Raw genomic sequence first — 922,746 nt, forward strand, 5'->3', positions numbered from 1 at the left:
TGACTTCCGAAGCCTTCACCGACATCTTGTGCGCCAGATCCGCCACCGATACCGTTTCCGGCACGTGCACTTCGCGCACCACTGGTTCCGTCGGCGCCTGGAAGTTGGTCTGGTCCTGATGCTTGCCACGACCCTTCGGGCCGCCGCGCCAGCCACGGTCTACGCCGCCGCTGGTGTCGCCACGCGTCTTGATGCCGCGACGCTTGGCTGCATCGTCCTGCCAGCTGCTCTTGCCACCGGCCTTCTTCTTGTCCGGTCCGAGCGACGGTGCAGCCGTAGCCGGTGCGCCGGCAGCAGGCTTTTTCGCCGCTGCAGGACGTGCCGGTGCCGAGCCTTCCGGACGCGCCGGTTTGTGCAGCGTGCCCTTGGCTTCGGCAGCCTTCACGCCTTCCGCCACCTTGGCGGCAGCCGCCGCAGCAGCCACGGCAGCCGGAGTCGGCTCGGGCGGCTTCGCCTGCTGGGCCTTGCGCGGGGTATTCATCATTTCGCGGATGGCGCGGGCTTCGGCTTCAGCCGCGGCACGGCGCTTCGCAATCTGATCGTGCTCGGCACGCGCCTTTTCAGTCGCGGCACGTGCAGCGTCTTCTGCCTTCTTCGCAGCTTCGCGTTGAGCGGCGCGCTCGGCGGCGGCCTTCTCATCGACTTGCGGCGCAGCCGCTTCAGCTTTCACAGGTTCGTCAGCCACGTTTTCCGTCTTCGATTCGGTACGCGTATCCTGACGAGCAGTCGCCGCAGCACGCGAGATCTCGGCGGCTTCCGCTTGCGCGGCAGCACGTTTCGCTTCTTCTTCCTCAGCGCGGCGGCGTTCGGCTTCTGCCGCCGCTTCGCGCGCAACACGCTCCGCCTCTTCGCGCTCGAAGCGCTCCTGGCGTTCCTTCAGTTCAAGCGCTTCTTTTTCAAGCAGCTCGGCAGCATGGCGCGCTTCTTCATCGCGACGCTGCAATTCGGCTTCATCCACTTCGTCTTCGACGTGGTTCGCACCTTCGGCTACCTGTTCGGCACCGCTCTGATCGCGCTGCACGAACACGCGCTTCTTGCGGACCTCGACCTGAATGGTGCGAGCTTTACCCGTAGAGTCGGACTGTTTGATTTCCGACGTATGCCGGCGGGTCAAAGTGATCTTGCGTTTGTCGGCATCGGCGGAACCGTGCGACTTGCGCAAGTGTTCGAGCAGGCGCGACTTGTCCGTCTCGGACAAATCGTCATCCTCGCTCGCTTTCGTGACGCCAGCCGCCTGCAACTGCTCGAGCAGGACGCCCGCAGGCATTTTGAGTTCCGCGGCAAATTGGGCTACGTTGTTACTCGCCATTCATTCCTCTTGATGCAAGGACAAATTCCCTGCTGTTTGATCGGGGTCATGCGGCCAGCCGGCCGCGATATATCAGTGCGCCATGGTCATTTCTCACTGGAACCAGTGTTCACGTGCTTTCATGATCAACGCCTTAGCGGCATCCTCTTCAATACTGGTCATCTCGACCAGCTCATCTACGGCCAGCTCCGCGAGATCGTCGCGTGTCCGGACTTGATGTTCTTCAAGCTTCGAAAACAACTCGTCGGTCATGCCTTCGAGGCTCTTCAGGTCGAGCGCAACGCCTTCGACCTTCTCTTCATTCGCAATCGCCATTGTCAGAAGTGCGTCACGAGCGCGGTTACGCAGTTCGTGAACGGTGTCTTCGTCGAAGGCTTCGATTTCGAGCATTTCGTTGAGCGGCACATAGGCGATCTCTTCGAGGCTGGTAAAGCCTTCGTCGATGAGAATGTCAGCGACTTCCTCGTCGACGTCGAGACGCGCCATGAACAGGCCGCGCAACGTGCCACGCTCTTCGTTCTGCTTCAGCGCGGACTCGTCCGGCGTCATGATGTTGATCTGCCAGCCGGTCAGCTCGCTGGCAAGACGCACGTTCTGGCCGCTACGGCCGATGGCGACCGCCAGTTCATTCTCGTCCACGACGACGTCCATCGAATGTTTTTCTTCATCGACGACGATCGACTGTACGGCAGCCGGCGCGAGAGCACCGATCACGAACTGGGCGGGATCTTCCGACCATAGCACGATGTCGACGTTCTCGCCACCGAGCTCGTTGCGCACCGCCTGCACCCGCGAACCGCGAATTCCGACGCACGTACCAATCGGGTCGATACGCTTGTCATAAGCGATCACCCCGATTTTCGCACGCACGCCAGGATCGCGCGCAGCCGCCTTGATTTCGAGCAGCCCCTGCTCGATTTCCGGCACTTCCATTTCGAACAGTTTCATCAGGAACTCGGGCGCCGTGCGCGAGAGTTCGATCTGCGGGCCGCGTGCGGTGCGGTCGACCTTCGCGATATAAGCGCGAACCCGGTCGCCGACCCGCAGGTTTTCCTTAGGAATCAACTGGTCACGGCGCAGCAACGCTTCGACACGGCCCGATTCGACGATGAAATTACCCTTGTCCAGACGCTTGACCGCGCCGGTCATGATCTTTTCGCCGCGTTCCAGGAAGTCGTTCAGGATCTGCTCGCGCTCGGCGTCTCGAACCTTCTGGAGAATCACCTGCTTCGCAGCCTGCGCACCAATCCGGCCGAACTCGATGGACGGAATGGGTTGCTCAATGTATTCATCGATTTCCGCGTCGGGCTTTTCTTCCTTCGCTTCGAACAACAGGATTTCCTGGTCCGGCTCCTGAAGACCCGCTTCGTCCGGCACCACTTTCCAGCGGCGGAACGTCTCGTGCTCGCCGCTTTCACGGTCGATCGCCACGCGGATGTCCACATCTTCCTCGAACAGCTTCTTCGTTGCCGAAGCAAGCGCTGCTTCGAGCGCTGCGTACACCACGTCCTTGTTGACGTTCTTTTCGCGCGCCAGCGCATCCGCCAGCATCAAAACTTCGCGACTCATTGTTTGCGGCTCCTAAAGTCAACTTTGGGGACGAGACGTGCTTTATCGAGGTCTGCGAGCGTGAAATCGAGCATCGCAGCGCCGCCGTCCTTCCCTTCAAATTCCAAACCGATCGACTCGCCGTTCGGTGCATGCAGGATGCCCCGGTACGACTTGCGCCCGTCCAGCGGCTTCTTCAATGTAATGGTGGCTTCGCTGCCCGCGAAGCGTTCGAAATCCGCCAATTTCTTGAGCGGACGATCGAGACCCGGCGACCCGACTTCAAGACGCGAGTAATCGATATTCTCCACTTCGAACAGATACTGAAGCTGACGTGTGACTTTTTCACAGTCTTCAATCGCGATTCCGGCGGGCTGGTCGATCGAGATACGCAGCAAACCGCCTCCCGCGCGCTCGATTTCAACAAGTTCGTAACCCAGGCCCGAGACCGTGGTTTCGATGATTTCCGTCAGTTGCACAGTGAAAGACTCCAAGATGTTCGCGCGCTCCACGCCGAACACCTGCGGACCGCGCCTTGAGCCGGCGCATTCACTTACCCAAGATGCTGAACCGAAAGCCCAAAAAAAAATGGGCGCAACGCCCATCCTTCTGTACCGCGATCACATCCGGGCGGCGAAACAATCACCATGCCCATCGACTTCGTGATTTTAGCCATTTTTCGGGATAAACGCAACCAATACGCCCTGTGTGCAGGCGTTTGACGGCCATTTACAAGGCAAATCGAAGGTGTTTATCGCGCATTCGCCGCACTTTCGTGCGCTTTCTTATTAGCAAAGGCACGCGGATATTGCTGCTGGCCAGTTGGGCGTGCGTTGCACGCTCGGTTGCATTTCATTTGCCACGTCGTCAACGCGCTGTTCAGCCGACGAGCGTGGCCGCAAATCAACAACCGGTCAGCGTCCGCGTGTGCGGTTGCGCGGCGCGGGCCGTGCACCATCGCGCGCAGGTCCGCCGCGCGAATTCCCGCTATTGCCCTGCGGACCTGTACCCGGGCCGCCTTGGCGGCCGCCCTGACCGGACCGTTTGCCGCCGGCGTTCGCCGGACGACCGCCCGGTGCGCCGTTGCCCATGCCGGGACTCCCCGGCGGACGGCTGCCGCGCGGACCGCCGGCCGAGCCGCCCGGACGCGGCAACGCGCGGTTTCCGTTCGCTTCACCGCCGGCGCGGTTGCCGTTCGGTTCGCGCCCGCCGTTACTGCCGCGCGCACCATAACCGCCGCCAGTTCCAGCGCCGCTGCCGTTGCCGGCGAAACCGCCGCCGCCAAAACCGCCCGGAGCACCACGACGGCCGCCGGGGGCGCCAGGGCCGCCGCGTGTCGGCGTTTGAGCAAAGCGGTTATGTGAACTCAGCACCGGTTCGCGAGTGATGATACCCATGGATGTTTGCAGCGGATCCGGCTGAACGCGGGGCGCAGCGCTGCGCGAGCCGCGTTCCTCCGCCGGCGCCTTGAGTCCCACCGATGCCAGCAGGCCACGCACCTCGTTATCTTCCAGCTCTTCCCAACGGCCGCGCTTCAGGCCCTTCGGCAAGGCGATCGGGCCGTGACGCGTACGAATCAGACGGCTGACCATCAGGCCGGCCGCTTCGAACATGCGGCGAACTTCACGATTGCGGCCTTCAGCCAGCGCCACGTGATACCAGTGGTTCGTGCCTTCGCCGCCGCCATCGCGAATCCGCAGGAAGTTTGCCGGACCGTCTTCCAGTTCGACGCCGCTCAGAAGCTTCTGGCGCATGCCTTCCGACAGCTCGCCGACTACCCGGACCGCGTATTCACGCTCGACGCTATAACGCGGATGCATGAAACGGTTTGCCAGATCGCCGGAAGTGGTTAGCAGCAACAGCCCTTCGGTATTGAAGTCGAGCCGGCCGACTGCAAGCCATTTGGCCGTCTTCATGGGCGGGAGGCTGTCGAACACAGACGGACGTCCTTCAGGATCGGCATGACTCACGATCTCGCCGGTCGGCTTGTGATACAGCAGGATACGCGGCGGCTTGGTTGCGAGCTTGCGCTTGACCGGCTTGCCATTGATGCGAACCTGGTCGGTCGGCATGATCCGCTGGCCAATATGTGCCGGCTCGCCATTCACCGATACCCGCCCTGCCACGATCAGTTCTTCCATGTCACGGCGCGAACCCATGCCGGCCTCGGCCAGCACCTTGTGGAGCTTCGGCGTGTCGTCATCGGCTTCCAGGACGCGTTTTTGCGGCGTGGGCTTGCCCCGGCGCAGCATGGGAGCGCGAACGCCGCCTGAGGTGTTGTCGGCATCGAAAGCGGGCGATGTCACGTATTCGAAAACATCGTCGACTGCAGCGGCCGCGGGCGTGGGATTGATCGCGGCTTCGTCACGACGGCCACGCTTTTGACCCTGGCCGGCTTGCGCCTGACGCGGTTGACGGCGGCCGCCTTCACGCGGAGCCTGTCCTTCACGTCCTTCACGCGGGCCATCGCCTTGCGACGGCCGCGGTCCGCGAGGCGGTCGGCCACCCGATGCTTCGCGGGCGTTTTCTCCATTCGGCGCCGCCGCTTCGCGCGGTGCCCGCGGCGGTCGCGGGGCGCGCGGACCGGCGTCCTTGCGCGGTGCGCGTGTGGGCGCAGCAACTTCACCATCCGAGGACGCTTCCACGCTTGCATCCGGTGACGGCGTTGCGCCGTCGGCGCCCTTAGTCTTCGCAACAGCGCGACGGCGCGCGATCAGGCTGCGAGGACCACGGCGCAAGCCGCGACGCGGACGCTCCTCGCCGTCGGCGGGTTCGTCGGTGCGTGTGCGTTCGCCTGCGTCGGCCTGGTCATGTGCGTCATCGGCACGAACGGGGCGCTCGGATTCGGGCGAATCGCTGTCGTGGGAATGTGTCAAAACAACCTCAAATGTGTCGGGTCGCGCGCCCGTCGCGAGCGCGTCAGAAAAATCCGGCCGATGGTGTAAATAGCCGAATGAAGGTTTCGTACAAACGAGCTCGCCGTTACGGCTAGCCGTAACGGCTGGCGATCAACGGCGTCAGGCCCTGCGCGCAGTCCGGTCGTCCGGTGCGTCGAGTTCGTCGGTTTCATTTGCTTCGTCAGGCGCTTTCGCCGCGCCTGCACTGTCCGATACGCCTTGAACGGACGTAACGTCGATTTCATTTACTGCGGGCGATGCATCTTCCTGCCCCGCGGGCGATGCGTTCGTTTGCACGTCAGCAGGCGCATCGTCGCGCGAATCCAGAATCGGAGCCTCTTCAGCGTGGACCACCGCGTCAGAACCGGGTTCCTCAGCTGGCGGCAGCTCGACCGCGGCAACCCGCACAGCATCCGATGCTCCCGGCTCGCCGTCGACATCGACATTGGCATCGGCGGCATTGGCCTCAGGCTTGCTCGCTGACTCCGGTCGCACGCCTTGCGCGAGCGCAGCGACAATGGCAGCCGTCGGGTCGTCGCCAGGAAAATCGATTGCATGCTGCGCGAGCAGCGATGCTTCCAGTTGCGCCGACGGGTTATCGAGCGCGGGAAGTTCGTCGAGCGCGCTCAAACCGAGATCATCCAGGAACTGCTTGGTGGTTGCGTAGAGCGCGGGCCTGCCCGGCACATCGCGGTGGCCGATCACCTCGATCCAGCCGCGATCCTCGAGCTGCTTCACCACCTGCGTGTTCACGGTCACACCGCGAATTTCTTCGATATCGCCGCGCGTGACCGGCTGCCGGTAACCGATGATCGCCAGCGTTTCGAGAACCGCGCGCGAATACTTGGGCGGCTTCTCGGGGTGCAGCCGATCGAGATATGACCGCATTGCGGGCTTGCTCTGAAACCGCCATCCGGACGCGAGAGCCACGAGCTCCACACCGCGCCCCGACCAGTCCTGCTTGAGGGTGTCGAGCAAGGTGCGAACCGTATCCGCCGAGATATCGTCGGCGAAGAGCTTGCGCAACTCGGCGAGTTTCAGCGGCTCCTGCGCGCAGATCAAGGCTGTCTCGAGGACGATCTTCGCCTCTTGGGTATTCATGCAGCTAGATAGGACCCTGTTTGGTCTATGAACCGGTCAAGTCAGGCCGAAACGAAGGACGCCGATTACTCGAACCATTCGCAACGCTCAGACTGGACAATCGTGGACGAGGATACTGACGACGCGCTCGCCCGATTTATGATCGGTCATATTGATTGGGAGCACGCACCGGGGGGAGGCACAACACGGGATCAGATCCTGATCGCCGAGTCAATCCCAGCCGGACGAAGTAGCACTTTCCAAGGCGGAAGCGCGTGACTGCACGCATAGTACGCAAAAAAAAACGGTGCGTAAAGGTGAAACATCGCGCCGCGTCCGGCCTCACATCTGCAAGCTTTACAGGCTCGGCCTGCGGCCTGCTTTGCCGCCATGCCGGTACGACGCGCCGAACGGCCGTTTTCGCGCGGTCTTGCTTCCCCGGGCAAGGTCGAGCCGCTCCAGCCCCGCGCCTGCGGCCGGCTCACACTGTGGACCGCGTTTCCATGAAGCTGCGCAAGCGCGCGACGCCGGCATCCAGACGCGCGGTGTCGCAGGCATAGCACCAGCGCACGTATCCCTCGCCCTCCGGACCGAAAGCACTGCCTGGCGCCAAGCCGAGTCCGCTCTCACGCACCAGGGTCTTGCAAAGCTCGAGGCTGTGATCTGCCCCTGGAAGCTTGAAGAACAGATACATGGACCCCAGCGGCGCACGAACATCAACGCCGGGAATGGCCTGCAGCGCCGTCACCAGATAGTCGCGGCTGGCACGCAGGTCTGCGACCACGGATTGCGTAAACTGCTCGCCATCCCGTACGGCTGCGATTCCGGCTAACTGCACGAAAGACGGCGCGCACGACGTGTTGTATTCAACGAGCTTGCCCAGATCCTCCATCACGCTTTCGGGCGCGACGATCCAGCCAAGCCGCCAGCCGGTCATCAACCACGCCTTCGAGAATGAATTCACCGCGATCACGCGTTCGTCGCGGGAGGCGAGGTCGAGAAACGAGGGCGCGACGGTTGCGTCATTGCCATAATAGAGGCGTTCGTAGACTTCATCTGCGATCAGCCAGGTGCCGTTATGGCGGCATCGGTCCAGCACTGCTTGCTGCTGTTCACGCGTCATCACCCAGCCCGTCGGGTTGTTTGGCGAGTTGATCATCAGCATGCGTGTATCGGGCGTCAGGGCCGCCAGCAAACGATCCAGGTCCAGCACCCAGCCATCTTCCCCGTACGTCAGCGAGACAGTTTCGACAGTCGCGCCAAGGATCTTGGGAATTTCCACGAGGTTGGGCCAAAGCGGCGTCACGGCCACCACGCGATCGCCGGCGCCCACCACGAGTTGCGCCGCGAGCATCAGGGCATTGACGCCCGCGCTCGTCACGGCAACCTCCGCCGACCGGGTCGCACCATGCAATCTACCGACGTAACCGGCAAGCGCTTCGCGCAACGGCGCAATACCCAGGTTGTGCGTATAGAAGGTTGCGCCGTCGGCGAGCGCCTGACTGGCGGCATCGCGGATGAACTGGGGCGTCACCTGATTGGACTCGCCAAACCAGAAAGGCAGGACGTCCGGGACACCAAAACCCGCGTTCGCCACCTCGCGAATCTGGGACGGACGTAGTGCGCGCACCGCGTCGCGCGCGTTGGGCGTAAGCACGCCTGACGCGCCGTTGGTACCGGCTTGACTGGACAGCGCGCCAAGCTCCGAGATGACCGCCCCTTCTGATTCGCTCATTACCTTCCCCGCAGATCGAAACCAAAAGTCTAACGCGACGGCTCCCGAAACGCGCGATACGGCTCGCACGTTAGCCATCAGGCCAGTTTTTCGAGGGTTTCATCCTGCTCACTTCGGTTACTCCAGTTCCTCCACACGCTTGGGCAAGCGTGCAACCAGCGTCCACACCGACTCGGCCGCGGGCGAGAGCGAGCGATCGCGCCGGCGCACCAGTTCCACCGTCCGCTCGATGCGCGGCATCAACGGCAACGCCACCAGCGACGAATTCGCCGGCAACGGCAAGGCGAGCCACGGTAATACGCTAATGCCTACGCCCGCCTCCACCAGACCGAAAACCGTGGCCGAGTGGCCGAGTTCCTGCACCACGTCGGCGACCACGGAGTGCTCACGCATGACGGCATCGATGATCGGACGGCTTCCCGACGCGTGGTCGAGCATCACCAGCCGCTCGCCCGAGAGTTCCTCCCATCGAACCTGCCGGGCGCCCGCGAGCGCATGGTCGCGCCTCAGGACTGCGCAGAAGGAGTCGGTGGTCACGACCTCCGCATGCAAGTCGTCGTGAGCAAAGGGCCCGATGGCGACACCAAAATCCACTTCGCCGGACTTCACTTTCCGGATGACGTCGGCCTGGAGATCGTCACGCAAGCCCAGCGAGATCAGCGGGAATTCCTTGAGGCAGGCGGCTAGCACAAAGGGCATAAGGCGGCATGCAACGGTCGGACTCGCCGCCACGATCACGCGGCCACGCTTTTGCTGACCAAGATCGCGGATTTCGCGCAAGGCTTCGTCCAGGTCCAGCAACAGCCGCGACACACTGCCCACCATATTCGTCCCGACGTCCGTGAGCTGGACTTCGCGCGTCGTTCTGTCAACGAGCTTCAGACCAATTTCTGTCTCCAGTTCGCGTACACAGCGGCTTACTGCCGACTGGGTCAGTCCGATTTCGTCGCCCGCGCGGCTGAAACTTTGCAGCTTCGCCACTTCGATAAACACCCGCAGCTGCCGCAAAGTCACGTTCAGCGCGCGATTCATAATATATCCTCATCAATTGATCCTTTAAATGCAAATTGTAGATCACTGGCCCCGAAATCGCTCTGGGGGACCGTTGCGCTGCGGTGCAGCAGAAAGGCATTCGCGCACGCGGGATGGGCTTGCTGCACATGATTGGTGATTGTCCCGATTTCATTAACTGCACTTATAGCGTCTCATACGGCCCATGCTGGCAGTGCGCCAGCCTACTGCCACGAGGCTTTCCGGCCGATCAGTATTGGCATGGCACGGTTCTCGCATTTACTTGCGCAGAGGTCGGCGCCATTGCAGTTTTAACGCAAATCGTCCGTCGCAATGTCTGCTCCGACCTTACCTGGGTTCGATCTTCGAATTCCGACCAGAGTGCGCGGCGCGGGGCAGCGCACCGGGGTTAGCTTCGCTGAGGTGAAACATGATGTTCGACGATTTAAGAGATAACGAGTGGGCGCTGGTCGAGGCCTTGTTCTGTGCAGAACCTGCACGCAGCGAACGTCGCGGTCGTCCGCGCGTGGAAGCACGCGCTGTTGTCAACGCCGTCTTGTGGGTGTTGTCGACAGGCGAAGGCTGGTCGAAACTGCCGGGACGCTACCCGTCGCCGCCGACCTGCCGCCGTCGTTTCGACGAATGGCAAGCTGACGGTACGCTGGCCGAGATCGTGAAACGTCTTGGAAACAATGGCCGTGAAGTGTCGTTGCGCGGCCGGATCGGCTCGACCGCTGCAAAACCGCCTGCACCGCCCAGCCGCGACCGCCTCCGTGGCGCGTTCTGGACGAATCCGGAATCGTGGCGCGCTCCGGTCAAGATGGCGTGATTTCGGGCCTGTCTCTACCGGCTTGATTCAGATCAGGAAAGTGCATGTCGAGGCATCACGGTCGAGGTAAATCAACCGTGGTCGGCCCGGCAGAATCGCGAAGCACCCGCGCGCAGATTTTTTCTGCGCTTGAAGCACGGTCCCATCCGATGACCTTTCTCCGTTGGATGCGGATCATCGGTCTGCTCCCTCGCGGACCGTTCCATGCCACCCAATCTGCCAGGAAGCGCCCGGCCTGCACCTTTACGGCCGGGCGCATGGCGCACGTTCTCAGGGCACGATTGGCGCAATCAGTGCGCATGCGGTCGCTCGCCGCGAAACAACTCTTTACCATTATTTACAGCGCCCTTTCGTGCACTGGCATAAGTTATGAAGCTAGCTAACAGACCGCGAAGGTCTGAAGGGAGCTCATCATGAAACCAATGTCATTCGTAGCATGCGGCATTGTGATTTCATCGCTTGGCGTGACCATTCCGGTGCAGGCTGAATCACCATCGGGCAATTTCGCGTTGCGCGCTGATACCGAGGCAGACATGCAGGCGTGGAAAAAGGAGCCCGTGCGCAGCAATCAGCCGGCAGAACCGGCGCCTCGTGGCGATTTGCGCGGTGATATCGCGAGCAACGTACATACACGTCCGGAACCGGAGCGCGGAGCACGTCCACGCCGACATTGATCGCGGCATGAGGGAACGCGGTTTTAACGCAATGAACAGTCAGGGAACCGTTCTTTAAATGACCAGTCGGACTTGTTGCCATGAGCACAGCGTGGCAGAAGTAAATCCGGTAAGCCCGTATCCTCGTGGTACGGGCTTTTTTTTGGCGGAGAACGATATTGGCCCCTGACGGGCGGCAATACGGCCAAACAAAGCGCCGCAACCGTTTGCGTGGCTTGATACGTCGCGATCGATTCCCCGGCAAACAGATTTAGAATCAACAGGTAAGGAAAACTGATCGGATCTAGGCGCGCGCTTCGGCAAAAGGCTCCTGCACGATCGCCAGTGCATACGGCGCCGCACGGTGCAATTCCCAATCCATGGAGCGCTCATCGCGCGAAAGGCGGGAAAATTCGAGTTTGCCGCGCTCAGTGACAACAGCTATATCGACCGGAGCATGAAACCCCGGGGCCGGGGCAACGGTGCGCTGCCTGACGAGTTCCAGAAGGCCCAAGTCGCGCAGATGGCTGAAAACGTTTGGGCGCCTTGCCCACGGAACTTGACGATACTGAGCTCGCCGGAGCGCTTCGAGTACGGCTTCGTTTGAATACGTGGTCATCTCGTTATGTCTTCCAGTGCAGCCGTGACGGCGCCACTTGGCAGTAAAGTCGCCTGCCAGCGGCGCCGACTAAACGCGGCACGCCCCGAAACCAGTCAAAATGCCGACAGTGCGGCACCTGACAGGAACTCGCAGCCGCCGCTTGCGCTAGGTGCTGCTTGATTCTTACCGCTGCTTATAATTCCGAGCTCCCGTTAAACGCGCATTACATAACACGTCCCGCAGTTCCGGCGATGCATTCTCCTGAATGCGATGACCACGAAGCGGATTATCTCGAAAACCTATACGTTACCTCAAACCAAATTGGTTCTTATAACTTTATTGCTGCTTTTCTTTGCACTGTTTGCCGTTTGGCGTCATCACAGGCTTCTCGTTGCTGCGGTATGCGCGTTGGTCTTCTGGGCACTTGGCGCCGGCTGGTTAGGAAAGCCCCTGCTGCATCTCGCCCAAACCGGTTTCGAGTCGCCGTCAGCACCGCAAAACGTGCGTTTCGCATCGCGAACAACTTTTGTGTTGTTGGGCGGAGGCACAACTTATGACGACAACAACCAGCTCGTTCCCCGGCGCGATGCATTCACGCGCGTAGTTGCGGCTGCTGATTTGTACCGGGAATGCCGACGCGCCGGCGGCGTCTGCCGCGTGATCGTGAGCGGAGGCAATCCTGAGCATCACGAACAAGCTGAAGCCGATAACTACGCGCCCTTCTTATTCGCGCGAGGTGTCGACGCCAGCGACGTGCTGCTCGAGAACGAAAGCGTCAACACCTATGAGAACGCGCGTAACGTCGCAAGGCTGCTTGGACCCGAGCGCGACGGGTCGTTCGTGCTGATCACATCGGCGTATCACATGCGGCGCTCGTTGGCCGCGTTCAGCGCCTTCGGCATGAAGGCGCAACCGTTTGTCAGCAACGTGAGACTCCCGCATGTCTCGCTTTTCCCGCGGCGGCGTGGGTTTGTCGACTCAGAAACTGCGCTCCATGAAATGGTCGGTCTTGCGCGCTTTTACGTGTATCGACTTGTTGGTCTTTATTGAGACACGAATGCATTAAGCGCCCATCGAAACGGTCGTTGCATATCTCGAAATTCAGTACTAGAAAGCATTGAGCTTCGCCGGTATTATCGCCGGCGCGGTCAACCGACTGTCCGGGAAGGCGTGCAGTTGAAACGAAGAGCATGATTGCAGCAGCTAGGCACACGAACCGTAACGATATGTAACAGCCGCGCTGGAGCAGCACTTGCTGACAAGCGTTCAATGTCACGGATAACGTGACAGGCCAACCCGGGTTCAACGAATCTATGGAGGTAACAATGAAGAAAATTTCTCTGGCAGTTCTGGTTTCCCTTAGTGCAATAACCGGTGCGGCTTTCGCCCAGTCGGACCAAGGCGTCTCCATGAGCACCGATCCAGGCAAAATCTCTGATATCGAGCAGCGCGCACAAGCCCTGCAATCGAATCAGGCGAACATGCAGGAAATGCCGGCCCACAAGACCGGCGAGCACCACAAGAAATCAGGCTCCAAGCATTCGAAAAAGGCGGCGCACGCTGCCGGCGCGAGCCAATAAGCCCTTGGGGCAAAACGTAGAGGCGGCGCGCAAACGTTAGCCGTCAGACACGAAGCCGGATAAATGCACGAGGCGTTTATCCGGCTCTTTTTTGGCCAGGGTTTTTCCGCAGGGAAAGGTGCCTGGTCAAGCCGCCGATACATGATGCGGCCTCCAATCCGGCGGTATGCTACATTCCGCGTCGATAAATTGAATCGCACCCGTGTGCGGAGGATCGTATGAGCAACATCCAGCTGGATATTGAATGGACCGAAGCGGCATCGCGCAAGATTGAAAAGCTGATGCCGCGCAATGCGAAGGACAAGGACGCCTACCTCGCCCTACCGCCCGTGGAATGCCTGCCTATGGAAGGCGACGTGCTGTTCCTGGGCCCGGACGGCAAGCAGCAGCCGTTTATCGTTGCCGAGCGCCAGTATCACCACGACGGCGACGCCGACTGGACCATCATCCTGATTCTCGACGTCCCCCAGGAAACGCACTGACGAGCGGCTTGGCACGGCGCCTGGGGCTTCTTGCCGCCCGAAGGCACCGGTGAACGCTCAGAGCTTTGCAACCACGTTGATTTCGCCGCGTTCGATCAAGTCGGGCAAAGCCTTGCTGAGCGCCTTGATGTGAGGCGTCTGATTGTGCTCGGCGAGCGATGCTTCGCTTTTCCATCGCTCGAAAAACACAAATCGGCGTGGCTCCTTGATGTCGCGATGCAGGTCGTATTGAATCGCGCCCGGTTCGGCGAGCGTCGGCGCCACGATGCCCTGCAGCAGTTCCTTCAACTTCTCCTCGTTGCCAGGCTTGGCTACGAACGTTGCGACCACCGCGATTTCCGTCATGTTCAGACTCCCAGATCAAAGGGGCAAGCATAACGTTCGCGCAGCACTTTCGCAGAAATCAAGCGCCGCAAGAAAAAAGCCCGCGTTCCCATTTGGGAGCGCGGGCAAAAGCCGTCGCCCTACGAGGATAGGCGACGGGGCCATCGAGATCCGCTTGGCCAGCGGATCGCAATTCGTGAAAGATAAGACAGGTCGGCACGGACAATGTGGAGCGTGGCGCACTACATCGCAGGCGTCACGCAGATTACATGCCATGGATGCAATGTAACCCCTATGCGGTTGATTCCTATAAGCTTTCCCGCACATAAAAACGCAGAAAGCGCTTTGCTCCGGTTCGTGTAACGCTCAGCCGTAACGTGACATCGATTACATGCGGCTCGCTCGATATCTTCGACGAAGCTTAGGCGCCCACAAATGGGTTCCGCGCGTGCTACCGCGCATTCCAATACGAGGGTTTGCTCTAAATCGCCATTGGCGTTTCGCAGGCGTAAAAAAACCCGCCTGGGCTCAGGCGGGTTCGTTCGAGACAGTCCGAAGATTTTTACTCCAGGCTCAGCGCAATTGATCGTCGAGCAAGGCCATGATCTGTCGTGCTTGCGGCGACGAGTCCACATTCCCCTTGCTGTCGATAATCGACACCCGGGTTTGCGTTTCCGTGAGCGCACGGACGTTGACTTCGTAATTTTTCGGAAGCTTTTCTTTCTTGCCGTGAAACACCTGGTTCCAGAAGCCCTGCTCCGCCGCAGTCATGTCCTTCGGATCGACATAACGGACAAAATAAATTCCGCGGCCACGATCACGGTCATCGACCGTGAAGTTGGTCCGGTCGAGCGCAAGACCGACGCGCAGCCACGCGCGGTCGTACGCCTCCGGCAACGTGATCTCATCCGAAGTGGCTTCGGGAATCACGTCTTCCTTGATCGGCGTCTGTGCCGCCAGCGCAACGTTCTGCGCCGCGCGCGACGATGCCGTCGCCGCCGATGGTCCACTTGCCGCCGCTGCCGCCATGGCGGCGTCGCTCATGCCTGTCTGTCCGCTTGCCTGCCGCGCATCTGCCAACGCGAGCGACGACATGAGGCGCTTGAGGTACTCGCCTTCCAGGGCCGGGTCGTTCGGCTTGGCTTGCCATTGGCTGTTGTCGTTGTTCGTGCCCGTCAACGCCTCACGCATGCCCTTCTGGCTTACGAACACATAAGTGCCACCGTTCGGACCTGCTTCCAGACGCGTGCGGTACTTGTTGCGCTCGGCAGCCACGTACGAGTTGCCCGTTGCCATGGACAGCGTGTTGCGAATCAGGCCGTCTGAAATTTGCGGATGCGTTTCGTTCCAGTCGGTTTCCATGACGCCCTTGTCACGCGCGTCCACAACGAGCAGAAAACCCTGTTCCTGCCAGAAGCGGCGAATCTGCGGCCACGCTTGTTCCGGCGACTTGTTGTCGATGACCAGCCACCGCTCCGTACCGTCGCGCTGGATATGCATGCCGGAAACCGGCGGAATCACCGTAGGCGCGCTCGGCGCGACCTTCTGCGTCTGCTGGAGGTCGGACAGCGACGCCTGGCCACCCTGCGGCGGCAACGAGCGCTGGTCGCCCGATTCCTCGAGGAGATTGGGCGGGACGGCAAGGGATGCCTGCTTTGACCGGGAATCGCTCTTGTAATTGATTGCGTTAGGCGACGACGTACCACATCCGGCAACCAGGCCACCCGCCAACAGGAGGGCTGCCACCTTCAAAGCCGGCTTGTTCACACGAAAATCTGTCATGTTTGGGAAATCCTTCCGCTACGCCACGGCGTTTTCCGTGGATCAACCAAGCATTTTACCGGTCCCGCGCGCCGCCGTGCAAAAACAGTGCTCTCGCAGGTCTGCAATGGTCGTGGGCTGGGCCGGATATTTACCTTCGAGGATGAAATTTGCGCGCCGAAACGCTCACATCGTTGCGTCGCGGGGCACCCTCGACCGCAACGTTTCGAGATCCACTTTTCGTGTCTTCTCAGAGCATCGTTTCAGTACCGATTCAGACCGCATCGTTTGCCTCCAATCTCAAAAATAGCCGCACCCACGCCTTAAGCGACAATTTATGACAATCGATCTTGTATTGTCCTAGTCATTAATTCATCACCAACACTTTGTTTAATAAGCAGTTTTAACTAATTTTTTAAGCCGCACGAAAGACCCTACAAGATAATTCCTAACTTGATTCCTGATTACTTCGTCATCTTAAAATTAAGCCTCAATAACAAGAACGGCCACGAGAACGGAGTACATCATGTCTTACCTACATACGCTCACCTCACTTCGGGCAGCGAGCGCTGTCTTGCTTGCTGCAGCGGCTGGCTCAGTGCAAGCACAACTGGGATCGACGCTCGGCAATGCTGCGATTGGTTCGGGTACCTCCAACGCGCTTGCAGCGGTGATTCATCAAGCCGATAACAGTGCGGTGCGCTGGCAGGAAACAACCGATGCCAACCAGATCCGCGTGCGGCAATACTTATCGCCAGCGACGGGACTGGTCTACGCGGTCAGTTGGGATGGGCCAGCCATGCCCGATGTATCGGCGTTGCTCGGCACCTGGTTCGACCGGTATCGGCAAGGCGCGAGCGCTGCGCTGGAGAGCGCAGGCGGACTGCATTCATCGCGGGTGGACGGCAGCGATTTTGTCGTGGAGACGCACGTGCGCCTTCGCGACTTCAGCGGCCGCGCCTGGCTTCCCGATGCGCTGCCCGCCGGCGTTGCTGCGGCCGACATCGAATAAGGAGGAATCATGCGAAATAGTCCGACCCGCCTCTTGTTCCCGATGCTGATCGTCGCAAGTTTCATCCTCACGGCCTGCGGTGGAGGAGGTGGAGGCAGCGACTCCACCTCCTCTACCGCCGCCGCGCCTGCAACTGCCAGTGGTGCTCCCGCTGCCAGCGCACCTGCTGCTGCCGCGCCCGCTTCTGCCGCCACCTCCGCTTCCGCGCCAGCGGCTGCATCGAGTCCGCCAGCTAACACCGTCGCTCAGTCGACCACACCCAATGTCTTGCCCATCACGGTCGCGGCGATCGCAACGGGAACGCGCAACATGTTGCAGACAAGTGTGACGATCTGCGTGCCCGGAACGACCACCTGCCAGACCATCGACAACATCCAGGTCGATACGGGTTCGCAAGGACTTCGCATTCTTGCTTCAGCACTCACGCCTGCTTTAGCCCTCCCTGCTGTGACAGGAACCAGCGGTGCTCCGACGGCTTCCTGCACCGTGTTCGGTTCAGGCTATACCTGGGGATCGGTACGTACCGCCGATGTCCATCTGGCGGGCGAAGTGGCCGCATCGACATCGATCCAGATCATCGCCGATCCAGCGGTTCCAGCCGTTCCCGCGAGTTGCAGCAACTCCGGCCTGCCCATGCTTACAGCTACCGCGCTGCGAAGCAACGGCATTCTTGGCGTCGGCCCGTTCACCGCCGACTGCGGCAGCGGCTGCGCCACCACCGCCCTGCCTCGCTGGTACTACAGTTGCACATCTGGAGTGTGCGTGTCTGCGACGTTGCCCGTTGCTCAGCAAGTGACCAATCCGATCAGCAATTTCGCCACCGATAACAACGGCGTCTTGATCGAGTTGCCAGCGGTGGCCGACACAGGTGCATCGAGTGTTTCCGGCACCATGACGTTCGGCATAGGCTCGCAGTCGAACAATCAATTGGAAAGCGCGCAGGTTCTGCCCGGCAACGGCGTCACCGGATTTGTGAAAACGATGTTCCAGGGCAGTACCTACGCCACGAGTTTTATCGATAGCGGTTCGAACGGCTTGTTCTTCCCGTTGACTTCCATGCCGGGATGCGGTGTGTGGTTTTGTCCGACAGCGCCGCAGAGTCTTACTGCCAGCATTACTGGCACCAACGCTGCGACGACAAGCGTGACATTTGCCGTAGGCAACGGACTATCGCTTTTCGCGACCGGCAATAATGCGCTCAGCAATCTAGCCGGTCCCGCCAACGGCTACTTCGATTGGGGCTTGCCTTTCTTTTACGGCAGACGGGTCTTCACCGCGATCGAAGCTCAAGTGACGCCAGAGGGCCAAGGGCCTTACTACGCGTTTTAGGCTTGGGCGAGCGCATCGGCACTGCGACTCCCTGATGCGGGAGTCGCAGCGTTCAATCATGAGCGTTTTCGCCGCTGTCGGCTTCAGTCCGCTGGAAGCGCAACTCCACACGCCGGTCACGCGCGAGACAAGCGACCAGCGCATGCCAGTCGCGCATCTGGCATTGCGCACCCGGCGACGCTCGCCCGAAGCCCTGCGCCCTCACTTCCGCCTTCACACCGCCGGCGAGCAAATAGCGCCGGACAGCATCTGCGCGCCGCTGTGATAATCGAAGGTTGTAGGTATTGCTGCCAAAACGATCGGTAAATCCCGAAACCGAAATCAGTTTTACAGCGCCGTCGTCGTTCAGGCCGTTCATATCGGCGATCACACCGTCGAGCTTCTGGCGTCCGTCCGCGGTGATCGATTCGACCTTGCTGCCGTTGAAAGCGAAAAGCATGTCGGTTGGCAACGCGACAACGGTCGGAGCAGAAGTTGAAGCAACACTTGGCGCATCGGCGTGTTCCGCAGGAATGCCGCAGCTTTGAAGGCTGAGCTGAACATCAGCAAGCGCCGACTGTACTTCGTCGACTTTTGCCTTGGCAGCTTCGAACTGCCGTGTCCAGGCGTCGTGCCCCGCGTGCATCAATTCGACCTCGGCACACGCAATCTGCTTTTGAGCCTGCGGACATTGCAGAACCCGCGGATCAGCGAGCGCCGCGCGCAGGCCGTCCGCCAAGTCGCTACGTAAAGGCGTGACGGTGCGCAGTGGCGGATTATCGACTGTCAGCGGTTGCGCGCCTTCCAGTCCCGCTGTGAGTCGCGCCGCTTCGCCGATGGACTCTTCCACGAAGCCCCATCGATCCCCCGCTTCAAGTTCTTTTTTCGCTGCATTGATCCAGCATTGGTCCTTGAATCCGATATAGGTGCTCTTTCGCTCGTTCATTCGGTCGAGTCGCGCCTGCAAGAGTCCGATCGCCTCATGCGGGTTGCCTACACGACCATAAAGCTCGATCCACGGCTCGACCGCTGCTCCCGCTTGCGCACTCTGCTGAACGCCGGCACCGGTTTGCAATACGGTTGCATCCTGAATGCCAAGTGTGTCGCGCACCGCTGTGTTGGCGCAGCCTGTCAGGACCAAAAGACAGGCAACGCCGAGATTGATGTTTTTCATTATTCGACAAGTTGAGCATTCGTCGCGATCCCTGCGACGAATTGGAGTTACGCGCCGCGACGTGTTCGACGTGTTGCGACGTGTTGCGGCGACGAGTGGTGGCTGGGTGGCCTGCTGTTCAAGCCGGCCTCAGATGCCAAATACGTAACCCACGCCCGCCCTGACGATGGTGCTGTTGCCACCCGAGGACGAAACGCCACCATTGAAGTTGATGTTTCCCTTGTCGTTCCAGCGCGATACACCAATGCCCAACGCCGCCTGCCCTCGATACGCCGCGACACCCGCATTCAATGTCGTGCGTCCCGGCAGATACGGCGTGACCACGTTGAGCGCCGAGGCGGACGCAATACCTTTGCGCGTGTTGCGATCGAGATCCCGGATTTGCTGGTCGGTATTGCTGAAACGCTGATCCGTGTAGCTGTTGGCCTGACTGAGCGTTGAACTGGCTGACTTGCTCAATTGATCCAGGTTGACGGCATCGGTCGAGGAAGTACCGGCTGCCACATTGGTGATCTGACGCTCACTGCCAGGTGCGCCGACCGATACCGACGACGCCCGGTCCGCAACCGAACCCGCTCCAAGCGCCACGGAACTGGCAGCAGTGGCTGTGGCGTTCGCTCCGAACGCTACAGCGTGATTGCCCGTAGCAACGGCTGCTTCCTTCGATGCATCGCCGTCGGCCGCGAAAAACGCGGTGCTTGACGCCGTGAAGTTGTTGACCCGTGACACGGCGTCATTGAGCTGACCGAGATTCACTCCGTCCGTAGCAACGACGCCGCTCGCGACGTTATGAAGAAGGGCGCCGCCGACAATGCCTTTTCCCAGCGTAACGCTGCCGAAGTCCGCAGCGCCGCTCGCATTCTTGTCGTAGGTGAGCGCCGTTTCCGCCTTGCCCGTTTCGTCGACGAGACCCGCGCTTTTCAATTGCGCGACGTTGACTGCATCGGTGTCGGATGTGCCCGCCCTCACATTGGTGATCTGCCTTTCATTACCCGCCGCGCCCACCGACACCGTGTTCGTGCGATCTGCCACAGAGTTGGCACCAAGCGCGACCGCATTGCCGGCGCTCGCCTGCGCGTTGCCCCCAATAGCGGTAGCGTCGGTGCCAGTCGCCGATGCCGCCACGAGCGTTGTATTGGCGTTGAAGTATTTGAGCGCTCCACCATTGCGCAAGCTGTCGACGAGTTGCGCTGTCTGGAACAACTGGTCGCCGTTCACTGCGTCCGTGCTGCCCGCCCTGACTGCCCCGGCCGCAACGTTGCGCAACGCGACCGGAACGGCTGCACCCGCCCCGCCCAGCGTCGCACTGCTCCGATCAACAGTACCGTCTGCTTTCATGTCGTACGTGATTGCTGCCGCCGCGTTGCCCGATGCGTCGATCAGGCCGGCGCTCTTCAGTTGAGCCACGTTGACCGCGTCCTGATCCATCACCCCGGCTTTCACATTGGAGATGACAGTACCGTTCGTTCCGCCGAGCATGACGTTCGCTTTGGACTCGTCCGTGTAGCTCAGCTTCAACGGTTCCGCACTGGTCAATTGCGCAAGCGATGTGACGACGTCATGCACATTCGAATTGGTCGCATAGAGTTGTGCGCCGTTCACCGCGTCGCTGCTCTGCGGGTTCAGCGCACCGGCCGCGACATTGCTGATCCGTACTGCCTGACCCGACGTCCCGCCAAGCGCAATCGTCGTCTTGTCCAGGTTGTCGTATGCGACAAATGCATTCGTCGCGACTCCCGCCGTATTCGTTGTTGCGCCAAGCGCCTTGAGTTGATTCAGGTTGACGGCATCCGTACCGTCACGCGCCCCGGCGACATGCACGATCCGCCGCTCCGAGCCGCTATCTCCCACAGAGACCACGTTGCTCAATGAGCCGTCGCTGCCCGCGCCCAACACGACGCTATTGCTTCCTCTAGCGGTGACGTTGCTGCCGAGCACAAACGAGTCGGTGCCGAGCGCCTTGTTGCTATTGCCGACGACATAATTCCCGGACCCGCTCACGAAGTTACCCATGCCAATGCCACCAGCGGCGAGGCCAGTGACTCGCGTGAACGAACCAATTGCAAGCGAATCGTCGCTGGATGTATTGACTGTGGTGCGCCAGCCGATTGCAAGACTTCGATCCGAGTCAGCTCGAGCACCGACACCCAACGCAGTAGATTCGACACCGCTCGAGGAAACGCCGTTCCCCACCGCTACGCCGCCTGCAGCCGCATTTGCATATGAGCCGACGGCGACTGCGTAGTCGCCTGTTGCGCGCGCGTTCACCCCCACGGCAACGGCGTTCATGCCAGACGCTCCAGTCGAGTTCGTACCGTCGATTGGTCCTGAAATAACCATCTGGTCCGGAGGAAGACCGGATGTGCCAGACCCGGCGCCTAACGCCGGCGTGGCAGCCGCCAGCATGTTCGATGCCGTCAAGGTTTGCGGCGAAAGAACACCGAGCGCCTGACGAACTTGCGCTGCATAAGCCAGGTTATCGACAAGCGCAGCATTCGCCGTTGCCGACAACGTCAGCAACGAAAGCGGTGTTAGCGTGAGCACGGCAGCCGTTCCAATCCGCATCCGTTGACTGACGAATGAAGGTCGCTCGCGAGACCCACGATACGCACCGCCACCACTTTGTTTATTCCATACGACACGCTGGGTCTTGTTCATTTTTTTGGATTCTCTCAGGTCTTGAGACACGCGTATGCGCACTCGGATTGCATTGACTGAGCGTGCGCGCGCATGCGACCGGTCATCGATCAGTGCCCGTATCTGCATGCGAAAAAGCCGTTGCACGCTCGTGTGACACTGTGACAGATCAAGATAAATTTCCCCCATCAGTAAACTCTTAAAACGGCCAGGACTAGGCCATTCGATATAGTTAAACCGCTTCAATCAAGCATATTTGTGTTTTTTAAGCATCATGAAGACGTTCATCCCGGTGGGGCATGAGCACCTCCTTTATCCTTATCGCGCTATTTCTTGAAGCCCTGATCAGGCGCACGTCACCGATCAAACTCAGGAGCCCAACGCAAAAGCGGCGACGTTGTTTCCAACGCCGCCGCTTCGCGACCCCCGGTCCCATCAAAATATCGTCTATAGAGGCCGCCCTTTCATTTCCACCCGAGCGCTTCGCGAGACGCCGCGCTTGATCATCAGCGCAGCCGCCGCGATCAGCGACGGCACCGCGAGCAGTCCGAAGATGGTGCTGAACCCCACGCCGGCTTGAAGAAGGAAGCCGCCCGTCGACGCCCCGAGAATCCCGCCAAAGCGGCCGACGCCCAGCATCCAGGCAACGCCGGTCGCACGCCCGCTGGTCGGATAAAACGCCGCGGCAAGTACCGGCAGCGAGGACTGCGCGCCGTTCATGCAGACACCGGCCACGAACGTCAGCGCACCGAGCCACATGATGCTCGCCGATTGCTGCCCGACCAGCCACACGAAGAATCCGGTCAGCACATAAGTAACGGCAATGACCCTGTGCGGCTCGAAGCGGTCCATCAGCCAGCCGACACCAATGGCGCCAATACCTCCGCCAAGCGGAAACAGCGCCGTCACAATGGACGCTTCGCGGATCGTGAAGCCGGTATCGCGAATCAAGGTCGGCAACCAGCTCGTCAACAGGTAATAGACGAGCAGCCCCGCGAAGTAAGTAATCCAGAGAAGCACCGTCCCGGCCCGAAACCGCCCGGACAGCACCACGGCCAGTCCACTGCGTTTTTGCGAATCCGAATCTTCGGGCAGCACGAAACGCAGGTTATGCAGCGAGACCTCGGGCGCCATCCGGCGCAAAACCGCGGATATCTTCTCGACGTGCCAGCCACGCAGCACCATGAAGCGGATCGATTCCGGCAACACGATCAGGACGACCGAAAGCGCCAGCGGCAGAATTCCGCCGACCACAAATACGCTGCGCCAGCCGAAGTGCGGGATGATTATCGCGGCAACCAGACCGCCGGCGGAAGCGCCGACGGTGAAGCCGCAAAACATCGTGTTGACTATCAAAGCACGCATGCGGGCCGGCGAATACTCGGACATGAGCGTGGTGGCGTTGGGCATCGCGGCGCCGAGGCCAATGCCGGTCAAGAGCCGCATGACCGCAAGCATGGAAAGCGAAGAGGAAAACGAGCAGAGCACGCTGAACATGCCGAAGGAAAGCACCGAACCGATCAGGACACGCTTTCTGCCAATCCGGTCAGCGAGCGGTCCGGCGAACAGCGCACCAATGGCAAGTCCGAAAAGCGCTGCGCTCATCACCGGCCAGAGCGCGGCCTTGGTCGGATGCCATTCCTGCACGAGTGCCGGCGCCACGAAGCCTATGGATGCCGTATCGAAGCCATCGGCGGCCACGATCAGGAAACATAAAATCAGGATCATCCATTGATACGGGGAAAAACGCCGCTCATCGATGAACCGCTGTACATCCAACGTGCCGTCAAGCTGGGCCATGTCTGTCTCCTGCCGTGTTTTTTATTGGTGACTACAACGTGCAACGCGCTCAGTCATGCCGGGCGGTCTTCTTCATCGAAGATCTTCTGAGCCAGATGAAACGCCGAATTCGCCGCCGGCACGCCGCAATAGATTGCCGTCTGCAGCAGCACCTCCTTGATCTCTTCGCGCGTGACGCCGTTATTCTTGGCGGCCCGCAGATGCAAGGCGAGCTCTTCGCTGCGATTGAGCGCAACCATCATCGATATGGTCAGGAGGCTGCGCGTATGGCGCGGCAGGCCGGGCCGGGTCCAGATGTCGCCCCAGGCGTACCGCGTGATCAGGTTCTGGAATTCCGTGGTGAGATCGGTACGGTTTTCGAGCGAGCGCGTGACGTGTGCATCGCCGAGCACGGCGCGACGCACGGCGAGCCCTGCTTCGTAACGTTCGTCTTCGGTCATGTCAGTCTCCCAGGAACTCGAGCAGCGTCTTCGTAAAGTCGCCGGCTCGTTCAATGTTCGATAAATGCGCGGCATCGAGTTCAACGTAACGCGCGCCTTCTATGGAGCCGGCCAGTTCGCGCCCTTGTGCCGCGGTCGTGGACTGGTCGTGCGTGCCGGCGATCACGAGTACCGGCGCCTTGATGGTCCTGGCTTCCTCACGGGCATCGGCGTCGCGCAGCGCTTCGCAATTCGCCGCGTAACCTTCGCCCGATGTATGGCGAAACACGTCGCGAATACCCGCTAGCAAAAGCGGATGATCCGCAATGAACCCCGCCGTGAACCAGCGTTGCAGCACGGGATCGACGAGCGCGGACATGCCGCCTTCCTCGCGCGCCCTTGCGGCACGCGGGCTCCATGTCGCGGCCGACCCGATCAACGCCGCCGTGTTGGAAAGCACCACGCGCCCGAAACGCTCCGGGTGGCGCGCGGCGAGCGCGATGCCGGTGATGCCGCCCATCGACAGGCCGCAATAGTGCGTGCGTGCAATGCCGAGCGAATCCAGCAGGCCGATCACATCGCCGGCAAGCTGGTCGAGCGTGTACGGGCCGTTCGGCGCGTCCGAGCGGCCATGGCCGCGCGTGTCGTAGCGCAGCACGCGAAACTTCGCTGCAAGCGCTTCGACTTGCGGCGTCCACATCGATACATCGCTGCCAAGCGAATTCGACAGCACGATCCAGGGCGCGTTGCTGCCGGCCGAAGCATCGACACGATAGAACAATTGAATACCGTTGACGGCGGCGTAGGGCATTACGAAAAGCTCCCGAATGGATTTGACCGATGCCGCTTCAAGACGGCATCGACGAAAGCAGTTGCCTGGCCCGCATAATTGGCCGGATCCAGCAGCGCTTGTAATTGAACAGAAGACACGTGTTGCGTGACGCGCGTGTCGTTCGAAAGCACGTCGTATAGCGTCGTGCCTTTGGCGACCGCTTCCTTCGATGCATGTTCCACGAGGGAGTGGGCATCGAGCCGGCCGATGCGATCGCCGAGCGCAAGCATCACCGCTTCGCCGAGGATCAACCCGTGCGTGAGATCGAGATTGGCGTCGAGCCGCTCTGTGTTCACATCCATATTGGACACGATGGCCGTGATCTGCGCGAGCGCTCCGCCGGACAACCGGGCAAGATCCGGCAGCGCTTCCCACTCCGCCTGCCAGCCGCCGAGCGCCCGTTCATGTTCCTGCACCATGCCGCTGAAAACGGTCGCGACCAGATTCGGCGCGCGCATCGCGGCGCTCAGAACGGCTGCGCAGCCGACGGGATTGCGTTTGTGCGGCATCGTCGATGAACCGCCCTTTCCCGCCGCGGCCGGCTCGGCGAGTTCGCCGACCTCTGTCTGCATGTGCAACGAGATGTCGCGGGCGATCTTCCCCAGCGTACCGATGAGCATCCCGAAACACGCCGCCGCCTCCGCGATCCGGTCGCGCTGGGTATGCCAGGGCAGTGCAGGAAGCTGGAGCTTGAGGTCGTCGGCCAATGCCTGCGCCACGTCCGGCGCCTTGTCGCGCAGACTTGCCAGCGTTCCCGAAGCACCACCGAATTGCAGGACGAGCACGCGCCCACGGCAGTGCGCGAGACGTTCGCGATGCCGCGTCAGCGCGTCAAGCCACTGAGCGAACTTCAGACCGAGCGTAATGGGCAAGGCTTGCTGAAGCCATGTGCGGCCGATCATCGGCGTCGTTCGATATGTGCCGGCTTGAAGTGCGAGCGCTTCGGACAATTCGTCGAGTCCGGCTTCCAGCAAGTCAAACGTAGAACGCAATTGCAGGACCGTACCGGTATCGATGATGTCCTGGCTCGTCGCGCCCCAATGCACGAACTTCGCGGCATCGGCATCTTTGATTTTGACGGCGGCCGTCAGTTGCTTCACCAAAGGAATCGCGAGGTTGCCGCCGGATGCGGTGCCTGACATCAGCGCACCGGCATCGATCAGATCTGCATTGCATGCAGCAACGATCGCCCCGACCGCGTCCGCTGGAATCACGCCATGCAAGGCCGACGCCCGGGCGAGCGCCGCCTCGACATCGAGCATCGACTGCACGGTCTCTCGCGCCGACCACACGGCATTCATCTCGGCCGTGCCGCAGATCAGATCGGTCAGACGTCCGGCCGCAGAAAATGTCGGCTCAGGAGACGACATCACACGCGCTCGATGGCGATCGCAATACCCTGCCCCACGCCAATGCACATCGTGCACAACGCAAAGCGCCCGCCCGTCCGATGCAACTGATACGTCGCGGCCGTAACCAGCCGCGCGCCGCTCATGCCCAGCGGATGGCCGAGCGCGATCGCGCCGCCGCTCGGGTTGACGCGGGGATCGTCATCGGCAATCCCAAGCAAGCGCAGCACGGCCAATCCCTGCGATGCAAATGCCTCGTTCAGTTCGATCACATCGAATTGATCGATACTCATGCCCAGGCGCTTCATCAATTTCTGCGATGCCGGCGCCGGTCCGATGCCCATTACGCGCGGCGGCACGCCTGCCGTCGCGATCCCCAGCACGCGAGCGCGCGGCGCGAGGCCAAAACGTCTGGCGCTGTCTTCGTCGGCGAGGAGCAAGGCTGCGGCGCCGTCGTTCACACCCGATGCGTTGCCCGCCGTCACCGTGCCGTCCGGCCGCACCACGCCTTTCAGCTTCGCGAGCGCTTCAAGACTCGTTTCGCGCGGATGCTCGTCTTGTGACACGAGCACCGGATCGCCTTTCTTCTGCGCGATGGAAACCGGCACGATTTCCTGCGCGAACGATCCGTCCTTCTGCGCGCGCGCCGCTTTCTGCTGGCTGCGCAATGCAAAGGCATCCTGATCTTCGCGGCTTACCTTATAGTCGGTCGCCACGTTTTCCGCGGTCTCGGGCATGGAATCGACACCATGCATTTTCTTCATCAGCGGATTGATGAAACGCCAGCCAATGGTCGTATCGTAGATCTCGGCCTGCCGCGAGAACGCGGTCGTCGCCTTGCCCTGCACGAATGGCGCACGGCTCATGCTTTCCACGCCACCCGCCACCATCAGCGCCGCTTCGCCCGATTTGATCGCGCGCGCCGCAACGCCGATTGCATCCATGCCCGATCCGCACAAACGGTTGATCGTCGAACCCGGCACTGAATCGGGTAGACCGGCCAGCAACGCCGACATCCTTGCAACGTTCCGGTTGTCTTCGCCGGCCTGATTCGCACAACCGTAGATGAGGTCATCAAGGGCGCTCCAGTCCACTTCCTTGTTGCGCTCCATCAAGGCGCGCAATGGCACGGCGCCGAGATCATCGGCACGAACCGATGACAGCGCACCGCCATATCGGCCAACCGGCGTGCGGATTGCGTCGCAAATGAATGCTTCTTTCATGCCCATCTCCTGAGTTGTCCTTCAATGCGCCGAGAGCGCCGCAGCCGCTTCTTGCGGCTCGTACGTCAAAGGTACTTGCGCCAGTTTTTGAAGCTCGTCGAACGACAAGCCTTCGATGATTTCCCGCACCACGAATCCGTTCGGCGTTATATCGAACACGCCGTGATCCGTGTACACACGGTCCACGCAGTCCACGCCCGTCACCGGATAGGAGCACTCGGCGACCAGCTTGCTTTCGCCCTGCTTGGTGAGCAGTTCCATCATCACATAAACCTGTTTGGCGCCGATTGCCAGGTCCATTGCGCCGCCGACAGCGGGAATTGCGTCGGGCGCGCCCGTGTGCCAGTTCGCAAGATCGCCTTTCGCCGATACCTGGAACGCGCCGAGCACGCAGATGTCCAGATGGCCGCCGCGCATCATCGCAAAGGAATCGGCGTGGTGGAAAAACGCGCCGCCCGTGAGCAGCGTCACATGCTGCTTGCCGGCGTTGATCAGTTCGTCGTCTTCCGCGCCTTTTTCCGGCGCCGGGCCCATGCCGAGCAAACCGTTCTCGCTATGCAGGAAGATTTCGCGGTCCGCCGCGAGGTGATTGGCAACGAGCGTCGGCACGCCGATGCCCAGGTTCACGTAGGCGCCTTCCTGAATGTCGCGCGCCACGCGCTGCGCCATTTCATCACGAGTCAGTTTTTTCATGTCGATGTCCTGTCGATGTCCTGTGTTCACGCCGCCAGCTCGGCAGCATGCGCAACCTGGGGCACTTCGATCACGCGCTGCACGAAGATACCCGGCGTCACGATGTCCTCGGGATCCAGCGCACCGAGCGGCACGACTTGCGAGACCTGCACGATCGCGGTTTTGGCGGCCGTGGCCATGATCGGCCCGAAGTTGCGCGCGGTCTTCCGATACACCAGGTTGCCCCATCGATCGCCCTTGAACGCCTTGATCAGTGCGAAGTCAGCATGCAGCGGCGACTCCAGCACGTAATGCCGGCCATCGATGAAACGCGTTTCCTTGCCCTCCGCCAGCTTCGTGCCGTAGGCAGTCGGCGTGAAGAATCCGCCGATGCCCGCGCCCGCCGCCCGAATGCGCTCCGCGAGATTGCCTTGCGGCACGAGTTCGAGCTCGATCTCTCCCGCCCGATACAACCCGTCGAACACTTGCGAGTCGCTTTGCCGCGGAAACGAACAGATGATCTTGCGCACCCGCTTGGCTTTGAGCAGCGCGGCCAGCCCCGTCTCGCCATTACCAGCGTTATTGTTGACGATGGTCAGTTCGCGCGCGCCCTGTTCGATCAATGCATCGATAAGTTCGGAGGGCATGCCCGCCGTGCCGAATCCGCCGATCATCACGGTTGCGCCGTCCTGAACGTCTTTCACCGCCGAGCTCAGCGAGTCGAAAATCTTGTTGATCATGATGTTCCTTCCTTTGACTGAATCGAAGTGCGCCGCTTGCAATTGATGCACTGCTTGCAATTGAATGTTCGTTGTGCGAACATCGATTCGTTTAGCGAACAAATGTCATGGTATTCCCGCATTCGTTGCGCTGTCAATGAACCTCGGGTTTGTCCCGATGAGTTTCGAATTTCAGGAGGGCTTCAGAATGAATCCTCTCGCTTTGGCGACCGACCTGCCCGAGCCGGACCCGGCCTCCCGTCCCGGCGATGCGTTCGTGCAATCGTTCGCACGCGGTTTGTCGGTGATTCGTTCGTTCAGTGCGTCGCGTCCTGCGCAGACATTGTCCGAAGTCGCGGCTGCATCGGGCCTCACGCGCGCCGGCGCACGAAGGATCTTGCTGACACTGCAGGCACTCGGTTACGTCGAAGCCGACGGCCGCCAATTCACGCTTACGGCCAAGATCCTCGACCTCGGTTTCGCATATCTCACCTCGATGCCCTTCTGGAATCTCGCCGAACCGGTCATGGAAGAGCTCGTCGGCCAAGTACACGAGAGCTGCTCGGCCGCCGTGCTGAACGGCACGGAAATCGTCTACGTGCTGCGCGTACCGACGCACAAGATCATCACGATCAACTTGTCCATCGGCAGCCGTTTGCCGGCGTTCTGCACGTCGCTAGGCCGCGTGCTGCTCGCGTCACTCGATGACGACAAGCTCGACGCCCTTCTCGACGCCAGTGCGCTCGAAGCCCGCACGCCCCGCACGATCGTCGATAAAACCGCGCTCAAGGGAGCGCTTGCCCTAGTGCGCAAACAAGGCTGGGCTATCGTCGACCAGGAACTGGAAGAAGGCCTTATTTCGATGTCCGCGCCCATCCGCGACCGCCAGGGCCGCGTGATAGCCGCGCTGAACATCAGCGGCAACGCGCAGCGCAAGAACGCGAAGCAAATGGTGAAAGCGTTCCTCGAACCGCTGCTCGACGCAGCGCAGCGCGTGTCCGAAATGGTCGCGAGGCGCGGCTAAACCATGGCGGCGTTAAAACCCGGCGACCTCGCGCTCCACGACCTCGATCTGAACCTGATCCCGTATCTGGTCGCCATCGAAGAGACGCGCAACGTCAGCCGCGCAGCCGAACGGCTCGGCGTGAGCCAGCCGCGTGTCAGCACCGCGCTCGGCCGGTTGCGCACGTATTTCAACGATCCGCTGTTCGTGCGGACATCGCGCGGCATGGACCCCACGCCGCGCGCCCTCGCCCTTGTGCCCGTGGCGCGCGAGGCGCTGAACCGCATCGAGCGCGGTCTGCTCGACACCCAGCACTTCGATCCCGCCGTGACGACCGATACCTTTGCCATCGCGTTGTCGGATGTGGGGGAAATCGTCTTCTTGCCGCGCTTGTTGCAAACACTCGCGGTCGCGGCGCCACGGGCGAATTTGCGGTCGGTATCGTTGAAACACGATCAGGTCGAACGTGCGCTGGAAAATGGCGAAATCGATCTGGCCGTCGGTTATTTCCCCGATCTCGATGGCGCCAACTTCTTCCAGCAGCGGCTCTTTTCGCATCGGTTCATCTGTTTGATGCGGCGCGATCATCCGTGCGCACGTGGACCGCTGACGCTCGCGCAGTACATTGAATGCGGCCACGCCGTGGTGCGCGCGGAAGGCCGCAGCCAAGAACTCCTCGAAGATTTCCTCCATAAAAAACGTCTCCGCCGCCGCGCTGTGCTCGAGACGCCGCACTTCATGAGCCTGCCCTTCATCCTCTCGCGCACCGACCTGATTGCGACCGTGCCGCACGCGATCGGCTACGCGTATGTGGAGGAGCACGCGTCCATCATGCTTGCCGAGCCGCCGCTGCCCTTGCCCCACTTCGACCTGAAACAGCACTGGCACCGGAAGTTTCACAACGATCCCCGCACCAAGTGGCTGCGCGGCGTAATTGCATCGCTCTTCAACGATGAACTCGATGAATGGCCGAAGCGCCCGACCACACCCCGTTCCATCGATAAACGCCGCTAAACTGAGCGTTTTGTTTCCTGCCGGGAAAGTCTCATGGACGGATTGACCAGCTTGCGCGTGTTCCGCGATGTCGTTGAAGCCGGCAGCTTTGTGAAGGCAGCCGAGCGGCTCGACATCTCGACGGCGATGACCAGCAAACACGTCGCGAACCTGGAGCGGCAGCTCGGCGTGCGCCTCTTGAACCGGACCACGCGGCACCTGAGCCTGACTGAAGCAGGCAGCGTCTATTACGAGCAATGCCGCGAAGCGCTGGACATCCTGCAGGCCGCTGAATCCGCGGTCGGTTCACAAACAGACAAACCGCGCGGCGTGCTGAAGATCACGGCGCCGGGCTGGTTCGCCAATGCGAAATTCGCCGATATCCTTGTGGCTTATCGTGCGCGATATCCCGAAGTGCTGATCGATCTGCGGCTGGAAAACCGCTTCGTCGATCTCGTCGAAGAAGGTTACGACATGGCCTTGCGCGCGACCTCGGAACCGTCGCCGACCATGATCGTCCGCCCGCTTTGCAAGGTGCCGTTCGTTCTCGTGGGTTCGCCCGATTATTTGCAGCGTCGTGGTCAGCCACAGCATCCGCGCGACCTCGGCGAACGCCATGAAATCGTCTTGCCGACCTACACCAGCGTGGACAGCGTCGAATTCACCGGCCCGGACGGTGTATTCGCCGTCAAGAACAACGCTGTGCTGAAGACCAACGATAGTTCCATGTCGCTTCAGCTCGTACGCGCAGGTCTTGGCCTCGCCTATTTGCCGGAATGGATCGTGGAGCACGATCTGGCGTCGGGCGCGCTGACGCATCTCTTTCCTGCTTACACGACCTTCGCACCAGGCGTCTACGCCGTCTACACGAGCCGCAAGTACATGACGACCAAGGTGCGGACATTTATCGATTTTGTCTCCGAGACGCTTTCGACCAACGATTTCACCGACACGCGGGGCCTTCAAACCCGCCCCTAAAACTAGGATAAATCGTATTCAAAACGTGTCACCGCCCGTGTGAAGATCGCGCCGATTCGCAATTTGTTTCGTTGAAGCGACCTTTTACTCTCAAGACAACCCCGTCGGGCTGGTGATGACTTTCCCCTGGTTTCCGTTGATCCTCAATTTCGTGCTGCTGGCCGCCGCCATCCTGATCTGCAATGCGTTGAACAACGCGCGGCGAGAGCTTGTCTGGAACGGCGCACTGCTCTTTGTTAGCTTCTCCATTCTCGCGATGGTGCTGGACTTCGTGCTGACCTTCGTCTTCGCATCAGCGACGACGACGGACAAGGAGCACTACATCGATTTATCGTCGTTATCCGCCTGCGGAGAGCGCGCGATTGCTTACGTGATTCCGTGCGTGGTTGCGGCCATCATGGCGCTGAGATTCCGTCTGCGCGACCGCAGCGAGGAAGAGCCATCCGTGATGATCCAGACGTCCGAATACACGCAGTCCGAATTGCGTTATTGACTGGCGCTTGTTCGGCGACCGATTGTGCCTTGACAGAATGAACGCCATTTGCTTCGTGCAGGAGTGAATTGCTCGGAACTTCGCTCGAAAATGAGTCCGCCGGTTCAAAATTTCGAAAGTCTCTGATATACTTTTCCTCTTTCGGGCGTAGCGCAGCCTGGTAGCGTACCTGCATGGGGTGCAGGTGGTCGGAGGTTCAAATCCTCTCGCCCCGACCAGAACACATAAGGCTCTTCGGGTTTTGCCCGGAGGGCCTTTTGTCTAACTTGGGTGGCGTTGTCTAACTTGGTTCGTCTCCATGAAACGAATGCCGGCCGTTTGTGACTCCTGTAATCGCACGTTTCCGTCGGGCTTCGCCATGGCGCCGGGCGCGTCCGGTTCGTTCGTCGGCACTCGGTCGGGTCCTTGCCCTTTTTGCGGCGGCATGGGAACCATCGTCGACGGCGAATACAAAAACGACGGGAAGAGAATCAGGTTGGTGAAGCTGCTGGCTTCTCCCGGCATGACCGCTGAACGTCTAAGGAACGTCCAAGATGTACTTGAGCAGGCTTTAAGCGGCGAGGTCCCGCGTGAAGAACTTGAGCAAAAACTGGAAGCCGAGGGAAATGGACTTTCGCAATTGCTGGATTTTGCCGAGGAACACCAGGGTTTAGGCGGTTGGCTCAGCCTCCTGATTGCGATCATTGCTCTGGTCTACCAGATTGCGAGTTCATCTGCATCGGTGTCTGAGACTGACGTCGGCAAGATCGTCGATCAGAAACTGGAGCAGCAGGCATCGCCTCAGCAACGTTCGGCACGGTTCGGCGCTCGCGCGTTTAAGCTGAAAGCAGACCAACCGACATCTGGTCAAACATCACAAAATTCTTTGTGCCCATGCAAAAGTGGCAAGAAATTCAAACATTGCCACGGCGTTAAGCGCTGGTCTCTATAGAGGTTGCTTGGTCAAGCGCGCTTAAAGGCGACGGGCGTTACGCGTTCGATCTCGCGCGACTTCGTGTAGTGCGCCGTCATTTCAGCGGTGGTGTGTCCCGCCAGCGCTTGCGCAGCTGACGCGCCATCCGTGCGTCCCTTGTCGGTCAATGCCTTCGCCCGAAGATCATGGAAGTGCATTCCAGCCAGATGCAGCGGATCGACAACAATACCTCGCTTCTTACAATCTGCCTCGTACCGAGTACGCGCCCGGGCGCATGCCCTCTTCCACGCCGTTTGCGCACCGCTGTAAGTGAAGCGCGCCCCGCCCTGGGTGCAGATAACCGGTCCGATCGCCTTTACCTTTCCTGACTTTGCCGAGTCGAGCGTCGCACGCAGCTCGGGCGTCATTGTGATCAACAATCGCACGCCGCTGCTATTCACCGTCTTGCTCGGGTGGAAATAGATACCTTCGTCGCTGACGTCCTGCCAGTTCAGGGCGAGCAAGTCCCCGATGCGCTGGGCCGTCTGATACGCGAGGTAGATCAAGCAGGAAATCACGGGCCCGGACGCCGTCGGCAGATTGTCCATGCCGAGCTGTGCAGCGGCGATAACTGCCTGGAACTCGTCGTCGGTGATATAGCGGTCGCGCTTTTTCTCTGCGGCGCCGTCGACTTCCTTCGCTGGGTTTCGATCGCGCAAGCCTTTGCGAACGGCGTGGTTGAAAATGAGCGAGAACAGGTTCTTGTATTTGTTGCTCATGTTCGGCTTAGTGGCGAAATGCTTGTCGAGGAACCGTGCGATATCGGTCGGGCGCACGTCCTCGATTAACCACTGGTCGCCGAACTCCGACTTGATGAACGTTGCCATGCGCCGGTATTCCTCGCGGGTCGACAGCGCATACTTCGGCAACTTGACCACAAGCCAGTCATCGACCAGTGCCGGCATGGTATCGACCGCGCTGCGCTCGTCGGCCTCGCGATTAAACTTGGCGAGCGATTCGTAAAGCTTCGTCAGACCGTCAGCGACACGGCACAGCTTGTGCCACTTCCGATGCAGATCCACGAACCACCAGGTGCCGTGCTTTTCATACACGCGCGCGGGCAACGGCGAAGCTTTCTTACGGCGGCCGATCATGCTGTGGTCATGTCCGATGTGAGCTGCGGACGCTTACGCGACTTCTGCTGCTTGGGTTCGGCGATGCCGGTGATGTGGTGGCGCCACACGCGCACACTGCCGTCCGGACGGCGATCGGCCGGGATCCCGGCGCGCGCAAGCGCTTCTAACTGGCGAACTGGCTGCTTATAGCCGGTGGCCACAACGATCTCTTCCTCCGACAGCGTAAGTGATTCCATCACGCACCTACCTTTTTGAATTCCACCACCCATACCCAAGGATTGTTAGTCCATGACGGTATGCCATTCAAATCGCACCACAAATCGCAGAATGACGCCTTGTGCGTCTTTCCAAGACAGCCGATGTCCTCGCAACTTTGCCGGGCGTGGTCGCACGGCTCTGTATCACGCTCGACGCCTTCGGCCATGGCATCGCCCTCGGTGATGGCCTGCACTCGCTCGACGCGCACGCCGGTCACTTCCAGGAGGATACGCGACGCATCGCGCGGCATATGGATACCCGGAATGTGCCCGAACCGCCGCGCGTAGACATTTCGCGCAATGATCTGCTCGGCAAACACAAGAGCGCTGAGAAGATCGCGGTTCCTTTCCTCGACTTCGGCAGCTTTCGCCGCGATCTTGTTTCGAGCGTCGTACCCGTGCTCTGCCTTCCACGATTCATCCCAGTTGTCGCCCGCAAGTGCAACACCGGCACGCGCATAAATAAATTGGAGGCGGTTGGTAAGTTGCATTGCAGTGCCTGCGGCTTTCCGGATGGAGCGAAGAGCGGCTTCCAATTGCCTGATGCGCAGGGCGGCGTGTTGGTCGGCGCTCATGCTAGGATTCCAAAAAACCGAGGAAGGTAGAAATGAAATTCCAATACACGCGCACAAAGGGCAAGAAACGCACTTATGAAGTAACGGCAACAGTCGAGGTCGATCGAAACGGAATAGTCCGTTACACCAGCAGCATCCAGTGCGACGGATTGAACATGGGATCTGGTCTCACCGGACGGGCTATCAAGGTGACTAATCCGGAAGCAGCGGAGCAAGCCGTTCGAGACGAAATAATTTTCGACATTGAATCGCTTTCCGGCGTAGTCGAGTGAAACCGCGCGCCGTTCAAATGGCGCGGTTTTGACATCATCTAGATTTTTCATATCCTTCCTTATTCCGCAAACAATTCGCGGTTCAACTTCTTCGAGCGCCGCGTGGCGGCCGCGTTTGTCCGGTGATGCTTGGCGTCATACGCCAGGTGGTGCCGCTGACACAGCGCGCGCAGGTTCGACGGTTCGCAGTTCTCCGGCGTGTGGTCGAGGTGCGCGATGGTCAGCACGATCACGATGTACGGCCGCTCGGGCTGCTCGCTTGCGTTCAGACGGTCGGCAATCTCGCGCGCCGCCGCGTGGGACAGCGCGTAATAGAGCTGCTCGGGAACGGCACCGCCGCGGGCGAGCAGGAAGCGCTCGCCGACCCACTGCCCTACGCCGTACTGCGGCGCGCCACAGCATTCGCACCGATGACAGGCGCGCACGAGGATCTGCTCGCGAACGGTTTGCCAGTTCGACGGGTAGCGGGCGCGGTTCGCAGCTTTAATCGGCATGACGGCTCCGAGGCGCGTCGCGTGTAATCAGGAACAAGCGCGTACCGGCGCAGTCGCTGATCCTAGAAGTGGTTTTGCCGAATCGTCGCCTGGCCGTGTTCGATGACGGCCTGCGCCTCGCGTTCTATCGCGTGCCCGAGGGCGACGAGCCGCAGCCGTCGCTCGGCATGGATCCGGACGATCTCGAAGGCCTGACCGAAAAGCGGTTTCCGTGGATGAAGCAGGACATCGAGATCGAGCGCGAGTTGTCTGGATACGTGCTGATCATCGACTTCGGGCTCGGTGGCGACAAGTCGAACATCGAGCTCGACGTGAAGAAGATCACCGATTTCAAGATCGGGATCCGCGATCACGGCTTGTTCTCTCTGCGCCATCGCTTCGTCGTGCATCCGTCGACGATCGAGAAAGGCCACATCGAGGAGATGTTGCAGCAGGAAATCAAGGTCACGCTGCGGCCGCCGAAGCCTGACGGTCAAGGAAGTCTGCCACTCGAACAGCAGAAGAAGGGCCGCGGGCGTCCGAAGAAGACCGTCGTCGAGAAGGTACAGGAAGAGGGCGATCCGTTCGCCAATAGCGATCTGGCGCAGGACGAGACGTGGATCGAGGGCGAGCAGGCGTCACGCGATGGTGGTGAGTGGCCGTTCCCGCGACCGAAGGTTGATGAGACCAGCGACGCCGATCAGGACGAGGAAGCCGAGCAATGAAACCCGAGCGCCGCGCGGTGGAGAAAGCTCTCGCCCGTTACGACCAGGCTGCGACCAAGACCGCCGCGCTCGCGCTCGAAGTACTCGGCGCGACAGCGCGCATGGTGGCCGTCGACATGGACAGGCAAGTTTCGTTTGTGACCGACGGGTTTCCACGGCTGCATTCCACTGCGCACGACTTCGTCGAAGTACTCGCGCACGATCACGGGTCGCGCCCGGTCCTTGCGGAAGATGTGGACTTCCATCCAGATCGGCACGTCCTTGTTCTCGAAGGTGCGCGTGTCATCCGCGTACTTGAACTCGAAGCCGTCGCACTGCGGGTGCTCGTTGATAATTCGCGCCCACCCGTCCACGCCCACGACCGGCACGATGCCGCCCTTGTCCGGAAACGCGTAGATTTCCTTCGTGAACGGGTTCAGACCGTACTGATCAGCAACGATCAGCAGCGCGGCCATCTGCTCGTTCGACACTTCGCCGTTTCCACCTTGGCGAAATGCCGTGGACTTGAGCGTGTCGAGCAGCCGCGTCGGCTCGATGGAGTACTTCGCTGCGAACTTCGCGACAAGGCTTTGCGGCTGCGTGGTGACTGCGTTGGACATGGTGTTCCTCGTGGTTGTGGCGGGATTTACTGCTCGTCGACCGGCGCCGGTGACATCTTCTCGATGCACACGTACGGATAGCGGATGTCGTACGGCTTGATGTGCTTGTAGAAGTGCGAGCCGATCGAATCAGCATTGCGCAGCTCATCGAACACGGCGACAGGCACGTTGCTGTAGTGGTAGAGCGACGTCGGCTTGCCGTCTTTGTTCTTGAAACGGATGGCAAGCTTCTCGATCTCAGCGTCGTGGCCGATGCTGTGGATCTGCGAGGACTCGACAGCGTCCATTGCGATAACGGGTACTGCTGCAGGCGTGTTCATGGGCGGTTGATCCTGATGAAATGTCCAAGGTAAAAAGAGATCGGCACACTAGCTGCGCACCAGACCCCAACGATGTGAAGCGCGGTGTTCACTCAACCCGCCTTCACGTATGCGAAGACCTTCGACACCGCGCGCGGGACGAAGCCCTGACCAATTGCGATTGGCTTGAGTCCGCGGCGCGCATTGCGTGCCTTCTTCTCCGCCAGCTGCGCATCGTTCATCGCCGCGTGATGGCGCATCTGTGCTGTCATCCGCTCCGCTTGCGTCAGCCGCACGCGCGTCGGAATGGTTGTCAAATCCGTGTTCTTTTCCATCACACCCCCCTACCGTTGAGAAAATGATTGCCGCGGTGACGGCGACACAACATGCTGCGAAGTAAGCGACCGGCCGTTTCAATTCAGTTCCCTGCGACGCGCGTGCTGGCCGGCTGATCGTCGGTACGGGACATGAGCGAAGCAGGCTTGCGCTTGCAATCGAACCCGGCATCGCGCATCGCGTTGTAGACCTCGGCGCTCACCTGGCAACGCACGCCGATTGCGGCACTTACGAGCGCGTCGTGGTTGAGCGGATCAACCGTTGCCTGACGCGTGAGCTCGGCGGCCGCAACTTCAAGCACACACGTCGCGCTGTCCTTGCTCGAACCGCCGCCGGCGCTGAAACCCGCGAAGGCGATCCCGCCCTGCGTCGTGCTCGAGCAGTTCATCTGGCTGAAGCTCGATGCGTACGCGCCGAGAATCGGTGCGCTAACATTGCGAACCGTCTCCGACGTGTGCTCGGGATTCGATGCAATCGTCAGCGCGCCGAACGACTTCGCATCAGATGACGCTTGCTGCTGAGCGACGGCTGTCGATTGCGCTTGCGCATGTCCGGCGATTCCCAGTGCTAAGATGGCAACTGCTATGAGACTTGTTTTCATGGTGACGCTCCCCTCGGGCGTGGTAGGAAAAGGCCGTTACGTGTTGACGCACGTAACGGCTTTCGCTTTAGTAGGCGTAGCTCGCTGCGATGTTGGAATAACCACCCGCCGAATAATCGACACCCGCGCCGCCCTTCGTGGCACCGTATCCGTCGCCGCTCGTGTAGCCGGTGCTCGCGCTGTTCGTGTTCGAGCCGCCGACTGCACCGGAACCCGAGAAGCCACCAGCCACACCGCCATAACCGACCGGCAATGCGCCTGCACCGATCACCGTGCCGCCAGCTGCGTAACCAGCGCCGTTGCTGAACGACGATTGCGCGCTGTAGCCGTTGCCGTTCGAACCACTGGTCGCCGACGAGCCACCCGACAACGACACCGAAGAACCAAATCCACCGCCGACCGAGAACGAGTCAGATGCTTGTGCGTGACCTGCGAATGCTGCGAGAACTGCTACTGCGATTGCGATGCGCTTCATGATGTAAATCCCCTCGTGTGTGCACAAATCCGTGGTGCGCGGTACTACGAAATCAGTGAATGAAAGTCCAGGCGACCATCGCGACACACACCAGGCCGCACAGCTGGCCCACTCGTGCGTGCAACCTGTCGGCTGCTTCGTAAATCGAATCGTTCAAAACGGCACCTCTGACTGCACGATCGATTCGGACGGATTGAATTCGAGACACTGCAAGTTCGATATGCGATCGTTGATCTGCTGAACTCGGGCGTTAAACTCGGCCTGAAGCTTCTCTTTCGCACGGTTCAACGATTCGACTTCCGCGGCGATCGGGTTGAAGTCAGCGGGAAGCTCACAGACCACCGTGTGCTCGCAAATGCTGATGTAACCGTGGCTTTCCATGCCGCCCAACGTGCCGCCGAAGAAGGTGTAATCGAGGCCATTCCCTAAGGCTTCCTTGCGGCCGTAGATGCCGCCCTTGATCGTGATCGTTGCCATCTCATTCCCCTTGTTGAACTGAAGCGACCGCTTCTTTGAACGCGATCACAGTGGCCGGGTTGTTCCAGCTCGCACGGACCAGCTCGACGAACGCGGCTTCGAGTTCAGCCTCAGTCGTGTGTTGTTCGTGCTGGAGTTCGGTGGTTTGCATTTCGCACCCTGGCTTTTGTTAAGTCACGCTACACATGTGGCAAGTATAGCGACGCCTATCAAAGTGTCAAGCGATACTACACACCAAGAGCAAAAAAAACCCGCCGAAGCGGGCTGAGCAACTGTTAGAGGATCAAGAACGCGGTTTAGAGGCCGGAGCAGTAGGAGGAGCAACCGGCGCAGCTTGTTGGGGAATTTGAATGATGATAGGCGCAGGCGCCTGGCTTGGCTGACTAGGAGGTGCCGACGCCCGAAGACCAGCGTATATCGCAATCGCCAGCCCTGCGGCTGGAATGACGATAGTGGCTATCCACTTATAGATGTCTGTGTGGGCCTTCTCGACGTTTGCACGAATTTCGTCGATATTCATCTTCGAGTTGAGATCCGCAAGAGCAATACGGATCTCCGACATGTCCGATCGCATGCCTCCGAATTCGGTCCTCATCGATCCGACGTCGGCCTTAACGCCACCGATGTCGGTTTCGAGTCTACCAACCGTCCGTTCTAGTACGTCGAGTCTATCCATGCCGCCATCATCTCCGCCGCCTCCTCCGCTGTCAAATGGCATGGTCGGTGCGCCGCTAACCTTTGGAGGGAACCACTTGTCAGAGGTTAAGACGTTTGTCGGTGCTACGGGAGCACTTATCTCGACGTCGTCGTCTCCAGTCGACGATGTTATTTCACCTGTGTTTTGTGCCATGACTCTATGAATTGTGCGTCGTATGTCTCAAGAAGTCCGCATGAGTTGCAACGAGCGAACACTACTCCGAGCACAGATGGATTGGCAAAATGCGCTGGGTAGAGCGCCCCAGTATGGTTACGTTTCGCGGCGTAAAACATAACGAACCCGCTTGCCCCAGCCGGTGGAGCGATGATGCTCCAAGACTTACTTCCACATGAGGGACATCCGTTTACGTGCTTCTCCTTCACATATTGTCCTGCCCATTCTGCTGTGATGGTAGGCGGATCGAGAACAGGCGGCGATGATGGAGGAGGCGGCGGCGGCGGTGGGGACGGCGGCGGGGACGGCGGCGGTGGGGACCCGCCCGGAGGCGTACTCATATAACTTCCTTTCTAGATTTGGTTTGGGGCAGTCGATTCTTATGGTGCTGGAATTACGACGAATTCGTTCTTGTCAAAACGCATGGGATCGGGGAAGACGCGAATCTCACGGTAACGCCGCGTTTATCGATCTTTACGTTGCACGTCAGATCTCGTCGCACGCCTTGAGCGTCCGTAACGAAAGCGGTTGCATTACCATTGCATGACACGCCATGATCCATCACGGTAAGCGCCAAGCCATCTGCGATTCTCGCAGTCCCGGCAAAGCCGGCAGCACTAGCGGTTGCCGGTAAAACCAGCAAAGCAAGATAAAAAAGATTTCTCTTCACTGTTCTCCACCCTGCCGATAGACAAACCGGCCTTGTATTTTCAATAACTCAGCTTGGTCCAGTCCGATTCGTTCGTCCGGATACGCCTGTTTGTTAGGATTTCGACTTTGCAGGATCCATGATCCGTCGATGCTTCGATTCAACTGCTTGATGCGCAGCCCGTCGGGGTGATGGAGCAAAAAGATTTTTCCGCTCTCTGGGGTCGTCTTGGACGTGTCAAAGATAACAATGTCACCGTCCACAATAAAATCGGCCATGCTGTCGCCGTCTGCGTAGATCGCGACGGCGTTTTCTGGCCTGAGGTCGTACTTTCGGAAAAACGTGGCTTCTTTTACCAACGTGCCTTTTGGCTGTTCCTCGTAGTTCAAAAACCCTCCTCCGCATGACCCACGGGCTTCCCAATAAGGAATTTCGCCGGTCGCTCTCTCAGTATTTTCGGAGCTTTCAAGGGTAAAGGAATTTTTGCTCTCGTTGCGATGTTCTACCGCACGGTATGGCCGACGCGGCTCGTCAAACCGGGCCTCGCCGGTCAGCAGATAGTCAACTGAAGTTTTCAGCGTTCGCGCCAAAGCATCGAGCTTACTTTGATCAGGGCGTGTGTCACCCCTCTCCCACGACGCCACAGCTCCCCGGGAAATTCCAAATACATCACCAATTTGTTGAAGGGTGAGACCCAACCCTTTGCGCTTTTCGCGAATTATCGAACTCATATCCATAGTGCAGTGAAACTTAACACTTGCGTGTGTAGTTTTGCTTCGCCTATCATGTGTAGCATCTCTTCACATACCGGAGCCAAATCGTCATGGACGAAACGACTACGGCCGAACCTCGGCAGGTCGAGCTGCGACACGCGATCAAGCTGGCGGGCGGTGCTGTTGCCGTGTCCGATCACCTGAAGCTATCTCGTGGCGCGATTTACGACTTCATTCGTCGCGGAAATTTCCCGCCCGAACACTGCCCCGAGATCGAGAAGTTCTCGAACGGGAAGGTCAAGTGCGAGGTCTTGAACACCACCGTTGATTGGGGATTCCTGCGTCAATCGACCGACGCAGGTGCAGACCAATCAACCGAACAGACAAGCGCCGCCTGACGATTCCCCTTGGCTACACGTCGTTTTGATGTGTGGCCATTTTTACGACTAGCAGTGACAACTAGCGACAAAAGGTTTTATCAATGAATGTCACCGACAAAAAAAGTGTCCAGATGACGCTCGATTTCGAGCCGGGGCTGACGGACCGCTACACCTCGCTGCGTGACTGCGTGGCGACAGCCGTGTACCAGCGCGGCCTTTCGAAGTGCGCGATCGATCTCAACGAATCGCCGGGGAACTTGAGTAACAAGCTCTCGGAGAACCCGAACCGTCACTTCAACATCGATGACCTGGAACGCTTCCTCACGGCCAGCGGCGATATGACGCCGCTGTATTACCTCACCGAGAAATTCCTGCGCCAGCGTTCGGACGCGAAGAAAGCTGCGACCGAGAAGATTCAGCAGCTCGGCCCGCAGCTTATTGATTTGCTTCGGCAAGCCGGGATCTCTGCCTAATGGCGGGTTGAAATGGCAAGAATTCGCAGTATCAAACCCGAGTTTTGGACGTCCGAACAGGTCATGGAGCTGTCGCGCGATGCGCGCAACTGCTTCATCGGCATGTGGAATTTTTGCGATGACGCGGGGATCCATCCGGCAAGCCCCAAACGCCTCAAAGCCGAGGTGTTCCCGGCTGACGATTTGACTGCTGCTGACGTTCGACGACTAGTCGACGAATGCATAAATGTCGGACTCGTCGAGGAGTACACCATTGGCGACGAATCGTTCTGGATTGTCACGGGCTGGCACCACCAGAAAATCGACAAGCCGACGTTTCAGCATCCCCGTCCTGATGGGTCCGTTCCTGACGGTGCGGCAAAACGCCGTGTAACCCGCATAAATACCCAAAATTCGACAACCTCTCGCGTAGGTGTCGGCGAGGACTCGTCGAATGGTAGCCGAGGACTAGTCGAGGCCTCACCCCCGGAGTCGAGTCGAGTCGAGTCGAAGGGAGTCGATAAAGACAAAACCATCGTTCCTGTCATCGCTACAGGTAAACCCGCGCGCAGCGCGAGTGATGATTTCACCCCGAAAAACGAAGGCGACTGGCAGCGGTATTTCCGCGAACAGCACGGCGTCGAGCTCGATGCGACCAGCCTCCACGATCGGAAGAAAGCGTGGCCCCTTTTCGCGAAGTGGGCGAAAGCAGGCATCACCACAGCGCAGATGGACGCCGCCATCGCCAAGGCTCACGACGAAGCCACTGACACGATCGCGTTTCTCCCGGCATACGCCGATCGCGTTCTCGCATCGATGAGCAAACCCGAACGGCTTAACCCTGATCAACAGCGCCGCGCCATCAGCGACGCCAACGCTGCCGCATGGCTCGCCGGTGAAACGACCGATCCCAACGTCATCGACATGGAGCACTGAGCCATGACCCCGAACGATAAAGCCGCTTTCCTCGCTGTGCTATCGCGCACGTTCCGCACGCTGCGTCAGCCTGTGCCCGAGCCTGAAATTCTGGATGTGTGGTGGGCAAAGCTCGAGCCGTTTCCGATCGAAGCGATTGCGTCAGCGTTCTCGAAGCACCTCGACGTGAGCGAATTTGCACCCACGCCTGCGGCAATCCTCCGGCACCTGCCACGCGAAAGCGACGGTCGACCGGGTACCGACGAAGCATGGGCAATCGCACTGCGCTCACGTGACGAACGGGACACGGTCGTGTGGACCGAGGAAATTGCAGAAGCGTTCGAAGTCTCGAAATCCGTGATTGACGGTGACGAAATCGGCGCACGAATGGCTTTTCGCGATGCATACACGCGCATTTGCGAACGAAACCGGGTGGCGAACCTGCCAGCGAAATGGGTCATTTCTCAAGGTTTCGATGCTGCGCGCCGGGAAGAGGTTGTGCGGCAGGCAGTACGCGAAGGGCGATTGCAAATTGCGCATGCGGTGGCCGTCGTGCCTTTGCTGGCAAGCGAAAGCGACGGTCCTGCTTGCGTCGATGTCGAGGCAAATCTCTCGCGGCTCAAGCGGCTGGTGTCGGGGATTGAAGAATCAAAAGCCCGCGCACTCGCCGCCAAAGCGCAGCGCGCACGTGAGGATCAGGAAGCGCTCATCGCAGCAAAGGCCGAGACCGCGCGGCGCGTTGCCGAGTACGAGGCGAACCATGGCAGCTAATCCCGACGGCACCGTCTGGGGCATGTGCGCGGCCTACGGTTGCCCGCTTGCCGGATCGTTCGGTGTTGCCGGCAAGTGGCTGTGCTGCTGCCACTTCCGCGCGTCTGGCTCGACGAACGACGCGATCACGGCCGAGATCCACCGTCATCGCAACCTGGTCGACGCGGCGCTGCTCGCACGTCGCACCGGTGACGGCCATGGCGTGAAACACGCCGAGGACCAGCTCGTGATCCTGACCGCCGAGATTGGCCAACAGCAAACCATTCCCACGGCGCCCGTCACGGGCCCGACGCACGCCGCCACGCCCTACGCGGAGACAGACGCATGAACTGCAAACCCGGAGACCTTTGCTACGTGGTGGGCGTTGCGCAACTGCCCCCGCCTTTGAGCCTTGCGCTCGGCCGTGTGGTTCGCGTGACGCATCTTTCGAAACCGGACGTGTGGCGCTTGGAGCGCGCGATGCAGCTGCAATGGGGCTTCTTGCACCTCGAACTATTCGGCATCGAAGACCACTACCTGCGTCCGATCGCCGGCCCGTCCGTCGACAAGGTCATCGAAACCGAAACCCTCAACCCGCTTGAGCTCGCGCTCGGCATCACCGCAAAGGCCTGGCTATGACCGCAATCAAGGTCGAAAAGAACGTTCCGATTCCACCGCAGATGCGCCCTCGCTCGAGCGCAATCCCGTTCGAAAAAATGGAGATCGGCGATTCGATATTCATCCCGTGCAAGGACAAGAAGGCGAAGGGACGCGCGACCAGCAGCGTTGCGATGTACGCCAAGAAGCACGGCGTCAAGTTCACGACGCGCACGGTGCCCGGTGGCATTCGCGTCTGGCTGATTGCCATGCCCACGACTGCAGCGGAGGCCGCATGAACAAGCCCGCTATCCCTGTCGACTTCGATGACTACGCGCTCGACATGGCGCGCCGCATTGCGAGCATCGATCGCGCTCGCCTGCCCGGATCAACCGCTCAGTTCACTGCCGTGATCCAGGCCACGATCGTCGACGCCATGCTGTTCGCCTCGGCCTATGCCCGTGAGCCGCACGTGATGGTCAAGGGCAACAGCATCGTGATGTCGCCGGCCATGCCGATGGCGGACCACGAGATGGACGTGCTGCGTGCGATCGCTTCACGGTTGAAGTTTCCGCGTTGCGACTGGTCTCCCGTAAGCGGCAGTTCGCTCAGCCTTGGTGTGGTCGTGTCCCTTAACGAGGAGACGAAGCCGTGCTAGTCGTCACGCTCCCCTACCCGATCTCGGCAAATCGCTACTGGCGCTCGTTCCCGCTGAACGGTCGCACGATGACGGCGCCGACGAAGGAAGCGAAAGCCTACAAGACCGAGGTGGGCTGGTTGTTGCGCGCCGCCGGCGTGCGTACGCCCTGCCCGGGCCGCGTGCACATTCACATTGACCTGTACCCGAAGCGGCCGCAGGACTGGCAAGCGCGGATGCGCAAGCACGGCGAGTTTTGGGACGACACCGTCCAGTCCATCGACCTCGATAACGCACGCAAGGTGCTCTACGACTCGTTCACTGGCGTGGCAATCATCGACGACAAGTGGGTCTGGTCGGATAGCGCACAACGGTGCGAGCCGGACGGCGAAGCGCGCGTCGTGGTTTCCATCAAGCCGATCAAGCGCCCGATTCGACAGACCGCGCTCGACCTTCCCGAACCCGCGCCGTTGCGCGTCTTTGATCCACTGGACGTCTGAGTCCGCCATGGCACCGAAAATCGAGATCGGACCGATGACAATCGTTTTGACTTACGCCGAGTCGGTCGCATGGTGGGTGACGCCATACCTGCAATCGGTCTGGTACTTCTCCCAGATTACCGGCTTTGACTACGACTCTAAAAAAGTCATGCGGATGGCGTCGAAGGGCATCAAGGTTAAGGAGAAATCATGCGAGTCAACGTAACCGTCCGCATGACCCTCGCCTGGTGGCTCATGCCCTACCTCAAAGCCGTGTCGATCGCCTCGCGCATCCCCGGCGTTCGCATCGATCCCGACAAAGTCGCCTACCGCGCCATGAAGGGCGTGCGCGTCAAGGTCGAAAAGTAACCCGTTGCACCCTCAATCAAATCGGAGAAAACAGACATGCGAAGCCGCAACAAGTACAAGCCACACCTTGGCGCGAAAGAACAGGAGCGCGCGAAGCGTCTGTGGGAATCAGAATTTCTCAATGAACCCGTGGCGGCGATCGACCTGAGCATCGGACACAAACGTTCGTCGCCCACTTTGTGCCAGTCGAGCAAGCGTTTCTACGCAGCAGAAGAACGCGCGATGTTCAACGTTTAAACCGCAGCACCAACCCCAAGGAGAAGCACATGACCACCACGGTCCGAATCAAAGTCGAGCACGTCCACCAGGATGCACACGTCGAGATCCACTACGTCGACAAGGCAACCGGCCAGAAGACCGGCCGCGCTGCGCTGCTGCAGGCCGGCGAAGAAACGACCGTCGCTTGCCACGCCCACGGCGACATCGTGATCGAGGAAGTCGGCGGCACGTACAGCTGAGCGTTGTCCGACCTGCCGACCGTTAGCGGCAACCTACGCCGATGGGTACTCGGCCGCTGGCCTCGCGTACGGGCACTTCCGCTTTTCCACCTGCTACACGAGGTCGCAACATGGAATCATCGTCACTCGCATCTGCCTGGGCTGTCGTCGAGCGCTCCACCCTCCTGATCGGTGTGTCGCCGGTGGCCAAGGTCGACGCGCAGGTTTGCTTTTACATGGGCGTCCATGCCGCGCTCTCCGCGCAGCTGGCCGCCGTCAAGATGCCCGATGCGATGACTGCCGACGCCCTCGCCTGCCTTCAGCTCGAAGTCGAGGATTTTTTCGACCTCTTCGGATTATCGACAGCCACGTCGAACTGAAAGCTTCAGGACCGGAGATAATCCGGATTATGATTAATCGACCTAGACCCGATTTATCGGGATTGAGAACGGACAATGCCAGCCAGCGGTAATCCAGCCACCCAATTTTCAAAAGACCGGCAACCTACGAAGCGTCGGGGAAAAGACACGCGCACTAAAATCCTTGACGCGATTAAAAAAGAAACGAAACTCACCGAGGATTTGTTTTATCGGGAGGTTTCAAAGCGCGCGATCACGAATAACGACGTCGTGATGATGAAAGAGCTGCTGATGCGCGTGGCGCCGGTGTCCAAGCCCGTCGCACCTGATGTGCGCTTCGACTTCCCCGAAAGCGGCAGTCCCGTGGAGCAGGTCGACGCGATCATGAAGGCCGTATCTGAAGGCAAGGTGCCCGCTGACGTAGGGCAAATGCTGGTGAACATGATCCGCGCAAAGCTCGATGTGCTGGAAATCAGCGAACTGGCTGACCGGCTCGCCGCGATCGAGAAGCAACTCGCGGAAGGAAAATGAGCCGCCGCAGGATCTCGCACGCCGCGATCGCCCGGGTCGAAAGCTATTTCAAGGGCATCGCGACGAAGGCAAAGCCGGCCGTATTCGGCATTTGCGACATGCAGCGCGAGGTCATTCGGTGCGTGGACGTCGACGGCAATCCGACGGACGCCGAGCCGACGGTGTTCATTCCGGCCAAGCTCGAACGGCTGATTCCCCACAAGCGGCTGAAAATCATCTACGGCGGGCGCGGCTCAGCCAAGACGCGAACCGTCGTGTCGATCATGACGGCCCAAGCATCTGCCCGCCGGGAGCGCGTGCTCTGCCTTCGCGAGATCCAGGCGTCCATTGAGGAATCGAGTTATCAGGAGCTCGCCGAGGAGATCGAGCGGCGCGACCTTGGCGACTCGTTCGTGACCGGGAAAAAGAATATCCGGGTGCCGGCCACACGCAGCAGCTTCTCGTTCCGAGGCCTCTACCGCAATCAGCGCGGCATCAAAGGCTTCACGAAGGCGACGAAGGCATGGGTCGACGAAGCCGACGGCGTCTCCCGCGACTCGTGGGAAATCCTGATGCCGACAATCCGCGAAGCGGGTTCGGAGATTTGGGTCACCTTCAACCCGAACAAAGAGACAGATCCGACGTGGGTCGACCTGATCGGCCCATACGAGGCTTTGCTCGACGCTGACGGCTGCTACGAGGACGATGACACCCTGATCATCCGCGCGAACTACACGGACAATCCATGGTTCACCGAAGAGCTGGAACTCGAGCGCGCGAAGATGGAGCGCACGAACAAGGACCGCTACAACTGGATCTGGCTCGGGAAGTTCAACAAGCGCAGCGAGGAAGTAATCTTCGCTGGCAAGTGGCGCGAAGAGGCATTCGAGACGCCGGCGGGCGTGCGCTTCTTCTTTGGCGCGGACTGGGGCTTCGCGCAGGACCCGACCACGCTCAACCGATGCTGGGTCAAGGGCAACACCCTATTCATCGACTACGAAGCCCACGGCGTGCGCACCGAATCAACCGACATCTGGAAGCTGTTTTCCGGCAAGGAAGGCGCGAAGCGCGAGCAGCTCAAGGAATGGGAAGCGGCCGACACCCTGAAGTACCCGGGCATTCCCGGCGCTCGAAAATGGAAGATCAAGGCCGACGGCGCACGGCCCGAGACGATCAGCCAGGTCGCGCGTCAGGGCTTCAACATCGACGCGGCGAAGAAATGGGGCGGATCCGTTGAGGACGGCATTGCGGTGCTGCTCGGCTTCGATGAAATAGTCGTTCACCCCCGCTGCGTTCACACCATTGCCGAGTTATCGCTTTATTCCTACAAGGTCGATAAACAAACTGGCGACATTCTCCCGATAATCGTCGACAAGCATAATCACCATATCGACGGCATTCGCTATTCGCTCGATGGCTATATACGCGGTCGCGGACAGGGTATTATCATTTCCGCCGAAGCATTACAGACAATGCAGGCCGCTTAAAATCGGCATTCTCGGGATTAATAACCCTCACCGGAGTGAATCAAAATGTTTAATTTGCGTCGTTCGATTATCTCGGCGTTGCTCTTTGCCGCCCTTCCCCTGCATATGTCCGATGCTGACGCGGCCGCCGCGCAACCGGGCCAATGCCTGTTCTACAACGAAACCACGAAGGTGGTGTTCGCCGACGTATCGACCCGCGATGCGCAAAGCGACGTGATCGCGATCGCCGCTGCTGACGTGCCGAATCTGCTCGCCGAAGGCGCGACGGTGGATTCAAGCGCCCAGCCGTTGATCGACGCGGGAAACGATGCCCCGGCTGCATCGGACCCGGCTGCGTCTGCGACTTCCTCGGTTACGGACGCTGATGTCGGTGGCGTGGCCGCTGACCCAAACGCCGGTGTCTCGTCTGTGGCAAGCAACCCCGAAAGCGACACGACATCGTCTGCGACGTCTGCCTCGCTCTCCGACACCGCCGCAGCGGACCAAAGCACCGATATCGTTCCGCCGGTGCCTGGCGCTACGTTTGAACCGGCTCCGCAAGTGGTCGACGCACCGACCACGGGCGAACTGACCGCGGCGGCTTCGCTGCCGACGCCTGCCGCACCTGGTGTGCCGACGCTCGCTGAAGTGCCGGCAGCAGATCCGACCGCCGCACCTGTCGACGACAACACCGGCAAGGTGGTGATCGATGCCGGCGCTCACACCGAGGCAAAGGATCGCTTCGCAGGCATTCTCGCCGCGCTGCACTCGTTCGAGGAAGACACGGTCGAGAAGCTGAAGGAAGAAATGCAGGCGATCGGCGTGTTGCTGCATCTGCACTCGAAGGCGTCTGCACAAGCCTCGTCAACCGGCGACTATCAAGCCGGCGACGCTTCGTAATCCACCTGACGGCGCGCCATGCTGACACGTATCCGCTCTCTTCTCAGCGGCGCGCCGCTTCTCCCGGTCGCCCCTTCTCAGGTCACGCTCGAGCAAACGCCTCGCGTTGAGCCTCATTGGCCGTCACTCGAAGGGCCGACACGTAAAGGCCTGAAGATCAATCCTTTGGCGCTTTCGGCATTTGGCGACCCGGGCGGCGCCGTCGATTGGGCTAAGAAGTTCAAACCGCCTGAAGTCGCGCCCGGCACCATCCCGAAAGATCACAAAACGCAAGTCTTGGCGATGGACTCCATGTGCGACAACATGGCAAACATCGTCGGCATGCACAGCGGGTTCAACAATCTCGCTGGCGTCGATTTCTTGGGCTACGCTGCCCTCTCCCTCGTTGCTCAACACCCGCTGATTCGCGCGATCGTGCAGACCCTCGCCGACGAGATGACGCGCAAGTGGATTGAGTTCAGCGGCAAGGGATCCGAGGCAAGCGACACGAAGCGCGTCCAAGACCTCGACGCCGCAACGAAGAAATTCAAGACGAAAGAATATTTCAATGCCGCCGCCTGCACGACCGGTTACATGGGCGGCGCGATGTTGTTCATGGACATGGGCGACGACACGAACACACCCGAAGGTAGGGCCGAAGTCGCGACGCCGTTGACGCTTGACTCTGCCAAGATCCCGAAAGGTTCGTTCAAAGGTTTCCGGCTCATCGAGCCGATCAACTGCTACCCGGCGCCGTACAACGCTGACAACCCGCTCAACCCAGGCTATTACAAGCCGAACGCCTGGCTGATCCAAGGGCGCACTGTGCACGCCTCGCGCCTGTTGCGCTTCGTACAGAACGATCCGCCGATTCTACTCAAGCCCGCATACAACTTCTTCGGAATCCCGATGGCGCAGATGGCGCTCGACTATGTCGACCGATTCGACACTGTGCGCATCGCGGTCGCCAAGCTGGTCAAACGCTTCTCGACATCGATCCTGAAAACGGACATGAGCCAGATGCTCAACGGCGGCGGGTACGAGGATGCGCAGTCACTCAAGGGCCGCGCTGCCATCTGGAGCGCGCAAGCCACGAACGACGGCCTGCTAACCCTCGACATGGACGGCGAGGAATTCGTCCAGGTCAACACACCGCTTTCCGGCCTCGGCGACATCGTCTCGCAGCAATTGGAGCTGCTCTCCGCGATCGCTCGCACGCCGGCCGTCAAATTGCTCGGCATCTCGCCCAAAGGCTTCAACAGCACGGGCGAATACGACGAGTCGAATTGGTACGATCACGTGTCGAGCCAGCAGTCGAGCATGTTCGGCGACAACCTCGACACTGCGGTCAAGGTCATCCAGCTATCCGAATTCAACAAGATCGATCCGGATTTGACACACAGCTTTGTGCCGCTGCATGAGCTGAGCGAGACCGAGAAGGCGCAGAACCGCAAGAGCAACGCTGATACTGATGCCATCTATCTTGATCGAGGCGGCGTGTCCATCGAGGAAGTTCGCACACGTCTCGCGGCTGATCCGGACAGCGGATACGAGTCGCTCGACGTCGATGACTTGCCGACGCCGCCTGACCCGACCACCGATCCGGATACGGATTCTTCCGGCGACGTCTGATGGGCCGCGCCGCCAAAACGCGCGGCGAGGCGCGCCCTACTCTGCCGAGTGCTGCGCTGCGCATCGCATACCAGCGCAAGCTCGACGACCTCATCTACCAGATGCACCGCTCGACGCTCTACTGGCTGCGCGCTACCTATGCGGCACGTGAAGGTGAGATTGTTCGGGATTCGAGCCCAGCGCGCGATCTCGCCGACCAGCTGGCCAAGCGCGCCGCCCAGTGGAAGAAGATGTTCGCCGAGCACGCCCCGGATCTCGCGCGGTGGTTCATTGCCAAGGTCGACCGGCACGCCAGCAACGCCACCAAGCAAGCCGCTGTCTCCCTGACCGGTTTCGGCGTCTCGATGAAAGACACGCTGATCACGAACAACGTCTTGCAGGCCTCGATCGTCGAAAACGTCGGGCTGATCAAGTCGATCCAGTCGGAGTACTTCAGCGAGGTCGAGGGCATGGTTATGCGCAGTGTCACCTCTGGGCGCGACCTCCAGACCCTGACGAACAACCTCGAAGCCCGCTACGGCATCACGCGAAAACGCGCCAAATTAATCGCGAACGACCAAAACAATAAGGCCACCGCGCAAATGGCGCGCGTCCGGCAACAGGCATTGGGAGTGACAAAAGCGAGGTGGTTGCACACCGGCGGCGGTAAAAACCCGCGACATTCGCATGTTTTGGCAAATGGAAAGATATTCGACCTCGATAAAGGTCTTAAAATCGACGGCGAGTATGTATTCCCCGGCGAGTTGATTAATTGCGGCTGCGTCGGGGCACCTATTATCCCGGGCGTGGACGATGAAACCGAATAAATCCGAAGTGGTTTTGGCTTTCGACAAGGGCAGCGTGCGCCGAGTCGACACCGATGGCCGGCTGTTTCTCGAATCTAGCCACATTTCAAAAGCCGGAGTAAATCCGTATTACGGGCGCGAGATTCCCAAGTGGGACGAGCTCGGCCTAGATCCGGACAAGGTCTACCAGGTGTTCCGTCCGCCCGAGGAGCTTGAGGCGTCGGCGCACACGTTCAACAACATTCCGATCCTCGCCGTCCATACCCATGTCACCGCCGAGAACCCAAAAAAAGAGGTGATTATCGGGAGCACCGGTAATTCCGCCACTTTCAACGGCGAATATCTCGACAACGGGCTGGGTTTTTGGGACGCGGATTATATCGATAAAATCGACACGGACGAGCAAAGGCAGTTATCCGCCTCATATCGCTATATTCCCGTGTTGATTAAAGGTGCCTATAATGGCACGCCATACGATATTAAAATGACGCAGATTGAAGGTAATCACGTCGCTTTAGTCGTTGAGGGTCGCGCCGGGCCTGATGTTCTCGTTGCCGATTCCAAACTCCACCATCCTGTAAAGGTTAAAACCGTGAAACTGAATCCCAAGCAAAAGGCAGCGCTTAAAGCGCATATGCCAAAGCTCAAGGTGGCGATGGATGAAGGCATCGACACTGAAGGCGTTGAAAGCGCGCTCGAACAGGCACTCGAAGAAGTCCAGGCGCTCGGTGAAACCACCGACACCACGACCGACGCCGATGCCGGCAGCGCTGAAATCGTGGCTCTGCTCAAGCAGATCATGGAGAAGATGGAAGGCACGTCGACGGCCGCCGCTGACGAAACCGCCAAAACCGCCGAAGAAGCGAAAAAGGCCGAAGCCGCCAAGAACGCGTCGGCCATGGACGAGAAGATCAAGTCCGCGACCGACGGTGTGAAGGCTTCGATCGAAGGTCGTTTCAAGGCCGCCGAGAAAGTCGCCCCGCTCGTTGGCAAGCTCGATGCGATGGCCTTCGACTCAGCCGAAGCGATCTTCGCGCACGCGCTGAAGACTTCTGGCATGAAGCCTGAAGACCACGCGGCACCCGCCTATGCCGGCATCGTCGAAGTGCTGATTCAGCAAAAGTCGGCGACGCCCCACTACGTTGCGAACGACGAAAAGAACGCGGGCGAATTGCTCACGACCTTCGGTGCGCTCGCCAATATCCGCCAAGCCTAAGGATCCGTCATGCCTTTCCAAACAGCTATTCAGCAACAACCGGAAATCGGCGTGCCGGGCGACCGCGCTTCGATGAACCCGATCTCAGTGATCGCTCGTCAAGTCGGCACCGGCGGTCTCGCAGTCGCGCGCTTTGTCTGGGAGTCGGCCGACAGCACCGTCCTCAATACCGGAACCGGTCTGCCGCTGGGCTTCGCCATTCGCGACCAGGTCGGCATCATCCTGACGTACTTGCAGGAAGCCGGCATGACGTTGCCCGCCGGGTGGGCCGTGCAGGTTGCACAACGCGGTGAGTGGTTCGCCACTTCCGCCAATGCTTCGACGCTTGGCCAAAAGGTTTTCGCCACCCTCGCCGATGGCACGCTGCAGTTCGGCGCGAAAGGCGCAACCGTCACGGGCGCGATTGAAACACCGTTCGCCGTGGAACGCGGAGGCGCTGCCAACAGCGTCATCAAGATTTCGACCTGGAGCAACTACGCATGAAACTCGATCAATTGGGGGAATTCGGGATTCATCTCCCGCGAGGTGCGGAGTTGCTCGACGCGCCGGCCAAGACCAAACTCGTCGCAGCAATGGACGCTGCCGGTCCCATGGTCACCGTCCCGAATAACGGCATCCCCGCGATGCTCACGAACTACTTCGACCCGCGCATCATCGAGATCCTCGTCTCGCCGATGAACGCCGAGCTGCTCTACCCCACCGTGCAGAAGGGCGATTGGGCGATGAACACAACGACGTTTATGACGGTCGAGTCGGTCGGTGAAACGGCGACGTACGGCGACTTTTCCGAAAACGGAATGTCCGGTCACAATGCGAACTTCCCGGATCGCCAGAACTACGGCTTCCAGACGAGCACGCAATGGGGTGACAAGCAGATGGCGGTCGCTGCTAAGGCGCGCATCGACTACGCGTCGCGCCAACAGATCGCATCGGCACTCATCCTGCGTAAGAAGGAAAATCTGATCTTCTTGTTTGGCGTGGCCGGCCTGCAGAACTATGGCGCGATGAACGATCCGTCGCTGCCTGCTCCCATCACGCCGACGACTGGCGTGGGCGGCGTGACCTGGGCGCTGAAGACCGCCGACGAGATCTATGCCGACTTCGTGAAAATCACGAACCAGGCGATTGCGCAAGGCAACGGCCTGATCAACGTGAAGACCAAGTTCAAGATGGGCATGCCGCCCCTCTCCGAAGGTCAGCTCACGAAGCAAAACAGCTACGGTCAGGTGCTCAGCGACCGGATCAAGCTCGCATGGCCGAATATGGAGATCGTCACGATCCCCGAATTCGCAACCACAGGCGGCAACCTGATCCAGCTGATCGCGCAGGACGTCGAAGGTCAGCCGACAGGCGAACTGGCTTACGCCGAGCGCATGCGTGCTCATGGCGTGGTGCGCCACTCGTCGTCGTTCTCCGAGAAGAAATCGGGCCATGCATGGGGCGCAGTGATCTATTACCCCGTGTTCGTCGTTCAAATGCTGGGAGTCTGAGATGGCCGAAACCAATCCAAACCCGAACGCGCCGGCTGTTGCCGCGCCGAAGAAAGCAAGCGGTACGGTGACCGTGTATTGCAAGCTGCCGCACGGCATCGTGTACGACCTGCGCAACGGCAAGAAGGTGAAGCTCGTTGGCATGTACGGCCTTGAGCGCTCGCCGTTGCAAGTGAGCGGCTTGGCTGGGCGCGACAGCGTCGCAGGCTTCGGCGTGACGCGCGGCGTGGATGCTGCCGCATGGGAAGAGATCGTGGAAGATCACGGCCTCTCAGCTGCGCACGAGAATGGGCTGATCTTCGCGAAGAGCGACGAGAAGTCCGGAGCAGCGGCCGCTGCCGAGCGCGAGAAGGAAAAGACGGGCTTCGAGGCATACGATCCGGACGCGCATCCGGAAGACAAGACTGTCGACGGCACCCGCAAGGCTGTGTAATGAGCGACGTCCCTGGCATCGTCGTGTTCGACCCTGCAGCGTTCATCGCGCTGTATCCGGCGTTCACGGCGGTGCCGACCGGGACGCTCGGTATGTACTTCACGATGGCTGAGTCGTTCCTCGACAACACGCCCTGTTCGATCGTCCAAGACCTGGACAAGCGCACCACCCTTCTCTACCTGATCACCGCACACATTGCGTTCCTCTTTGGGCGTGCTGGCAGTGGTGACGGTTCAAGCGCGGCCATCGTTGGACAGATGACGTCCGCCGGCGAAGGCTCTGTGAGCATCGGGTTCGCAGCCTCTGCCAGCAGGAGCGCAGCCTTCTGGATGCAGTCCATGTACGGCGCCATGTACTGGCAAATGATCCTGCCGTTCCGCTCGTTCCACTACTTCCCGGCGCCGTGCTATGTGCGCTACTAGAGTCGTAGGCGGCACGAAGCTCGACGCTGCTCTCGCGCGATACCTCGACGGTGCGACCAAGACAATGCGCGCCGGGATCCTCGAAGGCTCGCGCTATCCGGACGGCATGCCTACCGCGATGGTCGCCTTCTGGAATGAGTACGGCACGACGCGCACGGTCGACGGCCACACGATCGTCACGCCTCCTCGCCCTTTCATGAGATCCACGGCCGCCGCTAAAGCTGAGCGCTGGGCCAAGATCGTCGGTGTCACCTTGCAGCGCAATGGTGGCAACTTCGAGGAGGCGCTGAAGCTCGCCGGCGAAGCGGCCATGACCGACATCAAGCAGACGATCGGCACGTTCTCGACGCCGCCCAATGCGGCATCAACCATCGCCAAGAAAGGCCACGATCAGCCGTTGCGCGACACGAAGAACATGCTGAACTCGGTCGCCTACGACCTGGTCGACGGACCGGTGAGCGAAGAATGAATATCCGAGGCATAGCGAACGCTGCAATCAGCGTCATCAATTCAAACACCGCCGCGACGCTTAAGCAAAGCGCCGGCTACACGACATCAGCCAGCGGCAAACGCACGCCGACCTACACCAGCACGCCGGTCGTGGTTCAGGTGCAAGCCCTCTCCTCGCCGCAGATAGCGCACCTCGACGGCCTGAACATTCAAGGTGTGCTGCGCAATGCGCGGCTCGATGGGGACTGGCGCGGCGCGTACCGCCCGGGTGACCAAGGCGGTGACCTGTTTGTCTTCGGCACAACGGAAGATGTGCGCGCGGATCTGCGCGGTACCACGTGGCTTGTCGTGCAGGTGATGGAGACATGGGCCACCTGGTGCTCGCTTGCCATTCAGCTTCAGAAGGATTCGACACCGTGACCACTACGATTAGCATCACCGAAGACAACGTCCTAGCCGCCTTGCGCGGCTTTTTGCTTGGTATCGTGCCCGATGGCGTCGAGGTGATCAGCAGCCAGGACAACCGCGTGCCCGAGCCCGAGCGCGATGATTTCCTGACGATGACTGTGCTGTATCAGAGCCGGTTGTCGACAAACTCGTCCACCTATACCGACCCGGGAACAAACCCCGGCACGCGCAATTATCAGCAGTCGAAGAAAATCACGATCCAGATTGATATTCACGGTCCTGCTTCAGCTGATACGACTGCGATGATATCGACGCTGTTTAATGACCAATATGCGTGTGACGTGTTTGCCGCATCAAATTTTGATATTCAGCCGTTATATTGCGATGACGGAAGGCAAATGACGTTCATTAACGGTGAAAATCAATTTGAGCAGCGTTGGTCTATTGAGGCCGTACTTCAGTACAACCCTATAACAAGCGTTCCTCAGGATTTCGCAGATGCGCTGAACGTCAATATAATCAGCGTCGACGCGACTTATCCGACTTGACGCTTTTCGCGTGCCCGCGCTTTTGATTCGGTTTGCTGAGCACGGTAGTAGGTGTAGTTTCGCGCGATCCAGGCTTTATTTGATGCCAAGACCTTTTGCGGGTCCGCTGCATACCGGTCTCGCTGAGCTTGCTTGAAACAATTCTTGCACGTGGCGCGCAGCAGATCGGCGGTTTTTGGATGGCTGTAATAATCGCTTGCCGGTTTCCGCTTCTGGCAAGCCTTGCATGTTTTGATAATCATCGATCGATTAACCCGTTAGAATCCCGATAACGCAGTAAATCACATTTAGCCCGGAGCCTTCAATGTCGATCCCCGCCTCCCTAATTGCGAGCGCAATCCCGAGCGTTATTAGCGCTGGTGGGTCTGCTCTCGACCTCGTCGGCATTATGTTGACGAATAGCACGCGTCCGCCGATCGGAACTGTTCCGCGATTTCCCACGGCTCTTGCCGTTTCAAATTACTTCGGTCCGGCTTCAAATGAAGCTGCATTGGCCGCAGTTTATTTCGGTGGGTTTAAAAACTCGACGAAGAAACCCGGTCAACTCGGGTTTTATCAATATCCGACCGCGCCGGTTAGCGCTTATTTGCGCGGCGGCTCACTCGCCAGCATGACGCTCGCGCAGCTCCAGGCGCTCACCGGCATTCTGACCTTGACGGTCGACGGCGTCGTGAAGACTTCCTCGGCGATCACGCTCACCGGTGCGACGAGCTTTTCGAGTGCGGCGGCGCTGATCTCCGCGGCGTTCACCTCCGGCCCGGTCGTTGCCTTTGACAGCCAGTCCAACGCATTCACGTTCACCAGCGCCACGACCGGTGCCACGTCGACGATGAGCTTTGCCACTGGCTCGCTCGCCGCTGGCCTGCTGCTGACCCAAGCAACTGGCGCGGTCACTTCGCAAGGCGCAATCGCAGCGACGCCAGCGACGGCGATGGCAGCGATCGTAAAGGCGACCACGAACTGGTGCTCGTTTATGACCACGTTCGATCCGGACAACGGCGCAGGCAACACGCTGAAAATGGCGTTCGCCGCCTGGACTGTCGCACAGGGCAACCGTTATCTCTATGCAGCGTGGGACACCGACGCAAGTCCCACCGTGACTGTCCCGGCGACGACGTCGCTCGGCTATGTCGCCAGTCTCAACGCGATGTCGGGCGTGGCACCGATTTGGGGCCCGGCGAACAAGGCTGCGTTCCTGATGGGCTACGTCGCATCGCTCGACTTTAGCGCGACGAACGGCCGCGCAACTGCGTCGTTCCGCTCGCAGGACGGTCTGACCGCCGACGTCACCGATGGCACGACATATTCGAACCTGATCGCCAACGGCTACAACTGCTACGGCGACTTCGCAACTGCGAATCAGGACTTCCTCTTCCTGTCCGATGGCCAGGTCGCCGGGCAGTACGACTGGATCGACTCCTATGTGAACCAGATCTGGTTGAACAACCAGTTCCAGCTCGCGATGGTCACGGGGCTCACGACCGTCAACTCCATTCCGTACAACGCCGACGGCAACACCCTGATCGAAGCGTTCCTGACCGATCCGATCAATCGCTTCCAAAACTTCGGCGGCCAGCGCGGCGGCGTAGCTTTGTCGGCGGCTCAAGTGGCCGAGGTGAATGCGGCGGCAGGACTCGCCATCGACGTATCTCTTTCGACGCGCGGCTGGTATCTGCAGGTGCTTCAGGCTGCCGCGCAGGTGCGCGCAGCTCGCCAGTCGCCACCGATCAACTACTGGTACATGGACGGTCAGTCGCTCCAGGTGCTTCAGATGGCTTCCATCCTGGTCCAATAAAGGCGAACGAACATGGACATCACATCAAGCAACGCCGTGGTCATGTTGTCGATCACGAACCTTTACCCGGTGCCGCAGAAGCTCGTGAAGTTCGGCGCCGATGCCATGTTTGCGACCGACGATATCGAACCGGCTGAGCATGGCAAGGGCGTCGACGGCAACATGTTCGCGGGCTACGTGCCATACAACACGCCGCAGACCTTCACGATCATGCCAGACTCGCCTTCCCTTACGCTCTTCGAGACGTGGCTTGCGACCATGAAGGCGAACAAGAGCATTCTGTCGGCCAATGCCACGATCGCGATTCCATCGATTGGCAAGAAGTACACGCTGACGAACGGCGTGCTTGGCCGGATCCGCTCAATTCCGACGGCGAACAAGACGCTGGCGGCCATGGAATACCAGATCATCTGGGACAACATCGATCCGGCGGCGTTCTGACATGAGAAACACGCGCATCTACACCGTGCCGGCCGCAGGCCGCGACAAGGGCAAGCGTTTTCTCATCACCGAGATGCCGGCGTCGGTCAGCGAGGATTGGGCCGCGCGCCTGATCTTCGCGATGATGAATTCGGGCGCGGACATTCCCGACGAGGTCGCGGGCGCGGGCCTCGCTGGGCTCGCCGCCATGAACATCGGAACGCTGATCAAAGCCATCTCGCGCGTGCCGTACACGATGGCCAAGCCGCTGCTCGACGAGATGATGGAGTGCGTCCAGGTGATGCCTGACCCGACGAACGCCAACGTCGTGCGTCCGTTGATCGAAGATGACTGCGAAGAGGTCGCCACGCGCCTGCTGCTGCGCAAGGAAGTCTTCAGCGTGCACCTCGATCATTTCATGAGCGCCGCCCGATCAGAGGCCTCCGGAGCGGCAGCTTCCACCCCGGCCTGATTGATTATCCCAATGTGCCTCGAACGGTCGGAACTGTCGTATCTCGTGGTCTGGCAAAGCTGCACGAGATGCAGACGATCTACGGGGCGCGAGACCTGCATGACCTGCTCGAGCTGATCATCGTCGATAGTCACAACGAGCAGGTCCTCAACCCACCGAGGAAGTGATTGTGGCTACTGTGATCGATGCGCTGGTTGTAACGCTTGGCCTTGACCCTGCGCAGTACAAACGCGGTCAGGCCGACGCCAAGAAGTCGATCAAGGCCACGTCCGACGAGGCCGCGCACGCCGCCAAAGAGATGGAGGCGCGCGGCCAGCAAGCCGCGCTCTTCTTCACCAAGATCCGCAACGAAGCCCTGGCTCTCCTCGCCGTCTTCACTGCCGGCATGGGCCTGAAGAACTTCACCGAACACACCATTCTTTCGACGGCTGCGCTCGGGCGCATGTCCGAGAACCTCGGCATGAGCGCGAAGGATCTCGCCGAGTGGCAGCTCGCAGCCAAGAATGCCGGCGGCACCGCCGAGGGAATCACCGCGGCGCTGCTCGATTCGCAGAAGGAAGTCGCGAAGTTCAAGCTGACGGGTGTGACCGAGGGCATCAACAAATTCTTGCAGTACGGCGGGAAAGCTTCGGATCTGAAGGACGGCAACACCTACCTGCTCGCCCGCGCACGGATCATCTCGAACCTCGCGAAAACTGATCCCGGTCGCGCGCAGCTGGTCGCCTCGCAGATGGGCATCACGCCGGCCGAGTTCAATTTCCTGAAGCAAGGTCCTGAAGCCATCGAAGCGGCACGCCGTGCTCAAGCCGGACTCGCGACTGCACTAGGAAACGCATCTAAGCCAGCAGAGGAGCTTAGGAGAAACTTTGATTCGCTGGAAAATCAGCTACAGGTAACGGGCGTTACTCTGCTCACGGCACTTATGCCGGAGATAAAGCAACTCGTTGCTTGGTTAGAAAAGCTTGCCGATTGGATCGTTGATCATAAGGAAGACATCGTTAAGTGGGTCGACGATACTGTTAAAAAAATTCAGAAGAACGCGCCTCTTGTCAAGGCCTGGGTAGACAGCGTTATCAAAGACTTTGAGCGTATTGCGCCGGTCGCTGAGCGGATCTTTACTGTGATCGGCAACATTATGGGCGTCTTCCTTCGACTTGCTGGCCTCGACCCGATTGATTGGGAGGCGAAGCTCGGAGATCCAAAAGCCGCCAAGGGACCGACGCCCGCCGAGAAGACCACGAGCTGGATAGACGATAAGGTTTCGTCTGCAACGGCTTGGGTCCACTCGAAGACCGATGGCGACGGCCAGAAGCGCGCGAAGGCAGCGCTCGCCTACTTCCAATCTCAGGGATGGACGCGGGAACAGGCGGCCGGCATCGTTGGCAGCGTCACGCAGGAAAGCAACGTCGACCCGAACGCCGAGAACAAGACATCGGGTGCTTTTGGGATCGGTCAATGGCTGGGCGACCGAGTCAAAGCGTTCAAGGCTTGGTCCGGCCACGACCTGAAGGGATCGACGTTCGACGAGCAGCTCGGCTTCATGCAGTACGAACTCACGCACGGCATCTACAAACGCGCGGGCGATCACATCAAAGCGGCCAAGACCTTCGCCGAGGCCGCGGCTATTCACTCGAACGAGTACGAGATCCCGGGCAAATCCGAGGCGATGATCCCGCAGCGCCAGGCGTATGCCGCGCAGCTTTTGAAAGACACGGAAGGTAAATCCGTGATCGATCCAAAGATCGTCGCGGTTCCTAAATCCGATGTCGACCCGAAGATCGTTGAAGTGCCATCCGACGCCCGCCGATATGCAGCTCGGGCTGCGACTCAATATCCAATCGGTGCGCGCGCGATCGCGCCAAGCATGACCGACAACTCGTCGGTCTCGCACTCCTCCACCGAGACGCACGTGAACGGTCCAGTGAATATCTACACGCAGGCGACCGACGCCAAAGGCATCGCGAGCGCGTTCGGTTCGGAAGTGAAGAAGTTCAACTTCACCGTCTCCCAAGAAAATAACGGGTTGGGTTGATCATGCCGATGCCGAATCTTCCCGTGCCGCAGTTCCCGAATGTGCCTAATGTGCCGGGCGTGCCGGCGCTTGTCCGGACAGTAGGCGCGCCGGTCCTCGCCTCGGTCAATTCCGCGCTGATCTCGGTAGGCCTCGGACAATTCGCCTTAGGTCTGAGCCAGCCGGTCTGGGGCATCTTCGATGCGAACAACGATCCGATCGCAGTTTCCGATTCGGTCGGCGCGCTTGAGTTCGGCAGCGATTCGCACATCTCCAATGCACCAATGGAGCAAGGCGCTTTCCAGTCATACAACAAGGTTCAGCTCCCCTTCGAAGCACGGGTGCGACTGCATTGCGGCGGCGCGATTGAGAAACGCCAAGCGTTTTTGCAGGCTATTGAACTGGCATCGAAGTCGACCGACCTCTACAGCATCGTGACGCCCGAGGCGTCGTACTTTCAGGCGAACGTCGCCGGCTATCGATATCGCCGCGAGACGAGAAACGGTGCGACGCTCCTGACGGTCGAGGTGGCGCTCTCGCAGATCCGCGAGGCGACGGCCGCGCAGTTCAGTAATACCGGAGAAAGCGCGACAACAGGGTCGGGTGCGCCGGTAGCGTTCGGGTCATCAAGTTCGCTTCCCGCCAGTCAGGTGCAAAACCCCGCTTCCGCTGATCCGATCAGTTTGGGACAGGTCCAGGGAACGACGCTGACCCCTGCTCAAAATTTCGCGCTTCTCCAGTCGGGCACGACGATTAGGTAAATATGAAATCTATCCCGATCTCGGCAACGCCTTCCCAGAAGTTGAACAGCGTGCTCGGCGGCCAGAACTGTCAATTGAAGGTCTACCAGAAGACCACCGGGCTCTATGTCGACGTGTATGTGAACAACGCGCCGATCGTTCAAGGCGCGATCGCGCGTGACCGCGTGCGCATCGTCAGGCACGCGTATCTCGGCTTCGTGGGCGATCTGGCATTCGTGGATACACAAGGCACGTCCGACCCGCAAAGCACGGGACTCGGCTCGCGCTACAGCCTCATCTACCTTGAGGCGAGCGACCTATGAGCTTCACGAAGAAACGCATCGACGTGACGCTCTCGCTCGGACTCGGCGAGTTTGGCGACACGGGCGCGAACACCGTGACACTCACAGGCCTGCGCGTGCAGGCCTCGGTCGTCGTGCCAGGCGGCGACGCGATGGCGGCAGCGCAGGTGCGGATCTTCGGCTTGCCGCTCGACATGATCAACCAGCTGACGGCCGTGGGCCCGATCAACTCCACGGTCCGCCTGCAGAACTCGATGCTGGTTGCCGCCGGCGACAGCGAGACCGGGCTCAAGACGATCTTCTCCGGCACGATCGACCAGGCGTGGGGCGAGTTTCAAGGCGTGCCCGATGTTCCGCTCAACGTGATCGGCGCGGGCGGCCTGGCGGCCCTGGTCAAGCCCGTGGGTGCACTCAGCTTTCAGGGTGCTACCGACGTCGCCACGATCATGCAGGGACTCGCCACCACAATGGGCCTGACTTTCGAGAACAACGGCGTGACCGTGCAGCTCTCAAACCCCTACTTCCCCGGTACCGCTCTGATGCAATGCCGCGCCTGCGCGCGCGCCGCCGATATTAGCTTCGCAATCGACCGCGGTGTGCTCGCCATCTGGCCGAAGACCGGCGCGCGCGGCGGCGACATTCCCCTGATCTCGGTCGACACCGACATGATCGGCTACCCGACCTTTTCGAGTAATGGCCTCGGGCTCACCACGCTGTTCAATCCCGACATCAAACCTGGCGGTTACGTCCAGGTGCAAAGCACGCTGAAGGTCGCGTGCGGGAAGTGGTACGTGCCGTCCGTCGCCCATTCGCTCGAAAGCGAGACACCAGGTGGCAACTGGTTCACTGAAATCCTCGGACAGCCGCCCTATGACCAATAGCTCTTTCGGCTACAAGGGCGCGCAGCGGCAGACGTCGGCCACGTCCGACTACAACGCGCAATCGTTCCTGATCCGCCAAATCCTCGGCAGCGCGAGCCATGCGACGCTTGTGCAGATCGTCGCGGTGACGAACGCCGGCGGCGTGTCACCGGTAGGCTACGTCAACGTGCAGCCGCTGGTGAACCAGCTCGACGGAGACGACAACGCAGTGCCGCACGGCGTGGTGAACAACATCCCCTATTTCCGGCTGCAGGGTGGCACCAACGCCGTGATCCTCGACCCGCAGGTCGGCGACATCGGCATCTGCCTGTTCGCTGATCGCGACATCTCGTCGGTAAAAGCGAACAAGGCGCAAGCGAACCCGGGCAGCAAGCGGCGCAACGACATGGCGGACGGCCTCTACATCGGCGGCATGCTCAACGGCACGCCCGTGCAATACGTCCAGTTCTCGGCCGGCGGCATCACGCTCGTTTCGCCGACGCAGATCTCGCTTCAGGCACCGGTCATCGTCGCCACGGCGTCGACCTCGTTCACGGTCAACTCGCCGACGTCTCGCTTTAGCGGCGCTGTGATCATTCAAGGCCTGCTGTCGTGGCTAGCGGGTATGACGGGCAGCATCGTGAGCGGCGTCGCGTCGAGCATTAGCGGTGCCGTCAACTTCTTCGGCACGATTACCTCGAATGGCAAGGCGATCGATAGCACACACCAGCACACCAGTTCGGGCGGTACCGGATTGGGCGGACCGCCACAGTGAGATCGCGACCATGAACACACTTTTGCTTGACCAAACGACGTGGGATCTATGCCTTGACGCGTCGGGCAACGAGGCTGTTGCAAGCGACCCCTATGCGATCGCGCAGGACGTCGCGACGGCCGTGCGCACGTTCCTCAGCGAGTGCTGGTACGACACCACACTCGGGATTCCGTACTTTCAGGACATCCTCGGCCAGCAACCGCCCTTGTCCTTGATCACCGCGCAGATGCAGCGCGTGGCGCTGACGGTTCCCGGTGTCGGAACTGCCGTGTGCGTGATCGGTTCGTTCGACCAACGCACCGTTACCGGTCAAATCCAGCTTACTGATACCGATGGCAATCCGTTGCCGTCCGTTGGCTTCTAACGAGACTCGCTATGTCCACACCTGCCACCAGCGTACCCGGCTTCACCTTCGGCCCGACCGGCTTCGTCGCGCCCGATGAGGCCGACATCCTGACCGGCGTCATCGCCGACACAAATGCCGCTTACGGCGGCAACATGAATCCGGCGCTGAACACGCCGCAGGGGCAGCGCTCTTCCAGCCTGACCGCGATCATCGGCGACTGCAACGATCAGTTCCTCGAGCTCGCGAACGGCGTGGATCCCGACGTGGCCGATGGGCGCATGCAGGACGGCATCGCAAAGATCTATTTCATTGAGCGCAATCCTGCACAGCCGACTTCGGTTATCGCAACCTGCTCGGGCTTGGTCAACACACCGATTCCGGTTGGCGCGCGTGCGCAGGCGACCGACGGTAACGTCTATTTCTGCACCCAGGCCGGGACGATCCCCGCGAGCGGCAGCATCAATCTCGCGTTCGCGTGCAGTGTCACGGGCCCGATCGCCTGCCCCGCTGGCCAGCTCAACCAGATCTACCAGGCAATTCCCGGCTGGGACACGATCACAAACGCGGCACCCGGCGTCATGGGCAACGTGGTTGAAAGCCGCTCGGACTTCGAAGCGCGGCGCCGCGCCTCTGTTGCACTCAATGGAAAGGGGTCGGTGCCGTCCGTTCGCGGCGCGGTCCTGACCGTGACGAACGTGCTGGACGCCTATGTTGTCGACCAGCCGCTCGGCACCGCGCAGACCGTGGGCGGCGTCCTGCTCGCGGCGAACTCACTGTATGTATGCGCAGCCGGCGGCGCGGCCGCTGATATCGCGAACGCCATCTGGACGAAGAAAGGACCAGGCTGCAACTACAACGGCAACACGACAGTGAACGTGAACGACACCGATGGATACACACCGCCCTACCCGACGTATGCGGTCACGTACCAGACCGCCATCCCGCTGCCCATCCTGTTTGCGGTCCAGATCTCGAACCTTTCGACCCTTCCCGCTAATGTGGTCAGCCTGATCCAGGCGGCGATCGTCTCGGCGTTCGCCGGCGGCGACGGTGGCCAGCGCGCTCGTATCGGCCGCACGATCTATGCAAGCCGGTTCTATGCGCCGATCGCGGCGGTCGACCCGTCGGTCGAGATTCTGTCGGTGCTCATCGGCACGGCCTCGCCGACGTTGAACCTGTTGCCGGTGAACATCAACAACGTCCCGACGATCTCGGCGGCCAACATCTCGGTGACACTGGTATGAGCGGCATCATCACCACTCCGCAGCAGTTCGGCGTCGGCGACGGCTCGACTGTCAACTTCAAGCTCTCGGGGCTTGCCGGCGAGCAGCTCGTGCAGATGTTGCTCGCGACTATCTTCCGGACTGACTGGCAAGGCACACAGCAGCTGTACCCCACGCCGCGCACGAACAACGCTCCCTCGATCAATAGCTTCTCCTCGTACCTCGGCACGACGATCGCGCAGAACGCGGCGGCAGCGCCCGACGGGACGAACAATGCGTCGGTGGTGACGTTCGGGTCGAGCGCGGGCGGCAACCTTTATTACCTACTGAACAACGCGCCAGGTGCGCAGGCGTATTCGATCTTTGCGAAAGCCGGGACGGTGGGCGCGCAGTTTGTCATTACGAACGACAAGCTGTCTCCCGCAATGTCTGCGACCTTCAATCTCTTCACCGGAACGATCGTTGGCACGACCGGCGGCGCGAGCGCGGCGATACAGTCGGTGGGCGGCGGCTGGTATCGCTGCTCGCTGCTCTTCAATGAGCCGAGCGGGATCGCGCAAGATTCGATTGCCGTACTTCCGCTCGATCGACCCGGTACGCTGTCGCTCTTCGATTTGCAGATCGAGCAGTCGACTGTCGCGACTTCCTACATTCCGCCGGGCGCGGCGGTCACTGACTATGTCGTCGATTCCGGCGGCGATGTTACGCTCGCTTTCGCGCCCGCCACAGGCGCCGTGCTTTCGTGGGCAGGCACTTACATTTACGCACCGGTAGATATTGCGCCCGACTTCCCGCTGAACACCGTGATCTCGCAGTTTGCGAACAGCCCGACACTTATTCAGCTAATCGAGAATTACAGCCAATACATCGATCCGTCCGCGAATATCAATGCGTTTTACGAAATGGTTTGGGATTTGGATACGGCCGTCGGCAAAGGACTCGATATCTGGGGGAAAATAGTCGGACTCGAAAACGGCCGTTTGCTTAAAATCCCTTCAAGCGAGATCAACTTCGGGTTTTCTGAAGCCGGCAATGCGAGCGCAACGCCATTCGGGTCAGACGTCTTCTATTCGGGCGCGCCAGTATCGAGTAATTATTATCTGAGCGACCCAGCTTTTAAGACTCTGATACTCGTGAAAGCATTGGCGAATATATCGGACGGGTCGGCTCGAAGCATTAATCAGCTTTTGCAGAGGCTTTTTGCCGGACGCGGTCGGGCTTACGTAAACGACCTCGGCAATATGCAGATGCGTTTTACGTTTGAGTTTTACTTGCAGCCCTACGAGCTCGCGATCATGACGAACTCTGGAGTACTGCCGCGCACGACCGGCGTGCTCGCCACTGTCGCGCAGATTCCGCAGGGCAGCACGTTTGGATTTTCTGAAGCAGGCACTGCCAGCGCTGCGCCGTTTGGGCAAGGCACATTCTTCACAGGGACGTTAAATGCAAGCTAGCAACGCACCAACTAAAGTACCGCTTCCCTTCGCGAATGCGGGCGCTAAGAACGCCATTCCCACTGCGTCACAGATCGGCGTCACGCCCGGCGCCGCGTCGCTGACCGATGGCTTTCCACCGCTCACGCGAACCCCAGTTGCAGCGGGTGGCGTGCCGCCCTCAGGGCAGGACATGAACGGCATTCTGAATCTGCTGAGCGCGAACATTCAGTGGGAGAACGCCGGCGCTTTCTTTCCCTACGACGCGACTTTTTCAACGGCGATCAGCGGCTATCCCAAGGGTGCTCTGTTGGCGAAGGCGGCAAACAATGGATTTTGGTTGAACACAGCCGATAACAATACGACGAACCCTGACACCGGCGGCGCTGGTTGGGTCGACCCGTTAGCCGGGCGCCTCCTAAAAACGACTGTCTTCGCCACCGCAGGAGCGTCCACCTTTACGCCGCTTGCCGCTACAAACGCGGTCGATGTTGAAGTGGTTGGCGGCGGAGGGGGTGGCGGGGCGTGCGGAGCGACTACCTCCGGTCAGGTTTCGGCAGGGTCTGGCGGCGCCGGCGGCGGTTACGCACGGAAGTTCCTGACGACTGGGTTTTCGGGAGTCGCCGTCACTGTTGGCGCGGGAGGAGTTGCAGCTGCAAGTTCTGGCGGGGGACCTGGTGGGACTTCAAGTTTTGGTTCTTTGGTGTCCGCCACTGGAGGAACTGGCGGTAACTTAGGCCCAGGTGCTTCCCCCACAACCAACAGCCTTGCCGGGGGCGCGGTCGGTGGCTCCGGCTCCGGCGGAGACATCAACGGCATAGGCGGCTATGGTCAGCCCGCTTTTTATGCAGCAACTCCAGTCTCTGGAAAAGGTGGATCCACGCTCTTTGGAGAAGGAGCGTTCTTCGTGTCCTCGACGAACGTGGGCCAAGTAGGATTAAGTCCCGGGAGCGGCGGAAGCGGCGCAAGTTCCTTGGGAGGCGGTTCCAGTAATTCGGGCGGCGTAGGCCACCAGGGCATCGTTATTGTCAGGGAGTACGCATAAATGAAAATCTACGCGCGTGTAATGACTAATGTCGTCCAAGAAATAATCACTCCTGCGACTGACGATGAAGGAAACGAGATACCTATTGCGGATCGTTTCACGACCCAGCTGGTAGCGCAGATGGTCGACATTACAGGGGTGACGCCGGAACCCGCTTGCCTATGGACTTACAACGGGTCCACGTTTTCCGCTCCGGTCGTCGAAGTTCCCACGCAGGATCAAATCGTCGCCAGTAATGCGGCAGAACAATTGGGCCTGATGTCCGCAGCCAATGCCGCCACCTTTGGACGAGCCGACGCATTTGTTGCCGGGTTGCTTGACGATGCAGATATAGCGGCTTTCAAGGGGTGGGCTGCGTACAAACTCGCCTTAAGTAAGGTCGATCTGACCCAAGCATCGCCAGCATGGCCAGCCTCGCCGAACGATGTGTAATAGAGGGATGCTGGCGCGCTAGTCTGTTATTCTCCCGGTTTTCCGAGGCCGGTTCGAATAATGAAATATCGCGCGGACGTAGATGGCCTGAGAGCTGTCGCCGTAGTCAGCATCGTCGTTTTTCACCTCACAGCGAGATTTCTGCCAGGCGGCTTTGTTGGCGTTGATATCTTCTTCGTCATATCCGGATTTCTAATATCGAAAAATATTTACGATAACGTCGGCGCGTTCTCGATACCGGATTTTTACATTCGACGAGCGCGCCGAATCCTTCCCGCGCTCATCGCTGTGCTTATCGTGTCCTCAGCGTGCGCCGCATTCCTCCTTTATCCGTCCGAGCTTGTGGCGTACGCGAAGTCAGTGATCGCGTCGACTCTGTTTTCCGCGAACATCTATTTCTATTCGACACTGAACTATTTCTCACCAAACGCGGACGAAATACCACTGCTGCACCTGTGGTCCCTCGGGGTCGAGGAACAGTTCTATATATTCTTCCCATTGATCGCCGTCGCACTGGCAAAGCGCTCCATGCGCCTCCTGACGATCTCATTGTTGCTATGTGCCGCCGTGTCGCTCGCAGCCTCCGCGTGGATGCTGAAGAGCAGCCCGTCAGCGGCCTTCTACTTGATTCCATTCCGCGCGTTCGAGCTATTGATCGGCAGCATCATTGCGTTGCCGACCTTCAGGGCTGCTCAGCCTTCAGGCACGGTTACAGTACTGTCCTTCGTGGGCGTTGCTGCGCTTTTGTGGTCAATCCTACGTTTCGACAACCTTACTGTATTCCCCGGATTTGCCGCCCTATTGCCCTGCGCGGGCGCGGCATTGCTGATTTTCTCGGGAGAAGCAAGCAAGGGCTTTGTGGCACGTCTGCTGGCATCGCGTTCCTTTGTCTATATCGGGAGGATCTCGTACTCGCTATATCTGGTTCACTGGCCCATTCTGGTTTTCGGCAAGCGAGCGTTTCCCCACGCTGATCCTAACTACTTCGCGCTGAGCGCCATCGCGGCGTCATTTCTGCTCGCGGCCCTCTCATACCACTTGGTCGAACAGCCGTTCCGGCATGCGCGTCGCGCGTACAGCGGACGGACTGTGTTCTCGATCTCTGCGGCCTCTATGTGCTTTATCGTCTTGCTGGGAGGCTGCGTTATAGAGCGCAACGGTTTTCCGGGAAGTGTCGACTCACGAACAGCGAAAACGCTCGCTTACCTGAGTTACGACTTGAAGCCATCATGGAAAGAGAGAACATGTTTCCTAGATCCGGAACAGATAGCCAACGCACTTGACGTCTCATCTTGCTTACCGCATGGCGAGGGTAGGAAGGTGGTGCTTTGGGGAGACAGCCACGCAGCGCAGTTCGCTTATGGACTTGAGAAGACGATGGCCGCGCGCGGCTACTTGTTTGGTTTTATGACCGCTTCGGCGTGCGCTCCTGCTATAAACTACGACGCAATAAATCGACCAAATTGCCGTGCACTCAACGACATAGTATTTCAAGATATCGTCACCATGCATCCCGACATCGTGATCATGACGGCGTCTTGGCGTATCGAAAATAATTCGCAGATGGATCAACTCGACGAGACGGTGAAGGCACTTCACGTGAAGGGCATAAACGTTGTACTTTTGGGCGTCTCCCCTCAGTTCAAACAGCCACTCCCCGTCATCGTCGCTGACCGAATCAAAGCTGGGAAGGATTTAGCGGCAGCTCCGGAAGAGCTGGAACTGGGCTATTTGAACCCGACCGAGAGCTACATGGAGCATCGCTTCGCGAACCGTCCGGACGTGAAATACGTCTCGGTGATGCACGCGATGTGCCCTGACTACAAATGCCCAATTGTCACCGCCGACGAGACCCCTGTGCACTTTGACATAGCACACCTGACGACAGCAGGTTCGGATCTATATGCCAAAGACCTCACTCCGCTGATCCTCGAGGCAGCGGCGAACCAAAGCCGCGCGCGCTCAGCGTCTTTGGCGCCGGACTCGGCGAATAAGGAAGCAAAAGCTAGCGGTTCCTAACTCATATTTGACCCGATCTTTTTACAGCTGAATAAGGCCACCTTCGGGTGGCCTTATTACATTGCGCGCGCATTTTCATTATCAACAGCGGTTTTAGCGGATAATCCGATTCATCTGATATTCGGCGTCGTTAAAATACCTTCCAAATAATCGAACGGTATTCGGGCCGGACAACCCTGATTATCGAAGCGCATTTATCCAATGGCCGGTGCTGATACTGATTTAATCAAGATTTTGGGCGGCGCCGCGGCGGCATTTGCGAGCGTCGCTACCATATTTTCAACCGGCTATTTCAGGACGAAGAAGCAGCTTTCCGATTTGAAGGGCGACGAATCTCGCGTAAAGCGGGATATGGCTCAAGACGATGTCGACACGCAAAGTCTAAAAATGCTCTTGCGATCTGCTGAGCAATGGGAAGCGCAGTACAACAAATCGGTCGCGCGTGAAACACGCTATCGCCGATTACTCGCGGTTTCAGAAGCAAAGATGCGACGCCAGATTATCCAGGCGGCAGAAGACCGCCAGCAAGACCGTTTGAAAATCGAGGCGCTGGTCGCCTTAGTTGCCGAGAAAGACCGCCAAATCATGAACCTTGAAGCCGAAATCGGAGGCCGTCGACAGACGGATCGCAAATGACGCGTGGGCAACGACTAAAAGCCTTCTGGCATCGCTACGACCTCTATGTCGGCAACGCACTGCTCGTCGCCATCTCGCTCGCCGTCGGCGCCGGCCTCATGAACTGGTTCAACGCGCGGGAGCGCTCGGTACTGATCGATCGGTTCCCCGTTGTCCGGGCTGAAGAACGCGCCGCGTGCACTCGCGAGTTCTCTGCGCAGATCTCCGGACTCCAGGCAACGGGCAGCGCACGCGACGAACTCATGCAGCAAGTGAAAGGCGACATGACCGACATTAAAACGCTGATGAAAACCACGAATGAGCTGGCCGCCTACACGCTGCGCTTCCTCGGTGATCGCGCCAAGGTCAACGATCAGCGCACGACCGCAATGCTCAAGCAAACAAAAGAAGCCGCGCAGGCGGCCACCGTCGCAGCACAGAAGACCGAAGCCGTAGAGCAGAAGGTCAACGTCGTCGCCGGCGAGGCGCACGAGGCCGCGAACACCGCGAAGGCCGTCGACAAGAAGCTCGAGACCGCTACGCGCCCTGCTCTACCTGCCAAGCCGTGGATCGGTAATCAACGTTAGGAACAACTATGCGACTCGAACTCGTCGGCGAAGCGAAGAAGGTTTGGCTCATGTCGTGGTCTTCGCGCTTCGCGATGCTCGCCACGGCGTCCGAGCTGCTCGACCAGCTGCGCGACAACCTGCCTTCCCTTCAGGCCTACATCAATCCGCACCTGTTCGGCACGCTCACGATCAGCCTGACCGTTGCAGCGACCGTGGCACGGGTGATCAAGCAATCCACGCTGCGAGCCGCTACCGGCCCAGCGAACGGTTTGCGAGGCGAGCATGAACCTCAGTGAGATCTTCTCCGCCATCTTAGGGATGTTCAAGCGGCCGACGCCGCCCGTTCCAGCGCCGCCCGTGCCTGACATACATCCTGCGCCCGCTGGAACATCGGACACCCCGGTCGTTCCACAAAACGTTCCATCAATCAACGACGCTTGGCGCGCGCTGTGCCGCCCGCTGGTCCAGCACTTCGAGAGCTGCGCGCTCGAGGCGTACTGGGACGCAACTGGCAAGGTCTGGACGTGCGGTTGGGGAACGACCGGCAAGGACGTGATTCAGGGAACGGTCTGGACGCAGGCGCAGGCCGAAGCGCGCCTCGATGCCAGTCTAGATGACGCGGCCGCGATCGTCGACCGCGCCGTACAGGTTCAGATCTCGCCGCAGCAGAAAGCCGCGCTTGTCAGCATCGTCTACAACGTCGGCGCTGGGCGCGCCGCCAGCAGCAGGGATCCCGGCCGCGACGGCATCGTCGTGCTCGCGACCGGCCTGCCCTCCACTCTGCTTCGCAACCTCAACGCGCTGAACTTCGCCTCGGCCGCCGATCAGTTCCTCGCGTGGAACAAGTCCGGCGGCCAGGTCCTGAACGGTCTCGTTCGCCGGCGCACTGCCGAGCGTAGCCTCTTTCTCACCGGAGCATGGAAATGATCACTCTCATCAACGCATTCGTCGCTGCACACCTTGGCGCGATTTTCGGCTTCGTTCTTGGCGCGGGCGGCGTCGTCTTTGGCATGTTTCGCCATCAACAGGCGAAGACAGTTGAGGCGCAAGCTGCCAGCACTGTTGCAGCGTCGAAGAGCCAGGACGATCTAGCGAACGCTGCAGCGTCGGCAGCGACCACCCAGGCGGTCGTGAACCGGTCAGACGCGGATGCCGCAGCGCAGGCCGCCACGCCCGCCGATATCAATGCGCAGCTCGCCGCTATCGGCGCTCAACGGAAGGATTAACCATGCGCGTCTTGCTCACACTCTGCGCGGCGCTCGCGCTTTCTGGATGCCCGGCAACCGTCACGCCGGCGGATCCGCCGGCGAAGATCATCGACACGGCGTGCACATGGGTGAAGTTCATCACGACTTCGCCGAGCGACACGTTCGAGACGAAACAGCAAGTTTTGGCGCACGACAAGGCGTATCTCGCAAACTGCCGTTGAGACCGAGGGGTCTCTTACTGGCCCGTTGTTCCGCCATCCTCTGCTGGCAACGGGTAGCGCAGATTCATGGAGGGCGGAGAAAGCCACGCAAAAGTGGTCATCTTCTCGCCATCAAACTCACATTGCACGGCTGCCGACAGGTCTACTTCCTTCAACTTGATCATTGTCACGCCAAGAGGCGTTGGCAAGCGAAATGGGTATGTCCCTTCAACCACAACTCGTCTTCCGTTGATGCCACTTCGGGGGAGCGAGTAGGAAAGTTTTGGAAGGTCTGACGGGTACGTCTCCACCATCTTTTGCTTGCAAGTCTGACCGTTTTTGTACGTGGTTGTGCAACCAGATAGCGATATCAAAAGGACCGAGACGCCGACGACGTAAAAGGAAACTGTTTTCATTGTTGAGATCCTTGCATTAGGCAGCGCGCAGTCTACCAGCGTCCGGCGAACGCTCAGTGCGCTGACGCCTCAAGGTGAATGTGCTTAAAGCTACCCGTTCAAGATCGCAATAAACTTGGCGTCATCTGCCGATTTCAACGTCCCGGATTCCACCGAGAAGTGATACCACCGCTCATAGATCTGCAGCGCGGTCCCGCGGATTCCCGCGGCGACCGATTCATCCTCCTGCTCGTCCGCCATTTCCATAAACCGCTGCAGCTTCTCGGCGAGGCCGCGCGTTGCCCGGTCGTAGTCGTATGGCTGGGTTGTCCAGTAGTCGTGGAACGGCATTTTTACTTCCAAAAACGTGTCTAACTTGCTCATTCAACCGGCCGCAAAGCCGCGCCAGAAGCCGCCTATTTTTTAAGCGCCAAGTTAGACAAAATCAGCTAAGTATATGAAGTGTATAGCGAAGCGCAGGGAAATGGGGTGCAGGTGGTCGGAGGTTCAAATCCTCTCGCCCCGACCAGTTTGATGAAGGACTTAGGCTTGACCGCCTAGGTCCTTTTTTCGTTTACTTCCTGATCGGTCAACGATTTTGCTGCGCTGCACGCATCCGAGTGCGCCTTCCCCGCGTATAGACATTTGTGAGCACCATTCGAGTTTCTTTTCAAGGTGCTCACAACGCTAACAATCAACTAAAAAAAGCCAAGGCCAGACAAGCCGGCGCAGTTGCGCCGCGATTTGCACTGCCGCATTCCGGGGAAACACACATGTCAGCCAGCAAAAGCAACAAATTACGCAAGCCAGCCCGCAAAAAGACAAACAACCCCGCTTTCGACAGCAAGCTCTGGCCCGTTCACGCCATGATCGTGTCCAGAAGCGCATCCCATATCGCAAGCACGTTGTCCGCGCAGCCGCGCATCAATGCGCTCGCCGAAGCGCTCGCGGAAGTCGCGCAGGATTTCGGCGATGACGCCATCGACGGCTTCCTGATCGCCCTGAAAAGCTGGTTCGTCCAGCGGGAATACGGCGCCGCCATAGAATTGATCGGGTACTTCCAGAAGCATGGCCGCCTGCCCGAAATCGCGCAGCCGTCGCAAACAGGAGGTCGACGTATATCGCGGCGGAGTTCGAAGGACGACAACGTCACTTCGCTGCGCGCAGCATGACCCAATCGCGAAAACGCCCGGTTATCGTCTAAATAACCGGGCGTTTTTCGAACAGCTTCGCTTATCAACGCAATGCTGAATAAGCCGTCGGCGCCAAAAAGTGATTCTCGATGCGTTCGACGATCGGCGACTTCGCCTCGGTCTCGGCGCGCTTGGCGATCCACTCCGCATCGGCTTGGAACGCGTTCCACTTTTCTTCGCGCTCAGCGAGACTTTCCCACTTCAACAGATAAGTCAGGGCGTGATTGCTCGGGCCGGCGATCGTCGTCCAGAACCCGATCGGTTCGATGCCATATTTCTTGAAGAAATCCAGCGTGATGTTGGTGAACCGGTCGTTCAACGCTGGCAAACGGCCCGGCGCGCAATGATAAATACGCATTTCAACGATCATCTTTTCCCCGTGAACATAAAGTAATGCAGCCGTAAAACAAGCCGCGTTTGGACTCACCACGAGCAATCGTACCGGCGTTTCATCTCATTCGCACGCGGTGCTGCATCAAGCCATCACTGAGCCGCAACCAAGCCAGTATCAAGCCTGCTTGGCCGGCCCGAAATCCTCGGCATCGACGTCATAACCTGACGGTTCCCATCGGATGGCAAGCAACGCGATGAGCCCCGCCAGCGGCGCAACCGCTATGATCCAGAAGACCTTCGTGCCAAGCGCTGCCGAGAGCACAGGAAACAGAAAGAGCGATACAGTCGAACTGGCACGCATCAGCGTCTGGTTGAAACCCACGCCAACGCCCCGCAGCGACGTTGGATAGCTGAGCGACGCGAAGGTCATGCTGTGCGAGCCGGGACCGAATCCCTGGCCGAGCAGGAACACGGCGAGAAAGCCGATCGCCATGACGACTTGTGCGCCGCCGGCCGGCCGCCCGACCACAGCAAGACCGATCAGCGCCGCCAGTTGGAAGGCATAGCCCAGCACGGTCAGCTTCCACGCGCCGACCTTTGGCACGGTGCGCACGGCGATCAGTCCACCTACGAACGCAAAACACAGGTTCAACGCGAGCGAGGCAAGGATGGTGGTGAGCATCGACTGCGCGAGGAAACTCGAGATGATCACGGGCAGGCCAAATGCCACGGCGTTATACGCAAACGATGAAGCCACGGCAATGATGGTCGCGAGCACGGTCCGGCGAAGATAGACACCACGCAACAACGCGCCGTAGTTGCTCCACGTTGCCTTGTGCACCGGCGCCTTTGTGCCCTGGAGCGCGGTGGCATCGACTTCGACATCGATGCCGTACGAGCGCTTCAAAATCTGGGCAGCGCCGCGCAGATCACCCTGGTTTGCGGCCCAAACCGGGGATTCGCTGATGTAGCGGCTGCGGATTGCGATGATCACCAGCGCCGGCAATGCGCCGAAGCCCAGGGTCAGGCGCCACAACCAGCCCGAGTGGCTGGCCGGGAGCACGGCGTACAAAGCGAGCACGAGCAGATAAGACACGCTGATGGCGGCGTACCACGTCGGGCACCACATCGCGATGCGCGCCGCCTTGTTGCCGCGGCCGTTCAAACGCGAAAACTCGGCGAGAAACGCCATCGCGACAGGCAAATCGATACCGACGCCCAACCCCATCACGAAACGCGCGCCGCCCAGCACCCAGGCATTGGGCGCGAGGCCGCACGCAATCGCCGCGACGACGAAGAAGAACATGTCGGCCATGAAGACGCGGTATCGGCCGATCTTGTCGGTGAGATAACCGCCCAGGAACGCACCGATGATCGCCCCGAAAGTAATGGCCGACGCGACAAAACCCGTTGCCGCCGGCGTCAGCGAAAACTCGCGGGCGATATCCTTGACGCCGAACGCTAGCGCGCCGAGATCGTAGGCATCGAGGAAAACACCACCCAACGCAATCGCGATGACGATGCGCGCATCGCTTCCCACCGCAGCGCCGCGATTGACGAGCTGGGAGACATCGGCGGCACTGCGGATGACGGGACGCGCTGCGTCGGAGGCCGAAGACGCAATTGCGGGCTCTGCCGCGAAGGAAGTAGACATGGGATGGGCTACGCTGAATGAAGCCGGAAAATAAGCTGTAAAAAAGCTATCAAGCGCGCGATGGTACCGGCGCGCGCGCCTCATCCCAAATTCATTTTTGTTATTTGATGAATGAAGGCGGAGCCAACCCGCCTTTCGTTTCGAATTACTGTTGCGGCATTGCCGCCATTGCTTCCCGGATCTGTTCCGGGCTCAAATCACGGGTATGCGTTGCGAGCGACCAGCGGTGACCGAACGGATCTTCGACCTGGCCATACCGGTCACCCCAGAACATGTCGGTCACCGGCATGATCACCTTGGCACCCGCGTCAACGACTTGAGCGAACGCGGCATCTACGTCGTTCACGTATAAATGCAGCGTCACCGGCGAGCCTTTCAATGTGAGCGGACTATGATTGCCGCAATTCTCGAACTCTTCGGCAAGCATCAGCGTGGAATCGCCGATACCCAGCATGGCGTGCATCACCGTGCCGCCAGGTCCGGGCAGCCGCGTGTGTTCGACTGCATTGAACGCCTTGATATAAAACGCGATTGCGTCGGCGGCGCCTTTGCAAACCAGATGAGGCGTAATCGTATGCATCCCGTCCGGGATTGGCTTGACTGTAGACGTGGGCATTGCAGTGCTCCTTGATTGAGAGGATTTGACCACCAGAGCCGGCGCAGCTCGAGCGCCTGCCATAACGCGACGTGCCAAACCCTGATAGATCGACAAACTCAGTCAAAAAAACTGGGTTAGCCATTCGTGCTGCGCCGCCATCTTCGAATTTATCGTATCCATGCAAACTGCAGTACTTTTTGCCATCTAAAATTACGTTCGAAGTACATACATGAATCACTTTTACCGTTAATCCGCGCATTGCAGGCAATCTCGATGCATAATCCGGTTCGGCTTGAAATCCTGAACAAACGCGTGGTGAGACAATTCAAGGGTTGATTACGTTAATTGCCTGATTCAATGCGAAGTTTATTTCTCTGACCATTTACCTTTCTTCTGATTGAATCGCCTGTTGTTTATATGGCTTGGGCTGCTTCTCTCTTTCAGTGAAGCGCGATACCGTTCTACGTTTACATACGCAGCCTCGCTTCCGTCCCTTTAAATAAAGCTAAAGTTTTACTGCCGGTGGCCGAAAGCCCATCTATGGACCACGAACTTAACACTCCCGACAACTCCAATGATCCGACCTTTCTACGAGCTCGGGCGTTGAGCATCAGTGTCGGCGCAATTCGCAAGGCGCAAGGAAAGGCGTCTCCCGCTGACTTTCCAGTAGGAACTGTAGAGTGGCATGCAGTCGTCGAAGATTTCGCCAATGATGTGTTGAAGGCAATGCTCTCGGAACCGGATTTACCGCTGATCGAAATCCGGCGCGACAATGCGAGAAAATGACGAGGCGTGAAGCCATTAACAATCATTTTCCAATTCGTCAGTCCGATAAAGCCAAAAGGCGTCGCTGATTAATCAGCGACGCCTTTTCGCGTACATGAAACTGGCCTTTGACCCAGCCTCTCAGTCAGCCTCTAACTTATCCGCCCAATAAATCGATCACTTTAAGCAAATCTTTACGCAACTGATCGACATCGACCGAGACATTCATCTCGGATACTCCACGCGACTCTGCAATGTCGTCAGTATCGGCGGCATTCCCATTCGGACGTCCGTGTGAATCGAGCCGGTTACGCGCGCCGTTGATGGTAAAACCCTGTTCATACAACAGTTCGCGAATGCGGCGGATCAGCAGGACTTCATGATGCTGGTAATAACGACGATTGCCCCGCCGCTTCACGGGCCGCAGTTGCGTGAATTCCTGTTCCCAGTAGCGCAGCACATGCGGCTTGACGCCGCAAAGCTCGCTCACTTCACCAATGGTGAAGTAGCGTTTGGCAGGGATTGGAGGCAGGACGACTTTTTCCATCGTCAATCAACCGTGGTGGTGAATGTCACGAAACTTGCGGATATCGCTAATAAGCGCTCGGGCGATACATACCGTATGCCCGTCACTTCAGCGGCCGAAACTGTTTTCAGCACCAGCTTCCACCAGCGCTTTCAACTTCTGACTCGCATGAAACGTGACGACACGGCGCGCCGCAATGGGAATGGCTTCTCCCGTTTTTGGATTACGGCCGGGACGCTGCGGTTTGTCGCGCAATTGGAAGTTGCCAAAGCCGGATAGCTTGACACTGTCGCCGCTTTCAAGGGCGTCGCGAATCACCTCGAAAAATGCTTCCACCATGTCTTTGGCTTCGCGCTTATTCAACCCGACATGGTCGAATAGCATCTCCGCCAATTCGGCTTTGGTGAGCGTAGGCGTTTCCGCCGTTGCTGCACCGTTCGAAGTGGAGACGTCTCGGATCATGGCGCTGCGTTGCGCCGAAAGAAGGGCTTCGAAATCACTCGAGTTCATTTGGTTCATATCGAAAAAATGGCGTGACGATGAAGACGGAGGGGGCCAGCAACTGGCTATCCGCGCAATCGCGCGCCATGTACTCGAGTCAAGCGTTCCACCAATGTTTTGATGGCCGTATCGACCGTTTCGTCCTGAAGCGTCCCGCCAGTATCTTGCAACGTTACACGGAAGGCAAGGCTTTTCTCATGCTCACCCAACCCACCGGAAGTGCTTGATTTTGGACGGAATTCGTCGAATAAAGCAAGCTTCGTGATGTACTTGCAGGCGGGCTCCGAACGAGCGCTTTCGAGCTCGTCGAGGAGCGCCTGAACCTCCACTTTCTGGTCAACGACAACCGCGATATCACGGCGGACCGGCGGAAATTTTGTCACGTCGGCGGGCACCGGCAGCGCACGCTGCATCAGTGCTTCAGCTTCGATTTCGAACAACACCGGCGCGTGCGGCAAGTCGTACTTTTGCATCCAGCGCGGATGCAGGTCGCCGACCCAGCCCACCGCGCGGCCGTCGATCTCGATGCGGGCACTGCGCCCCGGATGCAGCGCCGGATGTTCCGCCTTCACTAAACGCGGCGTTACCGGCGCAAACAAGGCCTCGACGTCGCCTTTCACATCGAAGAAATCAACGGCGCGCGACGGCGCGCCCCATTGTTCTTCGAGCGCCGGGCCATAAGCCAGGCCACCGATCATCTTCGGTTGAGCGAATCCTTCAACCGCCAAATCGCCCGCCTTGATCGACGGGTCGTGCAGGAAAACGCGACCGGCTTCGAACACACGAATCCGGTCCGCGCGACGGTTCAGGTTGTAGCGCAAGACACTGATCAGGCTGCCGAACAGCGTGGTCCGCATCACCGAGAGCTGGCTTGCAATCGGATTGAGCAATTTCACCGGGTTCGCATTTCCGGCGAAATCGGCTTCCCATTCGGCATCGACGAAACTGAAGTTCACCGTTTCCGCATAATCGCGCGCGGCCACAGCATGACGCAGCACGTGAATGGACCGCTTGGTCTCGTTCGTCGGCCGCATTTCACTAATCGCAACAGGCGGACGCGCCGGAATCTTTTCGAAACCGTAAATGCGCGCGACTTCTTCAATCAGGTCTTCTTCAATCTCGATATCGAATCGATACGGCGGCGGCGTCACCGCAAATACATCGCCGTCGTGCGCAAATTCCAGGCCGAGCCGCGTGAAAATCTGCGCGATCTCTTCAGCACTGATCTTCACGCCGATAATCCGGTTCGCGCGCGTGACACGCATGTTCACCGGCTTACGTTTGGGCACGTTGAGCGTCTGGTCATCGACTGGACCAGCGTTACCGCCGCAGATATCGAGAATCAGGCGCGTAATGCGTTCGATATGTTCAACCGTGGTCGAGAAATCCACGCCGCGTTCGAACCGATGCGCCGCATCCGTCGAAAAGTTGTACTTGCGCGCGCGGCCGCGAATGCTGTCCGGCCACCAGAACGCGGCTTCAAGATAGATGTTCGTGGTATCGAGCGACACGGCCGTGCTGTCACCGCCCATGATTCCGGCAAGGCTTTCGACTTGCTGGGCATCCGAGATCACGCCGACGGATTCATCCAGTTCAACCGTGTTGCCGTTGAGCAGCTTGAGCGTCTCGCCCTTCTTGCCCCAGCGCACTTCGATTCCGCCGTGGATCTTGTCCAGGTCGAACACATGCGACGGACGGCCGAGTTCAAGCATTACGTAATTGGAGATATCGACGAGCGCGGAAATGCTGCGCTGTCCGAGCGTTCGAGGCGTTCAATCATCCAGGCCGGCGTTTTAGCGTGCGCGTTTACACCGCGGATCACGCGGCCGGAGAAACGCCCGCACAGGTCCGGCGCCGACACTTTGACCGGGAGGATTTCATCGAGGGTCGCCGTCACCGGCTTGATATCAAGCGCGTGCAGTGGCGCACCCGTGATCGCAGCCGTTTCGCGCGCCACACCAAACACCGACAAACAATCAGCCTTGTTCGGCGTGAGCTTGATTTCGAAGACGGTGTCATCGAGATTCAGCGTCTTGCGGATGTCCTCGCCAATTGGCGTCTCGGCGGACAGGATCATCAAGCCGCTATGATCTTCCGACAATTTCAGTTCACGCGCCGAGCACAGCATGCCCTGGCTTTCCACGCCACGCAACTTGGACAGCTTGATCGCGAAAGGCGCACCACCGGCTTCAGCCGGCGGCAATTCCGCGCCGACCAGGGCAACGGGCACCTTGATGCCCGGCGCCACATTCGGCGCGCCGCACACAATGGTCAGGGTCTCGCCTGTACCGGCATCGACCTGACAAACATTGAGCTTGTCAGCATTGGGGTGCTTCGCCACTTCCAGCACTTGCCCGACAACGATCTTCGTAGTCGGCGGCGCGACCGGCGCGAGCCCCTCAACTTCGAGACCGGCCATGGTGAGCGCGTGCGAGAGTTCGTCGGTCGACAGCTTCGGATCGACGAAAGTTCTAAGCCAGGATTCCGGGAATTGCATGTGTGTCTAGTTCGAAATGAGGTGTGTCTGCGTCTGGACGACGGCCTGTTGCAACATGCTCCAAGACAGATTTCTCAGGCAAATTGCTCAAGGAAACGCAGATCGTTTTCGAAGAAAAGGCGCAGATCCTGCACGCCGTAGCGCAGCATGGTCAGGCGTTCGAGACCGCTGCCGAACGCAAAGCCGATATACCGTTCCGGATCGAGTCCCATGTTGCGGATCACGTTCGGATGCACCTGGCCCGAGCCGGAGATCTCCAGCCATTTACCTGCGTTCTTGCCATGCTCGAACATCATGTCGATCTCGGCGGACGGCTCGGTGAACGGGAAATACGACGGCCGGAAGCGCACGAGAATGTCATCGCGCTCAAAGAATTTCTTCAGGAAGTCCGAGTACACGCCTTTCAGGTCGGCAAAGCTGATGTTCTCTTCAATCCACAGGCCTTCGACCTGGTTGAACATGGGCGAATGCGTGGCGTCGCTATCCACACGATACGTCCGGCCCGGCACGATCACCTTGATCGGCGGCTTGTTCATGCGCGCGTAGCGCACCTGCATTGGACTCGTATGCGTGCGCAACAACAGTTGCCGCCCGTCGGCATCTTTCCCGTCGATATAAAACGTATCCTGCATCGAACGCGCCGGATGATTTTCCGGGCTGTTCAAAGCAGTGAAGTTGTACCAGTCCGTCTCGATTTCCGGGCCGTCGGCCACGTCGAAACCAATCGTGCTGAAAATCTGCTCAACGCGTTCCCAAGTGCGCATGACCGGATGCAGGCTTCCGGCGCCAGGACCACGGCCGGGCAACGTGACATCGATCGATTCCGATGCAAGCCGCTGGTTCAGCAACACGTCCGCCAGCGCCTGACGGCGCGCGTTCAGCGCTGCTTCCACTTGCTGCTTGACCGCATTGATGCGCGCACCCTCGGTCTTTCGGGTATCGGGATCGAGCTTGCCCAAGCCCTTCAGCAGATCCGTGAGTACCCCGGACTTGCCGAGAAAGCGGGCCTTTTCGTTTTCGAGCGTGACCGCGTCTGCGGCGTGTTCGAAGGCATTTCGCGCGTCGGCGACAATCTGGTCCAGATTCATTGATCCCATCATTTCATCGTCAAAATTCTTCTGATCGTTCCCGGGCAAGTTTTCAACCCGGCTTCACCAACAAAAACGGGGCTCTTGTCGAGCCCCGTTTTCTGTTGAAGCACTGTCCTTGATCACAGCCGGACAACGCTCCAACGAACCACGCAGTACCAATCTCGCCAATAAGCTCGATCAGGCTGCAACGGCGGCTTTTACCTGCTTGACGATCGCAGCAAAAGCAGCCTTGTCGAACACAGCCATGTCGGCCAGCACCTTGCGGTCGAGTTCGATCGAAGCCTTCTTCAGGCCATTGATGAACACGCTGTACGTCATGTCGTGCTGACGCACCGCAGCGTTGATACGCGTGATCCACAAAGCACGGAACACACGCTTCTTGTTGCGGCGATCGCGATAGGCATATTGCCCTGCGCGCATGACCGCCTGCTTGGCGATGCGATAGACGTTATTGCGACGGCCGCGGTAACCCTTGGCCAGCTTGATGATCTTCTTGTGACGGGCCCGTGCGGTAACCCCACGTTTGACTCTAGGCATAGTGCGCTCCTGTGAGTGTCAGTTAAGGGTTAAGCGAACGGCAACATTGCGCGCACAGAATTCATGTCAGATGCATGAACTTCCGTGGAACCGCGCAGATGGCGTTTTACCTTGGTGGTCTTCTTGGTAAGAATGTGACGCTTGAAGGCTTGACCACGCTTGATGGTACCGCCCGGACGCACCACGAAGCGCTTTGCAGCACTCTTCTTGGTCTTCATCTTCGGCATGAACTACTCCAGTTTATTAGATGGATATGGGTGTGCGGTCGATCCAATCGATCCTGACCCGCCCTTCGAAACCCACATACCACTTATGAGCGGCGAACTTTGACAATCACCGCTTTTTCATGAGCGCCGCCATTATCAGGCAACGCCCTGAAACCTGCTCATTCGATGCCGCGCAGACCCAAGAACCTCCGGTCGCGCGATCCATCGACATTACTTCTTTTTCTTCGGGGCCATGACCATGATCATCTGGCGCCCTTCCATCTTCGGCATTTGCTCGACCTGGCCATGCTCTTCGAGGTCAGCCTTCAGCCGCTCGAGCACGCGCATGCCAATTTCCTGGTGAGCCATTTCCCGGCCGCGGAAACGCAACGTGATTTTCGTCTTGTCGCCGTCTTCGAGGAAGCGCGTGAGGTTGCGCAGTTTCACGTTGTAGTCACCGTCGTCGGTACCAGGACGGAATTTGACTTCCTTGACCTGAACGATCTTCTGCTTGAGTTTCGCCTCGTGCTGCTTTTTGGCTTCCGAATACTTGAACTTGCCGTAGTCCATCAACCGGGCGACAGGCGGAACAGCCTGAGGCGCGATTTCCACGAGATCCACGTCTTGTTGTTCCGACATGCGGAAAGCATCGGCGAGCTTCACGATTCCTAGCGGCTCATTGTCCACTCCGACCAGGCGCAACTCAGGTGCCGTGATTTCCCCGTTGATGCGATGTGCAGACTTATCAGTAGCGATGTTACGTTTCCTCTAAAAATTCAAAAAAACTAACCGCGCTGCGGGTGGGCTTACTTGTACGCCTGCACGTCCTGCTGCAGACGCTCAAGGAATGCATCGACCGGCATAACGCCAGCGTCGATACCGCCACGAGCACGCACGGCTACGGTTTGGGCATCACGTTCTTTGTCCCCGACTACCAGCAGATACGGGACCTTTTGCATCGTGTGCTCACGTATTTTATAACTAATCTTCTCGTTGCGCAAATCGCTCTCTACTCTAAGCCCTTGTTTTTGCAACGATTGGGTCAGTTTCTGTGCATAGTCGGCCTGACTTTCCGCGATGTTCAGGACCACAGCCTGCACTGGCGCGAGCCACGACGGCATTGCACCAGCATGGTGCTCGATCAAAATACCAAGGAATCGCTCCATGGACCCGACGATTGCACGATGCAGCATCACCGGACGCTTGCGGCTATTGTCTTCAGCTACGTACTCGGCGCCCAGCCGCTCCGGGAGGACCATGTCGAGTTGCAGCGTCCCGCATTGCCACGAGCGGCCAAGCGCGTCCTTGATGTGATATTCGATCTTCGGACCGTAGAACGCGCCTTCGCCCGGCAATTCTTCCCAGGTAAGACCGCAGGCCGTCAGAGCGTCGCGCAGGCCTTGCTCGGCGCGGTCCCAGGTTTCATCGGTGCCGGCACGGGCGTCAGGACGCAGCGACAGTTTGATGTCGATGTGATCGAAGCCGAAATCCTTGTAGATGCTCATCGCAAGCGTGTTGAACGCGATCGATTCTTCAATGAACTGGTCTTCGGTACAGAAAATGTGTGCGTCGTCCTGAACGAAGCCACGCACGCGCATCAAGCCGTGCAGCGCGCCGGACGCTTCATTCCGATGACACGAGCCGAATTCCGCGTAACGCAGCGGCAGGTCCCGATACGAACGCAAACCATGATTGAACACCTGCACGTGGCCAGGACAATTCATGGGCTTGATGGCGTAGTCGCGCTTTTCGGATTCCGTCGTGAACATGTTTTCACGATAGTTCTGCCAGTGACCCGACGCCTCCCAGAGCGAGCGGTCCATGATCATCGGCGTCTTGATTTCGAGGTATCCGACTTCGTTCAGGCGGCGGCGAATGTATTGCTCGACCTGTTGCCAGATCGCCCAGCCCTTCGGATGCCAGAACACCATGCCCGGCGCTTCTTCCTGCAGATGGAACAGATCGAGCTGCTTCGCGAGCTTGCGGTGATCGCGCTTCTCGGCCTCTTCCAGCATGTGCAGATACGCTTCCTGGTCTTCCTTCTTGGTCCAGGCCGTACCGTAGATGCGCTGCAGTTGCTCGTTCTTCGAGTCGCCGCGCCAGTAGGCGCCTGCAACCTTCATCAGCTTGAAGACTTTCAGCTTGCCGGTCGACGGCACGTGCGGGCCGCGGCACAGGTCGGTGAACCCGCCATGTGAGTAGAGCTTGATGTCGTCGGTAGACGGGATCGATTCGATGATCTCCGCCTTGTATTTCTCGCCGATGCTCTTGAAGTAGTCCACCGCTTCGCCGCGCGTAACGACCCGACGTGAAACCGGTTCGTCCTTCTTTGCGATCTCGGCCATGCGCTTCTCGATCTTCTCGAGGTCTTCCGGCGTGAAGGGACGGCTGTACGCGAAGTCGTAGTAGAAGCCGTTTTCGATTACGGGACCAATGGTGACTTGCGCTTCCGGATACAGGTCCTTGACCGCGTAGGCAAGCAAATGCGCGGTGGAGTGACGAATGATGTCGAGACCGTCCGCGTCCTTGTCCGTAACGATCGAGAGCGATGCATCACGCTCGATCAGCGTGGAGGTATCGACGAGTTCGCCGTCGAGCTTGCCGCCCAGAGCGGCCTTGGCAAGTCCTGCGCCAATCGATGCGGCAACTTCCGCAACCGTCACCGGGTGGTCGTACTGGCGAACTGACCCGTCGGGCAAACGTATCGAAACCATTTCGTTCTCCAAGACGCCGAAAGCCGGCGTCCAAGTTCATTCAACAATGCCTTGCAAGACGCGAAAATACCGCGCGAAGACAAAAAAAATGCGGCCCCACATTCGAGGGGCCGCATTCACTTTTCCTACAACTGCAAAGGCGAAAGTGGTCCTCGACTAGCGTCGCTCCGAAGTTGTATCGGTCAACGTTCGCGGTGCCATCTTGTTCATTTGCCTTTCGCGCCAAGACGCTTGCTGCAGTTTTGAAAATCCGGCGAACCGGACTTTCACTTTCGTTGGTAGGCTCGATTGGACTCGAACCAACGACCCCCACCATGTCAAGGTGGTGCTCTAACCAGCTGAGCTACGAGCCTGAAGAAGCGAAATTATATGGTGCGTTTTGAATCCTGGCAAGTGCTTTCATGCGATGACACTGAAGATATTCGTCGATACGTTTAAGAAGCCCCAACAATGCGCTGCTGATTCAAAGCGTTAAGCCGCATGACCACAAACGAAAATGTGTTAGCCGCGCCGCGTTGCCCGCACGACGCCCTGCACTTCACTCAGCAACGAGCAAGCGCGCTGGATCTGCGCGGCACTTGATACCTCGACCGTGAACTGCATATAGGCAACGTTGCGCCGGCTTTGCGTCTTCACGCCGGTCACATTCATCTTCTCGCGTGCGAACACTTCGGAAATGTCGCGCAACAAACCTTGGCGATCGTTCGATTCGACAGCAAGGTCCACCGGATAAACAGACGAGCCGCGCCCGCTCATGACATCGGCGGACCAGGCCGTTTCAAGCACACGCTCCGGAGCATGTTCGGCCATCCGCTGGAACGTCGCGCAATCACTGCGATGGATCGACATACCCTTGCCACGCGTCACAAACCCCGAGATGCGATCGGGCGGCGCCGGCCTGCAGCAACGCGCAAGCTGCGTGAGCAATGCGTCTACACCGACGACCAGCACACCGGTGGACGCACCCTGTGCAACGCTTTGCCCGCTGCTGCGCTTTTCGAACTGCGCGGGTGCCTCAGGTTCGGGTTCCGGCGGCGGCGTGTCGTGCAGCGCCTGCTCGATATTGCGCAGGCTGAACTCTTCCTTGCCTACAACCGCATACAGTTCTTCCGGCGTCTTGAAGCCAAGCTTCGATGCCAGTTGATCCAGATTGACGGACGTCTTGCCTTCGCGCTGCAACGTCTTTTCAACCAGTGCCCGGCCGTTTGTGATGTTCTCTTCGGAATCAACCGAGTTGAACCATGCGCGCACTTTCTGCCGCGCGCGCGGACTGTGCAGATAGCCGAGCAAAGGGTTGAGCCAGTCGCGCGACGGGCCGCCCTCCTTCACCGCGACGATTTCCACCGTCTGGCCGTTTTGCAAAGGCGTGTTGAGCGGCACCATGGCGCCATCGACACGCGCACCGCGGCAACGATGCCCTAGTTCGCTATGCAGGTGATATGCGAAATCCACCGGCGTCGAGCCGTGCGGCATCGCAATCACGCGCGCCTGCGGCGTGAGCACGTAGATATGGTCGTCGTCGAGGGTTGCTTCGCGCAGATGCTGCCAGGGTTGCGCACCCGGTTCTTCGCTTTCGGAAACGTCTTCCTTCCAGGCCAGCAGTTGCCGCAACCACGCGATCTTCTCGTCGTATTTTTCAGCCGCCGTCACCTGCCCGCCGTAGGCTCGCGTGCCGGCTTCCTTGTAACGCCAGTGCGCCGCCACGCCATACTCAGCGAAGCTGTGCATTTCCATGGTGCGGATCTGGACTTCAAACGCGCGGCCATCGTCACCGACCACCACCGTATGCAGCGACCGATAACCATTGGGCTTCGGCCGCGAGATGTAGTCGTCGAATTCCCGCGGAACCGGCTGCCACAGGTTATGGACAATACCCAACACCGTGTAGCAATCCTTGATATCGTCGACGATCACGCGAAACGCGCGCACGTCGTTCAGCTCGGAGAAATCCAGCTCCTTGCCGCGCATCTTCTTCCAGATGCTGTAGATGTGCTTCGGCCGTCCGCTCACCTCAGCGCGGATGTGCGCCGTAGCCAGTTCTTTCTGCAAGCGTGCGATGGCACTGGTCACATACGCTTCGCGCTCGATGCGTTTTTCGTCGAGCAGCTTGGCGATGCGCTTGTAAGTAGGCGGTTCCTCGAATCGAAACGCGAGGTCCTCCAGTTCCCACTTCAGTTGCCAGATGCCGAGGCGGTTTGCCAGCGGCGCATAGATCTCGAGCGTCTCGCGCGGTACATCGGGCGACGGATCAAGCTTGTTCGCCGCGTAAAAGCGCAGCGACTGCAGCCGCGATGCGAGACGGATCAGCACCACCCGAATGTCTTGCGCAAATGCCAGCAACATCTTGCGCAGCGCTTCGACCTGGGCGCGACGCGCCGCTTGTGCGTCGCGGCCCGTCTCGGGCAATGTCGCCTGCGTGGCGCGCGAGCTGACGGAGCCCAGACGCCACAGCTTGCGGACATCGGCGACAAGACTTTGCACTTCTTCGCCGAAACGTTCGGTGATCACACGTTCCGGATCGTCGATATGCGGCGCGATGGCAAACAGCGCCGCCGCCGCGATTGCCGCCGGATCTACGTTCAACGTCTGCATGATCCGCGCCGTGCCGGCTGCGTGTTCGGCCAGCAACTCGCCGCTCGTCAACCGCGCGTCGCCAGCGTGTTCGCGTACGAACGCGAGCGCGTCGTCGAAGGACGGCTCGGGGTTCAATGCGGGAGAAACGGCGGTATCGGGCATGCGATCGATCAGGTGCGAAGCAATGTTTGACTATCAGTCATGCACCTTGTCAAACAAGGCGGCGATGACAACCACTTCCACGAGGCACGCCGGGTTGGCAAGCTTCGCTTCTACGGTCGCGCGCGGGGGCGCATTGCCTTCGGGCACCCACATGTCCCACGCCGCGTTCATGGCTGCGAAGTTCGCCAGGTCCGAAATGTAGATCTGCACCGACAGCAGTTGCGTCTTGTCGCTTCCGACTTCAGCGAGCAAGCGGTCGATGTGGCCAAGCACTTCGCGAGTCTGACCCGTGATGTCCTGATCGGTGTCTTCGGCAATCTGGCCCGCGAGATAAACGGTGCCGTTGTGGATCGCGGCTTCGGAAAGACGCGCGCCGACATGGAGACGGATAACTGCCATGAATGCCTCTGAAAAGTGATTTGTCAAAAAAACCGTGCGAAGCCCAATATTATGCCTCGTGTGTTTCCGTATCGAGGAAGAAGCGGTAGGCGAGGTCTATCTGTTCCGGCGCGAGAAATGCCGGGGCGTGACCTACACCCTTGACCTCAGCGCTTGTCACGGCCTGGCCTGTGGCGACCATCTTTTCGGCCGTTTCCCGCGATAACAGATCCGAATTCTCGCCGCGTACGACCAGAACCGGATGTTTGATCGCCGCAAGCGAATGCCAAAGGATCGCCTCCCCAAGCGCGGCCGCATTTGCATCTGCAGCGGCAAAGGGCACGGCGATCTTCGGATCGTATCTGTAACCCCAGCGCCCATCGCGCTCGTGCATCAGCGGCGTATTGATCGCGCGCCATTCCTCGGCGCTCAACGGGCCGAAGGACGCCGCGAGTTGCGCCGCATTGTCGATTCCATCCTGAAGCGTGGCGAAGGTTTCGTCGCGGCCCAGATAGCTGCCAATGCGCTCTAGCGCCACCGGCTCGATGTGCGGCCCCACGTCGTTGAGCAGCAACTTGCGGATGGGCGTGTTCGGCAGCCCGGCGAGTCCCAGCCCGATCAATCCGCCCATGGATGTTCCGAACCAGTCCACCGTTTCCACATTCAGGCGTGCGATCAGCGCGACCATGTCCGAAACGTATTGCGGCACGCCGTAATGTTTCGGGTCGGCAAGCCAGTCGGAAAGCCCTCGCCCGACCACGTCCGGACACACCACGCGATACTCCCGCGCGAGCACCTTCGCCACCTCGTCAAAATCGCGGCCGGACCGTGTCAGCCCGTGAACGCACACGAGCACGCGCGGGTTTGCGGGATCGCCCCATTCCGTATAAGCCATGCGATGCAAACCGGACGGGCTGATGCATTGCACGTGGCGTTGCCGAGGCTCGGAAACGAAGGAAGGCGCAGCTTCGACGATGGTCGCGGACATGATTTTCCTTGGGCGCAGTAGCGCTGCTGCATGACGGATGGATCAATGGAAATCGATTGTAAACGCTTTGCGCGCCGCATTTCTTCGTCAGACACAAGGTTGGCCAACCGGTCTATGCGCGGCGTCGTACGGCCAACGAACAGTTACGAAAAAAGGGCTGCACCAACGCGAAGTTGGAACAGCCCTTTCCGGCCGGCAGACCGCGCCAGCGCTCAACTCTTACTTGACTGCGCTCACATCCAGCGGCGCGCCGGTTTTCTGTTGAATCTCTTCCACACTGACGCCAGGAGCCAGTTCGATCAGCTTGAGGCCCGCGTCCGTCACGTCGATCACGCCTAGATCCGTAATGATCCGGTCGACCACGCCCTTGCCCGTCAACGGCAAGGTGCACTCTTCCAGAATCTTGTGCTGGTCGCCCTTCGCGACGTGTTCCATCAGCACGATCACGCGTTTCACGCCCGCTACCAGGTCCATGGCGCCGCCCATGCCCTTGATCATCTTGCCAGGGATCATCCAGTTGGCGAGGTCGCCGTCCTTGCTGATCTGCATGGCGCCGAGGATGGCGAGGTTCACGTGGCCGCCGCGGATCATGGCAAACGAATCCGCCGATGAAAATATCGACGATCCCGGCAATGTGGTCACCGTTTGCTTGCCGGCGTTGATCAGGTCGGCATCGACTTCTTCTTCGGTCGGTGACGGCCCGATGCCGAGCAAGCCGTTCTCCGATTGCAGCCACACTTCCATGCCGGCCGGCACGTGGTTCGCGACCAGCGTGGGCAGCCCGATCCCGAGGTTCACATAAAACCCGTCCTGCAATTCTTTGCCCGCCCGCGCGGCCATCTGGTTCCGGTCCCATGCCATGATCAGTCTCCTTTTGCGCGCACGACGCGTTGTTCGATGCGTTTCTCCGGGTGCGCATTCAGCACGATGCGCTGCACGAAAATCCCCGGCGTGTGAATGGCGTCCGGATCGAGCTCACCGACTTCCACGATTTCCTCCACTTCGACGACCGTGATCTTGCCGGCCATGGCGCACATCGGGTTGAAGTTGCGGGCCGTGCGTCGATAAATCAGGTTGCCGGATTTGTCGGCTTTCCATGCTTTCACGAGCGCTACATCGGCCGTGAGCGAGGGTTCGAGCACGTAGAAGTTGTCACCGAACTTGCGCGTCTCCTTGCCTTCGGCGATCACCGTGCCATAACCCGTGTTCGTGAAAAACGCCGGGATGCCCGAGCCGCCCGCGCGCAGCTTTTCAGCCAGCGTGCCTTGCGGCGTGAATTCGAGCTCGAGTTCGCCGGCCAGATATTGCCGCTCGAACTCCTTGTTTTCGCCCACATACGACGAAATCATCTTCTTGACCTGGCGGGTTTCGAGCAGAAGGCCAAGGCCGAAGCCATCGACGCCCGCGTTATTGCTGATACACGTGATTCCCTGGACGCCCGTGTCGCGCAATGCCGCGATCAGCGCTTCGGGAATGCCGCACAGGCCGAATCCGCCGACGGCAAACGTCTGGCCGTCCTTCACGATGTCTTCGAGCGCCTCTTTCGCGCCGGGATAGACCTTGTTCATTTGTCCCTTCCTGATCTGGATGAAATCTGATTATTCGAGTCGTTGCGCCGTTCGTTTCTCCGGCGATAACGACTTTCTGACGTTGCAAAAGAGTACGACGATGCATCGATCCGGCACAATACGCAAAAATACATAAGTAATTGCCGTAGTGCGCGGCGATGCAAACATCAAACGCCCGTCGTCCGAGCCAAAATGCCTCAATTGGATTATCAAACTGCGTTTCATCTTGCGCCAGTCGGGCTGGTGTTGTCACGGGAACGGATCATCGAAGACTGCAACGCGCAGCTTTGTGCAATCTTCGGCGTAAAGCCCGAGGCGCTGATCGGACGCTCGTTCCAGGTGCTGTATCCGTCGCCGGTGGAATTCGAGCGGATCGGCGCGCGCATTTCCGCCTTGATGCAGCGTCAGGGCAGCTACGCCGACGACCGCATCATGAAACGCGCGAACGGGGAATTGTTCTGGTGCCACGTGACCGGACGGTCGCTGGATTTGAGCGCGCCGCATGCCGCGGGCGTCTGGACGTTCGAAGACCTGAGCGCGACGCGGCGAGTCGCCATCGAACTCACACCGCGTGAGCGCGAGATTGCCGCGCAACTCGTGACGGGCAAGACCAGCAAGCAGATCGGCCGCGCGCTCGACATCAGTTCGCGAACCGTCGACATCTACCGCGCGAAACTCATGCGCAAATACGACACGGGCAACGCCACCGAATTGCTGCAGCGGCTGCTGGGCGATTGATTACTTGTGCGGCGCCGCCGTTTCAATGGCATGACGCAGCAGATCCGGAATCGGCACCGATTTCGCGGCCGCGTAGTCGACCCACACGCATTTGGCGGTGCCGCGTGCGTAAAGCGTGGCGGAATCGTCCGCTCGATACAGCTCGAAGCGCGTATCGAAGCTGCTGCGTCCGGGCGCGCCGACAAACATGCTGCCAATGACGTCGCCCGGGTAATGGAGTTGCCTGAGGAATTCCATCGATGCATTCACGACCACCGGCCCCTGCCCTTTGGCGTTGGCGCCGGCAATGTCCAGCTCCCGGAACCACGTGATCCGCACTTCTTCCATGAAGCGGAAATACACCGTGTTGTTGACGTGGCCGAATGCGTCCATGTCGCCCCACCGGATAGGCATGGACAAGTCGATGACGCGATGAAACCCGCCATGCGCCGCGCCCGACGCTTGTTCGACAACCTGGCTCATAAGCCGAATCCATCGTCGGCGGCGATCACCGAGCCGTTGATGAACTGCGACTCGTCGGCGGCGAGCAGGAGCAACAGTCCATCCAGGTCTTCAGGCGTGCCCACGCGGCGGCGCGGCAAGATGGACAGCAGTTTCTGCCCCGCTTCGCTCTTCCAGTGGTGATGATTCAGTTCGGTATCGATATAACCGGGACAGATGGCGTTCACGTTGATCCCATGACGGCCCCATTCCTGCGCCATGGCTTTTGTCATATGGACGACGGCCGCCTTGCTCATGGAATACACGCCGATCTGCGGCAGCGTCTTGAGTCCGGCCATGGACGCGATGTTGATGATCCGGTACCCGGGCTTTACGGTCCCGTTGCCGCGCATGATCATTCGCTTCGCCACTTCCTGCGCGACGAAAAACGCGCCGCGCGTGTTGGTATCGAAGACGAAATCGAAATCCGATGGCGTCACGTCCGTCAGCTTTTGCTGGGTCGATACACCCGAGTTGTTCACCAGAATATCGATAGTGCCCGCTTCCGTCTCCGCGTGGGCGACGGCGGACTTGATGCTCTGGTAATCGGTGACATCGAGCGATACGACATGCGCCGCGCCGCCCGATGCCTCGATTTCAGCCCGCAATTCCTTGAGGCGCTCAGTGCGGCGGCTTGCCAGCACGACCCGTGCGCCGGCCTGCGACAGCACTTGCGCAAAGCGTTTGCCCAGTCCGCTGGAAGCGCCGGTAATAAGCGCGCATTTGCCTTCCAGGTTGATCGAACGGCCCATTGTTTTTCCTTGGTTGAAAGCGATTGAGTTGTTCGGGATCGGTCCGTCTTGCGCTCGTGTGATGCTGTTGCTTTGTACGAAATCTGCGCGGAACTGGACCAGGTCCAGCGAGCCAATATGCTATCGTTAAATAATACGGTCGTGCTAATCGCCGGAACGTTAGTTGCACCATACCTATCGTTCCCTGACAATACGCGATCCCCAAAAAAGCATTCTAACGTTAGACAGGAGCATTGGATGACCCCGGCGAGTCTCATCGAGCAGTACGGTCCCCGTGAGTCCATGGAGTACGACGTCGTAATCGTGGGCGGCGGCCCTGCGGGACTTTCTGCGGCCATCCGGCTGAAACAGCTTGCGCAGGAAAAAGGCGTCGAACTCGGCGTATGCGTGCTGGAGAAAGGCTCCGAGATTGGTGCGCACATCCTCTCCGGCGCCGTCATGGACCCACGCGCTCTCAGCGAATTGCTGCCCGACTGGAAGACACAAGGCGCGCCGCTCGACGTGGAAGTGACCGAAGACCGCTTTCTGTTCCTGTCGCAGGACAGCGCGAAACAAGTCCCGAACTGGTTGCTCCCGGACAACTTCAAGAACCATGGCAACTACGTCATTTCGCTGGCTAACGTTACCCGCTGGCTCGGCCAGCAGGCGGAAGCGCTGGGCGTCGAGATATTCCCGGGCTTTCCTGCAGCCGGAGTGCTCTACACGGAAGACGGCGCCGTGCGCGGCGTGGCGACCGGCAACCTGGGCGTGGGCAAGAACGGCGAGCCGACCGGTAATTTCCAGCTCGGCATGGAATTGCACGCCAAATACACGCTCTTTTGCGAAGGCGCGCGCGGCAATCTCGGCCGGCAGTTGATGGACAAATTCAAGCTCGGCCGCGACGCCGATCCGCAGGTCTATGGCCTCGGCATCAAGGAACTCTGGACAATCGACCCGGCCAAGCACAAGCCGGGTCTGGTGATTCATACCGCCGGCTGGCCGCTCGAAACCGATACCTACGGCGGCTCGTTCCTCTATCACATGGACAATAACCAGGTAATGGTCGGTTTTGTCGTGGGCCTCGGGTACTCGAATCCGTATCTGTCGCCGTTCGAGGAGTTCCAGCGCTACAAGACGCATCCTGCAATCCGTACGTTCCTGGAAGGCGGCAAGCGCGTGTCGTATGGCGCGCGCGCGATCGTGGCCGGCGGCCTCATGTCGCTGCCGAAGCTGGTGTTCAAGGGCGGCGCGCTGGTCGGCGACGATGCCGGGTTCCTGAATGCATCGCGGATCAAGGGCAGTCACGCGGCAATCAAATCCGGCAAGATGGCGGCGGAAGCGGCGTTCGACGCAGTGCAAGCCGGCCGCGAGGCCGATGAACTGACCGCATACCCGGAATCGTTCAATAACTCGTGGCTCAAGACCGAGCTGTATCGCGCCCGCAATTTCAAGCAGTGGATGAGCAAGGGCCTGTACATGGGCACGTTCATGGTCGGCCTCGAACAGAAGCTGCTGGGCGGCAACGTGCCCTGGACGCTGCACCATCAGCACGCCGATAACGAAACGCTCAAGCCGGCATCGCAATGCAAGCCGATTGTTTATCCGAAGCCGGATGGCAAGCTGACGTTCGACCGGCTCACGTCGGTGTTCATATCGAACACGAATCACGACGAGAACCAGCCGCCGCATTTGACGCTGAAGGATGCGTCGGTTCCGGTCGATGTGAATCTGCGCACGTACGCCGGACCGGAAAGCCGTTATTGCCCGGCGCAGGTGTACGAGTTCGTGAAAAACGACGACGGCACCGAGCGCCTGCAAATCAACGCGCAAAACTGCGTCCACTGCAAGACGTGCGATATCAAGGACCCGACGCAGAATATCGTGTGGGTTCCGCCTGAAGGCGGCGGCGGTCCGAACTATCCGAACATGTGATCGTTCGGCTGGATTGACGGTTAGAAGGCCTGAACGCTTGAAAAAAACGCCGGTTCTTTGTGAGAACCGGCGATTTTTTATTCGGGGATGTGCGCCGCGATGTGAGGCGTAGTCGTCTCGACATCGCCATTCTGCGCGCGATGTCGCAGCGCGTGATCGATCAGGACCAGCGCGAGCAGTGCTTCGGCGATAGGGGTCGCGCGAATCCCGACGCACGGATCGTGGCGGCCGAAAGTTTCGACGGTAGCTGCATGACCGGCTTTGTCGATGGATTCACGCGGCGTGCGGATACTCGACGTCGGCTTGATTGCGATAGAGACCGTAATGTCCTGCCCGCTCGAAATCCCGCCGAGCACGCCGCCTGCGTTGTTCGCGGCAAAACCTTCAGGCGTCATCTCGTCGCCGTGAACGCTGCCGCGTTGCGCGACGCTCGCAAAGCCCGCGCCGATTTCGACACCCTTCACGGCATTGATGCCCATCATCGCCTTGGCGATGTCAGCATCGAGACGGTCATAGAGCGGCTCGCCCAAACCCGCTGGCACGCCCGTTGCAATCACGCCGATGCGCGCGCCGATCGAGTCGCCGTCGTGGCGCAGCGCGTCCATGTATTCCTCGAGACGCGGCACGATCTCGGCATTCGGCGCAAAAAACGGATTTTCACGCACGTGTTCCCATGCCACGAATGGAATCGGGATCTCGCCGAGCGCGCTCATGAAGCCGTGGGTTTCGATGCCATACCGTTCCCGCAGCCACTTCTTCGCGACCGCACCGGCCGCCACCGTCGGCGCCGTCAAGCGAGCAGAAGAGCGGCCGCCACCACGATAGTCGCGGATTCCATATTTCTGCCAGTACGTGTAATCGGCGTGTCCGGGACGAAACGTCTCCGCGATATTGCCGTAATCCTTGCTGCGCTGATCGGTGTTGCGAATCAGCAAGGCGATCGGCGTGCCGGTCGTCCTGCCTTCGAAAACACCCGAAAGAATCTCGACCTGATCGGCTTCCTGACGCTGGGTCACATGGCGCGACGTGCCGGGTTTGCGTCGATCGAGTTCGATCTGGATATCGGCTTCGGTCAGCGCCATTCCCGGCGGGCAGCCGTCGATCACGCAACCGATCGCAGGACCATGCGACTCGCCGAAGTTCGTGACGGTGAAAAGCGTGCCGAGTGTGTTGCCGGACATGAGCGTCGTCCTGAAAATATCGAGAGAGCCGATATTATGCCAGCCGGGAGCCCTTCCAGCCTCGTTCCGCCCCTGTTTGCGCCTACTTGCGGGCGCCCCGGAGCGTCGCAACGAGTTGTTGCAAGTGTTCCGGGGTGGCATCGGCGGGATCGATCGGCTCGCCAACCGCCAGCGTCAGCCGGCTCATCACGCCGCGCTGGATCGGACGCGGCCAGCTCGTGTCCCCATAACGGGAAAAGACGCTGCCCCACAAACCACGCAGCGCCAGCGGTATGACCGGCGCCGACCGGCGTCTCAGAATCTCGCTGATGCCGTGGCGGAACGGGTTCAGTTCGCCCGTTCGCGTCAGCTTGCCTTCGGGGAAGATGCAGACGAGGTCGCCTTCGGCAAGCGCGCGGCCGCAGGCATCGTAGGCCTTTTCGAGCAGCGCCGCGTCTTCGTGGGCCGGCGCGATCGGAATTGCCTTTACATGGCGAAACAGCCAGCCGATCAGCGGCGAGCGGAAAATCCGATGATCCATCACGAAGCGAATCGGCCGGGGACTTTCCGACATGATCACAATGGCATCGACGAAACTCACATGGTTGCAGACCAGCACAGCCGCGCCGTGCTCGGGAATCCGCTCGGCGTTGACAAGCCTGATCCGGTAGAACGTGTGCACGAGAATCCACGCGAGAAACCGCAGCAGGAATTCGGGCACGAGCGAATAGATGTAGGCGGCCACCACGATATTGAGCAACGCCGTGGTGAGGAACAGTCCCGGAATGCCCACGCCCGCTGACGTCAATCCCGTGGCCATCAGCGCCGACACGATCATGAAAAACGAGTTGAGGATATTGTTCGCGGCGATGATCCGCGCGCGATGCGTCGGCTGGCTGCGCGCCTGGATCAGAGCGTACAGCGGGACGCTGTAAAAACCGCCGAACATGGCGAGCAGGAACAGGTCCGCCAGAATGCGCCAGTGGACGCCGATCTGGAGGAATTCGGCAATGCCCATCAAGTGACCGGCCGGAACGATCTTATGGCTCGCAAAAAACAGGTCGATGGCAAACACGCTGATACCAATCGATCCCAGCGGAACAAGCCCGATCTCGACGCGCCGCTTCGAGAGCTTTTCACACAGAAGCGAACCTGTGCCGATGCCTATCGAAAACGTCCCCAGCAACAGAGTGACCACGTCGGGATTCGCCGACAGCACATCTTTGGCGAAGTTGAAAAACGACGTGAGGAAAGTCGCGCCGACAAACCATAGCCACGAGATACCGAGCAGGCTCAGGAATACAGTCCGGTCCCGGCGTGCAAGCGCGAGATTGCGCCACGTTTCGGTGAAGGGATTCCAGTTGATCTTCAAATCGGGCTGAAGCGCCGCCGTGCTGGGCACGAAACTCGACGCCACGCGGCCAATCAACGCGACTGCGACGCAGCACACCGCGAGCAGAATCGCACCATGCTCCATCCACCCGGCCGACGCGCCGCCGATGATCGTGCCGATCAAAATTGCCACGAACGTCCCCATCTCGACGAGTCCGTTGCCGCCCACGAGTTCGGACGGCTGCAAATGCTGTGGCAGGTACGCGTATTTCACCGGGCCGAAAACGGTCGAATGAACGCCCATCAGGAAGGTGCACAGGTAGAGCAACGGCGCGCTGTGGAGCACGAATCCCGCGCCGCCAACCAGCATCACGGCGATTTCGAAGGTCTTCACAAGACGCGTGAGCGTGGCTTTGTCGTATTTATCGGCGAGCTGGCCCGATGTCGCCGAAAACAGCACGAACGGCAAGATGAAGATCGCCGAAATCAAAAAGGCAGCGGTTTTTGGATCGACGCCCGAAAAACGGGCGGCCTGAAACGTCACAAGTGACGTAAAGCCGACCTTGAAGACGTTGTCGTTGAGCGCCCCGAGAAACTGCGTCCAGAAAAATGGTGCAAAACGGCGCTCGCTCAAGAGGCGAAACTGGCCGTCGCCGTGTGCGGGCTTTGCAGGGTTCTCGCGGGTGGAAGCAGGCAATTCGCTCATGGATTATTGGAGTTGGTAGCTGAGAGACCTTGGCGCCAGGCCAAGCAATGCGGCGCCGGCTTCGAGACGAAAAAAATGCGCGCCGGACGGGGCGCGCATTGTTGCGAGCGTTTGACACGCGCTAACGGGCAAATCGCGATTGTGCGTTCGCCGGGTTCAGCGCGCTTCTTCTTGCTGCTCGGGCCAGTCGCGAATATAGGCCTTGAGCATCTTGTTCTCGAAACCTTGTTCTTCCACCACGGCTTTCGCGACGTCGTAGAAAGAAATCACACCCATGAGGATGCCCTTTTCCATGACCGGCAAGTAGCGCACGTGGTGCTCGAGCATCATGCGGCGTACTTCGTTCACGTCGGTTTCCGGCGTACAGGTGATGGGATGGTCGTCCATGACCTTGCGGATGGTGAACGTGCCTACGCTGCCGCCGTTCTTGCTCAGGATCTGGATGATCTCGCGGAACGTCAGCATGCCTGCAAGATCACCGTATTCAATGACCACCAGTGAACCGATGTCGTGTGACGCCATTGCGTCAATGGCTTCGCTCAACGGCGTATCGGGCGTTACCGTGAAGAGCGCGTTGCCCTTGACGTTCAAAATGTCGCTGACTCGCATGATTGTCTCCTCGCGAAAAGCCTGACTGTCTGTCGATCCTAGCGGAAAGACGGTTAAAAAGGAAGCGCGCAGGGCACCCGTGATTCGTCTGGGGAAGCATATCGGGCGGGCTTTTGCGCCGGGTCAACCCTTAGCTTTGCCGCACTGGGATGCTCACGCCGTTGAAGCGCGCCGACGCTCGCGTCTACCCCAAGTTTGTCCCGCCATACCCGATGTTACGATAAATGACCCTTTCCCATGGTAGCCCGCCCACGATGTCCGCCAACCGCTTCGATACCCTTGTACTGCATGCGGGCGCCGCGCCCGACCCCACTACCGGCGCGCGCGCCACGCCGATCTACCAGACCACGTCGTTCTCATTTCGAGACACGGATCACGCCGCGTCGCTCTTTAACATGGAGCGCTCCGGCCACGTTTATTCGCGCATTTCGAATCCGACAGTCGCCGTTTTCGAAGAGCGAGTGGCGGCGCTCGAAGGCGGCGTGGGCGCAATCGGCACGGCGAGCGGACAAGCCGCGCTGCATCTCGCGATCGCCACGCTGATGGGCGCAGGCTCCCACGTTGTTGCGTCGAGCGCGCTTTATGGCGGCTCGCACAACCTGCTGCACTACACGCTGCGGCGCTTCGGCATAGACACCACGTTCGTGCCGCCCCACGATCCCGATGCCTGGCGAGCCGCAATTCGGCCCAATACGCGCCTCCTGTTCGGCGAGACGCTGGGGAACCCCGGCCTCGATGTTCTGGATATCGCGACCATCGCTGAAATCGCGCACGAGAACCGCGTGCCGTTGCTCGTGGATTCGACCTTCACCACGCCCTATTTGCTGCGCCCGTTCGATCATGGCGCCGACTTCGTCTACCATTCCGCGACCAAATTCCTGGGCGGCCACGGCACGACCATAGGCGGCGTGCTGGTCGACGGCGGCACATTCGACTTCACCGCGAGCGCCCTTTTCCCCGAATTCACCGAGCCCTACGATGGCTTTCACGGCATGGTCTTCGCCGAAGAGAGCACGGTCGCGCCATTTCTGCTGCGCGCCCGCCGCGAGGGCCTGCGCGATTTCGGCGCATGCCTGCATCCGCAGGCCGCGTGGCAACTGCTGCAAGGCATCGAGACCCTGCCGCTGCGCATGGACCGGCACGTTGCCAACACGCGCAAGGTCGTCGAGTTCCTGCTCGCGAATCCGGCAGTCGAAGGCGTGGCGTATCCGGAACTGGAAAGCCATCGCGATTACGCGCTCGCCAAGCGGCTCCTGCCACGCGGCGCCGGCGCTGTTTTCAGCTTCGATCTGCGCGGCGACGTGGCGGCGGCACGGCGCTTCATAGAATCGCTGACCTTGTTTTCCCATCTGGCCAATGTCGGCGACGCACGTTCGCTCGTCATCCATCCTGCATCAACCACGCATTTCCGCATGGACGCAGCCGCCCTTGCCGCCGCTGGAATCGCGCCAGGCCGTATCCGGCTGTCGATTGGCCTGGAAGATCCTGACGATCTCATCGACGACCTCAAGCGCGGACTGAAGGCATCGCAAAAAAGCGAAGGGAGCCGCGCATGATGCTCGATGTCGGCGGCGCACCCGCCTACGCATACACCGGCGGCCACGCGTTCGAGGCCGGACGTCCCGTGGCCGTGTTCATTCACGGCGCGCAGCACGATCACAGCGTCTGGGCGCTGCAGACGCGCTACTTTGCTCATCACGGCCTGAGCGTTCTTGCCGTCGATCTTCCCGGGCATGGCCGCAGCGCCGGGCCGGCGAAGCCGAGCATCGCCGCGCTGGCCGACTGGGTCATCGCGCTGCTGGACGCCGCGAAGGTAAGCCGCGCCATGCTGATCGGCCACAGCATGGGCTCATTGATTGCCCTCGATACCGCCGCGCGCCATCCATCGCGTGTGACTTGCCTTTCGCTGCTCGCCACCGCATTTCCGATGACCGTGTTCGACGCCCTCCTCAGTGCCGCCCGTGACCACGAACCTGACGCCATTGACATGGTGAACCAGTGGTCGCATTCCTCGATCGCCGCGAAACCTTCGAGCCCGGGCCCGGGCTTCTGGCTGCACGGATCAAACCAGCGCCTGATGGAACGCATGGCCGTTCGCGGCGAGCCGCAACTCTTTCACACTGATTTCAACGCCTGCAATGCTTACGCGGATGGCCTTGAACGCGCCGCAGCGTTGCAGTGTCCGGTGCAGATAGTGACGGGCAAGCGCGACGCGATGACACCGCCCCGCGCGAGCCGCGCACTTGTCGATGCAATGAAACACGCGGGCGTTCCGGTGGACACCGTTTTACTGGACGCAGGCCACGCGCTCATGAGCGAACAACCTGATGCGACCCTTGCTGCGCTCTTCGGTTTTGCAAAGAAAAACAGCATGAACCAAGCTTAACGAGCGCGTCCGAAATGCGCTATCAGCCGAATGGGTGGGGTGCTGAAAATTCCCGCGACGGCGCGAGTTCCCGGTTGCGCCATTGCCGTGTTAGCCGGAGAATGAATTTTGCTCACCTGCTTTGCAGGCATCGCCCGACACGGAGATTGTCATGGCCCAGACCGCTCATTCGGATCACTTCGCGAGCTTCGCGGAGTTCTATCCGTACTATCTCGAAGAGCACCGCAACGTGGTGTCGCGGCGGCTTCATTTCATTGGTTCTTTGGGGGTGATTGGTTGCCTGGCCATGGCCATCGCAACGGATGACTGGCTCTGGCTTCCGGCCGCGGTCATTTGCGGCTACGGCTTTGCCTGGGTTGGCCATTTCTTCTTCGAGAAAAACCGCCCCGCCACGTTTCGCCATCCGCTTTATAGCCTGATGGGCGACTGGGTGATGTTCAAGGACATCTGCATTGGCAGGATTTCGCTTTAGGCGCCGGTCAAGCGGTCTGACGCGGCATTGACGCTGCATTTTCAGACTCATGCGCACGAGCTTCCCGGGAAGCAGTGCGCGCAGCAAGCAGCGTGGCAAGCGTGACATCCATCTTGTCGTTGCTCAGCGCGTTCATCAGGGTTGCATCGTCGATATGCGATGAATCGAGGCGCAACTGATAGTCCAATTCTTCGCGGTCGATCACGAACAAATCGAAGAGACTCGACACCGTGATCTGCTGCGGACTGGCGATCAGCACATAACGCGGCACGCGCAGGTTCTCGAGCCGCGCAACCCATTCCAGGTCATCGAGCTTGCGCACAAGCCGCATGGTGGTATCCATGTCACAGCGCAGCATGCTTGCGAGCTCAAGACCCGTATACCCGGGCTTGCCGGCATCGCGCGCTTCGGCGAGCCGCGCGAGCAACTCGAGGGCATCCAGCAAATCGCTGCCCGGGAAGTCCGCTCGATGAAACTGGCCGGTGCGAATGGCCGGCAACGCCGACGTGACCATCGCTCCAATCAACGTGATCATCCAGCAGAGATAGACCCATAACAGGAACACCGGCAACGCCGCAAACGCGCCGTAGACGGCCGTATAAGTGGGAATGCGTCGCACGTAGTAACCGAAACCGCGCTTGGTCAATTCGAACGCAATCGCCGCGATCAGGCCGCCGACCAGCGCATCGCGCCATGCCACCTTGCAGTTCGGCAGAAAGACATAAAGCATCGCGAACGCCACAACCGTAAATGGCAGGGTTGCACTCGTGAGTGCCCATTCGATCCCCGGCGGCAAAAGATTATGCGACCCGGCGAACGCGATGGACTGAGCAAACAAATAGGACGACATGGACAAACTCACGCCGAACAGGATCGGCCCGAGCGTGATGATTGCCCAATAAACCAGGATGCGTTGCGCCAGCGGCCGCGATTTGCGCACGCGCCAGATCACGTTGAACGCCGACTCGACTGTCATCATGGTCATCACCGACGTGACGAACAAGATGATCATGCCGACCGTGGTCAGCCCTTTCGCCTTCGATGCAAACTGGTTCAGGTACTTGAAGATCTGGCTGTTGATCTGCGACGGCATGAGATGCGATGCAAGAAAATCCTGCAACGACATCTGAAACGAGGCGAAGATCGGAAACGCCGTGAACAACGCGAACGCGACGGTGGCGAGCGGCACGAGCGACAGCACGGTGGTGAACGTCAGGCTGCCTGCCACCTGCGCGACGCGATCCTCACCCGTTCGACGCGCGACGAATCCGGCGAGCCGTTTCGTCGTGTCGAGATCGATGGGAAACTTCAACAAGAAACTCTCTCCTCAATCGTTACAACGAGTTTGCGATTCGGTACAAATAGTGGCGGACGACCACCAAAAGCACTTCGCACACCCGGTCCTTATAATACCCGTTCACCGAAAAGGCCCATGAACGACATTCTCGTGCTTTATTACAGCCGCAACGGCGCCACCCGCGAACTTGCCCAGGCGATTGCGCAGGGCGTCGACAGCGTGCCCGGCATGCAGGCGCGCGTGCGCACCGTGCCCTCCGTCTCGACCGTTTGCGAAGCAACGCAGCCGGACATTCCCTCCGACGGTCCGCCCTACGCCGAAGTACGCGACCTGGAAGAATGCGCGGGACTTGCGCTCGGCTCGCCGACGCGCTTCGGCAACATGGCTGCGCCGCTCAAATATTTCCTCGATGGCACCTCGCCGCAATGGCTTTCCGGCGCGCTCGCCGGAAAACCCGCGAGCGTTTTTACGTCCACCGGTAGCCTGCACGGCGGTCAGGAAAGCACCCTGCTTTCCATGATGCTGCCCTTGCTTCACCACGGCATGCTGATCGTGGGCATTCCGTACACCGAGCCAAAGCTGACCACCACGCAAACCGGCGGCACGCCCTACGGCGCGTCCCATTTCGCGCGCGCAGAAACGGCTGACATCGGCATTTCCGCCGATGAGAAGGCGCTCGCCATCGCGCTCGGGGCGCGTCTCGCTCAAACCGCGCTCAAACTTCTGCGCAACGCCTGATGAGCGCCACGCCTGCCAACGGGGCTTCCGCGCGCATCGCGTTCTTCAGCTTGATCGCGCTGATTGCGTTGTCGCTTGCGTGGGAGCTGTGGCTTGCGCCATTGCGTCCCGGCGGCTCCGCGCTCGCACTCAAGGCGATCCCGCTCGCGTTCGCGCTTCGAGGCACATTCAGGCGCAACCTGTACACGCTGCAGTGGGCGTCGATGCTCGTCCTGCTCTACTTCGCCGAAGGCATTGTCCGCGGCATGACAGACGGCGGGTTGTCGGCGCGCCTCGGCTGGATTGAAGCCTTGCTTGCGCTCGTGTACTTCGTCTGCGCGGTTGCTTTTGTCGCGCCGTTCAAGCGCGCTGCCCGCGCGGCGAAGCGCCAGGGAACCGGAGCTGCCGCCGACCAGAATGGTTTGTAGCATGGATCCGCCGGTGTAACGGAGCCCTATGCCATTCGGCCAGGTTTCGCCAGGGCCACGTTCGGGCAATACTGCATCAACGCCTGCCGCGCAAGCCAACGCTATTGAATCAACTGACACTCATGACCACAACCAACGACCGTTCAAAGTACTTCGTGGAAGCCTGCATCGAGGCGATCGGCGCCGCGAATGTCCTCACCGATTCGCACGACACCGCGCCGTATCTCACCGACTGGCGCAAGCGCTACCGCGGTGAAACATGTGCCGTGCTTCTTCCGGGCGACACAGAACAAGTGGCAAGGGTCGTGCGGCTTGCGCGCGAACATCGTCTTCCGATCGTGCCGCAAGGGGGCAATACAGGCCATTCCGGTGGAGCGACGCCCGACGCCAGCGGCACGCAGGTCGTCATCAGCTTGCGCAGGATGAACCGTATTCGCAGCATCGACTCGATCAACAACACCATTACCGTGGAGGCCGGTGTAATCCTCGCCGACATTCAGGCGCGCGCCGAACAGGAACAACGTCTTTTTGCGCTCAGCCTGGCGGCCGAAGGCAGTTGCACGATCGGCGGAAATCTTTCAACGAACGCAGGCGGCACCGCCGTGCTGCGCTATGGAAACACACGCGAGTTATGCCTCGGACTGGAGGTGGTCACGCCACAAGGCGACGTCTGGAACGGCTTGCGCGGGCTGCGCAAGGACAACACCGGTTACGACATGCGCGATCTTTATATTGGCGCGGAAGGGACGCTCGGCATCGTTACGGCTGCGGTGATGAAATTGCATCCGGCGCCCGTCGCTCGCGTGACGGCGCTGGCGGCCCTGGAGTCGCCTCATGCCGCACTCGATTTCCTCGCCACTGCACAGCGTTATGCGGGTCCGTTATTGACCGGCTTCGAATTGATGTCGGACTTCGCGCTGCATCTGGTGACCACGCATTTTCCGCAAATGCGGTATCCGTTCTCCGAAAAACACGGTCAGACCGTGCTGCTGGAACTATCGGATAACGAAAGCGAAGCACACGGCCGCGCTCTCTTCGAACGGCTGATGGAACACGCGATGGAGCAAGGCCTGGTTCAAGACGCGGTGGTCTCGGAAAATCTGTCTCAGACCAGGGCTTTCTGGAGTTTGCGCGAGCACATTCCGCTCGCGCAGGCCCAGGAAGGACTCAATATCAAGCACGACATCTCGGTGCCGATTTCAAGCATCGGAGATTTCATCGCGCAAACCGATGCCCTGATTGCCCGGTCAATTCCGGGCGTTCGCATGGTGACCTTCGGGCATCTCGGCGACGGCAATCTCCATTACAACGTGCAGGCGCCGGCAGGCGTCGACCCGAAAGTCTTTCTCGCCGAACATCAGGCGAGTGTGAATGCGCTCGTCTATGAACAAGTGAATGCCTATCACGGCAGCATCAGCGCCGAACACGGTCTGGGTCAATTGAAGGTAGCCGAGGCGATGCACTACAAGTCCCCGGTAGAAATACGCTTGATGCGTGCAATCAAGACCGCACTCGACCCCGAGAATTTGATGAATCCGGCCAAGGTGTTGCCGGACGTGCGCGCATCGTGAAGAGACCAAGGAGAATATCGCCGTGAAGATTCGCGTTCTGTCTGACCTGCACCTCGAACATGACGAACCGCTCGCCATTCCCTATGCCGAGTCTGATCTCGTCGTGCTTGCCGGCGATATTCACAGTCACGCGGAAGGCCTGCGCTGGGCCGCCGAAAACTTCGGTCCCGACGCACCCGTGATTTATGTCCCGGGCAATCACGAGTATTACGACGGCGAGTTCGGTGCGCTCGAAACGGCGATGAAGGATGCTTCGAACAGCTTGCCGAATGTGCATTTCCTGAACAACAGCGCGCTGATCGACCGGTACGGAAAGTGGCGCGTGCTCGGCACCACGCTGTGGACCGACTTCGCATTGTATGGGTCGAGCGATGAGGCGTTGCGTATCTCGATGCAGGAAGCCGAGCGTGTGATGGTCGACTTCAGGGGCGTGATCCAGGTGGCGTGGCCTGAACCGGAGGACGAACCGCGCTCCTTTGCCGCTAGTGATTCTCTGGCGCTGCACCAGCAAGCGCGTGCGTGGCTGCAAGAGGAGCTCGCCAAGCCTTTCGATGGCAAGACGATCGTTGTCACGCATCACGCGCCGCTCAGGGACAGTCTTGCGGAGAAATATGCGACGGACCGGGTATCGGCGTCGTTTATCAGCGACTTGCCATCGCTCGTGCGCGAGCCCGTTGCACTGTGGGTGCATGGCCACACGCATACGGCGTTCGACTACTTCGTGGAAGGAACAAGGGTTGTCTGCAATCCGCGTGGCTACCGGGACCGGCGCACGGGCTTGCCAGAGAATCCGTCATTTGAGTGGGACAAGGTAATCGAGATTTGATCGACGGACGCCGAGTGGCGTCCTGGAAGGTCGTTTGCCTGACACCGTGAGCGCGAAGACAACGGTAACGAATACCGGTTCCCACGTACCCGGAGCGCAGGTATCCCGGCTCGCTGCGAACCCGGCGTTTCTTGATCAAGAACGTCGCGTTATCGCGCCGTTGCTAACACCCAGAGACCGAAGACTCGGCCTTCCGAAGTTACCGGTTGCGCGACTGGCGGTTCTTGCGTTCGTCGATACGAATCGGGATGAGGCGCGCGCGCTTTGCGTTTTCGCGGGCGGTACGCAGCAGTTCACGAGTTGCGGGCACGGCGATCAAACCAAGCAGTGCATAGATAGCGAACATCAGCGGCGTATTCATAACCTTCCTCGGACTAAGTCGAAAATCGGTAAAAGTGAATCCATGAAGCCAGAAGCAGCTTGTCCAGCCCTTAAGCTACCAACATGAGGCTGAAATAGAAGTAAGCAAGTGTTGCGCCGCGGTAAAGCCAAAAGATCCGCATTCGGCAACTCCCATTCTCCTGCTCATAAGCTTACGCCGCCACAAATTCTTGCAGCAATTTTTCATCGGCGGCGAGTGCGCCAGGCAACTCACTGCGCAAAAAATCCACCCAGGTGCGGATTTTCGCGTCCAGATACTGCCGCGACGGATAAAGCGCGAATACATTGAACAATTGCATGGTGTGTTCCGGCAGCACCCGCACGATTGTTCCGGCTCGCAACGCAGGCAAAGCGGACGATGTGGGCAGCACGCCAACGCCCATGCCTTCGCTGATGGCCACCGCCATGGCTTCTGCCACATTCACCGTGAATGGTGTCGGGCCGAGATTGACGCTTTCCGGTCCGTTCGGGCCGTCGAAAGTCCATCGAGTTGGTGGAAAGGCCGGCGTCACGAGTTGCAGACACGTGTGCTCGTTCAGATCCGCAACTGAATGCGGCACGCCATGCGCTTCTATATACGCGGGCGAAGCGCACGCAATCGTGAAAACGCTGCCGAGACGTTGCGAGACCAGACCCGAATCGGGCAATTCGCTGCCAAGCACTATCGATACATCGAAACCTTCATCTAGCAGGTCCGGAATGCGCGAGGCGAGCGTCAAGTCTATCTGCACCGATGGATGCAGCCTTTGATAACGCGAAATCATCGGCACGATGTAATGCTGGCCAATACCCGCCATGGCATGCATTTTCAGCTTGCCGGAAGGCCTGGCGTGGGCGTCTCCCGCTTCGGCCTCTGCCTGATCCACATAGGCGAGGATCTGCTCGCAGCGCTGCAGATAGCGCTCGCCCGCCTCGGTGAGTGCTATACGGCGCGTCGTGCGATTGAGCAAACGGGTACGCAGATGCGCTTCAAGATCGGATACTGCGCGCGAAGCGTAGGCCGTCGTTGTATTCAACTGATGTGCTGCCGCAGTGAAACTGCCTGCTTCCACGACTCGCGAAAACACCCGCATGTTCTGGAGGGTATCCATTTAGCCCTGAATCTCTTTCAAGTTATGCGCCATTGTTGCGCTTTCGGCAAAATCGATTACATCGGATCGCGTATGGATGCTTTACATTTTTGCCGGTTTTTTCATAATCAGGGCAAAAATACCATTCGGCACACGTGTCTCAATCAGATTTGAGAAATAATTTTGCTAGACTGGATGCTGAAAAACAGCCGTCGCTCCGATGGTTCTTACATTTATTTTAACAATTGCAGGCTGCGCGAGCACTAAAAACGTCGGTCCCGAGGATTCCCTGAAGGCCCCGTCATCGCTCGATGCAGGCGCGACCCTGCGCGCGGCAAACGCCGACGCAGGTTGGTCCGCCTCCGCATGGTGGCGCTCGTACAACGATCCCCAGCTCGATGCGTGGATTGAACGTGCGCAGGCCGACAACCCATCGCTCGCGTTGGCTGCGGCGCGCGTGCGCGAGGCGCGGTCGCTGGCGGGTGTCGCGGCGTCGGCGCTCGTACCGCAGGTGGATGGATCGCTTTCGATCAACCGCAAGCACTGGCCCGAAAACGCCTACTACGGCCCGGGCAGGTTCAATACTTCGAGGAAACGAAGTTGCCGCACGTGCGTGTCGGCGACAATCCCGAAAGCCGTAAACTGCTCGCCGATGTGAACCCGGCCTTCAACTGGGTCCGGCTCGCGCAACGCGTGCCCGTGCGCACCCGCAACGACGAAGTGCCGGACGGCTTGATCCTTGCAGCCGGGACGACGTGTACGGTAACCGTCACGCCTTCGAGTTGAGTACGTTCAGCCCAGCGCCTTGAACGTGTCTTCAGTTGTATCGATGACCATCAATCCCGCTCGCAATCCCGGCTTCACCGTCGGGTTCGGGAACACGATCCGTTCTTCATTGCGCGTGACTTCGTAACGGTAATCGCCATCTTCCGCGAGCAACGTGCCGCGTTCGAAAGGCGTGAAGTTCGCGACGTCGCCGGCAACGTGCAGTTCGAGCGCCTCGCTTTGCTTGGTGATCTGGCCGATTACGGTGAAGACCTTCAATGTATCGCCCGACTTCGGCACCGGCGGCTCGGCGGCGATCAGGCGGCGCAAGGCTGCATCGGACGCCGCGAAGCGCGTCAGGTCGTTGTGCCCGAACGGACGCACCTTGCCGAGTTCGAGCGTGCAGGCAAGCGCCCCCGATTGTTCCGCCGTGAAATGCGTGAACGTGTTCGACTTCTCTTTGTGTAAAAGCACCGCCGACAAACCCGCGTCCTGCAACCAGTCGAACATCGCTCGCGACAACGGCGCGCCCGTGTACGGCAGCAAAGCGAATTGCTCGAACACAGAAGGACGGATGGCCGTATGCATGTCGATGTGCCACTTCGCTTGGGTGGAATCGGCCTCAGCAAAGAACGCACGCGTCACACCTTCCAGCTCGACCGCACGCGGCGATTCATGACTGGTTGCGAGCGTCAGATGCCGGCCGTTGAACAGGCGGTTCAGATCGTCATCGCGGTAACGGCACGATTCGCGCATCGCGTCGATGTTGCCGAAGATCACCAGCAAGCGGCTCTTCAACGGTGCTTTCCCGCTGGCAATGTCCGCCACGAGCATGGAAAGAATCTCGATGGGCGCGGTTTCGTCGCCGTGGATTCCCGCCGATGCCACCACGCTTGCCTTGACTTCATGATCCGGCTCGAAGCGCACCATGCCATCGCCAAGCCACGTCCACTTCACGCTGTTGGGCAATGTGCCCTCCGTCAGCGCAGGCTTTTTTCCATCGATGACAAAGTCGAGAAAGTTCGCGAACATGGTGGTCTCAGCGCTGGAAATCATAGAGTGTACCCAGCTTAAGGATACTGGTGAGCGCATCGAGGGCGGCACGCGACTCATCGAGCAGTTTGGGATCGGCAAGATCGGCTGGCGCAACACGATCACGATAATGCGTGTCGATCCATGCATCGAGCTGCGCGAAAAGTGAATCGTTCATCCAGACGCCGGGGTTCACCGCGGCGCGTTCCGCGTCGTCCAGTACGACGCGCAAACGCAAGCAGGCCGGACCGCCGCCGTTCTTCATGCTTTCGCGCAGGTCGAAAACGAGCACGTCATCGATCGATGTATGCCGCTCGCCCAACGCATCGAGGTACTTGGCCACGCGCACGTTCTCGCGGCATTCCTGCGGCACGACAAGCACCTGGCGGCCATCGGGACGCGTGAGCAACTGACTATTGAACAGATACGACGATACGGCATCGGCCACGCTGACTTCGTCTTGCGGCACTTCGATTGCGGTGAAGGCGCTGCCGTGTGCATCGAGCTTGACGCGGAGCTGGTCATAGACTTTCGTCTGGTCGAGAAACGCACGTTGATGGCAGAACAGCGTGTTGCGGTTGCCCACCGCAATCACGTCGTTGTGGAACACGCCGGCATCGATCACGTCGGGAAGCTGTTGCGCGAAGACCGTGGAGTCGTCGGAGAGGCCATGCAGCCGTGCAACCGCGCGGCTGGCCTCGAGCGTTTGACGTGCGGGAAAGCGCTTCGGCTCGGCCGCGCCCTGACCGTATTCGCTGCGGCCATAGACAAAAAACTCGACGCCCTTCTCGCCATATTCGCTGCTAAAGCGCGTGTGATTTGCCGCGCCTTCGTCGCCCAAAGCGGGCGTGCCGGGCAGCGCGTGATGAATCTTGAAGCGTTGTTCGTCGGCGAAAATCGATGCAAGCGAACGCCGCGTCTCTTCATGCTCGATCGCGCGATGCAGCTTCGTGCTGAGATTGGCAGGCGTGAAATGGACGCGGCCGTCGTTCGTATCCGCCGATGGGCTGACGGTCGCGGCGTTCGCCGTCCACATCGCGGACGCCGAACTCGCCGCCGCGAGCAATTCGGGCGCTTCGCGCGAAGCACGTTCGATGACTTCGGCATCCGTGCCCGTGAAACCCACGCTGCGCAGCAACTTGAGCGATGGCCGCTCGAGCGGCGGCAACACACCTTGATGAAAACCAAGGTCCGCAAGCTGCTTCATCTTGCGTAAGCCCTGCTTTGCCGCAGCCTTCGGATTCGCCGCCGACTTCTCGTTGTTGCGCGACGCGACATTGCCGAACGACAACCCCGCGTAATTGTGCGTCGGGCCGACCAGCCCGTCGAAATTCGCTTCGAATGCTTGCATCGTGGATCCTCAGAACTGAAGGCCGGGCGAGACGCTCGCGGGCATGAGCAACTGGGTGCTTTCGACCGACGCCATCGGGTACGAACAATAATCCGCCGCGTAGAACGCGCTCGGGCGCTGATTGCCCGAGCGGCCGATACCGCCGAACGGCGCCGCTGATGACGCGCCGTTAGTCGGCCGGTTCCAGTTCACGATGCCCGCACGAATGGTCCGCTTGAAGTGCGTCCACGTGGCGGCGTCATCGGCTAACAAGCCGGCAGATAAACCGTAGGCTGTGTCGTTCGCGCGTTCGATCGCCTGATCGAAAGTGGCATAGCGCGTGAGTTGCAGCATGGGTCCGAAGTGCTCTTCGTCAGGCACGTTCTGCGCGTTCGTCACGTCGACGATTGCCGGCGTGACATAACCCAGCTCCTTCGATTGCTGTTTCATTTCGAGGAGCGGCTTGCCGCCCGCTTCGAGCAACTGTTTCTGCGCCTGCACGAGCTTCGACGCCGCTCGCGCCGAGATCACGGCGCCCATGAACGGTTGCGGATCGGCATTGAAGGCGCCGGTCTTGATCTTCGTTGTCACATCGATCAGGCGTTGCGTGAAGCGTTGACCGAACGCGTTATCGGGGACGAATAAACGGCGTGCGCACGTGCAGCGCTGTCCGGCCGAAAGATATGCCGACTGGATCGTGTGATGCACGGCGGCGTCGATATCTTCGACTTCAGCCACGACCAGCGGATTGTTGCCGCCCATTTCCAGCGCAAGCACGATCTCGGGACGTCCACCGAATTGCCGATGCAACAATGTTCCGGTATCCGAACTACCGGTGAAAAACAAACCATCGATCTGCCGATGATTGGCCAGCGCAATGCCCGTGTCCTTTTCGCCCTGAACGAGATTCAGCACGCCTGAAGGCAAGCCAGCCTGGGCCCACAAACCAGTGGTAAGCGCGGCCACGGCGGGCGCGAACTCGGACGGCTTGAACACGACCGTATTCCCTGCGATAAGCGCCGGCACGATATGCCCGTTCGGCAAATGCCCCGGAAAGTTATACGGCCCGAACACCGCCACGACACCATGCGGACGATGCCGCAAGACCGCGACACCATCGGCCATGTCCTGCCGCTTTTCGCCGGTTCGCTCGTGGTACGACTTGACCGAGATATCCACTTTTGCGGCCATAGTCGCCACTTCCGTGCGTGCTTCCCACAATGGCTTGCCCGTTTCATGCCCAATGGTATTGGCGAGCGTTTCCTTGTTCTCGTTCAGCAGCACAGCGAAGCGCCGCGTGATTGCAATGCGTTCGTCGAGCGGCAAGGCGGACCACGAAGCAAACGCACGTCGCGCTGAGAGGACGGCGCGGTCAACGTCTTGCGCCGATGCGCTCGCCCCTTCCCACACCACTTCGCCGTTACCTGGATTGCGCGATGCCAACAGCGTACCGCCGCCATTGCTCCACGCGCCATCGATAAACAATTGAGTCGAAATCGTAGTCATGTTCCTGTCCTTAACTTGCGGTCAACTTGCGTTCTTCTGGCGCGGTTGCGAGGCCAGGACACGCACCGTATCGCCTGCTTTCACGCGCAACGCCGCGGCTTCGTCTTCGGTCAGCAAGAACGATCCATCTTCCGGAATGCCGAAGGTCGCACCGCATCGGAAGTCATCGAGCGATGTATTCGAAACAAGGCTTCGAGCGTCGCCGTTCTCATGGCGCTCGCCGATGCGCACCTTCACCAGCACGCTTTCGCGCACCGTGCGCAAGTCCGCCGTGTGGCATTCGAGGACGGGACCGGCATCGAAGATATCGACGTGATTTTCATAGCGCAGCCCTTCCGTTTCGAGCATCTTGCGCGCGGGCATGGTGTCGCGATGTGTGAGGCCGACCGCCGCTTGCGCGTCGTCCGGCAGCATCGCGAGATAGACCGGATAGCGCGGCATCAGCTCGGCCAGGAACGACTTCTTGCCGTGCGAACTCAAATAGTCCGCTGCGTTGAAATCGATCTGGTAGAAATGCGAGCCGACTGCCTGCCAGAATGGCGAGACGCCGTTTTCATCGAAATGACCGCGCAGTTCAGCGCACAGACGCTCCGGAAAACGCTCGCGAAATTGCGCGATAAACATGAAGCGCGAACGCGACAGCAAACCACCTACGCCTGCGGTTCTGTACCGCGGGCTCAGGAACAACGAACAGACTTCAGCGTACCCAGTCAGGTCGTGCGAGATGTTGAGCAGCGACATCTTGGTCCACACGCCAAGATCGCGGCTTGCATGAACGACGGTCGACACCCGGTAGTTATAGAACGGCTGCTCCAGTCCCACTTCCGTTTCGATGCCGCACACGCCGGCAATATCGCCGGTCGCCGTGTCTTCCATTGCGAACAGATAGCCGGCTTCGTAGGGTGCGGCTTCATTGGCGAGCGTGCGTCTCGCACGTTCAACGCGTGCCGTCAGCGCATCGCGATCCGGCTTGAAGGTGGTGAGTCCGGGTCCGGTTTCGTGCGCGAGCGCCACCAGCGCGTCGACATCTCCAGGCTGCACGCAGCGGACAACGATCATTGCAACTCTCCCGAAGCTTGATGAAGCGGCACGCAGCGCACCGTGCCGGATGCTTTCACGCTGAGCGCTTCGCGAATCTCTGCCGACAACGGCGCACCGCCCGCACGCGACGACGGCAGGTTGACCAGCGTGCAGCGAAATGCGTGCGCGCCGCCGGCCGCGACGAGATAAGGCGTGCCTGAAACGCCAGCGTCGTCCGAAGAATCGCTCACCGTGCGTACTTCATTTGCGAGCACCGACGCGCTGCGCTCGACCGCGACGGTCAGCACCGGACCGGCATCGAAGATATCGACAAAACGATCCGGCTCGAAACCTTCTTCAAGATGGATGTCATACGCGAGCAATGCGCCGTCGTCCGGCTCGCCCAGCACGCGTTGCGCTTCGGGCGGCAACAGCGGAACATAAAGCGGATAACTGGGCATCACTTCCGCTATGAAGGTCCGGCTCCGGCCGCCGGATTCAAGCTCGACTTGCTCGAAGTCGCGGCCGAAGAATTTGCGCCCTACCGCCTCCCAGAACGGCGATACTCCCGCGTCATTAGTCACGCCGAGCATCAGCGAGAAGACGTCCTCGGAGAAACGCTTGCGGTTCGCGGCAACGTAAATCATGCGTGCTCGCGAAAGCAGATGCGCGGCGGCATCGTGCGTGCTCTCGCGTATCGACGGATCTATATAGAAGCCCGTCAGGCGGCTCTTGCCCGTGAGCTCATGCGACATGGTGAGCGCGTGGATCTTGCGGTTCACCTTGAGTTCACGCGACGCATGGATCAGCGCGTCATTGCGAAACGCGTAGAACGGTTCGGAATATCCCGCCGATGCCACGATGCTCGACGTGCCGAGCAACGCACCCGTCGCCGTATTCTCGAGCACGAACAGATAAAACTCTTCACCGGGAAACTCGACATCGGCGCGAAACGAATCTTCGGAGAGCGCGACGCGTGTCTCGAGAACGCGCCGGTCGCGCGGCAGCGAATGCAGCACGGGATGCGCGGCATGCGCCATGCGTTCGAGCGCGTCGAGGTCGGCGAGTGTTGCAGGGCGGACGATCAGCATCGGCGATTCCGTTGGGTTGAAAGAGGCCGAAGACAGGCGCACGTTCACTGCGCCACGTCGGCGATAGCTTGTTCGATACGCGCGAACCCTTCGTCGAGATCGGCGATCGGCATGATCAGCGACGGCGCGAAACGCAGCACGTTCGGTCCGGCGATCAGCATGATCACGCCGCGTTTCGCGGCTGCGGTCAGCACGTCCTTTGCGCGATCCTTGTAGGCATCGGCAAGTTCGGCGCCGATCAGCAGACCCTTGCCACGGATTTCCTTGAACACTGAAAAACGTTCATCGATACGCTTCAAATGCGCCTTGATGGCATCGCTGCGTTGCTGCACGCCTTCGAGCAAGGATGGATTGCTGATCAGCTCGACCACTTTATCCGCGATAGCCGCGCCCAGCGGATTGCCGCCATACGTCGTGCCATGCACGCCGACCTTGAAATGCGCGGCGATCTTGGTCGTAGTGAGCATCGCGCCGATCGGAAAGCCATTGCCGAGCGCCTTCGCGGTCGTCAGGATGTCCGGCGTCACGCCATAGCCCATGTACGCGTAGAACGTGCCGGTGCGGCCCACGCCCGTTTGTACCTCATCAAAAATCAGCAGTGCGCCGTGTTGATCGCAGGCGTCGCGAAGACCCTGGAGGAACGCGGGGTCGGCAGGCAACACGCCGCCTTCGCCCTGGACCGGTTCGACGATCACCGCGCAGGTTTGCGGACCGATCGCGGCACGCGCCGCCGCAAGATCGTTATAGGGCAGATGGGTGATGCCTTGCGGCGTCGGGCCGAAACCTTCGGCGTACTTCGGCTGACCGCCGACGCTGACCGTGAACAGTGTGCGGCCGTGGAACGATTGGGTGAACGAGATGATTTCGACTTTCTGCGGACCACTGTTGTCGATTGCGTAACGGCGCGCGAGTTTGAGCGCGGCTTCGTTCGCTTCGGCGCCGGAGTTCGCGAAGAAGGCGCGATCGGCGAAGGTGAGATCCGTGAGGCGGGTGGCGAGGCGAAGAACGGGTTCGTTGGTATATCCGTTGCCGATATGCCAGAGTTTCTGGCCCTGGTCGTGGAGGACCTTGAGCAATTCCGGGTGCGCGTGACCCAGCGCCGTCACCGCGATACCGCCCGCAAAATCAATATAGTCGCGGCCTTCCGTGTCCCAAACGCGCGAACCGAGTCCGCGGTCCGGCACGAAATTCGCCGGAGAGAACAAAGGCACCATTACTTCATCGAAGGTACCGCGTGTCACATTCAGATCGGTCATGAATCGCTCCTTGGGCGGGATTTGCTGATCAGACCGATCGTAGCCCGCGGCGCAGTTGGCGTCTTGCGTGAACGCGACACGGTTCCACGGACATTTCAGCGCGCCATCAACGGGCGTTACGCTCGATCCAGTTGCGCCGCTCCTCCCGGGGCGTGACGCCGAATCTTTCGCGATACGCATTGGAGAAATGCGCCGCCGATGCAAACCCGCAGGCCAGGCTGATCTGCACGACCGACTGGCTGCTTCGTTGCAATTGAGTCCGCGCCTTGATCAGGCGGAGGTTGAGGTAATACTTCGCCGGCATTGCACCGAGATACTGTTTGAACAGGCGCTCCAACTGCCGCCGCGAGATGCCGACGAGCGCGGCGATCTCGTCGCTGGCGAGTGGCTCTTCAATGTTCGCTTCCATCAGTTGCAATGCATCATTCAAACGCGGATGGCGCTCGCCCGGAGCGGTCACGTATGGAATGCGCTGGCGTTCGTCGCCGGAACGCAACGTGGTTACGCCAAGCGCGTCGGCGATGCGCTCCACGAGTTCGCGGTTATGGTGACGCGCGATCATCGCAAGCATGAAATCGGCCGTGGCCTGCCCGCCGCAACATGTGGCGCGGTCGCGATCGATTTCGAAAATCTGCTGCGAGACAATGCAGCTTTCGAACTGTTCCGTGAACTGTTGCGCCATGTCCCAGTTCACGGCGACACGGTAACCATCGAGTAGTCCCGCCGATGCCAGCCACCACGCGCCATGATGAATGCCGCTGACAAGCGGGGTGCTGGACGCGACGCGAGTGAGCGACTGAAGAAACGCGCGTTGTCCGCCAAGCGGGTGCAACCCTTCGCTCAGCACGATCAGCCAGTCGCATTCAATGTCAGCGCCGAATGCGGCCTGCGCCTTCAATGTTGCGCCGCCGCCAAGCATGACATCGCGGCCATCGGGAGAAACGGTTTGCCACGCATATAGCGCATTGCCATCAATTTCATTTGCGAGCCGCAATGTATCGATGACCGGCCCCACACCGCTCATCGAACATGGAGCGATCAGCGCGATGACCACCCGCAACGGCTGCGGCCCGACTACTGCCGGCACGTTACTTGAGGCTGCCGGACAGGAATTGGCGCAGCCGTTCGCTGTTCGGCCGGCTCAGGACTTCGGCGGGCGCGCCCTCTTCTTCCGTGCGTCCCTGGTGCAGAAACATCACATGATTCGACACGTTGCGCGCGAAGCCCATCTCGTGCGTGACGACGATCATCGTGCGGCCTTCTTCCGCCAGCTTCTGCATCACCTTCAGCACTTCGCCGACGAGTTCCGGATCGAGCGCGGACGTGGGTTCGTCGAAGAGCATCACGTCCGGATGCATGGCGAGCGCGCGCGCAATCGCGACGCGCTGCTGCTGGCCGCCCGACAAATGCGACGGATATTGCTTCTCGACCTTCGGCGCGAGCCCGACTTTCTCGAGACACTCGCGCGCGCGTTCGCTGGCCTCTTTCTTCGATAAACCCAGCACGTGCATGGGCGCTTCCATGACGTTTTCAATCGACGTCATGTGCGCCCACAAATTGAAATGCTGGAACACCATCGCGAGTTTCGTGCGCACGCGCTGAAGCTGCTTGTGGTCGGCGACTTCGAGGTTGCCGCGGCTATCTGTTTTGGTTCGCACCGGTTCGCCGTCGACGATGATGTCGCCCGCGTTCGGCCGCTCGAGGAAATTGATGCATCGCAGGAAGGTACTTTTGCCCGAGCCGCTCGACCCGATGATGCTGATCACGTCGCCGGCGTTGGCGGCGAGGGAGACACCCTTGAGCACTTCGTTATCGCCGAAACGCTTGTGGATGTCGCGGGCGACGAGTTTGACCGCGGCGTTTTTCGCGGCGGCCGATGCTGCGGTATGTGCGGATGTGTCCAACGCATTCTCCCCGGAGGATGAGTCTGAAAGGTCCGATCGATTCGATCATGGCTGCGGATTCTACCGAAACCTGCCGGCGCACCGGCATTGGGGCAAACGCCCTCGCCTGTCGCGCGGCCGGAATGCATCAACGATTCGTCAGTCTTTTTCAGGCTCGGCGGGAAGTACCGCGCGCACTTGCTGGGCCACGCGGCCGTTGGCGAGCGCAATGTCGGGGCTGCTCTGAAGCATCGGCAAGTACTGGACGTCGAAGGCGGCGTTGCGGTTCTTCGCGCCGAACATCCGTGTCACGGCGTGCGCCATGTCGATGCGTGCGTCGGGCGTGGCGTCGGTGTCGTCGATCACGTCATCGAGCGCCGCGATCAGTGTCGACAAAGGCCCGAGCCATTTGAAAGCGCTGCCGTTGATCACGATCTGCAGGAACTCGGCCGGTGTGACTGCGCCGAATTCGGCTTCGTGCCGGGCGCGCAGTTCGTCGAGGAGACTGCGGTGCAGGGCCAGTAGCGGATGGCGTACATCTTTCAGGAAAGCGGTCGCTACGGAGTCGGTCAATCTGGCGGTCATGGGCGGGGTTCCGAAATAGGAGTTCGATGCCCAAAGCCTACACCGTCACCAGTGTCCGTCCCGCATAACGAATAAAATCCGGCGCGCAAAGCGGTTCGGAAAAAAGCCAGCCCTGCCCGAACTGCGCGCCGCGCGCATGCAGATAACACGCCTGTTCTTCGCGCTCGATCCCCTCGGCCACGACCTGCACGCCAAGCGTTTGCGCCATGTCCACGATATGCGACGCCACGCTGCTGGACGCTGCGTCCTGGCCGACGGTATCGACGAAAGACTTGTCGATCTTCAGCGCGTCGACCTGGAAATTCTGCAAGTGCGACAGGCTGGAATACCCCGTGCCGAAATCATCGATATACACCGGATGTCCGGCATCGCGAAACGCCTGAATGACTTCCTTGGCGGCTTCGGCGTCGAGGAAACAGCGCTCGGTCGCTTCGATCCGTACCTGTCGCGGCGAAATCCCCGCGTGAGCCAGCGCGGGCGTCAGACGATCAAGAAAGCGCCGCGTGACGAGATCGGGTGCGCTCAGGTTGATCGACACATACATCTCGCTGTAACGCTGCAGAAATTCGCCGAGTTCGAACAGGATGGTGTCGAACACCTGGTCGGTGATCGCCTGGATCAGCCCGCGATTCTCGGCGAGCGGAATGAAGTGGTCGGGACGCACGATGCGGTTGTTCTGCTTCCATCGCACGAGCGCTTCGGCGCCGATGCATTGCCGTGTATCGAGATCGACTATCGGCTGATACGCCACAATGAACTGATGCCGGCGCACGGCGTCGCTGAGCTGCCCGAGCGGCGAGAGACGCCGGACCATCAGGAGGCCGAGCCATGCAGAAACAGCCAGGCCGCCCGCCAGTCCCGCGAAGAGCCAGTTCCAAGGACGAGTGCGCAGACGCGTGGTGCCGGCGAAATTGAAAGTGTTCATCGTGCGCAATTCTTGATGTCCATCATGTCTCTCACGTGCCTCATGTACCTTTCGGTTCTTTTATGTCAGACGGAGTTGGCGCCCAAGGCGTCTTGCCGAGGCGATGGGATGAAACATTTGCGCTGAATGTGCAAGCTCGCGGCGTGTTCATGCCGTGCGGCAATTCACGTGCGCGTCACGCGGGCCCTTGCGCGCGACCGGATACCTTGCGATGAACTTGCAAACGACCCAGTGTAGCGGTCACGCATGCTTTGCTTCAATGCTTCTTCTATGACGAAATGCGCTCTTTGGTGGGCTGGCGCACGCCGGCTTCCATACTTTTGCCGCGCCGGTGTGCAGGTGTCTGGTAAATGGCGGATAAGGCCGGGAGTCGTGCGAAAATCGGGCATGTGTTTCATCGCTCACCGCTCCCTCACGCTCAACTCAAGGAGGCAATCAATGGCACTGGACGACGCCCGCGCTTTTACAATCCGCGACGCAACCGCCGATGACTTCGACGCGATCACGCGCATCTATGCGCATTACGTGTTGCACGCGCTCGCCACCTTCGAGGAAACGCCGCCCGACGCGAACGACATGCGCACGCGGCACGCATCCATCACGAACGCGGGCTTGCCTTACCTGGTTGCGCAACTGCAGGGCGAAGTGGTCGGTTATACCTACGCGACGGCGTATCGGCCGCGCTCGGCTTACCGGCATACGATCGAAGATTCGGTGTATATCGCCGATGGTCACGGTGGCCAGGGACTCGGCCTCGCGCTCCTGACTGCGCTAATCGAACGATGCGAGGCCGGCCCGTGGCGGCAGATGGTGGCCGTGATCGGCAACAGCGGTAACGCGGGTTCAATCGCGCTGCACACGCGGCTCGGCTTTGAACATGTCGGCGTGTTGCGCAAGGCCGGCTACAAGCATGGCCAATGGGTCGATACCGTCCTCATGCAACGTTCGCTTGGCGAGGACAAGCCCCTGCTCCCTTCTCGATAAATACGAAATCGGCCGCTTCACCCGCAATCACATTTTCCAGCCCGAGCTTTATTTGCCCACTTACACGCTTGCTGCCGCCGTCACCGCCGAGATCGACATTCGCAAGAGCCGTTTCATCGCGCTGGCGCTGCCGGTTGCCGACCGCGCCGCCGCGATGCTCGAACTCGACGCACTGCGTGCGCAGCACCCCGCCGCCACGCACGTTTGCTGGGCGTTGCTGGCGGGCGGCGAATCGGGCATGTCCGACGACGGCGAACCGTCCGGCACGGCCGGCCGCCCGATCCTCGAAGTCCTCCGCCATCACGAGGTGGACGGCGTGCTGGCGGCGGTCGTGCGTTATTACGGCGGCATCAAGCTCGGCGCGGGCGGACTCGTGCGCGCGTACACGGACGCCATCGCGACCGCCATGCAACTCGCCGAGCGTATAGAACGCGTGGCGCTCGGGTTGCTCGAAGTAGAAGTCGATTACGCCGATGAAGCCCGCGTTCGCCGATGGGTCGAACAGGAAGGCCACGAACTCGCCGAACCCGGCTACGGCATGACAGTCAGCCTGTCGATCCAGATGCCGCTCGCCGTTCGCGACGCCGCCGCCGACTCCATCCGCGACCTGACGCACGGGCGCGCGGTCATCGCAAAGACGCCATGACGGCGCGAGCCTTCACGATCACCTTGCTGCCATCGAAACGCGTTTTTGCGTCGACCGGCGAGACAAGCATCCTGGAAGCGGCGGCTCTCGCCGGATTGCGATTGTCGAGTTCCTGTCGAAATGGAACGTGCCGGGCGTGCCTGTGCCGGCTGAGAGACGGCGATGTACGCTACCGGATCGAATGGCCCGGTCTCAGCGCCGAAGAAAAAGCCGATGGCTGGATCCTCCCCTGCGTCGCAATACCGCTTGCGGATGTAAAAATCGAAGCCGATTTCGAAGAAATTCCCCCTCCCGCCGACACAAAACCCGGCCGCGGACGCGGTTTCTGAGATAGTGAACCGGCTCTCGCCAACACCCATGGTCCCACAGGATTGTTGTCTTTTATCAATGACCGACAAAGAACTTAGCCGGCGTCGCCGGGCGTCGGATTGTTGAGCCGCCTGCAATGGAAGTCTCAAAAAGTGTACAATTGCATTTCGTTTAATTTTCTGGCAGGGCCAGATCAACTGAGAACTCAATGACTAAAGTATTGTTGAAAGAGAACGAGCCTTTCGACGTCGCCATGCGCCGCTTTCGTCGCACCGTCGAACGTACCGGGCTGATTCAGGAACTGAAGTCGCGCATGGCTTATGAAAAGCCGACTACCGAGCGCAAGCGCAAGAAAGCTGCTGCTGTTGCTCGCCTGCGCAAGCAAATTCGCCGCGCACAGTTGCCGAAGAAATTCTATTGACGTAGTTGTATGGCTCACGGGCCATGTGTGCTACGCGTTGCACTGACGGCATGTTCCTGATGAGATGAACCCGGGCATTGACCCGATGATCAGGCAAGCCGCTCTACAAAGTCGCGCAATGGCAGGTTGTGTTTATCGCCTGCACTGACGGCCGCGCAAATCCCGAATTGAAGCGCCTGCACAATGTGATCATTGCGCGGGCTTCTGGCGTTGGTTCAGTGGATGCGTGACTTGCGGAAAAAGACTGGACTGCCCAAAATCGGCCGTAAACGCACAAAGCCCGGATAGACCGGGCTTTGTGCGTTTGAATCTTTGGTTGCGGGGGTAGGATTTGAACCTACGACCTTCGGGTTATGAGCCCGACGAGCTGCCAGACTGCTCCACCCCGCGAAAAAGATTATAGCGGGATGGGCATGTGCGGTCAAACGTAATCGAAGATTATTGCAGCTCGATGAAGCAGCGCCGAATCTGCCGTTTGAATCTAGCGCGTCGGCGCAGACGCTGATGCCGGCTTCTTTGCCGGATAAGCATCGACGCCGTTACGCGCGGCATCGACACACCGTCGATGCTCTCGCGACAAACGGTTCAAAAGCGGCAGCAGCACCACCGCAACCGCCGCCCCGCCCGCTGCGACCCAGCCAAGACCCATGAACAGCGACGTATAAAGCGGCAGTGATTGCAGCGGACCGAGATCGCCCGATGGCATGCGCGCCAGGTTGGCGACCACGCTGCCAAGATACTGCGACACGCCGGTCGCAATGTAATACGCGCCCATCATGAACCCGCTCATTCGCATGGGAACGTAGTGCGCGATCATCGCGAGGCCGAGACCGGAGACCAGCAATTCGCCGAGCGAATAGAGCCCGTAGCCTGCGACCATGAACCAGGATGACACGCGGCCATCGACTGCGTATCGGCCGCTGAATGCGAACACAAAAAAGCCCAGTGCCACGACGACGAAACCCAGCGCGTACTTCGCTGCGATCGGCAGGTCGAGGCCCTTGTTCGCGAGGCGCGTGTAGCCAATTGCGAGGAACGGACTCAGCAGCATGATCCAGATTGGATTGAGCGCCTGGAATTGCGCCGCGCTCCACGAGAACAGCGTCATGTTGAAGAGCGTGAACGACGGATCCACGTTGCGCAGCGCGAACAAGGTGAGCGAAGTCGACATCTGCTGGTAGAAGATGAAGAACAGGATCACCTGCAATGTCAGGATCAATGCGGCAAGCAAGCCTGCGCGTTCGCTGCGATCGCACTTCATCAGCATCCAGCCGAAGATGACGAGAACGGCGGCGCCCGCCGCGTACACGCAGATGGCCGCGACCTGTTCGTTCTGAAGCACGAACACGGTCGCCACGCCGAGCGCCACGGCGCCTGCGGCGACCGCGGCGAAGAAGCGCCATTGCATGGGTTTATCGTCGGGCGCCGAGCCGATGTGCCCCACCGTATTGCGCATCACCGCGAAGTTGATCAGGCCCAGCACCATGCCCGCGAAACACACGGCAAACGCGACGTGCCAGCCCCAATGATCCTTGATCCACGGCGTGGCGAGCATCGAAATGGTCGAACCGATGTTCACCGCCATGTAGTAGATGGTGAATGCGCTGTCGAGGCGCGCGTCGTCACCCTCGTAGATGCGCCGCACGAGGTTCGCCGCGTTCGCCTTGAACAAGCCGTTGCCGACCACGATCACGCCGAGCGCCGCATACATATAGCCAAGCGATTCGAATGGAATCGCGAGCATCAGATATCCCGATGCCAGCACGCACGCGCCGAAGATCATGGTGCGCCGCGCACCGAGCACCTTGTCGCCGATCCAGCCGCCGATGGCCGGCGCGGAGAATACGAGCGCCGTGAAGGCGCCCCATGTGAGGTTCGCGTGTTCATCGGTGAAACCGATCTTGTCGATCATGAACAAGACGAGCAACGCGGCCATGCCGTAATAGCCGAAACGTTCCCACATCTCGATCAGGAAAACAGTCGTAAATGAACGCGTCTGCGACGTGCCGGACGAGTGTGAAATCATGGTAAATCTCGATCAAGTTCAACAGCACTCGTGAACTAAAACTAAAGGAATGTTTGGGCCTGACTCATTCATGCAGGAGTCCGACTTATCGCGAGCGGCGATTATCCCAGCACGATCGGTAAATGTGTCGCAAAGCCTTGCACATACAGCGTTCAACATTTTGAGATGACGGCAGCAATGCAAATCAATTGGCCATCGTCAAGACGCGGTGCGATCGGGCGGCGGCGTTGCGCCGTTTCGCGGATTGCCGTGTGCGCGCTGTGAACGCTCGAAACTCGTGATAACTTTCCTGCTTCGCCTCACTCACTGGATTGCATTACATGAACACCATCAAGGCGATTCTCACGGGTCATACTCGCGGTCTTGGCGCAGCGTTGGCCGACACGCTGATCGCTCGCGGCATTGCGGTGCTGGGCGTATCGCGCACCCGGAGCGCGGTGCACGCATCGGGTTTGTTGAAGGAAGTGGAACTCGATCTCGCCGATATCAACGCACTGCAAACGTGGATTGAAACGGGCGCGCTGAAGCGTTTCGTGGACGGAGCGCACACCGTGGTGCTGATCAACAACGCGGGCATGTTGCAGCCGGTGGGTCCTGTCGAAGGACAGGATGTCGGTGCGATCGGACGGTCCGTGAGTTTGAACGTGGCTGCGCCGTTGATGTTGTCGGCGGCCGTGGCGGCGTCGGCGCCAAGCGTTTTGGACCGCCGGATCGTGCATATTTCGAGCGGCGCCGCGCGCAATGCGTATCCCGGCTGGAGCATCTATTGCGCGACGAAAGCAGCGCTGGATCACCACGCACGCGCCGTCGCGCTGGACCACAACCGTGCGTTGCGCATTGGCAGCGTGGCGCCCGGGGTTATCGATACAGACATGCAAGCCGAGATTCGCGGCACGGGCCTGGATGCGTTTCCGCTGCGTGAAAAATTCGATGACCTCAAGCGCAGCGGCCAGCTTTCCACGCCCGCCGACGCCGCGCGAAAAGTGCTCGACTATGCGTTGAGCGACGCGTTCGGCGAAACGCCCGTGACGGATGTGCGCGAATTGGCGTGATCGCCACGAATGGCCTCTTGCGACAATGCATCGGCCGCGGTGTTGCGGTGGCGCGGGATCCACTGAAGACGAACATCGGCGAGTTGCGAGATCAGCCCACGCGCTTGCGTTGCGTAGGAACTGAGCGCGGGCGCGCTGCGGGTCGCATCGCGCAACACGTCTTCTATGACAACCTGACTGTCACCGTGAATGACGAGTTTTTCCGGTGCCGGTTGCTGCGATAACGCCACTTCGAGCACCGCGATCAGCGCGAGATATTCAGCCTTGCAGCTATCGCCGTGACCGGCAATCGCGCTGATCGTGACGACCTCGCCATCGGGACTTTCGAGCATTCCGCCGATACCGATCTTCCCCGGGTTCGGATGCGCCGATCCGTCGAACCACGCGTGCCACGCGGTGGCATCGCGGGTTGAAGGCTGCCGGTTTCGTGCGAGGCGTACCACGCGGGCAGCCGAGCGTTCTTCACGCCGAAGCTGCGCAGCGTGAAGCGCCGCTGCCCTTTCCAGACGCCGCGCCTTCACCAGATCTGCGAGCGTTGCTGCGCCCGCCGACTTTTCGAGCGTCTGCGCCAACGCGGCGTGGGCGGAAAGCGCCGTAAGCTTCGCCAGGCGCCGGCTCATCGCGCGTTCGCGTTTGTAGGCAATCTGGAACAGCTCGTCGAACTCGAACATATCGGGAAATAAGGTGGCCGAATGCCGAGCTTAACAATTTTTTCGACGAACCTATCTTGGGGGCGCCGCGATCACCAGCGCAGCACGACGATTCTCGGCGCCCGTGACGTTGGTTTGCCCGCTGAGATTCTCCCCCGGCGTCGCTGTCACGACCCGCGCTTCAACGCTCACTTGCGGGTACGCGGAAAGCGAATCGGCGGGATTGATTGCAAACGTGTCATCGAGTATGACCGTGGCCGGCAATTCGCTCCGGATAAATGACGCTCGGCCAGCAACGTGTTCCCCGCACCCTGCGTGTGTGCGCTCAGAATCACGGTTGCATCGGGCGGGGCATGCACGCCGTCGGCGAGTTGCAGCGTCACGGTGACGGCGCTCATGCTCAACGCTTCATCGATATTCTTCTGCGCCTGGACCGCAGTCGGCGACGCAGCATCGAGTGTGGAAATCAGACGCCGCCAATAAGCGATCGCGATCGCAAAACGCCGCGCCTCGAACGCCGCCGACGCCGCCAGAGCCAGCGCTTTCGGATTCGACGGTTCGATGGCCAGTGCCGCCGCAATCTCATCGGACGCGCGGCCGTCGAGCCGGCCTTCGTCGGCGCTTGCGAGCGTGTCAGCGAAGTCGGTGCGTAGTTGCGCATCGCCCGGGTCGAGCGCTACGGCGCGTGTATAAGCCGCCGCTGCATCCGATGGCCGCTCGAGCGCCATGTAGGAGCGCGCCAACGTCGCCCATTTGGCGGCATCGCGGGGATCGGGCACACGGCTTTTCAAACCGAACGCCAGGCGCGAGACCATCATTTCCACCGACGCGGAACTCATGTCGTGCGATGCGCCGAACGAGTCTTCAAGATCGAGCGCGGCCGGCTGGCCAAGCTTCAGGTACAACGCGCACGCGGCCGCCGGAAACAGCGCGATCAGGAGCGCACTGGTGGCCGCGCGCGTGGCCGTCCCTTGCCGCTGCGGGCGCATCACCGACAGCGCTGAGGGCGTGCGGGTATCGGCGAGAACGCGCTGTTCTATTTCGCTGCGCACCGCGGCGTGCTGATCGGCCGATATCAGTCCTGCCAGCCGGTCGTGAGTGGCATCGGCGAGTTCGCAGCGATGCAGAGATACGTTCAGCGCGCGGTTTCTATATGCATCCGCGGCGGGTTCGCGCTGCATCAGCGGCACGACCGCGCACAAGATCGCGGCGATCAGCATGGCGGCCGCGACGATCCAGAAAGTGATCACAACCGGCCTCCCAGAAGACGTCGTGCGCGTCTGCGCTCGAGGTCGGTGAGTGCGGGCGGCGGCCTTTTCCTGCCGCCTGACACTACGAGAACAAGTGCGGCGAACCCAAGCACGAGCAAAACGAAAGGCCCGAGCCAGAGTGCCCAGGTCAGCGTCTTGAACGGCGGATCGTAGAGCACGAAGTCGCCGTAACGCGTCACCATGTAATCGCTGATTTGTGTGTCGGTGGCGCCCTGCTCGACTTGCTCGCGGATAATCGCGCGAAGATCCGCAGCGAGATCGGCGGTCGAATCCGCGATGGTTTCATTCTGGCAGACGAGGCATCGAAAATTCGATTCAAGCCGGTATGCGCGCGCTTTCATATCCGGGTTCGCACTTGCGTCCGGCACGACTTCCGCAGCATCGGCCCAGCTTTGCGTGAGGCATCCGAACACCAACAACAGGGACGCGAGCTTATTCATCGCAGTCCTCGCTTTGCAGCATTCGAACGAGCGGGAGGATTTGCGTATCGAGCGCGGCCTGCGTGAGCGGCCCCGAGCGCTTGAAACGGATCACGCCCTGCCGGTCGATCACGAAAGTTTCGGGCACGCCGTACACGCCATAGTTGATACCCGTCTGCCCCGAGCGATCCACCACGGTTGCAATATACGGATTGCCCGCCTGCCGCAGCCATTGTCGCGCAGCTTCAGGCTCGTCCTTGTAGTCGAGGCCATAAATGGGCACGACGTTCTTGCCCGCGAGCGAGATCAGCAGCGCGTGTTCATCGCGACAGGATTCGCACCACGACGCCCATACGTTCATGATCCACACGTCGCCGCGCAAGGTATCGGGCGAGAGGTTCCTGCCGGGATTGTCCAGACGCGGAAGATTGAACGAAGGCGCGCTCTTGCCGATCAACGCCGACGGCAACCGTCGCGGATCGTTCGATAACGATGCCGCCAGCACCGCGCTCAAACCCGCGAAAAAGATTAGCGGCAGCAAAAAACGTTTCACTTGGCGCGTCTCCCCGGCATGCGCTGCTGCAAGATCGCGGACTGTGCCTGAAGGCGGCTGCGTGCGGTCTCCGCGGAAGTGGAGGACGCTTCGCGCCGCGCTCGCACCGCCAGCCGATACCGCCGGTCACTCGCCGCGAGCAAGCCGCCGAGCGCCATCAGGAGGCAGCCCGCCCAGATCCAGTCCACGAACGGTTTGACCTGTACGCGTAACGTCCACGCAGTCGGGCTGTCGGCGGCGGCATCGCCAAGTGCGACGTAGAGATCGCGCAAGGGCGCACGGTCGACGGCGGCTTCGGTCATGGTCGTCTTCTGGATCACGAAGAAGCGTTTCTCCGGATGCATGACAGCGACGACCGCTCCATCCCGGCTCACCTCGACCGTGGCCCGCAACGCACGATAGTTCGGACCATTGACCGCCTTGGTGCCATCGAAGCGAAACGTATAACCGCCGGCGCTGATCGACTGGCCAACATCGAGTCGGCCATCGCCGGCACTTTCATAGCCTTTGACGAACGTCACGCCCGCGATAAAAACGCCCACGCCCAGATGCGCGGCGAGCATGCCGTAAAAGCCGCGCGGCATGCGGATGAACCGCATGAAAAACGCTCCGCGCTGTTCAGCGATGCCCACGACAAGCGCGGTCAGCGTCGCTGTTGCGCACCACACGGCAAGCCCGATTCCCAATGCGACCAGCGGTCTCCACCCGCCGGTGAGCAACGGCACCGCCACCGCTGACGCCACGCTCACCAGTGCCGCCCAGCAAAGCCGGACGGCGATATGCGGCAGGCGTGCGGATTTCCATCGAGCGATGGGGCCGATGCCCATCAGGAAAACGGCGGGCGTCATGAGGGGCACGAATACGGCGTCGAAATACGGCGCACCGACGGATATCTTGCCGAGCCCGAGCACGTCGAGCGCAAGCGGATACAACGTGCCTAGCAGCACGGAAGCGGCCGCCACCATCAGCACGACATTGTTCGACAACAGCAAGGACTCCCGCGATACCAGCGCGAAGCCCGCGCCCAAACCGATCTTCGGCGCGCGCCACGCGAACAGCAGCAACGCGCCGCCGGTCACTATCGAGAGGAACACGAGAATGAAGAGTCCGCGCGTGGGATCGGTCGCGAATGCGTGGACCGATGTAATCACGCCCGAACGCACGAGGAACGTGCCGAGCAAACTCAGCGAAAACGCGCAGATGGCGAGCAGCACGGTCCATGCGCGAAAGCTGCCGCGTTTGTCGGTGACGGCGAGCGAGTGCATCAGCGCCGTGCCTGCGAGCCACGGCATGAACGATGCGTTCTCCACGGGGTCCCAGAACCACCAGCCGCCCCAGCCGAGTTCGTAATACGCCCAGGCGCTGCCGAGCATGATGCCGAGCGTGAGGAAGGTCCACGCGGCAGTGGTCCACGGGCGAGACCAGCGCGCCCAGGTGGCATCGAGTTCGCCTGACAGCAAGGCCGATACGGCGAACGAAAACGCTACCGCGAAACCTACGTAGCCCATGTACAGGATCGGCGGATGCGAGACCATGCCGGGGTCTTGCAGCAAGGGATTGAGGTCGCGGCCGTCCATGGCGGGGGGCAAAAGACGGATGAACGGATTCGATGTCCACAGCATGAACGCCAGGAACCCTGCGTCGATCCAGCTCATGACGCCGAGCACGCGTGCGACCATCGGCACGGGAAGCTGTCTGCTGAAGATGGAGACAGCGGTCATCCAGACCGTCAACAGCAACGTCCAGAGCAGCAACGAGCCTTCATGTCCGCCCCAGACGGCGGCGAAACGATACGCGAGCGGCAACATGGAGTTGGAATTCGACGCGACGTACGCGACCGAAAAATCATCGTTGACAAACGATACCGCCAGGCACGCAAACGCCATCGCGACGAATGCACTCTGCCCCCGCGCCAGCGGCCACGCGCTGCGCATCCAGCCGGGAATGCCGCGCGCCGCGCCGATCAGCGGCAGCACGCCGCACGTCACCGCGAGCAGCAGTGCGACGATCAGCGCGAACTGGCCGAGTTCGGGGATCATCGAAGGGCTCCTGTCTTGTCCGATATCTTCATGGCAGGGCGGGCGCGCCTGACGGCCTCGACGGCTTCGGGCGGCATGTAGTTTTCATCGTGCTTGGCGAGTATCTGGTCCGCCACGAACACACCCTCCGGCGACAAACGCCCTTGCGCGACCACGCCTTTGCCCTCACGAAACAGGTCAGGCAGCACGCCGCGATACTCGACGGGAATCTCGCGGGCGGTATCGGTGATCATGAAACGCACGGTCAGGCCGCTCGCATCGCGCTCGACCGACCCGTGCTCGACAAGACCGCCCACGCGCAGCCGCGCCGTGTGCGCCATGCTGTCAGCCACGAGCTGGCTCGGCGTGACGAAGAACATCACGTTGGAATTGAACGCGTTCAGCACCAGCGCCGCCGCGCCGCCGAGCGTCACCAGCCCGGCGGCGACGCCGCACGCCCGCCGCGTGCGCCCCTTCACGGTCTCTCCGTGAGCGTGCTCGTGCGGGTGCGTGGCCGGACAATACGATCGCGCCGTCGATGCTTCCGGCCCACATTGATGGTGATTGCAATTTCAACGGCCAGCACGAGAAAGGTGATATCGAACGCGACCCATAGATACCAGAGGTCCCCGTTGGAACTGTTCAGTACGTTCATGGCCTTCTCCCCTTTTCCCGTTCATTCAGAACTCACGTTCGTCGATGATCCGCCGCACACGCACGAGCACGATCGCGATTGCATAGCACCAGAGGGCAAGCGTCATGACGAGAATGCCCGCGAGCATGGACGCGTCCATGGACACGCCGCTGCCAAAGGAAAGCGACGCGCCCTGATGCAGCGTGTACCACCACTGCACCGAAAAATAGATGACCGGGATGTTCACCACGCCCGCCAGCGCGAGCACGGCGCAGGCGCGATCGGCGCGGCGGGTATCGTCGATGGCGCCATGCAGCGACATGAAGCCCAGGTAAAGAAACAGCAGGATCAGTTCGGACGTGAGCCTCGCGTCCCATACCCACCACGCACCCCACGTCGGGCGGCCCCAGAGCGCGCCCGTGACCAGTGCGAGCGCGGTGAAAAGAGCACCGGTCGGCGCGATGGCGCGGGCCATCATCGCGGAAAGACGTGCGTTGAGAACGAGGCCGAGCCCGGCGTAGGCGGCCATCACCACGTAGAGCAGCATCGACATCCATGCGGCAGGCACGTGCACGAACATGATGCGATATACATCGCCTTGCACGGCGTCGGTGGGCGCGACAAACAGCGCAATCTGAATGCCGGGCATGACAAATAGAATCGCCGCGATTGCGAAGCCGGGAATCATCTTTCCCGCCAGCCGATGAAACGGTCTCGGCGACGCGTAGCGCAACCAGCCAGCTTGAGCAAGTGTGGAGATCATGTCAGGTTCATTCGGCGGAAATCCGCAAGGCTGCGGCGGTCGCGACAGGACACAACGCAAGGGCTGCGAGCAGGCCCGCGCCGAGAAGGGAAAAGTTCGCGGCCGACCATCCATCGGTACGCGATGAATCGGCGGCGTTCGCGCCAAAGATCAGCACCGGCGTTTCCAGCGGCAACACGAGGACGGCGAGCAGCATGCCGCCGCCGCGCACGCCGAGCGTAAGCGCCGCACCCACCGAACCGATGAGACTCAGCACCGGCGTACCGATCAACAACGCCAGCGTGAGGCGGCAGACCGCATTGAAGGAAAGACCGTATTGAAGCGCCATGACGGGCGCCAGCAACACGAGCGCGAAGCCGCTCGTGAGCCAGTGCGCGCCGATCTTCGCCATGACCATCGCGAGCAATGATTGCGGCGAAAGCAGCATCTGGTCGAGAGCGCCATCGGCGAAATCAGGGCCGAACAAACGCGCGAGCGAGAGCATCGCGGCAAATAATGCCGTAATCCATAACACGCCCGGCGCGATTGTCTGGAGCAGCGCGGACTCGGCGCCGACAGCCAACGGAAAGAGGCTCGCTGCGATCACGAAGAACAGCAGACAGCCAAGCGCCGAAGTCCGCCTGCGCCAGGTCAGCGCAAGCTCGCGTTGGACAATGCGCACGGTCAGTCTGAGCATCGGCCGCTCGGTTCGAAGTACAGATTGCGCGTGGCCGAGGGTGACGTGGTGATCAGCTTGTGCGTGGTCATCAGCACGATCCCGCCGCGCTCCAGATGGCCCTTGATTACGTCCTCGAGCACGCCGGACGACTCTTCGTCGAGCGCGGCGGCGGGTTCGTCGAGCAGCCACAGCGGCTTGTGTTCAAGCAGCAGGCGCGAGATCGCAAGCCGGCGCTTTTGCCCCTGCGAGAGTCCCCGCACAATGGCATCCCGATACCGGTCGAGGCCCACGCTCTTGAGCGCCGCCTCTTCGACCTCGACACGCTCTTCCGCGACATCGCCCAGCACCGAACTGAAGGCAAGGTTTTCGGCTGCGGTGAGTTCGTCGCTGACGCCGTTCAGATGCCCGAGATACGCGAGCGACTGGCGCCACGATTCGGGATGCGCATGCGCATCCCTGCCACGCCAGCGGATGGTGCCCGCGCTCGGCCGCAACAGACCGGCGAGCACGCGCAACAACGTGGTCTTGCCGCTGCCGTTGGGACCGTGGATCTGCAGCACCTGGCCGGCGTCCACATCGAAAGCCACGTTGCTGAACAGCATTTCCCCGGCGCGGTCGAAGCCGAGTTTATCGACGGACAACACCGCATTGTTGCGACTGGCTGGCCCGGAATCCGGCTTGATAAACAGATCTTGATTCATCGATAGTGCCCTCACTTTGGACGCGCTTCGCGCAACTGTTGATCCCGCATTGCCTGCGTCATGTCCGGTAGTTCATGCGCAATGCCCTTGTGACAATCGATACACGTCTTCTCGCCCGTAGCAAGGAAGCGCTGATGCGCGTTCTGTGCCCGCGGACTCTGGCGCGTGAAGTCCATCGACTCGAAGGAATGGCAGTTACGGCATTCCAGAGAATCGTTGGCCTTGAACCGGCGCCATTCGTGCTCGGCGAGTTCCAGCCGCTTGTCCTGGAACTTTTCGCGCGTGTTGACCGAGCCGAACACTTTTGCCCAGACTTCCTTCGACGCCTGCATCTTTCTGGCAATCTTGTCCGTCCAGTTGTGCGGTACATGGCAGTCCGAACAGATCGCCCGCACGCCGCTGCGGTTGCTGTAATGGATCGTGCCTTTCAGCTCGGCGAACGTGTTGTCATGCATTTCGTGGCAACCCGTGCAAAACGCCTCGGTGCTCGTCATTTCGAGCGCCGTATTGAACGCACCCCAGAACACCACACCGGCAATAAACCCGCCGAGCGTGAGAAAGCCCAGGCTGTAGTACGTACTGGGCCGGTTGATCGTTTGCCAATATCGCCTGATCAGGCCGAACATCGCGTGCTCCTACTTCTTGCCGGCCGGCTGCGGCGCGGCAGGCCCGGGCGCGACGCGCACATCTTCCACATCCGTGAACGTGTTGCCGACAAGCGGCTTCGCGTCGGCTTGCGTGACATGACACTGCGTGCAGAAGTAGCGCCTCGGCGAGAGACTTCCGAGCGTGGCATTGTCTCGGTTGACGTAATGCGATATGCCGATGGGCACCGCTCCGCTCTCGGCCGCGCGGCTACGCGCATGGCACGCAAGGCAGCGGTTGGCGTCCTTGTCGAGTTGATAGCCGTCGATCTTGTGCGGGATCGTCGGCGGCTGCTGTGCATAGGCGCGGCCACGGATCACATCCTTATTTTCGGTTGGGGCAATCAACGGCGGTTTCGCCTCTTCATCGACAGGCGTCGTGCCGCGCATGGCGTCGTGAAACGGTTCGGCGGGAATCACCGGTTGCGCCGGCGCCGCCTGCGAAAACACAAAAAGACTCACGGCGATGAATACGTCAATCACGGTCAGCGATCGCATGACTGCCTCCTCAGACCTTGACGATCTTGACTGCGCACTTCTTGTAGTCAGTCTGAAGCGATATCGGATCGGTTGCGTCCAGCGTAAGTTTGTTGACCAGTTGGCTTGCATCGAACCAGGGGATGAACACGAGTCCGCGAGGCGGCTTGTCGCGCCCGCGCGTCTCGATACGCGTACGGACAAAACCGCGTCGCGACATCACCTTCACTTCCACGCCGCGGCGCAGGCCGAGCGCTTTTGCATCGTCCGGATGCATGAAACACACGGCGTTCGGAAACGCCCGATACAGCTCCGGCACGCGCCGCGTCATGGACCCCGAATGCCAGTGTTCGAGCACACGCCCCGTTGCCAGCCAGAACGGGAACTCCTTGTCCGGCGCCTCGGGCGGTGGTTCATAGGGCAATGCATAAATCACCGCGCGGCCATCCTTGTTGCCGTAGAACTGATAGCCTGTTCCCACCTTGACGTACGGGTCCGATCCTTCCTTGTAGCGCCAGCGGGTTTCGTGGCCGTTCACCACGGGCCAGCGAATTCCACGCGCTTCGTGATATGCATCGAAGGGTGCGAGGTCGTGGCCATGCCCCGGCCGAAACTCGCGTATTCCTCGAAGAGGCCCTTCTGCAGATAGAAGCCGAACGCCTTTGCTTCACTGTTTTCGTAATGCGCGCTCGTTTCCTTCAGCGAATATTTGTCGACTTGTCCGTTTCGGAAAAGCACGTCGTAAAGCGTCTTGCCTTTCAGTTCGGGCTTCGTTGCAATCAGCTCGGCCGGCCAGACTTCCTCGACCTTGAAGTGCTTCGAGAACTCAACCAGTTGCCACAGGTCCGAACGGGCGCCGGTGGGTGCATCGACGAGTTGGTGCCAGAACTGAGTGCGGCGCTCGGCGTTGCCATAGGCGCCTTCCTTCTCGACCCACATCGCCGCAGGCAGGACAAGGTCGGCCGAAACCGCTGTTGCGGTCGGATAAACATCGGATACCACGATGAAGTTGTCCGGATTCCGATATCCCGGAAGCGTCTCTTCGTTCAGGTTTGCGCCCGCCTGGACATTGTTGTTGCACATGACCCAGTACGCGTTCAGCTTGCCGTCCTTCAACATGCGGTTCTGCAGCACCGCGTGATAACCGGGCTTGGGCTGGATCGTGCCGGGCGGCAGCTTCCAGATCTGCTCCGCGTGCTCCCGGTGCTCCGGATTCGTGACCACCATGTCCGCCGGCAGCCGATGCGAAAACGTCCCGACCTCGCGCGCCGTTCCGCACGCCGACGGCTGCCCCGTCAACGAGAACGGACTGTTGCCGGGCGTCGAGATCTTGCCTGTCAAGAGATGCAGGTTGTAGATCATGTTGTTCGCCCACGTGCCGCGCGTATGCTGGTTGAAGCCCATGGTCCAGAACGACATCACCTTGATGTTCGGGTCGGCATAAAGCTCGGCGAGCTGGTCGAGTTTCACCTTCGATACCCCCGACAGCTTCGTCACGTAATCCGCGTCGTACTTCGATACAAAACGCGCGAAGGTATCGAAGTCGATCGGCTTCGAGCCGTTCGGATCGCCCGCATTTTTAGCGGCCTTCTGCAGCGGATGTTCGGGACGCAGCCCATAGCCAATGTCCGCGTTACCTTCCTTGAACGTGACGTGTTTCGCGACGAAATCCTTGTGCACGCAATTCGTCTTGATGATCACGTTCGCGATGTAATTCAGGATCGCGAGATCGGATTGCGGCGTGAAGATCACGCGGTAATCGGCCAGGTCGAAACTGCGATGCTCGAACGTGGAGAGCACCGCGACCTTCGTCTTCGGCGCGCTCATCCTGCGGTCCGTCACGCGCGTCCAGAGGATAGGATGCATCTCCGACATATTCGATCCCCACAGCACGAAGGCATCGGCTTGTTCGATATCGTCGTAACAGCCCATTGGCTCGTCCATGCCGAACGTGCGCATGAAACCCGTCACGGCCGACGCCATGCAATGCCGCGCGTTCGGATCCAGGTTGTTCGTACGGAACCCCGCCTTCATGAGTTTCAACGCCGCATAGCCTTCGAAAACCGTCCATTGTCCCGAGCCGAACATGGCGACGGCTGTCGGACCTTTCTCCTTCAACACACGTTTGAACTGCTCGGCCATCGTGGCGAATGCGCGGTCCCACGAAACCGGCGTGAATTCGCCGTCCTTCGCGTATTTGCCGTCCTTCATCCGCAACAGGGGCGTGGTCAGCCGGTCCTCGCCGTACATGATCTTCGAGAGGAAATAGCCCTTCACGCAGTTCAGCCCGCGATTCACTTCCGCTTGTGGATCGCCCTGCGTCGCGACCACCTTGCCGCCTTTCACACCCACGCTCACGCCGCAGCCCGTTCCGCAGAAACGGCACGGCGCTTTCGACCATTTCACTTCGGTGTCGGCAACGGCGCCCGCCATCCGGTCCACACCCGAGGCGAACGCGGGGAGCGCCATCCCCGCAGCGGATGCCGCCGTGGCCGCAGCCGTCTGTTTAATAAAGCTTCGACGCGTCAGGCTCATTCCGGATCTCCTCATCGAGCGCGGCCACGTCTTCGTGATGCTGATATACGAGCGATGCCGAATACACGCCCTGCATTGCATGAATGGCGTCTATCTGGTCAGCGAGAACACCCGACCGGTCCGCTTCAAGCGTCACTACCATTTTTCCTTCCGGACTGATTGCGTGAATCTCGGAACCGGGAAACATTGAAATAGCCTGCTTGATTTTTTCCAGATCCAACTTACTTGCATGAACGACGATTCCCGCAATATGCGATTCGGGAATTAAAGCCATTTCAAGGAACGCGTTTTTCAGGCGTGCAGACATAACCCGACTCCTGTCGTTGTGTAACGTTAAACGGTTTAATTTACAAATAAGTCAATGAGGCGGACCACCGATCGCCATTTGGTAAAACCAGACCACAAAACCATACGCAGCAACGAACATGATCGTCAGAACCGGAACCATCACGACGGTCAGGAACAGGAAGCTGCGCAGCTCTTCCGTCTTTTGAGGGGACGTTTCGGTTTTGGTCATGATTATGCCGACGTTAAAAACACGTGCAATTGAAGCGGTGTTATTGAGATGCCGTTGTGAGATTGATTGTTGGCGCAGGAGAGAAAAGCGTCAAGCGGTTTATTATTTTGGTAACCGCGACGTCAAGCCGATCATTTCGGCGTTTTTATTTTAATAACAATGCGAGGAACAAGATCTTTTATTATCTCGCGATTGCTTATTAATCAGGGCATCGAATACGAAAAGAGGCGGCATGGGAGCCGCCTCGGGGAACCTGAAAACATCAACCCCGCTTCGGAATGTTCAAGCCTCTGTCGACTGCAGGCCGCGCCACGAACGCAGCCAGCACACGTTTCACGTTCGGGAAGTTTTCGATGCCCACCAGATCTCCCGCCTCATAAAAACCGATCAGGTTGCGAATCCACGGAAAACTCGCAATGTCCGCAATCGTGTATTCGTCGCCCATGATCCATTTCCGGCCGGCGAGCCGCTGCTCGACCACACCCAGGAGACGCTTCGATTCCGCCACGTACCGGTCGCGCGGACGCTTGTCCTCGTAATCCTTGCCCGCAAACTTGTTGAAGAAACCAAGCTGGCCGAACATCGGGCCGATTCCGCCCATCTGGAACATCACCCACTGGATCGTCTCGTAACGGCCCGCGGCGTCCTTCGGTATGAACTGGCCGGTTTTATCGGCGAGATAAAGCAGGATCGCGCCCGATTCGAACAGCCCGAGCGGTTTGCCGTCCGGTCCGTCCGGATCGATGATCGCCGGAATCTTGTTGTTCGGATTCAGCGATAAAAACGCCGGCGACGTCTGGTCATTCGTCTCGAAGCTCACCAGATGCGGCTCGTACGGCAGGCCGGTCTCCTCCAGCATGATAGAGACCTTGACGCCGTTGGGCGTCGGCAGCGAATAAAGCTGCAGCCGCTCGGGATGCTGCGCCGGCCATTTTGCCGTGATGGGGAACGCGGACAACTCGGTCATGGAATCCTCTGAACGATAAACATTGAACAGCGGCAATGATGCGCCGCCTGCATGGATTGATCGGTCAATTACAGCGTACAGGACGACAAATATAGTCATTCCGGCTTTGCTTGTCTTCGCGCGCCGGACGTCGGCGAACTCGTAGAGGCGATCCTCCACGCCCTTTACAACGTCACCAACCGGTCGATTGGGCCAAGAAGCGTTAACATGATGGCAATTACAATGCTGCATCGCGACGAATACAAACAGAGCTGGAGATACTCATGAGTCAAATGATTAAGCGAAACGGTTTGCAGGTGGCGGACGTGCTCGCCAGGTACGTCGATGACGAGGCGCTGTCGGGCGTCGGCATCGAAAGCGAAGCGTTCTGGAAAGGTTTCGATGCCCTCGTCCACGACCTTGCGCCGAAAAACCGTGCGCTGCTCGCCGAGCGCGACCGGCTGCAGGCGGAACTCGACACATGGCACAAGGCGAATCCCGGCCCGGTGCGTGATCTCAAGGCGTACCGCGGATTCCTGGAAAGCATCGGGTACATCGTCCCGTCGAGCACGGCCGTGAAAGCGACGACCCAGAACGTCGATACGGAAATCGCGACGCAGGCCGGCCCGCAACTCGTCGTGCCTCTTTCGAATCAACGTTACGCGCTCAACGCCGCAAATGCGCGCTGGGGCAGTCTGTACGACGCGCTCTACGGCACCGACGCGATCCCCGACACCGACGGCGCCGAGCGCACCAGGCAGTTCAACCCGGCTCGCGGCGCGAAGGTCATCGCGCGCGCCCGTGCTTTCCTCGACGAAGCCGCGCCGCTCGCGAACGGTTCGCATGCCGATGCAACCGCGTATCGCGTGGAAGGCGGCAAGCTCGCCGTCACGCTGAAAAACGGATCGTCAGCGTTGCAATCGCCGGAGCAGTTCATCGGCTTCCAGGGCGATGCAAACGCGCCGTCGGCCATCCTCCTCAAGCATCACGGCCTGCACTTCGAGATCCAGATCGACGCCGCGGATTCCATCGGCAAGACGGATTCCGCGCACGTGAAAGACGTGCTGATGGAAGCGGCAGTCTCGACGATCATCGACTGCGAAGACTCGGTCGCCGCCGTCGATGCCGCCGACAAAGTCCAGCTCTACCGCAACTGGACTGGCCTCATGAAGGGCGATCTGGCCGAAGACGTGACGAAGAACGGAAAGACGTTCACGCGCCGCCTGAACGCCGATCGCGAATACACCGCGCCCGATGGCTCGACGGTCAAGCTGCATGGCCGCTCGCTGCTCTTCATTCGCAACGTCGGGCATCTGATGACGAACCCGGCCGTGGTCGATCGCGATGGACATGAGATTCCGGAAGGCATTCTTGATGCCGTGATGACATCGCTCGGCGCCGTGCACGACCTGAAAAACAAGCTTAATTCGCGCACGGGCTCGATTTACATCGTCAAGCCGAAGATGCACGGCCCGGCCGAAGTCGCTTTCTCCGATGAGCTTTTTGGCCGCGTCGAAGACCTGCTTGGTTTGCCGCGAAACACCATCAAGATGGGCATCATGGACGAGGAGCGCCGCACGAGCGTCAACCTGCAGGCGTGCATTGCGGCGGCATCGGCGCGGGTCGCGTTCATCAACACGGGTTTCCTCGATCGCACCGGCGACGAAATGCACACCGCCATGGAAGCCGGTCCCATGATGCGAAAAGGCGACATGAAATCGTCGGCATGGATCACGGCTTACGAGCGCAATAACGTGCTCGCGGGGTTGAGTTCGGGACTGCGCGGGCGTGCGCAAATCGGCAAGGGCATGTGGGCGATGCCCGACCTGATGCATGCGATGCTCGAGCAGAAGATCGCTCATCCGAAGGCCGGCGCGAACACCGCATGGGTGCCCTCGCCAACGGCGGCTACGCTGCATGCGCTGCATTACCATCAGGTCGATGTTCAGGCCGTGCAGCAGGCGCTCGAGAAGACAGGATACGACAGCGCGCGTGACGCGTTGCTCGATGGCTTGCTGACCATTCCTGTCGTTGAAAAGGCCGAGTGGTCCGATGCAGAGATTCGCCAGGAGATCGAGAACAACGCCCAGGGGATTCTGGGTTACGTAGTGCGTTGGGTCGACCAGGGTGTGGGATGCTCGAAGGTGCCGGATATTCACGATATCGGCTTGATGGAGGATCGCGCGACGTTGCGCATCTCGAGCCAGCACATTGCGAACTGGCTGTATCACGGGGTCGTGTCGGAGGCGTTGGTGAACGAAACGTTCGAGCGCATGGCGAAAGTGGTCGATGCGCAGAACGACGGCGATCCGTACTACCAGCCGATGGCCGGGCACTTCGAGACCTCGCTGGCGTTCAAGGCGGCAAAGGCACTGGTGTTTGAAGGGCGCGCCCAGCCGAGCGGGTACACGGAACCGTTGCTGCATAAGTTCCGGCTGGAAGTGAAGGGGTTGCGGGGGTAGTAGCCCTGCGCCAAAGATTCGCTGGATTTGCGCGTCACTGCGCGATTTCAGCGAGTCCTAAGACCCAATGAGATCGGCTCCCGAAGAACCGATGCCTGGGACGCGTGCGTTCTTCGGACAAATTTGAAAGCTTGATCGAGTTTCGTTGGTCCTCGCCGCACGGACCAACGCGGCGATCAATGCGCGTCCTCAACAGTTATACAACTAGCACTTTCGGGCTCCGGTCACACAAACCAAAGCACTAAACAGCAATGCGCTTCACGAAGTCCGGCGCGCTTTTCATTTGCGATCTTTCCTTAAATATTAATTTTTCTTAAATATCTTTCAGCCTGGTCTGATGGAGATGAACTCGTTATTGCGGCTTGATGTTCGACCTAATCAAAATAAGAAAGGTCGTAGTCGTGAACGAGACAGAACGCGCATTCGATGGCTGTGCTGACATTTTTGGTGAAGCAAACCTGGGGCTTAGTACTTGTAAGGACGAATTTTCCGACAGAGGAGGCAAGCGAGAAAAAAAATCGGTCACAACGTCAATTAACATTGAAGCTTTGCCAGCAGCCTTCAATGGCGATTTATCGTTCAACGAGATTCGAAAACGCCTCTCGACATTCTCCCAGCAATGGAAAAACGCAACCCGTGAGAATGCTGATGCCAAACTTTTCTGGGCGCGCTTCTACGAATGCTATGGGATCAGACCTGAGTCCACGACGATCTATGAAAAGGCAGTAGACAAACTAGACGGGGCTCGTGGCTTCATTGATAGCTTTATTCCTGGTCTACTCATTGTTGAGCACAAGAGTCGCAACAAAAATCTGGATTCGGCTTTCACGCAAGCAGCCGACTACTTTATGGCGCTTCCAGAAAGGGAACGCCCTCGATACATCGTCACGTCCGATTTCGCGCGTTTTCGGCTGTACGACCTGCTGTCCGGAACGACAAGCGAATGCGCCTTGAAAGATCTGCCAAAGCGGGCTGGTTGGTTCAGCTTTTTACTCGAAGGTCCTGCGTCACCGAAGATCATGGAGGAATCGCCTGTCAATCGACAAGCGGCCTACGCGGTCTCGAAACTTCATGAAGCTCTGTTGCGATCAAACTTTAGAGGACGTGAGCTCGAGCTTTTCCTGACTCGACTGCTCTTTTGTTTCTTCGCTGATGACACTGGCATTTTCGGTGCCGATGGGCAAATGCGTTGTCTGATAGAAAGCACCCGCGAGGATGGTCGCGATACCGGCGCAAGACTATTTGAGTTGTTCGATGTGCTGGACACGCCAGATGACGAACGCCAGGCGAATCTAGATGAAGCGCTCTTGGGATTCAGCTACATCAACGGAAATCTATTTTCTGAGCGCACGCGCATTCCCGCGTTCAGCAGCGCTATGCGCGAGATGGTGATTCAATGCGCAGATCTTGATTGGAGCGGAATCAGTCCAGCTATTTTTGGAGCGATGTTTCAGGGGGTGCTGGAACAATCCACCGAAGTTAAGAAAAGAACATTTCATCAACAATGTTTTTGGGTCATGGGTTTATGGGGTTTCGGTTTCTTGCTGCGTGGTTTTGACAGATTTTCTTGATGACGATAGGTCTGCTGAGCGACCAGGCGCAGCACGTTATGGAGTAGTTTTTCGACCTTCATCCCGAGCAGCAACGCGGGCAGCAAAGGCTTAAGGGCGGTGTGGACATAGGCCCGGTTGATGCGCTGTGATGCGGGCAGTTCGGCGTGGCAGTGGGCGGTCAGCGTGGTCAATGCCTGCAAGTTGTCGGTCACGACCTTGGCCGCGACATCTTGTACGACGGCCTGCTGGGACAGACCGGAGACGTGTTCTAGATTGAGGCGATGCTTGAGTCGTTTGAATGCTTCTTCTATTCGCCAGCGCTGATGGTAGAGGTCACCGAAGCAACTGGCGGGAAAGCGTACCGAGTCGAATAAGGTGGTCATCAGGACGCGCACATTGCCGTTCGGGGCGACGTGGCGGACCAGGCGCACCGTTTGAGGTTCGCGCGGGCACTCGTAGTCGCGCGCGTCGCGGCAATTGGGAGCGCCCAGCGTGACGATCTGTTCCAGCAGTCCGGAGCGCAGGAATTTGCGCACGCAAGCAAACCCGGAGGAATCGACACGCATGCAAAACGGAAGTTGAAGCTGGTTCAACACGGCCACCAGCCAGCGGCAAGGATAGCCTCGGTCGAGGAGCAGCAAATCGGTGCTGGAGAGGCGATGGAGATGTTCGAACAACATCTGCCGCTCGCCACGCTCATGAACGCTGTGCAGCGAGGCGGCAAGCATCAATTCGGCGCCGGGGAGAAACAGGCCAAAGGCGATTTGATCGGCCAGCGCCGCGCGCTTGACATGGCTGGCCCGCAGACCGAAGCGCATGGTGGAGGCATCGGCGGCGACCAGTCGCAAACCACGCCAGCGCGGTATAAAACCATAATGTTCGGCGCGCTCGATCACCCAGTCGTTGAGCTGCGGGAGGGCGCGCAAGGATAGCTTGGCGCGCGCTTGCGCGAAGGCTTGCTCAGAGACGTGGCGCACCAGCTGCGCTTGTTGCCGTAGATGGGCGAAGAACACATCGAGTTCAGCCTGTACGCTCATGCGCATGCCGGTGAGTAGTAACGCGACCAGAGAGGGCAAGGGCAACTTGCGATGACGCGTAAACGCGCCGGGATGTTCGGAATGCCGGGCTATTTGGAGAAACTCGGCCGACTGCAATCGCGCGGCAAGATCGGTAAAAAAAGCGGGAAGAGACATGGTCGCCAATGAGGAAAAAATCTCACTGCGCGACGCGCTTTTTGAGGTGTGTCAAGCGGTTTTTGATCTATTTATAATTTAATGTACGGAATCCTTAACTTTGGTGGATTGGGTGCTGGAAGCGCACACACCATCCGACAGTCGACAGTCGAGTCGTCGCGAACTCGGTGCCCATTACACTTCAGAGCGCAATATCCTGCGTGTGATCGACCCGCTATTCATGGACGATCTTCGTCAAGAGTTGAAGTCAGCACGGCGCAGCAAGCCGCGCCTGCAATCGCTCTACGACAAGTTGCCAACACTCAACTTCCTGGATCCAGCTTGTGGATGTGGCAATTTCCTTGTCATCGCTTACCGCGAGTTGCGACGCCTTGAAAACGAGGTCATTGCGGAACTGTTCGACTTCGACCGGGGCCGTGGTCTACTTGATGTTTCGACGCTATGTCGCGTACGCGTCAGCCAGTTTTATGGCATTGAGATTGACCAGGCTGCAGCACATATTGCTCGTGTCGCGCTGTGGATTACCGATCACCAAATGAATTTGGAAGCGGCCGAACGGTTTGGCAACACGCGACCAACTGTGCCGTTGATGGATGCGCCGCATATTCATTGTGCGAATGCGCTGCGCCTTGATTGGGCAGATGTTTTGCCTCCGGCGCGTTGCAGCTTTGTCATGGGTAATCCGCCTTTTGTTGGAAAAACATATCAGACTTCCGAACAAAGATCGGATCTAGCCGCGGTATGTCACACCCTTAGGAATGCAGGCGTACTCGACTACGTTGCTGCTTGGTACGTGCTCGCGCTTAAATATCTAAACGGAAACTCGGCAATCAACGCAGCCTTTGTATCGACGAATTCGATTACGCAGGGCGAACAAGTCTCTGTGTTGTGGCCGACGCTCTTGAAACACGGCATGAAGATCCATTTTGCGCATCGGACTTTTAGGTGGACGAACGAGGGTAAAGGCAACGCCGCCGTGCACTGCGTCATCATTGGATTTGGCTTGTCCCAACCCGATTTGTGTACCATTTACGACCACTCCGTTGAAGCCAGTAGTGGTGGACGCGCTATCCAGGCAACACGAATAAATCCATATCTTGTGGACGCGCCCGATATCATTCTAAGCAACCGGCGCACGCCTATATGTGCGGTGCCCGAACTTGTGAACGGGAGCAAGCCCACCGAGGGCGGCAATCTGATCTTGTCCGACGAAGAGAGGGCAGCATTGATTTTGTCCCAACCAAGGTCGGAACGATGGATTCGCCGTCTAATGGGCGCCGAAGAGTTCATCAACAATCTGCCCCGTTGGTGCCTGTGGCTAGTTAATGTTTCTCCAGCAGACCTTCGATCCGTCTCCGACGTGTACCGACGCGTAGAAGCTGTGAGAAAGATGCGTCTCGCAAGCGTTGACTTGCAGACCCAGAGAGATGCCGGCACGCCGGCGCTATTTCAAAAAATACGGCAACCGTCCTCGCCCTACTTGTTGATACCAAACGTTTCATCTGAACGTCGCGACTTTGTTCCAATCGGATATGTTGCGCCAGATGTTGTCGCGACCAATTTGGTTCTGACTATGCCGAAAGCTACAAACTTCCACTTCGCTATCCTAAACAGCACAATGCACAACGCATGGATGCGCGCAGTATGTGGCCGGCTGAAAAGCGATTATCGCTATTCCGCAACCATCGTCTACAACAACTTTCCTTGGCCGGAACCAACTGATGAACAACGACTGCTACTTGAGGCCACCGGTCAAGGAATTCTGAATGCGAGGGCACTTCACTCGGATTCATCGCTCGCTGACTTATATGATCCGTTGACCATGCCCATCGAGTTGCGCAAAGCTCATGAAGTAAACGACCGCGCCGTGGATGCCGCTTATCAATACAAGTCTGGTCGAGCCGATGCATTGCGGGTTGCCTTCTTGTTCGAGCGCTATCAGGCCCTGACAAGTTTGCTGCCAACAGAAAAGACAAGAACACGAATGCCAGCAAAAGCAAAGAAGACCAGCAGTGAGTAAACTATTGGAGCCCCCGCTTGGGCAAAAAATGAACTGCGGAAGAGGCAGAACCCGTTAGCTCAAGGAATCGCTACATGCGACGCCATACTATGCCGACCCACCTTCGTTTTTATGGCATGAAACGACGGCTTGGCTGCCGACGAATGGGCTCGCGCGACCAGCAGCCTACTGCATGTCCGCGCGGCCGCGATTCAATTTCTGAACACGCAGCGAGTCTTTCTTCTGGTCAACCTGCCAAAGGTCAAACGCGGCCTGATGAGCCAGCCAAGACTCCGCACTCTTCCCAAACGCTATCTCGAGTCGCATCGCCATTTCAGGACTGACTGCAGCGCGTCCATTCACGATCTCGGACAACGTCTTGCGTGACACATCCAGACCGTCAGCGGCGTAAGTAATGGACAGTTCCAGCGGCTCAAGCCACAACTCTGAAAGTATTTCGCCGGGATGCGGCGGGTTATGCATGCGCATGATGTTCTCGATTAGTGATAGTCGATGTAATCAACTATGTACGCGTCGCCATTCTCGAATTGGAAAATGACCCGCCAGTTTGCTTGTACGGTCACGGCCCAGAACCCGGCTAAATCGCCTTTCAAGGGATGTAGCCTGAGCGCGGGGGCATCGATATCGTCAATGTCGATGGCGTCGTTCAACAATGCCAAGACCAAGCGAAGACGTTTGCCATGAATTGCCTGTATCCCAGCTTGGCTGCCCGTCTTAAAAAAGCGCTCAAGCCCTTTATGTTTGAACGATTTGATCATTGCTAAATTGTAACCCCATGGGTTACGAAAAGCAACAAGTTGATTTCATAAATATCCTATTGCTGCCGTTTGATTAAAGACTGGCATCTCCGCGCGAGGCAGGCAGGCAACGCTGACCGGAGATTCTGACCGGCGTTTGCGCCTGCAGAAAGTCCTGTCGCACAAGGGGCTGGCGCGATCGCGCGAGTTTGCTATAATCCGCGACTTGCTGGAGAGATGGATGAGCGGTTTAAGTCGCACGCCTGGAAAGCGTGTTTAGGGTCAAACCTAACCGGGGTTCGAATCCCCGTCTCTCCGCCAGAATACGTTTCGCATAGTTGAGCAGCGCCAAAACCCGCATCGAGCCTCGTGCCGACGCGGGTTTTTTACGTTCCCCCGCCCTCACGGATGCCGGATGTAATCGACCAGCGCCCGCGTATAGGCATCCGGCTTCCGGTCGCACAGACTCACGACCACCGCCACCAGAAACCCCGCCGGCACCCCGAACATCCCCGAACTGATCGACTCGATCCCAAACCACCTCGCGCCCGCAAACCCCGTGATCTGCGTGAAATACGGATAAGTCGAAACGATGTAATAAACGCAAACGCCCAACCCGGCCAGCATCCCGCAAACCGCACCGAGCTTCGTCGTCCGCTTCCAGAACACACCGAGCACCAGCACCGGAAACAGGCTTGACGCCGCCAGCGAAAACGCCGCGCCGACCAGAAACAAGATATTCCCCGTATTGAGCGACGCCACATAAGAAGCAAACAACGCGACCCCCAGCAACAATATCTTCGATATCGTCACCCTCCTCTGGCTGCTCGCGTTCTTGTCGACCATGCAGTAGTAGACGTCGTGCGAAAGCGCGTTCGCGATCGTCAGCAACAAACCATCGGCGGTGGAAAGCGCCGCGGCCAGCGCACCCGCCGCAATCAACCCAGACATCACATATGGCAAACCCGCAATCTCCGGCGCAGCAAGCACGACCATATCGGGCTGCATCTGAATGCCGGCCCAGCGCACGATGCCATCGCCGTTCACGTCGCTGATACGAATCAGATACGGCTCGACCTTGCGCCACTGCATGACCCACGTCGGCAGATCGGCGAACTTGTGCCCGACAATGCCAGTCAGCATTTCGTACTTGATCAGCACGGCGAGCACGGGCACGGTGACATAAAACAGCGCAACAAAAAACAGCGTCCAGCCGACCGAACGCCGCGCCGATGCAACCGATGTCGTCGTGTTATAGCGCGTCAGGATGTGCGGCAAACTCGCCGTTCCCAGCGACAAGCACAGCAATAACGACAGGAAATTGCGCCTGTGAAACCGGGCGTTTTCATCGTCGGATGGAGGGAAGGCCTGGGCCATCGGAACTGGCGGCGCGGCGCGTTCCAGCATGGCATCGCGATCGCGTGTCCATTGGATCGCAGCATCAGCAGCGTCCTTCGGAAAAGACGCCAGCTCGCGCTCACGTTCGCCGATATCGCGCAAAGGACCGTTGTGCCGGCGCAGGTCGGCGATTTCATCGGTAAGGCGCGCCTGTTCCGTGCGAAACGATGCCGGCAACTGATCGATCTGCGCCTGGATCTGCTGCGCCTGGCGCCGATAAGCATCGCGAACGTTCGCCCCCTCGGGCGAACCTGCGACTTGACGTTCAAGCGATTCCACGCGCTCGAGCAAGTGCCCATAAGAAAGTTGCGGCAGCCATCCAAGCCCTTCGCGATGCGCGATCATCGAGACGGGAATCAACATGGCGCTGATCAGGATGATGTACTGCGCGACCTGGGTCCATGTGACAGCGCGCATGCCGCCAAGAAACGAGCACACGAGAATGCCGGCAAGTCCACAAAAGATCCCGATCGCAAAGTCGATACCGATGAACCGCGATGCAATCAACCCGATGCCCTGGATCTGCGCAACGAGATAAACGAACGAACACAGGATGGCTGCAAACGCCGCAATGCCGCGCACGAGGTTGCTTGAAAAGCGTGTGCCGAGAAAATCGGGGATGGTATAGCGCGCGAGTTTGCGGACGTACGGCGCGAGCAGGAACGCAACGAGGCAATACCCTCCGGTCCAGCCCATCATGTAGGCAAGGCCGTCGTAACCGGTTGCGTAGATGGACCCGGCCAGTCCAATGAACGACGCCGCCGACAACCAGTCCGCCGCCGTCGCCATGCCGTTGAACGCGGACGGTACGCGCCGCCCGGCCACGTAATATTCCACGAGGTCGGACGTGCGCGACAACAAGCCGATCACGGCATACACGGCGATCGGCACGAACAGGAACACGTAGCCAATCCACATGCCCGGCCCGGTCACGCGTTCGATGCGTGTCATCACATAGATGAATGCAAGGAAGCCGAGCGTATAAAGCGCGTAGGCGCGTATCAGGCGATGGTTGAGCTTCATCGAAGGGTCATGGCCGCAAGCGTGCGCTGAAGGCGTGCATCGGCGAGTTGCATCAGCACGATATACACGACGATCAACGCCACATACACAAGAATCGCGCCTTGCGCGCCGAAGTAGAACGGCAGCGGAAAACCGGCGAAGCGCACGTTGGCGAGGCGCGTCGCAAAGAGCGGAATGCCGAAGGAGACTACGAACCCAATAACCATCAGCACCGATATCAGCGCGACGTTTGTGCGCCAGTACAACTGATGCGCGCGCGCCATCTCCGCCGTCACGGGCGGCGGCTCTGCAGGGTTTGGAGATGGTGGGACGCAAGCCATGTGCTTATCTACCAAATGCGTCGGATAGCGGCAATCGGGATCGACATTGTTCGGGGCGCGTGAACAGAAATCAGCAAATACAAAAACGGCTCCCTGAAAGCAGGGAGCCGTTCGCACAAGCCAGATACTACTCGAATAAATTAACGCGCTTCGCCGAGTTGATCGAGGATCGCGGGATTTTCCAGCGTCGAGACATCCTGCGTGATTTCCTCGCCTTTCGCCAAGGAGCGCAGCAGGCGTCGCATGATCTTGCCCGAACGCGTCTTCGGAAGGTTTTCGCCGAACCGGATGTCCTTCGGTTTTGCGATCGGACCAATTTCCTTCGCCACCCACGCGCGCAGTTCATTGGCGATCTGCTTCGCTTCATCGCCTTCCGGACGCGAGCGTTTCAACACGACAAACGCGCAGACGGCTTCGCCGGTTGTATCGTCGGGACGACCCACGACGGCCGCTTCCGCCACGATAGGATTCGATACCAGCGCCGACTCGATCTCCATGGTCCCAAGCCGATGCCCAGACACGTTCAGCACGTCATCGATACGGCCCATGATGGTGAAGTAGCCGGTGTCCTTGTCGCGCACGGCGCCATCGCCTGCGAGATACAACGCGCCGCCGAGTTCTTCGGGGAAGTAGCTCTTCTTGAAGCGTTCCGGATCGCCCCAGACCGTGCGCAATGCCGACGGCCAGGGCCGCTTGATCACCAGAATCCCGCCCTGCCCGTTCGGCACGTCCTGACCGGTTTCATCGACGACAGCGGCCATGATGCCCGGCAACGGCAGCGTGCACGAACCCGGCACGAGCGGCGTCGCGCCCGGCAACGGCGTGATCATGTGGCCGCCGGTTTCGGTCTGCCACCAGGTATCGACGACAGGACATTTCCCGCCGCCCACGTTTTCGTGATACCACATCCACGCTTCCGGATTGATCGGCTCGCCGACGGTGCCGAGAATGCGCAGCGTCGACAGATCGAAGCTTTTCGGATGGATCTTGGAGTCGGCTTCCGCGGCCTTGATCAGCGAACGGATGGCGGTCGGCGCGGTGTAGAAGATCGTGACCTTGTGCTTCGCGATCATGTCCCAGAAGCGCCCGGCATGCGGATACGTGGGCACGCCTTCGAACACGACCTGGGTTGCACCGATCGCCGTCGGTCCGTAGGCAATATAGCTATGCCCGGTGATCCAGCCGATATCCGCCGTACACCAGAAGATGTCGTCGGGCTTGGCGTCGAAGGTCCACTTCATGGTTTGCGCAGCCCACAGCAGGAAACCGCCGGTGCTGTGCTGCACGCCCTTCGGTTTGCCCGTGGAACCGGACGTGTACAAGATGAACAGCGGGTGTTCGGCGCTGACCCATTCCGGTTCACACTTGTCCGACTCATTCTCGACGAGTTCGTGCATCCACACGTCGCGGCCTTCGTGCCATTGCGTCTTGCCGCCGGTGCGCTTGTACACGATCACGCTCCTGACCGCATCGCAGCCGCCGGCGGCGATGGCTTCGTCGGCGATGCTCTTCAGTGGCAGCGCCTTGCCGCCGCGCATCTGTTCGTCGGCGGTGATGAGCGCAACGGCGCCCACGTCAACGAGTCGTTCGTTGAGCGACTTCGATGAAAACCCGCCGAACACCACCGAATGCGTCGCACCGATACGCGCGCAGGCCTGCATCGCGACAACGCCTTCAATGGACATCGGCATGTAGATCACCACGCGGTCGCCCTTCTTCACGCCGCGCTTTTTCAGCGCGTTGGCAAAGCGGCTCACGCGCTGCAGCAGGTCCTGATACGTGACGTTGGTGACAGTGCCGTCATCGGCTTCGAAAATGATCGCGCGCTTCTCGCCGTTGCCCGCTTCCACATGCCGGTCGATGCAGTTGTACGACGCATTGATCTCGCCATCCTCGAACCACTTGTAGAACGGCGGATTGGATTCATCGAGAACCGTTGTGAACGGCTTGTGCCAACTGAGCGTTTCGCGCGCGAGACGCGCCCAGAAACCTTCGTAATCGCGTTCGGCCTCGGACGTCAAAGCCTTGTATGCGTCCATGCCGGAAATCGCGGCGCCTTCGGACGCTTTGGCCGATGGCGGGAAAATACGGCGTTCCTGGAGTACGGATTCAATCGCGGACATCGACAACCTCTTCTTTGATGGTGATTCTGGAATCTGCGGTTCTTCGGTTCGGTCACTTACGATGCAGCGCAGCATGCGCGCATTCAGGTTCAATCCTTACCTTGCGAATGCTTCACCGGCGAAGATAAGCTCCGCGGCTTACCCGCTACTTACGCACTGCAATCAAAGGCCACGGGGTATACACGTACTTGCCGGCGCTTTTACAATGCGCCCTCGCCGCGCGCCAATACAATGATGCCCTTTGCAAGCGAGCGCTGCCAGAGCCAAGGCAATAAGCATGTTAACTGAACTCGTCGTCCGGATTCCAGCTTGAATCGTTACGCGCTCTATCTCATCGCGGCCATGCTGCTGGTCGGCAGCAATGTCGGCGTCGGCAAGTCGATCGTCGCTTTCATCCCCGTCCCGCTGTTCGCGCTGCTGCGCTTCGTGATCGCGATGGCAGTGCTCTGGCCGCTGCTGCGTCCGTCGAAAATGCGAAAGGTTCAGCGCGGCGAATGGGCGAACCTGTTCCTGCAAGCATTGTTCGGCACCTTCATGTTCACGCTCCTGATGCTCAATGGCGTGCAGCGCACGAGCGCCGTCGCGGCGGGCGTGATCACGAGCACCATTCCGGCGGTCGTCGCGGTGTTCTCCTGGTTGTTTCTCAAGGAACGTCCGAACGGGCGCGCGCTGATTTCCATCGCGCTCGCAATCGCCGGCGTGGTCGTGATCAACGTCGCACAGAGCACGAGCGGCGCGGGGGGCGCACATGAAGCGGGTCGCGCACATTCGGACGGCTCGCTCATCGGCAACCTGATGGTGCTCGGCGCGGTCTGCTGCGAATCGTTCTACGTGATCCTCTCGCGGCGCCTGACACAGACGCTTCCGGCCATCGATATCTGCGCCTACACGCATTTCTTTGGTTTCCTGCTGATGCTGCCGCTGGGCTTTTCGGCGCTGCTCAGCTTCGACTACGCGAGCGTCACCCTGAGCGTCTGGACCCTCGTGCTGTGGTACGGGTTGTCGGCGAGCATCTTTTCGTTCTGGCTGTGGATGAAAGGCATCCGTCACGTCGATGGCAGTCTGGCCGGCGTCTTCTCCGGACTTCTGCCGATCGCAGCGGCGCTTTACGGCATCGTGTTCCTGGGCGAACGTCCGACGGCCGCGCACGGTATCGCGCTCGCCTGCGTGGTCGCGGGGATCGTGCTTGCGAGCCTGAAAACGAAGACCACGCCGCCGATGACTTCCTGACGGCTCCCGCCTGGGGATGACCCGCAGGCCGGTCGCTTCATCGCGCTACAATGTCGGACTTTTCTGGTTTTTAGCGCTGGTTCTGACCATGAGCCCGCTGTTCGCGCGTCCAAAGCCTCCGACCGGACCCCATTACTGATCCGATCATTTCATTCACCGACCCGGCACCGCTCATGTCCGCATCCCCGAACATCCCCGGCACCCCTTTACCCCGGCGTCCGATGAAGCCGCTCCCCGTCGTCATTTTCATGAGCCGCTGGCTCCAGGTCCCGTTGTACCTGGGCCTGATCGTGGCGCAAGCGGTCTACGTGGTGCTGTTCCTGAAGGAAGTCTGGCACCTCGTCACCCACATGACGACGCTCGACGAAACCAACATCATGCTGGTCGTGCTCGGCCTGATCGATGTAGTGATGATCTCGAACCTGCTGATCATGGTGATTGTCGGCGGTTATGAGACGTTCGTCTCACGGCTCGGCGTGGAAGGTCATCCCGACCAGCCCGAGTGGCTCGATCATGTGAATGCCGGCGTGCTGAAAGTCAAACTGTCGATGGCGCTGATCAGCATTTCGTCAATCCACTTGCTGAAGACGTTCATCAATCCGGACCAGTACTCGGAACACGCGGTGATGTGGCAAGTGCTGATCCACATCGCGTTCCTCGCATCCGCGCTGATCATGGCGTGGGTCGACCGCCTGACCACGCACACGCATCCTGAGCACTTTCATGAAGCGCCTGCAAAGGCACACGAATAAGTCGAAGCAGCACCGGTCGAGCGCCAATCAAAGCGCCGCTGAAAGCACCAAAACGTCACGATGAAGTTTCTAAAAAAAGTCCCAATCTAGCCCGTCCCCACAACGTTCAAGCCATGACCATCATCAAGCAGGAAGACCTGATCCAGAGCATTGCGGATTCGCTGCAGCACATCAGCTTTTACCATCCGCTCGACTACATCCAGGCGCTCGGCCGCGCGTACGAACTCGAGGAGAGTCCGGCCGCGAAGGACGCCATCGCGCAGATCCTGACGAACAGCCGCATGTGCGCCGAAGGCCATCGTCCGATTTGCCAGGACACGGGCATCGTCACGGTGTTCGTGAAGGTCGGCATGGACGTGCGGTGGGCGAGTGAGTCAGGTTCGGCCACCATGGGCGTCACCGACATGATCAACGAAGGGGTGCGCCGCGGTTACCTGAACCCGGACAACGTGCTGCGCGCGTCGATCGTGAGCCCGCCCGAAGGCGCGCGCAAGAACACGAAAGACAACACGCCGGCCGTGATCCATTACGAGATCGTTCCCGGCGACAAGGTCGATGTCCAGATCGCGGCCAAAGGCGGCGGCTCGGAGAACAAAACGAAGTTCGCGATGCTGAACCCGTCGGATTCCATCGTGGACTGGGTGCTGAAGACCGTGCCGCTGATGGGCGCCGGCTGGTGCCCTCCCGGCATGCTGGGAATCGGCATCGGCGGCACGGCCGAGAAGGCGATGGTCATGGCGAAGGAATCGCTGATGGACGCCATCGATATCCAGGACGTCATCGCACGCGGCCCGAAGGACTGGATCGAAGAACTGCGCGTCGAGTTGCATGAGAAAGTGAATGCGCTGGGTATCGGCGCCCAGGGTCTCGGCGGCCTCGCCACCGTGCTCGACGTGAAGATCATGGCTGCGCCAACGCACGCTGCATCGAAACCCATCGCGATCATTCCGAACTGCGCCGCGACGCGTCACGCACATTTCACGCTCGATGGTTCGGGCGTCGCGAAGCTCGAAACGCCGTCACTGGATGCATGGCCGAAAGTCGAATGGGTCGCGAACACGGAGACGAGCCAGCGCGTGGACCTGAACACGCTGACGAAGGAACAAGTCGCCGCATGGAAGCCGGGCCAGACGCTGCTGCTCTCGGGCAAGATGCTGACCGGCCGCGATGCCGCGCACAAACGCATTGCGGACATGCTCGCCAAGGGCGAAAAGTTGCCGGTCGACTTCACGAACCGCGTGATCTATTACGTCGGTCCGGTCGATCCGGTGCGTGAAGAAGTCGTCGGCCCGGCGGGTCCGACCACCGCTACACGCATGGACAAGTTCACCGACATGATGTTGTCGCAGACCGGATTGATCTCGATGATCGGCAAGGCCGAGCGCGGCCCGACGGCCATCGAGGCGATCAAGAAACACAAGGCCGCGTACATGATGGCCGTGGGCGGCGCGGCGTATCTGGTGTCGAAGGCGATTCGCGGCGCGAAGGTCATCGCGTTCGAAGACCTCGGCATGGAAGCCATTTATGAGTTCGATGTACAGGACATGCCGGTGACGGTCGCCGTCGATTCAACCGGTACGTCCGTGCATCAGACGGGACCCAAAGAATGGCAGGCAAAAATAGGTAAAATTCCGGTCGCAACGGCGTAGAGGGTTTAAACTCCTACCCCAGTAATCGGAAGCGATAAGAGCCGGGCCTCGTGCCCGGCTCTTGCATTTTGAGGACGCTGTGAAGAGAACTGTTGTCATTCTCATTCAACTGGCGCATGAACGCAAAACCCGGCGAATAACGGGAAAAACACCATTTTTCATATTGGCTTTTTAAACTCGAGCGGTTATGTTTAAAAGGCTATAACGCCCCACGAGGAAACACGATGAAAGGCGACGTAAAAGCGATCGAATACCTGAACCTGCAGTTGAAGAACGAACTGACGGCGATCAACCAGTACTTCCTCCACGCCCGCATGTACAAGCACTGGGGCCTGGAGAAGCTCGGCAAGCATGAGTACGATGAATCTATCGGCGAGATGAAGCATGCCGACTGGCTGATCCAGCGCATTTTCATGCTCGATGGCCTGCCGAACCTGCAAGACCTGCACAAGCTGTTGATCGGCGAAGAGACGCTCGAAATCCTGCAGTGCGATTTGAAGCTGGAACAGATTTCGCAAAGCACGTGCAAGGAAGCCATTGCGTATTGCGAGTCGGTTCGCGATTTCATCTCGCGCGAAATCTTCGTCAAGATCCTCGATGACACCGAAGAACATATCGACTGGCTGGAAACACAGATCGATCTGGTAGCCAAGGTTGGCATCCAGAACTATCAGCAGACCATGATGGGCGAAAACGAGTAAAACAGCCGCTGCAATGCCTCTCGACGCAATTCGTTCTTCTTTAGAATCGATCGATGCCAGCGCGTCGGACGTGAGCTCGCTTGGCGTAAATGCACCGGTCGGCATTTTCGATTCGGGACTCGGCGGTTTGTCCGTGTTGCGCGCCGTGCGCGCAGCGCTGCCAGACGAACAGTTGATCTACGTCGCCGATTCGCTTTACGCCCCGTACGGTGAACGCGATGAAGACTTCATAGCCGACCGGACGCTGGCTATAGGCGAATGGCTGATTGCGCAGGGTGCGAAGGCGCTCGTCGTCGCATGCAATACCGCGACGGCGCAGTCCATCGCCCAGGCGCGCGAACGGCTGCCCATCCCCATGATCGGCGTGGAACCGGGCATCAAGCCCGCCGCGCTGATGTCACAGACGCGCGTGGCCGGTGTATTGGCAACCGCCGTCACCTTGCGCAGCGCACGCTTCCAGGCGCTGGCCGAGCGTCACTCAACCGATTGCCGTTTCATCCTTCAGCCGGGCCATGGGCTCGTTCAGGCAGTGGAACGGTGCGATATCGACTCGCCTGAGTTGATCGAGCTGCTGAGAAGCTACATCCAGCCCATGCTCGATGCCAACGCCGACACGCTCGTGCTCGGCTGCACGCACTACCCTTTCCTGGATCAGGCCATCCGCTCTATCGCGGGCGACCGCCTTGCGTTGATCGACACGAGCGTTGCGATCGCGCGGCAACTCGAACGGCAGCTGGATCTGCACGGCATGCGCGCGGCGCCCTCGCGCGATGCGCATGCGCCACGCTTTTGCTCGACCAACGACGGCCGGATGCAGCAGAAACTGGTGGCGTTGCTGCTGGGTCTCGATATCGATGTCGAGCAGGTCGTCATTGCGTCCCGCCGCACCCGAGCGCTGGAATCCGGCAGGGCCTGAGCGCTCGCGAGTGCGACGCGACGACGCTGCCGGCAGCAGAATTCGCAGAAATTGACCTTATCCAGCTCGATAAAACCCTCTCGGGCATGCGGTTTCACCGCGCTGTCAGCAAGCACAAGCCCCGTCCATCAAGGGTCTCCGTCCCGTCCCTCATACGTCTCGTCCAAGCGTCCAAAAAAACCAACGCACCCTATTGCCAACCCTCGCATAAGGAATGATAATAATTCGCATTAACGTTAGCTATCGCGGTTGACCATGATCGTCTGTGTATGCAAATCAGTTTCTGACAGAAAGATTCGCGCTTCCATCGCCGACGGCGCTTCCACCTTCGACGAACTGCAATTCGAACTGGGCGTCGCCATGTGTTGCGGCAAGTGTGAAGAAAGCGTGCGTGATGTGATGCTGGAAAGCGGATGCGCGTCGCATTGCGGCGTTCGCGGCGACCAGCATCAGGCCGTGCCGCTGACGTTCTACGAACGCAAAGCCGCATAGGGGCGCCGCAAGCCCTCGTACTAGCGGTCTTCAGACGAAGCGCCACGAAACACGGCCCCGGCCGTGAAGCGTGGATCATGTGCAACCCCGGGAATCTCCGTTTTCCGCTCGCAAGCCAGGTCACATCAAGCCAGCACGCCAACCCCCATTCAAGGAGGGAACGATGGAACTGCTGATCGGTTTTGTGGCCACGCTGTTTATTTCTCTGCTCATCTTCCGAAAATGAAGTCCTCCAGTTCTACATGCTGCATGGGCTTTCGCTGTTCGTACGGCTTCGCGGCCGTGCAACCACGCTGATATGCCGTCTTCCTCCCTCACGCCGGGCAGCGCCTTCGGCCCCGCAACCACGGACAACTCGTCGATCAACCCGCGCGTCATCGCAGCGGGCGTTGCTGTCGTCGGGATTCACGTCGGCCTGCTCGCGATCGCGCTGACCATGCGCAACGAGCCGTCGCCGCGCCCCGTCGAGTCGAAGACGATTACCGCCGAGCTGATCAGCGCCGCGCCGCCGCAGCCTGTTGCCGCGCCCGCAGCCATCCAGTCGACGCCCGTGCCTCCGCCTCCGAAACCGGTTCCACCCAAGCCGACGCCCAAATTGAAGCCCACCGTCCAGCCGCGCGTAAAAGCTGCACCGACGCCGCTGCCGGAAACCACCGCGCCTTCGACGATTGCCGCAGCAGCGCCCGAAGCGACGCCGTCGCCACCCGCGCCGCCGGCTCCTGCAGCGCCACCCGCGGCCGCGCCGGCAATCGGCCGTCCGACGATGTCGCTCAACGCGCCAAAGGACGTCGCCCATCTCGAATGCAATATCGCGATGCCGGAATACCCGGCGCTTTCGCGGCGTCGAGGTGAATCGGGTACGGCGGTGGTGAAGTTCGTCGTGGGGCTGACGGGAAAGATCGAGAACATCGAACTGAAAAAGAGCAGCGGTTCGTCGCGGCTCGATGACGCCGCCCTCGACGCCATGCGCTCGAGCGCCTGCAAGCCATACAAGGAAAATGGCGAGGCGATCCGCGCCGCCTATTCCCAGCCGTTCGTCTTCGGGCTGAACGACTAGCGCACGTGCGCCGGCAAGCACACAAGAATTCGACCTAATTTTTAGATATCTACAGGAACTGCAATGCAAAGCTACGGTTTGGCCCACGTCTGGGAACAAGGGGATTTCGTCACGCGGGGTATCGCGCTTGCGCTGGCGATCATGTCGGTGCTGTCGTGGACCGTGATCGTGGTGAAGGGTTTGAACGTGCTGCGCCTGAAGCGCCTGACCAAGAACGCGGAACAGGCCTTCTGGCATTCCGACGATTTCGCCGATGGCATCAAGAAGCTCAGCAACCATTCGGCCAAGACACAGGACAACCCGTTCCTCGCGCTCGCCCTCTCCGGCCAGGACGCGGCCGACCATCATCACCAGACGCAACCGCATCTGCACGACCGCATGGATGTATCAGACTGGATCACGCGCTGCCTGAAAGACACCATGGACGAAGGCGTCGGCCGCATGCAGGCAGGGCTTGCCGTGCTGGCATCGATTGGCAGTACCGCGCCGTTCGTCGGATTGTTCGGCACGGTGTGGGGTATCTATCACGCGCTGCTGACCATCGGCGCGACAGGACAGACGTCGATCGACCAGGTCGCGGGACCGGTTGGCGAATCGCTGATCATGACGGCGTTCGGCCTGTTCGTCGCGATTCCGGCGGTGCTCGGTTATAACGCATTGACGCGCTGGAACAAGGCAATCGTGACGAAGCTGAACCGCTTTGCGCACGGCCTGCATGCGTTCTTCGTGACGGGTACGAAGCTGGCTTCGAGCAAGCGCGGCGATGGTTTGCGCCTCGCTACGCAAAACGCTGCAGGCACGCCGTCGGCCGTCAAGCCTGCATCGCGTGTGAGCTAAGGGGACGTCGTCATGGCCATGAGCCCTTTCTCCAGCGACGAGGACGACGGCATGATGAGCGAGATCAACATGACGCCGCTCGTCGACGTCATGCTGGTTCTGCTGATCATCTTTCTCGTTACGATTCCCGCGATCAATCACGCGGTGAAAATCGATTTGCCCAAGGCGAGCAGCCAGCCGCAGGACACCAAGCCGGCACACGTCGATGTCGCCGTGGAAGCGGACGGCACGGTACTGTGGAACGATGAAAAAGTCGACGATAACGCCCTGCAAGCGCGAATCGCCAATGCATCGAAACAGACGCCGCAGCCGGAATTGCGTTTGCGCGCGGACCGCAAGGTGCCGTATGAGCGGGTTGCCGATGTGATGTCGGCCGCCCAAGGCGGCGGGTTATCGAAAATTGGTTTTGTGACCGAGCCGAAAGCGGGCGCGAAGTAAGTCTTGAGAGCCCAAAGTAAAAGGCCTTCATCGCGACGATGAAGGCCTTTTTTTGTGTGCGCGCGGCACATTCGGGCTAGCGGTTACTTTGGGGTCGAGTAGCCCGATCCCGCAGCATCGCCACATGCGACAGCCGTGCTCGACACGGACAGCGCGATTAGCCCTATCAGGCCTACTATAAAAGTGGCCGTGAGTTTTCGCATAAGCAGCTCCTTAGCGAAGAGATTTCAATATAGCGCCGCGCTACGCCCCGTTCAAGCAAGCGCCGATTGAATCTCTGCATCGCAAGTGCACGCTTCAATGTCAGAAACTTGCAGCGGCTTAGCGTTTAGTCACACTGTTTCGTGAGCGGCCTCAACCGGGAGAGGACATTCTCCGGGAAAGCGATCGCCGTCGTTGATTGACTCCACCAGAAAGTCAACGAACGCGCGAATCGCCGGGACCATTCCCTGGCGCGACAAGAACACCGCGTACAACTGCGGCGTCGGGAACGTCCAGCCCGGCATGACGGGCGACATCTGGCCCGTGCGCAGCGCCGCGCCGTACAACATCTCCGGCAACGCCGCGATACCCACACCGCGCAGCACGGCTTCACGGATCATGCCCAGATCCGCCGTGACCAGGCGCGGCTCGTGTTCGAACTCATGGCGCGTGCCATCGGGCGCGATCATCCGAAATACATGGCGACCGTCGCTCGACGGGACATCGATGCTATCGAATTGCGCCAGTTCCGACGGCGCGAGCGGCGGCGCATTGGGCTTGAGCAGCGACGGCGCAGCAACCAGCATCTGCTCCGTGCGCCACAACGGCCGCGCGACTATGGTCGAATTGACCGGCGGCTCGGAGCGCACGCGCAGGGCGACATCGACGGGATCCTCGAACAGGTCGATCACGCGATTCGTCACGCTCATGACGACGCGAACTTCGGGGTATCGATGCAAAAAATCCGGAATCACCGCCGACAAAAACGTCTGCGCAATCGTCACCGGCACGCTCACGCGCACGCTACCGCGCGGAGAATCCCGAAGACTATGAACGATATCGACGGCTGCTTGCGCCTCGGCGAGCATGCCCTTGCAATGCTGATAGAACAGTTGCCCGGCTTCAGTCAGCGCGAGCTTGCGGGTGGACCGCTGCATCAGCCGCACGCCAAGCGATGTTTCCAGCTCCGATACACGCCGTGACAACCGTGACTTCGAAATGCCCAGCACGCGTTCGGCCGCCGAAAACCCGCCGTGCTCGACCACGTACGAGAAGTACATCAGATCATTGAGGTCGTGCGAGTCAGGTTTCATGCGGGCGCGGGATCGATGTTCTGGTTGTTTCAGTGGTGGGACAATGCATTGCGGATGAACGGCTTTTTCCCTGGAATACGGTCCATATAATAGCTCCATGTTTTGAATTTGGCGCTAATCACTGGCTGGCGCCCTATCCGGACCGGTCAAAGTGAGGACGAAAATGGACACCACACGCAGTATTGAACGCACTATTCCCGCGCTTCGCACGGTGGAGGGCGGCGGTTTTGTCGTGCATCGGCCGTTTCCCACGCGGCTGTTGATGGACTTCGATCCGTTCCTGCTCCTGGATGAAATGGGCCCCGTCGATTACGCCCCGGGCGAGGCCAAAGGTGCGCCTGACCATCCGCATCGCGGATTCGAGACCGTTACTTATGTGCTCGAAGGCCAGTTCGGGCACAAGGATTCGGCGGGCCATTCGGGCACGCTGCGTCAGGGCGATGTGCAATGGATGACCGCGGGCTCCGGCGTCGTTCATAGCGAAATGCCCGATCCGGAGTTCACGCGCACCGGGGGCCGCGTGCACGGGCTGCAACTCTGGGTGAATCTGCCGAAGCGCGACAAGATGATTCCGCCGCATTATCAGGAGATTTCATCGGCGAGCATTCCGGTCGGCGTGAGCGAGGACGGGCGTGTACGCGTGAAGGTGATCGCGGGCGAAGCGCTGGGCGTGAAGGCGGCTATCGAAACGCGGACGCCCATTCTTTATCAGCATTTCTCGCTGCAACCGGGAGCATCGGTCGTGCAGCCCGTGCCGAAGGATTTCCGCGTGTTCGGTTATGCGTTATCGGGCGATGGCTTTTACGGCTCCGATAAACAGCCGATCAAGGCGCGCCAGATGATCGTCTTCGCCGACGATGGCGAAACGGTCAGCTTCACTGCCGGCGATGAGCCCCTCGAATTGCTGCTGCTTGGTGGTGTGCCGCTGAAAGAGCCGGTCGTGCGCTATGGTCCGTTCGTGATGAACACGGAAGACGAGATCCGTCAGGCCGTTGTGGACTATCAGGCAGGAAGAATGGGCGCGATCAACCACTGATCGACCGACCAGGCCTCTGTTTCACCGGCGCGGCACGAAGGACACTATTTGCGTCACAATAGTCTTCGTGCCGCGCCGTTTTCTTGTGTCCAATTGTCGGACGGCGCTTTGTCTAACCCAAACGGAGTACCGCATGTCCGAGAAGTTTGTGTCGCCGGTTGTCAGCGCCAGTATCGGCGCCGAGGATTTTCAGGTTGCATTGAGCGACGGCACGCATGAATGGCTCGGCGACGAACCGGCATCGCACGGCGGCGCCGATACCGGTCCGACTCCGCACGGTCTTTTGCTCTCGAGCCTGGGTGCATGCACGACGATCACGCTGAAGATGTACGCGAAGCACAAGGGCTGGCCGCTGCAAGCCGTTCACGTCACCCTCACCTATCAGTCCACGCCGCCGGAAGCCACGGTGATCGACCGCCAGATCAAATTGACGGGCGAGCTGGACAGCACTCAACGGGAACGCCTTTTGCAAATTGCGAATGCGTGCCCCGTGCACAAGATCCTCTCCGGTTCGATCGCGATCAACTCCGGGCTCACGCCTCTTTGAAAGCATGCGATCCATTCATTCAACGATCATCTCAAGGAAACCGTCGTTTTGAATTTCGAACACCTTATCCAGATCAACGATCCGCTCAATCCGTTCGTGGAAGCAATGACGCGCGAACAGGTGTGGCAAGGGCTCGTGCTGCGCGCAGAACAGCCGCAACTGTTCGTGATCGGCCTGGATCGCTGCGCAATCCTGTCGCGTGAAGGCGATGTGATCGAACGTGAACTGCATTACGGCCAGGCGCGCGTGCGCGATCGCGTGACGCTGATTCCCGAAAGCAGCGTGCGCTACGACATTCTGCCGACGGAGGAACATGTAGGTGGCTCGCTGACCATGGCGATTGAACAGCCGGACGAGCTTCAGCTATTCCTGCGTTTCACGTACGCCACCACCTTGCCCGTCGCCGATGATCCCAACGCCAGCCCTGACGCGCTGCAGACGCAGGAGATCGTGAAGTCGGCATACAGGGAAGCGGATATCGATACCGTCAGGCTGATTCGTCAGTTCGCGCACGGCAACAAACTCGCAGGGCCGCTGCATTAAAACTGCACGACGTTTCGATAGGAAACCGATGACTATCGAAACGTAAAATCGATGAAGACATCGTTGTTGCAAATAAGAATGGTTATCATTAAGATTACTCCATCGACTCAACGAACGGACTCCTCGACATGACCGACATCCTGCGCTCCAACACGCTTCGGCTGCGTCGCCCAGTCGAGCGTTCCGCTGCTGCGACCATCGCCCGGCCGCGCACGGCGGCGGTGACAACGGCGCGCCCGGCATCGGCTGTTCCCACCGAGAGCGGCGAACGCACGCTGCGCAGCGACGCGTTGCTGCAAGGACAGAGTCATATCAGCATCATGCATAACGGTGAGACGTATCAGTTGCGCGCCACGCGCCTGGGCAAGCTGATTCTCACGAAGTAACACGCAAAACCGAATTTCAGTACCGAGTATTGTGGGGACCACCTCTTCGAGAGGTGTTTGGCACTAGCCAGCCACGACGGCTTGCACGCGAGAATTTAGACCCCTTCGTGCAAACACCAGCCAGTCGTCGATAGCCAGCGAAGCCGCTTTTTTTGGTTCCCGGCGAGTGCTTGTCAAAAGCACGGTCAACAAGGCAAAAAGCACGTTTTCGCAATGAAAACGTGCTTTTTTTGTCAGCTTCAGCGCGATGAACGCAAGACCTTCCGATCAGACGCTTTCGAGACCCAGCGCCGCGATACCCGCCTTCGCCACCGCAGCATCCTGATCCGACTTCACGCCCGAAACACCAACCGCACCAACGATGTCCGCGCCGACCAGGATCGGCACGCCGCCCTCAAGCATCGCTGTCATATGCGCGCTCAGGAACGCTACACGACCCTGTTTGATCATGTCTTCGTAGAGTTTCGTTTCGCGCCGGCCGACTGCCGCCGTGCGCGCCTTGCCCGTCGCCATTTCGGCCGTGCTCGGACCCGCGCCCTCAAGCCGGTGAAGATGCAGCAGGTGACCGCCGTCATCGACCACAGCAATCGTCACGTTCCACTTGTTCGCAAGCGCATGCGCTTCAGCGGCGGCCGCGATGATCTTTACGTCTTCATCGGTCAATACAGGTTTCGTTCTCATTGAGTCACCTCCGGGGTTGTAGTTGTGAATACCCGCAAGGTTACCGCGAGAAGCCCCAGAACATCAGGTACCACGCACTATCGACAACGGCGAGCGCCGCGACGAACCACAGCATCGCGGCAACGCCACGCGACATCACGCGGCCGGGAATGTACCTTCCGATAACCCGCCAGGCCAGCCACGCGCTCCACAGATTCGCAACGCCGAGCAATCCCAGGCGCAGGTCCGCGACCCACCAGAGCGGCACGTGCTCGGCGCGCAACAACGAAACCGTCGTCGCCGACAAACCGAGAAACACGCCCACGCCGGCCACGGGAATCAGTGCCTGCGTCAGATGATGCAATCGAGTGAACTCGAACCGGCCGAGCATGCGCGTGCCGGCTGCAAGCAGCCCGAGCAGCGCCGTGCCATAAACCAGACCCGTCACCACGATATAACCAATCACCATGCTGCCGTCGAGCCACGAGAATACGTCGTTTTGCTCGGGGTAATGCGTGAAGAGGAACCAGGGCGCGTTGGTATCGAGCGGCCAGAGAATGTTGTGATCGATCAGCCAGCCCGCGAAGATCTGCTTCAACTGGATGAACCACGGGCTGACGCTCCAGTGGAACGCGCCAATCGCGATGCCCAGCAAGCCGTACAGCACCAGCGCCGTGTCCCAGGGGTTTGCTTGTTTATCGCCGAGTTTGACGATCTCCGACGACGGCGAGCGCCACGTCAGCGCAATTGCATCGCGATGACCGCTGCACCGCCCGCACATATGGCAGTCCGACGCACCCTTCATGGCGCGCAGCGGCACGAGCGGCGCGCAGTTCACCGGAATCACCCGATGCCCGTGCTCACCCTCTTTATACGACTTGCGCCACGCGTCCTCGTTGACCTTGAAGTGGAACGGCGCAAGCCGCGCCAGCAACGAAAACACGCCGTTCACCGGGCACAGGTACTTGCACCAGACGCGCTTCTCGCGCCCATACAACACGCCGATGATCATCGCGCCGAGGGTCGATCCGCCGAGCACCAGCAGGACGGCTTTCGGATATTGATAAACGCTGACCATCTGGCCGTAGATGGTCGTGATGCCAAACGCGACGAACGGCCAGCCGCCCCAGCGCAACCAGCGCGGGATTGCCCAGCCTCGTCCAAACTTGCTCGCGAACTCCGTCAACGCCCCTTCAGGACACAAAACGCCGCACCAGACGCGGCCGAGCATCACCATGGACAACAACACGAACGGCCACCAGATGCCCCAGAACACGAACTGGGCCGCGACCGTCAGGTTGTTCCAGATGTGCGCAGTGTTGTCGGGTAACGGCATGACCGCAGGAACCAGAATCAGGAATGCATAGAACAGCACCACAACCCACTGGATTGCGCGGATCATGCTGCCGTGCTGTTGCATCCATTGCCCGGCCTGTTGAAGCCGGCCGGGCCGATTCAGGACATCGCTCATGCTGGGCGTCTCGCCGGTTTTTGCGCCATACGGTTCTTCGAGCGGCGCAGCAGCAGGAAGATCACGACCCAGTAGACCGCGTACGCAATCAAATTCATGCCGGCCGGATGCGCGCGATAACCCGTGAGCGTCGCGACCAGTGAGCCGAAGGTGCTGGAGTCATCGAGAAGCCAGGACGTATTCCAGACCTGGTTCACCACGACGGGCAGGATTTCCTTGTCGATCAGCTTGTCCACGCCGGTCTCGAACAGGCCAGCCGCGAGAAACAGCAGCATGATTTCAGTCACGCGGAAAAAGAGCCGCCACGAGAAGATCTTGCCGCCAAGCTGCAGCAGATAGAACGTGAGGAACGCCAGTCCAAGACCGATCACGACAGCAAGATATTGCATTGAATCGACGTGACCCGACTGCCCGAAACCCAGGCCGTAAAGAAAAATCACCGTCTCGCTGCCTTCGCGCGCAATCGCGAGCGCGACCAGCAGCGTCACGCCCCACCAGTTCGCGTCCTGTTTGCTTTTCTGCAGCGACGCTTCCATGTCGCGTTTCATTGAACGCCCGTGGTGCTTCATCCACAGCACCATCTGCACGATCAGCACGCACGCCACGAGAACCATGCCGGTCTGGAAATAATCCTGCGCGTCGCCGGAGAGCACTTCCGTGAAACCCACCAGCGCCGCGCCCAGCGCAACGGCGGCCAGCAAGCCAACAACCACGCCGGCCCACAGATAGGGAATGCCGCGACGCGCGTCGGCGTCGCCATTTTTCAGCCATGCGTACAGGATGCCCACGACCAGCAGCGCCTCGACGCTCTCCCGCCACACGATGAAAAGAACCTGACCCATTACCTTCTCTCCCGCTTAACTAGCCGATGCAACCACTACTTCGCAACGATGGCGCCTTGCGCCGACTGATGGAAATCATCGAAGAACTTGTATTCGCCCTTGTCCAGCGGCGCGATCACGACAAACGAGTCGGCGCCCGGCGCGAGCACTTTTTCCTTGCGCAACTGGATACTCTCGAACTCTGCCGCGCCCTTGCCGACGTTGTGGACTTCGATCTTGAAGCGCACGCCCGCGGGTACTTCGATACGCGCGGGATTCAGCTTGCCGTCATTCAGCTCCAGCTTGAAAGTCGGGAGATCGGCCGCTTGCGCTGAAGCCGCGCTTCCAAACCAGCCTGCAGTGATCGCGAGCGACGCCGCGATCAATCTGTATTTACGTTTCATGCATCCATCCTGGCTGCGGCGTCCGGCACAAAGTGCAGATCAAGTGCACCTGTTGCGCCGGACACCTGAGTCCAACTTCACGACCGCTTGAATGTTTAATAACCACCCTTCTTGCCGATACCGGCGAACGGGAAGTCATACTCGATCGTGTACGGCTTGAACCACGGACCCACGCCGGTTTCCTTGTCGACGTGACGGCCGAACGCCATGTGGCCGGTTTGCATCGGCGGCGCAATGTTGAGTTTCAAGTGATATTTGCCCGGGCCGAAGAGCTTCACGTTGTCGCCGTAGTGCGGGCCGTCGTTCGCAACCATGGCCATCAGGTCGCCCTTGATGCTTTGTGTCGTGCCAACCTTGGTCAGTTCGTACGTGACTTGCAGGTAAGGCATCCAGTCGCCTTCCGCAAAGCCGGTCGGGTTGTTCTTCACCGCGTGGATGTCGGCTTCGAGGTGAATGTCCGAGTCCGATGCCTTGCGCATCATGCCTTCCGGTTCCATCGTGATCGGCTGCAGATAAACGGCGCCTACTTCGATGCCGTTCTGGACATTCTGCTTGCCGATCGGATATTCCGCTGCCGATGCCGACGCCATTGCCGCAAAAGCGACCGCAGCTACCGAGCCGCGTACCAAAGTTGAAACCTTCATCCGTAACTCCTTGTTGTTATTGATCGATGCTTCCGATCCGACACGGTTGTTTCGCCAACGCCCCAGCGCTGGCATAAGAAATCCCGGATGAGATCCCGATCCGAAAGTTAATACGAACCATTCTCAATGATTGGGAAGTTTAGCACCGATCGAAATGGCTAACAATTCGACACCGCGAAACAAAGCCTCGTGGCGACAAGGGTTTTCGGTGTTTTCCAGCATGGGTTGTCCACATAAAAACAGCGGGCTCGGGGCCCGCTGCCAGGTACTGCGTTGCCACATCAGCTTATGGATGGTCGCTCACGTTCGCGCCGAAAACACGCTGACGCAGCAGCGACAGTTGGTCGCGCGTCTGCGCCGCTTTCTCGAATTCGAGGTTTTTCGCGTGATCCATCATCTGCTTTTCGAGGCGCTTGATTTCCTTCGAAATCTGCTTTTCCGACATGTCCTCGAACTTCGCACGCGTCTGCGCTTCCTTCAGCTCGGCGCGAGCGTCGTCGACGTTGTACACGCCGTCGATGATGTCCTTGATCCGCTTCGTCACGCCGCGCGGCGTAATGCCCATCGCGAGGTTGTGCGCGATCTGCTTCGTGCGCCGGCGTTCCGTCTCGCCAATCGCGCGTTTCATGGAATCCGTGATGTTGTCGCCGTAAAGGATCGCCTTGCCGTTCACATTCCGGGCCGCCCGGCCGATCGTCTGAATCAGCGAGCGCTCGGCACGCAGGAAACCTTCCTTGTCAGCGTCGAGAATCGCGACCAATGACACTTCCGGAATATCCAGCCCTTCCCGCAGCAAGTTGATCCCGACGAGCACATCGAAAGACCCCAGGCGCAAATCGCGGATGATTTCCACGCGCTCGACCGTATCGATATCGCTGTGCAGATAGCGCACTTTCACACCGTGATCCGCCAGGAATTCGGTGAGTTGTTCGGCCATGCGTTTGGTCAGCACCGTGACGAGCACCCGTTCGTGCACTTTGACACGCTCGTTGATCTCGGCGAGCACGTCGTCCACTTGCGAGCGGGCCGGACGTACCTCGATCTCGGGGTCGACCAGCCCGGTCGGCCGTACGAGCTGTTCGGCGACCTGCCCTGACGTCCGGTTTTCGTAATCGGCCGGTGTCGCCGAGACAAAAACCGCCTGGCGCATCTTGCGTTCGAACTCGCTGAATTTCAGCGGCCGGTTATCCAGCGCCGACGGCATCCGGAAGCCGTAATCGACCAGATTCTCCTTGCGCGCCCGGTCACCGTTGTACATGCCGTTCAACTGGCCGATCAGCACGTGCGACTCGTCGAGCAGCATCAGCGCGTCGGGCGGCAAATAATCGACGAGCGTCGGCGGCGGTTCGCCGGGAGCCGCGCCCGAGAAATGCCGCGAGTAGTTCTCGATGCCTTTGCAAAACCCCAGTTCCTGCAGCATCTCCAGGTCAAAACGCGTGCGTTGCTCGAGCCGCTGCGCTTCAACCAGCTTGCCGTCCTTGTGGAAAAACTCGAGGCGCTCACGCAATTCAGTCTTGATCGTCTCGATGGCGCGCATTACCGTGTCCCGCGGCGTCACGTAATGGGACGACGGATACACGGTGAAGCGCGGAATCTTGTTGCGCACGCGGCCGGTGAGTGGATCGAAGAGCTGCATCGACTCGATTTCATCGTCGAAAAGCTCGACTCGCACGGCCATTTCGGCATGCTCGGCCGGGAAAATGTCGATGGTGTCGCCGCGCACGCGGAAGCTGCCACGCGAAAAATCCGCTTCGTTCCGGTTGTACTGCATCGCGATCAGCCGCGCGATGATGTCGCGCTGCCCCATCTTGTCGCCCGTGCGCAGCGTCAAAATCATCTTGTGATATTCCGACGGGTTGCCGATACCGTAAATGGCCGACACCGTCGCTACGATCACCACGTCGCGCCGCTCAAGCAGGCTTTTTGTGGCTGAAAGCCGCATTTGCTCGATATGCTCGTTGATCGACGAATCTTTCTCGATGAACAAATCCCGCTGCGGAACGTAGGCTTCCGGCTGGTAATAATCGTAGTAGGAAACGAAATATTCGACAGCATTACGCGGGAAAAACTCACGAAACTCCGCATACAACTGCGCGGCGAGCGTCTTGTTGGGCGCAAACACGATGGCCGGACGGCCCATGCGCGCGATCACGTTCGCCATGGTGAAAGTCTTGCCGGAACCGGTCACGCCGAGCAGCGTCTGGAACGACAGGCCGTCCTCGATCCCCTCGACGAGCGTCGCGATCGCTGTTGGCTGGTCGCCTGCTGGCGGATACGGTTGATAAAGCTGGAACGGCGAGCCCTCGAAGGTGATGAACTTCGATTCATCGAGCGTTTCTGCGGCTTCTACTAGCGGGGTATCGGACATGAGGAAGCGGTGCCTTTGGCCGAGAGCAAACATCCATTCTAGCGGTTCACGCTGGAGCAGGCTTGACGGCGGATCAGGGTTGTCGGATGGATCGGGGCAGCGCCCTTCGGTTCTTAAGCGATCGCCCGATACTTCTCAGATGAGGCGTCCGCCTCCAAACGCAAGCGATTGTTTTGGTGGACGAAAGCTTCGTGGCGTTGAACCGGTAAGTCACGTTCTCACGGCCTCGTTTCTCAAGCAAAATGCCGAATTTCCAGCGAAATATCGCGAATTCGTCGATTGCATCCGCTTTGCCGGGCCAAAAAACGCTGCTCAATTCGTTACAATGCAGAACTGGGGTTTTCATCGATGGGAAGGAGTATTTTGTTCACTCCTCACGGCGCGGTCGAAGCACAGCATGCCGCGACTTCCATCCCGAACGCCCGTGCCCGCCTTTCCACTACCGTCGATAAATCATGTCCCTTTTTTCAGCCGTCGAGCTTGCCCCCCGTGATCCGATCCTGGGTCTGAACGAAGCCTTTAATGCCGATCCGCGCACCACCAAGGTCAATCTCGGCGTCGGCGTGTATTTCAACGAAGAAGGCAAGATTCCGCTACTGCGCGCCGTCCGCGAGGCTGAAAAAGCCCGCGTTGAACTGGCCGCACCGCGCGGTTATCTGCCTATGGAAGGCATCGCTGCGTACGACGCTGCCGTGCAGAAACTGCTGCTCGGCAACGATTCCCCCCTGATCGCCGATGGCCGCGTGATCACGGCGCAAGCGCTCGGTGGCACGGGCGCCCTGAAGCTTGGCGCTGACTTCCTGAAGCGCCTCAACCCGACGGGCAAGGTCGCGATCAGCGATCCGAGCTGGGAAAACCACCGTGCGTTGTTCGAATACGCCGGTTTCGAAGTCCTCAACTATCCGTACTACGATGCAGCCACGCACGGCGTGAAGTTCGACGCCATGCTCGAGGCGTTCAACAGCTATCCGGCAGGCACCGTCGTGGTACTGCATGCGTGCTGCCATAACCCCACCGGCGTCGACCTGACCCCGGCGCAATGGGAACAAGTCGTGGCAACGGTGAAGGCGCGCTCGCTCGTGCCGTTCCTCGACATCGCCTATCAAGGTTTCGGCGAAAACATCGACGCCGATGCAGCCGCCGTGCGCCTGTTCGCCAAGGCTGACATCAACATCTTCGTCTCGTCGTCGTTCTCCAAGTCGTTCTCGCTGTATGGCGAACGCGTGGGCGCGCTGTCGATCATCACGAGCGGCAAGGAAGAAGCCAGCCGCGTGTTGTCGCAACTCAAGCGCGTGATCCGCACCAACTATTCGAACCCGCCTACGCACGGCGGTTCGGTGGTCGCGGCCGTTCTTGCATCGGCGGAACTGCGCGCCACGTGGGAGCAGGAACTCGGCGAAATGCGCGACCGCATCCGCGCCATGCGCAATGGCCTGGTCGAGCAAATCAAGGCCGCGGGCGTCGAACGCGACTTCAGCTTCGTCAACAAGCAACGCGGCATGTTCTCGTACTCGGGACTGACCGCACCGCAGGTCGACCGTCTGCGTGAAGAGTTCGGCATCTACGCTGTAAGCACTGGCCGAATCTGCGTGGCCGCGCTCAATACGCGCAACCTTGAAGTCGTGGCAAACGCTATTGCGACCGTGCTGAAGTAAGCCTGTTCTTCGCGGCATCCGGAACGGCGCTCCTCGTGGGCGCCGTTATCTTTGCGCCGCCAAATCTATTCGCGCCCGTCGCGGTGAATATCGTGGGTGATAAAGCCTGAATCGTTTTTCGGCATGTCCAGCCAGTCGCGATGACCAAGTGTGCCGCGAATGTCGGCCAGGCCACTTTCCCAATGCTCCCGCATCGTCGATAAACCGAACTGGTAATCCTTGTAGTGCCCCTCGAATTCCTTGTGACGATAGATGAGGTGGATCACGTTGTAGCGCTTCGAGCACGCAAGTTCCTCGGCCGCCTTGCACCACGGATCGCTGTTGCGGACGTCTACCGGCACTTTGTCGAGCACTTCCCGTAGGACATTGCGGAAACGCTGCGAACGTTGCATGGTGTCGGTGACGAGTCGTGTCCGGCTGGAAAACTGCACGTCCTTCACGCGCCCCATCACATCCACAATGCTGTCCGGCACCGGACCTTTGGCGCTCCACAAGTCAACCTGGAACGCGAGCGTGTCACGGCGCGGCGTGGCCTGAGCAATCTCATATAGTGGCGTGTTCGACATGAGTCCGCCGTCCCAGAAATATTCCCCGTCGATCTCGACCGCGGCGAAACCCGGCGGCAGGGCGCCCGACGCCATGAAATGCTCCGCACGCAGCTTCATGCGCGTATTGTCGAAATAGGCGAAATTCCCCGTCGCGACGTTCACCGCACCTACCGATACACGCGTCTCCCGCGAATTGATACGGTCGAAATCGCAAAGCCCTTCGAGCGTCGCCTTCAATGGCCGCGTGTCGTAGTAACTGGCCGTGGCGGGATCCCCCGCTGCCAGTGGAGACGGTGGCGGAAAGCGCGGGACAAAGAATCCCTTCTGCCCTTCCACTACTGCGCTTGCTGCCTGCATGGCAGTAAAGGCTTTGCGGATCTCATCGGTGGAACTGAAAAATGCGTGTTCGACGAACGCCGGAAGCGGCGGCATGAACGCTGGCTGACAGATCGTCTCCCAGAATTCGAGGAGGCGCGGCACGCGGTCTTGTGGCGCATTCCCGGCGATGATCGCGGTGTTCAACGCACCAATCGAGATCCCCGCGATCCAGTTCGGATGAATTCCCGCTTCGTTCAGGCCTTGATAAACACCGCCCTGATAAGCGCCAAGCGCCCCGCCTCCCTGCAACATCAAAGCGATGGTTTCGTACGGCGGCAACTTGATCGCGTCACCCGACGCCGTGACTTCGGGTAGCTCCGCGATATCGAGCGACGTCGTCTTGTGAGGATCCTTTGTCACCTTCGCTCGTTTCGATCCTGCTCGCACGTCAACACTTTCTCTGCGCTCTGCCATTAAAACTCCTTTGACGCGTAACACGCCGAAGCAACCTTGCCTTTCACTTCGGACAATAAGACCACGCAAAGCTGCGCCGATCAACCTTCTCGACACCTCATACCCCATTCGGCCAGCTATTCGACGCCGCCCGGCCGCCGTACGCTATGAACCTGACGATGCCCCTTCACCGCGTGAATCATGAAAACCGATTAAGCTTTAAGACCAGAGCTACACCACCAAAAACCTGAAATTGGAGATATCGCATATGAACTATCGTCGGCTTGGACGTTCTGGCTTGCAGGTCAGCGAATTGTCAATTGGCTCGTGGGTAACGTACGGCACGCAGGTCGATCACCGCGCTGCACGCGAATCGCTTGCAGCAGCACGCGATCACGGCGTCAATTTCTTCGATAACGCCGAGGTCTATTCGAAAGGTGCATCGGAAGAAATCATGGGCCGCGCGTTGAAGGAGCTTGCCTGGCCGCGTGTGAGTTATGTGGTGTCGACGAAATTTTTCTTCGGTCTTAACGAAGGCACGAACCAGCATCAAACGCTCAATCGCAAATACTTGCATAACGCCATCGATGGTTCGCTTGCGCGCTTGCAACTCGATTACGTCGATCTCGTCTTCTGCCATCGGCCGGATCCGCACACGCCAATCGAGGAAACCGTCTGGGCGATGAGCGACATCATCACGCGCGGCAAGGCCTTGTACTGGGGCACGTCCGAGTGGAGCGCCGACGAGATTCGCAGCGCTTACGACATCGCCGAGCGGCATCATCTGCACAAGCCGGTGATGGAACAGCCCGAGTACAACCTGCTGCATCGTAACCGCGTCGAGAAGGAATATGCGCGGCTCTATGAAGACATCGGACTTGGTCTCACAACGTGGAGTCCGCTTGCATCGGGATTGCTCAGCGGCAAGTACCGCGACGGCGTTCCGTCCGACAGCCGCGCGCAACTTCAGGGTTACGAATGGTTGGCGAAAAAGCTGACGGACAAGGGCACAAACAACATTGTCGGGCGCCTCGCTGAAGTCTCGGACCAGCTCGGCTGCTCGCTTGCACAACTGTCGCTCGCGTGGATCTTGTTGAATCCGCATGTCAGCACGGTCATTACCGGGGCGTCGCGCGTCGAACAGATCCACGAAAACATGAAAGCGATCGACGTCGTGAAAAAAATCACGCCTGAGATCAAGGCGCGCATAGAGGAAATCGTCGGCGACGCGTTCGTCTGAGTCACGCCGGGGCGCGTACTGCGCGTCGGCTACAATGACGACCCCGCCGAGGTATATACGTCCACGCCTCGGCGACTAGTATTCATCTGGCCGGCTCAGCCCCGCTCCTTCCCGTTTCTCGTCTCCGCTCAATCATCGCCATGCTTAGTTATCGACACGCCTTTCACGCAGGCAATCACGCAGACGTGCTGAAACACGCGATCGTCGTGCAATTGCTTCAATACCTTGGCCAGAAGGACAAGGCGTTCTGGTACATCGATACACACGCAGGCGCCGGCGTGTATTCGCTCGCTGATGGATACGCCACCAAAACGGGAGAATACGAAACCGGTATAGCCAAGCTTTGGGGCAAACGCGACCTGCCCGGTTTGCTCAAGGATTACGTCAAGGAAGTCAAAGCGCTCAACGCAGACGGTACGCTGCAGTTTTATCCCGGTTCGCCCTATCTGGCGTATCGGACCATGCGCGAGCAGGACCGGATGCGCTTGTTCGAACTCCATTCCACTGAGATTGATGTGCTGCGCCACAATTTCCGTGATGCCGGCCGCCGCGCCATGCTTTTCGAAGGCGATGGTTTCGAGGGCATTATCAAGCTCTTGCCGCCACCGCCCCGGCGCGCGCTGGTGCTGATCGACCCGTCGTACGAGGACAAGCGCGACTACGCGCGCACGTTGAATTGCCTCGAGGAAAGCTTGAAACGGTTCGCGAACGGAACTTATGCGGTTTGGTATCCGCAAGTGACCCGGCTGGAGTCGCAACGCTTCGCCGATCAGCTAAAGCGTGTTCAACCAAAGAACTGGCTGCATGTTTCTTTGACCGTGAGCAAGCCGCCGGTTGACGGTTTCGGCTTGTTTGGCAGCGGCATGTTTGTCGTAAATCCGCCCTACACGCTGGCCGGAGAGCTGAAAGAGGCGCTCCCGTACCTCGTCGAGACACTCGGCCAGGACAGCAAGGCTTCCTTCAAGCTGGAGCATCGAGGCGGTTGAGAAGCACCTCGGCCGTTATTGCAGGGACGTGACGGTGCCCGTCGCCGTGTGCGGATCAGAGGAACGCGCTGGGGTTCTAGGCTTGGACCCGCCGGTTCTGGATATTGTCGCGGGGTCAGTTCCGGCCGATGTCGGGGCGGTCGAAGTCGTGGGCTGCGCAGGCGACTGAGACCGCGGTTGTTGAGCGGTCTGCGGTTGGGCGCGCGATGGCTGGGACCGCGGCGGCTGCGCATGGGGTTCAACGCTCGCGGGCATGCCTTGCAGCCCCCCCGGAATACCCCGCTGAAGAACGCAACCCATGGATCCCCGCTGAACCCGACCGGGACTGATTGCCGGGCGAAATGGCATAGCCTTGCGGGCCGCTGTATCCGCCTGGCTGCACTTCTATATAAGGCGAAACCACAATCGGCTGCTGCCCCTGCTGCGCCGACACTTCAGGCAGCGTCGCCAACGGGCGGGCGGGAACCATGCCCTGTCCGTTCAGCGGCCCAGTTTGCAAGACGGTTCCGCCGGCACCGCTCTGAATACCGGTTTGCGTGTCAAGAATGAGTGGCCGTCCTCCACCCTGCGCAAACGTGTCCGCTATCATCGCGCTGCAAATCAAAGCTGCGCAAAGCGGCGCCCGATATCCCTTCAACTTCGCTTTAAAACTCATGGCGCCCCCGCGTCAAATTTCCGATTGCCCTACTGGTCTCGATTGGAACGTTCATATCATATGAAAGCGCTTTACCTTACCGCGATGGTAAGGCTTAGGCTAGCTTTCTCGAAGTCGAAACTTAAGGAGATTTAATGACGATTCTCAAAAACTTCGGTGGCGCCGCTGCATTTGCTGCGTGCGTTGTCATATCGATGCCGGTTGCGTTTGCACAAGCATCAACACCCGCTGGCTCGATGTCAGGCATGGACATGTCGGCAATGAAAGGCAACCCGGCCGATGAGGCTACCAAAGCGTTCCAGGCGGCCGACCATTCGATGATGTCGGGCATGTCCGGCATCGAGTACACCGGCAACGCCGACCATGACTTCGTTACGCACATGATTCCGCATCACGAGGGAGCAGTAGCAATGGCCAAAGTCGAGCTGAAATACGGGAAAGATCCGAAGTTGCGGGCATTGGCGAAGGAAATTATCGCTTCACAAGATAAAGAGGTCGCGTTCATGAAGCAATGGCTGGCCGCCCACCCGCAGAACAAATAATCGCAGCGCCCAGAAACGACAAAGCCCCGCATGCGGGGCTTTTTAAATTTTCAACCAATCTGTCGGCTGAAATTTACAGCGAGTAGCCTTCAGTTTCCAGCGAACGGATACGCTTTTCGAGCTGAACGATATCCGACGATTGAGCCAGATACTCTTCGCGACGATTGCGTTCGGCGGTTTCAAACCAGACGCTGACTTTTTCGAGCAAGAATGCAAACATGATTTTTTCTCCAAGGATCTCAAATGAATCCCCGGCGGTTCGGGTCAGGGATATCCCTCGAAAGGGTTAACCATGATTATAGATGAACCTTGACTCGAGCGTTAGTGAAATGCCTGAATTGTGTGCATTCTGTTTTGGAATGGTGCATGCACTACGACCGAACAAGTCACTGATTCGTCTAGTTTTTTTGGACGAGCGCAGGTCGTTCGCGGAAATATGCACCATCCTGGTTCTTTTCGACGAGCCATGAAGTGTAATTGCACCAACCCGGTCAACCTGCAAGTCGCTCGAGAATCGGACAGTCTGGCCGGTCGTCGCCGTGGCAATTGACAGCGAGGTGCGCGAGCGTATCGCGCATATCGGTGAGCTCCGCAATTCGCCGATCCAGTTCTGCGACATGCTCAAGCGCAATAGCCTTGACCTCCGCGCTGGCGCGCTTACGGTCCTGCCATAGTGCCAAAAGCTTTCGAATGTCCTCGACAAGGAAACCCAGCCGCCGCGCCTGCCGCACAAACTGCAGCGCGTGAACCTCATGCGTCCCGTAGACGCGATAGCCGGACGTCGTTCGCCCCACTGGCGGCAAAAGCCCGACGCTTTCGTAGTAGCGGATCATCTTCGCCGTTACCCCCGATGCACGCGCTGCTTCACCGATGTTCATCGCCGATCCCCAAAATTTTATCCAACTGTACACCTTCCAACCGTGGGAGGGTATAGCATGGCTGGTTCTTGCAAACTCAACAAGGGGTTAGTCATGACCGAATTTCAAGTGGAAGGCATGAGTTGTCAGCACTGCATCGCGGCGGTAACACGCTCGATCCACGAAGTCGATGCAACCGCCGAGGTCCAGGTCGATCTCGAACACGGAAAAGTCGTGGTGACGTCGACCGAAACCATCGATGCGCTTAAAGAAGCCATCGATGAAGCGGGCTACACGGTTCTGTCGGCAAAAGCCGCATGACAATGGGAGGCTCGAACTTCAAGGTCGCGTTGATTGGCGCATCCGGACTACTTGGCCGCGCTGTTGCAAACGAACTCGTCGTTCAGAGGCAGTGGCAGGTTGCTCGAACGGCATTTCGGCATGGCGACGCGACCACTTTCATACTCGATATCCGAGACGAAGACGCTGCGCGCCGGTTCATCCTTGAGCAGAGGCCGGATGCCATCGTGGTAGCTGCCGCAGAACGGCGCCCCGATATATGCGAAAACGATCCCTCGCTCGCAAGGGCATTGAATGTGGATGCGTTGCGCTTCATCGGGACGGTCGCTGGCGAAATCGGGGCATGGGTACTGTCGATTTCCACCGACTATGTATTCGATGGCACTCAACCGCCCTATCATCCGGACGATGCACCGAATCCGCTGAACGCCTACGGCCGAAGCAAGCTCGAGGGTGAGCGTGCGTTGATGCAAACGACTGAGGATTCCTGTGTCTTGCGTCTGCCGCTGCTGTACGGGCCGGTGACTGACTGGGGTGAATCGGCCGTGACCAGCCTGGCGCCTGCGGTTGCGAAGTCAACCGGCGATAATGCTCCAGCACTCATGGACGCTTGGGCAACGCGTTATCCGACCTTTACGCCGGACGTGGCGGTCGTGGTGCGGCAATTACTGGAGCGCTGCGAGTCCGGCACGCCCGTCAATGGCGTGATGCACTGGTCTGGCAATGAGCCAATGACGAAGTTTGATATTGCAACGAGCATTGCTCGGGTGTTGCGGATCGACGCCAGGATTCTTCCCCAGTACACGCCGGCCGACGCAACACCTCGCCCGAAGAATTGCCATCTCGCATCGGCCGCACTGGAGTCGATGAATCTCGGTCGAAGGACGCCATTTGAGACTGGAATTCAGGCCGTTTTAAACAACTGGCCATTAGCGACAGTTGCACGGAACTGACAAGGGTATTCCGCGCGCCCTTGCGCGCTTGTATGGGTTGCGGACCCCTTCAATTTGCGCTGTAAACGCAAAAACCCCACCTTGATGGGGTGGGGTTTTAGCGACTGCGATGAGATGCAGAGGATGAGGAGCCTGACGATTACCTACTTTCACACGGGTATCCGCACTATCATTGGCGTGGAGTCGTTTCACGGTCCTGTTCGGGATGGGAAGGGGTGGTACCAACTCGCTATGGTCATCAGGCATTGAGGGGGTGTTCAGTCGCTGATGCGGTGCGACTGAACCAATCTGGGGAAGAAGTAGTCGAGTGCATGTGGGGAGTTAATCGCGCACGCCTCGTTGTTACGGGTAAAGCTTGGGGTTGTGTTTGCTACTACTTATATCAGGCACAACACTGATCTCAACCCATGCGTGTACTTAAGACCCCGCGCATGGCGCGGGATGGGGCATCCATACGTGCTTAAGCACTCATGGCTGCCGACACACACTGGTTATAGGATCAAGCCTTACGGGCAATTAGTATCAGTTAGCTTAATGCATTACTGCACTTCCACACCTGACCTATCAACGTCCTGGTCTAGAACGACCCTTCAAGGAGCTCGAAGCTCCAGGGATATCTCATCTCAAGGCGAGTTTCCCGCTTAGATGCTTTCAGCGGTTATCTCTTCCGAACATAGCTACCCGGCGATGCCACTGGCGTGACAACCGGTACACCAGAGGTTCGTCCACTCCGGTCCTCTCGTACTAGGAGCAGCCCCCTTCAAATATCCAACGCCCACGGCAGATAGGGACCAAACTGTCTCACGACGTTTTAAACCCAGCTCACGTACCTCTTTAAATGGCGAACAGCCATACCCTTGGGACCGGCTACAGCCCCAGGATGAGATGAGCCGACATCGAGGTGCCAAACACCGCCGTCGATATGAACTCTTGGGCGGTATCAGCCTGTTATCCCCAGAGTACCTTTTATCCGTTGAGCGATGGCCCTTCCATACAGAACCACCGGATCACTATGACCTGCTTTCGCACCTGCTCGACTTGTCGGTCTCGCAGTTAAGCACGCTTATGCCATTGCACTATCAGCACGATTTCCGACCGTACCTAGCGTACCTTCGTACTCCTCCGTTACACTTTGGGAGGAGACCGCCCCAGTCAAACTGCCTACCATGCACTGTCCCCGACCCGGATCACGGGCCAAGGTTAGAACCTCAAACAAACCAGGGTGGTATTTCAAGGACGGCTCCACCGAAACTAGCGTTCCGGTTTCATAGCCTCCCACCTATCCTACACAGATCGGTTCAAAGTCCAATGCAAAGCTACAGTAAAGGTTCATGGGGTCTTTCCGTCTAGCCGCGGGGAGATTGCATCATCACAAACACTTCAACTTCGCTGAGTCTCGGGAGGAGACAGTGTGGCCATCGTTACGCCATTCGTGCAGGTCGGAACTTACCCGACAAGGAATTTCGCTACCTTAGGACCGTTATAGTTACGGCCGCCGTTTACCGGGACTTCAATCAAGAGCTTGCACCCCATCATTTAATCTTCCGGCACCGGGCAGGCGTCACACCCTATACGTCCACTTTCGTGTTTGCAGAGTGCTGTGTTTTTATTAAACAGTCGCAGCCACCAGTTTATTGCAACCCCTTCACCCTTTGCGCGCAGGCGCATCAAGCTACAGGGGCGTACCTTATCCCGAAGTTACGGTACCAATTTGCCGAGTTCCTTCTCCCGAGTTCTCTCAAGCGCCTTAGAATACTCATCTCGCCCACCTGTGTCGGTTTGCGGTACGGTCTTGTTAAACTGAAGCTTAGAGGCTTTTCTTGGAACCACTTCCGATTGCTTCTTCACCTAAGTGAATGGCCTCGTACCCTTGAATTCCGCGCCCGGATTTGCCTAAGCGCCTTCTCCAATACAAGGACCGGGACTTCCAACACCCGGACAACCTTCCGCGATCCGTCCCCCCATCGCATTTAACAATGGTGCAGGAATATTAACCTGCTTCCCATCAGCTACGCATTTCTGCCTCGCCTTAGGGGCCGACTCACCCTACGCCGATGAACGTTGCGTAGGAAACCTTGGGCTTACGGCGAGGGGGCTTTTCACCCCCTTTATCGCTACTCATGTCAGCATTCGCACTTCCGATACCTCCAGCACACTTTTCAATGCACCTTCACAGGCTTACGGAACGCTCTCCTACCATGCGAGATAAATCTCGCATCCGCAGCTTCGGTATATTGCTTAGCCCCGTTACATCTTCCGCGCAGGACGACTCGATCAGTGAGCTATTACGCTTTCTTTAAAGGGTGGCTGCTTCTAAGCCAACCTCCTGACTGTTTTAGCCTTCCCACTTCGTTTCCCACTTAGCAATATTTGGGGACCTTAGCTGGCGGTCTGGGTTGTTTCCCTCTTGACACCGGACGTTAGCACCCGATGTCTGTCTCCCGTGATTGCACTCTTCGGTATTCGGAGTTTGCTATGGCGTAGTAATCCGCAATGGACCCCACAACCATGACAGTGCTCTACCCCCGAAGGTGATACACGAGGCACTACCTAAATAGTTTTCGGAGAGAACCAGCTATTTCCAAGTTTGTTTAGCCTTTCACCCCTATCCACAGCTCATCCCCTAATTTTTCAACATTAGTGGGTTCGGTCCTCCAGTACGTGTTACCGCACCTTCAACCTGGCCATGGATAGATCACTTGGTTTCGGGTCTACGCCCAGCAACTGAACGCCCTATTCGGACTCGCTTTCGCTACGCCTGCCTTAATCAGTTAAGCTTGCTACTGAACGTAAGTCGCTGACCCATTATACAAAAGGTACGCCGTCACCCCTTCGCAGAGGCTCCGACTGTTTGTATGCATGCGGTTTCAGGATCTATTTCACTCCCCTCCCGGGGTTCTTTTCGCCTTTCCCTCACGGTACTGGTTCACTATCGGTCGATCACGAGTATTTAGCCTTGGAGGATGGTCCCCCCATCTTCAGACAGGATTTCACGTGTCCCGCCCTACTTGTCGTACACCTAGTTCCACACATCCGCTTTCGCCTACAGGGCTATCACCTGCTATGGCCACACTTTCCAGAGTGTTCGGCTAACGGTCGTGCTAAAGAGTACAGGCTGATCCCATTTCGCTCGCCACTACTTTGGGAATCTCGGTTGATTTCTTTTCCTGCGGTTACTTAGATGTTTCAGTTCACCGCGTTCGCTTCACGTAACCTATGTATTCAGTTACGGATGACCCAGAAGGGCCGGGTTTCCCCATTCGGACATCTACGGATCAAAGCTCGTTTGCCAGCTCCCCGTAGCTTTTCGCAGGCTACCGCGTCCTTCATCGCCTGTGATCGCCAAGGCATCCACCACATGCACTTGTTCGCTTGACCCTATAACGAGTGCGTCTCCGAGACTCCTCCCGACTCCGAACCGAAGTTCAGCTTCGAGGCAAACCTCTTTCACACCGCTATAGGTTGAGTATTCGTGTTGCGCCGTATTCCAAAGCAATCTCTCGATCACTTTTTCATACATTGATACAATCACAACCCTGATTCACCTACTCACACACCCATCTCTAAGTATGCTTTCGTGAATCTCTTTACTACTTCTTCCAGATTGTTAAAGAACGACAGCATCACCTGAAGCGCTATGCTCCACATGATTTTACTGACTGGCTCAATCGCCAATGCAAATCACGCTCGACCGGCATGGCTCGGTCTAAACGTGCTTGGCATTGATGATTGGTGGAGGATGACGGGATCGAACCGACGACCCCCTGCTTGCAAAGCAGGTGCTCTCCCAGCTGAGCTAATCCCCCAAATACCTTGATGCTTGAGGGTCTGCATTTATCTTCGTTCGTTCTTTCAAACGTTCAAGAGTAAATGGTGGGTCTGGTTGGATTCGAACCAACGACCCCCGCCTTATCAAGACGGTGCTCTAACCAACTGAGCTACAGACCCTTAGCCTGTCTTCTTACAGCCGATAAGCGTGAGCACTTTAGTGCTTCGTTCAGAAGCGTTGAGCTCGAGAAAGGAGGTGATCCAGCCGCACCTTCCGATACGGCTACCTTGTTACGACTTCACCCCAGTCATGAATCCTACCGTGGTGACCGTCCTCCTTGCGGTTAGACTAGCCACTTCTGGTAAAACCCACTCCCATGGTGTGACGGGCGGTGTGTACAAGACCCGGGAACGTATTCACCGCGGCATGCTGATCCGCGATTACTAGCGATTCCAGCTTCACGTAGTCGAGTTGCAGACTACGATCCGGACTACGATCGGTTTTCTGGGATTAGCTCCCCCTCACGGGTTGGCAGCCCTCTGTTCCGACCATTGTATGACGTGTGAAGCCCTACCCATAAGGGCCATGAGGACTTGACGTCATCCCCACCTTCCTCCGGTTTGTCACCGGCAGTCTCCTTAGAGTGCTCTTGCGTAGCAACTAAGGACAAGGGTTGCGCTCGTTGCGGGACTTAACCCAACATCTCACGACACGAGCTGACGACAGCCATGCAGCACCTGTGTATCGGTTCTCTTTCGAGCACCCCAGCCTTTCAGCCAGGTTCCGACCATGTCAAGGGTAGGTAAGGTTTTTCGCGTTGCATCGAATTAATCCACATCATCCACCGCTTGTGCGGGTCCCCGTCAATTCCTTTGAGTTTTAATCTTGCGACCGTACTCCCCAGGCGGTCAACTTCACGCGTTAGCTACGTTACTAAGTCAATGAAGACCCAACAACTAGTTGACATCGTTTAGGGCGTGGACTACCAGGGTATCTAATCCTGTTTGCTCCCCACGCTTTCGTGCATGAGCGTCAGTATTGGCCCAGGGGGCTGCCTTCGCCATCGGTATTCCTCCACATCTCTACGCATTTCACTGCTACACGTGGAATTCTACCCCCCTCTGCCATACTCTAGCTCGCCAGTCACAAATGCAGTTCCCAGGTTAAGCCCGGGGATTTCACATCTGTCTTAACGAACCGCCTGCGCACGCTTTACGCCCAGTAATTCCGATTAACGCTCGCACCCTACGTATTACCGCGGCTGCTGGCACGTAGTTAGCCGGTGCTTATTCTTCCGGTACCGTCATCCCCTCACAGTATTAGTGCAAAGGTTTTCTTTCCGGACAAAAGTGCTTTACAACCCGAAGGCCTTCTTCACACACGCGGCATTGCTGGATCAGGGTTTCCCCCATTGTCCAAAATTCCCCACTGCTGCCTCCCGTAGGAGTCTGGGCCGTGTCTCAGTCCCAGTGTGGCTGGTCGTCCTCTCAGACCAGCTACAGATCGTCGCCTTGGTAGGCCTTTACCCCACCAACTAGCTAATCTGCCATCGGCCGCCCCTATAGCGCGAGGTCTTGCGATCCCCCGCTTTCTTCCGTAGATCGTATGCGGTATTAATCCGGCTTTCGCCGGGCTATCCCCCACTACAGGACACGTTCCGATGTATTACTCACCCGTTCGCCACTCGCCACCAGGGTTGCCCCCGTGCTGCCGTTCGACTTGCATGTGTAAGGCATGCCGCCAGCGTTCAATCTGAGCCAGGATCAAACTCTTCAGTTCAATGCCTGTTACTGTTTTCTATTCTTCCGAATAGGTCGCTCACTCAACGTACTGACAAGTTCCTCCCATCTTTCCATTTCTGAAAAGACGCTCAAAACCTACCTTAATACTAGTGTGAGACTTGATACTTTCGCTTCACGGCAGCATCCCGAAAGACACCACCACGCTCCAAAGCAAAACACCAAGCGCCCACACTTATCGGCTGTTAGTTTTTAAAGAACATTCGCTCCAAACCGCAGCATCCCGACCCTCAGAACACCACCGCTTTCGCGTCGCTGCGTTTGCAGCACAGAAACGAGATTATGTAGAACGTTTCGCTTTTCGTCAACAGGTTTTTTACTCAACCCGCGACTTCCGATTTTGCTGCAAGGCCCGTCCTGCTTGGCTCTGCGGCTTCCTCTTGCGCGCCACTGCACCTGCACTTTCTCACTTCCCTTCGCCTCGTTGTGAAGCGAAGGAACGGAATTCTAGTGCCCGTTTCAACACTGCGCAAGGGGTTCGGGAAAAGAATTTTACGGGTGCGTGCAGGTGCTCGCGTAACGCCGGTAGTCGGGCCTGACAAACCGCGGGTCGCTTTACGGCTCAAGCCCTCATATAGCGACTACAATCAAAGGTTCTTTGCACCTGATGAATATGCCTCCTATGCGCTCGCGAATCGCCAAACGACTTCCCCCTGACGCCGACAAACTAGTCGGCCTCTCGCTCTCGCTGTTTGCGTCGGGCAGCCGTATTGAAGACCGGTTTTGGGAAGCGCGCCTCGATACGCTTCTCGCAAAGATCGTCCGCAATGGGAACCAGACGGCGCTCGACGCCGCGCTCGACCACCTGCAACTCAAATTCCCCGATGCGTACGGCGCGCTCGCCGACATGGCCGAGACGCAGAGCGAGTCGTTCACCATCGATATCGACGGTGTCGCTCATGACGCGCTTCTGATTGCGGCGCCGGTGCTTGCTTGGACGAGATACTCGATTCCGTCTGGTCCGTTGAAAGCCGATGTCGCGGACGCGTTGCGCACTCAATTGCAGGCCCATGTAATGGCGGACGGCGCCAGGGTCGCGGTTTCGCCGTATCTGTACAGCATCGATCAGTTGCCGCGACACCATGTGGAAACGTCGCGCGTTGCGCAATTGCTGATCCAGACCGTGCTGGGCCAGGCGCCCGCTCGATTGAACCTGGCGGATTTGCCCGAGACATCGCCGATTCTTGCCGATCCGCGTTTTCTGCTCGCGATGGCGATCGTTCCCACCGGTTCAGCGCTGTTTCGCTGGCAAGAGGAGACAGACGGCGTTCGGGTCGAACGCGGTCAATGTCTTGAACATTGGGCAACCCAAGGCGGAGCGACCTTTGCGACCGTTCTGCCCGGCTGTGAATTCGAGTGCCTGCTGCCCGACGCGTATTACTCGGCGTGCCGCGACGCCGACGAACAGGTCCGCCCGCACTCGGTGCGCACCGCCGTTCGCTATCTCTTCGACACGTTGGGAACAGCGCCGGACGAACTGCGTGCGGTCATCGCGGGATTTGGCGAGCAGCGTATCGATGAATACAGGATTGGATTTACCCGCCGGGGCAGCAACGACGTGATCTACGGCGTTGTATGGCCACTCTATGGGCGGGAAAATGGCGAGCCTGGCGCTGAAGCGGACGATGTAGCGGAACTCGAAGGCGCGGATGGTCCGGTTGAAGCGATCGTTGGGCTGCTAAAGCGCTCAGGGTTGACAGATGTTCGGCGGCATTCCGGGCGCTTCGAGCCGGAATACTGCGAAGATTGCGGCGTTCCGTTATATGCCGATCCGTTAGGCGAGATCGTGCACGCCGAAATGCCGGAAGATGCTGAGCCTGCCCAGCCGCACTTTCACTAACTTTCCAACTCGGAAAAACCAACGGATTGCGATTTTCATAATAGAAACGACACAATCAATAACTAACCGACCGGATTGAATCGACGAGACAGCCGCTCCATTAACGTTGGAGCGGCATTTTTTTGCGAATTCGCTACATCACAAACTTTGGCGAATTAAAACCTACGACTTAAAAACGCAAATTCGAGGCGCGACAAGACTGTCGGGCCTTGGCGTTGATCGGATATGTCTCAATCTTTCCTGTCGTGCTCATCGCGCTTAAGAACCTTCTATAAATAACGCGCTGCGCTAAGAAACTATCTCAGACACGCCCGCATTTTTTACGAATTCATAAGATCCGCCTATGCCGTTCGGACAGGGCGCATTTTTCTCTGCAATTAGTCATCATGGGCTTAATCGCATATGCCCGTTCTTCACAAACGGGAATCGCGTGAAAATCAAATGACTAGGGGCAGACATGAAATTCACAATAGTTAATTCGGAAGCTGAACGTCGCGAAGGTTTGAAAGCGCTACTGCGGCACATAGACCGGCGGGCCCGCTTCAATGAGGCGAAAGATTGGCGGCAAGCTGCAAGCGCGGTCCTGAGACTCGAGCCGGATATGATCGTGATCGACTGGCACAAGGCCATGCGCATGGCCGACCTGCGAATGCTGCTCGAGGCTTTCCCGAGAACACCGGCAGCCATCATTGTTGACGAAGCCTCCACGCCCAAGGTCCGCTTGTTCCTGGCCGCAGGGGCGCGAGGCGTCGTGCCGCGCGACCTCGATCCGACGTTGATCGTCCGTGCGCTGGAAATGGTGCTGCTCGGGGGCCATTACGTCCCCGCAAATGCGCTCGATCCAACGTTGGAACCCGGTCTTGCCGCGCGCCGCGAAACTGAGCCACGGGAGTTTCGGAAGGGATTGAAGCGGTTCAACACGCTGTCGCTGCGTCAGCAACAGATCATGCGATGCCTGCACATGGGGAGCACGAACAAAATTATCGCGAAGACGCTGGGGATCAGCGAGGGCACGGTGAAAATACACCTTGGCAGTATCTTCCAGCAGCTCGGCGCGCCCAATCGCGCGGCGGCAGTGGCGATTTATAACGGCTGGCAGAACCGTCATTTGGAAGTATTGAGGCGGGAGGCTGATGCTTCGCCCCGCCCGTCGCTCGGCGACGCAGGCGTCATTCCGTTGCGAGCACCGGCCTCGGCAACCTACTCGCCGCGTCCGGAAGAGGACGAGGATCTGATGCCGATGGCTGCTCAACCCTTGCCGCGCTTTGGTGACTGACAGCACTGCATAACCACGAAACGGCGCACGGGCGCAACGCACAAGTTACGGCGTTGCGCCCGCTAAACCACGCTGGCACAGTCAATGCACACGTTTCCGGGCGCAAACGAGTAATATGAGATTTATGGGTTTCTTCTACACACCTCTCCCGCTGTGGCTTGCAATAGGTGGCTGGATAGTCACTGCGGGTGTGCTCGCGCTTTGCATCTGGAAGAACCCGTTTCGCCGGCTGCAGGACGGAACACTTCAGCATGTGTGGTTCGGGATCGTGGTTGCGGTTACGGTGCTGTGGGCCTGCAATACATGGTTCGAAGACGGTCCGGCCATTCATCTGCTCGGCGCAACGCTGATGGTCACGCTATTTGACTGGCAGCTCGCCATGGTCGGCATGGCAGTGGCGACGGGCCTGGCGGCTGTGGTGCTTGATGCGGCGTGGCCCGGGGTTCCGGTGACATTCCTCTTGTTCGGCGCCTTGCCAGTCGCCGTGTCTTCGCTGCTGCAAAAAGCCATTCAGGCGTGGATTCCCCGGAGCTTGTTCGTCTTTATCCTGGGTCACGGTTTTCTCACTTCCGCTGTTGCTGTCGCAGCGGCGTGTGCTTCAGGTCTGCTGCTCCAAATCATCCTTGCCGACGGGCGGCTGTTCATACCTGCGGGCTTTACGCTTGCCGCCACGCTGCTGGTTGCCGGCGAAGCGCTCTTCACCGGCCTTTTCACAATTCTCATCACCGTCTACAGGCCGACCTGGATCACGACTTTTGATGTCCGGCGGTATCGGCTGGATCGTGGGCCGCGAGTCTGAACGCAGCTGGCCGCGGCCAGCCTGCTAAAGAATTTGATATAAGATGGAACTCCTGCTCACTGTCAGGCATCTTACGTGCCTGATGTCTCTTTAGTGCCCAACCCGATGGATAGTATTCAAGTACCGCGTCGACTGCTTCGGCTGGTCGGCCGGCTGGTAGCAATAGCATCCGCAGCGACAATCACGTCAGCCCTTTTCAACGTCACTGCGTTCGCCGATACGGTCGACGACCGCAATGAACTCGTCAATCACTTCGTGACCGACTTCAACGCCAATCCCTTGATGGCCGATTGCGCCGCGCACGGCAGCTTCGTCGCGAGTACATCGACGGCGTTTGATCGCGTCGAATTTCCAGCGAGTTCGTTCGATGCCGCGCATGGCAGCATCGTCCCGTGGAATGATTCGTTCGATGATCACAAGCAGCGGATCAAGGTTGATAACGTGGTGACCGTCGAGGGGCTCGGCGTGTCGAAGGACGGCGACGCAACGCCACCGACACTCAAATTTCGATGCGGCTACGTAGGCAGCCAGATGCTGGCGTTCGGCTGGAATGACCCGGTGCCTGCGGCGAGGCCGCGTGCCGAACCACGATCCGGTCACAGCGCTCGCGGCAAGCACAGCGCCGTCAAGGGCAAAGCCGGATCGAAGGGCAAGGCATCCGCTTCGACAGCGAAGAAATCGTCCTCGACCAAGTCGACGAAGAAGAAGCACTGACGCCAGGCAAAACAAAAGGACGAGATCGTCGCTTACGATCTCGCCCTTTCTTGAACGCGCTCCTGAACGCGCATCAGCCTGTCCGCGCGAGTCAGAACGCCTGCAAATGGCGCAAGATGGCCTGCAGCATCGCCGCGCCAAGCGCCGCACTGCGTTCCCCGTTCCATCCCACCCGCTCGTCCGGCAGGTTCGCGTTGTCCTTGAACGGCATTTCGAGCGTCAGAGACAAACACCCGAACTCATTGCCAACGTACTTCGATGCGAGCTTCAGCGCGTCAGTCTGGTACTTGCTGGCTTCGTAACCGTACACATCCTGAAAGTCAGGACTCGCCTGCTTGAAGCATTCGATAAACGCCTTCTGCTCCTCGGCCTGCTTTTCGGTGAACCCCGGCAACATCTCCGAGCCCGCCACGAACACGTAAGGCAGTGCTTCGTCGCCGTGAATATCGAAGAAAAGATCGCAGCCTATTGCGTGCATGGCGTTGCGTACCGCGAGCACTTCCGGGCTGCGCGCGCCGTCCGGCTCCATCCATTCGCGATTCAGGTTGGCGCCTGCCGCATTCGTGCGCAGGTTGCCAAGAACGCTGCCATCGGGATTCATGTTGGGCACGATGTGAAACACGGCGTGCTCGAAGACCAGGCGCGCGACCGGATCGCCGGCCCAGTCGCCCCACCCTGCCAGCCGTTTGATCAGGCCTTCGACGAACCATTCGGCCATGGTTTCGCCCGGATGCTGACGCGCGATGATCCAGACGTTTTTCTTCGGCTCAAGTGTTATGTGATCTTCTTCGCCGTCTTCAGCTTCGTCTTCATCGTCTTCAAGCAAGCCCAGCGTCAAAAGTGCCATCGGGCGGCCTTGCACGGTGCGGCCAATTTCCGTGAGCGTGGCGTGCGGCATCTGTTGTACCGCGCCGATGAAACCTGCGTGCCGCTCTTCGCTGTACGGCTCGAAGTAAGCGTAATAGATGGCATCGAAATCGGGCGTGTGCTCGATCGTCATTACCCGGCCGTCATAACGGGTCGGCACCCGGAACCAGTTGATCCTGTCGTAGCTGGCGACCGCGCGATAGTCGCGCCAGCCGTCGGCAAACGCGCAGTCGGCGGCATTTTCGAAGGTCAGGGTGAGCGCTACATCGCGGACGTTACCCACGCGAAAGTAGAACCACTGCGCGAAATCGGCGTGGCTGTCCGGGCGGATACGCAGGCGGATGTCGGCGGGGTTATCGGCGGAAACGACGTTGATCGCGCCCGCATCGAAATGACTCGTGATTGAGATGCTCATGACGCTTCCTTGATTTGTCCAGTGCAGCAGCAGGTCATTGCATCAAGCCCCAACGCGCCGGCGATACACATACGTGGCGTCAGTCGATGCTTTTTTATCGAACGCGTAGCCTTCGCTGCCGAAATCCTTGAGGCCTTCCGGTTCATCGATTCTATGCTGCACGGCGAACCGCGCCATCAACCCGCGCGCACGTTTTGCGTGAAAACTGATGATCTTGTACTGGCCGTTCTTCCATTCCTGAAACACGGGCGTGACGATTGGCGCGTCGAGCCGCTTCGGCTGCACCGACTTGAAATACTCGCCGGATGCGCAGTTGATCAGCACCTTCGCGCCGCGCTGCTTTTTCATCTGCCCGTTGAGCGCCACCGTGATGCGATCGCCCCAGAACGCATAAAGATCTTTGCCCCGAGCGTTTGCGAACTTCGTGCCCATTTCCAGCCGATAAGGCTGCAACAGGTCGAGCGGCCGCAGCAATCCGTAGAGCCCGGACAACACCCGCACATGGTTCTGCGCGTAGTCGAGGTCGGCCGCATGAAGCGATTTGGCGTCGAAACCTTCGTAGACGTCACCGTTGAACGCGAGCATGGCCTGCTTCGAATTGTCCTCACTGAACGTCGGCGACCAGTCGGCATAACGCTGAAAGTTGAGTCGCGCGAGCGGGTCGGAGATATGCATGAGACTGCCGATATCCTGTGGCGAGAGTTTGCGCAGCGCCTTGATGAGCTCGGCGGAATCTGCGGTGAATTCAGGCAACGTGTGCTTCGTCACGTGCGGCGGGGTCTCGTAGTCGAGCGATTTGGCCGGCGAGAGAACGATTATCATAGGGGCTCGCCGGCACGCTTGCCAACGATGAAGACGGAAACCCTCGATTGTATCGAATGAAAAAATCCCCCGCGTGGCGCGCCGTGCTCGATTCGAATGTGTGGATCGACATTCTTGTTTTCGATGACCCCGATTCCCGCCCCATTCGCGCCGCGCTCGAAGCCGGCACGCTGGAAGCGTTGATCGATGCGCGTTGCCTGAAAGAACTGACGTATGTGCTGGACTATCCGCAATTCGTGCGCTTTGCCGTAGACAAGGCCCAGGCACTGGAAACGGTTGCGCGGCTTTCTCGCCTGGTTGAAACCGAACCGCTGCCCGAAGACGCCCCGCCGCTGCCAAAATGCAAGGACCGCGACGACCAGAAGTTCCTCGAACTGGCGCATGCAAGCAAGGCAGACTGGCTGGTATCGAAGGACCGGGCGCTGCTCAAACTTGCGAAACGCACCGCGCGTGATTTTGGCTTCCGGATCGCCCAGCCGGCGCCATTCGTGACCAGCTTCAACGCGCAGGTCGAGGCCAATGCGGAAACGAACGCAATCGACGTTTAAAATACGACACATTCTTCCAGCGCAGCCGATCGAAACCACTATGAACGCCTCGCACGACCTTCCGCATTCCGCCGCCGTTCCTGCCATCACGTCACGTCTGCCGAATGTCGGCACGACCATCTTCACGGTCATGAGCGCACTCGCGACACAGACAGGCGCGGTCAACCTTGGCCAGGGTTTTCCGGATTTCGCCTGCGATCCGCGGATCGTGGATGCGGTGGCGAACGCGATGCGGGACGGCCACAACCAGTATCCGCCGATGGCCGGCGCCGCGCCGCTGCGTCACGCGGTCAGCGAAAAGATCGAGCGGCTCTACGGTCGCAAATACGACGTGGATCGCGAAATCACGGTGACGGCCGGCGCCACGCAGGCCATCCTGACGGCCATCCTGTGCTGCGTGCATCCAGGCGATGAAGTCGTCGTGATCGAGCCGATGTACGACTGCTACGTCCCGGCTATTGAACTGGCGGGCGGCAAGCCGGTGTTTGTATCGCTGGAAGCACCCGACTACGCACTCCCCTTCGATAAGATCGCCGCAGCGATCACGCCCAAAACGCGCCTTCTGATCGTCAACACGCCGCACAACCCGACGGGCCGTGTCTGGCGCGCCGCCGACATGCAAAAGCTCGACGAAATAATGCGCGGCACCGACGTGCTGATCCTCTCCGACGAAGTCTACGAACACATGGTCTTCGACGGCGCGCCCCACGAAAGCGTCTCGCGTTATCCGGACCTGGCCGCGCGCAGCTTCGTGGTATCGAGTTTCGGCAAGACGTTTCATGTGACGGGCTGGAAGGTCGGCTATGTCGCTGCGCCCGCGGCTCTTACGGCCGAGTTCCGCAAGGTACATCAGTTCAACGTGTTCACCGTGAATACGCCAATGCAGGTCGGCATTGCGGAGTACTTGAAGGACCCGTCGCCTTATATGGATCTGCCCGCTTTCTACCAGCAAAAGCGCGACTTTTTCCGTGCGGGCCTCGCGAACTCGCGCTTCAAATTGCTGCCCTGCGACGGCACGTATTTCCAGTGCGTCGACTATTCGGCCATCAGCGACTTGCCCGAAGCGGAATTCTCGCAATGGCTCACGAGCGAGATCGGCGTGGCGGCCATTCCGGTATCCGCGTTCTATCACGAGAGCCACGAATCCGGCGTGGTGCGTTTTTGCTTCGCGAAAAAAGAAGCAACGCTGCGCACCGCGCTCGAAGGCCTCGCGAGCCTGTAGAACTTCAGATCTTCGGCAGTTCTTTTTTCTGCGCGTCCATGAACGCCAGCCGGTCGGCCGTCACTTTCTGTGCGGCCGGCCGTTCCCCCACGCGCCTGTTGTGCGCCTTCCAGTCGATACCCGCCTCCAGCAGGAAATCCGCGCCATAAACCGCTTTTGTCGTCAGCCCGACGAGCGGCAAATTCACGAATGCACTCACATCGGCGATACTGAAGGTCGTGCCAAGCGCGTACGGTTGGAACTTCGCAATCCGCTTGAGTCCCGCTACGCCGTGACGGAGCCGTTTTTCGGCGCGCGACTTCGTATAGTCGGTGACGGTGCCGCCAAAAAACGCCTGCTTGTAGAGATCTCGCGCGACGAGTTCCAGATGCAACTCGATGAACGCAATCATCTCGCGCTCCTTGGCGGCCGTGAACGGATCGGCGGAAAAGATGGGCTTGTCCGGATATGCGCTCGCCAGATATTCGATGATCACCTGTGACTCGCACAGCGATCCGTTCCCGGTCTCGATATACGGCACCTTACCGAGAGGCGACCGGGCGAGCGTCGCTTCATCCTGGCCAAAATTGGCCCGCACCTCCTCGAACGCAATGTCGTGTTCGAGCAGCACGAACTTCACCTTGTTCACGTAGTTGGACAGCGGAAAACCATACAGCTTGAGCATCGCGAGTCTCCTGAACGTCTTTCGTTTTTAATAATGCATGCAATCGACGGCCTTTGAGGCCATCTCACCAACAGCACGACCGTGCTAATCTAGCAAAATAAGGAGTGAGACACACCATGAGTTTTCGCGACACAGTGATTCGAACGTTGGGCGTGGTCGGCAGCGGCGCGATGGGACGCGGTATCGCGCAGATCGCGGCGACGGGCGGCCTGACCGTACGTCTCTTCGATGCCAACAAGGAAGCCATCACGGCCGCTCGCGAGTATCTCGCCGATACCCTGAACAAACTTGCCGCAAAAGGCAAGCTCACCGAAGCCGAAGCGCACGAGGCGCTGGCCCGCATTCATGCGGCGGAGGCGATCAGCGACCTCGCCGATTGCGATGTCGTGATCGAGGCGATCGTGGAAAAGCTCGATCCCAAGCGCGAGTTGTTCCGCGAGCTGGAAGGCATCGTTCGCGACGATTGCATCCTGGCGTCGAACACGTCGTCGCTTTCCATCACCGCGATTGCCGCCGGATGCACGAAGCCCGAACGTGTCGTTGGCCTGCATTTCTTCAACCCCGTGCCGCTGATGAAAGTGGTCGAGGTGATCGATGGATTACGCGGCGACCCCGCCGCCGGTGACGCGCTCATGGCGCTCGGCCGCCAGATGGGCCATACGCCGGTGCGCGCGAAGGACATGCCGGGGTTCATCGTGAATCACGCCGGGCGCGGCATGAACACCGAGGGCTTGCGGATCGCCGGCGAAGGCGTGGCGAGTTTTGCCGATATCGACCGGATCATGCGCGAGCAGGCCGGCTTCAGACTCGGACCGTTCGAGTTGCTCGACCTGACCGCGCTCGACGTTTCGCATCCGGTGATGGAGTCGATCTATCACCAGTTTTACGAGGAACCAAGATTCACGCCGTCGCCGATTACCGGGACGCGGCTTGCCGGCGGGTTGATCGGGCGCAAGGTCGGCGAAGGTTTCTATAAGTACGTCGATGGCAAGCAGCAGACGCCCGAAGAAGCGCCTGCGCCGACCACGCTGCCACGGCGCGTCTGGGTGAGCCGTGCGTCGGTCCAGGCGCGCGAGGAAGTGTTCCGGCTGATCGCGAAGATGGAAACGAATGTCACCATCGATACCGGCGGCACGCCCGCGCCGGATTCGCTGATCATCGTGACGCCGCTCGGCCACGATGCAACCACGGCATGCGTCGCGGAAAAGCTGGATGCGTCGCGTACGGTTGCCATCGACACGCTATTCCCGCTCGCCGATGCCACCCGCCGCGCCATCATGACCACGCCTGCGACCACGGCCGAGTTCCGCGACGCTGCGCACGCCCTCTTCGCTTTCGACGGCGTTCCTGTCACCGTGATCCGCGATTCCACGGGGTTCGTTGCGCAACGCGTGGTGGCGACCATCGTGAATATTGGTTGCGACATCGCGCAGCAACGCATCGCTTCACCCGCCGATATCGATCTCGCCGTGACGCTCGGGCTGGGGTATCCGCGTGGTCCGCTCGCACTCGGCGACGCACTCGGTGCGACGACCATCCTCACCATTCTGCGCAACATCCAGGGCGTGCTGGGTGACCCGCGTTATCGCCCGTCGCCGTGGTTGACGCGTCGCGCACAGCTTGGCCTGTCACTCACCTTCGATGAGGCAGCAGAATGAGCGCCGAACTGCTCTCCGCGCGGCCGGCCGAAAGCGACACTACGCTCGTTCTGAAGCTGTCCAATCCGGGCGCGCGCAACGCGTTGCACCCGGATATGTACGCAGCCGGAATCGAGGCGATGAACACGGCCGAGCGCGATACATCCGTGCGCGCGATCGTGCTGACCGGCGCCGACAACTTCTTTTGCGCCGGCGGCAACCTGAACCGCCTGCTTGAAAACCGCGCGAAGGATCCGTCGGTGCAGGCGGCGAGCATCGACATGCTGGGCGAATGGATCGTGGCGCTGAGGTCATCCACAAAACCGGTGATCGCGGCCGTGGAAGGCGCGGCAGCGGGCGCGGGCTTCTCGCTCGCGCTGGCGTGCGACCTGCTCGTCGCTGCCGATGACGCCAAGTTCGTGATGTCGTACGCCCGCGTGGGCCTCACGCCCGATGGCGGCGGCTCGTGGTTCCTGACGCGCGCCTTGCCACGTGCGCTTGCCACCGAGATCCTGCTTGAGGCCAAGCCGATCGGCGCCACACGTTTGCACGAAGCCGGCGTGGTGAATCGCGTGACGAAACCCGGCGCGGCGCTCGATACCGCCATCGCCTGGGCCGACGAACTCGGCCGCATGGCGCCGAAAGCGCTGGCGCAAATCAAGACGCTGATCGCATCGGCTGAAACGCAATCGCTTGCCGAACAACTCGACGCCGAACGCGACGGTTTTGTCGACGCGCTCCATAACGGCAACGCGCTCGAAGGCATCAACGCGTTCCTCGAAAAGCGGCCACCGCTCTACAAATGATGACCACGCCCTACGAACTCCCAAAACGCCGCCGCATCTTCCTGATGCGTCACGGCGACGTGACGTATTTCGATGCAACCGGCCGCGCCATCGACCCAATGGGCGTGCCGCTCAATGAACGCGGCCGCGACGAAGCGACCGCGGCCGGAAGCGAGTTCAAGGCGCAGCAGATCCGCTTCGACAAGGTCATTGTCAGCGGTCTGCCGAGAACGATCGAGACGGCACAGCGCGTGCTGGCTGAAACGGGTCAGGAAATCGCAATCGATGTCTGGCCGGAATGGGAAGAGATCCGCGGCGGCCGCTTGAGCAACCTGCCCGCGAAGGATATCGAGCGCGCGTTTCTCAGCGTGTTCGACGGCATCGTGCCGGAGACAACCGCGTTCCTTGGCGGCGAGACCATCGGCGAATTGCTGGATCGTGTGTTGCCGCCACTGCGACGGCTGCGGGACGATTCATCCTGGGACACCGCGTTGCTGGTATTGCACGGCGGCGTGAATCGCGCGTTGTTGTCGCACGCGATCACAGGCGGCGGACGCATGTTCTTCGGGCATCTGTCGCAGACAACGGGATGCATCAACGCGCTCGATATCGGCGACAAACCCGGCGACTGGGTCATCCGCGCGCTGAATCATTCGCCGCCGTCGCCCCTTCACGCAAGCGCGCGCAACACGACCATGGAATTGCTCTACGAACAATTCGTGCGATACACGTCAGCCTTGAAGTAACCGCGCAAGCAGCGACAACAGCGCTTCGAAGCGCGACGCTGCATGTGGACCAGCCTATGAACGCAATCCGGAGGAGACAACGATGGCTTCAAACGACGCGCCCTTGCCCGTACAGCAGGATTTCTCGGCGTTCGAAGGAACGCGGCCCGTCAACGAGCGCCAACAGTTCGACATGGAAGCGCTGTCAGCGTGGCTTGAAACGCATATCGAAGGTTTCGTCGGGCCAGTCAGTGTCGAACAATTCGCCGGCGGCCAGTCGAACCCCACGTTCAAGCTGATCACGCCCTCGCGCAGTTATGTGATGCGGTCAAAGCCGGGACCGGCGGCGAAGCTGTTGCCATCGGCGCATGCGATCGATCGTGAATACCGCGTGATGGATGCGCTTGCCGACACGGACGTACCGGTTGCGAAGATGTTCGCGCTATGCGATGACGAAAGCGTGATTGGCCGCGCGTTCTATTTAATGGAGTTCATCGAGGGCCGCGTGTTGTGGGACCAGGCGCTGCCGGGCCTGACGCCCGCCGAGCGCGGCGCCATCTACGATGAAATGAATCGCGTGATCGCAGCTTTGCATTCGGTCGATATCATCAAAGCGGGTTTGGACACCTACGGCAAGCCAGGCAACTATTTCGAGCGCCAGATCGGCCGATGGAGCAAGCAGTACCTTGCGTCGCAAACCGAACCCATCGAAGCGATGAACAAGCTGATCGAGTGGCTGCCGAAACATATTCCGCGCGGCGGCGAAAGCGTCTCCGTTGTTCATGGCGACTTCCGGCTCGACAACCTGATCTTTCACCCGACAGAACCGCGCGTTCTCGCCGTGCTCGACTGGGAGTTGTCCACGCTCGGCGATCCCCTCGCCGACTTTGCCTATCACTGCATGGCATGGCATGTCGATCCGACGCAATTTCGCGGTATCGGCGGACTCGACTGGGCGGCGCTCGGCATTCCGGACGAACAGACCTACGTCGCGCAATATCTCGAACGCACCGGCCTGAAGATCGAAGGCGACTGGAATTTCTACCTCGCCTACAACATGTTCCGCATCGCCGCGATCCTGCAGGGAATCATGAAGCGCGTGAGCGAGGGCACAGCCGCGAGCGCACAAGCGATCGATGCAGGCAAACGTGCCAGGCCGATGGCCGAACTCGCATGGTCTTACGCGCAAAAAGTGACCGGATAAAACATCAGGAACAGGAGACGAGATGAATTTCGACTACACGCCAAAAGTGCAGGAACTGCGCCACAAGCTGGCCGCTTTCTTCTATGAACACATCTATCCGAACGAGCGCGCGTTCAATCAGGAAATCGCGGCGAACCGGGCAAAGGGCGATGCGTGGATACCGCTTGAGCTGATCGAAACGCTCAAGCGACGCGCGCGCGATGCCGGCCTGTGGAATCTCTTCCTGCCCGAATCGGAACGTGGCGCAGGGTTGAGCAATCTGGAATACGCGCCGCTTTGCGAGATCATGGGCCGCGTGCCTTGGGCGCCCGAAGTGTTCAATTGCGGCGCGCCCGACACGGGCAACATGGAGACCATCGAACGTTATGGCAGCGATCAGCACAAGCAGCAATGGCTCGAGCCGCTGCTGCAAGGCGAGATCCGTTCGGCGTTCCTGATGACCGAGCCGGACGTGGCTTCGTCGGATGCGACCAACATCCAGTGCAGCATCGTGCGCGATGGCGACAGCTATGTGATCAACGGTCACAAGTGGTGGTCATCGGGTGCGGGCGATCCGCGCTGCAAGGTGTTTATCGTGATGGGGAAGACCGATCCGGAAGCGCCACAACATCAGCAACAATCGATGATCCTCGTCCCCGCGGAATCATCGGGCATCACGGTGCATCGGCCGCTTTCGGTCTTCGGTTACGACGACGCGCCGCATGGCCACATGGACATTACGCTTGAGAATGTGCGCGTGCCGGCATCGAATGTATTGCTTGGCGAGGGGCGCGGATTCGAAATCGCGCAAGGGCGTCTTGGGCCCGGACGCATTCATCATTGCATGCGCTTGATCGGTTTAGCCGAGCGCGCGCTCGAACTCATGTGCAGACGGACATCGCAAAGGGTTGCATTCGGCAAGCCGATCGCAGCGCATGGCGTAACGCAAGAGCGCATTGCCGAGTCGCGGATCATGATCGAACAGGCGCGCTTGCTCACACTGAAAGCGGCCTACATGATGGACACAGCCGGCAACAAGGGCGCCCGCGGCGAGATCGCGATGATCAAGGTCGTTGCGCCGAACATCGCGTGTCAGGTCATCGACTGGGCGATTCAGGCGCATGGGGCCGGAGGTGTATCGGACGACTTCCCGCTCGCTTATGCGTATGCGCACGCACGGACATTGCGCCTCGCCGATGGACCCGACGAAGTGCATCGGAATGCGGTCGCAAAACTTGAATTAGCCCGGTACGCGTAAGCGTTGAGCAACGCGGTGGACTTCTTTGACGGCTCCGAAAAAGAAGTCACCTGAACGCGAACTTCAGAAATAGTGCCGTGTAATAAACTCAGCGACACAAACCGGTTTCTCAGCGCCTTCTTTCTGGATAGTCACGCGCCAGATCACCTGCACGCCGCCCTGCTCCACGTCAGTCACCTTCTCAGCCAAGAAACGCGCTCTCAACTTCGAACCAACCAGAACCGGTGACATGAACCGGACCTTGTTGGTGCCGTAGTTCACGCCCAGTTTCTGCTGCAGCGGAACGCATTGCTCAAGCCATTTCGGCACGAGCGCCAACGTCAGGAAGCCATGCGCAATCGGTCCGCCAAAGGGCGACTCTTTGTTCGCCCGTTCAACGTCGACGTGAATCCATTGATGGTCGTCGGTGGCATCGGCGAACCGGTTCACGCGCGACTGATCTATTTCCAGCCACCCGCTCACGTATTCCTCGCCGCCCTCCGCGGCTTTCACATCCGCTGCTGAGGCGAGCGTCATTGCGTATTTTCCGGACGACGCAGCCCGAATATCGCCGCCGAATCCACCGTCAATACCAGCTCGCCATTCTGGTTATAAGCTTCCCAACGCGTTCCGACAATGCCGCGATCCGGCTTGCTCTCGGAAACACGCTTGCTCAACACGCGCACCGTCAACCGCACGGTATCGTTCACGCGAACCGGCTTGAGCCAGCGGATGTTGTCGAGCCCGGGCGAGCCCATCGATGTGGAATCGGCCAGCATGTCGCGCACGAGAATGCCCATCATCGCGGAGCAGGTGTTCCATCCGCTCGCAACCAGTCCGCGAAACGGCGATGCTTCGCCGCCCGCTTCGCTCAGGTGAAAAGGCTGCGGATCATAACGTCCGGCGAAATCGATGATCTCCTCTTTCGAAAATGTATGCGCGCTGAGTTCGGCTACATCGCCGACGTTGAAATCCTCATAGCTGAATGTCATCCCCATTCTCCTTTTATGAAGCGTCGATTATTCAAACGTTAGTGTCGGCGAATCCTGGCAGCGATGCAAACCGCTCCAGATGATGATCGACGTCGCCCAACGTTGTCTCGATGATCGACAAGCGCTTGAACCAGTGTGCCGCCGCGACTTCATTAGTTACGCCCATCCCGCCGTGAAGTTGCACGGCCTGCTGACCGACGAAACGTGCCGCCTGACCGACCCGCGCTTTCGCCGCAGAAATTGCGCGACGGCGTTCGTCCGCGTCATTGCTCGTGTAGCGGGCAGCCGCCAGATACGTGATCGAACGTGCCTGCTCAGCGTGGATCAGCATCTCGACCATGCGATGCTGCAACGCCTGAAACCGCGCGATGGGCGTGCCGAACTGCTTGCGTTCCTTCGTGTACTCGACCGTCGCGTGATTGAGCGCATCGAGCACGCCGACGGCTTCGGCGCAGAGCAGGAACGTCGCGTAATCCGCGATATGTTCAAGTGTCGCGGCCCCGGTTTGCGCATTGCCCAGGCGTGTGGCCGGCGTGCCCGTGAATTTCAAGGAAGCGGCACGCTGGCCATCGATCGTCCGGTATTCAGTGATCGCCACGTTGCCCGAATCGCGCGCAACGGCGAACAGGGCAACTTCGCCGTTCAGCCTTGCGGGCACGATCCATACGTCGGCCTGTGCGCCGTGTTGGACCAGCGACTTCTCACCGTTCAAGGTGAATTGGTCGCCCTGGATCTGCGCCGTGGTTGCGATGGAAAACAGGTCATGGCGCGCATGCGGTTCATGAAACGCCACGGCAAGTTTGATCTCGCCGGCAGCCGCGCGCTCGAGCAAGGCGTTCGCGTACTGATCGCCAACAAGCCGCAACGCTTCGATACCCACCGCCGTCGACCAGTAGGGCTCGACGACCAACGCACGCCCGAGTTCCTGCATCACGACGAGCATGTCGACCGGACCACCATCGAATCCGCCACGCGCTTGCGGCGCGGGCAACGCCGTAAGGCCTAATTCGGTGAAGGCAGTCCAGTGTTTTGCATCGACACCTTCCCTGGATGCCACGATCTTTTGGCGGGCATCGAACGTGTATTCCTTGTCGAGATAACGGCGCAAGGCATCACGGAATTGCTGTTGTTCATCGGTGAAATTGAAGTCCATGTGCCGCTCCTCACAAGCCCAGAATCATCTGCGCGATGATGTTTTTTTGAATTTCGTTCGAACCGCCATAGATCGATGTCTTGCGGAAGTTGAAGTAGTACGCGGCGAGCGGCGCCGCGTCGTCATCGCCTGCGAGACTGTGCTCGCGTTCGCCTTCGAGATACTCGGGATCGAACGCGGCGGCCTGGGGTCCGATGGCTTCAACCATCAACTCGGTCAACGCTTGCTGGACTTCGGTGCCCTTGATTTTCAGCATCGATGCTTCCGGTCCCGGCCCGCGGCCATTCGCTTCGCTCGCGACCACGCGCTGCACGGTCACTTCAAGCGCCATGATCTCGATTTCGAGCGCCGCGATCTTTGCAGCGAACACAGGGTCCTTCAACAACGATGCTCCGCCCTTCTTCTGATCAGTGGCAAGTCGTTTGAGGAACACCAGTTCGCGCTTGGACTGCCCGACGCGTGCGATGCCCGTGCGTTCATGCCCAAGCAAATACTTCGCATACGTCCAGCCGCGATTTTCTTCGCCGACAAGGTTTTCCATCGGCACTTTCACGTCTTCGAAGAAGACTTCATTGACTTCGTGGTCTTCGTCGAGCGTGATGATGGGACGCACGGTGATGCCGGGCGTTTTCATATCGATAAGCAAGAACGAGATGCCTTCCTGCTTCTTCGCGCCGCTATCCGTGCGCACGAGGCAGAACATCATGTCGGCGAACTGGCCGAGCGTGGTCCAGGTCTTCTGGCCATTGACCAGATAGTGGTCGCCCTGACGTTCGGCGCGCGTTCTAAGCGATGCCAGATCGGAGCCCGAACCGGGTTCGGAATACCCCTGGCACCACCAGTCGGTGCCATCGAGAATGCGCGGCAAGTAACGGGCTTTTTGCGCATCGCTGCCGTATTTCATGAGGACCGGTGCGACCATCGATACCCCGAACGGCAACACGCCCGGCGCACCAATACGCGCGCATTCCTCATCCCAGATATGGCGCTGCGTGGCGTTCCAGCCCGGACCGCCAAATTCCTTCGGCCAGGCGACGACAGACCAGCCGCGCGTGCCAAGCAGCTTGTGCCAGCTCGCGTAGTCGTCGCGGCTTAAACGTTTGTGATCGAGTACCTTGGTCCGCAAGGCTTGCGGCAGATTGGCGTCGAGCCAGGCGCGAATGTCGGCGCGAAACGCGTTGTCCGCGGGGGAATAGTTCAGGTCCATGCGCTCTCGTCTCCTGTCATGACCCGGGTCGGCCACGAGGAGACGTGCGCTAAGCCAACGGGCGTCGGCTTATTGCAGCGGCTCTTTCAGTGCGGCCGGCACGGGCAGCGGCATCACGTCGATGCCTTCTTCCATCAATGCGTGCGCATCTTCAGGCGTAGCGACGCCGCGAATATTGCGCGCCGGCGCTTCGTCGTAATGCATGCGCCGCGCCTCTTCGGCAAAACGGTCGCCCACGTTCTCGGTCTTCGCGAGAAATTCCCGCATGAATTGCAGCGCACGCGCCTGGGCCGCCTGATCCGGCTGCTGCGGGGCCGCTTGCGGCGTAACGCTGCTGCCGCTGCTTGCCTGCTCGGTTCGGTCGGAACGTGTGGTGGACAGGTTCAGCCGCGGTGCCGATGGCAGTCGGCTTACTTCAGTCGTGGAACACACCGGACAAGCCACGAGCTTGCGCGACAACTGGGATTCAAACTCATCGGACGAAGCAAACCAGCCTTCGAACCGATGGTCGTGCGAGCACTTCAAGTCGAGAACCTTCATGCTAATCAGGGCTTGCCAGAAAGTTTAATCGCAAAAGCGCGTTTTGTGAACGGTCGTTCGTAAATTTGCGTCTGCGACTTTTGGATGAATCGAGAAAACAGGTGGTCGATTTTAGCCCGCTGGTCCTTCGCGTGCTTGATGGCGTTGTTTTTGATGAAACGCGCAAACGCAAAAGCGGCCCGCAGGCCGCTTTTTTTCTCTCGATTTGCTTATTCGCTGACCGGATCGCCTAGTTTCCACTCGCCCGACATCACCTTCTCGAGCCAGAAGCTGCCGATGATCGTTTTTACATCGCTGATCTGGCCGCTCTTGATCCACTCGAAGATTTGCGACCGATCCGCAATGAACGTCTCGAGGAACTCGCCCTCGTCCAGCTTGTTCTCGCCCGCAGTCAAACCGCGCGCCAGATACAGGTCGATGAACTCGGTCGAGTACGAAATCACCGGATGAATTCGGGTCAGGAAGAACCATTCACGCGCCGTGTAACCCGTTTCCTCGTGCAATTCACGTTTCGCGCAAGCGAGCTCACTTTCGTTGGGATCGAGCTTGCCGGCGGGATATTCGAGCAGCACCTTGCGGATCGGATACCGATACTGCCGCTCGAGCAGCACGCGGCCGTCGTCGAAAAGAGGCAGGATCATCACCGCGCCCGGATGCTCGACGTACTCGCGGGTGGCGTGTTTCCCGTCGGGCAGCTCGACTGTATCGAGTTTCAGCGTGAGGAATTTACCCTGATGCAGCAACTTGCTTTCGACCGTCTTCTCGATCAGGCCGGCATCGGAATCAGGGAAAGAGTCGGCGGAATGCTTGGGGTCGAGGGAAGAACTGTCAGCCATCATGCGCCTTGAAGGAAACGCGTCAAACGACGAACCCGGCGCCAAACGCGTGGATCAAGCCGCGACGGCCGTGGCCGTCAGCGGCGCTTGACGAGATATTGGAAAGCGAAACCGGGGAACGCGAGCACAAGAAAGAGGCTGAACGTCACGGCGTAAAACTGCCAGCCCTGCTCGAAACGGTTTCCGGCACGCGCCTCAAGCATAAAGCCGAGCGCGCCCACGACAAAATAAAGCACGATCAATTCCGCGAGGCGAATCCACGGGCTTTTCTTCGCTGCCTTGATTGGCACGACGGCGAAGATGCGTTGATTCGCAAACGGAAGGTTGGCGCCGACCAGCGCCAACAACACGATAAACCAGCCCGCAGCCGACATTACAACTGGAACGGCAAGGTATGGGTGATCGCCGTCAGGCAAGCGTTCATCAACGGACCCGGCACAATGCCGAGCACGAGCACCGCAAGGCCGTTGAACGCGAGCAGCGCGCGCTTGAGGTTGTCGGCGACGATCGGCGATGCGTCCGTCGGTGCATCGAAGTACATCAGCTTGACGATACGCAGGTAGTAGAACGCCCCCACCAGCGACGACATCACGGCGAGCACTGCAAGCCACGTCAGACCGGCGTTCATGGTCGCTTCCAGCACCGCGAGCTTGGCGTAGAACCCGACCATCGGCGGGATGCCAGCGAGTGAGAACATCATGATCATCATCACGAACGCGAACACCGGGCTACGCTGGTTCAGGCCCTTGAAGTCATCGAGCGTTTCGGCTTCGAAGTCCTTGCGCGCCAGCAGCATGATCACGCCGAAGGTACCGAGCGTGGTGATCAGGTAGATGATGCTGTAGAACATCGCCGAGCTGTAGGCACCGGCCGCGCCATCGGCCTTGCCTTCGACCACGCCCGCGAGCATGCCCAGCAGCACGAAGCCCATGTTCGAGATTGCCGAGTAAGCCAGCATCCGCTTGATGTTCTTCTGCACGATACCCGTGACGTTACCCACGATCAGCGACAGCGCGGCAAGGATCACCAGCATCTCTTGCCAGTCGACTGCCAGCGGCAACAGCGCCATCACCAGGAAACGCAGACCCCACGCGAAGGCCGCAGCCTTCGGGCCGCCACCAGTGATCAGCGTCATGGCAGTCGGTGCGCCCTGATAAACGTCAGGCACCCACATATGGAATGGCACCGCGCCCATCTTGAACGCAATACCCGCGACGACGAAGATCACGCCGAACAGCAGCACCGCGTCGTTGATACGGCCAGTTGCAATGGCCTTCGCCACTTCGTTCAGTTCAAGCGAACCGGTCGCGCCGTAGAGCATCGAGATGCCGTAGAGCAGGAAACCGGAAGCCAGCGCGCCAAGGACGTAATACTTCATTGCGGATTCGTTGGCCTGCGGCGAGTCCTTCCGCAACGCGATCACCGCGTACAGCGACAACGACATCAGTTCCAGCCCGAGATACAGCGTCAGGAAGTTGTTGCCCGAGATCATCACGCACTGGCCGAGCAGCGAGAACAGGCCGAGCAGGAAGAAGTCACCGCGGAACAGATCGCGATCTTCAAGATACTTGCGCGAATAGATGATCGATACCGCGAAGCCGAGCGTCACCACCGCTTTCATTGCGCTGGCGAACGGATCGACGACGTACATGCGCGTGAAGAAATAATGCGGCGTGGGATCGAGTGCCTGGACGGCGAACCACAGGCCGACCACGATCGTCGAAATGACCGAGATGAAATAGGACGTTTGCCGGCTCTTCACGCCGTAGATGGTGTCGTTCAACCACACTACGACGACCATCAACATCAGCAGTCCATCGGGTAACAAGGCACTCATTGGGGCATTTTGCATGATCTTTTATTTCCTCCGCACGCGTTACTGGGCCAGCGGCAGTTTCGACTGCGCGACGTGGGAGAGGAGATTTTCCACGGATGCGTGCATCACATCGGTGAAAGGCTTCGGGTACAGGCCCATGTACAGCGTAAATACAGCAAGCACGGCCAGCATGAAGAATTCGCGCTTGCTGATGTCCTTCAGCTTGGCGACGTTTTCATTGGCAATCGCGCCGAAGTGCACGCGCTTGTACATCCACAGCGTGTACGCCGCGCCGAGAACCAGCGTGAACGTTGCCAGGAAACCGATCCAGAAGTTGAACTTCACTGCAGCCAGGATCACCATGAACTCGCCGACAAAACCCGACGTACCTGGCAGGCCGCAGTTGGCCATCGCGAACAACATGGCGAATGCCGCAAACTTGGGCATGACGTTGACCACACCGCCGTAATCCGAGATCCGGCGCGAGTGCATGCGGTCATACAGCACGCCGATACACAGGAACATCGCGCCCGAGACGAAACCGTGCGAAATCATCTGGATGATCGCGCCTTCCATGCCGAGCGTGCTGAAGATGAAGAAACCGAGCGTGACGAAGCCCATGTGCGCAATCGACGAATACGCGACCAGCTTCTTCATGTCTTCCTGCACCAGCGCCACGAAGCCGATGTAGATCACCGCGATCAACGACAGCGTGATCACCACGGGCGCCAGGAAATGGCTGGCATCCGGCGCGATGGGCAGCGAGAAGCGGATGAAACCGTACGCGCCGAGCTTCAGCATGATCGCGGCCAGCACGACCGAGCCGCCCGTCGGCGCTTCCACGTGGGCGTCAGGCAACCACGTGTGGACCGGCCACATCGGCACCTTCACGGCGAAGGCCATGAAGAACGCGATGAACAGCAATATCTGCGGCGTGAAGCCGATCTTCAATGCATGCCAGGTGGCGATATCGAACGTGTGCGTCTGTGTGTACAGGTACAGCAACGCGATCAGCATCAGCAACGAGCCCATCAGCGTGTACAGGAAGAACTTGAACGCGGCATAGACCCGGTTCGCCCCGCCCCACACACCGATGATGATGTACATCGGAATCAGCGTGGCTTCGAAGAACACGTAGAACAACATGCCGTCGGCGGTCGAGAACACGCCGATCATCAGGCCCGACAAGATCAGGAACGCGGCCAGGTACTGCGACACGCGCACCGTGATGACTTCCCATGCCGCGATCACCGTGATGACGGTGATCAACGCGGTCAGCACGACAAACCACATTGAAAGACCGTCGACACCCAGGTGATACGAGATGTTGAAGCGCTGGATCCAGCTCACGTTTTCTTCGAACTGCAGCGCAGCCGATGAATTGTCGAAGCCGGTAATCAAGGGAATGGTGACGATCAGGCCCAGGATCGAGCCGATCAGTGCAAGCCAGCGCGACGGCGCCGGATTGCTGTCATTGCCTACCGCCAGTACAAGGATACCGACAATGATCGGTAACCAGATCGCGAGACTAAGGATTGGAAAAGAGTGCATAGATAGGTGTCCCCGCCTTATTTGCCGCCGAGCGTTACAAACAGGGTCAAGAGCCCCAACATGCCAATGATCATGGCGAACGCGTAGTGATAGATGTAACCGGATTGAAGGAAGCGAATCACACCGGCAAACCAGCCGACGAACTTCGCGAGGCCGTTGACAATCCCGTCGATAACGGCGACATCGCCTTCTTTCCAAAGTCCGCGGCCAATGGCAACCGCACCCTTTGCAAATACGACATCGTTGATCTTGTCGAGGTAGTACTTGTTATCGAGCAAGTTGTAGATCGGCAGGAAGCGTTGCTTGATCACGCCCGGCAGATCCGTACGCTTGAGATACAGGAACCACGACACCACCACCCCACCGAGCGCGAGCCACACCGGCAGACCCGCTACCGAATGCAGGCCCATCGCAAACCAGCCGTGGAATTCCTCGGCCATTTCATGCAGCGCCGGATGGTTTTCACCAATGAAGATCACACGATCGAACACCACGCCGTGCGCGAAGAAGTCGCCGAACAACATCGGGCCGATCGCCAGCGCACCAATGATCACCGATGGGATCGCCAGCAGGATCAGCGGCAGCGTGATCACCCAAGGTGTTTCATGCGGGATGTGCGGACCATGACCATGGCCGTGATCATCGTGGCCGTGCGAATCATGGCCGTGCGCATCGTGGCCGTGCGAATCATGGCCGTGCGCATCGTGGCCGTGCTGGGCCGCTTCGATACCCATTGGGCTTTCTGGATGCTTCGGACCGCGGAAACGCTCCTTGCCATGGAAAACCATGAAGTACATACGGAACGAATAGAGCGCAGTGACGAACACGCTTGCAACCACCGCGAAGTACGCGAAACCCGAACCCGGCAGATGCGAGAGTTTCACGGCATCGATGATCGAATCTTTCGAATAGAAGCCCGAGAAGAACGGCGTACCGATCAGCGCCAGCGAACCGAGCAGCGACGTGATCCATGTGATCGGCATGTACTTGCGCAGGCCGCCCATATTGCGCATGTCCTGGTCGTGATGCATGCCGATGATCACCGAACCCGCGCCAAGGAACAGCAGCGCCTTGAAGAATGCGTGCGTGGCCAGGTGGAACACGGCAACCGGATAAGCGGACACGCCGAGCGCAACCGTCATGTAGCCGAGCTGCGAGAGCGTCGAGTAGGCCACCACGCGCTTGATGTCGTTCTGGACCACGCCGAGGAAGCCCATGAACAACGCCGTGATCGCGCCGATCACCGTCACGAACGACAGCGCCGAGTCCGACAATTCGAACAGCGGCGACATGCGCGTGACCATGAAGATACCGGCCGTTACCATGGTTGCCGCGTGGATCAGTGCGGAGATAGGCGTCGGGCCTTCCATGGAGTCGGGCAGCCACACGTGCAGCGGGAATTGCGCCGACTTGCCCATTGCGCCAATGAACAGGCAAATACATGCAACCGTCAGCAAGCCCCAGTCGGTGCCCGGGAAGGTCATGCCGGCCAGTTGCGTCCGGTGCGCGAAGACATCACCGTAGTTCAGCGATCCGGCAAACGCCAGTAACAGGCCAATGCCGAGCAGGAAACCGAAGTCACCCACGCGGTTGACCAGGAACGCCTTCATGTTCGCGTAGATGGCCGTCGGGCGCGTGAAGTAGAAACCGATCAGCAGGTACGACACGAGACCCACTGCTTCCCAGCCGAAGAACAACTGCAGGAAGTTGTTGCTCATCACGAGCATCAGCATTGAGAACGTGAAGAGCGAGATGTAGGAGAAGAAGCGCTCGTAGCCCGTTTCTTCATCGGCCATATAGCCGATCGTGTAGATGTGCACCATCAGCGAGACGAAGGTGACGATCACCATCATCATCGCGGTCAGCGAGTCGACCAGGAAGCCGATCTCCATCTTGAGCGGGCCGACCGTCATCCATTCGTAAATGGTCGCGTTGAAGCTCGCGCCCTTCATGACGTCGAGGAAGACGAAACACGAAAGCACCAGCGATATCGCCACACCAAGAATGGTGATGCTGTGCGACGCGCGGCGCCCGATCTTCCAGCCGAACAACCCCGCGATCAGCGAACCGGCAAGCGGTGCCAGCGGAATCGCAAGCAGAAGGTTTTCATTGAGTGTCGTGGACATATCTGTCTTGCCTGAATTTAACCTTTGAGCTGATCGAGATCTTCGACGTTGATCGTGTCGAGGCTACGGAACAACGTGACCAGAATCGCGAGACCGATGGCCGCTTCAGCCGCCGCGACCGTCAATACGAAGAACACAAAAATCTGGCCGTGGATGTCGCCGAGATAGTGCGAGAACGCGACGAAGTTCGTATTGACCGCCAACAGCATCAGTTCGATCGCCATCAGGATGATGATCACGTTACGTCGGTTCAGGAAAATACCGACAATGCTGATCGCGAACAGGATCGCGCCGAGCACAAGGTAATGGGCAAGACTCAACATGGTTTTATATCTCCTCAGCCTTTGTTGTCGACCGTGCCGGCGCCGGCGTTGCCGGTAACGGGCGGATTGGTCGCGGCATCCGGCGCTTCCTGCTCGGACTTCATCTTCACGATCCGCACGCGATCTTTCGCACGCACCTTGACCTGTTCGCTCACCGACTGGCGCTTGTTGTCCTTCTTCTCGCGAATGGTCAGCGAGATTGCCGCGATGATCGCGACCAGCAGGATCAGGCCCGCGATTTCAAAAGCGAAGATGTAGTCGGTGTAGATGACCTTGCCGATCAGGTGCGAATTCGACATCACTTCGTTCGGACCCACGCCGGAACCTACCCCGTTGACCAGCATCGCGTCGCGCACCGGCGTGACCGTCGCGCCGTAGCCGTGCCACAGGATCAAAGCGGTCTCGATGATGATGATTGCGCCCACGATGCTCGCTATAGGCACGAATTTCTTGAAGTCGCGGTGCAGCACGTCGAGGTTGATGTCCAGCATCATCACCACGAACAGGAACAGCACCATGACCGCGCCGACATAGACGAGAACCAGCAAGATGGCGAGGAATTCGGCTTCGAGCAGCATCCAGATCGCGGCCGCGTTGAAGAACGCAAGCACGAGAAACAGCGCGGATGACACCGGGTTGCGCGAAGTGATCACCTTCAGCGCCGAAACAACCAGCAGCAGCGCGAAGATGTAAAACAGTACGGTCGTGAATTCCATGATTACCGGTTCATCGTTAGGCTTTGTGTTTTGACACAAGCGCGCCGTGTCGCATCTTTTGAAGGAAGCAACGTACAACCATGGCGCGCGGGCCGGAACAGCAGGTCAATTCAAATGCAGGAACAGCAAAAGGCGCGGTGAAGACGAGCGCCCCGCTCCGCTTTACCGATAAGGCGCGTCAGCAGCCTTCGCAGCAGCAATCTCCGTTTCATAACGGTCGCCCACTGCCAGCAACATGTCTTTCGTGAAATACAGGTCGCCGCGCTTCTCGCCGTGATACTCGAGGATATGCGTTTCGACAATCGAATCGACCGGGCAGCTTTCTTCACAGAAACCGCAGAAGATGCACTTGGTCAAATCGATGTCATAGCGCGTGGTTCGACGCGTATTGTCGGCGCGCGTTTCTGATTCGATGGTGATTGCAAGCGCCGGGCACACGGCTTCACACAGCTTGCATGCGATGCAGCGTTCTTCGCCGTTCTCGTACCGGCGCAATGCATGCAGGCCTCGAAAACGCGGGGAGATCGGGGTCTTCTCTTCCGGGAACTGAACCGTCACCTTGCGCTGGAACAGATATCCGCCAGTCAGCGCAAGACCCTTCAGCAACTCGGTCAGGAAAAAGGTTTTAAAGAAATTCTGTAATGCGTTCATGGTTTTTTCATCCGCCCATTATTTCCAGATGTTCAGCGGTGACATGATCCAGAACCCGACCACGACCACCCACACCACCGACACCGGCAGAAAGATTTTCCAGCCAAGACGCATGATCTGGTCGTAGCGATAACGCGGGAATGTCGCACGGGCCCAGATGAACACGGACAGCAGGAAGAAGATCTTCAGCACGAACCAGAAAATGCCCGGGATGAAGGACAGGAAACCAAACGGCGCGCTCCAGCCACCAAGGAACAACGTCGATGCGATCGCCGAGATCACGATCATGTTGATGTACTCGGCCAGGAAGAACAGCGCGAACGCCATGCCCGAATAATCGATCATGTGACCCGCGACGATTTCCGACTCGCCTTCCACCACGTCGAACGGGTGACGGTTCGTTTCGGCAATGCCCGAGATGAAGTACACGACGAACATGGGCAGGAGCGGCAACCAGTTCCACGAGAGGAAGTTGATACCCCAGTTCGCGAAGATGCCGTGTTCCTGCGAGACCACGATAGCCGACATGTTCAGGCTACCCGTGACCATCAGCACGACGACGAGCGCAAAGCCCATCGAGATTTCGTACGACACCATCTGCGCCGCGGCGCGCATGGCGCCAAGGAACGCGTACTTCGAGTTCGATGCCCAGCCGGCCAGGATCACGCCATACACGCCGATGGACGAAATCGCCATCACGTACAGCAGGCCGGCGTTGATGTCGCCCAGCACCGCTTTCGCCTGGAACGGAATCACCGCCCACACCGCGAACGCGGGAACCACGGTCATGATCGGCGCGATCAGGTAGATCCAGCGGCTCGCTTGCGTCGGCTGGATCACTTCCTTCAGCAACAGCTTCAGCACATCGGCGATCGGCTGCAGGAGTCCGAGCGGACCCACGCGATTCGGGCCAAGACGCACGTGCATCCAGCCGATGAGCTTGCGTTCCCACAGAATCAGGTACGCGACGCACAGCAGGATCACCACCGACACCACGAGAATGCGGATGACAGCCCACACCGTGGGCCAGGCGACACCGAGAATCTGCGTCCCGCCTGCGTTGATCGTATCGAACAAGCCCATTTACGCCTTCTCCACTACCAGTTCACCGAACAGAGCCCCGAGCGCCGCACCGACCGGTGTTCCCGCCGATACACGCACCACGCTTTCCGCCAGATTCGCGTCGCGAACGGCCGGCAGCGTGACCGAGAGACCGCCTTGAGCGACACGCACGGCATCGCCGTCTTTCAGACCGAGTTTTTCGAACAGCGACGTCGGCAGCGCAGCCACATTGGCGTCGCGCGCGGCAGCCGTCAGATGCAGCGATTCGGCGCGACGCGACAATGCGTCGGCATGATAGATCGGCGTGTCGGCGAGGCGCTCGAAACTGCCTTCGTTCAATGCAGCCTTCGTCACCGGCTTGATCGCCACGCTGCTCTTGTTCGACAGGCGCGAACTCAGATCGCCCTTGCCCAATGCTGCGTCGCGGACTTCTTCGGCGGTATCGAATTCGAAACCCTTCAGGCCCAGGATGCTGCCCAGCACACGCAATACTTTCCAGCCCGGACGCGTTTCGCCCAGCGGACGCACGACGCCGTTGAACGTCTGCGCTGTACCTTCAGCGTTGACGAACGTGCCCGATGTTTCCGTGAACGGTGCGATCGGCAGCAGCACGTCGGCGTAGTCCGACCCGTGCTTGAACGCCGACAACGCGACAACCATTTCAGCCTGCTTCAATGCGGCGAGCGCTTGAGCGGGGTTGGCGGTATCGAATGCAGGTTCGACGTTGAAGAGCACGTAACCCTTGCGCGGCTGCTCGAACGCTTCGCGTGCGTTCAGGCCGCCTTCGCCCGGCAGTGCATCGACGAGATGCGCGCCAACCGTATTTGCAGCTTCAGTCAGATAACCCAGCGTTGCGCCCGTCTCGTCCGCGATCCACTGGCAAACAGCATGGATCTGCGCGAACTGCGGATGCTGAACCGCGCTGTTGCCGAGCAGCAGGACACGCTTGTCGCCGGCCGACAGGGATGCAGCGATGTCCTTGGCCGCCGCCGATGCCTCGATGCCAGCGAACGCTTCCGGTGCAGCAACGCCACGTGCTTCGGACACTGCAGCAGCAATGCTGCCCAGGTGCGCGAGCCATTCCGAAGGCGCTGCCACTACGCGATGCGCAGCGGGAATCAGCGAATCGTCGTTCGTCGCGTTCAGGAACGTGAGCTTTGCGCCGCCCTTGGCAGCCTGACGCAGACGTGCTGCGAACAGCGGATGATCGCGACGCAGGAACGAACCCACGACGAACGCCGTGTCGATATTCGTCAGGTCTGCGATCTTCATGCCAAGCCACGGCGCGCTGTCGGAAACCGGCGCAGAGAAGTCGCTCTGGCGCAGACGGAAATCGACGTTCGGCGTACCCACGCCTTCGGCAAACTGCTTCAGCAGATAGAGTTCTTCAACGGTGCTGTGCGGCGTAGCCAAAGCGGCGATCTGATTCGCGCCATGGTCAGCCGTTATGCCCTTGATGCCCTTCGCCACGTATTCCAGCGCCGTTTGCCAGTCGGTCTCGACCCACTTGCCGCCCTGCTTCAGCATGGGCTGCGTGAGACGGTCGTCGCCGTTCAGCGATTCGTACGAGAAGCGATCCTTGTCCGAGATCCAGCATTCGTTGATGGATTCGTTTTCCATCGGCAGGACGCGCATCACGCGGTTGTTCTTCACCTGTACGACCAGATTGGCGCCGACCGAATCGTGCGGGCTGATCGACTTGCGGCGCGACAGTTCCCACGTACGGGCGCTGTAGCGGAACGGCTTGCTCGTCAACGCGCCGACCGGGCACAGGTCGATCATGTTGCCCGACAGTTCCGAATCGACCGTCTTGCCAACGAACGACGTGATTTCCGAGTGCTCGCCGCGACCCAGCATGCCGAGTTCCATCACGCCGGCCACTTCCTGACCAAAACGGACGCAACGCGTGCAATGGATGCAGCGCGTCATCTCTTCCATGGAGATCAGCGGTCCGACGTTCTTGTGGAACACCACGCGCTTTTCTTCGTTGTAGCGCGACTGCGACTTGCCGTAACCCACCGCCAAGTCCTGCAACTGACATTCGCCGCCCTGATCGCAGATCGGGCAATCGAGCGGGTGATTGATCAGCAGGAATTCCATGACGGACTGCTGCGCCTTGATAGCCTTGTCCGACTTCGTACGCACGATCATGCCCGCCGACACCGGCGTGGCACACGCGGGAACCGCCTTCGGCATTTTCTCTACTTCGACCAGGCACATCCGGCAGTTCGCCGCGATCGACAGTTTCTTGTGATAGCAGAAGTGAGGAATGTATGTATCGACCTTATGCGCAGCCTGGATCACCATGCTGCCTTCAGGCACTTCTACACTTTTGCCGTCGATTTCTAATTCAACCATGATGGGGAATGGTCCTTGGCCTGATCACTGATCACGCGGTAAGCGCTTCGGACGTGTGCGCATGATGCGCATGTCCGTCGACGAGACAATGTTTATGCTCGACGTGGTATTCGAATTCGTCCCAGAAATGCTTCAGCATGCCGCGCACCGGCATGGCCGCCGCGTCGCCGAGTGCACAAATGGTGCGACCCATGATGTTTTCAGCGACCGAGTTCAGCAGATCCAGGTCTTCCTTGCGCCCGAGTCCGTGTTCGATCCGATGCACCACGCGATACAGCCAGCCCGTGCCTTCGCGGCAAGGCGTGCACTGACCACACGATTCTTCGTAGTAGAAGTACGACAGGCGCAAGAGCGAACGCACCATGCAACGCGTTTCGTTCATGACGATCACCGCGCCCGAACCCAGCATGGAGCCCGCCTTCGCAATCGAGTCGTAATCCATGTCGGTGGCCAGCATGAGCTCACCCGGTACGACTGGCGCAGACGATCCACCCGGGATCACCGCTTTCACGGACTTGCCGCGCACACCGCCTGCCAGCTCGAGCAGCGTCTCGAACGACGTGCCGAGCGGCACTTCGAAATTGCCCGGACGATTCACGTCCCCGGCAACCGAGAAAATCTTCGTGCCGCCGTTGTTCGGCTTGCCGATCTCGAGATACTTCTGCGGGCCGATAGCCAGCAGGAACGGCACGGCTGCGAACGTCTCGGTGTTGTTGATCGTGGTCGGCTTGCCATACACGCCAAAGCTTGCCGGGAAAGGCGGCTTGAAGCGCGGCTGACCTTTCTTGCCTTCCAGCGACTCGAGCAACGCAGTTTCTTCGCCACAGATATATGCGCCGTAACCATGGTGCGCATACAGCTCGAACGAGAAGCCCGAACCTAGGATATTCGCACCCAGGTAACCGGCCGCACGTGCTTCTTCAAGCGCCTGTTCGAAGACCTTGTAGACCTCGAAGATCTCGCCGTGAATGTAGTTGTAGCCGACCGTGATGCCCATGGCGTACGCGCCAATGCACATACCCTCGATCAACGCATGCGGATTCCAGCGAAGAATGTCGCGGTCCTTGAACGTGCCCGGTTCGCCTTCGTCCGAGTTGCAGACGAGGTACTTCTGCCCCGGGAACTGACGCGGCATGAAGCTCCACTTAAGACCGGTCGGGAAACCCGCACCGCCACGGCCACGCAGGCCCGACGCCTTGACGTCGGCGATGACCTGTTCTTGCGGAATTTTTTCTTCGAGAATGCGGCGGAGCTGGGCGTAACCGCCGCGCGCCACATAGTCTTCGAGGTGCCAGTTTTCGCCGTTGAGGCCGGCGAGAATCAGGGGCTGGATGTGGCGGTCGTGAAGAGACGTCATTTCGAAAGTTCCTCGAGGAGCGTGTCGATCCGCTCGCGACTCATGAAACTGCACATACGATGATTGTTCACGAGCAACACGGGTGCATCGCCGCACGCGCCAAAACATTCGCCTTCTTTCAAGGTGAACTTGCCGTCAGCGGTGGTTTCGCCAAAGTCGATGCCGAGCTTTTGCTTCAGGTATTCCGCAGCACTTTCCGAGCCGCCGTCAGGACCGAGTTGGCACGGCAGATTGGTACAGAGCGTGATCTTGTGCTTGCCGACCGGCGCGGTCTCGTACATGGTGTAGAACGTCGCCACTTCCTGTACGGCCACGGACGGCATGCTCAGGTAGTCGGCCACGAACTGCATGATTTCCGGCGACAGCCAGCCATGCTCTTCCTGAGCGACAGTCAGCGCCGCCATCACTGCGGACTGCTTCTGCTCCACAGGATATTTCGCGATCGCGCGATCGATTTCTTTCAGGCCTTCAGCTGAGATCATTTCAGACACGACTCTTTCAGTTCCTACCGAACGAAAACCCGCCGCGCCCTTCTTCTGCGGCAGACCTGGCGTCCTGCTGTTGTTGGTTCGCCGGCACGTTCAGCGCTAATGCGCGACCGGGCCGGCGTAATGCGGGAGATTTCCGCGACTGCATGTCAGCGGTCGATCTCGCCAAACACGATGTCCTGCGTCCCGATGATCGTCACCGCGTCCGCAATCATGTGTCCGCGCGCCATTTCGTCGAGCGAAGCAAGATGCGCATAACCCGGCGCACGAATCTTCAATCGATACGGCTTGTTCGCCCCATCCGAAATCAGATAGATGCCAAACTCGCCCTTCGGATGCTCGACTGCTGCATACGTCTCGCCTTCCGGAACGTGGAACCCTTCCGTAAAGAGCTTGAAGTGGTGAATCAGCTCTTCCATGTTGGTCTTCATGCCCACGCGCGAAGGCGGCGCAATCTTGTGATTGTCGATCATCACCGGGCCCGGATTCTTCCGCAGCCACTCAATACACTGTTTCGCGATGCGCGTGGATTGACGCATTTCTTCCACTCGCACGAGATAACGGTCGTAGCAGTCGCCGTTGACGCCGACCGGAATATCGAAATCCAGTTGATCGTAGACTTCGTACGGCTGCTTCTTGCGCAGATCCCATTCAATGCCCGAGCCGCGCAGCATGGCGCCGGTCATGCCGAGCTGCAACGCGCGCTCAGGACTGACCACACCGATACCCACGAGCCGCTGCTTCCAGATGCGGTTATCGGTCAGCAGCGTCTCGTACTCGTCCACGCACTTCGGAAAACGCGTGAAGAAGTCGTCGATGAAATCAAGCAGCGAGCCCTGACGCGTCTCGTTCATGCGCGACAACGCTTTCGCATTGCGGATCTTCGATGCCTTGTATTGCGGCATTGCGTCAGGCAGATCGCGATACACGCCGCCCGGACGGTAATACGCCGCGTGCATCCGTGCGCCGGACACCGCTTCGTACACGTCCATCAGGTCTTCGCGTTCGCGGAAGGCATACAAAAACACGGCCATTGCACCAACGTCGAGTGCGTGCGAGCCGATCCACATCAGGTGGTTCAGCACACGCGTGATTTCGTCGAAAAGCACGCGGATGTATTTCGCACGAATCGGGACGTCGATACCGAGCAGCTTCTCGATCGCCATCACGTAGCCGTGCTCGTTGACCATCATCGACACATAGTCGAGACGGTCCATGTACGGCACGGACTGAATGAAGGTCTTCGACTCGGCGAGCTTCTCGGTTGCGCGATGCAAGAGGCCGATATGCGGATCGGCGCGCTGGATCACTTCGCCGTCGAGCTCCAGTACGAGGCGCAGCACACCGTGCGCAGCCGGGTGCTGCGGGCCGAAGTTGAGCGTGTAGTTCTTGATCTCTGCCATGGCGTTCTCTTAGTGTTTCAGACCGCCATAGCGGTCCTCGCGGATCACGCGCGGCGTGATTTCGCGCGGCTCGATCGTCACGGGCTGGTACACGACGCGCTTCTCTTCAGGGTCGTAACGCATCTCGACATAACCCGACACCGGGAAGTCCTTGCGGAACGGATGGCCGATAAAACCATAGTCGGTGAGAATGCGGCGCAGGTCCGGGTGGCCTTCGAAGACGATTCCGAACAGGTCGAATGCTTCGCGCTCATACCAGTTCGCCGATGACCACACGTCCACCACCGAGGCAACGATAGGTACTTCGTCGTCCGGAGCGAACACGCGCACGCGCACACGCCAGTTGTTGGCGATCGAAAGAAGATGGAGGACGGCCGCAAAACGCGGACCTTCGTAGGCGCCGTCGCCATACGTGAAGTAATCGACGCCGCACAGGTCGACGAGTTGCTCGAACCCGAGCGAGCGATCGTCGCGCAACTGAAGCGCTACATCCAGGTAGTTCGACGCCTTGACAACGACAGTCAGTTGCCCGAGCGACTCGGTAACGCTATGCAGGCGGTCGCCGAACGCCGCCTCGAGGTTCGCTTTCAGGGTCTCGAGTTTGCTTGCCATATTGGGGAGGCTCAGGCCTTGGTGACGCTAATTGGACTTCTGTGACGCTGACCGGCATGCTGAAGGCGTCACGACCTTGGATCAACCACGCTTACTGGCGGGCGATCGTGCTGGTGCGGCGAATTTTCGCCTGCAATTGAATCACGCCATATACAAGCGCTTCAGCCGTCGGCGGGCATCCGGGCACGTATACGTCGACGGGAACGATCCGGTCACAGCCGCGCACGACAGAATAGGAGTAGTGGTAGTAACCGCCGCCGTTGGCGCACGAACCCATGGAGATGACCCAGCGCGGCTCGGCCATCTGGTCGTACACCTTGCGCAGCGCAGGCGCCATCTTGTTGCATAGCGTTCCAGCCACGATCATCACGTCCGACTGCCGCGGACTCGGACGAAACACGACGCCGAAGCGATCCAGGTCGTAGCGGGCAGCGCCCGCGTGCATCATCTCGACCGCGCAACACGCAAGACCGAACGTCATGGGCCACAGCGAGCCCGTGCGCGTCCAGTTGATCAGTTTGTCAGCCGTGGTGGTGACGAACCCTTCCTTCAAGACCCCTTCGATACTCATTTGCTTTCACTCCAGATGGGCAGCCAGCCATAGCTACCCAGCAATCCGGTGATTCGACGACCCCAAATCCGCAACCCTTTGCACTTCACTCCCAGTCCAGCCCACCCTTTCTCCAGATGTAGGCAAAACCCAGCAGGAATTCGAGCAGGAAAACCATCATGGACAGAAAACCCGGCCAGCCGATGTCGCGCAAGGCAACGCCCCACGGAAACAGGAACGCGGTTTCAAGATCGAAAATAATGAACAGAATAGCGACAAGATAATAGCGCACATCGAACTTCATCCGCGCGTCTTCGAACGCTTCGAAGCCGCACTCGTAGGGCGCGTTTTTTTCTGTGTCAGGCTTGTTGGGACCGAGAATTTTACCGATGCTGACGAGAGCGATACCCAAACCGGTGCCCACGACGAGGAACAGCAAGACGGGATAATAGGCTGAGAGATTCACGACTATCCTCAAATCGGTTTGATCTGGTGTGCCGGTCAGGACGACTGCCCAACCGATTTTCAACTAAAGACGAATGATACGTAAGAACCCTTACATATTCACTCGCCAGAAGTGACAATGCCAGCCGAAGCAATGCATGCGGCTGGCATTGGATAACTTTTTTGGTGCCGACGGCGAGACTCGAACTCGCACAGCTTTCGCCACTACCCCCTCAAGATAGCGTGTCTACCAATTTCACCACGTCGGCACTGTCTTGCAATCCGGTAAATCAACTTCTAATTGCCGGGAATCGCTTCGAGAACAAAATTATAACTGGGTTAAGCAGTTTGTTCAACGCACAAAAGGTGCCTAAAGCGAAAATTATTTCGGAACGTCGGAGCCAGGGGCTGACGATGCAACCGGTGCCGAACTCGCGGTTGCAGCCGACGCGCCAAGGGTCGTGTTTGCAGCAGGCGCCGTTACCGAAGCCCCGCCCAGCACGCCTGCCGAAGCTGCAGGCTTGTAGCTTCCGAGGTAGGTCAGCGTCAACGTCGAGATGAAAAACACCGCTGCGAGGACAGCGGTTGTACGCGACAGAAAGTTCGCCGAACCAGTTGCGCCGAACAAACTGCCCGACGCGCCGCTGCCGAAAGCCGCACCCATATCAGCACCCTTGCCGTGTTGCAACAATACGAGCCCGATAACGCCAAACGCCGACAACAACTGGACGACAATAATCAAAGTCTTTAAATACAGCATTCCGTTCACCCGACTCTTTAATGTTCGCGCGACACTTCTGTGCCCCGCCTTTAATGCTTACACACTCGAAAGCTTAAACTCGGTTATCAAACCGATCCGTTTTGTGCCGCCTGGCAGATCGCAAGGAAATCATTCGACTTCAGCGATGCGCCGCCAATCAATCCGCCATCGATGTCCTGCTGAGCAAACAACTCTTTCGCATTTTCCGGCTTGACGCTGCCGCCGTAGAGCACCGGCGCCTTCGCCGCGCCTGCACCCTTCGATGCGAGTTGCGAGCGCAGGAAAGCGTGAACTTGCTGCGCCTGCTCGGTCGTCGCGCTTTTTCCTGTACCGATCGCCCAGACGGGTTCATATGCCACGACGATCTTTGCCGCTTGTTCTTGGCTCAGCACAAGCAGCACTGCTTCGAGTTGCGTTCCGATCACTTGTTCGGTCGAACCGTTTTCGCGTTGCTCCAGCGTCTCACCCACGCACACAATGGGCGTAAGACCGGCTTCCAGAGCGCGCTGCGCTTTCACCGCGACCAGGTCCGAATGCTCATGATGATAAGCACGCCGCTCGGAATGACCAACGATCGCGTAGGTTGCGTCGAAATCGGCAGCCATGCCGGCTGCGACTTCGCCCGTATAGGCGCCCTGCTTGTGAGCCGAGACATCCTGCACGCCCCACGCGACTTTCGAGCCTGCCAGCAACGCCTGCGCTTGTGCAAGGTATGGTGCCGGGACACAGATGCCCGTACGGACGTCGCTCGACAATCCAGCGGCGCCCGTGGCAACTGCTTGCAGCAAGGCCGCGTTCTCTACGAGCCGACCGTGCATCTTCCAGTTTCCCACTACCAGCTTTGCGCGTTTGGCTTGTTCTTTCGGCATTTGTCTCGTCATAGCAGCGAGGCTGCCGATCAGTAGGTGGAAAGGAACCAGAAAAATCAACCGGAAACGAAACTTTTGGACGCGTCGCCCCAGTACAACATGCGATTTTACTGTGCCTGGCAGAAAACGGTCAAACGCGTAAATCTCCCTGACAGCTTATTTCAGCTCCGCGCCGCGCTGGCGATCAGGCAACCTGGCTCCAGTCGAGCACGATTTTGCCGATATGCGTGCTGCCTTCCATCAGTTCGTGCGCTGCGGCGGCCTGATCGGCGGGGAAAACCTGGTGAATCACTGGCTTGATGCGTCCTGCCTCGATCTCCGGCCACACTTGCTCTTTCAACTGCACCGCGACCTTGCCCTTGAACGCAACCGCACGCGGGCGCAAGGTCGAACCCGTGATCACGAGACGACGGCGCAACACTTCATTCAGGTTGATCTCGGCTTTCGATCCGCCAAGCGTTGCGATGACCACCACGCGGCCGCCATCAGCCAGTGCTTTCAGTTCACGGGGAAGATAATCGCCCGCGACCATGTCCAGGATCACGTCCACGCCGCGGTCATTTGTGAGCGACTTCACGACATCGACGAAATCTTCCGTCTTGTAGTTGATCGCGCGCTCCGCACCGAGCTTTTCGCAAGCCTGGCATTTTTCATCGGACCCGGCTGTCACGAACACACGATGACCAAGCGCCTTGGCAATCTGGATGGCCGTCACGCCGATTCCGCTCGATCCACCCTGGATCAGCAGCGTCTCCTCGGCGCCGTTCTCGCCCTTGCCCAGGTGCGCGCGCTCGAACACGTTGCTCCACACGGTAAAGAACGTTTCCGGCAACGAAGCCGCTTCGATATCCGTCAAACCCTTCGGCACGGGCAGGCACTGCTCGAGCGGCGCGCATGCGTACTCGGCATAACCGCCGCCCGCGAGGAGCGCACATACGCGATCGCCCGCTTTCAGACCGAATGGATTGTGCTTCGGATCGAAGTCCCCGCGCACGATCTCACCCGCCACTTCCAGCCCCGGCAGATCAGATGCACCCGGCGGCGGCGCATAGCCGCCCTTGCGCTGGAATACATCCGGACGATTCACACCCGACGCTGCAACCTTGATCAGCACTTCGCCGGCCTTCGGTTCCGGCATTGGACGCTCGCCCAGCTTGAGAACGTCGGGCGCGCCAAATTCGGTGATTTCGATCGCTTTCATCTGCGGATTCCTTAAAGTCGGACTTCGTGAAACAGCGACGTAACCTCATGGCTTTGCGGGCTCGAATAACCAAACCTGCAAAAACATGCTTCACATTCGAACCATCACATTCGAAAACGGCCGGCACGCAAGCTTCTCGCGCCGGCCATTCCAACCTACCGCATTACTGCGGTTGCGTCGGCTGGATCGGTTGAATCGGCTCGCCGCCTTCAGCCAGCAGTGCCTTCGCCGACAAACGCACACGACCCTTTTCGTCCGTCTGGATGACCTTGACCTTAACGACCTGGCCTTCCTTCAGGTAGTCGTTGATGTCCTTGATGCGCTCGTTGACAATTTCCGAGATGTGCAGCAGACCATCCTTACCCGGCAGGATGTTGATGATCGCGCCGAAGTCGAGCAATTTCAGTACCGGACCTTCGTATACCTGACCCACTTCCACTTCGGCCGTGATGTTCTCGATACGCTTCTTCGCTTCCGCCATGCCTTCGCTGCTCGTGCTTGCGATGGTCACCACGCCGTCATCGGAAATGTCGATGGTCGTGTTGGTTTCTTCGGTCAACGCACGGATCACCGAACCGCCCTTGCCGATCACGTCGCGGATCTTTTCCGGATTGATCTTCATGGTGATCATGCGCGGCGCGTAGTCCGACAGGTTCGTGTTCGTGCCCGGGACCGCGGTCGTCATCTTGCCGAGGATATGCATGCGGCCTTCCTTCGCCTGCGCGAGCGCGACCTGCATGATCTCCTTCGTGATGCCCTGGATCTTGATGTCCATCTGCAGTGCCGTCACGCCTTGCGCCGTGCCTGCGACCTTGAAGTCCATGTCGCCCAGGTGATCTTCGTCGCCCAGGATGTCCGTCAGCACCGCGAACTTGTTGCCTTCAAGGATCAGGCCCATCGCGATACCTGCGACGTGCGCTTTCATTGGAACGCCGGCGTCCATCAGCGCGAGACAGCCGCCGCAGACCGAAGCCATGGACGAAGAACCGTTCGATTCCGTGATTTCCGATACGACGCGGATGGAATAACCGAATTCGTCGGCGCTCGGCAGCACTGCCACCAATGCGCGCTTCGCCAGACGGCCGTGACCGATTTCACGGCGCTTCGGCGAACCGACGCGACCCGTTTCGCCGGTCGCGAACGGAGGCATGTTGTAGTGAAGCATGAAGCGTTCGCGATACTCGCCTTCGAGCGCGTCGATATTCTGTTCGTCGCCCTTCGTGCCGAGCGTCGCCACGACCAGCGCTTGTGTTTCACCACGCGTGAACAACGCCGAGCCGTGCGTGCGCGGCAGCACGCCGGTGCGGATTTCGATGGGACGGACGGTGCGCGTGTCACGGCCATCGATACGCGGTTCGCCGTTCAAGATCTGCGTACGAACGATCTTCGCTTCGATGTCGAACAACACATTGCCGATGGTCGCCTTGTCAGCCGGCGCTTCGCCACGGGCAGCGGCTTCTTCGGTCAGCTTGGCAGTCGTCGATGCATACACTTCCTTCAGCTTGGCGCTGCGAGCCGACTTGTCGCGGATCTGATAAACCGACAGCAATTCGGCTTGAGCCAGCTCGGCCACGCGTGCGATCAGCGGTTCGTTCTTCGCAGCCGGCGCCCAGTCCCATTCCGGCTTGCCACCTTCGGCGACCAGTTCGTGGATTGCATCGATTGCGACCTGCATCTGGTCGTGACCGAACACCACAGCGGCCAGCATGACTTCTTCGGTAAGCTGTTGCGCTTCCGATTCCACCATCAGCACCGCGCGTTCCGTACCGGCGACGATCAGGTCGAGCGCCGATTCCTTCATCTGCGGACGCGTCGGGTTCAGCACGAATTCGTTGTTGATGTATGCAACGCGGGCAGCACCCACCGGGCCGTTGAACGGCAAACCGGAGATGGCCAGAGCCGCCGACGCGCCGATCAGCGCGGGAATGTCGGCGGGCACATCCGGATTCAGCGACAGCACGTGGATGACGACCTGGACTTCGTTATAGAAGCCTTCCGGGAACAGCGGGCGCAACGGACGGTCGATCAGGCGGGAAATCAGCGTTTCGCCTTCCGACGGACGGCCTTCGCGACGGAAGAAACCACCCGGGATCTTGCCGGCTGCGTAGGTCTTTTCCAGATAATCGACGGTCAGCGGGAAGAAGTCCTGGCCCGGCTTTGCCGTCTTCGCGCCGACAACCGTCGCGAGCACCACGGTATCTTCCACATCGACGATCACGGCGCCGCTTGCCTGGCGCGCGATTTCACCTGTTTCCAGGCGAACGTTGTGTTGTCCCCACTTGAATTCCTTGACGATTTTCTTAAACATTCTCACTCCTTCTTCGTTATGCCCCGCGGCTTTCTGATGTGTTGTCGTGCTTGCCGGACCATCCGGAACGCCCGCACACACCGATAAAAACCGCGAAGCCAAGCGATGACCGGAACCGCGCAAGAGAGGGGTGTATGTCATTCCAACGCAACACGATACGCGATGCGCATGACGCGCTGGAATGACACAAAGCTCTGCCGCGAGGCCCGGCCCTGTAGTCGAATCGGTTTCCGATCCGGATTGGCTTTAATGCAAGCCTTCGATATTTCCCGCCGTTTTCCTGCTTGCGCGCGCGTACAGAGCGCGCCGTTCAAAAACAAAATGCCTGTATCAGCAAACTGACACAGGCATTTCGTTGTGAACGCTAGCCGCTTACTTGCGCAGACCCAGCTTTTCGATCAGCGAGCGATAACGGTCAGCGTCTTTGCCCTTCAGGTAATCGAGCAGCTTGCGACGGCGGCTCACCATGCGCAGCAGACCGCGGCGGCTGTGGTGATCTTTCGTGTGGGCCTTGAAGTGAACGGTCAGTTCATTGATACGGGTCGTCAGCAGTGCGACTTGCACTTCAGGCGATCCGGTGTCATTTGCGGCGCGCGCATATTCTGCGACGACGTCGGACTTCTTTGCATGAGCAACTACGGTAGACATTTGATTTTCCTTTGATACGGACAGGCGGTCACGGAAGAAGGGCCGTGCCGTGGGTTTTCTGCATCTTTTCCTTGGCCTGAAAACCGGCTTCGGATTTCCTTGCCGGACGCATTTGAACCAGGATTGAGGCCCGGCCTTACATACGGCAAGTCGCGAATTATAGCACAGCGATTTTGCCCGTCGACACGGTCACCCCCGTCGAATGTATTTGCGCAATAGGCCGGGTCCCAAGCTTCTCTTACGAGGCGGGACGTTTCATCTGGCAGGTTGTCGGCATTGCGGTATTGGCTGCGGGGACCTTCAGCAAGGTCCGAAAGCCATAGCCCGAGCCTTCGTTATCGAAGTGCACGCCCGGCGTGCCCGACTTGTCCATCTCCATGACATACAGGGGTTGGATCAACTGATGATCTGCGGCGCGCATTTCCGTGGTTTGAAAACCCGTGTCGAGTTTCATGCCTTCCAGCGCGTGGGCGACTGCGGTCGGATCGGCGCTGCGGGCCTTTTGCATTGCGTTGGCGAGCATTTCGATCATCAGCGGCATGCGCAGGAAAAGGTAATCGTCGGCGGGAGCCAGAAAACGGGTCCGGAACGCACCGTAGTAAGCGTCCGACACCGCGCCGCCCGCGTTTGGATGCCAGTCCGCCACCGCGACCACGTGTTTCACGCCGGCTTCGCCCAGCGCGGCAGGCGCGCCGAGACTGTTGCCGTAGAACGTGTAGAAGTGCGTGTCGAGGTCCTGCTCCCGCGCCGCTTTCACCAACAGCGTCAGGTCATTGCCCCAGTTGCCGGTGATGACGGCGTCGGCGCCGCTCGAACGGATCTTCGCGATGTACGGCGCAAAATCCTTTACGCGCCCGGCCGGAATGAATTCATCGGCGACGATTGCTATGTCCGGACGGCGCTCCTTCAGCGCGCGGCGCGCTTCGCGGCTGACATCGTGGCCGAAGCTGTAGTCCTGATTGAACAAATAGACCTTTTTCACCGATGTCTCGCGCTGGATGACATCGGCCAGCGCGTTCATGCGCATGCCCGCGTGGGCATCGAAGCGGAAATGCCAGAAGCTGCAATCCTCGTTGGTGAGGGCGGGATCATCGGCGGAATAATTCAGGAAGACCACCCGATGTCCAGGATCGCGGACGTTCTGCTTGTTGATCGCATCGACGAGCGCGGCGGCCACTGCCGAGCTATTTCCCTGCGTCACAAAGCCAATCCCCTGGTCTATCGCCGCGCGCAGTTGCACAAGGCTCGCTTCGCTGCTGCCTTTTCCGTCGAGCACGACAAGCTGCAAGGGATGCTTGCCATCGGGCAAAACCACGCCGCCATTGGCGTTCACGCGCTCCACGCCGAAGCGCAAGTTACGCTCGACGGATGCGCCCGCATTGGCGAACGGGCCCGACATGCCTTCGATCATCGCAATGCGGATTGGCGCGAGATCGGCTGCCAGGGCCGGCGCAGCGAAAATACTCCCGAGAACGCCCACGACCACCGCCTTACTGCATTTCGCCAGCAAATCACGAAATCCCATACCGCCCATCCAAGATAAAAGCCGAACCGCGGATCATAGGCTGCAGGGTACGGCACGCGCAACATTTCGCCTGAATCCGCGATGAAATGGAATACCGGCACGGGTCCGCGCGTTTCCTGAGCAAGCGGGCGTGGACTGGACCGTGCCCCATGTCAAAATAACTACCACAGCAAAAACCCACGATAAATTGTGGACACGCACACGAAGGAGGCTTCAATGTTGATCAGTTCGATACGAAAACCGGCCGCAATGATTCTGGCCCTGTTGCTGACGGCGTGTGCGCAGCCGTGGCAGAACTATCAGGCGGGCGCGGATTCATCGACGGTGACAGCGCGCCTCGGTCCGCCGAAAGAGGTCTATGACCTGCCGAACGGCGGCAAGCGCCTGATGTGGCCGACCCAGCCGCTAGGCGAAGTGACGACGGCGGCGGACATCGATGCATCGGGGAGGATCGTGAACGTGCGTCAGGTCCTCGATGAAAACGAGTTTTATAAAGCGCAGATCGGCACATGGACGCGCAAGGACGTTCTGCTCAACTTCGGGCGGCCGGTCGAGACGTCCTACTTTCCGCTCATGAAGCGCGAGGTATGGACGTATCGGTACATGGAGGCGGGTTACTGGTACATGATGTTCAGCTTCTATTTCGATGACCAGGGCATCGTGCGCCTGACACAAAAGACGCCGGACCCGCTGCACGACCCCGATCGCCGGAACTTCTTCTGAAGACCTCACAGACACACGCCTCTCGCGCCCATCGGGCGATTTATTTCTCGTCCGAAAAAAATGCCGCCGCCGAACGCGGCATTTTTTTATGGCTGGACGTCCGGAACCTTTTCATAGAAAGTAATTCGTAAGCTTACGACTACGTTGTGTCAGTGAACCGGAAAATCGTTTCGTTGTAGATCGCCTACCATTACGTTTTTGGAGCTGGATTGGACTACACCCCATGACTCGACCCAAACGCATGCTTGTTGAAAACGTTGGCTGGGCGGCAGAAACCGCCGCCAGCGACCCGGCTTTCTTCGAAACCCTCGCGCAGGGACAAAGCCCGACCGTGCTGTGGCTTGGCTGCTCCGACAGCCGCGTGCCGGCCGAAACCATCACGCACTCGAAGCCCGGCGATCTGTTCGTCCATCGCAACATCGCGAACCTGTTTTCCGCCGACGACGACAACACCATGAGCGTCCTCGAATACGCGGTGAACGTGCTGAAAGTGGACGATGTGATCGTCTGCGGACATTATGGATGCGGCGGCGTGCGGGCGTCGTTGTTGCCCATGTCGCCCGCCCTTCCCCACGTCAACCGCCGCATTGCGCCGCTGTGCGCGCTGGCGCAAAAACACAGCGGCGAACTCGACGCCATCGAGCCCGGCGATGGCCGCATCGACCGGCTTGCCGAACTGAGCGTGCTGGAACAAGTTCGCGCGATCCGGCGCGTGTCGACCGTACGCGACGCAGAGCGCCCACCGCGCGTTCACGGCTGGATATTCGGCCTGCGCGATGGCCGCATCAAAGTCCTTTCATCCGGCGATCCGGCTGACGCAGAGGCTGAACCTGCCCCGAGCGCCGTCCAGCATATGACCGAAACATCCGGCGGCTAGCCGGCGAGACCCTCCCTGCTTAAAACCTCTTCTGTGCGACGCCCCTCGGGACATCGCATGGTTTAACTCGCGCCCCAAAAAGCCTATGAACCTACGCCAGACGTTTGCCAATTTCCCTCGCGACATGTTCGCTGGGACCGTCGTTTTCCTTGTCGCCATGCCGCTTTGCCTCGGCATTGCCAACGCTTCCGGCGTCGAGCCGTTCGCAGGGCTGCTGTCAGGCATTATCGGCGGGCTGGTGGTGGCGCTTTTGAGCGGATCGCAACTGAGCGTGAGCGGCCCGGCGGCGGGACTCGTCGTGATCGTCGTCGATGGCATTGCCAAGCTCGGCAGCTTTTCCACCTTCCTCATGGCTGTAATGCTCGCGGGCGCGATCCAGTTCGGCTTCGGCATGCTGAAGGCCGGGCGCTTCGCGGCGTACGTGCCGTCGTCGGTGATCAAGGGAATGCTCGCGGCAATCGGCTTGCTGCTCATCATCAAGCAAGTGCCGCTCGCCGCCGGTTTCGCCAACGATGGCGCCCACGTCGCCGCGGCAGCGCCAGGCACGATCGCCACACCCTTTGGCGCGATGTCGCTCGCCGCGTGCGTGGTGGCCATTGTGTCTATCGCGATCCTGGCAAGCTGGGAAACGAAGGCCATGCGCCGCTTCGCGTTCGTACGCGCGGTGCCCGCGCCGCTTGCCGTGGTCGTGCTCGGCATCGCGATCACGCTTGCGCTCGATTTCGCTGCGCCGGGTTTTGCGCCGCCGGCGGAGCATCGGGTTTCACTGCCATCGCTGGCGACGTTCGCCGCGTTGAACGCCGCGCTCGACTGGCCCAACTTCGAGCAACTCATCAATCCCGATGTCTGGCGGCTCGCGATGACGCTTGCCATCGTGGCGAGTCTCGAGACCTTGCTGAGTCTGGAAGCTGTCGAACAGATCGATCCCAAGAAGCGTACCGCGCATCCGGATCGCGAGCTGAAGGCGCAGGGCATCGGCAACATGATGGCGGGCGCGATCGGCGCGTTGCCCATCACCTCCGTGATCGTGCGCAGTTCGGCCAACGTCCACGCGGGTGCGCAAAGCCGATGGTCGGCCGTCATTCACGGCGTTCTGCTGCTGGCGAGCGTGTTCGCGCTGACGGCGGTGATCAACCTCATTCCGCTTGCCTGCCTCGCCGCAATCCTGATCTTCACCGGACTGAAGCTCGCTAAACCGTCGCTGTTCAAGGCCGTCGCGAAACAGGGATTCGAGCGGTTTGCGCCATTCATCGTGACGATTGCCGGCGTGCTGATGACCGATCTGCTGATCGGCATCCTGCTGGGAATTGCGTGCAGCATCGCGCTTGCGATCCACGCGAATCTGCAGCGGCCGATCACCATCGCACAGCACGACGATCACTTCCTGCTCTCGTTTCGCAAGGACGTGTCGTTTCTCGGCAAGGTGTCGCTCAAGCATCACCTGAAGCAGATCCCCGACGACGCAACGTTGATCGTCGATGCAAGCCGCGCGGATTTCATCGATCAGGATGTGCGTGAACTCATCGATAAATTCATCGCCGATGCCCCCGCCCGCGGGATTCACGTCGAGTGCCGTCAGCTCGAGCGCGCGGCCCGGGAACGGCCCGGCTTTCAGCAGCGCATGGCGCTTTTCAGACGGGCTTTCCGCTAAATAACATCGCAACGAAAAACGGCCCTCGCTTTTGGCGAGAGCCGTTTTCAATCAGCGAGGCGGCTGGATCAAGCGCCTTGCTGTGTGTGCATCAAAAATCACGAAAGCTGCGGGTTGAGCTTTTCGACTTTCGAATGGAGTTTGTTGAGCGCGGCAAGATACGCCTTCGCCGATGCCGCCACAATGTCCGGGTCCGTGCCCACGCCATTGACAATCCGGCCGCTCTTCGACAAGCGCACGGTCACTTCGCCCTGAGCCTGCGTGCCCGTGGTAATGGCGTTAACCGAATACAGCACCAGCTCGGCGCCGCTCGTCACTTTCGATTCGATTGCGTGAAGCGTCGCATCCACCGGACCATTACCACGCGACTCGCCGTGCACTTCGATGCCATCGACAGCAAACACCACGCGTGCATGCGGCTGCTCACCCGTTTCCGAACGCTGAGCCAGCGACACGAAGCGGAACGTTTCCTTCGCCTGCATTTCCGCCGACTCTTCGGAGACGATCGCCATGATGTCTTCGTCGAAGATTTCCGACTTGCGGTCGGCGAGTTCCTTGAAGCGCACGAACGCTGCGTTCACGTCCGTTTCCGATTCCAGCGTCACGCCCAGGTCTTCGAGGCGCTGCTTGAACGCGTTGCGGCCCGACAGCTTGCCGAGCACGATCTTGTTCGTTGCCCAGCCTACGTCTTCGGCGCGCATGATTTCGTAGGTATCGCGCGCTTTCAACACGCCATCCTGGTGAATGCCCGATGCATGGGCGAACGCGTTTGCGCCCACTACAGCCTTGTTCGGCTGCACGACAAAACCCGTGATCTGCGAGACGAGCTTGGACGTCGGCACAATGTGCGTGGTGTCGATACCCAGTTCCAGCCCGTAATAATCCTTGCGCGTTTTCATCGCCATCACGACTTCTTCCAGCGCCGTGTTACCCGCGCGCTCGCCGAGACCGTTGATGGTGCACTCGATCTGACGCGCGCCGCCGATATGCACGCCAGCAAGTGAATTGGCGACGGCCATGCCAAGGTCGTCGTGGCAATGCACGGACCAGATCGCCTTGTCCGAATTCGGCACGCGTTCGCGAATGGTCTTGATCAGGTTGCCGTAACCTTCCGGCACGGCATAACCCACGGTGTCCGGAATATTGATGATGGTCGCGCCTTCGTCGATCACCGCTTCCAGCACGCGGCACAAGAAGTCGAGATCCGAGCGGCTGCCGTCTTCCGGCGAGAATTCCACGTCGTCCGTGAACTTGCGCGCGAAACGCGTGGCAAGACGAGCCTGCTCGTAGACCTGATCGGCGCTCATGCGCAGCTTCTTTTCCATATGCAGCGCGGACGTCGCGATGAAGGTATGAATGCGGAAGTGATCGGCGGGTTTGAGGGCGTCGGCGGCGCGCTGGATGTCTTTGTCGTTGGCGCGGGCGAGCGAGCAGATCGTGCTGTCCTTGATCAGGCCGGCAATAGTGTGGATTGCATCGAAATCACCGTTGGAACTGGCTGCAAAGCCCGCTTCGATCACATCGACTTTCATCCGCTCGAGTGCTTTTGCGATGCGGATCTTCTCGTCTTTCGTCATCGACGCGCCGGGGGATTGCTCGCCATCGCGAAGCGTCGTGTCGAAAATGATGAGTTTGTCTGCCATGTTCGGGCTCCAGTAGGGAATTTTGGATTGATTAAAACGGCGGAGAAAGGCGATACGGAATTCGGGTGTTCGCGCCACCGCTGGCGTCGAAAACCACGAACGAGCAGACGGGAGGCGGGAAGCTCAGCGCGGCAGGCGCGCTAGTGGCGGTAGCGCGCGTAGCGGCGCACCGGCTAGGGACAACGAGAGGAGATGGGCGAAAAAATTCATTCGCAAACTATAACTACATTTTTAAGCGCGTGCAATTGGGCTTTCCGATCGGGGCGATTGGCGTTTTCGTCCTGGCGCAGTCGAAAAAAACGCGCACCGGCTGTAAGGACCGATGCGCGTTGACATCAATGCGCTTTTTCCGATGACCGGGCCGGATTCGGCCGGCCTCTCAAACTCATGTATCCCCACCAGGCGTAGCCCGAGAAGCCGTAGAGAACGAAGAGTCCGAACAGCATCAACGGCGGATCGGACGATACCAGCACGAACGCCACAACCACCAGCAACACGCCGGCGAACGGGACGCGGAACCTGACATCCAGCGCCTTGCCGCTGTAGAACGGCGCGTTCGAGACCATCGTCACGCCTGCATAGATGGTCAGCGCGAATGCCACCCAGGGCAGCCAGACCAGCTTGAGCGGCACGCGGTTATCGGTGGCGAGCCACACGAAACCCGCGATCAACGCCGCCGCAGCCGGGCTCGGCAAGCCCTGGAAATAGCGTTTGTCGACCACACCGACGTTCGTATTGAAGCGCGCCAGACGCAAAGCCGCGCCCGAGCAATACACGAAAGCCGCGAGCCAGCCCCATCGGCCGAGATCCTTCAGGATCCATTCGTACATCACCAGCGCGGGCGCAACGCCGAACGACACCATGTCGGACAAGCTGTCGAACTGCTCGCCAAACGCGCTCTGCGTATGCGTCATGCGAGCGACACGGCCGTCCATGCCGTCGAGCACCATGGCCACGAAGATCGCGATGGCGGCGATTTCGAAGCGCACGTTCATTGCCTGAACGACGGCGAAAAAACCGCAAAACAGCGCGGCGGTGGTGAATGCATTGGGCAGCAAGTAAATGCCGCGTTTTCTAAGGAACTGTTGCCGCTTCGCACGCCTCGTTTCGAGCACGCCGAGGTCCTGCGCCGATTTGTTGCGTCGAAACGCCCGCGGGGGTGTTGTCGTGCTTCGTGTCCGGCGCGGTTTGAGTGCCGCCATCGAGTCCTCCGTTGTGCAGCCTGGTTTTACCGCTTATCTATGCTTACTCTGCAAACTCGGCAAGAATCGTGGACGACGCCGATACCTTCTCCCCAATCGCCACGCGCGGACGGCTTCCAACCGGCAAATACACGTCGACACGCGATCCAAAACGGATAAAACCATAGCGCTGGCCACGATTGAGCGGTTCGCCCACGTGGACATAGCACAAAATGCGCCGCGCGATCAGGCCGGCGATCTGTACCGACGTCACCGTATGGCCCGCCGCGGTCTGGATCACGATGGCGTTACGTTCGTTCTCGGTCGATGCTTTGTCGACGGCCGCGTTCAGGTACGAACCCGGGAAATACTCGACCTTGCTGATCGCGCCATCGACCGGCGAGCGTTGCGAGTGGACATTGAACACGTTCATGAACACGCTGATCTTGAGCGCTTCGCGGTTTGCGTACGGGTCATGCGCCGTTTCCACAGCGACGATGCGGCCGTCCGCGGGACACAGCACGGCGTTCGCCTGAACCGGGATAGGACGCGCGGGATCGCGGAAAAACTGCACGACGAAGATCGCAAGCAGCCAGAACGGCCAGGCAAACCCGAAGCCGCCGATGGCCTGGATCAACACGGCAATGACAACCGCAATGGCAATAAACGGCCAGCCTTCGCGCGCGATGATCGGATGTGGATAGTTCATGAACGAGTTCTATATTTTTAGTAAAACCGTAGGATAGCAAAAGCCGTCCGGCGCCAAGCGACCCCGGACGGCTTTCGGTCTTCACTAAGACCGGCAAACAACACCGGTCGTTCAAGCGATATCAGGCAATATTTAGTTCTTCGACTGATCGACCAGCTTGTTTGCGGCAATCCACGGCATCATTGCGCGCAGTTTGGCGCCAACCGTTTCGATCTGGTGCTCGGCCGTGAGGCGGCGGCGCGATTGCAGCGTCGGCGCGCCCGCACGGTTTTCGATGATGAAGCTCTTCGCGTATTCACCCGTCTGGATGTCCGTGAGAACCTGCTTCATCGCTTTCTTCGTTTCAGCCGTCACGATCTTCGGACCCGTTACGTACTCACCGTATTCGGCGTTGTTCGAGATCGAGTAGTTCATGTTGGCGATACCGCCTTCATAGATCAGGTCGACGATCAGCTTCAGTTCGTGCAGGCATTCGAAGTAAGCCATTTCCGGCGCGTAGCCGGCTTCGACCAGCGTTTCGAAGCCGGCCTTGATCAGGTCGACCGTACCGCCGCACAGAACAGCCTGTTCGCCGAACAAGTCGGTTTCGGTTTCTTCGCGGAAATTCGTTTCGATGATACCGGCACGGCCGCCGCCGTTAGCCACCGCGTACGACAAGGCCACGTCGCGCGCCGAGCCCGACTTGTCTTGCGCCACTGCGATCAGGTGGGGAACGCCGCCGCCTTGTGCGTAGGTGCCGCGCACCGTATGACCAGGCGCCTTCGGGGCGATCATGATCACGTCCAGATCGGCGCGCGGGATGACCTGGCCATAATGCACGTTGAAGCCGTGAGCGAATGCCAAAGCAGCACCTTCCTTGGCGTTGTCGTGCACTTCGTTCTTGTAGACTTCAGCGATCTGCTCGTCCGGGAGCAGCATCATGACGACGTCTGCGCCCTTCACGGCTTCGGCCACTTCCTTGACCTTCAGTCCGGCCTTCTCAGCCTTGCTCCACGATGCGCCGTTCTTGCGCAGGCCGACCGTCACGTTCACGCCGCTGTCCTTCAGGTTCAGCGCGTGTGCATGGCCTTGCGAGCCATAGCCGATGATCGTGACCTGCTTGCCCTTGATGAGGGAGAGATCGGCGTCTTTGTCGTAGAAAACTTTCATGTCGGTTCCTTTGCCTTGAATAGATTCGTTGATTCGTTTAAGGGGTACTGATAACTGCGAGTTCGTTGCGGCGAGTCTCAAACCTTCAGAATGCGCTCGCCCCGGCCAATGCCAGAACTTCCGGTGCGCACGGTTTCGAGAATCGCCGTCGCATCAAGCCCCTGAATAAAGGCGTCGAGCTTGTCGCTCGCGCCTGTCAGTTCCATCGTGTAGCTTTTTTCGGTGACATCGATGATCCGGCCGCGGAAGATATCCGCCATCCGCTTCATCTCTTCCCGCTCCTTGCCGACTGCCCTTACCTTGATCAGCATCAGCTCGCGCTCGATGTGGGCGCCCTCTGTCAGGTCGACCACTTTCACCACCTCGATCAGGCGGTTCAGGTGCTTCGTGATCTGTTCGATCACGTCGTCCGAGCCAATGGAAACGATGGTCAGCCGCGACAGCGAACTGTCTTCGGTCGGCGCCACCGTCAAGGTCTCAATGTTGTAGCCGCGTGCGGAAAAGAGCCCGACGACACGCGATAACGCGCCCGGTTCGTTTTCCAGCAGCACGGAAATGATGTGTCTCATGATTTGCGTTCCCGATTAATCCAGTTGGATGGCGTGTTCTCGTCAGACCCGCGCGCAATCGAACGTCTTTTGTGAAGACGGGCGCGCGCGAATCCGCACAGGAAAACAGCCGTTATAGATCTTCCGATCCGAGCAGCATTTCCGTGATGCCCTTGCCTGCCTGGACCATCGGAAAGACGTTTTCGGTGGGATCTGTCTGGAAGTCGAGAAATACCGTGCGATCCTTCAGGCGCAATGCTTCTTTCAACGCCGGTTCGACATCGCGCGTATGTTCGATGCGCATGCCTACATGGCCGTACGCTTCGGCGAGCTTCACGAAATCAGGCAGCGCGTCCATGTACGAACTGGAATAACGCTTCTTGTATTCGATCTGCTGCCACTGGCGAACCATGCCGAGATAGCGGTTGTTCAGCGAGATGATCTTGATCGGCGTGTTGTACTGCTTGCACGTCGACAATTCCTGGATGCACATCTGGATCGAGCCTTCGCCCGTGATGCACAGCACTTCGTCGTCCGGATGTGCCATCTTCACGCCCATGGCAGCCGGCAAACCGAAGCCCATGGTGCCGAGCCCGCCCGAGTTGATCCAGCGGCGCGGCTCGTTGAACCGGTAGAACTGCGCGGCCCACATCTGGTGCTGGCCCACGTCCGAACAGACGTACGCTTCGCCGCCGGTGAGCTCCCAGGCTTTTTCGACCACATATTGCGGCTTGATGATCTCGCTCTTGCGGTCGAACTTGAGGCAGTCCTTCGAACGCCATGCTTCGATGTCCTTCCACCAGTCGGCAAGCGCCGCGGTATCGGGGCCATGGTCGGCCGTCTGCAATTGCTCGATCAGTTCCTTCAGCACTTCCTTCACGTCGCCGACGATAGGGATATCGACCTTCACGCGCTTGGAAATGGACGACGGATCGATGTCGATGTGAATGATCTTCTTCGCGTGCGACGCAAAATGCTCCGGATCGCCGATCACGCGGTCGTCGAACCGCGCGCCGATCGCGATCAGCACGTCGCAATGCTGCATGGCCATGTTGGCTTCGTAAGTGCCATGCATGCCGAGCATGCCGAGGAACTGCTTCTTGTCCGCACGATATCCGCCGAGACCCATCAGCGTGTTCGTGACCGGATAGCCGAGCAGATCGGCGAACTGGTTCAGCTCGCGCGCCGCATTCGCCAGGATGATGCCGCCGCCGGTATAGATATACGGACGCTTGGCCGACAGTAAAAGCTGCACGGCCTTGCGGATCTGGCCCGAATGGCCTTTGGTGACCGGATTGTACGAACGCAGCGAGACGGATTTGACCGGCTCGTATTTGCACGGCGTCTTCGAAACGTCTTTCGGAATGTCGATCAGCACCGGGCCGGGACGGCCTGTGCGCGCGATATAAAACGCTTTCTTGATGGTGGAGGCCAGTTCACGCACGTCCTTCACGAGGAAGTTGTGCTTCACGCACGGGCGTGTGATGCCGACCGTGTCGCACTCCTGGAACGCATCCTGGCCAATCGCCGCAGTCGGAACCTGACCGCTGATGACGACGAGCGGAATGGAGTCCATGTAAGCCGTGGCGATACCGGTCACCGCGTTGGTGACGCCGGGGCCCGAGGTCACGAGGCACACGCCGACGTTGCCGGTGGAACGCGCATAGGCGTCGGCGGCATGAACCGCGGCCTGTTCGTGGCGCACGAGGATATGCTGGATCTGGTCCTGCTTGTACAACTCGTCGTAGATATAGAGTACCGAGCCGCCGGGATAGCCCCAAATGAACTCGACGTTCTCGTCAGCCAGCGCGCGCATGAGCACGGTGCCGCCAATGGATTGCGCTTCGAGTGGGGGAGTCGTATCCGACGTGGAGAATTCCGCGCTGGGCATATTCATACATTCACCTTTCGAATTTTCGGCAAAAAATTGATTGGGTGCTCTCTGCCGGGCTTATGGCTCGGGTTCAAGCGGCGCGTCTAAATGGGAAGCGGGCTTCTTGGGCTCGCCTCAAAGAGACAGTTCACTGATGATGCGAGTCGGAAACGATAGCCCGAGGCAATAAAGACAGTCAAGCAAAAACTTCTTGGACCCCAACCGGAATACGCTGAAAAGGGGTGGAAAACGGCTCGGAACTCTCCGAAATGATGCGGAAAAGTCTGCTTATTGGGCCGCCGTCTGAGGCATTTCCTCGCTGTTCACCCAAAAGTTTGTTAGCATCCGCAGGTTTTTAACCTCTCACCAACCCTTATCGACGCACACTCGTTGCGCCGGGCCTCACGGATGGCATCAGACAAGGAACTCGCCGATTTTCTGGCGGGCGTCGAAAGACGCGCGTTCAAGCAGACGGTGTACACCGTACGTGACGACGACGCGGCGCTCGACATCGTTCAGGATGCGATGATCAAGCTCGCCGAAAAATACGGCGACCGCCCTCCGGCTGAATTGCCGCTTTTGTTTCAGCGTATCCTGCAAAATGCAACGCACGACTATTTCCGGCGCCAAAAGGTCAGGAATACGTGGGTGAGCCTGTTTTCGTCGTTCGGGAACGCAGACGACGACGAATTCGACCCCCTCGAAACCTTCGAATCGCAGGATGGCACGGTCGGTGCGGAGAGCAGCGAAAGCCGGCTCGAGCGCGAACAGGTGCTCAATCTGATCGACGCGGAAATCCAGAAATTGCCAGCACGTCAACGGGAAGCGTTTCTCATGCGTTACTGGGAGGATATGGATGTCGCCGAAACCGCCGCTGCAATGGGCTGCTCTGAGGGCAGCGTAAAAACGCATTGCTCGCGGGCCACGCATGCGCTGGCACACGCGCTGAAGGCGAAAGGAATCACGCTATGAGCAACGCTCTCGATCAGAAAGAAGCCGAATTCGCGCTGAAGGTACGCCGCGCGCTCGACGAAAGTATTACAACGCTACCTGCCGCGTCGCTCGACAAGCTCGCGGCGGCCCGGCGGACGGCGCTCGCCCGCAAGAAGCCGGAAAAAGTCGCAGTGCCTGTTTTTGCCCCGGCGCTCGCAGGCGCGGGCATGGCGCCAAGCCTCGGCGGCCCGGTTCCCGGTCCGTCAGGCAAACGCGGCCGCTTTTCGCGGTTGGCGCTTGCGTGGCCGTTGCTGGCGCTTGCGATCGGACTGGCGGGCATTGCTTATTGGGAAGATCAGCAGCGTACCGCCGAACTCGCCGATATCGACGCGGCCATGCTGAGCGACAACCTTCCGCTCGACGCCTATCTCGACCACGGTTTCAACGCGTACCTGACGCGTAATCATTAAGTCTGCAGGAGTTATCGGGTGAGTTACAAGCGCGGCCTCGCGATTGTCTTTGGATGCGCAATTGCGGGACTCGTCGCGTTTGCCGCCACCTATCCGCGATTCTACTCGGCCGCTTCCGCGGTTACCGTTGCTGCCGCGCCTTCTGGCGCGAGCGCGGCGGACGTGTTGTCCCCGCTTTCATCGCTCTCCCCCGACAGCCCTCTCGCCTGGAATCGGCTCACTGAAACCCAGCGAACCGCACTCGCGCCCTTTGCGAAACAATGGGATCAGTTCAGTGAAGAACGCAAGCTGAAATGGATGAAGATCGCGTCGCGGTATCCCAAGCTCTCGCCCGAAGGGCAAAAGCGCTTGCATGAGCGGATGGCCGAATGGGTCCGGATGACGCCGGACCAGCGCAAGGTCGCGCGGGAAAATTACCAGGTCTCCAAGTCCGTGCCGGTTGAAAAACGCGAACGCGCCTGGGATGCGTATCAGAAGCTTCCCGAAGAGCAAAAGAAGAAATTGGCGGCAACCGAGAAACCGCGCCGGCCGACCGTCGTCAGCGCGCCGCCCTCCGGAAAAACCGAAGTCAAGGACATCAACCGGCTGATTACCGGCCGGGACCACGGGCATGCGTCCGACGCAATGGGAGCAGACATCAGCACGCCTGCGTCTGTAGCGCCCGCCATTCCGAGTGCGGCCAGTTTTGTTCCCGCCACGCCGATTCCGGTTTCGCCTCAGCAGGCGCCATCGATCTTCAACGGTTCCTGAGCCATGGTGAGTGCTTCGTTCGAGTCACTCGCCGCAGCCCCATTGGTCGCGCCCAAGTTGCGCCGCCGCCTCGCCACCATGGTCTACGAGGGCGTGATCCTCTTTGGGATCGTGTTTATCGCCGGATATCTGTTCAGCACGCTCACGCAGCAACGCAACGGACTCACCCATCACAACCTTTTGATGACGTGGATCGGGATCGTGCTCGCGATTTATTTCGTCTACTTCTGGACCCATGGCGGCCAGACGCTGCCCATGAAGACGTGGCGCCTTAAAGTGGTCGATGCCCGCGGCGCCAAGGTCTCGACGGCGCGCGCCGTGTTGCGGTTCGTTTTAGCCTGGTTATGGTTCTTGCCGCCGCTTGCGCTGCATCCGTTGCTCGGCTTGAGTGTGCCCGTCACGCTGTGTATGTGCGCCGGGTGGATCGTGCTATGGGCAGCGGCCGTCTGGCTTGATCCGTCGAGACAGTTCCTGCACGACCGGATGGCAGGCACGCGCGTGGTGGCTGTGTCGCCGACGGTCCCTGCTTGATCGATGGCCCGGCGCCTTCGTCCTTACTCCAAATCAACTCAGCCAGTCCGGATCATTGTTCAACGCCATATGCAGGTTGTCGTTGAAGTGATGCACACGAAAACCTTCCTGCGCGAATAACGTGTCCAGCGCGCGTCGCGTGTAAATGGTGATGTGGCCATTACGCGGCGCAATGTACCAGTGGTCCATACCGCGTGGCGGCACGTGATCGATGGTCAATGTCGAGAACAGCAGCACGCCACGCGGACCTAGCAGCCCCAAGGCTTCCCGGACGGTCGCGACCGGCTCCGGTGTGTGTTCGAGCACTTCAAAAGCGCTGACGAAGTCGAAGGAATCGGAGGGCGGCGGCGCATCGGCCGCGTCCATCGGGTCCCAGCTATGGGCGTCCAATCCATCTTTTCGTAACAGTCCCGCCAGCTTTCCATTCCCGCCGCCGTAATCCAGGCACTTCAGGTCTTTGCCCTTCTTGACGAAATCAAGAATGAAGGCGGCATTACTGGCCGGCCGTGCATCGACATAATCAGGGTCGATCAGCACGTATTCGTCGTTATAGATGTGCTGCACGTATTCGGCCTTGCTCCAGTCGTCGAACGCTCGTGTGAAGACAAGACCGCATTCATTGCATCGGTGGTAATAGATCGGCACGCCCGTGAGCGGCAGATAGTGGCCGCGCGCTTCTTCACAACTCTTTTGAAAATCGGTGACACCGTAAAGAGGCGCCTGCGCGTTGCAGATCTTGCAAGTCGATACGCATTCGACGGGACGTACCGTTACGTTAAGCATTAGTTAGGATTCCGCTGGAAACCAGCGAGTATAAAGTCGAATGTCGCTCCATTAGGCGACCGTATGCGCAGTTTTTACAGATCCTGCAATAGATGCAACAACTGTGTGTCGGACACCCGATCAAAAAGAAGTTTTTGTGACTGTCATGGCACCGTCACGCTGGCATGGCGCAATGGGCTCACTGCAACCCGTTGCGCGTGCCCATGGCCACCAAATCGTCTGCGAGTAACCTCAGTGATCTGTTAGGCGTTACCCTCCGCGATGCAGAAGCCATTGCGTTTCGCACCGGCGCCGCGCCATCTGCACCACCCGAAACGACCGGCGCGAACCTCGCGCCACAAGGCACTTCACGTCTCGACGATGCCCCCGCCGACCATCGGTACCGCACCATCTGGCTCTCCGATATCCACCTCGGCTCCGGCGGCTGCCAGGCGAACTACCTGCTCGACTTTCTTCGCTACAACGACTCGGAATACCTGTATCTGGTCGGCGACATCATCGACGGATGGCAGCTTCGCAAAGGCTGGTTCTGGCCGCAGGCGCACAACGACGTGATCCAAAAGATCCTGCGCAAAGCCCGCAAAGGCACGCAGGTGGTCTACATCCCCGGCAATCACGACGAAGCCGCGCGCCAGTTCTGCGACCTTGCATTCGGCGATATTCACGTGCGCCAGGAAGCTTTCCACACCACGCTTGCCGGCAAGCGCTTGTGGATCGTTCACGGCGATCTCTTCGATGGCGTCATCCAGCACGCCAAGTGGCTCGCCTACCTGGGCGACACGCTCTACACGCTCATCCTCTTGCTCAACCGCTGGTTCAATCGCGTGCGCAGCCGTTTCGGTTTCAACTACTGGTCCCTCTCGCAGTACCTCAAGCATCAGGTCAAGAACGCGGTCAATTTCATCTCGAAGTTCGAATCCGTGATGACCGATGAAGCACGCCGGCGCGGTTGCGATGGCGTGGTCTGCGGGCACATCCACAAAGCGGAGATTCGCGATATAGACGGCGTTCTTTATTGCAACGACGGCGACTGGGTCGAGAGTCTGTCGGCGCTCGTCGAGACGTTCGAAGGCGAACTGAAGATCGTTTATTGGACCGTATTGCGCGCACCAGAACACCACGCACAAAAGGCCGGGGCAACCGCCTGAGCATTTCACTTAACCGAGAGGCCATCGAATGAAAATCATGATCGTGACCGATGCTTGGGAACCTCAAGTCAACGGCGTCGTGCGGACGCTCAAAAGCACGAGCCGCGAACTGACGGCTTTGGGGCACCGCGTGGAACTGCTGACGCCGCTCGAGTTCAAGACCATACCGTGCCCGACGTATCCCGAGATCCGGCTGTCCTTGCTGCCGCGCCGCCGGGTGGCGCAGCGCATCGAAGAATTTGCTCCCGATGCGCTGCATATCGCAACGGAAGGTCCGCTCGGCATGGCGGCGCGCGCCTTTGCAATACGCAACAAGCTGCCCTTCACGACCGCGTATCACACGCGCTTTCCTGAGTATGTACAGGCGCGTTTCGGCATTCCGCTTGGAGTAACGTACAAGTTCCTGCACTGGTTTCACAAGCCGTCGCAAGCGGTGATGGCGCCGACGCCCGTGGTGAAAACCGACCTCGAGAAGTTCGGTTTCACGAACGTCGTGCTGTGGACACGGGGCGTGGATCTGGATATCTTCCAGCCGATGGACTCGAAGGTTCTCAACACCACGCGCCCGATCTTCTTGTACGTGGGACGCGTGGCGGTCGAGAAGAACGTCGAGGCATTTCTGAAGCTCGACTTGCCCGGTTCGAAATGGGTGGCGGGCGAAGGTCCTGCGCTCGCCGAGCTAAAATCGCGCTATACCAACGTGAACTATCTCGGCGTGTTGTCGCAGGCTGAACTCGCGAAGGTGTATGCAGCGGCAGACGTCTTTGTCTTCCCGAGCCGCACGGACACCTTCGGGCTGGTGCTGCTCGAAGCCATGGCATGCGGCACGCCGGTGGCGGCGTATCCGGTGACGGGTCCTATCGATGTATTGGGAACAGATGGACCCGGCGCACTCGATGAAGACCTGCAGGAAGCCTGCCTGCGAGCGCTTAAAATAGAACGTGCCGATGCGCGCGCGTGGGTGGAAAAGTTTTCGTGGCGCGCGGCATCGGAGCAATTTGCTTCGCATCTGAAACCGCTCGGCACACGCGGCGCGACGCAGGAACAGGCCGCCGCGTAGAGAGGTAACGCGCAACGCCGACGCAACATCAACGCATCACCACCGAAGCCGCAATGTGAAATCCAAACCTTCAGTGCAAGCGGACTCATTGCTCTATGCTCATCGCGAACCCTTCGACCAGGAAGAGGACGCCGGCGAACCATTGAGCCCCGACGACATGCTTGCCCCGCTGCCCTTCAACCCCTACAAGGGCAATCGCGGCCTGACACGCGCCTGGCACGCGATGAAAAACTCGCTGAACGGCTTTCGTGTGGCGATCCGCGAGGAAAGCGCGTTCCGCCAGGAACTGACGCTCGCGGCCATTCTCTTGCCATGCGGGATTTTCGTGCCGGTCACGCCGGTGGAACGCGCGGTGTTGATGGCATCGGTGCTGCTGGTGTTGATGGTGGAGCTGCTCAATTCGAGCGTGGAAGCGGCCATCGACCGAATTTCGCTGGAACGCCACGAACTGTCCAAACGCGCGAAAGACTTTGGCAGCGCGGCGGTGATGGTTGCATTGCTCGTGTGCCTGCTGACCTGGGGGCTGATAGTCGGCCCGCTTCTGTGGCAATGGACCCTCGCATTGTTTTAAGCCCGCGCCCGACTCCGACCCGTCCGGGAACCACCCGTTTATAATCGTCCGATATACAAGATAGCCTCCGGTTCCGGGGCTCGAAGCGCTGCCGTCCAGGCGACGCTCGGCCGGAGCCGGTCAACCAGGTCGGACGACATGGAAGCAAAACCTCCCCGCCGCACCCGTGAGCGCATTCTCGAACTGTCGCTGAAGCTCTTCAACGATATCGGGGAGCCGAACGTCACGACGACGACCATCGCGGAAGAGATGGAGATCAGCCCGGGCAATCTGTACTACCATTTCCGCAACAAAGACGACATCATCAACAGCATCTTCGCGCAGTTCGAGCAACTGATCGAAAAGCGGCTGCGATTTCCGGACGACCATCGTCCGACCATCGACGAAATGTGGTCTTACCTGCAGTACATGGCGGATTTCCTGTGGCAGTACCGTTTCCTGTACCGCGACCTGAACGACCTGCTCGCCCGCAACCGTACGCTCGAAACCCATTTCAAGCAGATCATCACGCACAAGGTCAACTTCGCGCAGCAGCTCTGTGACGCGCTTGTCACCGACGGCGAAATGGTCGCGACGCCCGCGGAAATCAAGGTGATCGCGACCAACATGGGGATCATCGCGACGTACTGGCTGTCGTATCAGTTCGTCATGAACCCGCGCAAATACAACGAGCAGGACACGATTCGCGCGGAACTGCATCAGGCAAGCCTGAATATCATCTCGGTGATGGCGCCATATCTACGCGGCCGGTCACGGCAGATTTTCGATGACCTCGTGTCGGGGAAAATGCCTGAGCGCGTCTTTGCCGACTACCGCGCGCCGAAGGAAGACGGCGCGCCCAAGGAACCCCTCTAATGAAAGCAGTTTGCGTATATTGCGGCTCCTCGAACGGAGCCCGCCCGATCTATGCCGAAGCCGCCAAGGCGTTCGGCCGCGCATTGGTTGAAGCGGATCTCGCGCTGGTCTACGGCGGCGGGAGCGTGGGACTGATGGGCACGATTGCCGACGAAGTGCTCGCGCACGGCGGCCGCGCGATCGGTGTGATTCCCGAATTGCTGATGAGTAAGGAAGTCGGCCACAAAGGGTTGACCGAATTGCACGTGGTGCCTGACATGCATCAGCGCAAGAAGAAAATGGCTGATCTGTCGGATGCGTTCGTATCGATGCCAGGTGGCGTCGGCACGTTCGAAGAGCTGTTCGAGGTTTATACGTGGGCGCAACTTCGATACCACGACAAGCCGGTCGCGCTCCTGAACATCGACAACTATTACGACCCGCTTCTTGCCATGTTGCGGCATACCGTAGAAGAAGGTTTCATGCGCGCACCGTTTCTCGACATGCTTCAGGTCGCGTCCGATCCGGTGAAGCTGATCGGCGCGCTCAAGGCTTATACGCCGCCGACGATCGATCGCTGGCCCGAGAAACGCGACGCTGTCTGAACGAGGACATTAATATGTCGAAGGTCGTTTTGATCACGGGCGGCAGCCGCGGTATCGGGCGTTCTGCCGCATTGTTGTGCGCCGCTCGCGGCTGGTCTGTCGGCGTGAATTACGCGACGAACCGCGCCGCGGCCGATGACACCGTCACCCGCGTGCAGGCCGCCGGCGGCCGCGCAATCGCCATAGAAGGCGACGTGAGCGTGGAAGCCGATGTCATCGCCATGTTCGATGCCACGGCGAAAGCCTTTGGCCCGATCGATGGCTTCGTGAACAACGCGGGGATCGTCGCGCCGGGCTCGGCGCTGGCCGACATGGACATGGCCCGCATGAAACGCGTTTTCGATACCAATGTGCTCGGCGCCTACCTTTGCGCGCGTGAAGCGGCGCGGCGGATGTCGACAAAGCGCGGTGGTACTGGCGGGTCCATCGTCAATATTTCGTCAGCGGCGGCGCGGCTCGGATCGCCTAACGAATACGTGGATTACGCGGGCTCGAAAGGCGCTGTCGATACGCTGACCATCGGCCTTGCAAAGGAGCTTGGTCCGGAAGGCGTGCGCGTGAACGCCGTGCGGCCGGGCCTGATCGATACCGAGATTCACGCGAGCGGCGGCAAACCCGATCGCGCGGCGCAACTGGGCGCGCTGGCCCCGCTCGGCCGTCCCGGCACCGCCGATGAAGTCGCGGAATCGATCGTGTGGCTGTTGTCGGATGCGTCGTCTTATGTCACGGGCGCGTTGCTGGATGTAGCCGGCGGACGGTAGGTCCTGGCGGCTTCAGAAGCCGCGATTCATCTTCAACCACTCAAGCTCCTCGGCCGTCGACTCTCGGCCGAGGATCGCATTTCGATGCGGAAAGCGTCCGAATTTCTCGATCACTTCAGCGTGAAGGATTGCGTACTTCAACCCTGATTCGATGTCCTTATCGCGGGTTTCATCGAAGAGGATTTGATGGAGGCGCACGGCTTCTCGCTGGCTTTCGAGGTTCTCGTCGTGCTCGAACGGCATGGCGACGAACATGCGGTGACAGGGTGTCGGCAAGCTGCGCTCTTTGCCTGTATCGACCAGTTCCCGGGCGAGTTTCAGCGCCATCATGTCGCCGGAAAACGCGCGCGGCGTTCCGCGAAAACAATTGCGCGTGAACTGATCGAGCATCACGATCAACGCCAATGCGCCGGGCGGCGTGGCCTGCCACGATGCAAGTTCTCCCCTCAACGCCGATTCAAGCATCTGGCCGAAACGCTCACGGAGTGAAGCATCGAAAGCGGGGCTTTTCTTGAACCACTGCCTGCGCGCATGGCCGAATTCGGGCGAATCCGGCGTGCCGAACCAGGCGTCCAGCACTGCCTGAGCGTCGGGATCAAGGGTACTCATGGGCGTTGCCTTTGCGCTCAGCCCGGACGATTGCGCATCCAGTCGGCGGTATCGAAGAAAGAGGTGAGCAGGCGCTCGCGCATGGGCTCGGTGAGGCCGATGTCCTCCATTGCCCATGCCATGCACCGCAACCACTGATCGCGTTCCGGCGATGCAATCGCAAAAGGCAGATGCCGTGCGCGCAAACGCGGATGGCCAAACTTGGCTATGTAGTAATCGGGGCCGCCCATCCAGCCGCACAGGAACCAGAAGAATTTATCGCGAGAATTGTCGAGCGTGGGCGGATGCAAACCGCGCAGCACGGCGAATTCCGGCTCCAGGTCCATCAGGTCGTAGAACCGGTCGACGAGCGCGCGGACACGCTCCTCGCCGCCAATCAGTTCGAATGCCGTCGGTTGCGGCGTTTCTTGAGTCGTTGCGTCGGAAGTTGCTTCGGTCATGCGTATCTTTTGAAAATATCTCAGGCATCGCGCAGCGATTGCAGCGCCGGACGCGACAGCACGCGGCGCAGGCTCAACCAGCCACCGAGCCCCGAACAGACCACGCCCGCAGCAATGCCGGCCGGCACGAGCCATGGATTGAAGTCGATGTGAAATTCGAACACGCGCGTCGCAAGCAAAAAGCCGATGCCTTGCGCGCCGAGCGCCGCCATCAGGCCGCTTAACGCACCCACCGCGATGAACTCCGCCGTCTGCACCGAGCGCACCTGCTTGTGCGAAGCGCCGAGCGCGCGCAGCAGCGCGGACTCGCGCATGCGTTCGTCGCGCGTACCGGCAAGCGCGGCGTACAACACGAGCACGCCTGCTGCCAGCGTGAAGATGAAAAGGAACTGCACGGCGCCAATGACCTGTTCCAGCACGCGCTGGATTTGCGCGAGGATCGGCGCGGTATCGATGGCGGTCACATTCGGATACTGCCCGACCAACCCGTCGATCAATCCCTGCTGCCCCGGCGGCAAATGGAAACTCGTGATGAACGTGGCGGGCAGGTCGCTGATGGACGGCGGCGGCATCAGAACGAAGAAGTTCACCTTGAACGAATTCCAGTCGACCTTGCGCAGACTCGTGACCGGCCCTTCCACCTGCATGCCGGCGACATCGAAACGCAGCGTGTCGCCGAGCTTCACGCCTATGGTCTTGGCGAGGCCCTGTTCTATCGATACTTGTGCCTTGCCGTCCGTGCCGTACCAATCGCCGCCAACCAGACGGTTATCGCTTGGCAGCTCCGTGGTGTACGACAAGTTGAATTCGCGGTCGACCAGCCGTTTTGCATCGGCTTTCTCGTAGTTGTCGGGGCTGACCGCTTTGCCGTTGACCGCGACGAGACGGCCTCGCACCATCGGCGACAGGGCGGCATCGGCCTGGCCATGCTGCTGAAGATAGCTCATGACGCCGGCGCGCTGGTCGGGCTGGATATCGATGAGAAACTGATTCGGCGCATCGGGCGGAGTGGATTGCCGCCATCCGGCGATCAAGTCGCTGCGTGTCATGGCAATCAGCAACAGGCACATCAAGCCGATACCCAACGCCGTAATCTGCAACGCGCTCGCGCCGCTGCGCCGTTCAAGCGATGCGAGCGCATACCGCCAACCCACTCCCGCGCCCACGCGCTCGCTACGCACGAAGCGCGCCGCCGCCCAGAGCGCCACACGCGCAACCAGGCCGAACACGAGCAAGCCGCCCGCAAAACCGCCCGCAACGATCCCGCCCAGCTTCCATTCGCCCGCCGCGACAACAAGCAATCCGGCGAAGAGCAGCACGCCAACGGCATACGCAATCCACGCGATCCGGCCTGCATCGCCGAGTTCGCGGCGAATCACGCGTACAGGCGGCACGCGTGTCAGCGGCAACAACGGCGGCACCGCGAAGCCGAGCAGCAGTACGAGTCCGGTCGCCACGCCCTGCACTGCCGGCCAGATGCTGGGCGATGGCAATTCGACATCGACGAGTGTTCCGAGCCAGCTGAGCAGCACCAGATGCCCACCGAAGCCGAGCACGACGCCAACCACGCTGCCCAGCACGCCCACCAGCAAGAACTCGCCTATGAACAACGATCGCAACGTCGCCTGGCTGACACCCAGGCAGCGCATCGCGGCGCAACCATCGAGATGACGGCGCGCGAACCGGTGCGACGCCATCGCGATCGCGACCGCTGCAAGCAGTGCGGTCAAAAGCGAAACCAGCGTAAGAAAGTGACTTGCCCGGTCGATCGTCTGGCGCACCTGCGGCTGGCCGTCCTGCAGCGACTCGAGCGCCACGCCGCGCAATTTGCTGCCTTCAGTCGCAGCGCCGTTCGCCCCGGCAACCGGTTTTCCATCGACCTTGTTGCGGGCAAATTCGGCGAATTGCTTGACCTGTGCGTCCGGCCCGGCCACCAACAGCCGATACGTCACGCGGCTGCCAAACGTAATGAGGCCGGTGGACGGGAGTTCATCGGCACGCATCATCAGGCGCGGCGAGAAGCTCACGAACGAAAAACCGCGATCGAGTTCGCGCGTAATGATCGCGGACACCTTGAACGCACGCGTGCCGACGCGAACCGTGCCGCCGACCGGGACTTTGAGTGCATCGAGCAAGGCAGGATCAGCCCATACGGTGCCGGGAGCGGGGATGGATGTGGCGAGGGCGTCGGGCTGACCGACCGCTGGCGCAATACGCAGCGCGCCACGCAGCGGATAACCGGGCGATACAGCCTTGAGCGCCGACAGTCGGGCGACAGGCGCGGAACCCGCACCGGCGACACCGGCGCTGATCATGCTGGGGAAAATTGCGGTGGTTGCGGTCTGGAGCTTGAGTTGCGCTGCTTCAGCGGCAAACGATGGATCGACGGGATGATCGGCGCGAACGACAAAGTCCGCTGCGATCATCTGGCGCGCATCGCGCTCGAGTCCCTGCCGCATCCGGTCGCCGAGGAAACCAACGCTCGCGAGCGCGGCAACCGCGAGCACGAGCGCAAGAATGAGCATGGTCAGCTCGCCGGCGCGCCAGTCGCGCGCCGTCATGCGTAGCGACTGCCGCGCAATTTGCCCGATACCCAGTCCACGCCGACTCAAATCCCGCCTCGATCCCTGCTTCGAATCCGAACCGCTGCTATCCACGCTGCTGGTGCTCAATCGTGCTTGCTCCTGAACGGTCCGCCAGAATTCACGCGTGCCGTGACGCTCGGGGCCGCCACCATGTGTTTGGCCATCCGGCCGAATCCGCCGCGCACGCCTCTCACGAGCCGCGGCAGCGCCCATCCGGCGCACAGCAGGAACGCGATGATCAATAGCAGACACAACAACGGCACGAATAGCGCGAGCGTGATGCCGAGCAGCGCGCCGAAGTCTTCAGTGGCGGAGGCAACCCAGTTCGATACCGGTTCCGGCGACAAATTGATGAGCGCGCGCGTTCCTGCCTTAGCCAGATGCGCCGCACCCGCGAGCGTCCCGCCGGCAAGCGCCGCGATGGTCAGAAGGGCCGGATCGGCGTGACCGAACGCGCCGACGGCAAGTACGGCGCCGGCAGGAATGCGGATAAAAGTATGAATGGCGTCCCAGAGGGAGTCGAATGCGGGGATTTTATCGGCGAAAAATTCGACGATGGTCAGCGCCGCTGCCACGCCGATCACCCACGGAGACGCCAGCACCGAGAGCGTTTCGGGCAGGTGGATCAGACCCAGCCGCTCGAACAGTCCCGCCACGAATACCGTCAGGTACAGTCGCAGCCCGCTGGCCCACGAGAGTCCCGCTGCCAGCGAAAGTGCTTCAAGCATCACCGCCTCCTTGCGCGCTGCTCACCCCGCGCCAGGCATCAGGATCGTCACGGCGTTCCTGAATCGAGTGTTTTACCCTTCGCCTGGATGAAGCATCGGGTGGGGATAATGGACAAAACATGAAGCATTCGGGCGCCTGGCACCGGTTACTCCGGACCCGCTGGCTGTCTGAACCCATTATAGCCACGGCTGGCCCGCCGATGCAGCGCGTCATATTTCCGATGTGTCGAGCACCCAAGTTCGCGATTCAACCCTTAAAGCCGAAGAACCGGTGAAGCGGAATGCACCACTGTTTAACGGCCGATTTATTGATTGTTTGAGCCGTTAATGCAGCAGAAACCGTTGCAAGAGCACTGCAATATCCGTTGCGATCAATGTCCCGAGGACAATTTCAACCCAATTTCAACCCAATAAGCCCGACCACGATCAACGCCGCGCTCGCGACCCGCGCCACGGTAAGCGCCTCGCCCATCATCACGATGCCGAAGATAAACGCGCCGACCGCGCCAATGCCCGTCCAGACTGCGTAGGCAGTCCCGAGCGGCAATTGACGCATGGCCATGGCGAGCAGCACGAAGCTGCCGGTCGCCGTCACGATGGTGAACACGGATGGCCACAGCCGCGTGAACCCCTCGGAAGTCTTGAGGCCCGCGGCCCACGCGACTTCGAGCAAACCGGCAATAAACAATAGAAACCAGGACATGGACATTCCCCTGAACGAAAATTGGGGCCGTCCCCGGTGTGATCGATGCGTGCGTGGTCGTCCACGCAGCGTGTAATGAAAGCGTAATTATATCAACGATGACAAAACGCCGCATGTGACGCGTTTGATTACGCTGTTACGCGGCTCGCCGGGTTCTCATTCAGAAGGCGCCCTAAATAAAACCGTCGTTTATCGAAATTCTGGTTTAATCTAAGTCGTCAAGCGCGCCATAGAAAACTTCTCATGCGGAGTGTTCATGGAATTAGATGCCGTTTTGCTGTCCCGTTTTCAATTCGCGTGGGTCATTGCTTTTCACATCCTGTTGCCGGCGTTCACCGTTGGCCTGTCGTGTTTTATCGCGACACTGGAAGTGCTTTGGTGGGTGACCAAACGCGACGTCTACAGGCGGCTCTCGGCGTTCTGGCTCAAGATATTCGCGGTGTCGTTCGGCATGGGCGTGGTGTCCGGGATCGTGATGCCGTTCCAGTTCGGCACCAACTGGAGCCGCTTCACCGATGCCACCGCGAGCGTGATCGGCCCGCTGATGGGGTACGAAGTCCTCACCGCGTTTTTTCTCGAAGCCGCGTTTCTCGGCGTGCTGCTCTTCGGCCGCAAGCTCGTGCCGCAATGGGCGCACGTGTTGGCCGCGTTTTTCGTGGCGTCGGGCACGGTGATCTCGTCGTTCTGGATTCTCGCGGTCAATAGCTGGATGCAGACGCCGCGCGGCTACAAGATCCTGCCCGACGGCCGCTTCGAAGTGACCAGTTTCTTCGACGCCATCTTCACGCCCTCCTTCCCATACCGCCTCGGCCACACGGTCAGCGCTTTTCTCGTCACAGCCGCATTCGTCATTCTGGGCGTGGGCGCCATGTACTTGCGCCAGCGACGGTCGCTGGAAGAAAGCCGCGTGATGACCAAGATGGCGCTGATCTTCCTGATGATCATGGTGCCGGTGCAGATGGTTATCGGCGATATGCACGGTCTCAATACGCGCGAGCACCAGCCCGCAAAACTCGCCGCCATGGAAGGACTGTGGGAAACCGGATCGCGCATTCCCGCCGCCATCTTCGCCATTCCCGACCAGGAGAATGAACGCAACCGCTTCGAAATATCGATACCCGTGCTCGGCAGCATTTATCTCACGCACGATCCAAACGGCGTCGTGCAAGGGCTGAAAGACTTTCCGCGCGAGGACCGGCCAAACGTTGCCGTGGTCTTCTTCGCGTTCCGGATCATGGTCGGCATCGCCGTGCTGATGTTCGTGCTGGTGCTCTCCGGCATCGTGCTATTTGCGCGCGGCAAGCTCGAAACCAGCCAGCGCTGGCTGCGATGCGCCACGTATGGCATGCCGCTCGGGTTTATCGCCGTGCTGGCCGGCTGGACCACCACTGAAAGCGGTCGTCAGCCGTGGACCGTCTATGGCCTGATGCGCACGAGCGATTCGGTTACGCCATCATTGAAGGCCGGCGATGTCGGGCTCTCGTGGCTGCTTTACGTGCTGGCGTACATCGTGATTTTCGGCTCCGGCTACATCCTGCTGCGACGCCTCGTGCGCCTCGGTCCCGCCGACGAACACATCGAAACCGATCACGACCTGCTGCAACCAGAGACACGTGCGGCGCGGCCTTTATCGGCGGCATCGGCGAGTGCTGCGGGGGCTTCGGGCGCGGTCAAAGCCGTCCGGGCCGACGATGTCGTTCCGCCAGCCAGGAGACCATGATGCTCGACCTCGTGCCGATGTGGGCCGCCATCCTGGCGCTTGCCGTATTCATGTACGTGCTGCTCGACGGCTTCGATCTCGGCGTCGGGATGATGTTCCTGCTTCGCCGCGACCCCGTAGAGAGGCAGTTGATGATCAACTCGGTCGCCCCGGTCTGGGACTTCAATGAAACGTGGCTGATCCTCGGCGGCGGCGGCTTGCTGGCGGTGTTTCCGCTGGCGTTTTCGATCATCGTGCCGGCGGTTTATTTTCCGATCCTGCTGATGCTGCTCGGGCTGATCTTTCGCGGCGTCGCCTTCGAATTCCGCGAGGTGGTCGGCGCGCGCAAGTGGATCTGGGACGGCGCGTTCGGATATGGATCGCTGATCGCGACGTTTTCACAGGGCGTGGTGCTCGGCATGTTCATCCAGGGCTTTCCGATACACGGCCGCGTTTTTATCGGCACGAGCTGGGACTGGATCGCGCCGTTTCCGCTCTTGACGGGCATCGGGTTGATCTTCGGTTATGCGTTGCAGGGCACGACGTGGCTCGTGCTTAAAACCGAGGGCGAACTGCAGGAATGGGCGCGCCGCATGGCAAAGAAGGTGTTGTTCGGCGTGATCGCGTTCATCTTGCTGATCAGCATCTGGACGCCGCTCAAGGACGCACGGATTTCGGAGCGCTGGTTCAGTTTTCCCGCAAACTTCGTGTTTGCGCCGGTGCCGGTGCTGACAGTACTGCTCGTATGGACGTTATGGTCGGCGCTCGGCAAGAGAAAGGAAGTCGTGCCGTTCATGTGTTCGATCGGCTTGTTCTTCCTCGCGTTCACGGGCCTTGTGATCAGCTTGTGGCCGTTTATTGCGCCGCCATCGGTGACGTTATGGGATGCGTCCACAACGCCGCTTTCACAGCAGTTTTTGCTCATCGGAACGATGTTCCTGCTGCCCGTGATCGTGCTGTATGTGGTCTGGTCGTACTGGGTATTTCGCGGCAAAGTGCGCGGTGACATGGGTTACCACTAGGCGGTCACAGTTTCTGATCCGTGGCCTTTTGCAAGATCCGGCTCCACTTGTGCGCCTCGCGGCGATCGCGCATGGGCAGTATCCACTGGGCTTGCGTGGTGTCGGCGACTTCGAGCACGACCTGCCACGCCTGGCCCGCAGAACCTGCTTCCATGCGCGCGCCGCGCAGGTCGGCAAAGATGTACATGCCGGTGCGCTCACCCACGCGAATCTCGCACAGGCGCTTGACCGCCGCCACCCTTATACCGCCCCAGTCGCCCTTGATCTCGTGCGTCCAGTCGCCGTCGCGGACATTGGGGGTGACTTCTTTCCATCGGAACCAGAAGTAGGCGGCAACGGCCACCACGATCAAACCCGCCACGATCGCGGCGCCGAGGGCAACGCCGAAACCGAACGCCGCCGAGATTTCGTGGAAGGACCAGAACGCGCCGTAAATCACAGCGACAAGAACGACAAGTGCAACGATGATCGGCATCGGCAAACAACCTCGAGTGCAAGGGATTTACTGCGTCTTGTGCTTCGCGTTCCAGTCCTTCAACGCCTGCAACGTATTCGCTACGTGCTGGTCCGGCGAGAGACTCGTGTATTCGTAGATCACCTTGCCATCGGGCGCGATCACGTATGAAACGCGGTTTGCCATGGAGTTGACGAGCGGCATGGACGCGTCATATTGCTTGATGATCTTCGAGTCGGCATCCGCGGCAACCGGGAATTTGCTGCGGCACTCGCTCACCGAAAACTTCTTCAGTGTGTCGATGTTGTCATGCGACACGCCAATCACGGTTGCGCCTTGCGCCTTGTATTCATCGACGGCATCGGCGAATTCATGCGCTTCAATCGTGCAGCCCTTCGTGAATGCGGCCGGATAGAAGTACAACACGACCGGACCCTTCTTCAACGCGCTCGCGAGTGAATAGTCGAAGACATTCCCGCCCAGCGACGCCTGCGTCGTGAAAGCCGGCGCCTGATCGCCCGGCTTCAGGGTTGCATAGGCAACCAGCGCATAAGCCCCGAGCGCGGCGCCTAGCGACAAACCCAGCAACTTCCCCGCAAACTTTCGTTTCATGACACTCCCTTCGTTTTGATTGCGTATTTTGTTCGGGTAATACGTGCGCGCTACTCCACCCGATGCGCGCCGAACCACGTGGCGGCCTCGAACTGCAACTCGGCAAGCACGACCGGCGTCAATACAGCAAACCCGGCATTCGAGCCGGTACTCGAATCGAGCTCCGGCGCATCGCCCCGTTCGGCTGCCTGCGAGATCCGCAACAACGCGCCAAGCGGTCCGCTGCCTTCAACGATCGCGTCGCAAATCTCCCTGGACAACTTCAGCAACTGGATGATCTCGACGGGCGGCAGATCCACGACCACATGCACGAGCGAAAAGATGCCGGTCATGAAAGCCGCATCGGCGAATTCTTCATTCGATGGCTGCATGACGCGCGCCGCCAGCTCCATGAAGCGCGCACGTGTGCCCACGAGCTGCACGAGCGGGTCCGAGCGCCACGGCAAATGGCGTCCATCGGCGTACAGCAGCAACTGCGTCCAGCGTGAAATCTGCCGCGTGCCGGTCGCCGCAATCGCCTCGCGCAGCGACGAAACCGGACGTGCCAGCTTGAACGCGCTTGAATTGGCAAGACGCAGCAACTGCACGACCACATTTGGATTGAGCTTGAGTTCGGCTTCGAGTTCCGCAATCCCGGGTTCGCCCGACAACACGCCGAGCAATCGCAACAGCGCGGTGCGCGATGGATTCGAGCGTCGCGTCACGAGCACCTGCGGACGCGCGAAGAAATAACCCTGGAACAGGTCGAAGCCGAGCTTGCTGGCTTCATCGAAGTCCTGGTGGGTCTCGATCTTCTCTGCAATCAAGGTCTTGCCGTGACGCTTGAGCGTGGCCGCGAGCTCCGGAATATGGGCACGGTCGGCGGCAAGAAAGTCGATCTTGACGTAATCCACGTAAGGCAGCGCTTCGTGCAGCGGTTCGGTCAGCGCGACGACATCGTCGAGGGCGAACTGAAAGCCTGCCGCGCGCAATTGCTCGCAGCGCTTGAAAAGCCTGGCGTCGAAGGTGACGGTTTCGAGGATTTCGAGCACGAAGCGCTCGGGCGGCATGATGTGGACGATGTCATCGAACAGCAGGTCGCGGTTCATGTTCACGAAGCCGCGATGATCGCCGAGCACGGCCGACAGACCGATCTCACCGACCGTTCGCGCCACGACATGAGCTGTGGCCTGGACATCGTCGAAAATGCGCGCGCGATTGTCGGGGCTGTCGCGAAAAAGCAGTTCGTACGCATGCAGCGCGCCCTTGCGATCGATGATCGGCTGGCGCCCCAGATAGACACTTTCCGGTTCGCGGGGTGCGGACGAATCAGCGGACAGGTCAGCCTGTCCATCAGCAGAATCGCCTGGCGGTGGCGTGCGATCAACCGGCTGCATTGATCGATCCGATGGCTTCATTCCGTGCCGCGTGCTTGCAGGCGTACCCCGGACACGCCGGAGACCGGCGCGGCGTGATGCTGGCGTTGGCGGCGCGCGGCTTGTGGTCCGGCTGTGACGATCGGCTTGGGGACACGGTCATGGCGTACGGCAAATGGAACGGTAACAACTGGATAACGGCGACGGAGGATGAATGATTCGTGCCTCCTCCAGCCCCACTCTACCCCAAATCCGGGTAGTGACAAATTGCTTCAAACCCGCTGGCATGAAGGCTTTCAGCCGCGCGGCCATTCTTCTAAAGAATTCAGCGACACAACCGTTAACTTGCAAAGAACAGTCCGACTCGCGGCTGCCGGCACTTCCGGCGGCTTGCGTCAGCATCGCCGGCAATTCTCCAGCACTACGATGCGGCGCGCGCGCCGGACAGCGCGTGCCGCGCTTCCGAAGGCCAGGCGCGCGTTCAGACAGGCCAAACCAGACAACATGCAAGTAAAACGGACACGCGCTCAGCGCTTCAATGCATGGCTTGCCGTCGCCGCCCAGACCCGCAGCGCAGTGCGCCGGGCTGCCGCGACGCTGGCCGCAGCCGCGCAAGCCAGTTGCATTCCCAAGCTCGCTACCGTCGATGCTCCCGCCGCCGGTGTGAAACCGTATGTGCCGCTTCCGCTGAACGCAGTGCGGCTCGTCCAGGTTTCGTCGGCGCGCGGCGAAGACGCACATCCAGTCGCCGCAATCGACGCGCCCGAGCGGGTCCCATCAGGCGTTGCAAACGAAGCGACGCTTGCCGCCGTCGACTTTCTCGCGCAAGTGGATGCGTCGCTGCAGGTCGGCTATGTATCGGAGAGAAGTGTCGAGTTCCTCGGCTATCACCGTGACTACCTGAGCTCCTTGACGCTTCACGAGCTGGTGGCAACGGAGGAAATCGATGAACTCGATGCCCTCGTCGTCCGTGCACGGCAAAGCGGCAAGCTGGAGACAGCGACACTCCACTTGCTCAAGTCGCTGACAACGCCGATTCTTGTCGAGCTGCGGATCCTCTCGACGCCCGACGACGGCTTCGCCGTCTCCGCCTTCGAAGTCTCGCACTGGCGTGAGACCGAAGCCGCCTTGCGGCACGCGCTCAATCACGATCCGCTCACGGGCCTGGAAAACCTGACAGCCTTGCAAGCGGCACTCGATGCCGCCCAGGCCGAAGCCGTGCACACGCAAACGCACGCGGCGCTGCTGCGGGTGGATATCGATGATTTCCAGCGCATCAACCGTGCGCTCGGTTACGACGCCGGCGACGACATGCTGCGCGAGACCGCACGCCGGCTGCAGCATGCGGCGCGTGCGGGCGAGCGCGTGGCGCGGGTTTCGAGCGACGAATTCGCCGTATTGATGGCGGCGGGGACGGCGCACGAAGCAATCGCAGCGGCCGAAGATCTCGGCCGGCGTTTGCTGAGCGCGGTGGCGCAGCCCTATAAATATCGCGGGCAGCACACGCATTTGTCCGCGAGTATCGGGGCGGCGATCTACCCCGATGCCGTCGAGCATACCGGCAGCAGCCTGTTGCGCATGGCCGATCATGCGCTCGCCCAAGCCAAGGGCTCAGGCGGCAATATCGTCATGTTCCATGCGCCCGACAACGATCCACGCGACGCCGAACGCCTGAACCTGGAAGCCGATTTGTACGAAGGCGTGCGCAACGGCGAGTTTGCGCTGCATTTCCAGCCGATCACCGAAAGCCGTCACGGCGGCGTGGTCGGCGTAGAAGCGCTGATCCGCTGGCAGCATCCGGTGCATGGCCTGGTGCCGCCGGCGGCTTTCATCTCGCTGGCGGAATCGATTGGCCTGATCAACTATCTCGGCAACTGGGTTCTGAAAGCAGCGTGCATGCAACTGGTGCAGTGGGACAAGGACGGCATCAGGCTGGATTACGTGTCGGTGAACGTGTCGCCGCAGCAGTTCCGCGACAAACGCTTCACCCAGAACGTGAAGGACGCGCTCGAGCTGACGGGCCTGGACCCGAGCCGGCTGGTCTTCGAAATCACCGAAAGCCTTTTGATGCACGATCCCGAAGAAGCCACGCTGCTGCTGGAAACGCTGGCGGCGCTCGGCATCCACTTTGCCGTCGATGACTTCGGCACCGGCTATTCAAGCCTGTCCTATTTGCAGCGCTTTCCGCTTTCGAAGCTCAAGATCGACCGGAGTTTCATCGAAAACTTGCTGACGTCCCGTAATAATCGGGCGATCGTCACCGCCGTGGTGGGACTCGCCAAATCCCTCGGGCTGGAACTGGTCGCGGAAGGCGTCGAGACGCAAGCGCAGCGTGATCTGCTGATCGAGATGGGCTGTGATCAGATACAGGGCTGGCTGATCAGCAAGGCGCTTCCCGCCACCGAACTGAAGCGTTGCTTTGAGGATAAAACGCTCTTTCTCCAGGCGTCTTTATGAGATACCGTCACGTGGTACGGCAAGTCTCGCGTCTCGCTTAAAGCTTGTGTGCTGTTGCGCCGTTATAAGGCATAGACGCTACGGACTTGCGTACCTGACTCATGCAAGTTTTTCCGCGCATTACACATCGGCTGAGTCAAACGCGCGTTGCCGGCCTCAACACCGCCAACGCGCCCGACCCAAGCTGGCTCAGCCAACTGGACTGGAACCTGCAAGGCATTACACCAATCGCATGGCAAGCAATACCAAAGCCGAATTACTGGACAAACTGTGGGCGCGCATGAGCGAGCGCGGGGATTTCCCCATGCTCTCGCAGGCCTTGCGCACCACGGTATCCGCCATGGGCGACGACGACCTGGACTTTACGGCCCTCGTCCAGGTCGTTCTGTCTGACTTCGGCCTCACGCAGAAGGTGTTGCGGCTCGCCAATTCCGCGATGTACATCTCGTTCGGCGGCAACATCACGACCGTCACGCGCGCGCTGATGGTCCTCGGCATGGACGCGGTCGGCCATCTCGTGGTCGGGCTGAAACTCGTCGATCACTTTCATCACAGCGCGCCGCGCCGTATCGATGCCAAGCTCGAACTGAACCGCACCCTGCTCTCCGGCGCGGTCGCGCGGCAAGTGACCGAGCGCAGTGAATTCCGTACATCGGAAGAAGCGGTGGTCTGTACGCTGATGCGGCAGATCGGCAAGCTCCTGGTTGCGTTTTATCTCGAGACCGAATGGGACCAGTTGCGCCGCAAAGCCGCCGCCGAGCACATCAGCGACAGCATTGCATGCGGCGCGCTGCTGGGCGTCACATTTGAGGAAATCGGCATTGAGGCCGCGGACCGCTGGCATTTGCCGGAGACCATCCGTACCGGCATGCTCACGCGCGACCCGCTTGCACCGATCGACGAAAAAACGCCGCGCCACGTGCGCTGGCTGCAGGCAGTCACGAACTATTCCACTGAAGTCGCCGATGCCCTCACCGCGCAACATGTCGATGAAGCCCATCGCGAGAATTCGTTGATCGACATTGCGAACCGCTACAGCCGCGCGCTTGCGACCGATGCGGCGACGCTTGCCGAGATGAGCCTCGCGCTTGCGAACGAGGATTCGAACGATGGCGTGATGCGCGAGATCGTGGAACTGCGGGCGGACGCCGATGCCATCGCGCGTGCGGAGTTGTCGGCGGAAGCGCGGATTGCGGCGAGCCTCGACGACTTGCGTTCGCTGCCATCGAAGAACGCATTGGCGCCCGTGCTCGCGCTTGCGTCCGAAGCCGTGCTCGCCGGGCTTTCGTTTTCGCGCACGGTCGTGTTCGTGCGTCAGGTCAACGATGAATTCCAGGCGCGGCTTGGACTCGGCCCGGGCGTGGAATCGCTGTTGCCGTCGCTGACATTTCCGGCGGCGTTCCAGCCGGACGTGTTCCATCTGGCAATCTCGAATCCGGTGGGGATTTTTATCGAGAATGCGCGCGACCCGCGTATCGATGCACGTCTGCCGCGCTGGTTCAAATCGTCTTTCAGCGATGCCCACGCGTTCGTCCTCCTGCCGGTGAAGGCAAACGGCTCGACGGTGGCAATGCTTTACGGCGACTGGACCGACGCGGATCACGTGCGGAAGATCACATCCATGGAAATGTCCGCGTTGAACGACCTGATGCGAGAGCTAAGCCGTTTTTTTAGCAACGCCGACTGGAAAGAAATGGAATTGATCTAGTCGGCGCGGCCGGACCTGGCCCGGCTACTCGCGCCAGAGGATTGCAACCGCCTGATCCCCGTACTCCACGATGTAACCCCCATGCTCGCGCTGCCACTCACGGCTTTCAGCAGCGCTTGCAAACCACACTTTTTCGTAATCTCCGAAAGCGCCGGCATCGAAGCGGTATCTGTCGATGACGGCGGGCGCTTGCGTATCCACCACGGCTTGACAGGCATCCCAGCCAAAATGTCCCAGCTCGACGGCGAGCATGTTCAGCACATGCTTGAGCTGGATCGCCGCGCGCTTTTCGTGCAGTTGCGTAAGCGTCGTTGCCTCGCGCATCACGCCCGCTGCGAGCAGACGGCGAAGGACGGGCATCGCGGTGCTCGTGCTTTCTCCGCGGGCGAGACGAAGCAGCCGGCGCGCATGGCGTCGAAGGAACTCGGTATTGCATGAATCTGTATTGGCAGTGCGAGGTGCGGATGTCGACCACATGACGTTTCTCCTTAATGCGCCGTTCTCGCTGCGGCTCAAGGTTCAACGTTGCGGTTTATCCAGATGAAGAGATAACGCGTGACAGGTGCTTTCACTTTCGCGAGACCGGGCGCCCTGCCGCGCCCGTCGCGAATTCTAGAACGAAGACCTGCTTTCGGGCAAGCCTTCGTTCTATCGAATACAACGTTACATCACTTCAACTGAAACTTGCCGACGAGTTGTTTCAACGCGTGCGCCTGATCGTCGAGCGATTGCGCCGCGGCCGCCGCCTGTTCGACGAGTGCCGCATTTTGCTGCGTGCCGGCGTCCATCTGCGTGACCGCGTGATTGATCTCTTCGATACCGCTGCTCTGCTCCGCCGACGCCGCCGATATCTCGCCCATGATGTCCGTCACGCGCTTCACCGCGCGCACGACTTCGTCCATGGTCGCGCCGGCTTCGTGGGCGAACGTGGAGCCATCGGATACACGCGAGACCGATGTATGGATCAAACCCTTGATCTCCTTCGCCGCTGCCGATGACCGTTGCGCCAGGCTTCGCACTTCACCCGCGACGACCGCGAAACCACGCCCTTCTTCGCCGGCCCGCGCGGCTTCCACAGCCGCGTTGAGCGCGAGGATATTCGTCTGGAACGCAATCCCTTCAATCACGCCGATGATGTCGCCAATGCTCTTCGCGCTGGCGTTGATCTGCTCCATGGTCGCGACCACGCGGCCCACGACCTCGCCGCCCTTCTCCGCGATCTCCGACGCGTTGTGCGCGAGCGAGCTGGCCTGCTTCGCGTTCTCGGCGTTCTGGCGCACGGTGGACGTCAATTGCTCCATGCTCGACGCTGTCTTCTCCAAGGCAACGGCCTGCTGTTCCGTGCGCTGCGACAAGTCCACGTTGCCTTGCGAGATCTCACCCGATGCCGATGCAATCGCCTCCGCGCTCGCCGCAATTTCGCCGACCGTCGTCGATAAACCCGACTGCATGCCCGAGAGTGCATAGAGCATGCTGGTGTTATCGCGCTTGGCAATGGTGATGCGGTTCGACAGATCGCCCGCGGCGATGCGGCTTGCGATCTGCATCGCGTAGACGGGTTCGCCGCCGAGTTGCCTGGAAAGACGCCGCACGACCCATTCGCTCACGAAAAACGCCAGCGCGATCAGCGCCAGCGTCAACACGGCAACCATCACGAACGACACGTGATAAATCGATGAAGCGGTATCGATGGTCGCCTTCGCCGCCACTCCGCGCTGCTCGATCAGCACGTTGACGAGTTTCTCGAGCTTGCCGGTCGCCACCAGCAGCGATACGTCCTGCATGCCGACCTGCCAGTTCATCTGCGACAAGTCGAGCGGCTGTTCCTTCATCAGCTTCACGAACGCGCGCAAGTCGCTGCTCCACGCGCCAACGGCTTTCGCCAGCGCCTTCTGGCCGCCGGTTGGATCGGCGAAACCTTGCAACTGGGTTTGATCGCGGCCAATGTCGGCCAGCGCATGTTCTATGTCCGCGCCGAGTTCGTCGCGCTCCTTCGCCGTCGTCGCGGTCAGCAACATCTTTTGCGAGCGGCTCGCGCGCAACATGGCCGCGCGCAGGTCCTCGGCCGCGCGGCTCGCCACATACCCTTCGCGATAAATCGATTCCGTCGAGCCGTTGAGCCGGCTGATCTGCGTCAGCGCAATCACGCCGATAACCAGCGTCCCGATCAACAGCAATGCGAAGGCGAGCCGCAGCGATGCTTTGACGGACAGCGAACGGCCGCTTGTCCCGACGGCCTGATGCAGCGAAAGCAATTTCATCGATTGAAATCCCAGGTTTGATTGGTCACTCGCGTAACAAACCGCCTTGTGAGCGGCAAGCGCGAGTACATCAATGGTCAACGGCGGGAACCGGCAGTTCTTTAGCGCTGTTTTCAGCGTTTCTTGCAAAGCCGGCTTTGATGAGCAAAACGCATGGAAAACCCGAATGAGATCGGCATCTACTGTCCTGTTCGCGACAAAACTTGGCCGGACAATGGATAGAGGACACTTTAAAATTACAAAAACGGGTTATCTGCTTCAGCTCAGGTGGATAACGAATGCAACGCGAGACCTCCCCAGCCCTTCACCATGCAGACGAGTATCGATAAAAACGCGCTTGGCGCCGCGCCGTCCTTGAGTCCGGCGAGTTCGTCGATCACGGCCGTTCCCCGCACCGTATTTTCAGTATTGGGCGCGATCAGTTTTGCGCATTTGCTCAACGACATGATCCAGTCGCTGATCCTTGCCATTTACCCGATGTTCAAAAGCGAGTTTTCGCTTTCGTTCGGGCAAATCGGGCTGATCACGCTGACGTACCAGATCACGGCGTCGTTATTGCAACCGCTAGTCGGGCTTTACACCGACAAACATCCGAAACCGTATTCATTGCCCATTGGCATGGGATTTACGCTGTGTGGCCTGTTATTGATGTCGATGGCAGGAAGCTTCCCGGTCTTGCTGATCGCGGCCGCGCTTGTCGGGTGCGGTTCGTCGATCTTCCATCCGGAATCATCGCGTGTGGCGCGCATGGCGTCGGGCGGCCGGCACGGCCTCGCGCAATCGGTGTTTCAGGTCGGAGGCAATGCGGGCAGTTCCCTCGGGCCTTTGTTGGCGGCATTGGTCATCATGCCCCACGGACAACGCAGCATTGCATGGTTCTCCGCCGCCGCGCTGCTTGCAATCGTGGTGCTGTTCGGCATTGGCCGGTGGTATCAGAGCCATCCTGCAGTCAGGAAATCGCGTCATTCCGCCGTGGTTTCTGCATTGCCTCGCAAAAAGGTGATGATCGCGATGACAGTCCTGATGCTGCTCACGTTCTCGAAGTATTTTTATCTCGCCAGCATCAGCAGCTATTTCACCTTTTATTTGATCAGCAAGTTTCATTTGGCCGTAGAGACGGCGCAGGTTCACCTTTTCTGGTTCCTCGCGGCAGTCGCGGTAGGCACCATTGTCGGCGGCCCTGTTGGTGACAAGATCGGCCGCAAGGTCGTGATCTGGGTATCCATCCTGGGCGTCGCGCCCTTCACCCTCATGCTGCCGTTCGCCAACCTGTTCTGGACCGGCGTGCTGTCCGTTGTGATCGGGCTGATCCTGGCGTCGGCGTTCTCGGCCATTCTGGTCTATGCGACCGAACTGGTTCCCGGCAAGGTTGGCATGGTTGCGGGGCTCTTCTTCGGCTTTGCCTTCGGCATGGGCGGAATCGGCGCGGCAGTCCTTGGCCATCTGGCTGACGCGACGAGCATCGACTATGTCTATAAGGTTTGTTCGTTCCTGCCGCTGATCGGAGTCCTGACCATCCTGTTGCCCAATACCCGCGAGAAACCGGTATCGGCGCACACGTGATGCTCCCGGTCGCGTGAGCAGGACAGGCACACGACCGGCGAAAGCACGACTCCAAGACGAGTTTTCGTTTCGATGTTCCAGCGCCGCCTCTGGTTGTCACTTGACAACCAGAGGCGGCGCTTCTATTATGGAGCTACGGATGACTCGTTCAAAGCATCACAAGAAGGAAATTGAAGAGGCACTGCGGCATGCTGAATCACACGGCTGGCGCGTTGAAGAAGGCGGAAGCCATGCTTGGGGACGGATGTACTGTCCATTCAACGAGGCCACCTGCCGTTGCGGCGAGTTTTGTATCACCAGTATCTGGAGCACACCTAAAAACGCTGTCAATCATGCGCGGGCTTTAAAACGCGTAGTGGACAACTGCGCGATCCAGATGGAAAAGCCTTCCCATCAAACAGTGGTCTTATTTAAAACGACGCCATGGAATACACGTTCACATTGAAATACCGGCTCTCGGAAACCGACTGCGATCACGAGGAGTTGATTGGGCGTCTTGCCGCCGCCGGATGCGACGACGCGCTGATTGGCATTGGACAACCGGGCCGCATCGCGCTGGCATTCACCCGGGAAGCGGACAGCGCGGAAGCCGCGTTGATGAGCGCGCTGAAGGACGTCAAGTCAGCCATTCCAACGGCCGCGCTCGTGGAGGCATCGCCTGATTTTGTCGGCCTGACGGACGTCGCCGATACCATCGGTGTCACGCGCCAGAACATGCGCAAGCTGATGCTCGCGAATCCCTCGACCTTCCCCTCGCCGGTTCATGAAGGCAGCGCCGTGGTATGGCATCTGGCGGAGATCCTGGACTGGCTCGACGCTCGCGGAACGTATCAACTTGAGCAAGCCGTGCACGAAGTCGCGGCCACCACCATGCAGATCAACCTGGCGAAGGAATCAGTGCATGGATCGCCGAAGACGCAATCGGTGCTGCAGAAGCTGGTTCGTTGAGAAAGCCGAAGCGTTCCGGGCGGCGCACCCGGAACCGCGGTCATTGGCGTGTCAAAGCCTCTTTCACCTGCACCAGCGCTCCGGCATCTTCGATCATCGGGAGATCACCCGGGTCGCGGCCTTCAGCGAGTGCCGCGATCGCGCGCCGCAGTAGTTTGCCTGAGCGGGTCTTCGGCAGCATCGCGAGGAAATGCACACGGGCGGGACGGGCGATCGCTCCCAACTGTGAGTCGACACTGCGCGCAAGCTCCGCTTCAAGCGCTTCGCGGGCGCCTTCTTGGTCCAGCGCCTGGACATCGCGCAACACAACGAATGCGAGCGCGACCTGACCTTTGACCGGATCGGCAACGCCTACAACCGCCACCTCGGCCACCGACCTGTGACTGCTGATCGCTTCCTCGATCTCACGCGTGCCCAGCCGGTGTCCGGCCACGTTGATTACGTCGTCGGTGCGACCGAGGATCGACACGTAGCCGTCTTCGTCGGTTACCCCCCAGTCGAAGGTCGAGTACAGCTGTTGCCCGGGAATGCTCTGCCAATACGTCTTGATGAAACGAGAATCGTCGCCCCATACGGTCTGCATGCAGCCCGGCGGCAACGGATAATCGAGCGCGATCACGCCCTTCTCTCCAGGCGCGCAAACCTCACCGGTTGCTTCGTTACGCACGGTCAATGCGAAGCCCATCGATGGCACGCCGGGAGAACCCAGTTTCGGCGGCAACGGTTCGATCCCTCTGGGAATCGCGATCATGGGCCAGCCGGTTTCGGTCTGCCAGTAATTGTCGACGACCGGTTTTTTCAGCGCGCTCTGGATCCATTGCGCCGTGGGCTCATCGAGCGGTTCGCCGGCCAGGAAGAGCGTTCGCAGACTCGATAAATCCGCTTGCTCCATCAGCTTCGGGTCCTGTTTCTTCAGCACGCGCAGCGCGGTCGGCGCGGTGAACATCAGGTTGATCTTGTGCTGCTCGATGATGCGCCACCAGATCCCGCCGTCGGGGCGAACAGGCGTGCCTTCGTACATGACCGTGGTCAGCCCGGCAATCAGCGGCGCGTAGATGATGTAGCTGTGCCCGACCACCCAGCCCACGTCGGAAGCGGTCCACATGGTGTCGCCAGGTTTGCCCTGGAAGATGTGTTCCATCGATGCCGCCAGCGCCACTGCATAGCCGCCCACGTCTCGTTGCACGCCCTTCGGCTTGCCCGTCGTCCCCGACGTGTAGAGCACGTACGAAGGTTCGTTCGACTCCAGCCATACGCATGGAACCTGGGCATCGAAGAATTGTGCGCGCAGCGGTTCGTATTCGACCAGATACGGCGCCTGCAACCGCTCAGGCGCGAGTTGCCGGTCGATCAGCAACACGTTTGCGACCTTGTGTTCGGCGCGCGCCAGCGCTTCATCCACGAGCGGCGTGTAGTCGATCACCCTGCCCGCACGCGCGCCGGCATCGGCGGTGACGATCAGAACGGGCGTCGCGTCGTCGATGCGCGCCGCCAGGCTCGGCGCCGCAAAGCCGCCGAACACGACCGAATGAACCGCGCCGAGCCGTGCGCACGCGAGCATGGCGAACAGGGCTTCGGGGATCATCGGCAAGTAGATCAGCACGCGCTCGCCCTGCTTCACGCCAAGGGAGCGCATCACGGCGGCCATGCGATTCACTTCAGCGTGCAGTTCGGCGTAGGTATAACGCCGCTCGATGCCCGTTTCCGTCGATACATATACGAGCGCATTCTGTTCGCCGCGCGAGGCGAGATGACGGTCGACGGCGTTGTAGCAGAGATTGGTCTTGCCGCCGACAAACCAGCGCGCAAACGGCGGATTGCTGCGGTCGAGGACCTGATCGAATGGCGTTTCCCAATGGATGCGCCGTGCCTGTTCGCCCCAGAACGATTCCGGATCGTCGATCGAACGGCGGTGAGCTTCACGATAAGTCGGCATTCGAACCTCTGTCGGGTAGCGGAATCGCCGCAGCCGGATCATCCGGGCGCGGCGAATTGCACCTGAGCATAGTTCAGCCGTCAAGGCCGTGCTAGAGAGGGACGGCCCTGATTCGTGCGGGTGTCACGGCATCTGAAGGCGGGGTTTAGCGATGGAAGGCGGTTTCGAGAGGTCCGGGCCCGAGTGCTTGAGCAGCACCGGCGCGAGTTCGTTTGCGACCCGCATGCCCGATACCACGACCAGGCGCAATCCGCTGCCGCTGCACATGCCGCGCACGATCTCCCGCGTCGATGCACGGGCCTCGATGCGCGGTTCGATCACGATCAGGCCGCGGCAGTACATTGCGAGGGCGCTCCGGTTCGATCGCAGCCATGCGGAGCGCAGGCGCAGATCGTCGGCGGGTTCGTCGGCGCAATACTCCGCGACGATCACGAACGGCGCTTTCAGCGCAAGCAGACGCTGCATATCGGCGCCCCAGGCAAATGCGTAGCCGGGCTGTACCGAGCGGCGGCGCAACCGCACGAGCGGGAAACGACTGGCGTCGTGCATGCGCTGATTCGGGACATCTGAACGATGGATTGTTTGCACTGCGGGCGTTGCCAAGGTGGCCGGCGTCGCAGTTTGAGATTGGGTGGCGATCACAGCGGTCTCGTACTCCAGAAATTCATTACCAGCGTCAGGTTGGCGATCATCGGGCGGTGCTGAAAGCGCGGCCGGCGAGCTTGCCTGGCCGTGTCTCCGAGCTGCGGCGTTGCGTTGCCGAGCCACGCATGGCGGGTGGTCTCGACCACACGTGCAGCGTTAGTGGATATAACCAGCGCTGCCCGGCCGGAATCAGACAGCGAATCAGCCAGCGAATCAGGCAGCGATCCGGGCGCGAAGCCGGTCAATCTATCGAGCGTCGTTTGGGTCAAAGTGGACCTCCTGTCGTCCGATGTATTGTAATTGCGAATCATTCTCAATTACAAGCAGGATTTTCGGGGCAGGACCGATGCAAAAGATCTGGGATCTTTGGTGAGCAACGCCGATGCGCGAAGCGCCGCCATGAGCGGGGCTACGGCCGTTGGAAAGACAAGATGAGGCGGATTGCCGCGTTCAGACGCGCGCCGTCAAGAAGCGCCGCAGAATCCCCGACGAATACGCGCCGCCGAGCGCGTGAAGGAACTCGAGGAATGACTCGGGCGCGTCGGCATCGGCGGTATCGGATACGGTGCGCACCACGGCGCACGGCACGTCGTGTTCGTAACAAACCTGGGCGAGCGCGGCGCCTTCCATCTCGACGGCGAGCGCTTCAGGCAAAGCGGCGCGAAGCGCGTTCACCTCGGCATGACTCGATACAAACCGGTCCCCGCTCACAATCAGCCCGCGATGCAACCGTGGAGGATGCACACCGAAACGCGCCTCGAGCGCCGCGTGTTCATCGGCGAGAAAGGCGGTGCAGGCGTGGGCCAACGCGTCGCTGAGCCCGGCGTTCGCGGCAAAACGCGCCATGCCGAGCAACGGCACCTCGAAGCGCGGAAACAGCGGCGACGCGTCCAGATCGTGCTGCATCAGCGTATCGCCGATCACGATATCGCCCACGCGCACGTCTTCCCGAACACCGCCCGCGACACCCGTGAACACGATGGAATCGACGCCGAACACGTGGATCAGCGCGCTCGCCGTCGCGGCCGCGGCCACTTTGCCCACGCGCGCCAGCGTTACCACGCACGGCACGCCATGCGCCGTTCCGACGTGATATTCGCGCCGGCCGATGATCTCGGTGCGGACATTCCCGGCAAGGCGCATTGCATCTGTCAGATCGCCCAGTTCCTGCGGCAACGCCGCCATGATGCCGAGCCGTTCCATCTTCATTCCACTGCCTGCAGTTTAGCCACCGCCAACGCGAGCCATTTCTCGCCATGGCGTTTGAACCGGACCTGGGCTTTCGCGTCCGTCCCTGCTCCTTCCAGCGCGATCACCGTGCCCTCGCCGAACTTGTTGTGGAACACGGGCTGGCCGATCTTGAATCCGGTGTCAGCCGCGCGCTGGTTGTTGGCGAACGCGGGCAACGGCTTGCCGGCATCCGGGTCCGTGTAAGCGGCGCGTTCTCCGCGTTCCTGCCCCGGACGCGCGAACCAGTCCCGGCCCCAGCCGGCGTTATCGGCCCGGCCGCCCCAGCGCGCGCCTGCTTCCACTTTGGGCGTGAGCCATTTGAGCGACTCTTCCGGAAGTTCATCGAAGAAACGGGAGCGGATGTTGTAGCGCGTCTGGCCGTGCAACATCCGGCTCTGCGCAAACGACAGATACAACCGCTCCTTCGCCCGCGTGATCGCCACATACGCGAGACGCCGTTCCTCTTCGAGCCCGTCGCTTTCCTGCGCGCTGTTCTCGTGCGGGAACAAACCCTCTTCGAGCCCCGTGATGAACACGGCCATGAACTCCAGCCCCTTGGCTGCGTGCACCGTCATCAACTGCACGGCGTCCTGGCCGGCTTGCGCCTGGTTGTCGCCGGCTTCGAGCGATGCATGCGACAGGAAACCCGCCAGCGGCGTCATGGTGTCGGGGTTTTGCGCAGGATCGGCGGGACTCTTGGGATCGAGCACATCGACAGCGGGATCATCCGTCGCCACGCCGATTTCCGGCGCGTTGGTCGCGCCCGGGCGCAGCGGAATGGAACGCGCGGGGGTATCGAGCCCGTAGCCTTCTTCCTGCACGAATGCAGCCGCCGCGTTCACCACTTCCTGCAAGTTCTCGAGCCGGTCCTGGCCTTCGCGTTCATTCTCGTAATGCGTCGCGAGACCGCTCGCGCGGACCACGTACTCCACCGTTTCCGGCAAGCTCATGTGCTGTGTTTCGGCGCGAATCTTGCCGATCAACTGCGCGAAATTCGCGAGACTCGAACCTGCCTTGCCGGCCACGTAGGGCACGGCCGCGGCCATTGAACAGTTGTAGAGACGGGCGGCGTCGGCGAGTTGTTCGATCGACCTGGCGCCGATTCCACGCGTCGGGAAATTCACGACGCGGGAAAACGCGGTGTCGTCGTTGGGGTTGTCGATCAGGCGCAGATACGCAAGCGCGTGCTTCACTTCCTGACGCTCGAAAAACCGCAAGCCGCCATACACGCGATACGCAATGCCCGCATTCACCAGCGTATGTTCGATGGTTCGCGACTGCGCATTGCTTCTATACAGGATCGCGATCTCGCCACGCGCCGCCCCTGCATGAATCAGCGCCTTGATCTCCTCGACGATCCACCCGGCTTCCTGCGTATCGGTCGCGGCTTCGTACACGCGCACGGGTTCGCCGTGACCGGCATCGGTGCGCAGGTTCTTGCCGAGCCGGCGCGAGTTCTTCGCGATCAGGAAGTTGGCGGTATCGAGAATATGACCATGCGAGCGATAGTTCTGCTCCAGCTTGATCATGTTGCGCACATGGAATTCGCGCTCGAAGTCATGCATGTTGCCGACGTTCGCGCCACGGAATGCGTAGATGGACTGGTCGTCGTCGCCCACGGCGAAGATGGCGTTATGCTCGCCCGCCAGTATCTTGAGCCACGCGTACTGCAGCTTGTTCGTATCCTGGAACTCGTCGACCAGAATATTGCGAAAACGCGCCTGGTAATGCGCGCGCAGCGGCGGATTGTGCGCGAGCAACTCGTAGCAGCGCAGCAGGAGCTCGGGGAAATCCACCACGCCTTCGCGCTGGCATTGCTGCTCGTACGCCGCGTACAACTCGACGAACTTCATGTTGAAGGCGTCGGTCGCGTCGACGTCTTTCGGACGCAGCCCTTGTTCCTTCGCGTTGTTGATGAAGTACTGGAGATTCTTGGCCGGATATTTTTCGTCGTCGATATTCAGGCCCTTCATCAGCCGCTTGATGGCCGAAAGCTGGTCTGCAGTATCGAGGATTTGGAAAGCCTGGGGCAGGCCGGCATCGCGGAAATGCGCGCGCAGCATGCGGTTGCACAGGCCGTGGAAGGTGCCGATCCACATGCCGCGTGTATCGATGGGCATCATGGCCGTCAGCCGCGCCATCATCTCTTTTGCGGCCTTGTTCGTGAACGTGACGGCGAGAATGGTCTGCGGCGACGCATAACCCTGCTGGATCAGCCACGCGATGCGCGTGATCAGGACGCGCGTCTTGCCGCTGCCCGCGCCCGCCAGGATAAGCGCCGGCTCGTTTGGCAACGTGACGGCGGCAAGTTGTTCGGGGTTCAGATTGGCAAGCAAATCGGGCATGGGCGAGTCTTCCGGTGGGTCGAACATTATAAGACCGCGCGGGCGGACACGTTTTCGAAACAACCGCTTTGAAGCGCGCTTGGCGCTCGATTGAGGCTGATCAGGCGCGCCTAAATCGGCTGCAGGTTCGGTAAGACCTTATAATTCACCGATGTCGCTGGTCGACCCCCGCTTCTTTTTTACGCAATTTTCGGCAGATCCCACCCCATGAGTGACAACACGCTTGCGAAGAGTTTCGAGCCCCAAAACATCGAGTCCCACTGGGGACCCGAATGGGAAAAGCGCGGGTACGCCGCGCCGAGCCTCGACGAAGGAAAAAAAGACTTCTCGATCCAGCTCCCGCCGCCAAACGTCACCGGCACACTGCACATGGGTCATGCGTTCAACCAGACCATCATGGACAGCCTCACGCGGTATCACCGCATGCTCGGCGAAAACACCCTGTGGCTGCCGGGCACGGACCACGCGGGCATTGCCACGCAGATCGTGGTCGAGCGCCAGCTCGACGCCAAGGGCATCTCGCGCCATGACCTCGGCCGCGAGGAATTCCTGAAACGCGTCTGGGAATGGAAACAGCAGTCGGGCTCGACCATTACGGGGCAAGTGCGCCGACTGGGCGCGTCCATCGACTGGTCGCGGGAATATTTCACGATGGACGACAAGATGTCGACCGCCGTGCAGGATGTTTTCGTCACGCTCTACAAGCAGGGCCTGATTTATCGTGGAAAGCGGCTGGTGAACTGGGATCCGGTGCTGGGCACGGCTGTGTCGGATCTTGAAGTGGTGAGCGAGGAGGAAGCCGGCAATCTGTGGCACATCAACTACCCGCTGACGGACGGCTCGGGACACCTGACAGTTGCCACCACGCGCCCGGAAACCATGCTCGGCGACACCGCCGTGATGGTCCATCCGGAAGACGAGCGTTACGCGCATCTCATTGGCAAGACGGTCACCTTGCCGTTGTCGGGCCGTGAAGTTCCGGTGATCGCGGACGACTATGTGGATCGCGAGTTTGGAACCGGCGTGGTCAAGGTCACGCCGGCGCACGATTTCAACGACTATCAGGTGGGCTTGCGTCACAAGCTGCCCATGATCGAAATCCTCACGCTCGACGCAAAAATCAACGACAACGCGCCGGAAAAATATCGCGGTCTGGATCGTTTCGATGCCCGCAAGCAGGTCGTGGCCGATCTCGACGCGCTCGGCGCGCTTGAATCGGTCAAGCCGCACACGCTGATGGTGCCGCGCGGCGACCGTACCAGCGTGGTGATCGAATCCATGCTGACGGACCAGTGGTTCGTGGCCATGAGCAAACCGGCGCCGGAAGGCACGTTCCATCCGGGCAAATCGATCGCGGAAACGGCGCTCGATGTGGTCCGCAGCGGCGAAATCAAGTTCGTGCCGGAAAACTGGTCGAACACGTATTACCAGTGGCTTGAAAATATCCAGGACTGGTGTATTTCTCGCCAGCTCTGGTGGGGCCATCAAATCCCCGCGTGGTACGGTGAGAACGGCGAAATCTTCGTCGCCAAGACGGAAGCCGAGGCGCGCGCGGAAGCCTCCCAAAACGGCTATACCGGCACGCTACGACGCGACGAAGATGTGCTCGACACCTGGTTCTCGTCCGCGCTGGTGCCGTTTTCGTCGCTTGGATGGCCGAACGAAACGCCGGAACTGAAGCACTTCCTGCCGTCGTCGGTGCTAGTGACGGGGTTCGACATCATCTTCTTCTGGGTTGCCCGGATGGTGATGATGACCACGCACTTCACGGGCAAGATCCCGTTCGACACGGTCTACGTCCACGGCCTCGTGCGCGACGCGGAAGGCCAGAAGATGTCGAAGAGCAAGGGCAACACGCTCGACCCCATCGACATTGTCGACGGAATCGATCTGGAAACGCTCGTCGCCAAGCGTATTACCGGCCTGATGAATCCGAAGCAGGCCGAGAAAATCGAGAAAAAGACCCGCAAGGAATTCCCGAACGGAATTCAGCCGTTTGGCACGGATGCCTTGCGCTTCACCATGGCGTCCATGGCCACTCTCGGTCGCAACGTGAATTTTGATCTGGCAAGGTGCGAGGGATACCGTAATTTTTGCAATAAGTTGTGGAACGCTACACGGTTTGTGCTGATGAACACCGAAGGCCACGATTGTGGTTTCGGCAAACCGGAAGAATGCGAAGCGGGCGAGTGCGGCCCGGGCGGCTATCTGCATTTTTCGCAGGCGGACTTCTGGATCGTCTCGCTGCTGCAGCGTGTGGAAGCGGAGGTCGAGAAGGGTTTCGCCGATTACCGGTTCGATAACGTGGCAAGCGCCATCTACAAATTCGTCTGGGACGAGTACTGCGACTGGTATCTCGAACTGGCGAAGGTACAGATCCAAAACGGCCTGCCCGAGCAGCAGCGCGCGACACGCCGGACCCTGCTGCGCGTGCTGGAAACCGTGCTGCGTCTGGCTCACCCGATCATTCCGTTCATCACGGAAGCCTTGTGGCAGAAGGTTGCGCCGCTGACCGACCTGTATCCGCAGGCGGGCAATGGCAGCGAAACGGCATCGATCATGATCCAGCGCTATCCGCAGGCGCAACCGTCGAAAATCGACGAATCTTCAGAACAGTGGGCGGCCGAACTGAAAGGAGTCATCGATGCATGTCGTAATCTGCGCGGCGAGATGAATTTGTCACCGGCAGTGAAAGTGCCGCTGCTGGCAACGGGCGACGAAGCGCAGTTGAAGTCGTTCGCGCCTTATGTCCAGGCACTGGCGCGTTTGTCGGAGGTAAAGATCATTACCGACGAAAATGCGCTCGACGCAGAGGCAAGTGGCGCGCCAGTTGCTATTGTAGGATCGAACAAGCTGGTGCTTAAGGTCGAGATCGATGTCGCCGCTGAACGCGAACGCCTCACGAAGGAAGTCGATCGGCTGACACAGGAAATCGGCAAGGCGCGCGTCAAGCTGGAAAACGAAAGTTTTGTAGCCCGTGCGCCGGCCGCGGTGGTTGAACAGGAACGCAAGCGGCTTGCCGAATTCGAGTCGACGGCTGACAAGCTGAAAGCGCAGCTTTCACGGTTGCCGGCGTAAACTTCATTCAGACGCGGCGGTCAGACCTGGAAACTAACCTATAGCTTGTTCCGTCTATAGCAAAGTGCAGTTTGACGCTGGAAGAATTCACTCGTCGCACTTTTTTATTCACGGATCAACCTGCATCATGGCAGTGGCTCTCGGGCGCACGAAATTCAGGCTTGACGTTTAAACACGATAAGAGGATCAGGGTCATCAAATGCTAAAAGTTACGAAAGCGGTTTTCCCGGTTGCGGGTCTCGGTACCCGGTTCCTCCCCGCAACCAAGGCCAGCCCGAAGGAAATGCTGCCTGTGGTCGACAAGCCGCTGATTCAGTACGCGGTCGAAGAGGCAATGGCAGCCGGCATTACGGAAATGATCTTTGTGACGGGGCGCAGCAAGCGCGCCATTGAAGATCACTTCGACAAGTCGTATGAGATCGAGGCCGAACTGGAAGCGCGCGGCAAGCAGAAGCTGCTCGATCTGGTCCGCAGCATCAAGCCGAGCCATGTGGACTGTTTCTACGTGCGTCAGGCCGAAGCGCTCGGTCTTGGGCACGCGGTGCTGTGCGCCGAAAAGCTGGTGGGCGACAACCCGTTTGCCGTCATCCTCGCCGATGACTTGTTGTACGGCACGCCACCGGTCATGACGCAGATGATCGAAGTGTTCGACCACTATCACAGCTCGGTAATCGGCGTAGAAGAGATCCCGGCTCAGGATTCGAAGTCGTATGGTGTTATCGACGGGAAAGAGTGGGAAGACAATATTTTCAAACTGTCGGGCATCGTGGAAAAGCCGGAACCGGCTGCGGCGCCGTCGAATCTCGGCGTAGTCGGCCGTTACGTGCTGAAGCCGCGCGTTTTCGACCATATCCGCGCGTTGAAGCCGGGTGCCGGCGGTGAACTGCAACTGACGGACGCGATCCAGTCGCTCCTCGCGGACGAACAAGTGCTCGCGTACAAGTATCACGGCACGCGTTTCGACTGCGGCAGCAAGCTCGGTTATCTGAAGGCGACGGTGGAATTCGCGCTGCGTCACCCGGAAGTTGCCGCCGACTTCCAGGAATACCTGGATACGCGCTCGCCGCATTTGGTTGGATAAGTCTAGATTCGGGCGCCCGTCGTGGCGCTTTGAAAATAAAAATGCCCATGATCTTCGTCATGGGCATTTTTTCATCCGGCTGACCTGCCTAACGCCGCCGCATCAAAAAAGTGAAGACCTTGTCGTGCGAGGTCGATTCCACCAGTTCATTGCCGGTCTGCTTCGAGAACGCGGCAAAGTCACGTTGGGAACCCGGATCGGTTGCAAGGACCTTTAGAATCTGACCGCTTTGCATGTCGGACAGCGCCTTCTTCGCCCGCAAGATGGGCAGCGGACACATGAGCCCGCGCGCATCGACTTCCTTGTGCACTTCCATCGAATGAGCCTTGTTCGAATCTGCTTTTCGTAAGAGTCCGATTTTACCCCACTGCCTAAAAATTCACCGCTTCTCCCTTGGCCAGGGATTCCCTCATCGCGATGCCGATGCGCGTGGCTTCCCGCGCGTCTTCAAGCGTGAGGCCCGTCGCGGGGCCACCGTTGAGCGACGCCACGAACGCCTCGGCCTCGTTCAGGAACGCGTGTTCGAAGCGCTCGAAGAACGTCGGCGTACATTCGTTGCGAATGCCCGTGGCATCGAAAATTTCCACGCGATTCAACCGCGGGTTGTTCCCCACCGATAACGCCCCGCCCGTTCCCACGACTTCCGTTTGCGTATCGTGGCCATGCGCACTGGTCCGCGATGCATGGAAAACGGCCATGCGTCCGCCCTCGAACTCGCAGATGGCAACGCCGTTATCAATGTCGCCACACTCAGCGAGGCCTTCGTGGATGGCAATCGTGCCGCTTGCAAACACGCGCGTGACGCGCGGATTGCCGAGCATCCAGCGCGCCAGGTCGATGTCGTGGACGCTGCAATCGAGGAACAAGCCGCCCGATGTCGGCGCGAAACGCACGAAGAAGCCATCGGGATCGTTTTTATCGACAGTTTGCGAACGGACCATGAACGGCCGGCCGATCGCGCCCTCGCGGACCTTGTTGAAGGCATCGCGATAACTGGCGTCGAAGCGGCGCACGAAACCGATCATGACCTGCAGATCAGGAAACCGTGCGCTTTCTTCGATAACGCGGTCGCACTGCGCCAGGTCCAGCGACAACGGCTTCTCGCAGAACACGTGTTTGCCGGCCCGTAATGCCGCGATGATCTGGTCGGCATGAAGCGACGTAGGCGTAACGAGCCAGACGGCATCAATCGATGTGTCCTGCAGCAACGACTCGTAGTCGTCGTAGAGCGCGAGTTCGGGCAGGTTTTCCACCGCCCATTCACGTTCAGCCGCGACCGGGCTGCACGCGCCCGCGAGCGTCGCGCCGGGCACATGCCACGCGAGATTGCGCGCATGGCGTTGACCAAGCCGCCCCAGTCCGGCAATGCCGATCCGCACCGGCGCTTTCATGCCGCGCCCAGCTTGATGATCGTTCCTTCACGCCATGAACGCGTGGCGGCATCGGCGAGTTCGAGCGCTTTCAGGCCGTCCGCGACCGTCGTGCGCACGGGTTTGCCTTCCTGGACGGCATCGAAGAAATGGGCGATCTCCAGCGCGTACGCCGCGCGGTATCGCTCGAGGAAAAATGCCTCGGGGACATCGTTCGATACCGCCGTCTTCGAGTACGCGGTGACTTCGGTGGGACGGACATTGCCCGCCTGCAGCATGCCTTTGCTGCCGAGCAATTCGAAGCGCTGGTCGTAGCCGTACGCCGCGCGCCGCGTCGTGTTGATCTGGCACAAGCGGCCGCGTTTGGTGCGAATGGTGACGGCCGTCGAGTCGATGTCACCCGCATCCGCAATCGCCGGATCGGTCAGGACGCTTCCGGTGGCGTGCAGTGTGTCGGCTTCGTCGTCGAGCATCCAGCGGAAGATATCGAAGTCGTGGATCAGCATGTCCTTGAAAATGCCGCCCGAATGTTTGATGTAGTCAACGGGCGGCGCCCCCGGGTCGCGACTCGTGACAATCAGCATTTCCGGATCGCCGATTTCACCCGCCTCCACGCGCGCCTTCAACGCAGCGAACGTCGGGTCGAAGCGGCGCTGGAAGCCGATCATGCAGACCACGCCGGCTTTCGCGACGGCATCGGCGCAAGTGCGTGCGCGTTCGAGCGTCAGGTCCACGGGCTTTTCGCAGAACACGTGTTTCTTTTGGGCCGCCGATTTCATGATCAGGTCGGCATGGGTGTCGGTGCTCGAACACACCACGGTCGCGCCGATGGACGCATCGCCCAGCGCGCCTTCCACGTCCGCCACTTGTGCGCCGTGCATCACGGCAAGGGCGGCGGCCGCTTCCTTGTTTACATCGACTACATATTTCAGGCGCACACCCGGCTGTTTCGCCAGATTCGCCGCGTGGATCTTGCCGATCCGCCCTGCTCCGAAAACCGCTACATCAATCGTCATAGCCGCCTGTCTCCCTTGATTCTTCTACATTCAGTTCAAGCCGGTACGCAAGCGCGATGAACAGCGCCTGGCACAGGCAGATCGTGCTCGTGAGCGAGCGGAACGCGAACGCGCTGCCCTCCTTCACGAACAAATGCGCGCTCGCGTGACGCGCGAGCGGCGAAAGCTGGCCATCGGTGATGACCAGCGTCTTGGCGCCGTGATGCTGCGCCGCGCGCACGCAGTACTGCGTCTCCTTGCCGTAGGGCGCGAAGCTGATTGCAATCACCACATCGCCCTTTTTCACGCTGCGAATCTGCTCGCGATACATCCCGCCAAAGCCCGACACGAGATGCACGCGCTTGGCCGTATGCTGCAGCGCGTACACGATATAACTCGCCACCGGAAACGATCTCCGCACGCCGATCACGTAGATGTTCTCGGCGTGCTCCAGCATCTTCACGGCGGCTTCGAACTGTTCGTCGTCGAGACCCGCTTCGAGCTCGGCGAGCCCGCTTTGACTCGCCGCGATGAATTCACGCGCGACCGATCCGCCCGACAACTTGCCGGGCTTTTCATCGATCAGTTTCCTGATGCGCTGCTGGTAGCTTTGCGCGGAACCGTTCTGGCCCGTGTACGCCTGCTTGAAAATCGCCTGTAGGTCGGAGAAGCCGGAAAAACCGAAGCGCTGCGCAAAGCGCACCACCGCCGACGGATGCACGCCGCACGCGCTCGCAATATCGCCAGTGCGATCCATCATCACGTTGCTGCGATGCTGCTCTATATACGTCGCCACGCTTTTGAGCTGGCGCGGAAGTGCGTCGTACGCCTCTGTGATGCGCTGCATCAGCTCGTCGACGGTCTCGGTGTCCGTGGCTGTTTCCTGTGTGTCTGATGTGTCTTCCTGCATGCGGTGCTCGTCATGGATTCCCGTTTCGATGCAACCGATTATAGATACCTCCCGGAACAAATGGAATGAATTTTCCAAACGTCGGGTAGTTAAACTTCCTATTGCATAGCGCTCAGACTTGTCCTAATCTTGGTCGTGAGCAAGGGGACGTGAGCGCTGTCCATCGCGCCTGATTGCTTATCCAGAAAAACAACCGTGATAGGTGGAGACAATGAGACTTTGCAATGGCCGAGCCGCCCTGCGCGTGCTCGCAGCGGCTGCCGCTTTGTGCGGCGCAGCGGCACTGAGCAGCCAGGCAGCCCACGCGGCTCCCGACGCCCATTTCGTTTTGATCAGCCACGCGCCAGATTCGGACTCATGGTGGAACACGATCAAGAACGCCATCAAACAGGCCGATGAGGACTTCAACGTCGAGACGGATTACCGCAATCCGCCCAACGGCGATCTCGCCGACATGTCGCGGCTGATCGAACAAGCGGCGGCGCGTAACTACGATGGCGTGATCGTGACCATCGCGGACTTCGACGTACTGAAAAGTGCGATGAACAAGGTGACCGCGAAGAAGATTCCGCTCGTCACGATCAACTCGGGCACCGAAGAGCAAAGCGCGCAGCTTGGCGCGATCATGCATATCGGCCAACCTGAATATGTTGCGGGTCACGCGGCTGGCGAGAAGGCCAAGGCCGCAGGCATCAAGTCGTTCCTGTGCGTCAATCACCTGGCGACCAACGTGGTGTCGTTCGATCGCTGCCGTGGTTTCGCCGATGCCATCGGTGTCGACTACAAACCGTCGACTCTCGACTCGGGACAGGACCCGACTGAGATCCAGTCGAAGGTCAGCGCGTACTTGCGCAATCATCCGAACACGCAGGCCATCCTGACGCTCGGACCGACGCCCGCTTCGGCCACATTGAAAGCCGTGCAGCAGATGGGCCTGGAAAAGAAGATCTGGTTTGCGACCTTCGATTTCTCCGATGACATCGCAAAAGCCATCCAAGCCGGCACGATCCAGTTCGCGATCGATCAGCAGCCGTACTTGCAAGGCTATATCCCCGTTGCCGTGCTGGCGATCGTGAAGCATGACAAGACCACCGATCCGGTGAAGATCCGCCAGATCCTGGAAGCGAATCCGAAGTTCAAGGCTCGGCTCGCAACCTACGGACTTCAACCATCCTACGGTCCGAAGAACATCCGTTCAGGACCGGGCTTCATCACGAAGGACAACATCGACAAGGTGTTGAAGTTCGCAGGCCAATACAGGTGATTCATCGCGGACGGCGGTGCAGATCATCCTCGACCTGACTACGCCGTTCGCAGCACCAGCTTTCTCTCAACGCGCCGCCGCCTGCGTCTGTCAGGCGGCTGGCCGCGCGCTTCAAGGAGCCATCATGGGCATAGCCGGCAAGCACGTTCCTCCCCTTTCCAACGCGGCCGATTCATCCAGTGCGCCGGCCACGGCCGCGCCCGCCGATGAACGCGTCAGGCGTCAATCGTGGTTCGGTCATATCCTGAATCGTCCGGAATTCGCGGCGATCTCCGGCGCTGTGCTCGTGTTCATTGTGTTCGGCGTAAGCGCCGGAAGCTCGGGCATGTTCAACCTCGACGGCGTGATGAACTGGTCGCAAGTCGCGGCGTACCTCGGCCTGCTTGCGGTCGGCGCGTGCCTGCTGATGATCGCGGGCGAGTTCGATTTGTCGATTGGCTCGATGATCGGTTTCGCCGGCATGATGGTCGCGATTCCGTCGGTGTATTTCCACTGGCCGTTGTCGGTTGCGATCCTGTTCGCCTTCGTCTGTTCCATGTTGCTAGGCGCATTGAACGGCTATCTGGTCGTGAAGACGCGGTTGCCGTCGTTCATCGTGACGCTCGCGTTCCTGTTCATCTTGCGCGGCTTGACGCTTGCGCTCTCCATTCTCTTTGCCGACCGCACCATCATCTCCGGCGTCGGCGATCTTGCGCAGAACGACTGGCTCGCAAACACCCTGTTTCATGGCGTCGCGTTGCATGGCCTCTTTTCATGGCTCGGGCATATGGGTATCGGCAAATTGCTCGATAGCGGCGAACCGCTCGTGCCCGGTATTCCAAAGGTCATCTTGTGGTGGCTCGCGCTCGCCGCGGTCAGCGCGTTCGTGCTTGCGAAGACGCGTTTCGGCAACTGGATCCTCGCAGTCGGCGGCGATGCAAACGCAGCAAAGAACGTCGGCGTGCCCGTGCGGCGCGTGAAGATTTCATTGTTCGTGCTGACCGCGTTTTGCTCATGCTTGTTCGCCGTGCTGCAAGTTTGCGACATCGGATCCGCTGCCGCCGATCGCGGCCTGCAGAAGGAATTCGAAGCGATCATCGCGGCGGTGATCGGCGGAACGCTGCTGACCGGCGGTTATGGATCGGTGATCGGCGCGTGCTTCGGTGCGCTCATCTTCGGCGTCGTACAGATCGGCATCACGTACACGAACGTCAGCTCCGACTGGTTCCGCGTGTTCCTCGGCGTGATGCTGCTGATCGCCGTGCTGTTCAATCACTACGTGCGTCGTCGCGTTTCACAAGCTCAATGAGGGGAACGGTCATGGCTGAACAAGACACCATTCTCGCGCTCGAAAACGTCAGCAAGTTCTTCGGCCGCGTGATCGCACTCAACGGTGTGACGCTGCGTTTGAAGCGTGGCGAAGTGCACTGCCTGCTCGGCGATAACGGCGCAGGCAAATCCACTCTGATCAAGACGCTTGCCGGGGTTCATACGCCCTCATCGGGCGAATATCTCGTCGATGGCAAACCGGTGCAATTCGGCTCGCCCAAGGAAGCACTCGATATGGGTATCGCGACCGTGTACCAGGATCTCGCGCTCGTACCCTTGTTGTCTGTCGCGCGCAATTTCTTCATGGGCCGCGAGCCGCAGAAAAAGCTCTTCGGTTTGCTCAACGTGATGGATCTGGACCTCGCGGCGGAAACATCAACGGCACGGCTTTCCGAAATGGGGATCAACGTACGCGACGCACATCAACCCATTGGCACCATGTCCGGCGGCGAAAAGCAATGTCTCGCGATCGCGCGGGCGATCCATTTCGGCGCACGCGTGCTGATCCTCGATGAACCCACGGCCGCGCTCGGCGTGAAGCAATCGTTCAACGTGCTGCGCCTGATCCATACGGCGCGCTCGAAAGGCATCTCCGTGATCTTCATCACGCACAACGTGCATCACGCGTACCCCATCGGCGATTCGTTCACGCTGCTCAATCGCGGCCGTTCAATGGGCACGTTCACGAAAGACACGATCACGAAGAACGAAGTCCTCGACATGATGGCGGGCGGCGCCGAGATGCAGCAAATGATGAGCGAACTGGAAGACGCCCCGGCCTGAACCCGGGCTCCTTCGCGGACTTCATCTACTCCAAGGATCGAACATGGCATTGCATTCATCAACCGGATCGCGGTTCGCCGAAGGGCGAACCCGCGACATCGTATGTCTCGGGCGGCTCGCGGTCGATCTCTATGCGCAGCAGGTCGGCGCCAGGCTCGAGGACGTATCGAGCTTTGCGAAATATCTGGGCGGGTCGTCGGCGAATATCGCGTTTGGATGCGCCCGGCTCGGCCTCAGGTCGGCAATGCTCTCGCGCGTCGGCAACGATCACATGGGCCGCTTCCTCACCGAGACGCTGGAACGCGAGGGGTGCGACACGAGTCACGTGCGCATCGATCACGACCGGTTGACGGGACTCGTGCTGCTCGGCATTGAAGATCGCGATACGTTTCCGCTGGTGTTCTATCGCGATGATTGCGCGGACATGGCCGTCGATGAAAACGACTTCGACGAAGCGTTCATTGCTTCATCGAAGGCGCTGTTGATTACCGGCACGCACTTCTCCACCGATCAGGTCAATCGCACGAGCCGCCGCGCGCTCGATTACGCACGTCGCAACCAGGTTCGTACGGTGCTCGATATCGACTACCGGCCGGTGCTATGGGGACTGACCGGCAAGGCCGATGGCGAGACACGCTTCGTCGCCAACGACAATGTCACCGCCCACTTGCAAGGCATCCTGCCGCTGATGGATCTCGTGATCGGCACGGAAGAGGAGTTCCGGATCGCGGGCGGCAAGGACACGCTGATCGATGCGTTGACCGCCGTTCGTTCCGTCACGGACGCAACGCTCGTCGTCAAGCGTGGGCCAATGGGCTGCTCGATCATCGAAGGCGACGTTCCGGTTTCGATGGACGATGCCCCCGTTCACGGCGGCGTCGAAGTCGAAGTGCTGAACGTGCTGGGCGCGGGCGATGCGTTCGCTGCAGGCTTTCTCGCCGGATGGCTGCGCGACGAACCCATGGACGTCTGCGCGCGTACCGCGAACGCGTGCGGCGGGCTGGTTGTATCGCGTCACGGATGCGCGCCCGCCATGCCCACGCCCGCAGAGCTCACTTACTTCCTCGATGCCGCACGCGCCGATCCTTTCCGCATGCGCCGTCCCGACCGCGATGCAACGCTTGCGCGCCTGCACCGCGTGACGCCGGCTCGCAAACAGTGGAACGAAGTGCTTGGGTTCGCCTTCGATCACCGCAACCAGTTTTTCGACCTCGCGCAGCAAACCGGCGCGGACGAAACGCGTATCGCCGAGCTCAAAGGCTTGTTCGTGCAAGCCGTCGCGCAGACGGAAAAGGAGCGCGGACTGGAAGGACGCATCGGCGTGCTGATCGATGACCGCTACGGCCAGGACGCGCTGAACGCAGCAACCGGACGCGGCTGGTGGATCGGGCGTCCGGTGGAGCTGCCCGGCTCCATGCCGCTTGTTTTCGATCACGGCCGCTCGATCGGAACCACGCTTGTCGAGTGGCCGCGCGAGCACGTTGCAAAGTGCCTGGTGCACTATCACCCCGACCATCCACACGATCTCCGCCTCGAACAGGAAGCCCAGATCCGCGCGCTGTACGACGCCGTCCAGGCAAGCGGCCACGAGTTGCTGCTCGAAGTGATCGTGCCGAAGAACGGGCCGCCGATTGCCGAAGATACCGCGCTGCGTTCGTTGAAACGGCTTTACAACCTTGGCATCTATCCCGAGTGGTGGAAGCTCGAACCAATGAGCGCGAAGCAATGGGAAGCCGTCGATGCGTTGATCGCCGAGCGTGACCCCGCGTGTCGCGGCGTCGTGCTGCTGGGTTTGTCGGCGGCGGTGGATCAACTGTGCGAGGGCTTCAAACCGGCGGCTTTATCGAAGACATGCCGTGGGTTTACCGTTGGCCGCACGATCTTCCATGAGCCGAGTCACGCGTGGCTCGCCGGGACCATAGATGACGCTGAACTCGTCGCACGCGTGCGGCGCACGTTCGAAACGCTGATCGATGCATGGACCGAAGCGCGCGCCGCCCGGCACCCGAAAGCCACCGCGCAGGAGCAGGCAGCATGAACAGCACGATCCGTTTGACCACCGCGCAGGCGCTGGTCCGCTATCTCGCCGCGCTGCAGACCGAGGACGGCGAAGCGCTCTTCGGCGGCGTCTTTGCGATCTTCGGGCACGGCAACGTAGCAGGTATGGGCGAGGCCTTGTATGCGCATCGCGAGACTCTGCCCACGTTTCGCGCGCACAACGAGCAGGCGATGGCGCATGCGGCTATTGCCTATGCAAAGGCGAATTTCCGCCGGCGGATGATGGCGGTGACGACCTCCATTGGCCCGGGCGCGACTAACCTCGTGACGGCCGCAGCATTGGCGCACGTGAACCGCTTGCCCGTGCTGTTGCTGCCCGGCGATATCTTCGTGTCCCGTGCGCCCGATCCCGTCCTGCAACAAGTGGAAGACTTCGGCGACGGCAACGTGTCCGCAAACGATACCTTGCGTCCTGTCTCACGTTATTTCGATCGCATCGTGCATCCGGCGCAATTGTTGAGCGCGTTGCCTCGCGCAATCCGCGTGTTGACCGACGCCGCGTTGTGCGGCCCCGTCACGCTCGCGCTGCCGCAAGACGTGCAGGCGATGGCGTACGACTATCCCGCATCGTTCTTCGAGCCGCGTCTGGTTTCGTTTCATGCGCCCTCGCCCATGGCCGATGACATCACCCGCGCGGCCACCGCATTGCGAGCTGCCAAAAGGCCTCTGCTCGTGTCGGGCGGCGGCGTGCTGTACGGCCTCGCGACCGGTGCATTGCGCTCATTCTCGGAACGTCATGGCATTCCTGTCGCCGAAACTCAGGCGGGAAAAGGTGCGCTCGAATGGGATCATCCGCTGAATCTGGGCGGTATCGGCGTGACCGGGTCGGAAGCCGCCAACCAGTTGGCAAGTGATGCCGATTGTGTTCTCGCGGTCGGAACGCGGCTGCAGGATTTCACCACGGGATCGAACACGCTGTTTGCGAAGGCACAGCTTATCGGCATCAATGCCAATGCATTCGATGCCTTGAAACAAGGTGCTTTGGCGGTTGAATCCGATGCACAGCTCGCGCTCGATGCGCTAAGCCGTGCGCTCGGCGACTGGCGTGCATCGCCGCCGTGGACCGTTCGTGCGCACGAACTCGCCGATAGCTGGCGCGCGACCGTCGATCACGTGACGAACGCGCAGCAGATCGACAACGCATTGCCACGTGAAGCCGATGTCATCGGCGCGGTGCAGCGTTCGAGCGTGCAATCGGCGGCCAACGACATCGTGGTCTGTGCAGCCGGAACCCTTCCCGCCGATTTGCAAAAGCTCTGGCGCACGAGCACGCCGGGCGGTTATCACGTCGAATACGGCTACTCGTGCATGGGCTACGAAGTCGCCGGCGCGCTCGGTGCGAAACTCGCGCGTCCCGAGCGCGAAGTGATCGTGATCGTAGGCGACGGCAGCTATCTCATGATGAACAGCGAGCTTGCTACATCGGTGATGCTTGGCGCCAAGATCATTGTCGTGCTGCTCGACAACCGCGGCTACGGTTGCATCAACCGGTTGCAACAAGCTTGCGGCGGCGCACCGTTCAACAATCTGTTGGCCGACAGCCGGCAAGGTCCGGAAGGCGCGCCTGCCATCGACTTCGCCATGCACGCGCGCTCGCTCGGCGCGACCGCCGAACACGTCGCGAATATCGGTGAACTCGAAGCCGCGATGCAACGCGCGCGGGCATCGACAAAATCGTATCTGGTCAGCATCGACACCGACCCGGCGCGCCCGACTGAAGAAGGCGGCTGGTGGTGGGAAGTCGCGGTGCCCGAGGTGTCATCGCGTGAAGCGGTGCGCTCGGCGCGCGCGGACTACGAACACAAACTCACGGCGCGTTCGAAGCGCACGAAGGAATAACAGATGAGCACCTTCGATGTACGGATCGGTATCAATCCGCTTTCGTGGATGAACGACGACCTTCCCTCGCTGGGCGGCGAGACGCCGTTGAGCGTTGCGTTGACCGAAGGAAAGAAGATCGGCTATGAAGGCTTCGAGCTTGGCAACAAGTTTCCGCGTGAACCGGAAGCGTTGAAAAAGCTGTTGGCCGAGTACGATCTGGCGCTCGTCTCCGGCTGGTATTCCGGTCGCCTTGCGGAGCGCAGCGCGGAAGAAGAGATCGCAGCCGCAGGCCCGCATCTCGACGTGCTTGCGAAAAACGGCGCGACGGTGATGGTCTACGGCGAAGTGGCGGACTCGATCCAGGGTTTGCCGCGACCGCTCTATCAACGCCCGCGTTTTTTCTCCGATGACCGCTGGAACGAATACGCCAGACGCCTCAACACATTCGCCGAATACACCTTGTCCAAAGGTGTTCGTGTTGCCTACCACCATCATATGGGCGCGTACGTGGAGACGCCCGCTAACGTGGACCGCCTGATGAGCCTGACCAACGATTCCGTCGGCCTGCTGTTCGATGCAGGACATATCACGTTTGCGGGCGGCGATCCGCTCGTCATGCTCGACAAACACATCGCCCGCGTTTGTCACGTACATTGCAAGGACGTGCGGCCGGAGATCATCAAGCTCGCGCGCAATCGCAACTGGAGTTTCCTCGACTCGGTCATCAACGGCGCGTTCACCGTGCCCGGCGATGGTGCCGTCGATTTCCCGTCGATCATCGCGCGATTGAAACGTCACGGTTATGGCGGCTGGCTCGTGGTCGAAGCCGAACAGGACCCGGTCATAGCAACGAGCTATACGTACGCCGAGAAAGGCTACAAGACGCTACGTGCGCTTGTTGATCAACAACTTCAGGAGGCAGCATGAGCCTGCTCGTCAAGGCATCGCGCGAAGGTCAGACCATCGCGCGTGTCACACCGGAAACTGCGTTATGGAAGCATGTGGGGTTCGCGGCTTATCGGCTCGAAACCGGCGATATCGTCCATGTGCATGAGGCAAAGCGCGAGGTCTGTATCGTCGTGTTGTCTGGAACGGTGAGCATTGAAGCTGGCGAACACAAGTGGGAGAAGATTGGTTCACGTGACAGCGTGTTCGAGGACACCGCGCCCTACGCCGTGTATTTGCCGCCAAAACTCGCCGCCATTGTGCGTGCGGATCGCGATGCCGAGATCGGTGTGGCGAGCGCGCCCGCTACGGGAAAATATCCGCCGCGGCTTATCGAGCCTTCGCAGATGAAACGCTCGACGCGCGGCAAAGGCGCGAATACGCGATACGTGTGCGACATTCTTCCGCAAACCGAACCCGCCGAAGGTCTGCTTGTGGTCGAGGTGAAGACGCCGGGCGGACATGCATCGAGCTATCCGCCGCACAAGCATGACAAGGACAACGTGCCGGTGGAGAGTTCGCTTGAAGAGACTTACTACCATCGGCTGAATCCGCCGCAGGGGTTTGCGTTTCAGCGCGTCTATACCGACGAACGCGATCTCGACGAAACCATGGCCGTGGAAGATCACGACGTCGTCATGGTGCCGCGTGGTTATCATCCGGTCGTGGTGCCGTATGGTTACGACAACTATTATCTGAACGTGATGGCCGGCGACAAACGCACCTGGCACTTCAAGAACGATCCGAAGCACGAGTGGATCGCGGAGCGCGACAGCAAGGCTTCCTGATTCTTCAAACGCCGACAGAAAGCCATTCGCGTGTGATGCGCTCGTTGGCGGCGAGCGCGTCGGGTGTGTCATCGAAGACGATTTTTCCGTGTCCCATTACCGCGATGCGCGTTGCCAGTTCACGTGCCATCGTCATGCGCTGTTCGATCAGCAGGATCGCCACACCGCGAGTTTGCAAGCTCTTCAGACAGGCTGCGACCTGTTTCACGATTTGCGGCGCGAGGCCTTCCGTGGGTTCATCGATAATGACAAGCGGCGGATCGCCCATCAAGGTACGGGCGAGCGCGAGCATCCGTTGCTCGCCGCCTGAGAGCAGTCCGGCTTTCACAGCCTTGCGTTCGTGCAGTATCGGGAAAATTCGTTCGGCTTCGGCCACGCCAAAATGCGATCCACCGCGCTTCATGCCGAGCAACAAATTCTCGCGGACGCTCAATGTCGGAAATACATCGCGTTGTTCGGGTACATAACCCATGCCCATCCGCGCGATTGCGTAAGGCCGCTTCCCTATCAGCGATACCCCGCGGAAATTCGCCGCGCCCTCCGCATGCACGAGACCCATCAGCGCTTTTGCAAGCGTCGAACGTCCCGACCCGTTGCGCCCCGCAAGCACGACGACCTCGCCTTCGCCGATGCGCAAGCTTACGCCATGCAGCACATGACTTGAACCGTACCACGCGTTGAGTTCGTCGATTTCCAGCAACGCGGTCATGGTTCGTCACCGAGATATGCGGAACGGACGCCCGGGTCTGCGGCGATTTCATCGGGCGTTCCGGTCGCGATCACGCGGCCTTGCACGAGCACCGAAATACGATCGGCAAGTGCGAACACGGCTTCCATATCATGCTCGACGATCAGCAAGGTCTTGCCCTTCGTGGTCTCGCGGATCAATGAAAGGGCCTGCGCCGCTTCCAAACGGTTCATGCCCGCGGTGGGTTCGTCGAGAAGTAAGGTCGATGCATCCGATGCCAGCACCAGGCCAAGATCGAGCGCGCGCAACGCTGCATAGCCAAGATTCGAGGCCGGCTCGCTGCTGCGCTCGGTCAAACCAATCGCTTCGATAACACGTTGAGTCTCGCGATCAATCACGTTCGATCCGAACCATCTCGCCGGCCACGACGCGTGAGAACCAAGCACTGCGCATCGAATGTTGTCCCATACGCTCAGGCCGGTGAATACGCTTGAAGTCTGGAAGCTGCGCGCGAGGCCCTTGCGTCCCAATCGGTGAGCCGGTAATCCTGTCACATCCGTGCCGTTTAGCATCACATGCCCGCTCGACGGCAATGTGCGCCCTGCGATGATATCGAACAACGTCGATTTACCAGCGCCGTTCGGACCGATCAACGCATGACGTCCGCCCTGGCGAACGGTGAGATCCACGCCTCGGAGAATTTCGGTGGCACCGAAACGCTTTGTGATTTGCCTCAGTTCGAGCGCGGTAGTCACTGTGCGTTCCGGAATTTTCTTGTGAGCAGCAACGCGACCATGGCGCTGAATAACGCGAAGCCCCAGGGACCGACACTGTGACCATCGAGCCGCAAGCCTGCGACGTGCGCAAGGCCATCGCCGTGGGTATCGAACTGAAGTGCGTAGGCGAGTTCGGTCGCGGTGACAATAGCCATGAGCCAGGCAACTGAAGCACATAAACCGAGAGCAGGATGATTCCGTGATCTTCCTGTCATCAAGCCCGCCAGACCCGTCGGCGCCGCGACCACGGTCCACACAAAAAACAGCCCGAGATATGCCACCCATGCAGGGGACACGCTTGCCACAGCCACACTGAAAAACGTGAGCAAGACGGCTCCCAGCACCGGCCCGAAAAACATTCCCGTGCCGCCAATGACCACAGCAATCAGCACGCTTGCCGAGCGCGCCAGCCCCACCCCTTCCGCCGATGCCAGTTCCACGTTGATCAGCCCCAGACCGCCTGCCACGCCTGCAAAAAACGCGGCCACGATCACCATGACGAAGCGCACGCGCCGTGAATCGAAACCGATGGCCGCGGCGCGCACGGGGTTATCGCGTACAGCATTGGCCACGCGTACGAACGGCGTGCGCGAAAACATGAACATCGCGAGGCATGCGAGCACGCACCAGACGGCGATCAACGCATAAGCCTGAATCGCAGGCCCAAAACCCAACCCCAAAACTGCAGGTCCGCCTGCACGATCGATGGAAACCCCGCTCTCGCCGCCGAACCAGTCCGGCACGAGCCACACGGCCGCCGCAACCAGTTCACCGATACCCAGCGTGATCATCGCGAACGTGGTGCCCGCGCGGCGCGTGGAGAAGAAGCCAAACACGATACCGACAAGCGCCGCTGCAAGGCCGCTGATCAAAGGTAATAGCGGCAGTGGCAAGGGGTATAGATTGAAGATTTGCGCGGCGGCGAACGCGCCGAGGCCGGCATATATGGCGTGACCAAACGACAGCAATCCCGTCTCGCCGAGCAGCAGATTGAATGACAGTGCAAACACGATCAGGGTCGCCGTTTGAGCGAGGTACGCAAGCAGCCAGCTTTGCGAGCTGAACACAGGCGGCAACGCGAGACCGGCCACAAGCAACAACCACGGCGTTACACGTCTGAGCTCAAGCATCGTCATCGCCGCGCTGTCCGAAGAGTCCGCGTGGCCGCAATGCGAGCATGGCGACGAGCAATACGTACGGCAACAAAGGCGCGATCTGCGCGACGCTCAACGCGGCCCATGCAGCCGGCAGCGTGGCGCCCATGAAGTTTGCGGCACCGCCGAGCGACATGTTCGTTCCAACAGCAAACGTCTGCACGCAACCGATCAAAAGCGATGCCACAAGCGCCCCGCCGATCGATCCAAGGCCGCCGACGACAACGACTACAAACACGATCGGCCCGATGTTCTCGGCCATTGAAGGCTCGATCACGAACAACGGCGCACCGATCACGCCGGCGAGCGCGGCGAGCGCCGTGCCTGCGGCAAACACAAGTGTGAAAACGCGCGGCACGTCATGCCCGAGCGTCTCGACCGTCGACGCATGCGTGAGCGCGGCCCGCACGACAAGTCCTATCCGCGATACCCGCAGCACCACGTACAACGCTACGAGCATCGCGATGGACACCGACATCATGAACGCACGATAACGCGGGAACGCTGCGCCGAAGAGCGTGAAGAGGGGGCCATCCAGGGATGGAGGAACAACAGCGTTGAACGGCGCGAGGCCCCAGACGAGCTTGACGGCTTCAGCAATCAGATACGCCGCGCCGAATGTCAGCAACAACTCGGCGAGCGCGCCGCGTGTTTGGATTCGTCGAAGCAGGAAGCGCTCGAACAAAGCGCCGAGTGCACCGACAACCAACGGCGAAAGAAGCAACGCAAACCAGAAGCCAAATCTTTCCGCGAGTGCGTAACCAACATACGCGCCGAGCATATAGAAGCTCGCGTGAGCGAAGTTGAGCACGCCCATCATGCTGAAGATGAGCGTGAGTCCCGCCGACAGCATGAACAACAACAACCCGACGCTCACTCCATTCAGAAGGTTGATCGCGAACCACTGAATGAACGTGTTCACGCGGCGCGCTCCTACCCGTTCACGAGCGGCTTGAGCGCCGCCACGAGCGCTTCGGGCAATGGCACCGGACGGCGGGTATCGCGATCCACGTAGACGTGCACGAAATGCCCTTGCGCGGCCGGCTGCTCCGACCCGGCGCTGAAGATGCCGACTTCATACCGCACGCTCGTTGAACCGAGCCGAGTGACACGCAAACCGGCATCGACACGATCAGGAAACGCCAGTGACGCGAAGTAGCTGCAATGCGTCTCGACCACGAGGCCGATGGTCTTGCCGGCCTCCAGATCGAGCGCGCCTTCGCGAATCAGATACTCGTTCACCACCGTATCGAAATAGCTGTAATACACCACGTTGTTCACGTGGCCGTACATGTCGTTGTCGGACCAGCGCGTGTTGATCGAGAGAAAATGCGGATAATCCGCGCGCTTCGTGGGTACAGGTCGCGTCATGAATCAGAACGACTCCTGCAACATGCGCCGATAATCCTCCTCACTCGCCTCGCGCGGATTCGTCTTGTGGCAATGATCAGCAAGCGCGCCCTTGATGATCTTGTCGAACATGCCTTCTTCCACGCCCATTTGCGACAGGCGCGTCGGCAAGCCAAGACGCTCCGTCATGTCGTGAACGGCCTGAGCGATATCTGCGTTGGCGGGGAGGTTCATCACGCGGCGCATGCGTGCGAAGCGGTTCTCGGCAACCACGCTCGGCGCGCTTTCGTTAAAGCGCAGCACGGCCGGCAGGACCACCGCGTTCAGCGTGCCGTGATGCAAGCCGGTGCGCCCGTTCACGACCAGTCCGCCCATTGGATGCGAGAGCGAATGCACGCATCCCAGGCCCTTCTGGAACGCCATCGCGCCTTGCATGGATGCGCTCATCATGTTCAGGCGCGCATCGCGATCCTGGCCATCGTGCGTCGCCTTTTCAATATTTGCCCACGCGCGTTCGAGCCCGTCGAGCGCAATGCCGTCGGCGGGAGGATTGAACGCGGAGGCAAGAAACGTTTCGATGCAATGCGCGATCGCGTCCATGCCGGTCGCCGCGGTCAGCATGGGCGGAAGTCCAAGCGTCAGCGATGGATCGCAGATCGCCGATTTCGGCAGCAGATGCCACGAATGGAAGCCGAGCTTGCGGCCGTCGTCGAGAATGATGATTGCGCCGCGCGCCACTTCGCTGCCGGTGCCCGACGTGGTCGGCACCGCGATCAGCGGCGCGGCGTCCGCCGTGATCTTGTTGCTGCCACCTTCGATGGTCGCGTATTCGGTCAGCGTGCCCGGATGCGTCGCGGCAATCGCCACGCCCTTCGCCAAGTCGATGGCCGATCCGCCGCCCACCGCGATCAGGCCATCGCACTTCTCACTCTTGTAGAGCGCGGCGGCTTTCATCACCATGGCTTCGGTCGGATTCGACGGGGTTTCGTCGAAGATGGGAACCGCGCCGGCGTCGAGCGTCATTGCCTGGACGGTCTGCGAGACGAGGCCGGCGGCGAGCACGCCCTTGTCCGTGATGATCAGCGGCCGCCTGATGCCGGTGCGCGCGCATTCTCCGTCGAGTGACGCAAGCGCATCGAAGCCGAGATGAATGTGCGTGAGATAAAAGATGAAAGCCATGACGTGTCCCCGTTTTTAGTCTGCGTCAGGCATGTTAGGAGTGCCGGGAGACGCCGTCAATCGAGTCCGTCGATGGCACAAAATGTCTCGATCCTTGGCGGCACCGCTCGCAGGACTATTGTCCCGGCCGGTCCACATACTCGACCGCGAGCCCGCGGCGGCGCATCCACTCCGCCACTGCGTGTCCCGTTCCCGCGCGCCACGGTCTGAGCTTCGCCGGCTCGACTAGCCGGTATTCGAGCAATTCCGGCGATAACGCGATCGTCCCGTTCGCCTTCACGTGGTACGCAATGATCAGCTCATTCTTGCGGATGAATTCGTACACGCCGACCAGTTCCACCGACTGCGCGACCAGCGCCGTCTCCTCCAGCACTTCTCTTGCAATCCCTTCTTCCGGCGTCTCACCGTTTTCGAGAAAACCCGTGATCAGCGCGAACATGCCTTCGGGCCACGCGGCGTTGCGCGCGAGCAGGATCTTGCCTTCGTATTCCACGATGGCCGCAACCACCGGCAGCGGATTGTTCCAGTGAACGAAGCCGCATTCCGGGTCCGGACACGCCAGCCGCACGCGGCCGCCCTCATGCGCGGCATCGGCACGTTCGACCAGCTTATTCGCATCGCGCGGACAGAAATGGTATTCGATCATGGTCAAATTCCGGGAAGTCGAGCGTTCAACGCGCGACGCAAAGCGCGCGGATTTCAGCGGTGAACTGTTCCACCGTTTCCGGCAGGGTGTCCCACGCGCACATCAGCCTGCAGCCACCCGAACCGATAAACTGATAGAACTTCCAGCCCTTGTTGCGCAGCGCCTGCGCCACATGTGGCGGCAGTTCGGCGAACACGGCGTTGGACTGCGGTTTGAACATCACCTTGATGCCTTCTATATCCGCAAGCCGGTCGGCCATCAACTGCGCCATTGAATTGGCATGGCGGGCGTTGCGCAGCCAGACATCGTTGTTGAGAAGGCCGAGCCACGGCGCCGAAATAAATCGCATCTTCGATGCCAGTTGCCCCGCCTGCTTGAGCCTGTAGGCAAAATCGACGGCCAGGGCTTTATCGAAGAAAATCACCGCCTCGCCGACCGGCAAGCCGTTTTTCGTACCGCCGAAACACAGCACGTCTACGCCCGCGCGCCACGTGATTTCCGACGGGTGCACATTCAGCGACGCCACCGCGTTCGCAAAACGCGCGCCGTCCATATGTACTTTCAGATGCCGGCGCTTGGCAATCGCCGCGATCGCACGGATCTCCTCGACGCTATACACGGTGCCCACTTCAGTAGACTGCGTGAGCGTGACGACCTTGGGCTTCGGGTAGTGGATATCGGCGCGGCGCGTGACGATCGCTTCGATGGCATCCGGCGTCAGCTTTCCATCGATACCCGGCGCGGTCAGCAGTTTAGAGCCGCCGGAAAAGAACTCAGGGCCGCCGCATTCATCGGTTTCGATGTGCGCGAGTTCGTGGCAAATCACCGAGTGATAGGACTGGCATAACGAGGCGAGCGCCAGAGAATTAGCTGCCGTGCCGTTAAATACAAAAAAGACTTCGCAGTCCGTCTGGAATAGATCGCGGATGCGATCGCAGACGCCTTGCGTCCAGGAATCGTCGCCGTAAGCAGGCTCGTGGCCGCTGTTATTGGCATCGATCAGCGCTGCCAGCGCTTCAGGGCAAATACCGGCGTAGTTGTCGGAGGCGAAATGTTGCATGCGGTCTGGAGCCAGGGCGATGTGGACGTGGCGTCATTTTAGCGGTTCGCGTCCGAATCCGCGGAGACGTCAATAAGACGCCGCTGCGGATCTCATGCCCTGCTACAGACGAATCTGATTACTTTGCGGCGGGTTGGCTGGCTGCCGCGGCTTGCTTGTCCTTCTTGTTAGCCTCGTGATGGCCGATCGCACAGCCGCCTGCCGCGCCCACTACGCCGTGCTTACCCGCTACGTGACCCGCCACGCCGCCGACTGCCGCGCCTTCGAGACATCCCTTCGCGTAGACTGCGCCGGTGGTGAAAAGCATCGAGGATGCGAGTGCGAGCGAGACAAATTTCTTGTTCATGAACGTGTTCCTTTTGTAGTCAATGCGCGGGACTTCGTGTCCGCGCTAGCCAATGGACCGCAAGGTGCGTACCTGTCGATAGTCTTTCAACCGTCCGCCCAGAATGGAAAAGCCCGTCGTGCTAAATACACGACGGGCTTGTGATCATGTCTCCAGGGCAGGCTTAGAGCTTCCCCTTCACCCACTCGTTGACACCGGCGAGCGCTGCTGCCAAGTTCTGCGGCTCGGTGCCGCCAGCCTGCGCCATATCCGGCCGCCCGCCGCCCTTGCCACCCACTTGCTGTGCGACGAAGTTCACGAGATCGCCCGCTTTCACTTTCTTCGACGCCTCCGCCGTCACGCCTGCAATCAGGCTGACCTTGTTGCCATCGACGGCAGCCAGGACTATCGCCGCGTTCTTCAGCTTGTCCTTCAATTTATCGACGGCTTCGCGCAATGTCTTGCCGTCCGCGCCCGGCAACTGCGCAGCCAGGACATGTACGCCGCCGATCTCGACTGCCTGCGACACCAGTTCGTCGCCCTGGCTCGATGCCAGCTTGGACTTCAGCGCGCCGAGTTCCTTTTCAAGCGACTTCACGTGCTCCTGAACCTGCATGATGCGCTGGGTCAACTCCGACGGCTGCGCCTTCAATACCGCCGATGCCGCGTTGATCCGCGCATCGAGTTCCTGCACGAAACGCACAGCGTTGTCGCCGGTAATGGCTTCCACGCGGCGAATGCCGGCCGCCACGCCGCCTTCCATCACGATCTTGAACAAGCCGATATCGCCCGTGCGATTCACGTGGGTACCGCCGCACAACTCACGCGAAAAGCCGAGATCCAGCACGCGCACCACGTCGCCATATTTCTCGCCGAAGAGCGCCATTGCGCCGCCCTTCACCGCCTCGTCGTAGGGCATGACACGCACGATGCCCGGCGCGTTCGCCAGCACTTCCGCGTTCACGATTTCTTCCACGCGACGAATCTGCTCGTCGGTCATGGGGGCGTTGTGTGCAAAGTCGAAACGAGTCTTGTCGGGATCGACCAGCGAACCCTTTTGCTGCACGTGACCGCCAAGCACTTCGCGCAGCGCCCGGTGCATCAAGTGCGTCGCCGAGTGATTGCGCGCCGTGCGCAGACGGCGGGTCGAATCGATCTCGGCCTTCACCACGTCGCCCACTTTCAGCGTGCCTTGCTCGACCGAGCCGTGATGACCGACCACGTCCGATTGCACTTTCAATGTGTCGGCGACTGCGAAGCGCACCGCGGCGTTCGCGAGCACGCCCTGGTCGCCCGCCTGACCGCCCGATTCCGCGTAGAACGGCGTGTGATCCAGCACGACGACGGCTTGCTGGCCGGCTTGGGCCTCTTTAACCGATGCCCCGTCCACGTAGATCGCGACGATCTTCGCGTCATCGAAGAACTCGTTCTCGTAGCCATGGAACGTGGTCTTCTCGCCCGCGTATTCCAGACCTTGCGCCGACTTGAACTTGCCCGCCGAACGGGCTTGCTCGCGTTGACGGGCCATGGCTTCGTCGAACGCGGTTTCGTCGACCGTGATACCGCGTTCGCGGCATACGTCCGCCGTCAAATCCAGCGGGAAGCCAAACGTGTCGTGCAACTTGAACGCGAGTTCGCCGTCGAGTTGCTTCGAGCCTTTGGCATCGAGTTCGGCGAGTGCTGTCTCGAGCATCGCCATGCCGTGTTCAATGGTTTCGAAGAAACGTTCCTCTTCCTGTTTCAGCACGTCCGTGACGCGCGTCTGCGCTTCTTTCAGTTCCGGGTAAGCCGCGCCCATCTCTTCGACCAGATCTGCCACGAGCTTGTTGAAAAACGCGCCCTTGCGGCCGAGCTTGTAGCCGTGGCGGATCGCGCGGCGCACGATACGGCGCAGCACATAACCACGGCCTTCGTTGCCGGGGATCACGCCATCGACGATCAAGAACGAACACGCGCGAATATGGTCTGCGATGACCTTCAGCGAATTGTTCGTGAGGTCCGGCGTACCGGTTTCGCGGGATGCAGCCTTGATCAGCGCCTGGAACAGGTCGATCTCGTAGTTGCTGTGCACATGCTGGAGCACGGCGGCAAGGCGTTCGAGGCCCATGCCGGTATCGACGCTCTGCTTGGGCAGCTTCGTCATGTTGCCCTGGGCATCACGATTGAACTGCATGAACACGAGATTCCAGATCTCGATGAAGCGGTCGCCGTCCTCTTCCGGAGATCCGGGCGGGCCGCCCCACACTTCCGGGCCGTGGTCGTAGAACACTTCGGAGCAAGGGCCGCAGGGGCCGGTATCGCCCATGGTCCAGAAATTATCCGACGCGTAGCGCGCACCCTTGTTGTCGCCGATGCGGATGATCCGCTCTTTCGGCACGCCGATTTCGTTTTCCCAGATGGCGAACGCTTCGTCGTCTTCCTGGTAGACCGTGACGGTGAGCTTTTCCGGCGGCAGGCCGTAGACTTTCGTCAGCAGTTCCCAGCAATAGTGGATGGCATCGCGCTTGAAATAGTCGCCAAACGAGAAATTGCCGAGCATCTCGAAGAACGTGTGATGGCGCGCCGTGTACCCGACGTTTTCGAGGTCGTTGTGCTTGCCGCCTGCGCGTACGCTGCGCTGGGACGTGGTCGCGCGTGAATACGGGCGCGATTCGGTGCCGAGGAAAACGTCCTTGAACTGGACCATGCCGGAGTTCGTGAACAGCAGCGTGGGATCGTTGCCGGGCACGAGGCTCGACGAGCGAACGATCGTGTGGCCCTTCGATTCAAAGAACTTAAGGAATTTCTCGCGGATGTCGGCGGCTTTCATGGCGTGCGGGTCTGCTTTTGTGTGCGGTGGCGACGCGCGTTCGTAGCTTGTGCGCGGCGCCGGGAGCCAGATTGGGATTGTCGATTATACGGGGTTTGGCGATGGATTCTGCCCGTGGCGGCGGACGATGGTGATGTGCGCGTGTTGATTGCTCCGGACGGGACGTCCGCGCAACGAACCTACGTGCGCAGTGCTCGCGCATGGACTGCAGACCAGCCACTGTTCAACGCCAATTCCGATTACAGACCGTGATCATGGTTCGGCATCAGCCATAATCAAAATGACCATTAACTTCTTTATAAAAACAAATAAAATTTCCGATACCGCGAAGCAATGCATAATTGTCGTCTAGCGAATTAAAATTTTCGCCGACGATGCGGCTGCACCGGAATACAATTTCACTTCCACCTCTAAAACTGGCACCTGGTGTATCTAATGGCAGCGATTATATGAAAATATATACTCAGTTGCGAAGACCACGCAGATATTGCGTAACGTTAATAAGCACTCAATCGTTCAAAGAAACGCGTTCAATGCATCCACGGAACAATATCTGCAAGGTCCTCGCCAGTGCGGCATGCCTGCTGGGGTTGGGCGCTGCCAGCTTGGATGCGGACGCATCCTGCTCCTTCGCGGATCCTCAAACTGCCCACGTTTATACGATCACCATTCCACCGCAGAGTCTCTCGCGAGATGTCCCGGTCGGCACCGTGCTTTACAAAGGCGAAGTCCCGACCATACCCGTCAGCGGCCTTTACGCATGGTGCGCGGCCCCCGGCACCTATCTGAAACTTGCACCCGGCTCGGCTCTGATATCGTCGACTAATAACGTTTTTACTTACGCCACCAATATCGATGGGATCGGCATACGGTTTTACGAGGGCTCCAACGGGAATCGCGGCAGTTATTACGGGCCGGGAATTACCGGCAACTGGGTGGGTTCATGGAATTACAGCAACTCATACTATGGCGTTGAAATAGTCCGCACGCAGCCCACCGGAGTCGGTCCGAGCTCAGGTACGGTTGCCGCAACAGCTTACGCAACGTTCACGCTCGATCAGTTACTGGTCGCCACCATCCAGTTCACGCCGTTCGAGGTTGGTGTGCAAACCTGCACTGTCACCACCCCGTCGATCAACGTCGACATGCCGCGCGCCCACACGCGTGATCTGCCCACGGTAAATTCCACTTATGGCGATACCACGTTCAACATGGGACTCAACTGCGCTGCCGGCATCAAAGTCGCCATGACGATCACCGACGCATCACAGCCCAACAATACGTCGACCACGCTGTCGCTGGGGCACGATTCCACAGCGTCGGGAGTCGGGTACCAGATTGTGAACGGAGGCGTCCCGATCGCGTTCGGCCAAGACTCTGCCGTCACGGGCACGGCAAATCAGTTTGTCATCGTGCCGCTGTCGGTATCGGGCGCCTATAGCATCCCGCTGGTGGGCCGTTACGTTCGAACCGGAACGATGGTCCCCGGAAGCGCAAAGGCCTACGCGACATTCACCATGTCATATCAATGAGCGCGCCACTGGCGGGAATCTGCATCGGCGGTAGATCTCACGAGCCGTGAAAACGGTTTTGTCGAGCCGACGAAGTTTTACCTCACGCCCGCCCCGACCAGTCCGCCCGCTGCCGCGCCCGCCACCGTCCCGAGCGGACCGCCGGTCAGCACATAACCCAACGCACCGCCGGCCGCCGCTCCAATCCCCGCGTGCGCCTGCGTACGGCTCATCGCACACCCCGACACTGCTGCAATCAACGTCGCAACCGCAGCAACCCGAATCGATACCCGCGTGATCTTGTTCATGTTGAGACCTTCCTTTTTATTGTCGATATGCCGCGCCCCGAACCTTTCAATTTCATTAATCCGGGACGCGACGCTATCTTAAAATCGTCTCATCATTGCCGACAATGCGATTTACCTCCCGTTACGCTCGATACATCCGGTATTGAAACGATGCTGGTTTGCACCAGATAAGGAACATGTCGCAACCGCGCCGCAGATCGCGGCGAAATCCCGGCCCGCGCTGCCCCGGGCGGATTGCTAAGGTAGAATCGTTCGATCGATTTGGTCTTACCGAACGCAAGCCGCACGTATCCGAACGCTAGCGCCCTCGTCAGCTCTTCTTCTCTTTCGCATGAACACTGATCGCAACGACGCCCCGGCGGTAAATAATTTCATCCGCAATATCATTGACGAAGACAATCGCAACGGCAAATGGTCGCAGCGGGTCGAGACGCGTTTTCCGCCCGAACCGAACGGTTATCTGCACATTGGCCACGCTAAGAGTATTTGCGTCAATTTCGGCATCGCCCGTGATTACGGCGGCGTCTGCCACCTGCGTTTCGACGATACCAACCCCGAAAAGGAAAGTGTCGAGTACGTGGATTCCATCGTCGATGCGGTCAAGTGGCTCGGCTTCGACTGGAACAAGGACGGCCAGGAATACCTGTACTTCGCAAGCGACTACTACGACCAGCTGTACGAATTCGCCGAACTGCTGATCGAGCGTGGCCAGGCTTATGTGGATAGCCAGACGGCCGAAGAAATGCGCCTGACGCGCGGCTCCGCACAGGAACCGGGCAAGAATTCGCCGTTCCGAGACCGTACGCCTGCAGAAAACCTCGACCTGTTCCGCCGCATGAAAGCCGGCGAATTCCAGGAAGGCGAGCACGTGCTGCGCGCGAAAATCGACATGGCGTCGCCGAACTTCAACATGCGCGATCCGGTGATTTATCGCATTCGTTTCGCGCATCACTACCGGACCGGCGACACGTGGTGCATCTATCCGATGTATGACTACACGCATTGTGTATCGGACGCGCTCGAGAACATTACGCATTCGCTGTGCACGCTCGAATTCGAGGATCATCGTCCGCTTTACGACTGGTTCCTGAACCAACTCGCCGACGACGGCAAGTTCACACGTCCGCTGCCGCAGCAAATCGAGTTTTCGCGCCTGAACCTCACCTATGCAATCACCAGCAAACGCAAGCTGCTCCAATTGGTGACCGAGAACCACGTGGAAGGCTGGGACGATCCGCGCATGCCGACTATCGTGGGCGTGCGGCGCCGTGGTTTCACACCGGAAAGCATCCGCCTGATGTGCGATCGCGTGGCCGTGACGAAGGTCGATTCGTGGATCGACATGAGCGTGCTGGAAGGCGCGCTGCGCGATGATCTCGATGAGAAAGCGCCGCGTGCGATTGCAGTGCTGGATCCGCTGAAGCTGATCATCGACAACTTTCCGGAAGGCACGAGCGAGGCGTGCAGCGCGCCCGTGCATCCGCATCATCCGGACCGCGGTGTTCGCGAGTTTCCGTTCTCGCGGGAATTGTGGATCGAGCGTGAAGACTTTCAGGAAGAGCCCAAGAAGGGATATTTCCGTTTGTTCCCGGGCAACAAGGTGCGGCTGAAGTACGGCTTCGTGGTCGAATGCACCGGCGCGGACAAGGACGAAAACGGCAATATCACGGCCGTGCACTGCAATTATTTCCCCGACAGCAAATCGGGCACCGAAGGCGCGAACGGCTACAAGGTCAAGGGAACGATTCATTGGGTCAGCGCGAAAGACGCGTACGAAGCCGAAGTTCGGCTCTACGATCGTCTCTTCAAGGAGCCACAACCTGGCGCCGGCGGCGCTGAATTCCTCGATGCATTGAATCCGGATTCAAAGCGTGTGGTTCGCGCGTATCTCGAACCATCGGCGCGCAACGCCAATGCGGAAGACCGGTATCAGTTCGAACGTCATGGCTATTTCGTGGCCGATCGGGTGGATTCGAAGCCGGGCGTGCCGGTGTTCAATCGTATCGTCAGCTTGCGCGATAGCTGGGGCAAACCGGCTTGAAGCCGGCGGGGCGTCTGCCGGTGTTCCTGGCTAGCAGTTGGATGCGCGCGTCGACGCGGCCGTCCGCTCGCGCAACGTGCGCGGCGGGCGCGCTCGCGCTGCTATTGGCGGCGCAGACCGTCTGCGCGAGCACGGCGGAACAACCTCAAATCTCGCCCACGTTGCGCAAGATCGCCGAGAACAACAGCATTGTTCTTGGCGTGCGCGAATCGTCGGTGCCGTTCTCGTATCTGGATTCGAAGCAGCAGCCTATCGGCTATTCCCAAAGCATCGCGCTCAAGATAGTCGATGAAGTCCGGCGCCGCTTGCAAAAGCCCCATCTCGCCGTGAGCACGGTGGTGGTGACATCGACCAATCGCCTGTCTTACGTGGTCAATCATCAGATCGACCTCGAGTGCGGTTCGACCGCCCATATCCGGGACCGCGAACAACTGGTTGCCTTTACCAACAGCATCTTCGACTACGGCATCCGGATGGTGGTGAAGCGCAAGTCCGGCATCCGGAACTACAGCGACCTCGCCGGCAAAACGGTATCGACGACCGCAGGCACGTCAGACGAGCAACTGATCCGCGAATTGTCGATGAACCAGAAGCTCGACTTGCGGATCATCGCCGCCCGCGATCACGCGGAAGCATTCGAGGCGGTCAAGACCGGCCGCGCCGTCGCCTTCGTCATGGACGATCCGCTGCTGTATGGAAAGATCGCGCAGGAAGGCGCCGCGCAGCGCGACTATGTGGTCACAGGCGACCCGCTTGCGCATGAAGCGTATGCGTGCGTCATGCGCAAGGGCGACCCGGTCTTCAAGAAACTGGCCGATGACGTCATTGCCGGCATGCAACGTTCAGGTGAAGCGGAGACGTTGTACGACACGTGGTTCATGCAACCCATTCCGCCCGACAACATCAACCTGCGTTTTCCGCTCTCGCCCGAGATGAGAGCGCTGTTTGCGAATCCGAACGACCGGCCATCGGAAAATTGAACGGCTGCATCAGCCCATCAGGCTCGACCCGTCAGTCCAGCGTTTGATGCAGTTCCGCAAGCGACAGCGTGGTCTGGAATAGCCGCGCGAGACTGCGGCTTGCATACTGGTCGACGTCGGCCAGCGACACCCACCGGTAGGCATCCATTTCGGGGATCATCGTGCCGTCGCGCCGCCGGGGAAAGTACGATTCGCAAACGCACTCCTCGATCTTCACTTCGTCCTGGCTGACGCGCACGGCGAACAAATGCAAATCCTTGTCCCGCCGATACACAAAGCGCCCCAGATCCTTCAGCCGCTCCGCCGGCAAGACGATGCCCGTCTCTTCCACGAGCTCGCGCAACGCCGCTTCGACAGGCTCTTCGCCTTCTTCGCCCTGACCTTTGGGAATGTCCCAGTGCGACGTCTCGGTCGCGTGACAGAGCAACACGTCGCCTTGCGTGTTGAGTATCACGACGCCGCACGAAACCGTCCGCTCAGCCATTGATCGATCTGCTGCTTCGAGCTACGAAAGGCTGTTCGCCGCGAAGCTTCAATTGGAGACTGCTCACTGCTTGAGCAGCGCCCATTTGCCGCCTTCGGTCTTGCAGACGGTCGGCGCCCAGGTCTGCGTCTGGCCCTTGGCATGCGCGACCATGGTCAGCTTCCGGCACGTCCTGTCGCCTTTCTTGTCCGTGTCCGACGGCGTGATCGTGCCAGTGACTGCTACCGGATTGCCGGCGCCTTCGTTGTTCCAGTCGAGCGACTCGCCGTCCTGCTTGGTATCCAGCGCGGTGTGCGCGGACTTGTTGAGTATCTGCAGATCACGCTGCTTCATGTACGTGATGGGCGTGTTGTTCAGGAACCCGAGATTAGCCGCTTGAGCTGCGCCGCTGGCCAGCAGCACGCAGCCCGCGACCAGTGACAACGTGATTTGCGTAGAGACGCGTTTGAGCCCGTGAGTCGGCTGTGACATGGAAATGTTCTCCCTCGTTGATATTGATTGATTTTCTGCGTGGATCGCCATTCGGAATGCTGCGACAGACTGGCGAGCAAGAATCGTGTGGGTCGAGGATAGCATGAGGCCACACGTGTTCCGCAAGCGTAGAAGCTCGGCCGAATGGCCATCGCGAGTATGTTTCAGAGAAATGCAGAACTATCTCGGACGTGTCCGATAGAGACCGGCGCAGAGCAAACCTAACATCAGTGAATCGCCGATTCTGCTTCCCCGCCCGCTCATGGAAACCCATCTCACGCCGACGTTTTACGGATGCCTGTGTATCGGGGTGATTGCGTGTGCGCTCATCATGCCGCAGGGCCTGGCAGCGGTGGACCGGCTGCTTGCAGGACAACCCGAGCGGTTTGATCTGGACAACTGGGGGGACGGAAATCGGTACGTGGACGAGATACAGCCGGCCATCTGGCCACGCGTCGTTACCGCCATAGGCGGCGCGCTGTTGTTCGCGGCGCTGCTTACGCTGATGTTTTTGTGCCAGCAACTTGCGCCGTGATGACGCAGACAAGCACAAACAAGCGCGGATTCCTGAAGTGATCGTGGTACGGCAGGAGGGACTCGAACCCCCGCCCCTCGGCTTAGAAGGCCGATGCTCTATCCAGCTGAGCTACTGCCGCATTGCAGACGATCCAGGATTTTACCTCATCGAATGCACAAGGAGCCCCATTCGGGGCTCCTCACGTCATTCGCGTGGTATCAGACCGGTTGCGGATGCAGCATGAACCAGCCGAGACAGAACGCGCCCGCAATCAGGCAATACACGCCGAATGCCGCGAGCCGCCCTTTTCCTTCGAAATAACGCATCAGGAAACGCACGCTCAAATATGCGGCGATGCCCGTCAGCACGCCGCCGAGGATGGCATCGGCGAGTTGATCGGGCGCATGGAAGAGCTTGGGCAGTTCGAGTACGCCGGCCGCGAAGATGATCGGCGTACCGAGCAGAAACGAAAACTCGGCGGCTTTCTCGGCGCTCAATCCTGCGCCCACGCCCGCGATGATCGTCAGGCCGCTGCGCGAGAAGCCGGGAATCAAGGCGCCGATCTGCGCCAGGCCGACGAGGAACGCCTGCTTGAACGTGAGATCTTCTGGCGCGCGGGCGGCGCGGGAACGCGTCAACCGGTCACCTACCCACAGCAATACGCCGTTGACCATGAGTGCTACCGCGACGATCCGCAGATCATGGAAAAGCGCCTCGAGCCGCTTCTCGAGCAACAAGCCGACAATACCCGTTGGGATCGTGCCGATGATCAGCGCCCACATCATGTGGCCATCGGCATTCTTGCGGCCACGCAAGGACCCCACGAACCCGATCACCAGCGCCACCCAGCGCTTGCGGAAATACCACAGTAACGCGAGCGCGGTGCCAAGGTGAAGCGCGACAAGAAACGGCAACAGCTGTGGCGCATGTTTGTCGATATGCATGCCGATCAAACCAGGCACGAGAAGGGTATGGCCAAGACTGCTGACCGGAAACAACTCGGTCACGCCCTGCAGCACGCTCAGGAAAATCAGAAACCACAAAGTCACGCGTCAGTCCTCTTTCGTTGTTGGCGATAAACCAGCGACAAGTCGCATGGTCTCGGCGGTGCGGCATACGGCACGCAAAACGCGCAGATTATGCCGGTCGCCAAAAGCAGCGCCAAGCGTTTGCGTGCGAGATCGCGCAATCGAAAGCTTATTGTTAGATATATGAATTCAAAAAGAAAAACAAAAAGGGCTCGTCGAAGACGAGCCCTTTTCAAACATGCCGATCAATTAACGTGGCGTTTTAGAGCTTGTATAAGAACAAAGCCGTCCCTGCGCCAAACGTACCAAAGATAAAAACTCCGAACATCATAGCCAGATCCATATCACCCTCGCCTTTCGTAGGATCATCTTGAACGATTGGATCGTCAAGGCCGCAAAATGTTTCACCCGCGTTACATCGTGCTTGCATTATCGGGCCAATGAAACCAGGTGTGTCAGTCGCAGTTTCCCCAAAAGGGTTTCCCCGTAGAATTGAGCGCGATGCATCGAACAGCCCGACCATTTACGCCAAGGAGACCACCCATATGTCATCACTACCCGAGATCCTGGAAATCAAACGCGATGACGCCGCCCTCGAAATTGCCCCCCACGCCGGCGCGCGCCTGATGACCTGGCGCGTCGGCGGCGAACCGGTCATCTTCTGGCCTGCCGCGCCTGACTGGTCCAACTTCGTCAAGATTCGCGGCGGCAATCCGCTGCTGTTCCCGTTTCTCGGCCGCCAATTCGTCGATGGCGAAATTGGCAAGTGGCGCGACCCGGAAGGCGTCGTGCACGACCTCCCCATGCATGGCTTCGCGCGCAACCTGCCGTTCGAACACAGGGTGGACGCGGACGGTCACGGTGTACGCATGACGCTCGTCGACAACGATTTCACGCGTCAGGGCTATCCGTTTGCTTTTCGTTTCGAGGCGGCGTATCGCCTCGTGGATGGCGTCACGCTCGATGTGGAATTGACGACATCGAATCCGGGCGAAGTGCCACTGCCCTATTATTCCGGCCACCATTTCTACTTCGCGCTGCCGCACGATCAACGCGGCATCAGCAGCATCGAACTGCCGCGTACGGAAACGCGCCGGCAACTCGATGACGGCTCGATCAGCGACCCGGAAGCAGGCAAGGCGCTTTATTCAATCGATGACGCAAGCATCCTCGACCGCTTTCATTGTTTCACCGGCCCGTCCGATCAACCCGTGCGGCTGGTTACGCCCGGTCTGAAACGCGCGGTGAACTTCGATCTGCAACGGCCTGACTCGGTGCCCTGGTATGCGGTCACGACCTGGACCGAAGCACCGGCGTCGGATTTTTATTGCGTCGAGCCATGGGTCGGTCTGCCCGATGCCATTCACAACGGTCACGGATTGCGTTGGCTTGCGCCCGGGAAAACGGAAACGGCGGCACTCAGGCTGACCATTTCACCGGCGTCGTAAGGGGAAGATGAGCGCCGCGCGTACCTGGGAGCGCGCAGGCTTCTGAGTGCCACGGCACGGGGACGTTAAAATCATACCTTTCGACGTTACGCGTTGTTGTTCGTCCGCCGTGGCTCTCCGGGTTGTGCGGCGCTTTGCGAGGTTCTGAGTTTGGTACAAATAATTCGACGGCTGACCTGCGCGACCTTGGTCGCAGTGCTCGCCGCGTGTGGCTCCGCACCTGTGGGACCGGGGTTTTATCGTGTGGAACGGGGCGATACAGTGTCCAAGATCGCGCGTGCGAACAGGACAACAGCGCAAAATATCGCGCGCTGGAACAACCTTGCCGACCCGAACGCGATTGAAGTCGACCAGGTGCTGCGTGTGGCGCCCCCGGCGGGGACGGCCCTTGCTTCGGCGCCTTCATCGACTGCACCGGCTCGTACAGGCGGCGGCACGAGTTCTGCGGATACCGCTCCCGCTGTGTCGGGCGGCGCGATCCGGCCCGCCACCAGCATTTCGCTGATCTGGCCGGTCCAAGGCGACGTCATCCGCGGTTTCGACGGCAAGAGTTCGAAAGGTATCGATATTGGCGGCACACCCGGCACGCAGATCGTCGCGGCAGCGGCCGGCTCGGTGGTGTATGCGGGAAACGGCTTGCGCGGTTACGGCAACCTGCTGATCGTGAAGCACAACGCCGATTACCTCACCGCTTACGCGCATAATCGCGCGCTGCTCGTGAAGGAAGGCCAGAGCGTCGCGCAAGGCCAGCCCATCGCGGAAATGGGCGACAGCGACACAAACCGCGTGATGCTGCACTTCGAATTGCGCTACAAGGGCAGTTCGATCGATCCGTCGCGCTACTTGCCACCTCGATGAATGCATCGGCGCACAAACGCGTTCAGCCACGTTCAATCAGTTACAGGGAAGATTCGATGAAAGACAACGTCCGCGCCCCGGCGCCTGGAAAACTGGCCATGATGGCTGCCGTGCTGGTCGCTGCAGCAGCGCTGGCGGGTTGCGCAAACACGGCGAAACGGACCTATTTGCCAACCGGCGATACCGGTTTTGCGATCAACTGCAGCGGCGGCGATGCCAGCACGAGCTGGGCCGAATGCTACAAGAAGGCCGGAGAAATCTGCGGGTCGTATGGTTACGACGTGGTGTCGAAGGACGTGGACAACGGAGCGACATCGGGCGGATCGGTCGCCGGAATTTTTGGCGCGAACGTCAAGAACCGGTCGATGGTGATTCGCTGCAAGCAATAGGACTCGTACGGCTCGCAGCCGCATGATGCTTTACGGCGGCGCCGAGTCGCCTGCCTTGTTCCCGCACGTCGGGAACATGCAGCGAGCCAATGAACCGTGCTCCGCGCCACCGCCCCGATAACGGATCGATGTGCGACGCGAACACCAGCAAAGAAGCCATTGCCAGCGGGCAAACAGCAAGAAAGATCCACAGCGCGGTCATGTTCGAGATCGATTTCAACTGAAGAGATATTCGATAATACCGTTGCAGCAAGAATTTCGCATGACGCACGGCCACCCCGAATATTCGATCGTAACAATTACGTGACGCGGCCTTGGTTGCCGTGGCTTGCTTCTTCTTGGGATCGCACCGTCACACATCGGGTTACGCGTTGAAACAAGTGATCACAATCCAGCAGATTGTTGCGACCTAGAATGACTACAGCCCGCGCCTCTCTGCGCGAACAGGTACCGCGGGTCAGAAACGCCGATGTGCCCGCATCGGCGTTTCGCCTTTCTCTGCCCACGTCGTCTAGCGGCAAACAAAAGGCCGTTCCAACTCACGTCGGAACGGCCTTGTACGGTGATCCACGCCGACTCAATGCGATGCGTGATCGTGGTCATGCTTGTGAGCGCTTGGATCCTCGGCCGCCTGGCATGCCGGGCAAATGCCCTTGAGTTCGATATCGTCACCCGCCAGTTTGTATCCGCTTGCCTCGACCTGCGATAACAAGCTCTGGCGCAACTGCTTTTGCTGCTGCAATTCGGTCACCCGCCCACATTGCTGGCAAACCACCAGCACGCCATGCTGGCAATGCGTCAGGTCGTGGCAGACCGTGAACGCGTTGATTGATTCGATCCGATGAATCAATCCCGCCGACAGCAGGAAATCCAGCGCCCGATACACCGTCGGCGGCGATGCGTTGGGATGCATTGCGCGCATTTCGTCGAGCAGCGTGTACGCCTTCGTTGCACGGCCGGACGTGAGCAGCAGTTCCAGCACTGTTCGGCGAATGGGCGTGAGCTTTTGACCGCGTTCGCGACAGTAATCGTCGGCCATGGTGACTGCAGCCTGAAGCGCGTCGGCAGACGAGTGGTCGTGGGACTGGGCGGCGTTGGCGGGCGTGTTCATGGACAAATTATACGCTGCTGCCACGTTCGGACAGGCGACAGGCTCGCGGCATGCAGGCGATCATTGCGGCTGCGCGGAGGGGGCTGCCCTGGCCGGCGCGATGGTCATGTCGGGCGGTGTGGTATCGGTTGGAACGCCCTTGTAGTCGGGCGGGTCCTGAGGTATTACGCGATGCGGCGTTGAATCGGCACATGCCGAGAGAATCAGGGAGCAGGCAAACAGAACGGCGAAGCGCGGCATGGACGGCCCGGAAATAATTCGTTGATTTGGAGAGTGAAGCAGGAAGAGTAAACGATATCGGGAATTGGGACCGGACACGACTGCGCGAACGACAATCAAACCGCGCCAGAAATGGCAAAGGGGTCGCGAGTTGAACTCGTGACCCCTTCATGTGTAACGTGGTCGGAGCGAAAGGATTCGAACCTTCGACCCTCTGATCCCAAATCAGATGCGCTACCAGGCTGCGCTACGCTCCGACAAGAGCGAGACTATAGCGTTTTCCTGATACCGGCGCAATCGAAAACGCTTAAAACCGTCAAAAGGAGACACCCCATGAACCTCATTCTCTGGCGTCACGCCGAAGCCGAAGATCAGGCCGCGAGCGACCTCGCGCGCCAGTTGACAGGGCGCGGCGTCAAGCAGGCACAGGCGGCGGCGAAGTGGCTGAAAAGCCGTATCGATGGCGATGCGCTTTTCCTCGTCAGTCCCGCCACCCGCACCATCCAGACGATGGAAACCTTCGGCGACCGCTATCAGGTAGCGAAGGAAATCGCGCCGGGTGCGTCCGCGCAGGCTGTGCTCGATGCCGCGCAATGGCCGCAAGGCGCGGCGGAAACGGTCGTGGTCGTTGGACACCAGCCAACGCTCGGACGCGTTGCGGCCTTGCTGCTGACCGGTCAGGAAGCCGCCTGGACCATGAAAAAAGCAGGTATCTGGTGGTTTCAGGGGCGATCACGCGCGGGCGACAGCCAGATCGTGTTGCGCGCCGTCACGAACCCCGACCTGCTTTAACGCCGTTCACCGATCAGATCGAGGAGGAGACCAGCCCACGCACTTCATTGAATCGTCACTGTGATGCCATGCGAGCGTCATTCGCGATACTTACATTGTCGGCTATCGGTAATACGTCAGCCAAATCCACTGGGGATTGTCAATGCAGGAATCGACGACGCACGCTTTCGTGAACCCATCGAACGGTACGAGCGGCCCGGACCGCTTGCCCCGCGCCGCCGAGACGGTGACAGCGCAGCACAGGCTGCGGGTATCGTGGGCGCATTCCGAGGCGGAACTTCGCGAGGCGCAACGCCTGCGATACCGCGTGTTCGCCGACGAAATGGGCGCCCAGTTGAAAGGTCCGGCGGGCCTCGACGTCGATACGTTCGATGCCTTCTGCGACCACTTGCTGGTCCGCGATCTGGACACGCTGAAGGTCGTGGGCACATACCGGGTCTTGCCGCCGCACCAGGCCGCGCGCGCGGGCCGGCTCTACGCCGAAAGCGAATTCGATGTCTCGCGCCTCGCCCACCTGCGCCCGAAGCTCGTCGAAGTCGGCCGCTCGTGTGTCCACGCGGATTATCGAAGCGGCGCGGTCATCATGTCCTTGTGGGGCGGCCTCGCCGCATACATGAAGCAGAACGGCTACGAGACCATGCTGGGTTGCGCGAGTGTATCGATGGCCGATGGTGGCCACTACGCCGCCGATCTCTTCGATGGCATGGAGAAGGACGCGTTGACGGCGCTCGAGTACCGAGCGTTCGCGCACACGCCGCTGCCGGTGCAGGAGCTGCGCACGGGCGCGAAGGTCACGCCGCCGCCGCTCGTCAAAGGTTACTTGCGGCTGGGAGCCAAGATTTGCGGCGCGCCGGCGTGGGATCCCGATTTCAACACGGCTGATTTCCTGACCTTGCTGCGCGTAACCGATATCAACGAACGGTACGCGCGGCATTTCATGGCCGACTGAGCGCCGCGCACCGCCGTAATCAAACGCCCGTATAAACCACCCGATAAGGCTTGCCGATCTTCTCCCACTCGGCCGCCTCCTGAACGAGGCTGTAGTCAGTCAGCGGATTCAGCGACACCCAGTCGTTGGGCAGCTTTACGTCGAACCCGGCGTTTGTCGCCGTCACCTCGATGGCCGGCAAGCCGACATCGGCCCGCCGTCTGCACAGCAGCGCCGCGAGGCGCAGGCAAAACAGCAGCGTCCAATCAACGTCACGTGCGTGCGAGAGCTTGCCAAGCTTGCCCACGTGCCCCAGCACGAGACCGGCAAGGCGCGCCTGATCGGTGCGCGAAAAGCCCGGCATGTCGGCGTGACTCGTGATATACGCCGAATGCTTGTGGTACGCGCTGTGCGAGATGGAAAGGCCAATTTCATGCAGCGCCGCGGCCCATCCGAGGAACATCCTGTTCTCGAAACGGCGCTCGGCATCGACGGAAGACGCGCCTTCTTCGAGCTGCTCGTAGAAGCTGATGGCGAGCTTCGCGATCCGCTCCGATTGCGCGCCATCGACCGAATAACGGCGCTTGAATCCTTCCACCGTCACGGTACGCATGTCCTGATGCTGCGTGCGGCCAAGCAGGTCGTAAAGCACGCCGAGACGCAACGCGCCGTCGGTGGTATCGACGTAGTCGATACCCAGTTCCTCGAAGACGCCCAGCATGATCGACAAGCCACCGGCCAGCACCGGAATCCGGTCCGCCTTCAGTGCGATCAGCTTCAGACGGTTCACGTTCTCGGCCTTGATCAACGCCTTTTTCAGCCGTTCCAGACCGCCGCGCGAAATGCCGTGCGTGATGCCGGGGTCGTTGAATCCGTTCGCTTCGATCAATTCGGCGAGCGCGCGCGCCGTGCCCGATGATCCGATCGCCTGGTCCCAGCCGGTCTGCTTGTACTCGCTGGAGATGATCTCGATCTCGCGCTTGGCAGCCAGTTCGGCCTGGCGCATGGAGTATTCATCCACATTGCCAGCGGCAAAGAATTGCCGGCTATGGCTCACACAACCTATATAAAGGCTTTCCATGTGAATGGGCGTGTAATGCGAGCCGATGATGAACTCCGTCGATCCGCCGCCAATGTCCACCACGAGCCGTTTGCCGGCGCTCGCGGGCACGGAGTGTGCGGCACCCGCATAGATGAGCCGCGCCTCCTCGCGCCCCGCAATCACTTCAATGGGAAACCCAAGTGCGTTCTGCGCCTCGGCGAGAAACTCCTCGGCGTTCTTCGCCACGCGCAGCGCGTTGGTCGCGACCGCGCGCACGTGATCGGGATGGAAGTCGCGCAGCCGCTCGCCGAAACGTTTCAGCGCGTCCCAGCCGCGTAATTGCGAGGCGCGATCGAGGAATTTGTCGCGTGACAGTCCCGCCGCCAGCCGCACGGGTTCGCGCAGCGCATCGACCTGATAGATCGGGCTGCCTGACGGCGTCTCTTCAACGCGTCCGACGATCAGCCTGAAGCTGTTCGATCCGAGATCTACGGCTGCCAAAAGATGAGGTGAGTTGACCATCGATTTTTTAGGTTCCGTAGGGTTGTTCGTGCATTCGCCTGCATGTCCCGGGCCGCAATGAAACTGAATGCGTGCCGCAGTGCGCCAATTTTAATTCCTGGCGGACCGATGTGCTGGTCTGCTGAAAAGCAAATGAAACAAATAGGAGGATAAATCGGTTTTGAGGTGCGCTCGGGCGAATCTCGCCAGGGTCGACCTTACGCACGCCCTGCGTTAAATTCGTGACATCATGAATTCATAAAAACGTCATCATATTGTGGTTCATTCCGGGCGATCCTTGCACATTCCGTTTTTTCGCGCACCTTTAATACTGATGTCCAACCGCTATCCCCTTCTGAACCGCGAACTGGGCATTCTGGGCTTCAACGAACGCGTATTGTCGCAAGCCGCCGATACCGCCGTCCCGCTGCTCGAACGGCTCCGCTTCATCTGCATCACCAGCAGCAATCTCGATGAGTTCTTCGAAGTCCGCATGGCCGGCATGCAGGAACAGATGCGCGACAACCCGGGCTCGCTTTCACCCGATGGCATGTCGCTGCAGCACGTGTACGACCTAGTAGTCGAGCGCGCCCACCGGCTGGTCCACCAGCAATACGCAATGCTGCAGGACATCGTCTATCCCGCGCTTGAAAGCGAGGGCATCTATTTCCACGGCGTCGAGTCATGGACCGAAGCGCAGACCAACTGGGCGCGCGACTACTTCCATAACGAATTGCTGCCGGTGCTGACGCCTATCGGGCTCGATCCCGCGCATCCGTTTCCGCGCGTGCTGAACAAGAGCCTGAACTTCGTCATCGAACTCGAGGGGAAGGACGCGTTCGGGCGGCAGGCGGTCATGGGGATCGTGCAGGCGCCGCGCGCACTGCCCCGGCTCGTGCGCATGCCTGAAGCGCTGTCGGGATATCCGCACGGGTTCGTATTGCTCAGCTCGCTGATGCAGTGCTTTGTCGACCAGTTGTTTCCGCATCTGGTCGTGCTTAGCTGCAACCAGTTCCGGATCACGCGCAACAGCGAATTGTTCGTCGATGAAGACGAAATCACCAACCTGCGCGTCGCGCTGCAAGGTGAATTGCCGGCGCGGCACCTCGGCAATGCGGTGCGCCTGGAGGTATCGGCGGAAACGCCTCCGCACATGATTCGAAGGCTTCTGGATGAAAGCGAGCTGAACGACCGCGATTGTTATCGCGTGGACGGGCCGGTGAATCTCGTGCGCCTGATGCAGTTGCCCGAGATGGTCGACCGGCCCGATCTCAAGTTCGTCCCGCACATTCCGGCTGTGCCGAGCGTGATCGCGAATGCGTCCAACATGTTCGATGTCATCGATAAAGGCGACGTGCTTCTACATCATCCGTACGAGAGCTTTCAGCCCGTGCTGGAATTGTTGCTTCAGGCCGCCAAGGATCCGCAAGTTGTCGCGATCAAGCAGACGATCTATCGCACAGGAACCGATTCGCCGTTGATGGACGCGCTGATGCAAGCCGCGCGCAACGGCAAGGAAGTGACCGTGGTGGTGGAGCTGCTTGCACGTTTCGATGAAGAGACGAACATCAACTGGGCGTCGCAGCTCGAGGCCGTGGGCGCGCACGTGGTGTATGGCGTGGTTGGCCATAAATGCCACGCGAAGATGATGCTGATCGTGCGGCGCGTGTCGCAGGGCGGCAAGATGATGCTCAGGCGTTATGCGCATCTTGGGACGGGGAATTATCATCCGCGAACGGCGCGTCTTTATACCGATTTCGGCATGATGACGGCGAACCAGGAAGTCTGCGAAGACGTGCATCATGTATTCCAGCAACTCACCGGCATCGGCGGCGAATTGCGATTGCATCAGCTTTGGCAAGCGCCTTTCACGCTGCATCCGAATCTCATGGAAGCGATTCGCGTCGAGGCTGAAAACGCGCGCGCCGGCAGGAAGGCGCGAATCGTCGCGAAGATGAACGCGCTGCTCGAACCCACCGTGATCGGCGCGTTGTATGAAGCGTCCCAGGCGGGCGTGAAGATCGACCTGATCGTGCGCGGCGTGTGTGCGTTGAAACCGGGCGTGGAAGACCTGTCCGAGAACATCACCGTGCGGTCGATTGTCGGGCGTTTTCTCGAGCATCACCGCATCTTCTATTTTTATGCGGGCGGTGAAGAGAAGGTGTATCTATCGAGCGCGGACTGGATGGACCGCAACTTCTTCCGGCGCGTTGAAGTGGCGTTTCCGGTGAAAGACCGGCGGTTGAAACGGCGCGTCATTGCGGAAGGTTTATCGGCGTTTCTCGGCGATAACCAGTCCGCGTGGCTCATGCAAAGCGATGGGCACTACAGGCGGCGACGGCCGGGCAAAGCCATGCGCAACGCGCAGCTCGGGTTGCTTACGAAGTTCTGTTCCTGAAACGAAAGAGAACGCGGCGCGTCAGGCCGCGATCGACTTCCTCAGTGAAGTGCGCGCCGCCGGAAACTTGACCAGGAATGTACTGCCGCGCCCTTCTTCGCTTTTGATTTCCAGGTCCGCGTGATGGCGCTGCAATACATGCTTGACGATAGCGAGACCCAGACCCGTGCCGCCGGTATCGCGAGACCGGCTTCTATCCACACGATAAAACCGCTCCGTCAAACGCGGAATGTGTTCGGCCGGAATGCCGAGCCCGCTATCCCGCACGGAAAATAGCGCGCGGTCACGAACGCGCTGCCACGTGACGTCGATGGTGCCGCCATCGGGTGTGTATCGAATGGCGTTTGTCACCAGATTGCCGAGCGCGCTGACGATCTCGGTTTCAGATCCGGACACGGTGAGCGCTTCATCGACGTTGAACGTGATCCGGTGCCGGCCGCTCGATAAATTGTCGGCGTCCTCTTCCAGATGACGCAAAACCGCGCGCATGTCGAGCACGTCGTCGCTCGGAGGTTTGCCATCGCCTTCGAGATTGGCCAGCACCAGCAAATCACGCACGATGTTCTGCATACGCGCCGATTGCTGCTCCATCATTTCCAGATAACGTGCACGGTCCGATTCGTTTAGCGGGATCTCGCGCATGGTTTCAAGAAAACCGGACAAGACAGTCAACGGCGTCTTCAACTCATGCGAAACGTTCGCGACAAAATCGCGCCGCATGGAATCCGTTCTCTCCAGCTCGGTTATATCCTGCGTAAGAATCAGCTTGCGATTTTCACCGTAGGGGAATATCTGCACGGACAGCACGTGCTGCCGGTTCAAGCCCATTCCACGCATGATCAGCACTTCCTCGTAATGCTGCGAGGCAAGGTACCGGACGAAGTCCGGCTGGCGCACGAGATGGGTTATATGCTGGCGCAGGTCGCGTTTTGCATCGAGGCCAAAATGCGTTTCAGCAATGGCGTTGCACCACTCGATCTGATCGGTATCGTCGAGCATCGCCACGCCATTCGGCGACGCCTGAATGCCCTGGATGAACCGCGAATGCTGCTGCTCGACCTGACGCACTTGCGCGTGCCAGCGCTTGGCAAGCTTGTGCAGCCGATAATAAATCTCGCCCCACACGCCGGGCGCGCTCGGCACTTCGCCGTACACGGGCGCGTCGAGCAGGCGCCAGAGGCGCTGAGTATGAAAGGTGGTGAACAAGGCTTGCAGGACCAGCATCACGAGCGCAAAACACAGCGCGGTGCGCAAACCAAACAGCGCACCAACGATCACGCTCAATATCGCGAGTAACGCGAGGGACACGAGAGACCGCGTCCAGATGATATTCATGAATTAGCGGATCGAGATAATTGCCACGCGAGCCCACGACCCCTATTGGTCGCGGGTTTCATGCATTACACGAGCGCGCGGATCAAGCGCTCTTGGCCAGCCGGTACCCACTGCCACGAACCGTTTCAATCATAGCATCGCAACCGGCGGGCTTTAAAGCCGCGCGCAAACGCTTGATATGCACGTCCACCGTCCGCTCTTCGACGAACACATGATCGCCCCAGACCTGATCTAGCAATTGCGTGCGGCTATGCACACGTTCCGGATGCGTCATGAAAAAATGCAGTAGACGGAATTCGGTCGGACCAAGATCCAGCTTGATATCGTCGGGATGACCATTGGAATGCGCCGCCACGCGATGCGTCGCCGGATCGAGACGCAAGCCGTTGATGGCCACCACGTCTTCTGTCAATTGCGGCGCGCGCCGGCGCAATACCGCCTTGATCCGCGCCATCAGCTCTTTAGGAGAAAACGGCTTGGTCACATAATCGTCCGCGCCGATTTCAAGTCCGAGCACTTTGTCCTGCTCGTCGCCGCGGGCAGTGAGCATGATGATCGGAATGTGTTTCGTGCGTTCGTTGCCGCGTAATTCCCGAGCAAAGGCGATGCCGGATTTACCCGGCAACATCCAGTCGAGAAGCACCAGGTCCGGCAATACGTCGCTGATCAGGTTTTGCGCCTGCTCCGCGTTATAAGCACGAATGGGGCAATGGCCCGCGTGTTGCAGATTCACCGAAATCAATTCGGAAATCGCGGGTTCGTCTTCTATAACGAGAATGCTGCTGGGCATCGGCACCTCTGTAACCTTCTTCGCGTAAGTGAACTTTCGTCAGTGGGAACTACTTGAATCTCAGCTCAGTGCTTCGCGTTCGAGTTGATCGCGCGACACATGGCGGACATCCGTACCCTTCACAATGTAAATAATGAATTCAGCAATGTTCTTTGCGTGATCGCCGATCCGTTCGACCGCTTTCGCGATGAACAAGTAGTCGAGTCCCGCTGAAATCATGCGCGGATCTTCCATCATGTACGTCACGAGCTTGCGCACGAACGCACGGAATTCTTCGTCGATGGCTTTGTCGTCACGCACGATCTGCGCAGCGGCGACCGTATCCAGGCGCGCGAATGCATCGAGCGCGCGTCGCAAGATGGACACCGCCATTTCGCCGGACAACTTGATTTCCGCGATGTTCACGTTGCGGCCCATGCCGTCTTCGTTGATACGCTTCACGCGCTTGGCGATCTTCTCGGCTTCGTCGCCGGCGCGTTCGAGATTCGTAATGGTCTTCGATATCGCCATCAACAAACGCAAGTCACGCGCAGCCGGCTGACGGCGCGCGATGATGTTGCTGCATTCTTCGTCGATCTCGACTTCCATGGTATTCAGGCGCTGCTCGGCCAGAATCACCTTGTCGGCAATATCCATGTCGAACGCATTGAGCGCCTGCATGGCGTTGATGATCTGCGACTCGACCAAGCCGCCCATTTCCAGCACCTTCGACGAAACCGCGTTCAGATCGGCATCGAATTGGCTCGACAAATGTTTATCGGACATATGTGCTCCTGAAGTCCTTTTTTAGCCCGTTATGCATTCAACCAAAACGGCCGGTGATGTAGTCTTCCGTTTCCTTGCGGGACGGCTTGATGAAGATCTTTTCCGTATCGCCGAATTCGATCAATTCGCCCAGATACATATATGCAGTGTAGTCCGAACAACGCGCCGCCTGCTGCATGTTGTGCGTGACGATGACCACCGTATAGTCGTTCTTCAGTTCGGCGATCAACTCTTCGATCCGGCCCGTGGAAATAGGGTCGAGCGCCGAACACGGTTCGTCGAGCAACAGCACTTCCGGACGGATCGCAATGCCGCGCGCGATGCAAAGACGCTGCTGCTGGCCGCCTGACAAGCCGTAGCCGCTTTGCTGCAGCTTGTCCTTCACTTCGTTCCACAGCGCCGCTTTCGTCAGCGCCCATTCAACGCGGTCGTCCATCTCCGAGCGCGACAGTTGCTCGAACATCTTCACGCCAAACGCGATGTTGTCGTAGATCGACATGGGAAACGGCGTCGGCTTCTGGAACACCATGCCCACGCGAGCACGCAAGAGCGAGATGTCGCGGCGTGTATCGAGCAGGTTGTTGCCGTCCATCAGGATCTCGCCTTCCGCGCGCTGCTCCGGATAAAGCGCGTACATCTTGTTGAAGGTACGCAGCAGCGTGGACTTGCCGCATCCCGACGGGCCGATGAACGCGGTCACCTTGTGCTCGGGAATGCGCAGGTTGATGTTCTTCAGCGCATGAAACTTGTTGTAGAAGAAGTTGAGGTTGTTCACCTCGATCTTCGGTTTCATCGATCCAACCGGGGGCGCGTGGTGCGTCGGCTTGAAGCTGCCCGGCACGGCGCCGCGTTCTACTGGGTTCGTGTTCATATCGGTGGCCGGATTAGCGTTCCGGGTGCTCACATCGCTTGCGACTGTGTTCATGGAAGGGTTTCCGCCTTATTTTTTCGAGAAGATCGAGCGAGCGAGGATGTTCAGACCGAGCACGCCGAGCGTGATCAGGAACACACCGGCCCACGCGAGCGCTTGCCATTGGGGGAACGGGCTCATCGCGAACTTGTAGATGGTGACCGGCAAGTTGGCGACCGGCTGGCTCATGTCCCACGAGAAGAACTGGTTCGACAACGCCGTGAACAAGAGCGGCGCGGTCTCACCGGTTATGCGGGCGACGGCGAGCAGGACACCCGTCACAATGCCGCTCACCGATGCCTTCAGCGTGATCGATGTCACCATCTTCCACTTCGGCGTACCGAGTGCAAAGGCCGCTTCGCGCAGCGCGTTGGGCACGAGCCGCAGCATGTTTTCGGTCGTACGGATCACGATCGGAATCTGCAGCAGCGCCAGCGCGATCACGCCGGCCCAGCCGCTGAAGCGTCCCGAATGTGCCACCACGATCGCATACACGAACAGGCCGATCACAATCGACGGCGCCGACAACAGGATGTCGTTGATGAATCGCGTGACACTCGCAAGCCAGCGCTTGTCGCCATATTCGGCGAGATAGACGCCTGCCAGTACGCCAAGCGGCGTACCAATGAACGTTGCGAGTCCCACCAGCATCAGGCTGCCGACAATCGCGTTGAGCAAACCGCCGCCATCCGTATTAGGCGGCGGCGTGTTCTGCGTGAAGAGTTCGACAGACAAACCGCCCACGCCCAAGCGGACCGTGGTGAAAAGAATCCATACGAGCCACAACAGACCAAACGCCATGGCTGCCAGCGACAACACCAGCGCAACCACGTTCTTGCCGCGCCGGCGGCGCTGCAGCTTGATCCGCGTGGCGGCTTCACGCTCCGGATTGCCGGAGCCGGGGAATTGCATCGTGGGCTGGCTCATTTTCCGCCCTCCCCTTTTTCAAGGCGAAGCAGCATCAGCTTGGACAACGACAGCACGATGAACGTGATCAGGAACAGGATCAGCCCGAGTTCCATCAGCGCCGACGTATGCAGGCCCGGGCTCGCTTCAGCAAATTCGTTCGCAAGCGCCGACGTAATGCTGTTGCCCGGGGAAAACAGCGAGACGTTATCGAGCAGATTCGTATTGCCGATCACGAACGTCACCGCCATTGTCTCGCCGAGTGCGCGGCCCAGACCGAGCATCACGCCGCCAATCACACCAGTGCGCGTGAACGGCAACACGATCTTCCACATCACTTCCCAGGTCGTGCAGCCGATCCCGTACGCCGACTCCTTGAGCAGCACGGGCGTGACTTCGAACACATCGCGCATCACCGCCGCGATGTACGGAATGATCATGATCGCGAGGATCACGCCCGCACACAGAATACCGATACCGATGGGCGGCCCCTGAAAGAACCGGCCGATAAACCAGACATTGCCGAGCAAATGGCCGAGCGGCTTCTCGAAGTACGTCGCGAAGATGGGCGAGAAGACGAGCAGACCCCACATGCCATACACAATCGAAGGAATTGCCGCGAGCAATTCGATCGCAACGCCCAGCGGCCGGCGCAGCCATGCAGGCGCGAGCTCGGTCAGGAAGAGCGCAATGCCGAAGCTCACCGGCACGGCGATGATCAAGGCAATGATCGATGTAGCAATGGTGCCGTAGATAGGCACGAGCGCGCCAAAGGCATCCGCTTGTGGATCCCACTCGGAGCGCCAGAGAAAACTGAGACCGAATTTTTGCAGCGTAGGCAGCGAAGCCACCACCAGCGACACGATGATGCCGCCCAGCAGCAACAATGTGATCACGGCGGCGAGCCGTGTCAGGCTGCCGAAAACGATATCACCGAGTTGTCCCGGAGCACGCTGGGCGCGGCTTGCGGGCGGAGTCGATGCGAGGTTGATGTCCGACATGGGAGCCTTCGGAAGGACCGCGCGGCGGATGCCGCGCGGCATAACGGACTAAAAAGCCAGAACGTGTTGCTTGATGCCTGAATGCAACTTACTGCACGACTGCCTTGCCCGACGCGTCCTTGACCTTCGCCTTCCACTGCGTTTCGATTTCGGCGGTCACCGAGTCAGGCAGCGGGATGTAATCGAGATCGTTCGCAGCTTGCGTACCGTTCTTGAACGCCCAGCCGAAGAACTTCAGCGTTTCCGCGCCCTGTGCTTCCTTTTCCTGCGTCGTGTGCAGCAACACGAACGTGGCGCCGACGATCGGCCATGCGTCCTTGCCCGGCTCATTCGTCAGGATCTGGTAGAACGACTTCGACCAGTCTGCGCTTGCTGCCGCTGCCTTGAACGTTTCCGTCTTCGGCTCGACCACGGCGCCTGCTGCGTTCTTCAAGTCGACGTACGTCATCTTGTTCTGTTTAGCGTACGCCCATTCCACGTAACCGATCGCACCCGGCAAACGCTGAACGAATGCAGCAACGCCGTCGTTACCCTTGCCGCCCGTGCCCGTCGGCCAGTTGACCGTCGAGCCTTCGCCTACCTTGCTCTTCCACTCGGCGTTCACCTTGGACAAGTAGTTCGTCCAGATGAAGCTCGTGCCCGAACCGTCGGCGCGGCGCACCACGGCGATGTCGGTATCCGGCAGCTTGACCTTCGGGTTAAGCGCGGCGATCGCCGGGTCGTTCCACTTCTTGATCTTGCCGAGATAGATGTCGCCGAGCACTTCACCCGACAACGTCAGTTCGCCCGGCTTGATACCCGGAACATTGATCGTCGGCACCACGCCGCCAACCACTGTCGGGAACTGGAAAAGCCCCTGCTTTGCCAGTTCGTCGTCTTTCAAAGGTGCGTCCGAGCCAGCGAAATCCACCGTCTTTGCGATGATTTGCTTGATGCCGCCCGACGAACCGATACCCTGGTAATTGACCTTGCCGCCGCCCGACTTCTGGTACGTATCGGCCCATTTCGTGTAAATCGGTGCTGCGAAGGTGCTGCCCGCGCCGGTGATGTCGGCAGCTTGTGCTGACAAGGCAAACATTGCGCCGACGATGCCTGCGAGCGCGGTGTGCATCAATTTCATGTGATCTCCAGGGTTGTGAGCAAGTGGCTCGACACCGCGAAGAATAGGGTCTCTGTGTGACACTTCGATGACGAACGATGAAGCCAGCGTGACAACGTGCTTACGGGTTGAAAGTTTTACTTATGAGCCTGGACGCATACGTTTGCCGTGCTTTCGGGCGTGCGCATGAAAAAATGCCACGCTTTTGGCCGTGGCATTGTTGTTTGACGCGGACGCGTCTGCAAAACTCAGGTCGTTGCTTCCTTCACGACCTTGGCGATGTTTTCAGCGTGTCTGACCGCTTCGGTCTGCGACGCCGCCTCGACCATGACGCGCAGCACCGGCTCGGTTCCTGAGGCGCGGATCAGTACGCGTCCCTTCGATTCCAGCTCGCGCTCGGCATCGGCGATAGCGCGGCTGATCGCGTCGCTGCTCTTCCAGTCCGCGCCGGGGCTCATGCGCACGTTGATCAGCTTTTGCGGGAACAGGCTCACGCCTTCCAGCAAATCTGCCAGCGCCCGGCCGCTGCGCTTGACCGCTGCGAGCACGAGCAGTGCGGAGACAATGCCGTCGCCAGTGGAATGCCGGTCCAGCGACAAGATGTGGCCCGAGCCTTCCGCGCCCAGGACCCAGTTGTTTTCGCGCAGCTTTTCGAGAACGTAACGGTCACCCACCGCCGCGCGCACGAACTTCACGCCGGCTTGTTTAAGCGCCACTTCCACGGCCATGTTCGTCATCAGCGTGCCGACGGCGCCATCGATCTTTCCGTCGGTTGCGATCCGGTCGTTGACCAGCACGTAGAGCAATTCGTCGCCGTTGTACAAACGACCGGACGCATCGACGATCTGGAGCCGGTCGGCGTCGCCATCGAGTGCAATGCCGATATGCGCCCGATGCTCCTTCACCGCTTTCACGAGCGCGTCGGGGGCGGTCGCGCCCACGCCATCATTGATGTTGAAGCCGTTCGGCGATACACCGATGGTCACCACTTCGGCGCCGAGTTCGTGGAAGACTTGCGGCGCGACGTCGTACGCGGCGCCATGCGCGCAGTCGACGACGAGCTTCAGCCCATGCAAATCGAAACTCGCCGGGAAGGTGCTTTTGCAGAATTCGATGTAGCGGCCGCGCGCATCGTCCAGCCGGCGAGCCTTGCCGAGCAGTTCGGAAGGCGCGCAGGACATGGGTTCGTCGAGCTGCGCTTCGATCTGCAACTCGACTTCGTCAGGGAGCTTGTTGCCATCGGCGGAGAAAAACTTGATGCCGTTGTCGTAATACGGGTTGTGCGAGGCGCTGATCACCACGCCTGCGGCGAGGCGCAACGCGCGTGTCAGGTACGCAACGCCCGGCGTCGGAATCGGACCGGCCAGCATGACGTCGACGCCTGCCGCTGAAAATCCCGATTCCAGCGCCGCCTCGAGCATATAGCCGGAGACCCGCGTGTCCTTGCCGATCAACACAGTCGGCCGGTTGCCGCGTTGCGCCCACTGATCCGCACCTGCCAGCACCTTGCCGGCGGCGTACCCAAGCCGCAATACAAAATCAGGCGTGATCGGGGATTCACCCACCTTGCCGCGAATGCCATCGGTTCCAAAATATCGACGTGCCATCTTCTTGTTCGTTTCCTCGCGCTGAACGCGCTTCATCTATTTGTGTGTTGATTCGTGCATAGTGCGCGCCGTCTCGCCTTGGCGCTACTGCGAGCGGTTGGCAGCCTCCCGGACTGCTTGCCAGACCTTGAGCGCATCGGCGGTGGCCGCGACATCGTGCACGCGCATGATCGACGCGCCCCGTTCCACCGCGCACACCGCTGCCGCCACGCTTGCAGCCACCCGTTCGGACGGCTGAGTCCGGCCAGTCACTGCGCCCAGCATCGACTTGCGCGACATCCCTGCCAGCAACGGCAGGTTCATGTTCACAGGCTGCGTACCGGCGAAATTCGCCAATAAGTCGTAATTATGAACCGTCACGGACTTGCCGAAGCCAAATCCGGGATCAAGACAGATGCGATTTAGCGCAATGCCGGCCTCGGTCAACGTGCGCACACGTTCGTCGAAAAACTCGCGCACTTCCGCCACGACATTCCGATAGACCGGCTCATGCTTCTGCATGGTCCCGGGTTCGCCGAGCATGTGCATTACGCACAGACCGCAGGCGCTGTCCTTGACGGCATCGAACGCGCCCTCACGACGAAACCCCCAGATATCGTTGATCATGTCCGCGCCGGCAGTCAGTGCGGCACGCATCACGGCAGGTTTGTAGGTATCGATGGAAAGCGGCACGCCTGTTGACCGCAATGCCTCGATCACCGGGATCACGCGCTCCAGTTCCTCGTCCAGCGGCACGGGTGGTGCGCCGGGGCGCGTGGATTCGCCGCCAATATCGAGGATGTCGGCGCCATCGCGAATCATCGTCTCCGCTTGAGCCAGCGCGGCATCACGTGCGACAAACCGGCCGCCGTCTGAAAACGAGTCCGGCGTGACGTTCAATATTCCCATGATGAGCGGACGCTCGAAGGTGAGCGTGAATCGGCCACACTGAAGAGGGTCCGCGACGGTTTGCATGGCTGTAGCTAAATAGGTGTTGCTCAAGACGGTGATCTCAAGAAAGAAAAAGGGCTGGTGTGAACAACACACCAGCCCTTCGAAACTACTCTGGAATCACGTCAGGCAGAAGCAGGCGCTGTCGTGTTACCCGGCTTGACTTCCGCACCGGTATTGCCGCCACCAGCAGACGGATCGCTTGACGGCGGCGGCAGGTTCTTCGGCGGCCGCGGCGGACGACCGCCCATGATGTCGCTGATCTGTTCTGCGTCGATGGTTTCCCATTCCAGCAGCGCCTTCGTCATGGATTCGACCTTGTCGCGGTTGTCTTCCAGCAGTTTGCGAGCGAGGCCGTATTGGTCGTCGAGAATCCGGCGAATTTCGGCATCGACCTTTTGCTGCGTGGCTTCGGATACCGTCTTCGACGCCATCTTGCCGAACATGCCGTCCTGCTCGGTATCGACATACACCATCGTGCCGAGCACATCCGACATACCGTAACGCGTCACCATGTCACGCGCCATCTTGGTCGCGCGCTCGAAATCGTTCGAAGCACCCGTGGACATGGAGTTCAGGAACACTTCTTCCGCTGCACGGCCGCCGAACAGAATGGCGATTTCCTCGAGCATCTTGTCGCGATACAGATTCACGCGATCGTGTTCCGGCAACTGCCACGTGATCCCCAACGCCCAGCCACGCGGCATGATGGAAACCTTGTGCACCGGATCTGCGTGAGGCAGCAACTTCGCCACCACTGCGTGACCCGACTCGTGATAGGCCGTATTCCGGCGCTCTTCTTCGCGCATCACAGCCGACTTGCGCTCCGGGCCCATGAAAATCTTGTCCTTCGCGTCTTCGAAATCTGCCATCTCGACGATTCGCTTGCCGCGGCGCGCTGCGAACAGCGCAGCTTCGTTCACGAGATTCGCCAGATCGGCGCCCGAGAAGCCCGGCGTACCCCGTGCAATCACCGAAGCATCGACGTCGTTCGAGATCGGCACCTTGCGCAGGTGCACCTTCATGATGTGTTCGCGACCGCGAATGTCCGGAAGACCGACATAAACCTGACGGTCAAAACGGCCCGGGCGCAGCAACGCCTTGTCCAGTACGTCAGAACGGTTGGTTGCAGCGATCACGATCACGCCAGAGTTCGCTTCGAAGCCGTCCATTTCAACCAGCATCTGGTTCAACGTCTGTTCGCGTTCGTCGTTACCGCCGCCCATGCCGGCGCCACGATGACGGCCCACAGCATCGATTTCGTCGATGAACACGATACAAGGCGCATGTTTCTTCGCCTGTTCGAACATGTCGCGCACCCGTGCGGCGCCAACACCCACGAACATTTCCACGAAGTCAGAACCGGAGATGCTGAAGAACGGCACCTTGGCTTCGCCAGCAATGGCGCGCGCCAGCAGCGTCTTACCCGTGCCCGGAGGCCCGACCAGCAGCACGCCGCGCGGAATTCGCCCGCCGAGCTTCTGGAATTTCTGTGGATCGCGCAGGAAGTCGACAAGCTCGGAAACTTCTTCCTTCGCTTCGTCACAACCAGCGACATCGGTGAAGTTGATTGCGTTGTTGTTCTCGTCGATCAGCCGCGCTCGCGACTTGCCGAACGAAAACGCCCCGCCCTTCCCGCCGCCCTGCATCTGCCGCATCATGAAGAACCAGAAACCGATGATCAGGATCGTCGGTCCAAGGTAATACAGCGCAGAAACGAGCGCGTTGGGTTCGTCGTCAGCCTTGCCGCTGACCTGAACGCCGTACTTCATCAGGTCGCCGACCATCCAGATGTCGCCAGGCGACACGATCTGGTATTTCTGACCATCTGCGGGGGTGACGGTGAGATTACGGCCCTGCACGGTAACGGTCTTGACCTTACCGGTCTTCGCGTCGTCCATGAACTGCGAATACGACACACCTTCCTGGACGCGGGGTTTGTCGAACTGCTTGAACACCGTGAACAGCACCAGTGCGATAACCAGCCACACCGCTGCCTTAGAAAACATATTGTTGTTCAAAGCACCACTCCTTCACTCATAGACGGGCGCCTACATTCGCCTTGCGGCACCACGAAAGCATTCTAATCCAGACCGCAAGCCCCTGCTATAACCTTTGACTAGCACGAAGATAGCGGCCGGATCCGATTCTTGGACCCTTTCGGCAAAAACGCTCGTTGGACACAAGCTCCTCCGAGGCGGTTTCGCCGGCAACTCTCACTCACGACGCTTGAGTTGCCTGCCCAAAATAAACGTTTCGGACGATTTGTCGCGCGACGCCTTAGGCTTGCGTGGCGCGACGATTTTGAATTGATGCTTGAACTTTTCCACAATCTGACTATAACCGCTGCCGTGAAAACATTTAACCAGCAGCGCACCATCCGGTTTCAGGTGGTTTTGCGAAAATTCCAGCGCCAGATCACACAAATGCTCCATCCGGGCGGCATCCGCACTCGCAACACCTGAGAGGTTGGGGGCCATGTCCGAGATTACAAGATCGACTTGATGATCCCCGACCAATTCTTTCAGTTGATCCAACACCGCGTCTTCCCGAAAGTCACCCTGGAAAAACGTAACATCGGCAATGGGTTCCATGGGCAGGAGATCGAGCGCAATTATCTTGCCATCTATCCCGCCTTCGCGTGTGTCACCGCGGTTCGCCCCTTTGGCCAGCTTGTTGCGCACATACTGGCTCCAGCTTCCCGGAGTCGACCCCAGATCCACGATGATCTGCCCCGGCTTGATCAGCTTGTCCTGCTCGTCGATCTCCTTCAGCTTGTACGCGGCGCGCGCCCGATACCCCTCGCGCTGCGCGAGTTTCACGTACGGGTCATTGATGTGGTCGTGCAGCCACGAGTAGTTGAAGCGGTTTTTTGCCATTAAGAATGAACTCTTGCTGCGTGAAGCTGTACTTTTAGCGGATAATACGCGTCTAATTCGGGCTGCTGCTCAAATTTGAAGCAGCCTTCGTGTATATGGACAGCCGGTTTCGGCGACGTTGCGCCTTGTGGTGCGCGCGGGATGGTAGCCGGAAGCAGCCAACCGGCAAGGCATTCCAGCCGAATTGGCCGGCGCAATACCTGAGCTTCGGCGATTAAAGATTCGTTAAAATCAAGTCCGTTTGCTCGCCGCCACACCTCGCGCCGTCCGTCATGTTCCGAGCAAGGCGTTCCGCCCTGCCCGTCTTTGTTATTGCGATCGCGACCGTTCAGCCGCTTTTACGCTACGTCGCCCCTCATTTTAGTCGAGTCCGTTACTTCTCATGTCAGCTCTTAAACTTTCTCCTGCCCAACGCGCCGACCTGCGCTCCCAAGCTCACGCGCTCAAGCCCGTTGTACTCATTGGCGGCGAAGGGCTGACCGAGGCCGTGCTCGCCGAGATCGAAGTCCACCTCGCCGCGCATCAGCTCATCAAGATCCGGGTTTTCGGCGATGACCGCGAATCCCGCGTCGCCGCTTACGCCGAAATCTGTGATCGCCTGGGCGCGGCTCCAGTCCAGCAGATCGGCAAACTTCTCGTGGTGTGGCGTCCGGAAGACGACGCTGCGCCTGCACGCAAAACCGGCACGGCTGGCGTGCGCGGCGCGAATCGCGTTGCGCCGCCGAGCGCGGGTGAAGCTGCCGATGCATCCACGAAAGGCCGCGCCCCGCGCGTGGTGAAGGTCGTGAAGATCACCCGCGATGCACCGGTGGTCCGCAAGCCGAAAAAGCAGAAACTGCTGGTTCGTGGCAATGAACGCGTCACCGCCGGCGGCAACGTGAAGCGTGCAAAGAAACGTCTGCCGAGCGCCAAGCGCCACCATCAGTCGTCGAAGTAAGCCGTTCCGGGTTCGCCCGGAAAGCAAAAAGCCGGTGTGATCCGATCAGCTCGGATCCCACCGGCTTTTTTTCAGCCGCGTGCGCGACGTGCTGCGACGCTGGCTGTCTTTCCCTTCGGAACCGCGGTTTGCGCAGGGAACCGTCCCGGCGGAAGGCGCCAGAACAGGACCAGTCCCAACACACTCTCGATCAGGTAAAACGCGCTCGATACCCCGTGCAGCATGCCGAACCGGCTTGCATACGGTGACTGCGCGAGTTCCATCCCGCCCTCTTGTGCCGCCACACGCAAGGCGTTCATGAACGGCTGCAAGGCAAAATAGCCGATCAGCACGCACAGCAGCATGCCCGCGATCACCCAGCGCGTCCGCTTGTACTCATCGAAACCCGTACGTACCAGGCGATTCGCCATGACCAACAGCACCAGCGCGCACACTATGCCCAGCATGCCCTCGATGCGAAAAAGCTGCGCCGCGACCGAACCCGCGGAGGTCCGGTCGAGCATGCTGAACAGCACGGGTGCTGCGATGTAACCCAGGGCCAGCACGCTGCCGACCCAGATCATGGCGACGATCCGAAAGAATCGATGAGCCATCAGACGTACTTGACCGCAATGACTTCGTATTCGCGCGCGCCGCTCGGTGCCTGCACCGACGCAACATCGCCCTCCGTCTTGCCAATCAGCGCACGTGCTATAGGCGAGCTGATCGACACGAGGCCGTGATCGATGTCGGCTTCGTCGTCGCCGACGATCTGATAGGTCACCGAATTGCCCGAATCCAGGTCTTCCAGCTCGACGGTCGCGCCGAAGATCACGCGGCCGTCGGCTTCCACCTCGGTCGGATCGATGACTTGCGCGCCTGCCAGCTTCGACTCGAGCTCGGCAATCCGGCCTTCAATGAAGCCCTGCTTCTCTTTGGCAGCGTCGTACTCTGCGTTTTCCGACAAGTCGCCCTGTGCGCGCGCTTCGGCGATCGAGTTGACGACCGACGGGCGTTCTACGGATTTCAAATGTTGCAATTCGTCGCGCAGCAACGCTGCGCCACGTTTAGTCAAAGGAACTGTGCTCATAACCAACTCATTACGCAAAAATGCAGACGTAAAAAAATTACCGCGGTTAAGTGCATCTCCCGGTAAATATGGGAGACGCCGCTTAACCGCGGCCCTTGATACTTAGACTTCATATGGAGACTGCTGATACTGCTGAGACTCGAATCTGAAGCCTTAGTTTAGGCGAGCATGCAGTCCTTGTAAATCATAGACTTCCAGGTCCTTCAGATATCGGAGGCCTTCGACCGCCGCACGGGCGCCGGACATGGTCGTGTAGTACGTGACCTTGTTCGCTTGCGCGCTCATGCGGATCGAGCGGGAATCGGCGATTGCGGCGCGCGTTTCATCCACGGTCGTGAAAACCAGCGCAATTTCACCATTTTTGATCATGTCCACGATGTGCGGACGGCCATCTTTCACCTTGTTCACGACCTTGACCGGAACGCCCGCCGCTTCGATAGCCGCAGCCGTGCCCTTGGTTGCGACAATCGGATAGCCGAGTTCGTGCAGCATGGTCGCGACTTCCACGGCCTTTTGCTTGTCGGCGTCCATTACGGTCAGGAGAACCGTGCCGCTTTCCGGCAAGCGCGATCCGGCCGCAAGTTGCGACTTGAAGAGCGCCTCGCCGAATGTGCGGCCCACGCCCATGACTTCACCCGTCGAACGCATTTCAGGTCCGAGGACCGGATCGACCGCCGGGAATTTCACGAACGGAAACACCGCTTCCTTGACGCTGAAATACGGCGGGATCACTTCCTTCGTGATGCCTTGCGCCGACAGCTTCTGGCCGACCATCGCGCGAGCGGCGATTTTCGCCAGCGGCAAACCCGTCGCCTTCGATACATACGGCACCGTGCGCGAAGCACGCGGATTCACTTCGAGCACGTAGATCACGTCCTGCTTCGTGCCGTCTTCACGCGGCACTTGCTGGATCGCGAACTGCACGTTCATCAGGCCGACCACGTTCAGCGCACGCGCCATGGCGCCGGTCTGGCGCTTGAGTTCATCGATGGTTTCCTGCGACAGCGAATACGGCGGCAGCGAGCAAGCCGAGTCGCCGGAATGCACGCCCGCCTGTTCGATATGCTCCATTACGCCGCCAATGAACACCGCCTCGCCATCCGAGATGCAGTCCACATCGCATTCGATGGCGTCGTTCAGGAAACGGTCGAGCAGCACCGGCGAATCGTGCGACACCTTCACGGCTTCGCGCATGTAGCGTTCGAGATCGCGCGGCTCGTGGACGATTTCCATCGCGCGACCGCCAAGCACGTACGACGGGCGCACGACCAGCGGATAGCCGATTTCCTCGGCGAGACGCAGTGCTTCGTCTTCGGCGCGCGCCGTACGGTTCGGCGGCTGGCGCAGGTTCAGGTCCTGCAACAGCTTCTGAAAACGCTCGCGGTCTTCGGCGGCATCGATCATGTCCGGCGATGTTCCGACAATCGGTACACCGTTCGCTTCGAGGTCCAGCGCGAGCTTCAACGGCGTCTGGCCGCCATACTGCACGATCACGCCAACCGGCTTTTCCAGCTCCACGATTTCAAGCACGTCTTCGAGCGTCAGCGATTCGAAGTACAGGCGATCGGACGTGTCGTAGTCGGTGGAAACGGTCTCTGGATTGCAGTTGACCATGATGGTTTCATAGCCGTCTTCGCGCATCGCCAAAGCTGCGTGCACGCAGCAATAATCGAATTCGATGCCCTGCCCGATCCGGTTCGGACCGCCGCCCAGGACCATGATCTTCTTTTTATCCGTCGGATTCGCTTCGCACTCGTCCTCGTAGGTCGAGTACATGTAAGCGGTCTTCGTCGCGAATTCGGCGGCGCATGTGTCCACGCGCTTGTAAACCGGACGCACCTTCAATGCGTGACGATGTTTGCGCACGGCCGTCTGATCGGAGCCCAGCAACTTCGCCAGGCGGCGATCCGAGAACCCGCTCTGCTTCAGGTACAGCATTTCGTCCCTGGTCAGGCTGTCGACGGTACGGCCGCCAAGCGCCTTTTCCTTCTGGATGATTTGCTCGATCTGCGCGAGGAACCACGGATCGATCGACGTCTCTTCGAAGATTTCCTGAGCAGTCAGCCCGAGACGGAACGCGTCGCCCAGGAACCAGATCCGGTCCGGACCCGGCTCGCCGATCTCACGAATCACTTCGTCGCGGCTGGCGGTCTTTTCGTCGAGTCCGTCGACACCCACTTCCAGACCGCGCAACGCCTTCTGGAACGATTCCTGGAACGTGCGGCCAATTGCCATCACTTCGCCGACCGACTTCATTTGCGTTGTCAGGCGTGCATCGGCTTCGCGGAATTTTTCGAACGCGAAACGCGGGATCTTGGTCACCACATAGTCGATGGTCGGTTCGAACGATGCCGGCGTCTGACCGCCCGTGATCTCGTTCTTCAGCTCGTCGAGCGTGTAGCCGACGGCCAACTTCGCGGCGACCTTGGCAATCGGGAAACCTGTCGCCTTCGATGCCAGCGCCGACGAACGCGACACACGCGGGTTCATCTCGATCACGACCATGCGGCCGTCTTTCGGGTTGATCGCGAACTGCACGTTCGAGCCGCCCGTGTCCACGCCGATCTCGCGCAGCACCGCGAGCGATGCGTTGCGCAGGATCTGGTATTCCTTGTCGGTGAGCGTTTGCGCCGGCGCGACCGTGATGGAGTCGCCGGTATGCACGCCCATCGGGTCCAGGTTTTCGATCGAGCAGACAATGATGCAGTTGTCCTTGGTATCGCGGACGACTTCCATCTCGAACTCTTTCCAGCCGAGCAGCGACTCTTCGATCAACAATTCGCGCGTGGGCGACAGGTCCAGCCCGCGACGGCAAATCTCCTCGAACTCTTCCTTGTTATAGGCAATGCCGCCGCCCGATCCGCCCAGCGTGAACGAAGGACGAATCACAGTGGGGTAGCCGCCGCTGCCCGTCTGCGCAGCGATCTCCGCCTGCACCTGCAGCGCCTCTTCCATCGAATGCGCAATGCCCGACTTGGCCGAACCCAGGCCAATCTTCGTCATCGCTTCCTTGAACTTCTGCCGGTCTTCGGCTTTGTCGATGGCTTCCGGCGACGCGCCGATCAACTCGACCTTGTACTTTTCCAGCACGCCGTGATGGAACAGATCCAGCGCGCAATTCAGCGCGGTTTGTCCGCCCATGGTCGGGAGGATGGCGTCGGGGCGTTCTTTATCGATGATGCGCTCGACCACTTCCCACGTGATCGGCTCGATATACGTCACGTCGGCCGTATTCGGGTCGGTCATGATCGTCGCGGGATTGCTGTTGACGAGAATGACCTTGTAGCCTTCCTCGCGCAGCGCCTTGCACGCCTGCGCGCCCGAATAATCGAACTCGCACGCCTGGCCGATGATGATCGGTCCCGCGCCGATGATGAGGATGCTCTTGATGTCTGTCCGCTTCGGCATAACTGCTCTCAATGATTGTGTTGCGTGTTCTGTTTTGTCGCTGCGTCAACCCAACTGCGTCGATTCAAATGCGTCGATCAAGCCGCGACTTTCTGCGCTTCCATCAGGCCGACAAAGCGGTCGAACAAGTACGCAATATCGTTCGGTCCCGGCGATGCCTCCGGATGTCCCTGGAAGCAGAATGCGGGCTTGTCGGTGAGCGCGAAGCCCTGCAGCGTGCCGTCGAACAGCGACGTGTGCGTGACCTTTGCGTTGGCGGGGAGCGTGGATGCATCGACTGCAAAACCGTGGTTCTGCGACGTGATCACCACGCGGCCGTTTTCGAGGTCCTTCACCGGATGATTCGCGCCGTGATGGCCCGTCTTCATCTTCATGGTCCTGGCGCCGACGGCGAGACCCATGATCTGGTGACCCAGGCAAATGCCGAACGTAGGAATGCCGCGCTCGATGAATTCACGCGTTGCGCGAATCGCGTAGTCGCACGGCTCTGGATCGCCGGGGCCGTTCGAGAGGAAGATGCCGTCGGGGTTCAGCGCGAGCGCGTCGGCGGCGGTGGCTTCAGCCGGCAGCACGGTGACGTGGCAACCACGCTCCGCGAGCATGCGCAGGATGTTGTACTTCACGCCGTAGTCGAACGCGACCACTCGGTATTGCGGCGCTTTCTGCTCGCCGTAACCGCTTTCCAGCTTCCATTCGGATTGCGTCCACTCGTACTTCTCTTTCGTGGAGACGACTTTTGCGAGATCCATGCCCGACAAACCCGGAAACGAGCGCGCGAGTTCGAGCGCTTTGACTTCGTCGTCACCAGCAAGAATGCAACCGTTTTGCGCACCCTTGTCACGCAGGATGCGCGTGAGCTTGCGAGTATCGATATTGGAAATCGCGACGACGTTTTCGGCTTTCAGATAATCGGCAAGCGATTGTTCGGAACGAAAATTCGATGCGAGCACCGGCAGATCGCGGATGATCAAACCGGCGGCATGGACTTTGGTGGATTCGACATCTTCAGCGTTCACGCCGACATTGCCGATATGCGGGTACGTCAGCGTGACGATTTGCTGGGCGTAGCTCGGATCAGTCAGGATTTCCTGATAGCCGGTGATAGCGGTGTTGAACACCACTTCGCCGATCGTGTGACCGGACGCGCCGATCGAGTGACCACGAAAGACCGTGCCGTCGGCGAGTGCGAGGATTGCGGGAGAGAATGACGGCAACACGGGAGGCTCCTTGGGAACACCCTGTTGCCGACCTGTCATCCGACCGTGGGATCGCGCGCGGCCTTGTACGTGGCGCGTGCAGACCCGCATCGCGTTTCAAGGCGTTGGCGCATCACTCGCCTTTTTCTGCCGATGCACCTTCAGTCTGAAGAAGGGCGGATCGTGCGTCAGGCGGGTTGCGCGCATCGGGCCTTGAGCGCGGCGGATGAACGGTGAGTGGGAGGTAGGCGCTAGGGTGTAGGTTGATTTGCTCAAACCTTCGAATTATAGCCCGAAATAGCCCTTCCCTCCAAATTTGAGACGTGCCGCACGCAAGACGCGTTCCAGGCTCGGAGCTGCAAACCACGCCCGGCGGCCTTCTCCGACTCAGGAGACCACGCCCCCGCGCTTTTCAAGAACGCTGCTTGGCAGCACGTACCAGATCGCGCTTGCGATCTGCATCCCGATCAACACGCCCCATGCGCTCAAGTGCGCGGCGACCGGATAGTGACCCGCTTGCACGGGCCAGTGCGAGAGCATCGCGCCAATGCCGACCTGAAGGCCGAAGATCAGGATGAACAGGACCAGCGTCAGCGTGCTGTGCGCGCGGCCGATCATGTGTGTCGGGAAATATTCAGCCATCACGGCGTAGCTCAGGATGCCCGTGCCGCCGAAAATGCCATAACACGCAATCAGCAACGCGGGAGGGATTGGCGCGCGCATGAACATCAGTACCTGCACGAGCACGAACAGCCCCATGCCGAAGCCGCAAAACGCGTAAACCGTGATGCCGCGCTTCGCCAGACTGCGCGCCGCCGCGCCGAAACTGACGCAGCCGATCATCATCGCAATACCGAGCACCGATACCAGCACAGCCGCATAGTGGGCGCTGAGGCCCATGACATCGAGCAGATAAGGCCGGATCCAGAGCGACTGCATGGCGTAGAAAACGCCCTGCGTCACCACCGAAAACGATGCGATCTTCCAGAACGCGCCGCTGCGCAAGATATGCCACGTGCCCTTGAACTGGGTGAGCATGTCCGCTTTTCGATGTCCGTCATCACGGTGTTCAGGTGCAAACAGGAAGATCGCTGCGGCCACGGCGAGCGTCATCACGACGAGACCCAAGCAGATGTGACGCCAGTCGGTCACGCCCAGCGTCCAGGCGAGCGGCGAGCCGACCACCACGCCGCCAAGACCGCCGACTGCCATGACAAAGCCGTTGACCATCGGCAATTGCGCAACGGGAAGGATCTGGGCGAGCGCCTTGAACGCCGCGCTCATGCACACGGACACGCCCACGCCGATCAAAAGGCGCCCTAGCATCATCCCGCCGATACCCCGCGCTGCGCCAAACACGCCGATCCCGAGAGCCGCGAACAGCAGCATGCCGGCGGTGACACGGCGCGGCCCAAACCGGTCGAGCAACATGCCCACGGGAATCTGCGCGGCCGCGAAGCCGAGAAAATACAGCGATGTCAGCAAGCCGAGATCGGCGCCTGACAGCCCCAGATCGTGTGTGATGTACGGCGCGAAGCCCAGGTTCACGCCGCGGAACACGTACGAGACGAAGTAACCGGCCGAGAACAGGAAAAACACGCGAAGACGAACGGATGACGTCATGTGCAGCGCAGGGCTTTTTGGAATTGAAGCGGAAGTTTAACTTGCCGGCCCAAATGGAAACGCCGTCACCTTGGTGACGGCGTGGATTCTTGACCGCGTGGACAACGTATTATTTCTTCTTTTTCTCTACGGTCTTCGTACTTTTCGATACCGCCACTGCCGGCCTGCCTTTCGCAGGCGCGCTGGCTTTCTCGGCGACACGCGTTACCTTGACCGGCGCCGCGCCTGCCTTGCCGTTGCGCGCGCTGACGCCCTTCGACTGCGGCGCGTGCGTGCCGATCTTCGACACACCGCCCCTCGTCCGGCTTGTCGCGCTCACCGTTTCCATGCGAACCGGACCGGGTTCAGCCGGCACCGCACGGCCGACCGGCACATGCAGCACGATCAACTGGCCCGGCAGGACCGTATCGCGATGCGTCCGGTTCCAGCCCTTCAGTTGACCGACCGACACGTTGTATCGATCGGCGAACGTGGACATGGACTGCGCGCGGCGGACGCGAATCAGCATCTTGCGGGTGTCGGGGACGTCGGGTTCGACGGCGAGCATCGCGCTTTCGGCGACGTCGGCGCTGATGTCCTCGTCGTCGTCATCGCCGCGCGGCACCACGATGGTCGATCCCGCCTTCAGCCGCATGCCGGCCGGAATGCGGTTCACGGACATCAGCGTATCGGGGTCCACGCCGATCTTTTGCGCGATCATTGCAGGCGTCGCGCGTTCGCTCACCGTATAAGTGGTCCACGACGACAACGCGCCTGAATACGTCTTCAGGTTTTTCTGGAAGGTGTTGGCGTTATCGAACGGAAGCAGGATTTGCGGGTTGGTCGCGCCCAGGATCACCGGCTTCGCAAACGACGGATTCAGCGAACGGAACTCTTCCACGGTCATGCCGGCGAGCCGGGCGGCCATGGTCACATCGATATCGCGCGCCGTGGTCACGGTCACGAAATACGGATGGTTCGGGATATCAGGCAACGTGAGCCCGTACATCTGCGGATTCGCGATGATGTTCTTCACGGCCTGCAGCTTCGGCACGTAGTTCCGCGTCTCGTTCGGCATGCGCAGGCTTTGATAGTCCGTCGGCAAGCCGAGCGCTTCGTTCTTCGCAATCGCGCGCTGGACGCTGCCCTCGCCCCAGTTGTACGCGGCGAGCGCCAGATGCCAGTCGCCGAACATGTCGTGGAGCCGTGACAAATAGTCGAGCGCTGCACTGGTGGATGCCAGCACGTCGCGCCGTTCATCCTGAAACATGTTCTGCTTCAGGTTGTAGTCGCGGCCGGTGCCCGGCACGAACTGCCACATGCCGGCGGCTTTTGCCACGGAAAGCGCCTGCGGGTTATAAGCCGACTCGATGAACGGCAGCAACGCGAGTTCGGTCGGCATGTGCCGCTGCTCGAGTTCCTCGACAATGTGATACAGATATTTCTGTGACCGCCCGGTCATGCGCTCGACGTAATCGGGGCGCTGCGCGTACCAGTTCACCTGCATGTCGACCAGGTCGCTTTGCAGATCGGGAATCTGGAAACCACGGCGGATACGGCCCCACAAGTCACCGTCAGGTCCGGAAAGCGAATCGACGGACGTCTTGTCGACGTTGATCGTTTCCTTGGCGGCAGAGGTCTTGCGGATGGTGTCAGCTACGGCTTGCTGCTTCTCGGCGGAAGGGAGTGAAGATAGGGAGTTGGTCGCTGTCGGCCCCTGGCTGGCACATGCAGCCAAAGTCAGGACGAGTAGCGCACTAAAAATCAATCGCATGAACGTCTCGGATTCCAAAAAATGTGCTTGGAAATTTGGACCCGATAGTACGGAACCGCACGCATCACGTCAATATAAATGCAAAAAACGCAGCAAAATCCGGGACCTGCAAAGCATTTCAACGTTTCAGATGAAGATAACCGCAGCGGATTGCGGGTTAGCGAAATTTGTCTTTCCAGCCGCGCATTAGCGTGAAGGCATCGAGTCGGTCGCGCACCGGACGCTCGAACTGGGCGGCGAGCGTGGCTTGTACGTCTTCATTGTCAACACGCAGGAAAGGATTGGCCTGGCGTTCGTGCGAAAGTGTGGTGGGAATGGTCGGCTCATTGCGCGCGCGCAGGCTGTGCGCGTCCTTGTCCCACGCCACAAGTGCCGCATTGTCAGGGTCCGCCGCGCGTGCAAAACGGATGTTCGACAGCGTATATTCGTGCGCGCAGTGAACGAGCGTTGCGTCCGGAAGTGCGGCAAGGGCGTCGAGGGAAGCCAGCATTTGCTGCGGCGTGCCCTCGAAAAGCCGGCCGCAACCGCTTGCAAAAAGTGTGTCGCCGCAAAAGAGATGCGGCGTGTCTTGCGGGTCTGCCGCCTGGAAATAAGCGATGTGGCCGGCGGTGTGGCCGGGCACGTCGATAACCGAGCATTCCAGCGCCGGACTCGCGATACTTACAATATCGCCCTGCTTCACGCGCCGCGTCAGATGGTCGATCGCCTCGCTGGCCGGGCCGATCACGCGGATTTCACCATCGGCCGGTCGGCTAACGAGCAATTTTGCGACGCCGCCGACGTGGTCGTGATGATGGTGCGTGAGTAAAATAGCAGTCAGCCGCCAACCGCGTTTCGTCAGATAGGCTTCAACAGGCGCGGCTTCGCCCGGATCGACAACGACGGCATCTTGTCCGTCGGAAATCACCCAGATGTAGTTGTCTTCAAACGCCGGAACCGGCACGTACTCAAGCGTTTTCATAAGGCGACTCACCCGAACATGTCAGAGCGAACGATTATAGACTGGCCCGCCTGGACCGTTTCTGCGCCCGGCCGCTACGTGCTCGACTGGGAGCAGGCGCAGCTCGACCGCGTGGTATCGGATATTTTCGGCTATCACGCCCTGCAACTGGGCCTGCCCGGGCTCGACGCGCTGCGGGAGAATCGCATGCCGTATCGCGGCCTCGTGCTCGATACCGCCAGCGCCGCGAGCGCGCCTTTCACACTGCCGCCCGCCATTTCCGCCGATGCACGGCCGGGCGTGACCGCGCTGCCATCGGCGAGCCGCGGTTTGCACGCGCCCTCGGGCCGCAGCGCCGTATGGTGCGACCTGCTGGACTTGCCGTTCGAGGCGCAGAGCGTGGATCTGCTCGTGATGCCGCATACGCTTGAATTCACGAGTGATCCGCACAGGCTGTTGCGCGAGGCCGAACGCGTGCTGATGCCCGAGGGCCAGTTGATCATTCTCGGCTTCAATTCGCTCAGTTTGTGGGGCGCGCGGCAATCGCTCGGCAAGGTCGCCGGCAGGCCGTTCGTGCCGTCGGCGCATGAAATGATCGCGTTCACGCGGATCAAGGACTGGATCAAGTTGCTTGGATTCGATCTTGAACGCGGGCGCTTCGGCTGCTATCGTCCGCCGCTGCTGACTGATCAGTGGCTTGCGCGCTATCAGTTCATGGAAGCCGCAGGTGACCGCTGGTGGCCCATTTTTGGCGCGGCCTACATGATCACCGCCATCAAGCGCGTGCGCGGCATGCGCCTGATCGGGCCTCGCAAGCTGAAAAAACCCGCCCTCGCACCGGGCCTGGCCCCGGTGGCCACGCCGCACACACGCAACGAGCATTGATGACCTTAAACTCCACAGACAAAGTAATCGATATCTACACGGACGGTGCCTGCAAGGGCAATCCCGGCCCGGGCGGCTGGGGCGCGCTGTTGTGCTTCGGCGACCAGGAAAAGGAGTTGTTCGGCGGCGAGACGCCGACGACCAACAACCGCATGGAGCTGATGGGCGTGATTTCGGCGCTCGAGGCACTGAAGCGTCCGTGCCGGGTGGTGATCCACACCGATTCGCAATATGTGCAGAAAGGCATCAGCGAATGGATCCACGGCTGGAAAAAGAAGAACTGGATGACGGCAGCGAAAACGCCCGTCAAGAACGCGGATCTTTGGAAACGGCTCGATGCACTCGTGGTCCAGCACCAGATCGAATGGCGCTGGGTGAAAGGCCACGCCGGCCATCCGGAAAATGAACGTGCCGATGCGCTCGCAAATCGCGGCGTGACTTCACTCGCCGAAGGCTAACTTTCTATCTCCATGCGCCAACTCGTACTCGATACCGAAACAACCGGCCTCAACGCCCGCACGGGCGACCGTATTATTGAAATTGGCTGCGTCGAGCTTGTGAATCGACGGCTAACCGGTAACAACCTGCACTTCTACGTGAATCCAGGGCGCGACAGCGATCCGGGCGCGCTCGCGGTGCACGGCCTCACTACGGAATTTCTCAGCGACAAACCCAAGTTCGCGGATATCGCGCATGAGCTGCGCGATTTCGTGGCGGGCGCGGAGCTGATCATCCATAACGCACCGTTCGACGTTGGTTTCATGGACGTCGAGTTCGCCCTTCTCGGCATGCCTTGCGTGAAGGAAGTCTGCGGCGGCGTGATCGACACGTTGGTGAGCGCGAAGCAGATGTTCCCCGGCAAGCGCAATTCGCTCGATGCGTTGTGCGACCGGTTTGGCATCAGCAACGCGCACCGGACGCTGCATGGCGCCCTGCTCGACTCGGAGTTGCTCGCGGAAGTTTATCTGGCGATGACGCGCGGTCAGGAAAGCCTCGTCATCGACATGCTTGGCGAAATGCCGACGTCCGGGCCGGGTCATGCGCCGCGTATCGCGCTGGATGATCTGCAGTTGCCGGTGCTGCTCGCATCGGAGGAAGAATTGAGTGCGCATCTCGCCGCACTCGATGACCTGGACAAAGCAGTCAAAGGGACCAGCGTTTGGAGAATCGAAACGGTTGTTGGTGTCGAGGTTTCGGCGGCGCCTTGAAACGGGACCCGAATTATTGAAGCGCCGGAAGATTCTCTTTACGAAACGGCGAAGCTCTGACATAATCCAAAGCTCTTCGGGTGGTTAGCTCAGCGGTAGAGCACTGCCTTCACACGGCAGGGGTCACAGGTTCAATCCCTGTACCACCCACCAGGATTTCGCGGTTGAATTTGCATCGCGTAGAAAAGGCCCTCAGGCGAAAGCTTGAGGGCCTTTTTTATTCGCGCACCTGCTTTGCATCGCTCACGCCGCATCACGCTGATGCCATCCCCACAATCAGACTTCGATGCCGGCCCGCCACTCATTGACCGATCTCAAAGTGCGGCTCGGAATTGTCCCATCGCGTTTCAGATTGCGCCGATATCCACCCTACCTTATTAAATTTACACTCGCTGATTCAATTTGATTTTGAAAATCAACGCGGCTCGCGTCGCAGATAAAGCATTTTTTTCAAGATGCCAGATTGAATCAGGTTAATAAAACAATTGTTCATCAAACTGGACAAACTAACTCGATGAGGTTTCAAGTGGACTCCAACGACTCAGTCAACAAATTCATGGGCGGCCTGTTCTTTGGTGCTCTCGTAACCACCGTCATAGCGTTGGCAATAGGATTTCTCGTCGATTCGTTTTCAATTTTCGCTCGATTACACTCGCTGCATCAAATCCTTGTTTCGGCAGTCGTCGCCGCACTTACGCTGATAACACGTCCCGTGTTATTAAAAACCGTCTGGAGCAGCCGACGCGACCCGTTTCTCCTCGACCAAGACGTCACCGCGATTATTCAAGGAAGAGCCTTGGGAATTGTTTTTGGAATCATTATGGCAATCCTTATCCAAAACTATGTTATCGGCTGAAAATCACATATTCAAATCGAGTTGAATACTGACTGGTTCCTTGCCGACTTGAAGACGTCCGCTCCCCGGAGCATGTAAGAGGCCATTATCGAGCGCAAGTTGCTGTTGCAAGGCCGTAGCGATCTGCGTCAGCACCTCGTCCCAGTCGCCCTTCTGCCGCTGGTTGAACAGACGCACGGTGGGATACCACGGGCTGTCATCCCGATTACGCAACCAGCGCCAGCAACCGGCAAAACGGTTGAGCAGCCATACCGGCTTGCCCATCGCTGCGGCCAGATGCGCCACCGACGTATCGACGGCAATCACCAGGTCGAGATTCTCGATCAAGGCAGCGGTGTCCGCAAAGTCTGTGATGTCATCCATCCAGTCGATCAGCCTCGCCTTGCTGGCGACGTCTGCGCGCTTCGAAGGGTTATCGGATTTTTGCAGGCTGACCCAGCGGATGCCGGGCATTGCGAGCAGCGGCGCGAATTGGGCAGGTGCCAAGCTGCGCCATTTATCTTCGATCATGCCCGAATGGCCGCCTGCCCAGACCACACCGACGCGCGGCAATCCGGGCTCAGGTAACGCAGCGAGCCTGGCACTCCATGAAGCCGCGCGTGCGGGATCGGCAAAGAGATAAGGTATCGCGGCCGGGATGTTGTCGAGACAGGTGCCGAACGCCATGGGCAACGACATCATGGGGCAGTACAAGTCCCAGTGGTCGAGGTCGGGAAGTCCATAGTCAAGCATGACAAGGCCCGGCCAGCGCGGACAGAGCGACTCTACAAACACGCGGCGCAAGGCGGGAGGGCAAATGAAGCCGACCTGCGAAAAGCGCTCCAGCGCCAAAGGCAGGTAGCGGACAAACTGCAGACTATCGCCGTTACCTTGCTCCGGAACGACCAGCAGACGTACTCCGCGTTCGGGGGAATATTCTGCGTGAAAGCCCAGCTCCGGACGTTCACCCCGCCATTGCGGGAGTGAAACTCGCGGGCGTGCGTCTGTCGACAGGCTTCCATCCGCCTGGACGAAATTAGCCCAGCGATCTTCGTAATGGCGCCACCCTTCGTCGTAACGTCCGGTTGCCAACAGGACCGTTGCAAGATGACCGCGCGCACTGAGAAAATCCGGTGCCAGCTCGATGGCCCGCCGGAAAAGCCGCTCGGCGTCCTCCAAGGCGTCCAGATCCGCTGAAACAAGGGCAAGGTTGGCGAGCACCTGCACGTTGTCCGGTTCGAGCGCGAGCAGCTTGCGATAGCTGATGGCCGCGTCGTCGACAAACCCTTGCAGGAACAGTGCTCCCGCTTCGCAGAAGCGCATCTCGATCGAGTCGGATTGGAGAGCGAGACCTTGCTTGGCTGTTTGCAGCGCACTGGCGTAAGCCCTCGAGTCGAGTTGAATGTCACACAGCGTGGTGTAGAAATCCGGATGAGGATTGATTTCCAACGCGCGCTCGATCCACCTTTGCGCTGCTTCTAACTGGTCGGAATCGCGCGCCAGCAGCCCGCGCAAATAAAGGGCGCCGGCACGCCCTGAATCCTGCTCGAGGATTCTATCGACGGCAGCTTGCGCCTTGACGATATCACCGCTTCGGCGCGCTTCGGCGGCCTGGTCATACAATGTTTCAATCTCGTCCAGTGGCATGCGCGAGAGGACGGGGGTGTTGCAAGAAGTGGTATGCATACTCGGAGAAATCGGCTATGCGCGCCTGCTGGACAACCGCAGCGTACGGCGGGTTTTTTTTGATACGGTGTCCTGATTGTCAGAGGCGGTTCGCTCGGTTCTGGCAGACGCCGAGAATTCCAGATGATCTCACCGCATCACGCTGCCGACCTCAGCGCGGTCATATTTCGACGCATGGCTACCATGGGCTGAATCTTCCAGGCCAAGAGTCAGGGCTTTTCGATCGAAAGGTCGATGTAGTCGGCGATCGAGCCAAGCATGACAGCCGGACTACACACAGCCTGCAAGTGTATCGGCTTCTTCAGGCGATAGAACGGCAAAACACGTGACTTTGTGTCGCAAAGAATCTGCCGAAACGGGATAAAACTCATCGTCCGCGCGATAGCTTAGCTTCAGGCACATCGGATATGGCGCGTACGCAACCTACCCCGCCCAAATCCCTCGCGCCATTCCCGTTGCCGCGATCACCATCACGATGATCAAGCCACCCTCGGCGTCGCTTATCGCGGCGAACCTGCGTGCCTTCCCAAGATCGATTGGCGTGCCACGGCCGACGGCCAAGCGCCATTTGATCAATGCGATCATTGGCGAGATTTCAATCAGAAGGATCAGTACGAGCGCCGTCATCTTCAGGTGGAAAAGCGGCTCGTGCAAATAATAAGCACTGCCTTTTTCGAAACCGCCGAACGCGCGCACGGCGCCCGTCACCAGCAGGATGAGCGCAGTGATGCCCCAGATGTTATCGGCGCGGAAAACCTGTTTGAGGCGCGTGGAATTGGCGCCGGTTGAATTAGCGGGATCGAGCTGGCGTAACGCTCTTGCCCGGCCGAAGACCGCCGCGAGCGCGAATCCAAACGCCAGCAAATGAATGGCTGCGAGACACCAGCGAGCGAGCATGCGGTCCCCTCCCAGTAGGTACGGCCAGAGAGCTCACGTCAAGCTCGCTAGCCGAGGCTTTGACCCAACTGACCCAGCGACGCTTCGAGCGCCCGCGCCGCTTTCCGGTCACCTTCGCTGCCGAGCGATGTGCGGAACACGGTCTTGCGATTATGTCCGGCTGCTGCGGGCGAATTCCACAGCAATTCCATCTTGGCGCGGGCTCTGCGTCCAAACAAACCGCGCTTGGCCGGAGCCGCGGCGGCCACGGTCTCGGATGTCCTGAAACTCTCGGGCCACTTCACCGATAACTCCCGCGCATCGTACTGACCGAGCTTGCGGCTTTCCGCCCAGACCACCGCGGTGCGGGTGGCGTTATCGATGGAAATAGCGTACCGGCCAATTGCAAAGCGCCGCGCCGCGAAGTTCGAACGCCAGAGCGCGCGCGGGCGGCAAATCCACAGCACCACGGCATAAAGCGCGGGCGCGACGAGCAGCCAGCCGTTGGTCTCCGCGAGGGCGTGGACAGCGTTCTTCCAGCCGGCAGTCCACGTAAAAAAGCCGACCGACCAGACCGCAAATACGAAACTCAGCAGCGCAAGAAAACGCAACGCCTGCCGCAACCACTGCGGCAACGGATGCAGCGGCCGTTCAGCACGCGCGCGGGCGCCCGGGAGAAAAAGCAACAGAAATAACAACACGAGGTTGATGCAGGCCCAGGGCGATGAAGTCATCGCACGCATGGATGAGAAATAGCCCATCTGCGACATTGAGAACATCCAGCGCGCGACGAGAACGAGCCCGATCGCCCGCAGCGCGAACACGGTGCCGGCGCCGGCGATAGTCACGGCGGGTGCCCCCCTCGCGCTACTCTGCTTCGTTCTCACCAAAACTTCGCTCCTGTTCACGACTGTCCTCGTCCGCACGTTTCATTTGTTCTGCCAGCGCGCAATTTGATCCTTGCTGGAACTCCACGTTCAACTATCCAGATCCGCCAATTGCGTCTCTTTTTGGCGAATTCAGCACATTATATGGAGAATGTCGAAGCCACCATGAGGCTTGCCCCTCCAAGCCGCCGATAACCCTCCCAGCTTGGCCTTGCAGTGTGTCAAAACAACAACGCCCCATGCGCCTGACGGCGCACGGGGCGTTGTTGGGTGACGCGTAAAAGCGCGTTTTAGCTGGCGTTGACTTCGCGCAGTACGGTGCGGCGCTTCGAGCGCAACAACTCTTCGTACGTCTGGACGTAACGCGCGGCCATCACTTTCGACGAGAAACGCGTTTCAAACGCCTGACGCACCTTGGCGCGCGGCAGCGTATGGAGACGCTTCACGGCGGCGATCGCGCTGAGTTCGTCTTCCACCACAAAACCCGATACGCCGTTTTCGATCACTTCCGGCACCGACCCGCGGTTGAACGCAATCACCGGCGTACCGCACGCCATGGCTTCGATCATCACCAGGCCAAACGGCTCCGGCCAGTCGATCGGAAACAGCAGCGCGTGGGCGTTGCCGAGAAATTCGGTCTTTTGCTGCTCGTTGATTTCACCGATGTATTCGACGTGCGGCAGCGCGAACAGCGGCTTGATCTGCTCTTCGTAATAAGCACGGTCGGCGTTATCGATTTTTGCAGCAATCTTGATCTTCATGCCCGCTGCGCCGGCAATGCGGATCGCCCGGTCAACGCGCTTTTCCGGCGAGATACGGCCGAGGAACGCGAGATAACCCGGCTGCACGTTGGGGACCGGCGTCAGCAGGTTTTCCGGCAGCCCGTGATACACCGTCGAGAGCCAGTTGGCTTGCGGCAACGGCTGGCGCTGGTTGTCCGAGATCGAGACGACCGGCGCTTCATTGAACGTACTGAAGATCGGCTGCAGTTCCGGCAGGTCGAGACGGCCGTGCATGGTCGTCAGGAAAGGCACCGGCTGGCGCGAGAACAGCGAGAACGGGTAATAGTCGATGTGAAAATGCAGCACATCGAATTCATCGGCACGGCGGCGCACTTCTTCCAGCAGCAGCATGTGCGGCGCCATCGTGTCGCGGATGGTCGGGTCGAGGCGCAGCGCCTGCGGCCAGAACGCTTCGAGCTTTGCCGACGTTTGCGAATCACCGCTCGCGAACAGCGTGACGTCGTGACCGGCTTCAACGAGGGCTTCGGTCAGATAGGACACCACGCGCTCCGTGCCGCCATAGAACTTCGGGGGGACGGCTTCGTGGAGAGGCGCGATTTGAGCGATTCGCATGTCAAAAACTCCTAATAATGTCAGGCAAATTGATGCGCTTGGCATCGGTCATGTTAATCAAGCGAATCGCCCACCCGGGCTCGGCGCGATGCTGGTTCTCCAGCGGAATGGCCGAAAGCACGAGAAAAAATCGCGATGCTTCGCTGTTGCTTGGGTGTTTCGGGCTTGAGCCCTCCAGCCTTGTTGCTTCGGACGTCTGTTTCGGAGGATGACCCAAAAAAGCAAGATCGGGTCCATCTCGTAAAACTGGCGCACCTAGCGATAAACGCACGACCTGCGGGGCCGTTGACCGGAACCTACAACTACCTGTCAAAAAATCCTAGGGCAAACCCGAACGGAGTATCGCGGTTTTTGCAAAGCTTTCAAGTCGACATTTCAACTTATTTATGTTGTTACAGCGTCGATACACTTTGCAAACCCTTGTTTTCCAAGGCTGTTCTACATTGTACGAACACGCCGCAGTACTCGATGGCAAAACTTCCGAAAGCGAATCGGTGGTTAGTGCAACATTGTTTCTGTAAATTCGTAGCTGCTGGTGTTGCGTGGCTGTGACGGCCGCCGTGATGAGGGCGCGTAGCGCCCGAAGAGCGGAGGACGGCATAGCCGCGCGGCAAAACGCTCGCAGCGTCATAGTCGCAGGCGATTCCTTCGGAGCATTCTTACTCACTCTGACGAAGGAGTCGACAGCATGGCGCAACGCGTAGAACATCATCCCCTTGAAGACGCTTTTGCAGCGCTTCTGCTCAACGGCCTGGACGGCGCGGGCGAAGCCCTGCGCATCCTGGTCAACGAAGCAAGCAAGATCGAGCGGGCGCAGTATCTCAATGCCCAGTCTCATGAACGAACCGCGGAACGAATCGATTATGCGAACGGCTTCAAACCCAAAACCGTCATGACACGCGTCGGCGAACTGACCTTCAATGTTCCCCAGGTGCGCGGCAGCGGCTTCTACCCCAGCGCGCTCGAAAAAGGAACTCGCACCGAGCAGGCGGTCAATCTCGCGCTGGCCGAAATGTACGTCCAGGGCGTCTCCACCCGCAAGGTCACCGACGTCCTGGTCAAGCTGCTGGGGCCGGAGGTGTCGATCTCCTCGACTCAGGTCAGCCGGGCTGCCGAACAGCTCGACGCGGGTCTTGCAATCTGGCGTGAGCGTCCCCTTGATGAAACGCCTTACGTCTTTCTCGATGCCCGCTATGAGCGTATTCGTGAAGCGGGTCACCTCGTCGATTGCGCCGTGCTCGTCGCCGTCGGCATCACGGCAGGCGGTCATCGTCGGGTCCTGGGCGTGTCGGTTGCCCTGTCCGAAGCTGAAGTTCACTGGCGAGCCTTCCTCGACAGCCTGGTTCGCCGCGGCCTCAAGGGCGTCAAGCTCATCGTCTCCGACGATCATGCCGGTCTTAAGGCTGCCCGTCGCGCGACGCTGCCAAGCGTGCCCTGGCAACGCTGCCAGTTCCATCTGCAGCAGAATGCGCATGCTTACGTTGCTCGTCTCGATCAGCGCAAACCCGTGGCGCTCCGTATCCGGACCATCTTCAATGCCCCGGATCGCGCCGAAGCCCAACGTCTGCTGAAGCAGGCGGTCGAACTCTGGGCCGTCGAAGCGCCTGCGCTCGCTACCTGGGCCGAAGACAATCTGCCTGAAGGGTTTGCCATCTTCGAGCTGCCGCATGCCCATCGGATCCGCCTGCGCACCACCAATGGCCTCGAACGGATCAATCGCGAGCTCAAGCGTCGCACCCGCGTCGCCTCGATCTTCCCGAACGCCCCATCCTGCCTTCGTCTTGTCTCTGCCTTGCTGGCCGAGTGCGACGAAGAGTGGATGAGCGGAAAAATCTATCTCAACATGAACGCCTGATCTCCGCTTCTCGATGGAATCGCCTGAACGCTTTTACAGAAAAAAAGTTGCACAACCAATCGGTGCGGCACGCCAACTCGTGACGCTAGCGCAACTCGCCGTGGTGTCTTTCCATTGATCTTCAAGCGTTTTCGCCCACAGCGGGACCGCAACGTGCTCTTACCCTCCGCAGGAAGTTGCAGGAAGTAACTGGCTGAAGCAGCAGCTATTCGCCCGATGTATGGCGAACGGCGGCAAGTCATCTGCGTGGCGATCCAGGGTGCGGGGCGGCTCATTGGCAGGCATCGAAATCCGTCAAGGCACACCGCTTTCGCTGAATTTGCGTCAGATCTGATGGATAAGTGCCACGGAAAGGACTACGCGAGGGGATTTGGCTCGTTACACTGGCTACAATTCAATAATCGTCGCTGCCCGGCGTTTGTCTGGATTGCTGCTTTGGACGCCCGGAGGACTGCCCGACGCGCCTTGCTTGTGACCACGGCAAGGCACCGCGCTCAACCGCTCTACTCGACCTAAAACGACCAATTGGACCAACTCACCGTTTCTCAGCGTAACGTACACAACGCCAAGCTAGCGAGCTATGCGCATCGCCCGCTCGCGTTCCTGTTTCGTTACATCCGCCGGCACCCTGTCGCTCACACCATCGTACTGGTCAGCGTGCTGGCCGCTGTAGGCTGCGCGCTCGCCTCGCAGTACGCGATCAAGCATCTGATCGATGTGCTCGGCCAGGGCCGCGGTCATCCCGGCCCGCTCTGGGCGGCCTTCATGATCCTGGTCGGCCTGATCGCCGCCGACAACCTTCTGTGGCGGGTCGGCGGCTGGGTCGGCGCGCACGCATTCGTCATTGTCACGGGCGACTTGAGGCGCGATCTGTTCTCCTACCTGAGCGGTCACTCCCCCACCTATTTCTCCGAGAAACAGCCCGGCATGCTCGCGAGCCGTATCACGGCGACATCGAACGCGATCTATACCGCCGAGAACACCATGGCGTGGAACGTGTTGCCGCCGTGCATTGCGGTGATCGGTGCGATTTTCATGATCATCGCCGTAAATCCGCTGATGGCCGGCGGCCTGATGCTCGCGTCCGCGATTCTCGCGTTCGTGCTGTATCGGCTGGCCGGGCGCGGCTCGGCCCGGCATCACACGTTTGCATCGAAAGCGGCGTCGGTCGACGGCGAACTCGTGGACGTCATCGGCAACATGGCGCTCGTGCGTGCGTTCGGCATGACGTTTCGCGAACAAAAGCGCTTCGGTTCGACGGTCAAGGCCGAAATGGTCGCGCGCCAGCAAAGCTTGCTGTACCTGGAGAAGTTGCGCCTTTTCCACGCGGTCGTGACGGCGATCCTGTCCGCCGGACTGCTTGGCTGGGCATTGTGGCTGTGGTCGAAAGGCCAGGCGACGTCCGGTGACATCGTGCTGGTCAGCTCGCTCGGCTTCACCATTCTTCACGGCACGCGAGACCTGGCCGTGGCGCTGGTGGACGTGACGCAGCACGTCGCGCGCCTTTCCGAAGCAGTTCAGACGCTGCTCGAGCCGCACGGCATGCCCGACCGGTCGGACGCGGCTGAACTCGTGCCGCAAGGTGGACGTGTCGACTTTGAGGAAGTGACGTTCGCATATCCGCGCCGCCGTCCTATCCTCGATAAATTCAATCTTCATATCGAGCCGGGTCAGCGCGTCGGGCTGATCGGCAAGTCGGGGGCGGGTAAATCGACGGTGCTCGCCCTGCTGCAGCGCTTCTACGAAGCGCAAGGCGGCGCAATCAAGGTCGACGGACAAGATATCTCACTGATCACCCAGGACAGTCTGCGCATGTCGATTGCGCTCGTACCGCAGGATATTTCGCTGTTCCACCGCACCGTGTACGAAAACCTGGCATATGGGCGGCCCGATGCAACGCGCGAGGAAGTGCTTGCGGCTGCTCGTGAAGCGCGCTGTACCGATTTCATCGAAGCGATGCCTGAAGGGTTCGATACCATCGTTGGCGATCGTGGCGTGAAGTTGTCGGGCGGCCAGCGCCAACGGATCGCCATCGCGCGCGCGATCTTGAAGAACGCACCCATTCTTCTGCTCGATGAAGCCACGTCCGCGCTCGACAGCTCATCGGAAGAAGCGATCCAGCAGGCGCTCGACCGGCTGATGGTCGGCCGCACGGTGATCGCGATTGCGCACCGTTTGTCGACGCTGCAGGGCTTCGACCGGATTATCGTGATGAGCGCGGGCAAGGTGATCGATGACGGTTCGCCGCAGCAATTGCGGGATCGTCCGGGTTTGTATCGGGAATTGTTGTCCAAGCAGCATGGGAAGTTGCCGCCGACCACCATGCCGTCGCAGCAGATTGCGGCGAAGGCCGAACAGACGTAATCAGCCGCTCAGCCAGTTGAAAAGCCGCTTCGGTGCCAATACCGAAGCGGCTTTTTTGCACCTCAAGCCTGCAGGTCGCGCATGAAGTTGTCGCGCCAGACGGAGACGTTGTTCTCGCGGAGCTGCGTGAACATCTCGGCGTGACGAGCCTTGCGTTCGGCCAGCGGCATGGCGAGCGCTGCGGCAAGCGCGTCGGCCATGCCGGCGATATCGAGTGGATTCACAATGAGGGCGCCGTTCAATTCCTGCGCCGCGCCGGCAAACTGCGACAACACCAGCACGCCGGGATCGTCCGGGTCCTGCGCCGCCACGTACTCCTTCGCCACCAGATTCATGCCGTCGCGCAAAGGCGTGACAAAACCGACGTGCGAAGCGTGAAACAGCGCGGCGAGCACAGGCCGCTCATATTGCCGATGGATATACCGGATCGGCGTCCAGTCCAGTTCGGCGTACCGGCCGTTGATGCGCCCCGATTCCGCTTCGAGCTGCAGGCGGATGTCCTTGTACGTGTCCATGTCGGCACGTGTAGGCGGTGCGATCTGTACGAACGACACGTTGTTGCGCTGCGCGGGCTCGCGTTCCAGCAATTTCTCGAACGCACGAAACCGCTCGACGAGACCCTTCGAATAATCCAGCCGGTCCACGCTCATGATCAGCTTGCGGTCACGCAGCGTGGTCTTCACCGTCTGCACTTCGCGCCCGCTTTCGCCGTCCTTGGCGAGCGAGGCGATCTCATCGGGATATACGCCTATCGGGTAAGCACCCGCCCGCAGCGTCTTGCCGAACGCGCTCACCGCGTTCGGCTCGCCCGCGATGCGCGTGACCGTGCCGTTCGCCTCCGTTTCGATGTAATCGCAAAACGCGCGCAGATCCGGCGCGGTCTGGAAACCGAGAAGGTCGTAGGAACACAATGCTTCGGCCAGCACACGATGACGCGGCACGCTCAGCAACACCTGCGCTGCCGGAAACGGGATGTGCAGGAAAAAACCGATGCGGTTAGTCACGCCCTCGTCGCGCAAAGCCTGCGCAAACGGAATCAGGTGATAGTCGTGGACCCAGATGACGTCGTCGGGTCTCAGCAGCGGCGCGAGTTGCTTCGCAAGCCACCGGTTCACGCGGCAATAGCCGTCGAATTCATCGCGATCGAACTGGATCAGATCCGGCCGGTAATGAAACGCCGGCCACAGCGTCGCGTTCGAAAACCCGCGGTAGTACTGGTCGTAATCGCGCTGCGCCAGTCCGATGGTCGCAAACGTCACGCGCCCGCGCTCCTCCAGCTTGATGCCTTCGGGTGGTTCAGCCACCACGTCGCCGCTCCAGCCGAACCACATGCCACCGGTTTCCTTCAACGCGTCGTAGACGCCGACGGCAAGCCCGCCCGCCGCCGGTCCGCCTTCCGAGATCGGCGCAACGCGGTTCGAAACAATGATCAGGCGACTCACGAGCGCAAGCCCTGAATACCGGCTAAGTCTTGCAGCCAATCAATCAAGGCACTGACCGAATCGACGCGCGCATGCGCGAGCGTATCGCCGGCGCCGACCTTGATCGACAGACCGTCGCGCTCGTTCACGACCGCAAAGCCCTTCTCATCCGTCAGGTCGTCGCCGATAAACACCGGCCGGCGTCCCGTGAACGGCGGTTCATCGAGGAAAGCGCGCACCGCGCGGCCTTTATCTACGTCCTTCGGCTTGATCTCGTAGACCATCTTGCCGGGCTGCAGAACGTAGGCGTCGGCGTATTGCGCGACGAGTCGTTCCGTCGCCTCGCGCGCCGCCGGGCCGCGCTCCGGCGCGTTGCGATAATGCAGCGCGAGCGCCGCGCCCTTGATCTCCAGCAGCATGCCGGGATTCGCCTTCATCACGCCTTCGAGCACGTGTTCCATGCGCATCAGGCGTTCGTCGTTGAAACCCACGCGATGCACATCCGCATTCGAGTCCCGGCGCTCCGCGCCATGAAGACCGGCGACGGGGATATCAGGCATCTTCAAAAACGAGTCGATGCTGTCGATACCGCGCCCCGACACGATCGCCACCGCGCCGTTGGTCGCGCGGCGCAGCGCGGTCAGGATCGGCGCCACTGCCGGCGACACGACGACACCGTCAGGCGTGGAAGCCAGTTCGACGAGCGTGCCGTCGAAATCGAAGAAAAAAGCAGTCTCGGCGAGTGGAAGTTTTTCAGGAAGGTTTTGCATCGATATCTGCCTTTTTAGCCGGGAACGGCCGGGAAAGTGTGCGCATGTTAAAGCGCTTGTCGGCCTGTTCGGTACGCCCAAACGGGAACGCCCTTGGGAGAAAGCGGCATGGATGCACTGCATAACGAACGAACACCCGATACCGTGCACTCGAATCTTGCAATTGCTTCGATAAACCCGCGCGCCACGATCCCGTAATGTGCGGCAAATCGCCACGAAAGCGTACGTGGAATCACAGTCTCGCGGCGAAGGCCTCTATTTTGAGATAAAGTCGGCCCCGCATGGCGTCACGAAACATCTTGTGACGAATCAAACGCGGGTTGTCCTGCGTTGTTCGTACATCGGCCGTACGTGGCTGATCTGCCGCCTTGATGTTCCACTTTGTCCGAGTCGCAAAATGCTTTCCTGGTTCCGGTTTCATCGCGCAGGCCGCGTGTCCGCCCTGCTTGCCGCGCTGGTTTTCAGCGCATCCCTCACCGCGTGCTCGCATCACGACGCGGCGCCCTGGAAGCTCGCCGATGTCACCGGCCATCTCCCCGACCTCGACTTCAATCTCACCGACGATACGGGCAAACCCGCCACCGGGCAGTCGTTCGCTGGGAAAACGACGCTGGTTTATTTCGGCTACACGCACTGCCCGGACGTTTGTCCGGAGACCATGGCGCGGCTGATGCAGGTCCTGCAGCAACTCGGCCCCGACGCCAGGAACACGCGTATTGCGTTCATCACCGTCGATCCGGCCCGTGATACCGCCGCCGCGCTGCACGAGTACGTGCGTGCGTTCGACGCGGAACATGCGATCGGCCTGACGGGCACGGACGGGGCAATCGAAGGGCTTGCGAAGCGGTATCGCGTGGCTTACCAGATGGAAAAGCGTGATCCGTCGGGCGCGTACGACGTGACGCACAGCTCGGCCGTCTATATCTTCGATACCCACGGCCACGCGCGTTTGCTCGCGACCGAGACGGATCCCATCGAAAACATCACGACCGATGTACGCCGCGTGATCGATTCGACATCCTAGCGTTTTGGCATTACACGACGCATCCAGATATGCGGGATGTCGTCGTCGAGATGGATATCCGAGATGGGCTCGAAGCCGGAGCTTCCGTAGAAGCGCTGCAGATGAGCTTGCGCGTGCAGACGGGTTGCATGCCCGGGCCATTGCGCTTCGATATGCGTAAGCGTGCGTTCGAGCATCGCCTGACCGAGTCCGATACCGCGAAACGGCGCCCGCGTGAGGACACGGCCGATGCGCACGTCGGCATTCGCCGCGACGCCGGGTTCATCCGGCGGCTGAACGCGCAGGTAACCGGCCAGTTCAGGGTTGGCCTTCTGGCTATGGACAAGCAGATGCCATGCATCGGGATCCTGACCGTCCATATCGGCATACAAGCACTGCTGCTCGATCACGAACACCTCGCTGCGGGCAGCGAGCATGGTGTAGACATCGCGTGCGCCAAGCTCACTGAACGCAGCCCACTGCCATTTGAATTCCGGATTGAGGTCGGTCATGGATTCACCTGAATAAGTTTCGATGCCGAATGAGCCATGTATAGCAAACGCCAAAAGAAAAAGCCCCGACCAAGTCAGGGCTTTTTTCTTTTGAATCCTGGAGGCGCGAGCCGGAGTCGAACCGGCCTAAACGGCTTTGCAGGCCGCTGCATAACCGCTTTGCTATCGCGCCAGAAGCGGGAGCTACATGAAACGTACCGTGCCTGGCAAACCCATCCAAGCAGTACATTGATCCGGGCCACCAAACAAAAAGGGAAGCTTTGCTTCCCCTTTCAATGGAGCGGGAGACGAGGCTCGAACTCGCGACCTCAACCTTGGCAAGGTTGCGCTCTACCAGCTGAGCTACTCCCGCATCTTGCCTTGCAATCTACTGCCAGTCGTCGACTTACCATTGCCAACGACCTCTGAATCTGGAGCGGGAGACGAGGCTCGAACTCGCGACCTCAACCTTGGCAAGGTTGCGCTCTACCAGCTGAGCTACTCCCGCATCTTGCCGACTTCTTCTGCCAATTTACTGCTTTTGTACTTCATCAGACGCTGCGGCGCGATGTCTTGTTTCGCGTGCATCCGACAGAAACGAGATTATGGAGAACCCCAACTTTGGTGTCAAGAGCTTTGTATGCGCCCCATCACTTTTAACTGCAATCAACCATCTCGTACACAGGTTAAAGCATGCCGCCGCGCTCGCGTATTTGCGGCCAGGCGAGCTTCATGTAATAGAGCATCGACCATACGGTGAGGAATGCAGCAACGTAGATCAGCCAGAGACCCCACATGCGTGTATCGATAACGATAGGCGTACCCGATATCTTCAGCGGCCCATAGAAGAGCAGCATGGGTATCGCGACCATCTGGCAAACGGTCTTGAACTTGCCCAGCGAATTCACGGCAACGCTCTTCGACGCCCCGATCTGCGCCATCCATTCACGCAATGCGGAAATGGTGATCTCACGCCCCACGATCACCAGCGCAATCACCGCATTCAGCCGCATCAGTTGCACGAGGATCAGCAGCGCGGCCGTGACCATGAGCTTGTCGGCGACGGGGTCGAGAAACGCGCCGAACGCCGATGTCTGGTTGAGCTTGCGCGCCAGATAGCCATCGAACCAGTCGGTCAGCGCGGCGAGCACGAAGATGACCATGCCAACCAGGTTGCGATGGTCCGGGCTCATCATCACGTCCGGCAAATAGAAGACGCCCACGACGAGCGGAATCAGCACGATTCGCAGCCACGTCAGGAAGATCGGGAAATTGAACGGCATGGGCGTGACTCTTATTGAGAGGTGCCATTGTGCCGCGTCGACTTATATGTCACAAGCCGACGGGCCGGACGGCCGGACGTTGCGCTCAATGCAACTGCCGGTAGATCTGCTCGGCCAGCGCCTGCGAGATCCCTTCCACACTCGCAAGATCCTCCACGCTCGCCGCCTGCACGCCGCGCAATCCGCCAAAACGCGACAGCAGCCGCTGACGCCGTTTTGCGCCAATGCCCTCGAGCTCCTCGAGCCGCGACGTCTGACGCGTCTTCGCGCGTTTCGCGCGCATGCCGGTGATCGCAAAGCGGTGCGCTTCATCGCGGATCTGTGCGACCAGCATCAGCGCCGCACTTTCCTTGCCGAGTTCGAGCGGCGTGCGGGTATCGGCGAAAATCAGCGTTTCGAGGCCCACCTTACGCCCTTCTCCTTTCGCGACGCCAACCAGCATGCCGTGGTCGAGCCCCAGTTCGGCGAACACTTGCCGCGCGATCTCGACCTGTCCCTTGCCGCCATCGATCAACACGATGTTCGGCAAACGCCCGCCCGAAGGCGTGGATTCGGCAACGTCCGGCTCATCCGATTGCGGTGCTTCAGACGGGTCCGGGACCACCGGCTCTTCCGCCGCACGCGCCGCGGCTTGCGCGACCATCTTCTCGTAGCGCCGGGTCAGGACCTGGCGCATCGCGGCGTAATCGTCGCCGGGCGTGATGCCGGTGATGTTGTAGCGCCGGTATTCCGCCGTTTGCATCTTGTGATGGTGATAGACCACGCACGATGCCTGCGTCGCTTCGCCCATCGTGTGGCTGATATCGAAACATTCGATGCGCAATTGCGCGAGGTCATCCATTTCCAGACTCAACGTGTCCGCGAGCGATCGCGTGCGGGCCTGTTGCGAGCCCTGCTCGGAGAGCAGACGCGCGAGGGCGAGCTTCGCGTTGGACTCGGCCATGGACAACCACACGCGCTTTTGTCCCTGCGGCTGGCGCAACAGCGTAACCTTGTGGCCGGCCTGTTCGATCAGCAGATCGACGAGTTCGCGATTCGCCGGCGCGTGACTGACAACCAGCACCGGCGGAACACGATTGCCGATGTAATGCTGCGCGATAAACGCCTCCAGCACTTCAGCCTCGAGCGCGCCCTGACGCTGCGATTCAGTGGCAAGTTCGGATTCTTCCACCGCGCCGGTTTCGGCGATCTCCTCCTGCATTTCGCCGGTCGTGGCGTGCGCCTCGAAGTCCTGCTCGATCGACGCAAGCGTGCCCGCCGGCAACGCGATTTCATTGGCGTTTGCTTCGACTTGCTCGATAACGATATCGCCGATGTCTTCCGCAGTGTAGTCATCGGCCAGTTCCTCTGGCATTGCATCTTCAATCGCCAGCGCGGCTTCGACATGCGTCGGGAAGTAGGCCTTGTCGCCGAGATGCCGGCCGCCGCGCACCATCGCGAGGTTCACGCAGACCTTGCCGCCGAGCGCGACGACCGCAAGGATATCGACGTCGTTGTCGCCGCCCACTTCTATAGCCTGCTGATGCAGCACGGTGGACAAGGAACTCATCTGGTTGCGCACGGCGGCGGCCTGCTCGAACTTGAGGTCGGCCGCGAACGCATGCATCTTCTGCTCGAGTTCCTTCATCACTTCGCCCTGCCGTCCGAGCAGGAAACGCGATGCATTCGACACATCGCGCGCGTAGTCTTCTTCATCGATCAAACCGACGCACGGTCCCGTGCATCGTCCAATCTGATGCAGCAGGCACGGTCGCGTGCGGTTGGTGAAGACGGAATCCTCGCACGTGCGCAACTGGAAAACGCGCTGCAAAATCTGGATACTCTCGCGTACGGCCCACGCGCTCGGGAACGGACCGAAATACTGGTTCTTCTTGTCGACGCTGCCGCGGTAATACGCCATGCGCGGAAACTTGTGGCCAGTCAGCTTGAGATACGGATAAGACTTGTCGTCGCGAAACAGGATGTTGTATCGCGGCGTGAGCGCCTTGATCAGATTATTCTCAAGCAACAGCGCTTCGGCTTCTGATCGCGTGACGGTCGTTTCTATCTTGCGAATGCGCGTGACCATCATCGCGATGCGCGGCGAAAGCAGCGTCTTCGTAAAATAGCTCGATACGCGCTTTTTCAGGTCGCGCGCTTTCCCGACGTACAGCACGTTGCCGTTCTCGTCGTAGTAGCGGTACACGCCCGGCAGGTGCGGCAACTGGGCCAGGTTCTTTTTAGGGTCGAAAACGTCGGGTTCGGTCATGCAGGGTGTCGTGCGGAGTTCGCGTTGAGGTCATATTGAAGCCGCCTGGCGGCTTTGAGGCCGGAGCGCGCGAATCGTCATCTTCAAAAATGCCAGTTTAGTGCAAACCACACTCGGGCTCTCGTTCACCATCGATCAAGCGGTTCGTCGCCGCTTCAGCACTTATGCCTGCTTCAATGGAAAATTCCCCGGCGGTGGCCGGTCATGCAGATGCCGAAATCGCGTGCGATATTTTTTGCGAAGTCATCGACAACTTTGGCGACATCGGCGTCTGCTGGCGCCTCGCGCGCCAGCTCAAGGCGGAGCACGGCTGGCAAGTGCGCCTTTTCGTCGATGACCTCAAGGCTTTCCACGCGCTCTGCCCCGCCGTCGATGCGACGCTCGCGCGCCAGGAGGCCGGGGGCGTCGTGATCGAGCACTGGCACGCGCCGACACACGCCGGCGACACGCTGCAGATCGCCGATGTCGTGATCGAAGCGTTCGGCTGCGAGCTGCCCGCCATCTACGTCACCGCGATGGCGCGCCGCGATCGCAAACCCGTGTGGTTCAACCTGGAATATCTGAGCGCCGAGGACTGGGTCGCGGATTTCCACCTGCGGCCGTCGCCGCATCCGCGCCATGCGATCAACAAGACCTTCTTCTTCCCGGGCCTCGGTGCGGGCACAGGCGGCGTCCTGAAGGAACGGACGTTAGACGCGCAACGCGAAGCGTTCCAGCGCGACGCGTGGTGGCAGGAACGGGTCGGCATCACGGCGCCTTCGTCCGAGACAACGGTGATCTCCCTGTTCGCGTACGAGAATCCGGCCATCGACACATTGCTCGAACAATGGCGCGATTCACCCACGCCCATTGCATTGCTGGTGCCCGAAGGACGCATTTCAGGTGCTATTGCACGCTTTTTTGGGCTATCGGGGTTTGCGGCGGGATCGAAGGCTGAAAGCGGTTCGTTGAAGGCCTACGCGCTGGGTTTTGTGGAACAGCCGCTTTTCGACGCCTTGCTCTGGGCCGCCGATATCAATTTCGTGCGCGGCGAAGATTCGTTCGTTCGAGCGCAATGGGCGCAAAAACCGTTCGTGTGGCAAATCTATCCGCAAGCAGACGACGCCCATCTGCCCAAGCTCGACGCCGCCCTCGCCCACTACGCAAACAGCTTGCCGGAGCCCGCGCGGGCTGCGCTGGAGCGGTTCTGGCATGCCTGGAACGGCGTAGGCGCGCCGGATTGGTCCGGTTTCTGGCGGTATCGAAAGCATCTGGAGCAGCGCGCGGCCGATTGGGCCCTGGAACTTGCGAGTATTGGCGATCTGGCTGGAAATCTGGCGGATTTCGCGAAATCTCAGTTAAAATAAGCGGTTATCCAACGGCTTGCAGTCCGGAACAGACGCGACGAGACTCAACGCGTACGTTTTTGGGCGGATTCCACGGTGGACGGGTGCAGCATTCAAGCAAGCACCCAGGCGAGCACCCAGGCGCGCGGCATGGCGTGGGACGGAACAGGCAGGGTAGCTGCAACACATCCAATTTCGAGTCAGCCGCCATCACCGCAGCGAACAGGCTCACATTTTCGTACAGGACAGTTTTTTAATTATGAAGACCGCACAAGAACTCCGCGTCGGCAACGTCGTGATGATCGGCAGCGATGCCATGGTCGTGTTGAAGGCCGAATACAACAAATCCGGCCGCAACTCCGCGGTCGTGAAGATGAAGTTCCGCAACCTGCTGGCTAGCGGCAACATGGAATCGGTGTACAAGGCGGACGACAAATTCGACGTCGTCCAGCTCGATCGCAAGGAAGTGACGTACTCGTACTTCGCCGACCCTATGTACGTGTTCATGGACGCTGACTACAACCAGTTCGAAGTCGAAGCCGACATGATGGGCGACGCCCTTAACTACCTTGCAGACGGCATGCCGTGCGAAGTGGTGTTTTACAACGAGAAAGCCATCTCGGTAGAGCTGCCGACCTCGCTGGTTCGCGAGATCATCTACACAGAACCCGCAGTAAAGGGCGATACGTCGTCGGGCAAGGTCCTGAAGACGGCCAAGCTCGCAACGGGCTTCGAACTGCAAGTGCCGCTCTTCTGCAACATCGGCGACAAGATCGAAATCGATACCCGCACGAACGAATACCGCAGCCGCGCTTAAAGCCAGCGTCGCTTCGGAAGTCACGAAAAGCGCCCTTCGGGGCGCTTTTTCTTTTTGCTGAACATTATTGCCAATTCAGGCAAACTTTACCGGTTCATACTTCGAAATTACGATTGAAACGTGTCATTCGGTGCAAGGCTCGCAGCTAACTACCTGATTCGTCTACTTCAAGCCGATGGCACGAAACCTGCTCCAGTAGTCGTGACTGCGCAATGAACGCGCGGAATCTTTCAACTTTCATCACAAGAAAAAATGACGACTACAAAAACCGCTTTTGCACGCCTCGTAATTGCCGCTGTTTGTGCCGTTCCCGCAATCGCCATCACTGCCGGTTGTTCGTCGACGCCCACACATGAGTCGGCTGGCGAATACACCACAGACTCTGCCATCACTACCAAAGTGAAGACGGCCTTGCTGGAAGACCCGGGCCTGAAGTCCTTGTCAGTGAGCGTCAAGACGTATCGGAGCGAAGTGCTGTTGTCGGGCTTCGTGGATTCTCCGAGCCAGATTCAAAAGGCGGTTTCGGTTGCTCGTGGCGTGGAAGGTGTGCAGTCCGTCAAGAACGACTTGCATGTGAAGCCGCAGTAAGCGCCTTCCGGTCCGGCTTGCTCCATGTCGTTCGACCGGATGCAAGCCGTGCCAGCGCAGAAATCAGTATTGAGCAAGCGCAGGACGAAGACCCGGCGATGAACAGCGATAACTGGAACGCAATGATGAGCTGACATGATGTCAGCCACACGGCGGGCCGGCGTCTTCATTGCCCGGTACCGACGCGTTCGCCGCCGAGCGTCGCCAGATGGCGGCCGGCCCGGAACGCCATTCAGACCCACTTATTACGCCGTGTCCGCCATGCCACACGCTTTGATTGTCGAAGACGATCCGAACAGCCTTTCTGGCCTGTCCGCCATTCTTGCGGCCGACGGTTTTTCCGTCGATACCGCAACCACGCTCGCCGAGGCGCGTTCCGCCCTGACGCGCTTTATTCCGGACGTCGTGCTCGTCGACCTGAACTTGCCGGATGGCAGCGGTCTCGACCTGCTGCACAACCTTCCTGCGCAGCCGCCAGGCGGCGCCCTGCCGGTTATCGTGATGACCGGGAACGCGACTGTGGAAAGCGCGATTGAGGGCCTGCGGCAGGGCATCTGGGATTACCTGCTGAAGCCGGTGAACATTCCGCGCCTGCGCAGTTTGCTCGCACGCATCCCACGCCCATACGAACTGACCGAGGAAGTCGGCGCGTTGCGCAGCACGCTGCGCGAACTCGGCCATTTCGGCAGCATGCTGGGGCGCAGCGCCGCGATCCAGCATGTCTACGACCTGATCGAACATACCGCGCCGACTGAAGCCGCCGTACTGATCTGCGGGGAAGCCGGCACGGGCAAGAAGGTCGCCGCACGTACCCTGCATGAGATGAGCCGGCGCCGCAAAGGTCCATTTGTTTCGTTCGATTGCGCGGCAGCCACGGACAGCAACGCGCGTTCGATGGAAAGCCTGATGTTCGGTCACGAGCGCGGCGCATTCGCCGGCGCGGAGAACCGCGAGCCAGGCTTGCTCGAACAGGCCGGTGGCGGCACGTTGTTCCTCGATCAGATCGATGCATTGCCGATCGCCCAGCAAGAAGCCCTGCTGCGCGCACTCGACTCGCAGACGTTCATGCGCGTGGGCGGCAGCAACAAGATCGTGACGGATTTCCGGCTGCTGGCATCGACAAGAGTGCCGCCCAAAGACGCCGTTGCCGAGGGCAAATTGCGCGAGGATCTGTTCCAGCGCCTGAATGCATCGTCGATTGCGTTGCCACCGCTGCGCGATCGCGGCGATGACATTGCGCTGCTCGCCGAGCATTTCGTCTATGAGCTGAATCGCGAGAATCATGTGAGCGGCATCACGAGCGGCGCGCCCAAACGTGTGAGCCCGGATTTCATCCGCGAGTGCCTTGCAGCCGAATGGCCGGGCAACGTGCGTGAGTTGCGCGACCGGGTTCGTCGTGCGTACCACGCGTCCGGCGACGTGATCGAAACCCTTCGCGCCGATGAACATACGAGCGCAGGCGGACGTGGGCTGAACGGCACCAGCGTCCAGGTGACGGTCGGCACGGCACTCGCCGACGTGGAAGACATGCTGATTCGCGCGACGCTCGAAGCGGTTGGCGGCACGCGGCATCGGGCGGCGACGCTGCTTGGCATCAGCCCGAAGACGCTCTACAACAAGCTGCAGCGCATGAAGCTGGAGTAAATGCGTTTGAGTTTGAAAAAAAGCCGGAGGTTTCTTTCGAAGAAACCTCCGGCTTTTTGCATTCAGCCCAGCGCGCTCTTGACCAGCGCCAGCGCCTGCTGATATTCCACCTGCGACATCAGCTTGTTCCAGCGCCACGCGTGCCCTCTGGGACGCATGCGCTTTAACCGCGTCAGCGACGCCTTCGTCTGCTGAAACGTCAGCCTGTCGAGGACCTTCTCAGCCTCTTCCGGCTGGTTGCAGATCAGCACCATGTCACAGCCAGCGGTCAGCGCCGCTGTTGCGGCTTCGGTCAGCGTGCCGCCGGCGCGGGCGGCTTCCATCGACAGATCGTCGCTGAAGATCGCGCCATTGAAACCCAGCTTGCCCCGCAAGATGTCCTGCAGCCAGACGCGCGAGAAGCCGGCAGGTTTTTCATCGACTTGCGGGTAGATCACGTGCGCCGGAATCACCGACGCCAGCGACATCCCCAGCCAGTCGTACGGCTTGATATCGGCGGCGAGGATGTCTTCGAGCGAGCGGTCGTCCACCGGCATGGCGACATGCGAATCCGCCGATGCAAACCCGTGCCCCGGAAAATGCTTGCCGCAATTGGCCATGCCCGCGAGCGCCAAGCCGTGGTTCAGGCTCTTCGCGAGCAGGGTCACCACGCGCGGGTCGCTGTGCAACGCGCGATCGCCGATCACCTTCGAATGCCCGTAGTCGAGATCGAGCACGGGCGTGAAACTCATGTCGATACCGCACGCCCGCAGCTCCGCCGCGAGCACGTAGCCAAAGGCGGTTGCGGTCTTGGTGGCGAGCAACACGTCGCGATCCCACAGCGCGCCGAGCTTGCCCGGCGCGGGCAGGACCGTGAAGCCATCGGTACGGAAACGCTGCACGCGGCCACCTTCGTGATCCACGGCGATCAGGATATCGTCACGCAGCGCGCGAATCGCGTCGGTCAGTGCAACGAGCTGCGCCCGATCCTGGAAATGCCGCGTGAAGAGGATGATGCCGCCGGTCATCGGATGGTCGATACGGCGAATGTCGGCGTCGGAGAGCGTGGTGCCGGCCACGTCGAGCATGACCGGACCGGGAGTGCGTTTTAACGAGTTCAAATTGGATGCGGAAAAGTCAGGGGTTAGTAGTCTTGCACATTCGTTTCTGCGATCACGAACGACACCGCGTAGTCGCGTTCATCGGTGATGGTGACTTGCGCCGTGATGCCACGCGCCTCGAGCCACTCGGCGAGTTCGCCCGATGCCACCACCTTCGGCTTGCCGCTCGGCTCGTTGAGCGTCTGGACCGCGCGCCAGGTCATGGGCCAGTGCATGCCGAGGCCGATCGCCTTCGAAAACGCTTCCTTCGCCGAGAAACGCGTTGCGAGGAACGCCAGGCCGCGTACTTCGGAGCGCGCCTTGCGTGCGTGATAGACGCGCAGTTCGTCCGCGCCGAGCACCTTCTCGGCGAAGCGCCCTTTCGTGCGCTCCATCACGCCGGCAATGCGGCTTACCTGAACCAGGTCCGTACCGATTCCGTAGATCGCCATGGTTTATCGCGACGATGTGGCGGCAAGACGCGACGCCACCATGATCGCCTTCATCTCGCGCACGGCGTTATCCCAGCCGGCGAAGATCGCGTGCGCGACGATCGCATGCCCGATGTTCAGCTCCACGATGCCCTCAAGCGCTGCGATCGGCTGCACGTTCGTGTAGTGCAGACCGTGTCCCGCGTTCACCTTCAGGCCGAGCGAATTGCCGAAATCGACGCTTCGCGCCACGCGCTCGAATTCCTTTTGCTGCGTGGTTTCGTCGTGTGCTTCGGCGTAGCAGCCCGTATGCAATTCGATAACCGGCGCGCCCGCTTCATGCGCGGCGCGAATCTGGGTTTCATCGGCATCGATGAAAAGCGAAACCCGCGCGCCCGCCTGCTTCAACTGCTCGCACGCGGCTTTGACGGCGTTGAACTGGCCGGCGACGTCGAGGCCGCCTTCGGTCGTCAGTTCCTGGCGCTTTTCCGGCACCAGACACACGTCATGCGGACGCACGCCGCACGCGATGTCGAGCATTTCCTGCGTCACCGCGCATTCGAGGTTCATCCGCGTTTTGAGCAGAGGACGCAGCGCGTGCACATCGGCATCGAGAATGTGACGGCGATCTTCCCGCAAATGCAGCGTGATGGCGTCGGCGCCGGCTTCTTCAGCTTGCAGCGCGGCGCGGATCGGGTCGGGGTACTGCGTGCCGCGCGCGTTGCGCAGCGTTGCGACGTGATCGATGTTGACGCCCAGATCGATCACATTCGCGGGCGACGAAAGAAAGAAGCTCATAGGTTTTGCAGGTCGATCAGGATTTGACGGGTGGCGAGCGGCGTGCCGCCAAGATACACGTTCAGCAGAAAGCGCATCAGTGTTTTGCTTTGCGCGGCCGTCTGCGGGCGGCTGTATTCGTCCTTCTCCATGTCGAGAAGGGTTTGCCCCGCGATCACGGGCCATTGCGACGGGACATCGTCCGATGCTTCACGCACGCCGCGTTCGGGATCGAACACGTACTTCTGCCCGGCGACAACCGGCTGGCGCGTGATGGTCTTGTTCAGCGCCATTGCGTAACCGGTCTCGCGCAGCAACACGCGCTCGAACGATCGCAACGCGTACAGCGCCGGCTCGCCGTGCGCGAGACGCGACAACGTCAGCACGTAATGATTGAACAGCGCGGGATGCGCGTCTTCGCGTGCGCAGAACTTGACGAGCAATTCGTTGACGTAGAAACCGCACAGCAACGCGTCGCCGGCGAGCGGCAACATGCCGCCGACCCATTCTGCCTGCGTCAGGGTGCGTACTTCGCCCTTCCCCGTCCACGACAAACCCAGTGGCTGGAATGTCTGCAGTACGCCGCGCAGCGCCGAATGCGGCCGCTTCGCGCCTTTGGCGACGAGCGCAATGCGGCCGTGATCGCGGGAAAATACATCGAGGATCAGGCTTGTTTCACGATACGGATAACTGTGCAGTACGAACGACGGCTGCTCCGCGATACGGAAATCCGAACGCGGCGCAGCGCGAGGCGGCCTGGGTTCTTTCGGTGCAGCGGATTTGGCGGAAGCTTTGGTCGAAGCGGCGCGCGTCCCGCGCTTTTTCGGCGCGGGCGTCGGCGGCTCGTCGACACTGAAGTTATCGTCGGCGAGCGGATCGGAGTCGGCGTTGGAAGACTGGGTCATCCACGCGTCATTCGTACCCATAGGCGCGCAATCCCGCTTCGTTATCGGCCCAGCCGCTCTTCACCTTGATGAAGGTTTCAAGGTACACGGGGCCATCGAAAAGCTTTTCCATGTCGAGGCGCGCTTCAGTGCTGATCTGCTTCAGCTTCGCCCCTTTCTGGCCGATGATCATCGCCTTGTGGGTATCGCGTTCAACCAGGATGGTCGCGAAAATCCGGCGCAGGCGGCCTTCGGTTTCCCATTTGTCGATCATCACCGTGCTCGTATACGGCAACTCGTCGCCAGTCCAGCGGAACACTTTCTCGCGCAGGATTTCAGCGGCGAGAAAACGCTCGCTGCGGTCCGTCAGGTCGTCTTCGCCGTAGATGGGCGTTCCTTCCGGCAGATACGGCTTCACCACCGCCATCAGACGCGTGATGTCGTCGGGATGCTTCGCGGTCATCGGCACGATTTCCTTGAAGTCGTGCAATGCGCTCATCTTCTGCATGAACGGGAACAGCGTCTCCTTGTCGTTCACGTGGTCCAGCTTGTTTGCGATCAAAAGGCACGGCGTGTCGTTCGGGATCAGGTCGAGCACTTTTTGGTCGTCCGGCCCGAAACGGCCAGCTTCGATCACGAACAGGATGGCATCGACCGCTGTCAGCGTGGAAGTTACAGCACGGTTCAGCGAGCGGTTCAGTGCGCCGCTGTGCTTGGTCTGGAAGCCGGGGGTATCGACGAAGATGTACTGTGCGTCGTCCAGCGTACGAATGCCGGTGATCCGATGCCGCGTGGTCTGCGCCTTGCGCGATGTGATGCTGACTTTCTGCCCGACGAGCGCGTTCATCAAGGTCGACTTGCCGACGTTCGGCCGGCCGACGATCGCGACCATGCCGCAGCGGAAATCAGAGGGAGTGGGAGCGTTCATAGATGTTTGCAGCTACAGATTCGTTGGGACGCGTGGCGTCGGGCGTTGCGTTTGTTCAGTGGCGCGGCCGCTTCGGCGGCGGCGCCCAGCGCTCAGCGCTTGCTTGAGGAATAGCCTTGATGCACGTTAGCGCACTTTAATGACCGGCATCGGCCGAGCGTGCGACGGTTTCGTCGACGCTCGCGTCCGCGTGCGCCTCGACGCTTTCCTCGGCTTTCGCCGGCGCTTCGTCGCGCAACCGTGCAGGGGGCGCGGATTTGTCGATGACCACAGATTCCGCGACCGGCTTGCTCGCCGCCTTGACGGCGCCCTTCTCCACCGGGTTATGCACAGCGTTATCCACCGGTTTATCAGCGCTCTCGCTGCGCGCCGTAGACGCCTCGGGTGCGCCTTTCTCCGCGCGTTCCGCCCGATGAATCGTCGAACGCTCGACCTTCTCCGCCGATGGTTCCACGTGCGATGCACGGATCACCGCCAGCGGCGCCGTCGCCGGACGTTCGGGATCGTTATGGGCATTGCCGTTGGCCGCGCTCGCCCGCGCGCGTTCACGCCGATCGGGAGCACGCAGATCCAGTGCAGCCTGAACGCCCGTTACGCCGGGGACAATTTCCTGTTCCGCGAGTTTGGCAGCACGGGAACCCTTGCGCTTGGGCTTGGCGGTCAGCGCGGGCGTGGCCGACGCCAGTTCGTCCAGCGCCTTTTTCGCCGCAGCCTGTTCGGCCGCACGGCGGCTCGCGCCGGAACCCGACACCTTCACGTCGAGCTTCGGCACCGTGCATTCCACCTCGAACTGCTGGTTGTGCGCGGCCCCGTGCGTTGCGACAACGGTATAAGTCGGCAACGCGATCTTGTGCCCCTGCAGATACTCTTGCAGCAGCGTCTTCGCGTCCTTGCCGATGGTGCGTGGATCGATGTGATCGAGAATTGGCGTGTAGAGGCGCTTGATGACTTCCAGCGCCGCGTCGAAACCGCCGTCAAGGAAGACAGCGCCGAAAATGGCTTCCAGTGTGTCAGCCAAGATGGACGGCCGACGAAACCCGCCACTGCGCAGCTCCCCTTCGCCCAGGCGCAAGGCTTCCGAGACGTTCAGCGCCTGCGCAATCTCATAAAGCGACTGCTGCTTGACCAGGTTGGCGCGGACGCGAGAAAGATCGCCTTCGTCGAGTTTTGCGAATCGTTGGAACAAAAGCGCAGCCACCACGCAATTTAGAACGGAATCTCCGAGAAATTCGAGTCGTTCGTTGTGCGTGGCACTGTGACTGCGATGGGTCATCGCCTGGCGCAGCAATTCCGCATTGCGAAATTCGTACTGAAGCCGGCTTTCCAACGGGGTTGAGGGCATGGGCAGAGTATAACGCGGGCGCCGGGACCGGCGATTCCAGCTGGAAAACGGCAAACCGAAAATAAAATCCAATACGACACTTGCACGTTAGCCGCTTTTCTTCGTGCTGTTTCTAGGCGGCCCGTGCAACGTGTCCATGCGAGGTGTTTATTAACGACTACGCCGCGTTATCCCGCGGCGTAATGTCGAACCATTTATACAAGCATGGCGTGTTTCAATGGAATGAGCCAATGCGCTTCAAACTGCTGAAGTTCATCCAGATAAAGAATGCTCGACCAACGATATTTGCATCAGGTACAAAACCCCAATAACGGCTGTCCGCGCTGTTGTCGCGATTGTCGCCCATCATGAAGTAACTTCCCGGGGGCACCTTGCAGATCACGCCTTGTGCGTTGTAATTGCAGTTGTCGCGATTCGGGAAATCATCGGCGCCAATCACAAACGGCGGTACTTGCGCATTGTTCAGAATGGCGTTCTTGCGGCCGTCGAGATCTTCTTCGAACTGCTTTGCATAGCCAATGCGTTCGTCATCGAAGAAATCGGGCAACGACGTTTCAGGAACCGGCTTGCCATTGATGGTGAGCTTCTTGTCCTGATACGCAACCGTGTCGCCGGGAAGTCCGATTACACGCTTGATGTAATCGACGGATTCGTCTTTTGGATAACGGAACACGACCACGTCGCCGCGTTTAAGCGGCGTGCCGCTTGTCAGCTTCGTATTGCTGATAGGCAGGCGTAAACCGTATTCGAATTTATTGACCAGAATGAAGTCGCCGACCAGCAGCGTTGGCACCATCGATCCGGACGGAATCTTGAAGGGCTCGACAACGAACGAACGCACGACAAAAACCACGAGGATGACCGGAAAGAAGCTTGCCGAATATTCCAGATACCAGGGCTGGCGGAGTTTTTCATCGCGCAGACGAGCACGTGTTTGCGGTGCGTGTTCGTCGGCGAAGCGCGGTTCCAGACGTGCCTGCTGCTGGTCGAACTCCGCTACCGCTGCATCTGCCGCGCGCCGCCGTTGCGGCTCGAATACCAGTTTATCGAACACCCACGCGATACCCGTCAGGACGACGAGCACCAAAAGAATCAACGCAAAATTCATCAATCGTTTCCGGTTGTTTTATTAATCTTCGACGCGAAGAATCGCGAGGAAAGCTTCTTGCGGAATCTCGACCGAACCGACCTGCTTCATGCGCTTCTTGCCGGCCTTCTGCTTTTCCAGGAGCTTTTTCTTTCGGGAGATATCGCCGCCGTAGCACTTTGCCAGAACGTTCTTACGCAATGCTTTAATGTTCTCGCGCGCAATGATGTTCGCGCCGATAGTCGCCTGGATCGCCACGTCGTACATCTGCCGCGGAATCAGTTCGCGCATCTTCGACGCCACTTCGCGCCCGCGATGCTGGCTCTGCGACCGGTGCGTGATGACTGACAGCGCATCGACTTTATCGCCGTTGATCAGCATGTCGACCTTCACCACGTCCGACGCACGATATTCCTTGAACTCGTAGTCCATGGACGCATAACCGCGCGACGTGGACTTCAGCCGATCGAAGAAATCGAGCACGATTTCCGCCATGGGAATTTCGTACGTGAGCTGGACCTGACGACCGTGATACTGCATGTTGATCTGCTGGCCGCGCTTGCCCGTGCACAGCGTGATCACCGCGCCCACGTACTCCTGCGGCATGTACAGGTTCACGGTCACGATCGGCTCGCGCACTTCTTCAATGTACGAAGGCTCCGGCATCTTGGCCGGATTCTCGACCTGGATCAGTTCGCCGTCGCGCTTCACGACTTCGTACACCACGGTCGGCGCCGTGGTGATGAGGTCCATGTCGAACTCGCGCTCAAGGCGTTCCTGCACGATCTCCATGTGCAGAAGACCGAGAAAGCCGCATCGGAAACCAAAACCGAGCGCCTGCGACACCTCCGGCTCGTATTGCAGCGACGCGTCGTTGAGCTTCAGCTTTTCCAGCGATTCGCGCAGCGCGTCGTACTGGTTCGCTTCGACCGGATACAAACCGGCGAACACTTGCGGCTTCACTTCCTTGAAACCGGGCAACGGCGTTTCGGCCGGACGGGCGACGGTGGTGACCGTATCGCCGACCTTCGCAGCCTGCAGCTCCTTGATGCCCGCGATAATGAAGCCCACCTGCCCCGCCGACAGCGACGCCAGGTTCGTGGCCTTCGGCGCGAACACGCCGAGGTGCTCGACCGGATACACCGCGCCGGACGCCATCATCTTGATCTTGTCTTTCGGGCGCAGCGTGCCGTTCTTGATGCGCACGAGCATGACCACGCCCACGTAGTTATCGAACCACGAGTCGATGATCAGCGCCTGCAGCGGCGCGTCCGGATCGCCCTTTGGCGGCGGCACCTTCGCGATCAGCGCTTCGAGTACGTCGGTGACGCCGAGGCCCGTCTTGGCGCTGCAATGCGTCGCATCGGTTGCATCGATACCGATCACGTCTTCGATTTCCGCGATCGCGTTCTCGGGGTCGGCGGCCGGCAAGTCGATCTTGTTCAGCACCGGCACGACTTCCACGCCGAGTTCGATCGCCATGTAGCAGTTGGCGACCGTCTGCGCTTCCACGCCCTGGCTCGCGTCCACGACCAGCAGCGCGCCTTCGCACGCCGACAGCGAACGGCTGACTTCATAAGAAAAGTCGACGTGTCCGGGGGTGTCGATGAGATTCAGGTTGTAGACCTGACCGTCGCGCGCCTTGTAGCTCAGGGCCGCGGTTTGCGCCTTGATCGTGATGCCGCGCTCACGCTCGAGATCCATGGAATCGAGCACCTGCGCGTCCATTTCGCGGTCGGACAAGCCGCCGCAAAGCTGGATGATGCGGTCGGCCAGCGTCGATTTGCCGTGGTCGATGTGCGCAATGATCGAGAAGTTACGAATATGATTCATTCAGTGCCGATCAAGCAAAAAGGCGCGCCCAGACAAACGCGGAGCACGCCTTGAAAATGGGGTAAAAAACCTTTCGATTTTAGCCGAAAAGGAGGGGGGACGGGAATTTACGTTCACACGCGGGCGTTTGCAGCCCCGCTCAGGCGATTGCGGCGAGCGCCTGTCTCACGCGGGATTCGTCCAGCCGGTAGTGGCACAACTGGACGCCATCGAACAGCAAAACGGGCACGAGTTCGTCATAAAGCGCTTCGAGCGCCGGATCGGTATCGATATCGATCCATTCGACCGGCACGCCGAACTCCGCCGCGATCGGCTCGAGTCCGGCGCGCAAATCCTCGCAGAGATGGCACCAAGCGCGCCCGTAGAGCTTGAGCGCGGGCATTGCAGCCTACTTCTGCGACCGCGGACGCAGCGGCACGAATTGCGTGTTGTCGCCACGGCGCACGAGAACCGCGACCATCTTGCTCGGATCGACGTTCTGCGCGACGGCATCGAACTGCTTGGCGCTCGTGATATCCGTGTCGCCGATACGCAGGATGATGTCGCCCTTCTGGAACCCTGCACGCGATGCCGGCCCTTCGACCGCTTCCACCTGCACGCCATTGGGGATTTTCAGCGACTTCTTCTGGTCGGCCGGGATGTCGCTCACCGCGATACCCAGCGCGTTGCTCGGCGAACGCTCCTTCGGCGGGGCCGGCTTCTTGGGTTCGGCCTTGGTGACCTTGTCCGGCTGCATTTCCGCGATGGTGATCGGCAGGTCACGCGACTGACCCTTGCGCCAGACGGTGATGGTCGCCTTCGTGCCAGGCTTCGTGTCGCCGACCATACGCGGCAGATCGGTCGCGGTGGAGACATCGTGGCCGTTGTATTTCAGGATGATGTCGCCCGGCTGGATGCCGGCTTTATCGGCGGGACCGCCCGGTTCCACGCTGCTCACCAGCGCCCCTTGCGCCTTCGGCAGTCCGAGCGAATCGGCCACTTCCTTGGTCACTTCGCCAATCGCCACCGCGATACGGCCACGCACCACCTTGCCGCCCGTCTTCAGTTGATCGGCGACCCGCATGGCTTCGTCGATAGGAATTGCGAACGAAATCCCCATGAAACCGCCGGTGCGACTGTAGATCTGCGAATTGATGCCAATGACTTCACCAGCCATGTTGATCAGCGGTCCGCCCGAATTGCCCGGATTCACCGCGACGTCCGTCTGGATGAACGGCAGGTAGTCGCCAGTATCGCGCCCCTTGGCGCTGACGATACCCGCGGTCACCGTGTTGTCGAGACCGAAAGGCGAACCGATTGCGAGCACCCATTCGCCCACGCGCACCTTGTTCGAGTCGCCCATGGTGATGGCCGGCAAGCTCGTTGCCTGGATCTTGACCACTGCGACGTCCGTGCGTTCGTCGACGCCAACCAGCCTCGCCTTGAACTCGCGTTTGTCGGTGAGCGTGACGTAGATGGTGTCGGCGTCATCGACCACGTGAGCGTTGGTCATCACGTAACCATCGGCCGACATGATGAAGCCCGAGCCCACACCGCTGCTCTGCTCGGAATTGTCCTGGCTGTCGGGGCTGTCTTGCGGCGCGCTGCGGTTTCCGCGGCCACTGCCGCCGCCGCTGTCACCACCCTGATCGCCACCGCCACCGCCACCGCCACCACCGCCGCCGCCGTTCCCGCCGTGAGGTGAACCTTGCGAACCGGGTGTTCCAGGCATCGGGATGCCGAAGAAACGCCGGAAGAACTCCGACATGTCCCCGTTATCCATGCCCGGTGGCAAGCCGCGAAGGTCGCTGCTGCTGCTCACGCGCGTGGTCGTGCGGATATTCACCACTGACGGCCCCACCCTGTCCACGAGCGTGGTGAAGTCAGGCAGATTCACGATTGGCACTGCGCCAGTCGATGCAACCGGCGCGACTGCCGGCGCCGAGGCGCCCGATGCAGCCGTTGCCGCGGAGGTCGCAAGCGGCAGGCATGCAGCAAGCGCCGCGGCCGTGAGGAAGGTGCGCAGCGAGAGGTTGCTCATATCTTGGTGGGCCGAGGAATTACTTGGAAGGCTTGTATTCTATGGCAGAAGCAAATTGCTGCAACGTGGCCTGGGGCACTTCACCTAACAAGGTAATCCAGAAATCCCCTTGCCGCTTGACTAGTACGTGTGTCGCGCCACTATTGCCGGCGCCTTCCTTACGGGAATTCTTTTCCACCGGCTCGACAAAAACCGAGATTGCCGCGAGGCCGTCGGAGAAAACGGCTTGATCGACGGGAATGGGCGCTTGGCCCTCCTCACGCGACGCCATAGGCCGGCGCAACTCGCGGATCTCACGGAAACCGGGGACATTGGGCGCGATTTTCCAGCCTTGCGCCTGCATGTCGACCGGCTGAACCGGCGGCCGCACGACCGTCCATCCGTTGATGTTCTTGATCCCGCTCGCAATTGCCGCACGATCGACTGTGCCGCCTATCGTTACTTGCGAAAATGAAAGCTGCTCGAGCACCTGGCCATCGGGGCCGAGCGTCTGGGCACGCAGCAAAAGACCGGTCTTCGTATCGGACCAAAGCTTGTAGGCAAAGCGCCAGGCGTCTTTCGGATCGAGCTCGATGACCTGGCAGTCGATGCCCGCGACACGATCCGCGCCGAGCATCTTCGGCTCATAGACGGACAAGACCTGTTCGCCGCCCGTAGCAAGCAGCGCCGGGAACGAATCCTTGTTCTGACGTTTTTCGACGACCAGCAGATGACGTTCGGGCACGAACGTGTACATGTCGTCGTCGTGGCGGAGCATCTTGCGGGGCTTGCCATCGAGACTTTCCAGCGACTCGTACTCGCCGTCGCTGCGCGCTGCCGAGTGTGTAATTCGCGACGACTGCACCGTTGTCCCACGCTGATAGACGAAGGTGCCTTCGTAGTTCTGCTGCTGTGCGGCTTCGTGAATCCGGTTGAGCAGGTCCGCAGCGGACTTGCGCGAGGCGGCAGAAACACCGCCCTGCGGGGCGCCGCCCTGCGCGTAAGCGCCCGATGCTGCGGATACCAACGCGGCTGCACAGAACAACAAAACCGGCAGCCGGCCCCAAAGAGTCGTTTTCTTCAACCGCACAAGTTGCATCAATTATTGACCCTGGCTCGTAGCCGCAGTGCGGATCAAAGGCGTCGAGCCCGGCATGACGGGCTGTTGCGAGAATTGCTGATGCGCTTCCAGATACTGGTCGAGACTTGCATCACGGATGATGTTCGCTTCGACAACCGGCGAACGCAGCGTGGCAGCCGGCACCGAGGCCATTGCGACGCGTTGCACATGATCCGACGACGATACGCTCGCCATTTGCACGCCGCTGTGGTTGTCGACGCCCTGCAACTGCGGCACGACGATCCACGTGAGCGTTGCCGCAGCGGCCGCGACAGCGAAAGCCGGAACTACGCGACGGCGGAACATGCCTGAACGCGCACGTTCAGCCGATGCCGCCGGAATGGCCGCAGGCGCAAATACATGCGCTTCAGCTTCAAAACGCGCTGAAAATGCGTTCATGAACGCGCTGCTAGCTTCGGGACTGGCCGCGAGATCGTCGGAACGCAGTGCGTCGCCGATCAGGTGATAGTCCGACCACGCCGCGCGGTCTTTTTGCGTAAATCCGGAAAGAAATTGGCTCAAATCCCCCGAATCGTCGAAGGATTCCCCATCGACAAAAGCGGAAAGACGCTCGCCTCGCGTACCAGCTTGCGATTGCACCGAAACCGACCCCATGATGCTCCCCATCTTGACTGCCCCTAGTGACACTACCTGACCCAGATACCGCGTCCCTGCCCCGCGCAGCCTCGCTGCTACCAGCGTTTGCCTTCGGGAGTGTCCAGCAATGGACGCAATTTTGCCGCAATGGCTTCGCGAGCACGAAAAATTCTCGATCTGACGGTCCCGATAGGGCAATTCATCATCTCGGCGATTTCTTCGTAACTCAGACCTTCAATTTCACGAAGAGTTATGGCGGTGCGCAGTTCTTCCGGTAAAACCGCCATCGCAGCATTGACCGTCTGTGCGATCTGCTTGCTCATCAACATCGACTCGGGCGTGTTGATATCCCTTAGTTGGTCTGCGTCGGAGAAAGTTTCCGCTTCTTCTGCATCAGCTTCGGTAGAAGTTGGAGCACGCCGGCTTTGAGTGGCAAGATAGTTCTTTGCCGTGTTCACCGCAATCCGGTAAAGCCACGTGTAAAACGCCGATTCTCCGCGAAATTGCGGCAACGCGCGATAAGCCTTGATAAAGGCGTCTTGCGCGACGTCCTCTACTTCGGCGGGGTCGCGGACGAGCCGCGAAATGAGCCGGATAATCTTGCGCTGATATTTGGCGACCAGAAGCTCAAACGCTGCCTTATCGCCCTTCTGCACGCGTTCGACCAGTACCTGATCGATTTCTTTTTCGCTCACCTGGGAAATCCGTTAACTTTGGGGGTGCTACGCGGAGGGCTATTGTAGCGTTACGCCGCCGGGACGCGCCGGATGCTGATGGGCGGTTACAAGCGTTACAGGTGTTCCTGGGCGCAGCGCCGGGCGCGAACGGCCAGTTCACGAAACACGCCGGCACCGGCGAGCGCGTCCGCCGGAACGAGCAAGGGCTCGGAACGCCCCTCGGCAGAAACCAGGATCAGTGCAAGCAGGCGATCGCTCCACTGGGCGCAACCCGATATTTGCCGATATTGCGAGCGGCCCTCACGGTCCCAGGTCGTCAACCCATCCTGACCGATCTCGAATGCCACTGGCCGGCGACGTTCGCGCCTGAACGCAATGCCGCCAAGCCCGACCGTGACTACGAGCGCCGCGACGCAGGCATCGAATAATCCGCTGTACGCCGCAACCGACTCGAATACGGCGCCGGCCGCGACCGCCATGAACGCCAGCGTGGCGGCCCATAACAAGCGCGACCGGATGATTTTCTGACGGCGGGAAAAACCGGCGATACCATCCACCGATGCTTCCCGCTGCAATACACGCTCCGACTTACGCACATTCGCGACCACTGGGCGGCGTGCTCAGCAAGCTTCAGTGACGCTTGAAAACGAGCGTACCGTTCGTGCCGCCGAAGCCGAACGAATTTTTCAGCGCCACGTCGATCTTCATTTCCCGCGCTTCGTTCGCGCAGTAGTCCAGGTCGCACTGCGGGTCCTGATTGAAGATGTTGATGGTCGGCGGCGACACCTGGTGATGCAGCGCCAGCACCGTGAACACCGACTCCAGACCGCCGGCGCCGCCGAGCAGGTGCCCGGTCATCGACTTGGTGGAGTTCACGACGATTTTCTTGGCGTGATCGCCGAACATGTTCTTGATGCCGACGGTTTCCGCCAGATCGCCCAGCGGCGTGGAGGTGCCGTGCGCATTCAGGTAATGCACTTCGTCGGGGTTGATCTGGGCGTTTTTCAGCGCATTGCGCATGCTGCGGCGCGCGCCGTCGCCATCTTCCGGCGGAGCGGTCATGTGATACGCGTCACCGCTCATGCCGTAGCCGCTGACTTCTGCGTAGATCTTCGCGCCACGGGCCTTCGCGTGCTCGTACTCTTCGAGCACCATCACGCCTGCGCCTTCACCCAGGACAAAACCGTCGCGATCCTTGTCCCACGGACGGCTTGCCGTTGCCGGATCGTCGTTGCGCTGCGACAGCGCACGCGCCGCCGCAAAGCCGCCAATACCCAGCGGCGAAACGGTCGCCTCGGAGCCGCCGCAGATCATCACGTCGGCGTCGCCGTACTCGATCAGGCGCGAGCCTTCCCCGATACAGTGCAACCCCGTGGTACAGGCGGTCACGATCGCGAGATTCGGCCCTTTCAAACCAAAACGGATGGAAAGATGCCCGGAGATCATGTTGATGATCGAAGCCGGCACGAAAAACGGCGAAACGCGGCGCGGGCCGCGGTTCAGCAACTCTGTTTGCGTGGCTTCGATCATCGGCAAGCCGCCGATTCCCGAGCCCACCACAACACCTACGCGCTCAGAGTTTTCATCGGTGATCTCAAGCCCGCTGTCCTGCATGGCCTGAACCCCGGCTGCAATGCCGTAATGGATAAAGGTATCCATGTGGCGCGCTTCCTTGGCCGGCATGTAGTCTTCGACATTGAAGCCTTTGACTTCACCGGCAAAGCGCGTGGAGAAGTTCGTTGCGTCGAACTTCGTGATCTCGCCAATGCCTGACTTGCCGGCGACCAGATTGGCCCAGCCGTCGGCAACGGTATTGCCGACAGGCGATATCAGCCCAAGGCCTGTAACAACAACACGACGACGGCTCACGGTGACCCCTTATCCATAGATGACAAAAAGCAAAAAGCCACAAGATTCACAGGAAATGTCCTGTGAGCCCTGTGGCTGTTAAATCGGTTCGAAGCGCGGTTCGAAGCGCAACAGAGCGTCAACCCCGAATATCGTAGCAGCGGCTGCGCGTGGCGCTTAAGCCTTGACGTTCGCGCGAGCGTAATCGATCGCTTGCTGAACCGTCGTGATCTTTTCTGCTTCTTCGTCCGGAATTTCCATGCCGAATTCGTCTTCGAGAGCCATCACGAGTTCGACGGTGTCGAGCGAGTCAGCGCCCAGATCGTTGACGAACGAAGCTTCGTTCTTGATTTCGGCTTCGGCGACGCCCAGTTGTTCGGCGACGATCTTCTTCACGCGCTGTTCGATATTGTCCATGCAGCCCTCCGAGGGAAATGTAGTTCAAAAACACAAGTGCGCGCATTTTATCAGGTTTGCACCCGTAATAACCCACGCACGAATCAGGTTTGCTTCACGCGTGACGGGCTTCTGAAACACGTCACACACTTTCGACGACACCTACTGATCACAGCGCATTTCGCGTCCCGCGCAGCGTGCTTTCAATTAGCATTTTGCGCACCCGCCAAGGCGCGGATATTAACCAAATGCCTGTCACATGTACATGCCGCCGTTCACATGCAGCGTCGTTCCCGTAATGTAGCCTGCGTGCGGGGAGGCCAGGAAAGCCACAGCATGAGCGATATCCTCGGGGCTGCCCAGTCGGCCAAGTGGTATCTGTGCTGTGAGTGCCGTGCGCTGCGCTTCGGGCAAGACCTTGGTCATGTCGGTATCGATGAAGCCCGGCGCAATGCAGTTCACCGTGATCCCGCGGCTGCCGATTTCGCGCGCCAACGCGCGCGTCATGCCCGCCACGCCAGCCTTCGCGGCGGCGTAATTCGCCTGACCCGGATTGCCCGACGACGCCACCACCGACGTGATGTTGATGATTCGTCCGCCGCGCGCTTTCATCATCGGGCGCAGAACCGCGCGCGACAGGCGGAAAACGGCGCTCAGGTTTGTGTCGATAACGGCATCGAACTCTTCGTCTTTCATGCGCATCGCCAGTTGGTCTTTCGTGATCCCGGCGTTGTTCACCAGCACATTCAGGCCGCCGAATTCCTTCACCACGCCATCGATGAACGCTTCAGTCGCCGCAGCGTCAGTTACGTTGAGCACCGTGCCGCGGCCTTGCACGCCGGCTTCTTTGAGCGCTGCGGAGATTGCATCGGCGCCGCTTTCGCTCGTCGCCGTGCCAATCACCGTCGCGCCCTGACGCGCGAGTTCGAGCGCGATCGAACGGCCGATCCCGCGCGATGCACCCGTTACAACCACAATCTGCTTGTCCAGAATCATGTTTTATCCATTCCTTGTCGTGTTCAGCCGGCGAGCAGCTTGCGCGCTTCGTCGAGCGAAGCGGGATCGAAAATGGATGCGCCGACCAGCGTGCCGTCGATACGCTTCGTCAAGCCATTCAGCACCTTGCCCGGGCCACATTCGATCACGTGCGTGACGCCTTCATGTGCGATCTTCTGCACGCTTTCGACCCAGCGCACGGGACCCGCGGCCTGGCGCACGAGCGCGTCCTTGATGGCGGCAGGCTCGGAAATAATGGCGACATCGATGTTATTGATCAGCGGAATGTGCGGCACGCCGATCTCGACGCCCGCCAGATATTCGCGCAACTGGTCCGACGCGGGTTTCAAAAGCGACGAATGGAACGGCGCCGAAACCGGCAGCGGCAAGGCGCGTTTTGCGCCCTTCGCTTTCGCCAGTTCGCAGGCCCTGTCGACACCGGCTTTCGCGCCTGCGATCACCACTTGCGACGGTGCATTGAAATTGACCGCTTCCACGATCCCTGCCGCCGAAGCTTCCACGCAGACGGCGCGCACGGCGTCATCGTCGAGACCGAGGATCGCGGCCATGCCGCCTTCGCCCACAGGCACCGCGCTTTGCATGGCCTGCGCGCGAAAACGCACGAGCGGCACGGCATCGGAGAATTTCAGGGCGCCGGCGGCAACTAGCGCCGTATATTCGCCAAGACTGTGTCCGGCCACGAGCGCCGGTTTCATACCCGTTTCCTTCTCCCACACACGATAAATCGCATAAGCCGCGGTCAACATCACGGGTTGCGTGTTGGTCGTGAGGCCCAGGTCTTCTGCCGGACCTTCGGCAATCAGTTTGCCAAGATCCTGGCCGAGTGCATCGGATGCCTGCTGCACGGTTTCGCGCACCACGGCGTGATCGGCAAATGCGTTGAGCATGCCGACCGACTGGGAGCCTTGTCCCGGAAAAACGAACGCGAAGTTCATGACGTCCTTACTCGATTGAATGGGTCGGAATGGCTGATACGGCTGGCTACGTTCAGTATCGGATGACCGACGCGCCCCACGTGAAGCCGCCGCCGACGCCTTCTATCAGCACATGCTGGCCGCGCTTGATGCGGCCGTCGCGCACGGCGACGTCGAACGCGAGCGGAATCGATGCCGCCGACGTATTGCCATGTTCGCCAACGGTCACGACCATGCGCTCGAGCGGCACATGCAACTTCTTCGCCGTGCTTTCCATGATGCGGATGTTGGCTTGATGGGGAATGAGCCAGTCGATGTCGCCGGCCGTCAGTTGCGCCTTCTCCAGCGCCTCGACGGCTACTTTCTCGAGCACTTTCACAGCAAGCTTGAAGACCGCCTGGCCGTCCATGTGGAGGAACGCGCTGCCTTCGATCACGCCCTTGTTCACATTGCCCGGTGTGCAGAGAATGCTCGAATGGCTGCCGTCGGCGTGAAGCGCGCTTGAAAGCACACCCGGTTCGTCCGATGCCTGCAGGATGACCGCCCCCGCGCCGTCGCCAAACAGCACACATGTGGTGCGGTCGTTGAAGTCGAGGATGCGCGAGAAGGTTTCAGCGCCGACTACCAGCGCCGTGCGATTCATGCCGCCACGGATAAAGCTGTCCGCCGTGGCGACGGCGTACGCAAACCCGGAGCAGACGGCCTGGATATCGAACGCGGCGCCGCCATTCTTGATGCCGAGCTTGTTCTGCAGTAGGCAAGCCGTGCTGGGGAAAACGAAATCGGGGGTGGAGGTCGCCACGATGATCAGGTCGATCGACTCGGGATCGATACCCGCCGCTTCAATCGCGTTGCGCGATGCGTGCAGTGCGAGTTCGCTGGTTGTCTCGTCGGCCGCGGCAAAATGACGGGCATGGATGCCAGTGCGGGCAACGATCCATTCGTCGCTCGTTTCAACACCCTGTTTGGCCAGCCGGTCGGCCAGATCCTGATTCGTGACACGATCGGCCGGCAGGTAGCTGCCCGTTCCGATCACACGGGAATAGAGATTCGATTGAGCCATTATGCCTTCGAGGGTAGCGCGGCGCCCGGTGCGCCCGGCTGCACGAGCGGGCCTGGGACGGTCGTGTCCTCGCCCGGGCGGCCGATGCGGCCGGGTCCGCGATCACGGCGCCGGATGCGTCAGCGGAAGTGCCCAGCGCCACTTGTTGCACAGGAGCAGCATTATCTTCCATGGCGCGCACCAGTCGTTCCAGCACGCCATTTTTGACCGCATCATACCCGCGTTTGATAGCCCACTCAAACCCGTAGGCTTCTGCGGAACCGTGGCTTTTAATGACGAGTCCGCGCAATCCGAGGAGCGCGGCGCCGTTGTATTGAGCAGGATCGACGCGCCGTTTGAAGCGCTTGAGAACAGGCAGTGCGACGAGCGCCATCAGCTTGGTCGCAAGCGACCGGCTGAATTCCTCGCGGATCATGTCGGTGAGCATTTGCGCGAGACCTTCCGATGTCTTCAGCGCCACATTGCCGACAAACCCGTCGCAGACGACGACGTCCGTCGTGCCTTTATAGATGTCGTTGCCTTCCACGTTGCCGTAGAAGTTGAGCGTGCTCGCGCGCAGCAGTTCGCCGGCGCGTTTGATGGTTTCGTTGCCCTTGATGACTTCTTCGCCGATGTTGAGAAGCCCGATGGTCGGCCGCTCCTTGTTACCGATGGCAGCAACGAGCGCGTGCCCCATCTCGGCGAATTGCAACAAGTGCTGCGGCTCGCAATCCACGTTCGCGCCCAGGTCGAGCACGGTGGTGAAGCCTTTCTGGCTCGGCATGGCAAACGCGATAGCCGGCCGTTCGATGCCGGGCAGCGTCTTCAGCACATAGCGGGACACAGCCATCAATGCGCCGGTGTTGCCCGCCGAGATGCAGGTTTGCGCCTGCCCCTCCTTGACGAGATTGAGCGCCACGCGCATCGACGAATCTTTTTTCCGGCGCAGGGCGACTTCCACCGGGTCGTCCATCTCGACCACTTCCGTGGCGGGGACGACCGTCAACCGGGTTTCGTCGACGGCCTTGCATTTCTTCAACTGCGCACGGATAGCCGACTCGATGCCGACGAGCAGCAGATGCGCGTCGGGATGCGAACGCACGAAACTGACAGCGGCGGGAACGGTCACGGACGGGCCGTGGTCGCCTCCCATGCAGTCGATGGTGATCTTTACGGTCATGGAGTGCGACGAATTTCAGGCACAAAAAAGCGGCAGTGAAATGCCGCCTTCTTGTTGCACCAGGAAGATGTCAAACGCGAGCGACCGTAGCTCAATTCATGTGTCAGACCATGAGTCAAGACGGCGACGCGAGACGCACCGAGCGTCGCGGACGCACTACGCGCCGTACGCTTAGTCGTTCTTCGTCTTGATGACTTTCTTGCCACGATAGTAGCCATTCGGGCTCACGTGGTGACGCAGATGGACTTCACCCGTGCCCGGCTCGACAGCCAGCGCCGGCGCCGTGAGGAAGTCGTGCGAACGATGCATGCCGCGCTTGGACGGCGATTTCTTGTTTTGCTGAACTGCCATGATGACTCCAGAAAAATTTTGCGAATTCTAACACAGCTCGACACACCGGCGCCCCTGACCTGAGGCCAGTGAGTCGATCCGGACGCATCGCGCCAATTGACGGATACCGATACTCTTCAATGCGTGTCGTTGCCGGAACCGCCCTGCTTGAGCTTGCCGAGCGCGGCGAACGGATTGGGTCTTCCAGAGCCGCCATCCTGCTGCGGTTCTGCTTCGCCATTCAGACCACCTTCGTCCAGCTCGCCCTCGGCGCTGTAGAGACCTGTATTCAGGCTCTCATGCACTTCGGGACACACGTCGTGCTTGGGCACGAGCGGCAAGGACAACAACAATTCATCCTCGATCAAGTCGATGAGATCGAACTGGCGCGAGCCTACGATCACCTCGACTTCATCGTTGTCCAGCGGAAATTCGTCCGCCTCCTCTTCCGTCAACACAATGCGATACGTTGCGTCGACATCGAGATGCTGCGAATACGGCGACAAGCACCGCTGACATTCGATCCAGACCGAACCGTGCACGGCGAGCCGCAAATAGGGCTGCGGCGCTTCGGTGCCGTCGTCCTGCAATTCCGGCTGCATGGAGCCTTCGGCTTGCCATGAAAACACCGTGTCGCGATCGGGCGCGTCCGCCGGTACTTCATTAAGCAGACGCGGCAACTGCGAAACCCGTACGCCGCCTGCTGCCTGCCGGCGGCTTTGCGCAAAGTCGAACAGGTCAAGCGCGCGCAGGTCCGCGGGACATGCAGGTTTGCCAGGATTTTGTGTCATGTGCGCTCCTGCAAATGGTCAGTACCGCGACCGGGCCCAACGAAGTCCGGGTAGCACGGCAGGGATGGAAGCTGCAGTATGCACCGCACTGATCCCGTCCGGCTGGTGTGGTTTATCCCAAGTTGCCGGGCCGGGCGCGGCGGACGACCTACGCTTTTAGTCCGCTTCCGGTCCTCAAAACCACGACACATCTCGGTACACTTCCGGTCACCGCGCTTGTTGCACGAGTTTGCTGCACGAGTTTATTGCATGCTTCATTGCTTTCTTTGATGCGTGTTCATCAGAGTGCGCGGAAACACCTTCGCATACCGATGAAAAGCCCAGAACTATAGCGGCTTTGTCTTTTCGAGTCAAACACTTATCCTTCGGGTTGCGGCCCGGCCGCTCGAATCCATCACCTTCTTGTTTATAGCCGACTTTTTCATGCCCGATGTCTCAAACACGCCGCGCCTCGTCCTTGCGTCGAGTTCGCGCTACCGCCGGGAATTGCTCGAACGCCTGCGCATTCCGTTCGATGTGATTTCGCCCGATATCGACGAAACGCCGCTGCAGGGAGAAACGCCCGAAGCCACGGCCCTGCGGCTTTCGGTGGCAAAAGCGCAGGCCGCTGCGGCGCGCGTGACGCATGCATGCGGCGCGCTCGTGATCGGCTCGGACCAGGTCGCGACCTGCGACGGGCGGCAGATCGGCAAGCCCGGCACGCACGAAAACGCCCGCGCGCAACTCCGGTCGATGCGCGGCAAGAACGTCGATTTCCACAGCGCGCTCTGCCTCTTCGACAGCCGCACAGGCCACGTCCAATCCGCCGATATCGTCACCCGCGTGCTTTTCCGCGACCTGCCGGACGAGGAAATCGAAGCGTATTTGCTGGCCGAAACGCCTTATGACGTGGCGGGAAGCGCGAAAGCGGAGGGATTGGGCATCGCGCTCGTCGATGCCATTCATTCCGACGATCCCACCGCGCTCATCGGTTTGCCGTTGATTACGTTGTCGAAGATGCTGCGCGCCGCCGGATTTCCTTATGCGGGGGCAGCATGAGCGGTGTTCTGTATCTGATTCCCAACACCCTCGGCGACGGCGACAGCGCCGCCTTGGCCGACGTCCTGCCTGAACCCGTGCGGGCGCGTGCGGCGGTGTTGCAGTATTACATTGGCGAAAACGCGAAAACCACGCGCGCCTTCCTGAAAAAAGTCGGCACTGAGCGCCCGATCCAGGAAATCGAGATTCGCGAACTGAACGTCAACACGCCACCAGGCGAAGTCGACAAATTGCTCAAGCCCATACTCGCCGGCACCGACGCGGGGCTGGTTTCCGAAGCCGGTTGCCCGGCGGTCGCCGATCCAGGCGCCCTGCTAGTGCGCCGCGCGCACGAACGCGGCGTGAAAGTCGTGCCCTTCGTAGGACCGAGTTCGATTTTGCTCGCATTGATGGCATCGGGCATGAACGGCCAGAGTTTCGCGTTCAATGGCTATCTTCCTGTCGATGCCGCCGAGCGCGGCAAACGCCTTCGCGAACTCGAAGTTTTGTCGAGAAAGGCGAACCAGACGCAGATTTTTATCGAGACGCCGTACCGGAACCGGGCGTTGCTGGATACGTTGCTTGCGACGTGCGCGCCTTCGACGCTGGTTTGCGTCGCAGTCGACCTGACGATGCCGGAGGAAACCATCATTACGCGGACGGTCTCCGAGTGGAAAAAGAAAGCCGCGCCAGAGTTGCACAAACGGCCGGCGATTTTCCTGCTGCTGGGTGCGTAAAAAGCATGAAAAAACCGCTCGCCTGAATGTTCAGGGCGAGCGGTTTTTCCTTCAGCGCCGAAAACTACTTCAACTGCATCTTGCCGCCCATCATCAACGCGCTCATCGACGCATTTCCGACCGCCGCGCCAAACTTACGTGCAACGCGCTCGCCAATGCTCTCTTTTTGCGTGTAATCAACAAGATCCGGCTGTTTCACGATTTCACGTGCGACGTAATCCGCGTCGCCGAAACCATCGGCGAGACCGAGCTCGACGCTCTTCTGCCCCGTCCAGAACATGCCCGAGAACAGATCGGGGTTGTCTTTCAGGCGCGCGCCGCGGCCTTTTTTGACGGCATCGATAAATTGCGCGTGGATCTGGTCCAGCATTTCCTGCGCGTGGGCATCCATTCCCGGTGTTTCCGGCGAGAACGGATCGAATGCGCCCTTGTTCGCACCCGATGTATGCAAGCGGCGCTCAACGCCAAGCTTGCTCATCAGGCCCGTAAAGCCGAAACCGTCCATCAGCACGCCGATCGAACCGACGATGCTCGCTTTATCGACGAAAATCTTGTCCGCCGCGGCGGCGGCGTAATAACCGCCCGATGCACACATGTCGTTCACGACCACGTAAAGCGGCTTGGACGGATATTTCGTGCGCAAGCGCGTGATCTCACGATTGATGATGCCCGCCTGCACCGGACTGCCGCCCGGGCTATTGCAGCGAAGGATCACGGCCGCAGTGGCGTCGTCTTCGAACGCGCTGTCGAGCGCGGCATTCACGTTGTCCGCGCTGGCGTCACTGTTGGCGGAAATTTCGCCTTCCAGCTCCACGAGCGCCGTGTGACGCGCTGTTTTCGATACCTTGTCGCCGGTGAAATCGAATAAACGCCAGACTGCGACGGCCAGGATGGCAAGGAAAACGAACCGGAAAAAGATGCGCCAGCGGCGCGCCGAGCGCTGTTCGCTAATGGCCGCGAGCGCGATGCGTTCGAGCGCGGCGCGCTCCCAGTTTTCGCCTTTTGGTACGACGGTAGACGCGGGACGCGCCGGGTCGGAAGGTTCGGTGGGAATGTGATCGGACATGCGTCGCCTGGTTGACAGATTAAAGATTGAATCGGGAGTTTGGGTTCAAGCGGGACGCAGATCGGGATCGGGAAGCCAGAAAACGGCGCGGCCGTCCGGCGTGTCGCGCTCTTCGGTTTCGACCTTCCGCAAACGCGCGCCGCGGCACGGGCCGCCGACGCACTTCCCCGTATCCGGCTCATAGATCGCGCCGTGGGTGGCGCACATCAAGTATAAGCCGGAGCTCTCGAAGAACTTGCCTTCGGACCAGTCCAGCTCCATGGGCACGTGCGCGCACTGGTTGAGGTAGCCGAAGGGCTTGCCGTCGTAGCGGACGAAAAACACGGTCGCCGCGCCGCTTTTGCCAACCGCGTTGCGACGAACGCCGTCGCCGCCATCGACCAGTTCGTCCGATGCACACACGCGCACAGCTTCGGCCGCCGCTCCGGTCATGCGTTTTCCCGCAGCCAGTCGCCGAGCGCGGTCACGTTTTCGGCAACGAACAGGGGCTCGAGCGCATGCAGCGACTTGGCCGGATGCGCGCCATAGGTCACGCCGACCGATGCCGCACCCGCATTCTTCGCCATCTGCAGGTCGTGCGTGGTGTCGCCGATCATCAACGTGCGGTTCACGTCCTGGCCGAGTTCGCGGGTCAGCTCGTGCAGCATCGCGGGATGGGGCTTGGAGAAAGTTTCATCGGCGCAGCGGGTGCCATCGAAAAGGCTTGTCAGGCGCGACTGGTCGAGCGCCCGGTTCAATCCCACACGGCTTTTGCCCGTGGCGACCGCCAGCAGATAGCCTTCATCGCGCAGGTTTTGCAGCATCTGCCGCACGCCCGCGAAGAGCTCGGTCTGCTCGCCCTTGATCAGGTAATGAAAGCGATACCGCTCAGCCAGCTTCGGATAATCGACGGGATCGAGCGTGGGCGCCGCGATCTGCAACGCGTCGCGCAGGCCGAGACCGATCACGTAGCTGGCGGCTTCATCGGCGGGAACGGGCAGGCCCAGGTCGCGGCATGCGGCCTGGATGCTGCGCGTGATGTGCGCCGTGGAGTCCATCAGGGTGCCGTCCCAGTCGAAGACAATCAGGTCGAATTGCTGACGCGCCATTTACTGTGTCTCTCTGGAAGATTGTTTGAGTTGTTCGATAAACCGTTTGCATTCGGCCGGCAGCGGCGCCTCGACCTGCAGTGTCTCGCCCGTCGACGGATGCACGAGTTTCAGCCGGAAAGCGTGCAGGAACATGCGTTTGAGCGACGGATCGGCGTTCGGGCGGACGAGATTCTTGTTCAGCGCGAAGTCGCCGTACTTGGCGTCGCCGGCGATCGGCAGGCCGATGTGCGCCATGTGCACCCGGATCTGGTGCGTGCGGCCGGTTTTCAGTTCGGCCTCGACCCACGCGTATTCGTCAAAACGTTCGATCAGGTTGAAAACCGTGTGTGATGCCAGTCCGTCGTCCTGAACCCGCACGCGGCGCTCGCCCTCGGGCGTCAGATATTTGTGCAAGGATTCTTTCACGATCCTTCGACGTCCCCAGCCCGCCAGCCAGTCGCCGTGACCGACGGCCTGATAACGTTTGTCGATCTTGTTTTCGCGCATCTGTTCGTGCAGGTTCACGAGCGCCGAGCGCTTCTTCGCGAGCATCAGCACGCCGGACGTCTCGCGATCCAGCCGATGCACCAGCTCAAGGAACTTCGCCTGCGGACGCGCGTTGCGCAATTGTTCGATCACACCGAAGGCGACGCCGCTGCCACCGTGAACAGCGACGCCGGCGGGTTTGTCGATGACGATCAGGTGATCGTCTTCAAACAGTATGGGGAATTCGGCCGCGGGCGCATTGGAAGAAACGGGTGTCTCGTCCAGTTGAGCGGTCCGGATAGGCGGCACGCGCACCAGGTCGCCCATTTCCAGCCGATATGCCGCGTCGATGCGCCCTTTGTTCACACGAACTTCACCGCTACGCAAAATCCGGTAAATGTGACTTTTCGGCACGCCTTTGCAGACTCGAAGTAGAAAATTGTCGATGCGCTGACCCGCCGCATTTTCGTCGATCTCGATCATCGAGACCTGTTCGCTTGCGACCTTTTTATGGGATGTTTTGCCTAACTCATTCATTCTGAATATAATTTGCGGACAGTCTGGAAAAAGCCACTAAGCTGGCCGGATGTCTCAGACTGTACAGGTGCAAGCGGATAACCGTTATTTTACTTGCGCCCAGGGCCAGTTGCTCACCCGGAAAACGGAGTAACGAGTTGCACGCACGGCGATATCGCGCGGCAGGGACGGTGCCCACAGGCGCGTTCGGTCGAGTCGATCGCCGACACGGTAACGGATTTTTGGCGATCAAGAATTTTATCGGCGTGAGTTGATGAAGGCCGATTTTTATTCGGCTTATTTCCGGATTCGACCCCGGGTATCAGGCAGGTATCGAGACGATATTGGGCGGGTACCAGGTATTGGGTGAACGGAACATCGGCTCTTTGCCGTAGCGAAGAAAACAAGGGTCTGCTGCAAGCTGCGCTGAAACGGGCGAAGCGTGGCGGACATTGTCATAAGGTGAGACACCCAACGCGGTTATCGGGCGCTTCGAGCGCCTGAGAAGCCACAACGGCAGTCTGCCGCAGTTTTGAAGAAAGCCTGGCGGTTTTGCTGGATTGCGCTGCTTGTACATTTTGTTGCGCAGAAAACGCCGGCTGGGAAGAGACTGCTGCAGGATGCATCCGGCTGCTGCTGGCTGCGCTGCCGGCTCCTCGATTCGTTTGACGGACGTCGAGCCGCAGTGCTGTGCCGCTTAAGCCGACAGCCGTCGAATCACGGCGTGTCAAACCTGTTCGCATGTGCCCAGGGCTTTCTGCCTGTCGCGACGCATCTCGTCGCACATTGGTGGCAAAGCCCGCTCCAGGCAATTCTCCGAGCCAGAACTCCCGCTCCAGCGTGCTTTGTGACAACAAACACATAAGCGCGGCGCGCCCGCCCTCCTGCTTCACGCGACTGACAAACGCGCGAATTCGCTCGACGGGGGCCGGCAGAGCCGCTCTGGAGCCGTCCAATGAAACGCATGCTGTTTAACGCGACGCAGCAAGAAGAATTGCGCGTCGCTATCGTCGATGGGCAAAAACTCATCGACATCGACATTGAAACCGCCGGGCGCGAACAGCGCAAAGGCAACATCTACAAGGGAGTCGTCACCCGCATCGAGCCGTCGCTCGAAGCCTGTTTTGTGAACTACGGCGAAGACCGCCATGGTTTCCTGCCGTTCAAGGAAGTTGCCCGCCAGTACTTCAAGGACGGCGTGGACATGCGCTCCGCGCGCATCCAGGACGCGCTGCGCGAAGGCCAGGAACTGATCGTCCAGGTCGAGAAGGAAGAGCGCGGCAACAAGGGCGCGGCCCTGACCACGTTCATTTCGCTCGCCGGACGTTACCTTGTCCTGATGCCGAACAACCCGCGTGGCGGTGGTGTATCGCGCCGGATCGAGGGCGACGAACGCCAGGAATTGCGCGAAACGATGGCCCAGCTCGACTTGCCGGAAGGCATGAGCATCATCGCGCGTACGGCAGGGATCGGCCGCTCGGCTGAAGAACTGCAGTGGGATTTGAACTACCTGATGCAATTGTGGCGCGCGGTGGAAGCGGCGTCGCAAAGCGGCGTAGCCGGCAAGCCGATGCTGATTTATCTCGAATCCAGCCTCGTGATCCGCGCGATCCGCGATTACTTCCAGCCGGATATCGGCGAAATCCTGATCGATACCACCGAGATCCATGATCAGGCCAGCGCCTTCATGGACATCGTGATGCCGGATAACTTGAGCAAAGTTAAACGCTATCACGACGACGTACCCCTCTTCTCCCGTTTCCAGATCGAACACCAGATCGAGACCGCGTATTCGCGCACGGTGCCGTTGCCTTCGGGCGGCGCGATCGTGATCGACCACACGGAAGCGCTGGTTGCCATCGACGTGAACTCGGCCCGCTCGACCAAGGGCGCCGACATCGAGGAAACGGCGACACGCACGAACCTCGAAGCTGCCGACGAAGTCGCGCGCCAGTTGCGCCTGCGCGATCTGGGCGGCTTGATCGTGATCGACTTTATCGATATGGAGTCGGCCAAGAGCCAGCGCGAAGTCGAGCAGCGCCTGAAAGACGCGTTGAAGCACGATCGTGCGCGCGTACAAATGGGCAAGATTTCCCGCTTCGGCTTGATGGAACTGTCGCGTCAGCGCCTGCGTCCGGCGTTGTCCGAAGGCAGCCATGTGACCTGCCCTCGTTGTAACGGCACCGGCCATATCCGTGACACCGAATCGTCCGCGCTGCAAGTGCTGCGGATCATTCAGGAAGAAGCAATGAAGGAAAACACCGCGGCAATTCATTGCCAGGTGCCGGTGGAAGTCACCGCTTTCCTGCTGAACGAAAAGCGTTCGGAAATCAACAAGATCGAGTCGCGTTTCAAGGTCAACGTCGTGTTGATCCCGAACAAGCATCTCGAAACGCCGCACTACAAGCTGGAACGCCTGCGTCACGACGATACACGTCTGGACGAGCCGCGTGCATCGTGGAAGATGGCCGAGGAAGCCGCGCACGAACTGGAATCCGAAACGGGTTACAGCAAGCGCACCGAGGAAGTGAAGCCCAAGCAGGAAGCGATGGTCAAGGGCATCACGCCAGCTTCTCCCGCGCCTAGCGCGCCGGTGAAGGTCGCGGCGGCTCCGGTCGCGGCACCCGCGCCGGTGGCGGCATCGACTGGCGGGTTCATCGGCTGGTTGAAGAACCTGTTTGGCGTGCAGCCGGAAGTGAAGCCGGCGCCGGTGCCAGTCGTCACGCCCGCGCCGGTACGTCCGGCCCGCGGCGATCGGCCGGAACGGTCGGGACAAGGGGGTGACCGGAACCGCAATCGCCGGGGTGGCACCGGATCGCGTGACAGCGCAGCGGCTGTTGCAGGTACGGCAGCAGCCACGCCAGGTACGGCGGGCGGCCGTCAAAACCCGCGCCGCGAGGAACGGGAACCGAAGGAAGCACGCGAACCGCGTGAACCACGTGAAGGCCGTGAGGGTCGCGAACCGCGCGAGCCAAGGGAACCGCGTGGTGGCCGTGAAGGCCGCGAGCCGCGTGAGGCACGCGAAGGCCGCGAGCCGCGCGAACAGCGTGAGCCACGCGAGCCGCGCGAATCGCGTGACAACCGCGAACGTACGGAAGCCGCCGATCGAGGTGAGCGTCGTGACCGTGGCGATCGTCCGGAGCGCGGTGAACGCAAGAAGCCTCAGCCGGAAGCTGCTGTCGAAGCATTGACGCAAGGCGAAACGGTCGTGTCGGAGTTGACGGAAAACACGCAAGCAGGCCAGGAATCCCAGCAAAACGGCAACGCCGACGCATTGCAGGCCGATCAGGCGAGCGCAGCGCGTGAAGGTGAAGAGCGCCGCCGTCGCCGTCGTGGCCGTCGTGGTGGACGCCGCGATCGTGAAGAAGAAGGCGTGACGGTGAATCAGGCTGCGGATATCGCGGAAGGCGAAGGTACGGCTGAAAGTACCGATCCGGAACGCGCTCAAGCCGGCGTATTCGATACCGATGGCGACGACACGCGCGAGTTCGCGCCTGCCGTAGCCAAACCGGCTCAAGCAACCCCGGCGGCTGTAACGGTCGAGCCGGTTGCCGCTGCCGCGGTCGCCGTGACGGAATTGCCGGAGCCGGTTCGCGCCGTGCCGGTCGAAACGGTCGCGCCGGTTTCCATCCCTGCCGCGCAGCCAGTTGCAGAATCGATCGAAGCGAAGCACGCCGAAGCCGAAGGGTTCGTGGTGCAGCACGAGGCGCATGAAGTTCACACGCCGCATGCTGAAACGCCGGCGATCAACGTGTTCGAGAAGCCGGCAGCACCGCGGCCCGTCGAAAACCCGTTTGGTCCGACGCCGAAGGTAGCGGAAGAAAAGCCGGCGAGTCCTTTCATCGATACCCCGAAGGCAGAGGAACCGGTCGTAGCTCAGGCCGCGCCCGAAGCAGCACCGCAAGCCGCTGAAACGCTTGCCCAGCCTGCCGAGCCGCTGAAAACGGCGGCTGTTGCGGCAGCGCCGGAATCGGAAATGGTATCGGCGATTGCGCCGCCTGCGCCCGTGGTGGCGGAAGCGTCTGCACCGGTCGTATCCGAGCCGGTGAAGGCTTTCGAAGCTGTGGAAACGGCTGCGCCCGCCCCGGTTGCTCCGGCGCCCGCGGTTGCCCCGGTCGCGCTGAAGGAAGAAGCCCTCAAGCCGATGCTGGATACGGCGGGTCTCGTCTGGGTGAACACCGACGCCGACAAGCTCCGCGCTGCGCGCGAAGCCGCGGATCAGGTCGAAGCGCCGAAACGCGTCGTGCGGGAGCGCAAGCGCCTGCCGCCGCTCGACGCCGCGCCGATGCAGCAAGTGGAAACGGGTAAGGACGCATAAGCGTCCGACGTTTCGATAAAAGCGCCACACGACTCAGGTCTGTGGCGCTTTTTTATTTTTGCGCGTGCAAAAACCCCATAAAGCACAGCGGCCGACTACTGCTGATCCGCCCTTCCGCTAAAATGGATCGTTGAAAGTTGACAGTAGCCCCGCTGCTGCTTGCGAGAAATAAAACGATCATGTCCCGACGCATCATTCCCGTCACCGATATCACCGCGATCCCGGCCTTCCCGGGAGCCGTGGCGACGCCGACCGGATTGCTTACTGACAGGCTGTCACGCGACTTGCGCGATCTGCGCATCTCGGTGACCGATCGTTGCAATTTCCGTTGCGTGTACTGCATGCCGCGCGAAGTCTTCGATAAAAATTACGAATTCCTGCCGCACAGCGCGCTGCTGTCCTTCGAGGAAATCGAACGGCTGGCGCGGCTGTTTGTCGCCCATGGGGTGGAAAAAATCCGGCTGACCGGCGGCGAACCGCTGCTGCGAAAGAACATCGAATTCCTGATTGAGCGGCTGGCGCTTTTGCGTACGCCCGAAGGCCGGCCGCTCGACATTACGCTGACCACCAACGGTTCTATCCTCGCCCGAAAAGCCAGGTCGCTCAAGGACGCGGGTTTGACCCGTGTCACGGTGAGCCTCGACGCGCTTGACGACGCGTTGTTCCGCCGCATGAACGACGCGGATTTTGCCGTCGCCGATGTGCTCGATGGCATCGAAGCCGCGCACGCCGTAGGCTTGGCACCGCTGAAGGTGAACATGGTCGTCAAGCGCGGCACGAATGACGCGGAAATCGTGCCGATGGCGCGCCATTTCAAGGGCAGCGGCACGGTGCTTCGGTTCATCGAGTATATGGACGTGGGCGCGTCGAATGGCTGGAACATGAACGAAGTGCTGCCATCGGCGGATGTCGTTGCGCGCATTGCCGAGCATTTTCCGTTGCAACCGCTCGAAGCCCACAACGACGCAGAAACCGCTCAACGATGGGGTTACCGGGACGGAAGCGGCGAGATCGGCGTGATCTCCAGCGTGACCCGCGCCTTTTGCGGGACGTGCACACGGGCGAGGTTATCGACGGAAGGCAAGCTGTACTTGTGCCTTTTCGCGACGTCCGGACACGATCTGCGCGCGCTGATTCGCAGCGGCGCGAGTGACGCAGCCGTCGCCACCGCCATAGCCCGGATATGGGAAGCGCGCACCGACCGCTACTCGGAGCTGCGCGGCAGCAATTCCCTGCCGGCCCCCGACCCGGACGCCCGGCGCGTCGAAATGTCGTACATAGGCGGATGACATGACCGAGCCGTCCCGGGATGCCCTTTCGAAGCACGACATCACGGGCGTGGTACTCGCCGGTGGACGCGGGTCACGCATGGGCGGCGTGGATAAAGGCCTGCAGCCGCTGAATCTCGAACCGCTTGCGCTGCACGCGCTGCGCCGGCTCTCGCCGCAATGCGGCGCCATGCTCATCAGCGCAAATCGCAGCCTCGAAATCTATGCGCAACTCGGCATGCCGTTCCGGGCCAAGGTCGTCGTCGATGCATTCCCCGACTTCCCCGGCCCGCTCGCGGGCATGTCGGCGGCGTTGCACGAGGCGCGGACCGACTTCGTGCTTTTCGCGCCCTGCGATGCACCTTTCGTCGATCCTCATCTGGCCGACCGGCTGTCGGAGAAACTGGTTGCCGACAGTGCGGACATCGCCATCGCGACTGTCACGGATTCGGGCGGCGATCGCCATCTGCACCCCGTGTTCGCGCTCCTGAGAACGTCGCTGGCCGACGATCTCGACACGTACATTCGCTCCGGCGAACGTAAAGTCCGCGCGTGGTACGCGCGCCACAAGGCGGTAGAAGTGACCTTCACCGACGAGCGTGCGTTTTACAATGTCAACGATCTGCAGCAGCTAGCCGACCTGGAGCGCAACTAAGCGCCGGTTTGTTTCAGTTTGCTGCGAGCCACCGGCTTGCCAGAGGTCGCGGAAACACCGGCGCATCTCAACACGTCTGCCTCTTCATCCATCCGCCTGCGGGCTTTGCGTCGCGACTCCGCGCTGGTTTTACCCATCGATGAACACACCCAGGCACTTTTCGAGCTGCGTCGCCGAGTACGATCCGAACGCGCTGCCCGTCAGCGCGGCGCAAGACATCGTGCGTCAGTGGGCGTTGCCGCGCGGCTCCGTCGAAGTCGAGCGCGTGCGTCTCTTCGATGCGCTGGATCGTGTGCTGGCCAAGGACGTGATTTCACCCATCAACGTCCCCTCGCACGATAACTCCGCCATGGACGGCTACGCCTTCGATGGCGCAGTGCTGGCGGACGCCGGTCTCGAAGGGCGGATTCAGTTGACCGTTGCCGGGAAGGCGCTCGCTGGACAACCGTTCGAAGGCCGCCCGCTTGCCGCCCAATGCGTGCGGATCATGACGGGCGCGCTGCTTCCGCCCGGCTGCGATACGGTGATTGCGCAGGAACTCGTGCAACGCGCGGGAGACATGGTCGCGTTCGGCACGGCGGGAATCGGGCGCGGCGTGAACCGGCGCCTTGCGGGGGAAGATCTTGCAGAAGGTCAACCGGCGTTGCGTGCAGGACGGATCGTGCGGGCATCGGATATTGGGTTGCTGGCTTCATTGGGTATCGCTGAAGTTACCGTGCAGCGCCGTTTGCGCGTCGCGTTTTTTTCCACCGGCGACGAGTTGCGCTCTGTCGGCGAAACGCTTGAACCGGGTTCCATCTACGATAGCAACCGCTACACGCTTTACGCGATGCTGCGCCGGATGAACGTCGAGCCCGTCGATCTGGGCATAGTCCGTGACGACCGGGCATCGCTTGAAGAAGCCCTGCGACGCGCGACCCGCGAAGCCGACGTCGTCATCAGTTCCGGCGGCGTGTCAGTGGGCGATGCCGACTTCACGCGCGACCTGATGAACACACTCGGCGACGTCGCATTCTGGAAAATCGCGATGCGCCCTGGCCGGCCACTCGCGTTCGGTCGGCTATGGTCGGGCGCGCGTGCCGGCGAGGGCGAATCAGCGTTGTTCTTCGGCTTGCCCGGCAACCCGGTCGCGGTCATGGCGACGTTTTATTTCATCGTGCGGGAAGCGCTGCTCGCCATGTCGGGCGCGGCGCGGCACGCGTTGCCGATGGTATCGGCGATCAGCACGAATCCGCTATCCAAACGTGCCGGCCGCACGGAATTCCAGCGCGGTATTGCAGAGCGCGACAAAGCCGGGCGCTGGCGCGTGGTAACGACCGGGCCGCAAGGCTCGGGAGTGCTGAGTTCAATGAGCGAAGCCAATTGCTTCATTGTCCTCGAGCACGAGGCAGGAGATATCGATGCAGGAGACAGCGTAGATATCCTGCCATTCGACGGCCTGATTTAGTTTCACAGGCTCTTCGACAACCTGCTTCAAGAATCCGGACTGCAACGCCGTCATCCCGTATGCGGCCAACGCCTGGGTTCGAATGCACTGCACTACGACTGACGGGGTTTTCCTTCATGAAAAAACAGATTTCGTTCATCGCACCGGGACAAACCGCCAAAGCGCTGATTCTCGTGTATCTCACATTCAGCGTGCCGATCGTGTTGCTCGGCGTGCTGGTCGCGTTCTTCCGATACGGCTCCGTAGAACTCAGCACCGTGACAAGCGCACTGTTGCTGAACGCGATCCTCGGATTCATCCTGTTGTGGATTGCGTGTCACGCGTACAACTGGGTGGCGTCGCGGTTCGGCGGCATCGAGATCGTGTTGTCCGATGCACCGGAAGAAGCATGATGAGCGCCGCAATCCGTAGCGCCACTCTGCAAGATGTCAGCGCGATCTTCGGGCTCATGCTGGAACTGGCCGAGTTTGAAAAGCTGACGCATTTGTTCGTTGGGACAGAGTCCGGCCTCACCGATGCCCTGTTCGGCGACAAGCCCGCAGCGGAAGCCATGGTCGCGGAAGAAGACGAGGTGATCGTGGGTTATGCCCTCTTCTTCCAGAACTACTCCACGTTCCTTGGCAAGCGCGGGCTTTATCTGGAAGACCTGTATGTCAAACCTGGCATTCGCGGCAGCGGACTTGGCACGAAGATGCTGCGCGCGCTCGCGGCGATTGCGGTGGAGCGTCAGTGCGGCCGCTTCGAATGGACCGTGCTCGACTGGAACCAGAACGCCATCGGTTTCTACGAGAAGATGGGCGCGACCGTGTTGCCGGACTGGCGCATCGTGCGGATTACCGGCGACGCGCTGGCCACCCTCGCTTCGCCTTCTGCCTCGCCTTCTGCCTCGGCGAATGCCCCGGTAAATTAAGCTTCCGGTTCCTCGCGATCATCCGCTTCATGCCCGAGCAGGCTGGCCGCCTGCTCGCCCGGCAACGCTTCTACATCGCGCAGTTTCTTGCTCATCTGACGGGTGCGCGTTTCCGCTGATTCAATCGATCGCGTCACCGCCTCAAGCTGCGAGCGCGTCTTCGAGAGCACTTCCCCGAACTTCCTGAATTCCGTTTTTACCGCGCCGAGCACTTGCCAGACCTCACTGGAACGCTGCTCGATCGCGAGCGTCCGGAAGCCCATTTGCAGGCTGTTGAGCAAAGCGGTCAGCGTGGTCGGGCCCGTCACACTCACGCGATATTCACGCTGCAAGAAATCCGTCAACCCCGGACGGCGCAAGATCTCCGCGTACAAACCTTCAGTAGGCAGGAACAACAACGCAAAGTCCGTGGTGTGCGGCGGCGCGACATACTTCTGCGCGATGGTCTTCGCCTCAGCGCGAATCCGGCCTTCGAGGGCGCGCGATGCCTCTTCCACCGCGACTGGATCTCCGCGATCCTGCGCATCGATAAGACGCTCGTAATCCTCGCGCGGAAATTTCGCATCGATGGGAAGCCATACCGGCGTCGCTACCGCGTTCGCGCCGCTCTGACCGGGGGCGTCGTGTCGGCCGGGCAGCTTGATCGCGAACTCCACGCGGTCGTTGCTCTTTGGAATGGTCGCGACATTCTTCGCGTACTGGTCCGGCGTCAGGAGTTGTTCGAGCAGCGACTCGAGTTGCACTTCGCCCCATGTCCCCCGTGTCTTGACGTTGGTCAGCACTTTCTTCAAGTCGCCGACGCCCGCCGCCAGTGTCTGCATTTCCCCCAATCCGCGATGCACCTGTTCAAGTCTGTCTGACACCAGCTTGAACGATTCGCCAAGCCGCTGTTCCAGCGTAGCGTGGAGTTTTTCATCGACGGTGCGGCGCATTTCTTCGAGCTTCGCCGCGTTGTTCGCTTCGATGTCCTTCAGCCGCGCTTCAAGCGTCATGCGCACCTCGCTCAGACGGCGGTCGTTCGATTCCGACATCTGCGCGAGTTGCAGCGTGAGGGCATCGCCGAAACGCTTGAGCGCCTGACTTTGTTCGTCGCGCGCGTGCTGGCTTTGCTGGACGTTGCTTTCCGTCAAGGCAAGCAACTGCCGCGAGAACGCCTCGAGTTGCGCGTTCTGCACGTTCGACATGCTTGCAAGTTGCGTCGCAAGCGTCTGCTGGAACTGAGCGAACGCTCCGCCCGCTTCCGTGCGCGATGCGCGGGACGTCTCCACCACCTCGCCCCGCACATTGCGTTCGAGCCGCTCCTGGGCGCGTGCGTGGGCTTCGCCCATATCGATAACCCGGTCAGTGAGTGCGTCGAACCGTTCTTCGATATCCGTCTCGCGCTTGGGCCGCAGCAAGAGAATCAGCACGATCACCAGCGTGATCGCAAGGACCGCGACCGCAGCGCTCAACAGCAACAACATTGTCATTTCTTCAGTACTTCCGGATTGATCGGGTTCGGCGGGTTGCCGGCGCGGGGACCTTCGCCTAATGCAGCGATGAGGTTGTCGGCAGCGAGATTCGCCATTGCGCGGCGTGTGGATGCGGTCGCGCTTGCAATATGCGGCGTCAGTACGACGTTCGCCAAACCCAGGAAATCGCGATTGAAATTCGGCTCGCCTTCGAAGACATCGAGGCCCGCTGCAGCGATGGTCTTGTTGCGCAGCGCTTCTATCAACGCGGCGTCATCGACGATTCCGCCTCGCGCGATATTGGTCAGCGTTGCCGTGGGTTTCATGCTCGCGAGTTCCGCCGCGCCGATGGTGTGATGGTTTTCGGCGGTGTACGGCAGCACCAGTACAACGTGATCGGCCTGTTTGAGCAAGTCAGCCTTCGATGCGTGTTCGGCATTCAACTCCGACTCGATCGCCGGCGCGACGCGCGAACGGTTGTGATAGATCACGCGCATGTTGAACCCGCGCGCACGCCGGGCAAGCGCCTGTCCGATGCGGCCCATGCCGATCACGCCCAGCGTCGAACCGTAGACGTCCGCGCCGAGAAACGCATCGTACGACCACGTGCCCCATTTGCCCGCGCGCAGGAAATGCTCGGATTCCGTGATGCGGCGCGCGGCCGCCATCATGAGCGACCAGCCAAAGTCAGCGGTGCTTTCGTTCAGCACGTCAGGCGTGTTCGTGCCGAGCACGCCGTGGGCGTTGAGCGCCTGCATGTCGAAGTTGTTATAGCCGACGGCCATGTTCGACACGACCTTCAAATTCGGTGCGCCTTCAAGGACCTTGGCCGTGACAGGATCGCCCGCGAGCAACGCGCCATCGCGATCGGCCATGCGGCGCGCGAATTCGTCGGCGGGAAGCGGCGCGCCGGTATTGGCATCGACTTCAAAATACTGTCGCAGGCGTTCGATCACGTCCGGGAAGATGGGGCGGGCAACCAGCACTTTCTTCATCGACTTCTCCTTAAAAGAACAACCATCCGGTAAGCAGGTACAAGGGCAGCAACATGACCGATGACCAGCCCAGGTAACCGAAGAAACTGGGCATCACAACGCCGCGAGATTCGGCGATCGCCTTGACCATGAAATTTGGCGCGTTGCCTATGTAACTGTTCGCGCCCATGAAAACGGCACCCGCGGAGATGGCGGCGAGCGTGGTGGCGCCCGTCGTCATCAAGGCCTGTGCGTCGCCGCCGGCGAGGTTGAAGAACACGAGGTAGGTAGGCGCATTATCGAGAAACGATGACAACAACCCCGTCGCCCAGAAGTAAGCAATGTCGATGGGCTTGCCGCTCGAGTCGGTGACGAGATGCACGATGCCAGCAAACGCGCCATCCGCGCCGGCGCGCAGAATAATGATCACCGGTGCAATGGTGATGAAGATGGCGGCGAACAGCTTCGCGACTTCTTCGATAGGCGCCCAGTTGAACGCGTTGCCCTCCCGCGCGCTCTTCGGCGTGAGCTTCAGTGACAGCAACATCACGACGATCAGCAATGCGTCGCGCACCAGGTTCTGCAACGCTACGTGTGTGCCGAATACATCGAATTCGATACCCGGTTTCCACAAGCCGCTCATCAGGACCAGCACGACAACTGCCGCCAGAAGAACGAAATTGATTTTCCCATCGATGCTCAGCGGCGTCTTTTCAGCGGTCTCCGGCAGCATGTCTTCCTTCGCGAAATAGTACCGGTCGAACACATAAAAGAGCGCGAGCAGAATGCCGCAGATGAACAGCGTCGGCTTCGCGAGATGCACGGTAGTCCAGAAGAAGCTGACGCCGTTCAGGAAACCGAGAAACAAGGGCGGATCGCCAAGAGGTGAAAGCGAACCGCCTGCATTGGCAACGAGAAAAATGAAGAACACCACCCGATGCACACGGTGCTTGCGCTTTTCATTTGCGCGCAGCAACGGGCGGATCAGCAGCATTGCTGCGCCCGTGGTTCCCATGATGCTGGCGAGGAAGGTGCCGAGCGCGAGCAGTCCGGTGTTCAACCGGGGCGAACCGCGCAGGTCGCCATTCAGGCATATTCCGCCGGCGACGGTGAAGAGCGCTGTGAGCAGAATGATGAACGGGATATATTCTTCCAGCATCGCGTGGACGAAGGTTGCGAAGGCGGTGTTCGCTCCGAAACCAATGGCAAACGGTACGAGAAAGGCAATCGCCCACGCTGCCGAGATCTTGCCGTAATGACTGTGCCAGGCATGCGGCGCGACCAGCGGCGCAATGGCGATGGAAAGCAGGATGCCCGCAAACGGCAAAGCCCAGAGCGGCGACAACGCGGCGCCATCGAGCGTCGCCGCGGATGCGTCAAGCGGCAGTGCCGCGAGCGCGAGGACCAGCATCAACAAGCGCATATCCCAACTGCGCCGCCCGCGTGATTTCCAGCATGCGGGCGATGGTTTCATGGGTGGGTCCTCGTTGGCAGGTGCGTCGATCAAGGACTTGATTATAACGAGCAGCCCTGCCGCACGACCCTAGACCGAACGGCTAACGCTCAGCCGGGTTGCGTCCGGACGCACGCCCACGAGTTACAGTTCTCCTACCGGCTTGACGATATCGAAAACCTGGCGCAGGTACGCAAGATAAGCCTGGTCTTCGCACATGTTCTTGCCGGGAGAATCGGAGAGCTTGGCGACCGGCTGGCCATTGCAGCGAACCATCTTGATGACGATCTGCAAAGGCTGGTAACCCAGGTCGTTGGTGAGATTCGTACCCACGCCGAACGCGAGCTGGCAACGGCCGCGAAAGCGTTCGTAGAGCTGCAGTACTTTGGGAATGTCGAGTGCGTCCGAGAAAACCAGCACCTTGGTTCGCGGGTCGCATCGGTTCTGCTCGTAGTGACGGATCAGGCGCTCGCCCCAGTCGAACGGATCGCCGGAGTCGTGACGGGCGCCGTCGAAGAGCTTGCAGAAATACATGTCGAAGTCGTTGAGAAACGCCTTCATGCCGTAGACGTCGGAGAGCGCAATGCCCAGATCACCTCTATATTCCTTGGCCCACATCTCGAAGCCGAAGACCTGCGAATCGCGCAGCCGCGGACCGAGCGCCTGGCAAGCCTGCAAGTACTCGTGCGCCATCGTGCCGAGGGGACGAAGGCCGTGCTTCATTGCGTAATAAACGTTGCTCGTGCCGGTGAACTGCTCGCCCAAACCTTCCTTCAGCTTGAGGATGACTTCTTCGTGCCACTTGCCGGAGAACCGGCGGCGCGTGCCATAGTCGGCGATCTTGCACTCGGATACCTCAGGGCTGCCGCCAAGTAACTCGATCTTGTCGCGCAGACGGTCGCGGCCGGTTTCGAAAGTCGGATCGCGCTGCGTGTTGCGGAAATAAACTTCGTTGACGATCGCGAGAACGGGAATCTCGAACAGGATGGTATGCAGCCAGGGGCCGACAATATCGATGTCGATCTCCCCGTTGTTCTTCGCCGACGGCTTGATCGTCACCCGCTTTTCGTTGAGGTGAAAGAGCGCCAGGAAGTCGATGAAATCGCTCTTGATGAAGCGCATCCGCCGAAGGTATTCGAGCTCTTCTTCGGTGAAACGCAACTGGCAGAGCGCGCGCACTTCCTCGCGAATTTCCTCGATATACGGAACGAGATCGACACCTTGCGTACGGCATCGGAACTTGTATTCCGCATGCGCTGCCGGGAAGTGATGCAGGACGACCTGCATCATGGTGAACTTGTAGAGATCGGTATCGAGCAGCGAATGGATGATCATGGTTCCAGACGAACGGCTAGTACAACGGATAGAACCGCCAGGCAAAATCCCGCGGGCAAACGCAAATGGAGGGTCTGTACGGACACGGTCTGTACGGACACGGTCTGTACGGACACGGTCCGACGAAACGCACTGACCAGGCACTGGCTGGTCTGCCCCGGCGGCCTCGAAGAGCATGTTACCCGAAGTGCAAAGCCTGAGCCCCGTGCGCCATGGCGTCGAATCATTTGCCGCACCTTGCGGGAGGCCCGCATACGTCCATAAACAAATCACTAAAGGATATAAGGCCTTCTGGAACGGGGTCGCGCTGAGTTTTACCGGTACGCTACAATATTGGTTTTGGCGCGCGCAATGTGCATAGCCGGGCTGCCCAGCCTAGGAAAGAGACTGAAGGTTCGAGATCGAACCCAGCGTCCGAGTTGCCTCGCCGCCCCCACGAATTTCGCATGCAGGAGCCTGAATGACTCACGTTGTGACCGAAAGCTGCATCAAGTGCCGTTACACCGATTGCGTGGACGTGTGCCCGGTGGACTGCTTCCGCGAAGGTCCCAATTTCCTCTCGATCGACCCGGACGAGTGCATCGACTGCGCTGTGTGCGTGGCTGAATGTCCGGTCAATGCGATCTATGCCGAAGAAGATGTGCCAGGTGATCAGCAGCACTTCATCGAACTGAACGCGGATCTTTCGCGCGCATGGCCCAGTATCACCAAGACCAAGGCACCGCTGCCGGAAGCCGACGATTTCAAGGACGTAAAAGAGAAGCTCGAACTGCTCGAACGTTGATACATAAGCGGCGGTTTGTCGCTCTGTTTAACGCACTCTTTGTTGGTAGGTAAGTTTTTAAATCGAGATGAACGCAGGGTGTTGACAGGCTAGAATCCCCTCCATATAATCTCGTTTCTCTGCTGCAGATGTTCCCCGATAGCTCAGTTGGTAGAGCGCCGGACTGTTAATCCGTAGGTCCCTGGTTCGAGCCCAGGTCGGGGAGCCAAAAAGGTTCCAGACAAAAAGCCCAATCGAAAGATTGGGCTTTTTGCGTTTAGCGCTATGGAATGCACTGCCATAGCGATTTCGCGAAGTAAGTTGCCACTGCTCATATTTCAAGAACGAAATGCGACCTCTAGGGCATGCCAACCGGGAAACTGCCTCTTCTCTCCTAATGAATTTGGTATGTACATTTGATATATCTCATCAAGAGGGGAAGGTTATAAATACTGCTAAAGTATTTTTAGTCTGGCCGATCACAGGCCGTGCGCTTGCCCAAGGAGTTCCGACTGGACGTAGATGAAGTGCGTGTGCGGCGCTACGGCAACGCGATCATCCTCGAACCGATCGCCAATGACTGGTCATGGCTCGAATTCATCGTCGGCCCCGTCGACGAAGACTTTATTCAGGCATCAACTGAGCAGCCGACCGAACAGGACCGCCCAGATCTGGATTTCTTTAAGTGAACTACTTGCTCGACACGAACGCCGTCATTGCGCTCATGAAGGGAAATGGCGGATTTCTCGCTCGGCTGCGACAGCATCGACCGCGCGATTTCGCTATCTCGTCCATCGTCGCAAACGGACTATATTACGGCGCATACAAGAGCCAGAACGCCGCCGAGAACTTGAAGCGTGTTGAGGCGTTGCAATTCGAAGTTCTCGACTTCGATACTGAAGATGCCCGGCACGCAGGGGAAGTGCGCTCGCAACTCGCGTTGGCCGGAACTTCAAGTGGACCGTATGACGCTCTCATCGCCGGACAGGCCCTTGCCCGCGCACTCACACTTGTCATTCGAAATACCCGGGAGTTCCGTCACGTGAGCAAGCTGAACGTTGAGGACTGGGAAAGCTAGGAGACCCAGCGCACCTCATCCAATCTTTAAAATTGGCGGTCGTCAGACAACGGTATAATGTCCGCTTGAATATATCGCCCGACCGACTCAAGGAGCGTTTCTGATGGCCGAACCCCTCGCATCCGTCGCGACACCCCGACGTGCCCGCAACCTGGCGGAGAGCGTGTTCGACTACGTGATCGAACAGATCGAATCGGCCGCCCTGAAACCTGGCGACAAACTGCCGACCGAAGCCAAGCTGATGACCACGCTCGGCGTAAGCCGGACAGTCGTGCGCGAAGGCATTTCGCGATTGCAGGCAAACGAGGTCATCGAAACGCGGCACGGCATTGGGAGTTTCGTGCTGGAACCGCGGCGCGAAAAGCTTGGTATCGACATGGTGCCGGCCACCACCCTGCGCGATGTTCTTTCGGTGCTCGAACTGCGCATCAGTCTTGAGACGGAATGCGCCGGTCTGGCCGCGCAGCGTGCGCAGCCCGAAGACCTCGTGCGCATGCGCGCCGCACTCGATGCAATCGAAGCAACCAGCCGCAATGGCAATGACAGCGTCGCGGCCGACCTCCAGTTCCACATCGCGCTTGCCCGGGCAACGGGCAACCGCTATTTCGTCGATATCCTGACGCAAATGGGCGCGGCGCTGATTCCGCGAAACCGCATCGATTCAGCGGGTATCGCGAAGGCAGATCCGAAAGCGTACATGTCGCTGGTGAATCTCGAACATGAGAGCATTCTGGAAGCGATTGTCCGGCGCGACGCCGAAAGCGCCCGCGCCGCCATGCGCATGCATTTGTCGAATAGCCGGGAGCGCTTGCGGCGCGCCAACCAGGCAGCCGATGTGACCGCCTGACCCACCAAGCTCACCTACCTCGCTCGGAATTTTCAACGAGCGCAGGCAAACTCATCTTGTCTGACGTCGTACTTTGATGGATACTATGCACGCTCGGCGGCAGCAAATACAGCCTGTAAGGTGTCTTCACTACCATATGATCCGGGGGTTAATACCCATACTGCTGACAATCTTATAAATCTTAGAATGTCATCAGACAACGTATGTCGATTAATCTCGTAGCTGCTGGCCGCCTGGAAAAACCAACTCACGACCGAACATGACGACACCTCAAGAACTCAAGAAAATCGTTTCCGAAGGCCTGCTGTCTTTCCCGCTGACCGACTTCGATGAACAAGGCGACTTCCGCGCCGACACTTACGCCGAGCGTCTCGAATGGCTGGCGCCTTACGGCGCAACGGCGCTGTTCGCGGCCGGCGGCACGGGCGAGTTCTTTTCGCTCACGCAAACCGACTATTCGAACGTGATCCGCACGGCGACGGAAACCTGCAAGGGCAAGGTGCCGATCCTGGCCGGCGCCGGTGGCCCGACGCGTGTTGCCATTGCTTATGCGCAGGAAGCCGAGCGGCTGGGCGCGAACGGCATCTTGCTGATGCCGCATTACCTGACGGAAGCGAGCCAGGAAGGGATTGCCGCGCACGTCGAACAGGTGTGCAAGGCGGTGAAGAACATCGGCGTGATCGTCTATAACCGCGCGAATTCCAAGCTGAACGCTGACATGCTCGAGCGTCTCGCCGATTCCTGCCCGAACTTGATCGGCTTCAAGGATGGCGTGGGCGAGATCGAAAACATGGTGACGATCCGTCGTCGCCTGGGTGATCGATTTTCGTATCTCGGTGGCTTGCCGACAGCCGAAGTCTATGCCGAAGCGTATAAGGCGCTGGGCGTGCCGGTGTACTCATCGGCGGTATTCAACTTCATTCCGAAGACGGCGATGGAGTTTTATCGCGCGGTGTCATCGCAGGATCATGTGACGACCGGCCGTCTGCTCGACGAATTCTTCATGCCGTATCTCGCGATCCGCAATCGCAAGGCCGGCTATGCAGTGAGCATTGTGAAAGCGGGCGCGAAGCTCATCGGCCGTAGCGCCGGTCCGGTGCGTGCGCCGTTGACCGATCTGACCGAAGACGAAATGGCGCAACTCGATGTGCTGATCAAGAAGCTCGGCTCGCAGTAATCGTTTCAGGCCAGGCCGATAAGAAACCCGTTCCGGCAATATAAGCCGGAACGGGTTTTGTACCTCTGGAACGTCGGTTCAAGCCGTGAGCAAGACCACCGTCAACGATCTCACGCCCTGCGCGCCGCGAATCAGCACGCCTTCAATATCGGCTGTCGCGGATGGCCCCGTCACCAGTACTGCGTATCGTGCGTTTTTGAAGTCATCCTGTCTGTACACATCCTGCAGACCATCCACGATCCGCGCCGGATCGAGCAAGACCACGAGATGCTGCACGAGGTAACCGATCGAATTGACGATGTACTCGTCCTCGCTGAACCACACCGAGCCAGTTTCCGCCACGCCGAAGCGCGCACGCACGACGCCGGCATCGACATCCTGCAGCAATGCAGGCGCCATTTCGGGTGAAAGCGCACGGTTTCCATCGATACCCGCAACCGCCGATGCCACGATTGCATCAGCGCCGAAACGCTCGGCCAGCAGCGCACGCACGGTATCGAGCGATTCGCCTTCGACTACCGTGCCGCCCATCGCGGCGAGCGCCGTACGAAAGCGTTCGAGACGCTCGCCGGGAGGGGTATCGAAGAGGGGCACTTCGGGGCGCGGGCGGCCCGCCGGTTGCGCCGCGCGGATCTTGGCCAAGAAGGCTTCACGCGTTGTCGTCATTTCTGCGCTGCCTTGCGATTTTTCTTGTACCACTCGTGGAAGGTTTCAGCCGGCGTTTCAGGCAAGTCGCGCTGACGGCCCCAGATGTTCAGCGGGTTGTACAGCACGAAGTTCGGCAAGCGTTTCAGCGCGCCGCCAAGCGACGCTACCGTGCCGCGATACAACGTAGGACTGGCAAGCAGGCGCCCCGCCATCTTCAGCACTTCGGCCTTCACGAACGGTACTTCATGATTCGCCGCGATGACCTCGCGCCACTTGTAGATCTGCTCGTGAATGTTGACTTTCGTCGGGCAGACATTCGTGCAACTCCCGTTCAAAGTCGATGCAAACGGCAAGCTGCTGAAACGCTTCATATCGTAGGTCGGATTGATGATCGCGCCGATCGGGCCGGAATACGTGAAGCCGTACGACAACCCGCCGCTACGCCGGTAAACCGGGCACGTATTCATGCACGCGCCGCAGCGGATGCATTTGAGCGAGTACCAGAAATCCTCCATCGCGAGGCGCTCGGAGCGGCCGTGATCGACGAGGATGTAATGCATCTCCGAGCCCGGACGCGGCGCGCGAAAATGCGAGGTGTATTGCGTGATCGGCGAGCCGAGCGCGCTACGCGACAACATGCGCACGAACACGCCGAGATCGGAAATCTTGGGAATCAGCTTTTCGATACCAATCGACGCAATATGCAGCGGCGGCACATTCGCCGACAAATCCGCGTTGCCTTCGTTCGTACACACCACGACCGTACCCGTCTCGGCAACTGCGAAATTGCATCCCGTCATGCCCGCCGTTTTCTCGCGCACGAAATACGGCCGCGTGTTCATGCGCTGGCTTTCGGCGAGATAGTGGATGTCGCTGTTCTTGGGATCGGTGCCGATGGTTCGTCCGAACAGCTCGGCGACGTCCGCGCGCAACTTGTGCACGGCCGGCACGACCATGTGGCTCGGATCCTGATTGTCCAGTTGCTGGATGCGTTCGCCGAGATCCGTTTCCATCACCGTGATGCCGCGCGGTTCGATGTACTCGCGCATCTTGCATTCATCGGTGAGCATGGATTTGCTTTTCACCAGCGTGGTCAAGCCGCGCTCGGACATCAGCTTGTAGACGATCTCGTTGTGTTCCTCGGCGGTGGCCGCGTAATGCACGGTGACGCCATGCGACTCGGCTTGCGAGATGAACTGCTCGAGGTAATCGGAGAGATGGGAGAGCGTGTGCTCCTTGATCCCCGATGCCAGATCCCGCAGCGTTTCCCATTCGGGCATGCCGTGCGCTTGCGCATCGCGTTTGCTGCGCAGGTCCCAGAGGCGTTTGTCGTGGAAAGCGACGTGATCCGTTTTCGCGATAAACGCGCCCGCCGCCTTCGCGTGATCGAGCCGCTTGCTCTTTCCCTTCACGACGTCGCTCATGCGCGTGCTCCGTTCAGAACCTGTGCGATGTGGATGAATTGTGCATCGAGTTTCAGGCGCTCGGCGCAGCCTTGCTGATGCATGAGACACGACATGTCGCCGGAGACGATGTATTGTGCGCCCGCGCCGACGTGATCGCGCACTTTGTCCTGCCCCATCCTCACCGATACCGCTTCTTCCGTCACTGAAAACGTGCCGCCGAAACCGCAGCATTCGTCGGGCCGGGTGAGTGTGACGAATTCGATGCCCTTCACGCCTTCGAGCAACGCACGGGGTTTGGAGAAAGGCGCGCCATTGATCTCCGACGCCGATACCTCCTTCAGGTGCCGGATTGCGCTGCAGCTATTGTGCAGTCCCACGCGATGCGGAAATTCGGCCCACGGGAATTCGCGCACCTTGAGGACATCGTGGAGAAACTCGACGAGTTCGTAGGCGCTTGCCCGGACCTTTTTCACCGATGCCGTTTGCTCGATCGCCGTCAGGTGTTCGCGCACGTGATGAATGCAGCTCGCCGAGGGTCCTACTACGTAGTCGTAGTCGGCGAAGTTGCGGGCGAAGACGCGCTCGGCGCCGGCGGCCTCCTTTTGCGCGCCGCTGTTTGCCATGGGCTGGCCGCAGCAGGTCTGCTCTTCGGGATAGTCGACGTCTACGCCCAGGCGTTCGAGCAGCTCAAGCGTCGCGATGCCGACTTCGGGGTAGAACGCATCGATGAAACAGGGGACGAACAGGGCGACTTTCATGGACGGGGTTTGCGCTGGCGCTTGGGGGGTGGGGTTTTTTGTTACCGCTGGGGGTTTTTTGTTACCGCTGGGCGTTTTTTGCTTTTGCTGTGCAGTTTTTTTTGCTTCTGCTGGTCAGCTTGGTCTGACCAAGACTTTAAAGTTTGTGTGGTTTCATGTCAAACTGAGGTTTTACAGGGATGGGGTGGTGCGGGGTCGATGCCGGGTTGTTGCTCTTCAGGTCTTCGCGCGTTACGTCCTGGCTGATTTTTTTAGCACTATTAGCCACTGTCCGTGGCGGGACTTCATTTCTTTTTCCAACGGCGAAAAAGAAACGAAGCAAAGAAAACGCCTCTCCACCGACGGCACATAAGTGTCCCGAGCGTGCAGTGACAACTGTTTGGTACTTCAGAAGAACGCTCGACGCCGGAGTTAAGAACACTTGAAACCCTTCCCCTCCGTAAACGGCAACCCACACGCTTCGCCACCAGTGTGGGAATCCGTTAATGAGGCCTCTGCGCTGCGCGCGCTGGCGCCCAAACGCAGGGGTTGGCTGTACTGGTTTCATTTTGCCCGCGCGAGCCTGGGACCATCGCCGGCAAAGTCTCGGCAAATTCAGAATGCTGTAGCGCCGTCATGTGCACCCGTTGTTCACTTGGGCTAGGTTTCCGTATTGACTGCCACAGTTACTGGTGGCGAAGCGTGTGGGTATCTGTTGACGGAGGGGGAGGGTTTCAAGTGTTCTGAATTCCGGCGTCGAGCGTTCTTGTGAAGTACCAAACAGTTGTCACTGCACGCTCGGGACACTTAAGAATTAGCGGTTGGAAGGCGTTTTCTTTGCTTCGTTTCTTTGTCGCCGTTGGACAAAGAAACGAAGTGCCGCCACGCACAGTGGCTAACAGTGCGAAAAAGATCAGCTAGAACGAAACGCGCGAAGACCTGAAGAGCAACAACCCGGCACCAACCCCAACCCCTACGAACAACCGCCCAATCCCCCACTCCAAACACCGCCCGCCCAAGTGCCAACGCCCCCCTTCCACCCCGTCCACTCCTACCCCCGCGTGCGCATCGCCGATGTCGTCTCCGACCAGATCCGTGCCCTGATCACAAGCGGCGCCCTCCTCCCCGGCCAGCGCCTGCCCGCCGAACGCGATCTCGCCGAACAACTGAACGTCTCACGGCCATCGCTGCGCGAAGCACTGATCCGCCTGGAATCCGATGGATTCATCCGCACCGCTGCCCGCGGCGGCTTCGAAGTGTCTGACGTTACCGCGCCCCTCGTTTCGGCGCCGCTCGCCGCGTTGCTCAGCCAGCATCCCACCGCCAGCAACGACGTGCTCGAACTCCGCCATGGACTCGAATCCCTCGCCACTGCCTATGCCGCCGAACGCGCCACCGGGGCAGACCTCGCGCGCATCGCCGAGGCGTTTCAAGCGCTGAAAACGGCGGCCATCGAACCGAAACGCACACGCATCGCCGAGCACGACGCAGCGTTTCATCTGGCCATCGCCGATGCCACCCACAACCTCGCGCTCGCCCACGTCATGCACGGCTTGCACGAACTCGTGCGCGAATCCATGCTGACGTCGCACCGGCTGGTCGATTACGACGACCAGGTCGAAGCCGATCTCCTCGCGCAACATCAGGCGATCTTCGATGCCATCGTCGCCCGCGATCCACAACGCGCCCGCGACGCCGCCGGCGCACACCTGGACTATGTGCGCACGCTGTATCGTGACAGGCCGCTCAAGGCCGAAGCGCCTCGCCAACCCGCGAAAACCCATAACCCGGAGACCACGTCATGAACATTTCCAGCGCCCATTGGGGCGACCTCCCGGACGGCACGCCCGTCGAACTTCATACCATCAGCCATGACAACGGCTTGCGGCTATCCGTGACGAATCTTGGGGCGGCGCTCGTCTCGTGGTTCGCGCCGGACCGCGACGGTCGGCTCGCCGATATCCTCCTTGGCCACGACACGCCCACCGCCTACACCGAAGGCCCCGCGCACATGGGCGCGACGGTCGGGCGCTGGGCAAACCGCATCGCGGGCGCGCGTTTTTCACTCGACGGCGTCGAATATCCGCTCGAAGCAAACCAGCCGCCGAATTCGCTGCACGGCGGATCGACCGGCTTCAGCTACAAGCTCTGGCAGGCGAAGCACACGGACGAATCGCTCGTGTTCCGGCTTGAATCGCCAGCGGGCGATAACGGTTTTCCCGGCGCGCTCACGGTTCAGGTGACATACACGTTCAGCCCGGCAGGCGAGTTGACGATTGCCTACGACGCCTTCACCGATGCCCCAACGCCGCTCAACCTCACCAATCACGCGTACTTCAACTTGTCGGGCATGCCATCGAGCATTGCCGATCACGAGATCGAGATCGCGGCGGACCACTTCTTCGCCATCGATGAAAACACGATCCCCACCACGCTCGAAAACGTCGCCGATACCCCGTTCGATTTCCGCAAGCCGGCGGCGATCGGACCGCGTATCGAGACACAGGACAACGAGCAGGTGAGGCTCGCGAATGGCGGTATCGATCATTGTTTTGTGTTGCGTTCGATCGGCGCGGTCACCGCACTGCCGGAATTGCAGCACGCGGCGAACGTCTACCATCCGGCGAGCGGCCGTGAGCTGGCTGTATCGACGACCGAACGCGGCCTCGTGTTCTATACGAGCAATCATCTGGAAGGCGAGCCGGGCAAACGAGGTGTGATCTATAAGAAGCACGGCGCGCTGTGCCTGGAAGCGGGCGGATTCCCGAACCAGATCAACATGGAAAGTGCCGAAGACGTCGTGCTGCGCCCGAACGAGCGCTACAGGCAAGTGACGCAATACACCATGAGCGCCCGATAGGAGTCCGCCTACATCCATATAGGACAGGCGCGGCTATCAGCGCATCAGCCTCTTGAGGATACTTGATTCATCAAATCAGATATCGAATGGAGGATGACATGCCCTACCTACTTGGCTGGCTGCTTGGTGTTCCGGTGATCGTGCTGGTGATCTTGTATTTGATCTTTCACTGATCTTTCACTGTACCCGTTTCATCCGGACTGGACGAAGGCGTCGTTACAATACGACGCCTTTTTTTGTTTTTACACTGCCAACGGCATTGCCCCCCGCATTGCCACGATAGCTTCAAAGGATTTCGATGAAACGCGCCCTCCCCGTACTTGCAGCGATCGCTGCCGTCGTCGCCGTTCCCGGTCTTCATGCCGAGGAAATCGCCAGCGTGAACACGAACTTCCGGTTCACCGGGTCGGATCGGGTAACGGTCGAGGCGTACGACGACCCCGGCGTGACAGGCGTCACCTGTTATGTGTCGCGTGCACGCACGGGTGGCGTCAAAGGCACGCTTGGAATTGCCGAAGATCCGTCCGAGGCATCGATTGCCTGCCGTCAAGTCGGTCCGATCAAGATCGACGCGCCGCTCAAGCAGAAGGCCGATATCTTTTCCGCGAGCATGTCGTTTATCTTCAAGACCTTGCACGTGGTGCGTGTCGTCGATGCCAAGCGCAACACGCTCGTCTACCTGACCTATAGCGACCGCATCGCGACCGGCAGTGCGAAGAACAGCGTGACAGCCGTCCCCATGCCAGCGGGCACGACGATTCCCGTGAAGTAATATGAAGGAGCGCACGATTGGAGGCCTTCCTCCATTTGTCTAAAGTTTGCCGTCCCGCTGCCGTTATAAAGACGAAAGGCAATCGCTCTAGCAGCGACGCCGACTGTTTACCCGCGCAAATTCCAAAATTCGATGCGCGGGACGCGCGAACCGGGACACACCATGGGTCAGATTACCCTCTCATTCAAAGACGAAACGCTTGCCGCGCTGCGCCGCGATTTCGATACGTTCATTCGTCTCTCGCTCAAGTTCGACCCGCAGTTCGTCACGCCATCGTTCGAAGATTTCCTGCGCGCAAAACTGCTCGACAATCCCACGCCCCTCACCGAACAAGCCGTCCAGCGCATGCTGCAGAACGGCCAGTACGCATGGGCCAAGCGCGCATTGGACAAGGAATTCCCGGACGTTATCGACATGATGATGCGCCAGGCGGCGGAACACGGTTTCGGGTTCGCTGTGCGCTCGGACTGGTCAGAGGAAGATCTGGTAAAGGCGTCGCGCACATGGGCGACATCGATTGTGAACGAGGCAAAAGGCGACCCGGCGCAAATCGATGCACTTGCCTCGCAGATCAAATCGGCGGCATCGGACATTCAGGATCTCGAGCAGAAGATGCAGACGCCCGCGTGGCGTCTTGCCGATTCATTACGTCAACGCGTGTACGAAACGAGGATCGCGACCGAACACAGCGTGGGATCGACCGCGCGCGAGAAGCTTGGTGAGTTGCGCTGCTTGTTGAGGCTCGGGATGTTTCATGGCTCCGTTTCGAAGCAGGAAGCGCAGCAAGTGCTGGAGCAGTTGCGGTCCCTGAAACCGGAGATATTTATTGAAGAGCCTTATGACGGTTTCACGCGTTTTGGCAACTGGCTGCGCGCGATCTTCACGCCGGAACGCAAGGCGCCAAAGCCATCGCGCGCCGAGCGCTGAGCGCGCGCCGCTGAGCGCGCGCCGCTAAGCGCGCGCCACCGAACCTCACTCCCACATCTTTTTAAGCCGCGCCGCGATATCCAGCTTCGCCTTCGCCGCCGCGGCCAGTCCGGCGGCGGTCGGCGCAACAGGCTCCGGCACATGCGGCCAAGCGCGCGCTTCGAATTGCGGCATCAGGTGCGCGGGAATGAAGCGCGTGCGCGCCGCCCACACATGCCGATCGCCCATGGCCGTCTGGTTGTGCACGTAAAAGCGTTGTGGCGTGACGATGTGCAAATCCTCTTTTGCCCGCGTCATGGCGACATATAAGAGCCGCCGCTCTTCATCGATTTCCTCGTCGCTGCCTGTGCCCATGTCCGATGGAATGCAGCCATCCACGCCGTTCAGCACAAACACGTTCTTCCATTCCTGGCCCTTGGCCGAATGGATGGTGGAGAGAATCAGATAGTCTTCATCGATAAGCGGAACGCCTGATTCGTCGCTCGTGGCATCGGGCGGATCGAGCGTCAACTCCGTCAGGAAACGCTCGCGCGTGGGATACGTCGATGCAATGCTTTCCATTTGCAGGACGTCGCCGTGACGGATCGCCGCGTCTTCATGATTGCGCTCGAGATGCGGTTCATACCAACGGCGAATCATCTCGAACTCAGCAGGCCAGCCGCTTTCACGCGCGCAGACCTTCGCCATCAATCCTGCAAACACCGGCCAGTCTTCACTCGCTCTTGGCGGCGGCACAAATGCCGCGAGCGCTGACGCCGTGTTGCCACGTTCCGCAACCTGATCGAGCACTCGTCCGGCAATGGCCGGCCCGATACCCGGCAGCAACTGCACCACGCGAAAGCCCGCCACACGATCACGCGGATTCTCGGCCCATCGCAACACGGCCAGCACGTCCTTCACATGCACGGAATCGAGAAACTTCAAGCCGCCGAACTTCACGAACGGAAGGTTGCGCCGGGTCAGTTCGATTTCGAGCGCGGCGCTGTGATGCGCGGCGCGAAACAGCACCGCCTGCTGCTTGAGCGTCATGCCGCCTTCGCGGGCTTCGAGTATCTGCTCGACGATGTAACGCGCCTGATCGGCTTCATCGGCCACGGAAACGATCCGTGGACGTTGCGCCGATGTCTTGTCCGTCCAGAGGTTCTTTGTGTATCGCTCGGTGGCGAGTCCGATCACCGCATTCGATGCCGCCAGGATAGGCTGCGTAGAGCGGTAGTTGCGCTCGAGCGTCACGCACTTCGCCGGCGGATCGAAGTGATTCGGGAAGTCGAGGATGTTGCGCACCGTTGCGCCACGAAACGAATAGATGGATTGCGCATCGTCGCCAACGACGGTGAGGCCGCGCCCATCGGGTTTCATGGAAAGAAGAATCGATGCCTGGAGCTTGTTCGTGTCCTGGTATTCATCGACGAGGACGTGATCGAAGCGGCTCGACAGATCCGCTGCAATCGATGGCTCGGCCGCAAGGTGCGACCAGTAGAGCAAGAGGTCGTCGTAGTCGAGCACGCTTTGCTGCTGCTTCGCGTGGACGTAGGCGGCGAAGAGGCGGCGCAAGTCGTCTTCCCATTCGCGGCACCACGGGAACGCCTGATCGAGAACGGTCGCGAGCGACGCGCCGGTATTGACCACGCGCGAGTAGATGGCGAAGCAGGTGGACTTGGCGGGAAAACGCTTCTCCTTCGCCGATAACCCCAGTTCGTGCCGCACGAGGTTCATCAAATCAGCGGAATCTTCGCGGTCGTTGATGGTGAACGACGGCGACAAGCCGACCATATCCGCATAGTCGCGCAGCAAACGCGCGCCGACGCTATGAAACGTGCCGGACCAGGTGAGGCCCTGCGCCATGCCGCTGCGATTACCCAGCGCGTTGGTCGCGATGCGCGTCACGCGCCGCGTCATCTCGTTGGCCGCGCGCCGCGAAAATGTCAGCAGGAGGATTCGGCGCGGATCGGCGCCTTTTACGAGCAGGTGCGCCACGCGATGCGCAAGCGTGTTCGTCTTGCCTGACCCCGCGCCCGCGATCACGAGTAGCGCGCCGGTGGAATGGTCGGCATCGGTTCCGTATTCGACGGCTTCGCGCTGGGCGTCGTTGAGCTTGGTCAAATACGGGGCGACGTCGGGTACGACTCCGGGCGCACGGGCTTGCGCTTCGGTCGAGGAGTCAGCCTCAGTGGCGGGAATGGGCGAAAGCACGTCGCGTGACCTTGAAAGCTCGAAAAACGGGTGACGCACACTGTATATCCATACAACCCGCACACGCAAGCGCTTGATGCAGCAGGCTTTTGGCCCTAAAAAACAAACGGCCCGGCAAGCTTGCGCTTGTCGGGCCTTTCGTCACGCGGCAAAGCGGAATCAATCCGCTTTCTTGGCGTTCTTCAGGTTGGCGTCGGCGGCGGCTTCGTTCGCCTTCGATTGCGACTCGGTCTTCTGCTTGTCGGCCTTGGCCTGCGCGACGTTCGCGTCTTTATCAGCTTCGGCCTGCTTCTTGGCGGCCTTTTTTTCAGCGTGCGTGGGTTCGGCGGTGGTCTGCGCGATCGATACCGTCGCAGCCGTCGCAAAGGCCCCCGCGAGCAAGGCAGCGCATAAACGATGAGTGGTCTTGGTCATGATGTACTCCTTCTATTCTTGTCAAACGCGGCCATCAGGAAACGGCCGCTTTCATCGAAACATCGAGCTTAGTGCTGCAAGTTCGTGTTCTGCGGGCCATTCGGTTCGGCGGACTTGAGTTCGTCGTTGGCCGTTTGCTTGTCGGCCTTCTTGTTGATCTTGGCGTTGCGCACTTGCTCCTTGTACTGTTCCTTCGCTTGCTTGTTGGCCGCCTTCAGGTCCTGTTGCGACGCTTTCTTAGATGCCTTGTACTCCGCGTTGGCCTGAGCGTTTGCATTGCGCTTCTGCACGAGCGGATCGGTCGGCGCCGGAGCCGTCAGGTTTTGCGGCGCGGGCGTGACCTGAGCGGGTGCCTGAGCACCGGCATCGGTGGGCTGCGCAGTTTGGGCGAAAGCAGAACCTGCAACAGCGATGAAAGCGGTACCAAGCAGCATCTTCTTGATTTGCAACATATTCAATTCCTCGCTAGCGATTGTTTTTCCGGGTACTGACTGCAACGCCGGGCAGCGTGTCTCGTGTCCTGAAACGCCCTTGGATCCTGCGCGTTGCAACTGCCCGTCTACCGGACTACATATTACGATTGACCCTGCTACCACCACCCGGTTCAGCGAAACCCGTCACTGTTACCGAAGGTTTCATTTGCTGACATGTTGCAAAGGAACGGATGGCCGGAAATTACCGGGACACGGCAGCTATCGCACACGGCGTGCCTGCCTCGGCATTCGACTGGTTTATCATGTGCGCCCCGATTGGCGCCAGCACCGATCTAAACCCGCAAGGAGGCCCTCAATGCCGCGCCTGGAATTCACGCTCACGGGCGATTACGTCGAGTTGCACAACCTGCTGAAGATCATGGGTCTCGCCGACAGTGGCGGCTCCGCGAAGATGCGCGTGGCCGAGGGCGAAGTGAAGGTCGACGGCAAGATCGAGTTGCGCAAGACGTGCAAGATCCGCGCGGGCCAGACGGTTCTTGTCGATGACACCACCATCAAGATTCGCAAGCCGATATGAACCCGGCACTCGCTGCGCGACGTGTGTGGGAGTGGCAAAGTTTTACATCGGCACGGCTACGAAGGCAGGACCGATAGCGCGATAATCGGCGTTCGGGACCGGTCGCTAACTGCCTGTCACTCAAGCACGTTTTTTTGAGTCGATTTAAAATCATTTCAGGCAGTAACGTTCGGCAGCAATCTTGAACGACGCTGCCGATTGAGCAAGACCCGCGCATCACCCCCGTAACACCCGGACACGCTCCGGCCAGGCGACTCCATCCCGTTAATCATTCCTTCTTTCGCAACGCGTGGACGTCCGCGCATGGACGTCCGATCAAAAGGACCGGCATAACCCTTGCCCGCTTCATCCGGCAATTCTCTTTGCCGGCCTTGCAAATGCTTCCAGGCGCGCGCCCTTCCAACAGGCCGATGACCGGATCATTGAATATTTGTGTCCAGGGCTCGAGCATTTCGCCCAACGCTTTTTTGCCCTCTATCTGGAGCAATTCCATGTACAAGACCAACGCTTACGCCGCACGTTCCGCTACCGAACCGCTCAGCCCCTTCGAGTTCGAACGCCGTGACCTCACGCCGCACGATGTGCGCATCGACATCCTGTTCTGCGGCGTGTGCCACTCGGATCTGCACACCGCTCGCGGCGAATGGGGCGGTACGGTGTATCCGAACGTCCCGGGCCATGAGATTGTCGGCCGCGTGGTGGAAGTCGGGTCGGAAGTATCGAAGTTCAAGGTCGGGCAACTCGCGGGCGTCGGCTGTATGGTCGATTCATGCCGCACTTGCCCGAGTTGTCAGGAAGGCCTCGAGCAATATTGCGAAGGAAGCGGATTCGTCGGCACGTATAACGGACCCGACAAACACACCGGCGGCGTGACCTACGGCGGTTATTCCACGCAGATCGTCGTCGACGAAGCCTTCAGCCTGCATATCCCGGAAAACCTCGAGCTTGCCGCCGTCGCGCCGCTACTGTGTGCCGGCATCACGACCTACTCACCGCTGCGCCACTGGAATATCCAGCCGGGCCAGAAGGTCGGCATCGTCGGACTGGGCGGGCTTGGGCACATGGGCGTGAAGATCGCCGCTGCGCTCGGCGCGCACGTGGTGCTGTTCACGACGTCGCAAAGCAAGGTGGAAGACGGCAAGCGGCTCGGCGCGCACGAGGTCGTGATCTCGAAGGACCCGGATCAGATGGCGAAGCACCTCAACAGCTTCGACTACATCCTGAACACGGTTGCGGCGTCCCACGATCTCGACGCGTTCGTGACGCTGCTCAAGCGTGACGGCGCCATGACGCTCGTCGGCGTGCCGGAACATCCGCATCCGTCGCCGTCCATCGGCAACCTGATCTTCAAGCGCCGCACGCTGGCAGGCTCTCTGATTGGCGGTATCGCTGAAACGCAGGAGATGCTCGATTTCTGCGGCGAGCACGGAATTACGTCGGATATCGAGATGATCCGTATGGACGAAATCGATACCGCGTACAACCGGATGCTCAAGAGCGACGTGAAATACCGCTTCGTGATCGACATGAGCTCGATCAAGCAATAAGCTACAAGGCTTTCGTTCTCTTTTGCCGGTTTCGGGTTCAGTGCAATTGTCCGCAGTTCGCGCCTGAACTCCGGAATACGGCCGGAACGAACGGGCGATGCAGGGCCGGCAACGGCCTTTGCATCGCCCGTTCCCGTTTCAACGCCGGCTTTTGCTCCGGCGCAAGTTTTCCGATTACCCGTCATGCCAACCCCGATAAATCGCGCGACCGCGCCGCCCAGCTTTTCCCGTCATGCCGTCGATACCGCCAGGCTCGCGGCGCCGCTCGCCATCTCGCAGCTCTCGCAAATGGCGATGGGCGTGACCGACACCATCCTGCTCGGCTCGCTTGGGCCCGATTCCCTTGCCGCCGGCGGCCTGGGCGCCAACCTGTTTTTTGTCGTGGTGGTGCTGCTGCAGGGCGTGCTGACGTCGGTGAGCGTGTCGGTGTCGCATGCGCGCGGTGCGAACAACGATCACCTCGTGCCGAATATCTACTGGACCGGATTCGTGTTGTCGCTGCTGCTCGCCATTCCGGCGTTCGCGCTGCTGAGCTTCGCCGAGCCGATCCTGCTCGCGTTCCACGAGCCCGCGTTGCTCGCGAAAAACGTCGGCGAGTATTGCGCGGTGCTGCGCTGGGGCGCGCCGGGAAGCCTGATCGGGATCGGCATGATGCGCGCGTTCCTACCGGCTATCGGCGCGGCGCGGCGGCTTTTGTGGGTATCGATTGGTGGCGTGTTCGTGAACGGGTTCCTCAACTACGGGCTCATCCACGGCGCGTACGGCCTGCCCGAGCTCGGTTTCCTGGGTTCTGCCGTCGCGACCACCATTACGGTCTGGGGCACCGCGCTTACGCTTGTCGCGTTCCTGCACTTGCGCCCGCGATTCAGGCATTTCGTTGCCGCGTCCCGTCCGCGCCTGCCGTTGATGGGCGAACTGTTTGGTATCGGCTGGCCGGTCGCGATCACGTATGGCGTCGAATCGACGCTGTTTCTTGCCACCGGCATGACCGTGGGCACGCTCGGCGAAGCGCAGCTCGCCGCGCATCAGATCGCGTTGAACGTGGCGTCGGTGGCGTTCATGGTGCCGCTTGCCATCGGCCAGGCGGCGAATGTGCGCGTGGGCTACTGGATCGGCGCCGGCGTGCCTGTGGCCGCGCGCCATGCGGGGTTCGTCGCGCTCGCGCTCGGCGTGGCGTTCATGGCGCTGTCGGGCTGCGTGCTGGTGCTGGCACCGCATGCCATTGTCGGGCTGTATCTGCATCTCGATGACCCGAAAAACGCCCAGACCGTCGCGCTGGCGGCGTCGCTGCTGGGCGTGGCGGCAGTTTTTCAGATCGTCGATGGCATGCAGACCGTCGCCTCCGGCGTATTGCGCGGGCTCAAAGACACGCGCGTGCCCATGCTCGCCGCCGCATTTGGCTACTGGGGCATTGGTTTTCCGACGGGCTATTTGCTGGCGTTTCACTTCGGCGGCGGCACGAAAGGCCTGTGGTGGGGACTCGCGGCGGGGCTGGCGAGCGTCGCGGCGCTGATGACTTTCCGTTTCGACCGGATGAGCCGCCGGCTTGTTGCCGGTGAGACGCTGGCCGCCGTTAAAAACGCGCAAGCGTCGCGCAATAGCGCCTGAAAGCGGCAAGCAGGAGCAGACGGCCGAATAAGTTAAGCAGGCATTGTTGGTTGGAATCCGGCCGCTCCCCGGATACGATCAAGCCGTCTCCTTGAGACTCATCCAGTAACAGGGGTATTAGGCCCGCTTCGTTGAAGCGGGTTTTTTTTCGTCCGCGATCCGCCGCATTCCCTCCCCGCTTTTTCTCAAATCGATCCGTTCAGCGTGTCCATACCCGATTTCCCATAAAATGTGTCCGCGTGATCCTCGCCCGTTTGCACGAGATCCAGCGCTGAGAACGACAACGAAGGTGCGTCTAAAGCGCCGTCAGATCATAAAAACGCTCGGGAAAGAAAAGAAATGGACGTGTCGCAACGCAGCAGGCAGTCATTGAAACTCCAGGCATTTCACGCGGGATCCAGCGATTTTTCGCAGTTTCTGAAACTCACCGTCGCCGCGCTCACCGCGTTGACGCTCACCGCATGCGCCACGCGGCCACCGGCAAGCGCATTCGACCATCCGGTCACGCACGCGCTCTCCGTCACTGCCGATACACCGCTGCGCGCTGCCATCGCGGCGAAAGAAGCGGCGCACCCGGACGAATCCGGCGTGCGGCTCCTGCCAACCGGCACCGAAGCGCTGCAGGCGCGCATCGCACTTGCGCGCGCAGCGACGAAAACGCTCGACATGCAGTACTACATCGCCGAAGAGGACAACACAGGCAAGTTGTTGCTCGGCGCAGCGCTTTATGCAGCAGACCATGGCGTAAAGGTCCGCATGCTGGTCGATGACCTGAATTTCAAGGACATCGACAAGATCATGGCCACATTGAATTCGCACGACAACATCGACATCCGCGTCTTCAATCCCTTTGGCAGCGCGGCGCGCGGCTTCGGTGAACGCACGCGCAACCTGTTCACGAACGTCGATCAGTTCACGCGCCGCATGCACAACAAGGCGATGATCGCGGACAACCAGATTGCGATCATCGGCGGCCGCAATCTCGGCGACGAATATTTCAGCGCAAGTCCGACCATCCAGTTCCGCGATCTCGATGCGTTTGTCGCGGGGCCGGCGACGCAGGAGATATCGGCGAGTTTCGATGAATACTGGAACAGCTCGATTGCGTATCCGCTGCGCGCGCTGAACAAGCAGAAATTCGATCCCGCCGATCTCGACAAGACCCGCGACGACCTGCGCCAGCACTGGAAAGAACAGGCCGATCCGCTGAACGCCAAGCCGCTCAATGCCACGCCGCTTGCCCAGCAGATCTCGCAGGACAGCCTGGGACTCACGTGGGCGCGCACCGAATTCAAGGCCGACTCGCCTGTCAAGATCGAGCATCCGGATCCGGACTACAAAAGCCCGCCGCTGGAACGCCTGATCGAATTGTCGAATCAGGCGAAGAGCAGCGTCCAGATCGTCTCGCCGTATTTCGTGCCGCACGACGAAGGCGTCAAGGCGCTTGCCGCGATCACGGCCAAGGGCGTAAAAGTCGAAATACTGACCAATTCGCTCGCTGCAACCGACGCCGTCGCGGTCCAGGCGGGTTACGCGCCGTATCGCGTGCCCATGCTGAAAGCCGGCGTCGATTTGTACGAACTGAAGCCCGTGATTGCCGAAGGCGCCGGACAGCCGCGCGCAGGCCTGTTCGGGTCACAATCGCGCTCGAGTCTGCACGCCAAGGCTTATGTGATCGATCGCAGTATCCTTGTAATCGGTTCGATGAATCTCGATCCGCGCTCGGCGTCTCTCAACACCGAACTCGCGCTGGTCGTGTACAACGAGAAGATAGCCGGCGAAGCCGCCGAGTTGTTCGATCGCGGCATTGCGCCGGCAACGTCGTATCGTGTGGAGCTTGCCTCCCCGACAGTACTGGGTGGCCTCCAGAACATCGGCTCGTCGACGTCGCGGCTGGTCTGGATCACCGAAGAAAACGGCCAGGTGCGCACCTATGACTTCGATCCGCAAGCCGGTTTTTACCGGAATCTGCTGACGGGATTGTTCATGTTGCTGCCTGTCGACTCTCAACTTTAAGCGTCTGGTTCCAACCGAACCTGAAGGAGCAAGTAGTCATGACGGACAACGTAAGACTCGAGAAAGACACCTTCGGCGAAATCGCCGTGCCGAACGCGAAACTCTGGGGCGCACAGACGCAGCGCTCGTTGCAGAACTTCAAGATATCGAGCGAGAAGCAGTCGCCGGAATTGATCGACGCCCTCGCGATCGTCAAGCGCGCATCGGCGGAAGTGAACGCCGAACTGAAAGTGCTCGCCGATGATAAAGCCAAGGCCATCATAGCCGCCGCAGACGAAATCCTCGCTGGCAAGCATCCCGATGAATTCCCGCTCGCCGTGTGGCAAACGGGCTCGGGCACGCAGACGAACATGAACTTGAACGAGGTGATCGCGAACCGCGCGAGCGAACTGATGGGCGGCGAGCGCGGGGAGGCGCGCAAGGTTCATCCGAACGACGACGTGAATCGCGGACAATCATCGAACGATGTATTTCCGACCGCCATGCACATTGCCGCGGCTGTCGCGATCGTCAAGCATCTGGTGCCGTCGCTGAAAACCTTGCGCGCCACGCTCGATAAAAAATCGAAGGACTTCGATTCCATCGTGAAGATTGGCCGCACGCATTTGCAGGACGCAACGCCGCTCACGCTCGGACAGGAATTTTCCGGCTACGTCGCGCAACTGGACCAGGGCATTCGCCACGTCGAGTCCACTTTGCCGCATCTGTATCAACTGGCGCTCGGGGGCACCGCGGTCGGCACGGGTTTGAACGCGCATCCGGAGTTCGCGGTGAAGGTCGCGAACGTGATCGGCAAGCTCACCGGCCTGCCCTTCGAAACCGCGCCGAACAAGTTCGAAGTGATGGCCGCCGCCGACGCGCTCGTGTTCGCGCACGGCGCGCTCAAGACCATCGCGGCGGGTCTGATGAAGATCGCCAACGACATCCGGTGGCTTGCCAGCGGACCGCGCTGCGGCCTGGGCGAGTTGTCGATTCCCGAGAACGAACCGGGCAGCTCGATCATGCCGGGCAAGGTCAATCCCACTCAATCCGAAGCCGTGACCATGTTGTGCTGCCAGGTATTCGGCAATGACGTTGCGGTGAATTTCGGCGGCGCGAGCGGGAATTTCGAGCTGAACGTGTTCCGCCCGATGATCGCCCACAACGTGCTGCAATCGGTTCGTCTTCTCGCCGACGGCGCATTGAGTTTCAACGATAACTGCGCAGTTGGCATCGAGCCGAACAAGCCGCGTATCGAGAGTTTGCTGAACGAATCGTTGATGCTGGTCACCGCGTTGAATCCGCATATCGGCTACGACAAGGCCGCGAAGATTGCGAAGCAGGCACACAAGGAAGGCACGACGTTGAAAGCATCCGCCCTCGCGTTAGGCTACGTGACGGAAGCGCAGTTCGACGAGTGGGTGAAGCCGGAAGAGATGGTCGGGAACAAGTGAAGCTGGGGACGGCAGCGGTTGACCAGGGGCAACCGCTGCCTTCATGCAATGAATCTATCGTGACGTTTTTCGTGCGGCGGGGAAGAACCCTTGTTCGACCGCATAAGCGAGCAGCTTCTTGCCAGAATCTTCGAAGATATGGCCAAGACGTCTGTCGATGTCGTCGTCCGCCACGTCCTTGTCCCCAACCCGCAGTTTCAGACCCGTCGCAGCCACCGAGCGCTTCGTGCGCGCGACCAGTTCATCAATGTCTTTGGTGAGCGCCTTCACTGGATCAGCCTTTTCATGAAGTGCCGCGAGCATCAACTGGTCCAGCGTGCCGATGCCCGCGCCGCCGCCCTGGCGCGGTGCGGCCAGTGCATCCCAGGGCTCTCCGCGCTCGGCCCGCGAAAACAAGGCGGTGTTGAGCCGGTCCGCTGCGGCACGCGGTTGTTCCGGGCCATAACGGACGACCGTCTCGCCAATGGCAATGGATAAACGCAGCAACTTCAGGATTGCATCGAGCGGAAGTCCTGCAAGCTCGGGAGCATCGAAGACTTCCGCGAGCGTGGTTTCAGACCGGCGCAGAAGATCGAACAATGACTTGTGAAAAGTGTCAGCGCGCGTGATCGTGGAGTGTTCCAGGCTCACCTCCGACTTGTAGACCATCGCCGGGTTGCCCCACAAATGAACGTGCCGGGCCTGCTCGCGCAGGCGGATATCACTGAGCGACACTTTGCCCCTCACGAAGATATCCGAGCGGAATCCCCGGTTGGCAAAATAATCGCGCACCTCTTCTGCTTCGATAGGATCGGTGACCGTTTCGAGCATTTTCCGCTGGTTTTCACCCAGCCACGAAACGGGCGCCATGTGTGCAAATCGCGCGCTGCCCGCAAAGCTCAGCTTGGCCTCCGCCATTTCGCGTGCAATGTCCGTGATGTGAAACGGCGTCCATTTAGCGTGCAGGTACTCGTGGACAAGATAGTTTTTATCGAGGTTTTGAAAGCCGTCCACGCGGCTCGCCGAGTCAGGGTTGCGCACGAAGTGCAGCGCTTCCAGGCCCTTCACCTTCGTTACCAGTTCATTGCCCTTCGTCCAAGCGTCGCTGCCCTTTCCGGCACCGAGCATCAGCAGCCGTTGCAGCGGCATGATCTGCGCGCAACCAACCATTGCGTTGTAGCTCACCTGCACAACACCGCCCGGCTTCAGATATCGCGTGAGGAACTGCATGATGTGCGCCCGCGTGTCATCCGATACCCACGAGATGATGCCGTGCAGCGTAATGTAGTCGAACAAGGGCAGAGCGACCTTGCCTTGCGCGAGCTCGCGAAAGCCGTTTTCAAGCAGCGTGAGGTTCGGCAGGCGCGCTTCGTCCCGTATGGATGAAGCGCTCAGCACGTGCAGCGGGTTGAAATCGCAGGCATGGAACTCGCCGTTCGGATGCGTCGCAGCGAGGATGAGCGACGTCAGTCCCTGACCGAATCCAAGTTCGCAATAAGTGAATTTTTCGAGCGATGGCGGCTGTACGCGCTGCATCACGAGGCATGCGTTCAGGAAGCTGGGACTTTGTTCCTGATAGTAACCAGTCGTGTAGGCGACCGAGCTGTTATAGCCGGCTGTCCAGGTCATTGGTGTTTCCTCATTCATGTTTGGAGTTGTGCTTTAGCCCGTTCGGCGGCCAACGCACGGGCTGCCGAACTATGCCGACAACGCACACACTCATGAATGAGAAACGTCTTATTTACTTGTTTTGCCCGGCGAATTTCTAGACCTTGCCGGCCGCGACCTCTTCCGGCTTCAGCTCCACGATGGCATCGAGTGCGTCCTTCACGTCCATCGCGTATCTTGCAAGCCGTTTTTGCTCGTCGGTCACCGGCATGAAGGACGGGACCGGCACGGGCTTGCCCTGTTCGTCGACGGCGACGAACACCATCAGGCAATCCGTCGTCTGTTGCAGGACGCCGCTCTTCGGATCGCCGGCATGCACCGATATATGCAGATGCATGCTCGTCCGCCCGGTTGCGACAACCCGTGCGCGGAGTTCCACGAGATTGCCGACGAGGATGGGCCGGCGAAAGCGGATGTTGCCCACGCTCACTGTCACGCAATAACGCCCCGACCAAACGGCGGCGCATGCATACGCCGTTTCGTCCATCCACTTCATCAACGCGCCGCCGTGGACCTTGCCGCCGAAGTTGACGGACGTCGGCTCGGCGAGGAAACGGAACGTGGTTTCGGACCGATCGTTGATGGGGGCATCCGTGGAGTCCGGAAGCGGCGCTGCAGTGTTCATGTCGTTGTAAGGCACGCCCAGCGGGGCTGCCGGTCAAGTGGAGTTGCCGAATTATACGAGTCGCAAAATGCGGACGGGCTTACGACAAACCATCCAACGATCCTATTTGCGCACCGAGATACCCTCGTCCACCACGCCGTACATGGTGATGCCGCTCGACCCGCTCGCCGACGACGATCCGCCCGACGCTCCCGCGCACCCGGCGCATACCGCCGCAAGCAACGCCACAACCAACAGTTTCAGCATGACAAGCTCCTGCAAGACCGCACTTCAAGATGAAACATTATTCTAGCCCGGTGCCCCGGGGCGCATCGATACTTCACGCCGCAGTGAAACATCGCGTGCACAAAGCCGCTAAAGTCGAGGCAATCGAAGGAGGTTTCCATGACTCTCAATCACGACGATGCACGCCCGTTCCCGGGTTTGTCGCGGATTGGCGCGCTGCTTGCCGACCCCGGACGCGCCGCCATGCTCTGGGCGCTGATGGACGGCACCGCCCGCCCCGCCGGCGAATTGACCATGATCGCCGGCATCTCGCCTTCGGCGGCGAGCGGGCACTTCGCGCGGCTCATCGAAAGCGGCTTGCTCGCGCTCGAGGTCAGCGGGCGGCACCGCTATTACCGCATCGCCACGCCGGACATCGCCATGGCAATCGAAGCGCTCGCCAATCTCGCGCAGGCCAGCGCGCCGCTGCGTGAACCGGTGGAAGCGCACCGGCAGGCGCCGCGCCGGGCGTCGGCGGTGCCGCTCGACATGCGCTACGCGCGGACCTGCTACGACCATCTCGCAGGCGAACTGGCGGTGCGGCTCTTCGAGCGCATGTTGACATCGGAATGGCTGGAAGTCGTGCCGGGTACCGCGGCCGACCCGGCGCGTCCTGGGCCGACTTCGCTCGATGCAACCGCGAGGGGTATCGACGCGTTCTCGCAGCTCGGTATTGATCTGAAGGAGCAGAAAGCACGGCGGCGGCGGTTCGCCTGCACGTGCATAGACTGGAGCGAACGCCGGCCGCATCTGGGCGGCGCGCTGGGCGCGGCTTTTCTCGATGCCTGCACGGAACATGGCTGGGTCGAAACAACGTCGCGGCGACGCATTCTGCGCGTCACGCCATCGGGAGAACAGCATTTCGCAGAAGTACTTGCCGGTGAATAAATAGCTGGGTGTTCAAGCGGGGGCAGTTGTTCCATCGAGCGGGAACCGACCAATTATGACAATTTATCAATCGGTTCACCTGTAAAGTTTTTAGTTCGCTGTCCTTGAAAGGTGCCGGACGATTTACCTGCCGGTGAGCGACGCGGTCTTCCCACCAGCTTTATTAGGATACCGAGTTGATTCCACTGGTTGCCGGATCCCGAACCTGACAAGTCGGGAACATGCCTTGTACCGGACCGAAGCGTGAACAACCAACCAGACCTCTCAATGAAGACAACAATAATCACAACGCCGCACAGGCTCACGCTTACTGCGCTCGCTGCCCTTAGCATGCTTGCCGCGCCGTTCGCACATGCACAGCAAGCCGCCCCCGTGCCTGCCAAGGACGCCACGGCCATCACCCGGCAAGACAACCTCGCTGTCTACAAGGAACTCCCCTTCGCCGACAAGACCGACTTCGAGGACGCGCAACGAGGCTTCATGGGCACCATCCCGACCGGTACGTTCAAGGCAGACGACGGCCGTACGAGCTGGGACCTCAACAAGTACAACTTCCTGAAGGGCGAGGCGCCGGACACCGTCAATCCAAGCCTGTGGCGTATCGCGCAGTTGAACATGTTCAACGGCCTCTTCAAAGTGACGGATCGCGTGTATCAGGTGCGTGGACTGGATCTCGCGAACATGACCATCGTGGAAGGTGACACGGGCGTCATCCTCATCGACGTGATGGTCACCCGCGAAGCCGCCCGCGGCGCGCTGGACCTCTACTTCCAGCACCGTCCGAAGAAACCGGTGGTCGCGGTCATCTACACACATAGCCATGCGGATCACTACGGCGGCGTGCGCGGAGTGATCGACGAAGCGGATGTCAAGAGCGGCAAGGTCAAGGTCGTTGCACCGGCGGGCTTCCTGCAGGAGGCGGTGGCCGAGAACATTTTTGCCGGCAACGCCATGGGCCGCCGCTCCCTGTATCAATATGGCGCGTTGCTTCCGCCAAGCACACGCGGACAGGTCGATGCCGGACTCGGAAAAACCACGTCGGCGGGCAACCTCGGGCTGATTCCGCCCAGCGATACGATTGAGAAGACCGGCGACACCCGCACTATCGACGGCGTTCAATTTGAATTCCAGATGGCGCCCGGCACGGAAGCGCCGTCCGAGATGCTGATCTACATGCCTCAATTCAAGGTGCTCGACACCGCCGAGGACACGACCCACACGCTGCACAACCTGTACACGCTGCGCGGCGCGCAGGTACGCGACGCAGCCAACTGGTGGAAGACGCTCAACGAGGCGATTCTCCGCTACGGCAACCGCACGGACGTCGTGATTGCGCAGCATCACTGGCCGACCTGGGGTCAGCAAAAGATCGTGAACTACATGGCCGATCAGCGCGACATGTTCAAGTATCTGCACGATCAATCGTTGCGTCTCGCGAACTCCGGCTACACGATGACTGAAATCGCAGAGCAAATCCAGTTGCCCGACAGCATCGGAAAGAAGTGGTACAACCGCGGTTACTACGGTTCGGTCAATCACGACGCAAAGGCGATCTATCAGCGTTATCTTGGCTGGTATGACTCGAACCCGGCGAACCTGCACCCGTATCCGCCGGAAGAGGAATCAAAACGTTTCGTCGACTTTATGGGCGGCGCCGACGCTGTGATGGCCAAGGCAAAGCAATCATTCGACAAGGGCGATTACCGTTGGGTCGCGACCGTCATGAACAAGGTCGTGTTCGCCGACCCGTCGAACAAGGCTGCTCGCAATCTCGAGGCGGACGCGCTCGAGCAGCTCGGTTATCAGACCGAGAACCCGACCTGGCGCAACGAATACCTCATGGGTGCATTCGAACTGCGTAACGGCGTGCCAAAGCTGAAGGGCGTCAACACGGCAACACCTGACGCGATCGCGGCGATGAGTCCCGATCTGCTGCTCGACTACATGGGAATCCGGCTGAACGGTCCGAAGGCGGACGGCAAGCACACAGTGATCAACTGGGTTCTCGGCGACGGCAGGAGGTACGGTATCGAGCTGCGCAACTCAGTGTTGATCTACACCGAGGGCGTGACGCTTGCGAACCCGGACGCCACGCTGACCATGAGCAAGGATGACTTCGCCGGTCTCCTGATGGGCGGTCAGCAACAGCAAGCTGATGCGAGCAAGGTCAGCGGTAACGGTCAGAAGGTGGTTGAGCTGTTTGGCATGCTCGATCGCTTCGACCCGATGTTCAACATCGTTACGCCTTGACGTCTTGAAGGCATGTCACGGCTTCGCATGATGGAAGCCGTGACGCACGCACGTCTGCGTTAAACCGCAATAGGCGCCTTGATGCCCGGGTGATATTCATACCCCTCGATGACAAAGTCCTCGTACTGGTAATCGAAGATCGACTCGGGCTTTCTCGCCAGCTTGAGCTTGGGCAGCGGATACGGTTCGCGGCTCAATTGCAGATCCACTTGTTCCAGATGGTTCAGGTAGATATGGCAATCGCCGCCCGTCCAGACCAGTTCACCCACATCCAGATCGCACTGCTGCGCGAGCATATGCGTAAGCAACGCGTAACTCGCGATGTTGAACGGCGTACCCAGAAACACGTCCTGGCTGCGGCAATACAGGAGGCAGCTCAGCTTGCCGTCGTTCACGTAGAACTGCGCTAGACAATGGCAAGGCGCAAGCGCCATGCGGCCGGCGCGGGCGTTATCGACGGGCGACATGGATTCGTCGGGGAAATCCGCCACGTTCAACGCGGTCAGCATAAGCCGGCGTGAATTCGGCCGCGTCTTGATCTGGTGGACGAGGCCGCTTACCTGATCGACCATCGTGCCGTCACTTTTCGGCCAGAAGCGCCATTGATGACCGTAGACCGGACCGAGATCGCCGTTTTCATCGGCCCATTCGTCCCAGATCGTCACGCCATGGTCGTTCAGATACTTGATGTTGGTATCGCCGTTCAGGAACCACAGCAGCTCGTAGACCACGCTTTTCATGTGAATGCGCTTGGTCGTCACGATCGGAAAACCCGCCGCCAGATCGAACCGCAATTGACGGCCGAACGTGCTGATCGTCCCCGTGCCGGTCCTGTCCATCTTCCGAGCGCCGCGCTCGAGAATGTCTTTGAGCAGTTCTTGATACTGGATCATGGGAAGGGTTGTGCGTAAAAGTGGTGGCCCGTGGCCGGATGCCTGTGGAAAACAGCAGGAATCCAGCCGCCGATAAAACCAAACCACGATTTTACCAAGGCCCGAACGGTCTGGCGCGAAGAGGTCTTGAAGGGGACAAAACGGTAGAAGCCGCAGTAGTTCGGTTGAACCCCGGGTTTGGACGTTGGACGAGCACGAGCAGCCCACGGACTGTCATGCGCGGCCGGAAATCAGCCGCGCGTGACGTGCTCCGTGGGTGCGTCGACTTCGATATGGCGCATGCCATGGGCGCTCAACAACCTGTACAACGTGACGCGGGATATGCCCAGTTCCTGGGCGGCATCGCCGAGACGTCCGCGATGGCGCAACAATGCGAGTTCGATGGCTTGCCGCTCCGCCGCCTCACGTGCCTGCGCGAGGGACACCGGCGCAACTTCCACGTACTCGCCGAGTTCGAGATCGCGCGCGCTGATCTGCCGCCCTTCGGACATCACGATCGCGCGACGCACGCGATTGATCAGCTCGCGCACATTGCCGGGCCAGCCATAGTTATGGATCGCAGCGATGGCATCAGGCGCAAAACCGCGCAAACGCCGGCTTGCGTCTTTCTTGAAGCGATCGAGCATGTGCTTCGCCAGCAATTCGATGTCCTTGCCGCGCGCTCGCAGCGGCGGTTCATCGATTTGAAGCACGCATAAACGGTGATACAAATCGGCGCGAAAGCGCCCTTCGATCATCGCGGTTTGCATGTCCACGTGCGTGGCCGAGATGATGCGCACGTCGACTGGCGTAGAGCCGTGTCCGCCAAGCCGCTCGACCTTGCGCTCCTGAAGGAAGCGCAACAGGCTCGCTTGGCTTTCGAGCGGCAGGTCGCCGATTTCATCGAGGAAAAGCGTGCCGCCATTGGCCGCTTCCACCCGGCCGATCTTGCGTTGATTTGCGCCGGTAAACGCGCCGCGCTCGTACCCGAAGAGTTCGGATTGCAACAGATGCGCGGGGATGGCGCCGCAATTGATTGCGACGAACGGCTGTTCACGCCGCGCGGAACGTTCGTGGATGGCGACCGCCGTCAGTTCCTTGCCCGTGCCGGATTCGCCCGAGATGAAAACCGGCGCATCGGTCATCGCCACCTTGCGGATGGAGCGGAACAGGCTGAGCATGGCGTCGCACGAGCCGACCATTTCGCCTTCGGCCCGGCCGTCGCGGGCATCGTTCGATGCGTTTTCGTGCAACGCCACCATGCCATACGCATGGCCGACCGCGTCCACCACGCGATCATTCGATGTCGGCAACGTCACGTAGTCAAAGCAGTAATCGCGGATCAGCCGTCGCACAGCCGCGTCTTCGAGCTGGCCCGCCACAGTAGCCGCGACCCAGCCGACGTTGGTGAGCGTCAGCGACGCTTCAAGCGCCGCGAGTTCATGTGCTTCGAAATTGCTCGACAAATCCAGCAAGCCGCCGGTTGCCAGGTCGTTGCGAAGCCACCGGCGGGCATCCTTGGCGTTGGAAACCACCTCGATGTGCCAGCCCCGCTCCTCGAACCGGGCGCACAAAGGCGCGCTCGGGTCACGAGTCACATAGATTAATTGCCGCCGAGCGACTTCCATTGTTTTGATCCTTTCGTCAACGGTCGTTGAAAAGGTCGCGCCGGTAAATGCCCACGATCTCGTTGCAGACGTCGAAGACTCGCAAAGCCATAAGCGAACGGTCATTCGGAAAACTGCAAGCGGTGATACCCCGGAAGCGACGAGTGCTGTCGCGCGGTTCATAAACGAACCTGTTTTGTTTCTGCTGCTGTTTTTGAGAGACTACTATAAAGCGAATACTTCGAAAACAAATATCCGCAACAATGTCCCCGTTCGCGATCCTGAAGCATTGCCAGCATACGAATCAATGAAGCGTTTTGTTTTAATAAGCGGTTTGTAAATACTTTAAATAAGACGATTTCATTTCCGCGCAGCCTGACAAATATGGCGGCTGACTGCCCATCGTTTCAGTGGTGAAACATTTTCTTCAGTTTTCGGAATCCTTTGTCGAACGCATTTTCGATGCAGTCCCATTGGACGGGCGAATGCGGCCGATGGCATATGTCTCGCTATTAAGGACGAACCTTGGAGACCGCCATGGAAATTACCGGCAGCGCCGTCAGGTGCGGGAAAAACGCCATTCCGCAACGCTTTGCCGCAGTTGCGACCGCGTGGTTTGTACTGGGGAGTTCAGGCGGCAACGTTTGCGCGCAAGATGATTTTAATAAGAACCGTCTGATTATTCGTGCGTTTGAATCAGGGTTCGTACCTCTGGTGTCCGGATTTGAAACAAGTTTGGCACCGACTAATCCGCCAGCCATTTTTAAAGAACAATTTATAGGAAAGATTGATTGGGGCGAGGGGTCATCAGTAAGTCGCATTATTCAAGAACCGGCAATGGCGCAGATTGATCCGGATCTCATTCATTCTGTACGGACGGCGTCATTTATGGCACAGGACGAAGGCGCGCTGGAAAAGGTGACCGTGACAGACGGGTGGACGCCTGTGCTGCCGCACACGCCAACCAGCGTCACGCTGTGGGACGAGATCGCGCCACCGGTGCCGGCCCGTGTTCCGGTCGATGCAACCCTGCACGCAACGCCCAACGACGTCGCGGACACGGAGGCGCCCACACCCCAGTAGTCGAGTCAGGCATCCTTTCCGGCGTGGTGATCATGTCCAAGGCCCGATGAACGGCGCCGTACATTGCTCGCCATTCCGGCCGAGACAACGTTTTGCGCTCGCTCAGGAGGTCGTTCGTGCACGATCCTGCTACCGTCTCCCCTGCCGCATCGGGAAACCGCCTGCGGGCTTCACGGCCGGCAAGAGTGGCGATACCAGCCATCGTGGCCGGTTTGCCCGATTTACCGGATGTGTCCAGCGTTACCGTCCCAGCCGTGCGCCACCTGCTTTACCTCGCGCAGACGCCGAACCAGGCGCTGGTCGGCTACCTGAAAGGCCGCGGCTGGAAAGTGTCGGCCGGTACGCTCGCGGCGAACGCCGGCGTGCTGAAAAGCGGTGCGCCAGTCGCCGGGATTGTGGATTTGACCGGCTTTTCCGCGCGCGAACTCACCGCGCTCGAGCCCGCGCTGCGGCATCAGCAGATCGGCTGGATCGCGCTGGCCGATGCCACCCTCCTCGCCGACCCGATCGTCTGTCACATGATCCGGCACTACTGCTTCGACTTCGTAAAGGGGCCGTTCGCGCCGGCGACCATCGGATATCTGGTCGATCATGCGTACGGCATGGTGAGTCTTGGCGACATCGACCTGATGGACGCGCCCGCTGCCTCAGGTGATGAACAAATGGTCGGCACGTGCGAAGCCATGCAGGAACTGTTTCGCACCATCCGCAAGGTCGCCAACACGAACGCCAACGTGTTCATCTCCGGCGAATCGGGTACGGGCAAGGAGCTGACCGCCGTTGCCATCCACGAACGCTCGCCGCGCCGCAAGGGGCCGTTCGTCGCGATCAATTGCGGCGCGATCGGCAATCACCTGATCCAGTCGGAACTCTTTGGCTACGAGCGCGGCGCCTTCACCGGCGCGCATCAGCGCAAGATCGGCCGTGTCGAACAAGCCGATGGCGGCACGCTTTTCCTTGATGAGATCGGCGACCTGCCGCTTGAGAACCAGGTCCATTTGCTGCGCTTCCTGCAGGAAGGAAAGATCGACCGGCTGGGCGGCCACGAGTCGGTTCCCGTAGACGTACGCGTGATTTCCGCGACGCATATCGACCTCGATGCAGCCCTGCGCGACGGCCGCTTCCGTACCGACCTGTTTCACCGGCTATGCGTGTTGCGCGTGGACGAACCGCCGCTGCGTTCGCGCGGCAAGGACATCGAGATTCTCGCGCTGCACGTGCTGCACAAGTTCAAGAGCGACGGCAAACGCAAGATTCGCGGCTTCGCGCCGTCGGCAATAGAGGCCATGTACAGCTACGCCTGGACCGGCAACGTGCGCGAGATGATCAACCGCGTGCGGCGCGCGATCGTGATGGCCGAAAACAAGCTGATCACCGCCGATGACCTCGGCCTCGGCCACTGCACCGGCATGGAATCCACGACGCTCGCCGCCGCCCGCGACGCCGCCGAAAAACGGGCAATCGAGCTGACGCTGCTGCGGCACCGGCACCGGCTGAACGAGGCGGCGGCCGAACTCGGGATATCGCGGGTGACGCTCTACAGGTTGATGGTGGCGCACGGTTTGCGCGCGCCGGCGGCGGTCGGCGAGAGCGCCGTCGGTTAGAATCCAGGGCTTGATTTATCTCGAAAGCCTGACGGATCGACATCATGACGACGCTCACCCTGATCGTCGCCCGCGCGCGCAATGGCGTGATCGGACGCGACAACCAATTGCCCTGGCGCTTGCCGGAAGATCTGGCGTTCTTCAAACGCACGACCATGGGCGCGCCGATCGTCATGGGACGCAAGACGCACGAGTCCATCGGACGCGTGCTGCCGGGTCGGCGCAATATTGTGGTGACGCGCGATGCACAGCGTCGTTTCGATGGCTGCGACACGGTCCCGGGCCTGTGCGAAGCGCTGGAAGTCGCGGCGCGCGACGAAACCAAGGAAGTGTTCCTGATCGGCGGCGCGCAGCTGTTCCGCAAAGGCTGGGAGCTCGCGAACAAACTCGTGCTCACGGAAATCGATGCGGATTTCGAAGGCGATATCTCGATCGATGCCCCCGATCCGGCCGTCTGGCAGGAGATCTCGCGCGAGACACATCGCGCGGCCGCGCCGAACGACTTCAACTATTCGTTCGTGATCTACGAACGGCGGCCCGCATAAAACGAAAGAGCCCGGAACGACGATGAAAACCGTTCCGGGCTCTTTCGATGCAATCTGCAGAGCCTTTACTGCCCCGCGATCGTCATCTTCTCGATCAGCACCGAGCCGATTTCCTTGTTCCCGCGCACGACTGTATCCGCGCCGATTGCCTCGATGTGCCTGAACATCTCCTGCAACGTGCTCGCCACCGTGATTTCCTCGACCGGATACTGGATCTTGCCGTTCTCCACCCAGAATCCCGACGCACCGCGCGAATAGTCGCCCGTCACGTAGTTCACGCCCTGCCCCATCAACTCGGTCAGCAACAACCCGGTGCCGAGCTTCTTGAGCATTGCTTCGAAGTCATCGCCGGGTTGGGTCAGCGAACTGCGCAGCGACAGGTTGTGCGAACCGCCGGCGTTGCCTGTCGTCTTCATGCCGAGCTTGCGCGCTGAGTACGTCGACAGGAAATATCCCTGCACCACGCCGTCCTCGACCACATTGCGGCGGTGCGTGCGCACGCCTTCTTCGTCGAACGGTGCGCTGCCCATGCCGCCCTTTACGTGCGGATCCTCGACCACCTGGACGTGCGGCGCGAAAACGGGTTTGCCGAGGCTATCGACCAGGAACGTTGTCTTCCGGTACAACGCCCCGCCGCTCACCGCCTGCACGAACGCGCCCAGGATGCCCGCCGCCAACGGCGCTTCGAACATCACGCGGCATTTGCGTGTGTCGAGGCTGCGCGCGCCCAGTCGCGCCAACGCACGATGCGCCGCGTACCGGCCAATCGCTTCCGGGTCGGCCAGATCGGCCGCATTTCTCTTCGAGGTGTACCAATCGTCGCGCTGCATGTCGCGCCCCGATCCCGCGATAGGCGCGCACGCCACGTAATGCCGCGAGAACGGATAACCACCCATGAACCCGCGCGATGTCGCCAGCACGAATTGCGAATGTTGCGCCGAGACGCTCGCGCCTTCGGAATTCTGGATGCGTTTGTCGACGGCGAACGCTGCGTCTTCCGCGCGGCGCGCAAGGTCTGCCGCTTCTTCGGCGTTGATATCCCACGGGTGATAGAGATCGAGGTCCTGCGGCGCCATTTCGAGCAATTCCGCTTCGGCGAGGCCGGCGGCACTGTCTTCGGCCGTGAAGCGCGCGATGTTGTACGCAGCGGCCACCGTGTCCTTCAACGCAGCGCGCGAGAAGTCCGAGGTGCTCGCATTCCCCCGCTTCTTGCCGATAAACACCGTCACACCCACCATCTTGTCGCGATTGTGTTCAATGGTTTCGACTTCGCCACGACGCACGCTGACCGAAAGGCCATCGCCTTCCGAGATTTCCGTAGCGGCATCGGTCCCGCCGAGTTCCTTCGCGTGCCGCAGGATGTCGGACGCAATTTCTTTCAGCTCGTCCTGGGTGTGCGGGAAAAAGCGTTGCCTCACGTCCATGTCTGCTGCCATTTTTGTCTGCCTGTGGATGCTCGAGTTGCAGAAGGGTTCAGAACGGTCGCGCCGGAATTCAGTGGCGCAGCGCTCGCCATGACCGCTTCCGTGTATCGCAGGATCATAGCAAGTCCAGGGGTGTTTGGTTTCGTTCGTCCATGCCGCGAGGCGCCAGCGGGCCCCTTCGAACAAGTACAATATCGCGATGAACCGTAAAACCCGCACGCAACCCATAAATCCGGCCGTTGCCACCGAACAGGATGGCAGCGAGCACGGCTACGACCGCCCGAGCAAATCGCAGCTCAAACGCGACATGCTCGCGCTGCAGGTGCTCGGCGTGGCGCTGATCGAGCTTCCCAAAGATGCGCTCAAACGCATGCCCATGCCGGAAAAGCTCGACGACGCCGTCCGCGACGCCCGCAAGATCACCGATCACGAAGGCAAGCGCCGCCAGGTGCAATACGTCGGCCGCGTGATGCGCTCCCTGACCGACGAGGAAACAGCGGCGCTGCGCACGGCGCTCGACACGTATCGCGGTGTCAATCGCGCTGAAACCGCCAAGCTGCACTGGATCGAACATACGCGCGAAAAACTCCTCGCCGACGACGCCGCCCTTACCGAATTCATCCGCAAGCATCCCGGTGTCGATCCGCAGGAAGGCCGCACGCTGATCCGCAATGCCCGCAAGGAACGCGAGCAGAGCAAGCCGCCGCGTTACTTCCGTGAGTTGTTCCAGTGGATCAAGACCGCTGCGGGCGTGGACGAAGAAGACGACGAAAGCGCAATCGAAGCCGAAGACGGTGACGACGTTGAATTCCCGCAACGAGATGACGACGATGGCTACAAAGCGTAATCATCCGGACGAATTGCTGATCGGGCTGGTCTCGATCAGCGATCGCGCTTCGGACGGCGTGTACGAGGACAAGGGCATTCCATCGCTGAAGGAATGGCTCGCGGGCGCGCTGAATTCACCCTGGCGCGCCGAAACGCGCCTGATCCACGACGACGCGGCCACCATCTCGGCCACACTCCTGGAACTCGTCGATGAAACCGGCTGCGACCTCATCCTGACCACGGGCGGCACAGGCCCGTCGCGCCGCGATGTGACGCCGGAAGCCACGCTTGCGGTCGCCACCAAGCCGATGCCTGGCTTCGGCGAGCAAATGCGCCAGATCAGCCTGAACTTCGTGCCTACCGCCATTCTTTCGCGCCAGGTGGCCGTGATTCGTGAAACGGCGGATCACGCGGCGCTGATCGTGAATTTGCCGGGCCAGCCAAAATCCATCCGCGAAACGCTGGAAGGACTGCGCGACGCTGACGGCAAAACGAAAGTGCCCGGCATCTTCGCGGCGATCCCGTATTGCATCGATCTGATCGGCGGACCTTATATTGAAACGCGGCCGGAAGTGATCGCCTCGTTCCGGCCAAAAAGCGCGCTCAGGCCGTCAAAGACCTGAACGCTGCCACGTTCCTTCAGCGTTGCTTCATCGTTCAAGCGGCCGCGCCTGCTGCGCCGGTCGCCGACGGGATCAGGAAATGCTCGCGGTAGTACTTGAGTTCGTCGATGGACTCGTGAATGTCGGCAAGCGCCGTGTGCATGGCGCGCTTCTGGAAACCCTTATAGATGGCCGGCTGCCAGCGGCGGCACAATTCCTTGAGCGTGCTGACATCGAGGTTGCGGTAATGGAAGAACGTTTCGAGTTCCGGCATCCACCGCGCCATGAAACGCCGGTCCTGACAGATGGAGTTACCGCACATTGGCGACTTGCCCGGCGGCACATATTGACCGAGGAATTCGCGGATTTGCCGCGTGGCTTCGGCCTCATCCACCGTCGAAGCTCGCACCCGTTCAGTCAGCCCCGAGCGGCCATGCGTGTTGCGGTTCCATTCGTCCATCTTGCCAAGCGCCGTTTCGTCCTGATGGATGGCGAGGACCGGCCCTTCAACGAGTTTATCGAGCGTCGAATTCGTCACGACCACCGCAATTTCGATGATCCGGTCGTTATCGGGTTCGAGACCCGTCATTTCCATGTCGAGCCAGACAAGGTTCATGTCGCTGCGAACGAGGTCTGACGGGCTAGCGGAAGTAGAGGAATCGAGCACGGAATCGGCCATAGGAGGGCAACCTGAATGGGTTTGACGCCTGGAACGGCGCGAAGGTGATTTGCAGGACCCGGCCGTTCGGCTGACGCGCAACAAGCCATGCGCGCGGTGACGGCCAAGAACCTATAATTCTCGCATAATTTAATCGGGTTTCCGCTGATGTCCAATTTCAATCTCGCGTTCTCGGTCGTGTTTGTCGTGGCGCTGGTCGGCATGGTGGGCACGAAGCTGTGGCTCGCTTCGCGCCAGATCCGGCACGTCGCGGCGCATCGCAAGCACGTGCCGTCGCAGTTTCTTCAAACCATTCCGCTCGCCGCCCACCAGCGCGCGGCCGACTACACCGTCGAGCGCACGCGCCTGACCATGGTCGAGGTCGTGGTGAGCGCCGCTTTGCTGATTGCGCTGACGCTGCTCGGCGGCATCCAGCAGATCGATCTTGCCGTAACCGACTGGCTCGGCCGTGGGTACGTCGGGCAGATGGCGCTGGTCGCTATCGTGGTGGCGATCACGAGCGTGGTCGACCTGCCGTTCGATTACATCCGCCATTTTGTGATCGAAGAGAAATTCGGTTTCAACCGGATGACGAAGAAGCTCTTTTTCCTCGATCTGATCAAGGGCGTCGTGCTGGGCGCGGCCATCGGCTTGCCGGTGCTGTTCGTGACCTTGTGGCTGATGAACCAGGCCGGCGCGTTGTGGTGGCTCTGGGCGTGGGTGCTGCTCGTTGCGTTCCAGATGCTCGTGCTGATCCTGTATCCCACGTTCATCGCGCCGCTTTTCAACAAGTTCGAGCCGCTGAAAGACGAAGCGTTGCGCGCGCGGATTGAAAACCTGATGTCGCGTACGGGCTTCGCCGCGAAGGGCTTGTTCGTGATGGACGGAAGCCGCCGTTCGGCGCACGGCAACGCGTACTTCACGGGTTTCGGTGCGGCGAAACGGATCGTTTTCTTCGATACCCTCCTCGCCCGGCTTTCCGGCAGCGAGATAGAAGCGGTCCTCGCGCACGAACTCGGGCACTTCAAGCGCCGCCACGTGATCAAGCGCCTGGTCGTCACGTTCGCGCTCAGCCTCGTGATGCTTGCGCTGCTCGGATGGCTTGCGCAATGCGTATGGTTTTATGAAGGGTTGGGCGTGCGGCCATCGCTGATTGGCAACAACAACGGCCTGGCGCTCGTGCTGTTCATGCTGGCGCTGCCTGTCTTCATGTTCTTCGTGACGCCGCTGGGCAGTCTCAGCTCACGCAAGCACGAATTCGAAGCCGATGCCTTCGCCGCGAGCCAGACCGACCCGCGCGACCTCGTCAACGCGCTCGTGAAGCTGTACGAGGACAACGCGTCCACGCTCACGCCGGACCCTATCTACACCGCGTTTTACGCATCGCATCCGCCAGCATCGCAGCGCATCGAGCGCCTGATGCAATTCGCCGCATGAGGCCGCGCGACGCGAAGAAAACCGCGAACGCGCGCATTGAAGGAAGGGTCATTGCCGCTCACGGGCGGCATTATCTCGTAGCTCCCGCTGACGGCAGCGCCATGCTGCAATGTTTCCCGCGCGGCAAACGCAGCGAGATCGCGGTGGGCGACGTGGTGCAGTACGAACAGTCATCGGCGGATCAGGGTGTGATTGTCGAGATTGGCGAGCGAAGAAACCTGCTCTACCGGTCCGACCAGTTCAAATCAAAGCTCTTTGCGGCCAACCTCGATCAATTGATGATCGTGCTGGGTACCGAACCGCACTTCAGCGAGGACTTGCTTGGGCGCGCGTTGATTGCGGCGGAGGCGCACGGCCTCGAGCCGCTGATCGTGCTGAACAAGATCGATATGGAAGGACCGCTCGCGGTTGCGCGCAGGCGCCTGACGCTGTATCGGGAGCTTGGGTACACGGTCGTGGAGTTATCGGCGAAAGCGGCTCCCCAGCACGTCCACGATGAACTCGATGCCCGCCTCGCCGACCGGTCGACGCTGCTGCTCGGACAGTCGGGCATGGGCAAGTCGACGCTCGTGAACATTTTGATTCCGAATGCCGAGGTGGCGACGCGGGAAATATCGAAGGCGTTGAACAGCGGCCGGCACACGACCACGTTCACCCGGTTGTACCCGTTGCCGGGCGGCGGGTCCTTGATCGATTCGCCGGGCTTCCAGGAATTCGGATTGCATCATCTCTCGGAGGGACAACTGGAGCGAGCGTTCGCGGACTTCCGGCCGTTCCTGGGTAAGTGTCGGTTCTACAACTGCCGGCATCTGCACGAACCGGGTTGCGCGATTCTGGAAGCAATGGCGGAAGGCAAGATTCGCCCGGCGCGGCATCAGTTGTATGCGCAGTTGGTGCACGAGGCCAGCCAAATTGTCCGATAAGCTCACCGCATGAAAAAATTGACGCGGGCTCCGAACCTGATCACGGCGCATCACTGGATGAATGTGCTGTCGACGGCGGGCATTGCGTGCGAGTTGCACAACCGTTATTTGAGTGGTGCGATGGGTGAGATTCCGGCGGAGCAATGTGCGCCGGAGATCTGGATACCGGATGACCGCGACGAAGCGTTGGCGACCGAAATATTGAACCGTGCGAGAAACGGCCCGGCATCGAACGCAAAGGCGTGGCGATGCCAGCAATGCGGTGAGATGCTGGAAGCACAATTCACGGTGTGCTGGCAATGCGGAACGGCGAGAGACCCGCTGCACGACGAATAAAAGAAGTATGTGCAACCAGCGAGACCAAGCAGACGGTACGGCCTGATAAGCGAAGCGTGTGAAGTAACGTTAAAAGGAGAGAAGGTTCTTTTCAACGGCGGCGGATAATTGTGGGCGGTGGCAGATGCGTGCCACTAGCGAGGCTGTGTGATGAGGGTAATTTAGTGGTTGTGGTGTGAAGGCGTTTTCTTTGCTTCGTTTCTTTTTCGCCGTTTGGAAAAAGTAATGAAGTGCCGCCCCGCACAGGGGCAACGCTAATAGACCGAAGCAAATCAAGTTCACAAGAGAACAGCAGCACAGCCCGAGCAAACCCCTCAGGCCAGCCAAACCGCAATGCTCAGCATGAGCAACAACAACATCCACAAGATCACGGCGCGCCAAACAAGCCCAACTGCAGACTGAAGCGTCCGTGGCGTGCAATCATCGCCCACTGGCAGCGGACTGGCATCACCAACAGCCAACGCCTCCACGCTGAGTGGTTCGGCCAGAGGCCCGGCCAGCCGCGCCCCCAGCGCCCCGCTCCCGGCGGCGAGCAAAACACCCTCATTGGCATCGGGCCACTGCTTGGCGTGATTGCGCCACGCATAAATGGCGTCTTCGAAATTCCCCACAATGGCGAACCCCAACGCCGTCAACCGCGCAGGCACCCAATCGATAAAGAAAAACGCCCGCTGCGCAAACGTAGAAAACGCCGGTGTGCGTTCATCCGTCGGCCGCACCCACGACCTCGCCAGATATTCAGCGATCCGATAGAACACCGCACCCGCCGGCCCGATCGGAATCAGAAACCAGAAGAACACGCCGAACACGTGCCGGTGCGACGCCACTACGGCATGAACCAGCGTATGCCGGACGATCTCGCTCACGGGCATATCGAGTGTATCGATACCGGTCCACTCGTTGAGAATTTCGCGGGCGCGCGGAACATCGTCGTTGTTCAACGCGAGATGGATATCGGTGAAATAGTGGCTGAACTGCCGGAACCCGAGCGTGAAATACACGATCACCACGTTCCAGAGGAACGCGAGCGCGAAGTTGATGTGATAAAGGACGTAATAGACCAGCCCGACGGCCAACGTCCACGGCACTACGACAATCAGCCACGCGAGCACGCCATGCCGCGGCTTGCCGGCATCGAAGCCATGAGCCGCGGATTCCGCATGGTACTGAAGCAACGCCGATATGGGATTCTGCGGCGAAAGCGCGCGCAACTGCTCAATGATTAGAGCCAGCAATACAGAGAAAAAAGTCATGCGATGCGCCGGGACATTCGAGTTTTACGAATTTCGTGTAAAGATATCACAGCGCCGATGCAGCCAGAGGGACACATCGGCTGAAGCGCTATTCGGGTGCCGACACATTACGCGTCACGCGGCGAGGAAGCGATAGAAATTACGTAACATACCCGCCGTTGCACCCCAGATGAAATACGGAGCCGCATTCTCGGCGGGTGTGAACGGCATCGCAAAAAAACGACGTTCGCCGCCTTCCCATCGAAACACGCGGACTTGATGATTGGCCGGGTTCATGAGGAACGCGAGCGGGACTTCGAAGATATCGGCGACTTCGAGTGTATCGGCGTGAAGTTCGATCGGCGGATGGACCAATGCGACGACCGGCGTGACGCGGAATCCGGTACCGGTCAGATAGTCGGGCAACTCGCCCAGCACTTCCACATGCACGGCCTCCAGCCCCACTTCCTCTTGCGCTTCGCGAAGCGCGGTCGCGGCGGCATCGGCGTCTTCGGGTTCCTGGCGTCCGCCCGGGAAGCTGATTTGCCCGGCATGGTTCGTCAAGTGATCGGCACGCTGCGTGAGCAGCACGGTCAGACCGCCTTCGCGCACGACAAGCGCAATCAGCACCGACGCCACCCTCGGATCGCCCCCGAGCGCCTTGACCTTGTCATCACGCGCGTCCGGCGTCCAGTCGAGCGTTTGCGAGAACCTCGCACGCATGCCCTCGGGCGTCAGCACGTTTTCACGCACGCGAGGCAAGTCCGAGCTGGTCGATTCGATCGGCAGGATTTCGGGCTCGAGAATGCGGGGAGTCGACGGCTTGGGGGCGGACACGTGGGACTTGGCTTCTTGATTGGTTTTGATTTCAGGCGCCGTGAACGATGACGCAAGACATGATTTGACCACACCAAAGAAAAAAGCACCCGCGAGGGTGCTTTTTCCGGTGCAGCGGTCAGCGCAACACTTACGCCTTGGCAGCAGAACGGTCTTTCGACACGAGCTTTTCCTTGATCCGAGCCGACTTGCCCGAACGTTCGCGCAGGTAGTACAGCTTTGCACGACGCACATCACCGCGACGCTTCACGACGATGCTAGCGAGCAGCGGCGAGTAGGTCTGGAACGTACGCTCGACGCCTTCGCCCGACGAAATCTTGCGGACGATGAAATTCGAGTTCAAACCACGGTTGCGCTTCGAGATTACGACGCCTTCGTAAGCCTGGACACGCTTGCGCGTACCTTCAACCACGTTGACGCTGACGATCACCGTATCGCCGGGGGCGAATTCGGGAATCGACTTCTCGCCGAGTGCGCGCGCGATTTCTTCTTTTTCGAGTTGCTCAATCAGATTCATTACTGACTCCTGGAGCCATCTTGCCGGAGTTGTTTGCCATGTTGGTGGCCCCGGTAGAGGATGGGTTCACATCTGGCGCCGGCTTGATTCAAGCGTGGCGCCGCCCTTTGTCCCGCTTCGAACCTGGCTGAAAGCCTACTGCGCCTTCGACCCTTCCTTGGCGAGACTTGCAAGCCATGCCTCGTCGGCACGGCTCAACATCTTATTCCTGCGCGCCTTGTCGATCAGATCAGGCCGCTTTTCCTGCGTATTCTTCAGCGATTCACGCCGGCGCCATGCTTCGATTTCCTTGTGATGGCCGCCAAGCAGCACATCCGGAACCCGCACACCGCCGTATTCTTCCGGGCGCGTGTAATGCGGACAATCGAGCAGCACATCGACAAAACTGTCCTGCACCGCCGACTGCGAGTCGTTCAGCACGCCGGGCAACTGGCGCACGACGGCGTCCATGAGCGCCATGGCCGGCAGTTCACCACCGGACAAAACAAAGTCGCCAAGACTGATTTCTTCGTCCACCACACGATCGATCAAACGCTGGTCGATCGCTTCATAACGGCCGCACAGCACGATCATCCCGGGCTCCTGAGCGATTTGCATCACACGCTCATGGTCCAGCGTCTTGCCTTGCGGCGACATCATCACCACGCGCGTGCCGCTGATACCCTGCTCTGCCTGCGCCGCTTTCGCAGCCGATATTGCGTCTTCCAGGGGGCGCGCCAGCATCACCATGCCCGGGCCGCCGCCATAAGGACGATCGTCGATGGTCCGGTAATTGTCCGTGGTGAAATCGCGAGGATTCCACGTGCGCAGACCGAACCGTTCCTGCTTCACTGCCCGGCTGGTAATGCCCCAGTCAGTCAGCGCGCGAAACATCTCGGGAAAGAGCGTCACGACGTCAAACTGCATCGCCCTCTCCTTGTGGTCGGTGATTCCGATAAATCAATAGTCGACATCCCAATCGACGACAATCTTTCGCGCCGCCTGGTCCACTGTCTTGACAAATACGCCTACGAACGGGATGAGCCGCTCGCCGGTAATGGGCGAGCCGTCCTTGCCCGTAGTCAGGAATTCCACACGCATGATGGAATGCGCGCCATTGTCGATCATGCCCGCAACCTGGCCGAGGGCCACGTTCGCTTCATTCACGACATCCAGGCCGATCAGATCGACCCAGTAGAATTCGTCTTCGCCAGAGAGCTTCGGGAAGTCGCTGCGCAACACATGGATGGTGTGGCCGCGCAACGCATACGCTGTATCGCGATCGTCGCAGCCGGCAAAATGCGCGACAACCGTGTCGCTATGCACTTTCGACTGCAGGCAACGAACCGACTTGCGCTCATTCCCCTTGACCAGCCACCAGCGCTTTGCAGCAAGCATTGCGTCGCCGCCGTGCCCTGCATGCGCGTGCGGCGCAATCTTGACCCAGCCCTTGAGGCCGTAAGCATCTACGATGGCGCCGACTTCGATTGCGTCGTCGGGCAATGCTTCAACGGCCTCGATTGAACCCGAGTCGTCCAAAGCGTCGATAGCCACGCGACGCGCTGCCGGCTTACGGACAAATGCGCCAAACGTGGCATCGTTCTGCTCAGGCTTCTCGCCACGTGCGGCTTTCAAACCTGAGTCTGAAGCAGAATCACGCGTCGACATAAGCCAGTCTCCCGCAAACATCGGCAGCAAAAATCGGCCGGATCACTTGGACCCGAGCGATCGACTGCAGCAACCGCACTTAAGCAGCCGGCTGAGCTTGTTGCGATTGCTTGACCAGACGGGCAACCGTCGGCGACAGTTGGGCGCCGTTGTCTTGCCAGTACGTCAGGCGGTCCTGAGCGATGCGCAGCGCTTCGCCTTTAGTCGCGACGGGGTTGTAAAAACCCACGCGTTCGATGAAGCGGCCATCACGGCGGCTACGCGAATCGGTTGCAACGATGTTGTAAAACGGGCGCTTCTTGGAGCCGCCACGAGCCAAGCGGATGATAACCATGCTGAAATCCTTGAAAACCGGGGTTCGGAACTACCAAAACACGCGATTATAGCGGCAAAACGATGCCTTAACAAACACTTGCATCGATTAATCGAGATGAGAAGGGCTGCTTTGCGTGGTGTTTGACGTACAGCCAATAGTCGCAAAGCACCGTGCGCCGGGCTTTTCGGGAGTTCCACGCAGGTTTTAGGAAGACAGATAATGGATTAGAGCAGGAAGCATTCTTCGGCGCGTGGTCGCGAATCGGCGAGCGCCTGCTTGGACCCGCGGCTGCGGCGTAGAATGCCGCTTCAGAGCGAACGTTTCGTGTCTCGTGTCTCCCCGCCCTTACCTGCCTTCAACGCTTCTCTTTCAGCTTCCCGATGAACAACCCGTCGTCCACTGTAACGCATCCTTCCAATCCGGCGCCAAACGGACGCTTCCGTTCGAAAACGCTGACCGCCGCGCTTGCCTTCTTTCTTGGCAGCATTGGCGCACATCGCTTTTATTTGTACGGTTTGCGCGACAAATTCGGCTGGGCGCATATTGTCGGCCTTCTGCTCGGCCTCGTGGGTTACATGCTGCTCGCCGCGACCGAACGCGCGTCGGTACTCGGCTGGGTGCTCGTCGTGCCCGGCGCGGTTTCGCTGCTGTCAGCGTTTCTGTCGGCGATCGTCTATGGCTTGCGGCCGGATGAAAAATGGGACGCCCAGTTCAATTCGCAGACCGGACAACACAGCGACTCAGGTTGGACCGTGATCTTTGTCGTGATCTTCTCCCTGCTATTTGGCGCGTTCATATTGATGGCCGGTCTCGCGCTTACCTTCCAGACGTACTTTGAAGGCCAGGTTCAGGCGGCGAAAGAGCTGTCGCAGTAATTTGCTAACGGGGTCGTGAAGGGTTCGCGAATCCGGTCCCGCTAGAACAGCTTCATCTGCGGACTTTCCACGACGCGCTGCTTCGGCGCGCTCTCGCCGCGCCGGAACGCCGACATGTTCAGAATGCCGCGATGCCGCTGGTTCAGCACAAGCCGTCGCGCGGCATGGTCAAAACGCTGCTTGAGCATGTCGGCCCATAGTCCTTCGCCTTTCATACGCTTCGCAAAATCCGAATCGTAGTCCTTGCCGCCGCGCATATCGCGCACACGGCCCATCACGCGCTCCGCCCGATCGGGGAAATGCGCCGCAAGCCAATCCTTGAACAACGGCGCGACCTCCCACGGCAGCCTCAAGACAATGTAGCTCGCGCTCCTTGCACCGGCTTCGGCACAGGCTTCCAGCACGCGTTCCATATCGGGTTCGGTGACGAACGGGATCATGGGCGCGACGCTGACGCCGACCGGAATGCCTGCTTCGGCAAGTGTGCGGATGGTCCGCAGCCGTCTGGCCGGCGTTGCCGCGCGAGGTTCGAGCGTGCGGGCAATGTCGGTGTCGAGTGTGGTGATGGTCACCGCCACCATCACCTGCCCTTTCTGCGCCATGGGCGCCAGCAGGTCGATATCCCGCTCGACCAGCGAAGACTTTGTGATCGCCGCGAACGGGTGCCCCCGCTCGCTGAGGATTTCAATGACGCGCCTCGTGATCCGCAAGTTCCGCTCGACGGGCTGATACGCGTCCGTATTGACGCCGAGCGCTATGGGCTCGGGTTGGTAGGACGGCTTGTCCAGTTCGTGCTCGAGCAACTCCCCGGCGTTGATCTTCGCGTAAATGCGGCTTTCGAAATCGAGTCCCGGCGACAATCCCAGATAACTGTGCGTCGGCCGGGCGAAGCAATAGATACATCCATGCTCACACCCACGATAAGGATTCAGCGATACCCCAAACGGGATATCAGGCGACGAGTTGCGTGTGAGGATGGTCTTCGCACGCTCCTCGAACACTTGAGTGCGCAGCGCCGGTGCGCCTTCTGCCTCGCCGTCCTGATCCGTATGCGTCCAGCCGTCGTCGACCCGCTCGCGCTCGTCCTTCTCATAGCGTCCCTGGAGGTTCGTGACCGCGCCTCGGCCTTTGAGCGGCGCGGGCGGAGCAACGGGATATTCAGAGTCATGCAAAGCCATGATCGAAGCTTGGAAAAGAGCAAAACACTGTATAAATATACAGTAAATCTGGTCTTTCGCAAGCGGCCTCAGGTGGAGGGATCAGTCCGCTACGGCAATGGCAAGACTCTCCTTGATCTCCTCCATGACTACATAGCTTTTGGATTGCACGGCCCCGGGAAGCTGCAGCAGGATATCGCCAAGCAGTTTCCGGTAATCGGCCATTTCGCCAATACGCGCCTTGATCAGGTAGTCGAAATCGCCGGAAACGAGGTGGCATTCCAGAACCTCGGGAATGCGCTGCACCTCGCGTCGAAACTGCTCGAACATGTTGCCGCTCTTGTGGTCGAGCGTGATTTCAACGAACACGAGCAGCGACGCCCCCAATTGATGCGGGTTCACACGGGCGTAATAGCCGGAAATGACGTCGTCCCGCTCCATGCGTTTTACGCGCTCGATACACGGCGTTACCGAAAGCCCGACCTGCTCCGCGAGTTCCTTCATCGCGATGCGGCCATCCTGTTGAAGGATCCGCAGAATCCGCCGATCGATCTTATCCAGCTCCCGCACCGAATTTCGATGAGTTCTCATTCGATTCAACCAAAAAGTAAGCAAATACAATAACAAAAACTAGCGCTCTCTCAATACTATAGTCGATACCACTATGTAACCCGCTACTCAAACGGCTTCACGAAAAACGAAGCAATGACCGGCGGAATGTCACTTTGCACGGAGCAAGACATGCAAGTCGTAATCTTGGGAAGCGGTGTTGTCGGAGTGACGAGCGCCTACTATCTGGCCCGTGCGGGGCACGACGTGACGGTCATCGACCGTGAAGCCGGGCCAGCGCTCGAAACGAGTTTTGCAAACGCAGGGCAGATCTCGCCAGGGTATGCATCGCCATGGGCGGCTCCCGGCGTGCCGCTCAAAGCGGTGAAGTGGATGTTCGAGAAACACGCGCCGCTCGCCATTCGTCTGGACGGGACATCGTTTCAGTTGAAGTGGATGTGGCAGATGCTGCAGAACTGCACGCAGGACCGCTATTCGGTCAACAAGGGCCGCATGGTTCGCCTGGCTGAGTACAGCCGCGATTGTCTGCAGGCGCTGCGTGCGGACACGAGCATTCAATATGAAGGCCGGACCGGCGGCACGCTGCAACTGTTTCGCACGCAGCAGCAACTGGATGGCGCGGCGAAGGACATTGCCGTGTTGCGCGACGCGAACGTGCCCTTCGAACTGCTCATGCCTGCCGACCTGCATAAGGCGGAGCCGGCGCTCGCGGCGGTATCGCAGAAACTGACGGGCGGTTTGCGCCTGCCGAACGACGAAACCGGCGACTGTCAGAAATTCACCACGGGTCTTGCCGCCATGGCCGAACAGCTCGGCGTGAAATTTCGCTACAACACGCCTATCGATGCCCTCGCAGTCAGCGGCGGCCGTATCGCCAGCGTGCAGTGCGGCGGCGAGATGATCCGCGGCGATTCTTACGTGGTCGCGCTCGGTTCGTACTCCACCAAACTGCTTGGCGACCTCGTCAAGATTCCGGTTTATCCGCTGAAGGGCTATTCACTGACGGCGCCTGTCGTCAATGAAAGCGCCGCGCCGGTTTCCACCGTGCTCGACGAAACCTACAAGATCGCGATCACCCGTTTCGATGACCGGATCCGTGTTGGCGGAATGGCGGAAATTGTCGGCTTCGATCAATCCCTTCGCCAGGCGCGCCGCGAAACGCTCGAAATGTGCGTGAACGACTTGTTCCCCGGCGGCGGCGATACGGCGAAGGCGTCGTTCTGGACCGGCTTGCGCCCCATGACCCCGGACGGCACGCCAATCGTTGGCCGGACGCCGATCGCGAATCTGTACTTGAACACTGGACACGGCACGCTCGGCTGGACCATGTCGTGCGGCTCCGGCCAATTGCTGGCGGACCTGATGTCGGGCAAGCAGCCGGCGATCCAGTCGGACGATTTGTCGGTGCATCGTTATTTGGGCGAAGCGCGTGCGAGCGGCAGGCCTGCGTACGCAAGGGCATGACCTGAAAACAAAGTATAGAAACGTAAAAGGCCGTCCCCGCGAAGGGACGGCCTTTTCATTTGCGTTGCGCCGAACGAAGCAAATCAGAACTGTTCTTCGCGCATCGCGAGATACCCTTCCTGCCCGTTGGCGCTGACGATCGATGCTTCGATGCCCGGCGCCTGCGATAAAACATGCTCGGCAAAGAACTGCGCCGTCGCGATCTTTGCGCCATGGAACGCTTCGTCTTCTGCGCGCTTGTCCGAGGCTACCAGCAGCGCCCGCGCCATCTGCCATCCACCGAGCACGATTCCCGCGAGCTTCAGATAAGGCACACTGCCCGCAAACACCGCGTTCGGATCGCTTTTCACCCTTGCGACCATGAACTCGACCACGCGCGCCAATGCGAGACTTCCCGCGCTCAAATGCCGGTGCATGGACTTGAACGCCTGGCCCTCACGATCGGCCAACAGCGCGATGGTCTGGTCCATCTGCGCAAGAATCGCCAATGCGGTCGCGCCGCCGTCGCGCACGGTCTTGCGGCCGATCAGATCGTTTGCCTGGATCGCGGTCGTCCCTTCGTAGATGGTGAGAATGCGTGCATCGCGATAATGCTGCGCCGCGCCCGTTTCCTCGATGAAACCCATGCCGCCATGAACCTGCACGCCGAGGCTCGTGACATCGATGGAAAGCTCCGTACTCCAGCCCTTCACGACCGGCACGAGAAATTCGTAGATGGCCTGATGCTGTGCGCGAGCGGCTTCGTCCGGATGGTGATGCGCCAAGTCGCAATGCGCCGCCGCCACGTAGGCGAGCGCGCGCGATGCTTCGGTCAGCGAACGCATGGTCAGGAGCATGCGGCGTACGTCCGGATGATGAATGATCGATACCGGCTGCTTCGCCGATCCATCGACCGGGCGGCTCTGCACGCGGTCTTTCGCAAACGCGACGGCCTGCTGGTAAGCCCGCTCGGACACCGCCACGCCCTGCAGCCCGACCGCAAAGCGTGCGGCGTTCATCATGATGAACATGTACTCGAGCCCGCGATTTTCCTCGCCGATCAACTCGCCGACCGCGCCGCCGTGGTCGCCGAATTGCAGCACGGCGGTCGGGCTCGCCTTGATCCCGAGCTTGTGTTCAATCGAAACGCAATGCACGTCGTTGCGCTCGCCGAGCTGGCCGGTTTTATCGGTGAGAAACTTGGGGACGATGAACAGCGATATGCCCTTCACGCCATCGGGCGCACCGGGCGTGCGCGCCAGCACGAGATGGGCGATGTTCTTCGCCATGTCGTGCTCGCCGTAGGTGATGAAGATCTTCGTGCCGAAGAGCTTGAACGTGCCATCGCCTTGCGGCTCGGCGCGCGTGCGCACGAGCGCGAGATCGGAGCCGGCTTGCGGCTCGGTGAGGTTCATCGTGCCTGTCCATTCGCCAGAGATCAGCTTAGGCACGTAGAGCTGCTTTTGCTCCTCGGTACCGGCCGTGAGCAATGCTTCTATAGCGCCATCGGTCAGCAGCGGACACAACGCAAACGACAGATTCGCCGCATTCAACATTTCGATACACGGCGTCGCGATGAGCTTCGGCAAACCCTGCCCGTCGTATTCGACAGGATGCAGCACGCCTTGCCAGCCGCCTTCGCCGAATTGCCTGAACGCTTCTTTGAAGCCCGGCGTGGTGATGACTGCGCCGTCTTTCCATGCGCTCGGATTCCTGTCGCCCTCAACGTTCAGCGGCGCAACCACTTCGCCGTTGAACCGCGCAGCTTCTTCGAGCACGGCGCGGGCGGTGTCGAGGCTTGCGTCCTCGAAACCCGGCAACGCCGAGATGCCTTCAATGTCCGCGAGTTCCTTCATCACGAACAACATGTCCTTGACGGGCGCGTGATAGCTCATGCTTGTCTCCCCCACTAGATATGAAAAGGGGCGCACATGCGTCGCCCCTTTTTTAGTCCTTCCTGACCAGCCGATCAGCCCAGCTCTTTCACCAGATCCGGGACCACCGTAAACAGATCGCCCACGAGTCCGTAGTCCGCGACACCGAAGATCGGTGCTTCAGCATCCTTGTTGATCGCGACGATGACCTTCGAGTCCTTCATCCCGGCCAGATGCTGAATCGCGCCCGAGATACCGACGGCGACGTACAGATTCGGCGCCACGATCTTGCCCGTTTGCCCGACCTGATAATCGTTCGGCACGAACCCGGCGTCGACCGCTGCACGCGATGCACCCAGCGCCGCGCCCAGTTTGTCCGCGAGCGGTTCGAGCACTTTCGTGTAGTTCTCGCCGTTGCCGAGACCCCGTCCACCCGACACGATGATCTGCGCCGACGTCAGTTCCGGCCGGTCCAGCTTCGTCACTTCGCGGCTCACGAACTTCGAGATGCCGGCGTCAGCAGCGGCTTCGATCTTTTCGACCGATGCACTGCCGCCTTCTGCTGCAACCGGATCGAAACCCGTGGAACGCACGGTGATGACCTTGATGGCATCGCTCGATTGAACCGTTGCGATGGCATTGCCCGCGTAGATCGGACGCTCGAATGTATCGGCGCTGTCGACCGCCGTGATGTCGCTGATTTGCGCGACGTCCAGATGCGCTGCGATACGCGGCGCGACGTTCTTGCCGTACGCGGTTGCCGGAGCCAGGATATGCGAATAGTTCTTCGCGATCTGCAACACCGTCCCGTCGATATTTTCGGCGAGTCCGTCGGCAAGCTGGGGTGCATCGGCCAGCAGCACCTTCGATACACCCGCGATCTTGGCGGCGGCATCGGCTGCTGCCTGCGCGTTCGCACCCGCGACCAGCACGTGAACGTCGCCGCCAATCTTCGATGCAGCCGCGATGGTGTTCAGCGTTGCCGGCTTGATGGATGCGTTGTCGTGTTCTGCAATTACAAGAATGGTCACTTTCTCAACTCCCTCACAGAACCTTGGCTTCGGTCTTCAGCTTCTCGACCAGCGTCTTCACGTCCGGCACCTTCACACCCGCGGAGCGCTGCGGCGGTTCGGCGACTTTGAGCGTCTTCAGACGCGGCGTGACGTCCACGCCCAGGTCTGCCGGCTTGATGGTTTCCATCGGCTTTTTCTTCGCCTTCATGATGTTCGGCAGCGTGACGTAACGCGGCTCGTTCAGGCGCAAGTCCGTGGTGATCACGGCAGGCAAGGTCAGCGACAGCGTCTCCGACCCCCCGTCGATTTCGCGCGAAACCGAGACGCGGCCGTCGGCCACCGTCACCTTCGATGCAAACGTCGCCTGCGGCAAACCGGCCAGCGCGGCAAGCATCTGGCCGGTCTGGTTCGAGTCGTCGTCAATGGCTTGCTTGCCGAGAATGATCAGTTGCGGCTGTTCCTTGTCGACCAATGCCTTGAGGATCTTCGCGACCGCCAGCGGCTGCAATTCCTCAGTCGATTCGACCAGGATCGCACGATCCGCGCCGATGGCCATGGCCGTGCGCAGCGTTTCCTGGCACTGCGTCACGCCGCACGACACGGCGATCACCTCGGTCGCCACGCCCGCTTCACGCAGGCGCACGGCCTCTTCGACGGCGATTTCATCGAACGGGTTCATCGACATCTTCACGTTTGCGATATCGACTGCACTGCCATCCGGCTTTACCCGGACTTTCACGTTGTAGTCGACCACGCGTTTGACTGGTACCAAGATTTTCATGCACACGCTCCTGAGTTACGAATACGTCACCAATCCCATTATAACGAGTGACTCCGGTCATCGAACGCTAACGGCGGATCGGTGACAACCGGCCGCTGGAGAATTTCTCAAGCTTAAGACAATCAGCCAAAGCTTATTCATTACAGAACGATCGTACTATTTTACGCATATCTTGCCTGCCAGGACAATCGGGGATTTGCTCTAAACGCTTTGCACGCGGCACAGACGCTATCATCGGCGGCATCCCGAGCCACCGAAATCGCCATGCCGAAAGTCGAGCGCAGCACGTATTCCACCAGCAGCATTGCCACGCGCGATGGCATCGACCTCTATCTTCATCGATGGGAGGCCGCTCCTTCGTTTCCCAGACCGCTTGCAAGGATCGCGCTGGTTCACGGACTGGCCGAGCACGCGCGGCGCTATGAGGCGCTGGCGTTGCGGTTGAACGCGGCGGGTATCGAGCTGATCGCGATGGATCTGCGCGGTCACGGCAAGTCGCCGGGCGAGCGCGTGTGGGTGAATACCTTCGACGAGTATCTGCTCGATACCGACGCCCTGCTCGCCGCTGCTGAAACGACCGTGCCTCTGGACGTTCCGTTGCTGCTCATGGGTCACAGCATGGGCGGTGCAATCGCCGCGCTGTATGCAGCCGAGCGGTTGCCGGAAAGCGGGCGCACGCTTGCGGGCCTGATTCTCTCGAGCGCGGCACTGAAGATGCCGGCCAGTGCACCCCGCTGGAAACTGGCGATGGGAGGCACGATCAGCCGCTTCATGCCGCATTTTCCCGCAATGACTATCGATCCCGCCACGTTGTCCCGTGCGAACGGCGTAGTCGAAGCAAACCGGCGCGATCCGCTGGTTCATCACCAGGCGATTCCGGCGAGGACCGTGGCGGAGATCGGCATGGCGATGGCGCGCATTGAAGCCGGACGGGCATCGATCACATTGCCTTTATTCGTTTTCCACGGCACGCAGGACGCGCTGACGAACCCCGACGGCAGCCGCGAATTCGAAGCCCATGCCGGTTCGACGGACAAGACGCTGTTGATGCTGGAAGGCAGTTATCACGAGACGCTAAACGACCTCGACCGTGACCGTGTGATCAAGGCGTTGATCGACTGGACGCTCGTGCGCGCGGATCTTCAGCGCATGCGCATGTAACGCGGTTCAAATCTCGGCGAGCGCCCGCACATGCGCGACCACGCTGCGCCCGAGCGCCGAGAGGTTGTAGCCGCCCTCGAGCGAACTCACGATACGCCCCTTCGCATGCCGTTTCGCCACGGCGCAAATCTGCTCGGTGAGCCACGTATAGTCGTCCTCGACGAGTCCCATGTTGCCGAGATCGTCCTCGCGGTGGGCATCGAAGCCTGCCGAGACGAAGATCATCTCCGGCTTGAACTCATCGAGTTTCGGCAGCCACATCATGTCGACGGCTTCACGTACCGCCATGCCTTTCGTACGCGCGGGCATCGGCAGGTTGACCATGTTGGACGCGTGATTGTCGGCGCCGCTATACGGGTAGAACGGGTGCTGGAAAAAGCTGCACATGAGCACGCGCGGGTCGCCGCAAAACGCAGCTTCCGTGCCGTTGCCGTGATGCACATCGAAGTCGATGATCGCAACGCGTTGCAGACCGTGCACCTCGAGCGCGTGACGCGCCGCGATGGCGATGTTGTTGAAGAAGCAGAAGCCCATGGCGCGAGCCGGCTCCGCGTGATGTCCGGGCGGACGCACGCTGCAGAACGCGTTGTCGTACGTGCCCGCAATCACCGCGTCGGTTGCCGCGATCGCCGCGCCCGCCGCACGCAACGCCGCCTGGTAGCTGCCCGGCGACATGAGCGTATCGGGATCGATTTCCGCGCGTCCTTCCAATGGCGCGGTCTCTCTCACAAAGTCGATATGCGCCCGCGTATGAACCCGCGCCAGATCGTCTTCACTGGCAAGCGGCGCTTCTTCGCGCTCGATCAATGCATCGATACGGCTGCCGATCAACTGGTCTTCGATCGCCTGGAGGCGCGCCGGACACTCGGGATGCCACGGCCCCATGTCGTGAAGAAGGCAATCTGGGTGGGTATAGAAGCCGGTAGCCATAATGTTTGCCGCGTGGGGCCTGGCCGCTCGCACGTGTCTCGAATCGTTCAGGTGTTTTTTGTCGTACGCGATGCGGGTATCAATCGGTTGAAGCATGGGGCGGAAGCCGGATCGCGCGGGTTCTTGTTAAGTTACCACACTGAAATCGATATGCATGGGAACACCGCTTTAGTATGCTTGCGCGCCATTTGAAGGGCTTTCGGGATAGCCTCGAAAACACGTCGGTTATACTGATCCGACTCTCGTATGCCCTGCGCGCGTTTCCCGCGTGCCTCGCGTTACATCGCCACAATTTCGCACACTATGACCTTCAAGTTTGCTTCGTCCGTCTTGCCTCTTTCGGCGCGATCCGCGCGCCTCGCCTCAATCGCCTGCCTTGTTGGCGTGATCGGCACACTCAGTATCGGCCAGGCGGTGGCGCAAGGGTCGCCTCAACCCGCGGTGCCGCAAGGGCAAGACTTCGAAGAAGAGATCGTGCCGCAGCGCTACGCGAACAACCCGAATGTAGATGCGTTCATCAACGATCTCGTCGCGCGCTACGACTTCGATTCCGGCTCGCTGCACGCACTCTTTAACCGCGTGAGTTATTCGGCAACAGCGGTCAAGCTAGTCTTGCCGTCGCCCACGCCTGCTACCAAGAACTGGCGCGCCTATCAGTCACGGTTCATCGAGCCGGTGCGCATTGCGGCCGGCGTGAAGTTCTGGCGCGCTAACCAGGCGGCATTGCAACGGGCATCGGATCAGTATGGCGTGCCGCCCGAGGCGATTGTCGGGATTATCGGCGTGGAGACCATCTATGGCCGGTACATGGGTAACTTCCGCGCGCTCGACGCGTTGACCACGCTGACCTTCGACTACCCCAACACGCCGAATCGCGACGAACGTCAGGCGACGTTCCGCAAGAATCTCGAAGACTTGCTGGTCTGGACGCATGACCAGCAAATCGATCCGACTACCGTGCTGGGTTCGTACACGGGTGCTATCGGCATTCCGCAATTCCTGCCCAGCAGCATCGTGAAATACGCTGTCGACTTCGACGGCAACGGCCATATCGATCTGCGCACGAGTACCGCGGACGCCATCGGCAGCGTGGCGAATTACCTGAAGCAGCACGGCTGGGAGTCCGGACGTCCGGTGGTCTGGAAAATCGCAGGCGATGTCGGCAGCCAGGGCATTGCGCAAGCCGCCGCCGACGGGCAGCCCGAACCCCACTGGTCGCTCGCGCAGCTCACCAAAGCGGGCATGCTGATGGGCGAGCCGGGAGTCAATGTGTCGACGGAAGCAGGCACGCCGGTGACGGTGGTCGATTTACCGACACCGGGCCGGGCAACCGAGTACACGCTGGGGCTGAAGAACTTTTACGTGCTGACCCGCTACAACCGCAGCTTCTTCTATGCGCTCGCCGTGTATCAGCTTGGTGAAGCGGTGAAGGCGCAGATGAATGCCGGCGGAGCGGTAGCGGCTTCACGATAATTCAGCCTTCGCTCAGACGTTAAAAAGCCCGGACTTGTCCGGGCTTTTTAACGTCTTCTTTTCACTGATATCAAGCCGGAAACACACCCGTCGACAAATACCGGTCGCCGCGATCGCAGACCACGAACACGATGGTCGCGTTCTCGACCTGACGCGCCACGCGCAGCGCCACTTCACACGCGCCCGCGGCCGATATGCCGCAAAAGATGCCTTCCACCGACGCCAGCCGCCGCGCCATGGCTTCAGAGGCCGCCTGGCTCACGCTTTCCGTACGATCCACACGGCTGCGATCGAAGATCTTCGGCAGATACGCCTCTGGCCATTTGCGGATGCCCGGGATCCGCGAGCCTTCTTCCGGCTGTGCCCCGACAATCTCGATCTTCTCGTTCTGTTCTTTCAGATACTGCGACACGCCCATGATCGTGCCGGTCGTGCCCATAGCGGAAACGAAGTGGGTGATGCGCCCTTCCGTGTCACGCCACAATTCCGGACCCGTTGTCTCGTAGTGAGCGAGCGGGTTATCGGGATTGGCAAACTGATCCAGGATGATGCCTTTACCGTCACGCTGCATTTGCTCGGCCAGATCGCGTGCGTATTCCATGCCGCCCGTCACCGGCGTGAGCACGATTTCCGCGCCGTACGCGGCCATGCTCTGGCGGCGTTCCACCGACAGGTCTTCCGGCATCAGCAATACCATCTTGTAGCCGCGAATGGCGGCGGCCATGGCAAGCGCAATGCCCGTATTGCCGCTGGTCGATTCGATCAGCGTGTCGCCAGGCTTGATACGTCCGCGCTCTTCCGCTTTCTTGATCATCGATAACGCCGGACGGTCCTTCACCGAACCCGCCGGGTTATTGCCCTCGAGCTTGCCGAGAATCACGTTGTTGCGCGCGCGAATCTCGTCGTCCGGAATGCGGACCAGTTGAACCAGCGGCGTATTGCCGATGGTGTCTTCAATAGTTTTGTAAGCCATAGCGGGTGTGTTGCAGAGCGTAGAGCTTTTGATTGTAGCCCACGGGTCTTTTTGATGCCGCGCGGCCCTGTTGGGCAGAGGGGCGTACGGGCCTTGAAAGCACCTTCTTGCAAGCCGGGAGTGCATCGGCCAGCCGGCGCGCCAGCCGATGCGTCGTACCGCTCTACTTCTTCACAACAACCGCGCCGGCGGCTGGCTTGGCGGCGGCTCCCGCAGCGGGCCTCCCTGCTGCTGGAGCCGCCGCTGCCGTGCTTGTGCCAGTACCAATAGTCAGGCCCTCGGCCTGCAAGCGTTCGACCGTCTTGCCGCCCATCCCCTTCACGCGTTTGGTGAGTTCGGCTGCATCCTTGAACGGACCGTGCGCCTCGCGTTCGTCGAGAATGGCTTTCGCCTTGGCCGGCCCGATACCTTTGATACCGCGCAGTGCATCGGAATTGGCTGCGTTGATATCGACGGCTGCAAACGCCGATGCCATGGATACAGCCAGAGTGAATGCCGCAACGAATTTCTTGATCATGTGAGTCTCCCTTGAAAACCGGTCCGCGCTGATCGCTGACCCGGAGACCCAGTGTAGAAAAACGGCAAGTGCTTTTATAGCTGACCGAATAGCCAACGCACGTAGCGATCAACGCCTTCCTGCACCGTCAGGAACGGCGCGTCGTAACCCGCCTCGCGCAACTTCGACTGGTCCGCCTGCGTGAAGCATTGATACTTGCCGCGCAGTGCGTCGGGAAACGGAATGTATTCGATCAGGCCACGCTGCACGAGCTCGGCGAGCGACAACGGCGGCTCGCCATTGATGGCGCGCAATGAATTCACGACCGTCGATGCAATGTCGTTGAACGGCTGAGCCCGCCCGGTGCCCAGATTGAAGATGCCCGATTTCTCCGGGTGATCGAAGAAATGCAGGTTCACCTTCGTCACGTCTTCCACGGAAACGAAATCGCGCGTCTGCTCGCCCGCACCATAACCGTTGTATTCGCCGAACAGCTTCACTTTCCCTTCGGCGCGAAACTGGTTGAAGTTGTGGAACGCCACGGACGCCATGCGTGCCTTGTGCGTTTCGCGCTGACCATAGACGTTGAAGTAGCGGAAGCCCGCTATCTGGCTTTTCGCGGCCGGGAGGACCTGGCGAATGATCTGATCGAAAAGAAACTTCGAGTAGCCGTAAACGTTCAGCGGCTTTTCAAGTTCGCGGCTTTCCACGAACTTGCTCGATCCGCCATAAACCGCCGCCGACGACGCGTACAGGAACTGCACGCCATTTTCGAGGCACGTGTCCAGCACGTCGCGGCTGTAGCGGAAATTGTTTTCCATCATGTAGCGGCCGTCGGTCTCCATGGTGTCGGAGCACGCGCCTTCGTGGAAAACCGCTTTGACCTTGCCGAAATCGCCGCGTTTGAAGCGCGCGACAAACTCGGTCTTATCGAGGTAATCATCGATCTCGCAGTCGACCAGATTCTTGAATTTGTCGGCGCGCGTGAGGTTATCGACCGCGATCACGCGTTGCTCGCCACGCTCGTTGAGCGCCTTGACGAGATTGCTGCCAATAAACCCGGCCGCGCCGGTAACGATGATTGTCATGGTGTTCTTAGCCGAAAGATCAGGCGAAAAGTTCGTTGTAGTCGACGGTCGCCGTACCCAGCTTTCCGACGACGATTCCCGCCGCCCGGTTCGCGTAAGCAATACAGTCAATCAGCGGCACGCCCGCGCCCAGCATGGTTGCAACGGTTGCAATGACCGTGTCTCCCGCACCCGAAACATCATACACTTCACGTGCATCGGCCTGCGTGTGGACCACCTGGTCGGCGGTGAAAAGCGTCATGCCTTCTTCCGAGCGCGTCAGCAGCAGAGCACTGATTTCCAGCGATTCACGCAGCGCCGTCACCCGTTGCAGCAGATCTTCCTCGGAGCTCCAGCGCCCGACCACTTCGCGCAATTCCGCGCGGTTTGGCGTGATCAGCGTGGCGCCGCGATAGCGGTCCCAATCGTCGCCCTTCGGATCGACCAATACCGGTTTGCCGGCGCGGCGGGCATCGGCGATCATTTGCGTGACGTGAGTCAGACCGCCCTTCGCGTAATCCGACATCAGGATCACGTCGTGTTGCGGCAAAAGCGTTTCGAAGCGCGCGAGACACGCGCTCAGCACTTCGTGCGTGGGCGAGTTCTCGAAGTCCACACGCAGCAGTTGCTGCTGCCGCGACAACACCCGCAGCTTGATGGTCGTGAGCAATGCCGGATCGCGTTCCAGATGAGCCGTCACCCGGCTTTCGTCCAGCAACTGGACGATGCACTCGCCGGGCTCGTCGTGACCGACCACACACAACAGTCCTGCTTGCGCGCCAAGCGCCGCCGCATTGCGCGCGACGTTCGCCGCGCCCCCGAGCCGGTCTTCCTTGCGCTGCACGTGAACGACCGGCACCGGCGCTTCCGGCGAGATGCGGTTCACGTCGCCGAACCAGTAGCGGTCGAGCATCACGTCGCCGACAACCAGCACGCGCGCCGCCGCAATGCGCGCGCGCGGGACTGGCGTGACCCGCGCGACAGACGCGGCCGATGCGGTTTCAGGCGTGAGGGAGTTCGACATGGGGACGTCCTATTGCAAAATAATCGATGCCGAGTTCCGCCATCGCTTCAGGTTCATACAGGTTGCGGCCATCGAAGATGACGGGCATCTTGAGCTCGCTTTTCAGATGCGCGAAATCCGGGCTCTTGAATTCCTTCCACTCGGTCACGATCACGAGTGCATCCGCGCCCGGCAAGGCGTCCTTCTGCGACTCGACGAAGTGCAGGCGTTCGAGCTGACCGGGTTTATCGGCGAGATCGAGCGCGAAAACGCGGCGGCTTTCCGTCAGCGCCACGGGGTCATAGGCACGCACCGTCGCGCCCCGCTCCAGCAGCGCACCGATCAAACGGCGGCTCGACGCTTCGCGCATGTCGTCGGTGTTCGGCTTGAACGCAAGGCCCCATACGGCGAACGTACGCCCGCGCAGATCCTCGCCCATGCGCTTCGTGATCTTCGTGACGAGCACTTCCTTCTGCAGATCGTTCACTTCTTCCACGGCTTCAAGGATTCTCAGCCGATGCCCGTTTTCCCGCGCCGTTTGGGCGAGCGCCTGGACGTCCTTCGGGAAACACGAACCGCCGTACCCGCAGCCCGCATACAGGAAGTGATAACCGATGCGCGGATCAGAGCCAATCCCGCGACGCACTGATTCGATGTCCGCGCCGATCGCATCGGCGAGATTCGACAGGTCGTTCATGAACGAGATTCGCGTAGCCAGCATGGCGTTGGCTGCGTACTTCGTGAACTCGGCCGAGCGCACATCCATATACAGCGTACGTTCGTGATTGCGGTTGAACGGTGCGTAGAGGAGCTTGATCTTCTCGCGCGCGCGTTGGCCGGCTTCGTCGTCGTCGACGCCGAGCACGATGCGATCAGGACGCATGAAGTCATCGACCGCCGCGCCTTCTTTCAGGAACTCCGGATTCGACAGCACGGAAAAGCCGTTCTGTCCCGTCGGTTCGATGCCGCGTGCGCGCAATTCCTCCTCGATCACCCGGCGAACGTGCTGCGCCGTGCCGACCGGGACCGTGGATTTATCGACGATGACTTTGAAGCCGTTCGCGTACCGCCCGATATTGCGCGCCGCTCCGAGCACGTATTGCAGGTCGGCGGAACCGTCCTCGTCCGGCGGCGTGCCGACGGCGATGAACTGGATCTCGCCATGCTCGGCGCTTTCCTTGATATCGGTCGAAAAGCGGATCCGCCCGGCTGCACGAGTGCGCTTGAGCATCTCGTGGAGACCCGGTTCGTGGATCGGCACGCCGCCGCTGTTGAGGATGTCGATCTTGGTCGGATCGACATCGAGGCAAAGCACGTCGTTGCCGATTTCAGCGAGGCATGCGCCGGTCACAAGTCCGACGTAGCCCGTCCCGATAATGGATATTTTCATATGCGTTCCGGAGAATCCGGTGAGTGTCGAAAAATCAGGCCGCAAGGGCCACGAAGTCCGATCGGATAAACATTACATGCACCGCACAGGACGGTGGTCCTGACGGGCGATGACGGTTGAACGCCGGCGATCGATGCAGCCGCCTCACGCGGCGGTGGTGATCGGCTCGACCCGGCGCGGCGCATAGGTTTCCCAGCCACTGCAGCCCGGGCATTGCCAATAAAAAAGACGCGCGCGAAAACCGCAATTCTGGCACGTGTAGCGCGGCAAATTCTTGGTCCGCTGCTTGACCAGCGCGCGCATGAGTTCCAGTTCGCTGCGGCGCGGTTCTTCTGCAGTAGCAACTTGCGCCTCCAGCAGCCGCGTCATGCCGGCCAGGTTCGGCGACGTCTGCATCTGATGGCGCGCGAGCGTGTGCGCGGCGTCGAGCCCGCGCAGCTCCGAGACATGCTTGAATGCGACGTCGAGCAGATCGTTGGTCGGATAGCGGTTCACAAAATCGACCAGCAAATCCACGCCTTCCGCCGTCCTGCCGAGTTGCGTGTACGCCTGAACCAGTTTCTCCGCGACCAGCGGAAGATAGGCCGCATTCTGCGCCTCCACGCGACGCCAGCACGCAATCGCAGCTTCGAGATCGCCGCCGGCTGCGTCGACGTCTCCTACCAGGATAGTCGCACGCACGTTTTCCGGATTCGCCGCGAGGGCGAGCTTCAACTCGGCGCGTGCGTCGGCGGGATTCTTACGCTGCAGCGCTTCTTGCGCGAGTTCGCAGTGGAATTGGGCAACTTCCTTGGCCAGCGAGGCCGCACCCATTTCTTCGATGCGCTCGGCCGTCGTGATCGACTTGTTCCAGTCCTTCTCGATCTCGTAAATGGTCAGGAGCGCACGTTGCGCGCCCAGCGCGTACTCACCCGCCTCGAGCGACCGGAACGTTTCTTCGGCGCGGTCAAGAAGGCCTGCTTTCAGGAAATCCTGTCCAAGTTCGTACAGCGCGTGGTCGCGCTCGGCGACAGGAAGATCCGGACGGCTCAGCAAGTTCTGGTGCACGCGAATCGCGCGGTCGGTTTCACCGCGCCGGCGAAACAGGTTGCCAAGCGCAAAGTGCAATTCGATGGTTTCGGGATCGAGCTTCGCCACTTCGATAAATGCATCGATGGCCTTGTCGTGTTGCTCGTTCAGCAGGAAATTGAGGCCGCGAAAGTACGAGCGCGGCAGGTTGGCGTTTTCGGACAGCAGCGTTTTCAGATCATAGCGGGAAGCCATCCAGCCAAGAGCAAACGCGACCGGAATGACAAGCAGCCACCAGAAGTCTAGATCCATGCGAATTCTTGTTTGAGGTTAAGTACCGGACCACGTACAAGGCGCGGCTGGCTGCACGAAGCACACCGGCCGCGGCCTATCAGATCAGCGGCGGCATGGGCGGGTCCAGCGGCACGACAGGCACATCCCGCGCCGTGCGCAATTCCCGTTTGAGCCGGGCATTTTCCATCCTCAGGCGGAACACGGTCGGCAGCGAGGACAGCAAGCCGGCCAGCAGTCCGACCACAAAAAACGCCAGCCCAATCAGAATGAGCGGTGCGTCCCACGAATAACCGGCGAGGAAATTGAGCGTCGCCGTTTGCGTGTTGGCGAGGGCGAGCACCAGCAACACGACGAAAACGAGGATACGAATCAGCCAGACAAAAAATTTCATAGGGGTCTCTTTGACGGCGGTAACTGAATAAAGCAGGCACAACCGGACGGAGGGCATGGATGAGGAGCGCAAAGCGCGCGCCACATCGCCGGAGCCCATGAGCGTCCGGTATTGTAATTGATGCGTATGGCGCGAGGCGCAAAGGCTGAATGCGACTAGTCGATCGGCCCGACCAGACATTGGAACAGTCACCCCGTTCGAAGCGCGCAGACATAAAAAAAGCACCCTTACGGGTGCTTTTTCGGTCATTTGCCACTGACTGCGCAGCGCGCGAACCGGTAGGAATCTGGACGCCGGTCAAACATCGTCGTCTTCGTCGCTATCCGGCTCATTCGACTGTTTCAGCGGTTCGCCCGCGCGTCCGTCGACACGTTCCCGCAACTCTTTGCCCGGTTTGAAATGCGGTACGAATTTCTCCGGTACCAGCACCTTCTCGCCCGACTTGGGATTGCGGCCAACACGCGATGGCCGGCGATTGAGGCCGAAACTGCCGAAGCCGCGAATTTCGATGCGATGGCCGTTGGCCAAGGCGTCCGACATTGCATCGAGCATCGTCTTCACAGCGAAATCCGCATCTTTAAGTACAAGTTGCGGAAATCGCAGCGCCAGTTGGGCGACCAATTCCGATTTGGTCATGCTGCAGCAATACCTGCGGCTTAGCCGTTCTGGCCGTCGAGCTTGGCCTTCAACAGCGCGCCAAGGTTCGTCGTGCCGGTTGCAGCCGTGCTCGAGTCAGCCGAAGCCAGACCACGGATTGCTTCCTGTTGCTCAGCCGAATCCTTGGCTTTGATCGACAGGTTGATGCCACGCGACTTGCGATCGATGTTGATGATCATCGCATTGACCTTGTCGCCTTCTTTCAGTACGTTGCGAGCATCTTCCACGCGGTCCTGAGCGATTTCCGACGCACGCAGATAACCTTCCACGTCTGCCGTCAACGTCACGACTGCACCCTTCGCGTCAACCGACTTGACCACGCCGTCAACCGTCGCGCCCTTGTCGTTCATTGCCACGAAGTTGCTGAACGGATCGCCTTCGAGCTGCTTGATACCCAGCGAGATGCGTTCCTTCTCCACGTCGATGCCCAGGACGATTGCCTGAACTTCGTCGCCCTTCTTGTACTTGCGCACCGCTTCTTCGCCCGTTTCGCTCCACGACAGGTCCGAGAGGTGAACCAGACCGTCGATGCCGCCCGGCAAACCGATGAACACGCCGAAGTCGGTGATCGACTTGATGGCGCCTTCCAGCTTGTCGCCCTTCTTGAAGTTGCGGCTGAAGTCGTCCCACGGGTTCGGCTTGCACTGCTTCATGCCGAGGCTGATACGGCGGCGGTCTTCGTCGATTTCGAGAACCATGACTTCGACTTCGTCACCGAGTTGCACAACCTTCGACGGTGCAACGTTCTTGTTCGTCCAGTCCATTTCCGACACGTGAACCAGGCCTTCGATGCCCGATTCCACTTCAACAAATGCGCCGTAGTCGGTGATGTTGGTGACCTTGCCGAACAGGCGCGTGCCCGACGGGTAACGGCGGGAAATGCCTTCCCACGGATCGTCGCCGAGTTGCTTGATACCCAGCGAGACGCGGTTCTTCTCCTGGTCGAACTTGAGGATCTTCGCGGTGACTTCCTGGCCAACCGACAGCACTTCGCTCGGGTGACGCACACGACGCCATGCGATGTCCGTGATGTGCAGCAGGCCGTCGATACCGCCGAGGTCCACGAATGCGCCGTAGTCGGTGATGTTCTTGACCACGCCTTCCACGATAGCGCCTTCCTTCAGCGTTTCGAGCAGCTTTGCGCGCTCTTCGCCTTGGGTCGCTTCGATCACGGCACGGCGCGACAGCACAACGTTGTTGCGCTTGCGGTCGAGCTTGATCACGCGGAATTCGAGGGTCTTGCCTTCGTACGGGGTCGTGTCCTTGACCGGACGCGTGTCAACCAGCGAACCCGGCAGGAACGCGCGGATGCCGTTGACCATCACGGTCATGCCGCCCTTGACCTTGCCCGTGATCGTGCCGGTCACGAGTTCGTTATTGTCGAGCGCTTTTTCCAGCGACAGCCACGAAGCCAGACGCTTCGCCTTGTCGCGCGACAGGATCGTGTCGCCATAACCGTTTTCCAGGGCGTCGATGGCCACTGAAACAAAGTCGCCCGCCTGCACTTCTACCTCGCCCGCGTCGTTCAGGAATTCTTCGAGCGGAATGTAGGCTTCGGACTTGAGACCCGCGTTGACGACCACGAAATTGTGGTCGACGCGCACGACTTCGGCGGAAATGACTTCACCCGCACGCATGTCCTGCTTGGTCAACGACTCTTCGAACAGAGCCGCAAAAGATTCGGTATTCGGGGTAGATGTTTGCAGGTCGGACATAAAAATCTATAGTTGCGCAGCTACTTCGCGTTTGCCTGCCCGAAACATTCGGGCCAATTGCAAGAAAAAACGAGCGCCACACGGGGTTGAGGGGTTAATACACGCTCCATGTTTCTCATGGAGCTCCAACGCAAAGCCAACGGACTTGTCGGCTTTTTGCAACGATTGCAATCAGATTCCAGCAAGGTTCCAGCACCTTACACGCGAATTGCGGTGTACCAACCGATGATCTGATCGACCGCCTGGTCGATGGATAGCCCGGAGGTGTCCAGCGTCTTCGCGTCCACTGCGGGCTTGAGCGGTGCGGCTGCACGGCTGCTGTCCCGTGCGTCCCGCTCGCGCAAATCTCGCAGCAAGTCTTCCATATTAGCAGAAAAGCCTTTTTGTATCAATTGCTTATGCCGCCGCGCGGCGCGCGCTTCTGCGCTCGCCGTGAGGAATACCTTGAGTGTTGCGTCGGGGAAAATAACGGTTCCCATGTCGCGGCCGTCCGCGACCAGCCCCGGAGGCCTGCGGAAGGCCCGCTGGCGGGCAATCAGCGCGGTCCTAACCTGTGGGTGGACCGCGATCGCCGAGGCGCGCTTGCCAATTTCTTCAGCACGGATTTCGGTGGAGACATCCACGCCGTCGAGCTGTGCCAAGCCCTCGCGAAATGTGATGTGAAGCTCGGCGACCAGTTCCGCGAGTGCATCGCCGTGATCGGGTTCTATGTTGTAGCGCGCGCTTGCCAGCGCCGTCAGCCGATACAACGCGCCGCTATCGAGCAGATGGAAACCCAGCGTGGCCGCGACCACGGCGGCGACCGTGCCTTTGCCGGAGGCCGTCGGGCCATCGATGGTGATGACGGGCGTTTGATGAAAAGGACGGGTCGGTTTCATCGCAGGCGTCCGGGTCGGCCAAAAACGGCTCGCTTATATATATTAGTCACGGTCATCACGCCTTCGCCAGCTTGGCAAATTGCTCGAAATAGTCGGGGAAGGTCTTCGCCACGCACTTCGGGTCGTTGATGCGCACCGGCACGCCGCCCAGGCTCACGAGCGAAAAACACATGGCCATCCGATGGTCGTCGTAGGTGTCGATAGCCGCGTTCGGCGTCAGTTGCCCCGGCGGCGTGACCACGAGGTAGTCCGCGCCCTCCTCGACCGTTGCGCCGACCTTGCGCAGTTCGGTGGCCATCGCGGCGATGCGGTCGGTTTCCTTCACGCGCCAGCTCGCGATATTGCGCAGCGTGGTCGTGCCATTGGCGAACAATGCGGCAACTGCAATGGTCATGGCCGCGTCGGGGATCAGGTTGAAATCCATGTCGATGGGCATCAGCCTGCCGTCGTCCGATTCCACGCCGCGCACTTCGATCCAGTCGTCGCCGAGCATCACGTTCGCACCCATGCGGATCAGCGCGTCGGCAAAATTCACGTCGCCCTGGATGCTCGCGCGGCCCACGCCTTCCACGCGCAGCGGCCCGCCGCCGAGCGCACCGGCCGCAAGAAAATACGACGCCGACGATGCATCGCCTTCCACCGCGATCGCGCCTGGCGACTGGTAACGCCCGCCCGCCGGCAACGTGAAGCGCGACCAGCCGTCGCGCTCGACGCTCAGGCCGAAACGCTCCATCAGCTTGATCGTGATCTCGATATACGGCTTCGAAATCAGTTCGCCGTCCACTTCGATCACGATCGGGCCGCGTTGGCTTTGTGCGAGCGGCAGGCTCATCAGCAACGCGGTCAGGAACTGGCTGGAGACATCGCCGCGAACCTTGATCGGTTTGTCGATGGCAATGCCGGCGGCGTGGATCTGCAGCGGCGGGAAACCGGCGTTGGCTTCGTAGTCGATCGACGCGCCGATCTGGCGCAGGCCGTCGACGAGATCGCCGATCGGCCGTTCATGCATGCGCGGCACGCCATGCACGCGGTACTCGCCGCCGTTCAACGCCAGCGCGGCCGTCAACGGACGCACCGCGGTGCCGGCGTTGCCAAGGAAAAGCTCTGCCGACTTTACCGGAAAGCCGCCGCCCGTCCCCTTCACGACGCAACGCTCGCCGTCATTCTTCAGGTCGATGCCGAGCTTCGCGAGCGCGGCGAGCATCACGCGGGTATCGTCGGAATCGAGCAGATTGGTGATCACCGTTTCGCCCTCGGCCAACGCGGCGAGCAGCAAAACGCGATTAGAAATGCTCTTCGATCCGGGCAGCCGGACCGTGCCGGACGCACGCGAAAAAGGTCCGAGATCGAGGTGTTCCATGTGCAAGTCCAGTTGACTATTGTGCGGAATCATCGGCGGCCTTGAGTCCACCGCCTTGTTGCCATTGGCTGCGCGCGGTGCGCGAGCGTTCAAACGCGGCTTCGAGCGCAGCGGCGTCCGACGCCTCGATGGCCTCGCGAAAGCGCGCCAGCACCTTGGTATAAGCATCGATCTCGGTCAGCAAGGCCGAACGGTTTGCGATACACACGTCGCGCCACATTTCCGGGCTCGACGCCGCGATGCGCGTGAAGTCGCGGAAACCGCCGGCCGCGAACGAAAACTTCAGCGCGGCGTCCGGCGCTTCAAGAATCTGCTCGACGAGCGCGAACGACAGCACATGCGGCAAATGGCTCACCGACGCGAATACACCGTCATGCTGTTCGGCGCTCATCTGATGTACCGAGGCGCCCGTTGCACGCCACATCTCGGCGACGCGCTCGACGGATTCCGGCGCGTTCTCGGGCAACGGACACAGGACGACGTTTTTATCGACGTAAAGATCGGGCAGCGCGGCATCCACGCCGCTCGACTCCCGGCCCGCTATGGGATGGCCCGGCACGAATTGCGAAGCACGCGCGCCAAGCGCTGCGCGCGCCGCGATGACCGCGTCGCTCTTCGTGCTGCCGGCATCGGTGACTATGGTGCGCACGTCGATGAACGGCACGATCCTTCGCAGCAACGGCTCGGTTTGCGCAACGGGCGCCGCGATCAATACGAAATCGGCATCGTGCAGCGCTTGTTTGAGCGCGTTGTCGTCGTCGATCAGCACGGCCGAGTCGATCACGCCGAGTTCCAGCGCCCGCTCGACAGACTTCACGGATCGTCCGACGCCGATGATTTCGCCCGTCGCGCCGGCGCGCTCGCGAAGGCCGCGCGCAAGCGATCCGCCGATCAGGCCGACGCCGAAAATCACGAGTTTATTGAATGAGAACGCAGCCACGGGACATCGATAAAAACGCGCCCGAAGGCGCGAAGGGTGAACAATCGAGGGCGTTCTATCAACGCCCGACAAGACAATCAGGCCGTTGCGGACAACGCCTTTTCGAGCGCGGCGATAAACGCTTCGTTTTCTTCCGGCAGTCCGATCGTGATACGCAGCCACGGTAACAAGCCGTAGTTCGCGACCGGCCGCACGATCACGCCTTGCTTGAGCAAAGCGAGATTGACGCGCTGACCGGCGGCGTCATCATTGCCCACGCGCACCATCACGAAGTTGCCGTCGGACGGCACGTATTCGAGCCCGAGATTATCGAACGCTTCAGTGAGCCGGCGATAACCCGCCGCGTTGATCTCCGCACTCTTCGCGAGAAACGCCGTGTCCTTCAACGCAGCGATGGCCGCGGCCTGCGCGAGCGAATTCACGTTGAACGGCTGACGCAGACGGTTGAGCAGATCGGTTTGCTCCGGCTGGGCGATGGCAAAACCCACGCGCAATCCGGCGAGACCGAACGCTTTTGAAAACGTCCGCGATACGATCAGATTCGGATATTTGCGCACCCAGGCAATCGAATCGTAGCGTTTGTCCTTCGCCAGATATTCGGTGTATGCCTCGTCCAGCACGACCGCCACGTGGCGCGGCACGCGCGAGATGAACGCTTCAAGCGCGGGGCCGTCAATGAACGTACCTGTCGGATTGTTCGGATTCGCAACGAACACGAGGCGCGTGTCATCGGCGATTGCAGCGAGCATCGCGTCGAGATCGTGACCGTATTTCACAGCCGGCACGACGATCGCACGCGCGCCCAGACCTTGCGTGGCGAGCGCATACACCGCGAACGAGTACTGCGAGTACACGACCGACTGGCCCTTCTCCACCAGCGCATGCGCGGCGATTTCGAGAATGTCGTTGCTGCCGTTGCCGAGCGTGATCCACTCCGGCGGCACGCCATAACGCTCGCCAAGCGCTGCCTTCAGTTCGAAACCGTTCGAATCCGGATAGCGGCCGAGTTCGGCCATGGCTTCCGTCATTGCGCGCTTAGCGGATTCCGGCATGCCCAGCGGATTTTCGTTCGATGCGAGCTTCACGATATCCGCTTCGTTCAGCCCGAATTCACGCGCCACTTCCGAGATCGGCTTGCCGGCAATATAAGGCGCGATCGCGCGCACGTAGGAAGGGCCGAATTGCGATGTCATATTTTCTCCAGCGTATCTGCGTATGGAAATGCGTGTGGAAAGCGAGGGCTCAACGAGCGCGCGGGTACGATCCGAGGACCTTGAGGAATTCGGCTTTTTCGCCGAGTTCGGTAAGCGCGGCGGCAACGGACGTATCGTCGCGATGGCCTTCTACATCGATGTAAAAGTAGTACTCCCACGTGCCGACGCGCGCCGGTCGCGATTCGAAACGGGTCATGGACACACCATGCCGTGCCAGCGGTTCCAGCAGCTTCAGCAACGCGCCTGGCTCGTTCGCCACCGAGACGATCAGCGACGTCTGGTCGTGCCCGCTCACGCCCGTGCGTTCCTTGCCGATCATCACAAAACGCGTGCGGTTGTGCGGATCGTCCTGGATCATCGATCGAACCACGCCCAGTCCGTAATGCGTCGCCGCGCGATCGCCGGCAATCGCCGCGATAGTGGGATCCCCCACCGCAAGCCGCGCTGCTTCCGCATTGCTCGATACCGCCTGGCGCTGCAACTCGGGCGCATTCGCGGTCAGCCAATGCTGACATTGCGCGAGCGCTTGCGGATGCGCGAACACGCGCGTGACGCCATCGAGCGTGCCCGACGCCGTCAGCAAATTATGGTGAATCGGCAAAGCCAGTTCGCCGCCGATCACAAGCGACGTCTGCAACAGCAAATCGAGCGTACGCGATACCGCGCCTTCCGCCGAGTTCTCGACCGGCACGACGCCAAACTCGGCCGCGCCCGCTTCGACCGAACGAAACACTTCGTCGATGGAAGGACAAGGCAGGCCTTCAATGGAATGTCCGAAGTACTCGAACATCGCCTGTTCGCTGTACGTGCCGACCGGCCCGAGGAACGCGGCACGCAGCGTTTGTTCGAGCGCGCGGCTCGCCGCCATGATTTCGCGCCAGATCGAGCTGATGTGATCGCCGCCAAGCGGTCCTTCGCTCATGTCCTGAAGCCGCGCGATCACCTGCAGTTCACGCTCAGGACGAAACACGGGCGCGTTGAAATGCTTCTTCACCTCGCCCACTTCGAGCGCGACCGCGGCGCGCTGATTCAGGAGCGCGATGAGCTGCGCGTCGAGCGCATCGATGCGTTCACGCAGCGGTTTGAGTTGAGAATTAAGGTCGTCGTCCATGCGATGTTTGGATTAAGTCGGTCCAGCGTGGTGAAGCATTGAAGGGCAGATCAGGCGCTGGTCTGCTCGAATTCCTTCATATACTCGACAAGTGTCTTAACCGCTTCGAGCGGCACCGCGTTATAGATGGACGCGCGCATGCCGCCGACCGACTTGTGGCCTTTCAGCTGCAGCAGGCCGCGCGCTTTCGCGCCGGCCAGGAATGCTTCGTTACGGGTTTCGTCGGCGAGAAAAAACGGTACGTTCATTCTCGAGCGCGACTGACGCTCAACTTTGTTCAGATAGAAACTGCTCGAGTCGATGGTGTCGTACAGCAGCGACGACTTCTCGATACCGCGCGCCTCCATGGCCTCCAGCCCGCCCTGCTTTTTCAGCCACTTGAAGACGAGTCCGGCAATGTAGATTGCGTACGTGGGCGGCGTGTTGTACATCGAATTGTTCGCGGCGATGGTCTTCCATTCGAACGCCGACGGGCAGATCGCGAGCGCACGATCGAGCAGATCCTCGCGCACGATCACGACCGTCACGCCCGCCATGCCGATGTTCTTCTGCGCGCCGCCGAAGAGCACGCCGTACTTCGCGATGTCCATTGGACGGGAAAGAATGTGCGATGAAGCGTCGGCAACCAGCGGCACGGAGCCCAGATCGGGGATCTCGAAAGTCTCCACGCCGTCGATGGTTTCGTTCGTGCAAAGATGGACATACGCGGGGTCGTCGGACAGATGCCATTCGGCGATCTTCGGGACGTGCGTGAAACCCTGATCCGTCTTGCCATTCGCCGCGATATGCGGCGTGCCGTATTTCTGTGCTTCCTTGAACGATTTCTGCGACCACGAGCCGGTCACCACGAAGTCCGCGGTCTTGCGCGATCCAAGCAGGTTCAGCGGCACGATTGCGTTCTCGCCAATCCCGCCGCCTTGCAAAAACAGAATCCGGTGCGACGCGGGCACCCTCAGCAGATCGCGGAGATCGGTCAGCGCCGCTTCGTGAATCGACATGAATTCAGCGCCGCGATGACTCATTTCCATCACGCTCATGCCGCTGCCGTTCCAGTCGAGCATTTCGTCGGCGGCTTGACGAAGAACTTCTTCGGGCATTGCAGCCGGACCAGCGGAGAAATTGAATACGCGCATGAATAGAGATCCCGAAAAGCCGGACGCGAGTTAAGCCAGTAAAACCTGAAACCGCGCCTGAAAAAGAAATGGCTGTTTGCGTCTGAACGCAAACAGCCATTATCGCACCGTCCCGAAAACCCGCCAAACAACCGCCGCGTGGACAACTCGCTCGCGGCCGCGGGTCCCGGCGACCGGCTTGAACTTACTTAGCCGGCTTGACCGATGCCACTTCCTTGTCTGCTTGCGTACGCGTCGCCTTGATGGCTTGCGGCATGTACTTTTGCATCAGGCCATTCACCACGTCACGACCAACCTGGTCTTGGACCTGGATGAACTTGCGTCCTGTCGGGCTCTTGTAGAACGTCGTCAGGTCGTTGATTTCAGCCGTGGTGTAGTACTTCGCGTAAGCGTCGTACTGAGCTTGCATGGCGTCCTGACGGAACGAATCCGTTGCAAACACTTGGCCAGCCGAATCAACCAGCTTCGGTACCGTGTCCTTCTGGAGCTGAGGAACGGCAGCTTGTTTCTGCTTGTCGTTCAGCGTCTTGTTTTCGCTCAAAGCGTCGGACAGGATGGCCGGAACCAGTTGCTTCGACTGCATTTGTGCGCTGTTACCAATGGCGCCGACGAGCTTTTGCGCGTCGATTGCGTCCAGCAGGTTCTTGATCGCAGCTTGCTTCGCCGGATCCGGAGCCGCTGTGGCCGCAGCCGGTGCCGGCGCTGCCGATTGGCTCTGGAGCGATTGAGCCGATGCGAAAGCCGGTACCAAAGCAGCCAGCAAGATCCATTGTTTAAACTGTTTTTGCATCATTACTCCCTTAAAAAATTTTCGTTTCTACTGCTGCGCGAGCCGGCATGTACTTGGGACATGCTCAGGTTCGCGCAGCTTATAGATTCAAGCTTTCAGAAACAGAACGAGTGCTCGCCGATCAGGCGGCGTTCAGGACGTTGTGTCCTCGCCGCCCTCGGACGTGTCGTCGGGACTGTCGCCAGCGTCGCTGGCCGATGGTGTGTCGAGTGTGTCAGCCGCGTCACCTTCCAGATCCGCGTCGAGTTCGACCGCCACTTCCGCCTCGGCGATGTGCTGCAGGCCGGATAACTTCGTGCCGTCGTCAAGACTGATGAGTGTAACACCTTGGGTTGCACGGCCCATCTCACGGATCTCCGACACGCGTGTGCGAATCAGCACGCCCGTATTCGTGATCAGCATGATCTCGCTTTCCGGCTCCACGAGCGTCGCAGCGACGACCTTGCCATTACGTTCCGATGTCTGGATCGCGATCATGCCCTTCGTGCCACGGCCATGACGGGTGTACTCGCCAATCGGCGTACGCTTGCCGAAACCGTTTTCGGTCGCGGTCAGCACCGACTGGTTCTCGCCGCCCGCCACGAGCAGCGCGATGACCTGCTGCCCGTCTTCCAGCTGCATGCCGCGCACGCCGCGGGCTTCACGGCCCATGGCGCGGACGTCGTTTTCGTCAAAGCGAACTGCCTTGCCCGAATCCGAGAAAAGCATGACGTCGTGCTCACCGTCGGTGATCGCAGCGCCGATCAGGAAATCGCCCTCGTCCAGTCCGACCGCGATAATGCCCTTGCGCAGCGGCCGGCTGAACGCTTCCAGCGGCGTCTTCTTGACCGTGCCCAAAGACGTAGCCATGAAGACGTACTTGTCAGCCGAGAATTCCTTGATCGGCAGCACGACGTTGATCTTCTCGCCGTCCTGCAACGGGAACATATTGACGATCGGACGGCCGCGCGAGTTCCGCGAACCTTGCGGAACTTCGTAGACCTTGATCCAGTAGACGCGGCCGCGATTCGAGAAGCACAGCATGTGATCGTGCGTGTTCGCAATGAACAGCGTGTCGATCCAGTCGTCTTCCTTCATCTGCGTGGCTTGCTTGCCGCGGCCGCCGCGCTTTTGCGCGCGGTATTCCGACAACGGCTGCGACTTCACATAACCGGTGTGCGACATGGTCACGACCATTTCCTGCGGCGTGATCAGGTCTTCGGTGTTCAGTTCCGTGGCGTTCAGTTCGATGCGCGAACGGCGGTCGTCGCCAAACTCGGCGCGAACGGTCGCCAGTTCGTCCACGATGATTGCGCGGATCCGCTCCGGACGCGCGAGGATATCGAGCAAATCGGCGATCTGCGCCATGACATCCTTGTACTCGCCGACAATCTTGTCCTGCTCGAGCCCGGTCAGGCGTTGCAGGCGCATTTGCAGAATTTCCTGCGCCTGAACGTCGGAAAGCTTGTACAAGCCATCTGCCTGCATGCCGTAAGCCGGATTCAGACCTTCCGGCCGGTATGCCTGGCGGCCGCCCGATTCTTCGGTTTCCGCGCGCGACAGCATCTCGCGCACGATTTCCGAATCCCAGGCGTTGTTCATCAAGTCCTGCTTCGCGATCGGCGGAGTGGGAGCAGCCTTGATGATGCGGATGAATTCGTCGATATTCGCCAGCGCCACCGCCAGGCCTTCCAGCACGTGGCCACGATCCCGCGCCTTGCGCAGTTCGTATACAGTGCGCCGCGTCAGCACTTCCCGCCGATGCGACAGGAAACACTCCAGCATCTGCTTCAGGTTGAGCAGACGCGGCTGGCCGTCGACCAGCGCGACCATGTTCATGCCGAACGTGTCCTGGAGCTGCGTCAGCTTATACAGGTTGTTCAGCACCACTTCGGGCACTTCGCCGCGCTTCAGCTCGACCACCACGCGCATGCCGCTCTTGTCGGATTCGTCGCGGATGTCCGAGATGCCTTCGATCTTCTTCTCGTTCACCAGCTCGGCGATACGTTCGAGCAGCGTCCGCTTGTTCACCTGATACGGAATTTCGTCGACGATGATCGCCATGCGCTGGCCGCGATCGATCTCTTCGAAGTGGGTGGTCGCGCGCATCACGACGCGCCCGCGTCCTGTCCGATACCCATCGCGCACGCCCGAGACGCCGTAGATCACGCCGTACGTCGGAAAATCCGGTGCCGGAACGATTTCCATCAGTTCGTCGATGGTCGAATCCGGGTTGTTCAGCAAATGCATGCAGGCGTCGACGATTTCGCGCAGGTTGTGCGGCGGAATGTTCGTCGCCATGCCAACCGCGATGCCGGCGGAGCCATTGATCAGCAGATTCGGAATACGCGCCGGCAAAACCAGCGGCTCGCTTTCGCTGCCGTCGTAGTTCGGACCGAAGTCGACCGTTTCCTTGTCGATATCCGCCAGCAGTTCGTGGCCGATCTTCGCCATGCGGATTTCGGTGTATCGCATGGCCGCGGCATTGTCGCCGTCGACCGAACCGAAGTTGCCCTGTCCGTCCACCAGCATGTAGCGAAGGGAGAACGGTTGCGCCATCCGCACGATGGTGTCGTACACCGACTGGTCGCCGTGCGGGTGATATTTACCGATCACATCGCCGACAATACGCGCCGACTTCTTGTAGGCGCGATTCCAGTCGTTGTTCAGTTCGTGCATGGAATAGAGTGCGCGACGGTGGACAGGCTTCAGGCCGTCGCGGACATCGGGGAGCGCTCGCCCCACGATCACGCTCATCGCGTAATCGAGATATGAGCGGCGCATTTCCTCCTCAAGGGAGATTGGCAGGGTCTCTTTGGCGAATTGATCCATTTATCCGTGTCTTGAACTGTGCGGCGCCGGCGCGGAATAAACGTGCGTTTTGCGACGTTTCCCCTGAATTCACCGGCGTTTGGCATCGGCATTGCGAACGCAACGCATCACGCGATTCTAACATGCGCGGCATCCGTGCCCGGCAGCGGCGCGTATATACATACAGTGCATGCGCAGCAGACAGACTGCCGAAACGGGACGGAGGGAACTTTCCCGGAGGATCGAGAAGCATTTGTAGCGGGAGCTTACAATTTGCTTCGCATGAGGAAGTGAAAACGTCAGACTAACCCGCTATGATTCACGACCGAGATTTTTGCAGTCGCTGAAAAGTGCACAAAAAATCAGCAAAAAAATGTATTGATGTTTTGCCAAAAAGTTCCGGGTGGGCACGTATCATGCGCATAAGACGCGCATATCAAACCCTGCTTTTCCCATGCCCCGTCTTGTTGCGCATGCACCACATAAGGTTGCAGGCATTGGGGCCCCGGGGATATTTTTATCGTTGCAAGGGAACGATATGGCAAAATGCCAACGCACAAAGTTAGACACTGCTCGAAGTCTACACACAGCGTTTTGTTCCGCGGTAATGTTATACTTCGAGCAATGTATGACTTGTCTTTGTCAACAAGGCTCGCAGTAAACCTGCGGTAATCTCAATTTCGAGAGGAGAAATATGAATAAACTTTCAAAGCTCGCGTTCATTGCAGCTACCGCAGTTATGGCTGCATCGGCTATGGCGCAATCGGTCCCGGCTTCACGTCAGGCAGTCAATGACAACTGGGTGAACGGCACGGGCGAATATGTGTGGATGAACGGTACGAACGAGCTTTGCTGGCGCGATGCGTTCTGGACCCCGGCTACGGCAAACGCAAAGTGCGATGGCGCGCTGGTAGCGCAAGCACCGACGCCGCCGGCTCCGGTCGCTCCGGTTGCTCCGGTCATCCAAAGCCAGAAGGTTACGTACCAAGCTGACGCTCTGTTCGACTTCGACAAGGCAATCCTGAAGCCGGCTGGTAAGGCAAAGCTTGACGATCTCGCATCGAAGATTGGCGACCTGAACCTGGAAGTCGTGGTCGCTACGGGTTACACGGACCGCATCGGTTCGGACAAGTACAACGATCGTCTGTCGCTGCGTCGTGCACAAGCTGTCAAGGCATACCTGGTCAGCAAGGGCATCGAAGCCAACCGTATCTATACGGAAGGCAAGGGCAAGCGCAACCCGGTTACCACCGGTTGCAACCAGAAGAACCACAAGCAACTCATCGCCTGCCTCGCACCGGATCGTCGCGTGGAAGTCGAAGTTGTTGGAACCTCGCGTCAGCCGCAGTAATTTAGCGACTGATTGCCGCAGGATCAAAGCCCCGCTCCGGCGGGGCTTTTTTTTATGCGCGCCCGGCAGCCACAAGCTGCCCCCTTCTTTCTCCGGCCCGTTTTACCCGGTTCCGTCACCGCCTATATACTTGGTGCCTGACTGTTCACGACTTTCGTTTCAAGGCTATCCGCACATGATCAATGCCGATCCCCACGAGCTTCAGAAATTCAGCGAGCTGGCTCATCGCTGGTGGGACCCGAATGCCGAATTCAAACCGCTGCATGAACTGAACCCCGTGCGGCTCGACTGGATCGACGGCCTGGCTCACTTGCCGGGCAAACGCGCGCTGGATGTCGGCTGCGGTGGCGGGATACTGTCCGAGTCCATGGCGGTGCGCGGCGCGAAGGTGAAAGGCGTGGATTTATCGTCGAATGCGCTGAGCGTGGCCGACTTGCACAGCCTGGAAAGCGGTGTGGAAGTCGAGTACGAGGAAATTGCGGCAGAAGCGCTTGCTGCGCGTGAACCCGGTGCCTATGACGTCGTCACGTGCATGGAAATGCTCGAACACGTGCCCGATCCCGCTGGGATCGTCCAGGCGTGCGCCACGCTGGTCAAGCCGGGCGGCTGGGTGTTCTTTTCCACGCTCAATCGCAATGCCAAGGCGTACCTCTTCGCGGTGATCGGCGCGGAGTACATTGCCCGGATGCTCCCGCGCGGCACGCACGACTATGCACGTTTCATCAAGCCGTCAGAACTTGCGCAACTTGTGCGTTCGGCGCAATTAGATATCGTCGAGATCAAGGGGATTACTTATCGCCCGCTCGCCAAGCGCTTTGGCATCTCCGACGACACTAGCATCAACTACCTGATGGCTTGCCGTCGCGTGGCATGACGAAAACGAACATGAACGACCGACCGAACGACAACTCGAACTCTACAGACGCGGACCCGACGCCACCGAGCGTCATTGAACCCGTACGGACTTTCATGAGCGACGACCCGACGCCCTCTTCGCAGCAGGAATTGGACAAGGACCGGCTGAAGCTGTGTCAGGCGGTCTTGTTCGACCTCGACGGCACGATCGCCGATACCGCGCCCGACCTCGTCGCAGCCGTCAACAAGATGCGTCACGACCGTGGGCTCGAGATGCGTCCGCTGGAGACGTTGCGGCCGCTGGCATCGGCGGGCGCGCGGGGTTTGCTTGGCGGCGCGTTCGAGATCAGTCCCGAACATCCGGATTACGCCTCGATGCGCGAGGAGTTCCTCGCGAACTACGAAGCGGATCTGTGTATTGAAACGACGCTGTTCCCGGGTATCGATGAACTGCTCGATCAGCTAGATGCCCGCGGCGTTCGCTGGGGCATCGTGACGAACAAGGTCACGCGACTGGCTGAACCGCTCGTGGCATTGCTCGGACTTGCGGAACGGGCGGCGTGCCTGGTTTGTGGCGACACAACCTCGCACTCGAAGCCGCATCCGGCGCCCTTGCTGCATGCTGCCGAGTTGATGGAGGAAAAGCCCGAACAGGTGGTGTATGTGGGCGACGATCTGCGCGACGTTCAGGCGGGTTTCGCGGCCGGCATGGTCACCGTGGCGGCAGCCTATGGCTACTGCGGCACGGACCTGCCGCCCACGCGCTGGCACGCTGATCACGTGGTAGAAACGACTATCGAATTGCAGCAATTGCTGCGGGATGTGCAATAAGTTGCGGTGTCTTTCAGGTCCTTGCACTGACGCTGATGGCGGCTGGATCTGTGAGATAATACGCAATGCTTCGGGGGCGACCTGGTTTCGACAGGGGTTGCGAAGCGGCTAGGGCATACCGAGGACCCGTCACCTCGTAAATCAATGGGAAAAACGTAACTGCAAACGACGAAACGTTCGCACTGGCAGCCTAAGGGCCGCCTGCCTCTCCCTAGTTTACTGACGGACTAGAGTCGCAAGACCGGTAGCAATACCGAGAGAGGTCATATACGTCAGATAAGCCTTGTCGGCGTCGCGACGCCAAGGTCGAAAATTTAGTGAATCGCCGAAGCGAAGCGTGTTCGTCCGCGTCGCCAGGTTAAATCAAATGATAGAACTAAGTATGTAGAACTGGTCGTAGAGCGCTACTGGACGCGGGTTCGATTCCCGCCGCCTCCACCAATATCGCTTCCGGCTTTCCCGCCGGATGAACTGAACCCCGCTTGCCGCAAGGCATGCGGGGTTTTGTTTTTCCCACTCCCCACAATCCGCCAAACCCTCCTTCCATGTTCGCTCGGCAACGGAACGTCGCGCCGCTACACTTCAAGCTGCCAGATTCACTGATTCAGCAGACAAAAAATGCCATACGGGGGAATCATGCAAATGAGCCGTTCCATGCGGAGATTGGCTGTTGCGTGCTTATCGATACTGCTGTGGGCCGTCAGCGCCCTGCTTTCACCGGCCATCGCGCAAACGTCGGCGCAACCATCCGTTCCAGCCGCCGATTGCCACGCCGGGTCGCTCATCACTGTCGTCGCCCATCTCGACGACGACCTGCTCTTCGTCAATCCCGGCATCAGCGACAAGCTCGCGGCCGGCTGGTGCGTGACCACCGTTCACTTGATCGGCGGTGCGAACGGCGCGAACTTCGACTACGTGAAACTTCGCGAAAAAGGCACGCGCCTCGCCTATGCGCGCATGGCGGGCGTGGCGGACGACTGGATTGAATCGACAGTCGATTTCGCCGGCAAACCCGTGCATCAAATGTTGCTCAGGCAGCAACCGCGCGTGAAGCTGCTCGAAGTCCGGCTGCCCGGCGGCGGCGTGCGCGGCGGACGCGTGCCGCTCGGTTTGCTGTGGGACAAGGGCGAAAGCATCGACACATATCCGCTGAACGCGGACGGATCGAACACGATCAAGTACGACCGCGCCGCGCTGATCGCGACCGTGCGCGCCATGCTCGCGCCGGCGACCGAGATCTATACGCTCAATCCGGATACGGTGCCGTTCATCGAGCACCCGGATCACATCTACGCCGCGCGCATCACGCGGATCGCGGCGCAAGGGCTCGGGCGCGATATCCCGATCGGCTATCACGTGACGTATCCGACCGGCGGACTGCCCAAGAACCTCGACGCCGCCGATACCCAAAAGAAGCGCGACGACGTGGCGTCGTACTTCGCCATCGATGGCGACGATAACGGCGGCCACGTCTTCGGCGAATATCAGTGGGACGGCAACTGGGTCGCGCGCCGCTACTGGACACGCGCGCACGCGAGCGACCCGGGTCCGGATTTTCAGCCTCGTTCAATGCAGATCGTGAACGAATATTCGAGTCAGTGCGTGACATCGGCCGGCCTCGGCGCCGCGCCGACGCTTGCCGCGTGCACAGGCGCGAAGACGCAGGACTGGCACTGGCAGCAGGTATCGGCGGCGCCGGGGACCAGGAACACGGCACAACTCGTCGATGAAACCACGCGGCAATGCGTCGCCGAACGCAGCGGCACGTTGATCGAAGAAGCATGCGCGCCGCCGGATTCCGCCGATGCCGCCCAGAAGTGGACGCCCTGGGATTTCGGCTATGTGTACACGCCGCTTGGTCATTGCCTGGCTGGGCGCAACGGTGCGCTCGCGGCGGGCAGTTGTTCGGCGCTGACGACGGAGTCGCGCTGGGCGCCATCGGCGCAAACGCAATGGACCGATAACCGCGAGGAAGGCGGCCTCTTCGGCGACGTACGCGGCGATAACATCGACGACGCCGCAAGCGCCGCCGCCGGTGAGCGCCGCTCGAGCGTGGTCTACGTGCAGCGCCGCAAGGACGGACCGGGCTTCAACGTATGGGTCGCGGACATGTCGCGACTGGAAACGGCGGAGCCCTGGTACCTCAACGCCATACCTTTCGATGCCCACGCCACGGCGCCCACGTGTTCGGCCAACCGGCTTTGCTTCGACAGCGTGCGTTTCCTGCTGGGCGATTTCGATGGCGACGGCCGCGACGACCTGATGGTGATTTCGCCGCGCAACGGCGGCACGGCGTTCTGGCTGATGCGCAGCACGGGTACGCGTTTCGAAGCGCCGAAGCTGTGGTATCAGACAGGCACGGCGTGGACGCCGGCGAACGCGCAGCAATATGTGGCGGGCAATTTCACGGGAAGCGGCCGCGCCGATGTAATGATCGCGCACAAACGCGGCGATGGTGGCCTGAACCTGTGGGTGCTGGCGAGCGTCGGCAAGAACGGCCGTGCGCCTGCGTTGTGGATGCAGGCTCACGACTTGAGCACGAACACGCGTTTCCTGCCGATGCACACAGCCGGATCGCCCCGAACCGGGCTTGTCGCGATCGAGAATATGAATGGCGCAATGGCAATAACGCAGCTCACAAGTTCCGGCAGTGCGTTCACCGGGACGCTGCGCGGCAACACGTATCCGCAGTTTTCATCGGCGATGACGAAGGTGACGGCCGGCGATATCAACGGCGACGGAACCGATGACCTCGTGATGCTGCAACCGCGCGGCGATGGCCCGGATATCGATGTCTGGACGCTCAAAGGCGGAGGCACGCCGGTGCTTGCCGGGACGCTGAAGGAAGCGTCGTACGCGGATGCATTGCCGCACATCGTGCAGCGTGAGCGACGCTCGACGCTCGTGCTGTTCAAGCGTGCGAACGCGAAGCTTGGGCCGTTCTATTACACGGGCGGTGCGCCGATGTTGATCGGCTATGACTTCGACAGCGCGCACAAGCTCGGCCCGGCGCAAATCTGGAGCGAGATGCCCGGACTTTTTTCCGAGTCGCTGTGGCTTAGGAACCTGCAATAAAAAACGCGCCGCCGAGAATATCGGCGGCGCGTTTTTGAGTACCGCAAATCAGCCCATCCGCACCTGCAGATTAAGCACGTCGGATGCAATCGCGAGATACCGGTCAGCCGTACTCTGCAGCGTCAGTCCGTTCAACGGACGTGTCGCGCGCGGCTGCGACAACGCAGCGAGCAATGCGCGGCCGTAGGCATCGGCGTCGCTGGTATCGAGCAGCGCGACGCCGGGAAAACTATCGGCAAAAGCAAACGACGGGATTGCGTTCCCGACCACCGGAATACCCGACGCGAGCGCTTCGAGAAAGCCGATGCTGTGCGCCTCGAAACTCGAAGGCATCGCGAACGCGCGCGACTCGCGCAGGATCTCGGCCACGTTGGACTGCGGCCCGATTATCTTCACGCGGTCGTTCAAGCCGAGTTCGTCGACGAGTTTCACGATTGCGGCGTGATACGCGAGATTCTCGATCACGCCGCAAAGCAGCAGACGCACGTCGGGATCGACAGCCGCCACGCGGGCGAACGCCTGGACGGTCTGCAACTGGTTCTTCTCGGGGATATAACGCCCGATCTGGACGATCTGGCGGATTCCCGTCGATGTCAACGGTTCGCTCGTCTGCGTGAAGCGCGAGATATCGACGCCGTTCGGCACCACGATCATGGACGGATGCGAACCGACTTCCTTGACGTAATCATCGATATTCTTCTGCGATACCCCGATCACCGCCTTGGCGCGCCCCGACAGCAGGCGTTCCGCAAACAGCAGCGCATTGTTCGCGAAGTCGTTGGCGCCGGAGTGCATGACCCACACAATCGGCACGCGGGTCGGCAACGCGCGGACGTACAGCGCGGGTATGGTCGCGTGCGCGAAGATGATGTCGGGTTTGAAGCGGCGAATGGCGCGATGCAAGAACAGCAGTCGGCCGACCTTGCCGAGCGAGCGCTGCGGAAACAGACACAAGACGTTGTTCGCCCGCAGCTCGGCGCTGATGTGTTCGAAATCGTCGTGCTCCGGCATCAACGACGTGATGCAAACATCGTGACCACCTTGCTGATGCCCGATCGCTACGCCCTTCGCAAGCACCTCGGCCCCTGATAACCGGGGTGCAAGAACGACTTGAAGAATTCTCATTTGGCTGTCTTCCCCTCGCCTTTCTAAAGCGTGTCCTGCTAGCCAATGCCGTCGGGTGGACACTGCCGTCCACGTGGCCCTCTCGGCACGCCTCGTTCGCGTGCGGCCACTTAGCTGGCTTGCTTCATTGTTTTTTATGAAAGTTAAGTGCGTTTGTCACTGCGGACCGTTCAACGCACGCAACGATAAGATACCCGAGCGCATGCCGTACGCGCCGCCATCAAGTAGCATTAATCGGTCGGTAATGAGTGGTAACAGACGCTCAGACGAATGAAGCGTTCAGCGAAGCGCGAGGCGGTGAGAAATCGAGGGGTGAAAGCAGGGTTAACGCTGCCGTTGCGGCAAGCGCCGCGAACGCCGCGGCTAAAGAGGAGACACACGTAGTGATCGCACACGCTTCCTGATCGATGACCGAGCGAAGCCGTGTGCGTTGAAAAGTCGCGCACTGCGATGCGCTAAAGGCGGGTTACTCGTCCTTCGGGCACTGCAGGTTGCAACCGTTTGGATCGCCCAGGTCACCACGGCGGCGTTTGGCCGTTTCCTTGTTCTGGTACTTGTCGGACGGCGCGGAAGCCGCGAATTGCAATTGCGGGTGCTCCTTCAGCCGGAACTGGTCTTGCAGGATACCGCCCGGAATGCCGGGTGAATTTTGCGCAAATGCAACGGGCACAAAGGCAACGGCGCCGGCAACAAACGCGATGGATGCGGCAATACTTAAAAGCAGTTTCATGGCGGCAGTACAGTCTCTAGCAAGTCGATGAACAGACTTCGGTTAAACGTCCGGTCACGAATGTTTCAGAAAAGCTCACACCGAAAATCCGGACCGCGAAATCTGATTCTAAACGCTTGCTCCGCAATCGGCCGGTTACGCGGCCCTCGCGCATGTATCGGCGTATTACATTAGCTTACAACGCGCTGTCTTGGCTCACGTCGGCACTAAGCCGCCGAGTGCAGCTTCCAGATCCAGCAGTTCGCCGCAATGCAGCGGATCATAGCCTTCGAGTTGCGCCACGCCGCCCTTGAACGCTGCGCTGCGCAGCACGTCGAGCACGCCGGCTAGCTGGGCATCGGCGAGCTTGTCGCGGTCGCAGGCGAACAGATAATCCTCGTCGATGATCGGGATGAAATCGAGCGCGAACTGCTGCGCCGCCGGTTGCACGCCAAAGCCAAGGTCGGCCATGCCGCTCGCCACGAATGCGGCAATCGCTGAATGTGTCAGTTCGGCAGTCGCGTAACCGTTGATGGTCGCCGGATTCACGCCAATTTGCCGCAGCGCCAGGTCGAGCAACATGCGCGTGCCCGAGCCGGGTTGCCGGTTCACGAAGCGGATGTCGTCGCGGGCAAGATCGCGCAATCCGCGTATGCCTTTCGGATTGCCCTTCGGCAAGAAAAGTCCCTGCGTGCGTCGCGTCAGGTGAATCAGGCCGTGCCGCCCCGCATCCAGCCACGGCCGATAAATCTCCGCGCAACTCGCACGGAACTCGCCGATCGGCAAATGAAAACCCGCGAGCTCGCATTCACCGCGCGCCAGGGCGCTTACGGCTTCGGCGCTCTCCCGGTATTTGATATCGGCGGGGATCCGTTTTGCGGCCAGCGCACCGACGAGCGCCGCGACCGCATAGCCGTGCGACGCGTGAATACGGACTTCGCTGACCGCACGCAACAACCGCCGGTTCAACTCACCGGCTACTTCGCTCGCCACCGCCTGAAGCGGACCGTCGAGCCGATCGTTCGACAGACGCTGCGCCCGCAAGACGGCTTCACCGAGTTCCGACAACACCGACCCGCGCCCGCGCGACTTGGTGATCAGCGCGCCGCCCAATCGTGTCTCGATTTCGCGCAACAGGCCCCACGCGTGCCTGTAGGACAAACCCTTAGCCGATGCTGCCTGCGCAATACTTCCGGTCTGCGAAACGAGCAGCAAAAGCGGCACGGCCGCGCTGAGACTGGCTTCGCGGCCTGCTGCATCGCGCAAGACGAGTTCGGTCCGGCATTCAACGTCGATCATATGCAGTTGTTGTTCCTATTGCCATCGACTGGATAGCCTCGTATCTTGCATATCAGAGGCTCGGTACAGCGATTATAAGACCGATATATGCATTAATAAAACATATGCCGAGCGATGGAGACTCCCCACATGGTCCAGATTGCCAGTAGCAACCCGAATGAACCCGCCGTCACGCCCGACGAACGCGTTGCGCGCCACTTGAAACCAGGTGCGTCGCTGATCGCCGTGCTGCACGCAATCCAGGACGAGGCCGGCTTCATTCCTGCCGATGTCATCGCCCCGCTCGCCGTGGCGATGTCGCTTTCGCGCGCCGAAGTGCATGGCGTGATCACCTATTACCACCACTTCCGCTCGGAACCGCCGGCGCGCGTCACGGTTCAGCTATGCCGCGCCGAAGCGTGCAAGAGCATGGGAACGGAGGCGCTGGCCGAGCATATCGAAGGACATACCGGCTGCAAGTTCGACTCCGGTCATCAGCCCGATACCGAACTCGAAACCGTCTATTGCCTCGGGCAATGCGCGTTGTCGCCGGCCATGACGATCAATGGCGAGCTGTACGCCCGCGTCACGCCGCAAAAATTCGATCGGCTTTATGAAGAGGCGCGCGTTCAGACGAGCGTGGAGGACGTGGTATGACACGCATCTACGTTCCCTGCGATTCCTCGGCGCTGGCGCTGGGCGCCAATCGCGTTGCACTGGTCGTTGCTTCGGAAGCTCAAAAACGCGGCATTGAAGTCGAGATCGTGCGTAACGGTTCGCGCGGCATGTTGTGGCTCGAACCGCTCGTCGAAGTCGAGACGGCGGAAGGCCGTATCGGCTATTCGAACGTCGATGAAGACGATGTCCCCGCCCTCTTCGACGCCGGCTTTATTACCGGCGCTGCGCATGACAAGCGCATCGGCGTGGTCGACACCATGCCGTGGCTTGCGAACCAGCAGCGGCTGACATTTGCGCGCATCGGCATCACGGACCCGCTTTCCACCGATGACTACGTCGCCCACGGCGGCCTCGAAGGCCTGCGTCGTGCGCTCGAAACCGATGGCGACGCCGCATGTGAAGCGCTGCTCGAATCGGGCTTGCGCGGACGCGGCGGCGCGGCATTCCCGGCCGGCATCAAATGGCGCACGGTTCGCGCGGCCGTGGCGCCGCAGAAGTACGTGGTCTGCAACGCCGACGAAGGCGATTCCGGCACGTTCTCAGACCGCCTCGTGATGGAAAGCGATCCGTACATGTTGATCGAAGGGATGATCATCGCGGGGATCGTGACGAACGCGACGAAAGGCTACATCTATGTGCGCAGCGAATATCCGCACGCGATCACCACGCTGAACCGCGCGATTGTCAAAGCGCGCGAAGCCGGCTGGCTCGGTGCGAATGTGCTCGGCAGCGGCAAGGTGTTCGAACTCGAAGTCGCCAAGGGCGCGGGCTCGTATGTTTGCGGTGAGGAAACCGCGCTGCTGGAATCGCTGGAAGGAAAACGCGGCGTGGTGCGCGCGAAGCCGCCGGTTCCTGCGCTGGTCGGTTTGTTCGGCCAGCCGACGGTGATCAACAACGTCATCACGCTGGCAACCGTGCCAATCATCTTTGCCAAGGGCGCGGCGTTCTACCGCGACTTCGGCATGGGCCGTTCACGCGGCACGCTGCCGTTCCAGATCGCCGGGAACGTGAAGCAAGGCGGTCTCGTGGAACTCGCGTTCGGCGTCACGTTGCGCGAACTGATCTACGAATATGGCGGTGGCACGGCAACCGGCCGGCCGGCGCGCGCTGTGCAAGTCGGCGGTCCGCTTGGCACATATTTGCCCGAGAGCCAATGGGATATCCCCATGGATTACGAAGCGTATGCGGCGGTGGGCGCGGTGGTCGGTCATGGCGGCATCGTGATTCACGACGACACCTCCAACCTCGCCGACCTCGCCCAGTACGCGATGCACTTTTGCGCCGTCGAATCCTGCGGCAAATGCACGCCGTGCCGGATCGGTTCCACGCGCGGCGTTGAAGTCATCGCGAAAATCCGCGCTGGCGATACATCGCCGAAACAGGTCACGTTGCTGCGCGAACTCTGCGACACCATGCTTGCCGGATCGCTCTGCGCTATGGGCGGCATGACGCCTTATCCGGTGATGTCCGCCCTCGATCATTTCCCCGAAGACTTCGGTCTTTCGCGTAAGCCGTCGCAGAAAGCGGCTTAAAAGAAGGAGCACATATATGTCCAGTTCTTCCTGCGGTTCCGGTAATTGCGCCTGCAAAACGAAGCTGCGCGATCCCTTCGACGATACCGACTACGGCACGCCGCTGCGCCATGCCGATATCGACGTGACGCTCGATATCGATGGCACGCCGGTCACCGTGCCGGCCGGAACGTCGGTGATGCGCGCGGCGATCGAGGCCGGTGTAAACGTGCCGAAACTCTGCGCGACGGATTCGCTCGAGCCGTTTGGTTCGTGCCGTCTCTGCCTGGTCGAAATCGAGGGCAAGCGGGGTTATCCGGCATCGTGCACGACACCCGTTGAAGCCGGCATGAAAGTGCGCACGCAAACGGACAAGCTGCAGTCGCTGCGCAAGAACGTGATGGAGTTGTACATCTCCGATCACCCGCTCGATTGCCTGACGTGCCCGGCAAACGGCGACTGCGAACTGCAGGACATGGCAGGCGTGGTTGGTTTGCGCGAAGTGCGCTACGGCTACGAAGGCGCGAATCACCTGAAGGACAAGAAGGACGAATCCAATCCGTATTTCACGTACGACGCGTCGAAGTGCATCGTATGTAACCGATGCGTGCGCGCGTGCGAAGAGACGCAAGGCACGTTCGCGCTGACCATCGCGGGACGCGGTTTCGAATCGCGCGTGGCGGCAAGCGAAAACCAGCCGTTCATGGAATCGGAATGCGTGTCGTGCGGCGCGTGCGTGGCGGCATGCCCAACGGCGACGCTGCAGGAAAAGACCGTCATCATGCTGGGTCAGCCCGAGCATTCGGTCGTGACCACGTGCGCGTACTGCGGTGTCGGCTGCTCGCTGAAGGCGGAAATGAAAGGCAGCCAGGTCGTGCGCATGGTGCCGAACAAGAACGGCGATGCCAACGACGGCCACGCCTGCGTCAAGGGCCGCTTTGCATGGGGTTATGCCACGCACAAGGACCGCATCACCAAGCCGATGATCCGCGCGAAGATCACCGATCCGTGGCGCGAAGTGAGCTGGGAAGAAGCGCTTTCATATGCGGCGAGCGAATTCCGCCGCATTCAGGACAAGTACGGCGTGGATTCGATCGGCGGGATTACATCGTCACGATGCACGAACGAGGAAACCTACCTCGTGCAAAAACTCGTGCGCGCGGCGTTCGGCAACAACAACGTCGATACCTGCGCCCGTGTTTGCCATTCGCCGACGGGTTACGGGCTGAAGACAACGCTGGGTGAATCGGCGGGCACGCAGACGTTTGCATCGGTTGAGAAGGCCGACGTGATCATGGTGATCGGTGCGAATCCGACCGATGGCCACCCTGTGTTTGCATCGCGTCTCAAGCGGCGCGTGCGTGAAGGCGCGCAACTGCTCGTGGTGGATCCGCGCCGGATCGATATCGTCGATACGCCGCACGTAAAGGCTTCGCATCATCTGGCCTTGCGTCCGGGCACGAACGTCGCGGTGGTCAACTCGCTCGCCCATGTGATCGTCACCGAAGGGCTCGTGGACGAAGAATTCGTAGCCGAGCGCTGCGAAGCACGCGCGTTCCAGCAATGGCGCGACTTTGTATCGTTGGAAGAAAACTCGCCTGAAGCCATGGAAGCCATTACCGGCGTTCCCGCGCAGTCCGTTCGTGAAGCCGCGCGCATTTATGCCAACGCACGCAACGGCGCGATCTATTACGGCCTCGGCGTGACGGAACATGCGCAAGGCTCGACGACCGTCATGGGCATCGCGAATCTTGCGATGGCAACGGGCAATATTGGCCGTGAAGGTGTCGGCGTAAATCCGCTGCGTGGCCAGAACAACGTGCAGGGTTCGTGCGACATGGGTTCGTTCCCGCACGAGTTGCCGGGTTATCGCCATATCAGCGACGCGGCTGTGCGCGCATTGTTCGAAGAAGCGTGGAGCGTCAAGCTGCAGTCGGAACCGGGCCTGCGCATTCCGAACATGTTTGATGCCGCCGTTCACGGCAGCTTCCTCGGCCTTTATTGCCAGGGAGAGGACATCGTCCAGTCGGACCCGAATACGCAGCATGTATCGAAGGCGTTGTCGTCGATGGAATGTATCGTCGTGCAGGATATCTTCCTGAACGAAACCGCCAAGTATGCGCATGTGTTCCTGCCGGGTTCGTCGTTCCTGGAAAAGGACGGCACGTTCACGAATGCCGAACGCCGCATTTCGCGCGTGCGCAAGGTCATGCCTCCGCTGCCGGGTCTTGCCGACTGGGAAGTGACGATCAAGCTGGCGCGCGCGCTCGGTTATGAAATGGGCTATACGCACCCGTCACAGATCATGGATGAGATCGCAAGCCTCACGCCGACGTTCACGGGCGTGTCGTACAAGCGTCTCGATGAACTCGGCAGCATCCAGTGGCCGTGCAACGCGCAGGCGCCGGAAGGCACGCCGACCATGCATATCGATGAATTCGTGCGCGGCAAGGGTCACTTCGTGATCACGAAGTTCATCGCGACGCCGGAGAAGGTCACGCGCAAATACCCGCTGCTGCTGACGACGGGGCGAATCCTGTCGCAGTACAACGTGGGCGCGCAAACGCGGCGCACGGAGAATTCGCGCTGGCACGACGAGGACCGGCTGGAGATTCATCCGGTCGACGCCGAGGACCGTGGGATCAAGGCGGACGACTGGGTGGGTATTGAATCACGTGCGGGTCAGACCGTGCTGCGCGCCAAGATCACCGAGCGCATGCAACCGGGCGTGGTGTACACGACCTTCCACTTCCCGGAATCAGGCGCGAACGTGATCACCACCGACTCCTCCGACTGGGCCACGAACTGCCCCGAATACAAGGTGACGGCCGTGCAGGTGATGCCGGTGGAACAGCCGTCGCAATGGCAGAAGGACTATTCGGCGTTCAATGTTCAGCAGCTCGAGTTCCTGAACTTGCGTGAATTGCCGGTTACGTCGGGGAAATAATCATGGATGTGAACAGCCTGGTGGACATGGCAAATCAGATTGGTGAGTTCTTCGATTCGATGCCGGATCACGAGGAAGCGCTCGATGGCACCGCCAATCACATTCACAAGTACTGGGCGCCGCGAATGCGAACGCCGATTCTGGAAGCGCTGGATGATCCGGAGTTGAGCGCGAAGCTTCATCCGATCGTGGTGAAGGCGCTGACCAAGCATCGGGAGGTGCTGACGCCGGCGGTTGCGGCTTAGGGGTTGGGGTGTTTTCGCAAGAGGGACCGCCGAGTGCGGTCCTTTTTTCGTTTGCGTCGCCTGGCCCTACTCCTCCGTCCCCGCCCCGAACCACGTCTCGCAGTGCCTCAACAACCCTTGCGTATCGGAAGGCGCGCGTCCTCGCGCTGCAATATATCCATCCGGCCGCACCAGATAAAAACACGGCCGCGTCCTTCCATACGCTTCAGTCAACGAACGTGCGCCGTCATCGCCTTTATCGGTGATGCGCCATACGCGCACACTGTTCGGCAACGCCTCTTCTACTGATTTCGCCAGTTCATCGAGCTCCTTGTCGCGCAATGCGTGCGCCACGGTCAGCGTCGCGGGCGCAAGTGCAATGTCATCGTCCTCCGAGGGCTTCACCATCAGGAACAGCGAGAAATACGCGGGATCGTGAAGATCGAAGAGACAACCGACACCGGGCGCACGCCCAAGCGGTCCATCGACCACATGCACCCACGCATCCGGCGCGCGATCGCCCGCACGCGGGCCGCCATCGAGCCCGCGTTCGAGCGTCAACGGACTTTTCCGATATTGCACCGACAGCTCGCTGACCGTGCGCCGCGCGGCATCGCGCAAGGGACCGATCGCCGATAACACCGGCATCACGTGATCGCGAATCAGCTTCATCGGGCCATGTTCGGCGGCGGCCATCTGCGTCATGAAACTCGATGTCCGCAGCACTTCGCGCTCTATAGGATGACGCTCGGTGTGGTACGTATCGAGCAGTCGATCCGACGCCACGCCCGCCAGCGTCCGCGCGATCTTCCAGCCCAGATTGAACGCTTCCTGAATGCCCGTGTTCATGCCCTGCGCACCGGCAGGACTATGGACATGCGCGGCATCGCCGGCGAGGAACACACGCCCGGATCGCATCTGGTCCACCATGCGGTTGTTCAGCCGGAAATACGATGACCACGCGAGGTTCGTCACCGTCACCCGATGATGAATGCGCCGCGCGATGAGTTCGCGGCATTCATCGAGCGTAGGCGCCGCGCTTTTTTGCAGGCTGTCGGGCGCGTCCGGCGATTGTGCTGCGACGCGCTGATCGGCGATCAGGCGCGTGCGCCCCCCACCCATCGGGAACAACGTGGCAATGCCTTCACCCGACGCAAAGATATGGAATTCGTCGTCGGGCCATTCGGTGTCGGCGTGAAGATCGGCGAGCAGGAAGGTCTGCTCGAAGGTCTTTCCCGTGAACTCGATGTTCAGTCCATGCCTCACCGTGCTGTGTGCGCCGTCCGCTCCAATCAGGTACGACAGCCGCACATGCTCTTCCGCGCCGTTGGCATGCTGCAGCGTGGCTTCAAGCCCCGCCGATCCCTGGTTGAAGTGGATCAATTCCACGCCACGTTCCACACGCACATCGAACGTTTCAAGATGTTCGGTCATGAGACGTTCGGTGACGGATTGATCGAGGAAAAGCAGAAAGGGATAACGCGTTTGCAAGGGATCGAAGTCGAGTTGCGTGAGACGCTGCCCGTTCGAATAAAGGTTGCCAGTCCGCGCCCGGTGACCCAGTTCCAGAAACGGCTCGACCAGCCTGTGCTGTTCGAACAATTCGAGCGTGCGCGCCTGGATGCCGATGGCGCGCGACCACGGCGAGGGTTCGGGGGCTTTATCGACCAGGCGCACCGGAATGCCGGCGCGCGAGAGGCTCATGGCAGCGGCGAGACCCGTGGGACCGGCGCCCGCGATGAGCACCGGCGATACATCGAGCGTTTTGTGTCGGTTCGGCTTCTGCGCGGACATGCGCTTCTCCATCAAACGTCACTGACTCCCAGTGTACGCCGGTCGTAATCGGCAAACGCGGGGATCCAACCCTCAGTGCGCGTGCGCCTTTTCACCCAGCGAACAACTGTGCACCGTCGTGCCCATTTCCACTTGCAGCGTCGCGTGGTGCATGGCGTAGTCTCGGCGCAGCGTTCCCACGAATGCATCGACGAAAACATCGCCCGGATGTCCCGCCGGCATCACGATATGCGCGGTCATCGCGTTTTCGGTAGTGGAAAGCGCCCAGACGTGGAGATCGTGGACATCGGTGACGCCCGGCAAGTCGGAGAGATATTTTTCGATACGCGGCTTGTCCACGCCCGGCGGCACCGCGGCCATGGCAAGACGCATGGCGTCGCGCCCCAGCCCCCACGTCCCGGCCACGATCACCGCGACCACGACAATGCTCATCACCGGATCGACCCAGCTCGCGCCGGTATACAGGATCACGAGGCCGCTCACGGCGACCGCGGCCGAGATGCCGGCCCAAGGACGTTTTGAGTGGAACTTGACATCAAGTACCATAATGGCCTCCGCTGTTTCCCATCAGATTCTTCGTAAGCCGATGGCCGACGTCGAGCCGATGCATTGAGGCCCGGAACAGGGTCAAGGGGGGGGCTGCGCGCAGCGCAGGCCGGCGAAGCGAAACCTTGACGCTGTGCAGGGCCAATACGCTCGGACATGGCCGTGGGCAGGGCATGGTGTGCCCGCGGCCATGTCGACGCGTTGCGAAGAAGTGATGGTAGGCAGTAGTCGCCCTTATCTGAATCGAGGAATCGTCTGTGAGTGTTGCCGTTGAAGCCCTGTTTACTTCCGCGTTGGGTCTGCAAGCTCCGTGGATGGTATCCAGAGTTGAGCTCGATACAACCAAGCGCCGGATCGATTTCGAAGTGTCCTGCGACGCGAAAAAGTTACCGTGTCCAGCGTGCGGGGTGAACGGACAAGGCATCCATGATCGGGTCAGACGTGACTGGCGTCATCTCGATTTTTTCCAGTTCGAGGCATGGCTGCACGCCGACGTGCCGCGCGTCGATTGCAGTGCCTGCGGCAAGACCACGGCTGTGGAGGTTCCGTGGGCGCGGCCGGGCAGCGGCTTCACCCTGCTGTTCGAGGCGCTGAGCCTGTCGCTGTGCCAATCCCTGCCGGTCGCGCAGGCGGCCTCCCTGTTGCGGGTGAACGCCAGGCGGCTGTGGCGCCGGATCGAACACTATGTCGGGACGGCGCGCGCCAGGCAAACGATGGACGGGGTCAAGGTGATCGGCATCGACGAGACCAGTATCAGACGCGGCCATGATTACGTCACGGTGGTACATGACCTGGAAGCGAAACGCCTGCTGTTCATGAGCGAGGGCAGCGACCACAAGAGCGTCACCGAATTCAAGGCCGACCTGGTCGCGCACGGCGGCAATCCTGATGAGATCAGGCACGCCTGCATGGATATGGGCGCCGCCTATATCAAGGGCGTCACCGAAGCCTTGCCGCAAGCGCAGATCAGCTTCGACCGGTTCCACGTGATCGCCCTGGCCAACGAGGCGATGGACGAGGTGCGGCGTGAAGAGATGCGGGAACAGCCGGAGGTCGTGCGGGCTGCGCTGGGGACCCAGCGCAAGACGATCCAAGGCCTGATGTGGGGCATGCGCGGGAATCCCGCTGACTGGAACAGGGATCAGATCAATACGATGCACCGGTTGCAGCGCTCGAACCTGAAGAGCGCACGGGCCTGGCGCCTGAAGGAGGGGTTGCGTACGGTCTACAGCGTGGCCGTGCAGAGCAACTGTGCGCAGACAGCCGAGGAGATGCTCAAGGGCTGGATCTCATGGGCGAAGCGTTGTCGGCTTGAGCCGTTCAGGCGGCTGGCCACGACGCTCAAGGAGCGCCTGCCGGGCGTCGTGCGCGGCATGCTCGACGGTCGCAGCAATGCCTATGTCGAGGCGATGAATGGCATGCTCCAACAAACCAAGCGGGCCGCGCGCGGATTTCGAACCGTGAAGAACTTCGTGGCCATCGCCTACCTCCGCATGTCCAGGCTAAAACATTTGCCGCAAAATCCTTTGCGTCCCGCCGCCTCGCGTGATCAAGGGATTAAACGCTATCGCGCCGGCCGTCAAGTTCCACTCAAAACGGCATAGAGCCGAGATGCCGGCATCGCCCGCCATGTGCAGGAACGCGCCGCGGATGTTCAGGTCTTCCTTGCTGCCGCGCATGAAAAGCCACGCGGAGAAACCGTTGACCACCAGCCCGATCGTCGCAACGATAAACACATCGAGTCCCGCAACCGGCGCGGGATTGAGCAGGCGCTGGACGGCCTCGAGCACGATCGCGCCGCACGCGAACAGCAGGAGCGCGGCGTTGGCGAGCGAAGCGAGTATCGACGAACTGCCGAGTCCGAATGTGTATCGTTCCGATGGCTTTCGCGTGCCGAGCCAGACCGCGCCCCAGGCAAGCAGGAGGCCGAGGACATCGGAGAGATTGTGGCCCGCGTCGGCGAGCAGCGCGGTCGAATGCGCGATGAACCCGTACACCGCCTGCACGATCACGATCACCACGTTCAGCGCGACCGCTATCGCGAAGGTGCGGCCCTGCCCGGCTTGCGGCGCATGGTGGTGATGATGGCCGCCTTTGTGGTCGTGGCCGTGGTCGTGGGCATCGTGAGGCTCGTGGTCATGCGCGTGACCTTCGTGCCCGTGGTCATGATGCTGATGTTGATGCGTCGGTCGAGGTGCCATTTAATCGTTATCCGGTCTGAAATCGGCGTGCGGCTCGGCGATGTGCTCGAGCAATTCAGCCAGCATGCCGCTGATGTGCTGGTCAGCGGCGAGATAGAAAACCTGCTTGCCTTCGCGCTCTGCCCGCACGATTCGCGCCGCCCGCAGCAAGCGCAAATGGTGACTCACGAGCGAAGCCGATAACCCCAGCGACTCGGCTATGGCCCCCACGGGCGTGCGCCCTTCCACGCACGTCAACACGATGCGCAAACGCGTCGGGTCACCCAGCAGGCGGAACAGGTCGGCGAGCGGAACGACCCGCTCGTCGGTTGAAACTTCGTTAAGAAGCAGCGCTAAAGGCACGATGGTTTATCGAACATGTGAACAGGTGTTCATATGTTATCGAAGCCAAGCCCCTGACGTCAACGCAAAAATCGGGATCGGCGGTGAACGTGTGGGAAAATGGCGTGTTCGCATTCGATTTCCCTCAATGGATACAGTTTTTGCGCGCGGCTTCGCAGCACATCGCGACGGCCGCCTCACCGAAGCGGAACGCGACTATCAGGCCGCGCTCGCCGCAGAGCCCTCCCACGTCGACGCACTTCATCTGCTCGGCGTGCTGCGCCACCAACAAGGCCAGCACGCGGAAGCGGCCGATCTGGTGCGCCGCGCGGCAGACCTGCGTCCCGCCGATCCCGCCTTGCAGCTCAACCTCGGCAATGCGCTGAAGGCGCTCGGCCGGATTGATGACGCCATCGAAAGGTTTCGTAACGCGTTGCACCTGGAACCCGACTTTTCGCTCGCGCAATACAACCTGGGCAATGCGTACGCTGCGGCGGGCCGTCACGAAGACGCCGCCGATGCCTTCGAAAAAGCCCTGCGCCTGCAGCCCGGCGACGCGCCTACCTGGAACAATTTCGGCAACGCGCTGCTTGGAATGCGCCGTTTCGAGGAAGGCGCGAAGGCGTTCCGCCGCGCGCTTCAAATACGGCCGGGCCACGCAGGCGCGCACAACAACCTGGGCATGGCGCTCAATGCGCTCGGCGACACCCAAGGCGCCATCCAGCAATTTCGCGAAGCCATTGCCGCCGAGCCGAACTATGTCGCGGCGCATTTCAACCTGGGCAATCTTCTCGATACCGTCGGCCGTCCGCACGAGGCCGTGCCCGTGCTGCAGAAAGTGCTGCGCATGCAGCCGCAATTCGCGCCCGCGCACTTTGGACTCGGGCACGCGCTTGCGGGTATAGGCGAGCATGAAGCCGCGTTGCCGCAGTTCGAGCGCGCGGTCGGACTCGATCCGAAATACAGCGTGGCGTGGCTCGGACTCGGCAATGCGCATTTCGCGCTCGGCGGTCATAAAGCGGCGCTGCGTGCCTTCGATCAGGCGTTGCGCCTCGATCCAGGCCTGGTTGCGGCGAACCTGAATCGCGCTCTGACATTGCTTGCGCTCGGCGATTACGCTCGCGGACTGAGCGCTTATGAATGGCGCCTGCGCGCGCCAACCAGCGTCCCGGCGCCGGGCCTGCCCGTGTGGAAAGGCGCGCCCATGCCGCGCGAGACGCTGTGGATCCGCGCAGAACAGGGCTTCGGCGATACCTTGCAGTTCGTGCGCTTCGTGCCATTCGCGGCAAAGCTCGTCGGCCAGATCGTGCTCGAGGTGCAACCGGCGCTTGTTGCGCTGCTGGAGCCGGCGGCAAACGCGGCGGGCGTCATATTGAAAAGCACGCTGACACCCCCTCCCGCCGACATTGACGCGTTCATCCCCCTGCTCAGCTTGCCGCTGGCGCTGGGTGTATCGAATACGGAAATGGTGCCGGCGCGCACGCCCTATCTCGTGGTGCCAGCCGCGTATCGCAAGAAATGGCGCGGGTCGCTCGGCGGCCAGTCGAAGCGCAAACTCGGCATTGCATGGTCGGGCCGGATCCAGCCCGGCGAGACGCGCTCGGCGCCGCTCGCGTTACTGGAACCTTTGTTCATGCTGGAAGGCATCGACTGGATCGTGCTGCAGCCCACGCTCACCACTGAAGAACGCGCGCTGCTGGACAAGCATCCGCGGGCGCGTTTCATTCAGCGGCTGGAAGACAAGCTGGAGAGTTTCGCCGATACCGCCGCGATCATCGATCGTCTGGACGGTGTCGTATCCATCGATACCGCCGTCGCGCATCTGAGCGGCGCGCTCGGAAAACCGCTGTGGCTGATGCTGCCGTTCGCAGCCGACTGGCGTTGGGGTATCGATACAGCTTCGAGCGCGTGGTATCCCAAAGCCCATCTGTTCCGGCAGGCGAAACCTGGCGCGTGGGATGGAGTCATCGAACGGGTGGCTAAGGATGTTGCAGCGTCTTCCTAGTGTCTCGTCACGCCTCGAACGTCGGATACAGCCTGGACAGTTTGATGCGGGCATCGCCGGTGGTGAACTGCCAGTTAATCCGGGCCTTAAGCTGATCACGCTGAATTTGCCACGCGCTGACCTCGCGGCGCACCGTCTCGATATTGTCGATGCGCCGGGCCAGAGACTGCTTGATCATCACATTGAGTTCGATCTCGGCCATGTTCAGCCAACTGCCATGTTTGGGCGTGTAGACGAACTCGAAGCGATCCCACAGCGCTTTGGCCTGAGACGGCGGGAAGGTTTCGTAAAGGGCCGCGGCCGTGTGGGTGTTCAAGTTGTCCATCACGAGGGTGATTCGTTGTGCATCCGGATAGGCGTGGGCAATGTCCTGTACGAAGCGAGCCCATTGGACTTTAGTGCGTGATTCGGTGACTTTGGTAAAACGCCGCCCGGCTAGCGGTTCCGATGCCATGAAGACATTGCACACGCCGCAGCGCTCGTACTCGTAGTCCTCACGCGCAAGACGCCCCGGTGCCGCCTTGATCGGTTCGCGAGTCTGGCTAATCAACTGCCGGGGCGTTTCGTCCATACACACCACGGGGTGCGCTGCGTCGTAGGGGCGGTGGTAGATATCGAGCACGTTTTCCATCGCGGCTACGAACTCCGCATTCGCTTGCGGCGGGATGATCCAGCCTATTTTTCGCCAAGGCTTTAATTCGTTTTTTTAAGCGTGCGCCGCACCGTCTCGTACGAGAGGCTTTCCGCGTACTCCAGTTCTACCGCGCGCTGGGCCAGCAATCTCAACGACCAGACCGCGCGGCCTTCGGGCGGCTCGCTGCAACTGAGCGCAATCAACCGGGCCTCAAGCTCGCCATCGATTTTGCTTTCGTAGATCCGTTGACTCGGCGGCCGCACCAGCGCGGCGTCGTAGCCTTCCTCAACGAAACGTTTCTTCACCCGGTCGATCTTGCGTTCGCTCACGTGCAACACCGCAGCAACCTCTTGTGACGAGCGGCGCGCGCGCCCCGAAGACGCATCGCAATTCAACAGAATGAGCCCGTTGATTATCTTGCGAGATTGGTGCGAACCTTTGCTCACAATCGCTTCGAGTTGATCTCTTTCTTCAGCTGTCAGGGTAACGATGTATTTTTCCATCCCCCGATTTTCGGCTAAGCCGTCCGAGTTTACAATGCCTTGCGCGCCCTGAATTCGACGACAGTTCACGCGTGTCGAGACACTAGTGTCTCCGACACCAGCGTTTGCAACAAAAAACCCCTCGCCACGGCGAGGGGTTTTCGTTTCAGGCCACAGGTGACGGAAAGTCAGGCCGTCTTGTACTGATTGCGCGCTTCCGTTGACCGGTAAAGCACCAGCGTCGCGATCAACCCGCAGATCGCCGCAAGCCCCATCCAAACGCCGGGCGCCGCCTTGTTGCCGGTCGCGTGAATCAGGTAGGTCGAGATGGCGGGCGTGAAGCCGCCGATCGTCGTTGCGAGGCTGTACGCAAGCGAGAAGCCCGTGGTCCGGACTTCGACCGGCATGACTTCCGTGAGCGCCACGACCATCGCGCCGTTATAGCTTCCGTACAGGAACGATAGCCACAACTCGACGCCGAGCAGACGCAGGAACGATGGATCGGCGACAAGCCATTGAACGGCCGGATACGACGTGAGAATGGTCAGGATCGTGAAGAACAACAGCACCGGGCGACGTCCGACACGGTCCGACACCGCGCCCGAAAGCGGCAGCCAGACGAGATTCGACAAACCGACGAACACCGTCACCACCAATGTATCGATGGAAGAAAGCTTCAGCACTTCCTTGCCGAACGTCGGCGTGTACGCCGTGATCATGTAGAACGACACGGTCGTCATGATCACCATGCCCATGCCGGCCAGCACGATGCCCCAGTTCGACGCCATGGACCTCATGATCTCGCTCATCGACGGACGATGTTTGCGCGCGAGGAACTCCTCCGTTTCCTGCAGCGAACGGCGGATGATGAACAGGAACGGCACGATCAGGCAGCCGATGATGAACGGCACGCGCCAACCCCAGGCGGTCATCTGGTCGGGCGGCAAGACCTGGCTCATGACCACACCGATCAGCGCGGCAAACACCACCGCCACTTGCTGGCTACCCGACTGCCAGGAGCAATAGAAACCCTTGTTGCCCTTGGTCGCGATCTCGGACAGATACACGGACACGCCGCCAAGCTCCACGCCGGCCGAAAAGCCCTGCAGCAAGCGGCCAGCCAGCACGATGATCGGGGCCAGCACCCCGATGGTCGCGTATCCCGGGATCACCGCGACCAGCAGCGTGCCGATCGCCATCATGGTCAGCGTAAGAATCAGGCCCTTCCGCCGGCCGTGGTGATCGATATACGCGCCGAGCACGATAGCGCCGATCGGCCGCATCAGGAAGCCGGCGCCGAACACCGACAGCGCGAGCATCAGCGACGCGAATTCGTTGCCGCTCGGAAAGTACGTCTTCGCAATGGACGAGGCGTAATAGCCATAGACCATGAAGTCGTACATTTCAAGGAAGTTGCCGCTGACGACGCGAAATACCGACTTCGCTTTCGACTCGTTCACGGGCGTTGCATGTGAAGGGGTGGACATGTCTATCTCAAAGACTTTGACTAAAAACGCCGGCCGGATTGCTTGGACGGTGTGTGGCTCGACGCGGCGTGAAACGCCGGAAACCGATGCACTCGTTTGCGAGCTGCGTGGTGGCAAAACGCCGGATGCATGTGTAAGCTTCGCCGGTTGAAGACCGGCAAAAAATTCTTCGGCACGGCGCAAACGACCAAAAATAACTACACAAGGGTTAACCCTCGATATTTAACATCGTTATTTCGCCAATTGTCCGCGTCGCCAATCTTACAACGCGAACGCGAAACACGCTCATTCGAACTTCGCGCAATTGCTGCTAAAACAGCTTAACTTTAGCTTTCATATGTCTATAAATAAGCCTACAAACTCGCAACCACCGACCGGATTCGTTTTGCAACTGGCGACATTAATGGATGCGGCGCTTATAGCCGACATGCATGCAAGGAGTTGGGCAACGGCGTATCGAGGGATCCTGCCGGACACGTATCTCGATGATGAACTGACGGCGGATCGCGCCGCGCACTGGAGCACGCGCTTCGACGAACTTGCCAATGGCGCGGGCGAAGTGTTCATCGCGTACATCGGCGAGGAGCCGGCCGGGTTCGTATGCGTGATGGCACCCGATGAAACTGGCAGCGCGCTCGTTGACAACCTGCACGCCATGCCGCAAGCCAAAGGCACGGGACTCGGCACCGCAATGCTCGAGCAAGCCGCGCAATGGGCGGCAGGTCACGGCGCGAAGAACTTGCACCTCTATGTGCTCGAGCCGAATGTTGCGGCAATCGGGTTTTATGAATCGCGTGGATGGCGTTTGGCGGGACGTGAAGATGACACGATGGGCGGCATACCTATCATCGCGCTGCGCTATACCCGGCCGATCGGCTGAGGTCTCCGGGTTTGCTTTGCCTTCATGGAATCGCTGGCGTAATCTCGTTCAACGCCTCTTGCAGGATGTAGCGCAACACGTCCCGCGTGCATTGGCGTGGCCCGTTGAAATGTACGTTGCGTCCGTATCATTCAGCGATCTTTCTTCCCTCCGAGCGCCTTCCAACAATGGAACTAAGAAGGTTCTGAGCGACGCCAAAGCAGGCGCTGGGTATGATCGAGGGCTGTTCTGTGGCGGTCCGGCAAGGTGAAATATCTGTCACCTTCGCAGCAACATCCGGGCGATGTCCACACGGCTGCCCCGCGTGTTATTTCGCTGAGCAGTCCTGACGCCCGCTTTCGGATATGAGAAAAAAATGAATGCTCCTCTGGTCGTTGTACAAGGCGATCTGCTTCTGCCAACCCTGTACCCGCTCGCCGGTATGCCCAACGCCGTCTATGGCGAAGAGTGGACGCTGAAGAGCGCGCGTCCAGCATTGACCGAATATGAAATTCCGTTTTACGCGGCGCGATTTCTCACGGCTTATGTCAGTCCGATATCGCTTCGCAACGAGCGTTTTCCATACACGCCGGCAAGTCTCTGGGGCAAGTTCAGACGCAATGATGAAATGCTGCAGACGGAGCAAACGAGCTTCGCCGCCGCGCCTGTTGATATCGCACCGGCCGCCCCGGAACCAGCATCGTTTGCGTTCGAGCCATTCACCGCACCCGACGATCGCGTGGTCAAGACGCCACCTGCAAACGATCGTCGCAAACAGGTTGCCGGCGGTGCGATTGCGCTGGCTTGCGCTGCGTTTATCGCCTGGGCGCTGTTCGGCACGCGAATCGGCCATCAAAAGCCGGACCAAGCGGCCATGGTTGCGTCGAATGCAACGCCCGCGGCTGATGCATCAACTGAGGTCGTTGCTGCTGAACCGTCTGCAGTTTCTTCTGTGCCGCCTTCCAGCTCAGCTACCGTGTCTACTGCAACGTCCGGCGCTCATCCAGCTGAAGGTTCCTCCAAACCTTCGGCTGTTGCCGCTGCGGCTCTCACTGCGTTGCAGACACCTTCAGCACCGCCGGCCACGACAGCTTCGACCACAACGGTCAAACCGTCGCCCAACACCGCTTCAGTCGCCAGCAACAGCGGAACGGCCAGCGCCGGCGACACGTCGGCACGGGTAATGAAACCGCAAGTCGTTGCGAAGACAAAACCGCTGGTCGTTGCGCAAGCATCCGAGCGCGGCCGCGCGAAGAGCCACGTCAAGAACAAGCGTTCAGCTGCGGTTATCCGCGAGGCGCGCAGCTACGAAGTCGTGCAGCGGCGCCACGGTCACGAATACCAGGGCACGCCCGTATATCGAAGCAGCGGGTTCGATGCGCCGCTGGCCTCGCCAGGTCGCCGCGCTCAGTCGCGCGACGACATGCGCACGGCTTCGTCGGGTTCTTCGCTCAGCGTGACCGAGATGTACAACATGCTCGCGCATTCGGCCGTCCTCGACGACAACAGCGGCGTCTCCCGCCAGACGGTGCGCGCAAGTTCAGTAGCCACGCCACGCTCGGGCTCAGGCGATTCATCGAACTGGAGTTCCGATATCAGCCAACGCCGTGTCACCGAACCAGGATCGCAATTCCTGAAGTAATTGCGCGCGAATGATCGTGCATCAACCAGACGGTTCCCTGGCGGCGAGGTGTGACGCGTTTTGAACGCGTCACACCTCGCGTCGATCCTCAATCAATCTAGAAGCCTCGCACTATGAAGTCCTGCTCCACCTCCGCCCTTCTGCAAGCGTTGTTTGTTGTTGTCATCGGGTTCGGCTCGACCGTGGTCAATGCTTATCAGCCCGTGGGCACGCTGCTTTCGGCAACGGGTCTGGCTGATCCCGTCCGTCCCGTACCCGCTTATGGTTCAATGGACGATTTCAAGGACGGCAGCGACGGCGCGGAGAGCGGCCAGGCGGCGGGGAACGTATCCGAACTCCGGCAAATGGTTCAGGCGAAGAAGCTTACCGAGTTGCGCGTCACGTACAACGGCAACTATGGCGCGGCGCTCTTTTTCTATCCGCAAGAGATGGTGTATTACGTCGCGCTGTTCCAGGACAAGAATTTCTGGCGCGTGGTGAAGTCGCAGGACAACATGCACGCAGAGACCGTCTACGCGCAGTTCGCGAGGAAGAGTTATGCGCTCGCCGAGGGCGAGATACAGCGCACGCAATTGCAGGCGCAAAAGGCGCTGCTGGAGCGGGTGATTGCGGTATCGAACGATCGGGCGCAGCGGCTGACCGCAGACCTTTCCATTGCACGTGCGCAAGAAAGCGAAGTGTCTCAACGGCAACAGCAAATGCAGGCGGAATCAATGGCGTTGCAGAACGACAAATCCAATGCCGAGCGCCGTTTGCGGGCGCTGCAACAACAGGTCCAGCAGCTCCAGGATCAAAACGAAGCTGGGATCGTGCAATAATTCTGGTTGCCGCATGAAGGACAAGGGCCGCTTCAACTGATGTTGAAGCGGCCCTTGTCGTTATGGCCTGGTTTCGTTCAACGCCGATTCAGAAGCGCGTCTCACGTGCCACGCGCAGGAACGTATCCAGCAGCGGCGTGCAGTCCAGCAACTCGTCGCCACCCGCGCGATGAAACTCCGGATGCCATTGCACGCCCATCACGAACGGCGCGCGCCGGTAACGCACAGCCTCGATGATCCCATCCGCCGCCGATACCGCCTCGATGTTCAGGTCGCGGCCAATCGTCTTCACTGCCTGATGGTGGATCGAATTCACGAGCGCTTCGCGGCGGCCCGGAAACATGTTGACGAGCGTCGAGCCATCGGGGAAACGAATCGGATGCCGATGCTGGTCGTATTGCTCATTGACATGGATGCCGGCGGTCGGGACATCGGTGGCAATGTCCTGATACAGCGTGCCGCCGAACGCCACATTGATGAGCTGGCAACCGCGGCACACGCCGAGCACCGGCTTGCCCGATTCGATGAACTCATGCAGCAACTCGAGCTCGTACATATCGCGCACACGGTCGCCCGGCCATTCGTGGCGCGTCGCCGCTTCCGCGTAGGACTGCGGCGAAACATCCGCGCCGCCTTGAAGCAACAGGCCGTCGAGATGCTTCGCGTAATCGCGCAAACGAATATTGCTCGGATGCAGCATGCCCTGATGCCCGACCGTGGGAATCATGAATACGAGCACATCGCGCGACATCACCCAATGCGCGATTGATTCTTCGAGGTATTGCAGCGTCTTGCCGCGCAGACCTTTGGCACCCGGTTCGGGATGAAAGATCCGCGCCGATACACCGATCTTCAACGTCCGCTGTGTGATGCGCTGTCCGGCGCGATCGAAGATCTGACGGGCGCGCGCCTTCATCACACGGCCGAACACCGACCATGCGGAATCGCTCTGCCGCAAGTACGCGGGCGGCGCTTGCTTGCCGGGCGGAGCTTCAGGCGGTATGGGAGGCGGATGAAACGTGCCGAAGTCAGGCGCGGCGGTAAATTCCGGAGGCAAGGCGCTGGCTCGCGGCGGGACGGTCTCCGAGTTGATCTCCACGGTTTCCGCGGCTTGCGCTTCAGTCGCGATCTCAACCTCTTCCGCGAGATTAGCGTGCGCTTCAGTCGCCGACTCGACCTCTTTCGCGAGGCCTGCATCTACAGTGGACGGCGCGTGAGCGGACACAGGCCTCGCGGCGTTCTCCTGTGCAAACGTGGCGCTCGCCGCCGACTTGCGCGCTTCGGCGGCATCGTCGCGCTGGGCCTTCGCTACGTCTACGGGCTCGACCGTCGACGCACTCGATGGCGCATCCGTCGACGCCCGCTCCGCCGCGCTGGCATCAGGCCCAGGCTCGGCAGCGGCGGGAACTTCGGTGCTTTTTTGAGATGACGCGGACGGAACGGCCGGATCGGGATTGGGGATATGCGGACCGGAGCCCGTAGAACCCACGGTATTTTCGGGCTTGCCCGAGTTTGACGTCTTGTTTTCGCTCATTCCGATAGAGGCGCGATGCGCTTTGAGAATGGTCAGAGTTCAATTATCCGCCTCTGGTCCGGGGGCGGCAAACCATCAAACAATTGCTCACATTACCAGAGGAAAGAAACAATTCATGCTCATTAATGATCGCGAGGCTCTTCGAAAGTTTCTCGCAGTGCGATTTGCATGGTCGCGTGGATCTTCACGCACCAGCGCCACAACACGGTCAATAACAGCGCCGCGCAAACGAGCACCGCAATCATCAGGCCGAACGGCGGGAGAATCGCGCCCGACAGCACGGTGACCAGTAGAAAGACGCCGAACATCGCGAGAATCGGGATCAGCCCGGAAATGGCCGAGCGCAGCGTGCTCGTGAAGCGCCCGGCCTTCGCGGGCTGCACGCTCACTTCGGCGAGCATCAATGCAAGCGACTCGAGCTTTCGATAAACCGCGACAAGAAACGGCATCGACACCAGCAACGCCACGCTCCAGATGGCTACGCGCTGCGCGTCGTTGGTCGGGAGCCAGCGGGCGAGAAACGCTTTGGTGCCCGGCGCCGAGTACGAAGCGGCGAGAAAGATGGCGGCGACCAGCGCCAGATTGACCGCGATCTGCAGCACGATTCGCCGTGTCATGCTGAAGAGGGTTGGGCCGGCGGTATCGGGCGAAAGGCTTGCAAGCCATTGCGAATACAGCCCGAACGTATTGGCGACAGGAACCGGCATGGATTGGGCGATGCGCCGCGTGATGGGATCGGCGGCCTTGATCAGGTATGGCGTGAACAACGTGGTCAGCGCGGAAACCGCGACCGCGATCGGATACAGGAAGCTGCTGGTCACTTTCAGCGACACCCCCAGCGACGCGATGATGAACGAGAACTCACCGATCTGCGCCACGCTCATGCCGACGCGCATCGATGTACGCCCATCGCGCCCGGCGAGGAACGTCCCGAGCCCGCACGATACGATCTTGCCGAATACGACCGCCACGGTGATGACGGTGATCGGCCACCAGTAATCGACGAGCACCGCCGGGTTCAGCAACAGCCCGATGGTCACAAAAAAGATGGCCGAGAACATGTCGCGAATCGGCGCGATCAGATGTTCGATGCGTTGCAGATTCCGTGATTCGGCCATGATCGCGCCGATCAGGAACGCCCCGAGCGCGATGCTGTAGTCCAGCTTCACGACGAGCAGACAGAAGCCGAAACAGAAGCCGAGCACGGTGACGAGCAGCATTTCATCGCTCTTGGCCTTGGCGACGTAATCGAGCGCGCGCGGCACGATCAGGATGCCGATCACCATCGATACCGTCATGAACAACAGCAACTTGCCGAGCGTCACGAACGCCACGCCCGCCGATACCGATCCGGTCTGCGCGATCCCAGAAAGCAGCACGAGCATGGCGATCGCAAGAATGTCCTCCACGATCAGAATGCCGAAAATCAGTTGCGCGAACGGCTCGCCCTTCATGCCAAGTTCCGAAAGCGCCTTGACGATAATCGTGGTCGACGAAATGGCGAGCATCGCGCCGAGGAACAGCGAGTCCATCGTATTCCAGCCGAACCATTGGCCGATTTCGTAGCCGATCCAGATCATCAGCAAGATCTCGGACGCGGCCGCCACGAACGCCGTGGCCCCGACCTTGAAGAGCTTCTTCAGGCTGAATTCGAGCCCGAGAGAAAACATCAGGAAGACCACGCCAAGTTCGCCGAGGGTCTGGATGGTGGCTTCGTCGTGGATAAGCTGAAAAGGTGGCGTGTACGGTCCGATGATCACGCCCGCCACGATGTATCCCAACACGACTGGCTGCTTCAGGCGATGAAACAACACGGTGACGACGCCCGCAATCGCCATGATGACCGCCAGATCTTGTATGAAGCCGATCGCGTGATGCATCTACAAATCCTTACAAATAGCACACAGGGATGCCGATAGTACCGCAACGAATATTTAGATTGATGACGGGAATGTACGGAACGAGGACAAAACACGATGCGCCATCGGGCGAGGCCGATAACGATAAATGACGATTGCGACCGTCGACCGGCCGCACTTCAAAGAATATGACGGCCCGAAGCTGTGTCAGGCCGCCATTGAACGAAGCCCGCTCAGACGGCTGCTTCATCCTCCTCGCCGGTACGAATGCGGATCACGCGCTGGACGTCGGTCACAAAAATCTTGCCGTCGCCAATCTTGCCGGTACGAGCCGCCCCGATGATGGCATCGATAACCTGATCCGTCTGCGAGTCTGCCACGACGACTTCGATCTTCACCTTCGGCAGAAAGTCGACGACGTACTCCGCCCCGCGATACAACTCCGTGTGACCCTTTTGACGTCCAAACCCCTTGACCTCGGTAACCGTCAGGCCGGTAAGACCGGCCGTTGCCAGTGCCTCGCGGACTTCGTCCAGCTTGAACGGCTTGATGACTGCGGTGATGCTCTTCATGGCGCGCCTCGTTTAAATGATGACGCCACATGCGTGGCGAGATGTGCGAATGGTAGATAACGAATTTCAAATCGATGCTTTGATTCTAGCCGCGTTTTCATGGTTCACCGCAAGCATCTCGCGCCAACGACTCGAAGAACTCACCGCAATTCACCGATTTCGTCGGATTTCACGCGCGAATCTGGTGCAAACGGGTCATTCCGCGGGAATGTTCTTCAAATCGTTCATCCAGACGATGGATTCCGAGTCGCTCGGTGCACGCCAGTCGCCACGAGGGGACAGTGAACCGCCGGTACCCACCTTCGGCGCATTCGGAATGCACGAACGCTTGAACTGACTGGTCCTGAAGAACCGGTCCAGGAAGATGCCCAGATTGCGCTTGATGTCTTCGAGGTTGTACTGATTGCGCGCAACGTGCGCGCCTTCGGGCCACTCGCCCGCATCGCGATCCTTCCAGGCCGTGTATTCGAGGAACGCCACCTTGGACGGCGAAAAGCCGAAGCGCAGCGTGTAGTAGAGGTTGAAGTCCTGCAACTCGTACGGCCCGATCACGCTTTCGGTTTTTTGCTCGGGCTCACCGTTCGCTTTTCCTGGAACGAGTTCGGGACTGATATCCGTGTTCAGGATGCTGATCAGGACGTCCGACCCCGAATTGCCGATTTGCCCCGTCTCGGCAACCCATCGGACCAGATGTGTGATCAGCGTTTTCGGGACGCTGGCGTTCACGTTGTAGTGGGACATGTGATCGCCCACGCCGTAGGTGCACCATCCAAGCGCGAGTTCGCTCAGATCGCCCGTGCCGATCACAATGCCGCCCTTGAAGTTCGCAAGCCGGAACAGATGGTTCGTGCGTTCGCCCGCCTGTACGTTTTCGAAAGTGATGTCGTACTCTTCCTTGCCCGACGAATACGGATGCCCGAGGTCCTTCAGCATCTGCTCGCAGCTCGGCCGGATATCGATCTCGCTTGCCGAACAGCCGACCACTTCCATCAGTTGCCGCGCCTGGGACAGCGTCCGGTCGCTGGTTGCAAAACCCGGCATGGTCACGCCGAGAATGTTCGTGCGCGGCAGCTTCAGGCGGTCCATTGCTTTCGCGCAAACCAGCAGCGCGTGCGTTGAATCCAGCCCTCCCGAGATACCGATCACCACCTTCGAAATACCGCTCGCGGACAAACGCTGCACGAGCGCCTGCACCTGGATGTTGTAGACCTCGTTGCAGCGCTCGTCGCGGCGCTTGGCTTCCGACGGCACGTACGGGAAACGCTCCACGGCGCGATCGAGCGGCAGCGCGCGGTTCAGCGGCAGTTCCAGGTCGAAGCGGATGGTTTCGAATGCGGAAACTTCGTCGGCATGGCGGCGAACCGACTGGCCGAACGTGGTCTGGCGCATGCGTTCGCGCGAGAGACGCTCGAGATCGACATCGGCGAAAACGAGATGCGACGTGTCCAGGAAGCGTTCGGATTCGGCGAGCAGTTCACCGTTTTCGTAGATGATCGCCTGGCCGTCCCAGGCGAGATCCGTCGTCGACTCGCCCCGTCCCGCCGATGTGTAGAGATATGCGGAAAGGCAACGGGCGGATTGCTGCGAAACCAGTTGATGCCGATAACCCGCCTTGCCGACCACCACGTTCGATGCCGACAGATTCACCAGCACGGTGGCGCCCGCGAGTGCCGCGAACGACGACGGGGGAATCGGCACCCAGACGTCCTCGCAGATCTCCACGTGGAAACGGAACAGCGGCATGTCGGCGATTTCAAACAGCAGCGAAGAACCAAACGGCACGTCCGATCCCAGCAGGTTCACCCGGTCAACCGATGCGTTTTCCGCCGCGCTGAACTGCCGCGCTTCGTAAAATTCGCCGTAGTTCGGCAGATAACTCTTCGGCACGACGCCCTGGATCTTGCCGCCCGCAACTACGATCGCGCAGTTGAAAAGCGTGTGCTCCACACGCAGCGGCATGCCGACGATCATTGCTACGGACAAGCTCTTCGATGCCGCCACCACCGTTGCAAGCGCCTCTTCGCAAGCGTCGAGCAAAGCGCGCTGGTGGAACAGGTCGTCGCAGGTATAGGCCGAGATGCCGAGTTCGGGAAACGCCACAAGGACGGCGCCGTTTGCCGCCGCCTGCTTTGCCAGTTCGATGGTTTCTGCCGCGTTGAACGCCGGATCGGCGACCTTGCAGCGTGGGACGCCCACCGCCACGCGCGCGAAATCGTGGCTATAGAGATTGAAGAATCGATTTTTCATCTTGAGCTTGTCCATACGATGCCCCGCATTCGGGGGTCCTGTTCCGGCGCATGACGGGTTGAGGGTTATCGCCGTAAAAGCGAAAGCATTTCGACATGATGATAAGTCGAGTTGCAGTTTCCAGGCAGGTATTGGCGCTGACGTTAGCCATTTGGCCAGCTTTCGCGCAGATCCTTAAACCTTTTTACGGAAGGGTGTATGCGCTTCAAGTTCCTGGATATGCTGGTCCATCGCGGCCGTCTCTTCGTCGAGGAACTCGCTGATTGCGTGCGCGAACCGCGGGTCCGCCACCCAGTGCGCGGACCACGTCGGCGTGGGAAGCATGCCGCGCGACATCTTGTGCACGCCCTGCGCGCCGCCCTCGAACCGCGCCAGGCCGTTCACGATGCAATACTCAATGCCCTGCATGTAGCACGTCTCGAAATGCAACCCCGAGACGAACTCTTTCGTGCCCCAGTATCGGCCGAACATCACGTCGCCGCCGATCATGTTCAGCGCACAGGCGAGCCGCTTGCCGTCGGCCTCGGCGATCACGAGCAGCATGCTTTCGGGCGCGGCCGCGTGGATCTGGCCGAAGAATTCACGCGATAGATACGGCGGATTCCAGTGCTCGCGGTACGTGTTCTCGTAGCAGGCGTAGAAGAAATCGAGCGCGGTTTCGTCGATCTGGACGCCGCGAAGCCAGGTGTAGCTCACGCCTGCATCGGTGACGCGCCGGCGGTCCTGCTTCACCTTCTTGCGCTTGTCGTGGCTCATGGTGGCGAGAAACGCGTCGAAGCTCTCATAGCCGCCCGGCGCATTTTCCCAGTGAAACTGCACGCCTTCGCGCAGCATGTAACCCGCTTCGGTCAACGCTTCGAGATCCTGTTCCTGTGGAAACAGCACATGCAGCGACGACAACTCCAACTGCTTCGACAACTCGATCGCCCCGCGCGCCAGCATCACGCGCTCCTCGTGCGTGGCGGCGATCAGGCGGGGACCGGTCACCGGCGAAAATGGCACCGCCGACAAGCCCTTCGGATAATACGGAATGCCGTTGCGCTCGAAGGCGTCGGCCCACGCGTGGTCGAAAACGTATTCGCCGCGCGAGTGTTTCTTGAGGTAGAGCGGCATGCCGCCGGCGAGTTTGCCGTCGCGCTTGAGCAGCAGGAAATGCGGACGCCAGCCGGTTCGCGCGACCGCGCAGCCCGTGTCCTGCATCGCCGAGAGGAATTCGTGGCGGACGAACGGGTTGTCGCCGGCAAGACGGTTCCATTCGTCCGGGCTCACGGTGTCGAGCGAATCGACCACATGTATTTCGACCGTGCGGTTCAACGGGCTTACCTCGCTTCGGGCTTGTTCGTGGCTATTGCCATGCGCTTGATGCAGCGCGGAATGGTTATTCTCGCCGAAGTCGCGGGTTTTTGTCGGAGCGGGGTTTATGAGGGAGGCTTGAGGGATAATGCGTGGCATCCGACGTCCACCTTCAGACTCATGCCCTGGTTCCTGTATCTCATAGAATGCGCCGACGGAAGTCTCTATACCGGGATTGCCACCGATGTCGATGCGCGTTTCGCCAAGCATCTGAGCGGCGACGGCGCGAGGTACACGCGATCGCGCAAGCCGGTGGCCGTACGGGCGTCGTTCGAACTGAGCGGCCGGGCTGAGGCTTCGCGGGCGGAGTATTGGGTGAAGCGACTGACGACGCCGAGGAAATGGAAGCTGGTCGCGGGCGAATTGACGCTCGTGGACGTGATGCCCGCGGAAGCCGACGAAGTCCCGCCGATCGAGACATGAAAAAACCACCCGGTCCTGCCGTGAGGCAGGACCGGGTGGTCTTCGATACTTCAAAAGCTGGCGGCTAAGCTTACTTCTTGAAGTTCGCCACGCCTTCGGTAATTTCCTTGTGGGCTGCGTCCACGCCCTGCCAGCCTTCGACCTTCACCCACTTGCCCTTCTCGAGCGCCTTGTAATGCTCGAAAAAATGCTTGATCTGATCCTTCAGATATTCAGGCACGTCATCGACCGTCTTCATGTGCGCCGTCATTGGGCAGATCTTGTCGTGCGCGACTGCGACCAGCTTGGCATCGACGCCCGATTCATCTGTCATCTGCAGCATGCCCAGGGCGCGTGCGCGAACCACCGAGCCTGCCAGCAGCGGGAACGGGGTGATCACCAGCACATCGACCGGGTCGCCATCGCCGGAAAGCGTTTGCGGAATGAAACCGTAGTTGGCCGGGTAACGCATGCCCGTGCCGATAAAACGATCGACCACGAGCAGGCCCATGTCCTTGTCCGCTTCGTACTTCACCGGATCGCTTTGCGCCGGGATCTCGATGATCACGTTGAAGTCCTGCGGAAGATCCTTGCCTGCGGGTACGTTGTTGAAGCTCATGTGCACTCTCTTCAAAGTGGAAATTCGGGGTCGGGAAGTAGACGAACCAGACGGAGCCGGTACGCGGCGAAAACCAGGCTTTGCTGCGTTGCGGCAACCCACGCAAAAATTGAACGGCCGGGCCGCAACGCTGATTTCGTGCCGCATGCGCGCCCATCAAGCCGCGTATTTACGTCATTATAGCCAATCGAAGCGCGCACTCCGGCGTCACTACGCGTCCGGAAAAACAGCGTAAAGCAGGCTAGAAGCATCGTGCGCGGCATGGCCGTTGGCCCGGAAACGAACCGCGTGTGTCCATCCAACCAAGCTACGGAGACAGGAGTCAGGCATGGAAGAGGCAAAGCATTTCATCGGCAACAAGTGGGTTGCGGCGGCGAGCAACGAGACGATTCCCGTCCTCGATCCCTCCGATGGCCAGGTTTTCGCGCAACTCGGCCGCGGCAATGCTGCGGATATCGACCGGGCGGTCCAGGCGGCGCGCCGCGCCTACGAAGGCGCCTGGGGTCATGCGAGCGCGGCGGATCGCGGGCGCGTGTTGTACCGGCTGTCGATGATCATCGCCGCTCATCAGGAAGAGCTCGCGCAACTCGAAGCACGCGATACAGGCAAACCGCTCAAGCAGGCGCACGCCGATGCCGCCGGTATCGCGCGGTACTTCGAGTTCTATGCGGGCGCCGCCGACAAGCTCCATGGCGAAACCCTGCCCTACCAGAACGGCTTCACCGTGCTGACCATCCGCGAGCCGCACGGCGTGACCGGGCACATCGTGCCGTGGAATTACCCGTTGCAGATTTTTGGACGCAGCGTCGGCGCGGCGCTCGCGGCGGGCAACGCGTGCGTGGTGAAACCGGCAGAAGACGCGTGTTTATCGATATTGCGGATCGCCGAGCTCGCCGCCGAAGCCGGATTGCCGGAGGGAGCACTGAACATTGTCACGGGCTATGGATACGAAGCCGGAGCGGCGCTCGCGCGGCACGCGGGTATCGATCACATCTCATTCACCGGGTCGCCGGTAACGGGTGCCGCCGTCGTCAAGATGGCCGCCGATAACCACGTGCCCGTCACCCTCGAACTCGGCGGCAAGTCGCCGCAGATCGTCTTCGCCGATGCCGATTTCGACGCCGCCATCCCGGTCCTGGTTTCGGCAATCGTGCAGAACGCCGGGCAGACGTGTTCGGCGGGCAGCCGCGTGTTGATCGAACGATCGGCGTATGAGCCGCTGCTGGATCGTTTGAGCGAAGCGTTCAGCGCGCTGAAGGTCGGGCCGAGCAAGCTCGACCTGGATTGCGGACCGCTCATCAGCGCGAAGCAGCAGCAGCGCGTGTGGGATTTTCTCTCCGATGCACAGCATGACGGAATCGCGATGGCCGCGCACGGCGAGGTGGTATCGGAAGCGCCCGAAGCAGGCTTTTATCAGGCGCCGACGCTCTTGCGCGATGTCCCACCATCGCACCGTCTGGCACAGGAAGAGGTGTTCGGCCCGGTCCTGTGCGCCATGCCTTTCGACGATGAAGCCGATGCCCTGAAACTCGCCAACGGCACCAACTTCGGCCTGGTTGCGGGCGTCTGGACACGTGATGGCGGACGGCAGATGCGCATTGCCCGGAAGGTGAGATCGGGGCAAGTGTTCATCAACAATTATGGTGCGGGCGGTGGCGTGGAACTGCCGTTTGGCGGCGTCAAACATTCAGGACACGGCCGTGAAAAAGGCTTCGAGGCGTTGTATGGATTCACGGTGCTTAAAACCATTGCGATCAAACACGGTTAAGTAATTACAACTTGGAGACGACATGAGACTGCAAGGCAAGACAGCAATTGTGACGGGCGGCGGATCGGGATTCGGCGAAGGAATCGCGAAGACATTCGCGCGGGAAGGCGCAAACGTGTTGGTGAACGACCTCAACGGGGCATCGGCGGAACGCGTTGCGAGCGAGATTGCCGTGAGCGGCGGCAAGGCGATCGCGGTCGCCGGCGATGTCACGAAACAGGCCGACTGGAAGACGCTGTTCGATGCCGCCATCGAAGACTTCGGCAGCATCCAGGTCGTGGTGAACAACGCCGGCACGACGCACAGGAACAAGCCGGTGATGGAAGTCACCGAAGCCGAATTCGACCGCGTTTATGCGGTGAACGTGAAGAGCATCTATCACAGCGTCACGCAATTCGTGCCCTACTTCCGGTCGGTGGGCGGCGGGTCGTTCATCAACGTGGCATCGACGGCAGGCGTGCGGCCGCGCCCCGGTCTGGTCTGGTACAACGGCAGCAAGGCGGCGGTGATCATTGCGAGCAAGGCGCTGGCGGTCGAGTTAGGACCCGACCGGATACGCGTGAACTGCATCAACCCGGTGATGGGCGAAACGGGTTTGCTGTCCGAATTCATGGGCGTGGAAGACACGCCCGCGAACCGGCAGAAGTTCCTCTCCTCGATTCCGTTGGGACGCCTCTCGACACCGCAAGACATCGCGAACGCGGCCTTGTACCTGGCCTCCGACGACGCAGAGTTCATCACCGGCGTGGCGCTGGAGGTGGATGGCGGACGTTGCGTCTAGTGCCTTCGGGGAAGACGCCTCGCTTGGTGTTTTCCCCATATAAAACAGATGCTTAAGGGCCATTGCCAACGACTAGAATCGTTGTTCCGACCGATAATAAAATTCAGGAGACAGCATGGCGAGTACTGCGGGTGAGTATCACGGACCGGGCGCGGGCGCGCCGCCTTCGGCCTTCGAAGCGGCAACGTACAAAAAAGTCGCGTGGCGCCTGTCGCCCCTGTTGCTGCTTTGTTATGTGGTCGCATATCTGGACCGCGTGAATGTGGGTTTCGCCAAGTTGCAGATGTCCACCGATCTCGGCTTGAGCGACGCTGTCTATGGCTTCGGCGCGGGCATCTTTTTCTTCGGTTATTTCATCTTCGAGATCCCGAGCAACGTCATCCTGCACAAGGTCGGCGCGCGGGTATGGATAGCGCGGATCATGATCACGTGGGGCATCCTCTCGGCGCTGACGATGTTCATCACCACGCCCACCATGTTCTACGTAATGCGCTTTTTATTGGGCGTGGCCGAAGCGGGATTTTTCCCTGGCATCATCCTGTACCTCACGTACTGGTTCCCGGCCGACCGGCGCGGACGCATGACGACGTTGTTCATGACCGCGATTGCCATATCGGGTTTGATTGGCGGCCCGGTGTCGGGCTGGATCATGAAGAACTTCGATGGCGTCAACGGCTGGCATTCGTGGCAGTGGCTGTTCTTGCTGGAAGGCATACCATCGATCGTGGTCGGCGTGCTGGTCTTCATTTTCATGGACGACCGGATTGCGAAGGCCAAGTGGCTGAGCGTGGAAGAGCGTGAGCTGCTGGAACGGAATATCGCGAAGGACAATGTCGAGAAGGTCGACATGCCCGTGCGCGAAGTACTCAAAAGCGGCCGTGTGTGGCTGATGAGCCTGACGTATTTCTCGTTCGTGATGGGCCTTTACGGCGTGAGCTTCTGGCTGCCGACGATCATCAAGGCGACTGGAGTGACGGACGCGCTGAATATCGGTTTGCTGTCTGCGATTCCGTTCGGCGCGGCGGTGATAGGGATGCTGCTTGTTGCACGCAGTGCGGATAAACGTGGCGAACGGCGGTGGCATATTGCGGTGCCGGCTGCGGTGGGAGCGTTGGGACTGGTTTTATCGGTCGTGTGGTCGACGAACACGCCCCTGGCGATGCTCGGTCTCACGTTAGCGACAATGGGCATTCTCACCACCCTGCCCCTGTTCTGGAGTCTGCCTACGGCGTTTCTGGCCGGGACAGGCGCCGCTGCCGGCATCGCGATGATTAACTCGCTCGGGAATCTGGCGGGTTTTCTCAGCCCCTATCTCGTGGGGTGGTTGAAGCAAGCCACCGCATCAAATGCCAGCGGGATGTATATGCTGGCCGCGTTCATGGTGCTTGGCGGGTTACTCGCGCTGAGCGTGCCGAAGCGGATCGTCAATCGATAACACTCGCTCACAATCGCGGACGATCACCAGCTAATCGACCTGACATCGCTCACTGGCAAGACTGTCGGATCGACAGTCACAGGAATTGAACGCATTGATCTTGGCGGTCAGAACAACACCCTGAAGATTTCAATGATCGACGTATTGAATCTCGGCGAGACCGACCTGTTCAGGGCGGATGGCAAGCAACAATTCATGGTCAACGGCAAGGCCGCGGATGCCGTGGAACTCTCCAATACCCGGGTAGCAGGAATCGCCGATGGTGATTGGGAACGCCAGGGTAAAGCCACGATCGGAGGCGTCGCCTACGACGTCTTTGAACACTCGACAGCGCACGTGGAACTGATGGTTCAGCAGGGCGTGCAATTGTCGATGCACTGAATCCAGCATAAGTCGAGCATCGAAACTCGCAGGCCGGCAAGGCCTGCGACCCAAAGTTACGCTCCGTCAGATTTGATTCATTGCAAACGCTGCGTCGGCGGCTTTCGCCATTTTTGAATCGATATGTGTTGAGTTTTCGATCCAAAGAAAAGCTACTGGACAACGAATCGATCGAAACGAAAGTCGCTGTCGCGGGCCAAACACCTGCGCTAACCCGTCGCACCGCGCACCGAGACAAAGCGCGACACATACCCACGCACCAAAACCATGCATCCGACGAATCCCGTCGGCGTGCGTCCTCGCCCCGACCAGCCTGAAACCCAAGCCAGTCCGGCATTTCCTACTCATTGGCATACCCCTTGCAGTGTCCTATTGACTGACTCTCCGTCAGCGATATTAAAAATCCATAGACACCCGCTTTAAAACAAACATATCGGCAAGGGGAATTACATGAAACGACGCAGTCTCCTGAAATTCGGCTCCATGTCGGGCGCACTGGCCGTTGCGGGCCAGTTGCCCATCACAAAAGCGCAGGCCGCCGATACCGGACCGATCAAAGTCGGCGTTCTCCATTCGCTCTCGGGCACGATGGCGATCTCCGAGACATCGCTGAAAGACACTGCGCTGATGACCATCGCCCAGATCAATGCAAGCGGCGGCGTGCTCGGGCGTCAACTGGAACCGGTGGTGGTCGACCCGGCATCGAACTGGCCGCTCTTCGCCGAAAAAGCCCGCCAACTGATCTCGCAGGACAAAGTGGCGGTGACGTTCGGCTGCTGGACGTCGGTATCGCGGAAATCGGTGTTGCCGGTGTTCGAGGAACTCAACGGCCTGCTCTTCTACCCGGTGCAGTACGAGGGCGAAGAGATGTCGAAGAACGTGTTCTACACGGGCGCGGCGCCGAATCAGCAAGCGATTCCCGCAACCGAGTACCTGATGAGCAAGGAAGGCGGCGCAGCAAAACGCTTCTTCCTGCTCGGCACCGATTACGTCTATCCGCGCACGACGAACAAGATCCTGCGTTCGTTCCTGCACTCGAAGGGCGTGAAGGACGAAGACATTCAAGAGGTCTACACGCCGTTCGGCCACGCGGACTATCAGACCATCGTGGCGAACATCAAGACGTTCTCGCAAGGCGGCAAGACCTGCGTGATCTCGACCGTGAACGGCGATTCGAACGTGCCGTTCTACAAGGAACTCGGCAACCAGGGCCTGAAAGCGACGGACGTTCCGGTCGTCGCGTTCTCGGTTGGCGAAGAAGAATTGCGCGGTATCGATACAAAACCGCTGGTCGGCAATCTGGCCGCATGGAATTACTTCATGTCGCTGAAGAACCCCGAGAACACGAAGTTCAAGGCGATGTTTGCCGACTGGGTGAAGAAGAACAACCTGCCGGGCGGCACGAAGCGCGTGACGAACGACCCGATGGAGGCGACCTTCGTCGGCATCCATATGTGGAAGCAGGCGGTTGAAAAAGCGAAGAGCGTCGATGTCGATAAAGTGCGCGTGGCTATGGTCGGCCAGAAGTTCGCGGCGCCGTCGGGCTTCACACTCGAGATGGACGGTAACCACCATCTCCACAAGCCGGTGATGATCGGCGAAGTGCGTGCGGACGGTCAGTTCAACGTCGTGTGGCGCACGAAGACTGCAATCCGCGCGCAACCGTGGAGCCCGTACATTCCGGGTAACGAAAACAAGCCGGATGTGGTCAGCTCGATTCCGGAGTTCCTGCGCCGCCGTCGTGTTGCGTAAGCCTCGGTAAGTATTGAGTCGAAGACCGGACCGCCGCGCTCGAAGCATAAATACAAGAGCGGCGGTTCGTACGTTCTACCTGACAGGCCATTCATGACTGATTCGATTCTTCGCTTCGCTCGCCGTGGCCTCTGCGCAATCCTGATTGCCTGCATGCCCCTCGCCGCGTTCGCCGCGCTCTCCGCCGATGACCTCGCACCCCTCGCGGCCGACGACTTCGATGCCAAGTCCGCCGCCATCGACAAACTGATCGCCAACGCCGACGCGCCCTCGGTCGCGGTTCTGAACGCGCTCGCCGACAGCTCCCTGGTCGCCACCGACGCCGGCCGTGTCCTGATCCAGACCGACGACGGCAACAAGGACCCGCTGACCAACAAGACCGTGGAAGCGCCCGACGCGCAACCGGTCACGCTGAACAACCTGCTGCGCTCAAAGGTAGCGGGCGCGTTGTCGGGGTTGCAATTGTCGTCGCCGGATATCGAAAAGCGCCGTGCAGCAATAAATGAATTGCTGAAGAACGCCGACCCGTCGATCAAACCGCTCGTCGATAAAGCCCGCGCGCAAGAGACCGATCCCACGCTGAAAAAGCGCCTCGATACGCTCTGGGCCACGACCGCCCTCCACGATACCGACGCCAACAAACGCCTCGAAGCCGTGCAACTGGTCGCGGCGCGCCACGACCTGGACATGAACGAATTGCTGCGCCCGATCGTGGTGAAGAACGCCGACGGCACCTTCGCCGAACCCGATGCGCGCGTGCGTGCAGCGGCGCAGGCGGGCATTGAGGAACTCGATTCCATTCAACGACGCGGACAGGTTGTCGGCACGATCTTCGCGGGTCTATCGCTGGGAAGCGTGTTGTTGCTGGCCGCGCTCGGCCTCGCAATCACGTATGGATTGATCGGCGTGATCAACATGGCGCACGGCGAGTTCCTGATGATCGGCGCGTATGCCACGTATGTGGTTCAGAACCTCGTGCAGCATTACGCGCCCGCTGCGTTCAACTGGTATCCGCTGTTTGCCGTGCCGGTTTCGTTTGCCGCGGCCGCGGTCGTGGGTATCGTGCTGGAACGGGTGGTGTTGAAACATCTCTACGGACGTCCGCTCGAAACGCTGCTGACCACGTTCGGCATCAGCCTGATCCTGATTCAGGCAACGCGCACGATCTTCGGCGCGCAGAACGTGCAGGTGACGAACCCGTCGTGGATGAGCGGCGGCGTGTCCGTCATGCAGAACCTGATCCTGCCTTATAACCGCATCACCATCCTCGGCTTCTCGCTGGTCGTCGTGCTGCTTGCCTGGGTCGTGCTGACCAAGACGCGCCTCGGCCTCTTCGTGCGCGCCGTCACGCAGAACCGGCGTATGGCAGCGTGTGTCGGCGTGAAGACGGCACGTGTCGATTCGTATGCGTTCGCGTTCGGCGCGGGCATTGCCGGATTGGGTGGATGCGCGCTGTCGCAAATCGGCAATATCGGACCTGACCTGGGGCAGAGCTACATCATCGATTCATTCATGACGGTCGTGCTCGGCGGCGTCGGACAACTGGCGGGTACGGTTATCGGCGGCTTCGGGCTCGGGCTTGTCAGCAAGACGATCGAGCCGTTCTGGGGCGCGGTGCTCGCGAAGATTGCGGTGCTCGTGCTGATCGTGTTGTTCATCCAGAAGCGTCCTCAGGGCATGTTTGCACTGAAGGGCCGAAGCGCCGAGGTTTGAGATGAATACACCCAACGTCTCCGCGAATCTCGATGTCGCGCCACAACCCGACGATCAGGCGAAGCGCGAAGGCTTCGCCTTGGGCCTGCCGCCGCGCGCCGCCCTCTTGCCGCGCAGCGGCTGGGTTGCGCTGATCGCATTCATCATTGCAATGGGCATCTGCGTGCCCATCGCCGCGTTGGTACTTCCCGAGTCGAGCGCGTTCCACCTCAGCGCTTATTCGATGACGCTGGTCGGCAAGCTCATGTGCTACGCGATCGGCGCGCTGGCACTCGATCTCGTGTGGGGTTATTGCGGCATCCTGAGTCTCGGGCACGCGCTCTTCTTCGCGCTCGGCGGCTACGCCATGGGCATGTACCTGATGCGCTCCATTGGACGTGAAGGGAATTATCAGAGCGACCTGCCCGACTTCATGGTGTTCCTCGACTGGCACAAGTTGCCTTGGTACTGGCAAGGCACCGAGCACCTCTGGTACGCGTTGTTGCTGGTGATCGTGGTGCCGGGCGTGCTGGCGTGGGTGTTCGGATTCTTCACCTTCCGCTCGAGGGTGAAGGGCGTGTATCTCTCGATCATCACGCAAGCCATGACCTTCGCCGCGATGCTGCTGTTCTATCGCAACGAAACAGGATTTGGCGGCAACAACGGCTTTACCGACTTCAAGCGCATTGCGGGATTTCCGATCACCGCGGCAAGCACGCGGACCGTGCTGTTCCTGATGACGCTCGGCGTGCTGATCCTCGCGTTTATCGCGGCGCGGGCGATTGTCACGTCGAAGCTCGGACGCGTCGTAACCGGTGTACGCGATGGCGAAGCGCGGCTGATGTTCCTGGGCTATAGCCCGCTCGCGTACAAGCTCTTCATCTGGACCGTGTCCGCCGTGTTGTGCGGCATCGCGGGCGCGTTGTATGTACCGCAAGTCGGCATTATCAACCCGAATGAAATGTCGCCGGGGAATTCCATCGAGATGGCGATCTGGGTGGCCGTTGGCGGACGCGGAACGTTGATTGGACCGATCATCGGCGCGTTTGCGGTGAATGGCGCGAAGAGCTTTTTTACGGCGAACTTTCCTGAGTATTGGCTGTTCTTTCTGGGCCTGATCTTCACGCTCGTGCCCTTGTTGCTGCCAAGCGGAATCATGGGTCTTATCGACATGGCGATGCGCAAGAAGAAAGCCGGAGGGCATTCACATTGATCACCTCATTGACCTCACCTAACGCATACAACGCCTTGATCGTGGACCTGCCGCCCTTACCCGAACTCAACGAGCGTAACCAGAACGGCATCACGGGCCTGGGCCATGTGCTGGATCCGGGCGCTATCGACGTATCGCACGGCACGATTCTTTATCTCGAAGACGTGACCGTGAGCTTCGATGGTTTTCGCGCGCTGAACAAGCTGACGTTGTCTATCGACGTCGGCGAACTGCGCTGCGTGATCGGCCCGAACGGCGCGGGCAAGACCACGATGATGGACGTCGTCACCGGAAAGACCCGTCCGGATTCGGGGAAGGTTTTTCTCGGGCAGACGTTCGATCTGTCGCGCATGTCGGAGCCGGTGATCGCGCGCACGGGTATCGGGCGCAAGTTCCAGAAGCCCACCGTGTTCGAGAATCATCCAGTCTGGGAAAACCTCGAACTCGCGATGAAAACCGACAAGGGATGGCTCGCATCACTCAGGTCGAAGCTGGATCGCGAGGCGCAGGCGCGCATTGAAGAAACGCTGGAACTGATCCATCTCGAAGCCGACGCCACGCGCTTCGCCGGCGAGTTGTCGCACGGCCAGAAGCAGCGTCTGGAAATCGGCATGCTGCTGATGCAGCAACCCGCACTGCTTCTGCTCGATGAACCCGCCGCCGGCATGACGGATCACGAGACCATGCAGCTCGCCGAGTTGCTCAACAAGCTGCGCGGCACCTGTTCGATGATGGTCGTCGAGCACGACATGGAATTCGTCGCGGCGCTGTCCGGCGAAACAGGCCGCGTGACGGTGATGGCAGAAGGCAGCGTCCTCGCGCACGGCACGCTCGACGAAGTGAAGCGCAACGAGAAGGTGATCGAGTCGTACCTCGGCCGCTAATTTGGCCAACACGGGAATCCAGAAATGCTCGAAGTCGATTCACTCAACCAGTTCTACGGCGGCAGCCACATCCTTCGCGATGTGAAGATGACCGTGCCCGATGGAAAACTCACCGTACTTCTTGGCCGCAACGGCGTGGGCAAGACTACTTTGCTGCGCTGCCTGATGGGCGTCGTCCCCACGAAAAGCGGCACGATTTCATGGCGCGGCGCGAAGATTTCATCCATGCCGACTTACAAGCGCGTATCGAGCGGTCTTGCTTATGTGCCGCAAGGACGCGATATCTTCGGGCGGCTGACGGTCGAGGAAAACCTTCTGGTGGGCGCGGCGAGCCGCAAGTCGCCATCGAAAGTACCGGACCGGATCTACGAGCTTTTTCCCGTGCTCAAAGAGATGAAGCATCGGCGCGGCGGGGATTTGTCGGGCGGCCAGCAGCAACAGCTAGCGATTGGCCGCGCGCTGATGAGCGAACCGCAACTGCTGATTCTCGATGAACCCACCGAGGGCATTCAGCCATCGATCATTCAGGATATCGGGCGCACGTTGCGCCAACTCGTCGATGAAATGGGCATGACCGTGTTGCTCGTCGAGCAGTACTACGACTTCGCACGCGAACTCGCCGACCGGTATTGGGTAATGAGCCGCGGCGAGATTGTCGCGGGTGGCGCGGGCGCGGATATGGAAGCGCAAGGCGTGCGGGAGTTGATCGCTGTCTGACGCACGCCGTAACATGGCGGCTCGTCCCGATCTTTGACGCCTTATGCATCACGAACCTATCGCTGCACTCTTGCCCTTGCCCGACGCTGACGAATGGCATGGCAAACTCGAACTTGGCTTCACGCAACAGTCGCCGGCGCGTACGGCGCTTACGCATCGCAGGCATGTTGGCCCATTGCGCATGCAGCGCGCGCTGTACCCGGAAGGCGATGCCATCTGCCACGCGGTGATCGTGCATCCGCCGGGCGGTGTGGCGGGCGGTGACCGGCTGGCTATCGATATCGATCTGGCCGCGCAAACGCACGCTGTCATCACCACGCCCGGCGCGACCAAGTGGTACAAGGCGAACGGCAAGCTCGCCACGCAGCGCATCAACATCCATGTTGGCGCGAACGCGAAGCTCGACTGGCTGCCGCAGAACAACATTGTGTTCGAGTCGTCGAATGTGGCGCTGGATTTCACGCTGACGCTGGATGAGACCGCCACGGCTATCGGCTGGGACGCAATGCAGCTGGGCCGTCAGGCAGCGGGCGAACGATGGTCCGAGGGAAAGCTCGCCTCGATCGCCCGCATCAAGGACAACACAGGCCGGCTGCGCTGGTTCGAACGCACGCTGCTCACGGCCGACGATCCGCTGCGCAAGGCGCCGCAAGGTCTCGCCGGTTTTCCTGCTTACGGCACGCTCTGGGCAATCGGTTCCGCTTGCGACGACGCGCTGGCGGAATCCATCGCCGCAAATATCCCCTTCAACGACACCGTCCGCGCCGCCGCGTCGTGCGTGACGCCGGGCGTTCTGATCGTGCGCGCCGCGAGCCATTCCATGGAGCCGCTACAGCTTTTGATGACGCAATGCTGGTCAACGTTGCGTCCGATCATTCACGGCATCGATGCAAAACCGTTGCGGCTTTGGACTACGTAGCCGGGTAAGTACGCAGAAAACTGGCACCACGAGAGCGCATAAAAAAGCCCATAATTTGTGCATCGCTCAAACACGTACGACGCACAGCCTTTACCATCAAGGCGCAAACCCGGTGGCACGACTCTCGCTTAAACACCTTTCCGACGAGTGCATCCAATAGACGATACGCACCGCGCCACACAGCCTCAAGGAAAGCAGACAAATGATCAGCACGCTTCGCCGCACCGCCCTTCGGTTCGCATTCAGCACGCTCGCCTCCGCCCTTCTCGCCATTCCGGCGCTCTCCCTGACCTCGATCACCGCCCACGCCGACGCGCTCGACTCCATCACGAAAGCCGGCACGCTCAAAGTCGCGGTGCCGGAAGATTACCCGCCATTCGGCGCGGTCGGCGGGGACATGAAACCGCAGGGCTACGACATCGATATGGCAGCGCTGCTCGCCAAATCGCTGGGCGTGAAGCTGGAGTTGGTTCCCGTGAACAGCGCGAACCGCGTCCCGTACCTGACGACGAACAAAGTGGATCTCGTGATTTCGTCGCTGGGCAAAACGCCGGATCGCGAGAAGGTCATGGACTTTTCCGCCGCATACGCGCCGTACTTCCAGGGCGTATTCGGTCCCGCCGATATCAAGGTCACCGGCCCGGCCGACCTGAACGGCAAGACCGTCGGCGCGACCCGTGGCGCGCTCGAAGAAATCGCGCTGACGCAAATGGCGCCGACCGCAAATATCAAGCGCTTCGAGGACAACAACGCGACCATCCAGGCGTTTCTCTCGGGTCAGGTCCAGTTGATCGCGGCGGGCAACATCGTGGCGGCGGCGATCCTCGCGAAGAATCCGCCGCGCCGTCCGGAACCGAAATTCGTGATCAAGAACTCGCCGTGTTTCGTCGGCATGAACAAGAACGAACCGCGCCTGCTCGCCAAGGTCGATGCCGCCATTGCCCAGTCGAAGAAGGACGGCACGCTCGAAGCCATGTCGCAAAAGTGGTTCAAGGCGCCGCTGCCGGCCGGTCTGTGAAGTCTGAAATCTCGCTCGATCATCTGAAATAAAACAACAAGGCGCCGGTCAATGGCATATCAACTTCAGTTCGGCGACCTCGGGCAGTACGCCGGCATGTTCGTGAGCGGCGCGGCGGTCACGCTGGGGCTCACCGCTGTATCGACGGTGCTCGGCCTCACGGTCGGCATCCTCGGTGCGGCGGGCAAAGGCAGCAAATATCCGGCGCTGCGCTCGTTCGTGGGCGGCTATGTGGAGGCAATCAGAAATACGCCGTTCATCGTCCAGTTGTTCTTTGTGTTCTTCGGGCTGCCGGCGCTGGGAATCCGCATCGATGAATACGTCGCGGCCGTCCTGGCAATGACGCTGAACCTCGGCGCGTATTCGGTCGAGATCATCCGCTCGGGAATCGCGGCCGTGCCTAAAGGACATCTCGAAGCGGCGGCATCGCTTGCGATGACGCGCGGCGAGACCTTCCGGCACGTGGTCCTGCCGCAAGCCATCGCCAAGGTGTTTCCGGCGCTGACCAGCCAGATCGTGATCACGATGTTAGGTTCGGCGGTCGTATCGCAGATATCGGTGTCTGATTTGACATACGCGGCGAGCTACATCCAGTCGCGCAATTTCCGCGCGTTCGAAACCTACTTCCTGATCACCGCGATGTACCTCGTGATGGCGATCATCCTGCGCTTTCTGCTCAACGAAGCCGGCAGGCGCATGTTCGCCCGCAACATGCGAGGCGCGCGATGATCGAATTCACCTTCGAACAGATCCTCACCAACTTGCTGCTCGCGGCGCGCTGGACGATCGTGCTGTCGATCGTCTCGTTCGTGGCGGGCGGGATCGTGGGCTTCGTGCTGCTGGTGATGCGCGTATCGAGTTCGCGCGTGTTGCGGACTATCGTGAAGGTCTACATCGAGATCTTCCAGGGCACGCCGCTCCTGATGCAACTGTTCCTCGTGTTCTTCGGCCTGCCGTTGCTCGGCGTTGAAGTTCAACCCTGGATCGCGGCAACGGTCGGACTCACGCTGTTCACGAGCGCGTATCTCGCCGAAATCTGGCGCGGCTGCGTGGAAGCGGTTCCCAAGGGTCAATGGGAAGCATCGTCGAGCCTTGCGATGAACTACTTCGAGCAACTGCGTCACGTGATCATTCCGCAAGCCACGCGCATCGCCATTGGGCCTACGGTCGGTTTCGGCGTGCAGGCCGTGAAGGACACGGCGCTCGTCTCGATCATCGGCTTCACCGAACTCACCAAGGCCGGCACGATGATATCGAACGCGACCTTCCGGCCGTTCGTGGTCTACGGCCTCGTTGCGGTGATCTACTTCGTGATTTGTTATCCGCTTACCCGTTACGCGCGCACGCTCGAAAGGAAATGGAATGCCGCTCGTTGAAACTCAAAACCTCAAGAAGCAATTCGGCACGAACCAGGTCCTGAAGGGCATCGATTTTTCGGTGGAACCGGGACAGGTGGTGGCGATCATCGGGCGCAGCGGCTCTGGCAAGAGCACCTTGCTGCGGACCTTGAACGGACTTGAAAGCATCGACGAAGGATCGATTGAAATCGACGGCGAACACATCGATGCTCGTCACGCCGACCTGCGCGCATTGCGCCTGAAAGTGGGCATGGTGTTCCAGCAGTACAACCTGTTCCCGCATCTGACCGCAGGTCAGAACGTGATGCTCGCGCAGACGGTGGTCAAGAAAGTCCACAAGGCGAAGGCACGCGCCACCGCCGAGCAGGTGCTAGAACGCGTGGGCCTCGCCGATAAATTCAACGCCTATCCCGAACAACTATCGGGCGGACAACAGCAACGTGTGGCAATTGCACGCGCGCTGGCGATGAAACCCACCGTTCTTCTCTGCGATGAAATCACGTCAGCGCTCGACCCCGAGCTCGTGGGCGAAGTGCTGGCCGTGGTCGAAAGCCTCGCCGCCGATGGCATGACGCTCATCATGGTCACGCACGAGATGCGTTTTGCACGGCGGGTATCGAACAAGGTCGTGTTCATGCATCAGGGACGCGTGTGGGAAAGCGGCACGCCGGAAGAGATTTTCGAGCGGCCGACGACCGTCGAACTCCGCAAGTTCATACAATGAAATCGTAGGGAAGCGATGCTAGGATTCTTCAAAAATCGCGTCCTGACTAAAACACGTCCAAGCCATGAAGCTAACTCACCGCGAAAAAGACAAGCTGCTGATCTTCACCGCCGCATTGCTGGCCGAACGCCGCCGTGCACGCGGGTTGAAACTCAATTACCCGGAAGCCGTCGCCTTTATTTCGGCGGCATTGATGGAAGCGGCGCGCGACGGCCGCACGGTCGCCGACGTCATGCACTACGGCACCACCCTCCTCACGCGCGATGACGTCATGGACGGCGTGGCGGAAATGATTCCCGACATCCAGATAGAAGCCACCTTCCCCGACGGCACCAAGCTCGTGACCGTTCACCATCCGATCCCCTGATTCCCTGAAGGAGCCGCGCATGATCCCGGGCGAATATCTCATCGACGATGGTGAGCACGAACTCAACGCGGGCCGCGAGACGGTGTCCGTGACGGTATCGAATACTGGCGACCGGCCCGTGCAGGTCGGCTCGCATTTTCATTTCTTCGAAGTCAATACGGCGCTCACGTTCGAACGCGCTAAGGCGCGCGGCTTCCGGCTGAACATTGCGTCAGGTACGGCAGTGCGCTTCGAGCCGGGCCAGGAACGCACGGTCGAACTCGTGGCGCTTGCCGGCGACCGCAAGGTGTTTGGCTTCAACGGCCTCGTGATGGGTCCGCTTTGATCTCTACTTCAGGATTATTGAAATGACGCTACGCATCGGACGCCGCGCCTACGCGGAGATGTTCGGCCCGACCACCGGCGACCGCGTGCGTCTCGCCGATACCGACCTGCTGATCGAAGTCGAACGCGACTTCACCACCTATGGCGAAGAGGTGAAATTCGGCGGCGGCAAGGTGATTCGCGACGGCATGGGCCAGTCGCAGCGCGTGCATGCCGAAGTCGTGGATACGGTCGTGACGAACGCGCTGATCCTCGACTACTGGGGCATCGTGAAGGCGGATATCGGCATCAAGGATGGACGCGTGTTTGCCATCGGCAAGGCGGGTAATCCGGATATCCAGCCGGGCGTGACGATTGCGATTGGCGCCGCCACCGAAGTGATCGCAGGCGAAGGGATGATCGTGACGGCGGGCGGTATCGACTCGCATATTCACTTCATCAGCCCGCAACAAATCGATGAAGCGCTGGCCTCGGGCGTGACGACCATGCTCGGCGGCGGCACGGGTCCCGCGACCGGCACGAACGCGACCACGTGCACGCCAGGTCCGTGGCACCTGGAACGCATGCTGCAAGCCGCCGATGGCTGGCCGGTCAACCTCGGCTTTCTCGGCAAGGGGAACGTGAGCTTGCCCGCGCCTGCCATCGAACAGATCAAGGCCGGCGCGATTGGGCTAAAGCTGCACGAGGACTGGGGCACGACGCCCGCGGCCATCGACAACTGTTTATCCGTTGCCGACGATACCGATACGCAAGTCGCCATCCACACGGACACGCTGAACGAAGCAGGGTTCGTGGAGACGACCGTCGCTGCTTTCAAGGGCCGCACGATCCACACGTATCACACCGAAGGCGCGGGCGGCGGCCATGCGCCGGACATCATCAAGGTCTGCGGCGAGTCGAACGTGCTGCCTTCCTCGACGAATCCTACGCGGCCGTACACCATCAACACGCTCGATGAACACCTCGACATGCTGATGGTCTGCCATCACCTGGATCCATCCATTGCGGAAGATATCGCGTTCGCCGAATCGCGCATTCGCCGGGAGACCATCGCCGCCGAGGACATCCTCCACGACCTGGGCGCGTTGTCCATGCTGTCGTCGGATTCACAAGCAATGGGCCGTGTCGGCGAAGTCGTCATGCGCACGTGGCAGACCGCGCACAAGATGAAAACGCAACGCGGCGCGCTGCCCGAAGACAACGCGCGCAACGATAATTTCCGCGCAAAACGCTACATCGCCAAGTACACCATCAACCCGGCGATCACGCATGGCATCGCGCATGAAGTGGGTTCCATCGAAGCGGGGAAATGGGCCGACCTCGTGTTCTGGGAACCGGCGTTCTTCGGCGTGAAACCCGCGATGATCTTGAAGGGCGGCATGATCGCCGTCGCGCAGATGGGCGACCCGAACGCGTCGATCCCGACGCCGCAGCCGGTGCATTATCGCGAGATGTTCGCAACGCGCGGCGGGGCGCTGGGCAAGACATCACTGACCTTCGTCTCGCAGATGGCGCTGGATGACGGCATCGGTGATAAGTACGGTCTGAAGAAACAGGTGGTCGCGGTGAAGAACTGCCGGAATATCTCGAAGGCCGACATGATTCACAATGCGTACAGGCCGTCGATCACCGTCGATCCCGAAACGTACCAGGTCGTAGCCGACGGCCAGTTGCTCACCTGCGAGCCGGCAACCGTCCTGCCGATGGCGCAGCGCTACTTCCTTTTCTGAGACCTCAATGCGCACGATCGACAAACGTATCGAAGCGAAACTGGCTGCGCCGCTGATCAAGCGCGCGCCGACGCTCACCCTCACCTTCGATGACCGCTGCAAAAGCCGCCTCGCCGCCACGCTGGACAACGGTGAGGAAGTGGCGCTGGTGCTGCCGCGCGGCACGGTACTGCGCGACGGCGATATCCTCGTTGCCGACGATGGCGGTCTGGTTCGCGTGATCGCCGCTCCGCAAGACGTGCTGGTGGTTCACGCGCACGACCCGGTCACGCTCACGCGTGCCGCGTACCACTTGGGCAATCGCCACACGCCGGTGGAAGTGGCTGCGGGACAATTGAAACTGGAAGCCGATCCGGTGCTGGAAGACATGTTGAAGCGCCTCGGCGCGCAGGTGGATCACGCACTGACGCAGTTCCAGCCGGAAACGGGCGCGTATGGCGGCGGCCACAAGCACGGGCATGACGAAACGTTCGTGGAAGACTATGCGCTCGCGCAAAAAGTTTTCGACGAACATCACGGCCACTCGCACGATCACGCGCATGGGCACGATCACGGCGACCATTCGCAATGCTCGCACGGGCATGAAGGCCATGAAGGGCACGACCACGGTCATGCGCACCGCTGAACTCACGGCGCTTCTGCACCTGGCGTCGCCGGCGTTGCCTATCGGTGCGTTCAGTTATTCGCAGGGTCTGGAATCGGCGATAGAACATGGTTTTATCCACGATGGCGACAGCGCCCGCGACTGGATTGCAAGCGGCCTGACGAACGTGCTGGCGCGCGGCGAACTCCCGTTCCTTGCGCATCAGATGAACCGCTGGCTGACGCACGACGCCGCCGCACTCACCCAAGCCGACGAAGAATTCCTCGCCAGCCGTGAATCGGCGGAATTGCGCCGCGAGACGCAGCAAATGGGCTGGTCGCTTGCGCAGTTGTGCACGCAACTCGAATGGGGCGACGCCGCGCGCCTCGCCACGCTCAACGCGATCAAGCCGGTCTCGCAGCCAACGGCATTCGCGTTCGCCGCCTATGCCCACGATGCCGCGCCCGACGCCACCCTCGCCGCCTACGCCTTTGCGTGGGTGGAGAATCAGGCGGCAGCAGCGTTGAAAGCCGTGCCGCTCGGCCAGATCGCAGGGCAACGGATCATCGTGGCGCTGCGCGATCCCATTGAAACCGCAGTCCAGCGGGCGCTCGCGACCTCGCCCGACGAAATCAACACCTTTGCGCCGCAACTCGGCATTCTTTCCGCACGTCACGAGTCGCAATACTCGCGCTTATTCCGCTCCTAGCTCAAATCCATGAACGCACCTGTCTATTCCGCCGCGGCACGCCGCACCAAAAAACTGCCGCCGTTGCGCGTAGGCGTGGGCGGCCCGGTCGGCTCGGGCAAGACCACGCTGCTCGAAATGCTCTGCAAGGCGATGCGCGAAAAATACGACCTCGTCGCCATCACGAACGACATCTACACCAAAGAAGATCAGCGACTCCTCACGGTGGCGGGCGCGTTGCCAGCCGAACGCATCATGGGCGTGGAAACGGGCGGCTGCCCGCACACCGCCATTCGTGAAGACGCGTCGATCAACCTGGAAGCCGTCGACCAGATGATCGAGCGCTTTCCGGACGCGGATATCGTGTTTATCGAATCGGGCGGAGACAATCTCGCGGCCACGTTCAGTCCGGAATTGTCGGACCTGACCATTTACGTAATCGATGTCGCCGGCGGAGAAAAAATCCCCCGTAAAGGCGGCCCGGGTATCACCAAATCCGACCTTCTGGTGATCAACAAGATCGATCTCGCGCCTTACGTGGGCGCAAATCTCGACATCATGGCCTCCGATGCCAAGAAGATGCGTGGCGAACGTCCTTTCGTGATGTGCAACCTGAAAGCGCTCGACGGGCTCGATCAGGTGGTGAGTTTTATCGAAAAGAAGGGATTGTTGAAGGTTTGAACCCCGGCATGGGCAAGTCCGGGACGCGGGGAAACTGCGTCGGGTATGTCGAGTGCGTTAGGATATTGCCTTCATTATTCCTATGGCCGTAGCCAGCAACTAGGAGAATTCCGATCGACAGTCCCGCCGACACCGCCGTGATACTGGAACGCGCTTCCGTGGCCTCTTCCGCGCCTGCCAAGGCCGCAGAACAGTCTTCGGGCCGCGTTTCCGTGCTGTTTCATGTCGCGGATTTCAACGACGGCGGCATCGAGACTTCGCTGATGCAATGGTTACGCATCTTCGAGCGCGCCCGCTATGCGGTGACGCTCTCGGTGATGTTCACATCGCCTGCGTTCGAGCAGCGATTTCGCGCGCAGATTCCACCGGACGTAGCCGTCGAGATCCTGACCGACAAACCCTGGCTCAATACCTTTCAAAAGCGCCGCTACGCGCATACGCTCAGCAAGCTTGGCCGCGTCGGGCGCGATGTGTTCAACACGCTCGCCGTGCGTCCGTACGTGAAAGCGCGCGTGGCCGAGTTGGCGCAGCGTAACGACATCATCATCGACTTCGACATGTCCTTGCGCCGGCTTGCCGGCCGCTTCGGCACGGCGTGGCTTGGGGTGAATCACTTCAGTTTCGATGCCCGGCTCGGCGGCCGGCGCCGGAAAATGAAGCGCATGCTGGCCCAATACGGCCGCTACGACGGCATTGCGGCGCTGAACCGGCACATGGCTGAAGAAGCGACCGCGCTCTTCGACGGACATCTGCGCAACGTGTTCGTGCTGCCGAACGCCATCGATATCGACCGGATTCGCGAGAACGCCGCCGCTCGGGAAACGCCGCCATGTCCCGGGCCGTACATAGTTTCGGTGGCGCGGCTCGATGAGATCCAGAAGGATCACCGCACCTTGCTGCGTGCGTATGCGCGCCTTGCCGCGACCCATGAAGGCGCGCTGAAGGAAGACCTCGTGATCGTGGGCGATGGCGGCTTTCGCGCCGAGCTGGAAGCGCTCGCGGCTGAGCTGGGCGTGGGGGAACGCGTGCACTTCACGGGGTATCGGAACAATCCGCACGCGGTGGTCGCGGGCGCGAGCGCGCTGGTGCTGAGTTCGCGCTACGAAGGCATGCCGATGGTCCTGCTCGAGGCGCTGGCGCTCGGAAAACCGGTGATTTCCACCGATTGCCCGACAGGACCACGCGAGATTCTCGACGATGGCAAGTTCGGCTTGCTGGTTCCCATCGGCGATATCGACGCGATGGCGCTGGCGATGTCGCGTCTGCTGCTGGACGACACGCTACGCGATGGCTTCATGCGCGCGGCGTCGGGGCGCGCGCGGGACTACGGGCTCGAAGCCAGCAACGAGCGGTTTGTGGCGTGTCTTGAGCGGTTGCTGGCGGGAAGGCGTTAGCCTCGGCGTCAGCAACCGCCGGCTCGTGCTTCACGCCGGATCGTGTATTGAAAAGCCGTTTCCTGCTTCCTCGGCATTTGCCCGCAACAACACCCCCAACGCATCCACCGTCCTCGCCGTCGCTCCGCGATGCTTCGCCGCGAATGCCGATGCCGCCGCGCTCATTGCCAGGCGGCGGGGTTTATCGGTGAAAAGATCGCGCAGGCCACGCGCCAGTGCTGCCGGGTCGCTGACACGCAACGCCGCGCCTTCCGCGATCGCATCGTTGGTTGCCTGCGTGAAGTTGAACGTATGCGGCCCAATCAACACCGGCACCCCCGCTGCACACGCTTCGATCAAATTCTGCCCGCCCAACGGCAGCAAACTCCCGCCAATAAACGCCACATCCGACGCCGCGTAATACGCGCCCAACTCGCCCATTGAATCGCCGAGCAGGACGTTGATGTCCAAGGGCAAAGGCGGCGCGGCATCGATACCCGATCCGGCCGCGGTCGCCCGTCCCGCCCACGTCGAGCGCCGGGCCTGGGTCAGCGCAGCGCCGTTGATCAGTGCGGCGACTTCATCGAAACGTTGCGGATGACGCGGCACGAGAATCAGCAACGCATCGGGCACGTGGTTTCGCAGCGCGGTGAACGCCTGCAGGACCAGCGCCTCCTCGCCTTCGCGCGTGCTCGCCGCCACCCAGACCGGCCGGCCGCCGATCGCCGCGCGCCACGCATGGCCGCGTGCGGCGAGTTCGGGCGGTGCGGACATATCGAACTTGAGGTTGCCGAGCACCGCGATGTTGCGCGCACCCAGCGCGCCAAGGCGTTCGGCGTCGGAAGAAGTCTGGGCCAGAACCCGCGTGAAACCGCCGAACACTTCGCGCGTTGCGGTGCCGAATTTCGCCGCGCGCTTGAACGAACGCGCCGACATCCGCGCGTTCGTCAGCACCAGTGGAACGCCGGCGTGCTTGCACTCATCGATGAGCGTCGGCCAGACCTCCGTCTCCATCACGATGCCAATCGATGGCCGCCACGCGCGCAAAAACCGCCGCACGAGCGACGGGGAGTCATAGGGAAGATAACTGCGCGATACACGCTCGCCGAACAACTGCTCGCCGGTCGCGCGACCGCTCGGCGTCATGTGCGTGAGGAGAATGCGGGCGTCGGGAAACGCGCGCTGCAACGCTTCGATCAATGGTTGCGCCGCGCGTGTCTCGCCCACCGATACCGCGTGAACCCAGATCAGCGGCGAAGGATCGTCGCCACGACGCGCGGGGCCAAAACCGAACCGCTCGCCAATATGCTCGCGATACCCACGCTCCCGCCGCGACCGGATCAAAAGCCGCAGTACGGCAAGCGGCGCGACGATCCACCATAGCGCGCGATACACGAGCCTCAGCATCGGCGCTCCGTCGAGGACTGAAGCCGGGCGGCGCTCAAACCAGCGCCCTTCCCTTCAGGCGCTGCAAGATGCCGAGCGGCGCGCATTCAGGCTGCACCATCGCGTTCACCGGAAGGAAGAAGGTTTGCTCCATCATGTACTGGCCGGCCATTACGGCGTGCGAGGTTTGATCGGAGAAACATACCCAGACGCAGCCGGGCGGAAACGGCATTTCCTGCTGCGGCGAAGTCTTTTGATAACCAAGGTCCGCTTTCATTGAATCGTGCAGATGAAGCATCAGGTGATCGTATTCGCTGCGAGGTGTCTTGGTGATTTTCAGCAGGTTCATGAGCCACGCGGAGCCGGGAACCGGCGATTTTATCGATGGCAAAAAGCGCTTTGCCATGTCTTCGAACGGCTCGCCGACCCGCCACACGCGCGGGGCGCCATCCGGATTCACATTCGTGAACACGCGCAGGATGCGCTCGCCGTAATTGGGCCGCGACGGGAAGGCATCGACGTGAAGACGGCTGTCGTCCTTGCGCCACGACGTCTCGCGCGTTTCCACCTGGTGCAGCCGCAGACTTGTCGGCGCCACGCGCAGCTTGCCGCGATATTCGGGAAAAAGGCCATCCACGAGCGAGCGCGCGTTCGCCTGATAGCGCGCGACCAGCGCACGCACGGCGGATTGCGTGACGGCGTCGCCAAGCACGCCGACGAGCGCGCCGCCGTTGGGCGCGAGGCTGATGTTCTTGCGTTGTGGATCGGCGACCTTGGGGTCGAGCAGCGCGCGCTCGCCACCTTCGATCGCAAACGCCAGGTTTGGAAAGTACAGCACCTTGCCGCGTTCGACACCGGCCAGCAGCGCTTCGCGCGGCACGGAGAGCTGTTGGCCCTGCCAGTCGGCGGAAACGACTTCGATGATTTGAGATTCGGTCATGAGCCTTCGATTGTTTGGATGAGCGAGGGAACGGTCAAGCTGGAAACGCGCTTCCATTCGACGAGTGAGCCGCATTTTCGCTCAAACCGGCCGCAAAACTCGCTGCATGAAACGTCAGAGCTTGATGGGCCTCAAAGGGGCTGCCTTCAATGCCACCAAGGCAAACGTTTCGGGGCAACGTATCACGGCGACGTTTCAACACGCGCTTTACAACAACCCGAACCCTGCGAGCGTCGCCTTGACTTGCTGCAAGGTCGGATGCTGGGAGGCGCTGCCGAGATTCACCACGCGCGGCGACCAGTAGCCGCCTGTGCGCCAGGCGGTCGAGAAATTGTACAGCTCGATGGTCGGCCGCTTGAGCGCCGCCGCGATGTGCACGAGTCCGGTGTCCACGCCGACCGTGGCTGCGGCGCCATCGATCAGCCCGACCACCGCCGGCAGCGACAATTTCGGCGGCACGACGGCCGCCGCACCGAACTCCCTGGCGAGTTTCTCGCTCGTTTCGCGTTCGGCGTCGCTGCCCCAGGGCAACACAATCGATACTCCGCGGCGGATCAGTGACTGGCCGAGTTCGATCCAGGCGGTGTCGGGCCATTGTTTGTCGGCGCGGGACGTGGCGTGGACGAATACCACGTAGGGCACCGGCAGGTTCAGGTCTGCTTGCGACAAGGCCAGCGCCGCGCGCCGGGTATTCAATCCGAACTCGATGTTGTCCGTGGCTTCGGGTGGCGGGTCGCCGAGCGCGGCGGCCACGAGTTGGCGGGTGCGTTCGACCACGTGCGTGCGGGCTTCGATGGGGATGCGTTTGTTGTAGAAGAAACGCACGGGCCATTCGTAGCCGGCGCCGTCGGTGCGATTGCCTAGGCCGACGAGTATGCCGCGCGCCCAGCTTGCGACCCAGGCGGTCTTGATGAGGCCTTGGCAATCGATGACGAGATCGTAGTTTTCGGCTGCGAGTGTTTGCCGGAAGCGGCGAATTTCGCGCCAGTTATCGAAGGAGAAGAAGCGTTTGCGCCAGCGTCGCAGGGAAAACGGGATGGCGCGGCGCACGCCTTCGACCAGTTCGACGAGGCCGGTGAAACTTTCTTCGACCAGCCAGTCGATTTGCGCGTCGGGGTGGCGGCGGCGGATATCGGCAATGGCCGGCATGTTGTGGACGACATCGCCGAGGGATGACACCCGGATGATCAAGATCTTTTGCACGCTGGATGAGGAATTTGAGATTGGGCGGAGTTTACCGCTGGCGCTCGGGTGGGGGGTGGGTTTTTGGGGTTTCGGAGGGCTTGGGGGGGGGGTGGCGGTCGGGGTTGATGCTGGGTTGCTGCTTCTTACGCTACCGCGCGTTCGTTGCTAGCTGACTTTTTTAGCACTATTAGCCACTGTCCGTGGCGGGACTTCATTTCTTTTTCCAACGGCGAAAAAGAAACGAAGCAAAGAAAACGCCTCCCAACCGCTAATTCTTAAGTGTCCCGAGCGTGCAGTGACAACTGTTTGGTACGTCAGAAGAACGCTCGACGCCGGAATTCAGAACACTTGAACCCCTCCCCCTCCGAACACGGATACCCACACGCTTCGCCACCAGTAACTGTGGCAGTCAATACGGAAACCTCGCCCACGTAAAACAACGGGTTGAGCCCATAGCGGCCCTACAACATCTTGAACTAGCCCAAGACTTCGTCACCAGTACAGCCAACCCCTGCGTTTGAGCGTCAGCGCGCGCAGCGCGGAAGCCTAATTAGAGGATTCCCACACTGGTGGCGAAGCGTGTGGGTTGCCGTTTACGGAGGGGGAGGGTTTCAAGTGTTCTAGATTGCGGCGTCGAGCGTTCTTGTGAAGTACCAAACAGTCCGGAACTGCACGCTCGGGACACTTATGTGCCATCGGTGGAGAGGCGTTTTCTTTGCTTCGTTTCTTTTTCGCCGTTGGAAAAAGAAATGAAGTCCCGCCACGGACAGTGGCTAATAGTGTTAAAAAAGTCAGCCAGAACAAACCGCGCGGTAGCCTAAACAGCAACAACCCGGCATCAACCCCGACCACAACGAACACTGTCCCGAACGCCAGCGCATAACTCGTGAAATGAAGTCCCGCCACGGACAGTGGCTAATAGTGCTAAAGAAGTCAGCCAGAACAAACCGCGCAGTAGCCTGAAAAGCAGCAACCCGGCATCAACCCCGACCGCAAAGAACACTGTCCCGAACGCCAGCGCATAACTCGTGAAATGAGATCCCGCCACGGACAGTGGCTAACAGTGCAAAAAAGAACAGCCAGAACAAACCGCGCGGTAGCGCAAATAGCAGCAACCCAACACCACCCCAAACCAAAAGCGCCAGCAGACCACCCCGGTCCACCAGCGCCAGCAAAATCAAAACGGCAATTGAGCGTCAGCCTTCTCCGCCAAAATCACCCGACGGAAATCTTCCTGAATCCGTTTCAGCGCCTCCTCGCTATCCGCCTCAAACCGCATCACAACCACCGGCGTGGTATTCGACGACCGTGCAAGTCCAAACCCATCCGGGTACTCGACCCGCAACCCATCGATCGTCACAATATCGTCCGCGCCGGTAAACTTCGCGTTCTTCTGCATCTTGCCGATCAACTCGAAGTTCTCACCCTCATTCAACTTCAGTTGCAACTCAGGCGTAGACAGCGAATTCGGCAAGTCATTGAGCAACTTGCTCGGATCAGCCACCCGCGACAGGATCTCCAGCATCCGCGCGCCGGTGTAAAGGCCGTCATCGAAGCCGTACCAGCGATCCTTGAAGAACACGTGACCGCTCATCTCACCCGCCAGCGGCGCACCCGTCTCACGCAACTTCGCCTTCACGAGCGAGTGTCCCGTCTTCCACATCACCGGCTCACCACCCTGGTCGCGCACCCACTTCGCCAGGTTGCGCGTGCACTTCACGTCATAAATGATCTGCCCACCCTTGTTGCGCGACAACACTTCCTGCGCAAACAACATCAACTGACGATCCGGATAAATGATCTGCCCGTCCTTCGTGACAACGCCCAGACGGTCGCCGTCGCCATCGAATGCAAAACCAATCTCCGCGTCCGTTTCCTTCAACGCCTTGATCACGTCCTGCAAGTTCTCCGGATGCGCCGGATCCGGATGGTGATTCGGGAACGTGCCATCGATGTCCGTGAACAACTCCACGATCTCGCAACCCAGCGCCTTGAACAAACGCGGCGCGAGCTCGCCGGCGACGCCATTGCCGGCGTCGATGACGATCTTCATCGGACGGACCGGCTTGATGTCGCTCACGATCCGGTCGAGATAAACCTGCTGGATATCGTATTCGGTGTATGTGCCGGCACCGCTTTCGAAATTGTCATTCACGATGCGCTGATACAAGGCCTGGATCTGCTCGCCGTAGATTGCGGCGCCGCGCAGGACCATCTTGAAGCCGTTGTAATCCGGCGGATTGTGGCTGCCCGTCACGACGATGCACGAGTCCACGCTGCGCTCGCCCGACGGCAGCGCGAGCGGCACGCTGGCCGCGAAATAACCGACGGGCGTCGGGACCATGCCGACATCGACCACATCCACGCCCGCTTCGCGCAGGCCGTCAGCCAATGCGCCGACGAGTTCGGGGCCGGACAAGCGGCCATCGCGCGCGACGACGACCGAGTCGCCGCCAAGTTTGCGGATCTCACTGCCGAACGCGCGGCCGATGTTGCGTGCAACGCCGGCATCGACTGTCTTGCCCACGATCCCGCGAATGTCGTAAGCCTTGAAAATGGATTGGGTAACTGATGCTTGCGGTGACTGGCTCATGGAATGGCTACCTGACTAATAATTGAAATGGTTCCGGGGCATCCCGAAGCGTCCCGGGTCACGAAGACCCTCTGATACAGACCTGCTTGAATCCTGCTCTTTACCGGCCCGGCAACGATACCCGGACGGAGCGCGAAAAATAACGAAAGAAATTGGCCCGGGCGGTTCATCCTGCGCCCTGACCGCCTGTCCGTTCGCGGTCGAGTTCGTCAAACGCGCCTGTATAACACGAGCGGGCGGTATCGGACCACGCGTTTGCGCACACTGTTCGCACCTATAATCGCAATCTTTCGAAACCCGGGCCGCCCGGACACGTTCCGCGTCTGCAAGGTCATGCGAACCTGCGCAAATATTCTAATCCAATGCTCCGACGCTTTTTCATAACGAACAACAAAGGTGGCGGCAATCGCCTTGAAGGATGGCTGAAAAGCCTGAATGACGGTCTGCACCATCGGACGATGCCAGCAATTCGCATGCCTGTGCCTGACACTTCCATCAAGCCATTGGCGAGCGCCCGCCACGCATGCTGAAACGGATATCGAACCCGGACGTCGCCCGCGCGCTCGCGAACATCGTCTGGCTGGGGCTTGAACGGCTTACGCAGATTGCCGTGGCGATCGGCATCAGCGGGTTGCTCGCGCGCTATTTCGGCCCTGATGTCTTCGGCAAATGGCAGTACGCGAACACGCTCCTGCTCGTGATCGCGCCGATCACGTGGGTCTGCGGCGCTGAAATCCTCGTGCCGACTATCGTGCATCGCGATCCGAAGCAGATCGGCACCGTGCTCGGCAGTGCGTTTGTGCTGCGGATCGGCATCTCGGCGGCGGCGCTCGTCTTGACGTGGATCGGCATTGCGGCAGGGTTCACCGATCCGCTCGTCGGCGCGATGCTCGCCGGCCTCGCCGTGACCATGCTGTTTCGCGAACCGTTCGTGGGCGTGATCAACGCGTGGCTGCAAAGCATGACGTACAGCAAGCCGCAATTGCTGACCAGTATGGTCACGGCCATCCTGAAGGCTGGCCTCGTGTTCCTGCTGGTGCGCGCGGCCACAAGTCCGGCGCGTTTCGGCTGGCTCTGGGCGCTGGAATCGGCGGCTATCGGCGGCGTATTGCTGCTGTATTACATACGCCGCAATGGCGGCACGCTGGGCTGGCATCTCGACCGGTCGCTCTTCAAGCATTTCGCGAGCGCCGGCACGGTGTTCTGGCTCGGGCTGATCTGCATGTCGGTGTTCATGAAACTCGACCGGTTGATGCTGGAACGCCATATCTCCTTCGCCGATCTCGGTGTGTACTCCGCCGCGCAGCAACTGAACGAAAACTGGATCGCGCTCGCGCTGATGCTCGCGCAGACCATCGCGCCGGCGTTTGTCTACAAGGTGAGCGATGCCCTGCAATTGAAGCGCAATATCATGCGGCTTTTCGCAATGACCGCCGTGCTGATGATCTGCGGCGCGATCATCCTCGATCTGCTTGCAGCGTTCATCATTTCGCATGTGTTCGGGCCGGCGTACACGGCTTCCATCGATATCTTCCGTTGGGCCGTCTGGCTCTCGCTGCCAGCGGGTATCGAAGCGATTGGTAATCTGGTCGTGCTCAAATACCAGGCGAAGTTCGTATTGCTCGCGAAGTGGCTGCTGGCGCTGGTGGTCGCGGCAATCGTCAACCTGATCGCGATTCCGCGCATGGGCAGCTACGGTGCGCTGGTCGGACTCGCCGCGGGATATCTTGCGGCGGCACTGGTGAATCTTTACTACATCCGCTTCCGGCTGCAGACATGAGCACGCCTTTTCTCGACGATGTGGCCGTGCTGCTTCCGGCGTTCAATGCGCAGCACGATGTGGAGCGTACCCTCGCATCGTTTTGCGAACGCGCGCCGGTGCGGGTGCTGATTGTCGATGACGGCAGCCTCCCGCCCATCGTCGCGCCTGCGGTGGCTAACATGACGGTCGAAGTGCTGCGCATGCCGGGCAATGGCGGTATCGAGCGGGCATTGCAGGCGGGCATGGATGCGCTGGCTGCGCGCGGCATCAGATACGCGGCGCGTATAGATGCGGGCGATCTCGCGACGCCATACAGGCTCGAAAAGCAGCGCGAACATATGGAAACGCATCCGCAAACGGCCGTACTAGGCATGTGGACGCACGTGGTCGACATGGAAGGCGCGCCGCTCTTCGACTTGCAGCCGCCGACCGGACCCGCCGATATCCGGCGTGTCATGCTGATGCGTTCGTGCTTCACGCATCCGTCGCTGATGCTGCGCGTGGACGCCGTGATCGGCGCAGGCAATTACCGCGCACAATACCGGGCGGCCGAGGACCTCGATCTGATCCTGCGTCTTCTGCAACATCACGATGGCGCAAATCTCCCCGAATTCGGCGTGTATTACGAACTCAATGAACACGGCATCAGCGCGACCAGACGCCGGACACAAGTGTGGTCCACGCTGCGGCTCCAGATGAAGTATTTGCGTGCGACAAACCTGCCGGACTGGATCGGCGTGGCGAAGAACGTGGCGCACCTGGTGTTGCCCTATCGCGCGTTGCGTTCCCTGAAAACACGCCTGCTCGGTGCTTGAAACAACGCCTTTTTTAAATGGAAAGAATGAACGCAGAGACCTCCCGCCTTCGCATTGCCCTCGTCTGCAACACCGCCTGGGCGATCTACACCTACCGGCGCGGTTTGCTGCGAATGTTGATCGAACAGGGCGCCGAAGTGTCGATCATCGCGCCGCGCGACCGCACGTTCCCGCTGATGGAAGCAATGGGCTGCCGGTGTGTCGACCTGCCCATGGCGTCGAAGGGAACGAATCCACGCGATGACCTGAGGACGCTCGCCGCGCTGTATCGCGAATACCGTGCAACGCGTCCGCAGATCGTCTTCCATTACACGATCAAGCCGAATATCTACGGGACGATCGCCGCGAAGCTCGCGGGCATTCCTTCCATAGCCGTGACCACCGGCCTCGGCTACGTGTTCATCCAGCAAAGCGGAACGGCGAACATCGCGAAGAAACTCTACAGGTTCGCGTTCCGCTTTCCGCGCGAAGTCTGGTTCCTGAACAAGGACGATCGTCAGGCTTTCATCGATCAAAACCTGCTCGTCAAGCCCGAACGCGCGCGACTTCTGCACGGCGAAGGCGTCGATCTCGACGAATACGCTTTCCAGCCGCTACCGCGCGCCAACCCGCAGACGGAAGGCTTTTTTTTCGTTTTAATTGGCCGCCTGCTGTGGGATAAAGGCGTGGCGGAATACGTCGAAGCCGCGCGCCGGATTCGCGCGAAATATCCTTACGCGCGCTTCCAGTTGCTCGGGCCGGCCGGCGTGGACAATCCCAGCGCGATCACGCTCGACGAAGTCCAGGCGTGGCAGCGCGAAGGCGTCATCGATTATCTCGGCGAAGCGACCGATGTCCGCGCGTTCATCGGCAACGCCGATTGCGTGGTCCTGCCGTCGTATCGCGAGGGCGTGCCGCGAACGCTGATGGAAGCATCGGCGATGGGCCGCCCGATTGTTGCGACCGATGTCCCCGGTTGCCGCGAAGTCGTTGAAAACGGCGTGACCGGTTTTCTCTGCGAAGTGAAAGACCCGGACAGCCTGACGCAACAATTGGAACGCATGCTGCTCGCAAGCCATGCAGCGCGCGCCGAAATGGGCGCGGCGGGCCGCGCCAAGGTCACGCGGGAATTCGATGAAAACGGCGTCGTCGAACGTTATAAAGGCACAATACGCGCGATTACCGGATTCTCGGCGACCGGCGTCTCACTCTAAAAAGCACCTCCGGGAGCGACACTCATGACTGAACAAACCAACGAAAAAGGCACCATCCTCGTGACCGGCGGGGCAGGTTTTATCGGCTCGCATACCTGCGTGGAATTGCTGAATGCGGGATTCGGCGTTGTCGTGATCGACAACCTCGTGAACAGCAACGCGCAATCGCTCAAGCGCGTGGAGCAGATCACCGGCAAGACACTCGCGTTCTATGAAGCGGACGCCCGCGACGAATCCGCCCTCGCCCGCATCTTCGACGAACATGCAATCACCGGCGCGATCCATTTCGCGGCGCTGAAGTCGGTGGGCGAATCGGTCGCTAAGCCGATCGAGTATTACCGCAACAACGTGGACAGCCTGCTCGTGCTGCTCGACACGATGCGTGCGCGCAACGTGAAGAAGATCGTGTTCAGCTCGTCGGCGACGGTGTATGGCATGCCGAAGAGCGTGCCTATCGACGAATCGTTTCCGCTTTCAGCGACCAACCCCTACGGCCAGTCGAAGCTGATCGCCGAGCAGATCCTGCGTGACCTGGAACTCTCCGATCCGACATGGCGCATCGCCACCTTGCGATATTTCAATCCGGTCGGCGCGCACGAAAGCGGTTTGATCGGCGAAGATCCGGCCGGCGTGCCGAACAACCTGATGCCGTATGTAGCGCAAGTTGCGGTGGGCAAGCTCGAACGACTGCGCATCTTCGGCAGCGACTACCCGACGCCCGATGGCACCGGCGTGCGCGATTACATCCATGTGGTGGATCTGGCGCGCGGCCACATCAAGGCCATCGATGCACTGCAATCGCTCGACCGCAGCTTCGTTGTGAACCTCGGCACGGGTCACGGTTACAGCGTGCTGGACGTGGTGAAGGCGTTCGAGGCGGCGTCGGGCAAGCCGGTGCCGTATGAGCTCGTAGCGCGCCGTCCGGGCGATATCGCCGAGTGTTATGCGAACCCCGCCGCCGCGTCCGAACTGATCGGCTGGCAGGCTGAACATGGCATCGAGCGGATGTGCGCCGATCATTGGCGCTGGCAGTCGCAGAATCCGAAGGGCTTTGCCTGACCCGTCCCGTTCTTTTTAGTGATTATTTTTCATGCTTAGCTTCGCGCTCGGTTTTCTGGTTTCGCTGTTCATCACGCTGTTGATCGTGCGGTTTGCACATTTGCACGAAGGCATCTCCGGCGACACCGATATGACCGGCGTGCAGAAGTTTCACGCGCGGTCGGTGCCGCGCATTGGCGGCGTCGGCATACTGTTGGGGCTTGCCGTCTCTGCCGTGCAGCTTCGATGGAGCTATCCGGCTGTATCGAGCGGGATTCTTGCCGTGGTCGCGTGCGGTTTGCCCGCTTTCTTTTCGGGGCTCATCGAAGACCTGACCAAGCGCGTGACGCCCGTCGTGCGCCTGGTCTGCACCATGGCCGCCGCCGCGCTCGCGTATTTCCTGCTCGGCATTGCGGTGACGCGTATCAGCGTGCCGCCGCTCGACTTCCTGTTGACCTACGGCGTGATCTCGTGCCTCGTGACCGTGATTGCGGTAGCGGCGCTGGCGAACGCGATCAATATCATCGACGGCTTCAACGGCCTTGCATCGATGGTCGCATTCATGATGTTCGCCTCGCTCGCGTACGTCGCGTTCCAGGTCCACGATCCGATCGTGTTGTCGGCTTCGTTGATCATGATGGGCGCGGTGATGGGCTTTTTCATCTGGAACTTCCCGGCGGGCCTGATCTTTCTCGGCGATGGCGGCGCGTATTTCATCGGCTTCATGCTCGCCGAATTGTCGATCATGCTCGTGATGCGCAATCGCGATGTATCGGCGTGGTTCCCCGTGCTGCTCTTCATGTATCCGATCTTCGAGACGTGTTTCTCGATCTACCGGAAAAAATTCATTCGCGGCATTTCTCCGGGCATTCCCGACGGCGTTCATCTGCACATGCTGGTGTACAAACGCCTCATGCGATGGGCCGTCGGCGCGCAGAACGCACGTGAGCTCACGCGACGCAACTCGCTGACATCGCCGTATTTGTGGTTGCTGTGCCTGGTCGCCGTGATTCCCGCCACGCTGTTCTGGCGGCATACGGTGCACCTGTTTTGCTTTGTCGTGGTGTTTGCATTCACGTATGTGTGGCTGTACGTGAGCATTGTCAGATTCAAGTCGCCGCGATGGATGGTGTTTCGCCGCACGCATCCGGTGAAGCACAAGCCATGACACGCAATGCGCCGGCTCTCCAGCCGGCGCGTGTCTTTTAGCTCGATGCAAATTCCAGCAAGTCCGCGTTCACCTTGTCCGCTTCGACCACGCACATGCCGTGCGCGCCGCCCGGATAGACCTTGAGCGTGGCGTTCGGCACGATCTTCGCTGACATGCGTCCGGCTGTGTCGATAGGAACGATCTGGTCGTCATCGCCATGCAGGATCAAAGTGGGAACGTCGATCTTCTTCAGGTCCTCGGTGTAATCCACTTCCGAAAACTCGCGCACGCACGCGTAATGCCCCACGATCCCGCCAAGCATGCCCTGCGCCCAGAACGAATCGATCACACCCTGTGATTTCTTCGCGCCCTCGCGGTTATAACCGAAGAAAGGCAGCGCCAGGTCCTTGTAGAACTGCGACCGGTCGGCGGCGACGCCGGCACGGATGCCGTCGAACACCTCCTTCGGCACGCCGTTCGGATTGCCTTCGGTTTTCAGCATCAGCGGCGGCACGGCGCCAATCAACACCGCCTTCGATACCCGCCCCGTCCCATGACGCCCGATGTAATGCGCAACCTCGCCGCCGCCGGTGGAATGGCCCACGAGCATGGCGTCCTTCACGTCGAGCGCATCAAGGACCGCGGCCAGGTCATCGGCGTACGTGTTCATGTCATTGCCCTGCGCCGGCTGGCCGGACCGCCCGTGGCCGCGCCGGTCGTGCGCAATGACCCTGAACCCCTTCTGGACCAGGAAGAGCATCTGCGAGTCCCACGCGTCCGCATCCAGCGGCCAGCCATGCGAAAACACCACCGTCTTGCCCGACCCCCAGTCCTTGTAAAAGATCTCCGTGCCGTCCTTCGTCTTGATCGTGCTCATCGAACGTGCTCCTTAAGGTGAGATTGAGATTGCGCGTTGCGTCCACGTTGAGAATCGCCGCCTTGGTGTGCGCAACGCGAGGGACCTGCAAAGGCATTCGTACGTCCTCGTCATGCGACAAAAGTGCGCCGCTCGTGCGGCGTCTTGGTGTTGATCAGTGTCCGGGAGGTGCGCCGTGCGCGGCGCGAAGTGCCTCAGGTTACGGCAGGAACGTGTCGGTGAAAAGACTTGCAAAATCAATTGGGATGCATGAGCGGACGACTCCTGATACGCGCTCCCCGAATGAAAAATAATTGTTTTTGCTGGAGTTAATCGAGGCTCTTAACCAGACCGGATTTTTGCGTGAAATCGATATCAAGCTTTTTTTACCGGCGCCTTTTGGAAAACCCTAACGCGTTTGTTTAGCCAATATCGTAAAAACAGCCGAAAGCAGGGCTTGCCTTATCAGTACAAACACTTATGTCTGAACATATCCTATTGCGTTGATTCCACGGCTTATCTATCGTGACAGTAGCGCTCGCCCGCGTATACATTATGAAAAGTCCAAGCCTATTTTCTTTGCATTCCTCGTCTATTCCGCTTTCTATCGCCCTGCGACGATCGACCAGACAATTCGGCACCTTCGCCCGCTTGTTTGGTAAGCCATGCAATAAAAAAAGCAAACGTTAAACCGCGCATTAAACCAAGTTGGAGACCAAAATGAGCACGCGCTCAGATAACCCTATTCACCCGTCACCCAGTTTCTTTTCAAAAGAAGCGACCGTCGCACAACCCGGATTTTCTCGTTGGATGGTGCCCCCCGCCGCGCTTGCGGTGCATTTGTGTATCGGTCAGGCGTATGCGTTTTCGGTTTTCAATTCGCCGCTCACCCGCGTGATCGGCATCACCGAGTCCGCGCCCGACGACTGGTCGCTGACCACGCTCGGCTGGATCTTCTCGCTGGCGATCGTGTTCCTGGGTCTGTCGGCGGCATTTGCGGGCAAATGGCTTGAGAAGGTCGGCCCGCGACGCACCATGTTTACAGCCGCCTGCTGTTTTGGCGGCGGCTTCCTCGTGGCGGCGCTCGGCATCCATTTGCATCAGATCGTGCTGGTTTATCTCGGCTATGGGGTGATCGGCGGAATCGGGCTCGGGCTTGGATACGTGTCTCCGGTTTCAACGCTCATCCGATGGTTCCCGGACCGCCGCGGCATGGCAACCGGCATGGCGATCATGGGTTTCGGCGGCGGTGCGATGATCGCCGCACCCGCGTCGGTTGCGCTGATGAACCACTTCAAGAGCGCGACGAGCAACGGCGTGACAGAGACCTTCGTGGTGCTGGGCATTGTCTACTTCATCTCCATGTCGATAGGCGCGCTCGCCATCCGCGTGCCGCCCGCGAACTGGGCGCCCGCCGGCTGGACGCCGCCTGCCGACAACGGCAACAAGATGATCACGCGCAATCACGTGCATATCGACCAGGCTTTGAAGACGCCCCAGTTTTATCTGATCTGGCTCGTGCTGTTCCTCAACGTGACGGCGGGTATCGGCGTGCTGGGCCAAGCGTCGGTGATGATCCAGGAGAGCTTCAAGGCGACCATTACTGCCGGTGCAGCGGCCGGGTTTGTCGGCTTACTGTCGCTGTTCAACATGGGTGGCCGGTTCGTGTGGGCGTCGGGCTCGGACTGGCTCGGACGCAAGAACACGTACTTCGTGTTTTTCGTGCTGGGCGCCGTGCTGTACTGGCTCGTGCCGCAATTCGCGCAGAGCGGCAATGTAGCGCTGTTCGTGCTTTCGTACTGCGTGATCCTCTCCATGTACGGCGGCGGTTTCGCAACCGTACCAGCCTATCTTGCCGATATCTTCGGCACGAAGTTCGTCGGCGGCATCCATGGACGTCTGCTGACAGCGTGGGCGGCTGCGGGTATCGCAGGACCGGTGCTGGTGAACTATATCCGTGCGTATCAGGTGGCGCATGGCGTTGAAAAGGCGCAGGCCTACACGACCACGCTGCACATCATGGCGGGGCTGCTGGTGCTTGGATTCATCTGCAACTTGCTGGTAAAACAGGTGAACGCGAAGCATCACATGAGTGCGTCGGCGCTTGCGTCGGAATGAAGCCAGAACAACGATAAACCGGAGAACGCAATGAACACTCGCATGAATCAGGATCTTTCGTCCAATGCTGCGCCGACCAACAAGGCGTTGCTTGGGGTCTTCTGGATCTACGTGGTCGTGCCGCTGGCATGGGGCGTGATCAACACGCTGGTGCAGGCGACGAAGCTGTTTCATTGATCGTGTAGGCAGAACGGAGAACGCCGGCTATCAGCCGGCGTTTCTCTTTCTAGCGCTTCTAGCAGTCTTCTTCAACTCAAGCCGGGGCCCCCGCCATCCCGCTCGTCACCTCTCGCGCCACTGCAAGGTAACGTTCCGCGGTGTCCGCAAGTGTGAGCCCGCCCAGCGGTCTCTGCGCCCGTCCTTCGCCCAACGCCGTCACCAACGCTCGCGCATAACTCGCGGTGTCTTCCGGATCGAGCAGATGCACCGCCGGGAAATCCTCCGCGAAGCTGAAAGGCCGGATCTGGCTGGCGACGATCGGCACGCCTGAAGCAAGCGCTTCAAGAAACGCGATGCTGTGCCCTTCCGAACGCGAAGGCATGGCGAATACGCTGGCCTTGAACAAGATATCCGATACGTCCGAGCGCGGCCCTTCCACGGTGACATGCTGTCCGATCCCGAGCTTGGCCACGAGATCGTTCACGGCCGTGAAATATGCCGGATCTTCGATCACGCCCACCAGCAGCAAACGCGCATGCGGCACGAGCTTCACCACCTCCTTGAAGGCGTGCACCGTCTGCAACTGGTTTTTCACCGATGTGTACCGGCCAATCTGCACGATCTGCGCATGGTTATCGGCGGGAATTGCGGTCAGGCCTTTCGAGAAACGCGCCATGTCGACGCCATTCGGAATGAGCTGCATTGAAGGATGGCGGCCCACGGCGGCCACGTAATCATCGATATTCGCAGGCGACACCGCGATCACCGCACGCGCACGCCGCGACAAAACGCGTTCTATACGCCTGAACAATCCGCGCTCGAAGTCATTGGTCGCGGAATGCATCACGTACACCACGGGCGCGGCAATTGGCAACGCGCGCGCATAAAACGCAGGGATGGTCGCGTGGGCAAACACCACGTCCGGCGCGTAGTGATTAACCGACTGGTACAAATGCCACAACTTGCCGAGCGTTCCGTGCGACGCAGCGGGGAACATGCATTCGACATGGTTCGCATCGAGCTCGCGACGCAGCTCGGTGAAGTCTTCATGCTGTGGCCGAAGCGAGGTCATGCCCACCGTTTCACCGCTGTTTTGCTGGTGAATCGCCAGATCCTTGGCCAGCACTTCGGCGCCTGAAAGTCGCGGTGCGAGTACAAGATGAAGGATGCGCATCACGCCTCCTTAAGGATTCGGAACAGCATCCAGCCGGCCGCGGCCGCGAGGCCGCCGGTCATCGCCCAGGCAATGCCTGTCACGCCCCACATGTGCGTCGCTACCGGCACCGTGGCGAGCAGCACCACGGCCTGGATGATCGATGCGTGCGTGGCGACCTTCGGCAATCCGACTGCGCGAAGATACGACACCAGCACCGCGATCACTGCGCCAATCGCCATGTTGACCACGAAGATGCGAAAGAGCGGGACGGCAGGCAGCCACGCGGTTCCCAGCACGATCTGGAACAGCGGTTCAGCGGCAAAGCGCAGGATGATGACCAGCACGACGAGTCCTCCCGCGATGAGCCCGAGATAGCGGCGAAAGAGCCGCGCTGCAAAGTCCGCGTCCTTTCGATGATGCGCCGAAAACGTCGGGAAAAGATATTGCGACATGGCAATAGCTGCGTCCGCAAGCAGCATTTGCGCGAGCTTCGACGACATCTGGTAAGCGCCGAGTTGCGCGGGTCCGAGCAGCTTCGCGACGATCACTTTATCGAACTGATTGAGCAGCAGATTGACCACGCTGCCGGCCCAGATCCACCGGCTGAAGTTCACGTAGTGTCCAATGCCTTTCCACGATGCCCGCAGCGGCGGCCGCGGCCCCATGGTGGTCCACGTCAGCACGGTCTTCAACGTCTCGCCTGCCAGCATGCCGAGCAACACCGAATAAGCGCCCGCGCCGCTCAGCGCAAACCCCAGGCCGATTGCGCAATCGAGAAACGCCGACGACATCTCCACGCCCGCAATGCGCATGAAGCCGCGTTCGCGCGTGACGATGTAATACGCCGGCGACGCCACGCCGCGAATCAGCGGCAAGAGCGCGGCCATTTGCAGCAACAGCAGCGAGCCGCCGAGATGGAATTGTGAATCCATCAATGGCGCGGCGCACACGATCAGCACGGCGATCAACGCTCCGCGCGAAGCCAGCGTGGTCCAGACCGCACCAAGCTGAGAGCGGTTAGGCGTTTCGCGGCCCTGCACGACGGCTTGCGCCAGGCCGGTATCGCTGAGCGCTTCGGCAATCGCGACCGCAAGCAGCGCCACGCTGACGCTGCCAATGGCAGCGGGTCCGAGAATGCGCCCGATCGCCAGGAACTTGACCGCAACGAATCCGCGCACGACGATCTGCTGCAGCAGGACCCAGATGGCGGCGTCCTGGTCGAAACGCACGCTCGCGGTTGAAAAAGGTAAGCGAACTGCTCTCACAGACATTCCTCGCGTCGGGTCGGTTTATTGTATTTAGAGCACGACAAACGGATTGCCGGCCAGACTTGACTTTTCATGAGCGATGCTTGGGTCCAGGGTTTCCGCAAAGGTAACGTGCCACGCCATGTGTTGTGCGCCATCTCGTAGTTGATATCGGCCCTCATGTACGCTGGCTCACTGTCTTTTTTCGCCAGAGGAATACCCTACGTTTTGTCGCTTGCAAATCTTGCTGCAATGCTAGTGTTGCCATTAGTCGCCGGGTTTCCGGCGCCTTGACTGTATGTTCCACGCGATTACGCCGGCGTTCTGCGTCTTACCGCCCGAACATCACGACCTTTTGTACGTTTTCCGATAAAAAAACAGACCATGGCCAATGAAAGGCGGGACACCGTGCTGATTATCGAACCGAATTTCACCGGGCATCGGTGGCGGTATGCCGAGTGGGCTGCAGCCGCCTACGGCGAAGCAGGTTACCGGTGCGTGATCGTGACCGATCCCGCCAATGCAGCGCATTCGCTCAGCAAACGCATTGCAGAGGAGAACCGGCCCGAACTTGGAATCCAGTTCGTGACGCCACTCGCGCATAGCGGGAAAGGCTTGGCGAAAGTCAGCTACGTGCGTTTCTTCCGCGATTTCAAACATGCTTTCAGTGTCGCAAGCCAGGGCCGCAAGGTCTCGCTCGTGGTGGTGCCTTACATCGATTACTTCTTTTACGCGTTGCCTTTCACGGGTTCGCCGTTTGGCGCGACGCCGTGGGTCGGCATTACGATGCGCGCCAATTTCCATCACGCGAAAGTCGGCGTGAGAGCGCCACGCGAGCCCATGTTGAACGGCGTGAAAGCGCAGTTGTTCCGGCGCGCGATCCGCACGCAAGGGTTGAAGACGCTGCTGACAATCGACCCGACGCTCACCGAATGGTGCGCGGGCACGCCCGGTCAACGGGACCGTTATCAGGCTGACCACGGCGCGGCCGTGCAATATCTCGCCGATCCGTTTCCCGATGCAAGAGCGACCGAGCCTGCCATTGCACGTCAGCGGCTGGGACTGGGCGCGGGCAAGCACGTCCTCGTATATGGCGCGATCACCGAGCGCAAGGGTATCCAGGAACTCACCGCAGCGCTGGCGCAACGGCAAGGCGCAGATCAACCCACGCTTGTCGTCGCCGGCGCTCAGGACGATGAAATCCGGGCGTTCTTTGCGTCGGCGGCTGCGTTGTCTCCGCCGCCGGTTTTTATCGACCGGTTCGTTACCGCCGAAGAAGAACTCGATCTCTTTTCAGCCTGCGATGTCGTGTGGCTCGGCTACAAAGGACATTACGGCATGAGCGGCGTGCTCGTGCAGGCATACCGCTTCGGCAAGCCGGTGATCGCAACGGCCGATGGGTTGATCGGCTGGTTCTGCCGTACGGGTGAGCTCGGACCGGTGGTGCAGGATCTGTCGGTGGCATCGATCAACAGTGCGCTCGATCAGGTCTTCGAACCTCGCCCGCAAGCGGCGGTACGTGCGCCGCATCTGCTCGAACGCAACACCTTGAGCGAGTTCAAGCAGACGCTGCGGCAAGCTATCGCCTGACCGCCTCAAACGAACGCCTCAAACGCCTTCGGTGCCGTCCACCGCAACACTCGTTGCACGGATGCGCGCCGGGTCCGCCGGGTCTTTGCCCAGCCATTCACGCACCCAGCGTGCGCACGGTTCCTCGATGCGCCGCGCCGTGATTCTTGCGCCGATGTAAGCCAGGGTCGTGGCCGCGATCATCGATACGGCGAAGACCAGGACTGCATGATCCTCGGCGAAGTCATCCACGGCGTCGAGCCTCACAACGGCCCGCACGACAAGTATGGCGACGAAGTGCCATACGTAGATGCCGAAGCTGTATTTTCCGAGCATCACGGTCGCCGGCGCTTTCAACAATCGGAATGGAACGCGCGTCAGCAACAGCATCAAGGCGGCGGTCGCAAGAGCAGCGAGCGTCGGCGCCACGCCATGCGCCAGACCGCGTCCTGTCCCCGCGAGGAACAATGCAACCAATGCGGCGAGCCCGCCTGCTGCAAGCCTCGCGCAAGCACGCGAGGACAGTTGGCGGTCGCCGACAAGATAATCCCTCGCCAGCCGCCAGACCCAGAATCCGATGATGAAACACGGCAACTGCATGGGCGGCCAGAAGTAGAAGAACTCGTTGTTCACCACGCGGCACGCAGGACCGCCATCGCATGCGCCGAAGTACCAGCACGACAGCGCGAACAGCGCCGTCGCCAGCGAAACCATGATCAATCCACGCAGCGTGCGGCAAACGAATACGAGCGCCGGCGCGATCATGTAGAAGAACATCTCCACGCCAATGGACCACCCGCCCGGCACCACGCTGTCCGTTGCCGACGGAAACCATGCGTGGATGAAAAGCACGTTCAGGAAGACATCGGAGAGATCGTGCGGCGTTTGTATATGCCCATGCACGAAGTGCAGCGCGAACTCGATGCTGGTGTAACCGAGGATCGCGAGGTAATAAAGCGGCGCGATGCGCGCAATACGCTTCACATAGAAGTTGCGCAGCACTTCACGCGTTGCCCCGAGACGTTGCGCGTCATGTTCTATCGATGAAAAAATCGTGATCGCGCTGATCACGAAGAAACACTGGACACCGTACTGTCCGAGATTGGCGAGCGTATCGAGCCACACGGGACTCGTCACCATCCAGGGCGCGAGATGAACCGCGATCACGCCGATGACGGCAAGCGTGCGGCCGGCATCGAGCGCTGCAATGCGAGCGGGCGATGTCATCGGCAGGTCCTCGCGGCGTTTGCGCAACAGTAATGAAGTGCTTGCATGGTCGGCGTCGGGCAACAGGTTGGCGCGGCACGGACATGGCGCCCGTGCTGTTCGGACTATCGGAAAAACGAAGAGGGGAAACCGCTTGGCGCTACTGGTCGCCAGGCGGTTTCTGTCGATACGCTCAGGACACGTGAGTGCTCACCACGGGCACTTCCATTTCGCCCTTGCGCTGTTTGGCGGGGAACAAGGCATCGCGGATCTTAAGGAACGGGAACTCGACCGCACGCGTGGTCACGTAGCCGATCACGATTGCAATGCAGAACTGCGCAGCCAGTACGACGAACCACGCGGCAAGCGGCGGAACGTGCATGGCCGCGGTCTTGCGGATAAGGATGTCGGCGGGCGCAAGCGCCAGCGAATGCCAGAGATAGATTCCATACGAATACACGCCGATCCATGCAATCCCGCGATACAGCAGCGAGTCGCGAATGCCCTTCGAGTATTCGATCGCAAGCACGATGGCAGCGGTGAAACCAATCGCCTGGATGGTGAAGCCGATACTTTCATCGAGCGCAATGTGCGTTGTTCCCAGCACGAGCCATGCAACCAGCACGGCGACCATGCTGAGGAGCAGCCATTTTTTATCGGCGAATTTCTTGTAGACGTCCGGCTTCATCCAGTAGAACGCGGCGAGGATCACGCCGAACAGCAAGCTGTCTATGCGGTATTGCGTCTGGAAGAACGCAGCATCGACATCCCCGTTCGATACCACCGCGCAACGCGCCAGCAGCACAATCCCGCAAATGGACAGCAACGTGCCGATGATCGCATTCACACCCACCTTGAAGCGCACGAAAATGAGCAGCAACGCCGGCAGGAACAGGTAGAAATGTTCTTCGACCGCAAGACTCCAGGTCTGGCTGATCGACGTCCCCAGATAGTTCTGCAAGTGGGTCAGGTTCTGGAACAAGAATGTGTCCGTGGGGTGACGTCCGGCGAACACATGAAACAGGATCAGCACGTAATACGCGGGCCAGATCTTGAAGATGCGTCGAATGATGAATCGCCAGGCGTCGATGCGTCCATGCTCGGAATATTGCTTGAGCAACAGGCCGCCGACGAGAAATCCGCTGAGTGTAAAAAACAGGTTCACGCCCTCGCGGCCAAAGCTCTTCAGCGGATATTCGATCGCGCTGACGAACCAGTAACCGGTCTTGACGGAATGAAAGTGAAAGCCCATCACGGCGATGATCGCAATGCCGCGGACGAAGTCGAGCTCGATCGTCCTGTTCGATGTTTGTTGTGTACGTGGTTTGCCGAACAAGCCCATGGTGATCCCCTTTGCTGCGGCGATTGCTCCGCGTTTCCGACCTGATGTTCGGTAGTTATTTCCTGACTTATGTGCCGGCTTTCATCCCGATGTGCAGGCAAAACGCCCGACGAGTCTTCCATCTGGCGGTCCCTGAATATTCGTCCCACTGACCCGGTTTCATCCGCCAACATCACGCCGTTGACGGACAGGGAGTGCGGCGTGCCGCACGCAACGGTTTCATATCGCGTTTTGAGCGCGTTGCATTGCGATACGGTGGGGAGCGCTACGGTAACGAACGCAGGCCCTGTGTAGAGGGGTTGCATGCGGCAGCGCACTGGCCGCGCTCCGTTGATTCACGACGAAGACTAGTGCTTAACCGCCTGCGCCGATGCAGCCGATTCGGCCACTGCTATATTCGCAGCGAGCGGTTGCAGGCTGTCGTATATGTGCGCCAAAGCGGGATACCGATGCGATCGAGTGCGCCGAAGCCGGGCCGCAAGCGAATGTTCGTTCGCGCACTCATGCAGCATTCTTCCGGCGGTTTCGATGACGCTATGCGATACATGCAACGGAAGCAACACGATGGTTGCCGCATCCTTGGCCGACCAATCCGCTTTGCATCGCCCAAGCCCGAATTCATCAGCCGCGCCTTGAAGCGAAGCCTCAAAACCGAGAGTCGAAGAGAGACCCGCCATGCGCAACAAATATACGAACTTGTGGATCTGGCTGTTTCTAATCCCGCTGTCGCTCGACTACAAAGCGGCGGAAGACGCGGGAAGCCACGTGATACAGGTGCTCATGACGCTGCCGGTGCTGGCCGGGGGCCTCGTGCTCTGGCTGATTGCACCGAGCTTCACACGCCGTTCGAGGTTCCGCTCGATCATCACGGCTGCCACGATCATGACGGTGGTCGGCAGCATCGTGGCGCAAGTCCTCCAAGGCAATGACTTCGGCAACTACCTGCGTACCCTGCTGCCCTTCGGACTGTTCCTGCTTGGTTATCTCGCTGCGTGCCGGCCATGGGAAGGCGATCGTCTTGCTGCCTTCGAAAAGGCGATCTTCTGGTCGATGGTCATTTCACTCGTTTTCAGTTTCGTGTACGGCATGGTGACGAGCGGCGGTCCGCTCGATGACGTGCGCTACCGGATCGTATCGGTGACGTTTCTTGGTTTGCAGGGTGTCATCCTGCATCAGTTCGTCGTTGCGAAACGCTTTACGAAATTCACGCTTGCAATCTTCCTCGGCACGATCCTGATCGAGTTGCTGAGCGTCACGCGAAGCCTGCTGGTCGGCACTGTCGTGCTGTTCATGTTCGCGACCTGGCTGTCGGCGCCGTCGCCGCGCCATCTGGTTCGGGCAGGCATGCGCGCGCTCATGACAGGCGTGCTGATCGCTGTGATGACGGCAGGCGCTGCATCGTTTTTCCCTGAAGTCGCCGATCACTGGACGCAGCGCATCTTTGCATCGAAAGAGACCACGTCCGGGCGCGATCCGACCACGATCACCCGCCTGGCCGAAATGAAAGACCAGTACGACCAGGTCACATCGACGCCTTCTGCGTTGATCGCGGGCAGAGGCTATGGCGCGGTGTATCACTACTCGCCTGATTACCTGCCCTACCTTGCCGGCCAGTTCTCCAAGAAGGACTTCTATGCGATCCGCGAGTTTGCCGCGGGTCACAACTTCTGGGTGTATCAACTGTTTGCCGGCGGCCTGATGTTCGGCCTCTGGATGCCGCTTGCGATCTTGTTCGCACTCGCGATCGGCGGCTTTGCGTATCGCACATGGCGCCGGCGCGCACCCGACCTGCTGTACCTGCCGGTCATGGGACGCTCGCTATTGTTGCTGGCTGCATTGCCTGCGACTTCCATTGGCGGTAATCCACTCGGTCCGCGCTATTCGGGTCTCGTGTTTGGCGTTGCGCTCGGCTTGCTGGTCGCGACCTACACGCGCCTTTCATACGCAATGAAAGTACGCAACGCAGAACTCGCGGCCTCACGCGGCATGCCGAAGAAGCGCCGTCCCGGAACACCCGCACCGGCGCCTGCCGGCACGCCCGTCTCCATGCCGATGCATCCGTCGGGCCATGTGTCCGCACTGGAAGAAAGTCGTGACGGGATGTCGCGCTTTACATCGGCATAAGGCTCACGCGGCTTTTATCAATGACACGATTCAACATCGAGCGCGCCTGGCCATGAAGATCCTGCATTTGTTATCGACTATCGACCCGCGTGCCGGAGGTCCTACCGAAGGCGTGCGTCAAAGCGGCGTCAACATGGCGGCGCTCGGTCACGAAGTGGAAGTCGTCACACTCGATGACCCCGCCGCACCATGGCTCGCTGCGTTCCCGCTGACGGTGCATGCGCTGGGCCCGTCGAAGGGCAATTACGGCCTGACGCCGAACCTCGTGCCGTGGCTCAAGCAAAACGCTATGCGCTTCGATGCCGTCATCATCAACGGCTTGTGGCAATACCACAGCTATGGTGCATGGAAAGCGCTGCATGCCATGCAAGTGCCGTACTACGTGTTCCCGCATGGCATGCTGGACCCGTGGTTCAAGCGCACCTACCCGCTCAAGCATTTGAAGAAGGCGCTCTACTGGCCGTGGGCGGAATATCGCGTACTACGCGACGCGAAACGCGTGCTTTTCACGGCAGAAGAAGAACGCGTACTCGCGCGGCAATCGTTCCGTTTGTACAAGGCGAACGAAGAAGTCGTGGCATTCGGTACGAACCCGCCGCCGGCAGCATCGGCGCCGGTACGCGACGCATTCCTCGCCGCATATCCCGAGCTCAAGGAGAAGCGGCTGTTGCTGTTCCTCGGTCGCATCCATGAGAAGAAGGGATGTGATCTGCTGATCAAGGCATTCGCGCAGATCCGCGATATTGATCCGGCGGCGCATCTGGTGATGGCCGGCCCGGACGGTGGCGACTGGACCCCGACCCTGCAAAAACTTGGAGCGGAGCTTGGCATAGCGAACCGCATCACATGGACAGGCATGCTGCTTGGCGATATGAAGTGGGGTGCATTCCAGGCGAGCGATGCATTTGTTCTGCCGTCGCATCAGGAGAACTTCGGCATAGCGGTTGCTGAAGCATTGGGCTGCGGCTTGCCGGCGCTCATCTCTGACAAGGTCAACATCTGGCGCGAGGTGGAAGCAGACGGCGCGGGTTTCGTTGCAACCGACACGGTAGAGGGAACGGTATCGAGTCTTACGCGATGGCTGGAACTCGACCTATCGCGAGCGGCCGCAATGCGTGAGCAAGCGAAAGACACGTTCCACCGCCGCTTCACCGTCGACGCCATGTCGAAGGACCTGCTGCGCGTCTTGCAGACAGGCGCAAGAGAAGACGCCGGCCCCCTCCAGAAGCGCGTACAAACCGCGTAGAAGAGCCGCAACAATCCGAAGCCTTAAGAACTTGCCCGAGACCACTGGTGGCGAAGCGTGTGGATGTAGGGGTTCGGAGGGGGAGGGGTTCAAGTGTTGGTGATTGCGGCGTCGAGCGTTCTTCTGAAGTACCAAACAGTTAAACGTGCACGCTCGGGACACTTATGTGCCCTTGGTGGGGAGGCGTTTTCTTTGCTTCGTTTCTTTTTCGCCGTTGGAAAAAGAAATGAAGTGCCGCCACGCACAGTGGCTAAAAGCGCTAAAAAAGTCAGTTAGAGCAAAAAGCGCGAAGACCTGAAAAGCAGCAACCCAGCATAGACCCCGACCGCAGCAAAAACCCCTTCGCAAGCATCATCAAACACCGCGCGAAAGCCCAAAACGCAGCCCCCCCAAAGCGCCAGCAAAAAGAAAACCCGCCGATGTCTCCACCGGCGGGTTCCTCAAATCGGCTACGAATACCGGATAAAAACAACCAAACCTATCCGATAAACAAGCCGCCCTACTTCTTCGCCATGAAGGCAAGATCCGAAGGCGCATGCAGTTTCGATGCGGCATACGGCATCGACTCTTCGGACACGCGGCGCTCGGCGCCCGCTCCAATCGATGTCACCGATGCCAGCGGCGAGACTTCACCCCGCAACGCCTTCAGAATATGTTCCGACAGCCGCAAGGTCATTGCTGCAATCGTGATGGTCGGGAAATTCGCCCCGACCGTGGGAAATACCGAACTGCCCGCCACAAACAAGTTGCTCATGCCGTGCACCTGGCAATTGCGATCGACCACACCGTACTTCGGCGAATCGTGCATGCGGGTCGTGCCCATGTGATGCCACGTGCCTTCCAGTTGCGCCGGCCACGGCTTGCCTTCCAGCGGCTCGTCGAGTTGCACGTCGGCCACCCCCGTGCGCTGCATTTCTTCCGCGAGCAGCGTGACGGTACGGTCGAACGTGCGCTTGACCAGCTCGGTCAGTTGCCAGTCCACCTTCACGCGATTCATGCCCAGCGCATCTTTTTGCGACGACAAGGTGACACGGCTGTCGCGATTCGGCTCGGCCTCGACGATCGTCTGGAATTTGACGTCGGTGATGAGCGGACGCGGCTGCAACAGTCGCGCAAGACCGAAGCACGCAGTGTCCACAGGATGCGACGCCATGGTCAGCAGGTCCTGCGAAAAACTCCAGCCAGGCTGATCCTTTTGCAAGACGGCCTGCTTGCATCGGATCAACGCTTCAGCGCCTTCCGTGTTCTCGCCGCGAAACACCGAGTAGAACCACACGCGCGCATTGAGCAAACGCTCGCGCTCGAGCACCTTTTGCGTCAATGCGAACTGGGACGAGATGAACTGTCCATGCGCCGACACCGATGCATTCTGATAGTGATACTTGATGTCGTAGAGCTTGTTGCGCGCCCACGGCTTCTTGAACTTGATGCTGCCCTGCATGGTGCGCGGATGGTCCATGAAGTAGCGGCCGACCACATCGTTGCCGTTCCCGAGCCCTTCCGCCTGCACCTTGTTCGACGCAAGCAGCAACCGCGCATTCTCGATACCACCCGTCGCCAGGATGAAGATCTTCGCGGAGACAGAAAACCGCCGGCCGCTCAACGTGCCGACATCGATCTGCGAAACATGCCTCGCTTCGCTGTCGGTGCCGATGTTCATCGCGTTCGCGTTGAGAAACACGCGCACATGCGACGACTCGCCGAGCACGGCCTTGTACACCTTGCCAAAGCGCACCGGCGGGCTGAACTGGGAGATCGTGTCGCGGATCGTGCCGCTTGGCAGCGGATGACGCTTCACATCGTCACGGCCGATGGCCGCTTCCCAGTACGCCGGGTCGAAATTGTTTTCGCCGAGCTTGAGCAACGCATGCGTGCGGGCATAGTAAGGACGCAACTCGTCGAGTCCGAATGGCCAGCCGCTATCCTTCACCCAATCGCGTTTTTCGAAGTCCCACGAGTCGAGCGGACGGCACCAGCCGCCCCAGCAATTGCTGCTGCCGCCAAGAAAGCGGCTGCGGCTGCCGTCGGCATACGTATAAGGAATACCTACGTTCTCGCCGCGATACAAATCGCGCGTGGCGTCGTCCGGCTTGTACCCACCGCTTTCCAGCAGGACGGTATCGACGCCTTGCTTATCCAACTCGAGCGCAAGCGTGATCCCCGCGACCCCTGCCCCGATGATGCAGACGGTCGTCTTCACTACCGCGTTCTGCTCTACATTCCGGCTGTCAATGAACATCCCCGTGCTCCCTCTCGTGTGCAGCGCTTCGCCAAATCGTCTTGCCGGCTTATCCGCTGTCGCCACCCGTTATAGAAACGCTTCGCTGCCGTAGCGCGTCGCGCGGTCCGCTGTACCGCTGTACCGCCGGCGCCGGACAGAACCCGGCCATCTTTCATCTAACGAAACATCACGCGAGTCCGAACAGTCCACATGCAGTCTGGAGATCATCCCAGCCAGATCGACCAGCGTTATCAGCCAGTCTTACCTGCGTGTAATAGTCGTAGGACGCGCGCTTCGTTACCCGCCAAGATAAAGGCACATGCGGCCAAGCGCGCTGGTCTGCGCGCGCGGCACATTGCGAATGAAACCCTGTATGAATACGGCCCCGTTTTAGCTCAGGCGGTGAAACGTTTCCTGATAAACCGTACCGGATTGCCGCCATACACACCTTCTGCTTCAAGCGACCGATGTACCACTGACAGCGGCGTCACCACTGTCGAGCGGCCGATGGTCACACCCATTTGTACGACGCATTTCGATGTGATCCACACACCGTCCTCGATCACGATCGGCTTGACATGCAAATCCATGTTCGTCGCGAGATCGTGTGAGCCGGTCGTGAGAAATGCGTCTTGTGAGATGCAGACATTCGAGCCAATGCGAATCGAAGTCTGGTTGTAGATCCAGGCGTTCACGCCGAACCAGCAGTTGTCGCCCACTTCCAGATTCCACGGCGCCTTCACACGGATCGGATGCGGCATGCGGCATCCGGCGCCAATGCGCGCGCCAAAGCGGCGCAGCAGCCAGACGCGTACGGCGGATACCGGTATGAACTTGTTGTTGATGATCGCGGCTTCGAGGAAGAACCACACGACTTCCGTCAATGCGCCGCGTTTCGCGACGTAGTTGCCCTTGCCCGCCAGGCTCAGGTCGATGACACGGGCGTTGCTTACGGCCGCCCCTGCTGAAGCATGGCGAATGCCCTCTTCAGCAATATCTTCTTCGATGCAATGTTCGTCGATTGTTCTGTGCATGTTTGCCGGCCCCCGAGCCCGTAGCGGTGAGTGCATTGCAGCACCGCATGAAACGATTATGGTCGATGCGTCTTGTTGTTCTGGTGCGCCAGCCCACTAATGGCCGCAAGGGAAAGACTTTTGGCGGCATCTGCATGACCGGAAAGCGAAAGATTTGCTACCTTGAAACAAGGGGTGCCGGCCGCTATACAGCGCTGCAAGTTTGGGATAACAATCTACTTCATCTTGAGCGATACATCGGAGTGCGTCATGAAATCATCTATTCGCAGGCTAACGGGTCAACGCGTATTGGCCATGCTTCTCGCTGGTGCAGCGTGGTCCGCTTTGCCGACCGCGCATGCAGCTGCCGGCGACGCCGGCACGCGTGACTACGCGGCCGAAGACAAGCTGCTGGGGGGCCCGTCATCGTATGCCGGGTATGCCGATCCCTACGGCCAGGCGCCGAACGCAAATGGCAACGGCGCGAAAAACGGCGCGAAAGCGGGCACCGCCACCACGTCTGCCGAGACCATGATGAACAACAATGCGGACCCCGCGCAAACCAATGCATCGTTTGTCAAGCCGGGCACGGTCGTCATGAAACGCGGCGCTCGGGTACAGGACGCGAACGGCAAGATCGTCGCCACGCCCGATACCGCCGCACAATCCGTGTACGGCGCGAACGGCGTCAAGGTTGCACGCAAGCCATTGGAGATCTACAAGTCGCCGTATTGAAGACGAACATACCCGCAGCAAATAAAAAAGCCGCCCGGCAAACATGCATCGGGCGGCTTGAAAATCCGGCATACATCAATCGATCTTCTCGATCTCCACGAGCTTCACCGCGGCACTCGCCTTGGGTGCGGTAACCCCTGAATTTCCCGTCTTGACGTCCTTGCGCTCCACCGTCCGCACGCCGGCACGTTCTCCCCGGAGCGTGCGCAACTTGTCGTCGAGCCGTCCGAGCACCCACGCCGGCGACAGATGCAGTTCCGCAAACACCCGGCCCTCTGCGCCGAGCGCTGCACGTTGCTCCGGGTTGGCCACCAGCGATTCGATCGCGGCAGCCAGCGCATCGACATTCTCGGGCGGCACGACCACACCACGCGATGAAACCACGTTATGCAATTCGGTTCCCGGGCGAGCCATTGCAATTACAACGCGCCCACTCGCGAACATGCCCGTGAGCTTGGACGGCATCACGAGATCTGCCGCATCGCCGCGTTGCGGGAGCACGTGGATATCGGCGAGATTGAGCAGTTCGTTCAGGCGTTCGACCGGCTGCAGCGCAATGAACCTGCAGTTGCTCAGGTTCTCGCAGGATTTCTCCAGGTCAGCCTTGGTCGCACCGTTGCCGCAAAAGACGAACGTGATGTCCTCGCGTCCAGCCAGCGCGTGCGCCGCGCCCGCAAGCACTTCTATGCCTTGCTTCGACCCCATGTTGCCCGCGTACAGAACGACCTTGGCGTTCTCGGGAATGGCGAGCTCGTCGCGAAACTTGTTCGCACGTTGCAACGGATAGATCGCGCTGATGTCCACCCAGTTCGGCAAACGGAACATCTTCGATGACAACACGCCCTTCGTCATCGCGCGCTCGATCATCTTGTCGGAGATCGTCGATACCATGTCGAAGCGGCACAGGATCGCGCGCTCCAGGAACCGTGCGATCCGGCCCGCGCGTTCGCTCTTGAGCAAGCCAAGATCGAACGCAGCATCGACTTCGAAATCCTGAATGTGCAGCCACGAATGAGCGCCCGTCATTTTCGCGAGCATCAATGCGGCGGGCGCGTTGAGCATGGTCGGCGCAATCGTCATCACCACATCGGGACGCCACCTTGCCTGCTTCAAAAGCGCAGGCAACGAAGCCGCCGCAAACGATGCAAGATGAATCATCCGCTTCAAGCCACTCGGGTGAGCAGGCACCCATAACGGCGCACGCCAGATCCGCACGTGATTGCGCGTTTCACGTGCATTGCGCCACGCCGAAAAACCCTTGGCGATTTTCCATTCCGGATAATACGGAGGCGCGCATACCACACGAACCTCGTGGCCGTGCTGCTGCAGCGTCTCCGCCATCTCGGCAGTGTACTTTCCCGTACCCGTCAGCTCGGGCGCGTAGTTCAGCCCGTAGATTAGGATTCTCATCTTGCCTCCACTTCCGCCGGACAAGCGCGCTCCGGCGAAACGGATTTATGCCAGACATCACTCACGGGACTCGCTCCGGCGCGTGCGCGCCGGGGCGACCATGTGTGGCTCTCTTGGTTGTTGGGTCGAAACCGGAAGCGGATGGCGCAGTCAGTCGCTGAGCATCATCGCGCAGCCCCTTGCAATGTTTGCGGCCGCGGACGGCGGGTCGAAACGCTGGATCACATCCATACAGCGCCTCGCCGAACCTGCGGTATCGGCGAATGCTTCTATGGACTTGAGCATCGTGCGTTGCAAAGCCGGTACGTCACCGGCAGGGAATGCATAACCCGATACACCATCGATCACGAGTTCCGGCACGCAGCCGCAGCTCTCGCTCACAATCGACGGACAACCATGGCTCAACGCCTCGTTGACAACGAGACCCCACGGTTCGCTCATGCTCGGCAAAACCATGCACGTCGCGCCGAAGTATTCGATCGAAAGCGGCTCGTCCTGCAAGCTGCCGAGGAACGTGATCGAATCCGTCATGCTCATGTCCGCGACCTTGGCCTTGAGTTCGTCGCCCATTGGACCAGTGCCGACAATGCGCAGCGATGCATCGGGAATACGTTCTTTCAAGCCGCGGAACGCGTCGATCAGCGTGCCAATGCCCTTCTCCGGCGACAACCGTCCCACGTAGACGAACACCGGCTTCGATCCCGCGCGGTAATGCATCCGGTCCTCCAGCGCGCGTTCAGGCGAGAACGAACGCGGCAACGCTGCTGCCTGGCACGGGATGAAAATCTTTTCCTGCTTTGCACCAAGCGACATCAGATATTCGCGGCTGCGTTCCCCGAAGCCGAAATAACCATCGCATAGCGAGAAGAACACGCGCTTCGGAATCGACGTAAGCATCTTGCGCGGCCGGTCACGTCCCGTGGAATCGCAGAACACGGCGCGGCGCTTGCCCGTGAGAATGCAGGCCGCCATCATCGCCCAGTATTCGGGGCGGTGATAACCCGGCAGCACGACCAGATCCGTCTTCGCCTTCAGCACTTCCCACGTAAGGCGCGCTGTCATGCGCCAGGTCGGAACGTCTTCATAACAGCCGTTGTAGAGCTTGCGCATCGGATAGCTGTGGAACGAATAATCCACGTCCGAAAATCCGATACGGTCATGTTCGGTATCGGCGATCTGCACCATCGAATACTTGATCGACCCCGAGCCTGAAATATTGTGCAGCGCAGACAAGACCGCGCCTTTATGCCGCGACCAGACGACATTGTGGAAAATGGTGACCCTGGCGTTCATGTTCTAGTTATCCCTATTAGTAGCGTGTACTTCACGAGGCATGAGGCACCGCCGGCCTCATGCGTGAGCCGGCTGCTGGCTCAGCACCTCGTAGTGCTGCAAGAAGTCCTGGTAGGTCGCGCGAATGCCCTGCTCGAGCCCCGTCGATGCAAGCCATCCCATGTTGCCGAGCTTCGATACATCAAGCAGCTTGCGCATCGTGCCGTCGGGCTTGGTCGCGTCGAACACGAGTTCACCCTCGAAGCCGACAACGCTGCAGACCGTTTCCGCGAGTTCGCGAATCGACAGGTCTTCACCCACGCCCACGTTGAACACGCCTTCCTCGTGCGCGCTTTCCATCAGGAACACAGACGCGTCCGCGAGGTCATCCACGTGCAGGAACTCACGGCGTGGCGTACCCGAACCCCATACCGTCAGCGTGCTTTCGCCATTGAGCTTCGCTTCGTGCGCCTTGCGAATCAGCGCCGGCAATACGTGGCTGCTTTTCAGGTCGTAGTTGTCGTTCGGACCGTAAAGGTTGGTCGGCATCAGCGAGATGAACTTGCAACCGTACTGGCGGTTATAAGCCTCGCAAAGCTTCAACCCTGCAATCTTCGCAATCGCATACGCCTCGTTGGTCGGTTCCAGCGCGGAGGTCAGGAGGTACTCTTCCTTGATCGGCTGCGGACACGCTTTCGGGTAGATACAAGACGAACCAAAGAAGACCAGTTTCGAAACATTCCAGCGGCATGCCGCATGGATCACGTTGGTTTCGATCGTGAGGTTTTCGTAAATGAACGATGCCGGCAGCGTCGAATTCGCAAGAATCCCGCCGACCTTCGCGGCCGCGAGCATCACCACGTCGATGCTCTCCTTCTCGAAGAACATGTTCACACCCACCTGATCCGTCAGGTCGAGCTGCGAACGCGTTCGCGTGATGATGTTCTTGTATCCTGCGTCGGTGAGCCGGCGCACCAGCGCGGAACCCACCATGCCCCGATGACCCGCTACAAAAATGCGTGCGTTTTTGTCCATGATTTTTTTACTCGTGGTGTTCAAGGGCTTTGAATCCGGCCAGCGTGACGAGGGCGTCACGCCGTGCGATCTGGTAATCCGAACGAACCATCTCCTTGACGAGCGCGGAGAAGGTCGTAGTGGGACGCCAGCCAAGTTTTGCGTGTGCCTTCGAAGGATCGCCAAGCAGGGTTTCGACTTCGGTCGGACGGAAATAACGCGGATCGACGCGGACGATCACATCACCCTTGACGAGTTTGGTTTCGCGCCCTTCAACCCGGTCGACGATACCGACTTCATCCACGCCCTTGCCTTCGAAGCGCAGATGCACGCCAAGCTCGGCCGCCGCCTGAATCACGAACTCGCGCACGCTGTGCTGCTCGCCCGTTGCGATCACGAAGTCTTCCGCCTTGTCCTGCTGCAGCATCAGCCATTGCATCTCTACATAGTCGCGCGCATGACCCCAGTCGCGCAGCGCCGAGAGATTGCCGAGATACATGTTCTCCTGCAGGCCGACTGCGATACGCGCCATGGCGCGCGTGATCTTGCGCGTGACGAACGTCTCGCCGCGCACGGGCGACTCGTGATTGAACAAGATGCCGTTGCACGCGTACATGCCATACGCTTCGCGATAATTCACCGTCATCCAGTACGCATACAGCTTCGCAGCGGCATACGGGCTACGCGGATAGAACGGCGTGGTTTCGCGCTGCGGCGATTCCTGCACGAGGCCATAGAGCTCGGACGTCGATGCCTGATAAAAGCGCGCTTTCTTCTCCATGCCCAGGATGCGGACCGCTTCGAGGATACGCAATGCACCCAGACCATCGGCATTCGCGGTGTACTCGGGCTCTTCGAACGACACCTGCACGTGGCTCTGTGCGCCCAGGTTGTAGATCTCGTCGGGCTCGGTGCGCTGCACGATATGCATGATGCTCGAGGTATCCGTCAGGTCCCCGTGGTGCAGCACCAGCTTCGGGCCGTCCTCATGCGGGTCGCTGTAGAGATGGTCGATGCGATCCGTATTGAAGAGCGAACTCCGGCGCTTGATGCCGTGTACCTCATAGCCTTTTTCCAACAAGAGCTGAGCCAGGTAGGACCCATCCTGTCCCGTCACGCCGGTGATCAAAGCGACCTTGTGTTTCATCTTGTGCCTCTCGTCTTTCTCAGTGAAAGTGGCGCGTCCCGCGCGCCGCGGCGTCAACGTGTCCAGGGCATCACTCAGGGATGCTCTCGTAGCCGTAGTAGTTGGTATATGAACTGCCTGACATCAGTTTCGATTGCGGCACGTCGGTGAGAAGCACACCCTTCATGTTCACGCCACCATGCTTCAGGCGCTTCATGGTTTCTCCGATTTCTTCAACCTGGTTGCGGCCATGGCGCACCACCAGCAGGCTCGTGCCGGCATGCTTGCCGATCACGGTCGCGTCTGTGACCGCGAGAACCGGCGGGGTATCGATGATCACGAGGTCGTACTGGTGCTTCAGGAATTCGAGCACTTCGTGCATGCGGTCGCTCATCAGCAGTTCCGACGGATGCGACGGCAGCGAACCCTTGGTCAGCAAGTCCACGCCCGGCAGCACGTCATGCAGCACGGCCGCTTCGATATCCGAACCCATCAGCACGTCCGACAGACCCGGCATATGACGCACGCCAAAGTGCGAGTGAACGTCGCCGCGGCGCATGTCGCCGTCGATCAGCAATACGCGTTTGCGTGTCGATGCAACCAGCGTCGCCAGGTTGACCGAGAGGAACGACTTGCCGGCGTCAGGACGCGAACCCGTGAGCATCACCACGTTGTTGCGGGCATCGGCCATTTGCAGTTGCAGCGAGGTGCGCAAGCCGCGAATGCCTTCAACCGCAGCATCTTCCGGCGATGTCGCGGCAAGCACGTGCAGGCCTTGGCTACGCGAACCGACCTTCTGCTGCAGGCGAAGCTGCTGGTTGCTGCGCGGAACGATGGCGAACACACGCACGCCCAGACGGTTTTCAATTTCTTCCGGACGTTCCACGCCGCCGAACAGCGACTTGCGAACGAACGCCACGATGATGCCAAGCAACAGTCCCGTACCCAGGCTGATCAAAATCACGATCAGACGCTTCGGACGAACAGGATCATCAGCGGCTTCGGCGAAGTCCACCACACGCACGTTGCCCACTTGACCGGCCTTGGCGACGCGCAACTGCTGCGCGCTGTTGAGCAGGTTCGTGTAAAGCTCGGTATTCACGCGGACATCACGCAAGAGACGCAGCGCGGTCTGCTCGGTATCCGGCAGCACGGAAACGTTCTTGGTCAGCGAACCTTGCGCGGCTTGCAGTGCACCGATCTGTGCATCGAGCGCGGCCACCGACGGATGGTTCGCCGTGAAGCGCTGCGACAGTTCTGCGCGTTGCTGTTGCAGGTCCATCAGCTTCGTCTTGTTGTCGACGACTTGCTGCAGCAGCAAACGGCTTTCTTCGCCGAGATCGACCGTGCCTTGCTTGTTACGGAAGTTGTTGTACTTCTGCTCGGCCTGGTCCAGTTGCGTACGCAGTTCCGGCAGTTGTTGCTCGAGGAACGCAAGGGTCTTGCCGGCTTCAGCGGAACGCGTATCCATGTCCTGCTGGACGAAGCGGCGTGCGATGTTGTTCACGATCGCCGACGTCAGCTTCGCGTCATGACCTTCGAGGCTCAACGCGATGATTCCCGACTGCAGCGTCGTCTCTGCGACCGTGAGGCGCTTTTGCAAGGCGTCTACCGTGCCGAGCGTCGATGCACGCGTCAGTTCGAACTTCGCGCCCGGCTCACCCGTCATTTGTTCGACAAGCAGACTCACCGGACCGAGTGCGCTCGAACCGTTCGCTTCCTGGCCGACCTTGCCGTTCAGGATGGCAATGCCATCAGGATCGCTAAGGACGTAACTGCCGCCTTCGCCTGCCGTCAGGATGTATGTCTTGTCGTACGCTTCTTTCGGCGTGTCGAACTTCGGCACCGAGATGCTTTCATTGCCCCACGCGAAGCCCGACAGCCAGCTCACCGGCGCCTGGCCATTGCGTGCGCCGAGAACGTCGCCAATCAGCCCGCCGACAATCGGGAAATAACGCGGACGTGCCGTGATATCCAGATGCAGCTTGTTGACCGTGTCCTCGACCACGAGCCGCGAGCGCAGAAGCTCGATTTCGGCAGCGGTCGTCGACTTCGCGTCGAACATCTGCGAAACGGTTTGCACCGCGTTCGCATTGTTATTGTTGTTGGCACCTGCCTGGCTTTCAGTGACCTGGATCATTGCGTCGGCGCGATACACCGGCGGCGCAATGAACGCGTAGGCCGTGCCGAGCAGCAGCACTGCGAGCGTGACCATAACGATGATCCGCCAGCTCCCCAAGATGGCCGCCAGGTAATCGGACAAGCGCAGCTCGTCCCCCGTCGACACTACATCCGCATAGCGGTTTTCAAAATTGATGGCCATTTTTTGTCGCTCACTCAAACGATCGGACGATCAAACGAAACGCGCCGGCGCCTTTGAAAAGGACGGCGCCGGACACAGCTTCAATAACTACTTGGTAACGATCGCGGCAGTCAGGCCCGCGTTGATTGCCGGCAGGAACAGATTCAGCACGCGGTTTGCACGGACCAGGCCGCTGTTATCGACATAGACAATGTCTTTCGACTCCAGCGGGAACTGATTCGCGAGCAGCATGGAAACCGGCGAACGGGCATCGAGGCGATAAATCACCGGCGTGTCCCCCGCTGTCGAGCGCAGCACGAAAAGCTGCTTCGGATTCGACGTTTCCTGGTTCAACTGACCCGCTTGTGCAAGTGCTTCGGCAAGCGTGAGCGTGCCGTCACGCAGCGGCGGTACAGGTGACGGCTTGTTCACTTCGCCCATCACGTAGACCGTGTTGTCTTCGCGTGCATCCACATGCAGCATGTCGCCCGGCTGCAGCATGATGTCAGCGGGGTTCTTGCCGTTCTTCATCATCTGCGCAACGTTCACCGGGTAGGCCGTGCCGTTGCGCGTGATCGTCACGCGGCTCTGGTCAGCCGTCGGTGCGAAACCACCGGCGCGGTTCACTGCTTCGGTGAGTGTCATCGGAATGTCGTTGACGGTCTGCGCGCCAGGTGCACGCACATCACCATCCACATAAACCTGCGACGACCGGAACGAAGCCACGCGAACCGTGACTTGCGGCTTCACGAATACCTTGCTCAGCTCGCCATAGATCTCACGCTGAATCTGCTCGGCAGTCTTGCCCGATGCGTGGATTGAACGGTTCACATACGGAAACTGCACGTTGCCTTCGCCGTCCACCACGAAGCCAGGCGCCGCATCCGACGTCTTGGTGTTCTGCGCAGGCTGGCCGACTGCTGCCGCGAGTTCGGGGTGATCCCATACCGTGATCTGCAGTACGTCGCCCGGTCCCAGCTTGTAGCCGGTTGCCTTCGCGAAGAGACCGAGCTGGCTCGCCGTCTTGTCCATGTTTTTCTGATCCGCGCGGATCTGACGGATCAGCGTCAGGTCGATCTGCTTGATCGGAATCTGGATGTCGCTCGTCACGTCGCCGTTGTCGGCGCTCGTGACAGGCAATGCAGCCGGTTCGATCATGTGCTGGCCAGGAGCCAGCGAACATGCAGAAAGCATCGCAGCGATCGCGAGGGAAAGGGCCACACGCGTTCCAGGCACGGCATGGCTGTTTTTGTTCGGCGCCGTGGCACCGGATATTTGTTGGCTGTTCATGTTGTCGTCCCCTGCTTCAATAAGCGTTGGTGTGGCGCAAACCTTTGAAGATCGTCGCAAAGATAATTTTCATATCAAGTCCGAACGACCAGTTACCCAAGTAGTACAAATCGTGTGCAACCCGTCCCTCCATTTTTTCGATGCGATCCGTCTCGCCGCGAAATCCGTTGACCTGGGCCCAGCCGGTGATGCCTGGCTTGATCCGGTACCGATGGATGTAACCCGATACGACTTTCTGATAAAGATCGTCATGCTCGAGTGCATGCGGACGCGGTCCCACCACCGACATGTCGCCGCGCAGCACGTTGAAGAATTGCGGCAACTCGTCGAGGCTCGTGCGGCGCAGGAACGCGCCAACACGGGTGATGCGCGGATCGTTGCGCGTGGCCTGCCGCAACTCCCCTTCTTTCTCCACGTGCATGCGCATGGAGCGGAACTTGTAGATGCTGAAGACACGGCCATCGGCGCCTTTTCTGCGCTGCTTGAAGAACACCGGGCCACGCGAACTGATCTTGACGGCGACCGCGCAGGCGATCATCACCGGCGCTACGGCAATCAGTGCTGCTGCTGCGAACACGCGATCGAAGATCTCTTTTTGCATCATCGCGTTCGGTGGCAACGGCGAAGCAGCCAGGTTGATGGTCGGCACGCCGAGCAGGTTCGTCACGCTGCCTTCGAACAGCGAAAGCGTGCGGACGTCCGGCATGAAACGGATATTGATAAGGTCGTTGCGGAATTCGTCGACGAGCTTGAGGATCGTGCGTTCTTCCGTCAGCGGCAGCGCAAGCCATACTTCGCCCACGTTCTGCGTGCGGACATAGTTAGCGAACGCTTCATGATCTTCGAACACCGGCACGCGGGTATTCAGCTTGGCGCCAGTCTGTACGTTGTAGGCCGCCGTCGCACGAAAACCAGCGGCCGGCGCCAGGTCGATCTTGCGGACGATCTCGTCGCAATGATCGCCGCAGCCTGCAACCGCCACCTGCTTCAGATTCAGCCCCGCGTTGCGAACCCGGCCGAGCACCGTATGGGTCACCATGCGGCCCGCGATCATTCCGGCACCCGCCAGCCCGGTCCAGTACACGAACCAGAGACGCGACACGAAGTCGATGCGGTGAAGCGAGAACATCAGCACCATCGCGCAAGCCTGCACGATGAGCCAGCTCAGCGCGACCTGTCCGGCGAGCGCACTCTTCGAGCGGCCGCGCCATGATTCGTACACGCCCAGCGCGGGAAACACGGCAAGCGAAAACGCCGCTGCGAAAGCCACGAACGCCAGATAAAAGCTGCGTTGCGATACATCGTCGAACCGGATTTGCGAAGCCACGAGCGCACCCGCCACGATCATCGCGACGTCGAACATTCTCGCCAGCAGGTTGGTCATTCCGCGCATTTTTATTCTCCCCGAACCGCTCAAATCTTTCGCTTGACGGTTAATTAACTGCACCGGCCGTACTTGTCGTCAAATCTGACGATGTCGTCTTCGCCGAGGTAGGTCCCTGACTGCACTTCAATGATTTCGAGCGGCACGCGACCCGGGTTTTCCAGGCGATGACGCACACCGAGCGGGATGTAGGTCGATTCGTTTTCGCTCAGCAGAAACTCTTCTTCTCCGCGCGTCACGAGGGCCGTGCCACTCACAACGATCCAATGCTCCGCGCGGTGGTGATGCATTTGCAGCGACAGGCGCGCACCCGGATTCACCACGATGCGTTTAACCTGGAAGCGCTCGCCATGGTCGATGGAATCGTAAAAACCCCAGGGACGGCGAACCTTTCTGTGTGTATCGGCTTCGGGCGCCTTCTCGCGCTTGATCCGCGACACGAGGCCCTTGATGTCCTGAACGCGTGAGCGGTCAGCCACAAGAACAGCGTCATCGGTCTCGACCACGATCAGGTTGTTCGTCCCGACACACGCGACCAGCCTGCCGCCTTCCGAACGCGCATAACTCGCGGTCGATCCTTCGAACAACACCCGGCCGCTTGACGCGTTGCCTTCCTCGTCCTTGTCCATCGCATCCCAGACCGCATCCCATGAGCCGAGATCGGACCAGCCAGCTTGAAGCGGCACGACCACACCCATGAAAGGCGAATCGGGCTTGCCAAGATGCTCCATCACCGCGTAATCGATGGAGTCACATGGCGATTTCTGAAACGATGCAGCACATGGACGCAAGTATTCGTCAGTGTTAATCGCTTGTTCGTGCGACAAGACACATGCCGCGTACATCTCCGGCTGGAGCTTTTCCAGAGCGGCAAGCCATACCGATGCACGCACAATGAAGATGCCGCTGTTCCACCAGAAATTACCGGATGCGACGTATTGCGCGGCGAGTTCGGCTGCCGGCTTCTCGACAAAACGGTCGATGCGATGCGCGCCGTCTTTCAGCGCGTCGCCCAGACGGATGTAGCCGAAGCCGGTGTCCGGTCGTGTTGGCGGAATCCCGAGCGTGGCGATCTCGCCGGCTTGCGCGTGACGCGCGGCGGTATCGATGGCGGCATGCAGTGCCGGCACGTCTGCAATCGCGTGATCGGCAGGCATGGCAACGAGGATCGCGTCCTGGCCGTCGGCGCAAGCGGTGAGCGCTGCGAGCGTGAGTGCGGGCGCCGTATCGCGGCGCGCAGGTTCAACCACGATCCGCGCGCTCGCGCCGCTGTCGCGAACCTGTTCAGCCGTGGCAAAGCGATGTTCTTCGCCGCATACGATCACAGGTTCCGCGGCGACGTCCCATGCAGCGGGAAAACCCTTCATGCGCAATACGGTTGCTTGCAGCAAGGACTCGGCGCCTACAACGCCAATGAGTTGCTTTGGAAAGTTTTCGCGCGATACGGGCCACAAGCGCGTGCCTGAGCCGCCTGCCAGGACCACCTGAACGAGACGCCGGCAGTCAGCTGGCAATCCTTCGGCGCCCGTGACTACGTCTCCTTCTCCCTGCCTCACCTTCGTGTTCATTTTAGTAATCCTATCTTCTTGAACGTCTTCCCCGGGTGAAGCTGCGCATTATGATTGCGCTCGCTGCACCGATGATTCGGCGCGGCCCGGTTCGGGCCGTCCTGCACGTCTATGGCCTATGTCTGATCAGACGCCCGCGTCGCGGCGGCTTTGCATCCGGTATTCGGTAGGTGAAATGAGAAGGCGCTTGCGGAAGATCTTGGCGAGCCGATCGCCGTTGCCCATGCCGCTGCGGCGCGCGATCTTGTCGACCGGCAGTTCGGAGTCGGTCAGCAACGTACACGTCACGGCAAGGCGCGCCTGCAGCAGATAGTCCGACGGCGTGATGCCCATCTCGATCTTGAAACGGCGCAGGAAATTGCGCTCGCTCATGGCCGCCACTTGCGCGGCGTCGACCACCGAGATCGGCCGTTCGCAGTTGTCCTGCAGCCAGCGGGCAGCCGCGCGAATCTTGTCGCCGGCCGAAGCCGTGCCGCTGTCGCCGAGTAACGGCACCAGCTTTGAAGCCGAGCCCGGCATCAAACGTTCGGCAACTCCGCGCGCCACGTCCACACCCAGATCGCGCTTGATCATCAGCAGCGCGCCCTTCATGGATTCATAGCGATCACCGGCTTCGCTTGCCTGCTCTTCGCGAACTGCGTTCATCATCGAATGTCCGATGCGGATTTGCGATTCCGCCGCGTGACCAATGCCGGCTGCGTCGAGCACCTTGCGCCCTTCTGCAATCGACTTGACCACGGTGGTTTTCGAATGAACGCGACGCAGCCATTCAACGATGCGTTCATCGCCCGCTGCGTTGTCCGCGCCCTTGCCGCCGGCCACGAACAATGCGTCGAAGCCGCCGTAATGACGCGCGTCGAGCCCGTCGGTCCAGACGCGTACCGACGACGAACACGCTACGTTGCCGCCTTCGACGGAAAGGAAACGTACGTCGTAGTTCCAGTCGTTCCGGGCTTTCAGGACCGCCAGCTCGTTTGCGACATGAAAGACCTCAGCGACGATACCGGCGCCGAGCAGCGAGAATCCGTCGTACAACAGGATCGCGATGCGGCGGATCTCGGCTTGCGTGCTTCTGGGAGCCGGTTGCAGCCAGCCCATTACGGCGGGTTCAAGACTGGCGTAAGGCATGGCATTCCCCTGCGAACTTGTTGAATCCAACATGATTGGATAGTGCGTTCTCATTGCGGTGCATCATAGACACCCTCAAGTTTTATTAGGTTGTCGTGACTGAAAGTAGCGAGATGTTGGCGGAAAAATTCCGGCGTCGCCATTCAAATCCTTTCAATGCGTGCGCTGGCCATCATTCACCCCTTTTCCAATACGGCCGTTCGTTTCAAACACAACGAAATGGGCTGGGGGCGATTTGATTTCGAATGGGACATTGCAAGACGAATGCCAGTTGGACCGGATAGCGCATATCGGACAGGGCAGTCAAAACCTGCCAACGTCATACAAATCAACGCTCAGCGCGGTTTCTGAAGCCACGCGCTGCGGGGCTTTCCGGCGTGTCCGCGGCTTGTCGAAGAAGGCGATTCAAGCACTGGACGGTGTAAACGTATCGTCCGTGATACATCGAAAAAGCCGGTTGGCGAATTACACCGTAAGTAGCCGACGTTTAAACCGTGGCGGAACGCACTGAGATAACCACTTCAAATTAAATTACAAGCGTTAAGCGGCGCATTTAATCCCGTCTTCCGATTAGCAACACAAACTTTTAAAGTGCGGTGGCGCACATACATTCCTATACACGATAAATTCCACATAATCGCGTTTCATGCGAGTAACGAATTCCATTAATCCTATGAAATTATGTAACTTGCCTGACAAACAGTGCCAGAAGGCAATCGCCCTCGGGCAAACAGGGTGCGACGGTCCGTAAGCGCGTCGGAGTCGCGTGCGCAGTGGCGTAAATAAGCGAACCTCTGGCGGTTCGGTCCGACCCACTCCAACCAATTCGATACCACCTGTATTGAAGCGGTCTTCATCCGAGCTTGTGTGGGGCTGCCCACATAGACCGGTCGCGAACCTCCACTTGAGTGCGCCGTGCGATTTGATACAGATTAGTTACGCGTCTTTCCTTACAGTTTGGGACCACCCGGCCACGCCGGATCAGACACGTGGTCGCGCAATCCCGCCATCCATATACGATTGGGCAGCCCAATGCAGTGAGCATCCGCCAACGTTCATCGCCATGACTGGCGCGATTGTTTCGCCTCGCCTATCCTCAGCACATTAAAAAGCCTTATTCGATGGGCCCCGGCACGCCGGCAACCGGTTGCAGCAGCGCAAACGTGGCCCTTTTTGCTGCGTTGCAGTATCGAAAGTTTCGGGGGTTTCATCAGGACAAGGCACCGGACTGCAAACGGGCCAAAAACGTTTCATCCAAGTAGCACGAAGGTGGCGAAACGGCCTTTTCATCGGTGGAAACACTTAGGCCGCGATCCGGACCATCCAGCTTTGAACTTCGGGGCGTAATGAAAACGACATCGACAACACATCCGGTTCGTGCGGGCCGCACGCTCGCCCGACGCACGAGGATCGCGCTGATCTGCATCGTGGCCGTGGCGGTATCGAGTTGCCGCGGGGAGTCGGCAGCCGCCCAGGATGCGGAGCCGTCGGACGATACGGTCAAGATAGACGGCGCCTCGTGGACGCCATGCGCAGCCGAATACGAGCGATGCTCCTTCGATGGCGCCAGAAAAGTGCTCTATGGCACGCCCGAAAAACACTCGGTCAAGACATTCACCGGCGGCACGGGCTGCGACAACGGCGTTTTCGACGACCCCGCTCCGGGCGCGACAAAGCATTGCTGGGTGGAAGCAAGCTCGAAACCGAGCGGCGCCGCACGCTTTATTGCCGATGCACCGCCGCCGTCCACCCCGCTCGCGATGCAATGCACAGCCGCCGCCCCGGTCGAAATCTCCGGTTCGAGTCCGACGGCGGACAGCGTCGAAGCCGATACCCCCGGCAGCAACGGCACGCGCATGTTCCCGAGGCGCCAGCCGTTCGATGTGACGCTGACCACGCGAACGAAATCGACCGGCACGCTCGTCTGGCAGGTCCAGGACGCATGGAACACGGTCAAGGCGAGCGGTCGCATTGCCGTCGCGCCGGGCGTGCACGGGTCGTCCATCCGATGCATTTCGCAGGCAGCAGGGTATTTCGCCGTCTCGGCACGGCTCGAATCTCCCAATGCGTCGCCGGTTACGCTTCCGTCCAAAGGCACACGGCCGGCAGGCATCGCTACGTTCGGCGTGCTGCCCGACCTCTCGGGCGTGTTGCCGCCGGCCAAGTACAAGCACGCCGACCTGCATCGCTTTGGCGGTCAGGGAGCGGCATATCTGCGACCGGGGCAGTCGTGTTGTTCCGGCGACGGCTACCGGCCGCTCTATACGGACCTCGGTCTCACGTGGGTGAACGACAACCGCAACTGGTACATGACGGAGCCGAAGGCGCCGAACACCTTCAACGCCGCCGCCGACAACCTCCAGCCTTTCTTTAAACCAGGCGACCTGCTGCGCCTGATCCAGCTCGATGGCATTCCGGGCTGGGCGAACCAGACATGCAAGGACACACATAGCTACGCGCCCTCCTCGCTCACCGACTACAGCGCATACATGAAACGCGTGGGCGAAGAGTCGAACCGTGTGCGCTCGACCGTATTTCCGACGCAATCGAGCAATTACTACCAAGTGAGCTGGGAGCCTGATTATGAAGGTGGTCTTCCGTGGCGCGATTCCGACGCCAATCTCGTCGCGATGTACAAAGCCACGTACGAAGCCATCCACGCGACCGATCCGCATGCGGTGGTAATGGGGCTGACGTTGTCATCGCTGGGAAAAAACACCGAGTGGCTGAACCGTCTCGCACCGCTTGGGATTGCCAAATATATCGATGGCGTGAGTGCGCACGGTTATTACGATGTCGGCACATCGCCATCGCATCCGCCCGAGCGCATGGCGGGCAACAGCGATCCGCAAAAGGCGGCGCAAAGCTTGCCGGCCATGATGCGCACGCTGCGCCACACCATGACGCAGATGCTCAAACCCGGCGCGAAGCTTTTCATAACCGAGTCCGGAATCAGCTATGACATCGGCACGAAGTACGGAAGCACGACGCCGTCCGCGAACGTGTTGTATGCGCAGGGCGCGCTCGTCGCACGCCTGCATCTGATCCTGCTCGGCGAAGGCGCCGACATGAGCTACATTTTCTACGCGACCGATCCGCCCGAAGTGGGTTACGGCATATTCTTCGACCTCGTGAATGCCGAAGGCGGTTTCGGCCAGACGCAGATCAGCCCGAAACCCGCCGCCATGGGCGTTGCGGCAATGACGCGTGCGATAGACGGCACGACCACTTTAGGCCACGTCAAGGACACCCCGCCCGGCGTGTATGCCTATGCGTTCCAGCGGCTGGACGGCGGCAAGGTCGTGACCGCGCTATGGACCCATGACAACGCCGCGTGGCCCGGCGCCTCAGGCTTCAGCGCCACGCGGGGCGTGCGTTATTCGCTTGCCGTCGATGCCCCCGGCACATCCGGAACGCTCACCGTGCTCGACATGATGGGCAATCCATCGACGCTGCCTTACGCAAACGGCCGAATGGCGTTGACCCTCACCGAAGCGCCCGTATACGTCATTTCGCAGAACGCCGAGGTGATGAAGAAGAACGTCGACGCGCCAGAGGGGTATGCCGCGAGGTAGCTTCATGTTCCATTGCGCTTCAGACTGTTTCGATGAAGCTGCCGGGCCTTTACGAAAGTTCCGACAGTTTCATCGTCAGGCGTCCCTTAAATTCGATCTCTCCAAGATCATTTGAGGTAACGGCGCATGCCGCTGTAATCGCCATGAACCAACACGATACATCGCGCGCTTCGTCGCTCGGCAGCAACCTTCTTCTCGCCGTATTGATCGGCTGCGCCACCGTGATGACCGCATGTCCGGTCGACACACCCGACCCCGCCGACACAACGCACGCTGAAAACACTACGCTCGTACCGAATGAGCTGCGCTGACTTCCCTTTGGCTTACGAACACGATCTTTCGTCGGTTTCTGCCAGTCCATCGCCAATACGGCGGCTCTGGACGCGCGCTAAACTGAATTGCCTGCATTAAGTGCCGGAACAGTCATCGATGCACAGGAAAACTTTGCGTCCTGGCGCCACATGATTGTGTTTCCAGTAAGCGGTATCTGCACACGCCTGTCCAAGAACAACGACCATGACTGAGGTATTTCGAGCGTGACAGACCTTTCTTCGTTTTCCGCAGTTTCCGATACTCACGGCACCGCCCACCCGGCGAAATCCCCGGCTACTGCCAGCGCTTCTCATCTGAATGAAGCGGATTTTCTCGATGTCGTTCGGCTGACACCGCTTGTGTCCATCGACCTGATCGTGACCGACGGCAATCGTCGCGTGCTGCTCGGGCAGCGGCGCAACCGTCCGGCGCAAGGCATGTGGTTCGTACCGGGCGGACGCGTGATGAAGGGCGAAACGCTCGATACCGCGTTCACTCGCGTGGTACGCGACGAGCTGGGTATAGCCAGCGTCCAGCGTTCAGCCTCGCGTTTGTTCGGCGTATTCGAGCACCACTACGACGACAACTTCGCCGGCGTTGCGGACATCAAGACGCATTATGTGGTTCTCGCTTACTCCATCACGCTCGGCGGCGCCGTGCCTATAGGCCGCTTCGTTCAGCACAGCGGTTACGCGTGGCTGCTGCCCACTGAAGTACTCAGTCGTGACGACGTGCATCCGAACGCCAAGGCTTATTTTCGGTAACACGCAGCGACGCAGTCCACTTGATTGGCGAGCGGCTTCATGAGCCGCTTTTTTTGGCCCATGCACGTACGAAAAAAAGCCCGCACGAGGCGGGCTAAAGACCATAGCGCGCACCGGGGGGCTAGCGCTACTTGAAACACGGCACATGCTGCAATTGATTACGTGTCCCCGACACGGCCGGACCTGCCTGCAGCTGACAAACTCCGGCGACGTCGTTATCAGGCATCGACTGCGAGTTCGGGCGTTTCATTCAAAGGCGGTTCGTCTTTCGGTTCGTCTTTCGGTTCGGCTTTTGGTTCGGGTTCGGCTTCGGGCGCAGGGCGACGGCTTGCAAGGAACGCCTTCAGATAGGCGTCAAACTGCTGCGCCACTTCCGGATGCCGTAATGCGAACTCGACAGTCGCTTTCAAATAGCCGAGCTTGCTGCCGCAATCGAAACGCTTGCCTTTGTACCGATACGCCAGCACCTGTTCGTCAGCGAGCAACGCCTGGATTGCATCGGTCAACTGGATTTCACCGCCCGCGCCCGGCTTCTGCGTGCGCAGATGCTGGAAGATGCGCGGCATCAAGACATACCGCCCCACCACGCCGAGGTTCGACGGCGCGAGCGCCGGTTCGGGCTTCTCGACCACACGCGCGATCTTGAACAGATGATCGTCCCACTGGCGCCCGTCGATCACGCCATACGATCCTGATTCGCTCGGATCGATCTCCTCGACACCGAGCACCGACGAGTGATATCGATTGAACACTTCGACCATCTGCGCCATGACGGGTGGTTCGCCGTCGAGCAGATCGTCGGCGAGCATCACGGCAAATGGTTCGTTACCGATCAGCTTTTCAGCGCACAGCACGGCGTGGCCAAGGCCCAGCGGTTCGGCCTGACGCACGTACACGCAGTCCACATGCGACGGCTTGATGTTGCGCACGAGGTCGAGCAACTCACGTTTGCCGCGTGCCTCGAGTTCGCTTTCGATTTCATATGACTTGTCGAAGTGATCTTCTATGGCGCGCTTGCCGCGGCCCGTGACGAAGATCATTTCCGTAATGCCTGCGGCGACCGCTTCTTCCACCGCGTGCTGGATCAGCGGTTTATCGACGATCGGCAGCATCTCTTTCGGACTTGCCTTCGTTGCAGGAAGAAAACGCGTTCCCAGTCCTGCGACGGGAAACACCGCCTTGCGTACTTTCAGCATATCCGCCCCTTGTTTGTCCGGCGCTCGCGAGCGGGCCAGGATTTCTAGTGAATGTGACTCGTTTGACTTATGTGGCTTATGTGGCTTGGCGAACGCACCACGCTCGTGCGCTATGCGCGTCGCAATTTCGATCACTGGCGATCACTAAGGGCCAGCTTATTACTCGAATATCGAAACCATCTGCCAACATCTCGTGCTTTTCAGACGACTGATATGACGCATCATCATCGCCGCGTATAGTGCGACGCATACGAGACCAAATACCCGCCGCTCTGACCGACAACGGAGAAAGTTGATGGGACACGCCAATGGCATGAGCCGGTTGCAGATTGTGCGCCCGACCAGTGCAGATATCGCACTCGCGCACGAGCTGCACGATCAATCATCGCCCGATGCAACTGAACACGATCTGTCCGCCCCCAGGCAGGATCCGGCACACGAAACCGCCAACGACGCAATGCAAGACGTTATGCACGAAGCCAGACTCGAAGGCACGCCGGCACCCAAGCGAATCGGCATTCTTATCTTCGAAGATTTTTCGCTTGTCGAAGTCAGTTCGATTTCCGAAGTGTTTTCGCTCGCCAACGAGATTCACGAACTGTCGGATGCAGCCGCGATCAAGGGTGGCGAGACGCCGGACTATGCGCTGCTGTTTTTATCGAGCGATGGCGGCAGCGTCGCCAGCAGTTGCTCCATGCGCATCTGGACCGAAAGTCTCGACACACGCTGGATGAGCGATTGCGATGCGCTGTTCATTGCCGGCGGAGAGGGCGCACAGCGCGCGAAACTCGACACGCAGTTGCTGCGCCGCTTGAGTCGAGTTGCGCCGAAGATTTCCTTCGTGAAGGCAATCGGCGAAGGCTCGCAGATTCTCGCCGCGGCGAACCTGTCGCTGCAGAATCGCGCGCCCGACTTCGAGGACCCCGCAGCGGCGTCCGCGTTGACGAGCTCGTTGTTCATTGCGGAACAGACGCTCACGCTCGATGACCCCAAGGGTCCGATCGCAGCCGCGTTGTCGATCATCAAGCGCGATTACGGTCCGGCGCTGGCGCGGGAAGTATCGGAGCGATCGATCCCCGGCGCGTGGCCGAAGCTGTCCGCCGTGCTCGAAGACACCGACGTGGGCGGCGTGCGGCAAAAAATCGACGCAGCCGCGCGCTGGATGCGTGAGAACTATATCCGCCCTATTTCCATCGCCGATGCCGCGCGTGTCGCCGCCATGAGCGAGCGCAACTTCCTGCGCCGGTTCAAGGCGCAGATCGGGCTGACGCCATCGGAATATTTATTGCGCGCCCGGCTCGATGCAAGCTGCATGTTGCTCGCGGCGACCGACCTGCCCGTCGACAAGATTGCACGCCGATGCGGCGCGGGAAGCGGCGACGGACTGGCGAAGATCTTTCGCAAACGCCTGTCTATATCGCCGACGGAATACCGGCTTGCCGGACGCAGGAAAGCAGCAGAAGATTAAATAGATACGATGTAAAAGCACAGCGCGACAAGCCGTGCGCGACGTTTTCGGTCGCAGCACGGCGCGCGTTTTTCGGGGGAAGCATGACAAGTACCACCTTGATGGCCATGTTCACCAACCTGGGTGACGTGGCGGTGACCATTCCGGTCGCGGCGGGATGCGCGATCTGGCTGCGGGCAACGGACAAACGCGAGGCGCTGGTCTGGATTGCATCGCTTGGCGCCGCGCTGGCGCTGGTCGGGATCAACAAGATTCTTTATGCGGGCTGCGGTATCGAAGTCCGATCGCTCGATTTTCGCGTGATCAGCGGCCATACCATGCTGACATCGGCGGTATGGGGCGTGACGTTCGGATTGCTGGCCGGAAGCTGGCGCGCGGGCTGGTATGGGCTTGGCGCGGCGGCCGGGTTGGCGCTCGGCGCGCTGATCGGATTTTGCCGGGTCGTGCAGGATGCCCACACGCCCATTGAAGTCGTCGCCGGATGGTTCCTCGGCAGCGGCGTTGCGCTGTTTTTCCTGCGGCGCTTTTTCGGTCAGCCGCGCAAGATGACCGGGTCGATATTCGCGGGGCTCGGGCTGCTGGTCGTATCGACGATTGCTTACGGGCATCACGCCCCGATCCAGCAAATCCTGGTCGCTTACTCGCCATGGTTATGCCGGTGGTTCGATTTCTGATTCTGCCCGGACTTTGCTCGCACCGGTCCATTCGATGATGCGAGCCGCGTCCTATTCAAGCACAGTCAGTTCCGCCTGTTCGATCTGCTGGGGCACGGGCGCCGGCATCAGCTCCGCCATGCATTCACGCAGATAAGCCTCGAAACCCTCCCGCACCTCCGGGTGTTGCAACGCGAGCTGCACAGTCGCCTTCAGATATCCGAGCTTGCTGCCGCAATCAAAGCGCGTGCCGTAATAACGGTAAGCCAGCACCTGTTCGGCTGAAAGCAATGACGCGATGGCATCGGTCAGTTGAATCTCGCCGCCGCTTCCTGGCGGCGTCTCGCGCAGATGCGAGAAGATCCCGGGCATGAATACGTAGCGTCCGACCACGCCGAGATTCGATGGCGCCAGCGCCGGCTGCGGCTTCTCCACGATGCCCGACAACTTGATGATGTCCTCCTCCCACTCGCGCCCTTCTATCACGCCGTAGGACGCGCTATCGATGCGGTTGATGCGGTTGATGCGCTCCACGCCGATCACCGAGCTATGGTAATGATTGAAGACATCGACGAGCTGCTTCATCACCGGCTCCTTGCTGTGGAGCAGATCATCCGCGAGGATGACGGCGAACGGGTTGTCGCCAATCAGCTTCTCGGCGCACAACACCGCATGTCCCAGGCCGAGCGCGTTCGGCTGGCGGACATAAAAACAATCCACGTTCGCAGGCTTGATCTTGCGGACGACGTCGAGGAGCGCCTGCTTGCCGCGCGCTTCGAGCTCCGCCTCGATCTCGTACGATTTATCGAAGTGATCCTCGATCGCACGTTTGCTACGGCCCGTCACGAAGATCATTTCCGTTATGCCGGCGGCAATCGCCTCTTCGACGGCGTATTGGATCAGCGGTTTATCGACGACGGGCAGCATCTCCTTCGGGCTCGCCTTGGTAGCGGGCAGGAAACGCGTCCCAAGTCCGGCGACAGGAAATACGGCTTTGGTGACTTTCAGCATCGCGCGCTTCCCAAATGATTATTTTTTCCAGGCACGAACGGTCGTTCGTGCGGTTTCGTACATACGCATTGCCGATGACCGTGGTCATCCATGAGTAATCCGCTTTGATTCAACAACCGGGCGACAGCACGATCGGTCCAATCCCGCGCTATTCGATGTCGTCAGCCTGCGGAAAACGGATGCCTGATGCGTTCATCTTCGACATCGGATCGTTGCGCAGCGCGTCTCTGTACGCCGAGACCGCGGCGAGGACCAATAAAACAGCAATACCAGCGAGTGCGTGCATGTCCATGGCGTTACCCTGTTTTCGAATGGTTTGAAATGAAGTTATCAGAAAAAAAACGGCAAATAATTGCCGCCGTTTCCAGCCGAATTAATTCGTTACCTTTCGAACAGACCCCGACGAGTTTTTTCCCGATCATGCGCAGTACGAGGTGTTTCCAGGCGGTTGCCGCGCATATTTTTCCATTATTTGCGGGACTAACATGACACTCACGACACTTACTGAGTGAGCGCGCCCGAAAGGCGCCGTAGGCCCGGCATTGACCGGTCCCGCTTATATGAACGAAACATCGCGGACATGAGGTTTTCAATGAGCGACTCCTCCCTGCTCGATCCGGCGGCTTCTTCCCTGCAGTTATCGCCGGAGCGGGTAGCCACGGTCAGCGTGGAAGACAAGGACATCGCCATCAATGCGTGGCGCGGTTTCGCCGCGCTCCTGGTCGCGTATTTTCATTGCCGCCAGATCACGTGGATCGGCATCCAGCAGTTTCACAAGACGGCTGCAGGCTTCGATCTCAACACGCTTTTCAGCTATCTCACCTTTCCGATTGCCTGGGGATCGGCCGGTGTGCCGATCTTCTTTGTGATCAGCGGGTACTGCATTCATCGTGGAACGGCGCGCAAGCTGCTCGCGAACCCGTCCGCACCCTTCGATACCGGCAACTTCCTCATGCGCCGGTTCGCGCGGATTTACCCGGTGCTGCTCGCGGCGCTCGTGCTGACGTATGTGCTCGATTCGTGGAGCCGCGGCTTTTCGCCGGTTAGCCCGAAGATCGGGACGCTTGACCTGCATTTGTTTATCGTCAATCTGCTTTCGCTGCAGGGTGTAGCAGGCGGGACATTCGGGTCGAACGGCGCGCTGTGGACGCTGTCGCTCGAGGTGCAGTTCTATCTTGTGTATCCGCTCTTGATTGCGCTACGCCGGCGGATCGGCATGAAGGCGGTGCTTGCGAGTGTGGGCGTGGTCAACGTGGTGTCCGCGCTCGTGTTCGAGCGTCACGAGATCATCTTGTTTGCGTCGTACTGGTTCTCGTGGACGCTCGGCGCGTGGATCGCCGAAGCGAAGGCCGCGCCGGATGCGGTCAAGTTGACGAAGGGATCGTGGAAACTGCTGGGCGCGGCACTCGTGGTTGCGTTGGCTGGATGTGCCGCGTTCCAGGTTGCGCAGTATCTGGCGTTCCAGCTTTGGGCAGTGGCGTTCGCGCTGTATCTGTATCAGGTACTCGATAAACCCATGCGAAATTCGTTGCCCGTACGGGGATTTTCATGGCTCGGCGAGTTCAGCTTCTCGCTGTATATCGTGCATATTCCGATTCTGATTTTCCTTGGATCGCTGCTGTTCCGCTCGACACCGCAGACCGCGATCTGGCCGTCGTTCGTGTTCATGATCGTGCCGGTGGCGGTGGGGTTCGTGTTTTATATGCTTGTGGAACGGCCCGCCATGCATTGGTCGGCTAGTTTCAAGCGGAAAGCTTGAGGGGTTTCGGATCGCATCTTTGAGTAACAAACGAAGAGCCCCGCATAAGCGGGGCTCTTCGTTTCAGCGACCGGCCTCCGAACTCATCCCCGCTTCGACCTTCCCCTCCCGGCAACATCCGACAGGATCTTCTGCACGCTTTCTACATACCGCTCCGTGCCGAAGCGGTTGATCGCGTTTGCATAACCCTGCTCGACCAGGCGGCCGCGCAAGTCTGCATCGGCGGATAGCTCGCCAAGTACACCCGCGAGCTCACTCACATCTCCCGGCGTGCACAGGATGCCGTTCTCGCGATTCGTCACGATATCCACCACACCGCCGGCACGCGCGGCCACGACTGGCCGCTTCGCCAGCATGCCTTCGATGATCACGCGACCGAACGGCTCCGGACTGATCGACGTATGCGCGATGACATCGACTGCTTTCATGCACGCCGCAATGTCATGCTGGAACCCCAGAAAATGCACGCGATCCCCAATCCCGTGCTCAAGCACATAAGCCCGCAATTCCGCCTCGTAAGCATCCTCGCCAAAGAGGGCGGCGCCTACCAGCACGGCGTGCATGTCGGGCGCCTCCAGCAGCGCCTCCAGCAACACGTGCTGCCCTTTCCAGCGCGCGAGCCGGCTGAACGATCCAACCAGAAACGCGTCCTGCGGCAAGCCAAAACGCGAGCGCAATTCATGTTGCGCGACCGCCTCGAGTTCCGTGAACGGTTCGGCTGAAATACCGTTGAACACCACATCCAGACGCTCTTCTTTCATCCGCGTCAACGCGGTAAGCGCGACCGCCGACGCAGTCGAATTGGCGATCACACGTTCCAGCATCAGCTTCGTGCACCACTTGATGATGGTGAGCTGCGTCTTGCCGAAATGCTCTGGGCTGACGATATCGCGAAGATGCCACACGACCGGCCGCCGTGAGATCAGGCCCGCGATTGCGCCGACGACCATCGCGCGCTGTGTGTTCACATAGATTACGTCGGAGTTGCGGGATTTTTCCAGCGTGCCGCGCACGAGTCCCATCACGCCGCCGATCATGCCGGCACTCGGCCGTTTCATGCCGCTGTCCTTGCTCACGCCGCCGAGCGCGGCGCCATCGAGCACGTCGACCTTGATGCCGACCGCTTCCAATGCAATGCGAAACGGACCGTCATCGAAGAGAACTGTCTCGTTGTTGCCGCGCATGTTCTTCATGACCTCGAGCAGCGATAATTCCGCGCCGCCGAGCACGCCGCTTTGATCGACTGCGAGTACGCGCATGCCATCGGCGGCTTCGTTGTCTTCGTCCTGCTTCGGCGTTGTCGTCTTGACCTTGCGCACGAGGGGAACCGGCGGCAACGCCGGCGGTGGCAGCGTGAACTGCGGCGCGACGCTTTGCACGTAGGCGCGCAGGTTATCGCGGAAATGCCTCACCGAAAAACGCTCGGCATTCGCGCGGCAATCCGCAGGTTCGATCTTCACCGCGCCGAGCTCGAAGCCTTCGACGGCATCGATGATCGATTCGGTCGTTTGTTCATCGAAGAAGAGGCCCGTCGGGCATGCGTTCGAACTGTCGAGCACGGTTTCCAGCGCACCGCCCTTCCCGTAAGCAATCACGGGCGTTCCGCACGCCTGCGCCTCGACCACCGAGATGCCGAAGTCTTCTTCGGCCGCAAACACGAACGCCTTCGCGCGACGCATCTTGTCCTGCAAGACCGCGAACGGCTGATATCCCATGATCTCGATGTTCGCGGTCGCCTTCGCTCGGATCTTGCGCATGTCGGGACCATCGCCGATCACCACCAGCTTGCGCTCGGGCATCTTTGCAAACGCCTCGACGATCAAGTCGATCTTCTTGTACGGCACCATGCGCGACGCGGTCAGATAAAAGTCCTCTTTCACCTCGCAAAGCTGAAATGCATCGACATCTACCGGCGGAAAGATCACATGCGAATCGCGGTGATACACCTTGTTGATCCGCCGCGAAATGAACTCCGAATTCGCGATGAAATGATCCACCGAGTTCGACGTCCGGATATCCCAGTTGCGCATGTAGTGCAGCACAAGACGCGCGAGTCCCGACTTGATGCCGACCGTGAGGTTGGATTGCTGCAGATACTGATGCTGCAAGTCCCACGCATAGCGGATGGGCGAATGCACGTAGCTCACGTGGATCTGGTCCGGACCGGTGAGGATGCCCTTCGCGACCGCATGGCTGCTCGAGATCACGAGGTCGTAACCGGAGACATCGAGTTGCTCGATGGCAAGCGGCATCAACGGCAAGTACGATCGATACCGCTTCTTCGCCTGCGGCAACTTCTGGATGAACGACGTGGTCACCTTCTTGCCGCGCATCCACGCGCGCTCCTCCATGAAGTCGACCACGCTGAACAGATCGGCTTCCGGAAAGCAGATAAGGATCTGTTCCAGCACCTTCTCGGCGCCCGCAAATGCGACAAGCCAGTCGTGCACGATCGCTACGCGCGGTATCCGCTTTGCAACCCGTGCGCGATGCTTTGGCGGCGCATCCATCACGGACGGCGGATTCACATCAGTGCGGTCAGCGTGATCCTGAACCGGGTCGATGAGCACTTCATCGAGATCATGTCTCATGCGCCACTCCTCACCTCAAACCGTGGATTTCACGCGTCGTTTCAGACGCGTACTCAACTCGCGAACAAAGCTGCGCGCCATGGAGCGCAGCGCGGGTCGCGTCAACAGGGAACAGCTGGCATTGAGGCCTGCAATAACGAACGCCGCGGCAATCGACTGCAACGGGTATTCAATTGGATCGATGAGGTAAGCGACACCGAGTCCCGCGACAAGAAACGCGAGGTGCAGGAGCATGTCGGCGGCGATTGGCCGGGCGTTCACGCGTGAGATCCACAGCAGCAGACCGTAGTCGACGAGCGAACGCGCGACGACCACGCTCGCCGCGCCGATGGGACCGAAGTGCGCAATACCGAACCACAGCGCCGTCACGAAGAACGGCAGTTGCACGAGGCCGATGCGCGCGGCTGTAGCGGGATTGATCTGCGACTGGATCATGATGCGCGTGACGCTTGCCTGCCCGACAAGCCACACGCCGATGATCAGGATCCGGCCAACGGGTGCGCTCGCGATGGCGATTTCCTGCCCGACCCACAGATGCAGAAACGGTGCGAGCACGAGCATCACGAACAACGCGATCGGCGTGAACACACCGTTCAGGAACTCGAGCGACTGGCGGACCATTGCATCGGCGTGATCGCGCTTGATTGCCGACAGCCGCGGAAACAACGTCCGCACCAGCGAATTCGGCAACATGTTCAAACGCGTGACGAGGTTCTGCGGCACCGTGTAGTAAGTTACGAACCGCGCGCCGAGATTTGCGCCGAGAAGGATGCGATCGAGCGAATCGGTGATCATGCTGGAGATGGTTGCTACCAGCATCCATCCGCCGAACTTGAACAAACCGCCGGCCACGCCAAGTTGTGGCCATTCGATGCGTTTGATGTCGAGCACCTTGATGCTCGCGCGCGCAAGCAGCACGACCGCAATAACACGGGCGACCACGGCGGCGGCAAGCACCGTCTGCAAGTTCGGCGCGATCTTCCATGCAGCGGCGAGCGGCAACAACTGGAAGAGGAACGTGCCGATTGTCTGGTTCGTGTTGTAGATACCGAAGCGTTCGACGCCGTTGATGGCGCCCGCGCATACCCATGAAACGTTTGCGATGGGGATGGCGAGCGCGAGCCACGGAAGCGCGTGATAGACCTCGCGCTGCATGTCCGGGGATGTGTGTGCCACGTAGGCCGTGTAGGCGAAGGCGCCGAAGTAGATCAGCGCCCCGCCGATGATTCCCGTGCCCAGGTTGAGCCAGATGGCACTCCAGAAAACGCGCGAGCGGGCTTCGGGGTCGTTTGCTGCGTGCGCCTTCGAAATTTGATGCTGCGCGGCCATGCCCATGCCGAGATCGAGAATGCCGAAGTAGCCAATAAGCGTCCAGACGAGGCTGATGACGCCATAGCGTTCGACACCTACGAGATGGATGTAGGCAGGTACGGTGATCAGGGAGACGAAGGTGGGCAGCACCAGTCCCGAGAAGTTGATCGCCATGTTTTTGATTAACGATTTTTCCATCGGGGGCGGGTCGTTGGCACTTGGGGTTTAGGGGGTTTTCGGGTGTTGTGGGGCGGGGTTAATGCCGGGTTGTTGCTCTTAATTTTTTCTCGGGTTCCTCGTTAGTTATCCTCTTTATCGCCGTTAGCCACTGTGCGTGGCGGCACTTCATTTCTTTTTCCAACGGCGAAAAAGAAACGAAGCAAAGAAAACGCCTCTCAACCGCTAATTCTTAAGTGTCCCGAGCGTGCACGTTCAACTGTTTGGTACTTCAGAAGCACGCTCGACGCCGGACTTCAGAACACTTGAAACCCTCCCCCTCCGTCAATGGCAACCCACACGCTTCGCCACCAGTGTGGGAATCCACTAATCAGGCTTCCGCGCTTACGCGCGCCGGCGCCCAAACCGAAGGGTCGGCTATGCTGGTTCCGTTGTGTTCCGCGCTTGCCCGCCCCCGGCAACAAGGGCTTGGGCAAGTACAAGATGCTGTCGGCTCGTTATGGGCTAGATCGTTGTTATGCGTTGCGCGGGTTTCCGTATTGACTGCCACAATTACTGGTGGCGAAGCGTGTGGGTATCTGTGTTCGGAGGGGGAGGGTTTCAACTGTTCGTGGTTATAGCGGTAACGGTTCTTCTGACGTACCAAACAGTTGTCACTGCACGCTCGGGACACTTAAGAATTAGCGGTTGAGAGGCGTTTTCTTTGCTTCGTTTCTTTTTCGCCGTTGGAAAAAGAAATGAAGTGCCGCCACGCACAGTGGCTAATAGTGCTAAAGAGAACGACTAACAATGAACGCGCACAGACTCAGAAAGCAGCAACCCGGCACACCCCCCACCCCACACTTCCACCCCCCAGAGACCCTTACGGTCTCCACCTGTACATCATCACCTTCCCCCGCGCATCCTCTTCTACAAAAATCAAATACTCACCATTAGCCTGCCGGCTAGCACTAATTCCATTCGGCACATCAACCCACCCAGACGCCCCCCCCACTTCCGGCCCCGGCTTGATCACCCCAACTTCACGCCCGGTATCCTTCTCATACACATGAACCATCCCGACCGGCTCTATCGAAAAGAGATACTTGCCCTCCACCGTCAGCCCGATCGTGGTCGCAAGCGGCTTGCTCTTCGTATCCCACGGCAACGCAATCGAATAACGCTGCTTTGGCGTGTCCGAAGACCAACGGTCATAGCGCACCAGGCGTCGACCCACTTCCTTCCAGTACCCACGATCAAACGGCTCGTCGGCGGTGTATCCCGTCAGGTACATCGTGTCGGTATCAGCCTCGTATATGGCGCGCTTCACTACGTTGAACGGCGCAGGCATCGGATAGTTTTGCGCGTTGTTGTACGTGTAAAGCGGATTGCCTACCTTGTCCACGCCGCCATACCTGAAGCGATTGATGCCGCGCGAATCGCTCGTGTGCCAGATGTCACCCTTCGTATCGACCCACCATCCCCATCCACCCGGATTGGGCAGCATCGCGCTGTTCGACTCGAACTCGTTCGGCTCGAAGCGGCCGTTGCCGTTGTCATCGCGCCAGATCCAGTCGCCGCCAGCCGGATGATTCGGGATGTTCGCGGCGCCACGTTCGCGACCTGCGAAGTACCCCGAAGGAATGGCCAGTTCACCATCACGCTTTGCATCGAACCGATAAATCTTCAGGTGATCCGAATACATGTCGGTCAGATACAGGAACGTCCGGCCGTTGAGCTTGCGGGCGATCGGCTGGCCCGGCCAGTCATCGACGCTGAAACTCGGGTCCTCGGGATACTTGAAACGCCCCGATAGAAACCCCGCGTACTTCCATTCCTGTCCCACCGGTTTCGATAAATCCAGTTCAAAACGCTTGTTGCCGGTGTACACGCTGTTCGGCCGCGACGGATCCATCCACGCGCCGTCCACGAACAACAAGCCCTGCACTTCCCATAACTGCTTGCCATCTGGCGCGTAGCTTTCGAGCGTGGCGCCCAGCCCCGCGCCCGTCGACCCCTGGCGCACGCCAATGCCGTTCGTCGATACATAGATGTTGCCCGCCGCGTCGGCGCCCACACCCGTCAGTCCATTGAAACGCTGCGGACCAGGCTTGCCCGCGACGCCCGAAAAAATTCCGCCGCGCTCACCCAACGTGCTCGTCTCGCGATACTTGTTCGCCTCGCCATCGCGCGTAAAAATCAACACCTGTTGACGTGGGCCGTTGTCTGCGACCAGCAAACGCCCTTGCGTATCGACAGCGACATCTACTGCATCCGTGCCGGCCGCGGACGCCGGCGCATCGTCGATCACCGCACCCGCCGGCGTGTAATGCGCGAGCCGCGCCTTTGCGCCTTGCGTGTTGGTCAGCGCCCAAAGCGTGCCGTCCTTCGCGAGCGCGAGACGCCCCGGTTGCGGCGCGCTCCAGTTGCTCTTTTGCTGCATCGTTTCGGCGTCGTACACTTCGATGCGATTCGCCGATGTGTTCGCGACATACAACAACGCATCGGTCGCCGCCAACCCGCCCACGTCCTGCCTGAACTCGGCCTTCGGTGCGCCCCGCTTCTCGTCCGGCGCCTCGTTGACCATCAGGAACGCGGCCGCAAGCTGGGCGTGCCCGTCGGCTTTATCGGCGGCGAGGCTCGACTGGAATGTGGCCGGCCGCTTCATATCGGCAAGTTCACGGCGCGACACGCCGAACCACTGCTTGCCCTTCGGCGGCCATACACCCGGCTTCGACAGACCGCCGCGTTCATTGCCTACGGCGACCGCCACAAACACATAGCGCTTGTTGATCGCTATTGCGTTACCGCCGTAATGACCCCAGCCGTGTGTGCCATCGGCTCTGCCGAGCACCTTGCCGTTCTTGTAGACACTGACCTCGGCGCCGCTCTCGTCCCACGGCGAGTTGGTGAACACGCGGCCGTCCGGGGCCACGGCGATCGCGGTGATGTTGATCTGCGTCCATGCGCCATCGCCGAAACCGAACGTGTTGCCAATCCAGGATGTGCGCGCCTGCAGCACCGTCGCCGGCGCCACGTACGCCGGATATGCCGGAGCCGCTGCCGCCACGCCAAGCGCACCCACCACTACGAACCGCGAAACCACAACTGAAAAACGATGCAAAGTGCGAAGCAAGAGGTTTTCTCCATCTGAGAGCGGCCGGCTCTGCTCGATCGGCCAATGGAGCAGTAGAGGCGTCACGGCCGTTACTCGGGTTAATCAAGCCTACCGTTCAAATATTGCAAAAAAATCTGAAATAAATGGAAGGTGAAATGAGCACGGGTGGATCGGAATTTCGGTCCGACTTATTTTGTTCAAAAAAATTGTTTCGAAAAGTAATAGCGCGCTTGGCTCAGGGCGCTTACAAAACGCCGTTGGATGCCATGACAAGCAAGGGGCCACCAAATATTTCCATAATTGTTTCGCCATAGAATTAATGACGAGTTTGGGCGATTTATCTGTGCGGCCCGCATCGGAACGGTGGAGATCACGCGCGGGAGCTTCACATTCCAAAACCGCTCAACCGATTTCAACGAGTTTTCCAGCCGTTTCCCGGCGCGAGCCCCACTGCCGCTGCAGCGAATGATCCGGTTTGTTCTGTCCCCTTGCGTAATGACCCGCATGTTAAAATTCTCGGCTGAATCGATGCGAAAAATGGCCCCGGCACCTCGTTGGCGCGCAGCACGAAGCTTGCTTACTAATAACTTGCTCAAGGGTCGCCATGTCGGAATGGCGCAAACAGAAGGCGCTGCAATCCACCCGCGACATGATCGCCGCACATACCAAGCGCAATGAACGACACAAAACATCCTGATGGCGGCAAGAAGCGTCGCCGCGCTCTCATCACGGGTCTTTCGGGATTCACCGGACGCCACATGGCTGAGCGTCTGCTGGACGAAGGCTACGACGTGTGGGGCACGACCTCGCCGGCATCGGAGGCCGATGTACCGGGGACGACCGGCGTGCCGGTCGATCTCCTGGATCTCGACGCCGTGCGCGCTTGCGTGTCCGACGCGAACCCGGACGTCGTCGTGCATCTGGCCGGTCTTGCGCACGTTACCGGCAATCCGCCGACACAAAGTTATCTCGTCAACATCATGGGATCGCGCAATCTGCTCGATGCCCTCGCGCTCCTCGATAAAAAGCCCCGTGCGGTGCTGATGGCAAGCACATCGAATGTGTATGGCAACGCGAACGTGGAAGTCATCGACGAGAACGTGCCGCTCAACCCCGGCAACGACTACGCAGTCAGCAAGCTCGCCATGGAGAACATGGCGCGTTTATGGCTCGACCGCCTGCCTATTTTCTTTACGCGGCCGTTCAACTACACGGGAGTCGGCCAGGGCGAAGATTTCCTCTTGCCCAAGATCGTCAATCACCACGCGCGCCACGAAAAGAAAATGTCGCTGGGGAACCTGGCGGTAAGCCGTGATTTTTCCGATGTCCGCGATGTCGTCGAGGTCTACACGCAATTGATCGAAAAAGCGCCCGTGGGCGAAGCGTTCAACACGTGTTCCGGTATCGGCCATTCGCTTGGCGAAATCCTCGGTATGATGCGCCGTATCGCGGGGTACGAGATCGAGGTGTTCGTCGACCCTCGCTTCATGCGCCGCAACGAGATTGCGAAGCTCGTTGGTTCGAACGTCAAGTTGCGTCGTGCGATTGGCCGCGTGCCGGTTACGCCGATCTACGACACACTCGAGTGGATGTATAACCACGCGCGTGCAAAATTTGAAAGCGCGGCGACCGTCAAGACGTAACGTGCCCGTTCCTGACCTGCCCGTTAGGCAGCGAGTGGTCTGCAAGCCGCGTCTGGCCGGCAAGCGGATCGTCCGCAGGCACTTGCAGCGATGATTGGCGCCTGTACACCTCTGCTATCCATTCAATAAACACTTTCACGCGACGCGGCTGATGCCGGTTGGCCGCGTAAAGAATGGACACGATCCGCGGGTACGATGGATACGCCTGCAGCACCTCGCGCAGCTCGCCGCTTTCCACATACGATGTCAGCGTGTAGCCCGACGCCTGGATCAGTCCGAGTCCTTTCAAGCCACATTCCACGTACGATTCGGCGTCGTTCACGGCGAGCATCGCCTTGAGTGGAACGGTGCGCGTTTCCCCGTCCACGACGAATTCCCATGGCCTGACGCGTCCCGTCTTGCTTACCAGATAGTCCACACAATAATGATTCTCGAGATCCTCGAGCGTCTTCGGTTCGCCGTATTTTTCGATATACGACGGCGCCGCGACCGTGATTTGCGAATATCGTCCGATGGTCTTCGCGACCAGGCCGATATCGCCGACAGCGCCTACGCGGATCACGCAATCGACACCGGCTTCGATGATGTCGACTTGTTTATCGGTGAGGCTCATTTCAACGCGGATATCCGGGTAGGCCGCGAAGAATTCCGGCAGTGCGCCGATGATCGTGCTTTTCGCCATGAGGGCGGGCAGGCTCACGCGCACGGTGCCTTTGGGGCTGAGTTTCGAGCGTGAGAGCACGGACTCCATGTCATCGACTTCGCCGAGGACGCGCACGCAGCGCTCGTAATAGATTTCGCCGTCTTCGGTGATGCTGATGCTGCGCGTGGTGCGGTTGAGCAGGCGCGCGCCGAGGTGAGCTTCGAGGGCTTGCACGGTGCGTGAGACGCTGGCGGCGGGAAGGCGCAAGGCATCGGCGGCCTTCGAGAAGCTGCCGCTCTCGACGACACGGACGAAGACTTTCATCGCTAGGAAACGGTCCATGGATGGGGGTTCCAGGCTAGAGGTTATACGGGGAGGCGCTGGGCGCGCGGGCCCTGAAAGATGAATATTACGATGGAAATGGGAATGGGGCGTTGGATGGGCGTTGGATGGGCGGGGCGGGGGTGGGATTGGGGTGGGTCAGGGCTGGCGGTCGGGGGTGATGCCGGGTTGCTACTCTTTAGGCTAACGCGCGTTCGTTTTTATCTGATTTTTTTAGCACTATTAGCCACTGTGCGTGGCGGCACTTCATTTCTTTTTCCAACGGCGAAAAAGAAACGAAGCAAAGAAAACGCCTCTCAACCGCCAATTCTTAAGTGTCCCGAGCGTGCACTGACAACTGTTTGGTACTTCAGAAGAACGGTTACCACTATAAGTGTTCAGGCGAAACGGATTTCAAATTCTGAGCCGTAGGCGGCGAGCAGTTTGCCGATCTCAGCATCGATGGTTTCCTTGGTCCAGGTAACGAAACGTCGCCAGTGATACTTTGCATGCTTCCAAACGATTTCGATCAGGTTCAGCTCGGGACTGTAGGGCGGCAGATGGAAGAGCACCATGCGATGCTCGAGAAACCACCGGTCGATCGTTTCCTGCTCGATGTTGTGATGAATCGAGGCGTTGTCGAGGACGACCACCGTCATCAGACCGGGCGAGCCGTCCTTCGCGATCTGGTCAAGAAACTCAACGACGGCGGGGCGTTTGATGGTCGCCTTGCTGACTTCATGCTTCAGAAGGTTGGCGCCGAAATCAAATGCGCCGAGGACCGAGCGTCTGCAATGCGGCCGAGGAACAACACGGTGTGGCTCGCCGATGGGCGACCAGCCGCGTTGCACCGGCGGTGAAGCGCAGAACCCTGATTGGTCAAAGTAGACCAGGCGGCACGCCCCATCACGAGCGGCCTGCTGCAACTTTGAGAGCGTGCCTGCTTTCACGGCGAACTCCAGTTCGTCGCGCTTTTTTTGAGCGAGTAGCGGCCACGTTTGTAGGAAAACCCCGCGCGCTTGAGCGCCACCGACAGCGTTTCCAGGCGGCATGGCAAAGGCTGGCCATGCACCTCCTCAATGCGCAGCGCGATCTGCTTGAGCGTCATCGATTCGGTGCGGGCCGCTTCGATGGCAGTGGCGATCAAGGCATCAGACAACGCGCGAGGCCGCCCGCCTTTATGCCCGGTCAGCAAACCACACAGGCCCCTGTCGTTCCAGGAATGCACCCAGTTGTACACCGACTTGTCGCTCACATCGAGCTCGACGGCGATCTCATGAACCCGTCGGCCGCTGCCAAGCTCCAGCAGACCCAGCCCTCGGGTTCGAAAGTCTTGATGAGGATGCTTGCGCGAGAGTTGTTGCAAGGTCTTCGTCTCCGCTTCGGTCAGTTCAACAGCACATTTCATCGGCAGGCAGGTAATCAGGATGGGATTGCCTGTCAGACTCGCCATTCTGAAATTCGTTTACTCCGCACACTTAACCACGAACAGTTGAGACCCTCCCCCTCCGTCAACAGATACCCACACGCTTCGCCACCAGTAATTGTGGCAGTCAATACGGAAACCTGGCCAAGACATAACAACGGGTCGAGCTCATAACGGCTCCACAGCATCTTGAACTTGCCCTTGACTTCGCCATCTGTGGTCCCAGGCAAAACGGGCACGACGGAACCAGTACAGCCAACTCCGCCGTTTGGGCGCCAGCGCGCGCAGCGCGGAGGCCTAATTAGCGGATTCCCACCCTGGTGGCGAAGCGTGTGGGTTGCCGTTGACGGAGGGGGAGGGTTTCAAGTGTTCTTGATTGCGGCGTCGAGCGTTCTTGTGAAGTACCAAACAGTCTGGAACTGCACGCTCGGGACACTTATGTGCCATCGGTGGAGAGGCGTTTTCTTTGCTTCGTTTCTTTTTCGCCGTTGGAAAAAGAAATGAAGTCCCGCCACGGACAGTGGCTAATAGTGCTAAAAAAAATCAGCCAAGACGTAACGCGCGAAGACCTAAAGAGTAGCAACCCAGCATCAAACCCCCACCGCAGCACAAAACCAACTCACTGCAAAACCCCCACCTCAATAGCCTCGCTATAAACCGAAGCCACGCGGCGAGCGATCACTGGCGTATCGAAGTTAGCCTTGGCATAAGCCCGACATGCTTGCTCGCTTGGCAAAACAAGCGACCCGTCGAGCGCACCGATCAGCCCCTCGGCGATGGCATCAACCCCAGTAGAAGGCAAAACAAGATTCCCGGACAACGGCGCAACCGCCTCCGGCAACCCGCCAACAGGCGTAACAAGCACCGGTGTCCCGGAAGCCAGCGACTCCACGGTAATCAACCCGAAGCCCTCAAGCGCAACCGTCGGCACAATACTCACATCAGCCGCCCGATAAAGCGCCGCCAAATGCCGATCAGGCACAAACCCGAGAAGACGCACGTTATCGTCGAGACCGGCTTCGGTAATGCGCGCCTGCAGCTCTTCAGCCAGCCGCCCCTTCCCCGCGATCAGCAACAACACATCGGGCTGCTTCGCCTTCACGCGCTTCATCGCTTCAATAAGATCTTCCAGTCCCATGCGCCGCACGAGTCGCCGCACGGCAAGCACGACCGGACGATCCTGCGGTAGCTGCAAACGCCGGCGCGCATCGGCACGGCTCAACGGCAAGTTGAACTGCGAAACATCTACACATCCCGGCACCACGCGAATCCGGTCTGCTGGAATGGAATATCGCGACTGCAAGATCTCGCCGAATGCCTCCGATAAAACAATCAGCCGCGTCGAACGCGCATACACACGTTGCTCGAGCATCCGCTTGGTACGTTGCCCAATGGTGTCCGCGCCTTCGACATGACTCTCGTCCGCCCAAGGCCCCTGGAAATGCGAGACCTGCGGAATGCCACGCGTGACATCGAGTCCGGGGAACGTATAAAGCGCAAAATGCGACGAGACGACGTCGGGCGTTTCGCGGCTCAGCGAGGCACGCAACGCACGGCGCGCCGCCATCAGCCGGCGCGGCAACGATTGCGCGGCAGGACCAAAACCGTGAATGGCGCCTTCTGTGTCGGATGCGACTCGCGCCGATCCCGCAACCACGCCACGCACCGTGACGCCCGCGCCCGGCAGCGCGCCAACCAGCGTGTGATACATGCGGTCGAGACCGCCCGCGCGCTCAGGGAACCAGTGCATCCCGATCTGCAGCGACTTGATGGCTTGTGTGCTCATATCCCTGACCCCGCTTCAATATCGTTGAAAAATAAATTGCTTATACGGCGGCCACGCTTTCGGCCTTTTGCGCGTCGCTTGTATCGTTCGATGATGCCGCTGCACCCTTCTGACTCGCAAACCCGCGATACAGATCCAGATAGCGCCGCGCCATCCGCGCCCATCCGAACTGGTCCGCAAGCTGGCGCGCGGCCACGCCCATTTCACGGCGTAGCTCAGGTGCATCCGCGAGCTTCATGACAGCACCCGCGAGCGCGGTGGCATCGTCGGGATCGTCGAGCACGATGCCGCAATCCGTGCCGATGATCTCCGCCCCGCCCGCCGTCTTTGCCGTGATGACCGGCAAGCCGGCCGCGAGCGCTTCGAGCAGGGACAAGCTCATGGCTTCGTATCGCGAGGGGAAAACGAATGCATCGACGGAATGCATGAGCGTCGGCATGTTCTTCACGAGCCCGAGAAAATGCACGCGATCGCCGATGCCGAGCGCCTTCGCTTCATCGGGGTAAGGGCTGCCCGGGATGTAACCGGCGACCGCCAGATGTACGCTCGACGGTAGCTCCAGTAGCGCCTTCAGGACGGTGTCGAGGTTCTTGCGCGGCGTGCGCAGGTCGCCCACGAACAACAGCAGGCAGGCATCGTCGGGAAGCTGGAACTGCGCCCTGTCGCTGCCGGTGCGACGTGCCGCTGTGAAAGCGGTCGTATCCACGCCGTTGTAGACGACCTCGATACGCTCGCTCTCCGTACCGTTTGCGCGAATCTCCACGGCGACCTTCTCCGACACGGCCGCGATGATCTTCGAGCGCTGGTACGCCCAGTGTTCCAGCTTCGCATTGACGTGGCTGTAGACGACTTGATATGCAGACCACAAACCGCCGGTGAGCTTGAATGGATAGTAAGGACTCCGCAGCCAGCCGCCGTGCACGAAGTGAGCGGTGTTCACATCGGCTTTGGTCCACGATATGAATCCGTTCACATGCAGCACGTCATAGTCCTTTTTGTGTTTCTTCAGCCACAGCGCGGTCTTCAGCGCGAAGACCTGCTGCTTGAAAAGCTTGGTCGGCCAGAAGCGCCCGATCTTGATCGCGACCCATCGCAAACGCGTTTCCGATGCCAGCTCGGGCGCCACATGCGACGCAAGCAACGTGACCTGGTGGCCCTCCGCCAGCGCGGCGCGTGCGATCTCGTAGTTCACGCGGCCTTGCCCGTCGTTATGACGCACGACATGGGTGACGATGGCGATTTTCATCGGATTGCCTTGTGTGGAATGGATTGTTCGAATACCGCGCGTGCCCGCTTCTTTTCGAGCCGCATGTGATGGCGAGCGGCCAGGACCGAGCACAGGCCCATGTAAAGGATCATTCCGCCAATCGATGTGAAGGTGTTGGTGAAGACCAGCATGCCGACAATCGCAAACGCCACGCTCAATGAGGCTTGCGCGTACTTGTCATCGCGCAGGGAAAACGACGCACGGAATGCGCGCATCAACAGCAGGCCGAGTCCGGCGAGGTACATCAGCGAACCTGGCCAGCCGAGCACGAACGGCACGTTCATCACGCCGCTGTCGAAGCTGCCGTATTTTCCCAGATCACCGTTCGATGACGAAAGCTTGGTAGAAGAACCTGTCGCCCCAAAACCTTCGCCCGACACATCCGTAAAGGCTGTTTTCGCAAACGATGCATAGAACTCGTTGCGCGCGGCGTAGCTGTTGTCATCGCTGAGATTGGTGATGGATTGCAGGCGCGTCGCCATCTTGTCGGCGATAGGACCGAAGGTCAGCAACGGCACCGAGAGCGCGACCAGCACCACTCCGCCAATCAGAATCCGCACGCGTACCTTGTTGCTCGCCTTGATGATTTGCAGGACCATCGCGATGACCCAGCCGCCCCACGTCGAGCGCACCATGCAAAGTCCGAACGAGATAAAGCCGAGACCACCGGCAAGCCATCGCACGCTCTGGGTGCCGGCCATGGTGAAAGTGAGCGCGGCCATCATCGCGAGGGCGAATGGGCCGGACGAATTCATGGTGCTGAACACACGCACGCCAAGGCGAACGGGGTCGCCCTGCGACGCCATTTGCGATCCGATCATCCACATTGCGTCCCATGCGGGCATGATGAAGAACTGCACGAGCCCGTAACCGCCCATGAACAGCATGCCCCAGATGAACGTATCGAGAATCGCCTGGCGATACTTTGGATATTCGCGTGCATGGACCATGATGTGGAATCCGATAAGCACCGGATAAAGCCACGCAGCGAGATCGTAGGTGGCCGCCATGGGGCCGTTTGACATCACGCCGATCAAGTACGCATAAGCGAGCCCGAGGAAGATCAGCAGGACCGGCACGCCCCGTCTTTCGGCAAGCACACGGTAATGCCGCACAACGGTCAGCGCGCATATCATCGTGACGACAACCGGCGCGATCTGGATCAGGCTCGTCGGCGTGAAGCCGCCCTTTGCGTAATCGGCAAGGCGCCGGACTTCCGGGCTCAGGAACCATTGCCACCAGACAAAGCCGATGTATCGGGCGGGGCTCTTGAAATAAAGCCACAAGCCGACCGCTGTCGATAAAAACGGAAAAGCCAGCGTCAGCACCGTGCCCTGATGCGCGAGGATGAGCAGCAGCGTGAACGCCCAGAAGCCGGTCTGCGGCACCCAGTGTTTGGGTTCATCGCGGAACAGTCCGAGGAACCCTGCGCGCGCGGGCTTACCGCCGTTCTCGATCAGATCGGCAATGAATTTGGGCGTGCGCGGAGCGGCTGGCGTGCTCATCGTCAGTGCGCCCTGCGTGATGATGCGATGCCGTGAAGATCGGCATGCGCCGGCGTTTCGACGGGACGCGCATTGCGCATGAACTCCTGCGTGATGCGGACGTGCTGCATCGCGAACTGATGGGTCGTGTAATCACGCGCCGCAAAGTGACGGCTCGCGGCCTGCGCGCGCTGCAGCGCGAGTTCCGGATTGGCGACGATTGTCTCGAGCGTGCGCTGCAACGCCTGCACGTCGTGCGGCGGCACATAAAACACATGCTCGGGTCCAAAATAATCGCGCAACGAACCGACGTCGGAAACAATCACGGGCTTGCCCAGCGCAACGGCTTCCAGCACGACTGTGATGCCCGAAACATGCGTGTTATGGCGCAACGGCACGACGATCACATCGGCCCAATCGTAGAGTTCGCGGGCCGCCTTGAGGCCGATGGCCGGCGCGATCATCACGTTGCCGGCATGCAGTTCCTTCGATACCCGGCGACGCGTCGCAATCCGCACTTCACATGCAGGATTCTGCCGGAATGCCTTGACCAGCGATTCCCAATCGCGATCACGATCATTGCCAATCGCGCCAATTCGAACGGGCGTATCCGGTTTCCACGCCGCTGGTTCCTGCAACGGAAAGTCGCGCGGATTGATGCCGTAGAAAACCTGCTGCACCTCGCGCTTCAGGTAGTCACGCGCCATCTGCGCATTCTCGGTCGCGTGGGTGGTCAGCACATCGGCGCGTGCGAGCAGCTTCTTATAGAAGAATTTCCTTATCGCACCGTAGCTCGCCCATTTATCGAAGAGCCAGACGCTTTGCGCGAGCAACATTGGATTGCCGCGGGCTCGTCCCTTCAACAAAAGCAACAACGCCGCCGATAAATGCTCGTGCTCCGTATGCGTCCACACCACGTCCGAATTCAGGATCTCGTCGCGATTGCGCCACGTATGAACGAAATCGAAGCCGAGCACGGCTTTCAATCCGCGGCGAGCGAGACGCACGATCTTGTTCTCGGGTTTGTCGCGCGAATACGTCAGCGTCATCTCCGGCGACTCGGCGTGGTGATATCCGTAAAGACAACCAATGTTCTCGCCCTTCCGATAAAACCGCGGATCGGAGCCATAGAAAAGATGCACGTGAACCTTCGTAGGCTGGACGCCGGAAGCCTCGGCGTCTCCGTGTTGTCGCTGTGAATGCCGGACCCTCGATACGCGGCTCATGCGGCTTTCGCTCCATCGGAATGGCTGCGCATGGCGAGCGCATACGCTGCGGGTTCGTGCTGCGCGTCGCGGCGGGCGTCGCGGGCGCCTCGACGCATTGCGCGATAACGCGTCCAGCAAGCGGCATTGCGGGTACGTGCGAGCGCGAGAACCGTATGAGCGAATCCCGGCATGGCACGCGTGCCGATGGCCGCGTACCAGTACCAAGCGACATGCCGTGCGATGGGACCCAGATGTTCACGCAACACGAGATGCACGTTGTAGGCGGTGTCCGCCAGCGCGCCGAGCGTTTGCGCATCTCGGCCGTTGTCATCGAAACGTTCAGCCGGAAAATGATCGACAGCGACGCGCGGATCGTAGACCATCTTCCACCCCGTGCGCTTCACGCTCAAGCTGAACGATAAATCGTTGCAAGGCTGCGCCCCCTTGCCTCGCAAGCGGGTATCGAAGCGCAACTGGCCGACGGCCGCGCGCCGGTAAATCATGTTCGCGCCCTTGAGCAACCAGACTTCGCGCGGCGCGCCAACGCCCAGATGATGGTTGCCGATGATCTTCCCCGAGCGGCGAATCTGGCCGACCTCGGTGCGTTCGCCATCGAGCAATGCGCCACGTTCGAACACCCAGTCGCGCCCGCCCAATGCGCCCAGTGACGCATCGCCGGAGAAAGCTTCATCTATGCGTGCCAGCCAGTCGATACGCGGTGCTGCGTCGTCATCGGTGATCGCGACGATGTCACCGCGCGCTGCATCGAGGCCACGGTTCAACGCCGCGACCTGGCCGCCAAGTCCGGTTTCGATCACGCGCAACTCAAATGGATTTCCCTTGGCCATTTCCGTTTCGATCGCGCGATGCGTGGCATCGTCCTCAGGCCGTGCAACGATCAGCACTTCATTTGCTGCGCGCGTTTGTGTACGCAACGCCGCGAGGCATCGCTTCAGATCGGCCGGACGGCGATACGTCGGAACCAGCACGGAAATAGTCAGGGTCGATGTCATGCGCGCTCCGATGCGTCAAACGTTCAGGTAGTCTTCAACCGCTGCGTAGTGCCCGCGGTTATAGCCGCGCGAGCGCTGCGCCATGCCGTTCATGATCGCGCCGGCGAGCGGAATGCCCGCTGTGCGCAGACGCCGGATGGCATCGGAGATTTCCATTTCATTGTGCGCGCCCGAGCGCATCACGAGGAAGTTCGTGCCCGACAACTTGCCGATGATCGATGCGTCCGTCACCGCGAGAATCGGCGGGGTATCGATGAAGACCACGTCGTAGACCCGTCCCAGGCCATCGAGATATTGCTGCAGGCGCGGTGACATCAGCAGCTCCGACGGATTCTCCGGGCGCTTGCCTGCGGGCATGAAACTGAGCAACGGTGTGCGCGTGGTACGTATTGCCTGTTCCAGTCCAATGGTTCCAGCAAGCAGTTCGGCCAAACCATTCGCACGATCGAGGCCGAACGACCGCTCGAGTTTGCCGCGCCGCATGTCGGCATCGATCAGCAGAACTTTTTTACCCGATGCCGCAAGCAGCACTGCCAGATTCACCGCCAGAAAACTCTTGCCGACGCCCGATGCCGGGCCAGTGAGCATCACCGTATGGTTGCGCGCTTCCATGAGCGTGAATTGCAGCGACGTGCGCAGGCTGCGCATGATCTCCACGCAGACGTCGTTCGGGCGCATGACTGCGAGAATGGGCAGGACACGATCGCGATCACGCTCGGTACGCTTGGCTTCGGCATCGAGCTTCGTTTGTTCCACGCTCAGCGGCACGAGTCCGATCAGCGGCAAACCGGCCAGGCGCTCGACCTTGTCCGGGTCCACGATGCCCTTGAACATCGCGCGGCGCAGGAACACGAAGCCCGTGCCGAGGATCAGTCCAAGGATCACCGCAGCCGACATGATCAGGAATTTCTTCGGCTTGATCGGCGCGCCGGGGCGCAAGGCGGCATCGACTATATGCACGTTGCCGCCCGTGCCGGCCTTCTGCACCGACAATTCCTGCACGCGGTTCAGCAGCAGCACGTAGATGTCCTCGGCCACTTTTGCATCGCGTTGCAGCGATACAGCCTTCACTTCCGACGCCGGCAAGTTACGAAAGCGCTCGCCAAACCTTGCGCGTTCCGCTTCGAGCTGACCGAGTTGCTGCTGCGCCACGATAAGCGCCGGATGAGCACTGTTGTAGCGCTGATTCAACGTCGCAATCTGCAACTTCAATCCGGATATCTGTGCCTCGTAGCTGATGCTGCCTTCGAGGTAGACCTTGGCTTCATCGCTGGCGTTGATCGAACCGGACTTGCTTTGATATTCGGTCAGCGCAGCCTCGGCGTGCTCCAGATCACCCTTCAAACGCGGCTGTTCGCTTTTCAGGAACGCGAGCATCTTTTCGGCATCGGCTTGTTTGCTCTCAATGTGCTGATGCAGATATGAATCAGCGAGTGCATTTGCAATTTCCGCAGCGCGTGCCGGGTCGCCGTTCTCCAACGATATTTGAATGACGCCCGTCGCCTTGCCCTGCTCCGCCACCGTGATGCCCGACTGAAACGACGCGATGGCGTCCAGGTCGTTCGCCCGCAGCACGATGAAGCGCGTGCCGGGACGCGCGACGAGTTTTGCCACGTTGATGTTCACGCCGTTGCCGCTTTCCATCGTGCCGACGGTGCCTTCAAGCAGCATGCGGCCATCCGGCGTCGCGAGCGAATAGCGGTTGTTGGCAAGCGCGGTCAACGTGAGCTTCTGCCCTTCGAGCGGCTGCACGACTTCAATGGAATCAATCGCCGCCTGCTCACCGCCCCAGGCATACGAGCTCATTCCAAACCACGGCTTCGACGGCTTGCCTGGCGTCGCAAGACGGCCTGCCAAGCTGCCGAGGAGTGGCACGGTCATAGGTGTGACGGAGAAGTTGAGCTTGCATTGGGTGACAACGGGCGCAACCACCCCACGGCTCTTGATGATCTCGATCTCCGCATCCGTCGGCAGCGCGCCCGACGAATTGCCGATAGCCGCGCCCGTCTGCGTTTGCGTGAGCGCTTGCGACGTGTTGTCGGATTGCTCGACACGCACATGGGCATCGGCGGAATACACGGGCTTGGCGACGTAGCAATACGCGCCCGCTGCGAGCACGATGAACGCCGCGATCCCGATCAGCCACCAGATGTCGTCGATGATCACCTGCAGCAACTGCCCGAGAACGACGTCCTCTTCTTCTGTCTTGCCCTGATAGGAATGTGCTGGCGTGCTCACGTTTCAATCCCGGTTGATATGACGCGCATTGACGATCAGCGCGTCAGTTGCTTCAGGTAGAAGATGGTCTGCAAGGTCGGCAGGACCTGGTTGACCAGACGGTTGAACTGCACCGATCCGGCCGTGCCCACATACACCACGTCGAGCGGTTGCAAACGGAATTGCGTGGACAGCAGCAACGAGTCCGGTTGCGTCAGGTCGAGCCGGTAGATATCGGGCGATTCGGGTTTTTCTCGCGCACCGCGCACCACGTAGATCTGCCGCGCGTTGGCGTCTGTATCGAGAATGCCGCCGGCTTGCGTGAGGGCATCGGCTATCGTGAGGCGGCCTTTCATCATCGATACAGGCAGCGGCGTCTTGACCTCACCCATCACGAATACCCGGCTGTCCGTGCGGTCCGGAACGTTGACGATATCGCCTGCCTGAAGCATCACGTTCTGATCTATTTCACCGCGATCGAGCACGCCGTCGGCATCGAGTTGATACAGCTTGCCGTTGCGCGTAAGACGCACGCGTTGCAGGTCGGCGTCGGCAGTCGTTCCGCCGGAACGCGTGATGGCATCGACCAGCGTAAGCGGCACGTCGCTCATTGCAAGCGGCCCGGGGGTCTTCACTTCGCCCGTCACCGACACCTTCTGGCTTCTGTACGCAAGCACGCGCACATCGACCTGCGGCTTCTTGAAATACGGCGTCAAGGCTGCTGCAAGCTGATCGCGGATCTCGCCTGCGGTCTTGCCCGCCACGCGAACCTTGTCGAGAAACGGAAAGAAGATCGTGCCGTCGGGAGAGACGGTCTGCCCGAACGGATCGGCCTGGCCCGGCAACGCCGTGGTGTACGGCTGCGCGAGCGCGCCGGCCACCGTTTGCGTGGTGTTGCCACCGGCAGACAAGGTCTGCCCCTGCTGCGTGGTCAGTTCGGGATGATCCCAGACCGTGACGCCAATAATGTCCTGCGGCGCCACGCGATACACGTATTGCGCTGGATCGGCAAAACGCGCAGGCGGCAACGGCGCGGCTGCAGCCGGACGATTTTGCTGCAGGATGACATCGGCCGAAATCAGGCGCACAGGATAGGTCGCCGTTGGCGTAGGGTCATTGTCCTGCAGGCGCGATGTGTTCAGGCTATAGCCCGGCAGCGCGCCACAGGCCGACAGAAAAGTCGTCAGCGAAAGGACCACGGAAACAGTAAAAGCTAGAGACCGGTTCACCATATTTTATTCAGCCATCCCTGGACCAGACGTTCAATAAGCCCGAAGCTCTCGCGATAGGCGCTTTCATGGCGACCATATGGATCGATCACTTCCGAGTCTTCCCACTTTCCGAGCAAGTGCACCTTGCCGCGCGTGACCGGTTCCATCTCCTCGATCGCCGTGATGTGCTTGCGCTCAGGTACCAGAATCAGATCGACTGCACGAGCCATGGCGCGATCGAGCTGGCGTGCAGCATGTCCCGACGAATCGACGTCACGTTCCATCAAGAGCCGCGACATGGTCGTATCGATAGCGCGGCCCTCTTGCGCAAAGAGCCCTGCCGAACCGAACTCGATTCCGCGTCTCGCATGTTTGTTGACCATCCGGGCCGAGTGCGCGCGAAACAGCATCTCGGCGACGGGGCTCCGGCAGACATTTGCATGGCAGACAATCAAGACGCTTTGAAACATGTGGGCGGTGTCCGTGAATATGTTCGATACTGCGGCGCATGGCGCGAGCACCGGGTCCTTCGGCCGGTCTTCGCGCATGAGAGTTCTACGGGTTAAGCCGTGACCGGTGACTTGGCCGCTTGCCGGACGCCGCGCCCGATCGCGTGATATTCAATACCGATCTCAGCCATCGTTTCCGGCTCGTAGAGATTGCGGCCATCGAAAATAAGCGGTGTTTTCAGGCGGCGTTTCATGCCATCGAAGTCCGGGCTCTTGAACGCCTTCCACTCCGTCACGATGATCAACGCATCCGCTCCATCGAGCGTATCGGCGTGGTCCTTCGCGTAGCTCAAACGCGCGAGTTGCTCGGGGGTGTCACGCAGATCGAGCGCGATCACACGTTGGGCTTCGTCTGTTGCGACGGGGTCGTAGGCGCTGATCGTCGCGCCGCGTTCCAGCAGCGCCGCGATCAACACGCGGCTCGGGGCGTCGCGCATGTCGTCGGTATTCGGCTTGAACGCGAGGCCCCACAGCGCAAATTTCTTGCCGCTCAGATCATTGCCGAGGCGTGCAACGATCTTGTTCGCAAGCGTCTGTTTCTGCGCCTCGTTCACCGATGTCACCGCCTTCAGGATTTCCATCTGCTCGTTGTGCTCGCCGGCCGTCTGGATCAGCGAGCGCACGTCCTTCGGAAAACACGATCCGCCATAACCGCAACCCGCATACAGGAAGTCGTAGCCAATGCGCGGATCGGAACCAATACCGCGACGCACCGCTTCAATATCCGCGCCCACGCGATCCGCGAAATTCGCGAGTTCGTTCATGAACGAGATGCGCGTGGCGAGCATGGCGTTGGCCGCGTATTTCGTGAACTCGGCCGACCGTACATCCATGTACAGGGTGCGCTCATGGTTACGGTTGAACGGCGAATAAAGACGCTTCATGCGTTCGCGCGCGCGTTCGCCGGGGACGTCGTCGTCGCAACCGAGCACGATGCGATCGGGCCGCGTGAAGTCGTCGATAGCGGCGCCCTCCTTCAGGAACTCCGGGTTCGACACGACCGAGAACATGTGTGTCTCGCCGCGCTCGGCGAGTTCATGATCGATCGCCGCTTTCACGCGGCGCGCGGTACCGACGGGCACCGTGGATTTGTCGACGATGACCTTGAAGTTGTTCATGTAACGGCCAATGTCGCGCGCCGCAGCGAGCACGTATTTCAGATCGGCGGAGCCGTCTTCGTCGGACGGCGTACCGACCGCAATGAACAGCACTTCGCCGTGCTCGACTGCGGCCTTCACATCGGTTGAAAACGTCAGGCGTCCCGCTGCGCGATTGCGCGCAATGACTTCCTGCAGGCCCGGTTCATGAATCGGCACGCCGCCGCTGTTGAGAATGGCGATCTTGCGTTCGTCGAGGTCGAGACAGAACACGTCGTTGCCGATGTCGGCGAGGCACGCGCCCGTCACGAGGCCTACATAGCCACTTCCGATGATGGTGAGTTTCATAGCACGTGCTCCAGGGTTGGCAAATTATTCAAGCGTTATCCGATGATTCTTCTAGTAGGCGTTGGCGCCCGCAAAACCCTTCCACAAAGTCATCGCGACGATCTTCATGTCAAGTCCGAAGGTCCAGTGCTGCATGTAGTACAGGTCGAGCTTCACGCGTCCCATCATCTTTTCGATGCGGTCCGTTTCGCCGCGAAAACCGTTCACCTGCGCCCAGCCGGTAATGCCGGGTTTGATGCGATACCGGTACATGTAGCCCTTCACGAGATCCTTGTAGATGTCGTCGTGTTCGAGCGCATGCGGGCGCGGACCGACCACCGACATCTCGCCGCGCAGCACATTGATGAACTGCGGCAGTTCGTCGAGGCTCGTGCGCCGAAGGAAAGCACCTACGCGCGTCACGCGCGTGTCGCCCTTCTTCGCTTGTGTCACGTGCCCGGCGGTTTCCTTGTGCACGCGCATGGAGCGGAACTTGAAAATCTCGAACTCGTTTCCATCGATACCCTTGCGCTTTTGCTTGAAGAACACCGGTCCTGGCGACGAAAACTTCACCGCCACCGCGAGCGCGATCAACAGCGGTGCGAGACTCAGCAACACGATGGCGGCAAACATGCGATCGAACACGCGCTTGGGCAGTACCTTCAAATCCGTGATCGGCGACGCCGCCAGGTTGATCGCCGGCACGCCGAGCAGATCGACCACGGCGTGATTGAAGAACGACAGACTGCGTACGTCCGGGATGAAGCGGATGTTCACGAAGTCATCGCGGAACTCGGTAACCAGCTTGTGGATAGTGCGTTCCTGTGAAATCGGCAACGCCAGCCACAGTTCACGAATTGCGCGACGCCGAACGAGTTGTGTCAGGTCGGCCAGATCTCGGCTCACCGGCACGCCTGCGAGCGTCTCTTCGGCGAAGGCATCATCGAACACATACACCGGACGAAAACCCGCTTCCGGTCGGCTGCGCATCTGTTCGATCAGGAACTGGCCGTAAGGCGCCGCGCCAACGATTGCCACCGCTTTCTGATTGAAACCTTCGCGCCGCAGCGACTTGAGCGCTGCATGCACGCTCGCCTTCGAAATCATCAACAGCGCAGCCGTGGCGACGCCCCAGTAAAGCAACCACAGACGCGACAACAAATCTGCACGATGCACGCTGAACGTAAGCAGCACGCCCGCGCCTTCCACCATCAGCCATGCGACCGTCACGCGCAGCAGCAGGTCGTAGACGGGCTTGCCGCGCCACGACTTGTAGATCCCGAACGACGGGAACGTCATGATCACCAGCACGCAATTGAATGCCAGCAGCGTGCTTTGCATGTCGTCGAGCCATACCGCATTTCCCGCGTGCAGCGACGCGGCGAGCAACGCGCCCAGCGCGACCATCGCTATGTCGATCATTCTCGAAAGCACGCTCAACATGTAGAACACCTCGGGTGAAATGGGCGGCGCGCTGGAACTCGTTCTGGCGTCAAGGCCGCTTTAAAGCGAGTACGCCAATTGCCTTGGTACATACCCGTATGAGGCTGGAATTTAATTCATGCTGCAACCGCAAAATAATGCGTGAATTAATTCACCGTTTTCAACGGATTTATTTTCGTCATATGCGGGATTGACCGGCGTTTCGATCGTCGGTTGTCGCGCGGCATTGCGGATTTTTCGCGGACATCGTCAACGACTTCGATGCTTACTCCGCAAGGGTTTCGGCCGAATCTTAAGCAATTATTTTCGAATAAAAAATTCGCGCATCGTAAGAAAAAAATTCAGGCGTCAGTCTCAGTTACATCGAATGGCCGGCATACCAGCCCGCATATAGCTGTCGATTATTTTCTGGTTTTTTGATTTATCGGCTATTTACTCCGTGATAAAAATTGCAATACCCGTTCAAGCCCAGGAGTTCCCTCTTCATGACCGCCATCGATACAACGCTTGTCAGCGCGCCACACTTCCCTGCCGCCTCCGAAACCCGGCTGAGAATCCAGCCCGTCATCCTCGCCGGTGGCGCCGGAACCCGTCTCTGGCCCATGTCTCGCGAGCATTTCCCGAAGCAGTTGATCGGCTTGATCGGCGAACAGTCGCTTTTGCAATCCACCGCGCAACGGCTCGACGGCCTGACATACGGCACGGCCCGCGTCGACGACGCCATCATTGTGTGCGGCGAGGATCATCGTTTCACGACGGCAGACCAGTTGCGCTCGTCGGGCCGCAAAGCCGACCTGCTGCTCGAACCGGTCGCGCGCAATACGGCCCCTGCGTTGACCGTTGCCGCCATGCATGCATTGGCGTCCGGCGATGACGCCGTTCTCGTCGTCATGCCCGCAGACCATGTTGTTACGGATACCGAAGCGTTTCACAAGGCAATTGGTGCGGGCGCGAAATGCGCGGAAGACGGTGCGATTGTCACGATGTGCATCGTCCCGACACATGCGGAAACGGGCTACGGGTATATCAAGGTCGGGCAGCAGATGCTTGGCTCGGGCGCGTGGCCGCTCGAAAGATTCGTCGAAAAACCGCATCTCGAACTTGCACGCCAATATGTGAGTTCCGGCGAGTACTGGTGGAACGCGGGAATTTTTATCGTACGGGCGTCAGTGTGGCTGAAAGCCATTCAACACTTCCAGCCCGCAATACATGCAGCCTGCCGCGCCGCGTGCGATGCCGGCACGCGCGACGGCGAATTTTTCCGCCTCGACAAACAAGCGTTCGCGGCGTCGCCTTCGGATTCCATCGACTACGCGGTGATGGAGCAGCTCGCCGCCGATCAAAGCACCTGCATGGGCGCCGTCATACCGCTTAACGCGGGCTGGTCCGACGTCGGTTCATGGGACGCAATCTGGAACATCCTGCCGAAGGACAGCGAAGAAAACGTCGCACGCGGACGTGTGATGTTCCAGGGATCGACATCCACATACGCGCATTCCGAAGGCCGGCTGATTGCGTGCGTGGGAACGCATAACCTCGTGGTCGTGGAAACGGCCGATGCCATTCTCGTTGCCGACAAGTCGTGCGTGCAGGACGTGAAGGCAATCGTCGGGCGCATCAAGGCCGAGCAAGGCAAGGAGGCAGCAGATCATCGCAAGGTGCACCGGCCCTGGGGCCATTACGATTCCGTCGATAACGGCGAGCGGTTCCAGGTCAAGCGCATCGTGGTGAAACCGGGCGCGAGGTTATCGCTGCAAATGCATCACCACCGCGCTGAACATTGGGTCGTGGTGCGCGGCACGGCGCTGGTGACGCGCGGCCAGGAGGAGTTCATCCTTGCCGAAAACGAGTCGGTCTACATTCCGATTGGCGTGCAGCATCGGCTGGAAAATCCGGGAAAGATGCCGCTCGAAATCATCGAAGTCCAGTCGGGCACGTATCTGGGCGAAGACGACATCGTTCGTTTCGACGACAAATACGGCCGCCAATGAGAAACGTCATGCGGCGCGCGCTTTATACGCGCCGCATGACGTGAAGTCTTGCGACGTCTAACCCTGCACGTCCGCAAAACGCCGCGCTTCGACGGGCGTCACGCGTTCCAGTTGCGCATGATCGAGGTTGGCAGCAGCATCCATTGCGACTTCCGTCGATGCAGCCTGACCCGGATGCGTGACCCGCGTGGATTGTGACGCGATCCATCTGCGCGACCACTCCAGCGCGTACGCCGCCGCTTCGTCCGCATTGCCGTACCGCGGACCAATCAGGCCCGAGCGCTCGACGCGCCGCCCGTCTTTCACGATCTCGGCCCAGCCGCGGAACATGCTGCCCGCGACCGGGCGCGCGATCGCATAGATGGCGTAGCCGTGCGCGTCATGCACCGGCGTGCAGTCGGGTTCGAAGGCCATGGGCACCGGATCGAGCCGACGTCCGGCGATGCGCGATGCATCGTGATACATGGGGCGCGGCACATTCATGAGCATCGCGGCGCGACTCGCGGACAACGCCGTGGACGCATTGGCGCGTGCGACATCATGCGCATCCGGCAAGCGGCGCGGCACGGCAGCGAACAGCGCGTCGACGGCATTTGCACCGCGTCCGTCGCCGGCGCCCCACGATTCCGGGTTCTGCCAGAACACGCCGCGCAAGCGGTCGCATTCATACGCGCTTTGCGTTTGCCGCTGCGGCGCTTCGACCGGCGGCGAGGGAACAATAGCGAATGACCGGCCGCGCGTGGCGAGCTGGGTGACCATTTCTATCAGTGTGCCGTCCATTTGCCAGTCATTGAAACGACGGCGGCATGTCGGCACGGTTGGATAGTGGCTGGGAAGCTTCGACCACGTGTCACCGGTTGTCAGGATCCACAACACCGCGTTCACGATGGTGCGCGGATGTGCGCGCGGCCGGCCCCGACGGTGTTCACGGACTTCGCCTTCGGCCACTAGCGGGGCGATCAGCGCCCACTCTTCATTGCTGAGTTCGTCGAAAAACATTGGGTTGCTCCGTGCAGCCAGACCGCTCTGCGAAAGTTGAACCAGGCGTTGAACCATGCGCGAAGGTGGAATCCACCCGCGCGACGCTGAATCAGGAAATTCGATGTGTTCGCAAACGTTTGCTAAAAACGACAAGTTGGTGCATACGAAATGCATCTAATCTGTGCCGTGGTGCACAACCAGTTCCATCTCGGCGCACAAATCATCCTACGTCATAGGATATGAAGAATACGTGCAGGAAGCATACCATCCTAATGGTTTGCCCGAATATGACAAAAGAGTAGATTTTCAGCGACTCATATCATATTTTATTCTTACAACTTCAGGTAATTTATTCCGACTACATTGCCGACGGTTGAGTGCATTGAATTTAACGACGTTAAGTAGTTTCTGAAAAGAATGACGGTGTGGCTATCCCGCGATACGCACGCTCGATCATTCGTATGTCGCCTGCCTGATTGCTCGCTTGAATGCCCTCCAATTGCGGCAGCGGCAACCTCACCGAATGACAAAACGGGTAATCACGGACCCGCAAGTCAGGGGAAATCGTGGTGAAAAAAGCCGTGGTGGGAATGTCGAAGCCGGCAGCAATATGAAGTGCGGCGGTATCGGGGGTGAAAAGATAACGTGCACCCCGGATCCACGCGATGAAGTCTGCAGTGCCCGGTGAGCGCGACGTGAGATCGATGTAACGCGCATGGTCGATCGCGCCGAAGCCCGCCACAGGCAGCCTGAAGCGCTGCCACAGCGCTTCAGCCAAGCGCGCGTGCTGCGACGCTGGAATACTTCGTACAGGCGTGCTCGCCGTGGGGCACAGCAGGACGTAATCGCCGCTCGTCGCCTGTGGCGCCGGCAAGCACAGATCCTCGAGCCAATGATTGCGCTTGAGTTCGGCGGGAATCGATTCCGGCTTCACGCCCAATGCATCGATGAAAAAATCGATCATCGGCATTCGCGTGAATTTTGGCCAGAACAAATGGTTGCCGATATCAATGCGTAACTCCCCTTCTTCAGGGGGGCGAGCCTGACTGGCAAATCGACAATTTCGCCAAGTTGCGGCGCGGCGATTTCATAAAGCTGCTTGACGTATGCGGGCGTATGTTTCGGTCGATAAATAGTAAAGGAAATCTGCGAAAAATTCGCTTTGATCGCGTGCAACGCCGTTATGCCAATGATGGAATCTCCAAGTGTCACGCCCATGCCGTTAATGACGCTCACCCTTGAGACAGTTGCATAATCAGGATTAAATTCGGCCAATGCAGCGTTGAAGACACCATTAGACAAACCTAGCGCACAATAATCGGCAGCTGCGGTATCAGAGACTTCAAGATCGTACGGCGCTACGATCTCTTTTTTGGCAGAAATCAGTGATCCCATGTTAGTTAAGGCAGAAATTTCATCCAGTAACATTGCACTTTCCAATTAGTATTGTGACATCGCCGACTTGGCCGCCCCGTTTCGAAATACGCGGCAGTGGGTTTGCAAAGCACAACTCAAACTAAAAAAAACAGAAGGCCTTCTAAGTGTGCGGAGTAAACGAATTTCAGAATGGCGAGTCTGACAGGCAATCCCATCCTGATTACCTGCCTGCCGATGAAATGTGCTGTTGAACTGACCGAAGCGGAGACGAAGACCTTGCAACAACTCTCGCGCAAGCATCCTCATCAAGACTTTCGAACCCGAGGGCTGGGTCTGCTGGAGCTTGGCAGCGGCCGACGGGTTCATGAGATCGCCGTCGAGCTCGATGTGAGCGACAAGTCGGTGTACAACTGGGTGCATTCCTGGAACGACAGGGGCCTGTGTGGTTTGCTGACCGGGCATAAAGGCGGGCGGCCTCGCGCGTTGTCTGATGCCTTGATCGCCACTGCCATCGAAGCGGCCCGCACCGAATCGATGACGCTCAAGCAGATCGCGCTGCGCATTGAGGAGGTGCATGGCCAGCCTTTGCCATGCCGCCTGGAAACGCTGTCGGTGGCGCTCAAGCGCGCGGGGTTTTCCTACAAACGTGGCCGCTACTCGCTCAAAAAAAGCGCGACGAACTGGAGTTCGCCGTGAAAGCAGGCACGCTCTCAAAGTTGCAGCAGGCCGCTCGTGATGGGGCGTGCCGCCTGGTCTACTTTGACCAATCAGGGTTCTGCGCTTCACCGCCGGTGCAACGCGGCTGGTCGCCCATCGGCGAGCCACACCGTGTTGTTCCTCGGCCGCATTGCAGACGCTCGGTCCTCGGCGCATTTGATTTCGGCGCCAACCTTCTGAAGCATGAAGTCAGCAAGGCGACCATCAAACGCCCCGCCGTCGTTGAGTTTCTTGACCAGATCGCGAAGGACGGCTCGCCCGGTCTGATGACGGTGGTCGTCCTCGACAACGCCTCGATTCATCACAACATCGAGCAGGAAACGATCGACCGGTGGTTTCTCGAGCATCGCATGGTGCTCTTCCATCTGCCGCCCTACAGTCCCGAGCTGAACCTGATCGAAATCGTTTGGAAGCATGCAAAGTATCACTGGCGACGTTTCGTTACCTGGACCAAGGAAACCATCGATGCTGAGATCGGCAAACTGCTCGCCGCCTACGGCTCAGAATTTGAAATCCGTTTCGCCTGAACACTTAACAACATTATGCCGGACTGCGAGAACCTCAGGCAACGGTCTCAAGACATAAGCCTGAGCATACTGAGTGCTGCTGGACAAGCTCAGTTCGGCCATACTGTCGAGCACCCTCACCTCCGAAATGGTTTTTGGTGGTAACGGCGCAATGAGGACAGCTTTCTAGGTAACGGACGCGGACGAAATTTATTACGATCGATATGTTAGACGTGCGAAGATAAGGTCAGCAATAACCAACGGTAAAAAATCTCCTAAAATAAATAGAAATAGTCCATATTTACGCTAATCCTTTCGTTCAACTTTTGCTCACTCGTTATCAAGCGACAGTTAAATCAAGATTATATCGCGACGTATTTTTAATCTAAAAAGACAATAGCTAACATCTATACAACATCATTCTTCGCTAGGAGGTATTAGTTACCCTTAGTCTAATATAAAGCAATTATTTTTATTTATTACAAAGTCGAAAAATTATTTCAAGGAATTTGTTCGTAAGTCAGCGAGCTGATAATAAAATACGTTTTTTCATACAAACCAATTCTACTAAAGAGTCGCGCATAAAAACCTCTTTTTCCAAACGAAAAAATTTAAGTATTTCTTTGGACAACAATTCACTTTAACTCCCAGATTGCACTGCTTGCAACCAAAACTTGTTTGTTTATTCAAATGAAGAAGTAGAAAGGTTTTTAAGTTGTTTTGGTTAACTAAGGTGGTTCCAGCTATGTCGCGGCAGCTTTGTTGTGCCCTTGATTTTGACACTTACAGTGGCCGGAATGTTCAAGCGAATGCAGAGAAGAACATCTCATGTGGAGGTCAGGTGCGATTGTTCCTCTCTCACCCTAGAAGGTCTTGAAGATTAATCGATGGCGAAAACCGGCCGCGACTTCACGGCGGAATGCCCCACCGAGGTAATTGAAAAAGTGATCCGGCATAGCGCCAATGTTGTTCTGTGCGATGAAGGCTATCACCAGATACGACTGCGGCGGCTCTGATTCTTTTGGACACAGATTTGGTGTAAAACCTGTGTTCGAAAAAGGATCTGTTGATGCTGAAGCAAATGGATGTGAATGCCGTTGCACCGGAGGCGCTGGAAGGGGCGCGTAGCGCGACTGGAAGCGCCTTCGGTGCAACCGTCGAAGTCAAGCGCTGGTCGTCGGGCCGCAAGCGCAGTGTGGTGCTCAGACTGCTACGCGGTGAGTCCGTGGACGCCGTTTCCCGCGAGGTGTCCGTGACGATCGCCCAGCTTGAAGAATGGCGTGCGCTCGCTCTGGCCGCCATGGAGGCTGGCCTGAAGGCGCGTGAGAGTGATCCTCTGGAGGCGAAGCTCGACGAAGCCGTCCGGCGTGTCGGCGAGTTGTCCATGGAAGTCGAGATCCTGCGCAAGGAACGTGAGAGGCAGGCCCGCCACCCTTTGGGCGTTCGGAGGTCCTCGAAATGAGCAATGGGACCTCCGCCAGTACGGGCAAGAGCTATGGATTGCAACGGGTTTGCCGGGTGCTCGAATTGCCACGCTCGACGATCTATGCCGCGAGAGCCAGAGCGGCGGCCAGCGTAGTGCCGGTCACCGGCCTGAAGCGTGGTCCGAAGCCGAAGGTGCCTGATGCCGACCTTCTGCAGGCCATCAGGGCCGATCTGGCGGCCTCGCCGTTCACCGGTGAAGGATCTCGCAAGGTCTGGGCGCGGCTGCGCATCCTGCGCGATATTCGCGCTTCCCGGACCCGCGTGCTGCGATTGATGCGAGAGCATGGCTTGCTCTCGCCGCATCGGCGGCCTCAGGGCAATCCGCAGCTGCACGACGGCAGAATTACGACGGACCATCCCAACGAGATGTGGGGCACCGACGGGACCCGCATCGAAACCGTTGATGACGGCATGGTCTGGATTTTTGCGGCCGTCGATCATTGCGATGCCCTGTGCACCGGCATCCATGTGGTCAAGATCGGCGACCGCTTCGCTGCGCTGGAGCCGATTAGCCAGGGGCTGCGCAGCGAATTCGGCGCAATCGGTGCCGAGGCTGGCCGGGGCCTGATGTTGCGCATGGATCATGGCTCGCAATACACGTCGGACGATTTCCGCAACCAACTGAAATTCTGGGGCGTCACGGCGAGCTTCGCTTTCGTTGCCGAACCGCAGACCAACGGGGTTGCCGAGCGCTTCAACCGCACGCTGAAGGAACAGGCCATTCATGGTCACATATTCAAAAATGTGGAGGAGGTCCGGGCTGCCGCCATCGCGTTCAAGGACCGATACAATCGCCATTGGCGTCTCGAAAAACTGGGCTTCATGTCGCCCCTCGAAGCCCGTCAGGCGCGCCTGTTGAAGCAGGCCGCCTGAGCTGCAACGCTGTGTCTAAACAACCGGAGCCGATACATCACCAGATACGACCGACTCGACCCGGCTATGATACGGAGTTCTATTCCTCCAGATCCCTCGGATAGAATCGTTTGCAGATCAGGTGCGCCTTTCTTAATGCTCTTGAAGCGAGTGCGTATGTCGTGGCTCGGGTCGTTCGGCCAATCTTCTCTATGATTTCTCAGGGGATTTGCCCGCGTCCACCGTTTGTCATGATGCTCGACTGACTGGCGATCCAATAGCGGGGTCTGCGCAGCCTTTCGCGAGATGCATCTCCTGATACCCGTCCCACCTGTGTGCGAGACCAATTCGCTCTGGCAGCTTAAGCGCCATCGACTTCGCCTCCGGTTTCGTCATGCGCCCGAGCTTAACCGGCGCGAAGGTAATGTTACGCAGATTGGACATATGCGGAAACAGCGTCTATTCCTGAGACATCATGCCAACATCCTCACGCAGTTTTGTCATTTCGCGACGATCATGGGCGTTGGTCTTGACGTCACTAAGCGTAACGGTGCCTTCAGTCGGTATTTCCAGATCGTTCACGCAGCGAATAAAAGTGGATTTGCCAAAACCACTCGGCCCGTTAATCGTCACTATTTCGCCGCGGTGAACATCACGCCCCACGCCCCGTACGACTTCAAGAGGGCCAAAGTGCTTGCGCAGTCCTTGGATCGAAAGAAGAGGTTCATCTCGATGCCACCATCCGAGTTACGGCCTAGAGATCTGCGTGCGCCTGATCGATACGATCGCGCCATCCGTTGATCGCCACTTTTGCTTCGCTCAGACGTTCGAACGCGGTGCTCGCATGCGCGCGTAACATCAACGGGCTCGGGTCGCCGGTCGAGATGCGTGCATTGACGTTTTTGATTGGGTCGAGACACGCGCGCACGGCCTCAGCGTCGATGCCAAGCGGCTTGCCGAGCTGCTCAATCGCGGCGGACTCAACCATATCGGCATCGATCAGATCAGCGGGCACCCGATTGTCCATGGCGCGGCGCACGACTGCGCCCTCGACATGATGTGCCGCGCGAAATGACAGATCGTGATCCTGGACCATCAGGTCGACCAGCGCCTTTATGGTGGAAAGGTCGCGTGCCGCTTGACGCTGCGCGTTCTCGCGCATCGGTCGTGCGGTGCGCAGAACTAGGTCAAAAAGCTCGAGACAGCGCACGACTTCGCGCGCCGTATCTTAAAAGCCGCTAATCGCCTCACGGCTTGACTCACCAGAGTAGCTGAAGTGGGTACCTAATACCCATGGTGGCGGTCACCAGCGCGGCCACGATATGACCGCAGCATCCCTTTAGGTATTCGAGCACTACGGATTATTCTTTTGCGGCATGTTGTTTGACGTCGTTGCGACGCTGTCTGGCAACTCGATTAGTCCGAATTCGTGCGTGGTCCAGACGTAATAATCCTGTGCGCCGCGGCTCCGGAGAATTGCGAGGAGACTCATGCCCGAGATGCTCTCCAGCAGGAAATTACGCGATGCGACCGCGTCAAGCGCGTTGTCCACGTAATCGTCAAAGCCAAGCAAGTCCGCGGTGCGCTTGCGGTCGATCCCGAATGGCGTGCCCGCGAAAGCTGCCGCGCCGAGCGGACACACGTTCATGCTCTTGAGCGTACCGATGAGTCGCTGGCTATCTTGCTCAAGCGCCTGTGCGACGCCCGCGAGACAGAAGCCGTAGGTCATCGGCTGGGCAGGTTGGAGATGTATGTACTCGGGCATAACCGCGTCCGCATATTTCTCGGCTTGTTCGAGCGCCGTGGTACGCACCTTCGACAGCGCATCGATCACGTTGACCAGCACCTTGCGTCCACGCAAGCGGTGGAGCGTCGCCATAATATAGTTGTGGCTGCGGCCCGTGTGCATGCGTGCGCCGACGTCCGCGCCGACTTCATTCATCAGATGCGCCTCGTAATTGAAATAGGCTTCATCGCGGCCCGGATCCCGTGCGACAACACCCGCGCCAGTCGCTTTCATCTTCTGAATGCCGCGTACCAAGCAGGCAGCGTGCGCCTCGCTCAAGAGAGCCTGCTCCATAAGCATGATCACGTGTGCCTTGTTGATGTCGTATAGCCGGCCGAAGATGTCCTCAAAGCTCTGCAGACGCGGCGCAAAGATACCGCTCTAAATTTCAGGCCAGCCCGCTTCGGTCAAACGCGCATGCGACGTTAAAAGTAGCGTGAAAGAGCGCTCAGCGACGAGCAGATGACAAAGTAGACGAGCAGCATCAGCGCATACACCTGAAAGGTCGGGCTTTGCCCTCGCATGATGGTCGCCCGCTCGATCACGTTCTGGCCGACCTTAGAAACTCGCCGACCCCGACAAGCGCACCGATCGCAGTGGACTGCACAAGCAAAGTCAGCAAGCCTGTGAAGGCCGGTGGAGGATCGACTTGAGTGATTGCGGGCCGGCGATGAACGCCTAAATCTGCTAGCGGCGCAGGCCGAGCGCCGTTGCGCTCTTCCACTGACGCGGCGGCACCGAGTTCAGGCCGCCCGATACGTTCACCGTGTCGTCTGCGCCGCCCCCAGCGACAGTCCTACCGTCGCGGCAACGAACGGCGGCAGGTCGAGCCCGAGCAAAGGCACGCCGAAAAACGCGAAGAAGACGTTGACCACCAGCGGAATCCAGCGGAAAAGCTCGAAAAAGCCATGAATCGCCCATTTGATCGTGCGGTTTGGCAGCGCCGCAAGCACACCGAGAAGCGACGAGATCACCGTCGTGCAGCGTGGTTAGAAAGCAGATCGTTTAAACCATGCACGGCGACTTTGGTCAACATCCTGTGAACACTCTCCCGCCCAATTCGGGCCCGTTATTGGACAGTGACGGTGATCCGATGCCACGCTGTGCTCAGATAGCCTTTGAAATTCCATACATCGGCTGCTTGCGATACCTGAGTCTGTCCCGCCGCGTCCCATGCTCGTACTGACAGTTCATGAGTGCCCCTCGTCAGCGTCAATTCAACGTTCCAGAGCGTCCAACTCCACGGGGTGCGAGGCTCGACGTTGAGTGCGGCTTGTGTCCACGTCACCCCGTCATCTGACGACACTTCTACGCGCGCTACCGATGTTCCCGTCGCCACGGCGTATCCGGAGACCCGGACAGGACCTGTGCACAATGTCGCTCCTTCGTTCGGTTCGCAAATGGCCGAGTTCAGCGGCATATCGTTGATCGTCGTCCCGTTCTTCCAGTCCGCGCTGGCTTCATCGACGGAAGCGGGGAACAATTTGTATTCGCGTTGCTGCATGTGATTGTCCGATGGTTTGTCGCGCACCTCGATCGATGCCAGCCACTTCGGACTGCGCACGCCCGCGTATCCTGGAACCACTACGCGCAATGGATACCCATGCTCCGGGCTCAACACTTCGCCGTTCATTTCGTAGGCGAGCAGCACATCGCCCGATAGCGCTTTGCTCGCCGGAATTGACACGCCATAGCGGAAGCGTTTGCCCTCTGCTTCGCAGTCGTCGCACGCTGCAAATACCACGTGCATTTCTCCACCGCACATGATGCCGGCCGATTCGAGCACGTCCTTGAGCCTCACGCCGGTCCAAACCGCATTGCCAATCGCCCCCGGCGCCCATGGGTCACCCGAGACGGGTTTCACCGACAGCAGGTCAGCACGCCGGTTTCCAGCGCATTGCATTACGGCACTGACGGACACGCGCTCAAAGCGGCTTCTAAGATCGTTCAGTGAAAGACTAATCGGACGGCTTATTCGGCCGGAGACCGAAATCCGGTGGAGCGCCTCGTCAATCACCGGCACATTGCCGTGATTGCGCACGTAAAAATCGTCTTGAGTCGTGTGCATGCCGGCGATAAGGCGCTTGAGTTCCGGCTCTGCGTTAAGCGGCGATGTGGAATGGATCCGCTTGTCGAGCCCTTTTGGTGTCATTCGCATCTCCGGCGCTGAATCGGCGTTTGGGAAGAGGTGTTACGGCCCTCTACACGATGCACGAAGCGCGCCCGGTGCCGAATTCGCGTTCGACAGCCGACGTCAAATACTTCGGCAATCGCGCTCACGGACGGCATTGCTGCCGCAGATCATCGCAAACCGGTGTCTTGAGTGACTTAACTGAGTCACCTTGTCGAACCAGCTAACGATGTCTACGCGTTCCTGGGTCCAGGAATCGGTAAGCTCGTGCGCTTGGCGCGCTTTCCTCGCGGCTTGCGCTGCCGAGGTTTGAGGTCTTTAGACTTGGCAATTCATCAAACGTTTAGTCTTCCCCGAGCAGTTCGCCATGCTGCCGCATGTGGCGCGCTGGCTTTTGCTGTCGGGTCTTGTCAGTGCCTTGGCGGGAAGCGCCTTGGCCTATTCTCCGGGCGCTCACTATCGCGACGAATACCCGCGGGGCGAACCCCTGGCTCATCTGGCTGCTGCGGTCGCCGGCTTTTGCGTTGGCTGGGTTTATCTGCGGATCGGGACCAGTGTCGAAGGCGGAGTGCGGGCGGGGGGTATGCTGTGGGTGTAAAAAGCCTATTTTGGTGCCCAGAAAACGCCTAAAAATTGAACGGACGAAATGGAAAGCGCGTCATGGTTAGTCGAAAGGAGGAAAGCGAATTGACTGAGAAAACCGAAATAGTCAGCGGGGACCTGGGGCGATCTCCAGAATCGTTAGAGATACTTGCGAAATATCTCGAGCAATCGCTGGACAACGCTGAGACCATTTTGATGGTGCGCTACGAGGACAGTGTATGCACCGTCTACCTTGGCGACCCGTCGGGTCCGCGCGACGAACTGCGCAAAATCGCCACCATAGCGGTGTCTCTGGCCAACGAGATGCTTGAGCTAACGCGGTCTGGAGAAAACAAGTTATCGATTGGCGGGCAGAATTATCGTTTTGTCCGCAGTTTCGCAACAGTCGGTGTTTCAGCAGCCATTGTGTTCTTTGCAAGCTAAGCCACGCTCTTTTCATGCCGAAGTGGCGCTCAGCCGACGGGATCGTGGAACCCGAATAGCGGTCGCTCGAGGCAAAATTGCCGCAGCTAACTCAAGCATATCGCCTTCGTCGCTTAAGCCAAACGCGGCGGAACTCTGCGACGCGCCGTGCGGCTGCACCGATGCTGCTAGGCACGACATTGAGGAATACCTGCTGGCCTCATTAACTTTTTGAATGCTCAGTCTTGATGTGCTACCCGCTGACATCTCAATGACTAATAGGAAGGTTTCCAGTCAAACGAGTCCTTGGGTCCGTGCACTGCATTGCACAGGCGCGAAATCAATTTCACTTGTGTCATGTCCTCGGCCATGGGTACGGCCGGAATTGCATATCCTTAAATTTCAACACGACGCGGCGCACTTATCGTGAGCCGTGCAGGACGGTTTAACCACATTTGCGGGATTTGGGGCGTGCCTCCTGGTTCCATGAAATGAGGTTGGGGACACTTCAGCGTGGACCCGGCCGCCTGCCCCAGTCATCCATTGAATGCCACCCGCATCGGTGACGCTTTAGTTGGCCACCGGTATCTGAATGAGCAGGGCCGCCGCCGAGCAGTGGTAAGAGAAAGAGGAAAAGAGGAACGGGTTTAGATGCAGGTGTGCCGTTCTGGCAACTGGCGGCAAGTCGTGAGATCGGGGAATGACCCACGCGACCCAAGAGCGATAACTGGCTGCCGATACACCGCTAGTCCGACGATGCTTCGGTGCGCGGCGCACGTACAGGTAGGCGAATCAACACTGTTGTTCCACATCCCTCGCCATCGCTCTTGATTTCGACCGTCCCGTCATGCAGAGAGACCAAATGCTTTACGACAGCAAGACCGATCCCGAGTCCACCCTCTCGACTCGCGTCACAGGTTCTTGACTGTACGAACATGTCGAAGACGCGAGGCAATGCGTTCTTCGAAATCCCCATTCCATTATCTGTAATCTCAATTGACGCCTCTGTGCGCCCAGCGCTTTCGAGTGGGGACGGTTCATGTGTCGTCACGCTCACGTGGATGAGTCCACCATCGGGTGTGTACTTCGCCGCGTTGCTTATGACGTTTGTGAGAATCTGGATGAGCCGTCCTGAATCCGCCACGACCACGACCGGAGCCTCTGGCAAATTCAGTTCAAGCGAATGCTTCCGTTGGTTTATGTCTGGCAACAATAAGGCGGTTGCATCTCTGACAATTTCTTGGAGCACCATCTCGTTTCGCTCTAATGCGACTTTGTCGTAACGAATGCGTGAGGCGTCAAGCAGGTCGTCAACGAGCCGTCCCAAATGCCGCGTTTGTCGCTGCGCTATATCGAGCGCCGACAAAAAAGGCTGGTTCGAATCAGATAGCCGGTAGATTGCCTCCAAGGCATTGGTCATAGGCGCCAATGGCCCTCTCAACTCATGAGCAATCATAGCAATGGCATTGCTCATGGCCTTTTCCGACGCCTGTAAAGCGACTCGGGCCGCTTCTGCCTCTTCCGCTCGTGTTTCGGCAGCCGTCTTCGCCCGCTCGACCACCAACGCAGCGCCGACGAAACTCGCAAGGCTCATCAATACTCGGGCGTCCTCCGCGTCAAACCGAGCATTCTCATCGTGTGACATCACCCAGATTGTTCCCCATGGCTCGCATTGGCCAAGGATCGGAACGACCAAACCCTCGACTACTTCGGGCATGGGCCCTTTTAAGCAATCAAAGTGGCGTTGCGGATACGCAAAGAGCTGAACGCCGCCAAGCGCCAGCGTCACTCCGCAAGGGCTTTCATCGATTGGCGTCGTATTGCCGGTGTAAGTTGAGATGAGGCCCGCGGTCGCGACCCAACGGAAATAACTTAAGCCCGTGTCATCGCGCTCAATAAGGCTGATCCCGGCGCTTGCCGCATCGCATAGCAGCAGCGCGGTGTCGGCAAGCGTTTGCAGCATCTTTTCGCTTGAAGTCGCGAGCGAATCCGCAAGCGCATAAACGCACTGAAGCTCGGCTTCATGGTTGGGACCGCGCCGCGCGCGCTCGTCCAATAGACCGGTAGTCAGGAACCGCTCGCGTTGTGCGCGCGCAACCTCTCGTAGCAAGTTTTCAGACACGATGTCCCTCAACTGCGATGGTCTGTCGTAATTATATTCGTATCAGGTAGAAAGTTCGAATGTGCGCTTTTCGACGGCAATTGTTACCCATTGCAGTTTCTTGCATTGAAGATACAGAATGTCGGGAAAGCGCTCTCGGGATTACTTGTTACCTAATCCAGGCACCCAGCGCGAAACTTTGGTGCAAACTCGGCCTCCAGAACTGGATCTCCTCTTTTTGATTGTCCAAAAGCCTTACCTTTCGTACGTTGGAGGAGGTTGAGTGCGCGACTTCGCTTTTCAAGCAGACCCTGCCGCTGCGCCGAGGAGTTTTTCGTCAACGAGATACATCCTGCTGTTCGTGCTGGCGATATCGTTCCTGGTTCCGTCTGCCTTTCTTTTCGCTTACGGGTTTTATGATTATCAGCGCAGAATCAGTGAGGCTAACGACATCGTCGACCGTATCGCGCAAGTCGCTGAAGAGCAGGCTCTGAAAGTGCTTGATTTGAATGGCGAGATTAGCGGGCGCATTGTCGACATGCTTGGGGACGGCGACGACCTCACGATACGCGACAGTGAAGACACGATTCATAAGAGCCTGATCGTGATTGGCGGCGCGTTTCCGCAGGTGGCCGGGATATCGGTGTTTGGAGTGAAGGGGGACCTGCTCGCAACCAGTCGTTATTTCCCAGCCCCGCCGGTGTCGATACGTGACAGGGACGATTTCAAGCAGGCGGAGGCCATTCGTCCCGAGGTCTACTTCTCGCTCCCACTGCGCGGCAAGGTGGCGCAAACCGACGTATTCACCACGAGCATCGGTCGCTCAGGCTACGACGGCAAATTTCTGGGTGTTGTTTCCATTGCTTTGCGACGAGAATATTTCAATAGCTTTTATCGTGCCCTGACCAATGACGCAGCCGCCGTGAACGTGGCGCTCTATCGCAAGGACGGCGGCATCCTAGTTCGGTACCCCGACACTCAACCCGCTGCGGCGGCAGCAGCCTCCAACACAGCCTTTACCCAAGCACTGAAGAACAATGAGCTTTACGGCCACTTACAGATGACGTCGTCGGTCGATAAGCTTGAGCGAATTGTGGCTTTTCGCCGCGTTGGCGACTATCCCATCTATGTTGTTAGCGGGATTTCTTCGGCGGCGATCGCAAGCCAATGGCGCGATCATCTCGTCTTCATCACGCTCATCACCGCGCTTCCTTCTGCCGGAATATGGCTATTGGTTATGTTCTCACTCAGGCAGTTAAAGGCGGAACAAACCGCTTGGGACAAATGGCAAATGGAAACTTCCAGGCGTGAGTCAGCAGAGGCTTCAACGAGGCAACTTCAGCGCGTAAGCGCATTGAGTAACCTCGTGGCGAGCATTGCCCACGAATTCAATAATCTTCTGATGGTGGTCTCAACGAATTCCGCTTTGGCGCGAAAGAAGGAATTCATGAATGTTGAGAAAGAAGTTGTCGCAGTGGAGCGCGCCGGCGTTGGTGCAGAATCGCTCGCAAGGCGGCTCATGAGCGTTGCGCGAAAGCAGCCGCTCAAGCTTGAAAGCGTCGACCTTTTTTCATGGCTGTCATCCGCCAAATCGCTTGTTGCTACTGCACTCGGTGAACGGGTTCGTGTGAGCATTGAGGTCTCGCCCAACGTCTGGCCCATCTTCGTCGACAAAACCGAACTCGAATCAGCCGTCATCAACATCGCAATGAACGCAAAGGACGCGTTACCCGATGGCGGGCGATTTGTGATTCGGTGCCAGAATTCGCAACTCCCGGCAAGGAACGACCTTTTGCCTGCGGGCGACTACATTTCCATTGCTTGCACCGACAACGGTTCTGGCATGAGCGACGACGTACTGAGCCGTGCATTCGAGCCTCTTTTCACGACCAAAGCGCAAGGCGCACGCCTCGGGCTGGGGCTCGCCCAAGTGCTGTCCGCAACAGAGCAAGCGGGCGGTACGGCTCGCGTCGATAGCATCCGTGGAAAAGGAACCACCGTCAGGCTTTATTTCCCCCGCCACTTGGTGCAACCCGTAGCGGTTAAAGAAACTGCGGCGGTCGTGCCGCTGCCGACCTTACGCATGAGCACGTCCGTATTGCTGGTTGAGGATAACGAAGAAGTTGCAGCCGGGGTGTCGGCGGTCCTCGAAATGATGGGGTGCAAGGTCCGGCATGAAGTTACCGCGGACCGCGCGATGGATCTTCTGAATACAGGAGCGACCTTCGACCTGATTCTTTCCGACATTCAAATGCCTGGCGCGATGAACGGCATTGACCTCGCCGAGCATGTTCTCAAAACGTGGCCCAGTGAAAACGTAACGCTGATGACAGGTTACGCAGACGAGATTGAACGGGCCACCCACGCCGGTGTGAAGATCTTAGCGAAGCCGTTCGACTTGGCCGAACTTGAAAAATTGGTCGCCGAGAGCCGGTCCGATCAGGTTACTTGACTGCATCGTTGAGTGAGTTCAGACGGCCAACCCCGAGCGTGTCCATCAAGACCGGATGTCTTGCTGCGAGAGAATGTCCTCCTCTGGCTCGACAGTGAATAACGCGAAGATCTCAAAGCGCACTTCGATAGGGTGTACGCGTTTTATTCCGATGGTACGTGCCATGGCTACACGCTAAAACAAACCCCGGACGGTCAGTTGAAACTCCCCCACTTATGGCCGCGCAAATTCCCCCACCCTGTGCAGCAGGACTAATCGTTTTATTTAGCTGGTTTTCGATTTCCGCGCAAGCGTTTCAGCGGCTTCCTTGAGACGGTAACTGCGGCCGTCGAATTCAAGCAGATGGCAGTGATGCATGAGCCGGTCGAGGATCGTGGTGCTCATCGTGTTGTCGCCTAGATATGCACCCCAGTCTTGTACAACGCGATTGGATGTCACGACAACGCTGCGATGTAGTTTGTAGCGTTGATGGATTAGCGTTTGCAGCAGCGCGCCGGCGGCATCTGGGATCGTACGCGAGAGGAACAGGTCATCCAGCACGAGCAGATCGCTCTCGAGGATGGCTCGCAGGCGGGCTTCGCGCTGAGGCGTCGGGCTCAGCGCGTAACGGTTAAAGAAGTCGTCGGTCTCAAGATACTGCACCTTGTGGCCCTGCAGGACGGCCTGGTAGGCGACGGCCTTCGCAACGTGCGATTTCCCGGTGCCTGGTTTACCGATGATCAGCGCGTTGTCGCCGGCGGCGATAAACTTCAGCGCGTGCAGCTGGAAGCAGGCCTGGCGAGGCACTTTGGGATTGAAGGCCCAGTCGAATTCGGCGAGCGTGAGTTTCTCTTCGAGGCCGGAGAGCTTGTAGCGGCGTTCGATGAGCCGGGACTGGCGGCGATCCAGTTCGTCCTGCAGGATCAGCGCGAAGGTTTCGAGGAATGGCTGCTGGGAGCCCTGGGCCTGCAACACGCGCGTTTCAAGTGTGTCGCGCACGCCAGACAGGCGCAGCAGTCCGAGAGCCCGTTCGATTTCCGGCATTGTCATGGTCATGCTTGTGTCTCTCCAGTTGGTGGTTGAGGTTCGGCGCCGTGCTGCGCACCGAGGGCAAAGAGTTCGCCGTATTCGGCGGTGGAACGGATCAGCGGGTGATCCTGTGTGAGAGGCAATTCGAGTTGCGGTGCCTGATCTAGACGCTCGAGTGCCTGTTCGAACAGCCGCTCGACGATCGCGCGCACCTGTTTGTAGCGATAGACGTGATGGTGTAAGGCGTGATCGCAGGCCTGTTCAACGAGCCGGGTGGGATACTTCTTCGCTAGACCGACGATGCCCCACATGGCGCGATGGCCGACGCGACCTTCGCTGTCGAACATGTGCTGGCAAAGCGCCTTCGTTTGCGGCCCAATGTCCGCCGCGCTCGCGAGCAGGAAGGCGCTCTGACGGGACGGATTGAACGGGCGTTCGTCTTCTGGCAGTTCAAGCGAACCGGCCTGCTGGGCGCGAGGATGGGTGCGCAGCAACGCCTGCGTACGGCGATCCCGAATCTCGATGATGGAATCGTAGATCCGCACTGAAACGAGACTGCCAATCGGTGCAGGTCGTGCCGCATAGTTGCTGCGATCGATGTTGACAGTGGTGTCGTCCCAGACGGTACGCACGACCTCTGTGAAGTAGCGAAAGCCGGTGGTCGGCAACACCCGCAGATGCGGCCTCTCCTCCTGGAACATGGCCTCGACCTGTCGCCGGGTGCTGCCATGGATGCGTTTGGCCGCCCAGTTTGCCTCCCAGTGCGTCAGGAATTCGTTCTGGGCTTCGAGCGACTCGAAACGGCGGCCGGCAAGCGCGGTACTTTGAGTATGTTGAATCGCGTTCTCCACGGTCCCCTTTCGATTTGGGTCCCGCACACGTGCCGGATCGGCGACGACACCGTAATGCTCGAGCATCGCCTCGTAGAGCCGGTTGATCTCGGGTTCATACAGGTCAGGCGTGATGACACCTTCCCGGAGGTTGTCCAGAACGACGTAGCTGACCGCACCCCCGAAGTAGCGGAAGGCTTCTTCGTGAAGCTGGGCCCAGACCTGCTTGCTGGACTTCCAGACCACGCGCCGGAAACTGCGTCGCGAGTACCGCAGGGTCATTACGAACAACCGCGGGCGTCGGTAGCGGCCGCTCTTCGGATCGCGGGTCAGTGCGCCTTCGCCATAATCGACTTGAGCTTCTTCGCCGGGGGCGAACGCAAGACGGTCGAATTGCTCGGGATCAATGTGGCGCAAAGCGCGCACGAAACGCTTGACGCTCTCGTAGCTCGCGGTGAATGCGAACTGATCGACCAGATCCTGATAGATCGCCTGCGCGTTGCGCCTCAGCCGGACCTGCTGTTCGATCCATTCGCGATGCGGTTCGCTTGCCGAGCGGGCGAAATTGAGCGTTGTGGCCTTGCGGGAAGCGTCGGTAGCCGGTGGTCGCGGCGGTGGGGGAGTTTGCGTGACGGTCGATTCAGAGCCGGTGGTCACTATGGAGGAGTTTGCCGATCCAGACTTCTCTGACTCGAAGATCGCCTGATAGCGGCGGATCGTTTTACGGTCGATGCCCGTAAGCCGCTGGATCTGGCGCTGGCTCTTGTTACGCTCGAGTAGCGTGAATACGGTGCTTTGCAGGTGCGGCTTCAAGACGTTCACTCCCTGAACTCCTTCTTGTTCGAAGGAGACGAAGATAGACGTCCTGGAACACTTCTCCCGTCAACTCAGTCGACGGTCGTCAGATGGGGGAGTTTGAAGTGACCATACCCGGGGGAATTTGACCGACCGCCCGGGAACAAACGGACTCGGTGTTCTCGTCGCGCGAACCGAAGCGGTCGTTGCGCGATGAACCTGGCGGCCTCACCATCCCGAATTCAAAAGCTCTGGTACTAGGTTTTGATTGTAAGCATCCGGCGATCTCATCTCGTTTTGCATTCTTTGGCGTAAGAGCATACGTCTCCACGATCAGGAAGCGGACACGTGCACACTATTTCGCAAGACATTTCGGCGGGCCGCACACGGCGGACTGATAGCGCCTCGTTTAAATATGAACTTATCAAACAATGTCGGCAGGTCGACGTCTCATGCTCAGCCGTGGCGATCTCGGATGGCATGAATCGCAATGTGCTGCGACGCTGGATTAATGCGGCCGCCGATCCGAGCGACGCTGCGCCAGCTACGCCCAAACCGGTTGATATCGACGTCAAGCCTGCCTTTGTCGCAGTGCCAATGACCGTGCCGATACCTCAAGCGCGCGACGCAGAGCAAGTGAACGTGCGCGTTGACATCCAGCGCGATGGCACAACCATGTCAGTGCTGTGGCCGCAGCTTTGCTTGAGTGACGGCGCAGCCTGGGTGCGGGAGGTGCTGCGATGACCCGCATTGACGCCATTTGGCTTGCAACGGAACCTCTCGATATGCGTGGCGGCGCCGATACCATCCTAATGCGCGTGGTGAAGGTATTCGGATGTGCGCGGCCACACCACGCATATCCGTTTGCCGATCAGCGCTCGACGCGCATGAAGGTTTTGGTTGCCGACGGATTTCGCGTCTGGCGCGCTGCACGACATTTGAACAAAAGTCATTTCGTTTGGGCTAATGGCTACGGTGATATAGCTAGGACATTGAATTCCGAGCAATTGCGTGCTCTCGTCATTGGGCTGCCCTGGCTGACGTTGGCTTACGACCTCGTAATCGCGGTGGTATCGCTCATGGCTTAAGCAGCGTCGATTCCCCGAGCCTGCAGGTGCTGGCGCCGTCAAAGAAGCACGCCCCGAAGTCTTTTTATCTTCAGCCAAGATGCCAGTTCGTTCGGCTGCTTTTTGCCGGGGCCGCGTTGTCGCCATTCTGCAACATCTGTAACTAAACGTAATCCTTATGTGGGATAGCTCACACAGTGGAAAGCTGGTTGCCGCTTAACATTGCCCTACTGACCGATAACAAGCGCCCGACGATAAGAACAACACGCAGAGGCAATAGGCTAGTTACGAGAGAAACACCACTAAGGCGGTAACGGGGGTTCCCGATTTGGTTTAAAGCCCGGCATGTCCGGGCTTTTTCCTATGGGCGATCGCTGAGCATGAACATCAGAAGCCCCGAGGGGGACGATAGTCCACAGCTTTCCCAGCGAGATTGGTTAAAAAAAGTGCCCCATACGGGGCCTAAGGTGTCGACTCTGGGTTTAAGCAACCGCGCAGGCGATTTCCAAAAACTTGACCGGCCCAACATAGCCAGATACCTCGGAATCGTCGTCCTACCGGTCCTTCAGGTCGGAACATGTGCGGATCCAGGGCAGGATTTTTTAACCGTTCCGGCAAACAAATTGAGTTTGCAGTAGCTCGCGTCGATCGGCTTACCTAGCCATTTTTTTGTTCGGAGTCTCTGCCCGCACCCATCATTTGCCATCGTGCTCAACTGGCCGCAAAGTCAATCTTGGGCTGTGCTAAGGCCTTTCGCAAGTTCATTGCGCCGAAGATGATGGACTTCGAACTGCGAATTTCGGGCAACAATCGCCCAGGCGATTCGGGCGAACTTGTTTGCGAGGGCGCACGCGACCACGCTCGACGGGCGGCGCGCGCTGAGCGCGCGGACCCATTCAGCGAGTGGCCCCGACTCCTTCGGCAGGCGAAACATATAAAGGCGTGCGCATAGGACGAGCAGCGTGCGAAGGTCTTTGTCACCGCGTTTGCTTATCCCGATAAGCGTCACGACCCCGCCCGTACTACGCTGGCGCGGAGTAAGCCCAAGAGAAGCGGCGAAATCGCGCCCACACGAAAACTGTGATCCATTTCCGAGCTCACCTATCAAAGCGCTTGCAGTGATAGGGCCAATCCCCGGAATCGAAAGGAGTCTCTGCCCAGCAGGGTCACCATTTAGAAGCCGGGTCATGTGCTTTTCCAAGTCTCTAATGGCAGCGCCCGCTTGCGCCGACCGCTGTTCCAGCTGTCTTAGAAGACTCGCCATGCCCATGGGCAATTGTCCTTCTCCCGTCACCAGAGCTAGGCGTTGCGCTGTAAACATCCCCCGCGACGCGGCGATTCCAAATTCGAGCAAAAACGCCTGAATTTGGTTATTCAAGACGACTCGCTCGCGCACAAGCGCTTGCCGGACCCGGTGGAGGGCAGAAATGGTTTGTTGCTCTTCGGTTTTTGGGGACACAAAGCGCATTGTTGGCCTGGATGCCGCCTCGCAGATCGCCTCCGCATCGATGAAGTCGTTCTTATTGTTTTTGACGAACGCTCGTACGAAGCGGGGAGAGATCAGCCGGGGAGCGTGGCCCATCCGAGCGACCTGCCTAGACAGGAAGTGAGAGCCTGGACATGCTTCCATCGCAACCGTACAAGGTGGCAAATTGCCGAAAAATTCGAAAATTTGGGATCGCGCAACTTTCTTTCTCATGACAGCGTGGCCGCTACCGTCTTGACAACAAACATGAAACACATGTTTGCCCAAGTCAACGCCAACTAGTGTGATCTCGTTCACCGCTGCCCCCTCGGTACTTGACCGGCCCCTCACGCTTAAATCTTCCCCATCGAAAAATTGTCGTCCCAGACCCACGACGAATCACCTGACAAATTGCGGTGCCCCCTAAAGTTTCGGACAGAGGGGCCGAAAACCCAAATAAGCGGCCGAAATGACGGGCGCTCGCGATGAAGCAAAAGCGTCACGCACCCATTCCTAACAACGTGCCAAACGAGGAAACATCATGATCGGTATCAATAGCAACATCAACTCGCTGGTCGCCCAGCAGAACCTGAACGGCTCGCAAAGCGCGCTGTCGTCGGCAATCACCCGCCTGTCGTCGGGCAAGCGCATCAACAGCGCTGCAGACGATGCCGCCGGTCAGGCCATCGCTTCGCGCATGACGTCGCAGATCAACGGTTTGAACCAAGGTGTTTCGAACTCGAACGATGGTGTTTCGATGACGCAAACGGCATCGAGCGGTTTGAACCAAATTACGGACAGCCTTCAGCGTATTCGTACCCTCGCAGTACAGGCAGCATCCGGTTCGCTTTCGTCGACCGACCAAGCCGCACTGCAAAAAGAAGTAACGCAGCGTATCGCAGAAGTGAATCGGATTGCATCGCAAACTCAATACAACGGCAAGAACGTACTGGACGGATCGGCGGGGAATGTTTCGTTCCAAGTCGGCGCGAACGTTGGCCAAACCATAAGTGTCGACTTGAGCCAAGGCGTGTCCGCGTCGAAGCTCGGTACGGGACTGCCGGCAGCTAACACTTCGCTTGGCACCATTTCCGGCCTGTCGCTTGACAGCACGGGCGCAGCGACGACCGGCAAGGCCAGCATCACGGCAATCAACGTAGCAGCGGACGGCAAGGGCGGATTCACGTTCACGGACCAGAACAACCAGGCTTTGTCGGGTAGCGTTTCAACGGCCCTGTTCGGCTCGACGGCCAGCACGACCGGCACCGGCACGGCACTGACGCTGGTACCGCAAGGTGCATTGTCCGGCACGACAACGAAGGCCAACGCAGCAGCGGCTGCCCTAACGGCTGTAGGAACGACTACAACCTCCGGCATTAACTTCAACAACGTCAACAACACTACAACCGCTCCGGGCGCAGCTGGCGCCTTGCTTGGCACGATCAGTGGTGTAAGCCTTGATGCGAACGGCGCAGCGGTCACCGGTAGTGCTGCGACCATTACGTCGATTACGGTCAAGACTGACGGCGCTGGTGGTTTCTCCTACACCGACCAGAACGGCGGCGCAATCGGCGCAACGGCAGTCGGCAATCTATTCTCGAGCACCGCTGCGTCGACTACTGCTGGCTCCGTGCTGTCGCTCAAGGCCGGCGGCCCCTTGGCCCTGGCATCGAACGTAGGCTACTCGGGTGGCGCTAATCCGGACGCAGCGACGGCTGGAATCGCACTCGCGAACGTAGCGAACGTTCCGCCGAAAGTATCCGACATCGACATCAGCACGTCGAATGGCGCGAGCGCAGCGATCGAATCGATCGACAACGCACTCAACAGCGTCAACGGGATTCAAGCAGCGCTCGGTGCGGCGCAAAACCGCTTCAGCTCGATTGCTACGACGCAAACGGCGCAGTCCACGAACCTGTCCTCAGCTCAATCGCAGATCACCGACGCGAACTTCGCGCAGGAAACGGCGAACTTGAGCAAGGCGCAAGTGCTGCAGCAAGCAGGTATCTCGGTGCTCGCGCAAGCGAACTCGTTGCCGCAACAGGTCCTGAAGCTCCTTGGTTAATTTAGAAGTGATATGAAGTAACTGGCGCGCATAGATTGCGCGCCAGAAACGCTCCAGCAGGTCTGTACTGGCATTGCGTGGACGTAAGCAATAATTGAAAGGGAGGCTTACCTCCCAATTTGCGTTGCGGAATGGTTTTTGGATTCAATAACGTTTTAAGCGGAGATTTTTATGTCCACAGTCGCAGGCGTCTCAACTTCCACAGTCGATCCAAATAGTGCTTTGCAGCAAGCGGCCCAGTCGATTATCAGCGGATCGACTAATTCGACGATGGATGTAAATTCGCTGGTGTCTGCAATAGTTTCCGCAAAAGTCGCCGGTCAGACCGACGCAATAACAAACAAGACGAACACGGACAACACGCAATTGTCAGCCGTTGGTTCGTTGAAATCTATTCTGTCGTTACTTCAAAGCTCTCTGTCAACGCTAGCTGACGGCACCGCGCTCACCTCATATACGGCGAGCGCAGATGGCAAAGGACTTACCGCCAGCACTACTGCCGGAGCGGTGCCAGGAAGCTACGACGTTGCAGTATCAAACATTGCTAAATCTCAGTCGATCACATCGGGCAAGTTTACGACGGGCGCGTCACTGGGCACCGGCACAATGCAATTGTCCGTAGGCGGGAAAAGCACCTCGATTACAATCGACAGCTCAAACAATACGATTGATGGCATAGCAGCAGCGATCAACTCGGCATCAGGCAATCCCGGCATCACAGCTGCTGTAGTCAATGGGACAGACGGCGCTCATTTGGTGCTGCGCTCCTCTTCGACCGGCGTAGCCAACGGTATTGCCGTCTCGATAACAGGCTCAGGCAGCTCGGACGCATTAAATAATTTAAACGTGACATCGGGCCAAGCGCCCACCCCCGCAAGCACCGTGGAAACTGACCCTAGCAGCTATACCGGACCGATCGGCACCAGCATTACGGGCGGCAGTGCCAATTGGACCCAAAGTGTCTCAGGTGTAGACGCACACTTCACAATCGCCGGTACGGCCGCATCGAGCGCAAGCAATACAATTACGGCAGCACTGAGCGGTGTGTCAGTGACGCTTACGTCCGCGGCGGTTGGTACAACACAAACAATAACAGTAGCGCAGGACACGACAGGGCTAACAACTACCTTGAATTCGTTTGTCACAGCGTACAACAACTATGTGAGCACAGTTAAATCGTTGACTTCTTTTGATTCCACAGCGACCAAGGGGTCACAAGGCGGCACGCTGCTCGGCGATTCGATGCTAAATGCGATCACAAGCACTATTTCAAGCTTAATCAGTGGCGGCGTTGGAACTGGCTCAAGCAAAGCAAGTTTGGCAGCCATTGGTATTTCACTGCAGCCTGACGGCACTCTTAAGACGGACGCTGCCGCGCTCGGCACCGCGGTAACAAGCGGCTCTGCAACACTTTCAACGCTCTTCAACGCCAAGACAGGCGTTGCATCAAAGCTCAATGCAAGTCTCACATCGATCCTAGCAACCGGCGGCGCTATTGATACGCGTACTACAGCGCTTAACGCCGACCTAAAAAGCTTGACGGATCAGCAAACTTCCCTGACAGCATACACAGCAGAACTGACGACCAGTTACAACGCGCAGTTCACTGCCCTGAATACGTTAATGTCGCAGACTGCGAATAACGCAAATTATTTGACAGCGCTCTTTGGCGGCACCAACAGCGCAGGCGCACTAGCAACCAATAAGTAAAGGGAGCAAAAGCGATGAACCAGCAAGAACTGATTGCCCAGGCGTGGGCACTGACGGAAGCGATAGAGCAAGCTGCAGCCGACAACGACTGGCTTGGCGCCGCGCAACTCACGAACACGCGCTCACCTCTACTAAAGGCGCTCCAGGGTGACCAGCCCGACGATTCCATGATTACAATCCGAAGCATTCAGACGAGCATTGCCATGATCATGGACATGGCGGCATTGGCGGAAATGACGTTGATGAATAGATACCGTAACTCGATTGAACGCGCGTGCGCCGCCAGCCGATATCAACGAGCTGCCCAGTTCTGATAGAGTGGCTATCAACCAACGAGGGTGCCGTAAAGACTTTCAGCTTCGTGTGAAAAGCCTGTCCAACATGCCGCGAAATCCTTATCCAACTTGGTGAATTACGCAACCTGTCGCCGCCATTTTCATGCAGTGATTCTACTGGAGTAAGACCGCTGCTTTACCCATAAGCGTCCACGGATTCCGGCTGACCTCGACGTCGCCCGTCGAAGTAGATTGTGCTCGGCAGTGGGCCACCGACTATCGCGATCGACGATGGCTAATCGCATTCGCCTGCGAATACCCGCACGATGTCGTCGGCAAACTCAAGTGCGACCGCTTCCAACTCTGGTGATTCGCTTGAAAAATCCCGCGGCAAGCGCTTACCTCGCGCAGTACGAATCGAGATGACTGTCTGGGCAAGAACCATTGCCTCTGCCATGAGCTCAGCATCGCCGAAGAACATCGCTCCATCGTTCATCGCATCTCCGCGTCGGCACTCACACTCATCCAGACCTTCCTTGCACGAAGAACACGGGCTCGCCGCTTATCCGGCAAACGCCAGCATCGATTCGGCGGGCACAGTTTTCCCCTGCTCATCGGCACGGGACAGAGCCATCAACATCGACTGATCATCGAACCGGAACGCGCAGAGAAGATGGGGTGCTGCGGCGAGCTTCTGAACCTGAGCCATTGTGAGGGTAACAAGAATGTCCGCGACCTTTAGTGAGAGCCCGAGGCGCGCTTGACCAGCGGCGCGATCGGCACGTAGCATCTTCTGCGCAAGCATGATGTACGAGAGGTTGATTTCTCGAATTGAGTCGGCGGAATCATTTTTAGTATGCATGGCCTTCGCTTACGACATCGGATGAGTGTGGTGAACTCCCGGAAAATGATACCGGAATCCATTAATGGCTCGTTATATCTCGTAACACGGAATTATTCTCTGTTCGATCAGATCAATAAGCAAGGACCTGAAGTCATTTATCTTCTTATGCAGATGCTTAAGCAGTATCTATTGCCAGCTCATGTGGGCGTCAAGCTTCGATCCGCCATCGAACCGCTGTGACGTAATAGCAGTCCAAAATACTGATGTCATACGATTGTAAGTATTGGGTGACATCTTTTTCGTGGTCTCGACCGACGATGCTGTGCCCGCCGTATCTATCACGTACACGTCAATCGTTCCGCAAACGTGCCGCTCAATGAAAATGGCCCGCATTTTTCTGAAGCCGCTTGCGGATGACCAAGCGATAAGAGAACTCTCACCGTTTTTATCGCATCGTTCATATTGGGACCGCGGTCACAAATTACAGCGATCGATGAAAGCAGCGCTTCGATATCTTTGCTTGGTTGGTCGTCGTGGTGCTGTTTAGCGCGATTCTGTAGTGGGCTGATCGACGCCCACAGCATTTCGAGCTCCACTAGCATTTCATTGTGGTGTTGAACCCGTTTGTTGGGTTGCACGTTGTTTAGCCGGTGTGCGCTTTTCGCTACACGCCGGAGGAGCCCCGGCGCGGCTGTTTGTGAACTGCAGCGGGCGCATTTGAAGCTAAGCGGTCGACTCAACGTTCGGACCACATCACTCGCCGCGCGCGATCACCGTGTACGCCGCCGCGCGCTCTATGTTCTTTTTGCCCCTGAAGCGGCGCTCTGCCGTGGTGAAGCCAAAGTTACTGGTCCTTCAAAATCGAGACACCATGACACCTTGGATCTAAAGTTCGCGAAGGGCTTGCCGTAATATAGTCTTGCTCGCAAGAGCGAATCGCTTCGGAGACGGACTTGCACAAGCGCGCGTCATTACAACCCAACGGGCTTGGCGGCTTGCTTGCGATCGGGATCGTCATAGCCTACGGTCTGCTTCATGTGTCTGGCATCTGGGCATTTGCTTGCGGAGCGCTTTTCCTTCTTTCTGCGCTCTGGATGGCGTCGAAACTCTGGAACCCTCTTCCAAAGTCATTTTGGTGGTTTTGCGTCCTGGGAACTTGTCTTGGCGCAATTGGCTTGCTCATCGTCAAGACTGCTAGCGCGTGATCGGCGAGGTTTTCGCTTCAAGGGGCGCTACCTTCGCACCCGCGGTCAGTGAAACCTAGCCGGCTTACGTTCAGTGCATCTTGACTCGATGCGGATTAGGCGCGCTAACACGCCTGCTGTGAGTACGCCTACAGTACGTGGCATGCTTGTCCGCTGCACCGCGATTGACTAATCGGGGATACGATCGAGGCCGCGCTGTTGATTCGCATTGGTCTTGCCCCCGAAGAAGGCATGACCAACTAGCAGTACGCAGGATGCCGACACGCAGCGCGCCCGAGATACGCAATGGTAAATGTCCAGACGGTGTATCGGCCGCGTTTTATCGCCGGCAAAGTCTTGCCCAGATCGGAGCTAGTTATCGGGAACGCTCTACCGGTTCCGCTCGCCCGACAAACCGTGCCATAACTAGCACTGGATTCAATGAGAATGCGCTGGCGGGGACAAGGACGCTGTAATTGCGACAGTCATAAACACGCTTGGCAGCACGCCTTGCGCCGCCCCTATGCGACGAGTGGGAGGGCCAAAGAACGCAGCACCGATAAACGCAAATGAATGTCAATGCGAAAAGCGATAGCGGCATCGACGGTCTGACAACCGAAGTGCCGTTGCAGCACGGCCCCAAGCATGGCGTCACGAACAGGTCGCAGTCGTCAAAAAAAGCTGAAGCCGATCACAGCAACGAACCGCCGGCGCAGGCTTCTTTCGGGCAAGCATTAAGCCGGATCGCGACCAAGATCCGGCATATCGCTTCGCATGATGCGCGCCCCGTTTTATATTCTCCCCGCCGTACAGTGGCGCACAGTCCCGTCATATCGTCGCGGCGGAAATACCGGGGTTGCCCGCCACGTGTCCCGACTGCAAGGCCTCGTCGATGATTTCATCATATCGATCCTGGGTCACGCCGAAATCCGCTAGCGTTTAAGTAATGCCCTCCGTAGCTCTAGCACCGCGTGCGCTGCTCGGTCGGCGGTGGCTTCGCCGATCAGCGCTGCGACCTTTGCATCGCCCTCACCATTCAGCGACGCGTTGTACGCATGACCGGGGGAAGCATGGTCGCGTTCACCAGCCCGCGCGCGATCCCAAACTTGTTGCCAAGCGGCACCGCGAATGCATGTACCAGTCCCAGACGTGTCGCATCGAATGCGATGCCCACCATTGCGCTGGCGAGCAGCATATCGCCGCGCGCATCGGTACTGTCGCCATTAGGGTCGAGCGCGGCGAGCTTCGGCTGATCAGCGAAACCGCCTAACGCGCGAGCCCCGCCGTGACGGGCTGGTTTGCCTTGTTGACGCATGATTCGATGGCATGCGTGAGCACATCCATGCCGGCTAGCCGTGATGCTGGGCGGCAAACTATGGGTGAGTACAAAATTGAGCAAGCCAATGCACGGTCAGCTGTACACGCTGCCAATCGATATCGTGATGGCGGCTTCGGTGCGGAGAGCACTGACCGGATCTTAGTTCGCTCCCTAGTACGCGACGTGGTCGGGATGGCGATGACGGGCGCGCCGGCATGGCGCACCTTGCCTATGCCGACATAGTCGCGAATTGTGCCCGCGTTGCCAAGCATCGAGCCAATCGCCTTGGCTGTGTCGAGTGCGCACCCCCGCCCACGCCGACGATCAGATCGCACGACTTATCGCGCGCGAGTGCAATGCCTTGCGTAACCGAGTGCACAGCGGCATCGCTGTGGACCTCGGTGAAAGCGAGCGCCTCGATATCCGCGACCCTCGGCGTGTCCAAAACACGGTCTACAAGACCGGCGGCTTTGACGCCTGATTCTCCGACCGCCAGCATGCGCTTGCCGCTCAGCTGCTGGATAAAGCCCAGCTGCTTCGCACGGTGCAGCGTCCATATTCGATTTCCCCGACCGGCTGCGCAGCGACGCCATCCATAGGAACCTGTTCAACGCGGCAGCGCCGAGCAGCGCGTAGCGCGCCACATAAAACCGCTACCCGCGTGTCCTCCGTGCATGGCTGGGCCCACGCGGATCAGCGTTTGACGACCGCCAGATTCCGATGCCCGAATGAAGGTATACGCCGGTAACGAGAGCACCGTCATAGATACAAACGGGCCGTCGTGGCTAAACGGCTGGACCGGGATTGCGATGCCGCGCACCACAAGCGGCACAAGAAATGCCAGTTGCCCGCATGACTGGAACGTTACGTCTGACGAATGTGGGGTGACGCACCGAACCTTACATGTCAGCCCGTTAGAGTAGCTCCATCCTGAATTTGCTTGCACCGTCGCTTTTTCCGTGTGGATCACGCCCTCTCAAACATAAAACATGGCATTCGTTAAAATTTCGGCTCGCGAACTGGAACTCGACACGCCATTGCGCTTTCGTATTTATGCCTCTTTTGAATTTGGCGTGGGTGGGTTTGGCGGGTCAAGGGCGGGCGTGAGCCCGGCGCAGCGAACCCTTGAGGCGCGCTCACCCAGTAAGATGATTCATGGGTGATTGCGGCAGAATGCGGGAATCACCCATGTAAGCCAACCCGCTATGACGAATCAATTGTTCGAATCCGCCCTCGGTATCACGGCTCCTTGGTATGTCCGAAGTGTTGACTTCGATGCTGCTCAGCGGCAGCTCAACATCGCCGTTGACTTCGTTGCAGGCAGCCGATTTGGCTATGCCGGAGTGGCCGGCGAGCATCCCGTGCACGACACGCAAATCAAGCGCCTGCGGCATCTGAATTTCTTCCAGCACGAGTGCTTCCTCGAAGTGCGAGTGCCCAGGGTGCGCCTGCCAGATGGTTCCGTGCGTTTGGTTGAGCCAGCTTGGGTGGGCCAGCTCAGCGGCTTCACTTTGTTGTTCGAGGCGCTCGTACTGATGCTCGCGCAGCAGATGCCGTTCGCCGCCGTTGCGCGCGCGGTCAATCTGTCGTGGCATCGAGTACATGCCATCTGTTCGCGGTATGTGGAACTGGCACTCGCAGCGGCCGACCTGTCGGGTGTGACGGCGGTGGCGATTGACGAAACCTCGTACCGTCGCGGTCATGAGTATCTGACGCTGGTCGCCGACATGCAGGCGCGGCGGGTCGCTTTCGTCACCACGGGCAAGGATGCCAGCACGATAGAGCGCTTTGCCACCTACCTGAGCGAACACGGCGGCTCACCCGAGCAAGTGAGCTCGGTGAGCATCGACATGTCGCCGGCTTTCATCAAGGGCGTCAATGAACATCTCCCCGATGCGCGGGTCACCTTTGACAAGTTCCACGTCGTCGCTCACGCGTCCAAGGCGCTCGACGCAGTACGTCGGCAGCAGCAGAAACTCGACCCTCAGCTTAAGGGCATGCGTTGGACGTTGCTCAAGGACGCCGACAAACTGAACCTCGCGCAACTCACCGAACTTGAAGCGTTGGTCAGTCAGTACACGACCAATCGCACCGCGCGAGCCTGGCTTTACCGAGAACAATTGCGCGATATTCTTGAGCGCAAACAAATCAACGTCGTCTCCGAGATGCTGCACCAGTGGTGCACGAATGTGATGCGTTCCAAAGTCGAACCCATGAAGGATGTGGTCCGTTTGGTTCGCAGACATTTCGATGGAATTGTGGCCTGGACCCAGACCCGTCAGACCAACGGTTTCATCGAGGCTATCAACGGCCTGTTTCAGGCAGCAAAGCGCAAGGCTCGTGGATATGCGCGCTTTGAAACCATGCGCACGGTCTTGTTTCTGATTGCCGGAAAACTTAACTTTGCCGCGTTCAATGAACATGCCCGCTGAGCCGCATTACCCACTCGGTTTTAAAAAGAGCCGTATTTATTCTGCCGCTGGGAAGCTACTGCTAAGTGAGGGCAACGCCTTGCGCTCCGAGGCGCAGCGAGAAAGGCTCTTGACGATCGGCGCTTATCGCGAAGCCGACGCGTCCGAGCACAAACCCACCGACCCGGCCGCAGACGATACTGTATTGATATCAACGGCTGCGCATGCCACGCCCGGTCCGCTTGCCCTGGAGCCCCGGCCAGCGCGCTTCCCGATACTGCCTACCGGGATTGAACAGTTTCAGTTGACCTCTTGCGCCGGGAACGCCGCGTCGTTCTATGTCCGATACGTCGGTGCGATTGCTGGGCTCGCACTGCTTATCATGGTTCAAGGCGAAAGCGAAGATCTGCAAGTAGGCACGGAACTAGAGGCGAAGGTGATATTTGGGCGGGCAGTCTATGCCTTTCGCACCCGCGTTGCAGCTCGGGACAGTCGCATCCCTGGGCTTTTTCAACTCGAATACCCTGCAACCATCAAAAGACATACGATTCGCAAGCACGTGCGAATCGACACCCGACTATCCGCGCGGCTCATTCGCAATGACGTCGTAGCTACCGGGTTCGATGCGCAAATCACGAACTTGTGCGCGAGCGGCATCGGCTTCTTCTTGCCTGATGCGACGCTCGAAATTGGCGAACACTTTAAGATCGCCGTTCGGCTGAAAGTCGACGCACGCGAGCATGCCATAGTGTTTCATTGCATCGCACGCAATCGGTCGTGCAAGGGCAATGGGCTCACGGTGGGCGCAGAATTCAATGCACTGCCTGACGAGACTCGGCGTCTGACACAGGCCTATATTTTTCAGCAAGCGACTGGCACTTCCCAAGGCTGAGCTACATCCTTCCTGGTCGGTAAGACCGGAGGTCCAAGATTTGCTATTTTCGCGAAGACTTAACCACAAGACGAGAAAGCGACATGAAGATTTGGTCCTATATCACCGTTGCTACCGTGATCGGCTCGGCAAGCATCGGCGCTCAAGCGCAAGTTGCCGGAACTCAGCCCTTAAGCGTGACGGTGCAGCAATCAGAAGCGTTGCTTCAAGGATGGAGTGCTAAAAAGGGCATTCTCGGCAAAGCGGTCTACAACGACGCCAACGAGAAAATTGGCTCGATCATGGACTTGGTGATTTCGCCGGACACGACGGTTTCGGCAGCCATTATCGCCACAGGCGGATTCCTCGGGGTCGCGACTCATGATGTCGCCGTACCGATCGGGTCACTTGATATTCGCAACGGCAATTTCTATCTGGCCGGTGCAACGAAACAAGCACTCAAGGACACGCCCGAGTTCCAGTACAACAAAGTGCAAACGCCAGCCAAGCCAAGAAAGCTTCAGGCTAAATAACACCTAAGCGCGTGCGCGGCGACTTGCCTCGACGCAGCGGTCGCTCACCAAGGGTGATGACGAAGTCGCGACCTGCAAAAGGCCCGCGTCTTCTTTGCGCTTGGGTGAGCGTTCAATGTTCTGAGCGAGCCGTAGAACACGGCGCCTCCACCGCCTCTAAGAGCCCGGTTGTCCGCACCTCAGGCCCATCCTCTTTTGCTTATCTCGAGCACAAGTATCTCGAAGAGCTCGAGTTGGTGGACCTGTGCGCGCGCTCACTTACCACGCGATGAGTGGATCGTGCTGGCTGCGTTTGCGACGGCGCACGCGTATTGTGTGGCATCGGCGCAGCCACCACCCAGTCGCGGCCTGCACTATCTAGGCTCGCACTTTGGCTTTTCGGATCTCCTGTCTATTACATTGACAGCCTGCGACACAACAACATGGGGCTTTCGAATCTCGAAAAAGCGAAGTAAGCGAAGCCGGAGGTAGTGGTAAAGCTCATCCGGCGCAAGGATTGACTCGGCCAGCAGCGGATGAATTTCGCAAGGCGTCGCCGCGGCGATTGCCAACCCCTCAACCGTACACCCATGCGCGCTCAGGAGCGAACGCAGCGAGCGCAAGACCGCTGCATGCCGTCGCGCTGGCGCGGTGTGCAGCACAGCCCCATCCTCGGCGTGCGCGGTGATCAATGTTTCGGGGTCGAGACCGGGTTCGACGCTTCCCTGAAACGACAGCACGCATACGACAAACGCGCCAAAGGGCGTCACGACCACCATATCTAGATCCGTGACCGCGCACCGCGTATGAGACGCATGGATAAATCGCAGCCCGCATCGTATCGCATAGTCGCCTACCCCTAAGCGCCTCAGCACTTGCTCGAACAGGACTGAGACGCCCTCGACCATTTCGTCTTCGCCAACAATACGCGAACGCGCATTTTCACTAATTGTCTCAGATGCGCTTTCGGCCAAACGCCGGGCACCGCAATCGCTCAATACCGATGTGGTCAAAACAATCCCCTCTTCAAAGTAGACCTTACCAGCCTAAGCAAAGAAGAAGAAAGTCAAGCAGCCTGCGAGGCGCACCGATCGCGAATGATGCGCAGCCGGCTGGCTAATCATCCAGCCGCGCATCCGGCCGCGCTTCTAGCACAATGAATGACGAGTCGTGGGAGCGCGGAGATTTTAGACAGTCACGCTCTCGTCGCTCTCGTCGCTATGGTCGTTCCCCTCATCGCCGTCCCGCACTGCTGGGCCGCCGCTCACGCGAGCGCTTGGATCGCTTACCTTGGAAAGCACGCGATATAGCGCCTGGCGCGAGATGCCCAATGACTTCGCCGCGTGCGACTTATTGCCGTTTGCTGCCGCGAGTGCCACGAGCGCTTGCTCGCAACTCACCACCGGCGCATCAATCCTCCGAATCGCTGCAAACGAAGAAATGTAGGCACTCGCCTTGGTCGCTAATCCATGCCCAGCAGCCGCGACAATCTTTTCCATCGCCAGCTGGTGCAATTGCGGATCGGGCTTATGATCGGGACGCTTGATCGGTGCAGGCACGCCGGTCACTTGCTCGTACATGCGCTGCAAATAGGCGTGGCGCAAGCCATGCACTGTCACCCCCAAACCCTTTTGCGAGACGCCCTCATTACCCAACACTTTATAAAAATGGCGATACCATTTTTTGAGCGAGTAAGACTCTGGAATCATTGAGCCCGTACGGGGGTTTGCCATCTGCGCGGCCCGAATAAGCAGGTCATACTGCCATTCGGCATCGATGGGCACCACACGCGGGCGCCCGCCTTTGGTCCCATCGGTCACGTGAAGATGGCCGGACACGCGCAGACACTGAAGTGGGCGCAGCAGCATGCTCTCTTGCGCGCGCAAGCCAAACGCGGACTGTAACTCGACCTGAATCGCAACCCACCGGTCGCTGTGCGATAAGCGCGCGATGACCTCATCAACATTCACGTCGGCGGCCTCCCACGATTTGTCCCGTTGCGCTACGTAATACCGGCGGTACCCGTCGGGGCGCGTGATGTAGTCATCGACCGTACCCACTAGCTGGTGTTTGCCCATCCATGCTGCGAGCGTGCGCCAATACGTGAGTTTGTTTTCGACCGTCCCTGGGCTCTGTTTATTTTTAATCACCCACACATTGACCAGATGCCGAATATGCTTGCTCGAGATATTCCACGGTGTCTCAATGGCAAAGCCATCGCGCCTTAGCTCTTTGAAACCGGCAATCAAGGACAAGAGGCGCCGTTCCTGCGTTTTAATTGAAATGGCATTGGCTGTCACCCGCGTCTTACTATGCGCATGAGACAGGAATTGTTGGAAGAGTTTGTCCAGCTCTCCGGTTAAACGCTTAGGAAGACCTGATCGTTCAAGTATTGCGCGATAACTGACTACGACTTTCATTTGCTTTCCTCATATTTAAACAGCGCGCGGTTAAAAATTAATGCCGTCTTCAGTTAATTATTCTAGAAATACAATTCGCCATTCCAACGCCTCAACCAACTACTAAGGACTCTGCGCGAACACCAATCACACTTCGACCGCTGCGTTAGCAGCACGCGAAAAAAAAGTTCAGGCGATGTCTCCATAGAAAAACGTTTTCAGTACCGCGTCGTTATGCATCGTTGGGTGCTGAGCAAGACGCATCGCGGCGCACAAGGCACTCAGTTTCCAGCACCCATTACGAGCGCGATAATTCGCATGAATCTATAGGCGTCGCGCGTTGATCCGCCAGCGACGCTTCGCGTCTTCGCCAAGTCACCGGTTTTGCGGCGCGCACAATGCTATTACTTAACCTCCGCTATGATTTTCTTGCGTTGATTTCGTTTTAGGTCTTTCGATTTTTTAACGCCTACGTGACGATCAACCCACATGACTTCCAATTTTTCTTGCACCCTGAAAATTCTCGGTGATTTCTTAAAGAATCTCCGATTTGTTTTTAGGTTACGTAACCGGAAGTTGCAAATCTCATGCAATATTTATAGATCCTCCTCAATGCGTTCTGAAGCACTACGCGTCCCCTTCTAATAAACTAACGCATCGCACGCTAGATAATTAAACAAGGCAGCCGCCGCACCTAATGAAACACACAGCACGAAATCTCAATAAGAAAACCAGTTAAGCGCGAACGGCGTATCGCCGGTAATGGTGGACACAGGAGATCTCGAAGGTGAACCATATTGCGATCGCGTATTGCCTTGATGCTGCGGTTGAACTAGGTTGATTAAATGGCAGTTTAAAGTCGGTTGATACGACGGATTGTGCTCCTTATTTCGACACGGCTTGGCTCCCGTTCTCGAGACGCCGATAGAGCGCTTGACGTGAGATACCTAAACTCTTTGCCGCATGGGATTTAATTCCCAGAGCGTTGGCAAGCGCTGCCTGTGCTTGTTCAGCCGTCACTTCTGGCATGGCGACGCGAACGCGATCTATCAATAGATACCTGCTCGCCTTAATTTCCCGACTGAGGCCCGCCGCCTGCACGACGCGCCGCATGGCGGCACGATGACTATCGCGCTCCGCGCGTTCAGATGTACCTTTCACCGGTGCGGCCATGCTGGTCGATCGCTCGTACACATCCTGCAGATATTGGTGGCGCAAACCCAAACTGGTTATGCCAAGCATCTTGTTCACGATCCCGTGTTTGTTCAACACAGCGTAGTAAACATTGCGCCATTGACTCGTCGTCAATCCTTGTCTCATTGTCGTGCCGGTAGATTTGTTGGATAAACGCGCCGCCTCTGTTAACACCGCATATTGCAGTTCGATTGGAACGGATCGCGCATGACCGCCAATCGTTCCCCGCATCACATTCACGAACGCTTTGTCTCGCAGCGCCTGCGCGGGCTTTAGCATGAAGCTTTCTTCCACCTTCAATCCAAATGCCATCTGCAACTTCAGCTGAACAGCAACATTAGGGTTGGTGCGTGCAACTTGTTCGATCAGGAGCATCGCATTTACCCCACTGCCGTCCCAGGATTTATCTCGTGATGCCAAATGCGACCTGACCAATCCGTGCGATTCTCGATCAATATAATCACTAAGCGTTCCAACTAATTCGGGTGTACCAATCCATTCGCCAAGCGCGCGTAAATGCGTCAGCTTGTTTTCAATCGTGCCGCCGGAATGACCGAGACGGACCCACAAGTTAACCAAAATCTGCACGTCGCTTTTGTTGATGTTCTGGGGGTATCGCAACGGTTGACCGTTCATATGCAATTCAAGGAACGATCGGCAGATCGCTCGAGCACGGACCTCTTTGCTCTTTGCCGACAATGATTTCGATGTGATTCTCGCGCGGCGGTGAAACCGCTCGATGTTATCTGCTAAGAGACATTCAAGGGCAATCCTGAAGGGCAATGGCAACTTGTAGTCGTGAATTACGGCGGATACATCGAAGATCGGTGCCATAGTCTTTCCTTCGCAAAAAAAATTGGTATAGATACGGGCTCAGAACGTGCGAGTACCTCACGCGTGCGAAAAGCGTATGTGCTCAAGGGCGAACTCGCGCGCTGCGCCAACATCAGTCAACGTTAATACATTGGGCTATCTGCCCTGCGGCCTGCACTTCGTCCGCGTCGCTAAAGCACGCCTGTCCGAGCCCGGTCGCAGTAGTTCTATCAACAAAAGTTGGTCGCTAGATTTTCCCCGCTGGCTGGCCGACGCTCCTTGCTTGCCGGTCCGTGCGTGCACGGTGCCATGTCGGGGCGGTCGTCCGATCGTTTGTTTCGAATGTTCTCGATTTCGCCGTTCAATGTTCCTTGCTAGTAACCGTCGTGCCGATCGATACGACGGGTGGGTTTTAGGAAACTACGCGCTTGCATTCCGGGACTTTAGCGATGATTGTTTGATCCACCCGACGCAGGGAAGCGGCTGCGTTCCGATGGTCCCAAGTCAGCAATGCTGACTTCGGCTACCCAGCCGACACACGCTAGGGCGGCGACTAAGCAATTCTTTTTGCGCATTTTGGTTCGGCTGCGCGTGCCGATCGATTAGTTCTCGGAAACTCGTACATGCTTCGTACATGAAGTTTCCCGCCCCTGGCAAGCCGGTGTATCGTTGCCGCGGTGTATCGGGCAACGCACACCATGCCCAGCGATAATGCTGAAGGGGCGAGTTGAATGTTCTCGAGCGCTGTGAGTCCGTTCACACGCTCGTCCTTAGTCGCATCCTCCGCGCTTAGCGCACGCGGATCATGGGCGGCCGAGATGCCTGCGACGCCCGGGTGTCGGGACGGCGGCACGTGATGCAGGTAGCGGACGTCTAGGACGTCTTTCATGAAGATGGCGTTCATTTGAAAGCGTTGTAACGGGATTGGGGCCCTAAGGCTCAAGTCGATGCGTCGATGGCGCGGTGTATGAATGAATCTTATCGCTGCGCGCATGGCGCATAAGCTTACAATGCTCACGAATTTGCTATGTCTTTCGCCGCAAGCGGCGGAAATTAGCGTTATCTGTGAGCCACGAATCCGCTACACACGCGTTTTTGCGTTCCCCAGAAGGTCTATAGCGTGATGCAGGCGCATACGCCGCGCTTAATGGCGGTGACGCGCCCATTGCGTTGTCGCGGCGTCCGCCCAAAAACAATATTGAGCGAGTTGCGCGCTCAGTTGTCGCGCCGCACCGCTGGTGGAATCGGCGCCAAGCCTTGTCAAAAAGCTCCTGCGCATGGGCTGGAGATACCGTTTTGTGGATAACTACAACGCTTCCCTTTCAAAGACTCCATCGGTCATCCTCTGAAATGTAGAGAGGGGAAGCTCGTCGGGTTGGGTTCTGCCACCGCGCCGACGCTGTGGTTGTGCCGCCGGTTGAACGCCACCGCTAAAGACGCCGAAAGCACCGAACCCACCAATGCGGGAGAGCGGACCCATCGCAATCACCGAACCGAACGACATGCAATGGACCCGGATGTCGGGACGTCCCGCACGGTCCGTGTCGGCGACGCCACAAGGACGCTTTTCTCGCCCGACTTAGCGCACGCGATGCCCCATAAGTTGAGGCGATGATCTGGACCGCGTTTATGCGTCATCCGTTTTGATAAGCCCCGCCAGGTCATTTGCATCGTTCATAGTTAGACGGGGCAAGTGCATCTTGAGCCAAATCCAAGAGTGTGAGAATTCCCTTAAGGCGCATGCGTTGAGCCGGAACAAGCTCGTATGTATCTGCCAAGTTTCGAATTCGTTCGCGCCAGTAGTCGGGGTTTAGATTGATATAACGGCCGCCTTCGGCCTGCACGACGGCATATCGAACCACAGCGTCCAGGTGCCTGAGTTCTGCATCAGCGAACATTGACGGATGGCGTTTCGGTTGATTCAGGACCAACTGACGTTTAATAAGGCCCCTCATAGCACTACCTCTGGCCACCGGATCGTCGCGGGCAATGCATGCGCGACCCAACTGACGCGATGCGATTGTTCGTGCTCGTCAGTACGTCTAACTCGGTCTGCACTCCTATTGAAATATCTTAAAAAATTTTTGTATGAATACGATTGCGTCCTACTCATGGTGAGTGCTTGATGAAAGCGACACGAGGCGACGACGATACGTTCAAATAAGGCAATGCATGAAGCGGAGGCAGAAACATGATTTGTGCGCATTGGAAGAAAGATTCATCGGTGACAATCCATCTTCTCGGCTTGGCGGCAATGTCAAGGCGACGGCGGCGCGCTTAACCTGCAATGGCCTGCGGCACTCGCGTCTTTGGATTGAATCACTCATCGCCGACCACGGCCGTCGTCGGTTTTTTTTCTCGTCGCTCATTGCCCACCCTTTCAAGAGGGCGATCGCATTGCATGCCGCGACTGTGCATAGTCCGCGATTTTTTTGGATGTACGCCAGTGCGTTATGTATTCTGGAAGCGGAATATCGCGTGCAGACGTCCAATTGCGCATCCGCCTGTGCCAACTTCGAGGGCGGCTTTCTTAACACCCACCCGGTTACTTTGAGAGCAAATGTCGATAGCGCGTCAAAGCTGGCCTTAGCGGTTCCGGAGACTTGGATGCGGCTGCTGGGGGAATCGAGCGCCCCTTTACACCTTGCGTGGTTTGAAAGAGGCGACACCCTGATCGCCGTACAGGGTCTTTCTCACAAAGACGCTATAAAACGTATCTCTTTGCAGCACCCGACCGGTCAAAACGGATGGCGGACGCCCCGGAATGCCCGAAAAACGTTTTCCAGATTTTTTATTTTGTTATCCGAGGTGTTTTTCGAATCTTCTTATTTGTAATCAAACACTTAGAAAAAACAACATGCCGCGAGACCCTGAGTGCCGATCAGGGTCTCCTGAAACCCAGATCACCATACGCGTCGCCCGTCCGGTCAAGCCGTTACCTCAACCTCATTTGCCAATACTGTGGTGCGCCCGCAGTATTGGCTAGCTTCGGCAGCCAGAGCTATCAGTATCGCGAAGACTGCGGCACGCTGTAGCTCTGTGAGCCCTGTCAAGCGTGGATTGACGCTTCTGCACTATTCACCAACTTGTTGCCGGCTGAAATCGTCATGCGAGCAGTCGTCGTGATTTTTTAGTTTGTGCTCACCGCGAAAATGCACCTGCTCCAGTCGGGCAGCGCACATTCGGAAGAGAACAGCCGGAACCGACGTTCACAGAGGCACCGTCGCCTAAAGGACATTATCTACCGGGCGGGATAGAGATTATTTGAGATTTGACAGTATTTCGTAATGTTTCTCTCGGAAAGGGATATGTTTTTCCATAGCTTTCTCAATTACCCCTTATACGCCGTATAAGGGGTCTCGGGAAACGCAGACCATCGATTGGCGAAGGAACGCGAGGCGTGAGATTCGTCCGGCTTTGGCTAGCATGCACACAAGGTTGTAAATTGCACACCGGGGCGTGATTGTGCCCGAGACAGCGGATACGACTGCCGGGCGACGACTGTCTCGTGCGGAGAGCTTCACGCGCGATCGGCTCAGATCTATTTCTTCGGGGCTTGCTTTAGTGTTCGGTGCTCGCGAACGCGCTAGGAAGATATCGAGAGAACCGCACATTCTGTAACCGGCGGGCAAACCAACGGAGCGCAGGAGGCCGCCCGTGCCGAACAAGGTATGGGAGGTGTAACCGCGTGGGATTGTCCAAATGAACGAATGAGCGAATCCGAGGTTGCTTTATAGTCAATCTCACGACCGCCTCGCCTGCAATTAAGTATGCGGGCTTTGGAGATGATGACCGGAACCGGTACGTGGGGTTCAAGTGGTGCGGCGTTTTAAGCGTGTCGTGTCCAGACCGCACTAGGCAAGAACATTAGAAAATCTCTTAATAATCAGCTATCTATCATTTTACACGCGAAATCGGACCACATCATCATGTGTTCCGAATTGGTGCAAGCGGTTCATCCAAACATCCAATCCGGCTTAGTGCTTGTCATCGCGTGATAGCTTAGGATTAGATTTAAAGCGGTTAGTGTAAGGATTTCGAGGGACAAATCTTTGCGAAGCCGGTAAGCGGCGTGATGATATTCAATCGGAGACATGTATTCTCTATGTGCCCCCGGGATCGAGAGAATAAATCCATTATGGAGATCCCCTCTTATAGTCAAGTCGCCAGCGATTACGATCAGGAAGATCATCTACCGCGGCTGCGACGCGATCTTCGAAGCTGCGTTCGTCGTCTCCGCCGGTAGCGTGTATGCGTGAAACCTGCACTGCGGTGGTTACGCCGTCGAGAAGACGAAATTCGCCAAAGGAGCGAGCTTGCGTTATCGAGCTGCGTCAATCGGCACGGGATCAATCAACCAGTAGCCGCGCAATGTGATTTTGCTATCCGAGATTTACAGCGCAGGATTGCGCAAACGGGGCCTCGCGTTTCCCCGTCGTCAGACGTTCGGGATAGCAGATCAAAAATGAAGGCCGCGTCAACAGCGGCAAATTCGTGCGGGTTAAGTCAAGCAGGTACCAACCCGATGGGCACCAATTTCATCGATTTGCCATACGCATTTGGCCCGACCTTTTTCGAATGCCACGTGGAGCGTACGCTAGGCGGTACGGCATATTTCGCGCAAAACTCGACCGCGTCCCGCCTCGGCTACAAACGAAGTGAGGATAAGAACCTCGGTTAGTGACTGGATTACAGGCACGCCAGCCGCGGCCATCTACGAGCGCTTGCAGTGCACAGTGTGCATGCAGCGATGGAGATTGGCCTCCCGAGTTGGGATTGGGAGAAGCTTCAGGTTCGACTGGCGCGCCCGCACTGCTTAAGCAATGCGATGAAAGGGAACGGTACGGGCCGTCTTCTGATGGTTTGATTGTATATGCGGGCTAAAGACCGCGGCGCGTTTCTTCTGAAGGACTGGTGTAAACCATTGTCAGCGGACAGTTATCGAGCGGTGGGCGCTATTGCTGGAAAAATCCCACAGATTTCTCGGACTAGCACCTTTTTTAAACGATCGATTTCGTAATAAAAACAATAAATTACGGCGACGCCTATTTTTGATGGGTTATACGCCGTGTGGGGGGACGGCTTCATCTACCCAAAATAAGCGCGTCTGCCGCACCGAAACGTAATCAAGTTAAAAAAGCACTTGTCGTGAAGCCAACTTCGCGGCCACCGCCCTATCGGCGGTATCAACAAACACGATGCACCCACGCTGCATCGCTTCCGCTTGTTCACAGGCACCGAGTCAACCCTTCGCACGCAAGGATCTCGGTAATGATGAGGTATAACGAGGCGGAAAATGGGGCTCGTAGGACCGAGCAGATCGTTCAACTTCGGTGTGCGGATGCCAAAATCGTCGATTCGAGGAGAAAGGCATGTGGTTTTTGCGAGCTTTGCAAACTAAGACACGTCGTCGGAACTCTATACTCTGTGAATCCCCGCGCTAACGCGCATCGAACTCCGGCGAAGCTTTTATGTCTCGTCGCTCGTATTTTAGCAATCTTTTAGATGGCATCGACTGAAGCTGCCAGCGAGTAGCCGACAGCGGAAGTGTGCTTGTTGCGACGATTCTGCAATCGTCGCTCCGAAGATTGATCTCTTGTAATTGGCCAGCCCCCTCAGCTTTTTTCCGCGCTATTTAATTTGTAGCGCTAACCCCGCGGGAGAACTCCCGTCGGGGAGTATGCTCGCATTTCCGAAGAGGTTTAACGCAATGAAGCTTGTCCCAGTGACGATCCGATATTCATGCGGCACTATCATTAATGACCGCGTTTCGCTGGACCCAACGACCCACGAGGTGCATTTCAGCTCCCGCCTGACAGTAATCTTTTTAGAAATGGCGAAGACCGAAGCCGCACCCTTTATCTCGATCAGTTTGAGCGGGCACGATTTCTCAGTGGTCCAAGGCAGTGACGGAAAACATACCCTCGCGCGCGAGAAAGATCGGATTCATGTCGAAGGATTTCGATCAATCTTCGCGCCTAATCGACCCCAGCGGCACTCGAACGGGCACCTGGCTCATATGCTTAGCGTCGCCTCGTTGGCAGGGGCCGGCTGGAGCGCAGCGTCTGTAACGAATTGGAATCTCGCCGCAGTTGAGGATGTCGCTAGTTTCTTGATTTGCGCCGCTCTTCTTGGCATCGCAGGTTTTTACTGCAAGAGGGATTAACGATGAGCTTTTCTATTGGGGTGATTGCCGCAGCAGCTTTAATAGCTTTATTTTTCGGATGGACTTCGCACAACGGTCGCAGGATCGAGCAGGACCATCGGCGACGACTGCGTCAAGAAGAGTAGCGTCCGTTTTTTTACCGCCAATAGTTGAATTAGAACGCGCCGCGCCCTGTACGGGCGCGGTCTTTTTTAGATGGCCCTCGCCCAAATCCGAAACAAAATAGATCCGTTCCCGGTGTCGCGCCGCTGTATGCTAATCCAGCAACTGAGACGGCAGAATTATCACTACCGTATGACGCCCAAGGGTTGCGCGCACCGCTTCGTAGACAGACGCTTTCGGCACGGTCCTAACGGTAACGCTACTATAGATTTCATACCTGCCGCCAAGAGCGGGGGGATTTGCTTACCGGTCAACGGTCTTTCGTTAATTTAACGGCTATCTTTTCCACAATTTCGCCAACGCCCCACGATAAAAAAACCAAGCGCTGGCTGAACATGGTCCTTCTCTTTCTAGATTATCGATTCACCAATAATGTAACATGATCATAAGCTTGAGCAATAGGCGAATGAAGATGAGTGTTGGTCGACCTAGGCCGATCGCAAGATACAAACCGCCCAAAGAAATTAGCATAAGCGAAACTGTGAAATCGCTCCTAGGGAAACAACCGATATCGACCGCAAAAATCACATAGAACACCACGGCGAGAATCACTCGGCGAACGATCCAATGTAGTCCTATAAATTTATTATACATTGTCGCTCCCGCCCTTACGATGCGTGAGCGCCGCACGCCAGAATAAAAATGCGGCTTCTGACGTTGCGAAAATCGCTGCAACAAGAATCCAAAATTGAATGCCGCGAGTCCAGTCAAGCTCGCGAAGACTTGTTAGTAACGTCATAGTGTTGCTCCACTCGATAGTTGACATCGGGTGCTCCTATAGCAGACCCAATATCTTCATCGTCGCAGACCACGGCGAAAGTCAAGGCTGGCACAAGTACAATGTAAAGCCACCTCTTTACATCCCGATCAGTCGACGCGTGGTCGCAACTCGCGACAAATTCATACGTACTTAAAAAATAGAAATTTCAAATAAATAGGATAACTAATTTATTTGATAACGACGAAGCTCTCTCGCAGCTCAAATAGCTATGAAAGATGAGAATTATCCTAACCTTGAGAAATTTGGCTGGAACGGGAGACGGCAATTCAGCACGAAGAAGGGCGCCACCTTATAAAGTTCAACGACACCATCCTTCTTTGTTTTGTACAACGAAATTTTCGACGCGGCCTGATCCGTGTGAATTTCGTTTAGGTTAGCGAAGATGCTATACACCACTTGACGTCTGTTATCTCAGCAACATCGCGTGCGACGCAAAAAAAATGAAGTGGGCACGAAGTTCTATCACTAGCGGCCCCCTCGCAGCGAGCGCTGCGTTACTGCATTAGACAGGAGACGTTTTAAAACATACAGCCGTGATGCTCTGACGGGGACATTTTGAGTAGACCACAGGACCTCGAAATAATTCCTGCACATCTTCGCAAATTTGAATGCGTAGATGTACGTCTCGTCGACCACTGCAGGGCAGTGTTGATGATAGAGGGTCACCCGTCGCCACAGGCTAGGGTGGCCTCTTGGAATGGCCCCGTCGAAAACAGGACACGAGGTAACGCTTAAATTTTAAGGTAGTCAGATGAAGCGGGAACGTGGTAAGCCCATACAGTTGCCCAAGAGGCAGACAAGCCGTAAGGCGAGTCGTTGGCTGTGCGGGTATGAGAAGACGGAGAAAGCGAATGCTGGGCTGTAACGGTCCAGATAAGGGTTTCAACATACCCTACGCGAAAGCGGGCAGACTTCCGACCGGTGTTCCAGCGCAAAGCTGTCGAAAGACTTCGTAGAGGGAAGCATGAGAGAGCATCGTTCGCGGTGTCTGCGCCCTCCGCTGCGGCGGAAGAACCTCGGCAAGACAATGCGCAGGCGTCAGATGGTGGGCACCGGTCACACCGGCTTGTGACTTTGGAATGCTTGAGCCGTATGCAGGGAAACTTGCACGTACGGTTCTTAGGGGAGGCCATAGCGGCGACGCTGTGGCCTTACCCGATTTTAAGCCCAACTCTAATGTAGAACCCATCGAGGTTCTGACCCAGCCGGAACAGCGCCGGCGCCGCTCTGTCGATGAGAAGCTTGCGATAGTGCGCGAGACCTTCGAACCCGGAGCGAGCGTTTCCGGGGTGGCCCGTCGCCATCAGGTGAATGCGAACCAGGTGTTCGCCTGGCGTAAGCTGTATCAGGACGGAAGCCTGTCAGCCGTGAGTGCCGGCGAACAGGTGGTGCCAGCCTCCGACCTTGTCGAGGCGATGAAGCAGATTCGCGAGCTCCAGCGGCTGCTGGGCAAGAAGACAATGGAAGTGGAAATACTTCGCGAAGCAATGGAGTATGGCCGAGCAAAAAAATTGATTGCGCGCTCACCATTGCTGCCGGGGGACGGCCGATGAAGACGGTCTGTGAAGTCCTGGGTGTGTCGCGCTCTAATCTTGCGGTGAAATCGAAGCGCCCCGCTGAGTGGGTCGACCGGCGCAAGATGCCGGTTACAGACGACATGCCGCTGGTCACCGAGCTTCGGGGACTGGTCTGCGACCTGCCCACCTACGGTTACCGGCGGGTATGGGCGCTGTTGCGGCGAAACAGGGATGCACAGACCCAACCTCGCGTTAATGCAAAGCGGGTTTATCGGGTCATGCGCACGCATGGTCTGCTGCTCGAGCGCCGCCCTCGGCATCCTGAATCCACGCGCCGGCACGACGGCAGGGTCGCGGTGGACCGGAGCAATGCGCGCTGGTGCTCGGACGGCTTTGAATTCCGTTGTGATGACGGCTCGCCATTGCGCGTCGTCTTTGCATTGGACTGCTGCGACCGCGAGGCAATGAGTTGGGCGGCAAGCACTGGGGGCTACACCGGCGACATGGTGCGTGACGTGATGCTTCAGGCTGTCGAAAACCGCTTCCACGGAGCGCTGAAAACCGATAGCGAAATTGAGTGGCTGAGCGACAACGGTTCCTGCTACATTGCCGAGGAGACGTTGACGTTCTCGCGGGCAATCGGTTTAAAGCCCATCACAACCCCTGTCCTAAGTCCGCAGAGCAACGGGATGGCCGAGAGCTTCGTCAAAACGATGAAGCGGGATTACGTTTCGTGGATGCCCAAGCCCGACGCGACGACGGCGCTGCAAAACCTGGCCATCGCGTTCGGCCACTACAACGAACTGCATCCGCACAGCGCCCTTAGATACCGCTCGCCACGCGAATTCCGCCAGCAAGAAAATTCATCAACCTAAGCGTGACCACGTGTCCGGTTATGCAGGGGCAAGTCCACCTCTGGACTCAACGCAAGACGCAGTCCAAAACTGAACCGGTCATTATGTGATAAGTGACAATTACGGTGAACGCCAATAAGGTAATCAGTTCAGGCACGAGCTTACGGCGAAGGCGATACGCGGCGTGTACGTACTCGAAGGGTGACATAGATTTTCCGTAAAGATGTTTTCGCTCACCTTATGGAGAGCCGATTAACAATGACGCGCCTTATATAAAGTCAAGTCTTCTGAGGCTTCGCGTACGTTGGCCCCGAAAAAAGTTGGCATCCTTCATACTTCGCAAAGATCCCTCGCCGGATCATGAAGCTAAGATGCTATCCAGCGCCTTCCAACGTTCCTTTCTTTGAAACTTCTTCGACAACACTTCACCGATCTTAATGGGTTGAACTATAACTTAATCAATAGGACTACATAACTTCATCCATAAGCTTTAGCTCCACAATCCAACTTCACTAACTTTCTGTTGGACGGCTTTCGCTATTGCGAGCGAGCCGAGCGGAAGGTTGCTTGCCCCCTTACGGCGATCATCGCTTCTGGCCGGGCGTTACCTCGGATGGGTTGGGTTAGATCCAATGATGGGAATTATAGGGTCTTATATGATTGCTTGGTCGAAGTAGGGTCGCATGCATGATACGGCGGGGATTCTTTTAGACAAGACCGACAAACATGTTGCAGACGAAAAATGCGAAATCGTTGAGGCGAATGGCGATGTACGCCTCATGGACCTGCACGTATGGCAAATCTGCCCTCAAGCGCATGTTGCTATCAATAGCGTTTAACCAAAGATCATTACGACAACAATGATCCGCAATCGCCTGCGCCCTGTCTACGAGGTCCGCACATTGATCACAGAGCGGCTGACGGTTGAGCCGGAAATCTTATCTATATCTGACAACTAGCCAGAGACTCGTTCAGCTATATCGTAGCGATACCTCGCTAACGCTTCACCGGACGTTGTCCATTGACCGACATAAATCAGTCGAAACGAACTCCTTCTACCACATCGCGGACGATAGTGAATTGCGGGGCATAGGTTTCGGCGCATAAGCATTTGTCCAAACGGCGAGAATAGCGCAGAATAATTTTACGGGCTCCCGTATGCCGTCAGCACTGAACGCACCAACAATGCACTGAAGATTTTGCCACTGTCAAGACTACCGCATTGCAGGACCCCAGACCCAGGGCGCGAATTGCTCGCCAAAAGCTTTAAAAAACGTTCTGTCGCGTCCCGCTGACGACCGGGTCAATCCTCGCCCCTCAAAATTATGCATCGCAGTGACCTGTATTGTGCACATAGTGCGTGTTTGGCAAATAGTCAGTCGGCGGCAGCGCATTAACCATATTGGAAGCCTAAGAAGTTCATTTCCCAGGCGATACTACCGTACCGCTGAACAATGGAAGTGAAGCGTGTTTGAACCCCGAAAGCGTCGATAATTAATTCGTTCCGCATCGCGCCCGGCTCGTAATACGCGGTAACAAAATACAAAACGCTCATCAGAGTTATCTTCTCAAGAGCGGAACGTGTCCGCAGGAAACAGTCGTCGCAACGCTCTGTACAGGGTAAAGTGATTAGGGTATTTTAGTTACACAACATTGATTTCACTAACGATGTTTATACGTAACCGGGCTCGAACAATGAAGTTGATAATCCAGCTACCTTGTTTTAACGAAGCGTCGACTATTGCTATTGCACTTGCAGCGCTCCCCCGCCGAGTCGCCGGTTTCAGCTCCGTCGAGTGGTTGATAATCGATGATGGAAGTGTCGACAACACGGCAGGCGTGGCACCCATGCACGGCGTGGATCATGTGATAAGACATTCGAGTAATCGGGGCTTGGCACGCGCGTTTATGACCGGGATCGAAGCATCGGTGCGATTGGGCGCGGATATCATTGTAAACACTGACGCGGACAATCAATACAACGCCGAGGACATCCCTAAATTAGTCGAACCTATACTTAAAGGCCTTGCCGAAATTACAATAGGGGCGCGACCAATATCAGGCATACAACATTTCTCTGCCGTCAAAAAGTTTTTGCAAAAGCTGGGGAGCTGGGTTGTTCGAACGGCAAGCCATACCACTATAGTTGACGCTACCAGCGGGTTTCGTGCTTTCAGCAGAGATGCGGCCCAACAACTTACAGTTTTCAGTGACTATACGTATACGCTTGAAACGATAATTCAAGCGGGCCAAAAGAGCGTGGCGATTGTTTCGGTACCGGTCCGGATTAACCCTGATCTTCGCCCATCGCGCTTAGTTAAAAGCATTCCGTCCTATGTTTTCCGATCGATGCTCACCATTTGCCGGATTTTCGTTATTTACCGGCCGGGATATTTTTTCGGGATGCTAGGCTTATTTTTGTTGCTTGCGTCCTGCATTCCGGGACTTCGGTTTCTGATGTTATACCTTCGCGACGAAGGTCAGGGCCACATCCAGTCGCTTATCCTCGCGTCCATTCTGGCCGGCGTCGGCTTCCAAACTTTGCTCGCGGCTGTGATTGCCGAGCTCCTCGCGACTAACAGAAAGCTTCTTGAAGATATTCGTTACACCGCAAAGCGATCAGAGCCTCTCAGCGTGGATACCGGGCAACGTGTCGCTGCCGAAGTTGTGCGGCACGGACCAGGGGAACGACGCATCGGCACGCGTTTCTAATGAGTCTAACAACATCCTTTACTGAATACTTAGGCGTTCGCAGATGAAGATATCGCAGGGATTAGTTGAAGACGGCACAGTAGTTGGCAACACCTACGATAAATATGGCTCGAGGAACGTCATCGTTCGACGACTCATGCAGGGATTCGAAAATTCGCTCGTCGAACTCGTGAGCCAAGTCAACCCGCAATCCATTCACGAAGTGGGATGCGGCGAAGGGTATTGGGTAATGCGCTGGGCGGATCAGGGCATCACTTCCACGGGGAGCGATTTTTCGGAGAAAGTGATACAACTTGCACGCGCTAATGCGCTGGACCGGGGCCTCGATGCACGCGAGTTATGGTCGAAAGTGGTGTTCGCGGTGAGGCAGGGATTTGAAGGCGGTGGCGGTTTAGCTGAGAATGTTGCTTGTCTAGAGTAACAACCAGCCAAACCGAGATCCACCACCAATGAAGAAGCTTACAGAAGAAACAAGCGCGGGTAAATTGGAAGCACGGCCCAGTGGGCTTGACGATTTGATTCAACAGGGCGCGCGGCAGATTGTCCAGCAAGCGATCGAGGCAGAATTGGCGGCATTGCTAGAAAGATACGACAACGTGAAGACCCTTGATGGAAGACGGACTGTGATTCGCAATGGCTACCTGCCTAAGCGCGAGGTCGTCACAGCAATCGGCCCGGTCACCGTGAAGGTGCCGAAAGTTCGCGATCGCTCGGGCTCGGGCGTGAAGTTCAATTCGAACATCGTGCCACCCTACATTCGGAAATCACCCCGCGTGTCAGCGGCGTTGCCTTGGCTGTATCTACGTGGCGTCTCGACCGGCGACATGGGCGAGGCGCTGAGCGTGCTGCTGGGCGAAGAGGCCAAAGGTCTTTCGCCCAACGTGGTCAGCCGTCTAAAGGCTCAGTGGGCCGACGAGCACACCCTGTGGAATCAGCGCGATCTGTCAAACGCCCGCTGGGTTTATTGGTGGGCCGATGGCATCCACACGGGGCTGCGCAGCGACGATTCGGACGGCCAGTGCTTGTTGGTCATCATCGGCGTGAAGCCGGACGGAACGAAAGAACGCGTGGCGATCGGCGATGGTTTCCGCGAGTCGAAGGACGCCTGGTGTGAGCTCTTGCTGGATCTGAAGGCACGAGGCCTACAAAGCGGTCCACTGCTCGCGGCCGGCGATGGGGGCAATGGGGCTGTGGGCAGCATTGGCCGAAGTGTTCCCAAAGACTCGACACCAGCGCTGCTGGTTTCACAAGACTGGAAACATTCTCAACGCCTTGCCCAAATCACAGCACGGGCGGGCTAAAGCCGGCTTGCAGGAGATTTGGCAAGCCGCCACGCGCGAAGAGGCGCTCGCGGCCTTTAATCGCTTTACTGACGCTTATTCGGCCAAGTATCCGAAGGCGACGGAGAAACTCACAAAAGACCGCGATGAATTGCTTGCCTTCTATGACTTTCCTGCCGAACACTGGCAGCATTTGAGAACAACCAATCCCATTGAGTCGACCTTCGCCACAGTCCGACATCGAACAACTCGCACGCGCAATTGCGTTTCGCGTCCGACCTTCCTTGGCCTCGCATTCAAGCTGATTGAGTCGGCGGAAAAATCATGGCGGCGCATTCGTGCGCCCGAAAAAGTCGCCTCACTGCTCCAAGGCGTTCCTTTCAAAGACGGACTACCGGTGACCGACAGCACACCGGCTCAGCAACCGCTTGCCGCCTGATCAAACCACGCCTCGCAAACACCAGATTTGACAATAACTCGATGCACGCGCGTTTTTCGTAGAAAGTATTTATGAATTGCAGCAAAACGAGAACAAGCAAGATCTGCTCATCTGCTGCGAAGTATTGGAACACCTGGAGAATCCGGAAGACGGGCTAGGCAAATTGCGAGCAGCCGCGCAGAAATACGTCATTGTCAGTGTGCCGCGCGAGCCAATCTGGAGCGCACTTAACTTGGCGCGAGGAAAGTACCTGACGAGCGGCGGCAATACGCCGGGTCATATTCAAAGATGGTCGGCCACCGCCTTCAAGTCTTTGGTTTCCCGGTACTTCGAGATTGTGGAAACACGTACACCGTTGCCGTGGACCATGCTGTTGTGCCGTGTACCCGGAACCCCGCGTCGCGGATGAGTTCCACATTAAAGCGAGCTCTCTCCTGGATCGGCAGCGCGCTCGGCATTCTGGGTGCGGCATTCGTCGGGTTGAAACTTCTCAACTACAGCCATCAGTTGCCGATCGATAAGATCAGCATCTCCCAGTGGCTCGGCGTTGCAGCCTTGTCTTTCGTGTACGGCGCGTCGGGCTTTCTCCTTGCGCTTTCATGGCGCGACATCGTGCAGTACCTCGGAGTCAATATCCGGCGCGACTGGGCTGTCTGGGCGTACGGTGTATCGCAACCCGCCAAGTATGTACCGGGCAACGTATTTCACCTCGCCGGGCGGCAGGCGCTTGGCGTGTCGGCCGGCATACCAGCCTGGCCACTCGGCAAATCCATGGCTTGGGAATTGGGCACGATCGCGTCGATGGCGAGCCTCTTCGCGCTGTTGATAGTTCCGTCGTTTTGTGGCGTGCCAACGGGCATCGCGCTGCTGCTGTTCGCGTGTGTGGCTGTAATGTTCATTGTGCTGATCTGGCGTTTTTTCAGCCCCGATCTGGCGCGAGCCGCTGCACTTCAACTCGTATTCCTCGGTCTTTCCGGCATCGTCTTCGCGATGCTCTTCAGGCTATTGGGCGGCGAGTGGAACCTGATTCTGGTGTGCGGTGCATATGTCATTGCGTGGCTCATCGGACTGGTCACGCCTGGCGCGCCAGCCGGGGTCGGCATTCGCGAAGGCGTATTGTTCTTCTTGCTGCGTGGATCGATTGGGCAAGCGGGTCTTCTCGAAATAATCCTCATCGGACGTCTTGTTACCGCATCGGGCGATCTGATTTTCTTTCTTGCGGCGTCGCTGGGGTTTTCAGGGCGCCCGACGGGCTTGCAAGTCAAAACGACATGACTCTTTTTTCAAAAAAACCAAAAAGCACCCAGTAATGACCCGCAGCCATCGATCTACCGGATTGAACGCACTGTGTCTGGTCGTGCTACTCGCTTTTGTCGCGGCAATTTACGGATCCATTCCGTTCTATTCTGCCCCGGTGATGGGCCAGCTTGTTTGGGTATCATCGTTCGCGCAATCCTTCGCAAACGATGGCTGGCTCGCCGTGTTCTCGCACAATTTCGGCTATCCGCAGCAAGCGCCCATCGCTTTTGGTCTGCCCGGGGCGCTCGTCGAAGCGGCGTTGCTGCGCGTCACGCCGCTACACGCCGCGGATGCTTATTCAGTGATGACCATAGGCTATCTGGCCATGGCCGGCTGGGGAGCGATCCGTTTCACATAACAGCTCGGACTGACCTACCGCGCAGCGCTCGCATCGGCCGCTGTCTGGCTCACCATGCCAATGGTCTGGGCACATTCCGTGTACTCGATGTTGTCTATCGGCATCGCGTTGCTGCCTTTCTATCTTTATCAAGCAATTCGCGTCTGCCGCGTCGACAGTATTAACGTCCGCACCCTGTCTGCCGTGCTGTTCAGGTTCACAGCAACCGCCATCCTGTCGGTGTTCATGGACGGATACACGTTCGTTATGTTCGCGCTGGCGACGTTCATTCTTCTGGCCGCCGAGGGCCTTGGCAATCGCAGTTGCCGGAAGAACGTCGCCACAACCGCCTTGCCGATATCCGTGATCGGCTTTGGCATAGCGTATTTCCTATACGTGAAGTTTCTTGGTTTTTCCGTCTTTACTCCCGACCCGCTCGACCTTTTCAGAGGCTGGGGCGTCGATGTCACCATGCTGGTCTTTCCCACCAAAGGCCTGTTCTGGATCTGGGATCACCTTGGTCTGGGTATCGAGCGAAACAACGCGGTTTACTATGGCGATGCCTCGGTCTGGACCACGACGTTCTCGCTGTTCGTCGGCGTGTTCGGCTGCGCAGGTTTTATGGTCGTCAGGCGGCAAAAACTCGCCGTTGCGTTTCTGCTGATCGCGATCGTCGGGACCTACCTTGCCCTGGGCCCATCGCTGAAGATCCATTCGCTGCGGCCTCATGCAGATATTGTTGCCGGGCAATTTTCTCCTCTCATGCCGGCAGCCAACGCAATCATGCCCACAGGCAGCGGTTTTTTGTCGGAGCATGTGCCCGGCTTCAGGAATATGCGCGCGAGTTATAGGTGGCTTGCGCTCGGCTTATTAGGGCTTTGGGCAATGTTTGCAATGCTGATCGGAGAGCTGGACCGGCGCGGACGTGCCGGCGTCGCGCTTGCACTTGTCGTACTGACCGTTGTCTGCAACGTTCCGAAGCCACACGTCACCGCGCCTGGGACGGTTACCGACCCGGCGCTTGCTCGTGTAAAGCTGCGTGCCCCGCATCATTGGCGGGAATCGTTGGAGGATATGGACAGCACTCTAGCCACATCGTTCAAGCATGAAATCCGGAAAGGGAGCGTGGTCGCGTTCGTACCGCAGGGTAACGATTTTCTTGCCGGTTACCTTGCTGCTGCGGCCGACGCAAAGACGTACAACGTAGGTGGCGACAAGAATGTTGTAATTGCGAGTTCTGCGTGGCCCGCAAACATCAAGGCGCTGTTCGCAAGCCCGCCTGAGCATCTTGCGGCGTCTGTTACGCAAACCCTCGAAGCACATGATGCCGACTATGTTGTCGTGTCGTTCGTGGATCTGCTCTGGGATGCGCATGAGTGGCCGCCAGAGGCAACCAGCGTGGCTACAGCAAGGGCGCGTTACGCCAGTGCGCTCGATCAACTTCAGGCTGACCCGAGGTTGATCACGTCCCGCAGTGAATATTTCGCACTCGTCTCACTCAGATAACGCTCAACTCAGCTCGTCCGCCCCGATCTCACACTCTGAAGCACCGCCAGCATCGTTGTCTGATACTCCGGCACCCAGCGTCGCAGATCGCGCCTGACTTCTTCATCGGCCAGGACGCGATGCTGCATCAGCCAAGGCAGCAATTCGTCGAGGAAATGATTCGGCACGCCGCGCGCCTGCGCGATCCGAAGTTTCGGATGCGGCGTGCGGGTGGTGGTTTCGTCGTCGGCAAGGAGTTCCTCGTACAGCTTCTCACCCGGGCGCAATCCCGTGAACACGATCCGGATCTGTTCTTCTGTGAAGCCGTATAAACGAATCAGATCGCGCGCGAGATCGACAATCCTCACCGGCTCACCCATATCGAGAATAAAGATCTCGCCGCCGCGACCCATGCTCGATGCCTGCAACACCAGTTGCGCGGCTTCCGGAATCGTCATGAAAAAGCGCGTGATCTCCGGATGCGTCACCGTGACCGGGCCGCCCTTTGCGATCTGTTGCTGGAACTTCGGAATTACGCTGCCCGCGCTGCCCAGCACGTTGCCGAACCTGACCGTCTCGAACTGCGTACGCGGCGCGGTCTGCTGCAGCGCCTGACACGCCATCTCCGCGAGCCGCTTGCTCGCGCCCATGACGTTGGTTGGGTTGACGGCCTTATCGGTGGAGATTAGGACGAAATGGCTGACCTGATGACGGATGGCCGCGCGGGCCACGCGCAACGTACCGAGAACGTTGTTGCGCACCGCAGCCCACGCGTTCTGCTCTTCCATCAGCGGCACGTGTTTGTACGCAGCCGCGTGGAACACAATGTGCGGCGCGAAGCGGGACATGGTCTGGTCGAGCAGCAAGGAATCCTTGGCGTCACCGATCACCGGAATCACCGACAGATCCGGGAATCTCTCGTGCAATTCTTCAACGAGCAGATACATTGCGTATTCGCTCAAATCATAGGCCACGAGTTGCGCCGGCGAAAAGCGCAGGATCTGCCGGCATAATTCCGAACCGATAGAACCACCCGCCCCCGTCACCATCACAACACGGCCATGCAGCAACGCTTCGACGTGCGGCATGTCGATTTTGACCGGCTCGCGGCCGAGCAGGTCTTCGAGATCGATTTGCCGGACGCGCGAGAGAAACGCCTGACCTTGCGTGAGGACGGTGAGCGCGGGGAGGACCATCGCCTTGACGCCGGCCCGAACACACATGGTTGCGACACGCCGCTGAGCATCGACCGACGCCGATGGAATCGCGATGATCGCGGTATCGGCCTTGAGCTGTTCGGCCCAGAGCGGCAATTCGCTGATCGCCCCCAGCACCTTGTGGCCGAGGATTTCGCGGCCGCGTTTGGCGGGATCATCGTCGAGAAGACCGACCAGCCGCCATTCGCTCGAACGCGCGAGTTCACGCACGAGGTTCGCACCGGCGGTGCCTGCGCCGAGCACGATCACGGGCTTGCCCTTGCCGATCAGGCCGCCATACAGATAGAACTCCTTCACCGCCCGATACAGCGCGCGCGATCCGCCCGTCGCCATGAACAGCAGCAATGGCGAAACGATGAGAACCGAGCGTGGAATGATAGGCACCGGCTGCAGCATCGCGGCGCCGATCATCACGACCAACGCCCCGCTCGCAACAGCCTTCGAGATCCGCATGAGGTCCGGCAAACTGGCAAACACCCACATGCCGCGATACAGCCCGAAGATGCGAAACATCACGGCATAGATCACGACCACCCACACGAGCGCATTGATGCCGCCATGCCAGAAATCGTCGGGAACCGAGCCGTTGAAACGAAGAGCGTACGCGGCCAACCACGTGACGATCACCGCCACGATGTCGAATCCAAATGCCGCCATAGAGAGCCACGAGGGCTTAATTCGCATCGTTATGATTATCTTGAGTGAGGGTGAATTGCCGCCAACTGCGGTCGATCTGCCAGCCAACCAGCGCCAGAACACCATACCAGGCCCCGAACAGCACCCATTGCACTGCGGGCGGCACGTGAAGTGCTACCAGCGCCACCCCGCCACTGCCCAACATCAGCAAGTAATACGCCACAGCAACCCGGGTATGGCTTCCGGCAATCTGTACCAGCCTCTGATAGTAATGCTCGCGATGCGCCAGCCACACTTTTTCGCCCCGGGCGAGACGGCGACAGAGCGTCACGGTGGCATCGGCAACAAAAGGCGCAAACGCCAGCGCCGGGAACCAGATGGGCCACGCGCCGTGCTGCCAGCCCCAGAAACCGAGCGCGCCGGCGAGAAAGCCAAGCGGTATGGAACCGGCGTCGCCTAGAAATATCTTGGCCGGATGATGATTAAAAATCAAGAATCCAATTCCGGCGCCTGCGATTGCCGCCGCGGCCGTTGCGAGCGAAGGCTGCGTCGTAAGCGCTGCAACGGCGTAAAAACCGAAGCCCGATACCGCCATCCCCCCCGCAAGCCCATCAGAACCGTCCATGAAATTGTAGAGATTCACCACCCACACCAGCGCAATGACGGCGAGAAGCGCCATCCACCAGGCGATATCGACGGCGCTCCATGCGACGGCCGCCGCAACCACCAGCAAGTGCGCCGCGAAGCGAATCCGGGCCGGCAGGCCGCGCCGGTCGTCGATCTGGGACACGATGGCCAGCACCAGCGCCCCGAATGCGATCCAGCCAAACGACCGCGCACAAAGCGCAATGGCGAGGATCGAACCCGGTACGACGCCCCAGCCGCCCACGCGCGGAATGGGCCGCACGTGCAGGGAGCGATGATTCGGGATATCGACAGCAATATCCCACGCCCAGCCCGTGCGCAATAACAACAGCAGGATGCCGACGCTGACCACGCCCGCAACGGCTGCGGCAATGCACAAGAGCATGGGCGCGCTCACCGGTGCGCCTCCTGATAAGCGCGCACAGTCCTTTCGATACCCTGCGCTACAGAAACAGGCGGCGTCCATCCGAGGTCGGTCCTAAGCCGCGTGCTGTCCATGCGCAGCGGACTTGTCAGGCGATCGACCTGCGCGGAACGCCCAGCAATTCGGCCCAACGCGTGCAGCCATGAAGGGGGCACCGGCAACAGACGTGCGGGTTTGCCAAACGCGTGCGCGAGCGAGCGGATCATCTGTGGGACCGTCAGGTCATCACCGTCCGTGACGTGGTACACGCCCGCCATCGGCCCGGAACGCGTTGCGACAAAGCGAATGGCATCGGCGAGATTGCCTGCGTAGACCATGCTTCGGTGTGCGTGGACCGCCCCCAGCGGCAGCGGAACACCGCGCTCGACGGCTTTCATCAATTGTTCAAAGTTCGCCCGCACGCCCGGGCCGTAGACCAGCGGCGGGCGCAGGCTGACCACCTCCATGCCATGCTCGCGGCCGAAAGCGGCGAGTACGCGTTCAGCCTCGAGCTTGGTGATGCCGTATGGGTCGACCGGCGCGGGAGTGTCGTCTTCGCGCCAGGGCCGGCCGGGTTCGCCCTCGCCCAGCGCCTTGATGCTGCTCACGAATACAAATCGCTTCACGCCGGCGTCCAGCGCCGCGCGCGCCACGTGCTGCGAGCCTTCCACATTCACCGCCTGGTACGCCTTCATCGGATCGCCGGCGCTGTCGTTCATCACGTGAACGCGGGCAGCGAGATGCACGAATGCATCGGCTGCAGGCAACGGCGCGAGGCTCGCGAAGTTATCGTCGGTAATCAGCCGTTCGTCGACGCGCGGGTCGCAACCGCCCGGACGCCGCACGAGCGCGGTCACGGCGTGGCCTGCATCGCAGAGACATGCACACGTTGCGCGCCCCACGAAACCGTTGGCCCCGCTCACGATGATCCTCATGCCGACAACCCGCGATACACCGCGCAAGTCTGGGCGACGGTAGCGTCCCATGTCAGCTCGGCCGCCCGGCGCAAGCCCCTGGCGACCAGTTCGTCGCGCAACGCCGGATCGCCGAGCAGGCGCTCCATGCCGGCGGCGATGTCATCGATGGAATACGGGTCCACTTCCCAAGTGGCTCCCGCCGATACTTCCGGCAACGACGTGTTATTCGATGTCAGCACTGGCACGCCGCTCGCCATGGCTTCGGCAACAGGCAAGCCGAAGCCCTCGAACAATGACGGATAAGCAAACAAGGCCGCCGATGCATACAGTTTCAGCAAATTCTCGCGCGGAACGTAGCCCGGCATCACGACCTGGTTGTCGCGTGCGAGCGGTTCGATCACGCGCATCAACGCGGCGTTATGCCATCCATCGGCGCCGATCAGCACGAGCGGAAACGCGCTCCGCATATCGGCCGGCAAACGCGCGAACGCCTCGGCAAGCCGCAGCAGATTCTTGCGCGGCTGCAACGTGCACACTGACAGTACGAACCCGCGGTGTTTCAGTTCGAGTTGCGCGAGGGCGTCGGCACAAATTTCTTCGGGGTACGGCTGGAACGCCGGTTCCACGCCCAGATGAATGGTGACCACCTTCGACTCGGGAACGCCGTAGATCTCGACGACATCGTTCTTCGTGTAATGACTGTCCGCAATCACGACCTGCGCCTGGCGCAACGACTTCGGGATCTCGCGGTCGAGATATTCCACCGCCACGCGCGGATGAAACTCCGGATGCCGCCGATGCGAAAGGTCGTGGATAGTCAGCACGGTCGGGCCTTTGTAGCGCGACGCCACGAAGTTCGTCTCATGATAGATAAAGCCGCGACGTGCGTAGTCGTCGCGTAATTCACGCGACAGGACTGCCCGCAAGATGGTTCTGCTTCGATACAGGCCCGGCAGACTACGCGCCTTTTGCATCACTTTCGCCCTGATACCCTCGCTGAACTGCACGCCCTTGCTCAACGGAACCCGCTGGTTGATCAGTTCCTGCAGTCGCTCGCCTTCGAACAACTGCGTGCCCACCCAGCCTGCCAGCCCTTGCACATCCGGCGTGTCGGTCAGTCCTTCCAGCAGATGCTGGGTGTAATAGCCGACGCCGCTCCGGGGTGGGCGTAGTGAGTTGAGATCGAAAAGCAGTTTCATGCGTGAATGTCTAGTTATCTTTGGGGCAGCTTGATGGGCTATGAGCGGCGAACCGGGGCCACGAGGGCGGGATCGCCGCCATCGACCTTGTCCGCAAGACACGTGGCTCGCGATCGCAACCGGGCCAAGAATGGAATGAATGAAACCGTCCTCGTTTGCTAACCGACTGGACCTGTTCCATGTTTCCCCGAATCCCTTCCCGCTGCGCTTCACAGCGTTTCGCCCGGCCCGGGCGAAACGTCGAAATTTAACACACCGGCCCCTGTTTCCCCCGTCTTTGCGGACCCACCGAAGCGGGTCGCGTGCGCCTGCGCAACGCTCCGCGCCTCGGTGATCACGTGTCAAGAAAACTGCCCACACAGTAACAAAACCCTCGCGACGCGGCGAGCCAGGGGCAGTTCCCTTGCTGCCACAACGGTAACGAGATGTTCTTGAAAGGGGCATCGGTGTTCCGAAATCCGCTAAAATCGCGGCTTCCGTGCCCCAATTCAGCCATTCCCGAACGTTAATGAACATCATTCCCGTGATTATTTGTGGGGGCGCAGGTACCCGCCTGTGGCCGGTGTCCCGCGAAGCCTTCCCGAAGCCGCTGTTGAAACTGGCCGATGGGCAAAGTCTCCTGCAGAAGACATTCTTGCGCGCATCGCACGTGGCGAACGCCGGTGAAGTGGTCATCGTCACCAACCGGGAAACCTATTTCCTGACCAAAGACGAATGCGTCGAAGCTAAATCGGGCGTGAGCAAGCTCGGTTTCATCCTTGAGCCGTCCGCGCGCAACACCGCGGCTGCAATCGGCGTGGCGGCGGAAGTCGTGCGCGAGCAGCATGGCGCGGACGCGATCATGCTCGTGATGCCCGCCGACCAGCTGGTGGAAGACGAAGCCGCGTTCGGCGCCGCTGTGCGGCACGCCGCGCGGGCAGCGCAGGAAGGCCGCATCGTCACGTTCGGCATCCGTCCGACGAAGCCGGAAACCGGCTATGGCTACATTGAATTCGACAGCGCGCCGCTGCCGGGCGCGCAGGCCGTGCATAAAGTGGTGCGGTTCGTCGAAAAGCCCCAGTTGGGCGTGGCCGAAGAACTCGTGGCCGACGGCCGGCATCTCTGGAACGCGGGCATGTTCTGCTTTACTGCCGAGACCATGCTGGCCGAACTTGGCAAGCACGCGCCGACGGTCCTTGAACCAACTATTGCCGCGGTGAATGAAGCCAAGCGCAGCACTTCGAAGGACGGTTACACGGTCGAACTCGATGGCGCCCAGTTTGGCCGTGCGGAAGATATTTCCATCGACTATGCGGTCATGGAGCGCTCGGACAACGTCAATGTCGTGCCGTGCGAAATGGGCTGGAGCGATATCGGCTCGTGGCTTGCCATCAGTGAGCTAACCGCGCCCGATGCACGCGGCAATCGCATTTACGGCGGAGCCGAGCTGTATGAAGTCGATAACTGCTTTATTCGCAGCGAAAACGGCCGGATGATCGGTGCGGTGGGCGTGCAGGACCTGATCGTGGTCGACACTGCCGACGCCCTGCTGATCGCCACGCGTGACCGGGCGCAAGACGTGAAGCAGATCGTCGCCAAGCTCAAGAAAGTCAATCACGATGCGTACAAGCTGCACCGGACGGTGCATCGCCCATGGGGCACGTACACCGTGCTGGAAGAAGGCGATCGCTTCAAGATGAAGCGCATTGTGGTGAAGCCGAACGCGCAGCTTTCGCTGCAGATGCACCATCATCGCAGCGAGCACTGGATCGTGGTGAGCGGTTGTGCGGACATCGTCAACGGTGAGCAGGTCATTTCGCTGCAGCCGAATGAGTCCACCTATATTCCGGCGGGACACGAGCACCGGCTGATCAATCCTGGCGTGATGGATCTGGTGCTGATCGAAGTGCAGTGTGGCGAGTATCTGGGAGAGGACGATATTGTCCGCTTCGAGGATGTTTATGGGCGCGTGCCTGCCTGATTGCTTCTAGCGTCATTTGGCAAACGCCGCCGGAGGATGTGGAATCCGCGGCGGCGCCTTGCATTGCTTCATTGCCGGCAAGATGTCTTGCGCCGGCCCCTCAGCGGGATTTATGCGCGTTTTACACTTCTACAAGACGTACAAGCCCGATTCGATGGGCGGCGTCGAGGAACTCATCGGCCAGATATGTTCGGGCGCAGCCAAACGCGGCGTGACGAGCGAAGTGCTGACCGTATCGAAGGATACGAGCACGGTCGACTTTGGCGACCACCTGCACCATCGCGCCAAACTCGATGTGGAGATTGCATCGTCGGCGTTCTCGCTCGCAGCGTTCCGGCGCTTTCGTGAGCTGGCCGAACACGCCGACCTGATTCATTATCACTTCCCGTGGCCGTTCGCCGATGTCGTGCATTTTGCTTCGCGCGTGCACAAGCCCTCGATCGTGACGTATCACTCGGATATCGTGCGGCAGAAGGTGTTGCTGCAGTTCTACAAGCCGTTGCGGGACAGGTTTTTGGCAAGCGTGGACACGATCGTGGCTACATCGCCGAACTACCTGGCGACGAGCGATGTGTTGCAGCGGTATCGGGACAAGGTCGAGGTGATTCCCATCGGGCTGGACGAGAATTCGTATGCGAAGCCCACGGCTGAGAAGTTGCAATACTGGCGCGAGCGTGCGGGGCCGAAGTTCTTCTTGTTCGTCGGAAATCTGCGGTACTACAAAGGCCTGCATGTCTTGCTCGATGCGCTGCAGGGAACCGAGTTCCGGGCCGTGATCGTCGGGTCGGGGCCGGTGGAGCATGAGTTGCGGGCGCAGGCAGCGCGGTTGAAGCTGGATAACGTGGATTTTGTCGGGCCGGTCGATGACGACGACAAGATCGCCCTGCTCACGCTCTGTCATGCGCTGACGTTTCCATCGCATTTGAGGTCCGAGGCGTTCGGGATCTCGCTGCTCGAAGCGGCAATGTTCGGGAAAGCGATGATATCGACCGAGATCGGGACCGGGACTTCGTATGTGAATGTGGATGGGGTAACGGGGCTGGTGGTGCCGCCTAGCGATCCGGCGGCGTTGAGGGGGGCGATGGGGAGGGTTTGGGGGGATGAGAGGCTTTCAATAACGCTCGGCCTCAACGCGCGGGCGCGGTTTAAGGCTCTGTTTACGGCGTCAAGAATGACTGATGCTTACGTGGATCTGTATCAACGGTTGGTTTGATGACCTTCCTTAATGTTGCTTTCCGAAAAATCCTGCTGTTAAACGATAGAAAATATGACGCCGAATAAGCAACAACGGGAAAATTTATCATTTAAAGCCTATGCTGTTGCCGCGCTGATTCCGCTGTTGGCGCTAGCCTTCGCGTTGCTCAAATTAACGCCCACGCGTGTTGGAGACGGCTCCGAATATTACGCAATGTATTTTGCCTTCAAATATACGCTACGCCCGTTCATGACCCCAGTGAGTTGGGCACATTACGACGCGCTCGTGAATTCGGACGCAATCTCGTCAATGGTGTCGCTTAAGCGCCTTACAAGTCAGTTTCCGGCCCTTCGCATTGGCGATACCGCCGATCTGAACCACTTCTGGATGTATAGCGCGATTGCTGCGGGAGTGAGCATGCTTGTGTCTGTGGCTGGTATCGCACTGTCGCCCCACACGGCCTTTCTATTGACACATGCAGTCATATTCGCTGGCGTGTCGATGATCGCACTGCGACTCGCAGGCTGGAAAGGACTTGCTGGCGTTGTACTCATGACAGTGCTTTCACCCATGATTTGGTTCATGGACAAAGTGCACACCGAATTTTTCACATATTGCTTTGTACTGGGCGGTGTCATCGCTTTCAGTGGTTCGCAATTTATTGCCGCAGCCTTACTTCTCGCGATCGCGTCGACGCAAAACATTAGTTTTGCGGCCATTGCCTTTACTCCGCTGCTGGTCGACATATACCGCCGTAAGCAACGCAGTTATTCAATGTTTGAACTGATAGCGCTTGCATTCGCCGCGCTGGCCGTTTTTGCTCACCCTACGTACTACTTCTTCCGCTACGGGGTAGCCGACCCGCAATTGTTAGCGGGCGGAGCAAAGGTAGGAGCAAATTTAAAAGTCGCCTATATTTGGTTGTTCGATCCAGATGTAGGGCTTTTACCCAATTGGCCGCTTGCAATCGTGTTGGTTGTCTATGGTTTCATCGCCCGAAAGAGGTTTGCAGCCGACAAGCAGTGGGCGCAGAACTACGCATTTTTTTGCGTCTGCTATCTTGCAGTCAATCTTCCCGCTCAATCGTCGACCGAAAACTTGAACTCAGGTGCAACTCCAGGGCTCGCCCGGTACGCAACTTGGTACATTCCTTTGTTTTACCCATTGGCTGTCGAGTTTATTTGCGCTATCAAACGCGCAAAGCGGACCTGGCGAATGGGGAGCCTGCTTATCCTCGCCCTGTGCTTGTTCTTCACAATAAAATATGAACGGCCAGAATTGAGCGAGGCAGGCTATGTCAGCCCATCGCCCTTGTCACGTGTCATTCAGACGCACTTGCCGCATATTTACAATCCTCCGGGAGAAGTTTTCTCAGAACGATACGGCGGCATTGGAGAAACTCCGCCATTGCTTCAAGCTTACGCAGTCGTCGGGCCCGACTGCAAGAAGGTCTTGATGATGGGTGGGCCAGGCCCCGTCTATGGAGGGTCGGGTTGCGGATTTTCCCAAGACAAACTAAAACGCGTCGTAGAGTCCGTCGCATCCCAAACGAGCCTCTTCCATCCAGGCGATTACTTGCACCTGAGCGCAGCACAGGCCGCGCAGGCGGTGTTCGAATGTCCTCGGCATCTTGACTTTTCTGATTTAGGTAACGTTCCGGATGGAGTACTAAGCGGCTTCAGTAGCGCGGAGCCATGGGGACGTTGGAGCGACGACTTGAAGGCAAGTTTGAAGTGCATTCCGCCCAAGGCTTCTGCCATCCGAATTCAAGCGACCAGCTTCTCACCCAATGGTCACAGACAGAACGTCTCAATATCGATCGACGGCGCCCCTTCAAAAGCCTTCGTTTTGGAAGGCGGCCAGCAAGTCCTGGACGTCGACTTGCTGGAGAAAGATGGCAAGCAGATAACCATCAAGTTCAGGATTCCCGATGCCGTGTCGCCGCATTCGCTAGGCTTCAGCGAGGACAATCGCAATCTTGGGATTGGCGTCCGTGCGATTGACTTCTTGCCATGAGATGCGGGCTGGGCAGAAAGACCTATTGGGCTTCAGCGATGTCGGCTTGTGAAAACGAAGTGCGATATGTCGAACGGCGCGGAGCCGCGAAAATCGAAAACGCCCCCCGCCGCGGATGACGAAAGTCGCTGATCAATTACAATTCAGCACTATTTGTACAGTCGGCGCATCGGTATGCGCAGTTTGAGGGGTTCTGAATGGACACACATTCGCTGTTCGCATTTGAGCAGTCGCTACGTGGAAAGCGCGTCTTGGTCACTGGTCACACTGGCTTTACTGGCAGTTGGGTGTGCCTCTGGCTTTCATACATCGGCGCAAAAGTTGCAGGCTATTCATTGGCGCCGGACCAAGCGCCCGCGCTCTATGAAGAGATCCGCGCCAAGGAACTGGTGGAAGAGTCGGTGTTCGGGGACGTATGCAACTACGGGACTCTTAAAGCGGCTTTCGACCAGTTCGAACCGGACGTCGTACTTCACCTCGCCGCTCAACCCCTCGTGCGTCGTTCGTATCGCGAACCGGTCAGCACCTTCCTTGTCAATGCGATGGGTACCGCTCACGTACTAGAAGCCGCGCGTCTAACCCCGTCGACCCGGGCCGCAGTCTGCATCACTACAGACAAGGTCTATAAAAACAACGAATGGGCGTGGCCCTACCGGGAAAATGATCCATTGGGAGGCAAGGATCCGTACAGCGCGTCCAAAGCCGCAGCCGAAATGATCATCGATAGCTACCGGGCCTCATTCGGCAAATCCGATGGAACAGGTCTTGCCATCGCCACAGCAAGAGGCGGCAACATCATAGGCGGCGGAGACTGGTCCGAAGACCGGCTGGTTCCCGATTTTGTGCGTGCGGTCATAAGCAAGTCGCAGCTCACGCTTCGCTATCCCGACGCAACCCGGCCGTGGCAACACGTCCTCGCATTAGTGCAAGGCTATCTCATGTTGTTGGCCGGATTGCTGAACGAGCCCGACCGTTATGCGCGCGCCTGGAATCTTGGGCCACAAGACCCGCGGAGCTTTAGCGTGCGCGAAGTGCTTGAGGATTTGTCGGCAAATTGGCAGCGCCCTGACTTGGACTACATGCAAGCACCGCTCCCGGAAGCGGGCGCGCTCGCGCTGGACAGTTCTCTCGCGCGCAATCAGCTTGGCTGGACGCCACCGTGGAACACACGCCGTGTTGTTGCGGAAACCGCCAACTGGTACCGCGACTATTACGCGAGCCCGGCCGATGCGAAGGACATATCATTGAGACAACTGCAATCCTGGCGCGCAGATCTTGCCACCGCAGGCAACTGACGTGCTGTCGAACGTACTATTAACTGGTGCGTCTGGCTTCGTCGGCACACGTCTCGCGCGCTCACTTGTCAGCGCGAACGTGAGGGTAACTTGTGTGGGCCGCTCACCATGCCTTGTCTCTGGCGTCCAGAACACACTCGTCGCAGGGTTGACGGTCGAGCAAATCGAGGCTGCACTTTCCTCAAATGCTCGCTTCGACGGTGTCATCCATTTGGCCGGTGCGGGCGTAGCGCCGACGGACCGGGACAGCGCGACGATCTTTCGCGTCAACGCGTTTCTTGCGCCGCAAATGGTGTCGCTCGCTGCAAAAGTCGGGGCCCGTGCCATCGTGCTTGCAGGAAGCAGTGCGGAATATCGTTCGCTCGAGCAGTCCGGGCCGCTAGATGAAGACGATCCCTTGGAAACCAGCAAGCTTTACGGCGCATCGAAGGCTGCGGGCGGCATCCTTGCGCTGGCGAACGCCACGGTCGAAAACGTGATGGTCGGTGTGATGCGGCTATTTAACGTCTACGGACCGGGCGAAGCGCGTCATCGGCTGTTGCCATCGCTGCTGCGAGACTTAAGCGCCGGCCGGCCAGTCAAGCTATCGGCCGGTATGCAAGTGCGGGACTTCGTTTATGTCGACGATGTCTGCGCAGGCTTGATTGCGGCGCTGACGGCCTTGGCGGACGGAAAGATGCCAACGGGCGTTTACAACATTGCTACCGGCGTAGGGAATTCGGTAGGCGACTTTGCGCGAATAGTCGCACACGCAGCGAACGCCGATCCGAAGTTGCTGCAATTCGGGGCACTGCCCTTTCGGCCCGATGACCTGCCTTACGTTGTCGGCTCGCCGACGAAGTTACGCGGGGCATGTGGGTGGCGCACTCACACCTTGCTTGCCGACGGCATCTGCCATGCACTGGCCGAACTGTCGCTCCCAAAATCACGAGACTAACGATAAATCGACGAGTCCATGCACATTGATACGACCATCGGGCATCGCCCATTGATTTCGATAGCCATCCCAGTCCTGAACGAAGCGGACAACATAGATGCGCTTTATGTCCGTCTCGATCGTCTTTCCAAGACGATGTCGGACAAATGTGACTTCGAGTTCGTCTTCTCTGACAACCATTCGGACGACCAAACTTGGGACATGCTGTGTGATCTCTCGCGTCGCGATCCGCGTGTTCGCGCGATCCGCTTTTCGAAGAACGTAGGCTTTCAGCGTTCCATTCTCGCCAACTACATGCATACACGCGGAGACGCGGTGTTGCAAATTGACGCCGACCTGCAAGATCCGCCTGAGTTGCTCGAACAATTCTTCGATCTCTGGCAAAAAGGTAATCATGTGGTTTACGGCGTACGTGCGAAGCGTCCTGAAGGCGCATTCATCAACTCGTTTCGCAAGTTCGGTTACTGGGTCATCGACAAGATCAGCGAGCACCCAATCCCGCGCGATGCCGGGGATTTCCGGCTCGTCGACCGAAAGGTCATCGACTCCGTCCAGAAGTTCCGCTCGACCAGCCCATATTTGCGTGGCCTGATCGCCGGACTCGGATTCAAGCAGATCGGCGTGCCGTATGAACGTGCAGCACGGGTCGCGGGGTCCAGCAAATTCGGCCTTGCGCAACTTGTAAGGCTGGGCATGACTGGGGTGTTCAACCACTCTGTCGTACCGCTTCGCGTCGCGACGTATTCGGGCTTGTTCCTGCTCGCATTAAGCGTTTTCGGGGCGCTGTATTACATTGGACTGCGACTGTTTCAGCCGAACTTGCCACGCGGCTTGGCGAGCATCCACATTCTTGTACTTTTCGGAATCGGCTTTCAGTCACTTTTGCTCGGCATCTTGGGCGAGTACTTGCAGCGCATATACATCCTCTTACGCGCAGAGCCCACGGCGATCGTCGAACAGGCACTGAACATCCCCGCCAACGAACTCAAACTCTGAACTGATAAGGTGCACATATGAAAGCAGTTATATTGGCTGGAGGCCTTGGCACGCGGATCGCTGAAGAGTCGGATAGTAAACCGAAGCCCATGGTGGAAATCGGCGGCCGTCCGTTGCTTTGGCACATCATGAAGACCTATAGCCACTATGGCATCAACGACTTCGTGATCTGCCTTGGTTACAAGGGCTATGTAATCAAGGAATTCTTCTTCAATTATTACCGCCACACCGCCGACCTTGAAATCAACCTGGCAACCGGGGCGCACAAGGTTCTCAATTCACAATCCGAACCCTGGAACGTCACGCTCATCGACACCGGTCCGGAGACGATGACCGGTGGTCGCCTGAAGCGGGTGGCGCCATATCTAGGGGACGACACGTTCTGTCTGACCTACGGTGACGGCCTATCCAATATCAACATCAGCGCGGAAATTGAATTTCACCGGAAGAACGGCAAACTCGCGACAGTCGCCGCTACCCAACCGCCTGGTAGATTCGGCGTCTTGAACATTGCCGCAAGTGCAGAAGTGACGAGCTTCGAAGAAAAGCCAACGGACGAAATCGGCTGGATCAACGGTGGCTTCTTCGTTTTGGAGCCGAAGGCAATCGACTATATTGCCGGCGATGCGACCTCATGGGAGCTCGATCCTTTGCGCAACCTCGCCCGGGACGGCCAACTTGCAGCGTTTCAGCATCACGGCTTTTGGCAACCATGTGACACGTTGCGCGACAAGCGGCAACTCGAGGCGTTGTGGGAAAGCGGCAATGCGCCTTGGGCCGTCTGGAAAACCAACTCCAGTGCAGCGGAAACGAACAAGTAATGAATGATCAACTGACTGAAACTCGACCAAAAAAGAAGCTGCCGATACGCCAAATTCTGGGTGTCGGCATCTCCGTTGTTTGCCTCGTACTGGTCTTCCGTAAGGTCGATTTCGAACAATTGAAATTGGCGCTTGAGAACTTCAAATGGCACTTTGTTGCGCTTGGTCTTGCCTCGCTCGCTATTGACTACGCGATGCGGATTCAACGCTGGGCCGTCATGCTGCGCGCTGGCGGTGCAAAGGTATCCGGCTGGAATTGTGCAGCGCCATTTCTCGGCTCGATCACGCTGAACAACGTGCTGCCGTTCCGCGCCGGCGATCTGGTACGGGCGCTGGTATTCCCATCCGCGATCGGCGTAAGGCGCGTCACGGCCACTGCCAGTCTTCTTTTGGAACGGCTCGTCGATATGCTGACGTTGTTGCTGAGTCTCGGCATCGGACTGTCGTTGAGTCCCGTCGCAAAAATGCCGGAATGGCTCGGCCGCTCTGTAACCGCGCTGGCCGTGGTGGGTGTTATCGCGCTAGTGCTGATCGTCACGTTGCATCGGCCGATCGTGCGACTGATCGTCTACGTCGAAAACCGTTTGCTGCAACGTAACGTTGCGAAGCTCGCGAACGTGTTCGCCGTAATCGCTCAACTGACGCGGGACATTGGTGAGATGTCGCGGCCGCGCACGCTGCTGACACTCGTATCGCTTTCGATGGTCATATGGATCGGCGAGACCGGCTTGTTTTGGGCCGTGCTGCAGGGTCTCAACATTGACTCCGGCTTCCCGGCCGCCTTAACCATCATGGCGGTGGCAACTCTGTCCACGCTCGTGCCTTCGTCCCCGGGCTATGTAGGACCTTTCCATCTCGCGGCATATTCCGCTGCGGTCATGCTGGGCGGAACCGCGGCACAAGCGGCCAGCTTTGCAGTGCTGGCGCATCTGGGGCTATGGCTTCCCACTACCTTGGCCGGGGGAATTGCGATTCTTGCCAAACCCGCCCTCTTCAAGGGTCGTGCTAGCGCCCTCCACGACGCCAAATAAACTTCTGGACTAAAGTAAAAATGAGTAATCAACACGATGTAGTCATCGTCGGTGCGGGGTTCACTGGTCTGACAGCAGGCCTGGAACTGGCTCGCGCCGGACGCAAGGTTCTGATTATCGAAAAAGACGATGCGCCTGGCGGCCTCGCCGGTACGTTCGAATTCAAGAGCGGCGTCACGATCGAAAAGTTCTACCACCACTGGTTCAACAACGATGTGTACGTGCCACAACTCGCGCGTGAGTTAGGTCTGGAAGATCAGATCGTCACGCTGCCGTCACGCACGGGGATGTATTTCAACGGCAAGTTGTGGCGGCTGTCCACGCCTTTCGACTTGCTGAAGTTCTCGCCGCTATCCCTTCTCGACCGTATTCGTCTGGGGCTGCTTGTGTTCAAGGTGCGCCAGATCAAGGACTGGAAAACCATTGAACATCTTTCGATTCGCGAGTGGTTGGAACCATTGTGCGGCAAGAACGTTTTTCGAATCGTGTGGGAACCGCTCATCGAATCGAAGTTTTCTATCTTTGCTGACGCCGTCAACGCCGTGTGGTTCTGGAAGAAGCTCGTGCTACGGGGTAGCACCCGCGATAAGCAAGGTGGTGAGCAACTGGCATATTTCAAAGGTGGTTTTGGACGGCTCGCGCAAGGCATCGCCGATGAAATCGTCAAGCTTGGTGGAGAGATTCGCTATGGTGTCGAAGTGACCAGCGTGCAGAGTGAAGGGGGTCGAGTGGTTGCGCTGAATACACGCGATGGTTCGCTCGCCGCTCGTGAATTCTTGCTGACGCCATCGTTCGCCATCATAGCGAAAATGTTTGATGGTGCCGCAGACGAAAAGTGGTTGACTGCTCTGCGCCGCGTAAATTATCTCGGCAACATGTGCCTCGTGCTGCAGATGGACCGCAGTCTCTCGGACACATACTGGCTGAATGTGAATGACCCAGGTTTCCCGTTTGTTGGCGTGATCGAGCACACAAATTTCGATCCGCCCGAGAATTATGACGGAAAGCATATCGTGTTCATTTCGCGCTATCTGGCGACACAGGACCCCGTCTGGTCATTTGGCGATAAGGAATATCTCGACTTCGCCATCGAGCACTTGCAGCGTATGTTCCCGGAGTTCAATGAGACTTGGGTGAAGGAGTTCCGGGTGTGGCGTGCGGAATACGCGCAACCAGTGACTGAGCGCGACTACTCGAAATATGTTCCGAAGCGCGAGACGCCGTTCGCGAACGCGACCATTTCAACAATGGCGCAAATCTATCCGGAAGATCGCGGGACCAATTACGCAATTCGCGAAGGAAAGGACGTGGCGATTGAGATCAACGCGCGCCTTTAATGGCAACGCGCCGCCCTGCAAGTTGCGTCAATCTAGTGAAAATAATTTGAAGCGCGCTCGCTGGGAATTTTACATTTATTCCTACTCGAGCGCATACAAGACCGAAAGCGAAAAAACACAGTACCTTCCCAAACATATCGAAGGTCAATGCTAGTAGCATTTGACCTATGCAACAACCAAAAATACGGGCGAAAGGTTAATTAGATCGTTGAGTCACCTATGGCGTGTATTAACAGGCTGCGGAAATACAGGCCGACTTTACTGAGCCATGAGCTTGATCAGAATTTTCGGCGGGGAATTTCTCATAGTTTGGAATATGGACCGGTTAATTTCGGTTTTCGGACCTGTTTATGACGTTCTCTTGCTCATTTTTGGTTCACTGCGGCTGCAACGCACGGAGTTGTCCCAAGGTGCGCATGCGCACGAGGTTGTACGCGGCCATCGTCAGCACGAACATCTGATCGACCTTCTTCAAGCCGCGCACCATCACCTGGCGCATACCGCCGATGCTCTTGGCCCAGCCGAAACCCTGTTCGATGAGCTTGCGCTTTTGCTGGGAAACCGCGTAGCCCGCACTCTGGGCGATTGACTCGGGCACCGCCGACTGGCGGCCCGACTTGTTTTGCGCCACGTGAGGCGTGATGTTCATTGCCTTGCAGGCCTCGATGAACTCTGCTGCGTCATAGCCTTTGTCTGCCCCGAGTGTGATCTCGCGCGTCGGGTCGTCAAGCGCCTGGCGAGCATCATCGATCATTACTTTGGCCGCTTCGCGCTCGGCGTAGCCGTCGGCCAGCGTCACCACGGCGCTGGCGATCAGCCCATGGCGGTTGTCGCTCAACGTGTGGCCCATGTAGCGTAGCTCGCTTGCCGTTTTGCCCTTACGATACAGCCTCGAATCCGGGTCGCTCTTCGATTCATGCGTCTCATTGCTGCGCGTCTCGCCCTTGAAGCTCCCACCGTCTTCGCTATCCTGATCATCGTCGCGGCGCACAAAGCTTTTATGACCGGCCCATGCTTGAATCAATGTGCCATCGACGCTGAAGTGCTCACCGGAAAGCCAGCACTTGTTCTCGGCAATGCCCACAACCTCGTTAAAGAATTCGATGACCGCGTCATGCTTGATCAGCCGCTCGCGGTTCTTGGTGAAGACGGTGGGCACCCACACGGCATCGTCCATCGACAGCCCGATAAACCAACGAAACAGCAGGTTATATTGAACCTGCTCCATCAACTGGCGCTCGGAGCGCACGCTATAGAGCACTTGCAACAGCATCGCGCGCAGCAGCTTCTCCGGGGCAATGCTGGGCCGCCCACCTTTGATATCAGCCTCGTACATGCCGGCAAACAACCGATCCATCTTGGCCAAAGCTGCGTTGGCCATCTTGCGAATCGAGCGCAGCGGATGATCGGCTGGAACAAAGTCTTCCAGCTTACGCAAGGTGAACAAGCTCTCGGTAAAGGTATCGGCGCCGCGCATCGCTTCTCACAGTTGTGTGGTCTTTACTAACAACGTTTGAACTGACCTTTTGGGTGACTTCGGGGTGCGGTATTTCCGCAGCCTGTTAAGCTGCCGGTCCACGGGCCAGCAGTACTTTTTTCAACAGAAAATTAACGACATATCTCAAAAATTTGTTACCAAGCGGTCGTGGCATTTTTCGAACTTTCGCAATGCCCGCTATTGATCGAACTCCTACGCAAATGAATGCCAAATCAGAAAATGTTCTCGCCTCCAGGCTCAGTGCGGGGACTTCCTCACTACGATTCCTGCAGAAGTCGTGACATAGTTATCGAAGCGCATTTTCAAGTGCGGCGAGCTAGCATAGGGAGGAAGATCAACGTGAAAGTCCAGCACGTGGGAGTCCGGCGCAATAATGAAAGGCTTGACGTCGTGCCCCAAAGCTCGAAGACGAGAAACTACGTCGATCAAATCCCGATGCCTGTAAAGCACAGTATGACCGCTTTCGATCGTGTCGTCGTTTGATGAAAGATTTAGTTCGGTGGTGTGGACTGCGACACCGCCGTCCGCCAGCGTCTTTTCGACGCTGTTGAGTATGAATTGAATCCCTGCCTCAAGCGATCCAAGATGTTCCAGACAACAGCATGACCAAGTGAAATCGAATCCGGCAATGTCATCATCGATCGCGTTCATGTCGCAAAACCGATGTGAGACACGCGCGTCAAAATCCGCGTCTGGCACGATGCTTGGATATTTAAGCTCCGCAAGATTGTCGCTATGCTGACCGGTCTTAGTCCACCCGCTGGAGATGCCAATGTAAGGCGGAGCGTCCGTCGCCAACACGCTCGCACCACGGCTCGCGAACGCCGCGGGCAAACGCTCCTTGCCAACGCCGAAGCCTACCCCTTGTTTACCATCCTGCAACATCCCCGCCTGCTCTAAATGATGAAGGACAAAAATCCATTCCCACAGCTTCCGGTGAAACATGAGCGGGTGATCAAGCACTGCACAAAGATCCGAATATCTTGGATGAAGGAAGTCTGCAGCACTGCAACTGGAAAAAGGCATAAACGGCTTATCGCGCGACCAATGCGATGTAGTGGGAAGGAAGATGTGGTCTCTGATCGCCTTAGCGACCCGTTCGTCAAAAGTATTTTCCAACGCCTCAATCCTGGCTCGGAGCGCCGTTACTTCAGACTCGGCCCCGTCGGATGACAATGCCTCCTTTATTCCAACCAAGGCCTGCTCGGAACCACGCATCGCGTCGTGCAACGCGTCTCGTTGTAGCCCAGGCAATTTGATGATTGTCTGATTGATTGCCAGAATTGCAGAATAAGCGGATGCAAACTGTCTAAACGGCGTGTAGTTCTTGATCGACATGGCTCTCCCGCGTATCACTTTGACTGCAGTGGGAATACCCAAAAATTGACATTTGCGGAACTCCTGTCAAGAGCGGTTATTCAAGTTCCGCTGGTTCGTACGATCGATACAGCCATGCCGGCTTCTTACCTTTATCCTCACTGGTCTTTCGGGCGCGAATAAATAGATATTGCCCAAGGTCGTGTTTTCTATATTCGATAAGATGCCCGAATTTATCAGGATCAAGATAAAGAGCTGTCATATTATCGTGAACGTCAGCACTGAACATTTCATCGATAGTAAAGCCTAGATACGTCAATAAAAGGTATAGCTCGTGTTTGTTGTACTCCCGATTATGTCTTCCATACGGCCCAAATCCGCTATACGGGTCATACATATTTGTTCCGACAACCATGCGCGCGACGTTTTCAATCCGATTTACGTTTGGCGTTGTTAGAACGAGCGTTCCATCGCTCTTCAGGATACGCTTAATTTCCCGTAATACTCGACAGGGATCATTCAGCAGATGTTCGATAATTTCACAAAAAAGGACGATGTCGAGCGATTCGGTTTCAAACGGAAAGACGTCTTCTTCAATGTTAAAATGAGAATACGCAAGATCGATCTGTGTTTTATTCTTCGCGTTCCGGAACTCACTTAAATAAACCGTTTGTGACGCCTCGCCCTTCGGTATTTGATCTCCAAAATAATTGCCGAGTCGCCAATCAACTGACGTAAAATTCCTCAAAAGCATTGTGGTGAAGTAAGGGTTTCCACCTAACTCCAAACCGGTAAGCGGCCCCTTCACATCTTGAGTCGTGCGCTGCACGAGACCAAATGTCTGCACAAACCGCTCGAAGTCTTGAATGCAATAACTTGAGATCGATTCAGGTGCATCTGATACTCGCACTGACTTGAGCCAATCGAATAATTCCTGCCTCGAAACCCCCTCGGGCAAGGGCAGCGGCGGACGAAGAGGAAATGATTCCAATGTGTACTTCGGCCTGCCGACATCGGCGTCGCTTGTTTCAGGTGCAACTTCCTTCTGGTTCTCGACAATCTCAACAGCAGCAGTTCGTTTCCGCAGGAACATCGTAATTCCTCTGATCGGTTGTATGACTGGCAGCTACACGGGTTTGCAATCGACACTTCAGAACGAAAGTTGCAGGTTAAACGTTTCTCCGGTTATGTAAAGAAGTTGCTATAAATTCGACATCATCGGGCGAACGATGCTGCCGCGCCAATATGCGCCGCCCGCCGCATCAGGGCTTGGCCGCGGCAGGCAGGGAATTGATCCATCGTCCATACCATTCAGCCTCGAACATCACCCGTTCAAGCTGTTCAGTACTCTCCTGCCAAGTCATCCATGGCATCCCGGTTGACGCAGGTTCGCGACCTTCCTTCTGCAGCACCACCCACGCTTTGATGGCGCTAGCCAAATCATTCGCATGGTTGCCCGTGAAGAAAAACACGTGATCGCCTGCAACCTCACGGAACACTGGAATATCCCGTGCGATGATTGGCAGCCCTTTTTGCGCCGCCTCAATCAACGGTAAGCCAAACCCTTCACCCAATGACGCCGCGAGCAGACAAGACGAAACTTCGTAGATTTTTTCTAGATACTCGTCGCTAATGCCCTGAAGCCAAAAGAATCGCTCATTCTGGTCGACATGCGCCTCAAGTCGCTTGACTAAGTCATCCACGCCCCATCCGGCTTTACCCACGATAACCAGGTTCACGTCGACATTCTCTGTCCACAATTGTTCAAACGCGGCGAACGCCTGCAGATGACCCTTTCTTGGTTCGACCGTGCCAACCATGACAAATGTTGGCCTCGAGCGCAGCGCCGTCAGTACCTCCGCAGAATTGTCAGGCAACCCTATTGAAGGTTGACTATTTTCGATGTCCGCACCAAGGTGAAAATAGCCGAGCTTGAGATCACGCAGACGTTCTGACCCGTTGGCGTCGAGCCAGGCACGCAGATCATCAGCTACTGCCCGCGAGATACAAATTAGCCCATCCGCGACAGTGGACAACGTGGTAAGCCAAGGTGGAAAGACAGCGGCGATGAACCCTGGGAACCACTCCGGCTGAGCCACCGGCAGAAGGTCGTACACGATGAAATAGACCTTTATCCCGCGACGTCTCTGAGCCGCAAACCAGCCTTCCGCGGCCGGAACACAGTCGGCGACGAGATCGAGACCCAAAAACACGTCACCTTGAGCGCTGTCGACCCAGTCGTCCTCATCGCTCACACCGCGAGGACCGAGGTTGAACTCGTGCATGAACTTGTTCGCATAGCGGTAAACCATCACGCTGCGATCAAGCCGCACCAGTCGCACTTCCCAACCCGACGGCGGGAGCTCGAGCAGTTTGCGGGCGATTGCACGGGTCACACGCTGGATGCCCGATTTTGCATCTATTTCGCAAAGCACAGACACGTCGACCAGCAACTGAGGCATGCGTCCAGTCCGCTGGTTGGACGCGATCACATCCGCACTAGCAATCAAATCAGCGTCCGACACAGGAAGATTCAGTGTTGTCAGCGCTGTAACCAGCTTACGGTAGCGCGATTCAGCAGATGAAAGTGCGCTAAATCGGGAATCCGCTATTGCATCGGGCGCCGTGGGCAGCGCCAAGGCAGCATCAATGCCAATTGGTCTATCACGACGACCGTGAGCGGCCATCGCCTTCTCGAACGCATCCAAAGCGCGCCGTCCGGTCGCATCCCAAGAGAACTTCGGCACCTGTACAGCAGCATTTGCCAGCAACGATTGCCGATACTCGTTATCACTCAAGCCGCGCTGCATCATATCGGCCATCTGCTTCAAATCAAGCGGATTAAACATCGCGTCGTCGCGGCCGATCACTTCCGGAATGCTCGTAGCTGCAGAGCCGATGACAGCGGCGCCGCACGCCATCGCCTCAAGTGCGGGTAAGCCGAAACCCTCGTGAAGCGACGGAAACACGAACAGTTCGCACGATTGGTACAGCGCAACAAGATCGGCATCATTCACGTATCCCGATAACACCAGGTCGTCTTGGGCAAGCCCGTTTTCGGCTGCGAGATCAAATAGCTTTGTCCGGTTGATTTCCGTCGCCTGACAAACCATGAAAAGTTGATGCTGTTTGCGCAACTTTGATGGCAATTTTGCGTAAGCGACAATCAAACCTTCAAGATTCTTTCTCGGCTCGACAATCCCGGTTGTCATTACAAACGGGCGCGTGATTCCATATCGCCCATGAAGCGCGCGACGCTCGACGTCAGTCAACGCATGAATAACAAAGTTTTCCGATACCGCGGAAGAAATGTTAGCGATACGTTCCTGTGCAATGCCAAGTTCGCGTACAGCCTCTTCACCGCAATATCCGGAGATGGCAAGCAATAAATCCGCGCGTTTTAACGCTTCGATCTTGCTGTAATAATGCTTTTTGAAGCCAACATCAGTAAGGTATTTTTCCGGATTGAGGAACGGTATGAGGTCGTAGAGCGTTACGGCGACCAACGTGTCCTGATCAAAGGTCTTGACCGACGAAATTGATTCGTCCACATATCCTTCAAACAAGCTGCTGATATGCACGAGGTCCGGCTCGAGCTCTGCAATGGCATGCTCGCGGATAAATACGGCTGCCACGTTCCGCCAGTCGCTGTCGCCTTGATAAACAGAAAAACGCGGAAGAGAATAAACCACAATACGCTCGTCGGGCAACAGCCCTTCAAACGAAGCACGAATACCTTCCACTGTCCCGGGAAAGAGATCATTCAAGGCAATCCAGACCTCGTGATTGCCCGCGTTCCTGACTATCGCCTTGGCCAGCGCGAGGCTGTATCGGCCGATACCGCGCAGACGGCTAACCGATTGGCATCCCTGAAGATCTAAAACAATACGCATTGCAGTACCAGGATATTTTATTTTGTGTTGGCGCTTTTGGCTTCCGCCAAATCCGCGTAGATTGCGCGTCCGCGCGTCGTTAGCCCTTCCGTTGATTCAACTGGCGCAAGCGGTGCGCCGGCAACGACATTTTGGGCTGTCGCAAATCCGACATACCGGGCAACGAAGGCGCGCGCGCGTGGAAACTTTGCGAGCAAATTGGCGACACGCTGCTTCAGCACAGGACGGCATTGTACGTAGGCTACGGCATGGAGCATCACTAGCTTCACAGTACCATTGACCGCGCGAGGAGAACCGCGAAACTTGCGCATCAAGGTTCCGACGGTCCTTACCGGTGCCGACAACCGCCAGCTACTGCTGCTTAGCAGCGCAATCACGTGCTGCTGCGATCGATGAGCAAGATCTTCCGCCGCAGCCGCCCGCGCTTGGGTAGCATGAAGCTGAGCTTCAAGTTCCTGGGCCCGCTGCAACTGCGCGGAATTGTTCGCTCTTACCTCAGCAGCGTCTGCGCGCTCCCGCGCGTCCGCCAAACGCGCTTGCAGGAACTGCAGACGTCCTACTGCCTCGCTCAACTGCCCCTGTGCCTCGCTTAACTGCCCTTGCGCCTCACTTAGCCGCAACTGAGTATCGTCCGTCCGGGCCACGGCGTCATGCAACTGCGCATGCGCGCTGGCAGCCTCGGCGCGCAAAGCCGCGCGTTCCGCCTCTGCCTCAATCACCCGCTCTAACAATGCATTCACGTCTTCAGTCTCCTTCGCCGAAACAGGCAACGGCGAGTCGCTCACAAGTGAGTCGGCAACCTCGACCAGCTCATTGCCTGCCTTTTTGAACGCGATGATCGCGTAATCCGGCGCCTGCATGAAATTCTGATCAAGCGATGACACCACCTTGTTGATGACACTTGCGCCCGACAATTCCGTGGGCATCAACTCAAGATTATTCTGCAGAAAACCGCGATTGACCGGCACAATAACAACACGCTTAAAACCCGAAAACTCCGCCGCAAAACTCAGCAGTATCGAAGGGATGGGCCGCTCATGAGTCGGGTCGAGATAAAAGTTGCACGCTCCAACCACCAGGTTTGCTGGATTCGGAGTCTCGAGCAGGATCGCGCCACCGTCGTCCACGACTCGATATGCTTCCCGCAGAAACAACAACAAATTCTCAAAGCCAAGATGCTCGACCACGTGGAACGCGCTGATCAATCCGTAGGACTGGTCAGGTTGCTGAGCGAGGTATTGCATTGCATCAGCGCTGAATACGGCAAGGCCGGCCCGCTTTCCTTCCGCGACAAAGTCTTCATTGAGATCAAGACCTTCCGCCGGAACGCCACGCTCGCCCAACAATTCAAGCCATTCGGCGCGGCCGCACCCTACGTCCAGCACCTTCTTTTGCACGCGGTTGGCCAGCGCTTCAACGAGCGGCAAATACACGCTCTGCCGAGACTTGATCAACTCACGACTACCTCGGAAACGATCCTCGAGGGCCCGATAAAAATCATCCGATACCATATGCAGCGCTGCGCCTCGTTATACGTTAGTGATTTTCGACGCTCAGTTCAGGCTCGATCCACGCGCATCCCACGAACTTCTTCTTTGACATGTTCAGTACCTGGAATACCACGGCAAAATCGCGCCATTCGTAGTTCTTGACCACGTGCGATTCGCCAGCATGCAGCGCCAGCGCGATTGAATAGCTGCCTTCGCCAAGGTTCGCTGGGAACGTAAAGCGGTAGGAAATCCGATCACCCGACTTGAGCGCCTTGCTCGAACGTTCCAGGTGATAAGTGTTAGTGCCAAATATAGGCTGTCCGACGCGGTCCTTGATCATATAACCCAGAACCAGCTCGGCAATATCCGACTTCACCGCGACGTCGACCTCAAGCGTCACTTCGCTGCCTACATCGATGAGTTCGTTTGATCTGCCATCCGTATCAAGCAACCGAATACTGTCGATAACAGCCTCGCCCGAGCCCGACTTCGTCTGCGTCGTGCCGTCTTCGCTCTTTGTCTGAACGACGTTTGCTGCTTCCTTGTCGGCAAGCAGCGCGTTGTAGTAATCGAAAATGGCTTCCGGCGAACCTTCCAGTTCAAGCCGTCCCGCGTTCAGCAAGATAGCCCGGTCACAGATCGCCTGAATCGCCGTCTTGTCATGCGACACGATCAGCAGCGTGGTTCCTTGCTCGCGGAAAGTGCGGATCCGGTCGAAACTTTTGTGCTGGAAGTAGGCGTCGCCGACTGAAAGCGCCTCGTCGATGATCAGGATATCCGGCCGATGAAAAGTTGCAACGCTGAAGGCAAGGCGCATCTGCATGCCACTTGAATAGACACGCACGGGCTGATCGATGGCATCGCCGATTTCGGCGAACTCTTCGATCCTGCTCATATTCTCCGCAATTTCGTCGACGGAATAACCGAGCAGTTGCCCCGCCATGAAAGCGTTCTGGCGACCGGTGAAATCTGGATGGAAACCCATACCCAGCTCAAGCATGGCAGCGACACGTCCGGTGATCGTGATGCGGCCGGTCGTTGGCTGCGTTGTGCCGGTGATCATCTTGAGCAGCGTGCTTTTACCCGCGCCATTGATCCCGACGATACCCAACGACTCGCCCTGCTTGATTACAAAATCGATGTCCTTCAGCACCCACTTCAGGTCGTGGCGCACAATCGGCACCGGCGACAGCCACTCCAGCAGTCGTCCGAAGCGCGAGGGATATTGCTTGTATGCCTTACCAACGTTTTGTACCGAGATACTGCCCATGTTCCGATCCACTTTTACGGTTTGAACCGTGAGGGTACACGACCGACAGCCATAGACTATTCTGGCCGGTACCAGACGCGCAACGGCCTCAAGAAACCGAAACCCAACTCGCTCGCACGAAACGGCCACGCGTGGCCGTTTGTATTGCGTTTCGTTGCATTACGGGAATGCCCGCGCATTTAACAGCCGGCAGCGCGCAAGGCTTTGCAGCCTTGCGCGCTTTCCGAAAACCGCGCAGCGCCGGTAACGCACCGGCCTGCGGTTTCGCTCAGAACGAAAACCCGGTCTTGTTGCGACGCAGGTCTTCGTCGACCATCATCTTGCAGAGCTGTTCGAGCGTCGTCTTGGGTTCCCAGCCGAGCACCGACTTGGCTTTCGCCGGATCGCCAATCAGCAGTTCGACTTCGGCCGGCCGGTGGAACTTGGGGTTCACCTTGACCAGTACCTTGCCGTTCGAAGCATCCACACCCTCTTCTTTCTCGCCTTCGCCACGCCACGCCACTTCTACACCGGTGGCCTTGAACGCCATCGATACAAAATCGCGCACCGTTTCAGTACGATTTGTCGCGAGCACGAACGTGTCCGGCTGGTCGGCCTGAAGCATACGGAACATGCCTTCGACATATTCCTTGGCAAAGCCCCAGTCGCGCTTCGCGTCCATGTTGCCGAGTTCGAGGACGTCGAGCTTGCCAAGCGAAATCTTCGCGACGGAATCTGTAATCTTGCGGGTGACGAACTCCCGGCCACGCAACGGTGACTCGTGGTTGAACAGGATCCCGCTCGAACCGAAGATATCGTAGGACTCGCGATAGTTGATCGTGATCCAGTGCGCGTAGAGCTTCGCAACACCGTAGGGACTACGCGGATAGAAAGGTGTGTCTTCCTTCTGCGGGATCGCCTGGACCTTGCCGAACATTTCCGAAGTCGACGCCTGGTAGAAACGGATGGACCGATCCACGATCCGGATGGCTTCGAGAACGTTCAACGCGCCAACGCCGGTGATTTCAGCCGTCGTTGCCGGCTGGTTGAACGAGACGCCCACGAAGCTTTGCGCCGCAAGGTTGTACACCTCGCGCGGCTGCGCCGCCTCCAGCAAACGGATCGTCGCGCCCAAATCAGTCAGATCATGCTCGATGAGGTTCAGCTTCGGGTGGTTAAGGATACCCAGCTCATCCATACGCCAAAAGTTGACGGAGCTCGTACGCCGATAGGTACCATGAACTTCATAGCCACGGTCCAGCAGCAACTGCGTGAGATATGCCCCGTCCTGCCCCGTGATTCCAGTAACTACTGCGCTCGTCAATTCCATCTCCTTTGGGAAGACCTGTCTTTTGCAAAAGTAGCGCAAAACACAGAATAAAATCTACAAAATGGCCGCAATTATATCTGACGGACAAAACCCGCCATCCGCCAAAACACTGTCTCCAAACCTATTGCTGTAGCCCGAATTTCAAACTGAGGCGTTCCGGCCGGGCTAGACGCCCGAATTTGCCCAAACCGGAAACGTCACAGCTCGTCGACCATATCGGCCGCGTGGCGGCGAAACAGATAAAGGCCCAGTACGCATAACAGCAAGCCCAGGATCAGCACCGGCCAAACCAACGTCCAGTCGGGCCATTGACCATTCACGAGAATCGCCTGATAGCCCAGGATCAGGTCAGCCATGGGATTGAACTTAATGTAAGGCTTGATGCTTTCCGGCAATACATGCCACGGATAAACGATTGGCGTGAACCAGAACCAGAATTGCAGGAGTATCGACATGAACTGGCCAACGTCGCGGAAAAAAACGTTCAGAACGCCTACCGTGATTCCAAGCCCGACACTGAAAACGATCTGTACCAGCAGTAACGGGACCAGACCGAGGAAAGTTACCCCGGGAAAGTTGCCGCTCACCACCAGGAAGATTGTAAACAGAGAAAATATGATCAAAAAATTCATCAACGCCGACAGCCCGACGATGACCGGCAGCGCGATCCGCGGGAAGCTGAGCTTTTTCAGGACATTTGCGTTCTCGATAAAAACGTTCTGCGCTCGAGACACGATTTCCGAAAAAAGACCCCAGGTGAGCACCCCTGCGCACAGGTAAATGCTGAAGCCGAACGTACTGTTCACACCCGGCATTCTTGACTTCATGACTTCAGCGAAGATCACGGTGTAGACCAGGATCATGGCCAAGGGCTGCAAGACTAGCCACAGCGCACCGAGCATGCTGGTGCGGTAGCGCATCTGGAATTCGCGTTTGACGCTGCTAAAAATGAAACCGCGGTACCGGATCAGGGCACCCAACAATGCGCTCAAATCATGTCCTCAGCGTTGAATATCTGGCGGGCCGCGTTGCGAGCCTGCCATTGTGGGGAATTCCGTAAATTGCCCCAAACCCGCCATTGTCCTCGAAGTTTCCGGCAAAAGGCAATCACTGCATGGGTCTTGTGACAAATAGGGCGAAATCGGTTCCCGTCTGCGCCAGGTTGGTACGACCGCCGCTTGACTTTGAGGGCAATAGCCTCAGGCGGCGCATGATTATAAGTGCGAGCAACCGCTGAAAAAAGCGCCCTGACAACCTGATACAAAGCCGAAAAGTAATAATTCCTGACTATTTTCTCGAGCAGTAACTTATGCAACTTTCTTGGTCGCCAGTTTGCATGCCCGTCAGTCAGCGACAGCCTCAGCTATTATGCAAGGTCGGGTCTAACAAGCGACTGACGAAATCCACGAAACCTTGGCAGCGACGCAACCGTCCCGAGTTATTGTGAGTGGCCGAAACAACCTCCGCTGCTAGGGTTCGTTCATCCGCACCATCCACGCTTGGCAACAGATTCACTCCTCTCATCTTTCCTCCATGGCATCTTTATTCCCGCAACGCCCCGTCCCGCTCGCATTCGGCGACATCCAGGGTTGCCGCGAAGCATTTCAGCGTCTGCTGGCAAAAGCGGCCCCAAGCGATGCCACGCCGCTGTGGTTCGCCGGCGACATCATCAATCGCGGCCCGCAGTCCCTTGCCACGTTGCGCGACCTGATCGCGCTCGGCGACCGTGCCGTCGCAGTCCTCGGCAACCATGACCTGCATTTGCTGTCCGTATCGGCGGGGATTCGTAAATCCAAAAAGGGCGACACTATCGATGAAATCCTCGCCGCGCCAGACGCCGCCGATCTTCTCGACTGGGTGCGGCACCGGCCGATTGCGCATTTCGATCACGGCATGCTGATGGTTCACGCCGGCGTTTTGCCGCAGTGGGACGTGGCGACAACGCTCGAACTCGCCGACGAATTCCAGCGCGCGCTACGCGCGCCCAACTGGAAGGAGACGCTTGCGAGTCTCTACGGCAACGAACCGAATCGATGGAAATCCAAGCTCAAAGGCGCTGACCGGCTGCGCGTCATTTGCAACGCGCTCACGCGCCTGCGCTTTTGCTCTGCTGACGGCGACATGGAGTTCTCATCCAGCGGCGGCGTCGGATCCGCCCCTGCCGGGTTCATGCCGTGGTTCGACGTGCCGTCACGCGGGACGTCGGACGTGACGGTGGTCTTCGGCCACTGGGCGGCGATTGGCTTGATTGTCCGCGATAACATCATTGGCCTGGATTCCGGTTGCGTCTGGGGCGAACGACTCACCGCCATGCGCCTCGCCAGCGATCCTGCACAACGGACGGTGACGCAGGTGGAATGCTCGGCTTGCCGCGCGGTGATCGATTAAAGCCGCGATTCCCGCATGCACTGGCGCAGCGCTTCGTCCCATGCGGGCGCCTTGATGCCGAATGTCATCGCCAGCTTGTCGTTTGAAAGCTGTGAGTTCAGTGGCCGTACAGCCGGGGTGGGATACGCGGATGTCGTAATGCTTTTGATCACTGGCCTGGCCGTCTGACAGGAGTTGCGGAAGATCGCCTCCGCGAAACCCGCCCATGATGTCGCTCCTCCAGCCGTGAGATGGTAGATGCCGGAGCTGCGGATCCAGTCGTCGCGCTCGCCGCACAGTAGCTGCGACAACACTTTGGCTGTTCCGCTGGCGACGGTCCTCGACCACGTTGGCGCGCCTGTCTGATCGTTCACTACGCTGAGTTCGTCGCGCTCGGCGCCAAGCCGCAGCATAGTTTGAAGGAAGTTTGTTCCTCTAGCGCCGTAGATCCAGCTCGTGCGAAAGATCAAATGCGCACAGCCCGACGCCGCAATGGCCTGATCTCCCGCCAGTTTGCTCACGCCGTAGACGTTCAGAGGATTCGGCGGATCCCCCTCGACGTACGCGCCGGGCTTCGCACCATCGAAAACGTAATCGGTCGAGTAGTGAACCAGCAACGCGCCAAGACGCTTGGCCTCCTGGGACAACACTTCCGGCGCATCGGCGTTCACTCGCATTGCGCTGGCGGCGTCCGTTTCGGCTGCATCGACAGCCGTATAAGCCGCGGCATTCACGATCAACGAAGGTCTCACGTCTTGCACGACGCGCCGTATCCGATTCGTATCCGATAAATCCAGACCGGCCCGATACAGTGCCACGACGCGGCCAAGGCCCCGCAGACTGCGCGCAAGTTCAAAGCCGATCTGGCCGTTGACGCCGGTTAGCAGAATCGTCGGTTGCGGCAATGCCGAGTCGATCATTACGGCGCTCAAGGGTAATGGTCGGCATCGGCCAGGCTTGCGCCCCCGGCATCTTTTGCGGACAGCACCGGCTCGAAATCTATCGGCCACTGTATGCCGATATCGGGATCGTTCCAGGCAACGCTTCGCGCATGTTCCGGATGCCAGTAATCGGTCGTCTTGTAGAGCGATTGCGCAAACTCCGACAGCACCACAAAACCATGCGCAAATCCCGGTGGAATCCAGACCTGCCGGCGGTTGTCAGCGGACAACTTCACGCCCGTCCAGCGGCCAAAATGCGGCGAGCTTTGACGCATATCGACGGCGACATCGAACACTTCGCCTTCCACCACCCGAACGAGCTTTCCCTGCGGATGTTCGATCTGGTAATGCAAGCCGCGCAACACGCCACGCGCCGAACGCGAATGATTGTCCTGCACGAATTCCACGCCGGCCTGGACTTGCTCGCTGAAGTCGCGAACGTTGAAGCTCTCGAAGAAGAAGCCGCGAGTGTCCGTGAAGACATCTGGTTCGATGATCACGACTCCCGGCAACGCAGCGGCGATTACTTTGAAGGCCATGCGACTTGATGAGTAAGAAGGTTGAGCAGATAACGCCCGTAGGCATTTCTTGCGAGCGGCGCGGCAAGCTTCGAGACTTGTTCGCCGTCGATCCAGCCACTGCGAAAAGCAATTTCTTCAGGACACGCGATCATCAGCCCCTGCCGTTTTTGCAGCGTCGCGATAAACGTCGCGGCCTCGATCAGCGAGTCAGGTGTGCCGGTATCGAGCCACGCAAAACCGCCGCCCATGATCTGGACCTCCAGCTTCTGCTTTCCCAGATACGCCGAATTGATATCGGTGATCTCCAGTTCTCCGCGTGTCGATGGCTTGATACTCCGGGCGATGCGGCACACGTCGTTATCGTAGAAGTAGAGGCCCGTAACCGCATAACTCGAACGGGGAATCCGCGGTTTCTCGTGTATCGATATCGCCTGGAAATCCGCGTCGAATTCCACCACGCCGTAACGCTCGGGATCTTGCACATGGTAGGCAAATACCGTGGCGCCTTCAGGTCTTGCGTTCGCCTGCGCGAGCCGCTTGTCGAGATCCTGACCGTAGAAAATATTGTCGCCGAGAATCAGTGCGCATGGGTCCGCGCCGATAAACCCCTCGCCGATGGTAAACGCTTGCGCCAGCCCATCGGGCGCGGGCTGCACGGCGTACTGGATCTCCATGCCCCACTGGCTTCCGTCACCCAGCATGGCTTCGAAAAGCGGGGCATCGTGGGGCGTCGTGATGACCAGCACTTCGCGGATTCCCGCTGTCATCAGCGTGGACAGGGGATAGTAGATCATCGGTTTGTCGTACACGGGCAGCAATTGCTTCGAGACCACATGTGTGATCGGATAGAGCCGCGTGCCCGTGCCGCCGGCGAGAATGATGCCTTTACGCGCCATCGTCGGTCCTTGTTGTGCTGATACACGCCGTTCGATACGCGCCGGAGATCACATCGCCGACCCACGTCTGATTGTTCAGAAACCAGCGGACTGTTTTCTCGATACCCGTCTCGAACGTTTCCGCCGGCTTCCAGCCGAGTTCGCGCTCGAGCTTGCGGGCATCGATGGCATAACGCCGGTCATGTCCTGGCCGGTCCGTAACGAACGCTATCTGGTCGCGATACGAACCCGCCGCTTTTGGATTCAACCGGTCGAGCCAGTCGCACACCGACTGCACGACCTCGAGGTTCGTCTTCTCGTTCCATCCGCCGACGTTGTAGGTTTCGCCAACTCGGCCGCGCGCCAGCACTTCGCGGATCGCGGCACAGTGGTCGCTCACGTACAACCAGTCGCGGATGTTCAAGCCGTCGCCGTACAGCGGCAGCGGCTTGCCTGCCATGGCGCTCATGACCACAAGAGGTATCAGCTTCTCAGGAAACTGATAAGGGCCGTAATTGTTCGAGCAGTGCGTCGTGACCGTGGGCAAAGCGTAAGTATGGTGATACGAACGCACGAGATGGTCGGAAGCAGCTTTGGTCGCGGAATAAGGGCTATTTGGCGCGTACGGCGTGGTCTCGGAGAAAGGGGCATCGTCGGGGCCCAGAGAACCAAAGACTTCGTCCGTCGATACATGCAGGAAGCGAAACGCCCCTTGTTCGGCATCGGCCAATGATCGCCAGTACGCGAGCGCCGCTTCGAGCAGCGTGAAGGTGCCGACCACGTTGGTCTGCACGAATTCGGCGGGTGCATCGATCGATCTGTCCACGTGGCTTTCAGCCGCGAAATGGACGATCGCGCGAGGTCTGTGCCGAGCGAGTAGCGCGTCAATCGCCGCGCGATCGCAGATGTCCGCGCGTACAAAAACGTGATTCTGGTTATGCTGCAGAGGATGCAGCGTGGACAGATTGCCGGCATAGGTAAGCTTGTCGACGTTGAGCACAGCCTCGCTCGACGCGCTGAGCCACTCAAGCACGAAGTTCGCGCCGATAAACCCAGCCCCGCCCGTAACAAGGATCATGTCAATGCCCGGGCGTGAGCCCCTCGAGGCCTTCAGACTCGGCAGCCACTTCTTCTTGCGTTTCAGCGACCGTCACTACACTCAGCCCCGCCTGCATCCGTCTCAACGCGCCTTCGATTGCCGCCTGCGCCTCTTTCGCCAGCACGCGCCGGTCATCCCCCGCCACGAGCGCATCGCAGACATAGAGATGCGCGGTCAGCGGCCTGGCATGCAGCATCGCATTCAATGTGAAACTAAGCGTCAGGTCATCAATATAAGCCGGCGCCTCCGACTGCCTTCCATTGCCATCCTCGTACATCAAACAAACCGGCTGAACGGGACAACCCGCCGACACCGCCGCCTGAAACAGATTCGAATGAAACGGCAGCAAGTCCTTGCCCGCCGATGTCGTCCCTTCCGGAAACACGCACATCAACTCGCCGCGCTTTAACCGTTCGGACAGCTCATGCATGATCCGTTTCGCATCGCTGCGTTTTTCGCGCTGGAGAAAGATCGTGTCCAGTTGCTGCGCAAGCCAGCCGACGATCGGCCATTGACGCACTTCAGCCTTCGATACAAACGGCGTCGGCCGCCATGCATTCACCACGTAGATATCGATCCACGACACGTGATTACCAACGACCAGCGCGCCGCTATCGAGCCGCGCCTGATCGTTATGGACGACGAGTTTCATGCCGCATCGGCGCAACATCTCGACCGACCACGCGCGGTTCAATTCCATCCGCGTTTGGGGCGTCGCGCTGGGAAAACGCGTCGCCACGGTGAACATGCCGTGCAGCAGATGCGCAAAGATGCGGAGCTTGCGGATGGCGAGCATGGTCTCTCGATCCTCAGCCGGGAAGTGCTTCATAAGCAATGTGCCCGGCCACGATCGTCGCCCTTACCCGCGCCGGCAGCTCGTAGCCGAGGAACGGCGAGTTATGTCCCTGGCTCTTCAGCTTTGCCGGTTCGACCTGCCATTCGGCGGCGGAATCGAAGAGACAGAGGTCGGCGGTATCGCCCACCGCAATGCGTCCCGCGTTCAGCTTGAGCACGCCGGCTGGCGAATTCGTAATGCGCGTCAGCGCCTTCGACAGCGGCACGTTCGCCTCGCGCGCCCACTTCACGGTCAGCGACAACAGCAACTCGAGACCCGTCGCGCCCGGGGTAGCTTCGGCGAAGGGCAGCAGCTTTTCGTCGTCATCGAGCGGGGTGTGATCGGAACAGATTGCATCGATGGTGCCATCGGCCAGACCTGCGCGAATCGCGTCGCGATCGCGCTGCGAGCGCAGCGGCGGATCGAGACGAAACTGCGAGTTGAAATAGCCGATGTCCATGTCCGTCAGATGAACATGGTTGATGGTGACATCGCAGGTCACGGCGAGGCCTTCGGCCTTCGCCTGCCGCATCAGCGCCACGCCCGCGGCCGACGACAAGTGCGACAAGTGCACGCGCGCGCCCGACACGCGGACCAGCTCGAAGATGGTATGCAACGCGATGGTTTCGGCCGACACCGGCACGCCCGACAACCCCAGCCGCGACGCCACCGCGCCGCTCGCCGCCACGCCGCCGCTCGCCATGTAGCTGTCTTGCGGACGCAGCCAGACGGCATAACCGTAAGTGGTCGCATATTGCAGCGCGCGCAAGAGCGTGCGGGTGTTCACGATCGGCGTATCGGCCTGTGAAAATCCGACGCAGCCCGACCCGGTCAACTCGACCATTTCGGTGATCGCCTCGCCTTTGAGCCCGACGGTCAACGCACCCAGCGGATACACGTGCGCCTTGTTCAGCTTGTGCGCGCGAAAACGCAGCATTTCGACAAGACCAGGTTCATCGAGAACGGGATCGGTGTCCGGCGGACACACGAGACTCGTCACACCGCCGGCGGCAGCGGCCGCCATTTCGGATTCCAGCGTGGCCTTGTGCTCGAACCCGGGTTCGCGAAGCCGTGCGCTCAAATCCACAAAACCCGGCGATACCACGAGGCCCTTTGCATCGATGGTACGTGCCGCGTGAAAGTCGGCGGGCGCACGGCCGATTCCCGAGATCTTCCCCTCATCGATAAACACATCGGCGAGTGTCTCGGTGCCTGCGGCCGGGTCGATGACCGTGCCGTCCTGAATATGTATTTGCATTGGCTTAATCACTATTCCCGGCAACGATGCCCATTACCGCCATGCGCACGGCGATCCCGAACGTGACCTGGTTGAGGATCACGGACTGCGGGCCATCGGCGACTTGCGAATCAATTTCGACGCCGCGATTCATCGGTCCCGGATGCATCACGATGGCATCGGGCGCGGCGAGCGCAAGACGCTCGGGTGTGAGTCCCCACGACTTGAAGTACTCCTGCGCCGACGGCAGCAACGCGCCGCTCATGCGCTCGTTCTGCAACCGCAGCATGATGATCACATCGACGTCCTTCAGGCCTTCGTCGAGGTTGTGATACACGTGCACGCCCATCTCGTTCAGGTTGCTCGGCAACAAGGTGCGCGGCCCGATGGCGCGCACTTCGGGCACGCCGAGCGTGGTCAGCGCATGGATGTCGGAGCGCGCCACCCGCGAATGCAGGATGTCGCCGACAATCGCCACACGCAGGTTCCTGAAGTCCTCCTTATAGTGACGGATCGTGTACATGTCGAGCAGGCCTTGCGTCGGATGCGCATGACGCCCGTCGCCGGCGTTGATCACGTGCACATGCGGCGCGCAATGCTCGGCGATCAGATACGGCGCCCCGCTCGATGCATGACGCACCACGAACATGTCGGCGTGCATTGCGGAAAGGTTGTTGATGGTGTCAAGCAGCGATTCGCCCTTGCTCGTGGACGACGCATTGATATTCAGGTTCAGCACGTCCGCCGACAATCTCTTCGCGGCGATCTCGAACGTGGTTCGCGTGCGCGTGGAGTTTTCGAAGAACAGGTTGAAGACCGACTTGCCGCGCAACAGCGGCACTTTCTTGATCTCACGGTCGGTCACGCTGACGAACTGTTCGGCGGTATCGAGAATATGCGTGACGATGGCGCGCGGCAGGCCTTCAATGGTGAGCAGATGCTTGAGTTCGCCGTTTTTGGTGAGCTGCGGATTGCCTTTGAGAAAGCCTGGGCGCGTCACCGCCGGCTTCCTGTCCGGCGCGCTGCTTTCGGCAGAACCCTGAGTGGCCATATTCATGTGGATCCTGGTGGTGCTTGATTCGTGACAAGAAGAAATGCGTACCGCGCGTGTTTGATTAGTGCGTGCTTGATCGGTGCATGCTTAATCGGTGCGTGCTTCGGTGCTGAACGAAAGCGTGCCGTCATCGCGCTGCGTGAGCACGAGATTGGCACTCGCCGATACATCCACAACACCGCCCGTAAAGCGCGCCGCCATGGGCAACTCGCGGCCGCCGCGATCGGCGAGCACGGCGAGTTCCACCTGCGCGGGACGGCCGTAATCGTAGAGCTCGTTGACCGCTGCGCGTACGGTGCGTCCGGTGGACAGCACGTCGTCGATCAGCAGGATCTTCGCGTTATCGATTTCGAACGGCAGGGACGTCGGGCTTGCCTGGCTATGCAGGCCCTTCTTGGCATAGTCATCGCGATGCAGCGCCACGTTCACCACGCCGAACTGCGCCACGTTCAAGTCTTTCGCGAGCCGCGTGGCAAGCCACACACCGCCGCTGTAAATACCGGCGAGCACCGGACCACCCGCTTGCGAGAGCGACTCGCCGTAAGCCGCGCGAATCTGCCCGAGCAACTCGCGATACAACGCCTCGGCGTCAATGGAACTCATGATTGATCGTCGGAAAGTTGGTCGAAATACTGTTGGAGAATGACGCGGGCGGCTTCGGCATCGATATCGTCATAACGGCCCTTCGCGTTCATCTTCACGCCGTTGCGTTTCAATTCGGCCTTCGCTTCCACCGATGAATACCGCTCGTCCACCCAGCTCACCGGCACGCTGAACCGGCCGTTCAACTGATTGCCGAAGCGCGTGGCGAGCTGCGTCATTTCGTGCGGCGTGCCGTCGGGGTGCATCGGCAAACCGACGATCACCGTGCGCGGATTCCACTCTGCAATCAACTGCCCGACCGCCTCGAACCGATATTCCCGGCTGCGGTTTTCAAGCACCGTCAACGCCCGCGCATGGCGCGTCAAGGTATTGCCAACCGCGACGCCGATGCGCTTTTCGCCGTAATCGAAGGCGAGCAACGTGGCTTCGATACGACTTCCAGCGTGGCCGTCACCCGTCATGCGTGGCCCGCTTCGCCCGACAACATGGAAAGCGACACGCCCAGCAACGACAGCGCCGCCTGCAACTTGCCCTCCGCGGGTACGTCGAAGACGACGCGCGGATCAGCTTCGACCGTCAGCCAGCCGTTCTTCGCGATTTCCTCTTCGAGCTGCCCCGCGCCCCAGCCGGCATGGCCGAGCGTGAGCAGGAAGCGCTCGGGACCCTTGCCGCTTGCGACCGCCTCGAGCACGTCTTTCGACGTGGTCATGGCAAGGCCGCCCGGCACGCTCATGGACGATGTATAGACATCGCCGTCGGCGGGATCGTGGAGCACGAAACCGCGCTCGGTCTGCACCGGTCCGCCGAAATAGACGGGCAAATGCACGAGCGGCTCGATCTCGAGCTTCAGGTCGATGCGGTTGAAAAGCGATTGGAGGTCGATGTCGGTCGGCCGGTTGATCACTAGGCCGAGCGCACCACGCTCGCTGTGATCGCAAAGGTAGACTACAGTCCCCGAGAACGTGGGATCGGCCATGCTGGGCATTGCGATCAGGAACTGATTCGTCAAATTGATGCGATCGGGTGTCTTGGACATAATTCGGATTTTAACAAAGGCGATACTTGATGGCCGACTTTGAACTGGGGCTAGTCTGGTTTCGACGAGACCTGCGCGTGGCAGACCATGCTGCACTCTATCACGCACTAACACGCTGTCGCCGGGTGCTGTGCGCCTTCGTTTTCGACCGCGAAATTCTGTCGCCTCTGCCGAAAAACGATCGGCGCGTACCGTTCATTCACGCAAGCGTGATTGAACTGGACCAAACCCTGCGCGAGGCTGGCGGCGGGCTGATGGTGCGTCACGGCATGCCGTCACATGAAATTCCCGAACTCGTGCGCGAATGCGACGTGAACGCCGTGTTCGCCAATCGCGATTATGAGCCGTCGGCCAAAGCGCGCGACGAGGGCATCGAGAAAAAGCTGGCGAGCGCCGACGTTGCGTTTTTCACGTTCAAGGACCAGACCATCTTCCACCAGGACGATGTGCTGACCGGCGCCGGCAAGCCGTACACGGTTTTTACGCCGTACAAGCGCAACTGGCTGGCATCGCTTACCCCGGATGCGCTGAAACCGTATGCTTCGGAGGAAAATCTCTCGGCGTTGGCGAAACTGCCTTCAGGCGTGAAACAAGGGATTCCATCGCTGGAATCGCTTGGGTTCAGCAAGGAGCACGCGCCTGCGTTGCCCGCAGGCACGAGCGGCGCGTACCACCTTTTCGACGACTTCCGCGACCGCATGACCGACTACGACCGGACACGGGATTTTCCCGGAGTCAAAGGGCCGAGCTATCTCAGCGTGCACCTGAGGCACGGCACCATTTCCATACGCGCCTTGGCGCGGGCCGCGCACGACGCCCAACGCCACGGCAATCGCGGCGCGGAAACGTGGCTGTCCGAACTCATCTGGCGCGACTTTTATTTCTCAGTGCTGCACCATTTTCCACAAGTCGGCGTGCCCGGCGACCACAAGGCATTCAAGCCGGTGTACGACCGCATCGAATGGGAAACCGGTGAGGTGGCGGACAGCAATTTCGCCGCGTGGTGCGAAGGCCGCACGGGCTATCCGCTGGTCGATGCCGCCATGCGCCAGATCAACTCATCCGGCTATATGCACAACCGGTTGCGAATGGTCGTTGCGAGTTTTCTGACGAAGGATCTCGGGCTGGACTGGCGTCGCGGGGAACGGTATTTCGAGTCGCTGCTGAATGACTTCGAGTTGTCATCGAATAATGGGGGGTGGCAATGGGCGTCGTCCAGCGGCTGCGACGCCCAGCCGTACTTCCGCATTTTCAATCCGATCACGCAGTCGGAGAAATTCGATGCCAAGGGCAAGTTCATCCGCCATTACGTGCCGGAACTCGCCGGGCTCTCGGACAAGGACATCCACGCACCGTGGAGAGCCAAGCCGGACGCGCTGAAGGCGGCGAGAATCGCTTTGGGCGCGGAATACCCGATGCCTGTCGTCGATCACGATACCGCCCGCAAAGCCACGCTGGCGCGCTATGCGGTGGTCAAAAGCGCGTCCGGTCCTGCTCCGGCCAACGAGGAATAGGACTCAGCGGACCACCGCCAGACCACGCTCGATCATGGCGGTCAGCGCCGCCACCGACGACCCGCCCTCCGACGGCGCGATCCCTGCCGCCGCCTGATGCAGCATCGCGCCGAGCGCCTGAGCGGCGCGCTCGGGAATGGTGGCATCGAGCGGCTGGCCATCGGGCATCATCTGCGCCTCGTAGGCAATGCGCCGCCACGCGAGGCCGAGCGTGTCGGCGAGCAGCGCGACGTGGCCCAGACCCAGTGCGCATGCAGCCGAGCCCAACCGATACGCCGCGTCAGCCGCCTTGATCGCCGCCTGCACATCGATACGCCCCGCCTCCTGCGCCGCCCCGTGCTCGATCAGCGCGCCAATAGCCGGCTCGGCGCTCGTCAGGAAATCCTCGTAAGCCGCCGCGTTCACGCGCAGCACGCCGAGATCGCGCGTGGACGCATCGCGCGCCTGCTCCGCGGTCTTTTCCCACGCTTCCTCAGAAGCTTGCGTGCCCGCGACATGCCAGTGAACGGTCAGGCCGTAGTCGCGCAGGACATCGACCTGGTCGGAATCTTCCGCCGACGCGCCGTATAACGCGTAATCGCGCCACAAAAGCGCGAGCGCGGCGCGTACCAGGGATTTCGGCGCGTGCGTCGAGCCATGCGCCTGATCGGCCAGGATCAGGTTGAAGCGCGCGTACAGACGGCGGGCATCGGCGGCGTTGACGGCATCGGGCTGCAGGCGCAGCGCCTGAACCACCGCGCCGGCCAGGCGCCAAAAGTCGTAGGGATCGGGGCCGGCGAGATCGGCGAGACAGGCATCGAGGATCGACATGGTTTCAGCCTGCCCTCTTTCTTCGTCCACCTTCGAGCGCAGCAGCACCAGCAACGCGCGCTCGTAGTGCGCGCGGACGCGGCCAAGGCGTTCCGGCGAAACCGAGCGCAGCGTGGCCGGCGGGATGGAGCGGCCGGCGAGTGCGAGGTCATCGAAGGAAACAGGCGCGGCGCGGGTATGCGCGGCCATCAGCGCGTGAAGTCCGCGATAGTGATCGAAAAGCAGTGTGGAACACGCGAGTTCGCGCAAATTTCGACGCTCTACGGCGAAACCGAAGTCGCGCAACGCCTCGGCGAACTGGTTGCGCGTTTTCTCCGATAACCCCGCGAGCGGCGACACCAGCACCAGCGTCTCGGCGAAACGCTGCGCGGGTAGCCAGCCGGCTGCGTGCAAGGCGCCTATCGCCCGTCGCAAGACGCCGAGCGTGTCGCCGTCACGCAGAAACGCATGTTGCGCGTCGGTCAGCGCCATTTCAGCAATCCGCACCGCGCCGCCGCGCGGATTGGGCAATGCCTGGAACGTGTTGGTCAAGCCGGACAGAGTAGTCATGGAACGCTCACGAGCCAACGCACAGCGCGAGGCCGTACATTGGATGGATCTGGGTCGAACCCGGGCGCATGTCGCTTATTACATGCTGTTCACATCTTGCGATAGAAACCCGGACCTACGTTTGCCGAATCGTTTCCTTGGCCAAACACTCCTGCGGATTGGCGTTTTCAGGCGTGTCCGGCCCGATGAACAAGCCTTGCGCCTTCGCCCGTGGTCGTGTTGTCTACCGCCTCGACACGCCACGTCATACCGCACGCCCACCTTCCTGCGCTTTGAGATTCCTGCTTCACCACCGTAAACAAAACACGCGCCGCATGAAGGCATCCCATCCATGCGGCGCGGTTTTAAATGCTTTGCTGCATTGTGTCCGAGCCTTTGCTCAGATCTGAACCATCTCAAAGTCTTCCTTGCGAGCGCCGCATTCGGGACACGTCCAGTTGATTGGAACGTCTTCCCAACGCGTGCCGGGCGCTATGCCTTCCTCAGGCAGACCCGCTTCTTCGTCGTAAATCCAGCCACAAATCAGGCACATCCAGCTTCTGTATTCCATGCTTATGTCGCGTCGGGGAATCGGTTAAATGAGTGCATGATGGTACCGGTTTGGCGCTGCGATGCCTAGCAATGCAGCAGCGCTGGGCAATCACCCGGTTTCCGTCATGAAGGATGTCAACATGCACGCCGGCATTTCGCCGGCGATACGAAACGGCGATGGAGCAAATACCGCGCCGTGTGCGCCGTTACGGTTCGCTCAGTGTCTGGCCTGACTTTGCTTGTATCCCCGGAAAAAGTGTCCGGATCATGTGATAAGGCGTCGTTAGGCCGCATAATCGTGCCGTTTGCACCGAACCATTTGTGTCGGCTGCTCGACGATTCTCTAGCCGAAAGACCAGAAAAAGCCCCCCGATGCCTAGCGATACCCCTCCGATTGTTCTTACCTTTGGCTTGTTCGACCCCACCGGCGGTTCCGGCCTGCAGGCCGATTTGTTGACCTTGGCTAGCATGGGCTGCCACGGCCTGACAGTGCTGACCGGCTACGCCGTTCGCGATTCGGCCACCTGCGACGAGGTCACAGGTCTTGATCCCGAAACCGTTAGCACTCAGGCCCGCATGTTGCTGGAAGATATGCCCGTTGCGGCGTTCAAGATCGGCGCGGCGACGCGCGCTGAGGTCGTGGCCGCGATTGCGGAAGTCGTGGCGGACTACGACGACGTCCCGCTTATCGTTGCACCTGATTTCACGCTCGACGACGAACATGCGCTGGCCGCGGACGAACTGCGGGAGTCGATCGCCGATTTGCTGGTGCCGCAAACCACCATGCTCGTTGCCGATCACGCCACCCTCCTGCAGCTCGCGCAGCCCGACGGTGACGCCGAAGCGCCCACGCTCGACGCGGCGATCTCGCACCTGCTTTCACAGGGCTGCGAGTACATACTGGCGACGGAGACGGGCACGCACCGGCACGTGAACACGCTGTACAGCGAGGAAGGCCAGATCCGGCAGGACACGTGGGACCGGTCCGAACATCGCATGATGGGCATTACCGATACGCTTGGCTCGGCAATAGCCGCGCTGCTGGCGAACGGGCAGGAACCGGCGGAAGCTGCGCGCGAAGCGCAAGAATACGTTTTCCAGGCGACGCGAGCCGCCTTCAGGCCCGGCATGGGCATATATATGCCGGATCGATTCTTTTGGGCCCGTTCGAACGATGACGAAGAGACAGCGCCCGTGGTGGTCGACGCGCCACCCGCCGCACCTGGCGAAGCACGCCACTGAAACTGATCTGGAGCGAAACTAAAACATGCCGCTGCGCAAAGCTTCGCTCCCGTCACTCAAAAAACATCCCGTCGGCGCTGTCCGTATAGGCTGCGCCGGTTGGGGGCTTACCGACGCCGTCGGCGAGCATTTCCCCGGCGACGGCACGCACCTCGCGCGCTATTCGCAAGTGCTCACGTGCGTGGAGATTAATTCGAGTTTTTATCGGCCGCATCGTCCCGAGACTTATGCCCGCTGGCGCGACAACGTACCAGACACGTTTCGTTTTTCGGTGAAGATCCCGAAGGCCATTACGCACGACGCACGCCTCGTTTCGTGCGAACCGCTGCTCGACGCGTTCTTCGAATCCGCCATGCAACTCGGCGACACCCTCGGTTGCTGGCTCGTTCAATTGCCGCCCAGCCTCGCGTTCGATGCTGACGAAGCCGAGGCGTTTCTTGCATCGATGCGCGAGCGCACCGCGATTCCCATCGCGCTCGAAGCCCGGCACGAGAGCTGGTTTGCGAAAGGCGCAGCCACGTTGCTGAAATCGAAAATCGTCGCTTACGTCGATGCCGACCCGCAACCCGATGACTGCGCGATCAAGCATCGGGCGGATATGTCTCTGGCGTACTTCCGGCTGCACGGCTCGCCGGACGTGTACCGCTCATCGTATGAATACCCTTACCTCGATGCCCTGGCCCTTACGCTTCACGACCGCGCAAAGAAAGCGCGCGACGTCTGGTGCATCTTCGACAACACCGCCGCTGGCGCCGCGCAATTTAACGCATTACGCGTGAAAAGCCGCCGGGCATTGAACGCCCGTCCCAAGAAACGCATTGCCGTAAAGGAGAAAGTCGATGCGTAAGTACGTGAAATGGTTGAGCGCTGCTTTGCTTCTGACGGGCGATTTGACATCGGCGATGGCGCAGACTGCGCCGGCAACGAACGGAACAAGCGCAACAAACGCAACAAACGTGGCCACACCGGTTGGCGATGGAACGTTCCTCCTAACTATCTTCCTTAAGCACGACGAATCGAAAACGCTGCCGCAGATCAACCAGCAGTTGAAGGAGCAAGGCTACTTCAAGGCGTTTCCTCCGCCCGGCGTTCAGGTGGTTTCATGGTACGTCATGATGGGTATTGGCCAGGTGGTGACGCTGCGTGTTCCCGCCGACAAATTGCGCGAAGTGAATCGCGCAATCGAAAACACCGCGTGGGGCGGATACAGGACAGAGTTCTATCCGACCTACGATTACAAGGCCGTAGCCGAACAGATGCGCGAACAGAACAGCAATAACAGCAATAACAGCAAGTAAAACTTGGGTTGACGCGCATACGAAAAAACCCGCACCGGTTGCCCGATGCGGGTTTTTTCTTTGACAACTTCTGGCAAAACGCAGACTACCGAAGAAGCCCGCGTTGTCACGCAATTCCGGCAGAAGCCGAAATTACATGTCCATGCCCATGCCGCCCATTCCGCCCGGCATTCCGCCGCCGCCCATCGGACCGTCTTCCTTCGGCAGTTCCGACACAGCGCAGTCGGTCGTCAGCAGCAGACCTGCTACCGATGCCGCGTTTTGCAGTGCCGTACGCGTCACCTTGGTCGGGTCCACAACACCGGCTTCCACCAGGTCGACGTACTCGCCCGTTTGCGCGTTGTAGCCGAAGTTGCCCGTACCGGCTGCAACTGCTGCCACCACGACGCTGGCTTCTTCGCCACCGTTCGTGACGATCTGGCGAAGCGGCTCTTCCATCGCGCGCAGCACGATCTTGATGCCAGCGTCCTGATCAGCGTTGTCGCCCTTCAGGTCCTTCAATGCCAGACGTGCGCGGATCAGCGCAACGCCGCCGCCAGCCACGATGCCTTCTTCCACAGCTGCGCGCGTTGCGTGCAGTGCGTCTTCAACACGGGCCTTCTTTTCCTTCATTTCGACTTCGGTAGCAGCACCAACCTTGATCACTGCAACGCCGCCAGCCAGCTTGGCGACACGTTCCTGCAGCTTTTCACGGTCGTAGTCCGACGTTGCTTCTTCGATTTGCGTGCGAACTTGCTTCACGCGCGCTTCGATGTTTGCGGCTTCGCCAGCGCCGTCGATGATCGTGGTGTTTTCCTTCGCCACTTCGATGCGCTTGGCCGAACCCAGCTCGGCCAGGGTAGCCTTTTCCAGCGTCAGGCCGGTTTCTTCAGCGATGACTTGACCACCGGTCAGGATCGCGATGTCTTCCAGCATGGCCTTGCGACGATCGCCAAAGCCCGGAGCCTTGACAGCAACAGTCTTCAGGATGCCGCGGATGTTGTTCACAACCAGCGTAGCCAGTGCTTCGCCTTCGACATCTTCAGCGATGATCAGCAGCGGGCGGCCAGCCTTGGCAACCTGTTCCAGGATCGGGAGCAGATCGCGGATGTTCGAAACCTTCTTGTCGTGCAGCAGCACGAACGGGTTTTCGAGAATGGCGACTTGCTTTTCCGGCGTGTTGATGAAGTACGGTGACAGGTAGCCGCGGTCGAATTGCATACCTTCAACCACGTCCAGCTCGTCTTCCAGCGACTTGCCGTCTTCAACCGTGATCACGCCTTCCTTGCCGACCTTGTCCATTGCTTCTGCAATGCGGTCACCAATCGACGAATCGCTGTTAGCCGAAATCGCGCCGACTTGTGCGATTTCTTTGTTCGTCGTGCAAGGCTTGCTGATCTTGCGCAGTTCTTCGATAGCAGCGGTCACTGCCTTGTCGATACCGCGCTTCAGGTCCATCGGGTTCATGCCCGATGCAACATACTTCATGCCTTCGCGAACGATCGACTGGGCGAGAACCGTAGCCGTCGTCGTGCCGTCGCCGGCGTTGTCGCTGGTGCGGGAAGCAACTTCCTTCACCATTTGCGCGCCCATGTTTTGGAGCTTGTCTTTCAATTCGATTTCTTTCGCAACCGAAACACCGTCCTTCGTGACCGTCGGGCCGCCGAAGCTGCGTTCCAGGACGACGTTACGGCCCTTCGGGCCCAGCGTGACCTTGACCGCATTGGCCAGGATGTTCACGCCTTCAACCATCTTTGCACGGGCGATATCGCCAAATACGACTTCTTTAGCTGCCATATTCAAACTCCTTAATTCGTTTCAGTTTTGGCTTATTCCAGGCCGGGCGAGAGTCGCGGGAAAGCGGTTCGATCGCGCCGGCTTGGGGGCCGCAGGCTTGAAGGTGATTACTTGACCAGAACGGCCATGATGTCTTCTTCGCGCATCACGAGCAGTTCATTGCCATCGACCTTGACGGTCTGACCAGCGTATTTACCGAACAGCACGCGGTCGCCCACTTTGACGTCGAGGGCGTTTTGCGTACCCTTGTCATCGCGCTTGCCCGGGCCGACAGCCAGGATTTCGCCTTGATCCGGCTTTTCAGCTGCAGCGTCGGGGATGATGAGGCCCGAGGCAGTCTTGGTTTCCTGATCCAGACGCTTGACGATGACGCGATCGTGCAAAGGACGAAGGTTCATACACACTCCTTTCTTAACTGAGACTTTAAAAAACGCGGGAAACCCGTCCGACGACTCACAGAATCACCGGCCGGAAAACTGTTAGCACTCTCGTGCGACGAGTGCTAAGTATATGGCACTCCAGTCGGTAATTTCAAGAAGGATATGGAGAACGACGAGAAATACGCTCGGGTTTCGGAATCTCGAACTGTAACGATTCAACTGGCGTTCGCCAGCGCTTACCGCAAACCGACCATGAGATCTTCTTGGCGATACGGCAGACCACGGGCAACGCCACTGCTCGTCTTCAAGTGATCTGACGAGGAACGTCGTCATTTGTGTGTCAGGTATATACCGTGGGACGCCGAGGACTGCCAATGTGCGGTGCACCCGAATGCTTGCTGGGATCAGCACCATTGAAAGGTGTAAGTAATTGCGGGGCGGAAGAATTGGCAACTTAGTTGCTGACCGCGCGACGCGAAATTAGGCAGCAAACGGCTAACGACGTGGTGGTTGAGAGTCGCTAGTCGACCCGAAACCGACGGACCCTCAGACTGCCTGAGCGGCCAGTTTTTGCGCGGCTCCAGTCGCTTGAATAATCTGATCTCCCGCCTCGTACATTTGCGCAGCCGCGCGCGGTTTCGCAACATGCGCCACGGATCCTGCTCATCTACGGTTCGTTGCGCCCCAAGTCATACAGCCGATTATTAACGTTAGAAGCCGAACGCATCCTGCGCCATTTCGGCGCCGAAACACGGGCTTCGATCCGCACGGCCTGCCGGTGACCGACAGTGTCAGTGCTGATCATCCGAAAGTGGCCGAACTACGCGCGCTGTCGGAATGGTCGGAAAGCCAAGTATGGTGCGGCCCGGAGCGTCACGGCACGCTCACGGCCGTATTTAAAAACCAGATCGACTGGCTACCGCTCGAAATCGGCGGCATCCGCTCGACCCAAGGCCGCACGCTCGCGGTGATGCAGGTGTGCGGCGGATCGCAGTCGTTCAATGCGGTCAATGCGTTGCGCGTGCTCGCCGCTGGATGCGCATGGTGACCATTCCGAACCAGTCGTCGGTGGCAAAGGCTTGGCAGGAATTCGATGCTGAGGGACGAATGAAACCATCGGCTTACTACGATCGCGTCGTCGACGTGATGGAAGAGCTGTACAAATTCACGCTGCTCGTGCGCGATCGCTCGGAGTACTTGACCGACCGTTACAGCGAGCGAAAAGAAGCGCATCCGGAGCTTGCGACGTCGCTGGCGAGCGCCGCGATGAACCCAGAGGTGGTAAGCGTCAACGCCGATACCGATGACAGCGAAACGGAGTGACGGCGTCCGCGCGACATGGGCACTCGCAGCCGCGCAACTCGTGTCGTAGGGTTCGATCTATTACGCGTTCGCGCTATTTGTCGTACCGATGGAAAGCGCGCTAGGTTAGAGCCGTACCGCCACAACGCAGCGCTCTCGATCGGTCTGCTGATCTTGGGACTCGCGGCGTATCCCATCGGGACGTGGATCGATCGCGGCCACGGCCGTCGCGTCATGGTCTGCGGGTCTATCCTTGCTGCGGCTATGTTGGCGCTATGGTCTCAGGCACATAGCCTCGCGATATTGTTTGTCGTCTGGGCCGGTCTTGGCGTCGCGATGGCTGACACGCTCTACGATCCGGTCTTCGCGGCGGTCACACGCGATTTTCCTGACAGCTTTCGCACCCGGATCACGCTCATTACGCTGGTAGCCGGTTTTGCGAGTACGGTTTCATCCCCCTAACTCAAGGCCTCATCAAATGGTGCGATTAGCGGGGCGCATTGCTCGTGCTTGCGGCGTTCAATCTGGCGATCTGCCTGCCGCTGCACATCTTCGCGATCGGCCGGGATGCGCCACGCGATGGAGAATCAAATTACAAGGCGACGCAGAAGCTGCCAATGCAGCGGCCACACGGCGCACACTACGCACGCCAACATTCTGGGCGCTCGCAGTGTGCTTCACAGCCTACTACGCCACATTTGCTGCGCTCACGTTCCATCTGGTACCACTGATGGCGCAACGGCGCGTGTCGCCTGCGCTGATCTTGACGACGATGGCCGTCATTGGCCCGGCGCAAGTTTTGGCTTCGGCATTCTGATTCCCACCAGATCTAGTGGGAATCAGAATCACGGAAGTGAGCGCACCGGGCTGCCCCCGCGGCTCAAGAAACTACACGGAAGAATTCCGGGAAATGGTGGCAGCGCAAGCTAACGACCCGGGAGTTCGATCGCTGAGGTTGCTCAGGAACACGGTCTGAACGCGAACATGGTCGCGAAGTGGCGACGTCAACGGTCGCCCTCGCCACCGGCGATGCTATTGCCGGCACAAGAATCATTTCTCCCGGTGCAAATCACGCTATCTACGCAGCACCCAACCATTACGGTGGAGTGCGGAGCGGTCCGGGTTCGCTTCGAAGGCAACCCTGATTTGGACGTGCTGCGCATTGTGCCGGCTAGCTTGCGTGACCCTCAATGACCCTAGGACCACCCACTGGCACACGTTTGTGGCTGAGGATGCGTGTGCGGTCGGAAGGTCAGCGGTAAATCTCACGCCGGTTGCCCAACCGTAACACCGTAATTGTGATGTGCGCGTCCTCGATCTGGCAGATCAGCCGCCAGTCACCAACGCGATACTTCCAGAATTCAACCAGTTCGCTGCCCTTGAGCGCCTCGCCGATCGCGCGCGGGTCGTTTATCACCGACACCCGATCCCGCAGAAACGCGACGATGCCCCGGGCGACCACGCGGTCCAGTTTTGCAAGCTGCTTTTCAGCGGTTTGTGAGACCTCAATCCGCCAGACCAAGCCGTGCCTCCACCTCATCCAGCCCAGCCGTCTGTTCCTTTGCCTGGATACGCTTAACCGCCCGCTCAGCCAGATAGAGGTCTTCCAGATCGTCCAGGTGTTGTAGAATGGCCTCACGCGCATAGAACGTCTTGCTGCGCCCGGTGCGCTTGGCAAGCGTCTCCAGGCGAGCTTTAATTTCTTCGGGCAGGCGGATGGCGAGCATGGTTAGCCTCCAGCAGTACGGATGTGTCGTTGGATTCGTGCGATACACGTATAACGCATATTAAACGCACTTCACTCAAGGTCCGCCTCGTCATCGAGCGCGGCAGGTCGGATTGTGGACGTAAAGACGGGGCAGATACGCGCGGCGCTGATGATGCATCAGGATGTCGACGACGCAAGTGCATAGCCCGGTTTGTTGGCGCAGATTCCTGTCGATGAACCCATCGATACGGTAGGCGGTGACGGTGCCTACGATACGAAGCAGTGCCATAGGGTGATCGCTGGGCGCGGCGCCACGCCATCAATTCCGCCGCGTGAAGGCGCGAAACCTTGGTCTGAGGGCACACCCGGAGCAAGCTGGCGCAATGAGGCGATCGACGACATCGCGCGAGATGGCCGAGGCGAATGGAAGAAGCAAAGTGGCTACCACCGACGTTCGCTGATCGAAAATACGATGTACCGGTATAAAACGCTCACGGGGAATTGTCTTTCGGCGCGCTGCATTGGTTCACAAGCGACGGAGGTCGCCATCCGTGTTGGCATCATCAACCACATGGTCACACTTGCACGCCCGCAGTCCGTGCGTAATTCATGAATTTAGAATCGTGGGTGTACGCCCGCCTGAACTGTCGATTTTTGCAACATGTATGGACGCCCCCGGCTTGTCAAACGATTCATTCCGCGATGGTTCGAAGGTGGAGATTGCAGCCGTGTATCCGGACTTCGTGTCAGGCTCATGCCTGCTGTCCCTGATGGAATTCGCTGGTCGGCGCCTTATCAACGCTGCGAGCTTCACGCTCGTGTTGCAAATCAGGCTTCTGCTAACCGCGGTCTGACCGTCTTGCCATCACTGTTTGATCGCCTGAGCAATCGGTGATATGGGAAATCTCTTATGAATGCGTTGGTGTCCTTGAATTCAGGTCTGCGTAGTTGGTCACGCCTCTGCAGACATGTAATCGGAACTGAAATCCCGATTGTGTGCGAGCAGCGCCCAGATGATGCGTGCGTTCTTGTTTGCTAGCGCGACGGCGGTCACATTGACATTTCGTCGTGCAAGCAACGTTTGGAGCCAACTGCCTGTTGCACCTTTGAGCTTCGCTCTGTAGATGACCGCACGGGCGCCGTGGATAAGCAATGTTCGCAGATAAGGGTCCCCTCGTTTGCTGATGCCAAGCAACACATTCTTTCCACCGCTCGAATTCTGTCGGGGAACGAGACCGAGCCACGCAGCCAACTGACGACCGCTGGAGAAGTTACGCGCGTTGCCGATGGTTGCGGTCAGCGCACTAGCAGTAATCGGACCGATCCCAGGGACTTTCGCGAGCTTGCAACTCAACTCACAACTCCGATGCCACGTTTCGATTTGGGCCCCGATTTCGTCGACTTGACGGTGGAGTTCCTTCAGGTGTTCCATCAATCGTTGCACGAGCAGACGGAACGTGCTCGGGAGTTCATTGGTCGCGTCTTCGATCAATTCCGGCACCTGCTTGGCAATGTGCGCAATACCTTGAGCTACAACCAGTCCAAATTCCGCAAGCAACCCTCGGATCTGGTTAGCCTGCGCGGTACGGGCTTTCACGAAGCCTTGACGTGCCCGATGCAGCGACAGGACAGCCTGTTGCTCGACGTTTTTGATGGGCACAAATCTCATGTTCGGTCGCGCGACGGCCTCGCAGATCGCCTCAGCATCTGCGACATCGTTTTTATTGGTCTTGACGTAGGGTTTGACGAACTGCGGCGCCATCAGACAGACCGTGTGGCCAAAGGACTGCAGTTTTCTCGCCAGTAGTGCGCACTGCCACAGGCTTCCATCCCAACAACGCTAGGCGGTATATTCGCAAAAAATTCAGCAACCTGAGCTCGCTTTAACTGTTTCCTGAGAGCCGTTTTGCCGCGCTCATCAACGCCGTGGACCTGAAACACATTTTTTGCCAAGTCGATGCCTATCGTCGTTACAGTCATGATGGATGCACCCGTTCGAGTGCCTGTTGTGAGCACCCACTTTGGCACATAGGTGCCGTTTCGGGTGGGGGCGTCCATTCCATTAACGCCTCGTTGCCCGATCAAAACGAAGTGCTCTGGCTGTTTGTGGAGAACGGGAGATGTCTGGCTTCGCTGGCAATCGATGGCGATGCTAGAACGCGCGTTGCTCACTTGCGATGGTTCATCGTTGACGATTTATTGCGGGGTTCCGGCATTGGACGTCAGTTGATTGCGCGTGCAATGGCATTTGTCGACACGCACTTTGACGATACGTATCTTTGGACCTTCAAAGCCTTGAAGCAGCGCGGCACTTATACGAGTCAGCGGGATTTCAATTGACGGACGAGGCAGAAGGCCAACAGTGGGGAGCCACCGTTGTAGAGCAACGATTCAGCCGGCCGTCAAGAAAGGGATCGCAGTTAGTTCGAACTCTCTCGGGTGGGAGGCGGTGATTCATTCAGGTCGGTGTATTCAACGGTCCCACCATTAACAAGCAGGATCTAAAGCGGCTGCGATTCAGTGACAAGCTTCTTGAAATTCAGGCGATTGTCCACGATCTGGCACTCGCTCCCGAGCGTCCGGAAATGGCCGAGCGGCGACAACAGCAATCCGATTGCTTAAGGACTAACCGGGTCCGCGCTGTGTCATCACGCGAGTCGATCAGAACCGATAACTAATCCCCAACTGCACCACCGGATACCAGTGGTACTTCTCCACTTCACGGGTCACTTTCTGCTCGGCCTGCAGAATGTTGTCCTGTGATGTGAACAAGCTGTAGATTGCCGGGATGTTGTAGTCCACATGCGGCCGACCATAGGCCGCACCAATGTCGAAGGTGAAGCCAAACCCCTTCGAAGCCGGCTTGTGCCCGTATCCCAGTCCGATGTACGGCATCACTGTCGGCAGCTTCGCCACTGCTGACGGCGCCGCGCCCACCGCGGGTACGAAATCATCGCCGATTTTGTAGTTGCCTTGCGCGTTTGGAACGGCGTGGGCTCTCAACTCGTCATCGTTGATGAGCGCACCGCCGGTAACTCGAAAGCCACTATTGCGAAACGGAAACAAGTCAAGATATACGCCGCCTTGCTTAAGGCTCAGATGCCCGTCGTACTTGTTTTCATCCACTGTTACCGAGTGCGAAAGACCGAAGCCTTCCACCTCTGCGTGTACGCCCGCCCATGTTGATAGCGAGTAGGCGGCCCCGAGACCTGCGCCCAATGTTCCAGCATGCGCATAGATTTCCTGCGCTTGCACGTTCGATGCACATACCGCCACACCCGCAGCCGCCGCTGCGCTCAAAAATTTCCTCACCGCCCCTCTCCTTGTTAACTCAAATTTTCAAGAAGTCGAGACTTTAAGGTTTCAGGATTCGATTCAATGCTGTGAATAGCGGCCGCTTTTGAGCGTAATTCGAAATAAGGAAAAATGACCGCACGCCGTTTTGCACAGCGGCCTGCAGCGCGTTCCTGCGCTTAATTTTCCTCTGATAAAAACTTGCGCCGACCGTTTTTAAGTGCCGCTCGAATTGCCTATCTTTCTGGCCGTTGTTCGGTGAATCGATTCGTTTCGCAGACCGTGATAATCCGTTTCACACTTGGGTTCCGCGGTTCATACGGTTACGCCGCTTTCCCCGCAAACCCGCTCAGTTATCTGGGGCACGCCCCGTTCACGATTCCGCGCAAACGCGCGGCAAGAAAACGTTTGGAGTTGGCATGGCTTTGTATCAAGGGATTCGATCTATCGCAGCGGCGGCTGTTATCACGACATCATTGTGTTTGAACGCCTGCGGCGGAGGCGGCGGCTCCGACGCGCCGGTTTCCAACGTGCTGAAACTTTCGACTGCGATTCAGAGCGAACACGTGGCCAAGTATGCCGGCGCATTCGGCATGCTCGCAGGTCCGGGCGTGGCGGCGATCTATACGTCGGTGGTGTCGTCCTTCGTGCAGGATGTGTCGTCTGCCACGGGTGCATCGAGCACGGCGTGCGCGGGGGGCGGTTCTGTCGATGTCGTCGCACAGAGCGCGGGCGCAGCCGGCCTGCAAGCGGGCGAGAGCGCGACGGTCACCTTCAATCAGTGCATTGGGCAAGTACAGGCAGCGACAGTCGCGAGCGACGCGAAGGCATCGGGCACGATCTCGCTTCAGGTCCAGAGCGCGAGCGGCCAGGTCGGCAGCAAGACCAGCAATTGGGCTTACACCGCCACCGAAACCGCCAACAACGTAACGCTGGTATCGGGCAAGGGAACCAATGTGCTCAATGGCACGATCAACATCGCCGTGTCCTTCGATGCAAGCACGGGCTTGACCACCACGACGGCGACCGCGCCTTCGATCACGATCAACCGCACGCAGAGCACGGCAACCTCGGGTGATGTGAGTGGCACGATCACCGTGTCATCACTGGCCATGACGCGCATCCACGGGACGAACCCCACAACGGATTCGGTCACGAGCAGCGCCGCAGTAAGCGTGTCAGCGAGCGATGCGGTCATTGCATTCAACGTGTCGACGCCGACTGCCGTCATGGTCACGGGCGGTGAACTTCAGCAAGGTGTCGTGCAGCTGACGACCAATGACACTGTCGAGACGTTATCTGCCGTGAACGCGAACATAGTTGGGATCACCGTGACCTCGGGCGGCAAGACTGCCAATTACACGGAAACCTACGCCGACTTCCAGTCGATCGCAGGCGGTTGAAGCGCGCTTTTCCACGCAACGCCGTTATCCGATCATAAATACAATGTGATGGACGTCCCCACCCATTGACGGCCTCGGTATGCCAGAGTGGAGGGGGCATTAACCACTCAAACCGGAGGGGAGGTCTACCATTAGATCGCGACAGTCGGGCTGACCTAGCCGGGAACGTATTTCAGGTGCGCAGATGCTGCTGATTGTCACGCAAAACTGACCACGGCTAACGTTGAATGACAAGTGGCTGCGAAGCCTTGTACCGATAGCTTCCGCAGTTCAAGGCTCGTTGAACCTCGAAACGAGGCTTGGGTGCCGGCCCGATCTTCAGGTTTTTTACCGCCTGGAAGGCTGCAGGATTGGAATCACATCCGGACGCAAGTCAAGGAAATCGATACCAGCGGCCGGTTCAGCGGCAAATGAAGCCCAATCAGGCCGAGCGGTGCACGCGTGATTAAGTGAGGCTGTGTTCTTATCATGCTCGTTCGTAAGTTCGGCAACTTCTTCACATGGCGTGTCTTTCGGCGCCTGAATGACCTCGGTCGGTTTGTTCTCCAATACAGATTTTTTTCTCATGTGAACATCCCTCGATAAAAGCGCGAGTTCGAAATAGAACTAGGCGCAAGCCGTTTCATAGGTCAAATTGCTCTTGTGTAATTTTGCACCTTTTTACGCCTGCCCTCACGGCACACTACAATCTAGCCCGCCGATGTCCCTCGATTCGTCCAGCAGACTGTCATGTACAAGCCGCTTTCCCATCTTCCCCTCGCCTTTCCCCTGCTGATCCTCGCCGCGTGCGCCGGTAAAGCGACGCCCACGCCGAGCTACCAGGCGGAGATGTTTTCCACCGGCGTAAGCCCGTTCGCGCACAACTACGACGCAACCAGCCAGGAAACCTGCGAAGCATCGCGCCGCGCGTTGCTAAGCCAAGGCTACATGACGACGATGGCCCAGCCCGATACCGTCGATGCCACCAAGAATTTCCAGCCAACGCCGGACTCGCACGTGGTGGTGTCCTTTCATGTGGTCTGCACGCCAGGCGAGAACGCGAGCAACACCAGCATCGCGTATGTGAACGCTGTGCAGGACGGCTATACGCTCAAGAAAAGCGATACATCGGCGAGCGTGGGGTTGAGCGTACTCGGATCGTTGTCGCTGCCGATCCGCTCGAACAGCGACTCCATGGTCAAGATTTCGAGCGAGACCGTACCGGCGGGCAAGTTCTACGATCGGTTCTTCGGTCTCGTCGGCCATTACCTGCGCACGGTGCCGCGCAGCTCTCCCATTCCCGGCGACGATGTCACCAGCCGGCCGCTCGCGCCATCGCTGATATTGAATTCGCCGGAGCTGACGCCAACGCCGATCGTCGTGCAGACGCCGGTGGTGAGTGTGCCGGCGCTGCCGGCTTCATCGCCAACGCCGGCGCCGTAAGACAGCGTCTCACTCCGGCACGTTCACCGAACCACCGCTAAAAGTGATCGCGTTGCCGCCCGGTGCAGCCGAGATCGCCGGCAGATTCGCCACGGATAACGCCGGCGCCGCCCCCGCCGCGCCGCCTCGCGGCACGGTGCGCACGACCTGCGAAGGCGGAAGCGGCGCGTTGTTTTTCAAGTGCGCCCACATCAGGTTCAGCGCCTGCAGGTTGTAGTAGTGCAGCGGGATGAATCGATTATCGAACCCCGCGACGCTCAGGAACGCATCGAAATGCTGGCCGTTCGTCACCTCGTAGAACGACAGATTGCTTGAATTCCCCTCGGCGAGCTTGTTCATGGCGGCGTACGGGCGCGACGCATGGTTGATCGGCACGAGCGTGTCCGAGCGGCCCTGCACGATGATCGCCGGCTTCCCGTGCAGGTTCGCATTCACGCGGATGGCATCGACGCTCGCTGTCATCCGAGCATCGCCATTGGTCCAGAGGCCGCGCACGCAGAACGCGCCGGCAAAGCTGGCATCGGCGGTGGCGAAGCGATGATCCGCCGCGCCGGAATTTCCCGCGTTATAGACGAGGTTGATGCCGTTGGTCGGCGGCACGCCGTTGCCGTTGCCGAAGACGGTTGGCATCGGCGAGACGAGCGGCGTCACGCCCGCCGCGCCGGTGAGCGCGTTGGTCGTGCCGAAGCTGAAGTTGCACAGGTTGTCCGTCACGCTCGACTGCGTGTACGCGTTGGCATACGTGACCGCGACCGCCGGCACCGCCTGCGAATCCCACATCGGCGCTTGCAGAAGGTCCGAGTCCGTCAGATATCCCGCCTGATGAAGCTGGGCCAGCGCGCTGTTCGCCTGGCTGATGATATCGCCGCCGGAAATCACGCCGTTGGCCGCCAGCGACACACATCGCGCCGTGCGGATTGCCGTCGTCGTAGTTAGCGGCAGCGCCGTCAGATAAGGCGCGCCCGTTGCTGCCGGGGCCAGCGCCGCGCAAGGCTGCAGCAGGTTCGCAAGCGACATGTAGTCGGCAAGCGGACGCCCGAACGAAGCCACCGGCACGCCGCCCTGACGCACGGACACCTGCGACGGAACCTTCAGGTTGATCTGCGGCTCGCCGACAACCACCGCCGTGATCCAGCCTTGCGTATCCTGCTCGGCCGCGGCGAGCGACGCGCCGCCGCCATTGCTCACCGACGCCGCTATCGTCGTCACGTCGCCGCGGTTGTAGCGCGTCTTGTGGTTGGTGCCATCGACTGCGCCGAAGGTATCGTTGAGCGCCCAGTACGCGAACTGGATGGCTTGCAATGTGTTCGTGCCCCAGTCCTTTTCCGGGTTCTGCTGCGAGTGGGCGTGCTTGAACGCGTACCGGTTGGGGAACTGCGTGTTAAATGCAGCGATGCTGGTCGCACCTGGATTGGCGGTGAATTCGCTGCTCTTGCCGGCACCCGTCGCGTTGGACAAGGTCCCGTCGATCAGCGTAACGAGGTTCGTCGCGAGTTCGTACGCGCCGTTGCCGCTGCCTTTGTCGGTATAAGCCACCGCGCAGCCGCGCTTCAGGCCCCACTCGCCCGCCGCCGATATCGCCCCATACACGCCGCGAGACCCCGACGATGCCGCCGTCACAATGCACGGCTGGTCCGGGTTGAAGCTCGCCGGAATCTGCACGAGGAGGCTCACGTTCTTCTTTCCGCTGCCATCGTCGGCGTATGCGAGATATTCCTTGCCTACGATCTTGCCTTCGCCGAGGGTATCGTTGCCGTTTAGATCGACATTGGGCCCCCAGAAACGCCCGTAGCCGCCGTTCGCGGACATGTCCACGAGCGCCCGATAATTCGAGTAGATCGCAAGCCGCCTGAGTTCGGCAGCCGTAGGCGAGGACGCGTTCGCAACCGAAGGCGCACTCGCCGATGCCAGCCCGCTCTTGCCCAGCCCGGCGGTCAGTAGGTCGTCGGTGTTGCCGTCGTAGGTTTGGGTGCGCACGCTGCCCGAGATGAAGCTCGGCAGTGAATTGGTCTGCGAGCCATGGTCGTCATCGTTGCCGTGGCACGCCGCCAAGCCTGCGCCAACCAGCGCGGCGAGCATCATGACTACCGGAAATCGCTTCATCGTGTCTCCCTGAATTTTTGTCGGTTGAACGCGCCATACGCCGACCACGACACAGCCCAATATCAAGCGGGAGAGCAATCCGCAAGGTCCGCGCAAGGTCGACGCAACCTCGTCACTCAACCACAAACCGATGCAGCGCCACTACCCGGCAATACCCGGACTACCAATACAAAACGGGTTCCGGCGCGCAAGGCGCTGGAACCCGTTCTTGAACCATTCGATTTCCCTCAAGCCGCGTCGTTACAAAGGACAACGCCGCGGCTTTCCGAAAGCCTGTAGTTCAGGCCTGCATCACGAACCGTTTTGCGGTGCGAGCGAAAGCTTGTTCGATACCGACTTCACGCCGGCCACGCCCTTCGCGATTTCTTCGGCCTTCGGGATCTGCGCGCCGTCCGGCACCGAACCCGTCAGGACGACTGCGCCGCTACGTGCGCGTACGAAGATGTTCGACACGTCGATGCCCTGTGCCTTGCCCAATGCACGGCGCACATCGAGACCGAGCTTGCGATCGGTCTTCTTCATGGTCTTGGCGTCAGCCTTCGCCGACATTGCGTCCGAGGGCGCAGCATCGCTTGATTGAGCATAGGCGCTCGATGCCACCGCGACGCACAGCACGACGCCCAGTGCCTTCAACATATCGACTGCTTTCATGGTTTCTCCTTTTGTTTCGCTTTGGACTTCGCAAGTTGTACTTCTTTGTGCTTCTTTTGAACCGCATCAACCCAGCGGCTTACTACGACATCTTGCGGTTTGCCGACTAACGGTGACCTCGAACAGTCGACGTAGACGGACGATACCGGCGATGCTGGCGACACGGCGTTGCGAGAGACTGGCGAAAAAAACGAATGTCCGGTGATTCTTGTACGGGTGTCATTGCGGATGTCACTCCGTTCTTTCGGGACACGCACTGCCGCACATCGTACGACGCTTCCGGTTCTGCACGGAGCACTTGCTCCGAAATGCCGGTTGGCGGCGCGGATGCTGGTTCTGCGGCGGCGAACGTCAATTTAATCCAGCCTTGCCAGAAGCGCAAAGCATTTAACACGATGACACGCATCCGTGCGTTTATCGTGACGCCCGATATGAAAACTGACGCTCGATGACCACGGCTTAGGGCGTGCCCCTGATTTCGGCGTATTGGCGTTCATGTAACATCGGCGACATTTCGGACCGGTCGAATAATGCGCCAAGCGCGGCGGTTTGCCTGTTTAGTGAACCAGGGTTTTCCCTTTTATAGTCTGCCTTCCATCGCGTCAAAGACCCGCAGCTGCAAGGTTTTATGGTGCCGCCGCGAGTCCAGTCTCAAGTCCTGCTTCAAATTCTGCCTTAGCAAACTCGACAATGATCCAACCTCCCGGCCAGAAACCCTCTCCCTCGGACAATCCGCCAAAGCCGCGCGTACGGCGCATTGCGCCTTCCATGGCGCGGTTTGTCGCCATCTCGTGGCGCGATCTTGCGATCTCGTTCGGCCCGATCCTCTTGATCAGCGCGGCTGCCATCTATCTCGCCGTGCGCCTGATCCAGCCCGCGCCGCCCAGTACGCTGACCATGTCCGCGGGCACGAAGGGCAGTTCGTTCTGGAACAACGCTCAGCAGTACAAGAAGATTCTCGCGCGCAACGGCATCACGCTGAACGTGCTGGAATCGCAAGGTTCACTCGATAACCTGCAGAAGCTCGAAGACCCGAACGCCAAGGTCGATGTCGCTTTTGTGCAGGGCGGCATGTCGGCGGCCGCCGCCATTGTCCCAGGCAGTGCGCCGGCCACATCCGATAAACACGACGACCTGGTGTCTCTCGGGAGCGTGGCTTACGTGCCCTTGGCGGTGTTTTATCGCGGGCCAGTGTTGACGCGGCTATCCGAGCTGAAGGGCAAGCGCCTTGCGATCAGCACCGAAGGCAGCGGCACACGCGCACTGGCGCTAGCGATCCTGAAAGCGAACGGGATCGAGCCTGGCGGCAATACCGAACTCTTGCCGCTCGCGGGCGACGCCGCCGCCGAAGCCCTGTCGAACGGCAGTATCGACGCCGCGTTTCTCACCGGCGATTCCGCCCAGCCGCCGACCATGGGGAAGTTGTACAGGACGCCCGGCATCCATTTCTTCGATTTCGCCCAGGCCGACGCCTACGCCCGCCGCTTTCCATACTTGACCGTCCTGAACCTGCCGATGGGCGCCTTCGACCTCGCCAAGAACCTGCCCGAACATCGCATCCGCCTGATCGCGCCCACGGCCGAACTCATCGCGCGTGAGGGTTTGCATCCGGCGCTCTCCGACCTGTTGATCGAAGCTGCGAAGGAGGTCCACGGCCGCGCGAACCTGATGCAGTCGGCCAACGAATTCCCCGCGCCGCTCGCGCACGAATTTCGCATCAGCGACGACGCCGAGCGTTACTACAAATCGGGCAAGGGCTTCCTGTACCGGACCCTGCCCTTCTGGATCGCGAGCCTGGCGGACCGGGTGATCGTGCTGCTGGTGCCGATCATCGTGGTGCTGATTCCGGGCTTCCGGCTCGTGCCGGGGCTCTACCGCTGGCGCGTGAGATCGCGCATCTACAAGATCTATGGCGCACTAATTGCGATCGAACGTGAGGCGATGACCGATCCGGACACCGCCCAGCGCGAAGCGCTGATCGATCGGCTGGACGATATCGAGGCAAAGGTGAATCAGATGAAAATGCCGCTCGCTTATGCCGACCAGTTCTATGTGCTGCGGGAACATATCGGCTTCGTGCGGCAGCGTTTGACCCTCGCCCAGACCGTCGCGCTCGACGCGCAGGCAGACAGCGTTGAGCACACCACGTAATATCGAAAGCTGAAACGACGGTAACCTGAGTTACAGGCGCCGCGTAATGAGCGTCATGAAGTGCATCACGAGGGGCATCGAAATGCCAGGGAGATTCAAATGAGCTCTTCGCCTTCCACCGATCCGCGCCAGCCGTACTTTTTTTTCGACTTCAATTCTCCCTTTTCATATCTGCTGCTGGAACAGCATGAAAAGTGGCCGAACATGCCGTTCGAGGTGTTGCCGATCGATTATTTGAAGCTGCTCAAGCACTGGGGTCAGCCGATGCCGGGCTCGATTCCGCCCAAGCGCGTCTTCATGTACCGCTACGCGCTGTTCCGTGCCGAGCAACTGGGCATTCCTTTCAAAATGCCGCCGTCGCATCCGTTCGACTCGTCCAAGGCGCTGCGGCTCGCGGTGGCTTCGGGCGGGGAAGTCGGCTGCATCCGCGAGATTTTCCGGTTCATCTGGAAACAGGGCCGCGATCCATCGACGGAAGAAGGGTTCGACGATCTCTGCCGCCATGTCGGTTTGCCCGACGGTGCAAAGATGATCGAGCTCGAGGACGTCAAGGCGACGCTGCAGGCGAACGTCGAGCGCGCAATCGAACTTGGGGTATTTGGCGTGCCGACCTTCGTGGTGAACCAGCAATTGTTCTGGGGCGAAGACACCTTGCCGATGGTCCTTTACGTGGCCCGGTCGCCGAACTGGCTGGAAGCGGCCGAAGTCCAGCGGATCAGCAACCTGCCGAGGATGGCGCCGCAGATGTAATCGCGCGGCGGAGCTGAAGCGCGACGGCGGCCGTTCGTATGCCGCGCATAGCGGCCACGCTATGGCGTGCGGGATCGGGCGGGCTTAACGTAACGGCTCCGGCGTGCATCGCCATGGTTTTCTGTGTAGCGCCCGCCCGAAAAACGCCTTGCCCATGAACGATCCCGCCGACTCCGACGATTCAAGCTCGACCGATTCCCTCGATATCTGGCTGATCCGCGTCCTGCAAACGCTTCTGACCGAGCGCAGCGTCACGCAAGCGGCAATGCGCCTGAGCCAGACGCAGCCGGCCATCAGCACGGCCTTGCGGCGTTTGCGCGATCTGCTGGGCGATCCGATCCTCGTGCGCGGCAAGCAAGGCATGGTGCCGACGGAATACGGCGCATCGCTGCTGCCCGCCACGCAGCGCGCGCTGCGCGAAGTGGAATTCGTCGCCACGCCGCACGGCATCTTCGATCCCGCCACGTCCCGCCGAACCTTCCGCGTGGCCGCGCCGGATTATCTGAACGACTTCTTCATGCCGACGATGATCCGCGCGTTCCGCGCCGCGGCGCCCAATGCGCGGCTGGAAATCGAATCGCTGAGCCCGACGCTCGACCACGAAGCCGCGCTCGATGACGGCGATCTCGATCTGGTCGTCGGCAACTGGGAAAATCCGGAATCGCGTTTCGCGCGCCGCGAATTGTTCACCGATCACTTCGTCTGCCTCATGCGCCGCGGCCATCCGCTAGCGCGGGAACCGCTCACAGCCTCGCGATATGCGCTGGCCGCGCACCTTGCGCCGACGGCTTATAGCGGGGCAAAACGGCATCCCATCGATATCGGTCTGGAGAGCGCCGGCATCAAGCGACGCATTGTCGCCACCCTTCCCTACTTTGGCCTCGTGCCGCAGACGCTGCTGCAATCGGACCTGATCTTCACCGCCACGCGCCGCTTTGCGTTGCATTACGCGGCGCTTTTGCCGCTGGTGGTGATGGAGTCGCCGATCGAGTTTCCACCCATCGAAAGCTACCTGATGTGCTTGCCCGAAGTCAGCCGTCCGACCGATCTGGCATGGCTGCAAGCGCTGATGAGCGACGTCTCCGGAGATCTCACCGGACAGCCCCCGCGCAATTAGAACCGGTAAGAATGCCGGTTTTGGAGGACATTCCATTTTTCCGAAAGTTTTCAGTCGAATCTGAAAATACTGCAATCCATTGTGAGACGGGGCTTCCGGAGTCTTAAGCGGTCGTAGAAATACTATTTACGTCGCACGGTTTGCCCAAACCTATGGGAAAATCACGCTTCTTCAGGAAGATCAACCCCGCACTTACCCCAATGTCCACCGAAGCCCCGCTGTCCCGCCGCGCCGATCTCGCCATTACCGGCCGGATTGTCGCCGTCGTCGCTTTCACGTTCATTTGTTACCTGACCATCGGCATTCCGCTCGCAGTGCTTCCGGGTTTCGTGCATCTGAATCTCGAATATGGTTCAGTGATGGCGGGCGTGGCGATCAGCGTGCAGTACTTCGCGACGCTGGCATCGCGGCCACTCGCCGGGCGCGCCGCCGACAGCATCGGTCCGAAGCAGACCGTCTTGCGCGGGCTGACCGCCTGTGGAATCAGCGGCGTGCTGTTGCTGTGCGCGGCGCTCGCCGAGCAATGGCATTCGGTGAGCCTCGCGCTGCTGATCGTCAGCCGGCTGGTGCTTGGATTTGGCGAGAGTCTCGTCGGCACGGGCGCGATCACGTGGGGTATCGGACGGGTCGGGCCCAATCAGAGCGGACGCGTGATCTCGTGGAACGGCATCGCCACTTATGGCGCGCTCGCGCTTGGTGCGCCGCTGGGCGTGGCGATGGAGCACACGCTCGGGTTTGCATCGCTGGGAACGTTCGTGATCGCGCTCGGCGGCCTCGGCTACTGGCTCGCTACGCGCATGGGTCCGGTGCCGGTGGTTCACGGCGAGCGGATGTCGTACAGGAGCGTGTTCTTCCGCGTATTGCCGCACGGAATGGGTCTCGCGCTAGGATCGGCGGGATTCGGGTCCATCGCCACGTTCATCACCCTGTTTTACGCCGCGCATAATTGGCCGAACGCCGCGCTTTCGCTGACTGTGTTCGGCACGATGTTCGTCGGCGCGCGATTGCTCTTCGCGAACACCATCAAGGTCTTCGGCGGCTTTCGCGTCGCTATTGTTTCGTTCGCTTTCGAGTGCGTGGGCCTGCTGATGCTCTGGCTTGCCGCCGACCCGGCCTTCGCGCTGGCCGGCGCCGCACTGACCGGCTTCGGCTTCGCGCTGATCTTCCCGGCGTTGGGCGTGGAAGCGGTCGGACTCGTTCCGCCAGCAAGCCGCGGTGCAGCGTTATCGGCGTATTCAGTGTTCCTAGACTTGTCGCTGGGCGTGACCGGGCCGCTGGCAGGGTACGTCGCCGGAGAATTCGGCTTCAGCTCGGTGTACCTGTTTGCGGCGATTGCATCGGCGGCGGGCGTGGCGCTGACCGTCGGGTTGTACATGCGCACCGGGCGCGGCCTGGGCGGTGCGGCTACCGCCTGACGGTTTTCGCGGTTGGCATCGCGCGTTGAAAACGTCCGCTTCGGCGGACGTTTCGCGTTGATCGGCTGCGTTCTGCGATATTCCAAGCCGCCTGATGGTTTCTGCTTACGAACGAAAGCAAACCGCCATTGCGCCGCTTGTCTTAGAATCGCCGCTTGGTCCTCACTTCCTGCGCAATATGAACTCCACATCGGAAGACCGCTGGCGCGATTTGCGCCCGGACCCGGACAGTGACACTCCGCTTTACCTGCAACTCGCCCGCAAGCTCGGTAATGCGATTCACGATAACCGCTGGAACGCCGGTGAAGCATTGCCATCCGAACGCGTGTTGTCGGAGGCGCTCGGGGTGTCGCGGATCACCTCCCGCAAAGCCATCGCGCTCCTGGTCGAACAAGGACTCATACGACGCACGCAAGGCGCGGGTTCGTTTATCACGCCGCGTTACGAAGACCCGCTTTCGCGTTTGTCGAGCTTCAGCGAAATGCTGCGCAGACGTGGATTTACACCCGGATCGCAGTGGCTTTCGCGCGTGATCGAACCCGCGAATCGCGACGAAGTGATCCAGCTCGGGTTATCGCCGGCGGCGGCCGTTGCGCGCTTGCGGCGCTTGCGAACGGCCGATGGCATTGTCATGGCGGTCGAGAATTCGACCTTTCCGGCAGCGCTGATTCCCGACCCGGACGCGATCGGCGATTCGCTCTACAGCTTTCTGGAACAGCGGAACTTGTCTATCGTGCGGGCCTTGCAGCATTTTCGCGCGGTGAATGCGAGCGACGAAATCGCCACGCAGATGGGCATCGCGCCACACGATGCGTTGCTGCTGATCACACGCGTGGGTTATACGGCCGATCAGCGCCCGATCGAACTCACCGATACCTACTGCCGCAACGATTACTACGACTTCGTTGCGGAGTTGCGAAAGTAATCATCACGTCCAGCGCGGCTCGTCCGTACCGATCTCGACCGGCGGCGAGAACCAGAATGGCGGCGTTATCGACATACGCTCGGGCGGCTGTGTGAGCGTAAGCGACCCGAACGGCGATTCGATGGTTTGAAGCACATCGCGCACGTCATCGATATTCGGATCGTGGATCTTTTGCCCGTCTTCGATCAAACCCATCGATTGCAGCCAGCGCCCCGTTCCCGCCAGCGATACCCGCACATGCCAGCTTCCGCCCTCCTCGGCGCGGCGTTGCAACGCGGTCATTGCGCCGAATGCTGCGAGATAGCCAGTCGCGTGATCAAGCGCCTGACACGGCAGATGACGCGGGTTCGTCTGGCCGGCAGCCTGGGCTTCGGTCCACGCAATACCGCTCGCCGACTGCACGAGGCTGTCGAAGCCACGGCGCTGCGACCACGGCCCCTTGTGTCCATACGCCGATACCGTCACGTACACGATCCCCGGCCGTTCCCGCGCGGCTTCCTCAGGGCCGAAGCCCTTGGCCTCGAGCGCGCCGGGCCTGTAGCCCTGCAGGAACACATCGGCGTCTTTCAGCAGCGCGCGCAAGGCGGTGCGGCCGGTTTCATCGCGCAGATCGAGGGTGGCGGAGCGTTTGCCGCGGCCGTTGTCGATAACCAAAGGCGCAATGTTCGGCAGATGCGGACCGTTGATCAAGAGGACATCGGCGCCGTGTTCGGCGAGCGTGCGCCCCGCCACCGGGCCCGCGATGATGCGGCTCAGATCGAGCACGCGAACGCCGGACAGAGGTCGCTCGCCGTCGCCAACGGGTTCAGGCGGTGCATCGCCAAGTCTGGTGATTTCAAGCAGCGGCGTTTCGGCGATGGCGCAGGCTTGCGGCAGCATCGACCATTCTTCCGGCGTGCGGATCAGCGCGGCGCAGAGGCCGGCGTCGGCGAGGGCTTCGTCGAGCGGGGCGCCGTCCCAGCGGCGGATCGCCTCGCTGACGCCGGCGTGATCGTTGGCGCAGCCGAGGAGCTTCACCACACCATCGCGATGATGCTTGAAGTTTGTGTGAAGCTGGATCCAGCGGCCATCGCGCGTTTCGTAGAAACCTGTCAGCGGATCGCGCAGCTCGGGCGCGCTATCTGCGTTGATGCGCAAGTAGCGTTCGCTGCGAAATGCGACTGCTGCGCGGCGGGCATGGAGTTCGACTTGCTGCATCTGGCCCGTGCGCTGCTGCAAGCAATCGGCGGCGGCCAATGCGCAGGCGCCAATACTCGCCGATGCCAGCGCGCTCACCCGATACACCGACGGCAACTGCCGCTCGTCACCGGAGAGCGTGAGGTGATTGAGCGTCTCGGGGTGACGGCCGGCGAGATGCCAGAGCGTCGTAAGGGGATTCAAGGCGAAATTCATGCCGGTGCCTCCTGATCGATGATTGCCAGCGGATCATCGGCGCGATTTTATGTAACGTGCCTTACATTCCGCACAAAGCGATCTAATAAGATGTGCGCTTGCGGCTTTGCATCGTTGCTTACGGCGAACGCGCTGACCGTCCGGGTCTGGGACCGGTCTGCTTCCGCTCCGGAAAAAAGCTAATGCAACACTAACTTAACCATCAATCGCATAATTAAAGCAAAATTGCGCAACTAGAAATTTTCGAGGGGAGTTGAATGAGTATTCATCCAGTTATTTTGTGCGGCGGCAGCGGTACGCGTTTGTGGCCCATGTCGCGCGGCGGTTATCCGAAGCAGTACCTGAAGCTGACCAGCGACAAGACGTTGCTGCAGCAAACGGCGTTGCGCCTAAACGGCATCGCGGGCATTACCGCGCCTATCGTGGTGACGAACAACGAGCAGCGTTTTCTCGTCGCCGAGCAATTGCGTGAGTCGGGCACGGTTCCGTCGGCTATCGTGCTCGAGCCGGTCGGCCGCAACACTGCGCCGGCCATCGCCGCGGCCGCCTTGCTGGCGCTGCGTTCATCGCCAGATGCGTTGTTGCTCGTGCTGCCGTCGGATCACGTGATCCTTAACGAACAAGCGTTCGCTCGCGTTACGGAAGCCGCAGCTGAAGTGGCGAAGGACGATTATCTCGTGACGTTCGGCATCGACCCGACCGAGCCACACACCGGTTATGGCTACATTCGCCGTGGCTCGAAGATAGGTGCAAACGAAGGTGCGTTCGGCGTCGCCGAATTTGTCGAAAAGCCGGATGCGGAGAAAGCTGCGCGGTTTATCGAAGAGGGCAGCTATTACTGGAACAGCGGCATGTTCATGCTGAAGGCCTCGACCTACATGGACGAGCTGCGCAAGTACGAGCCTGAAATCGCGCGTCAGACCACCCTTTCGCTGGAGCTGGCCAAACGCGACTACGATTTCGTGCGGCTCGACGCCGGCGCCTTCGAGGAATGCCCGAACGTATCGGTGGACTATGCGGTGATGGAGCGCACAGACCGCGCGTCGGTGATTGCCGCTGCCGATCTCGGTTGGAACGACATCGGTTCGTGGACGGCGCTGGCGGAAATCGCGCAGAGCGATGCACAAGGCAACACGTCGCTCGGCGATGTGCTCACCGAGAACGTGAGCAACTCGTATATCCGCGCGGAACACCGGATGGTGGCGGCGATCGGGTTGGACAACATTGTGATCGTGGAAACGGCGGATGCGGTGCTCGTGACGCACCGTGACAGCACGCAGGATGTGAAGAAAATCGTCGAGCGGCTGAAGGCGTCGGGCCGTACGGAGTCGGTGACGCATCGGCGTGTGGTGCGGCCGTGGGGGTCCTACGAGGGTATCGACCAGGGTTCGCGATTCCAGGTGAAACGCATTGAGGTGAATCCCGGCGCGCAGTTGAGCCTCCAGATGCATCACCACCGTGCGGAGCACTGGATCGTGGTGAAGGGCACGGCGATGGTCACGAACGGAGACCAGCAGATCATGCTCACCGAAAATCAGTCGACCTATATTCCGCTTGGCGTGACGCACCGCTTGCTCAATCCGGGGAAGATTCCGCTTGAGCTGATCGAGGTTCAGTCGGGTACGTATCTGGGCGAGGACGACATCGTGCGGTTCGAAGATACGTATGGGCGTGTGCCTGCGGCGGGTCGACCGTAAGCAGCACATATGCACTAGTCGATTTTGTTTCAGATTACATGCGCGCCCGGCCTCAAACCCGGGCGCCTTGCGTTCGAGCGTCCCGCTTCCGTGATTAGTGCCTGCCATGACTTGCGCATCGACGTAAAATCAGCCCACTCCTTCCGCCGGCCGCCTTCATGCCCGACACAATCCGCTCGAACGTTCCGTCCTCTCCCTCCCCGCAAGCGCTCACGATCATGCTGTGGCTCGTCGCCACCGGCTTTTTTATGCAGACGCTCGACTCGACCATCGTCAATACGGCGCTACCCGCCATGGCCCGCAGCCTCGGCGAAGCGCCGCTGCGCATGCAGGGCGTGGTGATCGCGTATTCGCTGACCATGGCGACCGTGATCCCGTTCTCCGGCTGGCTCGCCGATAAGTTCGGCACCCGGCACGTCTTCTTTAGCGCGATCCTCATCTTCACCATCGGCTCGCTGCTTTGTGCGAACGCGCATACGCTGATGCAACTGGTGGTTTATCGCGTCGTGCAGGGCGTGGGCGGCGCCATGTTGCTCCCAGTCGGACGGCTTGCCGTGCTGCGCGTCTTTCCCGCGGAACGATATTTACCGGCTTTATCGTTCGTAGCCATTCCCGGGTTGATTGGGCCGCTCATCGGGCCGACGCTGGGGGGTGGATCGTGCAGATTGCATCGTGGCACTGGATCTTCCTGATCAACGTGCCGGTCGGTGTGATCGGCTGCATTGCGACCCGGCTTTTCATGCCCGATAGCCGCAACCCTGCCACCGCCCCGTTCGATCTCGCCGGATATCTGTTGCTAGCCGTCGGCATGGTGGCGCTGACCATCTCGCTCGATGGCCTCGCCGATCTCGGCCTGCAGCACGCCATCGTGCTGGTGCTGCTGGTGTTGAGCCTTGCGTGTTTTGTGGCTTACGGGCTGCATGCGGTGCGCGTCCCGCAGCCGATCTTTTCGCTTGACCTGTTCAAGATCCACACGTTCAGTGTCGGTTTGCTAGGCAATCTTTTCGCGCGCATCGGCAGCGGCGCGATGCCTTACTTGTTGCCTTTGTTGCTGCAGGTGAGCCTGGGTTATTCCGCGTTCGAGGCGGGTTTGATGATGCTGCCCGTGGCGGCCGCGGGGATGGTATCGAAGCGGATCGTGACGAAGCTGATCATGGCGCGAGGGTATCGGCGGGTGTTGGTGGTCAATACGGTGCTGGTCGGGCTGACCATGGCGAGCTTTTCACTAACAAACGCCGAGCAGCCGCTTTGGGTTCGGTTGATCCAATTGGCATTCTTTGGCGGCGTCAATTCGATTCAGTTCACCGCGATGAACACGCTCACTTTGAAGGACCTTGGCACGGGGGGCGCGAGCAGCGGCAACAGTTTGTTCTCGCTTGTGCAGATGCTTTCGATGAGCCTTGGCGTGACCATCGCCGGGGCGGTTCTTGCGACATTCACGGGGATTTTGCCGAAGGTCACCGGGACGAATTCCCTTCCCGCTTTTCACGCTACGTTCCTTTGCGTGGGGATTATTACGGCTGCCTCAGCATGGATTTTCGCGCAGCTTGCGCCGGAGATTCGGGCAGTGAAAAGCGCTGAGACCGATCCGTCGGAGGCGCATTGATTCTCGATAGACGCTATGGCGCACGACTATGAGCATGAAATGCGTGTCGAGGTGCCGACCCAAATCGCAAACATCGGAAGCCTCCGTCACTTTCGAAACCCCGAACCTGTGCGAATGCGGGCCTCGCCCGCACCATGAATGTGCGCCCGTTACCCCACGAATGCCATACAAACGACGCGGAACGCCACCCGGCGTCCAATAGGCACTCCCGTCTCGAAATACCGTCAAATGCGCATATTTCTTGCTATTCCAACAGAGGTGCTGTCCTTTAAACTAAAGCGGTCCCTAAGTTTTTCCCACTCGAGCCGCGCTTGAACACCTGCCAAAAACACCATGAGCATGGTTGATATTGACCCTCCCGGCTTTCAGCCGCCCCGCCCTATCGCAGGCGACGAGGGCTCGCGGCGCACGGTTCTGTATGGCGAATACACTGTGTTCAGCGTGTTCCAGCCTGTGTTCTCGGTGTCGCACAGGCGCGCCATCGGATATCACGCATCACTGCGCGCCCGCGATGACACGGGCCGCCAAGTGCCCTCGCACGAGGTCTTCACACAGGCCGCGCGGCGCGGAGACCTGCTGGAACTTGGGCGCCTCGCCGAATCGCTGCATCTAGGCAACTTCTTTTCCTTCGACAGCAACGACGAGTGGCTCTTCCTGAGCCTTCACCCCGCTGCATTGATGGACACGAGTTATGGAGACGCGCTCCTCGCATCGCTAAAAAATGTCGGGCTGCCGCCGCAACGCGTGGTGCTCGAAGTGCCCGAACAGGCCGGCGGCGAGACGACGCGTTTTGCGGAAATCATCGATTCATTGCGCAAGTCCGGCTTCCTGATCGCCCTCGACGGCTTTGGCGTAAAGCATTCGAACATCGACCGCGTATGGCACCTGCGACCCGACATCGTGACGCTCGACCGATGCATCCTGCAGCAGGCAAGCGAGCATTCACACATCGAGCGCGTATTACCCGGGCTGGTTTCGCTGCTGCATGAATCGGGTCAGCTCGTCCTGATGGGGGGCCTGAGCACCGAACGCGATGCGCTCATCGCGCTGGAATGCGGCGTTGATTTCGTTCAGGGCGCGTTTTTCGCGGGCCCGAGCGCGGAAGCGGTCCAACCGCAAGCGGCGCAAGGCGTCGTGGACGCGTTGTCGGCGGCATCGCGTGAACGCGTGGCCGCACGTGAGCGTGCGCAATCAGCACGACTCGCCCCCTACGTAAGCGCACTGGAAAGCGCCGCAGCGCGACTTATCGAGGGCGCCGGTCTTGCCGATGCAACCCGAGGCCTACTCCAACTCCATGAAACGGCACGCTGTTTTCTACTCGATGCCTCTGGCCGTCAAATCGGCGACAATATTTTGCCGGCCGCGCGAGCATCGCAGCGGGCGAAGCGCTTTAGGCCGTTGCTGCATTCGGAAGGCGCGAGCTGGGAGCGGCGACCGTATTTCATCGAAGCGCTGCGCACGCCTGATCGCGTTCATCTGACATCGCCGTACCTGTCGATCAATGAAGCGCACTTGTGCGTGACGGCGTCAATCGCTGCATTAACACGGCGCGGCACCGAAGTACTGTGCGTGGACATAAACTGGGACGTGACAGCACAACGGCGCTGAGCCTACACCGTTTTTCGCCATGTTTCTATTTTCAGGCAGGGGCCGCCATCAGAGCAGCCTTCACCGTGCGGGCGAGGTCGCCGATCTTAAACGGCTTTCTAAGCACCGCGTACCCATCTACCCGATACTTCGATACATCCACGTCCGCATATCCTGTCGCCAGAATCACGGGCAATTGCGGGTGCGTGCGCTTGACTTCGGTAATCACTTCGAGCCCGTTCATGCCGGGCATCGCGAAGTCAACCATCAGCAGATCGGGGTTATCGTCGCGCAGCCGCTCAAGCCCAAGCCGCCCTTGCGCCGCTTCCGTTACGGTATATCCGAGCATCTTCAGGCAGTCGACGAGGAAGGTCCGTACATCGACGTCATCTTCAATAACAAGAATTCGCTGGTGTCCGTTTGAGCGCTCATCGTATGGCTCAGGCACAGCGACTTCAGTCTTTTGTCGCTCCCGCAACGGCAACCAAAGCTCGACGGTTGTGCCCTTGCCTTCTTCGCTGTAAATGCGCGCCGTCCCGCCCGCCTGCGTCGCAATTCCATACACTTGGCTCAAGCCGAGTCCCGTACCCTTGCCCACTGGTTTAGTAGTGAAGAACGGATCAAAGACGCGTGTCAGCAACTCCGGGGCGATGCCCGTGCCTGTATCGCTCACGCCGATCACTACGTACTGCCCCGCCGGGAGCGTTCCGTCCGGTGCGGCGCGCTGGTCAACGCTGATCGTCAGCAGGCCGCCGTCAGGCATGGCATCGCGTGCGTTAATCCCAAGATTTAGCACCGCGAGTTCGAGTTGGTTGGCATCGGCATCCGTCCAAGCCTCTTCTACATTGAAACGCGTGCCGAAATGAATTCCCGTTCCAAGCGATAACGTCAGCATGTCGCGCATGCCATGCAGCATGGAAATCACGTCGACGGCCTTGAGGTCCAGATTACTGCTGCGTGAAAACGTCAGCAACTGGCCGGTAAGCTTCGCGCCGCGCTCGGTTGCACGCTTCACGGTATGCGCCATTTTCTGCACGCGCTCATCGAGGCTCACGCGCGTGATCAGCTCTGCGTTGCCCATGATAACGTTGAGCAAGTTGTTAAAATCATGCGCAATACCACCGGTCAGTTGCCCAAGCGCTTCCATTTTCTGCGCCTGCACAAGCACAGCTTGGACCTTGGCGCGTTCGTGAATCTCCTTCATGAGTCGGTCGTTCACCGAGGCTAGTTCCTGCGTGCGCTCAGCGATCCTGCTTTCTAGAGTGTCGTTCAAACGCTCGACTACGAACTGGCTTGCGAGGATCTTTTCGTTGACCGCGTGTCTGTCGGTGACATCGAGCGATACGCCAATGATTCTTGTCGTCACTGCACCGGTCGCGTTATTGACGGTGCGCATGGGGTGGCCGCGTGATTCGACCCAACGTATTGATCCGTCCGGCCATATCGCGCGATATTCAAGCGTGAGATTCGTGTTCTCTTCAATGCAGCGTTCCAGCGCCCGCTGACGCATTTCGCGGTCTTCCGGATGAATTGCCTCCGCGAGTTGAGCGTATTCCACAATCGGTGCCTTAAGCCCGAAGATCTTGCGAAAAGCCTCGGTCGAACGTAGTGCACCGGTCTCGACATCGAGTTCCCACGATCCGAGCCGCCCTGCCGCCAAGGCGAGATGCAAGCGCTCCTGCGATTCAACGCGTTCGACAAGCTGACGCCGTGCCTCGTATTGCCTCAATCGCGCCCGCAACGAGGATGCCACCGCGCGCCGCAGCGTTTCGGCGTGCAGCGGCCGCTCGAGTACGACTACATTGCCGAGCTTCTCAAGCAATTCGAGCGCATGCTTCGGGCGGCGTTCCGTGCGTTTCGTAGCAAGAAGAATCAGCGGAAAATCAGACCAGGTCGGCTGCTGTTCGAGCCACTGGAAGAGCTGCGGCATGTCGTCGTCTGTGAGGGCTTCCTCAGCGATTAACGCCGTGCCGGCACCTGCACGCAGTTCAGCGTTAAGTGTCGCTGCGTCAGTGCATACGAGACATTTGAGGACGTCACGACTCAACACTTCACTGATGACATCGGCGTCTCGGCCGCGGGGGGCAAGGATCAGGACTCGGCTCTCCACGGCTACGAGTCCTGACGGTCAACGCGCCCAAGGATCTTGGTGTCGCCGCGATACGACGGCAATCCGGCTAGCACGCCATCAAAATCGCGCAGCGCTTCGCTGACTTCAATTCCGCCGAGAGCCAGTCTGAATTGTCGGATTGTGCGTTCATGCGCGCTACCGCGACTTTTGACGGCCGCAAGCGCGGTAAGGACTTCGCCCTGATGTTCGAAGTAGCGAAACAGAATCATGGAATCGCTTAGATAGCTGATATCGATATCCGTCTCCACCTCGCCCACGATTCCATGCTGCCCAAGCACGAGCATGGTCACGACGCCACGCTGGTTCAAATAGCCGAGCAGTTCGTGCATCTGCAGCAACAGATAGCGCTCGCCGGGCATCGCTTGAAGATAAGCATTCAAACTGTCGATGGCCACATAGCGTACGCCATCCTCTTCCACCGCGACACGGACGTCGCTAGTGAACTGTCCCGGCGACATTTCTGCAGGATCGATCTGGCGCAAAGTCAACTGGCCGCTATTAAGAAACGGGGAGAGGTCCATGCCGAGCGCCTTCGAACGCAGCAAAAGCGTACGTAGGGTTTCATCGAAGAGGTAGTACATACAGCGCTCGCCGCGCTTCAACGCCGCCAACAGGCAACCGACCACCGTGGTAGTTTTACCTACACCAGAAGGTCCGATCAGCAACGTATTGGTGCCGGGGATCAAGCCGCCGCCAAGCAGCACGTCGAGGCCCTCCGATCCCGTACTCAACGGCGTGCTGGAAAACTCGGCGTGGTGTTCGGCCGCAACCAAGCGCGGATACACATCGATACCGCCCGTTTCCAAGGTGAAATCGTGAAACCCCTCGCGGAACTTCAAGCCTCGCATCTTTGCCACGCGTAATCGGCGGCGCGCGCCGCCATAATCGTGTACGAGCGTATCCAGGCTGACTACCCCATGGGCGATGCTGTGCAGCTGAAGATCGCTAGGGTCGGAGGTATTGTCGTCGAGAAGCAGGACCGTGCATTCGCGAGTGGCGAAATAGCGCTTCAGCGCGAGTATTTGCCGACGGTATCGAAGCGGATTTTGCGAGAGCAGCCGCAGCTCAGACAAACTGTCCAGAACGATCCTCACAGGCTTGATCGCCTCGACCTGATGCATCACGTTTTTAACAGTCTCGCCAAGCTCGACTTCTGCGGGATGCAGGATCGACTGCTCGTACTCGGGGTCCAGTCCTTCGTCTGACAGCAATTCAACAATTGAAATAGCGTCGACTTCCCAGCCATGCGCGTGGGCAACAGCGAGCAGTTCCGAGCGCGTCTCAGACAGCGTGATAAACAGCCCGGCCTCGCCCAACGCCGCGCCCTTGAGTAAAAATTGCAGCGCAAGGGTAGTTTTGCCCGCCCCTGGTGAACCCTCCACCAGATACACGCGGTTCGGCGTCAGGCCCCCACCAAGAATGTCATCAAGCCCATCGACGCCCGTTGACATTCGCAGCGACGACGGCGGCGCAAGGCGTTTAGTTTTCATAGTAGTAAATATTTATGTGCACGCTGTCGAATTACCGCAAAATTAGAGCAAATAGCAGGCCCGCGAGTACTCATTGCTGCTCACATCGACACGACATTTTTTGGGGCGACGGAAAATCGACGAGGCAAGATGGAGGCCTCGCCGCTACGGGTCGTGGTGCGTCGATATAAAACAGGACACCGACTACCGCCTTGCGTGAGCCTAGCGTGGCGCGGCGCGGCACGAACTGTGGACGTGCCAGCGCTCTAAGACGCAGCATGGCTATGGCTAAGTGATAAAGATTTGGAAAATGATGACGAAAACATGAGCGACATCTTTCATTCGCGCAAACGCGCGCTCTAAAGCTCAGTTTCGGTGCAAATACTATGGGAATCTGATAGATATGCTTAAGCCTAGCGTTTCCAGGGTCTCACACTGAAAGATTTGCAGCGCCAAAGCGCCACTCTACGGGGTAGGGGAATTCAACAAAAACTGCGAAGAACCCGGGGATGCTATTTGCCTTTCACCGTAATCTCCGTCGACTACTACAAGTGTTCGACGTGCGGTCTCTTCTCCAGCCCTGCCTTTGATCATTGGGACAATAACGATTTTCGCGAGCACATCTATAACGACGACTACGTCACGTCATTATCGATTCGGACTATGTCGATATCAGACCGAGCGGGAACGCTGCATTCATCGCAGATTTTAGTAAAAAGGGCCATATACTTAATGCGTCGACTACGGAGGCGGCACGGGCAAGTTAACTGATTTTTACGAGAGCGTGATATCAACGCCTGCGAAAGGCATCCGGTGTACGACGATGAAAACATGCCGCCCGCCGGCTCAACCGATTTTATTTCGGCGCTTGAAGTTCTGGAGCACTCCCCAAAGCTGGTTGCCACTGTGGAGCACAGCGTTCAGCATCGTCAGAGACGGCGGCGTAATGTTGTTCACGATCCGCACAATCGAATCTACCCACGCGCGGGATGGACTACTGGTATATCGCTCCCCGTAATGGCCACATTACGCTTTATATCAAGCAACCGTTACGCGCCCTCTTTGCATGATTCAGTTGTCAACTGCACCACTACAACGACAACGTGCATCTGGCGCTAGAAACCGTACCAACACGACTAAGATCGCTCTATCGAAGAATTGAAGTCGAAGCAGACCTCGCAGCAAATTATCGGGCAGCGTCGCCGTGCGAATCAGTCAAGCGCTTGGAACAAGCTGACGATTGAGACGTTAGCGGTAGGGCCGAGAACAACGGAGGGCCCTCATCGAGGGCCCTCCGTTCCGGCATAATTTTGCTCGCCGAAGTGTCAGCCTAGATATGCCAGTTTGACTGCTGCTATCGAGACCGTATCGTCACTGAACGTGAACGTTATGCACCGAAATTCTTCGATGCAAATTCCCAGTTCGCGATATTCCAAAATGCTTCGATGAACTTCGGACGCGCATTCCGATAGTCGATGTAATACGCGTGTTCCCAAACGTCGATGGTCAAGAGCGCCTTCGCGTCCGTGGTCAGCGGCGTAGCGGCATTGCTGGTCGAGACGATATCGAGCGAGCCATCCGGCTTCTTCACGAGCCACGTCCAGCCCGAACCGAACGTGCCGGTTGCGACCTTCGCGAACTCTTCCTTGAACTTGTCGAACGAGCCGTACTTGGCGTTGATCGCGTCGGCGAGCGCGCCGGCCGGAGCACCGCCACCCTTGGGCGACAGGCTGTTCCAGAAGAACGTGTGGTTCCAGACCTGGGCTGCGTTGTTGAACACGCCGCCCGATGCCTTCTTGACGATTTCTTCGAGCGGCAGGTTTTCGAATTCGGTACCCGGAATCAGCTTGTTCAGGTTCGTCACATAGGTTTGATGATGCTTGCCATAGTGATACTCAAGCGTTTCTTCCGACATGTTCGGAGCAAGCGCGTTCTTTTCGAACGGCAACGGCGGGAGGGTATGTTCCATGGTGCGAGCTTCCTTCTATGTTGAATTATTGGGGGACGTGAGGAGTGAAGCAATGGAGCACTCGATTGTAGGCGAGTTGGGATAACCCCGCAAATTGCGGGTTTTTATGAGCATGATCGATTACGAAGCCATGGCAGCCGCGTAAAAAACGCTCCTGCAGACACGCTAGCCCGTCAAAACTACGGGCCTTTGGAGCCATGATCCGCAGCCGCTTTTCAACTCGTGCATGGAGCGTGCCGGGCTCAGAATTCGTCGGATAAACGGGGTTGTACATCGGCGAGCAAGACATCCGCCGCGCCTTCTGCGAGATGCACGGTCAGCGGCCGCTTCGGCTTCAGCGCATTCGGTGAACGCACCGCGCGCCCCGTTTGGGCATCGATCAACGCGGCGTAGCCACGCTCGAGCGTGCGTTGCGGACTCAGCACCTGCAATCTCGCCGATAACTCCGACACCCGCGCCGCCGCACGTTCGTGCCTGCGGCCTTGCGAGTCGCCCAGGCGCTGCGCGAGCCGCATCAGATGTTCACGCTCGGCGGCGAGATCAGGACGCCAGCGTTGCCAGCGCATGTGCACGAGCGCGAAGCGTGCGCGGGCATCATGCACCGGACGCGCTCCCGCCGATGCAAGCCGCGCCGTCAATTGCCGCAAGTGAACGCGCTGGCGTTCGAGCCGCTCGGTGGGGCTAACGAGCCGGCGCGCAAGCCAGTCGATTTGCTGCGCGCGCCGCTCCATCATCCGGCCGAAACCGCGTGCGAGCGATGCATGCCGATGATCCAGATCGCGCAGCAGCAAGACGCGTTGCGGGCTGACGAGTTCGGCCGCTGCCGTGGGCGTGGGCGCGCGGACATCGGCGGTGAAATCGGCGATGGTGAAATCCGTCTCGTGCCCCACGCCGCTGACCACGGGCATCGCGCTTTCGGCGATCGCACGCGCAAGGACTTCTTCATTGAACGCCCACAAGTCTTCGATGGAACCACCGCCCCGGCAAACAATCAGCACATCGACTTCGCGGCGTGCGCTGGCTTCGTCGACCATGGCGGCGAGTTTCGCGGCCACACCCGCGCCCTGCACCGGCGCCGGGTAGACGATCACCGGCACGTGCGGCGCACGGCGCGAAAGCGTGGTCAGCACGTCGCGCAAGGCGGCTGCTTGCAACGACGTCACGATACCGATTGCGCGCGGATGCTGCGGCAGCGCGCGCTTTCTCTCGGCGGCGAACAAACCTTCGGCTTCGAGCTTGGCCTTGAGCCTCAGGAACGCTTCATACAAGCGCCCTTGCCCAGTCCGTCGAACCGCCTCTACACCGAGTTGCAGCTCGCCGCGCGGTTCGTACATGGTGACGAGCCCGCGCACCTCGATCCGGTCGCCTTCGCGCGGCGTGAATTCGGCGTACTGGGCGCGGCCACGGAACATCACACAACGCATTTGCGCCTGCGCATCCTTGATCGAGAAATACCAGTGACCGCTCGCCGCCTTCGTAAAATTCGAGACTTCGCCCGATACCCAGACCAACGGAAACGAGCGCTCCAGCATTGAACCAATCGCGCGATTGAGCGCTGAAACGGGAATGACCGCGTCGGCGCCGGCGGGGTCTGGTTTGGAGAAAGGATCGGTGCTCATCGAAGGAAAAGGCCGGTTGGTTGCGGTGGCGACGGGTCGAAATTCGGGCGAATGGATGTCCATTCGGCTTGCGAAGTGTAGCAAGTGTCCACAATGCACAACTTACCGAGAACGCGCACACACAAATATGAAATTCGCATGAACACCCTTTAAGTCTTTGTTTTTAATGCCTTTCTCATTTCCCAAATAGCTGTTCGCCGACGTTAGTCCGGCCAGAGGCCGAATTTCCGCTAATGCACGCCAACTTGTTCACAGAATTATCCACAGAACCGTCTGTGTAAAACTGCAGAGGCAGACCGGTTTCCTTCGACTGGCGCAGAGCGCACCGCCGCGCTAGAGTGCCGGGTTCGAGGATCGCCCGTCGACCGCTTTCCGTTCAGCTTTTTAGGAGAACCGCCCCGATGCAAAGGTGCCGGCCGTCAAGCCTGGTTTCACCAGTCTCAGCAATATCGTCATGTTTCGAGCATCGGCCCATCCAGTCCCGAGCTTTCCCGCGATGTACAGGAAGCGCGCGCCATGTCTGACTTCAAACCGCCGATAGAAAATTTCCTCGCCCGTGAATGGCGCCGGCGTGGCTGGGTCGCGTGGTCGCTGACGCCGTTTGCGGCTGTTTTCGGTTTGATCGCTGCGATTCGGCGTATGTTTTTCGCGCTCGGCTGGATCAAGCAGACCAACGTTGGCGTGCCCGTTGTCGTGGTCGGCAACGTCACCGTGGGCGGTACCGGCAAGACGCCGACCGTGATCGCGCTCGTGGAAGCGCTGCGCGCCGCCGGTTACCAGCCGGGCGTCGTCTCGCGCGGTTATGGCGCAAAGATCCATGAAGCCACGCTTGTCACGCCTGAAAGTAAACCCGCCGAAGTCGGCGATGAACCCCTTCTCATCGCTCGCCGCACGCATGCACCGGTCGTCGTGTCGCCGGATCGCGTGGCGGCGGCGCAAGCGTTGCTGAAGGCGAATCCATCGGTGGATGTAATAGTGAGCGACGACGGCCTGCAGCATTACCGCCTGGCGCGCAACTTCGAGCTCGTGGTGTTCGATGACCGCCTCGGCGGCAACGGCTTCCTGCTTCCGGCCGGCCCGCTGCGTGAATCGATGTCGCGGCGTCGCGACGCCACCCTGGTTAACAGCCCGTACGAACGCGCGCTGCCGCCGTGGCCGAACACCTTCTCGCTCGATCTCACAACCGGCGATGCCTGGCTGCTCGACGACCCCGCCGTGCGCCGTCCGCTCGCCGCGTTCAAGGGCGAGCGGATCGTGGCGGCGGCGGGGATCGGATCGCCGGAACGGTTTTTCGCGTCGCTGCGTGCCGAAGGCCTGACCCTCTCGACCCGTGCGTTCCCCGATCACTACGATTACCGCGACAACCCGTTTGCCGGCATCGAAGCCGATTCGATCCTGATCACAGAGAAGGATGCAGTAAAATTCGGGGCCTGGCGTGACGCGCGCATCTGGGTTGTTCCCGTGGAAGCCGTGCTCAAACCCCGCCTCATCGCATTAGTTGTGGAGAAAATTCGTGGATGCACGCCTGCTTGAAATTCTCGTCTGCCCGATTTGCAAGACCCAGCTCACCCATGACCGCGCGGCGCAGGAACTCATCTGTAACGTCGACAAGCTCGCGTACCCCATTCGCGATGGCATTCCCATCATGCTGCCCGACGAAGCACGTCAGACCGTTGAAGGCACGCCCGTCGATCCGTTGAAACCCGTTAGCGGAAACTGATCCTCAACGAACACCAGGACGCGAACGCCCCAACATGAACGCCCACACGCCGGTCGTGCCGCCCTTTATTGCTGTCGTGCCCGCGCGGCTCGCGTCCACGCGGCTGCCAAACAAACCGCTGGCCGACATCGGCGGAAAGCCAATGGTCGTGCGCGTCGCCGAGCGGGCGCGTCTGTCGGGCGCATTGCAGGTGCTGATCGCAACGGATTCGCCCCGCGTGGTCGATGTCGCGAAGGAACACGGCTTCGACGTGCTGCTTACGCGCGCCGATCATCCGAACGGCACGGATCGTCTCGCCGAAGTCGCCACGCATTTCGGCTGGAGCGACGAGACCATCGTGGTCAACGTGCAAGGCGACGAACCGCTGATCGACCCCGCGCTCGTGCGCAACGTGGCGGCGCATCTCGCGGCGCATCCGTCGTGCGCGATCGCCACAGCCGCGCATCCCATCCACGATCCCGCCGACGTTTTCAATCCAAACGTCGTGAAAGTCGTGCTCGATGCAAAAAGCGTAGCACTCTATTTCTCCCGCGCGCCGATTCCCTGGTCGCGCGATGCATGGCAGAAGGAATGGCCAAACGTGACCGCGCTCGCATCGCGCCTGCCGATTCCGGCTAATGTGCTGCGGCATATCGGCCTGTACGCGTATCGCGCGAAGTTTTTGCGGGCTTATCCCACGTTGAGTGTCGCGCCCATCGAAGAAGCGGAAGCGCTCGAACAGCTTCGCGCGCTCTGGCACGGCGAGCGCATCGCCGTCCTGATCACGAACGACGCACCGCCGCCCGGTGTCGATACCCCCACCGACCTTGCCCGCGTACGCACGATGTTTCCGGCTTCGTCCTAACGCGCCGGCCCGCTTCCGGGCAACTCGCGTTAACCCCGCCACGCCCCACATAACAAGCCTTTGCGGCCTTTTTTCGGGTCGCCATTGCGAGGATGCATGGCATAATCGGCCGGTAGCGCGAGCCTTCCGGTCAGCGCCTTTGCTCCCTTGCGCCCATGTCGACTGGTGCCGCGCCGTCTCCCGAATTCGGCTCGTCGCGCCTCGTTTCGGACGTCTCCCGGGCAATTGTGAATAGCGACCGGACGCCAGATAAGCCTCGCAGCGAGAGCGGTTTCTATTCGATTCGGAGATATCACCATGCGTTTGATCCTGTTGGGCGCCCCCGGCGCCGGCAAGGGCACCCAGGCCACCTTCATCAAGGAAAAGTTCGGCATCCCGCAAATCTCGACGGGCGACATGCTGCGCGCCGCCGTGAAAGCGGGTTCGCCGCTCGGCGTGGAAGCCAAGCGCTTCATGGACGCGGGCGAGCTCGTGCCGGACACGCTCATCATCAACCTCGTCAAGGAGCGTCTGCAGGAACCGGACTGCGCAAACGGCTATCTGTTCGACGGCTTCCCGCGCACGCTTCCGCAAGCCGACGCCATGAAGCAGGCGGCGGTTGCCATCGACTATGTGCTGGAGATCGATGTGCCGTTCGCGGACATCATCGAGCGCATGAGCGGACGGCGTGTCCATGCGGCGTCGGGTCGCACGTATCACGTCAAGTTCAACCCGCCGAAACAGGAAGGCTGTGACGACGTCACCGGCGAGCCGCTGATTCAGCGCGACGACGATAAGGAAGAGACCGTGAAGAAGCGGCTCGACGTGTACGTGGCGCAAACCAAGCCGCTGATCGATTACTACAACAACTGGTCGAAGCACGGCGACAACAACGGTTTGAAGGCGCCGGAATACCGGCGTATTTCGGGCCTCGGTACCGTCGATGAAATCCGTCAGCGCGTGTTCGAAGCGTTGACCTGATCTCAACTCCCGGCGCCGCAAGCACGCCTTTTGGAAACCCGCTCGTGCTTCATTAGCTGAGCGGGTTTTTTGCTTCTACAGATCGCTTCGCACATCACCACCATTGAGGAGCACAGCATGGATATCCAGGACAACGTTTTTCTCATCACCGGCGGCGCATCGGGCTTGGGCGCGGCGACGGCGCAACTGATCCGCGATCATGGCGGCAAGGTCGTGATTGCAGACATGAACGAAGCCGGCGGCGAGACGCTCGCGAAGGAACTAGGCGGCGTGTTCGTGAAGTGCGACGTGAGCCGCGAGGAAGATGGCCAGCGCGCCGTGGAGGCTGCTACGCAACTTGGCAGTTTGCGCGGGCTCGTGAACTGCGCGGGCATTGCACCGGCGGCAAAGACGGTCGGCAAGGACGGCCCGCATTCGCTCGATGTATTCGCGAAAACCATTGGCGTGAACCTGATCGGCACATTCAACATGATCCGGTTGAGCGCTGCGGCCATGTCGAAGAACGAACCGAACGCGGCCGGCGAACGCGGCGTGATTGTCAGCACGGCATCGGTTGCGGCCTACGATGGCCAGATCGGGCAAGCCGCCTACGCGGCATCGAAGGGTGGCGTGGTCGGCATGACCTTGCCAATCGCACGTGATCTGTCGCGTAACGGCATTCGTGTCATGACAATCGCGCCGGGTATCTTCGAAACGCCCATGCTGCTCGGCATGCCGCAGGAAGTGCAGGACGCCCTCGGCGCGATGGTGCCGTTCCCGTCGCGCTTGGGCAAACCGAACGAATACGCGATGCTCGTCAAACACATCTTCGATAACCCCATGCTCAACGGCGAAGTCATCCGCCTGGACGGGGCAATCCGGATGCAACCGAAGTAATCGAAAAACGGCGGCACATCCTTGCAGATGCGCCGCCGTTTTTATAAAGCCAGACTTTTTAGTCGCTGTCGTGCTGCGTGCGTTGCCTGAGTTCGTGCAACTCCGTCTCCACGACCGTTGCGTCCTCGGCGTCCGGACGGTCATCGAGGTATCGACGCAAATCTTCCATTGCCGGGCGCAAGTAGTCCAGACGGGCATACGCGAAACCGCGATCCCGCACCTCTTCGATGCTTCCCGGCATCAGGATCACAAGCCGTTGTTGCACGGCGAGCAAGCGCTGCCATCGTTCCGTCTGAAGATAAATGCTCTTCAGATTGCGCAACATTCGTCCGATGATTTCCCGCCGGGTCGCTGGCTGCAATAGCACGCGCAGTGCGCTTCCTATCGACTCGCCGCGCCGCTGCACGTAGGGCTCGAGCATTTCAACCATCGCAGATTCAGAGAGCGAGTGGCCAGTGGTTGGATCGAGCATCACGTCGCCTTCCGGAGTGGTCACGCGCAGGAGGAAATGCGCAGGAAACGACACGCCCCGCGCCGGGATACCAAGCTGCTCACTCATCTCCAGATACACGACCGCAAGCGATATTGGAATGCCGCGCCGGCGTTTCAGCACCATGTTCAGGTGGCTGTTGTCCGGATCGTAATAGTCGTTGAGGTTGCTGGTGAAGCCCAGTTCGCGGAAGAAAAAACGATTCAGCACCCCGACTTGCTGCTTGACGTCGGCGTCGTCCGGCATGCGGCGGCGAACGCGCAGCACGAGCTCGTCGATCTCCGCCAGCACGCCCTGCAAATCGAGGTCGGGATACGCGTCCTGCGCAAGCGCTAACGCGGCCTCTGTGAGGGGCAGGCTTTCGTCCTCCGCCACTAGCGAAGTGAAATAGTCGAGCATGCGCGTCGTCGTCATCACATCGTTCGCCTTCTGAAATACGCGTATTTAAAGCCCATCGCGGAGAGCATACCGAAATATAGCGCAGCGAATACGACCAGGCTGGCTCCAAGAAGCGCAATGCGCTGCAGCGGCGCAGCACGCATGCCAATCCAGTCGAAATTGCCCGAAACCCAGTGCATCACTCCCGCCAGCACGAGGCATGCCCCGACCAGTTGGGCGAAGAAACGCGTCCATCCCGCCGTCGGCTGGTAGATCCCGCGCTTCCTCAATCCGATGAACAACATTGTCGCGTTCGCGCACGCGCCTAGCCCGATCGACAAGGTGAGCCCGGCGTGGGCGAATATAGGCACGAAAACCAGGTTGCTCAACTGAATCGCGATCAACACCACAATGCCGATGATCACCGGCGTCCTGATGTCCTGCTTCGCGTAAAAACCGGGCGTAAGGATCTTGATCAGGATCAGGCCGACGAGCCCGATTCCATACATGGCCAGCGCGCGGCCCACCATGACGACGGAATTTGCATCGAATTTGCCGTAGCCGAAGAGCGTCGCCGTGAGCGGCTGGGCGAAGAAAAACAGCGCAATTGCACTGGGCGCGGCCAACAGGAACGTGATGCGCAGCCCCCAGTCGAGGAGCGCGGAGTATTCGACCGGATCCTTGTCCACATGCGCCTTCGAAAGGCTTGGCAGCAAGATCGTGCCGAGCGCGGCGCCGAGTAGCGCACTCGGAAACTCCATCAGGCGGTCGGAATAATTGATCCACGACACCGCGCCCGGTCCGAGCCGCGACGCAATATTCGTGTTGATGATCAGGCTCAGTTGCGCGACGGACACGCCGAAGGTCATCGGCACCATCTTGATCAGCACGCGCTTCACGCCCGGATGCCGCAGTGCCTTTACAACATTCCACCCGATGCGCGGAATCATGTCGATCTTCTTGAGCCCGGGCAATTGCACGAGAAACTGCAAAATCCCGCCGGCGATCACCGCATACGCCAGCGCGTAGATAGGCACTTTCAGATGCGGCGCGAGGAAAATCGCCGCCGCAATGAAGGACACGTTGAGCAGTACCGGCGCGAACGCAGGCAGCGAGAACTTCCGGTACGTATTCAGCACCCCGGACGCCAGCGATGTCAGCGAGATGAAGATGATGTACGGGAACATGATCTGGGTCATGGTCACCGCGTAGCCGAACGCGCGGCCATCGTGCTCCAGGCCTGACGCAACGGCAAACACGACCCAGGACGCGCCCGCCACGCCCGCCAGCGACAGCACCGCGAGCGCCCAGGCGAGCACCGTCGACATGGCGTCGACGAGCGCCTTGGTTGCATCGTGGCCCTCGGTGTTCTTAAACTCGGCGAGGATCGGCACGAAGGCCTGCGAGAACGCCCCTTCCGCGGACAGGCGCCGCAGCAGGTTCGGGATGCGGAAGGCGACGTAGAACGCGTCGGTGAATTGACTGGCGCCAAAGGCTCGCGCGATCAGCGTTTCGCGGATCAGGCCGGTTACACGCGAAAGCAACGTGAAACCGCTGACCGTCAGGAGGGCTCGGATTAGATTCATGGGGCGCTCATTATACGGGCGGCACCATGAACACAACGCGTCGCAACAATTCCCGAATCGTTAGAATTTGCAACGGCGGTGGTATCTTGCACAGCCTGTCCGCTGGCAGATGTCGCCTGTCCAAGGCTGGGGCGTGCCTTCTGCAGAACGTGCCGTGCTTGCCAGTCCCATGATTTCGTTGCTATAATCGCCGGTTTCGAAGCTCCTGAATCCGCTTTCGGCATGGGTAAGCAGTTACCAGGCACTGCGGTTTCGCGTCTTCTTTCGACGTTTTTGCGCTTTCGGGCAATCGATCCCGGGAGTTTGATCATAAACAGCGCATCGGATTGACCTCGTTTTATCTTGTGCGGAGCCGGGCCGGCATTGAGCTGGGCTCGCTCCGGAAGCTAAACGGGAAGCGCTGAAACACATAGCTGGAACAGGATAAGGAACCGTCATGGCAAATACCGCACAAGCTCGCAAGCGCGCCCGTCAAAGCGCGAAAGCAAACTCGCACAACTCGGCGCTGCGCTCGAAGTTCCGCACGGCCATCAAGGCAGTTCGCAAGGCAATCGACGCCGGCGACCAGGCCAAGGCTGCGGAAATCTACAAGACGTCGGTCAAGACCATCGACATCATTGCGGATAAGCGCATCGTTCACAAGAACAAGGCTGCTCGCCATAAGAGCCGTCTGTCGGCAGCTATCAAGGGTCTGCAAGCACCTGCTGCCTAACAATTGCGTTGCGGCCTGCACGCCTCCGGCGTGACAGGCTTAATGCTTTTTGCGCTGAGGGACTAGAGCAAGAAAAGCAGCAATAAAAAAACCCGCCTTGGCGGGTTTTTTGTCGTGTACGTGTTAAACGGCCTCAACACGTATTTAAGGTGGAAGAAGCCCTCCCCCTGTCAACTTTGCTGCTGCGTTCCGTGATGCGGCGGCAGCTCGCAGGCTTCCGTCACCAGCAGGTCATTGTCCTTTGCAAAGTTCATCACGAAGTCGAAGGCCATGGGTTCGATCTCGCGCAACCGCGAATCGAGGATCACCGTCTTCACGTTTCCAAGCAAGGTGGGGCGTACATAGATGGAATATGTCAGCCGGGCATTCGGCCCGCGCTTTTTTGGACCATAACCCGACATCACGCCGCAAAGCCGCTCCGACCAGTCACTCGGCCGAAAGGTCTTGCCGTTCGACGTGACGCCCTGGATGAAGTATTCGGTTGGGGTTGTTTCGGCCATGTAGGAATACCTGTTTGACGACCAGCGGAAACCGCCGGCAAACGCGCATGCACGATTGGCAAGATGAGCCAGCAGAAACGAAGCCCGGCTCGCTGACCCTTGCTGCAGTTAAGCCCCGCGTGAACTCCGACGTGTAACCCTAACGCCCGGCGCGAATGGTGCCTGAGCGTGCAATAAGCCAGGACAAGCCTATTTTCGACGCAATTTCAGTTTCCTTCGCGGCCTCCTGATGGCAGCAACACGAAAGCATGTCCGCGAACTCGCTGGATACACTCGCTCAAGAATGCGACGAGGTGAGGCCGCTTCGAAGCCGTACTGAAAGCAGTCGACAGGTGTCAGGACTGCCGGAGAAACGAGGCCGATTATACAGCAGAGGGCCTTTTTCCGCACTGCACACAAAACCGCTGAACCGCGCTGGACGGGCTGCAAGACAGGCAACGATGGACCGCGTCGGCTATTTGGCCACCTCGTCAAACGGCAGAATTTCCTTTATGCTGAAACTCAATACCACCACGACGGCGGCGCCGTCCGGCGCAACTGCCGGCTGAAGCCGCCGTACGCATTTCATGACCGAAAAAAAAATTCGCCACTATCTGCAGTTCAAGGATTTCTCCCTCGACGACTATGACTACGTGCTCGAACGCGCACGTATTCTGAAGCGCAAGTTCAAGAGCTACGAGACCTATCACCCGCTGCACGACCGAACGCTGGCGATGATCTTCGAGAAGAATTCAACGCGTACGCGGCTGTCGTTTGAAGCCGGCATCTTCCAGCTCGGCGGCCATGCCGTGTTCCTCAGCACGCGTGATACGCAACTGGGCCGCGGCGAGCCTATCGAAGATGCGGCTCAGGTCGTCTCACGCATGGTCGACATCATCATGATTCGCACGTTCGGCCAGCACATCATCGAGCGCTTCGCCGAAAACTCGCGCGTGCCGGTGATCAACGGGCTGACGAACGAATATCACCCATGCCAGGTTCTCGCCGACGTCTTCACGTACTACGAATTGCGTGGCCCTATCGCGGGGAAAACGGTGGCCTGGGTTGGCGATGCCAACAACATGCTGTACACGTGGATCGAGGCCGCGCAGATCCTTGGCTTCAAATTGCGTCTCTCTACTCCGCCCGGCTATTCACTCGATCCGACCTTGGTTGCGCCGGAAAGCGCGCCGTTCTACCAAGAGTTCGCTGATCCGAACGACGCCTGCACCGGCGCCGATCTGGTCACCACGGACGTCTGGACCAGCATGGGTTTCGAAGCCGAGAACGAAGTGCGCAAGAAGGCGTTCGCCGACTGGTGCGTCGATGCAGACATGATGTCGCGCGCGAATCCGGACGCGCTCTTCATGCATTGCCTGCCGGCCCATCGCGGGGAAGAAGTGAGCGCCGAAGTGATCGACGGTCCGCAAAGCGTGGTCTGGGACGAAGCCGAAAACCGTCTGCACGTTCAGAAGGCGTTGATGGAGTATCTGCTGCTCGGCAAACTCAATCATTGAAACGCCGCATCGTCCCGAAAATGCGGAATGACCGCCATTTAGTGTCAAAATAGCGGTTTTCCGCGCGCTGAAAGCCCGGCGCACACCGTTTTCCAGCCATACGAGTTCACCATGAGCGATATCAAAAAAGTCGTGCTCGCCTACTCGGGCGGCCTCGATACCTCCGTCATCCTGAAGTGGTTGCAAGACAACTACGACGCCGAAGTCGTGACGTTCACCGCTGACATCGGTCAGGGCGAAGAACTCGAACCGGCGCGCAAGAAAGCGCTGCAGCTCGGCATCAAGCAGGACAACATCTTCATTGAAGATCTGCGTGAGGAATTCGTCCGCGACTTCGTGTTCCCGATGTTCCGCGCCAACACGGTCTACGAAGGCGAATACCTGCTCGGAACGTCGATTGCACGTCCGCTGATCGCGAAACGTCAGATCGAGATCGCCCGTGCCGTGGGCGCGCAATCCGTTTCGCATGGCGCGACCGGCAAGGGTAACGATCAGGTGCGTTTCGAACTGGGTTATTACTCGCTCGAGCCAAGCATCAAGGTGATCGCGCCGTGGCGTGAATGGGATCTGCTGTCTCGTGAAAAGCTGCTGGCTTACGCGGAAAAGGCAGGCATTCCTATCGAAATGAAGCATAAGCAAGGTGGCGCGCCCTACTCCATGGACGCAAACCTGCTGCATATTTCATTCGAAGGCCGTCACCTGGAAGATCCGAAGGCCGAAGCCGAAGCCGACATGTGGCGCTGGACGGTCGCGCCGGAAGATGCGCCGGACCAGCCGGAGTATCTGGATATCGAATACGAGAAGGGTGATCCGGTTGCGTTGAACGGCAAGCGTTTGTCGCCGGCGGACATGCTCACCGAACTGAACGCGATTGGCGGCAAGCATGGCATCGGCCGGCTGGATCTGGTCGAGAACCGTTATGTCGGCATGAAGTCGCGCGGTTGCTACGAGACGCCGGGCGGCACGATCATGCTCAAGGCGCACCGCGGGATCGAGTCGATCACGCTGGATCGTGAAGTCGCGCATCTGAAAGACGACCTGATGCCGCGTTATGCCTCACTGATTTACAACGGCTACTGGTGGAGCCCGGAGCGTCGCGCGCTGCAAGTGCTGATCGATCACACGCAGGACAAGGTGAACGGCTGGACGCGCGTGAAGCTTTACAAGGGCAGCGTGACGGTGGTCGCGCGTGATTCGAAGGAAACGCTGTTCGACAAGAACATCGCTACGTTCGATGACGACGGCGGCGCCTACGATCAGGCCGATGCCGGCGGGTTTATCAAGCTGAATGCGCTGCGGATGCGGATTGCGGAAAATGCGCGCCGCAAGCGTGGTGGTTGAGCGGTATCGAAAATGTGAAAAAACCCGCTTCGGCGGGTTTCTTAATGGGGCATCAGTGCCGCGTCAAAGGCATACCGGTTCTGCTTCCAGCTCGACGCCGAAACGCGCGTGGATGTCGCGTTTGACCGCATCGGCGAGTTCGATGATTTGCGCGCCCGATGCCCCGCCGCGATTGACCAGTACCAACGCCTGCCGGTCGTGCACGGCGGCCGCGCCGATTGAACGGCCTTTCCAGCCGCATTGGTCGATAAGCCAGCCCGCTGCCAGCTTGAATTGCCCGTCCGGCTGTTTGTACGAGACGAGCTCCGGCTCGCGCGCCTTGAGCGCATCGAACTCGGCCGCGCTGATCACCGGGTTCTTGAAAAAGCTTCCGGCGTTTCCAAGCACGCGCCAGTCGGGCAGCTTCGCCTGACGCACGGCGACGACTGCATTAAAGATCGCTTGCGGATTGTCCGACGCGCCCCTTTCCAGCACGCGCGCAATGTCTGCGTATTCCGCACGCGGCGTCCACTTTTTCGGCAGACGAAACGTCACCGAAACGATCACAAAACGTCCGCGCCCTTCCCGCTTGAAATAACTGTCGCGATAACCGAACGCGCACGCGTTGCGATCGAATTCGCGCGTTTCGCCCGTCGATAACTCGATAGCCCGCAAGCGTTCGAAGCGCTCGCCCATTTCCAGCCCATATGCGCCGATGTTCTGGATCGGCGCCGCGCCCACCGTGCCGGGAATCAGCGCGAGGTTTTCGAGTCCCGGGAAGCCTTGCGACAAGCTCCATGCAACGAATTCGTGCCAGTTTTCTCCTCCAGCGGCTTCGACATACACCGCTTCGCCGTCTTGATCGATTACATGACGTCCGCGCAATTCCATCAGCAATGCAACGCCATCGAAATCCTTCGTCAGCACCACATTGCTGCCACCGCCAAGAATTAGCCGTGCCCTGTCTTTGAGACGTTTGTCGTGAGCAAGCGCCGCAATCTGTGCTTCTTCCGTCAGCCGAAGCGCGAGTCTGGCGCGGACATCGAAACCGAAGGTGTTGTGCGCGAGCAGCGGGTAGTCGGAGAGGAGTTCGTACTCGGGCATTGAGGCAGCACTAAGGGTGTGGTCTTGGGCAAACCGGGACGGCATCGGTAGAATGACGTTGGTTAGTGATTATAGCGAGTGCGTGCAGGCAGTCTGGCGCCTCGCCTCAACGAAGGGGAATACAAATGCCATCGTTTGACGTCGTCAGCGAAGCAAACATGATCGAGGTGAAAAACGCCATCGAACAGTCGAACAAGGAGATTTCCACGCGCTTTGACTTCAAGGGTTCGGATTCGCGCATCGAGCAAAAGGATCGCGACCTGACGCTTTTTGCCGACGATGATTTCAAGCTCGGCCAGATCAAGGACGTGATGTTGTCGAAGCTGGCAAAGCGCAATGTGGACGTGCGATTCCTGGATTACGGCAAGATCGAGAAGATCGGCGGCGACAAGCTGAAGCAAGTCGTCGAGATCAAGAAAGGCGTGACCGGCGACCTGGCAAAGAAGATCGTCAAGATGGTCAAGGACAGCAAGATCAAGGTCCAGGCCAGCATTCAGGGCGACGCGGTGCGCATCAATGGCACGAAGCGCGACGATCTGCAAAGCGCGATCGCCATGCTGAAGAAAGACGTGACGGACGCGCCGCTCGACTTCAACAACTTCCGGGACTGATGGACCGGTTTCGCAAAGCTTGATGTGCAGATAGAAAGCCGCCTTTCAGGCGGCTTTCTTGTTTTAGCGCGGCCTCTATTGAGGCGTTTGAACCGCCGCCTTCTTCTGCCCGATGCGGCTTTCCTTTCCGTCGAGCAACTTCTTGATATTCGCGCGATGCCGCCAGATCAAAAGCGCGCTCATGGCGGCGACGGCGAGCGATATCCGGCTCGGACCAAACAGGAACACATCGAAGAACGGTGCGAATACCGCCGATACCAGCGCGGCCAGTGACGAATACCGGAAGAACACCGCAATGATCACCCACGTCAGCAACGTAGCCAGCCCGAGCACCGGATGAATTGCGAGCAACACGCCTGCCGCCGTTGCAACGCCCTTGCCGCCCTGGAACTTGAAGAATATTGGGTACAGGTGACCGAGAAATACGGCGATGGCCGCAAGCGCGATCGCCGTTGAGTCCAGTCCGAAGCGTGCGCCGAAATGCACCACGAGCCATACCGCGAGCCAGCCTTTGAAGGCATCGCCGAGCAGTGTCAAAACCGCGGCCAGCTTGTTGCCCGTGCGCAGGACGTTCGTCGCGCCGGGATTGCCTGATCCGTACGAACGCGGATCGGCAAGACCCATGGCCGAACTCACGACGACCGCAAACGAGATCGAGCCGATCAGATAAGCCACCACAGCGACAATCACATTGTTCATTGATTTCTTCTTGTCTTCGGAAACGGAAAGCGGGATTTCAAGACGCGCATTCTAATCGACGCTCGCGCAATTCACGGGCGTGGCCTTCAACAACCCGGTCAGGATCTGCGGCCTGATACTCACCAGATACCCGCGCCGCCCGCCGTTCAGATAAATTGTGCCGAGATCGAAAATGCTGGACTCAACGTACACGGGCATCGCCTTTCGGGTACCAAATGGCGACGTGCCGCCAATCAGGAAACCCGAATGCCGGTTCGCCACTTCAGGCTTGCACGGCTCGACGCGCTTGGCTCCGATCTGCCGCGCGAGGTTCTTGGTCGAGACGGTTTTGTCGCCATGCATGAGCACGATCAACGGCTTCGCGTGCTCGTCTTCCATCACGAGCGTCTTGACGACCGAATGCTCGTCTACACCGAGCTGACGGGCCGATTCCTCCGTGCCGCCATGCTCGACATATTCATAAGGATGCTCGCCGAACTCGACTTTGTGCCGGCGCAAAAACTGCGTCGCCGGCGTTTCCGAAATGTGTTTTACCTTGGACATGTCGGCATTGTAGCGGCGCGAAAGCGGGGCCACCATCGGCCGAACGGCCAATTGTGCGAGCCGATTCAGTGTGGCACGATCGTTCGGAAATATCGATCAGACCTGCATCACCCGGAGATTCAAAACGTGATTCGCGATTCAGAAACCCAGACGCTGCTCGAGGACGCTATCCGCCGTTTTGTGCGCGAGACGCTCGTGCCGCGCGAAGCCGAGGTCGATGAAACCGACCAGATTCCCGCCGATGTCCTAGCCGCCATGCGCGAGATCGGCCTGTTCGGCTTGACGATTCCCGAAGCGTACGGCGGCCTCGGCCTCACCATGGAGGAAGAAGTGCGCGTCGCTTTCGAACTCGGCCAGACATCCCCGGCATTCAGGTCGGTGATCGGGACCAACAACGGGATTGGTTCCATCGGCATCCTGCTCGACGGCAGCGAGGAGCAGAAGCGTCACTATCTGCCGAAGCTTGCCGCGGGCGACTTGATCGGCTCGTTTTGCCTGACGGAGCCGGATTCGGGATCGGACGCGGCATCGCTGAAAACCACTGCAAAAAAGGACGGCGATCATTACGTGCTGAACGGCACGAAGCGCTACATCACGAATGCGCCGGAGGCCGGCATTTATACCGTCATGGCGCGCACGAGCGACGCGAAAGGCGCGAGCGGCATTTCGGCGTTTATCGTGGAGCGCGAATCGCCGGGCTTGTCGCTTGGAAGGCCCGATAAAAAGATGGGCCAGCGCGGCGCACATACATGCGACGTGATCTTCGAAAATTGCCGCATTCCGGCAGGACAGTTGATTGGCGGCGTTGAAGGCGTCGGCTTCAAGACGGCCATGAAAGTGCTCGACAAGGGACGTTTGCACATCGCCGCCGTGGCGATTGGTGCGGCGAAACGGATGCTGCGCGACGCCCTCGCCTACGCAACCGAGCGCAAGCAGTTCGGCCAGCCGATTGTCGAATTCCAGCTCGTCCAGGGCATGCTCGCCGACAGCAAGACCGAGATCTACGCGGCCGAATGCATGGTGCTCGACGCCGCGCGCCGCCGTGACGAAGGCCGCGACGTATCGGTGGAGGCGTCGTGCGCGAAATACTTTGCGACCGAAATGTGCGGGCGCGTAGCGGATCGCGCGGTGCAGATTCACGGCGGCGCGGGATACATCTCGGAGTACGGGATCGAGCGGTTTTATCGCGATGTGCGATTGTTCCGGCTTTACGAAGGCACGTCGCAGATTCAGCAGGTCATCATCGCGCGCGGTTTGATGCGCGGCACGGAGATTTGAGATGGATATCGATGTCGATGCATTGCTTCGCGCGCTGCCCAGGCGCATTTCGGACATCCCCGAACGTCTCGCCACGCGGGACCCGCAACACGTCTTGCTGATCGAGGACGGTCGGCGTCTGAACGCGGCGGAGTTGCTGCAAGCAGTTGATAAAACCGCTCGTCAGCTCGCCGAACTTGGTGTGAAAGGCGGCGATCGCGTGATGATCGTGAGTGAAAACTGTATCGCGCAGGTCGTACTGATGTTCGCGGCGGCGAAACTCGACGCATGGTGTGTGCTGACCAACGCGCGACTTTCGGCAAGTGAAGTCGATGCCATTCGCGATCACGCAAAACCGCGCGTGGTGGCGTTCACTGTGGAGGCATCGAAGGACGCGGCGAATCATGCAGAACGATTGAACGCGGCACCGGGCGCTGATGCATGGCACTTCGTAGTGGACGCGTCAGTCACGCCTGAACCCGTTCACACCGATCCGGCCCGTCAATGCGCCGCGTTGATCTACACCACGGGCACGACGGGTGCGCCGAAAGGCGTGATGCTTTCGCATCGCAATGTGTTGTTCATCGCGGCGATTTCCAGCACGTTGCGGCGCGTGACGCACGAGGACGTGGTTTATGCCGTCTTGCCGATTACGCACGTGTACGGGCTGGCCTCGGTATGCCTTGGCAGCTTGTACGCAGGTGCCACGTTGAGGCTTGCGCCGCGCTTCGCGCCCGATGCCGTCCGCCACGCGCTGGCCGAAGAAAACATCTCGATCTTTCAGGGCGTGCCGGCCATGCACGCGAAGCTGGTCGAGCACGTGCAGACAAGCAATCAACCCTGGCGCGCACCCGCGTTGCGCTTTGCCTATTCGGGCGGCTCTCCACTCGATCCCGCGTTGAAAGCGCGCGTCGAAGCGCTTTACAAAGTACCGCTGCACAACGGCTACGGCATGACGGAAAGCAGCCCGACCATTGCGCAGACCATGCTCGATGCGCCGCGCGGAGACTGCGCGGCCGGACATCCGATACCGGGCATCGAACTGCGTTTTGTCGGGATGGACGGCGTCGATGTGCCGTCGGGCGAAGTTGGCGAATTGTGGGTGCGAGGACCGAACGTGATGCTCGGCTATTACCGCAACGATGCCCAGACGCGCGTGACGGTCACCGAAGACGGCTGGCTTCGAACTGGCGATCTCGCGCGGCTGGAGGCGGATGGCGCGCTGGTCATTGCGGGGAGGAGCAAGGAGCTGATCATCCGCTCGGGCTTCAACGTGTATCCGGCGGAAGTCGAGAACGTGCTGAATGCGCATCCTGGCGTGCTGCAGTCGGCGGTGATCGGGCGAACGGTCGAAGGCAACGAGGAAGTGGTCGCGTTCGTTGAATTGCTGCCGTCGGTGCATGCGCTGCCCGATGACATTGTTGAGTGGTGCGCCGCGCGGCTTGCGCCTTATAAGCGTCCGGCGGAGATCCGCGTGCTCGCGGCGTTGCCGGCGGCATCGACGGGAAAGGTGTTGAAGCACAAGCTCAGGGATGAGCTTTAGCTCTTAAGTGAAACATCAACCCCGCGGATGATGCTCCTTGTGTAGCGTCCTCAAGCGTTCACGCGCGACGTGCGTGTAGATCTGCGTGGTCGAGATATCCGTATGCCCGAGCAGCAACTGCACCACGCGCAAGTCCGCGCCGTGATTCAGCAAATGCGTGGCGAACGCGTGCCGCAAGGTATGCGGCGAAAGCGGCGCGCGGACGTCGCCGGTCAGTGCGTGGCGCTTGATGATGTTCCAGAATTGCTGACGCGTCATGCCTTCGCCGCGCGTGGTCACGAAAAGCGCATCGGCGGCGCGGGCGCCGAGCAGCGCCGGACGCGATTCCCGCAAATACCGCTCGATCCAGTCATGCGCCACCGCGCCGAACGGGATCAGGCGCTCTTTTGAACCCTTGCCCATCACGCGCACTACACCTTCGTTCAAGCCGACTTCAACGGTCTTCAAGGTCACGAGTTCGGTCACGCGCAATCCGCTTGCGTACATGAGTTCGAGCATCGTGCGATCGCGCAAGCCGAGCGCGGTTTCCACGTCGGGCGCATTCAGCAGGGCTTCGACTTGCGCCTCGTTCAGCGTTTTCGGAAAACGCGGCGCCTGTTTGGCGGAGCGCAGCTTCAGGGTGGGATCGGCCAGCGCGCGATGTTCACGCAGCGCCCACGCGTAGTATCGGCGGAATACGGACAGGCGGCGATTCGCCGATGTCGCCTTGTCTGCACGTCGCGCGGCAAGGTAGCCGTTCATGTCGATTTCGGTGGCGGTATCGATATCACCGCCGCGCGTCTTCGATAACCACTCGGCAAACAACCTCAGGTCGCGCCGGTAAGCTTCCAGCGAGTTCTTGGCGAGCCCATGTTCGAGCCAGAGCGCATCGCAAAAGAGGTCGATGGACGCGCTGCTCGACACCATTTCCTGCGCTCGTTCCACCTCGGTCACGTCCATTGATGCTTCCTTTAAGCGTTGCGTCATGCTGCCTGCCGTAGCGCCCATTGCACGTGTTCGCGCACGAGCTCCGATGCATCGCCGGCGCGGGCATGCAACGCGTTGCGTATTTCCGAGCGCGAATCCGCATCGAGCGACGTGGAGCGTAACGCGTTGCCCATGCCCACGGCAATATTGCGCAGCCATCGTTCATGGCCAATACGGCGAATCGCGCTGCCTTGCATGCGCTCATCGAATTCGGCTGCGCTCCAGCCGAACAGCGTCACGAGCGACGCGCGATCGAGCCCATGCCGGACATCGAAATCCGCGACGGGCGCGGCTTGCGCGAATTTGTTCCACGGACACACGAGCTGGCAATCGTCGCAACCATAGACCCGATTGCCGATCAGCGGCCGCATCTCCTCCGGAATACTGCCCTTCAATTCGATGGTGAGATACGAAATGCAGCGCCGCGCATCGAGCCTGTACGGCGCGATGATCGCCTGCGTCGGACATACATCGATACACTTCGTACAGCTTCCGCAATGCGAACCTTCGTGCTCGGGCGCGTGTTCGGGATGGGTCTCGGCATCGGCAGGAAGCGGAATATCGACCAGAATCTCACCGATAAAAAACAGCGACCCTGCGTCACGTTGCAGCAGCAGCGTGTGTTTGCCGCGCCAGCCGTTCCCGGCTTTCTGCGCCAGCTCAACCTCCAGAACCGGTGCGGAATCCGTGAACACGCGGTACCCGAACGGCCCGATTTCCGCTTCGATGCGATCCGCCAGATGCTGCAAACGGCTGCGCATGACCTTGTGATAATCGCGGCCCCGGGCATAAACGGACACGACGGCCGCGGCCGGATCATCGATACGCGCCCACTCGGCAGCGCGCCAGTCGAGCGGCTCCGCGCCGGCTGTCGAGGTACTTTCGCGCGCCTTGCCATCGAGTGTCGATGCCGGCAGATAGGCCATCCGAACTGTAATAACACGTCGCGTACCGGCCACAAGCTCGGCCGGCCTTGTGCGTTTCATCGCATGTTTGGCCATATAATCCATCTCGCCGTGATAGCCTGCTTCGAGCCACGATGCGAGGCCTTCTTCGGCATCCGTCAAGTCGGCGTCGCTGACGCCGACCGCACCGAACCCCAACTCGCGCCCCCAAGCCTTGATGCGCAGCGCGAGTTCAGCCAGCGCAGCTTTGTCATCAATTCTGAAGTGGCGCAGGTTTTCGGCGGCGTCGTCAGACGTGCGCTCGTGTTCCACAGGGTGTTCCGGCAAACGGTTCATCACGACATTTTACGAGAATGCCCGACAGCCTCACTCGATCGATTGCAAATCTGCCCGCCGCGCTCCTCGAACGCCGCTTCGACCTGCCCGGCGAGGACGCAACGCTTGCGTTCGGCGGACAATTCGCACGGGCGATTCTCGCGCGGTGCAGCACGAGCGGCGAACGTTTTCCCGGTTTGCAGGTCCAGTTGATCGGCGACCTGGGTGCCGGAAAAACCACGCTGGTGCGCGCAACATTGCGCGCGCTCGGTCACGCGGGCCGCGTGCGCAGTCCCACTTACACGCTCGTCGAGCCGTACTCGCTTGCCACGCAAACAACGCAAACGGGCGCGCTGGCGCTTTACCACTTCGATCTTTATCGCTTCACCGATCCAGCCGAATGGATCGATGCCGGCTTTCGCGAGTATTTCGACTCGGGCGCGATCTGCCTGATCGAATGGCCGCAACGCGCCGGCGGATTGCTGGGTGTGCCGGATCTCGAATTCAAGCTGGAACAGGAAGGCGAAGGCCGCGTGCTGACCGCGCGCGCGTTTAGCGAAACAGGAAAGTCATGTCTCGAAAGTTGTTGATCAAGCCGTTTCATTCGATCGAATCGACCGCCACCGCGTCGCACAACTGGCGCCGGCGCCAGATGCTGCGCGCAGGGGCATCGACCATTGCGCTTGCGTTGCTCGGGCCGAAGCTCGCATACGCGAGTTCGGTGCTTGGCGTGCGCGTATGGCCCGCTCGCGATTACACCCGCGTGACGATCGAGTCGGATCAACCGCTGCAAAACAATCAGCAACTGCTGCAGGGGCCGGACCGGCTCGTGGTCGACCTGAACGGACTGGATCTCGATCAGGAACTGAAAGACCTGGTCTCGAAGATCACGCCGAACGATCCGCAGATCCAGTCGGTGCGTATCGGGCAATATCAGCCGCATGTCGTGCGCATGGTGTTCGACCTGAAGGGCGCGGTGAAACCGCAGGTGTTCACGCTGACGCCTATTGGCAGCTATAAGTATCGGCTGGTCTTCGATTTGTATCCCGCAGTTGCGCCCGATCCGCTGATGGATCTGCTCGCGCAGTCCGAGCACAAGCAGCAGGCCATCGACCAGAGCAACCCGAATCCAACTCAGCCGCCTGCTACGCTGAGCGGTCCGGCAACGGCGCCCAAGTCGAACGCGCCGGACAACACCGACGAGTTTTTCCAGAAGTACGCGCAGGCCAATGACCTGCCGCGTGCGCCATCGCCCGCGCCGGTCGCGCCCTCAGCGCCGGCCATCCCTCTCGCCAGGCCGCGCCCGACGATCAAACCCGCGCCGCCGACGGCCATCGCCAAAGATGACTCGTCCGACAGCACTACCAGCGACGACTACGGCTTCGCCAATCCGAAAAGCAGCAAAGGCGGCACGACGCGCCTGCTTACGGTTGCGATCGACCCGGGTCATGGCGGCGAGGATCCGGGCGCGATCGGCGGCGGCGGCACGTACGAAAAACATATCGCGCTCGATATTGCCAAGAAGCTGCGCGCCAAGATCGACGCCCAGCCGAACATGCGCGCCATGATGACGCGCGACAACGACTTCTTCGTGCCGCTCAACGTGCGTGTGCAAAAGGCGCGCCGCGTAGGCGCGGACCTGTTTGTATCGATTCACGCCGATGCGTTCACCACGCCTTCCGCGCGTGGGTCGTCCGTGTTTGCGTTATCCGATCATGGCGCATCGAGCGCGGCTGCACGATGGATGGCGAACAAGGAGAACTCGTCGGATTCCATTGGCGGCATCAACGTGACAACACAGGATGCAAGCGTCAACCGCGCGCTCTTCGATATGTCCACGACCGCCCAGATTCGCGATTCCATGCGCTACGGCAATTTCGTGCTCAACGAGATCGGCGATATCAACAAGCTGCACAAGGGCTCGGTGGAGCAAGCCGGCTTTGCCGTACTGAAGGCGCCGGATATTCCGTCCATTCTTGTGGAAACCGCGTTCATCAGTAACCCGGAAGAAGAGCAGCGCCTGAACGACGACGCGTATCGCGACAAGATGGCCAACGCGATCATGAAAGGCATCAAGCGATATTTCGCGGCGAACCCGCCCTTGGCGAAGAGCCGGATGACCTGAAGCAATGCACCATGCCGGCGTCTCAGCGCGCCGGCATCAACCGTTGCCTCAACCATCCACCGAACACATTCACGACCAGTCCGGCCATAACCAGGACTGCGCCGACAAACTGCATGGAGCTCAGTCCTTCGTCGAGCAGCAATGCGGCCGATGCCAGTCCCACAATGGGCACGAGCAGCGAGAACGGCGCCACCTGACTCGCCGGATAACGCCCCAGCAGCTTTCCCCACAGCGTGTAGCCGAGCATCGTCGCGATAAACGCCAGATACACGATTGCAAGAACCGACGTCGTGGAAATGGCCGCGAGGCTTGCCTCGATGCGCGCCGGCCCTTCCATCACCAATGACAAGGCCAGGAACGGCAGCGGCGGCACGAGGCTCGCCCACACGACAAGCGACAGCAAGTTGACCTTGCCCATGCGCTTGGTAATCACGTTTCCGATTCCCCACATTGCCGATGCCGCCACCGTCAGCAGAAAGCCCGCGACGGTCATGGCGTGACCCGCCTGCATGCCGATCACGGCGAGCCCGCACGCAGCAATCAGCAAGCCCAATATGTTCGGCCCGCGAACCTGCTCGCCCAGGATCATGGCCGCGAAGATCAGCGTGAAAAACGCCTGCGCCTGCAAGACGAGCGAGGCGAGACCCGCAGGCATGCCCACGGACATTGCGTAGAAGAGCAGCACGAACTGACCAAGCGAGATGGTCGCGCCGTATGCGAATACCCATAGAAAGGGAACGGCCGGGCGCTTGACGAAAAACACCGCCGGCACCGCCACTAACGAGAATCGCAACGCCCCGAGCAGCATTGGCGGCACGCCGTGCAAACCGACCTTGATCACGACGAAATTCACGCCCCAGGCAAGAATCACGATCAGCGCGGACAACAAATCCCTTGGCGACACAGCCATCTCCGTTAGTTGTATTCGATCTTCGCCGATCGTCTGGATCGCACGTGAATCGATACTTTAGCGGACGTTTTTGCAACTGCGTTGTACAAACTCACGGCATGGCCCATTCGGACAAGGCCACGCTGACAATTTTGGACAAAGAAAAAGCGCTTGTACCAGGACCGGCACAAGCGCTTCTCAAGTTCCCGGGGATTTACTTACCCTGGCCGTTTTCCACTGCGGCGCTGGCGCCCGTTTCGACCGCCGGCGTTTTGCTCTTGTTAGCCGACAAGCCATTCGACGACTTGTTGGTCCCGTGGCGTTGCATACGATGTTTTTTCATCGGCGCAGAGGCGCCCGACATCGGTGCGGCGGTGGAGTCACTGGCCGTCGAGTTGTCGCTCGATGTCTGCGCGAAAGCGCTGCCGGTAGCAAGAAGTCCAGCCGTAAGGGCGATCAAAAGCGTATTTTTGGTCATTATCAAAACTCCTGTCTTATGCAAAAGGGACGTTCAAGTGCTGCGGTTTTCAGGGATTGCGGTAACTATCTGCGTAACCACGAACCATAGGCCTTACGGCCTATCGCCGGATGACGCATGCATGCTTGAACCCGGCGCCCAGTAGAATTGCAGTTCCGAGCACGCAACCGAGCGTTCACATGTCTTCCACAATCGAAGCGTTTCTCAAGCCACACCAGCACGACGTCGGCAACCTTACAGTGCGGCGCGTGTTGCCCGCGCTAGCTGTCCGCACGGTCGGGCCGTTCATCTTCTTCGACCATATTGGTCCCGCAACGCTCGTGCCCGGCGTGGGGCTCGACGTCCGGCCGCATCCGCACATCGGGCTTGCGACGGTGACGTATCTGTTCGAGGGCGCGATCATGCATCGCGACAGCCTCGGTTCCTTGCAGAAGATCTCGCCCGGGGACGTGAACTGGATGACGGCGGGACGGGGTATCGTGCATTCGGAACGCACGCCGGACGAAGAACGCGCCGCAGGCCAGACCATGCACGGCATCCAGACGTGGATCGGCCTCCCGGTCGATGCCGAAGAGGTGGCGCCCTCGTTCGAGCATCATCCGGCCGCGACCCTTCCGCTAGTCGAACGCAACGGCGTGCGCTTGCGGGTGATCGCGGGCAGCGCTTTCGGCGAAACGGCGCCGACCACCACCTTCTCGCCGACGTTGTACGTCGCAGCCGAATTCACCCCGGACAGCGCCGTGACGCTCGATACAGAGCACGAAGAGCGCGGTGTGTATTTACTGGAAGGCGACCTCACCATCGACGGCGACGAAGTGCCGGCGGGCCAGATGGCCGTGCTGAAGAACGGGTTTTCCGCCGACCTGCGCAGTACGAATGGCGCCATCGCCATGTTGCTGGGTGGCGCGCCACTTGACGGCACGCGCTTCATCGAATGGAATTTCGTGTCGAGTTCGAAGGAGAAGATCGCAGCCGCGAAGCACGCGTGGAGCGAGCAGCGCATGGGGCATGTGCCTGGCGAGACGGAGTTCATTCCGTTGCCAGCACCGCGCCACGAGAACAATGCTCCAGAAGCGTGAAGCCGCAGCGAACTCGACCTCACCCGAATGCACGCTCGACTGTTTCACGCCGCTCGGCCCCGCTGCGCCCCTTGTATCCACGGAAAGCCGCACAAGCTTCGACGTAGAATTGTCGAAATCGCTTCACGCCCTTTTCTGTAAGACGCCTTATGAGGAACACCATGGATACAACACTCGCCACGTTCGAACAGGATGTCATCACCGCGTCCACGCTAGCGCCGGTCCTCGTGGACTTCTGGGCGCCGTGGTGCGGTCCGTGCAAGACGCTCGGACCCATGCTCGAGCGGCTGGAAGCCGAAGCGGCGGGAACGTGGAAGCTGGTCAAGGTCAACGTGGATGAAAACCAGGAACTCGCGGCGCACTTCCAGGTTCGCAGTATTCCGCACGTGATCGCGTTCGCGGATGGCCAGGCGGTCGATCAGTTCATCGGCGTGCTGCCGGAAGGCCAGTTGCGCGCGTTCATTGAAAAGCTGATGCCGGATGACGCCGAAGCCGAACTGAGGGCGGCGCACGCGGCGCTGGAGGCGGGCGACACGGATCTGGCAATCGACCATATCAAGGCGGCGCTCGTGCTCGATCCCAGTCACGACGACGCCCGCCTGGACCTGATCGAATGGCTGCTGGCTGCAGGCCGCACGGACGAAGCACGCGAAGAAGACAAGCTGTTGTCGCCGAAAACCACGCAAGGAATCGATGCCCGGTACAACGCGCTGAAAACCGAGCTCGACGCTGCCGAAGCCGCCGCGAGCCTTCCGCCCGCCGATGCGTTGATCGACGCGGTGAACGCGAATCCCGATGATCTTGAAGCTCGGTTCGCTTTGGCAAACCGCCTGATTGCGGGCCGCGACTACAACGGCGCGCTGGAGCATTTGTTCGCGATCTTCACGCGCGACCGCGCTTTCATGGACGACGTTGGCCGCAAGACCATGCTGTCGGTGTTCGGTCTGGCAGCGCATCAGCCTGAGGTGGTCTCGGCCTGGCGTCGCAAACTCAGCAGCTCAATGAACTGACTTTAATGCGCGTAATTTAATTCTTTCAATTGGATTAAATCAAATCGAGCAGAAGTCTTCTGCAGAAATTTGCTTAATGCTTTTAATGGCCGCTTCAACCGTAATGGTAAAGCGGCCATTCGTTTCTAAAGCGCCTTCTTCGCAAGTTCCCTCAAGACAAAAGAAACCGCGGCGAACCCAAAACTGGCAGTGACACACACGCTCGATCCAAACCCGGCGCAATTCAAACCCACCGGTCCGGCATATCCTGGCGCGGTTTCGACGTGCTCGGCTTCCCCGCCGATATCGCTGGCCAGCGCTTCCGGGTAGATCAGCGGTTCCTCCGAGTAGACGGCGCTCACCTTGAATCGCGACTTCGGTCCGCGCGGAAACCCGTGCGACTTGCGCAACTGGCCGCGCACCTTCGAGAGCAGCGGGTCCTGGATCGTAAGCGCAAGATCATCGATACGAATCCGCGTCGGATCGAGCTGCCCGCCCGCGCCGCCAACCGTGATCAGCGCCTGATCGTGCTCGACGCACCATGCAATTAGCGCCGTTTTCGTACGCACGCTGTCGATTGCATCGATCACGAAGTCAAAACCGCCGCCCAGCACCGAATCGAAGTTCGCAGGCTCCACGAAGTCTTCAACCTCGTTCACACGGCAATCCGGATTGATGAGCCGGATACGCTCGGCCATGGCCGTGACCTTGGCCTTGCCGTAGTTGCCATCGAGCGCGGGCACCTGCCGGTTGGTATTGCTCTCGGCGACGTTGTCCAGGTCGATCAGCGTCAGCCGTCCGATCGCATTACGCGCCAGCGCTTCGACCGCCCACGAACCCACGCCGCCAATGCCGATCACGGCGACATGCGCACTTTCGAACGCGGCGAGCCCCGCCGGGCCGTACAAGCGCGCCACCCCACCAAAACGCCGGGCTCGATCGGGCGCTTCAAACTCCGGCGTAGCGGGGTTAGTATTCGAAGCATCGACAGAAGCGGAAATGGCGGTCATAAACGTTTTACGGGCAGGGACACAAGCAAGGAGGCGGAACTGGCGCACTATCACAACGATAGAAGCGCATATGAGCAGAAATGCGCCGAATTGCGTATTCTGCCTTATCGAAGACTGGACGTCGGATACCAGCCTCCAGTTTTCCGAAAGCAGAATGAAAATAAACGCTCAAGTCACGTCAATCCTGTTGCACGGCTTCATGACCTGACTCAATAAAGGTCGTGGAAGCAATAACCGTAAAGCGCACGATTTGCAGACCTTGGCTATACTAATGCGATTGAAGTGCTTGCATAAAAAATGACTACCCTCGCTGACCTTCGAAAGAATTATTCCGTCGGATCGCTGGACACATCCGACGTGGATCCGAATCCCATTCGGCAATTCGAAAGCTGGTTTGCGCAAGCGCAGGACGCACAACTCCCCGAACCCAACACCATGACGCTTGCCACCGTCGACGAACACGGCCGGCCATCGGCGCGTATCGTGCTCATCAAGGGCGTCGACGATCGCGGGTTCGTGTTCTTCACCAATTACCTCAGCCGCAAAGGCCATGAGCTCGCCGGCAACGCTGCCGCGAGCCTGCTGTTTTACTGGATCGAACTCGAGCGCCAGGTGCGCGTCGAGGGCTCCGTCGTCAAGACAAGTCCGGAAGAAAGCGACGCATACTTCGCGTCGCGCCCGCTTGGATCGCGAATAGGCGCGTGGGCGTCGGAGCAAAGTGAAGTGATCGAAAGCCGCGCGGTGCTCGAAGCCCGCGAGCGCGAACTGATCGCAAAATACGGTGACAACCCGCCGCGCCCTCCCCATTGGGGCGGCTACCGGCTCGTTCCCGACACTATCGAATTCTGGCAGGGCCGCCCTTCACGGTTGCACGACCGTGTCGTCTATAAACGTGATGCACGCGAGCAAGCGGATAACGGCCAGCAATGGCGCATCGTCCGACTATCGCCTTAGCGCCCGAAGGCGTCTTTAAGCGTGTCTTAAAGCACCTTCACCGAATTTTTGCTTCGCTTGACCGTATCAGACCTTCGCCCGGTTCAAGGTGAACCGACATGAGCGACCCGCGTTGAATCGCGTCTCGTTGCGGCGTGTCCGAAAGGATATGGCGAAAGCAGAAAAACATCACGACGTGACGTACCAATGTGCAGTGCAAGCGACCCGGTTTGGCTTCAATTTCATCTGAGCGCGGAGAACAAGCATGTTTTGGGAGAAAAAGCTGACGCAGTGGGTGCAGGACATCCGGGACCGGGCCAACTTGCCCGCACGCCTTGTCCTGTGGGATGGACAGCAACATGACTTCGGAAGTTTCGCGGCGCCGCAAGTCACGTTGCACGTGAAGAGCGCGACTGCCCTGCCTTACCTGCTCGAACCGAGTCTGGACAATCTCGGTGAAGCGTATGTGAAAGGCAAGATCGACATAGAGGGCAAGCTGTCGGACATCATCAACATCGGGTACGGGCTGGCCAAGAACACGGTCACCAGCGCGGGCAAGCTTGCGCGCGTGCGGCGTTACTTCAATCATACGAAGGCGTCGGACAAGAAAGCCATTCAGTACCACTACGATGTATCGAACGAGTTCTACGCGCTCTGGCTCGACAAGAACATGGTCTACTCGTGCGCGTATTTCGAGAACGGCGACGAAGACCTCGCCACTGCGCAGATCAAAAAGATCGATCACATCCTGACCAAGATCCAGTTGCAGCCGGGCCAGCGCCTGCTCGACATTGGCTGCGGCTGGGGCGCGCTCGTCTTGCGCGCGGCAGAAAAATTCGGCGCGCAATGCGTGGGCGTCACGCTCTCGCAGAACCAGTTCGATCTCGCGACCAAGCGCGTGAAAGACGCAGGACTCGAAGACAAGATCGAGATCCGTCTGCAGGATTACCGCGACGTGCAAGGCCAGTTCGACCGGATCACGAGCGTCGGGATGTTCGAGCACGTCGGCCGCAAGAACCTGCCCGGCTACTTTGCCAAGGTGCGTGACCTGCTGGTCGACGACGGCATCGCGATGAACCACGGCATTACGTCGACCGATTACGACAGCGGCGAAACGGCGCTGGGCGGCGGCGAGTTCATCGACCGATATGTATTTCCGGACGGCGAGCTGCCGCATATCGGGCTGGCGCTCGAAGCGCTGCAGGAGGGCGGCCTGGAAGCGGTGGACGTGGAAAGCCTGCGCCGTCACTACGCGCGCACGCTCGACATCTGGGCGGAGAATTTCGAAGCGCACGCCGACAAGGCCAAGTCGCTCGTGGACGATGAAAAATTCCGCATCTGGCGCGTGTACCTTGCAGGATGCGCGTATGCGTTCGAAAATGACGACGTCTCGATCTACCAGATCGTCTGCCGGAAGGCCGGGCGCAGCGCGAAAACGCTGCCGTGGTCGCGCCGGTACATTTACGAAAAATCGCTCTGAGTTCAACGCCCGATTCTGCCGCTCCCCATGAACCCGCGTCCGGTGATGAACCGGACGCGGGTTTTGTCGATGTCGATCTGTTCGGTGAGGTTGTCGAGCCGGAAACTGCGCAACCTCCGAAATCAAAGCCCGCCAAGGCGCCTTCCCCTCGAGCGAAATCACGCGGCGGCGTTCTGCCTGCCCTCGTCACGCCAGAACTCCACGCGCTCGCCGAACAACTTCCGGCGAAGGTTCATATCGGGACATCGACGTGGTCGTTTCCCGGCTGGCGCGACATCGTGTATGGCGACGAGTATTCGTCGGCCAAGCTTTCCCGCGATGGCCTCAACGCGCTCGGCGCGCATCCGCTGCTGCGGTGTGTATCGATAGACCGCTCGTTTTACGGGCCCTTGTCGGTCGCCGATTACGCCCGCTACGCCGGCCAGGTCCCGGCGCATTTCCGGTTTATCGTCAAGGCGCCCGCCTCGGTGACGGACGCCACCGTCCGCGGCGACAAGGGCATACCCGCAGGCGACAATCCCGCATTCCTCGACTCGGGCATCGCGATCAGTGAGTTCGTGGAGCCTTGCATTGCCGGTCTGGGCGAGAAGGCGGGCGCGCTCGTATTCCAGATTCCGCCGCTTCCGGACGCGATGATCGTCGATCCCAGCCTTTTCCTCGATCGATTGTCCGCGTTCTTGCAGGATTTGCCGGCGCTGCCCGGCGAAAGTTGTTATGCCGTCGAGCTGCGCGACGCCATGATGTTGACGCCGCGTTTCATCCGCGTCCTGCGCGGTGCCAACGTGCGCTATTGCGTCGGTATCCATGCACGCATGCCTGATCCGAGGCGTCAGGCAAAGGCGCTCGCGCTGCTCGATGAAGGTGGATTGGGTCCGCTGATCGTGCGCTGGAGCCTGCATGGCGGCTTCAAGTACGAACAGGCGAAAGCGAAGTACGAGCCGTTCGACAAACTCGTCGATGAAGACCCCGACACGCACGAAGCACTCGCCGAACTCGCCGTTCGATACGCGCTCGCGGGTCAACCTGTGGTGATAGCAGTGAACAACAAGGCCGAGGGATCGGCGCCACTGACCTGCGTCAAGATCGCGCGCAACCTCGTTGCCGCGCTCCCGATCTGGCTTGGGCAAAAATAAAGCGGGCTTCAGTTTCCCGAAGGCCGCCTGGTCTTGCTATGCGCCGGCAGTCATCAACGCTTGAGCCTGCTGGCAAATTTCTGCCTGAACTTCGCTACCTTTGGCGCCACCACGAACGCGCAATATCCCTGGTTCGGATGCTGTTCGAAGTAGTTCTGATGATAGTCCTCGGCAGGATAATAGTTGCCGTTCAGCGGCGTCACTTCGGTCACGATCTTACCGTCGAAGATGCCGCCCTTCTGCAGTTCATCGATCACACCCAGCGCGATTTTCCGTTGTTCTTCGGAGTGCGTGAAAATGCTCGACCGGTACTGCGTGCCAACGTCATTACCCTGACGGTTAAGCTGGGTCGGATCGTGTGTGGCGAAGAAAATCTCCAGCACTTCCTTGTATCCGATAACAGCAGGATCGAAGTCGACCTTGATGACTTCGGCATGTCCGGTCGTGCCGTCGCACACTTGTTCGTACGATGGGTCCTTCACCTGCCCGCCGGCATACCCCGACTCCACCGACACCACCCCTTCCACGCCCAAAAACACCGCTTCCGTACACCAAAAACACCCGCCGCCGATGGTGGCGGTTTCGCGTTTCGCCTGCTCGTCATGTTGCGTCATGCTGGCTCCTGGTTCGTGTTCCGCAGTCACCCAGATGCGTGCGGAACCCCTCTGAATCAACCCTGCCAGCTTACTGGTTTTCGTGTATCCATGCTGCCGTCGAGGCTTATGACGCGGCAGCTTCATTATTAGCGGCGTAGTCGATTCCGATAGAATCGCAACAACTGCAATCCTCCGATGACATCGAAACCGAACCATTCTCAATGAAACGCGCTAATCCGCCGAATTTCGATGCAACCGCTTTTCGAGACGCACTGAGTCAGTTCGCGACCGGCGTCACCGTCATCACGACGCGCGCCGCGTCCGGCCAGTTGATCGGCATCACGGCCAGCTCGTTCAATTCCGTCTCGCTCGATCCGCCGCTCGTGCTGTGGAGCCTCGCGACGAAGTCGGCATCCATGCCCGTGTTCCAGGCCAACAGTCACTACGTGGTCAACGTGCTCGCCGCGACGCAAGTCGATCTGTGCAAGCGCTTTGCGACGGTCAAGGGCGACCGTTTTGCAGGGGTATCGCACGCGGCCGGGGACACAGGTATGCCCGTGCTCGATGGCGCCCTCGCCTGGTTCGAATGCCACAACCGCAGCCGCTATCAGGAAGGCGACCACGTGATCTTCGTGGGCCAGGTCGAACGATGCGGCGTGCACGAAAACGCAGCCGAACTAGCCCCTCTGGTATTCCAGGCGGGGCAATTCCATACGATCGAGTCGTTGTAAAACGCGTTGCGAAGCTCAGTTCGTGCGATCGATCAGCGCGACCGGTACGCCGGCTTCGTCCTTCATGGTCTGAAGCACGATATTCGAGCGAATGTCGATCACGCCCGGCGCCTTGTAGAGCTTGCTCAGAATAAAGTCTGAGTAATGTTTCAGGTTATGTGCGAGGACGCGAAGCACGTAATGCGTGTCGCCCGTCACCACGAACGCGCCGACCACTTCCGGCCATTCGCGCACCGCAGCCGCAAATTTCTCGTGCCAGTTTTCCTGGTCATTGCGCATGGACACGTGCACAAACGCCTCCAGTTCCACGCCAAGCCGTTCCCGGTCCAGACATGCGCGATAGCTCGCGATCACCCCTTCTTCCTCGAGCAACCGCATGCGGCGCAAGCACGCCGATGGCGATAGCGAAATCCGTTCGGCCAAATCGAGGTTGCTGATCCGCCCATCTTCCTGCAATACCGACAAAATACGGCAATCCGTTGCGTCGAGCGAGAACCCTGTCATTTTTTAGTCTCCCTGCGGCTGTTTCATCGAATTATGTTCTAAGAGTGGCCCCTTTGGGAGGTTTTTTCTAAATCACGTTTCGAGGATCCGGACCTTAAACCAGCCGCGCCGCCAGTGCGCGGAGCTTTGGGCCGATGACATCTCGAAAATAAATTTCATCCATCGACGATGCGGGACCGCTGCTGCTCAGCACCAGCCAGCGACCGTTGCGGAGATCGCGTACGGGTGCGGCGATCGCATTTACATCAGCGTGCCAGTCACGAAACGAATAGCAACAGCCATCGCGAGCGTAGTCGGAGATCGCATCCCGGGCGGCTTTCACTAATCGCGCGCCGTCTTCGCCGTTTTTCTGCGCCATTGCTTCAAGTTCGTCCAGCAATGCGGCTTGCAGGTCCGGTTCCTGCACGGCGAGATAAGCGCGGCCCATGGAACTGGTGAGCATCGAAAGGCGCGATCCGGGCGCGAGACCGAGCGTGAGCGCAGTCTCGCTGCGGATCGTTTCCAGATAGATCATATCGAGTCCATCGCGGCAACCGAGCGATACCGCCGCCCCAATCTCCCGCGCCAGCACGCGCATGTGCGGCCGCGCCAGTTCGAGCGCGTCCGCGCCGGCGAGTAATGCAAAGCCGAGCGACAGCACGCCTGTATCGAGCGCGTACTTGCCGGCGGGTTCATCGAAGCGCAGGTAGCCGAGCGTTGTCAGTGTGTAGGCAAGACGATTGACGGTAGCCTTGGGAAGCCCCGTCCGTTCGACGAAATCGCGATTTCCCAGCAAGGTTTCACCCGGACGGAACGCTCGGAGCAATTCCAGGCCGCGAGCAAGCGCCACGACAAAACGGCGTTCATCGATTCCATCCAATGAACCCGGTGGATCGGTTATCCCGATGGAACTCGTAGGCATCGGATGCTAGACTCGGTCATTGATTTGCAAAACATTGTTCCGCTTAGCGGAACATCAGTCAAGTCCAAAAACTTGGAATCATAGGAACAGGAGAACACCATGGCCGATGCCGCCCGTTTCAGCTGGGAAGATCCGTTGCTGCTCGACCAGCAACTAAGCGACGAAGAACGCATGATCCGCGATGCCGCGCACGCCTACGCGCAGGACAAGCTGCAGCCGCGCGTGCTTGATGCGTTCCGCAATGAACGCACGGACGTCGAGATCTTTCGTGAAATGGGCGAACTCGGCCTGCTCGGCCCGACCATCCCCGAACAATATGGCGGCCCAGGGCTGAACTACGTCAGCTACGGCCTGATCGCACGCGAAGTGGAACGCGTGGATTCGGGTTACCGGTCGATGATGTCCGTGCAGTCATCGCTGGTCATGGTGCCGATCAACGAATTCGGCACCGACGCGCAAAAGCAAAAGTACCTGCCGAAGCTGGCGACCGGGGAATGGATCGGCTGCTTCGGCCTGACCGAGCCGAACGCGGGCTCCGATCCGGCCAGCATGACCACACGGGCCAAAAAGGTCGATGGCGGGTTTTCGCTGTCGGGCCAGAAGATGTGGATATCGAATTCGCCTATCGCCGATGTGTTTGTAGTCTGGGCGAAGCTCGAAGAAGACGGCCGCGACCAGATTCGCGGTTTCATCCTCGAGAAAGGATGGAAAGGACTCACCGCGCCCGCGATTCACGGCAAGGTCGGTCTAAGGGCATCGATAACCGGCGAAATCGTGATGGACGAAGTCTTCGTGCCGGAAGAAAACCTGATGCCGAACGTGAGCGGCCTCAAGGGACCGTTCACCTGCCTGAACTCAGCGCGTTACGGGATCGCTTGGGGCGCGCTCGGCGCGGCCGAAGCCTGCTGGCACATGGCGCGGCAATACACGCTGGACCGCAAGCAGTTCGGGCGTCCGCTCGCCGCGAACCAGCTCGTCCAGAAAAAACTCGCCGATATGCAGACCGAAATCACGCTGGGCCTTCAAGGCGTGCTGCGCCTCGGCCGCATGAAAGACGAAGGCACGGCGGCGGTCGAGATCACTTCGATCATGAAGCGCAATTCATGCGGCAAGGCGCTGGACATTGCACGTCTCGCGCGTGACATGCTCGGCGGCAATGGCATTTCGGACGAGTTCGGCGTGGCGCGCCATCTGGTGAATCTCGAAGTGGTGAACACGTACGAAGGCACGCACGATATCCACGCGCTGATTCTGGGCCGTGCGCAAACCGGGATCCAGGCGTTTTTCTGACGCTGGCGACTGAGGAATGCCATGTAAAAAAGCCAACGCGTTTTAAGGCGTTGGCTTTTTTTCGGCTTGGTTCCGACTTGTAGAGCCGGCAACCGCGTTATTTGTTCGGCTGCGGCGTGAGGCGCAGATACGGGCGCACTGCCTTGTATCCCTTCGGGAACTTGCGCTTGATTTCCTCTTCGTCCTTCAGCGACGGCACGATCACCACGTCGTCGCCCTGCTTCCAGTTGCCGGGCGTAGCCACCTGATGGCTGTCCGTCAGTTGCAGTGAATCGATCACGCGCAGGATTTCATCGAAATTGCGACCCGTGCTCGCAGGATACGTGATCGTCAAACGCACCTTCTTCTGCGGATCGATGACAAACAACGACCGCACCGTCAGCGTGGCATTTGCGTTCGGGTGAATCATGTCGTACAGCTCGGACACTTTCCGGTCGCCATCGGCGAGGATCGGGAAACCGACGTTGGCCGCCTGTGTTTCGTTAATGTCCTTGATCCACTCCTTGTGCGATTCCACGTTATCCACCGACAACGCGATCGCCTTCACATTGCGTTTTTCAAACTCGCCGGCTAGCTTTGCTGTCAGGCCAAGTTCGGTCGTGCAAACCGGCGTGAAGTCGGCCGGATGCGAAAACAGCACGCCCCAGCCATTGCCCAGCCAATCGTGAAACTTGATGCGGCCGACGCTGGAGTCCTGTTCAAAGTCGGGCGCGGTATCGCCAAGACGCAAGCTCATGGTGTATCTCCTGAAGTGGTAGACCGCGATTCTTGTCTTCGCGGCAACGTCTGCAAACCTGCGTTAGCCGGACCGCTCGTTAAATGAAAAGAGGCGATCCGAACGAAAAATTAAAGCATACGTTACTCGACCTGCACAACGAACGAACATTCCGTCAGATCGTCATGCAGTTTTGTAATTTTTCGAGGCATTGCGGAAACCTGGACGGGAGGGTCATCGCAAATTTTTCGTTGCTGAAGGATTCGATCTTCTGCTGAGACAGGCCGGAATGGTTGCCCCAAGGCGTTCATGGTCGACGTTTGCATGCATCGGGAACAAAAACTGCAAGCCATAAGTTTCGGGGCCGGATGGACGCTGGTCACCCACCGCTTCTTTGGTACGATTGGCGTAGCCTCACCCGTTTGGAGCCATCAATGTCAGAAATCAATAAGGAGCGATTCATGTCGGATATCAAAACCGTTCTCGCAGACGCCGAAGACCTGTTGAAGCAGGCCGCGAGTGCAACTGGCGAGCGTGCATCCGAGCTGCGCGAGACCGCTCTGACCCGCTTGAAGCAAGCGAAGGAAAAGGCCGCGGATGCACAGGTTGTGGTGATCGAAAAAGGCAAGAAGGCCGCACGTGCAACTGACGACTTCGTGCACGAACGCCCGTGGGCATCTATTGGGATCGCCGGGGGAATTGGTGTGGTCATCGGCTTGCTGATCAATCGCCGTTAATCGGTTTAATTGCCGTTTTATCGGGGGTTCACCGTTATGCCGGCTCGCCGCGTAGCTAGCTTTTAGCTGCTCACGCGAGCGAACCCGGCCCGAAGATTGCCTTACGAGCCAGGAGCAGCCGCAGGTTTGCGCCAGCGACTCGCTCGACAGACCGGCTGGATGCTTATTAGTCCGCCCGGATATTTTTGCGCCCAAAATAACGCGCTCTTCGCGCTCAAGCCATGACGACAGAAAGGCAATATCAGCACGATACGCAAGGGCCGTTGCGCCGCATTGTCACTTCCGTGTTTTCTATCTTCGAGACTCGGCTGGAGTTGATCGGCATTGAACTCTCGGAAGAGAAGGAACGGCTGCTCGGCGTCCTTTTCCTCGGCCTCGCCGCGATGATGCTCACCATGATGGCGCTCATCACGCTGACGGTACTCATTGCAATTGCGTTCTGGGACACCTACCGGTGGCAATCGCTCGCGGCAATCACCGCCGTGTACGTACTGGTCGCTATTGCATGCGCAATGCGCGCGCGCGCCGGACTGAGCAACGCGCCGAACGTATTCGAAAGCACCCTTGCCGAATTCAAGAAGGACCGCGACACGTTTAACTGATGTGCAATGCGCACGTAGCCGCGCTGCATGTCCGGTACCGTACTAATCGATGACTTTCCACGAGCCAGCCACGCCATGAGTCAAACCGACGACACCTTCAAAGCTCAAAAGCGAGCAAACGCGCACAAGCTGAGCACGCCCCACATGCGCGCGCTGCGCAAGGAACTGCTGATCGCGCGGGCCGACGTCGAGCGCATGGAACTGGCGCAGGCTAGCGCCGATCTGCGCCACAAGGTCAAGCATTTCAGCGTGCTGAACATGATCATGCCCGGGCGCGGCAAGCGTGGGCGCAATTCCGGCGTCGGCGGGTTCATGAACCGCATGACCGGCGGCGCGGGTGGCGGCAGACTGAGTGGCCTTGGCAGCCTGTTCAATGCCGGCAATCTGAGTCTGTTGCTGAAGCAGTATCCCGTGGTCGGCTCGCTCGCGTCGCTGATACTGGCGAAACCCGTGCGTACTCGGCTTCTTGCAAGCGCGAAGCCGCTGCTCAAATGGGGTGGCCTGGGACTCGTCGGGTGGGAGGCGTACCGGGTATGGCAACAGATGAAGTCCACTCCGGCCGCCACCGCGCCGGTCGATCCGGTCGTCCATCCGGACGCCTGATGCTCTCGCTTGTGTTTGGTTGAGCAGCGTCATTTGCCGCTCCAGCACGCCGCCACTTTGGGCGGCGTGAGTTTTTCTAAAGCACGATTCGACTTCACGCCAGTGGCGTCAAGTGCGAAGATGCCATAAGCATCGTTGGTGACTGAGACCGGTTCGGCTTCAATTGAATAGCCACCGTTCATCTCGGATTCAGCGAGTATCCGCAAGACGTAGATCGGTGCGCCTGTGGTGGGCGTCTGGTCGAAACCCGCCGGCAGTTTAAGCGCGGTGTCGCTACCGGACAGGGTTCGCGCGCTCTCCATGTATTGCGCAGCCCGATAAATCGCGGCAACCGCATCCAGGCGATGTCCCTTCAACACCTGCTGCTGATAAACCGGCATCGCAAACACGGCGATGATCGCCGCCACGCCGAGCGTGATCATGAGTTCGAGCAGGCTGAATCCGCTGGATGTATGTGCAGTCGTATTCACGGGAAACTCGTCTGAAAAGGTTTTGCGACCATGCGCCGCCAGTGCGCAACCTCACCGTTTTCGGTGATTTCGACCTGTTGTTGAAACCACGCAATCGATACCGCAGTCTCACGCATCATCACTGACCACTCGGTGCGAGCAAGCCACATCTGCGCACCGATGATTCCAAGCGCCGTCACTGCACACAGCGAGAGCGCAATCAACACTTCAATCAGCGAATCGCCTCGATCAAACCTGCTCGCGAAGGTCATCATGCGGTTGCTCCGCATGCGCCTTGCGTGAGACGTGCGCGTCCGCCGGCGGCGATGCGGATGCATCGGCGTCCACGTGCACCGAGCGACGCCAATGCGACATCGCGCGCGCTGAAATCAAAACTGCGAAACCCGCCGATGATCTGCCCGGAAGGCGGCGTGAACGAAAGCTCCCTCCCGGCTCCAGCCACGGCAACGCCAGCCAAGGCCGGCTGCATGCGCATCAGCACGCGCCCGCCGTCGCGCTCGGAAAACAACGCCCAGCCGCATGCCCAATCATTCAGTCCGCCGTCGCAGGGCTTCCCGGACAGGAGGCACGCACGCGCGGCGTCGATCCGGCACAAGGTCACGCGTGCGCCGCGCCGGATTGCTTCAGAGCGCGCCAAGGTGAGCGTGGACAACATGGCGCGCGCTCGGGCATCGACTTGATCGCGCTTATGCCACATGACAAACGATGGCGCCGAAAAATGTCGCGATGACCGCAATCACCGCAAGCACGACGGCGAGTTCAGTCAACGTGAAACCAGGTGAACATCGGAAACTCATCTGTATCCCTTATCGATTGAACCGGACCAGCGATCAATCTAAAGAGATTTTTCCGCGGCCGCCATTAGCCGATTGGCCGAGTATCGGACGTGCAAAAGCCTCGACATACTGTCGAAACGATTACCGGTTTTAAGCGAGGAGGAGAAATGCAGAAACGCTCAGCGTTTGCGGGGAGTGGTCTTGCGCGGAGCCGCGCGGCGGAACTCTTCGAGCACGTCTTCAAATTCGGACACGTCTTCAAAACGCTTGTAGACCGAAGCAAAACGCACGTAGGCAATGGTGTCCAACTGGCGCAACTCGTTCATGACAAGCTCGCCCAGGCGGTCGCTGCGAACTTCGCGTTCACCGCTGCCCAGCAATTGATATTCGATGCGCGCAACGGCGGCATCGATAGCGTCGGCCGCAACCGGCCGCTTGCGCAGCGCCAGTTGCATGCTCGCCACGATTTTCGCGCGGTCGAACTCGGTACGGCTGCCGTCTTTTTTAACGACGGACGGCAACGCGAGTTCCACGCGTTCATATGTAGTGAAACGCTTGTCGCAGGCGGGGCAGCGCCGCCGCCGGCGAATCGCCGCCCCATCTTCCGAGACACGCGAATCGGCCACTTGCGTGTCTTCGTGACGGCAGAAGGGGCAGCGCATGGCTTAGCCGTACACCGGAAATTGCTTGGTCAACGCAGCGACCTTCACGCGCACGCGCTCAAGGTTCGCTTCGTCTTCCGGCGCATCCAGCACATCGGCAATCAGATTGCCGACCTGCTCAGCCTCGGCCACGCCGAAACCGCGCGTGGTCATGGCCGGCGAGCCGAGACGCACGCCGCTGGTCACGAACGGCTTTTCCGGATCGTTCGGAATGGCATTCTTGTTGACCGTGATGTGCGCCTTGCCGAGCGCGGCTTCCGCTGCCTTGCCGGTGATGTGCTTGGCGCGCAGATCGACCAGCATCACGTGGCTTTCCGTGCGTCCCGAGACGATCCGCAAACCACGCTTAACCAGCGTTTCAGCCAGCACTCGCGCGTTATCCACGACTTGCTGCTGATACGTCTTGAATTCCGGCGACAGCGCTTCCTTGAACGCAACGGCCTTGCCGGCAATCACGTGCATCAGCGGACCGCCTTGAATGCCCGGGAAGATGGCCGAGTTAATCTGCTTCTCGTACTCGGCCTTCATCAGGATCACGCCGCCGCGCGGGCCGCGCAGGCTCTTGTGCGTCGTGGTCGTGACGAAATCAGCGAACGGCACGGGATTCGGATATACGCCTGCTGCAATCAGACCCGCGTAGTGCGCCATGTCGACCATGAAATAGGCGCCGACGCTTTTCGCAATCTTCGACAAACGCTCGAAGTCGATCTTCAGCGCGAACGCCGACGCGCCCGCGACGATCAGCTTCGGCTTATGTTCCTTGGCGAGCTCTTCGGTCTTGTCGTAGTCGATGTCTTCAGCTTCGTTCAGGCCGTAGCTGACTACGTTGAACCACTTGCCCGACATGTTCACGGGGGAGCCGTGCGTCAGGTGACCGCCTTCGGCGAGGCTCATGCCCATGATGGTGTCGCCGGGTTTCAGCATGGCGAAGAACACACCCTGGTTGGCCTGCGAACCGGAATTCGGCTGCACGTTCGCCGCTTCGGCGCCGAACAGTTGCTTCACACGATCGATTGCCAGTTGCTCGACCACGTCGACATACTCGCAGCCACCGTAGTAACGCTTGCCCGGATAACCTTCGGCGTACTTGTTCGTCAGTTGCGAACCTTGCGCGGCCATGACGGCCGGGCTCGTGTAATTTTCCGAGGCGATCAGCTCGATGTGATCTTCCTGACGAGTATTTTCCTTCTCGATCGCGGCAAACAGTTCCGGATCGACTTGGGCGATGGTGCTCTTGGCTCTATCAAACATACGTTTTCCGTTGAATGGGTGTCAGTTGACCGGATCGCGCGTGCGCAACATATCTGCGCCGCAAGAGCGCGAAGCACGATGGGTCCAGGCGAGGCGGAAGAAAGACGCTCCGTTGACGCGAGACGGACAGCCACCGGCAACGCAACACATGCGTGCGGATCTCGGCTGCCCAGGCGAACGGCAAAACGACACCCTGCGCTTCCCGGTGGGTTATTCCACCTTGGACCCGAAGATCCTTGTCGCCAGTTACGCAGGGCTGGAGCGCCCTAGTTTAATGGCGCGTCCGGGATTAGGCAACAGCCGCTAAACACTTGAAATTGCTCGGTTCTGAAAGGCCTGTCGTTCACGAAAGCGCCATTCGCGGATGGTCGGGCACCAAAATTGCCACAGGCGCCCAGCCGGCAATGGCTCGCCCGAACAAATGGAGATTCTGGTTGACAACTTGCCGCGCCGCATCATTGGAAGTACGCTGTCCGGCTTTCCCGCGCGCGCTCGGGCGCGCGCGACCTCGGCATCTCCGCAACCTGACAATGGGAATCCGCACATGATCGTATTTGTCACTGGCGCTTCCGCCGGCTTCGGCGCCGCCATCGCCCGTACGTTTGTAAAAGGCGGCCATCGCGTCATTGCCACGGCGCGCCGCAAAGACCGGCTCCTGGAATTGTCGAAGGAGCTCGGCGACGCCCTTTTGCCCGTTGAACTCGATGTTCGCGACGACGCCGCAATCAAGTCCGTCATAGCCGGTTTGCCGGCCGAATTCGCCGACATCGACGTGCTCGTGAACAACGCCGGACTGGCGCTCGGCCTGGAACCGGCGCAGCGCGCGAGCCTCGACGACTGGAACAACATGATCGATACGAACTGTAAAGGTCTCGTCACGGTCACCCACGCTTTGCTGCCCGGCATGGTCGAGCGCAATCGCGGTCACGTGTTCAACCTGAGTTCGGTCGCGGCGACCTACCCGTATGCCGGCGGCAATGTTTATGGCGCGACGAAGGCGTTCGTACGCCAGTTCAGCCTGAACCTGCGCGCGGACCTGGCCAGCACGGCATTGCGTGTGACGGATATCGAGCCGGGATTGTGCGGCGGGACCGAATTCTCGAACGTGCGCTTCAAGGGCGACGACACGAAAGCGGCCAACGTCTATAAAGATGTGCAGCCGCTGACGGCCGAGGACATCGCCGACGCCATCTACTGGATCGCGACGCTGCCCGCTCACGTGAACATCAATGCCATTGAAATGATGCCGGTCGCGCAATCGTTCGGCGGGTTGAGTATTCATCGCGGCTGAATCGGCACGCCTTCCGGGCAACGACCTTGATGAAATTAATCCTAAGTTGTTGCCTGGAAACAGCAAATTACAGCGCGTTTCGGCGGCCGGTTTACAGCTTCCGGTAAAATGCGTGGATGAATATGTCAACCAGCGAGCATCAACCGGCGACCGGCCCTTTGACTTTCGACTGGCCGCTGCGGGTCTATTACGAAGACACCGACGCCGGCGGCATCGTCTTCTACGCGAACTACCTGAAGTTCTTCGAACGGGCGCGCACCGAGTGGCTGCGCGCGTGCGGTATCGATCAACGCAAGCTGTCGGAGTCGGATGGCGTATTGTTCGTCGTCAAGCGGACGGCAGTGGAATATTCGGCGCCCGCGCGTCTCGACGATGTTCTCCATGTGGTGAGCAGGATCGACCGTCTCGGGCGGGCCTCGGTGGATTTTCACCAGGAAGCGTGGCGCGACGGCGTGTTGCTGGCGTCTGGCGAGATCCGGGTCGCATCGGTCAGCCTCGCGTCGATTCGTCCGGTGGGAATTCCTGGATCAGTGCTGGCCGGATTGCGCCGCGGTCCGCACGTAGAATGCGCGTCAACCGTGCCGACACCAATATCGTTTAAATAACCTTGTTCAGAAAAATCCTATGTAGACAAAGCATCTTTGGCTTCATCAAGACCTGAACTGAATAGAGCCTGCGGGACTTCACGCACGCAAGCACAGCAGCACCGAGCGCCCTCCGGCGACAACGTTGTCTTACCCGGAAGCAACTCGGACGCCCCCTTTGGGACGTAACAGCGGACATTTATGAACACTACACAAGACCTGTCGATCGTTTCCCTCGTCATTCATGCCAGCCTGTTGGCGCAGGCCGTCATGGCGCTGTTGCTGATTCTGTCGTTGTTGTCCTGGACGTACATCATTCGTAAATGGTTCGCCATCCGGCGCGCCCGCGCTCAGACCGAGCGCTTCGAACGCGATTTCTGGTCGGGCGGCGACCTGCAGGCGCTGTATCAGAGCGCGGCGAACAACCGTCACACCATCGGCGCACTGGAGCGGATTTTCGAGTCCGGCATGCGTGAATTCCTGAAAGGCAAAGAGCGCCGCATGAACGATCCGGCCGCGATTCTCGACGGCTCGCGCCGCGCAATGCGCGCCGCTTTCCAACGTGAAATGGACGGGCTGGAAGTCAATCTCGCGTTCCTTGCATCGGTCGGTTCGGTCAGCCCGTATATTGGTTTGTTCGGCACGGTCTGGGGCATCATGAACTCCTTCCGCGGCCTCGCGAACGTCCAGCAGGCAACGCTTGCCAACGTCGCGCCGGGCATTGCCGAAGCGCTCGTCGCAACCGCAATCGGTCTCTTTGCCGCCATCCCTGCCGTGGTCGCCTACAACCGCTACGCACACGATATCGACCGCCTCGCGATCCGCTTCGAAACGTTTATCGAAGAGTTCTCGAACATCTTGCAGCGTCAGGCTCACTAAGGAGTTCAGAATGGCCGGAGGTCCAATGCGTTCCAGCATGCGCGGCAGTTCACGGCGCGCCATGTCCGACATCAACGTCGTCCCGTATATCGACGTGATGCTCGTGCTGCTTGTCATTTTCATGGTGACCGCCCCGCTCGTCTCGCCGTCCATCATCAACCTGCCGACGGTCGGCAACGCCGCGCCGCAGGAGCAGACGCCGCCAGTCGTGGTCAACATCAAGGCCGACGGCAGCATGAACGTACGCTACAAGGAAGACGGCGGTGCTGCGCAACAGCAGAACATGACGAAGTCGGAACTCAATGACTTCGTGCTGAACCGGCAGGAATCGCATCCGGACCAGCCGGTCGTGATCGCCGCCGACAAGACCGTGAAATACGAAATCGTCATGAACGTGATGTCCGATATGAAGGCGCGCGGCGTCAAACGAGTCGGATTGTTAGTCAAATCGCAATGATGAATCGGCAGCCCAGCGGGAACCCTGGCGCGCGGATCAGCGCGCGCCCCATCCGTCCGCCGCGTGAACGCGGCACATGGAAGGCGTTCGCGCTCGCCGCGCTGATGCACGTGCTGCTTGGCATCCTGCTGTATCACGGCGTGAACTGGCAGAACAACACGCCGGCCGGCGCGGAAGCCGAGTTGTGGACGGATATTCCGGATTTGTCGGCGCCCACGCCGCGTATCGCTCCGCCTCCCGCGCCGCCGGTCAAGGTGCAGCCGGCGCCGCCGCCGGCGAAGGACGAGGAAGCCGACATCGCGCTGCAGGAAAAAAAGCGCAAGCAGGAAGCAGCGGCGCGCGCCGCGCAACTCGTCGAGCAACAGCGCGCCCAGCAGCAGGCCGAGCAGGAAGCTGAAGCCAAGCGCCAGCAGCTTGCGGCCCAACAAGCGGCGCAGCAGGCCGCCGCGGCGGCGAAAACCGCTCAGGAAAAGCAAAAACTGGCCGATAAGCAGAAGCAACTCGCCCAGCAGAAGCTCGATCAGCAGAAAGCGGCGCAGCAGGCCAAGGAAAAGCAGGCCGAGGCTGACAAGGCCGACCAGCAGAAGGAACAAGCCGACGCCAAGGCGAAGGCACAAGCAGACGCCAAGGCCCAAGCCGAAAAGGCACGGGCTGAGGCGAAGGCAAAAGCCAAGGCTCAGGCCGACGCGCAAGCGAAGGCCAAGCTCGACAAGGAACGCAGTGCGCGGCTCGCGGCGCTGCAGGGCCAGGCGGGCGGCGGCACGAGTTCGAGCGGCGACGGCCTGGCCAAGAGCGGCACGGGCAGCGGCGCGGGCGGGACGGCGACATCGGCGGGATATGCTGAGAAGGTGCAGCGCCGCGTGCGTCCGAATATCGTGTGGGCCGGGGAGACGGCGGGACTGGAGACCGTGGTCGCGGTGCGTTGTTCGCCGACCGGAACGTTGTTATCGGCGACGATTCGCCGTTCGAGCGGCAACGAGCAATGGGACGAAGCGGCGCTGCGAGCGGTTCAGCGCTCGGACCCCATGCCCGTCGATACCAACGGTCAGGCGCCCTCCGCCTTTACGATCACCCTGCGCCCGGCGGGCGGTTGATCGGACTTGGGCTGCGCGGCCCACTATTTTTGTGATGCTGGCGTCCATCGTGTGAAGATTGGGAACGAATTGTGCGATTGGCGGTCTGTTGTGCAGCCGTCAATAGTTTAAATATTGCTTTTTTGGAATCAGATACATGAGTTTGATGACGAAGCTTGGCCTTAAAACGCTTGTTGCCTCCTGCCTGATCGCGGTGGGAACGTCCGCCGCGCAGGCGCAACTCAACGTGCTCGTGACTGGCGTGGGTTCGACTCAGTTTCCTATCGCCACCGCTACTTTCGCCAACGAAGCGAATTCGCCGCAGCAGGTCAGCGCGATCATTCGCCAGGATTTGCAGCGCAGCGGCAAGTTCACGAATGTCGATGCGGGCGGCACGCCAGTGTCGGAAACGGATTCCGTCGACCTTGGCAGCTGGAAAGCCAAGGGCGCAGACGCCTTCGTGTCGGGCAGCGTGACCAAGCTGCCGAACGGCCAGTTCGAAGTGCGCTTTCGGCTGTATGACACCGTCAAGCAGGAAAGCCTTGGCGGCCTCTCGCTCGTCAGCCCGGAAAGCGGCTTGCGCATGAGCGCGCACAAGGTTGCCGACTACATCTACGCGAAGTTGCTGGGCGGGCGCGGCGTGTTCGCAACGCGGCTTTCTTACGTGATCAAGACCGGCGGCCGTTATCAATTGCAGATTTCCGACTCTGACGGCCAGGACGCACGCATTGCGCTCTCCAGCCCCGAGCCGATCATCTCGCCGGCCTGGTCGCCTGACGGCACCAAGGTGGCGTATGTTTCGTTCGAAAAGAAAAAGCCCGTTGTCTACATTCACGATTTGCCGACAGGCAAACGCGTTATCGTATCGAATCAGAAGGGCAATAACAGTGCACCGGCATGGTCGCCGGACGGCCGCAAGCTCGCGGTCGCCCTGTCCCAGACCGGCAACACGCAGATTTTCCAGGTGAACGCAGACGGCAGCGGTTTGCGCCGCCTGACGACAGGCAGCTCGATTGACACCGAGCCGGCTTACTCTCCCGATGGCAATTCGATTTACTTCACGAGCGACCGAGGCGGCGCGCCCCAGATTTACAAGATGTCGGCGAGCGGCGAAAGCGCCGGCACTGCACAGCGCGTCACATTCACGGGCAGCTACAACACCAGCCCGCGTGTGAGCCCGGACGGCAAGCAAGTCGCGTACATTTCGCGCGTTGGCGGCGGTTTCAAGCTGTATCTGCTGGACCTTGCGTCCGGTACGGCAACGGGACTGACCGACACCACGCATGACGAATCGCCCAGCTTCGCGGCGAATGGTCAGTACATCCTCTACGCCACCCAGGTGAACGGGCGTGGCGTGTTGGCAGCCGTGTCGACCGATGGTCGTACGCGGCAAGTCTTGTCGCTTCAGGGGGGCAGCGTACGCGAGCCGTCCTGGGGTCCGTTCATGCAGTAAACCTAATGCAATAACTCAAGCAGCAACACACAAGGAGAGTAACCATGATGTCTAAAATTCGTATCGGCTTTGCAGTGGCGATGGTCGGTGCATTGGCCGCATGTCATTCAGGCGTCAAGCTGGATGAAGGTGCAAACAAAGGCGCGATCGGCACGCAACCCGACGCGAACGCAGTTCAACAGGTCAACGTCGATCCGCTGAACGATCCGAACAGCCCGTTGGCGAAGCGCAGCATTTACTTCGACTTCGACAGCTACGCAGTTCGTGACGACTACCAGCCGCTGCTGCAGCAACACGCACAGTATCTGAAGAGCCATCCGGATCGCCACGTCCTGATCCAGGGCAACACCGACGAACGCGGCACGAGCGAGTACAACCTGGCACTGGGCCAGAAGCGTGCTGAAGCTGTGCGCCGTGCAATGTCGCTGCTGGGTGTGGCCGACACGCAAATGGAAGCCGTGAGTCTGGGCAAGGAAAAGCCGCAGGCTACCGGTCATGACGAATCGTCGTGGGCGCAAAATCGCCGCGCTGATCTCGCTTATCAACAGTAATAGAACCAGTCACGGGTGATTCGCCGTATGTTGTATCGCTTCCCTTCGCTGCGCGTGGTCGCAGTTGCTTGTTTGCTGGGCTCGGCCGTGGTCGGCGGATCGGCGCATGCAGCATTGTTCGACGACAATGAAGCCCGCAAGGCCGTGCTCGATTTGCGCACGAAAACGGACGGTCTTTCGAGCCAGTTGTCTTCGGCTCAGCGCACTATCCTCGATCAGCAGAACCGTCTCGACCAGTTGAATCAGCAGGTCGCGACGCTTCGTGGCCAGAACGAGGATCTGGCCAACCAGCTGACCACGTTGCAGAAGCAGCAGAAAGACTACTACGCCGACCTCGATGGGCGGTTGAAGAAGCTCGAGCCGCAGCAGCAGACGGTGGATGGCGTGCAGGGTACGGTGCAGCCCGGCGAGACTGATTCGTTCAATGCGGCATCGACGCAGTTTCGCAACGGTGACTTCAAAAATGCGGCGGCGTCGTTCAAGACGTTCGTGGCGAAGTATCCGCAAAGTCCGTATCAGCCGACCGCGCAGTATTGGCTGGGCAACGCGCAGTATGCGTTGCGCGATTACAAGGCATCGACCGCTACCTGGCAGAATCTGGTGAAGAACTTTCCGACGCATCCGCGGGCGCCCGACGCGCTGCTCGCAATCGCGAACAACCAGATCGAGCAGGGTCAGAAACCCGCTGCAAAGAAGACGCTGGAACAAATCATCTCGCAGTATGGTGGAACCGAAGCCGCGCAGTCGGCTGAAAGCAAGATGTCGCAAGTGAAGTAAGCGTCAGGGTCGTCTGGCATTTGTTTTCGACCCCGATTCGCGCCTCTCATGAGAAAGCCCGTAGCGTCATGCTACGGGCTTTTTCTTTGGGTTTTGCGTGTCTTTTCTGCCTCTTTTGTCTGTTTCATCGTGCGATGGATTTTTACGCGCCGTTGACAACTAGTGCTCGCTGTGACTATAATTCCGGCTCTTTGGGTCGTTAGCTCAGCTGGTAGAGCAGCGGACTTTTAATCCGTTGGTCACAGGTTCGAATCCCGTACGGCCTACCAAAGACAAGAAGGGCTCAGCGAAAGCTGAGCCCTTCTTCATTGCCGGCCAGGGCTCAAAGGCGGCTCAATGCACCTTACTCGCTACCGCCACCCACTGATCAAACTGCGGTTTATTCGCGGCCAGCCATTCATCGGCGAGTTTGTTGATCAAGGGTGATGAACCACCGTTCTTGCTGATCGCGTATTCCCATCCCGACCACGTCTTGCCCGGGAATTTGATCTGCTCGATCAACGTCTTCACCGCCGGGTTCGCGGCGATAAACTCCTTGTTGCCCACCGATCCCCAGTTCCACGACGACATTGCCATGCGGCACGGATTCGCCCCGCCCGCGCACCCTTCGACGCCGTTCACTAGCGCCGATGCCTTGTTCGGCACGTTCGGCGGCAGCGCATCGCTTGGGGTCGGCAGCCAGACTACGTCCTTGCCCGGAACCAGCGCGTTTGTGGTCCATGACGGATTCCACGCGTAGAAGAATGCCGGCTTGCCGTCCTTGATGCGCGTGACGGCATCGACCATCAAGGCTTCGTATTTGCCACGCACCGCGTGTACCGTCTGCTTCAGTCCGAATTTGTCGATCTGGTAGTCGACCACGTCGCCGCAACTCCAGCCCGGATCGCAACTGATGAGTTCCGCCTTGCCGTCGCTGCCGAACAGCCCGGCGATCTTCGGGTCCTTCATCTGTTCCAGGCTCGTGATGTTGTGGGCGACCGCGGTCTTTTTATCGATGAGGTAACCGTTGATTCCGCCACCCACGATCATTCCCCCGCCCACGATCTCCGCCTGCTTTTCCACGGCCTTGAAGCCGGGTTCACGCTGGGGAAAATTGACATCGGTGGCAAGATCGACGTCGCCTTGCGCCGCGGCCTGGAAGAACAGCGTGGTGTTCATCGTGCTGAGTTTGACGTCGTAGCCAAGCGCTTTCATCGCTTTCATCACGATCTGGGCCGCGACGTAATTGCCGCCGAGGCTATCGCTTTGCGCGTAGCGAATGGTCTTGCCGTCGCCCGGCAGCGTATCGGCAAATGCACCGACGCTCGCCGATGTCAAACCCACTACCGCCGCGACTGCGAGTGCCCTTCCTGCCCATGCAAATGGTCTCATCAATTTTCCTCTATCGTGATCGTTCGATCATCCGGCTCTGCGCCGGATGCGCCTGGGTTTTGCCTGATTCTTTTCCGACGTCAAAATTCACAACGCTTTCTTGGCTTGAGCGTTCCTTGGCACTCGCTCGCCACGGACAAACCGCATCAGAACCGGCAGCAGCGCGCTGCGTGTGCCGCCCTTCGATTGCGCCAGTTTCTGCGTGATGCGGTCGAGCATCATCGCGAGCAACACGATCGCGATACCGCCAATCGCAGCCTGTCCGACATCGAGCCGGCCAAGCCCTTGCAACACGACGAGCCCCAGGCCTTCGGCGCCGATCATCGCGATCACGACGGACATGACCATTGCAGTGAGCACGGTCTGGTTGAGCCCGCCGAGGATGGTCGGGATCGCCAGCGGCAATTGCACTTCCCACAAAAGCTGCCGACGGTCGGCGCCAAACGCGAGACCTGCTTCCACAATTTCATGTTCGACCATGCGAATGCCGAGATGCGTGAAGCGGATCAACGGCGGCATCGCGGTCGTCACGACAGCGACTTCGCCCGGCACCGTGCCAACGCCGAACAGCATCACCACGGGCACGAGATACACGAACGTCGGCGTGGTCTGCATGATGTCGAGCACGGGCCGCACGATGCGCCACACGCGGTCGCTACGCGCGCACCAAATGCCGATGGGTATGCCGATCAACGCGCAGAACACAATGGCCGTCGCGATCAGCGAGAGCGTGGTGATGGCTTGCGCCCACACGCCCATCGCCGCAATGAGGACCAGCCCCAGCACGCTGAAAATCGCCACGCCCATGCTCGCGAGACGCCACGCGAGGAGGAACATCAGCACGAGCATCAGCGGGAACGGGATGGCGTGAAGCACGGTGTCGTTGAAGGTCAGCAAGCGCTCGACGGGCCACTTGATGAGGAGAAACATGGGCCGCAGGTTCTGCGCGACCCATTGGACGCCGTGCTGGATCCAATCGCCGATCGGCAGCACCGCGAGATCGTCGGCTTTAAACATGACGTGCTCCCATGGCGCCTGCAGCGCCGATTCGGGCAAGGATCTGCCCTGCTTCCAGACGGCCAATCAGGCGGCCGGTGTCATCGATCACGCCGATAGGGCCGCCGTTCATATCGTGTTGGTAACTGCCGGCGACATCGACGAGCTTGGTGTGCGCGGGCACGCACGTGAAGCGCGTGTCGGGCCGGGGCATGGTGCCGCCGCCGCGCGCCTGTTCCATTTCGGATGCGGTCACGGTGCCGAGGATGCGTTCGTCGGCGTCGAGCATGAAGCCCGGGCCCGGTAGGCCGGTGGCGTCGCCCATGAGGATGCCGTTCGGGCCGCGCAAGATTGCAGAGAGCGACGTCATCACCGAACCTGCATCGAACAATCTGCCGCGATCGACTTCGCGCGTGAATGCGGCGACGTAATCGCTGCCCGGTTCGAGCACGATGGATTGCGGCGTGCCTTCGCGGACCATCTTGCCCTCCGACATGATCGCGATGCGCGTGCCGAGTTTCAGCGCTTCCTGGAAATCGTGCGTGATGAACAGGATGGTCTTGTTCAACGTGCGCTGAAGGCGCAGCAACTCGTCCTGCATCTCGGTGCGGATCAGCGGATCGAGCGCGCTGAACGCTTCGTCCATGATGAGGACATCGGCATCGGTCGCAAGCGCGCGTGCGAGACCCACACGTTGACGCATGCCGCCGCTGAGTTCATGCGGCATGTGATAAGCCCAGCGTGTGAGGCCGACCACGTTCAGCACTTCTTCCGCGCGCTTGCGGCGCTCGGCGGCGGACATGCCGCGCAGCTTCAATCCGAACTCGACGTTTTCGATCACACGGCGATTCGGCAGCAGCGCGAAATGCTGGAAGACCATCGATATCCGCTTGCGGCGAACATCGCGAAGACCGGCTTCGTCGAGCGTGCAAATGTCCTGGTCATCGAGCAGGATCTTGCCCGCGCTCGGTTCGTTCAGGCGATTGATACAACGCGCGAGCGTCGACTTGCCCGAGCCGGACAAGCCCATGATCATGTACATTGCGCCGGACGGAATGGAGAGCGAAACGTCGTCGAGCCCGACCACGTGACCCAGCGTTTCCTGCACTTCGAACTTGCTCTTGCCGGCCTTGAGCATTGCCAGCGCTTTATCGGGCTTGTCCGTGAACACCTTGTACAAGTGCTCGATCTTCAAGCGCTCAGTCATAGCATCTTCTCCTCTGAAGAGCCGGCGGAAACGGGCAGATGCCGCAACGGTGAAAAGTCGGTCGGCACGAGAATCCTGTTTTCCGCCTGCTCGATGTTCTCTGACAGCCTCGGCAGGAATTCCTGCCATCTCGGGTCGCTGGCGAGTCGCTGACGGCGGCGTGCACGGTCGTTGAGATCGGAATAGGCCCACATGTGAATGACCTGGCTGAGCGGTCCTATATCGGTGGTGAAGTAGCCGATCAAGTTGCCCAGGATGGGCTGCTGGATCGCGAGGCCTTCATCACGCACGAGCTGCAGGTATCGGCCCATGCGGCCGTTCCTGATCCGGTAGATTCGCTCTTCGATAATCATTGCCGCGCCTCCCGATCATCGCTCGCCAGAAAACGGCGCATCAGTGCGGCAACCACCTCTGGTGCTTCGATCAGGATCGAATGACGCAAGCCAGGCAGGATTTCAAGCTGCGAATTGGGAATGCGCTGATGCATGTACTGCGCCATTCGCGGGTTCGAACCCTGGTCCTCTTCGCCAGTCGCGATCAATGTAGGCACGCTGATCTGATCGATGAAACCGCCGAAATCCGTCTGCGCCAAAACACGGTAAGCCGCGGCATAACAATCGGGATCGTTCTCGGCGTTACGCTGCCGCAAGCGTGCGACGAGCTCGGGGTTCCGCTGCTGGAAGCCTTCGGTGAGCCAGCGCGAAAGCGAGGCGTCGTAATGCGAACCACGGTCGCCGGATTGCAGCGCAGCAAGACGCGCCGCGACGCGCTCACGCTCTTCCGGCGTGCGTCCAGAAACGGTCGACAGCAGCACGAGTTTCTTTAGGCGCTCGGGATGCGTGAGCGCCATGCGCTGCGCAATCAGGCCACCGAGCGAGAAACCCGCGAGATCGAATTGATCGAAGCCGACGTGATCGGCGAGCGCGAGGACATCGCCCACGAAGTCATCGATTTCATAACGCCCTTTCACCAGCGTCGAACGTCCATGCCCGCGCAGATCGAGCGTGAGGATGCGGAACGTGTCCCGCAGCCTGGCAACGATACCTTCCCACGCTTCAAGGTTCGAACCCACGCCGTGGATGCAGACCAACGCACGCAAACCCTCGCCTTCGAGCCGGTAATTCAGCGCGATGCCGCGGCCATCGAACGTTGTTGAAACACTCGCGTCGGCCATGGTTCAGGCTCCCGCCGCCGCAACCGCGATCGTCGGCTCGCGTTGCAATTCGCGCTGACGTTCGCGTGCAGCAAAATGCGGCATGACTTCATCAATGAAAAGACGCAGCGTCTTCTTCTGAAGCTCGAAAGGCAGATTGAACGAGAGGCCGAGACAGAACTGGTCGACGCCCTGATCTTCGTAAATCTGCAACTTGCGAATCACTTCTTCGGGCGTGCCGAACATCAGGTTGTCGCGAATATTCGCCGGATCGTAGTTCGCGCGGTTCGCCACCGTCTCGTAGGGCACGGGCTCGGGGAAACCATCGGTGACGGTGCCAATGTTTTGCATCAGGTTCTCGAACGTGCGGCCGAAATCCACGCTATGGCGCACAGCGGTTTGCCAGTCATCAGGCCGATCGTAGACGCATGTGCGCCGCAACATCATGAAACGCGGACGCGGACGTTCGGGGTGGTCGGCGACCGCCTTGCGGAATTTCTCGCCGAGCACGGCGACTTCCGCGGGCGGCGCGGACAACGGGGTCGACAAGATGTTCGCGCCAACGCTAACAGCCCAGTCGAAGCTGCCCGGATCGCGCGTCGCGACCCAGATTGGCGGATGCGGTTGTTGCAGTGGCTTCGGCACCGATGTCGCCAGCGGGAATTTCCAGTAGTGACCATCGTGTGCGTAGTCGCCGGCCCAGAGCTTCTGCACGGCCGGCACGATCTCCTTCAGATAAGCCACGCCCTCCTGCTGCGGAATGCCGCCCGCCATGCGATCGAATTCATACTGATACGCACCGCGCGCAATCCCGAACTCGAGCCGGCCGCCGGTCAGGTGATCGCACATCGCGGCTTCGCCGGCAAGGCGGATTGGCGACCAGTAAGGCGCGACCAGCGTCGCCGTGCCGAGCCGGATGCGCTGCGTGTGCTGCGACAACCATGTGAGGATCGAAAACGGATTCGGTGAGATCGTGCATTCAATGGTGTGATGCTCGGCGGTCCAGAGCGTCTCGAAGCCGCCTTCATCGGCGATACGGGCAAGCGTCAGCATGTTGGACATGGCCGTGGACATGGAGTCTTCCGGCGAAAAACGCTCCATGCTCAGTGAGATGGCAAATTTCATGATGGGTCTCTTTTGGAATTTTTTGAGGCTCAGCGGCGCGCGCTTAGCGCAGGCGGATCACGAACGGGTCTTGCATCGCGCCCGAGTAATCGATCACCACGTTCTTCACGCGCGAGAATTCGCGCATTACTTCGAAGCCGCCGCGACGTCCGTAACCGCTGCGCTTCGTGCCGCCATTAGCTGACATGTACGCGGCCGACCGATACGTATTGATCCAGACCGTACCCGCTTCAATGTCACGCGCAAAGCGCAACGCACGGTCGATGTCCTGCGTCCAGATGCCGGAGGCGAGGCCGTATTCGGTATCGTTGGCGAGCGCGATGAGCTCTTCTTCTGTGTTGAACGGAACCACGCCCACGACTGGCCCGAAGATCTCTTCCTGCATGAAGCGCATTTCGTTGCGCGCTTGCGTCATGACGGTCGGCTCGAAATACCATCCCTTCGATAACGCCGAGTCCTTCGGCTTGCGTCCGCCGACCGCGATCTTCGCGCCCTCATGCACGCCGGACGCAACGTAACCTTCGACCTTGTCGAGCTGGCTGGCGAGCGCTAGGGGACCGATGTCGGTATCGTCGGCCATGGGGTGGCCTACTTTTACGCGACGCGTGCGCTCGACCAGTGCATCCACGAAGCGTTCGTAGATCGGCGCCTCGACAAAGCACCGCGAACCCGCCACGCATGTCTGCCCAGCCGCCGCAAATACGCCCGACACGACGCCGTTCACCGCGCGCTCGACATCCACGTCCGAGAACACCACATGTGGCGACTTGCCCCCGAGTTCCATCTGGCACGGCACCAGGTTCTGCGCCGCATTGCCCGCGATCTTGCGGCCGGTCATCGTGCTGCCCGTGAACACGAACTTCGCGACGCCCGGGTGACGCGTGAGCGCGTCGCCGGTAGTGACGCCATCGCCGGTCACGACGTTGAACACGCCCGGCGGAATGCCCGCTTCGATCGCAAGTTCGGCCAGCGCCAGTGTCGATGCTGTCGCGTGTTCCGAAGGCTTCACGACCACCGTGTTGCCGATCGCGAGACACGGCGCGAGCGTGCCCGTGAGCATCATCAGCGGCGAGTTCCAGGGGATGATCATGCCGACCACACCTATCGGTTCACGCAAGTTGAAGTTGAGCGTGTCGAGCTTGTTGACGGGAATCGTGTCGCCTTGCAGCTTGTCGGCCATGCCGGCGAAGTACTGATATGAATCAGGGATCGCCCGCATCTGCGCGCGCATTTCCTTGATCAGCTTGCCGTTGTCGCGGCATTCGATCAGCGCGAGTTCATCGGCGTTGGCGAGCACGAGTTCGGCAAGACGGCGCACGAGCTTGCCGCGATCGGTTTGCGTGATGCGGCGCCAAGCCGGGTTCTTCAATGCGGCTTGCGCAGAGCGCACGGCGGCATCCACATCGTCGGCATTGGCTTGCGCGAATTGATACCAGGGCTCGGCGGTGGTCGGATCGTAGCTCGACACGTAGTGGCCGCTGCGTGGCGCCACGAACTCGCCGTGGATGAACAGGTCTTGCCTGGACCCCTGCAAACTTTCGACTGTCGTTTTCATCTGTACCTGGTCCTAGTTCAGAGTTGCGGTTGCTGCAGCCGTGGCTGCGCGGCGCTGACCATCGCAATGCGGCCGCCGTCGTGTGAATCCATGTAGATGCCGAACCGGCCGCCGGCGCTTTCATGCACATAGCGCTTCAACATGCCGCGAATTTCGGGCGTCGGAATGTCGTCGTAGGGAAGCTGGTCGAGCGGGATGAAGCTGAAGTTCTCGGGGATCTCACAGGCCGCGCGCGGCAATGCCAGGCGTGCGCGATAGATCAAATAGCCAGAGTCGCTGCCGGCGGCATCGAAGACGGAATAGAGAAAGGTATCGTCGGGAAGGAGTTCAAGATCGCCGCCGCCCGATATCGGCAAACGGCCATTCACCAGCCGATGCGGCGCGTTCGGCAACGTCCAGCCGTTCTTGCCGTCCTTCGCGAGCAGCAACGATCCTTCTGCTTCGATCAGATAACCCACGATCATGTTGTGTGACGAAAGCCAGCCCGGCGGCAACGGGTTCTTTACTTGCGCATAGCGGCCACGGCAAAAGCCGAGCGGCGCTGTAGGGCTCGTGCCGAACGCCTGGACGCGGCCAATGAGTATCGTGTGATCGCCCGCATCCACGCGGTCGTGCACCGTGCAATCGAACCACGTCAAACAATCGGACAAGACCGGCGCGCCGGTATGCACGCCGTCATGGCTGACGGCCGCGAACTTGTCGGCGGATTTGGAGGCGAAGAGATTCGATACATCCGTCTGCGCTTCGTGCAGCAGATTGACAGCAAAGTGGTCGGTCTCCTGGAAGACCGGTGCGCTCGATGCACTCTTTCCTACGCATACGAGGAGAAGCGGAGGGTCCAGCGAAACAGAGGTGAACGAGTTCGCCGTCATGCCACGCGGGCGTCCATCGGAATCGCGCGTGGTGATGACCGTCACGCCTGTCACGAAGGTGCCGAACGCCCGGCGCAAGGCCACGGGATCGACGGCGACGGGTTTATCTGAGACTTCGGCTTGCATGTACTTCACCTCGAACGTCGTTACGTTGAGGTACAAGTTAAGGCATGCAAAAAAAGGATTCTTCCGCTGGATCGAAGGACGATCGCAGTTAATTACCCTCGCATTCGGGGGATCGATTCGTGACGCGCAGCGGAGGCATTGCTGTTGTCGATCAGGCTGTGCAATTGCAGCGCAAGCTCGATCGAAAATCGCTGTTCAGGCGTCTCCACCCCGATGCCGAAGAGGTCCGATATACGCGACATGCGGTACCGGAGGGTGGTGACGTGAAGGCCCATGGCGTCGGCGCAATGCTGGCTGCGGCAGCCCGCGCGCACGTAGGCCGCGAGCGTTTCGAGGTAGGCCGTGTTGTGCTTTTTATCGTGCTCGATGACGCGGCCAATCGCGCCATCGATAAAACTCCGTACGTCCGACGAATCCGCTGCGCCCATCAGCATGGGCAGCGGCCCGAAGTCGGGCACGGTCATCGCGCCGCGCCGGCCGAAGGTGCGCGCGACGCGGATCATGCGCCAGCAGCGCTCCCATTCCTTCGCGAGCGCTTCGAGCCCTTCGCATGTATCGCCGAGCACGACAATCGGTTCGCTGCCGACCGATCGCGCCAGCGTCTCCGCTATGCGATGCGCAAGCCGCGTCACGCGTTCGAGCTCCACGCCCTCCTCGTGCGGCACGAGGCACACGAGCGCGCCGCCCACCGTCACGATATGCACGGCGATATGTTGCTGCGCAGCGAGCAGCGCGACAGCGCGATGTCCATCGACGGAAAGATCCGCCGATGCATTTGTCCGGTCCGGAAAATCGATCACGAGCATACGCATGGGCGCAGCCAGCGAAAGGCCGAGACGGCGTGCGCGGCGCAGCATGTCCTGTTCATCGCGCCATCGGCGTTCGACGATCTCGAAGAACAGTTCGGTGAGCGTACGGGTCTCGAAGCGAAAGCGAATGACGCTGCGCATCAATTGCACGCTCAGCGCGAACTTCGCGCTTTCGATAAGCAACTTCTGCAGGTCGTTCGAACTGGATTGATCGAAGGTGAGCAAAGCGCCGACGGCTTCGTCGTCGACCATCAGGGGTTCGATGCGGGCATCGAGCGAGAGCTTGTCACTCAGGCGCAGCGTGATGGTTTCGGCGCGCCGCGTGGTCACGGCATCGCGGACTTCTGCGAGCATCTGGCGGCCCGACGCGCCTTCGAGCAGCGTGGTCCAGGCTGCGTCGTCATGAACGGTGGGCACCGGTGACGCCGACGCAAGCAAGCTGCTCGCGAAAAAATCGAGCACGAGAACCGGCGCGCTGAGCAGGTCGCCGAGCATGGCGGTAAGCGTTTCGATCGACCCGCCCGCCAGCACTTCCTGCAGCAGCGATCCCTGCGCGCCGAGCACGCGCCGCAATTGTTCGGCTGCAGCCAACTGCGCGCGATGCCGGTGCGCACGCTCGATCGCAATCGCCCCGAGATGCACGATGATCGACATGAACGCGAGGTCATCGGGCGATACATCGACCACTTTGCGGGATGAAACCGCAAGCACCATCGGACGACCTTCCGCATCGACGCTTGCCATTGGATAGATCATCACGGTGCAGTAACCGCGTTCGAGCGCCTCGCGTCTGTAACCGGGGAACTCGGTGGATTCGCGTGCGTCTCGGATGTAGACCGGCTCGAAGCGCTGCAATGCGACGAGCGCGGGACTGGTCGCAAGTTCCCATCGATCCCCCGATGGACTGCGCAGCATGACGTTCGCCTCGAAGCGCGCGGTGACAAGCGCGTAACCGTGCGCCAGGTCCAGCGTCATGATCGAGCCGAGGTCCCATGAACCGTGCCGGCAGGCTGCCTGGATGAGGTCGCGCAGGAGGGTATCGAGGTCGCCGTCGGAGTTGATTTGGCTCGCGACATCACGCAGCGACATGATCCGCGACAATTGATCTGGCATATCACAACGCCCCTTTGTCTCTTTTTAATATACGACAGAACGAAGTGAAAAATAAAAGATTCATCCCACGAAGCGAAGGAAGATTCATGTATTCGAGGCCGTTAGGATGCTTCCATGACGAACCGCTATTCAATGGAGAGCGCAATGGACGTGACGGAAACCGGGCTTCGCAAGATCGCGACTTTTATCGAAGAAACGCATATTGAAGGTGGGCGCGCTGCCGAGCGGCCGATCACTACGGTGGTGGTTGCAGCCATCGTTCGCAATCCCTGGGCGGGAAAAGGATTCGTCGAGGACTTGCGGCCGGAGATCTTGCGGTTGGCGCCGGTGCTTGGGCGCGAGATGACGCGCAGGCTCGTGGCCATCATGCCGGCGGAGCGCGTGGAAGCTTATGGCAAGGCAGCTACGGTTGGTGTGAATGGGGAGATCGAGCATGGGTCTGCGCTCATTCATACGCTGCGGTTCGGGAACATGTATCGCGAAGCGGTGAATGGCACGGCGTTCTTGAGCTTCACGAATACCCGGTCAGGGCCAGGGGCGCTGATGTCCGTGCCTATGATTCATAAGTCGGAGACCGGCAAGCGTTCGCACTTCATTACCGCTACTTTTCAGGTTTCCGATGCGCCAGGACCGGATGAGATCTTGATCGCCATCGGAGCCGCGGATGGCGGCCGGGCGCATCCAAGAATCGCTGATCGCTTTCAGGATATGGCGGAGATGGAAGCGGAGAAAGCGGCGGTTTGATGTCTGACCCCATCGCGCTGATTGCGAAGCGAGTTACCTGTCCGCGCTATCGGCTGCGATGCCCGGCGAATCCGTTTCGTTGTTCTGCAATTTGAGCAATGAACAACGCGCGGCCGTACGAATTGCGATCGTCGCGAATCCGCATCCAGCCGATGTCGCGGCGCTTCCCGGCCTAGTCTGGGTGCAAAGCCTGTGGGCCGGCGTCGAACAACTCGTCGCAAGCCTTCCCGTCGATGGGCCTCCCATCGTGCGCATGATCGATCCGGAAATGTCGCGGACCATGGCCGAAGCCGTACTCGCCTGGACCTACTATCTGCAGCGCGACATGCCGGCTTACGTACGCCAGCAACGTGAACGGGTCTGGAATCAGATTGCTTATAAAAAGCCGTCTTCGATTACGGTCGGCATACTCGGCCTTGGCTCGCTCGGTGCCGCCGCAGCGTTGCGTTTGAACGAGGCGGGCTTCAACGTCGCAGGATGGAGTCGATCCAAGAAGACACTTGCGAACGTCCACACGTTTTCCGGCAACGATGGCCTCATCGACATGCTGCATCTCAGCGATATCGTCGTGTGTCTCGTGCCGCTGACATCGCAGACACGCGGGTTGCTCAACGCCGAACGCCTCCACGCGATGAAACCCCGCGCCGCCCTGATCAACTTCGCTCGCGGCCCGGTTGTCGTGACGGACGATCTGCTTGCCGCGCTCGACAGTGGCCACCTTTCGCACGCGGTTCTCGACGTCTTCGATACCGAACCGTTGCCACCCGATTCACGGTTCTGGCACCATCCGGGGGTGAGCGTGCTTCCCCACATCTCGGCGCCGACGGATTTCGATACCGCGGCGATGGTCATCGCGGGGAACATCGCGCAGTTCCGGCTAACCGGAAAGGTCCCTGGCAGCGTCGACACCGCACGGGGTTATTGACCAACTGACCGACGAACAGACGGGCCCAGTGATCAAACTAGACCGCTACGACATCGCCATCCTGCGCATCCTTGCGCGCGATGGCCGCATCACGAAATCGCGGCTCGCCGAAGAAGTGAACCTCTCGATATCGCCCGCGTGGGAACGCGTGCGCAAGCTCGAAGAGAGCGGCGTGATCAAGGGGTATCGTGCGGAACTGGATTGGGTCGGCGCGATCAAGGCAAGCCGGATCGTAGTCGAAGTGACGCTCGCCAAACACACCGCACAGGACATGCGGCGCTTCGAGGAACGCGTGCTTGCCGCGCCCGAAGTTGCGTTGTGTTATGCAACGGGCGGTGGCGTGGACTACATGCTGCATGTGGTATCGCGCGATATCGATCACTATCAGCGGTTCATCGATTCGCTGCTGACAGATGACATCGGGATCGAAAAGTACTTTACGTATATCGTCACGAAGGTCGTCAAAAGCATGCCCGACAGCGTGCCCGACTGGGAGTGAACGTGAACGCGCATTCATCGATCAGCGCCAGTACGATTCGCGCTTACGAAGAAACCGAGTATCGGGTCCTTGGTGATCTGCCGATGACCTTGATCATCGGCGTGCGCAATGCGCAGCTTGCTGATTTGCACCGCGCGCATGATGTGGATTGCAGCGCGTTTATCACCGCGGCGAATCCGTTGAGTGAACAGACTGATGAAGCAGACAACCTGAGCCACCAGGCAAAGCTGGCTGATGATCTAACGCTCGGACACTTCGAATTCATCGATGGCGCTGGACAGCATCCATCCGGCGACTGGCCGGGCGAACCGAGCTTTTTGGTACTTGGTGTCTCGCTGAATGCAGCAAAAGAACTGGGCGCGCGTTACAAGCAAAACGCAATCGTCTGGTGCGGCGACGACGCTATGCCTCGACTCATCCTTCTACGGTGAACAGACGGCGCGCACTTGAAGCGAGCCGTCCGTACATCGATCACGATCCTGCATACAGGTTGCAGAAGCTGACCGGGCCGACACACGTTTCATGGCTCAAACCGCCGACATTGGCAATCCGCGATGAACTCGCGCTCGTTCCCGCAGCTACGCCGCCGTATGCATTGGCGCCATCGTTTTTCTGCGCGACTTCGTTCGAATAGATACGGGCGACATCGGGATACGACGCATTGCTGACGAGGCGCGAACCATCTTGCTCGGCCGTCACCAGTTGTTGTTGAACTTCAGCGCGGGTCAGGCCTTGAGCAAAAGCGCTCGACGACACGAGAACAGCGGCGGACATCACGAACAGGGCAATCTTTTTCATTTTCGACTCCAGAGTGTTTAACGGGTTGGTACTAGGGCGAACCCATTTTTTCCCGGTCTATTCCAGAGAATTTGAAAATAGTTTTTGCGGTGGTTCGTTGGGGAGTTTGAAAGCCCTATTCTTGCAAACCATGCTCGATCCCGTGCGCGAAGTGATCCGCGACGGGTATGTGCTGACCGAGGAACTACCCGGCGCGCCGGAACGTTCCTGGAAGGGGCATCAGAAGATTTTGCGGGCTATCGAAAAGCAGGATGCCAAGGCGGCGCGCGCCGCAATGCATGACCATCCGGAAGTGTTCCGCCGGAATCTGGGGGTGTCGCTGGATGCGGAGTACCAAGGCGTTCGTGGGCAAACTTCGTCAGCCCACCGCCTGGTCGTAGACACCCATGCGTGCGCACTCGTGACACCAGCACCGGGCCGCATCCGCCGGCAGCGCCTCCCAGGTATGCCCGAACGCGCATTCCCATTCAAGCGGCGCGCCTGCATCGACATAATCCGCCGATACCAGCTTTCCCCCACGCTCGGCAGCCAGCGCCCGCAGGCGTTCCAGAAGTTGCTCGCGCCGCTGCGACGCGCAGTTCATGCAGCGCACGTTTTGCACGGCGCTGAGCGCGTCGTCCCATGCGTGACCGCGCCCGCATTGCCAACCGGCTTCGGCCGAATCGGACGACTCCGCCGCCCGTTCCATTCGATAGCGCTCAGCCAGCGCCATCAGTTCCTCGCGCTCGAGCGCGTGTTTTGATTTTTGCATCGGTTTGACTTGAGTGCGGGTGATGCTCAATGAATGCTCAATGCGCGCCGCCGCCCAGCGCCTCGGATCGCGATGTAGTGGTGACGATGCCATCCGGACCAAAGTGGGCGTTGAACATGGCGTTACGGGTCACGCCGCCCTCCTCCCAATGCCAACTCCACACGCGCTCTTTCTTGAGCGGATATTCAGCGATGGTCGTGGGCTTTCCCAGAATCCGGCGCACTTCGTCCTGCGTCATGCCCGGCCGGATCTTTGCGATGTTCTGCGCCGTCAGGACCTGCATGACCGATACGAACTTGCCGTTTGCATCGATATCGACAAAATACGTGCTCGTGCCCGCAGGCCCGCGCGGATATTCCAGACGCTTGGAGCCATCGGTGAAAATGCGCGCGGTTTCAGGTTCGCCCATCTGGTCGCGGATCTGCGCCTCGGTCGTGACGCCGGGCGTCAGGTCTTTCAGCAACAGCGTGTCCGGTTTGACTGCATTGAACAACGACTTCAACTTGTTCATGGCGTCCTCGCTCTGGCTCTCGTTGCAGCCAGTGAGCAGCACGGCCGCCGCGCACGTGGCGGCAAGCATGAGTCTTTTCATATCCGCCGACCTCTCATTGGGCGAACGCCGCGTGCGCATCGCGGGCGGCGTTTTGGGCCGCGCTGGTCATCCTGCCTTTTTTAGCGATGGCACCGGATCGACCGCCTGCCCCGACTTGCGCAACTCGAAGTGCAGCAGCGGCTTGTTGCTTGGCCCCGTCCCCATTTCTGCGATCGGCGCGCCCTGACGCACCGTATCGCCCTCTTTCACCAGCAGCTTGCTGTTATGCGCATACGCCGTCAGGTAGTCGCTGCTGTGCTTGACGATGATCATGTTGCCGTAAGCGCGCAAGCCATTGCCCGCGTAGACCACGCGGCCGGCGGCGGCGGCTTTCACCGGCTCGCCAACCTTGCCGCCGATATCGATACCCTTGCTGCCGCTTTCGCCGAACTTCGTGATCACGCTGCCTTCTGCCGGCCACGCGAGCCACGCGCCTTTTGCGCTGACGGTGGGCGTGCTGGTATCGGGCGCTTCAGCCTTGGCCGTCGCGTTGCTGCTGGCGGTCGTGGCAGGAGCCGAAGCCGCTGGAGAAGCTCCGCCGATGATCGGCGGCCCCGACTTCGACGAATTGGCTGCTGCCGCCGACTTGCTCCAGTCATCGGTGCTGCCGGCGGGCGTGCTGCCCGGCGGTGCCACGCGCAGCAACTGGTCGATATTCACCTGCTTGCTTTCCGGCAGGTTATTCCACTTGATCAGGTCGGCTGGACGCTGCTTTTGCGCGCGGGCAATGCCGTAAAGCGTATCGCCCGGTTTCACACGATAAAACCCCGGCCCGGCTTCGGCCTGCACCGGCGGCGCGACAGCGGCCGGCCCAGCGACGGGCGTCGTTGCAGGAATGGACGCGGGAGCGCTGGTACCGCCCGTAGACCGGTCGACGATAGGCGCCGGCGTGGTCGCCGTCGAACACCCGGCGACCGTCACCACCACCATGCCAATGGAAACGAGCGCCCCGAGCACGCTCACCCGGCCGCCAGCGGCCAATCTAGAATTACCTGAACGCATTACCGCCATGCTTGCCGTTTTCCCTGACTTCCTGTTGTCGATATTTCCGGGCCGTGCGCGAGCGCCTAGAACCGCATGCCGGCTCCGCACCCGCCGAAAGCCCCACCGTTCGTGGCGCTCCCGCCGCAGCCAAAAATCCCGCAGCCCGCGAGCAGCGCCGTAACACCCAGCACCACCACCGCCAGCTTAAGACGACGCCAATTGTCATTGCGCGCCGATCCCTTTGTATGACTCGTTCTTTCAAACATATGCAACCTGCCTCGCCAACCTTCGCCAGCATAAAACATTTAACGTTTGTTCATGAAACACCGGGCTTGTTCATCTCGATATTCGATACATCGATCTGACAATTCGGCATTCTAACCTTTTACGTTTTTGCGGCGAAAGAGCACACGGCGAGCAGTGGCGGGGCGCGAAAAAAACGTCCGGATACTTACGATTTGGCTCTGCGCCGCATCATCTTCCAGAGCGCGCCGAGCGCTATCGGGACAATCGCGGCGCACACGCCGACGATCGCAATCACATTCAGGTATTGACGGATGAACGGAATATTGCCGAAGAAATAACCCAGCAGCACGAGCAGCAAGACCCAAATGGCCGCGCCGAGAATGTTGAAAAACTGGAAGCGCGCAGCGTTCATGGCCGACGCACCCGCCACGAACGGCGCAAACGTCCGCACGATCGGCACGAAGCGCGCAAGCACGATGGTCTTGCCGCCGTGGCGTTCGTAAAAACCGTGCGTCTTTCGCAGCGCTTCCCGATCGAGGAATCGTTCGAGTATGGGTATGTTGGTATCGAAGACCTTGGGGCCGATCGCGCGCCCGATCCAGTAATTCACCGTGTTCCCGAGCACGGCCGCGACCAGCAGCAGGACGATCAGGGGAACGAGGTCCATCGATCCGCTTGCAGCAAACGCGCCGCCGATGAACAACAGCGAGTCGCCAGGCAGGAATGGAAACACCACGAGCCCGGTTTCGCAGAACACAATCAGGAACAGGATCGCGTACACCCAGCCGCCGTAATGCTGGATGAACACGCCGAGCGACTTGTCGATGTGGAGGATAAGACTCAGGAATGACAGCAGCGTATCCAAATGGGGCCTCGATCAAGATGGATTTGGCGATGACAACGTGCACGCGCGGTGGCATCGTTGCGAGAAAAACAGTCGCGCCATGATACCGAACTCGTTGCCGGAAAATTCACGAACGGCAGGTTTGGGCACGGCTTTTGGCGTGAATCGGTGCGCTTTCTTGCGCGCGGACCGATTCGCGGCACAGGGCTATATGGAGACTGGCTGGCCCCGAAATCGTTCACAGACGCGAGGCTTTATAATTTGAGCATGACCGACACCATCGATTCATCCGACGCGATTTTCTCCGACGCAATGTCGTCCGAACCCGCCGCCACGCGCTTTCAGCGCGCCATCCAGCCCCTGCCCGACCAGTTGATCAGCCAGATCGCGGCCGGCGAAGTGGTCGAACGCCCCGCGTCCGTGGTGAAGGAATTGCTCGAAAACGCGCTCGACGCCGGCGCGACGAGCCTGCGAATCACGCTGGACGAAGGCGGCGTGAAGCGGATCGTGATTGTCGACGATGCATGCGGCATTCCCCCGGACGAACTCCCGCTCGCATTGTTGCGCCACGCCACCAGCAAGATCCGCTCGCTCGCCGAGCTGGAAGCCGTGGCGTCGCTCGGGTTTCGCGGGGAGGCGATTGCATCGATCGCATCGGTTTCCGAGCTGTTCATCACCAGCCGCACGGCCACGTGCCCGCATGCCACACGCATCGATGCCCAGACCGGCGCGATCTCGCCGGCAGCCGGCACTACCGGTACGACGATGGAAGTGCGCGAGCTGTATTTCAACACGCCCGCGCGCCGCAAATTCCTGAAGAGCGAGCAGACCGAACTCGGACATTGCCTCGAAGTGATCCGGCGCGTGGCGCTGGCGCGGCCGGATGTGGCGATATCGGTGATACATAACGGCAAGGCCGTCGAGCACTGGAATGCGTCCGATCCGGCGACGCGCGTGGCCAAGATTCTCGGCGAGGTGTTCGCGACAGCGCACCTTCCCCTCGATGAACGCGCCGGACCGCTCGCCGTATATGGCTGCGCCGGGTTGCCGACCGCGAGCCGCGGCCGCGCCGACCAGCAATACTTCTTCGTCAACGGGCGCTTCGTGCGCGACAAGCTGCTCACGCACGCCGTACGCGCCGCGTATGAGGACGTGCTGCACGGCAACAGGTATCCGTCGTACGTGCTGTTTCTCGATTTGCCGCCGGAAAGCGTGGATGTGAACGTGCATCCATCGAAGATCGAAGTACGTTTCCGCGATTCGCGTTCCATACACCAATACGTGTTTCATGCGGTGCAGCGGGCGTTGGCACGCAATGCCGGAGCGTCGCCAGAAACGACGGCGGGCGGACATGCCGCGCAGTTGCAACCTACGGGGCTTGCGTCGTTCAGCGCGCGGCCTTCTGCGGGATCGGGTGAGTTTCAGGCGACGCCAAAGGCGGAGAACGGCACGAACTGGTTGCGGCAATCGCGAATGACGCAGGGCAATCTGCCCGTCGCCCAACCGCTGGCGCTGTATGACGCGTTGTTTGGGCGCAGGGATATTGGCGCGGGGACGCCTGACGGGACGCCTGACGGGACGACTTCGCTGGCGTCGTCGGAGCACTATTCCCCGACAGAACCCAGCGCGCCGGTTTATGCCGAGATGCCTGGCGCACCGAATTTGGCCGTCGATGAACAGCCGCTCGGCTTCGCGCTCGGCCAGATCCACGGCGTCTATGTGCTCGCACAGAACGCGCAGGGCTTGATAATCGTGGATATGCATGCAGCCCACGAGCGCATTCTTTACGAGCAGTTTAAAAACTCGCTCGCTGACCGGGCGATCGCGGTTCAGCCGCTGCTGATACCGGTGACTATGACAGTCGATGCCGTCGAGATGGGCGTAGTCGAAGAAGAGCGCGAAGTGCTGGATGCGCTCGGCTTTGACCTCGCGATTTTGTCGCCGGGATCGATTGCGATTCGCGCCGTTCCAGCGTTGCTGAAAGACGCCGATCTGCAGTCGCTGGCGCGAGCCGTCATAGCAGATCTGCAGGCTTATGGCGGCTCGCGCGTGCTCACCGAGCGGCAACACGAATTGCTCGGCACGCTCGCTTGCCATCACGCAGTGCGCGCGAATCGGCGTCTGACACTCGATGAGATGAACGGCCTGCTGCGCCAGATGGAGGCCACCGAGCGCGGCGATCAATGCAATCACGGTCGACCGACGTGGTTTCAACTGACGCTCGGCGATCTCGATCGACTCTTCATGCGCGGTCAATGACCGCGCCGAAAGTTGCCTGTTTATTAGGGCCGACGGCATCGGGGAAGACCGCTGCCGCGCTTGCGTTCGCGCAGCGCTTTCCGGTGGAGATCATCAGCGTGGATTCGGCGCTGGTTTATCGCGGGATGGATATCGGCACCGCAAAGCCGACCGAAGAAGAACGCGCGATTGCGCCGCATCATTTGATCGATATCATCGATCCGACCGGGGCTTACTCTGCAGCACAGTTTCGGAACGATGCTCTGAGGCTGGTGGCGGAAATCGAAGCGCGTGGACGCATTCCGCTATTGGTCGGCGGCACCATGCTGTACTACATGGCGTTGACGCGCGGATTGAACGAACTGCCCGAAGCAAATACGGAAGTGCGTGCGGCACTCGACGAAGAAGCCATGCGCGATGGCTGGCCTGCGTTGCATGCGCGATTGGCTGTGGTCGATCCTGAGACCGCGGCGCGATTGGCGCCCAATGATTCGCAGCGGATTCAGCGCGCGCTCGAAGTGTTCATGCTGAGCGGCAGGGCTTTATCGGCGATATTGAAAGACCCGAAGAAGAGCCAGGACGGCCAACCGGAGTTCGTGCCGATTGCGCTGGAGCCATCGAATAGAAGCGTGCTGCACAGGCGCATCGAGAAGCGGTTTGATTCGATGCTTGACAGCGGGTTTCTCAATGAGGTGAAAAGGCTTCGGGCGCGTGGGGATTTATCGCCGGCGATGCCATCCATGCGATGCGTGGGGTATCGGCAAGCCTGGGAATATCTGGATGGGTTGGTCGACTACACGACCATGCGCGATAAAGGCGTGTTTGCCACGCGGCAGTTGTGCAAGAGGCAGTTGACGTGGTTGAGGGGAATCGAGGGGCGGCGGGTTGTCGATTGTGCCCGCGATAATGCGACGGCAATGGCTGTGGATGAGATTGAGCGAATGCTTCGGATCTAGCGTGCAATGCGGACATCCGAGGTCGTAGTACTGGATTCATCATCTTTAGTGCGACGCTTGTCGGCCAGTTTGGGGCTCGCGTCGCGAGATCAAACGCCCGTTTCGCGCCGGAAAGAGCGATGCAAAAACCAGGACTTCCCGATTCCATGACCAGAGCCGAACTCGAGGCGGAAAACGCACGCCTGCGTGCAGCGTTGATGGAAGCGGGCATCGATCCGGACCACGTTGCGGATCGGCAGGTGCAGCGGAATCCACAGCCCTTCTTAAACACGTCTCTCAGCCAATCAAAGATCGATGAGGCCGCGTTAGCCAGTCGCGAGGCACGGCACCGCGCCGTTTTCGAGAGCGCGGCGGACTTTGCCATCATCGTTACGGACCCGCGGGGGATCGTGACCGACTGGAATCCTGGTGCCCAACGTCTGCTCGGCTGGACCGCCGAGGAGATGCAGGCCCACGGGGCCGAGCGGATTTTCACGCCTGAAGACAGAGCTGAAGGCCGCGTCCAACTGGAAATGCAGCGAGCGCTTCAGGACGGACGCGCTGCGGACGATCGCTGGCACCTTCGCAAAAGCGGAGAACGGTTCTGGGCATCGGGCGAGATGATGCCGCTGTTCGATGATGACGGAGAGCGTCTTGGCTTCGTGAAGATTCTGCGGGATCGCACAGAGGAGCATCTCGCTGGTGCTGCCCTGCAGAAGGCTCAAGAGCGCTTCGAGACGATTCTTGAGACGATCGAGGCGGCCTTCGCTATCGTCGAGGTCAAGTTCGATGCCGACGACCACCCCATTGACTATCGCTTTCTTGAGGCCAACCCGGCTTTCGAGCGTCAGGCCGGGGTGAACCTTCGCGGCAAATGGGTGACGGAGTTTGCACCGAACCTGGAGCCATTCTGGTTCGAGACATATGGGCACGTAGCCAAGACGGGCGAGCCAACCATCTTCGAAAACTACGCCGAAGCTTTTCAGCGCTGGTTCGATGTGCGGGCCGTGCGAGTCGGAGACCCTGCTGACCGTCAGATCGCGATCCTCTTCAACGATGTAACCGCGCGCCGAGAGGCGGACCAGCGTTTGCGTGTCAGCGAAGCATTGGCCCGCCAGAACGCGGAACGCGTGCAACTCGCCCTCGCCGCTGGTGCGATCATCGGTACCTGGCACTGGGACTTGCTTAACGACCGGTTTAAGGTCGACGAGGCCTTTGCCCGGGCGTTTGGTCTCGATCCCGCGCTTGGCCGCGATGGCATTCCGCTCGCCCAGATCATCGCAAACGCCCACCCTGACGACCAAGGCGGGTTAGCCGCTGCGATCAATGAGGCAATCGCTCGCGGTGGCCACTATGCCCACCAGTACCGGGTCCGTCGTGTTGATGGGAACTACTACTGGATCGAGGCGAATGGGCGCGTCGATCTCGGGCCGGACGGCACCCCACTCAGCTTTCCGGGTGTTGTCATCGATGTCGAGGCACGGCGCAACATTGAAGACGAGCGCGATCGCGCCATTGCGGCGCTGCGCTTTCTCAACGAGAACCTCGAGCAGCGTGTTGCTGAACGCTCCGCGGAGTTGATGCAAGCCGAAGAAAAGTTGCGTCAGTCCCAGAAGATGGAAGCGGTCGGCCAGCTCACCGGCGGCCTTGCACACGACTTCAATAACCTGCTCGCCGGCATCTCGGGCGCCCTGGAGTTGATGAGGCTACGGATTGCCCAGGGCCGGGTGACGGATCTTGACAGGTACATGGTCGCGGCGAAAGGCGCGACCGAACGCGCCGCCGCACTCACCCACCGCCTGCTGGCCTTTTCGCGACGCCAGACGCTCGATCCGCGTCCGACCAATGTCGACATGCTGGTGAACGGTATGACAGAGCTCATCCGGCGCACTGTGGGGCCCAGCATCACTATCGAGACCATGAGAGCGCAGGAGCTGTGGCCGGCGCTTGTCGATGCGAGCCAACTCGAGAACGCGCTGTTGAACCTGTGCATCAACGCTCGCGATGCCATGCCCGAAGGTGGACGCATCATCATCGAGACGGCCAACCGGTCCCTCGACCGGCAGGCGGCCCGAGCTTACGACATTCCCGAGGGGCAATACCTTACCCTCAGCGTCAGCGATACCGGCATTGGCATGACGCCGGAAGTGATGGCCCGTGTGTTTGAACCGTTTTTCACCACGAAGCCGATCGGCCAGGGAACCGGCCTTGGCCTTTCGATGATCTATGGCTTCGCGCAGCAGTCCGGTGGCCTGGTGCGTCTTCATTCAAACGTTGGGCAAGGCACGACGGTTCGGCTTTATCTGCCGCGTCATACAGGCGTCGTGGCCGGCGGTGCGGAAGTGGCGAGCAATGTGCCGGCCGCTTTCGCGCACGATGGCGAGACGGTGCTAGTGGTGGACGACGAAGTGACCGTACGTATGCTGGTTGCCGATGTACTCATGGAACTCGGCTACACCGTGGTCGAAGCGGCGGATGGTGTCGCGGGGCTCAAGGCGCTGCGATCCAACAGGAATATCGACCTCATCATTACGGATGTCGGTCTGCCCGGCGGCATGAACGGACGCCAGATGGCGGATGCGGCTCAAGCGTTGAGGCCGGATGTGAAAACATTGTTTATTACGGGGTATGCGGAGGCTGCCGTTATTGGTGACGAGGCACTTGGGCCGGGGATGAAGATACTGACCAAGCCGTTTTCCATCGATGCACTCGCGGCGCGGGTGCGGGAGTTGATGGAAGGGTGAGGCGGGGAGGCAGGCCGCGTTGAATCGCACGGTGAGGATTTTTACTCTATCGCGGCCACCTGAAAACAATCAGGAGGTTGAGGCGCCCGCGGGCTTCGGGCGCGCGGGACGTATAGCCGCGAAGCCATGCATGCAATGCGCGGGTAACGGCAAGCCTCGGGATATCTCGAAGGGTTGGTTGACGACAAGACCTTGCTCGATAAAGCGTATTTGCTACGCGGCAGCTATGCGAGAGGCAGTTGACGGGGATTGAGGGGCAAAGGCTTGTTGATCGTGCGTGGGATGGGGCGGACAACGATGGCGGCTGCGGGTGGTTCGGATTTACCTTTCCAGACACGGTCCAATGGCGCACACCGAACCCCTCCTACCCGGAGCTAGGCGCATATCGGCCAATTGCGGACCTTCGACTTAAAGGCGAAGATCGTTGACAACTCGCAACTCCGCCTCGGCTTCACTCTCTTAAGCGGCGGCCGAGCCGCGGACCGAGGCCAAGATTAAGGACGATCTGTCGGACATATACGCGAGAATATTTCACGCCAAACTGGCGCTCGATCAATTGCCCGAGTGTGCCGGAGGTCCATCGGGCGCCGGGAAAGCCGTACGCTTGTGGTTCGCCTTGCAGGGCAGCCGCGATCCAATTGAACGCTTCTGGACTCAACGCCGAGGGTCGCCCCCCGACTGACATGTTCTCAAGTGCGGCGAGGCCGCCAGCCGCGAATAGTTCCTGATACCGGTTGGCTGTTTTAACCGATATGCCGACCTCTTCACAGACAGTTGCGATTGACTCCCCGCGCAAGAGCATTTGGCCGGCAGCCATGCGGATCTGAACACTGGGCAACTTAGATTTTTGCGTCGGCATTCTGGTTGGCAGCTAAGATTGGGTCTATTTATCTTAAACCCGCGCAGAGCGTGACGTCTCATGTCGGGCAGGCCTAAGGGTTGTGGCAAGCCGCGTTCGGCAGATCGCTGAAAGACCGAGTCTGTTAAGGATTGTTGGACGCCTGCCTCAAACCGCAGGCGTGTGACAGCCCGAGCGCCGGCGGGCAGGCATCCAACAATCCTTAACAATAGCTGCCCGTCGCGATGTCCCAACAACTGGCACTGTTAGGTGCTTAAGAACCGACCGCATTAATCGCATCCCGCGTCCGCTTCGCCGCCTCCCCCGCAGCATTGGCGAAATCCTCGCCTTTCCCCGCGTAGATAATCGCCCGCGAAGAATTGATCAGCATCCCCGCATTCCCGGGTCTAACCCGTCCCGCCCGAACCGTAGCCTCAACATCCCCCCCTTGAGCGCCGATCCCAGGAATCAGCAGCGGCATGTCCCCAACAATCGACCGAACGACCTCAATCTCCTTCGGAAACGTAGCGCCCACAACCAACCCCAACTCCCCGCTCGCATTCCACTTCTCGGCCGCAAGCCGCGCGACAACCTGATACAACGGCGTCCCATCGACATTAAGAAACTGCAGATCTGATCCTCCAGCATTGGACGTCCGGCAAAGCACGATCACGCCCTTCCCTTCATGTTCCAGGTACGGCTGAACAGAATCAAACCCCATATAAGGATTAACCGTAACCGCATCAGCCTGATACCGATCGAAAGCCTCAATCGCATACTGCTCGGCGGTACTCCCAATATCCCCGCGCTTGGCATCCAAAATAACCGGCAACCCCGGATGTCGCTCATGAATATGCGCGATCAACTGCTCGAGCTGATCCTCCGCCCGATGCGCTGCAAAGTAAGCAATTTGCGGCTTGAAGGAACAAACAAACGGCGCAGTAGCATCTACGATTTCACGGCAAAAATCGAAGATCGAATCGGCGCGGCCGTTGAACGCGCCCGGGAACCTTGACGGCTCCGGATCGAGCCCGACGCAAAGCATTGACTGGGTGTGCGACCACGCGGCGTTGAGCGATTCGATGAAAGACATGGGTATCCGTAAGCGAGAGCGCGAATTGAGCAATCCCGCATTTTACCGCGCGAGCAAAAGCCGCCAAATGACAGTTACCGAACCACCGCCGCCGTCTTCCGCGCTTTCTGCCCCGCAGGCTGCTTCGGCCTTCCGCGCCGCTCGGCTTCTCCCGACCGCTCGACCGTAAAGCTGAACTCACGCGAGAGACTTTCGCCCGGCGCGAGAACCGTCATCCCGTTCGCCTCACCGCCGCCCGGCAAATTGACTGCGTTGATCGGATGATCGACGGGTTCAAAGCAGAAAAAGTCCTTCCCGGCCGGCGCGTAGAGCACGTAGTAATCGGTATCGGCGGAAATGGTGAGCGACAAACGCCGGTTCGGCCACATCACGCTCGTGCGTCCGCTCCATCCGGTGAACGCGTTGTTGATCATGGCCGTGGGCATGGGGTACGCCACGCCGAATTGCCACGCGGGCGGCGCCGGAACGTGGCGCACGGGCAGGAAGTCATCGCCGCAAAGCCAGAGGCCATCGGCGGCTGCGGACAATTCGGTATCGGCTTCGCGGGTCAGGAACGGATGCAGACCGAGCCCGAAAGGCAATTTCTCGCGCCCGGTGTTTTCAATCGATAACGTCACCACCAGCGTCGCGCCTTCGAGCATGAACGACTGGCTCGCCTTGTATGAATACGGCTTGCCATTGCGCCGGTCGAGCGTGAGACGCACGTGCGTGGAACTCTCCGATGCCAAATCCCACGCGCCAAGCCACCCATCGCCGTGAAGGGGCAAGGGTTCGCCGGGACGGTTGCACGGGACATCGATACCGCGCCCCAGAAACTGAAACCGTCCTCCGCCGATGCGATTCGAATACGGCAGCAGCGGATAACACGCGAGTTCGTTGGGATCGGTGGCGGCGCTGGGTTCGAGGCACGGCCGGAAGATGGGCACGAGCGTGCCTTCGCTGCGCCAGTCGAAGCGCGTGATGCCCCCGCCAAGCGCTGGTGCGATATCCAGACGCAACTGCGCGTTGGCGAGCGTGATGCAGCCATCGCGGCCGGCGCCGCCCATCGCGACAACGGATGTCGATGGACCCGGCCGGACCGGCGGTTCAGTTGCAGCAGCGAGTTTGGATCGGCGGGTGGGCGCGGCGGGACGAGGCGCAACAGGCGGGCTTTTAGGGCTGGATGCGGAACGGGCAACGGTCATGTCCAAGTCTCCGAGAGGCGAACGTTCCCGCGATCCTGGCGCCAAGCCCCAGCATGCCCGGGAGTTTGCGGGCAGCGCGTCGTGCGCGCCGCCTCAGTTTTTTTGCATCGTGGTGCTGCAAGGTGATCGTCGAAACAATCGACGGCCTTCAGTTTCCGCGAAACACCGGTTCCGCGATACCCCTTGCCGCCGGCGTCGCTATAAATACCCCGCCCGCGCGCAAGTCGTTCTGCAGTGCGGCGTGGTCGAGACCGATCCGCGCGCTCGTAATGTACAGCGTGCCGAGTTGCGGCCCGCCGAACGCGACGCAACTTGGCTGAGTGGTAGGCACATCGACGCGCGCCATTTCCCGGCCATCGGCGCCATACCGCACCACCCGCGCGCCGCCCCATTGGGCATTCCACAAACCACCATCGCGATCGATAGTCGATCCATCCGGCTCGCCGGTAGCATCGGTAAGTTCGGTGAATACGCGCTGGTTCTCGAACGAATCGTAATCGCAGGCGCGGATCTGGCGCGTCGGGGAATCGCAGTAATACATGGTCGATCCGCCCGGGCTGAACGCAATGCTGTTCGGAATCGCGGCATCGCCAAGCGGCAAACGCTCCAGCGACAAATTTAGATTCAGCCGATAAAACCCACCCACCTTTTCTGCGTTTGCTACATCGTGCTTGGTGCCAAAGACGAAGCGGCCCTGGCGGTCGCATCGGCCATCGTTCAAACGCGTCGGCAAGCCGTCTTCAACCGACATGATGGTTTCGATTACACCGGTCCGCAAATCGAAAAACGCCAGGCGCGATGCCAGGCCGAGCAACAGCAAATCGGGATCTGAGCACAACGCAAAACACGCCAGGCGCTCCGGCATCTCGAAACACTCGCGGCGCGTATCACGCGGATCGTAGCGCCACAAACGCTTGCCTTCAATGTCCGTCCAGTAGAACCGCCCGCTCGCGGCGCACCACGTCGCGCCTTCGCCAAGCGCGCTTTTGCTGTCGATCAACAATTGCGCCTTCACGCCCAGCCTCCGTCGATCACGACTTCCTGCGCGGTCATCATGCGGCTGTCGTCAGCAGCGAGGAACAACGCGGCGCGGGCGAGATGCTCGGGCAGCAGTTCTGCATCGATACATTGCCCTTCCTTGATAGCACGCTTTCCGGCGTCATCGAGCCACAGGCGCTTCTGCTTGTCCGTCATCACCCAGCCCGGCACGAGCGAATTCACGCGGATATTGAACGGCCCGAGATCGCGTGCGAGGCCGTTCGTCATGCCCTGCACGGCGGCCTTCGCCGTGGTGTAGACCGGGAATCCGCCGTTCTTCAGCATCCAGCTAATCGATCCCAGATTGATGATCGAGCCGCCGCCAAGCTGTTTCATATCGTCTATGACAGCCTGCGCCGCGAAGAACTGATGGCGCACATTCACGGCGATACCTGCGTCATACGATTCGGGCGTCACGTCTTCGATCTTGTGGCGCTTGTCGTTCGCCGCGTTGTTCACGAGCACGCCGATGGGTCCGAGCGTGCTGCGAACATCGGCGATTCCCTGCCGCAACGCAACGATATCCGTCAGGTCCACGCGCAGGAACACGGGCCGGAATTGGCTTTCGTCCAGATCCGCGCCGAGCTGGTCGGCGAGCGCTTCGCCGGCGTTCGTATCGATATCGAAGAACGCGACCTTCGCGCCCTGATCGAAGAAATGCTCGACGAACGCCGCGCCAATTCCGGTCGCGCCGCCGGTGATCAGCACCACCTTGCCGGCGAGACTCGGATAGCGCGCGAGGGTTTTATCGACTGAACTGGTCATCGTTTTACGAACCCCTAATTAATCGCGTGAGCCGCGGTTCTTCAACTGGTCGAGCAGCACGGCGGCGAGCAGGATTGCGCCGCGAACGAGGTACTGATAGAACGCGTCGATGTTCATCAGGTTCATCACGTTCTCGACCGTACCCATGATCAGCACGCCGATCACCACGCCCGAAATGGTCGCACGGCCGCCAAGCAGCGACACGCCGCCGAGCACGCACGCGGAGATCACGTTGAGCTCGAAACCATCGGCCGCGTTCGGCTGACCCGACGTAATCCGCGACGCCAGGATCACACCGGCCAGCGCTGCCACCGCGCCCTGGATCAGGAAGATCCAGACACGCGTGCGTTCTACATTGATACCCGCCAGACGTGACGCTTCTGCGTTACCGCCAATTGCGAGCGTATTGCGTCCGTACACGGTCTGGTTCAGCAGCACGCCGAACACGATGAAACACGCCAGCGTGACCCAGATCGGCAGCGACACGCCGAACATCGTCAATCCGCCGAGCGCGATAAACGTATCCGACGACACGCCGACCGCCTGACCATGCGACACGATAAACCCAAGCCCGCGCACCACTTCCATGGTGGCGAGCGTGGTGATCAGCGCGTTGATCCGCAAGTACGCGATCACTGCGCCATTCACGAAGCCGATCGCCGAACCTGCCGCGACCGCCGCGATGATCGCGATGAACGTATTGCCCGTCGCGTTCAACACCATCGCGCAGAGCACGCCGGCGAACGCGACCGTGGACCCGACCGACAAGTCGAAATCGCGCGATGCCAGACAGAACATCATCGTGCAGGCGACCATGCCGATCTGCGAAATCGACAGCGCGAGCCCGAGCATGTTTTCGATCGAGAAGAAGTGATCGACCGACAGCGACATGGTGATGAACATCACCACGAAGATCACGATCAAGCTGTATTCGGTGATCTGCTGCCACCACTTCTGCTTGTCGTTCTTCGCCGGCACCAGCGTGTTTACTATGTTTTCCCTGACTTCCATGATGTCCTCCGTCTCCACTTTTCGCTTCAGGCTGCCTGCGCAGTCGTTTCGGTTTGCACAGGCAGCGCAAGATTCAGCACTGATTGTTCGTTCGCTTGTCCGCGCGGCAATTCGCCCGCGATCCGCCCTTGCCGCATCACCACGATCCGGTCCGATACCCCTAGCACCTCGGGCAATTCGGACGAGATCATCACGATCGCGCAACCGCGTTCGGCGAGTTGATAGATGACGTTGTAGATCTCGTGCTTGGCGCCCACGTCAATACCGCGCGTGGGTTCATCGAGGATCACGACCTTCAGTTCCGGCTCGGCAAGCCAGCGCGACAGAATGGCTTTTTGCTGATTGCCGCCGGAGAGAAAGCGGATCTTTTGCTTGCGGCTCGGCGTCTTGATCTTCAACAACTGGATAAACCGGTCAGCCGTTGCGGCTTCTTTCTTCCGGTCGAGAAACAAACCCGCGTGCAGATAGTGACGCCGGCACGAGATGTTGATGTTCTCGGAAACCGTCGCCATCGCGATGATGCCCTCTTCCTTCCGGTCTTCCGGACACAGCACGATTCCGTGACGGATCGCTTCGCCCGCGCTGCGGATCTTGATCGGCTTGCCATCGAGCGCGATCGTGCCAGCCTTCTTGCTGTCCGCGCCGTAGACCAGGTGCATCAGTTCGCTGCGGCCTGCGCCGACCAGCCCGAAGAAGCCGACGATCTCGCCGCGACGCACTTCGAAACTCGTCGGTTCACGCAGCGCGTGGCCTTCAATGTTCTTCACCGAAAAGCGCACGTCGCCGAGCGGCCGCGCCTTGTAATCGTAAATGTCCGCAATCTCGCGGCCGACCATTTCCTGCACGAGCGTATCGCGCGGGACTTCGCCCAGATTCGCGTGCGACGCGATCTTGCGGCCATCGCGGAAAATCGTGCACGTGTCGCACAACTCGTAGATCTCATCCATCCGGTGCGAGATGTAGATCAGCGCGCGGTTATCCGCTTTCAGATCGCGCACGAGCTTGAACAGCACTTCTGTCTCGCGATGCGAGAGCGAAGACGTGGGTTCATCGAGCGCAATCACGCGTGCGTTGCGCAGGAGCGCCTTGCAGATTTCCACCATCTGCCGTTGCGCGATGGAAAGCTTCTTCAGCTTCGCGTTCGGATCGAGATCCACGCCCATCTGCCGCAAGCGTTCGCTCACATGCTTTTTCGCTTCGCGCTTGTGTACCCAGCCGAGCGTGCTCGGCAACGCGCCGAGCAACAGGTTCTCGGCCACGGTCAAATCCGGTACGTACTGCAATTCCTGGTGTATCACCGCGATGCCCGCCGCAATCGATGCCGCCGCACTCGAGAACTTCACCTCGTTGCCATCGATCAGGACACGCCCGGAATCGGGTTGATATTCACCGCCCAGCACTTTCAGCAAAGTCGATTTACCCGCGCCGTTCTCGCCCATCAGACCGTGCACTTCGCCGGCGTTGACGTCGAACGACACGCCGTCGAGCGCGCGCACGCCTGGAAAAATCTTGCCGATATTGTCAAAACGCAGCGTCGCTGACACATCGCCTCCTTGGAATTCAAGCGGACCGCGCGGCTTGTGCGACGCGGTCCGTACTACACAGAACTTACTTGGCCGCTTACTTAGCCGATGCGAGGCCCATCTTCTCGCGCACGTCGGCCACGTTGTCACGCGTTGCCAGCATGCCGGTCGTGAGCGTCACGAGCGGCGGTTCCTTACCGTCCTTGATCCACGTGTAGACCAGTTCCGTCGTTTCTTCGCCATGACGCTTCGGGCTGATGATCACCGTGCCGTAGAAGCCGGTCGGGTTCGGTTTCTTGAATTCGTTCAAAGCCGAATCCGAGCCGCCAATACCCACGCCAATCATGTTGTCCGCCTTGAAGCCACGGCCTTCTGCTGCACGCACGGCGCCGAGAACAGCTTCGTCGTTAAGACCGAATGCGACCCAGTGCTTGAACTTCGTGTTTTTCGTCAACGCGATGTTCGCTGCATTGAAGGCGTTTTCCGTATCGGTCTTGGCTTGCGGCGCCATCACGATGTTCGCCTTCGGGAAACCGGCCGCGACCAGCGCTTCGACTGCGCCAGCGGTACGGTCATGTGCCGTCGGAAGTTGCTCATACGTCACGTCGATCGCGCCCACGTCGGCCATGTTCCAGCCGCGCTTCTTGATCTCTGCAGCAATGCCGTCGCCCACTTGCTTGCCGATGTTGAACGCCGAAATGCCCATGTAAGGGACCGATTCGATCGGCTTGCCCGAGCCGTCGACCAGGCGGTCATCGACCGTCATCATCTTGAGCCCCGCAGCTTTCGCCTTGGCGACAATGCCCGGTCCGAGCTTGACGTCAGGCGTGCAGATCACGAAACCCTGGGCCTTTTGCGCGGCGAGGTTGTCGATCGCGCTCATGACTTTTTCACCCGACGGCGCGCCGATCTTCACCAGCGTGAAGCCCTTGTCCTTGGCTGCCATTTCGGCGAATTTCCATTCGTCCTGGAACCACGGTTCTTCCGGCTGCTTCACGAGAAAGCCGATCTTGACCGGATCAGCGGCCTGCGCGATCGGCGCCGCGAACATGGTGGCGCTTGCAGCCGTAGCCGTGGCAACCAGCGTGATGAACATTCTGCGTTTCATGGTCTGTCTCCTGACTTGAATGTCTAGTTGGTACGAAGGTGTTGGCCGCGTTTTGTTTTCATGACGTCGCACCACGGCCAGTGCGTCATCCGATACTGCTGAATTCGCTTATTTCTCTTTCTTAATCGTGGTACAGCGCCGAGCGCCCGCCATCGACGGTGATGCAACTTGCGTTGATGAACGGTGCTTCATCCGATGCCAGGAACACCGCCGTCATCGCCACTTCTTCAGGCTGGCCGATGCGTTTCATCGGCTGGAGATCAAGCGTTGCCTGTTTCGCTTTTGCCGGATCGGCCTGCTCGTTCCACCAGTCGTGGGTGAGCTGCGTTTCGATATAACCCGGCGCAATTGCATTCACGCGAACCTGCCGCCCCGCGTATTCGATCCCCAACGCCCGCGTCAACCCGATCACGCCGTGCTTCGCGACCGGATACGGAAAGCAGCCCGGAATGATCTTGAACGAATGCGTGGACGCAATATTCACGATGCTGCCGCGCCCGCGTTCCACCATGCCCGGCAGTACGGCCCGGCAACCGTTCCAGACGCCATCGAGATCGACGGCGAAGCAGCGGCGCCAGTCGTCGTCGGTCATGGTCAGCGGATCGCAGAACACGTTGATGCCGGCGTTGTTCACGAGCACATCGACGGGACCGAATTTCGCTTCGGCTTCCTTGACCGCGTTTTGCACCGACGCGCTTTGCGTCACGTCCGTCTGCACCGCCAGCACGTTGGCGAGCACGTTTTCAGCGGAGCCGATCCGCTGCGCGGTTTCGCGAGCCAGACCCATATCCAGTTCCGCCAGAACCACAGCCGCGCCTTCGCGCACGAACGCAGCGGCAATCGCAGCGCCGATGCCACGCCCGGCGCCGGTGATCATCGCGACCTTCCCTGCAAGCCGGTTCATTTCTTCTGGCCTCGCGCCACCGCCAATCCATTGATGTATGCCTTCGCATGCGCCAGGGTCGTCGCCGCGCTTTGGCCCGGCTTGTACAACGCCGACCCGAGACCGAATCCGTTCGCGCCCGCGGTGAGAAACGGCCCCATGTTGTCCGGCGCGATACCGCCGACCGGCACGAGCGGAACCTTCGCCGAAATCACCGCGCGCCACGCCTTAACCACGTGCGCGCCGAGTTGCTCGGCGGGAAACATCTTCAGCACATCGGCGCCATTCTTCAGCGCGATAAACGCTTCATTCGGTGTCGCCACGCCCGGGGCGCATGCCAAACCTTGAGACTTTGCAGCACGCACCACATCGCCGTCGCTGTGCGGCATCACGATCAATTCGCCACCGGCCTTTTTCACTTCACCCACGTAATGTGGATGCAAGACCGTTCCCGCGCCAACGATCGCATCGGCGGGAAGCGCCTGACGGATCGCCGCGATGCTGTCGAACGGCTGCGGCGAATTCAGCGGCACTTCGACGATCCGAAAACCCGCTTCGTACAGCGCGCGGCCATGGTCGGCGGCGTCCGCCGGCGTCACGCCGCGCAGGATCGCGATCAGCGGACATGCGCTGAACGCAGCGGCAAGTCCGGCGTGCGGCGTGTATGGGCCGGGAAGGTTGATATCAATATCGCTCATGTTCTGCTCCTGATTAGTTCGCGCTGGCCGTCGAGCGGATCAGCCCGGCCTGCAGCGCGATTTCGTGCAAGCCGCGTTCGGTGGCGTGGGCGACGGTTTGGGCATCGTTGCAACCGAAGCGCGCAAGCGCATGCCGATACCGCTCGCACAGCGCATCGTTGCCGATCAGCCTGAGCGTCTTGCCCGCGAGGTCCGATTCCTCGCGTGCGAGCACTTCGTTGAGGCCGCGCAGTTCGTGGCCGATCAGCAGGCCCGAGAGGTAATCGGCCTGCTGTTCGGGCTTGAGTTTTCCGGTCAGGCCCAGCGTGCGCGTGCTGAAGATCGTCGCCAGCATGCCGGCGTGGCCGGCGTCCTTGGCGGTATCGACGCCGCGAATGAACGCCGGCATGTCGTGCTGATCGGCGGCGCGCATCGTGCGGCCGAGGATCGTGTGATCGCGCAGCGCGCCGAAGGTCTCGCCGGTCATGAACGTATAGAAGCGCTCGATCCGTCCCGCCGATACAAACGCCCACTTCGCATGCGTCCCCGGCAAGCCGATCAACTCGCTGTGCGTGGTGTCGCCGGAGAGCGCGCCGAAGATCTGCGTTTCTTCGCCGCGCATCACGTTCGGCAGCGCGCCGTCTTCCAGCACGCCCGGCACGATATGCACCGTGACGCCCTTATTCGTCGTCACGCGCACGATGCCCGCCACCAGCGCTGCGGAATCCGCGGGCGTGGTCACATACGGCGCTTCCACCCAGCCCTGCGCGCTGCCGACCATGCCGGCAGCGATCACCGGAAGTTGCGGGTTGGCGGCTAGCCACGCGCTGCAGGTTTCATCGAAGACGATATCGAAACCGCCTTCTGCCGCCGGGCGCGGCAAATTCATGATCCCCGCCGATGACGCGCGGGTGTCCAGCACCACGCCATGTGCATCGAGGAGATAGGCGCGCAGCGCCGTGGTGCCCCAGTCGAGTGCTATCAGCGCAGCCGTGGATTGGTCGTGGGCAACGCTCATCGTTTGATCCTGCGTGTTGCGGGCTGCGGCACGCGCCAGCCGAGTTCTTGCGATATCGCGCGCGCTTCGCGCTGCACGACGGGAATCAGTTCTTCCATGCGCTCGGTCGGCATGTAGGGGATCGTGCTCGCCACCGAAAGCGCCGCGACGATCGCGCCGGATGCATCGCGCACAGGCGCGGCGACGCAGCGGATGGACGCTTCGTTTTCTTCCAGGTCGAAGGTGAAACCGCCCTGGGCATAGCGCGTCATGCGCTGCACGAAGGTATCCGAATCAGGCTGGTGATCCGGCCGAAAACTCACCTTGGCGAGCACCCGATGCGACGCTTCGAGCAGCGTCGACCACTTTTCGGGCGGCAGGTCGAGCATCATCGCCTTGCCGATGCCGGTGGACGCCATCGGCATGCGGTGACCTACGCGGGAACGCATTTCGAGGCCGCGTGTGCCCGGAATCTTGTCGATGTACAGCACGTCGTCGCCATCGCGTACACCGAGGTGGATGGTGTCGTGCGTGTAGTCGGCGAGCACTTGCAGATGCGGCCGCGCCACCGCGGTAAGCGGCATTTGTTCAAGCGCGATGGTGCCGAGTTCGATCAGCTTCGGGCCGAGCAGATAACCGCCGCCGACCTGGCGCAGATAGCGTGCTTGAACGAGCGAGCTGACCAGCCGGTGCGTCGTGCTGCGGGTCGTGCCGAGCGCCGCACCGATGCTGCGCAGATCGCGCGCGCCGGTCGCAGCCGCTTCGAGGATCGCGAGGCCGCGCAGCAGCGTTTGCGTGCCGGCTTGCTGGGGTGTGAGGTCGAGCAGCGCGGCGGCCGATGCCTGGGCTTCGTTGGCGACACTTGCGTCCTGCTCGGCGATGGCGCGGTCCATCGACAATTCGGCTTCGATGGTGGAGTTCGGGGTCTTGGTCATGACACTCATCAGCCCGCCAACAAGACAGTGCGTGTTTTCATCAGTAAGGAGTGCTGGACGCGCGGATGCTCGAGCAGATGCGATTGCGCTGGCGATTTCATGACACGTCTCCGATTGCTTTTGTCGTTGCATGAGGCCTTCGGGATTACCCGAGGCTCATGGAACTGCCGTTTGGCTGTGATCGGATTTTAGAGCCGCGTCGCTGAATTATTCAATATGTGATTGATGTGTTCACATATTGGGAGCATTGAGTTTGTTTCGTTACGTTGGGATGAGATGCAAAGAACCCCGCCGGGCGAGGTTTTGCTTGCTGAGTTCCAGATGAACCCTCTACAGCAGCGACCGGTCGATTCGGGGTACCGCGGGAGCCAGTTGCAAAAGCTTATCGGCCTGCACGGTCACGAAGCCGTGAATGCGCTGCACCAGTCGCCTCTCCTCGGCCACGTAGATCTCCGAACGCGCCAAGTCTGCGGAGACGCGCTTTATTGCAAGCGCCATACGCGTCAGTTCGCGTGCAAGAAGCGGTCGGGGCGTACCGGTTCGGTTTGCAAAGTCCGCAAGCTCAAACGCCGTGACCTCGTCCAGCCGGAAGGCGTCGCCGTAAGCCAGCGCCATGTCCTGTTCGACCGCGTCTCCATGGGCATTGACGGAGACAAGGTCATAAAAAGGCGCGGGCGACAAACCCGCAGGCCGCACATGAAAAGACAGGTTTTTGCCGTGGGCGTCACTGTTGCCGATAAAGAGTTGAAATAGCGCCCACCGCAGCATGATCTGGCGAGCCTGAGCAGGATTCTCCAGGTGTCGCTCGAGCAAGAACAACTTTTCGAAGCTCGCGCCCTCCCTGATGTTACGAACCGCCGGAGCGTTGCCGAAGTTGCGCTCGTACTTGAGGCTCACAGGCAGATCCAGGGCCTGGCACCCGTCAATGACGTGCGTGCGGCGAACTCGAAGCGCCGTGACGCCGTCAGCGGGATCAAGTTCTGCCTGCCGGTCAAATCGCTCGATGAGTAGTATAGGTTCCGGAATTCGGCGAATCTCAACGGCCGCCGTCGGCAATCCGATGCGCGCGGCCAGCGTCATGCAGTAGTGCTCGTTCGCCACCATGAAGGCGGATGCGGGGTTAAGCGACTCCGGCTTGAGGATGTGCGTGGAACTGATGGGGCCGCCATCTACAAGCGAAATTGATTCACCTTCGACCAGCACCTGCAACTTGTCCTGGAAGCCCGCAACTGACAGCCGGAGCTTGCGATCCCATACCGGGAAGGGAATTTCATCCCGACGACGAATACGGTCGCTCAATTCATCGTTGAGGACGATTCGACGCACGGATGGCGCGCCTTCCTGCTGATCGGCCGTGTACTCCGCCTCCGCATTTACGCCGCCCTCTTCGCCGGCCGCAGCGTTTTGCGCCGGGGCCGTGAAACTCAACGCGCCGACCGGTTCTTTCCCCAGGATGTGCATCAAGCCAAAAGTGTTGTCCTTCGACATTTGGTGCATGACCGAGGCGACTTCAAGTGCACGCCCTTCAGGAAGCAGGTTTGCGAGGAAGCGATGCACGGTCCTGAGTTTCGGCTGCTCGCCCGAAAGCGGAATATGCGGCGAAAGCGGGAAAGCGGCGTCCCTGGCCTGCCAGGCTTCATCGTATTTAAAGCTGTAGACGTCTTGCTGCGACTCGAAGCCTAGTTGCCCTACCGGGCCGTCCTGCGTGGAAACGTTGAGCACATGCGCCATCAGGATTGTCCTCCCCGGAGGGACGCCTTCGCATGACTGGTCTGCTCATTCAAAGCGCGCAATGCGGTCGTCGACTCGTTCTTCGGAAGCACCAGCATGATCAAACCGAACCCTTCGAGCACTCGGAGCAGCCGATCCGAGCCGACCGGATGCCCGTTCTCGAGCCGGGAAAGCACGCTTGCGGACACCCCTAGCAGATCGGCGGCGTCGTCGATGCGCATGGCCTGCTCAAGTCGGCGATTGCGTACCAAGGCGCCGAGCGCAGCCATGTCTCGGGCGAGCGCTGTGACATTGGGATCATGCGGAGACAGTGATCGAGCCATAGTTATGCAATATGAAAACAATAGAAATCAGACACCCACTCCGCAATATAGTTTCCTTTTATACAAACTAATTGAATGGATTTCAGCACTAACCTCTAGTTTCTATATACGAAAACAACGGCTTTGGACCGCTGCCTGGTGGATAGTTTCCACATCTCAGAACAATTTTCGCTTAGCGGAACCGGACTGTGCAGACGGCCAGATAAAAAACCCTGCCAAGCGGGGTTTCCGTTCCTTCGTCACGCGCCGCATCCCGATCAACGCACAAGCGCACTCACTGCGGCAACTCCGCCGCCCCCATGCGCCTCGCAATTACCCCCGCCCGCTGCGACAGATACGCGGACCCGCGATGTTCATCGAAGTATTTCGGCCTTGGCAGCATCACCGCCAGCCGCGCCGATTGCCACGCGGTCAGCTTCGATGCCGACGTCTTGTAGTAATAACGCGCCGCAGCTTCGGCGCCATACACGCCGTTGCCCCACTCCACCGAATTCAGGTAGATCTCGAAAATGCGCTCCTTGTCCATCCAGAACTCGAGCATCGATGTAATCACGAGTTCCTGCGCCTTCCTCACATAACTCTTTTCCCGCGATAAAAACAGGTTCCGCGCCAGTTGCTGCGAGATGGTCGAGCCGCCCGCCACGATTTTCCCGCGCGCCTTGTTCTTCTCCCAGGCTTGCAGGATGGCATCGGTTTCATAACCGTTGTTGTTGACGAAGTTCGCGTCCTCGGACGCAATGATCGCGCGCTTCAGATTCCGCGAAATCTGGTCGTACGGAACCCACGTGCGCTGAATGGAAAGATCGGGACGATCCTGCGCAAGCCGCCAGGCATCGGAACGCATGAACGCCGTGGACGATGGATTCACCACCGTGTAGATGCCGACCATCGCGAAGAAGTAGACCTGCGTGGCGATGACCGCAATCATCATCACCGAGATGCCATAGACAATCCATCGGGCCGGCCCGAGACGCACGGGCGATTTTGTTCTTGTCATCGTGCTTGTTCTGTTGAGAAGGCCAGCCGCTTCAAATTGACTTCGATAACTCCAACCGCAACGCCCGCAGCACCGCGCCAATGTCCGGACGCACCCCGCGCCACAGGAAAAACGATTCCGCAGCCTGTTCCACGAGCATCCCGAGTCCATCCGATGAACGCGCGCCCAGGGTTTCGGCGTGGCGCATGAAGACAGTCGGCTGCGCGCTGTACATCATGTCGTAGGCGAGCGTGCCGGGGCCGAACGAGGCGTCGTCGCACGTGGGCAGTGCATCGTCCAGACTGCCGGCCGTCGCGTTGACGATCACATCGTACGGGCCCGCTTCCACGCTGTCCGCGCCGCCGCCCGAGAACCGCACGTTTGCGGCGTGGGCGGCATCGGAGAAGTGATCGACCAGTATTTGCGCCTTCGATGCCGTCCGATTCACGATCGTCAGCGCTGCAACGCCGCAATCGAGCATGGGCAACACGACACCACGCGCCGCGCCGCCGGCGCCGAGCAACAACACGCGTGTGCCCTTCAAGCCAACGCCCAGATTCCCTTCGATATCGCGCACGAGGCCGACGCCATCGGTGTTGTCGCCAAGCACGCCATCCGCGTTGAACGCCAGGGTATTCACCGCCCCCGCCGCCGCAGCGCGCGGCGTGAGCGTGTTGGCGAAAGCGTGTGCGTCGAGCTTGAACGGCACGGTCACGTTCATGCCGCGACCGCCTGTTTCAACGAAAGCACGGACATCGCCTGCAAATTCGCCGACGGTTCCCAGCACGCGCCCGTATTCGATCCGCTCGCCGGTCTGCTCGGCGAAGCGCGCGTGAATCGACGGCGATTTGCTATGCGCGACCGGATTGCCGATCACCGCGTATTGGTCGATGCCCTCGCCCCGAACGCCCGATGTCATTGCGCGGGCTCCGTCGCGTCCGGCGTGTTTTCGCCAGCCGGTTGCGGCTCTTCCGCAGGCGTGGCTTCCGCCTGCGCCTCGGCCTCGCTTTCGGCGCTCAGGTCTTCCGCTTCGACCAGCTCTTCTTCCGGCTCTTCCGGCTGCGTTGCGGCGCCCGAAGGTGCATCGATCACGTGCAACAAGCGGCACGATGCCTCGACGGTGAGTTCATCGAGATTCATCACTTCCAGCATCACCTTTGTTCCGCGCGCATGCACGCCGAGCCCGGGGACGTGGAGCATCAGCGGGATTTCATCGAGGCGCACGAGATCGTCCTTCACCACCGCCGCCACGACCTGCTTCTTGTTCTCCTGCTTCAGCCAGCGCAGGCACCAGAAGAATTCCATGCGCCGTTGATGATCGGCGTAGGCGGAATACTGGTCATCGAATCCCTGGACGACCGCGAACAGATCGGCATCTTTCGGCTTGAACGGCGCGACGAGCGCCGCCGTCACGCCATGCCGCACGCACGCGAGCAACTGCCATTGATTGACCAGGTCGACATACCGGCGCAACGGCGACGTGCTCCACGCGTATTGCGCAACGCCCAGCCCTTCGTGCGGCGCGGGCGTGGTCTGCATGCGCGTGCGCTTCGGACCCGGCGCGCCAAACCCGCGCTGCGAGCGGTAAATGCCCGGCACGCTGTGATCATTGAGGAATGCGCCCCACGATGAATTCGCGAGAATCGCCAGCTCGGCCACGATCAGATCGAGCGGCGACCCGCGGCGGCGCGGCGAGATCTCGATGTGTTCGCCTTCCACATAAAAATTGAAGTCGTTATTGCGCTGCACCTCGCGCCGCAAACCGTAACCGGCGCGCGCTTCCTGACGCTTTTCGAACAGCGCCTGCGCGAGCGGCCACAGCACCGCGATGTCATCCTTGTGCGGATATTCGCCCGTTCCTGCCGCGAGCGATTCCTCGGTGACATGTTCGTCGAGATAGTTGTGCCGAAGATTGCTCTTCACGAACACGCGTTCTGCACGCGTCTCGCTGGCGACGATCTCCTGTGTTTCCCGGTTCACGATGATGTAAAGCGACAACGCCGGCCGCAATCCGCCTTCGGCAAGCGTGAACGCTTCCACGACGCTGTCCGGCAGCATCGTGATCTTGTCGCCGGGCATGTAGACCGTTGAAAGACGCGTGCGCGCGATGGCATCGATCATGTCGCCGCGCGTAATGCCCAACGCCGGCGCGGCAATATGCACACCAATGCGAACGCGGCCATCGGCGAGATGTTCGACGGAAAACGCGTCATCGATTTCGGTGGTCGTGACGTCATCGATAGAAAACGCCTGAACGTCCGCTTCCGGCAGATCGTCCGGCAACGGCGGCACGGTAACCGGCGCAAAGCCTGTCCCGTGCGGGAAAAATTCGGAGAGAAAACGCGCTTCGTGCAATGCACGCGCCGACGGAATGCCGCCGACTTCCAGCATCAGCCGCGCTTGCGAGATGCCGCGCGTCGCTGCGGCGCCCTCGAGCGCCTTGTATTCGATGGAGTTCTTGTCCGGCTTCGTCAGCAAGCCAATCGCCTTGCCGGCGAGCGCTTCGGGCAATTTGCCGGCGACCAGTTCCTCTTCGTAGCCGGCCTGCACGAGCGCAAGTTGCCGTTTCTTTTCGAGCCCCGCGAGCGCCATTTGCAACTGTTCCTGCGGCGCGCGCTGATATTGGCCACGGCCTTTCCGGCGGAAATACACCGGCGATCCGTGCATGCGCAAGACGAGCGCGGCGCGTTCGGTCGCGCCGAATTTATCGCCGAAATAATCCGCGCCGAGCTCCGCGAACGGAAACTCTTCCTCTGGCGCGCATTCCCACAGGAAATCCAGATCGATGTCCTTCGCGATGGCGTCGGCCTGTTGCATCAAATCGGCGGCATTCGGTTTCTCGAACTCGATCAACACGTCTTTTGCGCGCACCTTCGCGCGCCGTCCGCCCGGCAATTCGACCTGGAATGCATCGTTTGCCTTCGACAAAACAGCGCCGGCCTTGAAACTACCCGATTCCTCGAAAAAAACGTTCACTCAGTACTCTCGAAAGACTGTTGGTCGGCATGGCGTGCAGGCGGGCGTGTTCCCCGGTTGCCAAGCGCCAGGCCAACGAAAAATGGATGCGCTTGAAAAGATTCAGGCCGCGGCTGCCGGCGGCTGGACTGCGCAGAACGCCAGCACGTCATCCAGATAACTGGAAAAGTCGCTGATGGCGTGATTGCTGCCCTGGATCAGCGTGGTTCGCACGCCGGGATAATGCTTGAGCATGGTGCGGTAATCGAGCACTTCGTCGCCCGTGGCGGCTATCAGATAGTAGCGCTCCGGCTGCGTGATCGATGGTACGGAAAGCGCACGTAATTCGTCGATATGCCACGGCTCCACCACGATACTTCCGCCGCCATGCCACAACGGCTGCTCGCCGATATACGCGCTCAAGTCTTCCTGCGGCACGACCGCCGGGTTCAGCAGCACGGCGCGCCAACCGTGCTTTTCGGCGAGCCACGTTGCATAGAACCCGCCAAGCGAACTGCCGACCAGCGTGATGTCTTGGCCGATTGCCTGCGCGGCGAGTGATTCGGCCAACGCGATGGCATCGCGCGGTGAAACCGGCAGCACGGGACAGCACCATTCTTGGCTGAGTCCGAGTTCTTCCAGCCGCGCGCGCATCAATCGAGCCTTGAACGATTGCGGCGATGACCGGAAGCCGTGCAAATAGAGAATCACTCACGCTCCTTCGTGGCAGGACGCGCCGACAATGCATCCAGCAATTTCTGGTGCACGCCGCCGAAGCCGCCGTTGCTCATGACCAGCACATGGTCGCCCGGTTTCGCCGCCGCGACGACCGACTTCACCAGGAGCGCGAGGTCGTCGAACGCGCGGGCTTTGTCGCCGAGCGGGCTCAACGCCGCTTGCAGATCCCAGCCGAGCTTGTCGCGGCCTTCGTGCGCGCCGTAGCCGAAGATCAGGTCGGCGCCCGCGAGACTGGCGGGCAGTTGCGCTTTCATGGTGCCGAGTTTCATGGTGTTCGAACGCGGTTCCAGCACGGCCAGAATCCGGTTCTTCCCACCGATACGAGTTCGCAATCCCGCCACCGTCGTTTCGATGGCAGTTGGATGGTGCGCAAAGTCATCGTACACGGTCACGCCGTCGACGCTACCCTTCACTTCCATGCGCCGCTTCACGTTGCGAAACGCTAAGAGCGATTGCGTCGCTTGCGCAGGCGGAACGCCCACCGAGCGCGCCGCCGCGATCGCCGCCAGCGCGTTCAGGCGGTTGTGTTCGCCTTGAACTTGCCAGTCGACCACGCCCATGCGCTCGCCTTCCCAATAGACGGCGAATTGTTCATCGGCGGGAACGCCTTCGGTGGCCGGCTGCGCTTCCCAGCCGCCTTGCACGCCGAAACGCTCGACACTTGACCAGCAACCGCGCGTCAGTACGCGTTCGAGTGCGCCCTCACGCCCGTTCGTCACGATCCTGCCGACGCCGGGAACGGTGCGCACGAGATGGTGGAATTGGGTTTCGATGGCGCCGAGATCCGGAAAGATGTCGGCGTGATCGAATTCGAGGTTGTTCAGAAGCGCCGTGCGCGGGCGGTAATGGACGAACTTCGAGCGTTTATCGAAGAAAGCCGTGTCGTATTCGTCGGCTTCGATCACGAAGAAGCTCGAATCCGTGAGACGCGCTGAAATGCCGAAATTGAGCGGCACCCCGCCGATGAGAAATCCCGGATTGAGACCCGCATCCTCCAGCAGCCACGCGAGCATGGAACTCGTGGTGGTCTTGCCGTGCGTGCCGGCGACTGCGAGCACCCATTTGCCGTTCAGGACATGTTCGCCGAGCCATTGCGGGCCGGACGTATAGGGCAGGCCGCGATCGAGGATGGCTTCCATCAGTGGATTGCCGCGAGTGACCACGTTGCCGATCACGAAGAGATCGGGTTCCAATGCGATCTGTTCGACCCCGTACCCCTCGATCAACTCGATGCCTTGAGCTTCGAGCTGCGTGCTCATGGGGGGATAGACGCCGGCGTCGCAGCCGGTGACGCGGTGTCCGGCTTCGCGCGCGAGGACTGCGAGACCGCCCATGAATGTGCCGCAGATGCCGAGGATGTGAATGTGCATAGAGGTTTGTTGGCACGGGGGGAAGTTGGGAATATTCCTGCGCCCGGAGGGGGATATTGTAACCGACAGGGTTGGACGGCTGGCGCCTGGGGCGGGGGAGGTCGGGGTTGGTGCCGGGTTGTTGCTCTTCAGGTCTTCGCGCGTTCCGTGTTGGCTGATATTTTTCGCACTGTTAGCCACTGTGCGTGGCGGCACTTCATTTCTTTGTCCAACGGCGACAAAGAAACGAAGCAAAGAAAACGCCTCTCAACCGAGGGCACATAAGTGTCCCGAGCGTGCAGTGACAACTGTTTGGGACTTCAGAAGAACGGTTACCGCCATAACCACGAACACTTGAACCCCTCCCCCTCCGTCAACAGATACCCACACGCTTCGCCACCAGTAATTGTGGCAGTCAATACGGAAACCTGACCTTGGCATAACAACGGGTGGGCCCGTAACCGGTCCACAACATCTTGAACTGGCCCTAGACTTCGCCGCCAGTACAGCCAGCCCCTGCGTTTGGGCGTCAGCGCGCGCAGCGCGGAAGCCTCATTAGCGGATTCCCACACTGGTGGCGAAGCGTGTGGGTTGCCGTTTACGGAGGGGGAGGGGTTCAAGTGTTCTTGATTGCGGCGTCGAGCGTTCTTGTGAAGTACCAAACAGTTATCACTGCACGCTCGGGACACTTATGTGCCGTCGGTGGAAAGGCGTTTTCTTTGCTTCGTTTCTTTGTCGCCGTTGGACAAAGAAATGAAGTGCCGCCACGCACAGTGGCTAACAGTGCGAAAAAAAATAGCCAACATTAAACGCGCGAGAGCTTGGAGAGCAACAACCCGGCATCAACCCCGACCGTAACGAACAACAAACCTCCTCCCAACCAAAACCCCACCCAACCGCCAGCGTCCGCCCCTTCCGGTATCATCCTCACCATGATTCGCAAACCTCATTTCGACCCTCAGCGCGTCCGCGAGGAAATCGCCATCGCGGCGGCGCGAATGATCGCCGAAGACGGCCTCGACTACTCCACCGCCAAGCGCAAAGCCGCCCGCCAGGTGATCGGCGAAACACGCGTCAGCGGCGAATGGCTCCCCGATAACACGCAGATCGAAGAAGAAATCCGCGAGTACCAGGCACTCTTCCAAAGTGAAAGCCAACCGGCCGTCCTGCGCCGCATGCGCGAGGTCACCCTCGAATGGATGCAGCGCCTGAAACCGTTCAACCCTTACGTCACCGGCGCCGTGCTGAACGGCACCGCCGGCGAGCACTCGGACATCCATCTGCAATGTTTCTGCGATAACCCCAAGGAAGTCGCAATCTATTTACTGAACGCAAATATTCAATACGATGTCTCCGAGACGCGCCATTTCGCCGGCCGCGGTTATGTGGAAACGCTGAGCTTCCTCACGCGTCCATCCCGCGACGAAGAACCCATGGGCCTGCACATCGCGCTCTACGACACCAACGACCTGCGAGGCGCCGTCCGCGCCGACGGCCGCGGCAAGCTTGCTCGCGCAAACGCCGCCGCCGTACAGGCACTCCTCGACGCCCCTCCTTCCACACCGGCTACATCACTATGAAACCCATGCGCATCGTTGCTGCCCTGATTGTCGCCATCGCGGCGACCGGCGGCGGCTTTTATGCAAGCCACCTGATCATGGGCGGCAGCCCGAGCGAAGCGGCCATGACGACATCGGCAAAGGGCAATGCCGTCGATGACCTCTGGAAACAGCAACTGCAAATGGCCGCCGGCACGCAACAAAGCCTGGCATCGTTCAAGGGCAAACCGGTCGTGGTCAATTTCTGGGCGTCGTGGTGCGGCCCGTGCGTGAAGGAAATGCCGACGCTCGCGGCGCTGCATCGTGAATATGCGAAGAAAGGCATCACCTTCATCGGGCTCGGCGTGGACTCCGAGAAGAACGTGAACGCGTTCCTGCAGAAAGTGCCCGTCGACTACCCCATCTATATTGCGGGCTTCGGCGGCGCCGATCTGGCCCGAAGCTTTGGCAACAATGCGGGCGCGCTGCCGTTCACGGTGGTCATCGACGCGAAAGGCGCGATCCGGTCCACAAAACTGGGTGAAGTCGATCCAAAAGAGCTAAAAGCGACGCTCGACGGCCTGTAGGCATCTGGTTGATCCGCGTCAAATCGAAACGATTCACGGAAAGTTAACGGTAATTCGGCGAACTTTGCCCGAAAATGCGTGCAAAATGCGCGTGTACACACTCATCTGCCTGGAGTCCAAGGCGGGTGCGGCTTCGTAAAACTAGACAAAATTCTCTAAAGGGCGCTAAAGTGCGCCCAACTCCGCATAAACCAAAGCCCTATGTCACGACTGCTGGTGCTTCACGGCCCTAATCTAAACCTGCTCGGCACCCGCGAACCGGACGTCTATGGACGGGTCACGCTCGCTCAGATCGACCAGGCGCTGGCAGAGAAGGCCAAGGCTGCGGGCGCGGAACTGACGTCATTCCAGAGCAATCATGAAGGCGCGATCGTCGACCGCATTCAGCAGGCGCGGATCGAACAGGTGGATTTCGTGCTGATCAACCCGGCCGCGTACACGCACACGAGCGTCGCGATTCGCGATGCGCTTGCAGGCGTGGCGCTGCCGTTCGTCGAGATTCATTTGTCGAACGTCCACAAGCGGGAAGCTTTCCGGCATCACTCTTATTTCTCCGATCTCGCCGAAGCCGTGATTTGCGGCCTTGGCTGGAAAGGCTATCTGTATGCACTCGACTTCGCACTCGAGCGCATTGCCCCGAAGACGCGCGATTGAGCCGCGACCCGCTCGGATCTGAACTGCCCGCACACGATCACGCGGAGCCAGTGTCAGAAGCGCCAACGGACGCACCCGTCGGCGGCACCCAAAAACCAAGTCAAGCACCGGGAAAAGCTCCCGGTCACCAAGCATTGAAAGGGGAATTTTCGATGGACCTTCGTAAACTCAAAACGCTGATCGACCTCGTCTCGGAATCCGGTATCTCGGAACTGGAAGTGACCGAGGGCGAAGGCAAGGTTCGCATCGTCAAGAATGCCGCGCCGGTCTATATGCAGGCCCCGCAGTACATGCCGCAAGGCCAGATGGGCCAGGCGCCGCAGTACAGCCAGTCGGGCGATGCAGGCGCCGGCGGCGCTGCTGCAGGCGCACCGGCTACGCCGGCTGCCGTCGTGCCGCAAGGCCACGTTGTCACCTCGCCGATGGTCGGCTCGTTCTACCGCGCGCCGTCGCCGGGCGCAGACGCGTTCGTGCAAGTGGGCGACACGGTCAAGGAAGGGCAGACGCTCTGCATCATCGAAGCCATGAAGCTGCTCAACGAAATCGAGTCGGACAAGTCGGGCGTCGTGAAGGAAATCCTGGTCGAGAACGGTCAGGCCGTCGAGTACGGCCAACCGCTCTTTGTAATCGGCGATTGATCTCCCGCGCTTCAATCGAGGCGTCGCACGCAGCACGCGCGCCCGGTGAAACGCAGCACTCGGGCGCTCGCCATGTCTGTCAGACAGACAACGGCCGAGACGCGCCGCCGATCTCCCAGGAACGCCACGGACCCTTGTCCCGGCGGTCCATCGATGAGTCGAAACCTTGCTATGTTTGAAAAAATCCTCATTGCGAACCGTGGTGAAATCGCGCTGCGAATCCAGCGCGCGTGCCGCGAACTCGGCGTCAAAACAGTCATCGTCTATTCGGAAGCCGATAAAGAAGCAAAATACGTGAAGTTGGCCGACGAAGCCGTGTGTATTGGACCGGCTCCGTCCAACCTCAGCTACCTCAACATGCCGGCGCTGATCAGCGCGGCAGAAGTCACCGACGCCGAAGCGATCCACCCGGGCTACGGTTTCTTGTCGGAAAACGCGGACTTCGCGGAGCGCGTCGAGCAGTCGGGCTTCACGTTCATCGGACCGCGCCCCGAAACGATCCGCATGATGGGCGACAAGGTCTCCGCCAAGCAGACGATGATCAAGACCGGCGTGCCCTGCGTCCCGGGTTCTGAAGGCGCGTTGCCCGACGATCCCAAGGAAATCGTGAAGATTGCGCGCGCCGTGGGTTATCCGGTGATCATCAAGGCGGCAGGCGGCGGCGGTGGTCGCGGCATGCGCGTGGTGCACACGGAAGCGGCGCTGGTGAACGCGGTGAACATGACCCGCGAAGAAGCCGGCCGTGCGTTCGGCAACCCGCAGGTCTACATGGAAAAATTCCTGGAGAACCCGCGGCACATCGAAATCCAGATCCTCGCCGATTCGTTCCGTAATGCAATCTGGCTGGGTGAACGCGATTGCTCCATGCAACGCCGTCACCAGAAGGTAATTGAAGAAGCGCCGGCGCCGGGCATTCCGCGCCGTCTGATCGACCGGATTGGCGATCGTTGCGCCGATGCCTGCAAGAAGATGGGTTATCTCGGTGCGGGCACGTTCGAATTCCTGTACGAGAACAACGAGTTCTATTTCATCGAAATGAACACGCGCGTGCAGGTCGAGCATCCGGTGACGGAGCTGATCACGGGCGTGGATATCGTTCAGGAACAGATTCGTATTGCCGCCGGCGAAAAGCTCGCGTTCCGCCAGAAGGACATCCAGTTCCGCGGCCACGCGATCGAATGCCGGATCAATGCGGAAGATCCGTTCAAGTTCACGCCGTCGCCGGGACGTCTCACGTCGTGGCACGCGCCGGGCGGTCCGGGGATTCGCGTCGATTCGCACGTGTACAACGGCTATTTCGTCCCGCCGAACTACGATTCGATGATCGGCAAGCTGATCTCGTACGGCGCGACGCGCGAGCAGGCGATCAACCGCATGCGTATCGCGTTGTCGGAGATGGTGGTGGAAGGCATCTCGACCAACATCCCGCTGCATCGCGAGATGATGATCGACGCCAAGTTCGTCGAAGGCGGCACGAGCATTCACTACCTCGAAAACAAGCTCGCCGCGCGCAAGGCGGCAGCCGCCGTCGCCGCGGAAGACGCAGCACTATAAGTAAGGCAGCAAAAGATGAGCTACCGGGAATTGATCGCCGAGCTGGACCGGGAACACGCGGAAGCGTTGTCGGATGCGCTGCTGGAACTGGGCGCGCTGTCGGTATCGGTGGAAGACGCCGACGCCGATACCCCCGACGAGCAACCCCTGTTCGGCGAGCCCGGCCTCACGCCGGATCAGAAAGCGTGGAACCGTTCGCGCGTGGTTGCACTGCTTTCCAATGACGCCGATCCTGCCGTGCTGCTTGCGGCAGCGGCCAATGAAATCGGCTTGAAGGACACGCCTTCGTTCACGTTGCGCGACGTTGAAGACCAGGACTGGGTGCGCCTCACACAATCCCAGTTCGATCCGATTCCCATCGGCAAACGGATCTGGGTCGTGCCGTCATGGCACGACGCGCCCGAACCCGATGCGCTCGTGCTCGAACTCGATCCGGGCCTCGCATTCGGCACCGGCAGCCATCCGACCACGCGGCTTTGCATGGAGTGGATCGAGCAGTCGGTGTTCGAAAACCAGTCCGTGCTCGACTACGGTTGCGGTTCCGGCATCCTCGCGATTCTTGCGAAGAAATGCGGTGCAAATCCAGTGATGGGTATCGATATCGATCCGCAAGCCGTCGAATCCGCGCGCCAGAACAGCGAGCGCAATCACGCGGAAGTGACCTACGGCCTGCCCGCCGATCTACCCGAAGGACAGTTCGATATCGTCGTGGCGAACATCTTGTCGAACCCGCTGAAACTGATGGCGTCGATGCTTTCTACCCGCGTGAAACCGGGCGGACGCATTGCGCTGTCGGGCATTCTTGCGCGTCAGGCCGACGAAGTTGCGGCCGTCTACGCGCGCTGGATCGACATCAGCGTATGGCGCGAGCACGAAGGATGGGTATGTCTTGCCGGTACCCGCCGCGAAAGCCTTTAGAATAGCGCCATCGTCCTTCTACTGGCCTCTGGCCTTCGGCTAACTATGGCGCTGGCTACCCGCTGTCCCCACTGCGATACGGTTTTCCGCCTTGACCCGCATCTGCTCGCGCCGCACGACGGCCGCGTGCGCTGCGGTCATTGCCAGGAAATTTTCGATGCCGCGCATTATCAATTCGACCGCGATGCTATTGCGATGACCGCGCAGGCGGCGGCCGCGGCTACGCCCGTTCCGAACTACGGGGTCGATCCGGCAAGTCCGTGGGCGGAAAAGTCGAGCGCGGAAGTCGCCGGCGGCAAGGACGAGGCGCTCGGCATTTCGCTGCACCCGTTCATCCCGGATACCGCGCTCGGGCCTCAAGCTGAGGAAGATTTGGCGGCAAACCCCGCGCACGCCGTGCCGGAGGAAGAACCGTTCGCCGGATTGGCTGCGGCGCAAGCCGAAGCGTTGTCACGTACGCGCGACGCGAGCGATTTCCCGGGCGATGGCCGCGCAGAATCGCCGTGGCATGAAGTCAATCGTCCGCAGACGCGAGCCGAACCAAACACCCCCAGCCGTAACGACCCGTTCATTGGCCGAGTGGAGCCCGAGCCGACAAGGCGCGTCGATCCTTTTATCGGCCGGACGGAAAATGAAGCATTGCACGAGTCGCGTACCGAGCCGTTTGTCGGACGGACAGCGCCCCGTGACGAACCGGAGAAGCCCGCGCCGCGACGTGCCGAAACTCCGCATCCGTGGGCCGAAGAACCCGACGACGATCTCCACGCCGACGACGAACCACGCTTCGGCCGTCCGGCATCGGCCGTCCCTCCTCCTGCCGAGCCCTTCCCGGTCACCCGTGAAACGCGTCCGGTTGCGCGTTCGGGAATGGCGTGGAAGATCATCGGCTCGCTGATCGCGCTCGTGCTGCTTGTCGCGCTCGCCGCGCAAGTCGCGTGGTGGCAGCGTGAGACCGTCATGGTCTACTGGCCGGCATCGCAGCCGCTGTTCGCTCAGGCGTGCGAGCAGCTTGGCTGCACGGTTGCGCCGCCGCGCGATATCGATGGATTGCAGATCGAGAATTCCGGCCTGCGTCAGGTGGATGGATCGCACAAGCTCGAACTGAAACTGTCGCTGCGCAATCGCTTCGATCTCGCCATTGCGTATCCGGCGCTGGAACTCACGCTGCTCGACGACAAGAACAACGTCGCGATCCGCCGTGTGCTCTGGCCGCAGGATTACGCGCGGCCGGGAACGCAGATCGGCGCGGGCCTTGGCGCTCGCAGCACGCAACCGGTGATCGTCCGGCTCGATACCGGCGACGCCGTTGCGGCGAATTATCGCGTGCAGATTTTCTACCCCTGACGCGCTTCACTCTTAGTTAGTCGTTGTCTCCGTGCGCGCCGCCCGTCCGTTCTGGCCGGACGACGCGCTCAATCCCTGAACATCAGACCCATTCTGGAGTAGACATGAGCCAAGTTACCCTCGGCGGCAACCCGATCGAAGTCGCCGGCACCTTCCCGTCTGCCGGCGCAAAAGCAGCCGATTTCACGCTGGTCGGCAAGGACCTCGGCAACCTGACGCTCGCGAGCTTCGGCGGCAAGCGGAAAGTGCTGAACATCGTACCGAGCCTGGATACGCCCACGTGTGCCACGTCCACGCGCAAGTTCAACGAAGCCGCAGCCGGCCTCGACAACACGGTCGTCGTGGTGGTTTCCGGCGACCTGCCGTTTGCAGCATCGCGTTTTTGCACGACGGAAGGCATCGCGAACGTGGTGACGGCTTCGACATTCCGCAGCCATGATTTCGCCAAGGCGTATGGCGTCGATGTCACGAGCGGTCCGCTCACGGGCCTGACGGCGCGCGCGGTCGTGGTTATCGATGAAAACGACAAGGTGCTGTACTCGGAACTCGTGGCGGAAATCAAGAACGAGCCGAACTACGACGCCGCGCTGGCCGCGTTGAAGTAAGCAGAAGAATTTGCGGGACGCCGGCGAGGAATGAAAACGTTGCTCGCCGGCAATGCATGACATCAGAAGTCAGCGGCATGTGCATTCGTGGCGTTGAATAGCGAGAAACGCGCAACGAGCAACGCAACGAATGCGCAGCGCCATCATCCGGGCATGCACAGTGCTCAGGAACCTTCACCTGCGCGCACCTTTACCATCATTTTCAGGAATTTCGCCAGTGTCTACGCTCATCTGCGGCTCGCTCGCCTACGACAACATCATGACGTTCCAGGGCCGTTTCGGCGACCACATCCTGCCGGACCAGGTGCATCAGTTGAACATCAGCTTCCTGGTCCCCACGATGCGGCGCAACTTCGGCGGCTGCGCGGGCAACATTGCCTATGCACTGCAGTTGCTCGGCGGCGATGCAAAGATCATGGCGACGCTCGGTGAAGCCGATGCCCAGCTCTACCTCGATCGCTTCGATGCACTGGGTTTGTCGCGCGAATACGTGCGTGTCCTGCCCGACCAGCACTCGGCGCAGTGCTTCATCACGACCGATCTGGCGAACAACCAGATCACCGCATTCCACCCCGGCGCGATGATGGATTCGCACCTGAATCATGCCGGAGAAACGAAGGGCATCACGCTTGGGATCGTCGCACCGGATGGCGCCGACGGCATGCGCCAGCACGTCGAAGAACTCGCGGCGGCGGGCATCCCGTTCGTCTTCGATCCGGGCCAGGGCCTGCCGATTCTCGAAGGTGTGGAGCTTTGTCGCATGATTGAACTTGCCACATACGTGGCGGTCAACGACTACGAGGCGAAATTGTTGAGCAACAAGACCGGCTGGTCTATCGACGAAATTCTGAGCCGCGTCGACGCATTGATCATCACGCGCGGCGAGCACGGCGCGCAGATCCTGCACGCTGACGGTATTGAAGAAATTCCGGTTGTGAAGGCGCAGCAGATCATCGACCCAACCGGTTGCGGCGACGCATTCCGCGGCGGCTTGCTTTACGGCATCGAGAACAAGCTGGGCTGGGCAAAAACCGGTCGTCTCGCAAGCCTGATGGGATCGCTGAAGATCGAACATCAGGGACCACAGACCTACGCGCCCACGCGCGCTAAGATCGCCGAGCGTTTCGAGTCGGCGTTCGGCATGGCGCTTTGAGCGTGAAGCAATGAAACACGACGTGGCCGGCTGCTATTCAAAAACGGCAGCCGGCAGTAATTAGCAGGGGTGAAGAATGAACACGACAAACCGAGTAGCGCTGGCAGCAGCGCTGGTAAGCAGCGTCTTCGTGACGGGATGCGCCTACAACAGCAGCTCGCCGGACGTGTACACGGCATCGCAGGCGCAACGCGAAGAAACGGTCCGCATGGGTACCGTCGACAGCGTGCGAGGCGTGAAGATCAGCTCGAACAACGGCCAGCCGAGTGGCCTTGGTGCTATCGGCGGCGGTGCGTTGGGTGCAGTGGCCGGCAGCGCGCTGGGCGGCGGACGTGGCTCGATCCTGACGGGCATCGTTGGTGGTATCGCAGGCGCAGTCGCGGGTAACGCTGTTGAAAACGGTGTCGCCACGCAAAACGGACTGGAGATCACCGTGCGTCTTGATAACGGCGACATGCGCGCCATTACGCAAACCGCAACCGGCGAAGTGTTCCAGGCCGGCGAACGTGTCCGCTTGTTGTCGAGCGGCGGTGTGACGCGCGTCACCCACTGAAGTTGATGACGCGTCGGCGCGATCGAACAGATCGTGCCAGCGCTTGCGAAAACGCATGGTCCCTCGGGCGCATGCGTTTTTTTTCGCCCATAAAAAAACCCGCTGCCGATATAAACCGGACAGCGGGTCTGGACCGCGTAACACTAGGCGGCCGCGACACACATTGCGTGTGTCGAATTACTGCACTACCACCTGCGCTTACGGACGGCTTCCCGTCGGGAACGGCCATGCAGCAGCCGGGTTCAACGCCGTCTTGACCGTTGCAGCCGGAGCCGGCGCTGCGGGGGTCGTTGCCGTCGTTGCCGGAGCTACAGCAGTCGTCTTCTTCGCAGCGGCAGCCTTCTTGGCCGGAGCCTTCTTTGCAACCGGAGCAGGCGCTGCAGCGGGCGCAGCGGCAGGGGCGGGAGCTGCTGCTTTCTTCGCAGCAGGCGCGGCCTTCTTCGCAGCAGGGGCAGCCTTCTTGGCGGGCGCAGCCTTCTTGGCGGCCGCCTTTTTGGCAGGTGCCTTCTTAGCAGGCGCCTTTTTGGCAGCAGCCTTCTTAGCAGGCGCCTTCTTGGCAGCGGCCTTCTTCGCAGGAGCCTTTTTAGCAGGCGCCTTTTTAGCAGCAGCCTTCTTGGCAGGCGCCTTCTTGGCAGCGGCCTTCTTCGCCGGCGCCTTCTTAGCTGCAACCTTCTTCGCTGCAACCTTCTTCACTGCGACTTTCTTGGCTGCAACTTTCTTCGCCGGCGCCTTCTTGGCAGCAACCTTCTTCGCTGCAACCTTCTTCGCCGCGACCTTCTTCACTGCGACTTTCTTGGCTGCAACTTTCTTGGCTGCCGGCGCCTTCTTCGCTACCGTTGCCTTCTTGGCAGCCGTCTTCTTAACGGCCGGCTTTGCTGCAGCCTTCTTTGCGACGGATTTCTTGGCTAATGCCATCATTTTCTCCTTCAGGTTTCAAGATGAGAGTCAGTTCAAACAACACCCTTCGTCAAAACCCGCTTCCCGCGTGGGCTTCTCAGGACGCACGCTGCGAAGCGGATTATTCATCGGCGTACGCTGATGGAGCCTGCTTACGCTAATGAATACGGCAAGACGCGCGGTGCCACAAGGCACCGCGCGCCAAATTGAGTCAGCACCTTGAGACGGTGCCGGCAATCGCTTGATCAGGCCGTCGGCACTGCCGACGGCATATTTCGGGGGGAAGTTTGCCCGTCCCACTGAAGGGTCCGCAAAACGCCTGTCATCTATATGGGCTGTCGAGCCACAAGGCGCACTTTGCATCAGGCGACCGTTCTCCTAAACCTGTTGGACCGGCGCGCGCAATCGCGTTTCGCACGCGAGAACACCGGTTTGCTATTTACCCGTCTACTCGGCGCCGCAATCGGCGCCTGGTCTGCATCTCATTCCTCGCGGCAATGCGTCCATTGCCGCGGCTGACGTCGATTCGCTTTGCCGTTTATTCCCAGGTCAGCGCGCCGCCAGTTTGATACTCGATTACTCGCGTCTCGAAGAAGTTGCGTTCCTTCTTCAAGTCGATCATCTCGCTCATCCACGGGAACGGGTTTTCCTCGTTCGGGAACAGCGTGTCGAGGCCGATCTGCTGGCATCGACGGTTACAGATGAAGCGCAAGTAGCTCTTGAACATGGATGCATTCAGACCGAGCACGCCGCGCGGCATCGTGTCTTCTGCATACCGGTATTCGAGTTCAACAGCCTGCTGGAAAATCTCGCGGATCTCCGCGCGGAATTCCGGCGTCCACAATTGCGGCTCTTCAAGCTTGATCTGGTTGATCAGGTCGATACCGAAATTGCAGTGCATCGACTCGTCGCGCAGGATGTATTGGTACTGCTCTGCCGCGCCCGTCATCTTGTTCTGGCGACCCAGCGCCAGGATTTGCGTAAAGCCGACGTAGAAGAACAGCCCTTCCATCACGCAAGCAAACACGATCAACGACTTCAGCAATTTCTGGTCCGCTTCGAGCGTGCCCGTGGTGAATGCCGGATCGGTCAGCGTGTTGATGAACGGAATCAGGAACTCGTCCTTCGCACGAATCGAGTCGACTTCGTGATACGCGTTGAAGATCTCGCTCTCGTCCAGACCCAGCGATTCGACGATGTACTGATATGCGTGCGTGTGGATTGCTTCCTCGAACGCCTGGCGCAGCAGGAACTGGCGGCACTCGGGCGCGGTGATGTGGCGATACGTGCCGAGCACGATATTGTTCGCCGCCAGCGAATCCGCCGTCACGAAGAAACCGAGGTTGCGCTTCACGATGCGGCGCTCGTCGTCGGAGAGACCATTCGGATCTTTCCACAACGCGATGTCGCGCGACATGTTCACTTCCTGCGGCATCCAGTGGTTTGCACAACCCGCCAGATACTTTTCCCACGCCCACTTGTACTTGAACGGCACCAACTGGTTCACGTCGGTCTTGCCGTTGATGATGCGCTTGTCCGCCACATTCACCCGCTTCGCACTTGCAGCCGCGATGTCGCTGGCGCTCGGTGCAACGGGAGCTACGAAGTCGCTCGCAAAAATGTTCGCGCCTACTGGCGTTTGATGGGCAGTTTGAAGAACGCCATGACCGGCAGCATGTGCAGCGCCCGGAGCGGCTGCACGTGATGCCTGACTGACGCCGGCAACCTGACCTGCCGGGTTACGCAACGTGTTGTGTTGCGAACCGTTCGAGGGAGTTACGGCAGTGGTCTCGTCATCCCAGTTGAGCATAAATTCTCACCATCAATTTAGATCGGTTTGTACCATCTTTCCATGAGCGATAAAAGAGCTTGCTCATAAAAATCCTGTTTTCGTGTTGACGCTGCTACTTGCATACAACACTTTGCGTTCAGCTCACTGCTTGAAGCTTCAAGCGAGATGCTGCTGAGCGTGTTCGAAGCAGTGCGCTTTCATGCACTTCACAGCGTTGTGATGCGTTGCTGCGAATCGTCTTGCATGTGTCGTTTGAAGCGTGACGTCCAGTGACTTTCGTTGCATTCGAACTTCAATTGCCTTCGATGAAAATCCTGGCTCGCCTGCATGTTGATGCGTGTGGATCTGTTGCGGGTTCATACGATGCGCAACGCGTTCATTCAGTTAAGTCGATCTTCGCGATGCACACAAGCAAAGCTTTGAAACTCACCTCGGGAGACACGCTTGCGCGACACGTTTTTGATCGAGCGAACGCTGCTTCAGCGCCGTCGATTCCCGCCTGTCCCGCAGTGGAAACAAGGCGCTTTCGCGCTGTGTTTCCATGGTGAAAGTGTAGCACTCGATGCCTTCATCGCAAAGGTTAAAAACACAAAATCTTGGGTCTTCGAGTCGGTTACAAACTACCTATAGTACAAGTGAACACTCGACGCAAGTGGCAGTCAGGGCCGCAAAAACAAGCTTCGAAGCCTTGCTCAGCACCGCGCTCACGCACGTTTGTCCCGCAGCGGCACGAGCAGTTCACGCAGATTGTTGTGATCGATTTCGTGCATCAGCGCGAGCAGCCGGCCGAGCTGTCCTGCAGGAAAACCCTCACGCGCAAACCACGCGAGATAGTGACCCGGCAGGTCCGCAAGCAAGCGGTCCTTGTACTTTCCGTAAGGCATTTTTTGCGTGACGAGACGCTGCAGATCTTCGGGGTCCATCGTCGTGCTCCTTGTGTTTCGAATGTCGCTGCCATGATATCGATGCCATAATCGCAACTCCCGCCGCGAAGAGATCCCCTTCCGTTCTCCATGCCGCTAGCCATCAAAGCTTTCGTTGCCCCTCTCATCGTCGCGTGTGCGATGTTCATGGAAAGCGTCGATGCCAACGTCATCGTCACCGCGATCCCCGAAATGGCCAAAGCTTTCGGCCGCGATCCTGTAACGCTGAAGATTGCCGTCACGAGTTATGTGCTCGGCCTCGGCGTGTTCATTCCGATCTGCGGCTGGGTCGCCGACCGCTTCGGCGCGCGCACCATCTTTCGTCTTGCCATCGGCATCTTCGTGGCCGGCTCCATCTTGTGCGCGGCGTCCACCTCGCTGATTCCCTTTACCCTCGCGCGTTTCGTGCAGGGCGTCGGCGGCGCGATGATGGTCCCGGTCGGACGGATCATCATCTTCCGCTCGGTGCGTCGCTCGGAGTTCATCCGCGCGATGAACTACCTGTCGCTGCCTGCCATGTTCGGTCCCGCGGTCGGCCCGCTGCTCGGCGGGTTCATCACGACGTACCTGCACTGGCGCCTGATTTTCTTCATCAACATTCCGATCGGTATTGCCGGGATCTACCTCACGAACAAGTACATCGCGAATGTGCGCGAGGCGCATCCGGGGCCGCTCGACTGGCTTGGCTTCTTTTTATCGGCGATGGGCGGCACGTTGTTCCTGCTCGGACTGTCGCTGATCGGCGGCGAACTGGTCACGGATCGGGTCGCGGCGGGCATGGCGCTCGGCGGCGTGGTTTTCCTCGTGCTCTATTTTCTCCACTCGCGGCGCATCAAGTTGCCACTGCTCGATCTGAGCTTCCTGCGCGTGCCGACCTTCCAGGCGAGCGTGGTCGGCGGGTCGCTGTTTCGTATCGGCTTGGGCGCCGTGCCGTTCCTGCTGCCGCTCGCCATGCAGGAGGGACTTGGCATGAGCGCGTTCAAGTCGGGCTCGATCACATGCGCGTCCGCGGTTGGCGGCATGTTCATGCGCTCGCTGGCCTCGCGCGTGCTGCACCGCTTCGGCTTCCGGCAGACGCTGATGGTGAATGCCGCGCTCTCCGGCATCGCGATCGCGGCGTGCGGCATGTTCTATCCGGGCACGCCGACGTGGCTCATCTGGGCGGTCGTGCTGCTCGGCGGATTCTTCCCGGCGCTGCAATTCACGAGCCTCAACTCGCTGACCTACGCAGAAATCGAAAGCCGTGATGTTGGCCGCGCGACGAGTCTCGGCAGTTTCATCCAGCAGGTTTCGCTGGGCTTGGGCGTGACGGTCGGCGGGATCGCGCTGCAGATCTCTCACGATCTGCAAGGCCATCCGCAGATGGTCTGGTCGGACTTCTGGCCGGCGTTCGTGGTTGTCGGCATGTTTTCGTTTCTTTCGATTCCAATTACCGCGAAGCTTTCCCGCGATGCCGGGCATGAGATCTCGCGTGGAACGCGAGGGTAAGCGGCGAGTACAAATGGAAAAGGCCGGTATCGAATCCGGCCGCCACTTCCTGACCAGGAAGAACAACCATATCCGTACCGGCCTCTACTAACTGCTGTACTTATTAGCGACGGGCCATCTGCAACCTGTCGCCTGCATCTTCTTACTGGCAAGCCTCGCATTCGTCGAACCCGGCATCGCCCGGACGCATCATGCAAACCGGACCATCGGCTTCCTGCTCAGCCGCTGCCACCGCTGGCGCCGCGACTGCCGCCGCATTGAAACCACCCGTCGATGACCCGTGCGAACCCTGCGTGCCGAAGCCGCTGCCGTTCGTACCCGAAGCACCACCCGTACCGCCCGCGCCGTTGTCCGAACTGCCCGACGGCACCGAATTCAACTGACCGTGAGCCACAGTCGACTTCTCGACGTGCGTGGCGGCCATGGTGCGGAGGTAGTACGTGGTCTTCAGGCCGCGCAGCCACGCGAGCTTGTACACCTCGTCCAGTTTCTTGCCCGATGCGCCGCCCATATAGATGTTCAGCGACTGCGCCTGGTCGATCCACTTCTGGCGGCGCGATGCCGCTTCCACGACCCAGGTTGCGTCCAGTTCGAACGCAGTGGCGTAGATGGCGCGCAGATCGGCCGGCACCCGGTCAATCCGCGAGAGCGTGCCGTCGAAGTACTTCAGGTCGGAGACCATGACTTCGTCCCACAGGCCGCGTTCCTTCAGGTCACGCACCAGGTATTCGTTCACGACCGTGAATTCACCCGACAGATTCGACTTCACGTACAGATTCTGGAACGTCGGCTCAATACACGCCGACACGCCGATGATGTTCGAAATCGTCGCGGTAGGTGCAATTGCCACGCAATTCGAGTTGCGCATGCCGTAAGTTGCAATGCGCGAACGCAGCTCGGTCCAGTCCATGGACGCGCTTTCGTCTACTTCCACGTAGCCGCCACGCTCGGCCGCCAGCAGCTTCAGCGAGTCTTGCGGCAGAATGCCGCGATCCCACAGCGAACCGCGATAGCTCGAATAACGGCCGCGCTCTTGCGCCAGTTCCGTCGATGCGTAGTACGCGTAGTAGCAGACCGCTTCCATCGACGTATCGGCGAATTCAACCGCTTCCTTCGATGCATACGGCGTGCGCAGCAAGTGCAGGCAGTCCTGGAAGCCCATGATGCCCATGCCGACCGGACGATGCTTCAGGTTCGAATTACGCGCCTTGGCGACGGCGTAGTAATTGATGTCGATGACGTTGTCGAGCATGCGCATTGCCACGCTGACAGTGCGCTTGAGCTTCTCGTGATCGAGCGCCAGCGTGCCGTCGGCCTGCTTCGTCATGTGCGCGACGAGGTTCACCGAGCCGAGGTTACATACGGCGATTTCAGTGTCGCTGGTGTTCAGCGTGATTTCCGTGCACAGGTTCGACGAATGCACGACACCCACGTGCTGCTGCGGCGAACGGATGTTGCACGGATCCTTGAACGTGATCCACGGGTGACCCGTTTCGAACAGCATGCCCAGCATCTTGCGCCACAGTTGCGCGGCCGGAACCTTCTTGAACAGCTTGAGTTCGCCACGCGCCGCTTTTTCTTCGTACGCCACGTAGGCTTTTTCAAACGCTGCGCCGAACAGGTCGTGCAGGTCCGGCGTGTTGGCCGGGGAGAACAGCGTCCAGTCGCCGTTTTCGTGGACGCGCTTCATGAACAGGTCGGGAATCCAGTTCGCCGTGTTCATGTCATGCGTGCGGCGACGGTCGTCGCCCGTGTTCTTGCGCAGTTCCAGGAATTCTTCGATATCCAGGTGCCACGTTTCCAGGTACGCGCACACCGCGCCCTTGCGCTTGCCGCCTTGGTTCACCGCGACGGCGGTATCGTTCACGACCTTCAGGAACGGCACCACGCCTTGCGACTTGCCGTTCGTACCCTTGATGTGCGAACCAAGCGCACGCACGCGCGTCCAGTCGTTGCCCAGGCCGCCCGCGAACTTCGAGAGCAGCGCATTTTCCTTCAGCGCTTCGTAGATGCCGTCGAGGTCGTCGGCAACCGTCGTCAGATAGCACGATGACAACTGCGAACGGCGCGTGCCCGAGTTGAACAGCGTCGGCGTGGACGACATGAAGTCGAAGCTCGACAACACGTTGTAGAACTCGATAGCGCGTGCTTCGCGGTCGATCTCGTTGAGCGCCAGGCCCATTGCAACGCGCATGAAGAACGCCTGCGGCAGTTCGATACGCTTGTTTTCGTTGTGCAGGAAGTAGCGGTCATACAGCGTCTGCAGGCCCAGATAGCCGAATTGCAGGTCGCGGTCGGCGTCGAGTGCGGCGCCCAGGCGCTTCAGGTCGTACTGCTGGAGCTTCTCGTCGAGCAGTTCCGCTTCCACGCCCTGCTTGATGAACAGCGGGAAGTATTCGGCGTAGCGCGTCGACATTTCTCCTTGCGAGACGTCTTCCTCCAGGATTTCGCGGCGAATGGTGTGCAGCAGGATGCGTGCGGTGACCTGGCTGTACGCCGGGTCCTTTTCGATCATGGTGCGCGCGGCGAGAATGGCCGAGTCGTAGACTTGCGCCATCGGCACGCCGTCGTACAGGTTCTTCACCGTCTCCGCGACGATCGGGTCCGCGTTCACTTCGCTGCCGAGGTTCACACACGCTTCGTTGATGCGCGCCTTCAATGCGTCGAGGTCGAGCGGATGCGACACGCCGTTGTCGATCACGTTGATGCCGAGCGCGTTCGCACGCGTTTCCGGTGCGTGAGCGCGTTCCTGCGTGCGCTTCTCGCGATACAGCACGTAAGCGCGCGCCACGTTGTGCTCGCCGCCGCGCATCAGCGCGAGTTCGACCTGATCCTGGATGTCTTCTATATGGAACGTGCCGCCATTCGGACGGCTGCGCACCAGCGCGCGTACGACGCTGTGCGTCAGTTGTTCAACGAGCTCGCGCACACGGGCCGAACCTGCGCCTTGACCGCCGTTCACGGCAAGGAATGCCTTCGTCACGGCGATGGAAATCTTCGACGGCTCGAACGACACCACGGTCCCGTTACGACGGATGACTTTGTAGTCGGCCAGCGTGGCGTCCGGCGCGAGCGCGCTCGGCTGTTGAGCCTGCGCGCCGGTGGGCCGCTGGTAGGCGCCTTCGTAGGAAATCGTGGCGTTGTCGGTGGTTTGCATGTGCAAATCTCCTGGTGTTCGATGGTGCGGAACGTCCGCGGATTGAGATGCGTGCCGTGCGCGCTTGGCTAGCTTTTTACTGCTGGATGGTGCTCTTGCCGCCCGCGCACGACGATGAAATTGAGAATGGTCAGCTTGGGAGATTGCCGCTGCGATCCATACGATCACAATGACCAATCGCCCGCTTCGCCTATCTGCCCCCGAGTGTTTCAACCCGACTCGCCGGCGATTTTCACGCGGCGAATCAGTTGCTTATGCGGCGTCTTGTTCTATGGCCGCACAAGCATGCGGCGCCGGCTCTGTGAGCAGGGCGCCGCCTTGACAACACAACATATAGTGCGATTTACGTCTCTGAGCACCAAGTATAGTGACATTCCGCACAGTCTCAAAAACTTTTATTTGCTGAGGAATCGACTAACCGGGCTTGACTTTTCGAATGCCAAAGTCGGGCAAGGGCTCGCGAGCTTGTAATGATTTAATGCGCTGCGCTGCAAAATGAAAGACAGGGATGTCAAGCAGTGCGCGCGTTGGCGAGGTAGGGAAAGTACTGAAGAGGAAGTTCACAACCGTGTTGCAGCCGCGACCATTCGAAGTGCGGACCGGGATCGGTCTTGCGGCCCGGCGCAATGTCCGAATGGCCGGCGAAGGCATCGATTGGATAACGTCGCATGGTCGCGCGGACCACGTCGTCGAGCGACGCGTACTGGGCATCTTCGAACGGGCTTGTGTCGCTGCCTTCCAGTTCGATGCCCACCGAAAAATCATTGCAGCGTTCGCGCCCGAAGAAACTCGATAACCCCGCGTGCCACGCGCGCTCGTTGCACGACACATATTGCTCGACCACGCCGTCGCGGCGAATGACGAAATGCGACGAGACGCGCATGCCGCGCAACTGGTCGTAGTACGGATGGGCGTCGTGATCGAGACGGTTCTGGAAGAGCTCGGTGATCGCGCTGCCGCCGAAGTCATCGGGCGGCAGGCTGATGTTGTGAACCACGATCAACGTCGGTTCAATGCTGCCCGGACGCACTTCAAAGTTGGGCGACGGCAACCGGCGCGCTGATGAATACCATCCATCATCGCCGATGAAACCTGCTTCGTTCATCGTGCGTCGCGGCCTGTCGGGCGCGCGGCGTGACGTTGAGCGTGGCCGACGGAGCAGAAGCGGTGGCCTGCCGCGACGACCGCGTCGCTGCTCGGCGTATGCACGCCACATTCGGCGCAACGCACGAGTGCATCGGGAAGTTGCGGCGCGCTGGAGGCCGAAGGACCGCGGGAGGCCCGCGCACTGCCAGTGCCATTGCCGGCACCATTGCCGCCCGCGCCGGCCTGCGCACCGCCGGCGGCAGCCTGGGCGCGCTTGAGCTTTTTGAAAAGCCACTGGCTCGCGAAGAACACAAATATGAGAAGGATGATTTGGCGCATGAGCTTAGTAATAGACGAAGCAGAAGAAGCAATAGACGCGAAGCCGGGGCGAACGCGTCAGACGACCGCGCGATGCAGCAGCACTTCGAACACAAAGCGGCTGCCCACATAGGCAAGCAGCAGCGCCACGAACGACGCGAGCACCCAGCGCAACGCAGCGCGGCCACGCCAACCGGAGACGCGGCGGGCGGTCAGCAAAGCGCCGAACATCAACCACGACAGAATCGCGAACACCGTCTTGTGATCGAGCCTGAACGCCTTGTCGACGAGTTGTTCGTTGAACGCGACGCCCGAGATCAGCGTGAGCGTCAACAGCACGAACCCTGCCGAAATCAGGCGAAACAATAATTTTTCGAGCGTGAGCAACGGCGGCAAGGTATCGAGCCAGCTCGATACCCAGCTATTCGATGTATGCCGCGTCGCCGTGCCGCGCATGTTCTGCAATCGCCTTTCGACCATCAACATGAGGATGGCGTGGAGCGCCGCGATGGCAAACAATCCATACGCAATATTGGCGATCAGGAAGTGCAGCTTGAACATGGGCGCGGCCGAATACGGCAACACGCGCACGCCGCCGAAGAACAGCGGCATCACCGACGCGACGCACGCGAGCGGCAATACGAGCAGCCGCAAGCCATCGAGCGGGAAGAAGAAACTTTCGATCCAGTAGATGCCCGCACCCAGCCAGAACATGGCGGAGAGCGCAAACGCGAAGCCGAACACCATCGCGTTCTGAGGAAAGATGGTGGTGTGCAGCAGCACGCCATGCAAAAGCAACGCGACGCCGAGCAGCACGCGCCCCATGGAACTCATGCCCGACGCCTTCGATACCCGCCCGCTATCCATGGAGCTGCCCACACGGGCACCCGCCGGCATGCCGGCGAGCGCCGGTTCGACCGACGTGTCGCGATGCGCGCGCCAGCCCGCTACGGCAAGTCCGCCGTAGAGAAGCGCAGTGAGGGCATACAGTACAATATCCATGATTGAAGTTTACACCAGGCCCCGAGGCCGCGACGTCTTCCCCTTCTCGCAAAGGGCTGCCGAGACGCCGTTATCGCTTAGTTACCGACACTTACCGGCCGCACTCTCACACGCTCCCATGCTAGACACACTCACTACACGGATGGCGCGCGTCGTAAAGACGCTGCGCGGCGAAGCCCGGCTCACCGAGGCTAACACGCAGGAAATGCTGCGCGAAGTACGCCTGGCGCTGCTCGAGGCCGACGTCGCGCTGCCGGTCGTGCGCGAATTCATCGCCAAGGTGAAGGAAAAGGCGCTTGGCGAAGAGGTGATCTCAAGCTTGTCGCCGGGTCAGGCGCTGGTCGGCGTGGTGCAGCGCGAACTGACGGCGATCATCGGCGGGGATTATGAGGGCAAGGCGGTCGAGCTGAATCTTGCCGTCACGCCACCTGCAATCATACTCATGGCCGGTCTGCAAGGTGCGGGCAAGACCACCACGACCGGCAAGCTCGCCAAGCTGCTGCGCGAAAAGCACAAGAAAAAGGTCCTGACGGTGTCGGTCGACGTGTATCGACCGGCTGCTATCGCGCAGTTGAAAACGGTGACCGAACAGGTTGGCGCAGACTTTTTCCCGTCGGAACCGGATCAGAAACCGGCGGACATTGCGCGGGCGGCGGTGGATTGGGCGAAACGCCACTTCCACGACGTGCTGATCGTCGATACGGCCGGCCGGCTCGGTATCGACGAAGCCATGATGAAGGAAATCACCGAGCTTCACGGCATCCTGAAACCGGCGGAAACGCTGTTCGTAGTCGACGCCATGCTCGGCCAGGACGCGGTCAACACGGCCAAGGCGTTCAGTGACGCCCTGCCGCTGACCGGCGTGGTGCTCACCAAGCTCGACGGCGACTCCCGCGGCGGCGCGGCGCTTTCCGTGCGCCACGTGACCGGCAAGCCGATCAAGTTCGTAGGTGTCGCCGAAAAGCTCGACGGCCTGGAAGTGTTCCACCCGGATCGCATGGCGAACCGGATTCTCGGCATGGGTGACATTCTTGCCCTGGTCGAGGAAGCGCAGAAAGGCGTGGACAGCGCCGCCGCGCAAAAACTCGCCGACAAGGTCAAGAAAGGCGGCGATTTCGACCTGAACGACTTCCGCGCCCAACTCGCGCAGATGAAGAACATGGGCGGTTTGTCGTCGCTGATGGACAAGCTGCCGGCGCAATTCCAGCAAGCCGCGGCGGGCGCGAACATGGGTATCGCTGAAAAGCAGATGCGCCGCATGGAAGGCATCATCAATTCCATGACGCTTGCGGAGCGCGCGAAACCCGACCTCATCAAGGCGCAGCGCAAACGCCGGATCGCCGCGGGCGCGGGCGTGGAAGTGCAGGAAGTGAACCGCATGCTGAATCAGTATGAGCAAATGCGCGGCATGATGAAAAAGCTGAAGGGCGGTAACTTGCAGAAAATGATGCGCGGCATGAAAGGCATGATGCCGGGCATGCGCTAAGCGTTTGTCTTTTTTTGTCCGGCAATCGGCTTTGATTCGAACGGCCCGGGTTTCATCGAGGAACTCGGGTTTATCATGTCGTGGCGCGCGCCTGAGCGTTGGCGCCCTCGTCGCTCCTTTTTAGCCTCATACCCTCCCCGCCTGCCCTATGAACCGCGAAGAAGCACTCCACATTTTCAGCCACTCCGAAGAGATTGTTTCGGCGCAGGACGTGACCGCGTCGATCGTCAACATGGCGAAAGCCATCGGCGCGAGCACCGGCGAAGAATTTCCGCTCGTGCTGTCCGTCATGGGCGGCGCGGCGGTGTTCACCGGCATGCTGCTGCCGCATCTCGACTTCCCGCTCGAGTTCGACTACATCCATTTGACGCGCTACCGCAACACGACCAAGGGCGGCGACAAGATGGAATGGCGCGTGGCGCCGGCGGAGGCGGTGAAGGATCGCGTGGTGCTCGTACTCGACGACATCCTGGATGAAGGCGAAACCATGGCCGCCATCCGCGACCGGATCATGGCAATGGGCGCGAAGAAATTCCTCTCGGCGGTGCTCTGCGAGAAGCTCATCAGCAAAGAGAAACCGCTACGTCCGGATTTTTGCGGTTTCGAAGTCCCCGACCGTTACGTGTTCGGCTGCGGCATGGACGCGAAAGGCTATTGGCGTAACCTGCCGACCATCCGGGCACTGACTGAAGGTGCATGATTGAAGGCGCGTGATTGAAGGCGCGTGACCGGCCGAACGGCCATTGCAGCAGAATGTGAAGAAGGCCGTTTCAACGCAAGTTGAAACGGCCTTCTGTTTTAGTGGTTGCAACGAATTCAGCCGTTCGCCGCCAGTTGATGTACGAAGGTCCGAATCCCGGTCAGGATCATTTCGACGGATATGGACACGAGCACCAGTCCCATCAGCCTTTCGAACGCCGTCACCGCGCGTTCGCCGAGCCAGTGCTGGATCTTCTCGGCCATGACCAGCACGATCGCGCAGACGAACATGGTCACGGTCAGCGCGCCGATCCATTCCCACATCTGCCCCGGCGCCTGCGATGTCAGTAGCATCACGGTCGCCAACGCCGACGGACCCGCGAGCGCGGGAATGGCCAGCGGCACGATCAGCGGTTCACCGCCGCGCGAATCGCCGCCCATGGGGCCATCGGGATGCGGGAAGATCATTCGCAGCGCGATCAGGAACAGCACGATCCCGCCGCCCAGCCGCAGCGACAAGTCTGTCAGGCTCATCGCGCGAAGAAAGCGGTCGCCGACCAGCATGAACAGCAGCAAGATCCCGAACGCGATCGCGACTTCACGCAGGATCACAACCCGCCGGCGCTCCTTCGCCACACCACGCAACGCGTTGATGAAGATCGGGATGTTGCCGAGCGGATCGGTGATCAGGATCAGCAGCACCGTCGCCGAGAGGAAGTTGTACTGCACGCTACTTCGTCACTCCACCCGCCAGCGCGGCGCGGACCTTTTCGATCACCACATTCGCGGCGTCATCGACCGGCAACAACGTGGCTTCTGCGTCGCGTCGTGCCTGGTATTCGAGCTTGCCTTCCTTCAGCCCGCGATCGCCGATCACCAGCCGATGCGGCACGCCGATCAGCTCCCAATCCGCAAACATCACACCCGGCCGCTCGCCGCGATCGTCCAGGATCACGTCGATACCCGCCGCCTGCAGCGTTGCATACAGCTTGTCGGCCTGCTCGCGCACGACCTCGCTGCGGTCATAGCCCATGGGGCAGAGCACGACTTCGAACGGTGCGATCGATTCCGGCCAGATGATGCCCTTGGCATCGAAATTCTGTTCGATCGCCGCACCCAGAACCCGCGTGATGCCGATGCCGTAACAACCCATCAGCATCTTGGCCGGCTTGCCGTTTTCATCGAGGAACGTCGCGCCCATGGCGTCCGAATATTTCGTGCCGAGTTGGAACACGTGGCCCACTTCAATGCCGCGGCAGATTTCGAGCGCGCCCTTGCCGTCCGGTGAAGGATCGCCCGCCAGCACATTGCGGATGTCCGCCACGACCGGTTCCGGCAGATCGCGGCCCCAGTTCACGCCGGTGATGTGATAGTCCACCTCGTTCGCGCCGACCACGAAATCGCTCATGTTCGCGACCGTGCGGTCCGCGATCACCTTGACCGGCTTCTTCGTGTTGATCGGGCCGAGATAACCGGGCGGCGTGCCGAAGGTATCGATGATCTCGGCTTCCGTGGCGAACCGGTAACCCGACAAGCCCGGCAGCTTGCCCGTCTTGATGTCGTTGAGCGAATGGTCGCCGCGCAGCATCAGCAACCAGATGGTCGCTTCGCCGCCTTCGTTTTCAGTCGCGAGGATGATTGACTTTATGGTCCGTTGCAGCGGAATGTTCAGCAACTCGGCCACGGCCTCGCACTTCGCCTTGCCCGGTGTTGCAGTCTTCTTCATTTCTTCAGCCGGCGCCGCCCGCGTGGCGTTCAGCGGCAACGCCTCTGCCGCTTCGATGTTCGCCGCGTAATCCGATGCCGGGTTATACGCAATCGCGTCTTCCCCGGTGTCGGCGATCACGTGGAACTCATGCGACCCGCTGCCGCCAATCGATCCGTTATCTGCCGCGACCGCACGGAATTCCAGGCCGATGCGCGAGAACACCCGCACGTAGGCATCGAACATTTTCTTGTACGACTCAGCAAGACCCGCCTGGTCGCGATCAAACGAATACGCATCCTTCATGATGAATTCGCGGCCACGCATCACGCCGAAACGCGGGCGGATTTCATCGCGGAACTTCGTCTGGATCTGATAGAAGTTGACCGGCAATTGCCTGTAGCTCTTGATCTCGCGGCGCGCAATGTCCGTCACCACTTCTTCGTGGGTCGGACCGACCACGAAATCGCGGTCATGACGATCCTTGATACGCAGCAATTCCGGCCCGTATTGCTCCCAACGACCCGATTCCTGCCAAAGTTCGGCGGGCTGCACCGCGGGCATCAGCAATTCGAGCGCGCCAGCGCGATCCATTTCTTCGCGCACGATGGCTTCCACCTTGCGAATGGAACGCAGACCGATAGGCAGATAGCTGTAAATGCCGCCGGCGACACGGCGGATCATGCCTGCGCGAACCATGAGCTGATGGCTGACGATTTCTGCGTCGGTGGGGGCTTCTTTGAGGGTGGCGATAAAGAAACGGGATGCTTTCATTCAAAAATCTTCCAAAGCGGAGCGCGTCGATTGAATGGGCGGTGAGCGCCCAATCGTGCTGAACGTGCGGAACGAGTGAACGACGGGACAGCGATGCGGGGCGAAGACCAAAGCGCGCCCGCCTCAACGCCCACACGCAACGAACGCCGGATTCGGGTTCGTGCCGGTGCGCCAGGCCCGTTATCTGTTTATAATCAGAGCAATTTTAAAGGATTCGAAGGTGGTTGTATGCTGGATCGTGAAGGCTTTCGCCCGAACGTCGGCATCATCCTCTTGAACGCGCACAACGAAGTGTTTTGGGGCAAGCGGCTGCGTGAACATTCCTGGCAGTTTCCGCAAGGGGGCATCAAGTACGGCGAGACCCCTGTGCAAGCGATGTATCGGGAGTTACACGAAGAAACCGGTTTGCTGCCGGAACACGTCAAGGTCGTGGGTCGAACCCGCGACTGGCTGCGTTATGAGGTGCCGGACAAGTTCATCAAGCGCGAAGTGCGCGGTCATTATCGCGGACAAAAGCAGATTTGGTTTTTGTTACGCATGGTAGGCCGCGACTGTGACATTTGTTTGCGTGCGACTGATCATCCGGAATTCGATGCCTGGCGGTGGAACGAATATTGGGTCCCGCTCGACGCGGTGATCGAGTTCAAGCGTGATGTTTATCAGCTTGCGCTCACAGAACTTTCTCGCTTCCTGAGGCGCGCCGCCGTGCGTGCCGAGCGCGCGGAACATTTGGCGCGTCACGCGAATCGGTATCCGCGCGTGATTGGAAGCATGACCATGGAGGACGCGACCGTTTCTGCCAACGGTCAGGTCATTCAGGCAGAATGTTCAGTGACCGAAGAGCTGCATATCTACGCACAACGTCCTTCGCGGGATTAGGACGTGTGTCATCCAAAGCGGCGGCGCGGCAACGCGCGCCGCTTTTTTTCGTGCAGCGTTGGAGACGGGCCCCAGGCGTCGTGAGGCTCGAACCATTTGCAGTCGATTTGCAGTCGCTGCTGCATCAACCTCAGGGATTCAAGAATTGAAAGCCATTGCATTGTTTGCGGCATCCGCGGCAGCTCTTGTCGTGCTCGCCGGTTGCGGCAGCTCGAAGCCTTCAAACAAGGACGACAGCGCGTTTGTTTATTTGATGGACCGCAAGCCGAACTGGACAGAAAACAAGGTCGAGACCATCCCACCGTTGCCGCAAGACGCCAATCTGGTGCCGTTCACGGTTTCGCAGAACACACCGCTTAGTTTTTTCATCGATAAAAAATCGCTCAGCGTCGGCGATGACGGCGTGATTCGCTACACGGTCGTGGTGCAAAGTCCGGCCGGCGCGCGCAACGTGAACTACGAAGGGATCCGCTGCGACAACTTCAACTGGCGCCTCTACGCGAGCATCAACGAGGACCAGACAGGTTGGGATCGTGTGGTGGAACGGGACTTTGCGCGCATTGAAACCGGCGAGCTGAATTCATATCACTCGGCGCTGTATCAGGATTATTTCTGTGCAAACAAACTGCCGACGGGAACGGCACAGCAAATCTTGTCAAATATTCAGATGAAACGGACAGCGGTATCGAACTACCACTAAGCGTCGCGTTAAATGAAAAAGCCGCCAGTTGGCGGCTTTTTTCGTGGTCGACCGGTCAGGCAAGGACCAGATTGTCGCGATGAATGAGCTCCGGCTCCAGCATGTAGCCGAGCACCGTTTCGATCTCGCCGCTTGGTTTGCGCTGGATCAGCCGCGCCTCCGAGCTGCTGTAATTCGTAATGCCGCGCGCCACTTCGTGTCCGGCCGGATTCATGCACGCGATCACTTCGCCACGCGCGAACGCGCCGTGCACATCGATCACACCGATTGGCAGCAGGCTTTTGCCGCCCGCCGTGAGCTTCTCGACCGCGCCGTTGTCGATAACCACGTGTCCGCGCACCTGCAAGTGATCGGCCATCCATTGCTTTCGCGCCGCAATCCGCGCCGTCCGGGCAACGAGTTGCGTACCGATCATCTCGCCCGAAGCGAGTCGCGTCAGGACATCCGACTCCCGCCCGCTCGCAATCACGGTATTCGCGCCACTGTGCGCCGCGCGCTTTGCCGCAAGAATCTTGGTCAGCATGCCGCCGCGCCCGAGGCTAGACCCCGCGCCCCCGCCATGGCCTCGAGTTCCGGCGTGCCGGCATCGGCTTGTTCGACCAAAGTCGCCGATGGATCGTGACGCGGATCGGCGGTGAACAGACCGCGCTGATCGGTGAGGATGATCAGCGCGTCGCCTTCAATCAGATTTGCCACGAGCGCGCCGAGCGTGTCGTTGTCGCCGAATTTGATTTCGTCGGTGATGACGGTGTCATTTTCATTGATGATCGGCACGCAACCCAGGCGCAGCAAGGTCAGGAGCGTTGAGCGTGCGTTCAGATAACGTTCGCGATCGGCCAGATCGGCATGCGTGAGCAGAATTTGTGCGGTCCGGATGCCGTGCTTGCCGAAACTGCTTTCGTAGACCTGCGCCAGCCCCATTTGCCCGACTGCCGCGGCGGCCTGCAACTCGTCGATTTCACGCGGCCGCTTTGTCCAGCCCAGCCGATGAATCCCTTCGGCAATCGCGCCCGAACTGACCAGCACGACTTCCTTGCCCTGAGCGCGCAACGCTGCGATCTGCGCGGCCCAGCGCGCGATGGCTGCATGATCGAGCCCGCGGCCATCGTTTGTCACGAGGCTCGATCCCACTTTCACTACGAGTCGCTTCGAAGCGGCTATGACGGAACGCATCTGACGCATTTCTCCTCGATACACCACGAGCCTGGCTTTTCTTACGCTTCGTTTTCGTCTTCGTCTTCGTCGATTTCCGGCGCTGGCTGAGGCGCCGCGACTGCGGGCCCGTCGCGGAAACGCACGTCGGCGGCGAGGTCTTCGGCTTCCGCCGCACGCGATGCGTCCGAGTTCTTCGAGATGTAGTCGAAGATGGCGTACGTCAGGCCTTCGCAGCCCTGGCCGGTCAGCGCCGAGATTTCGAACACCGGACCGTCCCATTCATAACGCTTGATGAAGTCCGCCACGCGCGCCTTGCGCTCATCGTCCGGAACCATATCCAGCTTGTTGAGCACCAGCCAGCGTGGTTTTTCGTACAGCGCTTCGTCGTACTTGCGCAGTTCGTTGACGATCGCACGCGCCTCCTGAACCGGGTCGACGGCTTCGTCGAACGGGGCCAGATCCACGAGATGCAGCAGCACGCCCGTGCGCTGCAAATGCCGCAAGAACCGGTGGCCGAGCCCCGCGCCTTCCGCCGCACCTTCGATCAGGCCCGGAATGTCCGCGATCACAAAGCTCTTTTCCGGCCCGACGCGCACCACGCCGAGATTCGGCGCGAGCGTGGTGAACGGATAATCGGCGATTTTCGGCCGCGCATTCGACACGGATGAGATAAATGTCGACTTGCCGGCGTTCGGCATGCCGAGCAGACCGACGTCGGCAAGCACTTTCAGCTCGAGACGCAGCATGCGCCGGTCGCCGGGCTTGCCTTCAGTTTTCTGGCGCGGCGCGCGGTTCGTGCTCGACTTGAAATGCAGGTTGCCGAGACCGCCCGCGCCGCCATGCGCAATCAACACGCTCTGGTTGTGCTCGGTCAGATCGGCAATCAGCTCGCCCGTTTCCGTATCCGCGATGATCGTGCCGACCGGCATGCGCAGGATGATGTCGTCGCCGCCCTTGCCGTAACAGTCAGCGCCGCGGCCGTTTTCGCCGTTGCGCGCCTGGTGTTTCTTGGCGTAACGATAGTCGATCAGCGTGTTGATGTTGCGATCCGCGACCGCGTACACGCTGCCGCCCCGGCCGCCGTCGCCGCCGTCCGGTCCGCCGAACGGGACGAACTTCTCGCGCCGCATCGACGCGCTGCCATCCCCTCCGTCGCCGGCGATGACTTCAATTCTCGCTTCGTCAATGAACTTCATGAGTTGCTCCGTCCCGTGTTTCAGCGTGTTCCGCTATTTTGCCGCGACCAGCCGATGCCAGCCACTAGACCATTCGATATATGTCACTACTTGGCTGGTCGAAAAAATCAGCCAATAAAAAAAGCCCCGCGAACTTCGCGGGGCCTGTTCCGGTCCTGAAGCCCGTGCCTGAATCTTACTTAGGCAGCCGGGACGACGTTGACCAGATGCTTCTTTGCTGCGCCCTTCGTCGTGAACGTGACGTGGCCGTCCGTCAACGCGAACAAGGTGTGATCCTTGCCAATGCCGACGTTGTCGCCCGGGTGCATGCGCGTGCCGCGCTGGCGAACAATGATGCCGCCTGCGTTGATTGCCTGGCCGCCATAAACCTTCACGCCGAGGCGCTTTGATTCAGAGTCGCGACCATTGCGGGATGACCCGCCTGCTTTTTTGTGTGCCATTTGATAGCTCCTTGACCGTTTAGCTTATCGACTCGACGCTTAAGCAGCGTTGATGGCGTCGATACGCAGTTCGGTATAGTTCTGGCGATGGCCAGCGTGCTTTTGGTAGTGCTTCCGGCGACGCATCTTGAAGATCGTGACCTTCTTGTGACGACCTTGGGACACGACGGTACATGTGACGGAAGCCCCACTGACCAGCGGTGCACCGAACTGAATCGATTCACCTTCGCCTACTGCGAGAACCTGGTCGAGCGTGATTTCAGCGTCAATGTCTGCCGGTATCTGTTCTACTTTCAATTTTTCGCCGACAGCAACTTTATACTGCTTGCCACCGGTTTTTATGACCGCGTACATTGAGAACCTCACTCTGAATTCATTTTTCCGCACACCGTGCGCGAAAACGCGTGATTATACAGAGAGTTAGGCTCTCCGTCAAAACCCTTGTTCGTCGCGAAAATGCGCCGCCGCCGTGCCCGGACGGGGCGCGGGGGGATGCGAGGCACCCGAGGCGAACGCAATATTATCCTGATCATTACCGCGACATGCCGCACGTGAAGCGAGGCTGGATGGTCCAAGGCGTCTATTAGAGGCGTCGATCGGCCGATTCGCCTTATAATTCGCGGCACTACCCTAATTGCCGATCATGTCGTCCACAGCCACTTCCTCCCCAAACGCCGCCAACGTGCTCGAGCCTATCGCCGAGGACATGCAGCAGGTCAATCGCGTCATCCGGCAGCGCCTGGCATCCGAAGTGATGCTGATCAACCAGATTTCCGAGTACATCATCGGGGCCGGCGGCAAACGGCTTCGTCCCGCGCTGCTGCTTCTGGTGTCGGGCGCGCTCGGCGACAAGACCGGCCATCGGCACGAACTGGCCGCAGTCGTCGAGTTCATTCATACGGCGACCCTGCTGCACGATGACGTCGTCGACGAATCCGATCTCCGGCGCGGCCGCAAGACCGCGAACGCGATCTTCGGCAACGCGGCGAGCGTGCTGGTCGGCGATTTCCTGTATTCGCGTTCGTTCGAAATGATGGTCGGCGTGGGCAAGATGCGCGTGATGGAAATCCTGTCGGTTGCGACCAACGTGATCTCCGAAGGCGAAGTGCTGCAGTTGCTGAACATGCACGATCCGGATGTCGACGAAGCGCGCTACATGCAGGTGATCCGCTACAAGACGGCAAAGCTTTTCGAAGCGGCGGCGCAGCTCGGCGCAGTGCTCTCCGGATCGGATGCAAAGACGGAAGCCGCGGCGGCGGAATTCGGACGGCGCATCGGCACGGCATTCCAGATCATGGACGACTGGCTCGACTACACGGGCACGGCGGAATCCATGGGCAAGAACGCCGGCGACGATCTGCGCGAAGGCAAACCCACGTTGCCGCTCATCTATTTGATGGAGCACGGCACGGCGGAACAGGCGGCGTTGGCGCGCGAGGCTATCGAGCAAGGCGGGACCGACAAATTCGATACTATTTTCGAAGCCATCACCACGTCGGGCGCGCTCGATCACACGCTGAAATGTGCACGTCAGGAAGCGCAAGCGGCCGCGAATGCAATTTCTTCGTTTCCGGATTCCATTTTCAAAGAGAGCCTGCTAGAATTATGTTCTTACTCGACGGCGAGACAGTCCTGAAAAGGAAACGAACCGTCTCTGAGTAAATTTTCGGGGTGTAGCTTAGCCTGGTAGAGCGCTACGTTCGGGACGTAGAGGCCGGAGGTTCGAATCCTCTCACCCCGACCAGAATTCCCTTGTTAAACCAAGGCCAAAACCGCCCAGCTTGCTGGGCGGTTTTTTGTTTTGGGGCTGATTTTTGCGTGTGGTTATCGTGTAAATCGGTGTAGATCGCCGTGCCATCCCCTTCCTGCTTTTTCTGCCGGGTGCCTCATGGGTTTATCGAGCATTGCATCGCCGCCAATGTCCGTCGCACGACGTCTCGCCCTGACATTCGTGTTCCTCTGGTTTGCGATCGGCGGCGTCTGCCACTTTCTCCTCATGCCGTCGTTTGTGAAGATCGTGCCGCCGTTCGTGCCCGCGCCTATCCTGGCCGTGATCGTCAGCGGCGTGTTCGAATTGCTCGGCGCCGCCGGCATCACGATCAGACGCACACGCCGCATGGCGGGAATCGGGCTGACGCTTTTGACCATCGCGGTGACGCCGGCCAATGTCTTCATGCTCCAGCACGCCGAACTCTTTCCCGGCGTTCCCGTGTGGGCGCTCATCGCACGCCTGCCGCTTCAGCTCGCTTTGATCGCGTGTATCTTGTGGAGCACGCAGCGTACTAACTAAGTAACGGGTCTCGCCATGCTTCCTCTGAAATACCTGAGCGCGTACCCGGAAACGCTTCAGGACAAGGTCCGCAAACTGATCGCCGACGACAAGCTCGGCATGTACCTCGCTGATCGATATCCGCATCGGCATGCGGTGCAGTCCGACCGCGCGCTGTATGAATACACGACCGATCTGAAGCAGGAGTTTTTGCGCGTGGCGCCGGCCATCGACAAGGTCATGTACGACGCCAAGCTCGACGTGCTGCGGCACGCGCTCGGCCTGCATACGGCGATATCGCGTGTACAGGGCGGCAAGCTGAAGGCGAAGAAGGAGATCCGCGTGGCGTCGCTCTTCAAGGAAACGCCGCCGGAATTCCTGCGCATGATCGTCGTGCATGAACTCGCGCATCTGAAGGAAAGCGATCACAACAAGGCGTTTTACCGGCTGTGTGAATTCATGCAGCCGGGGTATCACCAGATTGAATTCGACCTGCGCGTGTACCTGACGCAGCGCGATCTCGCTCGCGATTCTTCCATCAAGTAGTTCTAATCTGCGGCCGCGTGCACGAGGGTTTCGCCCGGAATCGGTCGCGCCGGACGGATCAGCAACACGAGCGGCACGACCAGCAACGTTGCGACGAACATCAGCTTGAAGTCGTTCAGGTAGGCGATCATCTGCGCCTGCTGGTTGATCGACTGGTCCATCAGCGCGAGACTCATCTGCGACCCGGTTTCAAGCATGGGTTGCATCGATGGATTGAATACGTTCACGTTCGCCGCAAGATCCGCGTGCGCGACCTGCGTGTTGCGCGTCATCATGGTCTGCACAATCGAAATGCCGATACTGCTGCCAATGTTGCGCATCAGGCTGTAGGTCGCGGTGCCATCGGCGCGAAGCTCGGGCGTCAAGGTCGAGAACGTCAGCGCGCTCAGCGGCACGAATACGAAGCCCAGTCCAAAGCCCTGGATCACACCCGGCCAGACGATGTCGGACACCGACATCACCAGCGTGTATTGCATCATCTGCCATAACGCGAACGCCGATATCAGGAAGCCCGCGAGTAACAGAAGCCGTGCATCGGTGCGTCGCAGCATGCGGCCTGCGATCATCATGGCGAGCATCGTTCCGGCGCCGCTGGGCGCCGTGACAAGGCCGGTGGTTGCCACCGGATAGTTCATCAGGTTCTGCAACATCGGCGGCAGGAGCGCACGCGTCGCGTACATCACGGCGCCGATCACGAAGATGAAAAATACCCCGGTCGCGAAGTTCCTGTCCTTCAACAATTCATATTTGAAGAACGAACGTTTGCCGGCCGTCGCGGTATGCGCCAGGAAAAAGATGAAACTGAGCAAAGCCAGAATCGCTTCGATGCGGATCTCGAGCGAGCCGAACCAGTCGAGTTGCTCGCCGCGATCGAGCATCGCCTGGAATGCACCGATCGTGAGACCGAGCGTGGCGAAGCCGAAGGCATCGAATTTCACGCCATGCTTTGCGGCGCGCGCCGGCAGGAACGTCAGCACGCCAAACAGCGCAAACGCGCCGATGGGCACATTGATGAAAAACACCCAGCGCCAGTTGTAGCTGTCGGTAAGCCATCCGCCGAGCGTTGGCCCGAGGATCGGCCCGACCATCACGCCCATGCCCCAGACGGCCATCGCCTGGCCTTGCTTTTCGCGCGGGTTGATGTCGAGCAGGATGGATTGCGAAAGAGGTACGAGCGACGCGCCGAAAATTCCCTGCAGCAACCGCGACGCAACAATCTGCCCGAGTGATTCAGAAAGGCCGCAGAGCGCGGATGCAACTGTGAAACCGCCTATCGAGATGATGAGCAGGCGCTTCGTGCTCAGGCGGTCGGAAAGCCAGCCGGTGAGCGGAGTTGCGATGGCGGCAGCCACGATGTACGACGTCAGCACCCACGTGATCTCGTCCTGCGACGCCGACAGCGTGCCCTGCATGTGCGGCAACGCAACGTTGGCGATGGTGCTGTCGAGCGTCTGGATCAGCGTGGCAAGCATGATCGACACAGTCAGCATGGGCCGGTTGAGCGGCGCTTCGGCAGCGCTCAACGGGATTGATTCTGAGGACATTCAGGCGCTGGATCGTTGGATCAAATAGTAAGCATGCTTATTATAAACAGGCTATCGATTGTCACAACATGTCAATAACCGGGATAAACCCGTAAACCGCGGCCGGCCTTATCTGCCTGTAAATGCGCGCATCTTTCGTATAATCGGCGCATGGAAACGCACCTCGACAAGCGCTTTGGATTTCTGATTTCGGACGTGGGGCGCTTGTGCAGCAAGCGCTTCGACGAACTTGCGAAATCGTCCCTCGATCTCACGCGGGCGCAATGCCGCGCGCTCGCATATCTGTCGCACTTCGGCGATGTAAACCAGGCCCGCCTCGCCGACCTGCTGGAAGTCGCGCCCATATCGGCGGGCCGTTTGCTCGACCGGATGGAAGAAGGCGGCTGGATAGAACGCTTTTCAAACCCTGATGACCGCCGCGAGCGGACGGTGCGCATGACGGCCAAGGCCGAAGGCGCGCTTGGCCGAGCACGGCGAGTCGGGGACGCAGTTGCGACGGAAGCGCTGGCCGGCCTCGATGCGGACGAACGCGCGCTATTGATCTCCATGCTGCGCCGCGTGCGCCTGAATCTCAGCACGATCGTGGACGAATAGCGGAGAAGGCCCGACTCTTGCTGCAAGGCGTGGCGAATCCCGCATCGCTCTCCTTGGACTCGACATGCTCTTTCTTGTCATACCGCTTACGGTTTTGATCACGCTCATTGTCGTGGTGTTTCTGGCGAATTTCGTAAGCGGTGAGAAGAAGGTCGAGCACAACATCGACCGGCTCTATTCCAGCGACGACCCGCAGTTCATCCGCTCGATGAGCCTGCTGCTCGGGCCGCCGGTTACATCGGGGAACCGGTATCGCGTGCTGCTCAACGGCGACGAAATCTTTCCATCGATGCTCGACGGCATCCGCTCGGCCAAAGAAACCATCACGTTCGAAACGTTCATTTACTGGTCCGGCGAAATCGGGGAACAGTTTGCGGCGGCGTTATCGGAGAAAGCGCGTTCGGGCGTGGCCGTGCACGTGCTGCTCGACTGGGTCGGCTGCAAGAAAATGGACCACAAGTATCTGGAACAATTGCGCCAGGCCGGCGCCGAGGTCGTTCAGTATCACAAGCCGCACTGGACTGGACTCGGGCGCATGAACAACCGGACGCATCGGAAGTTGCTGATCATCGACGGGCGCGTGGGGTTCACCGGAGGCGTGGGGATCGCGGAAGAATGGACCGGCCACGCGCAGGACGAGAAGCACTGGCGCGACACGCATTTTCGCGTGGAAGGACCGGTGGTCGGGCACATGCAGGCCGTGTTCATGGACAACTGGATCAAGGTGACCGGCGACGTGCTGCACGGTCCGAAGTACTTTCCTGACGTCAAACCGTTGCCGGAGGGCGAAGCAAGCAACGGCGTCGCGCACATGTTCAGCAGCTCGCCGACGCACGGCGCCGACGACATGGAGCTGATGTACCTGATGGCGATCACGGCGGCGACTGGAAGCATCGATCTGGCGAGTGCGTACTTCGTCCCGGACGGCCTCGCGATCAACGCGCTGGTGGAAGCCGCGCGGCGCGGTGTGAAAGTGCGGATCGTGACGCCGGGAAAGCGTATCGATACCCACACGGTACGCGAAGCCTCGCGGGCGTGCTGGGGTGATCTGCTGGCGGCGGGCATCGAAATTCACGAATATCAGCCGACCATGTTCCACTGCAAATTGCTCGTGGTGGACGAGTTTTTGGTATCGGTGGGATCGACGAATTTCGACAGCCGTTCGTTCAAGCTCAACGACGAAGCCAACCTCAATATCTACGACCGCGAGTTCGCGCGGCAGCAAAGCGCGATCTTCGATGCGGATATCGAAAAGTCGCAGCTAGTCACATATCAAGACTGGCTCAATCGGCCCGCGATGGAAAAGCTGATCGAGAAGGCCGTGCCCTTGCTTGACTGGCAGCTTTAATCTACCGCTTTGCCTTGATCGCCTGATCGCCTATTACGCCGGCCTGCTGCAATTCACTGATCTGCGCATCGGTCATACCCAGCACCTCGCGCAGCACTGCGCTTGTGTGCTGACCGAGCATAGGCGGCGCCCGATTGTATTCAACCGGCGTAGCCGATAAACGCAGCGGACTCGCCACCGTCGGCGCCACGCCCGCAACCGGATGCGCAATCTCGCGCGCCGACTCGCGATACACCGCCTGTTCCGAACCGAACGCCTGCTCGATGTCGTTGATCGGTCCGCACGGCACGCCGCACGCTTCGAGCGCCGCGACCCATGCATCGCGCGTGCGGGTCATGAACACCGCGCCCAATTGCGGCAATAACTCCGCGCGGTTCACGCTGCGGCCGCTGTTGGTCGCAAAGCGCGAATCGATGGCAAGCTCCGGCACGTTCATCGCCGTGCAGAGTGCGCGAAACTGGCCATCGTTCCCGCACGCAACGATCACATGGCCGTCGCTCGCCGCGAACGTCTGATATGGCACGATGTTCGGGTGTGCGTTGCCCATGCGCTTTGGCGCGATGCCGGTGGTGAGGTAGTTCATCGACTGGTTGGCGAGCATGGCGAGCTGCGCGTCGAACAGCGAGATGTCGAGATGTTGCCCAAGGCCGCTTTTCTCGCGCTCCATCAAGGCCGCGAGAATGCCCGTGGTCGCGTACATGCCGGCCATCAGGTCGGTCACGGCCACGCCGACTTTCTCCGGACCACCGCCGGCCACGCTGTCGGGTTCACCGGTGATGCTCATCAGGCCGCCCATGCCCTGGATCAGGAAGTCGTATCCCGCGCGTTGCGACAACGGCCCGCTTTGACCGAAACCCGTCACCGAGCAATACACCAGCCGCGGGTTCAGCTCGGAAAGACTCACGTAATCCAGGCCATATTTCTTCAGCCCGCCGACCTTGAAGTTTTCGACGACCACATCGCAGGATTTCGCGAACTCACGGATGAGCGCCGCGCCTTCCGGCGAACTCATATCGATGGCGACCGACTGCTTGTTGCGATTCGCGCAGAGGAAATAGGCGCTCTCGGAGGTGTTGTTGCCGTCGGCATCGCGCAGGAACGGCGGGCCCCACATGCGGGTATCGTCGCCCGTACCCGGGCGTTCGATCTTGAACACTTCCGCGCCAAGATCCGCGAGATTTTGCGTGCACCACGGCCCGGCCAGCACGCGCGATAAATCCAGCACACGGATTCCGTCGAGTGGACGCTTTCTCGCCGCCGATGACTTCTTGCTGTCCTGCACCATTTCACCTCGTCTGTTTCAGGGTTACGGGGACGTGTCGATTGTAGCGACGTCCGTGATTCGGCTTTGGAATGGAGAAAACTCTGCCGCCCTTCGCAAATCGGACCAGAATATTCGCAGCCCGCCGGAATATTGCGCGGGTGATGTTCGTTTAAACCGTATCGATAAATGGAAGAGACAATGAAAACGCGAATCCCGATGCTCGCCGCGGCGCTTGCCGCCACGTTCAGCCTGACCGTTCATGCCGCGCCGCCTGTGGCCGCGAACGGCATGTTCACCGATTCCAAGGGCATGACGCTCTACACGTTCGACAAAGACACCGCCTCCGGTCCAAGCGCCTGCTCGGGCGGCTGCGCGCAGGCATGGCCAGCGGCAATGGCAGATGCATCGGACCAGCCGCAGGGCGACTGGACGGTCATGTCCACCGCCGATGGCGGCAAACAATGGGCTTACAAAGGCAAGCGCGTGTACACGTTCGCGAAAGACACCAAGGCGGGCGACGCCAAGGGCGAGAACTTCAAGGACATGTGGCACACGGTGAAGCAATAAAACATGTGGCGCGAGTGAGACCGGACAGCAAACCTGAACATGTGATGGGCGAAGGGCGTTGAGTTTCGATACTGATCTCGTTGGGATTCTCCCGCAGTTGCGGCGTTATGCGCGCGCGCTGACGGGAGACCGCGCCTGGGCCGACGACCTCGTGCAGGACGTCACGGAGCGCGCGCTCGGCCGCTCGGCCGCGTTTCGCGTGGGCAGCAACCTGCGCGCATGGCTTTTCACGATCATGCGCAATCTTTACATCGATCAATTGCGGGGCCGGCGCGACATTGCCGTCGACGATGAAACCGCGCCCTGGCGCCAGATGGCCGCGCCCGTTGGCGAAGTGGACGGCCTCGTGCTGCGCGACGTGCAGCGCGCGTTATATTGCCTGCCTGTCGAGCAGCGCGAAGTCATGCTGCTCGTATGCGTGGAGGACATGAGTTATCAGGAGGCATCGGCGGTGCTGAACGTGCCGGCTGGAACGGTGATGTCGCGCCTTTCCCGCGCACGCGAACACATGCGCGTGATGCTGGGAGAGGAACCGGGCCGCAAATCGGCGTCGTTGAAAATCGTGAGTGGCACATGACGAAACCCGAAAATCCGGACCGGCCGGAATCGAGCGCTTCAGCCGATGAGCTGCGAGCGCTGTCGGCGTTTATCGACGATGAATCCACGGACGCAGAGCGCGCCGAAATCGCCGCGCGCATTGCCCGCGATCCGGAGAGCGCGGCGACGGTGGCGGCGTATCGGGCGCAGGACAACGCGTTGCGCGCGCTGTTTGCCGGGACGGCGGACCAGGAACCGCAAGTGGTCGTCGTGCGGCCGCGGCGGCGTTATCTCATGGCGGCGAGCTGGCTGGCCGTGGGTATCGCGTGCGGGTTCCTGATGCACATGATGTTGCCGATGATCGGTCGCGACAAACGTGCGCCGATGTTCGCGCAGCGCGCGGACATCGCTTACGCCGTGTACGCGCCTGAACAGCGGCACGCGGTGGAAGTCGCCGCGTCACAGGAAGATCATCTGGTGACGTGGCTTTCGAAGCGGCTCAACCGGTCGTTGACGATTCCGTCGCTGCACGAATACGGGTTCGAACTGGTCGGCGGCCGTCTGTTGCCGGGCGAGGACGGACCTGCCGCGCAGTTCATGTATCAGAACGCGAGCGGCGAGCGTCTCACGCTTTATATGACTAGCAGTACGGGCAAGCGTCGGGAGGAATATGCAATCCGCATGTTGCGCGACGGCACGCGACGCACGTTCTACTGGACCACGGAACAAGCGGGTTATGCGTTGTCGGGACAAATTGGCGAGGCAAAGCTGCGCGCCATTACCTTCGATACCTGTGCCGCGTTAGGCGGCGATCCTAAAAAATGGCAATGAACCTTCGAAAGATTGACATGCTTGCCCTGTGCGCGGGGCTCGGCCTGAGCGCCGCGGCCCTCGCTGATAACCGCTTCACCCTCACCTCACCCACCCTCTCCGATAACGCCACACTCGATTCCCGCCACGCCGCGAGCGCGCAGGACTGTGGCGGCAAGAACGTCTCGTTGCCGCTCGCATGGCGCAACGTGCCGTCGGGTACGAAGAGCTTCGCGGTGACAATCTACGATCCCGATGGCGCCAAAGGCCTCGGCATCGTGCATTGGGTCATGTATGGGATTCCGGCGTCCGTGACAACGCTCGAAGAAGGCGGACCGCCGCCGGCGGGAAGTATCGGCGGGATCAACCGGACGGGGAAAGATGGTTATTACGGTCCGTGCCCACCACGCGGCGATGCACCCCATCACTACGTAGTGCAGGCTTACGCGCTGGATCTTGCCGGAGAAACGATGCCGCCCGCGCTCAATCGCGACACGTTGATTGCCGCGATGAAGGATCACGTGCTGGCAACGTCGAGTATGGTGATTCGCTACGGGCGATAGCTGACGTCGCGGCCGTCAGGCTTCATCGGCTGCGGCGAGACCCGCTCTCGTTTGCACGCCCCAGGCGCGCGAACGTCCCAGGAAATCGACCCAGCCCAGCGCCGCGCCCGTGTGGCGCAACAACTGGAACGTGAACGGCTCGACCACCGCCGATACAACCGCCATCCACAAGCTCGATCCGGCTGTGTCGCCGGTCCATCGGCGGTACAGGTGCACGGTCCACAAGTGAAACGCGAAATCGAGCAGGATTTTCGCGCCGATCACGCTGAAAATCGGCAGCACCACGGCGCCGCGCCGCTCCACGATAAACCCGATCAGCAACGCAAACGCCGTCAGGCCGTAGATGGGCTGCAGGGTATCGAACGCCTTGACGGGCAACATCAGGAGACCGAGCTTGCCGTATCGGCGATTGCCGGTCATATCGCGGTTCCAGTATTGCGTCTGCAGGAAACCCGCGAACCAGCGGCGGCGCTGGCGCATGAAACCGCTGAGCGAACTCGGCGCGTCCGTGATCGCGTGCGCATTGCCAACCACACGCACGTCCCAATCGAGACCGTGATCCACCGCGTGACGGCGCAACCGGTGAATCAGTTCGTAGTCTTCAACGAGACATTCGGCGTCGAACCCGCCGACCGCGACCAGCGCGTCACGTCGAAACGACGCAAACGCGCCCGAGATCAGCAGCAGGCTGTCGGCGCGCATCCAGGCAAAGCGCGAGATGAAATTACGAATGTATTCGTACGTCTGGAACCACTGGAAAAAGCGTCCGCTGAGCGTTTTGCTGCAGACCGGCACCAGAATGCCTGCCGCCGCCACGAGGTTCGCGCGCGCGGCGAAGGCGCTGCGCATGGCGAGGACGGCGTCATCGGCGAGACGTGTGTCGGCGTCGCAGGTCATCACGATCGGCGTGCTGATCTTTTCGATGGCGGCGTTCAGCGCCCGCGCTTTCCCGCCGTGCGGGACACGAAGCCAGAAGAGATTGGAATAGATCGTCGATGCCGCGCTCAACTCGCCTTCCACTGGCTTGATCAAACCGAAACGTTGCGTGAGAAGTTCGGCGGTGGCGTCGGTGGAACCATCGTCGGCGATCACGATTTGCGCTGCGCTGTGGGTCTGGCCGAGCAGCTTGGCAAGCGTGTTCGGCAACACGGCCGCCTCGTTGTGCGAGGCGACGATCACGCCAAGCGCCGGCAAACCCTGTTCGAGCTGTTGACGGTCGAGCGGCTTGGGCCGTTTCACCAGCGTCCACGATTTCGCGCCGACGAACATCAGCAACAAGGTGTCGTAGACGACATACGCGATCCCCGTCGACCACGCGACCACGCCATGCAGGAAGAACGCGCGGGCAAAAAGAACCATCCAGAGCACGACCACACTGCCGTGAATCAGCACGCTTGCGACCGTCACCGGACGCGGCGCAATGCGTGGCGATGCTTTCGCAAGCGCTGCTTCAAGCGAGGTTTGTGTGGGTCTGGACGCGTGTTTCGCGGGAAGCGCCGGCGCGGTCTTGAGTTCCAAGTCCATTACGGCACCATCCGCGAAATCACCGACTTCCGGTCGATCCATTGATGCTTGAGCGCGCCGCCTACGTGCATCGCGAAAAGTGCGTACAGCGCATAACCCAGCCACGTGTGCAATGCGCCGAAACGATCGTGCAGCGTCTCCTTCAGCGCGGGATCGAGGTTCATTACGTAACCAATGCGCGGCCACGGAATCACGCCGAAAAGGTGCATCGGATGCGAGGCTGCGGCGTTCCAGGCCGAATCGTGCAGCCAGCCTGACAGCGGCAAACCAATCATCAACAGATACAGCAGGAAATGCGCGATATGCGCGGCGACGTGTTCCCATTTCGGAAACGTCTTCGGCAGCGGCGGCGGCCGATGCGATACCCGCCACAAGATGCGCAGCAGGACCAGCCCGAGCACCGTGATGCCGATGGACTTGTGGGTATCGACGATCGGCCGTATCCAGTTGTCCGGAAACTTTTCTGCCGACAGTCCGAGCACGACATTGCAAATGATCAGCACAGCGACCAGCCAGTGCAGGACCATCGCCGTGCGCGTGTAGCGCAGCGGCGCCTCGGCTTCAGGCTGTTTTGACGCAACGTTGGCGGCTTGCGTGGACATTGGAACTCCGTGCGGGAATGGGGTGGATCGACGGTTGTCATGTGGTGGTTCTGCCCATGCAGCCGTGCAGACCGACACTCTTCAAACGCGCCATCGCACCCGTTTATTCCACCGATTCTGAGGGAAAACGCGGACTTGCGTTCGTACCCGATTTGACGGGAAGCGTTCCGTAATATTTCACGGTGTTTCAGGGCTGTGTCTTCGGCACGACGAAATCAAGCACGGCTTGAGCAAACCGCGCCGCCGCCGGGTTCGCCGAGCTTCGATGCGTCACGAGATGAAGCGGCGCTGAAAACGCTTCGTCACCGGCCACAGCGCAATACACGACGCTTTCCTGCTGGTATCGCTGCATGGACGCCGGTACGAGCGTGATGCCCGCACCTGCCGCCACGAGGTTGATCGCACTCGACATGCGCGGCACTTCGCTCACTACGTCCGGCTTGAATCCGGCCGCTTCGCACGCGCGGATGAAGTCGGCATACATGCCCGGCGCGCCGGGACGTCGAACGAAAATGAAAGATTCGCCGGCAAGCGCCTTCAACGGAACCTGAGGCTGCTCATCTGATCTACGTGGCCGCCTGCCTTTTGGACGCACGAGCAACGCATGTCCGACCGGCAGCACGAGCACCATGCGCTCTTCGTGCAGCAGATCGAAGCGCAATTCCACGGGCGTCTCGATGGGTTTGCGCAGGATTGCGGCATCGATACGCCCGCTCATCATTCGTTCGATGATCCCCGCAGCGTTGATCTCGTTCAGGTCGATGGCGATATCCGGATGCGCCGCGCGGAACTGACGAATCGCGGCGGTCGCGAGCGGATGGAACGCGGCCGAACTTGTCAGGGCGATTCGCACGGACCCCAATTGTCCGTTTGCCACGCGGCGAGCGTTCGTGACGCCCTGGTCCAGAGCATCTAGCACCGCTTGGGCATCGACGGCAAAAGCCGCCCCCGCCGATGTCAATTCCACGCCGCGCGGCAGCCGCGCGAACAAGGCGAAGCCGAGTTCGCGCTCCAGTTCCTGGATTTGCTGCGATAACGGCGGTTGCTGGATATGCAGCCGCGCGGCCGCGCGCGTGAACTGGCGTTCTTCCGCGACAGTGAGGAAATACCGGAGATGACGCAATTCCATTGATTCCCCTCACATATTCAGGATATATGGCAATGCCATTTCATATGTATTTTACATTTGCCAACCCGTTTCGTACTCTTCCATTCAAATACAACTAGATAACAAACGTTTCAGGAGACGTATGGAAACGACCTTCCCTTCAAGCTCACCGGCCTTCCCGCCGACGGCGGCCTCGACGCTGAGCAAATCGCAGATTCGCCGCGCCGTGCTGGCGTCCGTGATCGGCAACGGGCTGGAATGGTTCGATTTCCTCATTTATGGCTACTTCGCGAAGATCATCGCGCATGTGTTTTTTCCGGTCGGTAACACAGCGCTTTCAACCACGCTGACACTCGGCACGTTCGCGGTCGGGTTTATCGTGCGACCGCTCGGCGGGATTGCGATTGGCGCGTACGCCGATCGCGTCGGCCGCCGGCGCACGCTGTCCATGCTCATCCTGCTGATGGCCGCAAGCACCTTGCTCATGGGATTGACGCCGGGATATTCCAGCATCGGCATTGCCGCGCCGCTGCTTGTGTTGCTTGCGCGGGTGCTCCAGGGTTTGTCGGTGGGCGGCGAGTTCGCGACCGCCGCCGCGATGCTCACCGAATACGCACCGCGCGGCAAGAAGATGTTCTTCGGCAGCTTCCAGATGACGTCGCAGGCGGTGGCGCTGGTGTTGTCGTCGGCTTGCGGTTATTTGCTGACCACGAATCTCGATCGTGCATCGCTTGAATCCTGGGGCTGGCGCGTGCCGTTCTTGCTCGGCGCTCTGGTCGGGCCCGTCGGGTTCTATATCCGGCACAAGGTCGCGGAATCGCCCGAGTTCGTGGAACTGCGCCAGCGGCTCGGCCATGCGCCGCGCCAGACCATTCGCGGCTTTTTCAAACAACGCAGCGATGCCTCCTTGTGTGCGATGGGCGTGATCATCGTGGGCACGGCCACGAATTACCTGTGGCACACCTTCCTGCCGCTTTATGTCGAGCGGCAATTGCACTTGCCGCTCAAGAACGCGTTGATGGGAACGGCGGTTTCCGGGTTGATCTCAATCGTGGGGTATCCACTCGCGGGGAAACTCGCGGACCGCGTGGGCGCGTTCCGGCTGTTCTTTCCCGTGACGATTGTGTGGGTCGTGATCGCGTATCCGCTGTTCGCGTGGGTGCTTGCATCGCCTACGCCGGGACGGGTGTTCGCCGCGCAAATGGTCGCCTCCGTTGTGCTCAGCCTGATGTCCGGGCCGCACCCCGGCATGCTCACGCAGCTTTTCCCGACGGCAACGCGCTCGACCGGCGTGGCGCTCTCGTACAACATCGCGGTCACCGTGTTCGGCGGCCTCGCGCCGCTGACGGTCTCCACGCTGATTACCCTGACCGGATCGAACATCGTTCCGGCGTACTACCTGATTTTTGCAGGCGTCGTGTCGCTCGCGCTGGTTGGACTGACCCGCTCCGGGCAGCGCCTGCGCCGCGACCCCGAAGCCGTTGCGGTGGATTAAATGACCCTTTTCGATAAACCCCGTAACGAGCAACCGGTCGGCGCCGTCGGCAACGAACACCTGCGTGTTGCCACGCCTCGCGGGACTGGCGTTGTGCCGTTTTATCGTTCGATGCAAGAACGCGATGCAGCAAATGTTTCGCGCATCGTGGTTCTGTTGCATGGCCGTTTGCGCGATGCCGACGCCTATTTGCTCTCGGCGCAGAACGCGCTGGCGGCGGCATCGACCGATCCGGCCCGCACGTTGTTGCTCGTGCCGCAATTTCTCGCGACTGCGGATATCGGCGCGCACGGCTTGCCTGCCGACACGCTGCATTGGGAGTGGACATCGTGGATGGGCGGCGACGACGCGGTCGGTCCCGCGCCGCTCAGTTCCTTCGATGTCCTCGATGCACTCATTGAACAATTCGCGGATCGCGCACGGTTTCCGGCGTTGACCGATGTCGTCATTGCCGGGCATTCTGGCGGCGCGCAGGTTGCGCACCGGTACGCGATCGTCGGGGCGGGATGCAAGGCGCCCGGCGTGCATTGCCGCTACGTGATTGCGAATCCGTCGTCGTATGTGTACTTCGATGCAATGCGCCCTGACGCCCAAGGCATATTGCGTCCCGCCGATACAGCCCGGTGCCCCGGCGTGGACAACTGGAAATACGGCGTGCGACGCGCGCCCCGTTATGTGGAGGCCGCGCAGTTTGAAGCGCTCGAACAACGCTACGCCGCCGCCGATGTGATCTACCTGCTCGGCCAGGAGGATCGCGATCCGCATCACGACGCGCTCGACCGTTCTTGCGCCGCCGCCGCTCAGGGGCCGCACAGGCTCGCACGCGGGCGGTCCTACTTCGCATACCTCAAGGAAAGGCATCCGGCGCTGAGTCATCGATGCTGGGAAGTGCCGGGCGTCGGCCACAACGGAGCCGCCATGCTCGGCTCGCACGAAGGCGTGCGCGCATTGTTCGGCGTGGAAAGGTTGGCTCACGTCATTGCTCCATCCGCAGCCGGCGCGACCGACTGAACAGTTTTTGCAAGGCAGCAGTTCATAAACATACGGAGACAGAATTATGAAAATTTACCTGGCCGCTTGCGGCTTATCTCTACTCGCCGCGACGCTTTCCGGCTGCGGCGGGTCATCATCGGATTCGGGCGGCACGCCACCGGCGGTCACAGCCGCCGCCGCGTGCTCGGCGCTCGGCGGCATGAAGATCGCGGCGGCATCCATCGGCGCGCCCAGCAGCGGTGCGGCGGTCGCAAGCGCGACGCTGGTTGCGGCATCGGCCACGTCCGGCGAGTATTGCCAGGTGAACGGCACCATCGCTCCCGTCGATACAACCGCGCCGAGCATCAACTTCGAAGTCAACCTGCCGACCGCGTGGAACAACAAGGCGCTGCAGTACGGCGGCGGCGGCTTCGACGGCACGCTCATCACCGGACTTGCCGCACTCGACATGGCGCCCGCCGGTTCATCGACACCCCTCGCCCGCGGCTACGTAACCTTTGGCGATGATTCCGGTCACCAGAGCAAGAGCATCACCGACGGCTCGTTCGCCGCCAACGACGAAGCGCTCGCCAACTACGGCGGCCTGACGCTGAAGAAAACGCACGATGTCGCCATGCTTTTGCTCAAGGCGCGCTACAACACGACGCCTGCAAAAACCTATTTCTTCGGCAGCTCGACCGGCGGCCGCGACGGCCTCACCGTGATCCAGCGCTGGCCTGCGGATTACGACGGCATTGTCGTGAACCGCCCCGCGCTCAATTACACCGGCCTGCGGCTGTCGAATGTCGTACTCGGGCGTGCGCTTTATCTCAACGGCGGCGCGGGCTGGCTCGACGTCAAAAAGACCGTCCTGCTGCAAAACGCCGTGACCAAAGCCTGCGATACGCTCGATGGCGTGGCCGACGGCATCATCTCCAACGTCGCCGCCTGCAAGCTGCAGGCGCCGGCGGTTCTCGCCGCCGTGCGCTGCCCGGATGGCAAGGACACCGGCGATACATGTCTTTCGGACGCGCAGATCGCGACCGTCAACACGATTGCATCACCCTTGCTCCTGCCCTATCCGCTTGCAAACGGCGTCACGCGTTACGCCGGCTACAACATCCTTGCCGGATCGGTGTTCGCGGGTCAGTACACCACGCGCGATTTCGGCACTTCTCCAACGCCTGCCAACCCTGCCGGCAAGAACGACGCAAACCAGTGGGTCACCGGCGACCAATGGGTCAAGTACTTCATCACGCGCATTCCGACTTTCAATTCGCTCACCTTCGACCCGCTCAATCCCGGCGCATACCAGGGGCAGGTCCAGCAGGTTTCGGCCGAAAGCGACGCCACCAATCCCGACCTCTCGGCATTCATCGCGAAAGGCGGCAAGGCGATCATCACCCACGGTCTCGCCGATGAAATCGTCAGCACCGATTCGTCCGTGGACTATTACAACGCCCTGGTGCAGAAGTTCGGCCAGTCTTCCGTCGATAACTTCGCGCGTTTTTACCTGATGCCGGGCGTTGGCCACGGCACCGGCCCATTCCTGCCGCAAGTCGATTCGCTTGGCGCACTCGAACAGTGGGTGGAGAACGGTACGGCGCCGGGCACCCTGACGATGACAGACTCGACACCCGCAACACTCGGGCGCACGCGTCCCCTTTGCCGTTATCCGACGTGGCCGAAATTCACCGGCGGAGACGCGAATTCGGCAGGCAGCTTCACCTGCAGTCAATAAAAGCAGTGCGTAGTTAAGTGTGCGGAGTAAACGAATTTCAGAATGGCGAGTCTGACAGGCAATCCCATCCTGATTACCTGCCTGCCGATGAAATGTGCTGTTGAACTGACCGAAGCGGAGACGAAGACCTTGCAACAACTCTCGCGCAAGCATCCTCATCAAGACTTTCGAACCCGAGGGCTGGGTCTGCTGGAGCTTGGCAGCGGCCGACGGGTTCATGAGATCGCCGTCGAGCTCGATGTGAGCGACAAGTCGGTGTACAACTGGGTGCATTCCTGGAACGACAGGGGCCTGTGTGGTTTGCTGACCGGGCATAAAGGCGGGCGGCCTCGCGCGTTGTCTGATGCCTTGATCGCCACTGCCATCGAAGCGGCCCGCACCGAATCGATGACGCTCAAGCAGATCGCGCTGCGCATTGAGGAGGTGCATGGCCAGCCTTTGCCATGCCGCCTGGAAACGCTGTCGGTGGCGCTCAAGCGCGCGGGGTTTTCCTACAAACGTGGCCGCTACTCGCTCAAAAAAAGCGCGACGAACTGGAGTTCGCCGTGAAAGCAGGCACGCTCTCAAAGTTGCAGCAGGCCGCTCGTGATGGGGCGTGCCGCCTGGTCTACTTTGACCAATCAGGGTTCTGCGCTTCACCGCCGGTGCAACGCGGCTGGTCGCCCATCGGCGAGCCACACCGTGTTGTTCCTCGGCCGCATTGCAGACGCTCGGTCCTCGGCGCATTTGATTTCGGCGCCAACCTTCTGAAGCATGAAGTCAGCAAGGCGACCATCAAACGCCCCGCCGTCGTTGAGTTTCTTGACCAGATCGCGAAGGACGGCTCGCCCGGTCTGATGACGGTGGTCGTCCTCGACAACGCCTCGATTCATCACAACATCGAGCAGGAAACGATCGACCGGTGGTTTCTCGAGCATCGCATGGTGCTCTTCCATCTGCCGCCCTACAGTCCCGAGCTGAACCTGATCGAAATCGTTTGGAAGCATGCAAAGTATCACTGGCGACGTTTCGTTACCTGGACCAAGGAAACCATCGATGCTGAGATCGGCAAACTGCTCGCCGCCTACGGCTCAGAATTTGAAATCCGTTTCGCCTGAACACTTAGCGGATCAGAAGGAGGATCGGCCGTTCCGACGGCCGTCCAGAAAGCCTGGCGGCGCACGAGAAGCAATCGTTTTGGCCTCTGCTATAGTCTTTCCCATCCTCCCTCTTTGAACCTCGCGTGGACCACATTCCCTTATGGGCGCAAATTTGCGCCATTTTTCTGTTGCTGTTTTTCTCCGCTTTTTTCTCGATTTCCGAAACATCGATGATGGCGCTCAATCGCCATCGCCTCAAACACCTCGCCAACCAGGGTTCGCTGCGCGCCCGCGTCACGCAAGGGCTGCTGGCCAAGACGGACCAGTTGCTGAGCGTGATCCTGATTGGCAACAATCTGATCAATACGATCATTTCGGCGCTGACCACCTCCATTGCGCTGCGCACTTTCGGGCACGACAACATCGTGCTGTCGGTCGCAACCGGGATCGTCGCCTTCCTCATTATTGTGTTCGCGGAAATCGCGCCGAAGATTGTCGGCGCGACGTATCCGGAAAAAGTCGCATTGCCGGCGAGCCTGGTTCTTTCGCCGCTGATGCGCGTAGCCCGGCCGCTTGTGTGGTTCGTCAACCTGTTCGCCAATGGCGTGCTGCGTCTGCTGCATATCAATACGAAGGGCGGGCGGGATCAGCGGCTTTCCACCGAGGAATTGCGCACTGTCGTGCTGGAATCCGGCAACTTCATGCCGACCAAGCACCGCAGCATCTTGCTGAACCTGTTCGACCTCGAAAACATCACGGTAGACGACGTGATGATCCCGCGCCGCCGGATAGAGTCGCTCGATTTCGATGCCCCTTTCGACACCATTCTTCATCAACTCGAAACCTGCTATCACAACAAGTTGGTCGTATATCAAGGCGATATAGATCGTGTGCTGGGCGTGCTGCACGTGAGAAAAACGCTGTCGGCGCTGCATAACCAGGAGTTCGAGCGCGAGACCTTGCGCGAGTTGCTCGCCGAACCGTACTTCGTTCCGGCCGGCACGCCCGTGTTCCAGCAACTGCAGTTTTTCCAGGAAAGCCGCCATCGGATCGCGATCGTGGTGAATGAATACGGCGAGTTGCAGGGCCTCGTCACGCCGGAAGACATCATTGAAGAACTGATAGGCGAGTTCACGACCACCATTCCACGCGGCGCCGGTTCGAGCGGCGGCTGGAACGAGAACGGCGAATGCATTGTGGCCGGCAGCATGCCGCTGCGCGAACTGAACCGCTGGCTCAAGCTGACGCTTCCCACCGACGGCCCGAAAACGCTGAACGGGCTGATCCTCGAGACGCTCGAAGAGATTCCCGACGGCGACGTGAGCGTGCGCATTGCGGGCGTGCATTTCGAAGTGATGCGCAGCGACGGTCAGGCCATTCGCACAGTGAAGGTCTTCCAGCCACAGGGCGTATTGCCCAAGAAACAAAAGTAAGAAAGATGGCGGTGTCATAAGAGGATGCAGTCCAGGGTTTCGGGTTGCACCAGATTGCCCTGTTTTGCGGGATTTGCGTCGCCGGTTGCATCGCGTTAGCCATTCGGTCTAATTTTTTGCACCTGCAAGCGTTAGCCATTCGGTCTAGTTTCAATCGATGGCGTGCGAGGTCATGATCGGGACATACCGATCACCGAGCCACGCCCATGTCCTCCTCCCCGCCTGCAACCTTTTCCAGCCCGCCGCCGCCGTTCAGCGCCCGGCCCGCCGAAGCTATTGCCGAGGCAGACAGCGCGCCCGCCGTCGCGCTTCTCACCGATACCTTGCGCAAAGCCGCGTCACGCGGCGCGTCCGATATCCACGTCGAGCCTGGCGAGCACGAATGGCGAATCCGTTTGCGGATCGACGGCGCGCTGCACACGTATCTCACGCCGCCGCCCCACTTGCGCGATGCCTTCACCACGCGCATCAAAGTGCTGGCGCGGATGGACATTGCGGAGCGGCGCGTGCCACAAGACGGGCGCTTGCGGCTGCCGCTTGCAAATGGGAGTCCTGAGGACTATCGGGTCAATTCCCTGCCGGTGCTGTTTGGCGAGAAGCTCGTTTTGCGCCGGCTGGATTCGCTACCCAAGGATTTATCGTTGGCGGCACTCGGGCTTGCAGCCGATCAGCAGAGGACCGTCGAGGCCGCAATCCACGCGCCGCACGGTCTTGTGCTCGTGACCGGTCCGACCGGCAGCGGCAAGACCTTGTCGTTGTATTGCTTCCTGCAGATGCTCAATGCCGAATCGCGCAATGTCTGCTCCGTTGAGGATCCCGCTGAAATCCAGCTCGCCGGCATCAATCAGGTCAGCGTGCGGGACAAAGCCGGTCTCACCTTCGCGGTCGCGTTGCGGGCGTTCATGCGGCAGGACCCGGACGTGATCATGGTGGGCGAGATCCGCGACGCCGAGACCGCCGATGTAGCCGTGAAGGCGGCGCAAACCGGGCATCTCGTGCTCTCCACGCTTCACACGAACGACGCGCCCGCTGCCATCGCACGCCTGATCGACATTGGCATTGCGCCGTACAACCTGGCATCGGCGCTCAGGCTCGTCACGGCTCAACGGCTGGTGCGCCGGCTTTGCGAAGCGTGCCGTGTGGCGTCCGACCTGGAACTGGAGCCGGGCTTCCGGCCGCTCGAACCGCGCGGCTGTGCTGCCTGTCATGGCATCGGCTATCGCGGACGAGTTGGCGTGCATCAACTCATGCCCGTTTCCGAAGCAATGCGCGAACTCATCGTTGCTCGCGCCGCCACGCATGCCGTCATGCGGCAGGCACGGAGCGAAGGCATGCCAAGCCTGCGCGACGCTGCCTTCGCCCGGGTGCGGGAAGGCGTAACGAGCGTGGCGGAAGCTGCCGGTGCGACGGAGGTCGGCTAATGCAACTACCGCAAACACCGCAAGCATCGCAACCATCCGATACTCGCTTCAACTGGCGGGGCATCGACGCCACCGGCGCGAACAAGCGGGGCAAGACTATTGCCATGGACGCCACGACCGCCCGCGCTGCGCTCAAGCGCAACGGCGTCACAGTGCTCGAACTCACAGGAATGGGACCGGCGCCGCCGCCAAAAGCCAAAGCCGCCGATGTCACCCTGTTCACCCGGCAACTCGCCGGTTTGCTGCGCGCCGGGCTGCCGCTTGCGCCATGTCTCGACCTGATCGCGCAAACGCCTTCGCGCGGCGGCTTGCCGCGTATTGTCGGAGCGGTTGCGCGGGACATCACGCAAGGCGTAGCGTTTTCGGAAGCGCTCGGGCGTCATCCGGCATGCTTCAACGCACTGTATTGCCAGCTTGTATCGGTCGGTGAACTCGCCGGCGCACTGCCGACCGTGCTCGCGCGCCTCGCGGAAGATCGAGAACGGGCGGGCGCCCAGCGGGCGAAGCTGCGTGCCGCGCTTACCTATCCGGTCGCCGTACTGCTACTTTCGCTTGTCATTACGGCGGGACTGCTGATCGGCGTGGTGCCGACGTTCAAAACCATCTTCGATGGCTTCAGCGCCAAGCTGCCCGCACCGACGTTGTTCGTGCTGGCTCTTTCGGACGGCGTCGCGCGCTGGAGCGTGCCGTTCGCGCTCTTCTGCGCGGTTTCCGTGATCGCGTTCAAGCGGCTTCTGCGACGCGTGCCGTCAGCCCGCAGCGCGTTCGACCGCGCCATGCTCAGATTGCCGCTGGCGGGCTCGCTGCTGCGGGCGCTCGCCGTCGCCCGGTGGAGCCGCGCGCTCGGCACCTTGCTCGCGGCGGGGACGCCGTTGTCGGATGCGTTCGATTCGTTGTCGAAGGCCACGGGAAACCGCATCTTCGATACCGCCACCGTCGAGATAGCGGGACGTCTGCGCCGCGGCGAACGCCTTGCCGCCGCCATGCGCGCGGCCGGCTGCTTTCCGCCCGACGTCGTGCAACCCATAGCCGTCGCCGAAGAATCCGGGTCGCTAGACGCAATGCTGCTCGATCTGGCTACACTGGGCGACCGTCAGGTCGACGAACGAAACAGCGCTTTCGCCAGCTTGTGCGAGCCGGTGGTGATCGTGGTGCTGGGCGCGCTGGTGGGCGGCCTTGTCGTGGCGATGTATCTTCCGATCGTGCAGCTCGGGAACGTGGTGTAGGTAGTGTAGGATCGCAGCCGAATTCGACCCAGGACAGTCATGCATCCCTTGTATCAGGCGGAGTTTTCAGGCCGCTATCTCGACGCTTACAGTTCCGCTTTCGGCACCCTGCCGCTCGTGGCGCAGTATGGTTTCGCGATCGTCTTCGGGCTGGTGATCGGCAGCTTCCTGACAGTCGTCGTGCACCGTCTGCCGATCATGCTGGAGCGTGCGTGGCAGGCTGAAACCACTGCCGTGGAAAGCGATGTAAAACCGAAGCCAATAGAACGCTACAACCTCGCCGTCCCGCGCAGCGCATGTCCACATTGCGGCCACGTGCTGCGTCCATGGGAAAACATCCCGGTCGTGAGCTTTCTGCTGCTGCGCGGCCGTTGCGCCAAATGCCACGCCCGGGTGAGCGCGCGCTACCCGCTGACGGAGTTGGCGACCGCGCTGCTCGCTGCTCTCTCGCTCTATGCGTTCGGGCCAGACTGGATCGCGCTTGTGGCGTTCGGCTTGTGCGCCATGCTGCTCGCCATGAGCCTTATCGACTTCGACACCCGCTATCTCCCCGACTCGCTTACCTTGCCGCTGCTGTGGGCGGGTCTGATCGTCAATCTCGGCGATACGGGCTTTGCTCCGCTGAGCGAAGCCGTGATCGGAGCCATCGCGGGATATCTGTTTCTGTGGTGCGTGTATTGGCTCTTCCGGCTCGTACGCGGCGTGGAAGGAATGGGTTACGGCGACTTCAAGCTGCTCGCCGCGCTCGGCGCGTGGCTCGGCTGGGAAGCGTTGCCCCAGATCGTGCTGGTTTCTGCCATTGCGGGCGCGATCTTCGGGCTGGTGGCTACCGGCATAGGCAAGATGCGCTTCGAGGAACCGCTGCCGTTCGGGCCCTTCCTCGCCGCGGGCGGCGTCATCACGCTTTTCTTCGGCACGCCGTTCTATACGCTGTTTGGATAAAGGGGGAGTCACGAGATGTTCAGCATTGGCCTGACCGGCGGGATAGGAAGCGGCAAGACGACCGTGGCGGATATGTTCTCGGCGCGCGGCGTAACGGTCATCGACGCCGACCTGATCGCGCATCAGATCACCGCGCCGGGCGGCGTCGCCATGCCGCTGATCGAGAGCGCGTTCGGCCCGGATTTCGTCACCGCCGACGGCGCCATGGACCGCGCGAAAATGCGGGCCCGCGTGTTCACCGATCCCGCTGCCAAGGCGCAACTCGAATCCATCACGCATCCGCTGATCCGCGCGGAAAGCGAGCGGCAACGCAGCGAAGCGCGCAGCGCGTATCACATCGTCGTGGTGCCGTTGCTGATCGAGGCCGGGGAACGCGCGAGCAAGGTTGACAGGATTCTCGTCGTCGATTGCCCGGTTGAAACGCAGATCGAGCGTGTCATCCAGCGCAATGGTTTCCCGCGGGAGCAGGTGCTGGCCATCATCGCCCGTCAGGCGACACGCGAAGCGCGGCTTGCCGCAGCAAATGACGTCGTCGTCAACGACTCTGCCGCCACGCTGCAGACACTGCAGCGCGAGGTCGACCTCCTGCACGCACGCTATATCGAGATGGCCGCGGCCGAGAGCAAACCGCGTACCTAACAAGTGCATGCAACGCATTCGAATTCCTCACGATCGGCGCTGAAAATGCGCGCCAGATGTGATTGAACGTGGAGATTTGCTTGGGGTTTGATGCGGCATTAGAATGTCCTCACTTTCCGCATCGAAACTATCGACCAACGCCGAGGCGAGCGCGCTTGATCCTTTACGAGTACCCCTTCAACGAGCGAATCAGGACGCTGCTGCGTCTCGAAGATCTTTTCGAGCGCTTCACCTTCTTTCTGACTCAAGAAGACCCGCGCGAACACCACGCTGCATTGACCACGCTGTTCGAGATTGCCGAAGTCGCCGGACGGACCGACCTGAAAGCCGACCTGATGAAGGAACTGGAACGGCAACGCCAGACGCTGGCGCCGTTTCGGGGCAATCCGGGAATCGAGCAGGACGCGCTCGAGTCAGTGCTGGGCGAGATCGAACAGACGCTTGCCGGGCTCGGGCAGATGCAGGGCAAGACCGGCCAGCATCTCGCGGACAATGAATGGCTCGCCAGTATCCGCAGCAGGACGATCATTCCGGGTGGGACTTGCCGCTTCGACCTGCCGTCGTACTTTGCATGGCAGCAATGCCCGGCAGAACAGCGTCGCGGCGATATCGCGAAGTGGGTCACGCCCATGCTGCCCTTGCGCGACGCGGCCATAATCGTGCTGCGGCTTGCACGCGAATCGGGCCAGGCATCGAAGGTGATGGCAATGCAGGGCAGCTATCAGCAGATGCTGTCGGGCCGGACGTATCAGTTGATGCAGGTACGGGTACCGTCGGATACGCGGCTGATTCCCGAGGCGAGCGCGAACAAGTACATGCTGTGGGTGCGCTTCACGGTGCAGGATGGTGACTTGAGGCCCCGTGCCGTCGATGCCGACATTCCGTTTCACCTGACACTGTGCAGTCTTTAATTCGGGCTAAAAACCCTTATTTATCGAACTCAACCTTTATCAGATCCGCACTGCCGAATGACTACCATCGTTAAATGCCCGACTTGCGCGAAGGATGTACGCTGGGTACCGGAAAGCCGGTTCCGGCCGTTTTGTTCAGACCGTTGCAAGCAGATCGACCTTGGCGCATGGGCGACCGAGAAGTACAAGATTGGCGGCGGTCAGCAGGACACGCCGCCAGATGACGACCACAGCGGCCTCAACTAAACGCTTCAATTCGCGCTTGATATCGCCCTAAGCCGCCTCTGCCGCGAGCCATTCGAGCACTGGAATGGCAGCGGGTAGCAACGGCGTCACATCGGCGGGAAGATGTTGCCAGGCAAGCGCCTGACCTTCCCGGCCGGCCGGCTCACCTTCCCACGCCGTCACCTTGCAGAAGTAAAGCCGCACGTAGGCATGCGGATAATCGTGTTCCAGCGTCCGCCAGCGCTCGCAAGCGGTCACATCGATACCCAGTTCCTCGTGCAATTCCCGCACGAGCGCCGTTTCCACGCTTTCGCCGGCCTCCAGCTTGCCGCCCGGAAACTCCCAGTAACCCTCATACGGTTTGCCTTCCGGACGTTGCGCCAGCAGATAGCGGCCATCCGGCTGAACGAGCACGCCGACCGCGACATCGGTCATCTTGCGCCCGTCGGGCGCCGTGGTTGGAAGCTGCGCCGCGTTCATGCCTTGCGGCCCGAATAGTCGCGTGCGAATTGCCACGCGACGCGGCCTGAGCGCGAGCCACGTTCGAGCGCCCAGACGAGCGCATCGCCGCGCGCATTCGTGATTTCTTCTTCCGGACAGCCGAAATGCTTCAGCCAATGTCCAACGATGGTCAGGTAGTCGTCCTGCTTGAACGGGTAGAAGCTCACCCACAGGCCGAATCGCTCGGAGAGAGAAATCTTCTCCTCGACCACTTCGCCCGGATGAATCTCGCCATCCGATGTGTGCTTGTAGGTCTCGTTGTCGCTCATGTATTCGGGCAACAAATGGCGGCGATTCGACGTCGCGTAGATCAGCACGTTGTCAGATTGCGCCGAGATCGATCCGTCGAGCGCCACTTTCAGCGCCTTGTAACCCGACTCGCCGTCTTCGAACGAGAGGTCATCGCAGAAAACGATAAACCGCTCCGGCCGCGCCGAAATCAGGTCGACGATGTCTCCAAGATCGTGCAAATCGTCCTTGTCGACTTCGATCAGCCGCAACCCTTCCGACGCATACGCGTTCAGGCACGCCTTGATGAGCGACGACTTGCCCGTCCCGCGCGCGCCCGTGAGCAACACGTTGTTCGCCGGCGCCTTGCGCACGAACTGCCGCGTGTTCTGCTCGATCAACTGCTTCTGACGTTCGATATTGCAAAGGTCATCGAGCGAAAGCGCCGACAGATTCGGCACCGGCTGCAAAAAGCCACGTCCTTGACGCTTGCGCCAGCGGAACGCCACGGCCTTATCCCAGTCGATTTCAGGCGCGGCGGGCGGCAACATCCCTTCAACACGTGCGAGAACGGCTTCGGCACGCGTCAGAAACTGTTCGAGTTTATCCATGGGAGAGTTCGGGTTCAGGAGCGATAGTCGGCGTTGATGCTGACGTAATCATGCGAAAGGTCGCACGTCCAGATAGTGGCACGGGCCTCACCGCGGCCGAGCAGGACGCGGATCGCGATCTCGCTCTTCTTCATCACGCGCTGGCCGTCTTCCTCGCAATACTCGGGATTGCGGCCGCCCTTCTTCGCGACGAGGACGTCGTCGAGATACAGGTCGATCTTGTTCACGTCCAGGTCCGTCACGCCCGCATAGCCGATGGCCGCGAGGATCCGGCCGAGGTTCGGGTCCGATGCATAAAACGCAGTCTTGACGAGCGGCGAGTGACCGATAGCGTACGCGATCTGCCGGCATTCCGCTTCGCTCGTGCCGCCTTCGACTGTCACCGTCATGAACTTCGTCGCGCCTTCGCCGTCGCGCACGATCAGTTGCGCCAGCTCTTGCGCGACCGATGCCACGGCGTCGCGCAATGCGGCATAAGCGGGAGAATCCTTGGAATCGATCAAGGGCAGCGTCGACTTGCCGGACGCGATCACGATGAACGAGTCGTTAGTCGATGTATCCCCGTCGATGGTGATGCAATTGAACGAGCGATCCGCGACGTGTTTGATCAGCGTGTCGAGCACGGACTGGGACACGGCGGCGTCGCAGGCGAGAAAACCGAGCATGGTGGCCATGTTCGGCCTGATCATGCCGGCGCCCTTGCTGATGCCCGAGAGCGTGATTGTGTGGCCATCGATCTGAACCTGACGCGATGCCGCTTTCGGCAATGTATCGGTGGTCATGATGGTTTGTGCGGCGTCGAACCAATGATCGGGCTTCTGGTTCGCAATCGCCGCCGGCAATCCTGCCGTCAACCTGTCGATAGGCAACGGCTCCAGGATCACGCCCGTCGAAAATGGCAGGATCTGCGCGGCGTCAAGGCCCAGCAACGCGGCAAGCGCGGTACAGGTCTCGCGCGTATGCGCCATGCCCGGCTCCCCCGTTCCCGCGTTCGCGTTACCGGTATTCACGACCAGCGCGCGGATGCCCTTGCCGCCCGCGCGCACGGCGTCGAGATGCTCGCGGCACACCGTCACGGGCGCAGCGCAGAAGCGGTTCAGGGTGAACACGCCGCCAACCGTCGCGCCTTCATCGATCTGCACAACGAGCAAATCCTTGCGATTCGGTTTTCGGATATTCGCCTCGGCCCAGCCTAGCGTGACGCCGGCGACGGGATGCAGGTTGGCGGGATTGATCGAGGGGAAATTGACGGCCATGTTCGCGACTCGCTGAAAGTGGCGAGTGCCGGTGCGCAGGAAACGCAACGCAACGACACGAAAGATGAATAAAACGGCGCCTGATTCTATGAAAGACGGACGCCCGCGAAACGTAAAAACACAAAACACAAACGCAAGAAACAAAACCAGTCGGCCAAAGACAAACGACGCATCACTGCGTCGCCTGTCCTGGATGATTCAACCTGCCAAAGCGTTCAGACCGCCGATTATGCGAGCTTGCCGTGACAGTTTTTGTACTTCTTGCCGCTGCCGCACGGGCACGGGTCGTTACGGCCAACCTTCGGGACGTCGTCAGTGGACACGCGGGTCGCGACCGTGGTGTCGTCGCCGTATGCCATGGCCTGATTGACCATTTGGGCGGTCGCGTCGGCGGCAACTGCTGCAGCGGCGCCGCTGCCGTCGAAGTCAGCATGCTGGAACGACACATTTTCCAGATGGCTGCCCTTCTCTTCGTACTGCTCGGCGGCTTCTTCAAGCTGTTCCGGCGACTGGATCTGCACGTTCATTACAACGCGCGTGACTTCCTGCTTAACCGAATCGAGCATCGCGGCGAACAATTCGAACGCTTCGCGCTTGTATTCCTGCTTCGGGTTCTTCTGCGCGTAACCACGCAGATGAATGCCCTGACGCAAGTGATCGAGCGCGGCCAGATGCTCGCGCCAGCGGCTGTCGAGCGTCTGCAACATGATCGAGCGCTCGAACGCGCTGAAGGACTCACGCCCGACCAGCGCGACCTTCGCCTCGTAGGCTTCGTCGGCGGCAGCGACTACAGCTTCGAGAATTTCGTCGGCATCGATGGAATTCGACTCGTTGATCATCTCCTGCACCGCGAGATCGAGCGACCAGTCGTTGCGCAGGGCTTCCTCGAGTTCCGGCGCGCTCCACTGTTCTTCAATGCTTCCCGCCGGCACATACGTGCGCGTCACCTCAGTGATCACGCTCTGGCGCATGGCGGTGATCGTCTCGGCAACGTCGGTTGCTTCGAGCAATTCATTGCGCTGCTGGTAGATCACCTTGCGCTGATCGTTCGATACATCGTCGTATTCGAGCAGTTGTTTGCGGATATCGAAGTTACGCGCTTCGACCTTGCGCTGCGCCGACTCGATTGAACGCGTCACGATACCCGCTTCGATCGCCTCGCCTTCCGGCATCTTCAGGCGGTCCATGATGGAACGCACACGATCACCCGCGAAAATACGTAGCAGCGGATCATCCAGCGACAGATAGAAGCGCGAAGAACCCGGATCGCCCTGACGGCCTGCACGGCCGCGCAACTGATTGTCAATACGACGCGATTCATGGCGTTCCGTACCGACGATATGCAATCCGCCCGCCGCCTTCACGCGGTCGTGCAGCGCTTGCCATTCGTCTTCGAGCGCCTTGATGCGGCGTTGCTTCTCGTCTTCTGCCAGCGATTCGTCGGCGATGATGAACGACGACTGCTTCTCCACGTTCCCGCCCAGCACGATGTCCGTTCCGCGACCGGCCATGTTCGTGGCGATGGTTACAGCGCTCGGGCGACCCGCCTCGGCAACGATCGCGGCTTCGCGTGCGTGCTGCTTGGCGTTCAGCACTTCGTGCTTGAGGCCGGCCTGGGTGAGCAAACCCGAAAGCAGTTCCGATGCTTCAATCGATGTCGTACCAACCAGCACAGGCTGTCCGCGCTCGACGCAATCGCGAATGTCGCGCGTGACGGCGTCGTAACGTTCCTTCGCCGTCTTGTAGATCTGATCCTGCTTGTCGATCCGTTTTGGCGGACGATTCGTCGGGATCACGACGGTTTCGAGACCGTAGATCTCGTTGAATTCGTACGCTTCGGTATCGGCCGTACCGGTCATGCCGGACAGCTTGGAATACATGCGGAAGAAGTTCTGGAACGTGATCGACGCAAGCGTCTGGTTCTCGTTCTGGATCTTGACGTGTTCCTTCGCTTCCACGGCCTGATGCAAACCGTCCGACCAGCGGCGGCCCGTCATCATGCGGCCCGTGAATTCGTCGACGATCACGACTTCATTGCCTTGAACCACGTAATGCTGGTCGCGGAAGAACAGCGTATGCGCACGCAACGCGGCGTACACGTGGTGCATCAGCGTGATGTTCTGCGGCGCGTAGAGGCTTTCGCCTTCACCAATCAGGCCCCACTCGGCCAGGAGCCGTTCGGCTTTCTCGTGGCCCTGTTCGGTCAGGAACACTTGGCGCGCTTTTTCATCGAGCGTGAAGTCGCCCACCTTTTCGACGCCCGTGCCGTCCGCCTTCTCTTCGCCGATCTGCTGCTCGAGAAGCGGCGGCAGCGCGTTCATGCGCACGTAGAGTTCGGTGTGATCTTCGGCCTGGCCGGAAATGATCAGCGGCGTACGCGCTTCGTCGATGAGAATCGAGTCAACCTCGTCGACGACCGCAAAGTTCAGCGGCCGCTGCACGCGTGCGTTGGTCTCGTAGACCATGTTGTCGCGCAGGTAATCGAAGCCGAACTCGTTGTTCGTGCCGTACGTGATATCCGCGGCGTAGGCTTCCTGCTTCTGCGCGTGTTCCATCTGCGACAGGTTGATGCCCCACGACAACCCGAGGAAGTTGTAGAGCTTGCCCATCCACTCGGCGTCGCGCTGTGCAAGGTAATCGTTCACCGTCACCACATGCACGCCACGTCCGGACAACGCATTCAGATACGCGGCGAGCGTGGCGACGAGCGTCTTGCCCTCGCCCGTGCGCATTTCCGCGATCTTGCCGTAGTGCAGCACCATGCCGCCGATGAGCTGCACGTCGAAGTGCCGCATTTTCAGCACGCGCTTGCTGGCCTCCCGGCACACCGCGAACGCTTCGGGCAGCAACCGGTCGAGCGATTCGCCGCTCGCGACGCGCTGACGGAATTCTTCGGTCTTGGCCCGCAGTTGCTTGTCCGTGTACTGCTCGATCGTCGGCTCGAAAGCATTGATCGCCGCAACGGTCTTTTGGTATTGCTTGACTAGGCGCTGGTTGCGACTGCCAAAAAACTTTTGGAGGAAACCGGTGGTCATCGGATCAGTGTCTGCGTCGCGGTATCGGCTTGGAGCGCCCTGGGTGCATCCCAGTCCGGGGAACCTCGGCGGCTTCAGTCCATGGGTGAAAACGAATCGGGGATTTTAGCACGCGCCCCCGCTGGAGCCTGTACCGCCATCTTTTGTGATAAAGCAAATGGCGGTTATGTTCGTCCGTGTTGACACGTAAAGCGCGCCGTCATGGCGCACGGCGCGCAGCGTTACAATCTTTGCATCGCCGCCAGCCCCTGCAGACACAAAAATGAGCCGTTTCCCGCCGAATTCAAGGCCGCCGCAACGCTTCGATCCGCGCAAGCCGCAGGCGTTGTCCGACGTCCTGGGCCGCACTAGCGAGTTTCTCGCATTGCGGGCGGGCGTAGAGCAGGTGACGGCGCTCCAGCGCGACCTGATGGCGTTGCTGCCGGATTATCTGGGTGCCAATGTGGAACCGGGGTTCATCAAAGAGGGCGTGCTTTCGATTTTTGCCGGACACAACGCGCTTGCGGCGCGTCTGCGGCACATCGAACCGCGTCTTCTGGTGGATTTGCAGCAACGCGGCTGGGCCGTGAACGCACTGAAGATACGCGTTCGCCCACAAGCAATGAAAGAAGTGATTCCGCCGAAGCAAGCCCGGATGTCCGCCGCTGGCGCAGATGCGCTGCAAATGCTGGCTGAAACACTCGAGCCATCGCCTCTTCAGGAAGCGCTCGCGAAAATGGCGGCGCGTCATCAGGCGAAAGCACAAAAAAAATGAGCGGCGCCCGAAAGCTGCCGCTCATTCTCATATTATTGCTCTGACTATTTACTGATTACGCAAACGCCGTTTGCGTATCGAAAGCGAAACCGCGCGGCGCCGCTTGCTTGTCTTCAAACGTCACGATCTCATACGAGTCTTCGTGCGCCAGCAATTCACGCAGCAACATATTGTTCATTGCGTGACCGCCTTTATATGCCGCATAAGACGCCAGCAACGGATGACCGACCACATACAGGTCACCAATCGCGTCGAGCATCTTGTGCTTCACGAACTCGTCTTCGTAACGCAAACCATCGTTATTCAGAATTCGATACTCGTCCAGAACAATGGCGTTGTCCATGCTGCCGCCACGCGCCAGACCAAGCTCGCGCATCATTTCGACTTCATGTGCAAACCCGAACGTCCGTGCCCGGGCAATATCCCGAACATATGACGTATGGGCGAAATCGACTTCGAGTGCCTGACCGGTCTTATCGACGGCCGGATGGCGGAAATCAATGGTGAACTTCAGTTTGAAGCCGAAATACGGATCGAGACGAGCGAACTTGTCGCCGTCGCGGATTTCAACCGGCTTCGTCACCTTGATGAACTTCTTGGCCGCGTTCTGTTCTTCAATACCCGCCGATTGAATCAGAAACACGAATGAAGCAGCGCTGCCGTCCATGATTGGAATTTCTTCAGCCGTGACATCGACGTACAAATTGTCGATACCCAGCCCCGCGCAAGCCGACATCAAATGCTCGATGGTCGAAACGCGCGCCCCGTCCTTCTGCAGGACAGATGCCAGGCGCGTGTCGCCAATAGCCAATGCCGACGCCGGAATATCGACCGGCTCAGGCAGGTCGATACGCGCAAAAACGATCCCGGTGTTCGCCGGTGCGGGCCGAAGCGTCAAATCCACCTTGCGGCCAGAGTGCAGGCCGATCCCGACGGTTTTGACGATGGTTTTGATGGTTCGCTGCTTCAACATGATTTTTTTCGCTTCGATTGTGACTCCCGATTGAGAGAATCAATCGTGAATTTGTATTCAATAGCGCGAATTATACTCCAATCCCTTCGCGTCGTCCCGAGCGGGAACGTTGCAACTTGTTTCTCCCCGTTACTGCTTCGGCTCGGTACGCGAAAACCAAATTCACGCGAAAGCAAATAGGGTCGGGCCGATACCCGGGACGGAGGCGTTCCCGGACATCGGCGCCGCGTTACGGCTTTGTTGCGACTTTGTCATGCAAGTTCCAGAAGACACGCGATGGCGTCATAGCCTGTTGCGGCAATGCAACAAACGCCGGGCGTCTCGACCGCCAGCACAACATTGTTAAGACACATCAGCCCAACGTCGCGAGGACGCTTTCAGCGCTGCTGACTTCAAACTTGCCGGGTGCTTCGACATTCAGCGTCTTGACCACGCTGTTGTCGACCACCATGGCGTAGCGCTGGGAGCGAATTCCCATGCCACGCTCCGACAGATCCTGATCGAGGCCGAGTGCTCGAGTAAAACGCGCGCTGCCGTCGGCGATCATCTTCACCTTGCCCGAGGTTTGAAGATCGCGTCCCCACGCGCTCATCACGAACGCGTCGTTGACGGAGACACACCAGATTTCATCGATACCCGCCGCGGCCAGTTTCTCCGCATTGTCGATAAAACCCGGCACGTGCCTGGCGGAACAGGTGGGCGTGAACGCGCCCGGCAATCCGAAGATCACTACGCGCTTGCCCGCCGTCCGCTCGCGCACCGGGAAACCGTTCGGTCCCACGGCGCAGCCTTCCGTCGCCACGTCGACAAATTCGTAGAGGCGTTCGTCCGGCAGCGTTTCACCTGTCTTGATCATTGATCGGCCTTTCACTGAGTCAGTGCTGAACACGCCAGCGATTCAAACTTTTTCCTTGCGAGAGACGTTCGCCCCACCGCTGCTTGTGTATCGAAACGTATCGATCTCATCCCAATATAGACGATGATGAACGTTATCGAAGCGGTCACGCCGCCACAGTCCAGCATCCATAAGACGCGGCCTGAAAACGAACGCAGGACAACCCATCTCCTGAGACCTTTACCTTTGGGCGCTTACATCAAAGCGACACGCCCCGGCAGAAGGCATCAGTCGGCTTGCTTGCGCAAAAACGCCGGAATGTCATACGTATCCACACCCTTTTCCTGCAGCGCCTGCACGTGCGAAGCCGCGGTTTCACGCGTCTGACGCCATACAGCAGGTGCTTCCAGCGCGCCGTAATCCGTACCGTTCGACTGCTGCGGCGCGTAGCTGTGCTGTGCGTGCGCAATCGGCGAGTTGTCCGTGCCGGTGCGCAGCAGGGTCATCGGTGCAGCTTGTTGTTTCTTCGCAGCGCGGCCAAGGCCCGTTGCCACGACCGTCACGCGCAACGCATCGCCCATGGCGTCGTCATACACCGCGCCGAAAATCACGGTTGCGTCTTCTGCTGCGTACGACTTGATCGTGTTCATCACTTCACGCGTTTCCGACAAACGCAGCGAACGGCTCGACGTGATGTTCACCAGCACGCCACGTGCGCCCGACAGATCCACACCTTCCAGCAGCGGGCTTGCGACCGCCTGTTCTGCCGCCAGACGCGCGCGATCGACGCCGGCAACCGTCGCCGTGCCCATCATCGCCTTGCCTTGCTCGCCCATCACCGTCTTCACGTCTTCGAAGTCGACGTTGACCAGCCCGTCGACGTTGATGATTTCCGCGATACCGGCAACAGCGTTGTTTAATACGTCGTCAGCGCACTGGAAGCACTTGTCCATCTCGGCGTCGTCGCCCATCACCTCGAACAGCTTGTCGTTCAGAACGACGATCAGCGAGTCGACGTGATCCTCCAGTTGCTGCGATCCAGCTTCAGCCACGCGCATGCGGCGGCCACCTTCAAATTCGAACGGCTTGCTGACTACACCAACGGTGAGAATGCCCATTTCCTTCGCGATCTGTGCCACGACCGGTGCTGCACCCGTACCCGTGCCGCCACCCATGCCTGCGGTGATGAACACCATGTGCGCGCCGCGCAGTGCATCAGCGATACGCTCGCGCGCATCTTCCGCTGCGGCACGGCCCATGTCCGGCTTGGCGCCTGCGCCGAGACCCGTGTTGCCCAGCTGGATCACCGACGAAGCACGCGAACGTGCAAGCGCCTGCGCATCCGTATTCATGACGATGAAATCCACGCCCTGCACGCCGCGGTTGATCATGTGCTGTACTGCATTACCGCCTGCGCCACCAACACCGACGACCTTGATGATCGTTCCGTTGGTTTCCGTTTCCAGCATTTCGAAATCCATATTGCCTCCGTCAAGAATGAAAATCGGCGTTATTCGGCAAGAGATCGGGCAACCTCTTGTCGCGCGCCAGCCGCCGGCACCAGCGCGAATTTGTATTTAAAAATTCCCAAGGAACCAGTCTTTCATGCGTCCAAAAACCTGTCCCATCGATCCTGATTGCACCGCGACCTTGCGCCCGCGCATGCGTTGCGAACGACCTTCGACGAGCAAACCCATCGCCGTGGAATAACGCGGGTTGCGAACCACGTCCGCCAGGCCGCCCGCGTATTCGGGCACGCCGATGCGCACCGGCTTCAGGAAGATGTCTTCGCCGAGTTCGACCATGCCGGGCATCATCGATGCGCCGCCGGTCAGCACCACGCCGCTGCTGAGCAATTCTTCGTAACCCGACTCGCGCACCACTTGCTGCACGAGCGAGAACAGTTCTTCCACGCGCGGTTCGACAACCGCTGCAAGTGCCTGACGCGACAACGTGCGCGGACCGCGCTCGCCGAGTCCCGGCACTTCGATCATTTCGTCCGGATCGGCGAGCGCCTGCTTCGCGATGCCGTAGCTCACCTTGATGTCTTCGGCGTCGGGCGTCGGCGTGCGCAGGGCCATGGCGACATCGCTCGTGATCTGGTCGCCGGCAATAGGAATCACCGCCGTATGACGAATCGCGCCTTCGCTGAAAATGGCGATGTCCGTCGTGCCGCCGCCGATATCGACGAGCACAACGCCAAGTTCCTTTTCGTCTTCCGTCAGCACCGCCAGCGACGAAGCCAGCGGCTGCAGGATCAGGTCGTTCACTTCGAGCCCGCAGCGGCGCACGCATTTCACGATGTTCTGCGCCGCGCTCACCGCGCCCGTCACGATGTGCACCTTCACTTCCAGCCGGATGCCGCTCATGCCGATCGGCTCGCGCACATCTTCCTGGCCGTCGATGATGAATTCCTGCGTGAGGATATGCAGCACCTGCTGGTCGGTCGGGATGTTGATCGCCTTGGCCGTTTCGATCACGCGCGCCACATCGGTCTGCGTGACTTCCTTGTCCTTGATCGCGACCATGCCGCTCGAATTGAAGCTGCGAATGTGGCTTCCGGCAATGCCGGTGAACACATTCGTGATCTTGCAATCGGCCATCAATTCGGCTTCTTCGAGCGCGCGCTGGATCGACTGGACGGTGGCTTCGATATTCACCACCACGCCCTTCTTCAATCCCTTCGAGTCGCTCTGTCCGAGCCCGATCACCTCGTAGTGGCCTTCGCCCTTCAACTCGGCGACGATCGCCACCACCTTCGACGTCCCGATGTCGAGGGCGACCAGCAAGTCTTTGTAGTCTTTGCTCATAGCGTGCTCATTGCCTGTGATGTCCCTTACTTCTTCGCTTTGTCGGTGTCGCTGATGAAACGCATGCCGGCGGCCTTGATTGCGAAGCCGTTCGGATAGCGCAAATCCGCGTACTCGATGTCATTTCCCCACCGCCCCGTCACCGACGTCCACGCAGCTACAAATCGTTTGCTGCGATCGAACAACGTGTCCTGATTGCGCTCGCGCCCCAGTTCGATCTGCGTACCGTTTGAAAGCTTCAATGTCCACGCGTATCGCGGCGACAAGATGACTTCTTCCGGATGCGCGTCGAGCGGCGCAAACCACTTCGTGAAATCGTGATACCGCGCGACCACTTCTTTCGCCGATCCATCCGGCCCTTCGAACGCAGGCAAGTCGTCGTCGAGTTCGCCCTGGTTCGCCGTGAACAGATCACCGTCCACGCTCACCAGTTGATCCGTGCCCCACGTGCCGAGCGGCTTGAATTCTTCCAGCGTCACCGCCAGCGCATTCGGCCATACACGACGTACGCTCGCGTGACGCACCCACGGCATTTGTTCGAACGCGGCGCGCGCTGCGTCCAGATCAACGGTGAAGAAGTTGCCCTTCAAATGCCCCACCACGCTTGCGCGTACGGTCGGCGAATTGATGTGCAGCGTGTCGCCATCGATCTGGATTTCGCGCAGGCGAAACTCCGGCCGCTGGATCGCCCAGTAACCGGCGGCCCCGAGCAGCACGAACACGAGCAATACGTGCAGTGCGTTGGCCGTGAGGTTCATCTGGCGAGCGTTATTCCACATGTTCTATACGTTCCAAACCCGGTCTCAATCCTGCAATGTCAGCGACAACACCTTCACCACCAGTTCCATGTAGCTGATCCCGACTGCCCGCGCCGCTTTCGGCGGCAGCGAGTGATCGGTCATGCCCGGCGCCGTGTTCACTTCCAGGAAATACGGATTGCCGTCGCCGTCCATCATGAAATCGGCACGGCCCCAGTCCGTGCAGCCGAGCACATCGAACGCGCGGCGCGAAAGCTGTTTCATGCGCGCTTCGTCGGCGGGCGTCAGGCCGCAGGGAATCGGGTACTGCGTGTCGTCCGCGATGTACTTCGCGTTGTAGTCGTAGAACTCACCGGCCGGCACGATCTTGATGATCGGCAAGTCCAGGTCGCCCGCGATACAACACGTGTATTCGCCACCGCCTTCAATGCTTTTCTCGACGAGCACGATCTTGTCGAACTTCGCCGCTTCGATCAGCGCCGGCACTAGCGTTTCCGCGCTCTTCACCTTGATCACGGCAACGCTCGAACCTTCGCTCGCCGGCTTCACGAACAGCGGCAAGCCGAGCTTCGCAATGCTCCTCTGCGCTGCATCTTCGTAGTCATCGCCGCGCAGCACGACTTCGAACGGCGGCGTGGGCACGCCCGTTTGTTGCCACACGAGCTTGGTGCGGAATTTATCGAGACCTAGCGCCGAACCCAGCACGCCGCTGCCCGTGTACTTGATGCCGTAGAAATCGAGCGCGCCCTGCAACTGGCCGTTCTCGCCATAGCCGCCATGCAACGCGATAAACACGCGCGCAAAGCCTTCCGACTTCAAGTCGGCGAGCGGCCGCTCAGCGGGGTCGAACGGGTGTGCGTCGATACCTGCATCGCGCAGTCCCTGCAGCACGAGACGCCCCGAATTCAGCGATACCTCGCGCTCGGCCGTTTCCCCGCCAAGCAGCACGGCGACTTTGCCGAACACCTTCGGGTCGATTGCGGATGTGCTCACGTTACTTGTCATTTCAAAACCTTCGAATCCTGAACTTGCGCTGTCAGCCGGCCACATACGCCGCCAATAGAACCCGCGCCCATCGTTATCACTACGTCGCCGTTGCGTGCCAGCGTGGCGATCGCGTCAGGCATCTCATCCACTGTTTCCACGAATACCGGTTCCACTTTTCCCGCCACGCGAATTGCACGAGCGAGCGCGCGGCCATCGGCGGCGACGATTGGCGCTTCGCCTGCTGCATACACTTCGGTGAGCACGAGGGCATCGACGGTCGACAACACGCGCACGAAATCCTCGAAGCAATCGCGCGTGCGCGTGAACCGGTGCGGCTGGAATGCGAGCACGAGACGCCGGTCAGGAAACGCGCCGCGCGCGGCTGCAACCGTCGCGGCCATCTCGACCGGGTGATGACCGTAGTCATCGATCAGCGTGTATGCGCCGCCTTCCGCCGACTTCACGTTCACTTCGCCGTAACGCTGGAAGCGGCGGCCCACGCCTGTAAATTCCTGCAATGCCCTCTGGATATCGGCATCGGCGACTTCAAGTTCAGTCGCAATTGCAATGGCGGCCAACGCGTTCTGCACGTTGTGCGTGCCCGGCAGGTTCAACACGATGTCGAGCGGCTTCGCGTCTTCGCGCAGCGTCGTGAAATGCATCTTGCCGTCGCGCGCCTCCACGTTCACCGCGCGCACTTGCGCTTCGGCACCGAGGCCGTAGCGGATGATCGGCTTCGAGACGAACGGCAGGATTTCACGCACGTTCGGATCATCCACGCACAGCACGGCAATCCCATAGAACGGCAGCCGGTGCGTGAACTCGATGAACGCCTGCTTGAGCCGCGCGAAGTCGTGGCCGTACGTGTCCATGTGATCGGCATCGATGTTCGTGATGACTTCGATCACCGGGAAAAGATTGAGGAACGACGCGTCCGATTCATCGGCTTCAGCCACGATGAAATCGCCCGTCCCCAGTCGCGCATTCGCACCGGCGCTGATCAGGCGGCCGCCGATCACGAACGTGGGATCGAGGCCGCCCGCTGCCAGCACGCTTGCAACCAGCGAGGTGGTCGTGGTCTTGCCGTGCGTGCCGGCAATCGCGATGCCCTGCTTGAGCCGCATCAGCTCCGCGAGCATCACGGCGCGCGGCACGATCGGAATCCGGCGATGACGTGCGGCCAGCACTTCGGGGTTATCGGAGCGAACAGCGGTCGAGACGACCACGGCGTTCGCGCCATCGATATTCTCTTCACGATGCCCGATCGCCACGCGCGCACCCAGCGTGGTCAAACGGTCGGTCACGCCATTGCTCGCCAGGTCCGAGCCGCTGACCTGGTAACCGAGGTTGAGCAGCACCTCGGCAATGCCGCTCATCCCCGCGCCGCCGATGCCGACGAAGTGAATGTGTTTGACGATATGTTTCATGGCTGGATTTCCTTCGGCGCTTGTATCAGCGCGCTCAAGCCGGCTACATCGGCGCAGACCCGGCCGACACGTTCAGTTGCGTCGGGCTTCGCCAGGGCGCGCGCTTTCACCGCCATCTGGCTGAGCGTCTCGCGGGTCTGATCGCGCAACCAGCCGGCAAGCTTTTCCGCCGACAAATCGCGCTGTTGTATCAAGTGAGCCGCACCCTCGTTGGCGAGGAACGCGGCATTGGTTGTCTGGTGGTCGTCGACGGCAAAGGGAAACGGCACGAACAACGCCGCCACGCCCACGGCCGCGATTTCGGAAACGGTCATCGCGCCCGAGCGGCAGATCACGAGATCGGCCGCAGCGTACGCGCTTGCCATATCGTCGATGAACGGTACGAGCTGCACGTCTTCATCCGATGTCAGGCCTGCTGCCGCGTAGTTCGCCTTCAATGCTTCGATATGCTTCGCGCCCGCCTGATGCACGACATGCGGACGCGCTGCCGGATCGAGCAACGCAAGCGCTTTCGGTACGGTTTCATTCAAAGCGGCTGCACCCAGACTGCCCCCGACGACCAGAACGTTGAGACGCGCGTCAGGCTTCACATTCCGCGCGGCGTAGCGTTCTTTGGGTGACAGAGTCTCAGCAAGTTCCGCACGAATTGGATTTCCGGTCCATTCGGCATTCGGCAGCGCGTTCGGGAACGCGACAAGAACCCGCTTGGCGATGTGCGCGAGCACCTTGTTCGCCAGTCCCGCGATGGAATTCTGTTCGTGCAGCACGAGCGGCGTGCCGCTCAGCTTCGACATCAAACCAGCCGGGAACGTGATGTATCCGCCCATGCCGAGCACGACATCAGGCTTCACCGAACGTAGCGCGCGCAGGCTTTGCGAACACGCGCGCAGCAGGTTCACCGGCAACATCAGCTTCGTCTTGAGACCCTTGCCGCGCACACCGCCAAAGCGCACATATTCCATCGCGATGCCGTGCTTCGGCACGAGCGTCGCTTCCATGCCCGCCGCATTGCCGAGCCACACCACACGCCAGCCGCGCGCCTGCATCCAGTGAGCGACCGCGAGCCCCGGGAACACATGTCCCCCGGTGCCGCCGGCCATCACCATCAGCGTGCCTGTGCGTTGTGATGCAGGTCTTGTCATACCTTGCCCCCACGCATCAGGACGCGGTTTTCGTAGTCCACGCGCATCAGCACGGCAAGTGCGACACAGTTCAGCAAGATGCCCGAACCGCCGTAACTCACGAGCGGTAACGTCAGACCTTTGGTCGGCAGAAGCCCGAGATTCACGCCCATGTTGATGAACGTCTGCGCACCGAACCACAAGCCGATGCCCTTCGCCATCAGACCGGCAAACGTGCGGTCGAGCGCGAGCGCCTGGCGGCCGATCTCGAATGCGCGACGCACGATCCAGTAGAACAACAGGATCACGACGATCACGCCGACGAATCCGAGCTCCTCGCCGATTACCGCCAGGATGAAGTCGGTATGCGCTTCAGGAAGATAGTTGAGCTTCTCGACGCTGCCGCCAAGCCCTACGCCGAACCATTCGCCACGGCCGAATGCGATCAGCGAGTGCGTCAACTGATAGGCCTTGCCTTGGGCATAGCGGTCATCCCACGGATCGAGGTAAGCGAAGATCCGCTCACGGCGCCATGGCGATGCCCAGACCAGCAGCGCAAACGTGCCGACCGCCGTAGCGACCAGTCCGCCGAACAGCTTGGCGTTCACGCCGCCGAGGAACAGCACGCCCATCGCGATACACGCGATCACCATGAACGCGCCCATGTCCGGTTCGAGCAGCAGCAACGCGCCGACGAAGCCGACGGCGACTGCCATCGGCAAGAAGCCGCGGCCGATGCTGTGCATGAACTCTTGCTTGCGCACGGTGTAGTTCGCCGCGTAGATGGTCACGGCGAGCTTCATGATTTCCGATGGCTGCATGTTCGTGATGCCAAGCGGAATCCAGCGGCGCGCGCCGTTCACGCCCTTGCCGATGTGCGGAATCAGCACGATCACCAGCAAGAACAGCGAAATCAGGAAGAACTTTCCGGCGTATTTGTCCCACGTCGAGACCGGAATCTTGAACGCGATGATCGACGCGACCACGGCGGTCGCTATCGATATGAGATGGCGCACCAGGAAGAAGTAGTCGCGGTACTGCGCGTACTTCGGCGAATCCGGCATGGCGATGGACGCCGAATACACCATGACAATGCCAAGCCCCAGCAACGCGATGGTCACCCACAGCAGCGAGTAATCGTAGTCGAGCATGCGCGAACGGGCCGGCTTCACGCCATTGACCGCGCTCGAGATGCCGCTCGCGCGTTCGGCCACGCGTGCACCGAGACCACCGAGCGAGCCCACGCCTGCCACGCGCGATGAACGCCCGCCAAGCGAGGCGCTGTCGTTCGCGACGGCGTTGCGTTGTCCTGTCAGCTTCGAGCCAAAACGTTCGGACCAGCTCATAGCATTACCCCCCGGTCTGCAGCAATATCAGCCACCGCTTGCCGGAAAACATCCGCGCGATGTGCATAGTTCTTGAACATGTCGAAGCTTGCGCACGCCGGCGACAACAACACGGCGTCACCGGGCTGGGCCAGTTGCGCCGCCGCTTGCGTCGCGGCTTCGAGCGTTTCGTGGTCGTGCAATGGCACGGCCGTGTTTGCCAGCGCTTCACGAAGACGCGGTGCATCGCGGCCGATCAGCATCACTGCGCGGCACCAGCGTTCCACCGGCGCTTCGAGCGGCGAAAAGTCCTGGCCTTTGCCGTCGCCACCGGCAATCAGCACGGACTTCTGCGCGAGACCATCCAGTGCAGCGACGGTTGCGCCGACGTTCGTGCCTTTGCTGTCATCGACGAAATCGATGCCGTCGATCTGCCCGATCACTTCCACGCGATGCGGCTCGCCCTTGTATTCACGCAAGCCATGCAGCAATGAAGCCAAGGGCAAATCCACCGCACGCGCGAGCGCCAGGGCAGCCAGCGCATTCGCCGCGTTGTGCAGGCCGCGAACACGCAACGCATCCACCGGCATCAGGCGCTTCGAATACACGTTCGGCTCGGCCGCGACATCGCTTTTACGGCGACGCGCGGGCGCGGGTTCATCGCTGAGATCACGGTCGTGACCTTGCGCAAGCCACGCAATGCCGTTCTCGCGCAGCAACCCGAAGTCGCCGAGACGCGCAGGTTCGTCAAGCCCGAACGTCACGACCTTCGCTGCATTTCCCGAAGCAAGCTTCATGGTCCGCGCGTCGTCACGATTCAGCACGCGCACGGTCTTCTCACCGAAGATGCGGCCTTTCGCGGCGGCGTACGCATCGAGCCCGCCGTGCCAGTCCAGATGGTCTTGCGTGATATTCAGCACGGCAGCAGCGTCCGGCGCGAACGAGTGTGCCGTCTCAAGCTGAAAACTCGACAGCTCCAGCACCCAGACATCGGGCAGCGCGGTGTTGTCGATTGCTTCGCTGAGCTTGTCCAGCATGGCCGGGCTGATGTTTCCCGCCACCGCCACGGTCTTGCCGGCACGCTCGCACAACAACCCGGTCATGGCGGTCGTCGTGGTCTTGCCGTTGGTGCCCGTAATGGCAATCACCTTCGGCGTGTAGCCGTTCGCGCCAAGCGACTTCAACGCTTGCGCGAACAATTCCAGCTCGCCCCACACAGGGACGCCGCGTTCCCGCGCGGCGTCGAGGAGCGGCCTCAAATCATCAGCCAGAGGCGACAGTCCCGGGCTGATTGCAACAATCTCGATCCCGCCATCGAGCAGCGCCGGCGTGAATTCACCGCCGACGAAATCTGCATCGATGCCGTGCACTGCGAGTTCCGACAGATTCGGCGGCGTGGCGCGGGTATCGGCCACGCGCAGACGGCACCCGTGACGCGCGCACCAGCGCGTCATCGCGAGGCCGGATTCACCGAGCCCCAGCACAAGCACCATCGGACTCTGCCGATCGAAAAACTTCTCGCCAAACATCGCTTTACCTTTTCCTGGCCAACGAGATCAACGCAGCTTCAGCGTCGACAAACCAAACAGACACAACATCAGCGTGATGATCCAGAAGCGCACGACCACCTGCGTTTCCTTCCATCCCGACAACTCGAAATGGTGATGCAGCGGCGCCATCTTGAAGATGCGCCGCCCTTCGCCGAAGCGTTTTTTGGTGTACTTGAAGTAGGTCACCTGCATCATCACGGAAACCGTTTCCGCGACGAACACGCCGCCCATGATGAACAGCACGACTTCCTGCCGCACGATCACGGCAATGGTGCCAAGCGCGCCGCCAAGCGCGAGCGCGCCGACATCGCCCATGAAGACCTGCGCGGGGTGCGTGTTGTACCAGAGAAACGCGAGTCCGGCGCCGCCCATCGCGGAACAGAAGATCAGCAATTCGCCGGCACCCGGAATGTGGGGGAACAACAAGTATTTCGAGTACACCGAGCTGCCCATCACATAGGCAAACGCGCCGAGCGATGCACCGACCAGCACCACCGGCATGATCACGAGACCGTCGAGGCCATCGGTGAGATTCACAGCGTTGCTCGAACCGACGATCACGAGATACGTCATCGCGATAAAGCCCCACGTGCCCAGCGGATAGCTGATCGATTTGAGGAACGGCAGCATCAGGTCGGCGCGCGCAGGCAAGCCCATCGACAAACCGCTTCGCACCCACGCCATGAACAGGTCGAACACACGAGCGTTGTTCGCCTCGGACACGCTGAACGCGAGATACACGGCGGCAAACAAGCCAATCGCTGATTGCCAGAAATACTTTTCGCGCGACGACATGCCGCGCGGGTCCTTGTGCACGACTTTGCGGTAGTCATCGACCCAGCCGATCACGCCGTAACCGAACGTGACGAGCATCACGATCCAGACGAATCGATTGGCAAGATCGGCCCACAGCAACGTGGAAAACGCGATGCCCAGCAGGATCAGCACGCCACCCATGGTCGGCGTGCCGGACTTGACCAAATGCGATTGCGGACCGTTCGTGCGCACGGCCTGACCGACTTTCAACTGCGTCAATTTGCGGATCACCCACGGGCCGCAAACGAGACCGACGAACAACGCCGTGATCGTCGCGCCAACTGCGCGGAACGTGAGGTAGGTAAACACGCGCAGAAAACTGGCGTCATTCTGAAGCCATTGCGCGAGTGCGAGTAGCATGCTGGACCTTCTTCTTCAGTGCGCGGCAGGCGTAACGCCCGCTGCGGGTTGGTGTGGACTCGTCACGGCGTCCACCACGCGCTCCATCTGCATGAAGCGCGAGCCTTTCACGAGAAACGTGGCGCCGGGTCCGAAGCCCGCGCCGGTGAGTGCTGCAATGAGTGAGGAGATATCGGTGAAATGCTGTCCTGCCGGGCCGAAGGCTTTCGCGGCGTCGATGCTTGCATCGCCGAGTGCGAAGAGCGTGTCAATTCCCTGTTGCGCCGCATACGCACCCACTTCGCGATGAAAAGCCGGGCCCTGATCGCCGACTTCGCCCATGTCGCCCATTACGAGCACACGCGGCGAAGCTTGCGACGCCAGCACGTCGATGGCCGCGCGCATGGAATCGGGATTCGAGTTGTACGTATCGTCGATAACCGTTGCGCCTTCGATCGGCCTCACCGCCGCGCGCTTCACTTGCAGACGGCCCTTCACGGGCTCGAAGGCTTCGAGTCCGCGCTTGATGGCATCGAGTGACACGTTCGCGGCGAGCGCGGCTGCCGTTGCCGCCAGCGCGTTGCGTGCGTTGTGATCCCCAAGGACTTGCAATGCGACTTCGGTTGCGCCCTCCGGCGTCGTGATGTGCAACGCCGCGCCAACCAGCTTGCCGGTCACCGCTGCAGGGGGTTGCGAAGCGTCCGTATGCAACGCGAAATCAAGAATGGGGTTGCCCGTCGCGGCGACGCGCCAGATGCTCGCGTACTTGTCGTCGGCGGGAAACACGGCCGTTCCATTCGATGCCAGCGCATGAATCACCGACGCATGTTCCAGCGCGACCGCTTCGACCGTCGCCATGAATTCCTGGTGCTCGCGCTGCGCGTTGTTCACGACAGCGACCGTCGGCGCGGCGATCTTGCCGAGCGTTTCAGTTTCGCCCGGATGATTCATGCCGAGCTCGATCACGGCAAGCTTGTGCGATTCGTTCAGACGGAACAGCGTCAAAGGCAAGCCGATGTCGTTGTTGAAATTTCCCGCCGTCGCGAGCCGGGCGCTTTCACCAACAGCGGCAGCGAAGATCGACGAGATCATTTCCTTGACCGTAGTCTTGCCGTTGCTGCCGGTCACCGCAATCAGCGGAATCGCAAAGCGCTTGCGCCAGCCGTGCGCCAGCGCACCGAGCGCAATGCGCGTGTCCTTTACCTTGATGGCTGGCGTTGCAAAGTCATCAGGCAGACGCGAAGCGAGCACGGCGGTAGCGCCGCGTTGCGCGACTTGCGGCAGAAAATTGTGGGCATCGAAACGATCGCCCTTGATCGCGATAAACAGATCGCCCGGACCGGCCGTGCGGCTGTCTGTCGACACACGATCGAACGCAATGTTTCCGTCGCCTGAAACAGTAGCGCCGGGAATTTCCAGCGCTGCATCGCGCAAAGTAAATAACGTCATTCACCACCTCCGCGCGCTTGCGTGGCGCGAGCGGCGAGAGCCAGGCGCGCATGATCCTGATCGGAAAACGCGCGCTTCTTGCCCATGATTTCCTGCGTGGCTTCGTGGCCTTTTCCGGCCAGCACGACCACGTCCTCGCGAGCCGCCGTGCGGATCGCCTGAAGAATCGCGCTCGCGCGGTCTTCGATGCGACGCGCTTTGGCCGCATCCTGAAAGCCTGCCGCGATTTGACCGATGATCGCAAGCGGATCTTCGCTGCGCGGGTTATCGCTCGTGATCACCACATGATCCGAATTCTTCTCCGCGATGGCGCCCATCAGCGGACGCTTGGTTGCATCGCGATCGCCGCCGCAGCCGAACATGCAGATCAACTGACCGCCGCGCGTTTCTGCAATCGGCCGCAGCGCCAAGAGCGTTTTCTCCAGCGCATCCGGCGTATGCGCATAGTCGATCACGACGAGCGGCTCGTCGTTCTGCAACCGGCCGCCGAGACGCTGCATGCGGCCGTTCACCGGTTCGAGCTTCGCGATCTGAGCGAGCGCGGCGTCGAGCGGAACGTGCGCGGCCAGCAACGCGCCGAGCACGCCGAGCAGATTGCTCACGTTGAATTCGCCGAGCGTTGCAACTTCCACGTCGGCGGCGCCCCAGTCGGACTCCAGGTGAAACGCCGTGCCCGTTGCGGTTGCACGCACGGCGCTCGCGACCAGCGATGCATCAGCTTTTACATTCGTCACGTCCGACGCGCCCTCGATGCCTTCGATGCCATAAGCAATCGTTCGCGTGCGGCCGTGACAGGCAGCGATCAGGCGTTGACCGGCGGCATCGTCACGATTGATGACGGCAGCCTTCAACGCAGGCCACGCAAACAGCTTCGCCTTGGCACCTTCATACGCGGCGAATGTGCCGTGATAGTCGAGGTGATCCTGCGTGAGATTCGTGAAAATTGCGATGTCGAACTTCGTACCGTTCGCACGCCCCTGATGCAACGCATGCGACGACACTTCCATGGCGACGCCTTTCGCGCCTTCCGTCTTGAACTGCGCAAACGTGCGTTGCAATTGCGGCGCGTCGGGCGTCGTGAAACCTGAATGCACGAGCTTGCCCGGCATGCCGCTGCCAAGCGTGCCGATCACGGCGGTCGGCGTACCCAGCGCGGAGAGGGCCGTTGCAAGCCACTGGCTGCACGACGTCTTGCCGTTCGTTCCGGTCACACCCACGACCAGCATGGATTCGGTCGGCTCGCCATACCACGCCGATGCTATCGGCCCGGCCACTTCGTTCAACGCTTTCACGGCAAACGAACGCGACGCATCCGGCTTGCCCGGGAAGCTTTCCGGCTGATACAACACGGCGGCCGCGCCTTGCTTGAAAGCGGCATCGATATGCGGACGGCTGTCGGCACCGTCAACGGCGTAGGCAAAAAACACATCGCCCGGTTTGAGCGAACGCGAATCGGCATGCAGTTGCGCACCGGCATCGGCATGCGAGCGCAACCACGCCACCGCTTTCGCGATCTGCGCCTGTTGCTTGATCAAGTCGCTCATCGAACGACTCCCGGATGCGTTTTCGTATTCGCCGATACTTTCAGCTTCTTCGGCGGATTCGTGGTCGTCGCGTTCGGCTTCTTGATGTCGGTTGCCGGCGTGCCGGAAGCGGGATCGTCGGAGACGACCATCTGCTTCACGGCCATGTCAGGCGGAACGTTCAGCGAACGCAGGGTATCGCCGACGATTGCCGAGAACACCGGCCCCGAAACCTGACCGCCGAAGTGGCTGCCGGCCGTGGGTTCATCGACAGAAACCGCCACCACGATGCGCGGATTCGGCATCGGGCCCATGCCCACGAACGAGGCGCGGTACTTGGATTTGTCGTAGCCGCGGCCCGCGTGCTTGTACGCCGTACCCGACTTCCCGCCCACGCGATAACCCGGCACGGCTGCATCCGGCGACGTGCCGCCCTTCGCCGTCACGGTTTCGAGCATGGCGCGCACTTCACGCGCGGTGGTCGGTGCAAATACTTGGGGACCGGTCACAGCCGAGTCGCCGGGGGTGCGGAAGATGGAAACCGGCAACACTTGTCCGTCGTGCGCGATCGCCGTGTAAGCGCGCGCCAACTGGAACAGCGACGCCGACAAACCATAGCCATACGACATGGTCGCCTGTTCGATCCGGCGCCAGCTTTTCCACGGCCGCAAACGTCCGGACACCGCGCCAGGGAATCCCACCTTCGGCGCTTGTCCGAGCCCGATGCTCGTGTACATGTTCCACATCTCTTCGGGTTTCAACTGCATCGCAATCTTGGTCGCGCCGATGTTGCTCGACTTCTGGATCACGCCACCCACGGTCAGCGTGCCGAAGCCCGAGTCGTCAGTAATGCGCGCGCCGTCGAGCACGAACTGGCCGTTGCCCGTTTCGACAAGCGTATTCGGCGTCACACGATGCAGATCGAGCGCAAGCGACACGGTGAATGGCTTCATGATCGAGCCCGGCTCGAACGTGTCCGTCATGATCCGGTTGCGCAACTGCTCGCCGGTCATGCGCGAGCGGTCGTTCGGGTTATAGGTCGGGTAGTTGACGAGCGCGAGCACTTCGCCCGTCTTCACATCAATGACAATGGCTGCGCCCGCCTTCGCCTTGAACTTCTCGACGGCCGCTTTCAGGTTCGTATAAGCGATGTACTGGATCTTGCTGTCAATCGATAGATCCACGTCTTCGCCGTTGTGCGGCACGACTTGTTCGTCGACGTCCTCGACGATGTGCCCCATCCGGTCCTTGATCACGCGGCGCATGCCCGGCGTTCCGGCGAGCACGCCCTGATCGCCGAGTTCGACGCCTTCCTGACCCTTGTCTTCAATATTGGTGAAGCCGATCAGGTGCGCGGTGATCTCGCCTTCCGGATAGAACCGTTTGTATTCACCACGTGTGTAGATGCCCGGAATATCCAGCGCCGCGACTTTCTGCGCGACTTCCATGGGCACCTGGCGTTTCACGTAGACGAAGGTCTTGTCCATCGACAACTTGGAGCGCAGTTCTTTCGGCGACATCTCGAGCAGCGTGGAAAGCTGGCCGAGCTTGTCCGCGCCGAGGTCGTCGGGAACGGCTTCGGGGATCGCCCAGATCGCCTTTACCGGCAGGCTGGTCGCAAGCACGAGGCCGTTGCGGTCCTTGATCTGGCCACGCGTAGCAGGCAGTTCAAGCGTGCGCTGATAACGGCTCTCGCCTTGTTTCTTGAAGAACGCGTTGCCCGGACCCTGGATCCAGAACGCACGTCCTGCAAGCGCAACGAAGGCCATGAACAGGAGGAATACGACGAGCTTCGAGCGCCACATCGGGAGGCGCACGGAGAGAATGGGATTGGGCGTGAACGCGACGCCCTTGTTCTTCTTTGGCGTGGGTTTCATCGTTTCACCCCGCGTGCGGGAGGAGCCGACGCCGGCAAAGGCGCGGGCAACGGCGCGTCTGTTGCCTTCGACGTCGCCGGGTCATAGTTCAGATATTGCGTACGGCCCGTCGTGACGGGCTGCATTTTCAGGGACGTAATGGCCAACTGCTCGATACGCGAGGTTTTCGACAACGCGCTCTGCTGATATTGAAGCTGGGAAAAATCCTGCTGCAACTGACGCTCTTGCGACTGCGCCCGCTGCACATTGATAAAAATCTGCCGCTGCTTGTTCGACGAGCTCACCGCCGACAACGCGCAGCCAAGCACGACGATCAGCAGGAAGATATTCAGACGGTTCATGGCGCCGTCTGCTCTGTGATGCGCTCGGCGATCCGCATGACTGCGGAACGCGCGCGCGGGTTTGCCGCAACTTCGGCTTCGGAAGCGAATACACGGCCGAGCAGCTTGAGCGGCGGCGTGGGAATGTCGGCAGCGCGGATGGGCAGGCGGCGGTCGATCGCAGGCCCGCTTGCGTGGGCCTGCATGAAACGCTTGACGATCCGGTCCTCGAGCGAATGAAAGCTGATCACGACGAGGCGCCCCCCTTGCTCCAACAACGCCAATGCTGCGTCCAGAACTACTTGCAGCTCCGCAAGCTCTTGATTGATGTGAATCCGTATAGCCTGAAAGGTGCGGGTTGCCGGATCCTTGCCCTTCTCACGGGTTTTGACGACGTGACCCACGATTTGGGCAAGCTCGCCCGTGCTGACGAGAGGCCCAAGACGGTCGGACTCTGCCCGGCGAGCAACAAGCGCCTTTGCAATCTGAAAAGCAAACCGTTCTTCCCCATAATCTTTGATCACCTCCGTCAATTCCTGCACCGTTGCCCGCGCCAGCCAGTCCGCTGCGGATTCGCCGCGGCTCGGGTCCATCCGCATGTCGAGCGGGCCATCGGCCCTGAAACTGAAGCCGCGATCCGGATCGTCCACTTGCGGCGACGACACACCCAGATCCAGCAACACGCCCGACACTTTCTCAACTCCTCGCTCGGCAGCGGCATCGGCTAACGAGGCGAAACTCTCATGCACGATCGAAAACCGCGAATCCTGAATCTGCCCTGCTGTGGCAATGGCCAGCGGGTCTTTATCGAAAGCGATCAACCTGCCGGCTTCACTCAGCTTCGTCAGCGCGAGCCGGCTATGACCGCCGCGCCCGAACGTTCCATCTATATAAGTACCGTCACTGCGCGTTATCAGCGCATTGACCGCTTCATCCAGCAGCACCGTGCGATGCTGCAATTCGTTTTTCATCGCAGGGGCCATGTTCTTTAGCTCTGCGTCAAAACGTGAAATTCTTCAGCGCGTCGGGCATGCCCTGCGCCATTGCCGCTTTTTCCTTCTCCGCGTAAGTCGCGGCGTCCCACACTTCCAGGTAATTACCCATTCCAAGCAATGTCACTTCTTTGGCGAGCGTGGCCGCGGCCCGCAATTCCGGCGATACCAGCACGCGCCCGGCGCTGTCGAGCTCGACATCCATGGCATTGCCAAGATAGATACGGCGAACCCAGATTGCGTCCATGGGGAGTGCTGCGATTTTTGAACGGAAGATTTCCCACTCCGGGCGAGGAAAGAGCAACAGGCATCCATCCGGGCTCTTCGTGAGCGTGACCCGGCCTTCTGCCTGTCCTTGCAGCGCGTCGCGATAGCGAGACGGGACGGACATCCGTCCTTTCGCATCGAGCGATAGCGCTGAAGCTCCCTGGAACACTCGCCCTCTCCTCTCACGCCCCGGCGGCGCCACGACTTTGTTGGAATACTGCCCGAAAATGCGCGCTGACTCACACAAAAATACACTTTCTCACACCATTTCCCACTGTAGAGGAACGCATTTCGCCGGTCAATACGATCTGGCGTTTTTTGACTAAATTTGTTTGTTAGAACAATGACTTAGCGCAGACCGCTAAAGTAGGCTGAATTCCTGAAAACCGTTATGAATGAATGAGGTAGTGAAGGATGTGAAGGTAGTACGTGAATTGAAGCGGGCGGGTGGGAGAGGGTTTCGACGCGCGTAGGGACGAAGAAGGGAATTACGGGCCAGATTAAGCGCAGATCGGAGCAGAACATTCAAAACGCCCCTCGCACGAGCGGCGAAAGGCGCCAACGAATGAACCATACTGTTTAAATATAGTACGCGGTGCGGGTCATGACCTTCGATGTTGCGCGCATCAGTGCCCGCACCGGGAACGGCAATTCGACGCCGCCCGCTTGCGTCGCAGCGACAGCATGCGCCGCTTCGTCGGCTCGCATCTGATCGACGATCGCCCGCGATGCATAGTCATTGACCGGCAAACTGGTCATGTGGCTGTCCAGGTGCTTCTCGACCTGCCGCTCCGTCTCGGCCATAAAGCCAAGACTTACGCGGTCACCGAACCGCCCGGCAAGAAAACCCAATGCCAGCGAACCGGTGTACCACAAAGGATTGAGCAAGCTTGGCCGAGAGTCCAGGTCGCGCAGACGGTGCGCAGTCCACGCCAAGTGATCCTCTTCTTCGCGCGCGGCTTCCTCGAAGCCGCGTTTCAAAGGCGCCGAGTTGGTCGCAAGCTTCTGCGCCTGATACAGCGCCTGTGCGCAGACCTCGCCCACATGATTCACGCGCATCAGCCCCGCTGAATGCGATTTCTCTTCTGCAGTTAAGGACGTCTCCGCAGGATGCTCGATCGCATCGGTTGCATCGACATAAGCGGCTTGCGGCTCCGGAACCGGACGGGACATCCGGGAAACGCCGGTCATCGACCGAAGTCCACGATCGAACTCAGAGATCAGTTCATCGAGTGTCATGTTTCAAACTCCTGTTTCGATCTCCTTGGCGTCTGGTCGCCCGTGGGAGTCGATCAACTTGTACAGAACGTACTCTTGCAAACCCGTAACTAGGGCAAACACGGGTCGCAAAACGCCGTAACGCCTTGATTTTAGCGCATGTTGCGTAAACGTCACATGAGGGAAAGAGAGGGGCCGCTTTTCCTTTGTTGCTAAAAAGCTCTTTGTTACATTACGTTCAACTTCAATTTCGAAGTACCGGCAGGGACGTCAACACACTGGCGCTAGAACAGTGACCTTGCCAAACAGGTTCAACCCTTTGGAGATCATCAATGAAAAAGTCGCTTCTCGCTCTGGCTGCGTTAGGTACGTTTGCTGGTGCTGCGCACGCTCAGAGCAGCGTGACGCTGTACGGTATTGTCGATGCAGGCTTTGTTTATAACAACAACTCGGGCGGCCAAAAGCTGTACGCAACGAGCGCCGGCAATCTGCAAGGCGATCGTTGGGGCCTGCGCGGTACCGAGGACCTGGGCGGTGGCCTGAAGGCTCTGTTCGTGTTGGAAAACGGCTTCAATGCGTTCACCGGTCGTCTGAACCAAGGGGGCGACGAGTTTGGCCGTCAAGCCTATGTAGGTTTGTCTTCGCAATTCGGCACGGTCACCTTGGGTCGTCAATACGACTCAGTGGTTGACTACACCGGCGCGCTGGAAGTCGGTAGCCAGTGGGGCACATTCTACGGTGCGCACCCGGGCGACCTGGACAACATGAACAACTCGAATCGCACGAACAACGCGATCAAGTACACGAGTGCCAACTACTCGGGCGTCACGTTCGGCGGTTTGTACAGCCTCGGTGGTGTTGCAGGTCAGTTCAACCGCAACCAGATCTTCTCGGGCGGTGTTGGCTATGCGCAAGGTCCGTTGACGTTGGGCGCAGGTTACGTGAACGTTAAGAACCCGAACTTTTCGTTCTTCGGCAACAACGCAACGTCGAGCGCAACGGCTTCGAACATGACCGGTTCGCGTGTGTACTCGGGTTATGCAACGGCCAAGACGCAGCAGATCATCACGGCTGCAGGCGCTTACACGTTCGGCCCGGCAACCGTCGGCGCAACGTACAGCAACACGCAGTTCAAGGATCTGGGTCAAACCGGCGTGACGGGCGCAGGCCAGGTCACGAACGGCAGCGCCAAGTTCCACAACGCCGAAGTGAACTTCAAGTATCAACTGACGCCGGCGTTCTTGCTGGGTGCTGCATACGACTACACCAAGGGCTACGGCGTGAACGACGCGAAGTACCACCAAGGCGTGATCGGTGCGGACTACTTCCTGTCGAAGCGTACGGACGTCTACGTCGATGGTGTGTACCAGCACGCAAGCGGCACGGACTCGGTCGGCAAGGCAGTGGCGCAGATCAACGGTCTGTCGGCATCGACGACGTCGAACCAGGTCGCAGCAATCGTCGGCATTCGCCACAAGTTCTAATAAGTCGTAATAAAACAGTTGTCTTGAAAGGCGCCTTCGGGCGCCTTTTTTTCGTCTCGCGCAGTCGTGCGAGCGCCTTATGCGCGTAAAAAAACCTTCGCGTCTTTCGATGCGAAGGTTTTCGATGCTGCGTGAGATTTCGTTGGCTTGAAGCGTCAGGCGTTGCCGTCGCGCAACTCGCGGCGCAGAATTTTGCCAACGTTGCTCTTGGGCAATTCCGTACGGAATTCGATCACCCGAGGCCGCTTGTATCCGGTCAGCCGCTCCTTGCAATAAGCAATGACATCCGCTTCAGTCAGGTGCGGGTCCCGCCGCACGACAAACAGCTTCACCGCTTCGCCTGATGCCGCGTCCTTTACGCCGACGGCAGCCACTTCGAACACGCCCGGAAGCTTGGCCACCACGTCCTCGATCTCGTTCGGATATACGTTGAAGCCTGACACCAGGATCATGTCCTTCTTGCGGTCGACAATCTTCACGTAACCGCGCTCGTCCATCACGCCGACGTCGCCGGATTTGAAGAAGCCGTCGGGCGTCATTACTTTCGCGGTTTCGTCGGGACGATTCCAGTAGCCCGCCATCACTTGCGGTCCGCGAATGCAGACCTCGCCCGGCTGGCCGAGCGGCACTTCGCGGTCGTCGTCATCGCGAATGGAGATTTCAGTCGATGGAAACGGCAACCCGATCGTCCCGGTATATTCCGTGGCGGTCACCGGATTGCACGTCACGCACGGCGATGTCTCGGACAACCCATACCCTTCGATAATCGGCGACCCCGTTATCTCGAACCAGCGCTTCGCCACGGCTTCCTGCACCGCCATGCCGCCGCCATTCGCCGCAATCAGCTTCGAGAAATCCAGCTTCGCGAATTCCGGGTTGTTCAGCAACGCGTTGTAGAGCGTGTTGACGGCCGGGAAGGTGTTGATCGGGAAGCCTTTGAGCTCCTTGATCGTGCCAGGGATATCGCGTGGATTCGGAATCAGGATGCCCATGCCGCCGGTCCTGATGGTGAGGAAGCCACAAACCGTCAGCGCAAAGATGTGATAAAGCGGCAGCGCCACGACACTGATGAACTGGTCGATATCAGGCCGGTTCCTGCGTCCGGGTTCAAGCCACACTTCCGACTGCAGGACGTTCGCAATCAAGTTCCGATGCAGCAACATTGCGCCCTTCGCCACGCCGGTCGTGCCACCCGTGTACTGGAGGAAAGCGATGTCGTCCGGTCCCTGGCTGACGGGCTTGAGCGTTTCGCTCGCGCCTTGCCGAAGCGCCGTGTTGAAGCTCACGTGGCCCGGAAGATTCCATGCGGGCACGAGCTTCTTCACCTTGCGCACGACGAAATTGACAATCATGCCTTTCACGCCCATCAGGTCGCCCATCGTGGCAACCACGACGTGTTCGATCGCTGTGTTCTTGACGACCGACTGCACGGTATGCGCGAAGTTTTCGAGCACGACGATGGCCTGCGCGCCGGAATCCTGCAACTGGTGTTCGAGTTCGCGCGGCGTGTAAAGCGGATTCACGTTCACTACCACATACCCCGCCCGCAAGATCGCCGCGATCGCGACGGGATATTGCAGCACGTTGGGCATCATGATCGCGATGCGCGCGCCTGGTTTCAGGCCACGTGCCTGGAACCAGGCGGCGAGCCGGGTCGAGACTGCGTCAAGTTCGCCATACGTGATGGCTTTGCCCATGCAGACAAACGCGCGCTTGCTGCGATTTTCGCGGAAGCTCTCCAGCAGCAGATCGGAAAGCGAGTTGTAGCGGGTTGCATCGATTTCCTCGGGCACGCCTGCCGGATAGGACTTCAGCCAGATTTTTTCCATACGGCGTCTCCTTTGTATGATTTTAGAATGGTCGTGCGAAAATGTCTCTTGCGCATCGTAGCGGCTGGATCACTTTCCGACAACCGGGTTAGACGCCAGCTTCAAAACCGGGCGGACGTGTGCTTCCCCCTATGCCGCCTTGCTTCGGCCTGAATTAGTAAACGGTCTCGACCTCCACGAGACAGTCATAAAATGTCGCAGAACCGCCGAGATCGGTCAGCGCCTGGCTCGTCACCTGATTCGCATTGCAACCATCGGGTGCGAGTTTCTTCCACCAGATCGACAATCCGACCACCACGCCTTCACGCGCGCGATCCGTTATGCGAGCCCGCGCTTGCATCGATCCACGATCGTTAAAGATGCGCACCATTTCGCCGTTGGCAATCTGGCGGGCATGGGCGTCGGCGGGATGAATATCGACATGCGGCTCGCCTTCTGTTGACCGAAGGCTTTCGACGTTGACGAAGCTGCTATTGAGGAAGTTCCGGGCCGGCGGCGAGATCATCGAAAGCGGATACCGTGCAGCCAGCGCCGGCGCGTATTCAGCCGATTCATACGGCGGCAAATAGTCGGGCACCGGCTCCAGTCCCGCGCGCTCGAGGCGCTCGCTGAAAAACTCGCATTTTCCCGATGGCGTGCGGAATCCGCCCTCCGCAAACGGCGCGTCCGGCAGCTTGAGCTGCGCCCAGCCGGTTGATTTCAGTGTTTCCCAGTTCACGCCCGCAAGCGCGGGATCGTCCCATCTGAATGCCTTCGATGCCACTTCGTCATCGGTTTCGAACAGCGCGGGATGCGTCAGCCCCATCGCTTTTGCCAGGCCTCGGAAAATCTCCGTGTTCGCGCGTGATTCGCCCACTGGCGGGATCGCCGGCAAGTTCGCCATCACATGTGTGTGACCGTAGGACTTGTGGGCATCGAGATGTTCGAGCTGCGTGGTCGCGGGAAAAATGAGGTCGGCGTAATCCGCGGTATCGGTCTGGAAGTGCTCGAGCACGATCGTGAACAGATCTTCCCGCGCGAAACCCGTGGCGACCTTCGCCGAATCCGGCGCGACGGCTACGGGATTAGAGTTGTAGACAATCATCGCTTCGATCTTCGGGCCGAACGTAGCGTCGCCGGGATGCAAAAGTGCATCGCCGATGGCATTCATGTTCACGATGCGCGGCAATTTCGACGGCCATCCCGGCAACAAGTCGGGCCGTTCGAGGGCGTTGACGTCAACAGGCGCCCAATTCGACGATGAAAGCAGCAACCCGCCCGACCGCTCGCGCCACGCGCCGGTAAGCGATGGCAAACATGCAATTGCGCGAACCGCATTGCCGCCGCCGCGCACGCGCTGCATGCCGTAGTTGAGACGTATGGATGCTTTTTTCGTCGATCCAAAAGCGCGCGCCAGATCGATCACCACTTGCGCTTCGATTCCGCAAATCTCCGCCACACGCGGGGGCGGATAGTCGTTCGCGCAAGCCTTGAGCTGATCGAAACCGAGCGTATGCGCGCTTATGTATTCATGGTCGATCAACCCGTCGCCGATCAGGACATTGATCATACCGAGCGCAAGCGCGCCGTCCGTGCCGGGCTTCAACGCAATGTGCTGATGACACTTCTCCGCCGTGAGCGAACGATACGGATCGATCGCGATCAGTCGCGCGCCGCGCCGCTTGGCCTCCTGCGCCCGCGTCCAGAAATGCAGATTCGATGCAATCGGATTCGATCCCCAGATGAGGATCAACTCGCTTTCCTCGAAGTACTCGGTATGCATGCCGAGACTTCCGCCATACGTGTAGCGCAAGCCCGCGGCGCCGGCTGCGGCGCAAATCGTCCGGTCCAGCCGCGATGCACCCAGCATATTGAAAAAACGCGCCGCGATGCTTTCGCCCTGCACGAGACCCATCGTGCCCGCGTAGCTGTACGGCATGATCGCTTCGGGCGAACGCGCGGCTATCTCACCTAGCCGATCGGCAGCGAGTGTCAGCGCTTCGCCCCAGCCGATCGCTTCGAAATGTCCTTCGCCTTTGCGTCCGACGCGGCGCATTGGCGTCAGCAAACGATCTTTGTGATGCGTGCGCTCCGCGTATCGCGTCACCTTTGTACACAGCACGCCTTGCGTCGGCGGATGATCCGGGTCACCCGAAATCTTGATCGCGCGGCCGTCCTTCACCGTGACGCGCATTGCGCATGTATCGGGGCAATCGTGCGGGCAGATGGCGCGGACGAATTCGGCGGGAGCGTTCATGGGGGATCCATTTAGAACCGGCGAAATCCGCCAGATGAAACAATTTTATTACGGTTGGCGAAAGCCGACGGTCTCGAACATCGATAAATAATCGCGGGCGTAGAATGGAACCACTGACGCGGATACCCGTGCGCACGATCAATTGTTCAGACAGGGGCTTTTTCCATGAATTTGATTCCAGAAATCGAAGCATCACACGAAGAAATCAAAGCTTTGCGACGAACGATCCACGCAAACCCGGAACTACGTTACGAAGAAGTCGGAACCGCGAAACTCGTTGCTGAAAATCTTGAACGATGGGGTCTCGAGGTTCATCGCGGGATGGGGAAAACCGGCGTGGTTGGTGTGTTAAAGCGCGGTTCGAGCTCGAGGAGCATTGGCCTTCGTGCCGATATGGATGCCTTGCCGATCACGGAACTCAACACGTTCGATCACAAATCACAAAATGCGGGACGCATGCACGCATGCGGTCACGACGGCCACACGGCCATGTTGCTCGGCGCGGCCCAACATCTGGCCAAGTATGGAAAGTTCGATGGGACCATCGTGTTCATCTTCCAACCGGCCGAAGAAGGCGGCGCGGGCGCAAAAGCGATGATCCACGATGGCTTGTTCGAGCAGTTTCCCGTCGATGCCGTCTTTGGCATTCACAACTGGCCGGGCATGAAGGCGGGCACGTTCGGCGTGACGGAAGGCCCATTGATGGCATCGAGCAACGAGTTTCGAATCAGCGTCAAAGGGATCGGGTCGCATGCAGCGTTGCCGCATAACGGCCGCGACCCGATTTTCGCCGCAATGCAGATTGCCAACGGACTGCAGGGAATCATCACGCGGAGCAAAAAGCCCATCGATACGGCCGTTTTGTCGATCACGCAGATCCACGCGGGCGATGCAGTCAATGTCGTCCCCGATGATGCATGGCTAGGTGGCACGGTAAGAACATTCACGGTCGAAACACTCGATTTGATCGAACGACGAATGAAGACGATTGTGGAATCGACCGCGGCCGCTTATGAGTGCGAAGGCGTGTTGGAGTTCTATCGAAATTATCCGCCGACGATCAATGATGCTGAGCAGGCGCGGTTCGCGGTATCGGTGATGGAAGAAATCGTGGGTAAGCAGAACGTGAATGCATCGGTGGAACCGACGATGGGCGCCGAAGACTTTTCGTTCATGCTGCTCGCAAAGCCTGGCTGTTATGCGTTTTTGGGAAATGGCGAAGGCGAGCATCGCGAATCGGGACACGGTGCGGGCCCTTGCATGCTTCACAACGCGAGCTACGATTTCAACGACGACTTGTTGTCAGTCGGTTCAACCTATTTTGTGAAGCTCGCTGACAGGTTTTTATCGGCTCGTTGATGGGTGTTTCATATCCGAGGGAAGGATTGCGATGCGTCTTGCACTGCAATCCTTCCATTAACGGATGTAGTGGGTTCGGGTGGTCCGATCAATTTGCGTTGTAAACGCAAAAACCCCACCTTGATGGGGTGGGGTTTTAGCGACTGCGATGAGATGCAGAGGATGAGGAGCCTGACGATTACCTACTTTCACACGGGTATCCGCACTATCATTGGCGTGGAGTCGTTTCACGGTCCTGTTCGGGATGGGAAGGGGTGGTACCAACTCGCTATGGTCATCAGGCATTGAGGGGGTGTTCAGTCGCTTATGCGGTGCGACTGAACCAATCTGGGGAAGAAGTAGTCGAGTGCATGTGGGGAGTTAATCGCGCACGCCTCGTTATTACGGGTGAAGCTTGGGGTTGTGTTTGCTACTACTTATATCAGGCACAACACTGATCTCAACCGATGCGTGTACTTAAGACCCCGCGCATGGCGCGGGATGGGGCATCCATACGTGCTTAAGCACTCATGGCTGCCGACACACACTGGTTATAGGATCAAGCCTTACGGGCAATTAGTATCAGTTAGCTTAATGCATTACTGCACTTCCACACCTGACCTATCAACGTCCTGGTCTAGAACGACCCTTCAAGGAGCTCGAAGCTCCAGGGATATCTCATCTCAAGGCGAGTTTCCCGCTTAGATGCTTTCAGCGGTTATCTCTTCCGAACATAGCTACCCGGCGATGCCACTGGCGTGACAACCGGTACACCAGAGGTTCGTCCACTCCGGTCCTCTCGTACTAGGAGCAGCCCCCTTCAAATATCCAACGCCCACGGCAGATAGGGACCAAACTGTCTCACGACGTTTTAAACCCAGCTCACGTACCTCTTTAAATGGCGAACAGCCATACCCTTGGGACCGGCTACAGCCCCAGGATGAGATGAGCCGACATCGAGGTGCCAAACACCGCCGTCGATATGAACTCTTGGGCGGTATCAGCCTGTTATCCCCAGAGTACCTTTTATCCGTTGAGCGATGGCCCTTCCATACAGAACCACCGGATCACTATGACCTGCTTTCGCACCTGCTCGACTTGTCGGTCTCGCAGTTAAGCACGCTTATGCCATTGCACTATCAGCACGATTTCCGACCGTACCTAGCGTACCTTCGTACTCCTCCGTTACACTTTGGGAGGAGACCGCCCCAGTCAAACTGCCTACCATGCACTGTCCCCGACCCGGATCACGGGCCAAGGTTAGAACCTCAAACAAACCAGGGTGGTATTTCAAGGACGGCTCCACCGAAACTAGCGTTCCGGTTTCATAGCCTCCCACCTATCCTACACAGATCGGTTCAAAGTCCAATGCAAAGCTACAGTAAAGGTTCATGGGGTCTTTCCGTCTAGCCGCGGGGAGATTGCATCATCACAAACACTTCAACTTCGCTGAGTCTCGGGAGGAGACAGTGTGGCCATCGTTACGCCATTCGTGCAGGTCGGAACTTACCCGACAAGGAATTTCGCTACCTTAGGACCGTTATAGTTACGGCCGCCGTTTACCGGGACTTCAATCAAGAGCTTGCACCCCATCATTTAATCTTCCGGCACCGGGCAGGCGTCACACCCTATACGTCCACTTTCGTGTTTGCAGAGTGCTGTGTTTTTATTAAACAGTCGCAGCCACCAGTTTATTGCAACCCCTTCACCCTTTGCGCGCAGGCGCATCAAGCTACAGGGGCGTACCTTATCCCGAAGTTACGGTACCAATTTGCCGAGTTCCTTCTCCCGAGTTCTCTCAAGCGCCTTAGAATACTCATCTCGCCCACCTGTGTCGGTTTGCGGTACGGTCTTGTTAAACTGAAGCTTAGAGGCTTTTCTTGGAACCACTTCCGATTGCTTCTTCACCTAAGTGAATGGCCTCGTACCCTTGAATTCCGCGCCCGGATTTGCCTAAGCGCCTTCTCCAATACAAGGACCGGGACTTCCAACACCCGGACAACCTTCCGCGATCCGTCCCCCCATCGCATTTAACAATGGTGCAGGAATATTAACCTGCTTCCCATCAGCTACGCATTTCTGCCTCGCCTTAGGGGCCGACTCACCCTACGCCGATGAACGTTGCGTAGGAAACCTTGGGCTTACGGCGAGGGGGCTTTTCACCCCCTTTATCGCTACTCATGTCAGCATTCGCACTTCCGATACCTCCAGCACACTTTTCAATGCACCTTCACAGGCTTACGGAACGCTCTCCTACCATGCGAGATAAATCTCGCATCCGCAGCTTCGGTATATTGCTTAGCCCCGTTACATCTTCCGCGCAGGACGACTCGATCAGTGAGCTATTACGCTTTCTTTAAAGGGTGGCTGCTTCTAAGCCAACCTCCTGACTGTTTTAGCCTTCCCACTTCGTTTCCCACTTAGCAATATTTGGGGACCTTAGCTGGCGGTCTGGGTTGTTTCCCTCTTGACACCGGACGTTAGCACCCGATGTCTGTCTCCCGTGATTGCACTCTTCGGTATTCGGAGTTTGCTATGGCGTAGTAATCCGCAATGGACCCCACAACCATGACAGTGCTCTACCCCCGAAGGTGATACACGAGGCACTACCTAAATAGTTTTCGGAGAGAACCAGCTATTTCCAAGTTTGTTTAGCCTTTCACCCCTATCCACAGCTCATCCCCTAATTTTTCAACATTAGTGGGTTCGGTCCTCCAGTACGTGTTACCGCACCTTCAACCTGGCCATGGATAGATCACTTGGTTTCGGGTCTACGCCCAGCAACTGAACGCCCTATTCGGACTCGCTTTCGCTACGCCTGCCTTAATCAGTTAAGCTTGCTACTGAACGTAAGTCGCTGACCCATTATACAAAAGGTACGCCGTCACCCCTTCGCAGAGGCTCCGACTGTTTGTATGCATGCGGTTTCAGGATCTATTTCACTCCCCTCCCGGGGTTCTTTTCGCCTTTCCCTCACGGTACTGGTTCACTATCGGTCGATCACGAGTATTTAGCCTTGGAGGATGGTCCCCCCATCTTCAGACAGGATTTCACGTGTCCCGCCCTACTTGTCGTACACCTAGTTCCACACATCCGCTTTCGCCTACAGGGCTATCACCTGCTATGGCCACACTTTCCAGAGTGTTCGGCTAACGGTCGTGCTAAAGAGTACAGGCTGATCCCATTTCGCTCGCCACTACTTTGGGAATCTCGGTTGATTTCTTTTCCTGCGGTTACTTAGATGTTTCAGTTCACCGCGTTCGCTTCACGTAACCTATGTATTCAGTTACGGATGACCCAGAAGGGCCGGGTTTCCCCATTCGGACATCTACGGATCAAAGCTCGTTTGCCAGCTCCCCGTAGCTTTTCGCAGGCTACCGCGTCCTTCATCGCCTGTGATCGCCAAGGCATCCACCACATGCACTTGTTCGCTTGACCCTATAACGAGTGCGTCTCCGAGACTCCTCCCGACTCCGAACCGAAGTTCAGCTTCGAGGCAAACCTCTTTCACACCGCTATAGGTTGAGTATTCGTGTTGCGCCGTATTCCAAAGCAATCTCTCGATCACTTTTTCATACATTGATACAATCACAACCCTGATTCACCTACTCACACACCCATCTCTAAGTATGCTTTCGTGAATCTCTTTACTACTTCTTCCAGATTGTTAAAGAACGACAGCATCACCTGAAGCGCTATGCTCCACATGATTTTACTGACTGGCTCAATCGCCAATGCAAATCACGCTCGACCGGCATGGCTCGGTCTAAACGTGCTTGGCATTGATGATTGGTGGAGGATGACGGGATCGAACCGACGACCCCCTGCTTGCAAAGCAGGTGCTCTCCCAGCTGAGCTAATCCCCCAAATACCTTGATGCTTGAGGGTCTGCATTTATCTTCGTTCGTTCTTTCAAACGTTCAAGAGTAAATGGTGGGTCTGGTTGGATTCGAACCAACGACCCCCGCCTTATCAAGACGGTGCTCTAACCAACTGAGCTACAGACCCTTAGCCTGTCTTCTTACAGCCGATAAGCGTGAGCACTTTAGTGCTTCGTTCAGAAGCGTTGAGCTCGAGAAAGGAGGTGATCCAGCCGCACCTTCCGATACGGCTACCTTGTTACGACTTCACCCCAGTCATGAATCCTACCGTGGTGACCGTCCTCCTTGCGGTTAGACTAGCCACTTCTGGTAAAACCCACTCCCATGGTGTGACGGGCGGTGTGTACAAGACCCGGGAACGTATTCACCGCGGCATGCTGATCCGCGATTACTAGCGATTCCAGCTTCACGTAGTCGAGTTGCAGACTACGATCCGGACTACGATCGGTTTTCTGGGATTAGCTCCCCCTCACGGGTTGGCAGCCCTCTGTTCCGACCATTGTATGACGTGTGAAGCCCTACCCATAAGGGCCATGAGGACTTGACGTCATCCCCACCTTCCTCCGGTTTGTCACCGGCAGTCTCCTTAGAGTGCTCTTGCGTAGCAACTAAGGACAAGGGTTGCGCTCGTTGCGGGACTTAACCCAACATCTCACGACACGAGCTGACGACAGCCATGCAGCACCTGTGTATCGGTTCTCTTTCGAGCACCCCAGCCTTTCAGCCAGGTTCCGACCATGTCAAGGGTAGGTAAGGTTTTTCGCGTTGCATCGAATTAATCCACATCATCCACCGCTTGTGCGGGTCCCCGTCAATTCCTTTGAGTTTTAATCTTGCGACCGTACTCCCCAGGCGGTCAACTTCACGCGTTAGCTACGTTACTAAGTCAATGAAGACCCAACAACTAGTTGACATCGTTTAGGGCGTGGACTACCAGGGTATCTAATCCTGTTTGCTCCCCACGCTTTCGTGCATGAGCGTCAGTATTGGCCCAGGGGGCTGCCTTCGCCATCGGTATTCCTCCACATCTCTACGCATTTCACTGCTACACGTGGAATTCTACCCCCCTCTGCCATACTCTAGCTCGCCAGTCACAAATGCAGTTCCCAGGTTAAGCCCGGGGATTTCACATCTGTCTTAACGAACCGCCTGCGCACGCTTTACGCCCAGTAATTCCGATTAACGCTCGCACCCTACGTATTACCGCGGCTGCTGGCACGTAGTTAGCCGGTGCTTATTCTTCCGGTACCGTCATCCCCTCACAGTATTAGTGCAAAGGTTTTCTTTCCGGACAAAAGTGCTTTACAACCCGAAGGCCTTCTTCACACACGCGGCATTGCTGGATCAGGGTTTCCCCCATTGTCCAAAATTCCCCACTGCTGCCTCCCGTAGGAGTCTGGGCCGTGTCTCAGTCCCAGTGTGGCTGGTCGTCCTCTCAGACCAGCTACAGATCGTCGCCTTGGTAGGCCTTTACCCCACCAACTAGCTAATCTGCCATCGGCCGCCCCTATAGCGCGAGGTCTTGCGATCCCCCGCTTTCTTCCGTAGATCGTATGCGGTATTAATCCGGCTTTCGCCGGGCTATCCCCCACTACAGGACACGTTCCGATGTATTACTCACCCGTTCGCCACTCGCCACCAGGGTTGCCCCCGTGCTGCCGTTCGACTTGCATGTGTAAGGCATGCCGCCAGCGTTCAATCTGAGCCAGGATCAAACTCTTCAGTTCAATGCCTGTTACTGTTTTCTATTCTTCCGAATAGGTCGCTCACTCAACGTACTGACAAGTTCCTCCCATCTTTCCATCTCTGAAAAGACGCTCAAAACCTACCTTAATACTAGTGTGAGACTTGATACTTTC

The 922,746-nt window shown here is 59.7% G+C and carries 851 protein-coding genes, 17 tRNA genes, 6 rRNA genes, 1 other RNA gene, 19 pseudogenes and 1 riboswitch (1 of these 895 only partly in view); of the genes and pseudogenes, 393 read left to right on the forward strand and 501 right to left on the reverse strand.

The features are described 5' to 3' along the window. The 7 genes from infB to AX768_RS08855 form a co-directional block, all read right to left on the reverse strand. On the reverse strand, positions 1–1,309 hold the 5' end (the start) of the coding sequence (gene infB / locus AX768_RS08820) for a translation initiation factor IF-2 (RefSeq protein ID WP_061999639.1). 1,679 nt of this gene lie to the left of the window's left edge; only the first 1,309 of its 2,988 coding nucleotides appear in the window; the start codon lies at positions 1,307–1,309; its stop codon lies beyond the left edge, outside the window. 93 nt (positions 1,310–1,402) lie between these two features. Further along, the gene (nusA, locus tag AX768_RS08825) at positions 1,403–2,878 is read right to left on the reverse strand and encodes a transcription termination factor NusA (RefSeq protein WP_061999640.1); all 1,476 of its coding nucleotides are present in this window, start codon (positions 2,876–2,878) and stop codon (positions 1,403–1,405) included. After that, positions 2,875–3,336, reverse strand: a complete 462-nt coding sequence (gene rimP, locus AX768_RS08830; RefSeq protein ID WP_062000892.1) for a ribosome maturation factor RimP — start codon at positions 3,334–3,336, stop codon at positions 2,875–2,877. Before rimP ends, nusA begins: the two co-directional genes overlap by 4 nt. A 435-nt stretch (positions 3,337–3,771) precedes the next feature. Next, complete coding sequence (gene rluB, locus AX768_RS08835; RefSeq protein ID WP_061999641.1) at positions 3,772–5,733, reverse strand: 23S rRNA pseudouridine(2605) synthase RluB; 1,962 nt, start codon at positions 5,731–5,733, stop codon at positions 3,772–3,774. A gap of 141 nt (positions 5,734–5,874) precedes the next feature. After that, entirely contained in the window at positions 5,875–6,855 is a 981-nt protein-coding gene (scpB, locus tag AX768_RS08840; RefSeq protein WP_061999642.1) for an SMC-Scp complex subunit ScpB, read from the reverse strand. Between the two features lie 460 nt (positions 6,856–7,315). Beyond that, the gene (locus tag AX768_RS08850) at positions 7,316–8,569 is read right to left on the reverse strand and encodes a pyridoxal phosphate-dependent aminotransferase (RefSeq protein WP_082778783.1); all 1,254 of its coding nucleotides are present in this window, start codon (positions 8,567–8,569) and stop codon (positions 7,316–7,318) included. 117 nt (positions 8,570–8,686) lie between these two features. After that, positions 8,687–9,589: a LysR family transcriptional regulator gene (locus AX768_RS08855; protein ID WP_062000894.1), complete on the reverse strand. Its 903-nt coding sequence runs from the start codon at positions 9,587–9,589 to the stop codon at positions 8,687–8,689. A gap of 421 nt (positions 9,590–10,010) precedes the next feature. Between AX768_RS08855 and AX768_RS08860 the strand changes: the two are divergent. Both AX768_RS08860 and AX768_RS08865 read left to right on the forward strand, forming a co-directional pair. Beyond that, positions 10,011–10,406 (forward strand): annotated as a pseudogene (locus AX768_RS08860) (transposase); the annotation flags it as partial. 416 nt (positions 10,407–10,822) lie between these two features. Next, the gene (locus AX768_RS08865) at positions 10,823–11,083 is read left to right on the forward strand and encodes a hypothetical protein (RefSeq protein ID WP_061999644.1); all 261 of its coding nucleotides are present in this window, start codon (positions 10,823–10,825) and stop codon (positions 11,081–11,083) included. Between the two features lie 283 nt (positions 11,084–11,366). Here the strand turns inward: AX768_RS08865 and AX768_RS33655 are convergent, their stop codons facing one another. After that, positions 11,367–11,681: a hypothetical protein gene (locus AX768_RS33655; protein ID WP_061999645.1), complete on the reverse strand. Its 315-nt coding sequence runs from the start codon at positions 11,679–11,681 to the stop codon at positions 11,367–11,369. Positions 11,682–12,197: 516 nt separating this feature from the next. On the opposite strand from AX768_RS33655, the gene AX768_RS08875 reads away from it, so the two are divergent. The 3 genes from AX768_RS08875 (at position 12,198) to AX768_RS08885 (ending at position 13,725) form a co-directional block, all read left to right on the forward strand. Further along, positions 12,198–12,713 (forward strand): YdcF family protein, encoded by a 516-nt coding sequence (locus tag AX768_RS08875; RefSeq protein WP_231941249.1) that lies wholly within the window; start codon positions 12,198–12,200, stop codon positions 12,711–12,713. A 275-nt stretch (positions 12,714–12,988) separates the two neighbouring features. After that, positions 12,989–13,243, forward strand: coding sequence for a hypothetical protein (locus AX768_RS08880; RefSeq protein ID WP_062000895.1), 255 nt, complete (start codon positions 12,989–12,991; stop codon positions 13,241–13,243). A 218-nt stretch (positions 13,244–13,461) separates the two neighbouring features. Then, positions 13,462–13,725: a hypothetical protein gene (locus AX768_RS08885; RefSeq protein ID WP_061999647.1), complete on the forward strand. Its 264-nt coding sequence runs from the start codon at positions 13,462–13,464 to the stop codon at positions 13,723–13,725. A 57-nt stretch (positions 13,726–13,782) separates the two neighbouring features. Here the strand turns inward: AX768_RS08885 and AX768_RS08890 are convergent, their stop codons facing one another. Both AX768_RS08890 and bamC read right to left on the reverse strand, forming a co-directional pair. Beyond that, a complete protein-coding gene (locus AX768_RS08890; protein WP_061999648.1) occupies positions 13,783–14,070 on the reverse strand; it encodes a putative quinol monooxygenase in 288 nt (95 codons plus the stop codon). Positions 14,071–14,622: 552 nt separating this feature from the next. Next, the gene (gene bamC / locus AX768_RS08895) at positions 14,623–15,831 is read right to left on the reverse strand and encodes an outer membrane protein assembly factor BamC (protein ID WP_061999649.1); all 1,209 of its coding nucleotides are present in this window, start codon (positions 15,829–15,831) and stop codon (positions 14,623–14,625) included. 505 nt (positions 15,832–16,336) lie between these two features. Here bamC and AX768_RS08900 point away from each other — a divergent pair. After that, a complete protein-coding gene (locus AX768_RS08900; protein ID WP_082778784.1) occupies positions 16,337–16,822 on the forward strand; it encodes a DUF2844 domain-containing protein in 486 nt (161 codons plus the stop codon). Positions 16,823–16,831: 9 nt separating this feature from the next. Beyond that, positions 16,832–18,151 (forward strand): DUF3443 domain-containing protein, encoded by a 1,320-nt coding sequence (locus AX768_RS08905; RefSeq protein ID WP_061999650.1) that lies wholly within the window; start codon positions 16,832–16,834, stop codon positions 18,149–18,151. 52 nt (positions 18,152–18,203) lie between these two features. Here the strand turns inward: AX768_RS08905 and AX768_RS08910 are convergent, their stop codons facing one another. From AX768_RS08910 to AX768_RS08950, 9 genes are all read right to left on the reverse strand, one after another. Next, the gene (locus tag AX768_RS08910) at positions 18,204–19,304 is read right to left on the reverse strand and encodes an OmpA family protein (RefSeq protein WP_061999651.1); all 1,101 of its coding nucleotides are present in this window, start codon (positions 19,302–19,304) and stop codon (positions 18,204–18,206) included. A 129-nt stretch (positions 19,305–19,433) separates the two neighbouring features. After that, positions 19,434–21,848, reverse strand: a complete 2,415-nt coding sequence (locus AX768_RS08915; RefSeq protein ID WP_172811935.1) for a YadA family autotransporter adhesin — start codon at positions 21,846–21,848, stop codon at positions 19,434–19,436. Positions 21,849–22,388: 540 nt separating this feature from the next. Beyond that, entirely contained in the window at positions 22,389–23,741 is a 1,353-nt protein-coding gene (locus tag AX768_RS08920; RefSeq protein ID WP_061999653.1) for an MFS transporter, read from the reverse strand. Positions 23,742–23,794: 53 nt separating this feature from the next. Beyond that, positions 23,795–24,181, reverse strand: coding sequence for a 4-carboxymuconolactone decarboxylase (gene pcaC / locus AX768_RS08925; protein WP_061999654.1), 387 nt, complete (start codon positions 24,179–24,181; stop codon positions 23,795–23,797). A gap of 1 nt (position 24,182) precedes the next feature. Beyond that, entirely contained in the window at positions 24,183–24,971 is a 789-nt protein-coding gene (gene pcaD, locus AX768_RS08930) for a 3-oxoadipate enol-lactonase (RefSeq protein WP_061999655.1), read from the reverse strand. Further along, positions 24,971–26,362: a 3-carboxy-cis,cis-muconate cycloisomerase gene (locus tag AX768_RS08935; RefSeq protein WP_061999656.1), complete on the reverse strand. Its 1,392-nt coding sequence runs from the start codon at positions 26,360–26,362 to the stop codon at positions 24,971–24,973. Before AX768_RS08935 ends, pcaD begins: the two co-directional genes overlap by 1 nt. Next, entirely contained in the window at positions 26,362–27,564 is a 1,203-nt protein-coding gene (pcaF, locus tag AX768_RS08940; protein WP_062000897.1) for a 3-oxoadipyl-CoA thiolase, read from the reverse strand. The genes AX768_RS08935 and pcaF overlap by 1 nt, the downstream gene beginning before the upstream one ends. Before the next feature lie 21 nt (positions 27,565–27,585). Next, a complete protein-coding gene (locus tag AX768_RS08945; RefSeq protein ID WP_061999657.1) occupies positions 27,586–28,257 on the reverse strand; it encodes a 3-oxoacid CoA-transferase subunit B in 672 nt (223 codons plus the stop codon). A 26-nt stretch (positions 28,258–28,283) separates the two neighbouring features. Beyond that, entirely contained in the window at positions 28,284–28,976 is a 693-nt protein-coding gene (locus AX768_RS08950) for a 3-oxoacid CoA-transferase subunit A (protein ID WP_062000898.1), read from the reverse strand. Positions 28,977–29,163: 187 nt separating this feature from the next. On the opposite strand from AX768_RS08950, the gene AX768_RS08955 reads away from it, so the two are divergent. From AX768_RS08955 to AX768_RS08980, 5 genes are all read left to right on the forward strand, one after another. Next, positions 29,164–29,979, forward strand: coding sequence for an IclR family transcriptional regulator domain-containing protein (locus AX768_RS08955; protein WP_062000899.1), 816 nt, complete (start codon positions 29,164–29,166; stop codon positions 29,977–29,979). A gap of 3 nt (positions 29,980–29,982) precedes the next feature. Next, positions 29,983–30,972 (forward strand): LysR family transcriptional regulator, encoded by a 990-nt coding sequence (locus tag AX768_RS08960; protein ID WP_061999658.1) that lies wholly within the window; start codon positions 29,983–29,985, stop codon positions 30,970–30,972. Positions 30,973–31,005: 33 nt separating this feature from the next. Further along, the gene (locus AX768_RS08965; RefSeq protein ID WP_061999659.1) at positions 31,006–31,929 is read left to right on the forward strand and encodes a LysR family transcriptional regulator; all 924 of its coding nucleotides are present in this window, start codon (positions 31,006–31,008) and stop codon (positions 31,927–31,929) included. Between the two features lie 115 nt (positions 31,930–32,044). Next, positions 32,045–32,422, forward strand: coding sequence for a hypothetical protein (locus tag AX768_RS08970; RefSeq protein WP_061999660.1), 378 nt, complete (start codon positions 32,045–32,047; stop codon positions 32,420–32,422). A 424-nt stretch (positions 32,423–32,846) separates the two neighbouring features. Further along, positions 32,847–33,353 (forward strand): SEC-C metal-binding domain-containing protein, encoded by a 507-nt coding sequence (locus tag AX768_RS08980; protein ID WP_061999661.1) that lies wholly within the window; start codon positions 32,847–32,849, stop codon positions 33,351–33,353. An 11-nt stretch (positions 33,354–33,364) separates the two neighbouring features. Here AX768_RS08980 and AX768_RS08985 read toward each other — a convergent pair whose 3' ends face one another. The 3 genes from AX768_RS08985 to AX768_RS08995 are packed head-to-tail and all read right to left on the reverse strand — an operon-like array spanning position 33,365 to position 35,282. Next, positions 33,365–34,468 (reverse strand): tyrosine-type recombinase/integrase, encoded by a 1,104-nt coding sequence (locus AX768_RS08985; RefSeq protein WP_155524205.1) that lies wholly within the window; start codon positions 34,466–34,468, stop codon positions 33,365–33,367. Then, positions 34,465–34,686, reverse strand: a complete 222-nt coding sequence (locus tag AX768_RS08990) for a DUF4224 domain-containing protein (protein ID WP_061999662.1) — start codon at positions 34,684–34,686, stop codon at positions 34,465–34,467. Before AX768_RS08990 ends, AX768_RS08985 begins: the two co-directional genes overlap by 4 nt. Next, a complete protein-coding gene (locus AX768_RS08995; RefSeq protein ID WP_061999663.1) occupies positions 34,686–35,282 on the reverse strand; it encodes a hypothetical protein in 597 nt (198 codons plus the stop codon). Before AX768_RS08995 ends, AX768_RS08990 begins: the two co-directional genes overlap by 1 nt. 32 nt (positions 35,283–35,314) lie before the next feature. Here AX768_RS08995 and AX768_RS09000 point away from each other — a divergent pair, with 32 nt between their 5' ends. Continuing rightward, positions 35,315–35,554 (forward strand): hypothetical protein, encoded by a 240-nt coding sequence (locus AX768_RS09000; protein ID WP_061999664.1) that lies wholly within the window; start codon positions 35,315–35,317, stop codon positions 35,552–35,554. 59 nt (positions 35,555–35,613) lie between these two features. Here the strand turns inward: AX768_RS09000 and AX768_RS09005 are convergent, their stop codons facing one another. Further along, complete coding sequence (locus AX768_RS09005) at positions 35,614–36,048, reverse strand: hypothetical protein (protein ID WP_061999665.1); 435 nt, start codon at positions 36,046–36,048, stop codon at positions 35,614–35,616. A 95-nt stretch (positions 36,049–36,143) separates the two neighbouring features. On the opposite strand from AX768_RS09005, the gene AX768_RS09010 reads away from it, so the two are divergent. Continuing rightward, positions 36,144–36,752 carry a hypothetical protein gene (locus AX768_RS09010; protein ID WP_061999666.1) on the forward strand — a complete coding sequence of 203 codons (609 nt, stop codon included), beginning with the start codon at positions 36,144–36,146 and terminating at the stop codon, positions 36,750–36,752. Here the strand turns inward: AX768_RS09010 and AX768_RS09015 are convergent. From AX768_RS09015 to AX768_RS09055, 9 genes are all read right to left on the reverse strand, one after another. Beyond that, complete coding sequence (locus AX768_RS09015; RefSeq protein ID WP_082778787.1) at positions 36,728–37,351, reverse strand: recombinase RecT; 624 nt, start codon at positions 37,349–37,351, stop codon at positions 36,728–36,730. The genes AX768_RS09010 and AX768_RS09015 overlap by 25 nt on opposite strands. Positions 37,352–37,377: 26 nt before the next feature. Next, on the reverse strand, positions 37,378–37,671 hold the full coding sequence (locus tag AX768_RS09020) for a KTSC domain-containing protein (RefSeq protein WP_061999667.1): 294 nt from the start codon (positions 37,669–37,671) through the stop codon (positions 37,378–37,380). A gap of 92 nt (positions 37,672–37,763) precedes the next feature. Then, the gene (locus tag AX768_RS09025; protein ID WP_061999668.1) at positions 37,764–37,985 is read right to left on the reverse strand and encodes a hypothetical protein; all 222 of its coding nucleotides are present in this window, start codon (positions 37,983–37,985) and stop codon (positions 37,764–37,766) included. 83 nt (positions 37,986–38,068) lie between these two features. Further along, positions 38,069–38,587, reverse strand: coding sequence for a hypothetical protein (locus AX768_RS09030; protein WP_061999669.1), 519 nt, complete (start codon positions 38,585–38,587; stop codon positions 38,069–38,071). Between the two features lie 67 nt (positions 38,588–38,654). Continuing rightward, a complete protein-coding gene (locus tag AX768_RS09035) occupies positions 38,655–39,062 on the reverse strand; it encodes a hypothetical protein (RefSeq protein WP_061999670.1) in 408 nt (135 codons plus the stop codon). 153 nt (positions 39,063–39,215) lie between these two features. Further along, positions 39,216–39,539 (reverse strand): hypothetical protein, encoded by a 324-nt coding sequence (locus AX768_RS09040; protein WP_061999671.1) that lies wholly within the window; start codon positions 39,537–39,539, stop codon positions 39,216–39,218. A 1-nt stretch (position 39,540) separates the two neighbouring features. Further along, a complete protein-coding gene (locus AX768_RS32700; RefSeq protein ID WP_155524206.1) occupies positions 39,541–39,690 on the reverse strand; it encodes a hypothetical protein in 150 nt (49 codons plus the stop codon). Positions 39,691–39,822: 132 nt separating this feature from the next. Next, a complete protein-coding gene (locus AX768_RS09045) occupies positions 39,823–40,389 on the reverse strand; it encodes a hypothetical protein (RefSeq protein WP_155524207.1) in 567 nt (188 codons plus the stop codon). Between the two features lie 687 nt (positions 40,390–41,076). Continuing rightward, positions 41,077–41,790 (reverse strand): XRE family transcriptional regulator, encoded by a 714-nt coding sequence (locus AX768_RS09055; RefSeq protein WP_172811936.1) that lies wholly within the window; start codon positions 41,788–41,790, stop codon positions 41,077–41,079. A gap of 92 nt (positions 41,791–41,882) precedes the next feature. Here AX768_RS09055 and AX768_RS09060 point away from each other — a divergent pair, with 92 nt between their 5' ends. The 47 genes from AX768_RS09060 to AX768_RS09295 all read left to right on the forward strand — a co-directional run bounded on the left by AX768_RS09060 (position 41,883) and on the right by AX768_RS09295 (position 73,872). Beyond that, positions 41,883–42,170 carry a helix-turn-helix domain-containing protein gene (locus AX768_RS09060; RefSeq protein WP_061999675.1) on the forward strand — a complete coding sequence of 96 codons (288 nt, stop codon included), beginning with the start codon at positions 41,883–41,885 and terminating at the stop codon, positions 42,168–42,170. An 83-nt stretch (positions 42,171–42,253) separates the two neighbouring features. Beyond that, positions 42,254–42,625 (forward strand): hypothetical protein, encoded by a 372-nt coding sequence (locus tag AX768_RS09065; RefSeq protein ID WP_231941250.1) that lies wholly within the window; start codon positions 42,254–42,256, stop codon positions 42,623–42,625. A 12-nt stretch (positions 42,626–42,637) separates the two neighbouring features. Next, positions 42,638–43,540, forward strand: a complete 903-nt coding sequence (locus AX768_RS09070; protein WP_155524208.1) for a hypothetical protein — start codon at positions 42,638–42,640, stop codon at positions 43,538–43,540. Positions 43,541–43,543: 3 nt separating this feature from the next. Continuing rightward, positions 43,544–44,290 carry a hypothetical protein gene (locus tag AX768_RS09075; protein WP_061999677.1) on the forward strand — a complete coding sequence of 249 codons (747 nt, stop codon included), beginning with the start codon at positions 43,544–43,546 and terminating at the stop codon, positions 44,288–44,290. Next, the gene (locus AX768_RS09080) at positions 44,280–44,618 is read left to right on the forward strand and encodes a hypothetical protein (RefSeq protein ID WP_155524209.1); all 339 of its coding nucleotides are present in this window, start codon (positions 44,280–44,282) and stop codon (positions 44,616–44,618) included. Before AX768_RS09075 ends, AX768_RS09080 begins: the two co-directional genes overlap by 11 nt. Continuing rightward, on the forward strand, positions 44,615–44,908 hold the full coding sequence (locus AX768_RS09085; RefSeq protein WP_155524210.1) for a hypothetical protein: 294 nt from the start codon (positions 44,615–44,617) through the stop codon (positions 44,906–44,908). Before AX768_RS09080 ends, AX768_RS09085 begins: the two co-directional genes overlap by 4 nt. After that, positions 44,905–45,165, forward strand: coding sequence for a hypothetical protein (locus AX768_RS09090; RefSeq protein WP_061999680.1), 261 nt, complete (start codon positions 44,905–44,907; stop codon positions 45,163–45,165). Before AX768_RS09085 ends, AX768_RS09090 begins: the two co-directional genes overlap by 4 nt. Further along, positions 45,162–45,524 (forward strand): hypothetical protein, encoded by a 363-nt coding sequence (locus tag AX768_RS09095; protein WP_061999681.1) that lies wholly within the window; start codon positions 45,162–45,164, stop codon positions 45,522–45,524. Before AX768_RS09090 ends, AX768_RS09095 begins: the two co-directional genes overlap by 4 nt. Further along, positions 45,518–46,003, forward strand: a complete 486-nt coding sequence (locus AX768_RS09100; RefSeq protein ID WP_082778789.1) for a RusA family crossover junction endodeoxyribonuclease — start codon at positions 45,518–45,520, stop codon at positions 46,001–46,003. The genes AX768_RS09095 and AX768_RS09100 overlap by 7 nt, the downstream gene beginning before the upstream one ends. Before the next feature lie 7 nt (positions 46,004–46,010). Next, complete coding sequence (locus AX768_RS09105) at positions 46,011–46,208, forward strand: hypothetical protein (RefSeq protein WP_061999682.1); 198 nt, start codon at positions 46,011–46,013, stop codon at positions 46,206–46,208. Continuing rightward, positions 46,193–46,351, forward strand: a complete 159-nt coding sequence (locus AX768_RS32705) for a hypothetical protein (protein WP_155524211.1) — start codon at positions 46,193–46,195, stop codon at positions 46,349–46,351. The genes AX768_RS09105 and AX768_RS32705 overlap by 16 nt, the downstream gene beginning before the upstream one ends. 36 nt (positions 46,352–46,387) lie before the next feature. Further along, entirely contained in the window at positions 46,388–46,588 is a 201-nt protein-coding gene (locus tag AX768_RS09110; RefSeq protein WP_061999683.1) for a hypothetical protein, read from the forward strand. A 29-nt stretch (positions 46,589–46,617) separates the two neighbouring features. Next, positions 46,618–46,809 (forward strand): hypothetical protein, encoded by a 192-nt coding sequence (locus AX768_RS09115; RefSeq protein WP_061999684.1) that lies wholly within the window; start codon positions 46,618–46,620, stop codon positions 46,807–46,809. Positions 46,810–46,919: 110 nt separating this feature from the next. Next, positions 46,920–47,168 (forward strand): hypothetical protein, encoded by a 249-nt coding sequence (locus tag AX768_RS09120; RefSeq protein ID WP_061999685.1) that lies wholly within the window; start codon positions 46,920–46,922, stop codon positions 47,166–47,168. Between the two features lie 252 nt (positions 47,169–47,420). Next, positions 47,421–47,678 (forward strand): hypothetical protein, encoded by a 258-nt coding sequence (locus AX768_RS33660; protein ID WP_231941251.1) that lies wholly within the window; start codon positions 47,421–47,423, stop codon positions 47,676–47,678. After that, positions 47,675–49,144, forward strand: coding sequence for a PBSX family phage terminase large subunit (locus AX768_RS09130; protein ID WP_061999687.1), 1,470 nt, complete (start codon positions 47,675–47,677; stop codon positions 49,142–49,144). The genes AX768_RS33660 and AX768_RS09130 overlap by 4 nt, the downstream gene beginning before the upstream one ends. 45 nt (positions 49,145–49,189) lie before the next feature. Next, positions 49,190–50,023: a hypothetical protein gene (locus tag AX768_RS09135; RefSeq protein ID WP_061999688.1), complete on the forward strand. Its 834-nt coding sequence runs from the start codon at positions 49,190–49,192 to the stop codon at positions 50,021–50,023. Between the two features lie 18 nt (positions 50,024–50,041). Next, positions 50,042–51,634 carry a phage portal protein gene (locus AX768_RS09140; RefSeq protein WP_061999689.1) on the forward strand — a complete coding sequence of 531 codons (1,593 nt, stop codon included), beginning with the start codon at positions 50,042–50,044 and terminating at the stop codon, positions 51,632–51,634. Next, a complete protein-coding gene (locus tag AX768_RS09145; protein ID WP_082778790.1) occupies positions 51,634–52,440 on the forward strand; it encodes a phage head morphogenesis protein in 807 nt (268 codons plus the stop codon). The genes AX768_RS09140 and AX768_RS09145 overlap by 1 nt, the downstream gene beginning before the upstream one ends. Further along, on the forward strand, positions 52,427–53,635 hold the full coding sequence (locus tag AX768_RS09150; RefSeq protein WP_061999690.1) for a DUF2213 domain-containing protein: 1,209 nt from the start codon (positions 52,427–52,429) through the stop codon (positions 53,633–53,635). Before AX768_RS09145 ends, AX768_RS09150 begins: the two co-directional genes overlap by 14 nt. A 9-nt stretch (positions 53,636–53,644) precedes the next feature. Continuing rightward, positions 53,645–54,118: a structural cement protein Gp24 gene (locus AX768_RS09155; RefSeq protein ID WP_061999691.1), complete on the forward strand. Its 474-nt coding sequence runs from the start codon at positions 53,645–53,647 to the stop codon at positions 54,116–54,118. After that, positions 54,115–55,125, forward strand: coding sequence for a hypothetical protein (locus AX768_RS09160; protein WP_061999692.1), 1,011 nt, complete (start codon positions 54,115–54,117; stop codon positions 55,123–55,125). Before AX768_RS09155 ends, AX768_RS09160 begins: the two co-directional genes overlap by 4 nt. 1 nt (position 55,126) lies before the next feature. Then, the gene (locus AX768_RS09165) at positions 55,127–55,558 is read left to right on the forward strand and encodes a hypothetical protein (protein ID WP_061999693.1); all 432 of its coding nucleotides are present in this window, start codon (positions 55,127–55,129) and stop codon (positions 55,556–55,558) included. Further along, on the forward strand, positions 55,558–55,980 hold the full coding sequence (locus tag AX768_RS09170) for a DUF4054 domain-containing protein (protein WP_061999694.1): 423 nt from the start codon (positions 55,558–55,560) through the stop codon (positions 55,978–55,980). Before AX768_RS09165 ends, AX768_RS09170 begins: the two co-directional genes overlap by 1 nt. After that, the gene (locus tag AX768_RS09175; protein ID WP_061999695.1) at positions 55,967–56,449 is read left to right on the forward strand and encodes a hypothetical protein; all 483 of its coding nucleotides are present in this window, start codon (positions 55,967–55,969) and stop codon (positions 56,447–56,449) included. The genes AX768_RS09170 and AX768_RS09175 overlap by 14 nt, the downstream gene beginning before the upstream one ends. Continuing rightward, positions 56,446–56,850, forward strand: a complete 405-nt coding sequence (locus AX768_RS09180; RefSeq protein WP_061999696.1) for a hypothetical protein — start codon at positions 56,446–56,448, stop codon at positions 56,848–56,850. The genes AX768_RS09175 and AX768_RS09180 overlap by 4 nt, the downstream gene beginning before the upstream one ends. Further along, entirely contained in the window at positions 56,847–57,386 is a 540-nt protein-coding gene (locus tag AX768_RS09185) for a phage neck terminator protein (protein WP_155524213.1), read from the forward strand. The genes AX768_RS09180 and AX768_RS09185 overlap by 4 nt, the downstream gene beginning before the upstream one ends. Before the next feature lie 304 nt (positions 57,387–57,690). Beyond that, complete coding sequence (locus AX768_RS09195; protein ID WP_061999699.1) at positions 57,691–59,181, forward strand: DUF3383 domain-containing protein; 1,491 nt, start codon at positions 57,691–57,693, stop codon at positions 59,179–59,181. Between the two features lie 12 nt (positions 59,182–59,193). Next, positions 59,194–59,622: a phage tail fiber protein gene (locus AX768_RS09200; RefSeq protein WP_061999700.1), complete on the forward strand. Its 429-nt coding sequence runs from the start codon at positions 59,194–59,196 to the stop codon at positions 59,620–59,622. A 1-nt stretch (position 59,623) separates the two neighbouring features. Then, positions 59,624–60,073, forward strand: a complete 450-nt coding sequence (locus tag AX768_RS09205; RefSeq protein WP_061999701.1) for a hypothetical protein — start codon at positions 59,624–59,626, stop codon at positions 60,071–60,073. A gap of 169 nt (positions 60,074–60,242) precedes the next feature. Further along, a complete protein-coding gene (locus tag AX768_RS09215; protein WP_155524214.1) occupies positions 60,243–62,105 on the forward strand; it encodes a phage tail tip lysozyme in 1,863 nt (620 codons plus the stop codon). 59 nt (positions 62,106–62,164) lie between these two features. Next, complete coding sequence (locus tag AX768_RS09220) at positions 62,165–62,845, forward strand: hypothetical protein (protein ID WP_155524215.1); 681 nt, start codon at positions 62,165–62,167, stop codon at positions 62,843–62,845. Between the two features lie 2 nt (positions 62,846–62,847). Further along, on the forward strand, positions 62,848–63,147 hold the full coding sequence (locus AX768_RS09225; RefSeq protein ID WP_061999705.1) for a phage baseplate plug family protein: 300 nt from the start codon (positions 62,848–62,850) through the stop codon (positions 63,145–63,147). Continuing rightward, a complete protein-coding gene (locus AX768_RS09230) occupies positions 63,144–64,007 on the forward strand; it encodes a baseplate hub protein (protein WP_061999706.1) in 864 nt (287 codons plus the stop codon). Before AX768_RS09225 ends, AX768_RS09230 begins: the two co-directional genes overlap by 4 nt. Then, positions 63,997–64,761, forward strand: coding sequence for a Gp138 family membrane-puncturing spike protein (locus AX768_RS09235; RefSeq protein ID WP_061999707.1), 765 nt, complete (start codon positions 63,997–63,999; stop codon positions 64,759–64,761). The genes AX768_RS09230 and AX768_RS09235 overlap by 11 nt, the downstream gene beginning before the upstream one ends. Before the next feature lie 10 nt (positions 64,762–64,771). Further along, a complete protein-coding gene (locus tag AX768_RS09240) occupies positions 64,772–65,125 on the forward strand; it encodes a hypothetical protein (RefSeq protein WP_061999708.1) in 354 nt (117 codons plus the stop codon). Between the two features lie 11 nt (positions 65,126–65,136). Further along, positions 65,137–66,351 (forward strand): baseplate J/gp47 family protein, encoded by a 1,215-nt coding sequence (locus AX768_RS09245; RefSeq protein WP_061999709.1) that lies wholly within the window; start codon positions 65,137–65,139, stop codon positions 66,349–66,351. Continuing rightward, entirely contained in the window at positions 66,348–67,784 is a 1,437-nt protein-coding gene (locus AX768_RS09250; RefSeq protein ID WP_231941252.1) for a DUF2612 domain-containing protein, read from the forward strand. Before AX768_RS09245 ends, AX768_RS09250 begins: the two co-directional genes overlap by 4 nt. Then, positions 67,774–68,808 carry a glycine-rich domain-containing protein gene (locus AX768_RS09255; protein ID WP_061999710.1) on the forward strand — a complete coding sequence of 345 codons (1,035 nt, stop codon included), beginning with the start codon at positions 67,774–67,776 and terminating at the stop codon, positions 68,806–68,808. Before AX768_RS09250 ends, AX768_RS09255 begins: the two co-directional genes overlap by 11 nt. After that, the gene (locus AX768_RS09260; RefSeq protein ID WP_061999711.1) at positions 68,809–69,240 is read left to right on the forward strand and encodes a tail fiber assembly protein; all 432 of its coding nucleotides are present in this window, start codon (positions 68,809–68,811) and stop codon (positions 69,238–69,240) included. A gap of 60 nt (positions 69,241–69,300) precedes the next feature. Continuing rightward, complete coding sequence (locus AX768_RS09265) at positions 69,301–71,259, forward strand: acyltransferase family protein (RefSeq protein ID WP_061999712.1); 1,959 nt, start codon at positions 69,301–69,303, stop codon at positions 71,257–71,259. Positions 71,260–71,460: 201 nt separating this feature from the next. Continuing rightward, positions 71,461–71,895 carry a hypothetical protein gene (locus AX768_RS09270; protein WP_061999713.1) on the forward strand — a complete coding sequence of 145 codons (435 nt, stop codon included), beginning with the start codon at positions 71,461–71,463 and terminating at the stop codon, positions 71,893–71,895. After that, positions 71,892–72,461, forward strand: a complete 570-nt coding sequence (locus tag AX768_RS09275) for a hypothetical protein (RefSeq protein WP_061999714.1) — start codon at positions 71,892–71,894, stop codon at positions 72,459–72,461. Before AX768_RS09270 ends, AX768_RS09275 begins: the two co-directional genes overlap by 4 nt. Before the next feature lie 8 nt (positions 72,462–72,469). Then, the gene (locus tag AX768_RS09280) at positions 72,470–72,739 is read left to right on the forward strand and encodes a DUF7940 domain-containing protein (protein ID WP_061999715.1); all 270 of its coding nucleotides are present in this window, start codon (positions 72,470–72,472) and stop codon (positions 72,737–72,739) included. Next, positions 72,726–73,370, forward strand: coding sequence for a lysozyme (locus AX768_RS09285; RefSeq protein ID WP_061999716.1), 645 nt, complete (start codon positions 72,726–72,728; stop codon positions 73,368–73,370). Before AX768_RS09280 ends, AX768_RS09285 begins: the two co-directional genes overlap by 14 nt. Further along, positions 73,367–73,669, forward strand: a complete 303-nt coding sequence (locus tag AX768_RS09290) for a hypothetical protein (RefSeq protein ID WP_155524216.1) — start codon at positions 73,367–73,369, stop codon at positions 73,667–73,669. The genes AX768_RS09285 and AX768_RS09290 overlap by 4 nt, the downstream gene beginning before the upstream one ends. A gap of 2 nt (positions 73,670–73,671) precedes the next feature. Continuing rightward, positions 73,672–73,872, forward strand: a complete 201-nt coding sequence (locus AX768_RS09295) for a hypothetical protein (RefSeq protein ID WP_061999718.1) — start codon at positions 73,672–73,674, stop codon at positions 73,870–73,872. 14 nt (positions 73,873–73,886) lie between these two features. On the opposite strand, the gene AX768_RS32710 is transcribed toward AX768_RS09295, so the two are convergent. Next, positions 73,887–74,267, reverse strand: coding sequence for a hypothetical protein (locus AX768_RS32710; RefSeq protein ID WP_155524217.1), 381 nt, complete (start codon positions 74,265–74,267; stop codon positions 73,887–73,889). Between the two features lie 90 nt (positions 74,268–74,357). Then, positions 74,358–74,597 carry a hypothetical protein gene (locus tag AX768_RS09300; protein ID WP_155524218.1) on the reverse strand — a complete coding sequence of 80 codons (240 nt, stop codon included), beginning with the start codon at positions 74,595–74,597 and terminating at the stop codon, positions 74,358–74,360. A 422-nt stretch (positions 74,598–75,019) separates the two neighbouring features. Between AX768_RS09300 and AX768_RS09305 the strand changes: the two genes are divergently transcribed. Continuing rightward, the gene (locus AX768_RS09305) at positions 75,020–75,418 is read left to right on the forward strand and encodes a hypothetical protein (protein WP_061999720.1); all 399 of its coding nucleotides are present in this window, start codon (positions 75,020–75,022) and stop codon (positions 75,416–75,418) included. Positions 75,419–75,482: 64 nt separating this feature from the next. Here the strand turns inward: AX768_RS09305 and AX768_RS09310 are convergent, their stop codons facing one another. From AX768_RS09310 to AX768_RS09320, 3 genes are all read right to left on the reverse strand, one after another. Then, positions 75,483–75,809, reverse strand: a complete 327-nt coding sequence (locus AX768_RS09310) for an NIPSNAP family protein (RefSeq protein ID WP_061999721.1) — start codon at positions 75,807–75,809, stop codon at positions 75,483–75,485. A gap of 138 nt (positions 75,810–75,947) precedes the next feature. After that, entirely contained in the window at positions 75,948–77,426 is a 1,479-nt protein-coding gene (locus AX768_RS09315; protein WP_061999722.1) for an MFS transporter, read from the reverse strand. 145 nt (positions 77,427–77,571) lie between these two features. Next, positions 77,572–78,042 carry a VOC family protein gene (locus AX768_RS09320; RefSeq protein WP_061999723.1) on the reverse strand — a complete coding sequence of 157 codons (471 nt, stop codon included), beginning with the start codon at positions 78,040–78,042 and terminating at the stop codon, positions 77,572–77,574. Between the two features lie 522 nt (positions 78,043–78,564). Here AX768_RS09320 and AX768_RS09325 point away from each other — a divergent pair. Next, complete coding sequence (locus AX768_RS09325; protein ID WP_061999724.1) at positions 78,565–78,810, forward strand: hypothetical protein; 246 nt, start codon at positions 78,565–78,567, stop codon at positions 78,808–78,810. 136 nt (positions 78,811–78,946) lie between these two features. On the opposite strand, the gene AX768_RS09330 is transcribed toward AX768_RS09325, so the two are convergent. The 14 genes and pseudogenes from AX768_RS09330 to AX768_RS09395 all read right to left on the reverse strand — a co-directional run bounded on the left by AX768_RS09330 (position 78,947) and on the right by AX768_RS09395 (position 92,531). After that, on the reverse strand, positions 78,947–79,336 hold the full coding sequence (locus AX768_RS09330) for a MerR family transcriptional regulator (protein ID WP_061999725.1): 390 nt from the start codon (positions 79,334–79,336) through the stop codon (positions 78,947–78,949). A gap of 87 nt (positions 79,337–79,423) precedes the next feature. Continuing rightward, entirely contained in the window at positions 79,424–79,834 is a 411-nt protein-coding gene (locus tag AX768_RS09335) for an integration host factor subunit alpha (RefSeq protein ID WP_061999726.1), read from the reverse strand. A gap of 47 nt (positions 79,835–79,881) precedes the next feature. Further along, positions 79,882–82,313, reverse strand: a pseudogene (gene pheT, locus AX768_RS09340) (phenylalanine--tRNA ligase subunit beta). A 74-nt stretch (positions 82,314–82,387) separates the two neighbouring features. Continuing rightward, complete coding sequence (gene pheS, locus AX768_RS09345; RefSeq protein WP_062000904.1) at positions 82,388–83,401, reverse strand: phenylalanine--tRNA ligase subunit alpha; 1,014 nt, start codon at positions 83,399–83,401, stop codon at positions 82,388–82,390. Between the two features lie 180 nt (positions 83,402–83,581). After that, positions 83,582–83,941 (reverse strand): 50S ribosomal protein L20, encoded by a 360-nt coding sequence (rplT, locus tag AX768_RS09350; RefSeq protein WP_007585475.1) that lies wholly within the window; start codon positions 83,939–83,941, stop codon positions 83,582–83,584. Between the two features lie 29 nt (positions 83,942–83,970). Further along, positions 83,971–84,168: a 50S ribosomal protein L35 gene (rpmI, locus tag AX768_RS09355; RefSeq protein WP_031359004.1), complete on the reverse strand. Its 198-nt coding sequence runs from the start codon at positions 84,166–84,168 to the stop codon at positions 83,971–83,973. A 210-nt stretch (positions 84,169–84,378) separates the two neighbouring features. Next, entirely contained in the window at positions 84,379–84,903 is a 525-nt protein-coding gene (gene infC, locus AX768_RS09360; RefSeq protein WP_075359824.1) for a translation initiation factor IF-3, read from the reverse strand. A 50-nt stretch (positions 84,904–84,953) separates the two neighbouring features. Then, the gene (gene thrS / locus AX768_RS09365; protein WP_061999727.1) at positions 84,954–86,861 is read right to left on the reverse strand and encodes a threonine--tRNA ligase; all 1,908 of its coding nucleotides are present in this window, start codon (positions 86,859–86,861) and stop codon (positions 84,954–84,956) included. Positions 86,862–87,137: 276 nt separating this feature from the next. Continuing rightward, positions 87,138–87,214: transfer RNA gene (locus AX768_RS09370), tRNA-Val, on the reverse strand. A 148-nt stretch (positions 87,215–87,362) separates the two neighbouring features. After that, the gene (locus AX768_RS09375; RefSeq protein ID WP_061999728.1) at positions 87,363–89,597 is read right to left on the reverse strand and encodes a RelA/SpoT family protein; all 2,235 of its coding nucleotides are present in this window, start codon (positions 89,595–89,597) and stop codon (positions 87,363–87,365) included. 33 nt (positions 89,598–89,630) lie between these two features. Beyond that, positions 89,631–89,996 carry a RidA family protein gene (locus tag AX768_RS09380; protein ID WP_061999729.1) on the reverse strand — a complete coding sequence of 122 codons (366 nt, stop codon included), beginning with the start codon at positions 89,994–89,996 and terminating at the stop codon, positions 89,631–89,633. A gap of 49 nt (positions 89,997–90,045) precedes the next feature. Beyond that, positions 90,046–90,963 carry an alpha/beta fold hydrolase gene (locus tag AX768_RS09385; protein ID WP_061999730.1) on the reverse strand — a complete coding sequence of 306 codons (918 nt, stop codon included), beginning with the start codon at positions 90,961–90,963 and terminating at the stop codon, positions 90,046–90,048. Between the two features lie 219 nt (positions 90,964–91,182). Further along, a complete protein-coding gene (locus AX768_RS09390) occupies positions 91,183–91,824 on the reverse strand; it encodes a CoA transferase subunit B (RefSeq protein WP_061999731.1) in 642 nt (213 codons plus the stop codon). 2 nt (positions 91,825–91,826) lie between these two features. Continuing rightward, positions 91,827–92,531: a CoA transferase subunit A gene (locus tag AX768_RS09395; RefSeq protein WP_061999732.1), complete on the reverse strand. Its 705-nt coding sequence runs from the start codon at positions 92,529–92,531 to the stop codon at positions 91,827–91,829. Positions 92,532–92,723: 192 nt separating this feature from the next. Here AX768_RS09395 and AX768_RS09400 point away from each other — a divergent pair, with 192 nt between their 5' ends. Then, positions 92,724–93,269, forward strand: coding sequence for a LuxR C-terminal-related transcriptional regulator (locus AX768_RS09400; protein ID WP_061999733.1), 546 nt, complete (start codon positions 92,724–92,726; stop codon positions 93,267–93,269). Here AX768_RS09400 and AX768_RS09405 read toward each other — a convergent pair whose 3' ends face one another. After that, positions 93,270–93,731 (reverse strand): acyl-CoA thioesterase, encoded by a 462-nt coding sequence (locus AX768_RS09405; RefSeq protein ID WP_061999734.1) that lies wholly within the window; start codon positions 93,729–93,731, stop codon positions 93,270–93,272. Then, positions 93,728–94,501, reverse strand: coding sequence for an SDR family oxidoreductase (locus tag AX768_RS09410; protein WP_061999735.1), 774 nt, complete (start codon positions 94,499–94,501; stop codon positions 93,728–93,730). The genes AX768_RS09405 and AX768_RS09410 overlap by 4 nt, the downstream gene beginning before the upstream one ends. Before the next feature lie 237 nt (positions 94,502–94,738). Between AX768_RS09410 and AX768_RS09415 the strand changes: the two genes are divergently transcribed. Beyond that, complete coding sequence (locus AX768_RS09415) at positions 94,739–96,412, forward strand: electron transfer flavoprotein-ubiquinone oxidoreductase (RefSeq protein ID WP_061999736.1); 1,674 nt, start codon at positions 94,739–94,741, stop codon at positions 96,410–96,412. Positions 96,413–96,489: 77 nt separating this feature from the next. Here AX768_RS09415 and aroC read toward each other — a convergent pair whose 3' ends face one another. The 3 genes from aroC to AX768_RS09430 all read right to left on the reverse strand — a co-directional run bounded on the left by aroC (position 96,490) and on the right by AX768_RS09430 (position 100,219). After that, a complete protein-coding gene (gene aroC, locus AX768_RS09420; RefSeq protein ID WP_061999737.1) occupies positions 96,490–97,593 on the reverse strand; it encodes a chorismate synthase in 1,104 nt (367 codons plus the stop codon). A gap of 82 nt (positions 97,594–97,675) precedes the next feature. Continuing rightward, positions 97,676–99,610, reverse strand: coding sequence for an MFS transporter (locus AX768_RS09425; RefSeq protein WP_061999738.1), 1,935 nt, complete (start codon positions 99,608–99,610; stop codon positions 97,676–97,678). A gap of 156 nt (positions 99,611–99,766) precedes the next feature. Next, positions 99,767–100,219, reverse strand: coding sequence for a CBS domain-containing protein (locus AX768_RS09430; protein ID WP_061999739.1), 453 nt, complete (start codon positions 100,217–100,219; stop codon positions 99,767–99,769). A gap of 254 nt (positions 100,220–100,473) precedes the next feature. Between AX768_RS09430 and AX768_RS09435 the strand changes: the two genes are divergently transcribed. The 3 genes from AX768_RS09435 (at position 100,474) to AX768_RS09445 (ending at position 103,077) form a co-directional block, all read left to right on the forward strand. Continuing rightward, entirely contained in the window at positions 100,474–101,775 is a 1,302-nt protein-coding gene (locus AX768_RS09435) for an O-acetylhomoserine aminocarboxypropyltransferase (RefSeq protein ID WP_061999740.1), read from the forward strand. After that, positions 101,772–102,605: an alpha/beta fold hydrolase gene (locus tag AX768_RS09440; RefSeq protein ID WP_061999741.1), complete on the forward strand. Its 834-nt coding sequence runs from the start codon at positions 101,772–101,774 to the stop codon at positions 102,603–102,605. The genes AX768_RS09435 and AX768_RS09440 overlap by 4 nt, the downstream gene beginning before the upstream one ends. Positions 102,606–102,756: 151 nt before the next feature. Continuing rightward, complete coding sequence (locus AX768_RS09445; RefSeq protein ID WP_062000905.1) at positions 102,757–103,077, forward strand: Mpo1-like protein; 321 nt, start codon at positions 102,757–102,759, stop codon at positions 103,075–103,077. A gap of 7 nt (positions 103,078–103,084) precedes the next feature. On the opposite strand, the gene AX768_RS09450 is transcribed toward AX768_RS09445, so the two are convergent. Continuing rightward, positions 103,085–104,392, reverse strand: coding sequence for a YihY family inner membrane protein (locus AX768_RS09450; protein WP_061999742.1), 1,308 nt, complete (start codon positions 104,390–104,392; stop codon positions 103,085–103,087). A 117-nt stretch (positions 104,393–104,509) separates the two neighbouring features. Here AX768_RS09450 and wrbA point away from each other — a divergent pair, with 117 nt between their 5' ends. The 4 genes from wrbA to AX768_RS09470 all read left to right on the forward strand — a co-directional run bounded on the left by wrbA (position 104,510) and on the right by AX768_RS09470 (position 107,916). Then, the gene (wrbA, locus tag AX768_RS09455) at positions 104,510–105,112 is read left to right on the forward strand and encodes an NAD(P)H:quinone oxidoreductase (protein WP_061999743.1); all 603 of its coding nucleotides are present in this window, start codon (positions 104,510–104,512) and stop codon (positions 105,110–105,112) included. Further along, a complete protein-coding gene (locus AX768_RS09460; protein WP_061999744.1) occupies positions 105,112–105,519 on the forward strand; it encodes a DUF2069 domain-containing protein in 408 nt (135 codons plus the stop codon). Before wrbA ends, AX768_RS09460 begins: the two co-directional genes overlap by 1 nt. 122 nt (positions 105,520–105,641) lie before the next feature. Further along, positions 105,642–107,090 carry an FAD-binding oxidoreductase gene (locus tag AX768_RS09465; RefSeq protein ID WP_061999745.1) on the forward strand — a complete coding sequence of 483 codons (1,449 nt, stop codon included), beginning with the start codon at positions 105,642–105,644 and terminating at the stop codon, positions 107,088–107,090. 22 nt (positions 107,091–107,112) lie between these two features. Continuing rightward, entirely contained in the window at positions 107,113–107,916 is an 804-nt protein-coding gene (locus tag AX768_RS09470) for a metallophosphoesterase (protein ID WP_061999746.1), read from the forward strand. A 199-nt stretch (positions 107,917–108,115) separates the two neighbouring features. Here the strand turns inward: AX768_RS09470 and AX768_RS32715 are convergent, their stop codons facing one another. Both AX768_RS32715 and AX768_RS09475 read right to left on the reverse strand, forming a co-directional pair. Next, the gene (locus AX768_RS32715) at positions 108,116–108,277 is read right to left on the reverse strand and encodes a hypothetical protein (protein ID WP_155524219.1); all 162 of its coding nucleotides are present in this window, start codon (positions 108,275–108,277) and stop codon (positions 108,116–108,118) included. A 172-nt stretch (positions 108,278–108,449) separates the two neighbouring features. Further along, the gene (locus AX768_RS09475) at positions 108,450–109,388 is read right to left on the reverse strand and encodes a LysR family transcriptional regulator (protein ID WP_061999747.1); all 939 of its coding nucleotides are present in this window, start codon (positions 109,386–109,388) and stop codon (positions 108,450–108,452) included. A gap of 199 nt (positions 109,389–109,587) precedes the next feature. Here AX768_RS09475 and AX768_RS33235 point away from each other — a divergent pair. Together AX768_RS33235 and AX768_RS31950 are read left to right on the forward strand one after the other, a co-directional pair. After that, positions 109,588–109,941 (forward strand): annotated as a pseudogene (locus tag AX768_RS33235) (RND transporter); the annotation flags it as partial. Between the two features lie 8 nt (positions 109,942–109,949). Then, positions 109,950–110,153 (forward strand): annotated as a pseudogene (locus tag AX768_RS31950) (efflux transporter periplasmic adaptor subunit); the annotation flags it as partial. 6 nt (positions 110,154–110,159) lie between these two features. Here AX768_RS31950 and astE read toward each other — a convergent pair. The 10 genes from astE to AX768_RS09530 all read right to left on the reverse strand — a co-directional run bounded on the left by astE (position 110,160) and on the right by AX768_RS09530 (position 120,760). Next, positions 110,160–111,164 carry a succinylglutamate desuccinylase gene (astE, locus tag AX768_RS09485; protein ID WP_231941253.1) on the reverse strand — a complete coding sequence of 335 codons (1,005 nt, stop codon included), beginning with the start codon at positions 111,162–111,164 and terminating at the stop codon, positions 110,160–110,162. A gap of 7 nt (positions 111,165–111,171) precedes the next feature. Further along, complete coding sequence (astB, locus tag AX768_RS09490) at positions 111,172–112,515, reverse strand: N-succinylarginine dihydrolase (protein WP_061999750.1); 1,344 nt, start codon at positions 112,513–112,515, stop codon at positions 111,172–111,174. A 9-nt stretch (positions 112,516–112,524) separates the two neighbouring features. Next, entirely contained in the window at positions 112,525–114,000 is a 1,476-nt protein-coding gene (gene astD, locus AX768_RS09495) for a succinylglutamate-semialdehyde dehydrogenase (protein WP_061999751.1), read from the reverse strand. 21 nt (positions 114,001–114,021) lie between these two features. Then, a complete protein-coding gene (gene astA / locus AX768_RS09500; RefSeq protein WP_061999752.1) occupies positions 114,022–115,059 on the reverse strand; it encodes an arginine N-succinyltransferase in 1,038 nt (345 codons plus the stop codon). After that, a complete protein-coding gene (aruF, locus tag AX768_RS09505; protein WP_062000906.1) occupies positions 115,056–116,111 on the reverse strand; it encodes an arginine/ornithine succinyltransferase subunit alpha in 1,056 nt (351 codons plus the stop codon). The genes astA and aruF overlap by 4 nt, the downstream gene beginning before the upstream one ends. Before the next feature lie 44 nt (positions 116,112–116,155). After that, entirely contained in the window at positions 116,156–117,367 is a 1,212-nt protein-coding gene (locus tag AX768_RS09510) for an aspartate aminotransferase family protein (protein WP_062000907.1), read from the reverse strand. A gap of 106 nt (positions 117,368–117,473) precedes the next feature. Then, positions 117,474–118,391: a GlxA family transcriptional regulator gene (locus tag AX768_RS09515; protein ID WP_082778877.1), complete on the reverse strand. Its 918-nt coding sequence runs from the start codon at positions 118,389–118,391 to the stop codon at positions 117,474–117,476. A 64-nt stretch (positions 118,392–118,455) separates the two neighbouring features. Then, positions 118,456–119,271: an ABC transporter ATP-binding protein gene (locus AX768_RS09520; protein ID WP_061999753.1), complete on the reverse strand. Its 816-nt coding sequence runs from the start codon at positions 119,269–119,271 to the stop codon at positions 118,456–118,458. Between the two features lie 138 nt (positions 119,272–119,409). Next, positions 119,410–119,835 carry a hypothetical protein gene (locus AX768_RS09525; protein WP_061999754.1) on the reverse strand — a complete coding sequence of 142 codons (426 nt, stop codon included), beginning with the start codon at positions 119,833–119,835 and terminating at the stop codon, positions 119,410–119,412. A gap of 37 nt (positions 119,836–119,872) precedes the next feature. After that, positions 119,873–120,760, reverse strand: a complete 888-nt coding sequence (locus tag AX768_RS09530; protein WP_082771435.1) for an EAL domain-containing protein — start codon at positions 120,758–120,760, stop codon at positions 119,873–119,875. A gap of 438 nt (positions 120,761–121,198) precedes the next feature. Between AX768_RS09530 and AX768_RS09535 the strand changes: the two genes are divergently transcribed. From AX768_RS09535 to rpsU, 4 genes are all read left to right on the forward strand, one after another. Further along, entirely contained in the window at positions 121,199–121,744 is a 546-nt protein-coding gene (locus AX768_RS09535) for a GNAT family N-acetyltransferase (protein ID WP_061999755.1), read from the forward strand. A 52-nt stretch (positions 121,745–121,796) separates the two neighbouring features. Beyond that, entirely contained in the window at positions 121,797–122,390 is a 594-nt protein-coding gene (locus tag AX768_RS09540) for an IMPACT family protein (protein ID WP_061999756.1), read from the forward strand. After that, entirely contained in the window at positions 122,387–122,719 is a 333-nt protein-coding gene (locus AX768_RS09545; RefSeq protein ID WP_061999757.1) for a 2Fe-2S iron-sulfur cluster-binding protein, read from the forward strand. Before AX768_RS09540 ends, AX768_RS09545 begins: the two co-directional genes overlap by 4 nt. A 188-nt stretch (positions 122,720–122,907) precedes the next feature. After that, positions 122,908–123,120 carry a 30S ribosomal protein S21 gene (rpsU, locus tag AX768_RS09550; protein WP_006999077.1) on the forward strand — a complete coding sequence of 71 codons (213 nt, stop codon included), beginning with the start codon at positions 122,908–122,910 and terminating at the stop codon, positions 123,118–123,120. Positions 123,121–123,433: 313 nt separating this feature from the next. Here the strand turns inward: rpsU and AX768_RS09555 are convergent. Beyond that, positions 123,434–123,510, reverse strand: a tRNA-Met gene (locus AX768_RS09555). 91 nt (positions 123,511–123,601) lie between these two features. Then, positions 123,602–125,146, reverse strand: coding sequence for a peptide MFS transporter (locus AX768_RS09560; protein ID WP_061999758.1), 1,545 nt, complete (start codon positions 125,144–125,146; stop codon positions 123,602–123,604). A 320-nt stretch (positions 125,147–125,466) separates the two neighbouring features. Here AX768_RS09560 and AX768_RS09565 point away from each other — a divergent pair, with 320 nt between their 5' ends. After that, positions 125,467–126,198, forward strand: a complete 732-nt coding sequence (locus AX768_RS09565) for an SDR family oxidoreductase (protein ID WP_061999759.1) — start codon at positions 125,467–125,469, stop codon at positions 126,196–126,198. On the opposite strand, the gene AX768_RS09570 is transcribed toward AX768_RS09565, so the two are convergent. The 17 genes and pseudogenes from AX768_RS09570 to AX768_RS09645 form a co-directional block, all read right to left on the reverse strand. Continuing rightward, on the reverse strand, positions 126,138–126,869 hold the full coding sequence (locus tag AX768_RS09570; protein WP_082778793.1) for a ribonuclease HI family protein: 732 nt from the start codon (positions 126,867–126,869) through the stop codon (positions 126,138–126,140). The genes AX768_RS09565 and AX768_RS09570 overlap by 61 nt on opposite strands. 51 nt (positions 126,870–126,920) lie before the next feature. Continuing rightward, the gene (locus AX768_RS34425; RefSeq protein ID WP_442857232.1) at positions 126,921–127,112 is read right to left on the reverse strand and encodes a hypothetical protein; all 192 of its coding nucleotides are present in this window, start codon (positions 127,110–127,112) and stop codon (positions 126,921–126,923) included. Beyond that, the gene (ccmI, locus tag AX768_RS09575; RefSeq protein WP_061999760.1) at positions 127,037–128,098 is read right to left on the reverse strand and encodes a c-type cytochrome biogenesis protein CcmI; all 1,062 of its coding nucleotides are present in this window, start codon (positions 128,096–128,098) and stop codon (positions 127,037–127,039) included. The genes AX768_RS34425 and ccmI overlap by 76 nt, the downstream gene beginning before the upstream one ends. Continuing rightward, on the reverse strand, positions 128,095–128,559 hold the full coding sequence (locus AX768_RS09580; protein ID WP_082778794.1) for a cytochrome c-type biogenesis protein: 465 nt from the start codon (positions 128,557–128,559) through the stop codon (positions 128,095–128,097). Before AX768_RS09580 ends, ccmI begins: the two co-directional genes overlap by 4 nt. Continuing rightward, positions 128,552–129,091, reverse strand: coding sequence for a DsbE family thiol:disulfide interchange protein (locus tag AX768_RS09585; RefSeq protein WP_061999761.1), 540 nt, complete (start codon positions 129,089–129,091; stop codon positions 128,552–128,554). Before AX768_RS09585 ends, AX768_RS09580 begins: the two co-directional genes overlap by 8 nt. Then, positions 129,088–131,130, reverse strand: a complete 2,043-nt coding sequence (locus AX768_RS09590) for a heme lyase CcmF/NrfE family subunit (RefSeq protein ID WP_061999762.1) — start codon at positions 131,128–131,130, stop codon at positions 129,088–129,090. The genes AX768_RS09585 and AX768_RS09590 overlap by 4 nt, the downstream gene beginning before the upstream one ends. Beyond that, a complete protein-coding gene (gene ccmE / locus AX768_RS09595; protein ID WP_061999763.1) occupies positions 131,127–131,588 on the reverse strand; it encodes a cytochrome c maturation protein CcmE in 462 nt (153 codons plus the stop codon). The genes AX768_RS09590 and ccmE overlap by 4 nt, the downstream gene beginning before the upstream one ends. Then, entirely contained in the window at positions 131,585–131,764 is a 180-nt protein-coding gene (locus AX768_RS09600; protein WP_061999764.1) for a hypothetical protein, read from the reverse strand. Before AX768_RS09600 ends, ccmE begins: the two co-directional genes overlap by 4 nt. A gap of 25 nt (positions 131,765–131,789) precedes the next feature. Further along, positions 131,790–132,506: a heme ABC transporter permease CcmC gene (gene ccmC / locus AX768_RS09605; protein WP_061999765.1), complete on the reverse strand. Its 717-nt coding sequence runs from the start codon at positions 132,504–132,506 to the stop codon at positions 131,790–131,792. 7 nt (positions 132,507–132,513) lie between these two features. Continuing rightward, positions 132,514–133,182, reverse strand: a complete 669-nt coding sequence (ccmB, locus tag AX768_RS09610; RefSeq protein ID WP_061999766.1) for a heme exporter protein CcmB — start codon at positions 133,180–133,182, stop codon at positions 132,514–132,516. Then, positions 133,170–133,865: a cytochrome c biogenesis heme-transporting ATPase CcmA gene (gene ccmA / locus AX768_RS09615; RefSeq protein WP_061999767.1), complete on the reverse strand. Its 696-nt coding sequence runs from the start codon at positions 133,863–133,865 to the stop codon at positions 133,170–133,172. Before ccmA ends, ccmB begins: the two co-directional genes overlap by 13 nt. A gap of 11 nt (positions 133,866–133,876) precedes the next feature. Then, complete coding sequence (locus tag AX768_RS09620) at positions 133,877–134,491, reverse strand: NapC/NirT family cytochrome c (RefSeq protein WP_061999768.1); 615 nt, start codon at positions 134,489–134,491, stop codon at positions 133,877–133,879. A 9-nt stretch (positions 134,492–134,500) separates the two neighbouring features. Continuing rightward, entirely contained in the window at positions 134,501–135,007 is a 507-nt protein-coding gene (locus tag AX768_RS09625; RefSeq protein ID WP_061999769.1) for a nitrate reductase cytochrome c-type subunit, read from the reverse strand. 10 nt (positions 135,008–135,017) lie between these two features. Then, a pseudogene (gene napA / locus AX768_RS09630) lies at positions 135,018–137,521 on the reverse strand (periplasmic nitrate reductase subunit alpha). Then, entirely contained in the window at positions 137,493–137,828 is a 336-nt protein-coding gene (locus AX768_RS09635; RefSeq protein ID WP_061999770.1) for a chaperone NapD, read from the reverse strand. Before AX768_RS09635 ends, napA begins: the two are co-directional and overlap by 29 nt. A gap of 51 nt (positions 137,829–137,879) precedes the next feature. Next, on the reverse strand, positions 137,880–138,038 hold the full coding sequence (locus AX768_RS09640; RefSeq protein WP_061999771.1) for a periplasmic nitrate reductase, NapE protein: 159 nt from the start codon (positions 138,036–138,038) through the stop codon (positions 137,880–137,882). A gap of 262 nt (positions 138,039–138,300) precedes the next feature. Further along, entirely contained in the window at positions 138,301–139,005 is a 705-nt protein-coding gene (locus tag AX768_RS09645; RefSeq protein WP_062000909.1) for a glutathione binding-like protein, read from the reverse strand. Between the two features lie 263 nt (positions 139,006–139,268). On the opposite strand from AX768_RS09645, the gene AX768_RS09650 reads away from it, so the two are divergent. Beyond that, complete coding sequence (locus AX768_RS09650) at positions 139,269–141,446, forward strand: malate synthase G (RefSeq protein WP_061999772.1); 2,178 nt, start codon at positions 139,269–139,271, stop codon at positions 141,444–141,446. A 401-nt stretch (positions 141,447–141,847) separates the two neighbouring features. Further along, positions 141,848–143,017, forward strand: coding sequence for a type IIL restriction-modification enzyme MmeI (locus AX768_RS09655; protein ID WP_155524220.1), 1,170 nt, complete (start codon positions 141,848–141,850; stop codon positions 143,015–143,017). Here AX768_RS09655 and AX768_RS31955 read toward each other — a convergent pair. Further along, on the reverse strand, positions 142,945–144,192 hold the full coding sequence (locus AX768_RS31955) for an IS4 family transposase (protein WP_062000554.1): 1,248 nt from the start codon (positions 144,190–144,192) through the stop codon (positions 142,945–142,947). The genes AX768_RS09655 and AX768_RS31955 overlap by 73 nt on opposite strands. Positions 144,193–144,412: 220 nt before the next feature. On the opposite strand from AX768_RS31955, the gene AX768_RS09665 reads away from it, so the two are divergent. Further along, a complete protein-coding gene (locus AX768_RS09665) occupies positions 144,413–146,212 on the forward strand; it encodes a class I SAM-dependent DNA methyltransferase (RefSeq protein ID WP_061999775.1) in 1,800 nt (599 codons plus the stop codon). Positions 146,213–146,377: 165 nt separating this feature from the next. Here the strand turns inward: AX768_RS09665 and AX768_RS09670 are convergent, their stop codons facing one another. Further along, positions 146,378–146,680, reverse strand: coding sequence for a HigA family addiction module antitoxin (locus AX768_RS09670; RefSeq protein ID WP_061999776.1), 303 nt, complete (start codon positions 146,678–146,680; stop codon positions 146,378–146,380). Positions 146,681–146,691: 11 nt separating this feature from the next. Beyond that, positions 146,692–146,970, reverse strand: a complete 279-nt coding sequence (locus tag AX768_RS09675; protein WP_061999777.1) for a type II toxin-antitoxin system RelE/ParE family toxin — start codon at positions 146,968–146,970, stop codon at positions 146,692–146,694. A 210-nt stretch (positions 146,971–147,180) separates the two neighbouring features. Between AX768_RS09675 and AX768_RS09680 the strand changes: the two genes are divergently transcribed. Beyond that, positions 147,181–147,270: transfer RNA gene (locus AX768_RS09680), tRNA-Ser, on the forward strand. 81 nt (positions 147,271–147,351) lie between these two features. Here the strand turns inward: AX768_RS09680 and AX768_RS09685 are convergent. The 3 genes from AX768_RS09685 to acs all read right to left on the reverse strand — a co-directional run bounded on the left by AX768_RS09685 (position 147,352) and on the right by acs (position 151,813). Next, positions 147,352–149,370, reverse strand: coding sequence for a sodium:solute symporter family protein (locus tag AX768_RS09685; protein WP_061999778.1), 2,019 nt, complete (start codon positions 149,368–149,370; stop codon positions 147,352–147,354). Further along, on the reverse strand, positions 149,367–149,690 hold the full coding sequence (locus tag AX768_RS09690; protein WP_061999779.1) for a DUF4212 domain-containing protein: 324 nt from the start codon (positions 149,688–149,690) through the stop codon (positions 149,367–149,369). Before AX768_RS09690 ends, AX768_RS09685 begins: the two co-directional genes overlap by 4 nt. A gap of 140 nt (positions 149,691–149,830) precedes the next feature. After that, positions 149,831–151,813, reverse strand: coding sequence for an acetate--CoA ligase (gene acs / locus AX768_RS09695; protein WP_062000910.1), 1,983 nt, complete (start codon positions 151,811–151,813; stop codon positions 149,831–149,833). 309 nt (positions 151,814–152,122) lie between these two features. Between acs and AX768_RS09700 the strand changes: the two genes are divergently transcribed. The 9 genes from AX768_RS09700 to AX768_RS09740 all read left to right on the forward strand — a co-directional run bounded on the left by AX768_RS09700 (position 152,123) and on the right by AX768_RS09740 (position 159,885). Then, positions 152,123–153,043 carry a DMT family transporter gene (locus AX768_RS09700; RefSeq protein ID WP_061999780.1) on the forward strand — a complete coding sequence of 307 codons (921 nt, stop codon included), beginning with the start codon at positions 152,123–152,125 and terminating at the stop codon, positions 153,041–153,043. A 173-nt stretch (positions 153,044–153,216) separates the two neighbouring features. After that, positions 153,217–153,795, forward strand: a complete 579-nt coding sequence (locus AX768_RS09705; RefSeq protein ID WP_061999781.1) for a TIGR00645 family protein — start codon at positions 153,217–153,219, stop codon at positions 153,793–153,795. A 113-nt stretch (positions 153,796–153,908) separates the two neighbouring features. Then, the gene (locus tag AX768_RS09710) at positions 153,909–155,444 is read left to right on the forward strand and encodes a fumarate hydratase (protein ID WP_061999782.1); all 1,536 of its coding nucleotides are present in this window, start codon (positions 153,909–153,911) and stop codon (positions 155,442–155,444) included. 224 nt (positions 155,445–155,668) lie between these two features. Next, positions 155,669–156,145, forward strand: coding sequence for a bacterioferritin (bfr, locus tag AX768_RS09715; protein ID WP_061999783.1), 477 nt, complete (start codon positions 155,669–155,671; stop codon positions 156,143–156,145). Positions 156,146–156,158: 13 nt separating this feature from the next. After that, positions 156,159–157,061: a glutamate racemase gene (gene murI / locus AX768_RS09720; RefSeq protein WP_061999784.1), complete on the forward strand. Its 903-nt coding sequence runs from the start codon at positions 156,159–156,161 to the stop codon at positions 157,059–157,061. Between the two features lie 255 nt (positions 157,062–157,316). Beyond that, positions 157,317–157,553, forward strand: coding sequence for a (2Fe-2S)-binding protein (locus tag AX768_RS09725; RefSeq protein ID WP_061999785.1), 237 nt, complete (start codon positions 157,317–157,319; stop codon positions 157,551–157,553). Positions 157,554–157,851: 298 nt separating this feature from the next. Then, a complete protein-coding gene (locus tag AX768_RS09730; RefSeq protein ID WP_061999786.1) occupies positions 157,852–158,610 on the forward strand; it encodes an energy transducer TonB in 759 nt (252 codons plus the stop codon). A 63-nt stretch (positions 158,611–158,673) separates the two neighbouring features. Further along, positions 158,674–159,447, forward strand: coding sequence for a MotA/TolQ/ExbB proton channel family protein (locus AX768_RS09735; protein WP_061999787.1), 774 nt, complete (start codon positions 158,674–158,676; stop codon positions 159,445–159,447). Positions 159,448–159,459: 12 nt separating this feature from the next. After that, a complete protein-coding gene (locus tag AX768_RS09740) occupies positions 159,460–159,885 on the forward strand; it encodes an ExbD/TolR family protein (protein WP_061999788.1) in 426 nt (141 codons plus the stop codon). 332 nt (positions 159,886–160,217) lie between these two features. On the opposite strand, the gene AX768_RS09745 is transcribed toward AX768_RS09740, so the two are convergent. Continuing rightward, positions 160,218–161,180 (reverse strand): LysR substrate-binding domain-containing protein, encoded by a 963-nt coding sequence (locus tag AX768_RS09745; protein WP_061999789.1) that lies wholly within the window; start codon positions 161,178–161,180, stop codon positions 160,218–160,220. 163 nt (positions 161,181–161,343) lie between these two features. Here AX768_RS09745 and AX768_RS09750 point away from each other — a divergent pair, with 163 nt between their 5' ends. The 4 genes from AX768_RS09750 (at position 161,344) to hemP (ending at position 163,692) form a co-directional block, all read left to right on the forward strand. Further along, the gene (locus AX768_RS09750) at positions 161,344–162,216 is read left to right on the forward strand and encodes a pirin family protein (protein ID WP_061999790.1); all 873 of its coding nucleotides are present in this window, start codon (positions 161,344–161,346) and stop codon (positions 162,214–162,216) included. A gap of 133 nt (positions 162,217–162,349) precedes the next feature. Then, a complete protein-coding gene (locus tag AX768_RS09755; protein ID WP_061999791.1) occupies positions 162,350–162,763 on the forward strand; it encodes an OsmC family protein in 414 nt (137 codons plus the stop codon). Positions 162,764–162,811: 48 nt separating this feature from the next. Then, positions 162,812–163,306 (forward strand): SRPBCC family protein, encoded by a 495-nt coding sequence (locus AX768_RS09760; protein WP_061999792.1) that lies wholly within the window; start codon positions 162,812–162,814, stop codon positions 163,304–163,306. A 128-nt stretch (positions 163,307–163,434) separates the two neighbouring features. After that, entirely contained in the window at positions 163,435–163,692 is a 258-nt protein-coding gene (gene hemP, locus AX768_RS09765; RefSeq protein WP_061999793.1) for a hemin uptake protein HemP, read from the forward strand. Between the two features lie 267 nt (positions 163,693–163,959). On the opposite strand, the gene AX768_RS09770 is transcribed toward hemP, so the two are convergent. The 6 genes from AX768_RS09770 to uvrB all read right to left on the reverse strand — a co-directional run bounded on the left by AX768_RS09770 (position 163,960) and on the right by uvrB (position 170,060). Continuing rightward, positions 163,960–164,373 (reverse strand): GlcG/HbpS family heme-binding protein, encoded by a 414-nt coding sequence (locus AX768_RS09770; protein ID WP_061999794.1) that lies wholly within the window; start codon positions 164,371–164,373, stop codon positions 163,960–163,962. A 40-nt stretch (positions 164,374–164,413) separates the two neighbouring features. Beyond that, a complete protein-coding gene (locus AX768_RS09775) occupies positions 164,414–165,823 on the reverse strand; it encodes a 4Fe-4S binding protein (protein WP_172811940.1) in 1,410 nt (469 codons plus the stop codon). Next, positions 165,820–166,665, reverse strand: coding sequence for an FTR1 family iron permease (locus tag AX768_RS09780; protein WP_061999796.1), 846 nt, complete (start codon positions 166,663–166,665; stop codon positions 165,820–165,822). Before AX768_RS09780 ends, AX768_RS09775 begins: the two co-directional genes overlap by 4 nt. Positions 166,666–166,700: 35 nt before the next feature. Then, complete coding sequence (locus AX768_RS09785) at positions 166,701–167,048, reverse strand: cupredoxin domain-containing protein (RefSeq protein WP_061999797.1); 348 nt, start codon at positions 167,046–167,048, stop codon at positions 166,701–166,703. A gap of 95 nt (positions 167,049–167,143) precedes the next feature. After that, entirely contained in the window at positions 167,144–167,692 is a 549-nt protein-coding gene (locus AX768_RS09790) for an iron transporter (protein WP_062000911.1), read from the reverse strand. A 286-nt stretch (positions 167,693–167,978) separates the two neighbouring features. Beyond that, positions 167,979–170,060, reverse strand: coding sequence for an excinuclease ABC subunit UvrB (gene uvrB / locus AX768_RS09795; protein ID WP_061999798.1), 2,082 nt, complete (start codon positions 170,058–170,060; stop codon positions 167,979–167,981). Between the two features lie 455 nt (positions 170,061–170,515). Here uvrB and AX768_RS09800 point away from each other — a divergent pair, with 455 nt between their 5' ends. Beyond that, positions 170,516–171,715: an amino acid aminotransferase gene (locus tag AX768_RS09800; protein WP_061999799.1), complete on the forward strand. Its 1,200-nt coding sequence runs from the start codon at positions 170,516–170,518 to the stop codon at positions 171,713–171,715. Positions 171,716–171,780: 65 nt separating this feature from the next. Here the strand turns inward: AX768_RS09800 and AX768_RS09805 are convergent, their stop codons facing one another. Next, complete coding sequence (locus tag AX768_RS09805; RefSeq protein ID WP_082778795.1) at positions 171,781–173,055, reverse strand: patatin-like phospholipase family protein; 1,275 nt, start codon at positions 173,053–173,055, stop codon at positions 171,781–171,783. A gap of 247 nt (positions 173,056–173,302) precedes the next feature. On the opposite strand from AX768_RS09805, the gene AX768_RS09810 reads away from it, so the two are divergent. After that, entirely contained in the window at positions 173,303–174,274 is a 972-nt protein-coding gene (locus AX768_RS09810) for a potassium channel beta subunit family protein (RefSeq protein ID WP_061999801.1), read from the forward strand. A gap of 140 nt (positions 174,275–174,414) precedes the next feature. Next, complete coding sequence (locus AX768_RS09815) at positions 174,415–175,260, forward strand: 23S rRNA (adenine(2030)-N(6))-methyltransferase RlmJ (protein WP_061999802.1); 846 nt, start codon at positions 174,415–174,417, stop codon at positions 175,258–175,260. Positions 175,261–175,498: 238 nt separating this feature from the next. On the opposite strand, the gene AX768_RS32720 is transcribed toward AX768_RS09815, so the two are convergent. Further along, on the reverse strand, positions 175,499–175,729 hold the full coding sequence (locus AX768_RS32720) for a hypothetical protein (RefSeq protein ID WP_155524221.1): 231 nt from the start codon (positions 175,727–175,729) through the stop codon (positions 175,499–175,501). A gap of 320 nt (positions 175,730–176,049) precedes the next feature. Here AX768_RS32720 and copM point away from each other — a divergent pair, with 320 nt between their 5' ends. Beyond that, entirely contained in the window at positions 176,050–176,457 is a 408-nt protein-coding gene (gene copM, locus AX768_RS09825) for a CopM family metallochaperone (protein WP_061999804.1), read from the forward strand. A gap of 73 nt (positions 176,458–176,530) precedes the next feature. On the opposite strand, the gene AX768_RS32725 is transcribed toward copM, so the two are convergent. Together AX768_RS32725 and cueR are read right to left on the reverse strand one after the other, a co-directional pair. Then, positions 176,531–176,677 carry a DUF3563 family protein gene (locus AX768_RS32725; RefSeq protein WP_086382270.1) on the reverse strand — a complete coding sequence of 49 codons (147 nt, stop codon included), beginning with the start codon at positions 176,675–176,677 and terminating at the stop codon, positions 176,531–176,533. Between the two features lie 271 nt (positions 176,678–176,948). Further along, positions 176,949–177,335: a Cu(I)-responsive transcriptional regulator gene (gene cueR, locus AX768_RS09830; RefSeq protein ID WP_061999805.1), complete on the reverse strand. Its 387-nt coding sequence runs from the start codon at positions 177,333–177,335 to the stop codon at positions 176,949–176,951. Between the two features lie 93 nt (positions 177,336–177,428). On the opposite strand from cueR, the gene AX768_RS09835 reads away from it, so the two are divergent. After that, positions 177,429–177,635, forward strand: a complete 207-nt coding sequence (locus tag AX768_RS09835; protein WP_061999806.1) for a heavy-metal-associated domain-containing protein — start codon at positions 177,429–177,431, stop codon at positions 177,633–177,635. A gap of 2 nt (positions 177,636–177,637) precedes the next feature. Continuing rightward, positions 177,638–178,567, forward strand: coding sequence for a dTDP-4-dehydrorhamnose reductase family protein (locus AX768_RS09840; RefSeq protein ID WP_061999807.1), 930 nt, complete (start codon positions 177,638–177,640; stop codon positions 178,565–178,567). Between the two features lie 130 nt (positions 178,568–178,697). Here AX768_RS09840 and rrf (AX768_RS09845) read toward each other — a convergent pair. The 5 genes from rrf (AX768_RS09845) to AX768_RS09865 form a co-directional block, all read right to left on the reverse strand. Continuing rightward, a 5S ribosomal RNA gene (gene rrf / locus AX768_RS09845) occupies positions 178,698–178,810 on the reverse strand. Positions 178,811–179,062: 252 nt separating this feature from the next. Continuing rightward, positions 179,063–181,945, reverse strand: a 23S ribosomal RNA gene (locus tag AX768_RS09850). A 352-nt stretch (positions 181,946–182,297) separates the two neighbouring features. Next, positions 182,298–182,373 (reverse strand) — tRNA-Ala (locus tag AX768_RS09855). A 65-nt stretch (positions 182,374–182,438) separates the two neighbouring features. Next, a tRNA-Ile gene (locus AX768_RS09860) sits at positions 182,439–182,515 on the reverse strand. A gap of 69 nt (positions 182,516–182,584) precedes the next feature. Beyond that, a 16S ribosomal RNA gene (locus AX768_RS09865) occupies positions 182,585–184,115 on the reverse strand. The 16S, 23S and 5S rRNA genes sit together here with 2 tRNA genes alongside, the layout of an rRNA operon. Before the next feature lie 642 nt (positions 184,116–184,757). Between AX768_RS09865 and AX768_RS09870 the strand changes: the two genes are divergently transcribed. From AX768_RS09870 to AX768_RS09885, 4 genes are all read left to right on the forward strand, one after another. Continuing rightward, positions 184,758–185,975: a DUF2863 family protein gene (locus tag AX768_RS09870; protein WP_061999808.1), complete on the forward strand. Its 1,218-nt coding sequence runs from the start codon at positions 184,758–184,760 to the stop codon at positions 185,973–185,975. A gap of 457 nt (positions 185,976–186,432) precedes the next feature. Then, the gene (locus AX768_RS09875; RefSeq protein ID WP_061999809.1) at positions 186,433–187,251 is read left to right on the forward strand and encodes a LuxR C-terminal-related transcriptional regulator; all 819 of its coding nucleotides are present in this window, start codon (positions 186,433–186,435) and stop codon (positions 187,249–187,251) included. Positions 187,252–187,375: 124 nt separating this feature from the next. Then, positions 187,376–188,050, forward strand: coding sequence for an energy-coupling factor ABC transporter permease (locus tag AX768_RS09880; RefSeq protein WP_061999810.1), 675 nt, complete (start codon positions 187,376–187,378; stop codon positions 188,048–188,050). Positions 188,051–188,155: 105 nt separating this feature from the next. Continuing rightward, complete coding sequence (locus AX768_RS09885; protein ID WP_061999811.1) at positions 188,156–188,764, forward strand: BspC domain-containing protein; 609 nt, start codon at positions 188,156–188,158, stop codon at positions 188,762–188,764. 91 nt (positions 188,765–188,855) lie between these two features. On the opposite strand, the gene AX768_RS09890 is transcribed toward AX768_RS09885, so the two are convergent. Both AX768_RS09890 and yaaA read right to left on the reverse strand, forming a co-directional pair. Further along, entirely contained in the window at positions 188,856–190,046 is a 1,191-nt protein-coding gene (locus tag AX768_RS09890; protein WP_061999812.1) for a M14 family metallopeptidase, read from the reverse strand. A gap of 42 nt (positions 190,047–190,088) precedes the next feature. Beyond that, a complete protein-coding gene (gene yaaA, locus AX768_RS09895) occupies positions 190,089–190,868 on the reverse strand; it encodes a peroxide stress protein YaaA (RefSeq protein ID WP_061999813.1) in 780 nt (259 codons plus the stop codon). A 56-nt stretch (positions 190,869–190,924) separates the two neighbouring features. On the opposite strand from yaaA, the gene AX768_RS09900 reads away from it, so the two are divergent. Then, complete coding sequence (locus AX768_RS09900; protein ID WP_061999814.1) at positions 190,925–191,416, forward strand: putative toxin-antitoxin system toxin component, PIN family; 492 nt, start codon at positions 190,925–190,927, stop codon at positions 191,414–191,416. Positions 191,417–191,456: 40 nt separating this feature from the next. Continuing rightward, positions 191,457–192,638, forward strand: a complete 1,182-nt coding sequence (locus tag AX768_RS09905; RefSeq protein WP_061999815.1) for a pyridoxal phosphate-dependent aminotransferase — start codon at positions 191,457–191,459, stop codon at positions 192,636–192,638. Between the two features lie 4 nt (positions 192,639–192,642). Here AX768_RS09905 and AX768_RS09910 read toward each other — a convergent pair whose 3' ends face one another. Beyond that, positions 192,643–193,302: a glutathione S-transferase family protein gene (locus tag AX768_RS09910; RefSeq protein WP_061999816.1), complete on the reverse strand. Its 660-nt coding sequence runs from the start codon at positions 193,300–193,302 to the stop codon at positions 192,643–192,645. A gap of 116 nt (positions 193,303–193,418) precedes the next feature. Between AX768_RS09910 and AX768_RS09915 the strand changes: the two genes are divergently transcribed. The 5 genes from AX768_RS09915 (at position 193,419) to AX768_RS09935 (ending at position 198,890) form a co-directional block, all read left to right on the forward strand. Beyond that, the gene (locus AX768_RS09915) at positions 193,419–194,960 is read left to right on the forward strand and encodes a 3-hydroxyacyl-CoA dehydrogenase (protein ID WP_061999817.1); all 1,542 of its coding nucleotides are present in this window, start codon (positions 193,419–193,421) and stop codon (positions 194,958–194,960) included. After that, positions 194,957–195,745 carry an oxepin-CoA hydrolase, alternative type gene (locus AX768_RS09920; RefSeq protein WP_061999818.1) on the forward strand — a complete coding sequence of 263 codons (789 nt, stop codon included), beginning with the start codon at positions 194,957–194,959 and terminating at the stop codon, positions 195,743–195,745. Before AX768_RS09915 ends, AX768_RS09920 begins: the two co-directional genes overlap by 4 nt. Continuing rightward, positions 195,742–196,470 (forward strand): histidine phosphatase family protein, encoded by a 729-nt coding sequence (locus AX768_RS09925; RefSeq protein ID WP_231941254.1) that lies wholly within the window; start codon positions 195,742–195,744, stop codon positions 196,468–196,470. Before AX768_RS09920 ends, AX768_RS09925 begins: the two co-directional genes overlap by 4 nt. Positions 196,471–196,552: 82 nt before the next feature. After that, a complete protein-coding gene (locus AX768_RS09930) occupies positions 196,553–197,653 on the forward strand; it encodes a phosphotransferase (protein WP_061999819.1) in 1,101 nt (366 codons plus the stop codon). A gap of 22 nt (positions 197,654–197,675) precedes the next feature. Then, on the forward strand, positions 197,676–198,890 hold the full coding sequence (locus AX768_RS09935) for an acyl-CoA dehydrogenase family protein (protein ID WP_061999820.1): 1,215 nt from the start codon (positions 197,676–197,678) through the stop codon (positions 198,888–198,890). Positions 198,891–198,953: 63 nt separating this feature from the next. Here the strand turns inward: AX768_RS09935 and AX768_RS09940 are convergent, their stop codons facing one another. The 28 genes from AX768_RS09940 to AX768_RS10075 all read right to left on the reverse strand — a co-directional run bounded on the left by AX768_RS09940 (position 198,954) and on the right by AX768_RS10075 (position 226,365). Next, positions 198,954–199,406: a MaoC family dehydratase gene (locus AX768_RS09940; RefSeq protein ID WP_061999821.1), complete on the reverse strand. Its 453-nt coding sequence runs from the start codon at positions 199,404–199,406 to the stop codon at positions 198,954–198,956. After that, the gene (locus AX768_RS09945) at positions 199,403–199,861 is read right to left on the reverse strand and encodes a MaoC family dehydratase (protein ID WP_061999822.1); all 459 of its coding nucleotides are present in this window, start codon (positions 199,859–199,861) and stop codon (positions 199,403–199,405) included. The genes AX768_RS09940 and AX768_RS09945 overlap by 4 nt, the downstream gene beginning before the upstream one ends. Before the next feature lie 31 nt (positions 199,862–199,892). Beyond that, positions 199,893–201,014: an acyl-CoA dehydrogenase family protein gene (locus AX768_RS09950; RefSeq protein WP_061999823.1), complete on the reverse strand. Its 1,122-nt coding sequence runs from the start codon at positions 201,012–201,014 to the stop codon at positions 199,893–199,895. A 10-nt stretch (positions 201,015–201,024) separates the two neighbouring features. Next, on the reverse strand, positions 201,025–202,221 hold the full coding sequence (locus AX768_RS09955) for an acyl-CoA dehydrogenase family protein (protein ID WP_061999824.1): 1,197 nt from the start codon (positions 202,219–202,221) through the stop codon (positions 201,025–201,027). A gap of 69 nt (positions 202,222–202,290) precedes the next feature. Continuing rightward, positions 202,291–202,761 carry a DUF1178 family protein gene (locus AX768_RS09960; RefSeq protein ID WP_061999825.1) on the reverse strand — a complete coding sequence of 157 codons (471 nt, stop codon included), beginning with the start codon at positions 202,759–202,761 and terminating at the stop codon, positions 202,291–202,293. Positions 202,762–202,970: 209 nt separating this feature from the next. After that, positions 202,971–203,597, reverse strand: coding sequence for an NUDIX domain-containing protein (locus AX768_RS09965; protein WP_061999826.1), 627 nt, complete (start codon positions 203,595–203,597; stop codon positions 202,971–202,973). Positions 203,598–203,674: 77 nt separating this feature from the next. Beyond that, complete coding sequence (locus tag AX768_RS09970; protein WP_061999827.1) at positions 203,675–203,971, reverse strand: DUF2818 family protein; 297 nt, start codon at positions 203,969–203,971, stop codon at positions 203,675–203,677. Next, positions 203,971–205,449, reverse strand: coding sequence for an NADH-quinone oxidoreductase subunit NuoN (gene nuoN / locus AX768_RS09975; protein ID WP_061999828.1), 1,479 nt, complete (start codon positions 205,447–205,449; stop codon positions 203,971–203,973). Before nuoN ends, AX768_RS09970 begins: the two co-directional genes overlap by 1 nt. A 24-nt stretch (positions 205,450–205,473) precedes the next feature. Then, positions 205,474–206,964 carry an NADH-quinone oxidoreductase subunit M gene (locus AX768_RS09980; protein WP_061999829.1) on the reverse strand — a complete coding sequence of 497 codons (1,491 nt, stop codon included), beginning with the start codon at positions 206,962–206,964 and terminating at the stop codon, positions 205,474–205,476. 17 nt (positions 206,965–206,981) lie between these two features. Continuing rightward, positions 206,982–209,090 (reverse strand): NADH-quinone oxidoreductase subunit L, encoded by a 2,109-nt coding sequence (gene nuoL / locus AX768_RS09985; RefSeq protein WP_061999830.1) that lies wholly within the window; start codon positions 209,088–209,090, stop codon positions 206,982–206,984. A 17-nt stretch (positions 209,091–209,107) separates the two neighbouring features. Continuing rightward, a complete protein-coding gene (gene nuoK / locus AX768_RS09990) occupies positions 209,108–209,413 on the reverse strand; it encodes an NADH-quinone oxidoreductase subunit NuoK (protein WP_031360677.1) in 306 nt (101 codons plus the stop codon). A gap of 14 nt (positions 209,414–209,427) precedes the next feature. Further along, positions 209,428–210,129: an NADH-quinone oxidoreductase subunit J gene (locus tag AX768_RS09995; RefSeq protein WP_061999831.1), complete on the reverse strand. Its 702-nt coding sequence runs from the start codon at positions 210,127–210,129 to the stop codon at positions 209,428–209,430. 162 nt (positions 210,130–210,291) lie between these two features. Further along, on the reverse strand, positions 210,292–210,780 hold the full coding sequence (gene nuoI, locus AX768_RS10000) for an NADH-quinone oxidoreductase subunit NuoI (RefSeq protein WP_050381450.1): 489 nt from the start codon (positions 210,778–210,780) through the stop codon (positions 210,292–210,294). Positions 210,781–210,798: 18 nt separating this feature from the next. Continuing rightward, positions 210,799–211,863 (reverse strand): NADH-quinone oxidoreductase subunit NuoH, encoded by a 1,065-nt coding sequence (gene nuoH / locus AX768_RS10005; RefSeq protein WP_056353961.1) that lies wholly within the window; start codon positions 211,861–211,863, stop codon positions 210,799–210,801. Continuing rightward, entirely contained in the window at positions 211,864–214,200 is a 2,337-nt protein-coding gene (nuoG, locus tag AX768_RS10010) for an NADH-quinone oxidoreductase subunit NuoG (protein ID WP_061999832.1), read from the reverse strand. It lies immediately after the preceding gene. Positions 214,201–214,231: 31 nt separating this feature from the next. Continuing rightward, on the reverse strand, positions 214,232–215,557 hold the full coding sequence (nuoF, locus tag AX768_RS10015; RefSeq protein ID WP_061999833.1) for an NADH-quinone oxidoreductase subunit NuoF: 1,326 nt from the start codon (positions 215,555–215,557) through the stop codon (positions 214,232–214,234). Then, positions 215,554–216,039 (reverse strand): NADH-quinone oxidoreductase subunit NuoE, encoded by a 486-nt coding sequence (gene nuoE / locus AX768_RS10020; RefSeq protein ID WP_060858512.1) that lies wholly within the window; start codon positions 216,037–216,039, stop codon positions 215,554–215,556. Before nuoE ends, nuoF begins: the two co-directional genes overlap by 4 nt. A gap of 155 nt (positions 216,040–216,194) precedes the next feature. After that, on the reverse strand, positions 216,195–217,448 hold the full coding sequence (locus AX768_RS10025; protein WP_061999834.1) for an NADH-quinone oxidoreductase subunit D: 1,254 nt from the start codon (positions 217,446–217,448) through the stop codon (positions 216,195–216,197). 9 nt (positions 217,449–217,457) lie between these two features. Next, positions 217,458–218,060, reverse strand: a complete 603-nt coding sequence (locus tag AX768_RS10030) for an NADH-quinone oxidoreductase subunit C (protein ID WP_061999835.1) — start codon at positions 218,058–218,060, stop codon at positions 217,458–217,460. Between the two features lie 91 nt (positions 218,061–218,151). After that, on the reverse strand, positions 218,152–218,631 hold the full coding sequence (locus tag AX768_RS10035) for a NuoB/complex I 20 kDa subunit family protein (protein WP_027819582.1): 480 nt from the start codon (positions 218,629–218,631) through the stop codon (positions 218,152–218,154). 85 nt (positions 218,632–218,716) lie between these two features. Continuing rightward, positions 218,717–219,076: an NADH-quinone oxidoreductase subunit A gene (locus AX768_RS10040; RefSeq protein ID WP_056353980.1), complete on the reverse strand. Its 360-nt coding sequence runs from the start codon at positions 219,074–219,076 to the stop codon at positions 218,717–218,719. A 162-nt stretch (positions 219,077–219,238) separates the two neighbouring features. Continuing rightward, positions 219,239–219,323, reverse strand: a tRNA-Leu gene (locus tag AX768_RS10045). A gap of 113 nt (positions 219,324–219,436) precedes the next feature. Further along, positions 219,437–219,814 (reverse strand): preprotein translocase subunit SecG, encoded by a 378-nt coding sequence (gene secG / locus AX768_RS10050; protein ID WP_061999836.1) that lies wholly within the window; start codon positions 219,812–219,814, stop codon positions 219,437–219,439. 86 nt (positions 219,815–219,900) lie between these two features. Beyond that, on the reverse strand, positions 219,901–220,683 hold the full coding sequence (gene tpiA / locus AX768_RS10055) for a triose-phosphate isomerase (RefSeq protein ID WP_062000913.1): 783 nt from the start codon (positions 220,681–220,683) through the stop codon (positions 219,901–219,903). A 184-nt stretch (positions 220,684–220,867) separates the two neighbouring features. Beyond that, the gene (locus tag AX768_RS10060; RefSeq protein WP_061999837.1) at positions 220,868–221,884 is read right to left on the reverse strand and encodes an NAD(P)H-quinone oxidoreductase; all 1,017 of its coding nucleotides are present in this window, start codon (positions 221,882–221,884) and stop codon (positions 220,868–220,870) included. A gap of 163 nt (positions 221,885–222,047) precedes the next feature. Then, a complete protein-coding gene (pnp, locus tag AX768_RS10065) occupies positions 222,048–224,198 on the reverse strand; it encodes a polyribonucleotide nucleotidyltransferase (protein ID WP_172811941.1) in 2,151 nt (716 codons plus the stop codon). Positions 224,199–224,564: 366 nt separating this feature from the next. Continuing rightward, positions 224,565–224,840, reverse strand: coding sequence for a 30S ribosomal protein S15 (rpsO, locus tag AX768_RS10070; RefSeq protein ID WP_056353993.1), 276 nt, complete (start codon positions 224,838–224,840; stop codon positions 224,565–224,567). 238 nt (positions 224,841–225,078) lie between these two features. After that, positions 225,079–226,365 (reverse strand): branched-chain amino acid ABC transporter substrate-binding protein, encoded by a 1,287-nt coding sequence (locus AX768_RS10075; RefSeq protein ID WP_086382117.1) that lies wholly within the window; start codon positions 226,363–226,365, stop codon positions 225,079–225,081. A gap of 216 nt (positions 226,366–226,581) precedes the next feature. Here AX768_RS10075 and AX768_RS10080 point away from each other — a divergent pair, with 216 nt between their 5' ends. The 3 genes from AX768_RS10080 (at position 226,582) to AX768_RS10090 (ending at position 229,616) form a co-directional block, all read left to right on the forward strand. Beyond that, positions 226,582–227,088 (forward strand): hypothetical protein, encoded by a 507-nt coding sequence (locus AX768_RS10080; RefSeq protein ID WP_061999839.1) that lies wholly within the window; start codon positions 226,582–226,584, stop codon positions 227,086–227,088. A 223-nt stretch (positions 227,089–227,311) separates the two neighbouring features. Next, complete coding sequence (locus AX768_RS10085; protein ID WP_061999840.1) at positions 227,312–227,965, forward strand: carbonic anhydrase; 654 nt, start codon at positions 227,312–227,314, stop codon at positions 227,963–227,965. Between the two features lie 85 nt (positions 227,966–228,050). Then, positions 228,051–229,616, forward strand: a complete 1,566-nt coding sequence (locus tag AX768_RS10090; protein WP_061999841.1) for a SulP family inorganic anion transporter — start codon at positions 228,051–228,053, stop codon at positions 229,614–229,616. A gap of 98 nt (positions 229,617–229,714) precedes the next feature. Here the strand turns inward: AX768_RS10090 and AX768_RS10095 are convergent, their stop codons facing one another. From AX768_RS10095 to AX768_RS10120, 6 genes are all read right to left on the reverse strand, one after another. Next, positions 229,715–231,259, reverse strand: coding sequence for a 2-isopropylmalate synthase (locus AX768_RS10095; RefSeq protein ID WP_061999842.1), 1,545 nt, complete (start codon positions 231,257–231,259; stop codon positions 229,715–229,717). A 335-nt stretch (positions 231,260–231,594) separates the two neighbouring features. Next, positions 231,595–232,461: a CDP-diacylglycerol--serine O-phosphatidyltransferase gene (gene pssA / locus AX768_RS10100; protein WP_061999843.1), complete on the reverse strand. Its 867-nt coding sequence runs from the start codon at positions 232,459–232,461 to the stop codon at positions 231,595–231,597. A gap of 43 nt (positions 232,462–232,504) precedes the next feature. Beyond that, on the reverse strand, positions 232,505–233,149 hold the full coding sequence (locus AX768_RS10105; RefSeq protein ID WP_060858501.1) for a phosphatidylserine decarboxylase: 645 nt from the start codon (positions 233,147–233,149) through the stop codon (positions 232,505–232,507). 132 nt (positions 233,150–233,281) lie between these two features. After that, positions 233,282–234,298, reverse strand: coding sequence for a ketol-acid reductoisomerase (gene ilvC, locus AX768_RS10110; RefSeq protein ID WP_061999844.1), 1,017 nt, complete (start codon positions 234,296–234,298; stop codon positions 233,282–233,284). Between the two features lie 77 nt (positions 234,299–234,375). Then, positions 234,376–234,867 (reverse strand): acetolactate synthase small subunit, encoded by a 492-nt coding sequence (ilvN, locus tag AX768_RS10115; protein WP_047844600.1) that lies wholly within the window; start codon positions 234,865–234,867, stop codon positions 234,376–234,378. A gap of 112 nt (positions 234,868–234,979) precedes the next feature. After that, positions 234,980–236,743, reverse strand: a complete 1,764-nt coding sequence (locus tag AX768_RS10120) for an acetolactate synthase 3 catalytic subunit (RefSeq protein ID WP_061999845.1) — start codon at positions 236,741–236,743, stop codon at positions 234,980–234,982. A gap of 384 nt (positions 236,744–237,127) precedes the next feature. Between AX768_RS10120 and AX768_RS10125 the strand changes: the two genes are divergently transcribed. Genes AX768_RS10125 through AX768_RS10140 form a run of 4 tightly spaced genes read left to right on the forward strand, consistent with a single transcriptional unit; the run spans position 237,128 to position 239,403 of the window. After that, positions 237,128–237,691 carry an RNA polymerase sigma factor gene (locus AX768_RS10125; protein WP_056354030.1) on the forward strand — a complete coding sequence of 188 codons (564 nt, stop codon included), beginning with the start codon at positions 237,128–237,130 and terminating at the stop codon, positions 237,689–237,691. Beyond that, positions 237,688–238,122 carry a DUF3619 family protein gene (locus AX768_RS10130; RefSeq protein ID WP_061999846.1) on the forward strand — a complete coding sequence of 145 codons (435 nt, stop codon included), beginning with the start codon at positions 237,688–237,690 and terminating at the stop codon, positions 238,120–238,122. The genes AX768_RS10125 and AX768_RS10130 overlap by 4 nt, the downstream gene beginning before the upstream one ends. Before the next feature lie 18 nt (positions 238,123–238,140). Next, positions 238,141–238,872 (forward strand): DUF3106 domain-containing protein, encoded by a 732-nt coding sequence (locus AX768_RS10135; protein ID WP_061999847.1) that lies wholly within the window; start codon positions 238,141–238,143, stop codon positions 238,870–238,872. A 3-nt stretch (positions 238,873–238,875) separates the two neighbouring features. Continuing rightward, positions 238,876–239,403 (forward strand): RDD family protein, encoded by a 528-nt coding sequence (locus AX768_RS10140; RefSeq protein ID WP_061999848.1) that lies wholly within the window; start codon positions 238,876–238,878, stop codon positions 239,401–239,403. 33 nt (positions 239,404–239,436) lie between these two features. Here the strand turns inward: AX768_RS10140 and AX768_RS10145 are convergent, their stop codons facing one another. Beyond that, entirely contained in the window at positions 239,437–240,186 is a 750-nt protein-coding gene (locus AX768_RS10145; RefSeq protein WP_061999849.1) for a class I SAM-dependent methyltransferase, read from the reverse strand. A gap of 203 nt (positions 240,187–240,389) precedes the next feature. On the opposite strand from AX768_RS10145, the gene AX768_RS10150 reads away from it, so the two are divergent. The 6 genes from AX768_RS10150 (at position 240,390) to AX768_RS10175 (ending at position 245,165) form a co-directional block, all read left to right on the forward strand. Further along, complete coding sequence (locus AX768_RS10150) at positions 240,390–241,334, forward strand: UDP-2,3-diacylglucosamine diphosphatase (protein WP_062000915.1); 945 nt, start codon at positions 240,390–240,392, stop codon at positions 241,332–241,334. Positions 241,335–241,362: 28 nt separating this feature from the next. Beyond that, positions 241,363–242,394, forward strand: coding sequence for a glycosyltransferase family 4 protein (locus AX768_RS10155; RefSeq protein ID WP_061999850.1), 1,032 nt, complete (start codon positions 241,363–241,365; stop codon positions 242,392–242,394). Between the two features lie 73 nt (positions 242,395–242,467). Further along, a complete protein-coding gene (locus AX768_RS10160; RefSeq protein WP_442857256.1) occupies positions 242,468–242,965 on the forward strand; it encodes a diacylglycerol kinase in 498 nt (165 codons plus the stop codon). Positions 242,966–243,103: 138 nt separating this feature from the next. Then, positions 243,104–243,820, forward strand: coding sequence for a TetR/AcrR family transcriptional regulator (locus tag AX768_RS10165; RefSeq protein WP_061999852.1), 717 nt, complete (start codon positions 243,104–243,106; stop codon positions 243,818–243,820). After that, complete coding sequence (locus AX768_RS10170; protein WP_061999853.1) at positions 243,820–244,404, forward strand: TIGR00730 family Rossman fold protein; 585 nt, start codon at positions 243,820–243,822, stop codon at positions 244,402–244,404. The genes AX768_RS10165 and AX768_RS10170 overlap by 1 nt, the downstream gene beginning before the upstream one ends. A 14-nt stretch (positions 244,405–244,418) precedes the next feature. Next, positions 244,419–245,165, forward strand: a complete 747-nt coding sequence (locus tag AX768_RS10175; RefSeq protein ID WP_061999854.1) for an SDR family oxidoreductase — start codon at positions 244,419–244,421, stop codon at positions 245,163–245,165. Positions 245,166–245,177: 12 nt separating this feature from the next. On the opposite strand, the gene AX768_RS10180 is transcribed toward AX768_RS10175, so the two are convergent. The 5 genes from AX768_RS10180 to sugE all read right to left on the reverse strand — a co-directional run bounded on the left by AX768_RS10180 (position 245,178) and on the right by sugE (position 250,230). Then, entirely contained in the window at positions 245,178–245,774 is a 597-nt protein-coding gene (locus AX768_RS10180; RefSeq protein ID WP_061999855.1) for a DUF924 family protein, read from the reverse strand. Between the two features lie 17 nt (positions 245,775–245,791). Then, entirely contained in the window at positions 245,792–246,214 is a 423-nt protein-coding gene (locus AX768_RS10185) for a group II truncated hemoglobin (protein ID WP_061999856.1), read from the reverse strand. 20 nt (positions 246,215–246,234) lie between these two features. After that, positions 246,235–248,775 (reverse strand): ABC transporter permease, encoded by a 2,541-nt coding sequence (locus AX768_RS10190; RefSeq protein ID WP_082778797.1) that lies wholly within the window; start codon positions 248,773–248,775, stop codon positions 246,235–246,237. 107 nt (positions 248,776–248,882) lie between these two features. Continuing rightward, positions 248,883–249,527 (reverse strand): DUF4126 domain-containing protein, encoded by a 645-nt coding sequence (locus AX768_RS10195; RefSeq protein WP_061999857.1) that lies wholly within the window; start codon positions 249,525–249,527, stop codon positions 248,883–248,885. Positions 249,528–249,918: 391 nt separating this feature from the next. After that, positions 249,919–250,230 carry a quaternary ammonium compound efflux SMR transporter SugE gene (gene sugE / locus AX768_RS10200; RefSeq protein WP_061999858.1) on the reverse strand — a complete coding sequence of 104 codons (312 nt, stop codon included), beginning with the start codon at positions 250,228–250,230 and terminating at the stop codon, positions 249,919–249,921. A gap of 256 nt (positions 250,231–250,486) precedes the next feature. Here sugE and AX768_RS10205 point away from each other — a divergent pair, with 256 nt between their 5' ends. Further along, entirely contained in the window at positions 250,487–251,950 is a 1,464-nt protein-coding gene (locus AX768_RS10205) for a cytochrome ubiquinol oxidase subunit I (protein ID WP_061999859.1), read from the forward strand. Beyond that, on the forward strand, positions 251,947–252,951 hold the full coding sequence (gene cydB / locus AX768_RS10210; RefSeq protein ID WP_172811942.1) for a cytochrome d ubiquinol oxidase subunit II: 1,005 nt from the start codon (positions 251,947–251,949) through the stop codon (positions 252,949–252,951). Before AX768_RS10205 ends, cydB begins: the two co-directional genes overlap by 4 nt. 4 nt (positions 252,952–252,955) lie before the next feature. Here the strand turns inward: cydB and AX768_RS10215 are convergent, their stop codons facing one another. Genes AX768_RS10215 through AX768_RS10225 form a run of 3 tightly spaced genes read right to left on the reverse strand, consistent with a single transcriptional unit; the run spans position 252,956 to position 255,393 of the window. After that, positions 252,956–253,426, reverse strand: coding sequence for a hypothetical protein (locus AX768_RS10215; RefSeq protein ID WP_061999860.1), 471 nt, complete (start codon positions 253,424–253,426; stop codon positions 252,956–252,958). A 27-nt stretch (positions 253,427–253,453) separates the two neighbouring features. Beyond that, positions 253,454–254,017 carry a peroxiredoxin gene (locus AX768_RS10220; protein WP_061999861.1) on the reverse strand — a complete coding sequence of 188 codons (564 nt, stop codon included), beginning with the start codon at positions 254,015–254,017 and terminating at the stop codon, positions 253,454–253,456. 50 nt (positions 254,018–254,067) lie between these two features. After that, entirely contained in the window at positions 254,068–255,393 is a 1,326-nt protein-coding gene (locus AX768_RS10225; protein WP_082771296.1) for an EAL and HDOD domain-containing protein, read from the reverse strand. Between the two features lie 11 nt (positions 255,394–255,404). Here AX768_RS10225 and AX768_RS10230 point away from each other — a divergent pair, with 11 nt between their 5' ends. From AX768_RS10230 to AX768_RS10240, 3 genes are all read left to right on the forward strand, one after another. Further along, positions 255,405–255,590, forward strand: a complete 186-nt coding sequence (locus AX768_RS10230) for a hypothetical protein (RefSeq protein WP_144022169.1) — start codon at positions 255,405–255,407, stop codon at positions 255,588–255,590. Positions 255,591–255,876: 286 nt separating this feature from the next. Further along, positions 255,877–257,829, forward strand: a complete 1,953-nt coding sequence (locus AX768_RS10235) for a putative bifunctional diguanylate cyclase/phosphodiesterase (RefSeq protein ID WP_082778879.1) — start codon at positions 255,877–255,879, stop codon at positions 257,827–257,829. 232 nt (positions 257,830–258,061) lie between these two features. Further along, a complete protein-coding gene (locus AX768_RS10240) occupies positions 258,062–259,537 on the forward strand; it encodes an HDOD domain-containing protein (protein WP_061999863.1) in 1,476 nt (491 codons plus the stop codon). Positions 259,538–259,561: 24 nt separating this feature from the next. On the opposite strand, the gene AX768_RS10245 is transcribed toward AX768_RS10240, so the two are convergent. Beyond that, positions 259,562–260,014 (reverse strand): hypothetical protein, encoded by a 453-nt coding sequence (locus AX768_RS10245; RefSeq protein WP_061999864.1) that lies wholly within the window; start codon positions 260,012–260,014, stop codon positions 259,562–259,564. A 191-nt stretch (positions 260,015–260,205) separates the two neighbouring features. Continuing rightward, positions 260,206–261,798, reverse strand: a complete 1,593-nt coding sequence (locus AX768_RS10250; protein WP_062000920.1) for a methyl-accepting chemotaxis protein — start codon at positions 261,796–261,798, stop codon at positions 260,206–260,208. A gap of 309 nt (positions 261,799–262,107) precedes the next feature. On the opposite strand from AX768_RS10250, the gene AX768_RS10255 reads away from it, so the two are divergent. The 3 genes from AX768_RS10255 to AX768_RS10260 all read left to right on the forward strand — a co-directional run bounded on the left by AX768_RS10255 (position 262,108) and on the right by AX768_RS10260 (position 264,309). Then, positions 262,108–263,361 carry an MFS transporter gene (locus AX768_RS10255; RefSeq protein ID WP_061999865.1) on the forward strand — a complete coding sequence of 418 codons (1,254 nt, stop codon included), beginning with the start codon at positions 262,108–262,110 and terminating at the stop codon, positions 263,359–263,361. A 139-nt stretch (positions 263,362–263,500) separates the two neighbouring features. Beyond that, positions 263,501–263,806 carry a hypothetical protein gene (locus AX768_RS31960; protein ID WP_231941256.1) on the forward strand — a complete coding sequence of 102 codons (306 nt, stop codon included), beginning with the start codon at positions 263,501–263,503 and terminating at the stop codon, positions 263,804–263,806. Continuing rightward, on the forward strand, positions 263,785–264,309 hold the full coding sequence (locus tag AX768_RS10260) for a helix-turn-helix transcriptional regulator (protein WP_061999866.1): 525 nt from the start codon (positions 263,785–263,787) through the stop codon (positions 264,307–264,309). Before AX768_RS31960 ends, AX768_RS10260 begins: the two co-directional genes overlap by 22 nt. Positions 264,310–264,349: 40 nt before the next feature. Here AX768_RS10260 and AX768_RS10265 read toward each other — a convergent pair whose 3' ends face one another. The 5 genes from AX768_RS10265 to AX768_RS10285 all read right to left on the reverse strand — a co-directional run bounded on the left by AX768_RS10265 (position 264,350) and on the right by AX768_RS10285 (position 270,465). Beyond that, positions 264,350–266,245 (reverse strand): propionate--CoA ligase, encoded by a 1,896-nt coding sequence (locus tag AX768_RS10265; RefSeq protein WP_061999867.1) that lies wholly within the window; start codon positions 266,243–266,245, stop codon positions 264,350–264,352. A gap of 123 nt (positions 266,246–266,368) precedes the next feature. Then, complete coding sequence (locus tag AX768_RS10270; protein ID WP_061999868.1) at positions 266,369–266,794, reverse strand: hypothetical protein; 426 nt, start codon at positions 266,792–266,794, stop codon at positions 266,369–266,371. Positions 266,795–266,883: 89 nt separating this feature from the next. Beyond that, the gene (locus tag AX768_RS10275) at positions 266,884–267,159 is read right to left on the reverse strand and encodes a hypothetical protein (protein ID WP_155524222.1); all 276 of its coding nucleotides are present in this window, start codon (positions 267,157–267,159) and stop codon (positions 266,884–266,886) included. A gap of 181 nt (positions 267,160–267,340) precedes the next feature. Next, positions 267,341–268,093 carry a 5'-methylthioadenosine/adenosylhomocysteine nucleosidase gene (locus AX768_RS10280; RefSeq protein ID WP_062000922.1) on the reverse strand — a complete coding sequence of 251 codons (753 nt, stop codon included), beginning with the start codon at positions 268,091–268,093 and terminating at the stop codon, positions 267,341–267,343. A gap of 2 nt (positions 268,094–268,095) precedes the next feature. After that, positions 268,096–270,465: a UvrD-helicase domain-containing protein gene (locus tag AX768_RS10285; protein WP_062000921.1), complete on the reverse strand. Its 2,370-nt coding sequence runs from the start codon at positions 270,463–270,465 to the stop codon at positions 268,096–268,098. Between the two features lie 207 nt (positions 270,466–270,672). Between AX768_RS10285 and AX768_RS10290 the strand changes: the two genes are divergently transcribed. Both AX768_RS10290 and galU (AX768_RS10295) read left to right on the forward strand, forming a co-directional pair. Continuing rightward, entirely contained in the window at positions 270,673–273,543 is a 2,871-nt protein-coding gene (locus tag AX768_RS10290; RefSeq protein ID WP_061999870.1) for a valine--tRNA ligase, read from the forward strand. A gap of 199 nt (positions 273,544–273,742) precedes the next feature. Further along, a complete protein-coding gene (galU, locus tag AX768_RS10295) occupies positions 273,743–274,624 on the forward strand; it encodes a UTP--glucose-1-phosphate uridylyltransferase GalU (protein ID WP_061999871.1) in 882 nt (293 codons plus the stop codon). 88 nt (positions 274,625–274,712) lie between these two features. On the opposite strand, the gene AX768_RS10300 is transcribed toward galU (AX768_RS10295), so the two are convergent. Genes AX768_RS10300 through AX768_RS10315 form a run of 4 tightly spaced genes read right to left on the reverse strand, consistent with a single transcriptional unit; the run spans position 274,713 to position 277,899 of the window. After that, a complete protein-coding gene (locus tag AX768_RS10300; RefSeq protein ID WP_031360613.1) occupies positions 274,713–274,940 on the reverse strand; it encodes a sulfurtransferase TusA family protein in 228 nt (75 codons plus the stop codon). Between the two features lie 55 nt (positions 274,941–274,995). Next, positions 274,996–276,015: a Gfo/Idh/MocA family oxidoreductase gene (locus AX768_RS10305; RefSeq protein ID WP_061999872.1), complete on the reverse strand. Its 1,020-nt coding sequence runs from the start codon at positions 276,013–276,015 to the stop codon at positions 274,996–274,998. Next, positions 276,012–277,010 carry an inositol 2-dehydrogenase gene (gene iolG / locus AX768_RS10310; protein ID WP_061999873.1) on the reverse strand — a complete coding sequence of 333 codons (999 nt, stop codon included), beginning with the start codon at positions 277,008–277,010 and terminating at the stop codon, positions 276,012–276,014. The genes AX768_RS10305 and iolG overlap by 4 nt, the downstream gene beginning before the upstream one ends. Then, complete coding sequence (locus AX768_RS10315; RefSeq protein WP_061999874.1) at positions 277,000–277,899, reverse strand: MurR/RpiR family transcriptional regulator; 900 nt, start codon at positions 277,897–277,899, stop codon at positions 277,000–277,002. The genes iolG and AX768_RS10315 overlap by 11 nt, the downstream gene beginning before the upstream one ends. A gap of 211 nt (positions 277,900–278,110) precedes the next feature. On the opposite strand from AX768_RS10315, the gene AX768_RS10320 reads away from it, so the two are divergent. From AX768_RS10320 to iolB, 7 genes are all read left to right on the forward strand, one after another. Beyond that, complete coding sequence (locus AX768_RS10320) at positions 278,111–279,163, forward strand: sugar ABC transporter substrate-binding protein (protein WP_061999875.1); 1,053 nt, start codon at positions 278,111–278,113, stop codon at positions 279,161–279,163. A 124-nt stretch (positions 279,164–279,287) separates the two neighbouring features. After that, positions 279,288–280,451, forward strand: coding sequence for an ABC transporter permease (locus AX768_RS10325; protein ID WP_062000923.1), 1,164 nt, complete (start codon positions 279,288–279,290; stop codon positions 280,449–280,451). An 11-nt stretch (positions 280,452–280,462) separates the two neighbouring features. Continuing rightward, on the forward strand, positions 280,463–281,254 hold the full coding sequence (locus AX768_RS10330) for an ATP-binding cassette domain-containing protein (RefSeq protein ID WP_062167146.1): 792 nt from the start codon (positions 280,463–280,465) through the stop codon (positions 281,252–281,254). Positions 281,255–281,297: 43 nt separating this feature from the next. Beyond that, positions 281,298–283,292 (forward strand): bifunctional 5-dehydro-2-deoxygluconokinase/5-dehydro-2-deoxyphosphogluconate aldolase, encoded by a 1,995-nt coding sequence (locus AX768_RS10335; RefSeq protein ID WP_061999877.1) that lies wholly within the window; start codon positions 281,298–281,300, stop codon positions 283,290–283,292. Further along, complete coding sequence (iolD, locus tag AX768_RS10340; RefSeq protein WP_061999878.1) at positions 283,232–285,151, forward strand: 3D-(3,5/4)-trihydroxycyclohexane-1,2-dione acylhydrolase (decyclizing); 1,920 nt, start codon at positions 283,232–283,234, stop codon at positions 285,149–285,151. The genes AX768_RS10335 and iolD overlap by 61 nt, the downstream gene beginning before the upstream one ends. A gap of 3 nt (positions 285,152–285,154) precedes the next feature. After that, positions 285,155–286,060: a myo-inosose-2 dehydratase gene (iolE, locus tag AX768_RS10345; RefSeq protein ID WP_061999879.1), complete on the forward strand. Its 906-nt coding sequence runs from the start codon at positions 285,155–285,157 to the stop codon at positions 286,058–286,060. After that, positions 286,057–286,866, forward strand: coding sequence for a 5-deoxy-glucuronate isomerase (gene iolB / locus AX768_RS10350; RefSeq protein ID WP_061999880.1), 810 nt, complete (start codon positions 286,057–286,059; stop codon positions 286,864–286,866). The genes iolE and iolB overlap by 4 nt, the downstream gene beginning before the upstream one ends. A gap of 4 nt (positions 286,867–286,870) precedes the next feature. Here the strand turns inward: iolB and AX768_RS10355 are convergent, their stop codons facing one another. The 10 genes from AX768_RS10355 to alaS form a co-directional block, all read right to left on the reverse strand. Continuing rightward, positions 286,871–287,575 (reverse strand): ABC transporter ATP-binding protein, encoded by a 705-nt coding sequence (locus AX768_RS10355; RefSeq protein WP_061999881.1) that lies wholly within the window; start codon positions 287,573–287,575, stop codon positions 286,871–286,873. Further along, complete coding sequence (locus tag AX768_RS10360; RefSeq protein WP_061999882.1) at positions 287,572–288,309, reverse strand: ABC transporter ATP-binding protein; 738 nt, start codon at positions 288,307–288,309, stop codon at positions 287,572–287,574. Before AX768_RS10360 ends, AX768_RS10355 begins: the two co-directional genes overlap by 4 nt. Further along, positions 288,306–289,460: a branched-chain amino acid ABC transporter permease gene (locus AX768_RS10365; RefSeq protein WP_231941258.1), complete on the reverse strand. Its 1,155-nt coding sequence runs from the start codon at positions 289,458–289,460 to the stop codon at positions 288,306–288,308. Before AX768_RS10365 ends, AX768_RS10360 begins: the two co-directional genes overlap by 4 nt. After that, complete coding sequence (locus tag AX768_RS10370; RefSeq protein WP_442857257.1) at positions 289,453–290,337, reverse strand: branched-chain amino acid ABC transporter permease; 885 nt, start codon at positions 290,335–290,337, stop codon at positions 289,453–289,455. Before AX768_RS10370 ends, AX768_RS10365 begins: the two co-directional genes overlap by 8 nt. A gap of 80 nt (positions 290,338–290,417) precedes the next feature. Then, a complete protein-coding gene (locus AX768_RS10375; protein ID WP_061999884.1) occupies positions 290,418–290,855 on the reverse strand; it encodes an acyl-CoA thioesterase in 438 nt (145 codons plus the stop codon). Between the two features lie 3 nt (positions 290,856–290,858). Further along, positions 290,859–292,013 carry an iron-containing alcohol dehydrogenase gene (locus AX768_RS10380; RefSeq protein ID WP_061999885.1) on the reverse strand — a complete coding sequence of 385 codons (1,155 nt, stop codon included), beginning with the start codon at positions 292,011–292,013 and terminating at the stop codon, positions 290,859–290,861. A gap of 115 nt (positions 292,014–292,128) precedes the next feature. Beyond that, complete coding sequence (locus AX768_RS10385) at positions 292,129–292,659, reverse strand: NUDIX domain-containing protein (RefSeq protein ID WP_061999886.1); 531 nt, start codon at positions 292,657–292,659, stop codon at positions 292,129–292,131. Positions 292,660–292,684: 25 nt separating this feature from the next. After that, positions 292,685–293,719, reverse strand: coding sequence for a threonine aldolase family protein (locus tag AX768_RS10390; protein WP_061999887.1), 1,035 nt, complete (start codon positions 293,717–293,719; stop codon positions 292,685–292,687). 118 nt (positions 293,720–293,837) lie between these two features. After that, positions 293,838–294,026: a hypothetical protein gene (locus AX768_RS10395; protein ID WP_372237029.1), complete on the reverse strand. Its 189-nt coding sequence runs from the start codon at positions 294,024–294,026 to the stop codon at positions 293,838–293,840. Positions 294,027–294,228: 202 nt separating this feature from the next. After that, on the reverse strand, positions 294,229–296,853 hold the full coding sequence (gene alaS, locus AX768_RS10400) for an alanine--tRNA ligase (RefSeq protein WP_061999889.1): 2,625 nt from the start codon (positions 296,851–296,853) through the stop codon (positions 294,229–294,231). A gap of 533 nt (positions 296,854–297,386) precedes the next feature. Here alaS and AX768_RS10405 point away from each other — a divergent pair. Continuing rightward, complete coding sequence (locus AX768_RS10405) at positions 297,387–298,385, forward strand: fimbrial protein (protein WP_061999890.1); 999 nt, start codon at positions 297,387–297,389, stop codon at positions 298,383–298,385. A gap of 77 nt (positions 298,386–298,462) precedes the next feature. Here AX768_RS10405 and AX768_RS10410 read toward each other — a convergent pair whose 3' ends face one another. Further along, positions 298,463–298,672, reverse strand: coding sequence for a hypothetical protein (locus tag AX768_RS10410; RefSeq protein ID WP_061999891.1), 210 nt, complete (start codon positions 298,670–298,672; stop codon positions 298,463–298,465). Positions 298,673–299,003: 331 nt separating this feature from the next. Between AX768_RS10410 and AX768_RS10415 the strand changes: the two genes are divergently transcribed. Continuing rightward, positions 299,004–300,713 (forward strand): glutamine--tRNA ligase/YqeY domain fusion protein, encoded by a 1,710-nt coding sequence (locus AX768_RS10415; protein WP_061999892.1) that lies wholly within the window; start codon positions 299,004–299,006, stop codon positions 300,711–300,713. A 41-nt stretch (positions 300,714–300,754) separates the two neighbouring features. Beyond that, complete coding sequence (locus tag AX768_RS10420) at positions 300,755–301,693, forward strand: transporter substrate-binding domain-containing protein (protein ID WP_082778801.1); 939 nt, start codon at positions 300,755–300,757, stop codon at positions 301,691–301,693. A 31-nt stretch (positions 301,694–301,724) separates the two neighbouring features. On the opposite strand, the gene AX768_RS10425 is transcribed toward AX768_RS10420, so the two are convergent. Both AX768_RS10425 and AX768_RS10430 read right to left on the reverse strand, forming a co-directional pair. Beyond that, positions 301,725–302,177, reverse strand: coding sequence for an NUDIX domain-containing protein (locus AX768_RS10425; RefSeq protein WP_061999893.1), 453 nt, complete (start codon positions 302,175–302,177; stop codon positions 301,725–301,727). 63 nt (positions 302,178–302,240) lie between these two features. Continuing rightward, complete coding sequence (locus tag AX768_RS10430; RefSeq protein WP_061999894.1) at positions 302,241–302,648, reverse strand: RT0821/Lpp0805 family surface protein; 408 nt, start codon at positions 302,646–302,648, stop codon at positions 302,241–302,243. A gap of 262 nt (positions 302,649–302,910) precedes the next feature. Between AX768_RS10430 and AX768_RS10435 the strand changes: the two genes are divergently transcribed. Continuing rightward, positions 302,911–303,183, forward strand: coding sequence for a hypothetical protein (locus AX768_RS10435; protein ID WP_061999895.1), 273 nt, complete (start codon positions 302,911–302,913; stop codon positions 303,181–303,183). Between the two features lie 44 nt (positions 303,184–303,227). Here AX768_RS10435 and AX768_RS10440 read toward each other — a convergent pair. Together AX768_RS10440 and AX768_RS10445 are read right to left on the reverse strand one after the other, a co-directional pair. Continuing rightward, positions 303,228–303,304 (reverse strand) — tRNA-Arg (locus AX768_RS10440). Positions 303,305–303,383: 79 nt separating this feature from the next. Further along, entirely contained in the window at positions 303,384–304,214 is an 831-nt protein-coding gene (locus tag AX768_RS10445; protein ID WP_061999896.1) for an undecaprenyl-diphosphate phosphatase, read from the reverse strand. A 524-nt stretch (positions 304,215–304,738) separates the two neighbouring features. On the opposite strand from AX768_RS10445, the gene AX768_RS10450 reads away from it, so the two are divergent. The 4 genes from AX768_RS10450 to AX768_RS34095 all read left to right on the forward strand — a co-directional run bounded on the left by AX768_RS10450 (position 304,739) and on the right by AX768_RS34095 (position 307,112). After that, on the forward strand, positions 304,739–305,641 hold the full coding sequence (locus tag AX768_RS10450) for an aldose epimerase family protein (RefSeq protein ID WP_061999897.1): 903 nt from the start codon (positions 304,739–304,741) through the stop codon (positions 305,639–305,641). A 150-nt stretch (positions 305,642–305,791) separates the two neighbouring features. After that, positions 305,792–306,499 (forward strand): peptidoglycan DD-metalloendopeptidase family protein, encoded by a 708-nt coding sequence (locus AX768_RS10455; RefSeq protein ID WP_061999898.1) that lies wholly within the window; start codon positions 305,792–305,794, stop codon positions 306,497–306,499. A gap of 56 nt (positions 306,500–306,555) precedes the next feature. Next, positions 306,556–306,888, forward strand: coding sequence for a hypothetical protein (locus tag AX768_RS10460; protein ID WP_062000926.1), 333 nt, complete (start codon positions 306,556–306,558; stop codon positions 306,886–306,888). Between the two features lie 89 nt (positions 306,889–306,977). After that, complete coding sequence (locus tag AX768_RS34095; RefSeq protein WP_256927798.1) at positions 306,978–307,112, forward strand: hypothetical protein; 135 nt, start codon at positions 306,978–306,980, stop codon at positions 307,110–307,112. A 353-nt stretch (positions 307,113–307,465) separates the two neighbouring features. On the opposite strand, the gene AX768_RS10465 is transcribed toward AX768_RS34095, so the two are convergent. Continuing rightward, positions 307,466–307,999 carry a Fur family transcriptional regulator gene (locus AX768_RS10465; RefSeq protein WP_082771300.1) on the reverse strand — a complete coding sequence of 178 codons (534 nt, stop codon included), beginning with the start codon at positions 307,997–307,999 and terminating at the stop codon, positions 307,466–307,468. Between AX768_RS10465 and AX768_RS34260 the strand changes: the two genes are divergently transcribed. Beyond that, positions 307,998–308,144, forward strand: coding sequence for a hypothetical protein (locus AX768_RS34260; protein ID WP_155524224.1), 147 nt, complete (start codon positions 307,998–308,000; stop codon positions 308,142–308,144). The two genes, AX768_RS10465 and AX768_RS34260, sit on opposite strands and share 2 nt — an antisense overlap. Before the next feature lie 254 nt (positions 308,145–308,398). Here AX768_RS34260 and AX768_RS10470 read toward each other — a convergent pair. Further along, positions 308,399–308,475 (reverse strand) — tRNA-Pro (locus tag AX768_RS10470). Between the two features lie 76 nt (positions 308,476–308,551). Between AX768_RS10470 and sixA the strand changes: the two genes are divergently transcribed. Both sixA and AX768_RS10480 read left to right on the forward strand, forming a co-directional pair. Further along, positions 308,552–309,010: a phosphohistidine phosphatase SixA gene (sixA, locus tag AX768_RS10475; protein ID WP_061999900.1), complete on the forward strand. Its 459-nt coding sequence runs from the start codon at positions 308,552–308,554 to the stop codon at positions 309,008–309,010. Between the two features lie 142 nt (positions 309,011–309,152). Then, on the forward strand, positions 309,153–309,959 hold the full coding sequence (locus AX768_RS10480) for a GNAT family N-acetyltransferase (RefSeq protein WP_061999901.1): 807 nt from the start codon (positions 309,153–309,155) through the stop codon (positions 309,957–309,959). A gap of 19 nt (positions 309,960–309,978) precedes the next feature. On the opposite strand, the gene ppx is transcribed toward AX768_RS10480, so the two are convergent. Then, the gene (gene ppx, locus AX768_RS10485) at positions 309,979–311,502 is read right to left on the reverse strand and encodes an exopolyphosphatase (protein ID WP_061999902.1); all 1,524 of its coding nucleotides are present in this window, start codon (positions 311,500–311,502) and stop codon (positions 309,979–309,981) included. 313 nt (positions 311,503–311,815) lie between these two features. Between ppx and ppk1 the strand changes: the two genes are divergently transcribed. Further along, entirely contained in the window at positions 311,816–313,879 is a 2,064-nt protein-coding gene (gene ppk1, locus AX768_RS10490; RefSeq protein ID WP_061999903.1) for a polyphosphate kinase 1, read from the forward strand. A gap of 21 nt (positions 313,880–313,900) precedes the next feature. Here the strand turns inward: ppk1 and phoR are convergent, their stop codons facing one another. The 11 genes from phoR to AX768_RS10545 form a co-directional block, all read right to left on the reverse strand. Beyond that, positions 313,901–315,214, reverse strand: coding sequence for a phosphate regulon sensor histidine kinase PhoR (gene phoR, locus AX768_RS10495; RefSeq protein WP_061999904.1), 1,314 nt, complete (start codon positions 315,212–315,214; stop codon positions 313,901–313,903). Between the two features lie 82 nt (positions 315,215–315,296). Then, complete coding sequence (gene phoB, locus AX768_RS10500; RefSeq protein WP_061999905.1) at positions 315,297–316,004, reverse strand: phosphate regulon transcriptional regulator PhoB; 708 nt, start codon at positions 316,002–316,004, stop codon at positions 315,297–315,299. Between the two features lie 60 nt (positions 316,005–316,064). Beyond that, complete coding sequence (phoU, locus tag AX768_RS10505; RefSeq protein ID WP_061999906.1) at positions 316,065–316,769, reverse strand: phosphate signaling complex protein PhoU; 705 nt, start codon at positions 316,767–316,769, stop codon at positions 316,065–316,067. Positions 316,770–316,806: 37 nt separating this feature from the next. Then, positions 316,807–317,562, reverse strand: a complete 756-nt coding sequence (gene pstB, locus AX768_RS10510; RefSeq protein ID WP_172811968.1) for a phosphate ABC transporter ATP-binding protein PstB — start codon at positions 317,560–317,562, stop codon at positions 316,807–316,809. A 147-nt stretch (positions 317,563–317,709) separates the two neighbouring features. Continuing rightward, positions 317,710–318,606 carry a phosphate ABC transporter permease PstA gene (gene pstA / locus AX768_RS10515; RefSeq protein ID WP_061999908.1) on the reverse strand — a complete coding sequence of 299 codons (897 nt, stop codon included), beginning with the start codon at positions 318,604–318,606 and terminating at the stop codon, positions 317,710–317,712. Next, entirely contained in the window at positions 318,603–319,586 is a 984-nt protein-coding gene (gene pstC, locus AX768_RS10520; RefSeq protein ID WP_062000927.1) for a phosphate ABC transporter permease PstC, read from the reverse strand. Before pstC ends, pstA begins: the two co-directional genes overlap by 4 nt. An 88-nt stretch (positions 319,587–319,674) precedes the next feature. Then, a complete protein-coding gene (pstS, locus tag AX768_RS10525; protein ID WP_061999909.1) occupies positions 319,675–320,706 on the reverse strand; it encodes a phosphate ABC transporter substrate-binding protein PstS in 1,032 nt (343 codons plus the stop codon). 227 nt (positions 320,707–320,933) lie between these two features. Beyond that, positions 320,934–322,292 carry a phosphoglucosamine mutase gene (glmM, locus tag AX768_RS10530; RefSeq protein WP_062000928.1) on the reverse strand — a complete coding sequence of 453 codons (1,359 nt, stop codon included), beginning with the start codon at positions 322,290–322,292 and terminating at the stop codon, positions 320,934–320,936. 84 nt (positions 322,293–322,376) lie between these two features. Beyond that, positions 322,377–323,246, reverse strand: coding sequence for a dihydropteroate synthase (gene folP, locus AX768_RS10535; RefSeq protein ID WP_061999910.1), 870 nt, complete (start codon positions 323,244–323,246; stop codon positions 322,377–322,379). Between the two features lie 101 nt (positions 323,247–323,347). Continuing rightward, the gene (gene ftsH, locus AX768_RS10540; RefSeq protein WP_061999911.1) at positions 323,348–325,243 is read right to left on the reverse strand and encodes an ATP-dependent zinc metalloprotease FtsH; all 1,896 of its coding nucleotides are present in this window, start codon (positions 325,241–325,243) and stop codon (positions 323,348–323,350) included. A gap of 195 nt (positions 325,244–325,438) precedes the next feature. Next, positions 325,439–326,101: an RlmE family RNA methyltransferase gene (locus tag AX768_RS10545; RefSeq protein WP_061999912.1), complete on the reverse strand. Its 663-nt coding sequence runs from the start codon at positions 326,099–326,101 to the stop codon at positions 325,439–325,441. 382 nt (positions 326,102–326,483) lie between these two features. Between AX768_RS10545 and AX768_RS10550 the strand changes: the two genes are divergently transcribed. Further along, on the forward strand, positions 326,484–327,038 hold the full coding sequence (locus AX768_RS10550) for a YhbY family RNA-binding protein (protein WP_061999913.1): 555 nt from the start codon (positions 326,484–326,486) through the stop codon (positions 327,036–327,038). Positions 327,039–327,109: 71 nt separating this feature from the next. On the opposite strand, the gene AX768_RS10555 is transcribed toward AX768_RS10550, so the two are convergent. The 7 genes from AX768_RS10555 to gloB form a co-directional block, all read right to left on the reverse strand. Then, complete coding sequence (locus AX768_RS10555; RefSeq protein WP_061999914.1) at positions 327,110–327,631, reverse strand: DUF4149 domain-containing protein; 522 nt, start codon at positions 327,629–327,631, stop codon at positions 327,110–327,112. Beyond that, entirely contained in the window at positions 327,631–328,107 is a 477-nt protein-coding gene (greA, locus tag AX768_RS10560; RefSeq protein WP_061999915.1) for a transcription elongation factor GreA, read from the reverse strand. The genes AX768_RS10555 and greA overlap by 1 nt, the downstream gene beginning before the upstream one ends. A 153-nt stretch (positions 328,108–328,260) precedes the next feature. Then, positions 328,261–331,515 carry a carbamoyl-phosphate synthase large subunit gene (gene carB / locus AX768_RS10565; RefSeq protein ID WP_061999916.1) on the reverse strand — a complete coding sequence of 1,085 codons (3,255 nt, stop codon included), beginning with the start codon at positions 331,513–331,515 and terminating at the stop codon, positions 328,261–328,263. A gap of 77 nt (positions 331,516–331,592) precedes the next feature. Further along, on the reverse strand, positions 331,593–332,732 hold the full coding sequence (gene carA / locus AX768_RS10570; protein WP_061999917.1) for a glutamine-hydrolyzing carbamoyl-phosphate synthase small subunit: 1,140 nt from the start codon (positions 332,730–332,732) through the stop codon (positions 331,593–331,595). Positions 332,733–333,098: 366 nt separating this feature from the next. After that, positions 333,099–334,334, reverse strand: coding sequence for an MFS transporter (locus AX768_RS10575; RefSeq protein ID WP_061999918.1), 1,236 nt, complete (start codon positions 334,332–334,334; stop codon positions 333,099–333,101). 109 nt (positions 334,335–334,443) lie between these two features. After that, the gene (locus AX768_RS10580) at positions 334,444–336,087 is read right to left on the reverse strand and encodes a transglycosylase SLT domain-containing protein (protein ID WP_062000929.1); all 1,644 of its coding nucleotides are present in this window, start codon (positions 336,085–336,087) and stop codon (positions 334,444–334,446) included. Positions 336,088–336,244: 157 nt separating this feature from the next. Continuing rightward, positions 336,245–337,048: a hydroxyacylglutathione hydrolase gene (gloB, locus tag AX768_RS10585; protein ID WP_061999919.1), complete on the reverse strand. Its 804-nt coding sequence runs from the start codon at positions 337,046–337,048 to the stop codon at positions 336,245–336,247. Between the two features lie 18 nt (positions 337,049–337,066). Between gloB and AX768_RS10590 the strand changes: the two genes are divergently transcribed. The 5 genes from AX768_RS10590 to AX768_RS10610 all read left to right on the forward strand — a co-directional run bounded on the left by AX768_RS10590 (position 337,067) and on the right by AX768_RS10610 (position 339,976). Further along, positions 337,067–337,912 (forward strand): class I SAM-dependent methyltransferase, encoded by an 846-nt coding sequence (locus tag AX768_RS10590; RefSeq protein ID WP_056354262.1) that lies wholly within the window; start codon positions 337,067–337,069, stop codon positions 337,910–337,912. Further along, positions 337,912–338,370: a ribonuclease HI gene (gene rnhA / locus AX768_RS10595; protein WP_061999920.1), complete on the forward strand. Its 459-nt coding sequence runs from the start codon at positions 337,912–337,914 to the stop codon at positions 338,368–338,370. The genes AX768_RS10590 and rnhA overlap by 1 nt, the downstream gene beginning before the upstream one ends. Positions 338,371–338,382: 12 nt before the next feature. Further along, positions 338,383–339,120, forward strand: a complete 738-nt coding sequence (gene dnaQ / locus AX768_RS10600) for a DNA polymerase III subunit epsilon (RefSeq protein WP_061999921.1) — start codon at positions 338,383–338,385, stop codon at positions 339,118–339,120. A 78-nt stretch (positions 339,121–339,198) separates the two neighbouring features. Then, positions 339,199–339,273, forward strand: a tRNA-Val gene (locus AX768_RS10605). 373 nt (positions 339,274–339,646) lie between these two features. Next, on the forward strand, positions 339,647–339,976 hold the full coding sequence (locus AX768_RS10610; RefSeq protein WP_082778881.1) for a hypothetical protein: 330 nt from the start codon (positions 339,647–339,649) through the stop codon (positions 339,974–339,976). Between the two features lie 3 nt (positions 339,977–339,979). On the opposite strand, the gene AX768_RS10615 is transcribed toward AX768_RS10610, so the two are convergent. The 4 genes from AX768_RS10615 to AX768_RS10630 form a co-directional block, all read right to left on the reverse strand. Further along, positions 339,980–341,602: a tetratricopeptide repeat protein gene (locus AX768_RS10615; RefSeq protein WP_082778802.1), complete on the reverse strand. Its 1,623-nt coding sequence runs from the start codon at positions 341,600–341,602 to the stop codon at positions 339,980–339,982. Positions 341,603–342,064: 462 nt separating this feature from the next. Then, positions 342,065–342,538, reverse strand: a complete 474-nt coding sequence (locus tag AX768_RS10620; protein ID WP_061999923.1) for a DUF2214 family protein — start codon at positions 342,536–342,538, stop codon at positions 342,065–342,067. 47 nt (positions 342,539–342,585) lie between these two features. Then, positions 342,586–343,407, reverse strand: coding sequence for a hypothetical protein (locus tag AX768_RS10625; protein ID WP_062000930.1), 822 nt, complete (start codon positions 343,405–343,407; stop codon positions 342,586–342,588). Positions 343,408–343,694: 287 nt separating this feature from the next. Next, positions 343,695–344,759, reverse strand: coding sequence for a glycosyltransferase family 4 protein (locus AX768_RS10630; RefSeq protein WP_061999924.1), 1,065 nt, complete (start codon positions 344,757–344,759; stop codon positions 343,695–343,697). 688 nt (positions 344,760–345,447) lie between these two features. On the opposite strand from AX768_RS10630, the gene AX768_RS10640 reads away from it, so the two are divergent. Further along, positions 345,448–346,614, forward strand: coding sequence for an IS256 family transposase (locus tag AX768_RS10640; protein WP_061999926.1), 1,167 nt, complete (start codon positions 345,448–345,450; stop codon positions 346,612–346,614). A 525-nt stretch (positions 346,615–347,139) separates the two neighbouring features. Beyond that, the gene (locus AX768_RS10645; RefSeq protein WP_061999927.1) at positions 347,140–348,978 is read left to right on the forward strand and encodes an ABC transporter ATP-binding protein; all 1,839 of its coding nucleotides are present in this window, start codon (positions 347,140–347,142) and stop codon (positions 348,976–348,978) included. Positions 348,979–349,040: 62 nt separating this feature from the next. Here AX768_RS10645 and otsA read toward each other — a convergent pair whose 3' ends face one another. After that, positions 349,041–350,420, reverse strand: coding sequence for an alpha,alpha-trehalose-phosphate synthase (UDP-forming) (otsA, locus tag AX768_RS10650; protein WP_061999928.1), 1,380 nt, complete (start codon positions 350,418–350,420; stop codon positions 349,041–349,043). Then, positions 350,417–351,169, reverse strand: a complete 753-nt coding sequence (gene otsB, locus AX768_RS10655; RefSeq protein ID WP_061999929.1) for a trehalose-phosphatase — start codon at positions 351,167–351,169, stop codon at positions 350,417–350,419. Before otsB ends, otsA begins: the two co-directional genes overlap by 4 nt. Positions 351,170–351,566: 397 nt before the next feature. On the opposite strand from otsB, the gene AX768_RS10660 reads away from it, so the two are divergent. Next, positions 351,567–352,193, forward strand: coding sequence for an SCO family protein (locus AX768_RS10660; protein WP_062000931.1), 627 nt, complete (start codon positions 351,567–351,569; stop codon positions 352,191–352,193). Here AX768_RS10660 and AX768_RS10665 read toward each other — a convergent pair. From AX768_RS10665 to uvrC, 6 genes are all read right to left on the reverse strand, one after another. After that, a complete protein-coding gene (locus AX768_RS10665) occupies positions 352,190–352,684 on the reverse strand; it encodes a GNAT family N-acetyltransferase (RefSeq protein WP_061999930.1) in 495 nt (164 codons plus the stop codon). The two genes, AX768_RS10660 and AX768_RS10665, sit on opposite strands and share 4 nt — an antisense overlap. A 98-nt stretch (positions 352,685–352,782) precedes the next feature. After that, positions 352,783–352,856 (reverse strand) — tRNA-Cys (locus tag AX768_RS10670). A 104-nt stretch (positions 352,857–352,960) separates the two neighbouring features. After that, positions 352,961–353,036, reverse strand: a tRNA-Gly gene (locus AX768_RS10675). A 59-nt stretch (positions 353,037–353,095) separates the two neighbouring features. Then, a tRNA-Gly gene (locus tag AX768_RS10680) sits at positions 353,096–353,171 on the reverse strand. Positions 353,172–353,349: 178 nt separating this feature from the next. Beyond that, entirely contained in the window at positions 353,350–353,946 is a 597-nt protein-coding gene (gene pgsA / locus AX768_RS10685; protein WP_061999931.1) for a CDP-diacylglycerol--glycerol-3-phosphate 3-phosphatidyltransferase, read from the reverse strand. Positions 353,947–354,031: 85 nt separating this feature from the next. Beyond that, the gene (uvrC, locus tag AX768_RS10690; protein WP_061999932.1) at positions 354,032–356,194 is read right to left on the reverse strand and encodes an excinuclease ABC subunit UvrC; all 2,163 of its coding nucleotides are present in this window, start codon (positions 356,192–356,194) and stop codon (positions 354,032–354,034) included. Positions 356,195–356,370: 176 nt separating this feature from the next. Between uvrC and earP the strand changes: the two genes are divergently transcribed. The 4 genes from earP (at position 356,371) to AX768_RS10710 (ending at position 360,568) form a co-directional block, all read left to right on the forward strand. Then, complete coding sequence (gene earP / locus AX768_RS10695) at positions 356,371–357,540, forward strand: elongation factor P maturation arginine rhamnosyltransferase EarP (RefSeq protein WP_061999933.1); 1,170 nt, start codon at positions 356,371–356,373, stop codon at positions 357,538–357,540. Positions 357,541–357,778: 238 nt separating this feature from the next. Beyond that, on the forward strand, positions 357,779–358,336 hold the full coding sequence (gene efp, locus AX768_RS10700; RefSeq protein WP_061999934.1) for an elongation factor P: 558 nt from the start codon (positions 357,779–357,781) through the stop codon (positions 358,334–358,336). Between the two features lie 252 nt (positions 358,337–358,588). Continuing rightward, positions 358,589–358,924, forward strand: a complete 336-nt coding sequence (locus AX768_RS10705; protein ID WP_061999935.1) for a BON domain-containing protein — start codon at positions 358,589–358,591, stop codon at positions 358,922–358,924. 261 nt (positions 358,925–359,185) lie between these two features. Then, complete coding sequence (locus AX768_RS10710) at positions 359,186–360,568, forward strand: sigma-54-dependent transcriptional regulator (RefSeq protein ID WP_061999936.1); 1,383 nt, start codon at positions 359,186–359,188, stop codon at positions 360,566–360,568. A gap of 62 nt (positions 360,569–360,630) precedes the next feature. Here AX768_RS10710 and nagZ read toward each other — a convergent pair whose 3' ends face one another. From nagZ to AX768_RS10820, 22 genes and pseudogenes are all read right to left on the reverse strand, one after another. After that, positions 360,631–361,635: a beta-N-acetylhexosaminidase gene (gene nagZ / locus AX768_RS10715; protein WP_061999937.1), complete on the reverse strand. Its 1,005-nt coding sequence runs from the start codon at positions 361,633–361,635 to the stop codon at positions 360,631–360,633. A gap of 56 nt (positions 361,636–361,691) precedes the next feature. After that, positions 361,692–362,099, reverse strand: a complete 408-nt coding sequence (gene acpS, locus AX768_RS10720; protein WP_061999938.1) for a holo-ACP synthase — start codon at positions 362,097–362,099, stop codon at positions 361,692–361,694. A 3-nt stretch (positions 362,100–362,102) separates the two neighbouring features. Beyond that, entirely contained in the window at positions 362,103–362,876 is a 774-nt protein-coding gene (gene pdxJ, locus AX768_RS10725) for a pyridoxine 5'-phosphate synthase (protein ID WP_061999939.1), read from the reverse strand. Further along, on the reverse strand, positions 362,873–363,781 hold the full coding sequence (recO, locus tag AX768_RS10730) for a DNA repair protein RecO (RefSeq protein ID WP_061999940.1): 909 nt from the start codon (positions 363,779–363,781) through the stop codon (positions 362,873–362,875). Before recO ends, pdxJ begins: the two co-directional genes overlap by 4 nt. Beyond that, on the reverse strand, positions 363,768–364,667 hold the full coding sequence (era, locus tag AX768_RS10735; RefSeq protein WP_061999941.1) for a GTPase Era: 900 nt from the start codon (positions 364,665–364,667) through the stop codon (positions 363,768–363,770). Before era ends, recO begins: the two co-directional genes overlap by 14 nt. 136 nt (positions 364,668–364,803) lie before the next feature. Next, positions 364,804–366,009, reverse strand: a complete 1,206-nt coding sequence (rnc, locus tag AX768_RS10740) for a ribonuclease III (protein ID WP_061999942.1) — start codon at positions 366,007–366,009, stop codon at positions 364,804–364,806. Between the two features lie 214 nt (positions 366,010–366,223). Then, positions 366,224–367,117 (reverse strand): signal peptidase I, encoded by an 894-nt coding sequence (gene lepB / locus AX768_RS10745; protein ID WP_061999943.1) that lies wholly within the window; start codon positions 367,115–367,117, stop codon positions 366,224–366,226. Between the two features lie 21 nt (positions 367,118–367,138). After that, complete coding sequence (lepA, locus tag AX768_RS10750) at positions 367,139–368,929, reverse strand: translation elongation factor 4 (RefSeq protein ID WP_061999944.1); 1,791 nt, start codon at positions 368,927–368,929, stop codon at positions 367,139–367,141. Positions 368,930–369,068: 139 nt separating this feature from the next. Then, the gene (locus AX768_RS10755) at positions 369,069–369,311 is read right to left on the reverse strand and encodes a glutaredoxin family protein (RefSeq protein ID WP_061999945.1); all 243 of its coding nucleotides are present in this window, start codon (positions 369,309–369,311) and stop codon (positions 369,069–369,071) included. A 6-nt stretch (positions 369,312–369,317) separates the two neighbouring features. Then, a complete protein-coding gene (locus AX768_RS10760; RefSeq protein WP_061999946.1) occupies positions 369,318–370,949 on the reverse strand; it encodes a DegQ family serine endoprotease in 1,632 nt (543 codons plus the stop codon). A 19-nt stretch (positions 370,950–370,968) separates the two neighbouring features. Then, entirely contained in the window at positions 370,969–372,027 is a 1,059-nt protein-coding gene (locus AX768_RS10765) for a MucB/RseB C-terminal domain-containing protein (protein WP_062000932.1), read from the reverse strand. A gap of 3 nt (positions 372,028–372,030) precedes the next feature. Continuing rightward, positions 372,031–372,663: a sigma-E factor negative regulatory protein gene (locus AX768_RS10770; protein ID WP_061999947.1), complete on the reverse strand. Its 633-nt coding sequence runs from the start codon at positions 372,661–372,663 to the stop codon at positions 372,031–372,033. 77 nt (positions 372,664–372,740) lie between these two features. Then, positions 372,741–373,340, reverse strand: coding sequence for an RNA polymerase sigma factor RpoE (gene rpoE, locus AX768_RS10775; protein WP_031363443.1), 600 nt, complete (start codon positions 373,338–373,340; stop codon positions 372,741–372,743). Positions 373,341–373,435: 95 nt separating this feature from the next. Then, positions 373,436–373,897: a hypothetical protein gene (locus AX768_RS10780; RefSeq protein ID WP_155524225.1), complete on the reverse strand. Its 462-nt coding sequence runs from the start codon at positions 373,895–373,897 to the stop codon at positions 373,436–373,438. Between the two features lie 55 nt (positions 373,898–373,952). After that, positions 373,953–375,191 (reverse strand): beta-ketoacyl-ACP synthase II, encoded by a 1,239-nt coding sequence (fabF, locus tag AX768_RS10785; RefSeq protein ID WP_061999949.1) that lies wholly within the window; start codon positions 375,189–375,191, stop codon positions 373,953–373,955. A 156-nt stretch (positions 375,192–375,347) separates the two neighbouring features. Continuing rightward, on the reverse strand, positions 375,348–375,587 hold the full coding sequence (gene acpP, locus AX768_RS10790) for an acyl carrier protein (RefSeq protein WP_004197638.1): 240 nt from the start codon (positions 375,585–375,587) through the stop codon (positions 375,348–375,350). A 234-nt stretch (positions 375,588–375,821) separates the two neighbouring features. Continuing rightward, a complete protein-coding gene (fabG, locus tag AX768_RS10795) occupies positions 375,822–376,562 on the reverse strand; it encodes a 3-oxoacyl-ACP reductase FabG (protein WP_061999950.1) in 741 nt (246 codons plus the stop codon). A gap of 23 nt (positions 376,563–376,585) precedes the next feature. Then, the gene (fabD, locus tag AX768_RS10800; protein WP_061999951.1) at positions 376,586–377,518 is read right to left on the reverse strand and encodes an ACP S-malonyltransferase; all 933 of its coding nucleotides are present in this window, start codon (positions 377,516–377,518) and stop codon (positions 376,586–376,588) included. A 52-nt stretch (positions 377,519–377,570) separates the two neighbouring features. Then, complete coding sequence (locus tag AX768_RS10805) at positions 377,571–378,560, reverse strand: beta-ketoacyl-ACP synthase III (protein WP_061999952.1); 990 nt, start codon at positions 378,558–378,560, stop codon at positions 377,571–377,573. An 85-nt stretch (positions 378,561–378,645) separates the two neighbouring features. Continuing rightward, a pseudogene (plsX, locus tag AX768_RS10810) lies at positions 378,646–379,719 on the reverse strand (phosphate acyltransferase PlsX); the annotation flags it as partial. Between the two features lie 171 nt (positions 379,720–379,890). Further along, positions 379,891–380,070: a 50S ribosomal protein L32 gene (gene rpmF / locus AX768_RS10815; RefSeq protein ID WP_056354381.1), complete on the reverse strand. Its 180-nt coding sequence runs from the start codon at positions 380,068–380,070 to the stop codon at positions 379,891–379,893. A gap of 116 nt (positions 380,071–380,186) precedes the next feature. Next, positions 380,187–380,840 (reverse strand): YceD family protein, encoded by a 654-nt coding sequence (locus AX768_RS10820; RefSeq protein WP_061999953.1) that lies wholly within the window; start codon positions 380,838–380,840, stop codon positions 380,187–380,189. A 423-nt stretch (positions 380,841–381,263) separates the two neighbouring features. On the opposite strand from AX768_RS10820, the gene AX768_RS10825 reads away from it, so the two are divergent. Together AX768_RS10825 and AX768_RS10830 are read left to right on the forward strand one after the other, a co-directional pair. Next, positions 381,264–381,878, forward strand: a complete 615-nt coding sequence (locus tag AX768_RS10825; RefSeq protein ID WP_061999954.1) for a Maf-like protein — start codon at positions 381,264–381,266, stop codon at positions 381,876–381,878. Next, on the forward strand, positions 381,875–382,594 hold the full coding sequence (locus tag AX768_RS10830) for an SAM-dependent methyltransferase (protein ID WP_061999955.1): 720 nt from the start codon (positions 381,875–381,877) through the stop codon (positions 382,592–382,594). Before AX768_RS10825 ends, AX768_RS10830 begins: the two co-directional genes overlap by 4 nt. Before the next feature lie 64 nt (positions 382,595–382,658). Here AX768_RS10830 and AX768_RS10835 read toward each other — a convergent pair whose 3' ends face one another. The 4 genes from AX768_RS10835 to AX768_RS10850 are packed head-to-tail and all read right to left on the reverse strand — an operon-like array spanning position 382,659 to position 385,753. Next, positions 382,659–383,660: a S49 family peptidase gene (locus AX768_RS10835; RefSeq protein ID WP_061999956.1), complete on the reverse strand. Its 1,002-nt coding sequence runs from the start codon at positions 383,658–383,660 to the stop codon at positions 382,659–382,661. A 45-nt stretch (positions 383,661–383,705) separates the two neighbouring features. Continuing rightward, positions 383,706–384,092, reverse strand: a complete 387-nt coding sequence (locus AX768_RS10840; RefSeq protein ID WP_061999957.1) for a Rieske (2Fe-2S) protein — start codon at positions 384,090–384,092, stop codon at positions 383,706–383,708. Next, positions 384,089–384,748 carry an HAD-IIIA family hydrolase gene (locus AX768_RS10845; protein ID WP_061999958.1) on the reverse strand — a complete coding sequence of 220 codons (660 nt, stop codon included), beginning with the start codon at positions 384,746–384,748 and terminating at the stop codon, positions 384,089–384,091. The genes AX768_RS10840 and AX768_RS10845 overlap by 4 nt, the downstream gene beginning before the upstream one ends. Next, a complete protein-coding gene (locus tag AX768_RS10850; RefSeq protein WP_061999959.1) occupies positions 384,749–385,753 on the reverse strand; it encodes an RluA family pseudouridine synthase in 1,005 nt (334 codons plus the stop codon). It lies immediately after the preceding gene. A 934-nt stretch (positions 385,754–386,687) separates the two neighbouring features. On the opposite strand from AX768_RS10850, the gene AX768_RS10855 reads away from it, so the two are divergent. From AX768_RS10855 to AX768_RS10880, 6 genes are all read left to right on the forward strand, one after another. Beyond that, complete coding sequence (locus AX768_RS10855) at positions 386,688–390,050, forward strand: Rne/Rng family ribonuclease (RefSeq protein ID WP_061999960.1); 3,363 nt, start codon at positions 386,688–386,690, stop codon at positions 390,048–390,050. Positions 390,051–390,229: 179 nt separating this feature from the next. Beyond that, the gene (moaA, locus tag AX768_RS10860) at positions 390,230–391,339 is read left to right on the forward strand and encodes a GTP 3',8-cyclase MoaA (RefSeq protein ID WP_061999961.1); all 1,110 of its coding nucleotides are present in this window, start codon (positions 390,230–390,232) and stop codon (positions 391,337–391,339) included. 1 nt (position 391,340) lies between these two features. Next, positions 391,341–391,973, forward strand: a complete 633-nt coding sequence (gene mobA / locus AX768_RS10865; protein WP_061999962.1) for a molybdenum cofactor guanylyltransferase MobA — start codon at positions 391,341–391,343, stop codon at positions 391,971–391,973. Between the two features lie 139 nt (positions 391,974–392,112). Then, positions 392,113–393,420: a molybdopterin molybdotransferase MoeA gene (moeA, locus tag AX768_RS10870; protein WP_061999963.1), complete on the forward strand. Its 1,308-nt coding sequence runs from the start codon at positions 392,113–392,115 to the stop codon at positions 393,418–393,420. Positions 393,421–393,536: 116 nt separating this feature from the next. Beyond that, positions 393,537–393,812 (forward strand): hypothetical protein, encoded by a 276-nt coding sequence (locus tag AX768_RS10875; RefSeq protein ID WP_031363462.1) that lies wholly within the window; start codon positions 393,537–393,539, stop codon positions 393,810–393,812. Further along, a complete protein-coding gene (locus AX768_RS10880) occupies positions 393,812–394,330 on the forward strand; it encodes a GNAT family N-acetyltransferase (protein ID WP_062000933.1) in 519 nt (172 codons plus the stop codon). Before AX768_RS10875 ends, AX768_RS10880 begins: the two co-directional genes overlap by 1 nt. Here AX768_RS10880 and AX768_RS10885 read toward each other — a convergent pair. The 4 genes from AX768_RS10885 to pncB all read right to left on the reverse strand — a co-directional run bounded on the left by AX768_RS10885 (position 394,327) and on the right by pncB (position 399,543). Continuing rightward, on the reverse strand, positions 394,327–395,793 hold the full coding sequence (locus tag AX768_RS10885; protein ID WP_061999964.1) for a DNA recombination protein RmuC: 1,467 nt from the start codon (positions 395,791–395,793) through the stop codon (positions 394,327–394,329). The two genes, AX768_RS10880 and AX768_RS10885, sit on opposite strands and share 4 nt — an antisense overlap. A gap of 2 nt (positions 395,794–395,795) precedes the next feature. Further along, positions 395,796–396,776 (reverse strand): 2-hydroxyacid dehydrogenase, encoded by a 981-nt coding sequence (locus AX768_RS10890; RefSeq protein ID WP_061999965.1) that lies wholly within the window; start codon positions 396,774–396,776, stop codon positions 395,796–395,798. 10 nt (positions 396,777–396,786) lie between these two features. Beyond that, positions 396,787–398,178, reverse strand: a complete 1,392-nt coding sequence (locus tag AX768_RS10895) for a sodium:proton antiporter (RefSeq protein ID WP_061999966.1) — start codon at positions 398,176–398,178, stop codon at positions 396,787–396,789. Between the two features lie 174 nt (positions 398,179–398,352). Next, positions 398,353–399,543 carry a nicotinate phosphoribosyltransferase gene (gene pncB, locus AX768_RS10900; RefSeq protein ID WP_061999967.1) on the reverse strand — a complete coding sequence of 397 codons (1,191 nt, stop codon included), beginning with the start codon at positions 399,541–399,543 and terminating at the stop codon, positions 398,353–398,355. A 460-nt stretch (positions 399,544–400,003) separates the two neighbouring features. On the opposite strand from pncB, the gene fdxA reads away from it, so the two are divergent. The 6 genes from fdxA (at position 400,004) to kdgD (ending at position 403,408) form a co-directional block, all read left to right on the forward strand. Further along, positions 400,004–400,327, forward strand: coding sequence for a ferredoxin FdxA (fdxA, locus tag AX768_RS10905; protein WP_061999968.1), 324 nt, complete (start codon positions 400,004–400,006; stop codon positions 400,325–400,327). A gap of 132 nt (positions 400,328–400,459) precedes the next feature. Next, positions 400,460–400,535: transfer RNA gene (locus AX768_RS10910), tRNA-Asn, on the forward strand. A gap of 259 nt (positions 400,536–400,794) precedes the next feature. After that, complete coding sequence (locus tag AX768_RS10915) at positions 400,795–400,995, forward strand: antitoxin (RefSeq protein WP_061999969.1); 201 nt, start codon at positions 400,795–400,797, stop codon at positions 400,993–400,995. Then, positions 400,992–401,384 (forward strand): type II toxin-antitoxin system VapC family toxin, encoded by a 393-nt coding sequence (locus AX768_RS10920; protein WP_061999970.1) that lies wholly within the window; start codon positions 400,992–400,994, stop codon positions 401,382–401,384. Before AX768_RS10915 ends, AX768_RS10920 begins: the two co-directional genes overlap by 4 nt. Before the next feature lie 103 nt (positions 401,385–401,487). After that, the gene (locus tag AX768_RS10925) at positions 401,488–402,231 is read left to right on the forward strand and encodes a FadR/GntR family transcriptional regulator (protein WP_061999971.1); all 744 of its coding nucleotides are present in this window, start codon (positions 401,488–401,490) and stop codon (positions 402,229–402,231) included. A gap of 259 nt (positions 402,232–402,490) precedes the next feature. After that, entirely contained in the window at positions 402,491–403,408 is a 918-nt protein-coding gene (kdgD, locus tag AX768_RS10930) for a 5-dehydro-4-deoxyglucarate dehydratase (protein ID WP_061999972.1), read from the forward strand. A gap of 78 nt (positions 403,409–403,486) precedes the next feature. On the opposite strand, the gene AX768_RS10935 is transcribed toward kdgD, so the two are convergent. The 3 genes from AX768_RS10935 to AX768_RS10945 are packed head-to-tail and all read right to left on the reverse strand — an operon-like array spanning position 403,487 to position 406,220. Further along, entirely contained in the window at positions 403,487–404,074 is a 588-nt protein-coding gene (locus AX768_RS10935; RefSeq protein WP_061999973.1) for a LutC/YkgG family protein, read from the reverse strand. Continuing rightward, on the reverse strand, positions 404,071–405,480 hold the full coding sequence (locus tag AX768_RS10940) for a lactate utilization protein B (RefSeq protein ID WP_061999974.1): 1,410 nt from the start codon (positions 405,478–405,480) through the stop codon (positions 404,071–404,073). Before AX768_RS10940 ends, AX768_RS10935 begins: the two co-directional genes overlap by 4 nt. Beyond that, positions 405,477–406,220, reverse strand: coding sequence for a (Fe-S)-binding protein (locus AX768_RS10945; protein WP_061999975.1), 744 nt, complete (start codon positions 406,218–406,220; stop codon positions 405,477–405,479). Before AX768_RS10945 ends, AX768_RS10940 begins: the two co-directional genes overlap by 4 nt. 998 nt (positions 406,221–407,218) lie before the next feature. Here AX768_RS10945 and AX768_RS10955 point away from each other — a divergent pair. The 4 genes from AX768_RS10955 to AX768_RS10970 all read left to right on the forward strand — a co-directional run bounded on the left by AX768_RS10955 (position 407,219) and on the right by AX768_RS10970 (position 410,758). After that, positions 407,219–408,004 carry a FadR/GntR family transcriptional regulator gene (locus tag AX768_RS10955; RefSeq protein ID WP_061999977.1) on the forward strand — a complete coding sequence of 262 codons (786 nt, stop codon included), beginning with the start codon at positions 407,219–407,221 and terminating at the stop codon, positions 408,002–408,004. Beyond that, positions 408,001–409,059, forward strand: coding sequence for an aldose epimerase family protein (locus AX768_RS10960; protein ID WP_061999978.1), 1,059 nt, complete (start codon positions 408,001–408,003; stop codon positions 409,057–409,059). Before AX768_RS10955 ends, AX768_RS10960 begins: the two co-directional genes overlap by 4 nt. Before the next feature lie 298 nt (positions 409,060–409,357). Further along, complete coding sequence (locus tag AX768_RS10965) at positions 409,358–409,831, forward strand: CreA family protein (protein ID WP_061999979.1); 474 nt, start codon at positions 409,358–409,360, stop codon at positions 409,829–409,831. A gap of 162 nt (positions 409,832–409,993) precedes the next feature. Further along, positions 409,994–410,758 (forward strand): DUF4088 family protein, encoded by a 765-nt coding sequence (locus AX768_RS10970; protein WP_061999980.1) that lies wholly within the window; start codon positions 409,994–409,996, stop codon positions 410,756–410,758. 45 nt (positions 410,759–410,803) lie between these two features. On the opposite strand, the gene AX768_RS10975 is transcribed toward AX768_RS10970, so the two are convergent. From AX768_RS10975 to AX768_RS10985, 3 genes are all read right to left on the reverse strand, one after another. Continuing rightward, positions 410,804–412,861: an ATP-dependent helicase gene (locus AX768_RS10975; RefSeq protein ID WP_231941380.1), complete on the reverse strand. Its 2,058-nt coding sequence runs from the start codon at positions 412,859–412,861 to the stop codon at positions 410,804–410,806. Between the two features lie 249 nt (positions 412,862–413,110). Continuing rightward, the gene (locus tag AX768_RS10980; RefSeq protein ID WP_056354457.1) at positions 413,111–413,365 is read right to left on the reverse strand and encodes a hypothetical protein; all 255 of its coding nucleotides are present in this window, start codon (positions 413,363–413,365) and stop codon (positions 413,111–413,113) included. 68 nt (positions 413,366–413,433) lie between these two features. After that, positions 413,434–413,817: a hypothetical protein gene (locus tag AX768_RS10985; RefSeq protein WP_061999982.1), complete on the reverse strand. Its 384-nt coding sequence runs from the start codon at positions 413,815–413,817 to the stop codon at positions 413,434–413,436. 337 nt (positions 413,818–414,154) lie between these two features. Here AX768_RS10985 and AX768_RS10990 point away from each other — a divergent pair, with 337 nt between their 5' ends. Then, positions 414,155–414,376, forward strand: coding sequence for an RNA-binding S4 domain-containing protein (locus AX768_RS10990; RefSeq protein WP_061999983.1), 222 nt, complete (start codon positions 414,155–414,157; stop codon positions 414,374–414,376). A gap of 268 nt (positions 414,377–414,644) precedes the next feature. On the opposite strand, the gene AX768_RS10995 is transcribed toward AX768_RS10990, so the two are convergent. Continuing rightward, positions 414,645–414,869 carry a hypothetical protein gene (locus tag AX768_RS10995; RefSeq protein WP_061999984.1) on the reverse strand — a complete coding sequence of 75 codons (225 nt, stop codon included), beginning with the start codon at positions 414,867–414,869 and terminating at the stop codon, positions 414,645–414,647. On the opposite strand from AX768_RS10995, the gene AX768_RS11000 reads away from it, so the two are divergent. The 4 genes from AX768_RS11000 (at position 414,868) to fumC (ending at position 420,980) form a co-directional block, all read left to right on the forward strand. Continuing rightward, complete coding sequence (locus AX768_RS11000) at positions 414,868–415,923, forward strand: NAD(P)-dependent alcohol dehydrogenase (protein WP_061999985.1); 1,056 nt, start codon at positions 414,868–414,870, stop codon at positions 415,921–415,923. The two genes, AX768_RS10995 and AX768_RS11000, sit on opposite strands and share 2 nt — an antisense overlap. A 183-nt stretch (positions 415,924–416,106) precedes the next feature. Continuing rightward, entirely contained in the window at positions 416,107–417,531 is a 1,425-nt protein-coding gene (locus AX768_RS11005) for an MATE family efflux transporter (RefSeq protein WP_061999986.1), read from the forward strand. A gap of 339 nt (positions 417,532–417,870) precedes the next feature. Next, positions 417,871–419,547: a phospholipase D family protein gene (locus AX768_RS11010; protein WP_082778805.1), complete on the forward strand. Its 1,677-nt coding sequence runs from the start codon at positions 417,871–417,873 to the stop codon at positions 419,545–419,547. 38 nt (positions 419,548–419,585) lie between these two features. After that, complete coding sequence (gene fumC / locus AX768_RS11015; RefSeq protein WP_061999987.1) at positions 419,586–420,980, forward strand: class II fumarate hydratase; 1,395 nt, start codon at positions 419,586–419,588, stop codon at positions 420,978–420,980. A gap of 54 nt (positions 420,981–421,034) precedes the next feature. On the opposite strand, the gene AX768_RS11020 is transcribed toward fumC, so the two are convergent. From AX768_RS11020 to AX768_RS32735, 3 genes are all read right to left on the reverse strand, one after another. Continuing rightward, positions 421,035–422,588 carry a class I SAM-dependent methyltransferase gene (locus AX768_RS11020; protein WP_061999988.1) on the reverse strand — a complete coding sequence of 518 codons (1,554 nt, stop codon included), beginning with the start codon at positions 422,586–422,588 and terminating at the stop codon, positions 421,035–421,037. A gap of 136 nt (positions 422,589–422,724) precedes the next feature. Further along, positions 422,725–423,252, reverse strand: coding sequence for an acyl-CoA thioesterase (locus AX768_RS11025; RefSeq protein WP_061999989.1), 528 nt, complete (start codon positions 423,250–423,252; stop codon positions 422,725–422,727). 102 nt (positions 423,253–423,354) lie between these two features. Beyond that, positions 423,355–423,498: a hypothetical protein gene (locus AX768_RS32735; RefSeq protein ID WP_155524226.1), complete on the reverse strand. Its 144-nt coding sequence runs from the start codon at positions 423,496–423,498 to the stop codon at positions 423,355–423,357. Between the two features lie 138 nt (positions 423,499–423,636). Here AX768_RS32735 and AX768_RS11030 point away from each other — a divergent pair, with 138 nt between their 5' ends. Next, positions 423,637–424,404 carry an ArsR/SmtB family transcription factor gene (locus tag AX768_RS11030; protein ID WP_061999990.1) on the forward strand — a complete coding sequence of 256 codons (768 nt, stop codon included), beginning with the start codon at positions 423,637–423,639 and terminating at the stop codon, positions 424,402–424,404. 267 nt (positions 424,405–424,671) lie between these two features. Then, complete coding sequence (locus AX768_RS11035; RefSeq protein ID WP_061999991.1) at positions 424,672–426,654, forward strand: alkyl/aryl-sulfatase; 1,983 nt, start codon at positions 424,672–424,674, stop codon at positions 426,652–426,654. Between the two features lie 59 nt (positions 426,655–426,713). Here AX768_RS11035 and AX768_RS11040 read toward each other — a convergent pair whose 3' ends face one another. Together AX768_RS11040 and AX768_RS11045 are read right to left on the reverse strand one after the other, a co-directional pair. Continuing rightward, positions 426,714–427,547: a thymidylate synthase gene (locus AX768_RS11040; protein ID WP_061999992.1), complete on the reverse strand. Its 834-nt coding sequence runs from the start codon at positions 427,545–427,547 to the stop codon at positions 426,714–426,716. A 230-nt stretch (positions 427,548–427,777) separates the two neighbouring features. Beyond that, positions 427,778–429,154: a sigma-54 dependent transcriptional regulator gene (locus tag AX768_RS11045; RefSeq protein ID WP_061999993.1), complete on the reverse strand. Its 1,377-nt coding sequence runs from the start codon at positions 429,152–429,154 to the stop codon at positions 427,778–427,780. Positions 429,155–429,670: 516 nt separating this feature from the next. On the opposite strand from AX768_RS11045, the gene AX768_RS32740 reads away from it, so the two are divergent. The 3 genes from AX768_RS32740 (at position 429,671) to AX768_RS11065 (ending at position 432,365) form a co-directional block, all read left to right on the forward strand. Then, positions 429,671–430,216 (forward strand): hypothetical protein, encoded by a 546-nt coding sequence (locus AX768_RS32740; RefSeq protein ID WP_155524227.1) that lies wholly within the window; start codon positions 429,671–429,673, stop codon positions 430,214–430,216. Positions 430,217–430,419: 203 nt separating this feature from the next. Further along, positions 430,420–431,820, forward strand: coding sequence for a sigma-54 dependent transcriptional regulator (locus AX768_RS11060; RefSeq protein WP_231941381.1), 1,401 nt, complete (start codon positions 430,420–430,422; stop codon positions 431,818–431,820). A gap of 44 nt (positions 431,821–431,864) precedes the next feature. Beyond that, complete coding sequence (locus AX768_RS11065; protein ID WP_061999996.1) at positions 431,865–432,365, forward strand: dihydrofolate reductase; 501 nt, start codon at positions 431,865–431,867, stop codon at positions 432,363–432,365. A 65-nt stretch (positions 432,366–432,430) separates the two neighbouring features. Here AX768_RS11065 and pmbA read toward each other — a convergent pair whose 3' ends face one another. Then, on the reverse strand, positions 432,431–433,801 hold the full coding sequence (gene pmbA, locus AX768_RS11070; RefSeq protein WP_061999997.1) for a metalloprotease PmbA: 1,371 nt from the start codon (positions 433,799–433,801) through the stop codon (positions 432,431–432,433). A 187-nt stretch (positions 433,802–433,988) separates the two neighbouring features. Here pmbA and yjgA point away from each other — a divergent pair, with 187 nt between their 5' ends. Together yjgA and mog are read left to right on the forward strand one after the other, a co-directional pair. Further along, entirely contained in the window at positions 433,989–434,636 is a 648-nt protein-coding gene (yjgA, locus tag AX768_RS11075) for a ribosome biogenesis factor YjgA (RefSeq protein ID WP_061999998.1), read from the forward strand. Continuing rightward, the gene (mog, locus tag AX768_RS11080; protein ID WP_061999999.1) at positions 434,620–435,240 is read left to right on the forward strand and encodes a molybdopterin adenylyltransferase; all 621 of its coding nucleotides are present in this window, start codon (positions 434,620–434,622) and stop codon (positions 435,238–435,240) included. The genes yjgA and mog overlap by 17 nt, the downstream gene beginning before the upstream one ends. Positions 435,241–435,274: 34 nt before the next feature. On the opposite strand, the gene orn is transcribed toward mog, so the two are convergent. Continuing rightward, positions 435,275–435,898, reverse strand: coding sequence for an oligoribonuclease (gene orn / locus AX768_RS11085; protein WP_062000000.1), 624 nt, complete (start codon positions 435,896–435,898; stop codon positions 435,275–435,277). 147 nt (positions 435,899–436,045) lie between these two features. Between orn and AX768_RS11090 the strand changes: the two genes are divergently transcribed. From AX768_RS11090 to AX768_RS11100, 3 genes are read left to right on the forward strand one after another with little or no spacing between them, the layout of a single operon-like run. Then, positions 436,046–437,314, forward strand: coding sequence for a M48 family metallopeptidase (locus AX768_RS11090; protein WP_062000001.1), 1,269 nt, complete (start codon positions 436,046–436,048; stop codon positions 437,312–437,314). Beyond that, a complete protein-coding gene (rsgA, locus tag AX768_RS11095) occupies positions 437,311–438,237 on the forward strand; it encodes a ribosome small subunit-dependent GTPase A (RefSeq protein ID WP_062000002.1) in 927 nt (308 codons plus the stop codon). The genes AX768_RS11090 and rsgA overlap by 4 nt, the downstream gene beginning before the upstream one ends. Before the next feature lie 9 nt (positions 438,238–438,246). Continuing rightward, entirely contained in the window at positions 438,247–438,573 is a 327-nt protein-coding gene (locus tag AX768_RS11100; RefSeq protein WP_062000003.1) for a putative signal transducing protein, read from the forward strand. Positions 438,574–438,887: 314 nt separating this feature from the next. On the opposite strand, the gene AX768_RS11105 is transcribed toward AX768_RS11100, so the two are convergent. The 6 genes from AX768_RS11105 to rpsP all read right to left on the reverse strand — a co-directional run bounded on the left by AX768_RS11105 (position 438,888) and on the right by rpsP (position 443,140). Continuing rightward, on the reverse strand, positions 438,888–439,826 hold the full coding sequence (locus AX768_RS11105; RefSeq protein ID WP_062000004.1) for a CobD/CbiB family protein: 939 nt from the start codon (positions 439,824–439,826) through the stop codon (positions 438,888–438,890). Positions 439,827–439,940: 114 nt separating this feature from the next. Next, on the reverse strand, positions 439,941–440,642 hold the full coding sequence (locus AX768_RS11110) for a CoA pyrophosphatase (protein ID WP_231941260.1): 702 nt from the start codon (positions 440,640–440,642) through the stop codon (positions 439,941–439,943). A 130-nt stretch (positions 440,643–440,772) separates the two neighbouring features. Then, positions 440,773–441,159: a 50S ribosomal protein L19 gene (gene rplS / locus AX768_RS11115; RefSeq protein ID WP_062000005.1), complete on the reverse strand. Its 387-nt coding sequence runs from the start codon at positions 441,157–441,159 to the stop codon at positions 440,773–440,775. Between the two features lie 135 nt (positions 441,160–441,294). Further along, the gene (gene trmD, locus AX768_RS11120; RefSeq protein ID WP_062000006.1) at positions 441,295–442,065 is read right to left on the reverse strand and encodes a tRNA (guanosine(37)-N1)-methyltransferase TrmD; all 771 of its coding nucleotides are present in this window, start codon (positions 442,063–442,065) and stop codon (positions 441,295–441,297) included. Between the two features lie 33 nt (positions 442,066–442,098). Then, the gene (gene rimM, locus AX768_RS11125; protein WP_062000007.1) at positions 442,099–442,806 is read right to left on the reverse strand and encodes a ribosome maturation factor RimM; all 708 of its coding nucleotides are present in this window, start codon (positions 442,804–442,806) and stop codon (positions 442,099–442,101) included. A 79-nt stretch (positions 442,807–442,885) separates the two neighbouring features. Continuing rightward, a complete protein-coding gene (gene rpsP, locus AX768_RS11130) occupies positions 442,886–443,140 on the reverse strand; it encodes a 30S ribosomal protein S16 (RefSeq protein WP_047844837.1) in 255 nt (84 codons plus the stop codon). Positions 443,141–443,502: 362 nt separating this feature from the next. Here rpsP and AX768_RS11135 point away from each other — a divergent pair, with 362 nt between their 5' ends. Beyond that, positions 443,503–443,997, forward strand: coding sequence for an NINE protein (locus AX768_RS11135; protein ID WP_062000008.1), 495 nt, complete (start codon positions 443,503–443,505; stop codon positions 443,995–443,997). Between the two features lie 41 nt (positions 443,998–444,038). Here AX768_RS11135 and AX768_RS11140 read toward each other — a convergent pair whose 3' ends face one another. Together AX768_RS11140 and AX768_RS11145 are read right to left on the reverse strand one after the other, a co-directional pair. Continuing rightward, positions 444,039–445,175 (reverse strand): PA0069 family radical SAM protein, encoded by a 1,137-nt coding sequence (locus AX768_RS11140; protein ID WP_062000009.1) that lies wholly within the window; start codon positions 445,173–445,175, stop codon positions 444,039–444,041. A gap of 81 nt (positions 445,176–445,256) precedes the next feature. Then, positions 445,257–445,745 (reverse strand): Lrp/AsnC ligand binding domain-containing protein, encoded by a 489-nt coding sequence (locus AX768_RS11145; protein WP_062000010.1) that lies wholly within the window; start codon positions 445,743–445,745, stop codon positions 445,257–445,259. Between the two features lie 150 nt (positions 445,746–445,895). Between AX768_RS11145 and AX768_RS11150 the strand changes: the two genes are divergently transcribed. Continuing rightward, positions 445,896–447,188, forward strand: a complete 1,293-nt coding sequence (locus AX768_RS11150) for a D-amino acid dehydrogenase (RefSeq protein ID WP_062000937.1) — start codon at positions 445,896–445,898, stop codon at positions 447,186–447,188. A gap of 83 nt (positions 447,189–447,271) precedes the next feature. Here AX768_RS11150 and AX768_RS11155 read toward each other — a convergent pair whose 3' ends face one another. From AX768_RS11155 to AX768_RS11165, 3 genes are all read right to left on the reverse strand, one after another. Further along, complete coding sequence (locus AX768_RS11155; protein ID WP_062000011.1) at positions 447,272–449,062, reverse strand: acyl-CoA dehydrogenase; 1,791 nt, start codon at positions 449,060–449,062, stop codon at positions 447,272–447,274. A gap of 74 nt (positions 449,063–449,136) precedes the next feature. Further along, the gene (locus AX768_RS11160; RefSeq protein WP_062000012.1) at positions 449,137–450,072 is read right to left on the reverse strand and encodes an electron transfer flavoprotein subunit alpha/FixB family protein; all 936 of its coding nucleotides are present in this window, start codon (positions 450,070–450,072) and stop codon (positions 449,137–449,139) included. Between the two features lie 13 nt (positions 450,073–450,085). Further along, positions 450,086–450,835 carry an electron transfer flavoprotein subunit beta/FixA family protein gene (locus tag AX768_RS11165; protein ID WP_062000013.1) on the reverse strand — a complete coding sequence of 250 codons (750 nt, stop codon included), beginning with the start codon at positions 450,833–450,835 and terminating at the stop codon, positions 450,086–450,088. Positions 450,836–451,099: 264 nt separating this feature from the next. Here AX768_RS11165 and AX768_RS11170 point away from each other — a divergent pair, with 264 nt between their 5' ends. Next, complete coding sequence (locus AX768_RS11170) at positions 451,100–451,996, forward strand: alpha/beta hydrolase (RefSeq protein WP_062000014.1); 897 nt, start codon at positions 451,100–451,102, stop codon at positions 451,994–451,996. 6 nt (positions 451,997–452,002) lie between these two features. Here AX768_RS11170 and AX768_RS11175 read toward each other — a convergent pair whose 3' ends face one another. Beyond that, positions 452,003–452,926: a histone deacetylase family protein gene (locus AX768_RS11175; protein WP_062000938.1), complete on the reverse strand. Its 924-nt coding sequence runs from the start codon at positions 452,924–452,926 to the stop codon at positions 452,003–452,005. A gap of 303 nt (positions 452,927–453,229) precedes the next feature. On the opposite strand from AX768_RS11175, the gene mltB reads away from it, so the two are divergent. Continuing rightward, positions 453,230–454,399 (forward strand): lytic murein transglycosylase B, encoded by a 1,170-nt coding sequence (gene mltB / locus AX768_RS11180; RefSeq protein ID WP_062000015.1) that lies wholly within the window; start codon positions 453,230–453,232, stop codon positions 454,397–454,399. Between the two features lie 70 nt (positions 454,400–454,469). Here the strand turns inward: mltB and cysM are convergent, their stop codons facing one another. The 17 genes from cysM to gyrA form a co-directional block, all read right to left on the reverse strand. Next, entirely contained in the window at positions 454,470–455,372 is a 903-nt protein-coding gene (cysM, locus tag AX768_RS11185; protein ID WP_062000016.1) for a cysteine synthase CysM, read from the reverse strand. 163 nt (positions 455,373–455,535) lie between these two features. Further along, on the reverse strand, positions 455,536–455,889 hold the full coding sequence (locus tag AX768_RS11190; RefSeq protein WP_062000017.1) for a ComEA family DNA-binding protein: 354 nt from the start codon (positions 455,887–455,889) through the stop codon (positions 455,536–455,538). Positions 455,890–455,963: 74 nt separating this feature from the next. Next, on the reverse strand, positions 455,964–456,956 hold the full coding sequence (gene rfaD, locus AX768_RS11195) for an ADP-glyceromanno-heptose 6-epimerase (RefSeq protein ID WP_062000018.1): 993 nt from the start codon (positions 456,954–456,956) through the stop codon (positions 455,964–455,966). A 19-nt stretch (positions 456,957–456,975) separates the two neighbouring features. Beyond that, positions 456,976–457,959, reverse strand: a complete 984-nt coding sequence (rfaE1, locus tag AX768_RS11200; protein WP_062000019.1) for a D-glycero-beta-D-manno-heptose-7-phosphate kinase — start codon at positions 457,957–457,959, stop codon at positions 456,976–456,978. Then, the gene (locus AX768_RS11205; RefSeq protein ID WP_062000020.1) at positions 457,937–459,328 is read right to left on the reverse strand and encodes a UDP-glucose dehydrogenase family protein; all 1,392 of its coding nucleotides are present in this window, start codon (positions 459,326–459,328) and stop codon (positions 457,937–457,939) included. Before AX768_RS11205 ends, rfaE1 begins: the two co-directional genes overlap by 23 nt. Before the next feature lie 144 nt (positions 459,329–459,472). Next, positions 459,473–460,648, reverse strand: a complete 1,176-nt coding sequence (gene lapB / locus AX768_RS11210; RefSeq protein ID WP_062000021.1) for a lipopolysaccharide assembly protein LapB — start codon at positions 460,646–460,648, stop codon at positions 459,473–459,475. Positions 460,649–460,727: 79 nt separating this feature from the next. After that, positions 460,728–461,021, reverse strand: coding sequence for a lipopolysaccharide assembly protein LapA domain-containing protein (locus AX768_RS11215; RefSeq protein WP_062000022.1), 294 nt, complete (start codon positions 461,019–461,021; stop codon positions 460,728–460,730). Positions 461,022–461,318: 297 nt separating this feature from the next. After that, positions 461,319–461,657, reverse strand: coding sequence for an integration host factor subunit beta (locus AX768_RS11220; protein WP_056355824.1), 339 nt, complete (start codon positions 461,655–461,657; stop codon positions 461,319–461,321). Between the two features lie 20 nt (positions 461,658–461,677). Then, positions 461,678–463,393: a 30S ribosomal protein S1 gene (rpsA, locus tag AX768_RS11225; protein WP_047844853.1), complete on the reverse strand. Its 1,716-nt coding sequence runs from the start codon at positions 463,391–463,393 to the stop codon at positions 461,678–461,680. A gap of 197 nt (positions 463,394–463,590) precedes the next feature. Beyond that, positions 463,591–464,271, reverse strand: coding sequence for a (d)CMP kinase (cmk, locus tag AX768_RS11230; RefSeq protein ID WP_062000023.1), 681 nt, complete (start codon positions 464,269–464,271; stop codon positions 463,591–463,593). A 55-nt stretch (positions 464,272–464,326) separates the two neighbouring features. Then, positions 464,327–465,631 (reverse strand): 3-phosphoshikimate 1-carboxyvinyltransferase, encoded by a 1,305-nt coding sequence (gene aroA / locus AX768_RS11235; protein ID WP_062000024.1) that lies wholly within the window; start codon positions 465,629–465,631, stop codon positions 464,327–464,329. A 16-nt stretch (positions 465,632–465,647) separates the two neighbouring features. Then, complete coding sequence (locus AX768_RS11240; RefSeq protein ID WP_062000025.1) at positions 465,648–466,571, reverse strand: prephenate dehydrogenase; 924 nt, start codon at positions 466,569–466,571, stop codon at positions 465,648–465,650. A gap of 77 nt (positions 466,572–466,648) precedes the next feature. Next, positions 466,649–467,764 (reverse strand): histidinol-phosphate transaminase, encoded by a 1,116-nt coding sequence (hisC, locus tag AX768_RS11245; protein WP_062000026.1) that lies wholly within the window; start codon positions 467,762–467,764, stop codon positions 466,649–466,651. 49 nt (positions 467,765–467,813) lie between these two features. Continuing rightward, on the reverse strand, positions 467,814–468,896 hold the full coding sequence (gene pheA / locus AX768_RS11250; protein ID WP_062000027.1) for a prephenate dehydratase: 1,083 nt from the start codon (positions 468,894–468,896) through the stop codon (positions 467,814–467,816). A 50-nt stretch (positions 468,897–468,946) separates the two neighbouring features. Beyond that, a complete protein-coding gene (serC, locus tag AX768_RS11255; RefSeq protein WP_062000028.1) occupies positions 468,947–470,029 on the reverse strand; it encodes a 3-phosphoserine/phosphohydroxythreonine transaminase in 1,083 nt (360 codons plus the stop codon). Between the two features lie 184 nt (positions 470,030–470,213). Further along, a complete protein-coding gene (locus tag AX768_RS11260; RefSeq protein WP_062000939.1) occupies positions 470,214–470,819 on the reverse strand; it encodes a DUF2059 domain-containing protein in 606 nt (201 codons plus the stop codon). A 132-nt stretch (positions 470,820–470,951) separates the two neighbouring features. Further along, entirely contained in the window at positions 470,952–473,630 is a 2,679-nt protein-coding gene (gene gyrA / locus AX768_RS11265) for a DNA gyrase subunit A (RefSeq protein WP_062000029.1), read from the reverse strand. A 673-nt stretch (positions 473,631–474,303) separates the two neighbouring features. Here gyrA and ompA point away from each other — a divergent pair. The 5 genes from ompA to AX768_RS11290 all read left to right on the forward strand — a co-directional run bounded on the left by ompA (position 474,304) and on the right by AX768_RS11290 (position 479,721). Beyond that, a complete protein-coding gene (ompA, locus tag AX768_RS11270) occupies positions 474,304–474,960 on the forward strand; it encodes an outer membrane protein OmpA (protein WP_056355836.1) in 657 nt (218 codons plus the stop codon). A 175-nt stretch (positions 474,961–475,135) separates the two neighbouring features. After that, positions 475,136–475,834, forward strand: coding sequence for a bifunctional 2-polyprenyl-6-hydroxyphenol methylase/3-demethylubiquinol 3-O-methyltransferase UbiG (ubiG, locus tag AX768_RS11275; RefSeq protein WP_062000030.1), 699 nt, complete (start codon positions 475,136–475,138; stop codon positions 475,832–475,834). Between the two features lie 95 nt (positions 475,835–475,929). After that, the gene (gene gph, locus AX768_RS11280) at positions 475,930–476,646 is read left to right on the forward strand and encodes a phosphoglycolate phosphatase (RefSeq protein WP_062000940.1); all 717 of its coding nucleotides are present in this window, start codon (positions 475,930–475,932) and stop codon (positions 476,644–476,646) included. A gap of 72 nt (positions 476,647–476,718) precedes the next feature. Further along, positions 476,719–477,087, forward strand: a transfer-messenger RNA (tmRNA) gene (ssrA, locus tag AX768_RS11285). Positions 477,088–477,288: 201 nt separating this feature from the next. Further along, on the forward strand, positions 477,289–479,721 hold the full coding sequence (locus AX768_RS11290) for an FG-GAP-like repeat-containing protein (protein WP_231941261.1): 2,433 nt from the start codon (positions 477,289–477,291) through the stop codon (positions 479,719–479,721). 48 nt (positions 479,722–479,769) lie between these two features. On the opposite strand, the gene AX768_RS11295 is transcribed toward AX768_RS11290, so the two are convergent. From AX768_RS11295 to AX768_RS11305, 3 genes are all read right to left on the reverse strand, one after another. Beyond that, positions 479,770–480,846: a glycosyltransferase family 4 protein gene (locus AX768_RS11295; RefSeq protein ID WP_062000031.1), complete on the reverse strand. Its 1,077-nt coding sequence runs from the start codon at positions 480,844–480,846 to the stop codon at positions 479,770–479,772. Positions 480,847–481,312: 466 nt separating this feature from the next. Beyond that, positions 481,313–481,576 carry a hypothetical protein gene (locus AX768_RS11300; RefSeq protein ID WP_062000032.1) on the reverse strand — a complete coding sequence of 88 codons (264 nt, stop codon included), beginning with the start codon at positions 481,574–481,576 and terminating at the stop codon, positions 481,313–481,315. A 195-nt stretch (positions 481,577–481,771) separates the two neighbouring features. Beyond that, on the reverse strand, positions 481,772–482,854 hold the full coding sequence (locus AX768_RS11305; protein ID WP_062000033.1) for a substrate-binding domain-containing protein: 1,083 nt from the start codon (positions 482,852–482,854) through the stop codon (positions 481,772–481,774). A gap of 129 nt (positions 482,855–482,983) precedes the next feature. Between AX768_RS11305 and AX768_RS11310 the strand changes: the two genes are divergently transcribed. The 4 genes from AX768_RS11310 to AX768_RS11325 are packed head-to-tail and all read left to right on the forward strand — an operon-like array spanning position 482,984 to position 488,214. Next, positions 482,984–483,490, forward strand: a complete 507-nt coding sequence (locus AX768_RS11310) for an NAD(P)H-dependent oxidoreductase subunit E (protein ID WP_062000034.1) — start codon at positions 482,984–482,986, stop codon at positions 483,488–483,490. Further along, positions 483,487–485,043 carry a formate dehydrogenase beta subunit gene (locus tag AX768_RS11315; RefSeq protein ID WP_062000035.1) on the forward strand — a complete coding sequence of 519 codons (1,557 nt, stop codon included), beginning with the start codon at positions 483,487–483,489 and terminating at the stop codon, positions 485,041–485,043. Before AX768_RS11310 ends, AX768_RS11315 begins: the two co-directional genes overlap by 4 nt. Positions 485,044–485,059: 16 nt before the next feature. Then, entirely contained in the window at positions 485,060–487,969 is a 2,910-nt protein-coding gene (gene fdhF / locus AX768_RS11320; RefSeq protein WP_062000036.1) for a formate dehydrogenase subunit alpha, read from the forward strand. Between the two features lie 2 nt (positions 487,970–487,971). Continuing rightward, positions 487,972–488,214, forward strand: a complete 243-nt coding sequence (locus tag AX768_RS11325; RefSeq protein ID WP_062000037.1) for a formate dehydrogenase subunit delta — start codon at positions 487,972–487,974, stop codon at positions 488,212–488,214. 66 nt (positions 488,215–488,280) lie between these two features. Here the strand turns inward: AX768_RS11325 and AX768_RS11330 are convergent, their stop codons facing one another. Further along, positions 488,281–489,987: an FAD-dependent monooxygenase gene (locus AX768_RS11330; protein ID WP_062000942.1), complete on the reverse strand. Its 1,707-nt coding sequence runs from the start codon at positions 489,985–489,987 to the stop codon at positions 488,281–488,283. Between the two features lie 72 nt (positions 489,988–490,059). Further along, positions 490,060–490,494, reverse strand: a pseudogene (locus tag AX768_RS11335) (cation transporter dimerization domain-containing protein); the annotation flags it as partial. 296 nt (positions 490,495–490,790) lie between these two features. On the opposite strand from AX768_RS11335, the gene AX768_RS11340 reads away from it, so the two are divergent. After that, on the forward strand, positions 490,791–492,137 hold the full coding sequence (locus tag AX768_RS11340) for an ISL3 family transposase (protein ID WP_062000038.1): 1,347 nt from the start codon (positions 490,791–490,793) through the stop codon (positions 492,135–492,137). Here AX768_RS11340 and AX768_RS31970 read toward each other — a convergent pair. Together AX768_RS31970 and AX768_RS31975 are read right to left on the reverse strand one after the other, a co-directional pair. Beyond that, positions 492,138–492,734: pseudogene (locus AX768_RS31970) on the reverse strand (cation diffusion facilitator family transporter); the annotation flags it as partial. After that, positions 492,735–493,076 (reverse strand): ArsR/SmtB family transcription factor, encoded by a 342-nt coding sequence (locus AX768_RS31975; RefSeq protein ID WP_082778810.1) that lies wholly within the window; start codon positions 493,074–493,076, stop codon positions 492,735–492,737. Positions 493,077–493,203: 127 nt separating this feature from the next. On the opposite strand from AX768_RS31975, the gene AX768_RS11350 reads away from it, so the two are divergent. Continuing rightward, complete coding sequence (locus AX768_RS11350; protein WP_062000040.1) at positions 493,204–495,060, forward strand: tetratricopeptide repeat protein; 1,857 nt, start codon at positions 493,204–493,206, stop codon at positions 495,058–495,060. 7 nt (positions 495,061–495,067) lie between these two features. On the opposite strand, the gene AX768_RS31980 is transcribed toward AX768_RS11350, so the two are convergent. Together AX768_RS31980 and AX768_RS11365 are read right to left on the reverse strand one after the other, a co-directional pair. Further along, positions 495,068–496,197, reverse strand: a protein-coding gene (locus AX768_RS31980) for an IS630 family transposase (RefSeq protein ID WP_442857233.1) whose coding sequence is annotated in 2 segments (ribosomal slippage) — positions 495,068–495,759 and positions 495,759–496,197 — 1,131 coding nt in all. Because the reading frame shifts where the segments join, the coding sequence is not laid out codon by codon here. A gap of 167 nt (positions 496,198–496,364) precedes the next feature. Continuing rightward, positions 496,365–497,663 carry an MFS transporter gene (locus AX768_RS11365; RefSeq protein WP_062000943.1) on the reverse strand — a complete coding sequence of 433 codons (1,299 nt, stop codon included), beginning with the start codon at positions 497,661–497,663 and terminating at the stop codon, positions 496,365–496,367. Positions 497,664–498,066: 403 nt separating this feature from the next. On the opposite strand from AX768_RS11365, the gene AX768_RS11370 reads away from it, so the two are divergent. From AX768_RS11370 to AX768_RS11380, 3 genes are all read left to right on the forward strand, one after another. Continuing rightward, positions 498,067–498,543: a GNAT family N-acetyltransferase gene (locus AX768_RS11370; protein WP_231941262.1), complete on the forward strand. Its 477-nt coding sequence runs from the start codon at positions 498,067–498,069 to the stop codon at positions 498,541–498,543. Between the two features lie 355 nt (positions 498,544–498,898). Next, positions 498,899–500,164 (forward strand): hypothetical protein, encoded by a 1,266-nt coding sequence (locus tag AX768_RS11375; protein WP_062000044.1) that lies wholly within the window; start codon positions 498,899–498,901, stop codon positions 500,162–500,164. A gap of 113 nt (positions 500,165–500,277) precedes the next feature. Then, a complete protein-coding gene (locus AX768_RS11380; RefSeq protein ID WP_075358863.1) occupies positions 500,278–500,982 on the forward strand; it encodes a DUF2968 domain-containing protein in 705 nt (234 codons plus the stop codon). An 88-nt stretch (positions 500,983–501,070) separates the two neighbouring features. On the opposite strand, the gene AX768_RS11385 is transcribed toward AX768_RS11380, so the two are convergent. The 5 genes from AX768_RS11385 to AX768_RS11405 all read right to left on the reverse strand — a co-directional run bounded on the left by AX768_RS11385 (position 501,071) and on the right by AX768_RS11405 (position 508,508). Next, positions 501,071–502,516 carry a type 1 glutamine amidotransferase gene (locus AX768_RS11385; protein WP_062000045.1) on the reverse strand — a complete coding sequence of 482 codons (1,446 nt, stop codon included), beginning with the start codon at positions 502,514–502,516 and terminating at the stop codon, positions 501,071–501,073. Positions 502,517–502,638: 122 nt separating this feature from the next. Continuing rightward, positions 502,639–504,396 (reverse strand): cation:proton antiporter, encoded by a 1,758-nt coding sequence (locus AX768_RS11390; protein ID WP_062000046.1) that lies wholly within the window; start codon positions 504,394–504,396, stop codon positions 502,639–502,641. A 212-nt stretch (positions 504,397–504,608) separates the two neighbouring features. Next, the gene (gene glnK, locus AX768_RS11395) at positions 504,609–504,947 is read right to left on the reverse strand and encodes a P-II family nitrogen regulator (protein WP_062000047.1); all 339 of its coding nucleotides are present in this window, start codon (positions 504,945–504,947) and stop codon (positions 504,609–504,611) included. 195 nt (positions 504,948–505,142) lie between these two features. Further along, positions 505,143–507,194, reverse strand: a complete 2,052-nt coding sequence (locus tag AX768_RS11400; protein ID WP_062000945.1) for an NAD(+) synthase — start codon at positions 507,192–507,194, stop codon at positions 505,143–505,145. 174 nt (positions 507,195–507,368) lie between these two features. Then, positions 507,369–508,508: a GNAT family N-acetyltransferase gene (locus AX768_RS11405; RefSeq protein ID WP_062000048.1), complete on the reverse strand. Its 1,140-nt coding sequence runs from the start codon at positions 508,506–508,508 to the stop codon at positions 507,369–507,371. Between AX768_RS11405 and AX768_RS34430 the strand changes: the two genes are divergently transcribed. After that, complete coding sequence (locus AX768_RS34430) at positions 508,485–508,970, forward strand: GIY-YIG nuclease family protein (protein ID WP_442857234.1); 486 nt, start codon at positions 508,485–508,487, stop codon at positions 508,968–508,970. The genes AX768_RS11405 and AX768_RS34430 overlap by 24 nt on opposite strands. Positions 508,971–509,040: 70 nt before the next feature. On the opposite strand, the gene ppa is transcribed toward AX768_RS34430, so the two are convergent. Next, positions 509,041–509,568 (reverse strand): inorganic diphosphatase, encoded by a 528-nt coding sequence (gene ppa, locus AX768_RS11415; protein WP_062000049.1) that lies wholly within the window; start codon positions 509,566–509,568, stop codon positions 509,041–509,043. Positions 509,569–509,896: 328 nt separating this feature from the next. Between ppa and AX768_RS11420 the strand changes: the two genes are divergently transcribed. From AX768_RS11420 to AX768_RS11520, 21 genes are all read left to right on the forward strand, one after another. Continuing rightward, on the forward strand, positions 509,897–511,336 hold the full coding sequence (locus AX768_RS11420) for an aldehyde dehydrogenase family protein (RefSeq protein WP_062000050.1): 1,440 nt from the start codon (positions 509,897–509,899) through the stop codon (positions 511,334–511,336). Between the two features lie 22 nt (positions 511,337–511,358). After that, positions 511,359–512,117 carry an SDR family oxidoreductase gene (locus AX768_RS11425; RefSeq protein ID WP_062000051.1) on the forward strand — a complete coding sequence of 253 codons (759 nt, stop codon included), beginning with the start codon at positions 511,359–511,361 and terminating at the stop codon, positions 512,115–512,117. A gap of 115 nt (positions 512,118–512,232) precedes the next feature. Beyond that, positions 512,233–513,552, forward strand: coding sequence for an MFS transporter (locus AX768_RS11430; protein ID WP_062000052.1), 1,320 nt, complete (start codon positions 512,233–512,235; stop codon positions 513,550–513,552). Positions 513,553–513,684: 132 nt separating this feature from the next. Next, positions 513,685–513,933, forward strand: a complete 249-nt coding sequence (locus tag AX768_RS11435) for a hypothetical protein (protein ID WP_062000053.1) — start codon at positions 513,685–513,687, stop codon at positions 513,931–513,933. Positions 513,934–514,383: 450 nt separating this feature from the next. After that, positions 514,384–515,685 carry an urea ABC transporter substrate-binding protein gene (gene urtA, locus AX768_RS11440; RefSeq protein WP_062000054.1) on the forward strand — a complete coding sequence of 434 codons (1,302 nt, stop codon included), beginning with the start codon at positions 514,384–514,386 and terminating at the stop codon, positions 515,683–515,685. Positions 515,686–515,778: 93 nt separating this feature from the next. Beyond that, complete coding sequence (gene urtB / locus AX768_RS11445; RefSeq protein WP_062000055.1) at positions 515,779–517,398, forward strand: urea ABC transporter permease subunit UrtB; 1,620 nt, start codon at positions 515,779–515,781, stop codon at positions 517,396–517,398. A gap of 1 nt (position 517,399) precedes the next feature. Continuing rightward, the gene (gene urtC, locus AX768_RS11450) at positions 517,400–518,590 is read left to right on the forward strand and encodes an urea ABC transporter permease subunit UrtC (protein ID WP_062000056.1); all 1,191 of its coding nucleotides are present in this window, start codon (positions 517,400–517,402) and stop codon (positions 518,588–518,590) included. An 89-nt stretch (positions 518,591–518,679) separates the two neighbouring features. Then, positions 518,680–519,474 (forward strand): urea ABC transporter ATP-binding protein UrtD, encoded by a 795-nt coding sequence (urtD, locus tag AX768_RS11455; RefSeq protein WP_231941382.1) that lies wholly within the window; start codon positions 518,680–518,682, stop codon positions 519,472–519,474. Positions 519,475–519,498: 24 nt separating this feature from the next. Continuing rightward, positions 519,499–520,191, forward strand: coding sequence for an urea ABC transporter ATP-binding subunit UrtE (urtE, locus tag AX768_RS11460; protein WP_062000057.1), 693 nt, complete (start codon positions 519,499–519,501; stop codon positions 520,189–520,191). 43 nt (positions 520,192–520,234) lie between these two features. Further along, positions 520,235–521,110 (forward strand): urease accessory protein UreD, encoded by an 876-nt coding sequence (locus tag AX768_RS11465; RefSeq protein WP_062000058.1) that lies wholly within the window; start codon positions 520,235–520,237, stop codon positions 521,108–521,110. Between the two features lie 202 nt (positions 521,111–521,312). Then, entirely contained in the window at positions 521,313–522,128 is an 816-nt protein-coding gene (locus AX768_RS11470; RefSeq protein ID WP_062000059.1) for a transporter substrate-binding domain-containing protein, read from the forward strand. Positions 522,129–522,179: 51 nt separating this feature from the next. Next, the gene (locus AX768_RS11475; RefSeq protein WP_062000060.1) at positions 522,180–522,857 is read left to right on the forward strand and encodes an amino acid ABC transporter permease; all 678 of its coding nucleotides are present in this window, start codon (positions 522,180–522,182) and stop codon (positions 522,855–522,857) included. After that, positions 522,854–523,504 carry an amino acid ABC transporter permease gene (locus AX768_RS11480; RefSeq protein WP_062000061.1) on the forward strand — a complete coding sequence of 217 codons (651 nt, stop codon included), beginning with the start codon at positions 522,854–522,856 and terminating at the stop codon, positions 523,502–523,504. Before AX768_RS11475 ends, AX768_RS11480 begins: the two co-directional genes overlap by 4 nt. Further along, a complete protein-coding gene (locus AX768_RS11485; protein WP_062000062.1) occupies positions 523,491–524,210 on the forward strand; it encodes an amino acid ABC transporter ATP-binding protein in 720 nt (239 codons plus the stop codon). The genes AX768_RS11480 and AX768_RS11485 overlap by 14 nt, the downstream gene beginning before the upstream one ends. A gap of 64 nt (positions 524,211–524,274) precedes the next feature. Further along, the gene (gene ureA / locus AX768_RS11490; RefSeq protein WP_062000063.1) at positions 524,275–524,577 is read left to right on the forward strand and encodes an urease subunit gamma; all 303 of its coding nucleotides are present in this window, start codon (positions 524,275–524,277) and stop codon (positions 524,575–524,577) included. Between the two features lie 19 nt (positions 524,578–524,596). Next, entirely contained in the window at positions 524,597–524,902 is a 306-nt protein-coding gene (locus AX768_RS11495; RefSeq protein WP_062000064.1) for an urease subunit beta, read from the forward strand. 22 nt (positions 524,903–524,924) lie between these two features. Continuing rightward, positions 524,925–526,631 carry an urease subunit alpha gene (ureC, locus tag AX768_RS11500; protein ID WP_062000065.1) on the forward strand — a complete coding sequence of 569 codons (1,707 nt, stop codon included), beginning with the start codon at positions 524,925–524,927 and terminating at the stop codon, positions 526,629–526,631. Positions 526,632–526,638: 7 nt separating this feature from the next. Continuing rightward, positions 526,639–527,256 (forward strand): urease accessory protein UreE, encoded by a 618-nt coding sequence (gene ureE, locus AX768_RS11505; RefSeq protein ID WP_062000066.1) that lies wholly within the window; start codon positions 526,639–526,641, stop codon positions 527,254–527,256. Beyond that, the gene (locus tag AX768_RS11510) at positions 527,243–527,923 is read left to right on the forward strand and encodes an urease accessory protein UreF (protein ID WP_062000948.1); all 681 of its coding nucleotides are present in this window, start codon (positions 527,243–527,245) and stop codon (positions 527,921–527,923) included. The genes ureE and AX768_RS11510 overlap by 14 nt, the downstream gene beginning before the upstream one ends. A gap of 9 nt (positions 527,924–527,932) precedes the next feature. Beyond that, positions 527,933–528,583, forward strand: a complete 651-nt coding sequence (gene ureG / locus AX768_RS11515; RefSeq protein WP_062000067.1) for an urease accessory protein UreG — start codon at positions 527,933–527,935, stop codon at positions 528,581–528,583. Positions 528,584–528,795: 212 nt separating this feature from the next. Next, positions 528,796–529,977: a glycosyltransferase gene (locus tag AX768_RS11520; RefSeq protein WP_062000949.1), complete on the forward strand. Its 1,182-nt coding sequence runs from the start codon at positions 528,796–528,798 to the stop codon at positions 529,975–529,977. Positions 529,978–530,007: 30 nt separating this feature from the next. Here AX768_RS11520 and waaA read toward each other — a convergent pair whose 3' ends face one another. The 4 genes from waaA to AX768_RS11540 form a co-directional block, all read right to left on the reverse strand. After that, on the reverse strand, positions 530,008–531,363 hold the full coding sequence (gene waaA / locus AX768_RS11525) for a lipid IV(A) 3-deoxy-D-manno-octulosonic acid transferase (RefSeq protein WP_062000068.1): 1,356 nt from the start codon (positions 531,361–531,363) through the stop codon (positions 530,008–530,010). A gap of 34 nt (positions 531,364–531,397) precedes the next feature. Continuing rightward, positions 531,398–532,282 (reverse strand): Kdo hydroxylase family protein, encoded by an 885-nt coding sequence (locus AX768_RS11530; protein WP_062000950.1) that lies wholly within the window; start codon positions 532,280–532,282, stop codon positions 531,398–531,400. A gap of 207 nt (positions 532,283–532,489) precedes the next feature. Further along, complete coding sequence (waaC, locus tag AX768_RS11535; RefSeq protein ID WP_062000069.1) at positions 532,490–533,485, reverse strand: lipopolysaccharide heptosyltransferase I; 996 nt, start codon at positions 533,483–533,485, stop codon at positions 532,490–532,492. 1,159 nt (positions 533,486–534,644) lie between these two features. Further along, positions 534,645–536,060: a phosphomannomutase/phosphoglucomutase gene (locus tag AX768_RS11540; protein ID WP_062000070.1), complete on the reverse strand. Its 1,416-nt coding sequence runs from the start codon at positions 536,058–536,060 to the stop codon at positions 534,645–534,647. Positions 536,061–536,583: 523 nt separating this feature from the next. Here AX768_RS11540 and AX768_RS11550 point away from each other — a divergent pair. Genes AX768_RS11550 through AX768_RS11570 form a run of 5 tightly spaced genes read left to right on the forward strand, consistent with a single transcriptional unit; the run spans position 536,584 to position 542,036 of the window. After that, positions 536,584–537,840 carry an oligosaccharide flippase family protein gene (locus AX768_RS11550; protein WP_062000072.1) on the forward strand — a complete coding sequence of 419 codons (1,257 nt, stop codon included), beginning with the start codon at positions 536,584–536,586 and terminating at the stop codon, positions 537,838–537,840. Further along, a complete protein-coding gene (locus AX768_RS11555) occupies positions 537,837–538,637 on the forward strand; it encodes a glycosyltransferase (RefSeq protein ID WP_062000073.1) in 801 nt (266 codons plus the stop codon). The genes AX768_RS11550 and AX768_RS11555 overlap by 4 nt, the downstream gene beginning before the upstream one ends. 26 nt (positions 538,638–538,663) lie before the next feature. Next, entirely contained in the window at positions 538,664–539,830 is a 1,167-nt protein-coding gene (locus AX768_RS11560; RefSeq protein WP_082778811.1) for a glycosyltransferase family 4 protein, read from the forward strand. Between the two features lie 24 nt (positions 539,831–539,854). Further along, positions 539,855–540,889 (forward strand): UDP-glucose 4-epimerase GalE, encoded by a 1,035-nt coding sequence (gene galE, locus AX768_RS11565; protein ID WP_062000075.1) that lies wholly within the window; start codon positions 539,855–539,857, stop codon positions 540,887–540,889. Positions 540,890–540,920: 31 nt separating this feature from the next. Further along, on the forward strand, positions 540,921–542,036 hold the full coding sequence (locus AX768_RS11570; RefSeq protein WP_062000076.1) for an MraY family glycosyltransferase: 1,116 nt from the start codon (positions 540,921–540,923) through the stop codon (positions 542,034–542,036). A gap of 37 nt (positions 542,037–542,073) precedes the next feature. Here AX768_RS11570 and AX768_RS11575 read toward each other — a convergent pair whose 3' ends face one another. After that, a complete protein-coding gene (locus tag AX768_RS11575) occupies positions 542,074–542,895 on the reverse strand; it encodes an alpha/beta fold hydrolase (protein ID WP_062000077.1) in 822 nt (273 codons plus the stop codon). Positions 542,896–543,594: 699 nt separating this feature from the next. Here AX768_RS11575 and AX768_RS11580 point away from each other — a divergent pair. Next, positions 543,595–544,992, forward strand: a complete 1,398-nt coding sequence (locus tag AX768_RS11580) for an L-lactate MFS transporter (protein WP_062000078.1) — start codon at positions 543,595–543,597, stop codon at positions 544,990–544,992. 30 nt (positions 544,993–545,022) lie between these two features. Continuing rightward, entirely contained in the window at positions 545,023–545,169 is a 147-nt protein-coding gene (locus AX768_RS11585) for an MFS transporter small subunit (RefSeq protein ID WP_372237040.1), read from the forward strand. Positions 545,170–545,245: 76 nt separating this feature from the next. On the opposite strand, the gene AX768_RS11590 is transcribed toward AX768_RS11585, so the two are convergent. Together AX768_RS11590 and AX768_RS11595 are read right to left on the reverse strand one after the other, a co-directional pair. After that, positions 545,246–546,325, reverse strand: a complete 1,080-nt coding sequence (locus AX768_RS11590; RefSeq protein ID WP_062000080.1) for a glycosyltransferase family 4 protein — start codon at positions 546,323–546,325, stop codon at positions 545,246–545,248. Further along, positions 546,325–547,572: an oligosaccharide flippase family protein gene (locus tag AX768_RS11595; protein ID WP_062000951.1), complete on the reverse strand. Its 1,248-nt coding sequence runs from the start codon at positions 547,570–547,572 to the stop codon at positions 546,325–546,327. The genes AX768_RS11590 and AX768_RS11595 overlap by 1 nt, the downstream gene beginning before the upstream one ends. A 366-nt stretch (positions 547,573–547,938) precedes the next feature. Here AX768_RS11595 and AX768_RS11600 point away from each other — a divergent pair, with 366 nt between their 5' ends. Beyond that, positions 547,939–549,144, forward strand: a complete 1,206-nt coding sequence (locus tag AX768_RS11600; protein ID WP_062000081.1) for a glycosyltransferase — start codon at positions 547,939–547,941, stop codon at positions 549,142–549,144. An 18-nt stretch (positions 549,145–549,162) separates the two neighbouring features. Here the strand turns inward: AX768_RS11600 and AX768_RS11605 are convergent, their stop codons facing one another. Both AX768_RS11605 and AX768_RS11610 read right to left on the reverse strand, forming a co-directional pair. Continuing rightward, positions 549,163–550,350 carry an acyltransferase family protein gene (locus tag AX768_RS11605; RefSeq protein WP_155524229.1) on the reverse strand — a complete coding sequence of 396 codons (1,188 nt, stop codon included), beginning with the start codon at positions 550,348–550,350 and terminating at the stop codon, positions 549,163–549,165. Positions 550,351–550,522: 172 nt separating this feature from the next. After that, a complete protein-coding gene (locus tag AX768_RS11610; RefSeq protein ID WP_062000083.1) occupies positions 550,523–551,671 on the reverse strand; it encodes an acyltransferase family protein in 1,149 nt (382 codons plus the stop codon). 675 nt (positions 551,672–552,346) lie between these two features. On the opposite strand from AX768_RS11610, the gene AX768_RS11620 reads away from it, so the two are divergent. Next, positions 552,347–553,795, forward strand: a complete 1,449-nt coding sequence (locus tag AX768_RS11620) for a hypothetical protein (protein ID WP_062167433.1) — start codon at positions 552,347–552,349, stop codon at positions 553,793–553,795. A 52-nt stretch (positions 553,796–553,847) separates the two neighbouring features. Further along, a complete protein-coding gene (locus tag AX768_RS11625; RefSeq protein WP_062000085.1) occupies positions 553,848–555,041 on the forward strand; it encodes a glycosyltransferase in 1,194 nt (397 codons plus the stop codon). Positions 555,042–555,540: 499 nt separating this feature from the next. On the opposite strand, the gene AX768_RS11630 is transcribed toward AX768_RS11625, so the two are convergent. Both AX768_RS11630 and AX768_RS11635 read right to left on the reverse strand, forming a co-directional pair. Next, on the reverse strand, positions 555,541–557,280 hold the full coding sequence (locus AX768_RS11630) for a GMC oxidoreductase (RefSeq protein WP_062000086.1): 1,740 nt from the start codon (positions 557,278–557,280) through the stop codon (positions 555,541–555,543). A gap of 377 nt (positions 557,281–557,657) precedes the next feature. Continuing rightward, entirely contained in the window at positions 557,658–558,296 is a 639-nt protein-coding gene (locus AX768_RS11635; protein ID WP_062000087.1) for a DapH/DapD/GlmU-related protein, read from the reverse strand. Positions 558,297–558,545: 249 nt separating this feature from the next. Here AX768_RS11635 and AX768_RS11640 point away from each other — a divergent pair, with 249 nt between their 5' ends. Continuing rightward, complete coding sequence (locus AX768_RS11640) at positions 558,546–559,010, forward strand: hypothetical protein (RefSeq protein WP_155524230.1); 465 nt, start codon at positions 558,546–558,548, stop codon at positions 559,008–559,010. Between the two features lie 75 nt (positions 559,011–559,085). Here the strand turns inward: AX768_RS11640 and AX768_RS11645 are convergent, their stop codons facing one another. The 9 genes from AX768_RS11645 to AX768_RS11685 form a co-directional block, all read right to left on the reverse strand. After that, complete coding sequence (locus AX768_RS11645; protein WP_062000089.1) at positions 559,086–560,420, reverse strand: glycosyltransferase WbuB; 1,335 nt, start codon at positions 560,418–560,420, stop codon at positions 559,086–559,088. A gap of 150 nt (positions 560,421–560,570) precedes the next feature. After that, a complete protein-coding gene (locus AX768_RS11650; protein ID WP_062000090.1) occupies positions 560,571–561,713 on the reverse strand; it encodes a glycosyltransferase family 4 protein in 1,143 nt (380 codons plus the stop codon). Between the two features lie 57 nt (positions 561,714–561,770). Next, positions 561,771–562,727, reverse strand: a complete 957-nt coding sequence (gene fcl, locus AX768_RS11655; RefSeq protein WP_062000091.1) for a GDP-L-fucose synthase — start codon at positions 562,725–562,727, stop codon at positions 561,771–561,773. 7 nt (positions 562,728–562,734) lie between these two features. Continuing rightward, positions 562,735–563,853, reverse strand: coding sequence for a GDP-mannose 4,6-dehydratase (gmd, locus tag AX768_RS11660; RefSeq protein ID WP_062000092.1), 1,119 nt, complete (start codon positions 563,851–563,853; stop codon positions 562,735–562,737). A gap of 70 nt (positions 563,854–563,923) precedes the next feature. After that, positions 563,924–566,155 carry a polysaccharide biosynthesis tyrosine autokinase gene (locus AX768_RS11665; RefSeq protein ID WP_062000093.1) on the reverse strand — a complete coding sequence of 744 codons (2,232 nt, stop codon included), beginning with the start codon at positions 566,153–566,155 and terminating at the stop codon, positions 563,924–563,926. Positions 566,156–566,242: 87 nt separating this feature from the next. Beyond that, the gene (locus AX768_RS11670) at positions 566,243–567,424 is read right to left on the reverse strand and encodes a polysaccharide biosynthesis/export family protein (RefSeq protein ID WP_082778812.1); all 1,182 of its coding nucleotides are present in this window, start codon (positions 567,422–567,424) and stop codon (positions 566,243–566,245) included. A gap of 16 nt (positions 567,425–567,440) precedes the next feature. Then, complete coding sequence (locus tag AX768_RS11675) at positions 567,441–568,817, reverse strand: undecaprenyl-phosphate glucose phosphotransferase (RefSeq protein ID WP_062000094.1); 1,377 nt, start codon at positions 568,815–568,817, stop codon at positions 567,441–567,443. Between the two features lie 44 nt (positions 568,818–568,861). Next, a complete protein-coding gene (locus AX768_RS11680; RefSeq protein ID WP_062000095.1) occupies positions 568,862–570,376 on the reverse strand; it encodes a mannose-1-phosphate guanylyltransferase/mannose-6-phosphate isomerase in 1,515 nt (504 codons plus the stop codon). A gap of 126 nt (positions 570,377–570,502) precedes the next feature. Then, complete coding sequence (locus AX768_RS11685) at positions 570,503–571,504, reverse strand: GlxA family transcriptional regulator (protein ID WP_062000096.1); 1,002 nt, start codon at positions 571,502–571,504, stop codon at positions 570,503–570,505. A gap of 1,346 nt (positions 571,505–572,850) precedes the next feature. On the opposite strand from AX768_RS11685, the gene AX768_RS11690 reads away from it, so the two are divergent. The 3 genes from AX768_RS11690 to AX768_RS11695 all read left to right on the forward strand — a co-directional run bounded on the left by AX768_RS11690 (position 572,851) and on the right by AX768_RS11695 (position 576,155). Then, a complete protein-coding gene (locus AX768_RS11690; RefSeq protein ID WP_082778813.1) occupies positions 572,851–575,079 on the forward strand; it encodes a hypothetical protein in 2,229 nt (742 codons plus the stop codon). A gap of 143 nt (positions 575,080–575,222) precedes the next feature. Continuing rightward, entirely contained in the window at positions 575,223–575,390 is a 168-nt protein-coding gene (locus tag AX768_RS32745; protein ID WP_155524231.1) for a hypothetical protein, read from the forward strand. Positions 575,391–575,705: 315 nt separating this feature from the next. Continuing rightward, entirely contained in the window at positions 575,706–576,155 is a 450-nt protein-coding gene (locus AX768_RS11695) for a GDP-mannose mannosyl hydrolase (protein WP_062000954.1), read from the forward strand. Between the two features lie 218 nt (positions 576,156–576,373). Here AX768_RS11695 and galU (AX768_RS11700) read toward each other — a convergent pair whose 3' ends face one another. Continuing rightward, on the reverse strand, positions 576,374–577,351 hold the full coding sequence (galU, locus tag AX768_RS11700; protein ID WP_082778884.1) for a UTP--glucose-1-phosphate uridylyltransferase GalU: 978 nt from the start codon (positions 577,349–577,351) through the stop codon (positions 576,374–576,376). A gap of 457 nt (positions 577,352–577,808) precedes the next feature. Here galU (AX768_RS11700) and AX768_RS11705 point away from each other — a divergent pair, with 457 nt between their 5' ends. Both AX768_RS11705 and AX768_RS11710 read left to right on the forward strand, forming a co-directional pair. Then, the gene (locus tag AX768_RS11705; protein WP_062000955.1) at positions 577,809–578,819 is read left to right on the forward strand and encodes a GlxA family transcriptional regulator; all 1,011 of its coding nucleotides are present in this window, start codon (positions 577,809–577,811) and stop codon (positions 578,817–578,819) included. A gap of 83 nt (positions 578,820–578,902) precedes the next feature. Continuing rightward, the gene (locus AX768_RS11710; protein WP_172811945.1) at positions 578,903–579,493 is read left to right on the forward strand and encodes a phosphatase PAP2 family protein; all 591 of its coding nucleotides are present in this window, start codon (positions 578,903–578,905) and stop codon (positions 579,491–579,493) included. Between the two features lie 51 nt (positions 579,494–579,544). Here AX768_RS11710 and galU (AX768_RS11715) read toward each other — a convergent pair whose 3' ends face one another. Further along, positions 579,545–580,483 carry a UTP--glucose-1-phosphate uridylyltransferase GalU gene (galU, locus tag AX768_RS11715; protein ID WP_062000097.1) on the reverse strand — a complete coding sequence of 313 codons (939 nt, stop codon included), beginning with the start codon at positions 580,481–580,483 and terminating at the stop codon, positions 579,545–579,547. Positions 580,484–580,631: 148 nt separating this feature from the next. After that, positions 580,632–580,775 carry a hypothetical protein gene (locus tag AX768_RS33245; protein ID WP_172811946.1) on the reverse strand — a complete coding sequence of 48 codons (144 nt, stop codon included), beginning with the start codon at positions 580,773–580,775 and terminating at the stop codon, positions 580,632–580,634. Between the two features lie 300 nt (positions 580,776–581,075). Between AX768_RS33245 and AX768_RS11720 the strand changes: the two genes are divergently transcribed. Further along, positions 581,076–582,242: an acyltransferase family protein gene (locus AX768_RS11720; protein WP_082778814.1), complete on the forward strand. Its 1,167-nt coding sequence runs from the start codon at positions 581,076–581,078 to the stop codon at positions 582,240–582,242. A gap of 83 nt (positions 582,243–582,325) precedes the next feature. On the opposite strand, the gene AX768_RS11725 is transcribed toward AX768_RS11720, so the two are convergent. The 3 genes from AX768_RS11725 to AX768_RS11735 form a co-directional block, all read right to left on the reverse strand. Next, positions 582,326–584,833 (reverse strand): glycosyltransferase family 4 protein, encoded by a 2,508-nt coding sequence (locus AX768_RS11725; protein ID WP_062000098.1) that lies wholly within the window; start codon positions 584,831–584,833, stop codon positions 582,326–582,328. Positions 584,834–584,848: 15 nt separating this feature from the next. Beyond that, the gene (locus AX768_RS11730) at positions 584,849–586,342 is read right to left on the reverse strand and encodes an oligosaccharide flippase family protein (protein WP_062000099.1); all 1,494 of its coding nucleotides are present in this window, start codon (positions 586,340–586,342) and stop codon (positions 584,849–584,851) included. An 841-nt stretch (positions 586,343–587,183) separates the two neighbouring features. Further along, a complete protein-coding gene (locus tag AX768_RS11735; protein WP_062000958.1) occupies positions 587,184–589,424 on the reverse strand; it encodes a hypothetical protein in 2,241 nt (746 codons plus the stop codon). A 668-nt stretch (positions 589,425–590,092) separates the two neighbouring features. Between AX768_RS11735 and AX768_RS11740 the strand changes: the two genes are divergently transcribed. Then, complete coding sequence (locus AX768_RS11740; RefSeq protein ID WP_062000100.1) at positions 590,093–591,061, forward strand: GDP-mannose 4,6-dehydratase; 969 nt, start codon at positions 590,093–590,095, stop codon at positions 591,059–591,061. On the opposite strand, the gene AX768_RS11745 is transcribed toward AX768_RS11740, so the two are convergent. The 13 genes from AX768_RS11745 to AX768_RS11805 all read right to left on the reverse strand — a co-directional run bounded on the left by AX768_RS11745 (position 591,051) and on the right by AX768_RS11805 (position 607,013). Then, positions 591,051–592,046, reverse strand: a complete 996-nt coding sequence (locus tag AX768_RS11745) for a LysR family transcriptional regulator (RefSeq protein ID WP_082778815.1) — start codon at positions 592,044–592,046, stop codon at positions 591,051–591,053. The genes AX768_RS11740 and AX768_RS11745 overlap by 11 nt on opposite strands. A gap of 377 nt (positions 592,047–592,423) precedes the next feature. Further along, complete coding sequence (locus AX768_RS11750; protein ID WP_197672636.1) at positions 592,424–592,975, reverse strand: IS630 family transposase; 552 nt, start codon at positions 592,973–592,975, stop codon at positions 592,424–592,426. Beyond that, positions 592,972–593,478: a helix-turn-helix domain-containing protein gene (locus AX768_RS11755; protein WP_231941265.1), complete on the reverse strand. Its 507-nt coding sequence runs from the start codon at positions 593,476–593,478 to the stop codon at positions 592,972–592,974. Before AX768_RS11755 ends, AX768_RS11750 begins: the two co-directional genes overlap by 4 nt. 592 nt (positions 593,479–594,070) lie before the next feature. Further along, positions 594,071–595,237: a glycosyltransferase family 4 protein gene (locus AX768_RS11760; protein ID WP_062000101.1), complete on the reverse strand. Its 1,167-nt coding sequence runs from the start codon at positions 595,235–595,237 to the stop codon at positions 594,071–594,073. Between the two features lie 40 nt (positions 595,238–595,277). After that, a complete protein-coding gene (locus AX768_RS11765; protein ID WP_062000102.1) occupies positions 595,278–596,483 on the reverse strand; it encodes a glycosyltransferase family 4 protein in 1,206 nt (401 codons plus the stop codon). Next, the gene (locus tag AX768_RS11770) at positions 596,480–598,009 is read right to left on the reverse strand and encodes a glucose-6-phosphate isomerase (RefSeq protein WP_062000103.1); all 1,530 of its coding nucleotides are present in this window, start codon (positions 598,007–598,009) and stop codon (positions 596,480–596,482) included. The genes AX768_RS11765 and AX768_RS11770 overlap by 4 nt, the downstream gene beginning before the upstream one ends. A gap of 2 nt (positions 598,010–598,011) precedes the next feature. Continuing rightward, on the reverse strand, positions 598,012–599,130 hold the full coding sequence (locus tag AX768_RS11775; protein WP_062000104.1) for a glycosyltransferase family 4 protein: 1,119 nt from the start codon (positions 599,128–599,130) through the stop codon (positions 598,012–598,014). 80 nt (positions 599,131–599,210) lie between these two features. Beyond that, on the reverse strand, positions 599,211–600,197 hold the full coding sequence (locus AX768_RS11780; RefSeq protein ID WP_082778885.1) for a glycosyltransferase family 2 protein: 987 nt from the start codon (positions 600,195–600,197) through the stop codon (positions 599,211–599,213). 27 nt (positions 600,198–600,224) lie between these two features. Beyond that, positions 600,225–602,447 carry a polysaccharide biosynthesis tyrosine autokinase gene (locus AX768_RS11785; RefSeq protein ID WP_062000105.1) on the reverse strand — a complete coding sequence of 741 codons (2,223 nt, stop codon included), beginning with the start codon at positions 602,445–602,447 and terminating at the stop codon, positions 600,225–600,227. A 35-nt stretch (positions 602,448–602,482) separates the two neighbouring features. After that, complete coding sequence (locus tag AX768_RS11790; protein ID WP_062000106.1) at positions 602,483–603,658, reverse strand: polysaccharide biosynthesis/export family protein; 1,176 nt, start codon at positions 603,656–603,658, stop codon at positions 602,483–602,485. Further along, the gene (locus tag AX768_RS11795; RefSeq protein WP_062000959.1) at positions 603,652–604,107 is read right to left on the reverse strand and encodes a low molecular weight protein-tyrosine-phosphatase; all 456 of its coding nucleotides are present in this window, start codon (positions 604,105–604,107) and stop codon (positions 603,652–603,654) included. The genes AX768_RS11790 and AX768_RS11795 overlap by 7 nt, the downstream gene beginning before the upstream one ends. A gap of 92 nt (positions 604,108–604,199) precedes the next feature. Further along, positions 604,200–605,591: a UDP-glucose dehydrogenase family protein gene (locus tag AX768_RS11800; protein ID WP_062000107.1), complete on the reverse strand. Its 1,392-nt coding sequence runs from the start codon at positions 605,589–605,591 to the stop codon at positions 604,200–604,202. Positions 605,592–605,642: 51 nt separating this feature from the next. Then, positions 605,643–607,013 (reverse strand): undecaprenyl-phosphate glucose phosphotransferase, encoded by a 1,371-nt coding sequence (locus tag AX768_RS11805; protein ID WP_062000108.1) that lies wholly within the window; start codon positions 607,011–607,013, stop codon positions 605,643–605,645. A gap of 485 nt (positions 607,014–607,498) precedes the next feature. Between AX768_RS11805 and AX768_RS11810 the strand changes: the two genes are divergently transcribed. Then, a complete protein-coding gene (locus tag AX768_RS11810; RefSeq protein WP_062000109.1) occupies positions 607,499–609,004 on the forward strand; it encodes a mannose-1-phosphate guanylyltransferase/mannose-6-phosphate isomerase in 1,506 nt (501 codons plus the stop codon). 57 nt (positions 609,005–609,061) lie between these two features. Here the strand turns inward: AX768_RS11810 and AX768_RS11815 are convergent, their stop codons facing one another. The 3 genes from AX768_RS11815 to AX768_RS34440 all read right to left on the reverse strand — a co-directional run bounded on the left by AX768_RS11815 (position 609,062) and on the right by AX768_RS34440 (position 611,413). Further along, positions 609,062–610,003 carry a transposase gene (locus AX768_RS11815; protein ID WP_062000110.1) on the reverse strand — a complete coding sequence of 314 codons (942 nt, stop codon included), beginning with the start codon at positions 610,001–610,003 and terminating at the stop codon, positions 609,062–609,064. A gap of 379 nt (positions 610,004–610,382) precedes the next feature. Further along, complete coding sequence (locus AX768_RS34435) at positions 610,383–610,949, reverse strand: glycosyltransferase family 9 protein (protein WP_442857235.1); 567 nt, start codon at positions 610,947–610,949, stop codon at positions 610,383–610,385. Further along, the gene (locus AX768_RS34440; protein WP_442857236.1) at positions 610,946–611,413 is read right to left on the reverse strand and encodes a hypothetical protein; all 468 of its coding nucleotides are present in this window, start codon (positions 611,411–611,413) and stop codon (positions 610,946–610,948) included. The genes AX768_RS34435 and AX768_RS34440 overlap by 4 nt, the downstream gene beginning before the upstream one ends. A gap of 138 nt (positions 611,414–611,551) precedes the next feature. Here AX768_RS34440 and AX768_RS11825 point away from each other — a divergent pair, with 138 nt between their 5' ends. The 5 genes from AX768_RS11825 (at position 611,552) to AX768_RS11840 (ending at position 614,943) form a co-directional block, all read left to right on the forward strand. Beyond that, on the forward strand, positions 611,552–612,058 hold the full coding sequence (locus tag AX768_RS11825) for a helix-turn-helix domain-containing protein (protein WP_231941265.1): 507 nt from the start codon (positions 611,552–611,554) through the stop codon (positions 612,056–612,058). Further along, a complete protein-coding gene (locus AX768_RS11830) occupies positions 612,055–612,606 on the forward strand; it encodes an IS630 family transposase (protein ID WP_197672636.1) in 552 nt (183 codons plus the stop codon). The genes AX768_RS11825 and AX768_RS11830 overlap by 4 nt, the downstream gene beginning before the upstream one ends. Before the next feature lie 866 nt (positions 612,607–613,472). Further along, the gene (locus AX768_RS34100; protein WP_257722379.1) at positions 613,473–613,601 is read left to right on the forward strand and encodes a hypothetical protein; all 129 of its coding nucleotides are present in this window, start codon (positions 613,473–613,475) and stop codon (positions 613,599–613,601) included. 53 nt (positions 613,602–613,654) lie between these two features. Then, positions 613,655–614,047 carry a hypothetical protein gene (locus AX768_RS11835; protein ID WP_197672637.1) on the forward strand — a complete coding sequence of 131 codons (393 nt, stop codon included), beginning with the start codon at positions 613,655–613,657 and terminating at the stop codon, positions 614,045–614,047. Continuing rightward, positions 614,044–614,943: an integrase core domain-containing protein gene (locus tag AX768_RS11840; RefSeq protein ID WP_062000111.1), complete on the forward strand. Its 900-nt coding sequence runs from the start codon at positions 614,044–614,046 to the stop codon at positions 614,941–614,943. Before AX768_RS11835 ends, AX768_RS11840 begins: the two co-directional genes overlap by 4 nt. A 438-nt stretch (positions 614,944–615,381) precedes the next feature. Here AX768_RS11840 and AX768_RS34445 read toward each other — a convergent pair whose 3' ends face one another. The 4 genes and pseudogenes from AX768_RS34445 to AX768_RS11855 all read right to left on the reverse strand — a co-directional run bounded on the left by AX768_RS34445 (position 615,382) and on the right by AX768_RS11855 (position 618,860). Next, positions 615,382–615,585, reverse strand: coding sequence for an ATP-binding cassette domain-containing protein (locus AX768_RS34445; protein WP_218778390.1), 204 nt, complete (start codon positions 615,583–615,585; stop codon positions 615,382–615,384). A 91-nt stretch (positions 615,586–615,676) separates the two neighbouring features. Then, a pseudogene (gene argH, locus AX768_RS34450) lies at positions 615,677–617,170 on the reverse strand (argininosuccinate lyase). 299 nt (positions 617,171–617,469) lie between these two features. After that, the gene (locus AX768_RS33460; RefSeq protein WP_062000112.1) at positions 617,470–617,682 is read right to left on the reverse strand and encodes an ABC transporter permease subunit; all 213 of its coding nucleotides are present in this window, start codon (positions 617,680–617,682) and stop codon (positions 617,470–617,472) included. 95 nt (positions 617,683–617,777) lie between these two features. After that, on the reverse strand, positions 617,778–618,860 hold the full coding sequence (locus AX768_RS11855; protein WP_062000113.1) for a molybdopterin-dependent oxidoreductase: 1,083 nt from the start codon (positions 618,858–618,860) through the stop codon (positions 617,778–617,780). A 639-nt stretch (positions 618,861–619,499) separates the two neighbouring features. Here AX768_RS11855 and AX768_RS11865 point away from each other — a divergent pair. Continuing rightward, a complete protein-coding gene (locus AX768_RS11865; RefSeq protein ID WP_062000115.1) occupies positions 619,500–619,865 on the forward strand; it encodes a hypothetical protein in 366 nt (121 codons plus the stop codon). 724 nt (positions 619,866–620,589) lie between these two features. Here AX768_RS11865 and AX768_RS11870 read toward each other — a convergent pair. Next, complete coding sequence (locus AX768_RS11870) at positions 620,590–621,966, reverse strand: GAF domain-containing sensor histidine kinase (RefSeq protein WP_155524234.1); 1,377 nt, start codon at positions 621,964–621,966, stop codon at positions 620,590–620,592. A gap of 262 nt (positions 621,967–622,228) precedes the next feature. Here AX768_RS11870 and AX768_RS11875 point away from each other — a divergent pair, with 262 nt between their 5' ends. Beyond that, complete coding sequence (locus AX768_RS11875) at positions 622,229–624,397, forward strand: hybrid sensor histidine kinase/response regulator (RefSeq protein WP_062000117.1); 2,169 nt, start codon at positions 622,229–622,231, stop codon at positions 624,395–624,397. A gap of 264 nt (positions 624,398–624,661) precedes the next feature. Here the strand turns inward: AX768_RS11875 and istB are convergent, their stop codons facing one another. Further along, on the reverse strand, positions 624,662–625,432 hold the full coding sequence (gene istB, locus AX768_RS11880) for an IS21-like element helper ATPase IstB (protein WP_062000118.1): 771 nt from the start codon (positions 625,430–625,432) through the stop codon (positions 624,662–624,664). After that, complete coding sequence (istA, locus tag AX768_RS11885; protein WP_062000119.1) at positions 625,429–627,057, reverse strand: IS21 family transposase; 1,629 nt, start codon at positions 627,055–627,057, stop codon at positions 625,429–625,431. The genes istB and istA overlap by 4 nt, the downstream gene beginning before the upstream one ends. A gap of 321 nt (positions 627,058–627,378) precedes the next feature. On the opposite strand from istA, the gene AX768_RS11890 reads away from it, so the two are divergent. Both AX768_RS11890 and tnpB read left to right on the forward strand, forming a co-directional pair. Continuing rightward, positions 627,379–627,774: a transposase gene (locus AX768_RS11890; RefSeq protein ID WP_144022248.1), complete on the forward strand. Its 396-nt coding sequence runs from the start codon at positions 627,379–627,381 to the stop codon at positions 627,772–627,774. After that, a complete protein-coding gene (gene tnpB, locus AX768_RS11895) occupies positions 627,771–628,118 on the forward strand; it encodes an IS66 family insertion sequence element accessory protein TnpB (RefSeq protein WP_062000121.1) in 348 nt (115 codons plus the stop codon). The genes AX768_RS11890 and tnpB overlap by 4 nt, the downstream gene beginning before the upstream one ends. A gap of 706 nt (positions 628,119–628,824) precedes the next feature. On the opposite strand, the gene AX768_RS11900 is transcribed toward tnpB, so the two are convergent. Continuing rightward, entirely contained in the window at positions 628,825–629,880 is a 1,056-nt protein-coding gene (locus tag AX768_RS11900; protein WP_062000961.1) for an IS110 family transposase, read from the reverse strand. A 223-nt stretch (positions 629,881–630,103) separates the two neighbouring features. On the opposite strand from AX768_RS11900, the gene AX768_RS11905 reads away from it, so the two are divergent. From AX768_RS11905 to AX768_RS11915, 3 genes are all read left to right on the forward strand, one after another. Next, positions 630,104–631,627 (forward strand): flagellin N-terminal helical domain-containing protein, encoded by a 1,524-nt coding sequence (locus AX768_RS11905; RefSeq protein ID WP_062000122.1) that lies wholly within the window; start codon positions 630,104–630,106, stop codon positions 631,625–631,627. Positions 631,628–631,798: 171 nt separating this feature from the next. Beyond that, a complete protein-coding gene (gene fliD, locus AX768_RS11910; RefSeq protein ID WP_062000123.1) occupies positions 631,799–633,337 on the forward strand; it encodes a flagellar filament capping protein FliD in 1,539 nt (512 codons plus the stop codon). Between the two features lie 14 nt (positions 633,338–633,351). Next, the gene (locus AX768_RS11915; protein WP_062000124.1) at positions 633,352–633,651 is read left to right on the forward strand and encodes a hypothetical protein; all 300 of its coding nucleotides are present in this window, start codon (positions 633,352–633,354) and stop codon (positions 633,649–633,651) included. A 256-nt stretch (positions 633,652–633,907) separates the two neighbouring features. Here the strand turns inward: AX768_RS11915 and AX768_RS11920 are convergent, their stop codons facing one another. From AX768_RS11920 to AX768_RS34455, 4 genes and pseudogenes are all read right to left on the reverse strand, one after another. Continuing rightward, on the reverse strand, positions 633,908–634,108 hold the full coding sequence (locus tag AX768_RS11920; RefSeq protein WP_062000125.1) for a hypothetical protein: 201 nt from the start codon (positions 634,106–634,108) through the stop codon (positions 633,908–633,910). A 66-nt stretch (positions 634,109–634,174) separates the two neighbouring features. Continuing rightward, positions 634,175–634,474, reverse strand: a complete 300-nt coding sequence (flhD, locus tag AX768_RS11925) for a flagellar transcriptional regulator FlhD (RefSeq protein WP_062000126.1) — start codon at positions 634,472–634,474, stop codon at positions 634,175–634,177. Positions 634,475–636,676: 2,202 nt separating this feature from the next. Then, positions 636,677–636,955, reverse strand: a complete 279-nt coding sequence (locus tag AX768_RS11935) for an iron-containing alcohol dehydrogenase (RefSeq protein WP_062000128.1) — start codon at positions 636,953–636,955, stop codon at positions 636,677–636,679. After that, positions 636,907–637,517 (reverse strand): annotated as a pseudogene (locus AX768_RS34455) (iron-containing alcohol dehydrogenase). Before AX768_RS34455 ends, AX768_RS11935 begins: the two are co-directional and overlap by 49 nt. A 646-nt stretch (positions 637,518–638,163) precedes the next feature. Here AX768_RS34455 and AX768_RS11945 point away from each other — a divergent pair. The 3 genes from AX768_RS11945 to AX768_RS11955 all read left to right on the forward strand — a co-directional run bounded on the left by AX768_RS11945 (position 638,164) and on the right by AX768_RS11955 (position 640,773). Further along, the gene (locus AX768_RS11945; RefSeq protein ID WP_062000130.1) at positions 638,164–639,390 is read left to right on the forward strand and encodes an ISL3 family transposase; all 1,227 of its coding nucleotides are present in this window, start codon (positions 638,164–638,166) and stop codon (positions 639,388–639,390) included. Further along, the gene (locus tag AX768_RS11950; RefSeq protein ID WP_082778820.1) at positions 639,374–640,261 is read left to right on the forward strand and encodes a flagellar brake protein; all 888 of its coding nucleotides are present in this window, start codon (positions 639,374–639,376) and stop codon (positions 640,259–640,261) included. Before AX768_RS11945 ends, AX768_RS11950 begins: the two co-directional genes overlap by 17 nt. Before the next feature lie 83 nt (positions 640,262–640,344). After that, complete coding sequence (locus tag AX768_RS11955) at positions 640,345–640,773, forward strand: PRC-barrel domain-containing protein (RefSeq protein ID WP_062000132.1); 429 nt, start codon at positions 640,345–640,347, stop codon at positions 640,771–640,773. A gap of 353 nt (positions 640,774–641,126) precedes the next feature. Here the strand turns inward: AX768_RS11955 and AX768_RS11960 are convergent, their stop codons facing one another. The 3 genes from AX768_RS11960 to AX768_RS11970 form a co-directional block, all read right to left on the reverse strand. Beyond that, the gene (locus tag AX768_RS11960; protein WP_144022062.1) at positions 641,127–641,765 is read right to left on the reverse strand and encodes a hypothetical protein; all 639 of its coding nucleotides are present in this window, start codon (positions 641,763–641,765) and stop codon (positions 641,127–641,129) included. 174 nt (positions 641,766–641,939) lie between these two features. After that, complete coding sequence (locus AX768_RS11965) at positions 641,940–643,172, reverse strand: integrase domain-containing protein (protein ID WP_062000134.1); 1,233 nt, start codon at positions 643,170–643,172, stop codon at positions 641,940–641,942. A gap of 864 nt (positions 643,173–644,036) precedes the next feature. Continuing rightward, a complete protein-coding gene (locus AX768_RS11970) occupies positions 644,037–645,179 on the reverse strand; it encodes a helix-turn-helix domain-containing protein (RefSeq protein WP_062000135.1) in 1,143 nt (380 codons plus the stop codon). A 2,184-nt stretch (positions 645,180–647,363) separates the two neighbouring features. Here AX768_RS11970 and AX768_RS11985 point away from each other — a divergent pair. Together AX768_RS11985 and AX768_RS11995 are read left to right on the forward strand one after the other, a co-directional pair. After that, positions 647,364–647,993: a hypothetical protein gene (locus tag AX768_RS11985; RefSeq protein ID WP_144022063.1), complete on the forward strand. Its 630-nt coding sequence runs from the start codon at positions 647,364–647,366 to the stop codon at positions 647,991–647,993. A gap of 2,875 nt (positions 647,994–650,868) precedes the next feature. Further along, entirely contained in the window at positions 650,869–651,324 is a 456-nt protein-coding gene (locus AX768_RS11995) for a hypothetical protein (RefSeq protein ID WP_062000140.1), read from the forward strand. Positions 651,325–652,072: 748 nt separating this feature from the next. Here the strand turns inward: AX768_RS11995 and AX768_RS32760 are convergent. Next, positions 652,073–652,252 carry a hypothetical protein gene (locus AX768_RS32760; protein WP_144022064.1) on the reverse strand — a complete coding sequence of 60 codons (180 nt, stop codon included), beginning with the start codon at positions 652,250–652,252 and terminating at the stop codon, positions 652,073–652,075. A 1,202-nt stretch (positions 652,253–653,454) separates the two neighbouring features. Here AX768_RS32760 and AX768_RS12010 point away from each other — a divergent pair. The 8 genes and pseudogenes from AX768_RS12010 (at position 653,455) to AX768_RS12045 (ending at position 662,211) form a co-directional block, all read left to right on the forward strand. Continuing rightward, a protein-coding gene (locus AX768_RS12010) for an IS3 family transposase (RefSeq protein ID WP_144022069.1) occupies positions 653,455–654,659 on the forward strand; the annotation gives its coding sequence in 2 pieces (ribosomal slippage) (positions 653,455–653,779 and positions 653,779–654,659; 1,206 coding nt in all). Between the two features lie 1,674 nt (positions 654,660–656,333). Continuing rightward, positions 656,334–657,350, forward strand: a complete 1,017-nt coding sequence (locus AX768_RS12015) for a glycosyltransferase family 2 protein (protein WP_062000143.1) — start codon at positions 656,334–656,336, stop codon at positions 657,348–657,350. A gap of 43 nt (positions 657,351–657,393) precedes the next feature. Further along, positions 657,394–657,771 (forward strand): methyltransferase domain-containing protein, encoded by a 378-nt coding sequence (locus AX768_RS12020; protein WP_062000144.1) that lies wholly within the window; start codon positions 657,394–657,396, stop codon positions 657,769–657,771. Positions 657,772–657,799: 28 nt separating this feature from the next. Then, a pseudogene (locus AX768_RS12025) lies at positions 657,800–659,069 on the forward strand (IS256 family transposase). A gap of 76 nt (positions 659,070–659,145) precedes the next feature. Next, a complete protein-coding gene (locus tag AX768_RS12030) occupies positions 659,146–659,478 on the forward strand; it encodes a hypothetical protein (protein WP_062000145.1) in 333 nt (110 codons plus the stop codon). Further along, positions 659,475–660,344, forward strand: coding sequence for a hypothetical protein (locus AX768_RS12035; protein ID WP_062000146.1), 870 nt, complete (start codon positions 659,475–659,477; stop codon positions 660,342–660,344). Before AX768_RS12030 ends, AX768_RS12035 begins: the two co-directional genes overlap by 4 nt. Positions 660,345–660,378: 34 nt before the next feature. Beyond that, positions 660,379–660,726 carry a hypothetical protein gene (locus AX768_RS12040; protein WP_062000147.1) on the forward strand — a complete coding sequence of 116 codons (348 nt, stop codon included), beginning with the start codon at positions 660,379–660,381 and terminating at the stop codon, positions 660,724–660,726. Positions 660,727–660,780: 54 nt separating this feature from the next. Beyond that, positions 660,781–662,211, forward strand: a complete 1,431-nt coding sequence (locus tag AX768_RS12045) for a hypothetical protein (RefSeq protein ID WP_144022065.1) — start codon at positions 660,781–660,783, stop codon at positions 662,209–662,211. An 8-nt stretch (positions 662,212–662,219) separates the two neighbouring features. Here AX768_RS12045 and AX768_RS12050 read toward each other — a convergent pair whose 3' ends face one another. Genes AX768_RS12050 through AX768_RS12065 form a run of 4 tightly spaced genes read right to left on the reverse strand, consistent with a single transcriptional unit; the run spans position 662,220 to position 667,207 of the window. Further along, the gene (locus tag AX768_RS12050) at positions 662,220–664,064 is read right to left on the reverse strand and encodes a polysaccharide biosynthesis protein (RefSeq protein WP_231941267.1); all 1,845 of its coding nucleotides are present in this window, start codon (positions 664,062–664,064) and stop codon (positions 662,220–662,222) included. Positions 664,065–664,080: 16 nt separating this feature from the next. Further along, complete coding sequence (locus AX768_RS12055; RefSeq protein ID WP_062000963.1) at positions 664,081–665,073, reverse strand: MraY family glycosyltransferase; 993 nt, start codon at positions 665,071–665,073, stop codon at positions 664,081–664,083. A gap of 8 nt (positions 665,074–665,081) precedes the next feature. Next, positions 665,082–666,077 (reverse strand): UDP-glucose 4-epimerase family protein, encoded by a 996-nt coding sequence (locus AX768_RS12060; protein ID WP_231941268.1) that lies wholly within the window; start codon positions 666,075–666,077, stop codon positions 665,082–665,084. After that, positions 666,023–667,207: a glycosyltransferase family 4 protein gene (locus tag AX768_RS12065; RefSeq protein WP_062000151.1), complete on the reverse strand. Its 1,185-nt coding sequence runs from the start codon at positions 667,205–667,207 to the stop codon at positions 666,023–666,025. Before AX768_RS12065 ends, AX768_RS12060 begins: the two co-directional genes overlap by 55 nt. 508 nt (positions 667,208–667,715) lie before the next feature. Here AX768_RS12065 and AX768_RS12070 point away from each other — a divergent pair. The 9 genes from AX768_RS12070 (at position 667,716) to AX768_RS12110 (ending at position 678,795) form a co-directional block, all read left to right on the forward strand. Continuing rightward, positions 667,716–669,167, forward strand: a complete 1,452-nt coding sequence (locus AX768_RS12070) for a mannose-1-phosphate guanylyltransferase/mannose-6-phosphate isomerase (protein ID WP_062000152.1) — start codon at positions 667,716–667,718, stop codon at positions 669,165–669,167. 112 nt (positions 669,168–669,279) lie between these two features. Beyond that, positions 669,280–670,380, forward strand: a complete 1,101-nt coding sequence (locus AX768_RS12075; RefSeq protein ID WP_062000153.1) for a glycosyltransferase family 4 protein — start codon at positions 669,280–669,282, stop codon at positions 670,378–670,380. A gap of 54 nt (positions 670,381–670,434) precedes the next feature. After that, positions 670,435–672,378 (forward strand): DUF7024 domain-containing protein, encoded by a 1,944-nt coding sequence (locus AX768_RS12080; RefSeq protein ID WP_062000154.1) that lies wholly within the window; start codon positions 670,435–670,437, stop codon positions 672,376–672,378. A 197-nt stretch (positions 672,379–672,575) separates the two neighbouring features. Beyond that, positions 672,576–673,673 carry a CDP-glucose 4,6-dehydratase gene (gene rfbG, locus AX768_RS12085; RefSeq protein ID WP_062000155.1) on the forward strand — a complete coding sequence of 366 codons (1,098 nt, stop codon included), beginning with the start codon at positions 672,576–672,578 and terminating at the stop codon, positions 673,671–673,673. A 1-nt stretch (position 673,674) separates the two neighbouring features. Next, positions 673,675–674,610, forward strand: a complete 936-nt coding sequence (locus AX768_RS12090; RefSeq protein ID WP_172811949.1) for an NAD-dependent epimerase/dehydratase family protein — start codon at positions 673,675–673,677, stop codon at positions 674,608–674,610. An 18-nt stretch (positions 674,611–674,628) separates the two neighbouring features. Further along, positions 674,629–675,606, forward strand: a complete 978-nt coding sequence (locus AX768_RS12095; RefSeq protein WP_062000157.1) for a glycosyltransferase family 2 protein — start codon at positions 674,629–674,631, stop codon at positions 675,604–675,606. 17 nt (positions 675,607–675,623) lie between these two features. Beyond that, the gene (gene rfbF, locus AX768_RS12100; RefSeq protein WP_062000158.1) at positions 675,624–676,427 is read left to right on the forward strand and encodes a glucose-1-phosphate cytidylyltransferase; all 804 of its coding nucleotides are present in this window, start codon (positions 675,624–675,626) and stop codon (positions 676,425–676,427) included. Continuing rightward, positions 676,379–677,458, forward strand: a complete 1,080-nt coding sequence (locus tag AX768_RS12105; protein ID WP_144022066.1) for a lysylphosphatidylglycerol synthase transmembrane domain-containing protein — start codon at positions 676,379–676,381, stop codon at positions 677,456–677,458. The genes rfbF and AX768_RS12105 overlap by 49 nt, the downstream gene beginning before the upstream one ends. Positions 677,459–677,478: 20 nt before the next feature. After that, positions 677,479–678,795: an NAD(P)/FAD-dependent oxidoreductase gene (locus tag AX768_RS12110; RefSeq protein WP_062000160.1), complete on the forward strand. Its 1,317-nt coding sequence runs from the start codon at positions 677,479–677,481 to the stop codon at positions 678,793–678,795. Between the two features lie 376 nt (positions 678,796–679,171). Here AX768_RS12110 and AX768_RS12115 read toward each other — a convergent pair whose 3' ends face one another. The 8 genes from AX768_RS12115 to AX768_RS12150 form a co-directional block, all read right to left on the reverse strand. Further along, a complete protein-coding gene (locus AX768_RS12115) occupies positions 679,172–680,272 on the reverse strand; it encodes an IS5 family transposase (RefSeq protein WP_062000161.1) in 1,101 nt (366 codons plus the stop codon). A gap of 258 nt (positions 680,273–680,530) precedes the next feature. Then, the gene (locus AX768_RS33675; RefSeq protein WP_231941269.1) at positions 680,531–681,631 is read right to left on the reverse strand and encodes a hypothetical protein; all 1,101 of its coding nucleotides are present in this window, start codon (positions 681,629–681,631) and stop codon (positions 680,531–680,533) included. A 76-nt stretch (positions 681,632–681,707) separates the two neighbouring features. Next, positions 681,708–682,703 carry a class I SAM-dependent methyltransferase gene (locus AX768_RS12125; RefSeq protein ID WP_062000162.1) on the reverse strand — a complete coding sequence of 332 codons (996 nt, stop codon included), beginning with the start codon at positions 682,701–682,703 and terminating at the stop codon, positions 681,708–681,710. Positions 682,704–682,872: 169 nt separating this feature from the next. Next, the gene (locus tag AX768_RS12130) at positions 682,873–685,503 is read right to left on the reverse strand and encodes a glycosyltransferase family 4 protein (RefSeq protein ID WP_062000163.1); all 2,631 of its coding nucleotides are present in this window, start codon (positions 685,501–685,503) and stop codon (positions 682,873–682,875) included. Positions 685,504–685,520: 17 nt separating this feature from the next. Then, positions 685,521–687,014: a class I SAM-dependent methyltransferase gene (locus AX768_RS12135; protein WP_062000164.1), complete on the reverse strand. Its 1,494-nt coding sequence runs from the start codon at positions 687,012–687,014 to the stop codon at positions 685,521–685,523. 25 nt (positions 687,015–687,039) lie between these two features. Then, positions 687,040–688,263: an ABC transporter ATP-binding protein gene (locus AX768_RS12140; protein ID WP_062000165.1), complete on the reverse strand. Its 1,224-nt coding sequence runs from the start codon at positions 688,261–688,263 to the stop codon at positions 687,040–687,042. A gap of 268 nt (positions 688,264–688,531) precedes the next feature. Then, positions 688,532–689,572, reverse strand: coding sequence for a GDP-mannose 4,6-dehydratase (gmd, locus tag AX768_RS12145; RefSeq protein WP_062000166.1), 1,041 nt, complete (start codon positions 689,570–689,572; stop codon positions 688,532–688,534). Positions 689,573–689,769: 197 nt separating this feature from the next. Further along, positions 689,770–690,564: an ABC transporter permease gene (locus AX768_RS12150; protein ID WP_062000167.1), complete on the reverse strand. Its 795-nt coding sequence runs from the start codon at positions 690,562–690,564 to the stop codon at positions 689,770–689,772. Positions 690,565–691,105: 541 nt separating this feature from the next. On the opposite strand from AX768_RS12150, the gene AX768_RS12155 reads away from it, so the two are divergent. Further along, a complete protein-coding gene (locus AX768_RS12155; RefSeq protein ID WP_062000168.1) occupies positions 691,106–691,960 on the forward strand; it encodes a symmetrical bis(5'-nucleosyl)-tetraphosphatase in 855 nt (284 codons plus the stop codon). Here the strand turns inward: AX768_RS12155 and rfbD are convergent. From rfbD to AX768_RS12205, 10 genes are all read right to left on the reverse strand, one after another. After that, positions 691,957–692,859: a dTDP-4-dehydrorhamnose reductase gene (rfbD, locus tag AX768_RS12160; protein ID WP_062000169.1), complete on the reverse strand. Its 903-nt coding sequence runs from the start codon at positions 692,857–692,859 to the stop codon at positions 691,957–691,959. The two genes, AX768_RS12155 and rfbD, sit on opposite strands and share 4 nt — an antisense overlap. Before the next feature lie 8 nt (positions 692,860–692,867). Beyond that, positions 692,868–693,419, reverse strand: a complete 552-nt coding sequence (gene rfbC, locus AX768_RS12165; protein ID WP_062000170.1) for a dTDP-4-dehydrorhamnose 3,5-epimerase — start codon at positions 693,417–693,419, stop codon at positions 692,868–692,870. Beyond that, positions 693,404–694,297: a glucose-1-phosphate thymidylyltransferase RfbA gene (gene rfbA / locus AX768_RS12170; RefSeq protein WP_062000171.1), complete on the reverse strand. Its 894-nt coding sequence runs from the start codon at positions 694,295–694,297 to the stop codon at positions 693,404–693,406. Before rfbA ends, rfbC begins: the two co-directional genes overlap by 16 nt. Continuing rightward, positions 694,287–695,354, reverse strand: coding sequence for a dTDP-glucose 4,6-dehydratase (gene rfbB / locus AX768_RS12175; RefSeq protein WP_062000172.1), 1,068 nt, complete (start codon positions 695,352–695,354; stop codon positions 694,287–694,289). The genes rfbA and rfbB overlap by 11 nt, the downstream gene beginning before the upstream one ends. 1 nt (position 695,355) lies before the next feature. Next, positions 695,356–696,204: a lysophospholipid acyltransferase family protein gene (locus tag AX768_RS12180; RefSeq protein ID WP_231941270.1), complete on the reverse strand. Its 849-nt coding sequence runs from the start codon at positions 696,202–696,204 to the stop codon at positions 695,356–695,358. Next, a complete protein-coding gene (locus AX768_RS12185; RefSeq protein WP_062000174.1) occupies positions 696,185–697,468 on the reverse strand; it encodes a dihydroorotase in 1,284 nt (427 codons plus the stop codon). Before AX768_RS12185 ends, AX768_RS12180 begins: the two co-directional genes overlap by 20 nt. A 4-nt stretch (positions 697,469–697,472) precedes the next feature. Beyond that, complete coding sequence (locus AX768_RS12190; RefSeq protein WP_144022067.1) at positions 697,473–698,504, reverse strand: aspartate carbamoyltransferase catalytic subunit; 1,032 nt, start codon at positions 698,502–698,504, stop codon at positions 697,473–697,475. Between the two features lie 84 nt (positions 698,505–698,588). After that, positions 698,589–699,104: a bifunctional pyr operon transcriptional regulator/uracil phosphoribosyltransferase PyrR gene (gene pyrR, locus AX768_RS12195; RefSeq protein WP_062000175.1), complete on the reverse strand. Its 516-nt coding sequence runs from the start codon at positions 699,102–699,104 to the stop codon at positions 698,589–698,591. Further along, a complete protein-coding gene (gene ruvX, locus AX768_RS12200; RefSeq protein ID WP_439823407.1) occupies positions 699,101–699,565 on the reverse strand; it encodes a Holliday junction resolvase RuvX in 465 nt (154 codons plus the stop codon). The genes pyrR and ruvX overlap by 4 nt, the downstream gene beginning before the upstream one ends. Beyond that, a complete protein-coding gene (locus AX768_RS12205) occupies positions 699,562–700,140 on the reverse strand; it encodes a YqgE/AlgH family protein (RefSeq protein ID WP_062000176.1) in 579 nt (192 codons plus the stop codon). Before AX768_RS12205 ends, ruvX begins: the two co-directional genes overlap by 4 nt. Positions 700,141–700,169: 29 nt before the next feature. Between AX768_RS12205 and AX768_RS12210 the strand changes: the two genes are divergently transcribed. Next, on the forward strand, positions 700,170–701,654 hold the full coding sequence (locus tag AX768_RS12210) for a cryptochrome/photolyase family protein (protein WP_062000177.1): 1,485 nt from the start codon (positions 700,170–700,172) through the stop codon (positions 701,652–701,654). A 3-nt stretch (positions 701,655–701,657) separates the two neighbouring features. Here the strand turns inward: AX768_RS12210 and AX768_RS12215 are convergent, their stop codons facing one another. Then, a complete protein-coding gene (locus AX768_RS12215) occupies positions 701,658–703,013 on the reverse strand; it encodes a hypothetical protein (protein ID WP_062000178.1) in 1,356 nt (451 codons plus the stop codon). A 379-nt stretch (positions 703,014–703,392) separates the two neighbouring features. Continuing rightward, the gene (locus tag AX768_RS12220) at positions 703,393–703,563 is read right to left on the reverse strand and encodes a rubredoxin (protein WP_025527884.1); all 171 of its coding nucleotides are present in this window, start codon (positions 703,561–703,563) and stop codon (positions 703,393–703,395) included. A gap of 353 nt (positions 703,564–703,916) precedes the next feature. Here AX768_RS12220 and AX768_RS12225 point away from each other — a divergent pair, with 353 nt between their 5' ends. The 3 genes from AX768_RS12225 to AX768_RS12235 are packed head-to-tail and all read left to right on the forward strand — an operon-like array spanning position 703,917 to position 706,084. Continuing rightward, positions 703,917–704,786: a hydroxymethylpyrimidine/phosphomethylpyrimidine kinase gene (locus AX768_RS12225; RefSeq protein ID WP_062000179.1), complete on the forward strand. Its 870-nt coding sequence runs from the start codon at positions 703,917–703,919 to the stop codon at positions 704,784–704,786. 25 nt (positions 704,787–704,811) lie between these two features. Beyond that, positions 704,812–705,633 carry a DUF72 domain-containing protein gene (locus tag AX768_RS12230; RefSeq protein WP_062000180.1) on the forward strand — a complete coding sequence of 274 codons (822 nt, stop codon included), beginning with the start codon at positions 704,812–704,814 and terminating at the stop codon, positions 705,631–705,633. Next, positions 705,626–706,084, forward strand: a complete 459-nt coding sequence (locus tag AX768_RS12235; RefSeq protein WP_155524235.1) for a hypothetical protein — start codon at positions 705,626–705,628, stop codon at positions 706,082–706,084. The genes AX768_RS12230 and AX768_RS12235 overlap by 8 nt, the downstream gene beginning before the upstream one ends. Before the next feature lie 132 nt (positions 706,085–706,216). Here AX768_RS12235 and groL read toward each other — a convergent pair whose 3' ends face one another. Together groL and AX768_RS12245 are read right to left on the reverse strand one after the other, a co-directional pair. Beyond that, positions 706,217–707,860 carry a chaperonin GroEL gene (groL, locus tag AX768_RS12240; RefSeq protein ID WP_062000181.1) on the reverse strand — a complete coding sequence of 548 codons (1,644 nt, stop codon included), beginning with the start codon at positions 707,858–707,860 and terminating at the stop codon, positions 706,217–706,219. 107 nt (positions 707,861–707,967) lie between these two features. Then, complete coding sequence (locus tag AX768_RS12245) at positions 707,968–708,258, reverse strand: co-chaperone GroES (RefSeq protein WP_031362728.1); 291 nt, start codon at positions 708,256–708,258, stop codon at positions 707,968–707,970. A gap of 608 nt (positions 708,259–708,866) precedes the next feature. Between AX768_RS12245 and arsH the strand changes: the two are divergent. After that, positions 708,867–709,563, forward strand: a pseudogene (arsH, locus tag AX768_RS12250) (arsenical resistance protein ArsH); the annotation flags it as partial. Then, positions 709,544–710,347 (forward strand): annotated as a pseudogene (locus AX768_RS32000) (MFS transporter); the annotation flags it as partial. The pseudogenes arsH and AX768_RS32000, both read left to right, overlap by 20 nt. A 447-nt stretch (positions 710,348–710,794) precedes the next feature. On the opposite strand, the gene AX768_RS12265 reads toward AX768_RS32000, so the two are convergent. Together AX768_RS12265 and relB are read right to left on the reverse strand one after the other, a co-directional pair. Continuing rightward, a complete protein-coding gene (locus AX768_RS12265) occupies positions 710,795–711,064 on the reverse strand; it encodes a type II toxin-antitoxin system RelE family toxin (protein ID WP_062000967.1) in 270 nt (89 codons plus the stop codon). Then, on the reverse strand, positions 711,048–711,269 hold the full coding sequence (relB, locus tag AX768_RS12270; protein WP_062000184.1) for a type II toxin-antitoxin system RelB family antitoxin: 222 nt from the start codon (positions 711,267–711,269) through the stop codon (positions 711,048–711,050). Before relB ends, AX768_RS12265 begins: the two co-directional genes overlap by 17 nt. 114 nt (positions 711,270–711,383) lie before the next feature. On the opposite strand from relB, the pseudogene AX768_RS12275 reads away from it, so the two are divergent. After that, a pseudogene (locus tag AX768_RS12275) lies at positions 711,384–711,863 on the forward strand (IS5 family transposase); the annotation flags it as partial. A gap of 339 nt (positions 711,864–712,202) precedes the next feature. On the opposite strand, the pseudogene AX768_RS12285 reads toward AX768_RS12275, so the two are convergent. Further along, positions 712,203–713,230, reverse strand: a pseudogene (locus tag AX768_RS12285) (IS110 family transposase). 111 nt (positions 713,231–713,341) lie between these two features. Here AX768_RS12285 and AX768_RS12290 point away from each other — a divergent pair. Beyond that, positions 713,342–713,703, forward strand: a pseudogene (locus AX768_RS12290) (GNAT family N-acetyltransferase); the annotation flags it as partial. A 208-nt stretch (positions 713,704–713,911) separates the two neighbouring features. On the opposite strand, the gene AX768_RS12295 reads toward AX768_RS12290, so the two are convergent. Then, positions 713,912–714,562, reverse strand: a complete 651-nt coding sequence (locus AX768_RS12295) for a hypothetical protein (protein ID WP_062000186.1) — start codon at positions 714,560–714,562, stop codon at positions 713,912–713,914. Positions 714,563–714,963: 401 nt separating this feature from the next. Here AX768_RS12295 and AX768_RS12300 point away from each other — a divergent pair, with 401 nt between their 5' ends. Beyond that, positions 714,964–715,947, forward strand: a complete 984-nt coding sequence (locus tag AX768_RS12300; RefSeq protein WP_062000187.1) for a hypothetical protein — start codon at positions 714,964–714,966, stop codon at positions 715,945–715,947. A gap of 327 nt (positions 715,948–716,274) precedes the next feature. Here the strand turns inward: AX768_RS12300 and AX768_RS12305 are convergent, their stop codons facing one another. After that, positions 716,275–716,514, reverse strand: coding sequence for a hypothetical protein (locus tag AX768_RS12305; protein WP_062000188.1), 240 nt, complete (start codon positions 716,512–716,514; stop codon positions 716,275–716,277). A gap of 162 nt (positions 716,515–716,676) precedes the next feature. Between AX768_RS12305 and AX768_RS12310 the strand changes: the two genes are divergently transcribed. Continuing rightward, positions 716,677–717,369, forward strand: a complete 693-nt coding sequence (locus AX768_RS12310) for a DUF2242 domain-containing protein (protein WP_062000189.1) — start codon at positions 716,677–716,679, stop codon at positions 717,367–717,369. A gap of 9 nt (positions 717,370–717,378) precedes the next feature. Here AX768_RS12310 and AX768_RS12315 read toward each other — a convergent pair whose 3' ends face one another. Continuing rightward, positions 717,379–719,472, reverse strand: a complete 2,094-nt coding sequence (locus AX768_RS12315) for a D-(-)-3-hydroxybutyrate oligomer hydrolase (RefSeq protein WP_062000190.1) — start codon at positions 719,470–719,472, stop codon at positions 717,379–717,381. A gap of 291 nt (positions 719,473–719,763) precedes the next feature. Then, on the reverse strand, positions 719,764–720,123 hold the full coding sequence (locus AX768_RS12320) for a BON domain-containing protein (protein WP_062000191.1): 360 nt from the start codon (positions 720,121–720,123) through the stop codon (positions 719,764–719,766). Positions 720,124–720,813: 690 nt separating this feature from the next. Here AX768_RS12320 and AX768_RS12325 point away from each other — a divergent pair. The 5 genes from AX768_RS12325 to AX768_RS12345 all read left to right on the forward strand — a co-directional run bounded on the left by AX768_RS12325 (position 720,814) and on the right by AX768_RS12345 (position 726,481). Further along, positions 720,814–722,274, forward strand: a complete 1,461-nt coding sequence (locus tag AX768_RS12325) for a TAXI family TRAP transporter solute-binding subunit (protein WP_062000192.1) — start codon at positions 720,814–720,816, stop codon at positions 722,272–722,274. 99 nt (positions 722,275–722,373) lie between these two features. Next, positions 722,374–723,024 carry a 2-hydroxychromene-2-carboxylate isomerase gene (locus tag AX768_RS12330; protein WP_062000193.1) on the forward strand — a complete coding sequence of 217 codons (651 nt, stop codon included), beginning with the start codon at positions 722,374–722,376 and terminating at the stop codon, positions 723,022–723,024. Positions 723,025–723,178: 154 nt separating this feature from the next. Continuing rightward, positions 723,179–724,141, forward strand: coding sequence for a LysR family transcriptional regulator (locus AX768_RS12335; RefSeq protein ID WP_062000194.1), 963 nt, complete (start codon positions 723,179–723,181; stop codon positions 724,139–724,141). Between the two features lie 200 nt (positions 724,142–724,341). Next, positions 724,342–725,556, forward strand: coding sequence for an MFS transporter (locus tag AX768_RS12340; protein WP_062000195.1), 1,215 nt, complete (start codon positions 724,342–724,344; stop codon positions 725,554–725,556). Between the two features lie 178 nt (positions 725,557–725,734). After that, positions 725,735–726,481, forward strand: a complete 747-nt coding sequence (locus tag AX768_RS12345; protein WP_062000968.1) for a GntR family transcriptional regulator — start codon at positions 725,735–725,737, stop codon at positions 726,479–726,481. A gap of 3 nt (positions 726,482–726,484) precedes the next feature. Here AX768_RS12345 and AX768_RS12350 read toward each other — a convergent pair whose 3' ends face one another. After that, complete coding sequence (locus AX768_RS12350) at positions 726,485–727,873, reverse strand: CoA transferase (RefSeq protein WP_062000196.1); 1,389 nt, start codon at positions 727,871–727,873, stop codon at positions 726,485–726,487. Positions 727,874–728,130: 257 nt separating this feature from the next. Here AX768_RS12350 and AX768_RS12355 point away from each other — a divergent pair, with 257 nt between their 5' ends. From AX768_RS12355 to AX768_RS12365, 3 genes and pseudogenes are all read left to right on the forward strand, one after another. Beyond that, a complete protein-coding gene (locus AX768_RS12355) occupies positions 728,131–729,570 on the forward strand; it encodes a mannose-1-phosphate guanylyltransferase/mannose-6-phosphate isomerase (protein WP_062000197.1) in 1,440 nt (479 codons plus the stop codon). A 158-nt stretch (positions 729,571–729,728) separates the two neighbouring features. Further along, a pseudogene (mdtD, locus tag AX768_RS12360) lies at positions 729,729–731,176 on the forward strand (multidrug transporter subunit MdtD). A gap of 333 nt (positions 731,177–731,509) precedes the next feature. After that, complete coding sequence (locus tag AX768_RS12365) at positions 731,510–732,784, forward strand: EAL domain-containing protein (protein WP_062000198.1); 1,275 nt, start codon at positions 731,510–731,512, stop codon at positions 732,782–732,784. A 31-nt stretch (positions 732,785–732,815) separates the two neighbouring features. Here the strand turns inward: AX768_RS12365 and AX768_RS12370 are convergent, their stop codons facing one another. The 4 genes from AX768_RS12370 to xseA form a co-directional block, all read right to left on the reverse strand. Next, complete coding sequence (locus AX768_RS12370; RefSeq protein WP_062000199.1) at positions 732,816–734,873, reverse strand: hybrid sensor histidine kinase/response regulator; 2,058 nt, start codon at positions 734,871–734,873, stop codon at positions 732,816–732,818. Between the two features lie 2 nt (positions 734,874–734,875). Continuing rightward, the gene (locus AX768_RS12375; protein ID WP_231941271.1) at positions 734,876–736,345 is read right to left on the reverse strand and encodes an ATPase domain-containing protein; all 1,470 of its coding nucleotides are present in this window, start codon (positions 736,343–736,345) and stop codon (positions 734,876–734,878) included. Positions 736,346–737,750: 1,405 nt separating this feature from the next. After that, on the reverse strand, positions 737,751–738,332 hold the full coding sequence (gene sodB, locus AX768_RS12380) for a superoxide dismutase [Fe] (RefSeq protein ID WP_062000201.1): 582 nt from the start codon (positions 738,330–738,332) through the stop codon (positions 737,751–737,753). A 242-nt stretch (positions 738,333–738,574) separates the two neighbouring features. Next, entirely contained in the window at positions 738,575–739,951 is a 1,377-nt protein-coding gene (xseA, locus tag AX768_RS12385) for an exodeoxyribonuclease VII large subunit (RefSeq protein ID WP_062000969.1), read from the reverse strand. A gap of 516 nt (positions 739,952–740,467) precedes the next feature. Here xseA and lpxK point away from each other — a divergent pair. From lpxK to AX768_RS12410, 5 genes are all read left to right on the forward strand, one after another. After that, on the forward strand, positions 740,468–741,484 hold the full coding sequence (gene lpxK, locus AX768_RS12390; protein ID WP_062000202.1) for a tetraacyldisaccharide 4'-kinase: 1,017 nt from the start codon (positions 740,468–740,470) through the stop codon (positions 741,482–741,484). Then, the gene (locus AX768_RS12395; protein WP_056355089.1) at positions 741,465–741,671 is read left to right on the forward strand and encodes a Trm112 family protein; all 207 of its coding nucleotides are present in this window, start codon (positions 741,465–741,467) and stop codon (positions 741,669–741,671) included. Before lpxK ends, AX768_RS12395 begins: the two co-directional genes overlap by 20 nt. 34 nt (positions 741,672–741,705) lie before the next feature. Continuing rightward, positions 741,706–742,515 (forward strand): 3-deoxy-manno-octulosonate cytidylyltransferase, encoded by an 810-nt coding sequence (gene kdsB / locus AX768_RS12400; RefSeq protein ID WP_062000203.1) that lies wholly within the window; start codon positions 741,706–741,708, stop codon positions 742,513–742,515. Positions 742,516–742,812: 297 nt separating this feature from the next. After that, positions 742,813–743,475 carry an adenylate kinase gene (gene adk / locus AX768_RS12405; protein WP_062000204.1) on the forward strand — a complete coding sequence of 221 codons (663 nt, stop codon included), beginning with the start codon at positions 742,813–742,815 and terminating at the stop codon, positions 743,473–743,475. 117 nt (positions 743,476–743,592) lie between these two features. Next, positions 743,593–744,351 (forward strand): 3-hydroxyacyl-CoA dehydrogenase, encoded by a 759-nt coding sequence (locus AX768_RS12410; protein ID WP_062000205.1) that lies wholly within the window; start codon positions 743,593–743,595, stop codon positions 744,349–744,351. A gap of 58 nt (positions 744,352–744,409) precedes the next feature. On the opposite strand, the gene AX768_RS12415 is transcribed toward AX768_RS12410, so the two are convergent. Together AX768_RS12415 and murJ are read right to left on the reverse strand one after the other, a co-directional pair. After that, positions 744,410–745,255 (reverse strand): SirB1 family protein, encoded by an 846-nt coding sequence (locus tag AX768_RS12415; protein ID WP_062000206.1) that lies wholly within the window; start codon positions 745,253–745,255, stop codon positions 744,410–744,412. Next, on the reverse strand, positions 745,255–746,805 hold the full coding sequence (gene murJ, locus AX768_RS12420; protein WP_062000207.1) for a murein biosynthesis integral membrane protein MurJ: 1,551 nt from the start codon (positions 746,803–746,805) through the stop codon (positions 745,255–745,257). The genes AX768_RS12415 and murJ overlap by 1 nt, the downstream gene beginning before the upstream one ends. Positions 746,806–747,241: 436 nt before the next feature. Here murJ and rpsT point away from each other — a divergent pair, with 436 nt between their 5' ends. Further along, complete coding sequence (rpsT, locus tag AX768_RS12425; protein WP_047845158.1) at positions 747,242–747,517, forward strand: 30S ribosomal protein S20; 276 nt, start codon at positions 747,242–747,244, stop codon at positions 747,515–747,517. A 170-nt stretch (positions 747,518–747,687) separates the two neighbouring features. On the opposite strand, the gene AX768_RS12430 is transcribed toward rpsT, so the two are convergent. Further along, positions 747,688–748,017 carry a DUF3579 domain-containing protein gene (locus AX768_RS12430; protein WP_062000208.1) on the reverse strand — a complete coding sequence of 110 codons (330 nt, stop codon included), beginning with the start codon at positions 748,015–748,017 and terminating at the stop codon, positions 747,688–747,690. A 566-nt stretch (positions 748,018–748,583) separates the two neighbouring features. Between AX768_RS12430 and argF the strand changes: the two genes are divergently transcribed. Together argF and AX768_RS12440 are read left to right on the forward strand one after the other, a co-directional pair. After that, positions 748,584–749,513 carry an ornithine carbamoyltransferase gene (gene argF / locus AX768_RS12435; protein ID WP_062000209.1) on the forward strand — a complete coding sequence of 310 codons (930 nt, stop codon included), beginning with the start codon at positions 748,584–748,586 and terminating at the stop codon, positions 749,511–749,513. Positions 749,514–749,624: 111 nt separating this feature from the next. Further along, positions 749,625–750,854, forward strand: a complete 1,230-nt coding sequence (locus AX768_RS12440) for an argininosuccinate synthase (protein WP_062000210.1) — start codon at positions 749,625–749,627, stop codon at positions 750,852–750,854. Between the two features lie 63 nt (positions 750,855–750,917). Here AX768_RS12440 and murB read toward each other — a convergent pair whose 3' ends face one another. After that, positions 750,918–751,937, reverse strand: a complete 1,020-nt coding sequence (gene murB, locus AX768_RS12445; protein ID WP_062000211.1) for a UDP-N-acetylmuramate dehydrogenase — start codon at positions 751,935–751,937, stop codon at positions 750,918–750,920. 125 nt (positions 751,938–752,062) lie between these two features. Between murB and AX768_RS12450 the strand changes: the two genes are divergently transcribed. Continuing rightward, positions 752,063–752,548, forward strand: a complete 486-nt coding sequence (locus AX768_RS12450; RefSeq protein ID WP_062000212.1) for a YajQ family cyclic di-GMP-binding protein — start codon at positions 752,063–752,065, stop codon at positions 752,546–752,548. A gap of 75 nt (positions 752,549–752,623) precedes the next feature. Here the strand turns inward: AX768_RS12450 and plsY are convergent, their stop codons facing one another. Both plsY and AX768_RS12460 read right to left on the reverse strand, forming a co-directional pair. Further along, a complete protein-coding gene (gene plsY, locus AX768_RS12455) occupies positions 752,624–753,247 on the reverse strand; it encodes a glycerol-3-phosphate 1-O-acyltransferase PlsY (RefSeq protein WP_062000213.1) in 624 nt (207 codons plus the stop codon). Positions 753,248–753,298: 51 nt separating this feature from the next. Then, entirely contained in the window at positions 753,299–753,790 is a 492-nt protein-coding gene (locus tag AX768_RS12460; protein WP_062000970.1) for an aminoacyl-tRNA deacylase, read from the reverse strand. Between the two features lie 126 nt (positions 753,791–753,916). Between AX768_RS12460 and AX768_RS12465 the strand changes: the two genes are divergently transcribed. Together AX768_RS12465 and AX768_RS12470 are read left to right on the forward strand one after the other, a co-directional pair. Next, the gene (locus AX768_RS12465) at positions 753,917–755,068 is read left to right on the forward strand and encodes an acyl-CoA dehydrogenase family protein (RefSeq protein WP_062000214.1); all 1,152 of its coding nucleotides are present in this window, start codon (positions 753,917–753,919) and stop codon (positions 755,066–755,068) included. A gap of 1 nt (position 755,069) precedes the next feature. Beyond that, positions 755,070–756,590, forward strand: coding sequence for a class I adenylate-forming enzyme family protein (locus AX768_RS12470; RefSeq protein ID WP_062000215.1), 1,521 nt, complete (start codon positions 755,070–755,072; stop codon positions 756,588–756,590). A gap of 15 nt (positions 756,591–756,605) precedes the next feature. Here the strand turns inward: AX768_RS12470 and xerD are convergent, their stop codons facing one another. After that, positions 756,606–757,529 (reverse strand): site-specific tyrosine recombinase XerD, encoded by a 924-nt coding sequence (gene xerD / locus AX768_RS12475; protein WP_086381036.1) that lies wholly within the window; start codon positions 757,527–757,529, stop codon positions 756,606–756,608. A 23-nt stretch (positions 757,530–757,552) separates the two neighbouring features. Then, positions 757,553–758,797 (reverse strand): tRNA epoxyqueuosine(34) reductase QueG, encoded by a 1,245-nt coding sequence (queG, locus tag AX768_RS12480; protein WP_062000216.1) that lies wholly within the window; start codon positions 758,795–758,797, stop codon positions 757,553–757,555. A gap of 17 nt (positions 758,798–758,814) precedes the next feature. Here queG and tsaE point away from each other — a divergent pair, with 17 nt between their 5' ends. Together tsaE and AX768_RS12490 are read left to right on the forward strand one after the other, a co-directional pair. Then, a complete protein-coding gene (tsaE, locus tag AX768_RS12485; RefSeq protein ID WP_062000217.1) occupies positions 758,815–759,366 on the forward strand; it encodes a tRNA (adenosine(37)-N6)-threonylcarbamoyltransferase complex ATPase subunit type 1 TsaE in 552 nt (183 codons plus the stop codon). Continuing rightward, positions 759,348–760,901 carry an N-acetylmuramoyl-L-alanine amidase gene (locus AX768_RS12490; protein WP_062000218.1) on the forward strand — a complete coding sequence of 518 codons (1,554 nt, stop codon included), beginning with the start codon at positions 759,348–759,350 and terminating at the stop codon, positions 760,899–760,901. The genes tsaE and AX768_RS12490 overlap by 19 nt, the downstream gene beginning before the upstream one ends. Positions 760,902–760,923: 22 nt before the next feature. On the opposite strand, the gene AX768_RS12495 is transcribed toward AX768_RS12490, so the two are convergent. After that, the gene (locus AX768_RS12495; protein WP_062000972.1) at positions 760,924–761,805 is read right to left on the reverse strand and encodes an EamA family transporter; all 882 of its coding nucleotides are present in this window, start codon (positions 761,803–761,805) and stop codon (positions 760,924–760,926) included. 199 nt (positions 761,806–762,004) lie between these two features. After that, positions 762,005–762,268 carry a hypothetical protein gene (locus tag AX768_RS12500; RefSeq protein ID WP_062000219.1) on the reverse strand — a complete coding sequence of 88 codons (264 nt, stop codon included), beginning with the start codon at positions 762,266–762,268 and terminating at the stop codon, positions 762,005–762,007. 179 nt (positions 762,269–762,447) lie between these two features. On the opposite strand from AX768_RS12500, the gene AX768_RS12505 reads away from it, so the two are divergent. Further along, complete coding sequence (locus AX768_RS12505) at positions 762,448–763,347, forward strand: pirin family protein (RefSeq protein ID WP_062000220.1); 900 nt, start codon at positions 762,448–762,450, stop codon at positions 763,345–763,347. Between the two features lie 161 nt (positions 763,348–763,508). Next, positions 763,509–764,357: a thioredoxin gene (gene trxA, locus AX768_RS12510; RefSeq protein WP_062000221.1), complete on the forward strand. Its 849-nt coding sequence runs from the start codon at positions 763,509–763,511 to the stop codon at positions 764,355–764,357. Positions 764,358–764,482: 125 nt separating this feature from the next. Here trxA and AX768_RS12515 read toward each other — a convergent pair whose 3' ends face one another. Further along, positions 764,483–765,346 (reverse strand): tRNA threonylcarbamoyladenosine dehydratase, encoded by an 864-nt coding sequence (locus AX768_RS12515; protein WP_062000222.1) that lies wholly within the window; start codon positions 765,344–765,346, stop codon positions 764,483–764,485. A gap of 297 nt (positions 765,347–765,643) precedes the next feature. Here AX768_RS12515 and pdxH point away from each other — a divergent pair, with 297 nt between their 5' ends. The 3 genes from pdxH (at position 765,644) to AX768_RS12535 (ending at position 768,892) form a co-directional block, all read left to right on the forward strand. Continuing rightward, positions 765,644–766,300 carry a pyridoxamine 5'-phosphate oxidase gene (gene pdxH / locus AX768_RS12525; protein WP_062000224.1) on the forward strand — a complete coding sequence of 219 codons (657 nt, stop codon included), beginning with the start codon at positions 765,644–765,646 and terminating at the stop codon, positions 766,298–766,300. A 244-nt stretch (positions 766,301–766,544) separates the two neighbouring features. After that, positions 766,545–767,759 carry an SAM-dependent methyltransferase gene (locus AX768_RS12530; protein WP_062000225.1) on the forward strand — a complete coding sequence of 405 codons (1,215 nt, stop codon included), beginning with the start codon at positions 766,545–766,547 and terminating at the stop codon, positions 767,757–767,759. A gap of 77 nt (positions 767,760–767,836) precedes the next feature. Continuing rightward, positions 767,837–768,892: a DUF72 domain-containing protein gene (locus tag AX768_RS12535; protein WP_231941385.1), complete on the forward strand. Its 1,056-nt coding sequence runs from the start codon at positions 767,837–767,839 to the stop codon at positions 768,890–768,892. 53 nt (positions 768,893–768,945) lie between these two features. Here the strand turns inward: AX768_RS12535 and msrA are convergent, their stop codons facing one another. After that, positions 768,946–769,506: a peptide-methionine (S)-S-oxide reductase MsrA gene (gene msrA / locus AX768_RS12540; RefSeq protein WP_062000974.1), complete on the reverse strand. Its 561-nt coding sequence runs from the start codon at positions 769,504–769,506 to the stop codon at positions 768,946–768,948. Positions 769,507–769,709: 203 nt separating this feature from the next. On the opposite strand from msrA, the gene AX768_RS12545 reads away from it, so the two are divergent. Continuing rightward, entirely contained in the window at positions 769,710–770,219 is a 510-nt protein-coding gene (locus AX768_RS12545; RefSeq protein WP_062000226.1) for a flavin reductase family protein, read from the forward strand. Between the two features lie 15 nt (positions 770,220–770,234). Here AX768_RS12545 and AX768_RS12550 read toward each other — a convergent pair whose 3' ends face one another. Beyond that, positions 770,235–770,723 carry an Lrp/AsnC family transcriptional regulator gene (locus tag AX768_RS12550; RefSeq protein ID WP_062000227.1) on the reverse strand — a complete coding sequence of 163 codons (489 nt, stop codon included), beginning with the start codon at positions 770,721–770,723 and terminating at the stop codon, positions 770,235–770,237. A 94-nt stretch (positions 770,724–770,817) separates the two neighbouring features. Continuing rightward, positions 770,818–771,624, reverse strand: a complete 807-nt coding sequence (locus AX768_RS12555; protein WP_062000228.1) for an IclR family transcriptional regulator — start codon at positions 771,622–771,624, stop codon at positions 770,818–770,820. Between the two features lie 99 nt (positions 771,625–771,723). On the opposite strand from AX768_RS12555, the gene AX768_RS12560 reads away from it, so the two are divergent. Further along, the gene (locus tag AX768_RS12560) at positions 771,724–772,914 is read left to right on the forward strand and encodes an acyl-CoA dehydrogenase (RefSeq protein ID WP_062000229.1); all 1,191 of its coding nucleotides are present in this window, start codon (positions 771,724–771,726) and stop codon (positions 772,912–772,914) included. A 97-nt stretch (positions 772,915–773,011) separates the two neighbouring features. Here AX768_RS12560 and AX768_RS12565 read toward each other — a convergent pair whose 3' ends face one another. Then, positions 773,012–773,650: a peroxiredoxin gene (locus AX768_RS12565; RefSeq protein ID WP_062000230.1), complete on the reverse strand. Its 639-nt coding sequence runs from the start codon at positions 773,648–773,650 to the stop codon at positions 773,012–773,014. 413 nt (positions 773,651–774,063) lie between these two features. On the opposite strand from AX768_RS12565, the gene AX768_RS12570 reads away from it, so the two are divergent. The 3 genes from AX768_RS12570 (at position 774,064) to AX768_RS12580 (ending at position 775,571) form a co-directional block, all read left to right on the forward strand. Beyond that, positions 774,064–774,366, forward strand: coding sequence for a DUF883 family protein (locus AX768_RS12570; protein WP_056355014.1), 303 nt, complete (start codon positions 774,064–774,066; stop codon positions 774,364–774,366). 221 nt (positions 774,367–774,587) lie between these two features. Beyond that, a complete protein-coding gene (locus tag AX768_RS12575) occupies positions 774,588–774,968 on the forward strand; it encodes a phage holin family protein (RefSeq protein WP_062000231.1) in 381 nt (126 codons plus the stop codon). 75 nt (positions 774,969–775,043) lie between these two features. After that, positions 775,044–775,571 carry a DUF3318 domain-containing protein gene (locus AX768_RS12580; protein WP_062000232.1) on the forward strand — a complete coding sequence of 176 codons (528 nt, stop codon included), beginning with the start codon at positions 775,044–775,046 and terminating at the stop codon, positions 775,569–775,571. Positions 775,572–775,600: 29 nt separating this feature from the next. On the opposite strand, the gene AX768_RS12585 is transcribed toward AX768_RS12580, so the two are convergent. From AX768_RS12585 to glyA, 6 genes are all read right to left on the reverse strand, one after another. Next, positions 775,601–776,041 (reverse strand): type IV pilin protein, encoded by a 441-nt coding sequence (locus AX768_RS12585; protein WP_231941272.1) that lies wholly within the window; start codon positions 776,039–776,041, stop codon positions 775,601–775,603. After that, complete coding sequence (locus AX768_RS12590) at positions 776,038–776,295, reverse strand: type IV pilus modification PilV family protein (RefSeq protein ID WP_144021994.1); 258 nt, start codon at positions 776,293–776,295, stop codon at positions 776,038–776,040. The genes AX768_RS12585 and AX768_RS12590 overlap by 4 nt, the downstream gene beginning before the upstream one ends. Beyond that, positions 776,292–776,696, reverse strand: coding sequence for a GspH/FimT family protein (locus AX768_RS12595; RefSeq protein ID WP_306299682.1), 405 nt, complete (start codon positions 776,694–776,696; stop codon positions 776,292–776,294). Before AX768_RS12595 ends, AX768_RS12590 begins: the two co-directional genes overlap by 4 nt. Before the next feature lie 31 nt (positions 776,697–776,727). Further along, a complete protein-coding gene (locus tag AX768_RS34265; RefSeq protein ID WP_306299683.1) occupies positions 776,728–776,838 on the reverse strand; it encodes a prepilin-type N-terminal cleavage/methylation domain-containing protein in 111 nt (36 codons plus the stop codon). Positions 776,839–776,996: 158 nt separating this feature from the next. Beyond that, complete coding sequence (gene nrdR / locus AX768_RS12600; protein WP_062000234.1) at positions 776,997–777,479, reverse strand: transcriptional regulator NrdR; 483 nt, start codon at positions 777,477–777,479, stop codon at positions 776,997–776,999. Positions 777,480–777,482: 3 nt separating this feature from the next. Next, a complete protein-coding gene (glyA, locus tag AX768_RS12605) occupies positions 777,483–778,730 on the reverse strand; it encodes a serine hydroxymethyltransferase (protein WP_062000235.1) in 1,248 nt (415 codons plus the stop codon). 160 nt (positions 778,731–778,890) lie between these two features. Further along, positions 778,891–778,990, reverse strand: a riboswitch (ZMP/ZTP riboswitch). Positions 778,991–779,274: 284 nt separating this feature from the next. Here glyA and ydfG point away from each other — a divergent pair. The 9 genes from ydfG to AX768_RS12650 all read left to right on the forward strand — a co-directional run bounded on the left by ydfG (position 779,275) and on the right by AX768_RS12650 (position 786,064). Continuing rightward, positions 779,275–780,021, forward strand: a complete 747-nt coding sequence (gene ydfG / locus AX768_RS12610; protein ID WP_062000976.1) for a bifunctional NADP-dependent 3-hydroxy acid dehydrogenase/3-hydroxypropionate dehydrogenase YdfG — start codon at positions 779,275–779,277, stop codon at positions 780,019–780,021. Positions 780,022–780,143: 122 nt separating this feature from the next. Further along, positions 780,144–780,626 carry a tol-pal system-associated acyl-CoA thioesterase gene (gene ybgC / locus AX768_RS12615; protein WP_231941386.1) on the forward strand — a complete coding sequence of 161 codons (483 nt, stop codon included), beginning with the start codon at positions 780,144–780,146 and terminating at the stop codon, positions 780,624–780,626. Between the two features lie 180 nt (positions 780,627–780,806). After that, the gene (gene tolQ, locus AX768_RS12620) at positions 780,807–781,484 is read left to right on the forward strand and encodes a protein TolQ (protein WP_056354982.1); all 678 of its coding nucleotides are present in this window, start codon (positions 780,807–780,809) and stop codon (positions 781,482–781,484) included. A 10-nt stretch (positions 781,485–781,494) separates the two neighbouring features. Continuing rightward, positions 781,495–781,941, forward strand: coding sequence for a protein TolR (gene tolR / locus AX768_RS12625; protein WP_062000237.1), 447 nt, complete (start codon positions 781,495–781,497; stop codon positions 781,939–781,941). Continuing rightward, positions 781,941–783,035, forward strand: coding sequence for a cell envelope integrity protein TolA (gene tolA, locus AX768_RS12630; RefSeq protein WP_062000977.1), 1,095 nt, complete (start codon positions 781,941–781,943; stop codon positions 783,033–783,035). The genes tolR and tolA overlap by 1 nt, the downstream gene beginning before the upstream one ends. A 136-nt stretch (positions 783,036–783,171) precedes the next feature. Continuing rightward, positions 783,172–784,467 carry a Tol-Pal system beta propeller repeat protein TolB gene (tolB, locus tag AX768_RS12635; RefSeq protein WP_062000238.1) on the forward strand — a complete coding sequence of 432 codons (1,296 nt, stop codon included), beginning with the start codon at positions 783,172–783,174 and terminating at the stop codon, positions 784,465–784,467. Between the two features lie 44 nt (positions 784,468–784,511). After that, positions 784,512–785,018: a peptidoglycan-associated lipoprotein Pal gene (pal, locus tag AX768_RS12640; protein WP_047845194.1), complete on the forward strand. Its 507-nt coding sequence runs from the start codon at positions 784,512–784,514 to the stop codon at positions 785,016–785,018. A 27-nt stretch (positions 785,019–785,045) separates the two neighbouring features. Next, complete coding sequence (gene ybgF / locus AX768_RS12645) at positions 785,046–785,795, forward strand: tol-pal system protein YbgF (protein ID WP_062000239.1); 750 nt, start codon at positions 785,046–785,048, stop codon at positions 785,793–785,795. A 193-nt stretch (positions 785,796–785,988) separates the two neighbouring features. After that, positions 785,989–786,064: transfer RNA gene (locus AX768_RS12650), tRNA-Lys, on the forward strand. A 64-nt stretch (positions 786,065–786,128) separates the two neighbouring features. Here AX768_RS12650 and proX read toward each other — a convergent pair. From proX to AX768_RS12695, 9 genes are all read right to left on the reverse strand, one after another. Beyond that, on the reverse strand, positions 786,129–787,166 hold the full coding sequence (proX, locus tag AX768_RS12655; protein WP_062000240.1) for a glycine betaine/L-proline ABC transporter substrate-binding protein ProX: 1,038 nt from the start codon (positions 787,164–787,166) through the stop codon (positions 786,129–786,131). A gap of 87 nt (positions 787,167–787,253) precedes the next feature. After that, positions 787,254–788,183, reverse strand: coding sequence for an ABC transporter permease (locus AX768_RS12660; protein WP_062000241.1), 930 nt, complete (start codon positions 788,181–788,183; stop codon positions 787,254–787,256). Beyond that, a complete protein-coding gene (locus AX768_RS12665; protein WP_062000242.1) occupies positions 788,176–789,369 on the reverse strand; it encodes a quaternary amine ABC transporter ATP-binding protein in 1,194 nt (397 codons plus the stop codon). Before AX768_RS12665 ends, AX768_RS12660 begins: the two co-directional genes overlap by 8 nt. Next, positions 789,366–789,722 carry an NIPSNAP family protein gene (locus AX768_RS12670; protein ID WP_062000243.1) on the reverse strand — a complete coding sequence of 119 codons (357 nt, stop codon included), beginning with the start codon at positions 789,720–789,722 and terminating at the stop codon, positions 789,366–789,368. Before AX768_RS12670 ends, AX768_RS12665 begins: the two co-directional genes overlap by 4 nt. Beyond that, positions 789,719–790,543 carry an alpha/beta fold hydrolase gene (locus tag AX768_RS12675; protein WP_062000244.1) on the reverse strand — a complete coding sequence of 275 codons (825 nt, stop codon included), beginning with the start codon at positions 790,541–790,543 and terminating at the stop codon, positions 789,719–789,721. The genes AX768_RS12670 and AX768_RS12675 overlap by 4 nt, the downstream gene beginning before the upstream one ends. A 3-nt stretch (positions 790,544–790,546) precedes the next feature. Beyond that, entirely contained in the window at positions 790,547–791,647 is a 1,101-nt protein-coding gene (locus tag AX768_RS12680) for an LLM class flavin-dependent oxidoreductase (RefSeq protein WP_062000245.1), read from the reverse strand. A 43-nt stretch (positions 791,648–791,690) separates the two neighbouring features. After that, positions 791,691–793,202 (reverse strand): aldehyde dehydrogenase, encoded by a 1,512-nt coding sequence (locus tag AX768_RS12685; RefSeq protein WP_062000246.1) that lies wholly within the window; start codon positions 793,200–793,202, stop codon positions 791,691–791,693. 17 nt (positions 793,203–793,219) lie between these two features. Further along, the gene (locus tag AX768_RS12690; protein ID WP_062000978.1) at positions 793,220–794,200 is read right to left on the reverse strand and encodes a flavin reductase family protein; all 981 of its coding nucleotides are present in this window, start codon (positions 794,198–794,200) and stop codon (positions 793,220–793,222) included. Positions 794,201–794,292: 92 nt separating this feature from the next. Next, on the reverse strand, positions 794,293–796,122 hold the full coding sequence (locus AX768_RS12695) for a helix-turn-helix domain-containing protein (protein ID WP_062000247.1): 1,830 nt from the start codon (positions 796,120–796,122) through the stop codon (positions 794,293–794,295). A gap of 114 nt (positions 796,123–796,236) precedes the next feature. On the opposite strand from AX768_RS12695, the gene AX768_RS12700 reads away from it, so the two are divergent. Genes AX768_RS12700 through AX768_RS12715 form a run of 4 tightly spaced genes read left to right on the forward strand, consistent with a single transcriptional unit; the run spans position 796,237 to position 798,721 of the window. Continuing rightward, entirely contained in the window at positions 796,237–796,866 is a 630-nt protein-coding gene (locus AX768_RS12700; protein ID WP_375508473.1) for an amino acid synthesis family protein, read from the forward strand. Positions 796,867–796,924: 58 nt separating this feature from the next. Continuing rightward, positions 796,925–797,791 (forward strand): 2-hydroxyacid dehydrogenase, encoded by an 867-nt coding sequence (locus AX768_RS12705; protein ID WP_062000248.1) that lies wholly within the window; start codon positions 796,925–796,927, stop codon positions 797,789–797,791. A gap of 31 nt (positions 797,792–797,822) precedes the next feature. Further along, complete coding sequence (locus AX768_RS12710; RefSeq protein ID WP_062000980.1) at positions 797,823–798,290, forward strand: Lrp/AsnC family transcriptional regulator; 468 nt, start codon at positions 797,823–797,825, stop codon at positions 798,288–798,290. Between the two features lie 2 nt (positions 798,291–798,292). Further along, on the forward strand, positions 798,293–798,721 hold the full coding sequence (locus tag AX768_RS12715) for a DUF3293 domain-containing protein (RefSeq protein ID WP_062000981.1): 429 nt from the start codon (positions 798,293–798,295) through the stop codon (positions 798,719–798,721). A 40-nt stretch (positions 798,722–798,761) separates the two neighbouring features. Here the strand turns inward: AX768_RS12715 and AX768_RS12720 are convergent, their stop codons facing one another. Beyond that, positions 798,762–799,088 (reverse strand): DUF4148 domain-containing protein, encoded by a 327-nt coding sequence (locus AX768_RS12720; RefSeq protein WP_062000249.1) that lies wholly within the window; start codon positions 799,086–799,088, stop codon positions 798,762–798,764. A gap of 130 nt (positions 799,089–799,218) precedes the next feature. On the opposite strand from AX768_RS12720, the pseudogene AX768_RS34460 reads away from it, so the two are divergent. Then, positions 799,219–799,314 (forward strand): annotated as a pseudogene (locus AX768_RS34460) (hypothetical protein); the annotation flags it as partial. 132 nt (positions 799,315–799,446) lie between these two features. On the opposite strand, the gene AX768_RS32770 reads toward AX768_RS34460, so the two are convergent. The 4 genes from AX768_RS32770 to AX768_RS12745 form a co-directional block, all read right to left on the reverse strand. Then, positions 799,447–799,839 (reverse strand): hypothetical protein, encoded by a 393-nt coding sequence (locus tag AX768_RS32770; RefSeq protein ID WP_144021995.1) that lies wholly within the window; start codon positions 799,837–799,839, stop codon positions 799,447–799,449. A 37-nt stretch (positions 799,840–799,876) separates the two neighbouring features. Further along, the gene (gene bamE / locus AX768_RS12730; protein WP_062000251.1) at positions 799,877–800,431 is read right to left on the reverse strand and encodes an outer membrane protein assembly factor BamE domain-containing protein; all 555 of its coding nucleotides are present in this window, start codon (positions 800,429–800,431) and stop codon (positions 799,877–799,879) included. A gap of 66 nt (positions 800,432–800,497) precedes the next feature. Beyond that, complete coding sequence (locus AX768_RS12735; protein ID WP_231941273.1) at positions 800,498–801,433, reverse strand: peptidoglycan DD-metalloendopeptidase family protein; 936 nt, start codon at positions 801,431–801,433, stop codon at positions 800,498–800,500. Between the two features lie 433 nt (positions 801,434–801,866). Next, positions 801,867–802,526 (reverse strand): VTT domain-containing protein, encoded by a 660-nt coding sequence (locus AX768_RS12745; protein ID WP_062000252.1) that lies wholly within the window; start codon positions 802,524–802,526, stop codon positions 801,867–801,869. A 291-nt stretch (positions 802,527–802,817) separates the two neighbouring features. On the opposite strand from AX768_RS12745, the gene mutL reads away from it, so the two are divergent. The 3 genes from mutL (at position 802,818) to AX768_RS12760 (ending at position 808,422) form a co-directional block, all read left to right on the forward strand. Next, positions 802,818–804,764 (forward strand): DNA mismatch repair endonuclease MutL, encoded by a 1,947-nt coding sequence (gene mutL / locus AX768_RS12750; protein WP_231941387.1) that lies wholly within the window; start codon positions 802,818–802,820, stop codon positions 804,762–804,764. Further along, complete coding sequence (gene miaA, locus AX768_RS12755) at positions 804,761–805,699, forward strand: tRNA (adenosine(37)-N6)-dimethylallyltransferase MiaA (RefSeq protein WP_062000253.1); 939 nt, start codon at positions 804,761–804,763, stop codon at positions 805,697–805,699. Before mutL ends, miaA begins: the two co-directional genes overlap by 4 nt. Positions 805,700–805,845: 146 nt before the next feature. Further along, the gene (locus tag AX768_RS12760; protein ID WP_086380532.1) at positions 805,846–808,422 is read left to right on the forward strand and encodes a PAS domain S-box protein; all 2,577 of its coding nucleotides are present in this window, start codon (positions 805,846–805,848) and stop codon (positions 808,420–808,422) included. Positions 808,423–808,873: 451 nt separating this feature from the next. Here AX768_RS12760 and AX768_RS12765 read toward each other — a convergent pair whose 3' ends face one another. The 19 genes from AX768_RS12765 to mpl all read right to left on the reverse strand — a co-directional run bounded on the left by AX768_RS12765 (position 808,874) and on the right by mpl (position 828,624). Next, on the reverse strand, positions 808,874–809,281 hold the full coding sequence (locus tag AX768_RS12765; protein ID WP_062000255.1) for a helix-turn-helix domain-containing protein: 408 nt from the start codon (positions 809,279–809,281) through the stop codon (positions 808,874–808,876). 253 nt (positions 809,282–809,534) lie between these two features. Beyond that, positions 809,535–810,353 carry an orotidine-5'-phosphate decarboxylase gene (gene pyrF, locus AX768_RS12770; protein ID WP_062000256.1) on the reverse strand — a complete coding sequence of 273 codons (819 nt, stop codon included), beginning with the start codon at positions 810,351–810,353 and terminating at the stop codon, positions 809,535–809,537. Positions 810,354–810,427: 74 nt separating this feature from the next. Beyond that, positions 810,428–811,537: an aldose 1-epimerase gene (locus AX768_RS12775; RefSeq protein ID WP_062000257.1), complete on the reverse strand. Its 1,110-nt coding sequence runs from the start codon at positions 811,535–811,537 to the stop codon at positions 810,428–810,430. Positions 811,538–811,685: 148 nt separating this feature from the next. Beyond that, positions 811,686–812,552 carry an SMP-30/gluconolactonase/LRE family protein gene (locus AX768_RS12780; protein ID WP_231941274.1) on the reverse strand — a complete coding sequence of 289 codons (867 nt, stop codon included), beginning with the start codon at positions 812,550–812,552 and terminating at the stop codon, positions 811,686–811,688. Next, entirely contained in the window at positions 812,549–813,340 is a 792-nt protein-coding gene (locus tag AX768_RS12785) for an SDR family NAD(P)-dependent oxidoreductase (protein WP_062000259.1), read from the reverse strand. The genes AX768_RS12780 and AX768_RS12785 overlap by 4 nt, the downstream gene beginning before the upstream one ends. Before the next feature lie 18 nt (positions 813,341–813,358). Next, positions 813,359–814,351 (reverse strand): L-arabinose ABC transporter permease AraH, encoded by a 993-nt coding sequence (araH, locus tag AX768_RS12790; protein ID WP_062000985.1) that lies wholly within the window; start codon positions 814,349–814,351, stop codon positions 813,359–813,361. A gap of 26 nt (positions 814,352–814,377) precedes the next feature. Further along, positions 814,378–815,895, reverse strand: a complete 1,518-nt coding sequence (gene araG / locus AX768_RS12795) for an L-arabinose ABC transporter ATP-binding protein AraG (RefSeq protein WP_062000260.1) — start codon at positions 815,893–815,895, stop codon at positions 814,378–814,380. A gap of 76 nt (positions 815,896–815,971) precedes the next feature. Continuing rightward, the gene (locus tag AX768_RS12800) at positions 815,972–816,982 is read right to left on the reverse strand and encodes an arabinose ABC transporter substrate-binding protein (protein WP_062000261.1); all 1,011 of its coding nucleotides are present in this window, start codon (positions 816,980–816,982) and stop codon (positions 815,972–815,974) included. A 121-nt stretch (positions 816,983–817,103) separates the two neighbouring features. Further along, on the reverse strand, positions 817,104–817,886 hold the full coding sequence (locus tag AX768_RS12805) for an SDR family oxidoreductase (protein WP_062000262.1): 783 nt from the start codon (positions 817,884–817,886) through the stop codon (positions 817,104–817,106). Then, positions 817,883–818,563: a 2-dehydro-3-deoxy-6-phosphogalactonate aldolase gene (locus AX768_RS12810; RefSeq protein WP_062000263.1), complete on the reverse strand. Its 681-nt coding sequence runs from the start codon at positions 818,561–818,563 to the stop codon at positions 817,883–817,885. The genes AX768_RS12805 and AX768_RS12810 overlap by 4 nt, the downstream gene beginning before the upstream one ends. A 13-nt stretch (positions 818,564–818,576) precedes the next feature. Next, complete coding sequence (locus AX768_RS12815; protein ID WP_062000264.1) at positions 818,577–819,560, reverse strand: 2-dehydro-3-deoxygalactonokinase; 984 nt, start codon at positions 819,558–819,560, stop codon at positions 818,577–818,579. Further along, positions 819,557–820,474: an IclR family transcriptional regulator gene (locus tag AX768_RS12820; protein ID WP_062000265.1), complete on the reverse strand. Its 918-nt coding sequence runs from the start codon at positions 820,472–820,474 to the stop codon at positions 819,557–819,559. Before AX768_RS12820 ends, AX768_RS12815 begins: the two co-directional genes overlap by 4 nt. A 330-nt stretch (positions 820,475–820,804) precedes the next feature. Next, positions 820,805–822,205 carry a HipA domain-containing protein gene (locus AX768_RS12825; protein ID WP_062000266.1) on the reverse strand — a complete coding sequence of 467 codons (1,401 nt, stop codon included), beginning with the start codon at positions 822,203–822,205 and terminating at the stop codon, positions 820,805–820,807. Beyond that, positions 822,205–822,474, reverse strand: a complete 270-nt coding sequence (locus AX768_RS12830; protein WP_062000267.1) for a helix-turn-helix domain-containing protein — start codon at positions 822,472–822,474, stop codon at positions 822,205–822,207. Before AX768_RS12830 ends, AX768_RS12825 begins: the two co-directional genes overlap by 1 nt. Before the next feature lie 328 nt (positions 822,475–822,802). Further along, positions 822,803–823,525: a monofunctional biosynthetic peptidoglycan transglycosylase gene (mtgA, locus tag AX768_RS12835; RefSeq protein ID WP_062000268.1), complete on the reverse strand. Its 723-nt coding sequence runs from the start codon at positions 823,523–823,525 to the stop codon at positions 822,803–822,805. A gap of 31 nt (positions 823,526–823,556) precedes the next feature. After that, complete coding sequence (gene aroE / locus AX768_RS12840; RefSeq protein ID WP_062000269.1) at positions 823,557–824,423, reverse strand: shikimate dehydrogenase; 867 nt, start codon at positions 824,421–824,423, stop codon at positions 823,557–823,559. Next, entirely contained in the window at positions 824,420–826,480 is a 2,061-nt protein-coding gene (locus AX768_RS12845; protein ID WP_062000270.1) for a ribonuclease catalytic domain-containing protein, read from the reverse strand. Before AX768_RS12845 ends, aroE begins: the two co-directional genes overlap by 4 nt. A 102-nt stretch (positions 826,481–826,582) precedes the next feature. Next, a complete protein-coding gene (locus AX768_RS12850; RefSeq protein WP_062000271.1) occupies positions 826,583–827,170 on the reverse strand; it encodes a YqiA/YcfP family alpha/beta fold hydrolase in 588 nt (195 codons plus the stop codon). Continuing rightward, the gene (gene mpl / locus AX768_RS12855) at positions 827,167–828,624 is read right to left on the reverse strand and encodes a UDP-N-acetylmuramate:L-alanyl-gamma-D-glutamyl-meso-diaminopimelate ligase (protein WP_306299687.1); all 1,458 of its coding nucleotides are present in this window, start codon (positions 828,622–828,624) and stop codon (positions 827,167–827,169) included. The genes AX768_RS12850 and mpl overlap by 4 nt, the downstream gene beginning before the upstream one ends. Before the next feature lie 854 nt (positions 828,625–829,478). On the opposite strand from mpl, the gene AX768_RS12860 reads away from it, so the two are divergent. From AX768_RS12860 to AX768_RS12905, 10 genes are all read left to right on the forward strand, one after another. Next, positions 829,479–830,126: a hypothetical protein gene (locus AX768_RS12860; RefSeq protein ID WP_062000273.1), complete on the forward strand. Its 648-nt coding sequence runs from the start codon at positions 829,479–829,481 to the stop codon at positions 830,124–830,126. After that, on the forward strand, positions 830,123–830,671 hold the full coding sequence (locus AX768_RS12865; protein WP_062000274.1) for a TlpA family protein disulfide reductase: 549 nt from the start codon (positions 830,123–830,125) through the stop codon (positions 830,669–830,671). Before AX768_RS12860 ends, AX768_RS12865 begins: the two co-directional genes overlap by 4 nt. A gap of 201 nt (positions 830,672–830,872) precedes the next feature. Beyond that, positions 830,873–831,325 carry a type II 3-dehydroquinate dehydratase gene (aroQ, locus tag AX768_RS12870; RefSeq protein WP_062000275.1) on the forward strand — a complete coding sequence of 151 codons (453 nt, stop codon included), beginning with the start codon at positions 830,873–830,875 and terminating at the stop codon, positions 831,323–831,325. A 152-nt stretch (positions 831,326–831,477) separates the two neighbouring features. Then, the gene (accB, locus tag AX768_RS12875) at positions 831,478–831,963 is read left to right on the forward strand and encodes an acetyl-CoA carboxylase biotin carboxyl carrier protein (RefSeq protein WP_062000276.1); all 486 of its coding nucleotides are present in this window, start codon (positions 831,478–831,480) and stop codon (positions 831,961–831,963) included. Between the two features lie 171 nt (positions 831,964–832,134). Beyond that, positions 832,135–833,517 (forward strand): acetyl-CoA carboxylase biotin carboxylase subunit, encoded by a 1,383-nt coding sequence (accC, locus tag AX768_RS12880; RefSeq protein ID WP_062000277.1) that lies wholly within the window; start codon positions 832,135–832,137, stop codon positions 833,515–833,517. 15 nt (positions 833,518–833,532) lie between these two features. Further along, on the forward strand, positions 833,533–834,435 hold the full coding sequence (gene prmA, locus AX768_RS12885) for a 50S ribosomal protein L11 methyltransferase (protein ID WP_062000278.1): 903 nt from the start codon (positions 833,533–833,535) through the stop codon (positions 834,433–834,435). A gap of 45 nt (positions 834,436–834,480) precedes the next feature. Continuing rightward, positions 834,481–835,779: a zinc-ribbon and DUF3426 domain-containing protein gene (locus AX768_RS12890; RefSeq protein ID WP_062000279.1), complete on the forward strand. Its 1,299-nt coding sequence runs from the start codon at positions 834,481–834,483 to the stop codon at positions 835,777–835,779. 104 nt (positions 835,780–835,883) lie between these two features. Next, positions 835,884–836,384: a thiol peroxidase gene (tpx, locus tag AX768_RS12895; RefSeq protein WP_062000280.1), complete on the forward strand. Its 501-nt coding sequence runs from the start codon at positions 835,884–835,886 to the stop codon at positions 836,382–836,384. Positions 836,385–836,601: 217 nt separating this feature from the next. Beyond that, positions 836,602–837,537: a carbohydrate kinase family protein gene (locus AX768_RS12900; RefSeq protein ID WP_062000281.1), complete on the forward strand. Its 936-nt coding sequence runs from the start codon at positions 836,602–836,604 to the stop codon at positions 837,535–837,537. Between the two features lie 76 nt (positions 837,538–837,613). Next, complete coding sequence (locus AX768_RS12905) at positions 837,614–838,090, forward strand: glycine zipper 2TM domain-containing protein (protein WP_062000282.1); 477 nt, start codon at positions 837,614–837,616, stop codon at positions 838,088–838,090. A 198-nt stretch (positions 838,091–838,288) separates the two neighbouring features. Here AX768_RS12905 and AX768_RS12910 read toward each other — a convergent pair whose 3' ends face one another. The 4 genes from AX768_RS12910 to AX768_RS12920 form a co-directional block, all read right to left on the reverse strand. Next, the gene (locus tag AX768_RS12910) at positions 838,289–839,005 is read right to left on the reverse strand and encodes a histone H1-like repetitive region-containing protein (protein ID WP_062000986.1); all 717 of its coding nucleotides are present in this window, start codon (positions 839,003–839,005) and stop codon (positions 838,289–838,291) included. A gap of 30 nt (positions 839,006–839,035) precedes the next feature. Then, entirely contained in the window at positions 839,036–839,350 is a 315-nt protein-coding gene (locus tag AX768_RS33680; RefSeq protein ID WP_082778828.1) for a hypothetical protein, read from the reverse strand. A 175-nt stretch (positions 839,351–839,525) separates the two neighbouring features. Continuing rightward, complete coding sequence (locus AX768_RS12915) at positions 839,526–840,797, reverse strand: ribonucleotide-diphosphate reductase subunit beta (protein ID WP_062000283.1); 1,272 nt, start codon at positions 840,795–840,797, stop codon at positions 839,526–839,528. A 686-nt stretch (positions 840,798–841,483) separates the two neighbouring features. Then, entirely contained in the window at positions 841,484–841,702 is a 219-nt protein-coding gene (locus tag AX768_RS12920; RefSeq protein WP_062000284.1) for a DUF3820 family protein, read from the reverse strand. A gap of 90 nt (positions 841,703–841,792) precedes the next feature. On the opposite strand from AX768_RS12920, the gene AX768_RS12925 reads away from it, so the two are divergent. After that, positions 841,793–843,190 (forward strand): MFS transporter, encoded by a 1,398-nt coding sequence (locus AX768_RS12925; RefSeq protein ID WP_062000285.1) that lies wholly within the window; start codon positions 841,793–841,795, stop codon positions 843,188–843,190. A 142-nt stretch (positions 843,191–843,332) separates the two neighbouring features. Here the strand turns inward: AX768_RS12925 and AX768_RS12930 are convergent, their stop codons facing one another. The 4 genes from AX768_RS12930 to AX768_RS12945 all read right to left on the reverse strand — a co-directional run bounded on the left by AX768_RS12930 (position 843,333) and on the right by AX768_RS12945 (position 848,753). Beyond that, a complete protein-coding gene (locus tag AX768_RS12930; RefSeq protein WP_062000286.1) occupies positions 843,333–846,347 on the reverse strand; it encodes a ribonucleoside-diphosphate reductase subunit alpha in 3,015 nt (1,004 codons plus the stop codon). 511 nt (positions 846,348–846,858) lie between these two features. Next, complete coding sequence (gene ampD, locus AX768_RS12935) at positions 846,859–847,452, reverse strand: 1,6-anhydro-N-acetylmuramyl-L-alanine amidase AmpD (RefSeq protein WP_062000287.1); 594 nt, start codon at positions 847,450–847,452, stop codon at positions 846,859–846,861. After that, positions 847,449–847,772: a PP0621 family protein gene (locus tag AX768_RS12940; protein WP_062000288.1), complete on the reverse strand. Its 324-nt coding sequence runs from the start codon at positions 847,770–847,772 to the stop codon at positions 847,449–847,451. The genes ampD and AX768_RS12940 overlap by 4 nt, the downstream gene beginning before the upstream one ends. Before the next feature lie 57 nt (positions 847,773–847,829). After that, entirely contained in the window at positions 847,830–848,753 is a 924-nt protein-coding gene (locus AX768_RS12945; RefSeq protein ID WP_062000289.1) for a cytochrome C assembly family protein, read from the reverse strand. 118 nt (positions 848,754–848,871) lie between these two features. Between AX768_RS12945 and ffh the strand changes: the two genes are divergently transcribed. Beyond that, entirely contained in the window at positions 848,872–850,239 is a 1,368-nt protein-coding gene (gene ffh, locus AX768_RS12950) for a signal recognition particle protein (protein ID WP_062000290.1), read from the forward strand. Between the two features lie 148 nt (positions 850,240–850,387). After that, positions 850,388–850,939 (forward strand): hypoxanthine-guanine phosphoribosyltransferase, encoded by a 552-nt coding sequence (locus tag AX768_RS12955; protein WP_062000291.1) that lies wholly within the window; start codon positions 850,388–850,390, stop codon positions 850,937–850,939. Between the two features lie 116 nt (positions 850,940–851,055). Here AX768_RS12955 and AX768_RS12960 read toward each other — a convergent pair whose 3' ends face one another. Both AX768_RS12960 and AX768_RS12965 read right to left on the reverse strand, forming a co-directional pair. After that, positions 851,056–851,667 (reverse strand): MarC family protein, encoded by a 612-nt coding sequence (locus AX768_RS12960; RefSeq protein WP_062000292.1) that lies wholly within the window; start codon positions 851,665–851,667, stop codon positions 851,056–851,058. 1 nt (position 851,668) lies between these two features. Further along, a complete protein-coding gene (locus AX768_RS12965) occupies positions 851,669–853,417 on the reverse strand; it encodes a proline--tRNA ligase (RefSeq protein WP_062000293.1) in 1,749 nt (582 codons plus the stop codon). 228 nt (positions 853,418–853,645) lie between these two features. Between AX768_RS12965 and AX768_RS12970 the strand changes: the two genes are divergently transcribed. Continuing rightward, entirely contained in the window at positions 853,646–854,296 is a 651-nt protein-coding gene (locus AX768_RS12970) for an RNA pyrophosphohydrolase (RefSeq protein ID WP_062000294.1), read from the forward strand. Between the two features lie 145 nt (positions 854,297–854,441). Continuing rightward, positions 854,442–854,996 carry a CNP1-like family protein gene (locus AX768_RS12975; protein WP_062000295.1) on the forward strand — a complete coding sequence of 185 codons (555 nt, stop codon included), beginning with the start codon at positions 854,442–854,444 and terminating at the stop codon, positions 854,994–854,996. Between the two features lie 55 nt (positions 854,997–855,051). Here AX768_RS12975 and proB read toward each other — a convergent pair. The 4 genes and pseudogenes from proB to rplU form a co-directional block, all read right to left on the reverse strand. Then, a pseudogene (gene proB, locus AX768_RS12980) lies at positions 855,052–856,169 on the reverse strand (glutamate 5-kinase). A 41-nt stretch (positions 856,170–856,210) separates the two neighbouring features. After that, entirely contained in the window at positions 856,211–857,347 is a 1,137-nt protein-coding gene (cgtA, locus tag AX768_RS12985) for an Obg family GTPase CgtA (RefSeq protein WP_062000296.1), read from the reverse strand. Between the two features lie 179 nt (positions 857,348–857,526). After that, a complete protein-coding gene (gene rpmA / locus AX768_RS12990) occupies positions 857,527–857,787 on the reverse strand; it encodes a 50S ribosomal protein L27 (protein WP_056354760.1) in 261 nt (86 codons plus the stop codon). A gap of 39 nt (positions 857,788–857,826) precedes the next feature. Further along, a complete protein-coding gene (rplU, locus tag AX768_RS12995; protein ID WP_056354755.1) occupies positions 857,827–858,141 on the reverse strand; it encodes a 50S ribosomal protein L21 in 315 nt (104 codons plus the stop codon). A 289-nt stretch (positions 858,142–858,430) separates the two neighbouring features. Here rplU and AX768_RS13000 point away from each other — a divergent pair, with 289 nt between their 5' ends. From AX768_RS13000 to AX768_RS13015, 4 genes are all read left to right on the forward strand, one after another. Next, positions 858,431–859,423 carry a polyprenyl synthetase family protein gene (locus AX768_RS13000; protein ID WP_062000297.1) on the forward strand — a complete coding sequence of 331 codons (993 nt, stop codon included), beginning with the start codon at positions 858,431–858,433 and terminating at the stop codon, positions 859,421–859,423. Between the two features lie 31 nt (positions 859,424–859,454). Continuing rightward, positions 859,455–859,531 (forward strand) — tRNA-Pro (locus tag AX768_RS13005). Between the two features lie 144 nt (positions 859,532–859,675). After that, entirely contained in the window at positions 859,676–860,077 is a 402-nt protein-coding gene (locus AX768_RS13010) for a DoxX family protein (RefSeq protein WP_231941275.1), read from the forward strand. 15 nt (positions 860,078–860,092) lie between these two features. Then, positions 860,093–860,602, forward strand: coding sequence for a M48 metallopeptidase family protein (locus AX768_RS13015; protein WP_062000298.1), 510 nt, complete (start codon positions 860,093–860,095; stop codon positions 860,600–860,602). 2 nt (positions 860,603–860,604) lie between these two features. Here AX768_RS13015 and AX768_RS13020 read toward each other — a convergent pair whose 3' ends face one another. Next, positions 860,605–862,146, reverse strand: a complete 1,542-nt coding sequence (locus AX768_RS13020) for a DHA2 family efflux MFS transporter permease subunit (protein WP_062000299.1) — start codon at positions 862,144–862,146, stop codon at positions 860,605–860,607. A 150-nt stretch (positions 862,147–862,296) separates the two neighbouring features. Here AX768_RS13020 and AX768_RS13025 point away from each other — a divergent pair, with 150 nt between their 5' ends. Together AX768_RS13025 and cls are read left to right on the forward strand one after the other, a co-directional pair. Continuing rightward, entirely contained in the window at positions 862,297–862,740 is a 444-nt protein-coding gene (locus AX768_RS13025) for a MarR family winged helix-turn-helix transcriptional regulator (RefSeq protein ID WP_062000300.1), read from the forward strand. 64 nt (positions 862,741–862,804) lie between these two features. Continuing rightward, positions 862,805–864,088: a cardiolipin synthase gene (gene cls / locus AX768_RS13030; RefSeq protein WP_062000301.1), complete on the forward strand. Its 1,284-nt coding sequence runs from the start codon at positions 862,805–862,807 to the stop codon at positions 864,086–864,088. Between the two features lies 1 nt (position 864,089). On the opposite strand, the gene AX768_RS13035 is transcribed toward cls, so the two are convergent. After that, positions 864,090–865,373 carry a CaiB/BaiF CoA transferase family protein gene (locus AX768_RS13035; protein WP_062000302.1) on the reverse strand — a complete coding sequence of 428 codons (1,284 nt, stop codon included), beginning with the start codon at positions 865,371–865,373 and terminating at the stop codon, positions 864,090–864,092. A gap of 177 nt (positions 865,374–865,550) precedes the next feature. Between AX768_RS13035 and AX768_RS13040 the strand changes: the two genes are divergently transcribed. Genes AX768_RS13040 through AX768_RS13055 form a run of 4 tightly spaced genes read left to right on the forward strand, consistent with a single transcriptional unit; the run spans position 865,551 to position 867,829 of the window. Continuing rightward, a complete protein-coding gene (locus AX768_RS13040) occupies positions 865,551–865,919 on the forward strand; it encodes a COG4315 family predicted lipoprotein (RefSeq protein WP_231941276.1) in 369 nt (122 codons plus the stop codon). A 58-nt stretch (positions 865,920–865,977) separates the two neighbouring features. Continuing rightward, entirely contained in the window at positions 865,978–866,496 is a 519-nt protein-coding gene (locus tag AX768_RS13045; protein ID WP_062000304.1) for a sigma-70 family RNA polymerase sigma factor, read from the forward strand. After that, positions 866,493–867,287 (forward strand): anti-sigma factor family protein, encoded by a 795-nt coding sequence (locus AX768_RS13050; RefSeq protein WP_062000305.1) that lies wholly within the window; start codon positions 866,493–866,495, stop codon positions 867,285–867,287. The genes AX768_RS13045 and AX768_RS13050 overlap by 4 nt, the downstream gene beginning before the upstream one ends. Then, a complete protein-coding gene (locus AX768_RS13055) occupies positions 867,284–867,829 on the forward strand; it encodes a YbhB/YbcL family Raf kinase inhibitor-like protein (RefSeq protein ID WP_231941277.1) in 546 nt (181 codons plus the stop codon). The genes AX768_RS13050 and AX768_RS13055 overlap by 4 nt, the downstream gene beginning before the upstream one ends. Positions 867,830–867,844: 15 nt before the next feature. On the opposite strand, the gene AX768_RS13060 is transcribed toward AX768_RS13055, so the two are convergent. The 3 genes from AX768_RS13060 to AX768_RS13070 all read right to left on the reverse strand — a co-directional run bounded on the left by AX768_RS13060 (position 867,845) and on the right by AX768_RS13070 (position 871,084). Further along, the gene (locus AX768_RS13060; protein ID WP_062000307.1) at positions 867,845–869,353 is read right to left on the reverse strand and encodes a glycosyltransferase family 2 protein; all 1,509 of its coding nucleotides are present in this window, start codon (positions 869,351–869,353) and stop codon (positions 867,845–867,847) included. Beyond that, complete coding sequence (locus AX768_RS13065; RefSeq protein WP_062000308.1) at positions 869,353–869,955, reverse strand: cytochrome b; 603 nt, start codon at positions 869,953–869,955, stop codon at positions 869,353–869,355. The genes AX768_RS13060 and AX768_RS13065 overlap by 1 nt, the downstream gene beginning before the upstream one ends. A 187-nt stretch (positions 869,956–870,142) precedes the next feature. Beyond that, the gene (locus AX768_RS13070) at positions 870,143–871,084 is read right to left on the reverse strand and encodes a LysR substrate-binding domain-containing protein (RefSeq protein WP_062000309.1); all 942 of its coding nucleotides are present in this window, start codon (positions 871,082–871,084) and stop codon (positions 870,143–870,145) included. A gap of 121 nt (positions 871,085–871,205) precedes the next feature. On the opposite strand from AX768_RS13070, the gene AX768_RS13075 reads away from it, so the two are divergent. From AX768_RS13075 to yacG, 12 genes are all read left to right on the forward strand, one after another. Beyond that, the gene (locus AX768_RS13075) at positions 871,206–872,558 is read left to right on the forward strand and encodes an MFS transporter (RefSeq protein WP_062000310.1); all 1,353 of its coding nucleotides are present in this window, start codon (positions 871,206–871,208) and stop codon (positions 872,556–872,558) included. After that, entirely contained in the window at positions 872,559–873,569 is a 1,011-nt protein-coding gene (locus AX768_RS13080) for a hypothetical protein (RefSeq protein ID WP_062000311.1), read from the forward strand. It begins immediately after the preceding gene. A 46-nt stretch (positions 873,570–873,615) separates the two neighbouring features. Further along, positions 873,616–875,271: a tannase/feruloyl esterase family alpha/beta hydrolase gene (locus AX768_RS13085; RefSeq protein WP_062000312.1), complete on the forward strand. Its 1,656-nt coding sequence runs from the start codon at positions 873,616–873,618 to the stop codon at positions 875,269–875,271. A 42-nt stretch (positions 875,272–875,313) separates the two neighbouring features. Continuing rightward, on the forward strand, positions 875,314–875,820 hold the full coding sequence (locus AX768_RS13090; protein ID WP_231941265.1) for a helix-turn-helix domain-containing protein: 507 nt from the start codon (positions 875,314–875,316) through the stop codon (positions 875,818–875,820). Beyond that, a complete protein-coding gene (locus AX768_RS13095) occupies positions 875,817–876,368 on the forward strand; it encodes an IS630 family transposase (RefSeq protein WP_197672636.1) in 552 nt (183 codons plus the stop codon). The genes AX768_RS13090 and AX768_RS13095 overlap by 4 nt, the downstream gene beginning before the upstream one ends. A 125-nt stretch (positions 876,369–876,493) precedes the next feature. Further along, positions 876,494–877,783, forward strand: a complete 1,290-nt coding sequence (locus AX768_RS13100) for an HlyC/CorC family transporter (RefSeq protein WP_062000313.1) — start codon at positions 876,494–876,496, stop codon at positions 877,781–877,783. A 206-nt stretch (positions 877,784–877,989) separates the two neighbouring features. Continuing rightward, complete coding sequence (locus AX768_RS13105; protein ID WP_062000314.1) at positions 877,990–879,204, forward strand: GspE/PulE family protein; 1,215 nt, start codon at positions 877,990–877,992, stop codon at positions 879,202–879,204. Then, positions 879,204–880,430 carry a type II secretion system F family protein gene (locus AX768_RS13110; protein WP_062000315.1) on the forward strand — a complete coding sequence of 409 codons (1,227 nt, stop codon included), beginning with the start codon at positions 879,204–879,206 and terminating at the stop codon, positions 880,428–880,430. Before AX768_RS13105 ends, AX768_RS13110 begins: the two co-directional genes overlap by 1 nt. A 39-nt stretch (positions 880,431–880,469) precedes the next feature. Next, positions 880,470–881,372: a prepilin peptidase gene (locus tag AX768_RS13115; RefSeq protein ID WP_062000316.1), complete on the forward strand. Its 903-nt coding sequence runs from the start codon at positions 880,470–880,472 to the stop codon at positions 881,370–881,372. A 15-nt stretch (positions 881,373–881,387) separates the two neighbouring features. Further along, positions 881,388–882,011: a dephospho-CoA kinase gene (gene coaE / locus AX768_RS13120; RefSeq protein WP_062000317.1), complete on the forward strand. Its 624-nt coding sequence runs from the start codon at positions 881,388–881,390 to the stop codon at positions 882,009–882,011. A gap of 155 nt (positions 882,012–882,166) precedes the next feature. Continuing rightward, a complete protein-coding gene (gene zapD / locus AX768_RS13125) occupies positions 882,167–882,922 on the forward strand; it encodes a cell division protein ZapD (protein WP_062000318.1) in 756 nt (251 codons plus the stop codon). A 57-nt stretch (positions 882,923–882,979) separates the two neighbouring features. Further along, positions 882,980–883,168, forward strand: coding sequence for a DNA gyrase inhibitor YacG (gene yacG, locus AX768_RS13130; RefSeq protein WP_062000319.1), 189 nt, complete (start codon positions 882,980–882,982; stop codon positions 883,166–883,168). Between the two features lie 27 nt (positions 883,169–883,195). Here the strand turns inward: yacG and AX768_RS13135 are convergent, their stop codons facing one another. The 4 genes from AX768_RS13135 to secA all read right to left on the reverse strand — a co-directional run bounded on the left by AX768_RS13135 (position 883,196) and on the right by secA (position 888,778). Further along, positions 883,196–883,627, reverse strand: a complete 432-nt coding sequence (locus AX768_RS13135; RefSeq protein WP_062000320.1) for an NUDIX domain-containing protein — start codon at positions 883,625–883,627, stop codon at positions 883,196–883,198. Then, entirely contained in the window at positions 883,624–884,487 is an 864-nt protein-coding gene (locus AX768_RS13140; protein ID WP_062000321.1) for an ATP-binding protein, read from the reverse strand. Before AX768_RS13140 ends, AX768_RS13135 begins: the two co-directional genes overlap by 4 nt. A gap of 14 nt (positions 884,488–884,501) precedes the next feature. Further along, positions 884,502–885,743, reverse strand: coding sequence for a bifunctional glutamate N-acetyltransferase/amino-acid acetyltransferase ArgJ (gene argJ, locus AX768_RS13145; RefSeq protein ID WP_062000322.1), 1,242 nt, complete (start codon positions 885,741–885,743; stop codon positions 884,502–884,504). A 227-nt stretch (positions 885,744–885,970) separates the two neighbouring features. Continuing rightward, a complete protein-coding gene (gene secA / locus AX768_RS13150) occupies positions 885,971–888,778 on the reverse strand; it encodes a preprotein translocase subunit SecA (protein ID WP_062000323.1) in 2,808 nt (935 codons plus the stop codon). A gap of 262 nt (positions 888,779–889,040) precedes the next feature. On the opposite strand from secA, the gene AX768_RS13155 reads away from it, so the two are divergent. Next, the gene (locus tag AX768_RS13155) at positions 889,041–889,532 is read left to right on the forward strand and encodes a DciA family protein (RefSeq protein WP_062000324.1); all 492 of its coding nucleotides are present in this window, start codon (positions 889,041–889,043) and stop codon (positions 889,530–889,532) included. A gap of 55 nt (positions 889,533–889,587) precedes the next feature. Here AX768_RS13155 and lpxC read toward each other — a convergent pair whose 3' ends face one another. The 18 genes from lpxC to coq7 form a co-directional block, all read right to left on the reverse strand. Further along, the gene (gene lpxC / locus AX768_RS13160; protein WP_062000325.1) at positions 889,588–890,505 is read right to left on the reverse strand and encodes a UDP-3-O-acyl-N-acetylglucosamine deacetylase; all 918 of its coding nucleotides are present in this window, start codon (positions 890,503–890,505) and stop codon (positions 889,588–889,590) included. Between the two features lie 352 nt (positions 890,506–890,857). Next, positions 890,858–891,361: a peroxiredoxin gene (locus tag AX768_RS13165; protein WP_062000326.1), complete on the reverse strand. Its 504-nt coding sequence runs from the start codon at positions 891,359–891,361 to the stop codon at positions 890,858–890,860. Positions 891,362–891,627: 266 nt separating this feature from the next. After that, positions 891,628–892,821, reverse strand: a complete 1,194-nt coding sequence (gene ftsZ / locus AX768_RS13170; protein ID WP_062000327.1) for a cell division protein FtsZ — start codon at positions 892,819–892,821, stop codon at positions 891,628–891,630. A 96-nt stretch (positions 892,822–892,917) separates the two neighbouring features. Then, the gene (ftsA, locus tag AX768_RS13175; protein ID WP_062000328.1) at positions 892,918–894,150 is read right to left on the reverse strand and encodes a cell division protein FtsA; all 1,233 of its coding nucleotides are present in this window, start codon (positions 894,148–894,150) and stop codon (positions 892,918–892,920) included. 26 nt (positions 894,151–894,176) lie between these two features. Beyond that, positions 894,177–894,929, reverse strand: a complete 753-nt coding sequence (locus AX768_RS13180; RefSeq protein ID WP_062000329.1) for a cell division protein FtsQ/DivIB — start codon at positions 894,927–894,929, stop codon at positions 894,177–894,179. A gap of 24 nt (positions 894,930–894,953) precedes the next feature. Beyond that, positions 894,954–895,901 carry a D-alanine--D-alanine ligase gene (locus tag AX768_RS13185; RefSeq protein ID WP_375507687.1) on the reverse strand — a complete coding sequence of 316 codons (948 nt, stop codon included), beginning with the start codon at positions 895,899–895,901 and terminating at the stop codon, positions 894,954–894,956. An 8-nt stretch (positions 895,902–895,909) separates the two neighbouring features. Further along, complete coding sequence (gene murC, locus AX768_RS13190; RefSeq protein WP_062000331.1) at positions 895,910–897,322, reverse strand: UDP-N-acetylmuramate--L-alanine ligase; 1,413 nt, start codon at positions 897,320–897,322, stop codon at positions 895,910–895,912. Next, entirely contained in the window at positions 897,319–898,464 is a 1,146-nt protein-coding gene (murG, locus tag AX768_RS13195) for an undecaprenyldiphospho-muramoylpentapeptide beta-N-acetylglucosaminyltransferase (protein ID WP_062000332.1), read from the reverse strand. The genes murC and murG overlap by 4 nt, the downstream gene beginning before the upstream one ends. Next, positions 898,461–899,789, reverse strand: coding sequence for a putative lipid II flippase FtsW (gene ftsW / locus AX768_RS13200; protein WP_062000333.1), 1,329 nt, complete (start codon positions 899,787–899,789; stop codon positions 898,461–898,463). The genes murG and ftsW overlap by 4 nt, the downstream gene beginning before the upstream one ends. Further along, the gene (gene murD / locus AX768_RS13205) at positions 899,786–901,297 is read right to left on the reverse strand and encodes a UDP-N-acetylmuramoyl-L-alanine--D-glutamate ligase (RefSeq protein ID WP_062000334.1); all 1,512 of its coding nucleotides are present in this window, start codon (positions 901,295–901,297) and stop codon (positions 899,786–899,788) included. Before murD ends, ftsW begins: the two co-directional genes overlap by 4 nt. A gap of 27 nt (positions 901,298–901,324) precedes the next feature. Continuing rightward, positions 901,325–902,494 carry a phospho-N-acetylmuramoyl-pentapeptide-transferase gene (gene mraY, locus AX768_RS13210; protein ID WP_062000335.1) on the reverse strand — a complete coding sequence of 390 codons (1,170 nt, stop codon included), beginning with the start codon at positions 902,492–902,494 and terminating at the stop codon, positions 901,325–901,327. Between the two features lie 15 nt (positions 902,495–902,509). Continuing rightward, entirely contained in the window at positions 902,510–903,922 is a 1,413-nt protein-coding gene (locus AX768_RS13215) for a UDP-N-acetylmuramoyl-tripeptide--D-alanyl-D-alanine ligase (RefSeq protein ID WP_062000336.1), read from the reverse strand. Beyond that, positions 903,919–905,466: a UDP-N-acetylmuramoyl-L-alanyl-D-glutamate--2,6-diaminopimelate ligase gene (locus AX768_RS13220; protein ID WP_062000337.1), complete on the reverse strand. Its 1,548-nt coding sequence runs from the start codon at positions 905,464–905,466 to the stop codon at positions 903,919–903,921. The genes AX768_RS13215 and AX768_RS13220 overlap by 4 nt, the downstream gene beginning before the upstream one ends. Then, positions 905,463–907,322 (reverse strand): peptidoglycan D,D-transpeptidase FtsI family protein, encoded by a 1,860-nt coding sequence (locus AX768_RS13225; RefSeq protein ID WP_062000338.1) that lies wholly within the window; start codon positions 907,320–907,322, stop codon positions 905,463–905,465. Before AX768_RS13225 ends, AX768_RS13220 begins: the two co-directional genes overlap by 4 nt. Further along, positions 907,319–907,663 (reverse strand): cell division protein FtsL, encoded by a 345-nt coding sequence (gene ftsL / locus AX768_RS13230; protein WP_062000339.1) that lies wholly within the window; start codon positions 907,661–907,663, stop codon positions 907,319–907,321. Before ftsL ends, AX768_RS13225 begins: the two co-directional genes overlap by 4 nt. Continuing rightward, positions 907,660–908,613, reverse strand: coding sequence for a 16S rRNA (cytosine(1402)-N(4))-methyltransferase RsmH (gene rsmH / locus AX768_RS13235; protein WP_062000340.1), 954 nt, complete (start codon positions 908,611–908,613; stop codon positions 907,660–907,662). The genes ftsL and rsmH overlap by 4 nt, the downstream gene beginning before the upstream one ends. Positions 908,614–908,641: 28 nt before the next feature. Next, on the reverse strand, positions 908,642–909,070 hold the full coding sequence (gene mraZ / locus AX768_RS13240) for a division/cell wall cluster transcriptional repressor MraZ (protein WP_062000341.1): 429 nt from the start codon (positions 909,068–909,070) through the stop codon (positions 908,642–908,644). Positions 909,071–909,480: 410 nt separating this feature from the next. Continuing rightward, a complete protein-coding gene (gene coq7, locus AX768_RS13245; RefSeq protein WP_062000342.1) occupies positions 909,481–910,140 on the reverse strand; it encodes a 2-polyprenyl-3-methyl-6-methoxy-1,4-benzoquinone monooxygenase in 660 nt (219 codons plus the stop codon). Positions 910,141–910,451: 311 nt separating this feature from the next. Between coq7 and AX768_RS13250 the strand changes: the two genes are divergently transcribed. Continuing rightward, positions 910,452–911,603 carry a porin gene (locus tag AX768_RS13250; protein ID WP_062000343.1) on the forward strand — a complete coding sequence of 384 codons (1,152 nt, stop codon included), beginning with the start codon at positions 910,452–910,454 and terminating at the stop codon, positions 911,601–911,603. A gap of 155 nt (positions 911,604–911,758) precedes the next feature. Here the strand turns inward: AX768_RS13250 and AX768_RS13255 are convergent, their stop codons facing one another. Both AX768_RS13255 and AX768_RS13260 read right to left on the reverse strand, forming a co-directional pair. Beyond that, on the reverse strand, positions 911,759–913,432 hold the full coding sequence (locus AX768_RS13255; protein ID WP_062000344.1) for a long-chain fatty acid--CoA ligase: 1,674 nt from the start codon (positions 913,430–913,432) through the stop codon (positions 911,759–911,761). 154 nt (positions 913,433–913,586) lie between these two features. Further along, on the reverse strand, positions 913,587–915,668 hold the full coding sequence (locus AX768_RS13260; protein WP_062000345.1) for a molybdopterin-containing oxidoreductase family protein: 2,082 nt from the start codon (positions 915,666–915,668) through the stop codon (positions 913,587–913,589). A 165-nt stretch (positions 915,669–915,833) separates the two neighbouring features. On the opposite strand from AX768_RS13260, the gene AX768_RS13265 reads away from it, so the two are divergent. Then, a complete protein-coding gene (locus AX768_RS13265) occupies positions 915,834–917,027 on the forward strand; it encodes a M20 aminoacylase family protein (RefSeq protein WP_062000346.1) in 1,194 nt (397 codons plus the stop codon). Between the two features lie 169 nt (positions 917,028–917,196). Here AX768_RS13265 and rrf (AX768_RS13270) read toward each other — a convergent pair. The 5 genes from rrf (AX768_RS13270) to AX768_RS13290 form a co-directional block, all read right to left on the reverse strand. Then, a 5S ribosomal RNA gene (gene rrf / locus AX768_RS13270) occupies positions 917,197–917,309 on the reverse strand. 252 nt (positions 917,310–917,561) lie between these two features. Further along, positions 917,562–920,444 (reverse strand): 23S ribosomal RNA (locus AX768_RS13275). A gap of 352 nt (positions 920,445–920,796) precedes the next feature. Next, positions 920,797–920,872, reverse strand: a tRNA-Ala gene (locus AX768_RS13280). A gap of 65 nt (positions 920,873–920,937) precedes the next feature. Beyond that, positions 920,938–921,014 (reverse strand) — tRNA-Ile (locus tag AX768_RS13285). A 69-nt stretch (positions 921,015–921,083) separates the two neighbouring features. Continuing rightward, positions 921,084–922,614: ribosomal RNA gene (locus AX768_RS13290) — 16S ribosomal RNA — on the reverse strand. Between the last annotated feature and the right edge of the window lie 132 nt (positions 922,615–922,746).

Source organism: Burkholderia sp. PAMC 28687, from assembly GCF_001577465.1.
Classification (GTDB): domain Bacteria; phylum Pseudomonadota; class Gammaproteobacteria; order Burkholderiales; family Burkholderiaceae; genus Caballeronia.

Coding starts and splice junctions, on each gene's coding strand:
- nusA (WP_061999640.1), bottom strand. CDS start 2,878: ATGAGTCGCGAAGTTTTGATGCTGGCGGATGCGCTGGCGCGCGAAAAG.
- scpB (WP_061999642.1), bottom strand. CDS start 6,855: ATGAATACCCAAGAGGCGAAGATCGTCCTCGAGACAGCCTTGATCTGC.
- AX768_RS08850 (WP_082778783.1), bottom strand. CDS start 8,569: ATGAGCGAATCAGAAGGGGCGGTCATCTCGGAGCTTGGCGCGCTGTCC.
- AX768_RS08865 (WP_061999644.1), top strand. CDS start 10,823: ATGAAACCAATGTCATTCGTAGCATGCGGCATTGTGATTTCATCGCTT.
- AX768_RS33655 (WP_061999645.1), bottom strand. CDS start 11,681: ATGACCACGTATTCAAACGAAGCCGTACTCGAAGCGCTCCGGCGAGCT.
- AX768_RS08880 (WP_062000895.1), top strand. CDS start 12,989: ATGAAGAAAATTTCTCTGGCAGTTCTGGTTTCCCTTAGTGCAATAACC.
- AX768_RS08885 (WP_061999647.1), top strand. CDS start 13,462: ATGAGCAACATCCAGCTGGATATTGAATGGACCGAAGCGGCATCGCGC.
- AX768_RS08890 (WP_061999648.1), bottom strand. CDS start 14,070: ATGACGGAAATCGCGGTGGTCGCAACGTTCGTAGCCAAGCCTGGCAAC.
- bamC (WP_061999649.1), bottom strand. CDS start 15,831: ATGACAGATTTTCGTGTGAACAAGCCGGCTTTGAAGGTGGCAGCCCTC.
- AX768_RS08900 (WP_082778784.1), top strand. CDS start 16,337: ATGTCTTACCTACATACGCTCACCTCACTTCGGGCAGCGAGCGCTGTC.
- AX768_RS08905 (WP_061999650.1), top strand. CDS start 16,832: ATGCGAAATAGTCCGACCCGCCTCTTGTTCCCGATGCTGATCGTCGCA.
- AX768_RS08910 (WP_061999651.1), bottom strand. CDS start 19,304: ATGAAAAACATCAATCTCGGCGTTGCCTGTCTTTTGGTCCTGACAGGC.
- AX768_RS08920 (WP_061999653.1), bottom strand. CDS start 23,741: ATGGCCCAGCTTGACGGCACGTTGGATGTACAGCGGTTCATCGATGAG.
- pcaC (WP_061999654.1), bottom strand. CDS start 24,181: ATGACCGAAGACGAACGTTACGAAGCAGGGCTCGCCGTGCGTCGCGCC.
- pcaD (WP_061999655.1), bottom strand. CDS start 24,971: ATGCCCTACGCCGCCGTCAACGGTATTCAATTGTTCTATCGTGTCGAT.
- AX768_RS08935 (WP_061999656.1), bottom strand. CDS start 26,362: ATGTCGTCTCCTGAGCCGACATTTTCTGCGGCCGGACGTCTGACCGAT.
- pcaF (WP_062000897.1), bottom strand. CDS start 27,564: ATGAAAGAAGCATTCATTTGCGACGCAATCCGCACGCCGGTTGGCCGA.
- AX768_RS08945 (WP_061999657.1), bottom strand. CDS start 28,257: ATGAAAAAACTGACTCGTGATGAAATGGCGCAGCGCGTGGCGCGCGAC.
- AX768_RS08950 (WP_062000898.1), bottom strand. CDS start 28,976: ATGATCAACAAGATTTTCGACTCGCTGAGCTCGGCGGTGAAAGACGTT.
- AX768_RS08955 (WP_062000899.1), top strand. CDS start 29,164: ATGAATCCTCTCGCTTTGGCGACCGACCTGCCCGAGCCGGACCCGGCC.
- AX768_RS08960 (WP_061999658.1), top strand. CDS start 29,983: ATGGCGGCGTTAAAACCCGGCGACCTCGCGCTCCACGACCTCGATCTG.
- AX768_RS08965 (WP_061999659.1), top strand. CDS start 31,006: ATGGACGGATTGACCAGCTTGCGCGTGTTCCGCGATGTCGTTGAAGCC.
- AX768_RS08970 (WP_061999660.1), top strand. CDS start 32,045: ATGACTTTCCCCTGGTTTCCGTTGATCCTCAATTTCGTGCTGCTGGCC.
- AX768_RS08980 (WP_061999661.1), top strand. CDS start 32,847: ATGGGAACCATCGTCGACGGCGAATACAAAAACGACGGGAAGAGAATC.
- AX768_RS08985 (WP_155524205.1), bottom strand. CDS start 34,468: ATGATCGGCCGCCGTAAGAAAGCTTCGCCGTTGCCCGCGCGCGTGTAT.
- AX768_RS08990 (WP_061999662.1), bottom strand. CDS start 34,686: ATGGAATCACTTACGCTGTCGGAGGAAGAGATCGTTGTGGCCACCGGC.
- AX768_RS08995 (WP_061999663.1), bottom strand. CDS start 35,282: ATGAGCGCCGACCAACACGCCGCCCTGCGCATCAGGCAATTGGAAGCC.
- AX768_RS09000 (WP_061999664.1), top strand. CDS start 35,315: ATGAAATTCCAATACACGCGCACAAAGGGCAAGAAACGCACTTATGAA.
- AX768_RS09005 (WP_061999665.1), bottom strand. CDS start 36,048: ATGCCGATTAAAGCTGCGAACCGCGCCCGCTACCCGTCGAACTGGCAA.
- AX768_RS09015 (WP_082778787.1), bottom strand. CDS start 37,351: ATGTCCAACGCAGTCACCACGCAGCCGCAAAGCCTTGTCGCGAAGTTC.
- AX768_RS09020 (WP_061999667.1), bottom strand. CDS start 37,671: ATGAACACGCCTGCAGCAGTACCCGTTATCGCAATGGACGCTGTCGAG.
- AX768_RS09025 (WP_061999668.1), bottom strand. CDS start 37,985: ATGGAAAAGAACACGGATTTGACAACCATTCCGACGCGCGTGCGGCTG.
- AX768_RS09030 (WP_061999669.1), bottom strand. CDS start 38,587: ATGAAAACAAGTCTCATAGCAGTTGCCATCTTAGCACTGGGAATCGCC.
- AX768_RS09035 (WP_061999670.1), bottom strand. CDS start 39,062: ATGAAGCGCATCGCAATCGCAGTAGCAGTTCTCGCAGCATTCGCAGGT.
- AX768_RS09040 (WP_061999671.1), bottom strand. CDS start 39,539: ATGGCAACGATCACGATCAAGGGCGGCATCTACGGCCGCAAGGAAGCC.
- AX768_RS32700 (WP_155524206.1), bottom strand. CDS start 39,690: ATGCAAACCACCGAACTCCAGCACGAACAACACACGACTGAGGCTGAA.
- AX768_RS09045 (WP_155524207.1), bottom strand. CDS start 40,389: ATGGCACAAAACACAGGTGAAATAACATCGTCGACTGGAGACGACGAC.
- AX768_RS09055 (WP_172811936.1), bottom strand. CDS start 41,790: ATGAGTTCGATAATTCGCGAAAAGCGCAAAGGGTTGGGTCTCACCCTT.
- AX768_RS09060 (WP_061999675.1), top strand. CDS start 41,883: ATGGACGAAACGACTACGGCCGAACCTCGGCAGGTCGAGCTGCGACAC.
- AX768_RS09065 (WP_231941250.1), top strand. CDS start 42,254: ATGAATGTCACCGACAAAAAAAGTGTCCAGATGACGCTCGATTTCGAG.
- AX768_RS09070 (WP_155524208.1), top strand. CDS start 42,638: ATGGCAAGAATTCGCAGTATCAAACCCGAGTTTTGGACGTCCGAACAG.
- AX768_RS09075 (WP_061999677.1), top strand. CDS start 43,544: ATGACCCCGAACGATAAAGCCGCTTTCCTCGCTGTGCTATCGCGCACG.
- AX768_RS09080 (WP_155524209.1), top strand. CDS start 44,280: ATGGCAGCTAATCCCGACGGCACCGTCTGGGGCATGTGCGCGGCCTAC.
- AX768_RS09085 (WP_155524210.1), top strand. CDS start 44,615: ATGAACTGCAAACCCGGAGACCTTTGCTACGTGGTGGGCGTTGCGCAA.
- AX768_RS09090 (WP_061999680.1), top strand. CDS start 44,905: ATGACCGCAATCAAGGTCGAAAAGAACGTTCCGATTCCACCGCAGATG.
- AX768_RS09095 (WP_061999681.1), top strand. CDS start 45,162: ATGAACAAGCCCGCTATCCCTGTCGACTTCGATGACTACGCGCTCGAC.
- AX768_RS09105 (WP_061999682.1), top strand. CDS start 46,011: ATGGCACCGAAAATCGAGATCGGACCGATGACAATCGTTTTGACTTAC.
- AX768_RS32705 (WP_155524211.1), top strand. CDS start 46,193: ATGCGAGTCAACGTAACCGTCCGCATGACCCTCGCCTGGTGGCTCATG.
- AX768_RS09110 (WP_061999683.1), top strand. CDS start 46,388: ATGCGAAGCCGCAACAAGTACAAGCCACACCTTGGCGCGAAAGAACAG.
- AX768_RS09115 (WP_061999684.1), top strand. CDS start 46,618: ATGACCACCACGGTCCGAATCAAAGTCGAGCACGTCCACCAGGATGCA.
- AX768_RS09120 (WP_061999685.1), top strand. CDS start 46,920: ATGGAATCATCGTCACTCGCATCTGCCTGGGCTGTCGTCGAGCGCTCC.
- AX768_RS33660 (WP_231941251.1), top strand. CDS start 47,421: ATGATGAAAGAGCTGCTGATGCGCGTGGCGCCGGTGTCCAAGCCCGTC.
- AX768_RS09130 (WP_061999687.1), top strand. CDS start 47,675: ATGAGCCGCCGCAGGATCTCGCACGCCGCGATCGCCCGGGTCGAAAGC.
- AX768_RS09135 (WP_061999688.1), top strand. CDS start 49,190: ATGTTTAATTTGCGTCGTTCGATTATCTCGGCGTTGCTCTTTGCCGCC.
- AX768_RS09140 (WP_061999689.1), top strand. CDS start 50,042: ATGCTGACACGTATCCGCTCTCTTCTCAGCGGCGCGCCGCTTCTCCCG.
- AX768_RS09145 (WP_082778790.1), top strand. CDS start 51,634: ATGGGCCGCGCCGCCAAAACGCGCGGCGAGGCGCGCCCTACTCTGCCG.
- AX768_RS09150 (WP_061999690.1), top strand. CDS start 52,427: ATGAAACCGAATAAATCCGAAGTGGTTTTGGCTTTCGACAAGGGCAGC.
- AX768_RS09155 (WP_061999691.1), top strand. CDS start 53,645: ATGCCTTTCCAAACAGCTATTCAGCAACAACCGGAAATCGGCGTGCCG.
- AX768_RS09160 (WP_061999692.1), top strand. CDS start 54,115: ATGAAACTCGATCAATTGGGGGAATTCGGGATTCATCTCCCGCGAGGT.
- AX768_RS09165 (WP_061999693.1), top strand. CDS start 55,127: ATGGCCGAAACCAATCCAAACCCGAACGCGCCGGCTGTTGCCGCGCCG.
- AX768_RS09170 (WP_061999694.1), top strand. CDS start 55,558: ATGAGCGACGTCCCTGGCATCGTCGTGTTCGACCCTGCAGCGTTCATC.
- AX768_RS09175 (WP_061999695.1), top strand. CDS start 55,967: ATGTGCGCTACTAGAGTCGTAGGCGGCACGAAGCTCGACGCTGCTCTC.
- AX768_RS09180 (WP_061999696.1), top strand. CDS start 56,446: ATGAATATCCGAGGCATAGCGAACGCTGCAATCAGCGTCATCAATTCA.
- AX768_RS09195 (WP_061999699.1), top strand. CDS start 57,691: ATGTCGATCCCCGCCTCCCTAATTGCGAGCGCAATCCCGAGCGTTATT.
- AX768_RS09200 (WP_061999700.1), top strand. CDS start 59,194: ATGGACATCACATCAAGCAACGCCGTGGTCATGTTGTCGATCACGAAC.
- AX768_RS09205 (WP_061999701.1), top strand. CDS start 59,624: ATGAGAAACACGCGCATCTACACCGTGCCGGCCGCAGGCCGCGACAAG.
- AX768_RS09225 (WP_061999705.1), top strand. CDS start 62,848: ATGAAATCTATCCCGATCTCGGCAACGCCTTCCCAGAAGTTGAACAGC.
- AX768_RS09230 (WP_061999706.1), top strand. CDS start 63,144: ATGAGCTTCACGAAGAAACGCATCGACGTGACGCTCTCGCTCGGACTC.
- AX768_RS09235 (WP_061999707.1), top strand. CDS start 63,997: ATGACCAATAGCTCTTTCGGCTACAAGGGCGCGCAGCGGCAGACGTCG.
- AX768_RS09240 (WP_061999708.1), top strand. CDS start 64,772: ATGAACACACTTTTGCTTGACCAAACGACGTGGGATCTATGCCTTGAC.
- AX768_RS09245 (WP_061999709.1), top strand. CDS start 65,137: ATGTCCACACCTGCCACCAGCGTACCCGGCTTCACCTTCGGCCCGACC.
- AX768_RS09250 (WP_231941252.1), top strand. CDS start 66,348: ATGAGCGGCATCATCACCACTCCGCAGCAGTTCGGCGTCGGCGACGGC.
- AX768_RS09255 (WP_061999710.1), top strand. CDS start 67,774: ATGCAAGCTAGCAACGCACCAACTAAAGTACCGCTTCCCTTCGCGAAT.
- AX768_RS09260 (WP_061999711.1), top strand. CDS start 68,809: ATGAAAATCTACGCGCGTGTAATGACTAATGTCGTCCAAGAAATAATC.
- AX768_RS09265 (WP_061999712.1), top strand. CDS start 69,301: ATGAAATATCGCGCGGACGTAGATGGCCTGAGAGCTGTCGCCGTAGTC.
- AX768_RS09270 (WP_061999713.1), top strand. CDS start 71,461: ATGGCCGGTGCTGATACTGATTTAATCAAGATTTTGGGCGGCGCCGCG.
- AX768_RS09275 (WP_061999714.1), top strand. CDS start 71,892: ATGACGCGTGGGCAACGACTAAAAGCCTTCTGGCATCGCTACGACCTC.
- AX768_RS09280 (WP_061999715.1), top strand. CDS start 72,470: ATGCGACTCGAACTCGTCGGCGAAGCGAAGAAGGTTTGGCTCATGTCG.
- AX768_RS09285 (WP_061999716.1), top strand. CDS start 72,726: ATGAACCTCAGTGAGATCTTCTCCGCCATCTTAGGGATGTTCAAGCGG.
- AX768_RS09290 (WP_155524216.1), top strand. CDS start 73,367: ATGATCACTCTCATCAACGCATTCGTCGCTGCACACCTTGGCGCGATT.
- AX768_RS09295 (WP_061999718.1), top strand. CDS start 73,672: ATGCGCGTCTTGCTCACACTCTGCGCGGCGCTCGCGCTTTCTGGATGC.
- AX768_RS32710 (WP_155524217.1), bottom strand. CDS start 74,267: ATGAAAACAGTTTCCTTTTACGTCGTCGGCGTCTCGGTCCTTTTGATA.
- AX768_RS09300 (WP_155524218.1), bottom strand. CDS start 74,597: ATGCCGTTCCACGACTACTGGACAACCCAGCCATACGACTACGACCGG.
- AX768_RS09305 (WP_061999720.1), top strand. CDS start 75,020: ATGTCAGCCAGCAAAAGCAACAAATTACGCAAGCCAGCCCGCAAAAAG.
- AX768_RS09310 (WP_061999721.1), bottom strand. CDS start 75,809: ATGATCGTTGAAATGCGTATTTATCATTGCGCGCCGGGCCGTTTGCCA.
- AX768_RS09315 (WP_061999722.1), bottom strand. CDS start 77,426: ATGTCTACTTCCTTCGCGGCAGAGCCCGCAATTGCGTCTTCGGCCTCC.
- AX768_RS09320 (WP_061999723.1), bottom strand. CDS start 78,042: ATGCCCACGTCTACAGTCAAGCCAATCCCGGACGGGATGCATACGATT.
- AX768_RS09325 (WP_061999724.1), top strand. CDS start 78,565: ATGGACCACGAACTTAACACTCCCGACAACTCCAATGATCCGACCTTT.
- AX768_RS09330 (WP_061999725.1), bottom strand. CDS start 79,336: ATGGAAAAAGTCGTCCTGCCTCCAATCCCTGCCAAACGCTACTTCACC.
- AX768_RS09335 (WP_061999726.1), bottom strand. CDS start 79,834: ATGAACCAAATGAACTCGAGTGATTTCGAAGCCCTTCTTTCGGCGCAA.
- pheS (WP_062000904.1), bottom strand. CDS start 83,401: ATGAATCTGGACCAGATTGTCGCCGACGCGCGAAATGCCTTCGAACAC.
- rplT (WP_007585475.1), bottom strand. CDS start 83,941: ATGCCTAGAGTCAAACGTGGGGTTACCGCACGGGCCCGTCACAAGAAG.
- rpmI (WP_031359004.1), bottom strand. CDS start 84,168: ATGCCGAAGATGAAGACCAAGAAGAGTGCTGCAAAGCGCTTCGTGGTG.
- thrS (WP_061999727.1), bottom strand. CDS start 86,861: ATGGTTTCGATACGTTTGCCCGACGGGTCAGTTCGCCAGTACGACCAC.
- AX768_RS09375 (WP_061999728.1), bottom strand. CDS start 89,597: ATGCCCGATACCGCCGTTTCTCCCGCATTGAACCCCGAGCCGTCCTTC.
- AX768_RS09380 (WP_061999729.1), bottom strand. CDS start 89,996: ATGGCAGTTATCCGTCTCCATGTCGGCGCGCGTCTTTCCGAAGCCGCG.
- AX768_RS09385 (WP_061999730.1), bottom strand. CDS start 90,963: ATGTCCGCGACCATCGTCGAAGCTGCGCCTTCCTTCGTTTCCGAGCCT.
- AX768_RS09390 (WP_061999731.1), bottom strand. CDS start 91,824: ATGGCATGGGACCGGAACCAGATGGCCGCGCGGGCGGGCAAAGAATTG.
- AX768_RS09395 (WP_061999732.1), bottom strand. CDS start 92,531: ATGAACAAGGTCTATCCCGGCGCGAAAGAGGCGCTCGAAGACATCGTG.
- AX768_RS09400 (WP_061999733.1), top strand. CDS start 92,724: ATGCCTCAATTGGATTATCAAACTGCGTTTCATCTTGCGCCAGTCGGG.
- AX768_RS09405 (WP_061999734.1), bottom strand. CDS start 93,731: ATGAGCCAGGTTGTCGAACAAGCGTCGGGCGCGGCGCATGGCGGGTTT.
- AX768_RS09410 (WP_061999735.1), bottom strand. CDS start 94,501: ATGGGCCGTTCGATCAACCTGGAAGGCAAATGCGCGCTTATTACCGGC.
- AX768_RS09415 (WP_061999736.1), top strand. CDS start 94,739: ATGACCCCGGCGAGTCTCATCGAGCAGTACGGTCCCCGTGAGTCCATG.
- aroC (WP_061999737.1), bottom strand. CDS start 97,593: ATGTCCGGCAACACACTCGGCACGCTTTTCACCGTCACGAACTTCGGC.
- AX768_RS09425 (WP_061999738.1), bottom strand. CDS start 99,610: ATGAGCGAATTGCCTGCTTCCACCCGCGAGAACCCTGCAAAGCCCGCA.
- AX768_RS09430 (WP_061999739.1), bottom strand. CDS start 100,219: ATGCGAGTCAGCGACATTTTGAACGTCAAGGGCAACGCGCTCTTCACG.
- AX768_RS09435 (WP_061999740.1), top strand. CDS start 100,474: ATGTCCGCCAACCGCTTCGATACCCTTGTACTGCATGCGGGCGCCGCG.
- AX768_RS09440 (WP_061999741.1), top strand. CDS start 101,772: ATGATGCTCGATGTCGGCGGCGCACCCGCCTACGCATACACCGGCGGC.
- AX768_RS09445 (WP_062000905.1), top strand. CDS start 102,757: ATGGCCCAGACCGCTCATTCGGATCACTTCGCGAGCTTCGCGGAGTTC.
- wrbA (WP_061999743.1), top strand. CDS start 104,510: ATGAACGACATTCTCGTGCTTTATTACAGCCGCAACGGCGCCACCCGC.
- AX768_RS09460 (WP_061999744.1), top strand. CDS start 105,112: ATGAGCGCCACGCCTGCCAACGGGGCTTCCGCGCGCATCGCGTTCTTC.
- AX768_RS09465 (WP_061999745.1), top strand. CDS start 105,642: ATGACCACAACCAACGACCGTTCAAAGTACTTCGTGGAAGCCTGCATC.
- AX768_RS32715 (WP_155524219.1), bottom strand. CDS start 108,277: ATGAATACGCCGCTGATGTTCGCTATCTATGCACTGCTTGGTTTGATC.
- AX768_RS09475 (WP_061999747.1), bottom strand. CDS start 109,388: ATGGATACCCTCCAGAACATGCGGGTGTTTTCGCGAGTCGTGGAAGCA.
- astE (WP_231941253.1), bottom strand. CDS start 111,164: ATGTTCGCGAACTTTCTCGACTTTGTCATCGATGGAAAAAAGCCTGCG.
- astB (WP_061999750.1), bottom strand. CDS start 112,515: ATGCAAGCATTCGAAGCGAATTTCGACGGGCTGGTCGGCCCGACGCAC.
- astD (WP_061999751.1), bottom strand. CDS start 114,000: ATGACTACGATTTCGACTCAATTGTTTATCGATGGCGCGTGGAGCAAT.
- astA (WP_061999752.1), bottom strand. CDS start 115,059: ATGATCGTTGTCCGCTGCGTGCAGCCTGGAGATGTCGACGCGCTGGTG.
- aruF (WP_062000906.1), bottom strand. CDS start 116,111: ATGCTGATCGTCCGCCCTGCAACACTCGCCGACCTCGACGCGCTCGAA.
- AX768_RS09510 (WP_062000907.1), bottom strand. CDS start 117,367: ATGACCGATCTGAATGTGACACGCGGTACCTTCGATGAAGTAATGGTG.
- AX768_RS09515 (WP_082778877.1), bottom strand. CDS start 118,391: ATGAGCGGTGTGGGGCCGGTCATCGATACATTGCGGCTCGCAAATGAA.
- AX768_RS09525 (WP_061999754.1), bottom strand. CDS start 119,835: ATGACCGCCAGATTGACCGACTCCGTAGCGACCGCTTTCCTGAAAGAT.
- AX768_RS09530 (WP_082771435.1), bottom strand. CDS start 120,760: ATGAACACTTTCAATTTCGCCGGCACCACGCGTCTGCGCACTCGTCCT.
- AX768_RS09535 (WP_061999755.1), top strand. CDS start 121,199: ATGGCACTGGACGACGCCCGCGCTTTTACAATCCGCGACGCAACCGCC.
- AX768_RS09545 (WP_061999757.1), top strand. CDS start 122,387: ATGACGGCGCGAGCCTTCACGATCACCTTGCTGCCATCGAAACGCGTT.
- rpsU (WP_006999077.1), top strand. CDS start 122,908: ATGACTAAAGTATTGTTGAAAGAGAACGAGCCTTTCGACGTCGCCATG.
- AX768_RS09560 (WP_061999758.1), bottom strand. CDS start 125,146: ATGATTTCACACTCGTCCGGCACGTCGCAGACGCGTTCATTTACGACT.
- AX768_RS09565 (WP_061999759.1), top strand. CDS start 125,467: ATGAACACCATCAAGGCGATTCTCACGGGTCATACTCGCGGTCTTGGC.
- AX768_RS09570 (WP_082778793.1), bottom strand. CDS start 126,869: ATGTTCGAGTTCGACGAGCTGTTCCAGATTGCCTACAAACGCGAACGC.
- AX768_RS09580 (WP_082778794.1), bottom strand. CDS start 128,559: ATGAATAAGCTCGCGTCCCTGTTGTTGGTGTTCGGATGCCTCACGCAA.
- AX768_RS09590 (WP_061999762.1), bottom strand. CDS start 131,130: ATGATCCCCGAACTCGGCCAGTTCGCGCTGATCGTCGCACTGCTGCTC.
- AX768_RS09600 (WP_061999764.1), bottom strand. CDS start 131,764: ATGAACGTACTGAACAGTTCCAACGGGGACCTCTGGTATCTATGGGTC.
- ccmC (WP_061999765.1), bottom strand. CDS start 132,506: ATGATCTCCACACTTGCTCAAGCTGGCTGGTTGCGCTACGCGTCGCCG.
- ccmB (WP_061999766.1), bottom strand. CDS start 133,182: ATGCTCAGACTGACCGTGCGCATTGTCCAACGCGAGCTTGCGCTGACC.
- ccmA (WP_061999767.1), bottom strand. CDS start 133,865: ATGAATCAAGATCTGTTTATCAAGCCGGATTCCGGGCCAGCCAGTCGC.
- AX768_RS09620 (WP_061999768.1), bottom strand. CDS start 134,491: ATGTTCGGCCTGATCAGGCGATATTGGCAAACGATCAACCGGCCCAGT.
- AX768_RS09625 (WP_061999769.1), bottom strand. CDS start 135,007: ATGCGATCGCTGACCGTGATTGACGTATTCATCGCCGTGAGTCTTTTT.
- AX768_RS09635 (WP_061999770.1), bottom strand. CDS start 137,828: ATGTCTGCACGCCTGAAAAACGCGTTCCTTGAAATGGCTTTAATTCCC.
- AX768_RS09640 (WP_061999771.1), bottom strand. CDS start 138,038: ATGACCAAAACCGAAACGTCCCCTCAAAAGACGGAAGAGCTGCGCAGC.
- AX768_RS09645 (WP_062000909.1), bottom strand. CDS start 139,005: ATGACCGAGTTGTCCGCGTTCCCCATCACGGCAAAATGGCCGGCGCAG.
- AX768_RS09650 (WP_061999772.1), top strand. CDS start 139,269: ATGAGTCAAATGATTAAGCGAAACGGTTTGCAGGTGGCGGACGTGCTC.
- AX768_RS31955 (WP_062000554.1), bottom strand. CDS start 144,192: ATGTCTCTTCCCGCTTTTTTTACCGATCTTGCCGCGCGATTGCAGTCG.
- AX768_RS09665 (WP_061999775.1), top strand. CDS start 144,413: ATGGACGATCTTCGTCAAGAGTTGAAGTCAGCACGGCGCAGCAAGCCG.
- AX768_RS09670 (WP_061999776.1), bottom strand. CDS start 146,680: ATGCGCATGCATAACCCGCCGCATCCCGGCGAAATACTTTCAGAGTTG.
- AX768_RS09675 (WP_061999777.1), bottom strand. CDS start 146,970: ATGATCAAATCGTTCAAACATAAAGGGCTTGAGCGCTTTTTTAAGACG.
- AX768_RS09685 (WP_061999778.1), bottom strand. CDS start 149,370: ATGAAGCTCAACCATCGCCTGATACGCGCCTACGCGCTTTATACGCTC.
- AX768_RS09690 (WP_061999779.1), bottom strand. CDS start 149,690: ATGGCTTGCGTCCCACCATCTCCAAACCCTGCAGAGCCGCCGCCCGTG.
- acs (WP_062000910.1), bottom strand. CDS start 151,813: ATGTCCGCGATTGAATCCGTACTCCAGGAACGCCGTATTTTCCCGCCA.
- AX768_RS09705 (WP_061999781.1), top strand. CDS start 153,217: ATGTCCGCATCCCCGAACATCCCCGGCACCCCTTTACCCCGGCGTCCG.
- AX768_RS09710 (WP_061999782.1), top strand. CDS start 153,909: ATGACCATCATCAAGCAGGAAGACCTGATCCAGAGCATTGCGGATTCG.
- bfr (WP_061999783.1), top strand. CDS start 155,669: ATGAAAGGCGACGTAAAAGCGATCGAATACCTGAACCTGCAGTTGAAG.
- murI (WP_061999784.1), top strand. CDS start 156,159: ATGCCTCTCGACGCAATTCGTTCTTCTTTAGAATCGATCGATGCCAGC.
- AX768_RS09725 (WP_061999785.1), top strand. CDS start 157,317: ATGATCGTCTGTGTATGCAAATCAGTTTCTGACAGAAAGATTCGCGCT.
- AX768_RS09730 (WP_061999786.1), top strand. CDS start 157,852: ATGCCGTCTTCCTCCCTCACGCCGGGCAGCGCCTTCGGCCCCGCAACC.
- AX768_RS09735 (WP_061999787.1), top strand. CDS start 158,674: ATGCAAAGCTACGGTTTGGCCCACGTCTGGGAACAAGGGGATTTCGTC.
- AX768_RS09740 (WP_061999788.1), top strand. CDS start 159,460: ATGGCCATGAGCCCTTTCTCCAGCGACGAGGACGACGGCATGATGAGC.
- AX768_RS09745 (WP_061999789.1), bottom strand. CDS start 161,180: ATGAAACCTGACTCGCACGACCTCAATGATCTGATGTACTTCTCGTAC.
- AX768_RS09750 (WP_061999790.1), top strand. CDS start 161,344: ATGGACACCACACGCAGTATTGAACGCACTATTCCCGCGCTTCGCACG.
- AX768_RS09755 (WP_061999791.1), top strand. CDS start 162,350: ATGTCCGAGAAGTTTGTGTCGCCGGTTGTCAGCGCCAGTATCGGCGCC.
- hemP (WP_061999793.1), top strand. CDS start 163,435: ATGACCGACATCCTGCGCTCCAACACGCTTCGGCTGCGTCGCCCAGTC.
- AX768_RS09770 (WP_061999794.1), bottom strand. CDS start 164,373: ATGAGAACGAAACCTGTATTGACCGATGAAGACGTAAAGATCATCGCG.
- AX768_RS09775 (WP_172811940.1), bottom strand. CDS start 165,823: ATGAGCGATGTCCTGAATCGGCCCGGCCGGCTTCAACAGGCCGGGCAA.
- AX768_RS09780 (WP_061999796.1), bottom strand. CDS start 166,665: ATGGGTCAGGTTCTTTTCATCGTGTGGCGGGAGAGCGTCGAGGCGCTG.
- AX768_RS09785 (WP_061999797.1), bottom strand. CDS start 167,048: ATGAAACGTAAATACAGATTGATCGCGGCGTCGCTCGCGATCACTGCA.
- AX768_RS09790 (WP_062000911.1), bottom strand. CDS start 167,692: ATGAAGGTTTCAACTTTGGTACGCGGCTCGGTAGCTGCGGTCGCTTTT.
- uvrB (WP_061999798.1), bottom strand. CDS start 170,060: ATGTCCGATACCCCGCTAGTAGAAGCCGCAGAAACGCTCGATGAATCG.
- AX768_RS09800 (WP_061999799.1), top strand. CDS start 170,516: ATGTCCCTTTTTTCAGCCGTCGAGCTTGCCCCCCGTGATCCGATCCTG.
- AX768_RS09805 (WP_082778795.1), bottom strand. CDS start 173,055: ATGGCAGAGCGCAGAGAAAGTGTTGACGTGCGAGCAGGATCGAAACGA.
- AX768_RS09810 (WP_061999801.1), top strand. CDS start 173,303: ATGAACTATCGTCGGCTTGGACGTTCTGGCTTGCAGGTCAGCGAATTG.
- AX768_RS09815 (WP_061999802.1), top strand. CDS start 174,415: ATGCTTAGTTATCGACACGCCTTTCACGCAGGCAATCACGCAGACGTG.
- AX768_RS32720 (WP_155524221.1), bottom strand. CDS start 175,729: ATGGTTCCCGCCCGCCCGTTGGCGACGCTGCCTGAAGTGTCGGCGCAG.
- copM (WP_061999804.1), top strand. CDS start 176,050: ATGACGATTCTCAAAAACTTCGGTGGCGCCGCTGCATTTGCTGCGTGC.
- AX768_RS32725 (WP_086382270.1), bottom strand. CDS start 176,677: ATGTTTGCATTCTTGCTCGAAAAAGTCAGCGTCTGGTTTGAAACCGCC.
- cueR (WP_061999805.1), bottom strand. CDS start 177,335: ATGAACATCGGTGAAGCAGCGCGTGCATCGGGGGTAACGGCGAAGATG.
- AX768_RS09835 (WP_061999806.1), top strand. CDS start 177,429: ATGACCGAATTTCAAGTGGAAGGCATGAGTTGTCAGCACTGCATCGCG.
- AX768_RS09840 (WP_061999807.1), top strand. CDS start 177,638: ATGGGAGGCTCGAACTTCAAGGTCGCGTTGATTGGCGCATCCGGACTA.
- AX768_RS09870 (WP_061999808.1), top strand. CDS start 184,758: ATGCGCTCGCGAATCGCCAAACGACTTCCCCCTGACGCCGACAAACTA.
- AX768_RS09875 (WP_061999809.1), top strand. CDS start 186,433: ATGAAATTCACAATAGTTAATTCGGAAGCTGAACGTCGCGAAGGTTTG.
- AX768_RS09880 (WP_061999810.1), top strand. CDS start 187,376: ATGGGTTTCTTCTACACACCTCTCCCGCTGTGGCTTGCAATAGGTGGC.
- AX768_RS09885 (WP_061999811.1), top strand. CDS start 188,156: ATGGATAGTATTCAAGTACCGCGTCGACTGCTTCGGCTGGTCGGCCGG.
- AX768_RS09890 (WP_061999812.1), bottom strand. CDS start 190,046: ATGAGCATCTCAATCACGAGTCATTTCGATGCGGGCGCGATCAACGTC.
- yaaA (WP_061999813.1), bottom strand. CDS start 190,868: ATGATAATCGTTCTCTCGCCGGCCAAATCGCTCGACTACGAGACCCCG.
- AX768_RS09900 (WP_061999814.1), top strand. CDS start 190,925: ATGAAAAAATCCCCCGCGTGGCGCGCCGTGCTCGATTCGAATGTGTGG.
- AX768_RS09905 (WP_061999815.1), top strand. CDS start 191,457: ATGAACGCCTCGCACGACCTTCCGCATTCCGCCGCCGTTCCTGCCATC.
- AX768_RS09910 (WP_061999816.1), bottom strand. CDS start 193,302: ATGCTCAAGCTGTATGGTTTTCCGCTGTCCAACTACGTGAACAAGGTG.
- AX768_RS09915 (WP_061999817.1), top strand. CDS start 193,419: ATGAGTTTTCGCGACACAGTGATTCGAACGTTGGGCGTGGTCGGCAGC.
- AX768_RS09920 (WP_061999818.1), top strand. CDS start 194,957: ATGAGCGCCGAACTGCTCTCCGCGCGGCCGGCCGAAAGCGACACTACG.
- AX768_RS09925 (WP_231941254.1), top strand. CDS start 195,742: ATGATGACCACGCCCTACGAACTCCCAAAACGCCGCCGCATCTTCCTG.
- AX768_RS09930 (WP_061999819.1), top strand. CDS start 196,553: ATGGCTTCAAACGACGCGCCCTTGCCCGTACAGCAGGATTTCTCGGCG.
- AX768_RS09935 (WP_061999820.1), top strand. CDS start 197,676: ATGAATTTCGACTACACGCCAAAAGTGCAGGAACTGCGCCACAAGCTG.
- AX768_RS09940 (WP_061999821.1), bottom strand. CDS start 199,406: ATGACGCTCGCCTCAGCAGCGGATGTGAAAGCCGCGGAGGGCGGCGAG.
- AX768_RS09945 (WP_061999822.1), bottom strand. CDS start 199,861: ATGACATTCAGCTATGAGGATTTCAACGTCGGCGATGTAGCCGAACTC.
- AX768_RS09950 (WP_061999823.1), bottom strand. CDS start 201,014: ATGGACTTCAATTTCACCGATGAACAACAGCAATTCCGTGATGCCTTG.
- AX768_RS09955 (WP_061999824.1), bottom strand. CDS start 202,221: ATGGACCTGAACTATTCCCCCGCGGACAACGCGTTTCGCGCCGACATT.
- AX768_RS09960 (WP_061999825.1), bottom strand. CDS start 202,761: ATGAAGGTTCTCGACTTGAAGTGCTCGCACGACCATCGGTTCGAAGGC.
- AX768_RS09965 (WP_061999826.1), bottom strand. CDS start 203,597: ATGGCTGACAGTTCTTCCCTCGACCCCAAGCATTCCGCCGACTCTTTC.
- AX768_RS09970 (WP_061999827.1), bottom strand. CDS start 203,971: ATGTCGGCTGCGGGCTGGTTTATCGTGTTGTTGGCGCTGGTCGGCGCC.
- nuoN (WP_061999828.1), bottom strand. CDS start 205,449: ATGCAAAATGCCCCAATGAGTGCCTTGTTACCCGATGGACTGCTGATG.
- AX768_RS09980 (WP_061999829.1), bottom strand. CDS start 206,964: ATGCACTCTTTTCCAATCCTTAGTCTCGCGATCTGGTTACCGATCATT.
- nuoL (WP_061999830.1), bottom strand. CDS start 209,090: ATGTCCACGACACTCAATGAAAACCTTCTGCTTGCGATTCCGCTGGCA.
- nuoK (WP_031360677.1), bottom strand. CDS start 209,413: ATGTTGAGTCTTGCCCATTACCTTGTGCTCGGCGCGATCCTGTTCGCG.
- AX768_RS09995 (WP_061999831.1), bottom strand. CDS start 210,129: ATGGAATTCACGACCGTACTGTTTTACATCTTCGCGCTGCTGCTGGTT.
- nuoI (WP_050381450.1), bottom strand. CDS start 210,780: ATGAACGCATTACAGAATTTCTTTAAAACCTTTTTCCTGACCGAGTTG.
- nuoH (WP_056353961.1), bottom strand. CDS start 211,863: ATGGGCTTGTTCGATACGATCAACGCAGGCGGGACGCAGATTCTCGGT.
- nuoG (WP_061999832.1), bottom strand. CDS start 214,200: ATGGTTGAATTAGAAATCGACGGCAAAAGTGTAGAAGTGCCTGAAGGC.
- nuoF (WP_061999833.1), bottom strand. CDS start 215,557: ATGACGTCTCTTCACGACCGCCACATCCAGCCCCTGATTCTCGCCGGC.
- nuoE (WP_060858512.1), bottom strand. CDS start 216,039: ATGATCTCAGCTGAAGGCCTGAAAGAAATCGATCGCGCGATCGCGAAA.
- AX768_RS10025 (WP_061999834.1), bottom strand. CDS start 217,448: ATGGCAGAGATCAAGAACTACACGCTCAACTTCGGCCCGCAGCACCCG.
- AX768_RS10030 (WP_061999835.1), bottom strand. CDS start 218,060: ATGGCAAGCAAACTCGAGACCCTGAAAGCGAACCTCGAGGCGGCGTTC.
- AX768_RS10035 (WP_027819582.1), bottom strand. CDS start 218,631: ATGAGTATCGAAGGGGTCTTGAAGGAAGGGTTCGTCACCACCACGGCT.
- secG (WP_061999836.1), bottom strand. CDS start 219,814: ATGCTGTATTTAAAGACTTTGATTATTGTCGTCCAGTTGTTGTCGGCG.
- tpiA (WP_062000913.1), bottom strand. CDS start 220,683: ATGCCGAAAGAACAAGCCAAACGCGCAAAGCTGGTAGTGGGAAACTGG.
- AX768_RS10060 (WP_061999837.1), bottom strand. CDS start 221,884: ATGAAAGCGATCGAAATCACCGAATTTGGCGCGCCCGACGTTCTCAAG.
- rpsO (WP_056353993.1), bottom strand. CDS start 224,840: ATGTCTACCGTAGTTGCTCATGCAAAGAAGTCCGACGTCGTCGCAGAA.
- AX768_RS10075 (WP_086382117.1), bottom strand. CDS start 226,365: ATGGGATTTCGTGATTTGCTGGCGAAATGCAGTAAGGCGGTGGTCGTG.
- AX768_RS10080 (WP_061999839.1), top strand. CDS start 226,582: ATGTTGATCAGTTCGATACGAAAACCGGCCGCAATGATTCTGGCCCTG.
- AX768_RS10085 (WP_061999840.1), top strand. CDS start 227,312: ATGACTCGACCCAAACGCATGCTTGTTGAAAACGTTGGCTGGGCGGCA.
- AX768_RS10090 (WP_061999841.1), top strand. CDS start 228,051: ATGAACCTACGCCAGACGTTTGCCAATTTCCCTCGCGACATGTTCGCT.
- AX768_RS10095 (WP_061999842.1), bottom strand. CDS start 231,259: ATGGCAGACAAACTCATCATTTTCGACACGACGCTTCGCGATGGCGAG.
- pssA (WP_061999843.1), bottom strand. CDS start 232,461: ATGGCGGCACTCAAACCGCGCCGGACACGAAGCACGACAACACCCCCG.
- AX768_RS10105 (WP_060858501.1), bottom strand. CDS start 233,149: ATGAACTATCCACATCCGATCATCGCGCGCGAAGGCTGGCCGTTTATT.
- ilvC (WP_061999844.1), bottom strand. CDS start 234,298: ATGAAAGTTTTCTACGACAAAGACGCCGATCTCTCCCTCATCAAGGGC.
- ilvN (WP_047844600.1), bottom strand. CDS start 234,867: ATGAGACACATCATTTCCGTGCTGCTGGAAAACGAACCGGGCGCGTTA.
- AX768_RS10120 (WP_061999845.1), bottom strand. CDS start 236,743: ATGAATATGCCCAGCGCGGAATTCTCCACGTCGGATACGACTCCCCCA.
- AX768_RS10125 (WP_056354030.1), top strand. CDS start 237,128: ATGGCATCAGACAAGGAACTCGCCGATTTTCTGGCGGGCGTCGAAAGA.
- AX768_RS10130 (WP_061999846.1), top strand. CDS start 237,688: ATGAGCAACGCTCTCGATCAGAAAGAAGCCGAATTCGCGCTGAAGGTA.
- AX768_RS10140 (WP_061999848.1), top strand. CDS start 238,876: ATGGTGAGTGCTTCGTTCGAGTCACTCGCCGCAGCCCCATTGGTCGCG.
- AX768_RS10145 (WP_061999849.1), bottom strand. CDS start 240,186: ATGCTTAACGTAACGGTACGTCCCGTCGAATGCGTATCGACTTGCAAG.
- AX768_RS10150 (WP_062000915.1), top strand. CDS start 240,390: ATGGCCACCAAATCGTCTGCGAGTAACCTCAGTGATCTGTTAGGCGTT.
- AX768_RS10155 (WP_061999850.1), top strand. CDS start 241,363: ATGAAAATCATGATCGTGACCGATGCTTGGGAACCTCAAGTCAACGGC.
- AX768_RS10165 (WP_061999852.1), top strand. CDS start 243,104: ATGGAAGCAAAACCTCCCCGCCGCACCCGTGAGCGCATTCTCGAACTG.
- AX768_RS10170 (WP_061999853.1), top strand. CDS start 243,820: ATGAAAGCAGTTTGCGTATATTGCGGCTCCTCGAACGGAGCCCGCCCG.
- AX768_RS10175 (WP_061999854.1), top strand. CDS start 244,419: ATGTCGAAGGTCGTTTTGATCACGGGCGGCAGCCGCGGTATCGGGCGT.
- AX768_RS10180 (WP_061999855.1), bottom strand. CDS start 245,774: ATGAGTACCCTTGATCCCGACGCTCAGGCAGTGCTGGACGCCTGGTTC.
- AX768_RS10185 (WP_061999856.1), bottom strand. CDS start 246,214: ATGACCGAAGCAACTTCCGACGCAACGACTCAAGAAACGCCGCAACCG.
- AX768_RS10190 (WP_082778797.1), bottom strand. CDS start 248,775: ATGACGGCGCGCGACTGGCGCGCCGGCGAGCTGACCATGCTCATTCTT.
- AX768_RS10195 (WP_061999857.1), bottom strand. CDS start 249,527: ATGCTTGAAGCACTTTCGCTGGCAGCGGGACTCTCGTGGGCCAGCGGG.
- sugE (WP_061999858.1), bottom strand. CDS start 250,230: ATGTCCTGGTTTCTATTGTTTATTGCCGGTTTGCTCGAAGTCGCGTGG.
- AX768_RS10205 (WP_061999859.1), top strand. CDS start 250,487: ATGGAATTAGATGCCGTTTTGCTGTCCCGTTTTCAATTCGCGTGGGTC.
- cydB (WP_172811942.1), top strand. CDS start 251,947: ATGATGCTCGACCTCGTGCCGATGTGGGCCGCCATCCTGGCGCTTGCC.
- AX768_RS10215 (WP_061999860.1), bottom strand. CDS start 253,426: ATGCCGATCATCGTTGCACTTGTCGTTCTTGTCGCTGTGATTTACGGC.
- AX768_RS10220 (WP_061999861.1), bottom strand. CDS start 254,017: ATGAAACGAAAGTTTGCGGGGAAGTTGCTGGGTTTGTCGCTAGGCGCC.
- AX768_RS10225 (WP_082771296.1), bottom strand. CDS start 255,393: ATGCAGCCGGTTGATCGCACGCCACCGCCAGGCGATTCTGCTGATGGA.
- AX768_RS10230 (WP_144022169.1), top strand. CDS start 255,405: ATGGCTTCATTCCGTGCCGCGTGCTTGCAGGCGTACCCCGGACACGCC.
- AX768_RS10235 (WP_082778879.1), top strand. CDS start 255,877: ATGCAAGTAAAACGGACACGCGCTCAGCGCTTCAATGCATGGCTTGCC.
- AX768_RS10240 (WP_061999863.1), top strand. CDS start 258,062: ATGGCAAGCAATACCAAAGCCGAATTACTGGACAAACTGTGGGCGCGC.
- AX768_RS10245 (WP_061999864.1), bottom strand. CDS start 260,014: ATGTGGTCGACATCCGCACCTCGCACTGCCAATACAGATTCATGCAAT.
- AX768_RS10250 (WP_062000920.1), bottom strand. CDS start 261,798: ATGAAATTGCTTTCGCTGCATCAGGCCGTCGGGACAAGCGGCCGTTCG.
- AX768_RS10255 (WP_061999865.1), top strand. CDS start 262,108: ATGCAGACGAGTATCGATAAAAACGCGCTTGGCGCCGCGCCGTCCTTG.
- AX768_RS31960 (WP_231941256.1), top strand. CDS start 263,501: ATGACTCGTTCAAAGCATCACAAGAAGGAAATTGAAGAGGCACTGCGG.
- AX768_RS10260 (WP_061999866.1), top strand. CDS start 263,785: ATGGAATACACGTTCACATTGAAATACCGGCTCTCGGAAACCGACTGC.
- AX768_RS10265 (WP_061999867.1), bottom strand. CDS start 266,245: ATGCCGACTTATCGTGAAGCTCACCGCCGTTCGATCGACGATCCGGAA.
- AX768_RS10270 (WP_061999868.1), bottom strand. CDS start 266,794: ATGCACGACGCCAGTCGTTTCCCGCTCGTGCGGTTGCGCCGCCGCTCG.
- AX768_RS10280 (WP_062000922.1), bottom strand. CDS start 268,093: ATGGAACGGCTCGGCATCATGGCGGCGTTGCCGCAGGAACTGGGCGAT.
- AX768_RS10285 (WP_062000921.1), bottom strand. CDS start 270,465: ATGCCCGATTTGCTTGCCAATCTGAACCCCGAACAACTTGCCGCCGTC.
- AX768_RS10290 (WP_061999870.1), top strand. CDS start 270,673: ATGAGTGACAACACGCTTGCGAAGAGTTTCGAGCCCCAAAACATCGAG.
- galU (WP_061999871.1), top strand. CDS start 273,743: ATGCTAAAAGTTACGAAAGCGGTTTTCCCGGTTGCGGGTCTCGGTACC.
- AX768_RS10300 (WP_031360613.1), bottom strand. CDS start 274,940: ATGGAAGTGCACAAGGAAGTCGATGCGCGCGGGCTCATGTGTCCGCTG.
- AX768_RS10305 (WP_061999872.1), bottom strand. CDS start 276,015: ATGAAAGCGCCGGTGCGGATCGGCATTGCCGGACTGGGGCGGCTTGGT.
- iolG (WP_061999873.1), bottom strand. CDS start 277,010: ATGACGATTGATGTAGCGGTTTTCGGAGCAGGGCGGATCGGCAAGATC.
- AX768_RS10315 (WP_061999874.1), bottom strand. CDS start 277,899: ATGCAGGAAGACACATCAGACACACAGGAAACAGCCACGGACACCGAG.
- AX768_RS10320 (WP_061999875.1), top strand. CDS start 278,111: ATGAGACTTTGCAATGGCCGAGCCGCCCTGCGCGTGCTCGCAGCGGCT.
- AX768_RS10325 (WP_062000923.1), top strand. CDS start 279,288: ATGGGCATAGCCGGCAAGCACGTTCCTCCCCTTTCCAACGCGGCCGAT.
- AX768_RS10330 (WP_062167146.1), top strand. CDS start 280,463: ATGGCTGAACAAGACACCATTCTCGCGCTCGAAAACGTCAGCAAGTTC.
- AX768_RS10335 (WP_061999877.1), top strand. CDS start 281,298: ATGGCATTGCATTCATCAACCGGATCGCGGTTCGCCGAAGGGCGAACC.
- iolD (WP_061999878.1), top strand. CDS start 283,232: ATGGACCGAAGCGCGCGCCGCCCGGCACCCGAAAGCCACCGCGCAGGA.
- iolE (WP_061999879.1), top strand. CDS start 285,155: ATGAGCACCTTCGATGTACGGATCGGTATCAATCCGCTTTCGTGGATG.
- iolB (WP_061999880.1), top strand. CDS start 286,057: ATGAGCCTGCTCGTCAAGGCATCGCGCGAAGGTCAGACCATCGCGCGT.
- AX768_RS10355 (WP_061999881.1), bottom strand. CDS start 287,575: ATGACCGCGTTGCTGGAAATCGACGAACTCAACGCGTGGTACGGTTCA.
- AX768_RS10365 (WP_231941258.1), bottom strand. CDS start 289,460: ATGCTTGAGCTCAGACGTGTAACGCCGTGGTTGTTGCTTGTGGCCGGT.
- AX768_RS10370 (WP_442857257.1), bottom strand. CDS start 290,337: ATGCTGTCGGCGGGACTCACGCTCATCTTCAGCATGATGGGCGTGCTC.
- AX768_RS10375 (WP_061999884.1), bottom strand. CDS start 290,855: ATGACGCGACCTGTACCCACGAAGCGCGCGGATTATCCGCATTTTCTC.
- AX768_RS10380 (WP_061999885.1), bottom strand. CDS start 292,013: ATGGCTTTCATCTTTTATCTCACGCACATTCATCTCGGCTTCGATGCG.
- AX768_RS10385 (WP_061999886.1), bottom strand. CDS start 292,659: ATGATCGAATACCATTTCTGTCCGCGCGATGCGAATAAGCTGGTCGAA.
- AX768_RS10390 (WP_061999887.1), bottom strand. CDS start 293,719: ATGCAACATTTCGCCTCCGACAACTACGCCGGTATTTGCCCTGAAGCG.
- AX768_RS10395 (WP_372237029.1), bottom strand. CDS start 294,026: ATGCTTTTCACCACCGGCGCAGTCTACGCGAAGGGATGTCTCGAAGGC.
- alaS (WP_061999889.1), bottom strand. CDS start 296,853: ATGAAAGCCGCCGACATCCGCGAGAAATTCCTTAAGTTCTTTGAATCG.
- AX768_RS10405 (WP_061999890.1), top strand. CDS start 297,387: ATGCATCCACGGAACAATATCTGCAAGGTCCTCGCCAGTGCGGCATGC.
- AX768_RS10410 (WP_061999891.1), bottom strand. CDS start 298,672: ATGAACAAGATCACGCGGGTATCGATTCGGGTTGCTGCGGTTGCGACG.
- AX768_RS10415 (WP_061999892.1), top strand. CDS start 299,004: ATGAACACTGATCGCAACGACGCCCCGGCGGTAAATAATTTCATCCGC.
- AX768_RS10420 (WP_082778801.1), top strand. CDS start 300,755: ATGCGCGCGTCGACGCGGCCGTCCGCTCGCGCAACGTGCGCGGCGGGC.
- AX768_RS10425 (WP_061999893.1), bottom strand. CDS start 302,177: ATGGCTGAGCGGACGGTTTCGTGCGGCGTCGTGATACTCAACACGCAA.
- AX768_RS10430 (WP_061999894.1), bottom strand. CDS start 302,648: ATGTCACAGCCGACTCACGGGCTCAAACGCGTCTCTACGCAAATCACG.
- AX768_RS10435 (WP_061999895.1), top strand. CDS start 302,911: ATGGAAACCCATCTCACGCCGACGTTTTACGGATGCCTGTGTATCGGG.
- AX768_RS10450 (WP_061999897.1), top strand. CDS start 304,739: ATGTCATCACTACCCGAGATCCTGGAAATCAAACGCGATGACGCCGCC.
- AX768_RS10460 (WP_062000926.1), top strand. CDS start 306,556: ATGAAAGACAACGTCCGCGCCCCGGCGCCTGGAAAACTGGCCATGATG.
- AX768_RS34095 (WP_256927798.1), top strand. CDS start 306,978: ATGAACCGTGCTCCGCGCCACCGCCCCGATAACGGATCGATGTGCGAC.
- AX768_RS34260 (WP_155524224.1), top strand. CDS start 307,998: ATGGACAAATTATACGCTGCTGCCACGTTCGGACAGGCGACAGGCTCG.
- AX768_RS10465 (WP_082771300.1), bottom strand. CDS start 307,999: ATGAACACGCCCGCCAACGCCGCCCAGTCCCACGACCACTCGTCTGCC.
- sixA (WP_061999900.1), top strand. CDS start 308,552: ATGAACCTCATTCTCTGGCGTCACGCCGAAGCCGAAGATCAGGCCGCG.
- AX768_RS10480 (WP_061999901.1), top strand. CDS start 309,153: ATGCAGGAATCGACGACGCACGCTTTCGTGAACCCATCGAACGGTACG.
- ppx (WP_061999902.1), bottom strand. CDS start 311,502: ATGGTCAACTCACCTCATCTTTTGGCAGCCGTAGATCTCGGATCGAAC.
- ppk1 (WP_061999903.1), top strand. CDS start 311,816: ATGTCCAACCGCTATCCCCTTCTGAACCGCGAACTGGGCATTCTGGGC.
- phoR (WP_061999904.1), bottom strand. CDS start 315,214: ATGAATATCATCTGGACGCGGTCTCTCGTGTCCCTCGCGTTACTCGCG.
- phoB (WP_061999905.1), bottom strand. CDS start 316,004: ATGCCCAGCAGCATTCTCGTTATAGAAGACGAACCCGCGATTTCCGAA.
- phoU (WP_061999906.1), bottom strand. CDS start 316,769: ATGTCCGATAAACATTTGTCGAGCCAATTCGATGCCGATCTGAACGCG.
- pstB (WP_172811968.1), bottom strand. CDS start 317,562: ATGAAACCGAAGATCGAGGTGAACAACCTCAACTTCTTCTACAACAAG.
- pstA (WP_061999908.1), bottom strand. CDS start 318,606: ATGAGCCAGCCCACGATGCAATTCCCCGGCTCCGGCAATCCGGAGCGT.
- pstC (WP_062000927.1), bottom strand. CDS start 319,586: ATGTCGGACATCAACCTCGCATCGACTCCGCCCGCAAGCCGCGCCCAG.
- pstS (WP_061999909.1), bottom strand. CDS start 320,706: ATGAAATTGATGCACACCGCGCTCGCAGGCATCGTCGGCGCAATGTTT.
- glmM (WP_062000928.1), bottom strand. CDS start 322,292: ATGGCACGTCGATATTTTGGAACCGATGGCATTCGCGGCAAGGTGGGT.
- folP (WP_061999910.1), bottom strand. CDS start 323,246: ATGCAAACCGTCGCGGACCCTCTTCAGTGTGGCCGATTCACGCTCACC.
- AX768_RS10545 (WP_061999912.1), bottom strand. CDS start 326,101: ATGGCAAAAAACCGCTTCAACTACTCGTGGCTGCACGACCACATCAAT.
- AX768_RS10550 (WP_061999913.1), top strand. CDS start 326,484: ATGTCAGCTCTTAAACTTTCTCCTGCCCAACGCGCCGACCTGCGCTCC.
- AX768_RS10555 (WP_061999914.1), bottom strand. CDS start 327,631: ATGGCTCATCGATTCTTTCGGATCGTCGCCATGATCTGGGTCGGCAGC.
- greA (WP_061999915.1), bottom strand. CDS start 328,107: ATGAGCACAGTTCCTTTGACTAAACGTGGCGCAGCGTTGCTGCGCGAC.
- carB (WP_061999916.1), bottom strand. CDS start 331,515: ATGCCGAAGCGGACAGACATCAAGAGCATCCTCATCATCGGCGCGGGA.
- AX768_RS10575 (WP_061999918.1), bottom strand. CDS start 334,334: ATGACGTCATCCGTTCGTCTTCGCGTGTTTTTCCTGTTCTCGGCCGGT.
- AX768_RS10580 (WP_062000929.1), bottom strand. CDS start 336,087: ATGCGATTGATTTTTAGTGCGCTACTCGTCCTGACTTTGGCTGCATGT.
- gloB (WP_061999919.1), bottom strand. CDS start 337,048: ATGAAAACGCTTGAGTACGTGCCGGTTCCGGCGTTTGAAGACAACTAC.
- AX768_RS10590 (WP_056354262.1), top strand. CDS start 337,067: ATGTCAGAGCGAACGATTATAGACTGGCCCGCCTGGACCGTTTCTGCG.
- rnhA (WP_061999920.1), top strand. CDS start 337,912: ATGACCTTAAACTCCACAGACAAAGTAATCGATATCTACACGGACGGT.
- dnaQ (WP_061999921.1), top strand. CDS start 338,383: ATGCGCCAACTCGTACTCGATACCGAAACAACCGGCCTCAACGCCCGC.
- AX768_RS10615 (WP_082778802.1), bottom strand. CDS start 341,602: ATGCCACTGGACGAGATTGAAACATTGTATGACCAGGCCGCCGAAGCG.
- AX768_RS10620 (WP_061999923.1), bottom strand. CDS start 342,538: ATGCTCGCTCGCTGGTGTCTCGCAGCCATTCATTTGCTGGCGTTTGGA.
- AX768_RS10630 (WP_061999924.1), bottom strand. CDS start 344,759: ATGCGAATCGCTCAAATCGCGCCTCTCCACGAAGCCGTCCCCCCGAAG.
- AX768_RS10640 (WP_061999926.1), top strand. CDS start 345,448: ATGGCGCAACGCGTAGAACATCATCCCCTTGAAGACGCTTTTGCAGCG.
- otsB (WP_061999929.1), bottom strand. CDS start 351,169: ATGCAAAACCTTCCTGAAAAACTTCCACTCGCCGAGACTGCTTTTTTC.
- AX768_RS10660 (WP_062000931.1), top strand. CDS start 351,567: ATGCTTTCCTGGTTCCGGTTTCATCGCGCAGGCCGCGTGTCCGCCCTG.
- AX768_RS10665 (WP_061999930.1), bottom strand. CDS start 352,684: ATGACCGACCTCAATCCGGAATTCAAATGGCAGTGGGCTGCGTTCAGT.
- pgsA (WP_061999931.1), bottom strand. CDS start 353,946: ATGCCGTTCAATTTCCCGATCTTCCTGACGTGGCTGCGAATCGTGCTG.
- uvrC (WP_061999932.1), bottom strand. CDS start 356,194: ATGACCGAACCCGACGTTTTCGACCCTAAAAAGAACCTGGCCCAGTTG.
- earP (WP_061999933.1), top strand. CDS start 356,371: ATGGAAAATTCCCCGGCGGTGGCCGGTCATGCAGATGCCGAAATCGCG.
- efp (WP_061999934.1), top strand. CDS start 357,779: ATGAAGACCGCACAAGAACTCCGCGTCGGCAACGTCGTGATGATCGGC.
- AX768_RS10705 (WP_061999935.1), top strand. CDS start 358,589: ATGACGACTACAAAAACCGCTTTTGCACGCCTCGTAATTGCCGCTGTT.
- AX768_RS10710 (WP_061999936.1), top strand. CDS start 359,186: ATGCCACACGCTTTGATTGTCGAAGACGATCCGAACAGCCTTTCTGGC.
- nagZ (WP_061999937.1), bottom strand. CDS start 361,635: ATGCTCGACGTGGCCGGCACCACGCTCTCCGACGCCGACATTCGCCGT.
- acpS (WP_061999938.1), bottom strand. CDS start 362,099: ATGGCGATCTACGGAATCGGTACGGACCTGGTTCAGGTAAGCCGCATT.
- pdxJ (WP_061999939.1), bottom strand. CDS start 362,876: ATGAGCTTCTTTCTTTCGTCGCCCGCGAATGTGATCGATCTGGGCGTC.
- recO (WP_061999940.1), bottom strand. CDS start 363,781: ATGGGTACGAATGACGCGTGGATGACCCAGTCTTCCAACGCCGACTCC.
- era (WP_061999941.1), bottom strand. CDS start 364,667: ATGAACGCTCCCACTCCCTCTGATTTCCGCTGCGGCATGGTCGCGATC.
- rnc (WP_061999942.1), bottom strand. CDS start 366,009: ATGCCCTCAACCCCGTTGGAAAGCCGGCTTCAGTACGAATTTCGCAAT.
- lepB (WP_061999943.1), bottom strand. CDS start 367,117: ATGAATTTTGCGTTGATTCTTTTGGTGCTCGTCGTCCTGACGGGTATC.
- lepA (WP_061999944.1), bottom strand. CDS start 368,929: ATGAATCATATTCGTAACTTCTCGATCATTGCGCACATCGACCACGGC.
- AX768_RS10755 (WP_061999945.1), bottom strand. CDS start 369,311: ATGCCCGCGCTCAAGCTCTACGGGCGCGCTTGGTGCCATCTCTGCGAG.
- AX768_RS10760 (WP_061999946.1), bottom strand. CDS start 370,949: ATGAGCAACCTCTCGCTGCGCACCTTCCTCACGGCCGCGGCGCTTGCT.
- AX768_RS10765 (WP_062000932.1), bottom strand. CDS start 372,027: ATGCAACTTGTGCGGTTGAAGAAAACGACTCTTTGGGGCCGGCTGCCG.
- AX768_RS10770 (WP_061999947.1), bottom strand. CDS start 372,663: ATGGGGTCGGTTTCGGTGCAATCGCAAGCTGGTACGCGAGGCGAGCGT.
- acpP (WP_004197638.1), bottom strand. CDS start 375,587: ATGGACAATATCGAACAGCGCGTGAAGAAGATCGTCGCCGAACAACTG.
- fabG (WP_061999950.1), bottom strand. CDS start 376,562: ATGATTCTGGACAAGCAGATTGTGGTTGTAACGGGTGCATCGCGCGGG.
- fabD (WP_061999951.1), bottom strand. CDS start 377,518: ATGAACTTCGCGTTCGTTTTTCCGGGACAAGGCTCCCAGTCGGTCGGC.
- AX768_RS10805 (WP_061999952.1), bottom strand. CDS start 378,560: ATGGCTCAATCGAATCTCTATTCCCGTGTGATCGGAACGGGCAGCTAC.
- rpmF (WP_056354381.1), bottom strand. CDS start 380,070: ATGGCAGTTCAGCAAAACAAGAAATCGCCGTCCAAGCGCGGCATGCAT.
- AX768_RS10820 (WP_061999953.1), bottom strand. CDS start 380,840: ATGACACAAAATCCTGGCAAACCTGCATGTCCCGCGGACCTGCGCGCG.
- AX768_RS10825 (WP_061999954.1), top strand. CDS start 381,264: ATGCCCGATGTCTCAAACACGCCGCGCCTCGTCCTTGCGTCGAGTTCG.
- AX768_RS10830 (WP_061999955.1), top strand. CDS start 381,875: ATGAGCGGTGTTCTGTATCTGATTCCCAACACCCTCGGCGACGGCGAC.
- AX768_RS10835 (WP_061999956.1), bottom strand. CDS start 383,660: ATGTCCGATCACATTCCCACCGAACCTTCCGACCCGGCGCGTCCCGCG.
- AX768_RS10840 (WP_061999957.1), bottom strand. CDS start 384,092: ATGACCGGAGCGGCGGCCGAAGCTGTGCGCGTGTGTGCATCGGACGAA.
- AX768_RS10845 (WP_061999958.1), bottom strand. CDS start 384,748: ATGGCGCGTCAGCAATTCGACCTGATTGTCTTCGACTGGGACGGCACC.
- AX768_RS10850 (WP_061999959.1), bottom strand. CDS start 385,753: ATGAATGAGTTAGGCAAAACATCCCATAAAAAGGTCGCAAGCGAACAG.
- AX768_RS10855 (WP_061999960.1), top strand. CDS start 386,688: ATGAAACGCATGCTGTTTAACGCGACGCAGCAAGAAGAATTGCGCGTC.
- moaA (WP_061999961.1), top strand. CDS start 390,230: ATGTCCCGACGCATCATTCCCGTCACCGATATCACCGCGATCCCGGCC.
- mobA (WP_061999962.1), top strand. CDS start 391,341: ATGACCGAGCCGTCCCGGGATGCCCTTTCGAAGCACGACATCACGGGC.
- moeA (WP_061999963.1), top strand. CDS start 392,113: ATGAACACACCCAGGCACTTTTCGAGCTGCGTCGCCGAGTACGATCCG.
- AX768_RS10875 (WP_031363462.1), top strand. CDS start 393,537: ATGAAAAAACAGATTTCGTTCATCGCACCGGGACAAACCGCCAAAGCG.
- AX768_RS10880 (WP_062000933.1), top strand. CDS start 393,812: ATGAGCGCCGCAATCCGTAGCGCCACTCTGCAAGATGTCAGCGCGATC.
- AX768_RS10885 (WP_061999964.1), bottom strand. CDS start 395,793: ATGTTGTTGCTGTTGAGCGCTGCGGTCGCGGTCCTTGCGATCACGCTG.
- AX768_RS10890 (WP_061999965.1), bottom strand. CDS start 396,776: ATGAAGAAAGTGCTGGTTGCCCGCCCCATCTTCCCGGACGTGATCGAA.
- AX768_RS10895 (WP_061999966.1), bottom strand. CDS start 398,178: ATGCGCTTGTTGATGCTGGTCCTCGCGCTCGCGGCACTGCCGCTTGAC.
- pncB (WP_061999967.1), bottom strand. CDS start 399,543: ATGATCATCCATTCGCTGCTCGATACCGATCTCTACAAGTTCACCATG.
- fdxA (WP_061999968.1), top strand. CDS start 400,004: ATGACTCACGTTGTGACCGAAAGCTGCATCAAGTGCCGTTACACCGAT.
- AX768_RS10925 (WP_061999971.1), top strand. CDS start 401,488: ATGGCCGAACCCCTCGCATCCGTCGCGACACCCCGACGTGCCCGCAAC.
- kdgD (WP_061999972.1), top strand. CDS start 402,491: ATGACGACACCTCAAGAACTCAAGAAAATCGTTTCCGAAGGCCTGCTG.
- AX768_RS10935 (WP_061999973.1), bottom strand. CDS start 404,074: ATGACGACAACGCGTGAAGCCTTCTTGGCCAAGATCCGCGCGGCGCAA.
- AX768_RS10940 (WP_061999974.1), bottom strand. CDS start 405,480: ATGAGCGACGTCGTGAAGGGAAAGAGCAAGCGGCTCGATCACGCGAAG.
- AX768_RS10945 (WP_061999975.1), bottom strand. CDS start 406,220: ATGAAAGTCGCCCTGTTCGTCCCCTGTTTCATCGATGCGTTCTACCCC.
- AX768_RS10960 (WP_061999978.1), top strand. CDS start 408,001: ATGAACATTTCCAGCGCCCATTGGGGCGACCTCCCGGACGGCACGCCC.
- AX768_RS10965 (WP_061999979.1), top strand. CDS start 409,358: ATGAAACGCGCCCTCCCCGTACTTGCAGCGATCGCTGCCGTCGTCGCC.
- AX768_RS10970 (WP_061999980.1), top strand. CDS start 409,994: ATGGGTCAGATTACCCTCTCATTCAAAGACGAAACGCTTGCCGCGCTG.
- AX768_RS10980 (WP_056354457.1), bottom strand. CDS start 413,365: ATGACCAAGACCACTCATCGTTTATGCGCTGCCTTGCTCGCGGGGGCC.
- AX768_RS10985 (WP_061999982.1), bottom strand. CDS start 413,817: ATGTTGCAAATCAAGAAGATGCTGCTTGGTACCGCTTTCATCGCTGTT.
- AX768_RS10990 (WP_061999983.1), top strand. CDS start 414,155: ATGCCGCGCCTGGAATTCACGCTCACGGGCGATTACGTCGAGTTGCAC.
- AX768_RS11000 (WP_061999985.1), top strand. CDS start 414,868: ATGTACAAGACCAACGCTTACGCCGCACGTTCCGCTACCGAACCGCTC.
- AX768_RS10995 (WP_061999984.1), bottom strand. CDS start 414,869: ATGGAATTGCTCCAGATAGAGGGCAAAAAAGCGTTGGGCGAAATGCTC.
- AX768_RS11005 (WP_061999986.1), top strand. CDS start 416,107: ATGCCAACCCCGATAAATCGCGCGACCGCGCCGCCCAGCTTTTCCCGT.
- AX768_RS11010 (WP_082778805.1), top strand. CDS start 417,871: ATGGACGTGTCGCAACGCAGCAGGCAGTCATTGAAACTCCAGGCATTT.
- fumC (WP_061999987.1), top strand. CDS start 419,586: ATGACGGACAACGTAAGACTCGAGAAAGACACCTTCGGCGAAATCGCC.
- AX768_RS11020 (WP_061999988.1), bottom strand. CDS start 422,588: ATGACCTGGACAGCCGGCTATAACAGCTCGGTCGCCTACACGACTGGT.
- AX768_RS11025 (WP_061999989.1), bottom strand. CDS start 423,252: ATGAACACTGCAGCGCCGCTTCCGGACTCCACGGATGCCCCCATCAAC.
- AX768_RS32735 (WP_155524226.1), bottom strand. CDS start 423,498: ATGCTGAAACTGTTGGTTGTGGCGTTGCTTGCGGCGGTATGCGCCGGG.
- AX768_RS11030 (WP_061999990.1), top strand. CDS start 423,637: ATGACTCTCAATCACGACGATGCACGCCCGTTCCCGGGTTTGTCGCGG.
- AX768_RS11035 (WP_061999991.1), top strand. CDS start 424,672: ATGAAGACAACAATAATCACAACGCCGCACAGGCTCACGCTTACTGCG.
- AX768_RS11040 (WP_061999992.1), bottom strand. CDS start 427,547: ATGATCCAGTATCAAGAACTGCTCAAAGACATTCTCGAGCGCGGCGCT.
- AX768_RS11045 (WP_061999993.1), bottom strand. CDS start 429,154: ATGGAAGTCGCTCGGCGGCAATTAATCTATGTGACTCGTGACCCGAGC.
- AX768_RS32740 (WP_155524227.1), top strand. CDS start 429,671: ATGGAAATTACCGGCAGCGCCGTCAGGTGCGGGAAAAACGCCATTCCG.
- AX768_RS11065 (WP_061999996.1), top strand. CDS start 431,865: ATGACGACGCTCACCCTGATCGTCGCCCGCGCGCGCAATGGCGTGATC.
- pmbA (WP_061999997.1), bottom strand. CDS start 433,801: ATGGCAGCAGACATGGACGTGAGGCAACGCTTTTTCCCGCACACCCAG.
- yjgA (WP_061999998.1), top strand. CDS start 433,989: ATGAACCGTAAAACCCGCACGCAACCCATAAATCCGGCCGTTGCCACC.
- mog (WP_061999999.1), top strand. CDS start 434,620: ATGGCTACAAAGCGTAATCATCCGGACGAATTGCTGATCGGGCTGGTC.
- orn (WP_062000000.1), bottom strand. CDS start 435,898: ATGGCCGATTCCGTGCTCGATTCCTCTACTTCCGCTAGCCCGTCAGAC.
- AX768_RS11090 (WP_062000001.1), top strand. CDS start 436,046: ATGTCCAATTTCAATCTCGCGTTCTCGGTCGTGTTTGTCGTGGCGCTG.
- rsgA (WP_062000002.1), top strand. CDS start 437,311: ATGAGGCCGCGCGACGCGAAGAAAACCGCGAACGCGCGCATTGAAGGA.
- AX768_RS11100 (WP_062000003.1), top strand. CDS start 438,247: ATGAAAAAATTGACGCGGGCTCCGAACCTGATCACGGCGCATCACTGG.
- AX768_RS11105 (WP_062000004.1), bottom strand. CDS start 439,826: ATGACTTTTTTCTCTGTATTGCTGGCTCTAATCATTGAGCAGTTGCGC.
- rplS (WP_062000005.1), bottom strand. CDS start 441,159: ATGAATCTGATTGAGCAACTCGAAAAAGAAGAAATCGCGCGCGCACTC.
- trmD (WP_062000006.1), bottom strand. CDS start 442,065: ATGCAGTTTGACGTCGTGACGCTCTTTCCCGAGATGTTTCGCGCGCTG.
- rimM (WP_062000007.1), bottom strand. CDS start 442,806: ATGTCGACGCGTGATTCTGCTTCAGACTCAGGTTTGAAAGCCGCACGT.
- rpsP (WP_047844837.1), bottom strand. CDS start 443,140: ATGGTTATCATCCGCTTGGCTCGTGGCGGCTCCAAGAAGCGCCCGTTT.
- AX768_RS11135 (WP_062000008.1), top strand. CDS start 443,503: ATGAACAACCCGTCGTCCACTGTAACGCATCCTTCCAATCCGGCGCCA.
- AX768_RS11140 (WP_062000009.1), bottom strand. CDS start 445,175: ATGGCTTTGCATGACTCTGAATATCCCGTTGCTCCGCCCGCGCCGCTC.
- AX768_RS11145 (WP_062000010.1), bottom strand. CDS start 445,745: ATGAGAACTCATCGAAATTCGGTGCGGGAGCTGGATAAGATCGATCGG.
- AX768_RS11150 (WP_062000937.1), top strand. CDS start 445,896: ATGCAAGTCGTAATCTTGGGAAGCGGTGTTGTCGGAGTGACGAGCGCC.
- AX768_RS11155 (WP_062000011.1), bottom strand. CDS start 449,062: ATGAGCTATCACGCGCCCGTCAAGGACATGTTGTTCGTGATGAAGGAA.
- AX768_RS11165 (WP_062000013.1), bottom strand. CDS start 450,835: ATGAAAATCTTGGTACCAGTCAAACGCGTGGTCGACTACAACGTGAAA.
- AX768_RS11170 (WP_062000014.1), top strand. CDS start 451,100: ATGCCGAAAGTCGAGCGCAGCACGTATTCCACCAGCAGCATTGCCACG.
- AX768_RS11175 (WP_062000938.1), bottom strand. CDS start 452,926: ATGGCTACCGGCTTCTATACCCACCCAGATTGCCTTCTTCACGACATG.
- mltB (WP_062000015.1), top strand. CDS start 453,230: ATGACCTTCAAGTTTGCTTCGTCCGTCTTGCCTCTTTCGGCGCGATCC.
- cysM (WP_062000016.1), bottom strand. CDS start 455,372: ATGGCTTACAAAACTATTGAAGACACCATCGGCAATACGCCGCTGGTT.
- AX768_RS11190 (WP_062000017.1), bottom strand. CDS start 455,889: ATGATCAAGAAATTCGTTGCGGCATTCACTCTGGCTGTATCCATGGCA.
- rfaD (WP_062000018.1), bottom strand. CDS start 456,956: ATGACAATCATCGTTACCGGCGCGGCCGGGTTTATTGGCAGCAATCTC.
- rfaE1 (WP_062000019.1), bottom strand. CDS start 457,959: ATGTCGAACTCCCTCACGCCTGAAACCGCATCGGCCGCGTCTGTCGCG.
- AX768_RS11205 (WP_062000020.1), bottom strand. CDS start 459,328: ATGAAAATATCCATTATCGGGACGGGCTACGTCGGACTTGTGACCGGC.
- lapB (WP_062000021.1), bottom strand. CDS start 460,648: ATGGATCTAGACTTCTGGTGGCTGCTTGTCATTCCGGTCGCGTTTGCT.
- AX768_RS11215 (WP_062000022.1), bottom strand. CDS start 461,021: ATGAAATTTTTTGTCTGGCTGATTCGTATCCTCGTTTTCGTCGTGTTG.
- AX768_RS11220 (WP_056355824.1), bottom strand. CDS start 461,657: ATGACCAAATCGGAATTGGTCGCCCAACTGGCGCTGCGATTTCCGCAA.
- rpsA (WP_047844853.1), bottom strand. CDS start 463,393: ATGTCCGACCTGCAAACATCTACCCCGAATACCGAATCTTTTGCGGCT.
- cmk (WP_062000023.1), bottom strand. CDS start 464,271: ATGAAACCGACCCGTCCTTTTCATCAAACGCCCGTCATCACCATCGAT.
- aroA (WP_062000024.1), bottom strand. CDS start 465,631: ATGGAACACCTCGATCTCGGACCTTTTTCGCGTGCGTCCGGCACGGTC.
- hisC (WP_062000026.1), bottom strand. CDS start 467,764: ATGACATCGCAATTCGGCCCTTCCTACGTGCGCGCGATCGCGCCTTAT.
- pheA (WP_062000027.1), bottom strand. CDS start 468,896: ATGGACGACGACCTTAATTCTCAACTCAAACCGCTGCGTGAACGCATC.
- serC (WP_062000028.1), bottom strand. CDS start 470,029: ATGCGCGTATTCAATTTCTCCGCTGGTCCGGCTGCAATGCCCGAAGAA.
- AX768_RS11260 (WP_062000939.1), bottom strand. CDS start 470,819: ATGCAAAAACAGTTTAAACAATGGATCTTGCTGGCTGCTTTGGTACCG.
- gyrA (WP_062000029.1), bottom strand. CDS start 473,630: ATGGATCAATTCGCCAAAGAGACCCTGCCAATCTCCCTTGAGGAGGAA.
- ompA (WP_056355836.1), top strand. CDS start 474,304: ATGAATAAACTTTCAAAGCTCGCGTTCATTGCAGCTACCGCAGTTATG.
- ubiG (WP_062000030.1), top strand. CDS start 475,136: ATGATCAATGCCGATCCCCACGAGCTTCAGAAATTCAGCGAGCTGGCT.
- gph (WP_062000940.1), top strand. CDS start 475,930: ATGAGCGACGACCCGACGCCCTCTTCGCAGCAGGAATTGGACAAGGAC.
- AX768_RS11290 (WP_231941261.1), top strand. CDS start 477,289: ATGAGCCGTTCCATGCGGAGATTGGCTGTTGCGTGCTTATCGATACTG.
- AX768_RS11295 (WP_062000031.1), bottom strand. CDS start 480,846: ATGAGAATTCTTCAAGTCGTTCTTGCACCCCGGTTATCAGGGGCCGAG.
- AX768_RS11300 (WP_062000032.1), bottom strand. CDS start 481,576: ATGAAACTGCTTTTAAGTATTGCCGCATCCATCGCGTTTGTTGCCGGC.
- AX768_RS11305 (WP_062000033.1), bottom strand. CDS start 482,854: ATGATCGACGTTGAATGCCGGACCGAACTCGTCTTGCGCGATGCAGCA.
- AX768_RS11310 (WP_062000034.1), top strand. CDS start 482,984: ATGGTCCAGATTGCCAGTAGCAACCCGAATGAACCCGCCGTCACGCCC.
- AX768_RS11315 (WP_062000035.1), top strand. CDS start 483,487: ATGACACGCATCTACGTTCCCTGCGATTCCTCGGCGCTGGCGCTGGGC.
- fdhF (WP_062000036.1), top strand. CDS start 485,060: ATGTCCAGTTCTTCCTGCGGTTCCGGTAATTGCGCCTGCAAAACGAAG.
- AX768_RS11325 (WP_062000037.1), top strand. CDS start 487,972: ATGGATGTGAACAGCCTGGTGGACATGGCAAATCAGATTGGTGAGTTC.
- AX768_RS11330 (WP_062000942.1), bottom strand. CDS start 489,987: ATGTCCGCGCAGAAGCCGAACCGACACAAAACGCTCGATGTATCGCCG.
- AX768_RS11350 (WP_062000040.1), top strand. CDS start 493,204: ATGGATACAGTTTTTGCGCGCGGCTTCGCAGCACATCGCGACGGCCGC.
- AX768_RS11365 (WP_062000943.1), bottom strand. CDS start 497,663: ATGTCCACCCCTTCACATGCAACGCCCGTGAACGAGTCGAAAGCGAAG.
- AX768_RS11370 (WP_231941262.1), top strand. CDS start 498,067: ATGGATGCGGCGCTTATAGCCGACATGCATGCAAGGAGTTGGGCAACG.
- AX768_RS11375 (WP_062000044.1), top strand. CDS start 498,899: ATGAATGCTCCTCTGGTCGTTGTACAAGGCGATCTGCTTCTGCCAACC.
- AX768_RS11380 (WP_075358863.1), top strand. CDS start 500,278: ATGAAGTCCTGCTCCACCTCCGCCCTTCTGCAAGCGTTGTTTGTTGTT.
- AX768_RS11385 (WP_062000045.1), bottom strand. CDS start 502,516: ATGAGCGAAAACAAGACGTCAAACTCGGGCAAGCCCGAAAATACCGTG.
- AX768_RS11390 (WP_062000046.1), bottom strand. CDS start 504,396: ATGCATCACGCGATCGGCTTCATACAAGATCTGGCGGTCATCATGGCG.
- glnK (WP_062000047.1), bottom strand. CDS start 504,947: ATGAAGAGCATCACCGCAGTCATCAAGCCGTTCAAGCTGGACGAAGTC.
- AX768_RS11400 (WP_062000945.1), bottom strand. CDS start 507,194: ATGAAAAATCGATTCTTCAATCTCTATAGCCACGATTTCGCGCGCGTG.
- AX768_RS34430 (WP_442857234.1), top strand. CDS start 508,485: ATGTATTTCGACCGTGCGGTTCAACGGGCTTACCTCGCTTCGGGCTTG.
- ppa (WP_062000049.1), bottom strand. CDS start 509,568: ATGAGCTTCAACAACGTACCCGCAGGCAAGGATCTTCCGCAGGACTTC.
- AX768_RS11420 (WP_062000050.1), top strand. CDS start 509,897: ATGGAAGAGGCAAAGCATTTCATCGGCAACAAGTGGGTTGCGGCGGCG.
- AX768_RS11425 (WP_062000051.1), top strand. CDS start 511,359: ATGAGACTGCAAGGCAAGACAGCAATTGTGACGGGCGGCGGATCGGGA.
- AX768_RS11430 (WP_062000052.1), top strand. CDS start 512,233: ATGGCGAGTACTGCGGGTGAGTATCACGGACCGGGCGCGGGCGCGCCG.
- AX768_RS11435 (WP_062000053.1), top strand. CDS start 513,685: ATGATCGACGTATTGAATCTCGGCGAGACCGACCTGTTCAGGGCGGAT.
- urtA (WP_062000054.1), top strand. CDS start 514,384: ATGAAACGACGCAGTCTCCTGAAATTCGGCTCCATGTCGGGCGCACTG.
- urtB (WP_062000055.1), top strand. CDS start 515,779: ATGACTGATTCGATTCTTCGCTTCGCTCGCCGTGGCCTCTGCGCAATC.
- urtC (WP_062000056.1), top strand. CDS start 517,400: ATGAATACACCCAACGTCTCCGCGAATCTCGATGTCGCGCCACAACCC.
- urtE (WP_062000057.1), top strand. CDS start 519,499: ATGCTCGAAGTCGATTCACTCAACCAGTTCTACGGCGGCAGCCACATC.
- AX768_RS11465 (WP_062000058.1), top strand. CDS start 520,235: ATGCATCACGAACCTATCGCTGCACTCTTGCCCTTGCCCGACGCTGAC.
- AX768_RS11470 (WP_062000059.1), top strand. CDS start 521,313: ATGATCAGCACGCTTCGCCGCACCGCCCTTCGGTTCGCATTCAGCACG.
- AX768_RS11475 (WP_062000060.1), top strand. CDS start 522,180: ATGGCATATCAACTTCAGTTCGGCGACCTCGGGCAGTACGCCGGCATG.
- AX768_RS11480 (WP_062000061.1), top strand. CDS start 522,854: ATGATCGAATTCACCTTCGAACAGATCCTCACCAACTTGCTGCTCGCG.
- AX768_RS11485 (WP_062000062.1), top strand. CDS start 523,491: ATGCCGCTCGTTGAAACTCAAAACCTCAAGAAGCAATTCGGCACGAAC.
- ureA (WP_062000063.1), top strand. CDS start 524,275: ATGAAGCTAACTCACCGCGAAAAAGACAAGCTGCTGATCTTCACCGCC.
- AX768_RS11495 (WP_062000064.1), top strand. CDS start 524,597: ATGATCCCGGGCGAATATCTCATCGACGATGGTGAGCACGAACTCAAC.
- ureC (WP_062000065.1), top strand. CDS start 524,925: ATGACGCTACGCATCGGACGCCGCGCCTACGCGGAGATGTTCGGCCCG.
- ureE (WP_062000066.1), top strand. CDS start 526,639: ATGCGCACGATCGACAAACGTATCGAAGCGAAACTGGCTGCGCCGCTG.
- AX768_RS11510 (WP_062000948.1), top strand. CDS start 527,243: ATGCGCACCGCTGAACTCACGGCGCTTCTGCACCTGGCGTCGCCGGCG.
- ureG (WP_062000067.1), top strand. CDS start 527,933: ATGAACGCACCTGTCTATTCCGCCGCGGCACGCCGCACCAAAAAACTG.
- waaA (WP_062000068.1), bottom strand. CDS start 531,363: ATGCTGAGGCTCGTGTATCGCGCGCTATGGTGGATCGTCGCGCCGCTT.
- AX768_RS11530 (WP_062000950.1), bottom strand. CDS start 532,282: ATGACCGAATCTCAAATCATCGAAGTCGTTTCCGCCGACTGGCAGGGC.
- AX768_RS11540 (WP_062000070.1), bottom strand. CDS start 536,060: ATGAGCCAGTCACCGCAAGCATCAGTTACCCAATCCATTTTCAAGGCT.
- AX768_RS11550 (WP_062000072.1), top strand. CDS start 536,584: ATGCTGAAACGGATATCGAACCCGGACGTCGCCCGCGCGCTCGCGAAC.
- AX768_RS11555 (WP_062000073.1), top strand. CDS start 537,837: ATGAGCACGCCTTTTCTCGACGATGTGGCCGTGCTGCTTCCGGCGTTC.
- AX768_RS11560 (WP_082778811.1), top strand. CDS start 538,664: ATGAACGCAGAGACCTCCCGCCTTCGCATTGCCCTCGTCTGCAACACC.
- galE (WP_062000075.1), top strand. CDS start 539,855: ATGACTGAACAAACCAACGAAAAAGGCACCATCCTCGTGACCGGCGGG.
- AX768_RS11570 (WP_062000076.1), top strand. CDS start 540,921: ATGCTTAGCTTCGCGCTCGGTTTTCTGGTTTCGCTGTTCATCACGCTG.
- AX768_RS11575 (WP_062000077.1), bottom strand. CDS start 542,895: ATGAGCACGATCAAGACGAAGGACGGCACGGAGATCTTTTACAAGGAC.
- AX768_RS11580 (WP_062000078.1), top strand. CDS start 543,595: ATGAGCACGCGCTCAGATAACCCTATTCACCCGTCACCCAGTTTCTTT.
- AX768_RS11585 (WP_372237040.1), top strand. CDS start 545,023: ATGAACACTCGCATGAATCAGGATCTTTCGTCCAATGCTGCGCCGACC.
- AX768_RS11590 (WP_062000080.1), bottom strand. CDS start 546,325: ATGCGCATCCTTCATCTTGTACTCGCACCGCGACTTTCAGGCGCCGAA.
- AX768_RS11600 (WP_062000081.1), top strand. CDS start 547,939: ATGGCCAATGAAAGGCGGGACACCGTGCTGATTATCGAACCGAATTTC.
- AX768_RS11605 (WP_155524229.1), bottom strand. CDS start 550,350: ATGACATCGCCCGCTCGCATTGCAGCGCTCGATGCCGGCCGCACGCTT.
- AX768_RS11610 (WP_062000083.1), bottom strand. CDS start 551,671: ATGGGCTTGTTCGGCAAACCACGTACACAACAAACATCGAACAGGACG.
- AX768_RS11620 (WP_062167433.1), top strand. CDS start 552,347: ATGCGCAACAAATATACGAACTTGTGGATCTGGCTGTTTCTAATCCCG.
- AX768_RS11625 (WP_062000085.1), top strand. CDS start 553,848: ATGAAGATCCTGCATTTGTTATCGACTATCGACCCGCGTGCCGGAGGT.
- AX768_RS11630 (WP_062000086.1), bottom strand. CDS start 557,280: ATGTTCATTGACAGCCGGAATGTAGAGCAGAACGCGGTAGTGAAGACG.
- AX768_RS11635 (WP_062000087.1), bottom strand. CDS start 558,296: ATGCACAGAACAATCGACGAACATTGCATCGAAGAAGATATTGCTGAA.
- AX768_RS11640 (WP_155524230.1), top strand. CDS start 558,546: ATGAAATCATCTATTCGCAGGCTAACGGGTCAACGCGTATTGGCCATG.
- AX768_RS11645 (WP_062000089.1), bottom strand. CDS start 560,420: ATGAGAATCCTAATCTACGGGCTGAACTACGCGCCCGAGCTGACGGGT.
- AX768_RS11650 (WP_062000090.1), bottom strand. CDS start 561,713: ATGAACGCCAGGGTCACCATTTTCCACAATGTCGTCTGGTCGCGGCAT.
- fcl (WP_062000091.1), bottom strand. CDS start 562,727: ATGGACAAAAACGCACGCATTTTTGTAGCGGGTCATCGGGGCATGGTG.
- gmd (WP_062000092.1), bottom strand. CDS start 563,853: ATGAAACACAAGGTCGCTTTGATCACCGGCGTGACGGGACAGGATGGG.
- AX768_RS11665 (WP_062000093.1), bottom strand. CDS start 566,155: ATGGCCATCAATTTTGAAAACCGCTATGCGGATGTAGTGTCGACGGGG.
- AX768_RS11670 (WP_082778812.1), bottom strand. CDS start 567,424: ATGAACAGCCAACAAATATCCGGTGCCACGGCGCCGAACAAAAACAGC.
- AX768_RS11675 (WP_062000094.1), bottom strand. CDS start 568,817: ATGCGCGGAATGACCAACCTGCTGGCGAGAATGTTCGACGTCGCGATG.
- AX768_RS11680 (WP_062000095.1), bottom strand. CDS start 570,376: ATGAACACGAAGGTGAGGCAGGGAGAAGGAGACGTAGTCACGGGCGCC.
- AX768_RS11685 (WP_062000096.1), bottom strand. CDS start 571,504: ATGCCTTACGCCAGTCTTGAACCCGCCGTAATGGGCTGGCTGCAACCG.
- AX768_RS11690 (WP_082778813.1), top strand. CDS start 572,851: ATGAAAACGACATCGACAACACATCCGGTTCGTGCGGGCCGCACGCTC.
- AX768_RS32745 (WP_155524231.1), top strand. CDS start 575,223: ATGAACCAACACGATACATCGCGCGCTTCGTCGCTCGGCAGCAACCTT.
- galU (WP_082778884.1), bottom strand. CDS start 577,351: ATGCTGAAAGTACGCAAGGCGGTGTTTCCCGTCGCAGGACTGGGAACG.
- AX768_RS11705 (WP_062000955.1), top strand. CDS start 577,809: ATGCAAGACGTTATGCACGAAGCCAGACTCGAAGGCACGCCGGCACCC.
- AX768_RS11710 (WP_172811945.1), top strand. CDS start 578,903: ATGACAAGTACCACCTTGATGGCCATGTTCACCAACCTGGGTGACGTG.
- galU (WP_062000097.1), bottom strand. CDS start 580,483: ATGCTGAAAGTCACCAAAGCCGTATTTCCTGTCGCCGGACTTGGGACG.
- AX768_RS33245 (WP_172811946.1), bottom strand. CDS start 580,775: ATGGACATGCACGCACTCGCTGGTATTGCTGTTTTATTGGTCCTCGCC.
- AX768_RS11720 (WP_082778814.1), top strand. CDS start 581,076: ATGAGCGACTCCTCCCTGCTCGATCCGGCGGCTTCTTCCCTGCAGTTA.
- AX768_RS11725 (WP_062000098.1), bottom strand. CDS start 584,833: ATGAGACATGATCTCGATGAAGTGCTCATCGACCCGGTTCAGGATCAC.
- AX768_RS11730 (WP_062000099.1), bottom strand. CDS start 586,342: ATGGAAAAATCGTTAATCAAAAACATGGCGATCAACTTCTCGGGACTG.
- AX768_RS11740 (WP_062000100.1), top strand. CDS start 590,093: ATGAACGACACAAAACATCCTGATGGCGGCAAGAAGCGTCGCCGCGCT.
- AX768_RS11745 (WP_082778815.1), bottom strand. CDS start 592,046: ATGGACCGTTTCCTAGCGATGAAAGTCTTCGTCCGTGTCGTCGAGAGC.
- AX768_RS11755 (WP_231941265.1), bottom strand. CDS start 593,478: ATGGCGAGTCTGACAGGCAATCCCATCCTGATTACCTGCCTGCCGATG.
- AX768_RS11760 (WP_062000101.1), bottom strand. CDS start 595,237: ATGAGCACACAAGCCATCAAGTCGCTGCAGATCGGGATGCACTGGTTC.
- AX768_RS11765 (WP_062000102.1), bottom strand. CDS start 596,483: ATGAAAATCGCCATCGTCACCCATGTCGTGCGTCATAACGACGGGCAA.
- AX768_RS11770 (WP_062000103.1), bottom strand. CDS start 598,009: ATGAGCACGCCAGCCGCTCCGCGCACGCCCAAATTCATTGCCGATCTG.
- AX768_RS11790 (WP_062000106.1), bottom strand. CDS start 603,658: ATGGTGAACCGGTCTCTAGCTTTTACTGTTTCCGTGGTCCTTTCGCTG.
- AX768_RS11795 (WP_062000959.1), bottom strand. CDS start 604,107: ATGTTTCAAAGCGTCTTGATTGTCTGCCATGCAAATGTCTGCCGGAGC.
- AX768_RS11800 (WP_062000107.1), bottom strand. CDS start 605,591: ATGAAACTCACCATCATCGGAAGTGGCTATGTAGGCCTCGTGACGGGC.
- AX768_RS11805 (WP_062000108.1), bottom strand. CDS start 607,013: ATGTTGAGCGTGCTTTCGAGAATGATCGACATAGCGATGGTCGCGCTG.
- AX768_RS11810 (WP_062000109.1), top strand. CDS start 607,499: ATGACCGCCATCGATACAACGCTTGTCAGCGCGCCACACTTCCCTGCC.
- AX768_RS11815 (WP_062000110.1), bottom strand. CDS start 610,003: ATGTTTTTCGACGAACTCAGCAATGAAGAGTGGGCGCTGATCGCCCCG.
- AX768_RS34435 (WP_442857235.1), bottom strand. CDS start 610,949: ATGATCGATTTTTTCATCGATGCATTGGGCGTGAAGCCGGAATCGATT.
- AX768_RS34440 (WP_442857236.1), bottom strand. CDS start 611,413: ATGTTACTGGATGAAATTTCTGCCTTAACTAACATGGGATCACTGATT.
- AX768_RS11825 (WP_231941265.1), top strand. CDS start 611,552: ATGGCGAGTCTGACAGGCAATCCCATCCTGATTACCTGCCTGCCGATG.
- AX768_RS34100 (WP_257722379.1), top strand. CDS start 613,473: ATGGCGAAAACCGGCCGCGACTTCACGGCGGAATGCCCCACCGAGGTA.
- AX768_RS11835 (WP_197672637.1), top strand. CDS start 613,655: ATGCTGAAGCAAATGGATGTGAATGCCGTTGCACCGGAGGCGCTGGAA.
- AX768_RS11840 (WP_062000111.1), top strand. CDS start 614,044: ATGAGCAATGGGACCTCCGCCAGTACGGGCAAGAGCTATGGATTGCAA.
- AX768_RS11855 (WP_062000113.1), bottom strand. CDS start 618,860: ATGACACCAAAAGGGCTCGACAAGCGGATCCATTCCACATCGCCGCTT.
- AX768_RS11865 (WP_062000115.1), top strand. CDS start 619,500: ATGGTTAGTCGAAAGGAGGAAAGCGAATTGACTGAGAAAACCGAAATA.
- istB (WP_062000118.1), bottom strand. CDS start 625,432: ATGACCATGACAATGCCGGAAATCGAACGGGCTCTCGGACTGCTGCGC.
- tnpB (WP_062000121.1), top strand. CDS start 627,771: ATGACCCGCATTGACGCCATTTGGCTTGCAACGGAACCTCTCGATATG.
- AX768_RS11905 (WP_062000122.1), top strand. CDS start 630,104: ATGATCGGTATCAATAGCAACATCAACTCGCTGGTCGCCCAGCAGAAC.
- fliD (WP_062000123.1), top strand. CDS start 631,799: ATGTCCACAGTCGCAGGCGTCTCAACTTCCACAGTCGATCCAAATAGT.
- AX768_RS11915 (WP_062000124.1), top strand. CDS start 633,352: ATGAACCAGCAAGAACTGATTGCCCAGGCGTGGGCACTGACGGAAGCG.
- AX768_RS11920 (WP_062000125.1), bottom strand. CDS start 634,108: ATGAACGATGGAGCGATGTTCTTCGGCGATGCTGAGCTCATGGCAGAG.
- flhD (WP_062000126.1), bottom strand. CDS start 634,474: ATGCATACTAAAAATGATTCCGCCGACTCAATTCGAGAAATCAACCTC.
- AX768_RS11935 (WP_062000128.1), bottom strand. CDS start 636,955: ATGCGTCAACAAGGCAAACCAGCCCGTCACGGCGGGGCTCGCGCGTTA.
- AX768_RS11945 (WP_062000130.1), top strand. CDS start 638,164: ATGACGAATCAATTGTTCGAATCCGCCCTCGGTATCACGGCTCCTTGG.
- AX768_RS11950 (WP_082778820.1), top strand. CDS start 639,374: ATGAACATGCCCGCTGAGCCGCATTACCCACTCGGTTTTAAAAAGAGC.
- AX768_RS11955 (WP_062000132.1), top strand. CDS start 640,345: ATGAAGATTTGGTCCTATATCACCGTTGCTACCGTGATCGGCTCGGCA.
- AX768_RS11965 (WP_062000134.1), bottom strand. CDS start 643,172: ATGAAAGTCGTAGTCAGTTATCGCGCAATACTTGAACGATCAGGTCTT.
- AX768_RS11970 (WP_062000135.1), bottom strand. CDS start 645,179: ATGGCACCGATCTTCGATGTATCCGCCGTAATTCACGACTACAAGTTG.
- AX768_RS11995 (WP_062000140.1), top strand. CDS start 650,869: ATGAAGCTTGTCCCAGTGACGATCCGATATTCATGCGGCACTATCATT.
- AX768_RS32760 (WP_144022064.1), bottom strand. CDS start 652,252: ATGTCAACTATCGAGTGGAGCAACACTATGACGTTACTAACAAGTCTT.
- AX768_RS12015 (WP_062000143.1), top strand. CDS start 656,334: ATGAAGTTGATAATCCAGCTACCTTGTTTTAACGAAGCGTCGACTATT.
- AX768_RS12020 (WP_062000144.1), top strand. CDS start 657,394: ATGAAGATATCGCAGGGATTAGTTGAAGACGGCACAGTAGTTGGCAAC.
- AX768_RS12035 (WP_062000146.1), top strand. CDS start 659,475: ATGAGTTCCACATTAAAGCGAGCTCTCTCCTGGATCGGCAGCGCGCTC.
- AX768_RS12040 (WP_062000147.1), top strand. CDS start 660,379: ATGACCCGCAGCCATCGATCTACCGGATTGAACGCACTGTGTCTGGTC.
- AX768_RS12045 (WP_144022065.1), top strand. CDS start 660,781: ATGCCAATGGTCTGGGCACATTCCGTGTACTCGATGTTGTCTATCGGC.
- AX768_RS12050 (WP_231941267.1), bottom strand. CDS start 664,064: ATGGCGGCATTTGGATTCGACATCGTGGCGGTGATCGTCACGTGGTTG.
- AX768_RS12055 (WP_062000963.1), bottom strand. CDS start 665,073: ATGCTCTTGTGCATTGCCGCAGCCGTTGCGGGCGTGGTCAGCGTCGGC.
- AX768_RS12060 (WP_231941268.1), bottom strand. CDS start 666,077: ATGGGACGCTACCGTCGCCCAGACTTGCGCGGTGTATCGCGGGTTGTC.
- AX768_RS12065 (WP_062000151.1), bottom strand. CDS start 667,207: ATGAAACTGCTTTTCGATCTCAACTCACTACGCCCACCCCGGAGCGGC.
- AX768_RS12070 (WP_062000152.1), top strand. CDS start 667,716: ATGAACATCATTCCCGTGATTATTTGTGGGGGCGCAGGTACCCGCCTG.
- AX768_RS12075 (WP_062000153.1), top strand. CDS start 669,280: ATGCGCGTTTTACACTTCTACAAGACGTACAAGCCCGATTCGATGGGC.
- AX768_RS12080 (WP_062000154.1), top strand. CDS start 670,435: ATGACGCCGAATAAGCAACAACGGGAAAATTTATCATTTAAAGCCTAT.
- rfbG (WP_062000155.1), top strand. CDS start 672,576: ATGGACACACATTCGCTGTTCGCATTTGAGCAGTCGCTACGTGGAAAG.
- AX768_RS12095 (WP_062000157.1), top strand. CDS start 674,629: ATGCACATTGATACGACCATCGGGCATCGCCCATTGATTTCGATAGCC.
- rfbF (WP_062000158.1), top strand. CDS start 675,624: ATGAAAGCAGTTATATTGGCTGGAGGCCTTGGCACGCGGATCGCTGAA.
- AX768_RS12110 (WP_062000160.1), top strand. CDS start 677,479: ATGAGTAATCAACACGATGTAGTCATCGTCGGTGCGGGGTTCACTGGT.
- AX768_RS12115 (WP_062000161.1), bottom strand. CDS start 680,272: ATGCGCGGCGCCGATACCTTTACCGAGAGCTTGTTCACCTTGCGTAAG.
- AX768_RS33675 (WP_231941269.1), bottom strand. CDS start 681,631: ATGTCGATCAAGAACTACACGCCGTTTAGACAGTTTGCATCCGCTTAT.
- AX768_RS12125 (WP_062000162.1), bottom strand. CDS start 682,703: ATGTTCCTGCGGAAACGAACTGCTGCTGTTGAGATTGTCGAGAACCAG.
- AX768_RS12130 (WP_062000163.1), bottom strand. CDS start 685,503: ATGCGTATTGTTTTAGATCTTCAGGGATGCCAATCGGTTAGCCGTCTG.
- AX768_RS12135 (WP_062000164.1), bottom strand. CDS start 687,014: ATGGTATCGGATGATTTTTATCGGGCCCTCGAGGATCGTTTCCGAGGT.
- AX768_RS12140 (WP_062000165.1), bottom strand. CDS start 688,263: ATGGGCAGTATCTCGGTACAAAACGTTGGTAAGGCATACAAGCAATAT.
- gmd (WP_062000166.1), bottom strand. CDS start 689,572: ATGGAATTGACGAGCGCAGTAGTTACTGGAATCACGGGGCAGGACGGG.
- AX768_RS12155 (WP_062000168.1), top strand. CDS start 691,106: ATGGCATCTTTATTCCCGCAACGCCCCGTCCCGCTCGCATTCGGCGAC.
- rfbD (WP_062000169.1), bottom strand. CDS start 692,859: ATGATCGACTCGGCATTGCCGCAACCGACGATTCTGCTAACCGGCGTC.
- rfbC (WP_062000170.1), bottom strand. CDS start 693,419: ATGGCCTTCAAAGTAATCGCCGCTGCGTTGCCGGGAGTCGTGATCATC.
- rfbA (WP_062000171.1), bottom strand. CDS start 694,297: ATGGCGCGTAAAGGCATCATTCTCGCCGGCGGCACGGGCACGCGGCTC.
- rfbB (WP_062000172.1), bottom strand. CDS start 695,354: ATGATCCTTGTTACGGGCGGGGCTGGGTTTATCGGCGCGAACTTCGTG.
- AX768_RS12180 (WP_231941270.1), bottom strand. CDS start 696,204: ATGAAGCACTTCCCGGCTGAGGATCGAGAGACCATGCTCGCCATCCGC.
- AX768_RS12185 (WP_062000174.1), bottom strand. CDS start 697,468: ATGCAAATACATATTCAGGACGGCACGGTCATCGACCCGGCCGCAGGC.
- AX768_RS12190 (WP_144022067.1), bottom strand. CDS start 698,504: ATGAATATGGCCACTCAGGGTTCTGCCGAAAGCAGCGCGCCGGACAGG.
- pyrR (WP_062000175.1), bottom strand. CDS start 699,104: ATGAGTTCCATTGACGCCGAGGCGTTGTATCGCGAGTTGCTCGGGCAG.
- ruvX (WP_439823407.1), bottom strand. CDS start 699,565: ATGACGGGTGACGGCCACGCTGGAAGTCGTATCGAAGCCACGTTGCTC.
- AX768_RS12205 (WP_062000176.1), bottom strand. CDS start 700,140: ATGTCCAAGACACCCGATCGCATCAATTTGACGAATCAGTTCCTGATC.
- AX768_RS12210 (WP_062000177.1), top strand. CDS start 700,170: ATGGCCGACTTTGAACTGGGGCTAGTCTGGTTTCGACGAGACCTGCGC.
- AX768_RS12215 (WP_062000178.1), bottom strand. CDS start 703,013: ATGACTACTCTGTCCGGCTTGACCAACACGTTCCAGGCATTGCCCAAT.
- AX768_RS12220 (WP_025527884.1), bottom strand. CDS start 703,563: ATGGAATACAGAAGCTGGATGTGCCTGATTTGTGGCTGGATTTACGAC.
- AX768_RS12225 (WP_062000179.1), top strand. CDS start 703,917: ATGCCTAGCGATACCCCTCCGATTGTTCTTACCTTTGGCTTGTTCGAC.
- AX768_RS12230 (WP_062000180.1), top strand. CDS start 704,812: ATGCCGCTGCGCAAAGCTTCGCTCCCGTCACTCAAAAAACATCCCGTC.
- AX768_RS12235 (WP_155524235.1), top strand. CDS start 705,626: ATGCGTAAGTACGTGAAATGGTTGAGCGCTGCTTTGCTTCTGACGGGC.
- groL (WP_062000181.1), bottom strand. CDS start 707,860: ATGGCAGCTAAAGAAGTCGTATTTGGCGATATCGCCCGTGCAAAGATG.
- AX768_RS12245 (WP_031362728.1), bottom strand. CDS start 708,258: ATGAACCTTCGTCCTTTGCACGATCGCGTCATCGTCAAGCGTCTGGAT.
- relB (WP_062000184.1), bottom strand. CDS start 711,269: ATGCTCGCCATCCGCCTGCCCGAAGAAATTAAAGCTCGCCTGGAGACG.
- AX768_RS12300 (WP_062000187.1), top strand. CDS start 714,964: ATGGCTTTGTATCAAGGGATTCGATCTATCGCAGCGGCGGCTGTTATC.
- AX768_RS12305 (WP_062000188.1), bottom strand. CDS start 716,514: ATGAGAAAAAAATCTGTATTGGAGAACAAACCGACCGAGGTCATTCAG.
- AX768_RS12310 (WP_062000189.1), top strand. CDS start 716,677: ATGTACAAGCCGCTTTCCCATCTTCCCCTCGCCTTTCCCCTGCTGATC.
- AX768_RS12315 (WP_062000190.1), bottom strand. CDS start 719,472: ATGAAGCGATTTCCGGTAGTCATGATGCTCGCCGCGCTGGTTGGCGCA.
- AX768_RS12320 (WP_062000191.1), bottom strand. CDS start 720,123: ATGAAAGCAGTCGATATGTTGAAGGCACTGGGCGTCGTGCTGTGCGTC.
- AX768_RS12325 (WP_062000192.1), top strand. CDS start 720,814: ATGATCCAACCTCCCGGCCAGAAACCCTCTCCCTCGGACAATCCGCCA.
- AX768_RS12330 (WP_062000193.1), top strand. CDS start 722,374: ATGAGCTCTTCGCCTTCCACCGATCCGCGCCAGCCGTACTTTTTTTTC.
- AX768_RS12335 (WP_062000194.1), top strand. CDS start 723,179: ATGAACGATCCCGCCGACTCCGACGATTCAAGCTCGACCGATTCCCTC.
- AX768_RS12340 (WP_062000195.1), top strand. CDS start 724,342: ATGTCCACCGAAGCCCCGCTGTCCCGCCGCGCCGATCTCGCCATTACC.
- AX768_RS12345 (WP_062000968.1), top strand. CDS start 725,735: ATGAACTCCACATCGGAAGACCGCTGGCGCGATTTGCGCCCGGACCCG.
- AX768_RS12350 (WP_062000196.1), bottom strand. CDS start 727,873: ATGAATTTCGCCTTGAATCCCCTTACGACGCTCTGGCATCTCGCCGGC.
- AX768_RS12355 (WP_062000197.1), top strand. CDS start 728,131: ATGAGTATTCATCCAGTTATTTTGTGCGGCGGCAGCGGTACGCGTTTG.
- AX768_RS12365 (WP_062000198.1), top strand. CDS start 731,510: ATGAGCATGGTTGATATTGACCCTCCCGGCTTTCAGCCGCCCCGCCCT.
- AX768_RS12375 (WP_231941271.1), bottom strand. CDS start 736,345: ATGTCAACGGGCGTCGATGGGCTTGATGACATTCTTGGTGGGGGCCTG.
- sodB (WP_062000201.1), bottom strand. CDS start 738,332: ATGGAACATACCCTCCCGCCGTTGCCGTTCGAAAAGAACGCGCTTGCT.
- xseA (WP_062000969.1), bottom strand. CDS start 739,951: ATGAGCACCGATCCTTTCTCCAAACCAGACCCCGCCGGCGCCGACGCG.
- lpxK (WP_062000202.1), top strand. CDS start 740,468: ATGTCTGACTTCAAACCGCCGATAGAAAATTTCCTCGCCCGTGAATGG.
- kdsB (WP_062000203.1), top strand. CDS start 741,706: ATGAACGCCCACACGCCGGTCGTGCCGCCCTTTATTGCTGTCGTGCCC.
- adk (WP_062000204.1), top strand. CDS start 742,813: ATGCGTTTGATCCTGTTGGGCGCCCCCGGCGCCGGCAAGGGCACCCAG.
- AX768_RS12410 (WP_062000205.1), top strand. CDS start 743,593: ATGGATATCCAGGACAACGTTTTTCTCATCACCGGCGGCGCATCGGGC.
- AX768_RS12415 (WP_062000206.1), bottom strand. CDS start 745,255: ATGACGACGACGCGCATGCTCGACTATTTCACTTCGCTAGTGGCGGAG.
- murJ (WP_062000207.1), bottom strand. CDS start 746,805: ATGAATCTAATCCGAGCCCTCCTGACGGTCAGCGGTTTCACGTTGCTT.
- rpsT (WP_047845158.1), top strand. CDS start 747,242: ATGGCAAATACCGCACAAGCTCGCAAGCGCGCCCGTCAAAGCGCGAAA.
- AX768_RS12430 (WP_062000208.1), bottom strand. CDS start 748,017: ATGGCCGAAACAACCCCAACCGAATACTTCATCCAGGGCGTCACGTCG.
- argF (WP_062000209.1), top strand. CDS start 748,584: ATGACCGAAAAAAAAATTCGCCACTATCTGCAGTTCAAGGATTTCTCC.
- AX768_RS12440 (WP_062000210.1), top strand. CDS start 749,625: ATGAGCGATATCAAAAAAGTCGTGCTCGCCTACTCGGGCGGCCTCGAT.
- murB (WP_062000211.1), bottom strand. CDS start 751,937: ATGCCCGAGTACGAACTCCTCTCCGACTACCCGCTGCTCGCGCACAAC.
- AX768_RS12450 (WP_062000212.1), top strand. CDS start 752,063: ATGCCATCGTTTGACGTCGTCAGCGAAGCAAACATGATCGAGGTGAAA.
- plsY (WP_062000213.1), bottom strand. CDS start 753,247: ATGAACAATGTGATTGTCGCTGTGGTGGCTTATCTGATCGGCTCGATC.
- AX768_RS12460 (WP_062000970.1), bottom strand. CDS start 753,790: ATGTCCAAGGTAAAACACATTTCGGAAACGCCGGCGACGCAGTTTTTG.
- AX768_RS12470 (WP_062000215.1), top strand. CDS start 755,070: ATGGATATCGATGTCGATGCATTGCTTCGCGCGCTGCCCAGGCGCATT.
- xerD (WP_086381036.1), bottom strand. CDS start 757,529: ATGGACGTGACCGAGGTGGAACGAGCGCAGGAAATGGTGTCGAGCAGC.
- queG (WP_062000216.1), bottom strand. CDS start 758,797: ATGAACCGTTTGCCGGAACACCCTGTGGAACACGAGCGCACGTCTGAC.
- tsaE (WP_062000217.1), top strand. CDS start 758,815: ATGCCCGACAGCCTCACTCGATCGATTGCAAATCTGCCCGCCGCGCTC.
- AX768_RS12490 (WP_062000218.1), top strand. CDS start 759,348: ATGTCTCGAAAGTTGTTGATCAAGCCGTTTCATTCGATCGAATCGACC.
- AX768_RS12500 (WP_062000219.1), bottom strand. CDS start 762,268: ATGACCAAAAATACGCTTTTGATCGCCCTTACGGCTGGACTTCTTGCT.
- AX768_RS12505 (WP_062000220.1), top strand. CDS start 762,448: ATGTCTTCCACAATCGAAGCGTTTCTCAAGCCACACCAGCACGACGTC.
- trxA (WP_062000221.1), top strand. CDS start 763,509: ATGGATACAACACTCGCCACGTTCGAACAGGATGTCATCACCGCGTCC.
- AX768_RS12515 (WP_062000222.1), bottom strand. CDS start 765,346: ATGACCGCCATTTCCGCTTCTGTCGATGCTTCGAATACTAACCCCGCT.
- pdxH (WP_062000224.1), top strand. CDS start 765,644: ATGACTACCCTCGCTGACCTTCGAAAGAATTATTCCGTCGGATCGCTG.
- AX768_RS12530 (WP_062000225.1), top strand. CDS start 766,545: ATGTTTTGGGAGAAAAAGCTGACGCAGTGGGTGCAGGACATCCGGGAC.
- msrA (WP_062000974.1), bottom strand. CDS start 769,506: ATGACGCAACATGACGAGCAGGCGAAACGCGAAACCGCCACCATCGGC.
- AX768_RS12545 (WP_062000226.1), top strand. CDS start 769,710: ATGAAACGCGCTAATCCGCCGAATTTCGATGCAACCGCTTTTCGAGAC.
- AX768_RS12550 (WP_062000227.1), bottom strand. CDS start 770,723: ATGACAGGGTTCTCGCTCGACGCAACGGATTGCCGTATTTTGTCGGTA.
- AX768_RS12555 (WP_062000228.1), bottom strand. CDS start 771,624: ATGCCTACGAGTTCCATCGGGATAACCGATCCACCGGGTTCATTGGAT.
- AX768_RS12560 (WP_062000229.1), top strand. CDS start 771,724: ATGGCCGATGCCGCCCGTTTCAGCTGGGAAGATCCGTTGCTGCTCGAC.
- AX768_RS12565 (WP_062000230.1), bottom strand. CDS start 773,650: ATGAGCTTGCGTCTTGGCGATACCGCGCCCGACTTTGAACAGGACTCC.
- AX768_RS12570 (WP_056355014.1), top strand. CDS start 774,064: ATGTCAGAAATCAATAAGGAGCGATTCATGTCGGATATCAAAACCGTT.
- AX768_RS12575 (WP_062000231.1), top strand. CDS start 774,588: ATGACGACAGAAAGGCAATATCAGCACGATACGCAAGGGCCGTTGCGC.
- AX768_RS12580 (WP_062000232.1), top strand. CDS start 775,044: ATGAGTCAAACCGACGACACCTTCAAAGCTCAAAAGCGAGCAAACGCG.
- AX768_RS12590 (WP_144021994.1), bottom strand. CDS start 776,295: ATGATGACCTTCGCGAGCAGGTTTGATCGAGGCGATTCGCTGATTGAA.
- AX768_RS12595 (WP_306299682.1), bottom strand. CDS start 776,696: ATGTTGTCCACGCTCACCTTGGCGCGCTCTGAAGCAATCCGGCGCGGC.
- AX768_RS34265 (WP_306299683.1), bottom strand. CDS start 776,838: ATGAGTTTCCGATGTTCACCTGGTTTCACGTTGACTGAACTCGCCGTC.
- nrdR (WP_062000234.1), bottom strand. CDS start 777,479: ATGCGCTGCCCCTTCTGCCGTCACGAAGACACGCAAGTGGCCGATTCG.
- glyA (WP_062000235.1), bottom strand. CDS start 778,730: ATGTTTGATAGAGCCAAGAGCACCATCGCCCAAGTCGATCCGGAACTG.
- ydfG (WP_062000976.1), top strand. CDS start 779,275: ATGATCGTATTTGTCACTGGCGCTTCCGCCGGCTTCGGCGCCGCCATC.
- ybgC (WP_231941386.1), top strand. CDS start 780,144: ATGTCAACCAGCGAGCATCAACCGGCGACCGGCCCTTTGACTTTCGAC.
- tolQ (WP_056354982.1), top strand. CDS start 780,807: ATGAACACTACACAAGACCTGTCGATCGTTTCCCTCGTCATTCATGCC.
- tolR (WP_062000237.1), top strand. CDS start 781,495: ATGGCCGGAGGTCCAATGCGTTCCAGCATGCGCGGCAGTTCACGGCGC.
- tolA (WP_062000977.1), top strand. CDS start 781,941: ATGAATCGGCAGCCCAGCGGGAACCCTGGCGCGCGGATCAGCGCGCGC.
- tolB (WP_062000238.1), top strand. CDS start 783,172: ATGAGTTTGATGACGAAGCTTGGCCTTAAAACGCTTGTTGCCTCCTGC.
- pal (WP_047845194.1), top strand. CDS start 784,512: ATGATGTCTAAAATTCGTATCGGCTTTGCAGTGGCGATGGTCGGTGCA.
- ybgF (WP_062000239.1), top strand. CDS start 785,046: ATGTTGTATCGCTTCCCTTCGCTGCGCGTGGTCGCAGTTGCTTGTTTG.
- proX (WP_062000240.1), bottom strand. CDS start 787,166: ATGAGACCATTTGCATGGGCAGGAAGGGCACTCGCAGTCGCGGCGGTA.
- AX768_RS12660 (WP_062000241.1), bottom strand. CDS start 788,183: ATGTTTAAAGCCGACGATCTCGCGGTGCTGCCGATCGGCGATTGGATC.
- AX768_RS12665 (WP_062000242.1), bottom strand. CDS start 789,369: ATGACTGAGCGCTTGAAGATCGAGCACTTGTACAAGGTGTTCACGGAC.
- AX768_RS12670 (WP_062000243.1), bottom strand. CDS start 789,722: ATGATTATCGAAGAGCGAATCTACCGGATCAGGAACGGCCGCATGGGC.
- AX768_RS12675 (WP_062000244.1), bottom strand. CDS start 790,543: ATGGCCGACGCGAGTGTTTCAACAACGTTCGATGGCCGCGGCATCGCG.
- AX768_RS12680 (WP_062000245.1), bottom strand. CDS start 791,647: ATGAAATTTGCCATCTCACTGAGCATGGAGCGTTTTTCGCCGGAAGAC.
- AX768_RS12685 (WP_062000246.1), bottom strand. CDS start 793,202: ATGAAAACGACAGTCGAAAGTTTGCAGGGGTCCAGGCAAGACCTGTTC.
- AX768_RS12690 (WP_062000978.1), bottom strand. CDS start 794,200: ATGCAAGCCGAAGTCTCAGATAAACCCGTCGCCGTCGATCCCGTGGCC.
- AX768_RS12695 (WP_062000247.1), bottom strand. CDS start 796,122: ATGCCAGATCAATTGTCGCGGATCATGTCGCTGCGTGATGTCGCGAGC.
- AX768_RS12700 (WP_375508473.1), top strand. CDS start 796,237: ATGACGAACCGCTATTCAATGGAGAGCGCAATGGACGTGACGGAAACC.
- AX768_RS12705 (WP_062000248.1), top strand. CDS start 796,925: ATGCCCGGCGAATCCGTTTCGTTGTTCTGCAATTTGAGCAATGAACAA.
- AX768_RS12720 (WP_062000249.1), bottom strand. CDS start 799,088: ATGAAAAAGATTGCCCTGTTCGTGATGTCCGCCGCTGTTCTCGTGTCG.
- AX768_RS32770 (WP_144021995.1), bottom strand. CDS start 799,839: ATGCAAAAATCAAAACACGCGCTCGAGCGCGAGGAACTGATGGCGCTG.
- bamE (WP_062000251.1), bottom strand. CDS start 800,431: ATGAAAAGACTCATGCTTGCCGCCACGTGCGCGGCGGCCGTGCTGCTC.
- AX768_RS12735 (WP_231941273.1), bottom strand. CDS start 801,433: ATGCGTTCAGGTAATTCTAGATTGGCCGCTGGCGGCCGGGTGAGCGTG.
- mutL (WP_231941387.1), top strand. CDS start 802,818: ATGTCGTCCGAACCCGCCGCCACGCGCTTTCAGCGCGCCATCCAGCCC.
- miaA (WP_062000253.1), top strand. CDS start 804,761: ATGACCGCGCCGAAAGTTGCCTGTTTATTAGGGCCGACGGCATCGGGG.
- AX768_RS12760 (WP_086380532.1), top strand. CDS start 805,846: ATGACCAGAGCCGAACTCGAGGCGGAAAACGCACGCCTGCGTGCAGCG.
- AX768_RS12765 (WP_062000255.1), bottom strand. CDS start 809,281: ATGCCGACGCAAAAATCTAAGTTGCCCAGTGTTCAGATCCGCATGGCT.
- pyrF (WP_062000256.1), bottom strand. CDS start 810,353: ATGTCTTTCATCGAATCGCTCAACGCCGCGTGGTCGCACACCCAGTCA.
- AX768_RS12775 (WP_062000257.1), bottom strand. CDS start 811,537: ATGACCGTTGCCCGTTCCGCATCCAGCCCTAAAAGCCCGCCTGTTGCG.
- AX768_RS12785 (WP_062000259.1), bottom strand. CDS start 813,340: ATGACCAGTTCAGTCGATAAAACCCTCGCGCGCTATCCGAGTCTCGCC.
- araH (WP_062000985.1), bottom strand. CDS start 814,351: ATGGAAGTCAGGGAAAACATAGTAAACACGCTGGTGCCGGCGAAGAAC.
- AX768_RS12800 (WP_062000261.1), bottom strand. CDS start 816,982: ATGAAACGCAGAATGTTCATCACGCTGGTTGCCACGGCTACGGCTGCA.
- AX768_RS12805 (WP_062000262.1), bottom strand. CDS start 817,886: ATGAACCGGCTTGCAGGGAAGGTCGCGATGATCACCGGCGCCGGGCGT.
- AX768_RS12810 (WP_062000263.1), bottom strand. CDS start 818,563: ATGAGCGATATTGATATCAACCTTCCCGGCCCATACACGCCGCACGCC.
- AX768_RS12815 (WP_062000264.1), bottom strand. CDS start 819,560: ATGAGCGTTGCCCACGACCAATCCACGGCTGCGCTGATAGCACTCGAC.
- AX768_RS12820 (WP_062000265.1), bottom strand. CDS start 820,474: ATGACCAAGACCCCGAACTCCACCATCGAAGCCGAATTGTCGATGGAC.
- AX768_RS12825 (WP_062000266.1), bottom strand. CDS start 822,205: ATGGCGCATGTGCTCAACGTTTCCACGCAGGACGGCCCGGTAGGGCAA.
- AX768_RS12830 (WP_062000267.1), bottom strand. CDS start 822,474: ATGGCTGCGCTCGGCGCCTTGGTACGCAATCGCCGACTTGAGCAGGCC.
- mtgA (WP_062000268.1), bottom strand. CDS start 823,525: ATGACAAGAACAAAATCGCCCGTGCGTCTCGGGCCGGCCCGATGGATT.
- aroE (WP_062000269.1), bottom strand. CDS start 824,423: ATGACATCGGGCGTTCGGGGCGAGGGCATCGACCAATACGCGGTGATC.
- AX768_RS12860 (WP_062000273.1), top strand. CDS start 829,479: ATGATTCGCAAACCTCATTTCGACCCTCAGCGCGTCCGCGAGGAAATC.
- AX768_RS12865 (WP_062000274.1), top strand. CDS start 830,123: ATGAAACCCATGCGCATCGTTGCTGCCCTGATTGTCGCCATCGCGGCG.
- aroQ (WP_062000275.1), top strand. CDS start 830,873: ATGTCACGACTGCTGGTGCTTCACGGCCCTAATCTAAACCTGCTCGGC.
- accB (WP_062000276.1), top strand. CDS start 831,478: ATGGACCTTCGTAAACTCAAAACGCTGATCGACCTCGTCTCGGAATCC.
- accC (WP_062000277.1), top strand. CDS start 832,135: ATGTTTGAAAAAATCCTCATTGCGAACCGTGGTGAAATCGCGCTGCGA.
- prmA (WP_062000278.1), top strand. CDS start 833,533: ATGAGCTACCGGGAATTGATCGCCGAGCTGGACCGGGAACACGCGGAA.
- AX768_RS12890 (WP_062000279.1), top strand. CDS start 834,481: ATGGCGCTGGCTACCCGCTGTCCCCACTGCGATACGGTTTTCCGCCTT.
- tpx (WP_062000280.1), top strand. CDS start 835,884: ATGAGCCAAGTTACCCTCGGCGGCAACCCGATCGAAGTCGCCGGCACC.
- AX768_RS12905 (WP_062000282.1), top strand. CDS start 837,614: ATGAACACGACAAACCGAGTAGCGCTGGCAGCAGCGCTGGTAAGCAGC.
- AX768_RS12910 (WP_062000986.1), bottom strand. CDS start 839,005: ATGGCATTAGCCAAGAAATCCGTCGCAAAGAAGGCTGCAGCAAAGCCG.
- AX768_RS33680 (WP_082778828.1), bottom strand. CDS start 839,350: ATGCAAAGTGCGCCTTGTGGCTCGACAGCCCATATAGATGACAGGCGT.
- AX768_RS12915 (WP_062000283.1), bottom strand. CDS start 840,797: ATGCTCAACTGGGATGACGAGACCACTGCCGTAACTCCCTCGAACGGT.
- AX768_RS12920 (WP_062000284.1), bottom strand. CDS start 841,702: ATGGACCCCGAAGATCTGCAGCGTCTCGTCACGCAAAAAATGCCTTAC.
- AX768_RS12925 (WP_062000285.1), top strand. CDS start 841,793: ATGCCGCTAGCCATCAAAGCTTTCGTTGCCCCTCTCATCGTCGCGTGT.
- AX768_RS12930 (WP_062000286.1), bottom strand. CDS start 846,347: ATGCAAACCACCGACAACGCCACGATTTCCTACGAAGGCGCCTACCAG.
- ampD (WP_062000287.1), bottom strand. CDS start 847,452: ATGAACGAAGCAGGTTTCATCGGCGATGATGGATGGTATTCATCAGCG.
- AX768_RS12940 (WP_062000288.1), bottom strand. CDS start 847,772: ATGCGCCAAATCATCCTTCTCATATTTGTGTTCTTCGCGAGCCAGTGG.
- AX768_RS12945 (WP_062000289.1), bottom strand. CDS start 848,753: ATGGATATTGTACTGTATGCCCTCACTGCGCTTCTCTACGGCGGACTT.
- ffh (WP_062000290.1), top strand. CDS start 848,872: ATGCTAGACACACTCACTACACGGATGGCGCGCGTCGTAAAGACGCTG.
- AX768_RS12955 (WP_062000291.1), top strand. CDS start 850,388: ATGAACCGCGAAGAAGCACTCCACATTTTCAGCCACTCCGAAGAGATT.
- AX768_RS12965 (WP_062000293.1), bottom strand. CDS start 853,417: ATGAAAGCATCCCGTTTCTTTATCGCCACCCTCAAAGAAGCCCCCACC.
- AX768_RS12970 (WP_062000294.1), top strand. CDS start 853,646: ATGCTGGATCGTGAAGGCTTTCGCCCGAACGTCGGCATCATCCTCTTG.
- cgtA (WP_062000296.1), bottom strand. CDS start 857,347: ATGAAGTTCATTGACGAAGCGAGAATTGAAGTCATCGCCGGCGACGGA.
- rpmA (WP_056354760.1), bottom strand. CDS start 857,787: ATGGCACACAAAAAAGCAGGCGGGTCATCCCGCAATGGTCGCGACTCT.
- rplU (WP_056354755.1), bottom strand. CDS start 858,141: ATGTACGCGGTCATAAAAACCGGTGGCAAGCAGTATAAAGTTGCTGTC.
- AX768_RS13000 (WP_062000297.1), top strand. CDS start 858,431: ATGTCGTCCACAGCCACTTCCTCCCCAAACGCCGCCAACGTGCTCGAG.
- AX768_RS13010 (WP_231941275.1), top strand. CDS start 859,676: ATGGGTTTATCGAGCATTGCATCGCCGCCAATGTCCGTCGCACGACGT.
- AX768_RS13015 (WP_062000298.1), top strand. CDS start 860,093: ATGCTTCCTCTGAAATACCTGAGCGCGTACCCGGAAACGCTTCAGGAC.
- AX768_RS13020 (WP_062000299.1), bottom strand. CDS start 862,146: ATGTCCTCAGAATCAATCCCGTTGAGCGCTGCCGAAGCGCCGCTCAAC.
- AX768_RS13025 (WP_062000300.1), top strand. CDS start 862,297: ATGGAAACGCACCTCGACAAGCGCTTTGGATTTCTGATTTCGGACGTG.
- cls (WP_062000301.1), top strand. CDS start 862,805: ATGCTCTTTCTTGTCATACCGCTTACGGTTTTGATCACGCTCATTGTC.
- AX768_RS13035 (WP_062000302.1), bottom strand. CDS start 865,373: ATGGTGCAGGACAGCAAGAAGTCATCGGCGGCGAGAAAGCGTCCACTC.
- AX768_RS13040 (WP_231941276.1), top strand. CDS start 865,551: ATGAAAACGCGAATCCCGATGCTCGCCGCGGCGCTTGCCGCCACGTTC.
- AX768_RS13050 (WP_062000305.1), top strand. CDS start 866,493: ATGACGAAACCCGAAAATCCGGACCGGCCGGAATCGAGCGCTTCAGCC.
- AX768_RS13055 (WP_231941277.1), top strand. CDS start 867,284: ATGAACCTTCGAAAGATTGACATGCTTGCCCTGTGCGCGGGGCTCGGC.
- AX768_RS13060 (WP_062000307.1), bottom strand. CDS start 869,353: ATGGACTTGGAACTCAAGACCGCGCCGGCGCTTCCCGCGAAACACGCG.
- AX768_RS13065 (WP_062000308.1), bottom strand. CDS start 869,955: ATGTCCACGCAAGCCGCCAACGTTGCGTCAAAACAGCCTGAAGCCGAG.
- AX768_RS13070 (WP_062000309.1), bottom strand. CDS start 871,084: ATGGAATTGCGTCATCTCCGGTATTTCCTCACTGTCGCGGAAGAACGC.
- AX768_RS13075 (WP_062000310.1), top strand. CDS start 871,206: ATGGAAACGACCTTCCCTTCAAGCTCACCGGCCTTCCCGCCGACGGCG.
- AX768_RS13080 (WP_062000311.1), top strand. CDS start 872,559: ATGACCCTTTTCGATAAACCCCGTAACGAGCAACCGGTCGGCGCCGTC.
- AX768_RS13085 (WP_062000312.1), top strand. CDS start 873,616: ATGAAAATTTACCTGGCCGCTTGCGGCTTATCTCTACTCGCCGCGACG.
- AX768_RS13090 (WP_231941265.1), top strand. CDS start 875,314: ATGGCGAGTCTGACAGGCAATCCCATCCTGATTACCTGCCTGCCGATG.
- AX768_RS13105 (WP_062000314.1), top strand. CDS start 877,990: ATGTCCTCCTCCCCGCCTGCAACCTTTTCCAGCCCGCCGCCGCCGTTC.
- AX768_RS13110 (WP_062000315.1), top strand. CDS start 879,204: ATGCAACTACCGCAAACACCGCAAGCATCGCAACCATCCGATACTCGC.
- AX768_RS13115 (WP_062000316.1), top strand. CDS start 880,470: ATGCATCCCTTGTATCAGGCGGAGTTTTCAGGCCGCTATCTCGACGCT.
- coaE (WP_062000317.1), top strand. CDS start 881,388: ATGTTCAGCATTGGCCTGACCGGCGGGATAGGAAGCGGCAAGACGACC.
- yacG (WP_062000319.1), top strand. CDS start 882,980: ATGACTACCATCGTTAAATGCCCGACTTGCGCGAAGGATGTACGCTGG.
- AX768_RS13135 (WP_062000320.1), bottom strand. CDS start 883,627: ATGAACGCGGCGCAGCTTCCAACCACGGCGCCCGACGGGCGCAAGATG.
- AX768_RS13140 (WP_062000321.1), bottom strand. CDS start 884,487: ATGGATAAACTCGAACAGTTTCTGACGCGTGCCGAAGCCGTTCTCGCA.
- argJ (WP_062000322.1), bottom strand. CDS start 885,743: ATGGCCGTCAATTTCCCCTCGATCAATCCCGCCAACCTGCATCCCGTC.
- secA (WP_062000323.1), bottom strand. CDS start 888,778: ATGACCACCGGTTTCCTCCAAAAGTTTTTTGGCAGTCGCAACCAGCGC.
- AX768_RS13155 (WP_062000324.1), top strand. CDS start 889,041: ATGAGCCGTTTCCCGCCGAATTCAAGGCCGCCGCAACGCTTCGATCCG.
- lpxC (WP_062000325.1), bottom strand. CDS start 890,505: ATGTTGAAGCAGCGAACCATCAAAACCATCGTCAAAACCGTCGGGATC.
- AX768_RS13165 (WP_062000326.1), bottom strand. CDS start 891,361: ATGATCAAGACAGGTGAAACGCTGCCGGACGAACGCCTCTACGAATTT.
- ftsZ (WP_062000327.1), bottom strand. CDS start 892,821: ATGGATTTCGAAATGCTGGAAACGGAAACCAACGGAACGATCATCAAG.
- ftsA (WP_062000328.1), bottom strand. CDS start 894,150: ATGAGCAAAGACTACAAAGACTTGCTGGTCGCCCTCGACATCGGGACG.
- AX768_RS13180 (WP_062000329.1), bottom strand. CDS start 894,929: ATGTGGAATAACGCTCGCCAGATGAACCTCACGGCCAACGCACTGCAC.
- murC (WP_062000331.1), bottom strand. CDS start 897,322: ATGAAACATATCGTCAAACACATTCACTTCGTCGGCATCGGCGGCGCG.
- murG (WP_062000332.1), bottom strand. CDS start 898,464: ATGACAAGACCTGCATCACAACGCACAGGCACGCTGATGGTGATGGCC.
- ftsW (WP_062000333.1), bottom strand. CDS start 899,789: ATGAGCTGGTCCGAACGTTTTGGCTCGAAGCTGACAGGACAACGCAAC.
- murD (WP_062000334.1), bottom strand. CDS start 901,297: ATGTTTGGCGAGAAGTTTTTCGATCGGCAGAGTCCGATGGTGCTTGTG.
- mraY (WP_062000335.1), bottom strand. CDS start 902,494: ATGCTACTCGCACTCGCGCAATGGCTTCAGAATGACGCCAGTTTTCTG.
- AX768_RS13215 (WP_062000336.1), bottom strand. CDS start 903,922: ATGACGTTATTTACTTTGCGCGATGCAGCGCTGGAAATTCCCGGCGCT.
- AX768_RS13220 (WP_062000337.1), bottom strand. CDS start 905,466: ATGAGCGACTTGATCAAGCAACAGGCGCAGATCGCGAAAGCGGTGGCG.
- AX768_RS13225 (WP_062000338.1), bottom strand. CDS start 907,322: ATGAAACCCACGCCAAAGAAGAACAAGGGCGTCGCGTTCACGCCCAAT.
- ftsL (WP_062000339.1), bottom strand. CDS start 907,663: ATGAACCGTCTGAATATCTTCCTGCTGATCGTCGTGCTTGGCTGCGCG.
- rsmH (WP_062000340.1), bottom strand. CDS start 908,613: ATGAAAAACGAATTGCAGCATCGCACGGTGCTGCTGGATGAAGCGGTC.
- coq7 (WP_062000342.1), bottom strand. CDS start 910,140: ATGACACTCGATGAACTGATCTCTGAGTTCGATCGTGGACTTCGGTCG.
- AX768_RS13250 (WP_062000343.1), top strand. CDS start 910,452: ATGAAAAAGTCGCTTCTCGCTCTGGCTGCGTTAGGTACGTTTGCTGGT.
- AX768_RS13255 (WP_062000344.1), bottom strand. CDS start 913,432: ATGGAAAAAATCTGGCTGAAGTCCTATCCGGCAGGCGTGCCCGAGGAA.
- AX768_RS13260 (WP_062000345.1), bottom strand. CDS start 915,668: ATGAACGCTCCCGCCGAATTCGTCCGCGCCATCTGCCCGCACGATTGC.
- AX768_RS13265 (WP_062000346.1), top strand. CDS start 915,834: ATGAATTTGATTCCAGAAATCGAAGCATCACACGAAGAAATCAAAGCT.